General features: G+C 53.7%; 564 protein-coding genes, 29 tRNA genes and 11 pseudogenes (2 of these 604 cut by a window edge). 311 read left to right on the top strand and 293 right to left on the bottom strand.

Features of this window, described 5'->3' with window-relative positions; translation table 11 throughout:
• The 4 genes in view from SH573x_RS30830 to SH573x_RS30815 are tightly spaced (at most 37 nt apart) and all read left to right on the top strand, a layout consistent with a single transcriptional unit that may run on beyond the window.
• Positions 1-4,362: the end of a LamG-like jellyroll fold domain-containing protein gene (locus SH573x_RS30830; RefSeq protein ID WP_479352082.1), read on the top strand. 12,816 nt of this gene lie to the left of the window's left edge; the window shows 4,362 of its 17,178 coding nt (coding positions 12,817-17,178); its start codon lies beyond the left edge, outside the window; the stop codon is at positions 4,360-4,362.
• 8 nt (positions 4,363-4,370) lie between these two features.
• Positions 4,371-5,003, top strand: a complete 633-nt coding sequence (locus SH573x_RS30825) for a hypothetical protein (protein WP_479352081.1) — start codon at positions 4,371-4,373, stop codon at positions 5,001-5,003.
• Between the two features lie 8 nt (positions 5,004-5,011).
• On the top strand, positions 5,012-7,747 hold the full coding sequence (locus tag SH573x_RS30820; protein WP_479352080.1) for a serine/threonine protein kinase: 2,736 nt from the start codon (positions 5,012-5,014) through the stop codon (positions 7,745-7,747).
• Positions 7,748-7,784: 37 nt separating this feature from the next.
• On the top strand, positions 7,785-9,161 hold the full coding sequence (locus SH573x_RS30815) for a DUF1501 domain-containing protein (RefSeq protein WP_479352079.1): 1,377 nt from the start codon (positions 7,785-7,787) through the stop codon (positions 9,159-9,161).
• Positions 9,162-9,998: 837 nt separating this feature from the next.
• Here SH573x_RS30815 and SH573x_RS30810 read toward each other — a convergent pair.
• On the bottom strand, positions 9,999-10,820 hold the full coding sequence (locus tag SH573x_RS30810) for a sugar phosphate isomerase/epimerase family protein (RefSeq protein ID WP_479352078.1): 822 nt from the start codon (positions 10,818-10,820) through the stop codon (positions 9,999-10,001).
• Positions 10,821-10,990: 170 nt separating this feature from the next.
• Here SH573x_RS30810 and lepB point away from each other — a divergent pair, with 170 nt between their 5' ends.
• The 3 genes from lepB (at position 10,991) to SH573x_RS30795 (ending at position 15,104) form a co-directional block, all read left to right on the top strand.
• Positions 10,991-13,027: a signal peptidase I gene (gene lepB / locus SH573x_RS30805; RefSeq protein ID WP_479352077.1), complete on the top strand. Its 2,037-nt coding sequence runs from the start codon at positions 10,991-10,993 to the stop codon at positions 13,025-13,027.
• Positions 13,028-13,048: 21 nt separating this feature from the next.
• The gene (gene lptB, locus SH573x_RS30800; protein WP_479352076.1) at positions 13,049-14,041 is read left to right on the top strand and encodes an LPS export ABC transporter ATP-binding protein; all 993 of its coding nucleotides are present in this window, start codon (positions 13,049-13,051) and stop codon (positions 14,039-14,041) included.
• A 160-nt stretch (positions 14,042-14,201) separates the two neighbouring features.
• Positions 14,202-15,104 carry a lysophospholipid acyltransferase family protein gene (locus tag SH573x_RS30795; protein WP_479352075.1) on the top strand — a complete coding sequence of 301 codons (903 nt, stop codon included), beginning with the start codon at positions 14,202-14,204 and terminating at the stop codon, positions 15,102-15,104.
• Between the two features lie 149 nt (positions 15,105-15,253).
• Here the strand turns inward: SH573x_RS30795 and SH573x_RS30790 are convergent, their stop codons facing one another.
• Positions 15,254-17,053, bottom strand: a complete 1,800-nt coding sequence (locus SH573x_RS30790) for a hypothetical protein (protein ID WP_479352074.1) — start codon at positions 17,051-17,053, stop codon at positions 15,254-15,256.
• A gap of 250 nt (positions 17,054-17,303) precedes the next feature.
• Here SH573x_RS30790 and SH573x_RS30785 point away from each other — a divergent pair, with 250 nt between their 5' ends.
• From SH573x_RS30785 to SH573x_RS30730, 12 genes are all read left to right on the top strand, one after another.
• A complete protein-coding gene (locus tag SH573x_RS30785) occupies positions 17,304-17,690 on the top strand; it encodes a TadE family protein (protein WP_479352073.1) in 387 nt (128 codons plus the stop codon).
• Between the two features lie 16 nt (positions 17,691-17,706).
• A complete protein-coding gene (locus SH573x_RS30780) occupies positions 17,707-18,822 on the top strand; it encodes a VWA domain-containing protein (protein ID WP_479352072.1) in 1,116 nt (371 codons plus the stop codon).
• 31 nt (positions 18,823-18,853) lie between these two features.
• A complete protein-coding gene (locus SH573x_RS30775; protein WP_479352071.1) occupies positions 18,854-19,273 on the top strand; it encodes a TadE/TadG family type IV pilus assembly protein in 420 nt (139 codons plus the stop codon).
• A gap of 503 nt (positions 19,274-19,776) precedes the next feature.
• Positions 19,777-21,279: a transcription termination factor Rho gene (rho, locus tag SH573x_RS30770; protein ID WP_479352070.1), complete on the top strand. Its 1,503-nt coding sequence runs from the start codon at positions 19,777-19,779 to the stop codon at positions 21,277-21,279.
• Between the two features lie 81 nt (positions 21,280-21,360).
• Positions 21,361-21,834, top strand: coding sequence for a 6,7-dimethyl-8-ribityllumazine synthase (gene ribH, locus SH573x_RS30765; RefSeq protein ID WP_479352069.1), 474 nt, complete (start codon positions 21,361-21,363; stop codon positions 21,832-21,834).
• Positions 21,835-21,940: 106 nt separating this feature from the next.
• Positions 21,941-22,381, top strand: a complete 441-nt coding sequence (gene nusB, locus SH573x_RS30760; protein ID WP_479352068.1) for a transcription antitermination factor NusB — start codon at positions 21,941-21,943, stop codon at positions 22,379-22,381.
• A gap of 53 nt (positions 22,382-22,434) precedes the next feature.
• The gene (gene scpB, locus SH573x_RS30755) at positions 22,435-23,196 is read left to right on the top strand and encodes an SMC-Scp complex subunit ScpB (protein ID WP_479352067.1); all 762 of its coding nucleotides are present in this window, start codon (positions 22,435-22,437) and stop codon (positions 23,194-23,196) included.
• A gap of 174 nt (positions 23,197-23,370) precedes the next feature.
• Positions 23,371-25,272 (top strand): biosynthetic arginine decarboxylase, encoded by a 1,902-nt coding sequence (gene speA / locus SH573x_RS30750; protein WP_479352066.1) that lies wholly within the window; start codon positions 23,371-23,373, stop codon positions 25,270-25,272.
• A gap of 241 nt (positions 25,273-25,513) precedes the next feature.
• Entirely contained in the window at positions 25,514-27,088 is a 1,575-nt protein-coding gene (crtI, locus tag SH573x_RS30745) for a phytoene desaturase family protein (RefSeq protein ID WP_479352065.1), read from the top strand.
• Positions 27,089-27,267: 179 nt separating this feature from the next.
• Positions 27,268-28,833, top strand: coding sequence for an aldehyde dehydrogenase family protein (locus SH573x_RS30740; protein WP_479352064.1), 1,566 nt, complete (start codon positions 27,268-27,270; stop codon positions 28,831-28,833).
• An 81-nt stretch (positions 28,834-28,914) separates the two neighbouring features.
• A complete protein-coding gene (locus SH573x_RS30735; protein ID WP_479352063.1) occupies positions 28,915-30,447 on the top strand; it encodes a phytoene desaturase family protein in 1,533 nt (510 codons plus the stop codon).
• A gap of 12 nt (positions 30,448-30,459) precedes the next feature.
• Positions 30,460-31,371 (top strand): lysophospholipid acyltransferase family protein, encoded by a 912-nt coding sequence (locus tag SH573x_RS30730; protein ID WP_479352062.1) that lies wholly within the window; start codon positions 30,460-30,462, stop codon positions 31,369-31,371.
• A 58-nt stretch (positions 31,372-31,429) separates the two neighbouring features.
• Here the strand turns inward: SH573x_RS30730 and lhgO are convergent, their stop codons facing one another.
• Entirely contained in the window at positions 31,430-32,623 is a 1,194-nt protein-coding gene (gene lhgO, locus SH573x_RS30725) for an L-2-hydroxyglutarate oxidase (RefSeq protein ID WP_479352061.1), read from the bottom strand.
• Positions 32,624-32,721: 98 nt separating this feature from the next.
• Between lhgO and fliW the strand changes: the two genes are divergently transcribed.
• The 3 genes from fliW (at position 32,722) to SH573x_RS30710 (ending at position 36,716) form a co-directional block, all read left to right on the top strand.
• Positions 32,722-33,171, top strand: a complete 450-nt coding sequence (fliW, locus tag SH573x_RS30720; protein ID WP_479352060.1) for a flagellar assembly protein FliW — start codon at positions 32,722-32,724, stop codon at positions 33,169-33,171.
• A 647-nt stretch (positions 33,172-33,818) separates the two neighbouring features.
• The gene (locus SH573x_RS30715) at positions 33,819-34,862 is read left to right on the top strand and encodes a zinc-binding dehydrogenase (protein WP_479352059.1); all 1,044 of its coding nucleotides are present in this window, start codon (positions 33,819-33,821) and stop codon (positions 34,860-34,862) included.
• A 255-nt stretch (positions 34,863-35,117) separates the two neighbouring features.
• Positions 35,118-36,716: an AMP-binding protein gene (locus tag SH573x_RS30710; protein ID WP_479352058.1), complete on the top strand. Its 1,599-nt coding sequence runs from the start codon at positions 35,118-35,120 to the stop codon at positions 36,714-36,716.
• 174 nt (positions 36,717-36,890) lie between these two features.
• Here the strand turns inward: SH573x_RS30710 and SH573x_RS30705 are convergent, their stop codons facing one another.
• The 4 genes from SH573x_RS30705 to lpdA form a co-directional block, all read right to left on the bottom strand.
• Complete coding sequence (locus SH573x_RS30705; RefSeq protein WP_479352057.1) at positions 36,891-37,898, bottom strand: hypothetical protein; 1,008 nt, start codon at positions 37,896-37,898, stop codon at positions 36,891-36,893.
• A gap of 259 nt (positions 37,899-38,157) precedes the next feature.
• Entirely contained in the window at positions 38,158-39,120 is a 963-nt protein-coding gene (locus tag SH573x_RS30700) for a serine O-acetyltransferase (RefSeq protein ID WP_479352056.1), read from the bottom strand.
• A gap of 166 nt (positions 39,121-39,286) precedes the next feature.
• Entirely contained in the window at positions 39,287-40,648 is a 1,362-nt protein-coding gene (locus SH573x_RS30695) for a hypothetical protein (RefSeq protein ID WP_479352055.1), read from the bottom strand.
• A 187-nt stretch (positions 40,649-40,835) separates the two neighbouring features.
• A complete protein-coding gene (lpdA, locus tag SH573x_RS30690; RefSeq protein ID WP_479352054.1) occupies positions 40,836-42,230 on the bottom strand; it encodes a dihydrolipoyl dehydrogenase in 1,395 nt (464 codons plus the stop codon).
• A gap of 210 nt (positions 42,231-42,440) precedes the next feature.
• Between lpdA and SH573x_RS30685 the strand changes: the two genes are divergently transcribed.
• A complete protein-coding gene (locus tag SH573x_RS30685) occupies positions 42,441-43,499 on the top strand; it encodes an OmpA family protein (RefSeq protein WP_479352053.1) in 1,059 nt (352 codons plus the stop codon).
• A 52-nt stretch (positions 43,500-43,551) separates the two neighbouring features.
• Here the strand turns inward: SH573x_RS30685 and SH573x_RS30680 are convergent, their stop codons facing one another.
• From SH573x_RS30680 to SH573x_RS30665, 4 genes and pseudogenes are all read right to left on the bottom strand, one after another.
• Entirely contained in the window at positions 43,552-43,698 is a 147-nt protein-coding gene (locus tag SH573x_RS30680; RefSeq protein WP_479352052.1) for a hypothetical protein, read from the bottom strand.
• A 131-nt stretch (positions 43,699-43,829) separates the two neighbouring features.
• Complete coding sequence (locus SH573x_RS30675; protein WP_479356878.1) at positions 43,830-44,042, bottom strand: hypothetical protein; 213 nt, start codon at positions 44,040-44,042, stop codon at positions 43,830-43,832.
• 12 nt (positions 44,043-44,054) lie between these two features.
• Positions 44,055-44,216, bottom strand: a pseudogene (locus tag SH573x_RS30670) (HNH endonuclease); the annotation flags it as partial.
• 36 nt (positions 44,217-44,252) lie between these two features.
• Complete coding sequence (locus SH573x_RS30665; RefSeq protein ID WP_479352051.1) at positions 44,253-44,474, bottom strand: hypothetical protein; 222 nt, start codon at positions 44,472-44,474, stop codon at positions 44,253-44,255.
• A 1,133-nt stretch (positions 44,475-45,607) separates the two neighbouring features.
• Here SH573x_RS30665 and SH573x_RS30660 point away from each other — a divergent pair.
• Positions 45,608-46,102, top strand: coding sequence for a site-specific integrase (locus tag SH573x_RS30660; protein WP_479352050.1), 495 nt, complete (start codon positions 45,608-45,610; stop codon positions 46,100-46,102).
• Positions 46,103-46,396: 294 nt separating this feature from the next.
• Here SH573x_RS30660 and SH573x_RS30655 read toward each other — a convergent pair whose 3' ends face one another.
• Positions 46,397-47,587, bottom strand: coding sequence for a molybdopterin molybdotransferase MoeA (locus SH573x_RS30655; RefSeq protein WP_479352049.1), 1,191 nt, complete (start codon positions 47,585-47,587; stop codon positions 46,397-46,399).
• Between the two features lie 41 nt (positions 47,588-47,628).
• Here SH573x_RS30655 and SH573x_RS30650 point away from each other — a divergent pair, with 41 nt between their 5' ends.
• The 5 genes from SH573x_RS30650 to SH573x_RS30630 all read left to right on the top strand — a co-directional run bounded on the left by SH573x_RS30650 (position 47,629) and on the right by SH573x_RS30630 (position 52,751).
• On the top strand, positions 47,629-48,222 hold the full coding sequence (locus tag SH573x_RS30650; RefSeq protein WP_479352048.1) for a LutC/YkgG family protein: 594 nt from the start codon (positions 47,629-47,631) through the stop codon (positions 48,220-48,222).
• A gap of 84 nt (positions 48,223-48,306) precedes the next feature.
• Positions 48,307-49,026, top strand: a complete 720-nt coding sequence (gene ubiE / locus SH573x_RS30645) for a bifunctional demethylmenaquinone methyltransferase/2-methoxy-6-polyprenyl-1,4-benzoquinol methylase UbiE (RefSeq protein WP_479352047.1) — start codon at positions 48,307-48,309, stop codon at positions 49,024-49,026.
• Positions 49,023-49,760 carry a UbiX family flavin prenyltransferase gene (locus SH573x_RS30640; RefSeq protein WP_479352046.1) on the top strand — a complete coding sequence of 246 codons (738 nt, stop codon included), beginning with the start codon at positions 49,023-49,025 and terminating at the stop codon, positions 49,758-49,760. Before ubiE ends, SH573x_RS30640 begins: the two co-directional genes overlap by 4 nt.
• Positions 49,761-50,026: 266 nt before the next feature.
• On the top strand, positions 50,027-50,752 hold the full coding sequence (locus tag SH573x_RS30635; RefSeq protein WP_479352045.1) for an SDR family oxidoreductase: 726 nt from the start codon (positions 50,027-50,029) through the stop codon (positions 50,750-50,752).
• A gap of 7 nt (positions 50,753-50,759) precedes the next feature.
• A complete protein-coding gene (locus tag SH573x_RS30630; protein WP_479352044.1) occupies positions 50,760-52,751 on the top strand; it encodes an NAD(+) synthase in 1,992 nt (663 codons plus the stop codon).
• 78 nt (positions 52,752-52,829) lie between these two features.
• Here the strand turns inward: SH573x_RS30630 and thrS are convergent, their stop codons facing one another.
• Positions 52,830-55,013, bottom strand: a complete 2,184-nt coding sequence (gene thrS, locus SH573x_RS30625) for a threonine--tRNA ligase (protein ID WP_479352043.1) — start codon at positions 55,011-55,013, stop codon at positions 52,830-52,832.
• 294 nt (positions 55,014-55,307) lie between these two features.
• Positions 55,308-55,754, bottom strand: coding sequence for an FHA domain-containing protein (locus SH573x_RS30620; protein ID WP_479352042.1), 447 nt, complete (start codon positions 55,752-55,754; stop codon positions 55,308-55,310).
• A gap of 191 nt (positions 55,755-55,945) precedes the next feature.
• Between SH573x_RS30620 and mnmL the strand changes: the two genes are divergently transcribed.
• The 4 genes from mnmL to bcp all read left to right on the top strand — a co-directional run bounded on the left by mnmL (position 55,946) and on the right by bcp (position 60,900).
• Positions 55,946-56,917 (top strand): tRNA modification radical SAM protein MnmL/YtqA, encoded by a 972-nt coding sequence (gene mnmL / locus SH573x_RS30615; RefSeq protein ID WP_479352041.1) that lies wholly within the window; start codon positions 55,946-55,948, stop codon positions 56,915-56,917.
• A gap of 563 nt (positions 56,918-57,480) precedes the next feature.
• Entirely contained in the window at positions 57,481-58,389 is a 909-nt protein-coding gene (locus SH573x_RS30610; RefSeq protein WP_479352040.1) for a DoxX family protein, read from the top strand.
• 146 nt (positions 58,390-58,535) lie between these two features.
• Positions 58,536-60,371 carry a Gfo/Idh/MocA family protein gene (locus tag SH573x_RS30605; RefSeq protein ID WP_479352039.1) on the top strand — a complete coding sequence of 612 codons (1,836 nt, stop codon included), beginning with the start codon at positions 58,536-58,538 and terminating at the stop codon, positions 60,369-60,371.
• 61 nt (positions 60,372-60,432) lie between these two features.
• Entirely contained in the window at positions 60,433-60,900 is a 468-nt protein-coding gene (gene bcp / locus SH573x_RS30600) for a thioredoxin-dependent thiol peroxidase (RefSeq protein WP_479352038.1), read from the top strand.
• A 66-nt stretch (positions 60,901-60,966) separates the two neighbouring features.
• On the opposite strand, the gene SH573x_RS30595 is transcribed toward bcp, so the two are convergent.
• Together SH573x_RS30595 and corA are read right to left on the bottom strand one after the other, a co-directional pair.
• Positions 60,967-62,496 carry a hypothetical protein gene (locus SH573x_RS30595; RefSeq protein WP_479352037.1) on the bottom strand — a complete coding sequence of 510 codons (1,530 nt, stop codon included), beginning with the start codon at positions 62,494-62,496 and terminating at the stop codon, positions 60,967-60,969.
• A 382-nt stretch (positions 62,497-62,878) separates the two neighbouring features.
• A complete protein-coding gene (gene corA / locus SH573x_RS30590) occupies positions 62,879-63,982 on the bottom strand; it encodes a magnesium/cobalt transporter CorA (RefSeq protein ID WP_479352036.1) in 1,104 nt (367 codons plus the stop codon).
• 122 nt (positions 63,983-64,104) lie between these two features.
• Here corA and SH573x_RS30585 point away from each other — a divergent pair, with 122 nt between their 5' ends.
• The 4 genes from SH573x_RS30585 (at position 64,105) to SH573x_RS30570 (ending at position 69,756) form a co-directional block, all read left to right on the top strand.
• Positions 64,105-64,812 (top strand): orotidine 5'-phosphate decarboxylase / HUMPS family protein, encoded by a 708-nt coding sequence (locus SH573x_RS30585; RefSeq protein ID WP_479352035.1) that lies wholly within the window; start codon positions 64,105-64,107, stop codon positions 64,810-64,812.
• Between the two features lie 44 nt (positions 64,813-64,856).
• Positions 64,857-67,526, top strand: a complete 2,670-nt coding sequence (locus tag SH573x_RS30580; RefSeq protein ID WP_479352034.1) for a bifunctional YncE family protein/alkaline phosphatase family protein — start codon at positions 64,857-64,859, stop codon at positions 67,524-67,526.
• Between the two features lie 151 nt (positions 67,527-67,677).
• The gene (locus SH573x_RS30575; RefSeq protein ID WP_479352033.1) at positions 67,678-68,781 is read left to right on the top strand and encodes a cis-3-hydroxy-L-proline dehydratase; all 1,104 of its coding nucleotides are present in this window, start codon (positions 67,678-67,680) and stop codon (positions 68,779-68,781) included.
• A 36-nt stretch (positions 68,782-68,817) separates the two neighbouring features.
• Positions 68,818-69,756, top strand: coding sequence for a pyridoxal-phosphate dependent enzyme (locus SH573x_RS30570; RefSeq protein ID WP_479352032.1), 939 nt, complete (start codon positions 68,818-68,820; stop codon positions 69,754-69,756).
• Between the two features lie 25 nt (positions 69,757-69,781).
• On the opposite strand, the gene SH573x_RS30565 is transcribed toward SH573x_RS30570, so the two are convergent.
• Both SH573x_RS30565 and SH573x_RS30560 read right to left on the bottom strand, forming a co-directional pair.
• Positions 69,782-70,030 carry a hypothetical protein gene (locus tag SH573x_RS30565; protein ID WP_479352031.1) on the bottom strand — a complete coding sequence of 83 codons (249 nt, stop codon included), beginning with the start codon at positions 70,028-70,030 and terminating at the stop codon, positions 69,782-69,784.
• A complete protein-coding gene (locus tag SH573x_RS30560; RefSeq protein WP_479352030.1) occupies positions 70,027-70,224 on the bottom strand; it encodes a type II toxin-antitoxin system HicA family toxin in 198 nt (65 codons plus the stop codon). The genes SH573x_RS30565 and SH573x_RS30560 overlap by 4 nt, the downstream gene beginning before the upstream one ends.
• Positions 70,225-70,433: 209 nt before the next feature.
• On the opposite strand from SH573x_RS30560, the gene SH573x_RS30555 reads away from it, so the two are divergent.
• From SH573x_RS30555 to SH573x_RS30510, 10 genes are all read left to right on the top strand, one after another.
• Positions 70,434-72,104 (top strand): amidohydrolase, encoded by a 1,671-nt coding sequence (locus SH573x_RS30555; protein ID WP_479352029.1) that lies wholly within the window; start codon positions 70,434-70,436, stop codon positions 72,102-72,104.
• Positions 72,105-72,340: 236 nt separating this feature from the next.
• The gene (locus SH573x_RS30550; protein ID WP_479352028.1) at positions 72,341-74,371 is read left to right on the top strand and encodes an ATP-binding response regulator; all 2,031 of its coding nucleotides are present in this window, start codon (positions 72,341-72,343) and stop codon (positions 74,369-74,371) included.
• A 225-nt stretch (positions 74,372-74,596) separates the two neighbouring features.
• Complete coding sequence (locus SH573x_RS30545) at positions 74,597-75,895, top strand: leucine-rich repeat domain-containing protein (protein ID WP_479352027.1); 1,299 nt, start codon at positions 74,597-74,599, stop codon at positions 75,893-75,895.
• Between the two features lie 52 nt (positions 75,896-75,947).
• On the top strand, positions 75,948-78,764 hold the full coding sequence (locus SH573x_RS30540) for a RecQ family ATP-dependent DNA helicase (RefSeq protein ID WP_479352026.1): 2,817 nt from the start codon (positions 75,948-75,950) through the stop codon (positions 78,762-78,764).
• Positions 78,765-78,969: 205 nt separating this feature from the next.
• Entirely contained in the window at positions 78,970-80,973 is a 2,004-nt protein-coding gene (ftsH, locus tag SH573x_RS30535) for an ATP-dependent zinc metalloprotease FtsH (RefSeq protein WP_479352025.1), read from the top strand.
• 4 nt (positions 80,974-80,977) lie between these two features.
• Positions 80,978-82,126: a ribosome small subunit-dependent GTPase A gene (gene rsgA, locus SH573x_RS30530; protein ID WP_479352024.1), complete on the top strand. Its 1,149-nt coding sequence runs from the start codon at positions 80,978-80,980 to the stop codon at positions 82,124-82,126.
• 224 nt (positions 82,127-82,350) lie between these two features.
• Complete coding sequence (locus tag SH573x_RS30525) at positions 82,351-83,226, top strand: hypothetical protein (RefSeq protein ID WP_479352023.1); 876 nt, start codon at positions 82,351-82,353, stop codon at positions 83,224-83,226.
• Between the two features lie 48 nt (positions 83,227-83,274).
• Complete coding sequence (locus SH573x_RS30520; protein ID WP_479352022.1) at positions 83,275-83,931, top strand: matrixin family metalloprotease; 657 nt, start codon at positions 83,275-83,277, stop codon at positions 83,929-83,931.
• A gap of 449 nt (positions 83,932-84,380) precedes the next feature.
• Complete coding sequence (locus SH573x_RS30515) at positions 84,381-87,260, top strand: secretin GspD/PilQ domain-containing protein (RefSeq protein ID WP_479352021.1); 2,880 nt, start codon at positions 84,381-84,383, stop codon at positions 87,258-87,260.
• A gap of 7 nt (positions 87,261-87,267) precedes the next feature.
• A complete protein-coding gene (locus SH573x_RS30510; protein WP_479352020.1) occupies positions 87,268-88,797 on the top strand; it encodes a hypothetical protein in 1,530 nt (509 codons plus the stop codon).
• 174 nt (positions 88,798-88,971) lie between these two features.
• Here SH573x_RS30510 and SH573x_RS30505 read toward each other — a convergent pair whose 3' ends face one another.
• Genes SH573x_RS30505 through SH573x_RS30485 form a run of 5 tightly spaced genes read right to left on the bottom strand, consistent with a single transcriptional unit; the run spans position 88,972 to position 96,724 of the window.
• A complete protein-coding gene (locus SH573x_RS30505) occupies positions 88,972-90,273 on the bottom strand; it encodes a metal ABC transporter permease (RefSeq protein WP_479352019.1) in 1,302 nt (433 codons plus the stop codon).
• Positions 90,274-90,284: 11 nt separating this feature from the next.
• A complete protein-coding gene (locus SH573x_RS30500; protein WP_479352018.1) occupies positions 90,285-91,718 on the bottom strand; it encodes a metal ABC transporter permease in 1,434 nt (477 codons plus the stop codon).
• The gene (locus tag SH573x_RS30495; RefSeq protein ID WP_479352017.1) at positions 91,715-92,503 is read right to left on the bottom strand and encodes a metal ABC transporter ATP-binding protein; all 789 of its coding nucleotides are present in this window, start codon (positions 92,501-92,503) and stop codon (positions 91,715-91,717) included. Before SH573x_RS30495 ends, SH573x_RS30500 begins: the two co-directional genes overlap by 4 nt.
• A gap of 12 nt (positions 92,504-92,515) precedes the next feature.
• Positions 92,516-95,878 carry a UTP--glucose-1-phosphate uridylyltransferase gene (locus tag SH573x_RS30490; protein ID WP_479352016.1) on the bottom strand — a complete coding sequence of 1,121 codons (3,363 nt, stop codon included), beginning with the start codon at positions 95,876-95,878 and terminating at the stop codon, positions 92,516-92,518.
• A gap of 6 nt (positions 95,879-95,884) precedes the next feature.
• A complete protein-coding gene (locus SH573x_RS30485) occupies positions 95,885-96,724 on the bottom strand; it encodes a sugar phosphate nucleotidyltransferase (protein WP_479352015.1) in 840 nt (279 codons plus the stop codon).
• Positions 96,725-96,968: 244 nt separating this feature from the next.
• Here SH573x_RS30485 and SH573x_RS30480 point away from each other — a divergent pair, with 244 nt between their 5' ends.
• Together SH573x_RS30480 and SH573x_RS30475 are read left to right on the top strand one after the other, a co-directional pair.
• Positions 96,969-98,423, top strand: a complete 1,455-nt coding sequence (locus SH573x_RS30480) for an excinuclease ABC subunit UvrC (RefSeq protein WP_479352014.1) — start codon at positions 96,969-96,971, stop codon at positions 98,421-98,423.
• Between the two features lie 6 nt (positions 98,424-98,429).
• Positions 98,430-99,926: an ABC transporter permease family protein gene (locus SH573x_RS30475; RefSeq protein ID WP_479352013.1), complete on the top strand. Its 1,497-nt coding sequence runs from the start codon at positions 98,430-98,432 to the stop codon at positions 99,924-99,926.
• Between the two features lie 73 nt (positions 99,927-99,999).
• On the opposite strand, the gene truB is transcribed toward SH573x_RS30475, so the two are convergent.
• Positions 100,000-100,947, bottom strand: coding sequence for a tRNA pseudouridine(55) synthase TruB (truB, locus tag SH573x_RS30470; RefSeq protein WP_479352012.1), 948 nt, complete (start codon positions 100,945-100,947; stop codon positions 100,000-100,002).
• 216 nt (positions 100,948-101,163) lie between these two features.
• On the opposite strand from truB, the gene SH573x_RS30465 reads away from it, so the two are divergent.
• Positions 101,164-104,802, top strand: a complete 3,639-nt coding sequence (locus SH573x_RS30465; protein WP_479352011.1) for a hypothetical protein — start codon at positions 101,164-101,166, stop codon at positions 104,800-104,802.
• Between the two features lie 182 nt (positions 104,803-104,984).
• On the opposite strand, the gene SH573x_RS30460 is transcribed toward SH573x_RS30465, so the two are convergent.
• The 3 genes from SH573x_RS30460 to SH573x_RS30450 form a co-directional block, all read right to left on the bottom strand.
• Positions 104,985-106,187 carry an ATP-grasp domain-containing protein gene (locus SH573x_RS30460; protein ID WP_479352010.1) on the bottom strand — a complete coding sequence of 401 codons (1,203 nt, stop codon included), beginning with the start codon at positions 106,185-106,187 and terminating at the stop codon, positions 104,985-104,987.
• A 123-nt stretch (positions 106,188-106,310) separates the two neighbouring features.
• Entirely contained in the window at positions 106,311-107,750 is a 1,440-nt protein-coding gene (locus tag SH573x_RS30455; protein ID WP_479352009.1) for a pyridoxal phosphate-dependent decarboxylase family protein, read from the bottom strand.
• Between the two features lie 78 nt (positions 107,751-107,828).
• Positions 107,829-109,265: a glycosyltransferase family 4 protein gene (locus tag SH573x_RS30450; protein WP_479352008.1), complete on the bottom strand. Its 1,437-nt coding sequence runs from the start codon at positions 109,263-109,265 to the stop codon at positions 107,829-107,831.
• Between the two features lie 372 nt (positions 109,266-109,637).
• Between SH573x_RS30450 and ettA the strand changes: the two genes are divergently transcribed.
• Positions 109,638-111,311, top strand: a complete 1,674-nt coding sequence (ettA, locus tag SH573x_RS30445; protein ID WP_479352007.1) for an energy-dependent translational throttle protein EttA — start codon at positions 109,638-109,640, stop codon at positions 111,309-111,311.
• A 54-nt stretch (positions 111,312-111,365) separates the two neighbouring features.
• Here the strand turns inward: ettA and hrpB are convergent, their stop codons facing one another.
• Genes hrpB through SH573x_RS30430 form a run of 3 tightly spaced genes read right to left on the bottom strand, consistent with a single transcriptional unit; the run spans position 111,366 to position 116,661 of the window.
• A complete protein-coding gene (gene hrpB, locus SH573x_RS30440) occupies positions 111,366-113,873 on the bottom strand; it encodes an ATP-dependent helicase HrpB (protein ID WP_479352006.1) in 2,508 nt (835 codons plus the stop codon).
• Positions 113,874-113,905: 32 nt separating this feature from the next.
• Positions 113,906-115,432, bottom strand: coding sequence for a murein biosynthesis integral membrane protein MurJ (gene murJ / locus SH573x_RS30435; protein ID WP_479352005.1), 1,527 nt, complete (start codon positions 115,430-115,432; stop codon positions 113,906-113,908).
• Positions 115,429-116,661, bottom strand: coding sequence for a glycosyltransferase (locus SH573x_RS30430; RefSeq protein WP_479352004.1), 1,233 nt, complete (start codon positions 116,659-116,661; stop codon positions 115,429-115,431). The genes murJ and SH573x_RS30430 overlap by 4 nt, the downstream gene beginning before the upstream one ends.
• Before the next feature lie 230 nt (positions 116,662-116,891).
• On the opposite strand from SH573x_RS30430, the gene SH573x_RS30425 reads away from it, so the two are divergent.
• On the top strand, positions 116,892-117,794 hold the full coding sequence (locus SH573x_RS30425; protein ID WP_479352003.1) for a hypothetical protein: 903 nt from the start codon (positions 116,892-116,894) through the stop codon (positions 117,792-117,794).
• A 309-nt stretch (positions 117,795-118,103) separates the two neighbouring features.
• Here the strand turns inward: SH573x_RS30425 and SH573x_RS30420 are convergent, their stop codons facing one another.
• The 6 genes from SH573x_RS30420 to SH573x_RS30395 form a co-directional block, all read right to left on the bottom strand.
• A complete protein-coding gene (locus SH573x_RS30420; protein WP_479352002.1) occupies positions 118,104-118,538 on the bottom strand; it encodes an SMI1/KNR4 family protein in 435 nt (144 codons plus the stop codon).
• Positions 118,539-118,843: 305 nt separating this feature from the next.
• Complete coding sequence (locus tag SH573x_RS30415; RefSeq protein WP_479352001.1) at positions 118,844-119,302, bottom strand: hypothetical protein; 459 nt, start codon at positions 119,300-119,302, stop codon at positions 118,844-118,846.
• A gap of 252 nt (positions 119,303-119,554) precedes the next feature.
• Positions 119,555-120,787: a tetratricopeptide repeat protein gene (locus SH573x_RS30410; protein WP_479352000.1), complete on the bottom strand. Its 1,233-nt coding sequence runs from the start codon at positions 120,785-120,787 to the stop codon at positions 119,555-119,557.
• Between the two features lie 149 nt (positions 120,788-120,936).
• The gene (locus SH573x_RS30405; RefSeq protein ID WP_479351999.1) at positions 120,937-122,454 is read right to left on the bottom strand and encodes an FG-GAP repeat domain-containing protein; all 1,518 of its coding nucleotides are present in this window, start codon (positions 122,452-122,454) and stop codon (positions 120,937-120,939) included.
• 34 nt (positions 122,455-122,488) lie between these two features.
• Positions 122,489-122,812 carry a hypothetical protein gene (locus tag SH573x_RS30400; protein WP_479351998.1) on the bottom strand — a complete coding sequence of 108 codons (324 nt, stop codon included), beginning with the start codon at positions 122,810-122,812 and terminating at the stop codon, positions 122,489-122,491.
• 121 nt (positions 122,813-122,933) lie between these two features.
• Positions 122,934-123,995, bottom strand: coding sequence for a DUF1559 family PulG-like putative transporter (locus SH573x_RS30395; RefSeq protein WP_479351997.1), 1,062 nt, complete (start codon positions 123,993-123,995; stop codon positions 122,934-122,936).
• Positions 123,996-124,624: 629 nt separating this feature from the next.
• On the opposite strand from SH573x_RS30395, the gene SH573x_RS30390 reads away from it, so the two are divergent.
• Complete coding sequence (locus tag SH573x_RS30390) at positions 124,625-125,140, top strand: DUF1579 domain-containing protein (protein ID WP_479351996.1); 516 nt, start codon at positions 124,625-124,627, stop codon at positions 125,138-125,140.
• A 9-nt stretch (positions 125,141-125,149) separates the two neighbouring features.
• Here the strand turns inward: SH573x_RS30390 and SH573x_RS30385 are convergent, their stop codons facing one another.
• Complete coding sequence (locus SH573x_RS30385; protein ID WP_479351995.1) at positions 125,150-125,923, bottom strand: glycosyltransferase; 774 nt, start codon at positions 125,921-125,923, stop codon at positions 125,150-125,152.
• Positions 125,923-128,763 carry a leucine--tRNA ligase gene (gene leuS / locus SH573x_RS30380; RefSeq protein WP_479351994.1) on the bottom strand — a complete coding sequence of 947 codons (2,841 nt, stop codon included), beginning with the start codon at positions 128,761-128,763 and terminating at the stop codon, positions 125,923-125,925. The genes SH573x_RS30385 and leuS overlap by 1 nt, the downstream gene beginning before the upstream one ends.
• A gap of 65 nt (positions 128,764-128,828) precedes the next feature.
• Between leuS and treZ the strand changes: the two genes are divergently transcribed.
• Together treZ and SH573x_RS30370 are read left to right on the top strand one after the other, a co-directional pair.
• Positions 128,829-130,844 (top strand): malto-oligosyltrehalose trehalohydrolase, encoded by a 2,016-nt coding sequence (gene treZ / locus SH573x_RS30375; protein WP_479351993.1) that lies wholly within the window; start codon positions 128,829-128,831, stop codon positions 130,842-130,844.
• 67 nt (positions 130,845-130,911) lie between these two features.
• Positions 130,912-131,703 carry an SDR family oxidoreductase gene (locus SH573x_RS30370; protein ID WP_479351992.1) on the top strand — a complete coding sequence of 264 codons (792 nt, stop codon included), beginning with the start codon at positions 130,912-130,914 and terminating at the stop codon, positions 131,701-131,703.
• A 128-nt stretch (positions 131,704-131,831) separates the two neighbouring features.
• On the opposite strand, the gene SH573x_RS30365 is transcribed toward SH573x_RS30370, so the two are convergent.
• Positions 131,832-132,359 (bottom strand): hypothetical protein, encoded by a 528-nt coding sequence (locus SH573x_RS30365; RefSeq protein WP_479351990.1) that lies wholly within the window; start codon positions 132,357-132,359, stop codon positions 131,832-131,834.
• A 741-nt stretch (positions 132,360-133,100) separates the two neighbouring features.
• On the opposite strand from SH573x_RS30365, the gene SH573x_RS30360 reads away from it, so the two are divergent.
• From SH573x_RS30360 to SH573x_RS30350, 3 genes are all read left to right on the top strand, one after another.
• On the top strand, positions 133,101-133,775 hold the full coding sequence (locus tag SH573x_RS30360) for a GltB/FmdC/FwdC-like GXGXG domain-containing protein (protein ID WP_479351989.1): 675 nt from the start codon (positions 133,101-133,103) through the stop codon (positions 133,773-133,775).
• Positions 133,776-133,786: 11 nt separating this feature from the next.
• Positions 133,787-134,803 carry a hypothetical protein gene (locus SH573x_RS30355; protein ID WP_479351987.1) on the top strand — a complete coding sequence of 339 codons (1,017 nt, stop codon included), beginning with the start codon at positions 133,787-133,789 and terminating at the stop codon, positions 134,801-134,803.
• A gap of 248 nt (positions 134,804-135,051) precedes the next feature.
• Positions 135,052-135,225 (top strand): hypothetical protein, encoded by a 174-nt coding sequence (locus tag SH573x_RS30350; RefSeq protein ID WP_479351986.1) that lies wholly within the window; start codon positions 135,052-135,054, stop codon positions 135,223-135,225.
• Between the two features lie 45 nt (positions 135,226-135,270).
• Here SH573x_RS30350 and SH573x_RS30345 read toward each other — a convergent pair whose 3' ends face one another.
• From SH573x_RS30345 to galE, 3 genes are all read right to left on the bottom strand, one after another.
• A complete protein-coding gene (locus tag SH573x_RS30345) occupies positions 135,271-136,305 on the bottom strand; it encodes a 3-keto-disaccharide hydrolase (protein WP_479351984.1) in 1,035 nt (344 codons plus the stop codon).
• Positions 136,306-136,519: 214 nt separating this feature from the next.
• Entirely contained in the window at positions 136,520-137,731 is a 1,212-nt protein-coding gene (locus SH573x_RS30340) for a 1-acyl-sn-glycerol-3-phosphate acyltransferase (RefSeq protein WP_479351982.1), read from the bottom strand.
• 23 nt (positions 137,732-137,754) lie between these two features.
• On the bottom strand, positions 137,755-138,738 hold the full coding sequence (galE, locus tag SH573x_RS30335; RefSeq protein ID WP_479351980.1) for a UDP-glucose 4-epimerase GalE: 984 nt from the start codon (positions 138,736-138,738) through the stop codon (positions 137,755-137,757).
• Between the two features lie 145 nt (positions 138,739-138,883).
• On the opposite strand from galE, the gene xerD reads away from it, so the two are divergent.
• Complete coding sequence (gene xerD, locus SH573x_RS30330) at positions 138,884-139,843, top strand: site-specific tyrosine recombinase XerD (protein WP_479351979.1); 960 nt, start codon at positions 138,884-138,886, stop codon at positions 139,841-139,843.
• Positions 139,844-140,517: 674 nt separating this feature from the next.
• Here xerD and SH573x_RS30325 read toward each other — a convergent pair.
• Positions 140,518-141,591, bottom strand: a complete 1,074-nt coding sequence (locus SH573x_RS30325; RefSeq protein WP_479351978.1) for a DUF1570 domain-containing protein — start codon at positions 141,589-141,591, stop codon at positions 140,518-140,520.
• Between the two features lie 392 nt (positions 141,592-141,983).
• Here SH573x_RS30325 and SH573x_RS30320 point away from each other — a divergent pair, with 392 nt between their 5' ends.
• The 4 genes from SH573x_RS30320 (at position 141,984) to SH573x_RS30305 (ending at position 146,308) form a co-directional block, all read left to right on the top strand.
• Positions 141,984-143,345, top strand: a complete 1,362-nt coding sequence (locus tag SH573x_RS30320; RefSeq protein ID WP_479351976.1) for a hypothetical protein — start codon at positions 141,984-141,986, stop codon at positions 143,343-143,345.
• A gap of 32 nt (positions 143,346-143,377) precedes the next feature.
• Positions 143,378-144,361 (top strand): peptidyl-prolyl cis-trans isomerase, encoded by a 984-nt coding sequence (locus tag SH573x_RS30315; protein WP_479351974.1) that lies wholly within the window; start codon positions 143,378-143,380, stop codon positions 144,359-144,361.
• A 22-nt stretch (positions 144,362-144,383) separates the two neighbouring features.
• Positions 144,384-145,043, top strand: a complete 660-nt coding sequence (locus SH573x_RS30310; protein WP_479351972.1) for a hypothetical protein — start codon at positions 144,384-144,386, stop codon at positions 145,041-145,043.
• A 563-nt stretch (positions 145,044-145,606) separates the two neighbouring features.
• Positions 145,607-146,308, top strand: a complete 702-nt coding sequence (locus SH573x_RS30305) for a transposase (RefSeq protein WP_479351970.1) — start codon at positions 145,607-145,609, stop codon at positions 146,306-146,308.
• A gap of 164 nt (positions 146,309-146,472) precedes the next feature.
• Here the strand turns inward: SH573x_RS30305 and truD are convergent, their stop codons facing one another.
• The 3 genes from truD to SH573x_RS30290 form a co-directional block, all read right to left on the bottom strand.
• Entirely contained in the window at positions 146,473-147,624 is a 1,152-nt protein-coding gene (gene truD / locus SH573x_RS30300; protein WP_479351969.1) for a tRNA pseudouridine(13) synthase TruD, read from the bottom strand.
• A 101-nt stretch (positions 147,625-147,725) separates the two neighbouring features.
• The gene (locus SH573x_RS30295) at positions 147,726-148,703 is read right to left on the bottom strand and encodes a UDP-glucuronic acid decarboxylase family protein (protein WP_479351968.1); all 978 of its coding nucleotides are present in this window, start codon (positions 148,701-148,703) and stop codon (positions 147,726-147,728) included.
• A 79-nt stretch (positions 148,704-148,782) separates the two neighbouring features.
• Positions 148,783-149,292, bottom strand: coding sequence for a hypothetical protein (locus SH573x_RS30290; RefSeq protein ID WP_479351966.1), 510 nt, complete (start codon positions 149,290-149,292; stop codon positions 148,783-148,785).
• Between the two features lie 828 nt (positions 149,293-150,120).
• Here SH573x_RS30290 and rny point away from each other — a divergent pair.
• From rny to SH573x_RS30235, 11 genes and pseudogenes are all read left to right on the top strand, one after another.
• Positions 150,121-151,647, top strand: coding sequence for a ribonuclease Y (gene rny, locus SH573x_RS30285; protein WP_479356832.1), 1,527 nt, complete (start codon positions 150,121-150,123; stop codon positions 151,645-151,647).
• On the top strand, positions 151,644-152,555 hold the full coding sequence (locus SH573x_RS30280; RefSeq protein ID WP_479351964.1) for a TIGR00282 family metallophosphoesterase: 912 nt from the start codon (positions 151,644-151,646) through the stop codon (positions 152,553-152,555). Before rny ends, SH573x_RS30280 begins: the two co-directional genes overlap by 4 nt.
• 32 nt (positions 152,556-152,587) lie before the next feature.
• A complete protein-coding gene (locus SH573x_RS30275; RefSeq protein WP_479351963.1) occupies positions 152,588-153,013 on the top strand; it encodes a DUF2752 domain-containing protein in 426 nt (141 codons plus the stop codon).
• A gap of 141 nt (positions 153,014-153,154) precedes the next feature.
• Complete coding sequence (locus SH573x_RS30270; protein WP_479351962.1) at positions 153,155-153,811, top strand: hypothetical protein; 657 nt, start codon at positions 153,155-153,157, stop codon at positions 153,809-153,811.
• 123 nt (positions 153,812-153,934) lie between these two features.
• Positions 153,935-154,744 (top strand): MBL fold metallo-hydrolase, encoded by an 810-nt coding sequence (locus SH573x_RS30265; RefSeq protein ID WP_479351961.1) that lies wholly within the window; start codon positions 153,935-153,937, stop codon positions 154,742-154,744.
• A 639-nt stretch (positions 154,745-155,383) separates the two neighbouring features.
• Positions 155,384-155,914: an acetolactate synthase small subunit gene (gene ilvN / locus SH573x_RS30260; protein ID WP_479351960.1), complete on the top strand. Its 531-nt coding sequence runs from the start codon at positions 155,384-155,386 to the stop codon at positions 155,912-155,914.
• A gap of 167 nt (positions 155,915-156,081) precedes the next feature.
• Positions 156,082-157,095, top strand: a pseudogene (ilvC, locus tag SH573x_RS30255) (ketol-acid reductoisomerase); the annotation flags it as partial.
• Positions 157,096-157,113: 18 nt separating this feature from the next.
• The gene (uvrA, locus tag SH573x_RS30250) at positions 157,114-159,981 is read left to right on the top strand and encodes an excinuclease ABC subunit UvrA (RefSeq protein WP_479351958.1); all 2,868 of its coding nucleotides are present in this window, start codon (positions 157,114-157,116) and stop codon (positions 159,979-159,981) included.
• 7 nt (positions 159,982-159,988) lie between these two features.
• Positions 159,989-160,795, top strand: coding sequence for an SDR family NAD(P)-dependent oxidoreductase (locus SH573x_RS30245; RefSeq protein ID WP_479351957.1), 807 nt, complete (start codon positions 159,989-159,991; stop codon positions 160,793-160,795).
• An 85-nt stretch (positions 160,796-160,880) separates the two neighbouring features.
• The gene (gene lysA / locus SH573x_RS30240) at positions 160,881-162,164 is read left to right on the top strand and encodes a diaminopimelate decarboxylase (RefSeq protein WP_479351956.1); all 1,284 of its coding nucleotides are present in this window, start codon (positions 160,881-160,883) and stop codon (positions 162,162-162,164) included.
• A gap of 242 nt (positions 162,165-162,406) precedes the next feature.
• Entirely contained in the window at positions 162,407-163,165 is a 759-nt protein-coding gene (locus SH573x_RS30235) for a TrmH family RNA methyltransferase (RefSeq protein ID WP_479351955.1), read from the top strand.
• A 67-nt stretch (positions 163,166-163,232) separates the two neighbouring features.
• Here the strand turns inward: SH573x_RS30235 and SH573x_RS30230 are convergent, their stop codons facing one another.
• Positions 163,233-164,639, bottom strand: a complete 1,407-nt coding sequence (locus SH573x_RS30230; RefSeq protein ID WP_479351953.1) for a serine/threonine protein kinase — start codon at positions 164,637-164,639, stop codon at positions 163,233-163,235.
• Between SH573x_RS30230 and SH573x_RS30225 the strand changes: the two genes are divergently transcribed.
• A complete protein-coding gene (locus tag SH573x_RS30225; RefSeq protein WP_479351951.1) occupies positions 164,638-165,396 on the top strand; it encodes a metallophosphoesterase family protein in 759 nt (252 codons plus the stop codon). The genes SH573x_RS30230 and SH573x_RS30225 overlap by 2 nt on opposite strands.
• 920 nt (positions 165,397-166,316) lie before the next feature.
• On the opposite strand, the gene SH573x_RS30220 is transcribed toward SH573x_RS30225, so the two are convergent.
• From SH573x_RS30220 to SH573x_RS30195, 6 genes are all read right to left on the bottom strand, one after another.
• Positions 166,317-166,790, bottom strand: a complete 474-nt coding sequence (locus SH573x_RS30220) for a macro domain-containing protein (RefSeq protein ID WP_479351949.1) — start codon at positions 166,788-166,790, stop codon at positions 166,317-166,319.
• A gap of 226 nt (positions 166,791-167,016) precedes the next feature.
• Positions 167,017-168,027 (bottom strand): N-acetyl-gamma-glutamyl-phosphate reductase, encoded by a 1,011-nt coding sequence (argC, locus tag SH573x_RS30215; protein WP_479351948.1) that lies wholly within the window; start codon positions 168,025-168,027, stop codon positions 167,017-167,019.
• A 654-nt stretch (positions 168,028-168,681) separates the two neighbouring features.
• Complete coding sequence (locus tag SH573x_RS30210) at positions 168,682-169,506, bottom strand: enoyl-ACP reductase FabI (RefSeq protein WP_479351946.1); 825 nt, start codon at positions 169,504-169,506, stop codon at positions 168,682-168,684.
• 213 nt (positions 169,507-169,719) lie between these two features.
• The gene (locus tag SH573x_RS30205) at positions 169,720-171,150 is read right to left on the bottom strand and encodes a sulfatase (RefSeq protein WP_479351945.1); all 1,431 of its coding nucleotides are present in this window, start codon (positions 171,148-171,150) and stop codon (positions 169,720-169,722) included.
• Between the two features lie 30 nt (positions 171,151-171,180).
• A complete protein-coding gene (locus SH573x_RS30200; RefSeq protein WP_479351944.1) occupies positions 171,181-172,194 on the bottom strand; it encodes an AAA family ATPase in 1,014 nt (337 codons plus the stop codon).
• A gap of 348 nt (positions 172,195-172,542) precedes the next feature.
• Positions 172,543-173,907 (bottom strand): right-handed parallel beta-helix repeat-containing protein, encoded by a 1,365-nt coding sequence (locus SH573x_RS30195; RefSeq protein ID WP_479351943.1) that lies wholly within the window; start codon positions 173,905-173,907, stop codon positions 172,543-172,545.
• A 110-nt stretch (positions 173,908-174,017) separates the two neighbouring features.
• On the opposite strand from SH573x_RS30195, the gene SH573x_RS30190 reads away from it, so the two are divergent.
• Entirely contained in the window at positions 174,018-175,526 is a 1,509-nt protein-coding gene (locus SH573x_RS30190; RefSeq protein WP_479351942.1) for a DUF1549 domain-containing protein, read from the top strand.
• 164 nt (positions 175,527-175,690) lie between these two features.
• Here SH573x_RS30190 and SH573x_RS30185 read toward each other — a convergent pair whose 3' ends face one another.
• The 4 genes from SH573x_RS30185 to SH573x_RS30170 all read right to left on the bottom strand — a co-directional run bounded on the left by SH573x_RS30185 (position 175,691) and on the right by SH573x_RS30170 (position 182,784).
• Positions 175,691-179,575 carry an FtsK/SpoIIIE domain-containing protein gene (locus SH573x_RS30185; RefSeq protein ID WP_479351941.1) on the bottom strand — a complete coding sequence of 1,295 codons (3,885 nt, stop codon included), beginning with the start codon at positions 179,573-179,575 and terminating at the stop codon, positions 175,691-175,693.
• Between the two features lie 44 nt (positions 179,576-179,619).
• Complete coding sequence (locus SH573x_RS30180; RefSeq protein ID WP_479351939.1) at positions 179,620-179,862, bottom strand: WXG100 family type VII secretion target; 243 nt, start codon at positions 179,860-179,862, stop codon at positions 179,620-179,622.
• 387 nt (positions 179,863-180,249) lie between these two features.
• The gene (gene larC / locus SH573x_RS30175; protein WP_479351937.1) at positions 180,250-181,689 is read right to left on the bottom strand and encodes a nickel pincer cofactor biosynthesis protein LarC; all 1,440 of its coding nucleotides are present in this window, start codon (positions 181,687-181,689) and stop codon (positions 180,250-180,252) included.
• A gap of 141 nt (positions 181,690-181,830) precedes the next feature.
• The gene (locus SH573x_RS30170) at positions 181,831-182,784 is read right to left on the bottom strand and encodes a TIGR00266 family protein (RefSeq protein WP_479351936.1); all 954 of its coding nucleotides are present in this window, start codon (positions 182,782-182,784) and stop codon (positions 181,831-181,833) included.
• Between the two features lie 173 nt (positions 182,785-182,957).
• Here SH573x_RS30170 and SH573x_RS30165 point away from each other — a divergent pair, with 173 nt between their 5' ends.
• The 18 genes from SH573x_RS30165 to SH573x_RS30080 all read left to right on the top strand — a co-directional run bounded on the left by SH573x_RS30165 (position 182,958) and on the right by SH573x_RS30080 (position 202,672).
• Positions 182,958-184,025 (top strand): hydantoinase/oxoprolinase family protein, encoded by a 1,068-nt coding sequence (locus tag SH573x_RS30165; protein WP_479351935.1) that lies wholly within the window; start codon positions 182,958-182,960, stop codon positions 184,023-184,025.
• Between the two features lie 1,342 nt (positions 184,026-185,367).
• Entirely contained in the window at positions 185,368-186,636 is a 1,269-nt protein-coding gene (locus SH573x_RS30160; RefSeq protein ID WP_479351933.1) for a metallophosphoesterase family protein, read from the top strand.
• Positions 186,633-190,391 carry an ATP-binding protein gene (locus SH573x_RS30155; RefSeq protein WP_479351932.1) on the top strand — a complete coding sequence of 1,253 codons (3,759 nt, stop codon included), beginning with the start codon at positions 186,633-186,635 and terminating at the stop codon, positions 190,389-190,391. Before SH573x_RS30160 ends, SH573x_RS30155 begins: the two co-directional genes overlap by 4 nt.
• Before the next feature lie 238 nt (positions 190,392-190,629).
• Entirely contained in the window at positions 190,630-191,388 is a 759-nt protein-coding gene (locus SH573x_RS30150; protein WP_479351931.1) for a type II secretion system protein, read from the top strand.
• A gap of 82 nt (positions 191,389-191,470) precedes the next feature.
• On the top strand, positions 191,471-192,019 hold the full coding sequence (locus SH573x_RS30145; RefSeq protein ID WP_479351930.1) for a hypothetical protein: 549 nt from the start codon (positions 191,471-191,473) through the stop codon (positions 192,017-192,019).
• Complete coding sequence (locus tag SH573x_RS30140; RefSeq protein ID WP_479351929.1) at positions 191,997-192,905, top strand: prepilin-type N-terminal cleavage/methylation domain-containing protein; 909 nt, start codon at positions 191,997-191,999, stop codon at positions 192,903-192,905. The genes SH573x_RS30145 and SH573x_RS30140 overlap by 23 nt, the downstream gene beginning before the upstream one ends.
• 17 nt (positions 192,906-192,922) lie before the next feature.
• Positions 192,923-194,278, top strand: coding sequence for a hypothetical protein (locus SH573x_RS30135; protein WP_479351927.1), 1,356 nt, complete (start codon positions 192,923-192,925; stop codon positions 194,276-194,278).
• A complete protein-coding gene (locus SH573x_RS30130) occupies positions 194,275-194,835 on the top strand; it encodes a GspMb/PilO family protein (protein WP_479351925.1) in 561 nt (186 codons plus the stop codon). Before SH573x_RS30135 ends, SH573x_RS30130 begins: the two co-directional genes overlap by 4 nt.
• Positions 194,836-194,848: 13 nt before the next feature.
• Positions 194,849-196,360: a GspE/PulE family protein gene (locus SH573x_RS30125; RefSeq protein WP_479351924.1), complete on the top strand. Its 1,512-nt coding sequence runs from the start codon at positions 194,849-194,851 to the stop codon at positions 196,358-196,360.
• A gap of 5 nt (positions 196,361-196,365) precedes the next feature.
• Entirely contained in the window at positions 196,366-197,592 is a 1,227-nt protein-coding gene (locus SH573x_RS30120) for a type II secretion system F family protein (protein ID WP_479351923.1), read from the top strand.
• A complete protein-coding gene (locus SH573x_RS30115; protein WP_479351922.1) occupies positions 197,589-197,927 on the top strand; it encodes a hypothetical protein in 339 nt (112 codons plus the stop codon). Before SH573x_RS30120 ends, SH573x_RS30115 begins: the two co-directional genes overlap by 4 nt.
• 466 nt (positions 197,928-198,393) lie before the next feature.
• Positions 198,394-198,858 carry a GNAT family N-acetyltransferase gene (locus SH573x_RS30110; protein ID WP_479351921.1) on the top strand — a complete coding sequence of 155 codons (465 nt, stop codon included), beginning with the start codon at positions 198,394-198,396 and terminating at the stop codon, positions 198,856-198,858.
• A 68-nt stretch (positions 198,859-198,926) separates the two neighbouring features.
• The gene (locus tag SH573x_RS30105) at positions 198,927-199,598 is read left to right on the top strand and encodes a CPBP family intramembrane glutamic endopeptidase (protein ID WP_479351920.1); all 672 of its coding nucleotides are present in this window, start codon (positions 198,927-198,929) and stop codon (positions 199,596-199,598) included.
• Positions 199,599-199,783: 185 nt separating this feature from the next.
• The gene (locus tag SH573x_RS30100) at positions 199,784-200,239 is read left to right on the top strand and encodes a hypothetical protein (protein WP_479351919.1); all 456 of its coding nucleotides are present in this window, start codon (positions 199,784-199,786) and stop codon (positions 200,237-200,239) included.
• Positions 200,240-200,924: 685 nt separating this feature from the next.
• On the top strand, positions 200,925-201,185 hold the full coding sequence (locus SH573x_RS30095; protein WP_479351917.1) for a hypothetical protein: 261 nt from the start codon (positions 200,925-200,927) through the stop codon (positions 201,183-201,185).
• Between the two features lie 204 nt (positions 201,186-201,389).
• A complete protein-coding gene (locus SH573x_RS30090) occupies positions 201,390-201,722 on the top strand; it encodes a hypothetical protein (protein WP_479351916.1) in 333 nt (110 codons plus the stop codon).
• 187 nt (positions 201,723-201,909) lie between these two features.
• Positions 201,910-202,338 carry a hypothetical protein gene (locus SH573x_RS30085; protein WP_479351915.1) on the top strand — a complete coding sequence of 143 codons (429 nt, stop codon included), beginning with the start codon at positions 201,910-201,912 and terminating at the stop codon, positions 202,336-202,338.
• Positions 202,339-202,363: 25 nt separating this feature from the next.
• Positions 202,364-202,672, top strand: coding sequence for a hypothetical protein (locus tag SH573x_RS30080; RefSeq protein ID WP_479351914.1), 309 nt, complete (start codon positions 202,364-202,366; stop codon positions 202,670-202,672).
• 59 nt (positions 202,673-202,731) lie between these two features.
• Here SH573x_RS30080 and SH573x_RS30075 read toward each other — a convergent pair whose 3' ends face one another.
• From SH573x_RS30075 to SH573x_RS30055, 5 genes are all read right to left on the bottom strand, one after another.
• Positions 202,732-204,201: a hypothetical protein gene (locus tag SH573x_RS30075; RefSeq protein ID WP_479351913.1), complete on the bottom strand. Its 1,470-nt coding sequence runs from the start codon at positions 204,199-204,201 to the stop codon at positions 202,732-202,734.
• Positions 204,194-204,973: an SDR family oxidoreductase gene (locus SH573x_RS30070; protein ID WP_479351912.1), complete on the bottom strand. Its 780-nt coding sequence runs from the start codon at positions 204,971-204,973 to the stop codon at positions 204,194-204,196. The genes SH573x_RS30075 and SH573x_RS30070 overlap by 8 nt, the downstream gene beginning before the upstream one ends.
• Positions 204,970-206,160, bottom strand: a complete 1,191-nt coding sequence (locus SH573x_RS30065) for an aromatic ring-hydroxylating oxygenase subunit alpha (RefSeq protein WP_479351910.1) — start codon at positions 206,158-206,160, stop codon at positions 204,970-204,972. The genes SH573x_RS30070 and SH573x_RS30065 overlap by 4 nt, the downstream gene beginning before the upstream one ends.
• Positions 206,160-215,027: a beta-ketoacyl synthase N-terminal-like domain-containing protein gene (locus tag SH573x_RS30060; protein ID WP_479351909.1), complete on the bottom strand. Its 8,868-nt coding sequence runs from the start codon at positions 215,025-215,027 to the stop codon at positions 206,160-206,162. Before SH573x_RS30060 ends, SH573x_RS30065 begins: the two co-directional genes overlap by 1 nt.
• Before the next feature lie 109 nt (positions 215,028-215,136).
• Positions 215,137-216,666, bottom strand: coding sequence for an SDR family oxidoreductase (locus SH573x_RS30055; protein WP_479351908.1), 1,530 nt, complete (start codon positions 216,664-216,666; stop codon positions 215,137-215,139).
• A 194-nt stretch (positions 216,667-216,860) separates the two neighbouring features.
• Here SH573x_RS30055 and rfbB point away from each other — a divergent pair, with 194 nt between their 5' ends.
• Both rfbB and rfbA read left to right on the top strand, forming a co-directional pair.
• Positions 216,861-217,958 (top strand): dTDP-glucose 4,6-dehydratase, encoded by a 1,098-nt coding sequence (gene rfbB / locus SH573x_RS30050; RefSeq protein WP_479351907.1) that lies wholly within the window; start codon positions 216,861-216,863, stop codon positions 217,956-217,958.
• On the top strand, positions 217,955-218,833 hold the full coding sequence (rfbA, locus tag SH573x_RS30045; RefSeq protein WP_479351905.1) for a glucose-1-phosphate thymidylyltransferase RfbA: 879 nt from the start codon (positions 217,955-217,957) through the stop codon (positions 218,831-218,833). Before rfbB ends, rfbA begins: the two co-directional genes overlap by 4 nt.
• Positions 218,834-218,844: 11 nt before the next feature.
• Here rfbA and SH573x_RS30040 read toward each other — a convergent pair whose 3' ends face one another.
• The 4 genes from SH573x_RS30040 to SH573x_RS30025 all read right to left on the bottom strand — a co-directional run bounded on the left by SH573x_RS30040 (position 218,845) and on the right by SH573x_RS30025 (position 223,711).
• Entirely contained in the window at positions 218,845-220,155 is a 1,311-nt protein-coding gene (locus tag SH573x_RS30040) for a polysaccharide biosynthesis/export family protein (RefSeq protein WP_479351903.1), read from the bottom strand.
• A gap of 86 nt (positions 220,156-220,241) precedes the next feature.
• Positions 220,242-220,946: a hypothetical protein gene (locus tag SH573x_RS30035; RefSeq protein ID WP_479351902.1), complete on the bottom strand. Its 705-nt coding sequence runs from the start codon at positions 220,944-220,946 to the stop codon at positions 220,242-220,244.
• A gap of 973 nt (positions 220,947-221,919) precedes the next feature.
• Complete coding sequence (locus tag SH573x_RS30030; protein WP_479351901.1) at positions 221,920-223,098, bottom strand: mandelate racemase/muconate lactonizing enzyme family protein; 1,179 nt, start codon at positions 223,096-223,098, stop codon at positions 221,920-221,922.
• 7 nt (positions 223,099-223,105) lie between these two features.
• The gene (locus SH573x_RS30025) at positions 223,106-223,711 is read right to left on the bottom strand and encodes an RNA polymerase sigma factor (protein WP_479351900.1); all 606 of its coding nucleotides are present in this window, start codon (positions 223,709-223,711) and stop codon (positions 223,106-223,108) included.
• Positions 223,712-223,761: 50 nt separating this feature from the next.
• Here SH573x_RS30025 and SH573x_RS30020 point away from each other — a divergent pair, with 50 nt between their 5' ends.
• Positions 223,762-228,096, top strand: a complete 4,335-nt coding sequence (locus tag SH573x_RS30020; protein WP_479351899.1) for a protein kinase domain-containing protein — start codon at positions 223,762-223,764, stop codon at positions 228,094-228,096.
• A gap of 21 nt (positions 228,097-228,117) precedes the next feature.
• On the opposite strand, the gene SH573x_RS30015 is transcribed toward SH573x_RS30020, so the two are convergent.
• Together SH573x_RS30015 and SH573x_RS30010 are read right to left on the bottom strand one after the other, a co-directional pair.
• Entirely contained in the window at positions 228,118-230,295 is a 2,178-nt protein-coding gene (locus SH573x_RS30015; protein WP_479351897.1) for a right-handed parallel beta-helix repeat-containing protein, read from the bottom strand.
• A gap of 10 nt (positions 230,296-230,305) precedes the next feature.
• The gene (locus SH573x_RS30010; protein WP_479351895.1) at positions 230,306-233,080 is read right to left on the bottom strand and encodes a serine/threonine-protein kinase; all 2,775 of its coding nucleotides are present in this window, start codon (positions 233,078-233,080) and stop codon (positions 230,306-230,308) included.
• A gap of 188 nt (positions 233,081-233,268) precedes the next feature.
• Here SH573x_RS30010 and SH573x_RS30005 point away from each other — a divergent pair, with 188 nt between their 5' ends.
• Positions 233,269-234,825 carry an aldehyde dehydrogenase family protein gene (locus SH573x_RS30005; protein WP_479351894.1) on the top strand — a complete coding sequence of 519 codons (1,557 nt, stop codon included), beginning with the start codon at positions 233,269-233,271 and terminating at the stop codon, positions 234,823-234,825.
• Between the two features lie 532 nt (positions 234,826-235,357).
• Here the strand turns inward: SH573x_RS30005 and SH573x_RS30000 are convergent.
• Together SH573x_RS30000 and SH573x_RS29995 are read right to left on the bottom strand one after the other, a co-directional pair.
• Positions 235,358-236,491, bottom strand: coding sequence for a cellulase family glycosylhydrolase (locus tag SH573x_RS30000; protein ID WP_479351893.1), 1,134 nt, complete (start codon positions 236,489-236,491; stop codon positions 235,358-235,360).
• Positions 236,492-236,635: 144 nt separating this feature from the next.
• Positions 236,636-243,907 carry a DVUA0089 family protein gene (locus SH573x_RS29995; protein ID WP_479351891.1) on the bottom strand — a complete coding sequence of 2,424 codons (7,272 nt, stop codon included), beginning with the start codon at positions 243,905-243,907 and terminating at the stop codon, positions 236,636-236,638.
• Between the two features lie 463 nt (positions 243,908-244,370).
• On the opposite strand from SH573x_RS29995, the gene SH573x_RS29990 reads away from it, so the two are divergent.
• The 5 genes from SH573x_RS29990 to SH573x_RS29970 all read left to right on the top strand — a co-directional run bounded on the left by SH573x_RS29990 (position 244,371) and on the right by SH573x_RS29970 (position 268,566).
• Positions 244,371-245,354: a hypothetical protein gene (locus tag SH573x_RS29990; protein WP_479351890.1), complete on the top strand. Its 984-nt coding sequence runs from the start codon at positions 244,371-244,373 to the stop codon at positions 245,352-245,354.
• A 626-nt stretch (positions 245,355-245,980) separates the two neighbouring features.
• On the top strand, positions 245,981-255,496 hold the full coding sequence (locus SH573x_RS29985) for a DUF1583 domain-containing protein (protein WP_479351889.1): 9,516 nt from the start codon (positions 245,981-245,983) through the stop codon (positions 255,494-255,496).
• 137 nt (positions 255,497-255,633) lie between these two features.
• Positions 255,634-264,933 (top strand): DUF1583 domain-containing protein, encoded by a 9,300-nt coding sequence (locus SH573x_RS29980; protein ID WP_479351888.1) that lies wholly within the window; start codon positions 255,634-255,636, stop codon positions 264,931-264,933.
• A gap of 364 nt (positions 264,934-265,297) precedes the next feature.
• Positions 265,298-266,527: an IS4 family transposase gene (locus tag SH573x_RS29975; protein ID WP_479351024.1), complete on the top strand. Its 1,230-nt coding sequence runs from the start codon at positions 265,298-265,300 to the stop codon at positions 266,525-266,527.
• A gap of 509 nt (positions 266,528-267,036) precedes the next feature.
• Positions 267,037-268,566, top strand: a complete 1,530-nt coding sequence (locus SH573x_RS29970) for a transposase (RefSeq protein WP_479351887.1) — start codon at positions 267,037-267,039, stop codon at positions 268,564-268,566.
• Positions 268,567-268,999: 433 nt separating this feature from the next.
• On the opposite strand, the gene SH573x_RS29965 is transcribed toward SH573x_RS29970, so the two are convergent.
• On the bottom strand, positions 269,000-269,788 hold the full coding sequence (locus SH573x_RS29965) for a hypothetical protein (RefSeq protein ID WP_479351886.1): 789 nt from the start codon (positions 269,786-269,788) through the stop codon (positions 269,000-269,002).
• Between the two features lie 332 nt (positions 269,789-270,120).
• On the opposite strand from SH573x_RS29965, the gene SH573x_RS29960 reads away from it, so the two are divergent.
• Positions 270,121-272,862: an ATP-binding protein gene (locus SH573x_RS29960; protein WP_479351884.1), complete on the top strand. Its 2,742-nt coding sequence runs from the start codon at positions 270,121-270,123 to the stop codon at positions 272,860-272,862.
• Positions 272,863-272,905: 43 nt separating this feature from the next.
• Here the strand turns inward: SH573x_RS29960 and SH573x_RS29955 are convergent, their stop codons facing one another.
• The 7 genes from SH573x_RS29955 to SH573x_RS29925 all read right to left on the bottom strand — a co-directional run bounded on the left by SH573x_RS29955 (position 272,906) and on the right by SH573x_RS29925 (position 281,672).
• Positions 272,906-273,106: a hypothetical protein gene (locus tag SH573x_RS29955; RefSeq protein WP_479351883.1), complete on the bottom strand. Its 201-nt coding sequence runs from the start codon at positions 273,104-273,106 to the stop codon at positions 272,906-272,908.
• A gap of 76 nt (positions 273,107-273,182) precedes the next feature.
• Positions 273,183-273,995, bottom strand: a complete 813-nt coding sequence (locus tag SH573x_RS29950; RefSeq protein ID WP_479351882.1) for a hypothetical protein — start codon at positions 273,993-273,995, stop codon at positions 273,183-273,185.
• Positions 273,995-275,872, bottom strand: coding sequence for a DUF58 domain-containing protein (locus tag SH573x_RS29945; protein WP_479351881.1), 1,878 nt, complete (start codon positions 275,870-275,872; stop codon positions 273,995-273,997). The genes SH573x_RS29950 and SH573x_RS29945 overlap by 1 nt, the downstream gene beginning before the upstream one ends.
• Entirely contained in the window at positions 275,869-276,843 is a 975-nt protein-coding gene (locus SH573x_RS29940) for an AAA family ATPase (protein ID WP_479351880.1), read from the bottom strand. The genes SH573x_RS29945 and SH573x_RS29940 overlap by 4 nt, the downstream gene beginning before the upstream one ends.
• Before the next feature lie 139 nt (positions 276,844-276,982).
• Positions 276,983-278,389 (bottom strand): DUF4350 domain-containing protein, encoded by a 1,407-nt coding sequence (locus tag SH573x_RS29935; RefSeq protein ID WP_479351879.1) that lies wholly within the window; start codon positions 278,387-278,389, stop codon positions 276,983-276,985.
• Positions 278,390-278,405: 16 nt separating this feature from the next.
• The gene (locus SH573x_RS29930) at positions 278,406-280,733 is read right to left on the bottom strand and encodes a DUF4129 domain-containing protein (protein WP_479351877.1); all 2,328 of its coding nucleotides are present in this window, start codon (positions 280,731-280,733) and stop codon (positions 278,406-278,408) included.
• 225 nt (positions 280,734-280,958) lie between these two features.
• On the bottom strand, positions 280,959-281,672 hold the full coding sequence (locus SH573x_RS29925) for a 3-keto-disaccharide hydrolase (RefSeq protein ID WP_479351876.1): 714 nt from the start codon (positions 281,670-281,672) through the stop codon (positions 280,959-280,961).
• Positions 281,673-281,817: 145 nt separating this feature from the next.
• Between SH573x_RS29925 and SH573x_RS29920 the strand changes: the two genes are divergently transcribed.
• A complete protein-coding gene (locus tag SH573x_RS29920) occupies positions 281,818-282,570 on the top strand; it encodes an HpcH/HpaI aldolase family protein (RefSeq protein ID WP_479351874.1) in 753 nt (250 codons plus the stop codon).
• A 342-nt stretch (positions 282,571-282,912) separates the two neighbouring features.
• On the opposite strand, the gene SH573x_RS29915 is transcribed toward SH573x_RS29920, so the two are convergent.
• The gene (locus SH573x_RS29915; RefSeq protein ID WP_479351873.1) at positions 282,913-285,975 is read right to left on the bottom strand and encodes a serine/threonine protein kinase; all 3,063 of its coding nucleotides are present in this window, start codon (positions 285,973-285,975) and stop codon (positions 282,913-282,915) included.
• Positions 285,968-286,570, bottom strand: a complete 603-nt coding sequence (locus SH573x_RS29910) for a sigma-70 family RNA polymerase sigma factor (protein ID WP_479351871.1) — start codon at positions 286,568-286,570, stop codon at positions 285,968-285,970. The genes SH573x_RS29915 and SH573x_RS29910 overlap by 8 nt, the downstream gene beginning before the upstream one ends.
• A gap of 260 nt (positions 286,571-286,830) precedes the next feature.
• On the opposite strand from SH573x_RS29910, the gene SH573x_RS29905 reads away from it, so the two are divergent.
• The 3 genes from SH573x_RS29905 (at position 286,831) to SH573x_RS29895 (ending at position 290,969) form a co-directional block, all read left to right on the top strand.
• Positions 286,831-287,532: a DUF4956 domain-containing protein gene (locus SH573x_RS29905; RefSeq protein ID WP_479351869.1), complete on the top strand. Its 702-nt coding sequence runs from the start codon at positions 286,831-286,833 to the stop codon at positions 287,530-287,532.
• 58 nt (positions 287,533-287,590) lie between these two features.
• Positions 287,591-288,310, top strand: coding sequence for a polyphosphate polymerase domain-containing protein (locus SH573x_RS29900; protein ID WP_479351867.1), 720 nt, complete (start codon positions 287,591-287,593; stop codon positions 288,308-288,310).
• Positions 288,311-288,389: 79 nt separating this feature from the next.
• A complete protein-coding gene (locus tag SH573x_RS29895) occupies positions 288,390-290,969 on the top strand; it encodes a CotH kinase family protein (protein ID WP_479351865.1) in 2,580 nt (859 codons plus the stop codon).
• A gap of 230 nt (positions 290,970-291,199) precedes the next feature.
• On the opposite strand, the gene SH573x_RS29890 is transcribed toward SH573x_RS29895, so the two are convergent.
• Both SH573x_RS29890 and SH573x_RS29885 read right to left on the bottom strand, forming a co-directional pair.
• The gene (locus SH573x_RS29890) at positions 291,200-293,023 is read right to left on the bottom strand and encodes an ATP-binding cassette domain-containing protein (RefSeq protein ID WP_479351863.1); all 1,824 of its coding nucleotides are present in this window, start codon (positions 293,021-293,023) and stop codon (positions 291,200-291,202) included.
• A gap of 178 nt (positions 293,024-293,201) precedes the next feature.
• On the bottom strand, positions 293,202-294,170 hold the full coding sequence (locus SH573x_RS29885; protein WP_479351861.1) for a class I SAM-dependent methyltransferase: 969 nt from the start codon (positions 294,168-294,170) through the stop codon (positions 293,202-293,204).
• Positions 294,171-294,274: 104 nt separating this feature from the next.
• Here SH573x_RS29885 and SH573x_RS29880 point away from each other — a divergent pair, with 104 nt between their 5' ends.
• Both SH573x_RS29880 and SH573x_RS29875 read left to right on the top strand, forming a co-directional pair.
• Entirely contained in the window at positions 294,275-296,287 is a 2,013-nt protein-coding gene (locus tag SH573x_RS29880; RefSeq protein WP_479351859.1) for a redoxin domain-containing protein, read from the top strand.
• Between the two features lie 354 nt (positions 296,288-296,641).
• Entirely contained in the window at positions 296,642-296,905 is a 264-nt protein-coding gene (locus SH573x_RS29875) for a carbon storage regulator (protein WP_479351858.1), read from the top strand.
• An 8-nt stretch (positions 296,906-296,913) separates the two neighbouring features.
• Here SH573x_RS29875 and cutA read toward each other — a convergent pair whose 3' ends face one another.
• Positions 296,914-297,237, bottom strand: coding sequence for a divalent-cation tolerance protein CutA (gene cutA, locus SH573x_RS29870; protein WP_479351857.1), 324 nt, complete (start codon positions 297,235-297,237; stop codon positions 296,914-296,916).
• A 45-nt stretch (positions 297,238-297,282) separates the two neighbouring features.
• Here cutA and SH573x_RS29865 point away from each other — a divergent pair, with 45 nt between their 5' ends.
• On the top strand, positions 297,283-298,056 hold the full coding sequence (locus SH573x_RS29865) for an SOS response-associated peptidase (RefSeq protein WP_479351855.1): 774 nt from the start codon (positions 297,283-297,285) through the stop codon (positions 298,054-298,056).
• Between the two features lie 3 nt (positions 298,057-298,059).
• On the top strand, positions 298,060-298,461 hold the full coding sequence (locus tag SH573x_RS29860; RefSeq protein ID WP_479351853.1) for a hypothetical protein: 402 nt from the start codon (positions 298,060-298,062) through the stop codon (positions 298,459-298,461).
• A 555-nt stretch (positions 298,462-299,016) separates the two neighbouring features.
• Here the strand turns inward: SH573x_RS29860 and SH573x_RS29855 are convergent.
• From SH573x_RS29855 to SH573x_RS29845, 3 genes are all read right to left on the bottom strand, one after another.
• Positions 299,017-299,220, bottom strand: a complete 204-nt coding sequence (locus SH573x_RS29855) for a DUF5989 family protein (protein WP_479351851.1) — start codon at positions 299,218-299,220, stop codon at positions 299,017-299,019.
• A 91-nt stretch (positions 299,221-299,311) separates the two neighbouring features.
• On the bottom strand, positions 299,312-300,163 hold the full coding sequence (locus SH573x_RS29850) for a hypothetical protein (protein ID WP_479351849.1): 852 nt from the start codon (positions 300,161-300,163) through the stop codon (positions 299,312-299,314).
• Positions 300,164-300,337: 174 nt separating this feature from the next.
• Positions 300,338-301,270, bottom strand: coding sequence for a formylmethanofuran--tetrahydromethanopterin N-formyltransferase (locus SH573x_RS29845; RefSeq protein WP_479351847.1), 933 nt, complete (start codon positions 301,268-301,270; stop codon positions 300,338-300,340).
• A gap of 474 nt (positions 301,271-301,744) precedes the next feature.
• On the opposite strand from SH573x_RS29845, the gene SH573x_RS29840 reads away from it, so the two are divergent.
• From SH573x_RS29840 to SH573x_RS29790, 11 genes are all read left to right on the top strand, one after another.
• On the top strand, positions 301,745-302,428 hold the full coding sequence (locus SH573x_RS29840; protein ID WP_479351845.1) for a cytochrome c3 family protein: 684 nt from the start codon (positions 301,745-301,747) through the stop codon (positions 302,426-302,428).
• Positions 302,425-305,646 carry a TAT-variant-translocated molybdopterin oxidoreductase gene (locus SH573x_RS29835; protein ID WP_479351843.1) on the top strand — a complete coding sequence of 1,074 codons (3,222 nt, stop codon included), beginning with the start codon at positions 302,425-302,427 and terminating at the stop codon, positions 305,644-305,646. The genes SH573x_RS29840 and SH573x_RS29835 overlap by 4 nt, the downstream gene beginning before the upstream one ends.
• A complete protein-coding gene (nrfD, locus tag SH573x_RS29830; protein WP_479351842.1) occupies positions 305,630-307,054 on the top strand; it encodes an NrfD/PsrC family molybdoenzyme membrane anchor subunit in 1,425 nt (474 codons plus the stop codon). The genes SH573x_RS29835 and nrfD overlap by 17 nt, the downstream gene beginning before the upstream one ends.
• A 186-nt stretch (positions 307,055-307,240) precedes the next feature.
• Positions 307,241-308,644, top strand: coding sequence for a quinol:electron acceptor oxidoreductase subunit ActD (locus SH573x_RS29825; RefSeq protein WP_479351840.1), 1,404 nt, complete (start codon positions 307,241-307,243; stop codon positions 308,642-308,644).
• Between the two features lie 163 nt (positions 308,645-308,807).
• Complete coding sequence (locus SH573x_RS29820) at positions 308,808-310,040, top strand: quinol:cytochrome C oxidoreductase (RefSeq protein ID WP_479351839.1); 1,233 nt, start codon at positions 308,808-308,810, stop codon at positions 310,038-310,040.
• Positions 310,041-310,070: 30 nt separating this feature from the next.
• Positions 310,071-310,448 carry a hypothetical protein gene (locus SH573x_RS29815; RefSeq protein WP_479351837.1) on the top strand — a complete coding sequence of 126 codons (378 nt, stop codon included), beginning with the start codon at positions 310,071-310,073 and terminating at the stop codon, positions 310,446-310,448.
• A gap of 114 nt (positions 310,449-310,562) precedes the next feature.
• Entirely contained in the window at positions 310,563-311,510 is a 948-nt protein-coding gene (locus tag SH573x_RS29810; protein ID WP_479351835.1) for an SCO family protein, read from the top strand.
• Positions 311,507-312,505 (top strand): cytochrome c oxidase subunit II, encoded by a 999-nt coding sequence (gene coxB / locus SH573x_RS29805; protein WP_479351833.1) that lies wholly within the window; start codon positions 311,507-311,509, stop codon positions 312,503-312,505. Before SH573x_RS29810 ends, coxB begins: the two co-directional genes overlap by 4 nt.
• 101 nt (positions 312,506-312,606) lie before the next feature.
• Positions 312,607-314,307, top strand: a complete 1,701-nt coding sequence (locus tag SH573x_RS29800; protein WP_479351832.1) for a cytochrome c oxidase subunit I — start codon at positions 312,607-312,609, stop codon at positions 314,305-314,307.
• A 27-nt stretch (positions 314,308-314,334) separates the two neighbouring features.
• Entirely contained in the window at positions 314,335-315,459 is a 1,125-nt protein-coding gene (locus SH573x_RS29795; protein WP_479351830.1) for a cytochrome c oxidase subunit 3, read from the top strand.
• A gap of 8 nt (positions 315,460-315,467) precedes the next feature.
• Positions 315,468-315,857, top strand: a complete 390-nt coding sequence (locus SH573x_RS29790) for a cytochrome C oxidase subunit IV family protein (RefSeq protein ID WP_479351828.1) — start codon at positions 315,468-315,470, stop codon at positions 315,855-315,857.
• Positions 315,858-316,539: 682 nt separating this feature from the next.
• Here the strand turns inward: SH573x_RS29790 and SH573x_RS29785 are convergent.
• From SH573x_RS29785 to SH573x_RS29770, 4 genes are all read right to left on the bottom strand, one after another.
• Complete coding sequence (locus tag SH573x_RS29785; protein ID WP_479351826.1) at positions 316,540-317,709, bottom strand: sialidase family protein; 1,170 nt, start codon at positions 317,707-317,709, stop codon at positions 316,540-316,542.
• Between the two features lie 64 nt (positions 317,710-317,773).
• Positions 317,774-318,610: a DUF4159 domain-containing protein gene (locus tag SH573x_RS29780; RefSeq protein WP_479351824.1), complete on the bottom strand. Its 837-nt coding sequence runs from the start codon at positions 318,608-318,610 to the stop codon at positions 317,774-317,776.
• Between the two features lie 61 nt (positions 318,611-318,671).
• Entirely contained in the window at positions 318,672-319,667 is a 996-nt protein-coding gene (locus SH573x_RS29775) for a dihydrodipicolinate synthase family protein (RefSeq protein ID WP_479351822.1), read from the bottom strand.
• A gap of 425 nt (positions 319,668-320,092) precedes the next feature.
• The gene (locus SH573x_RS29770; RefSeq protein WP_479351820.1) at positions 320,093-321,862 is read right to left on the bottom strand and encodes a carbamoyltransferase family protein; all 1,770 of its coding nucleotides are present in this window, start codon (positions 321,860-321,862) and stop codon (positions 320,093-320,095) included.
• A gap of 52 nt (positions 321,863-321,914) precedes the next feature.
• Here SH573x_RS29770 and SH573x_RS29765 point away from each other — a divergent pair, with 52 nt between their 5' ends.
• Entirely contained in the window at positions 321,915-322,862 is a 948-nt protein-coding gene (locus SH573x_RS29765) for a deoxyribonuclease IV (protein WP_479351818.1), read from the top strand.
• Positions 322,863-323,248: 386 nt separating this feature from the next.
• Positions 323,249-323,324: transfer RNA gene (locus tag SH573x_RS29760), tRNA-Pro, on the top strand.
• Positions 323,325-323,459: 135 nt separating this feature from the next.
• Here SH573x_RS29760 and SH573x_RS29755 read toward each other — a convergent pair.
• From SH573x_RS29755 to SH573x_RS29710, 10 genes are all read right to left on the bottom strand, one after another.
• Positions 323,460-323,987, bottom strand: a complete 528-nt coding sequence (locus SH573x_RS29755; protein ID WP_479351816.1) for a hypothetical protein — start codon at positions 323,985-323,987, stop codon at positions 323,460-323,462.
• Positions 323,984-324,565, bottom strand: coding sequence for a hypothetical protein (locus SH573x_RS29750; protein WP_479351815.1), 582 nt, complete (start codon positions 324,563-324,565; stop codon positions 323,984-323,986). The genes SH573x_RS29755 and SH573x_RS29750 overlap by 4 nt, the downstream gene beginning before the upstream one ends.
• A 25-nt stretch (positions 324,566-324,590) precedes the next feature.
• Positions 324,591-325,175, bottom strand: coding sequence for a PilN domain-containing protein (locus SH573x_RS29745; protein WP_479351814.1), 585 nt, complete (start codon positions 325,173-325,175; stop codon positions 324,591-324,593).
• On the bottom strand, positions 325,172-326,209 hold the full coding sequence (gene pilM / locus SH573x_RS29740) for a pilus assembly protein PilM (RefSeq protein WP_479351812.1): 1,038 nt from the start codon (positions 326,207-326,209) through the stop codon (positions 325,172-325,174). Before pilM ends, SH573x_RS29745 begins: the two co-directional genes overlap by 4 nt.
• 2 nt (positions 326,210-326,211) lie before the next feature.
• Positions 326,212-327,384 carry a type II secretion system F family protein gene (locus tag SH573x_RS29735; RefSeq protein WP_479351810.1) on the bottom strand — a complete coding sequence of 391 codons (1,173 nt, stop codon included), beginning with the start codon at positions 327,382-327,384 and terminating at the stop codon, positions 326,212-326,214.
• An 86-nt stretch (positions 327,385-327,470) separates the two neighbouring features.
• Entirely contained in the window at positions 327,471-329,216 is a 1,746-nt protein-coding gene (locus SH573x_RS29730) for a GspE/PulE family protein (protein ID WP_479351808.1), read from the bottom strand.
• The gene (locus tag SH573x_RS29725) at positions 329,213-329,551 is read right to left on the bottom strand and encodes an STAS domain-containing protein (protein WP_479351807.1); all 339 of its coding nucleotides are present in this window, start codon (positions 329,549-329,551) and stop codon (positions 329,213-329,215) included. The genes SH573x_RS29730 and SH573x_RS29725 overlap by 4 nt, the downstream gene beginning before the upstream one ends.
• An 11-nt stretch (positions 329,552-329,562) precedes the next feature.
• On the bottom strand, positions 329,563-330,993 hold the full coding sequence (locus SH573x_RS29720; protein ID WP_479351805.1) for a sensor histidine kinase: 1,431 nt from the start codon (positions 330,991-330,993) through the stop codon (positions 329,563-329,565).
• Positions 330,962-331,414 carry a response regulator gene (locus SH573x_RS29715; protein ID WP_479351803.1) on the bottom strand — a complete coding sequence of 151 codons (453 nt, stop codon included), beginning with the start codon at positions 331,412-331,414 and terminating at the stop codon, positions 330,962-330,964. The genes SH573x_RS29720 and SH573x_RS29715 overlap by 32 nt, the downstream gene beginning before the upstream one ends.
• A 41-nt stretch (positions 331,415-331,455) precedes the next feature.
• A complete protein-coding gene (locus tag SH573x_RS29710) occupies positions 331,456-331,887 on the bottom strand; it encodes a type II secretion system protein (protein WP_479351801.1) in 432 nt (143 codons plus the stop codon).
• Positions 331,888-332,138: 251 nt separating this feature from the next.
• Between SH573x_RS29710 and SH573x_RS29705 the strand changes: the two genes are divergently transcribed.
• The 6 genes from SH573x_RS29705 to SH573x_RS29680 all read left to right on the top strand — a co-directional run bounded on the left by SH573x_RS29705 (position 332,139) and on the right by SH573x_RS29680 (position 339,768).
• Positions 332,139-333,794 carry an HD-GYP domain-containing protein gene (locus SH573x_RS29705; RefSeq protein ID WP_479351799.1) on the top strand — a complete coding sequence of 552 codons (1,656 nt, stop codon included), beginning with the start codon at positions 332,139-332,141 and terminating at the stop codon, positions 333,792-333,794.
• A gap of 92 nt (positions 333,795-333,886) precedes the next feature.
• A complete protein-coding gene (locus SH573x_RS29700; protein ID WP_479351798.1) occupies positions 333,887-334,312 on the top strand; it encodes a pilus assembly FimT family protein in 426 nt (141 codons plus the stop codon).
• A gap of 98 nt (positions 334,313-334,410) precedes the next feature.
• On the top strand, positions 334,411-335,898 hold the full coding sequence (locus tag SH573x_RS29695; protein ID WP_479351796.1) for a hypothetical protein: 1,488 nt from the start codon (positions 334,411-334,413) through the stop codon (positions 335,896-335,898).
• A 104-nt stretch (positions 335,899-336,002) separates the two neighbouring features.
• On the top strand, positions 336,003-336,563 hold the full coding sequence (locus tag SH573x_RS29690) for a hypothetical protein (protein ID WP_479351794.1): 561 nt from the start codon (positions 336,003-336,005) through the stop codon (positions 336,561-336,563).
• 1 nt (position 336,564) lies between these two features.
• Positions 336,565-337,851 carry a hypothetical protein gene (locus tag SH573x_RS29685; protein WP_479351792.1) on the top strand — a complete coding sequence of 429 codons (1,287 nt, stop codon included), beginning with the start codon at positions 336,565-336,567 and terminating at the stop codon, positions 337,849-337,851.
• Between the two features lie 264 nt (positions 337,852-338,115).
• Positions 338,116-339,768, top strand: coding sequence for a type II secretion system protein GspD (locus tag SH573x_RS29680; protein WP_479351790.1), 1,653 nt, complete (start codon positions 338,116-338,118; stop codon positions 339,766-339,768).
• Here SH573x_RS29680 and SH573x_RS29675 read toward each other — a convergent pair whose 3' ends face one another.
• A complete protein-coding gene (locus SH573x_RS29675; protein WP_479351788.1) occupies positions 339,769-340,545 on the bottom strand; it encodes a hypothetical protein in 777 nt (258 codons plus the stop codon).
• An 828-nt stretch (positions 340,546-341,373) separates the two neighbouring features.
• On the opposite strand from SH573x_RS29675, the gene SH573x_RS29670 reads away from it, so the two are divergent.
• The gene (locus SH573x_RS29670; protein WP_479351786.1) at positions 341,374-341,709 is read left to right on the top strand and encodes a hypothetical protein; all 336 of its coding nucleotides are present in this window, start codon (positions 341,374-341,376) and stop codon (positions 341,707-341,709) included.
• A 364-nt stretch (positions 341,710-342,073) separates the two neighbouring features.
• Here SH573x_RS29670 and SH573x_RS29665 read toward each other — a convergent pair whose 3' ends face one another.
• Complete coding sequence (locus SH573x_RS29665; protein WP_479351785.1) at positions 342,074-342,697, bottom strand: Uma2 family endonuclease; 624 nt, start codon at positions 342,695-342,697, stop codon at positions 342,074-342,076.
• Between the two features lie 210 nt (positions 342,698-342,907).
• Between SH573x_RS29665 and SH573x_RS29660 the strand changes: the two genes are divergently transcribed.
• Positions 342,908-347,248, top strand: coding sequence for an ELWxxDGT repeat protein (locus tag SH573x_RS29660; RefSeq protein ID WP_479351783.1), 4,341 nt, complete (start codon positions 342,908-342,910; stop codon positions 347,246-347,248).
• Between the two features lie 226 nt (positions 347,249-347,474).
• On the opposite strand, the gene SH573x_RS29655 is transcribed toward SH573x_RS29660, so the two are convergent.
• Together SH573x_RS29655 and SH573x_RS29650 are read right to left on the bottom strand one after the other, a co-directional pair.
• Positions 347,475-348,134, bottom strand: a complete 660-nt coding sequence (locus tag SH573x_RS29655) for a response regulator (protein WP_479351781.1) — start codon at positions 348,132-348,134, stop codon at positions 347,475-347,477.
• Positions 348,131-350,062: a sensor histidine kinase gene (locus SH573x_RS29650; protein WP_479351779.1), complete on the bottom strand. Its 1,932-nt coding sequence runs from the start codon at positions 350,060-350,062 to the stop codon at positions 348,131-348,133. Before SH573x_RS29650 ends, SH573x_RS29655 begins: the two co-directional genes overlap by 4 nt.
• 285 nt (positions 350,063-350,347) lie before the next feature.
• On the opposite strand from SH573x_RS29650, the gene SH573x_RS29645 reads away from it, so the two are divergent.
• From SH573x_RS29645 to SH573x_RS29605, 9 genes are all read left to right on the top strand, one after another.
• On the top strand, positions 350,348-351,940 hold the full coding sequence (locus SH573x_RS29645) for an L-lactate permease (protein WP_479351778.1): 1,593 nt from the start codon (positions 350,348-350,350) through the stop codon (positions 351,938-351,940).
• 191 nt (positions 351,941-352,131) lie between these two features.
• On the top strand, positions 352,132-354,906 hold the full coding sequence (locus SH573x_RS29640) for a cation-transporting P-type ATPase (RefSeq protein ID WP_479351776.1): 2,775 nt from the start codon (positions 352,132-352,134) through the stop codon (positions 354,904-354,906).
• A gap of 25 nt (positions 354,907-354,931) precedes the next feature.
• Positions 354,932-355,759 (top strand): universal stress protein, encoded by an 828-nt coding sequence (locus SH573x_RS29635; RefSeq protein ID WP_479351774.1) that lies wholly within the window; start codon positions 354,932-354,934, stop codon positions 355,757-355,759.
• Between the two features lie 168 nt (positions 355,760-355,927).
• Entirely contained in the window at positions 355,928-358,333 is a 2,406-nt protein-coding gene (ppsA, locus tag SH573x_RS29630) for a phosphoenolpyruvate synthase (RefSeq protein WP_479351772.1), read from the top strand.
• Positions 358,334-358,357: 24 nt separating this feature from the next.
• Positions 358,358-359,317 (top strand): universal stress protein, encoded by a 960-nt coding sequence (locus SH573x_RS29625; RefSeq protein ID WP_479351770.1) that lies wholly within the window; start codon positions 358,358-358,360, stop codon positions 359,315-359,317.
• The gene (locus tag SH573x_RS29620) at positions 359,314-360,084 is read left to right on the top strand and encodes a DUF1538 family protein (RefSeq protein ID WP_479351769.1); all 771 of its coding nucleotides are present in this window, start codon (positions 359,314-359,316) and stop codon (positions 360,082-360,084) included. Before SH573x_RS29625 ends, SH573x_RS29620 begins: the two co-directional genes overlap by 4 nt.
• A 5-nt stretch (positions 360,085-360,089) precedes the next feature.
• A complete protein-coding gene (locus tag SH573x_RS29615) occupies positions 360,090-360,878 on the top strand; it encodes a DUF1538 domain-containing protein (RefSeq protein WP_479351767.1) in 789 nt (262 codons plus the stop codon).
• Positions 360,879-360,926: 48 nt separating this feature from the next.
• A complete protein-coding gene (locus SH573x_RS29610) occupies positions 360,927-361,277 on the top strand; it encodes a P-II family nitrogen regulator (protein ID WP_479351765.1) in 351 nt (116 codons plus the stop codon).
• On the top strand, positions 361,274-361,684 hold the full coding sequence (locus SH573x_RS29605; RefSeq protein WP_479351763.1) for a CBS domain-containing protein: 411 nt from the start codon (positions 361,274-361,276) through the stop codon (positions 361,682-361,684). The genes SH573x_RS29610 and SH573x_RS29605 overlap by 4 nt, the downstream gene beginning before the upstream one ends.
• Positions 361,685-361,908: 224 nt before the next feature.
• Here the strand turns inward: SH573x_RS29605 and SH573x_RS29600 are convergent, their stop codons facing one another.
• Positions 361,909-362,526: a Uma2 family endonuclease gene (locus SH573x_RS29600; RefSeq protein ID WP_479351761.1), complete on the bottom strand. Its 618-nt coding sequence runs from the start codon at positions 362,524-362,526 to the stop codon at positions 361,909-361,911.
• 142 nt (positions 362,527-362,668) lie between these two features.
• Positions 362,669-363,766: a hypothetical protein gene (locus tag SH573x_RS29595; protein WP_479351759.1), complete on the bottom strand. Its 1,098-nt coding sequence runs from the start codon at positions 363,764-363,766 to the stop codon at positions 362,669-362,671.
• Between the two features lie 271 nt (positions 363,767-364,037).
• On the opposite strand from SH573x_RS29595, the gene SH573x_RS29590 reads away from it, so the two are divergent.
• A complete protein-coding gene (locus SH573x_RS29590) occupies positions 364,038-366,560 on the top strand; it encodes a S8 family peptidase (RefSeq protein ID WP_479351757.1) in 2,523 nt (840 codons plus the stop codon).
• Positions 366,561-366,604: 44 nt separating this feature from the next.
• Here the strand turns inward: SH573x_RS29590 and SH573x_RS29585 are convergent, their stop codons facing one another.
• Entirely contained in the window at positions 366,605-368,956 is a 2,352-nt protein-coding gene (locus SH573x_RS29585; RefSeq protein ID WP_479351755.1) for an ATP-binding cassette domain-containing protein, read from the bottom strand.
• A gap of 108 nt (positions 368,957-369,064) precedes the next feature.
• Here SH573x_RS29585 and SH573x_RS29580 point away from each other — a divergent pair, with 108 nt between their 5' ends.
• The 7 genes from SH573x_RS29580 to SH573x_RS29550 all read left to right on the top strand — a co-directional run bounded on the left by SH573x_RS29580 (position 369,065) and on the right by SH573x_RS29550 (position 376,678).
• Positions 369,065-370,015 carry a hypothetical protein gene (locus tag SH573x_RS29580; protein ID WP_479351753.1) on the top strand — a complete coding sequence of 317 codons (951 nt, stop codon included), beginning with the start codon at positions 369,065-369,067 and terminating at the stop codon, positions 370,013-370,015.
• 67 nt (positions 370,016-370,082) lie between these two features.
• Positions 370,083-370,520: a hypothetical protein gene (locus SH573x_RS29575; RefSeq protein ID WP_479351752.1), complete on the top strand. Its 438-nt coding sequence runs from the start codon at positions 370,083-370,085 to the stop codon at positions 370,518-370,520.
• A 13-nt stretch (positions 370,521-370,533) separates the two neighbouring features.
• Positions 370,534-371,742: an AAA family ATPase gene (locus tag SH573x_RS29570; protein WP_479351750.1), complete on the top strand. Its 1,209-nt coding sequence runs from the start codon at positions 370,534-370,536 to the stop codon at positions 371,740-371,742.
• A complete protein-coding gene (locus SH573x_RS29565) occupies positions 371,739-372,725 on the top strand; it encodes an AAA family ATPase (protein WP_479351748.1) in 987 nt (328 codons plus the stop codon). Before SH573x_RS29570 ends, SH573x_RS29565 begins: the two co-directional genes overlap by 4 nt.
• 11 nt (positions 372,726-372,736) lie before the next feature.
• Positions 372,737-374,650 (top strand): type IV secretory system conjugative DNA transfer family protein, encoded by a 1,914-nt coding sequence (locus SH573x_RS29560; RefSeq protein ID WP_479351746.1) that lies wholly within the window; start codon positions 372,737-372,739, stop codon positions 374,648-374,650.
• 118 nt (positions 374,651-374,768) lie between these two features.
• Entirely contained in the window at positions 374,769-375,662 is an 894-nt protein-coding gene (locus SH573x_RS29555) for a hypothetical protein (RefSeq protein WP_479351744.1), read from the top strand.
• A 38-nt stretch (positions 375,663-375,700) separates the two neighbouring features.
• Positions 375,701-376,678 carry a hypothetical protein gene (locus tag SH573x_RS29550; RefSeq protein WP_479351743.1) on the top strand — a complete coding sequence of 326 codons (978 nt, stop codon included), beginning with the start codon at positions 375,701-375,703 and terminating at the stop codon, positions 376,676-376,678.
• Positions 376,679-376,769: 91 nt separating this feature from the next.
• On the opposite strand, the gene SH573x_RS29545 is transcribed toward SH573x_RS29550, so the two are convergent.
• On the bottom strand, positions 376,770-378,617 hold the full coding sequence (locus tag SH573x_RS29545; RefSeq protein ID WP_479351741.1) for a right-handed parallel beta-helix repeat-containing protein: 1,848 nt from the start codon (positions 378,615-378,617) through the stop codon (positions 376,770-376,772).
• A gap of 114 nt (positions 378,618-378,731) precedes the next feature.
• Between SH573x_RS29545 and SH573x_RS29540 the strand changes: the two genes are divergently transcribed.
• Both SH573x_RS29540 and SH573x_RS29535 read left to right on the top strand, forming a co-directional pair.
• On the top strand, positions 378,732-380,450 hold the full coding sequence (locus tag SH573x_RS29540; RefSeq protein WP_479351740.1) for a hypothetical protein: 1,719 nt from the start codon (positions 378,732-378,734) through the stop codon (positions 380,448-380,450).
• Positions 380,451-380,583: 133 nt separating this feature from the next.
• Entirely contained in the window at positions 380,584-383,940 is a 3,357-nt protein-coding gene (locus SH573x_RS29535; protein WP_479351738.1) for a serine/threonine protein kinase, read from the top strand.
• 93 nt (positions 383,941-384,033) lie between these two features.
• On the opposite strand, the gene glgP is transcribed toward SH573x_RS29535, so the two are convergent.
• Together glgP and SH573x_RS29525 are read right to left on the bottom strand one after the other, a co-directional pair.
• Positions 384,034-386,556, bottom strand: coding sequence for an alpha-glucan family phosphorylase (glgP, locus tag SH573x_RS29530; RefSeq protein WP_479351737.1), 2,523 nt, complete (start codon positions 386,554-386,556; stop codon positions 384,034-384,036).
• Positions 386,557-386,597: 41 nt separating this feature from the next.
• Positions 386,598-387,299, bottom strand: coding sequence for an aspartate-alanine antiporter-like transporter (locus tag SH573x_RS29525; protein WP_479351735.1), 702 nt, complete (start codon positions 387,297-387,299; stop codon positions 386,598-386,600).
• A 332-nt stretch (positions 387,300-387,631) separates the two neighbouring features.
• Between SH573x_RS29525 and SH573x_RS29520 the strand changes: the two genes are divergently transcribed.
• Positions 387,632-388,447: a hypothetical protein gene (locus SH573x_RS29520; RefSeq protein ID WP_479351733.1), complete on the top strand. Its 816-nt coding sequence runs from the start codon at positions 387,632-387,634 to the stop codon at positions 388,445-388,447.
• Entirely contained in the window at positions 388,438-389,841 is a 1,404-nt protein-coding gene (locus SH573x_RS29515) for a hypothetical protein (RefSeq protein WP_479351731.1), read from the top strand. Before SH573x_RS29520 ends, SH573x_RS29515 begins: the two co-directional genes overlap by 10 nt.
• A 129-nt stretch (positions 389,842-389,970) precedes the next feature.
• Here SH573x_RS29515 and SH573x_RS29510 read toward each other — a convergent pair whose 3' ends face one another.
• Positions 389,971-390,252 (bottom strand): GlsB/YeaQ/YmgE family stress response membrane protein, encoded by a 282-nt coding sequence (locus SH573x_RS29510; protein WP_479351729.1) that lies wholly within the window; start codon positions 390,250-390,252, stop codon positions 389,971-389,973.
• Between the two features lie 709 nt (positions 390,253-390,961).
• Here SH573x_RS29510 and SH573x_RS29505 point away from each other — a divergent pair.
• A complete protein-coding gene (locus tag SH573x_RS29505) occupies positions 390,962-391,168 on the top strand; it encodes a hypothetical protein (RefSeq protein WP_479351727.1) in 207 nt (68 codons plus the stop codon).
• Between the two features lies 1 nt (position 391,169).
• On the opposite strand, the gene SH573x_RS29500 is transcribed toward SH573x_RS29505, so the two are convergent.
• The 8 genes from SH573x_RS29500 to SH573x_RS29465 form a co-directional block, all read right to left on the bottom strand.
• Complete coding sequence (locus tag SH573x_RS29500; RefSeq protein ID WP_479351725.1) at positions 391,170-391,724, bottom strand: hypothetical protein; 555 nt, start codon at positions 391,722-391,724, stop codon at positions 391,170-391,172.
• Between the two features lie 35 nt (positions 391,725-391,759).
• On the bottom strand, positions 391,760-392,368 hold the full coding sequence (locus SH573x_RS29495; RefSeq protein WP_479351724.1) for a Uma2 family endonuclease: 609 nt from the start codon (positions 392,366-392,368) through the stop codon (positions 391,760-391,762).
• A gap of 72 nt (positions 392,369-392,440) precedes the next feature.
• Positions 392,441-393,616: a right-handed parallel beta-helix repeat-containing protein gene (locus SH573x_RS29490; protein WP_479351722.1), complete on the bottom strand. Its 1,176-nt coding sequence runs from the start codon at positions 393,614-393,616 to the stop codon at positions 392,441-392,443.
• Between the two features lie 411 nt (positions 393,617-394,027).
• Positions 394,028-394,204, bottom strand: coding sequence for a cupin domain-containing protein (locus SH573x_RS29485; RefSeq protein ID WP_479351721.1), 177 nt, complete (start codon positions 394,202-394,204; stop codon positions 394,028-394,030).
• 311 nt (positions 394,205-394,515) lie between these two features.
• Positions 394,516-396,669 (bottom strand): PKD domain-containing protein, encoded by a 2,154-nt coding sequence (locus SH573x_RS29480; RefSeq protein ID WP_479351719.1) that lies wholly within the window; start codon positions 396,667-396,669, stop codon positions 394,516-394,518.
• A 45-nt stretch (positions 396,670-396,714) separates the two neighbouring features.
• Positions 396,715-399,591 carry an ELWxxDGT repeat protein gene (locus SH573x_RS29475; RefSeq protein ID WP_479351717.1) on the bottom strand — a complete coding sequence of 959 codons (2,877 nt, stop codon included), beginning with the start codon at positions 399,589-399,591 and terminating at the stop codon, positions 396,715-396,717.
• A gap of 243 nt (positions 399,592-399,834) precedes the next feature.
• On the bottom strand, positions 399,835-402,852 hold the full coding sequence (locus tag SH573x_RS29470; RefSeq protein WP_479351715.1) for a protein kinase domain-containing protein: 3,018 nt from the start codon (positions 402,850-402,852) through the stop codon (positions 399,835-399,837).
• A gap of 12 nt (positions 402,853-402,864) precedes the next feature.
• Positions 402,865-403,431 (bottom strand): sigma-70 family RNA polymerase sigma factor, encoded by a 567-nt coding sequence (locus SH573x_RS29465; protein ID WP_479351714.1) that lies wholly within the window; start codon positions 403,429-403,431, stop codon positions 402,865-402,867.
• Between the two features lie 580 nt (positions 403,432-404,011).
• Between SH573x_RS29465 and SH573x_RS29460 the strand changes: the two genes are divergently transcribed.
• From SH573x_RS29460 to SH573x_RS29450, 3 genes are all read left to right on the top strand, one after another.
• Complete coding sequence (locus tag SH573x_RS29460) at positions 404,012-408,151, top strand: patatin-like phospholipase domain-containing protein (RefSeq protein WP_479351713.1); 4,140 nt, start codon at positions 404,012-404,014, stop codon at positions 408,149-408,151.
• Between the two features lie 206 nt (positions 408,152-408,357).
• Positions 408,358-409,014 (top strand): helix-turn-helix domain-containing protein, encoded by a 657-nt coding sequence (locus SH573x_RS29455; RefSeq protein ID WP_479351711.1) that lies wholly within the window; start codon positions 408,358-408,360, stop codon positions 409,012-409,014.
• Positions 408,914-409,282, top strand: coding sequence for a transposase (locus tag SH573x_RS29450; protein ID WP_479351709.1), 369 nt, complete (start codon positions 408,914-408,916; stop codon positions 409,280-409,282). Before SH573x_RS29455 ends, SH573x_RS29450 begins: the two co-directional genes overlap by 101 nt.
• 694 nt (positions 409,283-409,976) lie before the next feature.
• Here SH573x_RS29450 and SH573x_RS29445 read toward each other — a convergent pair.
• The 9 genes from SH573x_RS29445 to SH573x_RS29405 all read right to left on the bottom strand — a co-directional run bounded on the left by SH573x_RS29445 (position 409,977) and on the right by SH573x_RS29405 (position 425,264).
• Positions 409,977-412,577, bottom strand: a complete 2,601-nt coding sequence (locus SH573x_RS29445; RefSeq protein ID WP_479351707.1) for a patatin-like phospholipase family protein — start codon at positions 412,575-412,577, stop codon at positions 409,977-409,979.
• Positions 412,574-414,724 (bottom strand): GMC family oxidoreductase, encoded by a 2,151-nt coding sequence (locus SH573x_RS29440; RefSeq protein ID WP_479351705.1) that lies wholly within the window; start codon positions 414,722-414,724, stop codon positions 412,574-412,576. Before SH573x_RS29440 ends, SH573x_RS29445 begins: the two co-directional genes overlap by 4 nt.
• 58 nt (positions 414,725-414,782) lie before the next feature.
• On the bottom strand, positions 414,783-417,713 hold the full coding sequence (locus SH573x_RS29435; protein WP_479351703.1) for a hypothetical protein: 2,931 nt from the start codon (positions 417,711-417,713) through the stop codon (positions 414,783-414,785).
• Between the two features lie 13 nt (positions 417,714-417,726).
• Positions 417,727-418,146 carry a hypothetical protein gene (locus SH573x_RS29430; RefSeq protein ID WP_479351701.1) on the bottom strand — a complete coding sequence of 140 codons (420 nt, stop codon included), beginning with the start codon at positions 418,144-418,146 and terminating at the stop codon, positions 417,727-417,729.
• Positions 418,136-419,848, bottom strand: a complete 1,713-nt coding sequence (locus SH573x_RS29425; RefSeq protein WP_479351699.1) for a c-type cytochrome — start codon at positions 419,846-419,848, stop codon at positions 418,136-418,138. Before SH573x_RS29425 ends, SH573x_RS29430 begins: the two co-directional genes overlap by 11 nt.
• Entirely contained in the window at positions 419,845-420,282 is a 438-nt protein-coding gene (locus SH573x_RS29420) for a hypothetical protein (RefSeq protein ID WP_479351697.1), read from the bottom strand. The genes SH573x_RS29425 and SH573x_RS29420 overlap by 4 nt, the downstream gene beginning before the upstream one ends.
• Entirely contained in the window at positions 420,279-422,225 is a 1,947-nt protein-coding gene (locus SH573x_RS29415; protein ID WP_479351695.1) for a c-type cytochrome, read from the bottom strand. The genes SH573x_RS29420 and SH573x_RS29415 overlap by 4 nt, the downstream gene beginning before the upstream one ends.
• A gap of 29 nt (positions 422,226-422,254) precedes the next feature.
• Positions 422,255-423,742 (bottom strand): NADH:flavin oxidoreductase, encoded by a 1,488-nt coding sequence (locus SH573x_RS29410; protein ID WP_479351694.1) that lies wholly within the window; start codon positions 423,740-423,742, stop codon positions 422,255-422,257.
• Positions 423,743-424,427: 685 nt separating this feature from the next.
• Positions 424,428-425,264 (bottom strand): 3-methyl-2-oxobutanoate hydroxymethyltransferase, encoded by an 837-nt coding sequence (locus SH573x_RS29405; RefSeq protein ID WP_479351692.1) that lies wholly within the window; start codon positions 425,262-425,264, stop codon positions 424,428-424,430.
• 138 nt (positions 425,265-425,402) lie between these two features.
• Between SH573x_RS29405 and SH573x_RS29400 the strand changes: the two genes are divergently transcribed.
• On the top strand, positions 425,403-425,672 hold the full coding sequence (locus SH573x_RS29400; RefSeq protein WP_479351690.1) for a hypothetical protein: 270 nt from the start codon (positions 425,403-425,405) through the stop codon (positions 425,670-425,672).
• 655 nt (positions 425,673-426,327) lie between these two features.
• Here the strand turns inward: SH573x_RS29400 and SH573x_RS29395 are convergent.
• The 7 genes from SH573x_RS29395 to SH573x_RS29365 all read right to left on the bottom strand — a co-directional run bounded on the left by SH573x_RS29395 (position 426,328) and on the right by SH573x_RS29365 (position 457,561).
• Positions 426,328-426,882 carry an SMI1/KNR4 family protein gene (locus SH573x_RS29395; RefSeq protein WP_479351689.1) on the bottom strand — a complete coding sequence of 185 codons (555 nt, stop codon included), beginning with the start codon at positions 426,880-426,882 and terminating at the stop codon, positions 426,328-426,330.
• A complete protein-coding gene (locus tag SH573x_RS29390; RefSeq protein WP_479351687.1) occupies positions 426,872-447,022 on the bottom strand; it encodes a putative Ig domain-containing protein in 20,151 nt (6,716 codons plus the stop codon). Before SH573x_RS29390 ends, SH573x_RS29395 begins: the two co-directional genes overlap by 11 nt.
• A 176-nt stretch (positions 447,023-447,198) precedes the next feature.
• Entirely contained in the window at positions 447,199-450,792 is a 3,594-nt protein-coding gene (locus SH573x_RS29385) for a hypothetical protein (protein ID WP_479351686.1), read from the bottom strand.
• Between the two features lie 219 nt (positions 450,793-451,011).
• Complete coding sequence (locus SH573x_RS29380; protein WP_479351684.1) at positions 451,012-451,149, bottom strand: hypothetical protein; 138 nt, start codon at positions 451,147-451,149, stop codon at positions 451,012-451,014.
• A 55-nt stretch (positions 451,150-451,204) separates the two neighbouring features.
• Complete coding sequence (locus tag SH573x_RS29375) at positions 451,205-451,486, bottom strand: hypothetical protein (protein WP_479351682.1); 282 nt, start codon at positions 451,484-451,486, stop codon at positions 451,205-451,207.
• A 222-nt stretch (positions 451,487-451,708) separates the two neighbouring features.
• Entirely contained in the window at positions 451,709-453,646 is a 1,938-nt protein-coding gene (locus SH573x_RS29370) for a PhoX family protein (RefSeq protein ID WP_479351681.1), read from the bottom strand.
• A gap of 702 nt (positions 453,647-454,348) precedes the next feature.
• On the bottom strand, positions 454,349-457,561 hold the full coding sequence (locus SH573x_RS29365; protein WP_479351680.1) for a beta strand repeat-containing protein: 3,213 nt from the start codon (positions 457,559-457,561) through the stop codon (positions 454,349-454,351).
• Positions 457,562-457,631: 70 nt separating this feature from the next.
• On the opposite strand from SH573x_RS29365, the gene SH573x_RS29360 reads away from it, so the two are divergent.
• Positions 457,632-457,838, top strand: a complete 207-nt coding sequence (locus SH573x_RS29360; RefSeq protein WP_479351678.1) for a hypothetical protein — start codon at positions 457,632-457,634, stop codon at positions 457,836-457,838.
• A gap of 28 nt (positions 457,839-457,866) precedes the next feature.
• Here SH573x_RS29360 and SH573x_RS29355 read toward each other — a convergent pair whose 3' ends face one another.
• On the bottom strand, positions 457,867-458,469 hold the full coding sequence (locus tag SH573x_RS29355; RefSeq protein ID WP_479351676.1) for an RNA polymerase sigma factor: 603 nt from the start codon (positions 458,467-458,469) through the stop codon (positions 457,867-457,869).
• A gap of 299 nt (positions 458,470-458,768) precedes the next feature.
• Here SH573x_RS29355 and SH573x_RS29350 point away from each other — a divergent pair, with 299 nt between their 5' ends.
• Positions 458,769-463,085, top strand: coding sequence for a protein kinase domain-containing protein (locus SH573x_RS29350; protein WP_479351674.1), 4,317 nt, complete (start codon positions 458,769-458,771; stop codon positions 463,083-463,085).
• 122 nt (positions 463,086-463,207) lie between these two features.
• On the opposite strand, the gene SH573x_RS29345 is transcribed toward SH573x_RS29350, so the two are convergent.
• Entirely contained in the window at positions 463,208-473,116 is a 9,909-nt protein-coding gene (locus tag SH573x_RS29345) for a beta strand repeat-containing protein (protein ID WP_479351673.1), read from the bottom strand.
• A 12-nt stretch (positions 473,117-473,128) separates the two neighbouring features.
• On the opposite strand from SH573x_RS29345, the gene SH573x_RS29340 reads away from it, so the two are divergent.
• The gene (locus SH573x_RS29340) at positions 473,129-473,407 is read left to right on the top strand and encodes a hypothetical protein (RefSeq protein WP_479351672.1); all 279 of its coding nucleotides are present in this window, start codon (positions 473,129-473,131) and stop codon (positions 473,405-473,407) included.
• A 47-nt stretch (positions 473,408-473,454) separates the two neighbouring features.
• On the opposite strand, the pseudogene SH573x_RS31630 reads toward SH573x_RS29340, so the two are convergent.
• From SH573x_RS31630 to SH573x_RS29330, 3 genes and pseudogenes are all read right to left on the bottom strand, one after another.
• Positions 473,455-473,790: pseudogene (locus SH573x_RS31630) on the bottom strand (DUF8693 domain-containing protein); the annotation flags it as partial.
• A 250-nt stretch (positions 473,791-474,040) separates the two neighbouring features.
• Positions 474,041-478,264 carry an ELWxxDGT repeat protein gene (locus SH573x_RS29335; protein ID WP_479351670.1) on the bottom strand — a complete coding sequence of 1,408 codons (4,224 nt, stop codon included), beginning with the start codon at positions 478,262-478,264 and terminating at the stop codon, positions 474,041-474,043.
• A 390-nt stretch (positions 478,265-478,654) separates the two neighbouring features.
• Positions 478,655-479,137, bottom strand: a complete 483-nt coding sequence (locus tag SH573x_RS29330; RefSeq protein ID WP_479351669.1) for a type III secretion system chaperone family protein — start codon at positions 479,135-479,137, stop codon at positions 478,655-478,657.
• A 240-nt stretch (positions 479,138-479,377) separates the two neighbouring features.
• Between SH573x_RS29330 and SH573x_RS29325 the strand changes: the two genes are divergently transcribed.
• The 6 genes from SH573x_RS29325 to SH573x_RS29300 all read left to right on the top strand — a co-directional run bounded on the left by SH573x_RS29325 (position 479,378) and on the right by SH573x_RS29300 (position 486,998).
• Positions 479,378-479,599: a hypothetical protein gene (locus tag SH573x_RS29325; protein ID WP_479351668.1), complete on the top strand. Its 222-nt coding sequence runs from the start codon at positions 479,378-479,380 to the stop codon at positions 479,597-479,599.
• Between the two features lie 247 nt (positions 479,600-479,846).
• Positions 479,847-480,572 carry a hypothetical protein gene (locus tag SH573x_RS29320; protein WP_479351667.1) on the top strand — a complete coding sequence of 242 codons (726 nt, stop codon included), beginning with the start codon at positions 479,847-479,849 and terminating at the stop codon, positions 480,570-480,572.
• Between the two features lie 2 nt (positions 480,573-480,574).
• Positions 480,575-481,651 carry a Kelch repeat-containing protein gene (locus SH573x_RS29315; protein ID WP_479351666.1) on the top strand — a complete coding sequence of 359 codons (1,077 nt, stop codon included), beginning with the start codon at positions 480,575-480,577 and terminating at the stop codon, positions 481,649-481,651.
• Positions 481,652-481,716: 65 nt separating this feature from the next.
• Positions 481,717-482,856 (top strand): glycoside hydrolase family protein, encoded by a 1,140-nt coding sequence (locus SH573x_RS29310; protein ID WP_479351665.1) that lies wholly within the window; start codon positions 481,717-481,719, stop codon positions 482,854-482,856.
• Positions 482,856-484,094, top strand: coding sequence for an N-acetylglucosamine-6-phosphate deacetylase (locus tag SH573x_RS29305; RefSeq protein ID WP_479351664.1), 1,239 nt, complete (start codon positions 482,856-482,858; stop codon positions 484,092-484,094). Before SH573x_RS29310 ends, SH573x_RS29305 begins: the two co-directional genes overlap by 1 nt.
• Positions 484,095-484,211: 117 nt before the next feature.
• A complete protein-coding gene (locus SH573x_RS29300) occupies positions 484,212-486,998 on the top strand; it encodes an ELWxxDGT repeat protein (RefSeq protein ID WP_479351662.1) in 2,787 nt (928 codons plus the stop codon).
• Between the two features lie 65 nt (positions 486,999-487,063).
• On the opposite strand, the gene SH573x_RS29295 is transcribed toward SH573x_RS29300, so the two are convergent.
• The 8 genes from SH573x_RS29295 to SH573x_RS29260 all read right to left on the bottom strand — a co-directional run bounded on the left by SH573x_RS29295 (position 487,064) and on the right by SH573x_RS29260 (position 497,601).
• Positions 487,064-487,801: a DUF4058 family protein gene (locus tag SH573x_RS29295; protein WP_479351660.1), complete on the bottom strand. Its 738-nt coding sequence runs from the start codon at positions 487,799-487,801 to the stop codon at positions 487,064-487,066.
• Positions 487,802-487,978: 177 nt separating this feature from the next.
• Positions 487,979-490,264 carry a phosphotransferase family protein gene (locus tag SH573x_RS29290; RefSeq protein WP_479351659.1) on the bottom strand — a complete coding sequence of 762 codons (2,286 nt, stop codon included), beginning with the start codon at positions 490,262-490,264 and terminating at the stop codon, positions 487,979-487,981.
• Positions 490,261-492,129: an ABC transporter ATP-binding protein gene (locus SH573x_RS29285; RefSeq protein ID WP_479351657.1), complete on the bottom strand. Its 1,869-nt coding sequence runs from the start codon at positions 492,127-492,129 to the stop codon at positions 490,261-490,263. Before SH573x_RS29285 ends, SH573x_RS29290 begins: the two co-directional genes overlap by 4 nt.
• The gene (locus SH573x_RS29280) at positions 492,126-493,343 is read right to left on the bottom strand and encodes a glycosyltransferase family 4 protein (RefSeq protein ID WP_479351655.1); all 1,218 of its coding nucleotides are present in this window, start codon (positions 493,341-493,343) and stop codon (positions 492,126-492,128) included. Before SH573x_RS29280 ends, SH573x_RS29285 begins: the two co-directional genes overlap by 4 nt.
• A gap of 41 nt (positions 493,344-493,384) precedes the next feature.
• A complete protein-coding gene (locus tag SH573x_RS29275; RefSeq protein ID WP_479351653.1) occupies positions 493,385-494,620 on the bottom strand; it encodes a glycosyltransferase family 4 protein in 1,236 nt (411 codons plus the stop codon).
• Between the two features lie 249 nt (positions 494,621-494,869).
• Entirely contained in the window at positions 494,870-496,114 is a 1,245-nt protein-coding gene (locus tag SH573x_RS29270; protein WP_479351652.1) for a glycosyltransferase family protein, read from the bottom strand.
• 1 nt (position 496,115) lies between these two features.
• Positions 496,116-496,703, bottom strand: coding sequence for a HEAT repeat domain-containing protein (locus SH573x_RS29265; RefSeq protein WP_479351650.1), 588 nt, complete (start codon positions 496,701-496,703; stop codon positions 496,116-496,118).
• Positions 496,704-496,761: 58 nt separating this feature from the next.
• Positions 496,762-497,601, bottom strand: a complete 840-nt coding sequence (locus tag SH573x_RS29260; RefSeq protein ID WP_479351648.1) for a DUF1559 family PulG-like putative transporter — start codon at positions 497,599-497,601, stop codon at positions 496,762-496,764.
• Positions 497,602-498,162: 561 nt separating this feature from the next.
• Between SH573x_RS29260 and SH573x_RS29255 the strand changes: the two genes are divergently transcribed.
• Positions 498,163-498,606 carry an STAS domain-containing protein gene (locus tag SH573x_RS29255; RefSeq protein ID WP_479351647.1) on the top strand — a complete coding sequence of 148 codons (444 nt, stop codon included), beginning with the start codon at positions 498,163-498,165 and terminating at the stop codon, positions 498,604-498,606.
• 224 nt (positions 498,607-498,830) lie between these two features.
• Positions 498,831-500,081, top strand: coding sequence for a PEP-CTERM sorting domain-containing protein (locus SH573x_RS29250; RefSeq protein WP_479351645.1), 1,251 nt, complete (start codon positions 498,831-498,833; stop codon positions 500,079-500,081).
• Here the strand turns inward: SH573x_RS29250 and SH573x_RS29245 are convergent.
• Together SH573x_RS29245 and SH573x_RS29240 are read right to left on the bottom strand one after the other, a co-directional pair.
• Entirely contained in the window at positions 500,074-501,717 is a 1,644-nt protein-coding gene (locus SH573x_RS29245; protein WP_479351644.1) for an FAD-dependent oxidoreductase, read from the bottom strand. The two genes, SH573x_RS29250 and SH573x_RS29245, sit on opposite strands and share 8 nt — an antisense overlap.
• 151 nt (positions 501,718-501,868) lie before the next feature.
• The gene (locus SH573x_RS29240; protein ID WP_479351642.1) at positions 501,869-503,158 is read right to left on the bottom strand and encodes a putative sensor domain DACNV-containing protein; all 1,290 of its coding nucleotides are present in this window, start codon (positions 503,156-503,158) and stop codon (positions 501,869-501,871) included.
• A gap of 560 nt (positions 503,159-503,718) precedes the next feature.
• Between SH573x_RS29240 and SH573x_RS29235 the strand changes: the two genes are divergently transcribed.
• The 3 genes from SH573x_RS29235 to SH573x_RS29225 all read left to right on the top strand — a co-directional run bounded on the left by SH573x_RS29235 (position 503,719) and on the right by SH573x_RS29225 (position 507,939).
• A complete protein-coding gene (locus SH573x_RS29235; RefSeq protein ID WP_479351641.1) occupies positions 503,719-504,102 on the top strand; it encodes a BlaI/MecI/CopY family transcriptional regulator in 384 nt (127 codons plus the stop codon).
• 1 nt (position 504,103) lies between these two features.
• The gene (locus SH573x_RS29230) at positions 504,104-507,367 is read left to right on the top strand and encodes a M56 family metallopeptidase (RefSeq protein ID WP_479351639.1); all 3,264 of its coding nucleotides are present in this window, start codon (positions 504,104-504,106) and stop codon (positions 507,365-507,367) included.
• A gap of 137 nt (positions 507,368-507,504) precedes the next feature.
• The gene (locus tag SH573x_RS29225; protein WP_479351638.1) at positions 507,505-507,939 is read left to right on the top strand and encodes a hypothetical protein; all 435 of its coding nucleotides are present in this window, start codon (positions 507,505-507,507) and stop codon (positions 507,937-507,939) included.
• On the opposite strand, the gene SH573x_RS29220 is transcribed toward SH573x_RS29225, so the two are convergent.
• The 3 genes from SH573x_RS29220 to SH573x_RS29210 all read right to left on the bottom strand — a co-directional run bounded on the left by SH573x_RS29220 (position 507,936) and on the right by SH573x_RS29210 (position 514,036).
• Positions 507,936-509,708 carry a tetratricopeptide repeat protein gene (locus SH573x_RS29220; protein WP_479351637.1) on the bottom strand — a complete coding sequence of 591 codons (1,773 nt, stop codon included), beginning with the start codon at positions 509,706-509,708 and terminating at the stop codon, positions 507,936-507,938. The genes SH573x_RS29225 and SH573x_RS29220 overlap by 4 nt on opposite strands.
• Before the next feature lie 150 nt (positions 509,709-509,858).
• Positions 509,859-513,380 carry a protein kinase domain-containing protein gene (locus SH573x_RS29215; RefSeq protein ID WP_479351635.1) on the bottom strand — a complete coding sequence of 1,174 codons (3,522 nt, stop codon included), beginning with the start codon at positions 513,378-513,380 and terminating at the stop codon, positions 509,859-509,861.
• On the bottom strand, positions 513,380-514,036 hold the full coding sequence (locus tag SH573x_RS29210; RefSeq protein WP_479351634.1) for a sigma-70 family RNA polymerase sigma factor: 657 nt from the start codon (positions 514,034-514,036) through the stop codon (positions 513,380-513,382). Before SH573x_RS29210 ends, SH573x_RS29215 begins: the two co-directional genes overlap by 1 nt.
• Before the next feature lie 277 nt (positions 514,037-514,313).
• Here SH573x_RS29210 and SH573x_RS29205 point away from each other — a divergent pair, with 277 nt between their 5' ends.
• Together SH573x_RS29205 and SH573x_RS29200 are read left to right on the top strand one after the other, a co-directional pair.
• Complete coding sequence (locus SH573x_RS29205; RefSeq protein WP_479351632.1) at positions 514,314-514,931, top strand: PEP-CTERM sorting domain-containing protein; 618 nt, start codon at positions 514,314-514,316, stop codon at positions 514,929-514,931.
• Between the two features lie 87 nt (positions 514,932-515,018).
• Positions 515,019-515,573, top strand: a complete 555-nt coding sequence (locus SH573x_RS29200; RefSeq protein ID WP_479351630.1) for an RNA polymerase sigma factor — start codon at positions 515,019-515,021, stop codon at positions 515,571-515,573.
• Positions 515,574-515,585: 12 nt separating this feature from the next.
• On the opposite strand, the gene SH573x_RS29195 is transcribed toward SH573x_RS29200, so the two are convergent.
• The gene (locus SH573x_RS29195) at positions 515,586-518,582 is read right to left on the bottom strand and encodes a protein kinase domain-containing protein (protein WP_479351628.1); all 2,997 of its coding nucleotides are present in this window, start codon (positions 518,580-518,582) and stop codon (positions 515,586-515,588) included.
• A gap of 342 nt (positions 518,583-518,924) precedes the next feature.
• Here SH573x_RS29195 and SH573x_RS29190 point away from each other — a divergent pair.
• Both SH573x_RS29190 and SH573x_RS29185 read left to right on the top strand, forming a co-directional pair.
• A pseudogene (locus tag SH573x_RS29190) lies at positions 518,925-548,930 on the top strand (LamG-like jellyroll fold domain-containing protein); the annotation flags it as partial.
• A gap of 2,909 nt (positions 548,931-551,839) precedes the next feature.
• Positions 551,840-552,571: a PEP-CTERM sorting domain-containing protein gene (locus SH573x_RS29185; protein ID WP_479351626.1), complete on the top strand. Its 732-nt coding sequence runs from the start codon at positions 551,840-551,842 to the stop codon at positions 552,569-552,571.
• Between the two features lie 197 nt (positions 552,572-552,768).
• On the opposite strand, the gene SH573x_RS29180 is transcribed toward SH573x_RS29185, so the two are convergent.
• On the bottom strand, positions 552,769-553,218 hold the full coding sequence (locus SH573x_RS29180) for a hypothetical protein (protein WP_479351624.1): 450 nt from the start codon (positions 553,216-553,218) through the stop codon (positions 552,769-552,771).
• Between the two features lie 1,133 nt (positions 553,219-554,351).
• Between SH573x_RS29180 and SH573x_RS29175 the strand changes: the two genes are divergently transcribed.
• The gene (locus tag SH573x_RS29175; protein WP_479351622.1) at positions 554,352-555,101 is read left to right on the top strand and encodes an SMI1/KNR4 family protein; all 750 of its coding nucleotides are present in this window, start codon (positions 554,352-554,354) and stop codon (positions 555,099-555,101) included.
• 371 nt (positions 555,102-555,472) lie between these two features.
• On the opposite strand, the gene SH573x_RS29170 is transcribed toward SH573x_RS29175, so the two are convergent.
• On the bottom strand, positions 555,473-556,195 hold the full coding sequence (locus tag SH573x_RS29170) for a DUF4058 family protein (RefSeq protein ID WP_479351620.1): 723 nt from the start codon (positions 556,193-556,195) through the stop codon (positions 555,473-555,475).
• A gap of 547 nt (positions 556,196-556,742) precedes the next feature.
• Positions 556,743-571,460, bottom strand: coding sequence for a putative Ig domain-containing protein (locus SH573x_RS29165; protein ID WP_479351618.1), 14,718 nt, complete (start codon positions 571,458-571,460; stop codon positions 556,743-556,745).
• 264 nt (positions 571,461-571,724) lie between these two features.
• Here SH573x_RS29165 and SH573x_RS29160 point away from each other — a divergent pair, with 264 nt between their 5' ends.
• The 4 genes from SH573x_RS29160 to SH573x_RS29145 all read left to right on the top strand — a co-directional run bounded on the left by SH573x_RS29160 (position 571,725) and on the right by SH573x_RS29145 (position 585,919).
• Positions 571,725-574,286 (top strand): discoidin domain-containing protein, encoded by a 2,562-nt coding sequence (locus SH573x_RS29160; protein WP_479351616.1) that lies wholly within the window; start codon positions 571,725-571,727, stop codon positions 574,284-574,286.
• Positions 574,287-574,491: 205 nt separating this feature from the next.
• Positions 574,492-575,319, top strand: a complete 828-nt coding sequence (locus SH573x_RS29155; RefSeq protein ID WP_479351615.1) for an alpha/beta fold hydrolase — start codon at positions 574,492-574,494, stop codon at positions 575,317-575,319.
• Between the two features lie 175 nt (positions 575,320-575,494).
• Positions 575,495-584,542 (top strand): dockerin type I domain-containing protein, encoded by a 9,048-nt coding sequence (locus SH573x_RS29150; protein ID WP_479351613.1) that lies wholly within the window; start codon positions 575,495-575,497, stop codon positions 584,540-584,542.
• Positions 584,543-584,716: 174 nt separating this feature from the next.
• Positions 584,717-585,919 carry a hypothetical protein gene (locus tag SH573x_RS29145; protein ID WP_479351611.1) on the top strand — a complete coding sequence of 401 codons (1,203 nt, stop codon included), beginning with the start codon at positions 584,717-584,719 and terminating at the stop codon, positions 585,917-585,919.
• A gap of 114 nt (positions 585,920-586,033) precedes the next feature.
• Here the strand turns inward: SH573x_RS29145 and SH573x_RS29140 are convergent, their stop codons facing one another.
• The 3 genes from SH573x_RS29140 to SH573x_RS29130 form a co-directional block, all read right to left on the bottom strand.
• On the bottom strand, positions 586,034-589,207 hold the full coding sequence (locus SH573x_RS29140) for an Ig-like domain-containing protein (RefSeq protein WP_479351609.1): 3,174 nt from the start codon (positions 589,205-589,207) through the stop codon (positions 586,034-586,036).
• A gap of 181 nt (positions 589,208-589,388) precedes the next feature.
• A complete protein-coding gene (locus tag SH573x_RS29135; RefSeq protein ID WP_479351607.1) occupies positions 589,389-590,387 on the bottom strand; it encodes an NAD(P)H-quinone oxidoreductase in 999 nt (332 codons plus the stop codon).
• Positions 590,388-590,400: 13 nt separating this feature from the next.
• Positions 590,401-592,305: an alpha-galactosidase gene (locus SH573x_RS29130; protein WP_479351606.1), complete on the bottom strand. Its 1,905-nt coding sequence runs from the start codon at positions 592,303-592,305 to the stop codon at positions 590,401-590,403.
• Between the two features lie 210 nt (positions 592,306-592,515).
• Here SH573x_RS29130 and SH573x_RS29125 point away from each other — a divergent pair, with 210 nt between their 5' ends.
• Positions 592,516-593,790 (top strand): dienelactone hydrolase family protein, encoded by a 1,275-nt coding sequence (locus SH573x_RS29125; protein ID WP_479351604.1) that lies wholly within the window; start codon positions 592,516-592,518, stop codon positions 593,788-593,790.
• Between the two features lie 392 nt (positions 593,791-594,182).
• Here SH573x_RS29125 and SH573x_RS29120 read toward each other — a convergent pair whose 3' ends face one another.
• Entirely contained in the window at positions 594,183-595,280 is a 1,098-nt protein-coding gene (locus tag SH573x_RS29120) for a hypothetical protein (protein ID WP_479351602.1), read from the bottom strand.
• Positions 595,281-595,393: 113 nt separating this feature from the next.
• On the opposite strand from SH573x_RS29120, the gene SH573x_RS29115 reads away from it, so the two are divergent.
• Complete coding sequence (locus SH573x_RS29115; RefSeq protein ID WP_479351600.1) at positions 595,394-595,780, top strand: YybH family protein; 387 nt, start codon at positions 595,394-595,396, stop codon at positions 595,778-595,780.
• Between the two features lie 227 nt (positions 595,781-596,007).
• On the opposite strand, the gene SH573x_RS29110 is transcribed toward SH573x_RS29115, so the two are convergent.
• The gene (locus SH573x_RS29110) at positions 596,008-596,439 is read right to left on the bottom strand and encodes a hypothetical protein (protein WP_479351598.1); all 432 of its coding nucleotides are present in this window, start codon (positions 596,437-596,439) and stop codon (positions 596,008-596,010) included.
• A gap of 90 nt (positions 596,440-596,529) precedes the next feature.
• Positions 596,530-597,531 (bottom strand): DUF1559 family PulG-like putative transporter, encoded by a 1,002-nt coding sequence (locus SH573x_RS29105; RefSeq protein ID WP_479351597.1) that lies wholly within the window; start codon positions 597,529-597,531, stop codon positions 596,530-596,532.
• A 396-nt stretch (positions 597,532-597,927) separates the two neighbouring features.
• On the opposite strand from SH573x_RS29105, the gene SH573x_RS29100 reads away from it, so the two are divergent.
• Positions 597,928-599,049: a peptidase M42 gene (locus tag SH573x_RS29100; protein WP_479351596.1), complete on the top strand. Its 1,122-nt coding sequence runs from the start codon at positions 597,928-597,930 to the stop codon at positions 599,047-599,049.
• Between the two features lie 552 nt (positions 599,050-599,601).
• Here SH573x_RS29100 and SH573x_RS29095 read toward each other — a convergent pair.
• Complete coding sequence (locus SH573x_RS29095) at positions 599,602-601,419, bottom strand: polymorphic toxin-type HINT domain-containing protein (protein ID WP_479351594.1); 1,818 nt, start codon at positions 601,417-601,419, stop codon at positions 599,602-599,604.
• Between the two features lie 344 nt (positions 601,420-601,763).
• Between SH573x_RS29095 and SH573x_RS29090 the strand changes: the two genes are divergently transcribed.
• The 4 genes from SH573x_RS29090 (at position 601,764) to SH573x_RS29075 (ending at position 606,208) form a co-directional block, all read left to right on the top strand.
• Positions 601,764-602,984 (top strand): tetratricopeptide repeat protein, encoded by a 1,221-nt coding sequence (locus tag SH573x_RS29090; RefSeq protein WP_479351593.1) that lies wholly within the window; start codon positions 601,764-601,766, stop codon positions 602,982-602,984.
• A 452-nt stretch (positions 602,985-603,436) separates the two neighbouring features.
• The gene (locus tag SH573x_RS29085; protein ID WP_479351591.1) at positions 603,437-603,757 is read left to right on the top strand and encodes an FmdB family zinc ribbon protein; all 321 of its coding nucleotides are present in this window, start codon (positions 603,437-603,439) and stop codon (positions 603,755-603,757) included.
• A complete protein-coding gene (locus SH573x_RS29080) occupies positions 603,754-605,004 on the top strand; it encodes a M16 family metallopeptidase (protein ID WP_479351589.1) in 1,251 nt (416 codons plus the stop codon). Before SH573x_RS29085 ends, SH573x_RS29080 begins: the two co-directional genes overlap by 4 nt.
• Positions 604,985-606,208, top strand: a complete 1,224-nt coding sequence (locus SH573x_RS29075; RefSeq protein ID WP_479351587.1) for a M16 family metallopeptidase — start codon at positions 604,985-604,987, stop codon at positions 606,206-606,208. The genes SH573x_RS29080 and SH573x_RS29075 overlap by 20 nt, the downstream gene beginning before the upstream one ends.
• 306 nt (positions 606,209-606,514) lie before the next feature.
• Here the strand turns inward: SH573x_RS29075 and SH573x_RS29070 are convergent, their stop codons facing one another.
• Positions 606,515-607,399 carry an alpha/beta hydrolase gene (locus SH573x_RS29070; RefSeq protein WP_479351585.1) on the bottom strand — a complete coding sequence of 295 codons (885 nt, stop codon included), beginning with the start codon at positions 607,397-607,399 and terminating at the stop codon, positions 606,515-606,517.
• A 97-nt stretch (positions 607,400-607,496) separates the two neighbouring features.
• Between SH573x_RS29070 and SH573x_RS29065 the strand changes: the two genes are divergently transcribed.
• Positions 607,497-608,549 carry a prenyltransferase/squalene oxidase repeat-containing protein gene (locus tag SH573x_RS29065; RefSeq protein ID WP_479351583.1) on the top strand — a complete coding sequence of 351 codons (1,053 nt, stop codon included), beginning with the start codon at positions 607,497-607,499 and terminating at the stop codon, positions 608,547-608,549.
• Between the two features lie 108 nt (positions 608,550-608,657).
• Positions 608,658-608,975: a MazG nucleotide pyrophosphohydrolase domain-containing protein gene (locus SH573x_RS29060; protein ID WP_479351581.1), complete on the top strand. Its 318-nt coding sequence runs from the start codon at positions 608,658-608,660 to the stop codon at positions 608,973-608,975.
• A 148-nt stretch (positions 608,976-609,123) separates the two neighbouring features.
• Here SH573x_RS29060 and SH573x_RS29055 read toward each other — a convergent pair whose 3' ends face one another.
• The 3 genes from SH573x_RS29055 to SH573x_RS29045 all read right to left on the bottom strand — a co-directional run bounded on the left by SH573x_RS29055 (position 609,124) and on the right by SH573x_RS29045 (position 611,877).
• Positions 609,124-609,732 (bottom strand): 5-formyltetrahydrofolate cyclo-ligase, encoded by a 609-nt coding sequence (locus SH573x_RS29055; protein WP_479351579.1) that lies wholly within the window; start codon positions 609,730-609,732, stop codon positions 609,124-609,126.
• Positions 609,733-609,976: 244 nt separating this feature from the next.
• Positions 609,977-611,167 carry a phosphoglycerate kinase gene (locus SH573x_RS29050; protein ID WP_479351578.1) on the bottom strand — a complete coding sequence of 397 codons (1,191 nt, stop codon included), beginning with the start codon at positions 611,165-611,167 and terminating at the stop codon, positions 609,977-609,979.
• A 122-nt stretch (positions 611,168-611,289) separates the two neighbouring features.
• Positions 611,290-611,877: a DJ-1/PfpI family protein gene (locus tag SH573x_RS29045; protein ID WP_479351576.1), complete on the bottom strand. Its 588-nt coding sequence runs from the start codon at positions 611,875-611,877 to the stop codon at positions 611,290-611,292.
• A 99-nt stretch (positions 611,878-611,976) separates the two neighbouring features.
• Here SH573x_RS29045 and SH573x_RS29040 point away from each other — a divergent pair, with 99 nt between their 5' ends.
• Positions 611,977-612,861 carry an MqnA/MqnD/SBP family protein gene (locus SH573x_RS29040; RefSeq protein ID WP_479351574.1) on the top strand — a complete coding sequence of 295 codons (885 nt, stop codon included), beginning with the start codon at positions 611,977-611,979 and terminating at the stop codon, positions 612,859-612,861.
• A 472-nt stretch (positions 612,862-613,333) separates the two neighbouring features.
• On the opposite strand, the gene SH573x_RS29035 is transcribed toward SH573x_RS29040, so the two are convergent.
• Both SH573x_RS29035 and SH573x_RS29030 read right to left on the bottom strand, forming a co-directional pair.
• Entirely contained in the window at positions 613,334-614,440 is a 1,107-nt protein-coding gene (locus tag SH573x_RS29035) for a hypothetical protein (protein WP_479351572.1), read from the bottom strand.
• A gap of 945 nt (positions 614,441-615,385) precedes the next feature.
• On the bottom strand, positions 615,386-616,951 hold the full coding sequence (locus tag SH573x_RS29030) for an IS110 family transposase (RefSeq protein WP_479351570.1): 1,566 nt from the start codon (positions 616,949-616,951) through the stop codon (positions 615,386-615,388).
• An 842-nt stretch (positions 616,952-617,793) separates the two neighbouring features.
• On the opposite strand from SH573x_RS29030, the gene SH573x_RS29025 reads away from it, so the two are divergent.
• Entirely contained in the window at positions 617,794-619,581 is a 1,788-nt protein-coding gene (locus SH573x_RS29025) for a 30S ribosomal protein S1 (protein ID WP_479351569.1), read from the top strand.
• A gap of 105 nt (positions 619,582-619,686) precedes the next feature.
• On the opposite strand, the gene SH573x_RS29020 is transcribed toward SH573x_RS29025, so the two are convergent.
• Entirely contained in the window at positions 619,687-620,631 is a 945-nt protein-coding gene (locus tag SH573x_RS29020) for a nucleoside hydrolase (protein WP_479351567.1), read from the bottom strand.
• Between the two features lie 186 nt (positions 620,632-620,817).
• Here SH573x_RS29020 and trpD point away from each other — a divergent pair, with 186 nt between their 5' ends.
• Both trpD and SH573x_RS29010 read left to right on the top strand, forming a co-directional pair.
• On the top strand, positions 620,818-621,840 hold the full coding sequence (gene trpD, locus SH573x_RS29015) for an anthranilate phosphoribosyltransferase (RefSeq protein WP_479351565.1): 1,023 nt from the start codon (positions 620,818-620,820) through the stop codon (positions 621,838-621,840).
• Between the two features lie 101 nt (positions 621,841-621,941).
• On the top strand, positions 621,942-623,504 hold the full coding sequence (locus SH573x_RS29010; protein ID WP_479348734.1) for a transposase: 1,563 nt from the start codon (positions 621,942-621,944) through the stop codon (positions 623,502-623,504).
• 189 nt (positions 623,505-623,693) lie between these two features.
• Here SH573x_RS29010 and SH573x_RS29005 read toward each other — a convergent pair whose 3' ends face one another.
• Together SH573x_RS29005 and SH573x_RS29000 are read right to left on the bottom strand one after the other, a co-directional pair.
• Positions 623,694-624,011: a hypothetical protein gene (locus tag SH573x_RS29005; RefSeq protein WP_479351563.1), complete on the bottom strand. Its 318-nt coding sequence runs from the start codon at positions 624,009-624,011 to the stop codon at positions 623,694-623,696.
• A 562-nt stretch (positions 624,012-624,573) separates the two neighbouring features.
• Complete coding sequence (locus SH573x_RS29000) at positions 624,574-625,986, bottom strand: DUF1501 domain-containing protein (RefSeq protein ID WP_479351561.1); 1,413 nt, start codon at positions 625,984-625,986, stop codon at positions 624,574-624,576.
• 204 nt (positions 625,987-626,190) lie between these two features.
• Here SH573x_RS29000 and SH573x_RS28995 point away from each other — a divergent pair, with 204 nt between their 5' ends.
• Together SH573x_RS28995 and SH573x_RS28990 are read left to right on the top strand one after the other, a co-directional pair.
• The gene (locus SH573x_RS28995; RefSeq protein WP_479351560.1) at positions 626,191-627,402 is read left to right on the top strand and encodes a DUF2786 domain-containing protein; all 1,212 of its coding nucleotides are present in this window, start codon (positions 626,191-626,193) and stop codon (positions 627,400-627,402) included.
• Positions 627,403-627,715: 313 nt separating this feature from the next.
• Positions 627,716-628,516, top strand: a complete 801-nt coding sequence (locus SH573x_RS28990) for a dienelactone hydrolase family protein (RefSeq protein ID WP_479351558.1) — start codon at positions 627,716-627,718, stop codon at positions 628,514-628,516.
• 325 nt (positions 628,517-628,841) lie between these two features.
• On the opposite strand, the gene SH573x_RS28985 is transcribed toward SH573x_RS28990, so the two are convergent.
• Positions 628,842-630,404, bottom strand: a complete 1,563-nt coding sequence (locus SH573x_RS28985) for a transposase (protein WP_479348734.1) — start codon at positions 630,402-630,404, stop codon at positions 628,842-628,844.
• Between the two features lie 348 nt (positions 630,405-630,752).
• Here SH573x_RS28985 and SH573x_RS28980 point away from each other — a divergent pair, with 348 nt between their 5' ends.
• A complete protein-coding gene (locus tag SH573x_RS28980) occupies positions 630,753-632,315 on the top strand; it encodes a transposase (protein WP_479348734.1) in 1,563 nt (520 codons plus the stop codon).
• Between the two features lie 441 nt (positions 632,316-632,756).
• Here SH573x_RS28980 and SH573x_RS28975 read toward each other — a convergent pair whose 3' ends face one another.
• Both SH573x_RS28975 and SH573x_RS28970 read right to left on the bottom strand, forming a co-directional pair.
• Positions 632,757-636,149, bottom strand: a complete 3,393-nt coding sequence (locus SH573x_RS28975) for a beta strand repeat-containing protein (RefSeq protein WP_479351556.1) — start codon at positions 636,147-636,149, stop codon at positions 632,757-632,759.
• Between the two features lie 1,086 nt (positions 636,150-637,235).
• Positions 637,236-640,628, bottom strand: a complete 3,393-nt coding sequence (locus SH573x_RS28970; protein ID WP_479351554.1) for a beta strand repeat-containing protein — start codon at positions 640,626-640,628, stop codon at positions 637,236-637,238.
• A 570-nt stretch (positions 640,629-641,198) separates the two neighbouring features.
• Between SH573x_RS28970 and SH573x_RS28965 the strand changes: the two genes are divergently transcribed.
• Positions 641,199-641,272, top strand: a tRNA-Arg gene (locus SH573x_RS28965).
• A gap of 165 nt (positions 641,273-641,437) precedes the next feature.
• The gene (locus SH573x_RS28960) at positions 641,438-642,580 is read left to right on the top strand and encodes a tyrosine-type recombinase/integrase (RefSeq protein ID WP_479351552.1); all 1,143 of its coding nucleotides are present in this window, start codon (positions 641,438-641,440) and stop codon (positions 642,578-642,580) included.
• 111 nt (positions 642,581-642,691) lie between these two features.
• On the opposite strand, the gene SH573x_RS28955 is transcribed toward SH573x_RS28960, so the two are convergent.
• The 7 genes from SH573x_RS28955 to SH573x_RS28925 form a co-directional block, all read right to left on the bottom strand.
• The gene (locus tag SH573x_RS28955) at positions 642,692-642,925 is read right to left on the bottom strand and encodes a helix-turn-helix domain-containing protein (RefSeq protein ID WP_479351550.1); all 234 of its coding nucleotides are present in this window, start codon (positions 642,923-642,925) and stop codon (positions 642,692-642,694) included.
• A gap of 311 nt (positions 642,926-643,236) precedes the next feature.
• Positions 643,237-643,614, bottom strand: coding sequence for a hypothetical protein (locus SH573x_RS28950; RefSeq protein WP_479351549.1), 378 nt, complete (start codon positions 643,612-643,614; stop codon positions 643,237-643,239).
• Between the two features lie 11 nt (positions 643,615-643,625).
• Positions 643,626-644,216, bottom strand: coding sequence for a hypothetical protein (locus SH573x_RS28945; RefSeq protein ID WP_479351547.1), 591 nt, complete (start codon positions 644,214-644,216; stop codon positions 643,626-643,628).
• Positions 644,217-644,218: 2 nt separating this feature from the next.
• A complete protein-coding gene (locus SH573x_RS28940; RefSeq protein ID WP_479351545.1) occupies positions 644,219-645,520 on the bottom strand; it encodes a type IV secretory system conjugative DNA transfer family protein in 1,302 nt (433 codons plus the stop codon).
• 154 nt (positions 645,521-645,674) lie between these two features.
• Entirely contained in the window at positions 645,675-646,580 is a 906-nt protein-coding gene (locus SH573x_RS28935) for a ParB/RepB/Spo0J family partition protein (protein WP_479351543.1), read from the bottom strand.
• 175 nt (positions 646,581-646,755) lie between these two features.
• Positions 646,756-647,472, bottom strand: coding sequence for a hypothetical protein (locus tag SH573x_RS28930; RefSeq protein ID WP_479351541.1), 717 nt, complete (start codon positions 647,470-647,472; stop codon positions 646,756-646,758).
• 1 nt (position 647,473) lies between these two features.
• Entirely contained in the window at positions 647,474-648,778 is a 1,305-nt protein-coding gene (locus SH573x_RS28925) for a hypothetical protein (protein ID WP_479351539.1), read from the bottom strand.
• A 242-nt stretch (positions 648,779-649,020) separates the two neighbouring features.
• Between SH573x_RS28925 and SH573x_RS28920 the strand changes: the two genes are divergently transcribed.
• The 3 genes from SH573x_RS28920 to SH573x_RS28910 are packed head-to-tail and all read left to right on the top strand — an operon-like array spanning position 649,021 to position 652,782.
• On the top strand, positions 649,021-649,413 hold the full coding sequence (locus SH573x_RS28920) for a hypothetical protein (protein ID WP_479351537.1): 393 nt from the start codon (positions 649,021-649,023) through the stop codon (positions 649,411-649,413).
• Positions 649,410-651,077, top strand: a complete 1,668-nt coding sequence (locus SH573x_RS28915; protein ID WP_479351536.1) for an NB-ARC domain-containing protein — start codon at positions 649,410-649,412, stop codon at positions 651,075-651,077. Before SH573x_RS28920 ends, SH573x_RS28915 begins: the two co-directional genes overlap by 4 nt.
• On the top strand, positions 651,067-652,782 hold the full coding sequence (locus SH573x_RS28910) for a tetratricopeptide repeat protein (protein WP_479351534.1): 1,716 nt from the start codon (positions 651,067-651,069) through the stop codon (positions 652,780-652,782). The genes SH573x_RS28915 and SH573x_RS28910 overlap by 11 nt, the downstream gene beginning before the upstream one ends.
• A 5-nt stretch (positions 652,783-652,787) precedes the next feature.
• Here SH573x_RS28910 and SH573x_RS28905 read toward each other — a convergent pair whose 3' ends face one another.
• The 5 genes from SH573x_RS28905 to SH573x_RS28885 all read right to left on the bottom strand — a co-directional run bounded on the left by SH573x_RS28905 (position 652,788) and on the right by SH573x_RS28885 (position 656,894).
• Positions 652,788-653,186 (bottom strand): hypothetical protein, encoded by a 399-nt coding sequence (locus SH573x_RS28905; protein WP_479351533.1) that lies wholly within the window; start codon positions 653,184-653,186, stop codon positions 652,788-652,790.
• Positions 653,176-655,854, bottom strand: coding sequence for a MobF family relaxase (gene mobF / locus SH573x_RS28900; protein ID WP_479351531.1), 2,679 nt, complete (start codon positions 655,852-655,854; stop codon positions 653,176-653,178). Before mobF ends, SH573x_RS28905 begins: the two co-directional genes overlap by 11 nt.
• A 128-nt stretch (positions 655,855-655,982) precedes the next feature.
• Positions 655,983-656,246: a type II toxin-antitoxin system Phd/YefM family antitoxin gene (locus tag SH573x_RS28895; RefSeq protein WP_479351529.1), complete on the bottom strand. Its 264-nt coding sequence runs from the start codon at positions 656,244-656,246 to the stop codon at positions 655,983-655,985.
• Entirely contained in the window at positions 656,243-656,635 is a 393-nt protein-coding gene (locus SH573x_RS28890) for a type II toxin-antitoxin system VapC family toxin (RefSeq protein ID WP_479351527.1), read from the bottom strand. The genes SH573x_RS28895 and SH573x_RS28890 overlap by 4 nt, the downstream gene beginning before the upstream one ends.
• Complete coding sequence (locus SH573x_RS28885; protein ID WP_479351525.1) at positions 656,616-656,894, bottom strand: MraZ N-terminal domain-containing protein; 279 nt, start codon at positions 656,892-656,894, stop codon at positions 656,616-656,618. Before SH573x_RS28885 ends, SH573x_RS28890 begins: the two co-directional genes overlap by 20 nt.
• A gap of 271 nt (positions 656,895-657,165) precedes the next feature.
• Here SH573x_RS28885 and SH573x_RS28880 point away from each other — a divergent pair, with 271 nt between their 5' ends.
• The 5 genes from SH573x_RS28880 (at position 657,166) to SH573x_RS28860 (ending at position 660,133) form a co-directional block, all read left to right on the top strand.
• A complete protein-coding gene (locus SH573x_RS28880) occupies positions 657,166-657,408 on the top strand; it encodes a hypothetical protein (RefSeq protein WP_479351523.1) in 243 nt (80 codons plus the stop codon).
• Entirely contained in the window at positions 657,405-657,854 is a 450-nt protein-coding gene (locus SH573x_RS28875; protein WP_479351521.1) for a type II toxin-antitoxin system VapC family toxin, read from the top strand. The genes SH573x_RS28880 and SH573x_RS28875 overlap by 4 nt, the downstream gene beginning before the upstream one ends.
• Before the next feature lie 3 nt (positions 657,855-657,857).
• Positions 657,858-658,214, top strand: coding sequence for a hypothetical protein (locus tag SH573x_RS28870; protein ID WP_479351519.1), 357 nt, complete (start codon positions 657,858-657,860; stop codon positions 658,212-658,214).
• Positions 658,215-658,216: 2 nt separating this feature from the next.
• Positions 658,217-659,200: a tyrosine-type recombinase/integrase gene (locus SH573x_RS28865; protein WP_479351517.1), complete on the top strand. Its 984-nt coding sequence runs from the start codon at positions 658,217-658,219 to the stop codon at positions 659,198-659,200.
• A 90-nt stretch (positions 659,201-659,290) separates the two neighbouring features.
• A complete protein-coding gene (locus SH573x_RS28860; protein WP_479351515.1) occupies positions 659,291-660,133 on the top strand; it encodes a hypothetical protein in 843 nt (280 codons plus the stop codon).
• Between the two features lie 7 nt (positions 660,134-660,140).
• On the opposite strand, the gene SH573x_RS28855 is transcribed toward SH573x_RS28860, so the two are convergent.
• On the bottom strand, positions 660,141-667,526 hold the full coding sequence (locus SH573x_RS28855; protein ID WP_479356830.1) for an FG-GAP-like repeat-containing protein: 7,386 nt from the start codon (positions 667,524-667,526) through the stop codon (positions 660,141-660,143).
• 714 nt (positions 667,527-668,240) lie between these two features.
• Positions 668,241-668,303: pseudogene (locus tag SH573x_RS28850) on the bottom strand (hypothetical protein); the annotation flags it as partial.
• On the opposite strand from SH573x_RS28850, the gene SH573x_RS28845 reads away from it, so the two are divergent.
• Complete coding sequence (locus tag SH573x_RS28845; protein ID WP_479356875.1) at positions 668,280-668,483, top strand: hypothetical protein; 204 nt, start codon at positions 668,280-668,282, stop codon at positions 668,481-668,483. The pseudogene SH573x_RS28850 and the gene SH573x_RS28845 overlap by 24 nt on opposite strands.
• Positions 668,484-668,549: 66 nt before the next feature.
• Here the strand turns inward: SH573x_RS28845 and SH573x_RS28840 are convergent, their stop codons facing one another.
• The 3 genes from SH573x_RS28840 to SH573x_RS28830 all read right to left on the bottom strand — a co-directional run bounded on the left by SH573x_RS28840 (position 668,550) and on the right by SH573x_RS28830 (position 672,558).
• Positions 668,550-670,343: a phosphatase PAP2 family protein gene (locus tag SH573x_RS28840; RefSeq protein WP_479351513.1), complete on the bottom strand. Its 1,794-nt coding sequence runs from the start codon at positions 670,341-670,343 to the stop codon at positions 668,550-668,552.
• 172 nt (positions 670,344-670,515) lie between these two features.
• Positions 670,516-671,862: a hypothetical protein gene (locus SH573x_RS28835; protein ID WP_479351511.1), complete on the bottom strand. Its 1,347-nt coding sequence runs from the start codon at positions 671,860-671,862 to the stop codon at positions 670,516-670,518.
• Between the two features lie 45 nt (positions 671,863-671,907).
• The gene (locus SH573x_RS28830; RefSeq protein ID WP_479351510.1) at positions 671,908-672,558 is read right to left on the bottom strand and encodes a hypothetical protein; all 651 of its coding nucleotides are present in this window, start codon (positions 672,556-672,558) and stop codon (positions 671,908-671,910) included.
• A 364-nt stretch (positions 672,559-672,922) separates the two neighbouring features.
• Here SH573x_RS28830 and SH573x_RS28825 point away from each other — a divergent pair, with 364 nt between their 5' ends.
• The 5 genes from SH573x_RS28825 to SH573x_RS28805 all read left to right on the top strand — a co-directional run bounded on the left by SH573x_RS28825 (position 672,923) and on the right by SH573x_RS28805 (position 678,278).
• Positions 672,923-673,531, top strand: coding sequence for a DUF6088 family protein (locus tag SH573x_RS28825; protein WP_479351508.1), 609 nt, complete (start codon positions 672,923-672,925; stop codon positions 673,529-673,531).
• Positions 673,524-674,531 (top strand): nucleotidyl transferase AbiEii/AbiGii toxin family protein, encoded by a 1,008-nt coding sequence (locus SH573x_RS28820; protein WP_479351506.1) that lies wholly within the window; start codon positions 673,524-673,526, stop codon positions 674,529-674,531. The genes SH573x_RS28825 and SH573x_RS28820 overlap by 8 nt, the downstream gene beginning before the upstream one ends.
• 261 nt (positions 674,532-674,792) lie before the next feature.
• Positions 674,793-675,722, top strand: coding sequence for a hypothetical protein (locus SH573x_RS28815; RefSeq protein ID WP_479351504.1), 930 nt, complete (start codon positions 674,793-674,795; stop codon positions 675,720-675,722).
• A gap of 10 nt (positions 675,723-675,732) precedes the next feature.
• Positions 675,733-676,227: a hypothetical protein gene (locus SH573x_RS28810; RefSeq protein ID WP_479351502.1), complete on the top strand. Its 495-nt coding sequence runs from the start codon at positions 675,733-675,735 to the stop codon at positions 676,225-676,227.
• On the top strand, positions 676,224-678,278 hold the full coding sequence (locus SH573x_RS28805; protein WP_479351500.1) for an ATP-binding protein: 2,055 nt from the start codon (positions 676,224-676,226) through the stop codon (positions 678,276-678,278). Before SH573x_RS28810 ends, SH573x_RS28805 begins: the two co-directional genes overlap by 4 nt.
• A 90-nt stretch (positions 678,279-678,368) precedes the next feature.
• On the opposite strand, the gene SH573x_RS28800 is transcribed toward SH573x_RS28805, so the two are convergent.
• From SH573x_RS28800 to SH573x_RS28790, 3 genes are all read right to left on the bottom strand, one after another.
• Positions 678,369-678,647: a type II toxin-antitoxin system RelE family toxin gene (locus SH573x_RS28800; RefSeq protein WP_479351499.1), complete on the bottom strand. Its 279-nt coding sequence runs from the start codon at positions 678,645-678,647 to the stop codon at positions 678,369-678,371.
• Positions 678,634-678,900 carry a type II toxin-antitoxin system Phd/YefM family antitoxin gene (locus SH573x_RS28795; protein WP_479351497.1) on the bottom strand — a complete coding sequence of 89 codons (267 nt, stop codon included), beginning with the start codon at positions 678,898-678,900 and terminating at the stop codon, positions 678,634-678,636. Before SH573x_RS28795 ends, SH573x_RS28800 begins: the two co-directional genes overlap by 14 nt.
• Before the next feature lie 158 nt (positions 678,901-679,058).
• Complete coding sequence (locus SH573x_RS28790; protein ID WP_479351495.1) at positions 679,059-679,283, bottom strand: hypothetical protein; 225 nt, start codon at positions 679,281-679,283, stop codon at positions 679,059-679,061.
• Positions 679,284-679,889: 606 nt separating this feature from the next.
• Between SH573x_RS28790 and SH573x_RS28785 the strand changes: the two genes are divergently transcribed.
• From SH573x_RS28785 to SH573x_RS28775, 3 genes are all read left to right on the top strand, one after another.
• Entirely contained in the window at positions 679,890-680,429 is a 540-nt protein-coding gene (locus SH573x_RS28785) for an ArdC family protein (RefSeq protein WP_479351493.1), read from the top strand.
• A gap of 12 nt (positions 680,430-680,441) precedes the next feature.
• Complete coding sequence (locus SH573x_RS28780) at positions 680,442-680,804, top strand: zincin-like metallopeptidase domain-containing protein (protein WP_479356828.1); 363 nt, start codon at positions 680,442-680,444, stop codon at positions 680,802-680,804.
• 96 nt (positions 680,805-680,900) lie between these two features.
• On the top strand, positions 680,901-681,272 hold the full coding sequence (locus tag SH573x_RS28775) for a hypothetical protein (protein ID WP_479351491.1): 372 nt from the start codon (positions 680,901-680,903) through the stop codon (positions 681,270-681,272).
• 167 nt (positions 681,273-681,439) lie between these two features.
• Here SH573x_RS28775 and SH573x_RS28770 read toward each other — a convergent pair whose 3' ends face one another.
• Entirely contained in the window at positions 681,440-682,210 is a 771-nt protein-coding gene (locus SH573x_RS28770) for a type II secretion system protein (RefSeq protein WP_479351489.1), read from the bottom strand.
• Between the two features lie 138 nt (positions 682,211-682,348).
• On the opposite strand from SH573x_RS28770, the gene SH573x_RS28765 reads away from it, so the two are divergent.
• Entirely contained in the window at positions 682,349-683,110 is a 762-nt protein-coding gene (locus tag SH573x_RS28765; RefSeq protein ID WP_479351488.1) for an ankyrin repeat domain-containing protein, read from the top strand.
• Positions 683,111-683,891: 781 nt separating this feature from the next.
• Here SH573x_RS28765 and SH573x_RS28760 read toward each other — a convergent pair.
• Entirely contained in the window at positions 683,892-684,395 is a 504-nt protein-coding gene (locus tag SH573x_RS28760; RefSeq protein ID WP_479351486.1) for a hypothetical protein, read from the bottom strand.
• Positions 684,396-684,512: 117 nt separating this feature from the next.
• Here SH573x_RS28760 and SH573x_RS28755 point away from each other — a divergent pair, with 117 nt between their 5' ends.
• The gene (locus SH573x_RS28755) at positions 684,513-685,160 is read left to right on the top strand and encodes an ankyrin repeat domain-containing protein (protein WP_479351484.1); all 648 of its coding nucleotides are present in this window, start codon (positions 684,513-684,515) and stop codon (positions 685,158-685,160) included.
• A 188-nt stretch (positions 685,161-685,348) separates the two neighbouring features.
• Here SH573x_RS28755 and SH573x_RS28750 read toward each other — a convergent pair whose 3' ends face one another.
• Entirely contained in the window at positions 685,349-686,251 is a 903-nt protein-coding gene (locus SH573x_RS28750) for a DUF4238 domain-containing protein (protein ID WP_479351483.1), read from the bottom strand.
• A gap of 295 nt (positions 686,252-686,546) precedes the next feature.
• Between SH573x_RS28750 and SH573x_RS28745 the strand changes: the two genes are divergently transcribed.
• Both SH573x_RS28745 and SH573x_RS28740 read left to right on the top strand, forming a co-directional pair.
• On the top strand, positions 686,547-687,077 hold the full coding sequence (locus tag SH573x_RS28745) for a hypothetical protein (RefSeq protein WP_479351482.1): 531 nt from the start codon (positions 686,547-686,549) through the stop codon (positions 687,075-687,077).
• Between the two features lie 52 nt (positions 687,078-687,129).
• Positions 687,130-692,799 carry a helicase-like domain-containing protein gene (locus SH573x_RS28740; protein WP_479351480.1) on the top strand — a complete coding sequence of 1,890 codons (5,670 nt, stop codon included), beginning with the start codon at positions 687,130-687,132 and terminating at the stop codon, positions 692,797-692,799.
• 145 nt (positions 692,800-692,944) lie between these two features.
• On the opposite strand, the gene SH573x_RS28735 is transcribed toward SH573x_RS28740, so the two are convergent.
• From SH573x_RS28735 to SH573x_RS28720, 4 genes are all read right to left on the bottom strand, one after another.
• Positions 692,945-693,808, bottom strand: coding sequence for a type II secretion system protein (locus tag SH573x_RS28735; RefSeq protein WP_479351478.1), 864 nt, complete (start codon positions 693,806-693,808; stop codon positions 692,945-692,947).
• 48 nt (positions 693,809-693,856) lie between these two features.
• Positions 693,857-694,567 (bottom strand): YkgJ family cysteine cluster protein, encoded by a 711-nt coding sequence (locus tag SH573x_RS28730; RefSeq protein WP_479351477.1) that lies wholly within the window; start codon positions 694,565-694,567, stop codon positions 693,857-693,859.
• A gap of 318 nt (positions 694,568-694,885) precedes the next feature.
• Positions 694,886-695,290 (bottom strand): response regulator, encoded by a 405-nt coding sequence (locus SH573x_RS28725; protein WP_479351475.1) that lies wholly within the window; start codon positions 695,288-695,290, stop codon positions 694,886-694,888.
• A gap of 818 nt (positions 695,291-696,108) precedes the next feature.
• Positions 696,109-696,408 (bottom strand): hypothetical protein, encoded by a 300-nt coding sequence (locus tag SH573x_RS28720; RefSeq protein ID WP_479351473.1) that lies wholly within the window; start codon positions 696,406-696,408, stop codon positions 696,109-696,111.
• A 132-nt stretch (positions 696,409-696,540) separates the two neighbouring features.
• On the opposite strand from SH573x_RS28720, the gene SH573x_RS28715 reads away from it, so the two are divergent.
• The 9 genes from SH573x_RS28715 (at position 696,541) to SH573x_RS28675 (ending at position 702,694) form a co-directional block, all read left to right on the top strand.
• Complete coding sequence (locus tag SH573x_RS28715) at positions 696,541-697,110, top strand: DUF6876 family protein (protein ID WP_479351471.1); 570 nt, start codon at positions 696,541-696,543, stop codon at positions 697,108-697,110.
• A gap of 56 nt (positions 697,111-697,166) precedes the next feature.
• Positions 697,167-697,454: a DUF6117 family protein gene (locus tag SH573x_RS28710; RefSeq protein ID WP_479351470.1), complete on the top strand. Its 288-nt coding sequence runs from the start codon at positions 697,167-697,169 to the stop codon at positions 697,452-697,454.
• Positions 697,455-697,482: 28 nt separating this feature from the next.
• Positions 697,483-698,352 (top strand): DUF8464 domain-containing protein, encoded by an 870-nt coding sequence (locus tag SH573x_RS28705; RefSeq protein ID WP_479351468.1) that lies wholly within the window; start codon positions 697,483-697,485, stop codon positions 698,350-698,352.
• Between the two features lie 58 nt (positions 698,353-698,410).
• The gene (locus SH573x_RS28700; RefSeq protein ID WP_479351466.1) at positions 698,411-698,983 is read left to right on the top strand and encodes a hypothetical protein; all 573 of its coding nucleotides are present in this window, start codon (positions 698,411-698,413) and stop codon (positions 698,981-698,983) included.
• Positions 698,980-699,309, top strand: a complete 330-nt coding sequence (locus tag SH573x_RS28695; RefSeq protein WP_479351465.1) for a hypothetical protein — start codon at positions 698,980-698,982, stop codon at positions 699,307-699,309. The genes SH573x_RS28700 and SH573x_RS28695 overlap by 4 nt, the downstream gene beginning before the upstream one ends.
• A gap of 66 nt (positions 699,310-699,375) precedes the next feature.
• Positions 699,376-699,870: a hypothetical protein gene (locus SH573x_RS28690; RefSeq protein WP_479351463.1), complete on the top strand. Its 495-nt coding sequence runs from the start codon at positions 699,376-699,378 to the stop codon at positions 699,868-699,870.
• A gap of 251 nt (positions 699,871-700,121) precedes the next feature.
• Positions 700,122-700,835 (top strand): leucine-rich repeat domain-containing protein, encoded by a 714-nt coding sequence (locus tag SH573x_RS28685; RefSeq protein ID WP_479351461.1) that lies wholly within the window; start codon positions 700,122-700,124, stop codon positions 700,833-700,835.
• 828 nt (positions 700,836-701,663) lie between these two features.
• Positions 701,664-702,335: an AAA family ATPase gene (locus SH573x_RS28680; protein WP_479351460.1), complete on the top strand. Its 672-nt coding sequence runs from the start codon at positions 701,664-701,666 to the stop codon at positions 702,333-702,335.
• A complete protein-coding gene (locus SH573x_RS28675) occupies positions 702,332-702,694 on the top strand; it encodes a hypothetical protein (protein WP_479351459.1) in 363 nt (120 codons plus the stop codon). The genes SH573x_RS28680 and SH573x_RS28675 overlap by 4 nt, the downstream gene beginning before the upstream one ends.
• A 60-nt stretch (positions 702,695-702,754) precedes the next feature.
• Here the strand turns inward: SH573x_RS28675 and SH573x_RS28670 are convergent, their stop codons facing one another.
• Entirely contained in the window at positions 702,755-703,798 is a 1,044-nt protein-coding gene (locus SH573x_RS28670) for a replication initiator protein A (protein ID WP_479351457.1), read from the bottom strand.
• A 644-nt stretch (positions 703,799-704,442) separates the two neighbouring features.
• On the opposite strand from SH573x_RS28670, the gene SH573x_RS28665 reads away from it, so the two are divergent.
• The 4 genes from SH573x_RS28665 to drt2 all read left to right on the top strand — a co-directional run bounded on the left by SH573x_RS28665 (position 704,443) and on the right by drt2 (position 709,994).
• Positions 704,443-704,550, top strand: coding sequence for a type I restriction-modification system subunit M N-terminal domain-containing protein (locus SH573x_RS28665; protein WP_479351456.1), 108 nt, complete (start codon positions 704,443-704,445; stop codon positions 704,548-704,550).
• A gap of 39 nt (positions 704,551-704,589) precedes the next feature.
• Positions 704,590-706,860 carry an AAA family ATPase gene (locus tag SH573x_RS28660; protein ID WP_479351455.1) on the top strand — a complete coding sequence of 757 codons (2,271 nt, stop codon included), beginning with the start codon at positions 704,590-704,592 and terminating at the stop codon, positions 706,858-706,860.
• Positions 706,861-706,946: 86 nt separating this feature from the next.
• Positions 706,947-708,167, top strand: a complete 1,221-nt coding sequence (locus SH573x_RS28655; protein WP_479351454.1) for a Shedu immune nuclease family protein — start codon at positions 706,947-706,949, stop codon at positions 708,165-708,167.
• A gap of 531 nt (positions 708,168-708,698) precedes the next feature.
• A complete protein-coding gene (drt2, locus tag SH573x_RS28650; RefSeq protein WP_479351453.1) occupies positions 708,699-709,994 on the top strand; it encodes an antiviral reverse transcriptase Drt2 in 1,296 nt (431 codons plus the stop codon).
• Positions 709,995-710,630: 636 nt separating this feature from the next.
• On the opposite strand, the gene SH573x_RS28645 is transcribed toward drt2, so the two are convergent.
• Positions 710,631-711,272, bottom strand: a complete 642-nt coding sequence (locus tag SH573x_RS28645) for a hypothetical protein (protein WP_479351452.1) — start codon at positions 711,270-711,272, stop codon at positions 710,631-710,633.
• Between the two features lie 1,650 nt (positions 711,273-712,922).
• On the opposite strand from SH573x_RS28645, the gene SH573x_RS28640 reads away from it, so the two are divergent.
• From SH573x_RS28640 to SH573x_RS28620, 5 genes are all read left to right on the top strand, one after another.
• A complete protein-coding gene (locus SH573x_RS28640; RefSeq protein WP_479351451.1) occupies positions 712,923-715,106 on the top strand; it encodes a DNA/RNA non-specific endonuclease in 2,184 nt (727 codons plus the stop codon).
• A gap of 54 nt (positions 715,107-715,160) precedes the next feature.
• Complete coding sequence (locus SH573x_RS28635; protein WP_479351450.1) at positions 715,161-716,999, top strand: VMAP-C domain-containing protein; 1,839 nt, start codon at positions 715,161-715,163, stop codon at positions 716,997-716,999.
• Between the two features lie 24 nt (positions 717,000-717,023).
• A complete protein-coding gene (locus SH573x_RS28630; RefSeq protein WP_479351449.1) occupies positions 717,024-718,097 on the top strand; it encodes an AAA family ATPase in 1,074 nt (357 codons plus the stop codon).
• Complete coding sequence (locus tag SH573x_RS28625) at positions 718,094-723,502, top strand: SAV_2336 N-terminal domain-related protein (protein WP_479351448.1); 5,409 nt, start codon at positions 718,094-718,096, stop codon at positions 723,500-723,502. The genes SH573x_RS28630 and SH573x_RS28625 overlap by 4 nt, the downstream gene beginning before the upstream one ends.
• 630 nt (positions 723,503-724,132) lie before the next feature.
• Positions 724,133-724,894, top strand: coding sequence for a hypothetical protein (locus tag SH573x_RS28620; RefSeq protein WP_479351447.1), 762 nt, complete (start codon positions 724,133-724,135; stop codon positions 724,892-724,894).
• A 322-nt stretch (positions 724,895-725,216) separates the two neighbouring features.
• Here SH573x_RS28620 and SH573x_RS28615 read toward each other — a convergent pair whose 3' ends face one another.
• The 13 genes from SH573x_RS28615 to SH573x_RS28555 form a co-directional block, all read right to left on the bottom strand.
• The gene (locus SH573x_RS28615; RefSeq protein WP_479351446.1) at positions 725,217-725,915 is read right to left on the bottom strand and encodes a dienelactone hydrolase family protein; all 699 of its coding nucleotides are present in this window, start codon (positions 725,913-725,915) and stop codon (positions 725,217-725,219) included.
• Positions 725,916-725,944: 29 nt separating this feature from the next.
• Positions 725,945-728,518, bottom strand: a complete 2,574-nt coding sequence (locus SH573x_RS28610) for a 3-keto-alpha-glucoside-1,2-lyase-like domain-containing protein (protein WP_479351445.1) — start codon at positions 728,516-728,518, stop codon at positions 725,945-725,947.
• Complete coding sequence (locus SH573x_RS28605; RefSeq protein WP_479351444.1) at positions 728,515-729,519, bottom strand: NAD(P)/FAD-dependent oxidoreductase; 1,005 nt, start codon at positions 729,517-729,519, stop codon at positions 728,515-728,517. Before SH573x_RS28605 ends, SH573x_RS28610 begins: the two co-directional genes overlap by 4 nt.
• The gene (locus SH573x_RS28600) at positions 729,516-731,483 is read right to left on the bottom strand and encodes a ferritin-like domain-containing protein (RefSeq protein ID WP_479351443.1); all 1,968 of its coding nucleotides are present in this window, start codon (positions 731,481-731,483) and stop codon (positions 729,516-729,518) included. The genes SH573x_RS28605 and SH573x_RS28600 overlap by 4 nt, the downstream gene beginning before the upstream one ends.
• Before the next feature lie 9 nt (positions 731,484-731,492).
• On the bottom strand, positions 731,493-732,833 hold the full coding sequence (locus tag SH573x_RS28595) for a radical SAM protein (protein ID WP_479351442.1): 1,341 nt from the start codon (positions 732,831-732,833) through the stop codon (positions 731,493-731,495).
• On the bottom strand, positions 732,830-734,254 hold the full coding sequence (locus tag SH573x_RS28590; RefSeq protein WP_479351441.1) for a hypothetical protein: 1,425 nt from the start codon (positions 734,252-734,254) through the stop codon (positions 732,830-732,832). The genes SH573x_RS28595 and SH573x_RS28590 overlap by 4 nt, the downstream gene beginning before the upstream one ends.
• Positions 734,255-734,283: 29 nt before the next feature.
• Positions 734,284-735,387 (bottom strand): trypsin-like serine peptidase, encoded by a 1,104-nt coding sequence (locus SH573x_RS28585; protein ID WP_479351440.1) that lies wholly within the window; start codon positions 735,385-735,387, stop codon positions 734,284-734,286.
• 2 nt (positions 735,388-735,389) lie between these two features.
• Positions 735,390-738,287, bottom strand: a complete 2,898-nt coding sequence (locus SH573x_RS28580; RefSeq protein ID WP_479351439.1) for an HAD family hydrolase — start codon at positions 738,285-738,287, stop codon at positions 735,390-735,392.
• 42 nt (positions 738,288-738,329) lie between these two features.
• Positions 738,330-741,083 (bottom strand): ferritin-like domain-containing protein, encoded by a 2,754-nt coding sequence (locus tag SH573x_RS28575; RefSeq protein WP_479351438.1) that lies wholly within the window; start codon positions 741,081-741,083, stop codon positions 738,330-738,332.
• Positions 741,084-741,137: 54 nt separating this feature from the next.
• The gene (locus tag SH573x_RS28570) at positions 741,138-742,832 is read right to left on the bottom strand and encodes a M4 family metallopeptidase (RefSeq protein ID WP_479351437.1); all 1,695 of its coding nucleotides are present in this window, start codon (positions 742,830-742,832) and stop codon (positions 741,138-741,140) included.
• 219 nt (positions 742,833-743,051) lie between these two features.
• On the bottom strand, positions 743,052-744,812 hold the full coding sequence (locus SH573x_RS28565) for a vanadium-dependent haloperoxidase (RefSeq protein WP_479351436.1): 1,761 nt from the start codon (positions 744,810-744,812) through the stop codon (positions 743,052-743,054).
• A gap of 123 nt (positions 744,813-744,935) precedes the next feature.
• Positions 744,936-745,814, bottom strand: coding sequence for a C1 family peptidase (locus SH573x_RS28560; RefSeq protein WP_479351435.1), 879 nt, complete (start codon positions 745,812-745,814; stop codon positions 744,936-744,938).
• 37 nt (positions 745,815-745,851) lie between these two features.
• A complete protein-coding gene (locus tag SH573x_RS28555) occupies positions 745,852-746,898 on the bottom strand; it encodes a DUF3047 domain-containing protein (protein WP_479351434.1) in 1,047 nt (348 codons plus the stop codon).
• Positions 746,899-747,005: 107 nt separating this feature from the next.
• Between SH573x_RS28555 and SH573x_RS28550 the strand changes: the two genes are divergently transcribed.
• Together SH573x_RS28550 and SH573x_RS28545 are read left to right on the top strand one after the other, a co-directional pair.
• Complete coding sequence (locus tag SH573x_RS28550) at positions 747,006-747,152, top strand: hypothetical protein (protein WP_479351433.1); 147 nt, start codon at positions 747,006-747,008, stop codon at positions 747,150-747,152.
• Positions 747,153-747,228: 76 nt separating this feature from the next.
• Positions 747,229-748,014, top strand: coding sequence for a hypothetical protein (locus tag SH573x_RS28545; RefSeq protein WP_479351432.1), 786 nt, complete (start codon positions 747,229-747,231; stop codon positions 748,012-748,014).
• Positions 748,015-748,093: 79 nt separating this feature from the next.
• Here the strand turns inward: SH573x_RS28545 and SH573x_RS28540 are convergent, their stop codons facing one another.
• Entirely contained in the window at positions 748,094-749,266 is a 1,173-nt protein-coding gene (locus SH573x_RS28540; RefSeq protein WP_479351431.1) for a hypothetical protein, read from the bottom strand.
• A gap of 101 nt (positions 749,267-749,367) precedes the next feature.
• On the opposite strand from SH573x_RS28540, the gene SH573x_RS28535 reads away from it, so the two are divergent.
• Positions 749,368-749,619, top strand: coding sequence for a helix-turn-helix domain-containing protein (locus SH573x_RS28535; RefSeq protein ID WP_479351430.1), 252 nt, complete (start codon positions 749,368-749,370; stop codon positions 749,617-749,619).
• A 152-nt stretch (positions 749,620-749,771) separates the two neighbouring features.
• Positions 749,772-750,068 carry a hypothetical protein gene (locus SH573x_RS28530; protein ID WP_479351429.1) on the top strand — a complete coding sequence of 99 codons (297 nt, stop codon included), beginning with the start codon at positions 749,772-749,774 and terminating at the stop codon, positions 750,066-750,068.
• Positions 750,069-750,589: 521 nt separating this feature from the next.
• Here SH573x_RS28530 and SH573x_RS28525 read toward each other — a convergent pair.
• The gene (locus tag SH573x_RS28525; protein ID WP_479351428.1) at positions 750,590-751,549 is read right to left on the bottom strand and encodes a hypothetical protein; all 960 of its coding nucleotides are present in this window, start codon (positions 751,547-751,549) and stop codon (positions 750,590-750,592) included.
• Between the two features lie 431 nt (positions 751,550-751,980).
• Here SH573x_RS28525 and SH573x_RS28520 point away from each other — a divergent pair, with 431 nt between their 5' ends.
• Both SH573x_RS28520 and SH573x_RS28515 read left to right on the top strand, forming a co-directional pair.
• Positions 751,981-752,679 carry a helix-turn-helix domain-containing protein gene (locus SH573x_RS28520; protein WP_479351427.1) on the top strand — a complete coding sequence of 233 codons (699 nt, stop codon included), beginning with the start codon at positions 751,981-751,983 and terminating at the stop codon, positions 752,677-752,679.
• 195 nt (positions 752,680-752,874) lie between these two features.
• Positions 752,875-754,155 (top strand): tyrosine-type recombinase/integrase, encoded by a 1,281-nt coding sequence (locus tag SH573x_RS28515; protein ID WP_479351426.1) that lies wholly within the window; start codon positions 752,875-752,877, stop codon positions 754,153-754,155.
• A gap of 192 nt (positions 754,156-754,347) precedes the next feature.
• Here the strand turns inward: SH573x_RS28515 and SH573x_RS28510 are convergent, their stop codons facing one another.
• The 6 genes from SH573x_RS28510 to SH573x_RS28485 form a co-directional block, all read right to left on the bottom strand.
• Entirely contained in the window at positions 754,348-755,493 is a 1,146-nt protein-coding gene (locus tag SH573x_RS28510) for a patatin-like phospholipase family protein (protein WP_479351425.1), read from the bottom strand.
• A gap of 359 nt (positions 755,494-755,852) precedes the next feature.
• A complete protein-coding gene (locus tag SH573x_RS28505) occupies positions 755,853-756,758 on the bottom strand; it encodes a hypothetical protein (protein ID WP_479351424.1) in 906 nt (301 codons plus the stop codon).
• A gap of 27 nt (positions 756,759-756,785) precedes the next feature.
• Positions 756,786-758,180, bottom strand: a complete 1,395-nt coding sequence (locus SH573x_RS28500; protein ID WP_479351423.1) for an AAA family ATPase — start codon at positions 758,178-758,180, stop codon at positions 756,786-756,788.
• A 325-nt stretch (positions 758,181-758,505) separates the two neighbouring features.
• On the bottom strand, positions 758,506-759,837 hold the full coding sequence (locus SH573x_RS28495) for a ComEC/Rec2 family competence protein (RefSeq protein WP_479351422.1): 1,332 nt from the start codon (positions 759,835-759,837) through the stop codon (positions 758,506-758,508).
• Complete coding sequence (locus tag SH573x_RS28490; protein WP_479351421.1) at positions 759,824-761,725, bottom strand: gluzincin family metallopeptidase; 1,902 nt, start codon at positions 761,723-761,725, stop codon at positions 759,824-759,826. Before SH573x_RS28490 ends, SH573x_RS28495 begins: the two co-directional genes overlap by 14 nt.
• A gap of 426 nt (positions 761,726-762,151) precedes the next feature.
• Complete coding sequence (locus tag SH573x_RS28485) at positions 762,152-762,313, bottom strand: hypothetical protein (RefSeq protein WP_479351420.1); 162 nt, start codon at positions 762,311-762,313, stop codon at positions 762,152-762,154.
• Positions 762,314-762,353: 40 nt separating this feature from the next.
• Here SH573x_RS28485 and SH573x_RS28480 point away from each other — a divergent pair.
• The 3 genes and pseudogenes from SH573x_RS28480 to SH573x_RS28470 all read left to right on the top strand — a co-directional run.
• Positions 762,354-762,530 (top strand): annotated as a pseudogene (locus tag SH573x_RS28480) (transposase family protein); the annotation flags it as partial.
• Between the two features lie 37 nt (positions 762,531-762,567).
• A complete protein-coding gene (locus SH573x_RS28475; RefSeq protein ID WP_479356826.1) occupies positions 762,568-763,173 on the top strand; it encodes an ISL3 family transposase in 606 nt (201 codons plus the stop codon).
• A gap of 200 nt (positions 763,174-763,373) precedes the next feature.
• The gene (locus SH573x_RS28470) at positions 763,374-763,874 is read left to right on the top strand and encodes a transposase (RefSeq protein ID WP_479351419.1); all 501 of its coding nucleotides are present in this window, start codon (positions 763,374-763,376) and stop codon (positions 763,872-763,874) included.
• 68 nt (positions 763,875-763,942) lie between these two features.
• Here SH573x_RS28470 and SH573x_RS28465 read toward each other — a convergent pair whose 3' ends face one another.
• From SH573x_RS28465 to SH573x_RS28450, 4 genes are all read right to left on the bottom strand, one after another.
• Positions 763,943-765,001: an MBL fold metallo-hydrolase gene (locus SH573x_RS28465; protein ID WP_479351418.1), complete on the bottom strand. Its 1,059-nt coding sequence runs from the start codon at positions 764,999-765,001 to the stop codon at positions 763,943-763,945.
• Positions 765,002-765,603: 602 nt separating this feature from the next.
• Entirely contained in the window at positions 765,604-766,194 is a 591-nt protein-coding gene (locus SH573x_RS28460; RefSeq protein WP_479351417.1) for a hypothetical protein, read from the bottom strand.
• Between the two features lie 62 nt (positions 766,195-766,256).
• A complete protein-coding gene (locus tag SH573x_RS28455; RefSeq protein WP_479351416.1) occupies positions 766,257-766,757 on the bottom strand; it encodes an endonuclease V in 501 nt (166 codons plus the stop codon).
• Between the two features lie 327 nt (positions 766,758-767,084).
• Positions 767,085-768,722: a TROVE domain-containing protein gene (locus SH573x_RS28450; protein ID WP_479351415.1), complete on the bottom strand. Its 1,638-nt coding sequence runs from the start codon at positions 768,720-768,722 to the stop codon at positions 767,085-767,087.
• Positions 768,723-769,250: 528 nt separating this feature from the next.
• On the opposite strand from SH573x_RS28450, the gene SH573x_RS28445 reads away from it, so the two are divergent.
• Complete coding sequence (locus tag SH573x_RS28445; protein WP_479351414.1) at positions 769,251-769,970, top strand: hypothetical protein; 720 nt, start codon at positions 769,251-769,253, stop codon at positions 769,968-769,970.
• A 528-nt stretch (positions 769,971-770,498) separates the two neighbouring features.
• Here the strand turns inward: SH573x_RS28445 and SH573x_RS28440 are convergent.
• Together SH573x_RS28440 and SH573x_RS28435 are read right to left on the bottom strand one after the other, a co-directional pair.
• Positions 770,499-770,585: pseudogene (locus SH573x_RS28440) on the bottom strand (SEC-C metal-binding domain-containing protein); the annotation flags it as partial.
• Positions 770,586-770,861: 276 nt separating this feature from the next.
• Positions 770,862-770,935 (bottom strand) — tRNA-Thr (locus SH573x_RS28435).
• Positions 770,936-771,279: 344 nt separating this feature from the next.
• On the opposite strand from SH573x_RS28435, the gene SH573x_RS28430 reads away from it, so the two are divergent.
• Positions 771,280-772,353 carry a TIGR03067 domain-containing protein gene (locus SH573x_RS28430; protein WP_479351413.1) on the top strand — a complete coding sequence of 358 codons (1,074 nt, stop codon included), beginning with the start codon at positions 771,280-771,282 and terminating at the stop codon, positions 772,351-772,353.
• 182 nt (positions 772,354-772,535) lie between these two features.
• Here the strand turns inward: SH573x_RS28430 and SH573x_RS28425 are convergent, their stop codons facing one another.
• From SH573x_RS28425 to SH573x_RS28415, 3 genes are all read right to left on the bottom strand, one after another.
• Positions 772,536-773,177, bottom strand: coding sequence for an HNH endonuclease (locus SH573x_RS28425; protein WP_479351412.1), 642 nt, complete (start codon positions 773,175-773,177; stop codon positions 772,536-772,538).
• A 67-nt stretch (positions 773,178-773,244) separates the two neighbouring features.
• Positions 773,245-773,334, bottom strand: a tRNA-Ser gene (locus tag SH573x_RS28420).
• A 13-nt stretch (positions 773,335-773,347) separates the two neighbouring features.
• A tRNA-Arg gene (locus tag SH573x_RS28415) sits at positions 773,348-773,419 on the bottom strand.
• A 258-nt stretch (positions 773,420-773,677) separates the two neighbouring features.
• On the opposite strand from SH573x_RS28415, the gene SH573x_RS28410 reads away from it, so the two are divergent.
• From SH573x_RS28410 to SH573x_RS28375, 8 genes are all read left to right on the top strand, one after another.
• Complete coding sequence (locus tag SH573x_RS28410) at positions 773,678-774,832, top strand: tyrosine-type recombinase/integrase (RefSeq protein WP_479351411.1); 1,155 nt, start codon at positions 773,678-773,680, stop codon at positions 774,830-774,832.
• Positions 774,829-775,398: a hypothetical protein gene (locus tag SH573x_RS28405; protein WP_479351410.1), complete on the top strand. Its 570-nt coding sequence runs from the start codon at positions 774,829-774,831 to the stop codon at positions 775,396-775,398. Before SH573x_RS28410 ends, SH573x_RS28405 begins: the two co-directional genes overlap by 4 nt.
• Before the next feature lie 235 nt (positions 775,399-775,633).
• Positions 775,634-775,963, top strand: a complete 330-nt coding sequence (locus SH573x_RS28400; RefSeq protein WP_479351409.1) for a hypothetical protein — start codon at positions 775,634-775,636, stop codon at positions 775,961-775,963.
• A gap of 179 nt (positions 775,964-776,142) precedes the next feature.
• Positions 776,143-777,030, top strand: a complete 888-nt coding sequence (locus SH573x_RS28395; protein ID WP_479351408.1) for a phage replication initiator YdaU family protein — start codon at positions 776,143-776,145, stop codon at positions 777,028-777,030.
• Positions 777,031-777,041: 11 nt separating this feature from the next.
• Complete coding sequence (locus tag SH573x_RS28390) at positions 777,042-778,319, top strand: replicative DNA helicase (protein ID WP_479356824.1); 1,278 nt, start codon at positions 777,042-777,044, stop codon at positions 778,317-778,319.
• A gap of 2 nt (positions 778,320-778,321) precedes the next feature.
• Positions 778,322-779,941: a DNA primase gene (gene dnaG / locus SH573x_RS28385; protein ID WP_479351407.1), complete on the top strand. Its 1,620-nt coding sequence runs from the start codon at positions 778,322-778,324 to the stop codon at positions 779,939-779,941.
• A gap of 818 nt (positions 779,942-780,759) precedes the next feature.
• Positions 780,760-783,717, top strand: a complete 2,958-nt coding sequence (locus SH573x_RS28380; protein WP_479351406.1) for a PAS domain S-box protein — start codon at positions 780,760-780,762, stop codon at positions 783,715-783,717.
• Between the two features lie 2 nt (positions 783,718-783,719).
• Entirely contained in the window at positions 783,720-785,630 is a 1,911-nt protein-coding gene (locus SH573x_RS28375) for a hybrid sensor histidine kinase/response regulator (protein ID WP_479351405.1), read from the top strand.
• Between the two features lie 214 nt (positions 785,631-785,844).
• Here SH573x_RS28375 and SH573x_RS28370 read toward each other — a convergent pair whose 3' ends face one another.
• The 5 genes from SH573x_RS28370 to SH573x_RS28350 form a co-directional block, all read right to left on the bottom strand.
• Positions 785,845-786,096, bottom strand: a complete 252-nt coding sequence (locus tag SH573x_RS28370; protein WP_479351404.1) for a hypothetical protein — start codon at positions 786,094-786,096, stop codon at positions 785,845-785,847.
• Between the two features lie 293 nt (positions 786,097-786,389).
• Complete coding sequence (locus SH573x_RS28365; protein ID WP_479351403.1) at positions 786,390-790,595, bottom strand: hypothetical protein; 4,206 nt, start codon at positions 790,593-790,595, stop codon at positions 786,390-786,392.
• 170 nt (positions 790,596-790,765) lie between these two features.
• Positions 790,766-791,935, bottom strand: a complete 1,170-nt coding sequence (locus SH573x_RS28360) for an AlbA family DNA-binding domain-containing protein (RefSeq protein ID WP_479351402.1) — start codon at positions 791,933-791,935, stop codon at positions 790,766-790,768.
• An 88-nt stretch (positions 791,936-792,023) separates the two neighbouring features.
• Entirely contained in the window at positions 792,024-794,294 is a 2,271-nt protein-coding gene (locus SH573x_RS28355; protein ID WP_479351401.1) for a GmrSD restriction endonuclease domain-containing protein, read from the bottom strand.
• Positions 794,295-794,343: 49 nt separating this feature from the next.
• Positions 794,344-794,697: a helix-turn-helix domain-containing protein gene (locus tag SH573x_RS28350; protein WP_479351400.1), complete on the bottom strand. Its 354-nt coding sequence runs from the start codon at positions 794,695-794,697 to the stop codon at positions 794,344-794,346.
• A 109-nt stretch (positions 794,698-794,806) separates the two neighbouring features.
• Between SH573x_RS28350 and SH573x_RS28345 the strand changes: the two genes are divergently transcribed.
• Positions 794,807-795,268: a hypothetical protein gene (locus SH573x_RS28345; protein WP_479351399.1), complete on the top strand. Its 462-nt coding sequence runs from the start codon at positions 794,807-794,809 to the stop codon at positions 795,266-795,268.
• 91 nt (positions 795,269-795,359) lie between these two features.
• Here the strand turns inward: SH573x_RS28345 and SH573x_RS28340 are convergent, their stop codons facing one another.
• Positions 795,360-796,469: a hypothetical protein gene (locus tag SH573x_RS28340; protein WP_479351398.1), complete on the bottom strand. Its 1,110-nt coding sequence runs from the start codon at positions 796,467-796,469 to the stop codon at positions 795,360-795,362.
• 885 nt (positions 796,470-797,354) lie between these two features.
• Between SH573x_RS28340 and SH573x_RS28335 the strand changes: the two genes are divergently transcribed.
• The gene (locus tag SH573x_RS28335) at positions 797,355-797,675 is read left to right on the top strand and encodes a recombinase family protein (RefSeq protein ID WP_479351397.1); all 321 of its coding nucleotides are present in this window, start codon (positions 797,355-797,357) and stop codon (positions 797,673-797,675) included.
• Between the two features lie 31 nt (positions 797,676-797,706).
• Positions 797,707-798,042: a hypothetical protein gene (locus SH573x_RS28330; RefSeq protein ID WP_479351396.1), complete on the top strand. Its 336-nt coding sequence runs from the start codon at positions 797,707-797,709 to the stop codon at positions 798,040-798,042.
• Positions 798,043-798,103: 61 nt separating this feature from the next.
• On the opposite strand, the gene SH573x_RS28325 is transcribed toward SH573x_RS28330, so the two are convergent.
• The 3 genes from SH573x_RS28325 to SH573x_RS28315 are packed head-to-tail and all read right to left on the bottom strand — an operon-like array spanning position 798,104 to position 804,317.
• A complete protein-coding gene (locus SH573x_RS28325) occupies positions 798,104-801,214 on the bottom strand; it encodes a type I restriction endonuclease subunit R (protein ID WP_479351395.1) in 3,111 nt (1,036 codons plus the stop codon).
• Positions 801,215-801,219: 5 nt separating this feature from the next.
• On the bottom strand, positions 801,220-802,578 hold the full coding sequence (locus tag SH573x_RS28320; RefSeq protein ID WP_479351394.1) for a restriction endonuclease subunit S: 1,359 nt from the start codon (positions 802,576-802,578) through the stop codon (positions 801,220-801,222).
• Positions 802,575-804,317: a type I restriction-modification system subunit M gene (locus SH573x_RS28315; RefSeq protein WP_479351393.1), complete on the bottom strand. Its 1,743-nt coding sequence runs from the start codon at positions 804,315-804,317 to the stop codon at positions 802,575-802,577. Before SH573x_RS28315 ends, SH573x_RS28320 begins: the two co-directional genes overlap by 4 nt.
• Before the next feature lie 354 nt (positions 804,318-804,671).
• On the opposite strand from SH573x_RS28315, the gene SH573x_RS28310 reads away from it, so the two are divergent.
• Both SH573x_RS28310 and SH573x_RS28305 read left to right on the top strand, forming a co-directional pair.
• Complete coding sequence (locus SH573x_RS28310) at positions 804,672-806,489, top strand: anti-phage dCTP deaminase (RefSeq protein WP_479351392.1); 1,818 nt, start codon at positions 804,672-804,674, stop codon at positions 806,487-806,489.
• Positions 806,482-806,679 carry a hypothetical protein gene (locus SH573x_RS28305; protein ID WP_479351391.1) on the top strand — a complete coding sequence of 66 codons (198 nt, stop codon included), beginning with the start codon at positions 806,482-806,484 and terminating at the stop codon, positions 806,677-806,679. Before SH573x_RS28310 ends, SH573x_RS28305 begins: the two co-directional genes overlap by 8 nt.
• Before the next feature lie 86 nt (positions 806,680-806,765).
• On the opposite strand, the gene SH573x_RS28300 is transcribed toward SH573x_RS28305, so the two are convergent.
• On the bottom strand, positions 806,766-807,212 hold the full coding sequence (locus tag SH573x_RS28300; RefSeq protein WP_479351390.1) for a hypothetical protein: 447 nt from the start codon (positions 807,210-807,212) through the stop codon (positions 806,766-806,768).
• Between the two features lie 571 nt (positions 807,213-807,783).
• Between SH573x_RS28300 and SH573x_RS28295 the strand changes: the two genes are divergently transcribed.
• On the top strand, positions 807,784-808,782 hold the full coding sequence (locus SH573x_RS28295; RefSeq protein WP_479351389.1) for a hypothetical protein: 999 nt from the start codon (positions 807,784-807,786) through the stop codon (positions 808,780-808,782).
• Between the two features lie 37 nt (positions 808,783-808,819).
• On the opposite strand, the gene SH573x_RS28290 is transcribed toward SH573x_RS28295, so the two are convergent.
• The 3 genes from SH573x_RS28290 to SH573x_RS28280 form a co-directional block, all read right to left on the bottom strand.
• Positions 808,820-809,158 (bottom strand): hypothetical protein, encoded by a 339-nt coding sequence (locus SH573x_RS28290; protein ID WP_479351388.1) that lies wholly within the window; start codon positions 809,156-809,158, stop codon positions 808,820-808,822.
• Positions 809,159-809,491: 333 nt separating this feature from the next.
• Positions 809,492-810,505, bottom strand: a complete 1,014-nt coding sequence (locus tag SH573x_RS28285; RefSeq protein ID WP_479351387.1) for a hypothetical protein — start codon at positions 810,503-810,505, stop codon at positions 809,492-809,494.
• Positions 810,502-811,509 carry a DGQHR domain-containing protein gene (locus SH573x_RS28280; RefSeq protein ID WP_479351386.1) on the bottom strand — a complete coding sequence of 336 codons (1,008 nt, stop codon included), beginning with the start codon at positions 811,507-811,509 and terminating at the stop codon, positions 810,502-810,504. Before SH573x_RS28280 ends, SH573x_RS28285 begins: the two co-directional genes overlap by 4 nt.
• Positions 811,510-811,939: 430 nt before the next feature.
• Between SH573x_RS28280 and tnpA the strand changes: the two are divergent.
• The 3 genes and pseudogenes from tnpA to SH573x_RS28265 form a co-directional block, all read left to right on the top strand.
• A pseudogene (tnpA, locus tag SH573x_RS28275) lies at positions 811,940-812,236 on the top strand (IS66 family insertion sequence element accessory protein TnpA); the annotation flags it as partial.
• The gene (gene tnpB, locus SH573x_RS28270; protein WP_479351385.1) at positions 812,230-812,493 is read left to right on the top strand and encodes an IS66 family insertion sequence element accessory protein TnpB; all 264 of its coding nucleotides are present in this window, start codon (positions 812,230-812,232) and stop codon (positions 812,491-812,493) included. The pseudogene tnpA and the gene tnpB, both read left to right, overlap by 7 nt.
• A gap of 384 nt (positions 812,494-812,877) precedes the next feature.
• Positions 812,878-815,325, top strand: coding sequence for a P-loop NTPase fold protein (locus tag SH573x_RS28265; RefSeq protein WP_479351384.1), 2,448 nt, complete (start codon positions 812,878-812,880; stop codon positions 815,323-815,325).
• An 11-nt stretch (positions 815,326-815,336) separates the two neighbouring features.
• On the opposite strand, the pseudogene SH573x_RS28260 reads toward SH573x_RS28265, so the two are convergent.
• Positions 815,337-815,662 (bottom strand): annotated as a pseudogene (locus SH573x_RS28260) (recombinase family protein).
• Between the two features lie 700 nt (positions 815,663-816,362).
• On the opposite strand from SH573x_RS28260, the gene SH573x_RS28255 reads away from it, so the two are divergent.
• The gene (locus SH573x_RS28255) at positions 816,363-817,382 is read left to right on the top strand and encodes a restriction endonuclease (protein WP_479351383.1); all 1,020 of its coding nucleotides are present in this window, start codon (positions 816,363-816,365) and stop codon (positions 817,380-817,382) included.
• A 321-nt stretch (positions 817,383-817,703) separates the two neighbouring features.
• On the opposite strand, the gene SH573x_RS28250 is transcribed toward SH573x_RS28255, so the two are convergent.
• Positions 817,704-818,765 (bottom strand): hypothetical protein, encoded by a 1,062-nt coding sequence (locus tag SH573x_RS28250; RefSeq protein ID WP_479351382.1) that lies wholly within the window; start codon positions 818,763-818,765, stop codon positions 817,704-817,706.
• A 603-nt stretch (positions 818,766-819,368) separates the two neighbouring features.
• Here SH573x_RS28250 and SH573x_RS28245 point away from each other — a divergent pair.
• From SH573x_RS28245 to SH573x_RS28230, 4 genes and pseudogenes are all read left to right on the top strand, one after another.
• Positions 819,369-819,608, top strand: a complete 240-nt coding sequence (locus SH573x_RS28245) for a hypothetical protein (RefSeq protein ID WP_479351381.1) — start codon at positions 819,369-819,371, stop codon at positions 819,606-819,608.
• A gap of 23 nt (positions 819,609-819,631) precedes the next feature.
• The gene (locus tag SH573x_RS28240) at positions 819,632-820,075 is read left to right on the top strand and encodes a hypothetical protein (protein WP_479351380.1); all 444 of its coding nucleotides are present in this window, start codon (positions 819,632-819,634) and stop codon (positions 820,073-820,075) included.
• 28 nt (positions 820,076-820,103) lie between these two features.
• Entirely contained in the window at positions 820,104-820,547 is a 444-nt protein-coding gene (locus SH573x_RS28235; RefSeq protein WP_479351379.1) for a hypothetical protein, read from the top strand.
• Positions 820,548-820,555: 8 nt separating this feature from the next.
• A pseudogene (locus tag SH573x_RS28230) lies at positions 820,556-821,029 on the top strand (ATP-binding protein); the annotation flags it as partial.
• Positions 821,030-821,045: 16 nt separating this feature from the next.
• On the opposite strand, the gene SH573x_RS28225 reads toward SH573x_RS28230, so the two are convergent.
• The 3 genes from SH573x_RS28225 to SH573x_RS28215 all read right to left on the bottom strand — a co-directional run bounded on the left by SH573x_RS28225 (position 821,046) and on the right by SH573x_RS28215 (position 822,637).
• Positions 821,046-821,216: a hypothetical protein gene (locus tag SH573x_RS28225; RefSeq protein WP_479356874.1), complete on the bottom strand. Its 171-nt coding sequence runs from the start codon at positions 821,214-821,216 to the stop codon at positions 821,046-821,048.
• Between the two features lie 238 nt (positions 821,217-821,454).
• Complete coding sequence (locus tag SH573x_RS28220) at positions 821,455-822,117, bottom strand: hypothetical protein (protein WP_479351378.1); 663 nt, start codon at positions 822,115-822,117, stop codon at positions 821,455-821,457.
• Complete coding sequence (locus tag SH573x_RS28215; protein ID WP_479351377.1) at positions 822,107-822,637, bottom strand: DUF4365 domain-containing protein; 531 nt, start codon at positions 822,635-822,637, stop codon at positions 822,107-822,109. The genes SH573x_RS28220 and SH573x_RS28215 overlap by 11 nt, the downstream gene beginning before the upstream one ends.
• Before the next feature lie 982 nt (positions 822,638-823,619).
• Between SH573x_RS28215 and SH573x_RS28210 the strand changes: the two genes are divergently transcribed.
• On the top strand, positions 823,620-824,114 hold the full coding sequence (locus SH573x_RS28210) for a hypothetical protein (RefSeq protein WP_479351376.1): 495 nt from the start codon (positions 823,620-823,622) through the stop codon (positions 824,112-824,114).
• 169 nt (positions 824,115-824,283) lie between these two features.
• Here SH573x_RS28210 and SH573x_RS28205 read toward each other — a convergent pair.
• The 15 genes from SH573x_RS28205 to SH573x_RS28135 form a co-directional block, all read right to left on the bottom strand.
• Positions 824,284-824,354 (bottom strand) — tRNA-Ala (locus tag SH573x_RS28205).
• Positions 824,355-824,454: 100 nt separating this feature from the next.
• Positions 824,455-824,527, bottom strand: a tRNA-Val gene (locus SH573x_RS28200).
• 20 nt (positions 824,528-824,547) lie between these two features.
• Positions 824,548-824,623: transfer RNA gene (locus SH573x_RS28195), tRNA-Leu, on the bottom strand.
• A gap of 159 nt (positions 824,624-824,782) precedes the next feature.
• Positions 824,783-824,865 (bottom strand) — tRNA-Leu (locus SH573x_RS28190).
• 7 nt (positions 824,866-824,872) lie between these two features.
• Positions 824,873-824,946, bottom strand: a tRNA-OTHER gene (locus tag SH573x_RS28185).
• An 8-nt stretch (positions 824,947-824,954) separates the two neighbouring features.
• A tRNA-Tyr gene (locus SH573x_RS28180) sits at positions 824,955-825,039 on the bottom strand.
• A 14-nt stretch (positions 825,040-825,053) separates the two neighbouring features.
• A tRNA-Leu gene (locus SH573x_RS28175) sits at positions 825,054-825,127 on the bottom strand.
• A gap of 9 nt (positions 825,128-825,136) precedes the next feature.
• Positions 825,137-825,210, bottom strand: a tRNA-Leu gene (locus SH573x_RS28170).
• A gap of 181 nt (positions 825,211-825,391) precedes the next feature.
• Positions 825,392-825,464 (bottom strand) — tRNA-Leu (locus SH573x_RS28165).
• Positions 825,465-825,547: 83 nt separating this feature from the next.
• A tRNA-Asp gene (locus SH573x_RS28160) sits at positions 825,548-825,622 on the bottom strand.
• Positions 825,623-825,715: 93 nt separating this feature from the next.
• Positions 825,716-825,788, bottom strand: a tRNA-Val gene (locus SH573x_RS28155).
• Positions 825,789-826,003: 215 nt separating this feature from the next.
• A tRNA-Gln gene (locus tag SH573x_RS28150) sits at positions 826,004-826,074 on the bottom strand.
• A gap of 2 nt (positions 826,075-826,076) precedes the next feature.
• Positions 826,077-826,148 (bottom strand) — tRNA-Gly (locus tag SH573x_RS28145).
• A gap of 17 nt (positions 826,149-826,165) precedes the next feature.
• Positions 826,166-826,250 (bottom strand) — tRNA-Ser (locus tag SH573x_RS28140).
• Between the two features lie 12 nt (positions 826,251-826,262).
• A tRNA-Asn gene (locus tag SH573x_RS28135) sits at positions 826,263-826,337 on the bottom strand.
• A gap of 17 nt (positions 826,338-826,354) precedes the next feature.
• On the opposite strand from SH573x_RS28135, the gene SH573x_RS28130 reads away from it, so the two are divergent.
• Entirely contained in the window at positions 826,355-826,579 is a 225-nt protein-coding gene (locus SH573x_RS28130; protein WP_479351375.1) for a hypothetical protein, read from the top strand.
• Between the two features lie 12 nt (positions 826,580-826,591).
• Here the strand turns inward: SH573x_RS28130 and SH573x_RS28125 are convergent.
• The 9 genes from SH573x_RS28125 to SH573x_RS28085 form a co-directional block, all read right to left on the bottom strand.
• A tRNA-Pro gene (locus SH573x_RS28125) sits at positions 826,592-826,665 on the bottom strand.
• Between the two features lie 10 nt (positions 826,666-826,675).
• A tRNA-Gly gene (locus SH573x_RS28120) sits at positions 826,676-826,746 on the bottom strand.
• Positions 826,747-826,782: 36 nt separating this feature from the next.
• Positions 826,783-826,853, bottom strand: a tRNA-Thr gene (locus SH573x_RS28115).
• 12 nt (positions 826,854-826,865) lie between these two features.
• Positions 826,866-826,938: transfer RNA gene (locus SH573x_RS28110), tRNA-Lys, on the bottom strand.
• Positions 826,939-826,959: 21 nt separating this feature from the next.
• A tRNA-Ile gene (locus tag SH573x_RS28105) sits at positions 826,960-827,032 on the bottom strand.
• Between the two features lie 7 nt (positions 827,033-827,039).
• Positions 827,040-827,111 (bottom strand) — tRNA-Lys (locus SH573x_RS28100).
• Positions 827,112-827,335: 224 nt separating this feature from the next.
• Positions 827,336-827,408 (bottom strand) — tRNA-Pro (locus SH573x_RS28095).
• A gap of 188 nt (positions 827,409-827,596) precedes the next feature.
• Positions 827,597-827,669: transfer RNA gene (locus SH573x_RS28090), tRNA-Glu, on the bottom strand.
• Positions 827,670-827,741: 72 nt separating this feature from the next.
• Positions 827,742-827,813 (bottom strand) — tRNA-Phe (locus SH573x_RS28085).
• 486 nt (positions 827,814-828,299) lie between these two features.
• On the opposite strand from SH573x_RS28085, the gene SH573x_RS28080 reads away from it, so the two are divergent.
• The gene (locus tag SH573x_RS28080; protein ID WP_479351374.1) at positions 828,300-828,812 is read left to right on the top strand and encodes a hypothetical protein; all 513 of its coding nucleotides are present in this window, start codon (positions 828,300-828,302) and stop codon (positions 828,810-828,812) included.
• Positions 828,813-829,298: 486 nt separating this feature from the next.
• On the top strand, positions 829,299-830,894 hold the full coding sequence (locus SH573x_RS28075; RefSeq protein ID WP_479351373.1) for a metallophosphoesterase family protein: 1,596 nt from the start codon (positions 829,299-829,301) through the stop codon (positions 830,892-830,894).
• Here SH573x_RS28075 and SH573x_RS28070 read toward each other — a convergent pair.
• Positions 830,802-831,023: a hypothetical protein gene (locus tag SH573x_RS28070; RefSeq protein ID WP_479356822.1), complete on the bottom strand. Its 222-nt coding sequence runs from the start codon at positions 831,021-831,023 to the stop codon at positions 830,802-830,804. The two genes, SH573x_RS28075 and SH573x_RS28070, sit on opposite strands and share 93 nt — an antisense overlap.
• Between SH573x_RS28070 and SH573x_RS28065 the strand changes: the two genes are divergently transcribed.
• Both SH573x_RS28065 and SH573x_RS28060 read left to right on the top strand, forming a co-directional pair.
• Positions 830,976-831,113 carry a hypothetical protein gene (locus SH573x_RS28065; RefSeq protein ID WP_479356872.1) on the top strand — a complete coding sequence of 46 codons (138 nt, stop codon included), beginning with the start codon at positions 830,976-830,978 and terminating at the stop codon, positions 831,111-831,113. The genes SH573x_RS28070 and SH573x_RS28065 overlap by 48 nt on opposite strands.
• Positions 831,114-832,885: 1,772 nt before the next feature.
• On the top strand, positions 832,886-833,056 hold the full coding sequence (locus SH573x_RS28060) for a hypothetical protein (RefSeq protein ID WP_479351372.1): 171 nt from the start codon (positions 832,886-832,888) through the stop codon (positions 833,054-833,056).
• A 476-nt stretch (positions 833,057-833,532) separates the two neighbouring features.
• Here SH573x_RS28060 and SH573x_RS28055 read toward each other — a convergent pair whose 3' ends face one another.
• Entirely contained in the window at positions 833,533-833,832 is a 300-nt protein-coding gene (locus SH573x_RS28055; protein WP_479351371.1) for a hypothetical protein, read from the bottom strand.
• A gap of 472 nt (positions 833,833-834,304) precedes the next feature.
• On the opposite strand from SH573x_RS28055, the gene SH573x_RS28050 reads away from it, so the two are divergent.
• The 5 genes from SH573x_RS28050 to SH573x_RS28030 all read left to right on the top strand — a co-directional run bounded on the left by SH573x_RS28050 (position 834,305) and on the right by SH573x_RS28030 (position 840,930).
• On the top strand, positions 834,305-834,961 hold the full coding sequence (locus tag SH573x_RS28050; protein WP_479351370.1) for a hypothetical protein: 657 nt from the start codon (positions 834,305-834,307) through the stop codon (positions 834,959-834,961).
• A gap of 369 nt (positions 834,962-835,330) precedes the next feature.
• Complete coding sequence (locus SH573x_RS28045) at positions 835,331-835,723, top strand: hypothetical protein (protein WP_479351369.1); 393 nt, start codon at positions 835,331-835,333, stop codon at positions 835,721-835,723.
• 230 nt (positions 835,724-835,953) lie between these two features.
• A complete protein-coding gene (locus SH573x_RS28040) occupies positions 835,954-836,922 on the top strand; it encodes a DUF1702 family protein (RefSeq protein ID WP_479351368.1) in 969 nt (322 codons plus the stop codon).
• Positions 836,919-839,030 (top strand): CRTAC1 family protein, encoded by a 2,112-nt coding sequence (locus tag SH573x_RS28035; RefSeq protein ID WP_479351367.1) that lies wholly within the window; start codon positions 836,919-836,921, stop codon positions 839,028-839,030. The genes SH573x_RS28040 and SH573x_RS28035 overlap by 4 nt, the downstream gene beginning before the upstream one ends.
• 7 nt (positions 839,031-839,037) lie before the next feature.
• Positions 839,038-840,930, top strand: coding sequence for a hotdog family protein (locus tag SH573x_RS28030; RefSeq protein WP_479351366.1), 1,893 nt, complete (start codon positions 839,038-839,040; stop codon positions 840,928-840,930).
• A gap of 222 nt (positions 840,931-841,152) precedes the next feature.
• On the opposite strand, the gene SH573x_RS28025 is transcribed toward SH573x_RS28030, so the two are convergent.
• On the bottom strand, positions 841,153-841,491 hold the full coding sequence (locus SH573x_RS28025; protein WP_479351365.1) for a cation:proton antiporter domain-containing protein: 339 nt from the start codon (positions 841,489-841,491) through the stop codon (positions 841,153-841,155).
• Positions 841,492-841,772: 281 nt separating this feature from the next.
• Positions 841,773-842,225, bottom strand: coding sequence for a hypothetical protein (locus tag SH573x_RS28020; protein ID WP_479351364.1), 453 nt, complete (start codon positions 842,223-842,225; stop codon positions 841,773-841,775).
• A gap of 446 nt (positions 842,226-842,671) precedes the next feature.
• Between SH573x_RS28020 and SH573x_RS28015 the strand changes: the two genes are divergently transcribed.
• Positions 842,672-843,874, top strand: coding sequence for an exo-alpha-sialidase (locus SH573x_RS28015; RefSeq protein WP_479351363.1), 1,203 nt, complete (start codon positions 842,672-842,674; stop codon positions 843,872-843,874).
• A 456-nt stretch (positions 843,875-844,330) separates the two neighbouring features.
• The gene (locus tag SH573x_RS28010) at positions 844,331-845,458 is read left to right on the top strand and encodes a lactonase family protein (RefSeq protein ID WP_479351362.1); all 1,128 of its coding nucleotides are present in this window, start codon (positions 844,331-844,333) and stop codon (positions 845,456-845,458) included.
• Positions 845,459-845,504: 46 nt separating this feature from the next.
• Here SH573x_RS28010 and SH573x_RS28005 read toward each other — a convergent pair whose 3' ends face one another.
• Positions 845,505-846,572 carry a TIGR03067 domain-containing protein gene (locus SH573x_RS28005; protein WP_479351361.1) on the bottom strand — a complete coding sequence of 356 codons (1,068 nt, stop codon included), beginning with the start codon at positions 846,570-846,572 and terminating at the stop codon, positions 845,505-845,507.
• A gap of 512 nt (positions 846,573-847,084) precedes the next feature.
• Here SH573x_RS28005 and SH573x_RS28000 point away from each other — a divergent pair.
• From SH573x_RS28000 to SH573x_RS27990, 3 genes are all read left to right on the top strand, one after another.
• Positions 847,085-849,760 (top strand): DUF1592 domain-containing protein, encoded by a 2,676-nt coding sequence (locus SH573x_RS28000; RefSeq protein WP_479351360.1) that lies wholly within the window; start codon positions 847,085-847,087, stop codon positions 849,758-849,760.
• 138 nt (positions 849,761-849,898) lie between these two features.
• On the top strand, positions 849,899-851,125 hold the full coding sequence (locus SH573x_RS27995; RefSeq protein WP_479351359.1) for a DUF1552 domain-containing protein: 1,227 nt from the start codon (positions 849,899-849,901) through the stop codon (positions 851,123-851,125).
• The gene (locus tag SH573x_RS27990; RefSeq protein ID WP_479351358.1) at positions 851,122-851,661 is read left to right on the top strand and encodes a hypothetical protein; all 540 of its coding nucleotides are present in this window, start codon (positions 851,122-851,124) and stop codon (positions 851,659-851,661) included. The genes SH573x_RS27995 and SH573x_RS27990 overlap by 4 nt, the downstream gene beginning before the upstream one ends.
• 430 nt (positions 851,662-852,091) lie before the next feature.
• Here SH573x_RS27990 and SH573x_RS27985 read toward each other — a convergent pair whose 3' ends face one another.
• On the bottom strand, positions 852,092-853,030 hold the full coding sequence (locus SH573x_RS27985; protein ID WP_479351357.1) for an AraC family transcriptional regulator: 939 nt from the start codon (positions 853,028-853,030) through the stop codon (positions 852,092-852,094).
• Between the two features lie 322 nt (positions 853,031-853,352).
• Here SH573x_RS27985 and SH573x_RS27980 point away from each other — a divergent pair, with 322 nt between their 5' ends.
• From SH573x_RS27980 to SH573x_RS27960, 5 genes are all read left to right on the top strand, one after another.
• The gene (locus tag SH573x_RS27980; protein WP_479351356.1) at positions 853,353-853,742 is read left to right on the top strand and encodes a VOC family protein; all 390 of its coding nucleotides are present in this window, start codon (positions 853,353-853,355) and stop codon (positions 853,740-853,742) included.
• 243 nt (positions 853,743-853,985) lie between these two features.
• Complete coding sequence (locus tag SH573x_RS27975) at positions 853,986-854,570, top strand: ECF-type sigma factor (protein ID WP_479351355.1); 585 nt, start codon at positions 853,986-853,988, stop codon at positions 854,568-854,570.
• A 174-nt stretch (positions 854,571-854,744) separates the two neighbouring features.
• A complete protein-coding gene (locus SH573x_RS27970; RefSeq protein ID WP_479351354.1) occupies positions 854,745-855,386 on the top strand; it encodes a helix-turn-helix domain-containing protein in 642 nt (213 codons plus the stop codon).
• A complete protein-coding gene (locus SH573x_RS27965; protein WP_479351353.1) occupies positions 855,379-858,264 on the top strand; it encodes a protein kinase domain-containing protein in 2,886 nt (961 codons plus the stop codon). Before SH573x_RS27970 ends, SH573x_RS27965 begins: the two co-directional genes overlap by 8 nt.
• A 232-nt stretch (positions 858,265-858,496) precedes the next feature.
• Positions 858,497-870,229, top strand: a complete 11,733-nt coding sequence (locus tag SH573x_RS27960) for a dockerin type I domain-containing protein (RefSeq protein WP_479351352.1) — start codon at positions 858,497-858,499, stop codon at positions 870,227-870,229.
• Here the strand turns inward: SH573x_RS27960 and SH573x_RS27955 are convergent.
• Positions 870,160-870,720, bottom strand: coding sequence for a Uma2 family endonuclease (locus SH573x_RS27955; protein ID WP_479351351.1), 561 nt, complete (start codon positions 870,718-870,720; stop codon positions 870,160-870,162). The genes SH573x_RS27960 and SH573x_RS27955 overlap by 70 nt on opposite strands.
• A gap of 355 nt (positions 870,721-871,075) precedes the next feature.
• Between SH573x_RS27955 and SH573x_RS27950 the strand changes: the two genes are divergently transcribed.
• Positions 871,076-873,898, top strand: coding sequence for a DUF1592 domain-containing protein (locus SH573x_RS27950; protein WP_479351350.1), 2,823 nt, complete (start codon positions 871,076-871,078; stop codon positions 873,896-873,898).
• 21 nt (positions 873,899-873,919) lie between these two features.
• Positions 873,920-875,323, top strand: coding sequence for a DUF1552 domain-containing protein (locus SH573x_RS27945; RefSeq protein ID WP_479351349.1), 1,404 nt, complete (start codon positions 873,920-873,922; stop codon positions 875,321-875,323).
• 121 nt (positions 875,324-875,444) lie between these two features.
• Here the strand turns inward: SH573x_RS27945 and SH573x_RS27940 are convergent, their stop codons facing one another.
• On the bottom strand, positions 875,445-879,263 hold the full coding sequence (locus SH573x_RS27940; protein WP_479351348.1) for a GDSL-type esterase/lipase family protein: 3,819 nt from the start codon (positions 879,261-879,263) through the stop codon (positions 875,445-875,447).
• A 265-nt stretch (positions 879,264-879,528) separates the two neighbouring features.
• On the opposite strand from SH573x_RS27940, the gene SH573x_RS27935 reads away from it, so the two are divergent.
• The gene (locus SH573x_RS27935; RefSeq protein WP_479351347.1) at positions 879,529-880,320 is read left to right on the top strand and encodes a 3-keto-disaccharide hydrolase; all 792 of its coding nucleotides are present in this window, start codon (positions 879,529-879,531) and stop codon (positions 880,318-880,320) included.
• A 262-nt stretch (positions 880,321-880,582) separates the two neighbouring features.
• On the opposite strand, the gene hemW is transcribed toward SH573x_RS27935, so the two are convergent.
• Complete coding sequence (gene hemW, locus SH573x_RS27930; RefSeq protein WP_479351346.1) at positions 880,583-881,737, bottom strand: radical SAM family heme chaperone HemW; 1,155 nt, start codon at positions 881,735-881,737, stop codon at positions 880,583-880,585.
• A gap of 228 nt (positions 881,738-881,965) precedes the next feature.
• The gene (locus SH573x_RS27925) at positions 881,966-885,973 is read right to left on the bottom strand and encodes a protein kinase domain-containing protein (RefSeq protein WP_479351345.1); all 4,008 of its coding nucleotides are present in this window, start codon (positions 885,971-885,973) and stop codon (positions 881,966-881,968) included.
• 470 nt (positions 885,974-886,443) lie between these two features.
• Here SH573x_RS27925 and SH573x_RS27920 point away from each other — a divergent pair, with 470 nt between their 5' ends.
• On the top strand, positions 886,444-886,929 hold the full coding sequence (locus SH573x_RS27920; protein ID WP_479351344.1) for a hypothetical protein: 486 nt from the start codon (positions 886,444-886,446) through the stop codon (positions 886,927-886,929).
• 2 nt (positions 886,930-886,931) lie between these two features.
• Here the strand turns inward: SH573x_RS27920 and SH573x_RS27915 are convergent, their stop codons facing one another.
• Complete coding sequence (locus SH573x_RS27915; protein WP_479351343.1) at positions 886,932-887,510, bottom strand: sigma-70 family RNA polymerase sigma factor; 579 nt, start codon at positions 887,508-887,510, stop codon at positions 886,932-886,934.
• 468 nt (positions 887,511-887,978) lie between these two features.
• On the opposite strand from SH573x_RS27915, the gene SH573x_RS27910 reads away from it, so the two are divergent.
• Both SH573x_RS27910 and SH573x_RS27905 read left to right on the top strand, forming a co-directional pair.
• Positions 887,979-891,401, top strand: a complete 3,423-nt coding sequence (locus SH573x_RS27910; protein ID WP_479351342.1) for an SHD1 domain-containing protein — start codon at positions 887,979-887,981, stop codon at positions 891,399-891,401.
• Positions 891,402-891,411: 10 nt separating this feature from the next.
• Complete coding sequence (locus tag SH573x_RS27905; protein ID WP_479351341.1) at positions 891,412-893,247, top strand: SHD1 domain-containing protein; 1,836 nt, start codon at positions 891,412-891,414, stop codon at positions 893,245-893,247.
• Positions 893,248-893,291: 44 nt separating this feature from the next.
• On the opposite strand, the gene SH573x_RS27900 is transcribed toward SH573x_RS27905, so the two are convergent.
• Both SH573x_RS27900 and SH573x_RS27895 read right to left on the bottom strand, forming a co-directional pair.
• Complete coding sequence (locus tag SH573x_RS27900) at positions 893,292-894,800, bottom strand: phosphatidylglycerol lysyltransferase domain-containing protein (RefSeq protein WP_479351340.1); 1,509 nt, start codon at positions 894,798-894,800, stop codon at positions 893,292-893,294.
• Between the two features lie 60 nt (positions 894,801-894,860).
• Positions 894,861-896,540: a peptide chain release factor 3 gene (locus tag SH573x_RS27895; RefSeq protein ID WP_479351339.1), complete on the bottom strand. Its 1,680-nt coding sequence runs from the start codon at positions 896,538-896,540 to the stop codon at positions 894,861-894,863.
• Between the two features lie 526 nt (positions 896,541-897,066).
• Between SH573x_RS27895 and SH573x_RS27890 the strand changes: the two genes are divergently transcribed.
• The 8 genes from SH573x_RS27890 to SH573x_RS27855 all read left to right on the top strand — a co-directional run bounded on the left by SH573x_RS27890 (position 897,067) and on the right by SH573x_RS27855 (position 912,860).
• The gene (locus tag SH573x_RS27890) at positions 897,067-898,212 is read left to right on the top strand and encodes a tetratricopeptide repeat protein (protein ID WP_479351338.1); all 1,146 of its coding nucleotides are present in this window, start codon (positions 897,067-897,069) and stop codon (positions 898,210-898,212) included.
• A gap of 402 nt (positions 898,213-898,614) precedes the next feature.
• Positions 898,615-902,916: a GEVED domain-containing protein gene (locus SH573x_RS27885; protein WP_479351337.1), complete on the top strand. Its 4,302-nt coding sequence runs from the start codon at positions 898,615-898,617 to the stop codon at positions 902,914-902,916.
• A 32-nt stretch (positions 902,917-902,948) separates the two neighbouring features.
• On the top strand, positions 902,949-903,536 hold the full coding sequence (locus SH573x_RS27880; protein WP_479351336.1) for a PEP-CTERM sorting domain-containing protein: 588 nt from the start codon (positions 902,949-902,951) through the stop codon (positions 903,534-903,536).
• A gap of 487 nt (positions 903,537-904,023) precedes the next feature.
• Positions 904,024-907,860 (top strand): hypothetical protein, encoded by a 3,837-nt coding sequence (locus tag SH573x_RS27875; protein ID WP_479351335.1) that lies wholly within the window; start codon positions 904,024-904,026, stop codon positions 907,858-907,860.
• 35 nt (positions 907,861-907,895) lie between these two features.
• Complete coding sequence (locus tag SH573x_RS27870) at positions 907,896-908,576, top strand: PspA/IM30 family protein (RefSeq protein ID WP_479351334.1); 681 nt, start codon at positions 907,896-907,898, stop codon at positions 908,574-908,576.
• The gene (locus SH573x_RS27865) at positions 908,573-909,016 is read left to right on the top strand and encodes a hypothetical protein (protein WP_479351333.1); all 444 of its coding nucleotides are present in this window, start codon (positions 908,573-908,575) and stop codon (positions 909,014-909,016) included. The genes SH573x_RS27870 and SH573x_RS27865 overlap by 4 nt, the downstream gene beginning before the upstream one ends.
• 268 nt (positions 909,017-909,284) lie before the next feature.
• Positions 909,285-911,441: a sensor histidine kinase gene (locus tag SH573x_RS27860; RefSeq protein ID WP_479351332.1), complete on the top strand. Its 2,157-nt coding sequence runs from the start codon at positions 909,285-909,287 to the stop codon at positions 911,439-911,441.
• Positions 911,442-911,510: 69 nt separating this feature from the next.
• Positions 911,511-912,860, top strand: a complete 1,350-nt coding sequence (locus SH573x_RS27855) for a sigma-54-dependent transcriptional regulator (RefSeq protein WP_479356820.1) — start codon at positions 911,511-911,513, stop codon at positions 912,858-912,860.
• Positions 912,861-913,254: 394 nt separating this feature from the next.
• On the opposite strand, the gene SH573x_RS27850 is transcribed toward SH573x_RS27855, so the two are convergent.
• The gene (locus SH573x_RS27850) at positions 913,255-914,940 is read right to left on the bottom strand and encodes a potassium channel family protein (RefSeq protein WP_479351331.1); all 1,686 of its coding nucleotides are present in this window, start codon (positions 914,938-914,940) and stop codon (positions 913,255-913,257) included.
• A 463-nt stretch (positions 914,941-915,403) separates the two neighbouring features.
• On the opposite strand from SH573x_RS27850, the gene SH573x_RS27845 reads away from it, so the two are divergent.
• The 4 genes from SH573x_RS27845 to SH573x_RS27830 all read left to right on the top strand — a co-directional run bounded on the left by SH573x_RS27845 (position 915,404) and on the right by SH573x_RS27830 (position 921,371).
• On the top strand, positions 915,404-915,796 hold the full coding sequence (locus tag SH573x_RS27845) for a VOC family protein (protein WP_479351330.1): 393 nt from the start codon (positions 915,404-915,406) through the stop codon (positions 915,794-915,796).
• Positions 915,797-916,105: 309 nt separating this feature from the next.
• A complete protein-coding gene (locus SH573x_RS27840) occupies positions 916,106-916,327 on the top strand; it encodes a hypothetical protein (protein WP_479351329.1) in 222 nt (73 codons plus the stop codon).
• A 409-nt stretch (positions 916,328-916,736) separates the two neighbouring features.
• Positions 916,737-920,522 (top strand): choice-of-anchor Q domain-containing protein, encoded by a 3,786-nt coding sequence (locus SH573x_RS27835; protein ID WP_479351328.1) that lies wholly within the window; start codon positions 916,737-916,739, stop codon positions 920,520-920,522.
• A 297-nt stretch (positions 920,523-920,819) separates the two neighbouring features.
• Entirely contained in the window at positions 920,820-921,371 is a 552-nt protein-coding gene (locus SH573x_RS27830; protein ID WP_479351327.1) for a sigma-70 family RNA polymerase sigma factor, read from the top strand.
• Positions 921,372-921,694: 323 nt separating this feature from the next.
• On the opposite strand, the pseudogene SH573x_RS27825 reads toward SH573x_RS27830, so the two are convergent.
• Together SH573x_RS27825 and SH573x_RS27820 are read right to left on the bottom strand one after the other, a co-directional pair.
• Positions 921,695-922,534, bottom strand: a pseudogene (locus SH573x_RS27825) (IS3 family transposase); the annotation flags it as partial.
• 20 nt (positions 922,535-922,554) lie between these two features.
• Positions 922,555-922,746, bottom strand: the 3' portion of a protein-coding gene (locus SH573x_RS27820; RefSeq protein WP_479351326.1) for a transposase. It continues 33 nt past the right edge of the window; 192 of the gene's 225 nt are visible here — the last part of the coding sequence; its start codon lies beyond the right edge, outside the window; the stop codon is at positions 922,555-922,557.

The raw sequence follows: 922,746 nt of genomic DNA, 5'->3' as shown, positions 1-922,746 counted from the left end.
GCTACAGCCTTTGGTGAAGAAGGTGATGATACACTGATCGCTACCTCAGCTGTGCAAGCGAGCCTGCGAGGTGGATTGGGCCGTGATACGCTCCAAGCTACCGATAGTACTTTGGCGATCCTGCTGGGCGAAGTCGGAAACGATACGCTGCAAATCGTCAGCGGTCGTGAAAACCTGGCGGCCGGTGGCTCAGGCAGTGACGATCTCCGCATCGATAACGGCTCGCTGGGCATTCTGCTAGGTGAAGCAGGCAATGATACTCTAACTTTCAACGGTGGCTCAGGTAGTATTCTATCGGGTGGCGACGGTGATGATACGCTCGTCGCTAATGCACGTGACGGAGACCTGTATGGCGATGATGGCGATGACCATTACGACATTCGTCCGCTGAGCGTTGCACCTGAAGTAGCAGAACTTCGATTGCATGAATTGCAGTTCATCGATCGACAGACGATCGAATCTGAATCGCGCGGCTCCGACACGCTCGACCTTTCGCACTTCGCTATCTCTGCCACGTTAAACCTGGGACTCGTAGGCATCACTCAGACCGTCATCAGCAACCAACTAGGTTTGTTCTTGCGGGGTGCCTTCGAAAACATCATCGGCACCAGTGCCGCTGACATGTTAACCGGCACCGATCAGTCCAATGTCATCGATGGCGGCGCAGGTGATGATCAGATCTTTGCTCTGGGCGGCGATGATACATTGACCCCCGGGCCAGGCAATGACAATGTGGCAGGTGGCAGCGGCGATGATCACTATCTGTTGGTCACTGCTGAGGGTGGCTTGGGCAGTGATACTCTGTACGAAGATATCAATGGGGGTACCGATTGGCTCGACTTCCACGGCCTGACTACCGGTGGATTGGGGACACTGAACTTGAATTTGAATTCGCCCCAAGCGCTAGCCGCAGGCACTCTGTCGCTCAGCCTGCATAGAAGCAGTCTCGATCCTGCAGTCGGCCAGTTCGAAGATGTCACCGGGACGATGGGCCCGGACACCCTGATCGGCAATGCGCTCGACAGTCGTTTCGAAGGATTGTCCGGCGACGATAACATCACCGGTGGTGCAGGCAGCGACATCTATGTGTTCGGTGAAGGCCAGCTGGATCACGACACAGTCACAGAACTGCCGACCGATGCTGGACGCGATACGCTGGACTTCACTGCGTTTGGCGCACCACTGACCCTGGACATCGCCTCGACGTTGACTCAGCAACTTGGTCCCATGCAACTGACGCTCTCGTCGGGCGCGAGTATCGAGAACATTGTGGGTACTGGCTTTGATGATGTGCTGCTGGGTAATGAGTTGCCCAATTCGATCTACGGAGCGGCTGGGGCAGATCGCTTGGAAGGTCGAGCCGGCGATGATCTGCTGGTTGCAGACTTGCCCGCAGTGGTATTGCTCGATTTCGATTCGGCTTTCAGTGCGACGCGTGGCGACTACAACTACACGGCTACTGAGCGCGACGAGATTGAAGCACGCATGAGCCTCGACTACGCAGCCTTCGGTTGGACGATTACGCAGAGCGAATCGCAAGCTCGTGCCGCCGTGGCGGATTCGGGACGATCGATGGTGCGACTCGTTTTCAGTGAAGGCCGTGGCGGCGGTGTCAGTGGAGATGCCGGCGAAGTCGACTTTCGCAATCTCAATCGACGCATCGTCAGCCAGGTCAACATCAATCCACTGAAGGATGTGGTCCGCGAAATTTTGGGACCCGATGTTACATCAGCTCAATTCTCGGCTGGCATCGTAGCTCTTACTGCCACCATCGCGTCTCACGAACTAGCGCATACAGCCGGTGTACGTCACGGGGACGCGTTTGGACCGATTGGGACAGGCCTATTCAGCGGAGCTGATCTCAGTCGCATTTTTCCGCAGTACACAGGGCCACTGGATGCGATCGAAACACCTCGGCATATCATCGCCAGCCCAGCCTCGGTGGGAACCACGATAGCCGATGCGATGAACGAAACGTTCTTTGGTGCGCGCGAAGCGATTAAGCTGGCCTTTGACGATATCGGCCATACGCAGCTCGAGTTAGCTACGGCCCGCGATGCTCATAACACCCTGGCGACCGCAGAAGAGCTTGGCATGCTCACGCCCCTCTACGTACCGAATCTAGCACCAGAGACTGGCTTCACATTCTCAGGCAAGTCGTTCGATGTATCGGCCATGGCGGTGGTGGGTCAGCTCGCACATGACAATAGTGCGGGGACTACCGAAACTGACTACTACAAGTTCACCGGTCGACAGGGCGAAGTAATCAATATCGAACTGCTGGCCAACAGCATCCGGCCACTGCGCGGTACTGGCTTTGATGGCAGATTGCAGATCTTCACTGTCAGTGGCATTCTGATCGCTGAGAATGACGATGACTTCGAAGGCACATTGGATGCGACGTTGGTCGATGTCACGTTGCCAGCCGATGGTGACTACTATGTAGCTGTATCGTTGTCCCCTCAGCCAGCGACGAGCGAACTGGGCGGTCGATATGAACTATTCCTCTCGCGATTCCAAGTACTTGCCGCAGGTCAGTCGCAACCTGCGGTACCAGGTGACGTACTGATCGGCGGACCTGGAGCAGACAGGCTGCGCGGTGGCGCGGCCGATGATCTCTTCCAGGCAACAGACTCAGTCATTGGCGATCTGGCGGATGAGATTCTCGGAGGCGCAGGCAATGATACGCTCGATCTGCGCGGGCTGGACTACACTTATTCACTGCCTGTTGGGCATTCGGTCGAGAACATCATCAATGCCAATATCGCCCCAAGTGCAAGCTTGATTGGTGTACCGACGGTGTCCTTGGATGAAGGCAGCGAGTTCACCATCTCGCTCACGGCGGCGACCGATCCCTCCGCCTCGGATACTTCCACTGGGTTCCGATATGGGTTCATCCTGCGACGCAGTGATGGCACCGTCGTCAGTGGAACATTGCCCACGACCTACTTAGGGGCTAATACATCCAGCTCGATGACCTTCACCTTGCCCGATAACGGAACCTATGAAGTCACGGCCCGCATCCTCGACCAGCAAAATGGTATACGTGATTACACCGCACAAGTATCGGCCACTAACGTTCCGCCCAGCGGTACGCTCAGTGGACCTGCGGTTGCCAACCAAGGTATTCCAACTCTCTACACAGTCGCAGCGGGTGATGCATCGATGATCGATCGAGACTCGCTCCGGTACTCTTTTGCCGGTAGCTTGTCGGAGCTAGCCAGTTCGTACGCGACGGCTAGTTCATCCAGTTCCGGAACGATCAGCTTTGCGGCAACGGGTGATCAAATTGCGTATGCGCGAGTCTTTGACAAAGACGGAGGCGTGTTGACGCTGCAGCAGGCCGTCAGCGTTTCCAACCTGGTAACGGTGTCCATTAATGGTCCCACAGTTGCCGCTGTTGGACAGCCGTTGCGGTTTGATGTTAGCGGTGCAGGCTTACCCCTCGATGCCCAGTTTGTGATCGACTGGGGCGACGGCAGTTCCACTACTCGGCCAATTGTGCTGGGTTCCATTACGGTCCCTGTGAGCTACCTTACGACCAGTCCCACCTCAGGCTTTGCGATCCAGGCTTTAGCCCGCTCGTCCAGTGGCGATTCTCTGGCGCAGATCTCGCATATGATCGTGGTCACTTCGTTACTTGTCGTGAATGAGAATGGTCAAAACGTGCTGTACGGTGGAGCCACGGCTGGTCCCGATGTGATTTCCGTCAGGCAGATAGATTCGACCAGCATGGCCATCAAACTTGCGGCAACTGGCCCTGACAGCGTTTATCCTATCGGCAGTGCGATGGATGCTGTGGATCGAATCGTGCTGTATGGACTGGCGGGCAATGACACGATTGATATTGCGGCTGATTTGAACGTGCCGGCTGAACTCTATGGCGGCGCAGGCAATGACGTGCTGCGTGGCGGAGCGGCCAGTGATATTCTGATCGGTGGCGCGGGCAATGATCAACTGATTGGAAACTCGGGAGCGGATCTGATGATCGGCGGTGCCGGCCGCGATTCGTTGCAGAGTTTGGGAGATGGCGACCTGATGATTTCAGGTTCCAGCGTTTATGACGAAGATCATGCCGCCTTGGTCATCTTGAGTAATTATTGGTCGAGCAATGCCAGCGATGTGTCGCTGGGTTGGTATCAGACCCGAGTAACCACGCTGCGGTCCACTGGCGTCGAAGGCGTGCAACTCAGCAACACCAATCTTGTCGATGACAATGTGCTGGATACGCTTTCTGGCGAAGTTAACGCCGGCGGCAATCCTAATCGAAAACTCAACTGGTACATTCAAAACACGAGTGGCCCGGGCGTGAAAGACTCACTGCAACGCAATTTAGTCGATGAAGTTATCACGGATTTATAGAATTTACTATGAAAACCTACCTGCTTGCGGTTCTACTGGGTGTTAGCTGCCTGGCCACACCGTTGCGTGCTGATTTTCAGCTTAACCTGACTCTGGGCCCGCAGCAGCAAACGATCCCGGACGAGGTCTATTTTGATCTAGCGCTGAATTTCGAAGGAGATCCGGGAGACTACGTTGATTCGTTCACGTTGAGCTTAGCCAATAACTCACTGCCGCTTAATTTTGACTATACACGTTTCTCACTTCGTAATCTGCAAAACAACTTTCAAGGATCGGGACCGTTTTCCAACGTCGGCGTCGCCGCGGTTACGCTTAGCTTGCCCAATACATTGCCTACGGGTAATACGTTGACGCTTGGAGAGTTGGTCTTCGATACGAGCGGCTTAGCCGCCGGCGCGTATGAAGTGACATTCAATCCAATTGAAACTGATGCCAGCGGTGTGCTGGGTGGGAATATTAATGAATTTTTACAGGATGTAGGTGGCGAGGTGACGTCGACGTTGCGCATAGTCAATGTGACTGCCGTGCCTGAACCAGGAAGCCTCATCATGTTTCTAGGAGTGGTGATCAGTGGAATATCGACCTGGCCGCGCCGCTGCCTCGCCCGGTCATTTAATCGTTTTCGGTTACTCAAGGCGTGAGTTGATAGATGGGCGACAACAATCCAACAATTGACGTGCCTCCCGAGCCTGGGGACGAGGCGAACGAGTCGCAAGTAGAAGGTGCGCTGGAAACGACTAATCTGTCGCCACAAGCCGATGAGACGGCTGATTTCGAGTTGAGCCTCGGGGCTGCTTCGCACGGGACCATTCCCCTGCCACCGATCGACCAAGCCGATCAAACGCAGTCCTTTGCAGGTAACGCTGCTGCAGTCACAACCGAACGCACGACTCGAATTCCAGGTTATGAGATCCTGTACGAGCTTGGTCGTGGGGCGATGGGCGTTGTTTACAAGGCTCGACAAATTCGTGCTGATCGCATGGTCGCCTTAAAGGTGATGCTCAATATTGATCATGCACGGCCGCAAGAGTTGCAGCGTTTCGAAGTCGAAGCCCAATCGGCAGCGCGGTTGCAGCATCCCGGCATCGTGCAAGTTTACGATGTGGGCTCTGTGGGCGATCTGCCGTACTTCACTCAAGAATTCGTCGAAGGCGGAACACTAGCCCAGCGACTAGCCAAAGAAACCTTGCAACCTGCAGCGGCCGCGCAAATGTTGTTGCAGTTAGTCGAAGCCGTCGCCTTTGCTCATTCGCGCGGTGTGATCCATCGCGACCTAAAGCCAGCCAATGTGTTGGTAACGTCGAACCAGACACTCAAGATTGCCGACTTCGGTTTGGCCCGGCGCATGGAAGACCAAAGTCATCTAACCAAAGACGGTACCATCCTGGGTACGCCCAGCTACATGGCACCGGAACAAGCTTACGGCAGTTCACACGAGATCGGACCGTTGTCCGATGTCTATACGTTAGGAGCGATACTGTATGAGTTCCTGGTCGGGCGTCCTCCGTTCAAAGGCGCGACGGCCTGGGAGGTGATCGAGCAAGTGCGCTCAGCCGAGCCGGTTCGACCGGCGGAGATTGAACGGCAAGTGCCCAAGGATTTGGAAACGATTTGTCTGAAGTGTCTGCAAAAGGACCCGTCCCGCCGCTACAGCAGCGCAGATGATTTAGCCGCCGACGTCCGTAGGTACTTGAACAATGAACCGATCATGGCTCGCCCGATCGGCCGCGTCGAACGCCTGGTACGACTCTGTCGTCGACATCCCGCCGAAGCACGCCTGGTTGGTTTGGTGGCCGCGCTACTGTTTACCTTAACCGTCGGAGCCATCTGGACGGCTGCGCGAATTAACGCCGATCGTGGTCGTATTTCTGGGCAGCGCGATCAAATTGAAAAGCAGTTGAAAGATCTGGAGCATAAACAACAAATCGCTGATCAGCGCCTCTCGTCGCGGCGTGAGACTATTTTTCAAGTGGTCAACCGGCTACCGCAATCGCTCGCTAGCGTTCCGTTCAACCAAGCTCCCCTGCATGAGATTTCTAAGTTGAGCGAGGAACTACTGACTGCCGAAGCTGATGATGAGCGGACCGACAAAGAAATTGGTCCATCGCGGCAATGGGGATTGATGGCCGTTCACATGCGGCGCGGGGAACAATTCAAAGATGAATCTCAGTTGGTGTTTGCGCCGGAGAAGACAAAACTATTGCAACAGGCATTAGTTGAATATCAAACGGCCCGGGACATAGCCCAACGAGTCGTGGATGGTCAGCAAGGGGATCACGGCAAAGCATTGGGAAACCTGGCCACGGCGATTCAAGGCCTGGCTCTGGTCCAAGCCGATTTGGCTCTTCCGGAAAGCAATTCAAACTTCGAGCGAGTGATCGAGTTGAGACAAAAGGCATTGGAGTATGAACAGTCAGAAGAGTCACTTACGCTCCGCCAGATTCGCCTGGCCAAAGCGCTAGTCGATTCCACCCACGCGAGTTGGAATACTGCGACGGCCAATATCGAGCTCGCCCGGAAAAACTTCGAAAAAGCTGAGAAAGCTGTGGGGATCTACGAATTGGCCCAAACCAATATTGAGGAGTTGTATCGGGCCAAAGCGATCGACGACTGTCATCTAGCCCACAAGCACGCCGCTGATTTTGCATCCATCTTGGGCAACCAAGAGGCAGCAATCCAGCACTACCGCTCGGCTATCACGCTCCTGCAGAAATTGCTGAAAGAGAGTCCAAACGCCATTCGGTACCAAAAAACGCTAACGACGATTTACGAGAACCTCGGTGACTACTTGCTAAAGATCGAAAGACCCAATGAAGCTCGAGCCGAGTATGTCAATCTATTGCTGGTTATGCATGCTCTGCAATCCGATGCAGCCATGCGAGAACTGTCAGACAAGTGGGCCATGGCGTACTACAGATTGGGTCTGGCAGCGGTTGCCGAAAACAATGAAGCTCGCCGAAAAAAGTACTTCAGCCGCGTGGTCGACATTGTGCAAGTGCCACTAACACAGCGGGAGGAAATCGAAGGCAAGGTGAATCCCGATGGATTGTGGCCCGCTCGATCCTTTTTAATGCTCGCGCAAGCCTGGGCAGGCCAGGTCGAGCCCGCAGCCATGCAGGCTCGACGCATAGTCGAACGTTTTCGCGAAGAAAAGTCGGATGAAGCATTGGCTCTTCTAGGGAACGCCGCCTTTGCCTTGGCCATTGCTGCCCAATCGGTTGACCAGGACAACCAGGCCGCCGCTCAAGCTGAAGCGCTGGCGACGTTGAAACTCGCCATCGATGCGGGTTATGTCAATTTGGATTATTTGCTTACCGATTTTGACGTCGCCCCGCTGCGGGCCATCCAGGGATTTGAAGAGCTCATCCAACCGCTTCGCAAGTAGAATCTGTGGTAGAATTGCGGTACAGGAGAAAAGAGCCGTGACACCAAGCTACAAAGTTGATCGTCGTTGTTTCTTGATGGCGGGGGCTGCTGGCGTAACTGCGATGGGTTTGCCAGCGCTCGGCGCTCGGGCAGCCAATAGCGACTTGCCTGGTTTTGGGCGAGCCAAATCGGTGTTGATGGTCTTGCTCAGTGGCGGGCCAAGCCAACTGGATATGCTCGATCCCAAACCGGACGCACCGGCTGAAGTTCGTGGTGAGTTCTCGCCGATCGCTACAACAATCCCAGGCGTTCAAGTCTGCGAGCACTTGCCGAAGCTGGCTCAGCAAACCGAACGTTGGTCGATCATTCGTTCGCTGGCTCATCAAGAGCACAACCATTTACTGGCCACCCACGTGGCGTTAACCGGACGTCCGACGCCCTTGCCGCGCGGTGGAAGTGATTTGGATCGCGTGGAAACTCGCAATGACTTTCCCAATTATGCAGCAGCCTTGGACTATGTTCGCCCGCTCAACAATGGCATTCCAACCGGTGTTACGCTGCCCAATTACTACATCGAAGGGCCGCTGACCTGGCCGGGTCAGCACGCGGGGTTTTTGGGTGCCAAGCATGATCCATGGCAGATCAAGAGCGATCCCAACGATCCCAACTTCAAACTAGATGCACTGAGCATGTCGGCCGAGATGCCGCTGGCGCGGGTGCAGTCGCGTCGTGAGTTATTGGAGCGCTTCAATCAAGGTGTGTCCGCTTTACCCGGCAGTTCCACGGCTGAAGATTTTAGGCAGCAGCAGGCCAAAGCCTTCAATTTGCTCACCAGTGGCCGCGTGTCCACCGCCTTCGAAATCCAGCGGGAAAGCGATGCTGTGCGTGAGCGATACGGTCGCAATTCGTTTGGCCAGTCGCTGTTGTTGGCCCGCAGATTGGTCGAAGCTGGTGTACCGATTGTCCAAGCAGCCATGGGCATCGTGCAAACTTGGGATACGCACGTCGACAATTGGGGACGTTTGAAGAATCGCTTGTTGCCGCAGCTGGATCAAGGCCTGGCGGCCTTGATGGATGATCTGTCCGCCGGTGGTTTATTGGAACAAACGCTGGTGATTGTCATGGGCGAATTTGGCCGCACGCCCAAGGTATCCACGTTGCCCGGTGAATCGATTCCCGGTCGAGATCACTGGGCGCACGCTTATTCGGCGCTCTTTGCAGGCGCGGGTGTGCGTGGCGGTCAGGTAGTTGGTCAGACGGATGCCAGTGCGGCTTATCCCAAAACCAACCCATGGTCGCCAGCGGATATCTGCACGACGATCTTCAATTCGCTGGGTGTCTCGTCGGACGTTACGCTGCACGACCCGCTATCGCGTCCGCATTATCTTCTAAACGGTAGCGTCATCGGCCCGCTCTACACCGGCCGCGAATAACGCTCGACGCTCGCCGTAGCCGAAGTCGCCAGACTTTGGCTCCCCCCGTAGAGCGGCTCTCCAGGGCCGCTCATTCCTTTCCACCATAGCCGAAGGGTAGCCAGACTTTGGATCGCGAGCCCAACGTCTGTCCCCGATCGCGGGTGGGGGACAGAGCACGCGCACAGGTAGTCCGCATGTAATGCCAGCATATCGACTCGGGGTCTGTCCCCAGTCTCCCGGGCCGCTCCCCTCGTAGAGCGGCTCTCCAGGGCCGCTGATTCCTTTCCACCATAGCCGAAGGGTAGCCAGACTTTGGATCGCGAGCCCGACGTCTGTCCCCGATCGCGGGTGGGGGACAGAGCACGCGCACAGGTAGTCCGCATGTATTGCCAGCATATCGACTCGGGGTCTGTCCCCGATCTTCCGTGCGGGGACAGACCGGACAGACCTGTGGTTTGAAGATGCTTGCTCGGAGGGTTCTGAGCGGCTGGGGACAGCCGCTCTACGGCCGCAGGCTATTGATAGCATCAGGCTGCGGTTGGAGTTTGGTTATGACATCAAAGCGGTGCCGAGGCACCGCACTCCAAGGAGTCTGTCCCCGTAGCCGAAGTCGCCAGACTTTGGATCACCACTTCATTGCTGGGGACAGACCTGTGGTTTGAAGACGCCTGCTCGGAGGGTGCTGAGCGGCTGGGGGCAGGCGCTCTACGACCGCAGGCTATTGATAGCATCAGGCTGCGGCTGGAGTTTGGTTAGGACATCAAAGCGGTGCCGAGGCACCGCACTCCAAGGTGTCTGTCCCCAGCCACGTGAACGCATCCAAAGTCTGGCGACTTCGGCTACGGGACATGAGGTTTAGAGCTTCATTAGTGCCGAGCGCATGTTTTGCATGCTTTCGCGCGCCAGGGTTTCGATGCCAGGCGTGTAGTCGAAAACCTCGACACTCACCCAGCCTTCGTAGTTGATCTTGCGCAGAGCGGCAAAGATCGGAACGAAGTCAACCTCGCCCATGCCGGGACCTCGGCGGTTCGGGTCGTTAGCGTGGAAATGAACCATGTGCTTGGCATTGTCGAGAATGATCTGGTCGATCGGTATGCCTTCGGTACTCATGGCTTTGACATCCAGATGCAACTGAATCCACGGCGAATTGAGCTGATCGATGATCTTCACGGCATCAGCCGCGTGATTGAGAAAGTTGCCTTCGCCTGGTCCGAGTGGTTCGATCGCGATGGTGACCTGGTTGGCTTCCAGTGCCGGAAGGACGCGCTCTAACACCCAAACTGCATGCTGGGCGGCTTGCTCGTGCGTCATTTCACTGGCAGTAAAATTTCGCTGTTGAGGTGAACCCAGGACCATGATCGACCCACCCAGATCGCGGCACAATTCGGCCAAGTGGCTCAAATAGTCGGCCGTCCGCTGACGAATAGTCTCATCGGTGGTCGTCAGGTGAAATCCTTCGGTCTGAGCCAAAAGCCAATGCAAGCCAACTACTTCGACGCCCGCACGGCTGATTTGCTGAGCCAATTGCTGGCGCCGAGCGGGCGGCAATTGATCGGCTCGTCCACCCATGGTAAAGGGGGCAATCTCCCAGCCGGTATAACCACATTCCAGCGTCAGTTCGAGGGCTCGATCCCAGGGCCAGTTCTGAAACGTTTCATTGCAAATGGCAAATCGCATCGTGATTCACTTGCTGCGGGGGGCGAAGAGAATGTATGAAGGGTGATAGAGGCCATTATCACGTAATTGGGCCTATCCTGTATACTCAGGATGCCCACGTGCCACTTCAAAATAGATAGTTTTGAACGCGACCACCTCCGCTCACAACATTTTGTTCCCAGGACAACTCTATGGCAGATGCTGCCAATCCGCCCACCACAACTGCGGCCAACAATCCCGCCGGCACCGCTGCCAGCGCCGCGGCGACCAAGGACAAGAAAATCATCAAGGCCAAGAAGCCTGCCAATCCGCATGTGACGCGAGAGACGATCGAGTCGGTGATCGTGGCCTTCATCCTGGCTTTCTTGTTTCGCGCCTTTGTGGCCGAAGCCTTTGTGATTCCCACCGGTTCGATGGCACCTACCCTGATGGGCGCCCATAAAGACACCGTGTGCGAACATTGTGGTCACCTGTATCAAAGTACCGCCAGCAGCGAATTTGATAACGACAGCCGCGCCAGTCTGACCAACTTCGTCGCCCTGGGTAGCACGTGTGCGACCTGCCGCGCCATCAACGCATTTGACTTAGCCGGCGACTCCAACCACGCCACCTTCTCCGGCGATCGTATTCTGGTCAGTAAGTTTGATTACCTGTTCCGCGACCCCGATCGTTGGGATGTTCTGGTCTTCAAGTATCCCACCGATGCGCGGATGAACTACATTAAGCGCTTGGTCGGCTTGCCCGGCGAGCGACTGCATATCGAAGGCGGTGATGTGTATGTTAGCCAACAAGATTCCGCTACCGAACTAGCGCGCAAGCCACCCGATAAAGCCCTGGCCATGATGCAAGTGGTCAGCGATACCAAGTACCAAGCCGATGACCTCGTGGCTCGCGGTTGGCCCAGCCTCTGGCAACCCGATCGCGATGCCAGCGGCTCCTGGCAAGTCAGCCAAGAAATCGACAAGTGGTCAGCCAAGCTGGCAGCCGGCTCTCCGAGCACTCAGTTCCTGCGCTACTACCACAAGTATTTTCCGAAGGAACTTTGGGCCGAGCTGGATGCCACTCAAGGCACGCTGGATATCGATCCCTATTCCAGCAGTTTGATCACTGACTTTCTAGCCTATAACACCACCGGCTTTGGACAGCGCGAGGACGTCTATCAAAGACCACCCAAGGTTCAACAAGGTTGGAACCTTCGCCGCCTACGTCAAACCTTCAGTACCAATCAAGGACCACTCAAAGAGCGCATTACCTCCGAGAATCGAGCGCTAGAAGTTGTCCCCTCCTATTCCATTCGATATTTGGGCTTAGCCGGCTCGCTGCCCGGTTTCTCTCGGCCAGTTGGATTCCTTTCTCAAGACGGCATGCACTGGGTCGGCGATCTGTCGGCCGAGTTCGACGTAGATGTTACCGGCGACCAAGGGACCATCAGCCTGGACGTAGTCGAGTTCGGTATTCATTACACTTGCCAAATCGATACCGCTACAGGCTCAGCCACCTGGCAAGCCACCGACAATGGTCAGCCGCTAAACATCTTCGCGTCAGAAAACCAGAACGAACAGATCACTCCCAAAGCGCAAACATCGGTGCGGGGAGCGGGGCAATATCGCCTGCGCATCGCCAACATCGATGATCAATTGATGCTCTGGATCAACGGTAGCCTGGTCAATTTTGATCACCCACCGGTGTTCGATTCCCGTCGCTTTCGGTCCGGCGCGGCACGACGACCTTACTGGCAAGCCAACGATCCGCTGGATGCGGCGCCCCTGGCTATCGGTGGCCAAGGCGTGGGGCTGAACGTTACCCGAGCACAGGTTTGGCGCGATATCTACTATATCGCGGTCACATCCGATGCCTTTTGCGAGTACAACGAAGGTCGACTGAAAGAAGTTATCGCTCGCGTTCCCGATCCGTCGATCCGCATGCAGTTAACCCAAACTGCCGAATCGCCCCAAGCTGTGATTCCGTGGATACATGCTCATCCAGAACTATGGGACAAGGTCGAGCTATTCAGCCAACGGGGTTCGATGGATTTTCAATTAGAGGAAGGGCAGTTCTTTCCCATGGGTGACAACAGTGCCGCCAGTTCCGATGCGCGCGTCTGGCATGGTCATCCTTTTGTAGAACGGCGTTTCCTTATTGGCAAAGCTTTGCTAGTCTTCTGGCCACACCTATGGAAGGCGCCGGTGCCTCATCCCAACTTCCCACGCATGGGACGCATCCGTTGATCGGTTAACGAAAGGCAGCACATGGACGTGCTCGAAGTTCGCGGGCTAGAAAAAGTCTATGGTCGCAGAAAAGTTGTCGGTGGTGTCAGCCTGCGGGTTGGCCAGGCCGAGATCGTCGGTTTGCTTGGTCCCAACGGAGCTGGCAAGTCGACCAGCTTTCGAATGACCTGCGGTATCATCAAACCGGACCGTGGCCAGGTGCTGTTGGGTGGAGTCGACGTGACCGACTGGCCCATGTATCGCCGCGCTCGCGAAGGTCGTATGGGTTACCTGGCTCAAGAGTCCAGCGTCTTTCGCAAGCTAACAGTGGAACAAAACATCTTGGCGGTTTTGGAATTGCTGGGCATGCCCTATCGCCAGCGCAAAACGCGCACCGAGCAGTTGCTAGAGGAATTTGACATCACGCGGATCCGCAAGAGCCGCGCCTCGCGTTTGTCTGGCGGTGAACGTCGTCGCTTGGAGATCGCCCGCTGCCTGGTTTCCGATCCACAAATTATCATGCTCGACGAACCCTTTGCCGGGATCGATCCGGTGACCGTTCAAAGTATTCAACAAGTCATTCATCGTCTGCGCGATCAGGGCATTTCGATCTTGATCACCGATCACGCGGCTCGCGAAATTCTCGATACGGTTGATCGTTGCTATGTCATCAGCAAAGGTACCGTGCTGTGCGAAGGACCTCCGGATACCGTCAAGCAACATCCTGAAGTTCGCAAAGAGTACCTGGGCGATATCGGCTCTGAAGTGTCCAGTTCCAGCTCGACCAAGATTTCATTCAGCGTTGCCCGTCCTCCAGTAGAGCCTGTTTCACCAGCCAATGCCAATCCGACCAAAGCCGGCTCGCCGGCTGGCTGGTTCAAACCCAAACTACGCGTGCACAGCGACGCTGAAGTCGCATCGCCTGAAGCCAACGCGGTAGAGACATTAAAGCGTGACGCTTCGGCCCGTGAGGTTGACGCAGCCAAGTCTGATTCCAAACCCGTGCGCCCGACCCGAAGAAGAACGGATGTCTAACGCTTGTTGGTTTACGATACAACCCGACAAACGCCCCAGGCGTCCTGTACGCAACTGACCACAAATCGCATAATCGAAGTTTTTGTTTTAGATGCCCTAATCCCGAATGGGACGTGGCCGCGTGCTTAGTAGGCCTTTCGCGGAGCGAAAGGAGACGATCATGAAGGACTGGTTAGTTTATGTTGTGCTGCGGGTCGTCATCGCGCTCGTGCAATCGACATCGCTCGAGAATTGCCAGCGCGGAGTCCGCATTCTGGCACGCATTCTGGCTCATCGAGTCCGCATCCGGCGTTCGACGATCGATGAAAACCTGCGCATGATTATTCCCAGCATCACTGATGAACAACTGTCGGTGATGCGCGAGTCGATGTGGGAGCATCTGCTGCTGATGGTGTGCGAGATCGCGCACGCTCCACGCAAAGTGCATCGCACCAATTGGCGCGAACACTTCTACTTGCCCAATAAGCAGTTGATGTTTCAATCGTTGATGGGTGAGCGGCCGACAATTTTGGTGACCGGTCATTTTGGAAACTTTGAACTGGCCGGCTTTGCCACCGGTGTGTTCGGTGTGCCCTCGACCACCATTGCGCGGGCGCTTGATAACCGATACATCCACAATTTCATCACCCACTTTCGCTCGCTGGGCGGCCAGCACATGCTCGACAAAGAAGGCAGTGCCGTCCCAGTTCAAAACATTCTGCAGGCCGGCGGTGCGCTGGCTCTGCTGGCCGATCAGCATGCTGGCCCGAAAGGTTGTTGGGCTGAGTTTCTCGGTCAGCCAGCGTCATGCCACAAAGCACTCGCCCTGTTTGTTTTGACCAGCGGCGCTGAGATGGCGGTAGCCTACAATCGTCGGCTTGATCGACCTCTGCGTTTCGAGTTGGGCTGTACCGGTTTGGCGTCACCCGACCAAGTGGGCGAACATCTAGCATCGGTCAAGTCGCTGACAACCTGGTACAACCAACGCTTAGAAGAAGCCATCCGCTTGGCACCCGAACAATACTGGTGGGTCCATCGCCGCTGGCGCGAGCCACCTCCAAAACGCAGTGCCAAAGCCGCCTAAACCGTAGGCGTTAGCCTCGGTTACGTTAGCCTCGGTTGCGTTACGGCTTGTCTAAGAAATCAACTAAGGTTGTGAACGCGGTCGATTTTTGGATAGCCCTTTGCGATGAAGAGGCAAATGCCTTTCGCGGAGCGAAAGGAGACGATAGGTTAGGGCAACGCGTAGTTGTCTTCATAAAACCTGGCCAGTTCAGGTGTGATCGCGCCGGCCTGGGCGGCATCCTCCAAGTTCTGTTTGGCTCGGGCTACAACCAGTGAATTCTTCGGGTGCAGCATCAGGTATGCTCCTTTGGCTGCCAGCATTTTCGAGTCGAGCGAATTCTGATCGATCAACACTTCGGCCAGACCTGCGGGTAACTCATCTAGTTTGTATGGTTTTCGATTGCGATTCTGAAACAGAACGATGTGATTTTCATCGCCTTCAATGAAGGCCACCTTGGCGTTCTTGATGGTCAGTTCTTGGCCCGGTTCTAGATTTCTGATCGCCTCGCCAATACTCCGCCGAGCCTCGAGGACTAGCGCGGTAACAGCGATCAGGCGCGCATGTTGATCGCGCTGCAAAGTGGTTTTGATCGCGGGCTTCAATTCTTCGAGTTGCTTCTCAGCGCTGGTCGTATCCAGCTTGCCGAGTGAAACGGTGACCGCCTTCATGCCCTTGAGCCAATTGCGTTTGTCGCTTTCGCTGAGCGGCTGATCGGTCATCGCGTCCGGTTCCGCTGTGGTCGCATCTGTTGCCTCGCCCGCCGGTGTATCACCTGGAGTCGCATCACCTGGAGTTGTCGGAGCATCGCCCGGTTTCTCGGGCATTGCTGGAGTGGGAACAGCTGGAGTGGGCATAGCTGGCTCAGGCATAGTAGGAGCCGATACAGCCGGAGCGGGTGTCATGTTCGACTCGGAGTTCATCGCTGGCTCTGCGTTGGCAGGCGAGTTGGAAGCTTGTATCTCGAGTGGTCTGGCCAACTGACCTGGTTGGATCAAGCCGCTGCCTGTAGCTCTTGGCGGAGTTCCCGCGGGGGACTCAGGCAGGCTGGCCGGCGACAGCGGTGATGGAGCCTGGTCAGGGCCATCGACGGGCGGAGTGAGCTGCGTGGGATTAGGCGTGAGCTTAACCGGCGCTTGAGTAAGCAGTGAATCGCGCGGTTTGCCCTGGTTCAAATACACGAACAGCCCAGCCAAAACGAAGACACCTACGACCAGTCCCAAGCCACCAAAGATCAACGAACGTTGTTGCCGCTTGCGGATGCGCTGGGCAAGCACGCTGACCGCCCGAGAACTATCTGGTCCGGGCACTACGTCGACAATCGCCGGCGAGTCCATCGATGAAGGCGACGCATGGGCATTCAAATCATGGGCTACGAACTGGTCGTTTATGATGGCCGGCGAATTGGAAGTGGATGTGGCGGACTGGGATGGAATTGGTTCCCCGCCCAAGAGTGCAATGAGCTTATTCAGATCCGCTTCGGCTGCCGCCGGATCGCGCACCTGACTGGTGCTGAGATACTCAGCCAAGTTGAACGGAGCCTGTGGATCACCTGAGGGCAGCAGAGAATCAAGGCTATCCATGCTCCAGTGGACCGAGCTAGAGCCATGGGTCGCGCTGGCCACGGTTTCGACCTGCGCGATCGCTTGGGGTGCGGCTGCGTTGGTGGCCGCTGCGGGCCGCACGGACGCTATTCCTTCTTTCGCGACCTGAGAACCATATGCAACTTGCCAGTCCTGGTCGTATTGCAGTTTGCGATTTGGGTCCAGCAGCAGTTGTTGACCGAGCGCCAACAACTTTTGCACACGCGCTTGCTCGTCGAGTTTGGGTTCGGCAGTATTTTCGCGCAAACTTTTCAGCCGGCTTTGCACTTTCTTGAGGGCAGCCACAATCTGCTGACGGTCCGATTCAAGCGGTGCCAACCCCAACAACTGGTAGAGGTTCGGAATTCTCGCGGGGGCTTTACTCATGGCTGCTGCTCTCGCCCACTTGGCGGATAAAAAACTGGTTGCCCAGTGCGTCAAGCATTCGCACCTAGGGCGCCCACTCCGATTGTACCAAGCCTGTGGCCTCGGGCTGAGAGACAATTCTCGGAAAATGCTCTCTCCAAGCAAGTGTGAATTGAGATTTGACCTAAGGTACCCTCGGGGAATAGTCTTTTGGAATACTACTTTTTGGTTGATTATGGTTGGGGCCACCTGTCATCAAGGTAATACATCCGTGCGGAGTCAACGGGCAGCCGTTGCAGCCGTCGAGCTGGCAATTTGTTTGCCGCTAATGGTGCTCTTCACCTTTGCGTCGATCGAAATATGTTCGGCCATCTACCTGCGTCAAGGTTTGACGATCGCCGCCTATGAAGGCGCCCGCGTCGCCTGTCATCCGCAAGGCGGTACTTTCGACGTGGTCAGCGCAGCCGAGCGGATCTTGACCGAGCGACGGATCAACGGTGGGCAAATCGTGCTGAATCCTACTGCGATCGAAGGCTTGCCCAAAGGCGACATCATTCGCGTCAGCGTGTCGGCGCCAGCGGCGTCTAACTCGCTGTTGCGATTTGGCTTTTTTGGTTCTAACCGCTTAACGGCGGATTGCTCGATGCGCAAAGAGTAATTGGAGGCCTTGAGTTATGCGATCACTTTCTGCGAGATATCGAACCGTCCAACATGCGCGGCAAGGTTCGATGATACCTATCATGGCGGTTGGCATTGTCATTCTGATCATTGCCGCCGCCTTCTCGGTGGATACGGCCTTCATTCAGTTAACTCGCACCGAAATGCGTAGCGCGGTCGATGCGGCGGCTCGTGGTGCTGGACAAGTGTTGGCCAATGGTGGTTCCGATTGGTCGGCACGCCAGGCTGCCAAACAGGTGGCGCTGCTCAATCGCGTGGCCGGCCGACCTTTACAGCTTTCGGATTTAGACATTGTCCAAGGCAATGCGCAGCGCCAAGCCAGTGGCGTCTATAACTTCAATGCCGGCGGTTGGCCCAGCAATGCGTTTCGGATCGTGGGCAAACGCACCAGCGGATCACTGGGTGGTCAGATCAATTCGATATTTGGTGGTCTGCTAGGTGTTTCACGTTATAACTCTCAGCAAAGCGCCACCGTCGTTCGTGGCGACCGCGATGTCATGCTGGTGCTTGATACCTCTGGCTCCATGATGTACCGTTTGGACATCGATATGACGTATCCATTTCTGCGCAGTGGCACGACGCCGCCTGACCCATGGTTCAGTCGTTGGGGGGTTCTCGTCCAATCGCTGGACACGTTTATGACGACCCTCAATGGCACTTCGCCGATTGAAAAAGTTGGGCTGGTGACCTTTGATTCTGTCGGCGTGTATCGTCAGCCACTGAGCACCAGCTACACCAGCATTTACAACAGTGTCAATTCGCTTGGCGGCGCGCCATTGGTGGGCTGGACAAACTTGGGCGAAGGCATGCAGATTGGTCGCAACCAGCTGATCAATTCGCCGGAAGCCAGTTCGCACGCGGCACGCACCATGATACTGTTGACTGATGGTCAACCCAATCTCGGTCCCGATCCTTTCGCAGAAGCACAGGCTTGCAAGGCAGCCAAGATCACCATCCATACGATCTCCTATAGCAATTTTGCGAACACAGCGTTGATGCAAGCGATTGCTGACGAAACCGGCGGCGATTACTATCACGCGCCTACCTCTTGGGAATTGGTTCAAGCCTTTCAAAAGATTGGCCAGGATCTACCCGTACTGTTGACCCAGTGATGGTAATGCGCTGTTAAAGCGAGAATTGTTTATGAAACGAGCAATTGAGCGTGATGGGGCCTTGACCATTGAGATGGCCATCTGCGTACCGATAGTGTTCCTGATCCTGTTGGGCACGCTAGAGTTTTCGCGCATGAACATGCTGCGCAACTCGATCGACAACGCAGCCTACGAAGGTGCTCGGCGGGGCATCGTGCCCGGGGCAACGGCCAGCGATTGCTTGACTGTTACCCAAAGCGTGCTCACCGCCGTCGGCGCGCAGAACGCGACAGTTAGCGTATCGCCAACAGTCATCAACGATTTTACACCTCAAGTAAGCGTGACGGTCAGCGTACCAGTTTCGAGCAACAGTTGGGGGCCAGCCCGCTTTCTTTCCGGCGCAACGCTGCGGGCTGTTTCAACCAAAAGTCGCGAGTTTGTGGGCTCGCTTGTGCCGACCAGTGTCCCATAAAGCCAACTTTTTTCCAACTTTTTGGCTGTTTCTTTCACGCTATTTTTGTTGATAATTGCCGCTTGGCGCCCGAGCTTCTTTAGGGAAAACTAATCACCACTCGCTTGCAGCGAAGAGCAGGCGAAATTGCTTTCTGTGGGATTAGTTCCGCAAAACAAAGCCACGCCTGTAGGGTTAAATCAAGCTGTTGACCGTCAGCCAACCGTCTCATGGCAGATAGTTTCGCTGTTGCCCTTGTGAGACGTCAGTTATACTATTGTCAGGCAATGGTGGTCGGGCTTGTTCTCTTCTTCCCTCCGACCAGCCAACTGTAGCCGAAACCTCCCACCTCAAAGCCTTATTGAAGTTCACATGCCGCCAGGCAGTTCGTGGTTGAAACGAGCTGGAGCCATTATTGGCTCCAAGCCGGGGCCATCATCTACGAATGGTTAATTGATCTGACTTTCCAACCACAAAACCTTATCGCACCATTCCTTGTTTGATTGCTGTAGGAGCATCCTGCCATGAACGGCCCTCGCTACCGACCGCGAGGGGATCGGCCGCTTCGCCGCCCTCCCATTGATTCCAGTCGCCTGCGCGGTCCCGCAGCCGACCCTTCCGTTGAACAGCGCATTCGCGAACTTGACGCCGAGCGCGAGCCTTTGTCGCTGGCCGAAGAAATCGCCAGCGAGCGTGGTGCCAGCCTGCGCCGTGAGCCAGTCGATGGCCCCAGTGGCGGCAATGGCAATGGCCATGCCAGCTCAGCGCTGCCCACCGTGGCTGATTTACAGCGCATGAGCGTTGAAGAGTTGCAAAGCATCGCTGCGGGCGAAAACGTCGGCGGCGCAGAGACCAGCGATAAGCGCGAGCTGGTCTTCAGAATTCTCAAGAGCCGCCTCAAGAACAATGGTCTGATGTACGGCGAAGGCACGCTGGAGATCTTGCCCGATGGCTTTGGGTTCCTGCGCAGCCCCTCGCATCATTATCTGTCGTGCCCCGACGATATTTACGTCTCGCCCAGCCAGATTCGTCGCTTCGGACTGCGCAACGGCGTAACCGTCTCTGGTCAGATTCGACCACCCAAAGAAAACGAACGCTACTTTGCGCTCCTGCGAGTCGAAGCACTCAACTATCAAGATCCCGAGCTTCGCCACGAGAAAGTCAGCTTCGATGACTTGACGCCTTTGCATCCCAAAGAGCGGATTGTCATGGAAACGGAGAGTGAAGGGGTCGAGACACGCGTGGTCGATCTGGTCGCGCCGATCGGTTTTGGACAACGTGGTCTGATCGTCAGTCCGCCGCGGGCTGGCAAGACGATTCTCATGCAGAAGATGGCCCGCGCCGTCCTGAAAAATTATCCCGAGGCTTACGTCATGATTCTGCTGGTCGACGAGCGGCCTGAAGAAGTGACCGATATGGAGCGCGAAGTTCGTGGACCAAACTGCGAAGTGGTCAGCAGTACTTTTGATGAACCCACTTCGCGGCATATCCAGGTAGCCAACATGGTGCTGGAGAAAGCCAAGCGCATGGTCGAATATGGCGTCGACGTCATCATATTTCTCGACAGCATTACGCGTTTGGCTCGCGCCTGGAACTCCGAATGTCCGCAAAGCGGAAAACTGCTGACCGGTGGACTGGATGCCAACGCGCTCCAAAAACCAAAATCGTTCTTTGGCTCGGCCCGCAAAGTCGAAGAGGGAGGATCGCTGACAATTCTGGCGACTGCCCTGGTTGAAACCGGCAGCCGCATGGATGATGTTATCTTTGAAGAATTCAAAGGTACGGGCAACATGGAGATTGTGCTCGATCGAGCCCTGGTCGACCGGCGCATTTGGCCTGCTATCGACATCAATCGCAGCGGTACCCGCCGTGAAGAAATGCTGATGGACGCCGAAGAGCATCGCCGCGTTACCATGCTACGTCGAGCTCTGAGCGAACTGAGCCCGCCGGATTCCATGGAAAAATTGGTTGGCCGATTAGAGAAGACCAAGACCAACGCCGAATTCCTGATGAGCCTTCGAACCTAAACGCCCTAAGGAAGTAGATCTTCGGGGCTCGCGGTGCGCTGGCAACCAGTGCATGATTGACAACTCTGAACGATGGATGAGATGGATAACTACGCTGCTGCCCTGAAAGCCCTTTCTGGTCTGCAATCCCAAGTCGCCATCATCGTGTCGACTTACAATGCATCGATCACCGACAAATTGCTCAGCGGAGCCATGCAAACGTTGCAGCAAGCCGGTGTGCTCAGCAGCAATATACTGGTATCTAAAGTGCCAGGCGCGTGGGAAATTCCGTTGGCGACCAAATGGATGATCGATCGCAGCAGCGTCGCGGCGGCCATCACCCTCGGCTGCGTCATTCGCGGCGAAACGACCCACGACCAGCACATCAACCGCGCGGTCTCTCTGGCTTTGATGGACCTGATGCAGACCAGCGGCAAACCCGTGGCCCTCGGCCTGCTAACTTGTAATACGCTCGAGCAGGCCATTCACCGCGCCGGCGGTGACGTCGGCAATAAAGGTGAGGAGGCCGCCGAAGCGGTCCTGACCATGCTGGCCCTGGGAGTGCAGTGCCACTGAGCACTTCCACTTTTATCACTGGCACAGTTTTGGCTATCCGCGTAAACTAGAGCTGTTACATTTTACCAGTCGCATTCACCCCGCAAGCGAGTTTGCGCCGAAGCCTATGAGCACCCGCCGTCGATGCCGTGAAGTCGTCCTGCAGATTCTGTACGAAGATGACCTCAATCCCGAACGCAATCTCAAGAACTCAGATCAGTTTCTGGTCTCGCGTTTGAAAGGCAATCGACCGCTTGTCGAATTTGCTACCAGCTTGTTGCGCGGGGTGCGCCAGAATCGCCGCGAAATCGATAAACAGCTGAGCGAACGGGCTACGAACTGGTCGCTGCGCCGCATGGCGGCCATCGATCGCAATGTGCTGCGACTGGCAGGCTACGAAATACTCTTCGGTGATACGCCTGGTCGCGTAGCCATCAACGAAGCCGTTGAACTGGCCAAACGCTTTGGCGACAAGCATTCAGGTCAGTTCGTCAATGGAGTGCTCGATCGCTTGCTGCACGATCAAAAGGCAACCGAAAAACAACCGGCCGTGGAACAGACCACCTGAAGCCTTCGACCCAAACCACGTCAGGCCCTAAAACTTAAATTCAGGCTGCTAGCATGGAAGAGCGTGATTCAGCCTCGCGGCAACCCGATGCTGCCATCAATGGCACCTCCGATGAAAGTGGTGATGAAGAATTTGGGCTCTCGCTGGAAGAATTGGGCCAAACCTATGCTCAACTGCTCGGGCAAGGAGCGGTGCCTTATCAAGCTAACGATGAAACCAGCCCTGACACTCAGCCAGATGCGGACAGTCCTTTTGACCCGGTAGCCGACGAGCTGGTCGAAAGCGACAAGTGTCCTATTACACCGCTTTCGATTCTCGAAGCGGTCATGTTCGTGGGTCGACCCGATAACGCGCCGATTGAGGCTGCGGAGATCGCTGGCATGATGCGCGGCGTGCGGGCCGCCGAGATCCAGCAGTTGGTGGCGGAGCTGAACGAAACTTATGAGCGCGATAGTCACGTGATGCGAATCGTGGCTAGTGGCGAAGGTTATCGCTTGCAATTGGCCGACGCATTTGCAGACGTGGGGCACCGCTTCTACGGACGTGTCCGCGAGATCAAGCTGACGCAAGCCGCCATAGATTGCCTGGCCATTGTGGCGTATCGGCCGGGCATTACGCGCGAGGAGCTAGAAGAGCTGCGCAGCCAACCCTGCGGCGGCATTCTCGGCCAAATGGTGCGTCGACAACTGCTCGAAATGCGTCGCGAAGGCGCCAAGAAGCAGCGCGTCATTCGTTACTACCCCACCGATCGCCTCTTGAAGCTGGCTGGCATGGAGTCGCTTGAAGAGCTGCCGCTGGCCGAGGATTTTGATTAGCCAGTTTTCATCGCGAGAATTTTAGTGTTCTAAATCCGGCGGTCCTGTGAGATCCGGTTGGTTACCTTTCGCGGAGCGAAAGGCGACGATCGGTTGCACGATCTGCTCATTTAAGACAAAATCGTAGGTTGCGTTTCATATGCCGGCACCCCAAACCACCCACGCGAATCCTTGATGAACGAAGAAACACTACAGGAAATCCAACAAGTCTATGGTGTAGAGAACTGGTCGTCAGGGTACTACGACATAAATCACAAGGGTCATATTACCGTGCTGCCGGTCAAAGGTGATGCCCGGTCGGTCGATCTGAAAGAATTGGTGGATTCTCTGTTGAAGGATCGCAAGCTGCAACTGCCGCTGCTGATTCGCTTTCCGCAAATTCTGACCAGCCAACTGCGAGCCCTCTCGGCCTCATACCAAAATGCCATGACCGAATACGGCTACCAGGGCCAGCACTTTCCGGTCTTTCCGATGAAGGTCAATCCACGCCGCGAAGTAGTCGAAGAATTTCTGCGCGATAGCGCGCGCTGCCGCGTCGGCCTGGAGTGCGGATCCAAAGCCGAACTGTATGCTGCCATTGCGCAGGAGCAAACGCCCGAGTCCCTGCTGCTGTGCAACGGGTTTAAGGACGAGGCGTTCGTCAAGACCGCCATGTTGGGTGTAGTAGCTGGTAAGCGCGTGGTAATCATCGTTGAGAAGATGAACGAGCTGAAGATGGTTATCAAAGTCGCTCAGCAACTGGGCGCGGCGCCGTTGATCGGTTTGCGTGCCAAGCTCTATTCGCGTGGCTCCGGGAAATGGGCCTCCTCCGGTGGTGACTCAGCCAAGTTCGGTTTGACCACCTCCGAAATTCTCGACTGCGTGCGGATGTTGACCGAAGCCAAATTGATCGGCCAACTCAAGCTGCTGCATTTTCATATTGGTTCGCAGATCACCGATATCAAACGCGTCAAGAACGCGATGAAAGAGGCGGCTCGGGTTTATGCCAAGCTGCGACAGATCGGCTGCAATATCGAGTTTTTGGATATCGGTGGCGGACTGGGCGTCGATTACGATGGTTCGAAAACGCGTTACGAATCCAGCGTCAATTACACAGTGCAAGAGTTTGCCAACGACGTGGTATATGTCGTGCAGACCATCTGCGATGAAGAAAACGTGCCGCATCCGAACCTGGTTACGGAAAGCGGCCGATTCATGTCCGCTTATCATTCGATCTTTATCACTTCGATTCGCGATGAAATCGAAACCTTTGCCGATGACAAGCCGGAGATCACCATCGATGAAGATGATCCGCAAGTTATCACCGAACTCAAAGAGCTGTGCGACAGTATTAACGGCAAGAACTTTGCCGAGTATTACCACGATGCGCTCGAGCATAAGGACGGTCTGCACACGCAGTTCAATCTCGGTTTGATCAGCTTAGAAGATCGTGCCAAGGGCGAAGTGCTGTTTTGGGAAGTGTGCGATCGCGCCTTGGCCGAATCGGAGCTCAGCAAAGCTCCTGGCGAAGAGTTTGAACATCTCAAAAAGATTTTGGCGCAAAAGTTCTTGTGCAATTTTTCACTTTTCCGCTCAGCCCCTGATGCCTGGGCCATTGGTCAATTGTTCCCGGTGGTGCCCATTCACCGCTTGAACGAAAGTCCCAGCGACTATGCGACCTTGGTCGATGTCACTTGCGATAGCGATGGCAAGATCGATCGCTTTGTGGACCTGAAAGATGTGAAAGAGACGTTGGAAGTCCACAATTGGCACGACGGTGAAGATTATTACTTAGGCATTTTTCTCACCGGCGCGTATCAAGAGGTGATGGGCAGTTATCACAATTTGTTCGGCGCGCCCAACGAAGCTCACGTCGTGGTCGACAATGACGGCAGGTCGCATGTGACAAAAATTGTCGGTGGTAGTCGTATTACGGATATGATGCAGTTTGCCCGCTACGAAATGTCCGGCCTGGTCGACTCGTTTCGCAAGCAAGTCGCCGCCCGCATCGCCGATGGCAGCATTACGTCTGAGCATGCCGAGCAGCTGGTTCAACAATATGCCCTCGGCGCCAACTCCGGCACTTACCTCGAATAGGCACGTGGACGCGTCTACGTGCTTTAGTGAAGTTTCAAGAACATCGAATTTGAAATTCGAATTATGAAATTCGAGATTTGAAATTCTTTCAGATTATTTTATGTGGCTATTTCCCAGCGAATAATATCCGCACCCCTCTCGGGGGTAGTTGTCAGCTTGCTACAACAACAGTTGTAAGACATCTGAGTCGACTTCGGAGAGGTCGGCCTATTCAACTATTGAGAGATTGGGGAATGCAAGCATGGCGGAGCCGCATGTAGTCATAGTCGGAGCCGGGCCGGGAGGATTGGCCGCGGCCATGCAGTCGGCCCAGGCCGGTGCGCGGGTTACGGTGCTAGAGAAGCAATCCTTCGTAGGTGGAAGGACTTCGACGCTCGAGCAGGCTGGATTCAAGTTTGACTTGGGACCGACGTTTTTTCTCTATCCGCGCGTGTTGTCCGAGATCTTTCAATCGCTGGGGCGCAACCTCTGGAACGATGTGCCGATGAAGCGGTTGGACCCGCAGTATCGCATCTCCTTTGGTGCCGGCGGTCAACTGGATGCCACACCAGACATTGCGCAGATGGAACAGCAGATCGCGGCCCTGGCGCCTCAAGATGTGGGCGGGTTGACGCGCTACATGCAAGACAATCGTCGCAAGCTCGAATGTTTTCGGCCGATCCTCGAATCGCCCTTCGAACGAGTCACGGACTTACTACGATCGAGTTTCTTACCCGCCGTCGGCTGGTTGCGGCCATGGCGTTCGTTGGCTAGCGAATTGAAGAGTTACTTCAGCGATCCGCGATTGATGATCGCGTTTTCGTTTCAATCGAAATACCTCGGCATGTCGCCCTTCAAATGCCCCAGCCTGTTCTCGATCCTTTCGTTTCTTGAATATGAACATGGTGTGTACCATCCGTACGGTGGTTGTGGACGCGTCAGCCAACGCATGGCCGATATTGCTCGCGAAATGGGCGTCGATATTCGCACCAGCGAAGCGGTGACCGGTTTTCACTTCGAAGGCCGCCGGCCCACCCAAGTGCATACGACCCACGGTTCGTACGCGTGCGATAGCGTCGTTATCAATGCTGACTTTGCCGAAGCCATGCGTCGCATGGTGCCGGATAACCTGCGTCGGCGCTGGACCGACAACCGACTGGCCCGCAAGAAGTTCTCGTGTTCCACCTTTATGCTCTACCTGGGAATTCGCGGGCGTTACGATCACTTGCCGCACCATACGATTCACATTGCACGCGACTATGCCAAGAACCTGCGACAAATCGAAGACGATTTTACTCTGCCCGATGATCCCAGTTTCTATGTGCAGAACGCCTGCGTGACCGATGCATCACTGGCACCGGAAGGCTACAGCAGTTTGTACGTTTTGGTGCCCGTCTCGCATCAGAAGCTGGCTCATGAACGAGGGGGAATTCAATGGAATGCAGCCACGCGCGGGGCGTTCCGCCAGCTAACGCTTGACCAGCTTAAACATATCGGGCTCGATGATGTCCAAGAACGCATCGTTACTGAGAAGATGATCACGCCGGCCGACTGGATGGCTGACCATGCTATCTATCGTGGCGCGACCTTCAACTTGGCGCACGGCCTGGACCAGATGCTCCATCGACGACCGCACAACCGTTTTGAAGATCTCGATGGCGTTTACCTGGTGGGCGGCGGAACGCATCCAGGTAGCGGCTTGCCAGTGATTTATGAATCCAGCCGCATTACTTGCAAGCAAATGTTGCCAGACCTGGGACTGGATTGCGAATTTATTCACCAAGCCCAATTGCCGCTGGTGCCCCTGCAAGGCTCTGCCGGCCTCAGTGTGGCCTAGCTGCGATAGGTGTGGCATAGGCTTCCAGCCTGTGTCATGTGGCATAGGCTTCTAGCCTGTGTTGATACTACCTTTACTGGAACATAGCTTTACACGGACTAGTTTTACTTGACACCCAGCAACAGCTGGGCAGCCGCGATGCCGGGATGGGAATTTGAATGCACACAGGCTGGAAGCCTATGCCACACCGGCTGGAAGCCTATGCCACAGCCACAGCTACACGTTTGCTGCTTATGCCAGATGCTACAATCACATGTATGCCAACTCCTTCGCTCGATCACAGTCCCAGCCCACTGCCGCCAAATGCAGATTCATCGCTGGGTGAGGGTAAATCGGTAAACCAATCCATTAGTGCTCTGCGTTCAGCCTCGGTCGCCTGGGCCGAGCGACCGTGGTCTGAACGTTTGCACTTGGTTGGTCGTGTGGCTGGGCAGATTGCCCTGCATGCCGACGAATTGACAGCCAGCGTGCACCGATCGGCTGCGACCAGCGGTGAGATAATGGCCAGCGAAGTGCTCCCGGTGGCCGAAGCTTGTCGCTATGTGGCCAGGCATGGCGGGCAAGTTTTGAAAGCTCGCCGCCTGTCGCGCCGTGGCCGAGCCTGGTGGATGGGTGGTATTGAAATTGTCGAGTCGCGACAAGCGTTGGGGGTTGTGCTGGTCATTGGGCCATCCAACTACCCACTGTTCTTGAACGCGGTACCGATGCTGCAGGCCCTGGCTGCCGGCAATGCAGTGGCGGTCAAGCCCGCGCCCGGCTGCGAGCAGGCTATGCACATGCTCAAGTCACTGGTGGTCAAAGCCGCGATACCCGGTGAATTGATCGACGTGCTCCCGACGCAACCGGAAGCTGCGACGCTAGCCATCGCGGCGGGTGTGGATAAAGTGGTCTTCACCGGCTCGTTTACCAACGGCCAGCAGGTTGCCCAGCGGCTAGCCAACTCTCTGACCCCGGCGACCTTTGAGCTCAGTGGCAATGATGCGGTGCTGGTGCTGGACGAGGCTGATCTGAATCGCGTGGCGGCCACTCTGTCCTATGCTTTGTCGCTCAATGGTGGCCAGACGTGCATCGCCCCGCGCCGCCTATTTGGCACTCGCTCCACGCTTGATCGCTTGACACCGCTGCTGCGAGCGCAGCTCGAGCAAACGCCCGCCCGCGCGATCACCAGTCGGGGTTGCCAGGTGGCCCTGCAAGCTATCGATAGTAGCATCAGCCAAGGCGCTCGCCTGGCTTATGGCAGCCGCGATGACTTCATGCAGGCCGACCAGGTCAAGCCTATCGTGTTGGATAAAGTGCAACCGCACATGCCTGTGGCTCGCGAAGATCTCTTCGCACCGCTCCTGTCGATGATCGAAGTGCGCGATATGGCGCATGCGGTCCAATTGGCCAACGAATGTCCCTATGCCTTGGGCGCATCGATCTTCGGGCAACCCCAGCCGGCCGGTATGTTAGCCGGCCAATTGCGTGCCCCCTGCGTGACGATCAATGACGTGATCGTGCCGACTGCCGACCCTCGCGTTAGTTTCGGTGGCCGCGGCCTGAGCGGGTATGGGCTGACGCGTGGCCTGGAAGGTTTACGCGAGTTGACCCAACTCAAAGTTACATGTCAGCGCCGCGGACGGTGGATGCCTCATCTAACCACGTCTCCGGACCAGTTGAACAAAATGTTGCACAGCATTTTGCTGCTGCGACACGGACCCACCTGGAGCAGCATGTGGACCGGCTTAAAATCAATGCTTAAATAACGGGAGTAAGCCTTACCCCTACTGCTTACACCTTACACCTTACACCTACTGCTTACACCTTACACCTTAAAGACTACTGACATGATTGATCGAACCACTCGAGGCCTGAGCGTTGGAGTAGTCGGTGGCGGGCTGGGTGGCCTGTCTGCCGCCTGCGTCTTGGCTGCTCGTGGTCATCAAGTGACGCTCTTTGAAAAGAATCCCTGGCTGGGTGGCAAAGCGGCTGAGCACAACGATGATGGTTTTCGCTTTGACATGGGGCCCACCATTCTGACTTTGCCCGGTGTGCTCAAACGGATCTTTGCGGAAGCCGATCGCAAGCTGGAGGATTATCTGACGCTGGTTCCATTGGATCCTCAGTGGCGGTCGTTTTTTGAAGATGGGACGGCTCTGGACCTGCTGGCCGACACGCAGAAGATGTGCGCCAATCTGCGGCAGTATTCCAATTCGAGTGCCACGGCCGATGGTTATGCCAAGTTCTTTCAGATGTCGGAGAAACTGCACCATGTCTCCAATCGATTCTTCTTTTGGCGCAGTATTGGTGGCTTGACCGATACGTTTCAAGCGGGAGGAGTGTTTGATCTAGCGGTGCTGCGCGATGTGATGTCGTTACGCATGGGGCAATCGGTAGCCTCGGTCGTGCGCAAGCATGTGCCTGACGCACGGGTGGCTCAGATGATCGATCACTTTACCCAGTATGTAGGTTCTGCACCGGATGCCTCGCCCGCGGTGTTGTGTGGTATTGCGCACATGCAAACCAGCGAAGGCGTTTGGTATCCGATGGGAGGTACGCGAGCCGTGCCGGTGGCTCTGACGAAACTCGCCGAGGAACTCGGTGTGCAGTTTGTATGTGACTGCGAGATTGAAGCGATCGAAACCAGTGGCATTGCCGTGACTGGCTTGCGCACGAGTCGGGGTGAAGTGATTCCCTTTGATGCGGTGGTGTCCAACTGCGATTCGCTACGCACGCATCGCGAGTTGTTGCGTGGTACGCCCGTGGCTACCAAGTTGGATAAAGGTCGCGAGCCAGCCTGTTCCGGAGTCGTGCTGTATTTGGGTCTTAAGAAGCGTTATGAGCACCTGCTGCATCATAATTTCGTCTTTTCGAAGGATCCGCATGAAGAGTTCGAATGGATCTATCGCCAGGGTGAACCTGCACCGGATCCAACTTGCTATGTATGCGCCCCGGCGGCGACCGAGCCTGGCGTGGCTCCGCCGGGAGGTGAGGCACTGTATGTCTTGGTTCATACGCCCTACCTGCGTCCGCACCACGATTGGCAGCAGATGCTGCCTGAGTATCGCGAAGTGATCCTCGATAAACTGGAGCGTACCGGCAAATGCGCGGATATTCGTTCGCGGATCGTCGTTGAGCATCATCTGACGCCCGAGGATATCGATCGACGTTATCATGTGTGGCGTGGAGCCATCTATGGCTTGGCCAGCCATGGCAAGTACCTGGGTGCCTTCAAACCGGCTAATCGCAATCGCGATTACCGAGGTCTTTATTTGGCTGGTGGCGCCGCCCATCCCGGACCGGGCATGCCGATGGTTATGATGAGCGGCTGGATCGCCGCCGATACGCTGGATAAAGATTCAGCACCCCTGGTCCGATGATGCGCTGGGTTAATGAAACGCACAGAACAAGTCACAGGACAACGCAAAGCACAAGTTGAAACCATCGATCTGCCTCGCACGGATCGATGGTTAGTGAATGGTTTTGAGCGGCATTTCTTGCCCGGATATTTGCGCAAGCACTTTCATGTGATCGCGGCCAACGCTACGGAGCTTGGACCGGTGCTGGCCAACAGCGGTTCGTCGTTGGTGGTCTTCGCCAATCATGCTTCGTGGTGGGACCCGATGATTGCGATCTTTTTGCGTTCGCGGTTGATGCCCGATCACTGCATGTATGCGCCGATCGATGCGGCGGCTCTGGAACGCTATAAAGTTTTTCAGCGCATGGGATTTTATGGCATCGAGCAAGGTTCGCTGCGCGGGTCGGCAGAGTTCTTGCGTCGCAGCGTGCGGATTGCCCAATCACCGACGGCTTCGTTGTGGTTAACGCCCGAGGGTCAGTTTTGTGATGCGCGACATTTGGAGCAACCGTTCATGCCTGGGTTGGCGCATTTGGCTCACAAGCTTTCGCATACTCAGCCGCCAGATGAGGGCGCCAGTCGCAGTGTGTGGTTTGTGCCGGCAGCTATTGAATACACGTTCTGGGAAGAGCGCGTACCGGAGTGCCTGGCCTGGTTCGGTCAGCCGATCGAAGTTCATTGGAACCAACCCAGTCGCAGCAAAGAACAGTGGAACGCGGAGTTGTTCGAGAACTTGCGAGCCGCGCAGCGCAACTTGGCCGCAGCCAGCATCGCTCGCGATGCCCAGCAATTCCAACTGCTCTTAAGCGGTTCAGCTGGTTCATGGAAAGTCTATGATTGGTGTCGAAAAGCGATGGCCAGGTTTACTGGTCGTCAGTTGAGTTTGGAACACCACCAGGGACTGTGGCCGGAACGCGGGGAGATGAAGAGGCCGCGTACCGATTAGCTGTCGCGTTTTCTCCGCGGACTCTGCGGTCTCTCTGTTTCAATTATTGATCTGCTAATTACTCGAGTAGTTCGACGATTCGTCTGCCAATCTCCAGTGATGCAGTGGCTGCGGGGCTGGGTGCGTTGCAGACGTGCAGAATGCGTTGGCCACTGACCCACAAGAAATCGTCGACTAGCGAGCCGTCGGGGGCTACGGCCTGAGCCCGCACGCCGGCTCGGCAGGGTCGCAAATCTTCGCTGGCGAGTTCGGGTACCAGGCGACCGAGGGCTTTCACGAAGGCCGCCTTCGATAGTGAGCGATGGATCTCACCCAAGCCAGTCCGCCAGTATTTAGTGGCCAGCTTAATGAAGCCACCATAGGTCAGTGACTCGGCCAGGTCACCCAGGCGCAACGTGCCCCACGAGTAGCCTTCGCGGGCTAGGGCTAGCACGGCATTGGGTCCGCATTCGACCGAACCGTCGATCATCCGCGTGAAGTGCACGCCCAGAAATGGAAAATTCGGGTCGGGCACCGGGTAAATCAGATGGCGGCACAGGTGTCGTTTGTCGCTCTTCAGTTCGTAGTACTCACCGCGAAAGGGCACGATCTTGGCGGGCGGTTGCATACCGCTCAGTCGGACCAGGCGATCGCTGTATAGGCCACCACAGGTGATGGCCTGGCCGGCTTGAATGTTGGTCTGCTTCGTCGCGATGCGCACATCGCTCGAACTGGAACTGATGGTTCGCACTTCGCTATCGAGCAACACTGTGTGGCCGGCTGCCTTCAGTTTCTCGCTCAATCGCCGGCACACGGCTGGGTAATCGACGATCCCAGCTTCGGGCACATGAATGGCGGCGATGCCAGCGGAGTGCGGTTCCAGCTGTCGAATTTGGTGGGCATCGATCTTGAAGCAATTGACTCCATTGGCCTGGCCACGTTCGTAGATGGAATCCAGCCGCGTGGCTTCTAGTTCGTCCAGAGCGACGATGATCTTGCCGCACAGTTCGTAAGCGATTTGTTCGGCGGCGCAGAACAGCTCCATTTGCCGTTTGCCTTCGCGGCAAGTGGTGGCCTTGAGCGAACCTGGTTTGTAGTAGATGCCTGAATGCAGCACGCCTGAGTTGCGTCCGGACTGATGCTGGCCGACTGCCGCTTCTTTTTCAAGCAAGCAAATCGATGCGTCGGGATAGCGTTGGTGCAACTGCCAGGCAGTTGCTAGCCCCACGATACCGCCACCGATTACTGCGAAGTCTACATTCAAGGTTGTCATTCCGGAAATCCTACCAAATAGGCTCGTTAAACGTGGCAGACTCTGACGATAAATCGGAGAGTAAGGGCCACGGGTTTGCAGCGGAAAGGATTCATCGAATGATTGTCAATACGACGCGATTCGGTCAGATCGAAGTCTCACAGGAGCATGTGATACTCTTTCCGCAAGGCTTGATTGGCTTTGAGACCTGCCGTCATTGGATTATTTTGCCGGATGCCTCCAATCCGGATGTAGCCTGGCTGCAATCTGTCTCGCAAGGTCAAGTGGCGCTGCCGATCATGAGTCCCCGCAAGCTGGAGCTGGACTACAAGGTCAATGTATCGCGACGTCAGCTGACTCCGATCTCGATGCACAATTCGGATCGCGTGTTCATCATGACCATCATTAGCAAAACGGGTCGCACGTTGACGACCAATCTGCGTAGTCCGTTGGTGATCAACATGACGCGCCGCCTGGCGTGCCAGGTCGTAACCGACGACGCCCAGCCGCTCGCCTTGCCACTGACCATCTCGCAACCTCAAACGCAAACCGTACGGCTGGCAGCATAGCAACCTATTGCTAGCATAACACTTTTGCATTGCAGTGCCGGGTGGTCTGTCCCCGCGCCAATGCGGCTGGGAACCCGGCTGGGACAGAGCAGGTTTGCTTTGGGATCGCCGGTTTGCTTTGGGATCGCCGCGTGATCCTGCACCGCTTTGATATCTAAACCCAGCCACCGTTACGCTAGCTAAACCACTGATGGTATGTCCCCGCGCGCGAATGCTGATCGGGGACAGAGCACGTGCCCCTGGTGTGTCGGGGGACAGACCTGGGTCGGAAGATGCATGGTTGGCGGGTTCTGAGCGGCTGGGGACAGCCGCTCTACGATCACGCTAGCTAAACAATCCGTGGTCTGTCCCCGCGCGAATCCGGCTGGGGACAGAGCAGGTGCCCGTGGAGTGTCGGGGGACAGACGTAGGTCGGAAGATGCATGGTTGGCGGGTTCTGAGCGGCTGGGGACAGCCGCTTTACGATCACGCTAGCTAAACAATCCGTGGTCTGTCCCCGCGCGAATCCAGCTGGGGACAGAGCAGGTGCCGGGAGTGAGCGGCTGGGGACAGCCGCTCTACGAGGCAATGGACTTCAAAATGTGCTAAACTGTGGCCGCGTTCATCTTGAAATTCCCGTCTTTTTCCTGCCCTTACATCCACCGAATATGTCCACAGCTCTGCAACCTGCGATCGTCAATTTTGCTCCTCAGGCTCACTCTGTCCAACTGCGCGAAGTGCCACTGCCCGAGATCGGGCCCGAAGATGTGCTGCTGGAAGTAGCGGCCGTGGGCGTGTGTGGTAGCGATTTGCATCAGTGGACCGCTGAACATAGCTGGCCGGTCAACTACCCGGTGATTCTGGGGCACGAGTTCTCGGGTCGCGTGGCCAAGGTCGGCAGCTATGTCAAGAACTTCAAAGAGGGTGATCGGGTCGTCAGCGAAACTGCCGCAGTGATCAATCCCGACAGCCCGCTGGCTCGCGTGGGACGTTACAATCTCGACCCGTCACGCAAAGGTTTTGGTTACGGCGTGGACGGTGCGATGACGACGCACGTCAAGGTGCCAGCCCGCTGTCTGCATCATGTGCCTAAGGACTTGCCACTGACGACGGCTGCCTTGACCGAACCGTGCTGCGTAGCCTTCAGTGCAGTCGTGTCCAATGTCAACGTACTGCCTGGCGATCGGATTCTGGTGTTGGGACCTGGCCCGATTGGTTTGCTGTGCGGGGCAATTGCCAAGTTGCGTGGAGCAGAAGTGGCGGTAGCCGGGATCGCTCGCGATGCGGTGCGGCTGAAGCTGGCCGAAGAATTAGGCTGCGAAGCGATCGATGTATCGAAAGCCGCCGAGTGGGCCAAGGCTCGTGATGGGCTGGGCTGTGAAGGTGTGGTCGACGCCGCCGGCATTTCAGCCACGCTACGTACCGCCATCGACGTGGTGCGCCCAGCCGGTTGGATCAGCAAAGTAGGTTGGGGTCGTGCACCGGTCGATTTCTCGCTGGACCCTATCGTTCAAAAGAACGTCACCTTGCAGGGCAGCTTCTCGCACACATGGGCCATCTGGGAACGCGTCTTGGTCCTATTGGCGAGCGGCGCCTTGGACGTGAACAAAATCGTGGGCGGCCGTTGGTCGCTGGATCAATGGGAAACAGCCTTTGAAACCATGCACTCAGGCGCCATCGCCAAAGCGCTCCTGGTGGTCAAAGGCGACTAGAACGGGGGCGTCAAACTGTCATCTGATGGCTTGGCCCCAACGGTAGGTACCGCAGCCTGTACAAACCAGGTGCCTTCCAACTTTCAGAGTGACTCAGGCTGCGGCATGAGACTGTACTTACATCAAAGCGGTGCCAGAGGGCACCGCACTCCAAGGAGCAAGGTACTTCGCCCTCCCGTAGCAGCTAGCTAGAGATTATCATTTGCAGATTCCCCCCCACGTTCAAATCTCATCCCCAGCAACTGATAATCTCCGATGGCAAATCCAGCTCGACCACTGGTCACCGAGCAGTTGATCGCTCAACTGCTATCCTCTCAATCCGCCTTCAAAATTGCCGACTCCACCGGCGCAAAGTTGACGGGCCCGGCTCTGCTGACTCGCGTTCTGGCCTTGCGTCGCTACCTGCTGCGCGAAGTCATCGCTAAAGACGAGATCAACGTCGGTGTCTTCTTGCCGCCCAGCGTAGCCTGCGTGGCTGCCAACTTTGCTCTGGCGTTTTCCAATCGCATCTCGGTAAATCTCAACTACACCGTCTCGTCGGCGTCCTTGAAAGCTTGTAGTCAAACTGCTGGCCTAAAGCACGTGATTACCAGCCGCAAGTTTATGGAGAAGGTAGAGCTGGATGTAGGCACACCGCTCGTCTATCTGGAAGATCTCAAAGACAAGATCTCGCTGCTAGACAAGCTCATGGCCGCCATCAATGTCAAACTGCGTTCTGCGGCCAGCTTGCATCGAGCTCTCGGTGGCGATCGCAAGAAAGCGGATGACCCACTGACCATTATCTTCACCTCAGGCTCAACCGGCGTACCCAAAGGCGTGATATTGACGCATGACAATATCGCCAGCAATGTGGATGGCATCGACGAGTGTATTCGTTTGAATTCGAGCGACGTGGTACTGGGTATCCTGCCGCTGTTTCATTCATTCGGGTATACCGTGACGATGTGGGCCGCGATGACCTTGCCGTCGTCGGTTGTGTTTCACTACAGCCCGCTCGATGCACGGCAAATCGGCAAGTTGGCCGAACAATACAAAGCCACTGTCCTCTTAGCCACGCCCACCTTCCTACGCAACTACATTCGGCGCGTCGAGCCGCAGCAGTTCAAGACGCTCGACGTGGTCGTAGTCGGCGCCGAAAAGATGCCGATCGAAGTTGCCAACGAGTTCGAAAAGACCTTCGGCATGCGACCAGTGGAAGGTTACGGCACAACGGAACTAAGCCCGCTGGTGTCGGTCAATATTCCACCTAGTCGTTCCCAGACCAAGCCCGGCGATGGACTGCGCGAAGGCACCGTTGGTCGACCTATCGAACATGTTTTCGCGCGGACCGTATCAGTCGATGATGATACTCCCTTGCCGACAGGCCAAGCCGGTTTATTGGAGATTCGCGGCCCCAACGTGATGCAAGGCTATTACAAACGGCCCGATCTGACCAGCGAAGTCATGCATGGCGATTGGTATCGCACCGGCGATATGGGCATCGTCCATCCAGATGGCTTCATCGAAATCACCGGCCGCATCAGTCGCTTTTCCAAAATCGGTGGCGAGATGGTGCCACATATTCACATCGAAGAAACCATCAGCCGCATCATCGGTCAAAATGAAGAAGGCACACTGCAAGCTGCCGTCACCGCCGTCCCAGATGCGAAACGCGGTGAACGCTTGATCGTGCTCTACACCAGCCTGCCCATCAGCAAGAGTGAACTGCTCAAGAAGATGGCCGCAGCCGACTTACCCAACCTCTACATCCCCAGCGAAGATAGCTTCTTGCAAGTCGAAAAAATCCCGGAACTCGGCACCGGCAAACTAGATCTAAAAGGTCTCAAAGAGACAGCCATGAAACATTTTGCCTAAGGTCTGCTTTCGCTCTGCGAAAGGCAAAGGGCGCATGCGCGATTGTCATGCGCTTGATCCGATTGCCTGGCGGGCTCGGCTGAGTGAGACCTGGGAACGGTGGGTAGTGGTGAGTTGGTTAGAGGGTTCGCCTCGCCTGGCGGCTACGGGTTAAACGATTTGTCCAGGGGTTGGTTAGCGCGGGACTACTGGTCGGACGGGGACTATGATACTGCCGTCGGACAGGCTGGCCTTGGCACCGCTTTGGCGCGAGGACCTGTTACCAGTGATTAACGCGGCGGGTTGAGCTGGGCTGGCAACAGGCATGGGGACAGCGGCGGCGGTGCGGCGCTGCGCGGCAGCTGCGGCAGCGGCTTCTTCTTCGGCAATTTTTTGCAGCTCGGCTGCGTCGACCGCGCTTGGATGATTGGCGGCAATCTGCGCGGCCACTTGGGAGAACTTGGCTTTCACCGTGGGATCGACCCGATTAAGCCGCATGGCCAACTGCTGCGCGGCGGCTGGATTGTCGCGACACAGTTCGTACAGCTGGGCCACGAACTTGGCGGATTCGACAAAGTTGTAATCGGCGGTCTTGCCAACAAGTGGCCCCAGCGTGCGCGTCAACAAATCGGCGCCGAAGTTGTCCAGCTTCATGAAGATGTCCATCGTCACCGTCACGGTGGGCTCGCCGCTGCGACTGGTTCCGTTGGTGCTGTGCAATACGCTGACACAGCGGCCATCGATCTCGCGTGCGGCCATCGAACCGGTATAAGATCCATTGCCATAGTAGACGTGCACATCGCTGGTGCCATACAGCAATTCAGCGCGACACGTGGTGCCCGCGCCATCGACGCCCTTGAAGACATAAGGCGCAATGCGTTTGACTTCGACTTTGGTAATGCCCATCAACTCCCAGATGTTGACAATGATCTCTGGGTACCGAACCAGTAGCGTATAGAGCTCTGGATCGCACTCGATGGTTTGCGTCGGCAACCGCCGAAAGAAACTAGGCCGCTCGACGACAGCGCGAATGTTCTCTTGAGCCTGCCCGGTGATCCGAGCAAACGGTATGCGCTCAACAGCGTTGGCTTCGGTCGCGGCACTGGATGCCGAGTCCCTCAGCCATGGTTCCGCTGCAGATGCATAGGAACTGCCCAATCCGCCAGCGCAAATCAGGAGTCCTAGTAGCAGACTTGACCGCATCTCGTCGCTCACGTAGTTAGCGCAAAAAGGCCCCCGCCCCCAAACAATCACGCGAGCTGTTTCGGGCGCGCAAGATTGCTTACTTCTGTCATCGGCAGCCCTCAGGCAGATTCCCCACACCTTTTGGTTACTTCTTAGCGCACGTCAGTCAAATCGCGTAGCCGATCTCGCCAGAGATTGGTTGAATCGTAGCCGATCTCGCCAGAGATTGGATGAATTAGAGGTGGCGCGTCCAAAGTCTGGCGACTTCGGCTACGGGCTAAATCTGGTAATTGGCTTCGGGCGCCATTTCGTCGGGCATACGCATGCGCAGTTTGGGTTTTTCCAACACAACCGTGGTCTTGGGGGCCACGCTGCTCGTAATCCACACCGAGCTACCAATGATACTCTCGGCTCCCACAATCGTTTTGCCACCGAGAATGGTAGCATTAGCGTAAATCACTACGCGATCTTCGATCGTGGGGTGTCGCTTCTGGCCTCGAATCAGCTGGCCATCGGAATCAGTAGGAAAACTCAACGCACCCAGCGTTACACCTTGATAGATCTTTACCCGTGAACCGATTTCGCATGTTTCGCCGATGACCACGCCAGTGCCGTGATCGATAAAAAAGAATTCGCCAATGTTGGCGCCAGGATTGATATCAATTCCAGTCTGCTGGTGAGCCCATTCGGTCATCATACGAGGGATAAAGGGTACGCCCAGTTTGCGCAGCTCGTGAGCGATGCGATAGACCGTGATCGCTTCCAAGCCCGGATAGCAAAAGATGATTTCATCGCGACTGCTAACGGCTGGGTCGCCATCAAAGGCCGCTTCGACATCGGTGGCCAACATCCGCCGCAACCGCGGAATCTGTTCCAAGAAATGCAGCGTGATCGCTTGCCCCTTGGCTTCGTAGTCCACGGGATCTACGCATTCGCTCTTTTGATTGCGCACCCGATCTTCGTGATGCAAGGCGCGGGCAATTTGTTGAGTCAATTTGTCATGCAAACCGTCGATCAAATTGCCGACGTGGTACATGACATTTCCAATATGCAAACCTTCGCGTCGTCGAAAGCCGGGATACAGGATGTCCTTCAAGTCTTCCAGGATACCGACTACGACTTCATATTTAGGCAGCGGACAATGGCCCAAGTGGTTGATGCGATCTTCTTTGGTATAAGTCGCTACGATCGCCGCCGTTAGATTGGGCAGTTGTTCTTTCAGTCGTAAATCCGATGCCATACTTGGTCGCTCCCGCATCATGAAAGCACTTGCCAGCGGTAATGTCGCTGGCGGGCCTGATGAGCCGATAATCAATTCGGCAGGCATACTGAGCAAATCAAGCCAGACTGCCAGAAGCGGTTTATTTTACGCAGTTTGACGACCCGCGAATGCAGAAACTGAAATTTCAATTTTCCAGTTTCAAAGTCATCGCGCCGCGCACCAAGTCAAAACAGACGACTGCATCTTGCCCATCAAACCACACGCAGCTGCTCTTGAGCAACTCAGCTGCACGCACTTCCGTCAGCGGCTTGGCTTCGAGCGTGATCTTCTGAGCAGCCCAGCCCGGAATGCGTAACGTGAATTTTGGGCAACTAAACGGCGCCAGCAACTTGATAGCTGAATCGCTACGAGTGATGCGCGTCAGTTCTTTGGCCGTCCAGTAGCGGCCAATCTCCGAGATCTTCATCCACTGCGTTTGCTGGCCATATCGTTGGGCCAGCGCCATGACGATCGACTGGAATTGTTGGAATCCCGTTTCGCTGCCATTACCGTACAGGCCTGGCCAGTGGCACAACATGACAGCTGGTTGTTTGTGCTGAATCAATTGCACCATGCGACCAGCGGTAGCATCTTCGTTGCAGTACAGATGCCCTTCGCTCGGGCGATCACCATCCCAGCCACCGAACCAATCGCCGGTTCCAGCTGGGACATTGACCGTAACACGCGGTTGATCGCTGTCCAGATCGCGCCGGCCTTCCAGCTTGGGTTCGGTCGGCTCGTCACCTTCGGAAACGTATTTGAAGTAGTAGGGCAACTCGCTGCCATACACATCACGGACCGCCTCAAACACGGCTAGCGGCAGTTTGTCTTTGACTTTGTTGCCAAAGCCACCGGGCGTCGTGATGCCCTCACACGGTAAGTCGCAGTTCTTCAAGATGCGCAGGGCATACGCCAGGTAGTTAGCCAGTTCATCCACACTCTGGTCGACTTGAGGATAAGAGTTCTCCATCGTACCGGCGTTGATCTCTGGCAACGGGCGACCGGTTTTCACATCGATGACGCGCGTGTGAGTAATCATCTCGGGTGTGATGTCCCAATTGGGCACGATCGATTCGCGCACCAGCTTCAGACTGGCTTGCAATTGGGCGCGCGACCAACCGGGTAGTTCGCGATCGAGCCAGCCAACGCACGCCGGGTAGGGAACCATCGAGAACTTGCCGCGGACTTCATGTTCGGCACACCACAGAGCAAAGCGCCGCAAGAAGTCATCAGGAATTTCAGTGGGCCAGCTTTGCCAAGGCCGATCATACTCATCGCGATCGGGCCAGGCGGTGGCGAACTGGGGCATGCAGAAGCGGCCCATGTTCACCAGGCAAGTGGAATCATCGATGATAAACGACAGCGGCACCCTCAGCCTGGGCAATTCAACGCTGACGTCGCTGGCCAATGGATTGGCTGTTGTAATAGCCAGTGGACTAGCCACGCCGACCAACGGCGCTGTCAACGTCGCTGCGGCTGTCGAAGTCAGAAACGTGCGTCGGAGCATAGCATCACCTTGTGAACTAAACCGTAGGCGTTAGCCGGCGTTAGCCTCGGTTGTTGAACGTTCATAGCCGTTGGTTAGTGGGAACCGGGGCTAATGCCCTCGGCTTAGTCTCGCCAACCGCACCACTTCGTTGCGAGCACTGGCATTGGTCTTTTGTCCACTTTACTTTAGCCAACTAGCAATGTGCTCACGCAGTATGAATCGCTCGGCCTCCGACGGCCAGTGCAGCTTCGTGCACGATTTCGCTGAGCGTGGGATGGGCATGGCAGCAACGGGCGATGTCTTCACTGCTGGCGCCGAACTCCATGGCGGCCACGCATTCGGCGATCAAATCACCGGCGCGTGCACCGATGATATGCACACCCAAAACGCGATCGGTCTTGGCATCGGCCAACATCTTGACGCGACCTTGCGATTCACCCAGGGCCAGAGCGCGTCCATTAGCGCCGTACGGACAAATGCCTTTGACGTATTCGATACCCGCTTCTTTCAACTGCTCTTCGGTCTTGCCCACGGTGGCGATCTCCGGATGTGTGTAGGCCACACCGGGAATGGCATCGTAGTTGATATGACTCTTCATGCCCGTGATACGCTCGACGCACACCACGCCCTCTTCGCTGGCTTTGTGCGCCAACATCGCGCCGCCGATCAAATCGCCGATCGCATAGATGCCTTTAACGGCGGTTTGGAAATTTTCATCGACCGCGATAAAGCCGCGGCGATCGGTTTCGATACCCACGCTTTCCAGTCCGAGTTCTTGCGAACAAGGCACGCGACCGGCCGAGACCAATACGCGATCGCATTCGATCGGGTCAGCCCCTTTGCAACGCACGACGCACTTGTCGCCTTCGACAGTAGCACTTTCGACCCAGCTGCCCAAGCGAAAGGTCAGCCCTTGTTTTTCGAGCGTGCGCTGCGCCAGCGTGGCGATCTCGCCGTCCATGCCAGGCATGATGCGGTCGAGAGCTTCCAGAACCGTGACCTGGCTGCCCAGGCGTTTCCACACGCTGCCCAGTTCCAGACCGATGTAGCCCGCTCCGATAACCACCAGATGCTTGGGTACCGTTGGAAAGGCCAGAGCCATTGTGCTATTGCCGATGCGCTGGCCATCTTCTTGGATGCCGCGCATGGTAGCCGAACGACTGCCGGTGGCCAGGATGATATGTTTGGCTCGCAGGGCAGTGGGCTCGTCTTTACCCTGCACGACCACCGTATCGGGATCCTGCAATTTGCCGCGACCGCGATAGGCGACCACCTTTTTACGTTTCAGCAGCATGTCGATGCCACCGGTCAACTGATCAACGATTTTGTCTTTGCGGGCGAGCATGGCGGCCAGGTCGAGGGCCACGCCCTGAGCTTGGATGCCATGAGAGGCGAACTGCGTTTGGGCTTCGTGATACAAATGGCTCGATTCCAGCAAGGCTTTGCTGGGGATGCAGCCGACGCGCAGGCAGGTACCGCCAAAGCGATCATTTTCATCGATGCAAGCGACACTCAAGCCCAGTTGAGCCGCTCGAATAGCCGCGACGTAACCACCAGGACCACCACCGACCACTACCACGTCATGCTCAACTTGCTTCATCACTGGTGCCTTTATGAAAAGACTGCATTTTAAGGCCGGCGGGTAATTGGCGGAAGTGCGGCACCGCCCGACGACCGCCAGCCTAACGCGGTCGATCAACCGATCACTGACAAATTGGCCTTGATATCGCCGGCCTCAAGTTGTTACTGTCCCAGGGCATTGAAGTGGTTGGACCGCTTTGTAGTAAGTTTGCGCACGCTGGAAGCCTACATGTCCCAGGGACGCCTCAATACGCACGACCGCCTTAGCCGCTGGCTAATGGTCTGCGTGTGCGCTGTGGCCGCTGCGGGCTGTAGTCGCAATCCCTATGCGCCGGGTGCGTTTGGAGCACCCTACGGTGCCCAATATCCAGCACCTCAGTATCCGGGAGCCCAATATCCTGGTGCGCCTGGCATAATGATGGGCAATCCCGCTCAGCTCTCGGAGCTCGAACGCCGCATCCAGCAACTGGATATGGACAATCGCCAGCTGACCACCCAACTGGCTCAGTCACAACAACGCATGCAAGTGGCCGATCAGCGCGCCAGTTTGTTTCAGCAACAACTGCAAGACGCGACCAATCAACTTCAACAAGCTCGCTTGGCGCAGCAAGATCTGCAAGGTCAGGCTCGCGGCTTGCAAGCATCGATCAACGCTCGCGGCGGCGCGACTCTAAGACCGAACGTTTCCGGTCAGAACAATTCCGTGCCCGGCTTGGTTGGCAATCCAGCTCTCGCTCCCAGCACCAATGGCTATGCCATGAATCCGGGGGCCATGAATCCAGGTGTAAACCCAGGATTCAATCCCGGCGTAGCTGCGCCGCCACCGGCGCTGGGCTCGCCGCCGTTGGGATCACTGGCGTCGATCGGTTCGCTGCCACCGCTATCGAATATCCAAGTGCCCGGGGCTACGGTGCAGATGGAAGGTCAGTCGGTGCGCATTCGAGTACCCGCTGATCAACTCTTCGCGCAAGGATCGGCACAACTCAACCCGGCGGCTTATCAAGTGCTCGACCGCGTGGCCGATACCATCCATCGTTACTTCCCGCGACAGCGCGTGGCTATCGAAGCTCATACCGATACCGGCAGTGGGACCGGCCAGCAGACCACGCAATATCAACTGGCAGCCGCTCAAGCTCAAGCGATCTTGGATCAACTCGCCCGTCGCAATCAGCTCGACGCTCGACAGTTAACCACGGTGGCCGCCGGCCCCAACGCCCCGCGCGCCGACAATCAATCCGCCGCCGGCCGCGCCGACAACCGACGCATTGAATTCGTCGTCTATCCGTAACGCGTTTTCTCTGCGTGCTCTGCGAACTCTGCGTTTCAAAAAAAGACTGGACTTACCAAGCACAAAACTCCCAAGGTCCGGCGCCAGTTACCACCGTCAGCTTGACACCACTCTTATCGAACAGCTCCATCAGCTTGGCAAAGTCGACCAGGCGTCGCGTCAATCGATCGACGGCGTATCGTACGGACTGCTGAGACATCGGCGGGCACTACACCAATTAGGCTTTGCTCCAGAAGCCTCGTCGTGCAGAGGCAATACTAGTCTAATTACTTGCAACGCACTGCCTATCGCGACAGTTGCAGGTGGCCTGACAAAAGTCGCCCTCTGTGATCAATCACCGGTCGATTCAGGCGGAAAGAAACCAAAGAGCTGTTCTGCCTGACGGACTTTAATCCGGCGCTCGTGGTTGAGATTGAGCGCCTGGACTGTCGCTTGACCGACGTCGGTTTTGCCGACCAAGGTGTAGTCGTCCCAGTCGAAGTGGTCCAGCCAATCATCAGTTCGCGGATTGAATAAGGGCACCTCAATAGTGCCAGCGGTCATTGAAGTTCTATCCGACTTGTGCAGATTGCAGCTCGGACATGCCAAGGCCAGATTGCTTGGGTCGCTCTTCCCTCCGCGCGCCTTTGGAACTACATGCTCAATGTGAAATGTAGCTCCTTGGAGCGACTGGTGCATTTTGCAGTACTCACACCGCCCGCCAGCTCGAGCGGTCACCAATTCGCGAGTATCATCTGCCACGAGCGGTCGCCCTTACGGTTTGCGACCGAGGAGATGGAGAGCCTCAGCTCGAACCAAAGACAGACGTTCACTCAGTTCAGCCAGCGCCGCCAAATCCGCTCGCTCTTGCTCGGTGAGCAGGCCTTCGTTGTTCCGATCCATCAATTGCTGCAGATGACGATCGGCCTGCTCCGGAAGCCGAAGCGTGGCGACGTTTTCCACCCACTGCAGTGGTGCATCGATTGTTGTAGCCATGAGCATTTCCGATTCGTAAAGTGTTATCCACGAATCTCCGATTTTACCAGGATACTCAGCCGGCTGGTAGTTCGATTGCCCAGCCGAGCTCCTGTCATCCGTCCGCTGCATTTTAACAGTCCGCGACCTGTCCTCGCCCAAGCCTGTTACCCTCCCGATCGGTGTGATTATTGTCCTGGTTTTTTTCAATGGCTTTGGCGAAATGCACTTTCTCCAGTAAGCGGACAAGGGCTCCTTGTGATATCGCTGCGAGGCGAAGAATGCGCGAGGAGAATCATGCGTCGTGCCTCGAAGGTAAAGGTGATATATGTCTCAACATTTCTAATACGACTTGCAATTGACTACCCAGTATCTTGAGTTGCACGGGGTGTTGAACCGTATTGAACCGTGCCAGTTAAAGTCGACGAAAATTGGGGTCCGGTCCATTTGTCGCGAGTTGTTCGACGTTCGATGCGGGCCTCTGGGGGCACTGGGCTGCTCAGCCGCGAAGGTGGGCTAGAATGGCCGGAGTTTGGTTCCATGCCGACGAAGCGCCGCAAGAGGTGGTTGTGCCAGGCAACCGGTTCCGACTTTTCGAGGGAAAGAAGTGTGTGGCGAATGGTGTTCTGCTAGACTCTCGCGCTTGTTAACCTGCCCACCACTTTCCTCCCGTTCGGAAACTTCCACCCACCAGTTAACAGCCAGCGCGAGTTTTACACAGGTTGTCAGCCAGCACTCAGCCCCGGCGATTCCACGCGTTGCAATATTCCCTTGCAAAACCGCATCTCTCTCGCCCAATTTCGAAGAGGGTCTGGTTCGGGGAGCCTTTTTTCAGGGTCGCTCAAGCGACGCAAACCTTGAAAACACCAGGACTTAGAGCAACCCGCTCTAAGTCCTTTTTTTGTGAAAAATCCAATCAGTGACAAATCAGTGACAAGCGGTGGATTCACAGTGAATCCGCGTTGGCTGTGACTGGCCCAAATTGGATCTCTGTTGTATGGCCGTTGCCAAAGCGTGGCTAACATTTCGGTCGAGACACTCCTATTCTTCAAGTATCCCGAAGACGGAGTCTCACTCATGGCATCTCTCCAACGCGATCCCAGCGGCACCTACCACATCTGCTTCCGCTACGGCGGCCTGCCTTCAAGCGATCGTTGAAGACCACAGATCAACGCAAGGCATCGGCTGCGTCAGTTCGAGTCGACGAAAATATTCGGCTGGCAGAAAGCGGTCGACTCGTCATTCCAGATGACGCGGACATTCCAGCCTTCCTGCTGTCCGATGGAAAGCTTGCCAGCCAGCCCAAGAAGCTTAGCACGCTTACCCTCGGTGAACTGTTTGCAGTCTACAGGGAGCGAATCCCGGCGGGCGCAATGGAAGCCACGACGCTCAAATCGGCAGGCGTGCACATGCGGCATTTCGTGCGGCTGATAGGACCGAAGAAAACCCTACGCACACTGACCAACAGCGAACTCCAGGAATACATCACAAAACGCTCAACGGAAAAAGGCAAACGTGGCAACGTCAGCGGTACCACGATCCGCAAGGAGCTCGCCACACTGGGTTCGCTTTGGAACTGGGCCATCTCCCAAGAGCTGCTCGAAAAACCCTTTTCCGCGTCGCGGACTCGTTTTTCCCAAACGCGATGAAAAGCCTCCCTTTCAAACCTGGCAGCAGATCGAATATCAAATCAAGCGGGGCGGGCTCACCACCGAGCAAGCCGACCCGCTCTGGGATTGCCTGTATCTCAACACAGAAGAACTCGATGAACTGCTGAAGCACATCGAAGAAAAATCGGGCTACTCGTTCCTCTCTCCCATGAGCCTGCTGGCCGCACATACCGGCATGCGCCGCAGCGAACTCTGCCACTCGCGTGTCACTGAAAATCGGGGTCAGGTCTGGGTCACGTCTCAATAAAGGTGACCTGACCCCATTTTACATACTTACCAAGCATAAAACTCCCACGGTCCTGCGCCCTGCATGCCGGCAGGTAGTTTTATGAAGCCGTCGCTGCGGGCCAGCGAGATCAAGTCGCCCGAGCCGCGATTATCGACGGTCTCGGCTAGCCCGTCTTCGCGCAGCCGCACCAGACGAAACCAGTGCAGCTTCAATTGCTTGTCATCCGCATTGGCCAGGCTGACGCGCGGATGATGCGGTAGGATGTGCGCCATACCGGCCAGGCGACGCAGCAGCGGCCAGGCGATAACTTGCGCAGTCACCGCCACGCTGACCGGGTTGCCCGGCAAGCCAACGATCAGTTGCTGCCCACACACCGCGCCCAACACCGGTTTGCCGGGCCGAATCGGCAAGCGATGAAAGACGATCTGACCACCAATTTGTTCAATCGCGTGCGGTACGTGATCGGTGTCACCCATCGAGACGCCGCCGGTGAGAATGATCGCATCCACATCGCTGCAAGCTCGCAGAGCATCCACCACGCTACTCAAATCATCCGCTACGTTGCGTCTGACTGCGATCGATATCCAAGGATGTTTCGACAGGGTGGCCTCCAGCGTCGGGCCGTTGGAGTCGCGGATCTGCCAGGCTGCCGCGGGCTGACCGGGTGGCACCAGCTCATCGCCGGTATTCAAAATGGCGATTCGCACCGGTCGATAAACTTGTAACGTCGGTCCGGCCACCGATGCCACGCCAGCCATGGCTGCACTGCTCAGCCATGTACCGGCGGGCAATACCTGGCTGCCAGTTTTGGCGTTCTCACCCTGGTAGCGAATGTTCATGCCCTTCGTCAGTTCGACAACTGGAATGGTCAACTCAACATACTCTGGTGACTCATGCGTTTGTTCGCGGGGCACGACGCAGTCCGCTTCAGACGGTACTGGCGCACCGGTAAAGATCTGGACCGCGTGACCCGGTGGCAGAACTGGCGCGGCATGTCCGGCCGCGGCAATGCCTTGGATGGGCAAGCGATTGGTCGTGGCAACATCCTGCAACTTGAACGCATATCCGTCCATGGCCGAGACGTTCAGCGGTGGATTATCGCGATCGGCTAGCAGCGGTTGGGCCAAGATGCAACCGGCAGCGTCCGACAGCGCAATCGTTTCAGCATCGACCACCGGCAGCAGTTCAGCCAGCTTTAATATCTCAGCAGTAATCGGGTCTATTTGGGGCAGCATTTATCCTTCCACCTGATGGAGGATCGATTTATCATTAGGCGATGACCAATACACGTGACAAATTATTGCAGACCTTGCGCCGGCAGTTAGTACCTCAAGCCGCTTTACCGGAGGTAGTCGACGGGCCGTGGATCCAGTTTGACCAGCCGCTGGAAAAACTGGCCGAAGTTGTCCAGTTCGTCGGCGGCAGTTGCATCGAGGTCGATAGCGTCGCCGAGATCGAAGCCAACCTGAAGAAGTTTCCGCAATTTCTCTCAGCCAAACGCGTCTTTTCGGGCGTCGAGGGTTTGCCGGGCAATGTCGATGTCGCGGCCGCTGAAGACGCGCACGATCTAGAAGACCTCGATTTTGTTATCTACCCTGGCCAGTTTGCGGTTGCCGAGAATGGCGCAGTGTGGGTTACTGATGAAAACTTGCGCCACCGCGTCGTGTTCTTCATTACGCAGTTTTTGGTCCTGGTTGTCTCGCGACGCGAAGTCTTGCACAACATGCATCAGGCTTATGCGCGCGTCCAACCGCCCCAACCGGGTTTTGGATTGTTCCTGTCTGGGCCCAGCAAAACGGCTGATATCGAACAATCGCTGGTGATCGGAGCTCACGGCTGCCGCCAAATGCAACTCTATCTGTTGCCTTAACAAGTGCCACCGGCTTCCGGGCTCCTGCTGGCTGATACAAACAGAGCCACTGCTCCAGTGAATTAAATTGTTATCGAGAACCATATGATCCAACTGGATAAATCAGGCCCGCGCGTGCGTAAGATGTTCGAGGAGATCGCGCCGCGCTATGATCTGATGAATCATGTGCTGTCGCTGGGGATCGATATTTCGTGGCGCAAACGTACGGTGCGCGAATTGCGCCTGGATGGTTCGGAGCCAATCCTGGATTGCTGTACCGGTACCGGCGACCTGGCACTGATGCTGGCCAAGAAAGTGGGTCAGCGAGCCAGCGTGATCGGCAGTGACTTCTGTCTGCCCATGCTCACCCGCGCCGAATCCAAGAAGCCCTCTACCGGCCAGGCTCAGCATCCAGAAATCGAGTTCATCGAAGCCGACACGCAAGCCCTGCCCTTCCCCGACTCGACCTTCCAAGCTGTCACTGTCGCCTTTGGGCTGCGCAACGTCGAAGACACCGATCAAGGTCTGCGTGAGATGACGCGAGTATGTAAGCCAGGTGGACAAGTTGCGGTGTTGGAGTTCTCCAAACCCAGCGCGCCTGGATTGAAACAACTCTACTCAGCCTATTTCAAGTACGTCTTGCCGCGCATTGGGCAGTCAATGGCCCGCAATGGTCACGGTGCTTATGAATACTTGCCCAGCAGCGTCAGCGAGTTCCCCTGTGGTGAAGCACTCGCGCAGCGCATGCGCGGAGTGGGCCTGCGCGACATTCGCATGATTCCGCTGACCTTTGGCGTGGCCACGCTGTACATAGGTGAGCGATGAGTCAGCGTCCTCTGGTGCTGGCCATCACGGGTGCCAGCGGAGCAGTCTACGCGGTACGGTTGCTGCAAGTGCTATTGGCCAACGGCCGGACGGTGCATCTAACGATCAGCCCCTCAGGGGCAGCCGTGATCAAGCAAGAGTTGGGTGTTGATATTCAGTTGAGCGACCAAGGCTGCGAATTGGCTGCATTGCTGAGGAGTATCCCGGCGAGTTGGTGGGGAGTCGAGAAGGCGGAGAGTGGTGGAGAGGAACACAGGCTGGAAGCCTATGCCACAGACAGGCTAGAAGCCTATACCACAGACAGGCTAGAAGCCTATACCACAGACAGGTTAGCAGCCTATGCTACGCAAGTTCATTATCATCACTATCAGAATTACTTCACGCCGATTGCCAGCGGTTCGTATTTGACTGAGGCGATGGTGATCTGTCCTTGTTCGGGCAGTACGCTCAGCGGCATAGTGCGTTCGGCCAGCAGCAACTTGATCGAGCGGGCGGCCGAAGTTCATCTGAAAGAACGGCGACCGCTAGTTGTGATGCCGCGCGAAACGCCGCTCAGCACCTTTCAAATCGAGAACATGCTGCGCGCTTCTCAAGCTGGCATCGTCGTCCTGCCGGCTGCCCCCGGTTGGTACCACGGCGTTGATAACCTGGGCGACCTGGTCGATTTCGTGGTCGCCCGCATTCTCGATCAATTGCAAATTCCACATCAGCTGATGCACCGCTGGGGCGAGTGAATTTCGATTACAATAAAGCGTTGATCGGTCACCTCCCCAGGGCTTCGCCCTGGAGGTCGAATCGAGCGTAGCAAGATTCGGGAGGGGTCCGGGCAGCGGAGGTGGTGAGTACCGCCAAGTCCTGCATAGCGCACTGCCCCCTCCCGGAGCCTCGCTAAACGCGGGCTCCGACCTCCCCCAAGCAAAGCTTGGTGGAGGTGACAATCGTGCTAGCCTAGCTCTGGCGGGCTTACCGAACTCTTCCTTTGTATTTACCTGGAATCCAAGTGTCAGTTGATCTCAAGAACAAAACAGCAGTAGTCGTGGGCGGTGGGACCGGTATTGGCCTGGCAGTGGCCAAGAGTTTGGCCGAGGCTGGAGCCAAGGTACTGATCGGCGGTCGTCGCGAAGCGGTGCTGGCCGAAGCGGCCAAGGGCACTTCCATTCAGTGGGCGGTCATCGACGTGGGCAATCGTCCGCAAGTCAACCAGTTCTTCGCCAAGGCTACCGAACTGCTCGGCCATATCGATATCCTGGTCAATGCCGCTGGGATCAATATCAAACAGCGCGCCATGGACGTCATGCAGCCCGAGCAGTGGGATCATGTCATGAATATCAATGCAACCGGCGCTTACAACTGTTTGCACGCTGCGCTGCCCGCCATGCGGGCTCGCAAGTCGGGCACCATCATCAACGTCTCATCAGTGGCCGGCAAGCGCGCCATTGCCCTGGGCGGCGTGGCGTATTCGGCTAGCAAGTTTGCGATGACTGCGCTGTCGACATGTGTCTCCAACGAAGTGGCAGCCGACGGCATTCGCATTACCAATCTCTATCCGGGCGAAGTCAACACGCCCATTCTCGATCATCGCCCCACGCCGGTGACCGACGAACATCGCGAGCGCATTCTGCAACCCGAAGAAGTGGCCGAGCTAGTGCTCAGCATTATCGCTTTGCCGCCTGCGGTTCACGTGCCGGAAGTCGTGATCAAGCCGCTTTCGCAACAATGGTATTGAGATCGCCATGCAGAACCACGGCTTTGTGCGCGTAAGTGCGGCCAGCCATCCAATCACTGTGGCCGATCCCCAAGCCAACGCGGCGGCCATCATCGACAGCCTCGCGCAGTTTCATGACAGCGATGTGATCGTCTTCGGCGAACTCTCGCTGACCGGCTACACCTGCGCCGATCTGTTCGCTCAGAATAAGTTACTCGACTCGGCTCTCGAAGGCCTGGCCCAAATAGTCACGGCCACCCAGAACCGCCAGCAGCTGGTGGTGGTCGGTCTGCCAGCGCGTGTGGAATCAAGTCTCTTTAACGTCGCCGTGGCGATCAGCTGCGGTCGCGCGTTGGCGGTTATACCCAAGCAGTTTTTACCCAACTACCAAGAGTTCTATGAAGCGAGATGGTTTGCGGCCGGCAGTGGTCAAGAGCCTAAAACGATTGAGCTCGGTCAGCTGGGCCAGGTACCCTTCGGAATCGACGTGCTCCTGGTCGCTGATGATTTGGTAGTGGGCATCGAGATCTGCGAAGACCTTTGGATGGCCGTGCCGCCCAGTAGCTTGCAAGCTTCAGCCGGTGCCAATCTACTGCTGAATCTATCGGCCAGCAATGAACTGATCGGCAAAGCCAGTTGGCGCCAGACGCTGGTGCAAAGTCAATCGGGCCGCTGTTTGGCTGCGTATGCCTATGCCAGTTCGGGGCCGACTGAATCGACGACCGATGTGGTTTTTGGTGGACATTGTTTAATTGCCGAAGGCGGATCGATCCTGGCCCAGTCGCAGCGCGTGGGCGCGGGCGGGTGCACCTGGCTTGAGTCATCGTCCGCGACAGCCGATATCGACCTGGAGCGACTAGCGCATGATCGACGTGTCACGGGCAGTTGGCAATTGGCCGCCGGTCGGCATGCATCCCAGTATCGTCGCATCGGTTTCCAGCTCAACCCCATCGGAGCCGGCAAACTGCGCAGCGTAGCCGCGACGCCTTTTGTACCGTCCGCTGGCGATCAGTTGCACGCTCGCTGCGAAGAAATTTTCGGAATTCAGTGCGCCGCTCTGACCAAACGTGTCCGGCAACTAGGTCCGAAGACGCCGCTAAACATCGGTGTTTCCGGTGGTCTCGACAGCACGTTGGCCTTGCTAGTGGCAGTGAAAACTTGCACCGAGCAGAACTGGCCGCTGGAACGCATTCATGGCGTCACCATGCCTGGTTATGGCACGACTAGCCTGACGCTGCAATCGGCTCGCCAACTCATGCGCGGTCTGGGCATCACTCATGACGAGATCGACATTCGTCAAATTTGCCTCGATACTTTTCGCGCGATTGGTCATCAGCCTTTTGGTCTGGATACCGCGGGTTTGAACGTCGATGAATTTCATCAGCAACTCGGCAAGTTGCCTAAGAGCAATCGCCACGATTTGGTGTTCGAGAACGTTCAAGCTCGCGTGCGCACGTTGCTCCTTATGAGCCGCGGCTTTGTACTGGGTACGGGTGACCTATCCGAGCAAGCGCTGGGTTGGAGCACCTACAACGGCGATCATATGTCGATGTACAACGTCAATACATCAATTCCCAAGACGCTGGTACGCTTCTTGGTGCAATACGCGGCCGAAAATCAATTCTCCGGTGACGTGCGCGACGTTTTACTGCGCGTGGTGGCCACTCCGATTTCACCCGAACTGCTGCCCGTGGCCGCCGATGGTTCCATCGAGCAATCGACCGAAGGTTCGATCGGCCCTTATGAGCTGCATGATTTCTTCTTGTATCACATGCTGCGCTTTGGCTATTCGCCTGAAAAGATCCTGCACCTGGCCAGCCTGGCGACGTTTTCGCAAGCGTATTCCGCTGAACAGATTCAAGCGACGTTGGCCGTATTTTTGCGCAGGTTCTTCGCCAATCAATTTAAGCGCTCTTGCGTTCCCGATGGTCCCAAGGTCGGTACGATCAGTCTTTCCCCACGTGGCGACTGGCGCATGCCCAGCGACGCCTCCGCCGCCCGCTGGCTAGAAGACCTATAACTGTGTGTGGCATAGGCTTCCAGCCTGTGTTCTTCTTCTACATCCTCAACCATCAGCTCCACAGCGGCATTGGCAGCTTTAATACGCAAACTGCTCTTCACTACTTGGCTCGGGTGGAGCTTCGGTAGTCGGGGTAGCGATCTGGCGAATGGTGCGCTGGCTAATTTCGGTTTGGAACTTGGCGAGCGCTTCGGTGAAGGGCATCGAGCCTTGGTCACCTTCGATACGATCGCGGACGGCGACCGCACCGGCTTCGGCTTCTTTGGGTCCGACGACCAACATGTAGGGAATCAACTCCAACTGAGCATCGCGGATCTTGGCTTGCACCTTGGCACCGCGCAGGTCGGTAGTCACTCGCATGCCAGCCGCGATCAACTGGCGTTCGATCTCGAGCGCATAGTCGTTAGTCTTTTCGCTCAGTGGCAGGACGCGCACTTGTTCGGGCGCTAGCCAGAGTGGGAAGGCGCCGGCGAAGTGTTCGATCAGCATGCCCACAAAACGTTCCATCGAACCAAACGGCGCGCGGTGGATCATCACGGGCCGGTGAGTCTGATTGTCGGCTCCGGTATATTCCAGTTGGAAACGTTCGGGCAAGTTGTAATCGAGTTGCACGGTGCCCAGTTGCCATTGGCGACCGATGCAATCGCGCACCATGAAGTCGGCTTTCGGACCATAGAACGCCGCTTCGCCCTCGGCCGCTTGGAAATTCAAACCGGATTCTTCCAGCACCTTGCGCAGGGCCGACTCGGCCTTTTGCCAATTCTCTTCGCTGCCTACGTATTTGTCGCTCTTGGGATCGCGCAGCGACAGTTGCACGCGATAGTCGGTCAAACCAACACTTTCCAAAACAAAACGAGTCAAGTTGATGGTGTTGCGAAACTCATCTTCAACTTGATCGGCGGTGCAGAAAATGTGCGCATCGTCTTGAGTTAATCCGCGAACGCGCAACATGCCATTGAGCTCGCCGGTTTGTTCATAACGATACACGGTGCCGAATTCCATCAACCGCAGTGGCAGCTGTTTGTAGCTGCGCTGTTGAGCCTTGTAGATGTGGCAATGATGCGGACAGTTCATCGGCTTGACCAGATAACGTTCGTGCGCACGTTGCCAGGTGTTTAGCATGGCGAGCCGCTCTTCGATCGCGGCTTCCGGTTTGTATTCAGGCAACTCACATCCCAGCACACCAGCGGCGCCGATCAGTCGTTGCTCTTCATCAGCGGTCAGCGTTCCGCTCTTCAAACGTTCGATCCAGGCATCGACCAGGCTGCCGGCTTGTTCGACAAACAGGGGCGGGAATTGGCTGTCGCGGTAATAAGGAAAGTGACCGCTGGTCTCATACAGTTCGACGCGACCCAAATGTGGACTGAAGACGGGTTCGTAGCCGCGACTGAGCAGTTCTTTGCGCAAGAAGTCTTCGAGGATCACGCGGATCCGGGCACCTTTGGGTAACCATAAACACAACCCTTGGCCAACTTCGGGGCTGATTTGGAACAGTCCCATCTTCTTGCCCAAGACGCGATGATCGCGGCGCTTGGCTTCTTCTAGTTGATCGAGATAAGCCTGCTGATCTTTGGGACTGAAGAAGGCAGTGCCGTACAGGCGCTGCAATTGTTTGCCACTGGCATCGCCTTTCCAATAAGCCCCGGCAACGCTGAGCAGTTTAAAGGCCTTGATCTTGCCGGCATGCGGAATATGTGGGCCTCGACACAGATCGATGAATTCGCCTTGGCGATAGAAACCTAATTGCGCGTGATCGGCCAGGCCAGTTTGAATGTGTTCGACTTTTAGACTCTGATCAAGATCGCTGCAGAGCTTGACGGCTTCGTCGCGCCCCAATGAAAACTGCTCAAACGGTTCTGCTTGTTCGACGATCTTGGCCATCTCGGCTTCGATAGCGGCGAAGTCATCTTCGTTGAGCTTCTTTTCGAGCTCGAAGTCATAATAGAAGCCGGTGGCGATGGTGGGGCCGAAGGCCAGCGATACGCCTTTGTACAGTCGCATTACGGCGCGGGCCATGACGTGCGCGGCCGAGTGGCGCAGGACGCTCAAGGCTTCTGGATCGCGGTCGGTTAAGAGTTTGAGGGGAATGGGACCAGGGCCGAATTCCGCCAGTGGCTTGGTGGCGTCGATGACTTTGTCGCCGACTTTGGCCGCGATCACCGCGGCGGCCAGGCGAGAACCGATTTTGCTGGCCACATCCATCGCGGTGGCCGAATCGGGATGCTCAACGATAGAACCATCGGGCAATTGAACTTGGAGCATGACAGAGCCAAAGCCTCCTGCAGCGGGATTCAGGTGTGGGCAGCGTTACAAATGACTGCACCTAATGCATGTAGAAGCCCAGGACGAGCCCGAGGTTCGCGCATCAGGATGCTAGCGAACTTCAGAAGCTTTGAAAAGGTGAGCCTCACCGTAGAGCGGCTGTCCCCAGCCGCTCCGCACCCAGCAAGTCGTTTGCCTGTCACGCGGGTCGGTTGGTCGGAAGAAAGTTTGGTTAGAGGGTTCTGAGCAGCTGAGGACAGCTGCTCTACGCTCAGCACCCGGCAAGTGAGCGTATCAATCGCCTTGGCTTTCTTCTTCCAGAATGTCGCGGTTTTTGTGGTGATTGTCCTGGCTTCGTCGAGCCAGTCCGGCGCGGTCCATCAAGCTGCGGCGCAAGACTTCTTCGATGTGATCATCATCGGGCGGTGGTGCGCCGAAGGCACCCAGAGCTTCAGGGCTGTAGTGGATCGTGTAGGCATGTTTGGCAAAGGAGATGACCGCATCAGGATCGAGCCGCTTGCGATCGATCTTGAAACCATTGACCTTTGTACCGTTGCTGCTGCCCATATCTTTGACGAACCAATAACCGTTCTCGAGCGTCATGCGGGCGTGCTGGCTGGAGACGTTGGCAAACCGCAGGACAATATCACAGCTCTCGCGGCGGCCGATCAGCAGTTTCTCTTTTTTCAAGACGATGGTTTCACCACCTCCAGTGGGAACCAGTTCACCGAATTCGCCCATTATTAAGTCACCGCCAAAATAAAGGAAAAAGCATTGTCGCCTTTCGCTCCGCGAAAGCTGCGTTTTAAGAGCGCTTTCGCGGAGCGAAAGAAGACAATAGTCGTCGATTACACGTTAGAATGCACAGCTGAAATGTCGCCTCGGCAACGAGCCTGGCTCTAACCTTTCCCATTTTATCCTACGCCTGGCCAATGGACGCGTCAATTTTTCCCGCTAAACCGGATCACTCCGCAGTCTTCGATTGGCGGGCCGCTGGTTACAAGTTCTACCCCTATAACGAATATCTCCGCAAATTGTTCGGTTCGCGGGTGCAGAAGATCAGCCTCGACGGTGGCTTTACCTGCCCTAACGTGGACGGAACCGTGGCCTTAGGTGGTTGTACGTTCTGCGACAACCGCGCGTTCAGTCCCAGTCGCCGCGTCAAACGTACTGATATCACCCGCCAAATCGAGCAGGGTATCGAGGGTCTGCGGCGGCGCTACGACGTTGAAAAATATTTAGGATATTTTCAGCCGGCCACGAACACTTACGGCTCGCTGGACAAGCTGCGACTGCTTTACGAAGCGGCCCTCAGTGACCCGCGCATCGTGGGACTGGTCATCGGCACGCGACCGGATTGTGCCCCCAACGATGTGCTGGACTTGATCGACGAACTGGCCGAGCACAGCTATGTCTCGCTGGAGCTGGGCATGCAAACCATGCATGATGCCAGCTTGGACTGGATGAATCGCGGCCATCATCATGATGCTTTTCTGGATGCCATGAACCGTGTCCAAAACCGAAAATTCTCAGTCAGCCTGCATGTGATGTTAGGTTTGCCTGGCGAAACTCGGGAAATGATGATGCAAACGGCCGAAGAAGTCGCCCGTTGGCGTCCGGCTGGTGTGAAGATCCACAACCTTTATGCGGTTCATCGGACGAAGCTGGCTGATCAAGTCGCTAGCGGTGAGGTCAAACTGTTGGAACTGGATGAATACCTGGAACTGCTTGCAGACTTCATTGAACGCTTGCCACCAGAAACTGTCATCGAGCGAATTTCAGGCGATGCACCACCCAAGGACTTGATCGCCCCCCACTGGTGCTTGAATAAAGGCAGCATCAAGAGCGGGCTGATCCAAGTCTTCGAGCGTCGCGGCACCATGCAAGGTGTACTACGACCGTAGAGCAGCTGTCCCCAGCTGCTCCGCACCCGCTAACCAATTTTCCACCGACCATTAACCCTTTGTAGACTGCATGCCGACTTGCCGGGTGCTGAGACGTAGAGCAGCTGTCCCCAGCTGCTCCGCACCCGCTAACCAATTTTCCACCGACCATTAACCCTTTGTAGACCGCATGCCGACTTGCCGGGTGCTGAGACGTAGAGCAGCTGTCCCCAGCTGCTCCGCACCCGCTAACCAATTTTCCACCGACCATTAACCCTTTGTAGACTGCATGCCGACTTGCCGGGTGCTGAGACGTAGAGCAGCTGTCCCCAGCTGCTCCGAACCCGCTAACCAATTTTCCACCGACCATTAACCCTTTGTAGACTGCATGCCGACTTGCCGGGTGCTGAGCGGCTGGGGACAGCCGCTCTACAACCAGCGGCTGGGGGCTGCTCTACAACCAGCGGCTGAGGACAGCCGCTCTGCAGCAAAGCCAGCAGCGAGACCTTGGCTTATCCTGCCCTAGCAGCCATAATTAGGGAGCTCCCCTAACCCGCCGTCCTACCTGGAGAAACGTGTCTCTTATGCATTCGTATGCACGCCTCAGCATCTTCGGCATCCTGGCCATCGTGCTGCTACGGTTTGGCGTTGGCTACCATTTTTATATGGAAGGCGCCAGCAAAGTACGTAGCGGTAGCTTCGAATCCGAAGGTTTTCTCAAAAGCGCCGAAGGTCCACTGGCCGGTAGCTTCCATAACATGATTTGGGACTACGAAGGCAAAGTGCGTTTGAACCGCGAAGGTCTGAAGTCGCTGTTCGATAACGCCGCCGAACAATGCAAGAACCATTTCGGCCTGACCGAAGCGCAAACCAAACCACTGGTGAAACTGCGCGATACTTACAAAGAGAAGATTGATGAAGTCTTCGCCGAAGGTGCCGAAGACATTGAGAAGTACTGGGTCAATGCCAAACGTCTCGAGGCCCTCGAAGGCGAACAGGTTTGGAACGAAGTGGCCAGCCTGAACGGCCAGGTTCGCAAAGTCTCCAAAGATTCGCGCACGGCCGTCAGTGATACTTTGACATCGGTCGATGGCATTTGGCGACAATACGAACGCCGCTTGAACAGTATGCCCAGTCAAGAACAATTCAAAGCGGCAGGACCGTTTCGCTTTAAACGGCCCGGGGAAGGCATGCTGACAACCAGCGTCGTCGATCGGATCATTCCCATCTTCGATATGTCGATCGGTATTCTACTGATGATTGGCCTGCTGACTCCCATTGCATCGCTGCTAGGCGCCCTGTTTCTGCTCAGCGTCGTGCTCTCGCAAATGCCCGGCTATCCCGGCACCGCTCCTACTTACTTCCAAGCCGTAGAATGTTTGTCGCTCCTGGTCCTGATGGCCACCGATGCTGGTCGTTATGCCGGCCTCGACTTCATTCCCTGGACTTGGTGGAATCGCAAATCCAAAAAAGTCGCCATTCAACCCGCATAAATGTGGCATAGGCTTCCAGCCTGTGTCCAACCGCATAAGTGTGGCATAGGCTTCCAGCCTGTGTCCAAATTGAAAATCACCAACAAATCACCAAAGCATAACTGACTCACCACCGAACTAACTGATTCAATCGCAGGAATAAACCCATGATCCCACTGAGCAACGATCAACGCGAAATCGGCAAAGAGAATTATTACGAAGCTATTGGCGTTACGCGTCGCGATTTTCTCAAAGGCATCGCAGCGACCGGCGTAGTCTCCGGGGCCGGCCTGGGAGCCGCCTATTATGGCTACGGCAAAGTTACCGACCCAGTTCGCGTCGGCGTGATTGGCGTGGGTGACGAAGGCAACGTGTTGCTGGGTGGTTGCACGCCTGAATATGTGACCGTGAAAGCCATCGCCGATATTCGTCCCAGCAGCATTCATCGCGCGTTCCATGGCGACTGGGCCAGTCCAGCTGCGCTGGCCGCACGACCCGGCTTGATCAAGCGAGCTGGCTACTCCAGCGAAGCTGAAGCCCGCGCCAATGTCAAAGTCTATGACTCGACCAACGGCGGCATGCAAGCTCTGCTGGATGATCCTGAAATCGAAGCAGTCATCATCGCCCTGCCCCTGTTCCTGCACGCTCCTATCGCCATCCAAGCCATGAAGCGCGGCAAGCATGTGTTGACCGAAAAACTGATGGCACACAACGTCGCGCAGTGCAAAGCCATGGCTCGCTTTGCCAAAGAAGCCAAACCTGAGAAAGGGGAATTTCTGCACCTGGCCACCGGTCACCAGCGGCACTACAGCGTGCTGTATGACAATGCTGTGCACTTGATTCGCAATGGTCTGCTCGGTCAATTGCATCACATTCGCGCTCAGTGGCATCGCGGCAATTTGCCGGGCAACGATAGCTGGGCCATGCCGATTCCTGGTACCAAAGAAGTGGTGGTCAGCAAAGGCAAGAAGCGCGAAATCAATCGCATCGAAGAGAAATTGAACTCCTTCAAACGCGAATTGGATCAATCCAACGATCCCGCCAAACAAGATGAACTGGCCAAACAAATTCGCCAGTGGGAAAGTTGGATGGAGGATTCGAAGGTCGATGCCGAGGCTCATGGCTACATCACTCAGGCGCTGACTTTCAATGGCGAGAACTATGTGCGCACTGCCTTGGAAGAACTTTGTCGTTGGCGATTGTGGGATCGAACCGGCGGCGGTCTGATGGCCGAACTGGGGTCGCACCAACTGGACGCCTCGACGATCTTCTGCTCGGCCCTCCGCGAAGACGGTACCAAGGCTCATCCCTTGACCGTGCATGCCGTAGGTGGTCGTCACATCTTCCCGTTCGATCGCGATGCTCAAGACCATGTGTATTGCATGTACGAATTTCCTGGCCCTGAGTATTCAGCCAAGTTCGATGTGGGATACACCAAACCCAATCCCGACAAACCGATCCCAGGTTATTCGCAGGATCCCAACAAGAAGATCGTCGTGACCTACTCGTCGATCAACGGTAACGGCTTCGGCGGTTACGGCGAAGTCGTCATGGGCACCAAGGGAGCGATCGTACTGGATCGCGAAATGGAATTGATGCTGTACAAAGATGCCGATGTGGCATCGAAGATTAGTGTCAAAGGCGACAAGGACAAAGGTTACAGCCTGGATACTCAAGCCAGCGGCAGCTACGCTGCTTCCAACACGGCCAAGACCGCCTCCGAAGGACCAGTCTCGCGCGGGTACACCGAAGAGATCGAACACTGGGCCTGGTGCATTCGCAATCAAGCTGCCGAAAACAAGCCTCGCTGCTACCCAGAAGTAGCCATGGCCGATGCCGTGATTGCTCTGACCACCAACGTCGCCATGGCTCAAGCGGCCAAGGGCGAATCGGGTTACGTCAAGTTCGAAGAGAGTTGGTACGACCGCGATAGCGACGACACGCCAGACGGCAGCGATGTCAAAGAAGAACTGAAACGCTGCTTGGATTGGAAGATCGTTTAATAGCCTCCCATCCTAACTCGCTGCGCACGCCCGAGATGAACCTAGAGTTACCATCACCACCATGAGCGATTGGCCAGAAGAAGGTACCAAAGCCCCCGCGTTCACACTTGTGGCTGATAACGGCCAGAATGTGAAGTTGAGCGATTACAAAGGCAAGTACGTCGTCTTGTACTTTTATCCGCGCGATGACACGCCGGGTTGCACGCGCCAGGCTTGCGCTTTTCGCGATGCGTCCAGTCAACTGACCGACGCCGGAGCGGTTGTGTTAGGTGTCAGCACCGACGACCAAACTTCGCATGAGAAATTTCGCGACAAGTACACACTCAACTTTCCACTTTTGTGTGATGTCGATCACGCCGTGGCGGAAAAGTATGGTGCGTGGCGCGAGAAGAACATGTACGGCAAAAAGTCGATGGGCATCCAACGCTCGACTTTCTTGATCGGTCCCGATGGCAAGATCGTCAAGGTCTGGAAGAAAGTAAGCGTCGACGGACACGATGCAGCGGTGCTAGAAGCATTGACGCAATAGTTAGTCTCCTTTCGCTCCGCGAAAGGCCAGTGTCTCCAAACTCTCTTTCGCGGAGCGAAAGGAGACTTACTGGGCCAGCACGTTGCGAATGGTGGCGGCGACTTGTTCGTTGCGTTCTTTGTTCAGCAACAATCGCAGTTCGCGGCGGACGTCGTTATCGGCTAGCGGTTTCAGCAGGCCAACAGCGTGTAGGCGTACCTGATCTTGTCCGTCGGTAGCCATCCACAACAGCCACGGTCGAGGATCGCAGTCGTCCAGTCCGACCAGTTCGGTCAGCAGGCTACTGCGCTGCTGGGCAGAACCTGAGGCCAACTGAATGGCCATCGTTAGATCGCGCTCACGCATACCCTTTTTACGCAACGTCAGCGCCGCTGCCTGGCTGATACGTGGCTGCAGGCTGGACAGCAATCGCACCAATTGATCGATTTGCAATTCATCCATACCGCTGATCGTCAGCGCTTCTTGATCAGCCAATTCGGCAGCCGACGGTTGGCTCTGACTGGTCAAGGGAACGATTTTTGGTGAGGTTACACGCGTGCGACTGGACGCATCGACCGCCAGTTTGGCTTCAGGATGGTTCCCACCGTCGAACTCAAGCTCGCCATCAGTCATCGAGTCGACAGAGACCGATGTTGGCCCCGACGTCAACTGCATGGACGTTTTGCCATTGGTAGGTTGAGGATTGGAATCACTGATGCTCATGCGCGGCATGCTAGAGGTGGACGAATAGTCAGATGTTGCATCCTCGTCGGGTTCTGCATCGCTGAGCGAACCAGTGGCTGGCAAGTTAGCTGGTAAGTTGGCTGGTGCAGTGGCTTGATTGGTTGGATTCAGTGGCGGTAGTGGTGGTGGGACTGGACTAGTGTCCTGTTGGTCGCGAGCCAGTTCGGGACCGGGCCCAGGTGATTCCAACCTGGCCAGGCGGGCGCCGACAGCGGCGGGATCGCTCTTGGCAATGACGCGTCGACAAGCGTCCAACAACTTCGCCGCCCCAGGCTCTCGATTGCTGAGTGCGTCAGCGTAAATGCGCGATGCTAATCCACTTATCAGAATGCGATGATCTTGATCGACGTCGGCGGGGATGAGTTCTAACTGTGTGGCCACCTGTTGCATGCGTAGCAGTCGATCGTCGGCATCGAGTTTCGACCAGGCTTCCAGTTGACCGCTCAGAGCTCGAAAGGCGGCGTTGGCCACCATAAACTCAGGATGTCCCAGTCCCTGCGAGACTTCGACCGTGGCGTTGGCATCCAGTCGCAGCAGTGCATCGATGGATTCCAGAGCCACTTGCTCCGATTGTGCACTGCTCAAGCGTTCCGCCAAAACGCGGCGCAGATAAGATCGACCACCCAGCCAACCACCCAGCCCAATCGCCAATCCCATCAACAGCCACAACAACGGCCCACCGGGAAAGATCGAGCTGAACGACTTGAATTTCGAAGGCTGAGCCTCGGCTTTTTTGTTCGATCGGTCCGTCTTATCAGCTCGGTTGGCTTGGCTTACTACCTGGGCAGGCTCCGAGCGGTGACCTGCAGCGGCGTTAGTATTCCGCTGGTCATGCAAGCCATTGAGCTTAATTTTGCCAGTAGGCTTAGCCATCCGATAGCACCTTCGACGTGTAAGTGGTGCTTATCGCAAATTACGCAATTTGAAGCAACATCAGATCTGTCATGTGAATCGCGAAGCGATTCTGCTCTCCGCCGGGCTTGCCCCGGCGGGAGCACGACTGACAGCTAGAGGCAAAAAGACAATTCCCCTATTTTTCGCCCAGCGTGATGCGGCGAGCGTTGGATGGCCCAATGCGTTCGATCGGACCGAGCCGCAATCGAAGTTGCTAAGAACGAAGTGTAGCGCGTAGTGCGCGGGATAACGGTAGCTTCCCCGTCGCGTTACCGTCCGAACAAGCAAACTGCAATTTGTCTCGATGCGCAGGCGGAGCCTGCAAGGCAGTGGGTTACCAGGCGGAGCCTGGTAACCAGGTCTATCCGCCGCTGAAGATCCAGCCTTTGCGTTTGAAGTACCACATGAACCCAAAGGCGGTAGCCAGCATGGCAGCCAGTGCCATGGGATAGCCGAATCGCCAGTTGAGTTCGGGCATGTTCCAAGGCGACTGGGTGTTGAAGTTCATGCCGTAGATGCCCGCGATAAAGCCCAACGGCATGAAGATCGTGGCGATGATCGTGAGCACTTTCATGATTTCGTTCATGCGGTTGCTGACGCTGGACATGTAGAAATCACGTACGTCGGCGGTTAGTTCGCGATAGGTATCGACCAGGTCGATGACTTGGATAATGTGATCGTAACAGTCCCGGAAGAACACGCGAGTTTCAGCGGTAATCAACGGCACATCCTCGCGTGTCAGTTCGTTGATCATCTCGCGATGTGGTCGAATCGCGCGGCGCAAAGCCAGCAGTTCCGCGCGCAGATCGTGCACGCGATGCATTTGCGACGGATGTACTTGGGCCGTAACTTCCATATCCAGAGCATCCAAGCGATCGCTGAGTGTATCGACGATGGGAAAGTAACTGTCGACAATTGAATCCATTAAGGCGTAAGTCAGGTAATCGATCGTCGAACTGCGAATGCGGCCGCGCGAATGACGGATGCGTTCACGCACTGCGTTCCAGCAGTCACCGGGTCGCTCTTGAAATGTAATCAAGACGCCGGGCCTTAAGAAGAAACTAATCTGTTCGGTGTGCACGTCATCTTCGGGATTGCACATGCGGGCCACGATGAACAAGTGATCGTTGTACTTCTCCAGTTTGGCTCGCTGGTGGACATTTACCACGTCTTCCATCGCTAGCGGATGCAACTGGAACAGCTGGCCCAGGTCTTGAATGGTTTGCGTGGTCCCCAGACCCGAGACATCGATCCAAATCGTGGGCCAATGTTGCAACAGCGGCTTTAATTGTTCGATCGATTGGATATCGGTTTCGTGGATCGCCGACGCGCTGTAAGCGATGACGCGAATTTGCGTCGCTTGTGCGTTGGGATCTGCGACAATGGTGCCGGGTGGGGTGCCGGGTTTGGCTCGTCGACGCTGGTTGAGCGACTGGCGATGACGGCGATGGGGTCGAACTTTCATGGCAGCTTTCGTCGCGCTTGCTTTTGTGGTTAGAATTCTGCGAATGTCTTTTCGATAGCAGTCGCTTGCCTGGAACAATCCCGGTGAGCGGCTGGTCATGCTACCCACCTGGAGTCACTAGAGTGCGACCGATCGTACAAATTTCGCTGGATGTTACAACATTAGAGGAAGCAATTGAAACAGCGGAATTGGCACGCCGCGCGGGTGTCGACTGGTTGGAGGCTGGCACCCCACTGATTCTGGCGCAAGGGCTGAACGCCGTGAGAACGCTGCGGGAGCGATTTCCCGGCGTGCCCATCGTGGCCGATCTAAAGACCATGGACGGTGGCTACTTGGAGGCCGAAATGATGGCCAAGGCCGGGGCCACCCACGTGGTCGTCATGGCCCGAGCCCATGAAGAAACGATCAAAGTTGTGGTCAAAGCCGGTAAAGATTATGGCATCGGCGTCATGGGCGATAACCTCGGTTGCCCCGATATGGTGGCCGGTGCAAAATTCCTGGAAGACTTGGGATGCAGTCACGTCATTCACCACATCGGCTACGATGAACGCCGCGGCATCGCCGCTCGCGGCGAAAAGGCACCCACACCGCTGGACCAACTCCGCGAAGTAGTCGATGCCGTTCGCATTCCCGTGCAAGCTGTGGGTGGTCTGTCGATCGATCAAGCCATTCAGACGCCAGCTTACGGCGCTCCGCTGGTCGTCATCGGGGCACCCCTGGCCATCGATCCCGATCGTTTCCAGCAAGCCGGTGGCGACCTGGAAGCTGTCCTCCGCCGCATCTGCGATGAAGTTCATAACTACGGTGACGTTAAAGTAAAAAACGAATAGATCCCCTGCGTCAACTTCTGCGCATCAAGCACGACTGAGAAATCATGAAACACTTAATCGCTTGCTGGCTGATCATTAACTTGGTCCACCACACCGCGGCGCAAGAGGCCACGCCGACCGACCTGGTTGGTCGGTGGCGCGATGATGTGATCGTTACGCCCGTCAATCAATTGCTAACTCCCTGGGGCAAGCACATCGATCTGCCGGGCATGCGACCGCAAGCGCTGGCCCTGTCGCCCGATGGACGCACCTTGGTAGTGGCTGGTAAGACCAGCGACTTGGTGGTGCTCGATCCAGTGACGGGCGCGACTAAGAGCAAAGTTGATTTGCCCGATGAAGGTTTGAATGAACCGCCGACCGATGTGGTCTCGCCCAATATTCTCAAACCCGACAAGAAAGGCCAGGTCAGTTACACCGGGCTGATCTTTTCGTCGGACTCGCAACACATCTATATGAGCAACGTCAACGGCTCGATCAAAGTGTTCAGCGTCACTGAGTCAGGTGAAGTCAAACCTTCGCACACGTTGCCGCTACCCAACGCCGATGCTCCACGACGAAAAGCGGAAATTCCCAGTGGTCTGGCTTTGTCACCGGACAACAGTCAACTCTATGTTTGCGGCAACTTGTCCAATCGCTTGCTTGAGATCGATGCCAGCAGTGGCAAACTGCTGAGATCATTTGACGTTGGCGTAGCACCCTACGATGTGCGATTGGTCGGAAATGTGGCCATCGTCAGCAACTGGGGCGGTCGTCGCCCAGGTGCCAACGATCGCGTCGGTCCAGCCGGTCGTGGGACTACTGTTCGCGTGGATCAGCGCGATATCGCCAGCGAAGGTTCAGTTTCGTTTGTCGATTTAAATGGTGGAAAAGTTATTGGCGAAGTTGTCACAGGTCTGCATGCTTCGGCCCTGGCCGTTTCGCCCAACAACCAGTTTGTGGTGTGCGCCAATGCCGGCAGCGATCACTTGAGCATTATCAACATTGCCAATCAGCAAATCGTGGATACGATCTGGATGAAGTCTACGCCGGCCGAACTATTTGGTGCTTCGCCGAACGCTTTGGTGTTTGATCCCGCTGGTGAACGCCTGTACGTGGCCAACGGAACGCAGAACGCCATCGCCGTTGCAGAATTTGAGCCCGAAGAGAAAGGCGATTCCAAGCTTTTGGGACTAATACCCGTAGGTTGGTTCCCGGGCGCACTGGTATTTGATTCCCATCGCCAACAACTCATTGTGGCCAACATCAAGGGCTTGCCCCTCAAGCCGAAAAAGCAAGGCGACGGCAAAGAGGGATTCAACTCGCATCACTACACCGGCTCGCTCTCGCTTTGCCCGCTGCCCGAAAACGAGGAGCAGTTGGCGATGTTATCGGAACGCGTGGCCAAGAACTTGCGGCGACCAGCGATTGCGGCCGCCGCCGCCCAGCCGCGCGGCGATGTGCCGCCACGTGCGATTCCTCAGCGCATTGGCGAACCCAGCCTGATCAAACATGTCGTCTACATCATTAAAGAGAACCGCACCTACGATCAGGTCTTCGGCGCTCTGCCTCAAGGCCGCGGACATGCGGACTTGTGCATCTTTGGTGCAGAAGTTACTCCCAACCAACATAAATTGGTCAAGGAGTTTGTGCTGCTGGATAACACTTATTGCACTGGCATCTTGAGCGCGGACGGTCATCAATGGAGTACCACTGCCTTCAGCACCGACTACATGGAAAAGAGTTTTGCCAGTTTCCCTCGCAGCTATCCCGATGGTATGGGCGAAGACGAAGCCGACGCGCTGGCCTATTCGCCGGCCGGCTTTATCTGGGACAACGTCTTGGCGCACAAGAAGAGCCTGCGCAATTATGGCGAATTCATGATGCCCAAAGTTCGTTATCGCGACGCCAGCCGCACAGGTACGCCCGATTATCTGTCGTGTTACCGCACGTGGAAGGGCGAAAGCGACGAAGTGATTTTTGAATGTGAACCGGCGGTGGAAACTTTGCGACCGTTCTCACCGTCGACTTATGTTGGTTGGGAGATGTCGGTGCCCGACCAGTATCGGGCTGACTTTATCATCAAAGAACTAAAAGAGTTCGAAGCCAAAGGTGAGTATCCCAACCTGGTCATCATTTGCTTGCCTAACGACCATGGCAGTGGCACGAAACCCAAGTGCCCGACGCCGGCCAGCTGCATGGCCGATAACGACTTGGCCTTCGGCCGGATCGTCGAAGCCCTCAGCCATTCGAAGTTTTGGAAAGATATGGCGATCTTTGCGATCGAAGATGACCCACAAGCCGGCTGGGATCACATTAGCGGTTATCGCACTACGGCTTACTGTATCAGTCCCTACACTAAGCGCGGTCAAACCATTAGCACTCAGTACAATACGACCAGTCTCATCCGGACGATGGAGCAGATTCTAGGCTTGCCGCCCATGAATCAGTTCGACGCCAGCGCTACGCCGATGTTCGATTGTTTTACGGACACCGCTAACCTGACTCCGTTCGATTCGGTACCCAACCTGGTACCACTGGATCAAATGAATCCAGATCCTCAAGCGATCGTCGATCCAATCTTGCGCGAAGATGCACTCGTGTCGTCGACCTTGAACTTTGTCGAAGTAGACAAAGCCCCCGAAGATACTCTCAATAGAATCTTATGGCGTGCCGTTAAAGGCTCCGCCGTCCCTTATCCCGAATGGGCAGTCACGCAAGTCGAAGACAACGACTAATCACGTAGCGGAAGCCGTCAAGGCTTTCGTTTGCTAAGCCTGTAGCGGAAGCCGTCAAGGCTTTCGTTGCCTGCCAGTTCAATCCCGAAACTCTTGACGAGTTCCGCTACCCCGAGACTCTTGACGAGTTCCGCTACCCCGAAACACATCTATGAAAATCTCTCGCATCTCAGCTTATCGCGTTGAACTTCCCCTGGTCGAAACTACTTACAAGTGGAGTGGTGGCAAATCGGTGACCGTGTTTGACAGTACCATCGTGCGCGTCGATACCGATACCGGCTTGTCGGGCTACGGCGAAGTTTGTCCGCTAGGTCCGTTTTATTTGCCTGCTTATGCGGCCGGGGTTCGCGCTGGCTTGCAGGAACTGGGACCACACTTAATCGGTCATGATCCGCGGCAGCTAACGAAACTGAATATGCTGATGGATGCGGCGCTCAAAGGGCATCCGTACGTCAAGAGCGGGATCGACATTGCCTGCTGGGATATTCTGGGCCAGGCTTGCGGCATGAGCGTCTGCGAACTGATGGGCGGTCGCTATGGTGACGATGTGCATTTGTATCGCGCGATTTCACAGGAAGAGCCTGATGAGATGGCCGCTCGTGTGGCTGGTTACCGAGCTGAAGGTTATCGTCGCTTTCAATTAAAGGTCGGCGGCGATCCCGATGTCGATATCGCGCGTATCCGCGCCGTGGCCGACAAACTACACATGGGTGATCGATTGGTGGCGGACGCCAACACGGGCTGGGTACAGCACGAAGCCGTGCGTGTCTCCAAGGCTGTGCGCGATATCGATGTGTATATTGAACAGCCGTGTCTGACCTACGAAGAGTGTCTGGCGGTGCGGCGTCAGATTACCCAGCCTTTCGTGTTGGACGAGAACATTGATGACCTGGGTGTGCTGTTGCGAGCCAAAGCCGACTTGGCGATGGACGTGGTTAATTTGAAGATCAGCAAGCTGGGCGGGCTAACCAAAACGCGTCAAGCGCGCGATTTGTGCGTGGCTTGTGGTATCGGTATGACGCTGGAAGATAGTTGGGGCGGTGACATCGCCACCGCAGCCATTGCCCACCTGGCGCAGAGTACTCCCACGCCTTACTTGTTTACAACCACAGACTTTAATAGCTATGTAACGGTCAGCACGGCAGTCGGCGCACCCCAGCGCACACATGGCCGCATGTCTGCCTCGCATGCGCCCGGCCTGGGCATCCAACCCCGCATGGATGTCCTGGGCAAAACAGTGATCGAAGTAATCTAAACCGCCCACTTTAAACTTCAAACTTCAAACTCCCCCATGCTTCCATCGCTGGCTGACATTCGTGCTGCTCACGTTCGCATTCAGCCCTATATTCATCGTACGCCCACGCTGACCAGTCATACGCTGGATGAGATGACTGGGGCTGAGTTGGTTTTCAAGTGCGAGAATTTTCAAAAGATCGGTGCCTTCAAAGCGCGTGGAGCGCACAATGCGGTGTTATCACTGACGCCGGCAGAGCTTAGTCGGGGAGTGGTAACGCATTCTTCGGGCAATCATGCCGCGGCGCTGGCGCTGGCCGCGCGCAATTCGGGCACCACGGCTTACGTGGTCATGCCCAGCAATGCGCCTCAACCCAAGGTGGAGTCGGTGCGCCGGTTGGGCGGCCAGATCACTTTTTGCCAGCCAACGCCCGAGGCCCGCGAAGAGACGGCCGCGCAGGTGCAAGCCGCCACGGGTGCCGTGCTCGTGCATCCCTTTGATGATTGGCAAGTGATCGCCGGTCAGGGTACCGCTGCCTTGGAGTTGATCGAGGATCATCCCGGACTGGATGCCATACTCGCACCCGTGGGTGGTGGCGGCTTGTTGTCGGGTACGGCTATCGTGGGTCAGGCTCACAACGTGATCGTTTATGGTGCTGAGCCAGCCGGGGCCGATGATGCCCAGCGATCATTCCGCACGGGCCAGTTGCAAGCGGTGGGTGTCGCCAACACGATCGCCGATGGACTGCGAACTTCGGTGGGCCCTAAACCCTTTTCGGTCATTCAACATCATGTAGCCGATATTGCCACCGTCAGCGACCCAGAGATCGTCGCGGCCATGCAACTGGTTTGGCAGATACTGAAAATTATTATTGAACCGTCCTGCGCGGTACCACTGGCGGTCATGCTCCAAGAGCGATTACCGCTCAGGGGCAAGCGCGTGGGGATCATATTCAGTGGTGGCAACGTAGATCTAAACGCCTTGCCCTGGCTCTAGGCGTGGGCTGATTCGCACCCATGTGTCAACGCGTTGTAGTCGTATTCGTGATCGTGTTGGCCCAGTCGTACCCAGATGTTGCCGGTGGCAAGGGCCGACTCTCTGCTTCATAGAGTTTGACCATTTCTTCGACGATCTGGCAGAGTTCAGCAAAGACCAGTTTTTCATCGTCCCCATGGCATCCACCGTAAAAAAGGCCAGGGCAACTGCCGACAAAGCACTGATCGTCGTCGGACCACTCAACTATCTTTACGTATTTATTAGCAGCGCTCATGACTTGGATTCCTCGATTGCTTTGCTTACCGCACGCTCCTGATACCTTTTCGCATCGTCGCCAGCTTTCCCGGAAATCGTAACCGGTTTGGGAACGTTTGGATGGACAAAGTTTCGGTGGCTACCTTTTCCTCCGCGATCCTCGAAGCCTGCTGCTTCCAAATCAGCAATGAGTTCACGGATCTTCCTTGGCACATCAGCGTCCTTTCAATCAGTTGCGATCTACACATTTTATTCGCCACGCGATTCCGATTCTAGCCATCCGGGCAATCATTCCGGTGCCAGCATTTTTTCAGCTACATTACGGTTTCCCAATCGCGATTTTATTCCCGCGCTGTCATTCCCGACCCCTAGCTGCGGAACGACACTGGCCAGCCCTGCACAAAGTTCGGAGTTCTATTCCCATGACACACCGGCCAACTGACCTGCTGCGCACGTTGATCACTGTGTTGTTGCTCGGCTGGTCTTCACTTGCGCAGGCACAGCCACCGGATTTAATTATTACCGGTGGCCGACTGGTCAACTCGTCGACACCCAGCGCTACGGCGTTGGCGGTGCGTGGTGACCGCATTGTAGCGGTGGGTTCCGACCAGGAAGTCCAAGCCTTGGCGACATCCAACACGCGACGCATCGATGCCCAGGGAGCTTCCGTTACGCCGGGGCTGCACGATGCGCATGTGCATTTCCTGTCTGGATCGCTATCGCTGGCTCAAGTCAACTTGTCCGACTGTCAGTCCATCGCTGACATCGAAGCGACCATCCAGAAATACATGGCTCAGAATCCATCCAAGCCAGTAATTGTGGGGCGAGGGTGGCTGTATGGTACGTTCCCAAGTGGCTTGCCTGACAAAGCCATCTTGGATCGACTGATTCCCGATGCTCCAGCCATCATGCGGTGTTATGACGGGCATACTGTGTGGGTCAATTCTAAAGCACTGGCAGCGGCGGGTATCACGCGCGATACGCCCGATCCACCCGCTGGGATCATTGTGCGCGATGCCCAAGGTGAAGCGACGGGAGTGCTGAAAGAAGCGGCACAATCCTTGATCGATAAAGTAATTCCTGAGCCGACGCGTGACGAGAAGCTTGCGGCTCTCCGGCAAGGCATCGCGCTGGCTCATGCGCTAGGCGTAACCAGCGTGTGTGAAGCTGGAGTGGGCCTGGCCGAGCTAGAGCTATTCGAAAGCTTGCGAGCCGGTGGCGAGCTGAATCTGCGGATGGCGATTGCGCTCGAAGGGCGACCCGATATGTTGGACACGGACATCGACCGCCTGGATCAACTGCGGGCGAGATTTCCGCAGCTCGATATTCGCGCAGTGAAGCTGTATGTCGACGGTGTCATCGAATCGCATACGGCGGCCTTGCTACAGCCTTATGCCAATCGACCTACGCAGGGACTACCAGAAACTACGCCCGCCCAACTCAATGAAGTCGTGCGAGAGCTTGATAAACGTGGCTGGCAAATCATGGTGCATGCGATCGGCGATGGCGGTATTCGCATGACGCTCGACGCCTTGGAGCTGGCTGCTAAGACGAATCCAGTTCCGCAAGGTGGCAGGCGGCACCGCTTGGAGCACATCGAATCGATCTCCAGTGAAGACATCGGCCGTTTTGGCAAGCTGGGCATTATCGCATCCATGCAACCCTACCATGCCAATCCCAACAGCAACATCTTCAATGTCTGGGCGGCCAACTTAGGAGAAGATCGCGCCAGTCGGGCATGGGTATGGAAGAGCATCAGTGATGCGGGAGGTCAGCTGGCCTTCGGCAGCGACTGGCCCGTAGTGGATCTTGATCCGCGTTTGGGCATGCACACGGCGCTTACACGCCAAACGCTGGACGGCCAACCGCCCGGCGGCTTCGTTCCCGCGCAGCGTTTGCCACTACCACAAGTCCTGCAAGCCTACACCAGTGGAGCGGCCTATGCTCAGTTCGCCGAGCAACAGCACGGCAGTCTGATGGCCGGCATGCTGGCCGACATTGCCGTCTGGGATCGAGACTTGTTCGACCCGGATCTGGCACTGGAAAACCTGCATCAAGCCAAGGTAGTGCGCACGATCTACGGCGGCGAATAAATTTCTTTCATCAACGTTGCGAAAGGCTAAATGTCTCCTTTCGCTCCGCGAAAGGCTCCTACCTTTTGCGGAGCAAAAGGAGACCGATGAAATGGCGTAATTGCGCCATTCATTCTCACGCGGTGCAGCGCGTGCAGTAGACTATCACCGGGCGTGGCCGATGCTCAACCCTGCGAGGAGGTTGTTCTACTGAGAGAAAGATTGCTCCTAAAGAAACGCATCGGATCATTCCCCTCATGTCTGTGGAATTCTTGGGACGCTTGCTGGATACATCCGGCTTTCCTCCGCGTTGGCGGTGTGGAGTCTGGACGAGCGAGCATGGCTGGTTACATATTATTTCCGACTTGGGTATCTGGTCGGCATATTTCACCATCCCAATCCTCTTGTGGCTGTTGGTGTCACAGCGGGGGCGCATGCGCTTTCGCAATATCTATCTGCTATTCGCAGCTTTTATCTTCTTGTGTGGTTCTACACACCTAATGGAAGCGGCCATCTTTTGGTGGCCAGCTTATCGCCTGGCGGGCATGTTAAAGTTTTTCACCGCGATCGTATCTTGGTGTACGGTACTAGCCCTCTTTCGCATTGCACCGGCGGCGCGGAGCATGCCGACGCACGCAGAACTGGAAGCAGAAGTAACCGCCCGCAGGCAAGTCGAACATGAGCTGGTGCAGCTGAACTTGATGCTCGATCAACGGGTGAAAGATCGCGTTCATGAACTGGCGCTAATCAATAGTCAACTTCACCAAGAACGCGAATGGTTTCGTACAACTTTGGCCAGTATCGGCGATGCTGTTATTTCAACGGACTCGCATGGGCGGGTCACCATGTTGAACGATGTGGCAACGGAGCTTACCGGTTGGACTACTGATCAAGCCGTCGGTCAGCCACTGGAAATAGTCTTTAACATTGTCAACGAAACGACGCGTGTAAAAGTTGCCAGTCCGGCTGCCCAAGCGCTCCGGGAGAAAATCGTAGTCGGTCTGGCCAATCATACAATCCTGATCGCCCGCGACGGTCGCGAGTATCCGATCGCCGATAGCGCTGCCCCGATTCGAGATGCCAGCGGCCAGGTTACCGGCGCCGTACTGGTCTTTCGAGATGTCACTGAGACTCGACGACTCGAACAGCAGTATCGTCAAGCTCAAAAGATGGAAGCCATCGGACGCTTTGCTGGCGGCATCGCGCACGATTTCAATAATCTGTTAACAGTGATTAACGGTTATTGCCAGATGTTTGATAGCGACGTTCAGTTGACCGCTGAAGGTCGTGAATATCTGAACGAGATCCATCGCGCGGGCAATCGGGCTGCATCACTGACTCAACAGTTGCTGGCGTTCAGTCGGATGCAGATGACGCTGCCTAAGCTCTTGGATCTAAATGAAATTGTGGACGCAGTGCAGCGGATGCTGCAACGCTTAATCGGCGAAGAGGTTCAAATCGAAACCCAGCTGGCCCATGATCTGTGGCCGGTGAGCGCTGATCGTGGCCAGCTGGAACAAGTATTAGTGAACCTGGCGGTCAACGCCCGTGATGCCCTGCCCTCCGGCGGACAAATAACGATCGAAACGATCAATCTGCACGTCGACGCCACCAACGCCCATGAACATATCGACGCCCCGGAAGGACAATATGTGCTGCTGACCTTTCAAGACAATGGATGCGGCATGGACGAAAGCGTTCGTCAACGAGCGTTTGAACCTTACTTCACCACTAAAGAACTTGGTAAAGGTACCGGGCTAGGACTGGCCACGGTCTTCGGCATCGTCAATCAAAGCCAGGGTCACATTTCGTTGTACTCCAAACCCGGGCAGGGAACACTTGTACGCATCTATCTACCGCGTTCCTTGGAGTTACCGGCACCGGACTCATCATCGAACCAGTCCAGTACGCCGGCCAGTAACCATGAGACGCTCTTGGTGGTCGAAGATGACGAAATGGTTCACAACTTGACCTGTCAAATCCTGCGATCAGCTGGCTATCAGGTACTCGAAGCTCGCAACGGTCGACAGGCCGAGGAGATCTTCCGCCAGAACCCTGAGCAGATTGACTTGGTGGTCAGTGATATCGTCATGCCCGAAATGAGCGGCCGACAACTGCGCGAGAATCTGCAAGCCTACCGCCCGGGCATCAAGGTCCTCCTGGTTTCGGGTTACAGCCTATCCGATTCGCTGGGCCCTGGCGTCCTGGCCGATGAAAACGTTCTGGCCAAACCGTTCTCGTCAGAAACTCTGCTGACCAAAGTCCGTGAATCACTATCCTCGGTTTAGTATGCCTCGCGCTCTTGCCGGGTTCCCTACACTAAAGGTGTATCAGGATCGATCGATCCTGGTATCCTAATACAGGACTTTACGTAGCTGATCTCACCAGAGATTGGACTTTACGTAGCCGATCTCGCCAGAGATTGGATGAATTGTGTTTGATGCATCCAAAGTCTGGCGACTTCGGCTACAGGTCAACTAAATTACCCCCTTTTTTGCTGTAATGAGATTTCGATGCGGTTCTTGAGTCTAACCACCGTTTTGCTAGCAACAGTCGCACTGATCGGGTGCGAAGCCAAGAAGTCAGAATCCTCTAAGACATCGGCTGGCGCGACCGCAGCGCCCATTCCTACCGACGACAGCCAGGCTGTGGCCACTCTCGAGGAGGCCGGGGCCAAGCTGCGCAAAAATAGCGGCGGCAATATAGAAGTGGTCGACATGCAAGATGCCGGTGGCGGCAACACGGAGTTGTTCACGGCCGCTGCCAAATTGCTCGGTTTGAAGACGATCATCTGTACCGGGCCCGATGTTACCAACCTGGCCGTGGCGGAACTGGCCAAGCATCCGCGACTGGAGCGGCTGATCGCGACTGACCGCAGTGCTATTGGCGATGCCGGTATTGAAACTCTCCTGACCATTCCGACGTTGACGGAGTTGACCTTGGAACGTTCGGAGATCACCGATGCGGCCTATGCCAATCTGGCCAAAATGAAAAAGCTCAAATACTTGCGAGCCAACTTGACCAAGACCACCGACATTGGTGTGAAGCAACTGGCCGACGCCACGCAGATCGAACTGCTCGATTTCCGCGACTGCGCGGGCGTTAGCGACGAAGGCATTCTGGCGCTGAGCAAACTGATCAAGATTCGCAGTCTGAAACTGTGGGGTCGCCAAATCACTGACAAGAGCTTGAGCGTCATTGGCACGATGACGAACATGTCGACCTTGGGATTGCAAGATACTGCGGTCACTGGCGCCGGTAGTGCGCTCGCCACTTTGACCAAGCTAACGGATCTAGATGCTTTTCGTTCGACCTTTAGCGATGAAGGTCTGAAATCGATCGCGGGTGCCAAGGGCATCAAGTCACTCAAGCTGCGTGACTGCCTGGTGACGCCTGAGGGACTCAAGACCTTGAGTGTGTTTACCAATCTCGAGCGTTTGGATTTGAGTGAATCGCGCGCCGACGACAGCACGCTAGAAGCGATCGCTGGCTTAAACAAGTTAGTCGAGCTGGAGTTGTGGTTATCTCGCATCACCGATGCTGGACTGGTCCACATCGTCAAGCTACCACTGAAGTCGCTGGTACTGGAAGATATCTATGACATCAGCGATGCTGGCATGGAGTATGTCGGCAAGATCAAGTCACTGGAATCGTTGACACTCAGCAAGACGGGTATTACCGATGAAGGCTTGGCTCAGTTGTCAGGTCTCGAGAATCTGACCGAGCTATACTTGGACAACACCGTTGTCAGCAAGAAAGGCGTCGAGGCGCTGAAGGCCAAGTTGCCCAAACTGACGAAAGTTCGTTTTTAACGCGTTTTGCCTTGTGTCCACCACAACGGATTGATTGCAGCTCATGGACAGCATGAACCAAGATCTCGATCGCGCACTGGCTCAGTTTGGCCTGTCGAGTTTTCGACCTGGTCAGCGCGAAGTGATCTCGGCCATTGTTACCGGCCATGACTGCATGTGCGTGATGCCGACCGGCGGTGGCAAGAGTTTGTGTTTCCAATTGCCTTCGGTCATACGTCCCGGCTTGACCATTGTTGTTTCGCCCCTGATCGCCTTGATGAAGGACCAAGTGGATGCCTTGGGCAAGAAAGGCATACCGGCGGCGCTGATCAACAGCACATTATCGCTGGGCGAACAAAATCAGCGGTTGCAGGATGTGGCCGCCGGTAAATACAAACTGGTCTACGTGGCTCCTGAGCGTCTGCGCAGCCATCGATTTCTAGAAGCGATTCGCGCGACTCCTATTCAACTGTTGGCGATCGACGAAGCGCATTGCATCAGCCAATGGGGGCATGACTTTCGCCCCGACTATGCGCGATTGGGTCGCTTTCGCGAGTGGTTGGGAGACATTCAGACGGTCGCCTTGACGGCTACAGCCACACCGCGTGTGCGCGAAGATATCGTTGAAGTGCTCAGGCTGCGGCGTCCCAAGCAATTCATGAGCGGCTTTGCGCGGCCCAATCTCGATTTTGGCGTCGTACAGCGCCAGTCCGATCGCGAGAAAGAGGAGCAACTCGAGCAGTTCCTCAAGCGTGAACCGGGTTCAGGAATTGTGTATGCAGCTACGCGTAAGCGTTGTGATTCGCTGGTGGAACTGATCCAGCAAAAACTGCGCATCCCTGTGGGTGCTTATCATGCGGGCATGCCCCTGGACCATCGCCGTGCGATTCAAGAACGCTTCATGAAGAACGAGCTGCGCATCATCGTGGCTACCAATGCGTTCGGAATGGGGATCGATAAACCCGATTTGCGCTTTGTGGTGCACTTCAATATTCCAGGCTCGCTGGAGGCCTACTATCAAGAGGCCGGCCGGGCTGGTCGCGATGGGCAGCAATCGCAATGCGTGTTGTTGTACTCCATGCAAGATCGCTACATCCAAGAGTTCTTCATCGACAACAACTATCCGCCGCGCGAAGTGATCCAGGCGGTCTACGAGTTCATGGCTGAACGCAAAGAAGACCCGATCGAACTGACGCTGGACGAAATCCGCTCGGGGATGGGGATGAGCATTTCGTCGGAGGCTGTGGGCAGTAGTTTGACGATCGTGGCCCGCACGGGAGTCATCGAACGTTTGGAGACCGGCGGAGGTTTGGCCAAGTTGCGGATCGAAAGCGATCTACCGACGCTGGTCGACATGCTGCGTAAAGATGCCGATGTGAAACGCAAAGTCCTGCGGGCTGTCGAACGAATTATTGGCTCACGTCGCGGCGAAGATGTTTATGTTCATCCGCGGTGGCTGCTGCAAGAATTGCAAATGGATCGCGACGTGCTCAATCGTCACTTGCGCGAACTGGCCGAGCAATTGAAGGTGTTCGACTATGTGCCTCCGTTTCGTGGACGCGCCACGCACTTTGTGCAACGCAACGTTCCGTTCGATCAGTTGCAGATCGACTTTGTGGCACTGGACAAGCGTAAGGAAGCCGAATACGAACGCTTAAACCAAGTCGTCCGTTATGCTCAGACGCCGCGCTGTCGACAGGCGGCCATCCTGGATTACTTTGGTGACACGGCGGCCGAAGATTGCGGGCACTGCGATCGTTGTCTGGGGGCCACAGGCTGGCCGCACCTGGCCCAGCGCATGCGCGATGGTTCCACTGCTACCAAGGCAATTGCCAATCCCCTGGTTGAAGTTGACTCTTCTGCTGGCACCAAAGACACTGGCGCTGTCGAGTCGTCGGGCCCGGTTGACTGGGTTCCCAGGACCGATGCTGAGTTAGAACGCGCGAGCCAGGCGAAGAAACATGTGGCCCGCGATAAGGTTTCAGCCCAGCGTCGCAGCGATCTGACGCCCGCTCAGGTTGCCGCCGGCGGCAGCGCGGATCACGCGCACTCTGGTGACGCGGCTGATGTCAACTCGCTCGAGCAGTTAGTGACCGTGCCTGCTGAGTTGCGACAGCTGCTCCTGGAAGTGCTGGCGGCCATCGATAGGACGCATGGACGACTGGGCAAGATCTTGATTTGTCAGTTCTTATGTGGATCGAACAATGCCAAAGTTCAAAAGCTCAGGCTGCATCGGCTGAGTGGCTTTGGGATGTTGGTGAACTTTCGTCAAGGCGATGCTCAAGAGCTCGTTGATGCATTCTTGGCATCGGGATTGTTGCAGCAGCAAGAGGTCAACAAGCATCGGCCGACAGTGAGTTTATCGGTCGATGTGTCGAGCGGGCTGGTCGATCGCCGTCAGATCATCCAGCGCATGCAGTTATCGCAACGGCTTGTCAGCCGGTTACAAGCGATAGCTTCGGCAACCGATGCGGCTGCTGCATTGCCGGAGAGCGCGCCAGTCCTGCAGTCCCCGGTACAACCTGCCGTGCAACCGCTGGTCCCATTATCTAAGGAGCCATCCACTGCAACCCATAACACTGCAACCCAGAATACTGCCACCCAAACCACTGCTATTTCAGCGGCAACAGGCTCGCCAGTTCCGCTAGATGACTGGTCGTGGACCTGGCAATTGTTGGTTGATGGATACACCTGGATGGAGGTGATGGCGATTCGTCGCAAAGCGGATTTGGATGTGGCCACAGATTTGCAGCAAGCGTTGAGGCAGAATAAAACGGTCCAGCGGCAGTGGTTGACCGTCGGCAGCGTGGCGGGTGAAGATACACCGCCGACGGTGGGGCAGCAGCGAATCTTGCGTGAACTGCAACGTCGTTCAGCTGCAGGCGTATAGGTTTGCGGCAGGCCATCGAGCCATGAAGCAAACGGTTGGGAAGTCCAGAATTCGGATTTAGCTAAGGGGGGATTGAGCCTAGGTCACATTCCACTCCCCTATGCCCCAAATGTGGCCCCGCCGTATAGAATAGAGAGTTCGCTGCCATGGGGTCTGTAACCCTGGGCAGCCCTAACTGAAGAAGCAACGCAGAAAGAAATTGGCAATGGAAAAACCTCAGCGGCCGCCCGTGAAGCCCGACGAGACCAATCAAGCCCGCAGGACGCCGTTCTGGTTTGTCATTATTGTGCTGCTGCTGTCGATGTATATCGTCAGCCGCTTTTGGGCGGATGCCAATCGCAGCACGATCCTTTACAGCTTCTTTGTGCAGCAACTCGAGAACGACAACGTCTTGTTGTTGGAAATCGATGGAGGCGAAGCCCGAGGCACTTTTCGCACGCCGCCCGATGCGCCGCCGGAAATCACTGCCACTGGAGAAGTGCGGCCTCGGCAGATGCAAGATGGTGGTCCACGAAAACTGCAAAAGCAATTTCGCGTCGTCTTGCCCGACAGTGAAGGCGATCGACAGTTATTTGCTCAGAAGCTCGATTCGGCCAAACAGCGTACCAACGATGATAGCGAGCAGTTGCAGATAGCCTACGCTAACCAGGCCCCTGTGCAGTACATGTTCTTGTTCTTGATGTTAGGCGTGCCGCTGCTGCTGATGGCGTTTGCGTATTTCATGTTCCGACGGACGCGCGATCAATTTGTCGGAGGTGGATTTCTGAACAGCTTTAGCCGCTCGACAGCTAAACGTTATGAACCGAGCGACCAGCAGACGACGTTCAATGATGTGGCGGGGCTAGAAGGCGTCAAGGCTGATCTGCAAGAAATCGTCGACTTCCTGAAGAGCCCCGAAAAATTTCAGAAACTCGGTGGGCGCATTCCCAAGGGCGTGCTGCTGAACGGTCCTCCTGGTACCGGCAAGACACTGCTGGCTCGCGCGGTGGCCGGCGAAGCAGGCGTTCCGTTCTATTCGGTTAACGGCAGCGAATTCATTCAGATGTTCGTAGGCGTGGGTGCCAGTCGTGTCCGCGACCTGTTCCTCAATGCCAAAGAAACCGCACCTGCGATCATTTTTATCGACGAGATTGATGCCGTCGGTCGTCAGCGTGGTGCGGGACTAGGTGGTGGGCACGATGAACGCGAGCAGACGCTCAACCAGATCCTCAGCGAAATGGATGGCTTTGCCGGCGGTGATTCGGTCATCGTGGTGGCTGCGACCAATCGTCCCGATGTATTGGATCCTGCTCTGTTGCGTCCGGGCCGTTTTGATCGGCACATCACCGTGGGGCGTCCGACTTTCAAGGGCCGCTTGGAGATTTTCAAAGTCCACGTGCGCGATGTACCGTTGGATCACGATGTCGATCTGAAACGGTTGGCCGCCGTGACGATTGGCCTGACCGGAGCTGATATTCGCAACCTGGTTAACGAAGCAGCCCTGTGGGCGGCGCGCAATGACAAATCGCGCGTCTCGATGGAAGATTTCGACTACGCGCGCGATAAGGTGCTGATGGGTGCCAAGCGCGAAGAAGTGCTCAAGCAGGACGAGAAAGAAAAGACCGCTTATCACGAAGCTGGTCATACGCTGGCTGCCTGGTTTCTGACCGGAGCGCAGCGCGTGCACAAAGTCACGATTATTCCGCGTGGTCGCGCCTTGGGCGTAACGCAAATTTTGCCCGCGGAAGATCGCGTTAGCACCAGTGAGCGCGAACTTCTGGATGAATTGGTTGTCTTTCTGGCAGGTCGCGCGGCCGAGAAGTTAATCTATGACGAGATCAGTGTGGGCGCGGAAAACGACTTGGAACGGGCCACCGGTATCGCTCGCCGCATGGTCACCCACTGGGGTATGAGCCCGACGTTGGGACCGGTCAGTTACAAAACGTCCGATGATGATCCCTTCTTGGGACGTGAGATTCATCAAACGCGCCAGTTCAGCGAACACACGCAAGAAATGATCGACGACGAAGTATCGCGCATCCTGCAAAACGCCAATCAACGAGCCACCCAGTTGCTCGAAGAAAAACGGGCGGAATTGGAAGCCATCAAAGGTGGGCTCGTCAGCCGTGAAGAACTGAACGAGCGCGAGATCGAAAGCTTGATTGGGCCATCGGTGCATGGTCCGTCGGAAGAACCAGAAGTCAGCGCTCGCAGCGAAACGGTGGTATAGGGTTATGGCGAAGAAATCGAAAGGCGATAAAGTCCGCATCGATTTTCGCAAGAACCACCAAGGTCGCAAACGCCCTAACGATCTGACACGCAAGTTTCAGCAAGATGATCTCGACGATTCGCAGCTGGCCAGCGGCGAACGTATCAGCGGCAAAGGCGAATTGACTCGTCGTCGCACCATCATTACCGACCAGGCCGGCCAAGGAGCCAAGGCCGGTATGTCCGCGCATATCGGCGGCGAAGAAGATCAGACTTTCACCGGTTTGGTGCTGCGAGTTCATGGCTTGGAGAGCGTCGTTCGCGCCGAAGATGGTACCGAGTATCGCTGTGCCGTGCGCCGCGTGCTCAAGAATATGTCCACCGACCAGCGGCACGTGGTCGCCGCCGGCGATGTAGTCACCTTTCGTCCCGAAGGCACCGGACAAGGTATCATCACCGCGATTCATCCGCGTCGTGGCGTACTGAGCCGCACCAGCAAGGGCCGCAAGCATGTGTTGGTGGCCAATATCGACCAGATCATTATTGTCACCAGCGCCGCTGAACCGGGGCTGAAACCGCACTTGATCGATCGTTTCTTGGTGACTGCCGAACAGGCTCAATTGGAAGCGGTCATTTGCATCAATAAGGTGGATCTGACTGATCCGGCCGAGTTGCAACCATTGATTGGTGTGTATGCGCAGATGGGGTATCGTGTGATCTTGACCAGCGCTGCGCGGGGTTGGCACATCGATACCCTGCGACAGTTGGTAGCTGGTTGCAATAGTGTAGTCACCGGTCAAAGCGGTGTTGGCAAGAGTTCGTTGCTGAATGCCATTCAGCATGGACTGGGATTGCGCATTGGCGAGATCAGCGAAGACAACAACAAAGGCAAGCACACTACGACGACTGCCGAACTGATTCCGCTGAACGATGGCGGCACGATTATTGATACCCCTGGTATTCGCCAGTTTGAATTGTGGGATGTGTCGCCAGCGGAAGTATCTGGGCTGTTTCGCGATCTACGGCCGTATGCCAATCACTGCCGATTCCCGGACTGCACACACATACACGAAGTCGATTGCGCGGTCCGCGACGCGGTAGCTGACGGCCGCATCGATCCTCGTCGCTACGACAGCTATGTGCATCTAATCGAAGACCCCGCCTCGCCTGTTTAATCCTACTCGTACTCGTACTCCTACTTGTACTCGCAACCATTTGAGTAGCCACCGTCGCCAGACGGTGGACAAGCCCCAGATGATTATCCACCGCCTGTGCGAGGTTTACCCGCAGCGGCAACTTCGTCCCCCACAAAATGTGGATTCTTGAGCTCGACTTTGCCGATAAATTCGGCCAGTGCTATTTGCCCGAAGAGCATTAAAGTCTTGGCAGGAGCCCGAGCATGACCCCTCCAGCTTGGCTGTCTGTGCGCATGCGGTGCGCCTATAAACTTGGAAGTCTGGCGTTCTTAATTGGCTGTCTCAGCCTGGCTGCGTGTACGCCGCGCGTGGTAGTGCGTGCTAATCCCACTGCCAGCGATCATGGCATACGTTATTACCGACCCAAGCCATATCTATTGATAGCTGCTCAGACGACCAAAGACGGCGTGGCCTCGCCCGATCATGTGTCGATCACGCTGGATTATTTGCCCGATTATTCGGAAGAGTACTCGATCAATGTGCGACCTGGCTTGGGGATAGCTGAGGTCAATGTGGCTCTTCAGGATGGCTGGAATCTGACTTCAATCAACCAGAAGCTCGATTCGCAGACCGATGAAACGCTCAAAGCCACGGGTGAGATATTGAAGGCAGTCGTCTCGCCGACAAGCGGTGCGGGGCAAGTTAACTTGCGACCTTCGATACAAGTGCCTGCGCGCAATGTGCCCTTGGGTTATTACGAGTCGGTCATTGGCAAGAATCGGCAAGGCAAAAAGCAGTTGTATGGCTTTCGCTATGTGGGCTTCTTACCGTTTCAAGAGTGCCCACTGGGGATATGCGGTACGACGGCGCGGGCCAACTGTGGGGACGGATTGTTATACGGTTTAGTGTTCGATGCCGGTGTCATGACGTTTAAACCACTGGGTGAGATTGCTGCCGTGATGCCGCCCAGTCAACAGTTACCCGCGGATGCTTCTCAAACGCAAGTCCCACTGACGCGCAGTTTTTCAAGGTCTTGGACCAACAAGAGCGGCAAAGAGGAAAGCAACGTGACCGTGCAAGACTCTGGTTCGGTCCCCATCACGGTCCCTTTCTCCGAAGTAACCGCGCCTGCTCAGTAGTTCAGTGGCGTTGGCGGCCGGCCTGAGCGGTTGCCTCAGAGATTCACCATGAAGTCCGACTCACCCTATTCCGCAGGTCGTCTGCCTTCGGTACCACGGCACTGCCCGATGGAACTTTTGCTGTTGAGTGCGCGCAAGGCAACTCGGCCTAGTTTACGTCAGTGGCGCGAGTTGCCGTGGAGGCAAGCGAGTTTGGTGGTGGCGTTGGGTGATTGCCTGGCGCTGGAACTGCACAGCGGCGTCTCGCGGTTGGACGCCTGGTCGGCCCTGTCGCGCGCGATCGCGACTTGGAACGCAATAGGTTTACCGATCGATATTCAGTTGCTGGATGTTGCGGTGGCTGATTTTGTGGCGGGGCAGTTACCTGATGTGATAGTCGAGTGGTATGTCGCGCATGCTGACCCCGAGTTGATGTTTGTGGGGACGGTCCATGCTCACGCTGACTATCCGCCGGGCAACACGCTATTCGGCGGCCCGCCCTTGCCCCTGCACTTCAATGCTAGCGTTCGCTGGGGAATCGAGATGTCTGGGAGTTATGACATTGAGACGATTGCCCTGCATGAGCTGGCCCATGTGCTGGGTCTCATCTACCACAGCGGCCCCGACACGATACTCTACGACGCCATTCCCCCAGCCCCGCTAGGCATCCTGCATTGCCTAGACTTCGAAACCATTACCCGGGCTCGTCAGTTGTACACGACATAGGTCTGTCCCCGCGCGCTCGTAGAGCGGCTGTCCCCAGCCGCTCCGCACCCGCAGAGCATGTAGCTTCAAGCCACCGGTCTGTTTAGTTCTTGTAACGGGTCTGTCCGGTCTGTCCCCGGGCGCGCCGGGGGACAGACGTCCGCTTCGAGATCGGGGACAGACCTGGGGTTTGAAGACACATGCTCGCCAGGTGCCGAGCGGCTGGGGACAGCCGCTCTACGAACGCGGGGTCTGTCCCCGAATGGCATGGTCAGAGGTAGTGCAAATCGTCTGCCGAGGCACGGCACGCAAAAGGCGCCGTTAAAGTCTGCCGAAATTGCCAGGTTGCCCTCAAGCGTTAAGGTTTAGCTTGTCGATACAGATTGCCATGGTGTTGCGCCCGCTCACCAACCTTTCAATAGACGAGCAATATGTTCCTGACGTTGAGTCCGGCGTGGAAGCTTTGGGCGATGGCTTTCTGCGCAGGGATCTTGCTGGCATTGGTTGGGCAAGCATGTGCTAATCTTGATCCTCCCGATCAAGATTCGGTACCCGCTCCCGCTCCCGCTGCGCCAGCACGGAAAGCGCCAACTGGCGCTAGCAAAACCAAGTGGGCCAAGCGTCCTGACGCTGAAGCCCCGCCCGCTCCACCTGCGCGTCCACTCAATAGCAGCAATGCATCGATTCCCACGGGGTCTGTCCCCCAACAAGTCCCGGGGTCTGTCCCCGCGCAAGGCACGGGGTCTGTCCCCGAGGAAGACGCCGGGCGGGGACAAGCCAATACGTCGGTGATCAATCCAGCCGAATCCAAGTCCTTCGTAGTTCAAGCCTCTGGCAGACAAGAGCTGCCTCCAGCACCTCAAGTTCCTAAACGAAAACCGGCCATCGCCGCACCTGAATTGCTAGCACAACCCCCGGAGGCAATTCCAACCAAGCCAGCCATTCCGCCGAGAAATGCGGCGCCCACTCGCGTCACTAAAGACCACGCTTCGCTTGCCCCCGCCGGCAACTCCGCTGCTCTTCAGTCAACAAGCCCCAGCTCAACCAATTTGCCGGCAACTCGCTCCAGCGCAGCCAGTCCCCAAACCGCAAAAGCTCAGACAACGGAAGTGCCTACTGTTGAAGCTTCGACTGCCGAAGCTCCACCTGCCGAAGCTTCAGCTGCCGACGTGTCCATCGAGGAAGCTCTCAGCGCGGATGTCCCATCGCCCGACCAAACACAAACTCAGTCAACACCCGCTGCACCAAAAACGAGTGACGTTACGCCCGCACCCACCAGTTCCAAAATTACCGTCACCACTCCTGATCCACCCATCAAACGTGATGCCAGCAGGCCGGCTCCAACAATCAAGTCCAGCGGCACTGTGGCTCGCATGCACATCGGCGACCAATCCAGCTCAACCACCCGCAAGCCCAGCTCGACGCAGCTCTCCCTGGCAGGCGGCTCCATCGAAGAACTGCCCGCAGCTACCCACCGCGTGCTCGAGTCGATCGAATTCGATGATACACCGCTGGCCGAAGCGATGAAGCTCTTCTCAGAGCAGTCAGGCTTGAACGTCATCACTTCGGCCGAAGCCGGCAAAGCTAAAGTAACTGTCTATCTCAAAGATGTCACCGCGCTGGATGCCCTGGAAGCTATCGTCAAAGCCAATGGTCTCTTCTATCGTATCGAAGCGGCTTCAGGGATCGTTCGCATCGCCACCAGCCAAGAATACGAAAAAGATCTCTCCAGCTTTCGCGAAGAGCAAACTCGCGTCTTCACGCTGCTCTACCCCAATCCCATCGCCGTGGCCCAAGTTATCCAACAAGTCTTTGGCAATCGCGTGCAAATGAACCGCGCTGATGCCGATGTCGATGACCTGGTCGATCTCTCGCGCCGATTCAATCGCTTCGATATGGTCGATGGCCGCTCGTTGGGGCTGGGCAGCCCTAACAACTCGGGCGCAGGCAGTTCAGCGAACTCATTTGCACTTGGTAACCGCGGTGGTGGTGGAATCAATGGCGGACTCAATGGCAACATGAACGGAGGAATGAATGCCATGGGCATGGGCGGTGGTGCCTCGCTAGGCTTGCCGGGTATGAACGGCAACTACTCGACTGCGCCATTCGGTCAGAATCCTGCCGGCGGACGCGATCATGCTTCGCTGAACAATCTCTCCGCTGGCGAAATTCAACAACTCGAAAACCAAGTTGCCCAACAAGGCCAGCTTGACGAACAATCCCAAGCCAATCTGTTGCAACGCCGCGATGCAACGATCTACATCTCTACGATCCGTCGCAACAATCAAGTCATCGTACGTACCGGTGACAATCGATCCATGGAGCAAATCGCTCGTCTGATTGAACAACTGGATGTGCCCACGCCCACCGTGCTGCTGGAAGTTAAAGTGCTGCGCGTCGTATTAGCCGATGGCTTCAACTCCGCCTTTGAATACTTTGGCGCCAGTGGTAATGCATCAACTGCCATGAGCGATGGCGCGCTCGCACCGGCCTTTCCAGGTGCCAGCACAGTCGCCCGCAGCCTCGGTGCGGGCCTCGGTGTATCCGGCGGTGTACCAGGCTCGCTGACTTTTCAAATGGTCGACGACAAGTTCCGTGTGCGCATGCAACTGCTCGAAAGTAAGAATTGTGTCACGGCCCTCGCCACCCCGCTCATCCTCACCGCCAATAACGAAGTGAGTCGAATCTTCGTCGGCGATACCCTGCCCTTCACCGTCGGCTTTACACCCTCCCAAGTATTGAGCAGCGTTAGCGCTGTTAACGGTGCTGTTGCCGCCACGCCCATCACCGAACTGCGCGACGTGGGCCAATCACTCCTCATCACACCCAACATCAACGCCGATCGCACGGTTACTTTGCGCGTCATTGAAGAAAATTCCGAACGCGTCTTGGCCGGTTCATCCATTCCGGTTCCAGCCACTAGCGGCACGGGCGTCACCAATGTCAACGTGGATACAGTCCGACGTCGTACGATCAGCGGCACGATCGTCGCCCAAGATGGTATGGCCGTGGCCTTGGGTGGCTTGATCGAGGAACAAGTCAGCGACTCACGCGATCAGGTGCCTGTGCTCGGCAACATCCCAGGACTGGGCTTGCTGTTTCGTCGGCAAGCCAGCGGTCGCTCGCGCAGCGAACTAGTTGTCATCGTGCGACCGTATGTTTTCAATACGCCTACCGAATCAGCCGCCACCACGGAAATGCTTCTGGGCGAGCTAAGCACACATCCCAATAGCCCTGACGCCATGGGCACGATGAACGCCTTGCCTTGTAAAGTTACTCGTACCGAAGTTGAAAGCAGTCAACGCGCCAAACTGTTCCAGCTTCACAATCGTTCTATGACCGCCAATTGAATCCATCATGATGAGCTCTACAAATAATTCGATGTGGATCGCGCTGATCGTGGCTGCACTCGGCGTAACCCAGTCAGGTTGTTCCGTCTTCAGCGACGCTTCCTCCACCGGCGCGGATCATAACGCAGTCCCAAGTCAAGTAAAATCGCTCGCCGATTCTGGGACCGGTCACATCGCCAATCCGCCCGCGCGCACGATTCGCTTCGATGGCCACGAGATTGTCTTGGGTCAATCCGAAGGCGGCGAACTGACCGCCGATAAACTCTACTCGATGCTCTCGCCCTTAGCCGCACAGAATCGCACTCGCACCGCGGCCTCATTGGTCGGTTTCCATCGCGAGACCGCTGAACGTTTGTTAGCCGAGCGCTGGGCAACCTCTGCCGAGGATCCAGTTATTCGCTTGACCGCGCAAGTTATCTCTCGTCGCTCCAATCACGCTGAATACAGTTGGCTGTCACTGCTGAAGCTAGCCCGCGAGCGGCCCTTGGCAGCTCGACCTTATCAGCAAGCCCGCAACGCCTTTGCTCAACTCCTACAAACCTCCGATCCGACCAACGAACAAGCAGCTCAACTACAACAGTTGGCCACCAACCTCAATCATCCACTGGTCAAAGTCGACTGTCTGCGACTATTGGGCTTGCGCGAATTAGTGGCGGGTCGCCACGCATGGGCTGAAGCACTCTGTCGCCAAGCGGTCGATACGGCTTACAACTCAGGCAACACCCTGCTAGCAGCCGAGATGTCGCTGATGGTTGGTGAAGCCGCGCGACGCAGCGATCAACCGCCTTTGGCCGGCCAAGCCTGGAACGCAGCCGTGGCCACTCACATTGCCAACATGAAAGAAGATCAGCCGATCGATGTAGCCTTTTGGTTAATGGCTGAAAACTGTCGTCCTGAAAACACACCTTGGCCCAACGAACTGATTACCGCAGTTGGTCACCAACTGCAAACGCTGGGTTGCACCAGCGATGGCGGAGCTGATATGGCCCTGTGGGCCTGTATCGCTGAAACTCAGTTTCAACGCGGGCAAATGCAGGCCGCACTAGTCAATTTCAAACGCGCTGAAGCTGCGACCAGTGGCAACAACATGTTGTGGTTGCGTATTGCGCAGTCGCGTTGCCTGGCAGCGCTTGGCCAAGGTCCCGCCGCTGCCGCGATTCTCAGCGGACCAGCCAGCAGCTCCGAATCATCGATCGCCGCTGCCGCCACCGCCGCCATGGGGAGCACGAAACTCCAAGCCGGCGCGTACCAACAAGGTGCTCAGTTGCTCAACAAAGCTCTCACCGAATCGTCCGGTGCCAGCTGGCCCACCAAAACGCAAGCCTTAGCTGATATGGCTCTGGCCCAGTTGATTATCGGTGACACCGATCCAGGCCTCGATGCGCTCCATGCCGTACAAGCTCAGTTGATTCAAAGCGACGACAAACTCATGCTTATTCGATCACTCGATAATGAAATGAGTTTGCTCGAACATGAAGGACGTCGAGACGAAGTCAGTGCGATCAAGCAGCGTATCTTGGAGCTAGAGAAGATTTAGCGCTTTGGAATGCAACTTTGGAGTGCGGTGCCATGTGGCACCGCTTTGATGTAAGCGAAGTCTTCAGCCGCAGCCTGAGTCACCCTGAAAGTTTGAAGTCATCTGGTTCGTGCAGGCTGCGGAACAGTTGGTTATCACATCAAAGCTACGGCTGCGCCGCAGCACTCCAAGGAGTCATGCTTCTGGTGGGATGCTCTTGCCGTGTGGATCCAAGGCAGGGGCGTTGGTTTCAGCGTTCAGTCGCTCGCGCAGAGTGCGATCGGTATAATGTTCGAAATGCTCTGCACCATCGTGCAAGAGCCGCTCGGGCAAGCCGGCTTCGGCCGATAAGTATTGCTCCCACAAACGATGCGAACGCACAATGTTTTGGGCGAGCGCCAATCCGCTGCTTGACAATGTTACGTCGCTGGCCAAACGTTCGACCCAGCCATTCCGCAGCAGTCTTCGCAGTGCTAACCAACTTCTCCAACGTGGTACTAGTAGAGTCTGGATCAACTCCTGTAACGGCATCTTGATTGTGCCCTGCGCGTGGTTGCGATACAGTTGACCCAACATGTCTTCGCCGAGAATATGTTGACTGGCTCGCCATTGCTGGACAGCCCGAGAGATCAATCCCTTGCGGACGGCAAACAAGGCTGCACACGCTAACAAGAAACCGGCCGCCACGGCCATCATGCCCGAAGTAGTCGTACTGCCCAAGCCAAACATTGCGGGTAACCATAACGCAGACAAGTGCCCCAGCACTGCCGATAGAATTGCAAAGACGATGCTCAGTCCAATCATCCAACTCAATCGATCCGTACACAACCATGCGGTCACCGGTGGTACAACGAACATTGCCACCACCAAAATATTTCCCACTGACTCAAAGGCGGCCACGCTGGTGATAGCCACTAAACTGGCCAAAGCGTAATGCAAGAGCCGAACGGGAGTTCCTTGAGCCTGCGCTAACTGTGGATCGAACGTGCTGACCTTCAGCGGTCGATAGAACACGACCACAAACAGCAGATTGATCATGGTCACGATGGCCAGGTTGACCACTGCTTGAGGTATGTGCAATGTTTCGTTTTCGGTCAACAGGGCTGTTTCGATGGCGCCGTATAACACGCAGCCTGGATCGAGGTCGACCTTGTCGGCTGCTTGCACGATCATGACCAGGCCGAGCGCAAACAGGAAAGTGAACACTACGCCGATCGCGGCCCCTTCATCAACTTTACCAAACTCCTTGGCCGCTTCGGTCAAGAACACAGTCAGCACGCCCACGATGGCGGCGCCAACAAAGATCATCCAGCCCTGACGCTCGCCGGAGAGGATAAACGCTGCGGCCAGTCCAGGCAGTACGGCATGGCTGATCGCATCGCCCATCAGGCTCATGCGCCGCAATACCAAGAAGTTTCCCAGCAGCGCAGCTGCCACACTGCATAGCGCACCGGTGACCATGATCCAGCCATCAACTTGCCAGGTTAAATTGAACATGCTTGCTCAGCTTACCTCTGCTCATCTTGGCGGAGTGAATCATCCTTGCGCAGTGGATGGGGGCTGGCCGGAATCGAGCCAAAAGTTTCATCGCCGAATGAATTGTCCAATTCCCACAGTAGTTCAGGTGCCAACGAATGCTCGAGATAATCAGCACCTCGATCGGCCTCGCCTTCCGACACAGCTGTTTGATCGATGAAGTATCGTTCTAACAAGCGATGTTCACGCACGACTCGCCTGGCCACCACCAGGCCACGCGGAGTCAGCTGGACATGATCGTCAGGCCGAAACGTTAACAATCCGAGTCGTTCCAACTGCAAGGCTACGCGCCTGATCATGACGCGCGACCAGCCTCGATGTTGAGCGACAATCGCTGCCGCCACAGATTCGCTCGGTCGAATTGGGGGTGCTGACGGAATCTTGCCATCGGCCTCCAGTAGTTCATACAGCGAACGCAGCAAGTGTTGCTGTTGTTGTTGCCGTTGCAAACGAAAATTGCGGGCCAGCTGCCACACCACGCCGCGTTCCCAACCATACAAAAAACTGATCGCGAAAAAGAAGCAGGACACCAGCACAATCGTAGCGCCGCTGGGCAAACGCTCATAACTGGCACTGATCAATGTTCCAATTCCACAACTGACACCGCCGATGGCCGCGCTTGTGACTAGAATCTTATTGAGGTTGTGACTCCAAAAACGCGCCGCAGCTGCTGGCACAATTAACAGGGCAATCACCAGAATCATGCCTACGGCTTGCAAGCCAATAATGGTGACCGTCACCACCAGGCTAACCAGCAGCAGGTCGAGCGCGATCACTGGCCAGCCTTGGCTCTTAGCCAGTTCAATATCGAAGCACAGTATCTTGAGCTCTTTTGCCAAAGCCACGATCACGACTAGTACGACCAGCGCCAGGCCACCCGAGAGTTGTGCGTCCGACAGCGTCATCGAAGCAGCTTTACCATAGATAAAGCTCTCCAAACCCGTGGCATTGCCCAGTCCCATGACGATGCGCGTAATAGCCACACCGGCGCCAAAGAAGACGCTCAGTACAATTCCCAGCGCCGCGTCTTCGCGAATGCGCACCCAATGCCGCAGCATGAGCACGACTAGTCCGCCGAGTGAACCGGTGATCGCTGCACCCACGAGCAGCACTGGTAAACTCTTCTCGATGCCAGTGACAATGCACAACAGAAACGCCAATGCGACTCCGGGCAGAGTGGCATGGCTGATGGCATCGCCCAGCAGCGCTCGCTTCCGCAATAACATGTACACGCCGGTCAAGCCCGAAGCGATCCCCAAGAGCACGGTGCCGCACAAGACCACGCGCGTGTTGTAATCCTGCAAGGTCAGCGCTCGCCACCACCAACTGGCCGGCGCGTCGACTGCAGCCAGCAGGCACAGCCATACAGAGGACAGCAACGATACGGGTAGTGCTGCAGCCATCATGGTGTGGCTCGTGGCTCGCGTCGACGCATGGCTTCGCCCACTTCTTCCAAGAGCGTCAGCTTGCCACCGTAAGTTTTTTGCAGATTCTCTTTGGTGTACACGGTGTCCATCGGTCCCGCTGCAACCAACCGCGTATTGAGTAAAATCAAATGATCAAAGTACTCGGGCACTGTATGCAAGTCGTGATGCACAACGATGATCGTCTTGCCTTGACTCTGCAGGCCACGCATCAATTGCACGATGGCTTTCTCCGTGGCCGCGTCGACTGCAGCAAACGGTTCATCCATCAAATACAAGTCGGCCCGTTGAATTAGCGCCCGCGCCAAGAAAGTGCGTTGCTGCTGGCCACCGGATAGTTGGCTGATTTGACGGTTGGCCAAGTGGTCGATTTCCATTTGAGCCAAAGCCGCCAGAGCCTGCTGGCGTTCGGGTTGTCCGACGCGTTTGAACCAACCCAGTCGACCATAGGTGCCCATCAACACCACATCGAGTGCCGTAGCTGGAAAATCCCAATCTACGCTTTCGCGCTGGGGAACGTAAGCCAGTCGACTGCGACTATGTCGATAAGGGTGACCGAAGATGTGAACTTGCCCAGAGATTCTGGGAATCATATCGACGACCGCCTTCAGCAGCGTACTTTTGCCGGCGCCATTGGGACCCACCAGGCCCACCAGCGAACCGGGCGGCACATCCAGTGTCACATTCCAGAGCACCGGTTTGCGATGATAAGCCACGGTCACATCGCGCACCGACAGCGGTAGCGAGCTGTCGATTAATGAATTCATCGCAAGGCCTTTCTACCACTGAAGCATGGCTTCGATTTGCGCGGCGGAGCCATCGCGCAGCCAGCCGTCCAGCTGAGCTTGCTCTTTGAGCTGTTGTCCACGAACTGTGGGTACCACGATGAATTGACTATCGATCTCGGGCAGCGAGGTCATATCGCCCCACAGCTTTTCAAACTGTGATACCGGGAAGACGTCTTCCTGACCATTCCCCCACCGCTTCTTGACGTCTTTCAAAGTGATATAGGTCGGAATACGCCGGCCCAAATTGCGAATGGCTTTGTCAATGGCTTCGCGATCATCCAGCTGATTGCGAGTCAATCCAAATGCGTCCAACAATCGATCGATGTCGATCCAAGTGGTCATCGAGTTATAAAACGAAAGTTTAAATTCTTCCTCTTCGTTGGGCATGGCCAGGCCTTCGACCAGGCGGATGCGTCCGTCGACTTTGGCCAGGCCGCCACCGCGGTCTTCCAGTCGCCGCGTGATCACTTCGAACGACAGGCAAGCCCCCGAAGCCATATGCAGCCCCAACACAACTGGATCGATCGTGGCGCCCAGCGTATCGATGTTATGTAGCAGCAAGTAACGCAACTGCGGTTGCTCCGAGAGCAACTCGTGCATGACGCCGCTGCGCAGCATGTTGGGAATTTCGTACCAGTGACCGACGGGATGCAAACATTGTTTGGGTAGATTATCGCGATAGTCGCTGGCTTCACCGCAACCGGCAGCCCATTGCAGCAGCGCATTGCGACCGCTTGCACGCATCTTTTCTTGCTGTTCATCGAGCACTTGCTGTGGCATCTCTTCCCAAGCAAAGTGCAGATCGCGCTGCGTGGGAATCATGCGCAGGCCTACGCTCTTGCCAGGCACAACCGCCATGCGACCTGCATAGTCGATATGGGCGAGTGATTGACGAATAGGAGCTTCGGTCAGATAACCGGTGGTAAAGATGTGGGTCGGCGCGCGACCAAACTGTTGACCGACTTTGCGGCTCTTGGCCAGGTGCACTTCTAAGAATGTGCGATGGCGACCACCAAACTTATGGAATGGATGCAAGCCTTTGACTACACCAGCACCTTGCGTCCAACGACTGCCGACACCAGCCGCTAAGGTCACCACGGCCACGCCTCCGGCAGCGATAACATCGGCAGCAGCTTTGGTCAGGCGTTGCGATCCACCGCGGCGGGCATCTTGAATCTCGGATGTCGATACGTCTTGAATATCTGCGGTGCTCGGTAATCGGTTCTGTGATAACCCCAATCTTCCGTTGAGCAAGTCAGTGCGAATCTGTTCATGCGCGATGGGATCAAAGCCTTGGCTGCGCAGCAATTGATCGAGGTCAGCCACCTCCGTGCTGGTCTTCACCGCGCCGGGCAACATGCGATCAAGCAATCGCGCAGCCAGGTCGCCGCTGTGAGGTTGCCGACATAGCTGTCCCACGCGTTCCACCTGACGACGCGTTTGTGGCGAGAGTTGTTGAATGTTCTCGCGCAACCAACGCGGTACCATCAGCGCGTGGTATCCGGTGGGCATCTGATCGTCATGTCGCAGTTGAGCTCGCGTGCCATGATCGTTGATCGCAAAATTGTAGACCACTGGGTCCATGGCAAACGGTAGCGAGCTTTCCAGCTGGCGCTTGGTCTGGAGCATCGTCTCGGCCAACCACTGACTGGCTTCCTCTTTGCATTCTGGCGCGAAGATGAAACCCATGCCACCACCCGCCATACCGCCCAGCATCCAGAAGCCCCAGAAGTCTTCGCCATATCGCTCTTGGCATTGTTGGATCAGCAATTCGGTATAGCGATTGGAACACCAAGGAATGATGCGTTGCAGTGGACCGGTGAAGTTGCGATGCGTTAGCTCGCCGACGCGACGAATGTCTCCTGCTCGCAGCGCTTCGGTGATTTCATCCAGGATCGACATGGCCTCTTGGCGAGCTTCCCATTCCGCTTCACTGCGCAAGAGATACTTCTCAGTGACCATCTCCAGAATCGGACCCACGTTCTGAGCCATACCGCCGTGGACGAGGATCAGGCTGTCCTGCAGAAGTGCGCGCGTCTGCGGACTGACTTCATCGTCGGTAAAGACATGATGGCGCGGTAGCAAACAACCGCGGCTAATGCCAAACTCTGGATCGCTGGCTTCAGCCGGCGCACCTTGAATCAGTTTGATGCCGGGCCACACGCCACCCGAATCTTGCCACCCGCCACCGGAACCACCAATCCATTCACCCAGAATCGCCCGCGCCGCTACGATGCGTCGATCGCTTTCGATCAGCGTACCAGTGAACTGTGAGACCTGGCTGGTCGCCCGCATGCAAACGGCAATGAGAGACCCCAATAAATTAGTACTGACGGCCAGGCGCGAGCCCTTGGGAATATCGTTGACGCGACTAACAACTTCTAATCCCAGGCCGGGTCCGACCAGTTGCGTTAGCAGTTCTTCGATCGGAACATCACAACCTTCCATACCGGGCGGGATCAGACCAGCGGCGATCACTGCTGCTTTTAACAGACCCAAGTAGTCGGCACCGAAATCGTAGACATCGACCAGGCGCGTGATTTCCGCGCAGGCATCCAAATCGAGACTAACCAAACGCAGGACAGGTTGATCGATAACGCGAATGGCCGATTCGATCGGTGGCTGCGGTGACTCATGTCGACCTTGAACTGCCAGGTCGATCGATGCATTGATTACGCGCGCACCTTCCGGGAAATCCATTCCCAAGAAAAAGATGTCACTCCAACCGCTGTGCGAAAAATCCATGCGCACGCTCGTGCGTTCGGCCAGCACGGGAAAACCACCATCAGGACCCGGTGTGAGCAACTCACTGCGAACGCGCAGCGGCAGATCTTGAGGGTGACCCGTGCGAAACATCCATTGATTGCCGCGCACCGTGCGAACACTTCGACGCACCTGGTCGGCTAGTGTTTGAAAGGCCAGGCGATGGTAAGCGCTGGCCAGCGCACTGGAAAGCGTAACGCTGGGACCACTGCGTGATTGCTCACCCAAGAACTCATCGATGGCTTCGTGGAAACGACGTTGCAGCAGACTTTCAAAGCCACCAAAGGGAATCACACCGACTTCGCGACCCGCCAATCGCTCGGGCAAATGAAAGCGATGGATCGAGTACAAAAAGAACAGAGCTCGCACACGTTCGTACAAGTTCTCGCGCTGGCGACGAAATTCATCCAGCTCTTTACATGCGGCTTGCAGTTCGTTGAGCGAACGATCGCGGCACCACGCATCCAGGGGACTATTGCGGACCAGGTCGCTCGATGACGTGATGATGTCGATCAAACTGTGCGGTTGACCAGACGCCTTTTGGCTGTCGGTCGTTGAAGTATCGGCGGAGGAATTCGACTGGACGCTCATTGGTGATTAGCCTTTCGCCAAGAGTTCGACCAGTTCGGTCAAGATACGATCCCGGTCATCGCCCGAAAGCGCGATGGCCAATTGAGCGACCAACAGGCCGTACTTCTCGCCGATGTTGTAGCGTTTGCCATCCAGTTGCGCAGCCAGATATCGTTCCGACTGGGCCAGTTTATCCAGCGAGCTAGACAAGTTGGCAGTCTGGCCGTCGCCTAACTGTCCAATGGCTTTCTCGAGAAGTTCGAAAATTGTAGGCGTCAATACATGCATACCGAACAAGCACAAATAGTGTCCAGCGCGTTGGCCGGCGACGACCAGACGCTGTTCGGCCGTTGTGGGCGTCGGCTTTTCCAGCACCGTGCTGACTTCATAGAGACCGGTTTGCCGCGGTACCGGTGCTCCGCCTACAGCTCCGAAGTAGGCGAGCTGATTTTCACGTGTGGGTTGAATGGCGGATACGGCGCACTGCTCGCGTTGGGCGATCTCGACCAACTGCGCCGCGCAAGATCGACCGTTCTGGCTGACATACAAGTGATCGCTGACCAGGTGCAGAAACGGTTCGCTCTGGGCAAACGGGCGCGCCCGCAGCAAGGCATCTCCATACCCACGCGGCTGATCCTGTTCAAAGAACTTCAGACGCTGTGCATGATCACCGGCAGCATGCAGATAGCGATCAGCCGTGCCGGGGCAAATCACGATTGCGACATCTTCGATGCCCGCTCCGATGATCTCCTCCAGCACCAATTCGAGTGCCGTGCGCGACTGGCCACCCTGGTCTACCACAGTTTGTAAGGGCAGCCGAGCCTGATTCGGACTGGCCGACGTAATGATCGCTTTGGTGATCCGCATATACTGCTAGAATAAAAAGTTGGGCGAAAAATATTTGTGACCTAAGGCTGCCATCAGCCTACTGTCACACCGCAGTCACAATTGTACTTGAAGTTCGCGACGTTTGGCCCAGGCGCAGCGACAGGCCAGCGGAACTCGTCAAGAGTTTCGTAGATAGGTAGCGGAACTCGTCAAGAGTTTCGGAGATATTCATTCAACAACGAGGGTGCGACGAAAGCCTTGACGGCTTCCGCTACGGAACTACATGCGTCCATTGCCAGAACCTGACGAATCGCTCGACGGCGAAGATGACGACCAGGAAGTCGATCTCGCGGAGCCAGAACCGCTAGAGGAAGCGGATACTGCGGAGCAGTTGGAACGCGAACTGGCGACGTCCGAAGCCTCCAATCTGCCGTTTGGTTTTCGCCGAGCCGCCGAGAAAGTGCGAGGTTTTCCCCACAAGCCGGGGGTGTATTTGATGAAAGATACGGCTGGCCGCGTGATCTACGTCGGCAAAGCCAAAAGCCTGCGTAGCCGAGCCGGCAGTTACTTTCTCAAAGCCGCTCAACAAGAAGCCCGCACCTCGCATTGGATCATGGAGATCTGCGATATCGACTTTATGGAATGCGAAAGCGAAGTCGATGCGCTGCTGGCCGAGAGTCGCTTGATCAAAGATATCCAACCCAAATACAACAAGGAACAAAAAGACGATAAGAGCTTTCCCTATTTGATGATCACCACCCGCGAAGATTTTCCGCGCGTCGAAATCACGCGACAGCCGCGCGATTCAGGCGTGAAACTCTACGGACCTTTTGCCAGTGCCGGAGCCTTGCGGGCGGCGGTGCAAGTCATGCAGCGCATCTTCAAGTTCCGAACTTGCTCGTTGGATATCGACGCCGAGGATGCCCGCTGGCGCTGGTTCCGGCCATGTTTGTTGGCTTCGATCAAACAATGTACCGCGCCCTGCAATCTGCGGATCAGCAAAGAAGAGTATCGTCGCGACATCAAACGTTTGCAGACCTTTCTCGATGGCGGTAAGAAGAAGTTGATGGAGCAGTTGCGAGAAGAGATGATCGCGGCATCCAAGGCACTGCAATTTGAAAAAGCAGCCCGCCTGCGCGATGAAGTGCAAATGCTCGAGCGCCTCGATGAACGTGGCCAACTCGATACCCATGCTCAGCCGCAAGTCTTCTACATTGATCCCAAGAAAGGCCTGGCGGGATTGAAGAAGGTGTTGAAGCTGGCCGAAGCGCCGCGCGTGATCGAGGGTGTGGATATCGCGCATCTAGGGGGCAATGAAACCGTTGCCAGTTTGGTGCAGTTCATCGATGGTTTGCCATTTAAACCCGGCTATCGCCGTTACAAGATTCGCGACGTGCAAGGTGTGGATGATTTTCGGAGCATTCACGAAGTGATCTCGCGGCGTTTTCGGCGTTTGAGCGACAATCAAGACACCTTCCCCGATTTGCTGCTGATCGATGGCGGCAAAGGCCAGCTAAACGCAGCCCTGGCGGCCTTTCGCGATCAGCAAATCAAGCCACCCACGTTGCTCTCGCTGGCCAAACGCGAAGAAGAGTTGTATTTGCCTGGGGAAAGTGAACCACTGATACTCAGTCGCCACGCTTTTGCGCTGCGTCTGCTACAGTATGTACGCGATGAGGCGCATCGTTTTGCGCAGCATTATCACCACATACTACGCAGCAAGAGTCAAATGGAATAAACCACGTTGAGCTGGGCTGAACTCTACACAGCGATTCTCAATACGCTCGTGGTCATGGTGGGAGTGATTGCGATTGCGCTGCCGCTGTCTTGCCTGCTGGCTATTTCGATTGTACGCACCAATGTACTTGGCGCTCGCCTGGCATGGTTGGCTTTGTTTAGTCAGCTCTTGGTGCCACTCTACGCGCTGGTAGGAGCGTGGAGCGCGGGTTTTGGCACGCAAGGATGGTGGCCGCTTTCACAAGTAGCGGTAGCGGGCAATCCGCTGGCGGCGTTAGCGGCGGTGGCGTTCATCCATGCCATGGCGGCGATACCAGCCGGTGTGTTGATACTTGCCGCGGGCCTGTATTGGTCGCGGGGCTCGCGCGAAGAGATGGCGCTGCTGGATGGCGGCAAGCGAAACTTGATGCGTCAAGTATTATTGCCAGAGCTTGGCGGTTGGCTAGCGGCTGCCAGTTTGTGGATGATTGTGCCCGTGCTAACCGAGATGGTCGTTACCAATCTCTATCAAGTGCCCACCTTGCCGGAACAAGTCTACCTCGACATCAGCTTGGGGTCAGATACGCCGGTCACTTATGGCGTAGCCGTGCTGTTGTGCGCCCTGCCCTTGGTACTGCTCGCCTGGTGCCTGCGTCGCCAATTGCCCTCGCTATCCAACTTGGCTTCGCATGTGGCCGCGCACCCACCGCAAGTTTTGCAGCTCGGTCGCTGGCGCTGGCCGCTGAGCGGGCTGGTATGGCTGTTGGTGCTGGTCATTGTCGTTGTGCCCTTGGTCAACTTGGTTATCAAAGCCGGCTGGCAATCGCGGTTAGGTAGCGATGGATTGATGCAGCATGCCTGGTCGCCTGGGCGGCTAGCGCTGACGATCCGCGAAACAGCCACGCAGTTTACCAGCGAGTTTCGTTGGTCAGCGACCTTGGCCGCCTCGAGTGCCACGCTGGCGTTGGTGTTGGCCTCAGGCATGCGGACCGCATGCGGATTAACGGGCCAAAGTCGCTGGCGTTGGATTTTCAATGCCGTGTGCCTGGTGCTGATTGCTTGTCCCGGGCCGTTGGTGACGGCCACGCTCATGCAGTTATTCCTGAATGTGCCAGGTCTCAGTTGGTGTTACGACAATACGTTGGCCGCGCCCATCCTCGCCCAGCAATCGCGACTTTTGCCGCTGGCCTGGTTGTTAGTGGGTGGGATCTTATCGAGCGTCAGTCGTCAAGCTTGGGAACTGGCGCAGGTGGATCAACTGTCGGGGTGGCAACGCTGGACAACTCTTATCTGGCGACCCACACGCGGACTATGGCTGTTAGCCTGGTTGCTATTGGCCACGTTGAGCGTTGGCGAATTGAGCACGCACTTGTTACTGCTGCCGCCGGGGGTTACGACCGTCGCCCAGCGTCTGTTCGAACTCTTGCACTTCGGCATGCGCTATCAAGATTCCGGGCTGTGCCTGGCCCTGGTAGGGCTGGGCTGGCTGTTAGCCCTGTTGATGTGGGCCTCACGCAGCAGGTAGGAGTAGGAGTAGGAGTAGGAGTAGGAGTAGGAGTAGGAGTTAGTGGCGCGGTCGGTTGCTGTTGGGACTTACATCAGATGTTGAACACGCGAACTGGCCGCGCGTAACCACTGGGAAGCACATCCAAAAGGGCGACCAGCGTGCCGTCTTCTTCGAGGGCCAACCATCGAGGACCTGCCAGTTCGGGAGAAAATTGATTTACGTGTAAAGTAATTTTCAGTCCATGCCGCAGAGCTTGGGCTTGATCGGCGGTGATGTGAGCACGATGCCAGTTTGGCAAACCCTCCGCAGGCGAAAGGAGTCCCGCCTGTACATCGCTAATTGCGTAGAGATCGTCCAGCGGTATGGCCTGCGAAAGGTGAAAGGGTCCAATCGCCGTTCGCTCTAGCTCGGTCATGATGGCAAAGTTATCGAACTCCGCAGCAATATCGCGGCCGATTGAGCGGACGTAGGTCCCACTGCCGCAGTGGATATCCAGCGTCCAGTGTGGATATTGATAATGGGTAACTGATAATGCATGGATGGCAACGGGTCGGGCTTCGGGTTCAAATTCAGTCCCGCGCCGCGCCAGGTCGTAGGCGCGTTTGCCTTTGATCTTGATAGCCGAATAACGCGGTGGTCGCTGCAGAACCTCGGGGCCTGTCCAGCGCTCCAAGGCCGCCTCCACAGCGGAACTTGACGGCGAAGTGAGGTCGGTGTGCAAGGTGATTTCGCCTTCGCGGTCCAGCGTGTCGCTGCTCTTGCCAAACTCGAAATCAGCCAGGTAGCGTTTGTCCAGTTCATGATACTGCTCGGTTAACTTGGTGGCTTCCCCGATGCACACCAGCAACACACCCGTGGCCAAAGGGTCGAGCGTGCCGGCGTGCCCGACCTTCACCTGCTTGTCGCCAATGGCTCGCTGCACATGGTTGACGCAATCACGACTGGAAATTCCCGCAGGCTTGTTAACGACCAGTAAACCGGACAGCACGATATCGATAGTTTCCGTTAGGGATGGAAAGCACAGAGAGCCTCTGGGCAAAATGGTAACTTATCACCCCAGCTTTTGTTAAGATGAAAAGAAACACGTAGCGGAATGCGTCAAGCCTTTCGGCCCGTAGCGGAATGCGTCAAGCATTCCGAGGTTGCCCGCTGCGGAATGCGTCCAATATTTCGAAATGCTTGACGCATTCCGCTACCGGCTCTCCGCTAAAACATTCTACCTACCCATTTCTGAGAGATATCGACGAGGTCAATCATGTTCAACAGATGGCGATCGCTCGCCATAGGCCTTGTCTGTCTGGCAATCGCTCTGACCATCGGTCCGATCGTTACTGCCCAAGACACTTCGATGCGACAGATCAAGATCAAGTTGGTCGATCAACAGAATGCACCGATCGCCGATGGCCTGGCAGCTGTGACCTTCTCTGCGGCGCGCGGATCGCCAGAGGCCGCTGGTGATGCTCAGCCCGCGGAGGATTCAAGATTCAGGCCTCAGGTCGTGATGGCTACCACCGATGCCCAAGGCGCGGCCGTGCTGGAGGTTCCGGTAACGGACGAAGTGCTGCGCGATCGATCGCTACCGGTTACGGTGTGGAAATCCGGCTACGCCATGGGCGTGGTGCCCGTATCGCGCGCGGCCACCATTCAACTCAGTCGCCCTAAACGGCAAGCCATCCGTGTTGTCGATAGCCTGGGTGAGCCAGTTGCAGAGGCGACCATCAGCCTGAGTGGTCCACAACCGTTGACCGCCCGTTCCGACTGGCAGGCAGAGCATGTCGTCACGACAGATGCACTGGGCATGGCCAGTATGCCACGCCACTCGCATGGCCTGGGCGTAAAGATTACGGATCGCGCTGGGAAAGAATTTATGGCGCATATACCCCAGTCCGATAAGGCCATGGGAGTAACGCGTGACCCGGCTGATTTGGTCATCTTTCGCTTGCCAGCGCTGGGACGCATCACTGGCAAATTTCCGGCGCACCTGGCCAAGCAGTTCAAGCCCCAAGTATCTATGACCGAGGCTGACCGCACGATGTACGCTGTTGATCAACAGGCCCACGCCGCGCTAAAACTTCAGGTTGAAGAAGACGGTTCTTTTCAGATTGACAATGTGCCGGCGGGCGAAGGTTGGTGTTTTCTGAACTATCAAGGTTTCTATGGTTTCAAAGACGAGTTTCCGACGCAGTTGGCTGCACCGACTGCTATCCAAGTAACAGCTGGCGAAACTGTTCAAGTTGAATTTGCATCCAAACCGGCTGCACTCGTCAAAGGCTCAGTTCAATCCGATAGCGGCCCGGCCGACCTGAGTAGCGTGCAGATTCGGCTGATAGCGCAGAGCCAGACTAATTCGCAATACATTGGTTTTGGAGCGGTGGCTCAATGCGATGCTGAGGGCAATTATCAGTTGCCCGCTATCTCGGGTACTTATCGCGTGCTCATGCGGAGTGATGCCGACGCGCGGTCCATGGAATCTTTCTGGACAACTTCAGCGAATCCACAGTTGGAGATCGGGCCGGGCGCAGCCACCGTAACTGTCGATCCGATCACCGCTCATCGTATGCGACCTTATCCGGTCGAGGTTGCCGAGTTTGGACCAGAGCGCATCATCACGTCGGCCGAGCCACCCATGAGTCTCAACATAACGTGCGCCGATCGCAGCTTTGGATCAGGCGAGTTGGCCGTCGATGGTCGCGGCCTGGCATTCATGCGCCAGGATGCGATCGTCCAAGAAATTCGGCTGACACGTGAATTTGGTTCGCGCATCTATAGCCGCATGATAGACACCGATCCTAGTGATAAGTTTCAATTGCAGTTTGATACGCAAACTAAAGGCATCGAATGCAATGTGCGTTTTCAAGGTCGCGTGATCGATCCGGACGGTCAGCCTATCACGGACCAGGCTATGCGACTCACCCTGAGCTACGAGGCTGCCGAAGCCAATGACCGCATGCCATTTCCTTTTCAACAGCGGGTGGCTGCTGAAGTGACCAGTGATGCCAGCGGCGTGATCAACCTGGTTCCATCGCAAGTGTTTCGGGCATTCACGCTCCCCAACGAATTAGCCAATACGAAATTGAAGTTCCTATTCAGTCTTGAACCTGTGGGTGGTGACGGGCAAACGGCCAGCCGCGTTGAAGCGGTGACGCAGCTCAATCAGTGGGATCAGCCCACCATAACTTTCCCGGACCTCGTTCTTCCCAGGCCTCATCCGGCTCAACAACTAAGCGGGCGGTTGGTCGACGATCGCTCTCAGCCCTTGGCTGGTCGCATGGTCTGGCTCTCTCAAGCGCGCTCGGTGCGGCGTGCCATCACCAATCAACAAGGAGAGTTCGCCTTTGATGAAGTCAACGGTTCGTCCTGGTTGCTGTGCGAGGAGGGCTGGACGGTCAAGCGTATTACAGACTTCACTCACCCGGTAGAGTTAGGACCCCAGGCGCCCAATCAAGCGACCGGTGACCCTGCCCCGTGGCAACGAGATGAATTGCCCGAGCGACGCAAGCTGGCCAAGACGATTATCGACGGCTTGGGCAAGCTGGCCTTGCCGGTTCGGTCGCCCATGTTGCCGGAGGCGGCGTTCTTGGAACCGGATAAATTTTATAATGAACTATTGAATAATGATCGCCGCGGCAACGATGCGCTTCGGTTGGAATTTATGCAATTCTGGGGCGGCTTGGAGGATGAAAAATTGCAGCGTCTGGCCGGCGCTATGCAGAGTGATGAAGCCCGAGCTCAAGTGCTGTGGCGTTTGGCGAAACGACATCCCAGCCAGGCCGCTTTTGAAAAGGTTATGCAGACCATTCCTTTGCCTGTGCAGAATGGCAATCGACTACCGCTAGCCCTCGGCGGGTTAACGGAGTTTCGAGGGCAAAATTATCTGATTGCCAGTGTCGCGCTGGAATTGTATCGCTTGGGAGCCTTGGCCCCGTATCGAGACAAGCTGCAAGAGTTTATCTCGATCACGCAGACGCAGATGGACCGGTTGGCCAACGGTCGCGAGATGCCCATGCCCTCGGGATTGATACTGTGCCGAGCTCTGCTGGACCCGCAGAGTTTTGCCGATGAAGTCTTGGCCAATTTACAGGTAACTGAGCGGGATATGACGCCGCAAGAGCGAATGGGGATTTCCAGTTCGACGATGATGTTGCTACGACTAGCACCTGGCAGCATCGATGAACTACCCAGCACTCGGATGATGTTCACCGACGATCTAATGTTGGAGTTGGGGCGTTTAGCGCCGCATGAAGCTCTGCGGGCTCTCGAGAAAAATCCTCTGCGGCAGGATCTGTTGCGTTGGTTAGTATTAGGCGCCCTGGTCGAACATCGCCCTGATGCGGAACAGATTTTCAAAGATGCTCATGTCCGCTTGATTGCGGCCACGAGCCTCCCAGGATATGCCATGCGTTCGGCCAGTCGGACTCCAGATTTTCATTGGGTGGCCTATGCGAATAAAGTCTCTCCTCAGCTGGGCCAGCAAGCCGCCTGGCAATTGGCCCTGGAAATCCTACGAAGTGCGCGCACCGATGCAGCCAATAGCATACTGCCTATCGTCTCGCCTCGCGAAACGCAAAGTCTTGACATGGCTTACGCGATTCGCCACACCTATCCCGAACTGACACGCGAGATCGTCTCGCAAGAGGTGCCGCGCTTGATGGAACAAATTCGGGCCGACGCAGCTCGTCCCTACTCGCGCGGATTCGACCTGAGCGCCGCCAGTTATCTTCAGCCACAAACAGTGGTCCAGCTCATTGAGCACTTAGACGAACAACTCGCAGCCGAGCTAAAGAACGCACCCGCCAATCGACCGCCCTATAGCAAGATGCAAGGCCTGGCGGCGATGAAGCTCTCATGTCTCAAAGGCCTCTTGATGGAAGAACTAACCCGAGAAGACTTTTGAGAGTAAGGAGTAGTAGAGTAAGGAGTAGTAGAGTAAGGAGTAGGGGTGAGGCTACCTCGTTTAACCCGTAGCCGAAGGCGAGGCGCACCCTCTAACCACTCTCTGCCTAACTCTGAAGCCGCGATTGGTTAGAGGGTGCGCCTCGCCTAGCGGCTACGGGTTAAACGAGATAGCCTTACACCTTACGCGGCTGCTTGTTTCCGGCCGAGCGTTCTGTGCCCGATTGCATTCCGAAACGCAGCGAAGACGCGCTGCATTTGCGAAGCTTTGTAGGGGAACAGGTCCACTGGGTCCATCGAGTGCACGACCGCTCCGCTATCGACTTCGAAAACGACTAGTTCACCGCTGGTCGTCTCTGCGCAGTCGATCGAATAGTAGTCCAGTTCCAGATGCTGGTCGATGGCCCGCAGGGCTCCGCGATGTTGGCGCGCGAAACGCTGATCAAAGCTGCCCATGAATTGAGCTTCTTCCCAGCGATTGTCGGCGCTGCTGAGCATATCGGCATTCAAGTAGTGCACCATCCAGCGCGTTGATACGGCCATGTGCGCAGCCATGGGCTGGCCGTCGATGACAACCACGCGATACTTGCGATATTTGCCATCCACGCCCCGATAGTCGATGAAGGGCGCCACAAAAAATTCGGGGCTAGGATCGAGTTGTAAACAGTCGACCAGCGCTTGAGCGTCGTCGACCTTGGTCATGCCGTGACCCGCATGGCTGTCGATGGGTCGAATAATCAGAGGGAATAAATCCGAAGGCGAATCGGCAAAGTGAACCAGGCCTTCCACTTCATCGCGCTGCATGCGGACGGTGCGGCTAGGTATAACACCGGGCAACCCTTCCAGCAGCGCGGCCACGCGATCGCGGGCTAGTCGCGAGATGGCGTGCGGGCGATTCAGGAAGGGATGCGGCCAATGCTGCATTACGTCATCCAGGCCTTGCAGCAGAGCGTCGTTGGCATCCGATTGGCACACGGCAACAAATGCCACATCATGTTCGGGCAGTTGCTCTGGAGCGGGCAGTCCGGTACCTAAATACAATAGTTCCAGCGCGATCTCAGAATCTTCGACCAAGAATTCCAGCGGCGTATTGTCCATGATGATCCCTGGGCCCATGATGGCCAACAACCGTGTCGCGGGCGCGGCCGGATTGCCCTGAAGCCGATAATGCTGACACATGCTGAGGGCTTGAGCTTGCAATTGCATGGCCAACTCGGTTTGGCCGCGAATCTGCAAAATAGTTGACATATCAAGTATCGCGCCGGCATCTTCGCCGCTCTTGGCGATACGACTGGACAACTCAGCTGCCAGTTGGCTCAAGTCATCGCCCGCAAAGGCGAGGTGCATGATTCGCGAAAGTCCAAGGATCGTTTGTGGCTGGGACATTAAATTCGAGCCCATTGTATTGGTCGGTTGAATTTGCATGGTAGCCACCGTCGCCAGACGGTGGATTCAGTTGCCGTTGAAATCCACCGCATGGCAGCGGTGGCTACAAAAAGTTTTTGTGAATTAGGAGCTGGTGATACGTCTTCCACAGGCCAGCACGGTATCGATCAAGCGATCGACATCCGCTTCGGTGGCTCGGTGGTTGAAAATGGCGGCGCGAATAGCAATACGACCGTCGACGGTGGTGCTCGAGGGTGCCGCCAGGCCTGACTCTTGCACTTGGACTACGATCTCGGCATTGACTCGATCGGAGTCGCCCGCGGTATAGCGAAAGCAGACAATGTTCAGCGTAACCTCGGCCGCCAATTCCAGCTCGTCAGTGCCTGCGATGCGCGTGCCCAGGTACTGGGCCAATTGGCAGGTGTGGTCCATCATGCGGCCCAAGCGCTGCGCGCCGTAGACTTGCAGCGTGAACCAAACCTTCAAGGCTTTGAAACTACGCGACAAATCGGGTCCATAATCGCAGGGCCAGAGAGCACCGGCGGCCATGCCACGCGTCTCGCGGCGCAGGTAAGCGGCTGGAGCTGCGAAGGTATCGTAGTGCACATTACCATGCCTGACCAACAAGAAACCTGCATCGTAGGGAGTCTGGGCCCACTTGTGAAAGTCCAGCGCGATCGAGTCAGCCAGCTCGATTCCCTTCAGCTTGGCAGCAATAGTCGGCGAGAATTTTCCCAGTGCCCCACACGCTCCGTCGACGTGAAACCAGAGTCGCTCGCTCTGGGCAATCGTGGCCACGGCTTGCAGATCATCGATGGCACCGACATCGACGGTACCCGAAGTTGCGACGACACACAGCGGATGTTTGCCGGCAGCGCGATCTTCGGCAATCGCTTGGGCCAGCGTCTGGATATCCATGCGATGCTGGTGATCAACCGGTATCTTGCGCAGTGCGCGCGTTCCCAATCCCGCCAGGTCGACAGCGCGATCGATGCAGCCGTGGGCATCGACGGAGGCATAGACTGTCAGCAATTGTTCAGACGCCTGCAGTCCGTGTGTACGCACGGCACTGCCCAAGTGATGAAAGCGAGCGATCCAGATGGCCATCAAATTGGCCATCGACGATCCGGTCACGAACAGCCCTGTGGCCGACTCAGGAAATTCAAAGAGCTCGCGCATCCAGCGTACGACTTGCGCTTCGACCACGATCGGAATCTGATCACGGCCACCCAGATTGGCATTTAATCCTCCGGCCAACATCTCGGCCAGCATGCCCACTACCGATCCACCTCCCTGCACCCAACCCATAAAGCCGGGGTGCACATTGCCAATCGCATAAGGCAGGATGTGCTGTTGAAAAGTAGCATAAGCTGAATCGAGCGATTTACCATGTTGCGGCAACGCTTGACGAAAGGCAGCGCTGGCCTCCGGTGGTGCGGGCTGCCACACGGGCCGTTGCCGGACATCCGCTAGATAGTCCAGCATGTCGTCCAACATGCGATGACTCTGAGCGCGGACCGCTTGCCAATCGCTCGGATCTAATGTGGGTTCGTCATCAAACACAAATGGAAGTTTCAGGAGCGGTAGGGTTAGAAGCGAGAGGGGAAGTGGAGAGGACCTTTCGCGGAGCGAAAGGAGACATTAGGCACTGCGGACCAATCGACCTGGGTGCTCTCGGCGGTAGCCTTGCAGGCACTCGCTGAAGAAGATCTCGGCGCTTTCGGACCAGGTGTAGGGGCGGACGTGCGTGCGATCGGTCGCGGCTACAGAACTCGTCAGCAACTGTACCAGCGAGCTAGGACGCGCCAGGTCAAAGTACTCGCAACTGTTGCCGCCGACTTCGCGATGAATGGGCGTGTCACTGGCCAGAGTTCGCGCACCGTGCCACAGCGATTCCACAATCGGCAATCCAAAGCCTTCAGTGATCGATGGAAAGATCACCCCACGGCACTGGCGGTAACAGTATTGCAACTCGGCATCGTTCAGATCATGAAACGTAAACAGCTGGCGACCCAGGAGTGGATGATGCGCGATGCGTTGCATGATGTCATCACAGCGGCCACCTACGCGACCCACCAGGCACAGCTTGGGTAAAGCGGTTCCCGCCTTGGCCTCGGGCAACATCCGCGTCCAGCAGAGATCAAAAGCATCCAACAAGTAGCGATGATTCTTGCGTGGGTCGAAAGCAGCCACGGTCAAATACGGACTTTCTTGAGCAGGATCTTCGAACAGCTGCTTGAGCTCGTGGCGTACGGCGGTGGGCTGGGACTCGGCTGGGAATTCAGCACCCAGAGGGAAGTCAACTATGGCTTGGCAGTAGTCTTGGCCTGGCAATAGTTTGGGCAGCGTTTCTTCCAGTTGATGGCGCACGGTTTCCGATATGGCCAGAATCATATCCGCGTGAGTGGCGACTTGTTTGAGATACTCTTCGAAACGCCGCGTGCGCCGCTGACCGACAAATTGTGGATGGGTCAACGGGATCAAGTCGTAAACGACTACAGCCGCGAATGCGCCTCTGGCTCGCGCCTTGGCCACCGCTGGCCAAATTTCCTTCCGCGCCCAATAAGCATCAGGCAGGATCAGCAAGTCGCCTTGGCCAGGTTCAATGCGTTCTGCTTGAGAGCACATCTTTCGCATTTGGTGTTTATACCAGTAGCGATACGGCAGTTTGAACATGCCCATGTGACCACGCTGCGGCAACAGCCAATGGCGCAGGCGGTCCGATTGAAAACGATTGACGAGGCTTTCGGTCAGCGCGCGATAGCCGCGCGGCAGCGCGCCCAGGATGTCGCTCTGCGTATCGAGCACGCGCTTCAAACGCGAATCTTGGCCGGGATCAATATGAAAGAACTGTTCGTTCAGACTCATCAAGGTGGAGCAGGTCGTGCCGCTGGCCGCACAGAGCTGTTGGCAGTGAGTCAGCACGTTACGTACGACGCGCTCGATTCCCGAACGGCGGCTGGAACCCAGTGTGTAAGTAGCGTCGATGAGCACGCGCTCAGGCAAAGATTGCATCGCGCGCAACTCTTCGAGGTGGCGCAGCGCCAGCCGGCTGCGCTGTGGACGCGAAGGGTCCATAGCACTTGGCGATGTATTCAAGGTTCGTTCGAGGTTACGGGCGCTCGACCGAAACTGGCTCGACATGTAGAGAGTCCTTTCTCACGCCTGCCGACTTCCGAGTTGTCTAGGCAGGAAAAGTCCGCTTTCAGATGGCCATCTTAGCTGCTTTGCCCAAACTGGCGAATAGCAGTTTTTTGCAGGTTTGCTTTCAAAACTGGTCCATCTTGGTGTTGTTGGCGTGCAGTGCGATATCCTGGGGGCCCAGCGAGTGAAGATACACAGGCTGGAAGCCTATGCCACAGCTACGCGGGTTCCCATTTTTGTGCATTGCGGGTACATTCACGCAGCTCAGGCCTTTTTCCCATCGGCAGTCTGCATACGAAAAATCTTATGAATCGCCAGTACATTTTCACAATGGAGTCGATGACCAAGAAACATGGTCAGAAGGAAGTTCTCAAGGACATTTGGCTATCATTTTACCCGGGTGCTAAGATTGGCGTTCTGGGTGCCAACGGGGCGGGTAAAAGCACCTTGTTGCGGATCATGGCTGGCCAGGACAAAGACTTCGATGGCGAAGCCCGTTTGACATCCGGGTTTACGGCAGGCTACCTGTCGCAGGAACCGCAATTGGATCCGACCAAGGACGTGCAAGGCAACGTCAACGATGCGGTGGCCACTCGCCGAGCCGTGCTGGATCGCTATAACGAGATATCGGAACAGTTGGGCGTGGTGACCGACGACGCCAAATTGCAGAAGCTCTACGACGAGATGGCTCGCCTGCAGGATATTATCGACCACAACAATTTGTGGGAACTGGATCGACAGATTGAAGTGGCCATGACGGTCATGAATCTGCCAGCCGGTGATGCTGATGTCACCACGTTATCAGGCGGTGAACGTCGCCGCGTCGCGCTGTGCAAACTGCTGATTGAACAACCCGATTTGCTGCTGTTGGATGAACCAACCAACCACTTGGACGCCGAAGCCATCAACTGGCTGGAACAGCATCTGGCTCATTATCCTGGCACGGTGGTCGCGGTTACGCACGATCGCTATTTCTTGGACAACGTGGCTCAGTGGATTCTGGAACTGGATCGTGGCCAGGGTTTCCCCTTCGAAGGCAATTACTCAGCCTGGCTGGAGCAAAAGCAAGCTCGCCTGGAGCGCGAACAGAAGGGGCAAGTCAGTCGTCAGAAGACGTTGGCTCGCGAGCTGGAGTGGATTCGTTCATCGCCCAAGGCCCGGCAAGCCAAAAGTAAAGCGCGTATCACTTCGTATGAAAAGTTGGCTGCGGAGCAATTCGAAGATCGACCAGACGAGCTCGAACTGCAGATTCCACCCGGCAAGCACTTGGGTGAATTGGTGATCGAAGCCGATAATATCAGCAAGGCTTTTGGCGATCGCGTCTTGATCGATAACTTGACATTCCGTTTGCCGGCCGGTGGCATCGTCGGTGTGATTGGTCCCAACGGGGCTGGTAAAACCACGCTCTTCCGCATGTTCATGGGCGAAGAAAAACCGGACACCGGTGAGTTGCGTGTCGGTCCAACAGTGGAAATGGGGTACGTCGATCAAAACCGCGACGCCCTCGATCCCGACAAAACCGTGTATCAAGAGATCAGCGGTGGGAGCGACGTGTTGGAAATGGGTGGCAAGAAATTGCACGCGCGGGGTTATGTTTCGAAGTTCAACTTCCGCGGACCCGATCAAGAAAAGAAAGTCGGCAAACTATCCGGCGGTGAACGCAATCGCGTACACCTGGCCAAACTCTTGCGCCGTGGCTCTAACGTCTTGCTGCTGGACGAACCGACCAACGACTTGGACGTCGATACCTTGCGCGCTTTGGAAGAAGGCATTCAAAACTACGCAGGTTGCGTGGTCGTGATCTCCCACGATCGTTGGTTCCTGGACCGACTGGCCACACACATCCTCGCCTTTGAAGGCGACGGTTACGTCCACTGGTGCGAAGGTAACTTTGCTACCTACGAAGCTCAACGGGCTGAACGCTTAGGCATCAATCCCGAAGAACCAAAACGCTTCCGCTATAAGAAGCTGCAGGCTTAAACGGAATTCAGTTAGCGTTGGGTGGCACTGGCAGAGCTTTAGCTCAACCAGTGCTCACTTTCTAGGATCTTCTGGCCAGTCGTGTTTGGGATAACGGCCGCGCAGTTGTTTGCGAACTTCGCTGTAAGTGTTTTGCCAAAAGCTGGCTAGGTCATCGGTGATTTGTTGGCAGCGGTTGTTGGGGGCTAACAAGTGCAAGAGCAGCGGGACGCGGCCTTCAGCCAGACGGGGTGTGGCCGACAGGCCAAAGAAGTCTTGTATACGAGCGGCGAGCACAGGTGGCTTGTCGGCTTCGTAAGTCAATAGCACGTTGCGGCCACTGGGCAGCGTATAACTTTCGGGAGCTTCGCGCGTCAAGCGTGAGCGCTGCGCATTGGTTAGCAAGCCTTCGATGAGCGCGCGCCAAGGCAGAGCGCGAATGGCTTCCAAGTCGCGTTGACCTGCGCACCACTGTGGTAGATGCTGTTGCAATCCTGCATCGCTTAGGTCGGGCCACTCGGGATCGGCCAGGGCTTTGCCCAGCCATCGCGCTCGACCTAAGAAACTGTTCAGCTGTTTATCGCCGCTGGGGAAAACTTTGTGCCAGTGAGTGATAGCCGACTTGGCCAGCAGGTCCGCGGTCGCTTCATCCAGCGGTGTGGCCACGGGCGTTTCATCCAGCATCAGATCGAACCAGTAAGTGCGGCGGCGCGTGACGACTTGACCGGTTGTCGGGTGCACAAATCGTTCATCGACTTGTCGAAGATGTTGCTCGCCCAGCCACTGGCGCTCGATCGCTGATGCTTGGCGCACGCTGGCTTCACTGCCACCGGCATCGACATCGACGCACACAAACAGCTCGGCAGCTCGCACACCTGAGCTGTTATCGAGCTTAACGCCACGACCGCCAACCATCAGGCCGCGCGGTTGATGCGCATCGCGCCGGCGGGCTACTCGATCGGGCATCGCTGCCAACATGGCGCGCGATACGTTGCGCTCGAGCGGTGCTTCGTGAGCGATGCGGCCAGCTTGCCCTTGGAGAATGCTGCGAAGTTGAGCTGCGGCCCGTTCGACTTGGCGGGCGGCGCCAATGCGAATAGAACCCATCGCAAAATCAGTGCGGCCTGTGCGCAAGAATTCGTCGAGCGCCAAGATGCGCTCGGTCACATCGCAATCGTTATGCTGAGCGCTGCGCGTGGGTGGTGGATTACGGGAATCGCGCGGTCCACGTCGATCAAACACATCACGTTCCGATAACATGGCGGCGGCCAGGCAGGCGGCACTGGGGATGCCGAGCGCATGACCCGCCAACAACAATCGAGCCAGGCGCGGATGCGTTGGAAAGTTGACCAACTGACGACCCAGCGCAGTTGGCCGAGCATCTGCTATGGCGTCTAAACGCTCGAGTACCAGTAAGGCCGAAGCGAGTGCTTCGTCTTTGGGTGGCGTGAGCCAGGGGAATTGTGCCAGGTCGCTTTCGCCCCAGCACAGCAATTGCAAAGCGGCGCCGGCCAGTTCGACACGCATGATCTCCGGATCGGTATGTCGCGGTCGACTGCGATGAGTGATTTCATCCCACAAGCGATAACATACACCCGATGCCGTACGACCCGCTCGACCTGCACGCTGCTGGGCAGAGGCTTGCGAGATGGGTTCTAGTTGCAGCACGTTTAGACCTACCGCGGCATCGACGCGTTGCACGCGGGCCCAACCACTATCGATCACGATGCGTACGCCATCGATGGTCAACGATGTTTCGGCAACGTTGGTCGCGAGAATAATCTTGCGACCGTCCGCCGGTCGCAGCACGCGATCTTGTTCTTCCGGCGAGAGATCACCGTACAAGGGCAACACGCTCCAGCCTGCGCGCTGCGCAGTTCGTTCCAGTGAGCGTGCCACCTGCAGGATCTCGCCCACACCTGGCAAGAATACCAACATGTCTCCGTCGTCGCGTTCGCAGGCGATCGGAATCTGATCGCATACGCTATCGACGATCTTGCGCGGTGGGCCAGGTCGCGCATGACGCATGGTTACGGGAAACATTTGGCCAGGTACGGAAATAACTGGCGGCGCGTTCAAATACTCGGCGATGCTGGCCGTATTGAGCGTAGCGGACATGATGACTAAGCGCAGGTCTGGTCGAATCGTCTCTTGCACTCGTCGAACCATGCCCAGCAGAATATCGCCTTCGAGCGAACGTTCGTGAAACTCGTCCAAGATAACGACGCTGACTTCCGACAGCACTCCATCGGTCTGCAATTCGCGCAGCAAGATACCGGGCGTAACTACAACCAACTGGGTATCTCGGGTCACTTGGCGATCGAAGCGCACTTGATAGCCAACTTGCTGTCCCAATTGCACGCCTTGTTCATAGGCAATCCGAGCGGCGGCGGCGCGAACCGCAATCCGACGTGGCTCGACCAGCACGACTCGTCCTGAGTCCGCGATCGGCAGTAGCGCTGGTGCCACGCGTGTGGTCTTGCCAGCGCCCGGCGGAGCTTCCACGATAACTGCTGCATGTGACCTGACAGCCGCGATGATTTCATCTAGTGCAGAATCAATGGGCAGAGATAAACGTGACATCAAACGTAGCGCCGACTTCTATAAAGAACGGTTCAGAGGTCGCGATCCAAGGCGATTGACGGCTTCCATTTAATGACCTGCGCCATGATCGCGATGTATACCAGAGCTCCCAACGGTGCGGCGAGCCAGGTACGACCAATCGCTAGAGTGTACGGTACCGAGCATACGGCACAAGCGACCAGGCCAGCCGCCGAGGCGATTGTGAGGCTGAGCAAGCTACCATCGAGAATTCGCCCGTGGGTGCGTCGCGCTAAGATGACGGACATAGTCATAGCTGACAGCATCAGGGACAACGAAGTACTCAAGGCTATGCCCCAGACACCTAGCGTCGACAAACTGAACCACTTGGCCGCCAATCCAATCGTAATTGCGATAGCGCCGACAATCGTCGGTGTGCGCGTGTCACCGAGCGTATAAAAACCGCGGGCAAGTAGCTCGCCCCAGCTGGCACCGATGAACATGCCCATAAAGCACACGATCAATCCACCCACAGCCGCCGAATCGCGGGCATCGAACCGGCCGCGCTGCAGCAGATCGGTTATGACCGGTACGGCATAGATTCCAAAGCCAATCGCGATCGGGATCACGATGAAAATCAATCGCCGCATGGCCAAGGCAAAATGTTTGGCAAAGGCATCGCGACCACTGGAGGCCAAATGCCCTGCCAATTGCGGAAAGGCGATTACACTTAAGCCGCTAGTGCTGATCGCCAACAAGGCTACGATCATGCGTTGGGCAAAATGCAGATGCGCCACTGTGCCTTCGTCTAGCTGCGACGCCAGCGATCGATCGACCAATGGGTCAATGCGCAAGTAAAGACTGCCCAGCACCAATGGAAACAAAGCCCAGAGCAAACGGCGCAAATGTGCGCCAGGTATTGAACCGATACGCAAATGAATCAGTAGCGGTGCGACGTGAATTACTACGCTGATGAGCGAACCGACATTGATAGCCAGGGCAATCGTATGCACCCCTTGTGGCCCCCACATCATGGCCAGCACCAAAGTTGCCAGCGTACCCCACACACCGCCCATAGCTGGAACAATAAAGCTATGGCGGCTGTGATGCACTGCCAAGGACCAACTGATAATCGTCGACATGACAATCTGCCATGAGAGAATACTTAGCAGTTTGGCTGACAGTTCTTGATGTTCGTTCACCATGTGACTGTATAGCCAGCCCACAATCGTTTGTGAGCCCATCATCACCACCAGCGTCGTCATCAATCCCAGCAGCCCGGTGACAATTCCAAATAGAGTGGCCATATGCCAACCGACTTTGACCCTTTGTTGGTCAGTGAAGCACGCGACCAGATCTGGTACCAACACATAACTCAGCGAGCCACTGATGATGGCTGCAAGTACGGTAGGTATTACCAAGGCCGCTGCCAGCGCATCGGTATCTGCCGTCGCGCCGAATTGATATGCCAAGACGACTTGGATCAAAAACTGAATGACCACTTGCAACGTTGAAGCGGATGTTAACCAAAACAAGTTACGTTTGGTTCCACGTGCGGGCGTGTCACTGGTTGCTTCGTTAGGTAGCGGTGATGTACTCATCGTTGCCTCCGACGGGCAACTTGCTCGAGTAAGTCGCTCATTTTGCCCAGCCATGGTTCCAGGGCATGATGGGTGCACACCCAGGCTTGCGCGTGCTGAGCGCGCTGGCGCCACGGTTGCCAGTTAGCGGATGCGTTTTTTAGAGCTTCGACTGCGCCATTGAGATCGTCGATCGCCACCAAGCTGGCTCGCTGCTGATGGCTGCCGGCAATCTCTGTGGCAGTGGCTCCATAGTTGGTCATCAATAAGGGTTTACCTAAAGCCATCGCTTCCAAGGCGACATTCGGAAAACCTTCGTAGCGACTGGGGACCAGAACAACATCGCAGGCCGCCAGAATCGGATAGGGATTGGTTTGGTAGCCGTGGAAGTGAACCAGGCTGGCCAGTCCTAGGGCTCGCACTTGCTGCTGAATCGCGCTTTCCAAAGGTCCGTTGCCAATGAAGTGCAGGTGCAACTGTTGAGTAGGTGTGATGTTCTGCTGAGCCTCGCGCCAGCGAGCGGCCAATAGCACTGCGAAGGCATGTCCCTTCTCAGCTGTGAATCTGCCAACGACGGCCATGTGGATTTGATCGGTATGCGCATGTTGCAAGCAGGCAGCGACTGTGGGCAGATCGTCTTGCGATTTCTGCTGGACAGCTTCGATATCTACCGGGTTGGTCAGCACGGTGAAGCGTTCCATGGGTATTCGATAATAGTTCGCAGCATCGAGGGCGACCTCTTGGCTAACACACAGCGTGCAAGCGGCGCGAGTGTAAGCGCGAGCTAGCAGCCGTCGTTTGAACCATCGCCAGCGCTGCTCGCTGCTGGCCACGTCGCGACTGGGCGGGCTGACAATGACGGATATGCGTGGCACGCTGCGTGGCAGTGTGCCGGTCACGAGTGTCATGTGATAGGTGCGATCGTAGACGACATCGATAGCACTTGTTTTTACGATCGTTTGCAGATGCCGGGCTTGCAACCACGAGATGCGTCCGGGTGGGAAGGCGGTAGGTTGCGGATGTGTGTCATTGAAGGCAGCCACGGATACATCTGCGGGCAGTTGACTCAAGTACACTCCGCGGCGAGCCAGCAAATAGACGCTGGGTGTGAATCGCTGACGATCCAAGTGGCTCACTAGTTGCCACAGTTGACGTTCGCTGCCGCCACCGTCCAGTGAGCCACTGCACGCCAGTATGCGATACCCTTGGCGGTCGGCTGTGGTCTGGCGGGCTGCGATATTGTCCTCCATTGCTGGCTTATTTCTCGGTTGACGTGGCTCGGGGGTTGCGACTAGCATCCGCGGCAGATTGTAGTCTTAGTCATCGAGATTAGTAGCAGCGTGGGATGCAAGTCAACCTCGGCCAAACGCGAACTGCGGGTCAAACCGCCAGGGGTACTCCCTGTGCAGGCTGGGCGGGCGTGCGTTTCTGCGGCCCAAGTATCCACTTTGGAAGGCGCCGATTCCCACGATATTGGTTGGTGTTATTAAGTTGCCTGTTTGGGGTGGTCAGCAGCGGTTGTGCCCGTTTTTATCAATGGACCGAGCCCTGGCGGACGGAAGCTCGTAGCGAAGAGCCAATTGGTGACAAGCAAGTGCTTAGCTCGCCCAAGCTGGCGCCCGATACGGTCGTGGTGCATGCGGTCCTGATTCGTTTTCCGGAAGAGCAAGCTGCGGCGCTGAATGAAGTTTGGCGCGTAGTCGATGAAGGCGTTATCGACATGTCGACTCGGCGGGCGATGTTCGCCAACGGCCTGAAGTGCGGCGTGTTGGTCGGTGAAATGCCGCAAGTCATTCGAGCTCGTCTGAAGGAGTTGAACTCCTCCTCGCCGGGCAACTCGATGGAACGACTGGGTTTGGCCGCGGAGGTGCCCAGTGATACGCAGCGACTGCACTGTCATGCTGGACGCCGCAAAGAGTTGCATTTGCGACCTGGTCTAACTGAACCGATTACTGTGTTGCATATGCGTGACGGCAATTTGCAAGGCAACACGTACACTAATCCCCGTGTCTTGTTGGACTTGCGCGCCGCGCCGTTGGGGGATGGTCGAGCTCGATTGAAGATGACTCCTGAAATCCAACACGGTGATCCGATCGAATCGGTGCGTGTCAGTCCCAACAAGATGGCTCAGTATCCCGATGTTCGCCAGTTGCAGCAGGTGTGGGATTACATGGCCATGGAAGTTACGCTCGGTCCCGGCCAATTCTTTTTGTGCTCGCTGTCCGATCCCCCGCGCGGCCTGGGCCAGGCCATGTTCAGTACGCGCACGAGCGAACGCACCACCGAACGCGTGCTGCTGGTCGTTCAAATGGTCGCCAATCCTCTGGACGAACTCTTCGCCCCCGAAGAAGTCGAAGCCGCCCGGCTGGCCAGTGAACAATAGTAGCATTAACCAAGCCCCTGTAGAGCGGCTGTCCCCAGCCGTCCGCACCCGCTGAGCATGTTTCTTCACACCAGTCGTGAGTCCGGTCTGTCCCCGCTCTCCCGTAGAGCGGCTCTCCAGGGCCGCTCAGTCATTTCCACTGTAGCCGAAGTCGCCAGACCTCCGGATCGCAGCCTGGCGTCTGTCCCCGATCAAGTCGACGTCTGGTTCGAAGTGGCTTGGGTTAGCGGGTGCTGAGCGGCTGAGGACACCCGCTCTACGAACGGGGACCTGAAAAACTGGGATCAGGTCCGGATCAGGTCCTAATTTTCATCGCGGTTTCATCGCGGTTTCCTCAAGGAACTCAAATAGGTCTGAGTACTTGGGTTGGGAAAAGATCCCCGTCTCGTGGTCCAACAACTCGATTTCGTTTTCACATACACCGTCTGTCACTCTAAACCCGTATAGATCGCCAACACCATTGTCGGAAACCGCTAAAAAACCAAACGCAAGTACGCCTCGGTTTCGCTCGACAATGTTCCAGTCACTTCCCGGAAACACTGAAAATAGGTTTCCGAGTGCGAAGTAGCCTCCGCCATACCTTGTTACAAAGAGTCGGTAGGACTCCGGTAGTCGTACTCCAAGCTGGGCTTCAACATGCTGTATTTGCGTTAGCGTGGCCGGCGGATCACTCTCGAGTCCGAACCACACTGGCCTTTCTTCCCTTAGCTTTTCGACAAGCGGTACGAATTCCTCAATCAGCATTACATTTCCTATTCTTCAAAGATCCACAGACAGGGCTCATTGGCCAAGGAGCTACTCCGTCACAGGCAGCACCCTGGAATGCTGTATCCAAACTTCGTTGCCATTGGTACGTACATTGAGGGAGAAGAGGGGCCGCTGCGGTTGGCCATTACTTTACATGTAAAGTAACGCGACTTACGGCGATGGAGCCGAGAAGTTTGCAACGTAACTATACTGCCGCTAGACCTGACCCCAATTATCTCCCTTCATTGAGACCTGACCCAGACCTGACCCCAATTTTTGTGGGTCAACTCGAAGAACTGGCACTAGGTCCGTGTGTTTTGAACTGACCAATCACCGTTTACAGACAATACAACACACTGGTGGGGTGGACAAAATAGAAAAAAAACTTCGTCGTCAAACGAAAAATTGCAGAAAAATTCTACGTCAATTCCAGAGTCAAATTTGACAACAACATCATGTATCCCAATTGATTCGACACCGCTTACCCGACCGAAGTCGATTTGCTCTAAAATCGCATTCTTTTCAGATGCATCCCCCATGACATCATTACTACCTAACAAAATGCGATTGTTGCGAATTACTCGCCATGCGGCGCTATAAGAACCGAATTCCCATTCGCCTCTACTACGTGCGGAAATCGTAATGGACTGTGCAATTTCCTTTCCTAGGGCGAACGAGATCGCACGGTCATTAAAGACGATGGATCGCCACACCGACTGGCCAATTACACTTTCAATCATCAGTTCGACAGGCTTTTCCATTTTCAACTCGATACAGGGTGTTACTCTAGCCATTTAGGCACTGTTTTTCCAAACTGCTCATAAAGTTCCCAGACCTTTTCCAGGATCTCCTCTTTTGTTCGATCTCCCATTCCCCCTTCCTTCGCGTCGTGTAAAGCACGCTTCGCGTCGGCCAAAAAATTGGGGGCAGGTCTGCCTTTTCACTGAATCTGAATTGATGGCCTGCGCTAAAAAATGAGACCTACGCCCAATTATCTCGTACAAGAAGTTGTTTTATGGCTGCTTAGCATATCGTTCGATTAACTCTTGAGCTTGTGCATTGCCAGGATCGTACGCTTGAACACTTCGCAGCCAGAATAGACCGTTGCGCACCGATTCATGTTCCAGCAAGATTTTGGCGAGCTCCAGACGGGCCTCAACATCTGCAGGATTGCTGCCAATGCGATCCCAAAAGACGTTGACGCCGGCCAACGCCTCAGTGGCTTTCTTGACATATGCAAACTCTTCTTCAGCTTTTTGTTTCTCACCTAAGCCGCGCAAGGCGACCGCATAGGCATAGCGCGATTGAATGTCGCGCGGATTGTGGGCTATGGCTTTCTCCAACCATTGTTTGGCCGCGGCGTAATTGCCTTCGTCGCTTTCCAACTTGCCAAGTTCGGCAGCGACTGTCAGTCGTTCGCTGGGTTCGTTGACCTCGCGGTAAGCGGCTTCGATCTCTGCCGGTGAATGCGAGAGGACTCGCTCGAACAGCTGTCGAGCTTGCACTGGTTCCGCCTGCGCCTTCTTACACATGCCCATCACGACTTGGACGGGAAGAACATTGTCAGCATCCGGACATGTCTGCAAGACATTTAGGGCTTCATCGAGTTGACGTTGGTCCAGCAGCAATCGCCCCAGCGCATAGATCGCCGGAATATAAGTACGCTGGCGCTGCAGAGCTTGTCGGTATGTCTCTATGGCCGAAGTCTTATTGCGCTCGTGTTCGTGGATGCGACCGAGCCGATACACAGGCCGGGCATCCTGCGGAAAATCCGCTGCCCACGCACCAAGCACTTGCCGCGCCTCTGCAAAACGACCCGTAGCGGCCAGCCCATTGGCATACGCCGCGCTCACTTCGCGCACATCGACACTTGGATCAAGCAACCAGCCGTTCAGCCGCGAAACAGCCTCGTCATCCAATTGACCCGTTTCCGATTGAGCCAGCAACGTTTCCAGTTCCAGTTGTTCCGCTGGATATCCCAGGCGATGCGCTTGATCGAGCAACTTGAGCATGCGATCGTACTGGCCTCGATGTCGGGCAAGTCGAGCCTGCAGAAAAGTTGTCTCACTCGAATCGCCCATCCAACTGGCTAACGTCAAACGACTGCCAGCCAGCTGATCATGGCCGTCACTCAAAGCCTGACGAACATACAAATGAGCCAGCGAGTGCAGACCGCCGGTACCCCAAGCTGCAGCCAGCAGCCCCAGGAACACCAGCAGCACAACCATCCATCTTCGACGTTTCACTGGCGGTTTCTTCGATGGCATTAATGTTATGCAGTGCGGTAGTGGGTCACGGTCACGGCGGAGGTTGCTAAGACACAGGCTGGAAGCCTATGCCACACGCCACACAGGCTGGAAGCCTATGCCACACAGGCTGGCAGCCTAGGCTACAGTTAGGGCGTTTTGGGCTGAGAGGTATAAATTGCTAAGGGCGGCCCTACGCTTTCGTTCCAGATGCCGACAATCAGATCGGGCAAGCCATCGCCATTGACATCGCCAGCGGTGCAGGCAGCATGGCTGGGGCCGTATTGCTCTATCGCATGACGTTTGAAATTCAGACCCGGCGTCTGTTCCCACCACACGATCGAATCGTATTTGTCGGCCGACGCTTCATCCATAATCGGCAACATACCCACCGCCGCAATATCTACGTCGCCATCACCATCGAAGTCGGCAGCGCAGGATGACAAGGCGCCGACTAACATGCCCAGTTCATGTACTTGCCAGGTATTGTCCGGCTTGTTCTCCAACCAACGCACGCCGTGATAAGGCTTAGGCAAAAACGCGTCCATCGAATCGCCATTGGTATGCACGATATCGAGTCGACCATCGCCGTTGATATCGGCCAAGGTTGTCGAGCTGGAGTTATAGGAAGGATCAACCAAGCGCACGAGCTGTTGCTTTTCAAAGCGACCCTGACCAGCGTTGTGATAGAGTTCAACAGTTTCAAACTCTTGAGCGAACGAGACCAGATAGTCTTCACGACCATCGAGATCAAAGTCGGCAACTTGAACCCCTAAAGCCCCATGACGGTTATCGATGATCTCAATTGGCCATGGTTTGTCAGCAGTAGGATCCACGCCGGGATTGCGCAGCAGCTTCATCGCGCCGGTGGTGCGCCAGCCAAACTCAGCCAGAATCACATCGCGATCGCCATCGTCGTCGTAGTCGATCAGCCGAGCTTCGACCAGTCGGGCTAAGTGATCGGCCAACGTCAGCGGCTGATACTGACCATCGGCTTGGGCCAGCCAGACTTGCAACTTGCCAAAGTCGTGATCACCCACCGGGAAGCTGCCCAAGTCGCATACGAGCAAGTCTTGCAATCCGTCGTTATTGAAATCGCAAGGTGTCACTCGACAACTATTGGTAACACGGCCCAGTTCACGCGCCTGCCACTTGGCACTCGGTTCCAGTTCGCTGACGAAGCCGTTGCGCATGTCGGACAATAACAACGTGCCGCGTCCGGCATCCCAGGCCAAGTGGGCCACGCATGCGACACGTTGACTCATGTGCTCCAAGGGAACACTGCGCACGAATCGATGTTCGGTGGCTTCGGACTGGACAGTCGGGATAGCGACATGCTCAGGGGCGGCCTCGCGAAAGTAGCGCACGGTTTCCACGTGGGTGGGTTCTTCCAAATCGGTGCGACCCGAATCGATGTAGAACTTGAAACCTTGCTCAACCTCTTTGTCCCAACGCGACTTGGGGAACGTCATCGGATCTGGCATGTAATGACAATCGCCACAGAAGCGTTCAATGCGGGCGACCTGAGTGGGGGACAAGGCAGCCGGTGAAGCCGACGACTTGCTCATCGGTGAAGTGGTTGCGAAGTTATCACAACCACTCAAGACACTCATGCCCAATAGAAAAGCCAAGAATGTTGAATCGCTCAAGACTAGACGCTTAGGCATCGCATTTTAACCATCAACACAGGGTGTGGTCGTCCTAGAGCTTGCCCAGCATCTCTTTGGCCTTGGCTTTGATCTTAGCCGGCTCCTTCATCAACTGGAGTTCACGATAATCTTTGGTCAACGCTTCACCCTTGGCAGAGTCGGACGCTTTGATGCCATTGATGTCGGATAAGAGCGAGCTCATACTGCTCCCCATTTTACCCGTCTTTTCGTAACTTTCCAGGGTCTTGCGGACGTTGGCCTCGATCGTCGAGGTCTGCACGACTAACTTTTCTTCTTTGACGCCACCACAACCCACCAGGGCGAAACTGATCAGCCCGCTTGCGACCAGGCTCGTCCATCTACGATTGAAATTCATAATGTCTCCAAAAGTCGAAATAGTAAAACCCCACTCGAACTCACGGGACTGACCGGGCGAGTTCGGGCGGGGCAAAGTTCAACCACGATCTAGTCGTGCTGCGTTATTTAACGAGCTGCGATTACTCAAGGCTTCCTTGGTCGCCGCCGCGTGCACTACCCAGCGCCTGATAGGTGATCAGGTCGATGCTGTTGGAAATGAACTGGACCGAACCGTCACCCAGGGCGTGCATTGCGCCACCGGTATGGCGACTGCGAGTTGGCCAAACCCCTGCTGAGTCACCTTGACCGCAACCGGCGCACTGCATGCAAGCTGGATAGATCCAGTTTGGCGGGGCAACCGTGTTGATGGCGGTGTTGTAAAAGCCAGGTGCACTCCAGCGGAAGCCGGCTTCGCTGCGGTGGCTGGATGTGCCAGCTGCCAAACAGCTTTGACCATAAGCGGTAATGGCGGCTTGTGTTGGAAACTGAGCGGTGAATCCACCTGGAAAAGGTATGCCGTTGGGGAAGTCGCCACCGACCACCGTGAAGATGCTCGAGGTGGCATCACCCTTATTGAATTCGCCCATCATGATCGTGTTGGACAAACCATCGATCACATCGCCGAACTTGGTATCGATCTGACGCTTGAAGAATCCGTTTTGATCGCCTACTGCGACATCCCAGCCAACGTTCGAGCCTTCGCTGCAACCATAGTTGTTCCAGCCCATATCGGACAGTTCCCACTTGGTCGCTGGATCGATATTGGAAGCAGCGTTGTATCCGAGGTCCGAAGGACACAAGAACGCTGCGATCCGAGTGTGACCGACCACCATCGCTGGCACGGTGGCTGGTGCTTTGACAGTCATGTCGTAGTGATACTGATTGAACGCTAGTTGTGAGAACAAAGGACCCTGTTCAATGTAGGGCAACAGCATGGTGTGCGCTGAGTAACCGTTCCAGTTGCTCTGCTGCATGCCAGCACCGGAATCAACCCAGCTCGCCAAACGTGGTACCTTCTTGTGGGTGCTCTCGTAGTTGTGGAAAGCAAGTGCTAGTTGCTTCAAGTTGTTGCTACATGACATGCGACGTGCAGCTTCGCGCGCTGCTTGCACCGCTGGCAGCAGCAGCCCTACCAGAATGCCGATGATGGCAATAACCACCAGCAACTCTACCAGGGTAAAACCTTGTCTCTTGCGATTCATCACTAAGTGAACTCCGACGATAAAGAAGATATGAGTAGGTCAATCAGAAGCACATAGACTCCCTCTTAGGGATTCTAGATGCGGCTTAGCATTCGCCAATGGTCAATCTAGGCAGTGTGGGTCGTCATGAGCTCGCGTAATACCTGCTGAGCACCACAAAAGAGTCCTACGATCTCTTAATGAACAAACCATAAGGTTGATAACAGCGCCAAGAACCGCTTTAGTGCTCGAAAAGAAGTTGCTAAGCGACAGATAGCGGACGCTACAATAGATCTCAGTTGTAGATATCGTTTTGTTTGTGGCGCTTTCGAAAGCCTGAATTTGAACGTTAATAATTGGTTGGTATGCGGCGAATAAGACTCGCCACCTTCGCCGAGCCATCTTTTCAACGCAGAGTCCGCGAAGGCCGCAGAGAAAAAGTGACTGTTTTCTCCGCGATCGGCGGTGTCTCGCTGCGTTTGAGAAAGAAACTCTCTTGGTGTTGAAATCCCAGGCGGAAACTAGTTGGTACACTGAGCGTTAGTTCATGACACAGGCTAGAAGCCTATGCCACAACACAGGCTGGAAGCCTATGCCACAACACAGGCGGGAAGCCTATGCCACATTTCTTTTTACAAGGGGTACTGCTCATGATTCGTATCGCAGCTTTGTTCGTTTTGGGTCTTTTAACAACTTCGTCGATGCACGCGCAAGAGATCACGCCGACTCCGCAACATAAGAAGTTGGCGGAACTGGAAGGCAAGTGGTCGTTTGTCCTCAAGAGCGAGGGCAGCGAATCTAAAGGTGCTACGGAATACAAGCTCGAGTGCGGCGGGTTGTGGCTGACTAGCGACTTCAACACCGATTTTGGTGGCATGAAGTTCCAAGGTAAGGGGCTCGACGGTTACGATCCAGCCAAGAAGAAGTATGTTAGCGTGTGGGTTGATTCGATGACGATGGCACCCATGATGTTTGAAGGCGACTACGATGCTAAGGGCGAGAAGTTAACGATGATTGCCAATGCAGCTGGCCCAGACGGTAAGCCTGCCAAGTGGAAATCGGTGACCACGATTGTTGACAAGAACAAGCATACCTTCGATATGTATCTCACCCCACAAGGCGGCGAAGAAATGAAGATGATGACCGTCGAATACACGCGCCAATAGTAGTCAGTACTATCGCCGGCGTTTTGACAAGCGGCGAATGACCGAAACGGCACCCAGCGCGTCGCTCAAGCTGAGCTTGCTACTGCCTGAGCCACGCGCATGATAGGTGATTGGCACCTCGCGAAATTCGGCACCTACTTCCGCTAGGGCCACCAGAATCTCTTCTAAAAATCCGTAGCCGTTGCATGTTAAGCTATCGAGATTCAGTCGTCGTAAGAGCTTGACCGGATAACAACGGTACGAACCGCTGCAATCGGCCACGGATAGTTTCAACAATCGCGTCGCTTGCCAATTCAACAAACGACTGAGACGTTGTCGCCACGGCGACAATCCAGTCGACGCCCCGCCGGCCACATAACGCGAGCCAATCGTGACGATTTGCTGCCGCACATCTAAGCAACTCGGGGCTAAGACTTCCGTGACCACGCGCGGATCGTGACTTTGATCTGCATCCAAGTTGATCAAGAAATCATAGTCACGCTGCAAGCACCAGCGGATGCCATCACGTAGCGCAGAGCCTAACCCGAGCTTGCCTGAGCGCTTGAGCACCTGAAGATCGGGGTGCTCGGATTGTTGATCTATGGCCCAGTCGCCAGTGCCATCGGGTGAATTATCGTCCACCACCAGGTAGTGGGCAGCTGGCAACGTGGCTCGCAAGGCAGAGAGCATCTCCGGCAAGTTGTGACGCTCGTTGTACGTACAGAGCATGACCAACACGCGTGGCGGACGCTGATTGGTCGCTGGCAAGCCATCGACCGCAGATTGGCTCTCGGACAATGGCATTACTTGACCACAAAATTGACCAGGCGACCGGGAACGACAATAGCTTTGACGATCGTCTTGCCACCGGTCCACTCGCTGAGTCGCGCATCGCTGCGCGCGATGGACTCCAGGGCAGCTTGATCGGTATCGGCGGGCACCTGCAATCGCCCTTTGATCTTGCCGTTGACTTGAATCGGCACCTCGACAACAGCTTCCTTGAGATACTCTTCTTTATATGCAGGCCAGGCTTCGTAGGCCAGCGATTGTGCATGGCCAAGCAACGACCACAGTTCTTCCGCGATATGCGGAGCCATCGGTGATAGCAGCAAGACAAATTGCTCCATTACCGATGTCGGACGCACCTCTTCTTTGTTAAAGAAGTTGACGAACTCCATCAATCGGGCGATGGAGGTATTGAAACTCATGCTGTCCAGATCGCGCGTCACCGCTGCAATCGTTTTATGCAGCATGCGCAACTGATCGTCTGTAGGCGGGACATCTTGAATGGCTGGTAGCAGTTGCAGATCATCGGATTTCGAGTCGGTGATCATTCGCCACACGCGATCCAGGAAATTGCGTACTCCGCTCACGCCAGCCATGCTCCACGGCTTGGTCGCTTCCAATGGTCCCATAAACATTTCGTACAGACGCAGCGAATCAGCGCCGTGCTCTTTCACGACGTGGTCCGGGTTGACGACATTACCGCGGGCCTTGGACATTTTGAAGGCGCGGCTGTCGACCCGAATATCCGGCACAGCGGTTAAAACGAAACCGTCACCTTGCTTGGTAACTTCTTCTTCAGGAACTCGCGCACCGGTAACGATCGCGCCAGTTTTTTTGTGGAAGGTCTGTTTTTCTTCACCTACGCGTACATCGCTGGCACTGACCCATGCGCCGGCCTCGTCTTTGTAGGCTGTGAATTCAATCTCGCCCAGGATCATGCCCTGGTTAACCAGCTTTTGAAATGGTTCGCGGGTGCTTACATGCCCGCGGTCGTACAACACTTTGTGCCAGAAGCGCGAGTAGAGCAGGTGCAACACCGCATGCTCGGCACCACCCACATACAAGTCGATCGGCATCCAAGCCTTCTCTTTGTCTGGGTCGCAGAACACCTGCGAGTTGCGTGGATCGATGAACCGCAGAAAGTACCAACAGGATCCAGCCCACTGTGGCATGGTGTTCGTTTCTCGTCGATAACGCTTGCCATCGCGCTCGACATACAACCACTCATCAGGCGCTTTGGCCAACGGTGGTTCGGGCCGACCGTGAGGCTTGTAATCCTCCAAATACGGCAAATCGACGGGCAACTCGCTCACATCCACGGCGCGAATAGCGCCGGTGGGTTTGCCGCTGGCATCCAACTCGTGCAGAATCGGAAAAGGTTCACCCCAGAAACGCTGACGGCTGAACAGCCAATCGCGCAACTTGTAGTTCACTGCCTGACGTCCCAAGCCTTGCTCAGTTAGCTGTGCCGTGATCTTGGATTTGCACTCGTCGGTGGTTTGGCCGGTATAACTACCGGAGTTGATCGCGATGCCCGAGTCCGCAAAGCACTTGGTGCCAGCTTGAATCTTGTCGCGGTCTTCTTGGCTGACACCTTCGCCAGGCTCAACGACTTGAATAATCGGCAAGTCGAACTGCTTGGCAAATTCATAGTCGCGATCATCGTGAGCGGGTACCGCCATAATCGCGCCGGTGCCATAACTGGCCAGCACGTAGTCGGCGATCCAGATCGGAATCGGTTGCTCGGTCACGGGGTTGATCGCATGCGAACCAGAGAAGACGCCAGTCTTTTTGCGTTCGCCTTCGGTGCGTTCGCGATCGCTCTTGAACGAAGCTGCCTGGCGATATGTTTCAACCGCCGCGCGTTGTTCGGTCGTAGTCAGTTGCTCAACCAGCGGATGCTCAGGCGCGATCACCATGTAGGTCGCGCCGAACAAGGTATCGGGTCGAGTCGTATAGACGCGCAGGGCATCGGTGGGATTGTTCACCGGCAACCCGCTGCGGCTACGCGCTTGGCGCCAAGCGGCAAAGTCGGCGGCAGTGCCCAAGTAGAAATCGACTTCTGCACCTAGGCTGCGACCGATCCAGTCGGTTTGCAGTTTCTTGATGCTGGGCGACCAATCGAGACCTTCCAGATCGTCGATCAGACGCTCGGCATAGGCGGTGATCCGCAGCATCCATTGCCGCAGCGGAATACGCTGAACCGGATGATCGCCGCGTTCGCTGCGACCGTCGATCACTTCTTCGTTGGCCAGTACCGTCCCCAGACCCGGACACCAGTTCACCAGGGCATCGTCTTGATAGGCTAGCCGGAACGAATCGCGATATTGGTTGATGGCGAACTCGCCTTGGGCGGACACCTCGGCCGGAATGGGCAGTTGGCTGATCGGCCGGCCCTGGCCGGCTGCGGTGTCGTACCAAGTATCGAACAATACTAGAAAGATCCACTGCGTCCAGCGGAAGTACTCCACATCGGTGGTGGCCAGGACGCGGTCCCAGTCGTAGCTGAAGCCCAGCATTTTCAATTGGCGGGTGAACTCGGAGATGTTCTTCTCCGTCGACTCGCGGGGCGGTACGTTGTGCCGAATGGCGTACTCTTCGGCCGGCAACCCGAAGGCATCGAATCCCATGGGATGCAAGACCGTCTTGCCACGCATGCGTCCGTAGCGGCTGACGATATCGGTGGCCGTATATCCTTCCGGGTGCCCGACGTGCAATCCGGCTCCGCTGGGATACGGAAACATGTCCAGCACATACAATTTCTCACCCCTAGGCAAATCGGGGGTGCGAAACGTCTGGTGGTTCTCCCAATATTTTTGCCACTTGGGTTCGATCTCGGCGGGATTGTAACGCGGCATAATAAAAGTCGGGTTTCAGCGAAGGACGGACATGAAAAGAGAGTATTTGAACAGTTGTGGTGTAGATGGCTAGTAGGGTTGGCAGTCCATCGGAAGAGCGGGGGCCTTTCGCTTCCCACACGAAAGCGGCCGAGTATGGCCTGGGGTTTGCTAGGCGCGTGTTGGCTTTGCGTGGTAGTTTGCGTGGTGGTTTCATAAAAATAGCGGATGGGATCGAAGGGAGTATGGATGTGGATGCGGCGATCGCTGAGCAACTGGCTAGTCGGTCATGTCGTCCTCGGAGAACCGAGGGTGGCGTGCAGTGGCGCGTGTGGGCGCCGCGCGCGGCCGAAGTTCAGCTCGTCCTCTACTCGGGCTCGCAGGCAGATGCTCATGTGATGCAGCGCGACTACTGGGGCTACCATGATTTGACGTTGCCCGATATCCAGTCTGGCCAACGCTATGCGTTTCGATTGGACGGTGGTCCAGCTCGACCCGATCCATGTTCGATGTGGCAACCCGATGGAGTGCATCATGCTTCGGCTGTGTATTTTGCCGACGAGTTCACTTGGACCGATCAGCAGTGGCCGGGTGTATCACGGCCGGAGTTGGTCTTTTATGAGTTGCATATCGGCACCTTTACTAAGGAAGGTACCTTTGATGCCGCCATCGCGCGTTTAGAGTCGCTGAAGGAGTTGGGCATCACGGCGCTCGAGATTATGCCGGTGGCTCAATTTCCTGGTGAACGTAATTGGGGTTACGACGGAGCTCATCTGTTTGCTGCTCAGAATAGTTACGGTGGCCCGGAAGCGTTTCAGCGTTTGGTGGATGCCGCGCATCGAGTTGGACTGGCTGTATATCTGGATGTCGTGTTGAATCACTTTGGCCCCGAAGGCAACTACATCGGCGAGTTCGGGTCGTATTACTCATCGCGTTACACGACACCCTGGGGGCCAGCCTTTAACTTTGACGGTCTGGATAGCGATGCGGTTCGCGATTTTGTTCTGGATTGTGTGTGGCAGTGGATCGATGAATTCCACTTGGATGGTTTGCGCTTAGATGCAGTCCATGCGATGTTCGACAATAGTCCATCGCATATTCTGGCGGAGATCAAGGAAGTGGCTGAGGCCGCGGCCATGCGTCGCGGCTTGCATGGACTGATCATTGCCGAAAGTCTGATGAATGATGTGCGTATGGTCCGGTCGCCCGAGCGAGGCGGTTACGGGTTGGATGCCGAATGGAACGAAGACTTTCATCACGCGCTAGTGGCTTTTCTGACCGGCGAGCGCCACGGGAAATACATCGATTTTGGTGCCGCCCAACAGTTGCCACATGTGTTGCAACATACTTTTCATCTCGCGGGCAGTTACAGTCGGTTTCGTCGTCGTCGCTGGGGCGCGCCGGTGGGTGATGTGCCGGGCGATCGCTTTGTAATCGGCACACAAAATCATGATCACATCGGCAATCGCGCGCACGGCGAACGCTTGTGTCACCTGGTTCAGCCCAACATACAACGGCTGTGTGCCAGTTTGATGCTGTTAGCGCCGTATTTGCCACTGATCTTTATGGGTGAAGAGTATGGCGAGCCGAATCCGTTTATGTTCTTTTGTTCTTTCGAAGATGAAGGCTTGATCGAAAACGTGCGTCGCGGTCGCGCTCGCGATTATGAACTAGAGGGCGCGATCCCTGACCCGCAATCGCCGCAAACCTTTGAAGTCTCGAAGCTCAGTTTCACCTGGCACATGAACGAATTCCAGCGTGGCTTGAGGCAACTCTATATCGATCTCCTCGCTGCGCGCCGAGATTGGCCCGCTTTACAAGATTTCAAAAAGCGTAGTGCGAGGCTGTGGCCGGACAATCAACAACCCAGCGGGTTGGAACTGATTCGCGGTGGAGTTAGTCGCAGCGATGCTGGTCACTTGGCGTGTTATTTCAACTTGACCAACCGCTTGCAAACCTTGCCCGATATTGCGTGCGCTGACTGCCAGATCATGTTTCGTTCTGAGCAGCCGTGTTATGGCCAGCCCGCCCACGAAGTGCCCGATACAGCTTCGCTGGTGCTACAACCGTATGAATGCGTCGTGATTGCGCCTCAGGCTTAGCGTTTGAGTTTCGATCTTCAAACTTAAGTTCATTCCCAACTGAAAAAAATTATATAAAGCGATAAACATGGAGTTGGACAAACTACTGTCCCTGGAAGGACGCGTGGCTTTGATTACAGGGGCCGGTTCGGGGATCGGCAAATCGGCTGCCAAACTATTCGCTCGAGCAGGTGCCAAGGTAGGCCTGCTGGGGCGCGATCGCGAGGAGTTGGAGGCAACTGCCCAGCGAATTGGATCGGAGACATGCGTGCTGCAAGCCAACGTGGCTGAACCGGAGGAGATGGAAGCCGCTGTGGCCGAGTTGATCTCACAATTCGGCCGACTAGATATCGTGGTAGCCAACGCTGGAATCAATGGTGTCTGGGCCTCGCTCGAGTCCTTGTCTCCAGCCGAATGGAATGAGACGCTGGCAGTGAATTTGACCGGTGCCTTTCTGACGATGAAATATTCGGTGCCGCATTTGCGCGAGACGAAAGGCAACGTCATCATCAACGCGTCGATCAATGGTACGCGTGTGTTTAGCAATTGCGGCGCGACTGCGTATGCGTGTTCCAAAGCTGCGCAAGTCACCCTGGCAAAGATGACGGCCTTGGAGTTGGCTCGCGATGGAATTCGCGTCAACGTAGTCTGCCCGGGCTCGATTGCCACGCCGATTCACGGCAAGACGGTGGCTCGTGAGCTAGAAAATGTCAGTGCTGCCGTCGAGTATCCTGAGGGTACCGTCCCACTGACACACGGCGAGGTCGGCGCGCCGGCCGAAGTAGCCCAGCTCATGCTGTTTCTAGCCAGCGAAGCGGCGCGACATATTACAGGGACGGAAATCTGGATCGACGGCGGCGAATCGCTGTTGATGGGCTAATGGCGCGTGATCGCTGCCATATTTCAAATGGTTAGCGGGTTCTTTTTTAAAACGCAGAGAGACGCAGAGGATCGTAGAGAAGACTAGTTGGACTCTGCGTTTTAAAAAATGAGGTCGATTGCACACCACTACTGAACGATGGCTTTGATTTTTTGGATGAAGTGGTGTTCGCCGCTGGATTCGGTCAGCTTGGTAGCGCGGCGTTCGGCTTCATCGCGTTGATCGAATTCGAATACAGCGACGCGGCGCAAATCGGTATTGAACACTGCCCAGTAAATGCGCGTCCGAATTTCGCCTTTAGCACGGCGGCGCGGTTTGGGTTGCGGAGCGACGAGAGCTGCGGTGCTTTTAGCATCCACGGCGGCGGGTTTAACGGCCGAACTTTTGAGAAGTTTTGGTTTGGCGACGGCCGTGTGGGCTGGGTGTGACTTGGCAGTCTCTGGCTTGGTCACGCCACTTTTGGTGACAGCAGTTTTGGTCGCAGGAACTTTGGCAGCAGGTTTGGCTGAGATGGTAATGGCTTTGGCGGAAGATTTGGTGGCGGGCTTGGCTGTGACCTTGAGGGCGACGGGCGGTTTGGCTTTGGAGAGGATGCTCTTGGAAGTTACCTTGGGTTTCGTCTTGGGCTTCGTTAAGGTCGGGGCGCGACTAGCCATGGGTACAAACTCCTCAGGTGAATGGAATAGATGCTTGAATAAGATTACGCAAAGTTGCTAGACATCCGGTCTATTCCAAGGCCCTGGTGGGACGTTCGCGGACTGCGACGCAAGTTTGAACCAGCCAAACAAACAAAATAAATCGAGCTAGTCATTCACGGCGCAATTGCCTTGAAGAATGCGGTGCGCTGGAGGACAGGCAGGGCAAACTTCGGGTCGCAAGGGTGTGGGTCAAGCGGCAGGCGTGCTATGTCGAACTTTGGGCTTGGGAGGCCTCATTCCCTGTTGGGCTGTCTGCACATCAACCGCAGCCGGACGGATATCGTTCGGGCGAAACAGTTGCTGCGCTAGACGGCTTGTTAGCTAACTGCGAATGCTCGAGACAAAGAGGCGGGCTAAAAAATCCATCTCGAGATAAGGTGGGCGACTTCAAGGACCTTCTCTGGCCCCCCGCGCGAAATTGCTCCTTACCGCATTAGCACCATCTATCATAACCCAACGCGTAACCAGTTCCCAGTAGGAAACAACTCCATTAGAACCGGATTATGAGGAGAAAACGCGTGCCATAATCGTACAAATTTCCTCGCCTACCTGAGTTTCCAGTAGGCTGAGGGCTACCGACAGGGGCCGGCTGGTACCAGCTCGATGCTGGTTCATTTCATCGAAATCGGCCTACGAAACTTTACTCTGAGCTACTAGACTTAAAACAATTCTCCCTCAACCAACTTACTAGATACAGCAATGTCTGAAACTCCGCCCGCCGAACACCGCCTCTTTGATTTAGCGGCCTTAGGTCAGGCACGGCTTAATCCACTGCTGCGCCAACTTGAAGAGAGTGACTTGGCCACGATCGTCACCGGTTGCAATGGTCAGAATGGTCTGTGTACCGGTCTGAAGGTCGCCATCAAGATCGAGCTGCGTGGCTCCGTCGGTGCCTATTTCGGTATGCTCAATGATGGTGCTGATATCGAGTTGGTCGGAGATGCTGGAGCCTGGGGCGGACATTCGATGAGTTCGGGCGGCATCCTTATTCGCGGGCATGCTGGCGCCAAGCTGGGAGCAATGGCGCGGGCTGGGTTTATCGGTGTGCATGGCACTGCCAAAGACGACTGCGGTTTAGGTCTGGTCGGCGCAGATATCGTCGTACGCCAGACCGTTGGCGCACGCGCTGGCCACGCGATGCGCGGCGGCAACTTGATCTTGGGTAACGACACGGGACCCGACTTGGGGCTTGGGGCCACTGGCGGCACCATCTACGTGCGCGGGACCGTCGCTTCGATTGCCGATACGATGCGCGAAGTAAAAATGCGTGATTCAGAAGCGATGCGCCTAGGGCTGCTGCTGGTGCGAGCGGGCATCCGCGCCGCGACCAAAGAGTTTCGCCTCTACCGTCCTCATGCCAAGCAAGAAAGCTGAGGTCCCGGCACATGCCTCAATCGATCTTCGAAGAACTAATCTTTCAGAGCGGGCCATTGGGCGAGCTGCCGCCTTCAGCGCAAGCCAGCCTGCAAGTACAAATCGCCGTGGGCACCGGTGGAAAGATTTACCAACAGCCCGTGCCACTATTTGCACGTCGACCACCAATACCTAAGAGCGATATCAACTGGCCGGCCTACTGCGGACTGTTGAAAGATTTTGGCATCCCACTACAAGCCCCGCTTACTGAGTTTGAACAGTTGTCCGTAGCCAATGTGCCAGCACGCTTTGCCCGGCGCAACTATGACCAGAGTTTTATCCTGGATGAACTCGAAACAGCCGAAGCCGTTGAGATTCGCTGCATTGCCGATGCAGGTTCCAATCGCTGGGCCCGCATGCCACTGGAGATCGGCGCGTGGCATGAACTGAAGCAACTGATCGAAACGGTGCGCGAACTAACTGGCGGTGCCACTCCCATCGGCATCGGTATGTTGGCCGGAGATGTCTATACGGATGTCAGCAATGCGCTAGCAGCCCGCGTTGACTTCATTATCCTCGAGGCCAACTTCGCCGCGGATCAACTAGAAGCCGTCCAGCTCAATCAGCTCGCTTGGAGTGTGGTGGCCGCCCGCAACGCCGCAGCTCAAGCGGGCTCGCCAGGCTTCCCCATCTATGTCGACGCGCCGCTCAGCAACGTAGATCACATGCTGAAACTGCTAGCCCTGGGGGCTAGCGCGGTATCGATCGACATGCTGGCCCAAGCCGCACTGCCACAAACAAATAGTCCCGCAGCAACCACTCCTAAAGGCATGTTGAGCGGCATCGGTTCGCTGCCTCTACCGGCCAAGGCAACTCCCAACGTCGATCCGCTGTCGCGCAAAATCAAAGAAGTGCTCCAACGCCTGCGCAATCAAATCTTCCAACAACAGGTCGATCGGCTCAGCTTGATCACTCGCGAGCACCTGCGAGCTCTAACCGATCAAGCAGCCAAGTTGTGCTCCGTCAGACCCCTAGACCACACGTCGTAGCGGAATGCGTCAAGCATTTCGAGTCTTCCCAGTAGCGGAATGCGTCAAGCATTTCGATCTTTCTGGTTTTCGGGAAATCAAGCTTGAGCTTCGAAAGCCTTGACGCCTTCCGCTACAAGTCACTCGAAAGCCTTGACGGATTCCGCTACGTAATTCACATCGACTATAATGGACGTCCAGTAGCGGTGTGCGGATGTCGCTCAGGGAAGAGTATGTTTCTGGTCGTGTGTTTTTGGAGAGGTCCGCATATGATTCGCGCCCCTAGAATTGCGTTGTTTCTTTCTGGTTCGCTGCTGCTAATGAGCTTTGCTACTTGTAGTGAAATTTACAAGTACATACTACCGGATGACCATTCTGGTCTACCACCTGTCCATGCGTCGGTTGATACGGCCGACTTAGTCGAATTGAAAGCCAAGATCTGAAACGCGAGTATCAGCTTGGAAAAGTTCGATTTCGACTTTTAAGCATTAAAGCCCAAGTTCGCGCCGGTCGACCAGCAATTGCTCGAGTTTGTCTGTTCGACTGGCCATGGGTAAGGCTTCAGTGGGCACGTGCCAGATATTGCGAAAGACCACCGGGTCACCATGGTCTTGCAGCCACAGAGGCAGTGGATCTGGGCCTTCGTCTTTACCCGCTCCGGTCTTCGCGGTAACCAAGGTGTGATAATGCACGGGCACACCGTTGTGGACGACGGTCAATTCGGTGCCTGTGATCTTCTGACCGCCAGAGAATACGGCCGGTTTAAAGAAGATGTCATAGGTCTGCCATACCAACGGTGGTAGAGCCATGTTCAAATCGGGGCGACGTTGACGATAGATGGCGCCACATTCGTTCTCGATTCCTTCTAGTGCAAACGAATCGAGAACTTGAATTTCGTAGCGACGCTGAAGATAGACGCCGCTGTTACCGCGCTTCTGGCCAGCGCTCTGCGGCATATAAGGTGTGCGAAACTCGACATGCAAATGACCACCTACCAATGGGTCAACAGTTTCGCAGCCCATCTTCAGCCAACCTTCGTCGGTGACTTTGGCATCTTTCCAGGCTGATGTGTCGCTGCCATTAAACAGAACTTTAGCGCCGGCGGGAGCGGATTTGCCTTGAGTAACACTGCGCCGCGCGACCTTGCGGAGTTCGATTTCTTGGCCACTGGCTTCGACCAATAGCACCCGGCCACCGGAAGTTCGAATCTGACGTTGCCCGTCCGCTTTTCCTCGCAGGCTGATGCCTTGACTATCGAGGTTGCCGCTGACCAATTCCGGTTTGTCGGTGCCCCAGCCCAATCCAGGCAAACCACCGCGATAGATTCTGGCAAACATGGGCTCATCGCCCGCTTGATTGGAGATGCGCACGCCGACCGTTCCGGTCGAGGTCTGGCCAGTGTATTCACCTATAAACGCATATTGAGCATCAACTTGTTGAATGTCGGTAATAGCTGGATCAGCGCCGTGAAGTTGGATGCTCGCAGAAACAGTCAGAAGAGCGATTATTAGGATGCGTTTCATGGTTTGCGACTGCGGATGTCGGAAGAGGATGACAGGCGGTTGTGTACTATAATAATCAACGTTCGAAGCTCGTGACACTGTAGAGCAGTTGTCCTTAGTGTAGAGCAGCTGTCCCCAGCTGCTCGGAACCCTCTAACCAGAGTTTCTTCAAACCACTGGACCAACGTTACAGCCAAGCGACTTGCAGGGTGCTGAGCGGCTGGGGACAGCCGCTCTACGAAAACTCTGCCGCTTCGGCGGAGAGTTGGTCGAGCATGCCCTGCATTTGGCAGCGAAGCTGGACCATGACGGGGTCTTCTTGTTCACGTGGGGTTTTATCCGCAGGGACAGCGATGGCCGGCCCGATTTGAATAACGGCATGCAGTCCGCCGTGTACCCGAGCTCGATCGGTCAAGTCTTCTTCGAAACGCTCCACGGTTTCCAGGACGCGGGTGACCGTCGTGGGCGGCGTTAAATAAGCGGGTGGATAGGATGCCACTTGCTGCGCCAGGTAGATGGCTTTCAAATCCCGCCAGAGTTGCTCGCGCTGAGCCGCGGTTACCTCGCTCTGTGTCAGCCCAGGAACGATCTTCATCCGCAGAGCTTTGATGCGCGGTATCAAACGTTCGCGCGATCGATTGCCCAGCCACTGCTCTTCGAGCGGTCCGAGGAGATGATCGACCAGACGAGTTTGACGCTCGGGGACACTGCCTTCTTGCGAACTGCCCAAGTACTCAATCTCTTTCAGCGACAGCAGGGCCAGCGATATCTTGTTGATGCGTTGCAAGAGACAGGATGAGGGACTGTGCGACCAGGTGAGTCGGCGTTCGATCTCTTCGATCACGGGCGTCACTGTTTTGCGAACATCGCCGCGATACAAATACTTGATGGCCACCGGATGGATCAAGATTTGTCCGCCGTCCTTTTTGTGACGCCTGCGGGCCGCCGTTCGCGCCAAGAACGCTACGCCTTCCAACAGTGGTTGCAGTAAATCATTGGTGCGAAAGACCGCGCCTTCGGGAAAGACGATTAGCGGCCGCGCGGCTTCCACCAGAGCATCTACGGCCGTATCGAGCGATTGGCGATCGAGACCTTCGCGATACACGCTGAAGCCCCCCATGGCTTGAATGGCAAAGGCTTGCAACCAACTCTGATTGAACAAGTGCCAACTGGCCATGGCGTACACATGCCGATTGATCTGCCGCGCGACCCAGCCCATGGCCAGCGGATCGGCATAACGGCAATGATTGGGCGCCAGTAAGACACCGGCGCCGTTGCGCAGAGATTCCTTCAGCAGGTCGACGTTGCGCAGTTCGTAGGATTCAACGCCTTCATATTTGGCCAGGTATCGATCGGTCAGCCGCAATGATTGAATCATTGCGGGCAGAAAGTTGCCGCGATGCGGCGGAATAAATCGATAAGGCTTTTCAACAATGATGTTCTGCATCGGGAGAGACTGACGTAATCACATCAAGTACTGTAACCTCGCGGATGCGATTGGTGCCACTTCCAAGCTGTCCGCACGATATCTTCGATATCAATGTAATTCGGTTTCCAACTGAGAGTCTTTTGAGCCAGCGAACTATCGGCTACTAATTCGGCTGGATCGCCGGCGCGGCGCGGGGCTACCACTGCCGGGATAGGATGACCGGTGACTTGGCGGCAAGCGGCGATTACTTCTTGCACACTATGTCCCTTGCCGGTGCCCAAGTTCATCTGCAGGTTAGCCCCCGGGGTCAGCAGTTGCATAGCTTTCAAGTGGGCCGACCCCAAGTCATCAACGTGAATGTAATCGCGGATACATGTACCATCACGTGTCGGATAGTCATCGCCGTAAACAGAAATCGCATCGCGCTGCCCCAAAGCGACTTGCAGTACGATAGGGATCAAGTGCGTTTCGGGATCATGATCTTCGCCGATCGTACCGTCGGGACTGGCTCCCGAAGCGTTGAAGTAGCGCAAGGCTGCGCAGCCGAATCCGTAAGCGTGTGCGTAATCCTGCAGCGCCTTTTCGATCACCAGCTTAGTAAAGCCGTAGGGATTGATCGGCTGCTGTAAAGTAGTTTCGACGATCGGCAGCACATCGGGCTGGCCGTAGGTGGCCGTGGTACTGGAAAAGACGATGCGCCACACGCCCGCCGAGCGCATGGCTTCGAGCAATTCCAGCGTGGCTGTGACGTTGTTCTGATAATAGATGGCGGGATGATTGACCGATTCGTTGACTAGTGCAAAGGCGGCAAAGTGCATGACCGCTTCGATCTCGTAATCGCGAAAGACAGTGATCAATCGAGCGCGATCGGCCAATTCACCTTCGATCAGTCGGCCAGGTGGCACGCACTGACGATGACCGCGTGATAGATTGTCATAGATCCAAACTTCGTTGCCACCGGCCATCAATTGACGAACAGTATGGCTGCCGACGTAACCTGCACCGCCGATTACCAGTATTTTCATTACGTGTACCTCAAAGTTGTTTTTAGCGGTATCGCTGGCCAAAATCTATGCCGCATTGTCCACATGTTCGACTATCGGTTGCTGGCAAGTTGGAGGATCGACCGATCGGCTTAAATATCTTCTGCCCGTTCGAGGACCCATCTGTATGCCTCCCAGTAAACTACAACGCCTCCGGCAAGAAGGTCGCGCAGCCCCCGAGGTTCCGGTGGCCAAGCCGTCTTTGGACTGGCATCAAAAGTTTACCGATTATTTGCGGTCTGAGTGCCACCTGTCTGAAAACACGGTGGCTGCCTACGGTCGAGATCTGAAAAAAATGCTGCTTTGGCTGGGCAGCAGGTCGCCTGCCCGGCTCAAGTTGAGCGATCTTTCTGAGTTTATTGCCAGCTTGCAACGAGATAAACTGGCCCCTAGCAGTATCTCGCGGGCCATCGTCGCCACGCGCATGTTCTTCAAGTACTTGCAGTTGGAAGGTGTTATCCAAGACAATCCAACGGAATTGCTAGCCACACAAAAGATGTGGCAACGCATTCCCAAAGTCCTGACGCCAGCGGCCGTCGATCGATTCATGACCGCCCCCAAACGTTACGATCTGCAAGGTTTGCGCGATCGAGCGATCTTGGAACTGCTGTATGCCACCGGTTGCCGCGTTAGCGAAGTTTCCAACCTGCTGCTGGCCAACGTGCACCTCAAAGAAAGTTATTGCCAGGTCGAAGGTAAAGGTTCCAAGCAACGCATGGTGCCCCTGAACCCGCGAGCTGTTCAGGCCGTTACCGAGTACATGCAATCGACACGCCCTACCCTGGTCGGCCAGCGCGATCCGCAATCTGTGCCCTGGCTGATCCTGTCGCGCAGCGGCCGACGACTGCGACGCGAAGCGATTTGGGAGTTGGTCAAACGTTATGCCTTGCGCGTCGATGTCGATCCATCGATCAGCCCGCACACGATGCGTCACAGCTTTGCCACCCACCTGCTGGCCGGTGGAGCTGATCTCAGGCAGATCCAAGAAATGCTGGGCCACGCCAGCATCCAAACCACGCAGATCTACACGCAAGTCGAAACCTCAAGACTGAAACGCATCCACCGCCAGTTCCACCCCCGCGCCTAAATCGTTTAACCCGTAGCCGCCAGGCGAGGCGCACCCTCTAACCAATCCCTGCGTTTACCTGAGCATCCACTTGCTCAAGGCACTCACTTGGTACTCGTTTAACCCGTAGCCGCCAGGCGAGGCGCACCCTCTAACCAATCCCTGCGTTTACCTGAGCATCCACTTGCTCAACGTAATCACTTGGTACTCGTTTAACCCGTAGCCGCCAGGCGAGGCGCACCCTCTAACCAATCCCTGCGTTTACCTGAGCGTCCACTTGCTCAACGTAATCACTTGGTACTCGTTTAACCCGTAGCCGCCAGGCGAGGCGCACCCTCTAACCAATCCCTGCGTTTACTCGAGCGTCCACTTGCTCAACGTAATCACTTGGTACTCGTTTAACCCGTAGCCGCCAGGCGAGGCGCACCCTCTAACCAATCCCTGCGTTTACCTGAGCATCCACTTGCTCAACGTAATCACTTGGCAGTGAGAAACCACCCCTGCGATTGCCTAGCCTGGCGGCTACGGGTTAAACGAGTCAATTGGCCAGGCGAATCAATCGGCCAGGCGAGGCGCACCCTCTAACCAATCCCTGCGTTTACCCAAGCGTCCACTTGCTCAACGTAATCACTTGGCAGTGAGAAACCACCTCTGCGATTGCCTAGCCTGGCGGCTACGGGTTAAATTAAACGAATCTACAGGCCGGCATAGAACTGCTGCATTTGCACGGCGATGATGCCCAGGTCGGCTTCGAAGGCGCGCGAGAAATCGGCAGCCCGGTTGGGATCGCCGTACTGTTGGAGTTTGCCCAGCCCGGCCAGTCGCTGGGTATAGCGACCATAATGCGGCGACATGCGTTCAGCCAGGTAAAAGGTTAGACCCCAAGATAGTGCATATGCACTTTGCATGTCTTGTTTGAAGGCATTGTTATTGGTTACTAACTGATTCAATCGGCTTTCCAACAATGCAGGGTCGGCCAGCATGCGTTTGAGGATGGGCAACTGCTGAGGATTGACTCGAGCCTGAACTGGTCGCGAACCCAATCGGGCATCGAATACGCCTGGCTCTTCAAACATCGTGGCCAGTCCTTCGACGACCCACTGCGGATTGTCGGCCAGTCGTTCGTGCACCCCAGTGTTATAGGCCAGCTGATGCACAGCTTCATGAATGATCGTACGTTCAGTCTCGCTCCAGTCGGTTGAAGCAGTGCCACCACCCACCTCAAACAACATGCAGCGATTGGTCTTGGGAAAGTAGTATCCCATCAAGTTTGGCATCGACTTGCCGAGTTGCTGTTGGCAGTAGTGATCGAATTCGGCTTTACTGGGCAGGATGACTACACACAAAGGAAAGTCTGGCGTGCGCAATTGCCAGCCGCGCGTTTCAAAGTAGCGACTGTATCCGGCCAGCAAAACTCGGAACCGTTCGCGCCAGCGTTCAACATGTCCGCGCGGAGCACACAGGACGTAGGGGCCGACGGTGGATGTTTCGAACCCGGAACCAAACTCCGCCTGCAACCCACCGCGAGCGGCGGTCAACGATTGAGGCACAAAGACTTCATCGATGATGCGATGATGCTGGACATGAGCGACATCGACTTCCAACATCGAACCGCTGGGCTTGAGCAGCAAGGCATATTCTTTGTCCCAGTGAATCGGCAGCCCCGATTCCAGGCCAGCGGGCAACGTGACCTCCAGCAACTTAGGACGCGACTGGCCCCAGGCTGGTCCAGCCAGCAGCATTATTAATAGCAGAGTGATTCGATTCATGGTTACTCGGAATGTGACATAGGCTTCTAGCCTGTGTGAAGTATTGGGATAGGCTTCCAGCCCGCGATTAATGTGGCATAGGCTTCCAGCCGGTGTGCCACAATTGCATAGGCTTCCAGCCTGTGTTGTCCGAAACGCACGGGTGCGACATATCACACAGGAAACCTAGGGAATTCACACAGGCTGGAAGCCTATGCCACAATTCACACAGGCTGGAAGCCTATGCCACAATTCCCCACAGGCTGGAAGCCTATGCCACAAAACTTACGTCTTCCCGCGGTGGCTGGATGCTGGGGCTATGAGTTACCATAGAGGTCTGGCCGTAGCTCTGGCGATGGGGCGACGGCTGTAGCGGTTGTAACGGCGACTTCAATCTCAAGGCTCGAACGATCATGAGCATGCAAAACACTCGGCGATCCGGCTTTTACTGGCCGCAGCTGACCGTCTCTGGACTTGTGTTGGGACTTATGCTGGGGCTGGCCTGCCCGGCTGAGGCGCAGGATACGCCGGACACCTTAGACAAGCTGCCGGAGAAATCCGCTACTAAAGACGAGGAGAAAGTTAGCTTTCAAGAGGTGCGCAAGATCTTGCGGCAACTCGACGGCGAGCAATTGGAAGAGCGTGATCAAGCCGAGAAGCGGCTCATTGAAATCGGCCCGGCAGTTATTCCGTTTCTACCTGAGGTTAACGCGAACACATCGGGCGAACTAAAGATCCGCTTACAACGCATTCGCTCGCAATTGCAAACTACGAACATTGAAACGTTCTTCGAGGCTAGCCTGGTAACACTCTCGGGCAAGATGACAGCGACCAAGGCCATCGAAGAGATCGCCAAGCAAACCAGCAACGCGATCAAAATCGAAAATGCCGAAGCGGTTCCCGACACCGAGGTGGAATTGAAGGCCGACAAGCAACCGTTCTGGGAAGTTATCGACGACATCATGATTCAAGCCAATTTGCGGATCAACGCATATTCCAGCGAAGAAGGTTTGGTATTGGCGATGGATAACTCGGTATTGCCTGGACCCGAACCTGACTTCAGTGGCCCCTTTCATATTAGTGTCCTGTCCACTCAGACCTCGACGCAGTTCGGGGGCGCTTCCTCAGGCCAACTCGATGTTTCGCTACAAGTCGCTTGGGAGCCGCGCCTCAAACCTGTCTACCTCGAGTTGCCGATGGGCAAGATGAAAGTCGAAGTGGCCGAAGGCGGCGAGCTCAACTCGACCAACCCGCAGGCCAATCCGGAGATTCCGGTCAATTCCAATAGCGCTGCTACCCAGATTGATTTACAGTTTCAGAGGCCTGCGCGTTCGGAACGCATCATCAAGAAATTGACCGGTGAATTTGTGGCCGCCGTACCTAGCGAAAAGCACAAGTACATCTTTGAAAAATTCGGCAACGGCAAACGTCAATCCGAAACCTTCGGCGAAGTCACCGTGACTTTGGAGAATGCTCGCAAGAACGGCAGTGTGTACGAGATGCGCATCTTGGCTGAATTCAAAGCTGCACAAGGGGCGCTCGATTCATTTCGCGGCTGGATTCTATCCAATCGCGCTTACCTGATCGACGCTAAACAGAATCGCTTAGAGAATGTGGGCTTTCAATCGTATTCTGTTTCCTCTGAAGCAGTTGGTGTGGCATTCCTATTTCAAATCAATGGCGATCCGGATAACTACACCTTGGTGTACGAATCGCCGGGTATGATCACGCGTCAAGCGGTCAAATTTGAACTAGAAGATATTGATCTACCATAAGGCTCGATTTGGGTCTCGCACAAAAGGTCACGATGAAAACATTCTGCGTTTGCATAGTCTGTTGGGCGGTGATGGGATCACTGGCCATTGCACAGTCGCCTCCATCTTCAACCGCCAGCGATTCCACCAAACCTCAACTTGAGCCGACTAAAGTGTTGGCAAGCGTGGGCGAGAGTCTGATTACGGTTGCCGATGTCGATTTGGAACTGGGTCGCGCGGCGAGCAGTCGTAGTGATCTGCCACCAGTCCCCGAATCGCTGATGATGGTTGCCGTGGACGTCATTTCCCAGCGACGTCGGGCGCTTGAAAGCTTGAAGAAGAGTAAGAAGTGTGTGCCTGACTCAGTCATCGACAAGTGGCTGCTAGAAAATTCGCCGACCGAATTGAAACTAACTGCCACTCAGGCCCTGGCCGCTCGCGCGGAAGCAGCTAACGTTTCCACCAAGAACTATCGCGAGTTCTTGGCCTTTCGCCTGTCCTGGCCCTCGTATCTGCAGGGGGCTCTAACGGATGTCAATTTGGAAAAGCATTTTAAGAATCAGAAGGCTCGGTTTGATGGCACGCGTTTCGAAGTCCAACATTTGTGGATCAGCGTGCCACCGGGCAAATCACCCGAACGCGAAGCGGCCCACGACAAATTGAAGGATCTACGCAAGCAGTTGATGGATGGCCAATTGACCATCAGCCAGGCCGCCCTGGAGTTGCTGGGCAGCGAGGCTGACGAAGAGACCAAACAACGCGTGGCCCAAGAAGTCGAGCCCTTGTGGTTGACCGGCAATGGTCCGCTGATGCCCAAGATTATCGATCATGTATTGAAAACAGACGCCGGACAATATACCGAACCATTTGACTCAGCCAGTGCCGTGCACCTGGTGCACGTGATTAAGATAGAAGCTGGCACTCGTATGTTCGAGCAAGCTAAAGACGACGTGCGTAAGCACACTCTAGTCTTCCTGCTCGACTTCTTATCGCAGAAGTCGGCCAAAGAAATGCCGCTGGTCTGGCGAGCCAAGTAGACCGTATCCCAGAGAAACTAACATGCTAACGCTCTTTGGTAGTCGTGATGTTCGTTTAGGTGTCGTCTTGGGTGCCAGTGGTATGATGCTGCTAGCCTTGGCGACGGGTATTGGTTACTGGTGTGGCCGCAGTGCGGCGCCTCAGTCGAGGTTGTTGGATTTGAATCGCGTCTCGACAGCCGCCAGTGGTACGAACATGGCCGTGGCCACCGGTGCCGTGAGTGATGAAGCTGAAGGGGTCTTCTTTTTGGATTATTTGACGGGCGATTTACAGTGCCTGGTTTATTACCCGCGTTCCGGCGCTTTTGGCGCACGGTACTACGTGAACATTCAAGCTCAGTTGCCAGCTTCAGGTAAGAGTGGCCAATATCTGATGGTGACTGGTGCCGCCATTACCAATCGCGCCAGTTCAAACATGCGACCCGGCAACTGTTTGGTTTACATCACCGATGTAACCAGCGGAAAATTTGCAGCGTACACGGTGCCCTGGAACAAATCGGCTGAGAGCAGTTCGCAAGCTCAATTGGGTGCGCTGGTTTACGTCGGTGGTGGACCGATTCGCAACTATCAAATCAACGACCCCGTTCCCCCCAAGAAACCCGGCGCTGCCCAAGCTGCCCCCGCCGTTCCAGCCAAGAACGCCAAAGATCCCGTCGATCCTAAACCTAAACGGAAGAAGTGATCTTTGGAGTGCGGTGCCATTTGGCACCGCTTTGATGTAAGTGCAGTCTTTGGCCGCAGCCTGAGTCACCCTGGACGCTAGCATCACTTAGTTCGTGCAGGCTGCGGTACAGTTGGGTTAGGTACAGGCTGCGGTACGGTTGGGTTAGGACATCAAAGCTACGGCTAACGCCGCAGCACTCCATATGGAGTGCGGTGCCATTTGGCACCGCTTTGATGTAAGTGCAGTCTTAGGCCGCAGCCTGAGTCACCCTGGACGCTAGCATCACTTAGTTCGTGCAGGCTGCGGTACAGTTGGGTTAGGACATCAAAGCTACGGCTAACGCCGCAGCACTCCATATGGAGTGCGGTGCCATTTGGCACCGCTTTGATGTAAGCGAAGTCTTTGGCCGCAGCCTGAGTCACCCTGGACGCTAGCATCACTTAGTTTGTACAGGCTGCGGTACGGTTGGGTTAGGACATCAAAGCTACGGCTGCGCCGCAGCACTCCAAGGAGTCACCCTTGACAGCTTCCCTATACTATTGCGTACAAGATTACGGAGATCTTTCTCGGAGGAGGCTGCGATGCCTGAATCTCTTCCATTGTTTCGCCTTTCACAAAAATTAGCGAAGCTCAGCGATCTGCAACTAGGACAGGTCGAACGGCTTATTACGCAACTCGAATCGCTGAATTCGCGTACCATTCCGCTGTTGCCACAATCGAATTTTGATTGGCCGCACGCTCCTGTTCATCGCATTGGTGAACGTGGCATTTACATGGTTACCGGCGGTACGCTCCACAAGCAGCACTTCTTCCGTGAAAATTGGTCACTCGATCTTCTACAAGGTAAGCTCTTGGAGTTTGCAAAAAGTTACGGTTGGCAGCTCGAGGCGTGGGCTTGTTTTTCCAATCACTACCACTTCATCGCACGTGATGAACAAGCCAATCAACCTTTGGACCGCTTGATCAATCAGATACATTCGCAAACCGCTCATGAACTGAATAGTCGAGAAAAATGTCTAGCCCGCGCGATATGGTACAACTACTTTGATAGTCGATTAACTTTTGAGAAGTCATACCTCGCCAGACTGAATTACGTTCATCAAAACCCTGTTCGTCATCGCTTGGTGCCTGTCGCCAATCAGTACAAATGGTGCTCAGCGGCGTGGTTTGAACGAAGCGCTAATCCCTCGCAAGTAAAAACGGTGTACAGTTTCAAAACTGATAGACTCAATGTGCCAGATGATTATGAGGTTTGGCATGAGGGCTGTGACGTGACATACTGATCTTTGGAGTGTGGTGCCAATTGGCACCGCTTTGATGTAAGTGAAGTCTTAAGCCGCAGCCTGAGTGACTCTGAACGCTAGCATCACCTAGTTCGAACAGGCTGCGGTACAGTTGGGTTAGGACATCAAAGCTACGGCTACGCCGCAGCACTCCAAAGGCCCCCTTACGTCAGCGATTTCACGATCATGGTGGCGTAGGCGCCGCGAGGGAGGTCAAAGGTTAGGACTAGTTTGCGGCGGTTGGGATTGAGTTCGTCGGTGTCGGCGTGGGTGGCCAGATTGCCAGGGATCAACAGAACTTGGCGCAGACCTTTGCTGAAGAAAGTATCACGTGGGTATTTTACACGCACTTGATGACGATCCATGCTCCAGGGCGCGAGCACTTCGTTGAGCAACTCTTCGATGCCTGCGGGCCACTGGTGGCAGCGCGCCGACGGTAGTGGAATGCTGAGGTCGCGCACTTGAGATAAGACTTCCTGGCTGGTGGACGACCAAAAGGTCAACTCACCGGCGGCACCGCGGCGCGTGTACCAGGCACCAGCAGGCAAATGCGTTTGCAGCCAGCGCGACACAATCTCATTCCAAAGATGACTTTGAAAGGCGGCCATGTAGATGCTGCGCAAATCGCTGCGCAGCAGAGCCAAGGCACGCTTGAAGTCCGTAGGGTGATCGCACAGGTAGGTAACGATGCTGCGCCGATGCGAACGATCCAGCATGGCTTTGCACTTTATCCAATCGCCCCAATGATCGCGCAAGATTTGCTTCTGCTCGTGCTCACGCGGTCGGTCATGAGAATTGATTTCAGCAATGGCGAGAAACAGTGCCCGCTCGTAATCGCCCATGCACCATGGCTGAGCTACAAACTGACCGCTCTCGCCGAGCGAACCAAAGCGCTGATCATCAAAGTAGTTGGGCACCCCCTGCGCGATAGCCGGCACAATGGCTTGGATACTCTGCAAGCGTTCCTCAGTCAGATCGCGCAACGTAACTTCGAAGCGATTGGCGGCGATGTCTTTGGCTTCAAACGCGCGATTGGCTTGGCCAAGATAGGTCAGCAGAAAACCACGCTGCTCCAAATCACGCTGCGGACCTTTGTACAGAGTGATCGTCTGCGTAGTGTTGGCATGCCGGTCTTTCAGACCACCATAACCCACTGCGCGACGTGGCACGTTCCAGACGCTGAGGATCTCTGCAATGGCTTCAGGTGTGCCGATGCCACTCTTGTCCAAGCGATAGACTGCGAAGGCACCACCCGAGAGCGGAAAGTTGGTGACCTCGTGGACCACAAAGTCTTCCCGCAGTCGTTTCAGTTTCATGGTGATGGTTGGCTTTGGGCAGCTTGAGACTGGGAAAGCCTTAAGTTTATCAGACACAGGCTGGAAGCCTATGCCACACAGGCTGGAAGCCTATGCCACACTTAGACGTAGTTGGGGGTTGGTGGCCGGTAGTGGCTCAGATCGATCGACTTGAACCACTCGATGGTTTTCGTCAACCCTTCGCGAAGCGGGATCTTGGGTTGCCAGTCGAGCTTGCTCTTGGCCAGCGTGATATCGGGTCGACGGCGGGTGGGGTCATCAGCAGGCAGCGGTTTGGTAACCAGTTTGCCAGTGGCGCCGGTCAGTTCGATGACCAGTTCGGCCAGCTCGCGAATGGTGAACTCGCCGGGGTTGCCAATGTTGACCGGGCCGATGAAGTCGTTGCTGCAGTTCATCATGCGCTTGATGCCCTCGACCAGGTCGTCGCGATAGCAGAACGCACGCGTTTGATCTCCATCGCCGAAGATCGTGATGTCTTTGCCGGTAATGGCTTGGCGAATGAAGTTCGATACCACGCGACCGTCGTAGGGGTGCATGCGTGGACCGTAGGTATTGAAGATGCGTACGATGCGAATGTTGACCTTGTTCATGCGATAGTAATCCATGAACAACGTTTCCGCCGCGCGTTTGCCTTCGTCGTAACAGGCACGTGGACCAATGGGATTGACGTTGCCACGATAACTCTCCGGCTGTGGATGCACCTCTGGGTCGCCGTAGACTTCGGAGGTGCTGGCCAGCAGAATTTTAGCTCCACAGCGCTTCGCCATACCGAGCATGTTGATCGAGCCCATCACGCTGGTCTTGATCGTCTTGATCGGGTTGAACTGGTAGTGGCCAGGCGCGGCCGGGCAGGCCAGGTGATAAACCTGATCGACCTCTAGATTGATTGGCAACGTCACATCGTGGCGAATCAATTCAAAATTCGGCTTGTTCAGCAGGTGAGCCACGTTGGTCTTTTGGCTGGTGAAGAAGTTGTCCAGGCAAATAACATCGTGCCCCTCACCGACCAGGCGCTCACACAGATGAGAACCCAAGAAGCCGGCACCACCAGTTACCAGAATGCGATTGATTTGTGACATGCTTCCAATCTCAGGTTTCAATTTATTACTTACTTAGAACGTCGAACGTCGAACTTCAAACTTCAAACTTCAAACTTCATCAGGTCCAAGTCGCGGCCGGCGCTATTGTGTCAGATGGAGCGTGGATCGTTAAGGTCATGGGAGCTGTGGCCGCTGAGGCCAGGCCCGCCAAATCATCAATGCGGTCCAACGCCAAGTCGCGAAACTCTTCTAGCCAAGTTGGATTGTCGCTCAATGCCTGGTCGATAGCGGCGGACGGTTGTCCGTTAATCAGCGCGTGTGGTTGATCGCGGTCATCGAGCGAAAGTTGTACAGAAAGTTCTTGATCGCCCGAGGCCACTCCTTGTTGGCGGAGCCACGATACAAATCGTTGGCTCCAAGAAAGTGTGCGCTGGTCCAGAGCCTCAGGAGATGGACTGGTCGCGGCAGCATCCTCACCCGTGGTGGATGTCGAGCTGGCCGGTTCCTCGCCGGAGAGCAAACTCAGAAATTGACTGCCCGCCTGAGCGCTGGAGCGCAGGGCTTGCCCGGCCAGGCTGGAGATCGCTGGAAGTGCAGACAGGGATAGGCCGGGTAGGGTCAATTTCAAATCTCAGCTTACAAGTTTCAAATAGTCGTATTTGTGTATCGGCAATCTTCGCCCAATCGCTACAGTTTAAAGCGGTTGATTGCCCGTTCGGGTTACAGCCATTTTTGGGGCATCTGTTGCACACTGGGATCTGTCTGCTACATTGTCGGTTTGGTGGAAGTTCAGCCGCAGAGTGCCCGTTTAGGCTCAGGCTGACTTCAATTTTGGCCCGAACGCGACATAAATTGACGCAATCGAACCGAAACCTCACGAATTCCACCAGCCTCGTGTAATGCAGTCTTTTCTGGCGTTTGAGATGTTCCTTTTCCTGTTGCTAGCTTGCTTTTTGGCTTGGGCCCTAAGCTTGAGCACTCCGTTGATGGCGTGTCCATCCGTCGGTGCCCAACTACCTCGCCTTTTGGAAGCTGGCCGAGAATGGTGCGCGTGTCACCTGGCCTGGCAGTTCGACCGGATTGATTCAATCTGGTCACCATGTGCTCGGCAAGTGGTGGCAGAGGCACACCCCACCGTTTTGCCGGACCAGCTCTGCTGCGCCCAGCTCGGTGGGGCGCAGGTTGATTTTGGACTCATCCGGCCCCTGGAATCGGCTCGACAGTTTGGCTGGAAATCCTGGTTGAGCGATCCTGGTCGAACTCAGCACGCCAAACTTGTAGCGGCCTGGCGTGCCCAAGCGATGACTCAGTGGATGGCTCGGAATTCTTGAAGTGATTGGTTTCGATTGCCTGAAGGTAGCCTCCGAGAAAGGTGACTATCGTGGCAATAACTGATTTTCTACTCATTAGCCAGACTCCAGCCGGGAGTTCGCTTGGCTCGATTGTGCCCCTGGCTGTGGGCATTGTGTGTTTGATCATAGGCGGAGTGGTGATGAAGCTGCTCGATACAGCTCGTGGTCGCGATGCCAAAACGCGCGCCCAGTCACTGCTGGAAAAAGCCCAGTCGGATGCGGCCAGTGTCGTCAAGTCGGCGGAGCTGGAAGCCAAAGAAAAGGCTCTTCAGCAGAAGCAGCAACACGAAAATGAACTGGCTAAGGCTCGTGAACAAATTCGCGCTCGCGAACTGAGCCTCGATCGCAAAGAGGAAACGTTGCAGCAAGCGGCCGATGATGTCCGCAAGCAAGAGAAGATGGTCGAAGCCAACCAGCGTCGCGCTGCCGAAAAAGTCCAAGAGGCCACGCGCCGCAGCGAAGATCTGCAAAAAGTGTTACAAGAGCAATCGGGCGTGCTCCAGCGTCTCAGCGGGCTGAGCAAAGAGGAAGCCAGCACTCGGCTGCTCACCTTGCTCGAACAAGAGCTGGAACAAGAGATCGGCAACAAGATCATCAAGCATCAGAAACGGCTGACCGAAGTGGCCGATCAGAAGGCTCAAGAGATCTTGCTGACGGCCATGCAGCGCTACGCCGCCGCGCATACAGCTGACAGCACGACCAGCACGGTCGATATTCCCAACGATGATATGAAGGGCCGCATCATCGGTCGCGAAGGTCGCAACATTCGCGCCTTTGAAAAAGCCACCGGTGTCGATGTGATCATCGATGATACGCCGGGCGTAGTGATCGTCAGCGGATTTGATCCTGTGCGTCGCGAAGTCGCTCGTCAGGCTCTGGGTAAACTGATTGCCGACGGTCGCATCCATCCTTCGCGCATCGAAGAGCTAGTCCAGCAAACCGAAAAAGAACTGGAGCAATTCATCCGCCGCAAAGGCGAAGAGGCCGCCGACGAAGTCAACGTGCGCGGCTTGCATGAACGCATTATCTATATGCTCGGTCGTCTGCATTTCCGTACAAGTTACTCGCAAAACGTCTTGCGTCACTCGGTGGAAGTCGCCTTCCTCTCGGGCATGCTGGCCGAGATGATCGGCTTGAAACCCGATCTGGCCCGTCGCTGTGGTTTGCTGCACGATATCGGCAAAGCGGCTGATCATGAATTGGAAGGCGGTCATCCCAAGATCGGAGCTGACTTGCTGAAGCGGCATGGCGAAAACGACATCGTGGTACATGCAGCCCTGGGTCATCATGATCAACTGACCACGGAGTATCCCTATACGTTACTGGTGGCTACTGCCGATGCTTGTAGCGCATCGCGACCTGGTGCCCGCCGCGAGTCGTTGGAGCGATACATCAAACGCATGGAAGAACTCGAGTCGATCGCCCGCGGCTTTGAAGGCGTCGAGCAAGCCTTTGCGATTCAAGCCGGTCGTGAGCTGCGAGTGATTGCCAGTGCCAAAGATACCGATGATGCGAAGGCAGCCAAGGTTTGTCGCGATATCGCGCGGGCCTTCGAACAACAGCTAACCTATCCAGGCGAAATCAAGGTCACCGTGGTGCGCGAAGCGCGTTTCGTTGAGGTAGCCCGGTGAGCTCCAGCGATACTCTGCCAGGTTTGCCGACGCCCATTCCAGCCAAGCCCGGTTCACTGAGAATCGCTCTGATTGGAGATATTGTTGGCAAGCCCGGCATGCGCGTGACTTGCAAGGCCGTGCCGTGGCTAAAGGATATATTTCGCGTTAATGCCGTGGTCGCCAATGCCGAAAACGCAGCCGATGGATCAGGTTTGCGAGCTTGTGATTATCGCCGCTTGATTCAGAACGGCATCGATTGCATCACGCTGGGTGATCATATCTATCGCAAGCAAGAGATCATCGAAGTATTAAATAAAGAACAGAACATCGTTCGACCAGCCAACTTGTCGTCGCAGGCACCTGGCCTGCAGTGGGCGGCGATTTCAATTGGCGAACATACGCTGGTTGTGATGAGCTTCATGGGTCGAGTCTTTATGAAGCCAACCGACTGCCCGTTTGCCGCGGCCGATCGCGTACTGCAAGCGGTAGGGCAACAACTGGGCGACAAGCCTCGCGTTTGTTTGGTGGACATGCATGCGGAGGCGACCAGCGATAAACAGCTGATGGGGCGCTATCTAGACGGGCGTGTCTCGGCGGTACTAGGAACGCACACGCATGTCACCACCGCTGACGAGCAGATCTTGCCAGAGGGTACCGGCTTTCAATGCGACGTCGGCATGACTGGACCGATGGATGGCATACTTGGTCGCAAGACCGAACCGGTCATGCGTTCTACATTAAGTGGAACACCGGCCCCGTTTCATATCGCCACTGGCCAAGTCGAACTGCATGCGACATGGGTCGATGTCGACCTGGCCAACGGCCGCGCGCTGGCGATTGGTCGACTTCTCTTGCCAGAACTTGCACTCGACAGTTGGCGTGAGATCGTGGCCTCTGAAGATAAAGCTCGCCGCTTGATGATGTAGCTGTACAATCGATTACGCGTTCGGCTTTTACGATGGACAACTCTCACGCATCGCACCCACATCGCGCTTCGCTCAAGTCCAGACTGGCAGCTGTTGTGGCCATTGGGCTGGTGTTTGGCTTGCTGGGTATGGCTCGCAGTCTAACGCCTGATCCCAAGGGTTATGGAACGCATCAGCAGTTGGGCTTTCCACCATGCAGTTCCATTCTTCTCTGGGGCGGAAAGTGTCCGGCCTGTGGGATGACGACCGCCTGGAGTTATGCGACACGGGGGCGGGTGATCGATGCGTGGCATGCAAATTCCGGCGGCGCGGTGCTGGTGTTTGTCGCGGTCGTGTATGGTCCGTTGTTTGGCTACTATGCCTGGCGAGGTCGGTGGACCGGCGGTTGGCTGTCGCTCAGCCTGGCCACCAGTTTGACTGCGGCGCTATTGCTATCAGTGATTCAGCGGTTTGCCTGAAATTCGATGGCATGAGGACCCCGTCGAACTGAGTGCAACCATTTGATCTGGTCGCCTTTATCGGCATCTGCTATTACCTCGCCAGAGGCTGCTGGAGCGGCACACCGGGATGAAAGACCTTTTGCAAAGGATGGCAAAGGAATGCGACGCGCGACAATTGCTGGCTGGTTGCCTTGGATACTGATCGTCTGCGCAATCGTCCCTGCTGGTGGCTGTGTGAATTTGGCTGCCAACTTGCTGTATGCCTTCAAGGGCGACAAGATCGAGCCGGAGTATCCAGGCTTTAAGGGCAAGAAAGTGGCGGTGGTTGTCGGGGGTGAACGCGGCATTGGCAACGATGCCAGTTCGACGCTGATGACGCGTTACATGGAAATGCTCCTGAAGCAGAATGTTAAGGACATCACCATTATTCCGCAGGAAAAAGTAGGCAAATGGCTGAGCGAACGCGGCATGGACGAGCCCAATTACGAAGCGATCGGTAAAGGCGTCGGCGCCGACCAGATCCTGGCAATTACGCTGACCAATGTCTCCCTACGCGATGGCCAAACACTGTACAAAGGTCGCGCCGATATCTCGGTCAGCGTCTTCGACATCAATCAAGATGGCAGCGTGGTCTACCGCAAGAACTTTGTGGAGTACGAATTCCCCAAACTGGACGGTCCTTCGGTGGTCGATACCACGGAAGCCAAGTTCCGCGTATTGTTCCTGACGATTGTCAGCAAGCAGATCGGCGCGTTATTCTATCCGCACGATCCCAAGGAATTGGCCGTGCTGGATCCGATCGCGCTCAGCAACTAAACGTCGCTAGGCGGATTGGGACCCGCTAGGGGTTCCAGTGTTGGCAGACTTGCAGTCTGTTACTCACTTTCAAGTTGCCGGTTCCGCGTTGCTTTATTACTCGCGCTGAACTGGCTTTGCCCTGTGCCCCATATTTTTCGAACCAAAGATATTCGCGGTCGTTTTATTCTCTTAGGCACTGGTACCAGCGTCGGCGTTCCGGTGATCGGCTGTGGCTGCGATGTATGCACGAGCCCAGATAGCAAGAATAAACGCACGCGAGCGGCGGCGCTGGTGGGTTTGCCCGGAGGGAATTTGCTGATCGACACTCCGCCTGAACTGCGACTGCAACTAGTGCGCGAGGGCGTCGGGGTCGTGCATGCAGTTCTCTTTACACATGAACATGCCGATCACATCTTTGGCCTGGATGATTTGAGATTGTTCCCCTTTGTACTCGGCACGCCCGTGCCGTTGTATTGCGAACCGTTTGTCGAAGAACGTTTGCGGCATTCTTTTGATTATGCGTTTCAGGAAAGACCGCATACACATCCCGGCGCCACGCCTCAGTTGGAACTGCGCCGTGTGGGCATCGAGCCTTTCGAACTGCTGGGAGCCACGGTGCGGCCGATGCGTTTGGAGCATGGCCCGCGATTTCGCGTACTCGGTTTCCGCTTTGGCAACGTCGCCTATTGCACTGATACTAATTTGATTCCCGAGGAGAGTTTTGCAGTGCTGGAGGGGGTTGAGTATTTCATTGTCGACGCTTTGCGTTACGAGCCTCATCCCACGCACTTCCATGTCGAAGCTGCCCTGCAAGCAATCCAGCGAGTTTCGCCCCGCCTAGCCTATCTGACCCACGTGTCGCACGAGCTGGAGTACAACGCCATGCTCAGTAAATTGCCGCCAGGCGTCGAACTGGCCTACGACGGCCTAAACCTGCCGCTGGAACTTTAGCCGCTAAGTCGTTTAACCCGTAGCCGTCAGGCGAGGAGAACCTGCTAACCAATCGCTGCGTTGGGTTTGGACAACGTTGGGTTTGGGCAACGTTGGTTAGAGGGTGCGCCTCGCCTTCGGCTACGGGTTAAACGATTGCTCGTCAGGCGAGGAGAACCTGCTAACCAATCGCTGCGTTGGGTTTGGACAACGTTGGGTTTGGGCAACGTTGGTTAGAGGGTGCGCCTCGCCTTCGGCTACGGGTTAAACGATTGCTCGTCAGGCGAGGAGAACCTGCTAACCAATCGCTGCGTTGGGTTTGGGCAACGTTGGGTTTGGGCAACGTTGGTTAGAGGGTGCGCCTCGCCTTCGGCTACGGGTTAAACGATTGCTCGTCAGGCGAGGAGAACCTGCTAACCAATCGCTGCGTTGGGTTTGGGCAACGTTGGGTTTGGGCAACGTTGGTTAGAGGGTGCGCCTCGCCTTCGGCTACGGGTTAAACGATTGCTCGTCAGGCGAGGAGAACCTGCTAACCAATCGCCGAACCGGGCGTGAGCGTTTTTGCGCTCCCTTGAGAAAAACGGCGGTTGCAAGTACACTTCTCGGTTTGTCCGCAAGGGCACTGTTACCCCAAAAGTGTGGTTTGAAAGGTTGATCTTCATGCGGCACGTGATTTCCGCTCTCGTGCAAAACGTTCCAGGTGTGCTGGCGCACATCTCTGGAATGCTTGCTTCGCGCGGCTACAACATTGATTCATTGGCGGTCGGGGCGACTGAAAACCCCAACTTGTCGCGAATGACCTTTGTGGTGGTGGGCGACGATCGAGTGTTGGAGCAGGTCCGCAAGCAGCTTGAGAAAATCGTGACCGTGGTCGAAGTCATCGACATTAGCTCGCAAGAACATGTCGAGCGCGATTTAATGCTGATCAAGGTCAAAGCATCGCCCGGTCATGCGCGGAGCGAAGTGCGTGAGCTGGTTGATATTTTCCGTGGCAAGATCGTCGACGTTGGCGCCGAGGAACTCCTGATCGAGATCTCGGGGCGCGAGAGCAAGATCGACGCATTTATCGAACGTATGCGTACGTACGGCATCATTGAACTGGTTCGCACCGGTCGCGTAGCCCTGGTTCGCGGCGCTTCCACCACCCAGCCGGCCGAGACTGTGGCTGCCGGAATGGCCGAAGCGGAATAGCAAACCCTGTTGCGCTTTGCAGCTGCAACCAACCACTTGCCCAAAGACATTCCCCTCACAGCACTGCCCGCAACATCGATGTTCGGCTCTGCTATCAAAGTTCCGAAGATCCTAACTCCCTCTCACTCTCAAGCCGGCTTTAGCCAAAGCAGAAAGTACCGCAAAGCAGAACGACTATGACCGCAAAGATCTACTACGATAACGACGCAGACTTGTCGCACTTGAAGGACAAGACCATCTCCATTCTGGGCTACGGCTCGCAAGGCCATGCCCAAGCTCAAAACCTGCGCGATAGCGGCTGCAATGTCATTATCGGTCAGCGCCCCGGCAGTGCCAATTACGATCTGGCCAAGAGCCACAAGTTCGAACCTATGTCGGTGGAAGATGCCGTCAAAAAATCAGACGTCGTCAATATCCTGCTGCCCGATGAAGTCCAAGGCGACATCTATCGCAACTCGATCCGTCCCAATCTCAAGCCGAGCGCGATTCTGATGTGCTCGCACGGTTTCAACATTCACTTCGGCCAGGTTGAGCCGCCAAAGGGTGTTGATACCTTGTTGGTCGCTCCTAAGGGACCTGGTCACCTCGTGCGCAGTGAATTCGTCAAAGGCGGTGGCGTTCCGGCCCTGATCGCTCTGGGTGAAGGCGCCAGCGAAAAGACTCGACAAATCGGTTTGGCTTATGCCAAGGGTGTCGGCGGTACGCGCGGTGGCGTGATCGAAACCACGTTTGCTGAGGAAACCGAAACGGACTTGTTCGGCGAACAAGTCGTGCTGTGTGGTGGCGTGAGCGAACTGGTTAAAGCTGCGTTTGATACGCTGGTCGATGCCGGGTATCAACCAGAGATGGCTTACTTTGAGTGCATGCACGAACTGAAGTTGATCGTCGATCTGTTCTATCAGGGTGGTCTGAACTACATGCGCTATAGCGTCAGCAATACCGCAGAATTCGGTGACTACACCCGCGGTCCTCGGATCATCACCAAAGAAACTCGCGAAACGATGAAGCAGATTCTGCACGAGATCCAAAGCGGCCAGTTTGCGCGCGAGTGGATTCTTGAAAATCGCGCCGGCGCCCCCGCCTTCAAAGCTTCGCGTCGTCACAACCGCGGTTTGTTAATCGAACAAGTCGGTCGACGGTTACGCAAGTTGATGACTTGGATCGATTCGAAGGAAGTGTAAAGCACTAGAAGCTGACGCATGAAACCAATCGAGCTGCGCGGGGTGCGCGTCCACAACTTGCAGAACGTGGATGTCGACATACCGCGCGGCGCGCTGGTGGCCATCTGTGGCGTCAGTGGCTCGGGCAAAACATCGCTGGCCCTGGATACTCTGTATGCCGAGGGCCAGCGCCGTTATATCGAGAGCTTTTCCGCGTACACGCGTCAGTTTCTCGAACGGCTGGATAAACCCGATTACGATTCGATCAACAATCTACCGCCTGCCCTAGCCGTTACGCGCCGCGGCGCTTCGCGCAGTAACCGCAGCACGATCGGTACCGCCAGCGAAACGCTCGACTACCTCCGCTTGCTGTTCAGCAAGATCGCCAAACTATTCTGCTATCAATGTGGCAACCCAGTGGTTCGCCACGACCCGGCCAGCGTGGCACGTCTGCTCGATAGCCTGCCGGGCACCAGCAAACTGATGATCGGCTTTCGCACGCACTGGGAAGACATCGCTGAACGCTCGACGATCTTGGCCGATCTGCAAGCCAGCGGTTTTGTGCGAGTGGCCAGTGGTGGTCGCTTGCTGAACCTCGGTACTCAACCGCGGGATGAACTGGCCGATGCTCTACCGTCTGCCGGGCAGATTTGGGTCATCGTCGATCGAGTCAAAGGTGGACCATCGGTGGGTCGCACTACGGAAAGTCTCGAGCACGCTTTTCAGAGTGGCTTTGGAGAGTTAGCCCTTTTCGTTGAGTCGGATTCAGCTGGCGAGCTTTCCGCAGGTCTTGCATATGGCAGTCCGCTGCGTGAAGTGATCGATGGTACCGCGTGGGATGTAATACTGCTTAGTTCGCAACTGCGATGTTTGACTTGCGGTATCGACTATCCCAATCCCGAACCGCGTTTGTTCAGTTTCAATAGTCCGCTAGGCGCTTGTCCATTGTGCGAAGGTTTTGGTGATACGGTCGACTTGGACATGAACCTGGTCGTTCCCAAACCCAGCTTGACGCTGCGCGAAGGCGCCATTGCGCCATGGAACACGCCCAGCGCACGCCCGGCGTACGATGAATTGATCGAATATGCCGAGCGCATGAAAGTCCGATTGGATGTGCCCTACAGTCGCTTAAATCAAACCGAGCGCAAAAAGATTATCGAAGGAGTGCCTGAGATCGGCTTTGGTGGATTGAAGGGTTTCTTTGAGTACCTGGAACGCAAGAAGTACAAGATGCACGTTCGCGTGTTTCTGGCTCGTTGGCGTAGCTACTCACGTTGCCCGGAGTGCCAAGGTAAACGTCTCAGTCCTCAAGCCTTGGCCTTTCGAGTCGGTGGTTTGAATCTGGCAGAATTGTGCGCGCTGGAGATCGATCAATCCATCGAGTTCTTCCACCGCTTGCGCAATCCTCAAGTGCTGCCCGAGTCCGGTGGGCTGGATGTGCGCGATCGCGAGGTTGGTCAGGAGTTGCTCGAGCAAGCTTGGTTGCGTTTGGGTTATCTGCAAACAGTTGGCCTGGGTTATCTCACGCTCGATCGAACGCTGCGCACCTTGAGTGGCGGTGAATGTCAGCGAACCGCGCTCACCGCTGCGCTTGGGTCGAGCCTGGTCAATATATTGTACGTGCTGGATGAACCTTCGGTCGGTTTGCATCCGCATGATGTCGAGCATTTGAGCCAGGCAATCGAAGGGCTGGCGCGGCGCGGCAATACGGTAGTGATGGTCGAACACGAAGAGACGCTATTGGAGAAAGCAGACTGGCTGATCGAAGTAGGTCCGCAAGCAGGCACAGCTGGTGGCCGCATTACTTTTGCTGGTTCACTCCAGCAGATGCGAGCCGCTCCAGAGAGCCTGACTGGAGCTTACTTGAGTGGTCGTCGCAAAGTGGCCATACCAGCCGAGCGTCGTCCTACCAATCGCGGCTGGATCAAGTTGGTGGGTTGCACCGGGCATAACCTGCAAAACTTGACCGTCGAGTTTCCACTGGGCGTGTTGTGCCTGGTCACCGGCGTCAGCGGCAGCGGCAAGAGTTCGCTAGTTCAAGATACGCTCTATGGCGCGCTGATGTCGCGTTTGGGCAAACCACAAGCGGGTACGCTACCCTTTGAAGACATCATCGGCGATGGACAAATCGACGATTGCATCTTGGTCGATCAAAGTCCCATCAGTCGCTCGCCACGTTCCAATCCGGTCACCTACATCAAAGCGTTTGACGAAATTCGGCAAGTCTTTGCTGAAACGATGGATGCCAAGATGCACAACTACGGACCGAGTCACTTCAGTTTCAATAGCGATCTTGGTCGCTGTCAAACCTGCCAAGGCGATGGACTGCTGGAGATCGACATGCAGTTCATGGCCGACATCTACATCAACTGCCCAGCCTGCAACGGCAAACGTTACCGTCAAGAGATTTTGGCGGTGCGTTATCGAGATCGATCGATTGCCGATGTGTTGGCGATGACGGTACGTGAAGCCAGAGAGTTCTTTCGTGGAGCGAACAAGGTACAACAAAAGTTAAAGGTGCTGGCCGATGTGGGCTTGGATTATTTGCAGTTGGGCCAGGCCGCCACAACGCTCAGTGCCGGTGAAGCCCAGCGTTTGAAATTGGCTGCGCACCTGGTCGCCGCTTCACCGCGACGCACCCTGTTTCTGTTGGACGAACCGACCACCGGTTTGCATACAGCGGACATAGTGCAACTACTGGGCGCGCTCGATGCCCTCTTAGTCGCTGGCCATTCCTTGATCATCGTCGAACACAACGTGCACCTGATGTCGGTGGCCGACTACATCATCGATATTGGCCCCGGCGCAGCGGCTCGCGGTGGACGAGTCGTCGCTCACGGCACACCCGAGCAAGTGGCTAAAGTTAATGAGTCGATAACCGGCAGGTATTTGAAGCACTTGAAATGATCAGCTCATGAAACAAAAACTATTTGATACAGATCAACCAGTAGCTTTGATCACAGGAAGTGGTGCGCGGCGAGTGGGTCGCGCGATTGCTCGGCACTTGGTCGAGCATAATTACACAGTCGTGCTGCACGCTCATCGCTCGATCGATGAAGTGCAGGCCACCACAGCTCAGTGGCAAGCTGAAGGGTATCGCGTCAGCTACGTGACCGGTGCGATTGACGATTCGACCAACGCCGTCCAGTGGTGCGAAGAGATTCGCAAGCGGCATGGCGGGCTGCATGTGCTGGTAAATTCAGCGGCGGCCTGGGAACCGACGACGCTGGAAGAGGTTTCCGAAGAGACGCTTATGGCGCAGTGGCGCGTCAATCTGATGGGCCCCGCCCTGCTCTGTCGCGCAGCGGGCTTGGTCATGGCCCAGCAGTCTGGCGGGGGTGCCATCATCAACATTGGCGATTGGGCGTTGACTCGGCCATACGTCGACTTTGCGGCCTACTTGCTCAGCAAAGGTTCGATTGAGACGCTGACGAGAACGATGGCTGTGGAACTGGGCGAGCGGAACTGCCAGATTCGCGTGAACGCGATCTTGCCCGGGCCTGTCTTACTCGATGAGCGGATTACAGCCGAGGCTCGCCAAAAGATTATTCAGCAGTCGCTGGTTAAACGCGAAGGCACGCCGGAAGACGTGGCCTATGCGGCTCGATTTCTTATCGAAAGCCCCTTTATTACCGGGGTCTGCCTGCCGGTCGATGGAGGGCGATCGATTTTTGCTGGCGGCAGTGGCGATATCGTGGCTCACCCAACCTATGGCAAGTGATCCTTTTAAATTTCCGCGATCGATCTTAGAATTTTACTTTCTAATTTGATATTTCAACATTCAAATTCTGCACCGAAAGCCTTCCATGTCTCCGCGCACGATTTTCTGTCCGACTACGTTTTCAACTTCGCGACAAGAGATAGCCGGCGTGCCGATTGCCGATCTGGTTGAGCAATACGGTACGCCGACTTATGTATACGACATGTCGGTTATCGACCAGCGCGTGGCAGACCTGGCCCAGTTCGGTACGATTCGATATGCCCAGAAGGCCTGCTCAAACATCGCAATTCTCGATCGCTTGCGAAAACTGGGTGTGGTAGTCGACGCCGTAAGCGCAGGTGAAATTGGTCGCGCGATGAAAGCGGGTTATGTAGCCGACTCCAATCCAGCCGGCATTGTTTATACGGCCGATGTGTTCGACAAAGCGGCGCTCGAGTTGATTGTGCGGCACAATATCCATGTCAACATCGGCTCTCCCAATATGATCGATCAACTGGGAGAAGTAGCCCCGGGTCGGAACATTACGCTGCGAATCAATCCTGGTTTTGGACATGGACACAGCCAAAAGACGAACACGGGTGGCCCCCAGTCCAAGCACGGCATTTGGCATGAGCAAGTGGACGATTGTCTGCGGCGGGCCGATCGTTATGGTTTAGTGGTAACCGGTGTTCACATGCATATCGGTAGCGGTACCGATCTGGAGCATCTCTCGCAGGTATGTGCGTCGATGGAAAGCACTTGCCGCAACATCGGTCGCACGATCACAACCGTCAGCGCTGGCGGCGGCTTGCCCGTGCCTTACAAACCTGATCAGAGCTATGTCGACGTCGATCGCTATTACGAAATTTGGAACGCCACGCGTAATCGCTTGCAGGACACCTTTGGTCACGAGATTCACCTGGAAATCGAACCTGGCCGATATTTAGTGGCTGAAAGCGGCTTTTTGGTAGCCGAAATCCGCACGGTCAAGCAGATGGGTCAAAATACGTTCTATCTGCTCGACGCAGGTTTCAACGATCTGGCACGACCCATTCTCTATGGTTCGCATCACCCGATCTCTATCTGTCGACGCGATGGCGAGACGAACGTCAAAGAACACGCGGTCGTCGTGGGTGGTCCGCTTTGCGAATCGGGCGATATCTTTACTCAAGAAGAAGGCGGCTTTGTTTCGCGCCGCAATTTGCCCGTGGCTCAAGTTGGTGACTACCTGATTCTAGAAGTCGCCGGTGCCTACGGCTTTGTCATGGCCAGCAACTACAACAGCAAGTTCCGTCCGGCTGAAGTGCTGATCGAAAATGGGCAAGCCAAGTTAGCCCGTCGCCGTGAGACGCTGGATGATTTGCTTGGGCCAGAGATGATCCCGAGCTAGTGACCACGTGGCATCACGTTAGCTTTCCTACTCCTACTCGTACTCCTACTCGTACTCGTACTCGTACTCGAGCTCGAGCTCGAGCTGATTGCGAGCAGGAGTACGAGCAAGCATGACTGCGCGTCCCATTCCACAGCCTTTAAGGCATTTCTATCTCGACAGTAAAGGCTGGACGATCTGGCACATCTATGATTGAACATGTACACCAACTCGATGATCCCCGGCTTGCGCCTTTCCGTGGTATGCGAACCACGAATTGGACAGCCGGCAGCGGTTGGTTTATTGCTGAAGGCGCCAAGTTGGTTGAGCGTCTGATGAAAAGCGACTATGCGATCGAGTCGTTGTTAATCAGTGACAAGTATTTGGACGATTGGATCGAGCGCGTGCCCGATAGCCTGCGGGCGCTGGTTGTACCGGAGAGTGAATTACCTGGTCTCTTGGGTTTCAATTTTCATCGTGGAGTGATCGCGTGCGGCATTCGCCGACCACCGCTGGATCTGCGAATTGAGTTAGCAGCACCGCTATCGCGCGAGGCTACGCTGGTGGCTGTGCATGGTGTGCAAGACCCCGAGAACCTGGGCGGTATCCTGCGAAGCTGTGCAGCGCTGGGCATCGAACATATTTTGATCGGCCCTTGGTCGGCCGATCCACTGTCGCGCCGCGTGTTGCGCGTATCGATGGGGACAGCGCTCAAGCTGAAGCTGTACGCTTCGCGCGATCTGGTTGCCGATCTTGCTTGGCTGCGCGCGACGCACCACTGTGAAAGCCTGGCGACGACTTTAGCAGACGATTCAGTGAACTTGGAAAGCTGTGGTCGCCATTCACCGCTGGTGATTGTCATGGGCAACGAAGCCCATGGTTTACCGATTGAGATTCAGCAAGCAGCTGATCGACGAATCAAAATCGACATGCGACTGGGCACCGATTCGCTCAATGTCAGTGTGGCTGCTGGGATCGTTCTGCACTACTTTACTCGCGTGGCCAGATCGAATAATTCGTAGCCACCGCTGCCAAGCGGTGGATTTCGCTAGCCTTGTCCACCGTCTGGTGACGGTGGCTACGGAGCGCTTAAAAGCGTTGGCCCAATACGTAACCCAGAATGGCACCGATGACCAGAGTTGGTGGAATGGCGATGGCCAGCGTCAAGGCGACGACCATTGCAGGACTTAGGTGATCAGCCGGTGGCACGAGTGGTTTAGGGTCGAGGTTCGTACCCGAGCTACTCAAGGAGGATTGACTGCGCGGGTATTGGCTGCGCAGGCTCTCCGCTTCGCCGACGGCAGCTGAAGATCCGAAGTTGATGGCGTGCGGCACTTGCGAGCCTTGCTGACTACTTTCTTGATTGGCCACTTCATCGCCCAAGCTACCGGCGCTTTCGCTATCGGGATCCAGCGGAGGCGGAGGCGCCATCCAGGGAGAGCGGCTGAGTTTGGCGGTCGAGAGTTCGTTGTGCCGATCGTCGGCCCACGATTCCAAGCGGTTGGCTACTTCAGTCGCCGAGGCAATACGCTTGTCGGGATTCTTATCCATCATATCGGCGATGATGTCGACGAAGTCTTCCGCAATGTCCGGCACGAAACGGCGCGGGTGCCACGGGGTTTCTTCGAGATGGCGTTTGAGTTTGGAATGCGTATCGCCGCCGGGAAATGGTACTTTGCCGCAAACGGCGTAATACAATGTGCAGCCCAACGAATAAATATCTGCGACGGGCTTGATCTCGAGCGGGGTGCGAATTTGTTCGGGCGAAATGTAGTCGGTTGTCCCGACAATTTTTCCGGCGCGGGGATCGTTGGTCAGATCTTGATTGAATCCAGCAAGTCCGACATCGGAGACTTTGGCATCGCCCTGAGGTGTGACCAGGATATTGCCGGGTTTGACGTCGCGATGGATCAAGCCTTTTTCATGCGCGTAGGCCAGGCCCAGAGCAGCCTGGCGAATGATGTAGGACGCAAACTGCACGGGCAAAGGTCCGCGCAATTTCACCAGGCGCCGTAGATCCATGCCCGGGACATACTCGGTTACCAGGTAGTGAATCTTGCCGTCCTGGCCGGCATCGAAGGCACGCACCAGGTAAGGGCAATCCAGCCGGGCTTGCATGCGAATTTCGCGGATGAAACTATCGCGAGCGATTTGCGTGGCTCGTTCCAGGGGCAAGACCTTGATCGCACACTCGCGGCCCATGAATTTATGGACGGCTTTGAAGACTTGTCCCATCCCCCCCTGCGCGATCCAATCGGTAACGATGTAGGGGCCGAGAGTCAGTTTGGTGCGTCCTTCTAGCAGTTGCTCCGCTTGATACTGGGTGAGGATATCTTGCTCGACCAGGATTTCGGCCAGCAATTTATCAGTCAGTTCCTCCCCTTGGGCCTCCTGGGCCAGTCGATGACGAGCGACTCGTTGGGCGTACTCGATCGCTTCGCGATTGACCAGGGTGCTGGCCAGTGCGTTAGAAATGAAGCTCGAGTCGCCGGCCATGGAATCTCCGGGAATTGCGGATAAAGATGATGTGTGTGACAATCAGCAGTTGCTGTTTATTGACGACGAGCAGAATCGGTGGATGGAAAAGGTTTGTATGGGTGGCGGACGACTAATTGCAATCGGTGATATCCATGGTTGCTCAGCAGCATTAGACGCGTTGCTCAGGGAGATTCAACCTGGGAACGACGATACTATTGTAACTCTGGGCGATTACGTAGATCGAGGCAGCGACAGTAAAGGTGTGATCGATCGTTTGATCGATCTGGGCAAGACTTGTCAGCTCAAGCCGCTCTATGGCAATCACGAAGAAATGATGCTCGAAGTCATGCGCGACAATATGCCACCCTTTCGATGGTTGCAGTTTGGTGGTGTAGAAACGTTGGATTCGTATGGTTTCTGCGGCGACATGGGCGTGGTGCCTGAATCGCATCGCGAGTTCTTGACCAACCTACTGCCGTATTATGAGTCCGACGAAGTCTTTTTTGTTCACGCAAACTACAACCCCAAGTTACCGTTGGACAAGCAAACTCCCAATTCATTGCGTTGGCAGAAGCTAACCGAATACGTACCCCCGCCCCATATCAACGGAAAAGTTGCCGTAGTGGGGCATACCCATGACCGCGGTGGCGAGATCTTCAATGTGCGCCATCTAATCTGTCTGGACACGTTCTGTTATGGCGGCGGTTGGCTGACCGCCATGGAGTTTCCATCAGGAAAAATGTGGCAAGCGGACATGGAAGGCAAACTGCGCTAGTTGCGACCTACCCAGGCTGTGCAATCGGAACCGGGTCAGCGGTCAATATGCAAGTCCTGGGACGTCGCCCAGTAGAATATGCCGCCTTGCCGCATCCGGAACCTATTGTGTTGGTGAGCGAAGGAACTCGCTCAACGAAAGCTCCAAGGCTTTCTCACCCCCCGTGCGAGGCGAGGCCGGTCACTTGATCGGCTTCGCCTTTATATTTTGGTGTCTTTGTAGAGCGGCTGTCCTCAGCCGCTCCGCACCCGCTAAGCATGCGTCTTCAAACTTGGTTTCTCTTGGGGTCAGACCACTGATGGATCCGACGCAAGTAATGATGGCATTGCTTACCGCGACGGGGGACAGACCCCGGCTTGTAGAGCGGCTGTCCTCAGCCGCTCTGCACCCGCTGAGCATGCGTCTTCAAACCTGGAATTGCCCCGCGTGCGCGTGCTGTGTTTCCAGGTGCGACGGGGACAGACGTTGGGTGTGAGGCGACTTGGGTTAGAGGGTGCCAAGCGGCTGAGGACAGTCGCTCTACGACCGGGGACAGACCCCGGGGTGATTAGCTGGCATTGGACTATTGCCCCGCGTGTGCGTGCTGTGTCCCCGGGTGCGATGGGGACAGACGTTGGGTGTGAAGCGACTTGGGTTAGAGAGTGCCGAGCGGCTGATGACAGCCGCTCTACGACCGGGGACAGTCCGGACAGACCCCGGGCTGATTAGCTGATGCTAGCCAAAGAGGTGAAGCAGGCTGCGGTTGGCGTCTGGTTAGGACATCAAAGCGGTGCCCAGGCACCGCACTCCAAAGTGGCACCGCACTCCAAAGTGGCAACGCGCTGCGAGATCGGGGACAGGACCTGCCGTCGGAAGATGCCTGCTTGCCAGGTGCCGAGCGGCTGGGGACAGCCGCTCTACAAGCAGAACCGCAGACGAGTCTATTTCACGCCGGCGTGATACGTTGTATAGAGCTGGATATCGATCGGCAGATCACCTAGATGCTGTTCGATGAGCGGCTTAACTTCGCTCCAATCCAGTCCGCCCACGCCAGTGGCCAACTTGGGCATAGCCAAGCTCTTCACTGGTTTTTTCTCCAGTTCATGACGCAGCCGCTTCAGGCAATGGTTGACGTTCGCAACCGAAGCTCGACCGGGCCGAGATCCGTGCCCATGGTCGCCTTCTTGCGTCATCAAGTTGTAAATGTGAACGTTACCTACCCCACTCCACACCCAAATCTCGCCCGGCTTAGGATGAGTCTGATGCGAGTAATGCTTGAAGTCGCGAGCCATAGCGGGCCACTTCTCACGCAGTGCCAACGCCAGACCTTGATCAAAGTGATCGTTGGGCGCCACTCCATGCGCTATCGCCGTGGCGTCCGAAAGTAACAAGTCACCAGCAACTTCGCGGATCATAATGGTCTCCCCCGTGGTTTGTAGAGTCTGCATTGTGGATAAAAATGTCCACAATTCTATTGTACAGCCGTGCGACAAAAGCTTCCAGGCTATGTGGAATAGGCTTCCAGCCTGTGTAATATTTGATCGTTGAGCTCTCAGCTGCTCTTTAGCAGAAAGTTTTGGACACAGGCTGGAAGCCTATGCCACAATTCACACAGGCTGGAAGCCTATGCCACAAGTGGCTTTAAATCAGGCTGAGCGTTTCGTCCAGGTTGTACATGATGTTCATGCACTGGACGGCTGCACCAGAAGCGCCTTTGATGAGATTGTCGAGCGTCGACAAGATAATGATCCAGCCATCGTTCTCGCGTACGGAGATATCGCAGTAGTTGGTGTGGGCCACATTCTTGCTGGCCGGCAAGCTGCTGACGATGCGCACGAACCGCGAATCTTGATAGAAACAGCACAAGCACTCTCGCACCTGGTTGGCAGTCACATGGGCTTTGGGACGAACGTAGATAGTCGAAAAGATGCCCCGATCCATAGGCGTCAAATGCGGCGTGAATACCAAGCCAGGTGTTACGCCTGAGAATCGCGAACAGATATCAACGATCTCCGGCTGATGACGATGATTGCCGACGCTATAAGCCGACATCGATTCGTTAACTTCGGAATACAGGTTGCCGAGCTTCGGTGTGCGACCGGCGCCACTGACACCGCTCTTGGAATCGACAACAATGCCTTCGCTCTCGATAATCCCTTCGCGCAGCAGTGGTGCTAGTGGCAAAATGGCACTGGTGGGATAACAGCCTGGATTGGCCACCAGCTGCGCCGGTGCGATCGCTTCGCGAAACAGCTCAGGCAAGCCATAAGGCACCTGACCCAAACGACCTGGATCGGGGTGATGATCGCCATACCATTTGTGATACAGGGCTGGAGTGCTCAAGCGATAGTCCGCGCTCAGATCAATGACACGGCAACCATGAGTTAACAGCTCGACCACAATCGGAGCCGATGCGCCGTGCGGTAAGCAGCAATAAGCCACATCGCAGCGCTTGGCTATATCGGCCGGCGACAAGTCCTCTACAATTACTTGCGTGCGTTTGGCGAACTGAGGATGCATATCAGCTAGCGAGCTGCCATCAGCTTGGCGACTAGTAGCCGCCACGATCTGCGCCTGGGGATGGCGCAGCAGCAACTTTATGGATTCAATGGCCGTATAGCCCGAACAACCGACGATGCCGACTTTGATCATGACTGGTTCTTTTTAGCTCGACACACCCGACTGGCAGAAGCTCGTAAAAGCAGCGGAACCAACCGGGTTTAACTCTCTGGGTTCATTCCTTACCAAAATATACCATAGACCAATTTGCTGGGAGTGTGTTCCCGCATGCGCAAGCAGATAGCTTTAATCGCTCATGATCGCATGAAGCAAGAATTGTTAGCCTTCGTGCAATAGAACCTCAGCTACTTTCGCCAGCACGACCGCCGAAGCAATCGTGCAATAAAACTATGCCGTAGGCGTTAGCCGCGCGCGCTGTGGAGGGCGAATGCTCCTGCTGAGCCGAACACCGCAATGAAGAACGGACATAGATCCGGGGAAGGTGGTGTTGGTAACAGAAGCGTTCGTTTTGGCGCGAGCAGTTGGGATCCCCGCGACTTTGCCCGTGCTTCAAGGCGGTGTTGGGCTCAGGAGGACCTTCGCCCCCCAGTCGCTCGGTGGGTAGAGAATTCTGTTAGCAGGTGCGGAGCGGCTGAGGACAGCCGCTCTACATGCTTGCACCACTTTTCCCCGAGACTTTGTCCGTGCTTCAAGGCGGTGTTGGGCTCAGGAGGACCTTCGCCCTCCCAGTCGCTCGGTGGGTAGAGAATTTTGTTAGCAGGTGCGGAGCGGCTGAGGACAGCCGCTCTACTTGGGGCGCATTTGTTCGAGCAATCTACCAGGGCTGCCCATGATGTTGTAACCGGCATCGACGTGCAAGATTTCCCCTGTGATCCCATCGCTGTAGTCGCTCAGCAGATAAGCACCGCTACGGCCGACTTCGTCATGCGTTACACAGCGGCCCATCGGAGCGACGTGGCCATAGAACTCTTGCATCTCACCGACGCCCGCAGCCACACCGGCCAAGGTCTTCAGCGGCCCGGCGCTGACGGCATTGACACGCACGTCGACAGCTCCCATATCGAACGCCAGGTAACGCACCGTTGCATCCAAAGCAGCTTTGCAGATTCCCATGACGTTGTAACCCGGCACACACTTTTCGCCACCGAAGTAAGTCATCGCCAGCACGGACGCGCCTGGGTTGAATAACGGCCGAGCGAAATTGGTCACCGATATCAAGCTATAAACGCTAACGTCCATCGCCAGCTTGAAACCCGATCGGCCGGTCTCCACCGTCGGGCGCGACAGGTCTTCGCGGTCAGCAAAGGCGATCGAATGCAGTAGAAAATCGATCTTGCCCAACTTCGATTCAGCCATCTTCATGAAGGCTTCGACTTGCACATCGTCTTGAACGTCCAAAGGCTCCAGGAAAGCGACGTTGTTGGGAAAAAGGTCCGTGCACTTGCTGACGCGCATGCGGTTCTTTTTCTTCTCGTCTTCAGGCTTGTCCGGCAAGTGCGATACGCCGCAGGTCCCGCCCTTTTGCATGATCTCTTGTGCGATCGCCCAAGCAATCGAACGATCATTGGCAATACCCAGAACCAAGCCCTTCTTGCCAGCAAACGTTACCATCGCCGCCATTCCTTCTAACCTAAGGTACAAACTACGAGTCTCAAGGAGTAAAAAAGATAACATAAACCAAGAAATTCGATAGTCGCCCTCCACCGAGCTTGTCTTGGTAAACGCCGGACTGACTGCTTCTAGCCAATCAGTCGAGCATCCACTGACGCAAGGTCAGTGGAGGCTGATCGCTAGCCACGCAGTCGTGCTTCCACTGACACAAGGTCAATGAACGCTGGTCGCGTATTTGGCCAGCTTGGCTCGCAGCTCCGCCAGAGCCGCGGCGTGGTCGGCGGAATCGATCAGGTTGGTGGTCTCGGCGGGATCGCTGTGCATTTCATACAGCTGTTCGCCTTTCTGGCCGCCATCCCATTGCGTCAAGCGATAACGATCGGTGCGGACACTGTAAGCGTCGAAGTTGCCGCGTCGCAGTTGCGTATAAGCCGCATCTTTGACCGAGCTGGTGGGATCACGCAAAATTGGTGTCAGGCTGACTCCGTCGATGTATTCCGGAGCTTTGAGACTGCACAGCTCCGCCAGCGTCGGATACAGATCGACCAGTTCCGACAGAGCCTCCGAGCGCTGGCCAGCACCTTGATCGCCTGGCAAGCGAATAATCAACGGGACATGAGCCGAATTCTCGAACAAGCTCATCTTTTGCCACAGCCCATGCTCGTACATGTGATAACCGTGATCACTGGTCATCACCACAATCGTGTTGTCGGCCAGTTTCAAACGGTCGAGAGCTTCCAACACGCGACCCACCTGCGCATCCATAAACGAGATCGAAGCCCAGTAGGCTGACACGGCTGTCTGCCGCTCGACATGGCTCATCGTGACTTGTTCTTTCTTTTGACTCAGATAAGCCGCCGGTGGCCGCCCAGCCCGATCATCGTCGCTGAGCGGAGGCAACTGAACTGACTCAACTGGATAAAGATCGAAGTAACGTCGCGGTGCAACATACGGAGTGTGCGGTCGATAGAAACCCACGGCCAGGAAGAAAGGCTGGTCGCGATATTGCTCGAGCAAGTTAATCGCGGCCGTAGCGCTCAGACCATCGGTCTGTTCTTGATCGGTCCCCTCGCTGGCAAGCCAACTGAGCGTGCCACCATAAGAGCCCGGCGTATAGGTGAAGATCTTGGGCTCTTCGGCCTTATCGCGGCCGGCTGGATTGATCACCAACTGCCACGACTTCAAATCATCCAGTCCAGCGGTACCAACTTGGCCCGGCACACCATAGTGATACAGCTTGCCAATGCGGGCAACTCGATAACCGCTGTCGATAAAGAGTTGCGGTAGGGTAACTGTGTCGGGAATGAATTCACGAAAATGAGGCGTCCCGGTGTAATCGGTGGAGGCCTTGCCTGCGCGGGGATTAGTCCAGATGCGAGTCTCGTTGGGTCGCCGGCCAGTCAAGAACGAAGTGCGACTGGGACTGCAAAGTGGGAACTGACAATACGTGCGCGCAAACAGCGTCCCGCGCCGGGCTAGTGCATCGATATTCGGCGTCTGAACACGCGGATGTTGATAACATCCCAGATCGCAATTCAAATCATCTGCGATCAGGAACAGCACGTTTGGCCTGTCGGCGGCGTTAACCAGTCCCGACAGAGCCAAGAGAAGAAACCATGAAAGCAATGAAGCCACACGCATCATGATTCGCCTCGAGATTTGACATTTCAAACTTCAAACTTCAGTATCCGACTTCTCGGCCACTTTCTGCAGGATCTCCAGCAGTACTTGATCGACGTCGACGCTTTCGGCTTGTGCTTCGAAGTTCAGCAGTACTCGGTGGCGCATGCTGGGCAAGAAGACGCGACGAATATCTTCGAAGCTGACGTTGTAGCGACCGTCCAGCAGAGCTCGTACTTTGGCTGCCAAGGCCAGCGTCTGCGCACCGCGCGGGCTGCTTCCCCAGCGCACGTACTGATTGGTGATGTCTTGCGCTAGCGGGCCTTGCGGATGCGTGGCGAGTACTAAACGCACGATGTAGTCTTGCACATGCTTGGCAAGAATGACTTCGCGCACCAGCGCTTGCCAGCGACGGATCTCTTCACCGTCCATGATTTTGTTGGTGATGATCTTAGTGCCGCGGGTGGTGCGATCGACAATCGTATTCAGTTCGTCGCGCGACGAATAACCTACGACCAGTTTGAATAGGAAGCGGTCGAGTTGGGCTTCAGGCAGCGGATAGGTGCCTTCTTGCTCAATTGGGTTCTGCGTTGCCAAGACAAAGAACGGCTTGGAAAGCTCAAAGCGATTACCGGCCACCGTCACGGTGCCTTCTTGCATGGTCTCCAGTAGAGCCGACTGAGTCTTGGGAGTCGCGCGGTTGATTTCGTCAGCCAGGCAGATCTGCGTAAAGATTGGTCCCTTTTGAAACTGGAACGAGCGGCGACCATTATCATCTTCGGCAATCATGTTGGTGCCCAGAATGTCGGCGGGCATCAAGTCGGGGGTGAATTGGATGCGATTAAAGTCGAGGCTGAGCGACTCGGCTAGAGTGCGTACCAGCATCGTCTTGCCCAAGCCAGGGACACCTTCCAGCAAACAGTGGCCTCCCACAAACATACTGGTCAGCACGCCATGAACGATATCATCGTGGCCAACAATCGTCTTGCCGATTTCTTCGCGCACGGCCTTGTACCGCGTGCGAAACTCTTCGGCTTGCTGCTGCATTTGTTCAGCCACATTGCTCATGCTTATTATCTCGGCGTGGTATTGAAAAAGTGAAAAAGCAAACTGTTTAGGGGCGTGTATTCTAAACTAAGTTCGGAATCGGCTTCCATAGCCAACAGGTTTTTGAACGCTTTTCCCCTCCGGCAAAGCCCTCGTAACGCACTTGGCAGCTGGGTAGTATTGTTCAGGGATCGATGCTGACTTGAATTCTGGGCAGGTACAACGCTTCGGTAATCATTTAGGCTGCAAATTCCGGCGATTTCACGACATGCCCGAGCTGTTGCCGCCTAATCCTGTTACGCCAGGTTGACTTAACTGAACACAAGGATGAAAGTTGAATCCGACGTTTCTGAAGCACTGTGAGTCCGGTCAGTTAGGTGCTGGCACTTTATTGCCGCTGCCGCCCTCAATTACCAGGTCGCGGAAGGGCTGGCTGGAATCGGCATTTTTGATCAGGCAATTGCTGATGAGACTGTCCGTCAAGTTTTTGGCCAAGATGCCAATATTCTCGCAGTCCAGCACGCTGCAGCCGGTGATGTTCAGCCGCCGGCAATCTTCCACGACCAGGCCCGCCGCCGACTTCCAGACATGTGCAATATGCAATCCGCTGAGCGTACAGTCTTCGCACTGGCGTAAGACAACAGCATTCTTGGTCTGCAACGCCGTGCCGTAGTCGTACCGCGGATTGCGGTCGAAGTTGTTGGGACCGACCACAATGTGTGAAGACTCTTCGACCAGTAGATTGTGTTCGTACCCCATCCAGAAGGTGTTTCCAGTCAAGGTAACGCCGCGGCATTGATTCAAGTGTACATTTGTTGCGACATCGCTCAGCACATTGCCTGTGATGGTGATATGTCCTTCGCGATTGCCAGCACCGGTTTTCGAATTGCGACTACCACCCAGGATGCGAATGTTGCAAGATTCAGGGCCCTGCGAATTGTGCTGCAGCGTGCAACCGGTGATGGCTACTTCGGCCGTACCATATTCGCTATTGCGGCAGTCGATCAACACGTTGGCCGTGGCTGGGGTTTGGCGGCTCATGTTGCTTTCAATGTCGCAACCGCTGATGTGAATGTTGCGGACATTGCCTTGGCGAGCCACAATGCCGCCGCCATGGCAATAACTGATATGACAGCCCGTGATGTTCGATTGATGCAAGTTTACATCATCATAGAAAATGCCAATCCCATGGTTCTCGTAGATGTGACAGCTATCCAGCAGCACGTTGCGATTGTTGCCAACCAGGTGAATGCCATGGAGCAATTTGCGCATGTGAACGCGAGTGATGGTCAGTTGCATGGTGCCGTTGGCATGGATGCCTTCAGCTTCGGGATGAGCACCTTCGATGGCCAAACGCTCCACTGTCGGCATGCGTTCGTGCTGCCAGACGCTTTCGGCAAAGCCGGGCGGGTCGGCCGATTTGTCATGCGTGCCGATAAAACGAATAGCCGGGCCCGGCCCAGCCATGATCAGGGTTACCGGGCCATCGCCGGTCAATTGGCAGTAGTCGGTCTTGGCTAATTCGATGACCAGTGGTCGGTCCAGTCGATAACGACCACGCGGAATGGCCAACCAGCCCTGCTGGGCATCGATGGCAGCTTGGAGGAAACCGCTGGCATCACGCGTTCCATCGCTGACCGCTTTCAATCGCTCTCGTTCAGTCGAATCGGCTCGTACGGGTGCTAGTAAACACAGGTAAATGACGATCAAGGAGTAGAGTTGTTTAGGGTACACGAGCGTAGAATCCTTGTGATTTCGAATTTCAATTTTCAGATTTCGGCATTGAAATAGGCTAAGATATAAGCGCCGAAAAATCACCTACTGCGCAAGCGGAGACTCATCCAATGATCGCCAGGTCTAGTTGGCTGCTGGGCTTTTGTCTGAGCTTAGTTGCATCGATTGCCTGTGGACAGTCGCGGATCGACGAACTGATCGATGCCAAACTGCATGAACAAGGGCTTGAGCCTGCGCCGCTGTGTGATGATGCGACATTCTTACGCCGCGTCAGCTTGGATCTAACGGGCCGCAATCCGACTTCGGGGGAAGTGGTCGCGTTTCTAAAAGATGATGGCGCTGACAAACGCGTCAAACTGGTTGAACGTTTGTTGAATTCACCTACCTGCGCGGTCCATTTGGCCAATATTTGGTCTGCCTGGCTATTGCCCGATATGCAAGAACTGAATGTGTTTGGCCAAGGTGGACCAACCGGTCTGCATACTTGGCTGCGCAATCGTTTTGCTGACAACCTGCGATACGATCGCCTGGTGGCCGATCTGTTGGTAGCCAATGGTTCGGTCGACACGGGACCGGGTTATTTCTTTATTGCCCTGGAAGGCAAGCCCGAAAAGATCGCGGCTAAAACGTCGCGTGTATTTTTAGGAGTGCAATTGGATTGTGCCGAGTGCCATGATCATCCATTCGATCACTGGAAGCAGCGAGACTTCTGGAGCTTTGCGGCTTATTTTGCGCAACTCTCCGCCGAAGGCATGCGGCCACTCAATGCTCTCGAGGTCTCCGATCGCGATGCGGGTGAAGTCACGCTGCCCGGTAGTGAAGAAGTTATCGCGCCCAAACCATTGGTATCGACCGGCATGAGCGGACTGAGCAGTGGTTCACGGCGACAGCAGTTAACGCTGTGGTTGACCGCGCGCGAGAATCCGTACCTGGCTCGAGCTGCAGTGAACCGCTGCTGGAGCATTGTATTTGGTCGTGGCCTCATCGAACCGATCGACGATATGCGGTCACTCGAGATGGCTACGCATCCCGAATTGCTGCAAGAACTGGCCACGCAATTCACCAGCAGCGGATACGATCTGCGCGAACTACTGCGAACACTGGTGACTTCGAAAGCCTATCAACGAGTCAGTGTCCCACCCGGCACAGAATCCGATCCAGCCAAGCTGACCAGTTACGCCGCTATGCCTATCAAGCCGTTGACATCGACCCAGATGGCCACGTGTATGCAGCAAGTGGCTCGCGATATCGCCGACGATCAAGGTCGTGTGCAGACAGTTCAACTAGCCAATCAACTCGGCAAATTGCGTGGAGATAACAGCGCGGCGACGCTGGGAATTGTGCAAGCTCTGGTAACTCTGCACAGTGACCAACTCAATAGAGTCCACGGCGATTCTCAAAGCCGCTTGCTGCAAGCCTTGTCGGCTCCGCATCTGACTACAGCCAAGAAAGTGGAGTGGATGTTCATCAGCACTATCTGCCGCTTGCCCACTCAAGACGAGCTGGATGCCATCCTCAAGTTACAAAGCGAAAGCGATGCCAGCCAGGCCGACGTTACCTGGCAAGCTGACCTGCTCTGGGCGCTGATCAACAGCACCGAATTCGCCATGACCCCCTAGCCTCATGTAGCAGCGTCTCTCCGAGACGCTGATCTAAGCACGTACTAATGCCTTGACTGGCATCCGGTTAGTGCCCTAATCCCGAATTGGATGTGTCCTTGCTTTCTAATCGCAATGAAGATTTGTATTTAATCCGAGTCTCTGAGAGACTCGGCTACGTGGAGTCAGTGGAGGCAGGGCACTAGTTCTACCAACGTATCGAGCTCGTAAGGACGGAATCGAGCTTCGGTGGTACTGGCGTCATCGCGCAGCAGCATAACGTGCGCACCCAAGTGAGCGGCAGCGACTGAATCGACCAGGTGTGTCGAATCATTGGCGCTCATTTGCATGAGCAGTCGAATCTCGAGCTCGCGCTGGGCGGAACGGCTAAGCCAACGACTAACTGTGTTAGCGTTCTCGGCATGGATCAGCGTATGAATGTTGTGCGCTGGGCCATCTCGTAGGAGTTCTTCGAGCTGTTTGTCAGGAGTGACCTTGGTTTCACCGAAGGAACCCAAGCCATACTCGTCTTCCGGCCGGAAGGTTCGCAAGCGACCGATGTTGATAATCGTCAACAAGATTGGCGCCCATTGAGCGTAGCTGTCGGGTGATTCCATTCGCGACTTGAGAGCGGCGTGGATCTCGCCCAGCAAACCGTCTGCTCCGCGAACATCGGCAAACTGTACCAGAGCTGGCAGTGTGTGATTCATCCGCTCTTTTAGCGATAGACAAGCGGCATCGGTAGGCTTGGCAGCTTGAATCACCGATATTTGAGGCTGCACACGTCGAGCATGATGGGCGACAAACGAGCCAGCGATCGACAAGATCACTGCTGCGGTTTGCGAATCTTCGCTGCCCACTAGCAGAATGTTTCGGCCCGCCTGGTCGGTTAGCGGAATCGTGACTGCGGGACTGATGGCGACGCTTTCGCCCAGCACGCACCAGCAAGCGTCGGGATTAAGTTGAGCGCGAGCGGCTTCGACTGCTCGAGCGGCCGCTTGGCGATCCCAGGTGGCTGGACGATTTCCGTCAAACACTACGCAACGCCCGAGCAGATTGGAACTGCTGTCCGTGTTGCGATAACCATGACTGGGCAAATCGGCTAGCCATTTCACCATTTCGCTTTTGGTCAGCCAACCAATCTGCATGGCTGAGTTGCCTTCCACGCGTCCGCCTTGGTCGTTGTACACAGCCTGGCCTGGATGATGCAAACGCGATGCAGCCGGATTGTCATCCGCAAAGATCATCTGCGCATCAGCGGCATCACACTGCAAGGCAATGCGCACGCCCATCTGACCCATCGTGGTTCGCGGTAGCGAATAGGCTCCGGCCAACGTTTGACTGCTCAGCACAGCATGCACGCCGAACGATCGACCTTGACGCACGATGCGATCGAGGATCAGGCTGACCTGGCTGGTCAGTTTGTCATCTTCGACGAACAGTTCTTGAAATTCGTCAATGACAATCAGCATGCGTGGCATCTGTTGGTTGGGATGGATTAAGTTCCAACTTTGCAAGTCTTGTACGCCTGCATCGCGAAACAGCTGGCCGCGATTTTGCATGCACTGGTCCACGTACTCCAGAGCGCTCAAGCCGAACTCGCGTTGGCTTTCGATGCCGATGATGTCGGCGTGGGGCAGTTCGCTTTGGCTATAGGCTTGGAACTCCACCCCTTTCTTGAAGTCCAGCAGAACCATCCGCAGGCGCTCTGGCGAATACTTCACCGCGGCGCTGGTGATAATTGCGTGCAAGAGGGTGGACTTACCCGAACCAGTCTTGCCCGCCACGATCGCATGCTGCGCAGTACCGACGCCCAGTTTGAGCGATTGAACTCGGCCGACACCACTTTGACCGATGGGAATTTCTAGCGAACTTGAACTATCGGCTTGCCACCATTGGTCATGCGCAGGAGCGATGCCCGAGAGCGGCACTTCGACCCGACTGGCCAGCCGCGCGCGTCGACCCACTTGATGGATGATCTTTTGCGTGGTTTCCGGGGCTGGCGGTTGGATGGGCTGAATGGTCAGCGATGCCAGGGCAGGTTCCGCGGTGGTGATGCGCGTCGGCGTGCCTTCTAGTTTCACATGCAGTCCGCGACGCATGAGGATATCGCGACGTTCGGGTATTTCCCAAGGTTGAGCCGGATCAAGAATGAAAATGGGAATGATGCCACAGCGGGCACCCGTATCGAGCAAACTCTGTAAGGGTTTCCAAGACTGATCATCCAGGGCTAACGGAAACGATGACCAGAGCAACAAGCGGTAAGGTTCAGCTAATGGACCCGCATCGCGATTGTATTGTTCGATGGTTGCGTACTGGTTGCGCAGCGACTGTTGGATGAAGTCCTCGGCTTTGAGCGCCAAGTTGTTCAAGTGTTTGGCAATGTGTGTTGACTGCGTCCAGACGCGATGCGTAACTAGTTCCGGATCGTAGTCGCCTAGATGCATCAGCCAACCGTAGTCACGCCCCAGACCTTGAGGATCAACGACCGCGACCTGTGTCTTGCCAGGTGGCAAAGTTGTCAGCGCTCGTAGCAATATAGATTGAATCAGCGATATAGCTGCCGTTGAATTGGGATCGGCGGTAATCGTCAAATATCGATCGCGAAACGGTTCAAAGTTAATCGGTGCAGTTATAGGTCCGCCGGCGTCGATGCGAACAGCATCGGGCAGCAGTGAATCGAGCACGGCTTGGCCAAGTGGCAAGATGGGAGTGGTTACGCCTTGTGTCCAAGGTGCATCGCTGGCCATTTGTTCCCACACCGGGAAATGATGTTGGCACCACTGACGACTGCGCGCTAACCAGGTGACTGCCTTTTGCGAGGCTGCACGCATGCGGGCTTGACCTTGCAGCTCGGCGCGATGAATCGATTGTTCGAATGTCTGCAAATCGTTTTGCAACAGCTCGGCTCGTTGGGACTGAGCCGCCGCGAAGGCGGCTTGATCGTGCTGCAGTTGATTTAGACCTTCTTGGTCGATGGTTCGCAGCGCTTGATTGAGTTGCTCTTTGACGGCCACGCGTTCGTTGGCGGCGTAAGTGCGCAGTCGAGTCATCTCCTTCTTGACGTGTTCGTTTAATTCCTTGGCAGCGTGGTCTCGCCAGGTAACAGCTTCTTGCATGCGGCTATCGCGTTTGGCGGCCAGGCGACGCAGTTCGGCATCATTCTCACTTTTGGCTAGATGCATCGAGGCGCGTTGGAGTGCATGGCCTTCGGCCAACGCGTTTTCCAGTTTGGGCAGTTCGGCGCGGATCACGCGTCGAATCCATGGATGAACCGCCACGATGGCCACGATGCCCATAACGATGGCTGTGATGAAACCGATCCCTACAGCCAGTAGCCAAGGTAGGATGGCCAGGCCACCAATCAAGCCAGCGATCACGGCCCCGCATCCGGTGCAGATCAACCAGAACCAAATCGATTCTATGCTGCGCGCGATGCGATTGTGAGCCATCCAGTGCACCAGCTGTCGCGCGTGTTGAATGACATTTTGCCAGCGCTCGATGGCTTCGGCCGAACTGGTCGGTGGGCCATCGGTGAAGCTGCGCGAAGTCGCATCGACATTCAGCACCATGCTGCGCTGAGCTAACAACGTGGCGGCTTCTTGTTGGACGACCGCTAGAGCGCCTGCGATCTGTTCAATGCCTTCTTTGGTTTTGTTCAGCTTGGCAATCGTCTTGTCTTTGGAACGCATGAAGCGCCGCTCGACATCAGCGATCCGCTTTTTAGCTTCGGCCGTCAGTTCGTCGCCTTGGCGACGGGCATCGACGCGTAGACGTTGTTCTTCGGCGCCGACACTATGTACCGCTTTGTAAGCACGTCGTTCGGCATCATCCCAGACGGCCATGCGCCGCTGATCCCAATCCGTGGTCGCAGCCGCCTGCTGTTGTTGGAAACGCGCGCGTTCGCCCTGCGTGCGAGCTTCGGCTTCCGTTTCGGTTTGCTGAAGCTGCGAGCGCAGGTCGGCCAGGTGCTGCGCCATCTTCTCGGTGCCCTGCTCCATGCGCAGTTGCAGTCCGCGAGTCAGTTGCTCCAGACGCTGACGAGTTAACAAACGAGGGTTGTGATTCATAGCAGCAGCTTCGGTCTTGAGGTCGACACTGAGACAGCCAAGCTCTACGTTCGATCGGGATCGCCGAGCTTCTTGGTTAGCATCTCAAACAGTTCGTGAGCCTCGTGCAGGCTGGCAACCAACTGCGACACTGTAGGTTTAAAGGGTGAAAGATGCTCGCGCAAAAACGCTCGACCCCGGTCATCCTTCCAGATTTCCTCGGTCGACTGCATTTCTTGTTCGAGTTGTTCAGCCAGTACGCTAAAGCGCTGAGCCAAGCTACCCAATTCATGCGAAACGCGGCGCATAGGCAATCCTTAAGTAGTACATGAGGGGAACATCCGCCACCTCCCATTGTACTCTTCCGGGCAGAAAGTGGGATCGAATCCAAGTTTTCATGAGCGTTTCTGAACAGCAGAATGTACGCTTTCGGAATTCGAATTCTCAAAACTAAGCCGCAGGCGTTAGCGGCGTTAGCCTCGTACTCGTACTCCTACTCGTACTCGATCCGTCACTGCAGCTATCGAGTAGGAGTAGGAGTAGGAGTAGGAGTAGGAGTAGGAGTAGGAGTAGGAGTAGGAACCGATGCTAGCACGTAGCTGACGTGTGAATTACTCGGCGTTTGACGCCTTCGCTAACATTGACTGGCCATACAGGCTCGCTAGCCGCACGCTTCGCTTTTTTGAGAATTGAGATTAGTGATCGTGATGATCATGCCCGTGGTCATGATCATGGTCGTGATCATGGTCGTGATCATGGTCGTGATCATGATCGTGATCATGATCGTGATCATGATCGTGTGAATGATCGTGTGAATGATCGTGTGAATGATCGTGTGAATGATCGTGTGAATGATCGTGTGAATGATCGTGTGAATGATCGTGTGAATGATCGTGTGAATGATCGTGATCATGGGAGCCCATGTGGGGTGCGGGCAGTTGGCTGATCAGAGCTGGGGGGCGTTCTAGTTTCAGGTTCAGCACGGCGCGCACGATCAACTGGTACACCTGCGCTAGTGGCATACCGCTTTCCAGGGCCAGTCGTTTACAGTCTTCGTACTCGGGAGCCACGTTCGGTTGGCGTCCGGAGTGCCAGGCCAATTTGGCCCGGGCTTCGCCCAATGGTGTTTCGACTCGTATGATTTCGCGATGCAGTTTGCGGCGGGCCATCAGCTGTCTTCGAATTCCCAGCGAGCCGGTGTGCATGAAGATCAGGTCTTCAAACCGCTGGCTAAAAGCAGCTCCACATAGCACGCTCAGCAGCACACCCGGACGATTCTTTTTCATCGCGATTGGTGTGGAGTAGACTTCCAAAGCTCCGGCGTCCCACAGTCGCTCGATGGCAAACCCGATCTGTTCGCCGGTGGCGTCGTCGATATTGGTCTCCAGCAGCATGACTTCATCATTGCCGACGCCAACGGCTGACTGTCCTAGAAACAAACGCAACAGGTTAGCTTGTTCTGGAAAATCGCGATGACCGGCACCGTAGCCAATGCGTTCGATACTCATCGAAGGCAGCGGTCCAAAGCCATCACCCAGGGCAGCCAGTACAGCCGCTCCGGTGGGCGTGGTCAGCTCGGCTGCGATCGCGCTTTCGCGGAGTGGAATACCTTGCAACAGTTCAGCCGTGGCGGGCGCGGGCACGCTGACCAGGCCATGCGCGATGTGCACGGTGCCGGTGCCGGTCGGTGGTGGACCAGCTACGATTCGTTCAATCTGCAATTCATCCAGCGCGATGGCGATACCCACAATATCGGCGATTGAGTCGACCGCGCCCACTTCATGGAAGTGCACCGAGGCCAGGCTGGTGCCATGCACTTTCGCCTCAGCTTCACCTAAGCGCGTGAAGACGCGTTTGGCCAGCGTGCGGGCTCGTGGCGTTAACTGGCTGCCATCGATCATGGCAACGATATCAGCCAGATGGCGATGCGCGTGCTCGGGTGGGTGAATCACATCCAGTCGCAGAGCTCGAAAGCCACCTCGCATTGTTTGCGAGAACTGCAATTCGAGTTTGGGCAATCCCAAGGTTCGCAGTTGCGCTTCGATACGCGCTCCATCGGCTCCCGCATCGACCAAGGCCGCCAGAGTCATGTCTCCGCTGATACCGCTGAGCGTATCCAAGTAGGCTAAACGCATTAAACACGTAATCTTTCTAAGCAGCCGGTCTCTTTTGTAGCTGAAGTCGCCAGACTTTGGCCCTGTAGCTGAAGTCGCCAGACTTTGGTCTACCTAATCTTGACGAGTCCCCCAACAATCTTCCGCCTGGCGCAATACATGTTACTCGTTATCGCCCATGAGCATACTGCCGATACCGCCGAACGAATTCAAAACGGAGCCTTGTTCTTTACCGCTGCTAGCACCGGTGGCAAAGCGACGAGCCAGTCGGGCAAACGGCAAGCTCTGTAGCCAAATCGGTCCAGGACCGGTCAAGGTGGCAAACACCAAGCCTTCTCCGCCAAACATGGCGCTCTTGATGCTATTGTTGAATTGAATATCGTAGTTGATCGTCGGCCCCAGGGCGACGATGCAGCCAGTATCGACGCGCAATGTTTCGCCAGGTTCCAGTTGGCGATGCATCATCGTGCCGCAGGCGTGAATCAATGCAATGCCGTCACCGATGAGTTTCTGCATGATAAAGCCTTCACCGCCCAGTAGACCGACGCCGATCTTCTTTTGAAAAGCGATCGAGATCTCGATGCCTTTAGCTCCGCATAGAAACGCATCGCGCTGGCAGACGATTTCGCCTCCCAGTTTATCCAAATGCAAAGCTTCGATCCGGCCGGGATAAGGTGCGCCAAAGGCCACTGTCTCTCGCTTGGCTGAAACATTGGAAAAGACAGTCATGAACAGTGACTCGCCGGTCAGCACACGTTTGCCGGCCGACAGCATCTTGTTCCAGAAACTGGCACCGTGTTTACTGGGATCACCGAAAACGGTTTCCATCTGGATGCCCGAGGTCATGAACATCATCGCCCCGGCTTCGGCAATCACCGCTTCGCGTGGGTCGAGCGTGATTTCGGCGTACTGCATATCATCGCCGAAGATTTCATAATCGATCTCATGCGCGATGCGCGTGCCACTGCCCACAGGCAAAATCGGCGGTGGGCTGTTGCTGGATTGCAACGCAGCGGTGAAGATCTCTTGGCAATTCTGGCAGCGCACCTGTTTGCCTAAATGCTCTGGCGGCAAACTGTATTGAGCTCGACATTTGGGACAATAGATTATTTCCATGATGCGCTCCGTAACTGCGACGCATCCGCGTCGGAAAATGGTAACCGACGCGTCGGAGAAATACTTGGCCGCTGCGCCGCTTCGAAGGATTTTTTGGACTGGCAACTCACTTGGCACTGTTTAGTCCACCGGTAGGCGCTTGCCTCGCCAATATACAAGAGGAACTCGACAATATGCACACAGCTGTGGTGGGCATCGACGTGGGTGGCGCAAATTTAAAGGCCGCAATCTGGATAGACGACGAAAGTGCCCACGCGGCCAGCCTCGAGTTTCCAATGTGGACCGAGCATACCAGGCTGGCTGAGGCGACCGGCGACCTGCTCGCGCAGTTGCCCTTGAACCATCAGCTGCCTTGGTCACTGGCCGTAACGATGACCGGCGAATTGGCCGACTGCTTCGAGTCGCGGGCCAGTGGTGTCGGGCAGATCCTCGAGCAGCTTAGCCGCGCGGTACCGGTTGAACGCATGCACGTTTATTCTGTCCAGGGGCAGTGGTTAACTCCTCCACAAGCCATTGTCGATCCTTGGAGTGTGGCCGCCAGCAACTGGCATGCACTGGCCAGCTGGTTGGGCCGTTGGCCGACGACCAAAGAATATTGCCAACAGGGACTCGTGGTCGATATCGGCTCGACGACCGTGGACATTGTTCCAGTGGCGTTCGGCAAAGTGGCTACCCAGGCGCGAACCGACCGCCAACGTCTGGAGCTTGGTCAACTGGTCTACACTGGACTACGACGCACACCTGTGTGTGCCATCGTCTCGCACCTGATGCTGCGTAACGTTCGCGTTCCCGTCATGGCGGAACTGTTTGCCACCGTCGATGATGCGTGGTTGCTCTTAGATGAAGTTTCGGCTGATCCCGCTGATCGCTCTACAGCCGATGGCCGTCCCCGCACGAGAGTTTATGCCGCGGCTCGACTGGCGCGGATGATTGGGGAAGACCGGGATAACCTGACTGATGAAGAACTGGTGGGCTTAGCGCGGCAGGTAATTGATGTACAGGTTTTGCAAATAGAGACTGCCATCAACCGCAATCGAACGAGCGATTGCACAAGGAGTTGCAAAGACTATCTAATCTATAGCGGGCACGGCTTGCCGTTATGGCGACAAATAGTTAGAACGATAAAGTCGCCGCCAGCGCAGTTTGCACTGACTGATTGCCTCGACGAGCAGGTTTCACGATGTGCTCCGGCGGCCGCCGTCGCTTGGCTCTTGAAACAGTCGAGCGTGAGCCCTACCTGATTTCACCCCGCCGTTTACGATCAACTTGCATTCACTTGTTCCGCAAGTGAACCCGCCAAATTGCCCCATATATGTAACTCAAGACGAAGTGGTTTGTCGTCAATCAAACCCGCACTCGCACCAACCCGAGACCCGCTCCAAGGGTGTTTTCGTTGGCGTGTAACCACCCAGAGAAACGTGGTGTGGGCGGTAAGATGACGCGCATAGATGCCAAACACGCGCCTCGGGGCCGAAGAGAACGAAACTCGGCTGCCAGCTCGACTTCCGCAGTTGAGTACGAAACTACTGCGGGAATCGTCTTTTTAAGCCCCTCAGCTATCGCTGGCAGCCGAGTATCACGCCCGAAGAATGGGATGTTCAACCCATCTATCGACCATGATAACACGAGAGCTGAACCTTTGACAACTATTGCAAGGCCAAATTGGTTACATTTTGACGCTTTTTTGGCAAGGCGGGCATGGTCGACTTGGGGGGTATCTTTCATTAACCACCCTGCGGAGGCGATTGAGGGACGATTTCAAGCTGAACAGTCGACGAAGAAGTGTACATTCCCCCCGCACTCTAGCCCTAACACCACCGCAGGTCTGTCCGGTCTGTCCCTAGTCACTCACAGCCGAGGTCAGACGCGTGGTTGATTCGCATGAATTGGTCGCGACGGGTTGGTCCCCGATCAAAAGCGCGGGGACAGACCACCGGCGCGCAGCCGCCTCTGACCAGAGGTCTGTCCCCAAACCTTCGAATCGTTAGCTAGCATCCGGCATGCGCTCGGGGACAGACACCGGCGCGCGGACAGATCGGGCCGATGCTCTGTCCCCGTCTTGCAGGCGGGATTTGCTTGCAGGCAGTCCCCCATCATTCAGAGATCGTACAGCGACCGGTTTGGTCTTTCGGGAGTGAGCCACCGCCTGGGCGCTCACAAATTTCGATTTCATTGGTCTATGCAACCGAAAGACCGAATATCGATCGCATCGTTTTGAGCACAGGCAATGCTGCGCATAGCCAGTGCCACTCAGAACCCTTAACGCCATGCAGTGGCACGACTTAAAAGCTGTACGATCTCTTTACAGCCGGGGACAGACACGTGGTTGTTTAGCTTGCATTGGTCGCAGGGTGTGTCCCCGTTCAAAAGCGCGGGGACAGACCACCAGCACGCCGCCCGATCGCGCGGGGACAGACATTGGTTAGCGGGTTCCCAAAAGCCCTGCACAGCTGCTCGACTGGCATTTGGCAACTTGGTGAAAGTGCGTCAAAAACCGATGTTGGCAAAAAATGGCCTGGCCTGTTAACATAAGGGCACGCCGAGCGCATGGGCCGAGGCGGGCAATCAGGGAGGATTTGCACAATGGCCAGGGAATCGTTTCGCTTCATTCACGCTAGCGACTTTCATCTCGAACGTCCAATGCAAGATGTATTGGACTTACCAGACCATCTGCGCCGTACTTTGGTAGATGCCCCCTGGAAAGCTGCCGCTTGTATCTTCGAGCACGCGTTGGTCGAAAATGTCGACTTCGTGGTCCTCGCAGGCGATTTGCTCAATCCAGTTTCTGCCGGCGCCCAAGGCGTGGCCTTTATGCTCGATCGATTCGAGGAACTGGCCGCCCGCAGTATCGAGGTCTACTGGGCAGGCGGTTCGGTCGATGATCCCGATCGCTGGCCCGAAGCAGTTGCTCTGCCCAGCAACGTCCACCTATTCACCAAACGCCAAGTCGAATCGGTCGTGTGGCGACGCAATAGCCATGCACTAGTAACCCTGCTAGGCCGCAGCAGTGATGGAGCCGAATCGGTGCGAGCTGCCGAATACGCGCATGAAGCCGACGACAACTACGTCATCGCCGTCGCCTATGGCCAGGCAGATTTGGAAACACTCGGCAACGAACGCATCGACTATTGGGCCCTGGGTGGCCAGCATCAAAGCGAAATTCTGTCAGCCGAGCAACCGTGTATTCGCTACTGTGGCACTCCCCAGGCGCGATCGCTGGCGGAGTCAGGGCCACATGGTTTCGTGTTAGTCGATATCGATGCCCAGCGAAACATGCAGACGCACCAAGTCGAAGTCGATCTGGTGCGGACAACGATTCAAGAGATCGATGCCGACGATGTGGCGCTGGGTCGAGACCTGCGTCAACTATTGTCGCGGCGTGTGGCTCGCATCCAAAGCGAGGCAGCCGGCAGGCATGTGCTCGTTCACTGGCGCGTGCATATGGATTTGGAAAATGCTAGTGTCGTGGGCCCCAGTGCCTTAGAAGAATTGCTAGGCTGGTTGCGCCGCGAGTTCGGTCATGGTTCGCCGTCCTGTTGGTCGGTCGATATCGAAGTCCTACCGCCCAAGCAACTGCCCAAAAAGTGGCAAGACGAAGACACGATCCTGGGTGACTTCTTGCGAGTGGCTGCTGGTCATCGCAAGAACGCGGCCAAGGAGTTGAATCTCAAACCGCTCGTCGATGGCGAAACACCCGGCGCAGCACCTTGGGCTGCCGCTTTGTTGCCGGCTGATTCCGCGGGACAGCTGGCCATGCTGGAACGTTCCACACTCTTGGGCGTAGATATGCTTCGCGGTCATCAGATCGATCTGCTGGCGCCCACGCGCCGCTATGGAGGACTGGATAAATGAAGATCAAGGACGCGCAGGTCGATGGCTTTGGAGTCTGGTCCAGTCTGACCGTGGACGGACTGCCCGATACGATGAGTGTCTTCTACGGCCCCAACGAAGCGGGCAAGACGACACTGATGCAATTTTTGCGCACGATGTTCTATGGCTTCACACCTGAACGTCGTCAACGCTATCTGCCGCCGGTGCATGGTGGCAAACCTGGCGGCGCGATTCGCGTGACCGGTCCCGGTGGTGGATACGAGATCGCGCGCCGCGCGCAGCTGGATCAAGGTGGCGTGGCGGGCCAGCTGAGCGTCACTGGTGCGGACGGTCTCTCGCAAGGTCAGCATCGCCTCTCGATGCTCATGGGCAGTATCGACGAATCGATCTTTACCAACGTGTTCGCTATCGGCCTGCGCGAGTTGCAGGAGCTCAGCACGCTGGACGATACGGCTGCGGCCGACGAACTTTACAAACTCTCCAGCGGCTTGGACCGTGTGTCGCTGGTCGATGTCACGCGCCAATTGAAGATCGCTCGCAGCCAGGTAGTCGGCGTTACACCCGAAGCCGGTCAGATGCAGCAACTCATGCTCAAGCGTGAAAAGCTGCGCGATGAAATCGACAGTCTCACCGCTCGCGGTCGTCGCTGGGCCGAACTGGCCGCGCTGCGCGCGACCCAACAAGGTGAGCTGGATGAACTGAAACAACGCGTCGAACAGTGGGAGCTGGAATCGCGCAGCTTCGAAGTCGCCTTGCAAGTGCGCCCCAATTGGCAACAGCGCGCCGCGCTCAACGACGAAATCGCCGCGCTCAACGCGCGCACCGATGTACCCGAGTCGGCCGCCGAAAAACTCAAAGGCATCAATGCTGAAGTTGCCCAGCGGCAAACCAAGCTGGCTGAAGTCAAATCGCAGCGTCGAGCCTTGCGCGAACGCTCACGCAATCTGCCGTTGCGTTCAAGCTTGCTGAAACTGACGCCCAAGATCGAAGCTGCCTCCGAACAGGCTCCCTGGATCGGGCAGATTCAAAAGCACATCCAGCGCATCGAATCACAGTTGGCGCAGACCACCGAGCAGTTGCGCGAGGATGGCAAGCGTTTAGGTATCAGCGAAGAAGACTGCGAAGCCTTGCTTTCAGACCGGCGCATGACCCGTATGCCCGATCTGTCCCCTCAAGCCATCAATCAGCTATCCGAGCCGGCGCGCGATGTGCGCACCTACCTCGGACGCATGAAGCAGGCCAAGCAGCAGAGCGAAGTCGATAAGAAGGAAGCGGATCGACTGGCCAAAGAATTATCAGGAGCACTGGCCACTCGTCAGCATGATAATTTGCACGATGCTATGGGCGCGACCAGCGAGCTGATCGGTCTGCTGCGCCGCCGCCTGCAGATTCAAGATATGCTCGACAAGCATCAAGCTCGTCGTCAGCAATTGGAAGAAGAAGCGGTCGATCTAGCGGCCGACGAAGCTCTGCCGGTTGAACGTTCGTTCATGATGGGCTTGATCTTTGTAGGTGGCGCCTTCTTTGCGCTGTGGGGTATGGCCAAGGTAATGCCTGGCCAGTGGTTCAATATCAAACCCGATCCCAATACAGGTCTGTTGTTCCTGCTACTGGGCGCCTTCATGTTGTTCTTCTGGTTCACCTGGGGGAACATGCTCGATCGCACCACAGTTAGCGAACTGGACGATTGCGAAGATCAACTCGAAGCTCTCAAGAAAGAGCTGCGCAAGATCGAAGCCGAACGCGATGAATTCGACCGCCGCTTGCCACCGCACACCGGTTCACTAGAAGTTCGACTGCGCGATGCCGAAGCCGAACTGACCACCCTGGAAACGCTGCTACCCATTCAACATAACTTGCAAGCTGCCAGCGAACGTCACAAAGCAGCTCGCCGTCGGGCTACCGAGGCGGCCGATGCGCTGCGTCAAGCTCGGGGTCAGTGGGAGAAAACACTGCAGCACTTGGGTATCACTCAATCGCTATCACCCAAGAGCATTCGCATCATGGCTGAAGGCTATGATTCGCTGCTGCAAACTCGCCGCCGCATGCAAGCTCTCGAAGACGAACTCGATCAACGTCGTTTGGAGCTGGGCGCGATCACGCAGCGTGTCGACGGTTTGTTACGTCAGGCTACGGCGACTAAAAAAGCCAGCGACGAAGTCATGAAGGCCACGCGTGAAGGTCAAGCGGCCAGCTCTAACAAAGACGTCAAAGTTGATCCAAGGGATAAAAACGAAAGCAGGTTAGATCGCGAAAAACGCCAGGCGTTCCAAGCCGCGGCCGCTGCCAAAGACAAAGAGGTCTCAGCCGTGCGCGCCGATGCCGATGCCGCGGCCTTGGCACTAGATCAGATCAATCGCCTCACTGCGATGATCAGCGAACAAGAACAATACATTCAACAACGCAAAGGTCTCAAAGAAGAAGACGCCACGCTCGCCAAACAAATGAGCCAACTGTCCAAGGCCATTGATCGTTTGCATCGATCGCATAGCGCAGTGCTGGCCGAGATTGGTTGCGAGAGCGAAGAGCAACTGCAAGACTTGCTGGATCGCAAGACTAAACACAACAAGTTGCTCACGCAGCATGCTGAATTCAACGAGCGTATTCGCGCGGTCATCGGTGGCGCAGTCGCCTACGAAACCATCGCCCGTCATTTGGATAATCCTGGAGCCGACGAATTAGAGAAACGTTGGGATGCCCTCCAGCAACGCATCGCTAGCGCGGAAAAGCGAGTGGAACAATTGCATGGTCGCCAGGGCGAAATCGGTCAGGAAATGAAATCGCTGGCCGCAGACACGCGTTTGCCCGATGCGAAACTCGAATTGGCTTGCATCGAGAACCAGATAAAAGCGTGCGCTGCCCACTGGCAAACGCTGGCCGCCACCACGCATATGCTCGATAAAGTCTGCGAAGTATATGAAACCGAGCGTCAACCAGAAACCTTGCGCGAAGCCTCGGCCTTCCTGAATCAATTGACCGAAGGCAAGTATGTGCGTGTTTGGACACCGCTGGGCAAGAATCAATTGCGTATCGATAACTCCGCCGGCCAGGCTCTGCCGCTGGAGGTCCTATCACGTGGTACGCGCGAGACTGTATTCATAGCGCTCCGACTTTCGCTGGCTGCCGCTTATGCGAGGCGGGGTGTTATGTTGCCACTGGTTCTAGACGACGTATTCGTTAACTTCGATAAACCGCGTACCGCCGCCGCCGCTCGCGTGCTCCGCGACTTTGCGGCCTTGGGTCATCAGGTAATTATGTTTACCTGCCACGAACACATCATGAAGATCTTTTACGAGATCGGCGTCGAAGTCCGATTGTTACCAGCCCAAGGTCGTCCGGGCGAGGCCCGCATCTATGTGCCCGAAGCACTGCCGGCGCCCAAGAAGATCGTCGTCGTCCAACCCGACCCACTGCCAGCACCTGCACCATTGCCAATCGTCGAGCCCGAACCCAAGGTCGAGCCAGTTCCGGTGCCAGTCGTTGAAATCGTTCCGCAACCAGTCGTGATTCAACCGGTGATCGAACCGGTACCAGTTAAGGTAGTGCAGGTCATTGCCCCACCTCCACCACCAGCCATCGACTGGCTCTGGTACGAAGACGACTTGTCGCAGGCCGATGATGCTCTATTTGATATGGAAGCTCGCAGCCAGCTGGCCGATCGCCATGCAGAAGATTCCGTCATTGATGGCTGGATCGATTCTGTCGAGGGAACAGGGCCAGAGCAAGAATACCCTAATATAGAGGACTATCTTAGGAACCGACCCATATCGGCCTGATTTCACCAGCGTTTTTCATGCTAACCGGCTGAACACCGCTCTCGATGAGCCCCGTTTTAAAAACATTACGGTTCTTGAAAATAACTTGACAAAATTTCTTTCTTAGGACTGAGCGCACCAAATGGCAAGCTAGAGTTTTTCGATTGAACAAATGGAATCACCCTGTACTCAATCAGAAAACTTTACCGCCATGCCAATGATTTTGCGGTATCAGCCTACCCGAGAAAGAGATTTAGTTATGAAGACCAACTGGATTAGACCTCACTCGACTCGACGTGCCTTCACGTTAGTTGAACTTATTGTGGTCTTGATGATTCTCGTGGGTTTGGCCGCTGTACTCATCCCGGCCATTACCGACATGGTCGCAAGAACCAGCCGCAGCACTGCGTCATCGAACATCAGCGAAGTTGCCGCTGCCATTCAGCGCTATGACGCCCAGTTCATGACCTATCCCAATGGTTTTGACGGCTTGGTCGAAGACCTGGCAGGCGAAGCTCTGGGATCGCTCAACGCTGGTCTGAGCGGTGGCCTGGAAGACCTGACGTTAACGGCTCTGACCAGGGCTCCACTAACGGCAGCCGGTATCACAGTTGTCGGCGTGCACGCTGATGATGAAGGTACGTTTGTGCCTCCAACGCTCACCGCGCTAGCAGATACTAGTGTTGTGCAGGGGCTCACCACTGCCAAACAAATCGCCTTGGGATTGGAAACCGTATCCAGTGCAGTGGCCGGCAAGTATGTGGCTCTGGGTGTGGGGCCTCTGTGCGAAATGAACGGCAAGACCATGCTCGACGCACCTGTACACTTCCCTCGCGATCCAGGAACCAACCCTGAAGCAGTTTATAGCCGCTTCATCGCGATCTTCCAGATCACCGACAGTGCCAGTCCAACACCCAATCCGCTGGACCGTGCCAAGTTAGTAACAGTTATCGCTCCAGACGGAACCGATCTGAGCGGCGAAATGGATGACTACTTCCAAATCGCAGCTAACAACTAGTCTTACCTGACTCCCAAAACTTCAAACACGGATGGCTCTCGCGCCCGAGGGTCATCCGTGTTTTGTTTCCATCGAACTCATCATGACTCGCCGTGCACTTACCCTGGTCGAACTGGTTGTCGTCTTGTGCATCTTGATTGCACTGGGCGGCGTGCTCGTTCCCTTGTGCTCGGATCAGATGTCTGAAGCAGCCAGCACCACCACTCGCCAGACTCTCGGCGAAGCGGCGAAAGCTCTCGAGCAATACTGGAACGATACCAAGAGCACCACGCTCGACGGCGTGCTGACCGCGGCCACCGAAGCGGATCGCTTCCAAGTTCAGTGGCTCTTTCGCAATCCGGTCAGTGGAACTCAAGTCTCCAGCTTCGACCCGAACACACGCAGTGGCTGGAACGGACCTTATCTGTTGCGAGCCACCAGCGATCCCAACGTGACTGCATATGGACTCATCGATGGCTGGCAAAATTTGATTGACGTTCAATTGGTCAATCCCGTAGCCACCCTCAAAGACGTTCGAATTGTATCGGCCGGACCCAATGGCGTTATCGATCTGCCTGCCGCCACCGCTACCAGCGCGCTGAACTCCAGCGATGTAGGAGACGACTTGTATGTCGCACTTACCTTGCGCTAGATCGCGTGACTGTGGTTTAACGCTCCTGGAATTGGTGGTCGTCTTGGGCATCTTGGCCTTGCTGTCCAGCATGGCCGTGCGGTCGCTGCAACCTCTGGCCGATCAGGCGCGATACGAAGCCACTCAAACGCTCATCAACGATATACGAGTCGCTATCAGTGGCGATGGTTCACGGCGCTTCGCCAGCGGAGCATCGATCATTTCAGGTTTCGCAGCGGATACCGGTGACCTGCCGGTTGATGCCAACGAATTACTGGTAAAACCCAGTGGCCTAATCGATCGATCACTGCAACAATTCGATTCGGACCGCGATACCGTTAACGATGTCAGCCTGACGAGCGGCTGGAATGGACCTTATCTGCGTTTAAGTGCGGGTCATGCAAGCGTGCTCGATGGTTGGGGACGCCAGCCCACGCTGATCGCTATCTCGGGTGGAATCGAAATCACATCGACCGGTTCCGATGGTGATTCCATGGGCAGCGAAGATGGATACCGAGCCGACATAAGTGTAGCGATAGTCGCCGCAGAGGTGCAAGGCGATGTCATTTGCCGGTTATTCGATATTGATTCGCTCAGCGGCTTGCGTATCGATCCGACTCCTACCGGCACCGAACAACTGGGAGTATTGCTCTACGCAGTGGGCGCTGCTGGCGGTACGACCGGCGCAATCGAAGAACAACTGCTGCCAGTAGCCGCCAGTGGTAGTTTTGAAGTGCGGCGATCAAGCACGGTCCATGGGACGATCGCCCTGCGAGCTATCCTTTGGGACGATACAGATAGCGATGACGCACTTGATGGGGGCGAATCGATCATCAAGAAAAGTTATGTGCATTATCTGCAAGTTAATCCTTCAATCGACAATCGTGTAGAGATGGAATTGCGTTAAGCAGGACGACAGCGGAAATGTTGGGGGCAACACATACGCTACTGGTACTGACCAGCCAACGGCTGGCCCGCATTGATTTTGCGGGTCGCGGTCGCCGCATGCGCGTATCCCAAGTCACAACCTGCCCTGCTCCACCCTCGGGCAGCCTGGCCGCCAGTATCGCTCTTGCCTGGCACTCGGCGCAGTCCCACCATTCGGGAGTTGATGTCCAGCCGCGCCTCTCATCTCACCCGGTGTGGATCGCCGGCCTGGAGTTCTTCACCGAAGTCGTCAAACTGCCGCTTGAGACGACGTTGATGCTCGGTCCCGAAGAACTTGACCGCGCTATCGCCATCGAAACAGAAACCTACTCCGGCATCTCGGCGTTTGCTTCCAAGCTGCAATCGCATAGAATACTTGATGTATCAAGTAATTTAAGTGGTGACCCGGCGTGGTGGGTCACTCAGATCGGTACACCTGATCTAGAAACCATGACCAGCGTCATCTCGCATCTGAACGCCACCTTCCAGGGCGCGACGCATCCTGCCCTGCTCCAATTGTTGGGGCACTCCTCAGTCATCGACTCGCCTGCGATCCAGTCTGCCCTGGCTGCCTGGCAACTCGACGGACCAGATGCACCAGCCGACTCGTTGGAGTTTACCGAAAACGTGCAGTTGTTAGGCGCAGCTTTTATCACGGCTCATCGCCGGCAGGCCTTAGCGCGTTGCATGCTCGGTCGCGACTCGGATTGGAATCGCTCTCGAGGCCTGGCTTGGATGCAGACTGGCTTGGCCAGTCTGGCGGTTTTGGGTTGTTGTGGTCACTACTGGTCTCGCAGCCAGCAACTCGAAACTCTACAAGCACAAACGCAACAATCAGCTAAATTGCTCACTCAAGAGAAAGCCGACAAACAGCAACTGCTGGCCGTCCAATCTCAACTAAAGTCCCTGCGGCAGCAAATCGTCGACAGCACCGCTCGCAGTGCACAACTCGAAAAGCTGAAACTTGTTGCAAGTGTGCAGCCACCCTCGACGATCGAGCCTTGGGTGGCCCTGTTCGATTTGCTGGATCGCCACGCAAGCGATCAATGGTGGATCGAAAGTTGGCACAGCGACTCACAATTTATTTCGCTGCACGGTTGGGCCACCAGCAGCGATGTAGCCATGGAACTGGCGACGCAACTTAGCCACGCCTTGGCTGATCACGCCTGCCATGTGCACTTGCCCACCTTTGGCCAGCAACATGGCCAGGTGCAGTTCGAACTGAAAATAACTCAGCCCAGCCATAATCCTACGGCTACCAAACAGACGCCTCAGGACAGTGCCTCTACAAAGAGTCTCGCCGGCAACTTGCACGCGGTCGCGCGGCAGATCGACGGGGAGGTTGGGCTATGAGTCTCGCTAAAGTACAATCGCCAGCCAGGCTGGTGTACCATCTCGCCTTGCCGGCGCTGGCCGTGGTTTTGGCCTATGGAATTGCATTCGGTCGACCACTGGCCCTGCAAATTCACGATGCTCAACTGCAATTAGGCAAGTCGAATTCAGCACCTGGGAACGATAGTCCTGCACAACAACTGGCTGCCGCCAGAACACTGGAGCGACAGCTGATCGCTGAACTCTCGCAGCTACAATCCAATCATCAGCGTTTAATCGTTCAACCGATGATGTCAGGTCAGTCGGTCGTTGATCGAGTGGCAGATTTGATGTCTATCTTCAGCGGCTGTGGTGTGCGTTGCTTGGAAAGCAGCGAGCACGCTGAGGCTGAACACGAGTCGGCCGACCAATTCACCTGCGTCCAGCTGCGGTTGAGCGGCAGTTTTCAGCAGATGCACCAAGTCATGCGCGAGATCCAGGCTGCCCCTGCCTGCATTTCGATTCAGTCGCTGACAATGCAGCCGTGCTCATCCAGCGCCGATGGCACTCATCAATGGATTCTGATCATCTTGGTTTAGGGGGCCAAGACCTATGGCGACAGCCACTGTACAACCGATTGAATCCACCGCGCTAATCGACCTGGATGATGTTCGCATCGATCCGGCTTGGGCCCTGCGTGTCCCAGCGGAATTCGCCCAGCGTCGCGGCGTGTTGCCACTGTCGAAAGTGGAGCACGAAGTAATTGTGGCTTGTGCCAAGCCACTGGACGCCGCGACGCACAAGGCCCTGGCCAACTATCTGGACAGCCATTTCAGAACGTTATCGGTCGAACCCGAATCGCTGCGACGTTCGATTTTGCGTGTCTATCAGCACGCAAGCTTCGAATGCCTGGCATCAGATGTGGTCATGACCACTCGCGATCGACAGGCGACCTCCAATACGCAGGACATTGTTCAGCTGTGCGATGAAATCCTGCAAGCCGCCATGCTGCGTGGCGCTTCGGATATACACCTGGTCCCTGGCTCAGATCACTTGTCAGTACAGCTCCGCGTCGATGGACAGTTAGAGTCCTATCGTCAACTCAGCGCCGATCTGCAACAGCCGGTGGTCAATCGTTTAAAAGTGTTGGCAGGCATGGATATTGCCGAAAAGCGTGCTCCACAGGATGGTCGTATTAGTTGCGGACCAGCATCCAGTCAGCGCATCGAACTACGTGTGGCTACATTGCCGACCCGTTATGGCGAGCGCATGACGATGCGACTGCTAGGCACACATGCCGGGCAGTTGACGTTGCCTGGTTTGGGTATGAGTCCAACGATGAGTGAACAATTCACGACCGCCACGCTGCGGCCGCATGGTCTGGTACTGCTTACCGGACCAACCGGTAGTGGCAAATCAACCACGCTGTATGTCGCTATCGAACAATTGCTGAAGACTCGTGGTGGTAATGTGATCACTATCGAGGATCCAATCGAATATGAAATCGCTGGAGCTTCGCAAGTTGAGATCGATTCAGCCGACAAAGTGAATTTCTCCAAGGCTCTCCGCAGTTTGTTGCGGCACGATCCCGATGTGGTCATGATCGGTGAAATCCGCGATGCAGAAACGGCGAGTATTGCGGTGAAAGCTTCCTTGACCGGCCACTTGGTCTTTAGCACGTTGCACACCAACACAGCTTTGGGCGTGGTCACGCGCCTGATCGATTTAGGCGTCGATCCATTTTTGATTGCGGCGACACTTCGCATTTCCGTTGCTCAACGCCTGGTGCGCAAACTCTGTTCCCATTGTCGGCAGCCCCGCGAGTTGACCCGCCACGAAGCTACATTGCTGGAGCAAGTTGAACTGGCCGGAGCCACGATATATGAACCGCGTGGTTGCGTGATGTGCGCAGGCCGAGGCTTTCAAGGTCGTACCGGACTGTTTGAACTTTTGGCCGGTAACGCTCAGTTGGCCGAACTCATCACCAGCGGCGCGACCGAAGAGCGACTGCTCGGCTTCGCTCGCCAGCATCAACTCCCTGGGCTCATGGATGATGCGGTTGCGAGGCTGCTCGATGGTACCACCAGCTTCCGAGAAGTTACTCAAGCGGTGACGGTGTGGTGATCAGGATGCTTAACTACGCCTATATCGCTCGTGATAGTCGCGGCCGCTTGATTCGCGGTAACCACGTCGCTGCTTCGCCTCAACAACTAAGGTCGGCGATCGAGTCGATGAAGTTGCAGTTGGTCAGTTGGTCAGAGTCATCGAATCGAGCGCTAGTCGCTGGAAAATCTGGTCCGCGATTGTCGTTAGCATTATTCAATCGACCCACCTGGCAGAGCATTGAAGTTGCGCTACGACAATTGGCTATGATGTTGCGGAACGGTTTGGATTTGCGAAGTGCCTTGCAAGCGGTGGTCGCTCAAGCTACGTCGCGTCGCTTGAAGCGTGCTTTGACCGATATCGTCAACGACGTTCAGCGTGGTCAGTCGTTCGCTGGTGCGCTGCAGGCTAGCGGCGGTTTCCCACCGATTGTGGTCCAGCTGGTGGCTGTTGGCGAAGCCTCCGGTACGCTCAGCGATGTACTGGAGAAGGCTGCCAGGCATTTAGAGCAACGTCGCGTCTCACTGAATACAGTTCGCGTTGCGTTGGCTTATCCATCCATCGTCGCGGTAGCGGCCATTTCGATTGCACTCTATTTGATCGTGTCGGTGATTCCGCAACTACAGAAATTTTTGGTAGCCATGGGGCGCAAGTTACCGGCGATGACCCAATCGCTCGTCGACTTGTCGATCTGGTGCCACTTGTATGGGCAAACGGTCCTGGTCGCGGTCGTAACATTGTGCCTGGCGTTGACAGCCGCGTTTCACTGGCCTCCGGCACGTTTGGTGATCGATCGATGCCTATTGCGAGTGCCTATCATCGGCAAGATATTGCAGCTGGCGGGCACCGGTTTGCTGGCTAGTTCGCTTTCGGTGATGACGCGCAGCGGTATTCAATTGATCGAATCGCTGTCCATCTGTGCCAGGCTGCAAACCAATCGACATTTGGCTGGCTGCATTGATCAGGCTGAACAAGCGGTTCGACGCGGCCAGCCCTTGGCTGCTGCGTTGGATCAGCAACCTGGGTATGCGCCCATGCTGACCAGCATGCTCGACATAGCTTCACGTACTGGGCAACTCGAATCAGCCTTAGAGGAAGTAGCCAAGTGGTGCGACACTGAATTGCAACGTCGAGTCAAACGATTGAGCATGCTGGTCGAACCAGCCATTATCGTTTTGGCTGGCGGTATCGTGGGCTACGTTTACATGGCCTTCTTTATGGCACTGATGAGTGCCGGAGCTAACGTGCGATGAGACGAATCATGTGCGTGTTGATGACGGCAGCCATCGCCTGCCCGAGCCTGGCTAAAGATCCGACGGTGCCTGGTGCCCAGTGGAAACAGCCCACGGCGGTTATCGTCACCGATCAGCCCACCTCTGTGCCACAGCTGCGTCTGCAGGCCATGGTCATGCGCGATCGCGACCACGGTTCCGCCATTGTGACCTGTGGTGAGCGGCGCGTGACCATCAAACTTGACCGCCAGCAACCCAGTCGCTTTGCCATAGGAAGCGTGCAGTTTGAGGTGATCGACTTCGAAGCCCGTAGCCTTCACGTCAAGTCGCTTGCGGGTGAGCAAATTGTGAACTGAGAAGGTTGTAGTTTCTATTGCGGTGTGGCTTACCACCGACCTTGCGTCGGTGGAAGCATGACTGATAAGCTAGCTTGGGTCCCGATCAAGCCAGTCAGTCATCGGTCCACCGAGACAAGCCCTGGTGGTACCAGATAGACGTCTTTCTGAGAATACTTTACGCATAAACTAATGCACGCGCAGTCTTAGCCCCGGATGGGGCGGCATCTTGGTTGCCGGTGATTGGCGATTCCAACTACGGCCAGTGGTCTGCTATAATACCCACTGAAGCGGCAACGGACATCAACTTGCGAAGTCTATGGCATTGAAGTCGCCGGCACGCCGCTATTGAATGGTTAACTGAACCCAAGTTCTCAGTCTCCAGCATTAAGTATTCCAATCCCATCGCACAGGGTTATTGGGTTATTTCAAGTGTAACTCTATTGAGTATCGAGGCGGCCGAGTAATCGGTGCCCTGAGGCCCCACATGGAAATCCGACCAGCGATCACGTCTGAAGTCGAAACACTTGATCGAATCGCCATCGCCGCGAAGGCTCACTGGGGTTACTCCGAGCTGGACTTGGACCGTTGGGCTCCGGACTTGCAGACGTCGCCGGAGACAATTGCCGCTTGGCCAACCTTCGTGGCCGAATCGGAAGGAACGGTCGTTGGCTTCACGCAGTTGTGTCCCATCCTCGAACCCTGGGAACTTGTGTCACTCTGGGTTCATCCTGAGCACATGGGCCGGGGCCTCGGCCGTCAACTGCTTGAAAAAGCCATTGCCATTGCCTCGTCTTCTGGCCAGTGTCGAATTCACATCGACGCAGACCCAAACGCTCTGGGCTTCTACTTGGCCTGCGGGGCAAAACAGGTCACGACGGTTCCCGCTCCCATCCGCACTGATCCTGATCGGGTGCGCCCGCAGTTGGAGCTGGTCGTCAGTGGTGCCTGACAGGTCGTTCAACCGGAGCGCCGACGGCATTCAAGATGCCGTCCATTTATCGCAGCAGCAGTACAAGCATGGACAATAAGAAACGATCGCTGGTGAACGGAGAGCGAGGCAGGCAGTTAGCTTTGGGCCTTGCATTTGCATTCGCTGTGTACAATTTGGCGACCATTCTCGGGTGGTTTGGCGTCGGTATTGGACCTAAAAACCCTTCCGCGTCGATCTTCTGGAAATTCGTGGCTGTCGTGGCGATATTGGGGCAAGTTTGGCTCTTTGAAAAACGTAGCCTGTCTTCAATCGGCATTGCTTGGCCAAACGAAAGCCAAGTCACGTGGGCACTTTACTTGTGGGGTGCAACCATGGCATGGTATTGGGTAGCCAGCACGCTAGTGCCGCCGACTACGAATCAGGGATCGGATCAGATTACGAGTTTGAATCCAGTGGTGGTACTTGGGATTGTCGTCGCTGCTGCCATCGGCGAAGAGGTGTTTTACCGGGGTTACCTCATTGAAAGGATTCGCGAGTTGACCGGCCGCCTGTGGGTCGGGGCATGTGTTAGCTTTGCGATTTTCCTGGTCCCGCACATACAGTTCTTTGGCTTGTCTTGGCTCCTTTACCATAGTATGGGTACAGTGATGCTTTACGTGCTCTACTTGTTGAAACGAAATTTGGTTGCGGTTATGGTACTTCACCTTCTTGTCAACCTGCCCATCATGATACCTACGCTCGCAAGCTATTTCTCATAGAATGCGAGAGGTTGCCTGCGACAGTCAATCATCGGTCCATCGAGACCAAATCCACACATGCGTTCTTTCGAACTTTTGCTCAAAAACTGCAGAGTATTTCGGTCGGCGAAATCACAACTTTCCGATAAATGATTATTGGCACAATGGCATCGCAAAAATGCTAGCAAAGGGTAAATGGAGTGGCTATGAAAACCAGACTTGTTTGGCTAATAACTGTGCTTGTCATTAGCGCGACTGCGGTTACGGGCGCCCTTTGGTACGGCAACAGCTTTCCTCCGGCCAGTCAACCATCGCCCGCACCATTGGTGGTTACTGGCTCTGTCAAGGCTGGACCTACAACTGTGCCGCCACCGGGCATGCGGCCGGTGATCGAGACGAAGACCAAGCTGATCAATTACACGGTCATGACGCCGGTCTATGAGAATCATGAGAAAGAGATTAGCTACACCGTGATGAAACCGGTGTATGAGACCAAAGAAAAGACGGTCACCTATACTGTGTGTACCATGGTCCCTGAAACCAAAACGAAGACCGTAAACTACACAACCTGTCGGATGGTACCGGAAGCCAAGCAAAAGACAGTTGAATATCAAGAGGTTCGTTATGTGCCCATCGAAGATGCGCAAAACGGATTGAAATAGACGACGCCTGCGATGAGCCATTTCGAATCGCGCTTAGGTTGACTGGTCTGTGACCACGTAGGCGAGTCTCTCCGAGACTCGTAATTTCGGTGAAGGTTTATGGTCGCGTTTAGTTTGATTTCGCGCACCGGCAGCGAATTCAGAATTCAGATGCGAGTCTCGGAGAGACTCGCCTACGTGGCTGCTACTGGACCGTTGAGACAACATTGAATCATTGCGCGTCTATCGAGGAGACATCGAGATATACGCTGCCGGAGGCCACAATGATTGGTCATTCAGCACTAGTGTCATGTTTTCGCGATAGCTGAATTGTGCCGAAAGATGTCTTTCTCTGTGTCTCTGTGACTCTGTGGTTTACAAATCCAAAAGCTAACCACAGAGGCACAGAGACACAGAGAAATCGTTGTCTGATCGAAGGGCTTCACTCGTCATCGAGTATCCACGTAGGCGAGTCTCTCAGAGACTCGCATTTTCGGGTTCTCGATATGGTCGCGTTTTATTCTTCGCTCGGGTAGCGAGTTGGGGGACGAGTCTCGGAGAGACTCGGCTACGTGGGTGAAAAGGGGATAAGTATTGCAATTGATGACTGAATGGGCTAATTTGGCAGGTGTTCGCTTCCAACTGTGACGATTGAGTCGACGGACGGCATTCGGCGAGTTTCTCAACTTCTTTTTGGAGATTCACAATGGTGCTGGGAATTGGAACTGTCGAACTTATCACGCTTGCAGTCGTCGCCGTGTCGGCTCTGACAATGTACGTGGGCGGCTTGTTGACTTGGCGATGGTGCGTAGCCGTCCTGGGCTGTGCTGCTGTCGGTGCGATAGTCACTCCTGCAGACGTGTTCTCCATGTTGATGATAACTGCGGTACTAGTCGGTGCCTATTTTGCTGGCTCGAGACACAAGCCCGCCGCCAATCGTCTGACATGGTCGAACATCAACTCGTAGATGCTTCGAAGGTCAACTCGGACGCTCAGTCATACCCATTGAAGATCTGAACTTCTGTGCTTCTACTGGTTAGCGTCTGGATTTGTTAACCACAGAGGCACAGAGGAAATATCGTTGATTGTGGCTTCCTAGGAGACGCTCAATAGTGCGGATGTTCACAGATCGGTTTTAAAGACATTCGGTCGAATTTATATTGCGTAGTCCATGCGAGTTCCTCAGCCTCCCAACTTGTATTCAACCCCTATCAAGGCTCGCTTTAGCGAGACCTGGCAGTTGCCTGGGTATGTCCGAACTGCGGATCAAGTACTCGCCTTTTCCAATGAAATCGTTTCATCCGCACCGTCTTTGACGGTGTACTGGTACCGCTTTGAATTCGATTCGGTGCTCTACGAATTCAATCTGGTAGGCGACCAAACGCAAGGCATTCGCGAGTTAGCGGACTTAGCTGTGTTCATCAACCCCAGTGATTTATCTAAATGTTGGACGAATGGACATGAATTGGTCGTACATCGCTGGGAGCCTTCCGTAGACTTGTAAACAGCTTAAAGACACAATTGCGTTTACTCTGGTTACTGTGGCAGGGTTACAATTCGTTGTTCCGAGTTGTAATAATGATTTATGTATAAAGTAATTATGGTCGTGCTGGTCGTTGGCCCTATGTCGAGGTGCGACGGCGTAGACGAAGCGCGGCAGAGTCAATTGTAAGCGATTAGAGGTCAGCAAAATGTCCTCGCTTTTGACAAATGGTGATTCAATACCCTGTCCCGCTTGCAGCGCTAGCGTGGCAGTCAGCCTGTCCGATTTGTTTGGCGATGTGACTTGTACAAACTGCGGCCAGGCGTTTTGGTTTATTCGCACGGGTCGGCAAATTCACGCCTGCAGCACCGAACTGGATATTTATGTCCGAAGGTTGACGACATATCTCGACCGCCGCGACTATCGTAGTACGATGCAACGAAAGTTGCTGGTGAGGCTGATTGTCATGATTGGCTCTCCCTTTACAGCCAAACAAATAATCGAACTGGCTGGTCGGTGCCCTCGCGAAAGCCGACTCACACGCCCGACGGTCTACCGGACAATTGCCGAATTTGTTGACGCTGGCATCCTCTCGTACAATACTGGTGGCGGGATCACGAAATATGCGATTTTGTGAGCACCTGGACTCTGGCTAATTGGGGATGATGAAGATATTTGTAACTGTTGGTTGTGCGATGGTTTTTGTTGCAGGTGCGGCCTGGCTGCTACTTGGTGAGCAGCCTCACGTGCGACTAATGGGTGCGGCAGCTTTCGGGGTTCTATTGTTTGTTGTCCTGGGGGCCTTTCTGTATACCGGTCAGATTCAGACCAATTGGCGCCAAGTAGATCGCCGGCAGAGCCCTGGCGCTTATTGGACGAACATCTTTCTGTACATTGCATTCGCAGCCGCTATGCTCGTGGTGATGATCTTGGCTGCTAGTGGCTACATACCGATCCGGGCACCGTTGTAGCCCTGCGTGTCGCGATCTGTGGCTGATTCGGCTTGAAGCGTAAACCGTGGCTGACCCATCTAAGTGGGCGGCCTCCCAGTTGGTCCCCAGGCCTTCAGCGCAGCTACATAGCCGCTCAAAAACTCTTGGGCTTCGGCGTGCGTGAGCACTTTACGATTCCAGGCTAAAGCGATGGTGACCTGGCCGTGGTTGATGCCCAGGCCCATCGAAATGTTGGTGTTCAAGCGAACCGGTGGTGTACCGATGCCATCTTCGATCAGCGTATCACCGATGCGCATATAACCTTGTTGATCGCTGGCAAAGATGCGAGTCAAGCCGCGATTGGCATCGCCTCCATAAGTGAACACTGCGGTGGCGACGTTGCGCATGCGTCCCAACATCCATCGAAAGGCGCGCGGATTTTTTTGGCTCAGGGCCATGCCCTGTATGAAGTCCAAATAGACGCGCGAGTCTTTGATATGCCGAATCTCGGTTTGCACACTTCTGAGCAACTGTTCCCAGTTCAAACATTGTTTGTGCGTGCGACCTAGAAATGAATAACTGATCCGATTGGCAGCCGACAAGCGTAGATCGTCGCGCGAACGAATGTCAAAGGGCATCAAGACTCGAATGCGCCGTCGGCTGCCGCGCAGGCGAAACCGCTCGTTCCACTGTCGGCAGCGGTGAAACAGGATGGCAATTCCCAAGTCATTGATACCAATTTCACTCTCGCGGGCACGAGTCAGAATCGGTTCGGATTCTTTGGTGCTCAAGACCTCCACCAGCATTGGTTCATGAGGCGGCGCATGCTGGTCGCGGTTGGTGTGCGCGGGCAGTGCTGAGCCACGAACCGGGGTGGGCGGCTGGCAGAAGAAGTAGTACGTGTTTACCGCGCGCTGCCAAGGCGTCAGCGTTACGGTGGGAGGTGTGTCGGTCAAGTGCTTCAGGCATCCACGCGATAGCAAGCGATTGGGGTCCAGTCGATCCATCCGCAAGTTCGATTGGAGCGGGTCATCTTGCCCAGCACACAATCGCGCGTAACTGACCAGCACATCGATGATGTAGCGTCGCATGCCGAGTCCATCGGCGCAGGCGTGATGAAACTGAAACAGCAATCGCCAGCGACCGTCGGGTCTTTGGTCGTGCCAGGTGCGCACACCACACTCAGTGGTTAAGTCAATCGCGACCAGTTGTCCATCGCGGACCGGAGGCTGGTCGACGATGGACCGCAGACGCGGTCGATACGCGGGATCGTAATGCCACTGCCAAATCAAAGGCTGTCGTAAAACTCGCGATGCGTAGAGCGGATTGCGCTGACAAGCTCGAAAGAGCGCCTCTTCGAGTTTGCCCGTATCCATTTGAGTGGCCGCGACCACTTGCATGAAGGCAACCATCGGATGATCCGGCTGGTCGTCCAGTAACAAGTATTGTTCGAAGGGCGTCAGGTCGAGCGGGAAAAGGTGATCGGAACGCGGATCTTCTACCGGGCGACGGACTCGCCTGATTTCGACATTGCTGGCAAGTGATTCTCGTTCTTGGGGCTCATCCATGCAGCGCCTCGCCGCCGTCGATCGTTAACACCTGGCCCTGCACAAGATCGCTTAACGGGCTAGCCAGGTAGAGAATTGCATTGGCAACATCTTCGGCTAACAGTTGGCGACCGCTAACCAACCGACGAGCTGCGATGGTATCGAATATTTGTTGGCTCTCTGGCAGATTCTTGGTCGAGTCGCTGGCGACCAGGCCGGCCAAGACTACGTTGACATTGATGCCTTGGTTGCCCAGTTCCAGGGCCAGATGCCGTACCATGCTTTCGAGCGCCGCCTTCGAGGCGCCGATCAGTCCATACGCAGGTAGTGCACGATGTGAGCCGTGACTGGAGAGCGCGATGATCTTGCGGCGCAGAGCTGGCTGGCTGGGTGGCTTGCCTTGCATCAGCGGCATGGCTCCTTGAGTCAACAGCATCAGAGCCTGCACATTGGTTCTGAAGGTGGCTTCGAAGTGTCGGGGAGTGGCGGCCAATAGGCTACGAAAGCCACCTGAGGCAGCATTGCTGACCAAGATATCTAGTTTGCCAAAGTTGTCGCCTACGAACTGCAACATGCTGGCGATATCTTCTGGTTCGCTAACATCGGCTTTGACGGTGGCAGCGCGGCGGCCGAGCAACGCGATTTGTTGGGCGACTTCTTTGGCGGCGGATTGGCTGGTGACGTAGTTGATGACGACATCGGCTCCGGCCTGAGCCAAACGTAACGCGGTAGCGCGACCAATGCCGCGTGATCCGCCAGTGACTAAAGCTACCTGGTTGGTGAGGTCGATCATGACGGCGAACTTTCTGATGTCGGGCAACGATTCACGGTGCATGCGGTGGCCGAAGTGCAAACCGAGTTCGCCTCGCTGGCAACGGCCCGCGTAAGATATTGTTGAAAGGCGGCAATACGCTCTTCGCATCGCCCCAGAATACCACTGTGTGGGCTATGTTCCAGACCCTCTTGAATCGCACGAAACATACTCAAGTCTTCTTTGAGAATATGTTTGTTCAAATTGGCCGTCAGCTTGCCCCACAACCAGGACAGTGGCTGCATGTATCGCTTGCCGCCTGTGGGCTGGCGTCCGAATTGACGTACTACTGCTTGGGCTTGCGACGTTCCCACCGGCAAGATGCAGTGGCATAGGCTCATGGCATCGGTAAAGGAGAACAATAGATTGGGAAAGACATGATGCTGTGAGTAGCCACGCGTATCTTCGTATCCTAAAGAGCGTACGATACGCCCTTCGGTGTTTTGGAAGAAGGCATCGAGACGAGAATGCGGACAAAACGGCAACTGCGCAAAAAATGCCGTGCGATGTGGCAGCAGTAAATGCTCCGACTTGTCTTCGCCTGGATCAACTTTGAACGTGGCGGGATGCACGGCTGGTACGTGATAGGCTTCGAGCGAATTCTCGATCGGCACTTTCCAGTTGGCTGGGTAATCGGGATTCCACTTGAGCGTCACCCGCCACTCGTTTCCAAAGCGAGCTTCCAGGAACTGATAAAAATCTTCTCCCAGGAACTGTTTCAGCTCGGGCGCCTGCTCCGACAAGCAGACGAAGACCAATTGCCCAACAGTGGCGACTCGATAGCTGGGCAAGCAGAGTTTGTCGCGCTCAAACGGTACGAAGTTCTTTGGCTCGGGTATACGACCGGTGCGTCCATCAGCTTGAAACTCCCAGCCATGATATTGACATCGCATGCGCGCTGAATTGCCAGAGGCCTTGGAACTGATCAGGCAGTGACGATGCGAGCAGACGTTCGACAGTGCTCGCAACGTGCCACCAAAGTTTCGCACTTGCACAGCCACGCCCGCGATGGTGGTGGTCAGAAAATCGCCATCGGTGCCAAGTTCCTGAGTTGTGCCAACCGCATGCCAGGTTCGCTGCATGACCGATAACTCGCGCAGCATGTGCTCTGGGCTTGCATAGTCGCTAGGCGCGAGCAAGTGAGGCAAACATGTAGGCGATTGAAACATTAGCGGACTACCGAAGCTGACGAAGCTAGTTGCTCTTTGGATGCGTCAGCCAGCCAGGCAATTCGGTAATTGCGCACGTTGACCAGCATGTCTTGATTGACACCATAGAGCGTAAAATCAAAAGCTGCCTGGCCGGGAGAAGCATTGCGCAGACGCACATGTACTCGACACGCTTCGCCTGCCCATGGTGCACGACCCAATTCGATCTCTTCAAACCCTGCGGGCAAGGCCGAACCAGGCGCAACGGTCTGCCAGGCGAGTATGCCGGTGGCAAACAAGCATGCATCCACTGCCGAACTGGGTAACTGCCAGCCGCGCACTTCGCGACGACCGCCGGCCAGTTCGATCAAGGCTGGGGCTGTAATGCGTCCCACCAATCCTTCTTCAACTATGGTAAAGCCGCGCAGACGCTGCAGTGGCAGGCCCACGTAGAACTTCGAGCCGGCAGTTGGAAAAGTTGGCCGATGCCAAGTCACTTCTGTGGGCAATGTGATGCGAGTTAGCGGTGAAGGTTGACCTGCCAACACAACTTCGCCCGTCATGTTGACGCGATTGCGATCGACCAGGCGACCATCGCGGGCATGGAAGTCGCTCATCAAGCGGCACTCGATGCTGGTGTTGTCTTCGCTGGCAAGCGTGGCCACGCGGACGGGCACAATCGTATCGGTGTAAAACCGCAGGCCCTGCAAGGCGCGAACGTGGCGGAGCTTCAAAGGTTGCATGTGCCCCCAGTGCGCGCGGGCTGCTTCCAACATCAGCTCGGTTCCAATCACAATCGGCAGCAAGGGACGATCATCCAAGCGATGCTCGGTCAAGAATGGATCTTTGGCTGGATTCAATTGAGCCACATGCACCTGCTCTCGAGCATTGGTCACCGTCGATGGCTTTTCCAGCAGCGGCGTAGGCGGTGGCGAATGGAGCAACGATCTGCCAGCGGCGTCTACCAACAACTCTGGTTCGTAGAATAGTCGATAGTAACGATCGTCAGTGATCAGGACTTCGCTATCGTTACTATTGCCGGCCAGTTCACGCAGCAAATGATCTACGCCTTCGACAGCAGGCATGAACTGCATGTCGATCATTTCGAGGGCCAGTTTTGTTTCTGGCTTGGTAGCCATGCCGATATCGCCCCAAGCATGCCAATGAAAACCGATAGCATGTACGTTGGGTCGAGCCACGCGCAACCAATCCATCTGCTTGCACAGCATATCGTTGGCTAGCGAGTAGTCGGTATGTCCGTTGGCTCCGAAACGCCCGCTGATCGAACCAAAGCCTACGAAGGCTTCCAATGGATCCTGCCAGGTGGCTTCGATCAGCGACCAGGCGCCATCGACTTTGGCCCCGATGCACTGATTGACTTTTTCGGCTTGCTTGCGATCAAACCTCGCGTCCTTGCCAACGCCTGCGCCATGCAACACGCCCTGGATTGGACCGGAGATTTCGCGCACCTTGGCCAGCGTTTGGGCGACAGCCGTTCGATTGGTAACATCGCAACTGTGGTAATGCACTTCGATACCCAGGTCGTTAAAGCGACGCAGGTTGCGATCGATCTCGAGAGCCTTCTCGGTGTCTTGCCAGGTGGTCACTGGATTCTGACCTGCAGCCCGTGCCGAGGTCATGACTTGTGCCTTCAGTTCGCGCAAGCCTGCGTCATCGAGATATCGCCAGCTGTCGCGAATCTGAGGTAGAGGCTGAGTGCCAATCAGATGCAGTTTCAATTGGTACTTTAGCGCCAGTTGCTCGGCCACATATGCCGTGATCCCGCGCGCTCCGCCGGTGCAGACCCAGGTTCCGCCGACAGTAATTGGCCAACGCGTTCCATCTTTACCCGGTTCATCTTTTCCAGGTTCATCGAGCGGCTTGGCAATGGCCCGGACTACATGGCGTTCGCCTTGGCAATAAGCGACTTCGACATCAAAGCTGGGTATCGAGAGTTCATGCCAAATGTTGTTGGCGATCTGGGCAGGCGAGTCCTCGCGACAAGTGTCTATGGCTTTGATCGGGAAGGTGCGAAAGCCTTGAACCCAGCTTTCGATCAAGATCGATTTCAGCAAACCACTCAGCGCGCCACCTTCGATCGATGGTACTTTGCCTTGCAGACCAAAGTCGCCGCCCAACGTCGTCACCGCTACCAGGCTGGCATCATCGACCCAGCCGCTGGCACACACATGATGATGCCAACGTTGACAAAGCCAATACAGACTCATCAAACCTACGTTGCGACGTTGTTGCCATGCGCTGGCATCCAAGGTCGATTGAGCTTGTGGATCACACGGAGTTGTCAGGAACAAATGGCGAATCGATTGTTGCTGGATGGCTGCATCGAAGCGTTGGGCTAGTTCGTGTTGATCTTCTGTTCCAGCCCAGCGCATCACTGGGACTTGGGCACTCCGCAGTCGCGATTCCAACTGGATAGCCACAGGATTGTTGCCGATGATCAAGGCTGTGCCTGACCATGTAGGCCTACGACCAGTAACAGGCCGTTGCGGCGAGGGAGCCATGCGCAACACAAAACGTTTGGTGATCGATGCGTCGGTTGTATTGGCTGCGTTGTCACTGTATGCAGCGTCGGTGGCTGGGAAACTGATTGGTGTGGTAGCTGTCGATTCAGTGGGAGGCGGAGTAATGATTTCAGTTGGAGCGCTGAAAGACGCTGTGGGTGCCGCATTATCAGCGACAGCAATGCGAGCTTCGTCACAAGCAAACGGGCTCGGTCGCAGTTGAGTTCGCACGACCAGTTCGTGTTTTGCTACATCGAGTAACACCTGGGCGGACGAAGTGTTAGCGAGTGATGCGCTTGCGGGCAAGTTGCCTTTTTCAATCACTACGACGCCCTCGCGACACTCTAGAAGCACGCGTTGAGCGGAATGGACATCGACACACATGACCCACCAATCACCCGTTAATCGCAACTGGCGGGCAGCGCGCTCAAACGCAGCCAGCGTCGTCGTCTCGTGTACGTGTGCGGCAAGCCAGGTGGCCAATTGAAGGGCAGGTGAAGGTTTGGTGTGGGCATCGGCACTACGGCTGAGACTTCCGCCGGTCAGCAGCAATCCATGGGAACTCAAATGCATCAGCGCATGGACGCAACCGGGCGTTAACCATTGAAACTGGTTTTGGCCAGTGTGTTGTCGCCAGTGAAGGGCCAGTGGTACACCGCCCGCACTGCTCAACCATCGGGGCACTTGATACTCTGCAATCAATCGCAGCGAGCTGTCATCGCAGCCAGCTTCACTTGCGCAGCCCGGTTGCCACTGAGCTTGCGCCAAGATACTTGCATCCAGAGCCATCAAGCTGATGTCGGCGGCTCCAAGTGCACTGGCAAGTCGCTGCGCTTCGGCTTGAACTTGCTGACGCTCGCCATTGTAATGCACTTGCTGCTCGTCTTCGGCCCGGCTGGGTCGACCGGTCATCGCTTGCAAGTTGGCGAACACAGCGGGGATGTAATTGGGTGTAACTGATACGCCGAGAGACTCGCCACTGAGCCGACGATTCAGCTCATTACTCAGGCTGTTAGTCGGGCCACTACTCGGGCCGCGATTTTCGTGCGTGCCAAAACTGGCCACTGGCAAGGCGCTGGGTTCGACAAACGGCAGGTCGCCGATCGTTAAACCAACCAGCGTGCGAAATTCATGAGCATCCTGCGACTCCCGTAAACTGGCCACTTGAGTTACAGGTACAGAGTTATCGAACGTTGACTGTTGCGTCCCTGGACTGGTGATTTGAGCAGCCGTAGTTGTGGACTGCGAATGCGATGATTTGATCGGCAGCGCGCCAACCAACCAATCTTTTACGCTGCGCAGGGTTCTAAATTCGTTGAGTGATAAGCGTGCCCCTTCGCCGGCGTCAGTGATAGGGAATGCAAAGATCTCTCGCAATTCCCCGAACAGCTGGGCTTTCTTGATGCTGTCGATACCCAAGTCGGCTTCTAAATCGGCGTCGAGCTCGACGATCTCCGGTGGATAGCCAGTCTGTTCAACTACAAAGTCGATCAACAGTTGCTCCAGCTGAGCTCCATCAAACTGCGCAGCTGGTGATGAGCTGACTTCAGTGTCGATAGCGGTCGCTTCGATCTGCACCGGTGTCGGTGCTGCTATCGAAGCAGGAATAGCCATAGGATCGGTGGCGCTAGATGTTGGTAAGCTGGGTGTCGATGTTGGGCTCGTAGTCTGCATTGCTTGCGCGGCCTGAGTCGACTGCAGCAGCCAGTCGCCTTTGCCAGGTACGGTTACCAGCAAATCGACGATGTCGCGTAATGATTTGAAACTGTCAAGCGAGAAACTAGTGAGCGATTCAAGATCGAAGAACTCGCGCAGTTCGCCGAACAGCTGCGCCTTCTTGATGCTGTCGATTCCCAAGTCGGCTTCGATATCCCAACCCAGTTCGATGATCTCTGCCGGATAACCAGTCTGTTCGACGACGAAGTCGATCAAGAATGTTTCAATGGCCGTTTGCGTTGCGGCAGCAGATGCCGGCGTCGCAGCGACAGTAGGTTGTACTGCAGGTTGGGCTAATGGTTGAGTTAATGGTTGAGTTAATGGTTGAGTTAATGGTTGAGTTAATGGTTGAGTTAATGGTTGAGTTAATGGTTGGGCGATTGACGCTGGCGGAACGGGTGTTTGAAAGGCGGGCAGAGCTGCAGCGCTAATGGCTGTCGGTAGGATTCCGTGCTCGCGCGCTTGGTGATGATTGGCATTGCGTTGGCGGCGAACTTGGGAAGCATCGAATTGGATGACGGGTGTTACGCCAGTTTGTGCGACCGTAGCGCCTGTTGCAGCCGGTGGAGTTTGTAAGGCCGTGCGGCGCATGCGCTCTTTGCGCACCGAAGTGGCATCGAAGTGCACTGGTTCGACAAAGCTCTGGGATACGGCTGCAGGCTCTGCGTGTTGAACACTGGTCAGTTGCGAGCTCATTGTTGAGGCACCATATACTTCGAGTCCCGCTTGAGCAGAAAGCAATTGAAAACGCTGGCCACGTTTGACATGATCGGTCGATAGCACAATTAAGCGCGAGCCTGCGATTTGACGAGTCAAACGCGTTAGAACTTGTTGAGGTCCCGCTTCGACTACCAGGCGTACGCCGTCAGCAATCAAGCGTTCGACGAGGGCCACATAATCCAGTGGTGTAACCAACTGAGCGCACAGCGCCTCGCGAATGTCAGCTGGGTCAGCGATATATTTGCAATACACACTGCTGAGTAGCGACGTGTGAGGTGGCTCAATCGCGACTTGTTGTAGCTGGTCAGCGAAGGGCTGCTGAGCCATAGCCAGTGTGCTGGTATGGAAAGCAGCTGGTACGGCTAGCAGGCGACTGGCGATGCCTTCGTTATCGACTACTTGAGCGAACTGGGTGACAGCCGCTTGTCGACCACCTACTACAGTTTGTTCGGGAGCATTGCGATGCGAGATGGCTACCTGGCAATGCGATTGGCGAATCAAACGCTCGACCGTGGCCGCAGGTGCTTGAATGCTGAGCATGCCGCAAGCTGCGGGTGCATGTTCGATAATCGAACGGCAACGATGCCAAGTACCGACCAGAGCACTGCGAACATCCCAACAGCCCGCTGCTAACATCGCAGCCAGTTCACCATAACTATGGCCAGCAACTACATCGGCAGTAAAGCCTTGCGATCGCAAGACAGTCAGCGTTACATAGTCGGCCACCAGCATAGCAGCTTGCGTGTGCCATACATTTTCACCGAGTTGCGATGGCTGGCTCCAAGCAATCTGTTCGAAGCTCGGTTCACCGAGCTGGGCGAGTATTGCATTGCATTGATCCACTGCGGCTCGCGCCAGTGGACTGGCAGTCACTAACTCGCGCAGCATGCCGGGGTACTGTGAACCTTGACCAGGAAATAGCCAGGCTAGCTTGCCACAGCGCTGGTCGGACTGCGACCAATAGAGCCCCTGCTCTGCCAAAGGTACGAGCGAGTTGGTTTGGCCGAGTTGGGCTGCCAGCGTCTTTAGTTTTTGTACATAGTCCGTGGAGCTAACGACCAAGGCAGCCCGCCAGGCTGGCGAATCAGCCAGGCTCGATAACGAACTCTTGAGCGCCTCATCCCAGTTGAGTTCGGCAAGCGCAAGCAGCTGCCGAGCAAGCGTGGATTGATCCGCAGCCGAGAATCGCATAATGACCTGCGACTGGTCAACGGCCTCGTGATGAACAACAGGCTCAGGCTGCGCGGGTAACGCATCAATGGCGGCAGCGACTACGTTTTCAACTATGAGCTGTGCAGGTTCACCGGCTTGGACGGCTGCGTAATAGTCGATACCTGAAACAACCGATTGGGATAGCAACGCGATTTTGCCTTGGCCAGTTGGCTCAAAGGTCTGTTCAATGACATCGACGAGCCCTTGAGCTCCTTGCAAGTTGCCCAAGGTCTTGCGGGCTTTGTATCCAGGTGGATGCAAATGCGCGCGCAATTGGTTCCAGGCTGGGCCGGGCAACGTTTTAACAGGCTCGCTTGTCTGTCGAACAGCCGATACTTCGTGAATGGTTGCCAGAATGCGGTCGCCATCAGCTTGAGCATCGCTCAGTCTCTTGAGCAACACCAGCGCCACACCTTCGGCAGGAATAGACTCACGTAACTTAGGACGTTCGTTAGGAGAGGCCGCTTCATATTGACGTCGATCGACTAAACGCTGTGTCAATGCCAGGCGCTCGAAGCTAGCCCGGTCCAGTGAACTTTGGCCAGTGGCGCACAACACCTTATCAACTGCACCACTGCGCAGCAAACCGGTGGCTGCATCGAGCGCAGCTAGCGCGGAGGCATCGGCTGCGTCAATCGCCATGGCACCACCCATCAGGTCGAAGGTCTTCGATAGTCGCGAAGCCAAGGTGCTGCTAGTGAAGGAACCGGTTTCATCCAGCAAGGCTGGATAATGCTTGAGGAACAGTGCTTCGTACTGCTGAACAATGTCGCTAGCGATGGCTGTTGAGGTGGCGTGCGCGAGCAAGCGGGTTAGTTCGCGTTTGAATTCAGGCAGGCGCAATCCAGCATAGAGTGCATTGCCAAAATCACCGCCGAATACCGATCCGACGACCACTGCAGTGTGCTGTCGATTCCACTGGCGCTGGAAGTAGCCGGCTTCGCGCAGGGCTTGTTCGGCAGCTTCGAGCAACATGAATTGCAGAGGATTGGCCTGGGCGATCTGCTTCGGCGGCACCTTGTGTTTGCGCCAATCGTATTGATAGTCAGTTATGTAACCGCCGACGACTTCTAACGCGTCCGCAGGCAAGCGACGCTGACTCAAATGACGCCAGCGTGCAGCTGGTGGTGCGGTCACTGGTGAATGGTCCGAGAGTAACAGCTCCGCCAAGGCGCGCACATCCAGTGCACCAGGCAACACCACACCGCGGCCGATGACTGCGATCGGTTCGGGACGCGTTTGAGAGCTGGGCAGGTTGGTGGTGATGCCAATCGCAGGCTGTGGCACATACTCATCGACGATGACATGCACATTCAAGCCACCGATGCCAAAGGCATTGACCGCGGCGCGGCGTGGTTGGCCGGTAGGTAACGAGGGCCAGGCCTCGCATTGATGCGGCACATACAGTGGTATGTTGGACCAATCGATCGACTCATTCAGATGTTGGACATTGATCGATGGAGGAATCGTGCGATGGTGAATCGCGAGAATGACTTTGAGGAGTCCGGCCAGTCCTGCTGTCTCGAGCGTGTGGCCAATGTTCGATTTAACACTGCCTACAGGTATACGTTTGCCTGGCGAGAGATGAGTCTTGAAGAAACCGGCCAGGGCTTCCATTTCCGTAGCATCACCTACTTGGGTGCTAGTTGCGTGCGCTTCGACCAACTGCACGGAGTCAGCAGTGATACCAGGTGAGTAGGCACGCTCGATGGCGCTGGCTTGTCCTTCTTTGCGTGGCGCCCAGAGCGATCGGCCTCGACCATCGCTGGACATGCCGATCCCGCGAATGACGGCGGAGATTCGATCGCCGTCGGCTTGGGCCTTGGCGAGTGTTTTCAGCATGAACACGACATAGCCTTCGGAACTGATCAAGCCATCGGCCGCTGCATCGAAGGGTCGCGACGAGCCGCTAGCGCTGCACGATTGAGCTTGTGAGAACAGGATCAGGCTATCAAATTTGTTGTACGACGCACCGCCAATGATGGCTGAATCAATCTGTCCCGCGCACAGCGCGGTGGCGCCCAGGGTCAAGGCAACTAGCGATGATGCGCAAGCAGCATCGATCGACATGTGTGGTCCAGACAAGTTGAAAGCCTGGCTGATCAAACTAGCGGCGCAACTGGCATCGACGGTCGGTCCACCCTGGCTGTTTCGCGCGGGACGAGCTGCGCGCAGTTTGCTCTGTAGTTCGCCTTCTATCTGTTGCCGAGCCGACTCGGGTAACGCTTGCCATTGGGGCAAATCGGATAACAGATCGATATAGTCCGATAGCAACGTGCGGTAGGCGATCTCGCCGCCACAAGTGGATCCACCACTGTGCCCGACATAAACGCCTGTCCGCGTACCATGGAGTTTTTGTTGATCGTAACCAGCCTGGCGGCAGGCGCGGGCGACTACTTCGCACAGGATCAAGTGGCAAGGATCAAACTGTGCGCCGGCTGACTGGCTGATAGGCATCAGCGACCAATCGATATCCCGCGACGAAATCAAGCCGCCAATATCAGAATAGCTCTGGCCGCGAACCCCTTTCTTGTCCGTCAAATAAAGGTCGCGATCAACAAATTGATCGGGGAACCGTTCGATCCCGTTTCGACCGGACTGCAGCAAGTGCCAGAACTGGTCGAGATCATCAGCACCCGGCAAGCGACACGCCATCCCGATGATCGCCAGCGGTTCATGCATCCAACTGGTTCTGCGTTCCACTATGGGCGAGGTCATGGACATGGCAATAAGGGACTTTTCCAATCGAGCTGGTGTGCAAGGTGCAAGTCAAAGTGTGAATCAGGTGCCGCGGGCAAAGCGCGGTAGGATACAAGCAAATTATAACCTAGCTAGGATTTTGATCATCAACGATGACGATTTGCTCCAGCCAACCGCGCACAATATCTAGCCCATCCTGCGGCCATGGACCGCGCAAGGTAAATCGCCCTTGTTCCATCAGCGAAAGGAGGGTGTCGGATTTCGATAAAGCACGTAATATCGATTCTTCGGTCACCGTTAAGCGCAGACCGCTAGCAATGACATTGGATGATAGCACCGAATTAAGCTGCCACTTGCCCGCGCTGCGACAAAAGCGGAGTGTCGACTGCGTACGATGGAGCGTTTGGTGCGCTCCCAAGATCTCTAATTCAAACTGGATGTCCCTTAGCGACTCAGCAGAGTGACTTGAAGGCACTTTGTGTGGATCGATGCTTAAGCGTTGCGATAAGCGCGCAGGCGCCGGTGGACGTGGCCAACCAAAATTGTTGTCGATGGCGGTACTGGCCAGGCGATGGAGAGCGGCCTGGTCCATCGCCGGGCATGGAAGGTCTTGCAAAAATGACGCAGCCCGCGTGCGGTCAAAGGGCGGATCGTCTTGAAAATACGATTTGTACACTGCCATCTGCTGGCCAAACATCTCGGGTGGATAGTCTGCTGGCGACGCACCCGACTCATTACTGGACGCGCGGCGCGGAAGTCGAGAATCCAGCGCATCCAGGATAGCAGTTTGCATATCGTGAAGTCGGGCAGGTTGCGGATGTGTCAAATGATAGGTTCCGCCCAAAGCTGCGGGTGTTTCCATCAAGTGAACAATGGCCGCTGCCAGCCAGTCCACTGGGACCAGGTTCTTGCTGTCGCTGGTCTCCAAACCGAGTTGCTGACGCAGCACATCAGCGGCGGCACGATTTAGTCCCAGGGTGCGCACCAGGCCAGCGGCGATTTGCAACGGTGCGTAGAAGCCGTGATAGGTCGAGGTATAACCGGTGCGTGAATCGCCAACAACAATGCTGGGGCGATAGATGCTGACCGGTCCGATATGTGGGCAACTGCGCACCAGGTTTTCCGAGCGAATTTTGCTGCGTTCGTAATCGTTTCCAGCCTGTGCCTCAGAATGTACAGGCAGTTCAAACGCAGTGCGACTGGCCCGTGGTCGATCGTTATGGCGATCGCATTGCACGTAAGCAGTTGAGACCTGATGGAATTGTTTTACTTGCAATTGGGCCGCGACATCCAGCAGGTTCTGGGTGCCACCTACGTTGGAACGATAGGGTTCACTGTGAGCCGAATCGGCTTCGAAGCGAATGCTGGCCGCCGAATGCAGGATGCGCAGCGGCTGACTCTTTAGCAGAGACCAGGCATCGGGCGACAAGCCTATTCCGGGCGCACAGAGGTCTGCCTCCACCACCATCGGTCTTGGCAACCAGCTCTGCTTCTCAAACTCCGCTAAAGCTTCATCGATGCGGCTGACCGCATCTCGCATCGGTTGCGAGCGCACGAGCACAATGGTCGGAACATGACGGCGCAGCAATTCAGCCAGCACAAAACGACCCACCAATCCAGTGGCGCCGGTTAGCAGTACTGTTAAATTGCCTGTCATGTGTTCTTGCACGAAAAAAGCTGTACTATGTCGGGCTTCTCAGCCATATTTGCACGTACGAGTATAAGTTCGACCTAACGTAGATAATCCCATACGAACCCTAGAGTTCCGAATAAGAAGGTGGCAATTGTATGGGTTGTAGGTGCTAGAGCGATGATGCTGACCAATGATAGCCGCCCCAGCAATTCGAGGGCATGATGCGCGTATTGATCACCGGAGGCTGTGGCTTTATTGGATCGCACTTCCTGCGCCGGCTTCTGCAGCGCCAGGCAGGTGGCCAGCCTGTTGAAGTTCTGAATATCGACAAGCTGACCTATGCAGCCTCTTTGCAAACTGTGGCTGACCTCAGCACCCATCGTGGCTATCACTTTTGCCAAGGCGATATCGCCAATGAGCAGTTGATCCGTCACCAATTGGCGGAATTTCAACCCGATGCCATCGTGCACCTGGCCGCCGAATCGCACGTTGATCGTTCCATCGACGCGCCCGATCAGTTTATTCAAACCAACATCGTAGGCACCTATCGCTTGCTGGATGTCAGCCTGCGTTATTGGATGGACTTGCCGGCAAGCCAACGGGATCGCTTCCGCTGGTTGCAAGTCTCGACCGATGAAGTTTATGGCTCGCTGGGTGAGAGCGGTCTGTTTACAGAGTCCACGGCCTACGATCCCCATTCGCCATATGCGGCCAGCAAGGCGGCTGCCGATCATATGGTTCGAGCATGGCATGCGACATACGGTTTACCCACGCTGGTGACCAACTGCTGCAACAACTATGGTGCCTATCAGTTTCCAGAAAAGTTGATACCCCATATGATCCTCAGCGGGCTGGCGCACAGACCATTGCCGCTCTACGGTGATGGTAGTCAGGTGCGAGATTGGTTATACGTCGAAGATCATGTAGCAGGTTTAGAAACTGTATTACGCCAAGGCGTGATTGGACAAACGTACAATTTGGGTGGCAACTGTCAACGCCGCAACCTCGACGTAGTGCAGTTGATTTGCGATCAACTTGATCAGTTGGTTCCCTGGAGCGAGGGTAGCTATCGCTGCTTGATCACGAGCGTGCCCGATCGCCCAGGACACGATCGCCGCTATGCCATAGATGCCAGTAAAGTTCAGCGTGAACTTGGTTGGCGAGCTCAAGCGACTTTCGAGACAGCCCTGCGCAGCACGATTCAGTGGTATGTGAATAACCAGTCCTGGTGGCAGCCTATCTTGGATGGCAGTTATCGACTCGAGCGATTAGGAGATACTTCGCTCTCATCTGCGATCTCTGGAGAGCAGGTATGAAAGGCATCATTCTGGCAGGCGGTGCGGGCACTCGCATGGGACCGCTCACGCGCGCGATCAGCAAACAGTTGTTGCCAGTATATGACAAGCCAATGGTGTACTATCCATTGTCGACGCTGATGCTGGCAGGCATTCGCGACATATTGCTCATCTCTACGCCTGCGCATCTACCATTGTTTCAAACGTTACTGGGTGATGGGCAGCAATGGGGGCTGAGCCTGCAGTATGCTGTGCAGCCGCAACCTCGTGGGCTGGCAGAAGCATTGTTGATTGGTGAACCATTTATGGCTGGCCAGCCGGTGTGTCTGACACTGGGCGATAACCTGCTGTATGGACAGGGGCTGATCAAAATGCTGCGTTCGGGAGCGGAGACGACCCGCGGCGCGATGATCTTTGCTTACCTGGTAAAGAATCCGAGCGAGTATGGTGTCGTCACGTTTGACAACTCCGGCAAGGTTATCGATATCGACGAGAAACCCTCGGCTCCCAAAAGCAACTTTGCCATCCCGGGCATTTACTTCTACGACCAGCGGGCCAGTGAAATGGCGGCGCGGTTGCAACCTTCAGCCCGTGGTGAGCTGGAGATCACCGATCTCAATCGACTCTATCTGGAAGAAGGCACATTGCACGTCGAGGTGTTTGGACGTGGGACTGCCTGGCTGGATACCGGTACGCTGGATGGACTACATGAAGCCAGTGGCTTTGTAGCGGCTATCGAGAAGCGGACTGGGCTGAAGATTTCTTGTCCGGAAGAGATCGCACTGCGGCAAGGTTGGATCGATGTGGACCAGGTAATCAAACTGGCCAGCACCTACAGCCACAGCGACTATGGCTGTTATCTGCGGATGCTGGCCAGTTCTTGGCGGATTGATTAGCCGGTTGTTGACTAGTCGAGTAGGAAGTTGAAGTTGAAGAAGTTCAACGTTCCGTTGGCCAGTTGTTCACCTGGTGTGTAGTACATCATGATGAAGTCGCCGGGCATTATGCGGATGCGTTCCGATGGATCTCGCATGGCATGGGACAGGTTGACGCGAATGGGCAACTGTCCACCGTCGGGCAACTTGCGCAGAAGCAGCACGCGAGTGGGAGGTATAATGTTACCTACACCCGCACCGGCTCGTAGCACGGCTGCCGCGCTGGTACCAGCCACACCACCGATCGACCCGTTGGCCAGAGCGATGGCTTCCAGAATATCGAGGTCTTCATCGCGGGGAATCGGAATTTGACCACCGGGCAACAGACCACCGACATAGAAGTATTCTTGACGGCGCGGTTCGATGTACAGAACATCACCATCTTCGAGCACGACATCTTGCGGGCCGAACGGCACTGGTTCGCCGCAGCAGAGTTTCAAGGGTATGCGGATCGCTTGCAAGTGCGACGGTACGCTCTTGATAATCTCTTCAGCCGACTTTTCACCTTGCTGGACGCTGGCCACGATGGTTTCCGAATCACCATTGGCCAACATGCTCTTGCGTAGGATCCAGACTTCGTTGTTGGCATCGACCCCGGGCAGACCGCCACTGGCAGTCAGCGCATGCAGGACATCGGATTCGTAGACTGGCAAGTCGACGACTTGACCGCTGCCGCGTTTGTGCATGATGGCTTCGCCCTTGCGAATCACCGCGGCTGCCGATAGCGAGGCGTCTTCACGTAAAACCATGACGCGATTGATGCGGCTGCGTAGCAAGGAGACATTGATCTGGTCTTTGCCTTCCTTGACCACATCTTTGGCCAGGTAAGCTTTGCGAATGGCATCGGCAGCTTGCTGCAGCGTTTTACCAGCCACTTGCACTGGTGGCACCAGCGGCATCGACAGCGTACCATCGGATAACACTGGCAGTGGCAGACCAAAGCCTGGGGCGTTGATCATACCTCCAGGTGGATAGTATTCGCGATTGAGCGTAGTGACTGCGATTGGTGGCGGCAGTTCCGTGGTTTGAGGCGGAATGATACCGGCGACGGAGACAGCTAATAGGTCGCCAGCACCCAGCATGTAGTCCGTAGGCGGTGTCTGAGCCAGCATCGCAAAGTTGATGGGCTCCATCGAGCTGCGCGAAGGTGCTTGAAACTGGTCAGGCAATCGATGCGCTGGAATCGCATGACGCGTAAACGTCACGCAACCCACGTTGGACATGACCGCCAATCCCAGAGCTGCCCACATGAGCAGACGTTGCGATTGAGTTGGTGTCGACATTTTCGGACCTTCCTTGATCTCCAAACTTGCTACGCCCAGGATTGGGTGCAGCCAGTAGACAATCCGTTGTCTATATGGGACTGAGATTAGCGAACCATGGGTTGATTTGTATGGGATGCCGCTGCGCTGGTAGCGGTATGTTCATAGCTGGCAGTGATTGGCGTCGGTACGGAACCAACTGGACCGATCAAACCGAGGTTGGGTGTCGATTGCACGCTGCTGCCCGATGTGGCACTGGCCTGGTAAATAGGCAGAGCACTTGTGGCGGCTAAGTTCGATTGACTGGCCGACAAGTGTGGTATGGCTGGCAGCTCGGGGCTGGTCAGTTCACCTTCAGTTGTGTTCTCACACAAGCAGCCCGTGGGTGCGTAGCAGGCGCCGCAGCCGTCTTTGTTAATCACCGGAGCTTGAGGGCCCAGGGGAACATCATGGAACGATGGATAGCCACTACCTTGGGCAGCCGCGACACCGCATTGATATCCGCGATACCAGTCTTGAATGTGCTTCTGACCTTCGCAGCACTGGTATTTGGTACCCCAGTAACACGGTGGCGGAACTGGTGGCAGAGTGCATCCTTTGCCGGTAGCCGCGTCGTAGTAACCCGACTTGTAGCCACAGGCATAGTCCGAACCACAATTCCAGCGATCGCCGAAAGAGGTCTTGCTGTACCAAGAGTACTCGGCTCGGGATTTGTTAACGACCGAATAGTGCAAGTCTTGCAGATTCGCCGCGCAGCCCGAGAGGCTGAGAGACGCAAATGCTAGCATGAGTAAAGAGCGTGGTGCGACCATCCGAGCACCTTCCTGGTTTTAGCCGTCCATAGCTTCCGAAGTAACGTTGCCGGGCTACACGCGTGCCCACAACTTCGCTTGAAGGAAGATATCGAATGCGGCTGTTACCCAGGCTGATGAAATCCGCGTTGGCTGTTACGACGAATAAAACAGCCATAACATCTACAACCGGCATAATCGGCTCTACCGCGCAATCGTAGAGCGGCTGTCCCCAGCCGCTCAGCACCCGGCAAGTCGTAAACCTGTAGAGCTGGACCACCGGTCGGAAGAAACATTGGTTAGAGGGTTCCGAGCAGCTGAGGACAACTGCTCTACACTGCAGCACCCGGCAAGTCGTAAACCTGTAACGCTGGACCACCGGTCGGAAGAAACATTGGTTAGAGGGTTCCGAGCAGCTGAGGACAGCTGCTCTACACTGCAGCACCCGGCATGTCGTAATCCTGTAGAGCTGGACCACCGGTCGGAAGAAACATTGGTTAGAGGGTTCCGAGCAGCTGAGGACAGCTGCTCTACACTGCAGCACCCGGCAAGTCGTAAACCTGTAGAGCTGGACCACCGGTCGGAAGAAACATTGGTTAGAGGGTTCCGAGCAGCTGAGGACAGCTGCTCTACACTGCAGCACCCGGCATGTCGTAATCCTGTAGAGCTGGACCACCGGTCGGAAGAAACATTGGTTAGAGGGTTCCGAGCAGCTGAGGACAGCTGCTCTACACTGCAGCACCCGGCAAGTCGTAAACCTGTAGAGCTGGACCACCGGTCGGAAGAAACATTGGTTAGAGGGTTCCGAGCAGCTGAGGACAGCTGCTCTACACTGCAGCACCCGGCAAGTCGCTCAGGCTTCTTGTTGAAACGCAGAGTCCGCTGAGTCCGCAGAGAAAACGCTGAGGACTTCTCTGCGATTCTCTGCGTCTCTGCGTTGTAAATATCAAAGATGCTTTGGTTAGAGCTGAGGACAGCTGCTCCACAGAAAGACTTAAAGTTCTGGCGTTCGATACAGAACCTTCGAACCCACCTTGATTTCGACATCGACTAGATATCGCTTCGCGGCGGCTTTGTCGATCTCGATACCCAGTCCCGGCGAATCGGGAGCAGTAATCTTGCCGTTGGCGTCGCGCACGATGTGATTGCTGGTCATCTCAATCGCTAGCGACTTCAGTTCCGTAGGGTATTCGCAGATGCCGTGACTGGCCAGACCAGCGAAGGGTTGCAGCGAAGCTGACAGAGCCAGGTTGGAGGTGAATGTATGATTCACATAACGGACGCCTTGGGCGTCAGCGTAATCGGCTACAGCTTTGGCGACGCTGATGCCACCGATACGGCCGGCATCAATCTGCACGTAGCCTAAACCGGCGTGATCGATCATGTGCTGAGCCATGTGGTAGGTATGACAACCTTCGCCACCGGCCAGTTTGACTGGTTCACTGCCGATCGCTAGCGCGCAGTACTCAGCCAACGCGCCTGACACAAACGGCTCCTCTAGCCAGGTTGCTTGCACGCACTGCAGTGTATCGAGTCGAGAGCGCGCGGCCTCCAGATCAGTATTCCACACGGTTCCGGCATCGATCAGCAGAATACCATCGCTGCCCAAACCTTCGCGGGCCGCTAACAGTTGTGCGTTATCGTCTTCTACGCTTTTGGTCCCAAATGGTCCCCAGCCAAACTTGGCGGCTACGAACCCGTCTTGGCGAATACCTTTGGCCTTGGCCAATGTTTCCGCAGGTGTGTTACCGAACAACACCGACGCATAGGGAATTTTGGGGTGAGAGTTTTTGTAGCCCAGCAGTTTCCAAACTGGTTCGGAGAAACGTTTGCCCATTAGATCCCACAGGGCGATATCGATTCCCGAAAGCGTGTGGTCGGCTTGCAGTAGATCGAGACTGCCAGCCCGGACCGCGTTACCGATGCGATAGATGTCGGCCACACTGTCGAGTTTCTGGCCAAGCACCGACTGAGCGACAGGTTTGCAAGCGCTGTGCGACATCGGACAAACCAGGCTGGCGATCGAAACCAGTGGTGAAGCTTCGCATTCACCCCAGCCTTCGTACTGTCCTGCGCGCACGCGGACTAGCAAAGCGTCTTGGCTGCCGTCACCGATATCGAGCACTTCGGGCATCGATAGATAGAAGAAGTCGATTTCGTCGATAGTGGTCATCTGGTCTTTACAGCCAATCATCCAGCACACCGGCCGCGGCCAAACGTTGGCGCAAACGGGTCATGCGTACGCGTACGTTGACCGAAGAGAGCCCGGTTTGCAAGGCTATCTCAGGTGCAGCAAAACCCAACAAACGGAGATCGATAATCTGTCTTTCGATCTCGTCCATGTGGGAACAAAGGTGGGCAATCGAGTCGCGGAACTGAGTTTCTTCCTCCGGCCCGCCCGGTGGTGAGCTGAGCGAAGCCAGGATTTCGACAATACTACCGACATCATGCGAATCGCCGCTGGTTCGCTGTTGACGGCGCATGCGTCGCCAATGCCGGGCGATTTTGCGGCGCAGCATGGTCAGGGTTAAGGCGATTAATTTTTCGGGCGTCGAAATGTCAAACTTGGCATCGCGCAGTCCAACCATAATACTACGGTGGACAGACTGAACTAAATCCTGCGAATCCAGATAGGGTCGCAGAGCCGGACCGAGATGAACGCGAGCGACCACACGAAGCTTGGCTTCGTATTGCTCGGCGATGCGAGTCAGTGCTTCGCGGTCTCCGCTTCGGGCATCCGCTAATAATTGAGAAAATTCATCAGCCACGGCAAAAAAGTGTAACACTTCACCCCTGTCGTGGCAATTACATGTAGGTAAGTGCCAAAAGGCGCGCCATGAGCACCCATTTTTCCCCCAATGTCAGCGGTAATACCATGTCCTCAGGCTCACTGGCCATCGAACAGTTGGAACAGTGTGTGCGAACTGCCTGCAGCGACATGGGACGTCAGTGGCGCGAAGGCCGACCTGTGCTGGCGGAAGATATTCTGGCGCAAATGCCCGAACTGGCCGCCCACAATGAACTGGTCCTGGAGCTGATCTATACCGAATACGTGGTGCGTGAGGAACTCGGAAAGCAGTGTAGCCATCAAGAGTGGTTCGAGCGATTTCCCCGTTGGACCACCGACTTGATGCAGCTACTGGAAGTGCATCGCCAGCTATGTGAAGCCGAGACGGTACAAACGGCTGGCTCCAAATGGCAGCAGCTATCGACGGCTGGTTCAACCGCCGATTCTGGTGACCACCCCGATCCGCATAGCCCGGATCAAGTCAGCGATTATCTCGGAAGATCGCGACGATCGCGTTCGGGCGGCGACGATCAGATTGGTCGCTTGGTAGGCAATTATCAGTTGTTGGAAGAACTCGGTCGCGGCGGCATGGGAGTAGTGTATCGGGCGCGGCAATTGAATCTCAATCGTGATGTGGCCCTCAAGATGATTCTCTCGGGCGAATTCGCCAGTCCGCGCGAGATGAATCGGTTTCAAGCGGAAGCTCAGTCGACAGCCCGTTTGCACCATCCCCACATTGTTCAGATTTACGAAGTTGGAGCGCATCAACAACGGCCATTTCTATCGATGGAACTGATCACTGGCGGAAGTCTGGATAGTCGGTTGAAATTGGGTTTGCCTGCGCCCCATCATGCAGCTCAGTTGTTGTACACGATCTGCACGGCAGTTCATTATGCGCATCAACAAGGTGTCATTCATCGCGACTTGAAACCCTGCAATGTGTTGCTTGATGAACATGAACATCCCAAAGTAGCCGACTTTGGACTGGCTAAACAATTGCAAGAAGGTCACAGCGAGTGTTCGCGTTCGATGGGCCCGGTCGGCACTCCTAGCTACATGGCGCCGGAAACAGTTGGTGGCGCTCATCAAACGGTCACTCCGGCCACCGATGTCTATTCGCTGGGAGTGATGCTTTACGAAATGCTGACCGGCAAGCCACCCTTTGTCGCTGAAACGCAGTTAGAGACGATGCGTCAGATCGTCAACGACGAACCTGCGTCGTTATCGGTCGTCAACAAGCGCGTACCGCGCGACTTAGAGACGATCTGTTTGAAATGTTTGCAAAAGGATCCGCGTCGTCGGTACGCGACGGCCGCCGAGCTGGCCGCCGATCTGCAGCGATATTTGCGCCGTGAACCGATTCGCGCCAAACGTGTGGGAGCTTTCGAACGCTGCCTTAAGTGGACTCGTCGTCGACCACTGGAAGCGACCTTTGTCGCTTTTCTGCTCATATCGTTCTTCGGTATGTTGGGACTTTGGCGGACGGCTGTAGGCAGTGACTACAAAGCCCGTCTGGCCGCCGATCGTGCGGTTAAGCATCGCGATATTGCAGAAGCGGAAAAAGCCAACGCGCAGCGCAGCGAGTACTTTCTACGCGTGGGCCAGGCTCATGGTGAGTATCTGAACAACATGGTTGGTCGAGCCAACGAATTGTTAGACGAATGTCCGAAGTCCATGCGCCACTTTGAATGGAATTTTCTTAAACGCAGGTGCAGCGCGGAACTAGTCAGCATGAAAGGTCACAAAGATCTATTATGCGTTATGGCTGTAACTCGCGACGGCAACTACGCGGCCACAGGCAGTGGTGAATGGGGTTGGAACTGGCCTGGCGATATCATTGTTTGGGATCTGCGATCGGGACGTGCAGTTGTCACCATCACGCCCAACGAAGGGCCGATCATGGCCTTGGATTTTAGCCCCGATGGACAATACCTGGCCTCGTCCAGTTACCCCTGGGATGGGCTGAAGAGTCCGGGTGTAAAGATTTGGAACATGCAGGGTGAACTGGTTTGGCGTTTGCCCCATCCCGCCGAAGGTTCCAAGTCCATAAAGTTCTCACCCGATGGCCAACTTTTGGCGGTTGCCTGGAACAAGCAGGTGCAGTTTTGGGATGTGAAACGTCGCAAGTTGATTCGAGTGCTGCCAGGCCACGATGGCATGATCCTGGACATTGCTTTCGATCCCACTGGAACAAAATTGGCTACCGTCGGACGCGATGGCACAGCGGCGATCTACGACTGGGTCACCAAGATACGCACACCGATCGATAAGAAGTTTGGCGATCTGCGCTGGGTGCGATTCAGTCCCGATGGTCGATACTTGACCTTCTCCAATTATGGAGCCAGCATTTGGCGGATCGACCTGGCAGAGTACTTAACCGGCAAACCAATAACGACGTTTCCAACAACTCGCTATCGATATGAGGTCGGAGCCATCGAAGCCTTTGAGTATAGCCAAGAGGGACGACGCATTGGTCTGTGCAGCAATGATGGCAGTGTTCTGATCGTCAATGCCGCCGACGGCGAACTGATTCAAAAGCTGTATACGCATAATGGCATGGTACGAAATCTCTTCTTCACCGAAGACAATCGCATAGTTACGGCCGCTAGCGAAGGCACCGTGAAAGTTTGGGATTTAAGCTTTGACAAGCCGGTCGACCAGATCGATGCGAGTAAAGCGGCTGACATGGGCAGCATCTCGCGTTTGCGTTTCACCCGCGATGGAAACCGTATTTTGATGCCAATCGTCAAAAGTCACTCGTGGGGTAAGGGCAACAAAGTGCTGCTGGTCTACGATCTGAAAACTCTCAAGAACACTCTGACTCTCCATGGTCACACGGATAACCTGACCGACGTAGCCGAGTCTCCCGACAGCGCTTATCTGGCCACTTCTAGTACGGATAAGACGGTTCGCTTCTGGGATGCCACCCTTGGCAAACCGGTCAAAGTCTTGCAGTACTCGAGTGCCGTTCATAGTCTGCGCATCGACAATAGCGGTGAACTGGTTATCGCGGCATGCGCCGATGGCTCTGTGCATATTCACCGCTGGCAGTCAGGCGAACTACTCAGTCAGTGGCAGGCACATCATGCTGCCATCAACGAAATCGATCTCAGTCCCAATGGCGAGTTGTTGGCAACTGCTGGCAATGATCGCGTGGCGCGCATTTGGAACCTGGCAAGTGGTCAACTGGTCCATGAACTCACAGGACATGGCGACACAGTCTTATCACTCACCTTCAATCACGGCGGACATTTGCTAGGAACAGCCAGTGCCGATCAAACCATCAAGCTCTGGTCAGTTACCGAGGGTACCGAAGTGCGGACACTAAGGGCTCACATACGACAAGTCAACGATTTAGATTTTTCATCCGACGATAAACGCCTGGTCTCTTGCGGTCGCGAGTGGATCGTCAAAGTTTGGGACGTTGAGTCAGGACAGGAAGCCATCTCGTTTCGCGAACGCTCTACGACAGGTTGCGTCGCGTTTCACCCCAGTGACGAATTGATCATCAGCAGCTGGGACCGCATGGTGCAGTTGTATGATGCGCGGAGCAAACTGCATCAAGTTCCCGATGAAAACTTTGAAGTGGCCAATCAAAACTGGAACATGGATCAAGCCAAATCGGCACGCGCTGCCGGGTTGAAACATGTCGCCCGAATCAACTTTGAGCGGCTGGCTGAGCTTAAACCGACCAATGAATTTGAGTACCGTCGCCGCGGCCATGCGCGAGCCACCCTCGAACGCTGGCCCGAAGCGATCGAAGATCTCTCGAAAGCTCATCAACTTGGCGGTACCTGGGATGACCTGATCGATAGTCTGGCGATCGCGTGTCTGGCCAACAACGATCGTCAAAAGTGTCAATACTACTCGGACATCCTGATTGAGAAAGCGCTAAATGCCTATGACCGGAATGTATTGAACATCACTGAGATCGAGCTGATCAACGGCCTGATCTACAATGCGATCTTGTTGGATGAACGACCCCACCATGCCGAACGACTATTGGGTATTATGGAGGATATCATCGCTCGAGGTCGGCTGCATGGACACGATGTCGGTGAGGCTGAAAACACGCTGGCGCTGCTCTACTATCGCTGCGGTTGGATGATCGAGGCGGAGGCTCTCATGGAGCGTCGGCCTGTGGATGATAATGCCTACTCGGACGACTGGGCGTGTCGCTCCCTGCTGGCTGCTCATCGAGGCGATGTGGAAGCTGCCACCGGCTATCTTGAAAAAGCAACTCGTATCTGCCACGGCTCATTATTGGATAAGCAAGAGAACCTCAAGCTGATCCATCCATGGCCGTTCGAGGCCTCCAGTCGTTTGCTAATCAATGAAGCCAAACGCGAACTGGCAAAGATTCAGTTAGAGGCCCAACCTTAGCCAGTCTAAAAAAACTTGTGATCACTGTGCGATTTGTTCAACGGGAATCGGTTTGAAACCCATCCGCAGCGCAGGTGAACTTTCGTCCAAGCGGTAATCGTCTTTGGCAGCGTTCTTGAACTTAGGATCGCCTTGTCGAGACTTGTCGTCCATTCCTTGGCCCTTCCAGAGTTCAAACGAGAGTTTCGACTTCTCATCGACTTGAATCATTGGCGGTGTGCCGCGAGCATAGATCAAGTTCTGGTTGCAATCGAAGGGCTTGCCCAAATTGACCACATCCATATACAGTACATCGCGGCCCCGATAGGCAATGATGTTGTTGCGGAAGATGTTGCCGATCAATAGTTTTCCGGTGCTATTGTCGGCTTGCGAGGGAGCCGTCAATTTGAATTCTTGCCAGGCAGGCTGATCCTTCACTTCGTTGTAGCGCTTCTCCATCGCCGGGATCTGGTTTTTCCAGTAGCCGTACTTCGACTCCCAGCCGCGCAGTTCAATCTGTTGCAAACCACCATCGACGAAGATGTTGTTTTCGATGCGATTGTATTGACCGCTGTGGATCATCAAACAACCTCGCGGCGCACGAGCTACGATGTTGCCGATGATCTCGGTGGAACTGCAAGCATCATCCAAGTAGATTCCCCAAGCATAATAAGGTGTTATCCAGCGCTGGCCATTCCAACCAAACCCCAGACTATCGTGCACAAAGTTGTATCGAATTACATGCCCGCGACCGGCCAGCCATCCACGGCCAGAGGCGTAGATGGCACCGGTATCTTGAGTCTCCAAATTGACGTGGTGAATGTGGTTGTACTCGACCGTGTTGCGGGCATTGGGACCTGCAAAGGGCATCATGACACCCGTCCGCGGGCAGTCGTGGATCGAGTTTTTAATGGCGGAGTTTCCGACACCGCTCAACCAGATTCCGGCGGTGTGTTTGTTGATGACTCCCACGTGATGAATATGATTGTTCTCGGCCACGTGGCCCGCAGCCTGCAAGGTCGTTTCATCGCCGCCAGAAACATAGATACCGCTGGCACCGACATCATTGATCTCGCAGCCACTGACTCGGTTGGCAGATCCATCATGAAACGCAACTGCATGCCCGTTTAAGTCGCCAACATGCTCGAAGCTGCAATCAACAATCGTGATGTGCTTGGAGTCAATGACTTTCAGCGCGGTGTCATTGCAGAGTTCAAAGGCTAGTTTCTCGAAGCGAATATGACTGGCGCCACTGCGGGTGCCGATCAAGTTGGATGACACTGCAAGTTCCAAGGTGACTTTGAGATCATCGGCTTTGCTAAAGATCAATAGCGATCGAGCCTGTCGATCTATGTACCATTCGCCGGGCGCATCAAGCTCTTCTCGCATGCCTTGCACAAAGTAGCGATCGCCGGCCCTGATGGCGTAGGAACATGGTTCCTGTGTATGAATTAGCCCCGTCTTGGCATCGTAGTTGTCGATCGGTACCAGATTGTTCCAGTAGTTGTAGCGTGTGAAGATAAACAGTTCGCCCTCGGTTGGATTCTGCCAACGCCGAATGTCCTGCTGGCGCATCTGCAACTTCTGACGGCTTTCTTCGTTCTCACCGGCCACGGCCTCTGATGGTTTGGCTGGTCGACGGCCATCGACGTATGCCCAACCGCCTGCAATCGGTTCCTTCGTATCGCGATTGGGCCAGCGCGCCATAGGCAAGCGATTTTTTTGGTGCAGGACCATGCGCACCTGGGCTGGCTCGGCAATGACCTCAGGCAACTCTGCGCGGTAGATGCTCTTCGCATTAGCGTCAGCTTGAAACTCGCTGACTTCCACCCCACCGCTGATGATCGGTTTCTCGTCCTGGTAGGCGCGATAGATGACCGGCGATTGCTCACTACCAGAATCAGCGGCGCCCAGTTGCAGCGGTTCGGTCAAGCGATAGACACCGGCCCGCAACGTAATGTAGACCGGCTCCGTCCTGGCCCCTGCGCTGCGCAGATGGTTACGCATGAGATCTCGAGCTCTGGTCAGCGTAGCCACTGGCCCATCGCTCTGGTCGCTATTGGGCTCTGCCAGGTTGCCCGACCATTTGTCTTGGCCTTGAGGGGAGACGTAAATCTCCAGGGCTTGGGCAGGTCCGGCAAAAATCCAGAGAAGTCCGAGCGCAAGGGCGGCATGCAGGACATGCGATTTAGAGTCAGAGAACAGTTGATGGCAGTGCACGGTGGAACGACTATCTTAATGGTTTAACGAGAATCGGGGCGCAAAGCATAGCAATACCAATACCACAACTAATCCAGGCACTGCCCTGCGTAATGCCAAACGAAGGCACGCCAAAGTTCGGCCCCAACAAGGCGATAGCCGTGGCCAGCAGTGCCACCAAGCTCAATCGCCAAGTACCCGCCAGAGCGGAGAGCATTACCAGCAAGCCTATCACACCTGGTGCTAAGCTGGTGAAAAGGCCTCCGACGATAGGGAAGTTCAGAGGTTTAGTATTGCGCATGATTTTATCGACCTGCTGGGATACTTGCTGGCTGACCTCGCGGGCGGCGGCTTGGCCTGATTGCAGTGTGGCAGAGCCGTCGCGCAAATTCGTGGTACTGCTTTGAATCGTTTGTCCGACTTGAGACAGCTTGTCCGAGTCCAGTAGGTTGTTTTGGCTGGCCCACAACACGCTACCGGCCACCAACAAGGCCCCCACGAGAAGCCGCAGTTTGCCTCCCAGCAGTTGCTCCAGTAACGCACCTGTTGCCCGCGATGCCTTCGTCGTTATCGACTGAGGTTTGCCACTGCGTGCTGAGCTGAGCATCTGCTTGATGCGTTCGCGTTTGGCTGCCGCATCGCTAGTGTTGCCACTGGTCAACGAAGCGGCGGTGAGTATTCGAGTTTCTGTGGCAGCTGCGACCATAGAGTTTGCCAGTGCCGTCGCTTGTTGCTCGGCCTGTTGTCCACTGACGCCTGAAGCTTTCAGGCTAGCTGCTTCCACTTTGGCTAAGAGACGTCGTTCTCGTTCATCGCGCACAGCTTTCAAGCGAAGATCTATGCGATCGATTAACGTATCTCGCCATGGTTGGAAACGTTTGGTACCTCGCAATTTAGCCGACCCAGAGAGTTGGCTCCGCATTTGTCGCATTAGGTCGTAGTCAAACAGAGATTCAAAGAGCTCTTCCCAATATGGGCCACTGAATTCAGCTACGAAGCGCGCGATGGTAACTTCGTCTTTGCCTTCCAATCGCATCGTACGCAATACTTCCGCGGCAGAATCCAAGGCCCCTTGTCTTTGTTGCGACAAGGGGCGCGAAACCAGGGCATAATACGCCGCGGCCAATCCCGCCGACACGCAGCTGGCGGCAAGTGCCCAACCTATCATGCCCAGTGGCCACGCCAAGATCAGCAACAACATAGCGCCAGCCATCCAAGTGAGCCAGTCCCCGATCGAGCTGCTTACCAGCAGCGCTCGCAGGCGACTGGTTATTGGCGAGCGGCCTCCTGTCAGGCTGGTGATGAGACATACCAAGATGGGCGTGAGCAATAACATGAGCATGGAGGCCAAAGCGAGACGATAGTTGAATAGCAACCCGGCTAACAACCCAAGTCCGCCCAGGCCGGCGAGGAGTGATGGAAATAATTGTCGCAGCTTGGCCGCAGGTGAGCGTCGCAACTGTTCGGCGGCGGCAGCGAGCGTATCAGCGCTCGCTCTGGCAGCATCTGTGTTCGATCTGCCCGTACCAGCCAAATACGCCTCTAATTCCTGAATAACTTCATCCAGCGACGCGTACCGATCACTGCGAGACTTGGCGGTCATCCTCTCGATAATACTTGCCAGTTGATGGGGAACGGTGGCGTTGATTTTGTCGACGCGCTTAATCGGTTCCGTTTTGATCTTTGAGAGGATCTCCAGTGCACTCATAGTGCCGTAAGGCGGCTTGCCAACGAGCAGTGCATAAAACGTGCAACCGAGAGAATAGATATCCGCGCGGTGATCAACATTGGTTGCATCTTCAGCCTGTTCAGGTGACATATAAGCGGGTGTACCCAGCGTCGAACCTGCGCCGGTAACCTGTGAACGTGCAGAGGACAACATCAAGTTCTTGTCCTCAGCGATAGAGAGTTCCTCTTGACTCATGGCTGGCGTCTTAACCAAGCCCAAGTCAGCAACCTTTACCAGACAATCGCGAGTGAGCATCAGGTTGGCCGGCTTTATATCGCGGTGGATCATGCCATGCTCGTGCGCAAAACGCAGGCCGCGAGCTGCATGCAGAATGTAGGTAACCGCTTCACCAGGTGGCAGGCTGCCCTGGCGCCGGATTAAATCATCCAGCGAACCACCTTCCACCAATTCCATGCTGAAGTAGTTTATGTTGTGGTCCTGACCGAGATCATATATCTGTACCACATTGTGATGCGTCAACTGCGCAGCGGCGTATGCTTCGCGAATAAATCGAGCGATGACACGCGGGTTGTTGGCCCAATCGTTTTGAATGGTCTTTACAGCGACTTGACGATCGAGCGAAAGTTGCCTGGCCAAATAGACCGAGCCCATGCCGCCGCGACCAAGTTCTTTCACAATGCGATAGCCACCAAGCCGTTCGGGCATCGGGGCTGAATTCGCTACCGGGGTGGAAACTTTTTGGGTAGCGAGCGATGGCGCACGGACGGTCCTGGCACTTGGTTCATTTTGACTATCGACAGTGGCATCGACGGAGAACGACTGTGCGCGGCTGGCGTTTGGCGCTGAGGGAGCATCGACAGTGGCATCGGCAGTGGTTTTGATAGTTGCATCGATAGTTGCATCGATAGTGGCGGCTTGTAGGGCACGTTGGCTCACAGACGCAACTGTCTGGGCCGTATGCTCAACGGTACGCTCAGCTTCGACAGCTACCGTTGGTGCCAGCTTACTCACCGTGATCGGAGGCGAATCGCCTTGGCCGACAATCAACAAGAAAGCCGACTTGCAGCTGGTGCAATGTGGTTTGAAGCGACCAGCTTTGACAGACTTGAGAGTCATCTCATGCGCGCATGAAGGGCACTTTACCTTGACAGCCACTATCGGAGCCTCCAGAAATGAGAACCTGTGGTCGTTCAGTATAGTCAACGACACCCGTCCGCGTGCTTAGGGCACGGCAGACCTGTACCAAGTCAAACAAGGTATAATGTGGGCCCAATTACTTTCCACTATCTTTGGAGCCATTTACCATGTCGACTGCTGCTACCGAGATTCGTGCTTTTACAGCCGCACGTTTTGAAACGCCCGCCAAGTTTACTCAGTTTTGCCAAAACGGAGGGGAGCCCCTGGGTGGTTTGATTGGTGGTAGGACCGTCAAGGGATCGATGAACGCGACCTTTGAGACGCAAGATCCAGGTTCGCTGGAAGTGCTGGCGCGCGTATGTGAAATGGGCTCAGCCGAAGTAGATTTGGCCGTGGATGCTGCCACGAAAGCCTTTCATGGGGCTGCGGGTAAGGGTTGGAAGAACACGCCGGTTGATCAACGCATTGCCCTGGTGCGCAAGTTGGTCGAACTGTGCGAGCGCGACCGCGATGTCTTGCTGGCCTGTGAAATTCGCGATGGTGGCAAAGTATCTGAACTTGCCGAAGGTGACTTTACGCAGATTCGCGCTTGCGCCGAATATTTCTGCCAAGTTGCGCGCGGAGCGGAGATGGGCGATGGCGAAGCGCTGAATGTGGGCGAAGGCATGAAGGGCTTTACCTATCGTGAACCTTGGGGCGTTGTGGCCGGTATCATTCCTTGGAACTATCCCATTGTCTTAACCAGTTGGTTTATGTTTCCTGCGCTACTCTCAGGCAATTGCATCCTGATCAAGCCTGCGGAAGATACGCCGCTGTCGGCACTTTATATCGGCAAGCTGGCTGCAGAAGCCGGCTTTCCAGCTGGTGTCATCAACGTCCTGCCAGGTCGCGGTGAGATCACCGGTCAGGCTATCGCCGAACATCCGGGTGTGCGTTATATCTCGTTCACCGGTTCGCCTGGCGTGGGCCAAGCCATCATGCGTACGTGCGATGTGCACGGCACGCGCATGAAACGCGAAATGGGTGGCAACGGCGCGGCGATCGTCCTGGGTGATGCTGATCCGGAAGTTGTGGCGCGGATGATAGGCCGCTACACCAATCAACACTTCGGTCAAACTTGCTGCACCATTCACCGCATCTTCGTCGACAAGAAGATCGCTGACAACTTCATCGATGCGCAGAAGAGTTTCTTCAATCAACTCAAGATCGGTTACCAGGCTGATGCCGGCACGCAGTTGGGAGCCGTCGTCAATGCCACGCAGCGTTCACGCATTCTGCGGGCTCAAGAAGAAGCGGGGTGGCGCGGTGGCCAAGCGATTCTGGCTGGTGGTCCAGCCGAAGTGGCCGGTCGCGAAGGTTATTATATCAAGCCGGCTCTGTATCGCGCGGCACCGGGTGTCGATTGCAATCCCATGGAAGTGTTTCACACCTTCGCCACAATTTGCCCAGTTGGTTCACCCGAACAAGCTCTGCAATTGGCCAACAGCACTCCCTATGGCTTGGGCGCGAGTGTGTGGACCCGCGATCTAGAGCGTGGTATCGAGCTGGCCAAGCAGTTCCGCGATGGTACTTGCCAGGTCAACTGCCATAACTCAGTTGCCTACGGCTTACCATACGGCGGTCAAGGCATCTCTGGCGGCCCCGGTGGCGGCGTCAATTGCGAAGAGACTTTCTACGACTACACCCAAACCAAAGCCATCTACGTGGCTGAGTATCCCGGCTAACCCAACGTCGCATTTACCTGAGCATCTCGTTTAACCCGTAGCCGTTAGGCGAGGTGCACCCTCTAACCCAACGTAGCGTTTACCTGAGCATCTCGTTTAACCCGTAGCCGCTAGGCGAGGTGCACCCTCTAACCCAACGTAGCGTTTACCTGAGCATCTCGTTTAACCCGTAGCCGCTAGGCGAGGTGCACCCTCTAACCCAACGTGGCGTTTACCTGAGCATCTCGTTTAACCCGTAGCCGTTAGGCGAGGTGCACCCTCTAACCCAACGTAGCGTTTACCTGAGCATCTCGTTTAACCCGTAGCCGCTAGGCGAGGTGCACCCTCTAACCCAACGTGGCGTTTACCTGAGCATCTCGTTTAACCCGTAGCCGTTAGGCGAGGTGCACCCTCTAACCCAACGTGGCCTGTGCGTAATGGTCCACTTGCTCAACGAGGTCACTTAGTATTGGTGAGTGACCTACTTCGATTGCCTAGCCTTCGGCTACGGGTTAAACGATGTAGCCGTTAGGCCGCAACTAGGTCTAACGATTCAGTCGGCTTTGGTGACGGAGCGGATGTAATCGACTTCTTCCGGCTTGTAGGGCGAGCCATCTGCGTTCAAGACATCGTGGAACCACAGCGGTGGTGGTGCCTTGTATTCTTTGGTCCACGAGTCCCAGGGATAGATCGTCTGGCTCTTGCCGTTGACAAAGCCCCACATGTAAGCGCCTACCTTGGCCTGCTTCATCACTTCCAAGTGTGGCGCAAAGGTGCTCTGATTGGGGCGAGCCATGTACTCGGTGCACAGCAGTGGTCGACCCAGAGTGCCCAGACGCTGGATGCATAGTTTCATGCTAGCCGCATCGCCATAGCAGTGATAACTCACCACGTCGCTGCCAGCTAACTGAATTTTCTTACAATCATCCAGGGTGTCGATGACATGCGAGTCTCGCCATACACCCGACGTCAGCGGTTGCGACGGGTTGGCTTCGCGGCACCACTGAAACACTTTGGGCATCAGGGCATTGACCAGTTCCGGCTTGTTCTTGGGTTCCAGGCCAGGTCGACCTGGCGCGCCGCCATCGAAGTTGTCCGGTTCATTCCACACATCCCAAACCACCACCCGCGGATCATTGGCGTAGTGTTTGACAACTCCCACCACGTATTCTTTGAGGTGCGGATAAGCGTCCGGGTTCTTGAGCACTTCGATACCAGGATTTTGCACCCAGCCCGAATTGTGCGTGAACGGTTTAGGTGCGGGTTGCTTACCGAGTTTGGGCTGCGGATGCCAGCAGCTGTCGAACAAGACGAACATTGTCTTGATGCCATGTTTGTCAGCGATCTCCAGGAACTTGTCGGTGCGTGCGAGGAAGGCCTGGCTGTCTTGTTTCCACAGCAGGTCATGCAGAAAGACACGCACGGAGTTAAAGCCGAGCTTCTGGGCATATCCCAGTTCGCGATCGATCGTTTGCGGATCAAAGGTCTCGGCTTGCCACATCTCCAACTGATTGATGGCTGTGCTGGGGATAAAGTTGCAGCCTACCAACCAAGGTTGGTCAGCGTACCAAGTGTTGGCTTTCTCCGCGCTCCAGCGAGCATCGGAGAGCGCTTTCAAGTGGTCTTGGGCAGCGAGTGTCGAGGCTAGTAGTAGAACCAGGAGCGAGAAGGTGGCGGGGATTTTCATCGTGGTAAGCACGTGGACACATCCAATTCGGGATTAGGGCACTTTTCGTGTCAGGGCAAACTAAGCCCCGATCGAACTACAGATTTTAAGAAAGAGAATATGGGAAGCTCAGCGGTCAGATTGGTTAGGTCTCAATCTCAAAACTCAGTTAGCAAAGAAATCATCCACTGCGCTCGCCCACTTGTGTCGCGTCTTGCTGTTGAGCGATTCTTGCGTGGCATAGTCTAGCATCAACTGGTCGTTAGCGCTAGTCACACTGGCCGGCTGGGCTATGGCAGCTTCGCCTTCACCGCCGGTGGAATTCAATCGGTTGATTACCAATAGCGCGTCCAGGGAACTAACAAAACCGTCGGCGCTAACGTCCAGGAAGGGAGGCGTGTTACCCACCGGGGCTGGTCCAGGACCAGTTAGATTGAGGTAGTTGATTACCAGCAGGGCATCGATAGGCGAGACAGCTCCATCGCCACTGACGTCTTCAGCAATATCGTTGTTATGGCTGTTGCCATCCGCATCGGTGATCTGCAATGTTTGCGATTGATTGGCAAAGCCGAGGCTGGATATGGTAATCGTTACGGTCCGCGTTCCCAAAGTCGTATCGTGCACGGCCGTGATATTGAAAGTGGCCGAAGCCTGGCCCGCGGGAATGGTCACCGTAGCCGGCACGGTCGCAGAATTGGTGTTGCCGCTGACAACATTGACAGTCAACTCAGCCGACTGATCGCTATTGACGCGGGTCACGGTGCCTACGGCCGTGCCGTTAAGTTCGGAGATCGTGGTCGGAGCGATTTGCAGAGTCAACGTAGGCTCGGAGACTGGCGGCTGAGCCTGAATGATCAGCGTGTATGCGCCGGTCGTATTGGCTCCACCACTTGCATCACCGCTGCCATTGAGTGGGCTGTAAGTAGTGTTGGAGGCGTTGGACACAGCAATATAATACGTGCCCGCATCGGCAAACGTGTAACTCAGAAACGCATCGAAACCCACTGCGCCTTCGCCGGGTGCAGAAGCGTTGTCATTCAGTGCTAGCTGTTGTCCGCTGCCATCAAACAGCCGCAGGAACGACTGGAGTCCGCTGCCGCCATTACTGGTGGTATCGATATCGAAATCAACCGTCTGACCAGCTGTGACTGTAAAGCTGACCATGTTGACATCGGTCGCAAAGTTCAGCGATGAATTGATCGTGAAAGCGGTGGTCGATGCAGCGCCAGCGCTGGCCGCTTCGGCTAGCGTATCATCGGGATCGTTCGGATCGCTGGCCACAGCCTGAATTGTCAAGCGATAGTCGCCGGTCGCGCCCACGCCACCGGCCGTATCGCCGTTGCCAGTTATGACATTGTATGTGTTGTTGGTCGCGTTCGAGATACTTACATAGAACGTGCCAGCTGCACTGAAGGTATGTCGCAGATAAGCATCGTAGCCGATCGTCGATTCGCCGATACCGGCTGCGTTATTGTTCACTGCCAGCTGGTCGCCAGCAGCGTTGTACAGCTTGATATACGAATTCAAGCCGCCAGGACCATTGCTGTCGGTATCGATATCAAAATCGACCGTCTGACCAGCTGTCACGGTGAAGGCAATCACATCCACGTCGATGTCAGGACTAATCGCGGCATTAACGGTAATACCTCCCGTCGTTACACCGCCTATCGAACTGGCTTCACTGATAGTATCGTCATTGTCGACGGGCAAACCGGTCAGCGTGATGTTGTAGCTGCCTGTGCTATTGCTGCCTCCGGCGGTATCGCCATTGCCAGTCAACGCATCGAAGCTGATGTTGGTCGAATTGGAGACGGCTATGTAGTAGGTGCCCGCGGTTGTGAAGGCGTATCGCAGATACGCGTCAAAGCCGATAGTGTCTTCACCCGAAGCTGCTGCGTTGTTATTACTGGCTAGCTGTTGACCTTGCGAATCGAAGAGTCGCAAGTACGAATTCAAGCCGGTTGAACCATTCAGCGTTGTATCGATGTCGAAGTCGACGACTTGCCCAGCCGATACGGAGAAGGCCATCATATCCACATCCGTATCCGGCGAGATGCTTCCACTGCGCGAAATGGGAGTGGTCGTAATTTGTCCCAGGGGCGTGGCTTCAGAGGTGGCGTCGTCGGCATCGGCTACTCCCCCCTGCACGCCTTGCACAATCAACTGATAGTCGCCCGTGGCATTGCTGCCACCCAGTGAGTCACCATTGCCGTTGCTCACATCGTAGGTCACATTGTTCGAATTCGAAACGGCGATGAAGTAAGTTCCGGCCGTGGCAAACGTATACCGCAGATAAGCGTCGAAGCCTACAGTGGATTCATTCGGCGCCGCGGCATTGTCGTTGGCGGCCAACTGGATGGCTGCGGCATTAAACAATCTCAAGTACGAGCCCAACCCGCCCGTACCGTTGAGCGTTGTATCGATATCGAAGTCGACGGTTTGTCCCTCAGTGACGGTAAAGCTGTATACGTCGACATCCACGTCTGGCGAAATGGAACCATTGGTGGTGATCGCCGCTGTAGTAACCGCACCCAGCGTACTTGCCTCCACGATGGAGTCATCCAAGTCGTCGGTCACTCCCACTGGCTCGTTGATCACCAGCGTGTAATCGCCAGTCGTATTTTGGCCACCGGCGGTATCACCAGAACCAGTAGTCGGATCGTAGGCCGCATTGGCAGCGTTGGAAACGCCCAGGAAATAGGTGCCCGCGTTGGTAAAGGTAAATCGCAAGAAGGAATCGAATCCGACGCTGTTCTCACCGGGACCAACTGCATTATTATTCGACGCCAACACTGTTCCACTGGCGTTGAACAAACGAATCAGTGAATTGACTCCGCCCACGCCATTGGCTGTGGTGTCGATATCAAAGTCAACCGTTTGGCCAGCGGTAACTGTGAACTGAACCATGTCCACATCGGTATCAGGCGTGATCGAGCCGTTGACTGTTATCGCAGTTTGACTAACTGCGCCCAAGGCCACGGCTTCTGCAATGGTATCGTCGGGATCTTCCGGTGCGGTAAGAATCGCTTGCACGATCAATTGATACGCGCCGGTCGCATTGCTGTCGCTCGAGGTATCGCCGTTGCCTGTGTTGACATCGTACGAAATGTTGTTCGAGTTCGATACGCCGATATAGAAGGTGCCGGCGTTAGCGAAGGTATAGCGAAGGTAAGCATCAAAACCGGTCGAGCTTTCGCCGGGGGCCGCCGCGTTATCATTGGCAGCCAACTGCGTACCACTTGAATCAAACAGTCGTAAGTACGAGCCCAGACCGCCTGCACCGTTGAGCGTCGTGTCGATATCAAAGTCGACCACCTGGCCGGTCGTTACCACGAAGCGATACAGATCGACGTCGACATCCGGCGTGATCGAAGCTGAAACGTTATTGGGAGTGGTAGTGATCGTGCCCAGCGATGCGGCTTCGCTGATTTGATCATCTAGATCTTCTGGCAAACCTTGGACGAGCAAGGTGTAGTCGCCGGTAGTGTTCTGACCACCGGCCAGGTCATCACCACCTGTAACCGGGTCATAGCCCACATTGGTCGAATTGGACACAGCGATGTAGTAGGTGCCAGCGCTGGTAAAGGTGTAACGCAGGTAGGCATCGATGCCAACACTCGATTCACCGCCGGCGGCCGCGTTGTTGTTGGATGCTAATTGTGTACCCTGACTATCAAATAGCCTCAAGAATGAATTCAGTCCCGAGCCGCCATTGAGCTGCGTGTCGATATCGAAGTCGACGATCTGACCGGCTGTCACCGTGAACTTGAAAATATCCACATCGGTGTCAGGCGTTATAGTGTCCGATCTAACAATGACCGTTGTGCTGACTGAACCTATCGATGGTGCTTCGACCAGGCTGTCATCGCTATCGAATACCTCAGTCGCAGGAATCTGTAGGGTTAGGGTATAGTCGCCAATCGAATGCAACCCCCCTGCCCCGTCACCATTGCCGGTCGATCCATCATAGGCAGTATTATTAAAATTCGAGACACCTACATAGTACGTACCGGCCGAACTGAATGTGAATCGGAGATAAGCATCGAAGCCAGCTGCGCCTTCGCCCACGGCGGAGGCATTGTCATTGGCCGCGATCTGTTGGCCACTGGAATCAAAGACGCGCAAGTACGAATTCAATCCACCAACACCATTGATCGCGGTATCGATGTCGAAGTCCACATCTTGTCCGGCGGCGACCGTGAAGCGATACATGTCGACATCGATGTCGGGACTAATGCTGCCTTGAGCGGTCAGCGGCGTGGTGGTGACTGCCCCCAGTACATTGGCTTCGCTTAATTGATCGTCGGTATCGACCGGTAGAGCTTGAACAATCAGCGTGTAGTCACCCGTAGAATTGGTTCCACCGCTGGTATCTCCCGTTCCACTGGTCGGGTTGTAGGTGGTGTTATTTACATTGGATACAGCGATGTAATAGGTGTCTGCCGACGCGAAGACATAGCGCAAGTAAGCGTCAAAGCCGGGGGCACCTTCACCGGGGGCCGAACCATCATTGTTAAAGGCTAGTTCTTGGCCTTGCGCATTGAATAGTCGCAAGTAGGAACCGAGGCCACCGGCGCCGTTGAGCGTTGTATCTATATCAAAGTCGACAACTTGAGCAGCAGTCACGGTAAAACTGTAGATATCGACGTCGATATCCGGTGAGATCGAACCAGTCCGCGAGATGGCTGTCGTCGTGGCTGCTCCTAGCGCGATCGCTTCACTGATTTGATCGTCTATATCTTCAGGCGGCAGCGTTACTTCTTGAACAACTAGCGTATAGTCACCGATGGAATACTGACCGCCAGCGCTATCGCCACCGCCGTTTAGCACATTATAAGTCGTGTTGTTGGCGTTGGAGACCGCGATATAGAACGTGCCAGCTGAATTGAAGGTGTAACGCAGATACGCATCAAAGCCCAAGGTGTTCTCACCGGGGGCCACTGCGTCGTCATTGGCTGTTAGCTGTACGCCTTGGGAATTGAAGAGCCGCAAGTAGGAACCCAGGCCGTTTGGACCATTGGTCAGCGTATCGATATCGAAGTCGATCGTCTGTCCCAGGCTGGCGGTAAAGCTGTACACGTCCACGTCGATATCGGGGTCGATGGCTGCTGATTGGGAAATCGCGGTAGCCGTAATCGTCCCTAGGCCTGTGGCTTCGGTCACTTGATCGTCGGTGTCGATTGGCAGTGCGGTGAGGCGAATTTGATAAGCACCGGTGGCATTCGCACCACCGCCGGTGTCCCCATTACCAGAGGTCGGATTGTACTGCACGTTGTTGGCATTGGAGACGCCCACGTAATACGTACCGGCTGTGGCAAAGGTCAATCGCAAGTAAGCATCAAAGCCCAGCGTGTTCTCGCCCGGAGCCGTGCCGTCGTTATTGGCTCCTAACTCCTGCGCGTTCGAATTGAAGACTCGAAGATAAGACCCTAAACCACCGGGGCCGTTAGCAGGCGTGTCAATATCGAAATCAACCACCATGCCGCTGGTCACCACGAAGCTATACATGTCGACATCAACATCCACCGAGATATCGCCATTGAAGGTGGCAGGTGTAGTTGATAGGGGGCCTAGAGCGCGAGCCTCGCTGATCGAATCATCGTTATCGACCGGTGCAGCTTGAGGCACTCCAATAACCAACGTGTAGTCACCGATCGAGTGCAGTCCGCCAGCGGTATCGGCATTGTCGTTGGTTGGGTTGTAAGTCTTGTTGGTGTTGTTGGACACGCCTACGTAATACGTGCCGAACGAAGGAAAGGTATAGCGCAGGTAAGAATCAAAGCCGAGGGTCGATTCTCCGGGAGCGACACCATCATCGTTGGCGGCCAGTTGTTGCCCGAGCGAATTGAATATCCGCAAATACGACCCGAGTCCGCCGACGCCGTTAAGGGTCGTGTCGATATCAAAGTCTACGGTCTGACCACCTGTGGCGGTAAAGCTGTACATGTCCACGTCGATGTCGGGATCGATGCGTCCACTTCTGGAAATCTGGAGGCTCGTTATGGCTCCCAGCGAAGTCGCTTCACTCAGCGCGTCATCGGTATCTATTGGCAAGACTTGGATTGTTAGTTGATACGCACCGGTCGAGTTCAATCCACCAGCCACGTCTCCGTTGCCATTCTGCGCGTTGTACAAGGTGTTGTTGGCGTTGGAGACGGCCACATAATAAGTGCCACCGGTGGCAAACCGATAACGCAAATAGGCATCGTAACCCACGACGTTTTCACCTGGAGCATTTGCGTCGTTATTGAAGTCTAGTTCGGTTCCTTGACTATTGAATACTCGCAAAAATGATCCCAGGCCACCGGGACCGTTGAGCGTGGTATCGATATCAAAGTCGACGGACTGGCCTGACGCGACTATGAAGCTGAACATGTCAACGTCCACATCGGGATCGATCGCGCCGGAACGCACGATAGGTGTCGTACTCAGTGAACCTAGTGCTATTGCTTCGGGGATGCTGTCATCGGTGTCATTGGGCGGAGCGGCAGGCGTTTGCACGATCAGTCTGTACTGGCCGATTGAATGCTGGCCACCAGCGGTATCGCCATTGCCGCTGACTGGGTTGTAGCTGTCGTTATTAACGTTAGAAACGCCCAGGTAGTACGTGCCGCCAGTAGTAAAGGTATAGCGGAAGTAAGAATCGAAGCCCAAGACGGTTTCGCCTGGGGCGACGCCATCATTGTTGGATGCAATTTGGTTTCCGGACGAATTGAAGAGGCGTAAATATGAACCCAATCCGCCTGGACCGTTGAGCGTGGTGTCGATATCAAAATCAACGGCTTGATTATTGTTGACAGTGAACTTGTACAGGTCGACGTCGATATCCGGATCGATCTCCGCGTTGGTCGTTTTGGCTAGAGTCGAAATCGAGCCCAGGTCGACCGCTTCACTTATGGCATCGTCGGTATCAATCGGCAGCGCGCGCACGGTGATGGAGTAGTTGCCGATGGCAAACTGTCCACCTTCGGCGTCACCATCACCGGTAACTGCGTTGTAAGAAGTATTGTTCGCGTTAGAGACTCCCAGGTAGTAGGTGCCTGCCTGGGAAAAAGTGACGCGCAGGTAGGCATCGTAGCCAACGCTGTTCTCACCTGGGGCTGCAGCATCGTTATTGAAACCTATCTGAGTGCCTTGGGCATTGAACAGTCGAATAAAGCTACCCAAGCCGTTGCTACCGTTTTCGACTGTATCAATATCAAAGTCGATTGTCTGACCGGCTGCAACCGTTAGACTGTACATGTCCACATCGGTGCTGGGCGAAATCGAATCGTTGGCGGAACGGGGAGTGGTCGATGCGGTCCCCAACGAGATGGCTTCGGAAATCTGGTCATCGACATCGTTGGCCATCAGTAAGCGGCCTTCGAGTCCTTCCAGAGACAAGCTTCGTAGCCATTGGCGTGATCGACTTCGGCGGGCTGTTTTTTTGCGTTTCATGATTCGATTCATCGGAGTTTCTGTGGCATAGGCTTCTAGCCTGTGTCCTATGTGGCATAGGCTCCCAGCCTGGTACCAGTGGCATAGGCTTCCAGCCTGTGTCATGTACTGCAACCATTCAGTACCACATGTTTACTGCTGACCCCCTCTTACGACCTGCCACATGGGCCGAAAGCCGAGGTCTTAATTACCCAGGCCGGAAGCCAAGGCAAAAATGCACACGCAGGAACCCTTATGCCATAAATGGGTTCCACCCCACATTTTACATGGAGTGGCGCTAAACACCTCAAATTGCTTTGGACGCACCAGAGTGATAAAGGTTCGAAAAAATGCTGGCGTGGATGGCTATCCAGCGGGGCACCGATTTGTTAAACCACCCCACTCGTCCGACGCAGCCCCAGAGCGGGCCGCGCGATTCGGACCGAGTTACGACTACAGTTAGACCTTTCGAATAAAGACCCACATGAGTTCCGGAACCAGCGATAAGTCCTTTACGCAGCAATGGTTACAGTCTTTGACCCTGGCTGCTCGCGATCCAGTTGCCCAGCGAATTAAGCCTCTGATGGAGACCATCAATGAACTGACTCGGCAGCATGCCGAGGGTGACCGTTTGACCTCGGCGCGGCAGTTATGGGACTTTGCCAGCAGTGAAGGATTGCTGCCGATGCTGGAAATAATGCCCATTGGGCAGCCGAATTGGGTATTCGATCGTGACGATAATTTTGCGTACACCCGGCGTCAGGCGCCGGTCAATCAGGCTTCGGAGGGCAAATCGTCAATTGATTTCGAGACCTGGGTTGGTTTGCTGGGCATCGAGCCCTGTCAAATTCCGCTCAGCGCCGAAGTCAATAATCGCGATTGGACTAGCCTTTTACGTCAAGAGGCGGTGCGGCTGCAACAAGCTTTGAGCACCACTGCGATACCCGCGGGGTTGACGCTACATCTAGACTGCACCGCATTGTGGGACAAGCAGCGTTGGTCGGTGCGATTTGACCAAGCCGAGTGGATGATTCTGCCGTATGAAGATCCGTTTTCCGTCGAGCGGCCAGCGCTGGCCGAAATCGAGGAGAGGCTGTGGTGGGTTATCGCGCAGGGTGCTTGCAATCTGGTTCCCAAGAACGCAACGAAGTGTGAGACGCATGCCGCAGCGGGGCCCTGGATCACATGTGTCCCGTCACTACAAGCCATGCACGAACGCATCCTGGTTGGTGAGTCTCGCGACTACCCGCCTTGGTTCCGCCGAGTTTGGGCTTGCGTGTGGACCATTATCTATCGCGAACAAAATGTACTTCGCGGCCAGGCCAATATCGACTTCATTCGCAGTGAAGCCGCGGCGGCTATCAAAGAGGTTCCGCGACTGACGCTCTGGATGTTCTGCTTCGCCAAGCTGGTATGCGAATGCCAACTCGGCCGCGGGCTCGGCATCTCTGGTGACTATCTAGCCTAACAGTGGCAGAAACGACTGTAGCCGAAGTCGCCAGACTTTGGATCGTAGAACCATCGTCCCCGCCGCTCCGTTGTATGTCCCCGCACAATCTCTGATCCTAGCAACGCTGGATTTCAGCCTGAGCGGGGACAGACGGGACAGACGTGTGGACCGGCAGGACGAAAGGTTGATCCGGTGTATGTCCTGTATGTCCCCGGGCTCGAACTTTGGGGGACAGACCCTGGGCTCAATTTGCTGGCATTGACCGGCGGCGCCGAGCGCGTGCTCTGTCCCTCGTTCTACCGTCCGTGCTGTGTCCCCGGCCGCTTCGCCCTGTCCCCGGCCGTTTCGCCTCCGTTCTACCGTCCAAAGTCTGGCGACTTCGGCTACGGGGACAGACCACGAGCATGGGCAGCTGATCGGGGGTATGTCCCCGGGCTGGAGCATTGGGGGACAGACCTTGGTCTGATTTGCTGGCATTGACCGGCGGCGCCGTGCGCGTGCTCTGTCCCCCCGCTCATCCAAAGTCTGGCGACTTCGGTTACGGGGACAGACTGCCTCCCGTCTTTGCCGCCATGTATAATCGTCCAGGCCAATATGCTGTGGGCCGCTCTGGGTCGCGCTATCTATCAATCGGGAGAGTCGCAATGCGTTGCTTTCGCCCCTGGGCAATTTCTGCATTGATAAGCTGCTGTCTTCTATTTCTATACGCGCTGCCAACATCTAATGTTTTTGCATGGCAGGCCGCTAGCGATCAAACTTCGCTCAGCCCAGAAGAACAAAAAGAAAAGACGGCCGCTGACAAGTTCCTGGAACTGCTGCTGAAACGACCGGCCAGCGGAACTGCGCTGGATCGCGTGTTCGGTTACCACGTTGAACGCGGTTCCATCGGAGCGCTGATCGAAGATCTCTCAACTCAAGCCAACGCCGCGCAAGGCGACGACGCGGGTCGTCTGTGGTTTCTAATTGGACTGCTGCAATTGCAACGTGGCGAAGATGCTCAAGCCGTCAAAGCACTGGCTACCGCGCAAAATCTTCTAAAAGACAATGCCTTGGTCGCCTTTCATCACGGACAGGCCTTGATCTTAGTCGGTGATACCGATCGAGCTGCCGAAGCCTTCGAAGTATCCGTAGCCCGCAAACCGGCCCGCGCCGACTACTTGAATGTAGCCCGCGAACTCGGACGTCTTTACCAACGTGCAGGTCGCGTTGATGATGCCCTGCGGATCTGGAATACACTCGAGAAAGATTTTCCAGGCGACGATAGCGTGCGTCAGCGCATCGCATCCACACTGGCCGAAGAAGGTGATCTCAAAGGCGCTCTTACCCGCTTCGAAGCCCTCGCCAAATCTGCCAAAGTCGAAAACGATCGCGTGGGCTATGCATTGGAAGTTGCGAATCTGCGCAGCCAACTTGGTCAACGACAACAGGCCACCGACGAACTGGATGCGATGCTGACCAAACTCCGCCCCGGCAGTTATCTGTACGACGAAGCCCGCCGTCGCGTGGAACGCATCTTCTTGTCCAGCGGCGATTACGTTGGCTTGACAGAATACTATCAGCGCTGGGTCAAGAATCATCCTGACGACTTGAACGTGATGTTGCGTTTGGCTCGCACCTTATCCTTGCAAGGTCGCAGCGCAGAAGCCATCGAGCAATTTCAAGCGGCCATCAAGCGGGCGCCCAATGACCCCGCTCCGCGGTTGTCACTCATCGATGCATACCTGACGGACAACCGCTTTGCAGAAGCAGCAAAACAGTTTGAACCACTCATCGCTAGTGGCGACAACAATCCTGACTACCTGGTCAAATACGGCCAGGTCTTGATGAGTGATAACTCTATCCCCGAAGAGAAGCGCCAAAAGTCAGCGGCAGAAGTTTGGAAACGTCTCCTTAGCGCACGTTCCAACGACGCTGCCGTGCATTCGCAAGTGGCCGACCTGCTGCGCGGCGCAAAACTCAACGACGAAGCGATCGCTGAATATCGACAAGCAATTAAGCTGGCACCCGAAGAGCCACAACACAAAGAATACTTGGGCGAATATCTCTATCAACTCAAACGTCCCGACGAAGCCCTAGTGGTCTGGCGATCTCTGGCCGAAGGTGCCCAACGCACGCGCGACAATCTCGTGCGACTGGCCGAAGTACTCCATCAATTCCAACAACCCGAAGAAGCTCTGAAGACCATGGCCGAAGCCTGCCAATTAAAACCGCAGGTCGCCCATCGTCTGCGCTATGCGGAATGGCTAGTCGATGCCAAAGAGCATGAGCAAGCTAACGAGCAATTAACGCTGGCTCGAACCGAAGCAGAGAGCGTCGAAGATCGCGCTCGTGTCTTTACAGCTGCGGTAAAAGCCTATCAAACAGCTGGCGAACTACCACAACGTATTACCGAAGCCACTGCGGCCGCCGAGGCTGCACCGACTGATGGTGAAAAATGGCGACAATTGGCCGTCTTACACGAAGCAGCCCAAGCACCGAGCGACGCACTCAAGGCCATTGAAAAAGCCATCGCTGCCGACCCCAGCGCAGTCGAAACACTCGACGTTGCCGCCCGAATGGCGCAGGACGCTGGTCGGTTACCTGAGTCGATCGAGTATCGCAAACGCCTGGTTGAGATCGACCGACGTTTTCGCACTGCCCACCTGCAACGTCTCTCGACGCTCTACGCGACCAGCGGACAAAACGATCTGGCCATGGCTACGGGTAAAGAGATGTTAACTGGCGCTGGTGGCGCGATCGAAGCCTTTAAATTCTACGCCGATCTGTGTGGACAATTGGGACTGCGCGATGAACGTCTAGATACGCTGCGCCGCTGCTTGCGACTGAACCCTCGCAGTCAAGAAGCACTAGGCTGGCTCGCCGATCAATTGTCCAGCGACTTTAAAACGGACCAGGCCATTGAACTTGTATGGAAGATGCTCGATGGCGCCGATGTGATCGAGAAGAAGCGCGAAGCAGTCGGCAAGCTCGCGGAACTTTATCTGCGCAACAATCGACTCGACCAACTGATCAGCCGATTGGAGTTTCGAGGTCGCGAAGCCAATGACCGACGTACCACCGCCGACCTCGTCTCTACCGCGTATCAACAAGCTGGCGATCTGGGCCTGGCTCGTGAGACACTCGAGACACTCTTGCGAGAAAGCGGTCGCGACACAGTGTTGCTCGAACGTATGGTGGCTCTGTGTGAACAAGCAGGTGAAGTTGATCGCGCTATCGAATTCCAACGCGAGCTGATGCGCATTACTCCCAACAAACAAACACAAGCGCGTTTGGCATCGCTGTTGATCGACATAGGCGCAGTCGAAGAGGCGCAGAGTCTGTGGCTTTCGACCGTCGATATTCGCGGTGACACACTTGAATTGGGCCGCCAGGTTGATCGACTCTTCGGTCGAGGCGAGCAGCGGGCTGCCTTGGAGCTGGCCAATAAGGTCCTGGAATCCAATCCGCAAGATTGGGAAATGTTGCTCCGTCGCATGGTCTTGCGCGCCGAAAGCGGTGCGTGGGCCGAGGCGACCAAGGATGCTGACAGTGTGTTGGCCTTGAAACTGGCCGAAGATACACTTTCGAGCGAAGCTCAAGCAGCACTCGCGCGCAGCAAACGACCGACCAATGCCAATGTCAATGCTAACGCTAGAAACTATAGCAAGCGCATGCAGCGTCAAAGCTTGTATGAACTCTATTACCTGGTCGACCCACGTTACGGTTACTCAAACTCGAACAAGTTGCCTAGCCCGACGGATTTTGGACATGCCAAGGCTTACGCGCGATACGTGCAACTCAAACACATAGGCGACGAGGATACCGAACGGCTCAGCGCCCTGATCGAGGCTTCTAAAGAACAGGCGATGAAACCCGATGCTACGGCCGATCAAGTTTGGGAGTGGTACGCAAACCGAACCATGATGGAGAGCATTGCCCAGCAATCGCAGCGCGATTATCGCAATCCATCAACCTGGGAGGATGTATGGCGCTTAGCCGAAGTCGACGAAGAGTCCGGCAGCTATCCATTGCAGAGCCTGCTTTCCAGCCGGATGAGTATGCAAGATCGTGGCGGCCAGAAGCCACAGCCCATGAACGACGAGCAACTGCAACAGCTCAAAAAGCTCTTCACCGCTGAACAGTCACGCGACAAACTCAATGCAAATGTCCAGCGGTACACCATACCTGCCATGCTCGCCTCGGAATTTAAGCTGGCAGGCAAGGAAGATCAGGCGAAAAGCTTTATCGATGAAATGCGACCGAAGGACGTTACACCTCAAACCGCTATCAGTAGCATCTCTTTCTTGTCCACCTACGGTAACGATGATGAGCTATGGGCCGCTATCCAGTCAGCCTTGGACCCTAAGAACAAGGCTGTTGTCCAGCAAACGTACGGCAACGCCTCGTTGCTTCAGCTGACTACGCAATTCATCAATCCGGAACGAGCCAAGAAAAAACTTTCGTCCGGCGCAGAGGACCCTGCCTATCGAGATCGCTGTTTCCAACTGCTGGATTCCAGCATCCAATTGATGGCCGAAAGTCGAGTCAGTCGGCCACAGTTGCGTTTGAGCAGTATGGGTATGGAGCGACGCGCCTACAACATCGTCAATGGCTATGGGCAAGAAGTGTTGATCTCGTTCCCGCCAACTGGCCTGGGACCTGACGACAACGTGCTGATGCTGTATCGTCGAGCCGAAGAACAATTGAAAACACATCTCGAACCATGGCTTGGCCGTTTGGTACAGAACGCTGCCGAGATGGAACCCCGCTTGCAAGTCCAACGGATGTTGGTCGCTGCGATCTTCCTGCAGTGGCAAGATCGGACCGATGAGGCCATCAAGACTTTGCAACAAGCTATCGACCTGGCAGCCAAAGAAGTATCGCATGAAGAAGCACAATTGCGATTGCTGCAAGCCGACCTGTTCTTGCGTCAAGATCGCAAACAAGAAGCCCTGCAAGCAATCGAAGGCATCACGGTTTATGACCAAGGTGCCATGACGGTTCGCGAGTATGCCGCCGCACGACTGGCCGTTGCCTTGGGAGATCAAGAGCGAGCCAAGAAGGCGGCGCGACGATTGTTTGGTGTGCGATTGGATACCGACACGCAAATCGCCCTGGCTAAACTCATGCACAGTTTGAACATGCCAGAGTTGGCCGACGATCTAGTGCGGCGCATGCGCGGCCGCACTGGTGGTTCGACGCAGCAACTGCAAACGTTGATGGCCTACTTCAAGAGTCAGAACTCCGATGCCCAGGCGGCTGAAGTCGCTATCGAACTACTGCAACGCAGCGCACCGGTGCGCAGTCGAAATTCGCGGAGCACCACCAGTGAACAAACCGGCCGCGCCAGCGCCCTGCAAATTTTGGCCTCGGCTGGTCGCCTGAATACTCTGATCGCCAACACTGAAAAACGCTTGGAACGCGCCCCCAAAAGTCAGCGCATCAAGACTGAGTTGATGGAAATGTATGTGGCGGCCGGTCAGAACGACAAAGTACAGAAGATCCTCGATAGCGAAGATAAAAGCACCAGCCCCAGCGCCGATAGTACAACTGCGTTAGAAGCCATGGTCAAACAGCTAACGACTGTTGGCAAGCACAAAGAACTGTGCGATGTCTACTTGAAACTGCTCAAACGTAAACCGCAATTGTTCCAGAACGATTACTACGAAATCGTTCGTCCTTTCCAACAAACCAAACGCCTGGAAGAATTGGTGGACCTCGTTCTCGAGGTCGGTGTCCAAAAGTTTGAAAACTATCGAGTTGGCGAGCTGTGCGGCGAACTGTTGCAAAATGACAAGACCAATCCCAAAGCTCGGCAACTACTGCTGGCAGTTCTCGATCGCCGAGATATGCGTGGCTCGAATCTGCAGAACTTGAATAACGTGCTCAGCAACGTACCTAACTTACTCACTGATCGAGAGATCTTCGAGAAACTAGTGGGTGGCTACATGGCCTCATCATCGTCGATCACTGGGGATTGGAGTACGCTCTTCAGCAGTTGGTCTTACAATTCGGATGGTCGAAATTCCAATGGGCTCACGATGCTCACCCGCAAGGCCGTCGAATCGCCGGAGTTGGTCGACTTCTTGGAAAAGGCAGTTCGTCAACAATTGGAGAAGAAGCCGGATTGGTACGAAGGCAAGGCGTGGCTGGGGATGATTCTGGCCGAACGCAAACAATACGATGCCGCCATCTCGCAGCTCGAACCGCTCATCGACGTCAATTTCTTACCACCCATTTCCCATGACGCTTGCTGGTTGATAGGCAGCTTCATCGATACGCATGCACCCATGCGACCGCTAGCGGCCAGGATGTACGATGTGGGACTCGCACAACCATCCAACCGCTCCAACAATGAATTCCAGTACACCATGGCGGGTCGCGCATGTCGCCTGGCCGCTGAAATGGGTGAAAAAGAAAAGGGGCGCGAAATGCTACGCGCCCAACTGGAAGCCAGTAAGAACAATCCCAATCCAGCGCGTTATGGAAATCCACAATACGAGGCCTACAGGCGAATCAGTTCTGCTAACAGCATCATCGATCTCATGAGCGAACTGGGCGCCTATGCCGATGCCTTGAAAGTGGCGCGCGAGGTTGATCGATCCGACTTCGACAAAGCTCGCAACTACGGTGGTGCTAGTGAGCCAGAGTTCGACAAACGCGTTGAAAAGTTGCTCGAAGAAGTGCGCAAAGCAGGTGGGCTCGGTGCCATTACCGCTATGATCGACGCACAGGCCAAGGGACCGCTGGCGGTTGATTTTGGTATCTCCTTGAACGATGAACCTTTCACCCGCGGCGGTCTGCGCTCGGTCTGGCTCGAACTGGTTTCCGATTTGCAGGCCAAACCAGAAAATGCTAAGGAGATCGAAGAACTAGTCGAGCAACTCACGGGCCTCCATATGTCACGGCCGGCAGATCTGAGTGTCCAAGTGGCGTTAGCTCTTGCATCCAGCCAGCCTGGTTCCATCGATGCACTGTCTCAGCTGGTCAACGATCCGCCAACCCCGCCCGTAGCCGCCACCACAACTAATCCGCCTGCTAAACCTGAATCGAATGCAAATTCGAAACCCACTCCAGCCAGCCCTCCCAATCCAGCGACGCCTGCCGCGCAGCCGAGCGTCAATTCGAGCCACAAGGAATATGATGAACTGCTGGCGGTTGCTTACTTGCGTTGGGAACAGCTCGCGCATAGCCAGCAGAGCTCGACCGATGTTCAACCGGTATTGGATTGGCTAACGCAACACGCCAAGTCGTGGACGCCGACAACACGCCTGGGCTTGGTCGCGTCGCTGAGCAAACAGTTTCTTGAGCGCAAAGACACAAGTGGCGCGGCCAAATTGTTGGCTTCGGTCACCCAGTGGTCCGATATCTCGTCATCGCCGTTGATCGACTTGGCAGTCTATGCGATTAAGAATGATATGACGGAACTGGCCATCGTCAGTTCTAGCCAGGCGCCCAAAGTGGTCAGCCAAGATAACGCTGTCGTCGCTGCTCAACCCGCCGGCTCATTGGGACAACTGTTGGGTGCCAATCAACGTGCCAGCGTTGTAACTAGCAACCCGTTTGGTGATGAAGGTACTGAGACCAAGAGCGATCAGGTGGCTCGCAAACTGCTAGAATTGGAGCGGCTATGGTCCGATAAGAAACTGGAACCATCTCTGGCTATTACTTGGCTCACTGATTGGATAATGCCTGAGGGCAAGCAGCCCAATCCCATGGCAATCAGCGCCGGTCGCAACAGCGGCAATCAATTAGAGGTGGACAGTTTATTCGATCGCTTGGCAAAACGCGCGGCTCAGTCGCAGCAGATCGAGGCTATTGTCAATCGACTGCAGCCCTCGGACAGTGGTGATAAATCTGCCGCGCGCTCCGATCTACAAAAATTGTTGGCCGCGCATCTGTGGCTACGCGGTAAGCATGCAGACAAAGCTGCTGAAGAATTGAAAGCCATTGATCCAGTCGCCCTGGACGGACTGCCTCTAGCCCAGTGCGTGCAAACTCTTGTAGTTGGCCTAGAGGAGGATGCCAGCCGACTGCCAGCAATCACGTTGGCTTTGGCGCTGATCGAACGCCATAAGCCCACACAACAATACCAAGAGGTTGAACCCTACGTCAGCTTGGCGCTCAAGGTCAGCACAACTGCGATTGAGCGCGGCCTGGACAAACCGCTACGTGATTCGGCGATCAATACCTACATCGAGTTCTCGATTCACAACAATCAGAGATATGGGGGTAATTATGGTGTTCAACAGTTGATTGGGCAAAACGAGCAGATTGCTCGACCCCTGCTGATGCGCGGTGAAACAGCGGAAGCCCTCAAGTATTTGGCTCAGCGCGAACCCGCATACAATTTGGGCTTTGACCAATCCAACGACTGGGTGGGCAGCTGGGCGCTGGAAAGCATTCAAGGAAAGCCTGACCGCGCGGAAGCCTATCGGACTCTAGCCGATTGGACCTTTAGCGGCGATGGCGCCGTGCATACCTTGTTCGCCTTGTCGCGGCGGGCTGAATTGCCCAAGTGGATCCCAGCCAGCGTGGGCGGCAACTATCCTACGTTTGCGCCAACCTGCGATCCAGCCGTGCCCCTCGTTTCCAATTTCTATTCCCTGGCTCGGCTCGCTCAAGAACTCAAGATCACCGATGATCTCTTGCAGCGACTCGAAGTTGCTCGCAAGCAAGGTCGGGCGGGAGCTGACGTGGGTTGGGCCATTACTCTGGCAACACTCAAACAACCTGTACCTCCCGAGTTGCTCACTGCGATTTCCGAACGCTTAAGCAAACTGACACTCCCTGAGGAGTACGCTGAGACTCGCAGCCCAGTGCCCAGCGGCGAATTGCAATTGGCACTTTTGTTATCCAGCGAAGAGAATCATCGTGAGTGGTCTCAACAAATTATCGAGCAAATCTCCAAGAATGTTACGCGAAACCACCTGTCACCATGGTTGGCACGGTTGCAATATCAAAGCGGTTGGTCGGATGCCGCCCAGCTGAAACCAGCCAACAGTCTCGCCCATTGGATATCCAGTACGCATGGTTCGGCGCATGACTTCTACGAAGGTGATACGCCGAGTATTTGGTTGACCGATGGACAAGCAAAGGTCGAACACCTTTGTGGATTCGCTCAAGACAATTTGTGGCTGCGTTATCCACTGACTGGAAACTTCAGCTTCGAGTTCGAAACAAAGTTCGATCGCCGCCAGGCAACATCGATGTCGATCGGCGGCATGACCGTCAGCGTTGCCAGCTGGGGTCGCGACCAATTCTATTTAGATCTCATGGGAGAAGATTATCGCGACATGCATCGCTCTATTCTGAAGGACATCAAGAAAGATGACGATCTGCGCTTTACTGCAATGCTACAGGATGATGCACTGGTTCTAAAACTAAATGATGTGGTGGTCTATAAAGAACCTCGAGTCCAGGAAGTTATGTGGTTAGGTATTCGTACCAGCGGCTACTCACAAAGCAGTTCTACGAACATTAAATTGACCGGAGACCCCACTATTCCCAAGCAGATCAATTTGCTTGGCAAAGATCACCTACGCGGTTGGACTGGTGGCTACTACGGACAAGTTTTACCTTCCATGAAAATGGCGGAGCAAGAGAAGGCAGCAGATGACGAAGCCTACTATTACCAGGGCGGAGTAGCCTCTGATCAATTGAAGGATTTGAACTGGACGATTCAAAATGAAGAATTGATTAGCGGGCAAGGCAGTACGCTGGGGCCCGGCCATCAGTCGGTGGTGCAACTGGCTCACCCGCTCAGCACAGGTGACAAGCTTGAGTACGAGTTCTTCTACAATCCCAATGAATTCGAAGTGCATCCTGCGCTGGGACGTACCGCTTTCGTGCTCAGACCCGACGGGGTGCATTGGCACTGGATGACCGAAAACAATTCGTCCTGGAGTACACCGGCCGACTACGAAGTCAAAGCCGCAGGCGCCATACCTCTAAATTTGAAGGTTGGCGACTGGAACAAGATGCGCATCGAAGCCAGTGCCGATCGAATTCGATTGATCTTGAACGATCAGACAATTCTCGATCAAGCTTGGGACTTCACCACTCCGGCGGCCACCTTCGGACTTTTCCACTATCGAGATAAAACGAAAGTCCGCGTCCGCAATGTTCAACTCAGCGGTGCCTGGCCAGACAAATTGCCCGAGTCTTTATTTAGCCCATGATGCTGTAACCACAGCGGATTACATAGACAGCACCAAGATGTAGCGCAGAGCTCGCAGTATGATCCATATCTGTTAACTCAATGCGTTGCTTCACCGGGCTGTCTGTTCTGACGCTGTTTCTACTTTCGGAACTGCCAATGTCTTTAAGACTCGCGCTAATTGCAACTTTTCATATTGTTCTGATCTGCGCGTCGCCACTACTCATGGCCCAGACGCCGCCGAGCACGGAGCAGCAGAAAGAACAAGCTGCTGCCGATAAGTTTCTAGAGCTACTGCGAAAGCGCCCAGCTACGGGCACTGCTTTAGATCGCGTCTTCGCATATCACGTGCAGTATGGTGCAGTCGAGGAGTTGATAGCCAGGCTCAGCGACCAGGCACAAGCCTCATCCGGGGACGAAGCAGGCCGCATCTTGTATCTTGTGGGCTTGCTTCAATTGCAACGCAGTGAAGATGCTCAGGCCGCTACGGCCCTGGGTAGGGCCCGTGCTCTGCTGCCCGATAATCCGCAGGTTGCGTTTCACCATGGCCAGTCACTCTTGTTGATTGGTGACACGGACCGCGCTGCCGAAGCCTTCGAGGCGGCCATTGAGCGTAAACCATCGAAAAGTGATTTTCTGAATGTCGCCCGCGAACTTGGACGCCTCTATCAACGCGTAGGTCGAGTCGAGGACGCCCTGCGAATCTGGAATAAACTGGAACAGGCCTTCCCTGGTGATGACAGCGTGCGGCAACGCATTGCAGTAACGCTCGTCGAAGAAGGAGATTTATCAGGAGCCTTTGCGCGATACACCGCCTTGGCGCAATCCGCCAAAAATGAAAACGATCGCGTTACCTTCGCGTTGGAAGCTGCCAATCTGCAGAGTCAACTCGGCAACAAGCAGAATGCTCTCGAGCAGATCGCACAACTTCTCATCAAGCTTAGACCTGGTAGCTTTCTCTATGACGAAGCGCATCGAAGCATCGAACGCATCCACATGTCATCGGGCGATTACTCTGGTCTGGCCAGATATTACCAAGGTTGGCTCAAAGATCACCCGGATGACATTGATGTCCAATTGCGCTTGGCCCGAATTCTGTCGTTGCAAGGTCAAAGCGAGCAGGCAATTGCCGCACTGATCGGTGCTCTCCAGCGCTCGCCTAGTGATGTCAAGCTGCGGCAAACACTCATCGACGCATACGTAACTGCGCATCGCTTTAAGGAAGCTGCGCAGCAATATGAAGTTCTGCTCTCGAGCGAGAGTAACAATCCAGACTACCTGGTGAAGTATGGCCAGGTCCTGCTAAGCGACTCGCAGATTGCCGAACCCGAACGTCGAATGTCGGCAGCCAACGTGTGGAAACGCCTCATAGCTTTGCATCCCAACGATGCGTCCACGTATTCCCGAGTGGCTGATCTGTTGCGCGATGCCAAGTTGAGCGACGAGGCAATCGACCTTTATCGACAAGCAATTCGCATGGCACCGGAGGAGGCTAAGTACAAAGAGTATCTCGGCGAATTTCTACATCAACTCAAACGACCAGACGAAGCGCTCGCGGTATGGCGCTCGCTGGCCGAGGGCGACCAGCGCACGCTGGAAAATCTGGTGCGACTGGCAGAGATCTTGCACCAGTTCCAGCAAACGGGCGAAGCTTTGGAAGTCATGCGCGAGGCCTGCGAGCGCAAACCGCAGATCATGCACCGCTTGCGCTACATCCAGTGGCTCACCGAAGCTCGCGAGTTTTCGTTAGCCGAGCAGCAATTGCAATGGGCTCGAGCTGAAGCGGACAACCCAGAAGACCTGGCGCGGCTCTTCCATGCGGCGATCGAGAACTATAAAGCAGCCGGACAACTTTCCGAAAAAATCAAACAAGCCCTGACTGCCGTTGAGGCTGCTCCTGGCGACGCGGATCGCATGCGCGAACTGGCCATGCTCTATGAAGCTGCCAATAAACCTGTCGAGGCTTTACAGGCGATCAAGAAAAGCATCGCCGCATCTCCACAGTCGATTGATGGATTGGACATAGCTGCGCGCCTCTCCCAAAAGCTCGGCCTGATTGCCGAATCAATTCAGATGCGCCAGCGTTTAATCGAAGTCGATGTCCGCTTTCGGACGACACATCTGGAGAGTCTGGCCAGACTCTACGCCGCTGGTGGTCAAAACGAATTGGCAATCTCAGCCAGCCAAGAAATGTTGGCTAGTTCTGGCGGTACGCTGGAAGCTTTTAAGTCGCATGCGGACTTGTGTGAAAGCCTGGGCAATCGCGATTTGAAGTTAGAAACTCTGCGCCGCTGCGTGCAGCGCAATCCTCGCAATCAAGACGCTCTGAATTGGTTAGCCACGCATTTGTCGGATGATTTTAAGACTGACCAGGCCATTGAACTATTCTGGAAGATGCTCGAGAGCGCACCAACCGACGGCTCGCGCCGTGACGCAGTAAAGAAATTGTCAGAATTATATCTGCGCAACAATCGTCTCGACCAGCTAATCAGTCGTTTGGAGATTCGCGGTCGCGAGCAAAACAATCGAATCGTAACGGCTGACCTTATCGCAACGGCTTATCAAGAAGCAGGTGATTTGGGCCTGGCGCGTCAAACTTTGGAAGCGCTGCTGCAAGCTTCGGATCCGGATCCATTGCTGCTGCAGCAGTTGGTTACGATATGCCAGCAAGCGGGTGACTTGGACCGCGCTATCGAGTTGCAACGAGAGCTGATAGTAAAGACGCCCGATGTTGCTGCGTCTCAGACCTTGGCTTCACTCCTGAATCAAGCCGGCTATTTCGACGAAGCGCAGCTCGTGTGGCTCTCAACGCTCGATACCAAACAAGACTATGCCGATGTCGTCAGGCAAATCTATCGCCTAGGCGAAGCGAAGGCAGTTGATCGTGGACTGTTGTTGGCCGACAAAGTACTTCAGTCCAATCCGCAAGCCTGGGAAGTACTGGTCAGCCGGATGCTTTTGTACGTTGCGAGCGATGATTGGGAAGCGGCGGTTACGGACGCTCAGACAATTCTCCAGCTAAATGTTCCGCTGGATACTCAAGCCAGCGTGAGCCATCGCACCAGTCGTCCAGGCGACGCGACGACCAGCCCCCGCGTTGCCCGAATTTTCTCGATATCGTTCCTCGAACACGCCCTTTCCAATCCAAATCAGGGAGGGCCAACGCCGCCGGCTGACTTCGGTTGTGCGCGTAGTTACGCCTACTTTGTGCTTTTGAAGAGTGCCTATGAGGAGGGCGACTCACAGGAGTTGGAGCTCTACAAGTCGATAGAACAGCGGGCTCGCTCTTCACAAGACGATGTCGATGCAACGTGCGACTGGATCACGGCGCGCTACATACTGACTCTAATTGACGCGATGCCGGGAGCCGACATCTATCGTCCGGATACGTGGGATAGTGCCTGGCGACTATTAGACTTAAGTCCAGATGATGGCTGGGACCTGATCCGGAAACGCTTGGTGCGCCGCGCAGAGCGAATTGTCTATTTGAAAAGTACCTCGGACGAAAGCCGTGCGACTTCTGCCGCGGAGCTCGCAACCTTCAAACCTATTGCAGTCGATCGTCTCAAACAACTCGAGACACTGGCCCGAATCGACAATGGCGACCGTGCGCAGACAGGAAATGCTTTTTATCCCAACGCCGTCTTATACGCGACGGAGCTTTCGCAGGCTGGCCTTGAACAAGAATCGAAAGAAGTCCTGGAGCAATACAAATCGCAGCTCAATACACCTGATCGGGCCATGGCCGGTCTGTACTACTTTTCAAACTACGAGGCAGATGACGAGCTCTGGAGAGTTCTTGATCTGGCGTTCAACGCTCGAAACGTAACCCTGAATCATTTGGCAAGTAGCGGTGTCAGTTTTGTGGAGTATTTTGTGAGTTCGGATCGTATTGCGCAGAAACTCTCCAAGGGGTTTGAGGACCCCGTCTATGTGCAGCGAACTTTCGATTTGTTGGAACGATGTCAACGACTCTCGGCGCAGGCCAACTCCACCAGTGGTCAACTGTATCTGGACTGGATTGGCGAAGAGCGGCGTATATTCTTGGATATAGAGGGCGACGATCAATGGAAGATGATGGCTTTCCCACCCTCGGGATTAGGCCCCGATGATGATTATCTGGCCGTCTTATACAAAGTGTTCTTGAAAGCTGCTGATCAAACTGACCAATGGGCTACCAGATTGGCTAGCCACGGCGACGAGTTAGAGCCACGTCAACGTGTCGAGTATCTGCAGACAGCGTCCTACATCAGATTCTGGCAAGGCAAAGTGAGTGATTCGATTCACTTGCTCGAGCGAGCCACTGAGATTGCCAGACAACACTCGCTTGCCAACGAGACGACATTGAGATTGCTGCTGGTGGACCTGTATCTGCGGCAAGACTTGAAGCAGCAAGCCTTGCAGACGATCGATGCGATGGCGACTCGCGACCAGCAGGATATGACGATTCGTGAGTTTGCGGCCGCGCGCCTGGCGGAGATGCTCGGCAACCGCGATCGCGCGGCTCAGGCGATTCGTCGACTGTTGACCGTCCGGTTGGACACTCAAATGCAGACGACCTTGGCTGAAATGATGCATCGTCTGCAGTTGCACGAACTGGCTGACGAGTCGATGCGCCGTCTGCGTGGACGATCTGGAGGTTCACCGATTCAACTAGCGTCGTTGATGGATTATTTTTCTCAGCGAGGTCAGCAGGAACAAGCTCTCGAGGTTGCCATGGAGATCGTCCAACGCACGGCGCCGCGGTTCAACGGTAGTTCACGATCAACCGCGCACTACCAGCGCAGCAATGCACTCGATGTCATCCAATCGGCGGGCAAGCTTAGCGAGCATATCGCCAAGATCGAAGCCCGGTACGAGCTTGCTCCCAAGAGCCTGCGAATTCAAACGGAGCTGATCGAACTTTACGAATTGGCTGAGCTAGACGATAAAGCCGCAGCCATCAGGTCCCGTTTGGTTGAAGCCGACGTTGGCAAGTCTGCCAGCCCAGCGGCGCTGGTGGCCAAGGCCACGCAATTGGGAAATGTGGGCCAGTATTCCCAAGCTTGTGATCTATGGCTGGAGCTGATTAAGGTCCGCCCCAGACGCTTAAGCACTTTGATTAAAAGGGTGTATCGCGATGTTTCGGCGGCACAACGGGAGAACCAATTGTTAGATGCCTTGCTGCAGGTTGCAGATCAAAAGGTCCCGCCAGAAGCCAACTTGTATGTGGTGCGACTGGCACAATCCGAGGAGATGACGGAAAAGGCTTACTCGCTGCTGTTCAAATCGCTCGATATGCCTGCCATCAAGAACCAACTGAGTCGACTTGATTTCTTGTTCAATGAAAAGGTGGCGTGGCTGGAGCGGGAAGAACTGCATGACAGGCTGACCACTATTCTCATACAACATTCCCGGGCCACACAAGATGGTTGGAGTCTGCTACTGCGCGGCGACCAGATCACGCCCAACTCGTTTCAGTCGAACTGGCTGACGACGTGTATCTCTGTGATTGCGGATGATGGCGATCGCCTTGCGCAGTTGGCGCAAAAGATTCGCACAGGCATCGAGGAGCAACCGGGCTGGTACGAAGGCAAGTTCGCGCTAGCTCTGGTGCTTGCAGCTCAGAAACGATGTGATCAAGCCACTGAGTTGCTGGCTCCGATCGTTACTCCAGACTTTCGACCTGAACCAGACAGTGATGTCCTATGGCTGATCGGTAGTGAGATCGAATCTCACGCGCCGATGCGCGAGTTGGCTTTGAAAATGTACCAGCTTGAGTTGACTCGGCCAGATGTCTATGACCCAGAATACTATCTGCTGCGGACGTCGCTACATTATCGAGTCTGTCGACTCTTAGTAGAACTGAATCGTCCTCAAGAAGCCCGGAGTTTGCTGTGGAGCAATCTTGAAAAATATGTCAAACGCTTTCGCTTGGAGAACCATGACAAGCTGAATTCCTATGACTACCAAAGCTGCTCCCGAATAAGTGAGGCGGTTGATCTGCTGGTGGAAATGGGTGCCCTAGCCGATGCACTCAAGCTGATCGACTCGCTCGAGTTTCCGAGCATGGATAAATTGAGCGAAGATGTCGCGGGGGACGTTGAGCGGTTTTGTGTCAGGTCAGAAGCAGTCCGGGATATGGTGCGCAAAGTCGGCGGTCCGGCGCTCACAGACATCTTACCGCCAGCCAGTACTACGGACCAATTTACGGTAAATTTTGCCACCTACTTTATTGATGACTCCACGCGTCCTGTCGAATTGCATTCTGTTTGGTTGGATATCATTCGCCGTCTTGAGCAGTCGCCAGAGGGTCTGAATCAAGTCGCTGCTTATGCGGAACAACTGCGACTATTGCGGGCCAGTCGACCGGATGATTTGAGTTTACAAACTGCATATGCAATTTGTACGAGCAACCGCCAGTCATACACAGACCTCGATCAACTCTTGCAGAGTCCGACGCCAAAAATGGTGTTGGATGAATCGAATAAACGATTGTCGCAACGCATGTTGGCTGTCGCGTTCGTTCGGTGGCAAGAATTGCGGTTTAGTAGTGGAGCCGAAGTGGATGTGCAGACGGTGCTCGACTGGTTGAAACGGAACGCAGCTTCATGGGATATACGACTGCAAGCGGCTGTGTATGGAGATGTGATCCAAAACTGTATGGGCAAGCGGGATTTTTTGGGAGCCCAGCGCTTGATTGGTCAGTTAAGCGAATTGCCCGGACATTCGATCGAGCTCGAATTGAATTGGGCCGAGAGTGCACTTGACCAGGGGTTTTCGGAGTTGGCGCAGTTTTGTGCTATACATGCCGTTACAAATTGGCTAGCCAACGGACAGAAGTTCACGACCAATACACTGGGAAGTTTGTTGGGTAGTGCCGTCGAGTCCGCTGGCGAAGACAATGACGATTCGACAATCTGGAGGCTGTTGCAGTTCGATGACAAATGGATGCGCAAGAGTGGAAACAATGCACAGACATGTTCTTGGCTGAAAGATTGGAGGATAGTGGAGGAGCTAGTGCGCGATCCGCGGGTGACTTCGTTGGATGGTTCGCTGAGCGCGCAACAGGGTGATGGACTTTTCGACCGGTTGGCCAAACATGCGGCTAGTCTTGGCAAGACTCAACAGCTTGTCGAGTGTTTGCGTGGCGCTTCGCAAGGCTTGACACGGGGTGCGAGTGATGATGGAGTGAAACCACTTATTGCGCATGCGTGGCTGCGGGCTGGACAGACTCAGCAAGCTATTGAGCTCCTGCAATCCATTAATCGTGAAACTTTGCTCGATTTACCTATTGATTGCATGGTCCAGGCCATTGAGGCTGGACTGGATCAAAAAGCCAGTCGGTTGGCTGTGGCCGAGTATGCACTATTCTATTTGGAGAGACTGCAGCCCAAGTTCTCCTCAATAAATGGTGATGTAGGCGGTCTGGCGACTCGCGTTCGCCGGCTATTGGTCGAAGAGAACTTCGATGACAAGCTTCGCGAAAAAGCGATCAAGCTTACGTTGGAACTCGCTGGGTTGAAAAACGTTCGCTTCTATCAACAGACCAACAGTTCGCTTCAGATCTGTGAAGAATTGGTGCATGCGTATCTGCGCGATGAAAATCTGGAGCTAGCGCTGAAGTACTTGGGTGAGCGGGAGAAGTTTGTAGATACAAAAAACGATTACTACATAGTCGATAATGACGAAGTCGGTGCTCAGCTACTGCATGGCGTACAAATTTTTTCTGATCAAAGGCAAGCCTATCGTTCGCTCATCGATTGGACATTACCGGAGACGGGGCCAGTGCGGTTGATTTCAGCCATCTATGATTCTGGCCCCAGCCCGCATGGGCAAGCTACTTCGGCGCGGGAGTCGGCGGTGCTGTCGAACTATCACTTGCTGGCCGTTATGGCTGAACAGCTTGGTCTGGAAGATTCGTTGGTCGAGCGCTTTGAAGCTGCATATCGTCAGGAGCGACCGGAGGCGACGCTTGCACTGGCGATCGTACTGGCGACATTGAAGCGGCCCTTTTCGGATGAGTTGAGCAGTAGGGTTAAGCAGCAGGTTAAGGATTTTGTAGCTAAGCCGGATGAGCCCCTCTATTGTCGAAAGCCGATCCTGGCGCTGCAGTTGATAACGCTGTTGTCGAATCAGACGGAGCAGTCGAAACCATTGGCTGGGTTGGCAGCGCAGTTGGCATCGGAGTTGGTTGGATTGAAGTTGACGTGGTATCAGCGGTACTTAAACGGCTGGATGCGAGATCGATTGCGTTTGCGAGGTTGGAAACCGGATCAGGTTGTGGGAGGCGACCGAGATTTTTCGAGTTGGATAAGAACTTTGCCGTTGGAGTCGCATGGGCTGGCTTCGGGGAACATGCCTGCGCGGTGGTCTACCGATGGTCGATCATGGCTGGAGGCGTGTGGTGGATCAGATCAAGAGTTGTTGTACTTGAGGTATCCCTTGGAAGGTAACTTTAGTTTTCAATTCGAAGCGAAACTCGACCAGCATTCCGCTGTTCTTTTTGCAGCTGCGGGAATTTTCTTTAAGGCATTTGGAAACGAGCCATCGAAATGCCATGTAGCGGGTGCGAACGATGGCGATAGCCTATTTGTCATGCTTCCTGATGCACAAGACAGTATATGGAGAAGACATCGACTGACCGTGAATGAGGATTCGCTCAGTTACTATGTTGATGATCAATTGATGTACACCGAGCCTAGGCGGCCTGAACCAATTTGGGTGGGCTTTAACACAATTGATCGGTTTGATGTGAGCATTCGAGAAATCAAGTTTGAGGGGCACCCCAGTATTGCCAAGTCAGTTGATCTGATTCCTGCGCATGATTTGCGCGGTTGGTTCAGTTCGCTGTATGTTTCACCCGTACCCAGTTGCAGGTTGAACGAGATGCAGCCTGCGGTTGGGCGATCGACGACCAGTTACCAAGAAGGGACTGACCGATTTGATTTACGAATGCTCGCTTGGTCAGTAAAGGATGGAGAATTGATTGATGGAGGATCTACGGACTCCGGTCCTGGCGAGCAGTCGGTACTGCACTACCAGCAACCGCTCGAGCCTGAAGGGCATGTGGAATACGAATTTTTTTACGAGCCTGGAGAATTCGCAGTGCATCCCTGTTTGGGACGCACGGTGTTTATGTTGGATCCCGCGGGCATACGGTTACACTGGTTAACAGAGATGACGACCTATGGCGAGTTGCCACCTGACAACCGGGTTTCAGCCAAATCCGCGGTGCCGTTCGAGTTGAAGTCTCGCGATTGGAACAAGCTGGAACTCGACTTGGGTGCCGGGCAGGTCATGTTGAGGCTCAATGGCGTGCAAGTGTTGAGTGAGCCGATTGATCACACTCAGGACGACACTAGGTTTGGCGTTTTCCACTACACGGACCAGAGTCGCGTCCGAGTGCGTAAAGCCCGCCTAACCGCTCCCTGGCCCCAATCCATACCCACCCAACTCTTATCCGTGTCCCCAAAGTAACCCGGCAATGCCATGATCGCTTGGGGATATATACAACTCCCGCGGCTTTGCTAGCATCGCAACGGAGTGTGTGTCCCCACGGTGCGTCTGTAAGCATCGTCATTGGCTCTACCTTTTCTCCCCCCGTCGCGCCCGGGCGCGCCCGGGGACAGAGCACGCGCACATGACACCCTCATGCAATGCCAGCAAATCAATCCGGGGTCTGTCCCAGCAAATCAATCCGGGGTCTGTCCCAGCAAATCACCCCGGTGTCTGTCCCAATACCGTTCGGTACTCTTCTTGCTGAGGGGCGTCGGGGCGTAAAATGCTGACATTGTTGGGTGAGATTGGGGTTATTCTTGCTAGCATTTGACGGAGGTGGAGGATGTCTGCGTCAGATTCTGAGGGTAATGGCAAGCATATTAGGTCTAAAGACATCAAAGGATTGAGGTACTTAAAGGCGCTTCGTCCATTTCTAGAACGCTTGCATAAGGTGGGAACGAAGCGTGATCAGGGCCGCCAGCGCAAATTGTTCATGGACCAGTACTGCATGCTGATCCTGCTGTGGCTCTTCTCCCCTACGGTCGACTCTCTGCGGGGCCTTCAGCAAGTGACCGAACTCAAGAAGATCCAAAAGAAGTTCGGCATCTCTCGAGCCTCTATGGGCTCGCTGTCGGAGTCGGTCAGGGTGTTTGACCCCGAGGCGGTCAAGGAGATCATGTATGAGCTAGCGAAGCTCCTGCCCGAGCCCAAAGTGCCTGAGAGGCTTTCTCAGTTAAGCAAGACGCTAATGGCCGTCGATGGCACTGTCGTCAAGATCTTAATGCAAGTGGCCGAACTGGCTTGGATCAATGAGTCTTGCTGTGGTTACAGGTTGCATACCCACTTCGAAGTTCTGCGGGGTCTGCCCAAGCGTATAGATGTAACCGGGGCAAATCCCAAGGGCCGAGACTCAGAAACAGCAGTTCTCGAACGAACTATTGCGCCTGACCACTGCTATATGATGGATCGAGGGTATGCCAAGTACCAACTTTGGAACAGGATTCATGCTCAGGACAGTAACTATGTTTGTCGCGTTAGCGACAAGATCCAGTTTGAAGTGCTTGAGGATCGCCCGCTAACGGAACAGGACCGGCAAGCCGGCGTGTTGAGTGATCAACTCGTTCAAGTGGGGGCCAGTGAGAACAATCGTCCCGACCATCCGGTTCGCATGATTTGCGTGCGATGTTCGCCTCACACCAGTCGCGGTCGAACTCGGGGGAGAAACTTCTCCAGCACTGGTCCCAGCAGCGATGGCGTCCTACGAATCGTCACCGACATGCTTGATCTGCCGGCTGAGTTGATCGCTTATTTATATATGCTCAGGTGGAGTATTGAGCTATTTTTTAGAATGCTCAAGCAGTTGTTGGGCTGTCGTCACTTGCTGAGCCACAAGCAAGAGGGCGTTGAGATCCAGGTCTACTGTGCGTTGATAGCCTGCATGTTGATCCTGATTTACACCGGACGCACTCCGACCAAACGCACTTTCGAGATGCTTTGCCACTACATCAATGGCTGGGCCAGTCTGGAGGAAGTGGAGCGGCATCTCGAACGCCTGAAGGAGCGACCTCCCTAAGTCCCAAGCCAACTAGTCTCTAATGCTAGCACTCAACTGGGCTACCGGTGCGCGCCGATCCAGAAAACGCAACAACTGCACACTCTATCTGTGAACGCTAGCAATTCGATTCACCCTGAAAAAACGCTAGCATTTCCACACTCGACAGCAAGGCAATTCGAGGGCCGAACGGTATTGTGTCTGTCCCCAGGCGTGAGGCTGGGGACAGACACCTGCTCGGCTTGCAAGCAAGCCGCCACTGGGGACATACACCATGCTCTTGCCTTTGCTAGCTCACAAACTAGGGCAAATTGAAGACGCGATTTTTGAGCCTTGAAAAATATTGCAGAATATTTTCGGGCGACCCAATCTTGAAAAACCCTGGTGCTTACAGGGTATGCACTCAGCCAGCGGGGCGGCGCGCCCTTGACGCATCACTATCTATATAGGGTGACGTTTCGTTGTTACCGGCCACCGGGCTACCGATGGCTACTGCTGTTTGCTAGCACAAGAAAAAGGAGTGCAAGATCATGGCTCGAAAACCTCGGAGAAGTTTGTTCAGTCCAGACGAAGTCGCCACCGTGCATATCTCCAATCGCTGTGTCCGCGGCCAGTACCTGATGGGACTGGACGAGACCACCGGCGAAGATCATTCCGAACGACGCGAGTGGTTTCAAACCTACATGCAGTTCTGTGCCGGGCACTTCGCCTTCGACGTGCTGGATCAAGCTATTATGGAAAATCACTTTCATGTTCTGGGCAGAGCCCGGCCCGATGTGGTCCTGTGCTGGAGCGATGCCGAGGTAGCTCGCCGCTGGCTGACCCTCTGCCCGCCCAGCTCTGGCAAACGCAAAGGCAAGAATAAAGACAGAGCTCCCCTGCCCACCGGACCTACCAAAGCTCAGATTCGAGCCCTGACCGGGCAGCCGGAGTTTATCGCCGAGCTGCGCAAACGCCTCAGCGACATCTCGTGGTTTATACGCAAGATCTGCCAACACGTGGCTCAGCGGGCCAACGCCCAAGCCAAAGCAGCCAATAAGCCCACTGGCAGCTTCTGGAACGGTCGCTTCCACGGCGTACGCCTGCTGGATGAAGAAGCCGTGTTGGCTTGCTCGATTTACATCAATCTCAATCCCATCCGCGCCGTCATGGCCTACACCTTCGAAGACAGCCAGTACACCTCGATCCAGCGGAGACTGCAAGATCTGTTGATGGTCATGCCAGCTGACGAGAACAAGGCCATACCTGAAGCCATCTCCGATCCTGGTACGGAGCCAGTATCCGGCTCAAGCGCAGCGCGGCCGCTGGCCAGCGACAGCCTGCTGGACGATCAACTGGGCAGCGATCACTTAGGCAGCGATCAAGTGGTTAGCGATACCAAGGTGCAGCCGCTGGAGGTGGCTGCCAGCCATCGCAGGGAGGCCTCGCCGCCGCAGGACATCTTGGCGTCTAGCCTCTCCACCAATGCGGCCGCGCCCGACCGGCGGCGTTCGCTGGCTGAGACACTGGCCGATCAGATCCTTCGGTTTGGATCGGCGATGGCCTACGAGCCTGAGGAGGGCGAAGAGGAGTCGCCGGAGATGGCCGAGCTGCGCAAGTTGCCGCCTGTGCCCTGGCGGCCGGGCGGCTACCTGGCGCCGCTGGAGATCAACGAAGCACTGGATCCGATCGGACCACGGCTCAGTCGCAGTTGTCAGCGCTGTAGTGATCGTGGCTATTTGACGATGACCATTGGCAAGTACATCGAGTTGCTCGAATGGTGTGCGCGGCAGATTCGCCCTGGCAAACGCGGCGTGATGCCCAGCGACACCCCGCCGATCCTCGAGCGTTTGGGGATTCCCCCGGAGGTGTGGATGAAGCTGGTCACCAGCTTCAATGAGCTCTTCAGCACAGTAGCTGGCATGCCCGAAAGCGTCGATGCGCATAGCACGTCGCGCAATGAGCGTTTCTACATGCCCAAAGCCACGCGTGAGATGTTGACCATCCAACCGCTCTCCCAGCAGCCGATCGAACCAACTGCGCCGGAGCAAGCGGCAGACATGTCTAGTTCGTCGGCCTAGGGCCGACGGGCACACGACAAGCTCTGCTGGCTTAGCCGGAAAGCTTCAAACCAGGCAATTTCGGCCATTCTAAAAACTCACCTACCGGGTGCGTCTCGCTACCGGTCTATCCCGGTCTCACCCCAGCGGCCACACAACACCCGCCAACGCCCTCAAAAATCGCTCCCACACCCGCGCGCCACTCCCAAACAGCGTTTCCCCGCCGCTCCACCTGCGCGCATCCGAACTAAACCGCTCTCACCACCGCGCGCCCACCACCGCTTGAGCCTCAAAATGCCTGCGAATATGAACGGGGACAGACCCCGGGTATACACGGGGACAGACCCGGGGTATTTAGGGAAGCGTGTGCTCTGTCCCCGGGCGTGGCCCCCGGGCGTGGCCAAGCGTGGAGGAAGTCGCGTGATCTGTCCCCAGGCATGGATGACATGGGGGGTTAGTAGCAGCAGAGTCTGCGGCCGGGGAGTTGGATGGTGAAGGGGAAAAGAAGTGCGATGCGTTGGTCGCACTGAACGATGATGTCTAGGGGCGAAATGCGGATGGCGTTGACGTTACTGCGATTGGTCACGATGGCCACCATGGGACTTAACAGTTGCAACGATAACTGCTCGCGACTGACCTCGGCCTCAAACCGACTGGCCACGACAATTCGATTTCCATCGGGCTTGGGCTGAAAAAAGTAGGGATGCACATCACGCGTTCGCTGTCGCCCAACTTCGTTAATGCCTCGCAGTGGAAACAACACCTCCGAAAAATCATCATTGCTTTCAAAACAACATCGCATGTGGCGACGGGTGCGTCTCAGAAATTCTTCAGTCTTAACCTGAAAATGATGCTCATAAAAAATGGGTCCCACGGCATCGCCCCAACGATCACGACACTGAGACTCCGCATTGGCCAAGTCCACCCAGTACCGCCCCATTTCTTTAGAACTATCAAACAAAGCACCGTAGTTCTGAATGCGTGGCAAACCCTTCCACACCCCCAACAACTCATCAATCTTCGCCGACGCTTTCACCTGTGCCTCGACCCAGCCCGCCCAGTGAGCCCAAGTCGCTTCTAAATCCGCACGAATCAAATCCACCGTCAAACGCTTGTCGTCCTGCCCAGGACCGTGCTGCTTCAAAAAACGAATCACCCGGCTAGCCCCAGAATGTTCCTGGGTCCACTGCTGACGGTAAGTCTCGCAAATCGCTGCGATAGCAGCTTCCGGATCGGAGCTCACGTTTCGTACTCGCCTGATACCTGGTGCGCTACCGCGCAAAGCTAGCACTGAAGGAAATTCCCCATAGTATGGCAACCTTTCTCCCATATGACTAGCACTTTCCTTGTGGGTCAACTAACCATAGAAGGGAGATCTTGGACTGACCCGCCAGAAAACTGCAAGTAGCCCCTAGTCTAAATATTGCCGGGAATTTCAATGAAGAGTACATTCGACACTCCTCCAAATGCCTGCATTATTGGCCCTTGGGCTGGCTCTGAACTATCTTCCCTCCCTTCAGACCAGACCTGCCTATCCCACACACCAAGTAACTCGATTTAGGTGCAATTCGTTCAGTGACACCTACGATCGCCATTGTTTACCAATCACGTTCCTGGCTCGGCTACTGCCTGCAAGCTGCCCTCATTGGATCGCTTGTGCTTGGCGCCGCCAATTATTCGTTGCGTGGACAGCAACGCCCGCCCCCAGCCCCGGATATAACGCTCGAACAACTTTGGCATTTAATTGAAACCAGCCAAGGTAACACCAAGCTGGAACATCAATTAGCCCTTTTGAAACGCTACGACGCCTCCACTGACCAGCGTGACAAAGTGGCTACTGATTTAATCGCTCAACATGAAGCCCAAGACTCACCAGGCGTTCTAGCCGCCGCCTACGCCGCCAAAGGCCGAGTGCTCGCCGACCAAGCCGATTTCTCCGAAGCAGAGCAAGTGCTCGCCAAAGCGGAATCCCTCGCGCGACAAAATGCCCACACGGATCCACAACTACTCTTCAGAATCTTGTGCAATCGAGCCACCTTCCTAAACGTTCTCGGTGATCGCTCTCAAGCCGCACGACTGCTTCGCGAAGCCATAGATCTGTCCAAGTCACAACCAGATCAATTCGAAGTCGCATTTGCATATAGCGTACTTGCCCACATCGCTGAAGCCGCCGGCGCTATCGACAAAGCATTTGAATACTTTCAACAAGCCTTTGAATCAGCGGTCAAATATCAGAAGACGGAAGTCGCTGCCCAAGTAGGCATCAATATGATCGAATTGGCAATTTCTGAAGACGACTTCTCAATGGCTCGCGAAATATTAACGCATTCAGAGCCCTGGATAGAGAAATCAAGCGATCCACAAGTGCTGCTGGCTCTCAAACTACGCAAACAAGATCTGCGCAGTCGTGAAAGCCCACAAGAAGCGGCGATTGAAATCGAAAAACTTATCGGTCAATTAGATAATCAGGCCGACCCCCAGGCGCTCGGACTGCTGTATCTGTCCTTGGCTGGCTGCCGACTCAATAGTACCCAGTACGCCGCCGCCTTGGAGGCCGCCGATTCGGCCAGCGAATACTTGAAACCCATGTATCGCTCATGGACCTTTGCTCAACTCCGCCGCCTCCGCGCCCTATTCGGCTTAGGGGAAGTTCAGAAAGCACTGGAAGGCGTTGATGGACTATTGGCCGACTCGCGCCTGGTTGCAGTACACCGCATCGAGTTACTCGAGTTCCGCTCAACACTTCTGGCAGGCCTGTCCAAGTACCAAGAATCGCTCGATGCATTATCAGAATGCCGCAGGCTCGAATCCGATCGAGATCTGCAACGTGCTCAAGAGCTCGCACAATTCATCAAAGGCACATACGACGATCAACAACGTGAACTTGAACTCTCGACCGCCAAAGCTCGACAAGCCGCAGCTGAAGCTCAAGCAGAGCTAAGCATCTCAGTCGCGCGACGCCAATCCGCCGAAGTTGATCGTGCTGAACTCATTCGCAACGGCAGTATCCTGCTGTCGGCGCTGACCTTGATCGGCACCACCCTGTTTATTCGAGCTTCTGCCAAACGACGCACTACTGCCGCCCTGGCTCGACGCGAACACGAATTGAACGAAGAACTCAAACAACGTTTGTCCGACCAATCTGCAGAACTCCAACAACAAGTTACCTCGCGTCAACAACTCGAATTGGCTATGGAACGCAAATTCCGTGATGAAGCATTAGGCAAACTCACCGGCGGCGTGGCTCATGACTTCAATAACCTCCTGACAGTCATTCTACATTCGATCGAACTCATTCGAATGAAAAACCCTCAGTTGTCAATCGATTCAGTATCGCTACTCGATGCCATCACCAGTTCAGCCGAATCAGGCACCAGCATCGTTAACCAGCTCATGGCCTACACCCGCCAACAACCGCTTGAGCCCAGACCATTGAAAGTTGCCAACTGGTTAGCCGCCACTCGCACCATGCATCGGCAAATGACTGGCAAGTCCATTCATTACGTCGAACACGATCAGGCTGGGGATGCCACTATTTGCATTGACGCCGCTCAATTAACTACGGCAGTCATCAATTTGCTGGCCAACGCACGCGATGCGCTAACTTCTCCAGGAGGAACCATTGAGCTCAATGTTCAACAAATCGAACTCAATCCACATACTCAATCCGAATGGCGAGACTTGCCGCCCGGACGATATTGCCTGTTCGAAGTTCGCGATAATGGCAAAGGCATGAGCCAAGCGGAATTAGCTCATGCCTGCGAGCCGTTCTTTACCACCAAGAAGCCCGGCGCCGGCACCGGGTTGGGCTTGAGCACCGTGTCGGGCTTCGTCAAACAATCGGGTGGCGAATTTCGTCTGACCAGCGCCCCTGGCTTAGGAACGGTTGCTAGTTTTGTATTGCCACTGACGCAACGTCTTGAAGCACCCGAAATCAGACACTCAGAAATTCGTGCCAACGCCAGATACAACCAAGTTCTGTTGGTCGAAGACCAAGAAGCTGTTCGCACTGTCTTGGCCGCAGGACTTAAGTCGATCGGCTACGTAGTCACGCAAGCTTGCCATGCCGATGAAGCTGTGGAGATCATTGGACGCTCAGGCGCACCTCAAATTCTGTTGTCCGATGTGCGCATGCCTGGCTCCATGAACGGCGTCGAACTTAGACGCTGGGTACTCACGCGTTATCCTAAAGTTCATGTAGTACTGATGAGTGGTTATCGCGATCTGGATGCCGACTACGAACCCAACATCCTATTCATGCAAAAGCCGGTCAAGCTGCAAGATTTGCATCGTGTATTGTCGATGCAAATCAACTGAACCAGGTCTGCTCGATCTAATCGATGAAGATGTGTCGACGTGCTTATGAACATATCCGACCCGCCGTCGCAATTCGTATGAGCGTCAGGCCGGCCTTCATAATACCCAGCCCGGCAATCACCAGGACACCTCCCTCAATCACGCGCGGCGTCTCTAAGTTGGTGACCAAGATAAATGCCATCCGCAACACATAGAGCGCGGCCAATATCAACAACCAACCAGCTATCTCGCGAAACCATAACATTAATGCTTGCCCTTATCTACCCAAAGAAGCTGAACCTGAAGAAGTACTTTTCTCGACTGTTCCCCATTCCGGTGCGCTATCTTCTCAGCTTCTTCAAACGTCCCAATATGCTTCGAATATCACGAAAGTAATGCGTCATTGTCAGCGTTCGCAGATACAACTCCGCTTCGCTGCGTGAAAGGCCGCGCCAAGTGGCTACGCTGATCAACAACAGGCCAACGACAGCCAGCACAAATGCCAAAGGGCCCGGCCATAATTTCAACTCCATCATCAAACTCCGATCCCACCACAACGCCACCCCAGAACGGCTGACCGGCAGTTGTATAAACACGATCATCGAAATGAGCACCACGACCAGCAGTCCCGCTACGCGCTTAACGGCCATGGCCGTTGACTGCCACAATGCGCCGACTCGCGGTGTGCTGCCAGTCGATTCTCGTGCCAAGGCGGTATCGATCTCGGCCTGAGAGCTAGCAGGAGGATCCGGTTGGGCATGCAACAGCGTTTGTAGTCCCAGGCCTAACCAATAACGCAGTTCGCGGCGCCAGGTGCGATACCCTGCGACGTAAGCCAACAAACACAAGCACAGCCAAGCGTAAAAAACAGATCCCCATCCGATCAGCCCAACGCCCTGCTGCGGTTCACGCACCAGTATGTTGGCCAGCAACGCAGACAAGATCACCCAAGTCCACCCCCGCAGCATGACCCAAATTATAGTGCCAGTGAGTATTAATTGAATAAGCAGCCCCACCGGTGCATCGAAGAACAACAAGTACGACATCAAGAGTGCCGCCGCCGCCAAATGCGCCAAGTCTCCTATCAGTAAATACTTTGGCAGTACTTTCAGTTCGGTCGCTGATGTGGTCGATCCACCAAGTTGCGTGTTCATCAACGCTGCCTCTGAAAATGCGAACGACCGCTTCTGGCCGTATCGATCTCGGCCAGCACCATTCCGATAGCTTCCTTCTCACCTGAAAAACTAACCGCAGCCCCCACATGCGTGAGCTCGCGTTTTAGTTGTAACGACAGATCGCGAATACGCGTACGTTCTGCAGCTAACAGCAAGTCAGCAATACTCTCGGAACCTGGCAACACGGCTTGCTGCTGCGGACGAAGGAAGGTTGTAGTCGGACAGATAAATGCAACTCGATGATGCTTGGCGATAGCCAGTTTGACCGTGCGCTGCAATGCTTGGAAATGAGGTGCAGCGCTGAATAAATCTGCCATGATCACGAAGACCTCGTTATCGTGCGCGTGCATCAGCGCTCGCAGTATATTGTGGCTGATCGCTTCCATCCTCTCCGTGGCGCTCGCAATCGGTTCGTCTGGTGCTGGTAGCAGCGGTGCCATCCAAGGCATGCCAGCGTCATGCAAAAACTGCTGCAGATATTTGCCGATCGGCTCATCGCTGAGCATACAAGCAACATGCTCGCGAAGCGGCAAATCATACAACTGGCTAATCACGTTGACCATGCGAAAACGTCGTCGATAGTCCGACCGCCAGACCCAAGGAACACGATTGACTCGACTGTTGAGTAACTCGGGATAACGTTCGTGACAGACAGCTAGCGCCGTCATCTTGGCGGCCGACGTGACCGGTCCAGTCGATGGCGGTGCCTTCAACGAAAAATCGGCTAAGGCCTTCAGCAATTCCATCAAACCGCGATCACCCGAGAACCAAGGCATTCGCTTGGCCCCGGTTTCATCTACCAGCAGACAATCCACCGGATCGCCGACCGCGATAGCGGCTTGAGCAACACTGGCTGCCACGTAGTTGATTTGGTCCAGCAGTCGCAGACCAAAACCGCCAATTCGCGTCGGCACTGAACCATCGACGATTAAATGAACGCGGACTGGTACCTCGGATTCGTATTGCCGGGTCAACAATTTGTCACGACGCGCTGAGACCTTCCAAGCGATCGATTTGGGTGGGTCACCCGGCACATATTCACGCAACTCCAACAACTCTGAGCCCATGCCCGAGCGTTGCAGGCGATGGATACCATGACGCGGCAATGAATTGTGCCGCTTGACTGTGGGGCGCATCTCACCAGATTCATAGTAACTGGGCAAGACAACATATTGTCTGGGCGCATCCAAGAAACGATGCGCGCGAAACAAGCCAAACATGTCTTCGATCACCAAACGCACACCAGGCAATCTCAGCCTGCCTGCCGAGAGTATTCGAGCAGCGTAGTGAATGCTGGCCGATTGTTGTCCCACCTTAAGTTCGGCTTCGTGTTGAGCCGTTAACGGACTGACGTCGTTTAGCAGTCTTCGCAAACGCAAATGTCCACGTTCCCACAAGCTGCTCAACCAAGGCGGTTGCACTGGCTCAGCAGATTTGTCCGTGCGATGCCAGGATTGGTCGCGCTGCTCTCGTGCATCAAGTTTGCTGGCCTTCTGGTCCAAAGTGGTCAGCGCTGGCTGTGGAGCGGACTCTGGCGGGTTGATCTCCAACTGCTCCGGAACATAATCGCGAAAGCGAATGTTCAGTCGCGAAGCTTTGCGCGTCGTCAAGCGAACTTCGAAATCAGCTCTGCGGGTCGCCCAGAGTGTATCCCCTTCAGCGCGACCGCCGACCAGTCGTAAAAGCTTTATACTCGGCAGTTCCCATCGCATCCACGCGCGAAATCGCCAACCTTGGACGAAGATCCACACGATGACCGACAAGGAAACGAGCGACAAAAGAATTTGACCACGCGCGGTGCCGATGCTCAAGCCACACAACGCGATGGCTGCCAGTACGCGAGCCCGCACGGTCATGGCTTGGGGTCTCGCAGTACAGGAACTGATTGCACGATTTGACTGACTACCGACTCGACCGTCTTGCCATCCATCTCCGATTCAGGACGCATGATCAGGCGGTGCCCCAGCACAGGCAAGGCGATCGCTTGCACATCCTCATGCGTCAAATAAGTTCGTCCATTGAGCAGCGCATGAGCCCGACCGGCTTTCATCAAATTGATCGCCGCCCGCGGACTGGCTCCGAGTTGTAAGTCAGGATGGACACGGCTTTGCCGCACCAGGTCGATGATGTACCCTTTCATCTCTTGAGTGCAAAAGACATCGTCGAGCTGCCGTTGGATAGCAATCAATTCTTGTTCATTCGTTACGGGCGACAGTTTGACAGCTGGTCGACTATGCAGATCCAGCATGCCAATCTCTTGCTCGCGGTCGGGATAGCCGACCATCACTCGGAATAGAAAGCGATCCAACTGCGCTTCGGGCAAGCGATAGACGCCTTCTTGCTCGATGGGGTTCTGAGTGGCCAAAACTAAAAATGGTTCTGGCAGCGGCAAAGTCTTGCCTTCGATCGTGACCTGGCGTTCCTGCATCGCTTCCAGCAAGCTGGATTGAGTACGCGCCGGCGCTCGGTTCAACTCATCAGCCAACAATAATTGACAGAACACGGGCCCTTTGCGAAGTATGAAATCGCTGGTTTGGCGATCGAGTACTTGAGTGCCGGTGACGTCCGAGGGTAACAGGTCAGGTGTGAACTGAACACGTTCAAAATGTATGCCCAACACCGTAGAAAACGTGCGGCACAGCGTAGTCTTGGCAGTGCCCGGCACACCTTCCAAAAGTACGTGACCACTGGCCAGCAAGGCCATCAACAACTGATCCGTTACCCCGCTTAAACCGACTACGATCTGGCCGACGGAGGCTTGGGTCTTTTCACGCAGGTCGCGAACTCGCGAGGCGAGTTGGTCAAGATTGGAATTCGCAGCGAGCACTCGAGATGATTTTCAATGGTTAAAGGAAAGAAGGCACTGAAAGAGCCTTAGCTCTGTCAGCAACGGGAGGCACTCTGAGTAACTTGGTTGTTCACAACGGATTGCTTAGGGGATTGTGGCGCCCGGGTTAATCGCCATGTCAGGCGGTGACTGCAATATAGTTCCTCAAGTTAGCGATCGTACGACCGAAGTGTTGAAATTCGAGACCGGCCATTTGTTCGTGACAACCGCGACTAGCGATATCCACAATTCGAGTGAGCTGACGTTTGTCTTCGGCCACGATGCTGGGGGAGCGAACCAGGAGCAAGGCCAATGCCTTTTGCCAGTCGCTCGAATGACTCGAACCGGTCCATTGGATACAAAATTCACGCGCCAAGTATCCGGCAGCGGTGCGATAATCTCCTGCTTCGTTGCCCGAAACTATCTCGTATGCATGTCGCATACGTCTGCGGGCTAACCACATCTCGCGAATGGCGCGACTGGTCAGCAATTTCCACATCCCCCAAAGTAATCCGGCCACCACCAGTGCGCCCAACAGGAACCGAAAATAGCGTCGGGGGCTGATGTTGCGTGGCTGCTGGGAAAGCGCTTCGTTCAACACATTGGAATCAGCCACTTCTTTGGCAATTGCATTACCCAACCTGAGCATGCGTTCCAGTGAGGGCTCCGGCAGTGGCATATCCGACGGATTGATCTTGTTGCGTTCTTTACGCAGTTGCTCCGCCAGGCGTTCGGTGGCGGAAGAAAGTACTCGATCATTATGGACGAAAGCCAACTGCGTTCGACGTTGTTGCTTCAATAGCTCGGCGGTGCGTAGCGCCAGTTTGGCATTATCGCCATGCCAGAGCATGCCATTGGTCAAGAGGCTCGAGTCGGCCATGACGATCAACATGCCTTGAGCCTCACTGGTCGAGTTTGCTGGGACAGTTCTAGGTTGGCCAACCGCGATCAGTGCTTTGCGGCGACTATCCAATGGATAGGTTATGTTAGGGTAGGCCAGAATCGTTTGCCATTGCCAACGCGATCCTTCCGCCGGCACAAACCAATCACCTCGATTGGTAATGATCGTCTTGACTCCTGGGAACCAGTCTTGCGGGTCATTGAAGGTGGTGATCTTCAGACAATCGTCATAATCTTCGTAACGATAGCGCGGGTCGGTGACTGTTACTGGACCTCTGCGGAATGTTCCCAGTCCTCTAAAGTCCGAAAAGAAGCGAGGACCCGAGTTCAATTCGCATAGCAGAATAGCCGTGCCGCCTTCCTCCACGAAATCTAAAATTCGCTTGGTCGAGAGCTTGCCCAGCGTGCCATCCTCGCTCGTAATCACCAGTGCCGAAGTTTCAGGCTTAGCCAGCAGTCCACCGATATCACTGACTGTCTTGATGCCCTGCTCTTCCAGTAGCAGCTGAAACAAGTCGAATTGCGGATGCCATTGACGATCCGCTTCATCAAATTTTGATTGCGGAACTTGAGCGATCAGTGAGCCAGGAGTGCTCAACCACCACAGAAGTCCATAAGCGACGAGAATGCGTAGATAAATTGGCAAGATTGTGTAGCCGACTTCACATCTTGGATTGGCTGAGCGATTCAACAATGCGGCGAACCTGCTCCAATTGTTGAGGAGTCAGGTCTGCATCTTCCGGATAGTAACGAGCCTGCTCGTAGACATTAGCTAGTTCGCTCATGGCCGCAGCATATTGTGGAGTATGTTGGTTGAAGTGTCGAACCACCAGGCGATGCGTCCACCAATCAGCCACTGGTCGCGTGCGACGGACCAACGCATGAAACGTGCGAATTACATCGGCTCGCGTTTTCAATCCGTCGGACAAAACATTCTTGACCCATTCGGCCTGGCGTTGGGAAGCGGTCGCCATTTCCACCAGGCGACGACGACTGAGCCAGATGACGGTTGCGATCAGCGCAACCGCCAGCAGCAATACAGTGGTCATGGAGTTCGTCCAGCGAAATTCTGGCATTCCCAGACTTGTCGCACCACCTGCGCTCGACGATGAACTATTGCTTGTTCTTCTTGGCGCATCTTCTGGAATCACGGATATCGATTTCCACAGATCATTGGCCCAGCGCGTCCACTGCTCCGAGTTTTTGCTGGAGGAGTTGGACCAACTGGATGACCCGGCCGACGGACGATTGTTCGGGCCATTGCCACCAGCAGCTTGGGCATTGGCCGAAGGTGCATTGGTAGGGCGAGTTGCATTTTCAACTCCATTCTGGCTCGATCGAACCAAGTCTTTAAGCGTATCCATGTTCGAAGGGCTAATTTGCCTATTGGCCGATGCTGCGGTACCTTGGCGTTGGGCTCTGCGTGCGTGCTCCGCTTCTTGCTCCTTGATCGTATCTTCCACGATCTTCTTCAGCGACTTGGCGAAACCACTTTCTTCAATCTTGCGCCGCATCTCCGTGCGATTGTTACCGGACTGTTCCGAAAGACGCGTAACATTGAAACCGCGATTGATGCGCGACGAAGCAGATTGCCGAGAACTACCGCTCCCAGTTCCCTCCAGCGAGGTTGCATCCATGGCCGGTGTCAAGGCTTGGTTGCCTTCCGGCTGGGGCGCCTGCGGTGCGCGATATTCACTACTAAATGGATTATCGCGACTATCGAGCTGCAGCAATTCTGATGGACTGCTGGCCGTATTCGAATCCGGCGTCGTGTTGGAGCTGGGTGTTTGGCCGCCGGCATTAGCACTCTTATTCGCTGCGTTACCATCTTTGGATAGGTCAGATGTATCAGATGAAAAGGCTGCGCCGCTGGCAGGATAATTGGGATTGGGTATATCCAACGGATTAGCATCGATACCCGAGTCGCGAGGCCGCAAGCCTGAGTTACCGAAGTTCGGATTATTACTGGAGGCGGCGTTGTTGGGTTTAGTCGATTGCTCGCCGGCCGAAGAGTTAGGCGAGGCCGCATTTGGATTTCGACGAGCTTTGACACTCGATGGGCTACTGCGGTTAGCCTGATTAGGGCGTCGAGCATCAGTCACACTAGGTGCGCCTGTGGACCTGGGCGGTACGTCAGTTCGATTGTTGCGAACCGAATCAATCTTCTTTTCTTGGCCCGACTGCCACGGTGCTTGCGCTTCCAGCGACTTACGATTCTGTTGTTCAAACTGCTTTAACTTGTTGAACAGCGCGCGGTATTCTTCGGGGATCCCACCCGGCAGTGAATCGTTGGCTGCTGACTGTCGAGATTGATTGCCAGTCTGATCTTCTTGCGGATTGTCTTGCGGGTTGCTTGATTGACGATCGGATGGTTTGTCTGAAAAAGGACTATCGAGCGATTGGTTGGCTGGCGGCTGCTGGCGGGCTGCTGCATCGCGTCGCTGAAACGGTGATGTATCACCTAGCTTTGACTCAGAATCCGGCTGGTCACCACTGGTGTTTTCCTGCTGTGGTGCCTGCAGGTCATTAGGCATTGGCACGCCATCGCGTGAGTTCTTGAAGGGTAGCTGTTGATCGCGCGAGTACTGCTCAAGCATGCGTTTGACCTGCTCGCGCTGCTTTGGGTCTGGTACTAAGTTATCTATCCACTGCGGTGGGATCGACTTGGGATCGGGCAGCTCCAATTCGCCTTTATCGTTGCGAAAACTCTCGACCAGGTTGTTCAGCATCTTAAGCTGCTGGGGCGACAGTTCTAACGGTGACTTCTCTGGATTCTGCCCTACCAGATCGTTGAACTTCTCAAGCAGTTTCACTTGGTCGAGGACACTGCGAGCGCCTTGAGGCGGTGGCAGGTAGCGATGGCTAGGTAAGCTAGCCCACTCCATTTTTCTCTCATTGGTCTGAGATTGAGCGATCGCCGGCTGACCAGTCAACGCACATGCGCATAACCATGCGGCTAGTGCACAAATCAGTCTGCGATCCTCTGGCATGAGAGTACCTCTTCCGCGCGCCGGCCAATAAACGCCTCAATCAACGATTTGGTAGACGGTTCAGGACACCGCCCCCCCGCTACGAGGCAGAACCTCCATTGTTTCATTATAGTCGTTCAGCGGCAAGGTTGAGTGGCATAACCGTAGGGGAAGCCCGTAGCCGAAGTCGCCAGACTTTGGACGTGCCAGGGATCAATTTCCAATCTCTAGCGAGATCGGCTACGACTATGGTAGTTCTTTGATGTAGACATTCTTGAAGTACAGGTTGTCGGCCACTCCGTCTTGGTTGGGGTGGTACTGCAATTCAATGGGGCCACGCTCGGGAATGGGCTGGTCCTTTTGCCAAAGATTGTCCAGCGGTACCTGGTCGGCGACCAACTTGCCATTGAGTTTCACGGAGACTTTGTCGCCGATCATGGTGACGTGAAAAGTATTCCACTGTCCGGGTGGATTATCGGCGAACACCAGCGGCACTTTGTGTTCGGGATTCTTGTTGTTCCACAGAGCACCCGAGCCTTTGTCCTTTTCAAGTTTGAATCGCTCGGGGTTTACCGAAGCCGAATCCCAGATTTGAACTTGGGGAATACCGCGCAGGTAAATGCCACTATCACCTTTGGGGTTAATCTTCCAGTCGACCATCAATTCGAAGTTGGCATAATGCTTGACCGTGGCCAGGTTGACCCCTTTGCCATCGTTGACCAAGGCACCGTCTTCGATTTTCCAGTGCTTCTCCATCAGCGCGTTGGCTTTGGCCTGAGCTTCCGCTAACTCTGCGGGCTTCATGCTCAGGCGGCGATCGATCTGCACCGACCCCTCCCAAGCAGAGAAATCTTTCCCGTTGAATAGTGCGGTAAAGCCAGCCGGAGGCTGATTGTCTGCCGCCCGAAGTTGACCGACGATCAACGAGATAAACAAGCAAATGAGAGTGATAGTGCGCATGGTTGGGCTCGCAAGGTGGGAAGACTTAGTTTCGAACCACCATTGTACCAGAGGTTTTTAACGCACGAGCGCGCAAGTTGTATCATCATCCCTCCGTCTGTGCGTTAAAATCCTGCAGACATCTGAGCATTCACCGGAGACTACTATGCAGTGGATCGATCGCCAGCGACTTAAAACGGGATTTCTAGCCGGCACCTTTCTGAATCTCGGCTCACCGGCAGCGGTGGAAGTTGCGGCTGGAATCGGCTTTGATTGGCTGTTGATCGATCTGGAGCACGGCAGCGGCTCATTGGCAGAACTGCGACCGATGTTGTTGGCATGCCGCGGGAGCCAGGCGGCTCCCATCGTACGTATTCCTAGTGTCGATCCCGATGTCGTTAAATTTGTGATGGACAGCGGCGCAGCCGGGATCATGTTTCCGTACGTGAGTACACCCGAGCAAGCGCAGTCTGCCGTTAGCGCGATGAAATATCCTCCGTTGGGTGCGCGGGGCGTAGCTGGAATCATTCGTGCCACCGATTACGGCCAAACATGGCAGCCGTATTTTCAATCAGCCAACGAAAATAGCCTGGTCGTCGTCCAGATTGAAACTTTACAAGCAGTCGAAGCAGCCGATGAAATCGCAGCCATCGCAGGGGTCGATGTGTTGTTTGTTGGCCCGTTGGATCTATCGGTCAACATGGGCTGCCCTGCTGATTTTACGCCTGCCGCGTTTGTAGATGCGCTCAAGCATGTTATCGCTGCTTGCCAGCGCCATGGTAAGACACCTGGTATTCTCTCGCGTCCACAACTGGTGCCCCAGCATAAACAATTGGGGTTCCGCTTCTTTGCTCTAGGCTCCGATACCGGCGCAGTGGTCAGCGGATTGCAAGAGAGCCTAACGCTCATGCGCATGTAGTGGAATGCGTCAAGCATTTCGTGAATTCGCGTGTAGCCGATCTCGCCAGAGATTGGAGATTGATCGGTGACGCGTCCAAAGTCTGGCGACTTCGGCTACGGTTATCGCATGTAGTGGAATGCGTCAAGCATTTCGTGAATTTGCGTGTAGCCGATCTCGCCAGAGATTGGAAATTGATCGGTGACGCGTCCAAAGTCTGGCGACTTCGGCTACGGTTATCGCATGTAGTGGAATGCGTCAAGCATTTCGTGAATTTGCGTGTAGCCGATCTCGCCAGAGATTGGAAATTGATCGGCGACGCGTCCAAAGTCTGGCGACTTCGGCTACAAGCCTCCGTTACGGTTATCGCTGGCGGTTGGCTAGTTTTTCGCGAACGCGATGAGCTCGCTCCACAGATCCGCCTGCCATGGGTTCCAGGATAAAGTTCCTTTTGTAGGCGGCCAGACCTTGGTCGAGATACGCTAAGGCTTCATCGAGCTTGGCGTCTGTATTCAAGCGTGCATCGGGGATCAAACGCAATTCAGCTAAATGCGTAGCGGCTTGAAGCATACTGATTTGGTAATAGCGATTGTCTGGGAATCGTTCGGCTAACTTGATTAGCCGCTGGATTGATTGAGCGAAGGCCTCCTCAGCTGGCAACCAATGCTGCTTGCCTTGTTCCACGATTCCCAAGCGATCATGACTGTTGGCCAAAATGGCTTGATATTCGGGTACGCTCGGAAAGGAATCGCAGAGCTTTTGGCAAGTATCGATGGCTCGTCGCAAATACTGTTCGGCTTGCGTGTCATCCAGCGGATCTAGACGTGCACTGGCGGTCGACAAGGTATCGGCATATTCGAGCAACACGTTCGGATCGCGTGGCGTACGCTCCAACAACCGGTCAAGCGTTTCTCGTGCCTCATTGAAGGCTACGGTCGCGTCTTTCATGCGTCCACTGGACAAAAAATGCAACATCACATGCCTCTGTGATTGAGCATAGGCCAACAAGTAATCATGGCGATCGGGAAACTCGGTTGCCAATTGCTTAAACAACTCAGCTGCTTTCAGCAGATCGACTTCGATCGGGTTTTTGCCCCCGAACCAACCGCCACCTGGACGAGGTTTGTCGTTGGGGCCAAAGTTGGGTGGTCCGCTTCCAGGTCCGCGATGTTGACCGTTCTCGGGCGGCTTGGGCGGCTTGAACATGCGAGATAATTCATTCAATACATCGCGAGGTCGACCATCCGGTGGTGGACCCGGCGGACCATCCAATCCATCCGGTGGTGGACCTGGTTGTCGTGGTGGCCGATCGAAGGGTTGGTCAGGTCGAAAGCCATTTGAAGGTTGACGATCAGGTAGCTGACGATCAGGTGGCTGACGGTCAAGTGGCGGGCCATCGGGTCGCATTCCATTCGGTGGCGGGCCGAAGGCTCCGAAACGTCGCCAGCCGCCCATCGATCTACCACCGGGTTGCGGCTTGTCGTCCGACAAAGCCCCGGTTCGACCCAGTAGCGAGCCGGCTAGGTCATAACTACGAGCCAGTTCGAAACGCACGTCGGCCAGCTTGGTCATCTCTTCACTTTGCGATTCAAGAATGCGAATCGCTTCTTTGTGTTCCCACACGATCTTTTGCACTGGTCGAGCCATTGTCGAGAGCGCAAAACCGCGATCGTTGTAGATCTTGGCGATGTTTAACGTCGTGCGCTGGTCTTGTGGATCTTGTTTCTGGGCCAACTGTAGAAGTTTTAAGGCTTCATCATAAGAGTTGATGGCTTCATCACCTTTGCCCAATCGGAGTTGAATTTGTCCGATGCGATGATAGGCCGTGGCAGTTCGCGCTCGCAGGGCCGTGTCTTCGCTATTGCCTTCAGCAAACTGCGCATAGAACTTTAAGAGACTATTCAGTAGTTCTGCGTCGGCGCTACTGAGCGTGACTTCGAACCTCTCACTGTTTGGGTCTTTGTCTTCGCTGGCGACTTGTTTGTTATCTGCCTGTGGGCCACTGGAGTTGCTAGTACCTTCTTCAGTAGCGGCAGCTTGCAGGTCGATCGACAGGGATTGAGGCACGCCACGTTGGGCGACATTGTCGAAGATTGAATCGAAAGCTTGCAGGGCGACGTTGAGATTCGTTTCAGCTCGAGCCTGGCTGGCGACGGCTTGCTGGCGAGCTTTGTCGGCTTGAGTGCTAGCCGCGCGAGCTGCATCGCGCGCCTGCTGGGCATCATCCAAGGCGGCGCGGGTCGTAACCAGCCCTACGCTGGTCACGATCGTGGTTGCAATTAACAGCAGCAGTGCCGCAGCCGATGTCGCAGCCAGTGCCGGATTGCGCCTGGTCCATCGGCTCAATTTTTCCACCACCGAAGCACGCCGCGCTGCGATTGGTCGATCGTCCACAAACGAGCGCAGATCCTCGGCCAGGTCTCCCGCACTGGCATAGCGATGCACTTGCTCGAAGGCGGTGGCCTTCAGAATAATCGTTTCCAAGTCGCGAGGTATCGCCGGATTGACTTGACGCGGCTGGGCAATTTCGTGATTGCGAATGCGATTGGAGAGCGATTTAGAAATGTCGAACGCTGGTTTCCGAGTGGCCAGTTCGTACAGGGTCAGTCCCAATGCATAAATGTCGGTGCGCTCGTCAGCGCGACCTTCCAGCTGTTCAGGCGCCATATATTTGAGCGTACCCATGACGTCGCCCGTCTGCGTCAGCTCACCGACGTCGCTCAATTTAGCCAGCCCAAAGTCGGTCACCCAAACTTCGCCACTGTTATCCAATAACAAGTTCGACGGCTTGACGTCGCGATGCAATACTCCGTGACCATGCGCGTAAGCCAACGCGCTGGCGGCCTGCATGCCTACCTTGCCGATGTCGACAAATGACAATTCAGACGCTTGGCTCAGCGGCTGACCATCGATCAGTTGCATCGCAAAGTAGTGCACGCCATCTTGCGAACCACTACCGAATACGGGCACGATGTTCGTATGGTGCAAGCGCGCAATCGCTTCAGCTTCGCGCTGGAAACGTTCGAGTTGCTTGGCAGATTCATGACTGTTGGTGGTTAGGACCTTCAGCGCGACTCGGCGTTTCAGCGTGATCTGCTCGGCCTCGTAGATGACGCCCATGCCACCGCGACCTATTTCGCGGATGATGCGATAGTCACCCAGTTGTTCGAGGTTCTTATGCACGATGCGATGCTGACGCCGATGATTGGCATAACGGGAGTGTTCTTGTTCGCTGACGCGTTCAAATAGGGCGAGCGATTCTAAGAGCGCGCGAGCTTCTGCTTGTTGTTCGGGGACGCGTTGTACGTACTCATCGATTGAAGGATTGGCGCCGTTGCGCCGCGCGGCGGAGAATTCGGCTGCCAGTACTTCCAGCGGATTGCGACCAGAGTCGCTGCCGTCGATGGTATCGTCACACTCACTCATTTTTTTGCCCTTTGGCAATCTGACTCAGCCGCAACATGGCGCGCACATAACGGTTGCTGGCGGCGGTAATGCTGATTCCCAAAGCCTCGGCGATTTGATTGTTGGTCAATTGTTCAAAGTGTCGTAAAGCCAAAACTTCGCGATCGATCTCGTCCATCCCTTCCAGCAGCTCGCGCAGTTGTTGTAACTCTTCTTGCCGGACCATCGCCTGGCTGGGCGAAGTCATTTGCTCAGCAAAGGCGGATAGGATCGACAGGCTGGTAGCGTTGGGGTCAGGTTGATGAGCATGCGTGACTTCGAACCGCGGATCGCGCTTTTGACCAAAGTGTCGCCGTTGGACACCGATCAAAATCTGGTATGTGATCTGCCGCATCCATACAAAAACCGAGACCCGCGCATCTTCCAGATAATCGGGCAGCCGCCGGGCTAGTTCGATGTAGGCTTCCTGCAGCACGTCCTCAGGGTCGACGCGCCCCCGAACACGCTCGTCCAAACGAAATTCGAGCATGCGTTCCAGCCGCGGGCGATAGGTTTCAAACAAATCCGCCAGTGCCGTTTTGCCATCGGTTCTTAACTGTGCAATCTCCTCATTCATGCCCAACATTCTAACCAGCCAACGACTATATCTGATACAGCAAAAGATTCAGGCCGATCCACAGGAGTAAGGAGTAAGGAGTACTCCTACTCCTACTCCTACTCGAACGCATTTCGAGTACGAGTACGAGTAGGAGTACGAATGCGGACTATTTCGAAACTTACGGTGGATTGCCGGGTTAGTTTTGCAGTATGGTCCTCAGGCGAGTTAGAATTTGCCCGGTTTCGCTGCCTTTTTCTCGCACACCGTCAAACTAAACAATGGATTCTCATCTCAAAGAAACGCTCGACCAACTTCGGCAAGCCGTATCGGTGGAGCAAAATGTGTCGGCCATGACCGTGGCCATCTATCTGCTCCTGGGAGCGGCCATGTCGCTGTATGTCCGGTTTTTGTACCGGCAATGCGGCAGTTCGGCTAACGACGCGGACGCTATTACACGCATTTTTCCCTTGTTGACGATGGTGACCATTGGCGTCATTTCGGTGGTCAAGTCATCGATGGCTCTCTCGCTGGGATTGGTCGGCGCCCTGTCGATTGTCCGCTTTCGCTCAGCCATTAAAGAGCCCGAGGAACTGGTTTACTTGTTTCTGTGTATCGGTATCGGCCTGGCTTTGGGGGCCGGCCAGCCGCTTTTGGCTGTCGTCCTGGTGGTCGTAGTTTCCGTGGTCGTACTGTCGATGCACTTTAGCACTGGGGGCCGCCGCGAGCAGAATCTGCTGCTGACCATTTCGGGCGACTCAGAGCGTTACTTCAGTCAAGGCGAATCGAGCGCCATGGTGGCCCTCGAGGAAACGGTGCCGCGTTACTCGCTGCAACGCTTCGACGTCGAAAACAACCGCGGCCAGGTCCGCGTGGTCATCAAAGAAACTCATCCTCGACAAACCGTTGAATTGATCTCGCAACTTCGGGAGCGATTGCCCGACTGCGAGATATCGTATGTGAATCTGAATACCAGTTGGTGAAGGCACTCCAGTATTTCCAAGTCCCCCTAATAACGCCTAAGGTTCGTAGGGCCAGCGTATGTTTTCCGTACTCGATCAAACCGAAAAGCGACAAGACCTGGCGCAGCGTCGCGAGGTCAAGTACGTACTCAGCGGTTCGGATATTGGAACAGTGCGGCGCTTGCTTGATACCAATGCCACTCGCCAGGTTCACAACCACCAAGTATCAACCGTCCGTAGCGTTTACTTTGACGATGCTCGCTTGTCGGCTTGCCAGGCTAATCTCAAAGGCTTGGGTACGCGTCGCAAGTTACGATTGCGATGGTACGATCAACTCCTGCCCGGCCATCATGCTTTTCTGGAAGTCAAATGGCGGGACAATCGCGTCACAGGCAAGCATCGCATGCACGTCACTTGCCAGCAACCTCTGGCTGAACTGGCGTACAAACATTGGATCAGTGAACTATCGCGATCGGTGCCACATCGCTATTTGAATTATCTGCTGACCTACAGCGAACCCACGGTACTGGTTGAATACAAACGCGAGCACTTCGTGGCAGGCGATCTGCGCTTGACGATTGACTACGACCTTGCCTTCTACGATCAAACGGGCAAGCAGTTCTTGTCGACGCGTTTTCCAGTGCGTTTGCGGGACTTTATGGTACTCGAAGGCAAAACACCCGTTGGTCGCGAAAGCGAGTTGAAGGAACTGCTGTATCCGTTGGCGCTGCGGGCGTCGCGTTGCTCCAAATATGTACACGGATGTCAACGCTTAGGCTTGGTCGCCGGCCGGGCGTAGGAACCAGCTTTTCAAACTCATCACTCTACTCTCATATCCAACTCTCACATACAAAATGAACAAATCCAGGAGCGTTATCTTGAATCGAATCATGTTAGGGCTGAGCGGACTGTGCGTGCTGGCAGTTGCGTTCTTCGTACTGCCGCTGCTCGTCGCGCAGCCTCCGGACGGTGGTCCCGACCAGGCCGGCGGTCCTCCAGGTTTTGGTCCGCCCGGCTTTGGTCCTCCGGGTTTTGGTGGGCCTGGCTTTGGTGGGCCCGGTGGTCCAGGTCGCGGTATGCCGCCACTGCCTGTGCTGCAGGCGCTCGATAAAGATGGCGATGGCGAGATCTCCGCCGAGGAATTGGAAAACGCACCTGAGGCTCTGCGCGGACTGGATGCCAACAAAGACGGTGTCTTAAAAGACGACGAAATTATGCCGCCCATGCCATTTGGTCCCGGTGGCTTTGGCGGTCCCATGGGCGGCAATCGTGAATTGGTGAAGGAATATGATAAAGATGGCGATGGCAAGTTGAACCAGGCCGAGCGCGCTGAAGCTCGCAAGAATGGCGGTGGTGGTCGCGGTGGTTTTCCAGGTGGCGGTCGAATGGGACGCCAGAATGCACAGCCACCTGAGCCAGGCAAGCAAATGTCGCCAGCCGATGTAAAAAATTATCCCGACAAAGATCTATACGATGTGGCTACTGTCCGCACGTTGTTCTTCACCTTTCCTAACGAAGATTGGGAAAAGGAACTCGAAGCCTTCAACAATACCGATGTCGAAGTTCCTGCGACCCTGATGGTCGATGGCAAAAAATATGACGGAGTCGGCGTGCACTTCCGCGGTATGTCTTCTTATGGCATGGTGCCCACTGGCTTCAAACGCTCATTTAATGTCAGCCTGGATTTCACGGACGATGATGCCAAACTGTATGGCTACAAAACGCTCAACCTGCTGAATGCTCACGAAGATCCATCGTACATGAGTTCGGTGCTGTATTCGCAGATTGCACGTCAGTACATTCCCGCCCCCAAAGCAAATTTTGTACGCGTGGTGATCAATGGCGAGAGCTGGGGTATCTATGCCAACGTACAACAGTTCAACAAGGATTTTTTGAAAGAGAATTATGCCTCATCGCAAGGCACGCGCTGGAAGGTGCAAGGCAGTCCAGGCGGTGATGGTGGCTTGCGTTACACGGGCGATAACATAGCCGACTATCGGCGCCGCTACGCGCTCAAGTCTGAAGATAGCGATGAAGCTTGGCAGGCTTTGATCAAGCTGTGTAAGACGATCGACGAAACACCGGTCGAACAATTGGAAGCTGCCTTGGAGCCGATGTTGGATATCGACGGCGCACTTTGGTTCTTGGCTCTGGACTGTGCGTTGATTAACAACGACGGCTACTGGGTACGCGCCAGCGACTACAGCATCTATCTGGATGCCAACCACAAGTTCCATTTGATTCCGCATGATATGAACGAAGCCTTCCACGGCGCGATGGGACCTCCCGGCGGCGGTCGCGGTCCTGGTGGTCCCGGCGGTGGTCCCGGAGGATTCTTTGGCGGCTTCTTCGGACCTCCTGGTGGTGGACCTCCTGGTGGTGGACCCGGTGGCGAAGGTCCTGACGGCTTCGGCCCGCCCGGTGGCCCAGGTGGCCCAGGTGGCTTTGGCCCTCCCGGTCCAGGTGGCTTCGGTGGCCCCGGTGGCGGTCCGGGTGGCGGACGAGGCCCTGCTGGACCTGGCGGTGGACGCGGTGGACGACGTGGTCCTGGTGGCCCTGGTGGTGGCGCCGGTGGCGTAACGCTCGACCCACTAGTGGGTCTGGATGATGCCAGCAAACCACTCCGCAGCCAGCTACTGAAAGTACCCGCCCTGCGCGATAAGTACTTGAGCTATGTACGTACGATCGCTGAACGTTCACTCACCTGGCAGAATATCGGACCGCTGGTCAACCAATCCTATACGCTCCTGAAAGATGACATCGCAGCTGATACGCGCAAACTAGAGAGCTTTGAAGCCTTCGAAGCTGCGATGAGCGATGCAGAACCCTCGGGCGAGCCAGCCGGACGACACATGAGTGTGCGCAGTTTCGTCGATGCTCGCAGCAAGTTCTTGCTCGCACATCCTGAAGTCGCGAAAGCCACAGCCGTTTCTTGGGAGAGAACCACTCCCGATCCAACCAAGCTCCGCAAGCAAACCAGTACTGGCAAAGATGTGCCTTCAGCCAGCACTTCGACCACCGTTGTCATCAATGAGGTAATGGCTTCCAACACCAAAAGTGTCAAAGATCCACAAGGTGACTATGACGACTGGATTGAACTGCGCAATGCAACGTCGACAGCGATCGACCTAAGCGGCATGTACTTGACCGATAATGCAGGGTCACCGCGCAAATGGCGTTTCCCTGAAGGCACCAGTCTGCCTGCAGGCGGTTACTTGGTCTTGTGGGCCGACGAAGATCGCAAAGCCAAAGACGGCTTGCATCTAAACTTCAAACTCTCAGCGGCCGGCGAAGAAATTTATTTGATCGATCGTGATGATCGTCAAAATGCCGTCATCGACCATGTCAAGTTTGAAAAACAAACCGAAGATGTCGCCTTTGGGCGCCATCCTCGCACCGAGAAAAAGTGGGTCCCCTTGGTGCCCACGCCTGGTAAAGAAAATCGCGACCACGAATAGTGTTGGTACTCACGTAGCCGAGTCTCTCCGAGACTCGATCACTACCACCGCATGACTCAACCAGAAAATTAACAGTGTCTCGGAGAGACACTGCTACGTGCCCCACGTAGGCGAGTCTCTCCGAGACTCGAATCTCTTTCGTCCCAAAATTCCGCTGAGGAAAAGATCAGCGTCTCGGAGAGACGCTGCTACGTGCATAGCCGAGTCTCTCCGAGACTCGGCCCCTAGGCTCACTTGCTCTCCAAGTCTTCCCAGCGTTGGTACAGCGTGCCGAGCTCGGTCTCTAGATCAGCCAACTTTTGATTGACCAGTTTGATTGCGTCCGGGGTTTGTTTAAAGAACTCCGGCGCGCTCATCTGGTCATGCAACTCCGCTTGAGTGCGTTCGGCTTGGGCAATGCGATCGGGCAAGGCCTCCAGCTCACGTTGCTCTTTAAAGCTTAACTTCTTGGCCGTCTTCTTTTCGGCGACTACGGGTGGTTCAACTTTGGCCGTCGACTTGTCAGATCGACTGCGATCCTCCGCAGCTTGTTCGATTTGCCGAGCTCGATGTCGAGCGTAATCGTCGTATCCACCACCCAGCTCGGTGACCTGGCCTTGGCCATCGAGAGCCAAAATACTAGTGACGACATTGTTCAAGAACGCGCGATCGTGACTGACCAGCAGCAGCGTACCCGCATAACTACTGACCAGTTCCTCCAGCAACTCGAGTGTTTCGGTATCAAGATCATTGGTCGGCTCGTCCAGCACTAGCACATTGGAGGAATGCCGAAACAGGCGAGCCAACAACAATCGATTACGTTCACCTCCGGATAGGAACTTGGCGGGTTGGCGAGCGCGATCCGGAGTGAATAGAAAGTCTTGCATGTAACTGTAGATGTGGCGCTCCTTGCCACCGATCAGCAGTCGTTCATTGCCATCAGCCACATTTTCAGCGATGGTCTTTTCGCCATCAATCTGTTCGCGCAGTTGATCAAAGTACAACACTTCCAGTCTGGTTCCCAAGCGCACCGTGCCACTGGTCGGTTTCAATTCACCCAGCAGCAGTTTCAGAAGCGTGCTTTTGCCTGCCCCGTTGGGGCCCACGATACCGATCTTGTCACCGCGCATGATCTTGGTGCTGAAAGGTTTGATAATCGGGCGTTGGTCGTAGGCGAACGATACGCGATCGACATCGATGACCAATGCCCCGGACTTCTCTTGCACATCGGCTTGCAGTTTAACGTTGCCAACTTTATCGCGACGTTCGGCGCGTTGGCGGCGCATGGCTTCTAGCGAACGCACGCGACCTTCGTTGCGTGTGCGCCGGGCTTCGATGCCTTTGCGGATCCACACTTCTTCTTCGGCCAGACGTTTATCGAACAGCTCAGCTTGTTTCTCTTCGGCAGCCAACACATCGGCTTTGCGCTCTAAAAACTTGTTGTAGTCGCATTCCCAATCGAGTAGCCGACCGCGATCGATTTCCAAAATCCTCGTGGCCAATGCCTGCAGAAAAACACGATCGTGCGTGACAAACAATAATGCCCCAGGGAACCCTTTGAGAAAAGTTTCCAACCACACGATCGAGTCGATATCCAGATGGTTAGTCGGTTCATCCAGCAGTAGCAGATCAGGACTGCTGACAATGGCCTGCGCCAGCAGCGCGCGGCGCTTCATGCCAGCAGAGAGTGAATCGAAGACCAGGTCGCTATCGAGCTGCATGCGATTGAGAACACGATCCAGCGCAGCTGTGCTCTCCCATTCTTGCGATTGGCTGGAATGAACGCCCTGCAAAATGACATCGCGTATTGTCGCGGGCTGACCTTCCGGACTACGAACCGATTGGGAATCGACTTCTTGGATCAGCCTGGCGATGTGCACTTTGGGTTCGATGCGCACCTGGCCGTGATCGGGTTGAACTTCCCCAGCCAGGATCTTCATCAAGGTCGATTTGCCGGTACCATTGCGGCCCAACAGGCCGATGCGTTCTCCTTTGTCGATAGCCAGGTTGATGTTATCCAGCAAGGCAGGCTTGCGCCACGTAAAGCCTACGTCGGTCAGCGTCAGTATTCGCAACTATGGTCTCCTCTGGCTCCGCGACGGGCACGGCCACGCGAAACGCGGCCTCGTTAGCTTTAACTCAACAGGCGCAAGCAATGGTTGGGTGATTGAAATTGGTTAAGTGATGGGTGGTGGAATGAGAAGTATCGTGTGGGATAGTTGTAGCTTGCCTTTCGCGGAGCGAAAGGAGACACTAAGTCTTACCAGCTACTACCAAGCCAATTCCATGTGGGCTGGCGGTCAGCCAACCCCATTTGGCTTCGCCGAAACCGGCGCCGATAAGCAAACGTTGCAATTGCGCTGCAGTCCGCTGTTGACCGCCGGTGGCGACAGCCAACTCCAGACTCTTGGTGGCTAGTGCTAAAGGTGGCCCATCGGATTCACGCAGCGTTTCCAGGATGACCACCTGTCCACCAACGCGCAAAGCGTCGGCGGCGCGGCCCAGCAAGATAACAGCGGCTGGATCTTGATCCAGTTGTACAACTTCGGGCAAGATCACCATATCAAACTGGCCTAGCGGTGGTGACCAGCTGCGATAGTCGTCTTCAATAAAGGTCACACTGGGCAACAGATCGATGCTCGCATAGGTTGCTCGACACTGAGCCAGCATGGCTGGTTCATCGATGCAGGTCATGCGCAGTTTGGGATCGCGATAAGCCATAGCGGCGCTCCAGACGCCTGCCCCGCTGCCCAACTCCAATACGTTCAGCCCGCGCAGCGCAGCTCCGATGCCCAACACCTCGGCCGCCTGCATGGCGGCCGCCGTATGCGACCATTGGCGAGTGCTAATTCGTTGACGATACTGCGATAGTCGGTGACTAGAATGGTTGGCATCGGAGTTCTGCAGATATTGAGGCAAATCATGCCAGAGGCTCTGTCCCATATCGGCATCAATTGGGGCAAACAGGCCCACAGCTTGCGAGATGGCCAGGTCGTCTCCGTAGCTTTCGATCGCTCCCACCGTCACTAAAACACGCAATAACTCTGTCAGAGCCTCCCCCTCGCACTGGCAGGCTGTCGCTAACTGCTCCAAGTTCTTTTGCCCACTGCGCAAAGCCTGAAACACACCCAATTGGGAGGCCGACTTGAGGCACGCCGCCAGGGCCATCGCGTCGAGGAAACTTTGATATTGAAGGATAGTTTGTTTTTGTGAATCGCTCATCTGGGCCGTTTCCGGTTGCATCGATGCGGGCTAATCGTAGAGAATATTGTAGGTCGGCAGTCCTGTGCCGATAGCACCCGCTCTGAACGTCCATCGGAACTGAAATGAAAAACTTACCCATAGTCGTCCACTGCTTCGTCATCCTAATATTCACAATTCCACTGGCCCTGCAACCGCAGCTCTCAGCTCAAGAACCCGCCGCGACCAGCCCACGAGCCGCCCCACTGGCCGCCCCACGCAAATCGATAGCCAACTTCTCATTGCCAGCTTCCGCCGGTCGCACAGTTTCCTTGCCCAGCGATGCCCAAGCGGTCGTGGTTTGTTTTTTGGGAACCGAATGTCCTTTGGCTCGACAATACGCGCCGCGTTTGCAACGGATGGCCGATAAATATGCCGCGCGTGGTGTAGTCTTCTTGGGCATCGATAGTAATCTGCAAGATACGCTCGACGAAGTTAACCAGTTTTGCCAGTCGAACAACATCAGCTTTCCTATCGGCATGGACTACGATCAGAAAGTGGCTGAACTATTCTCCGCCCAACGCACGCCCGAAGTCGTGGTGCTCGACCGACAACATGTTGTACGTTATCAAGGCCGCATCGATGATCAATACTTGCCAGGCTTGACCAAGCCACAAGCAACCGTGTCGGAACTAACCATGGCCATCGATGCCATTCTGAGCGGCGAACCGATCAATGTTACTCAAACACAATCGGTTGGTTGCCGCATCGGACGTCCGAAACAACCGACGAGTTCTAAAGCGGATGTAACCTACACCAATCAGATCGTCCGCATCTTCAATCAGAATTGTGTCGAATGCCATCGCAGCGGTGAGATCGGTCCGTTTGCCATGACCGACTATGAAGAGCTTCGCGGTTGGGGCGATATGATTATCGAAGTGATCAACGATGGTCGCATGCCACCCTGGCATGCTGCTCCTGGTCACCTGCCATTGCAGAATGCGCGTTCGATGAGCGAACCAGATAAACAGCTCGTGCGCGATTGGGTCGATGCGGGTATGCCCTACGGCCAGGCCAGCCAATTGCCCACAGCCACCGTGGCTGCCCAGTCGAAATGGTACATGTCGCGCTCACCTGATCTCGAATTGCCCATGCGCTCCACTCCCTACACCATTCCGGGCGAAGGCACTGTCGACTATCAATACTTTGTCGTCGATCCAGGCCTGACTGAAGATCGTTGGGTCAGTGAAGCTCAAGTGGTTCCCGGTAATGCGGGTGTTGTGCATCATGCGATCGTCTTTATTCGTCCACCCGATGGCGTCGACTTTCGTGGTGTGAGCTGGTTGACCGCGTATGTGCCCGGTCAGCGACAGCATCTGTTACCCGCTGGCAGTGCGCGCCGCATTCCTGCCGGTTCGAAGTTTGTCTTTCAAATGCATTACACGCCCAACGGTACCGAACAAACCGATATCTCACGTGTCGGGATGGTCTTTGCCGATGCGGCAGAAGTCAAGAACGAAGTCATCACGGTCATGGCCATCAATCAAGACTTCGAGATTCCACCCGGTGTGGCGGATCATCCGGTTAAAGCTCGCTTGAAGCGTTTCCCCAAAGGCGGCCAATTGCTGGCCGTCAGCCCTCACATGCACGTGCGCGGCAAGTCATTTCAGCTGACCATGAAACAAAACGACCAACAGAACATTGTGCTGGACGTGCCCAAGTATGATTTCAATTGGCAGCACACTTACGAGTTCGCTGCGCCTATCGAACTCGACGCAGTGGATGGCATTGAATTCACCGCTCGCTTCGATAACTCCAGTGGCAATCCGGTGAATCCCAATCCGCATACACTGGTGACTTGGGGCGATCAAACTTGGGAAGAGATGGCCGTGGCATTCTTCGAAGTGTCTCAGCCGTTGGATCAAGTTGGCAAGACGCGCAGCCAGAATGAAGTTGTCGCCGCTGATTCGCCCGCAGACCGAGCCTCGAAGCGCGCCAAGTTTGCCGAGGACTTTTTAGCCAAGCTCGACTTGAACCAAGATGGTCACGTTCACTTCGACGAAGCCCCTCTGGCCATCCAGAAGTATTCCTTCCATCGCTTCGACGCCAACCGTGATCGTCAAATCGATCGCGAAGAACTAGAAGCCGCTACTCCGTAATCTTCTCTCCTGTAGCCGAAGTCGCCAGACTTTGGACGCGCTAGCGCCGCTTCATCCAATCTCTGGCGAGATCGGCTACATCCTTCGTAGCCGAAGTCGCCAGACTTTGGACGCGCTGGCGCCGCTTCATCCAATCTCTGGCGAGATCGGCTACGCGAGATCACCTTTCTTCCAACGATTGAAAATTCTTCCACGCTAGCTCTGGCGTTATTCGCGTCAAAGCCCACAAAACCCCATAAAAACCAGCGATTTCGAATTCTGCTTGCGATTGGCACGGTGTTCGCTTTAACGGACTCACACAATCGGGCACGACGGCAGGAGCACAGTTCCCAGGCAGTTTATGGAGATCGCCAAATGTTAGTTCTCAGTCGCAAGTTGAATCAGAAGGTCCAAATCGGCAACGATATCGTGGTTACGGTGGTCAAGGTCAAAGGCAACGTCATTCGCTTGGGCATCGAGGCACCCAGAGACGTGCGTGTGTTGCGATCAGAACTCGAGATCAACGTCGACAATTCTCTCACGGCTGGTTTAGAAGCTCAAGGATTGGACGCTGAGCCCCAACCGAGCTCAGGGCGTCGCGCTCCCTTGGCCCGCTTCTTAACAGCGGTGTCGCCTTAGTCTGCATCTCAGATTTCAGGTTGGACGTTCTCTTCGACCCACTGGGCATAGGCCTGAGTGGCCGCAACTTCAACGACCAGAATTTGCGGCACATCGTACGAGTGATTAGCCTCAATGAACTCGACCAGTTGCTCTTTTACGCTTGGCAGCGATTTAATCGTGCAGGTCCACTCTTGCTCGGTTTGAACCTGGCCTTGCCAGCGATAGACACTTTCGATGGGACCATAAACTTGAACGCATGCGGCCAGCTTGGCTGAGACCAGGCGTGCCGCCAGCTCGCGGGCGGCTTCTAGGCTGCTGCAGGTTGTGGTAACTTCGATGATTGAGTTCATGCGTGCGGTTCCTTGTAGCTAGTCAGCTTAGCATTGTCATCGGTTATGTGTGGTCGTTTTACTCTGAAAACCAATCCCAGTGAGTGGGGGCAATTGCTGCTACCCGAACTCCTACAGTCGAGTCTGGATGCTCAGTCGTTGCAGCAAGCTACGGCTGATTGGCAGCCGCGCTATAACATTGCGCCAACGCAATCGATTGTAGGTTTGATCAGTCAAACTGGTGACGCACAGCACAAGTCGATCATTGCAGCGCGAGCGTTTCGCTGGGGGCTGGTTCCGTTTTGGGCCGATGATTTAGCGATCGGCAATCGCATGATTAACGCTCGCGTGGAAACGCTGAGCGAGAAGCCGGCATTTCGTACGGCGCTAGGCAAACATCGCTGCGCGATCCCGGCAGATGGTTACTACGAGTGGCAAGTTCAAGGCAAACGCAAGCAACCGTTTTGGATACACAAGCACGATAGCCATCTGTTTGCCTTTGCGGGTTTGTGGGATCGCAATCGCAAGGCCAGCGATCAGGAAGTTTATAGCGCGACCATCATCACCGGCAGCGCCCCAGACTTGTTGTCGCCCATCCACAATCGCATGCCAGCTATTCTAACGGGTCAAGCGCTGGCCACCTGGCTGGACCCCAGCACGTCGGCCGAGGCTGCCCAGCAGTTACTCTTGTCGCAGCGCGAAACGGACTTGGAACCTATGCCGGTCAGCACCCACGTCAACAATGCTCGCCACGAAGACGCCCAGTGTCTCGAGCCACTCAGTCTTGAGCCACCGAGTCTTGAACCACCGAGTCTTGAACCACCAGCAGAGCAGGCGTAATTCATGAGCATCATGGACATCCAGTGGCAACCGACTCCGCGGCAATTGCGCCAGTTCGCAGCGTGTACCCTGCTGATCTTGCCCCTGATCGCCTGGTGGTCGGGCGTTAGCTTTACTTGGACGATGGTAATTGTGGGTGCCAGCTTATTGCTCAATGCCTGTGCCTGGCTAGCACCGCCCTTGGTCCGTCCCATCTTTATCGCAGCCATGTTGATCACGCTCCCGATTGGCCTGGTTGTAGGCGAGCTCGCGCTGCTACTGATTTATGTCGGAGTCTTCTTGCCTATCGGCTTGGCCTTCCGCATGATGGGTCGCGACGCGCTGCGCTTGAAGCGCGGCGACCAGCCAACCTACTGGGAACCGCGCCCGCCCCGAGACGCCAAAAGTTACCTGCGTCAGTATTGATTGCGAAGCGTCACCTCCCCCGGCGCAGCTGGGGGAGGTCGCAGACGAGGCGTTAAGCCGAAGTCTGCGGGAGGGGGCACCTGCTGTAGGACGGGTCTCCAGGCCCGTCCGTGTCTCCGGCTTTCGGAGCCATACAGCATCATCTTCGAACGGACGGGCCTGGAGACCCAAGGGCTTTAAGGGTGAGTGTGTCAACTAATCGCAAGTAGCTTTGCAGTCGACACATGGTTTGAAGCCACGTTTCTGGACCGGAATGGCTTTTTCATCTTTGCTCCACGAGTGGCCCGTCCGTGTCTCCGGCTTTCGGAGCCATACAGCATCATCTTCGAACGGACGGGCCTGGAGACCCAAGGGCTTTAAGGGTGAGTGTGTCAACTAATCGCAAGTAGCTTTGCAGTCGACACACGGTTTGAAGCCACGCTTCTGGACCGGATTGGCTTTTTCATCTTTGCTCCACGAGTGGCCCGTCCGTGTCTCCGGCTTTCGGGGCCATACAGCATCATCTTCGAACGGACGGGCCTGGAGACCCGTCCTACGCTCGGTGGTGCCGGAGGCTTAGAACAGCGTATAGATAAAGGGGGCGGCGCCGGTGGCGGCTAGGAGAGCTAGTAGGCCGATCAGGCCTAGCGAGACTACGATCGGGATTAGCCACCACTTTTTGTACTCGACGATAAACTCGAGTATCTCACCTAGTAACGACAGTTCCTTCTCCTGGCTGGCAGATTCGAATTCGTTGCTCTCAGTATCAGGCTTGTTCATGAAGTAGATCGACTTAGGTATACTTTATATGTAAAGCAAAATAGTTTATGTATAAAGCAAAGTAGTTTGCGGGTAAAGTATGGTTCGAGGGCTAACCGACTACTGCGCCGATGGCGGCGAACAAGAAGATCAGACCGATGCAGCCGATGACTAAGACTACGTTGACCATGCTCAAGTAATAGCCTAATTGCACCAGTCCCAGTTTGCTGGGGTCGGACTGGCCGGCTCGAATGTCCGAGATAGCTTGGGCTCCTACGACCCAGCCGATAATGCCGAAGATCGGGCAGAAACCCAACCAAGCCAAAATGCCCATCGCCAATACCAAACCGCTCTGATCAGTCTTGGGGTACTGCCGCTGAGTGGCAACGCCCGCAGCCATGGCACTTTGAGCGGCAAAGGGATTGGTACTGTTGGATGCATACGGATTAGTACTGGTGGCGCTGGCGGTGACCGGCGAGGCTGGCATCGCTGAGCGGTTGCCAGGCTGGAACATCGTCGCCGGTTGCCACATGCCATTTTCGCCCATGCGTATTTGATAATGCTGACCCACGCGGCCTTCCGAAAACCAGCGATCCAACGTTGCGCGATCAGCCGGACCGTATTCGGCTCCGTTGGTGGCCCGCATCCAATACTTGATCTCCGGCTCGGCGTAAGGATCATTCAGCGGCGCAAGTGGGGTTGGCGGTGGAAGTGGGGAAAGTGGCGCAGGGTAAGTCGAACTGCCTAGGTCCAAAGGCGCATCGCCGGATGAATAGCCGATCGTGTCCGACAAGATGCCTGGTGTTCTGCCGGGATTGCTTGGACTTAGATCGATTGGAGCAGGTGCCGATGCAGGTACCGTGTAAATCGTACCGCACTCCGGGCAACGCGCTTGCCGGCCTGCGTACTCGTCAGCCACCGCCAACGTCTTGCCACAGCCTGCGCATGTTGTGGTGATTGCCATCGTCGTCTTGTTAGCCTTTGTGACTCTGCTGGGAAGTTGCGGTTTGTGTTATGTGGCATAGGCTTCTAGCCTGTGTCTGTGTATTTAATTGCCACAGGCTGGAAGCCTATGCCACATACACAGGCTGGAAGCCTATGCCACAGCACAGGCTGGAAGCCTATGCCACACTTGTGCCTATGCTATGGGTTGTTTTTCTGGGTACAAGTAAATAAAGCTCTTGCCTAAACGACCGCCGTAGTTGCCGGCGGTGATGCGCACCAGGCCGGGAGTGGGCAGCGCGGCATCGATCGCGGCGTAAGTTGCGTCCGCGACAGCCTGCAGCGAACTGCCGTTGATGACAATTTCCATAATCGACTCGACTCCATCGGGTACGCGAGAAGCCTGTCCCAGTTTTGATTTGAGCGTCGGACAATACTCGGCATAGGTGCTGGCAATCAAAAAGCTATAACGGCTGCCCGCCTTGGAGGCGCTGGCGGCCACTCCACCGGGGAATGTCAGGACGCAGTCGTCGCATTTGGCGGCGGCCGCAGCGGCGCGCTCGGCGGCATCGATCGCTGCGTCTTCGCTCGTGGCCATGAACCACAAATTGCCGCCCATGATGCCATCGCGAAATCCAAAGCGCCGGGTCAGATAGAACTCGCCGCCCATCGTCGGTACTACCCAGCCCAATGTCCCGTAACGCTGGTCGCGAAATTGATGACCATCGCCGAAGAAAGCGACTTTGCGGCCCAGCTTGAAATACGGATCGGTATCAAGGCGATTGAAGCAGCGCGCAGTCGGACAGGGCAGCACATTCTGGCCAATGCGCGCCAACAAGACCTTCTCCAAATGCTCGACGCGATCTTTGCGAAATCTCGGCACGTGAACCTGCACGATCGCTCCCACTCGACCATCTGGCGTAACTTCGCCAGCGGATGTTCCATCGACAAACTTTACCACCCCAACCTCCGAATCGCACATGATTGTGCTCGTGGCATGCCCAGTAACTTTATGGCAGCAATTCTCCAGCCACTTGCGGTCGCGAGCGGTGATCAGAAATTCTGCATAAATACTGCGAAAGGCTTCGGCATAGGTATCTTCGACAAGTTGTTGGCGATCTTGGATCATGAGTTGGCCGACTCTTAACTGGAATCAAATGAAAGTAAAAATCTTTCCCCGTAGCCAAGCCTTGCTGAAGCGCCGGGATGTGCTTGCCAAAAATCTACCAAGTTCGAGGCGGGCCCTGGCTACCCCCTTGGCAATTTGGGTGGAAATTAGGACACTTGCGCTCGCTCGTTGAGTTTGGCGGCTTGGGCAGTTTGATGCGCACATGACTGTGCGACCATTTGTCGCGTAGTGTCAGGTGCTATTGAACAAAAGTGCCTGCGGGTACGATACTGGGCAACTTCTGATCAGTAGAACCGTCCGCACATCCGATTTGTGGGAGGGAGACACTGGTCAGTAGACCACGCGCTCCTGTCCCGCTGGGGAAACCTCCTCCGACGATATCCTCATATCACCCCCGCAGGGCAGTCTTCGAGTCAGTGCACGTTCCTTTCACGCTGGTTGGTGGAAACTAGCTACGAGAGCAATGCGAAATAAATGAACCGATTTCTCTTTCCTCGCTGGGTCAACAAGTTCCTGCCGGTGCTTGGTTTGTTGCTGTTGGGCGGCGCCGGTTACGGCGGCACTCTGTTTCTCGGAGCAACCGACGATGCGACCCTTAATCCGGGCTACGCGCCCGAGCAACCGGTGCCTTTCAGCCACGTGATTCATGCTGGCAAACTGAAAATGGATTGCCGCTACTGTCACACGGGTGTCGATAAAGGTGCGCACGCAACTGTTCCGGCCACGTCAACCTGCATCAATTGTCATAGCCCGCTGGATCCCAAGACCAGCACGCCCAAGTTGGCGGCCGTGCATCCGACCAGTTCCAAGCTAAAGGCTGTGCATCAAAGTTGGGAAACAGGCAAGTCAATTCCTTGGAAGCGTATTCACCGCCTGCCGGACTTTGTGTTCTTCAATCACGCTGCCCACGTTACGCGCGGTGTGAGTTGCGTGGTTTGCCACGGACGCATCGATACGATGGAACGCGTCGGGCAAGCCAAGGAGTTGTCGATGGCCTGGTGCGTCGACTGCCATAACAATCCTGCTCCCAATCTGCGTCCAGTGGAATTCGTAACCAAGCTGGATTGGAAAACTGAAAATCCTGAAGAGCTCGGTAAGCAGCTGCAGGAAGAAAACAATATTCATCCCAAAAACAACTGTGCGGTTTGTCACCGATGAGCGTAGCTGAATCTTCGACGAAAGTCGGCAAGCAAGATTATTGGCGAAGTCTTTCGGAGCTCGAAGGCACTGCTGAATTTAATCAATTCCTGCAGCGCGAGTTTCCGCAAGCAGCTTCGGAATTTCCCGAAGGCGTATCGCGCCGGCGCTGGTTGAAGCTGATGAGTGCTTCACTGGCTCTCGGTGGCGTCGCCGGATGCCGCTATGGACCCGATCAAATCGCGTCCTTCGTGGTTCGTCCACAAAATACTAACCCTGGCATTGCCAAGCACTACGCGACCAATTTCCAATTGGCTGGCCGCGCGGTGCACGCGATCATCAGCAACTACGAAGGTCGTCCGCTGAAGGTCGATGGCAATCCCCAGCATCCGATCATGAAGGCCAGCGAGCCGAACGATCTGAGCCAGGTCAATGCGCGCTTTGCTAGCGCAGGCTCGGATGTGTTCACGCAAGCCTGCATCTTGGGCCTCTACGACCCAGATCGCTTGGACTCGGTGCTGACTCGTGATGGCAAAGCTGTTGCCAAAGCGGATTGGGATGCGTTTGCTAAGTTCGCCGGCGAGCGAGCGACTGCTCTCAAGGCCAATAACGGCAAGTCGCTAGCAATCGTTATGGCTCCTTCGCTCTCGCCAACGATTAATCGTTTGGTAGGCGAAGCCCTCAAGGCCATGCCCGAAGCGACGTTGGTCAACTATTCGAGCATCGATACTACAGCCGTGGATGCGGCGTGCGCCCAAGCCGCAGGTCAACCGGCCGAGCTCTTGCTCGATTTGTCCGCTGCCAAGTTTATCTGCTGTTTCGATAGCGATCTGCTGGGCATCGACCCGCACTCGGTGGTCTACTCGCGTCAGTTCTCCAAAGGTCGCTCGCCTGATCCGGCTACGATGAATCGGCTGTACGTGATTGAAAGTCGCTACAGCGTGACGGGCGCTGCCGCCGACTTCCGCATGCCTGTACGTACCACCGAAATCGAAGCCTTCTTGGCCAAGGTTGAGAAGCGTGTCGATGAGCTGATCGCCGGTGCCAAGCCCGTCGAAGCGGCTGAGGCTGACAAAGCTTACGACGAAGTCGAGCCAGAAGAACAAGTGACGCGAGCGATCGAAGCGATTGCCGAAGACCTGTTCAAGCACAAAGGAGCCTCGCTGGTTTCGGTTGGTGCTCACCTACCGCTGAATGTTCAGCTGAGCGCGATTCGCATCAACCAAAAGCTTGAGAACGTGGGCAAGACCATGTTGCTCATGCCTTCGCGATCCGTGGTCGAAGGGGCCAAACCGGTTACGCTGGCCGACTTTACCACCAAGGCTAGCGGCAAAGCATTTGATACCGTGTGGATTCTGGGTGACAACCCGGTCTATACCGCACCGGCCGATGTGAAGTTGGCGCAGGCGCTAAAAGACATTCCTAACACGGTGTACGCCACGGACTATGCCGACGAAACGGCTGAAGTCTGTGCGTGGGCTCTGCCCACCGCCCATCCTCTTGAGAGCTGGGGTGATGTGCGCGGCGTTGACGGCAGCTATGGCATTTGCCAGCCTCAAATCGAACCGCTGCTCAGTGGCAAGTCATTGGCTGAGATCGTAGCCTTGTTAACTGGAGTGACGGACGTCGCGGCAGTGGACTTGGTGAAGAAGACAGCGGCTACTATGGCAAGTGGTCTGACCGATCGCGGTTGGAGCGAAGCTCTGCATGATGGTTACGTCAAGAACGTCAAGAGCGACGCACTGGCTGTTAGCGGCGATGTTGCGGCGCCACTGGTTGATGGAGCCATCGACACTGTCAAGATCGATGACAAGCGATTCGAAGCGGTGCTGTATCCCAGCGACGTGATGTACGATGGTCGCTTTATTAATAACGTGTGGCTGCAAGAGTTGCCGCAAGTAACAACCAAGCTGGTGTGGGATAATGCTGCATTGCTGGGTCCTGCCACTGCCAAGGCGCTGGGTGTCAAGCACGGCGAAATGGTGGTTGTGCGCTCGGGTGACGGTCAGATTCAAGTGCCTGTCTTCGAAGTGCCTGGCCAGGCCAATGGCTCGGTGGCCATTGCGATTGGTTATGGTCGCGTGTGCGGCGGGCTAGGTGAAGGCAAGAACGCGGTGGTTGGTAAGAGCGTGGCTCCACTGCGCACCACCGGCGCTATGTATGTGCTCAAGAACGTGACCATCACGCCGACGTCGGTGCCGTACAAATTGGCCACCACTCAAGATCACTTTGCTATTGATGAGTTGGGTGCGACCGAAACGTCCAAGCGGTCACATCAGCTGATCCGCGAAGGTACGTTGGAGCAGATCACCGAAGGTGGTCACGAGTTTATCGAGCACAAAGGTATTCACCATCCTGAGCACGGCTCGCTTTGGAAGGAGCCAATTGATACGCTCGAAAACGATGATACAGTGCCTTATCAGTGGGGCATGACGATCGATTTGAACAAGTGTATCGGTTGCAATTCTTGCGTGGTTGCCTGTCAGTCGGAGAATAATATTCCGGTTGTTGGCAAAGAGCAAATTTCACGCAACCGCGAAATGCATTGGATTCGCATCGACCGTTATTATTCGGGCAATCCAGCTGCACCCAAGATCGTTTATCAACCGGTGGCCTGCGTGCATTGCGAGACAGCCCCGTGCGAGCAAGTCTGTCCGGTGGCCGCGACGGTTCACACCGAAGAAGGCATCAATGCGATGGCTTACAACCGTTGCATCGGCACGCGTTATTGTGGTAATAACTGTCCGTACAAAGTTCGGCGCTTCAATTACTTCAACTACAACACGGAATACGGTTACTTCTACGGCTGGCAAGACTGGCGTGAGCAAGCCAATCGCAAGCTGCAGCAACTGGTTCTCAACCCCGACGTCAGCGTTCGCGGTCGTGGTGTGATGGAGAAGTGTTCGTACTGTATCCAGCGCGTTCAGGCTGGCAAGATTCACGCTCGCACCGAAGGTCGTCGTGTCGAAGACGGCGAGATTCAATCGGCTTGCCAGGTCGCTTGCCCGACTCAGGCTATTGTCTTTGGTGATATTAAAGATCCCTCCACTCGCGTATCGCGCTTACAAAAAGATCCGCGCAACTACGCCATGTTGGAAGAATTGAACATCAAGCCGCGTACGTTGTACCTGGCTCGAGTCCGCAACATTCATCCCCGTCTGAAGACAGCCGATCAAAAGGCTGAAGGACATCATTCACCCGCACACGAATCTGGCGAGGGTCATGGCGAGCATAGCTAGTACTCCATATATCGATAACACCATCGATACCCCCGGCCGGCGCACTCCGCTGGTTACGGGCAACCAGGACTATGGTTCGGTGACCCGCATGGTGGCTCGCATCTCGGAAGAGAAGCAGCCAGCCATTTGGTGGTTCACGTTCTTGCCGGCTGTGTGCCTGGCCTCGATGTTCGTGGGCTGTGTGGGTTGGTTGTTTTATAAGGGCGTTGGTATCTGGGGTAACATGGCCCCGGTTTACTGGGCTTGGCCAATCGTGAACTTCGTGTTCTGGGTTGGTATCGGTCACGCCGGTACGCTGATCTCGGCTATTTTGTTCCTCTTCCGACAGAACTGGCGCACGAGTATCAACCGGGCTGCCGAAGCCATGACGATCTTTGCGGTCGTTTGCGCCGGTATCTTCCCTGGTATTCACGTGGGTCGTGCCTGGCTGGCTTTCTGGCTGACGCCGTACCCGAGTTTGAATCTGTGGATGTGGCCTCAGTTCCGCAGTCCTCTGCTGTGGGACGTGTTCGCCGTTGGTACATACGCTTCGACCTCGTTGGTCTTCTGGTACATGGGCATGATCCCTGACCTGGCGACTTTCCGCGATCGTTCGACCAACAAGTGGCGACGGATGATCTACGGCATCCTGTGTTTGGGATGGAGTGGTTCATCGCGTCACTGGATGCGCTATGAAAAGGCGTATACGATTCTGGCCGCTTTGGCTACACCGCTGGTGCTCTCGGTGCACACGGTCGTTAGCTTTGACTTCGCTGTTTCGCAACTTCCTGGTTGGCATACGACGATCTTCCCGCCGTACTTCGTGGCTGGGGCGATTTTCAGCGGTTTCGGTATGGTGGTCACTTTGTTGGTGCCGGTGCGAGCCATCTATGGACTGAAGGATCTGATCACTGTTCGCCACTTGGAGAACATGAACAAGATCATTCTGGCCACTGGTTCCATGGTTGGACTGGCGTACACCACTGAGTTCTTCATCGCCTGGTATTCGGGTAACCCGTTTGAGTTCTTCACGTTCTGGAACCGTGCCTTCGGTCCTTACTGGTGGGCTTACTGGATTATGTTTAGCTGCAACGTGATATCGCCGCAGCTATTCTGGTTCCGCTACTTCCGCACCAACGTGGTGGCGATGTGGATCGTCTCGATCTTCGTCAACATTGGTATGTGGTTCGAACGTTTTGTGATTACCGTAACCTCGCTCAGTCGCGACTTCTTGCCGTCGAGCTGGGGTTATTACAGTCCGACAATATTCGACATCCTGATGCTCATCGGCAGCTTTGGAATTTTCTTTACGTTGTTTTGTTTGTTCTGCCGGTACTTACCGGTGGTAGCCATCTCCGAAGTTAAAGGGGTACTGGCTATCCAGCGGCATGCCGAACACGCCGCCCACGGCCACGATGACCATCACTAAGAAAATGTGGCATAGGCTTCCAGCCTGTGTCGAGAAGTTGTGGCACAGGCGTCCAGCCTGTGTCGCAAAGTGTGGCATAGGCTTCCAGCCTGTGTTGCATCAAGTTTGATAAGCCATCCCCGAGCTTCGGCTCAGAGCGAAAAAACTAATCCTGGCAGGTCCAGCCACTAACCGCGACTGTTGAATATGAGTAGTCCAAAGAAAGAAAAGAAGATCACTCCACCGCGATCATACGGTTGGATGGCGGAGTACGCGGACGATACTCACTTGATTGAGGCGTGCCGCAAGGTCCGTGATTCGGGCTATACCCGCACCGACGCTTTCGCACCTTTTCCGGTGCACGGCATCGATGAAGCGTTGGGTATCAAGCCAACCGTGTTGCCTTGGATTGTGCTCTGTTTTGGTTTGACTGGTTTGACCGGTGCTCTGATCATGGAGTACTGGATGAATGCGGTCAGTTACAAATACATCATCTCGGGCAAGCCTTACTTTTCGCTGCCGGCTTTTATCCCGGTCATGTTCGAGTGCACGATTCTCTTTAGTGCCTTCTCGACCGTGATCTCGATGATTTTGCTGAACGGTTTACCCAAGTTCAGCAATCCGGTGTTTACCAATCCACGTTTTGATCGCGCTACGGACGACCGCTTTTTCCTGTGGGTCGATTCGCGTGATCGCTATTTCAATTCGGAAAAAGTTAAGGCGCTGCTCGAGAGCACCAGTCCGCTGAGCTTGGAAGTTGTTCGCGAAGACGAGAGCTCCGATCACGTGCCATCGTTCCTATGGAAGACGATCGCGGCGATCATGTTGATTGGCTTGCTGCCGGCTGCGGTGGTCTTGCGCATGCGAGCTTCGCAGAGCGAGTATCCACGCTTGCACGTGTTCTTCGACATGGACTTCCAACCCAAGAAGAAGGCGCAACAGACGACAACGATTTTCGCCGATGGTCGCGCATCGCGTCCGCCGGTGGCTGGCACAGTGGCTCGTGGCGATATAGGCACCAGCGACCCATATGAACTGGGTTACACGCCCCAAGAAGTAGCCTTGGACGCAGCTCCTTCAGCGATACGCATGGTTAGCTTGGCCAACCAAGACCCTGCCAAACCGGCTGATCCTGCGGCGGTTGCTCCCGCTCAAGATGCACAGGCTGCTGCGCCTGCTGCTCCATCGGCGGCCGCACCTGCCGCGGCAGAGCCCGAACTGCCTTGGGTGAAAGAGTTCCCCTTTGATGATGCAGACGAAAAGATGATGGCTCTGGGCAAGTTGAAGTACAACACGAATTGCTCAGTCTGTCACGGTATTCCGGGCGATGGTACCGGCTTGGTCAATCAACGTGCCACCGAGCTGGCTCAAGGCTATTGGGTGCAACCGACCAGCTTGCACGAACCACGCATTCAAGAACAGCCGGTTGGCAAGATCTTCCACACCATTACTAATGGTCGCGGCAAGATGGGCGCGTACGGGAATGTTTTGAGTGCCAAGGAACGTTGGGCTATCGTGCTCTACGTGCGTGCCCTGCAACTCAGTCGCAACGCCCCCGAAGACGCCATACCACCGGCTCAAAAAGAGAAGTTAACAACCGTTACGAAATAAATGTGGCACAGGCTTCCAGCCTGTGTTGATAAAGATGTGGCATAGGCTTCCAGCCTGTGTAGAAAAGATGTGGCATAGGCTTCCAGCCTGTGTTGAGAAAACGTGGCACAGGCTTCCAGCCTGTGCCGAGAAAAATTGAAGTAATGCACGCTTAGGCAAAAACATGGCTGCCACGACTGTAATCAATGACGACGATTCGCTGCCCACTCACTGGCGAGCCGCAGCACCTGTGCTGATGGCCGTGGGTGCGGTTTCAATTCTGGTTAGCTTGGGCTTGAGCTACTTGGGTGGTCCTCCGGACCAACGCTTGGTGGGATTTCGTACGTTCCTGCACTCGTATTTGTGCAACTACATGTTCTGCCTGACGTTCTGTATCGGAGCGTTGTTCTTTGTGATGGTGACCAACCTGGCACGCGCTGGTTGGTGTGCCACGGTACGTCGGGTCGCAGAGATCTTGGCGGTGAACGTCGCCTGGTGGGCCGTGCTGTTCTTGCCGATTATTGCCATGGTGCTCCTGACCGACAGTGGTTCGCTGTACCCTTGGAACTCGTCCGAATCGACTCTGTCGGAAGGCAAGTTGTTTTATTTTGAAGGCAAGTTCTTCACACTTCGAGCCCTGGTTTACTTTGGGGTGTGGGTGATCGCTGCCTCCTATTTCTATGCCAAGAGTCGCGAGCAAGATGAAACTGGCAGTGCCGAGATAACGCTAAAGCTCCAGCGATATGCTGGTCCCGGCATCATGTTGTTTGCTCTGGCTTTGAACTTTGCCGCTTTTGACTGGGTCATGTCGCTCGAGCCAGTTTGGTTCAGCACTATGTTTGGCGTGTACATCTTCGCCGGCAGTATGATGGGCTTCTACGCCTTTATGATCTTGACCTTCGCAGCCTTGCAAAAGAATGGCCGCGTGCTGAAGTACGTTAACGTGGAGCACTTCCACGACATGAGCAAGTTCCTGTTTGGTTTTGTGTTCTTCTGGTCCTACATCACCTTCAGCCAGTTTATGTTGATTTGGTATGCCAATATTCCTGAAGAAACTCTGTGGTTCAATACTCGCATGAGTTTGAGCAACGGTTGGGGATACGTCGGAATTGTCTTGATCCTGGGACACTTTGCCTTTCCGATGCTGGGCCTACTGTCTCGCCACGTCCGCCGCAACCGAACCGCGATGTGCGTTTGGGCTGTATTCCTGCTAGCAATGCACTGGATGGATCACACTTACATGGTTATGCCACAAACCGGACCAACTTCGGTGATGATGTGGTTGTCCCATGCGGTTTGTGCAGTAGGCATGATTTCCGTCTTCCTGTCGCTGCTGATCATTCGAGCTGGTTCTGTGCCGCTGGTTGCCAAACGCAACCCCTGGGTGCCGGAATCGCTCAGCTATCACGTTATGTAACCTACGAGCGAGACACGAGTCCTATAAATCATGGCACGTTACGACGACCTAAACACCGGAACGCTCGGATACTTGACGTTCATGAGCGTCATCCTGCTAGCCATCACGGTCTTGCTCCTGCAAGCCCTGACCTATAATTGGATTGATTGGCAAGAGGATTCCAAGCTGATCAAGCAGAGCTACACCTCTTCGGAGGATATTCTGCAATCGCAGCGAGATTCGCTGGCCAAGTACGACCACGTCGAAATTGAACTACCCCCACCGCCGCCTGCAGACGGTGCAGCACCTCCCAGCCAACCCGCGCCACCGGTTAAAGCCCAACGCTGGTACATCCCAGTTGAAAAGGCCGAGGCGATGCTGCTCGAACAAGTCAAAAGTAAATCGCCTAAGCCAGCTCCCAACACGTAGTAAGCCGCTGGCGTTAGCCACGGTTCCCCCTGATCTCGCTACACGATCGCGTTCGCTGTGGCGAAGTCATGGCAGCCCGGTAAACCAACAGTCTTAACCAGTTCGTTTAAAACCATGAATACCTTCTCAACTATCAACGCAATCGTTTGGCTGGCAGTGGCTTTGACCACTTTGCCCGGCACCGCGCATGCGCAGATGTTGAAGGACAACCTGCCGATGTCCGCTCAAGGCATCGAGGTCGAGGATCGTGTGGGAGAATTCATTCCACTGAACCTCTTATTCAATGACGAACGAGGTAACCCGGCTCCACTGCAACGTTACTTCAAGCCTGGCAAGCCGATCGTGCTGACGATGAATTACTCGGATTGCCCAGGCCTGTGCATGGCCCAACTCGAGAACCTGGTCGATACCCTGCGCGAAATGAATGGTGCCGGAATTGGTGACAAGTTCGACATGATTTCGGTCAGTATTGATCCGACCGAGTCGTTTACCAAGGCCGCCATGACCAAAAAGAAGTACGTGAATTTGTTGGCAGAGCCTGGGGCTGAGCAAGGCTGGCACTTCCTCACTGGCCAGCAGAAGTCGATTACTGCGCTGGCCAACGCACTGGGGTTCCGTTACTCCTACGACAAGGCCAGCAAGCGTTACAGCCACGCGTCGGTGACTTACTTTATCAGTCCCGAAGGTCGCATTTGTCGGTACTTCCTGTCGCTACGCGAGGAACCCGAACAATTCAAGTTTGCTCTTAACGATGCCAGCGAAGGCAAACTCGGTGCGAGCTTGGCTGACTCGTTCGTTCAGATGTGCTACTCCTATAATCCCGATGCCAACCGCTACACCGCTGACGGGCGACGTTTGCTCAGCTTCACGGCTGGGGTCACGGTGTTGATGATGCTGGGGCTGATTGCACCGTTCTGGTTTTCGAGCAAGAACAAACCGGGCGTAGCTGTGGTAACCCAGAACGACAACCAAGTTGACAATACTGGCGTGCAGAGCGCCGACAACGATACTCATTTACCAATTGATACAGATCCGCAACTTACTGCGAGACATGAGAGATGATGCCGCAATCGTGGCCCTTATTGGCTGACAAGCCGGCGACCCAATGGTTTCCGGAGCAAGCGTCTACTTTCGCCAAAGAAGTAGATGACTTCTACATGCTGATTTACTACATCTGCTTACTATTTTTCATCCCGATTGTAGTATGCATGGTGCTGTTTGTGATTTGGTATCGCCGGCGACCTGGTTACGAAGGCTCGTCGCTAGCCTGGCATAACAACCTGCTGGAAGTGACTTGGACTGTCGTACCAACCTTGATTGTCGTGTGGATTTTCGTGCGGGGCACCGAAGGGTATCTCGACATGATGCGTCCACCGGCCGATACGATTGACATCAACGTGACGGCTCGCAAATGGGCTTGGACCTTCCAATATCCCAACGGGGCTATTTCCGACGAACTGCACGTGCCGATCCATAAGGCTGTGCGTCTGCGGATGCGATCCGATGACGTATTGCATGCAATGTTTATCCCGGCCTTCCGCTGCAAAACGGATGTGGTTCCGGGGCGCGTGCAGACCATGTGGTTCGAAGCTATCAAAGAAGGCACCTTCGACATCTTCTGTGCTGAGTACTGCGGCGAGAAGCACAGCAATATGCTCAGCCATGTAACCGTGCATGATGAAGCGGCTTACGCTAAGTGGCTAGATGAGGCTAACAAGCCGCCTGAGGATCCGGTCAAACACGGCCTGTGGCTTTACAATCGAGTTGGCTGCAAGGGTTGCCATTCGATGGAAGAAGGTAAAGTTGTGGTCGGCCCCAGCTTCTCCAAGTCGTTCGGCGGAGAAGTGCAACTGTTCGGTGGTGGCTCGGTCAAGATGGATGAAAACTACATTCGCGAATCGATCCTCGAACCGCAGCGTAAGAAGCGGGTCGGTTTCGAACGAGCTTCCCAAATGCAGTCTTACCAGGGTAAATTGAAGGAAGAGCAGATCACCGCCCTAATCGCGTTGATCCAGTCGCTCAAGGACGGTGGTGCCCCGCCGGTCGAAGGCAAATAGGCCGCAACTTTAAATTTCAAATTCAGATTTGAAATTTCAGATACAAGTTAGCTTAATTACGGGCCGCCGGTCGGCCCAATACTGATACGAGGTTAATGGTTATGAGCGCAGTCGCAACACCCAGTGCAGGCGCAGCGCACGCACACTCGCCTGAGACGAATTATCTCAACGTCACCAAAGGCTTTTTGTCTTGGGCTTTGACCCTGGACCACAAACGCATCGGCTTGATGTATCTAGCTGGCGTACTAACCAGCTTTTTCGCTGGTGGTTTGTTGGCCTTGGCGATTCGAGCTGAGTTGTGGACGCCTGGCGTTCACTTCATGTCGAACAAGGTTTACAACCAGGTCTTCACGCTGCACGGCGCGATCATGGTGTTCTTGTTCATCATCCCCAGCGTACCGGCTGCCTTGGGTAACTTCCTGGTGCCCGTCATGCTGGGTGCCAAAGACGTGGCCTTTCCGCGACTGAACTTAGGCAGCTTTTATTTGTGGGTGACAGGCGCCGTTTTCTTCCTGTGCTCATTGCTGCTGACCGGACTGGATACCGGTTGGACGTTCTACACTCCATACAGCACTACCACCGAAGCTCAAGGCGCAGTTGTCTTCGCTACCATGGGTGTGTTCATTCTGGGCTTCAGCTCGATCTTCACCGGATTGAACTTCATCGTTACCATCAACACCATGCGTCCACCCGGGATGACTTGGTTCAAGATGCCGTTGTTCCTCTGGGCTACTTATGCAACGTCGATTATCCAAGTTCTGGCTACGCCAGTGCTGGGTATTACAGTGCTGCTGCTGACTGCCGAGCGCTTGCTAAAAATCGGTATCTTCGATCCCGCACTCAACGGTGATCCGGTGGCCTTCCAGCACTTTTTCTGGTTCTACTCGCACCCTGCCGTGTACATCATGATTCTGCCTGGCATGGGTATCATCAGCGAACTGATGAGCGTCCACAGCCACAAGACCATTTTCGGTTACACCCTGATTGCATACAGCTCGATTGCGATCGCTCTGTTTGGATTCTTGGTCTGGGGACACCACATGTTCACCAGCGGTATGTCGGAAGTGACGACGATCGTCTTCAGTGCTTTGACCTTTACCGTGTCGATTCCATCGGCCATCAAGGTGTTCAACTGGCTCTTTACGATGTACAAGGGTACGGTTCAGCTGACCACGCCGATGTGTTATGCGTTGGTCTTCTTGTTCTTGTTCACGATTGGCGGTCTGACTGGATTGTTCTTGGGTGCTCTGTCAACTGACCGGCACTTGCACGATACCTACTTCGTGGTCGCCCACTTCCACTACGTGATGATGGGTGGCACGCTGATCGCTTTCCTCGGTGGAATTTTCCACTGGTGGCCGAAGATGATCGGCAAGATGTACAACGAATTCTGGGGCCAGGTTTCTGCGCTAACCGTGTTCGTCGGTTTCAATCTGACCTTCTTGCCCCAGTTTGTGATGGGCACCCAAGGCATGCCCCGTCGTTATGCGATGTACGAAGAGGAGTTCACCTTCCTCCATCAAATGTCGACCGTCGGTGCCTTCCTGTTGGGCTTTGGTCTGTTGATCGCTGCGGGCGTATTGATCTCTTCGATCTTCACCGGTCGCAAAGCACCTCGCAATCCCTGGGGCGGTTCCACTCTCGAATGGCATTGCGATTCGCCACCGCCGCATTACAACTTTGAACATGCACCAGTCGTCAACGATCCGTATGATTTTACTCCGCTTGTTTACATCAGCCCTGAGAAGGGTTGGGAATACCGGCACGATGTAAAACCAGCGGTTCCAGCGCCTACCCATTAGTACTCATACCGAGCAAACGTAAACACAATGTCTGCGACTCTCGATCCTTCGACGCACCAGCCCGAGCATGATGACCAGCACGGTCATGACCATGCTCACATGCCCTTTCAGGCTCACCACTTTGATGATCCGGAGCAGCAGTTCGACTCTGGCAAGCTAGGGATGTGGTTGTTCCTGGTTACAGAAGTGCTGTTCTTCAGCGGCATGTTCTGCGCCTATGCGCTGTATCGCAGCTTGCATCCGGCCGTATTTGAATTTTCCAGTCAGTTCCTCAACGAGAAGCTGGGGGCATTCAATACCGGCGTGCTGCTATTTAGCAGCTTGTCGATGGCTTGGGGTGTACGTTGTGCTCAGATGCGTCAACGCACCGGGTTGGTGGTGTGCCTGGCGATTACGCTGGGCTGTGCAGCCATCTTCTTGGGCGTTAAGGCAATTGAGTATTCGCACAAGTGGGACATTGGTTTGCTGACCGCTGGTTTTTATCAGTCGCAAATGGCCCATGCCGGTGAGCATCACGAGGAAGGCCTTTCCAAGTGGCTGATTTACTTCAGCGTTTTGCCTGCCCTGTGCGCGGTGGGCTTCGGCGCTTGGTACGCCCTGGCACTGGTGAAGAAGGACAAAGCCACTGCGGAAATTGCTGGGCCATTTCTGGCAACTGCGCTGTGTTACTTTGTGGGCGTTGGGATTGGCATGTTCTTCCAAGCCCAGGAGGATGCCGAACTGGCTGCCCTGGCGGCTGCGGGTGGTCATGCTGAAGTTGGTGCTCATGAGCCAGATCATGCTCATGAGGTTGCAGACGCCCAAAAAATGAACGCGGATCAGACTGCTCATGGTGAACCGGCCAAAGGCGGAACATCCGTCGAAGCTCACACCGAAGCATCGAAGGATTTCCAACCTGGTGAACCAACGGATGCCGACGTTGACCAAAAGGGTCGCGCGGGTTTGTTCTTCAGCATTTACTATTGCATGACTGGCGTTCACGCTATCCACATCATTGGCGGTATGTTGGTGATGGGTTGGCTCTTGATTCGCGCCACGAAAGATCACTTCAACGAGCAGTACTTTGGGCCTGTGGACTACGTGGGTCTGTACTGGCACTTGGTTGACTTGATTTGGATCTACTTGTTCCCACTTTTGTATCTGATTAAGTGAGCGTACCGATGTCCGAGAACACCACTGCTGCGATCGAACATGCACATGACCATGGTCATGCCCATGACGGACATCACGGTTTCGCGCACCCGATGGCCATATGGAAGTTGCTAGCCGTTTTCTTTGCTCTGGTCTTTTTGACTTGGGTGACCGTGTACCAGTCGACGCTGGATACCGGTTCGATGGAAATTTGGCTGTCGTTGTTTATAGCGACAATTAAAGCAGCTCTAGTGATTCTGTTCTTCATGCACATGATTCACGAAAAGCCCTTCAATGCCATTGTCTTCATCAGTTCGTTCATCTTCGTGGCCCTCTTCTTGGGCTTTACCTTGATGGACGCTCATAACTACAAAGACTCGGTGGAACTGCAACCGCCACCTGTCGAAGCCACTCCGTAACGCGGAAGTCCCACCCGCTCCTCTTTGGAGTGCGGTGCCTCGGTACCGCTTTGATGTCCTAGCCCAACTCCAACCGTAGCCCGCTCCCGAGTCGTAGAGCGGCTGTCCCCAGCCGCTCAGCACTCGCTGAGCATGTTTCTTCAAACCGTTGGTTTCTTTGGAGTGCGGTGCCCGGCACCGCTTTGATGTCCTAACCAAACTCCAACCGCAGCCCGCCGTCCCTCTTTAGCTAGCATCAGGCCAGTCTTCGGGGACAGATCCCGGGTTCGTAGAGCGGTTGTCCCCAGCCGCTCAGCACTCGCTGAGCATGTATCTTCAAACCGTTGGTTTCTTTGGAGTGCGGTGCCCGGCACCGTCTTGAAGTCCTAGCCAAACTCCAGCCGCAGCCCGCTTAACCTCTTTAGCTAGCATCAGCCTGAATTCGGGGACAGACCCCCAGGTTCGTAGGCACCTAGACTCGTGGTCGGAAGAGACATGCTCAATAGGTGCGGAGCGGCTGAGGACAGCCGCTCTACATCCCCAGCTCTGTCCCCGCGGAGGCGGCGCTGGTGAAAATGGCAGTCGAAAAAACGCCAGCTTGGGAGCCAAAAAGTCGGCCAGCTGAAGATTCGGGACAGACCACGCAGACTCGTGGTCGGAAGACACATGCTAAGCAGGTGCGGAGCGACTGGGGACAGCCGCTCTACATTACCCACCGAGCCTGACGAAGCTGCGCTAGGGGCGAATCCTTTAGCACCTCATACCACACGGTCACCAGTGTTCCATCATCGCACTGAACCGTAGATGGGTAACCCAAATCTCCACCTACGCCATCGCTCGAGATCGTAATGGCAGGTCCCCAATGGCGGCCGTGATCTTCGCTTACTCGTACTTGAATGCCGAAGGGCTGGCGGCGATAACCGTACGACATCAATAGTCGTCCATCGCTCAGCCGCAATAAATGCGAAGGCAAGCCCCACACGCCGATTGTGTGCGGTTCGGTCCAAGTCTTGCCGCCATCGCTCGATTCGCACTGCAAGGTTTCGCCATCGTTGTTTTTGTTTTCGTTGCGAATCTGACAAACCAGCGTCCCATCAGCTGCTTCGACTGCGTGCAACTCGTGATACTGCGCAGTCGAATCTCCAGCCCGAGGTTTGAACGTGGCTAACCACTGCCAGCTTAACCCGTCGTCGGTCGATTCGCAGACTCCTACGCGACCATCACCGTACAAGTCCTTGCCAGGATATAGCAAGCGACCATCACGCGTTGTGATCGGACCATGTGGGCTGTCGGCTGGTACCGCATAACGAGCTGACCAGGTACGACCACCATCGGTGGAGCGCATCATGTAGCACCCCAACTCCTGCTTGCGTTCTTCCGAAGTCAAGCGAGAGTGCACTGCTCGCCATTCATCGACCAACTTCGGATCGGCGAACGCTCCTGGCTCACCCGGCTTAGCCTTCTCCGCTTTGGCCAGCATCGACTCGTAAGCCAGTGAGGTGAAAGTCGTAACCAGGATCGAACCCTTCGCCGTCTCCACCACGCCCGCATCGCGATCGTCGATTGGTCCATCACACAACACCTGAGGCCAGCCCCACGTAACTCCGTTATCCTTCGATCGCATCCATTCCAGTCGACCGAAAGGGCACACGTGTTGTTCGCGACCACCAGAAAAAGCTAACAGCAGTTCACCATTTTTGCGACGCGCCAGTGTTGGCCAGCCATGATACAGCGGCGGTTTCCAACTAATGACTCGCGTGTCCAAGATCTTCACCGGCGAAGTGGCCCCTGCTTCCTGCCCAACCGCTTGCGCCGCCAGTGGCAGTGCCACACAAGCCGCCAGTGCCGAACGACGATTCATCTTGAGCAACATGCAGGTATCTTTCTGAACAAGTGTGGTCGTTTGATTTGAACGTTTCGACTGGAACGCTTCAATATTAGTGAGTCATCGCATACGTGATAATGTTGATCCCCATAGGATAGGACCATGGTACCGAAAACGTCGCAAAGTATTCGTGATTCTCGCCTTCGCGTTCCCAGCCATCGCCCAAGTCATTGTTGTGGCACAGTAAGGCTACGATGCGATCGTCACCATCGTGGTAAGCTTGAAAGTGAGGCAGCTTGTCGCCCGGCGGGCCGCCATGATTGAATTCAAAGTTACTGCCCATGCGCCACGTCCGAATATCGGGCACTTGAGGCTTCTCTTTCAAATCGTAAACCAGATGAAAGATCGGATGCGATAGCGGCAAGTCGACGGGCTTACGTCCCGGCAAGACCTTCTCCATCTGAAACACCATGTTCTCCCATTCGGTTTCGCCCCAAAAGTCATCCACCATCATAAAGCCACCGCGCAGCAGATATTTCCGCAAACACTCAGCCTCTTCGTTGGTGAAATCCAGCGAGCCCACTCCATTCATAAAAATAAACGGATAGTCCAGCAGTTCGGGATCGGTCAGCTTCAGCACGCGACCGTTGGGATCGACAATCATCGTCGTCATTTCTTTCAAGCGATAAGAAAAATTCCAATCGCTATCGGGAAAATCATTGCTCCAGCGATTCCCCCAGCCGCCTGCGTAACGCGATGTATATTCGATGCGAGCAAAGGTAAACCCATCGGATCCAAAGCCATCTGGGTTGGTCCACATTGGAAACTCACTGCGGTCGGGCAATCGCCTCGGACCGCCACCACCACGCCCGCCAAACATCCCCGGCGGCTGAGCATAGGTTAGCAGCGGTATTGCCAACAAGGCAAGAATCAACCAAGAGTGCTTCATTGAAATTTATCCACTTGGCATAGAGACGTTTCTGAGCTCAACGTCGATCGCTGCTACAAATTTACTCGCAATACTTCTGCACATCCTTCAGTACGACCTTCAAAATCTCAACGTCCGAATCTGGACGACTCGCGCTCTTGGGATGCGTCTTCGAAGTCGCAATCCAACCTCGCAACTTCAGCCATTGAGCAGCCGTATGTTTGTAAGCTGGCACCGGCGCGCGAAACGCGAAGTTGCCCAAGTACTGCAACCAGTCGTTGACATGAAAAAACTCGGCGTTGCCTTCCAGCCAATACCGATCGCGCAGCGCAAAGAGATCTGGCGCCATCGTGCTTAGCCCCAACAGATAATCGCTGCCATACATCACCATGTCGATCGCCAAGTCATTCCCGGTCAGGACATGAAACTCAGGCCGCACTGAATCCCGCACCGCCAGCCGTTGCCATTCCAGTTGCCGATCCAGCGAACTATGCTTGGCTCCCATGCACTGCGGAATCGCAATCCACCGCTTATAGAAATCGAGCGAATAGATCTTTCCAAAGGGTGCGAACATCGTACCCAGTTCGAATCCGATAAAGCGTTCCGTATGTTTACCTAGTTCCGCATAAGCCTGAAACAGATCGTCATCATTCTGACTGGTCAGTCCAAAAGATTGAAAGATCACCGGCGTGCCACCATGGCGTTGAATCGAGTCGATCTGCTGCAGATACGCATCGCGCGCGAAGCCCGCACCCGGTGCATCGCCTACAAACGCGCCAGCTACAAACATGCGCTCGCCCGCCAACTCTTGAGTCGCTTTCAAGACGGCCACACGCGTCGATTCATCGATCAAGTTGGCATAGCCCGTATCCATATTGACTGCGGGCACCAAGCCCGCTTCCAGCGTGCGCGTCACGTGCTCGCGAAATCCCCGCCAGTCGATATCGCCACTGTCCACAAACGGCAATAGTATCGCCGACATCCCCAGTATCTTTCGCCGAGTCTGCCAGGCAGGCACTTGGTCGATCGAGTACACATGCGCAGAAGTCGTCATTGGCTGGTGGCTAATGCTCGTCATGGATGAGCTCGAAAAAGTGCACTTGGTCAGTAAAACAGAGTCCCTAAAGCCTAGCAGACCACCAACCCCCAAAGCAACTCCGTAGCCGAAGTCGCCAGACTTTGGACGCATCATGGTTACTCGTTTAACCCGTAGCCGCCAGGCGAGGCGCACCCAGTGTAGCGACTCAACAAAACCCCGTAGCCGAAGTCGCCAGACTTTGGATGCATCATGGTTACTCGTTTAACCCGTAGCCGCCAGGCGAGGTGCACCCAGTGTAGCGACTCAACAAAACCCCGTAGCCGAAGTCGCCAGACTTTGGACGCATCATGGTTACTCGTTTAACCCGTAGCCGCCAGGCGAGGCGCACCCAGTGTAGCGACTCAACAAAACCCCGTAGCCGAAGTCGCCAGACTTTGGACGCATCAAGTTTGACTCTACTTGCTTCAATCCACCTCAAATCGCTTTAAATACTCTTGGCGATCTACGGCTGCACCACTGGGCTGATTGGCCTTCAATAGCACGCACCGCCCAATCGCCAGCGCATCCATATCAGTCATCATGAAACACTTGTATGCATCCAGAGGCGTACACACGATTGGTTCGCTGCGAACATTGAAGCTCGTATTGATCATCGCCGAGCACCCGGTTAGCTGTTTGAAGTGCATCAGTAAACTATGCAGCAAGGGTTGACGCTGGTCATCCACAGTTTGAATGCGAGCCGATTGATCCACGTGCGTAACGGCAGGCAGTCCGGCACCCGGCAGCGCGGAGGTGACCAGTAACATATAAGGCGACTCAGCCCGCTGAGGCCAAACAAAATACCGGCCTACATCTTCAGCCAACACGATCGGCGCAAACGGGCGAAACGACTCCCGAAACTTGATCTTGAGGTTCATCACCGATTGCATCTGCGGACTGCGAGCATCACCTAAGATACTGCGACCACCGAGTGCGCGTGGCCCAAACTCCATGCGCCCTTGGAACCAACCAACTACTTTCTGCTCATTGATCCACTGAGCGACGCGCTGGCAAAGCTCATCATCGTCGCGGCACGTTTCAAATACTGCGCCCACGCTGGACAGCTGTTTCGCAATTGCGGCTTGATCGAACTCGGGTCCCAGCCGCGAAGCTTGCTGACTATCGAGTGCTTCGGGCACGCGCGGCCGATCCAGCAACTGATGCCAAACAAACATCGCCGCCCCGAGTGCACCGCCCGCGTCACCGGCGGCCGGTTGTATCCACATCTGCTCGAAGGGTCCTTCACGCAAGATACGCCCGTTCCCCACACAGTTCAGCGCTACGCCGCCGGCCAACACTAAATGCTTAGAACCGGTAATGCGATGCGCATGTTGTGCCATTCGCAGCATGACTTCTTCGGTGACCGCTTGAATCGAAGCTGCGAGATCTTTGTCACGTTGAGTGATCGCGGATTCGGGGCTCCGCGGCTGGCCACCCAACAACTTATGAAAGCGGCTGGAGGTCATCGTCAATCCTTGACAGTAGTTGAAGTACCGCATGTCCATGTGCAGTGATCCATCTTCTTTTAGATCGATCAGATGTTTGAGGATTAGATCGCGATAGATGGGCTGGCCGTAGGGTGCCAGGCCCATCAGCTTGTATTCTCCACTATTGACGCGAAAGCCGGTGTAGTAAGTGAAAGCCGAGTACAACAGACCGAGCGAATGTGGATAACGCAGTTCGTGTTTCAATTCGATCCGATTACCCTGCCCTACTCCGATACACGTCGTGCCCCACTCACCCACGCCGTCCATCGTTAAGATGGCCGCTTCTTCGAAAGGCGACGGATAGAACGCACTTGCCGCATGCGATTCATGATGCTCCGGAAAAACGATTCGCCCTCGATAGCCCGTCAGGGCCGATTTGATTTTGCGGCGCGTATACAGCTTGTCTTTCAGCCATACAGGTATCGCTTGGCGGAACGAGCGGTAACCGCTGGGCACCAAGGCCAGGTAGTTCTCGATCAGCCGCTCGAATTTGCGGAGCGGCTTATCGTAAAACGCCACGTAGTCTAAGTCGTTGGGAGACAACCCAGCCTGTTCGAGGCAATAAGCGATCGCATGGTGTGGAAATTCGGCATCATGTTTGCGCCGCGTGAAGCGTTCTTCTTGCGCTGCAGCCACAATGCGACCATCGACAACCAGCGTCGCGGCTGCATCATGATAGAATGCCGAAATACCCAAGATGGCCGTCATACTTCCCACTTCACTTATCGAACTCCACTTTTCAAACTTCAAACTTCAAAGCATGTCATTTCTTTTTGGTTCTCATGTATCTTGTCAAGGCGGCATCTTGTGCGGCATTGATCGCGCGGTTGAGGTCGGCTGCGATTGTTTGCAGATCTTTGTATGCCAACCGCGTCAATGGCCGGCCGCTAAGTCTTGCATACCCATCACGGCTCGGCCCACCAAAAAAGCGGCTGTCGGTTCCGGTAGTGTACCCGAGCCCACCACGGCTTTGACGCCGGATGAGTTGTCTAGTTTTCAGCAAGCGCTGGCCAAGCACAAGTTTCCCGCTCCTGTTGCTCACGCATCGTATCTGATTAACTTAGCCTCTGTGGCGGTCGAACAGTGGGAACGATCGATTGCGGCTCTGGAGACCGAATGGCGTCGTGCCGAAGCACTACAGCTTGCCGGACTGGTTATGCACCCCGGAGCCCACCTGGATGCCACTCCCGAGGTCGGTCTTTCGAACATAGTTCGAGGTATTGAGTTAGTCCATGATCGCATCCAGCCTCAGCATTGCCGGTTATTGCTGGAGAACACGGCAGGCCAAGGCAGTTGTTTAGGTTGGCGTTTCGAAGAGCTTGGTTGGCTCGTCAAGCGACTGAACCTGCCGGCCAGCATCGGCGTGTGCTTCGACACCTGCCACGCTTTCGCAGCCGGCTACGATTATTCGACGCCAGCCAAATTGAAAGCCATGTGGTCCGAGTTCGACCAGCACGTTGGCCTGGAATCGCTGCAAGCGATCCATCTCAACGACAGCCAAAAGGGCTTGGGCTCGAGAGTCGACCGCCACGAACACATCGGCCAAGGAGCCATCGGCGAAAAGCCCTTAAAGCTTTTTATCAAGTCGGCACCCGTGAAACACCTGCCGATGTTCTTAGAGACCGAAAAAGGCATCAACCCCGAGACCAACATCGACTACGACATCGAAAACCTCCAGACCCTCAGAAGAATGGTAGCTGTGGCATAGGCTTCCTGTGGCGTAGGCTTCCAGCCTGTGTCTTCCCTGTAGCCCAGGCTTCCAGCCTGTGTCTTCCCTGTAGCCCAGGCTTCCAGCCTGTGTCTTCTGTGTAGCACAAGCTTCCAGCCTGTGTCCCAACCACATTTCGTCGCAGCGTCCCAAGCGTCTAGCAATGCCCCAGCGATTTTTCGAGTTGAGTTTAGATTTTGGAGCCCACCTTTGTAGAAACTGGTGGATGGACTACAATCGCATACTTGATCGGCCGGCCTCCGGCCAGATCAAGCCGAACCGGTCCAGCTCGACGCCCCACCCCATAGGCGTCACTACCCGGAAGCCCTGCGGAGCTAAGTGTTCCCGCGAAGCTGACGGAGACCCCAGCTGTTCAAAGGTTCACTCGGGGCGTAGCGCAGCCTGGATTAGCGCGCTACCTTGGGGTGGTAGAGGTCGTGGGTTCGAATCCCGCCGCCCCGATTGATTTTCATCAAGCGAATCGTTGATAATAGGATTCCTGACGATGTTCGTCAGTGCATGCCTCTGATCAATGCTACGTGCGTCCAACCGTCGAAGACGAGTCAGTCGCAACGCGACAGATGCTCGTCAGTGGACTCAGTTTGCAGAAGCGATTTGACATACGACGACGCTACTGGCCTTGATGGCCACAATCTTCCAGCCGTCTCCCAGTACATCATTCTCGTAGCATAATCTGCCGCCAATGAGCGCGGCCGGACGCTGACCGCCTGTTATGATTGCAGAAACTGAAATCACTTTGGAGGCAGTTTCGTTGGAAACTACCGTATCGACCGACTCTACCGCTTGTGGTTGGAATGTGTCCTTCAAATCGATTGCGTCTGAAACTTCGGCAGTGGCTACCATAGTTCGAAAAGGATCGAACGAAGTTAACTGCTTCATATCCACTGTTGGAATTGGCAAGACAGTCTGGGCGGCGCTATCTGGTGTAGCCGAAACAGTCTTGGTCTCTGCGACTGTTTGTGTCGGGACTATGGTTGTATTCTGCGGCTCACAAACAGGTTTGAGCGATGTTGGCAGAACCGCTTTGAAAACTACAACAGCTAGAACGACTGCCAAGAATGAGGCCAAAGCATATTTCAATTTGCTGTTCGTAGCTGTTTTCACGATTTGGCCAGGCTTTTGTTGGGAGTTACGTGTTGAGCGGGCTTCTCAGTGAAGAGCAGCAAGTTGAATGTAACACTGAAGGTTAATCGTTTTTCGTCACGGGGGATAAATTCGACAACGGTTACTCGGTTCATCTGTGGACAATGACGCAACCGGTTGAGGAATTCAATCCCGGCCTGATACGGACACTGTAACGAGATCATGACACTTCTGGCCAATAACTCACCGCTTACGTCGCGCCCTGATGGTCGGAAGTCTTTGACTTCAAAGCCAACGGATTCGCTTTGTTCGTTGATCCACTGCAAGAACGTTGATTCGCCGAACTCCGGTCGGCTTCGTTGCTGAATCTGTTCAAAGAGCATTTTGGCCCGCAGGTAATCGTGAGATGTTTGGCTGAGGCATGCAAGGACTTCATCCTTGGTGTCTTCCAAATGCCTTGTTACAGCGATTTCGCGTTCAATGCGGTGGCAATCTTTAAATGCAGGATTGAGAAACGCGTAGCCACCACTCCCCAGCGCAGCAGATACTATGCTGCCTAGTGCAATCCATGTGTAACGGACATTGTGAATTGAGTTCATCGTCGTATTGCAATTACTGTAGAGACTACTGTTGGCAGCGAATTTGAAAAATGCGTTTGGCTCCGCCGCGTTCTCCGGCCGCCTGGGAACTCTCTAATTCAACCTTCTGAAATACTCGCGACTCATTTAATCGTGCTACGAGCATGGTTATTAGTCCGTCAACCGTTGATGAGCCGACTATCATTAACTGCTTGCGGATGACGGCCGACTTGCTACTAGTATTTCCGCTGCTGATCGCTTCATCCATCCTTAGTGAATCAATTTGAAGTTCAGCACCAAGTGCATGGCAACATTCCCCAACGGTCTGAATCAACGCCAGTGGTACTGCTGATTGTTCGAGGCGTTCCGCTTCCAGTGCGCGATCAAGAAAGGTTTTGCTCTCGCGGCGCAGTCGACTGATCTCGACTTCTGCAAAGTGAACCGGAGCTATGGAATTCATGGCAGCGTCGAGTTGCTGATTCAATTGGTGTCTGCGATGTTCAGCCAGTTCGTACCAGCATGTAAATCCAAGAATTGTCAGTAACCAAATTGCACACCAACGACGCATTTGAAGACGATGTTCGGTAGCTAGTCGATTGGCAATGGGTAGCAGATTGACTTTTTTCGTCACGATATGTCACCATACATCGTTAAGCCGAGTGCCTGCACAAAAATTGGCGCAAACGGCTCAGCTGATCGCCAATGCCATTTCATGGGCAAGCTTGCGAATGAGACGCTCATGTTTAGTTGCACGGCCAACCATTGATCAAGATTGCGGATCGCGGCGCCACCGCCGCATAGGACGACCTCATCTACAACATTAGCGCCGTACCGATGTTGCAGAAAATGAACCGTTCGCTCAAACTCAAAGACAAGACTCTCGAGCCAGGCTTCCAATTGAGATTGTACGAGGTGGTTTATGGGACTTCGATCGCGCTGAGTTTCATCGGCCAGGCCCCATCGCCAAATCAATTGCTCCGCATTCTCAATAGAAATGCCAAGAGTCGATGCAACGGATTCCGCTGCCGATTGGTTGGCAAAGTGAATGCGGTTTCGTACGAAGTCGGCGTTATCGGCACGAGCAAGTATGAAAGTGGCTTCGCCAGCCGAGATGTCTAGAATCAATCGACCGTTTGCGTTGAGCTTGTTTGCGCAAGTGGCACGCGCCAAAGCAAGTGCGGGTACGTCGATCGCCTCGCAGCGCAAACCTTTTCGGCTGATCTTTTTGGATAGTTGAGAAGAATATTCGCTGGAGGTCCAGGCTACGTAGGCTGACCTGTTCTTAGTCGTTTCGTCGACCGACCAGTAATCAAAAACCGCTTTCTCCGCAGAACTCCCTAGTAACTGCTTGACCGATTCGGCGATGAACTGATCTATGTCATGATTTTCTGATTCGGCAAATTCCAGGTGCTCATAGTCAACGAACGATGAGGGCAGCGATGTCAGGCATGTACCACCGGTAGTTTCAGCGTTATCGCTCAGCCATGGCAACAACTTCTCAGCTAAGGTCTCCGCGCTTTCTTGATCGTCTGGTGACAATCGCAGGCAACTAGCTCGCAACACTTCCCAACTGTCTTTCAGAGTGCGAGTAACAACAAGCTTGGCTGAATGAGTCCCGATGTCCAGACCAATCACTACTTTGGTGCGTGTCAGTTGACCAAGCATTGCTATTGCCCTCCCGCAGTTGATAGATCGAGAAGCGGCAGCATTACAGACAAGACGACAGCACCCACGATTACCCCTAGGACGACAATGATGGTTGGCTCGGCCAGTTTCACTGCGTCGCGCAACTTCTGTTCACCTTCTGATTCGTAGAATTCACCGATGGTCTGCAATACGCTGGCCAGTTGTCCATTGGCTTCAGCAATTGCGATCATCTCGATTGCCCCTTCAGGGATACAGATACTTCCTTCGAATGCGTCGGCAACGCCTTTGCCATTGGTAACCGACTCCTCAATGTCGTCGATCAGTGCTCGATAGCAACTATTACCAAGCGAATGGCGAGTCAAATCGAGAACATCGAGGATTGGCACGCCGCTCCCGAGCATGGCACCTTGCAGCCGGAACATGCGACCAGCCAAGAGGGCATTCGCAATCGTGTTCACGTACGGCAACGTCAGTAACAAACGATCAATACGCTGCTTGCCGCCTTGGGATCGCAATTGACCAACTATCACGACAGATAGAATGGCAATTCCAGAGACAACGAGCCACCAGTAGTTTCGGGCGACACTGGACGCGTCGAGTAAGAGCCTTGTAAGCGCCGGCGTGGGGGCGCGAGAGGCTGCGTAGATGCCCGAAAACTGTGGTAGTACAAAGAAAATCATGGCAGCCAATACCATACCGGTCACCAGGAACAGTACGAATGGATAAGCTAGCACAGACCGCAAGGAACTTTGCAATCGCAGTTCGTCACGTAGAATGACACCAAATCGGGATAGCACCTCAGTGAGTCTGCCCGATGCTTCACCAGCTGCCACAGAGGCGACCATGACACCACCAAAGCAATGACGCTGTGACTCAAGCGCAGCCGACAAGCAATCGCCGTTTTCGAGGCAGGCATAGACGTCGCCGAGTGCCTCGGCAATAGATTTGTTGGATGATCTCAGGTGAATGCTGCGGACTGCGTCGGCCAAATCGACACCTGAACGCAACATAATCGACATTTGGGTGACGATAATTAGCAGTTCGCGTTTGCTTAGCTTCTTGCCGTGCTGTGACGAAGTCGCTCGTCTCAGCGTCGCTGTGCGTTTGCCGGGAATGGACTTCGGAACTTGCGTATTGGCAAGCACGGTGGACGATTGGGAAGTACTTCCTTCACGTAGATCGCGTCTGGGCAAGATGCCAGTGGGCCTGATGCTCGCTGAATGGGTAGTTGCACTGCTGGTTGGTTGGAACACCGGAACACTATTCTCTAAATTGGTTGCTACTCGAACACTGCGACGCGCACGATTTCTTCAAGAGATGTGATACCATCCTCGGCGAGTTGAACGGCCTGTTGGGCAAGGGTGTGATAGCCGTCTCGACGGGCACAATCTCGAAGCGCATCCACTCGTGCTGAAGCATCTATCAAGTCGCGCATCTCACGCGAGACAGATAACATCTCGTAAATACCGACACGCCCTTGATAGCCTGAGTCGAAACAGCGTTCGCAACCGCTGCCGCGAATGAACGGGCGATCGCGGTCACCTTGATAACAAACCGCGTCGAACAATCGCTGGTTTGGAAAATAGTTGCCGCGGCAGTTCGGACAGATTCGTCGCGCTAGTCGTTGGGCAACTACGCCGAGCAGCGATGCCCCGATTTTGAACGGTTCGATGCCTAGATCCACTAGACGGGTTACAGCGCTGGCGCAATCGTTCGTGTGCAGCGTACTGAGCACTAAGTGGCCAGTCAGCGCGGCCTGTACGGCCGTTTCTGCGGTTTCGGCGTCGCGGATCTCGCCGATCATGATGATATCTGGGTCTTGCCGCAGAATGGCCCTGAGCGCTTTGGCAAACGTTAGGTTGGTGGCCACATTGGCGTGGACTTGATTGATCATATCCAATCGGTACTCGACTGGATCCTCGACAGTTACAATGTTGCGCTCTGATGATTTGAGCAATTCAATTATCGAATACAGCGTCGTCGTTTTGCCGCTGCCAGTCGGTCCAGTCACCAGCAACAATCCGTTGGGCCGCGAAACCATTTTCTGAAGCTGTTCCAGTTGGTTGTTCGGTATGCCCAACTCTTCCAGTCGAAAGGTAACGCTGGCTCGGTCAAGAATTCGCAACACAGCTTTCTCGCCGAGTACGGTGGGCAGCGTCGAAACACGTAAGTCAATTTGCCGTTGATCTACGACCACATGAATTCGGCCGTCCTGTGGCATGCGATGCTCGGCAATATCCAACTTTGCCATTACCTTGAGTCGCGATATGAGCGCAGCATGAAATTCGCGTTTCGGGCGAAGTACATCGCGCAAGATTCCATCCACACGAAAACGAACGGTCGAATGTTGTGGACCAGGCTCGACGTGGATATCGCTGGCGCGTTGACGTACTGCTTGGAGAACCATGTAGTTCACGAGATTGATTACTGGGCTACTGTCGCCGGCAGAGCCCATGCTATCCAGTTCAAGTCGCACGACTTCGTCATCCAGAGCAATCGCGTCACGTTCCATGTCGGCGGTTAGCGACTCGACTTGAAATCCTTCGCCGTATACTTGAGGAATTAATTCATCGAGGACCGGCCGTAGAGCCAACACAGGTCGTACTTGACAATCGGTGGCGCGCTCGATTCTGTCAATGTCGCGTAGATTGCGCGGATCTGCCATGGCCACGGTGAGCATCCCGTGGACACAGAACATGCCCAGGCAAGCGCAATTTTCTGCAAGATCCTTGGGGATGCGTTTGGCCGCCGCTGGGTCAATAAGTCCTTCACGCAATTGGACATGCTGCACGCCCAATTGTTCCGCGAGGAACGGCAGCAGATCAGATTCCTCGATGAAACCCAATTGGACGAGAGTTTCGCCAATTTTTTGCCCAGTCTTTTCCGCCAGCGCTGCCTCTAGTTCTGACTGCGAGATGATCCCCGCCGAAACCAATCGCTCTCCCAAGCGCGCCTTGGAACTGGAACGACTATGATTTCGCCTGTTGGGTTCGCGAACAAGCGACATGTCAGATAACAGGCTCATGATGCAAATGCTCCTGCAGCAGCCACCACATCCTTGAACTGATGGAGCCGGTTGTCGAGTCCAGTAACGCGTAGCACGTCACTGATTAAGGGACTCACGGCTGCAAGAAAAAGTTGTCCGCCACGGCGTTGGCATTGGGCTTGCGCATCGCAAATGAGTTCAAGACCAGCGCTATCCAACAATCGCACTCGCCTACAGTCCAGTATCACTTGGGAAAGTCGAACGTTGGTAACTGTAGAAACTTCGGCACTGATTTCCACAACTTCGGCACGTGTGAGTCGTTCGCCGAACTGCAGTACTTCGGCTGCTCCCTGCTGATATCTTTGAATAGCCATCTCCTGCCCCTTTAGTTGAACATCGAGGGCAAGGGAATCGTCATGCGAAACGTGCTGCCCTTGTTCAGCTCGCTCTCAACAACAAGATCGCCGCTATGCAACCGGGCGATCTCTTGTGCCAAGGACAGTCCCAGTCCGCTTCCGCTAATTCCGCGTACGCGATCATCATTGCTCCGGAAGAAGCGGTCGAAGATGCGCGGCAGCTCTTCAGCAACAATACCGATGCCAGTGTCTGTTATAGAGAACTGAATGCGTTCGTTGACCAGGTCAACTCGAAAGGTAATCTTCCCGCCGTCTGGAGTATATTTTACGGCATTTCCAAGCAAGTTGACTAACGCAGCACTTAGCTTGCTCTTGTCGACTGAGGCTTTAGGCAGCTTAGGTGGCAACTCCATGCGGAATTGCAGGTTTTTCTCGCGCATTTGCCCGTGAACTTTGCCAGCAATCTCTTCAATCATTCGACTCAAGTCGGTTTCGTGGCTTTCCAAAGCCAGTGCACCAGCTTGCATACGGCTAATATCCAGTAAGTCATCTACAAGTTGAGATAATCGCAATGACTCACTTTGAATGATGTTATAGAATCGCTTGCGACTTTCTGCGTCGACATCATGTCCAAGTTCTAACGACTCCGCATACGCACGAATGTTGGCCAACGGTGTGCGAAACTCGTGCGTTGCAGCCGCCAAGAAACGCTCACGCATCGCTTCCGCCAAACGTTGTTGAGTGACATCACGTATGGTCCAAACATAGCGATCTGGTCCAAGCAATCTTCTCGATGCGCGAAGCTTCTTGTCAGAGTTCCCATTGTTGAAAGACCATTCAACAGTCGCATGTTGAGTGGACGTATCAAGAAACTGCAGGGCGGTCGTTTCATCCAAAGAGAGGACCTCGACTAATTCGTGACCAATTAAATCACCAAGCGTGTCGCGCCCACTGACACCGAGCATCACTGTATTTGCATAAAGTACTTTGCCATCGGTATCCATTAAGACGACGCCTTCGACGAGCGCGTTGAGAATTTCGGAGCATTCTTGTTCGGGACTTTGGGTCAGATGCTTTTCAAGATTGTTCTGAAGCTGATCTAGCGTTTGCCAACTTCGTCCAAGTTCAACCAGTCTATTCCACCCAAAATCAGCAGGAGTGTTGCCAGAGGATGATTGAAGAGTCAAGCTACCCAATCTCTCGCGATCTGGCTGGCTTAGCTTCGCAAGCAGCGTTTCCCAACGGCACAACACAGCTAGCTCTTTGCCTATCAGGGAGCAACCAAGGATCACCGTTAACAATAACCCGGACGCAGTGTACGCAGATAATGATAGACCCTGGGTCGAATCACCTTGTGTGGCGGCAAAGTAGACGACACCACCGATGACGCAAGAGACTATCAAGTGGATGTTTAGCGCACGCAGTGCGCTAGCGTTTTGCAGAAGCGGTAACGGATTCATTTTGCTTTCCTCCGATTGATCCTAGGTCAAGCAAGTTGTTCGAATCTGGCTTCTGAATTGTGGCAACCAATTCACTCAAGCTGAAAGGCTTGTAGAAAACCCCGGCTAGTCCAAGTTCGGTTCGCAAATATTCGGAGTCAAGTTCGTAGGACTTGGCCGAACACAGTACGAGTTTTGCATGGCAGGAAAGCGAGCTATCGCGGGCCTTTCTTAGCAACATGTCGCCATTCATTCCCGGCATTTGATAGTCAGAAACCACTACCGCAAATGCGATCGAATCTAGCAGTTGCGATGCATTCCGACCATCGTGGGCGACATGAACTGCATAGCCTGCACGTGCAAGCGCTAGGCGAACAATGTCCGCGAGCGCGCGATCGTCTTCAGCCACTAACGCATTCGGTTTTTTCAAGGTGTTGGTCATGTTGGCTCACCTGGCACATTGTTAACGAGGTGAAAGACCAACTACCACGAGGAACCGGCAGCCGAGTTGCAGATGAACTGCCCCGAAACGTTGTCGTAGGCCCAGCTCTGAGCTCCGCTAGCTGAGAGAGCTGTACCACTGGTGGTGATTCGAACCGTATCGCCGGTGTTACCAATTTCCGATCGAGGAAATTGACCACTCAGCATGTTGGTCAAATCGGCCTTGAGGTCGGCTTCTGTTCCGGCTTCACCGGGCAAAGCTCCGTTTTGAGCGCGATAGAGCTGGATTGCATCACGAACAACCATCAACGAATGACGGGTTGCACTTGTGCGTGCGTTGGTCGCCGTGTCAAACATTTTTGGTGCAGCGACAGCCGCTAGGATTCCCAAAATCAGGATGACGATAACTAATTCGACCAATGTGAAACCAGATTTGCCCTGTTGACGAAAGGTACGCGCGTTTCTTATGTACATATTGCCCTCGGATATTACAAGACTTGAAACATTGACGGCGAGACAGCCCCGCTACAGCCGATAGATCTGTTCCAAGCGTCCTCTGCCCTCGAAAGAGCATTGAAATCTAGCTCAGTAATTGAGCAAAAATCGTTGCGGAAAATTTTTTCCCTATGTTCGGAGCCCATGTCTTTCCAGTGAGCCATATTTCTATGGTTTGTTTTGACGGGGCTGACGAAACTTCAGGTTTGTGATTGACGGGGCACAAGTAAATGGCGACTCAAGAGAGTGGAGTAACTCGGCTGGGGCGGGCTGCACAGATCCAGGCACAACTCCAAGAAGTGTTCGAAGGGCCGTTCGGATGTTGGACGAAGTCCGCGGCAGGCTGGCAGAACCTCCACATCTATTCAGTGGCTCCGGAGGCCCCAGGTCTGGAATCGTGCGACGCGACGCAGTGCTGGTTTAACGAAATTGGCCAGGTTCCGGACGGCATTCCGAGGTCATTTACGACATCCACAGGCCAAGCAATCGTCGCTGTATCCGTTCGCGAACAGGATGGGCAGACAGTCATTGTTGCTGGCTTAGTCAAACTCTCAATCGATGTACTCGCCTGCAAAACCGCGCAAGTGGCAGTCAAGAATGCTGAAGCATTGTCGGAAACGCAACTGCAGCAAGAACTGATCGACCAGTATGCGATGCGTTTGACCGACAGTTTCGAAGAGTTAACCTTCCTTCGTCGGCTCTCGCGTCACGTTGATTACTGCGTTGCCAACCGTTCGCTTGCAGAAGCCGCAGAGGCCATCTTGCCGCAGTTGTGCGAACTAGCGAGCTTGGAAGGGCTGTGCATCCTCAACGCCAATGCACACGCAGGTGACGCATTCGTCGGCCGGGTCGGGGTGGTACCTGATCCAGCTTGTCTAAGAAGTTACATTGATCAATCAATCGACAACCAGCGAAAAGTTATCGTCCGGAATTTCCATGGAACCATTGTCAATGTTCCAGCGGAAGCGTGTTCGGGAGTTCGGTCGATTGTCATAGTCCCCATTGAGAAGAGCGGCGAACATTTTGGCTGGCTAGCCGGCATCAACAAGCGACGGCCTTTATACACTCAATCAATTGATGCACTCGGCCACGATGAAATTGGTTCAATGGAGGCATCTTTGCTGGAAGCTACAGCGCTAATACTCGGTTCGCATGCCGCTAACAATCGGCTCTTCAAAGAAAAGGAAGCTCTGGTCGTCGACGTTATTCACACGTTGGTGGGAGTGATTGAAGCCAAAGATCACTACACCTGTGGTCACAGCGACCGAGTGGCGCTGATCAGTCGGCGAATAGCTATGGAGCTGGGACTGACTCCCGATGAATGCCAAGATGTGTTTTTATCTGGACTACTACATGACATTGGCAAAATCGGTGTCGCCGACGACGTTTTACTCAAACCCGGAAGATTGTCAGAGGAAGAGTTTGCGATTATCAAGATGCACCCCGAACGCGGTGCCAGATTGCTCTCAGGACTAAAGCCACTGCAGAAGTTGATTCCTGGCGTCTTGTATCATCACGAAGCCATGGATGGAAGTGGTTATCCCAATGGATTGGTGGGTCAACAAATTCCACTGATCGCCAGAATCTTGGCGGTGGCCGATACGTTCGACGCGCTCACTAGTGATCGCCCCTATCGCACGGGCATGAGTTTAGCCAAGGCAGAGAGCATTCTCGTCGAAGGATCTGGCAGTCAATGGGATCCTCGAGTAGTAAACGCCTTCTTCTTGGCTCGTCAAGATATTTTGGAAATTGGTAGCCAGTGGCAAGATCACTTGCGTCAGTTACTCGATCGAACTCAGGCCCACAACAGACCGGCTGTACACATCGCGGCGTCGAACAACGCGGGTATTGTTGCCAACGTCACACTTACACCTCTGGTCGGATGAATCCTGTGGTTTCATTTAGCTTCCATCGACGAGTCCTGCGAAGGTCAAGTAGCCCACTTGGAGTAACGCTGATAGATCTAACGATCTGCGTCATGGTCATGGGCATTTTGGCAGCTGTAGCTGCACCACGGTTTGCCTCGGCACTGGCTAAGATTCAATGCGAAGCCGTTGCCAAGCGGATCGCTGGTGATTTGAACTACGCTCGGAGATCAGCTATGCAAACCAGCCGGCTAGCCACTGTTGTGTTTCGCATGTCGCCGCCCGGATATGACATGGTCAGCGTAGAGGCCCCCAATTCTCCTGGGCAGAACTATGCGGTCAATCTGATAGATATTGATGCAAATGTTAGCTTGTCGGCAGTCAGTTTCGATGGAAGCTTGGCTATCAGTTTTAATAACTATGGTCGTCCACTGGTGGCAGGGCTACCACTGGTCAATAACCAGGTCACTGTGGCTTCGGGTGCCCACGCGTTTCAAGTGATAGTCGATGCTGGCTCAGGTGAGGCAAGTGTGCGTTGATGAATCGACTTGCGTCAACGAAGCAGACGACTGCTGCATGCCATCGCGGCCATCGGTATCGTAGAAATCGTCTTGGTCATACGCTGATCGAGCTCGTTATGTCATTGGCTTGCGCAACTGTACTGATGGCAGGTCTCGGTGCCGCTGTGGTTGTGTCGAGCAAAGCCTTTCGACCAGAATCGAGTGCAACGCACTCCAAGGTTGACTTGACGTTATCCAAGAATGATCTTCTAGCTGACTTGAAAATGGCAACCGGCTTTGTGGAACGTTCGGCAAGATCCGTTAGTTTTCTAGTTCCCGACAGAGATGGGGATAGCAAGCAGGAACGATTGGCCTACTCTTGGTCGGGCATTGTTGGCGATCCGCTGACCATGAGCTACAACAACTCTTCACCGATAGTTGTAGCTAACGATGTTCGCAAGTTTGCGCTTGACTACGCAACTTCAACGATACCAGGCATTGTGTTGCCCGCTGAGCAAACCGGTTCGCAGATCGTAATGCTTGTCAACGACTCAACCTGTATCTCGGCATCGGAAATGACACGAAAGTCCATCGTCGAATCTTGGAATTTCCAAGTTACCACCGTGGGATTGAACGAAGGAGTTGACCAACTGACTAAGGTCGCTGCGAGTGCGAAGGCCGTCTATGTCTGCTCGACAGTGGACGCTGCCAAGTTCGCAAACGTGGGATCAGCTCTCTGCAAGTTACCGATGGGAATACTGAACGAACACGGAGATCTTGCAGACGACATCGGTTTTGCGGGGGCCGTTGATGCCACCATGTCCATGTCGGTGACAGTTAGCGATGAAGCCCACTACATTACAGCGAATAATGTGGCGGGTTCCGCACTTGTTTGCATGCTACCGGTCAAGATGTTCAAGTTGACAACTTCTCCATCACCCGATCTAAATTCCCTGGCAACCATATCAGGTAATCCTGTTTTGGTAACAGTGGATCCGGGCATGGCTTTACATGATGGTAGGACGGCAGCGGGCCGACGGGTAATGATCCCATGGTCCGATTCCACAACCAGTCAATTGATGTTGAATAACACAGGACTAGGGCTATCGCAACGAGCCCTTGAATGGGCTACCGGACTTGGTTCTGTTACCGTTGTGCTCAGGAATTTTGGCTACGAATCTATCTACTCTTCTAGCGTCAACGGTCAAGCAAACAACCAAATCGCGACGCGCGTGCCGTTGTCTGAACCTGGAAAACTTAGAAGCATTTCTGCCTATGTCGGAGGAACCTCCAAGTTAATTCGAGTCGCTCTTTACTCCGATCAATCGGGCGAGCCCGGAACGCTATTAGCTCAATCAGAAACTGGTAGTTCAACTTCGGCCATGGGTTGGGTCAAGTTGACAATGCCAGATACAGCCTTGGCTGGCGGCTACTATTGGCTCGCCTTGGCACTGAATGACTCAGACCAGGTTTACAGATCCAACACCGGCGTCACAAACGCTGGTATCCGCACAAAAAATTACGACGGTGTCGACAAGGGCTTTGCCGCCACCTGGGGTTCGAGCAAATCTTCGAAAGCAGGTGCCGTGTCGATATTTGCAACCTTCGAACCAACTAAGCCTTAGAAACCACCGGGACCACTATGCCTGTCCGACAAGACTGTTCTTCAAAACGACGTGGGTTATCGTTAGCTGAAGTTGTGGTGTCATCGCTGCTGGTTGGTCTACTCATGACAACCTCTTTGCTAAGCGTGGGTGCTGCCCTGAAAAGTGCGAATGTGGCTGTTGAAAGTAGCGACGGTATCGCGTTAGCCCAAAAACTGGTCGACGAAATCACCATGCAGGCATTCAAGGATCCCAACCAAACGGCAACGTTTGGGCTGGAGTCCGGCGAGAGTTTAGGCCCAGGCGGGCGAACAACTACCGACGATGTGGACGATTTCAACGGATGGACGGACTCGCCTCCGACCGATCGCAGCGGCAACGCAATCACCGGATTCTCCGGCTGGAATCGTGCCGTTGTTGTGGTCGACAAAACTTCCATGCTCGACATTGTGGTTAACAATATCCAAGGGAGTCCACCGGAGCTACGTCAGATACTGGTAACGGTCACGTCCCCTACCGGCCGAACCTACTCACTTACAGCTTATCGATATAGCATTGGCGGCAGTCATCAATCCCAAGGGCTGAGCCAAACGCTAGTCACGTGGGTGGGAGCGAGTCTGCAAACCGGTTCAAACACCGATGTCTCTGGCGGCGTCTCACTGGTCAATCATGCGACGGACCAGTAACATGCGTAACTTCAAAAACAACTGGATGCGACTTGGTAGAAAACGGAAGGGCTACCTGTACGTTGCCGTACTGTTCACTTCGTTGGCTGTTTCAACAATGGGTCTGGTCGCCCTCTCAATTGCCAGTCTGCGCCTGCGTACGACTATCGACGATGCAGATGTCATCATTGCTGAGACTATCGCAGAATCCGCAATAGAGTTTGGAGTGGCACAGATTCAAACGCATGACGACTGGCGGACGCGTTTTAGTCACGGCGTATTGAGCAGCGAAGTTGCGTGCGGAAGAGGCGTCTTTCAATGGAAACTGGTGGACGACGATGGGAATTTGAATGATGACGATTCCGATTCGGTCAGAGTAATTGGGGTAGGCCGAATTGGCCGAGCAGTTGTTGCCGAAAGTGTACGATTGATGCCAAACGGCCAGCCGCTGACATGCCTTGGTTCAGCTTTGCACTGCGGCGGCGATATGCTGCTCAAATCTGCGGTTCAGTTCATGACGAATCAACAAGTTAGTAGCGGCGGCAATGTGACGGCGTCTGGTCTGTTGACTTCCATTCAAGGCAACGTCGAATGTGTTGGTACTGCCTCGGGAACGATTAAAGGCACAATATCGCCGGCTGCCGCTGTCCGTCGTTTGCCTGGCAGTGCCGTGTTTGATTACTACGTTGATAATGGAACAGAGATCGATGTGAATTCATTGCCGCTCGTCAATGGTTACCGCACTATACAGAAACAGGTTCTAAGCCCCACGAACAACTCCTATGGTATTAAGAATGTCGAAGGTATCTATGTGTTGCGCTGCGCTGGTCAGCCAGTAAACATCAAGGACTGCCGAGTAGTAGGCACGGTCGTGCTTCTGGATCCTGCAGCCACCAGCGTCATAGAGGGCACGATCCGATGGGATACCGCAGTTCAGAACTATCCAGCACTGCTCGTGCGCGGAGATATTCAATTCAAGACCAGTAACGTGGAGCTGAGCGAAGCGAACCAAACTACAAACTTCAACCCTAGTACCGCCCCGTTCGACGGAAAGTCCGACACCGACACCAGCGATAGTTATGCATCGGAAATCAATGGCTTGGTCTACGTTTCAGGCCTCCTCAATGCTCCCCAGGATATGATCGAAAGTCTGTTTCGTGGCGTAACGTTGTGCACTACTATAAACGCGTCGTCTAGTTGTCGCTTCAACTATCGACACATCTTCCTCGACAAGCCACCTCCTGGTTTTGCTAGCGGCAATCCAATGCTGATTTCTCCGGGTAGTCGCACCAAAGTTACCATGAACTAACGTACTTTTCTGAGCGGTTAACGCCGGACATTGGCGGTATGCACAAAATGCGAAGGTCTGGGTGACTTGCTCGAATAGCGTAGAGCAATTGGCCATGACAGAAATCATAGCCACTCACTTCCCCAAAGGACGATTCAATCGACGTGGTTAGATCTCGGGGGCGGATACTAGCTTACGAATTGCTTGAACATGGATTGTCAGCACGGATTCCAGATGCAATGGACCAACGCTCGGATTCTATCCGAGTGGGGACTTCGTTTTGCAATGCTTGCATTGCATGTCGTAGCATTATCATCCATTGTTACGAGCGGCTGCGCTAAGAGCAAAGCGTTAACCAATCAAACGGCAAGCAAGTCGGCATTCCAAAGCACGAGTTTGCCGAACATCAGTCCGACTCCTGTGGAGAATTGTGTTCGTCCTGTGGCCTTCACTCAAGAAGCCACACCCATCCCACCAGAACTTGGCGGACAAGCATTGCAGACTCTGCCTGCGCCGCCAGCAGCCTTCAACCTCGCTTTGCCCAACCCATCCTATCGCACAGAGGAAATCACAAATTTTCCAGCGGTAGTGGAAGAGCAAAGGGAGATTCCCGTGTTGAACGCTCCGAATCCGGCCATGATTCAAGCGCACGGGCCGCTGATTACATTATCCGTTCGAGAAACGCCGCTGAATACGGTGCTTTCGTTACTGGCCCAGCAGCAGGGGCTGAGTATTGTGGCTGCAAGTGCACTGACGACGCCTGTAACCATTTCCTTGCAGCCCACCACACTTGAGACCGCCCTTGATGCGTTGGCAGGGATCAGTGGTTGCACTTGGACCAGAATGAATGAAGTAATCTATTTCACGCCCGTCACGAAAGAAGCGTCAGAAAGCTTCTGGGTTCAAGGACGAGCCTTCAGGGTCTTTGATCTAAATTATGCAGCTGCAAATGACATCGAGAAAGTGGTTACGGGATTGCTTTCGCCGATCGGAAAGGTTTTTGCCCGACAGGTCGACAGCAAGGAAAAGCGTAAAGCCATCGAGCAGTTGGTGGTGGAGGACCTGCCTCCCTATCTGGAACGTATAGCGGCCTACGTTGCTCAAGCCGACCGTCCACCCCAGCAGGTAATGGTCGAAGTTCGCATGTTGCAAGTAAAACTAGAAGATGACACGCGACATGGTATTAACTTCGACGCCTTGGCTCGAGTATCCGGCGCGGACGTAAAGCTAGGAACGCAATCGCTGGCGACAGGCTTAGGGCAAACTGCGATCCTGACAGTCGATGGGACCGACTTCAATTCATTGCTTGACCTCTTGGCTTCGACCAATGATTCCAAGACGCTGGCTGCACCGAAATTGTTGATGGTCAATGGCCAAGAATCAAAGATCCAAATTGGACGTCGGCTTGGCTACTTCGTAACAACTACAACACAAACCAGCACTCTTCAAGATGTACAGTTTCTGGAAGTAGGCGTAGTGCTTACTGTCACACCGCAGATATCCGCCGACGGGCAGATCGTTATGAAAGTGCGCCCCAAAGTATCAAGCGGCGACATCAATCCAACCACTACGTTGCCCGAAGAAGAAACGACAGAAGTTGACACGAGCGTCATGGTGCCTGACGGCCATGGCATTGTCATTGGTGGCTTAATTCAAGAGATCGACAACGAGCGTCAATCAAAAGTGCCCTTCCTCGGTGACATCTGGGTTGTAGGGCGACTGTTCCAGCGCCGGGTGGTGGAACGAGAGCGTTCCGAAGTGGTAGTGGCGCTATTGCCCAGAATTGTACCGCTTGGAAATTGCCTTACCCAGGGCGAACAAATGGAGTTGTATCGAACGACAACTCCGCTACTCACACCAACGTTGGAAAGTGCCCCAAGACCGGAACCACAATTGAAGGATGCTATGCGGAACCCACGCTGGCCGAAACGCAATTAGTCAAGGCAACGGGCGTTGAATTCGTGTTGTCTTTTCAAGTCGCGACATTTGTGACTTGCCAAACATTGGGAACTCTTCGATAGCTGCATCCAGAACGCCTTCTCCGGCCAACTTCAATCGAACCTTTAGAGAACCAAGTACCCGATCGCCCTTAGCCACAGCATCGAATGAACGAAATGGTAAGTCGATGACGGCCCCAAACTGTGTGTAGGTTTCGGATTGAACGGATGAGGACCATTGCTCGTGAGTCTGGGATCGAATGCGCGCACCGTCCATGCTCGTTACCAGCAGTTCAACATCCAGTTGACCGCTTATCGGCACGAACTCGCCATTCTTGTCACGCGGTATTAAATGCAGTCGTACGCCATCAGGCTGCACATCACCATCCCAATTAGCAATTTGAGCTACCACTTCCAAAGTCTGTGCCGTTCTTGGTTCCGCTTTTCGTGCTGGCATTAAGGTATTCCCCGGAAGTTGGAGTACTCCGCGAACCGGCAACTCAACTGGCTTATCAGCGACAATTTTAACAATGTTGGTTGTTGTTATGAGTGTGCCAATTGTGGCTCCTTCCAAGCTCGTGCAGAGCCAGAGTCCTTCATCGTTCGAGCGCGAGTCGATCTGGCCGCGTACTTGGCGACCATCAATAAGCGTCACCGCAACATGACTGCCAACGCCAAACTCTGACCAGGGGCCATGGGCAACACACTGCAAACTAACGGCGGTGAATGCCAATGCACATGCGATGGCTAATTTGGCGATGGACTTGCTGTGGATCATGTTGCTCTTTCCGAGGATGACAAATGGTCCATTCGGAACAGGGCAACGGCCGTACCAGTCACTCAATTTGTTTTTGCGGACGCCCTAAAGTGTTTCCGTGAAGGGCTTTGCGTCGATTACTGAGCGAGTCAAGAAACGGCGGTGATGTTCTGCGATGTGGCGAGTTTCCTTCAGCGATGCAAAAGATCAACATGACACTCTGGTCCCGAGTCGCTCATGAGGGCGTGTCGAGGCGTCAATCGCTACAAAGTGTCCAAGATGCAAGAGCCTAAAACAATTGACGGTTGAGGTCAGACACGATGCACGAAATGTGCACGAAACGGCGGAGAAAACGGTGCTAAGTCGTGCACGTAGTGCATGCCATGGAACCTCTCGCATCGATAGAACCACAATAACAATAACGACTTGGGGCGCGTTGGGAGAGTCGCCAATGTTTCGTTGGGGTGGTAGAGGTCGTGGGTTCGAATCCCGCCGCCCCGATTTGGTTTTCATCAAGCGAATCACGTGAAGTGGTTGGCGTGGGCCGGTCCCTTGTATCTCGCGGCCTCATCGGTCGTCTCTGTGTTCAGCGGTGCTCCAGGCAACGAGAACCACCGCAGGGCTATGCACTAGAGTATCAGGAAGGCTCGATGATCGAGCGTTATGAGTCGGACGACCGCCATCTGACACTTGATCGCGTTGTCTCCGCTTTGGCTGGTTACCTGAAGCGGGATCCTTCGTGGCGTTCAGATTTTCAGTGGAACCAAGTGAGCTGGAGTTCTCCATTGCCCTGAGATTGTTGATTTCCAATTGCCACTGATGGCCAAGCCGCGTTTGCGAGATACCAACATGACATTCTGGCTTGCGATTGTACCAATCGCATTTGGGGTCGGCGGCCTACTGCTGTGGCTGCGCGAGCGACGTTGTCAGAGTTCTCTGCAAACTCAAGTCAATCTCGCGCTGCAGTCTCTTACATGCTCGCGATGCGGTGGACGGTTCGAGCATTGGCAGGGCAAAATTAGCAACAACCACTATCTGTTTGTCGAACCGCAGATCCCCACGGTCTTGGAAGTGCGCTGTTCCCAGTGTGGTCAGCTGTCGGACTTGTTCTGCTTCGCCGACGGTCGCATCGAGGCTGAGCCATCCGAGACGCAAATCAACGGGTCTCGAAGCCAATTTGACTAACATGGCGTACAATCAAGTCGTTTGCACGGCGCATGCGCTTGGGAACTACTAAAGTTCCAGGCGTGAGTTTCTGTTTCGAATGAAGAGTTTAAATGTATCAAACGGGCGACTAGAGGTGGTACTCCATGTCGGAAGCGAACGAAGAAAAGAAAACGGAAGAAACCTGCCGACCAGCTTGCCCGGTCTGTGGAGGTGCGTTGATCGAGATCCGCGCCAAACTTCAGTGCTCACGCTGCCACATTATTTGTGAGACTTGCTGCGAAGGTGGTCGCGGATAGTTTCAGGGTTTCGCTTTTTGTTGACAAGGCTACCAGTGGATTGCCGCGGGCTGGTGGTTTGCCATGTTCGGTGACGACAACCCGGACTAAGGTTGTATGCCAATCGATCGAATTAGAGTTTCGCCTGACTCTATATCCAAGCTAGACCGCTCGGCATTGAGTCGAAATCTGAGTGGAAACTCGGCACAGGAAATGGTAACAAGGTTGTCAAACCGGCTTAGTGCGACCTGCACAAGTTTGCGCTCGGCATTCATTCGATAGAGTGATAATTGCCAAGGCGAGCGATCGATGACCAGCAACTCCCTTGTCCCCACTTGCGCATAAAAATCCAGTTTCTCCAATGTGCGATCGCCCGGGCTGACGATTTCAATTGCGAACTCAGGGCCGCCTAACCAGTGTGTACCACAATCCTCTGCACCGGTTCCCGTCTTGAAAACAAGCACGTCAGGAATTCGGTAGTTCTGTGTCCAATCATCACGACGATCGCTCACGTTCGCACCCGTGAAGGTTCGCCCTAGCCCTCGCCAATCAACAGCTGTTCCTATGGCAATAGTTAGCTGCGTAGCGAGCGACTGATGCTCGTTGTTGGCAATCGGCGACATCACGTAGACTCCCTCCCACACTTCGTCGTAACGATCAAACCCTTGCTCTTTCCGCCGAGCAATCAATTCACTGGCGATACGAGGATCATGAACCCACAGTGTTGTCATACAGTCGTTCCGATCAAAAACTGCACATAACGGGCAACAGAACGTATTATAGTCGCCCCAACACTGCGCGAGTACACACAGGCCTGCATTGTCGCTGCGTGACTTAGTCAACAGCTAGGAAAATTATTTCGCCAGCCATGTAACAAATGCCTGGGGCTGCGGCATCGGCTTATGCGGTCAAGTTTTGATGCATTATTGGAGCCTGTGTTCATGTCCTGGAATTCTTTGCGCCAACTGGTGGCAATCAAGCCGCTCCATGCAACGTCTAAACATGTCGCGTTACGATGGAAACGGCCCACTGGGCGGCGGCTTAGGCGACGCATCCTGGACCTGGAGATCGCTGAACCGCGCCGGTTGCTGGCTGCCGATTTTGAACTGGTTAGCGACATCAACACGCAGACCAATGCCTACGAAGATCCCAGTGAGATCGTGCAAGTCGGCAGCATCGGGTACTTTACGGCCACGACGCCGGAAACCGGGATGGCGCTGTTCAAGACCAATGGAACCGCCAGTGGTACGGTGATGGTGCTAGACCCTGCGCCCGGCCCAGACGACTTCGAGATCGATGAATTGACCAATGTCAGTGGTTTGTTGTTCTTCCGTGCTAAAGCCAGCGCCACAGGCTACGAGCTGTGGAGGAGCAATGGCACTGCGATTGGAACACAGGTCGTCAAAGATATTGATCCCGGAACCGCGAGCTCCGTTCCCGCGTACTTAACCAATGTCAACGGAACATTGTTCTTCAACGCCAATGGTGGCAATGGACAGCAACTCTGGAAGAGCGACGGCACCGCAGCGGGTACTGTCTTGGTCAAACCAGTTAATGCGGCCACAGGCGCGAACGTTCCCAGAGAACTGGCCAACGCCAATGGCACGCTGTACTTTAGCGCCAGCAACACCACTGCAGGGCGTGAGATCTGGAAGAGCGATGGCACAGCGGCCGGTACCGTGCTGGTTTCCGACATCGCCACTGGTACCACTACAGGTGTGAGCACGCAAAAGCGAGACTCGAACCCTGCGCAGTTCACCAATGTCGGTAGTGCTGTGTATTTCACAACCAAACCGACGCGCATCGGCACGGCCAATCAGACATTCGAATTATGGCGGACCGATGGAACGGCCGCGGGTACACAACAGGTTGCCACAAGCTTTGCTGAGAATGCGTTTAGGGAACTCATCAACTTCAACGGGTTGCTCCACTTCAGTTTCTCGGGAGCACTCACCAGAGTTAGTAACAACCTCCTGCAGACGATCCGTGACACCAATCAGTTTGGCAATGACGGCGCTGCCTCCCTGGTCAATGTCAGCGGCACGCTTTATTTCACAGCAATCAGCCAACAAGGTAGTGTCGGAGGACCAGTCGACCTGGGCCGCGAGGTGTGGAAATCGGATGGCTCTACCAGCGGTACGGTTGTGCTGCGCGACATCAAACCGGGAGCCGGGAACTCGTATGCCCGTGAACTGACCAATGTCAATGGAACGCTCTACTTCACCGCCTTTGACTCGAGTGAAGAAAAGTCTCTTTGGAAGAGCAATGGCACGGAGGCTGGTACCGTGATGGTGAAGAGTCCGGATGCCGCTGGGTATCCTTCCTTTCTCTCCAATGTGGGTAGCACGCTGTTCTTCAGTGCTCGCGATCCCAACTTTTATTCAGTGAAGCACCTTTGGAAGAGCGATGGAACAGGTCCCGGAACTGTGCCTGTCCGTACAGCTGAGTCGAAGAATTCCAATCCCTCTGAACTAACCAACGTCAATGGGCGTTTGCTATTTGTGGCCACGGAGCCAGATAGTGGCACTGAGCTCTGGTCGAGCGACGGAACCGACGCATCGCGCGTGGCGGATATCAATGCAGGCGTGGAATCGTCGAATCCTACCTCGCTGATCAATGTGAATGGCACCCTCTTCTTCGCCGCGTACCAACCAGCCACCGGCATCGAGCTTTGGAAGAGTGATGGTACCACCAGTGGCACTACTCTGGCCGTCGATATCCGACGTGGCATAGTTAGTTCGGCTCCTAGTCAATTGGTGAACATCGACAGCACGTTGTACTTTGTCGCTGATAACGGAACACAGGGCCGCGAGCTGTGGCGCTTTACGTCCAGAGGTACGGCCGAGCTCGTTAAGGATATTCGGCCGGGCCTATCTAGTTCAGGCATCACCGGTCTGACTGTAGTTGGCAGGACCTTGTACTTCCAAGCCAACGATGGCACCAACGGGCCGGAGTTGTGGAAGAGCGATGGCACCAGTGCGGGCACCAGCATGGTCAAGAATATTCGCAGTGGTGCCTTGGGTTCCGCACCCGACAACCTGACCGTGATGGGCGGTGTGCTGTTTTTCCAAGCGGGTGACGGTATCAATGGACGCGAATTATGGCGGAGCAATGGTACATCCTCTGGTACCGTCATGGTCAGGAACATCCACAATCGCTCTGTGGGCATCGGCTCGTATCCGACTGAATTAACAGTCGTCAACAGTACGCTGTACTTTCGCGCCAGTGATGGCTCGACCGGTAACGAATTATGGAAGAGCGACGGTACTAGTGCCGGTACGGTGCGCGTCAGAGACATCCGTGCCGGCATCGGTAGTTCGTATCCCAGTGAACTAACCAACGTTAACGGCAAGCTCTTTTTTACGGCGATCGATAGCGTCAATGATGGTGAGTTGTGGGCCAGCGATGGCACGGCCGCTGGTACCTTGCGAGTGAGAAACATCAGCCCCACCTCGAGCTCTTTTCCTATTAATCTGACCAATGTCAATGGCCTGCTCTATTTTGCCGCCGACGATTCCGTCAATGGCAACGAGCTCTATCGTAGCGATGGCACCGCCTTGGGCACCAAACGCATCGCCAGTTTCGTGCCAGGCTTCTTTGGCGGCAATCCCAAGAACATCACGACCGTTGGTTCCAACGTGTTCCTATCCGCCGAAGACGACATTCATGGACGCGAACTCTTCGTACAGAAGTTACTCCAAGGCACTACTGCTAACGATGTTTTCACCGTCAAGGTTTCGCCGACGGGCGACAGCGTGACCGTCACTCATGCCTTCAATCTCATTCAAGCTGCCGAAGTGTATGGAGTCTTCCCGAAATCCTTAGTGCTTGATTTCAGAGGAGGCGGGGGCAATGATTCACTGCGCATCGAGGCCACTAGCGGCACCGATGTGTTCATTGTGGATAATGCGGGCATAAGCACCAATGGTGCCAGGCTAACAGCACAAGATTTTGAGGCAGTGACTCTTGCGGGCGGGGCTGGCGATGACATCTATCGCTTCGATGCCGATGTCAACCAACCGGTGGCGTTTCGCTTGGATGAGTCGGCCGGTGGTATCGATACGTTAGACTTCACGCCCACCGATGCATTGGTGCAAGTAAATCTCACTTTCTCGGTCGAGCAAAATATCAACGGTAACCTGGCCTTGAATCTGCTGTCAGGCACCAGCTTTGAAAACATCATCGGAGGTCAAGGTCCCGATGTGCTGGTCGGCAACGCGCTGGTCAATGTGATCGAAGGCAATGCCGGCAACGATACGCTGGTGGGTGCAGGCGGTAATGACACGCTCATGGGCGGCATTGGTAATGACACGCTCAATGGTGACGCTGGTGATGACATTCTATTAGGAGGAGAGGACGACGATCGATACGTGTTGGGCGTAGCGGCGATTTTGGAGAATGACCAGTTAATCGAATTGCCCGGCGCGGGTTCGGATACGCTCGACTTCAATCGATTGCCGACATCCGTGACACTCAATCTCGGATTGAGTACGGCACAGACTGTTCATACGGGGCGAGTCCTCCAACTGAACGCAGGCGATACGTTTGAGAATGCAATTGGCGGCGCGGTGGCGGACTTGCTAATAGGTAACGGAAACGCGAATTCGCTAAACGGCGCTGGCGGCAATGACGATCTGCGTGGCGGGCCAGGCGATGACGTCTACCTGTTTGACCCGACCCTGATCCCCGAGGCGGACCAAATTACCGAGTTAGCCAACGCGGGTTTGGATACGATCAGCTTTGCAGCGCTTGATATTCCCGTGACGCTCAACCTGGCTACAACCGCCGTGCAAAGCGTGCATACCAATCGTACGCTGCGACTCGGTTCTGCCGTGACCATTGAAAACGCAGTCGGTGGTTCAGCCGGCGATACATTGGCGGGCAATGGGCTCGCCAATGTACTAATTGGGAACGGTGGCAACGATCAACTGAGCGGTCTAGGCAAACGCGACATGCTGATTGGTGGGATGGGTGCCGACATTCTCAGCGGTGGCGATGATGAAGACATCCTGATCGCTGGGCGCACGCTGCATGATGCCGTCTTTGGCAACGTGAACACCTTGCTGGCCACATGGACCAGTGCTCAGACTCAGATCGAACGTATTACATCGCTCAGAGCTGGTGTGGGAGTTCCGAGTGTCGCGCTGGCCAAGCAAGTCGATGTGCTCGATGACTCGGGTGATCTAGACTCATTGACTGGAGCGGGTTCGCTAGACTGGTTCTTTCGCTCCATCGATGATCTGATTACCGACTTGAATGGCGAGGTTGTCGATGAGACATGAGCATGATTGGTGGGCTAGGGTCCAGCGGGCTTAGCCGATCAGTCATCGGTCCACCGAGGCGAGGCTCGGTGGGGCCGAAGAAGCCTCATCGGCACCGAAACCCAAATCTTCGTGTCGATATGCAGATCGCCAATTGGCTATGCTACAAGCCGCCAATGGTGACGCCAGCGATCGGAACCATGAAATGCGCGAAAGTCGCCGAACGCATGCAATGGCCGAGGCGTGCTTATCCGTTCTCCAGCAACCATTGGACTGCGGCACGTGACAATTCAGCCGCGTTGCTGATGTCAAGTTTACGTTTGATATTCTCCCGGTGGGAATCGATGGTGTAAGGACTCAGGAAAAGACGTTCGGCAATAGCGCCGCTGGTCAATCCCTCACCGATCATGCGGAAAATTTCAAGTTCGCGGTTCGTAAGATTTTCGATCGGACTCTTCGTCTGGTCGCGAACGCCCAACGATTGGTTGATTAATCGACGAGCGAGGGTGGGACTTAGAAAGCGTTCGCCTGTCAGGACGGTTCGAATCGCTTCAATCAACTTAACACTGGACTCCTGTTTGTTGAGGTATCCCAACGCTCCAGCTCGACAAGCTCGCTCAGCATAGAGTGACTCTTGGAAGCCTGAGACAACCAGCATTTTGATGGCGGGATCGTACGATCGTATCCGTTTGATCAGATCGATGCCGTTTCCTTCTTTAAGCGATATGTCAATCAGTACTAAGTCGGGCGCTGACTGTTTCACAAGCTGAAAAGCTTCTTCCTCGGAATCGGCTTCGCCGCAAACTACGAAATCTGAGTTCAAGGTGATACGCAACGACAATCCATCCCGAACCGAAGGATGGTCATCAACGATAAGAATTCTCGCGGGTCGACTCATTACTGTCATAACGAATCACTTTCGTTGGCCTGCACTAATACGCATCTGACCGACGTTCCGCCAGTAGCGCGTCGTTCGATCTGCAAAGTGCCTCCGATGATTCCAGCGCGGTACCGCATCGTACGCATCCCCATACCGCGATCTTTCTTGGCATCGGCTGTTCGGCTGTACTTCTCCTCTATTCCAGCTCCGTTGTCCAATATCTCCAGCACAACTTCTCTACCGCATTGCGTCAGCGATAAAACGATCTCCGTGGCTTGACTGTGTCGAAGTGCGTTGTTCACGGCCTCTTGGGCGATGCGGTACAGGTGAGTCGCAGTGGAGTTATCCGAAACGGTGACCGGCAGCGGACAATGAAATCTGCAATGGATTGCCGGTAGCATGGTGGTTGATGTAGCCAACTCTTCCAGGGAAGACTGCAGTGCTCCAGAATCGATCTGAACGGGCATGATTCCATGAGACAGTTCATGTACATGGCGATTCGCAGCGATCAACTGGTGATTGACCTTGGCTATTGTATTGCGGATACGAATATAAGCGTTTTCATCGAGCTGTCGAATTGACTGCCCTGCGTCATCTGGACTTGGTATTGCATCGATCATTTCGAGCAGTGCACCGGCCGTCAAAGTCAGCCCGGTTAATTCTTGCCCCGTGCCGTCGTGCAGTTCACGGCCAATACGACGCTGCTCTTCCGAAGAAATTTCGAGAATGTGCCTTTGCAGCCGTTTCCGATCAGAGATGTCGCGAATGATACCTGTAAAGTATGCCGAATGATCAACCTGCGTCACGGAGAGATCAATGGGGAATATCGAACCATCTTTGCGCACAGCGACAAGCTCACGTGGCGTATTCAGAATTCTCTCCTGACCCGTCTCGTGATAGCGGCGAATATAGCCATCATGTTCGTCACTATAGGGTTTGGGCATCAGCATTTTGATGTTCTGGCCCATTAACTCTGCAGCCGTGTAGCCAAACATTTTCTCTGTCGCTCGGTTCACCGTCTCAATCGATCCACGGCCATCAATCGTGATGATTGCATCAAAGGCGGAATTCCAGATGGCTTGCAGATGTTCGTGCTTCTCACGCATGCTAAGTGTGCGCTGAGCGACAAGTCCTTCAAGCTCTTCATTGCGACGCTTGAGTCTGGCAGCAGCAATCTTGGACTCGGTGTCATCGAATACATATCCTTTGATTCTAAGCAATTCTCCTCGAGCGCTGAACGTACCCAACACAGTCTCGATGACGTGCCGAATCGTACCGTCGCTGTGGCGTCCCGCACGTTCGTATCTTTCCAGTGCCTTATTTTCGCATAGCAACTGCACAAAGGCCGGCCAGGAATGCGGCGCCATGTACAGGTTAGCCAAGTTACTGCCAACCGCCTCCTCTCGACTATCGAAACCAAAGATATCGACGAACGCCTGGTTACATAACAGAATTTCACCGTCGGGCGCGGCCAGGTAATCGCCCGTCAAGTCGTCCTCAAAAATCAAGCGAAACCGTTCCTCGCTATCGCGAAGTGATTCTTCGGCCAGTTTCCGCTCGGTGATATCGGTAACCAGACTGTCGTAAGCGACCAAACGGTTATGGTCATCGTAGTAGGGAATAACCATCTTGCTGATCCAACGCAACTGGCCGTTCTTCCGATGGATGCGATACTCAACCGCAGAGGGACGATTGCCCGCGAGCACACTGTCCATTTGTCGCTCAATAAGCGAACGATCAACTTCCACTACGATCGCAAGCCACAGCGTAGAGTCGGCCGCATATTCTTCAGCTCTATACCCAGTTACTTTCTCACAACCGGCTCCATGGATCTTTCGTACGATCCGGCCATCACATACCTGGACGTGGTAGTGATAGTCAGCAACGGCAGCTCGCAACCAACGGTAGCGATTTTCGCTCTCATTGGCCCCCTGTGTCGAAGCCGAGTCTTCCATTGTTTGCGAAGCCTATTTTGTATTAGTTGAATCGAATCTCTTGGTTCGCGTGGGGCATTTGCGCCACAATTCATTTTAGCAATTCCAAATCGCCATCGTGATGGTGGATTCCACCAAAAGGCTATGGTCGTAGGGTTTGATTTCCATTGGCCTCGCCCTGGTCCATAGTCAAGATCGACTCTCTGCACTTGGACTTTCGTCTCTGGGTCGCTATGAATAAGGCTGGACTTCTGATGTGGCCTTGCGAACAGTCGTCAAACTAATTGTGGAAGTACTTCAAAGCTGATGCCATTTGTCGATCTGATTTTTGCGGCCTTACCCATTCTGTTGCTCATCTTTTCGATGACGAAGAAGTCACCGATGGCTTCTTCGCGGGCGCTGCCGCTGGCTGCGGCGATTGCTTACGCGATACGACTGACGTGGTTTGGCACGGATACCCGCGTCGTGAATGCTGCGGTTGTGTCGGGCTTGTTGATGGCATTGACTCCGATCTCGATCGTGTGGGGTGCGATCTTTCTGTTCCGCACGATGGAAATCAGCGGGGCGATGGAAACGATTCGCCATTGGCTTAACAGTCTTACCCGCAATCGCGTGGCGCAGGTCGTCATCATTGGATGGTCGTTTCAGTTTCTCATCGAAGGCGCAAGTGGTTTTGGAACACCCGCCGCACTGGCTGGGCCACTATTAGTCGGCCTAGGTTTTCCGCCGGTGCGTGTGGCGATGGCTTGTCTGATCCTCAATAGTGTCCCTGTGTCATTCGGTGCAGTTGGTACGCCTACGTGGTTTGGATTTGCCCAGTTAAATTTGAGCTCGAGCGAACTACAAGCAGTCGCGTGGAAGTCCGCGCTGGTCCATAGCGCTGCAGCTGTCGTCGTCCCGCTGCTGGCATTTCGCCTTCTACTGACTTGGAAAGAGATTTATCGTAACTCGGTGTTTATCTACCTCGCGCTGGCGGCGTGTGTCGTACCTATGACGGGGCTGGCGTGGATTAGTGATGAGTTTCCGGCTGTTGTTGGAGGAATGATCGGTCTCATATTTGCCGTTTGGCTGGCGAAAAATGGAGTGGGTCTCACGAGCGACGACGAGCTAGCAGAGGATGCGAGTGCCTCTCCGAAGGTGAACGCTGTGATGAGGGCACTGTTCCCGCTTTGGGCGACGGTGTTTGTGCTTCTTTTAACGCGCATTCCGCAATTCGGTCTGCGTGATGCACTTACCGCAACCACTCCCGCGTGGGAGATCTCGCTGGGAAGCTTGGGGCGTTTTTCTATAAGCGCCGCCCTGGTCATGCAATTGCAGAATATTTTCGGAACCGAAACTCAATGGATGCACCAGGTGCTTTATGTGCCATCTTTGATACCGTTCATTCTGATTTCAATAGTTTCGTTATGGGTGCTGCGTGCCCCTACTGGAACTGCCAAGCTTGTATGGAATCAAACCTCCGTTTGCATGGTCAAGCCAGTACTCTCGTTGCTTGGAGCGCTGGTGCTTGTAGGACTGCTGATGGCGGGCGACGAAGTGTCCTCTGTGATGATCTTGGGTCGATCGCTGGCTGCGGTCAGCGGTAGTTCGTGGCAGTACTTCTCTGCGTATCTTGGAGCGACTGGTTCATTCTTCGCAGGTTCGTGTACCATTTCCAACCTCACGTTCGGGCCGATTCAAGACTCCATTGCCATTCAGCTAGGGTTGAATCGGACCACGATCATCGCACTGCAATCCGTTGGAGGTGCGATGGGAAACATGGTCGCCATCCACAACATAGTCGCCGTTTGCGCGGTACTCGGTCTGGAGAATCGAGAGGGGGAAATACTCAAACGGACCGTGGGACCGATGCTCGTCTATGGTGTGATCGCAGCGGCGATGTCACTGCTTTTGATGTGAGATTCTTGGTTTAGTTTAGGTCATTCGCGACGCGGCTCATTGAAGCGATTCCACCTCGCCATCGTGATGGTGGATTCCACCAAAACACTATGGTCGTAGGGTTCGATATCCGTTGGTCTGGCGCTGGCCCATAATCGTTCCGTCGCTAACCAAAGTCGATACTCTTAACGCAACCCAAGGACGATCAAACTGTGGATCGAATTGTCGGAGATAATCTGCACCAAATTCCCGCTGAAGAAGTCTTGCAGTTGTTGGGCACGGACGCCGAAAAAGGGCTCGACATCCTGGAGTTTCAGGCTCGACAGACGCGATTCGGCCCTAACCTAATTCCTGCGGCGAAAGGAACCAGTCCCTGGATGCGGTTCCTGCTGCAATTTTATACACCGTTGGTGATCATCTTGCTGATGGCGGCAGCCATCACCGCAGTATTGCACGAGTGGGTTGATTCGGCTGTAATCTTCGGCGTCGTTCTAGTGAATGCGGTTATTGGATTCTTACAGGAGTCTAGTGCAGCCAAGGCGCTGGCAGCCTTGGCCCAGACGACACTGACCGAAGCCAGCGTCTTGCGAGCCGGGGAGATGCGGCGAATCTCCTCAACCGAGTTGGTGCCAGGCGACATTGTCTTTTTACAGTCGGGCGACAAAGTACCTGCAGACATGCGCCTGTTCTACTGTCGCGATCTGCAAATTGATGAATCGGCCCTGACGGGAGAGTCGGTGCCGGTGAACAAACAAAGGGATGTGATGCCTGCGGACGTTTCACTCGCAGAACGTCGCAATCTAGTTTACACGTCCACTCTCGTGACCTACGGTCAAGCTCGCGGTGTGGTCTTCGCGACAGGCGCCAGTACAGAAGTAGGACACATCTCGAAACTGATCTCCACTGCTGACATGTTGGAAACGCCGTTAACGCGCAAAATTGCCAAGTTCAGCCGCTTGTTGTTGGTAGTAATCTTGGGGCTGGCTGGCGTGACGTTCCTGGTGGGTTGGATGCGCGGGCAACCGGCCTTCGAGATGTTCATGGCTGCAGTAGCCCTGGCAGTCGGAGCCATTCCTGAAGGACTGCCAGCAGCTGTCACGATTACATTGTCGATCGGTGTAGCGCGAATGGCGCGTCGTCGAGCCATCATCCGAAAGTTGCCCGCCGTCGAGACTTTGGGAAGCACCACGATCGTATGTTCCGACAAGACGGGGACGCTGACAGTCAATCAAATGACCGTCAGCGAAATCCTGGCAGGTGGTACTTTCTATGAAGTCTCCGGCAGTGGCTACGGCCCAGTTGGTGAGATAAAAACAGTGAGCGAGTCTGGAATTACACTGGCAGAGAACATGGCTGCGCGCGAATGCTTGCTAGCTGGACTACTTTGCAACGACTCAACACTGGCAGAAAAATCGGGACGATGGGAGGTTCAAGGCGATCCAACGGAAGGTGCCTTGATTGCCTCGGCCTCCAAAGCGGCAATGGACGTTAAGGAATGGTCAGTACGTTTGCGCCGGATCGATGTGATTCCATTCGAGAGTCAACATCAGTACATGGCTTCGCTCCATGAGAGCGCGGCTGACGGCAAGTGCAAACTGTATGTCAAAGGGGCTGCAGAGGTGGTTCTGCCAAAGTCCGTGGCGATGCTCGATGTAAGTGGTCATCGGGTTCCGATAGATTCAGACGCATTGCAACGGCAGCTTGAGTGTATGGCCGCCAAAGGCTTGCGAGTACTGGCTCTGGCGTCATCCGACTTGCATGACCACACAAAGTCGATTGGCCACGCTGACGTGAAAGAGCTGACATTGTTGGGTCTGCAGGGGATGATCGACCCACCGCGACCAGAAGCTATTAGCGCGGTGCAAGCGTGCCAGACGGCTGGAATCCATGTCAAGATGATCACGGGCGATCACGCCCTGACCGCTCAGGCTATTGCCAGACAGATTGGACTGAACGGGCGGACAGCCACGCCCCAAGGACCGCTGGTGCTGACTGGCCGCGAACTGGCCGAGCGATCCGATGCTCAACTGATTGAAACTGCCGATCAAGTGGCCGTATTTGCGCGCGTGACGCCCGAACAAAAACTGCGTCTGGTCCGCGCTCTACAGGCGGGAGGCCACATCGTTGCGATGACTGGAGACGGTGTCAATGATGCGCCGGCGCTAAAACAAGCCGACATTGGTGTGGCCATGGGATGCAGCGGTACCGAAGTCGCCAAGGAAGCAGCCGACATGGTCCTGACGGATGATAATTTTGCGACCATCGAAGCCGCCGTCGAAGAAGGACGCGGGGTATTCGACAATTTGACCAAGTTCATCGTTTGGACGATGCCCACGAATATGGGTGAAGGCTTGGTTATCCTGGCCGCGATTTTTGCAGGCACGACTCTACCGATCCTGCCCGTGCAGATCCTGTGGATCAATATGACCACGGCAGTGCTCTTAGGGCTGATGTTGGCTTTCGAATCCAAAGAAACAGACATCATGCAGCGACCACCTCGCGATCCCACGACACCGATCCTGACTGGCATTTTAATCGGTCGCATCTTGCTCGTTTCACTGATATTGCTTGTCGGTGCGTTTGGGTCATTCGAATGGGCTTTAGGTAAAGGTGGCAGCGATGCCTACGCTCGAACCGTGTCGGTCAACGTGTTCGTGATGGTGGAACTCTTTTATCTGTTCAATTGCCGCTCGCTAACCAAGTCGATGTTTGAAATCGGCATTTTCTCCAATCTGTGGATATGGGTAGGCGCGGGCTGCATGGTGACGCTCCAGTTGCTGTTCACGTACGCTCCATTCATGAACCAATTTTTCCATAGCGAGCCGATTGGTTGGGACGCCTGGTGGAGGATTCTGTTGACCGCCGTAGTGGCCTATTCGATTGTGGGACTGGAGAAGTGGATTCGACGGCAATGGACAGTTTCGGCGAGTATCGGTTTCGCGACGGTTGCCGATGCAGAAATGCCATCGAGGGAGCCAAAACGATGAGATACGAAGAGCAAGGAGGACGAACATGATAAAACGCATCCTGGTAGGATTGGCGGGCACACCCTATACAACCGTGGCTGTTCAGCGCGCCGTTACGCTGGCGCAAACGCATGATGCCGAGGTGACGGGAGTCACCATATTCAATAAGAGTCTCGTTCATAGCGAGGGCACCGGTCTGGTGACAGCGCCGAATCGCGGGTGGGTTTGCTCGGAGCGGTTGGAGATTGCGCGTTTGCAGATTCAACAAGCAGTTTCCGATTTTGAATCTGCCTGCCAGACAGCCAATGTCAAACATCGCGTCACCGAGGAATCTGGCGATGCGTTCACGTCGCTTATCGATCTGGCAAGATATCACGACCTGATGTTGTTTGGCCTGCGCAGCATTTTTGAATACGACTTTCTGGCTGGAGATCCTGAATCGCTCCTGGTTCGCTTGGTCACTGCTGGTGTTGGTCCGCTGATTGCCGTTTCGGAGAAGTACCGTAACATCTCTCGGGTGCTGATCGCCTACAGCGGTTCCATGGAGTCGGCCAAGGCGATGAAGCGGTTCGTGCAACTGCGACTGTGGCCTGAAGCGGAACTGCGACTGTTCACGTTTCATGCTTCCAACGACAAGGCACGTGAACTGTTGGTGGCTGCTGAGGGTTACTGTCGGGCGCACGGCTATCGAGTGACCCATGATTACAACCCAGGTGATCCAAACGTGTTGCTTCTGGCGGAAGCGGACTTGTGGCAGGCCGACATGATCGTCATGGGGAACAGCGCTCGTAGCGTGTTGCTGCGGAAGGTCCTGGGCGACACTCTGCTTGAAACGCTTCGCAATACAAAAATCCCACTGCTTCTCGCTCAGTGATTGTCAAGTTGAATGTATGAAATCGCGAGTGTGTCGACGATGAATATTCCAATGCAGGAAGCGAACCTGCCATTTTCGCTCCGCGGCTACTCCAGCCGCACAGCTGACCTCGCCTCGCTACTGGCGAAATCGTTGTAGACCATTTATCCACACACAAGAGAGAATCCCATGAAGACTTCCGATGCACATTCCTTCATCCGTTGGTTCGCTGATATCACCATAGCTGATGTGCCGCATGTTGGTGGCAAGAACGCATCACTTGGTGAGATGGTGCGCGAGCTCTCAGGCATGGGGGTGAAAGTTCCGAACGGCTTTGCCATTACAGCTGACGCCTTTCGCCATTTCATCCACGAAGCAAAGATAGATGACCGCATTCGCCTGACGCTCGCCGACTTAGACACAAGCGACATGGCGAATTTGAGTCAACGTGGAAATGATGTGCGTCACGCGATCCTCGATGCGAAACTTCCGCAAGATCTGCAAGACCTCATCGCTGAGGCATATGGCCAATTGCAAGGCGACAGTGCCGTGCCACTTGACGTAGCTGTGCGTTCATCGGCCACCGCTGAGGACTTGCCCGACGCAAGCTTTGCCGGACAGCAGGAAACCTATCTAAACGTGCAAGGTATTACAGCTCTACTGGAGACTTGCAAGCGTTGCTTCGCGTCGCTCTTTACCGACAGGGCGATCAGTTATCGGGTGGACAAAGGTTTCGATCATTTTAAGCTCGCGCTGAGTATCGGCGTACAGCGCATGGTGCGGTCCGACCTCGCTTGCTCTGGTGTAATGTTCACCATCGATACTGAGACTGGGTTTCGCGATGCGGTACTCATCAGCGCCGCGTATGGCTTGGGCGAAAACGTTGTACAAGGCTCGGTTACGCCGGACGAGTATGTTGTTTTCAAGCCGACCTTGAAGACGGGGCACCGACCGATTCTGCAAAGGACCATCGGCAGCAAGGAATTCAAGCTGGTGTATGACACGGGCGGCGGGAAGATGGTCAAGAACGTTCCCGTTTCGCCAGGCGATCGCGCTAAGCTAGCGCTTTCCGATGACGAAGTCTTGGCGCTTGCGCGCTGGGGTTGCATCGTCGAAGATCACTATTCCGCCAAGCGTGGCCAGCCGGCTCCCATGGACTTAGAGTGGGCCAAGGACGGACGAACCGGGGAACTGTTCATCGTGCAGGCGCGGCCCGAGACAGTGCAGTCTCGAAAAGACCCAGAAGTGCTGGAGTCCTTTCAACTGGGCCAGCGCAGTTCGGTGCTGACAAGCGGGCGCAGCGTCGGTGAGAAGATTGCCACTGGACGAGTTCGAGTCATCAAGAGCGCGCAGTTCATCGATCAGTTTCAAGAGGGCGAGGTATTGGTGACGGATAAGACCGATCCCGATTGGCAGCCAATCATGAAGAAAGCCGCTGCCATCATTACCAATCGCGGCGGTCGCACCTGCCACGCGGCAATCGTCAGTCGTGAGCTGGGCGTTCCAGCCATCGTCGGTACAGAGCACGGAACGGAGGCACTCAAGGACGGCCAAATGGTGACCGTGAGTTGCGCTGAAGGAGACACGGGGTTCGTCTATGACGGTGTGCTGCCCTTTGAAGTGAAGCGCATATGCCTTAAGACACTCGGCCATCCGCGCACGAAGGTAATGATGAACCTGGCCAATCCTGAAGAAGCTTTCTCGCTCTCCTTCATTCCCAACGAAGGCGTTGGTCTGGCGCGCATGGAGTTCATCATTACGACCTACATTAAAATCCATCCGCTGGCACTGGTCGACTTCGAGCGACTTGAAGACTCCTCAGCTAAAGCTGAGATCGAACGGCTTACAACCGGCTACACCGACAAGCCACAATTTTTTGTGGACAAGTTGGCGCAGGGTGTCGGGATGATTGCCGCCGCTTTCTATCCCAAGGACGTGATCCTGCGCTTGAGCGACTTTAAGACCAACGAATACGCCAATCTCATTGGCGGACGTGCCTATGAGCCGCAAGAGGAGAACCCCATGCTCGGTTTTCGCGGAGCGAGCCGCTATTACAACCCTCGCTACCAAGCGGGATTCGCGCTCGAGTGTCGTGCCATGAAAAAAGTACGAGACGAGATGGGCTTAACCAATCTAAAGCTGATGATTCCCTTCTGTCGCACCGTCGAGGATGGCCGCCGTGTGCAGGCCGAAATGGAAAAGCACGGATTGCGGCGTGGCGAAAACCAGTTGGAGCTTTACGTCATGTGCGAGATTCCCAGCAACGTTATTCTCGCCGAAGAATTTGCCGACATCTTTGACGGTTTCAGCATCGGCTCAAACGATCTAACTCAACTCATTCTCGGAGTCGACCGAGACAGCGAAATCGTTGCGCCGATATTTGACGAGCGCAATCCCGCCGTGAAAAAAATGATTGCCCAAGTCATCGCCACCTGCCGCGCTCGGGGGCGCAAAATCGGCATCTGCGGACAGGCACCCAGCGACTATCCGGAGTTCGCTAAGTTCCTGGTTGAGCAAGGCATTCATAGCATCTCGCTGAATCCTGACACGGTTCTCAAAACCACACTGGCAATTCTGGAACAAGAGAGCAACTAAACATAAGGTCGTAGGGGAAATCGCATGAGTAGTGATGAAAATCAGAAACGGATTTTGGTAGCCATTGACTTCTCAGAGTCATCGCCGGCGGCTTTGAGGCAAGCTGTATGGCTCGCCAAAAGAACGGGCGCGACGATCACTGTAGCCCATGGATTGCCATCTGTATCTCACGCGATGCCACCCGAAACCGGCCCCAAGCTGGACCTGTTCTTAGATCTTTGGGCCAACGAAGGTGATTCGCCTGAAGAGCTGGAATTGGCGGCCAGACGCGATACAGAGGCCAAGATACATAGACTGATTGAACCACTGGCCTGCTCAACTCCTGTCGAGACTCAAGTGTTCTTTGGCATTGCCTTCGTGGAGATAATAAAGCTGGTCGAAAAACAGATGTATGACTTCGTGATTGTGGGGACACGAGGTCTTATGCCGTGGGAGCAGTTCTTAGTCGGAAGTACGGCGAAACGGCTGATCCGAAAATGTCCCTCGTCGGTTTGGATCGTCAAGGCCGAACACGTTTGCCCGCCGCAAGTTGTTATGGCCGCAACCGATTTTTCAGATGTCAGTCTCAAGGCTGCGACAGAAGGTCTATGGCTAGCGCAACAAGCCAAGGCTGAGTTCCACTTGTTGCACGTCGTTGATTCAAACGATGTTCCAGAAGATCTAATTTGTCGAATTCCCAAAGGGAGTTCGTTGCAACAAGAGATCAATCTAGAGGCGTCAAAGAGAATGGATGCATTCATCGAGTCACTTGCGGTCGATCGAAGCAGCATTCAAGTGCATCAGACCTGGGGTGCACCTTGGCAAGAGATTCGTCGAGCTGCGAAGTTTCAGGCGGTAGATCTTTTGGTAATGGGGACGATCGGGCGAAGTGGCATCCCAGGAATGCTCCTCGGCAATACCGCCGAAAAAATTCTCGACTCGTGCGACTGCAGCATGCTCACTGTCAAGCCATCGCAGGCGTGCCAGGGGAGTAACTTGCCATGAAGGGCAAGCCAATGGATTGGAGAATGTTGAGAGCAGTTTTCGAGACAATAGCCTTGAGCTTGCGGGATCTGCTACCGATCATTCTCACTGTGGGCGCCTTTCAACTCTTGGTGTTTCGTCAACCGATCCAGAATCTGGGGCAGATATCGATCGGACTCGTTCTGGTTGTGATCGGGTTAGCATTATTTGTGAAGGGACTTGAACTCGGGTTGTTCCCCCTTGGAGAATCGATGGCCCATGCACTGGCCCGCAGAGGTAGTGTCGGCTGGCTGATTGCATTCGCCTTTGCTCTTGGGTTCGGGACCACGTTTGCGGAACCAGCCTTGATAGCTATTGCGGGTAAGGCGGCTGATATGCAAGTTGCAGATAACGATGTTGCCCACGCAAGATTGAATCAACAGGATACACTTCGCGGCAACTATGCATTTAACCTTCGGATAACAGTTGCTTTGGCAGTAGGAACGGCTTTAGTTGTTGGCGTATTGCGAATCATCAAGGGATGGCCAATTCACTATTTGATCATGGCGGGTTACGCAACGGTACTGTTACTTACGCCGCTTGCTCCCGCGGGTATTGTGGCTGTCGCCTATGACTCGGGTGGTGTCACAACTTCCACGATTACAGTTCCTTTGACTACCGCGCTTGGCATCGGCCTGGCATCGAACATCAGAGGACGCAATCCACTCATCGATGGATTCGGACTTATTGCATTTGCGTCGCTGACGCCCATCCTATTTGTTTTGATTTGGGGAATTGCGTGCTCATAAACCTCATGCAACAAATTGGCTGCTCGGTGGTCATGTCGCTGCGTGATGTGATGCCGATAGTTCTGGTTGTCATTTTTTTCCAGGGCCTGGTGCTGCGCCGTCCTATTGCACATTGGCAACGCATACTCGCGGGTGTCGCCTGCGTAGTTTTGGGCTTGGCACTATTCTTGGTGGGGCTGGAACTCGCGCTGTTTCCATTGGGGGAAGCTATGGCGCGCCAGCTCGCTTCGCCGGAGTTCGTATCTAAGGGATTGACGCTGGAACCTGATGCCATCGTCCCCTGGTATCGATTTCATTGGACCTATTTGTTTGCGTTCGCAATCGGCTTTAGTGCAACGATTGCGGAGCCAGCACTGCTTGCTGTGGCGATCAAAGCCCACGAAGTTTCCGGAGGGACAATTCATGTCTGGGGGCTTCGGGGAGCGGTGGCATTTGGTTCTGGCATGGGCGTCGCGTTGGGGACCTTTCGCATAGTGTCGGGGATACCATTGCCCTATTTCATTTTGACAGGCTATCTCGTCGTAATTGTGCAAACATACTTTGCGCCTAAAAAAATCGTTCCGCTGGCATATGATTCTGGGGGCGTAACGACTTCGACGATTACGGTCCCACTCGTCACGGCACTTGGATTGGGACTGGCTGGGCAAATACCAGGCCGCAATCCTTTGGCCGAAGGATTCGGGATGATCGCCTTGGCCGTCTTATTCCCTATGATCACTGTCATGGCGTACGGACTGATTGCGCAGTGGTGGACGACACGAGCCAGCCATAGATCTGAAAACCCTAGTGACTAGTTATTTTTGATTCTTCGACCAAAACACTTTTTGTAACGCGAGACTCGAATGCATTTTAAATTGATACTCGCCTTTTTAGACGAGGACAAGACGGAGGCGGTAATGCGAGCAGCGCGTGAAGTAGGCGCTACTGGAGCCACAGTTATTGGCAATGCGCGCGGCGAAGGGCTCAAACCCGCCAAAACATTTTTGGGACTATCTCTAGATACGCAATGTGATGTACTGCTGTTCTTGGTCGAGCAACATTTGAGCAGGCAAATCTTGGAGCGAATCTGCGAGACAGGAGCATTCGACACTACACCAGGAACTGGGATCGCTCTGCAGATCGACGTGGAGGATGCGGTGGGAGTTCAGCACCAGATCAAGAAGCTTACAGAAATCGTTGAGACAAAATTATGAATGAGCCAAAGATTGTCCGTGTCGTTGACGTCATGAAACGGAATTTCGATCTCATGGATGGAACGCTGACAGTCAAAGCCGCGTTACAGTGTATGAAGCATCCTGAAACGCGGGCGTTGATTATCGACAAACGCAACGCCGACGACGAATACGGCCTCGTGCTTATTTCCGATATCGCTAAGAAAGTGCTGGCCGCGGATCGGTCACCTGAACGAGTGAACTTGTATGAGATCATGGCCAAACCTGTCTTAAGTGTAAATCCGGAAATGAACATCCGCTATTGCGCTCGTCTCTTGGAGAGGTTTGGAATCATGCGTGCACCGGTCATCAGCAATGGTCAGGTAATGGGTATCGTCAGCTTTCATGACCTAGTGCTCCAGGGACTAATGGAATTGATCAAGGAATAGTTCACATAACTAACGGGCTGTCCATGTAGCTGCGATGAGTCACACTGCTCTCCACCGACCTTGCGTCGGTGGAAGCACGACTGGTGGGCTAGGGTCCACGGGCTAGCCGTTCAGTCATCGGTCCACCGAGACGAACTCGGTGGGGCCGAAGAAGCCTCATTGGCAAGGGGCAATTGAACCTATCGTAAGTGTTCGGCGCATTGAAGAACTACTGCCCACTGGCGTTAGTCGCTGGAAACTTCATACTCCGATACATGCTCCTGAATACAATTGGCTGTGAATTCGATCCCTGCGTAGATGTCGCGAAGCGATAGAGAACATCCCAGGAATGGAAGACCAATTTCTGCTTCGATGCCAGAGTAAGTCTCGCGGAGAAATCCCTTTTCCGTTCGTCGCATCACGATGGCAAATGGCGTATGTTGCTCCAGAATGACGTAGCATTCCAGCGAAGGGATTTCAAGGTATGCGTCAAGCTTCTCATCCAAATCATACTGCCGAGTTGAAGGCGAAAGAACCTCGACCAGCAGAACCGGGGTGTCTTGATATACCTCGGTAGGAGCATTGCTTTCACACACGACTTGAAGGTCCGGATAATAGAATCGCGTTCGTCCTGCGTTACGAATTCGCACTTTCGTATCGGAATCAAATGGTTGGCACTTCATCCCTTTTAGGGCGAGACCAAGTTGAACGAGGCAATTTACCTTGACTCGATTGTGACGGTTGGCTGCGCCGGTCATGGCTCGAACCCGACCATCGACGTATTCGCTGCGTATCGAGGCTGTTGCCTCGGCAGTCAAATAGTCGCTAACCGATACGAACTCGGGTCTCTCTGCAATACTCATTTTTTCGCCGGATGATCACGAGTAGACTGTCAACGCCAACTGTCTATGTTACGGTAAGTCGCAGCCAGAATCTACTTGATCCGACATCCTGTAGAATGACGGCTGCCGACAAACGGTTGGGCTCGCACGGCCGCCGAGGCAGCTATAGTCCCAAGCCTAACGAGACCTTGATGATTCCTTTGAGCCTCGCGTTGCGGAGCATGGATTGACGTTCGTCTAAGTCGATGTGTCCCAGAATCGCCGCTTGTTCGGAGTAGCGTTGGCTGTTCTCCCACTCTTCCTCGACAAACTGCAAACTCGCCTTCAGTTCGTCGCGGGCGTCGCCGCGCAGGTTTCTCATCAGCTGGCCGATGGCCAATTCGTTTGAAGTACTATTGTCCAAGATGTTACTATGCAGCAACGTCACAACCAACAAACGTACGCTATCAGCGTCCGCCGGATTTCGGGTCAAGGCGGCGAACATCAACTGCGCCAACTCTGGATCGCTGAGAGTGCCGCCACGCAGGATCTTAAGACGTGCTAGACGACCGTATGGTAAAGCACTATCGGTATCCAGTTCTAGCGACCGTCGAAAATGCTTGTTCGAATGGCTCCACAAAACTGCACGCGACCATACACCGGTCACCAACTCCCGCGATGCATCGGAGTTCTGCCCCTGCAAATCCGTGAGCAACTGGGCCAAGCGATAAGCTGCTTCGCCAGTCATCAGGTGGACTTTGGCTGCGTTGGGTGCCTCGTCAACCTTGGCGATCAGTTGGCCCAGCATTTCTTGAAGCTTGACACAGTCCTGCCGAGCCCTTTCGACAGGGATAACGCGATCTTGGCTATGGGTGTTCATCAACTCCGTAAATGCATCGAAGATCTGGCCTGCACTCTCTTCGGCCTTCTCTGCTTCTGACGGAACCGCTGGGGTTGCGTAACTCACGCTCTTAACCGGCTCTTGGGCAGGCGGCTGCGATGCTTGCTCAGCCGGTTGTTGAACCGGTTGCTGAGGCTCTGGCTGAGACGGTTGCTGAACTTCTGGCTGAACTGCTGGCTGAACTGCTGGCTGAACTGCTGGCTGGGGCGTTTGTTCAGCTGCAGCTTCCAACTCAACTTCATTCTCGGTCAATGGTTCTACGGTCTGAGGCTGGGGTTGTTCGGCGAGTGGGCTATCGCTTTGAGGCGATGTGCATCCCGTTAGGGTGGCCAGTGATATTAGAACTGCCAAGAGCTTTGTTTGCGAAAGCCAAGTCATCATCGATTCCTTCTCAAATTGGAATAACTGAAAGGGTAACTAGCAATAAGATTCCCAACGCCAACGGAGAGTGGACAAGCGAAAACGCTTTTTCGTAACTCGCGGTGCTGACTTCAGGGTGATTGAGAGCGGCTATTCTTCGAACGGACAATTTCTTGAAATTCTTGTCCACTCGACGAATCGGTTCGGAACCTATAGGTGTACGGGCGACACCTTGAGTTCGCATCGCGACAGCCTGTGCCCGAATGGTCCAATCTTTTGTGGAGCTGATAGGATGAGATTTTTAAATGTGAATCGTGGCAGATTGTCCAAGTTGGGGCATCGAAACTCCAGCAAAGCTGGCCGGCAATTTCGAACCCTGCGGCACGAACACATGGAGGTTCGAAGTCTGATGGCGGCAGATTTGCTGAGCGTACCATCGGCCGTTCGGGAACATCAGTTCGACGGCGCCTGGTTTGCGCGTGTTTCGGATTCAGCATCCAGTACCGCCGCCTGTCAAGCCACGGAGACGGTCCAGTGGAAAGGGGTGCCTGTCGAAGCTGCGCACCAGGAATGGGTCGTACAATTCACCAAGCAGTCGGGGATCTCCACCGCAGTTGATGCGAAGGAGTTCTTCAGTCAGTATGCTGCAGGCATCAAAGTTGTCGGCGGGCTAGGCGAGAACGGGCAAGTGCTGGTGCAGGCTGAGGGTATGTCTTTTACTGAAGCCACCCAAGTCATGCAGGCCATTCCCGCACTTGAGTACTTTGAGCCCAATCTGATTAGCACAGCCCAGGGTACACCCAACGATCCTGCGTTCCCACAACTGTACGGTTTGCGGAACAGCGCGGACCAGGACATTGATGCTGATCAAGCCTGGGACTTGACGGTTGGCAAGAAAAATATGGTTGCGGCTGTGGTTGACAGTGGTATTGACTATAACCATCCCGACTTGGCGGCGAACATGTGGAGAAATCCCGGCGAGATCGCCGGGGACCGTCTCGACAACGATGGCAACGGCTTTGTAGATGATGTTCACGGGTTTGATTTCTATAACTGGGACAGTGATCCCATGGATGCGCATGGCCATGGAACCCACGTGGCAGGTACCATTGGAGCCGTAGGCAATAACGCTCGCGGCGTTACTGGCGTGGCGTGGAATACATCGATCATGGCTATCCGTATTCTGGGTGCGGACAACCGCTCTACTTCGATGGCGAATATTATCGCTGCCGTAAATTATGTCACGATGATGCGCGTCGACTATGGAGTTAATATTCGAGTCGCCAATCATAGTTGGGGTGGCTATGGCTATTCGCAAGCTTTGCGAGATGCCATTGTTCGTAGCGGCGAGGCTGACATTCTGTTGGTGGCCAGCGCCATGAACGACAATCTTTCAAACGATCTCCGTCCCGCGTACCCGGCCAGTTACGATGCGTCCAATATCATTAGCGTGGCCGCTGTCAACTCGGCTGGTCGCTATGCTGCCTTCAGTAACTATGGAGCACGGTCGGTCGATATCGCCGCTCCCGGAGTCGACATCTACAGCACTTTGCCGGGCGGACGCTATGGATACTTTACCGGCACCAGTATGGCGGCACCGCATGTAACCGGTACCGCGCTCTTGGCTGCATCGATCAATCCCGAACTCGGGGTCAGCACTCTGAAACAGATCATAATGAGTACGGTCGATCCCCTATCCGACCAAAGCAAATTGACGGTCACGCGCGGCAGAGTGAACGCCAACAGAGCAGTGATAAAGGCGCGCGCTACGATTGGAGAAGCAGATCACTTTGGCGTGTGGCGTCCCGAGGGCGGCCTTTTCTTTGCCGATACTGGTCCCCAAGGCAATAGCGGTGAAAGATCTGTACAGTTTGGTTTGCCCGGAGATATACCAGTTGCTGGCGATTGGGATGGAGATGGACGCGACACGATCGGCGTGTTTCGACCGAACGGCGGATTGTTTTTCTTGGATGTCAACAAACCTGGATACTCAGGCGAAGGCGCTTTCCAATTTGGACTGCCCGGCGATTTGCCCATAGCGGGTGACTGGAATGGTGATGGTATCGATGAAGTGGGAGTATTCCGACCAAGCAGCGGTCATTTCTTCCTCGACACCGGGCCTCGCGGCTACAACGGTGAGCAACCGTTTGCATTCGGACTAGCCGGTGATCTACCGATCGCAGGTGACTGGGATGGAAACGGTATCGATGAAGTTGGCGTGTTTCGTTCGGGCGGTCGTTCGTTCTACTTGGACTCAGGCCCAAGGGGATACAACGGTGAGGTACCATTTCATTTCAGTGGCCCAGGTAACCTGCCCTTCGCCGGCGACTGGGATCGCGATGGACGAGACAACGTCGGCATGTTCAACAGCAATGGCGGCTGGGCGGTACTAGATGTTGGCCAGCCAGGCTATAACGGCGAGGCTTATTTCCAATTCGGTCGAGCTGGAGATTATCCGGTTAGCGGACTTTGGAATAACTACGTCAAAGTCAGCGTGGCTAAAAAACCGGGTTTTGGTAAAGTGGGCGCGGCGGCGGCAGCAACTGTTATCGCTCCTGGCACCAGTCTGCCAACGATCTCACCAGAGAATGAGCGTGAAGATTGGCGGGCCACTAACCATACTTCAGAAGATTCTCAGCGCTGGACCGACGCAAGTTCGCATGACCTTGTTTTTCAGACGGGCAGCCGTTTGCTGCTCGAGCCGGAAGTGGCAATCTGCAAGGAACTACCACACTCAACTTCCCACGATCTTGCCATGCTCCAGTTAGGATCGGAATGGGATTCGAATGTACTTCGCAAGCGTGGGACACGCTGAATTTGGTCTGGGTTGAATTAGAAACTGATAAAGGTTGCGCGAGGCTATGGCTTACGAGCAAAGATCGACCATGATCTCTGGCCATGCCCGCGCACTTTCGACAGTTTCCAGATAGCGACGAACATGCAGACGGATGCTTGGAGCAGGAGCATTGCACTGGATGCAATGAGAGTCGTAGGTGGGCTGGCTAGATAGGTTTGCATGCTGGAACTGAATACGCCGCGAATCAAACCATAGGTCCAGTAGCAACTCACAGAGCACTGAGCCAGTAACTCGGACCAGCCGTAGAGCGGCTTGAGACCGGCTGACAAAACGATTTGCGGAATGAGAACCACTGGAACCAGCAAAGTAGCGAGTTCTTCAGTGGTTACCAGCGCGGAAATGGTCAAGCCGGTTATAACACCGATGACCGAACTGACTCCCACGATCGCAGCGGCATGAGGAAAAGAGCCCGGCAGCTGACAGCACCAGTACACCACGCCGAACATCACGAAGGCTTGGAGCATACTGAAAAGCGCCAAGGGCACAAGCTTTGAACCATAATAGGCCCAGGGCACTAGACCCGCGTGGTATTCCTTCTCGTACAAAGGCCGCTCCTTGACGATCTCTTTGGATGCGTTATTACATCCGAACCAGTAACAAGTTGCCACAGACAGGAATAACAGCAGGGCGCTTGAATTGGTTTGTGTATACAGATTGGGCACACCGTTGGCGTCTTTAGCGGCAGTTACATCTCCGAACACCAACACCAACAAGCAGGCAATCAACAACGTCTGTCCCACTGCACCAATGAGAGTGCCCACATCCGACCTCAATATGCGAACATATCGATTGACTAGCACTGAGAACTGTCGCCATGTTTGCGCTGAGGGAGGCAGCCTCAGAAGTGCCTCGGCGTGAACTGGCGAATCTTTGGGCGGCGAACTCGAAGCTCTATCCACAATCATTAACTGGTACAATGGATGAGACCGAAAGACGCGCTGCCAATGATCGGGTGTACGTTCTTGTAAGCGCGTGTAGATCTTGCCAATGTCGGTAACTTGAAAGAACTCTAGCGCCTGTCGCGGCGGGCCCATAAAGACTAGTCGGCCGCCTTCGGCCAAGACCACAATGAAGTGGCAAGTTTCTTCGACATGCGCCAGATTGTGAGTGACGCAAACGACCGATTTACCGTGTTGGGCGATGCTTCGAAAGAGCCTCATCGCCTCACCGTCGGATTGCAAATCCAGTCCACTGGTAACTTCATCCAGCAACAAGATGTTGGGATCGGCAAGCAATTCAGTTGCCAGGCTAAGGCGTTTCGTTTGACCACCGCTAAGTTTGGCGATGCGCGTACGCCTGTGTTTGGACAGGCCGACGGATTCAATGATGCGTTCTAGTTGAGCCTGCATTTCATCCGGCGAAGTATCGGCTGGCAAGCGCAATTGAGCCGTAAAACGTAGCGACTGTTCTACGGTTAGGCCCGCGGGCAAGACATCGCGCTGCGGGACCAGCACCAAATCGCGTTTGAGCTGGTCGTAGTTGGCAACAACATCGATGCCGTTGAGATGAACACTGCCTTCATCCACGGATTCTCTCGCGCCTAGCGCTTTCAGCAAGGTCGATTTTCCACAACCCGCAGGACCCAGGATACAAATGAACTCACGCGGTTTAATCCCTAAGGAAACATGGTCGAGAATGGTTTTGGTGTGGTTTCGCTCTACGACTCGTTTGACGATCTGGCGCGCGATCAGATGGTGATTAACGCTTCGCGATTGAGCACTAAGTCGACCTGCAGAGTAGGTGATCAAATAGGGGCCGATGCCAATGGTTGAACCATCTACCAGTTCGGCGGTGGTGTGGACGGCACGACCATCGAGAAATGTTCCGCAACAGCTTCCGAGGTCTCGGAGGAAATATCTACCACTTTCTGTTCTGATCGAGGCGTGAACTCGAGAGACCTGAATATGTGGCAGGACGACGGAAGCCCGGCGAACATCGCGACCAAGGATCACTTCTCCTTGCACCAGAAAAGAGAAATCACTGGAAAGTTCGGCCTGAGCGATTCCTCCTGTCCTGGTAGTAACATCCGATGGGTTGCCTCCGATTACTCCTACCTCTGTCGGCGGATGTTCAAGCAAGAACTCAAAGCGACTCTGGCCGGCTGAAATGATGACATCCTGCTGCAGGGAAACCGGATCCGTGAGGGCGATTCCCGCACAAAGTGTTGGAGAGACCTTGGACAAAGGGCACAGGGTGCATCGATTGGCCGCGTCAATTTCGATCACAAACTGTTCACGCGAGCAGGTTTCGTCGCGTATAGGTAAGTCCGCGCTGGGACTGCGACCCACAGCAAAACGACTGGATGCTGGCAGTAGATAGAGGGTGTTGGTGCGGATATCGCGAAGAAATGCCATGTATTTGTGTCCACCTTGGGCCGCCGTTGGGGATCTTACTTCATACGTAAGCTTACCGAGCACTGCAGAGTGTTTGATCAGGCCCAATCTTTGAGGATGCGAGCGCTGATGAAATTGCCGCCCCAACCATCGTTGCAAGTTGCAAAACCTTTGGGCAACCAGCCACTTGTTCCGACCCATGGTCCCAAGTCCAACAGCGAGTTGCCGCCGTCGCATTGTCGGCGGGGCAGCCGATTTACTCAAGGTTGGGGTTGGCTGGTCGTGCCCGTCGCCATTGTCTGTGCTGCCTGGCTCGCAACTAGCAGCTCCCGACCTGGACTGACCAACGACGAGCAGCGTACACCGGGCTGGGAGCACGCTCAAGCTGCGAGCGAAAGTGGTCAGGCCATGAAATGGATGAATCCTGACGGTAGTCAACAGTTTAGTTCGTCGATCTTGTTGAGCGATCAAGACGAAGACGAGGCTACGACTACAGCAGTGCAGCAGGCCTTGGCGGCTCAAGACTGGAAGGCTGTGGAGCACTTGGTCGCTCAGGCCCAAAGCATCCCACGGATGGATCTTAACAATAGAGCCATTGCCGTCAGGATGTCGGCCAGCCATCCCAGCGCGATCGATCCGACCCATGCCGGACTGGCGTCGAGTTCTGTCTCTCCAGTTACCAACGCAAATCAATCGACGCCTGCCCTATCGCCCTCGTCTTCGCCTGCCTCAGTTTCATCCCCGGTACCCTCCGCTACGTTGACTCCTGGGCTACGCCAGGAAATAGCCAAGGGTGACTCGCGGTTCTATCACGTTCACCTGCGCGATAACTGCTTTAACGATGGCGACATCGTGGAGATTCTGTTGAATGGTCAGCCTGCCTTTTTGGTACCGATTACCAATGCCGGTTCAACGCTGTCGATACCCGTATCCGCTACCGGTGTAACCGTTATCTCGGTACGAGGCATTTACGATGGCGGAGGTGGAATTACGGTAGCCTGCCGAACTAGTCGAGGCGAAGGTTTTGTGCGCGTGATGGCTCCAGAGGAGATACAGCCACTGGGAGTCGTATTGCCATGAGTTGCGACAGTACGCGCTGCCTGGTCTTAGCCGTCTCATTACTTGGTCGAACTGAGGGAAACAAAAAGTGAAAACAGGTAACACACTCCGTTCGGTGCCAGGCTCGACCAACCCCTTGGCTGTCCTGGCCATCATTGTCGGTTCAGCCTTGGCGGTCACATTCCTCTTTTCAAGCGGCTTGGGTTCGGCTCGGCCTCGAATCGAAAGTTGGACTAACGTCATGCCTTCGATGGTTCAAGGTATTCCCAACCCGGTCTCGAACGTCGGGGCGGCCTCAACTGGGTTGTCGCAGCAAGCTCAGCAGGTGACATCTAAATCGCTAGGTGTTGCCGATCGAGTCCTCGACACCATGGATAGTGCAGCTCGGGCCGCCGATCGAGTCGTCGATGTTGGTCATTACACATTGGATCACTTGTTGCCAAGCCAGAACTCGACACCTCTGCCCACTGATCCTTCCCAAGCCACGAGCGTGGGAACTGCTGCGAGCAATCCCAGTCCGCAATGATCACGAGTCCATCATGAATCACCCCTTCCTACAAACGATCCTATTGCTGTCGGCAGCCTGGATGGTATTTGCTTTCATCCAGCGTAATCTGGGCCTGGCTGCTATGCTCTTGCTAGTGATTGTGGCGGTGATCCTGGCTGGCGCATTCTATTTGCTCCGTCATCAGCGACCCGTGTGCATCAAGTTGTATCAATATCGGCTGGGCAGATGGATTTTAAATGCGGTTTGTTGGCTGACCAGTCAACAAGTTCCAACTGCCGGCAAGGTAATCAATGCACTGGACGAAGAGTTCATGTTGCGTGAAGCCCATGATTTTTCATGGGCATTAAAGAAGTTGAAGGCCAAGATTTTTGGACACGATGCGCAGTTAGAAACGTTGCTGGTGGATTTGAGTTCACGTCTCGCCTTGCGCAATCAGCCAGGTTCACGCCAAGAGAACCGACCAATTGCGACCTATTTGTTCGCAGGACCATCTGGCGTTGGCAAGCGGTTGGTGGCGGAATCCCTGGCGGGACTTTTGCTAAGGCGTGGCCTGCATACTTACATCGACTTAGCCATGCTGCCACCGAACTCCAGTCCGATTAGTTATCTATTTGGCGAAGCAGGCAGGGAAGGATGCTTGACGACGGCGGTTAGAAAACAACCCATGCAAATCGTCTATCTCGATAATGTGCAGTTGCTCGACCCGATGGCGCAGCAGCGTATAGCACAACTTTTAGAAAGAGGTGTTGAGTACGACTGGACGGCCCGGGGCAGTGTGTATTTCACGCGAGTCATAATTGTCTTGGCAGTTTCGATGGAGTCGGCAGCGCTGCCACCAGCTGCAGTGGAATTCCTACAACCAACGAGCGATCGACATAGCGAAGAGCGACTTCAAGAGGTTCTAGTGTGCAACGCTAACATGGATCTGAGTCTGTTGGCTCAAGTTCAGGTGAGTTTAATATTGCGTGAACCTGATCTGATCAACAAAGCGCGCGTAGCGGCCCATATGATCAGCGAACATTGTTCCAGCTTTGGCCTGTCGGTGCAGTTCGTTTCTCCAGAAATACTAGCCCATGAAGCTGCCGCGTTTCGACCCTCTCATGGCTTTCAATTAGTGCAATCGAGTATCGCCCGAAATCTCCAAAAGGTGATCCTGCGAGCGAAAAATAACCACCAGACCAACCTGTCGTTGGAATCGTCTGATTGGCCCATTCCTCTGTCGGTGAAAGTGACAGCATGATCGATCCATTACAAATAACCGATGTCAGTCGCTTAAAAGAGCTGCTTGCACAAATCAAGAACGATGAATCGAGAACAATTGACGAGGGCCAGATGATGGACTCGCTCCGCGGCCGTGTGCGTGGCCAGGACACCGTCATCGAAGACATCAGCCGCACGGTTCGGCTTCAGTGGGCTAAGCAGAGTCGCCGCAAACCAATTGCCAATATTCTGCTAGTCGGTCCAACAGGAACAGGTAAGACCGAGCTGTGCAAAGCGATGGCCGAATATCTGTTTGGTGACGAAAAGAATCTGCTGTTACTGGATTGCGCTGACTTCAGCGGCCCCGAAGGCAAGACACGCTTGATAGGAACGCCCAAAGGTTACGAGGGATGGGAAGCGGGTGGACAGCTAACTCGACCACTCATCCAAGATCCACGTCGCCTGATACTGTTTGATGAAATCGAGAAAGCCTGGCCCGGGATGTTCGATTTGTTTCTGTCGATGATGGGCGACGGACGTTTGACCGAGCAAGGTTCGGGTAAGACGGCAGATTTCACTCAATCCATTATCGTGTTGACATCCAACGCAGAACACGAGGCTATTGCCAAGATATGTGAGCAAGTTAACGATCCGTATGACCAAATGCATGCGATCAAAAAGCACTTGCAAGATTGCAAAGTATTTCGTCCCGAGGTCATCGGCCGGTTGGACCGCGTGTGCGTTTTCCAACCCTTGCAGGGCATCGTGCTGGCAGAGATCGCCGCCCTGAAAATGAGCAACCTGGCCAGGCAGTATGATCTGCGGCTGAGATTCGTATCGCCAGAATTGGTGGTTGAAGCTATGGAAAAGGGTAGCAAACTACGAGATTTTGGTGCCCGGGAACTGGAACGTGTTGTCGACGAGTTGTTAGCCGAGTCGATGTTACTGGCCAAAGATGCAGGTGCTAAAACGATTGCCATTCGCGTTGAAGACAATGGTGGCCTGCGAGTCGATCCAGCTTGAGGTAACAGTTTGTGACTGCAGTCAATCGAGAATCCGTAGACATTCAGCGCCGCAATTTGGCTCTGTCGATTGGTGTTTGTGTATTGACCCTGATCGCCGTGCAGTGCGTGCCCATGTCGATGGACTTTGCAGATAAACGTCGTTTGTTTTTCACAACGATGTTCTTCTCCGCCGCTATCACGTTGGGGTGGTTGCTACTGAAGCCGCGTCGCCAGGCAATGCAGAACGTGTACGCCTGGTGCTATGCTGACGCGCCTAAGCCTGTCGAACGCGCTTGGCGCGAGTACCTCGATGCTCTCGATCAAGCTGTCAGCCCATTGGTTGTTCTGTTGCTGATGTTGTTGGTTAGTATCGCCTTGATGGTATACGCCTGTTGGTTTCCGATACTAGAAAGGCTGAGCCTGGTCTATCGGCCGCTATGGTGGATTTCATTTGGTTGTCTGTTGGGATACCCGGTGATTGGTGGATTCTTGCTCACTGAGCTAGTACAGCGTCATAGGTCGTTGGCGGGCCAATTGCGAACTGGCCACTACGAGCCCAAACGGCTGAGTTGGTTCGCGGGATCACCAGGCAGTGGGACCGGGTTGGAGCCCCAAGGCGGTTTTGAAGCAGGCGGTATTCACTGGCAATGGCAGGACTTTACGAGAAACCTGGTCATTTTTGGCATGCCTGGTGTGGGCAAAACCAACTGTGTCTTGAACACACTTCTGGAAGGTATCGTGGCCGCAGGAGAAGCCAATCGAGCGCAACCTGCCGGCTTGATCCTGGACCCCAAGGGCGATTTTCATGGAAAACTAACTCACTTGTTGCGTAAATACGATCGATTGGGAGACCTGATCGTTATCGATCCGCACGATCAACGTCACAGTATCCGCTGGAATCCCTTGGATTCCCAAGACGATGAATTGGAGTTGGCCAAGCGATTTGTCAGCGTGATGGAGACGCTGGGCATGGAGTCGGGCAATGATTCGTTCTGGGTTGATGTCGCTAGCCGCTTTCTGCAGCATTCAATCTATCTGCTGCGGACTACGAATACTCGCGATGAAGTACCCAGCGTGAAACAGATTCATCGATTGCTTACTTCGTTTAGAAGTATTGCCGACCGAACCGATGCGCTGGATCCCAACGACTCGCGCAACGAGCCCTGCTTAACGTTCTTTCACGAATGGGTACACATGCCTTCGCGACAACGCAGTGGGGTTTCTACGCATCTGAGCAATATGCTGGATCCATTTTTGCTCGAGCCCTACGCTACGGCCTTCTCTGGAAGGTCGACCATGCGCATCGATCAAATGCTGCGAGATGGCAAGATTCTCTACGTACATATGCCTAAAGCGGAGAAGGAGGCCATGGCCGCGACAATTGGAACGTTCGTGAAGTTGGACTACTATCGTGAAGTTCTGCGTTCGCTACGCAAAGATCGCCCCAGTTTTTTTCTATGCGATGAGTTTCAGCAATACTTCACAGCCGGCAAAAGTTGCAGCGATGCAGCATTTTTTGCCCAGTCACGCGAGAGCAATCATGCAAACATTATTGCTACACACAATATTCCTAGCTTGACCAGACTCAGCGATACACCCAAACCCGTGATGAGCCTCCTAGGGCTTTGCGCGACGAAGATGTTCTTACGCAACAGCGATGATGAAACGAACGAGTATGCATCGCAATTGTTCGGTGAGGAAATGATGGCGGTGGGTGGAATTGCGGCTGGACAGGGTTTGCGAGGAGCAGCTGCGCGCATCGTCAATCAACAAGACCAAATGATGCGTCGTGTCACCAAGGATGTGTTCCAAGAATTGGCGGTGTTAGATTACGAACATGATTCGTACTTCTGTGAAGCCATGATTTATCGAGGCGCTGGCATGAAAGATATCCGCTCGGTGCGCAGATCGAGTTGGCCCCTGCACTTGCTCACACCGGAGTAAATTTTATGTTGGGTTTGTTTCTCAGGCTGGCCATGATCGTACTGGTAATTTACCTGGTTATAAGTCTGGTGTCCGGCGGATATCAGGCAATCTGTAGTACGTACTCCTGGATGTTACCATGACGCACGATGGTTCGAATAAGAAGTTTCCTTGGAGTAAATCCCAGGGTCAGGCGTATCACACGATCATTGGCGGCCACGCTGAGGAGCGCTGGGAGTATGAAACGACTGGCTATGATGTCGATGTGGAACTAAAAGTCCAGTGTCGTAACGAGGCCAAAGAGATTACCGGAACCGGCCGAATTGATTTACTCATCAATGATCGACATGTAATCGATTTTAAAACAGACCAGATGGACCAGTGGACGGAAGTGTCCGCGCAGCGGATGGGAGACTTATACGGTGAAAAGGTCGCCAGTTATACCCGCAGCCCACAAGTCAGCCCGGACGCCGAGAGCCACTTGGTCATGGTCGGACGGCGAGCCGAGCCTCGCATGGAACAAGCTTTTCTGGACGCGGCCGCCAAACACAGAGTCTCGGTCATCTTTTGCGAGAACGGAGATCCACAACAAGTACTCGATAGAATTGAAAGGGACATACTCATGAGTGAGTCCGGTAAGTTTCGACCTGCATTTGAGCTCAATCCATCTGAGCCAGCTCATCAGCCACTAGTTGGCCAACCTCGCGAAATACCACGAGACACTTATGCAGAGCAGTATCGAAACAGAATGGAGAATAATCAGGAGCGTGCGATCTTTAATTTCTTTAAAAGCGGTCGACAGGCCGATCGAATCACCTTCTCGGAAGTCAGAAAAGATGCGCCGGCTATCGACAACGAGAAACACGAAGGATACCACGCGGATGAAATCGATCTGGCAACGGCCGGGTTATTGGGAGTCTCTTTCTTCAAAGCACGCATCGAGAAGTGGTTAAACACAGAAAAGAAAGAACAGCCATCCAAGGAGCAGGTAGCACTCAAGGTCGATAAGGCCGACAAGGAATTTGGAAAGTAACGTGGAGTTCCAAGCATGATATGCATAGGAGAGGCCACATGAGCCTGGGTGAAGAGATTCGTTTTGACCTTTGTCAAAATCCTGACCGTTTAGGTGAACTGCAACGTTGGGCGACTCAGTTGCACCGCGCCCGAAAGCGTAGAGCCCTCGCGTCGTTTTCACCGATGAGAACCCACACCAGCCAAGACGAAATACCACTGATCGAGCAAATCAGTGATTGGGATGATAACTGGTTTGGACTTTGCATGGACCAGTGGTGTTGCGGCCAGAGGAATCGAAATCCGCCTTTAGCTGCCTTTATAATTGGCCAGAGCGACACGTTTACTGTTCCTGCAATTCACTCTGCCGTTAGTTGGTTTGATGATCGCGGTGGGGCAGCGGTAGCCGATCCAGAAATGATCGTATCATTGCATCCAGCATTGGGAAGTTGCTCGCAGGACGCAAGCCTCTGCCTCAATCTCTTCCAAGGTGCCTGCCGGATTGCCAACGCCATAACAGATTTAGCTATGGAATCATGTATGAATCTGATCGTGCGAATTTCTACAGAAGTCGACGACCAGCTGCATCAACTGTGCGAAAAACTGTCTAACCTCGGTTATGCAATTGTTTGCGTTATCGATAGCCATTGTTCTAGTTGGGCAACTGAACTGGAAACTGCGAGGTACGCGCCGCTATGGCGAACTGGAGGCAACCAGAGGTACACGTTGTCCATGCAGCCTGCAACACCAGCACATGCCAGCCAGGCTAAGGTGTCGCTGAAGCTGGGCAGCTTTGATACCTTTCAACATGAACTTCGAAGTCCCTCACAGCCACAGCTACAGCTACCACCACATTCGCAGCCACAACCCAAGAGACAACCCAATTCGCAGCCAATACCTCAAGGCCCACAATTTCAGCTACCGCTGCCCGCGACACAGCTTGCAGTGGAAGCCAATCGGATAGAGGCAATGCCAGACGCCAGCGACTACATGAAAGAGCTTCAACAAGCCATCCGTCGCAAAGCCAGCGAACAGTAGGTTCTTGCTCAGGGCAGCGGTACGCTCGATTCTTTGATACTGCCGATCGTAGTCAGAAAAAACGCTCCGCCTGGTTTTGTGGATGCTTTAATTAACGTTCGACTTTGACCTGCATGGATTCAGAAACCCCCGATTCATTGCCGTCGAAATCGTAAGCTGATACCGATAGCTCGTACCACTGGCCCACCTCGAATCCAGTCAAGACAGTGCGGGTAACATTTCCGACGTCCAGTGGCGAAGCGCCTTCCGCACAACGTACAAATACTCGTAGGTCACGATGTAAGTCGACGTCACGGAACTGGGGGGAGATGCGAGCCATGTGCACGAGGTAGCCTGCCGTCTTTGTTGAGCGATCGGGTTTCCAGGCGGCGGTTATACTCGGCGGTGTATCGGGCAGTCGGGTCAACCCCTGCCCCGCCCGAAAGCCCTCGGGGCAGGCCGCACGCCACTGAAGCAACTCTGCCGAGAGTTTCGAGTTCTGTGGCAAATCGGCCTCCTTCCCAGGCTTGTCAAATAGTACGCGACCGCGACTGTTTTCATCGTAGTAGTCGACGATCGATACAGCGACCTTGTCGGGGTCCTCTGTACCCCAGTAATTGCTGGCCGCGTGAACATCGGCGCGGGTGGAGTTGACAACATTAGGTCCGCCGTTGTCGACCAAGTTATTGGATCGCAGGATCACAGTTTGCTTACTTGATGCATCCGTGACTTCCATGAGCAATCCACCACCAGTGTTCGCGCGAATATCATTGTTGACTACATTCCAATCATTTCCAAAGCCTTGTGAGACAAAACTAGGTGAAGAGGTTTCCAGCAACATGGAAATAGCGCTACCTTCCTCGAGAGCGGCATTTCCAATAATCCTGTTTTGGTCAATTTTGCCCGATGCTCGACGAGTTGCGATGGCCGATCCCCAATAGGCGCCTCGGTTACCTGCGATTGTATTGTTTTGAATCGTCAGCGGACCTCCATAGGTTTCTTCAACCAGGATGCCAGCTCCCAAGCCATGGTCACTAAACGTTCGTTTTACGCGTTTGGCTTCTTTCCGCAGCGTAGGTGCTTGAATTCGATTTCCCAAGATGACATTGTGCGAGATGTCTGGCGTGCCAGTGACATAGATGCCGCCACCGTCGAAGAGTGCCCAGTTGTTGATAATGCGATTTTTAAGAATGGTTGGCCGACTGTGCGAACTGCCCGTCATCGACGTTTGGCCAACTTGCGTCGCGCCAGTGGCGATACCTCCACCTTGAGAAGCCCAGTTGGAGGAGATTATGTTGCCCTCGATTCTCGCCGAGTTGTAATCGATCGACACGCCACCGCCTTCATCGTGAGCGGAGTTGCTGGTTATCGTGCAGCCTAGTAACGTCAATTCGGAATCGACTGTACGAATCCCACCGCCTGTTCGGTCTGCCACATTGAACTGAATCTGGCAATTGCTGATCACTGGCTTGCAGTCGATGGCATAGATGCCGCCGCCATACTCTTTACGGTTATGTCGAATCGTGCAATTGTTGATTGTGAGGCTACTACGGCTCAGGATCAGGCCCTGGCCGAACTCGACCGTGACATGTTCGAGCTGGGACCTATTTGATCCCGCCTGGAAGAGTATCGGTCCCCAGTCGGCGGATTTAGGCGCTTCCTGGTTCTGCGAAGTCATCCGGATGGGACTCTCCTTTGTCCCCTTGGCGATCAGGTTGCCACCAATTGTGATTGTCTGGTTCAGCAGTCGCAGTTCGACTCCAGGCTCAATCTTTAGCACCGAGCCTGCCGGCAGTTCCAGATTTTGAGTGCAAATATAAGGGCTATTTGCGACCGTCCATGTCACTTGACCGGATAGCTTACCACCCACGGTAGTCTCCGCGACCGTCGTGGGTAAGGCCAGCATGCTTCCTGGCACCAGCAGTGCCAAGAGGCTCGAGCAAACCAGGTTCAATCGCAATTTCTTCCTCCTTTTTGATTTTAGATGCAGGTAGCGTGTCTAGTTGCGCAACGGTAACGGTATCTATCAGGTAGACGGGACTTTTCCGACCTATTAGACGGTACACCAACGACTATGAACAGTTTAACCAATCGATCAGCCCAGGTTGTTTTTTGTATCGCTTATTGCGCGTGGCTAGCCAGCCTGAGCGCGGCTCAAGAAGGCGCACATCACACGTTCCGGTACGTACAAGGGTCTGGTTGGGCTAAGTCTTTCCGAACAATGCAGTTCTCGCCCGACAGCAGCCAATTGGCTATTTCCATCGGTGACAAGACGGAGTTCATCGATACGCAACTTGGGCGAGTTACAGGGCAGTACGAGCTGACACCCTTCACGATTGCCTATAGCCAAGACGGTAACCGAGTCTACCTGCTCAGCGAGTACCGGTCCGTACTGCTGGATACACTGACGGCAGCGCCAGTCAAAGCAGAAACCGAGCGTACTCCTGGCTACATAGGTATCGACCTGGAACAGCAAAGTGGCAAACTGATCGTCAAAACTACAATTCCGGGCGGTCCTGCGGAGAAAGCGGGAGTGATGAAGGGCGCCGAACTGATTGGCGTAGCCGAAGGACGCAATGGACGCATGGAGACATTGACAGGTACGACGGTGCGAGACGCCCTAAAGAAGTTGGGCGGTAGCGCCGGTACCTTCTTGCAACTCCAGTTGCTCAACCCAGGTGTGTTCAACGATGAAGATGCCAAGACATACACGCTACGTCGACTGGCAGTGGAACCAGCAACTGGCGGCAAAACTCGCTTCAAAGAACTGGCTGCCGAAACTGGCCGGGAGAATCTGGCTTGGTGTATGACCGACGGCAAACACGAGTTTCGTGATGCCAGCAGCGCTAAGATCGTAGCCCGGTTAGACGCCGTCGATATCGATAACGTAGGGCTGTACGATATTTCACCGGACCAGACAAAGTTTGCCATTGTTTCTCGTATCCAGCATGGGAACGCCAAGAATGGTATCGAAGTCTTTGACATCGCTACGCAGGAGCGGATCGCCTTCGTTCCTCTAGTTACAGATAGTTACTATGAAGTGGCTTTTGCCTATGATAATAATCGCGTTTTGGTTGCTACTTTTGAAGGTGTCGAGGTAATAGATGTCAGCCGGCAGAAGATCGTTTCGCGATTGCAATTGGGCTGGACTCCGCCTGAGGCGGATGGCTCCAAACCGAGACGTAGCTCGTCAGTAACTGCCGCAGCCATCAATAGTGTCTATGACGAATTGGGTATCGCCGAACCCGATCCAAAAAAGCCGAATCGACAATTGGTCAAAGAACTGGCCGTTTCGCCTCAGGGCATTGTCGCCACGTGTGATCCGTTTGGAAAACTAGCCATGTGGTCTTTGGACACTGGCGAAATGCTTTACCAAGTGCCGCGCAAGTTCGAAGAATGCGTTACCGCGATGAAGTTCTCGGACAATGGGCGATGGTTTGCCTATGTCGATAAAGGCGTCCTCCATATCATGGATATAACTGCCACCGGCCGCAAAGCCTTGGAAAGCGTCCAACGAGTTGCCAAGAGAGCGACGCTGGATGAATCGACCGCCAAGAAAACGATTGAGAACAAAGCCATACCTGGTCTCGACGCAACACCGGCCAACACTGCTCGAGGCGTAAAGAACGACTGGCAGGCAGAAGACAAAATCGAAATCTTTTCGCGCGGACGATGGTATGCAGGTGTCATCGTTAAGGCTGAGTCAAAAGATCGCTGGATCATTCATTACGACGACTCGCCCAATGAGTGGAACGAAATAGCGGGCGGATCGCGCATTCGCGCCCGGCCATGAGACCATGGTTTCTCTGCACCAGGAAGCGTCTCGGTGCTCACTTAATGCGCGTTCTCATCATCAACCAAACTTTGATTGCCCAACTTTCATTCGATAGTCCGGTGACACTATGAGCACAGCCCGGGGAGAATCCATGGACAGCGTATGGCACAAGCCGACGATGCCGCCAACTGTTTTACATCCTGGTCGGCTCTTAGGACGTTACCAGATTGAAAGTCGCTTACCCGGCGGAGCAATGGGCGAAGTTTGGAAAGCCTTCGATCCAGTGCGCAGACGGCACGTGGTGATCAAGCTCTTGCCTTTGTTGCTTCAAGGCAATGCCCTTGAGATCAAACGAATCGAAGAGTCGTTCTACAAAGTCGAGCAGCTGAACCACGAGAACATTTGCCCCGTTTACGATCTGGGGAAAGATGAAGAGATCGGTTACTACCTGGTGATGAACTTTGTGGACGGAGTGACTCTGGCAGTTCATCGATACATGGCGGAGAAGAATGGTCAGCCACTTCGGCCCACACAGGTTCTGCACCTGCTTCGGCCCATCGCCGTAGCCTTGGACTTTTTGCACCAGCATGGCATTGTGCATCGCGACATCAAGCCGCAAAACATCATGATACAGGCGGTTAACCACAAGCCGCTGCTGGTCGATTTTGGGCTGGCTGAGGAGATTCGCAGTAGTGTATCGCGGATGAGTCGACTAAGCTTTGACGTCAGCGGCACCTACCCTTATATGTCCCCTGAGCAATGGAAGGCGCAGCCACAAGATGGCCGGACGGATCAGTATGCGCTGGCTGTCGTGCTGTATGAAATGATGGCTGGTCGACTACCTTTCGAATCGTCGGATCCGCAGATATTGCGATTGTGTGTTCTTAGCGACCTGCCGCCGCGGATCGAGTCGCTGCCAGCTCTTGCCAACGAAGTGCTGGCCACCGGCCTGGCCAAGCAAGCTCGCGACCGTTTCAAGACTTGCGTGGCCATGATCGACGCGCTTGAAGAAGCCTGCCTGGGGCAGCTGGCTCCTTCGTCCAATGTGCCTGGGATAACTCATGTACCTGACATGCCCACAGTTACTCGGGCTGCCAGCGTGGCAACCAGTCGCTTCTTCGGCGTAGGAGCTTCTACTGGTCCCATTAGTCTTGCTAAATCTCGCGATACGCTGATTACTTGCACCTTGGTTCTCACGGTACTTGGCTTCGGTTGGCTAAACCGCGGCATGTGGGTAGGAACGCAACCAGGCAGCAATGTGGCAGGTCCGGTCAGCAACCCAACGACGAGCAACCATTCCAGCAACAACCCAAGCGTGGCCACGAACGGCCCAGCGCCCAGCGCGGCTACTCCATCTCAACCGAATCCGCCTGCGCCAACGGCTCCTGCCGTTACTCCAACGTCTGGAGCCGCGGCCTACGCACCTCATCCAAGTGTAGCCTCGGCTACACCTCAATCTAGATCAGGTGTAGCCACGGCTACACCTCAGAGCTCAACAATGGTCGCCCATCAACCCACTTCCGCCCATCCGCCGACCGCCGCGCCGGTAACAAGCACACCATCAACTGTTGTCGACAAGCAACTAATACAAAGAACTGACGAAGCGCAGAGTTTGGCCAATCGAGCCCACTATGATGCAGACAATAATAGCGCGCGGGAATACGCCCGCAGTGAATGGGACAAAGCCGAACAGTTGCTTACTCAAGCCAATAAGGATTACTCGAACGCCAGGTTCGCGGATGCCTTGGCTGGCTACCAGCTGGCTAGTCGCACCTATTACGAAGCCATTAACCTGGCGCGACGGTCCAGAACTATCGCCGAGAATTTGAAATCCGAACTGAATGAGCTTAGCAGTGCGCGCACGGCGGCCTTGAATGCCCAAGCTGACAGATTGGCCCGGCGGGAGTATGACGCCGCCGTGGTCGCCGAAACGGCCATGAAGAAGTTCAATGAGGCACGTGACTACCTACAAATGGCTCAGAAGCTCGATGAATCCAAGGCTGGTTATCGCGCCGCTCGCCACATCGCTGAACAGGCCCTCAAATTAGAATCCACCAAAGCCGTCTTCGATGGCTTGGTACGAACTATTGAACCCGGCATGTTAAAGCGGTACGGCGGCCAGGCCTGGCAAGAAAAACTGGCTAGTATCGACGCAGCCAAGAATGCGGCCGAGCAAGAGGCCAGTTATCAAGCGGCCATTGCCATGCTGCCAGATATTCAACAGCAAGTTCGAAGTCACGAGATTGATGGCATGATTAAACGTGGTGATCACTCTCAGGTGTTGAGCATGCTCTGGCCCGACTTCCCGCAAAGCGATCCAGCGCTTCGTAAAGCCTTTACTCACGCCGCAGCCAATGCTCCTCAGTGGTGGGTGGAACAAGCTGTCAATGAGACGGCGTCGGCCAGCCTTGACCACCATACCCGAGCCATGCTGGTGATGGCGTTGGCTAAGCCAGCGGCGGGAGTTGGTGCTGAAACATCAAAATATGTTGATGAGTCTATCAAACTGGCAGGCAAAATAGAGAATGTCCAAGAATCGATGGAGACAACTCTCGAGATTGCACAAGAGATTGCAGGCAGTGGCAAATCCAAACTGCTCGAAGACGTAATCACGGAGGTGACCGTCGACGTGGACGCTCTTGATCGTGCTGCTCGGCATCCACAAAACAAGATTAATATGTGGTTGAAAGCTTACGTACCTATGCGCTGTGCGGCTCTACTTTGGCGAGCGGGTAATAAAGAGAGGGCTGACTCTCTGGGTAAGATGGCCTTTGACAGCCACGATGGCTCGCTCGGCTTTTACTATGACCTATCCATTTACCAGGCCCTGGCTATCTACGGCGAAGCACACGATCTCAAGAGTTTGAACGGACTTGCCCAAATCCGTAGTGGTGAACTAGGAATACATGAGATGCGCGGCCAACGGCCCTATCAGTCTTTGCTTTCCGTTCGCGTTGGTAGATCCAACATCAACAACGCAGAATCTGGGGGTCGCACTGTACTGGATTTACTGGCTTATGCGTACGTGGCTGCGGCTGCCGCCGAGATGAGAGATGGTGGCCTCTACCAGGTTCACTATCGCCGCGCCTGCGAAGGCATCAAGGAGATACAAGTTTACGAAGCCGACGAAATTCGGCTACAAGTCTCCACCATACAGGCACGCATCGCGATTGCCGAAGCTTACAACCAAGATTTTGTATCGGCAACCGGTCGCATTCGCAACTTTGTGAAAGACCGCTTTCCTCTTGGTGAAGCGTTGCTCGAACTGGGCCGCAGCCAGTTAGCTTGTTCACCCGGTGTCGAAGCCAGTGGAGTCGAAGGTGCTAAGGCCACGTTGGCCAGCTTCGGCACTCATCCGCGCGCCGCGATCTTAGCCCGAGAGATAGCGGCGACCATTGCCCGAAAAGATATCGAAGCTGCTATCCAGTGGTGTAAGTCCCTGACCGAGCCTAGCCACCGTATCGGAGCGATGAGCGGCATTGCGATGGCACAGAAGACTGCTACATAAGCACCTGGACACGTCGATGCGCTTAGAAGAGTTGTGGCCGAGTAAACTTCCTAAAACGCTGGCGAGTCCAGCTGCCGTTGCAATCACGTCATTTCAGTCGTTCCAAAGTATGCATTGGTTTTCAATGGGTACGATAGCGGCCGGGTGATAGGGCACTACGCGAATGGCAAAGGCGCTTGATGGACGATCGTCTGGGACGGTGGCAGAGTATAAAAAGCCGTTGACTGATCCGGGTAATTCGCGGCCGCGCTGCATGTCTACGATGACAGCGTGATGATGTTCGTGGGCTTCGGCATAGAGTTGCACCTTCACGGAGTTGATGGGAGCGTTGTCGAGCCAGCATTCGATGTTGGCTTGGGTCACTCCGGACTCCTGGTCAAATCTGAGTTTGCCAAGCCGGATGTGATGCCAGTGGGCGCGAAGTTGATCGGTCCAAGTGCGGATCTCGTGAGCCAGCGCCGCGTCGCCCGCGGATCGCTGGCCGTAAGCGGTGGCAGCCGGCAGATACGCTTGTTCGATATATTCATGCAACATGCGGGTGGCGCTAAATTGAGGCGTTAGGCTGGCCATGCTGGACTTCATGCGACTGATCCAACGATGCGGGATACCATCGAGATCACGCTCATAGAATTCGGGAATAATCTGACGTTCAAGAACATCGAATAGACTAGAGGCATCATCAGCATTCAATTGATCTGACGGACCAGAAGCGCGCGAGCCAACTACCCAGCCTGGAGGAGTTGAACCGTTTTCGATCTCGACTGCTTCGTCCCACCAGCCGTCGAGTATGGATGCGTTCAAGCCCGCATTGGCGAGAACTTTCATACCGCTTGTACCACAGGCTTCATTGGGTCGTATGGGCGTGTTCAACCACACGTCGATGCCGGCAACCAAGTGTTGCGCGAGAATCATGTCGTAATCTTCCAGGAAAATCGCTCGACCACAAAATTCAGGCCTACGCAGGAAGAGGGCTAACTGCTGTAGAACTGCCTTGCCAAGCCCATCGTTGGGGTGAGCCTTGCCAGCCACCAGCAGTTGCACGGGGCGCTGCTGGTCCAACAGCAGTCGCGCCAGCCGCTCTCGATCCGATAACATCAGATTGGCTCGCTTGTAAGTCGCAAAGCGTCGTGCGAACCCAATCGTCAGGACATTGGGATCAAACAGGCTACAATCAACCGAAGCTGCCGAGACAGCCGCATCCGGAGAGCGACAGTAGTTCGCTTCGATGTATTTCAATAGCGTGAGGCGTTGATCTGTGCGAAACGCCCACAACTGCTCATCCGGTAAATTGCGGATGCGATCACTGACGTGCTTCAATCCGTCAAGCCACAGATGTCGACCATCTTCATCACCCCAAATGATAGCCGCCTTGTGCGATGCCCAAGTTGGAACATGGACACCATTGGTAATGGCACGGACAGGCACTTCGCGTTGCGGCCAACGAGGGAACAATACATTGAACAGTCCACGGCTGACTTCGCCATGCAGTTGACTCACCGCATTCACGTGACCACAGCCGCGCATGGCTAACCAGGCCATATTGAACGGTTCACTTTGATTGCTTGGGTTGGCGCGTCCCAGTTGCAAGAGCTCTTCCAGAGGAAAGCCTGCTTGGTCAAGAAACGGTTGAGCATACTGGGCGATCATCTTGGCATCAAAGCAATCGAAAGCCGCTTCCACGGGCGTGTGAGTGGTAAATACGTTGCCAGCCCGAGTAGCCGTAAAGGCAACCGGGACGGGAACGTTATGGTGCTTGGCGAAGCTCGCAGCTCTTGCCAAAACAGCGAAGGCTGCATGACCTTCATTGAGATGACAGACGTCGACATCCAGGCCCAGACGCTCAATCATGCTCCAGCCGCCAACTCCCAGCACGATCTCTTGGAGCAAGCGCCGATCGCGCTGTGCATCGTACAACTGCGCCGTGATGCCCCTGTCTCGAGGCGTATTCATGGCGTCGTTGGAATCTAACAAGAACAGTCGCACCCGACCAACATGGGCCTCCCAAACTCGCAAATAGAGTGTGCGGCCTGGCAGCGGCAATCGTACTCGCAGCCAATGTCCATCGGCATCGGCCACGGGTGTTACGGGCAGCGAACCTGGATCGTTATACGGATAGGCTTCCCGCTGCTGACCATCTTCTCCAATCTCTTGGCGAAAGTAACCCTGTTGATAGAGCAATCCAATTCCGATGAGAGGTACACCTAAGTCGCTGGCAGTCTTTAAGTGATCACCGGCCAACATTCCCAAGCCGCCCGAATAGATGGGCAGCGACTCGGCCAAACCGAACTCCATGCTGAAATAAGCGACCAGTTTCAGCTTCTTGCCCGGATCAAGCGAACTGAACTCGGGCTCGGTGCTGTAGTATTCGTTGACTTCCTTTCTCCACGCAGACAGGGCTTCCAATAACGATTCATCTTTGGAGGCAGCGTCGATCTGGCTTTGATGCGCAGACTGCAACACCAGCAATGGGTTTTCGGTGTGGTCCCACATCGCCGGATCAAATCGCTTCCAAAGATGGCGGGCCGCTGGACAGTTATTCCAGCGAAGGTCCATGGCCAGTTCGGCCAGATCGGCCAGCTGCGCAGGTAACTGACGTTGGAAGTATCCGTGTTTCATATGTAACCGTAGCTTCTATCGAAAGATTCATGTCCCGGTGTTTAGCCCAACAATAACACAAGAGCTTGAGCCGCCACGATTCTCAAGATCATAGTTAACGGATACACCGCCGCGTATGCCGTAGAACTTGCTTCTGATTCCGCCAACGAGTTCGCAAAGGCCAGCGCCGGTGGATCAGTCATACTGCCTGCAATCACGCCACACATAACCAAATAGCTTTGCTTCCACCACAGCCTGGCGATGATGCCTGTGGTTAAGAGAGGAATGACCGTCACAAAATATCCCGCCACCATCCACTTTACACCATCGAGACTGACGACAGCGTTGAAAAAGGCAACGCCTGTTGCTAGTCCCGTGCAAGACAGAAAGAGAATGATTCCCAAATCCCTCAGCGCGCGATTGGCAGAGGAAGGAATGTACCAAACCAGGCTGCCAATGTTTCCCACCAGACTTAACACAATGGCTGCCAGTAATGGCCCGCCTGCTAACCCCAGACGGATAGTCGTGAACACAAACAGAATGAGGCCAAATTCCTTTACGAATTGTGAGATTTGGGCATCGATGACAACGCCGCAGTAGCTGAACAGGATGCCCGCGAACAGCACACCGCCACTTCCGAGTCCAATGCCTCGAAAACGCGCTCCACCGATGATGAGTCCAACTGTGGCCACGAGCGCGATGACTACAATCGCGAAGGTGACCGTTCCCATTGACTCACTGGCTGCAGCAAGAAATCGATTCACACTGCTACCTGAACACGGGGACCAGTAAGCGCCTCTTGGTACAAACTTGCAGGTGATGGATTTCGGCGCACGTCAGCTACCGTGATCGCATATTGATCCAGACTAAACTTCGCCATACAAAGCCTCTCTAGAAAAACGGTCTCGAATTGCCGCTCGATAGGTCAGTTTGGGTTGCGAAGGGGTTGGCGTCGCAGATAGTGCTCACAATAGAGTCTCCATGTAAGCAGTTGTCAATCAGAACAAATCGTGCCACACGCTGCTACTCCTTACGTCGTTAAAGTTCGACGAAGTTAGAATTTTTTGCTTGCGGTTGCTCACCATCCAAATCAAAAATGGCTACATCTCCAATTCATACGCGTCCGAGTGCTCACATGAACGTACGCATCAAAACGGATGAACGAGTGTTCCCGGCCAACTTGCCCCCGACGGCTGCGTTGCCGGCGGCAAACAATCTGCAGATTGGCAAGACAAGGCGCACCTGGCTTGAGACAGAGGGAAGCGCTGCGCCACTAGGCGCAACCTGGCTGCCGGAAGAGAGAGCCTTCAACTTCGCTCTTTATTCCAAACATGCCACATCTGTGTCTCTGCTGCTCTTTCGCGAAGATGACCTAAGCACGCCTGCGGTACGTTTGGAACTCAACTACTTGACCAACAAATCTGGCCGCATTTGGCATTGTCGAGTCCCAGAAGATGCTTTGCATGGCGCTGGCTACTATGCCTACCAGATCGATGGTCCCAGCGCTGGAGCAGCGTTTGATGGGCATGCTTTCGATCGGGAAAAACTATTGCTCGATCCCTACGCAACCAAGATCTACTTCCCACCGCAATTCGATCGCCAGGCCGCCATCAGTCCCGGGTCGAACATAGGCAAAGCTCCGTTAGGTGTACTGACTGACGGATTACCGCGCTTTGACTGGGGAGATGATCGTCCGCCCTTCCATGAGCATGATTTGCTGATCTACGAAATGCATGTGCGAGGTTTTACCCAGAATCCAAACAGCGGAGTGCCAGAATGTCGCAGGGGAACCTACCTGGGTGTGATCGACAAGATACCCTACTTACAAGAACTGGGAGTTACGGCTGTCGAGTTGTTACCGGTTTTTCAGTTTGACCGCAAGAGGGCAACTACTGGGGATACATGCCGCTGAACTTTTTCGCGCCGCATGCTCAGTACGCCAGCGATCCTCAAAATGCCGCCAGTGAGTTTCGTACGATGGTCAAGGCGCTACATGCGGCTGGGATCGAAGTTCTGCTGGATGTAGTCTTCAATCATACTGCCGAAGGCGATACGCACGGACCTTGTTATAGCTTCAAGGGTATCGACAACAGCAGTTACTACATACTGACCGGTGATCCGTCGCGGCCGTACGCGAATTACTCTGGTACTGGCAACACGTTGCATACGAAGAATCGTCATGTCGGGCGAATGATCCTGGAAAGTATGCGAACCTGGGTTCAAGGGTATCACATCGATGGATTCAGATTCGATTTAGCATCCGTCTTTAATCGGCACCAGGATGGTCACATGTCGTCGGACGATTCACGCCTGGTTGGTGCGATCCGTGCCGACGCGGTGCTGGCGTCGATACGTTTAATTGCCGAGCCATGGGATGCCGACGGGCTTGATGAACTGGGGCGTGCTTTTCCAGGCAAGCGTTGGTTGCAATGGAATGGTCGCTACCGTGACGAAGTGCGACGTTTTGTCAAAGGCGACCAGGGCCTGGTTGGGGCGGCCATTCAGAGAATTTATGGAAGCGATGACCTATTTCCAGACACATTGTTAGATGCGTGCCATCCTCATCAGAGTATCAACTACTTTAGCTCCCACGACGGCTTTACGCTCTACGATCAGGTTTCGTACAACGAACGCTACAACTGGGCCAACGGCGAGCAAAACCAAGACGGACATCGTGACAATAACAGTTGGAACTGTGGCTGGGAAGGCGATATCGATGTACCGCCCAACGTTATGCGGTTGAGGCTCCAACAAGCCAAGAACTTCTGTTGTCTGCTGTTGCTGTCCAATGGCACTCCCATGATACGCGCGGGTGACGAGATTTTGGCCACTCAACGCGGAAACAATAATCCATACAACCAAGACAACGAACTGACCTGGATGGATTGGGAACGGTTGGAAACGCACAAAGACTTCTTTCGCTTCTTCCGGATGATGGTTGCGTTCCGCAAATCCCACCCCACGCTCTCGCGGAGCCGATTTTGGCGAGATGACGTGCGTTGGTACGGAACTGGCCCCGAAGTTGACTTTTCATTCTCCTCCCAGCACTTTGCCTTCTTCCTCGACGGACGTTCGCAGATCGACGAGAACTTGTATGTCATGGTCAATTCCGAGCCAACAGACAAGCTCTTCAGGATACAACATTTCGAAACGAACTACTGGCGCGTGGCGATTGATACCAGCCGCAGCAGCCCAGATGATATTCACGAAGCGTCACAAATGCTCGAAGTCGACAGCGAGACCATCCTAATAAAATCGCACTCGGTAGTAGTGTTGGTCTCGAAGCCTGTCGGTCCCGCTGCCTGAGTCTGATTTGCAGCACAAATAAACTACTTTACGTGTAAAGTATGTCCTGGGTCGGGCGTGTCGGCGTACCAATTCTCAGGACGTAATGGGCTCCCGGGACATGCGAATTGGACGTGACCGCGTACTTCCTCAGACAACTTGGTCGTGTTGATTGCGTTTGGCATACATGAGATAAAGGGCCAGAACAATCACCGCACCGACCGTCGACATTACCAAGCCAGACGTTTGAATTCCGGTGTCCTGAGGATCTGTACCAAACATGGCCGATGAGATCAATCCTCCAACGACTGATCCCACTAACCCAAGGCCAATTGTCAACAGCCAGCCCATTGGTTGACGCCCTGGCACCATCAAACGAGCCAAGAGGCCAGCCACCAGACCAACAATGATCCACCAGAAAAACCCCAACATAGTCTTACTTCCTAAGCAATCGAGTACGAGTCACCACAGCACCCTGAATCCGCACGCTATCGTTTGTTCCGGCTGAGATCATCAAGGTCACATAAGTCAATGGACAGGTGACAATGCAACCGCCGTGCCGCTGTTTAGGGTTTTGGGTGGCACTGGCAATGCGCAGCATAGCCAGTGCTTAAAACGAAGCGGTTGATATTCGGGCTGCTGTTGACCAGGCAAATCAAACCGAAGTATCAAAGCACCCTGAGATGGCTCATGGGCTAACGAGCAACCCGTCACAGGCAGCAGTGCCCTAATTCCGAATTGGACTTGTCGACGTGTTTAGTCGTTCGGTTGCGAAATACCGGTGGCTTGGTGTAGGCCACATGCTGCGCAGGTCAAATATTCTTCCCGATTCTCATCGTAGCTCAGTCTAGCCCCGGGGCTTGAGCATTGCGGGCACTGTGTGCGGCTTGAGATCCGACGCCAAAAGTCGTAGAGGAGAATCTGCAGAACGAGATAAAGGACAGCCAGCCCGACTTGCTCTGGCCATGTGCGGTGCTTCAGCAAAAAGATGAACGCCACCATCACCAACATGCCGGTACCGATCAAAATTCTGGCTAGAGCTTTGCGAATCACCAGCGGTACCCCGTGGAAGCGGTGTGCAAGATCGACTGAATAACATTCGGCGATTATAGGGCAAGTAGCCTTCAAGGGTCATCCGCTCGTGCTTAAGGACCATGCAACTGTCCGTTCTAGCCATGATATTGCAGCTGACAATGAAGTCTGGGCACCTTACAAAGGCGATCAAGTGGAAGCTGTTTGCTTTGCCACTGATCAATCAATTTTCATGATTGACGAAGTAACAGGTATGCTGCACCAGGCCGAGGTAAGCGACTTAATTCGCATTAACATAGAAGCGTCAAAAAAATAGATCATGGCTGTCGAATGTACAAGGCGGTGAAATAGCCGGTGGGGTCTTCGGGCTCGAAGGTTGTCGGATAGGTGGTGGCGGAAGTGATGTAGCTGATGCGCAAGGTCGATGCGTTGGGCATCTCGAAGATGGCGAACAGGGTCTGGCCGGCGTTGGTTCCCTCGGAAATGTCGATCTTCATCTGATGAGGGACCACGCTGAGATCGACTGCAAAGCTCCCGTGATCTGAATTGCCAGCGAAGTCTGCATCGTAAGTCGTTCCGGCAATCTTCAACGACGATGCATTGACCATCGACGTTGGCGGGGACTTGCCGTTTATTATTAACGATTTGGCTTTCCATGTTCCCTGCAGCAGCGCTTCAGTCACCACGACTGGCTCAGTAGAAGCCGGTGGCAATTCCTCTTCCTGTGCTTGTACAGGCGTTCCATTGGCGGGTGAAGCAATGGTAAACGAGTTGTCATCAACCTTTCTAAAGTAAAACTTGCTAGCCACGAACAAGATACCTAGCAGCACCAGCGTTCCAATAAGTCGTGTCTGACGTTCTTTGTTATTCATGATTTCTCTTGGTGACATTTTCTCTCAGTGACCTACTATGCGTCCGCCCAGATCGGACGGAGGTCCAGAATAAAGCTTGGCAGATTTGGATCGGCTGAAATCATGTCCGCATCTCTGAGTACTTGAACATCTTTCAATGGCCGGTAGACGTGAACTTGTTTGGTCAGGGGATCGATGAGCCAGCCCAACTGCGCTCCGTTGTCGAGGTATTCTTGCATTTTGGAAGTCAAGTCGGTCAAGCGGTCAGTTTCCGATCGCAATTCAACTACGAAGTCCGGACAAATCGGCGGATAACGTTTGCGATCTTCTTTCGAAAGCCTAGTCCAGCGTACGGTCGAGATCCACGACACATCGGGCGAACGTTTGGCTCCATTGGGTAGGCAGAATAGGGTTGAAGAATCAAAGACGATGCCTCCATTGTGTTTCACCCATTGCTTCAATTGATACGTCAACTCCGCGTTTCTTGAGCCGCTTTCACCGCCTGTAGGAGTCATGATGACAATCTCGCCTGTCGCGTTCTGCTCCATTCGCAAATGAGGATTCGACGCTACCACCTCATCGAAAGACTCGCTCAATCGCATTACAGTCAAGGGGATTCCCAAGCAATCGCGGTTCGGATCAGGTTCGGTCGATGTCAAGCTCATGCTCTCGCTCCCGTCAGTACGTATTTTAATCGTCTGACCTCCAAAGGGTACAGCGTCGATCAACTTCTGTGCTTATGGATTTTGGATGGCGCCCAAATCGTTCCGTCCGCCTGATGGAACCATGGTACCGAAGATGTCGTAGTACACATGGCCTGTCCAGGGTACACCCCGACCTCGGCCCGAGAGTGAACGATAGTCGTAAGCAGCTTCGTTGGCAAACCGCGGATTGCCGATAATGGCTCGATTCCTGGTAACGGGATTGTCGGTCAGGATCGAACCGGCCACTTTTGTATACAGCAAGTTGGCTTCCCAGAAGTTGTTGCCACCATCGTAGTCCGAGGCTGCGTAGGGCGCACCGCCATATCCAAAAGCATGAACCACCGTATCGGAGACGAGCACGTTATTGAGGACGTGATTGTCGACCGAGTGCGTCAGCGCGACCTGGCCCTGATTCAAGTAGTGCCAATTGGTTAGGAATGCAAAAAGACGGTTGCCAACGCAGGTGTTGTTCTTGACCGTAGCGCCCGCGGACTGGTGAATCTGAACACCGCTGCCACCATTGTAGTTGCACATATTGCCTTCGATCAGAGTCCGACCTGGATACCGAGTCGCTCCAGCAATTCGCTGACGATGCGCGTCGCTGAGTGAACCAACTTGAGTGTACTTGCTGTCGTCTAAAATGATCCCATTGCCATCGGTGATTCCCAGCGTACCCATGACTCCATTGTAATTGGCATAACTGTAGTTGTGTCCAAGATAGATGTTCCAGTAACGCTGTTCGGCATCCGGATAACGAATCGGTTGGTAGATCGAGATGCCGCTATGTTGAGCTGGATTCTGCGCGGCATTGTGATGGGTTGAATTGCCGATCAAACGCAGCGAGTCCGAATGGGCTAAATGGATACCACCACCACGGCAGTCCGATACTTCGCAGTACAGGATGTCGATATGGTGTGCGTCAAATCCCAGGATTCCCGGCTCATCATTCTGGCTGTCGCCAATGATAGTCAGATCTTGTAGACGGATGTAGGAACCTTGAAAAATGATGTGTCCAGTTATGTTCACCGTGCCAGGTGTTTCCGCTCGTATCGTAGTCCACGCATTGTCGTTGCCTTGAATGGTGACGCCACCGAAGCGATGGATATTGATGCGGCCGTTGGTGTGGCCCGGGTCATTTCTCAAGATGTAGTCACCAGGCAGCACGGTCAGCACATCACCGGGATTCAAATTTCCAAAAGCATGCGCCAAAGTTTTCCAAGGACTGGTTTTGGTAAGTCCACTGTTTTGATTTGACCCCTGAGGACCCACGAAACGCTCGACTGCCCCGGCAAACGGGCCAGTCGCTACAAGAAACAAGCAGAAGCAGCATGTGCCAAACTGCACACACCGTCGAAATAGATTTTGTTGAGACATTGTTCGGGCAGACAGTGAGGGGCCAAGCAGTATAAAGCGTGTGCTTTCTATCACTTGGCCGATGGGTTTGCAACCGCCTAGGAAGTGCGAGATAGTCTCCTTTCGCTCCGCGAAAGGCAGCTTCCTTTGGCGGAGCAAAAGGTGACGTTACTTCTTTCGCTTCCAAATCTTGGGCGCAGGTGGACTTCAATGGCCGTCTCTTCGTCTGGTAACTCAACTCGCAGATAGTTGATATCGGATGTCATCTCAGCTACGTCCCTGCGCGTCCCCGTAATAGACAGCCAGCCATACTGTCGGCTCATCTGGTGTGGTCCATTCCACTCGATGCTTTTGGTGTGCGGGAATGTTGATAGAGTCCAGCAGCGCAACGAAAAGTTCTTCTGGCAGGTTCGACAGTAAATCGCTAAAAAAGTTGCTGGTCATGGTTGCTGGCTGTTGGGCGGCGAGTTAGATCGCAAGCTTTAACGTAGGACGGGTCTCCAGGCCCGTCCACGATGGGGATGCATGTAGGACGGGTCTCCAGGCCCGTCCGCCATCAACAATGACAAGCCCGAGTTGGGGCATGAACGGGCCTGGAGACCCGTTCTACGATTCAAACTTCCAACCGATGGCTTCCCATTCGGGATTCCCGTCCTACGGATCGGACGGGCCTGGAGACCCGTCCTACGGATTGGACGGGCCTGGAGACCCGTCCTACGGATCGGACGGGCCTGGAGACCCGTCCTACGACGGTCTTATTCGTTGAAGACCGGACCGATCGCAACTTGCAGGTTGGTTACCAGGCTGGATGCACCATCTTTATCCACAGCTCGTACCCGGATCAAGTACAGGCCATTCCGCGAATAGGTATGACTGACAGCCACCGCGGGAGTTATGGCGGTAGGGCTTGGTCGTAACTCGGCCGTGGTCCCATCACCGTAATCGACGAAGTACGTAAATTTGGCGGAGCGATCAGCCGACGAGGGATCGGTGGCGGATATGGTGAACACTAGAGGGACCCCAGCGTTGGCGGAAGTTGGTCCAGTTATCGCCACGGTGGGAGGCGTGTTCAAAACGCGAATGGTCGTGCTAGCCAGCGACGAGCGGCCAGTACCATCAGTGACTCGCACCGCCACGTTAACGTTACTGGGACCATCCAGGGTTCCGGCATTGAAGAGTGGTGTTCTGGTATTCTCATTGCCCCGACTAGCACCAGTTCCCGACTCTCCAAACACTCCATCGCCATCCAAATCCCAAGCGTATGTTAGGGCATTAGCGCGATCGACGCCGACGAAGCGCAAGGAGGAAACTTTGTCGCCGAAGCCACCCAGGTTAGAGATCTGCTGTACAGAACCATTTCCAACTAGTACTTTGCGTGTGTCGCTGTAATTGTCATCATCAAACAGCTCCACGCTCATGCCTACTGGCAAACGCCAGCGGACCGAGCTGGTCTTGTCATTGAAACCATCGAGATTGTTAAAGTTCGATAGTTCAAAAAGAGCGCGATCGCGGTAGTTAACTTTGATGCTCCGATCACCAAAGTTGACGTCATCGAATAGTTCCACCCAAGGTCCGACAGCCGGCTTGCCTTGCGCGACGAGTTGTACGGTGCCACCTTCTTGTACCTGGTATGTACTGGCGGTGGAAACGGACGGATTCAATAAGGGGCTATTGTTGCGCACGCCGTAGCGATGTCCCATTTCTGCGATGCGGACATTGTCAACACCTATGGATGTGTCGACATCGCTATGGGGTGTAGCGTACAGCATCAGTTCACCACTAGGCGTTATGTATGCGCCTCCGGCGGCAGCAAAGTTGCCCAGCGTTCCAGCTCCGTCATAACGCAGCGTAACTTGAATGGTGCGTGACCACGTTAACTTCATCTGACCCATAGCATTAAAAGTGACTCTGTACAGGTCTGCATAGTCAGTGCCATGCAAAGTTTCTAAAGCGAATGGATCGAGACGAGTGGCCACCAGGAACAGCGGATCAGTGTCGCGCGGCTGGCTGCTTGTGCTCTGACGAATAAACGTTGAGCTTTGGTGTGCCCCGGTTCCCGTCGGCCAGCTTGGACCGACATGTTGCGACGACGAAGATGGATTGAACCGATTCAACTGCCTGATCGACAAGGCATTGGAGCGGAGATCGGCAGTGTTGGTGCGATAGGTGTAAACTTGTGATCCGCCATCGCCGTTGACGTAGATCAAATAGTTGCCTTTGTCTTTGATGACTGCCAGGTTGTCAGCTTTATGCGAAAGTGGCAACACTTGAATCGGCAGTGGCGTGACTCGGCGGTAGCCATCGCTACCCAGATCGAATAACACAATCGCGCCGACTCCACCGGCCAGCCCCGGATTGGAGCTGGTAGGCGTATCCATTACCACCATCAAGATATTATCAACGATAGCCATACCACCGGGATGCTCATAGCCACGTAAGACTTTGCCATCCACGGCCCATGAGCCATCGAAGCGTATCGAGCGGCGCCAGCTGTCTGCCACCGACGGTACAGCATCTTCTGTGTCCACACCCAATCGCTGCAAATTGGAACCCAGTCTCTCGCCATCGGTCGGGCGTGTGGACATGGTCGTCACCAGCACATAGCCACCGGAACCATTCTGCTGAGTAACATAAAAAGTTGCCGCACCTGGCCCGGGGTATCGCGTGATCCCTTGATAGTGATTGGGATTGATAAAGGAGTCGCTCGAATCGGGAGCGCCGTTGGTGTCGGGCAAGGTAAAGGCCAACGCATCCGCATGTGACTGTATACTAACAAACTGCCCGACAACGTCGGGAACACCTGCAAAGGTACCAGCAGCGCACAGAGCGCGAACTTCCAGCTGCTCCACTCCCATACCAAGTTTGCGTCTGCACGAACGACGAATTGGGCGAGATGTTGTTCGAGTCATATTCGATTCTCCAGCGAGAATGTTAGGGGCTAGCGACAGGGTTACTCACTTGCAGCCGGCATTACCGGCCGCGGACGGTTTTCGTTTCGCGGTCAAATTCATGAACTCTTCTAACGAAAAATAAGCTAGAGCGGCGTCAGTGGCGTCAGCCGGCGGCATCGACTCGCCTTCCGCGTGTAGTCCAAGTTGTCCCAAAGCCGGCAGGACTTGAGCGAAGAGTTCGCGACCGACGGTGCGTCCAGCCGCTATCAGGATCAAACGCCCGGAACGCGAGACTATCTCCTTTGGCTTCGAACTGCCGATGCCAGGATGGATATCAGCTTCCAAGACAGTACCGTTGAATGTCCCGTTGGTGCTCCAGAGTTCATCACCCACTACACCATCGTTCGCGGAGAAAAACAGACGTCCACCGATGTTTGCCAGCGACCTTGGAATGCTGCTGCCTAAACCTGGAAACAAGTCTCTTACTAGCACTGTACCGCCAGCTGTGCCATCGCTGCGCCAGAGTTCAACGCCCAAGGTGTTGCTGATTGCGCTGAAAAACAACTTGCCGCTGACGTTGGTTAATTCTTGAGGTTCGGAACTGTCCAGCCCTGGGTTGATATCCTTCACCAGAGCCGTTGAAGCTGCAGTACCTAACGATTTCCACAACTCGCGACCGTTGCTTGGACTAGAGGCAACAAAATAAAGCGTGTTGTCGATGCCAGTTAGATCCGATGGATTCGAACTCGGTGTGCCGGGGTTAATATCGGCCACCATGAAAGTTTCTAACGCACGTCCACTGGACGTCCAGAGTTCAGTGCCATGCATACCATCGTTAGCAGTAAAATAGAGTGTCGATCCCAGTTGAGCGAAGCTCGCGGGATTCGATGAGCTCGGCCCGGATAGAATATCTCTTACCAATACCGTTCCGCTGGCTGTGCCGTCGCTCTTCCATAACTCGTTGCCCCAGACGCCGTCATCAGCAGTGAAATAAACCGTCGAATCAATGGCCAAGAGTTGAGTGGGATTCGATCCCGAACTACCCGGACGGATATCTTTGACGAGCACAGTTCCGGCGCTGGTGCCATTCGTTTTCCACAATTCCGAATTATGGGTATCTGTGAAAGCAGAAAAATAGAGAGTGCTGCCCACAGCAACCAAGTTACGCGGATGGGAGGACTGCGAACCTGGACTGATATCTTTGACCAACACGGTTCCAGCCGCTGTCTCGTCACTTTTCCAAAGTTCGACGCCGCGAGTGGCATCCCAGGCTGCAAAGAACAACGTGCCATTAACATTGGTTAGATTCGTAACGTTGATCAGGTAATCGCCCAGGACGAATGCTTTGACCAAGGATGTGCCACCTGGGTTGCCATCGGTTTTCCAAAGACCGCTGCTAGAAGCGTCAGGGCCTTTGCCCACAAAATAGTAAGTGCCATTTACGTTTACCAGCCCAGGCCTATTAATGGCGTTGACGAAACCCGCGGCTGTTTCAGTACCCACCGTACTAACAATGGTCGTACCGGCGGCGTTACCGCTGCTGAACCATAATCGCGTAGGTTGATCAACGGCATCGGACTGAGCGGTTAAGAGCAGTTTGCCCGCTACTGATGCGGGCCGTCCAGAGGTGTTCGCCGGGAAGGAACCTTGGATGCCCGGAATGAAATCTTTGACTAATACGGTTCCGGCTGCGCTACCGGAGCTGCGCCATAGTTCATTGCCGTGTACACCATCGTTGGCGCGAAAGTAAACCGATGTACCCACCACGTGCAGCTTGGAAATGTAACTGCCATAGACACCTGGCCGGATGTCCTTGATAAGTATGGTTCCGGTCGTGGTACCGTTGCTGCGCCACAATTCACGACCAGTGGGACCAACAGCTGTGAAATACAATAGACCGCCCATCGCCACTAATTCACTAGGATTGGACCCCTGCGAACCCGGTTGGATATCCTTCACCAAGACCGTACCGGCCGAAGTGCCGTTGCTTTTCCAAAGCTCGTCGCCGGTAACGCCGTTTTCAGCTGAGAAATAGAGAGTACTACCGACAGCAGCCATATAGGAAATGAAGGAACTGGCCGTGCCTGGCGCGATGTTCTTTACCAGATTCGTAGTCGCGCTGTTGCCGTTGCTTTTCCATAGTTCATATCCGTGGCTGATTGTTTTGGCAGTGAAGAACAACGTACCGTTGACGTTGATTAAACTTCTTGGCGAAGACGATGCCCAGCCGGGTTGAATATCGCGGACGATAACCGTGCCCGCGGCGGTACCATCGCTCTTGAACAATTCACGGCCGCTGGTGGTGGTGGCGGCTGTGAAGTAAAGCGTGTTGCCGACCGCGGTCAGGTACTGCGGATTCGACGAGGTGGTCCCGCGCGCCAAGTCGCGAACGATGACGGTACCAGCCGCAGTTCCATCGCTCTTCCACAACTCGGACCCATGGCTGGAAGTAGTCGCTCGAAAATAGAGGGTGCCGGCTACGTTCACCAGTTCATACGGCTCCGAGCCGTCTCGCCCAAATTCAATATCCTTCACCACAACGGTTCCGGCTGCTGTGCCATTGCTTTTCCATAACTCACTACCCTCGGCGCCCTGTAGCGTGAAGAACAAAACGTTGTTTACCAAGGTAAAGTTGTACAGACCTGCATAGTGAGAGGCAGAGAAATCGCGAACAAGAACAGTGCCGACATCGGTACCATCGGTTTTCCATAAACCGTTGCGACCGGGCGTACCACCGCCGAAATAGGTTAGTGGACCGGTAGTCGCGTGGTCATCTAGACGAAATGAGGCAGTGTTCGTATTGATATCGCGCACCAGTTCGAGATCGGTAGCCAAGAGCTGGCGAGCTTCGAGTTGCTCGAACCCCAGGCCGCTGCGTCGGCGCAAACTGTCTTGATAAGGACTTTTTCGTTTGGCTGCGACACCATTTCGGTTCGCCATGCAAAGGGGTGGGACAGTGTGCATTGGTAAATTCATCCACCTATTAAATAATCACTACCTAAGCATCGTGGATGCATCCCACCTGCTTACTGGTTTGTAGGCAAAGTTTAATGCGAGAATGCCCCGACAGAAGGCTCACTGAAGTGGGACTATTTTTGACGCTTGGCTAAAGCCTGATGAGGGTCGACATCGGATTCACAGCAGAATTAAGCGCGGCGACACGTCCATCTGCTGAGCTGCCGGCTACTGCGGAGCTTGTAGTTTGAGTTCCAGGTCGCTGACAAGCTGTTTGAAATCTTCGCGGTCTTTGATGTGGGTAAGTCGATCGTCAGCCTCCAAGTCGGACACGTGCTCGAGGGTCGGAAACCGTCCTTTGGTTGCGGCTTGCGACAGAAGTTCGACACAACGCGCGGCATAGTGTTCGGATAGCTCGCGTCGCTGCTGTTCATCAAGGCTGGCATCTTGGCCGACGGCCTGGGCGCAGGTCGCGTGGACCTTGGCCATCTCGCTAAAGTTGAAGGCTGTGGCCGTGGGACTGGACACGATCGCGTTGGCAGCCGCAGCGGCTTGTTGGTGCTCGCCCACAAACGCCAGGGCTCGTGGACGAAAATTGACGTAATCAGCATGGCTTTCGCCTTGGCTCAATTCCAAGGAGCGACGATAGTCTTGATTGGCCAACTCCAAATTTCCCAATCGTCGATACGATCCTGCTCTCCCAATCAAATTGCTGTGAAGTATTAAACGGCATTCGGTATGGTTTGGTTCGATAGCCAACCGCTGTTCGGTGCCTTCGATGGCTTTCGTATTCCAGCTGATGGACTCTTCGTGGCGATCGAGTTCGCCCAGGTATTTTCCTTGATTCCCACAGCTACTGGCATAGCTCTCCATAAAATCGAGCCTGTGTGGAAATTTGGTCATTAGCTCTTTGAAGATAGCAACAACTTTTTCGTTGTCGGCAGCCGCTCGCGCTGGATCTCCGCTACGAGAGTGAAAGAGCGCTACATTGTTGAGGGTTCTTGACATGAGCCATTTGTAGTCGGGCAATCCGGGGTGATCGCGGTCTAGAGCCGAGAAGAGCGAAATCGCTTTCTCGTTGGCGGCCACGGCGTCGGCTGGGCGATCCCGATTAGCGTATAGCAAGCCCAGGTTACTTGTTATCGCTGCTAAACGAAATTTGGCTGCGGTATTTTCCGGGTCGATCGTCAGGAGCTGATCCATGGCGGAGCGGCAATCTTCATAGCATTTCTCGGCTTCCTCCCAACTTCGCCGCACACGGTATTCACTGCCCAAGCGATTAAGAATGTTCGCTCGACTCAACTGGTATTCGGATTGAGAGGGGGCACTTCGCAATAAGTCATCTGTTAACTCTAGGGCTTGCTTGAACGCCGCAATCGCTTCATCTGATCTGCGCGTTGCAGAGCGAAGGCAGCCTTGCAGATAGAGCAGCAGGGCCTGTTCCGAAACAGCTTCCTGGGTACTGAAATGCTGACGGTCCAATACCTCCGTGGCTACTTGTTCGGCTTCGGGCAGACGACCCGAGCGGTAGAGTTCAAAGCCAAGATACCTTTGACTCTTGAGGTAATCGTGATGGGTTTGGACGTCATCCGGGCGTTCATTTAGTAGCTCTTGATGGATCTCGATGGCTCGCCTAAAGGACGCTTCTGCTTGTTTGTCTGCTAACCTGCTTTGCAGATCTCCAACCCTGCGCCAGGCCAAGCCAAGTTCGCGGCGCGCGACAGGGTCATCACTTTCCTCTTGCAACATTTCACGATAGAAGTCCAAGGCATCTTGCAGAAGTCGCAGGCGAGTCTGGTCCATCAGCGGAACGGACTCCAGTCGAACTTCGCCGACATGCGTCAAGAGTCGATCGACCGCGGATATAGCCCGTTGATAGTGCCGCTCGGCTCGATCACGCTGCTTCTCCGAGACTGCCAACGCATCGCGTGCGGCGGCCTGACCTCGGGCGGCTTGAATCATGCCGATCGTCGTGCCGACGATACCGCCGACCAACGTTAGCAACAACAACGTGGCCACCGTCATTGCCCACCGATAGCGCCACAGGAATTTTCGCGCGCGATAAGCAGCGCCAGGTGGTCCAGCCTCGATGGGTTCGCTGCTTAGAAACCTCTCGATATCTCGAGCGACCGCGCTGGCCGAGGCATATCGACGATTACGATCTTTCTCCAAGCACTTCATCACAATCCAATCCAGGTCCCCCTTAACTACATGCTCGAGGGCTTTGGGTTCTACGCCGCGGCTCGCAGCAATGGTTGTTAGATCGTGGATAGCTGATAGTCGATCGCTGGGCTTGGGCGTTTCTTCTTCGCAGATAAAACGCAGCAGTTCGTGCATGGCAGCGTCTTTCAACGTTTGACGTTGCAAGGGCGTCGTGCCCGTCAGCAGTTCGAACAGTAGTACGCCCAAGCAATAGATGTCGCTGCGCGTATCGATATCCTCTCGATCCGGGACTGCCTGCTCTGGGCTCATATATTCCAACGTACCAATGATGGCACCCAGATGCGTATCGACCGTCGCGCTGGAGAATAGATTACCAACTGCCTTGGCTACCCCGAAATCAATGACTTTAGCGCACGGTTTACCCTCGGTTTCGGTGACCAGCACGTTGGACGGTTTTAGGTCGCGATGAATAATGCCTTTCTGATGAGCATGTTGAATTGCCTGGCAGACTGGCAGGAATAGCTCCAGGCGCTCACGCGGCGTCAGTTGATGCTTGTCGCAGTACTGGGTGATGGGCAAACCCTCGATTAGCTCCATCGCGAAGTAAGGCCGTCCATCGGGGGTTAGTCCACCATCGATAACCCGCGCGATATGCGGATGATTCATCAAGGCCAGCGCCTGACGTTCTTGTTCGAAGCGGGCGACGACTTGCGCAGAGTCCATACCAGCCCGGATGACTTTCACGGCCACCTGGCGTTGGAAAGGTGTCAATTGTTCAGCCAAGAAGACGACTCCCATGCCGCCTTGGCCGACTCTTTTGAGCAACCGATATGGTCCGATCTGTGAGTCTGGAAAATCTTCAATGCGATCGGAGCTGGGCTGAGGATGATCATACGGCCCGAGAAAACTGCCAGCCTGCAAATGATTTTCGATCAGCTCTTCGACTTGAGCCTTCAGTGCCAAATCGTTGCCGCAGGCTTGCTGCACATACTTCTGCCTACTGGCTTCGTTGACGATATCCAACGCAGCTATGAGGATCGATTCAATGCGATCATGGTCTGGTTGACTTGCATCAGGGATCATCGTATGACAGCCTCATCGGTCGCGCATTTTTCCAAAGAGCCACGAGCGGGCAAAGACCCATTGGCGTTTGACGGTGGCTAAGGAGACGCCCAGTGCATCGGCTGTCTCGGGGAGCGTAAAGCCGCTGTAGTAATGCAATTTGACCACGCGCGCCCGCACAGGATCAAGCGCCTCGAATTCTTTTAGGGCTTCGTCTAAAGCCATCAATTCTTCAGGTGAAACACCCGCGTGACCGGGCAACGCGATATTGTCATCCAGCTCGACTCGTTTGACACTGCCGCCATGCTTTTGAGAATTCTTGCGGCGTGCTTGATCGATTAGTATCCTACGCATGGCTTCAGCGGCGGCGCCGAAAAAATGAGCGCGATTCTCCCAGGTCGAGGCGTCGCGCTGGCCCAGCAAACGCAGGTAGACCTCATGGACCAGCGCCGTGGCTTGCAAAGTCTGACCGGGCAGTTCATGCGATAGCTTGTGTCGCGCGAGACTGCGCAACTCTTCATAAACCACCACCAGCAACTCGCTAGTTCCGTTGGCATCGCCCTGTTCAATTCGATTCAGTATTTCTGTGACGTCGCTCATACTGATCATGATAAGCTAAGGCCAACGGCGTGAGAAAAGGGGTCAGGTCTGGGTCAGGTCTCTTTTCTGGCTTTAGCGTGCGTGGCGTGGATAAGTCAGATCGCTGAAAGCCGAGGAATAGACCTGACCCCTTTTTCGCCTGGAGATCGTACAGCTTTCAACTATCGAGATGCAAAGGCCTTGGGGTGGCACTGGCGTGCTTAGGATTTAAGCGTCAACTCGCCCAGCAACTAAGAGCCAGTGGGTGTCTACTTTTGCTCCGCAAAGGGAACCTTGCCTTTCGCGGAGCGAAAGGAGACTACCTGGGGCCGGCGAAACCGCAGCGTGCAGATAATTTCTAAAAAACTGTCCGAGAACTTTGACGGTCCGTCAAGAATAATCGTCTCCAATATGGGAGGCGATCCGACTGGGCCCGGAAATCTACCGCGTAGTTTACGCAGACTGAACATAGTTTATCTGCAGAGCCTCTTTAATTTTATATCTGGTGGAAAACTCCATTAGAAAATGATTGAAATGTGATTACAAACGCGATAGGCTTGGCCCACAGCTTTAAAATCTACTGTCAACGCGAGTAAATCGTATGACTCCGCCTGAAAACAAAACGTGCCAGACGCTGAGTGAGGTCCACGAGGACGAGTTACAGTTGGCGATTCGTAAGCGTCGCGAGTATTGGAATAGCCTGGCTGCTAAGTCGGGCGATGGGGCATCGCAATACCCGGCCCCTTCGTCAGATGACCTGGTTGGGCTGTCGCTCTCGGGCGGCGGTATCCGTTCAGCCATGTATAACCTCGGTTTGCTTCAAGCGTTTGAAGAGTCGGGTTTGATGAAGCACGTCGACTACATGGCGTCTGTATCAGGAGGAGGATATGCCAACGGCTTTTATTCGCTGCATCAAGCGAACCGGTCTGGGCCGCTAAACCGTGCCGAAGCACTTAGGCAAGAAGGCGATGACGCTGATGTTGTACCGGGGGCGACCAACGCCTTACCGGGCACAAGTGCGCAGGTTCAAAAATCTCAGCCCAAGATGGCGGCCAGCAGTACAGAGATCTTGCGTCGCAGTAAACGTTTATCGGTTTGTACCGAAAAGTTCCTGTTACATGGCCAGTATCTTAACCGCCCCATGGAGATTGTAACTTCGTACATTCTGCGAACGATCGGTATGGCGGCCGCCGTTATATCGTTGGTCGTGGCCTTCGCCGCGATCATCGCCATCATTTTTCGAGTCTTTGACGAACCCGCAGTTCGACTCCGCTTAGGTTTGCTGGATTTGAATACCGATCTGCGTGTGGGTATGTTCAGTTGTGCCGTTGTGGCCCTGGCCGTGCTCGTTGTCAGACGCGTGGTCTTGTCTTGGATGGGGATTCGTCAGCGAGCTCTACGCACCAGTCCGGGTCGACCAGCGCTAATCATTATTGGAGCGTTCTTACTAGGCATTTCCATAATGATTGGCAACGGAGATTTCAATATTTCCCAAGGTTCTGGCTGGTTGCCACAATCGTTAGACCTCAAATCGCTTCAGTGGCCCATCGTGATTTTGGTCGCCTTGGCTTTCTCGCCGTTACTGCGTCTGCCAAGTTTGTTGCGCAGTGAAAGAGCCAACGCCACAGTCTGGCAAAAGATGGCATTGTCTGTCGTGCTATGCTGCACCACCTGGGGCGCCATCTTTGCATTAGTCGGTTTCATTGGCCGCGAAAACGTTTCTGGCTTCGTCACGAGACGGCCGCCAGAACTGGTCGCACAAGATATCAAAAACTATCCCGAATTGGCCGCTCTTTTGGCAGAGTCTAAGGCTAATGTAGGCGAATCGACGGACCGCGATGACCTCCGCTGGCTGATAGGGAACGACGACTTCAAGAGTGTCGATGTTGCAGTTGCAAACATCTTGGCTCTTGAGAAGCAGCGGGCTGCGGCTGAGCAAATTCTGCGCAACGAGGAATTGATGTGGCACTCGTGGTACGAGTTATATAACGCCACACTTTCACGTTATGTGCAAGTCTTAGGCGCTACGATCTTGCCCACGCGCAGCAATGTTCAAGATGTGATCGAATCTAGCAGTGAGATCTTGCATCAAGGAGAAGTGCTGGTCGCAGCCCTCAATAATTCTCTCAGCAACGGTATGGAAACGGATATCTCGAAAGCCGAAGTTCGCAAAGTGGTGGGCACTGCAACCTCTGGCACTGCAGCCTCTGGCACTGCAGCCTCTGGTACTGCAGCCTCTGGTACTGCAGCCTCTGGTACAGCGACCTCTGGCACAGCCACCAACAATTCCTCGGTAGTGCGTAACGCATTGCAGCCCACGACGACCGACGCGGCTAACAAGTCTATGGAGTTGCTGAAACTGGTGGCCAGAAGAATTGCGCTTCAGCCGAAGGAAGTGAACGATATCGAAGTTAGCAGCATTCGGAAAGCGGGTATCAAATCGACATGGACAGAGAATGATACGCATTCGGTTATCAACGCCTGGATTGCAAAAGGTGGAAAGCTGCTGGTCAAAGGTGGCGCTCGTTACAAAGATCTCGATGGTTTTCAGTCGCTTCTGGAAAAGGCCTTCAGGGGACAATCGGGATTGGACTTCAGTTCCTTTACCGATTTGGAACTCTGGACATTCAATCGCATGTGTCTGGAAGTGGCTTACCCCCGCGTCTTTAAAGAACGCGTGATGGTCAGCACGCCAGTTGTGGTCCGCGAAGATCAATGGTTTCGCAGCTTAATTGCCGGTTGGGCCATCGTGATTCACCTGTTGTGCCTTGCCCTGGTGGACATGAACTGGACGTGCGCCTGGTTCCACTTTTATAAGAGTCGCGTGCATGCGACCTTCTTGCAGCATGGTAGCAAGAATGTGGTGCCTTTGGATGCGCTCAATCCTCATCATCACGGTGCACCGTATCCCCTATTTGTGGCCGGTATGATGCTGCCGCAAGTACCCACTTACATCGATGGATTTAGCAGCGATGTAGATGCAGGTAATCCCGCGAAGTTGGACGGCAGTTACGCGTCGGATTGGTATTCATTTGTCTTTTCGCCACTCTACTGCGGCTGGTTGCCATGCCGCAAGCGGAACCTGGCGACCTATCTGCCAACGAGTAAATTCTGGGATCGCAAAGTGGGAGTTGAAGATGCGGTTGTGCTCTCTGGCGCAGCGGTGACACCCTGGATGTCGAACAATACGAGTCTGCAGTTCCTGTTGCACTTATTCAATTTCCGGCTGGAACAATGGGTCCCCAACACCATGTTGCCGCAGCCACCCAACCGACGATTCTCACTGATCGATATGGCTCGTGAGTTCTGGAATGGGCGCCTGATCGCCACGGCCCAGTGCCCGACGGAGAAGTGCCGGTATGTCGTGGTCGCTGACGGTGGCTTTCGCGAATTCCTGGGTGTCGAGGAACTTATTGCGAGACGCTGTCGCATCATCATTGTTTCCGACGCCGGTTGTAACAATGGGCTCTTTGAATTCGGGGTGCTTGCCGATCTGATTCGCAAGCTCCGTTTAGATCATGGTGTCCAAGTACTGGATTTGGATCATGAGCGTCCACTGGATACGCGTCGCCTAAGACGCACTGAGGAGCTCGATAATAAGTCGCCGCAGCATTTCGTCTTGGGTCGGATTCGTTACCCGGAGCCTCAAACACTCGACGATCATCAGGTGCCCAAGGAAGCGTTGCTGGTCTATGTTCAAATGTCACTGACTGGCGACGAAGATATTGACATCGAGCAGTTCCGAAAGACGAATCCGAATTTCCCAGACGAACCGATATCCAATCAGTTCTACTCACGCGAGCAAGTTGAGTCGTTTCGTCAACTCGGTGAACATATCGGACGGCTGTTAGCGCGTGATATCAGCGACTTCGATTGCACCGGTAGTGCGGCGGCTCAGGTAGGCGACACGCACGCTCAGCAGAACGGCTCTGCTAAACGTGGGACACCGACCAAGTTAAGCTTGCAACAAGAACGTATACGACGTTTGGAAGACTCATTTCGATCCAGCTATCGCAATGAGTGTCGACAAGAGGGGTCTATTGCCGATGATGATGCCCGAATCGGTTGGCTACTCGACAAGCAAGTTGGCGGTCAGACTTTGGCCGCGGTGCATGCTTACGAATCCGACTCCAATCACCGCCGCCAGCTAGCGATCCGCGATTATGTCTGGTCGGTCCTGGATGCCGTTACCGCCGAAAACGATTACAAAATCCAGCCTGCAGATTTATATGGTATCGCCGTGGAATGCAATCGACGCCATGCTGGTTTTCGTCCCGAATGGCCCACCTCGTTCTTTCAAATTGGTGGGCGAGATTTGCTGATCAAAGCCGCTCAGATTGCACACGAGACGTTTGGAGGGCTGGCAAAGGGAGAGGACGATGAGTTCAATACCTGGTGTAAAGGCTTGATCGAAGACGTGTCCCGACCACCTCTGCCGATCCAAAAGCTTTGTCGACTAGCGGTCATGTTACCGCGTGGTGTGTTTCGCAAGTCTGGCTGTCGCACCTCCGCTGAAGTACTTGTATGTATGCTGGCTCTGGCGATCGCACCTGCGCGTGAATTCGATACAGAGACTATGCAATGGATATCCTCTGAGAAAGCTCAAGCCAGCTTACGAGCAGCCATACGTACAGGTAAAGCAAGAGAAGTCGAGAAGGTGATCAACGAACTGGTCAAGTATCAGGTTACACCTAAATCGACCAAGGCTGTCGCAGTACCGCGCAGTCCAAAGGATCGCTAAGCACGTCGCACGTCGAATTCGGGCAGCAATTTACTACGGTACCTTGCGCGCAGGAGACGGTACGCCGACCCACCTAAGCACGTGGACACATCCAATTCGGGATTAGGGCACAAATAGTGCACAAAAGAAGGGATGGGACTCTTAGTTTTTTTATGTTTGCATTGGCTGGCAAAAGTCATCTCCTCGGCACCAACGGAGAGACTGTCATGGCGCGGCCTTGCACGAGGTTTATAACTGAATTGAGCGGTGAAGATCTTGAGTTTTTGCTTAAGACCTGGCGAACTCATGAGGTTCATTTAGTTCGCTGTAGAGCGCACGCGGTTGTACTGAGCTCTCAAAAAGTATCAGTACCCGAGCTCAATCGCATCTTTGGCATTGATGATGATACAGCCCGAAGTTGGCTGGCTCGCTGGGAAGAGCGTGGACGCGAAGGTCTGGAGGACGAGGAGAGACCAGGTCGTCCAGCCAAATTGGACGAAGCTGGTCAGCAGTTAGCAATAGACTTACTGCACGAACATCCCAACAATCCTAACGAGGTCATCAATCGAGTTAAGGATCGAACTGGAGAATCAATCAGTCGTCGAACATTGCGTCGTTGGGCACGCAAGGCTGGCATGCGGTGGAAGCGTTTTCGGAAGTCGCTCAAAAAACTCCGAAATCCCGAGCTTTTCGATATGGTCCAGCAAGAGCTTAGCGAGTTGGCTGAAATGCCTGAAGTCAATGTGGCATACTTCGATGAAGCGACGTTTTCATTGACGGCAGTTGTCCCATACGGGCTGGCAGAATATTGGCACGCGCGAGACCATCGATCTAAGCGGAGAGCGAAAAGCGATACATGTCCTAGGCATCGAAGAATCCGGTAGCGTAAATGCCTACATGCATCGAGGTTCCATCAACGGCGAAACTGTGGTCGAGGTACTAGATGATTATGCGAGCCAGATCCATAAGACGACGGTTCTTGTCCTTGACAATGCATCACCACACACTTGCAAGCTGGTCGAACACAAACTACCCGAGTGGGAGAAGAAGGGACTCATCCTGTATCCATTGCCACCATACTCGCCAGAACTAAACAAAATCGAGCATACTTGGAAACATGTCAAATATAGCGAGCTACCCGCATCTGCATGAAAGAATCTCGGATCGTTAGTGAATAAACTAACGGACGTATTTTCCAAACTTGGGCGGTTCGTATTAATGCCTTCACTGGCATCCGGTTAGTGCCCTAATCCCGAATTGGATGTGTCCACGTGCTTATTAACTTTTGCTCAGCGAACGCTTGCAGTACCCCGAGATTAAATGCTGCGCTTCGGATCCCACCTCCGGATAAGGCAAGTCCCATCGTCGCGCTGTCAGTTGGTGAGTTAACCGAGGCCGCATTCGCCGTACTCGGCGGCTCACTTCGTGACTTTTGCAAGTTAACACTACTCTCGTTGAATCGGTCGGTATTCAAGGACTGGATGGTCGCAGCCATCTCCGAACTTGATTGAGAGTATGGGACAATCGTGGCCGCCTTATTCTCGGCCCCAGTCTCGACTGCCTGGAGTCGAGCGCGTCGAGCTTGAATCGTGGCTTGCTCGAATTTCCATACTCCATCAAATCTCCAGGCACGTGGATTTCCGTGCTCGTCGACCGACTAGGTGGTACCGCTGATTTCGGTAGCCACCGCTGCCAAGCGGTGGATTTCGCCGCCAGCGGAGTCCACCGTCTGGCGACGGAGGCTACGAGTGTCCACCGTCTGGCGACAGTGGCTACGAGAGTCCACCGTCTGGCGACAGTGGCTACGAGAGTCCACCGTCTGGTGACGGTGGCTACAAGTGCGCAGTTAGGGGAATAGCTTTTCACCAATATGCTCGCCCAGTTTTCGATAGCTCTCGAATTGAGGTTCATCGAAGTCTTGATCGAGCGTGCTTTGATTGGGGAAGTCGGAGTATTGAGCCTGGTAGCTGACGATGTCCATCGGTTCATCGCCGGTGATGCTCAAACGGACGTACAGCATCCAAGAATGGTTTCGACCGTACCACGGATCAGGGCCAGGGCCTTGCCAGGCGGGATAGGTGGCCTTCATCAATGTGGCATGACGTGGGGCTATGCCCTTGTCGTTAGGCAATAAATCGGCAGGTATGCCTAAGGCATTGGCGATTCCTGGTGGCACTCCGAGTGTCGGTAGTGTGGCTATGTCGACCGGGTCCAATTCACAGTCAAAGTCGATACGGGCCAGGCGAGTCAGTTCGCCCAAGCCCACACTATGCCCTTTGCGGTCTTGACCACCATCGATGACGATCAGCAGCGGAACGCGACGACGCAGTAGTTCGTACGCACCGGAGTTTTCGAAGTGACCGCCATCGGATAGATAGATATAGCGCCGCCATGGACCGCCGAATCGCCCTCGCAATTCAGAGATTAATAGCGATTGAGTGGTCAGTAGTTCCATCAGCCAGCGCTTGGTGCGTTCAAAGATGGTTGGACGAATCGGTGTCAAAGCCCGCTCGTCGGTCGATAATCCCGAGTCCCACCAATAGCCCAATCGAAAATTCCCAAGTGTGATCAGGAGCGAAAAGGCTGCGCCAGTCAAACGACCGGCCCCTGAACTAACGGCGGCTCCCGATATGGCCATCCACATGCGAACACTTAAGCGTTCAACCAACACCTGCTTGCCAAATCGATGCCAAAACGGATGCGGGCTCACACCATCGGTGATTGGCTTGACTTGGATACAACTATCTTGCACGGTGCCCCACTTCGCATGCCAGCGTTGGGCAATGTTTAGTCCCACAGGGCCGATGGCCATGTTCTCACCTTGACGATCGCGCTGACCACGTTGCGATGCAACATCGACGGTTTCATTCACGGCGATGTTAAACAGATGCAGCGGTCCGCCTGCGAGGTGCGGTTTGTATTTATCCAGATCGACATCATCGCCGGGTATCAACGAAGTCACGTCGCTCTGTCCATATTGTCGATGTCGCGCAGGATTGACAGCGCCTAGAAATACCCGCGAAAGTCGTGAAGCATACAGTGGCAAAGGACCACTTCGATTGACAAACGCACGCGTGCTGCGAGCTCCTAAGAGCAGCGAGATAATAATGCCGCAGATGGTGGCCGCGATACCTTGTCCGAAGTTGCCGCCATTGCCGTAGACTGCGTGTGAAAAGAAAGCCACCACGGAGAGCGGCAAGATCGTGCCAGTCAGAAAAATGATTCCCGTCAATAGATAAGGGACCTTGGCCAGTTGATTCAAGAGTGAACCACTACCCGATTTCTGATTGGATACCAGACCGGCCAGGCCACGCAGTAGCGGCGCGCCCAACAGGAAAGGTCCGACAAGCAAACTGATACGCCCTAAGAAGTCGGTCCATGAGAGTTGTTCCACGAGCAGTGTTTGCGTAAGGAAATACCCGATCGCATTGATCAGTCCCAGCACACCCAATACGAACAGCGTGACGGTGGCAGTAGCCAACACCTGCGTTAACAAGTGACGGACCCACAGACGACGAAATCCGCTATTGGGATTGGCCGATCCAATCTGCTGTCGAACTTGTGACATACCCCAGACGACGGCCAACATCGTGGCGGCTAAGATGCCTAGCGGTAGTGCGCTTTTAAGAGCAAAGGTGGCTGCAAAGGTGAGCAAGCCATAGATGGCCAGAACCGGTAAGATCACCCGACTCTGTTGATCCTCCGAAACCATCCAGTAACCTAAAGCGACTGGCAACAGAAAGTACCACAGCGTGGCTTCGGTCAACAACCACCACATCGTAAGTTCCGGGCCTGCGATCGCTCGACCCACCGGTGATACCGATTCCACCAAGGAACGCGATGACTTGAGTGCTTCGGTGAGGCCTTCCCAATAGAAGGCACTATTCATGATGCCAAAGATCGTAAAGAAGAATGCACCCAATACGAAGTGCAGAGCCAAGAAGTTGCGCCAGAACGTGGCTATGTTGAATAGCGATTCACTCGAGCCTGTCGAGGCCAGGTAATTGGCATGTTCTCTGAGCCACGTGATTGTCGTCGATCGATTGTTCGTCAGTGTACTAGCCACGATCTCATGTGCAGGGTGTTGCCCCGCCGCATCGATATTCGGAAGGCTTCGCAATTGATCGAAATATCGACCCAAGAACGAACCCACGTAACCACCGCCCGAAACAGTCGACATCAAGTCGATGCGTCGCAACAAATTACGGCGGGCAAGGGATTGTAGAAATCCCAACGCAAAGGTGGCCGAGCGCACGCCGCCGCCTGAGATGGCCAGACCCAAGGTGTTATGTGGATAGCCCTCTTGGCTTTTTTCGGGAGCCGTTGGCAGATTCCACAACCAGTTATGTTCGGGCGCAGACTGCTGGGCAGTCGGTATTCCTTCAGTGGGCTTATCCACGGCTTCGTCGATCTTGACCACCACTTCTTCGTTATCGACTTTGTTCATTGTCCGGCCGCCTTTCTGCGATTTCGCACCAGGGCCGCTTCCTCAGCCTCGAATTGGCTCGGGAAGACGCGCCGCTCGCGATACGCCGCAGTGGAAGGAATCACCGGCGCGGCTGCATCCGCTTCGCGAGAGACTTCAATCTGCTGCGTCGTGCGCGGATGATCTTCGGTTAGTACATCCGCAGCTTTCTCCGCGATCATATAGATGTTGGTCACGACGAAGTAACCCGGAATGCGCGGAAAGATACTCGCATCGACGATGCGCAGATTCTTGATGTCTCGGACTTGAAAGCGAGAATTGACCACTGCCAAGGGATCATCCTTTCGCCCTAGCTTACAAGTGCCACACGCGTGATGGCCCCAAGCTGTTTGGCGAATCCAATCGCGAAGCGGTTGATCATCGACGCGCCCGGGATAACTTACACTCTGAATATCACCTGTCTTGATGCCTTCGCGGAGCATCTCATCCACGAACTCAACGCCTTGAACCAGCGCGTTCAAATCCGATGCGGCGTTATCCGTTTCACACTCGGCAAACGATCGGAAGTGAATCTCAGGCGTGGCAGTCGGATCGCTGGAGGCGAGTCGAATTGTGCCCGCGCAGTTTTTGGTGCGAGCCTTAAGGACTAACCAGCTGACAGTGCGATGTTCCGCGCGAGCGCCAGGTGCGAGGGCGTCGAGCCCTGGAATCAACGTCTCTGGTGTCGACCAACCCACACGATAGCCGGCAAATTGTCCGGCAAGCGCCATAATGAAGATATCCGCGATCTCATCTTCCTCTTTCGTTCGAAACAACAAACCCACCAGTGCACCATTGCTCGAGTAAATGCCTGGTGAGTGTCCGGATGAATTGCCAGTCTGACCGCTGGCCGCGATCGCTCGCAGGTACTGATCTAGAACCACATCGTTGGTGGCATACTGTGAATTGCTGGTTAGCGTAATGCCTTGCAGTGATTGAAAGGGCTTCTTCAAGGTCGCTTGAACCGAAACTTCATACCGATCTTGCAGATTGCGACCGACACCAGGTATCGGATGACGGATGTTGGTGGCCGATAACTCTTGATCACCAATGCCCGAGAGCATCAACAGTTGCGGAGTGTTGAATGCACCAGCAGCGAGTACTACTTCGCCACGACAACGAATGACCTGCGTGGGCGTATCGGCGGAGTTGTCCGTACCTGGATGGTTTGGGTCAGCCTGATAGACGTGAGCTTTCGCAATGACTTGCACCCCGACTGCCCGATCCCCTGACAGTTCGACTCGCGTAACCAGCACATGGCTGAGTATGTGCAAGCGACCGTTGCATTTAGCTTCGGCATCCAGCAAACGCTGGCGTGGTGAACTACGCTGGCCACGACGATCGATGGCACACGGAATCTGTGTTACACCGGCTCGTTGTCGCTCCATATTATCCCAATGGTTCGGATCCATCACAGCGCGAACTCGTCCTGATGCTGAATACTTGAGCCAATTTGACAACTGATCGACGCCGCTACGCATCGATGCCGTAGCTGCTTTCAGCACTACACCCAACATGGCTTTGTCTTGCTTCAGAAAATGCATATCAGGCAGCGTCGTCGTCAGCCAGCCACTGGTTCCATGTCGGCAACCTTCCCAGCCAGTGCGTCCAATCAGTTTGGCCTTCCATCGCTCCCAAGTGGATCGCGGCTGGGCGTAGTCACAATCTTCGATCCGTTCGAAGTAAGTCCGCATCGTCATCGCATTCCAGGACGGATCGTCAACCATTTCAGCAATCTGATCCCAATCCTCATTCGGTCCGCAGAAGGTGATCATCGCATTGTGATTTGTACAACCCCCAACGCCCTGCCCTCGCGGATAAAACACTTGCTCCGCTGGCGGTTGATCGGCTTCAGTATCGCGTTGATTGACAAAGTACTTTAAAGCGAAACGTGGATCCTCTGTGGCTTCAGGATGGAGCAGCGGGACTTGAACTGGATCGGTCACTTGTGTGCTGGCCAGATCCGCGTGTTTGGGGCCCATGTCGATGACGACTACGTAATAACCACGTTCAGCTAGCCTGGCTGCGAGTGGGCAGCCAGCGGCACCAGCGCCGACGACAATGAAGTCGATAGGCGACGTTTCCTTTTGCCAATCCTCAGGGATGGTGTCATGGTTGGTTTGAGTCATAGGCTCGTCTGTATTCATTCATAACCCGATGCGCTAGCAGGGGATAGCGGAGGCTACGTTAGAGTGTTTTCAGCAATTCAATCAGGGCGAGTTTTTCATCTGAGCTGAGATTACGAATGCATTCGTAATCGTGGCCTCGATCTAATACCAAGTCTGGGCATTTGCTGATCTTCATAAACGCCGGCGCTACTTCCGACTCAAAGTGATGCAAGCCGACCTCGTGATCTTGATTGCTTCGGAACTCGCGGAAGTAATGCAGCAGCTTTTCAAAGGCGGCCACGATGTCTTTATGCGACGCTTTGGGGTCGATATTGGCAATCAGATTGACGGGCATGCCTTTCGGAAAAGGCCCGAGTTTCAGATCGCTGCCCCGCCCCGCCGCAAACATTCCCAGACCTAACGCAAAGACAACAGCAAACGCAAAGCAACCCATGGCGATCCACTGATTCCATTGATTCAACAGTTCGCTGCCTGGTATATAGCGATTACCCAGGAGGTACAGAAGAAAACCAATCAGCACGACCACCAACACCGCTTGCAATCGAATCCAAGGCAGCCCCCAACCGGAAGTTTCCTCGACGATAGTCATCGCCATCCAATACTGCCAGATTTTGAAAATGATCAGAGCTAGTAGTGCCGCGATCGCCACTAGTGCCACGATGTGCAGGAACGTGATCACTGGCTGTGCATTGGCTGTCCATTTCTTGAACTTCAACCATTTGGCTTGAATGCTCTCGAGGAAGAAGAACGCCAGGCCGAGTGCCACGCATACAAACGATGGTACCCAAGGCAGAAAATTAACCAGCCAATTCGACCATCCGGTATAACCTCGGATCATTGGCGGAACTTGGTGACTGAAGACAGTAAAGGTCGTCGTTTGGGGCGTGCGCCAGATCAGTCCATGGTCGGACTGGAGTTGGGTGGACTGGACGTTGTCAGTCAATTCAACTGTTCCACGATCGTGTGACTCGTATCGCTTCTCGGGCCACAGCAGCTTTTCCATACCATCCTTGAATGCCTCATAGCGTCCTTTTACCGATGGATCATTGGTAAAGTTTCCTAGGGAATTGTTGTGTAGATAAGGCGCGGTGGCCCACAGACTGATCAACGTGGGTACACGGTAATAACCTGGTCCACCACCGGGAGGCGAATACTCTTTCTCCGAGGCGGCAAACGGATCGTAATACCGAATCGGTCCAACAGGCTTCAGTTCCTTGTAAGTGAACGACGAAAAATCTTCCCAGACATTGCCATGCATGGCATTGGTCGCCACAGCGCGTCCCGAGTTGGTTTGTACCAGCGTTACGGGGATGCGCGCATCGCTGGACAGGTAGTTGTTTTTCCAGAAATGCTCTTGGTTGACGACAGCCGATGCCCACGCGAGATAATCCTTGGGCAGCTCGCCATCGCCGTGGGTCAGTTGCACCAGGTCGGTACTGTTTAGCTGCAAACTCACTCGATTCTTGTCCATGAGTGGATCGATGTTATCGATCTTCAGTTTGGCTTCGAGGATTGGGTCATCTCCAGGCTGGATGCTGGAATGACAAGCCATGCAGCTCTTGGCAAAAACTTGACGACCTTGCGCGTGTGGATCTTCCCAAGGTTGAGTCGTCGGTAGTACCACGTCTTTCTCGGGCGGCGCATCTTTCATCAGCATAGGTGCAGACGCTTTCAAGAAAAAAGCGATCATGGGATCAACGCGATACTTGGTCGCTTTCCAATAAACCGAATGCGATTCAATATCGCTCAGCTTGAACGGATGCTGCTGACGGAAACCGAGAATTGGGTTGTGAGTTCGCACCCACTGCTGGTGATAGCTGCCGATGTTCAGATAGACGCGAGCAAATGCCAGCCAAGCACCGACACTATCCGAACCATCCACCAGCACTCGCGGCACGGGTCGAGGATTGGAATTGAAATCAGGTAACACAGCGCCTGGAGGTGGAGTGTGATAAACGCCAGGATACTTTTCGTTCTCCGCATCCAATCGCTCAAAGGGGTTGTGAAGAGAGCGAGTCACGCGCGCCCCCAGTCCGAAGACGGCATTCATCGTGTTGGCGTTGTTGATGTTATCCGATGCGATCAGCGAGGTATCAATAGTGCCTGGGAATTGCGAGTCAATGACATGATAAAGAAGGTTGTCACTATCGAGCATATTGCCCAGCACTTCGCGGACTCGCAGATACTGGTTGCCAATCGTGCCCGAGAGGTTGGCCCACTGCGGATTCTCGGGATCCGTTGGTGGCCGCAGAGGATCAGGCGCAGCATGACAAAACGCGCAGCTCATACCGACGCGGTAAGGTCGTATGGTGGCTGGATCGGTCGCGTAACGTTTGTCCTTGTAATAGCGGGCTGGATCCCAACGCGTGATCGCATGACCCTTGAATTCTGGATTGACAAACAACCGCAAGCCTACGATGCCTGTGGGATAACCGTATACATCTTTGTTGGGTTTCGGACCCGGCGCATCGATTCGATCATAGCGCACACCGTACGATTTCTTGGTTTCATCCGCAGTGGGTGGACGCGCGCCAGGTTCGGTGACCATACCGGCTCGCGCAAAGCGATCATCGCGTTTGGCGCTATCGATGACTTGCAAGAGATCGATCGAACCGTATCCGTTTCGGGCTAGCCAATCCCAGAAGGCTTCATTGCCACCGCACCACATCATCCAGGCGTTGCGGCCTCGAATCTCGTCGGGTGTCAAAGTTATGCGCGAGTCGTCGAATTTACCCGCTGGGTCAGCCGTGCCATCCATGCCTGCAAAGTGATCCGCTTCGGCCATCGGGAAGCGATCTTGGGCGGCTTGTTCCGTGATCGGAGTTTTCGCTGCCGCTTCGTCTTTAGGTATCGGGTCGCGACAACCCGTTAATAGCAGGCTGAATGCCAGGCAACCGAGCAACCAGGGACGCGGCGCTAAACGTGCACCGCGCGAGATCAAGTTGGTGCAGCGACGACTATCTAACCATTCAAAGGTGTTTCGCAACATGAAAGCGGGTACCCTATTTGCGATATGGTTGGGTATTGGATAACGCCAGCAACCACAGAGGCAGTTGCACGGTGAACATGATCAAGTCAATCCAACCAAACAGTGGATAGTGATGCGGATGCCAGAACCAAAAGAAGAGCACTCCCGGCAGCCTGGCGAAGATGGACAGCCATGTCGTCCAACGATATTCAAGCGGATTCCAGGCAGCCGGAATATACATGCATGCCAGGCAAACGAGCGTCAGCGCGGCAGCCGATACCCATGTCAAATCAGAGGGGACGGTCTGCCCGAAGAAGCGCAGCGTCACGCTGGGGAGAAAGATGGCCGGCACCGCCATGACCAGGTTCTGCGCGATGCCGATCCACATGGCGATCTGAAAATACTTGGCCCACGTATTGGTGAGCGTAGGAGAGCGCAAAAGTTCAACGGCCATTGACCTCTCCCTGTTCTAAATAAGTCTTCAAGTACTCGACGAGCGCAAGCTTGTCCTCAGCACTTAGTTCCGTGCCGTACAAATGACCACTGTTCGAATTGCCATGGATAAAGGTGGCATATACAAATGGCCGTGCATGGGCTGCTGGATCGAGCTGATCGCATTGGAAACCGAGGCGCGCGGTGTCGATCAGGTCTTGTCCTCGAAAGAACAGCGGTGGGCGTGTCTTGGCCGTTCGCGCCGCCGCGACGACACCAGGGACTGCTCGTGCCAGACGCTGCCAATCTGCGGCTGTGACTTGAGATGACCGCTGATACGATGTCAGGTTGGCATTGATCCAAGCGAACAATCCCGGCTGCTGTGCCTCGATCCACGTTTGCGCTTGCTCGCCCGTCGCTGGTTTCTCAAGCAAGTCCAACATGCTGGGCACCGATCCATTGTGCAGATAAGGCGCTCGCAGCCATAAGCCATGCAAGGGCACCGATATATAAGACGATGTCGGTACAAAACTATTCAGATCCCAATAGTATTGGTCACCAAAGCGATTGTAGATTTGATACGGGAATTCGCCATGCTGGTCCGATATGTTCCACATCGCCAGGCGATTACCATCCGTATTATGGACTCCTCCATCAGCGTCCTGAAGGTTTACGGGTCGATTGACCAGTTCACTATTGGGCGCATGGCAGCGCCCACAGTGCTCCGAAAACAATGCTTGCCCTTTGGACGCAAGAGTGGCATCAAACGCTGCGGGCCACTTGGGTGGCGCCAGCTGTCTTGCGATTTCGATCATGTGCTGAATCTTGTTCACCGGCAGTGACTTGGTCGTGGCACCATCACCCAGTGCGCCTGCCAGTGAACAATCGAGCAAATTGGTGCTGAGTCCATCCCAATGTAGATGGTAGCCGCGCGCGGTGCTTCGGGCCTGCATCATCCAGAACGGCATCATATCGGAGTTGCCTACTGTCGGATCGTTCGCCGGATCCATGCCCAGCATTCCGAACTTGACTGGATTAAACGGATCGATGCGACCTGCGCCCCAGGCTGGCCGCGATTGCTGCCAGCGCGCTTCTTGAGCCTGCTTCTGCAAGGCTTTTTTGGTTCCAGGAATCAAAGCGTACCGATAGAGCGCCTTGTCACTGGGGGACATTTTGTGATTGTATTCGACGGCCTCTAAGATGGTGTCCGCATTGAAGCGTGGATCATTGGCACAAGCAGATAGAAAATGGAGATAGCCTTGCACATCGAAGCGATTGGCCGGTGCACCGGCGACAACTTGGGTGATACCCGTGCCACCGTCTGCTGAGGAAAGGCGATACGAGCCCGTATGACACGCCGCACAGTTGATGCCGACTCGTTCAAAACCGATGCGGCGTTTCGTGAAACCTACGGGCATCTCCGATCCGTTTTCCCACACCATTCCCAGCGACGTATAGCCACCAGGCGCCGGCAAATACTCCGGAAATATCTGCGGTAGCACTTGCCAGATCCAATACGGCACGCCTCCGGCTTCTTCGGTGCCTATGGATCCATACTTCAACGCAGCCAGTTCGTCGTGTCGATCCAACTCTTGTGGATACTCACGAAACAACTTCTCCCAAGCCAGCAGGCCCAAGAGAGCCGCAGCCACTACTGCCAGGGCCGCCAGGCTCCATATCACTTTTCGAAATCGCGCAGCAGCTTGAGGCGGTAACGATCTCATAGAACGCTCTCCTTAACGGGTAGAGCAATTGGTGGAGTGATTGGGCAGGTCGACTCTTTCCAGACTAGACCTAACAAACTGAACAGTACGACTCCCATCAATGCTTCACACCAACCTAATCCCCAGGCGGACAGACCCGTTTGCCATGGATACAGGCACCACCAATAGACGGCCAGTAGCAAGTGGGTCGCTGCTCCTACCACGGCATTAAACAAATACCGTCGCCAATCGATCATCACTGGCACGGAGTAAAGCGATACCAGCAGTGACAATTGAAAGGCAAATGCCGTCCACACCAGACCACGTGGGACCGGAACTCCTAAAACATCCAGCACGGCATGCGGCCAGAATGTGCCGGGGATAGCGAACCAGGCTGTTAAGATGAGTGTCGCAAAGAGCGCGAAGCGATAGAGCGATTCGAGTCGAGTACTCATGGTAGCACCTTGTCGCGCGCGGAGCCAATCAACTTCTGAAACTCAACTAGGGCCCACTGATCCTCCGCCGACAGCTCATCACCATAGCTAGAGCCGTCTTCAAAGACGCGTTTGTAGTGGCCTTGATGACCATTGCCCAGTAGTGACTCGATCTGACCATCGACAATGCGGATGGTCGAATACAAGTAGTTGGCGCGACCTTGATCGTTGACTGCGCGATCGCAGCGAAAGCCGCCGTATACCTGGTCGTAGTGATCATCGCCACGATAAAAGATTGGGGGCCGCGCGCGTCGCTGACGCGCTTTGGAAATTATGGCGGCCACTCGATCGGCATCGCGGGCCAGCGCGTTCACGTCGGTCTCAGATGTGATACCGAGTTCTTGAAAATCCTCGGCTGTGCAGGGACGGCTGAAGAGGTCAAATAGCGTCGGCACAGAACCATTGTGCAGGTAGGGCGCCCTGATCCAGATGCCATCCAATGGACTGTTGGCATAGCCATTGGTCTTGCGAAAGTTAGAAAATCGCCACCACTGAGACGAGCCCAATCGGAATTGATTGTTTCGAAGCGCCTCGGTGTAGGAATTCAGGCGAGCGGGATCGGTATCGATATCCGCTAACGGTACCACTTGTCCCAGGCCTGGCAAGGTCTCCACAGACTTGCCGTGAGGAGCGGGACCTGACGTCCAATCGCCATGGCAACGCGCACAATAGGTGCGAAACAGTTTGGCTCCGCGACTGGCCAGCGTTTGATCAATCGGAAAAGGATATTGCGGAATTGGCATCTCGCCCATGTAGGGGCGATGTGGGTCGGGACCACTGGCGGGACGATTCTGAAACACGTATTCATAGCCAGAGTTTTCGAGCGGTGGCGCACCAATCCAACGCGCCACGCGCAACATTCGCGGCATGTCAATCGAAACAGGTGTGACACCAGCACCAATCGATGCGCTGATATTGCGTTCGAATACCGAGCTGTTATTGCCATCCCAATGCAGATGCATACCTTCGCGCGGTCGCTGGTTCCAGATCGATGGATAATCTGCAATGCCATATGTTCCGTCAAACGGGAAGCCAAACTGGATCGACTTGTAAGGACTGAACGTATCGATGCGACCGGGACCAAATCGCGGAACAACCGGCTCGTCGAGTTGATGGTCCAGCCCTGAGAGATAATGCAGCTGCTGACGTCGCGCGAGCAACGTCTGACGTAGCTGGCGAACACCGATCTTGGTCAGTTGGCGTTCAATGCCACTGACCTTGGCCCCCACACCGCGCTCGGCGGCGGCGTCGATCGCGCCCAGTATGGTCGCTTCATTGAATCGCGGATCTTCAGCGCATCGAAACAGAAACGTGAAATATGCTTCCAAATCCATGCCATTGGCAGGCATGCCATAGACTAGCAGATGGCCAGCGCCGCTAGAGTCGCTGGGGCCAATGAACTCAGTCGGTAATGCACCGCCGTACACGGCCTCTGCTTGCGGATGATTTTGGACAGCTACAGTACCGGTATGACACACTGCGCAGTTCAATCCAACCAGGTCTATACGATATCGTCGTTGGGAAAAGCCGACTGGCAGATCATGACCGTCGCGCATCAAAAAGCCAAATGCTGCGTAGCCATCGCGATGGGAAACTGGTTTGCCGGTCGTTTGACTCGCAGCCTTTGCAGCTAGATATTGTTTGCCAGCATCGGGTAGATATTCAGGAAATGTATCGGGTAATATCTTCCAAATTGACAGCGGTATACCAGCGGCATTGTCGGAACCGATCGAACCATGCAGGAAGTGATCTGCGTCGCCCGCATACTCAGTTGGGACTTGAGCAAAGTACAACCAGTACACGCAACCCGCGAGGATGAATAGCGCGGTAGCGATCACATAGCGTCGCCGCCTGCGGATGACTCGCGCACCTGCATCGGCGGGTGAAATATAACGATTGGGCATTTTGGCAGTGCGACCTTGGGCAGGTTGATTTACGGTTCGAACTGATCGAGATCGTCAAAGACTTCCATGACTTCTTTGATCATCGTGTCGTAATCTGAATATCGATCCAAGTCATAACATCCGAGCGGATTCTCCAGGTCATTGACCAGGCACTTGTTGCAGTAACTGCACGGATGACGATTGCGGATCGGCCACGCGTTAGCGGGCGTAGATGCAGCGTCATCCCAATCCATGCCAGCGTGAAACAGTTTGGGGAGATCGCGATTAGCGATCAAAGGCCGCGCGATCGATACGCCATCCACTTTCTTTTCGCGCAGAGCTTGCCCGATAACCGAAGCGTGTTGAAAGCCGCCGGTGACGATCACTTTGATTTCCGGATCGAGAGCCTGGCGAATCTGCTCGGCTACCCCGAGGTTGATACCGGTCTTGATTTGGTCATACGCCAGCCCTCGACGATGGTTCCACCACCAGCGAAACAGTGGCCCTAGCAGGCGATTGCGAAAGATAAAGTAGTTGAAGTGTGTCTTCGTACCGCTCGATAGCATGCCGTCATACCAATTTTTGGCATCTTGCAGCGGAAAGTCGCCGGGCGGGTTGCGCGGGTGCGGAAAGATGCTGCCGCTGGAAACATGAATTGCATCGGCGCCGGCTTCGGTCGCCCACTTGCAGATCGAGATGGCATCTTCCAGTACGTTTCCTTTCTTATGCCAGGGGTAAAGTGCGTTGTTAAAATCGGCTGCGTTGGTCTTGAGCTGCACGTGGAAGGACTTGCCGGTCTTGTCCTTGATCGCTCGAATGATCTCCAAGACAAACTCAGCCCGATTCTCCAATCGCCCACCAAAGCGATCGCTGCGATCATTGATCGCTGAGCTCAAGAACTGCGTGATCAGGTAGCCATTGGCGCCATGCAATTCGACGCCATCGAGTCCAGCGTCTTGGGCGCGCCTGGCGCCTTCGGCAAAGTCGCGAATGGTCTGTTCAACTTCAGCCGTGGTCATCGCCTGGCATTGAATGCCGTGAAAGTAGTCAGGTGAACTGGTGGAACTAAGGGCTTTTTTATATTGATTTTCGACACCTCCGACATCTTGTTGCCGTCCGGAATGGCTGAGTTGCATCAAAAAGCGGCACGGTCCACTCTGCGAGGGATCGTCGGGCATCGCCATTTGACCAGCCGCATGTACGGCTTGACCTACGCGCCTCCAGAAAGGAATTTTGTCATCGGCATCGATAGTCGCATAGTTGACCATGATGCGACCGCGAATGGTGACTGGCGTGAACGAAGAAATAATGCAACCCACGCCGCCTTGCGCAAAGCTGCTTTCCCATTTGAGGCGCGCCGAAGTGCCTTGACCATTGTAATGATCGAAGCGTCCGGAGATGTTCGAGCGGAACAGCCGATTCTTGACCACCAAGCCGCTGCGAAACGTGAGCGGCTGGAAGATTGCCTCGCGGTCTTCGCTGCCCTTTGAGTCAGCGCGCGCAGGACCAGCGTTGTATACCGTGCTCGAACCGTCCATATTTCACCGGGGCAAAGCTCAAGGAGGACTGAGGCACTAGCGATCGCGAGCCAATTATTCTTCGCGCGTGCCCTCGAGGATATGGGCTCAAACCCCAATGAGCGTTTTTTTATCGCGATTGTAATTCCGCTACAGAGTGGAACGATCCACTCTCGCCATAGAGTAGGACGTAACGCAAGGAGCCATTCAGAAAGAAATATACAAAAATTCACAAAAAAGCATTTGTGGTCGCATTAATGGTATTTTGGCGTTGCGAAGTCGTTTATAGAAAACCGCTAATGCCACGTAGTCGAGTCTCTCCGAGACTCGATGCAAATCAATGGGGTCAGGTGTGGACCTGACCCCATTATTCCGTAGAGCGGCTGTCCTCAGCCGCTCAGCACCTACTAACCAGACTCTCTACCGACCGGTGGTCCGGGAGGGCGAAGGTCCTCCTGAGCCAAACACCGTTCAGCAGAACGGACATAGTTCCGGGGAAATGTGGTGATCGCAGCATCAGCTTGATAGGCGACGATGCGAACGGATGAGCCCCCGAGTCTATGTCCGTTCCTCTTAACGGTGTTGGGCTCAGCAGGAGCATTCGCCCTCCCGTGCCAAACACCGCATAGAACAACGGACAAAGTTTAGTCGAGACCTGACCCCTTTTAACCGGCGATCTTCCTGACTGCATTCCTTTCCAGTGCCGCTACTCGGTCTGGTTGCAATCGACGGCTGTCAGGAACTGATCGATCATTCCGCTGGGTGCCTTGACGATATGTTCAGGACCTGGAAAGCGTCCGCTTTTGACATCGGCAATGTAGTCTCGAAAACCTCCGACTCGCTCTGCTTGCAGCGCTTGTTCCATCTTGAAAAGGTCCCGATATTGTTTGGTATGACGTGGGTAAGGAGGAGCGTGGTTGCCCAAAATATCTTCCGCGAACATGAATTGAATGTCTCCACCACTACCAGCGCCAATCGACGAGGTTACCAGACTTGTGCGACTGGAGATTTGCTTGAGTAACTCGGCAGGTACGACTTCAACCTCGACTGCCCAGGCTCCTGCTTCCTCGAAGGCCTGAATCTGCTTGAATACCCATAGCGCCTCCTCGACGGTCTTTCCGACCGCTTTAAGGCCACCGGTCCATGTGCTCAAGCGAGGGACGAGACCAGCGTGAGCCTCAACAGGAATTCCAGCACTTGAAACAGCTCGAATCAGCTCTGGTCCCCATTGGCACATGATCCCATCTGCCCCTATTTCCATGGCATCGTAGCCAGCACGAATCGCTTCGGCCGCGGTAGCAATCTTTGTTAGCCCGATACAGAACGTCATAAATGTATGCGGCGCTGCCTTGCGAATCGCGATAGCACTGGCCGGGTTGCTTGGATCAAACTTGACTTTCAGCGTATCGATTCCAGCTTCTTCGGCGGCCACCGCCTCACTAGTCGTAAAGGGCATGGTCTCGGTGAGAACTGTCTTGCCTTTCAAATCTTGCAAGTGCTTGACGGTATAGTTGCGAGTCGCATAAGCCCCGCCAAGAGTCATGGTCCGGTGCAATCCTCGCTTGTGTGCATCTCTTGGAGGTAAGGCGTTCGAAGTTGGTGTGTCATCGGGTTTCATTGATTCAGCCTCTTCTTCATAATTTCAACTTCGGACTTTAGAGTTGGCAGCAGAGTAAGACGGATGCGAGATAGTTTTGAGTTTATCGAATTGACAGTGTACCTGATAGCTTGCGGCCTGCTGATGCCACTGGTTGCAATCATCGGGCGAGAGAGCATCTGGTCCACGCTGTTACTTTTGGCGTTGCTGATTCCAGTTCCCGTCTACGCTGCACGGCTCCGGTACAGCTTTCCTGACCGTATCGATCGGGCTTTGGAAAGATATGCATATGCCACCTTTGGAGCTGGGCTGCTGTTCATCGTCGCACTTGTACTTTCTCGTGCCCTGGCATAGTAGGTAACACAGTATTCGATGGCATTGACGGGGTGGTCAAAGAACTGCACAGAATCGTCAATGCGGCGATCAGGGCGGCGGGGCTGGGTGACGATCATGCAGAAGGCTTGACGATTGATTTAAGCCGAATTGACTTTGAAAAACTGAAGGACGAATTCGCCAGCATTCCACGAAAGAATCTCGCGCTACAAGACATTCGTGACGTCGTCGAGAAAAAGCTGCAAGCCATGGTCAATCGCAACCCGCTGATGATAGACTTACAAGCGATACCAGGGGATCGTAGCCGACTACAATCGCGAGAAAGATCGCACGACCATCGAGCAAACCTTTGCGGCGCTGGTGGTCCTGGCCGGCAACCTCGATGTCGAGCAGCGCCGGGCTGTTGAAGAGGGATTGTCGCTCGAAGAAATGGCGGTTTTTGATTTTCTGAAAAGCGACAGGTTAAGTCAGAGGGATCGCGAAATTGTTCAGCGAGCTAGCCAATCGCTGCTGGCACGAATTCGTGACTTGCTCGCTTCCATGGAGTTGTTTCGCTTTCGTTGGGTGACGATTCAGATCGCTGATATCCAAAAAAGAGACCCTGACCTGCCCCATTTCATCGGCTCAAGGCATAACAGTAGGAATGCAGACCGCCGCGTCACGGGTACCGATCTACCTATTGTCCTTCAAACCCCTGGGAACTTGCGACCGATATTGGGCAGTACTTAAAATCTCGTCCGCCTCTAACTGCTTCAGGTTCTGCAGACACTCCTAGCATTGCCAATAGTAAAAAGCTTGAGAACGATCTTTGATACGTTGTCAGTACGTCTGTTCCGTCGAAACACACGATCGGCCAACAGTCAGGATCACCTGCAGTTATCCAGTAGTAAGACTTGTCCTCTTCATCGCTCGCGAAAACCACTATCCCGTGATCAGACGGGAAAGAGGCAACATCCGGCTTTCCAATGGATTGCAAGAAATCGACGATGGGCACATCCCAATTGATCTTTCTATTGATAGAAACGTCGGGTAAACATAACGTTCCTTGGCTGCTACAAATGTAACCGCAGCCGTATATCTCCATAAACATTTTGTAGTCGGCAGGTAGTGTGTGAGCCGTTCCGAGAATATGATCGAATCCTAGTCGTGGCACATCGGGTTTCGATGGTGGTACCATCATCGACTGAATTTGGTTGATATCCTCATTCCACTCGTTTTTGTTACCAGGCATGATAGTTGCGCGGGGTATCGTCATTGGCGATTAGCCATTCGTGAATTCCGCTCTTGTCCCCCCAGGCGAATACAGCTACTCCGACCGGTGCGTACAGGCTCCCGACATAAATGGGAGTGGCAAAAAAGAGAGTACATTCTCGTGGTAGCATCTTGGTTCTAACGAAGTTCTCCATAATTGCATATTGGCTATTGTTCGCATTGAGGGTCAAAGGCACCAAATTCTCACGTATCCGTTCACCACCCATGGCTCGCGCCAACAAATGCCCTCGCCTCCAGTCTACTCCTGGCCTCTCGGTTGCCAAATTACCCCACCAAGTCGGACGGAAATTGAATGGACCATGGTCAATGCTTAAGGAGCTTGGACCAAGTGTTGCGGAAACGCCTGTAGCACGCTTCTGAGTGTCTAGGTCGTGATAAATTGCTTCGTGGATACATGCACACCCACCTCCGCCACTCGGACCGCTAGTCCCGCCTCCGCCGCCCGTTGCGACATCTGATGTATTTGCTGCTTGTCTTTGCCTTGCCTGTCGTTCAATGTCATTGAAGTACCCAATAACCGTTCCGATTATGGTGGGTATGGCAATCATGGCGGCAATTGCACCACCTGTACCACCCTCCGCCGCAGTCATGACAGAGGCCGCCCGCACCGTGTGAATCGTGGCGAAAGAACTGACCTCGGCGGCAGCAGTTACCCCAGCACCAACCTTTGGCGCATCGTGCGTTATGGTTTGGACATTCATCGTGGACACTGCAACGATCGTTGCACCAAGCAGAGAAAGTCCGCTCGGATCCACTCCCATCACGGGGTTCCCATGCACAAATCCATACTTGTTCCAGCTAAGCGGATCAGTACGGTTACCCGCGAATGGATCTAGGGTGGTAAAGCGATGTCCGTCGTACCATCGTGCGCGTAGGTATAGTTGGCCGATGCGGCTATCGAAGGATTCTCCGTTGTAGAGGAGCGAGGTGAGCGCGGAGGTTGGTGCGGACCCTAGTGATACTGCGGCGCTGTTGTGAATGGCCAGCAGTTCACCGTAGGCGGCGTAGGTGTATACCTGCGCGAGTATGCCGGCCGCGTCGGCGAGTGCACGGACCGATCCGTGCGCGTCGTGAGCGAAGGTGTGTGTTACGCTGAGCTGGGATCCTGCGCCGTCCGGAGTAGTGACGGTTTGGGTGAGCTCATCGCTACCAAATGTATACGCCACCCGCTTGGTCAATTGCCCAGATGCGTCACGACTTGTTTCGACAATCGTCTGGGCATAGCCGGTATGGTTGTGGTGGTCGACTAAATACTCAGTATTCGAGTTGAGCGTCCAGGTTGCGAGGTCTGTTGAGCTGGCGGAGTAGTCGCTGGAGCTAATGCGGAAGCCCGTACTGTCGTAACGATAGTTGACTCGAGTCTTCGCCGACGGCACGCCACTGGTGTAGGTCGTGTTGACGACTTCAGCCAGGCGACCTTGAAGATCATAAGCGAATGTCTGCGAAGTGACTGGCTGATAACCCGTTGCTGGCGTGCCGCGAGCAACGCTCTTTGTTGCTTGCTGCGTATAGTTCCATGTAGAGCTCGTCTTCTGTTCGAATACGCCATCGCCCCCCTCGTCGAGTTCCTCAAGTGTGAGACGATCGTTGACATCGTACGCGTATCTGAATACTTGATCGATCAATCCAGGAGTAGATATCAGGTCGGTCACGCGCCGCACGCGGTTGCCAAACAAGTCCATCTCGAAGGTATCGATGCGATCGAGCGAATCGTCGAAGCCGTCAATCGCTTCGCTAGTCAGACGTCCGTTGTTATCGTACTGCCAGTCGTAGATCGTCGAACTGGGGACCGATGGCGTACTACTGTTGTTGTCGGTGTCGAACCAGAAAGTCTCCACCATGCGCGTGCGCTGGCCAGACTCGTCGAGCGTGTAGGTGTACTCGGCCAGTTTTGCATTGTCGCTCAGATCCCAAGGTGTGGGATCGGGCGCGTACTGCCGCATCAGCGTGGTGGCTCCGACCGAGTCGACTTGCGAAGTTTGCACCACTCCGTTGGGCATATCGACACGGATCTGGCGACCATGCAGATCGTAACCATACTTGGTGACTTCCGGGTCGTCGGCTAGCGTTGACGTATTCTTACTAACATCCAGCGGCACATCGTTCTTCTCCACTACCGTAACACCGGTCAACCAACCGAGTTCATTGTAGGAATAGCGGGTATCCTCGATCGCATCGGCCAGGTTGGCAGGTTCGAGTCCGGCAGTTTTGGTCGTCCACATGCGTAGGAGCTGGCCAGTGACTCGATCGTAAGCGTAGTTGATCGTGCCTTCGGGCGTTGAAGTCTGGATCATCCGACCTTGCGCGTCATACAGCCACTTCTCTAGACGCACTGAAACCAACTCGCCGCCAGGTTGCGTTCGGGCCAGTCGATCCTGCGAAATCCTGCGACCTTTCTCATCGTAAGAATAGGCCCAGACTTCCTTGGGCACGCTGTTACTGAACGTCGGATCGTAAAAGCGACTTTCGGTCAGTCGCCCCGAACCCACAGGTGATTGAACGGCCAGTTCAGTCGGCTCGCCACCGGAGGCAAACTGGTTGGTTACTCCATTGTCATAGATGGATTCTTGGACAATGCCCTCGAACGAGGTGTGACGTAAGAGCTGACCAAGGTCGTTATAAGCGAAAGTTTCCGTCTGACCTTCGGGTAAAGTGCGCGACAGTTGTCGCCCTTCTAAATCGAACTCGAAACGAGTGCGCCTGCCTAGCGAGTCCTGCAACCAGGTTTGATTGCCTGCCCAATCATACGCGTAGTCGAAGCGCGGAGAGACCATGGAGACAGTGCTCCCCTGAGTCAATGGTACTGCTGGCAGAGTCACCGCGATCAACCTGCCGTTGGCATCGTACTCCATTTGCTTGGAAAGACTCAGGCGACGAACATCCAGGGCCGTATCTGATTCATTCAGACCCTGCACCAGTCGCGGAGATTCACGGGTAACGTTGCCCCAGTTGTCAAACTCAATCTGCGTGAACGAGCCATCAGGAAGGAGCGTCTTGTAGGCTCGACCCTGCTGGTCGTACATCTGAACAGTCGAGAGCGCGCCCGATCTGTCGATCAATACATCACTACCCAGATCGCGGCCACGAATATTGGTCGAGGATTTATAGGCTCGGCCTTCTTCGTCGTATTCTGTTTCCGAAACCAGACGCAGGGCATCGGTGCTTTCTACCGTTTGTATGGCTGCGCCAATCTGGCGAATCTGTCGTCCGCGCGAGTCGTATTCATACCTTGTCTCAACACCTGGATGATTCTCGCCGATGTTGTTGACGGAGCGAATCAACTGCCCTCGGTCGTTATAAAACGACAGCGAGCGGCTGATAAGGTTGATGTTGCCCGAACTGTCTAAGCCTTGATTGTCGATACGAATCGCGTAGGGACCTTCTGTAGTCGCGCCTGGTAAGACGACCGCGCCAAAGCGGTCAAGCAAAGTCAGCTTGATTCCATCACGCTGTTCTGATTTGTAGGCGCGTCCCTGGTCGTCGTAGAAGGTCCGCGTTCCTGTAGTGGATAGAGTTCCTTCCAAGACCGGGTCGGCCGACACGATCGCCCGGCCAAGATCATCGTAAGCCGATCGCGATACCATCCAGGCTATCTCGCCAGTGCTGGTTCTGGTTTGTGTGCGACTCTGAACAACTTCGCCTGTAAATCCAAGGTAAGTTTCTGTCCATAGTCCGCCGGCATCGCGACTGCGTATGGCTCGACCAGCATTATCGTAGACAGTCTGTGTACTCGATACGACGACAATCGGACTACTGGGGCTATTGCGATTGACAACCGCTGACTTCAGTTGGTGATAGTTGCCGACATTGGGTGCATTGCCGCCAGTATCAGTTACTGCCACGACCACGTTCTTGAACTGTTTAGTCCCAACAACTCGTCCTGCGGCATCGTAAAAGGTCTCGGTTGCGCTGACGCCGGGGCTTTGATAAGGCTGATCAACATTGACCGGAATTGTCGCGGTGGAAACGCTGACACGTCCCTGCTCGTCGTACCCTGTCCACTGGCCAACCTTCGTCTTGCTGGTCACGAAGGTCCCGTTGTTGGCGGGCGTACGGACCTCGACTTCGTTGATAGTCAGAATGGTATTTCCACGGCGATCATAGAAATACTCGGTGACTAGTCCGCGATTATCCACCGCTCGTTTCACTAGCCCGGTAGCCGGATCGTATACCGTTGAACTACTGGACTGAAGCGTAGAAGTCCAGGCACCCGAACCAACCCGCGTCAGATGTTTTATGCGTGTTTCTGTGACTCGATCAGCATCGTCGTAGTCAGTCTCTTCGCGAATATGGAGTTCACTATCCTGCTCGGCAATCTTGGCAATCTGTCTACCCAGCAGATCATATTCGAATCGGACCACTTGCCCATCGAGGCTGACCGTCCTGACCAGGTTACCTTTGACGTCATATTCATTGTCGACCAGCGCTCTACCTTCAGAGTCAAGGACTTTGTCGACTTGGCCACGAGTACCATAGATCAATGACGTGGTAATACCCAGTGGACTGGTCGAGTTGAGCAGGTTGCCTTTGGTATCGTACGCGTAACTGGTCGTCAGACCTGAGGCGGTAGTGACGCTAGTAACCTGGTGCAAGCGAGCGTCATAGCTATATTGCGTGACACCGCCCAGTGCGTCGGTGATGGTAGTTGGCTGGCCATATTGATTGTACTGGTACTGTGTTACCAGATCGTCTTGAATGCCCGAGCTGCCATCGCTAGTGCCCACAACTTGTCGCTGCTGGAGCAAGTTGCCTGCGTTATCGTAGACGCTCAGCGATTGCACGCCTGTCTGGTCGACCGACTTGACGGGATTGCCACGTCGATCCATGACTACCAGGGCATCACCGGCTGCGCCGTCGGAACCGATGTCGATCGTTTGCTTTTTGTTGGCAATGTCGTAGTCGTAGCTGATAGACCAGTTCTCGATGTCCTGCAGTGATTCGAGACGTTTGTCGGCGCGGTAAGTAGCTAACAATTGTTCGCGCCCGGCGGCATCAATAATGGATCGGAGCAGGTTTTCATTGCCTGCGATGTTGTCATCCGCACTGTGGTAAGTCAACGTCGTGACCTGGCCGGCCCGGTCGGTCACCGCGATCAAATTGCCAAAATTGTCGTAAGCGTAGCGAATGGTCTTGAGAACTGGATTGGCTTCTGTTCCCGAGGTGATCGAGATGAGCGTAATCCGATTCTGACCATCGCGATCGATCGTGACGCGACGCCCCGACCAATGCTCAATCATGTTAGGGCGTATCGTGGTGCGATTGCCGTTGCGATCTTCCAACCAGGCAGTATTACTGGCTCGACCATCTACGTTGATCTGCAAGCCGCTTTGCAAGTAGAGCTTCCATGCGCCGCCGAATTCGCGCGAAGCGGGATGGTACGAAGTACCGCCAGTGAAAGAGACATACTCCCAAGAATCGCCGTTGGCCATGCGGAACAGCGGGATCTTTTCAACATCCAAGAAGGAAGTGTTGCCGCGGTCGGGCGCAAAGTAGGGAATCCAGCTGACCGAGATCCCAAGCATGTTGGGGTGTTCCGGATAAGGCTGATAGGTGAAACCTTCTTGCGTTCCATCGGGCAGAGTTACATTGACGCGCGTGCCATCCAGCAAAACAGGGAAGCCACTGGAACTGAACGAGGCGTTCTCGGCATAGGCCACTTCAACTTTGGGAATACCAAAATCCAACGACCAGCCTTTGCCAAAGTCGAGCGTCTGGCTGGCTCGATTGCTCGAGTAAGAGCGGCCGATTTGCAGTGGTACATCGCCAGTTGGTAGTTCCAGATCCATGAACGACAGCGATAGCACGCCAGGTTTATAGTTGCCCTCTAGCAAGACCGGGACAACATGCGTGGCTGTATTTCCAGCTTCATCGGTAGCGGAGACGGTTATGTTCCACAAACCATTGTCCATTAGCGTTGTGTCGACTGTTGCCAGGTAGCTGTTGACAACTTCGCGCGAGCCGGAAGCAACTTCGACCGCTTCGTTGACTTTGTCGCCCGGATGCATGGTGATCCGGTAATTCTGGAAATGCTGCTGAGGATCAAAGACGCTGCCAGAGATTTGCAGTGGCTCAAAAACCGATTGGTTATAAGTTGGCGATGTAATCACGATAGTCGGTGGAGTGCCATCGGGTACAACTTGCAGAGTCTCTTCGACAAGCCCCGGACGTCCTTGGGTATCCAGCACCGTGGCTTCGAATTTGTAGTAGCCCGGTTGTTGATAGGTCACCGATGCTCGGCCTGCTTGATTGAGAACAATCGATTCGTTGCGGGTGGTCCATGGTCCGGTTGGACTGGTGCTGAACGCCAGCAACGTCAAGGCGAGCGTCTCTGGACGCACTCCGACATTATCAGAGGCCGTAACCAGCAGATCGCCAGGCTTGTTGGCCTCAAATCTGTCTGGATCGAACAAAACCTGCACGTCGGGATCTTGCAGATCAGGCAGTACGTCCAGCATAAACGTTTGCGTTGCCTGACCACCGAAGTCGTCTTTCACAACTAAGGTCAGCGCATAGGTCTGCAGCGAGCTAACGGCCTCCGTGGTCCAACTCATGCCCCCTGTTTGCCCGTCCAATATCAGACCAGTGGGCTGGGTGGGAGAGACGTTGAGCGAGAAGCGGAGAACATCGCCATCGGCATCGGTAACCACAGGAGTCAGCGTCCATGCATTTCCACCAGTGACCGTTTGGCGCGCTATCGTGCCAAGAGCAGGCGCGGTGTTATGGCGGACGACGATCGTTTTGGTTTGAGTAACATAGAATTCTCCGTCGCTGACTCTGAGTGTCACTGCGTGTTGGCCAAGCTGCGCGAGGCTCGGATTCCAATAGATCGTGCCATGCAAGGGATGGATCGACATGCCAGCTGGAGCTTGAGGAAGTGAGTAGTTCAGGCTTGTCGAGCCAGGCGGCGTATCGATCGCGGTGACCTGGTAGGTAGTTTGCGAACCCTGCAACCAATAGCCTGGCAGGCCTTGGTCGATTTGCGGCGGACGATTGATGGCTGGGTCGTAAGTGATCAGATTCAGCGTCTGTTCCGCGATGCCACCTTGCGTATCTGCAACCCGAATAACGGCGCGCGATAGAGTGCCGTGGAAGTGCTGACTTGCCCAGGTGAACACGCCCGTGAGCGAGTCGATTTGCATACCAACTTCCCCCGACTGTAGAGAGAAGACTAAGGGATTTTCATCGAGATCTTCCGCGACAACGGTATAGCTATATTGGTGATCACGTTCCACATAAGGATTGGGCACGGAAGTGATGATAGGTACGATGTTATGCGCCCGGACCGTGATCGTCCATTGCTGAGTCACACGTCCGCCGTAGCCATCTGCCGCACTAAATACGATGTTATGATCACCGACTTGCAGCGTGCTTGGCTTCCAAGTGAGTAATCCACTCTCCTCTTGGACGGTCATACCGGCCGGTGCTGTTTCCAGTCGCCACGTGATGATGTCGTTATCAGCATCGAGCGCTAGAGCCTGATAGCGATATTCAAACGCAGCGGTCGCGGAGTGGCGGGGCATTGTCGAAATTTCTGGTACGGAGTTCTCTACTCGATTGGTGATCCGCACAGAAGAGACTTGAACCGAGTTTAAACCGTCGCGTGGCGAAGTGGCTCGAACGCGAATTTGGACGGTTGTATTCACCAAGGAACGCGGAGGTGTCCAGACGAAAATGCTGCCGTTCTCGAGCCGCGCGCTCGACTGAATAGGGTTGTTACTCTGGTCTAGCGTTGCGAGTAACTCATAGACGATATCATCGCCATCGAGATCGGCTGCCTTCAATTGTAGAGCGTAGGGAATATCAGCCGGCAGAGTAGTACGCAGGGCAGACTGGAAAACTGGCGCATGATTTTCAAATGTCAAAGCCTGCACGGAGAAAGTCTGGATCGCCGAAGCTCCCGCGGCATCGCTCACCTTCACTTGGAAGTTATGCCGTCCCAACACCGCAGCATCGGTTGGATTCCATGTGAGCTTGTTAGTGCTGTCGATAACAGCTCCGCTGGGACCTTCGATCAATTCCAATGCAAGAGTCCCACGGTCTTCGTAGTTGGGATCCGTGACCGTTATGGGATAAGTGTACGAACCAGCCCCAATTATGAAGTTGCGTGGTTCCGGTGGCGTAGAAGTAAATCGAGGCGGTGCATTTTGTAGAACGGTAAGTACAAACTCCTGAGTGCTGAACAAGGCATCATCCGGATTGGCTTGTACTTCGCGAGCTTCGATCGTGACGTTGTAGTTTCCAGCGGTTCGCGGTGTACCGGTCAAGCGGCCTGTATTAGCGTCGATGGTTAACCAGTCGGGTGCTTCCAGCAGCCGGAAGGTCACGGCATCGTTATTGGCGTCGTGCACTTCAACCTGGTAATTCAACTCCACATCGCGAGGCGTAGGTAATGGTGGATTTGAAAGAAAGGTGGGTGGCTCATTTAACAGGTACGGCTTGATAGCTGAGACTGTAAAGCTCTGTCGGGAAGTGAGCGTTCCTGAGCTGACTTCCAGTACCACAGGGTAGTTACCGAACTCGGTCGGCTGCCAAGACAAAGTGGAGCCGTTCATTGCCATCCCGGATGGTGCAGTCACCAAACGATATGTCAAGGCTCCTGCAGTTGCGTTGCTTGCGCTAGCTGTATAAGAGTAAGGTTGGCCGCCTAAGACCACGGCCACCGGTGGAATCGAAGTGAACGTCGGATGTTGTGCCGTGATCTGTTCCGAGACGATGAGGGTCGTGGCTTGCCGATAAGATATCAAGTCGTCGTCGACTGTCCGTGAACCATCCGTAATCTGTACTACCAAAGGCAGAGCCGCACCGCCGCTTCCGGCTGGTAAGGTGTGAGAGACAAAGCCGGCCTGGTTGATGGTACCAATCGAGTCCGCGCTAAGTCCATAGACAATCGGTCCATTAGACGAACTGGCGTTGACCGTATTGGTCCAAGTTTGGCCTGCGATCACACTGCCAGTAGGTGTGGAAAGGAAGGTGGGAGGCATATACTTCTGCTTGAATCGCAACTGCAATTCGTAATGCAGCACACGACCACCTTGATCGGTGATACCAACCGTCAAAACATAGTTGGGATCATCCAAGTTCAGATTGTTTGAATTCGTTGGCTGAACAGTCAGTTTGCCTTCGGCGTCGACACTTACGAAGTTGGTATGATCAATCGTCTGTCCGTTGTGCTTGAGGTTGACAATCGAATAAGTCAGTAGTCCTGAATTGCCATCTGGATCGATGCCACGAATGCGATAAGTCCAGGTCTCATTCAAGTAGACTGGGCCAGTGGGCGTGCTCGAAACATAGGGAGCATTGTTCTCATCCGGATTGAAGAGTGGTTTGTCGACGATCTTGGCAAATACTTCGTCTTTGGCCTCGCCACCTTGGCCGTCGCGCACGCGAATGATCGCTACTGGCTCGTTGGGATTGTTTCGAGGGGCTGTGGGCACCCAACTGATCAGCCCGGTGCTGTCCATAATCATGCCGGGTTGAGCAGCTATTAACTCGTAGGTCAGGGGATCGCCATCGGGATCCGTAGCCGCAAAGGCATAGGTCCAAGTCTGACCGACCATACCATCAAATGGAATCGACGTGATGATAGGAGCATGGTTTTCGAATTGCGTCGGCAGTGCAAAGGATGTTGAACTACCATGACGGCGTTCTTCGTCGTCGGTGACCCACAATTGCACTTTGTAGTTGCCGGCCAAAGATGCAGGTACCCAAGTGATCCTGGCCTTATTGGCATCGATGCGCTCTAGCTGCATACCTGCGGGCGCATCGATCAGTTCAAAGTTCAGTAGCTGGCCTTCTGGATCGGTCGCTATGACATCGGAAGTCCACTTTTGACCGATGATGGCTGGTCCGGTGGGGGCCCATTGAATGTGAGGTGGCAGAGTCAGATTGGTGAGCACCTCAAGTGTATACGTTTTTCTGACACTACCACCGCGATTGTCATTGGCGGCAACCACTAAAGTAAATGTCCCGAGCGCTGGGCTAAGCCATTGAAGTTGCCCGGCAACTAGTTGCAAGCCGGTTGGCCCACTAACAAGTTCAAATGTAATGGCATCTCCGTTGGGATCACTCGCTTCAGGTACGTAGGCCCAAGCTTGACCTTGTTCAGCAAAGAGTTGACTATCGTCGCGAAACACTGGCGGTTGATTGGGAGCCAAGGCTGTGACCTTAAAGGCCTGCAGGCTGGTCGCGCCCTGGCCATCCGATACCAGCAAGGCTACATCCAGCGACTGACCTTCCATGGAATCGGAAGGACTCCACGTTAATGTGCGCGCAGCCTCATTGAGCGTCATGCCGCTGGGGGCCTGTACAAGCCTAAAGGTCAATGGGTCCCCGTCGGGATCGCGGGCAGCGAAGTCATAGCTGTATGTCTCACCCAGAATGGCAATTAGTGGCGGCCTGGTGGTGAATATGGGGCGCCCGTTGATCAGCTCTGTTGAGTTGGTGACAGCGATCGTAAAGGTGACTTGGCGCTCTCCACCGCGTCCATCTTCGACCATGACCGTGATTGTCTTGGTGCCGATTTGCAGTGGAGAAGGAGTCCATTGCAGAATGCCAGTATCGGCATTGAACGTCATGCCCGCGGGGACAGGGTTAGCGCTATCGTTGCCTAGTAGTCGATACTGCAATTGATCATTATCCGGATCGCTGGCTTGGATTGCCAGTTCGAATGCTCGCCCGACAGTGGCCGTCTGGTTACTGATGGGTTGGACTACGGGCGGATTGTTACGAGCATTGATGGCGGTAGCATCAACAGACCAGGTTTGAGTATCGCGGCCGCCGCGGCCATCGTCGACTTGGATCGTAAAAGTGAAGATGCCTTGGTCTGGCGGTAGCCAGGTTATCTCGCCCGTCTCCGCATCGATCGTGGCACCGTGACTATCCCCGATGAACGACCATGTCAGCGTATCGCCATCTTGGTCATTGGCATCCGCATCGTAGTTGTAGCTGAAGTTGATACCGATCGGCATGCGACCCAGCAGGATGTTGGTACCGTGACGCAAGAACTCCAGATAAAAGCTATGGCTGCCGCCATCGCCCAAGAACGAGACATCGATGAAATGCTCTTCACCTGGTACGGCAGAGAGTGTTGAAGGCGATTCCAAGCGGGCAACGCCGCTGGAGTCTCGCAGGACTACATCGACTTCGAAGCCTAGAGCCGAGATAGCTCCGCTGGTCGCGCGACTGATCGCGGTCGACATCGAGTTCTGTAACCACGGAACGTACAGTGGAGCACCATTGTCGATCGAATAATTGTTGGCTGGATTGTTGGAATCTTCGTAAACGGAAATGGGTTGTCCGGACAGATTCACCGCTCCAGTCAGTCGAGCAATCTCGGATAGCATGTGCCCAGGGTTACTGGGCGCGCCGTTGTCCAGAGGCAAGCTGGTGCCAACACCAACCATCACGGCGCCGATACTATTGAGCGCGTTGATGGCATCTTGGACCGATGCCGAAGTCACGTTCGGAGTAAAGAACTCGGGGTCGTATGGATCGCCGGTCATACCAGCATAAAGGGGATCAGGGGCTCCACAGTGCAGGTTCTGAGCGTTGATGTAGGTATTACCGACAAAGTCCTTCAGCGCGGCTGTGGCACCATCCCAGCCGGTGATGGTCGTGACGGGACAACCGAGCGGGTCAACTTCCAAATGGTATCGAGTGCCGTAGTCGGTCGTCGTGATAACCAAGGGTAAAGCGCCTTCGCGGAAGCCACCACCGCCTATACGATCCTGACTGACTGCTGCCATCAGGTCGATGGGTTCAAAACGTATTTCGACATCTCGCCCGTAATCAACTTTGGGCAACATGCGGTTTAGTTCCGAGCTGAGTACGGAAATGACGCTGCCATCGGCATCGTAGAAATCAACGCGAAAGCGGGCGCTGGCATTCAATCCATCAAAATAGACTTGCTCCTCAGGGCGTATGGTCAAACGATGTTGTTCGCTGACCAGTGCGCTGGCCGTGAATGAACGCTCGGCATTGATCGTGGCCGTCTTCTGAACGAAGTCGACTCGTGGATGCTGTTTGATGCGATCGACGGTTACTTCCACGCTGGTTTGCGGCAATCCACCGTCGGCTGTATACCCAGGCGTAACAACAATCAGGTAATTTCCATCCAGAGGTAGTTTCACATTCGATAGCGGCTCACCCTCGGTCTGGTAGTTATGAGCGATCATCAGAGCTCCGTTAGGAGCGTAGATCTTAGTATCGAGATAAACTTGTTGATTGGAACTGGTCACATCGAATGAGACGACTTCACCAGTGTGGCCTGCATAGTGAGCCAAGATCAGATTTGAATTGGCGTTGAAAGGCAATAGATCAGGTGTATCTGCTTCGAGCAGTTGAGCAGAGGTGGGTGGATTGAGCAGTAGCACGCGCACGGGGGCGCTGTTGGGTTTCTTGATTCGCAAATAGTAGTCGCCTTTGGCTAGTGCCCCACCGCCCGGTTGCGAACTCACTTCGTGAAAGAGCGGAGTGCCCTCGTTGACAATACTTTGTGTCAGCGTCAGCAGGCTGTCCATGGAGTCTTTGCGAACAAGCGTACCTGTCTGATCTAGCAATTCCCATTGGACTGCTCCATCGAGTGAACGTAGGTAGGGCAGCGACGAATGGTTGAGTTGTATCTTTAGCAGGCTGTCGGTCTGTGAAAGGGTAATGACTTGATCCATTTCAACAGATATAGCGCTCGACAAGTCGGTTACCGGAGCGTCGGCGAGTAAGGTCGCCATAAAATCAAAACTGTTCAAACCAAAGTAGCTGGTATCGGCTTCGTTGATTTCGTACTGGACCAGTAGCTCGTTGCGGGGCGTGGGAGCTGACTCTGGATCAACTACAAAAGAATACAGTCCGGTGGTGGGAAACACATAGACCGCCGACTGCATATCTTGAGTGTAGGGCAGCACGTTGCCAGCTGGCGAGTAGATTTTCTGGAAGCCTAAGTAGTTCTGCGATACGATGCGCATGGAACTGCCTGCCGTCGCCTGATATTTGTAGACCGTGGCTTTGAGATTTCCGTTCAGCGAAACAGACTGGGGGACATTCAGAGGCAAACTAGGTTGATCAGCTATGCGAACCAGCCGATAGGCGGCTTCGATGCTAGTATCGGTGACGAAGCTTGTACCACCGGCAGTAGTGAAGAAGCTCTGCGGAACGTCCCCGAATGGTCCGGGCGCGATCTGAGCTTTTAAGCTACCTGCCGCCCCGCTTTCGTTTACCGTACCCGATCCATTTCCATCGAATCCTTTGCCGCTGGCTAATTGAAATAGAGCTTCGATTAAAGACTCTTCTCCATCTTGGCCCCCGTATCCCCGTCCACCGCGTCCAATCGCCGAAGACAAAACTTCTTCGAATCGGCGATACGAGGTATCGAGAATTGGTTGGTTCAGCAAGAATGGGCGGCCATTTTCGTCTTCCTGGTTCTTGGGCAAGCTGAAATCTTCAAACCTCGAAACACCAAATCCAAAATCGGTATCGGGATAGGCAGCTCGCAACTGCTCAATGATTTGTGGGAACTGAGTTCTCAGTTGCTGGTTCTGGTAGACGAAACTGATTGTGTCGTCCAGCAGCAACATGACGTCGACTTTGGGAGGACCTTGCGAGATTGAGAACCTGACTTGAGCCCTGGACTTCTCGTTCGCATCGAGCGCCATCCAGATTGTCTGCGCGTTGTCGGGAACAGTACCCACATCTCCCACACTCGTCAGGTTGCGACCAGCTTGCTCAAAGCGGATTTCAGGGACGGTGGTGATTACTGGACCATGATTGGGATCTGAGTAGCTGCCTGTCAGTACCTTGACCTCGAATGATTGAATGGCGCGCTCGCCGAATGGATCGCGAGCTTCGAGGCTGATGTGAATTGGTCCCGGAGCATCGCCGATCGTGGGCGTATAGACCAGTCGTCCGCGGCCATTGGGATAGGCATACATAGTCCAATTCGAAGGACCAAAGAATTGGAACTCCAGCGGATCTCCATCGGGATCGGAAGCCATGAAGTCGTAGACGTATTGCACGCCAACGGTCGCCACCGACTCGGGTATGGATATGAAGTTGGGAGCCTGATTGGCGCGCGAAACTTGAATAACAAAACGCTGCTCGGCCGTTTCATTATCACCGTCCTGCGCCTGGATAACGACTTCTACGTTACCTGTAAAGTCTTCCGGAGTGTCCCAAGTCAACCGGCCCGTCTGAGCGTCAATTTCCATGTCAGGCCGCCCACTGACAATAGAATAGGTAATCGGAGTATGGTCGGGGTCTAGGGCGCGTGCGTTGTAAACATAGCTCTCACCGGCAAAGTGCAATCGCTCTGGCACAGTTACAAAGTAGGGCGCGGTAGAACCGTTGGGTGGATACTCTTTTCCATGCACGGATAGTTTGACGGGTGTATACCAGAAGACTTTATTGTTGCCATCCACCAGGCGATAGTAGGCATTGATGTCCCCAATGAAGCCGACAGGCACGCCGATGTTTACTCCCCAGTCCTCACTCATGTAAAACAATACTGTTTCACCCGAAGACGCCCAGAGTGGATCCTGCACAGCAAACTCTGCGCGCAAACCCATCGCGCCCCCCGTATCGTTGCCAATCACGTTCAATCCATCCAGTACCAGATCGACCGACCCAGCGTTGTGATCGTTCCACACAAAAATGCCTGTGTTGCTACCGATGTATGCGTCAAAGGGCTTGACGTCGTGCGTCCAGGCAGTGAATTTTGTGTACGATCCATCGGGTTCTGACGGATCGGCCTGCGTACTGGGTGGTGTGCCAACATTGATGCGGATCAAGCCTCCGACGAAACTGTCTCGGACAGAGACGTAAGGACCGTTATGGTCATCCACAATACCGAAACGGCCATCGTCGGGCCGAATGACAAAAGTTATTAAGTCTTCGCCTATGTAATCCTCGGGAGGCGTATATCGCACCGAGCCATCGGTTTCGATTGCCACCCAGCCACCCTTGACCGAGCGACCCGATTGGGCTGTTGCATTGAGCGGTGCATTGCCTGCCAGGATTCTCCGCGATTCCCAAGTCGACGCAGAGTAGGCTGACAAAATCCGGCCAGCGCTATCACGAGCAATTCCCGATTGCTCATCAACAAAGACACTTCCAGCCGCACTCAATACATTTAGCAGTACGTTGTCGCTGGTGTTGGCTTGGACGCTGGCCACATGATGACCAGCTTGGGGAGGCATGAGATCATTGGTCTCAAAGTTGATCGACAAGACTTCGCGAGGTGGCTGGAAGTCGTAGAGCCCAGCGTAGCCAGAATCTAAGTTGTACTCGTAACTTATCTCCAAGTCGCGCACGTCACCGTAAACAAATGGCGCATCGAATTTCACGCGGCCCGAGGGCAATTTGACCAGCCCTAACAACTTCTCGAGCTTGGCCGTATCCTCTTCGCCCGACAAACCATCAAACAGGTGATGGACATCACAGTAGTCAAACGGTCCGATGTTAGTTGGATCGAAATAGTACTTGCCTGCATAACCGCTTACGGCTTCGCCAAAGTAGTAGTACGAATAAACATCTGGTCGACACAGTTGTTCTGGTCCATCAGAGCGGATCAGAGTTGGAATTCTCGGCGTCGGAACAAGTGCTGTGTCGTTCAACGTAACCGACTTGCCACCAAGCACGCTGTCATTGTCTGTGACCGGAGTCGTGATGTTGAAAGACTGACCAGATCCCCAGACGTCGAACTGATCGGGCAAGACGGTGCTTGAGTAAACTACATCGAATATGACTTTGCCCGTGGCAACCGTTGTGAAGCCAGCCCGACGATAAGTGAATGAATCCTGCCCAATGAAGCCGGAATCGGGTCGATATTGGTACCACCCGTCGGCATACAAACGCAGTTGACCATGCTCAGTAGATGACTCCAGCGTGGTAACTAGATCGCTTTCCAAGAAACCAAGGACCTGACCAGAAAATGCGTTAGCAAACGGGTTCGAATCGTTTCCAAACATTTCGTCTGCCCAGTCGATCTGAACGTGCATATCTGGGAGCAGAAGGAATTGAGTGGGGCTGGCCGTGTAACCACCTGCATAGGTCACTTGCGCGTAGCCCAATTCCCTGGACCAGGGTAGTGTTACTTCCAAGAAGAAGTCGCTGAGGAAGTTGTAGGAAGTCTCGTCATCGGGATCTGGTCCAGGTAGTGTGCTGATACTAACGAGCTTTACTGTCTCACCCGGTTGGAATACGAGCGTGTTGAAGTCGTTTGGTGGCTGAAAGTAAGAGCCGCTTTGTGTCCCATTGATAAACATGTAACCGGCAGTAACCGGATAGGTCAGCGGTGCAGATAGCGCGACTTCGAAGGTAGCTACCTCACCTCCCGCAATAGACACATCGGAAACGGTAACCGTAGGCAATTGTTCATCGAGGATCTCGATTGTCAGCTCGTCAATGCCTAGAGCTGGATTCCGGGCCGCCTGTATCCACGGCGACTGCGCAGCCAGGTAGAACCGCTCGGTGGGCTCGTTTTTATAATCGCGAGTGATCGAGAGCGTTAACGGTAACCAAGTTTCACCGGGCTGAAAGGTGACGAGGCCAGCCGTTTGTGAGTAGTCACCAGCATCCGCCGACCCGTTTAGCGTGGAGTAGTGAACGTTTACAGGAATATCAACTGCGTGAGTTAGACCGATTCCAATTTCAAGCGACTCGTTTTCGGTGACCACCACCTTTTGTCGGCCTGGTCCACCTGGACGCTGGCCAACTACCACTGCTGGTATGGCCAACTGGTTGTCATGCAAATTGACGCGGATGTTATTGGTCACACCCCAGGGTGTGCCGATACTAAGCATAAAGGCTTCGGGACCTTCTATATTCAGATCTGAAAAAGTTTTAACAGCCAGCCCATAGCTCTTTTCGCTCGTACCGTTTAACACGAACGAGCCGAACGTCTTTTCGTAGTCCCCTGGCCCGCCATATAAGGCGCCTTCAGTAGCCGACCAGTTTCGAGTGGTGTAGTCGAAGTTCAGATCCTCTGCAAAAGCACGCGGTCCAGCGGAAGGCACGTCAAGCTGCAGATTGAGACTGAGCAGCTCACCTTCTAAGACGTCGAGCTCTTCGGCCTGGTATTTGTTGACAGCAAAGGCAGTAATGGTGGGCAAGGCTTTATTGACGATTTGAATTCCAGACATCGCGTTACCGTAGGTCGGCGATTCGAAGTCGACGACGAACTGTTCTACATCTTCTGCCACCAGGTCATAAAGCGTTTGGATTTGGATGGTGCGAGTGGTAACGCCTACAGGAAACACCAGGCTACCATTGGCCGATAGGAAATCCCCGCCGTTACCACTCTCCATGGCTCCTGTAGTTTGGGACTCGACCGAGCGCGTCGTGTAGGTGATGGTTTCCTCGGTACTGGCATTTTGACGGTAGACCTGCACCAGTGCCGTATCACCTTCTTCTATAATCTCCGAACTAACCCAGAGCGGCTTGGGATTGCCCGGCGGCAAATCTGGTAGATACTTGACGACGTTAAAGACAGCGCTGTTGCGTCGTTGATGACCAGCCGCATCCGTAGCGACGACACTCAGCGTGGCCCGGCCGATCTGCAATTGAGACGCATCGACGAGCGTTACTTGGCCCGTAAACTCGTCGATTTGAAATGCAGATCGCGTATCCCAACCAGAAATGGGAGCTTCCAGTTTGTAGGAAAACACATCATGACGATCGGGATCGACCGCTTGGAACGAAGCGACTTTACTGCCGTGCATAGCGGTCGTATATAGCTTGGAGACCGACCATACATTGATGTCAGTGATTGGTTCGTTGACATCCTTTACATGAATCTTGAAGCTACGTGTCGAACGATTTCCATTAGGGCCTCGAACGCCGATCGTCAGCGAAGATTGGAAACTGGCTTCTGCGTTCAGCACTGCCGAAGAATTTATGTAGACATCGCCGGACGCATTGACAATAAAGTTGGGACTGCCTTGCTCAACATAGACAAAGCTGCCTTCGGGCAAAATATTCAAATGGCCTACAAAAGTGCCAGCGGTAGCATTCTCAGGTATGGAAATCGTATCGAGGGCTTCAACCGTCAAGGCTTGATAGGTGGTCGTTGGGTCAACTTTGCCGACAACTTGTAAGAACTCGGTGCCGGGTCGCAGCCGGCTGGTATCGTTGCCAATTGTCTGAGCAGGATCATTGAGAACTGTAGATATCTGCACACAGGCCAGTGCGCTCGTAGAGCCGTTCAGCAGTGAGTATTGAAAGTTCATACCCTCTTGAGAGTTGCGTACGACGGTGCCTGCGCTTAATGTAATTCCGATATAGGCCTGGCTGAGATAGATCGTGTTATCGGAAATGCCATTTTCGGCCCAAGCATTGTCGATGGTGATATAGTTGGCCGTGTCATTATCCAGCAGGCCGGTCGACGTGTTCTGAACCAGTAAATTTAGACGCCTGCGAAGCGCGTCGGGCCCGCGATACCAGGTGCTCGCGTTTTGCACTTGTATGGTTGTATCGCCTGCCTTGAGCGGCCGCGTCAAGACGGTATCGGTTGACGTGTCATGTCCCGTATCGATCCAGTCCAGTCGCTTTTTGTCGATGTCGAAGGCCGCGATACCAGCGTAGTCCGGAGCTCCAGCGGTGGTGGTGGCGTTTAGGCTGATCCGATACTGACCATCAGGTGCCACTGGATAAACGCGTCGTGAAATTTCTCGGATCGAACCTGCTTCTCCCAATGGGCGATCGCCGGCCCAAGTTACGGAATTCATGATCAGCGGGCTGACAGTTGCAGTCGGCGCTGCATACAACGTCAAGGAGTGCGGGTAGATCTCGCGTCGTTCTGCTACGTACAGTTCATCCACGCGGCCCTTGAAGCGAGCGCCGCCATGCATGGGTCTCCCGATGGCCAGCAGGCCGCTGTCTGCCGCAAAACTACCTGAATAGCTGGCAGTGCTGGTTGGACCAGCATTGATCTGAACCGAAACCTGTTTCCACGAATCATTGATGGTCAGTACGACAAAATGCCAAGGTTGATAACTGAGATCCTCGCTAACAAAAAGTTCACTGCGAGTCTCGATTTCGGTCGTTACCTTCAACGATAGTTTGTCAGGCGCCTCCAATTGCAGAGCCCAACCTCTGCCGTTGGTCTGCTCCACTCCTACAAGCGTCTGAGTGGAATGGACGCCTGCGGAGTAATACCAAAACGCGTAAGTAACCGCTCCATTGATCCAGTTGCCAGGATTCACGGTAAACTGGTCGTCAATTCCGTCGAAACCAAAAGCACTGCCAGTCATACCCGTGGGATAAGTCGCGCCTGTGACCGTCGCATGGTACGCGTTATAAGCGTCGACCCCGCTTTGCTCGGCCCGATAGTAACTGCGGAAGTAGGCGTTGCCGGGAACATGTCCTTCTTCCACCGAGCCGGCTGTGGGGATATAGAAATTCCTCAGCAGCGGTTGCGTGGATATGCGAGATTGAACCAACGAAAGGTCGGCACCGCTGATGCGTCGACTTTTGTCGAAGTCACGACGCTCGTTTATACTAACCAGTGCTGTGCTGATGGCAGCTTGAACGGTACTCAGATCTGCACCTGTGACTCGATACACACCGTTGACACCCACGGCACCATCAACATCCGCTATAGCGTTGCCTGCGTAAAAAGCCGTATCTCGCGCGAGTCCCGTGTTGGCATTCGCCTTGACCACAATTTGCAACCAGGCGTTTTGGATCTCGTTGTTGCCCCATTCAACGAATAATCGTTTGGTATTGTCACCCGTGGCTACCAGGCTGAGACTAGGATCAGGCGCTGTGGGCCAATAAGCGGGCGGAGTCTGAACCTGATCAGCGCTGGTGGTTCTGCGAAAGGTAAAGTCGTTTACGGAGAGAGAATTGACACTGAGTCCTTGAAACTCGAGCACGACGCCGTTGATGCCTCGGCTATAGTTACTCACATTGACAGGGGCGGTTAATTGCGGTTGATCACCCGCGCGCAGCAGTACTTTGCTGGTGTCTATAGCTTGGCTGGCCCCCAAGGTTTCAAATGCAGAGTTGTTATAGTAAAAGAAGGCACTTGTAATATCGGTAATCATCAGGCGGCGATCTTCTAACGACTCTACGAGCATAGAGCGCAGTTTTCGCTTGGTCGGGCGACCCATGTTAAATCCTTTGTTGGCTTGCGGGCAAGAAACCGCAGAAAAGCTGTTGAAAAGGGATCTCAGAATAGACCAAAAGCACTATGACAATTCAACAGTCGAACAGAAAAAGATCCGTTTAGTTGTTCGACCGGATTCATACCTGCCAAGTGCAATAATAGCCTTTTGGCCGATTCGTCTTAGCTGCTGATGCGTTCCCCTGGTTGCTGATCGCGGAGGCCAAGCGGTGAGGCGTTGAGCTCTCTAGATGCGTCGAGCAAATACCAATCGAGATCGGCTTGACCAAAGTACGTGTCGATGTCGCTGTCGCTCAGGACGGTGGTACCTACAGTCAGCTTTAAGCGATCGCGCCCTACTCCGATCACGGACAGGTGGTGATAGGCGAGCGCATAGGTGGGAGCGGTGGTCCAGGTCTCAACCACCAGCGCGCGGATGCGCGATGTGGGTAAGGCTTCGATCGTCTCACAAAAGCCGCCGATGAGAAGGTCTTGCCCGGCGCCGCCATACAATCGGTCTGCCCCGGCTGAGCCGACGAGAATGTCCGCACCTGCGTCGCCAAACAATTGATCGTTACCTGCCAAGCCGATCAAGACATCATTACCATCGCCACCAAACATTCGATCATCGCTGCCACTGCCGAAAATGGTGTCGTCTCCAGCCTGCCCATTGATCAACGACTTGCTCAGCGATGACAAGATCGTATCGTTACCGGCGCCTGCGCGCAGATTCAATTCACCTGGAAAAGCGGAGAAGTCAAGCCAATTGTCGCTCGCGCCGGCGACAATCGTGGCTGCCTCGATGTTTTGCATCGCATAGAGCTGAGGCTCGTCACGACCAACGGTCAGATGCAAACTGTCATTCGGCCAGCGGAGATGAGCGACGGACATATCCTGGTCGGCTGTGAGTTGAAGGCTGTCGCGATTGCCTCCGCCTCCGTCAATCACCAAGCGATCTGAACTGCCTTGGTACGTTAAGCGAAACGTATCTGTGTTGGTGCCACCGATCAGTCGGTCCATACCGGTAAAGGTCATGGGCGTGCGGGCCAGTGGTCGTGCGGATCCAGAGGTTGCGGCCGATAGCACCCAGCTGATGGGAACGGTCTGATTGCTCAAATCAAGTGTGTCGCTACCAGCGCCGCCGCGAAAACTCATGCCAAAGGTCGGCGCGTTAAATTGGTTGCTGAATGTGAACAGGTCGTCACCGCTCTGGCCACTAACGATCAGTGGTTGTCGATTGTTCTCCAGCAAGCTCAGCGGAATTGTGATCTGCTTCGTATCGTTGCCAGCAATCTCCGGTAGTCCAATCACAGTGAACTTAACACGGCGATCTGTTGAAAGATCAGTAACAATCAAAGATGTATCCGTGCGACCAAAGCGCCACCTGTCATCATGAGACCAGCGATCGGCGATCTCGATTTGCCCAGCCGCATTGATCGCTACGGTCGTCGTGATCGCTGGAGGATTCGCTTGCGAAAACCGGTACGCCACAAAGTCGGTGTTGATCGCGTTGGTCTCCGTGGCGGCGATCGAGCCAGTAGCCAACACGCGACCATCGGCTCGCAGTAACAGTCGATTAAGATTGACATTACCCTGCGTCGCAGTCGTCGCGATCCACTGTCCGTCACCACTGAAGCGTTCGTCCAACGTACCATCCGGCCGAAACGCAACGACCAAGCTGCGGTCTCCAAAGTTCCCGCTCATGATGAAACCGTCTGGCCGGACGATCAGTTGCGGATTGGTGCCCAACCTGGATTCGGTTCGGAAATCAAATGGAACTTGCAACTGAAATGGAGTCCAACGAAAGCTCGTATCCAAGACTCCGGTACTCGAGTACTTCCGCAGCATCAGGCTGCCACCGGTCGCGTAGATGCTACCGTCGGTTGCCAAGGCGATGTCAGTCACTGCATCGATTGGGCCGCCGCGCTCGACCACTTTAGCATTGTCACCGAAGGTTCCGTCCAGCGCTCCGTTGGACATAAATCGAGTTAGCAAGGAGCGTGGAATTCCCGATCCCAAATTCAAAAAGCCACCTGCCAGAATGCGATTGTCCGGCTGCAAGAGAATCTTGTTCAGGTACGACCCATTGGTTGCCATCTCCGCGATTCCATCTTGGCTGAAAGACAGATCGAGTGTTCCGTTAGCGTTGTAGCGGATCAAATTGGCCCGCCACAGGGAACTGTTCTTGTTGGCTGCCAGAAGTATCTTGCCGTCACTCTGGAGCAGCATGTCGGCTGCATACTCGTTGGCCCCCAGATCCGTAACCAAGAAGCCCTGCTGACCAAAGCTTGTATCCACATTACCATCGATGTTCATTCGCACCAGGAACACGTCGTAGTCTACAGTATCGCGTTTGCGAAAAGTGCCCGCGATGATGATTTGACCGCTGGCGGTGACCGCAACATCCGCCACTGATTCAAGTAGATAACCGTCTGGTGCTGGTAACGATACGCGTCCATTTTGACCAAAGCCTGAATCCAACATGCCGCTGGTGGAGTAACGTATCAGGCCCACATTGCTTTGCGTCATACCGGCTAAGATCAACTTGCCGTCCGCCTGTACGGCAGAGCTCGAAGAAGTGTCACTACTGGGTCCGGTAGCTACGCGTACAACACCATCTTGCCCAAATGACAGGTCATCTAAGCCATTGGCCAGTCCACGCTGAAGGGCCAATCGGGTGCCATCGGAACCGGCCACGATGAATGTTCCATCGGGAGCCAACGCCAGCGCATGGGAGAAGTGTGGAAAGATGCTCGTCAAGCGGGTGAAGGTCGTATCCAATTGACCATCGGGCAAGATCCGATACGTGTGATGTGCGGACATTGCCAAGATACGACCATCCGGCAGGAGTTGTAGATCCGACTCCAGCGAAACGCCTGTTTCTATTGAGAGCTTGCCATCCCCGCTGAAACTCGTATCGAGCGAACCATCGGTGTTCAAACGAAACAAGTTCAACCAAAATAGGTCAAAACTGCACGAAGCCACAATGCGTCCATCGGCTTGAATGGCTACTGCCGTCCCATACTCTTGAAAGAAAGCGTCGGGGCCAAAGTCAATGTTCGTGACCCCTTGATTACCAAATGCCGCATCCACTGTGCCGTTGGGGTTAACGCGTACGACGAAGACATCTTGGGTATTGCGATCGGTTCCAACCACGATCAAGCTACCGTTGGTTTGAAATGCCATGTCTTCAGCAACGGACCACGAGCCAATGTCGTGCATCAATATGCCGCCGTCAGCAAACGATTGATCGAGGGCACCGTTGCTGGTCAGCCGCACCACAACCAGTGGGCCATTGACCTCTCCGGTCACGACAATTCGCCCCAGCCAATCGACTTCAACCGCATAGGCGGCTTCCGAACGATCTCCCAGGTCAAGCGACACGAGGCCAGCTTGGCCAAACGTATTATCTAGCTGCCCATCGCTTTGGAACCTGGCGATCATGAATGTTCCGTTCAAGTTGCCAGCCACCACCAACTTGCCATCGCTCTGAAGCGCTACTGCCGAAGCATGGAAAGTCAAACCAACCAAACCATCGGGACCAAAGCTTGGATCTAGCTCGCCGTCGCTGAGCAATCGTACCAGCGCACGATCGCCAGCCCCAACGATCTTACCATCGGGCTGCACTACCGCCCCGCGGACTGTATTGCCACCACTGGAGTTCTCAACGAAGCCATTTTTGACTTGGCCACCCAATCCAAAAGTGGGATCCAACCCTACAACAGCTAATGCCAAACGGCACTCGAGTGGTTCGTAACGGAGCTTGCGGTGTCTCATGAGTCGGGCCTTCCAGGGGAAAAGGGGGCAGGTCTCTTTTCCGGCTTTAGCTTTCGCTGCGTGGATCAGTCAGATCGCAGTAAGCCGAAAAACAAGACCTGACCCCTTTTCATAAACAACCGATGATAGCCGATTAATCCTTCAACGCCAGTTCGCAGCGGCTGATGAGGGCTTCGGTGCTGAGGCTACCAGAGGCGGAGTCGGGGGCGTTTTGGATGGCTAGTAGGGTGGCGGTCGGCTGTGCTGGTGGTTGTTGGTCGGCTGCATAGGTTGACTCCAAAGCGTAAGGCGGATGCACACAGCGATCAGCAGCGACAAGGTCAAGGTGGTGACGATGGTTGGATGCTTGACGAACATGATGGAGTCTCCTTTCGCTCCGCGAAAGGCGAAATAAAGATGCGCAATCCAACAACTACTTCTCAGACAGCAGGTCGCTGACCGCATTCTCGAAGATCGATTCGATCGGATCAGCCTGGGGCTGCTTAGTCGCAGAGACCGGTGTTGCGGTCGGAGTGGTGCGAGGCATGACAACAACCTCGGATTGGTGATCTACATCAAGAGACGCGGCTTGCGCAGGCTCGGCTTTATGGACACGAGCCGGCACGGCCTCCTTCACACCGCAACCACTGGCACCGACGGTCACCAAGGCGCAGACACCGATGGTCATCCAACCCAAGCAGCAGGCAGCACGCATGACCCATCCCCCTCGCAAGTCACTGGATTCAGTTCACAGTGCCAACCGACGTCGCCAACCGACGTCGCCAACCGACAAAACTAGAAAGGCAGTTGGCGAGCGATTTTGTGCCGGTCTTGAGAGAATTGAGGGAAAAAGGGGGCAGGTCTCTTTTCTAGATTTAGCTTGCGTTGCTAAGGTGGGTTCGATCGCTGAAAGCCGAAAAATCGAGCTGACCCCTTTTCAGCTGCCGATGACTCCGCCATCTAGCTTGCGAATCGCGATGGTGGCTGAGCGTGGTCGACCACCGGTGGGACCGTCCGGCCAATTGCTGATTTTCAGTGGCATGTTTGGATCGCTCAAGTCATCCGCTGGTTCGCCTGGATGTTGGATGTTGACAAACATCGTCTTGCGATCGGGCGTGAGCGCATTGCCAGTAATTTCACATCCTCGCGGGCCGGTGAGAAAACGCCTGGTCTCGCCAGTAATCGGGTTGGCGGCCAACATCATGTTATGACCTATCTCGGCATATCCAGGTTTGCCCATGACGCTGCTGGACATGTCCGTTTGAATCCAAAGGATTCCCGTGGAATCAAACTTGAGTCCATCTGGACACGCAAAGAAGTCACCTTTGGTAGTTCCGTGATTGGCTGGGTCAGCATGCTGAGGATTGCCCGCCAAGATGAAGATCTGCCAACGGAATTCAGTTGAAGTCGGATCGTCTCGATCTTCTTTCCAGCGGATGATATGACCAAAAATGTTGTTGGCTCGCGGATTGGCGGAATCGGTTGCGTGTCGGCTCTTGTTGTTGGTCAATGTCACGTAGACCTCTTTTGTCTCGGGATGCACAGCCAACCACTCAGGTCGATCCATCGGTGTGGCTCCGGCGATCTTGGCTGCCATCCGAGTGCGAATGGCAATGTCTGCCTCGTCAAAGCCCTCTGTATCCTGTGGGCTGGATTTGCGTGGAATATTGTTCAAGCCTGGCGCAAGCTCCAACCAGGTTCCGCTGCCATCGGCCTGGAAACGGGCGACGTAAAGAGTTCCTTTGTCGAGCAAGCCCGACGACTCATCAACTCCGGTGCCGGCTTTGGTTGGCGGATCCCATTTGCCGTGCGAGACAAACTTGTAGACGTGTTGGTCGATTTCATCGTCTCCCATGTAGACAACGACTCGACCATCCGGGGCCACGGTGAGCTCAGCGTTCTCGTGTCGAAACCTGCCCAAGGCGGTCCGCTTGACAGGTTTGGATTTCGGATCCTGCGGATCAATCTCAACCACATAACCGAAGCGTTCCGAGTCATTGTCAGGATGAGAGAGATCGAATCGCGAAAGTTGCTCCCACCAACGATAAGCCGGGACTTTCTTTTGATCGATGTTGTAGTAGAAGCCTTCCGCGGTAAGACCATAAGCTTTTTGTGCGGCGGTGGGTGTAAAGCCAGTCGCATTCGTGCCGAACACGCCTTGGAAATTTTCTTCGCACGTAAGGTAGGTGCCCCAAGGTGTACGACCGGCTGCACAGTTATTGACGGTCCCTCGCGCTTCGGCGCCGAGCTTTTTTTGGGCTGGACCCGCTATGGCAATGGGAGTGTCCGCGGTAATGCGTCGAGCACGCGGCGATTGGACTATTTGCCAGCGCCCGTCCGGTTGCTTGGCGATCTCGACGATAGAGACCCCGTGGGAGGCCAGTGACTTCCGAACCTTCTCTAGCGGCATCGCCTGCGGAGGCAGTGGCTCGATTCCATCTGGGAACAGCAGGACTTGATCGGTGTATTCATGATTGATTGCCAACAAACCTCGCTCGTTGGGATCGAAACCGGGAATTGGAAAGAACTCCATCCCGTCATGTCCCATGCCCGCCTGCAGCGCCTGTTCGTCGGCTGAGTTGGACGCGTTCAGTTGGAATACAGGTGACTGGCCATTGATCGGGTCACCCCATCGATAGAGGATGTCGGCAACATAACCTTCGGGAACAACGACACGGTCTTCAGCCGAAACTGCAATGCTCTTGAAATGGAACAACTCCGTAATAGGCGCCGTTTCGGCCAGCGATTCGCCCGCGTCCCAGTTGCTCAAAGCCGCCACGCAAGCCCCACTGGTTAGGACATGCACGAATGAGCGTCGCGAGATCGCTTGCTCGATGATTTCTCTCATGGAAGTGTGGATTGGCTGCGAATTCATGCGTGGATTGACCTTTGGAAAAAAGGGGGCAGGTCTAGACCTGCCCCCTTTTCAAAACCGTTGAGTTGGATTTCTTGAGCCGCTAAGCGATCACGTAAGCGACTCCAGTGAACGCGCACGGCCACTGGATGCAAACCGAGTTGCTGGGCGACTTCCCCGGTAGTGTACCCTGCAAGCTTGCCATGTTGTCGAAGATCGTGGGCTTTGACCGGCAAAAATGGATGTGTCCACGTGGACACGTCCAATTCGGGATTAGGGCACAAACAGGAATCGAGGACAGTGGTAGGCACACACCACATTTCAGGTGAATAACACTTAGTAAGCTTAACCATACCAAATGAAGCAGGAAGCATTTTCGCGATGAAGTTTGCGGCTACTACCTTACTGTGCTGCTAGTCCGTGATGTTGTCGAAGATCGGGGCTTTGACCGGTAAAAATGGATCGGATTGCAGGTCCGGCTAGATGGTTGGCTTGAAGGGGCCAGGGGGCATACCGCACCAATGTCTTGCGCCCTGACTTCGACCTAGTGTCTCTGCAAAGCGATCATTATTTTCTTTCGTGGATTTTGTAGTTCGTTCAGGGCTTGATTCGCCCTGACACGAAGAGTGCCCTAATCCCGAATTGGATGTGTCCACGTGCTTAGCCACTGCTGCCAGGCGGTGGACAACCACCGCCTGGGAGTTCACCCTCTGGCGATGGTGGTTAGAGAATTCCTAGTTCAATATCAAGGCTCAGTTCCTCAATTGCTCGGTCCCTGGTGTTAACTTCTCGCTTGCGACTGATCTCCGGCAGTGCATTGGTTTGCGACGCTTGCAACCAATCAACAACTAGCATGGCGTCGAGTGAGTTGAGCACTCCGTCACCGTTGGTATCGTATGGCAGTGGTCCGTTGGAACGGGTTTGCTCCCCTTCACCTTCTGCAACCGAACGTGTGTTCATTGCAGTGACAATGTTCATTGCCTCTAAGGGGCTGACTACTTCATTTTTGTTGACAGCTAGTTTTTCACCGGTTTGCGTCGTGTCAGCTTGCATTGCTAGTGCCGCTGCTAAGGGAGCGGCCAAGACTTGCTCCACCGAAAACTCCGACGTGTTGCCGCTTGCATCCGTGGCCAAGGCAATGATCTTGGTCGAACCTGCCACAAGAGTGGCGGCTGTTCCCGCAAAGTTCACCAGTTTGGGGCCAATCGCTAGATCGGCCACCGTGTAGGTCGTCGCAGCCAGGTATCTGCGTCCCTCACCTGCGCCATCGCTTGAGTAAAACTCGATTGCCAACGGGTACGCGGAATTGGCGGGCGCGGAATTCACGCGGAAGTTGACCTGCAAGTCATTACCTATCTTCAGCGGCGATCCCACAAATGTTGGTGAGTTCTGGCCCAGGTTGGCGCCGCCATCGGCATCCCCGGCATCTTGCGGATTGATGCCAGCCAGCGGCAATAGATCGATACCTAAATTCGTGTTGGAAGCGAATGAGTTCCTGGTAATGCGGTTGTATACGCTGCCATCATTGACTCGAACACCCGATTGATTGCCTTGAATCGAATTGGATGGGCCAACCGTATTGCCCGATGCGTTGCTGGCAAACTGAATGCCGGCACTGGTATTGGGAACGATGGGGGTTCCGATAATGTTGAACCGGATCGTATTGAGCGTTGCTGCAGCGCCGGTGAGATTGATGCCGATAGAGTTGCCAGCGATCCTGTTGGCAAAGCTGAAGGTTGGACCACCAATTTGATTGCCCGAGCTTTGGACAGTTATCCCGGCAACGCCATTGGCTAAGGGTGCTCCGCCGGTAACATCAGTACCGATGAAGTTACCCGAGACAGTATTGTTGTTGCTGTTCAGCCCGATGGTCACTCCCGCCCCGGTATTGCCGGATATCAAGTTGCGTTTGATCGAAGTTTCGCCGCCTACGAGCACACCGCTCGCACCTCCTGAGATTAGTACGCCACTGCCGCCATTGCGGATGGCCACGGTACCGGCTTTCGATGTGCCAATCTTATTCCCGTAAGCCACATTGCCGGCCACACCGGCAAGTGAATAAGCGATGCCTGCAAATCTGTTTCCCGATATGACATTACCACTAGCTGCATCGGTGGCTGAACCAATCCGATTATTGGGAGCGCCTGAGACGAGCACTCCACTGCCTTGATTAGGAATCGCGGCAGTTCCGGTTGGGTTGGTACCGACAAAATTGCCTTCCACTGTGTTGTTGGAGGCGGCCGCTCCAGTCAACCTAATTCCATTGAGCCTGTTGCCGGAGATCGTATTGGGCTCACCTATTCCAGGTCCACCAATCCTATTGCCTGAGGATTCGATAAGGATACCGTCGCCATTATTGGGTACTGCTTGCGTACCAAACAAGCTCGTACCGATGAAGTTGCCAACTAGGTCGGTGCCCGTAGCCGATCCCGTGATCCTAATGCCAGATTGACCATTGCCTGAAACATGGACTGCCTGAATTCTCGTCGCATCGCCATCGACAATCAGGATACCATGTCCAGCATTGGGCAGTGTGCTGACTCCATTGAGTGCCAGCCCCGCATTGCCGCCCACAATAAAATTGTTGTCCGAGGCATCGCCGTTGATAAACACTCCGCTCAGGCCGTTGGCATGTACGTTGCAAAAGGCAACAGAGTTGTTCGAGCCGATGACTTGAATCCCGTAACCGGCATTGCCCGCAGCATTTTCGACAGTCCAGTCGCTACCGACAGCCAGGCTCTCTAGCAGTACATTGTTGGCTCGGACCAACACGCCATCTTTGGGGAACCTACGGACGTTCAGTTGCCTTATGGTTGTGTCATTGGCAAAGATTCTCAATCCGTCGATCGCGCCAGCTAGCGCGCCACCATCGATGGCAATGGATGGGAAACTGCCTGTTCCAGGCTGAGTCGAAGCGTCGATGATGACTGCTTCTGTAATATCCGGCAGAGCGCTGCTGAGCGCAATGGTGTGCCGTTGTGGACCAGGAATTGCAAAACGGATCTTGTCAGGCAAGCCGCCCTCGTTGGCGTGAGCGTTGGCGTCCAGCATCGCTTGTCGCAATGATCCAGGTCCCGAATCGAGCGTGTTGGTCACGACAGCGGTGATGTCACTGAAGTTGAAATTGAGAGTAGCTGTTCCAGAGCTTGCGTAGCTTGCGGAGAAGACCGCTACTCGATAACTTTGGCCAGGCACGACGGCATTATAGTTAATCGACGCTGCGGGCCCTGCTACCATCGCACCCGAAGCATCAAACAGCGCCAACCGCGGCGTAAACGTGGCGCCGCTTAGGTTCACCGATAAATTCCCTGTCGCATCAGCAGGTGCCGTGAGCCTGTAGTAATCAATGTCGGTGTTGACATCCAGCCCGACGAGCGTACTACCATCGCCAAACGTATTCGCGTTCAACGCGATTGTGGGCGTTGTCGAGGTACCGCTTATGCTTACTGATACATTGCCAGTCGTAGTGGCTGGTTGGTCGGCTACGGCAACGATGTAACGTACATCACCGGTCAAATTCAGGACCAACCGAGCGTCATCGTTAAACACCGAAATATCGTCGTTGTAGCCGATACGGGCGCCGGTACTGGCGACATAGACCGCCACTTCTGGGTCAACCGCATTGCCAAATTCACCAACGTTGATTGTATAAGTGCCCGTAAACTGCGGCGCGAAGTAGAAGCTGTCTACGTCACTTGGAGAATTAATGAATGCGTCAACACTCAATGTATCGTTTACTGTATCGCCGGCCGCTGAGTTATATACCACAGCATAACCTTCTGCGATTGCCAAACTGACGGGCAGCGTCATGACTCGCCGGCCTTCCAACTGCTCATGCCGAAGTAGTCTTTTCGTTACTGCGCGCTTTGAGCGAAGGCTATTGAGGCGAAATGCTTCGCGCAGGCGGCCGACGAAATTGGGGCGGCTTGACTTCATTGGGACTTTCCTTAGGCAGAGTCGAGGAACGGCAAAGACGATTACTCTCTAATGCCAAGAGTCCAAGAAATTGTTGCATCTAAAAGAAAATAATCACGGAAATGTTGTTAGACGGCTGCCCATTAAAGACTCAACTCTAGATGCGATGAGCGCGCAGGACAACAACGCAGGCTTCGTTACCTTGCGTCCCTCTGTTGAAAAACAGCATCCGCCAATTGATCTGCCACGAAAGAAGATAAGGCTGAAAGTTGAATCCGACGTTTCTGGAACGCTGTGAGTCCGGTCATTTATCTTTTTACGGTTCCTTATATTCCGTCGAGATAGACTTCTTGAGCCGCCAAGCGATCGCGCAGTCGGCTCCAGCGAACGCGCACGGCCACTGGATGCATACCGAGTTGCTCGGCTACCTCCCCGGTCGTGTACCCCTCGAGCTTGCGTTCCAACATGAACCGCTCGATTGGATTGAGTCGTTCACAAAACTTTTCGAGCGAGTCAGCGTACTGCGCTAATTCCGCTGGCGAACCTTCGCGGCAGTATAGATTTCGAAGTGTCATGGAAAGCAACTGACTATCAGATGGATCGGCGGCCGCACGAATTTGGCGCCGGTGAATGCGCCACTTGCGAGCTACCTTTCGACGAACCATCGAGCAGGCGAGCGCAATCAGATTCTGAGGCGTGGCGATCTCAAACTTCTTATCGCGAATTCCAGCCAGCAAACATCGGTGTACTGACTGGACCAAATCGATCGAGTCCAAATGGGGGCGCAGCAACGGGCCCAGCAGCACCCGTACCACGATGTACACCTGCCTTTCGTACTCTTGGCATAGTTGAGTTTGAGCAACCGTATCGCCGGACCTGGCTCGAACGAGCAACTCGGAAAACTCGTCGTTAGTCTTCTGGTCGTTCAAAACGATTTTTTCCAAAAATGAATCAAAATCATGTAACAGTTTGGCCCCATTATGGCATTGGGTATTCGCGGAAGATAGCATAATGATTTGAAATTGTACTGAGCACGTGGACACGTCCAATTCGGGATTAGGGCACTCGTGTCAGGGCGCTGGCGCAAGGCGCTGGGGCGGGGCGCTGGGGCGGGGCCACTGCCGGGCCACGAACGAGCCAATTATCACCAATACCTCAGTTGAGAGAGTTTTTGATCTTTTGTAATTGACTGAGCGCTCTTAGGTCCCTGTGCTGACTCTGATTTCCAATGCAGCAAAATGAACTGACCAATGAGATATCGGCTGCGGTCGCAACTAAGAATGCAGAATCCCTACGCCAGGCGTTGGCTGAGTTGGAGCGTAGGCATGGGTTGGGTGAGTCGAATCTATGCGAGTCGATCCTGGCGGGGCGTCCCGAACTGTGCCAGTCCAGGGAAGCCGTTCTTGAGCTGATCTATTTGGAGTTCGTGCTGAGTCAGGAAGCGAACCGCCCAATCTCGCCTGAGGCGTTGCACTCTCGCTTTCCAGAGTATGGAGCAGATCTGCAGAAGATTCTCAGCGTAGACCACGTCTTTCGTGATCAAGCCGATACGCCAATCCCTTCTGACTCGACGATTGGTAGCCAGCTGACTACCGGCCAAGCCGCACGCAATGAGCGCAAAGTGCATTTCGATCAACTTGGCGACTACGAATTATTAGAGATCATCGGCCACGGCGGCATGGGAGTAGTTTATCGCGCTCGGCAGCAGCGGCTCAATCGCTTGGTGGCGGTGAAGACGATCGATATCCTGTCGAGCCTGAATCCGGCGACAGTGGCCAGATTTCATCACGAAGCGGAGTTGGTCGCAAAGCTGCACCATCCCAATATCGTGCAGATTTACGAAGTCGCTTCGATACAGGGCGTGCCATATTTCTCGATGGAGCTCGTCTCTGGTGGGACGCTGGCACAAGCCACGCATGAGAGACCTTTTATACCGGTGACTGCGGCCAAGATAGTAGAAACATTGGCCCGTGCCGTACACTACGCTCATAGCCAATCCGTCGTCCATCGCGACTTGAAGCCTGCCAATATTTTGCTCTCGCCCAGTGATCGCAGTCAGGCGATTGAAGTGCCTGTCATGACGCAACTGGCGATGCTCGATAGCCAACCGTTGACACGCTGCGAGCCGAAGATCGCCGATTTTGGACTGGCCAAATTTCTGGAAGGGGCGCTGGATCGGACAGCGACTGGGACAGCCATGATTGGCACGCCCAGTTACATGGCGCCCGAACAGATCGATCCTGCGCTGGGGCCTATCGGACCGGCTTGCGATATCTATTCACTGGGAGCGATTCTGTATAACGCCATGACGGGCTCGCCGCCCTTTAACGCGGCTACAGTGATTGAGACGATTCAGCAAGTTCGTACCTCTGAAGTTATTCCGCCTTCCAGGTTACAAGCCAGGATACCTCGCGACCTGGAAACCATTTGCCTGAAGTGCTTGTGCAAGGATCAATCCAAACGATACCAGACGGCCAACGAATTAGCCGATGACCTGCAACGCTTTCTCGCGGGTCAACCCATTCTCGCGCGTCCAGCAGGCTTGGTGGAACGCAATTTGAAATGGGCTCGCCGCCACCCATCGCTGACCGCTTTGTTGGCGGCGGTGTTCGTGGCAGCCATCGGGATGACCTTTCTATGGCTGCGGTCCGAACATAGCCGGCGCGGCGAACAGGTAGCTCTACAACGCAACGATCAATTGTTGTATGACCGCGATATTGCACTGGCGCTGTTTGAACATGAGGCCAATCGCCTTGATCGGAGTCGGGAAATCCTGGCGGAGACGCCTCTAGAATATCGAGGCTGGGAGTGGGGGTATTTGAATCAGCAAAACAATAGGGCACATTGGGAGTCGCCGAAGCTACGAGATCCAATTATCCAAGCAGATATCAGCCATGATGGGCGATGGGTGGCGGCGGTGAGCAATGATTCACAGCAAGTTGAACCCGAGGCGATTCATATCTGGGATATCGAAAAAAATGAATTGAAGTGGAAGCTAGAGGGGTACAAGTCCGCAGGAATGACCGACGTGCATTTTAGTCCTGACGCTAACTGGTTGGTGACGGCCGGGGTTTCGAGAAAGAGAGGAAAGATCGCAGGTGTCAGACAATGGGACTTAACCAATGGATCGCTCAAGAACAGTTTTACTGACGCTGATGCCCTAGTGTCTCGGTTTAGTCGCGATGGCAAATTCATTTTTGTTGGAGATACGACCGGATGCGTCACTCAGTATTCTTCGGAATCCGGAGAAGTGGTTCGCAAATATCAGTGCTCCCAAAATGGTAAAGACCCATCGCTCAAATCAATTCTGAGTTTGGACTTCAATCCCGACGGACGGCGAATGGTTGTGGCGTCGCGAGCATATGAAGTAACACTGTGGGATACAACAACCGGCCAGGAGTTGCAGTCGCTGGGCAATAAGGCGGGAGACGTTCACCGAATCGAGTGGTCCCCAGAGGGAAAAGTTTTGAATCTCGCAACATGGACCGGACAAAGACTTCTTTACCGATTCTTCGATGATCGAATCACGAAGGTGGATGAACAATGGGGAGCTGGCTTTAATGCTGGAAAATTTACACCCGATGGGAGGCGATTTGTTTCAGCAGAAAAGGGTAAGCCGATCGAAATACAGGATATTTGGACTCGAAGAATTGAGCAGACACTTCGAGCCCACAACGGAGTTGTTCGCGATGTGGCCTTCGATTCCTCTGGGCGATACCTGCTAAGTGGCGGAAGCGACAGCCGAGTTCGAGTGTGGAACCTGGCAGTTACGGATCGACGCCAGTTAACCACGCGCGTTCGCTTTAGCCGCATGAGTGATATCGCGATCAGTCCGTCCTGCCGCGAAATGGCGTTGGCATATTATCGAACAAGCAGCGCCCAGCCAAAGCCTCGCATCGACATTCGCGAGCTCGCATCCCACAAGGTGCTTGCAGAGCTATACGGGCACACGAAGGCGCCTACCTGTTTAGCCTACTCGGGTGATGGGAAAAAATTGCTTTCCGGCAGCGAGGATACGACGGTTCGCCTCTGGGAGAGAGCGACTAGCGAATGCTTGGCTGTGCTCGAAGGGCATCAAGTCCCTATCTTGGACGTCGCTTTCATCAAGCAGCCGCGATGCGCTATCTCTGTGGATACAAGCGGAGTGGTAATCGTTTGGGACATTGAAAATCGATCAATGGAACAATCTTGGAAAATTGGGGCTACAGCTAAGAGTGTGGCATTCCATCCAGAGCTCCCTATCGTGGCGATTGCCTGTAAGGGGCAGGGTGTTTTGATTTGCGACATTCGTGGGAAGAGGCTCTCCAAGTTGCCAGCGGATGGCGATTTCGGATTGGTCCACTTCAGTCCCAATGGACGACGACTGGCAACTGTGGGAGCTGACTCAAAGCTAATAGTTTGGCGAACGGATGTAGATCTCTTGCGGCACAATGCACCGGTTTTTCTCTGTGAACATACACGACAGTCCGGTAAAATCAACGAAGTAAGCTTTAGTCCTGACGGCAGGCGGTTGATATCCTGCACCCAAGATGCGCGTTTCTGGCTCAGTGACGCCGAAACGGGGCACGAACTGTTGACTCTTGATTCGCAGCACGATTCCGATGGGAGAATCCAGTTCAGTCCCGATGGGAAGACGATCGTTCGCACGATCTCAGGCAATATCCGTTCGTGGTTTATCGATAATTCCGGATCGGCAGAGTTGCAAGGATCAACTCGGGCAACCAGCATTGCCTGGCATCAAGCGGAAGCTGCCGCGGCAGTGAAATCACAAAACTGGTTTACTGCCCATTTCCATCAAAACCAGCTGACGCAATTGGAACCAGAGAAAAGCTCTCATTTTTTGAGTAGAGCCAAACTCAGAATGCTCCTTGGCGATTTCGCGGGAGCAGAAATGGATCTCCATCATTGCGACAAAACAACAGATGAATCAGCCAAACGACTTGTACTTACCAGACTTGCTGGAACCTACCTTGGTCAACAAAAATTGTCAGAATATCGTGATGTATGCGAGCGATTATTGCAGACGTACCGCGAATCAACGGTCCCATTCGAGTTGAATGCGTGTGTTTGGTTTTGTGCACTTGCACGCACAGAGCTTGACACATCGAGTTTCAAACAGAAGCTCGAAAGCGTGATAGCCGATCCCAAGAATCGCCAGGCTGCCTATTGGAATACCCTGGCCATGTACCATTATCGCAATCAAGAGTATCGCGAAGCGATTGGCCGTGCCCAAGAATCGATGGACTTGCTCAAAGGTGCGCCTTCGCCACAAGATTGGATGGTTCTTGCATTATCCTACGCTCAACTAGATCAGCATCGCTTGGGTTGGATTCCAAAGTTCATTCGGCAGAGAATTCGCTGGTGGGGGCTCTCGTCCCGATGGAATTCCTCACTCCATCACCTTGCTTCAGTCGATGCATGGATTCTGGAGATGGAAGAGAACTTGAAGGCTGGAAAGCCGGTTACTCAAGATGACCTGTTGATCCACCGCATTGACTTGCCCTCGCTCAAAACAGAATGGGATGAAATCGCTAACGCCCAATAGCGACCATTGCTAAACCGTAGCCACCGTCGCCAGACGGTGGATGCGTCTCGTTTGATTAACCACCACATTTGTACCGCTGGCCGTCAACACGCAAGTTACCTGCCTCATTTTTCAACCGCTCTTCAGTTTCGGGTTTCGCTGGCGGTTCCGCTGCTTATGAAGTCACCGATTTCGTTCAGTTCCCCCCAGAACCAATCTCGTCCCGTTCCGCCTAAGAGACTGTCAATCTCGAAATCGTCGAAGACAGTGTCATGATCGAGGTAGGGATCGACCGTTTGATTTGTGCTGGAACTTGGGGCCCGCAAGCTTTCAACCCTTTGTTGATAGCTGAGGGTTGTGCTTCGCCATTTGGCCAGGAGGCTAATCAATTCCATCGGCGATGAATCGTAGAGCGTGTAGCCACCGATCAGAATATCTTCGCCATTGCCTCCCGTGAGCGAATCTTCGCCTAAACCACCGATCAGGATGTCTCTACCCGATTTTCCTGTAAGCGAGTCGTTGCCTGCATTGCCGACCAAAACTGTAGGTTGCGACGCGTGTCCAGTCAGGATATCTCCTGCACTTCCACCGATCAGGACGCCAAAGTTCTGCACGATGCCGACGATGGCGCTCGCGTTGCCCGCGACCGCAGTCGATAGGTTCGCCACTACGCCGGTCAACCAAGACGAATAGCTAAGAGTGTTAATCCCCGTCGAACCGCCATTTAAATTACCCGAGAGAGATCCACTGATTCCAATGTAAAAAGTGTCGACGTCTGGGCCACCACTAATGTTGTCGATACCTGTGAAGGTAACGCTAACTGCGTCGGCGCTCAGTTGACCACTGTTGTCGCCATCAATATTCCAGATGGTATTGGTAACGGGACCGGTGAGTGTATCCAGGCCGCTGCTGGCAACGATCGAATCGAAGCCAGTAAAGCTCACTGATCCAACCGTGATATGCCCCGTGGCGTTGACGGTCCAGGCTGTCGTGGCTGAGCCGCCTACCAGCTGATTGCCACTTGCAGCCGTGGTGCTAACCTGTTCAATACCTGTCATCAGCCCTATCACGCCCAGGATGCTACGTCCGGTGGTCGCAACATTGGCTACCAAGGCAGACGACCGAGGAGCGAGTTGCAAGATGTCGATTGCACCACCGCCGTTAAGTGTTCCGCTCAATGAACTGGTTGAATCAACTACAAACGTATCGGCTTGGGTGCTACCAGTGAGATTTTCAATGCCATCGAATTCGATAGTCTTAGCACCAAAGCCGAGCTGTCCTCGGTTAGGTCCATTGATGTTCCAGTTAGAGTCTGCAGCTGGGCCAACTAAAGTGTCGATACCCGCACCAGCCGTGACTGAATTGAATCCTTCGTAGGTTACAGCACCAACCAAGATCTGTCCCGAGGCACTTACAGTCCAAGTCGTATTGCTGGAGCCACCGAACAGTTGACTACCCACTTCGTCAAAAGCGACCACTTGCTCGATTGCGCTGAACAATCCGATTACGTCTTCGACACTCCTTCCAGCAGTACTAACCGTTACTGATTGTGCAAAGCCGCGAGCTGCTATTTCGATGCGATCAGTGCCAGCCCCGCCATTGAGCGTTCCGCTAAGCGAGCCGAACATCTCGAATACAAACGTATCGGCATCTGCGCTCCCCGTCAAATTCTCGATTTCGGAGAACTGAAGCGACGTGGATTGAAACGTTAGTATGCCGCTGTTGCTGTTGGAGATAGTCCAAAGTTTTTCCAGAGCAGGACCTGTCAGGGTGTCGCTGGCGTTGCCACCCGCGATCACATTAAAGCCAGTGTAGATCACACCAGCGGCAGAGATTTGTCCCTCAGCGTTGACGGCCCAATTAATATTGCTCTCTCCACCGACGAGCTGGCTATCGGTCAAATTGGCTGTAGTTAACTGCTCGACACTGGAGAATAGACCGACGATGCCAACGATGTTGCGGCCAGCCGAACTGACGTTTACACTCGGTGCAACCAGGCGCGCATCCAGCTCAATTCGATCGCTACCACTTCCACCGTTGATCGTACCGGCGAGGGCACCGTTTGTGCTGATTGTAAAGAGATCGTCCGCTAAGCCGCCCGTCAAGTTCTCAATACCCATGAAGGTGAGCAAGTTATCATTGAGATTGCCGGAATTGGCACCGGTGATACGCCAGCTATTTGAGTTGCTGCTGCCAATGAGCGTGTCGTTTGTGGCACTGGAACCGATCACTGAATGGATCGCTACGATACCTCCCGTGGCAGTCGCTGTCCAAGTCTGAGAGTTGATGGTGACCGGTGAAGTGCGCGCAGAATAGTCCAGCAAGTTAAACCCTGCTCCGCCATCTATGTGACTGGAAACGGATCCACTGGAGGAAAAAACGAATGAATCGTCTGCGCTACCACCTCGAAGAGACTCAATCGATTGGAATGTAACGCTGCTGTTGAGCGCACCGCGATTGGCCGCGAGAATTGACCAGGCGTTGGCGATATCCGGAGCCATCAGCAGATCGATTCCGCTTCCACCGTTGACATCTCCAGCAAAGCTCTCATGAACGACGAAGAAGTCGTTGCCAGCGTTGCCATTGACCCGCCATGATTCAACCGCCTCTCCAACGAGATTAAAGCCGTTGACAGTAACAGAGTTCTGACTCAGTTCAAATGTGTTCGGACCGGTGGTGCCATACACGGTCACGGTATCGACTCCAGCGGTCGCTAATACTCGCAGTTGAGTGGTGGGCATTGCCAACATTCCACTGTACACCAGCAATCCATTGCGTTTCACCAGCCAAGTATTCGTATCAATGCCCGTGTAGCGAACCTCGAAGTTGTCATCGCCGGCTGTACCAGCTATATCGTGATAACTGGCCACTTGTCCCAGGACCAACAATTCCACATCATTTCCGTCTCCACCGTCATAGATGATCTGAAATATTGTGTTGCCGACGATCAAGGTGTTGTCTTCAGTCAGGTTGGTAAAAGATCCTTCCGTCGCTTGACCACTTACGCTATTGATGACCAAAAATCGCTGGTTGACCACTGGTTGAAAGTCATCGAGCAATTCAACGTTGAAGGTGCCATTGAGCGTAACCTTGCCAGTGACGGTCAATTGTCCGTAATCACTGGCAGGATTCCCGTATGGTCCGGGAGGCGTGAAGTTCTGGATCTGAATAACCAGGTTACCTTCAAAGTCCTGTGTATAGTCGCCGTGATAGACGAGTGGTTCACCAGGAGGGCAAGTATCATTCTCGCATCCCGGTCCCGGTTCTGGATCCACTCCAGGCGGCGGTGGATCGATAGAGTTGGATACATAGCCACCGCCAATGTTAAGTCGACCGCGTTGGATTTCGACTAAGCCTCGATTGTAGAGTTGCATCTGCAAGTAGGTAGTGCCATCTTCGGCCGATTTTATAAAGGTGCCGTCATTGGTGAATCGGATGCGTTGATTGTCGAAACTGCCCAAGGTGCCATCAAACTGATTATCAAAAGTAGCGCCCGCAGCGTTTAGAAACTTACTACCGGAACCGTAAAACTGAATGGTTCCTGCAGTCCAAGTCAGGTTTCCTTCATTGATCAGTGCATAATCGTGAACAAAAATCGTACCCGATAATGTCGTGTTGCCGGTGAGCCTTAAGCTTCCCTGCCCTTGCACGCCCTGGAAGGTCGCAGAATTCCAGTTGATTGCACCAGTAACAGTCAAGTCAGATGTTCCCCGTATCGTGCCCCCATAGACACTCAGCGCGGGAATCACGATCGGCACCGAGCCTGCACTACCACTGAACTCAACCGAGCCGCTGACATCGAGATGACCAACGAGGGGCGCACTGCCTGAGAAGAGGACACTAGTTCCGCCGGTGACAATGGTTTGGGTACTGGCCGTGTATGCTCCCAAGACGGTGGAAGTTCCGTTAACCAGCAGGATCGTGTCGACGGTAACGTTATCTTCGAGTGTCCAATTGCCGGTCAGAAACAGTTGTGTATCTGGACCAGCGGAGATGGATCCCTGGGCGGAGCTGATATGGCTTTGCCCAGGAACGCCGAGATAGAGAGCGGCCTTGCTCAGCTGGATATCTCCATGGTTGACGATGTGCGCATCGAACGAAGCATAGGCGTCGCTGGTTTCTTTGGAGATGGTGCCATAGTTGACCACAGTGGGAACAGGTTGATTGGCATCGGCCGCCAGCAGTCCGAGAGTCCAGTTGAGTTCTGGCCCTGGATTGACTTGCCAGGTGCTATTGGCCGAATTGGTAATGGTGACCTCACCATAGGTGTAGATGCGTCCATTTCCGGTCCAGAGCGTATTGCCTTGGAAGAAGAGATCGCGATTGAAGATTTGTTGATGGCCATGGGCAATGTCGACATCGCCATCGAACTGGAGGGTACTGCCCTCAGGGCCAATGATGTTGGCATTATAGAGCGTGGACTTGCCGGTGACCGTTAAGTTGCCTGAGCTTGTCAGCGTGCCACCGAGAGTGAGTTTGGGGAGTGTTTGCAGAGCTGGACCGCTGACGGGAGCGAATTCTACCGAGCCGCTGACATCGAGATGACCAACGAGGGGCGCACTGCCTGAGAAGAGGACACTGGTTCCGCCGGTGACAATGGTTTGGGTACTGGCCGTGTATGCTCCCAAGACGGTGGAAGTTCCGTTAACCAGCAGGATCGTGTCGACGGTAACATTATCTTCGAGCGTCCAATCGCCGGTCAGAAACAGTTGTGTATCAGGACCAGCGGAGATGGATCCCTGGGCGGAGCTGATATGGCTTTGCCCAGGAACGCCGAGATAGAGAGCGGCCTTGCTCAGCTGGATATCTCCATGGTTGACGATGTGCGCATCGAACGAAGCATAGGCGTCGCTGGTCTCTTTGGAGATGGTGCCATAGTTGACCACAGTGGGAACAGGTTGATTGGCATCGGCCGCCAGCAGTCCGAGAGTCCAGTTGAGTTCTGGCCCTGGATTGACTTGCCAGGTGCTATTGGCCGAATTGGTAATGGTGACCTCACCATAGGTGTAGATGCGTCCATTTCCGGTCCAGAGCGTATTGCCTTGGAAGAAGAGATCGCGATTGAAGATCTGTTGATGCCCATGGGCAATGTCGACATCGCCATTGAACTGGAGGGTACTGCCCTCAGGGCCAATGATGTTGGCATTATAGAGCGTGGTCTTGCCGGTGACCGTTAAGTTGCCTGAGCTTGTCAGCGTGCCACCGAGAGTGAGCTTGGGTAGTGTTTGCAGAGCTGGACCGCTGACGGGAGCGAATTCTACCGAGCCGCTGACATCGAGATGACCAACGAGGGGCGCACTGCCTGAGAAGAGGACACTAGTTCCGCCGGTGACAATGGTTTGGGTACTGGCCGTGTATGCTCCCAAGACGGTGGAAGTTCCGTTAACCAGCAGGATCGTGTCGACGGTAACGTTATCTTCGAGCGTCCAATTGCCGGTCAGAAACAGTTGTGTATCAGGACCAGCGGAGATGGATCCCTGGGCGGAGCTGATATGGCTTTGCCCAGGAATGCCGAGATAGAGAGCGGCCTTGCTCAGCTGGATATCTCCATGGTTGACGATGTGCGCATCGAACGAAGCATAGGCGTCGCTGGTCTCTTTGGAGATGGTGCCATAGTTGACCACAGTGGGAACAGGTTGATTGGCATCGGCCGCCAGCAGTCCGAGAGTCCAGTTGAGTTCTGGCCCTGGATTGACTTGCCAGGTGCTATTGGCCGAATTGGTAATGGTGACCTCACCATAGGTGTAGATGCGTCCATTTCCGGTCCAGAGCGTATTGCCTTGGAAGAAGAGATCGCGATTGAAGATCTGTTGATGCCCATGGGCAATGTCGACATCGCCATTGAACTGGAGGGTACTGCCCTCAGGGCCAATGATGTTGGCATTATAGAGCGTGGTCTTGCCGGTGACCGTTAAGTTGCCTGAGCTTGTCAGCGTGCCACCGAGAGTGAGTTTGGGGAGTGTTTGCAGAGCTGGACCGCTGACGGGAGCGAATTCTACCGAGCCGCTGACATCGAGATGACCAACGAGGGGCGCACTGCCTGAGAAGAGGACACTGGTTCCGCCGGTGACAATGGTTTGGGTACTGGCCGTGTATGCTCCCAAGACGGTGGAAGTTCCGTTAACCAGCAGGATCGTGTCGACGGTAACATTATCTTCGAGCGTCCAATCGCCGGTCAGAAACAGTTGTGTATCAGGACCAGCGGAGATGGATCCCTGGGCGGAGCTGATATGGCTTTGCCCAGGAACGCCGAGATAGAGAGCGGCCTTGCTCAGCTGGATATCTCCATGGTTGACGATGTGCGCATCGAACGAAGCATAGGCGTCGCTGGTCTCTTTGGAGATGGTGCCATAGTTGACCACAGTGGGAACAGGTTGATTGGCATCGGCCGCCAGCAGTCCGAGAGTCCAGTTGAGTTCTGGCCCTGGATTGACTTGCCAGGTGCTATTGGCCGAATTGGTAATGGTGACCTCACCATAGGTGTAGATGCGTCCATTTCCGGTCCAGAGCGTATTGCCTTGGAAGAAGAGATCGCGATTGAAGATCTGTTGATGGCCATGGGCAATGTCGACATCGCCATTGAACTGGAGGGTACTGCCCTCAGGGCCAATGATGTTGGCATTATAGAGCGTGGACTTGCCGGTGACCGTTAAGTTGCCTGAGCTTGTCAGCGTGCCACCGAGAGTGAGCTTGGGTAGTGTTTGCAGAGCTGGACCGCTGACGGGAGCGAATTCTACCGAGCCGCTGACATCGAGATGACCAACGAGGGGCGCACTGCCTGAGAAGAGGACACTAGTTCCGCCGGTGACAATGGTTTGGGTACTGGCCGTGTATGCTCCCAAGACGGTGGAAGTTCCGTTAACCAGCAGGATCGTGTCGACGGTAACGTTATCTTCGAGCGTCCAATTGCCGGTCAGAAACAGTTGTGTATCAGGACCAGCGGAGATGGATCCCTGGGCGGAGCTGATATGGTTTTGCCCAGGAACGCCGAGATAGAGAGCGGCCTTGCTCAGCTGGATATCTCCATGGTTGACGATGTGCGCATCGAACGAAGCATAGGCGTCGCTGGTTTCTTTGGAGATGGTGCCATAGTTGACCACAGTGGGAACAGGTTGATTGGCATCGGCCGCCAGCAGTCCGAGAGTCCAGTTGAGTTCTGGCCCTGGATTGACTTGCCAGGTGCTATTGGCCGAATTGGTAATGGTGACCTCACCATAGGTGTAGATGCGTCCATTTCCGGTCCAGAGCGTATTGCCTTGGAAGAAGAGATCGCGATTGAAGATCTGTTGATGGCCATGGGCAATGTCGACATCGCCATTGAACTGGAGGGTACTGCCCTCAGGGCCAATGATGTTGGCATTATAGAGCGTGGTCTTGCCGGTGACCGTTAAGTTGCCTGAGCTTGTCAGCGTGCCACCGAGAGTGAGCTTGGGTAGTGTTTGCAGAGCTGGACCGCTGACGGGAGCGAATTCAACCGAGCCGCTGATATCGAGATGACCAACGAGGGACGCACTGCCTGAGAAGAGGACGCTGGTTCCGCCGGTGACGATGGTTTGGGTACTGGCTGTGTATGCTCCCATGACGGTGGAAGTTCCGTTAACCAGCAGGATCGTGTCGACGGTAACATTATCTTCGAGCGTCCAATCGCCGGTCAGAAACAGTTGTGTATCAGGACCAGCGGAGATGGATCCCTGGGCGGAGCTGATATGGTTTTGCCCAGGAACGCCGAGATAGAGAGCGGCCTTGCTCAGCTGGATATCTCCATGGTTGACGATGTGCGCATCGAACGAAGCATAGGCGTCGCTGGTTTCTTTGGAGATGGTGCCATAGTTGACCACAGTGGGAACAGGTTGATTGGCATCGGCCGCCAGCAGTCCGAGAGTCCAGTTGAGTTCTGGCCCTGGATTGACTTGCCAGGTGCTATTGGCCGAATTGGTAATGGTGACCTCACCATAGGTGTAGATGCGTCCATTTCCGGTCCAGAGCGTATTGCCTTGGAAGAAGAGATCGCGATTGAAGATCTGTTGATGCCCATGGGCAATGTCGACATCGCCATTGAACTGGAGGGTACTGCCCTCAGGGCCAATGATGTTGGCATTATAGAGCGTGGTCTTGCCGGTGACCGTTAAGTTGCCTGAGCTTGTCAGCGTGCCACCGAGAGTGAGTTTGGGGAGTGTTTGCAGAGCTGGACCGCTGACGGGAGCGAATTCAACCGAGCCGCTGACATCGAGATGACCAACGAGGGGCGCACTGCCTGAGAAGAGGACACTAGTTCCGCCGGTGACAATGGTTTGGGTACTGGCCGTGTATGCTCCCATGACGGTGGAAGTTCCGTTAACCAGCAGGATCGTGTCGACGGTAACGTTATCTTCGAGCGTCCAATTGCCGGTCAGAAACAGTTGTGTATCAGGACCAGCGGAGATGGATCCCTGGGCGGAGCTGATATGGCTTTGCCCAGGAATGCCGAGATAGAGAGCGGCCTTGCTCAGCTGGATATCTCCATGGTTGACGATGTGCGCATCGAACGAAGCATAGGCGTCGCTGGTTTCTTTGGAGATGGTGCCATAGTTGACCACAGTGGGAACAGGTTGATTGGCATCGGCCGCCAGCAGTCCGAGAGTCCAGTTGAGTTCTGGCCCTGGATTGACTTGCCAGGTGCTATTGGCCGAATTGGTAATGGTGACCTCACCATAGGTGTAGATGCGTCCATTTCCGGTCCAGAGCGTATTGCCTTGGAAGAAGAGATCGCGATTGAAGATCTGTTGATGGCCATGGGCAATGTCGACATCGCCATTGAACTGGAGGGTACTGCCCTCAGGGCCAATGATGTTGGCATTATAGAGCGTGGTCTTGCCGGTGACCGTTAAGTTGCCTGAGCTTGTCAGCGTGCCACCGAGAGTGAGCTTGGGTAGTGTTTGCAGAGCTGGACCGCTGACGGGAGCGAATTCAACCGAGCCGCTGATATCGAGATGACCAACGAGGGGCGCACTGCCTGAGAAGAGGACGCTGGTTCCGCCGGTGACGATGGTTTGGGTACTGGCTGTGTATGCTCCCATGACGGTGGAAGTTCCGTTAACCAGCAGGATCGTGTCGACGGTAACATTATCTTCGAGCGTCCAATCGCCGGTCAGAAACAGTTGTGTATCAGGACCAGCGGAGATGGATCCCTGGGCGGAGCTGATATGGTTTTGCCCAGGAACGCCGAGATAGAGAGCGGCCTTGCTCAGCTGGATATCTCCATGGTTGACGATGTGCGCATCGAACGAAGCATAGGCGTCGCTGGTTTCTTTGGAGATGGTGCCATAGTTGACCACAGTGGGAACAGGTTGATTGGCATCGGCCGCCAGCAGTCCGAGAGTCCAGTTGAGTTCTGGCCCTGGATTGACTTGCCAGGTGCTATTGGCCGAATTGGTAATGGTGACCTCACCATAGGTGTAGATGCGTCCATTTCCGGTCCAGAGCGTATTGCCTTGGAAGAAGAGATCGCGATTGAAGATCTGTTGATGCCCATGGGCAATGTCGACATCGCCATTGAACTGGAGGGTACTGCCCTCAGGGCCAATGATGTTGGCATTATAGAGCGTGGTCTTGCCGGTGACCGTTAAGTTGCCTGAGCTTGTCAGCGTGCCACCGAGAGTGAGTTTGGGGAGTGTTTGCAGAGCTGGACCGCTGACGGGAGCGAATTCAACCGAGCCGCTGACATCGAGATGACCAACGAGGGGCGCACTGCCTGAGAAGAGGACACTAGTTCCGCCGGTGACAATGGTTTGGGTACTGGCCGTGTATGCTCCCATGACGGTGGAAGTTCCGTTAACCAGCAGGATCGTGTCGACGGTAACGTTATCTTCGAGCGTCCAATCGCCGGTCAGAAACAGTTGTGTATCAGGACCAGCGGAGATGGATCCCTGGGCGGAGCTGATATGGCTTTGCCCAGGAATGCCGAGATAGAGAGCGGCCTTGCTCAGCTGGATATCTCCATGGTTGACGATGTGCGCATCGAACGAAGCATAGGCGTCGCTGGTTTCTTTGGAGATGGTGCCATAGTTGACCACAGTGGGAACAGGTTGATTGGCATCGGCCGCCAGCAGTCCGAGAGTCCAGTTGAGTTCTGGCCCTGGATTGACTTGCCAGGTGCTATTGGCCGAATTGGTAATGGTGACCTCACCATAGGTGTAGATGCGTCCATTTCCGGTCCAGAGCGTATTGCCTTGGAAGAAGAGATCGCGATTGAAGATTTGTTGATGGCCATGGGCAATGTCGACATCGCCATTGAACTGGAGGGTACACCTTCGGGTCCTACGATATTGGAAGTGTATAGAGTGGTCTTGCCGGTGATTTGGTAGTTGCCGCTACCTTGCAAGGTACCGTTAACGACAAAGGAATCATTGATCAACGCTGACACGGTCACGTCGAGAGTGCCGTTCAATTCGATGCCGACGTGACTGATAAGTGTGCCGACCGAATAGGGGCCACCAGAAATAACTACGGAGGAGTTGTTACTGGTTGAATTGATGGTGACTTCGTCGGCGGCGGTGGGGACCTCGTTCGTGCTCCAGTTCGCCGCAGTGCCCCAGTCGTTGCTTTCGGCTCCAGTCCATGTAACGACGGCCAGCAGTTCTCGAGATTCTAGTCGCTCGCCGGCAAGCAGAAGCCGTATTCTTTGCTGCTTTCTACGCTGGGCAGTGCTCGAATTGCTGGCGCGTTTCCAGAAACGAAGAGACGACATCGGTGCGAGTAGAGACACGAGATTCTCCATGAGCATAAATAGCGGAGGGGCTGAGCGGCAGGAGGAGAGTGTTGTTCCCCCTACTCAATAAATGGGGAACGGCAGTCAGCGAGTGCCAGATTTTCTAAGAGAAAAAGGGGGCAGGTCCCATTTTCTGGCTGTTGATCGCTAACGTAGCCACCTTCGCCAGGCGGTGGATGCATTGCGTAAGCGTGACCAACACTTAGCAGCGGTGGCTACGCGAGCTCTTTCAGATCTCATCAATCACTTCGCCGCTCAAGTCCGTTATCAAATCATCGGCCGAGCGGAAGAACCAATCGAGCGAACCGGCGCCGGTGAGTGAATCCAGGCTGCCGCTGTCGTCCAGCACATCGACTTCTTTGACCAGGGCCACGCTCGGCGATCCAACTCCGTTTCGCAGAGCTAGGATTCGATCAACCTGTGAGGCGGCGCTGGTCCAAGTAGATATAAAACTGTTCAAATTGCCGAAGACTGCATCATGCACGGTGTGTCCGGCGATAAGGATGTCCTCGTCATCGCCACCGTGGAGCGTATCAGCTCCCAGACCACCGATCAACATATCGCGTTTGCCGAGACCGGTCAGTTGATCGCTACCGCCGTTACCAACCAGTATATTAGCCAATCCATTTCCAGTCAGATTATCACTGTCCGAACCACCGACCGCATTCTCAATAGTAACCGCTGAGCTGAGTTTCAAGGTGCGATTGACATGCACGTTTTGAATTGCGGTCGTTCCCAAATTGAGCGTAACGGGAATCGATAGCGCGGCGAAGCTGATCGTATCGAGTCCTGCTCCCGACAATTCGGTGATCTGATCGGCTTCGGCGGACGTCGCACTACCAAATACGTACGTGTCATCGCCTGGGCCACCACGTAGATCGTCATCACCACGGCCACCGGTTAACGAGTTAGGGCTCGCGTTTCCTATCAACGTGTCAGCAGCCGAACCACCAATTGCATTCTCAAAGGTATTGATCGAGCTCAACTGGATCGTTCGAGTAGTGTGGACCGCTTGCACAGTGGTCAGACCAAGATTCAACGTAATCGGATTCGTCTGTAACCCAAAGTCGAGTGTATCGCTGCCCTCGCCAGGCAATTCAAGCAGTTGGTCGAGTTCGGGGTTAAGATTAACGTCGAATACGTAGCGATCATCGTCGGGGCCGCCTTGTAACGAATCACTGCCAGCGGCTCCGTGGAGCGCGTCGTTGCCGGCTTCGCCCATCAAGATATCATCGCCCAAACCGCCAAAGAGCGTATCATTGCCCGCTTGGCCTCGCAGTGTATTGGCCTTTGTATTACCAACGAGCACATCGTTCCCTTGCCCACCAATGGCGTTCTCAAAAGCACTACTCGAAAATTGAAGGGCTAGATTGGTTGTAACATTTTGCTGAAGCGAAGCATTCAAATTTAGGATGACGCTTGCGCTAGTTGGCGACATATCGATCGTGTCGGTGCCTCCACCGGTTTCATCCAGTTTCAGAACTCCGAGAGATTCGGTCCCGACATTGAAGCGGTAGGTATCATCGCCGGCCAGTCCGATCAGCGTCCGCGATTCAATGTTGGCTGTCGCCAGCAGACTTCCGTTGGTGCGGATGCCAGCGCTGCTGACATCGAACAGATCCACGCCCGTCGTGGCTTCGATGCTCAGTAAATCGCTACCCCCCAGGCCATCAATACGCAATTCTTGCGACGCCGGAAAAATGCCGAGTAGATGGGGTGTCGCCAGTACATGCGGTGCATAACTAATGGCCGCTTGACCTGAAGCCGTGACTTTTACGTTAAAGACATCGTTACCCGCGCTGGCTTCCAAGACATTCTGCACCCACAATTCACGGCCTTGGAAGTCGCCCACAGCACTCAAGAAGACTTGAGTTCCCACGGTAGTGATCGAAGCTGGACTGCCACTGGCTGGTCCAGATGCAAAACTAGCGATCCGTGTGGTGCCCAGCCAAGTACCGTCACTCTTGTAAAGCTCGCGGCCGCCAGTGGGGTCATTGGCTGAGAAGTAGAGCAACCCATTGGCATTGGTCAGCGAGATAGGGAACGAACTGCCTGTGGAACTGATGTCGCGCACGCGCAGGGTGCCTCGAGCCGTACCATTGGTCGTCCACAGCTCAACATCGCCTAAGCTATCGCTGGCTGCAAAGTATAGCTTGCCATTAACGTTGGTCAGTCCACTGGGATTGGAGCTGGTAGGGCCGGTCGAAATGTCCAACACGCGGATCGTGCCGGCCGGTGTGCCATTGCTCTTCCACAGTTCGACACCAGTAGTATTGTCGCTGGCGCGGAAATACAAAGTGCCGTTCACATTGGTCAGGAAAGTGGGATACGAACCGGTGCCAGCCAGACCATTAATGTTCTTGACCATAACGGTACCGTCTGGGGTTCCGTCGCTGCGCCACAGTTCGCGTCCATTGAGTCCATCGGTCGCTTGGAAATATACAAACCCACCGACTGCTGCGAGATTGTTGGGCGACGAACCCGCGCTGCCAAAGCGGATATTCCGAACCATGACCGTACCTGCCGCAGTGCCGTCACTCTTCCATAATTCAGGACCATTGGTTCCATCATTGGCTTGAAAGAAAAGCGTATTGCCCACGACCGTCAAGCCAGTGACGCCGGAACTGGCTACGCCAGGGCGAATGTCTTTCACCAGTGTCGCGCTGCGGCCACTGACGCGCCAGAGCTCACGGCCATTTATGCCGTTGTCCGCCGTGAAGTAAACGACGCTACCAATGTTCACCAACCCGGCAGGTACTGAACCTGACACACCTGCGCGAATATCGGCAATTTGCACTGTACCTGCAGTCGTACCATCGCTCGTCCAAAGTTCCGCACCGTTAAATGCGCGGGTGGCGGTGAAATACAGTCTGCCATTGGCGTTCACCAGCGAGTTTGGATTGGATGAGTTGGAGCCGCCGTTAATGTCAGCGACTCTCGTCGCGACGTTGCCATCGCTCGACCAAAGTTCATTGCCAGAGACTCCGTCGTTGGCCGCGTAGAATAGACTGCCGTTGACATTGGTAAGTGCCGTCGGATTGAAATCGCCAGAATCAATTTCGCGCACCGGTACGGTACCGGCAACGGTGCCATCGCTTTTCCAGAGATGCTCAATGTTGAAATTCGTGTCGCGTGAAGAAAAGAGCAGCGTGCCACCGAGGTTCGCCAAATTGCTTGGGGCAGGGCCGTCGGCATTGCGTTTGATTCGCACCGTGCCCGCCTCGGTGCCATCGCTGCGCCATAGCCACCGATCTACTTCGTCCGCGGCCGTAAAGTAGAGCTGGCCATTGACATTCGTGAGTGCAGAGGGACTGGAACTGCCCAACGCCCCATCCAGGTCGGCGACTATAACAGTCCCGGCGAAGGTGCCGTCCGACTTGAACAGTTCGTTACCTCGCGAAGAGTTGGCAGTAAAGTACAGTATGCCGCTAACGTTGATCAGTTGGTCGACTTGTGAGCCAGCATTTGAACCGCCACTATCAGTAATTCTGCGAACGATGTTGGTTCCTGCGACGTTTCCATCCGATTTGTGAAGCTCGGAATCTGAGACGAAAAAGAGTGTATTGTTCACATTGACGAGATCGCGAATGCCCCAGTTGGGAGTTGAAAGCAATGTTCCGATTTCCGTTTTCAGCCTGAATGTGCCCAAAGCAGTGCCATTGGTTCTCCACAGCTCATAGCGCGGAGGGGTCTGAAGAAGTCGCTCGGGCTGGGTCGTAAAGTACACCGTACCACCCACCTCGGTAAATCCGAAAGGCTTGGAACCAAAAGCAGGCTGGCCCGGCCCCGCAGACCCAGGGGTAACATCCGCCACCATTACTGTGCCGGAAGCTGTGCCGTCACTCTTCCAAACTTCGCGGCCAAAATTCGTGTTGGTGGCACTGAAATACAATACGCCATTTGCATTGGTGAGATGATAGGGATTATTGGCTCCAGTGGCACTATTGGGCGGCTTTATGAGCACCGTTCCGGCGGTCGTCCCATCACTTTTCCACAATTGAAATGAATCATTGTTGTTGGCGCTAAAAAACAGCGTCCCATTTACATTCGTCAAGGATTTGGGGCTGAAACTGAGACTTCCGTCGTTCCCAGGTCGAATGTCCTTCACCATAAATGTTCCCTCGGGCGTGCCATTGCTCCTCCACAGCTCCGCACCATGCGTGCCATCGTTGGCTACGAAAAAGAGCACGCCGCCCACATCGGTCATTTCCAAGATATTAGGGTTAACGCTGGCGGGGTTGATGTCCTTAACCAGCATCGTGCCGCTGGAAGTACCATCCGTCTTGTACAACGCCCGGTCCAAGGCCTCGGTGTAAGCAGTGAAATACCCGATGGAGCCAACCTGAACCACCGGAGAAGGATTCTCGAATCCATTGGTAGCTAAGTTATTGTCCCCCACAAGTTGAAAGTCGGCAGTCAACAATCGTCGAGGTTCCGACTGCTCCAAGTTCATAAGCCTGCGTCGGGCGCGACCAGGTCTGGCCCGGTCTTTTGCGCCACGCAGACTGTTCCAACGGGAGGTCCAAGATTTCCAACGCATACAACACCATTTGTTGAGGGGCCAACTGAGAGTTGCCCTTCAAATACCTTTGCGAGGCAAAAGTGTTACATGGTTTTCATGGTTGCTCGATGATTATTGGAAGCCGATGTTGAACGAGTCGGTTGAAGTCCAAGCCCATCATCATCGCGCAGCTGTTGTTAGGCGGCATCGACGTGTCATCGTTTTTATGAGGGGATGCTAAACCGTAGCCACCGTCGCCAGACGGTGGATGCGTCGCGTTTGGTAGCCACCGTCGCCAGACGATGGATGTTTCGTGTTTGATTGGCCACCGCTGGGCACCAGCTACGCAGCGTTGGGGTGGTCGCCTTCGATCAAGCGCTGCATGAGAATCTCCAGGGGGTCAGCGTCTGCGACGCGACTTTCCAGCATGCCCGGTAAACGCTCTTTAAACGAGGTGATCTCCGAAGCGATACTGCCGATCAAGCGGCGTAGTTGCGATTTGGTTAGCTCGCCGTCTTGGATCGGCATACCCGTCTCGAAAACCACGATGTTGTCCGACGAGTAATGGCCCAGCTTGAGCGTATCGTTGCGTTTGAGCAGCTCGCGATGCAAGTTCTGTCGATGTTCGACAGTCAAGTGTTCCAACTGCAGCAGTGGCAAACTGCGGACTAGCAAGAACTCACCGTCTTCGATCAGGCGCAGAATGAAACCGACACCATCACCGAAGAAGAGCGCCCAGTTGGTGCCGGAATCGTCTTCCTGACAAAAGTACTTGAGCTCCATCTCATCCATAAAAGATTCGACTGCGAAACGATTGGTCGACATGATGATGTGCTCCCTATTGAAGTAGTTGCCGACAAGAACTGGAAAGACAAGTGTCACTGACGACCAGCTCGTCAGCGATATCTACTTTCATAAAGGCATCTACCACACCGGTTTTGCAAGAAATATTTGGAAAGGTTTAAACTCGTGAGATTTCAAAATTTGACGGCAAAACGAGTTGCACCACTGCCTTTGTATGAAGTGAGAGAAAGATGATTTCACGTCTACTGAGGAGTGCTAGCCATGAAAGCCGTCGAACATTGGCTCGTAGAAAACTTCAATCGCGAATCTAAGAGCCTGCCTGACTCCAGTATCACCGTTTCCTACGTACCCAAACATGACATCACCCAGCCTTGCCCGGACCAAGCGAAAGCGTGTCCTCGCAGTCGCGGGTCGCAAATGGTCATCTCGTTGGCAGTGTTCACCGGCGGCTCGCTGGCCTCATTGAGCTGGCTGCTGGTTTAGTACCGTCCCCTCAGGGCCCGACTGGCCACAGGCAGTTGGCGCGAAAGCGGTGAGCGCCAGTTGGAACGCGATGGCGAACCAACTGGCGCTTCACGCCTGCCCTGCCGGACTTCAGCCCAGGGACACGCTCACTTGCTATTGAACGTTGCATTTTCAATATAGCATTGGTGTAATTCGAGTCGCAGTTTGTTATGCTTGCCTGCGAATGAATCTTCTCCCAGCCCTGTTTATACAGAGAACGATAAACATGTCCGATGACCACGAAAATAGGCAACTCGAATTGCAGTTGCAGCATATTCAGAAAATGTATGAACTGCAGACCGGCAGGATCAAAGCGATCGGCGAATACAATAAGAATATCGCGGACGCTATGATTTCGGTCGCCACTGCTCAGGGGAAGTTCATAGACAACACGCGCAAAGTCTGGAGCTTGCAAGCACTGAAGCTGCGGAAAGCGGAGATGGAACGCAGAGCTGCAGCCATTGTGCGCGAATTCAACTGGCGCAATCTGCGCCATATCCGCTCCAGCTGGCTCCGAGCGGGCGATCAGATGACCCAAAATGTGATGCACGCCTGGACCGCGCTGCACGACTTGATCAATCGTTCGGACGATCCGATTCGCGACGCCCTACTCGACCTGGAATTCTCGGCAGAGTGTACGAATCTGGAAAACTATATATTATTGGGTCCCAACCCCAATCGCACCTACGTTCCACCCAATCGATTTCAGCCAGTCAACTCGTTGCAGTTGCTGGCATACCGTCTTCAGTATTATCACTTCGCGCCCAAGCGAGGTACACCACCTCATCAACTGGTGGTCGAAGGGCTCTTGGTTCTCAGCAGGGTAGATCAGAGTGAACTTACCAGGCTCGCCAAGGAAATCGAAGACGTGAACGAGGAACGTCGAAAGTTCTTGGATCATCTGGCAAGCGAAGGTTCCAATGCGACGATCCCCAGTCCGAAGAACGCGTGACCATGCAATTGCACTTTGCACCTTGCAGGCGGACGGTCGACTTAGTCCTGCTGCTCATAAGCTGTTGGATTACGACCAATTGTGGCCAGTGGCTGCGAGGGGAGCCACCGGCTGAGTATCGATGGGAAAAAGTTACGCTCGAGGCGCCATGGTCGAGTCGTGACGGCGCGGGCGTCCTGAGTTTTCATGACCAGCTGTTCTTGATCGGCGGTTGGAACCCGGGCGATCGCCAACACTTTCCGCTGGTCTGCAGCAATGATGTGTGGTCTTCGCGCAATGGTATTCAGTGGCAGCAGGTCAAGCGCAACACGTTTCGGGATAGTGCGTTTGATTCGAAAGTGGATTGGGAAGGCCGACATACTGCTGGATACGCTGTCTTCCAAGACAAGATGTGGATCATTGGCGGTGATTGCAATCAGCATCACTACCAAAATGACGTGTGGCAGTCAGTCGACGGCGCCAAGTGGCACTTAGTAACCGATCAACTGCCCTGGGCTCCGCGGGCATTGCATTACACGCTGGTCCACCATGATCGGCTATGGGTGCTTGGCGGTCAAACCATGCCGGCTTTTGCACCATCGACCGAAAAGTTTTATCGCGACCTGTGGTGCTCGAGCGATGGCGTCCAGTGGGAGCAAGTAATACCGCAGGAACCATTCTGGTCCGCTCGCGGCATGATCGGTGGGAGCGCGGTCATGAACGGACGCATGTGGATTCTCGGAGGCGGGACCTACGATACACCTACAACACCCAATAGAAACTTCTATAACGATGTGTGGAGTTCCGAAGATGGGATTCATTGGACCGAGCACACGGCTAACGCTCCCTGGCATCCTCGACAGTATCATGATGTGGCTGTCTGGGATAACAAACTGTGGGTGATGGAAGGGTATCACGCCCAGGGCGGTAATCGCAACGACGTCTGGTATTCGGCTAATGGTAAAGACTGGAAGGAACTGCCAGAGACTCCATGGAAGCCACGTCATGCCGCCAGTCTCGCTGTTCATAACGACGCGCTTTGGATGATCGCCGGCAACAACATGCAACCTGATGTATGGAAACTAGTTCGAAATCCGTGATACTAAGCAATGATCCCGGTGCAGAGCTCACGCGATGTTTGTGAACTTATGAGAGGTCTCACTCCATGAACTCCTCGCTCAAAATTCGCCTGGCCCTGTTGCTCATGTTGTTGACCAGTGTGGCTCAAGCGGTTGAGCCGATTGCCAACCAGTTGGAATCGGAATCGCAGCCACGTAAGACGTCAGTCAGCATTGTGGCCGAACAGTTCCACATTAACGGCCGTCCCACTTACCAAGGTCGCCAATGGAACGGACAACTTGTGGAAGGGCTGCTGCTCAATAGCCGAATGGTGCAAGCTACCTTTGATGATCGAAATCCAGATACGGCGCAGCGCTGGGCTTATCCCGATACCGAGACCTGGGATGCCCAGCGGAATACGACTGAGTTTATCGAGATGCTGCCGATCTGGCGCAAGCATGGGCTAATGGCTGTTACGCTGAACTTGCAAGGCGGCAGTCCCGAGGGATACTCGAAAGACCAACCCTGGTACAACTCAGCCATCAACCGCGATGGTTCGCTGGACGAGCATTACATGCAGCGACTGGAAAGAGTGATCGACCAGGCCGACCAGTTGGGAATGGTGATCATTCTAGGCCTGTACTACTTCGGGCAGGATCAACGAGTTCAAGACGAAACGGCGGTGATTGCCGGAGTGGATGCTGCCACCGACTGGCTGCTCGCCCGGAAGTACACCAATGTGCTGGTGGAAGTGAACAATGAATGCGATGTCAAAAGTTATGACCACGATATCCTGAAGCCTGAGCGCGTACACGAACTCATCCAGCGCGTGAAACAGCGAAGCAAACAGCAGAATCATCCGTTGCTAGTTGGTACAAGTTATGGTGGCCGGTCCGTGCCGCGGCCCAACGTAATAAAAGTCTCTGATTTTCTGTTGCTGCACGGCAATGGAGTGTCAGAACCGAAGGTCATCGCCGAGATGGTACAGAATACACGCCAGACCGAAGGCTACCGCCCCATGCCGATCGTCTTCAACGAAGATGATCACTTCAGCTTTGACCATCCAGAGAGCAACTTCACCACCGCGCTTGGCGAGTACGCTTCGTGGGGTTACTTCGACTATCGCAAAAGAGGCGAGAGCTTCGACGAGGGCTACCAGAGCGTGCCGGTGAATTGGTCGACTAGCAGCGAGCGGAAGCGAGGCTTCTTCAAATTGCTGAGTGAGATCACCGGGGAGCATCCCTGATGCCCTTGGCAATGCCAACCATCTTTATCAATGGCACGATCATCACGCGTGATCGTCTGATCGACGATGCCATGTTGATATGTCGAGCTGGAAAGATTGTGGGGATCAAGCCACGGAGTTCGGATCTGCCTCGCGAGGCAGTCATCATTGATGCTGAAGGTGGCTATATCTCGCCAGGTTTCGTTGACCTGCATGTGCACGGCGGGGCTGGAGCTGACTTCATGGATGGTACGATCGAAGCAGTTGAAACGGCATGTCGCGCCCATGCGCGTCATGGGACCACGACGATCTTTCCCACGACCACTACCGGGTCCAGCGACCAGATCATGTCGATGCTGGACGCATGCCACCGGGTCATGCAGTCGGATTCGCAGACAACGATTGCAGGTGTTCATCTCTACGGCCCTTTTTTTGCGCCGGATAAGGTTGGTTGTCACTCAGTCGCCGGGCGTCGCTCACCGACTGCTGCTGAATACAATCGCTACTTTGCCAGCGGGATAGTATCGATTGCTACTTGCGCAGCGGAGCTTGCGGGGGCGACGGCATTTTATCGAGCGGCGGCGAAAGCCGGATGTCTGATTACTTGCGGACACAGCAACGCCAGCTGGACAGAGATGCAGCGGGCGTTTGAATCCGGAATGCGTCACGTCGATCATTTTTGGTGCGCAATGAGTTCGGTGCCTTCGCTGCGACAACGGCTGGGCGTACCCATGCAAGCCAGCATGGCCGAGTTCGTGCTGATGACCCGCGACATGAGTACCGAAGTTATCGCCGATGGTTGTCATCTGAGCGATGAACTGTTGGAGTTCGCCTATCGCATGTTGGGCCCAGAGCGATTGTGCCTGGTGACCGATTGCAACCGCGGGCTGGATTTACCGCCAGGCGATTATCGCTTTGGAAACCAAAACGATGGCACTTGGTTTCATAGCGATGGGAAAGTTGGTTGGTCTGCCGACCGCAGTAGCCTGGCAAGTTCGGTGGTCGGCATGGACCACATGGTGCGCGTTATGGCCAAAGCGACAACTGCCACTTTGCCCGAAGTTATTCGCATGGCCAGCCTGACTCCAGCGGCGCGCGTTGGCCTGGACCACGCCATCGGTTCGCTGCAACGTGGAAAAATTGCCAATGTTTTAGTGCTCAACCGTAAGCTCCAGGTGCAGCAAGTGTTTGTACGCGAGCGTTTAGTCTCCTTTCGCTCCGCGAAAGGCAGCCTTTTGCGGAGCAAAAGGAGACTTTAGAACAAGCTCCCGTTTGCGGAGCAAAAGGAGACACACGTTCACTGATTGACCCTGAGCCTGAGATTCTCTACAACAGCCAGATCATCATAAGCTCGCCCGATTCGTTCAGAGACTAACATGAATACCAAACGTTCTCGTAACTCACTGCGCACTGCTATCGAGCAACTCGAGTCTCGTCGTGCATTGGCTATCGATATGGTGCCTCTGGCTGATATCAATGCAAATCTCTCTGGCACAGAGACGTTTGAGTATGCTGAAGTTGGACCGGTTACTTTTTTCATCGGTTCAACGAACACCGATCGCGGACTGTGGAAGACCGATGGCACACAAGCCGGCACGGTTCTGGTTCGAGAGTTTTTCTCAGTTGGTTATAACGAGCGTCCACGTGAGTTGACCAATGTCAACGGCACGTTGTTCTTCACGGCTCGTGAGGGCGCGGGAGTCGAACTGTGGAAGAGTGATGGGACCACAGCTGGGACGGTGATGGTCAAGGATATCAATGTTGGTTTCCTGGGCTCTTATCCGCTCGAGCTCGTCAATGTCGCGGGTACGTTATTCTTTACAGCCGAAATTCCTTCGCGTGGTAACGAGCTTTGGAAGAGCGACGGCACCAGTGCGGGTACGGTGCTGGTGCGCGACCTGGTGGGTGGCGCTGGTTCGTCTTCGCCTCGATACTTGACTGCCGTCAATTCGACGTTGTACTTTGTGGCCAACAATCCTAATGGTACCGAGCTATTTAAGAGTGATGGTACCTCTGCAGGCACGACATCGGTGCGCGATATTGTGCCCGGCCCCGGATCTTCCTCTCCAGCGAACTTGATCAATGTGGATGGTACGCTCTACTTCACCGCCGCGACACCCACGACGGGTCGCGAGTTGTGGAAGTCGTCGGGTACTGCCGGAACGACAGTGCTCGTCAAAGACTCAACACCCGGACTCAGTGGTACCTATGTTACTGAAACGTTTGCCCTTGGTAATACGTTGTACTTTTCCGCCAATACTCCAGGCTCGGGCAATGAACTCTGGAGAAGCCGAGGGACAGCTGCGACTACATTCTTGGTCAGGGATATCAATCCTGGCGTCTATGGATCCAATCCTGTAGGGTTTGTCAGGCTGGGAAACCTGATCTACTTTTCCGCTCGTGGTTCAACCGGTGGCCGGGAACTCTGGAGATCTAACGGAACGGCGGCAGGAACTGTGCTGGTCAAGGACATTAACGCGGGTGAAGAGAGCAGTTATCCCAGTAACATGCGCACTATCGGCACGACGCTCTACTTCAGTGCGCGGAGCGCCGAAAACGGCACGGAGTTGTGGCGCAGTAATGGCAGCACCGCCAACACGCTGTTGGTGAAAGACATTGTCCCAGGCATTGAAGGGTCTTATCCAGGGATCGCTACTGAAATCAGTTTGAGGATCGCTGAGGTGGGTGGCAAGGCTCTGTTCATGGCCAAGGCCGATGCAGTCGGTAATCCTAATCGCCTCTACACTAGCAGCGGATCATCGGCAGGCACAACGATTCTCTCCTCGTTTGGCGCAGCCACTGGTGACGGTGTGGTCGACTCGCAATACGCGAACGTCAACGGCACGTTGTACTTTATCGCCAGGAGCGAAGATTCGGGTATTGCCGATCTCTGGAAGACGGACGGATCAACCGCCGGCACCAGCCTGGTCATGGATTTTGATGGGGCTTACGCGCCGCGTTATCTGACCAACGTCAACGGTACTCTGTTCTTCTCCGCAGGCAATGCAACGACCGGTCGTGAGTTGTGGAAGAGCGATGGCACGCTAGCTGGCACGGTGATGGTCACGGACATTTTGCCTGGCACATCCGCCTCGTATCCCAGGGATTTTCTAGCGTTTGGAAGTACCCTGTATTTCACAGCTCGGGGCAGTGGCGGAACGGAGCTGTGGAAGTCCAACGGTACAGCGGGTGGTACGATACAAGTCAGCGACATTATCCCAGGAGCCGGTGGATCCTACCCGTACGGCCTGGTAGCAGTTGGCAGCACAATCTACTTCAGTGCCACCAGTAACTCTGTGGGCAATGAGTTGTGGAAGACCAATGGATCGGCCGCCGGTACGGTCTTGGTCAAAGACATTCGCCCAGGCAGTGAATCTTCTGCCCCAAATCGACTAACGAGAGTCGGTTCGCAACTGTACTTCACTGCGGACGATGGCATTCATGGACCAGAGCTCTGGGTCACCAGCGGTACAGAGGCCTCGACGGTGATGGTGAAAGATATTGGTCCCGAGTCTTCTTATACGCCGGTCTTCGATTTGACTGCCGTTGGCAATACGCTGTACTTTATGGCCAACAATGGTGTCAATGGTTTCGAGCTCTGGAAGTCAAACGGCACTGAAGCTTCCACCGTCTTAGTGAAGGACATCCTCAGCGGCAGCGCTTCATCGTATCCAGCCCAGTTAACCAACGTCAGCGGCAAGCTATTCTTCACTGCCTTTAATCCGGTACACGGACGCGAACTGTGGAGGTCCGATGGTACAAGCGTCGGAACCTTGATGGTCAAGGACATCTTCCCTGGTTCAACAGAGAGTTACCCCTACGGACTAGTCAACATTGCTGGTCGCCTGTATTTCGCAGCCAACGATGGGGTAAGCGGATATGAACTTTGGAGCAGCAATGGCACGCTGGCCGGTACTGTCTTGGAGGCGGACATCAATCCTGGCCCAGCCAGCTCAAGTCCCGATCCAATCCTCTCCTTCGGCGGCCTGATCATGACGGTGGCCTCCGGCAATGAAATTGGCCGTGAGTGGTTTATTGAAAACGTGAACATCGCTGCGCAGGCACCTTCGTCGCTAGTCGCTGAAGGCGAAATCAACTTGGCTGCTTACGACTTGGCTCTGCTGGAATTAGAGATGAAGAAAGTTGGCCGCTGGCGTGGATAGACGTTGACGATATCAGCGGACTAAGACCAATCCTCAACAATGTTCGGAGATTCGGTTAACGGCAATCACACCAGCCTCAGCGCGCTACATGTCTGCTGGTACGATATTTCCAGGTCCAAGGATATGGCGTGGTCATTGTCCAACCAAATCGGCAGGACCGGCAAGCGCTTGCCGACGGTCATCGGATAGGCCCACGATTCGAACCGCGATCGTGTAGCCAGATTGTGGCTGCGACAGGTAACGGCGTAGGTCGCTGGTGGGATCGGTGCAAACGCTGGATCGGACTGGCAGAAGACCTCCAGCACTTCGCAGTAGAGATTGAAGTGTTTAACGGTCACCAGATCGACGATTGAAACGCAGATCTTCTTCTGCAATAAAGCCGCACACTTGGACACGAAAGCTTGGCGTGTCTCTGGGCGATCCTTGTTGGCTGGGCTGACCAATTCGATAGCTGCCACCAGTTCTCGACCACGCTGTTGGTCAAAAATCAGCACTTCGTATTCATAGATCTCGGTTGGATCAAGCTCTAGGGCAAGAGTCGGCTCCGGCGGTGCCCAGGTCGCTGTGGCTATGGTTGATTCTGAGTCTGTTGCATTTGCTTCAAACTGACTTTCACCGCCCACATCGAACGTGCAAACATCGACTTCGAAATTCTTCCCCAGATGCACGCGAGGCTCAGCCACGTATTGGGCAGGCAACACCTTAGACAATTCCATGACCATTAGCGCTGGCCACATTCCATGAAAACCTTCCCAGGAACCCTTGTTGAATATCGGTGGTCGAAAATGATCCAGCAGCGGCATAGTTTATCTCCTGCTAGACATTGTACCCCATCGCTTGGAAAAGGGCCCCACTACGCACAAGCTTTATTTGGTATGGTTAAGCTCACTAAGTGTTGTTCACCTGGGATGCGGTTTGCGCATACCACTGTCCTCGATTCTTGTTTGTGCCCTAATTCCGAATCGGACGTGTCCACGTGCTTAGCGGAAGTCGACTTTGCACAGGTTCATTACATGGTCAAGTAACGTACCGGTGTGGAACGCTCGCTCGGGAATTCTCTGGCTGACGGCAATGAGTCTGGCCAGGCTTAAGGAACGCCAGATCTCTACGTTTGAATGGACTAATATGGCGCGTTGATCCCTGTAGCCTGCCAGGAACGCCTCGCCTGCCTCGTGACACAAACTTCGCACGTTGGGATGTCGCAGTCCATATTCATCCAGGTGTGCCAGGTAGTTGCCAACATCCAATTCAGGTGGGCCGATGGCCGCCAGATCGAAGTCGAGCAGGGTTACGTGTTCATGCGAACATAACGCTTGCTCGAAGTAGAAGTCGCGATGAATCAACGTGGTTTCAACCGGTATCAATTCCTCACTCAGCAGAAAACAGTTGGATAAAAGTTGCTCGCATTTCGCGGCAAACTGCGGATTAGGAGCCAGCCATTGTTGGAATTGCTGCGAAAGAATCGCGAGTTCATTTTCAACGGAGTGAGATCGACGAAGCGTAGTGGCTGGCCCCGTCGCCTCTACACCATGCAGCTTGGCCAACGCCTGCCCAACCCTACGATGGTACTTGCCAGCTGATTCAGGAGTGACCATCTCCCCCAGCGCCTTTTCCTGTAGCCATAGATTCAATTCAGGCAACTTGCCCAACACTTGGGGCACGCTCACTCCGCTACCGGCAAGTTGTCGCAGACTTTGATGTAGTTGCAAGATCTTCTGGTCAATGGGCTTGGTGATGCGTGCCTTGCCAATCACCTGGCTGGTTTGGCCAGCGAACGACTGGAGCGTGTACTGAACCACCACGCGTCTGCCGGGCCGATGGCGAAGCAACTGGGCATCAATCACCTGAGTATGCACAAGGTTGCTCGCCAAGTCCTGGCCAACTCGCCATTGTTGGTCGATGTTTTCCAGGTCGAGATAGGGAGTACACTCTGGATGGTCAAGCTTTCGAAGGTTGCTTTCACTCAGGGGCTTGCGGGTCGCTGAGGTATCGGGGCACCAATCTAATGCCAAATGGAACATGTGCTGCATCTTGTCCTGCCAGCCACTTAGGCCACGACGAAAGGCGTGGGGCAGACAACGCAGGATTCCAGCCACTACACAAGTCTGCAAAACGGGCCAATCGAGTGGCCCCGCAAAGCGCTGATAGCCAGCTAGAAAAGTCTCGATAGCCACACCGATGTGATGCAGGCCTACGGAACTTCGAACGGAGTTCCAATATAGTTTACCGATGAAGTTTCCCAGGTCCTGGTAACGATGTCCGCGTCCGACTTCATCGAAGTCAATCAATTGGAATTGATCGCCGTGCACAATGATCTGCTTGGCATAAAAATCACCGTGTATGATCGAGTTAGCCTCGGATAAAGTGGACAAATGCCGATCGATCTTAGACAAAATCTGGACGAGAGATTCCTTGAGCTCGGGAATAAGCCAGGCTATATCATCAGTCAGTTGAAGCAACGAGTCGCGGGCAAAGCCTGGATGTTTATGGATGATCGAGTTCAGTGACTGCTGAGCTTCGATGTGCCATTTGGCCAGCAACTGGCCAGCTTGCGGCAATTGATCCTTCCACAATCCATCGTCTGCGATGTCGCCGGAGAGTACTTCCCCCTCTACCCACTGCGAGGCGATCAGCGAATAACGCTGGCTGGTGCCGAGGATCCGCGATCGGCAACCTTCGATCTTGGCATTGGCCACCTGCATGATCTTGGCGCAGGCCTCAGGGTAATCTCTAGGTGTATAACACTTGAGCGCCGCCACTGTAGATTCGGAAGACGCTTTCACGACCAATCGGCGATGAGGTTTGTATGCCTGCGTATCGAGGACCCAGCGCGTGCCAGTTTGTCTGCTAAGGGTGCGTTTCAGAATAGTAGCGGTTCGGGAGGGATCAAACAGCTTGGCGGCCTGTGGTAGCCGCCGATCAAAAGGAAACCAATCGATGACGCACATTTCGTGCGCAAGGGTCATGCCTGTAGCCTGCGCGGGCTGGGGAACACGGCCAGGCGAACTCAACTTAGTCCAGCCATCGCGATCGCAAGCGGTAATCACCAGCGGTCGTCCCCTGCCCTCTGCATCAACAGCCTGCATCAGCGACAAAGCCCGTCGACCAGGTTTGTAACGGATATAGTCCAGTTCAATATGCTCGCTGGAGCCGATGGCCCCGTGAGAACGCAGGTGAGATTCGACTCTGTCTGCATCCAGGACGAATGCCAGACCGGGCAGGCGAGCATCTCGTCGAGCCAATTCAAGTTTTTCAGCGGTGCTCATGAAGATGTTCCAAGTGGTTGTTCAGCAATGGCTGTTGTTCGGTGCCCTCTGAGAAAATCGGCATACGAAGAACAGTCGCGAACGAGTTGAGCGTGAGACCCAAAGGCGACCAGATGATGGTGATCAAGATATAAGACGCGATCACATTGCTGAGCCAAATCTAAATCATGAGTGATGATCAGAGTGGTTCGATTGCCAGCCACTTCCTGGAGCGCGGACATGACGAGGTAGCGATTCTCGGCGTCTAGATTGCTAGTTGGTTCGTCCAGTAGAAGAATCGGTACATCGCGCAGGGCGGCTCTGGCGATAGCCAATCGTTGCAACTGACCCTGCGAGAGATCGACACCGCGCTCGCCTAGTGGTGTATCGTATCCTTCCTCCAAGTCCATGATAAAGCTGTGCGCCGAAGCAGCTTTGGCGGCAGCCATGATTTGCTGGTCGGTTGCCTGTGGACAGAACATCGCGATGTTTTCGCGAATCGTCGTCGCAAAGATACTGTTCTCTTGCAGGATGACCGAAATCTGTTGACGCAATGAATCTGTGGTCCACGCGCAAATGTCGATGCCATCGATAAGTATGTGACCGCTAGTCGGTTGTCGCAAGCGTAGTAGTAAGCTCAGCAACGTCGATTTTCCGACACCCGATGGACCGACGATCGCTACAGACTGGCCCGCATCGATATGCAGATTCAGGTTTCTATAAACTGGACGCATCGAAACTGTGTTGCCAACGCTGTGGTTTCTCCTGTAAGAGAAACTGACATTTTCGAGAGTGATCGTTCCGCGGATTTTGGGTGCCGGTACGGCATCGTCAGCATCAACGATGTCCGGTTGCTGCTGCAAAAGTTCGGTGATTCGCTCGCCGGCTGCAATGGCTTTCGAGAGTCGGCCAGTGTATTTGGCAAAGTCTTGTAGTGGCTTGAAGCCGCGTTTTAGATATGCCAGATAGACGATTAACTCGCCCGCTGTCAGGACGCCACTCAATACCAATCGAGTGCCAAGCCACAGGATGATCGCCGTCACGATGGCGATTTGTACGTCAACCGAGCGTTCTAAACGAGCCATCAAACGACTTGTGCGAGCCCCTTCTTTGTGACTCTTGGAGTTCTCATTGGCAAAGCTGGCTGCCATGGCGATGCTACCGCCTTGAGCCTGCAGCGACTTTACGGCAGCCAGATTTTCAGCCGCGGTCGATGCCAAATCGCCTTCGCGCTTGCGTTGTTTGCGAGCTGATTGGTGGATCTGACGGCTGCTGCCATAGGTGATCCACGCAAATACCGGAAATGCCGCTAGAATGATGAGACCCAGCTGCCAGTTCATCCACAGCATCACTCCCAACATCCCCAGCAGAAGCAGCGTGCTGGATAGCAAAGGCAAAGCCGCGGTGACCGTGATGTCCTTGAGCATGTTGACGTCACTGGTCAAGCGAACCGTCAAGTCGCCGGCTCGAGTGCGACTATGAAAATCTAAAGAGAGGGACTGCAGATGCCGAAAGAGCCGTCCTCGAAGATCCGATATTATGGCGTTGCCAATCAAACTGAATGCCACTGTGCGATAGAAGTCTATGCCTGCACGTAAGATGGCAATGGCCACCAGGCACAGGGCGCAGGCAGTTAATAGTGCCATTGGCCGCGAAGTATTGCAGCTTTGCGCAATCCAACCGATCACACCGTCGAATATGGCTGGTGAAGGCAGTCCGGTGAGGACGTTGTCCAGCACCATTTGCAACGGCCACGGCTCTACCAACCTCAGCAGCACGCCACCAATCATGCACACGGATGCCCAGCACAGCTTCACTGAGTGGGCCTTGATACCTGGCCACAGATAACCGCAGATCGCCCAGGGACTGGTCTGTTGGTTACTCACCTGGCAGCTCCGATTGTCGATTCCAGCGCATCAGCATCGCGGGTTCGAACGTTAAGGCCATCGCTGCGCACATGGCTCAAGATGACCTCGAGCGTTTGGGCCCACGAATGCCGCTCAACGGCGGCTTCACGGGCTGCGCGTCCTAGTCGCTGACAGAGCGCAGTTTGCTCTGCCAGGTCAATCAGCACTTGGGCCAAACCTTCAACGTCTCCTGGTGGATAAAGCAAACCAGTCTGACGGTCAACGATGATTGATTTCAGTTGACCGATGGAACTGGCTACAACTGCCCGGCCAGCGGCCATGTACTCGAAGACCTTGAGAGGTGAGAAGTAAAAGTTCGGTAACTCTACATACGGCGCAACTGCTACATCCAGAGAGGTCAAGTGACCTGGTACATCACTGGGGTGCACCGCGCCTATCCACTGAATGTTTGACTGTGCAGCGGAATACTCTGCAGCTACGGATCTCTGCAGAACCTCACGCAATGGACCGTCGCCTATGATGCGTAACTTGACATCTGGTTTACGGGCATGCAGCAAGCGGAAAGCTGCCAGCAATGACTCCAATCCATGCCAGGGTTTGATGGTACCCAGGAAGCCGACAGTAAACTCTGCGTTGGGCGCAATCGCAGGCACCTCGGGCGTAAAGCGATTGGTATCTACGCCGTTGCTGACCACATGCACTTTAGTATGATGAGCGATCGGTAAGCAACTGCGCACGTAATCAGCAACTGTTTCGGAAACTGCGATAATGGAAGTCGCTGCCTCAAAAGCACTGTTTCGAATCAACGTTGCATGTTCCCGGTCAATCAATTGTCGGTGCTGAAGTTGCTCTTCGATCAGAGGGGCATTAACCTCGAGAATTGAAGGAATGCCGAGTTGTCGAGCTTTACACAGTGGCGCCGAGCTCCACAGGGAGTAACGTTCGTAGACCAGGTCGATCTCATGGGCATCAAGCTGGCTGGCGATAGTTTGTGCCGCACGCTTTTGCAGCAATTCGTGAGTGAGGGTATCTGAAGAACGGGTGATAGGAAATTCTCTAACTTCAATCGGAGAACCGTCAAAGCAATTCTGTCCACCCATGCGTACCGCATACAGGTTCACATGATTTTCGGCGCGCAGAAACTGTCGCACGATCTCTTGGACATGAACGGAACAGCCTTTGGTTCCAAAAACCGGGACACCCGCATCAGCACAGATATACGTTACACGCACAATCAATCTCTTTGTGAACAATGGTAAGCACGTCGAAGTGTTTAGACTGCGACTAGTTCCTGACAAGGCTGTGAGCTATGCACAGACGGGCCCGTGAAATATTCTCGCTGCGTGGCAGCGTTTAATTTGGCGTCAAAGTCTTGTTCGATCAGCTGTCGCGCAGCCCTTGCATAACGGCATCTCAAATCTGGCGAGGCGATCATTAGCGCCAGGGCATCTGCTAGTTCGTGCGGTGAACGTTCCGGCACCATCAACCCGGTTACTTGATGTTTGATAACTTCCGGTATGCCTGTCACGGGAGTTGAAATACAGGGTGTTCCCAGCGCCATCGCCTCCAGGAGGACTGTAGGCAGGCCATCTCGATTGCCATCCTGACCATGAACGCAGGGAGCTGCCATCGCCACCGCATGGCGAATGAACTCTTTTACCTTAACTTGCGGCTGCGGCCCAAGTAAGCAAACTCGATCATGGAGACCAAGTTGGTCAACCATCGTCTTCAGTTTGTCGGCCAGTTCGCCACCGCCAATCAGATGGCATGAGTAGTCGATTCCGCGCCGCGTCAACTCACGGCACGCGAGAATCAAATCTTCAAAGCCTTTCTTCTCGACAAAGCGACCAACTGCCACGATATCTGGCGGACGATGTTCTGGCGACAAGTACGGAAAGTCATCGAGGTGCATACCGTTGTACAATCGAACCAGCCGGTCACTGACGGCCGGGTAAGTCGTGCGGAGATGCTGCAGATTGAACTCGGAGACCGTGAATGTTGCTTTGGCCGCTTGCAGCTTGCGCGATAGTTCTTCATGGACCACGCTTTCATGAAATATGTCTTTGGCATGCGCGGTAAACGAAAACGGGATACCACTCAGCGCAGAAGCCAGACAAGCCACGCTAGCTGCACTGGAGGCAAAATGAGCGTGTATGTGATCAATCCCTCGCTGCAGGCACTGGACTGCCAGTTGGATTGCACAGTAGGCATCAAGTGTATTGGCTTCGGCCAGCAGCGCTGGAAGCGAGTCGCTGCGCTCGACCAACAAATGGCCTGCACTCCGCAGCGCCTGCCAAAGATCCGCCGCTTTGACTTGTCCGTCTGATAGATAGGTTAGCGGCGCCCGCACGCGGGAGATAATGTCCTGAAAGTGCGTGTCCACCGGGGGACGGAGTGAGAACAGATCAATCTGCAGCCCGGCAGCTTCGTGAGCTAAAATCTCGTTGACGATAAACGTCTCCGAGAATCTAGGGTAGCGTTTGACAACGTAGGCAACTCGCTTGGTCATGTTTCTATTGGCTCCACTGCTGGCATGTGGGATCGAACAGCTTGTACGTTTGAACAGCTTGTACGTTAGTTGTGTGAAGGACTTTATGTCACCTCTCCCAAGCTTTGCTTGGGGGAGGTCGGAGCCAGCGTTAAGCTAGGCTCCGGGAGGGGGCTCGTTATCGAAGTGGGAGTGATGGCAGCGGAATGCACCACGTCTATCGTTTCGCGGCAACGACTCAAAGGCTGGACGATCTCATGTGGGATGGGGTTAAACGCGGGCGTTATCCAACTGATCTGCCCATTGGCCTACACGTTGACTGATTCGATCCAGTCCCATCAAGTCGACACAGTTTGAGGCAGGCGTGGCGACATCTTCTGCACATAACCAGTCGCCCAAAGATTCGGTATCCAGTGACTCTGGTGAAATTGCAGTTATCCAACCCAGCTGAGCCAATCGCTCGGCGCGAATCCATTGTTCCTGTCGCGGTATCATGCGCGGCACAATCAGAGACGGTTTGCCAAAAGACAGAATAGATGTGATGGTGTTGTAGCCACCCATAGCCACGACACGCTGGGCGCCTCTCAAGTAGTCGTCGGTCTCCACCAGGTGATCGATAATTTCAACTTGACCGTTTTGTTGCGCCAGGCCATGCAGTTTCTGCTGGTGAGCTTTGGGCATGAAGGGGCCGGTGATGACAACTCCCCGCCAACCCTTGGGTATACTTGTCTTCACAAATGTTTCGGCCAAAGCGAAACCATCTTGACCACCACCCACCACACACAGCGCGACTGGCTCGCCCGAGTGACGAGCTTTCTCGTGGGGTTGTTCTCTGGCTGGACTTCGGTCGGACTGATTCAAATATCCCGTGAAGAATGCTCGCGAAGATACAGATGTCGAAAAGCTGTACTCTTTCAAGCAATCGTAGATGGACTGATCTCCATAAATCCATAGCTCATCGAAGTAGGCATCGATCGCCGCGTCGTTTGCATCTCGTATCCACTCTCGCGCTACGGTGTTGGGTTCATCCAAGACATCGCGCAATCCCAGGATACACTTCGTGCTTGTTCTATCGAGCTGTTCCAGAGTGGGGATCAGTTCGTTGCCGATGCCTTTGGGCAGTTTGTCTACCACGAAAACATCGGGCGAAAACTCTTCCATCGTGGCTTTGATGATTCGCGAGCGCAAGCGGGTCGTATCTTCGAGCGACCAACCGAGATTACGCGCAGAGTATTTGCCATCGGCACTCTTGGCCAGAGCTGGCAGCGTGACGCAATCGAGTCCCGCCTGCGTGGCAAAGTAGGCCGCCTCTCGAGTTCCCGCGACTAGTAGAGCCTCAACATTTTTGCCACTTTTAACTATGGCTGACGCAATCAACAGATTGCGGCGAATATGCCCCATTCCCATCGTGTCATGCGAATAGAACGCGATGCGCAGTGGACGACCTGGCGAACACTTGTTCACGAAGGCTGGGGGTAGGTGCGCTGGATCAGGCCGCAGCATGGGATTGGACATTTCAGTCACGCATGTCTTCAAGAGCATCTTTAGCGACCTCGCGTACTCTGGGACTGGAATCATTAGTCAGCTTGGCTACAGCATTGATAGAGGGTTGGTGCTCATCGCCAATTTCGGCCAGAGACTTAACGAGGTAGTAGCGCACCTCTTCGTCACGATCGCCCAGGGCTGCAATGACGGACTCGCGCACCGGTAATGCGGCGTCCCCTACTTTGTAGATTGCCTTGGCGCAGTAGTAACGCACGTCACGGTCTGAGTCCTTGAGTGCAGCGGCGAGCGCAGATACTGCTGGGCCTGCATTCTCACCCACCTTGGCGAGTGTCTTAGCAGCGCGATACCGAACCTTGGGATCGGTATCCGCCAGAGCAGCCGCCAGTGGTTCTACAGCTGCCTGCGCGTTGGCCCCGAGTTCTTCAAGTTTCTTGGTTGTCTTGTAACGGACTTTGGCATCTTCATCGCTGAGCTTAAGTGCCAACTTCTGGGCTGGGTCCACCGGGAATAACTTGGCATAACCGTAGGCCATGCCACCCAGGCAGACCAGGACCATCAGTCCGATTGCCAACATCGATCTCGGGGAATAGTTTTTCATGTTGTGATCCAACACAGAGCGGATGACGGGTATGCAAGCGAGTGCCACCGGCTGTCGATTAGTATTCGCCAACAGGTTGGCCATCACCGATGTGACCCAAGCGTTGAAACGCCTGGTCGTCAATGCTGTAGGAGATGGCTTGCACTGAACCATCGGCCAGCGAAATGAGAAAGACACCCGAGTGCGACGACCCAAAGCGATCATCGCCATCTCCCAGTCCCATAAAATCCGGGAGGGGTTTCTTGTCGGTACTGCGCATCGTGTCGCTATTCCAGCCTGCCGTATAGCCTTCGTTGTCATCGGGCTGGGCGCTGCCAAGTTCACGCAGATTCAATCTCTTTTCGCCCAACAGAATTGCGTTGCTCGTGCCATCAACAATGTCGGCGATTCGACGAGCCGTAAATCGCGTAACCGCACCGGTTCCATCGCGATTGCTACCCGCGTAATCACATAACGCATGTTTCACTAAGCTACCGTTGACCGGCGGAGCATAGGCGTCCGACATAGTGACCGTCTGCGGGCCGCGCCGAGAGGGGCAGAAGAATACCGAATTCGTTTGACCGATGGCTAGCTCCGCCCCGGCCTGCCAGGTACTGTTGGCTTCAATGAACGGCAGGACTTGAAAACCCCAGCCGGCGCGTTGCCGCGAGCCAGTGTAGGGACTGCCCGCCTGATAGGTCGGCGGTGTATCCCAGTCCCAGCCGCCAGAGGGCAAGCGACCGAACTGGTCATGGTGTAGCTGGAATGCCAGCGAAAGTTGTTTGATTTGGTTGGAACACTGAATACGTCGGCCAGCTTCGCGAGCTGCTTGAACTGCCGGCAGCAAGATGGCTACCAGAATCCCGATGATGGCAATCACAACTAGCAGTTCAATGAGCGTAAAGGCATGGCGTTTCATCGGTGTTTCTTTTGACGGTAAGAACCCACAGTCCAACAGGGAGCTTCACTAGTAGAGAGTGGACTGGGACTGTGAACCCCGCCAAAAAATAATCAAATCTTTACATTGCGCGCGAAAACCGCTGGGTGGGCACTACCGCCCAGCCTGCTTTTTGACAGCGGACGACTTTTTGGCCTTCGGTTTCATTTCTTTGGCCAGCCAGCCTTCACGCTGGATTTTTGCGGTATCAAATGCGTGCGCACCACTCAATTCGGCTCCGTGCGTTTCGCCACCGCCCAACAGCGCGCGACCTGGCTAGACAAAGCCAAACAACTCGGCCGCAAAGCGGCATAACTGAACAGAAGACATGGAAACGCTCTCAGCGTTTATTTACGATCTCGTTGCTATAAAACTTGGTTGGCGACTGCGGGCGAGGGAAAGACATGATCCTAAAGCCTCTGATTATCAACAGTAAAAGCGGTACGATCTCTAATGCCTTGGCAGGTAAGCTTTCAAACGCTTTATCGAGTAAGATAACTGTCAAACCAGAGATGTTATCGGAGGTGGGGGAAGTCACGCTGAATGAGCTATCCGCGCGACCGCGTAGGTTTCGAGTATTACTGGCTAAGTATCATGGCAATCAACTTTAACGAATCACCTCGTGCCATCATCGTAGCGCCCAACATTCTTAATGACGTATCCAGTCCCGAGTTCGAACCGTGGTTAGTGAGTGTCTGTAAGTCGGAAACAGGGCCAGCCAAATCTTTGGTGATCGACTGCGCGCAGGTTCAGTTCATGTCATCTACGACGCTCGGCAACTTGATCCGTCTGCACAAACTGATCACACAGCACTCACTCGATCTGCGGCTCATCAATCTCAGGCCGGAGTTTCAAGAGGTCTTTGCAGTAACTCGCCTGCACAAGTTTCTGCGTTTTGATGATCGCGATGACGATGAAGATCCTGGGATGTCGGGCGCGGCTGTGCCGCGTCCTAGGCCGCCTGGCTGGCTCGGTGGGCTCCGCTGAGTGAGAAAATGCGATCGGGCGGGTGGGTTGGTCGGGGTAGGCTTGGTTAGAGGGTTCGCCTCGCCTGGCGGCTACGGGTTAAACGATTTGCCTGGCGGCTACGGGTTAAACGATTTGGCTACGGGTTAAACGATTTGGCCCCGAAAATGGACTGCGATTTGATTTCGAATTACAATCCCTCCCGGACATTTTCGATATCGCTGGTTCGTGCGGAAGGCGGGGAAGTGAGATCTACAAGCCTGTTGAGTAACGTGAAGCGTCTGTTGGTCGCTCTGGTTGTGGTAGGCGGATTTGGTAACGGGAATGCTACAGCCGGGTTCTTGTATACCAAGGTGGTCGATTCGAATTCGTTGCCACTCCCCTACAACAATCTCGATTTCCGACCACAGCTCAATAACAACAATCAAGTCGGACTGCAGATCAATTCGGCTTCGGGTGGATTCAATGGTGGCACAATTGGTGCCAGCCAGATAGCCCGTTGGGAAGCTGGCACACGCACGACGATTGTGTCCACTGGAAATTCAATACCGGGCCGCGGGACGATTAATTCGCTAACGCGAGTAGCCATTTCAGACTCGGGGAACATGGCCTTTCGTACCTCGTATACCTTCGGTGGCGGTAGCGTGATGTTTGCCGGATCGTCTGGGCTGCAGGAAGTTTTTGATGATCTGAATTCTCTCAACAATGTAGGTATGAATGCGAGTGACCGAGTGTTGAGCTCCACGCGCATCGGGCTGGGCAATCCGATTTTGGTGCAATCGCGAACTGTTGGCGGTCCTACCACGACGCACGCCTCTAATGAGGGCAGTGGCAATTTCAGTAGCTACGTTTCCGGCGGTGCGCCCAGTCCAGATATCAACAATGCAGGCGATGTCGCTCTTCGAGGAGTGTTGAGGTCAACTTCGCAGGACGGTATCTATGTGGTCGACTCAGCGGGTACACATTCCATTGCTAATACCGGGGACGGCTATGCATTCTTTGGCAACAATGTGGACATCAACAACAATGGGGACGTAGCGTTTCTAGCGCGCAGCTTTACTGATCCAGCCGGCAGGCTCAGCGTCTACACCGGCGGTATCGGACAGCCTGCGACTTTGATTGCCAGTCAAGCCAACTTCGGTTCTATTTTTGACACTGGTCCAGCGATCAATGATTCAGGTACAGTTATGTTTCAGGCCAGCTTCAACGGTTCAGAAGCAATTTTCTCTGGCGGCAATCCGCTGACGGATCGTGTGATCGGCGTCGGTGATACGCTCGATGGTGGTGTTATCACCAGCCTGATTTTCACACGCGGTATGCTGAACAACTCGGGGAATTTTGTGTTCTATTCATTGCTCGACGACAATAACGATGGAAATGCAGATCGATCCGCCATCTTCTTCGCGGCGGTTACTGCGGTTCCCGAACCTACGACTTTGACCCTCTGGTCGTTGGCTGCTGCGGGCGTTCTGGTGCGAAGAAAAATCGTTAGCTAACGCTCGCCAGGTAGCGATGAACACACGTCACGGCCATGGAACCATCGCCGACGGCAAAGCCGCAGCGTTTGGTCGAGCCTGAACGAACGTCACCAGCGGCCAGAATGCCGGGGACTGTGGTCTCGAGATCACATGGCCGGCGCTGGAGATGCCAATGTTCCTGCAAGTAATCTGCCGCAATCGCCGCACCGGTCACGATGAAGCCTTTGTCATCGAGCAACACGGCTTCGGGCAGCCAATTGGTATGCGGTTGCGCCCCGATAAAACAGAAGAGGGCTGCACAATCCAAGCGCGTAACTTCACCCGTGACATGATTCCGGTAGTCAATCGAATCGACGCAACGCTCGCCGTGGATCTCGACTACTTCGCTGTTCTTGATGAGCTCGATCTTGGGATGGTTGAGCACTCGCTCGCATAAGTAGGCGGACATGCTTTTACCGAGATCATCGCCACGAATTAAGATCTTGACGCATTGGGAAGTGTTGGCCAGAAACATGGCTGCCTGACCAGCTGAGTTGCCGCCGCCGACCACGACGGCCGTTGCACTTTCACAACCACGGGCTTCGACCGAAGTAGCGGCATAGTAGAGCCCTGCTCCTTCGAAACGCTCGCAACTGCTGATTCCCAATTGACGGTACGTTACTCCCGAAGCGACCAGCACACATTTAGCGCGGGCTACCTGCCCGGTGCAAAGATGTAAATGATGTTCTCCCGAGGCTTGAGTTGCGATCGACTGGACTGTGATCGGCGCAATGAACTGCGCCCCGAACTTCAAGGCTTGAAGATATCCACGATTAGCCAGTTCACTACCGCTGACTCCCGACGGAAAGCCCATGAAGTTCTCGATCTTCGAACTGCTGCCTGCTTGGCCTCCCGGTCCGACACTATCGATCACCAAAGTACCAATACCTTCCGAAGTGGCATACACCGCGGCCGCCAGGCCTGCTGGTCCCGAGCCCACGATAACCAGGTCAAACAGTTTGCCGTCGACATTGCGCGAAATGCCAATGCACTCGGCCAACTTGGATAACTCGGGATCTTGCACCGTGACGCCATTACAATGCACGACGGGCAATTTGTCCTGGGATGCGCCAAGCTTGTGTAGCTCCGCGCGGCCGACATCGCTGGTGGCTTCGTAAAAGGTATGCGGTACGTGGTTTTTGTAGAAGAACTCGTGCAGGCGCGACGTGGCTGGCGTATTGGTTTGGCCAATCATCCTCACCCCAATGAAACCGGAAGCCTCCAGTAACTCGCGACGTGTTTGAAACGCTTCTAGTAGTAGATCGCTCATCGCCGGACATCGATTGAGCAACTGTCGTAAGCGTTTCCCGCAAAGTTGATAAGCGTTAGAGGGTTCACTAGCAATGGCCGAGATAACGGCTGAGCGCCCTGTGAGCATATCCACGTCGCCGGTGAACTCACGGGCCCGGTGAATTGTCACTAGTGCTTCTTGACCATCGCAGACTTCGACGATGCGGACTGAGCCTGTGTGGATCACATAAAACGGATACCCCTTCTGCCCCTGTTGAATCAGATACTCGCCTGGCGCAAACGAAACCAATTCACCGATCGAGGCCACGAACGACATTTGCTCGTCGTTGAGCAAGGGAAAGGCCGCTTGTGTGATTGGTTGCATGTTTGAATTCTCCTATGACAAATGTAGTCACCGAGTCACCTCCCCCAGCGGACAGTTAGTCGTGCATGCGCGTCCTACTCCTACTCCTACTCGCGGATTTTTCGAGTACGAGTAGGAGTACGAGTAGGAGTACGAGTAGGAGTACGAGTAACTATGGCAGATAGGGCCAATAGACCAGTCTACCACCACGGTGAGCAACGAAACGCACTGTTCCATCTTGCGAGACGACTACGCAAATTGCATCGGGAACGCCGCTGACAAGTCTGTAAGCTGATCGGTGCCGTGTGCCCGAACCATCGGCAGGCTCGGTGATGGATTGTTCGGCTTCCAGATCGACGGCGCGTTCAATGGTATCCACGTGCGAATCCCCTAGTATCTCGCTGCCGAAACCGATGAGCTGAAACTCTCGATTCAAGACCAGCGCGCCATCCACGCTCATCAAGTCGGCTAGAAAGTGACTGAACTCGACCAATGAGTCGTGCAGCTTCACTAGCGACGGATCGGACATCTTTAGAAAATCAAGCCAGCGAACTTCGGCAATGCCATGCGAGGCTCCGATCTCCAACGCCCGCTGCATCAATTTCAACATCAAGTACTGAAAGCGATTGGTGGCATCGTCGCGTTTGAATCGCATGCGAATGCGCAGCCAGTTCTGCAGTCGCCCGTCTTGTTCATCAGTCAGGTAAATGAGCATGCCACCGTGCCCACGGTCACGCACCAATCCCAACACACGCCGCACTACATTCTGGGCCACGTCGCGCACAAACGAGTCGCACAATCGAACCTGAGCGGTCTGGGCGGGGGCGACCAGCTTTTCCAACAACGAGGTGCGGACAGATTCAAAGTGTTCCGGCAGCCATTTCGAACCAAAGGGATCGAAACCTTCGGTCAACACCTGGCCGCCAATCGTTTCCACGACTCGAGCCATACCGCAGGCAAAAATCAAATGCCCGGGGCCCAGAACATGAATCACCAGGCAACTGGGCAAAGTATCCGCATCTTGCACCGAGCGTTCGTTGCGATTGACCCAGCTCGCACCGGTGACGGCCATGCCCCAAATAAATACTTGTCTGTCGTTGCGAGGTTCGACATAGACGGCGATCAGCGAACGATAGTAGCCAACGGCTGAGGCCAGTTTTCGCACTTCGTGAGCTGTAAAGAGGATCGCTTGATCGAAGGACAGCAAGTGAAGACGATTGGCTGCCTCCAAATTGCCGAGCTCGCGATTGCCTGGGGGCGCAACTAGAATCCGACAACGCACCGGATCGCTCTCTTCACGCAGGAGACTGGCCTGATAAGCCACGTCTACCAATTCTTCAAGAGCTTGTTCGCTTGGTAAGGCGTTACTCTCGTAGCCAGATTCGTGCCAGCGCCTGCAAAGAATGCGGGCCAAGTCAGCCGGGTAAAAAGAGCGGGCGTTTATCGAAGCGTCACAAGCCATTCTACGTTTTTTACACTCTGCTCTGCGGCCGGCCCAACCGCTACCGTTTGATTTGTATTTACTAAGCTGCGTCCCTGGAAAGTGACGACACTCCAGTTTCCCAGACTCTTCTTGATACGTCTAGGGAGATCGAATATTTCGCGGTGATTGAACTGATCGTCCACTACTCAGAGTCGCTCTCTCAATCATCCCAGCCTATAGTTCCCGCTGTGAAACCTGTATATCTCACGCAAAGGCGCGAAGGCGCAAAGATACCTTTGCGCCTTGGCGCCTTTGCGTGAGGCAGTCTTCTAAAAGTCTGTGGCATCGGTTCGGCAACAAGCATTCGTTGGCCGCGTGCCTCGTTACATGGTTCGAGGACCACTTTGGAATGAACCTTCAAGCTCCACTTATCTTCCTTGAAGCTTGCTGCCGACTTACACTGCAACTCCGGTGCATGCGCTAAAAATTTATTGCTAACCTCTTGTATTTGGGGCTGAACTGCGTTAAATTTTTAACGTCGGTATGAATTTGTGATCTGTTGCGTTTGAAGATGCTTTGCTCCAAGGGAGGTGTTCTGGATGTCGGAACCACCACGACTTAGCCGCCGCGAGCGGCAGATTATGGATGCTGTCTTTGCACTGGGCGAGGCAACGGTCAATCAAGTTGTCGAAGCCATCAGCGACCCACCGACGGCGATGGCCGTGCGGCGCATGATGCATATCCTCGAAGAAAAAGGCCATCTCAAGCGCCGTGAAAAAGGCCGCGAGGTAATCTACTCGCCCCGCGAAGCCCGAGCGAAAGCGGGGCGCAGCGCGCTGCAAAATGTCCTCGAAACATTCTTTGGAGGTTCGCTCGAGGAAGCTCTGGCGGCCCACTTGCACTCCCGAAAAGACACCCTGAGCGATGAAGAACGAAAGCGGTTGATCGCGTTAATCCAACAAGCGAAAGCGGAAGGACGTTGAAATGAACCAACTGTTGATAGGCGTCGCCCTCACCTGGGACAGTCTAGCCCTGCCGATGGTCGACGCGGCCATCAAGGCCACTGTGCTGCTACTGATTGCCGGTGCCGCCGCTTGGTCGATGCGCCGCGATTCAGCTGCTACGCGTCACTGGATTTGGCTGGTGGCGATCACGTCGCTACTGGCACTGCCGCTCTTGTCCGCATTCTTGCCTCAATGGAATGTCCTGCCCAACTGGATGGCGATAAGTACAACTGGCATGACTCCACTCACCGCTGGCTTGGTCGAAACTCTACCGAATCGAACGCCTGTCGATGAGCCGCCCGAAATGGCCGAAGCCTTTCCGCCAAGTGCGAGCGACTTTGCATCTCGCCCTTCTCCCGCTGCCATAAATGCGGACAGCGCGGCGGGCGAACGCGATCGCGAAGAGCCAACCGCGCGAGTGCTATCCGCGGTTCCCTCATTCAAGATGTCGTGGCCGGCAGTCATCGTAGTCGGTTGGGCTATTGGGTTCATGGTGTTGATGTTGCGACTGTTAGCCGCCCGCGTGCTACTAGGTCACACGGCACGTAAGGCACGATTGATTGCGTATGTTGGCGGCCATCGAAAGACCAACTGCGAAACGGCTAGCTCACGGGGCACGGATCAAGCGTCCGAAGATTCAGCTATCCTCGAGATGTTACACGTGGCTTGTAATCAGTTGCGAATTCATCAGCCGCTTGTATTGATGCTGCATCGCAACCAAGCCAGTCCAGTTGTTTGGGGGATTTGGCAGACGCGATTGCTCTTACCCCAAGTAGCACGAACATGGTCGGACGAGCAGTTGCGATCGGTCATGCTGCACGAACTGGCCCACGTGCAGCGTCGCGACATGCACGGGCAGTTGTTAGCTCAAGTAGCATGTGCGCTTTACTGGTTTAATCCACTGGTCTGGTGGGCGGCTTGGCGGCTGCATGTAGAACGTGAACGGGCGTGCGATGACTTGGTGATCACCAGCGGTGTGCAAGCTTCGGCCTATGCCGAGCACCTGCTGGACGTGGCCACGCGTTTGACCACTTCAACCTGGACGCAAGCTTGCGGCCTGGCTATGGCACGCCAATCGTCGCTTCAGCGCAGGCTCCTGGCCATTCTGTCAGCCAATCAGAACAGGCGTCGCGTGACCAAGGCGATTGCTGCGGGGGCCCTGTTGGGAGCAAGCATGATTGCTATTCCCGTGGCCATGTTAGGAGCAGCCGTTTATCAGCAAACCGGTGACACCGCGAAAGCTGCATCAAAGACAGAATCACCGGTGGAGGCTTCATCTCTCTTCACCGCTGCTCTCGAACCACATCTCGAATGGTGCGAGCCCGTTGCGGGCCTGCGGGCGGCCGTGATGATTCGACCCACCAGCGCGCAAGGCATCCTAGGTAAAGAGCGAAGGATTTTTTTGGTCGTTCAAAACGTGTCGGATAAGCCAGTGCGTTACTGCGACACGGCTATTCATGAGACAGATGTGCCAGCCGCGGAAACCGAAGGACGGACTCTGTACCTGAAAGACAATGGCGAGACTATGTTTGGGCTGCAGAGAGCCAAGTCGATGCATACGGATATTGTGCTGGAGCCACGGCAATCGCACACGATTGACCTCTTTCATGATGATCAACCCAACGAGCGCGGGCTGAAGGTCGGAGATACGCTGGCGGAAGGCATTGTGAAAGTGCCTACGCAATCGCTGTATGTTGTGCTGAATGTCGAGCACGCACCTGCAGGGGCCTGGACGGGCAAGCTAGTGACACCGACGACGCGCGGTGCCTTCGCGGCCGAGGGGCCGCTGCCCAAGAGCAAAGAGGCACAACTGCTGTTTCGCTATTGTATTGACCATGCGCGACTTAGCGGCGAGATTCCAGGTGGTCTAATTCGTCGACTGAATGATTTGGTGCAAGAGTTCATCAGTCTCAACGATGGGGATCAATATGGCGATGCGTACGCCAAAAAGATGCGGCCTCTGTTGGCCAGGTTTGATAAACCAGGTGACTGGAAACAAGCTGAGGTGGTCAAGCTATTCGACGAAATTGCAGAGGTAACCACCATTCCGCTGGATCGTACCCTTGATCTGATTGGCGAAGCAACCTTTCAACGGGGGCAGCCGCTAGAACCGTCGCTGCAAAACGTTCAGTGGGGCGAGCCCTTGAAGGGTGGGCTGAGGATGGCATGGGTTCTCCAGCCGCGAGCCGACAAGTACGAATTGGGCTCTGTCTTGAAATCACGCGTGGTGTTGCATAACACGGGGAAAGAACCGGTGATGTTCGTTACGCGCAACTTTCATCAGCCAGTCCATGCAGTTAAAAGTCCAAACATCCAGCTGACATCCGTCATGTGGACAACCATTGGCCGCCAAGAAGCGTACCGCCTGCATCCTGGTGAAAGCTGCGAGCTACACGCACCGGGCATTGGTATCGGCCGTGAAGATACTGATCAGCCAGATTGGGCCAATGCGCGACCGGGCACATGGATTTTCGCTAAAGAAGGCGATAACGTTGTCTTCCAGCCAGGTCCAGTGATGCTGACAGGCGATCACAATGCGCAGGTCGATCCTGATTGGTGGCTCAAGTTTGTGACTGAGAGGCTCAAACGCGATACCCCTTTCCCCGCTGACGCGCAGGAACGTGAAGTGATTTTGTTTCGGGTCATTTCCGATCTATTCGGCAATTCGCCCACTCCTGAAGAGGCGACCTCGTTTTTGTCGGACACTTCGGAAATGGCGGTGGACAACCTGGCCAAGCTGCTCATTGGACGCACCTGGTATTCTGCAGTCACGGGCTCCATCCGCAGCGGCGACATTGCATTCAGGGTTCTTCCGAAAGATGATATGGCGGCTGCGAGGCGACCGGGAATTGCCACCACCCCGGGTTACTACAACCTCAATGACCAGTTGCGGCTGAACGTTACGCGAAAGGTGGTTGGACAGCGCATCATCAATTCTGCCACGATCGTGTGGTATCCACCTGGCAAAGATCAAGTTGCCACAGAAGTGCTGTTACCGGATGGATATGACAGTTGGGTAGCGGGAAAGATGCCGGGCACAACGATCCTGTGGATCAGTCAGACTGGCTTGCTGCGCAGCCTTGATTTCACTGATCCTGCCAGCCTAAAAGAAACCCGTTACGCAGGCGATCAAGTTGGCAGTGCCCCACTACCGCCAGAGCTTCGAGATGAATTTCGAAAGGCATTGGATAAACCCAAGCAGCCTGCGCCGCAGCCAACTCCACCCGCGGCCACGTCTGATTAGCTGGAGGCACTTGTTTGCAACAAGTGATTGAGTCTTTTCGATTATAAAATTGGGGTCAGGTCTGAATAAAGGTGGAAAATCGAGACCTGACCCACACCTGACCCCAATTTTTCCGGTTCAAGTTTTGAGGAGAAATTATGACGGTTCCTTTAGCGATAGACGTCAGCGGTACGACGATGGATATTGCGACCTGGATTTGGAAGAATTTAGTGCCCAACAGAGGCCATTCAGAGTTTTTGCAGGGAGAACTCTTACGAGCGATTGAACACTTAAGATCTGAGGCTCAAAACAATGGCAACATAAATTGGAACGACTTCTTTGAAGAGGAAGTCGACTTTATTGATGAGACATTGACTTCAGCACCGTGCTTTTCTCAAATCGCAAAGGACCAGATTCATTCCGATTTGGATAGATTGCGCAACTTTCTAACTCCAAATCAGCTAAAGGGACCGTCCGAAATCGACAAGTTGCCATACATTGAGGATGACTTGTACGATCGACTTTTGGAGAGATTGGTCGAATACTGTCGCTGGCATCCTGAGTTGAATAGATTTAAGCCGAAGGCTGTTTAGGGAGTCTTTGCGCCCGGAACAGCAGCTTGGTTGCTCTTCGGGAGCGGGCAACAGTTCAGGCGGCAGTAGCAGGAGCGATCGAGAACAATATCTGCGCGCCTCGTAGCTTCTTGCAGTTCTTTGGTGACCTGTTGCAGTTCGTCAGTTTGACCGCTTGAGTCAAGACATTCGCGAAGGCCGATCAAAGACCAGGCGTTATGCGGATGCCGGCGAAGGTCTTCTCGGAAAACCAGTTCGGCTTCCTCTGTTCGGTTTTGCTCTAGTAGCAGAGCGCCTAAGGCGTGACGGGCTGGCTGCATCCATCCCCATGGTTCGTCATAGTGCAGAGCATCATCCAATTGAACTGCGCGCCGCAATTGATGGAACGCCTGGTCGTATTGCCCTTGGCGATACGCAATTTCGCCGCTCAGCATTGCTTGGGCGATGGCGGCAATTTGGCGACAACTGTTGTTGAATAACAGGCTCGATTCTGGAATCAACTGACAGGCTTTTGCAAAGTGCGCGTTTTCTTCTTCGGCCAGGGCGACGCGACTGGTTGCTGCATAAGCCAGGCCGCGCGCATAACGCCACATGGCCTTGGTCATCGGTAGGAATTCTTGCGGCTTAGGCTCCTTGAGTATTTCCTCCCACATGCCGAAGCGAATCATCACATGGTAGGCCGTTGGAATAAATCCATCCAGGAAGTCGACCTGAGCTTTGAGCATCTCGTCAGGAATTTCATTCACCAACTTGCGTGCAGTTTCGAGAGCGCGCTGGCTTTGACCATCGAACATCGCTCCGTAAACCAGAAAGTGATGATTGTGGATGCGGTAGAGCGTATAGAAATTATGTTTGCCCTGGTGCCTAACATATTCTTGATCGATTTCAATCGCTTTGGCATTAGTCTCAACGACACTATTGTAGTCGCCTACAAGTACGTCAATATGACTGGGCATGTGAACCAAGTGTCCCGAGCCTGGCATGGCGTTGCGCAGGCGATCGGCAGCTGTCAGCGCTTTCTCAGGGTGAGGCGAGGCTTCCATGGCGTGAATATACAGATGGCAAAGCATAGGATCCTGGGGCCACCTCTCCAATCCACGTTCAAGGGTGGCTACTAGTTCGTCGGTCTCCGCCGCGGGTGTGCCATCGGCAGCCCATGTATTCCAAGGATGCAAATTGATGAGCGACTCCGCAAACAACGCTACCACCACAGGATGATCAGCGTGTTTCTTGTACAGCTTTCGCATGGCGTCCGCATAGTCGCGGTTCAACTGCGCATGGTCGTCTGGCACAGGCACTGTGTGCCGCTGGTTGAGCGCGTCGATCAACCCACTTTCCCAGTCTTTTGCAAGTTCCTGGTGAAGATGTGCCATGCGCAAAGCCATGTCTGCCTGACCCATTTGTCCGGCATTGATTTGCATGTTGTTCATTGTTGGCCCAAGTGCATAGGCAAGACCCCAGTAAGCCATTGGAGCAGCTGAGTCGGCTTGAATGGCTTTCTCAAAACATCGCACCGCCTCTTCGTGGTTGAAGCCGTAACACATAGCCAGTCCGCGATCAAACCAAGTCTGCGCAGATGGACTCTGGGTTGTGATCGGACAGTGCAAACGGCCTATGTCGTAGTAATCACCGCTCAATAATGGATTGACTACTTCCTGGATTTTGCTCTCGCCCTTTCCGCGAGCAGTCAGCTTCGCACGATATGTGCTAGTGAGTAACGAAATTACTCCCGCAATCAAAACGACCGTCAACGTAGTTGCTACGAGAGTTGCGAATATCCGCAGTCTCATGTTCCACCCTTTCCTGTTTCGTCCCAAGTTTTGCGTTAGGCCAGCCCTGTAGCTGGCTATCAATAGAAACTGCGCGCTTTGACGAAAGATCCACACGAGAGTAAAGAAGAAGGTGCCTTAGGAAGCACGCGACCCATGTCCACGTGCTTATCAGTGAACAATGGCAGAGCCGCTGGAGTCAGAGTGGTCATGAAAGTCGAGATCCAAATCAGATAGCTGCTCACGTAGAAGCTTCAGATTCCATACGTGAATTTGGTTTCCCGAAATCAAGGAGAGATGTGAACCGGTCTCGTCGAATGCCAGTTGCCCCAGCGATGCCGGATTGGGAGGCATCAAAACAGCCACGGTTTGGAAGGAGCGGACATCAAGAATCTGATACTGATTGCGCGACCAGGGGGCAATCAACCAACGACTGTCCGGAGAAAATGCCAGCCGAGCGGGCCAGCCGTCGTCGCCTGTTCGCTCGTGGGACGACTCACATTGCCATGTGTCGGTGCGATACAGATCGATTCGATAACTTCCAGAAACTGCCAAGTATTTGTTGTCCGGACTGAAGGTCACACTAGCCTTATCGCCATCGAAGCTCAACTCTTTTACAAGACCGCCCGTGCGAGAACTCCACACGCGTACGCCCACGCCCTGCCAAGGACCGGTTGCCAGCCAGTTCTGATTTGGACTAATGCCCAGGGACCACCGATTGTGGTGATCACCGGTCGTGGTGCCCTCCGATGGATTGAGCAAATCGACAAACCGAGTTCCACGTCCAAATGGCAATAAGAGGCAATTTTTCATTGCAACTGGTTCAGAAAACGTTGCTTCTATCTTCAAATCTGAAATCAACTCGGGCGTTTCGATCACAGCCGACCTCGAATCCGAGGCGTTGTTTTCAAATGAGATCGGCCAACGTTTCATTCCGTCTTCACCTACGGAGATAAGCGCACGACGCTCCCCTGGCGACTCAACAACTTGAACAAATCGGACGGTAGGCGAGATAGGAATTAACTTGGCAAGTTTACCGGAATTGGTTTCGAATAGCTCCAGATGGGTAGGGGTGGTTGACCAGACAAAATCTGAGCAGCCTGCCAAGAAGTTAACTTGATACCTTTGTTTAGCGTCACTCGTCAATGTTTGCAAACAACTTCGGTCGAGTACTTCCCAGACTCCAAACTCGCGACGCGGAGTGGTATAGGCAAGCCGAGTTCCATCGGGGCTGAAGTGTCCCGCCAAGGCATGACTATCGACTTTCATCAGTTGCTTGTCGTTGTTCAGCTCCCACAAACGAGTGCTGTTGTCCCAGGCGGAGGATACCAGGCTATCGCCACGAGGATTCAAAGCCAGTCGAACGACTGCCCCGACATGCCCCATCAAACTTCGAGGTCGCTCGTCAAGTTTATGGATATCCCAGATCTGGATCTCACCATTGTCGCAACCAGCATGTAGCAGCTGTCCGTCTCGATTCCAAACCAGGTCACGCACCACTCCTGGTAGTGAGATAACTCGTCGGGGTCGTCCAGACAGAGAGAATAGATTGACGCGAGGACGATGCGCATCGGCTACCGCCAACATCTTTCCTGTCGGATCAAAACGCAGTGCCATGGCTTCGACACCTTCAAGCGAAAGTTCTTCAACTCGCTCTCCACTGTGTAAGTTATACATAGCCAGCGTTTGATGATCCGTGGCTATGGCTATGGTCGGATCAATTGGGTGAAAGACAAATTTTCCGAACCTACTCGGGTTAGTGCAACGTACTATGCACCTGCCCGTTTCCATGGACCACAAACCTACATGCATGGGTGCGGCGTCGGGCGGATGATAGGTGGCTGCTAAAAAGAGACCATCGGGACTGAATTCCAAGCTCCATGCATGAAAGCCCGGCCCAGGTAGTTGTCGTGTTTCTAAATTAGTTGATATATCAACTATTCTTATGTCTCCAGTCTGCGACGCTTGTGCATATCGTTGGTGGACCCAGTCGTAAGCAATGTGGGTCGTCCAATCTGACCGAACGTGCACCGAGCGGACCTTATGTAGATCCACTAGCGCTAAACAGGCAATCGCTTCATTGCGTAGAGCTAGCAGGGCCTGGTCGCGCTGCGATGGATCAAGATAAACTCGTGGTAAGAATTTCAAGGCTTTGGAGACGGCGGCCAGGCCATGACTGCGCTGCCCGCTGGCGGCATTCAGTCGGCCGGCGGTGGCTTCGGCGCGACTCTGGTCAAATAAGAGATTGAGCGCATCACGCTCACTCGCCTGGGCTAATTGCGTCTGCAATTGAAGCGCATGGGCTTGCTGCATCCAGCGATACCCAAACCACAGAGATCCGACCAACATGGTCGCCAAGAGGAGCCCAATTCCGGAAACAAGTAGACTGATCGTTGGATTGTGCCTGAAGAATCGACAGAGTTTGCCCCACAACGAGGTTCGCTTGGCTTGAATGGGCATATCGTTCAGATACGCTTGCAAATCTTCCGCCAACGCACCGGCAGATTTGTAGCGCCTCGCGGGTAGCTTATCGATGGCTTTTAATACGATCGTCTCGAGATCAACTGGTACCGCTGGAGCCAGTTCACATAGCCTCGCGGGTGGACGATTGGCGATGTCGTTCAACAGGGTGGCACGGTCGCGCTGCGGGAATGCAGGCTGCAACGCTATCAGTTCATAGAGAGTCAGTCCAAGTGAGTAGATGTCGCTGCGCCGGTCTGTCAAACCTCGCAAACGCTCGGGAGCCATGTACGGCAAAGTTCCTAAGAGATCACCTGTTTGAGTCAGGTTTTCATCGTTTTCAGTGGCTAACCCAAAATCCGCAACCCATAACACGCCACTCGAATCAAGCAGCAGGTTAGCTGGCTTGATATCTCGATGAATGACGTCGTGCTCGTGAGCGTACTGAAGAGCTTGGGCCGCTTGATAGCCCAGGTGGGCCACACGCTGATAATACTGCTTCAAACTTTCGCTGTGCGCTAGTCGCGTGGCAGGCACGGCAGGCTGGTCTTCATTGCTCCAAATCAGGCGGAGCGTTTCATGCAATACGCCGGACTCATCAGCGGGCAAGGGCTGCGAATGGCGCTGCCGGCTGATTGAGTCGATCACCAAATCCAAGCTGCAGCCCGGAATAAATTGCATAGCGTAGTAGTGCAGCCCACGATCACTACCCACATCGAAGACCGGTACGATGTTCGTATGATGCAGTCGGCCAGCTGCCCGGGCTTCGCGATAGAACCGTTGAAGCCGCCGATCGTTGGCCGCCAGGTGATTGGCTAAGACCTTCAACGCAACTCGGCGACGCAACGTTGTGTGTTCAGCTTCGTAAACCAAGCCCATGCCACCTTGGCCAATGAGACGCAGAAGCCGATAGTCTCCCAACGTCTCGGGCATCGCACTTACAGGTTGAAGCAACGATGGTTGAGCAGGAGTCTGGTTCGATTGGGCTATCTGTTCCAAATTTGCCAGCACTGGGAACAGCCCTTCTATTTCGCTGGCAAAGTGAGGATGGGCACTGGCATATTCGCTGATCGATGGCTGCTGACCTTGACGGATTCGCTGCACGAAGTGTTCTGTCAACTCTGCCAAAGTGATAGATTTGCCTGGCACAGTCGGTAGGCCATCCCACGTGCTAGGTGGCGACTCTGCGGTAACGTGTGGACGTGAGTCCAACTTGTTGGAAGCCGAACTCATTAGCGACGTCCTGGCAAAGTAGTAGTGGAGGACATCGCCCGATCGAGTAGCTCCTTTAATCGTTTGATGGCGCGAACATAACGGTTGCTGGCAGCCGTGGAACTAATGCCGAGCACGGCCGCACATTCCTGATTGCTGAGTTGTTCGAAATGTCGAAGATCCAGGATCTCACGGTCGATCGGTTCCAGTATCGCCAGAGCTGTTTCTATTCGCAGTTTTTCTTCGGCGCGGGTTAACGCTTGGCTGGGGGTCGTCAGCCGTCCGACAAGTTGTTGCGCCAGTTCCGTAGAACTGTCATGTGACCATGGGCACGCGTGGATGGAGACCTCCCGCCCTGCATCGCGAGCCTTCGTTCCTAAGTGGTGGCGTTGCAGATATGCCAGACGCTGCAGAGTCAAGAAACGCAACCAGACATAAAACGGCAACCGAGTCACATTGGCTGCAAAATATTCGTCTAGCCTGGAGATGGCTTCCAGCGATGCATCTTGTACGACATCCGCGGCCTCAATTCGGCCCCGCAATTTTTGATCCATGCGAAACGCAACCAGCCGAATTAGTCGCTCGCGATGTTGCGTTAACAACGCACCTATCGCGGACTTGTCTCCCTCGCACTCTTGCCGAAGCAATTTGTCCGATGACCAAGCGGAATCTGCCATTCGCCCAACCCCTCCAAGCTTGATCGGCCCCTTTCAGTATATAACTGCGCATCGGCGCCTACATCCACCGCCCACAGCACTAGCGTTCTGACAAAAATTGTTGTTCTGAAGATTTTGTTCGTTTGACGCTCCGTTGCAGTTGCGATGATCAGGGCTTAAATGTGCACGGCTCAGAACTACAAGTAAATCTTCCTCGGAGTCCGCATCCCAATTACACTGGGGTTACAGCGGCATAATGCCGGCGAGGCATTTCATTTTCGCTCTCGAAGGAAGATTCATGAGACTATTGGCGCTAGGTTGCTTAATCCTGGCTCTTATTGGCCAAACAAGTCAGGCGGCCCTCATCCTGACGCTCACACGCGTAACGCCCGACGGTGATATCGTGCTGGGGGGAAATGCCACATTCGAATTGTCAGTTTACTCCGATAGTGGGAGTCCAGAACCCAATGTGGCTGGCATCGACGTAGTGGTGGACGCCAACGATCCAGCTCTGACAGGGACTGAAATAACGGGTGGCCAGTTCATTGCGGGCACTAATGATTTCTTCACCAACGTAGCCAATCCTTATCTGATTCCGTTTCCCTCTTCTGTGGCCTACTTTGGTGCTAACAATGGCGCGGGACTGAGTGTCGGAACTTCTCCCTCTCGACTGGCAATATTGACATTAAGCACCGCAGGGGCGACACCGGGGAACTACCTGATGAGCCTCTCTAGCCTGACCGCTGTGGACTCTTTGTTTAATGCCATTGACATTAGTGCTGGTCCGCCGCTGAGCTACACCATCAACAGTGTGCCGGAACCGATGTCGATCCTGCTGGTCGGAGTTGCCACAATAGGCGTGGGGATACGCCGTTTTCGCCACTTGGGTTCTACGAGACGTGGAGTGTCGCGTTAGGTTGATGCTCGGCCGTGTGGTATACTGCCGGTCGTTTTGCATTTGTGGCTCAGCAATCACACGACTGTGCTAGAGAACCGACCGAAGATGTTTCTGACTCCTGCGAGTTTGCTCTATCGACTCAGGCAACCAGAAGAAACAGCGGCTTGGGATCGTTTTGTTGAACTCTATTCGCCTTTGCTCTATCACTGGGCTAAACAGCTAGGCTGTCAAGAATCCGATGGCGCCGACTTAGTTCAAGATGTCTTCGTCATTCTGTGGCGGAAGATGCCGGAGTTTCAGTACGACGCCGGGCGCAGTTTCCATGCCTGGCTGAAGACCATCTTTTTGAATCGCTATCGGTCGCTCGAACGAAAATTGGTTCCGGTAACCATGGAGTCGGGATCGAATCTTTGCGACAGCAGCGCCGGCATCATCCTGGACGATGCAGAGGACATGCAGTACCTGCTGCGCAGGGCGTTGCTGCTAGTGGAGTCTGAATTTTCAGAAATGCAACGCAAAGTCTTTCATGCCTATGTCCTAGAACAACGCGATCCCAATGAGGTCGCCGCTGTCATAGGAATTTCGGTAGGCACTGTCTACTCGATCAAGTCCAAGATCTTAAGTCGGTTGCGACAAGAAATGAAGCTGATCTTGGACTAAGGAACCGATGCTCTACTTTTTGACCCGGGCGACTCGCAGGCCTAGATCGAAGTAGGTCCAAGGTTCAGTGGGTTCTAACACGTGCGACGCTCTGCACTTCTCGGCTTCGTCTCGCCAGCTTCCACCATGAATCCAGTGTGCACGTTTGTGGGGAAGATTGGCCAGGTCATCACACCATTCCCAAACATTTCCGTGCATGTCAAAGAGCCCCAAACCGTTGGGCGCATAGATTCCCACCTGGCTAGGTCGCTGAAGATCACTCAACTTCGAGTTGGCATGGTGTGATAGCAGCGTCTTGGTAGGCGTATTGAAGTAGAACGCATTTGTATTGTCAAAGTCTGGGGGCATCGGGCCGCCCTGGCAAGCAAACGTCCACTCCGCTTCGGTCGGAAGTCGGTAAATCCATTCGGGATTACTCTCCAGTTCATTCAACTTGGTGAGGAAACTTTGGCAGTCGAGCCATGAGACTCGTTCGACAGGTAGTCGAGCCAACTCGGCGTCGCTCAGAAACGTGACCTTGTCAGCCCCAGGACCTTGCCGGCTAAAGTAGCTAGGGTTCGCGCCCATCACTTGCAGCCATTGGGCCTGAGTCACTTCGTAGCGACCGAGATAAAAATCGTTGGCGACTTCGATCTCGCGTGCACCCAGCAACTGATCAAAGTTACCTGTGCCACGTAGTGTCTGGCCGTGCGGCACGAGTTCGAACTCCATGCCTAGGCTGTTTATAAAGGCAACGGGTTTGACGGACCGATTGCCCGGATCAAAATCGGCTAGTACCTTGGCCGCTGGTTGGTCATTGATCTTTCGCAGTGTCGAAATGTCTTTTAAAGTACTGAACCAATTGGCAAGTTCGTAGTCGAACTCAAACCATGTCAACGGCCAGCCCGTGGCCATCGAGATATCTTTGACGTTGGTACCGCGCACCATCAACTCTTCGATCGGGGCAGCTTCAATTGGCGAGAGATCTGCTACGCGGGTGTTACTGCAGTACAGGGCTCTTATCGAAGTGCCTTTCAAAGGTGACAAGTCTGCCACTTGCGTTAAATTGATGCACAAGAAGTCGAGTGGGGCTCCCGCCAAAGGCGTCAGATCGGTGAGGTTGCGGTTGCAGCCAATGTTCACGTGCTCCAGCGGCATGCCGCTCAGTGGCGTTAGATCAGATCCCGTCCAGTGCCAGAGCTTCAGCACCCGTAGCTGCATGCCTTTCAGCGGACTCAAATCGGAAACGGGAGAGTAATCTATGCTCAGCTCTTCGAGAGGCATCCCGGCCAATGCATTGAGGTTGGATGTAGTATAACCGCCGTAAAGGCCGAAATTGACCAGCGAGAGGCCTTGGATACCACTCAGATCAATGAGCACCAATTCCCAAGTGCTCCCGCCTTCGATGCTCAATGACTTCAGCAACTTGAGTCCACTGAGCGTTTCGAGATTGGCGACGTTCTTGCCGGTAATGGTCAAGCCCACGATCTCGCCATCTTGAATTGCAGGTTTGATCGCGCCATCGAACTGAGGATTGCCGGCCTTGAAATGCTCGAGCACATTTTTGATGTGCTCATTGGCCTGTAAATCCAAAACATCGTTTGTTGTGTCGTCCGCCGGCGGCTTGAGAGTGGAAGAGAGGCTTGACGCATTGAGCTCTTCTGTCGCTGACCATTGAGAGGACAAGAACCAGCCAACTGGAACGAGTAGTCCTATCGCAGTTGCGATGCCTATCCAGCGCCTGCGCTGCGACACGCCGGGTCGCGCGTGTGGGGACGAACGGAGTTTTGTTGCACTGGGTTGCGTTTCGCCGCGTTGCGTTGCCGATTGCCCATACTCGGCCACTCCTGACTCAAGTTCCTGTTTGACGCTAGCGAGCGCTTGGATAACTTCCCGGGCCGACTGAGGTCGCTGGGCCGGCTCCTTTTGCAGCAGCCGCATCGTCAATTGGGAGAGCTTCACCGGGATCGCTGGGTTTCGCTGGGCAGGCGAGTCCGGTGTGTTGACCGCCAGAGCCATCAACGTTCCTAACATGGATTCGGCTTTGAACGGAACCTCGCGCGTACACAGGTAGTACAACACACAGCCCAGCGAAAACAAATCCGATCGCGCATCGACCGACGATTCACCGCGAGCTTGTTCGGGAGCCATGAAGGCAGGAGTGCCCACGATTGCGCTGGCTTGCGTTAGATGTGTGTCATCCACATCCATGCGAGCTAACCCAAAATCTAAGATCTTCACTCGAGGACGACTATCATCGTTTTCTTCGAGCCAAATGTTGCCTGGCTTGATGTCGCGATGAATCATGCCCTTCTCGTGAGCGTCGGCCAACCCTTTGGCTACGCCGGTAGCAATATGAATGATTAAGTTCACATCCAGTTCTTCACCGGACCGGATGGCTTCGTCCAGGGAACGTCCAACTAGCAGCTCCATGGCCAGGTAAGGCACATCGTTTTCCTCATCGACTTGATGAACGGTAACGATGTGATCGCTTTTCAGGCAGGCAGCCGCCCGGGCTTCGCGCAGAAATCGCTGCTTGGCAACCGGATCCTGCGCGATCTTAGGTAACATTACCTTCAGGGCAACCTGGCGATGGAGTTTGGAATCCTCTGCCAAAAACACTGAACCCATTCCGCCCGAACCCAATAGCTTGAATATGCGATAGGGCCCCAGTTTCCCTAATCCGCCTTGAGTCGAATCGGCCGAGAAGGAGACCGATTCGCGGCTGGCGCTGGATAAATCTTCTGAATGGTTGCCAAAGTCCGAATGGTCTGCTGCCAGGTTCGGAATCTGCTTGATGCGCTCGACCATCAGTCGCGGGGTCTGACTGGCGATGCGTGTGAAAGTATTGGCAGTCCCTACGAGCGCCTGGGTGAGTGCACCCTTCGACGCCAATTGGCTGACCTGTTGCTGGCAGATGGAGCAATGCTCCAAATGCTCGGCATACTCTGAGAGTTCTGGGTCCAATAGCTGGCCATCGAGTAAGTCCAACAGTTCGGAATACTTCGGACAGGCTCGTTGGGTATTCATAGACTGGCGCACGCTGTGGACAAACAAGGGAAGACGAACATTCCGCGGCTAAAAGGTCGCTCCGTCCGGTTTTGGGGAAAGACCAGTTGTACAACAAGTACGCACCAGAAGCGAACTTCTTCCGAAACTTCATCAACAAACCATCTTACAAGACATCGTTCCAACACAAAATGAAATTTTGTGGCACAAACCCTCGCAGGAGCACGCATAGCTACGTGAAGGCCTTATTGTCTGAGTGTCATTCAGAGCTGATCCCTTTTTTGTGGAAGATTCATTCAAGTTGGGCGTACTCCAGTAACTCCTGGTAACTCCGGCCCCTCCTCGCAACTGAATTGGCTGACTATGAATGCTCCCCGCTCTCGGCGTGCATCAGCTCTCGCTCGATCTCAGGCCCGCCGCGCATTGAGAAGTTCTTTCTTTGAGATTCTAGAGCGCCGCGAAGTGATGGCGGCCGGTTCCGACCCGTTGGTTCTAATCCCAGGTTTCGGTGGCACCTTCGCTAACGAAGCCAACACGACGACCAACGAATGGTTAGCCACTCGCGGCCTGGCTCCGGACAAATTAACGCTCGAACCGTTCAGTGGCACATACCAAAACATTGTTCAGTCGCTGACCAACGTGGGATACAACTCCAATCCCGCCTCAGCCACGCAAAGTCTGTTTGTGGTGAACTGGGACTGGCGCGTCCCGGCCGCCCCAGTGGATGCCGACGCCCTGAGCGCTCCCAACGGAACACTGTCCAGTGTTACAGCCGCGGGCATCTCGAATACAACGTACGAGACCGGTTTGGATTACCTGGGTCGAGTCTTGGCCGATGTCAAACTCAAGTATCCAACTGCTACGAAAGTCGATGTGATCGCGCACGGCCTGGGTGGCGTTATCGCGCGGAGCTACATTCAAAGCGCAGCCTATGGTCAGGCTGGCTTGCCGCGCATCGATGATCTATCGCTGGTGGGAGTTCCCAATGAGGGTGTCACGGATCCGTTTAATCTTGCGGGCGACGATTGGAGCAATAAAGCTGCCGCCCGTATGACATCTCAGATGGTTGATCGCGCCTACGACTTGATGAACGCCGGTGCAGGCACCGTCATCGTGGGGCCTACAGGTAACATTCTCAAGTCAGAAAATCTCACGCCGTCCGAGTTTACGCAGCGCTATGTGGCTTCACTTCGACACTTGTTACCCACGTATGCAGCAGTTGATACAGACGACGATGGCGTCTTCGAGAAACTATCAACAACCAACCCAGCCGGTAACACGCGCGTTAATGATCTGCTGATTGACTTGAACGCGGGACCGAAAAACGCCTGGCTGGATTTGGTATTGAACAAGACCAACGTCATTTATAGCACGGAGGTCACGACTAGCGATCAACTGATCGCGCGCACGGGTCCATCAGAGGCCGGCTATCAAACCGATGAGATTTTGTCGTTCCAAGACTTCATCGGACGTCGACCCAATGCGGGCGAAGCCTGGTTCGAAGACAAGGTTTCGGGCCACGGTGGTGACGGATCGGTCGCCACTTTCTCGTCGATCGATCCATTTCTGGGCGATCGTCGCATCGGTTCCAAGCTGATTCTCGCCCCGATCACCGGGGCTGCCGCAGGCGTAACTGCTGTCGGTCACAACGAGCTGATGGTCAATCCGTTAGCCCAAACCAGGCTCCTTAAATCAGTCGGTGCTTCGGCTTTTACCAACGCCAACCTGGTTACCAACCGCGTCGTATCGAAGTCTGGTGCTACAGCCAAAGCGATCTCGACGGGGCTGGTGCGGCCCACCGATGCCATCTCTGCAGCGGCTGCTCAATTTAAGAACATCCTCACCACGACGACTACAACTGGGGTTCTCAATACAACTCTGGCGTACACCTCGACCAAGCTGGGAACTTTGCTGCCGGTCGATACATTGTGGCAAGACCGAGTGCTAACGCCGCTCACGGATCTCTTAGCGAATAACGCCAGTGCCACGTTGGCGCAAATCGTGGCGGTCTTGAACGTTGGACTACCCGTGCCCGCATTTTCAGTGGAAGAGGATTCCGACGAAGAGAAATCGATTCGCTTTGACCTCAGTGCAGCCAACTTTACGAATATCGCTGGCAGCGCGCCAACCGCTACCGGGACACTGGCGCTCGGAAGTGGCTTGGCCCTCAGCGCAGGCGGCGACTATACCTTGACCGGTAACCTTTCGCTCTCCGGAGTGATTGGGATCGATATGAATCAAGGGGATGACTTTGCCAACGCCTTGTTTGTGCGGGGGCTCAATCTGGTCGCCAGTGCCTCGGGGTCGATCAGTAACTTGAACGCCAGCATCAATATTGGCAGCTTGAGTGCGGGTATCGAAAACGGCAGCTTTAGCCTGAGTGCCAGTGCCTCCGTAGGCTTGAAGTATCCATCTGACGATAACGTTTCGCTGCGTCAAATCGTGGCCACTCCCTTTACCGATCTGGTTGGTATCACACCGACGGCAGCTCTGGAGATGCGACTGCCACTGAATATCACCAATACCGCCACGAACTTTAATCTTGCCAACTTTGGCCGTCCGGTGATTTCGGCCGCATCGCAAAATCTATTTGTGGGCACACCCGATGTCATCGTGGACATCGAAATTGGACCAGCCATACAAGATCAGATACTGACGCAACTTGGTTCGCTCGATGCTGCGGCTGATGATGTATCTAGTCGTTCAGCTTTCAACACAGTCATCCCTGGCATCGGTCAGTCGCTGAATGGTCTAATCAACGCTCCTGGCAGCGGAACCACCAATCGCTGGGGTGACCTGGTCAAATTTGAGAAGGCTGCTCGCGATTACTTCGACAGCTTTAACCCAGCCAGCGCCGTGTTTGATGCGGAAAACGTTGGACAGAAGCCAACTGCCCTGGGACTTCGCAATGCGATCACTGCACGTATTGATACAGTGACGCGCGATATCTTAGGTGGCGTTGGTATCTCGCTGAAAGGTGGACTCGACCTGGCCACCAACAAACTGCAATTCGATCTGGCGGTAGACGGTACGTACATGCGTTCGGTCGATCTGCAACTCGATTCGCTCGGGGATGAATGGACCGACATCGGTGTGGACTTCGCTGCGGCCGCTAAAGTCGACGTGGCCACCGATATCGACATCGGCATCAGTTTCGGAGTGGGACTGAGTACAGTTACTGGACTCGAGCCTTTCTTTGCACTCAATCGATTCAATGTCAACGCGTCCATCAATGGCGATAACGCCAGCCTGGGATTCTCCATCGCTAGTGGGACAATTGGTGGCACGATCACCGCCGCCAAACTGCGCATTGATGCGGGTGTCGCGATTGCGGTAGCCAATACCGCCGGACCGGTTGCCAGTCGCATTAGCGTTACGCCCTCTGGCGCGCTGGATCTGGATTTCCGTTTCAACGCGAGTCTGTATGGATCGGATTTGGTTACCGGTTCCGTGCTGCCAAGCGTTACCGTATTCGATGCCAATCTGTTTGATGCAAACGGACCCACGTTCGATGTCGATATCGCGCCCCTGCTGCTGAATCTCAGCTCTGAAGCGATCGTCAATGGACTGATCAGTTTTGCCAGTTGGCTCAACGACGCCACGGGTAGCGATGTGCTCTCGACCAAGATACCGCTCTTGAACAAGAGCATTGGCCAATTGCTGGCCACACCGGCGGAACCTCGCAAATTTGATCGCTCGCAGATCATTTCCATCGACAGTCCGACCGTCTCCGATGGTTTCAAACGCTTTACGGCGCAAATCAATTTGGGTGGAGATACCGCTGCCTCGATCGGGATCAAACCGGAAGCTACGATGATGTTCCTGGCCACTAGCGGCGAGTTTTACGAAGGCATTGTGGACGGGGTCGATGGCGAAGTAGTGACCATTCGCTATGACCAGTCGCGTACCGATGAGCCCAATGTGGCTGAGCCGGCTTTGACATTCCAAGTTGGTGGAACTCTTGGCGATAACCTCAAAGCTGCGTTGGTCAACTTCAACAAGCCAGGAATCGTCGCCCCGTCGTTGGCGGAACTATTCAATGAGCTGGCCGAGCCCTTGGGTATCCAGTTCAGCGGCCCAGGAGCTGTCTCGTACGATAACCTTACCAAACGCTTGCTGTTGATCCCCAGCTTTACACCCCAAGCGATTCAGTATGCCACGCGGTTGGACTTTGGTAACAAGATTGCCGGTCTGGAGTTCAATGCATCGGGTAATTTCATCGTGACCGCAACTCCGACCATTCGCTTGCCTATCGAAATAAATTTAGATTCCAATTCTGGTCTGACGCCCACTAATCGCGTGGCCATTCTGGATGATACCGATCCAGAAATTAGCCTCGCTATCTCAGCTCAGCTGGATGAACCCCAAGCGCGGGCGTCGATTGGGTTTATCAGCGCTATCTTGGCCGAAGACCCGGCCATCACGACCAACGACGGCATCAAGTTCGACATGACTCTGGGGATCAATGTCCAAGACCCTAACACAGTTGCAGGCACAACCGGCCGGGCTACGATTGCTGAACTGCTCGTGCCGGCGAACTTGTCGAATACGTTTACACCGACGTTTACTGGTTCGGTAGATATCGACGGTATCACGATCAAGCCAGAAGTTGCGGGAACCGCTATTCCCGGCGAGGTGACGATCTTTACCACCGATGTGGCCAATCCGATTGTCACTACAACTCGAGCACCTGCACAGTTCTCGAACCTGAGTGAATTAGGCAGCCTGTTCAACAAGGTCTTTGTAGCGAACACGATTGGCACTACCGAATCGCTGACTCCGGAAGCCGTAGCCACAATGTTCGTGCAGTTGGGTAACTCGGTGCAGGAGATCGCTGGCAAGCTGGAAGTGCCCGATGGCATCCCGTTTGTCAAAGAGGCTGTCAGCGGTATCGTCGACTTCAGCCGCATAACCCAGAACTTCGCGCGTCAACTTTACTTCAATCCCAAACTGGTTGGGTCCGACGACATCTCGGTTACCAATGGTCGATTGTCCAGTGATGCGACCTTGGCAATACGTATCGAAGGCGGCGAGCCAGCCTTCATCACCATCAAAGCTGAAGACACTGCGACAAATAATTCGATCGACGATCTCTACGCGGATATCAATGCGGCTCTAGCTGCTCAGGGCTTGGGTGGCAAGTTGATCGCCGAGCGCCAACTGCCCTATGTGGGCGATGAAGTTTCTGCGCTGACAGATATCTCTGCGGATACCATTCCGAACTTCGTTCAGCCGCTACCGGACGGGTATCAGCGTTGGAACGCAACACTGCCCAGCACGATCAATCTCTTCAACCTCGGATTGCGCGTGGGCGATGTGATTGAGTACTTGGATACCGCCGGAGTGTATCAACAGGCCAGTGTCGATCAGATGACGCTCAATACGTTGTCGTTCCGCTTCAACGCCGCGCTACAAGCCCTGCCAGAAGTCGATGACGCCACGCGCTCCATCTCACTTTTTGGTTCAGACAATGCCAACAAGCTGGCCATTCGCACAACCGATCCTACAGCAGGTATTTCGCTGGAACTCAGTACAGTCCAAGTGACTGCTGTCAGTGACTTGCCCACGCAGCTCACTAGCGATTTGAGTTTGAACCTGGAAATCGACGGAACACTGGTCGTTGTGACCATCACCGCTGCGTCGACCAGGGACAACGGTCAGCCGAGCGATATGCTGGCCGCTCTCAACCAGGCTCTAGCGAGTACTCCGTTTGCTGGCGGGAATCTCGATCAGAAACTGCGGGCTCAACTGGTCGGCAACCAACTTCGTCTTATTGCGGTTGATAGCGCTACTAAATTGCTAACAATCAACGGCGGTGCAGTGCTGGGCTTTGTGGCAGGTCAAACCAAAGACCAAAACACTGCCCGCACGGAACTGGGACTGGGTACCAACACAGTTGAGTCGGGTAATGTGCCTGGCTTCCGGGATGGCATGCTGGCCAGTCCTGCCTTCCGGGCGGGTACGATTCAGGACTTGGTTCACATCATCAACGGCATGCTGCAGGCGCAATTCGCGGGTCAGAGTCTCGCGACCGCTTCGCTCAACTATATCGCCGCGCCACGTTCTATTCAGTTCAACATCAATCTGGGTACCGAGTTCAGCAAGTCCATTGAACTGAACTTCGATGAGGGAGTGGATGTCGGGTTCGCGCAACTGAGTGTGGCTGGTGGCGCCGCGGCCTCCTTCACGGCTAAGGCTGGTGTCGAGTTGACGGTGGGTATTGACTTGGATCCGATTGGCTCAGGCACAGTGACAGCCGCGACACTTCTCAGCTCGCTCGATAAAGGTCGCGGTGTTCAAGTCAAATCGGGTCTAATTGGGAACGTGGTCAATTCGAGTGGCCAGAACACTCCGGTGAGCGACCTCTCCCTGAATCTGCTAGTCAATCAGTACGGAAGTGTTTCAACCGCAGTGAATATTACACTGCCAGCGGACACGGTTTCCGACAACGCGTCTCTGGATGACCTGGCTGCCGATTTAACTGAAGCGCTTAAGGCACGCTTCCTACAACTGAATCTTCCCAATCTCCAGGTCGTCGAAGGCAATTCGCCTATCGAAGTTCAAACGACGCCCGAGGGCAAGCTGTATATCGTCTCCAATGCCAACAAGGTCAACGGGCTGACGATCGCAGCGGGAACATCTGGGTTCCTGGGCTTTGCAGTGAACCAAACGAGCAACGTACCCGACCTGGCAATTCAGTTGCGCAATGGCAACACCTTTGAAGTGGATCTCGACTTCTCTGAAACGCTTGGGGACATCAAGTCGAAGATTGAAGCCGCTGCTGGCGGCGCAGGCGTTCTGGAAGTGACGTTCGTCGCAGACCAACTGCAATTCAAAGATAAAACCACCCAGGTTGGCACCAACAAGTTTCAAGTGACGGCCATTGGCGACAACACCGGTATATCGCCCATCGGCTCGCTACTGGGCATTGTGCAAGAGATCTCGCCGATTGACGACGATCCGAATACGCCAGAGGTTGATGAAACTAACGATGGAACCGTGCTGATCGGTGTACCGCTGCTGCGACAATTCACTACTGATCAATTTTATGTTTTAGTTTCCGGTAGTCGAGCTTTTGCGAATATCACGATCGACTCCAGCGATGTCGACCTGGTTGCATCGCTGGGCATCCTTGATCTGGGTATCGTCGATGGTGTACTCAGCTTCAACGCAAATGCATCGATCAATTTGGCTGATGTCGATGACCCCGATACGTCTACCGTTAATGAAGCGACCGATGGCAAGCTGCGACTAAGTGACTTTTCGCTGGCGGGCTTCAAATCGATCATTCAGCCCAGCTTCACCTACAGCGGAAGTGCCAACCTGCCTGTCGATGGCAATGCGTTGGTCTTCTTGCCACCGGAGTTCAAACCAGGTGGGGCCACGCCGATAACGATCGGCATGACGCTCTCGGGCAGCGGCTTTACTAAGCCCACGTTGACCTTTGGCGTCTCCAATTTGCAAGCTGCTCTGGAAAACTTCAAGAACTTTTCAGTGGCTGATTTAGTGGGAGTCGTGCAGCGCGTGGTCGAACTGTTGCAGAACAGCGATATCGACGGGCTAAATACGCCCATACCGGTGGTCAACCAAACGCCTAACGACATCTTGAACGTGGTGGGTGGCCTGGCGAAAGCGGCCGAAGAGTTGCTGTCTGGTCCGGATCTTGAATTGCTTGCCGCCAAGATACTGGAGCTGGAGACCTTGCTGAACAACTTCGGCGGTACTCCAGCTCAAAGTGATGCAGTGATGGAACAGGTGGCGGGAGTTAAGGCCGCGTCCAATCCCGATCATACTTATCAGTTGAGCGTCGCCGGGATCTCTGTTGTCAACGATGTTACTCCAGCTGATATTGCGCTGGATTCTTCAGCGGCCGAGGTCTTCGACGAGTTGACTCGTATTTGGGGACCTGGAGTTATTCAAAGTGTGACAGGTGCCACAGGCGGTCCCTACACAGTGACCTTCGAGGCTGCCCGCGGCGATGTTAGCGATCTCAAAGGATCCAGTGGATCAGGTCTGACTGTTCAGTCTCGCACTTTAACTGCAGGTGTTACCGGCGCCACTTCCGAAGTACAACAATTGACGTTTGTGTCCACAGGTCAACTGGTAGCGGCCCTGACACGCTTGCGCAACACGTTGGCGGCTATTCCGACGACGACTGCGGGGCGCAATGATCTGCTGGCCAAAGTAACAGAGATACAAGACAGCGTGGCTTCGCGTAGCAGCCTGGGCAAGATCCTCGGCGATGCGATCAAGAAGGAGCTCGACCTGCCGGATAACGCCTTCACTTTGAGCATTGATTTCGTAGATGCAGATTCGGTCGCTCCCGGATTTCAAGCCACGGCCATCGTCAAGATTGATATCGACAAATCCGTGACCAAGTCCGTGGGTTTCGATTTCAACTTGCCCGATCTAGGCCCAGTGGATGTGACTACTGGTGGCAACATCGAGTTTACTGTCGGTGGCCACCTCGACCTGGATTTTGGATTCCGCTTTGGGACCTTTACGCCTTATCTGCTGAACACAACCAAAGTTGCTTTAACCACCTCGATCGACTCGGTGATTTCGGCTCAGGCCGGCATCGGTGGTATCGGTGGTGGGCTTGAAGGAAAACTGCAACTCAAAGAAGCACAGTTCTTGGATGCCGCTGCGGTAGTTGCCGGCGGCGCCGGGATCGCGCTGGCAGGCGCGCCAACGGATAATCTGATGGTGGTGACCCGTGAAGGCGAAATCACTGGCGCGACCAATGCCAATCCGATCGTGATCACCACCGCCGCTACGCATGGTCTGCGAAATGGTCAATCCGTGACGATCAAAGGTGTCTTGGGCAATACCAACGCTAACGGCAAATACTTTGCCAAGGTTCTTACGCCGACGACCTACCAACTATTCACCGACTCAGCCATGACCATCGGGCGTCCCGGCAATGCCGCTTACATCGCCTCGGCGACAGATGCATGGAGTGCCAACCTCAAGCGCGGCAGCGCGATCACGCAAGATGTCGACTATGCACTGGATACTTCCAGTCCACCCAATGTTATCTTCAAGAATGCGGCAGCCTCGTTAACCGAGATCCGGTATTCACTGGAATCGCATACTCCAGCAGCCAATCCCGCCAAAGTTACCGTATCGATCGATCCTGCCCTTGTTCCCAGCGATGGAAATTCGATTGGTGGAATTCCATTCTCGCAAGTGTTCTCTTCGACGATTCCTGTTGCCAACAAGTTTGATTTCAACTTGAGTGGTTTCGCATCGTCGTCGCTGGATGGAAACTTTCTGGGACTTACCGTGGATAACGCCATCACGGTAGGAGCCGGTCTGGACAAGCCCACCAGTTTCGATTTGAACTTCGATGGCATCAAGAGCACGATTGCCAATCTGACCGATCCAAGCAAGATCAGCCTGGCCCAAATCATCAGCGGCATGAAAGCTGTCTTGTCTTTGATCGAAGCTGGACTGAAAGATGACTTGCTGAATCAGGTGCCGTTGGTCGGAGACAATGTCAATCTCGATAACAGCTTTGTCGGCAAGCTGCGGACAATGATCAATCAACTGGATTCACTGGTCAGCACGCAAGGTGGACCACTCGAATCGGTTCGCGCCCAAGTTCAACAATCGATCTTCAACTCGCTGGGCCCCAATGGTCTGAAGATCCTCAAGCTCAATCCGCTGCATCACAATGATCCCAGCGTCGCAGACAATTTAGAAGTTGCCGACTTCCGCGATATCGATATTACCATTCCATCCTTAACTACGCCGATCGCAGATGCTGAGTTTGGGATCAACCTCAATATCGCTGGTCGCGACAAGATCGATGTGGATTTTGATCTCGGTGTCGATGCCTTGGCGTTTGATCTGGAGACCAAAGGCGGCGTCGAACTGAGCTTTGCGTATGACTTTAGTTTTGGTTTTGGCATAAGCCTGCAGAATGGATTCTATTTCCAAGTCAAACCCAACGCGGTTTATACCAACGGCTTGCCCAATGTCGGTGCGCCGGAGATCGGTTTGTCGATGGACGTGATACTCAAGCCGGGCACGACCCTCAGCGGCAAACTGTTCGTGCTGAACATGTCAGCGGAAAGTAACCTGGTCGAAGACTATAACCGCGATGGAATTCTCAACAATGGCGGCATTGGTATCGACCCGGCCACCGGACTCACGCGTGGTCCGCGGCTGAACGAGGCCGTGGATCGCTTCGACTATAACCGCGATGGAGATACGAACGACATCCTTACGGAAGCGGATCTGGATGGCAACAAGCGATTGTCCAAAGGCACCGGCATCGCGGGCAATATCTTTATCGATATTCTCAATCCTGATAGTGATTCAAAGAATCGCTTGAGCTATGCCGAAATCAAACAGACTCCAGCCAAGTCGCTATTCAACGCAGGTATCGCGACCGAAGCCTTCGCCGATCTCCGATTGAAAGCGGACGTCGGTTCTTCGAGTCTACCGAACATTACGGCGGACCTGACACTCGATTGGGCCATTGGGTTTACGACGCGCGATGGTGTGATCGGTGGTGGCTTGCCCGATGTGGCTATTCGCGATGTTAAGCTGGACATGGGCAGCTTTCTGACTACGGTTATCAAGCCAGTCTTTGAATCCCTGCAGACTTATCTCGGTCCGATTCGACCATTGGTCGATTTCTTGGCATCACCGGTCCCTGGTTTGAACGACCTTTCGCAACTGCTGAAAGGTCCAGAGATTACCTTCGTCACGCTCGGCATGCTGGGCGCTTCGCGTTCCGAAGCAACCATGGCTGCGGCCCGCAAGGCACAACAAGTCATTGGGCTGATGCAAGAGATTTTCAAGTTCATCGATTCCTTCGAAGAAGTGGTTCGCAATGGCGATGCCATCGTTATTAACTTTGGCACCTTCTGGGTAACAGGCAAACCACTGGCCCAGACGAACGTCAGTACTACCGGTGCCGGACTGGAACGCATCCTGCCCACCAATCCCAGAGCAGGCACCCAAGTTCGAGTCTTCAGCAATGGCCTCGAAGTTGCCAAATCACTGTATACAGTTGTGCGCTTTCTGGATGGAAACGTCAAGAAGACCAAGATCGTGTTTACCACGACGCCAACTGGTACGATCACGGCCACCTACACTACGACCGAAGGCGGTACGACTGACCTTTCCAACAAGAACACTCCGGTTCAGGTTAAGACTAATGCGCTGCAGTCTGATCTACTGGACTCCAGTGGCGCACCAATTGCCAATGGTGTTGCGAACAAAGTTGGACAGGCCAATACACCTGGCGCAGCCGGCACCAAGTCGCTCCTCGGTCGACTAACGGGCAGTCCCAATGCCAACGGCAAAGGTGGTTTCGGACTCAAGATCCCGCTGATCTCGAGTCCGTCGAACATCTTCAAACTCTTCACGGGTGAGAAGGCAGACATCATCCAGTGGCAAATTCCTAAGCTGGATTTGAACGTTCCTTTCCGCATGAAGTTTGGACCGATTCCATTTCCACCGGTGCCGTTGTACGCGACTTTCGGCGCCAAGCTGAGCGCCTTTGCCCAGTTCTCGATCGGCTTTGATACGCGTGGCATAGCCAAGACTGGAAACTTCGTCGATGGCTTCTACTTCGGTGACTTGGCCAACGTGACCACCGGTGCCGATATCGATGAGTTCGGTGTAAGTCTGGAAGCGTCGGTAGGTGCGGCCATCGATATCGCGGTTGCCTCAGCGGGTATCGAAGGCGGCGTGCGGGCCGATCTGGGCTTTAACTGGAACGATCTCGACAAGGATGGCAAAATCTACTTGGACGAGTTGGCCGATCTGTTCTCGCTCAAACCATCGCCATCGACTGGCAACGATATTCCCGGCATGTGTGTCTTCGATGCGCATGGATCTCTCTCGGCCTTTATTAGGGCATACTACGATGTGGTCCTGTTCGGTGGAGATAGCTTTACGATTGCCGAAATTGAACTCTTCTCATTCAATCACTCGTGTCCAGCGCCAGGGCTAGGTGAAGTGAGCAGCGACGGAACGTTGACCTTGTATGCGGGTGATAACGCGAGCAAACGCAGCGATTTCTATGGTACAGATATCAACGAGTCGTTTGAAATCAAACAAATAGTGGACGCTGGGCAACCGGCTCAAGAAGTGACCTTCCACTATCTCAATCGAGATAACCAACCCGATGTTACCAAACGCATTTACAAAGGCGTCACGCAGATCTTCCTCTCGGGTGGATCAGGTGATGATAGTTTTGTCGTCGATTCGAGTGTTACGGTACCGGTGAAACTGTATGGTGGCGCAGGCAACGATCGACTGGTCGGGGGTAGCGGCAATGATGTGCTGGTAGGTGGCGATGGTAATGACACGCTCATTGGCGGAGCGGGTAACGATCGCTATGTCTTTGCAGATAATTGGGGAGTAGATTCGGTAACGGAAGTCAAAACTGGCCCCGATGCGGGCGATCTCTTCGACTTTAGTTCGGTAACTCGTCCACTGCTGTCAACCTATAACAGTGCACTGCGGATCACCAGCGGCGCGAACATCGTCAACGGCAGTAGAGATACATCAGGCAATGTATTGCAAGTCGAAGGCATCGAGACGGTACTGGGTGGTTCGTCGACCAGCGATTCATTCACGGCTAGCGCAGTTATAGGCACGGGCAGTTCGAACACCTGGACAGCGACCGGAGTGAACAGTGCGAGCATCAACAGTGGTTTTCAGTTCAAAGGCTTTGAGAACTGGATCGGTGGTCCGCAAGAAGATCAATTCGTTTTCGATTCAACCGATCGAGTTGCCGGAATTGTAGATGGATTTGGGGGCGTCGATACGCTCGACTATGCCGCCTTCGGAACAGCTGCGATCACCATCAATCGTCAATTGAAGACCGCCAACAATATTGGGCGTTTTGAAAACATTGAGGCCGTACGAGCAGGCACAAGTACCAACGATACGCTGGTCGGCCGCAATGTGAATGCTGATTGGACGATATCTGGTTTGAACATCGGTGGAATCGTAGATGCTGGAGCGGTAACGCCCTTTACGTTCGAGGGTTTTGAAAACATTACCGGTGGCGATGGAAATGATCGCTTTAGCGTAGCCAGCACTGGACGCTTGACGGGCAATCTGCTGGGCAATGTTACCGCCGATCGCGCGGATAACGATACTCTGGATCTGTCTGCCCAAACTGCGCAACTCGATATTCGAGTGGCAGGTCGCAACCAGGGCACCGTGGAGCTTGGTTCCAGTCGGTTAACCAACTTCAACCGCATAGAGAACGTGATTGCGGGCACTGCAGACGACACCTTTACAATGACCTTTGGTTCATCGATTAGTGGAGCTAGTAACGGGGGCGGAGGTCGCGACACCATCGATTACTCCAGGTGGAGCACAGCCGTTGAAGTCAATTTGGCCACTGGTGTGAACCGGAGCGATGTCAATGCAACAGGTACGATCGCCAACATCGAAGATATCGTTGGTGGCTCAGCCGCCGACAGGTTAACCGGCTCTCAATTCGACAATCGCATCATCGGCAATGCGGGTGCGGATCTGATCAACGGCATGGATGGCAATGACATCCTGATTGGCGACCAGGCCGTTATCACGTTCAGCGGTAATGACATCAGCTCAATTCGCTCCAATGCGGAGCGTGGCGATCACGATACTATTACGGCCGGCAACGGCCACAACTGGATTTTGGCGGGACTGGGTAACGATTCCATTGTAGCGGGTCAGGGCCATAACTTTATCGCTGGAGATGCAGCACTGCTGGCAGCCAGCGGCGGAGTGGTGACATCGTTCGAATCGCTCAGCGCTGCCTTCGAAGGAAACGATACCATCGCTACGGGCGTTGGTAACGATCGTATTATCGCTGGTCAAGGTAACGATTCGATCACCGATGCAGGTGGTAGCAACATCATCATTGGCGATCGTGGCGCGATGACCTTTGCCAGTGGCGTCCCCGTACGTGTATCGAGCCAAACGGGCGTTCTGAGTGGCGTCGACTCGATCACGACTCAAGCAGGCAATGATATTGTCATCGGTGGTGGTAACGCCGACACGATCCATGCGGGATCAGGCAACAACGTTCTTTTAGGAGACGATGGCTCGATTGGATTTGTGAATGGAGCACCGGTTTCAATCAGCTTGATCAGCTCGACCTTTGACGGTAACGACCAAATCACCAGCCTGTCCGGAGCCGACAGTATCTACACCGGTGATGGTGACAACCTGGTCAACGCTGGTGATGGTAACGATGATGTGTGGGGTGGCCAAGGGATGGATCGCCTCAATGGCCAGGGTGGCAACGACTTTATGGTTGGCTACTTCGGTGACGACCAGCTCGATGGTGGAATGGATGACGATGTCTTGTTCGGTGGCAACCCGATTGGTACGCGCAGTAACTACCGCTTGGGAACCAACGACTTTACGCTGCCGCCACAATATTCAATCGTAGAAAGTCTGTATTCCAGCAGCGAGACTAGCTTCGGGCTACCCGGAATCACCACCGGTGGATATGTGCCCCTCGTACTGATCACGCCCACAATTGTGGGTGGACTAACCGTCAACGGCGAGTCGGGTGATGGTCGCGACACGTTGCTAGGCCAAGATGGCAATGACGTGATGTTTGGAGGTGCCGATGTCGACGTGTTGCAGGGCGGCACGGGAATCGATTACATCGACGCCGGTTCGGGCAATGATGTGGATGTCGATGGTGGAGATGGTGATGACGTTGTGCGCGGTGGCGCGGGCAACGATGTGATCAATGGTGGCATCGGCATTGACAATCTCTACGGTGATGACGGGGAAGATCGAATATTTGGTGGCGCTGGTGATGCCTCAGGTAGGCAAGCTGGTCAGCGCATCTTTGGTGGCGAAGGCCGAGATACGTTGTTTGCATATGCACTTGCTGACATTGGTCAAACTCTCCTGGCCGGCGATCAACTATTTGGTGGCGGTGGTGGAGATACGTTGCAGGGAAATGTGCGGCGCGAGGTACTCGTTGGCGACGATGGCAATGATGTTCTCTATGGGGATGGTGTCATTGGCCCAGGCTTCCTACAGAACGTGACGACCACGGGCGCAAGCGATATGCTCGCAGGTGGCACCGGCGAAGATCAGCTCTACGGTGGCGATGGCGATGATACGTTGTGGGGTGGTAGTGGAAGCGATTTGATCGACGGTCAAAGAGGTGCCGATGCGCAGTACGGTGGTTCGGGGATCGATCTCTTTACCATTCGAACAGATGAACCGGCTAGACTCGATACGATCGATGGACATTTCGGTAACACCCTGGCCGGCGACACTCCCGATGACAACGCTACTGATATTGCGATGGTACTGGGTACGTCGGGTGATGATACGATTCTGATCGGCAGCAACACAGCCAACCTCAATCAAGCGATTGTCGCGTTCAATGGCGTAAGTGTGCCAGTGACCATACGCTCGTCTGCAGGCCACTTGCTAATCGAGCAGTTCCGCATCGCGGGCCTGGCTGGTCACGATACGCTTGGTTTCTATTCAGCGGCGGCCGTTGAAGCAGGTTTGATTACTCCGGCTAGTATCCCTGCAGGATTGGGTGTACTGGATACAACCTCGCTAGCCGCACGTTCTCGCGATTATGTGGGTGTCTTTGATGGCAACAGCGGCAATGATAGGTTGCTCGGTTCGTCCGGACGCGATCAGCTGGATGGCGGACTGGGAAGCGACAGTCTCTTTGGGTTTGCGGGTGATGATCGCTTGTGGGGCGATATCGGCAACGGTTCAGCCAATGATAACGATCGCTTGTTTGCAGGCACCGGTAACGATGACTTGATTGGCGGCCTGGGCACAAACCAGCTTTATGCTTGGAGTTTTGATCCGCAGCCGGCTGGAGATTCGCAATTCGGCGTCTTCGTCGATCCAACCGGTGCGCTGCTGAACAACGATGGTGATCTGAATGACGATGGCTCGTTGGACGTGGATGACAATCTGAGCTCTGGTCCCAAGCGTTTGCCCTACACGCTAGAGAACACGGGCTTGAATCGAATGCTCGGTGGCGAACGGAACGATCATCTGTTCGGTGGCACTGGCGTCGACTTCATGTATGGCAACGGTGGGATAGATACGCTGTATCGCGCTAGTGGAACCACGTTCGAGTCACTGGATGGCGGCTTGGCCGACGACGCTTGGAAGAGTTATGCTCGCGAGTCTGATCAAGTTTGGTATGTGGGGGCAACCAATGCAGACGACAAGATCGACTTGAACTTCGTTACCGAGCCGGGGTTGTTGACCGATCATCATTTGCTCACTCGGCTGACCAATAACAATGGTAACTTCAGCTTTGCTGCGCAGATTCGCTTGGACTTCGATGCGACCGATGCTGACGGCAACCCGGTATGGGATGCAGATCGTTTGAAATTCCGCATCGATGAGCTTCTGGCTAACTCCGATGAGGCTGCACGCACAACCGAGCTGGGCAAGATAGCTACCGCGACTTCGGATGCCACCAATGAACAACTGCTGGCCAGTATCATTCCGCCCGAAGGTGATTTCCAAGTTATCCTGATCGATGCCTTGGGTGGTAACGATCAAATCACAGTTGGACCGACGGTTCAGAAGTCGGTATGGGTAGATGCAGGCGCAGGCGATGACCAGGTCGAGATCCTGGCTGGCAACGCAATCCTGGTCGACAAAACCGAAAATTCCTTGGGCGGAGGACTGCGCGGCAGAAACGATATACCCACACAAGCCTTTACGCTCACTCAAGCCGTCGCTGGAGAACTGCAGAGTTTTAATGGCACCGCCGCCTCGACCGATGGTCTCGAGTTCAACGGCTTGACGATCGATAATCCGGCCGACGTCGACTGGTACCGTTTCACCTTGGCCACGGCACCTACGGCCTCCAGCGTTTTGCAGTTGGCCAGCGGTTCGCCGATCGATGGTTTGGGACTGGAGTTCTTCTCAGGTGCTCCGCTAGCTGCCGACATCACCGGCGTATCGAATGATAACCCGATCGTGATTACGACAGCCAGCACCGCGGGCCTGGTCAACGGGCAATTGATTTTGATCTCGGGTGTGTTGGGTAACACCAATGCCAATGGAACTTACTTTGCCAAGGTGATCTCGGCGACGAGTTTCGAGCTCTATACCAATGCCGCGCTGACAATAGGTCGAGCTGGCAATGGTGTCTATACAAGTGGTGGAACATGGACGACGCGGCTAAGCAGCGGTACAGCCAATGGCAGTGCCAGCTCGATCTCGCTGGACGGACTGTTGGCCAATGTTCCTTATCTACTGCGAGTCACTACGCCGAACGTCGTGCCTACACCCTATAGCCTGCGTTTCAATCTGACGGGCACAGCGGATGGTACCAGTTTGGCTAACATGCCCAAGACCGCGCTAGGTATTCGCAGCGATGCAGCGGAGCGTCGCGATATTATCATTGGTGGAGCGGGCGACGATATTCTGCGCGGTGGTGCCGGTGAAGATTGGATCATTGGTGGCCTGGGAAATGACGTGTTGATTGGAGGCGATGACCGCCAGGCCAGCGACTTGTTAATCGGTGGCGATGGCAATGATACTTTCCAGATCATTCCTGACGCTCTGCCGCTCTTGGGCAATCAACCCAACACCGAGTTTGATCCGGCATCCCAAACTTATTTGCCAACTTTCAGCGATCAATTCCTGGGTGGAGACGGCACAGACCGCGTGCTGTTCTTGGGTGGTGACAAAGATCGACGTGGTTTCGATGTACCTGACTTTGCTGCCCTGCAATACAACACGCTCTTGCATCGCTATGAATTCTCGGCGTTGGTCTGGGATATCGGTACCCAGGCGTTCCGCACACAAGCTGGACCTGGTGATACCCAAGTCTACCAGCAAGAATTCTTGTACTATCAAACTCGCGATGTGGAACAGACGCAGATTGAACTGCGCTCCGGTAACGATGTGTTCCATGCCGATCCAGGATTCCAGTTCTTGCCACAATCGGGCACTTTCACATCGAGCAACTTTGATTCGTGGGGCATCGAACTGGGCGACTACGAGCAAGGAGCTACCGAGTCGGCATTAACGATTAACGGTGGCTTTGGCGACGACCGCTTGTTTGGTGGAGTGCTGGCCGATGTGATCAATGGTGGACCTGGCAACGATGACATCGTTGGCAATCTGGGCGATGACAGAATCGAAGGCAGTGGCGGCAATGATCGACTGTTGGGTAATTTGCCGCCAGCCTCGATTGCGGTCAAGAGCTCGCCTGATTTGTTTGTCCTACCACCAGGCTTCCCCCTACCCTCGCCCACCGAAGTGTACAGTTACAATCTCGCGGCGCCTTATCTCGAAGTTTTTGTTCCCGCCAGAAATGGAGTCACGCTGAACGACATCACCAACGGCGCGGATATCTTACCCCAGCCGATCGTTTACCTGGCCTTCAATGATGTCGCCAATCTAGGCTTCGATTCTTCGGGATCGGGCCACAACGCGACTCTCACCGACATTACGCAGGGGCCAAGCGGAAATCAAGGTGGATCGGCCTCTTTTGGAACCGCGAGTTCATCGATCGACCTGGGTTCTCCCGGCGTCGACCTGGGCAGTCAATGGACAGCTAGCGCATGGATACTGGGCATGGTCGACTCCAGCGATTGGAACTCGTTATTCGTGACGGAATCGGGTGACGCGCTGTTGCTGGTCGCAGCGGGTGGCAATGACTTGGGTAGTTATGTAGGTAGCTTTGCCGATAGCGGCGCCGACCTGGCTCCATCCGGCTCGGCGGATCGTTGGCAACATTTGGCAGCGGTCGGCAGCAACGGACAGGTCCAGTTCTATATCGATGGCCAACTGGTTGGTACCAGCAACGCACAGCCTACCGGCAGCGTGCGCTACATTGGCGGATTTGGAAGCGGTGAACGATTTGCGCAGCGAATTGATGAGGTAGCGCTCTTCAATCAAACACTCAGCGCGGCGCAAATTGCCAGCTTGTATCAGTCGTTCCCATTGGGAATCAAAACAGACAACCAGAGTTTTGGTTTACAGGGGAACACGGCCAATGAGCAGTTGTCCAAGCTCACACCGATCGGCGACTTCAATGGCGACTTGCAAACCGACTATATGGTTTCGGGTAATGCGTCTAGCTACTTGATTTTCGGGCCCCTGGTCACCACGGATCTTGAATTTGCAAGAGACCACGCCAACATCATTATCGACCAAAGTGCTTTGGGACTGCCAGCCGATCGCTTTGGGGATATCAATGGCGACGGCATAGCAGACCTGGCATTTGTCAAAGACGCTGGATCAGATGTTTTTGTCAACATTGTCTATGGCTCGAAAACTGCGTGGCCGCGCGATTGGGACGCCGCCTTCGAGAGCAGCTTCCTGGTTCGTGCAGGAGCAGGGAACAACGCGCGGACAATCAAGTTGCCTGGTAGCCTGCTGTCGGACTTCGGCCAGTTGTCGGTGCAGATCTTTGAAACTACCGGTGACACGCTGGACGACGTGCTGGTGACTTCAAGCTCGACTGCAGTTTTTGGTATTTTGCCGCCGAAACAGAATGTAGGTTACATCTTTTCAGGCAAGACAATTAACGCGTTTACTGGTTCCCAGTTGACCGACGTTCAGCAGCATGCTCGCATCCAGATGAACGGATCGTCCGTGACGAAGGGTGACTCCCTCGTTCACCGCTATAGCTTTAATGAAACTTCCGGCACGACTTTGATTGATTCAGTCAGCGGACTGCACGGATTGATCGTCGATCGCTCTGGTTCGGGTCTTACATCCGGCGGCGGCGGATTTTCGCGAACAGGTACCGGCGTGCGACTGTTTGGAGGTAGCGATGCCACATCCGACTATATCGCCCTGCCTGATAACTTGCTCGAAGGGTTGACCGATGCCAGCTTTGAAATTTGGGGAACTCGCCAATCTGCATTGAGCTGGGCCAGGTTGTTCGACTTTGGTCCAAACAACACTGAATACTTCATGGCAACCTGGAATCAATTTACAGATCCAAACTCCGGCGCGATGGAATGGACAGATCAAGCCGGAACTACAAACTTCAGCTCAAATTTTGGAATCGTCAATGGCACCGAGCATTATTTTGCGTTCACCATTGACGAGGGTGATGGGCCTGGTGGCCAGACGCGAGTGCGGATGTTTCGCGACAATTTTGAGATCGGGTCATTCAATACCCCGAACACGCTCGCTCAACTCTCTCAGGGAGGCAATTGGCTCGGTAGATCCAAGTTCGCATCCGACTCAGTCGCGGATGCAACCTACAACGAATTCAGAGTCTACAACCGCGTCTTGTTGCCAGGCGAACTCGGTGGCTCACCTGACCAAAACTTGTCACACAATGTTCAGGCATTAGTGGCCGGTGACGTAAATGGAGATGGACGTGACGATATTCTCTTTGCGAACGCTGGCATCACGGTGGAGGTGTTTGAGGTAGACACGTTCCTCAACACGATATCCCCTCGGCCTGATCTATCCAGCAGCGTACCGTTTATGACTGCACTTCCAGACAACCCTAAACCCTATCTCATCCGCCTCAATTCGGCAGGGCCTGAACTGCGTGGTTATGCCGTTGGTGATTTGAACAACGACGGCTACGATGACTTCGCTTTGGGTGGTAAGGACAATCTGAAGATTTATCGCGGGTCGAGTAACATCGCCGCGACGCTGACCGCCAGCTTGACAGTGCCGGGTGCGGACCTGTCTGTAACGGGAGGTGACTTCGATGGCAATCGAAGTGGAGATATAGCTGTTTCGGGGCGACCTCTATCGAGCGATCCTCGGCTGGTTGCGCCGCAAACATACGTCTACTCCGATGTTTCAACACTGCCTGGCGGCTCGACACTTACTCTGTCAAATCCGTCGGCCATCGTCTCTTCATCCGGAATGGATCAAAGCATACCAGGGCTGAGCTTTGACGGCGCTGGTCAAGATATGGCGCTGCTGCCGACATCGGCAGTCAATGGGCTCGCGGATTTCAGTACGTCGTTGTGGTTCCGAACTACGCGAGATGGCTACCAGCACCTTATAAACGGCGCTCAGTTCTCAGACGGCTCGTTCCAGGTCGATCGATTCAACATTGCCCAGAATTCGCCGACAAACCTCCAAGTCATTTTCAACGACACAATCACCACGTTCTCAACTCCACGTCTTAACGACGGTGAATATCACCACCTGGTAGTGACTCGTAATTTCAATACCGGACTAACGAATGTATACCTCGACGGCGCATCGGTGGGTGCAATCACCGTGGATGCTGGTAGCGCACCGTTGAGTTTAAGCGCAGGTTACCTGGTATTAGGCAACGACATTACTAACGCCAACTACACGGTAGCTCCAGCCAACTACTTTGAAGGCGATATGGCCGAAGTGAGTTTCTGGAACAGAAGTCTGTCAGCCAATGAAGTTCGCGGCATTCGCACCGGCGGCATGAATGGTACAGAAGCCGGACTTCACGCTTGGTTCCGGTTGAGTGAGCCAGGTGGGCTGGACCTGATCGATTCCAAACAGAGTGTTTCCAACAATCCGAGTGGGAATCTGGGTAACAATGTTCAGGCGCCAGCCTCGCTACCAACCCGAACGGTCAGGTTTAGTCCTAAACCAAGTCTACCGAACACTCCATACCTTGATCTAAATGCCGATGGTCTTTCAGACTTGGTTGTCAGCGCAGCCTATGGCGCGACTTCGCTTAGCAACGCGGGTCGTACGAGTGTTGTGTATGGACAGCGCACCAGTCGCAGCTTGCCCGCTACCTTCGATGTACTGGAAAATTGGTCCGTCTCCGGCAGTGGCTCCTTTGTGAAAGATACTGGTACAGGGCAACCTGTGCGATTCGATGTTGGCGGGCGTCCCTTTACATTTGCTCCAGGTACAACTGAACGCTGGTTCCAATTTACGACACTGGGCGATGGCAACGCGGATAACTTTGTGCGTACCAATGGGCCGGTGCGCATGGACCTGCTCAATGCAGCCGGTGATGTGCTGGAGGAAAATCAGGCAGCCTTATCGCTACGAACGCTGGCTGCTGGTACTTATTACTTGCGAGTCTTCGCACCCACCCTGGCATCTAACATTCCGTATACGTCTTCGATTGCCCTCGGAAACCTATTCGACGATCCGGCGGGAGTGCGTGTAGAAAGTGCGATGGTAAGTGATGCGATTAGAGCGACAGCCGAGTCGACTGATTTAGGAATTGACAAAGTTCAATTGGGTGGAGCATCGACGTTCAGCTTAGATTCAGCCAGTCTTATTCCATTCAACTTCTTCAATCTGGGCTGGACTGCATTTTCTTCCGAACCGCCAACCAACGATGCGGTTCTGAGTACTAGCGTCTCGGTTTCGATTAAAACGACTCGCGACAACAACGGGCCTTCGCTGACCGGCAAGACCGAAGATGGCATCGGGATGATTGCCAACTCCGTCCTCACGTTTGATCTCGACGAAATTCGCGCAGCTGCAGGTTATGTGCCTGGACAGCCGTTGCGGCTGATCATCGATAAAGCAGGTCTCAACGACGGTACGATCTTCTCGGAAATACGTAGTACAGTTATCGTCAGTAACGATACCGAAGTTCTGAAGGGTTACGTCAATGGTCAGGAGATGGAGCTGAGCAATACTGCGGGTACCTGGTCGTTTGGTGGAGCCATTCCCAGCCCACTGGTAACTCAATTGGTCAGCTTTGATGTAGATATTCCCAGCGATGCTCGTTACTTGAGCCTGGCCATGTCGGGCGGCGGACTAGCACCAACTCAGAACCAGGGAGTGTTCTCTGGCATTCGATTAATGGCTCAGGCATTCACGATCGATGTTGCCCCGCCCCAGGCTGGGCAGACTCATGAAGTTTCCGCGTATCCCGACCGTGACATTCTCGCCGGCGGCGATGGTGATGACCTGGTGCAAGGCAGCTACGATCTTGATAGATTGTCCGGCGGTAGTGGCGCCGATACGATCATCGGAGAATCTGTTGAGATTCGCGATGCAGAGATCTCTGACAACGTGGTCACCAACATTCCCTCGGATCAGACCACCTACGACAACTCGGCGCCGATTTTAGATCCGATTGTTTCCAGTTTCGAAGTTGTCGAGTTTGCGGACAATTTTGAAGCGCTATCGATCGACAGTAGTCGCTGGACGGTGTCCGGAAGTGCCTCTACCAGTGATTTGGTTCTTAACGCTCCCAGTGGCACCAGGGCCGCCCGCTTGCAGGGTACCGCGAGCATAACGTCCACGTTCATCGATTTGTCCCAAGCGGCGTCGGCCACGATCACGTACAGTTTCGAGCAAACAGGTTTCGGTGAGTCGCCGGATCCGGGTGATGATTTGATCGTTGAGATCGAAAGCACCACACCCAACACGTGGACTGAGGTAGATCGACAACTGGGAAGTGGTCCCGACATGATTCGCTTCGTTGCCGGTCGAGTCGAGCTGCCATTCGCCGCGCTGCGATCCAATATGCGATTCCGTTTTCGCACCGTGGGAGCGACTGGCTTCGATGACTGGTTTGTAGATGACGTAGCGGTCACGGCCACATACGGCTCACCGCAACTCCTGGCAACCATCGCACAGAACCTCGGCGATCCCGTGACGTTAAGTCGGGATCCAGCGAAGAATTCGCTTAAGTTCGATGGAGTAAACGACTATGTGGAAGTTCCTTTTGACGCGGCACTGAATCCTGGAGCCAGCCTGGCGACAGCCGACTTCTCTGTGGAGTTTTGGGCCAAGGTCGAAGGTGGCAGCGGCGCATGGCGCACAGCGGTGGCGTCCCTAGGTTCTTCACGGGGCTATGCGATATCGGTCACCGCCGCTAATACTTGGCAGTTTAGAACCGGCGCAGCCACGACTATCGAATACTTGAATGGTCCGAGTGTTGTCGCCAATCAGTGGACGCACATTGCGGCTACCTTTGATGCGACTTCGGGCCCCGATGCCAATGGCGCTTATCTGGGTACGATGAGCCTGTATGTCAACGGGCAACTGGCTGCCTCGCAAACTGGAAGATATGCGCGAAACACTTCCAGCGCACTAAGTGTTGGCGGCGAAGCTACATTCTTCCCGTTTAATGGTTCGATCGATGAAGTTCGAATTTGGAACGCGGCCAGGACTGCTCAGGAAATCGAGCAAAACTATAGACTGATTGTAAGTCCTTCGATGAGCAGCCTGGTGGCCTACTATCGGTTGGATGAAGGGTCAGGAAACATCGCCACCGATCTCACTACGCCTGCGAACAACGGAACATTGATCAATGGAACGCTTTGGTCATCAAGTACGTTTGATGAATTCCCAATTCTGCATCGCGCGTTAACGGCTTCGCGCTTGGCTTCGTTGACGTCACTCGACGCCAGCAGTCGTGGTCTCTCGAATCTCCAAGGCGCAGAATTCCTGGTTAATGTCCAATCACTCAATCTGGCTGGTAATAGTTTGAAAAATTCTGACTTATCGACCATTGCCCCCAGGCGAATTGTGGCCGGTGTGCAAGCGACTGAATTGGTAGGACTGTCCTTGCTTGAATCGCTGGATCTCTCCAACAATTCATCAATCACCAGCATCGGCCAACTCGCCGCCTTCCCCGAGCTCAGTTCGCTACGGCTGGAGGGAACCAATGTAGATCTCAATTCAGTGAGTACATCCGCGACGTTTTCCGCGTTAACTAAACTCACGAGTCTGACCGTACCTTCACAGATTCTGGGCATTGGACAAAGCGTCGTTACGGTTGAAGGGCAAGCGACCAGCATTCCATTCCAAGTCGGCGCGCTGAACTTCGATGGTATTGATGACCATGTCACGACCTCATCGGCATCGGCTTTAGGATTCAACGGTAGCTTCACCGCCTCGGCGTGGATTTTCCCGACAGCTAACGATCCGATCATTCGGCCAGTTTTTGGAACGCAAGCAACCAGTTTCAATCAAGGTTTGCACATGGGCCTGCAGAATGGCAGAGCCTTCATGGGTTTCTTTGGCAACGACCTGCTAGGCAACGCCATTGTGCCGTTGAATGAATGGAACCAGATCACCTGGACATACAATCTCGCGACTCAGACCAGGTCGATCTATATCAATGGCGTCTTGGATAATATCGATGTCTCGGTACCCTTCGCTGGTACCGATACGCTCTTGATTGGACGAGCCTTTAGCGACAAATTCTTCGCTGGCTCGATGGATGGAGTGCGCGTCTTCAATCGCGCACTGACCGAAGCTGAAATTGCGAGCAATGTGTTCGATGGAGTCCCCCTGTCCGGTACCGATGTCACGGCCGACTACAAATTCAATGATGCTGCTGGTACAACAGCCATCGATAGTAGCGGCTCCAATCGAACAGGTACGTTAGTCAACGGACCGACGTTTGCGACACTAAACAACGTCCCGTGGGACGTCAGCGGCGCCGTGACGGCTGCGGGCAATGCCAGCCCGATCGTGTTTACGCCGACCGATGAAGGTGTAGCCACGGTGACCGTATTGGGAAATAGATTCCCAGTTGTGATTCGCAACATCGCACCTATAGTTACCAAGACTCCCAACCTGGGACTGGCCAATTCCAGCTTGGGCGTTCGCGAAGGGCAAACGATTTCTGTCGACGCACCACGCATTGTTGGCAGTACCGTCGAGTACGACGTGCGCGTGGCGGGAACGATTGTCGATACGTATGTAGTCAGTGATCCGGGTACACCCGATCGCTCAGATATGCTTGGTCAAATTACTATTGCAGACGCAGTTGGCCAAACCACCGATATATCGTATCGTGGTTCGCTAGCCTTCAATGGAAACGGCTATGTCGAGACCAGCTACCAGCTCAGCCAGACTCAGCGAACCAGGGCCACGACCTTTGAAGCTTGGGTACGTCCAACTGCATCAACAGGAAATCGCTTCGTATTTGACACAGCCGGATCCGACGGACTGGGCTGGGCCTTGTATCACGACGGAGCAACATGGTTTATCGATACAGGAGCGGCTCAGTTCAATACGACAGTCGCCATTACAAACGATACATGGCAACATGTAGCGGTCGTATTTGATACCCAAGGCCAGATTCACTTCTATGTAAACGGGTTAGCGGCTGGATTGCCGACAGCCATCGCCGTTCCAACACTTGCCGGCTCATTAAACATTGGTGGCGACTTCGCCGGTAACGATTCCTTTGTTGGAAACATCGATGAATTCCGCGTGTGGAATCGGGCGCTGACGGCCGCCGAGATTGCTACCCTGGATGACGGTCCAGTCGCTTTTGATGCTCCGAACCTGGCAGGTTGGTGGAGCTTCAATGAAGGCGTTGGTTCCGTCGTGCGTGATCGATCGCTACTCGCCAATGACGCTCGAATCCGCTCGATCATCACACCCGTCAGTGCCACAGCCAGTTCGTTCCCTAGCTTCTTCCAATCTCCAACCAACACGATCAATGGTTCTGGTTTAACGATTCAGACGCCCATCGACAATAGCACGCATACCAGCGGTTTCCCTTTCGGTGGTGGCAGTCAGACCTTCTGGCACACAAGTACCAATGTTGATGGCAACACCTACATTGAGTTCGATCTGGGTGCCAACTACGACCTAAGCGAAATGCTGGTCTGGCAATTTAATGCCGTCTTCACTGGAGGTGACGAAACCAATCGCGGCGTCAAGCAATACGATCTGTTTGTTGGTACCGATCCCGAACCCACAACCCAGATCATCGCGGACGCACCGTTGAGCAAAGCTAGTGGAACGGATGCGGAACCCGCCCAGCGCATTGCCCTGCAAGGGCTGGCGCGCAACGTGCGCTACGTGCGCATGAAGATCGATTCCAATTATGGTGGTCCGTTCGTGGGTTTGAGTGAAGTCCGTTTCCTGGGTGCCCCAAATCTGTGGAACAGCAGTACGCCACCTATGTATGCGACCACTTTCACCGCGGTCGATGATGGGTCTTATGTATTGAAAGCGACGTTCTCCGATTTGGACGGGGGATCGGATTCGATTCAATCGACGGTAACTGTCAGCAATGTCGCGCCGACTATTTCCAGCCTCAATCTCGGTAACTTGCCGGTTGCAGTCAATCGTTTGTTGACGTTTACCCCAACCATTAGTGATCCCGGTACTCGGGATGCATTCACGTATCTCTGGACGGTCGCCACCAACAACGGCCAAAGCATTCTTTCTAGCGAAGAACGTAACTTTGCATTTACACCGCGCTTTGCAGGCCAATATACAGTTACCCTCACCGTCACCGATTCCGACGGAGGAACAACTTCATTGTCCGATGCGGTGATCGTGCTTCCGGAAGTCGATGTACTTTCCACCGTCTCGGTCAATTCATCCGCGATTCCACGCGCGGGCGATATTGTCACTCTGACTTCATCTACCAGCACCTTAGCACCGGCCGGTGGAATGATTGGGGCAGAAGCCGCAACCAGGCAATACGCTTGGACCATCCAGTTCGGTGCAGCTGTGGTTGCCAGTGGCACGGCCACAAACCTGACGTTTGTGCCGACAAGGCCTGGCCTGTACACCGCCAGCCTGACGGTTACCGACATTATTGCTGGCGTGCCCTTCAGTAACACTGTCAGCAATGTGAACTTTGCTATCGAACCTGCTCTGACGACGGTGATACTCTCAGAGAATAGTATCGTGGCCCCCGATTTCGATGGCGTTGACGATCAGATCGACTTGGGCGTCATCACCCAGCCACCAACCGATAATTTCACCGCTGCAGCTTGGATCAAACCGGATTCGCTGGGTGGGCTGCAAAGGGTTATCAGCGCTCCTAACTGGGGTTTGGGCTTTAACGGTACTGCGCTGGTTCTCTTTAAGGACAATGCCAACTTTGCCTTCTTCCAGGTGCCAGCCAATCTGCCGATCGGAGTTTGGTCGCACGTGGCTGTAACGATGAGCCCCAATGGTCCATCTACGCAGGTGGAGTTCTTTGTCAATGGAGTTTCTATCGGAGTAGTTACCAATGCTTCGGCCATCAACACCGATCCAGGTGCGAACTTCATCGGCTCGCGCGGTGGCTCTGAGTTCTTCGACGGCATGATTCGCGAAGTAGGTATTTGGTCTAGCGCACTCAGTAGCGCTCAAATCAACGCGGTCAAAGCAGGAGAGCTGGCCAACGCAATTCCACTTCAGTTCTGGAGACTGGATGAAGGCGCAGGTGCGACGATTACCAGCACGACGGGCAGCGTTAGTGGCACGCTGGTCAACGGCCTGGACTGGGCTAACCAAACGATGGCTGTCGAAGGTGACATACTCACTTTCACACTTGGCAATCTGCCGGCGGTCTCTGAACTGGGAACTCGCGCGGTGGTGTGGAGTGTCTCACCTGCCTCCTTCGTGGTCGTGCCTACCAGCGATCCGCAAACGTTCCAAATTCGCGTGACTGGCGATGGCTTCTATACGGTAAACGCGACGATTACGGATACGTATTCCAGTCCGCAGTTCGCTACTACGGACCTGGTTCGCGTAGCCAATCGCCACTATGTAACTGCCATCAACACGGCCGCGGACATCACTGCCGATGACGTGACAGGCTTCGAAAATGCGGCTGTAAACATCGTGGCTGCCGTGACCGATGCAGGTGAGACGGATACTCACACATTCGCCATAACCTGGAGTGATGGTTCGACGGCTTCGACCGGAAACGTCGTGGGTGGACTAGCTACCGTCATCAAGACGTTTGAACAAGACGGTACCTATACAGGAACACTGACCGTTACCGATAGCGACGGGGCTGAGCGTACGCAGCCGATCAGCATTGTGATCGCCAATCGAGCTCCAACGGCCAACGACGACTTGGGATTCAGCACGGGCGAAAGCAGCCCGCTATCGATTGCAGCCGGTGCGATTCTTGGCAATGACTCCGATCCGAGCCCGCTGGATTTGCTAAGCATCGCTAGTGTCAATGCCACATCGACCTTGGGCGCTGCGGTAGTGCTCAATGCAGATGGATCGGTCACCTACGATCCGAACAGCTCCGCAGCTCTCAATGCCTTACAAGTTGGTCAATCGCTGGTCGATTCGTTCATTTACGCCGTGATAGATACAGCTGGTGCCCTCGGAACGGCCACAGTCTTCGTAACCGTCAACGGACAAAATGATTTGCCGATTGCTATTACGGATTCGGCGGCGATTTCAGAAGATGCTACGCCCGCGACGGTAACGGCCAATCTCTTGACCAATGATTCTGATATCGATGCCGAAACCACCTTGACCGTAACATCGGTTGCCGGTTCCAACACCAGCCCGGTCGCTGGTCTGTATGGCTCTTTGATTTGGAATGCTGACGGAACCTATACGTATCAAGTAGATAACAGTCGTCCCGCAGTTCAACAGCTCGCAGCGGGTCAAGCTCTTATTGAATCGTTCGCTTATGTACTCAGCGATGGCGTTGGATCCACTGCATCTTCGCTGACGATTCAGATCAACGGAGTCAACGATGCCCCAACGGCTACCAGTAACTCCAATGTTACCGACGAAGATACGGTCGTTCGCATTGAGCCCGGCAAGTATGACGATGCAGTCTTGGTCGACTCGCCGGTAGCCTACTGGCGACTCAATGACATTGTGGGCACCGTCGCCGCTAATCGCCAGGCACCGAGCACACCGGATGGCACGATCCAGGGATCGATCGGCTATGCAGCTCGGGGACTGATCGCCAATGCGCCAGACTTTGGCTTGGCGTTTGATGGCACGCAGACAATTTCTGTGCCGGATTCAGAGCTCATTAATACCTACACTGGTAATGCTACCAGCAAGAGTATCGAACTATGGTTCAATGCCTCCGGTGTGCAATCGCGACAAGTGATTTACGAGCAAGGCAACACAGTTAGTGGACTTAACGTTTACATCGATGCTGGGCAACTTTACTTTGGTACCTGGAATGCCAGCGTATTCGGGCCGATCGTCAAAGCCAACATTGCCAGTAACACCACCTATCACGTAGTCGGCGTATTCGGGGCTAGTTCGGCCACGCTGTACTTGAATGGGGTGCAGGTTGCTACAGCTGCTACCGCCTTCAGTGGAATTGCTCCTCATGCTGGTGAAACGTTCATCGGCGGAGCCTCGACGACCCGCTTCCATGATGGTACGGCAACCACTGGTAACAACTTCATTGGTTCGATCGACGAACTTGCACTCTATAACGTCGCCCTGACGGTTGCCCAGGTCGAAAGTCATTATGCGGCCACGGGTTTGTTAGCTGGTGACACGGATGTCGACTCAGGTGATGTTCGTATTGTCACCGCGGTGAACTCAGTTGCGGAGCATGTGGGCCAAACGATCCAATTGCCTTCGGGAGCGCAGTTAACAGTCCAGGCCGATGGCTCGTATGACTATGATCCTAACGGCGCGTTTGATCACTTGAATGCCAGCGGATCAGGCACGGATCTCTTCACCTACACCATCACCGATGCCCGCGGAGCCAACTCAACCGCAACCGTGACGATTACGGTACAGGGTCGGAACGACGCGCCCGCCGGCGTCTCGCTGGGCAACGAGCGTGTTACGCTGGCGAATGTCGTCGGAACGCTGAACACGTTGGACGTCGATACCGATGATGCTCATACTTATACGATTGTCGATCAAGTGGGTAATACGTTTGCCATTCAAGGCTCGCAGATAGTCGTCAACGATCGCACGGGATTGATACTAGGCGAGACACGCCTGCTCGAGATTGACGTAACGGATCTTGCCGGGGCAACATTGCGGCAGACATTCGCACTAACGATCGTGGAGGTACCAACCCTGGTGGGCGTTACCAGTACGCAAGTGACCCCCAGCAGCATTCGCTTTCAGTTCAACACCGCCATGGATTTGTCGGTGCTCAATATCTATGACGGCGTAGACACTGCCCTCGATGCTTCCGATCTAACGATCGTCGGGACAACGACTGGGCCGGTAAGTGGCTCGATGATATGGGATGCAACCTCGAACACCTTGACCTTTATCAAGACCGGCACACCGCTAGCGTCCGATAGTTACACCGCGACGTTATTCAGTCGCGCCGATGGATTCAAGAGCCTTTCAGGTGAACTGCTGGATGGCGATAACGATGGAACTGCGGGTGGAGATTTTGTAACTACTTTTGGTGTGACTGCCTCAACAGCCCGCGTGGTCTCGATACCAGACTTCTCACGTGGCGCGACCAGTACCGAAGGACAAGTTGTCAATGTACCGCTGGACAATGGCGATCCAGGTATTCCAGTAATGATCAGTGATGGAGCAGATGTCCTGGCGATTGATTTTGATGTCGTTTTCAATCCCAATATGTTGAACCTGCCGAGTACATTCTTCAATGTGTTGCCCGGTGGATGGATAACGACGACCAGTGTCCAGTCTCCCGGCCGGATTCGCTTGTCGCTATCGGGAACGACAACGTTGCCAGCTGGACCGCAGACGATCGCCAGGTTGTTAGCATCGGTACCGATCAACACACCGTATGGTGCCTCGGACCTGGTGCGTGTGGAGAACTTGAGTGTTTACACGCTCAGTGGAGGCAATGTACCGGTGCCGTCGCTGGCCGATGATGGATTGCACAAAGCCATCTTCGTGGGCGATACCAACGCCGATGGTTTATACACGGCTCAAGATGCTGGTTGGATTGCAGGCGTAGTAGTTGGAGCCTTTAACGGCTTTGATGCATTCAGTTGGACAGATCCTGTTATCGTGGCCAATGTCAATCAGAATGGTGGTCTCGACGGACTCGATTCATCCTGGCTGGCTCGCAAGGGACTCTCGCCTGCATCGCAACCTGAGATACCGAACTTGCCAGCCGGTTCCTTCGAGCTGCAAGCAGGTACAGATCCGACGATTGCGGTCGACTCAAACGTTCTCGGTCAACGTGGTCAGACGGTAAACGTACCTGTGCGCATCACCGATAGTGCATTGGGTCTGTGGGGCGTGGACCTGACGATCGATTACGACACGAATCTGCTCGATCTATTGTCGGGATTCAATCAGGGCGACATTCAGTTGGCAGGTCTGTTCCAGTCGGAATCCGGTTGGACGATTGATACGTTTACCGATGATGCGACTGGCAAGACGAAGCTGTCTATGTATCGGGCCACGGCGTCACAAAGCACGCAAGGCCAGATTGCTGACGTTGCCTTTACCGTGAAATCGAACGCGCCCGCTGGTTCTACGCCACTCGCGGCCAGCGGCTATCCGATTGTTACTCCGTTCTCATTTAGTTTCGCCAGCGGCTCGATCCAGATTCAACAGGCGGCACCCACGGTAACCATATTGCCGATAACGCCCTCGCCGCGCACCACGCCTGTTACCAGTGTGACGTTGGTCTTTAACCAACCAGTTTTCGGCTTCACGGTCGACGACTTGAGCTTGACACGTAATGGCAATGCAAGTTCCTTGGCTGGGGCATCGTTGGCTAGTTCCGATGGCGGAATCACTTGGATTCTGTCGCTGCCCAGCGAACTGACCTATATCGCCGGCAGTTACGAGTTGACGCTGCAGGGATCTGGAGTGACCAATATCGATAATGTCTCGTTGGGATCAAATGTTTCCGTGCAATGGACACGCGTAGCCTTTGTTCCCAGTGGCGGTCTGCGAATTCCGTATGCCAACAGTGCCTTTGATACGGACGCCAATGCAGTAGGCGTGGGAGATGATCTGGCTACGGATGTCGATAAAGTACCCTTGCTTCCAGGTGGTACCGCCACTACGTCGAACTATACTAACTACTCGCGAGGAATTAACTCGATTGTTGTCGACGTGGATGGATTGCCTGCCACGGTCAATGCGAGCGATTTTGAATTCCGAGTAGGAAACAACAATATGCCGGCCAGTTGGGCCACGGCGGTCGCGCCTTCTGCCATCGTTATCCGTACGGGAGCGGGAGTTGGAGGGGCGAGCCGAGTGACAATTACCTGGCCCGATAATGCGATTCAAAGGACTTGGTTGCAAGTTACGGTCAAGGCCAACCTGCAAACTGGACTTTCATCACCCATTGTCTTCTACTGGGGTAATGCCATTGGTGAGACACGTACGCTCAATGCAGCTGGTAACCAGGCAATCGTTGACCTGGTGGATGTGAGCGGTGCACGAAATAATCCACGAACCGGACTCAATCCCGCACCAATCGGTTTTATTTACGACTTTAACCGCGATCGCCGCGTCGATATTGATGACATCTCCATAGCTCGTAACAACCAGACGACTGGACTGAATGCCCTGCGCATGATCACCGTGCCAGTCAACAGCTTGCGTGGTGAACGCACACTGGCAACTAGCGAACTGGAACGCATCGAGAAGATTCGGCTTTCGCAAGCAGTCGACATGGCTTTGTTCGAACTGACAACCAATGACGACTCGAAGAAAAAAGACGCCAACAACGTGATTAGCTTTAGAGTTTTGAGGTAATGATGAATCTGCAACGGGCAAGTTGTTCAACAATCGCAGGGCTAGTACTAGCGCTGTGGGTCTTGGCGCCGCTTCGAGCTGATTTCATTATTGCGGTGGGTAATGAAGTGCTCCTGCCCAATACGACCAATCAAATAGTATCGATCTTTGGAACTTTTGTTAGCACTCCTGGCAACTCCGATCCCAACATTGGTGGCCTGCAATTGAATGTCCGCTTGAACGATGGTACTGGGATAGTCGGAATCTCCGTCGTTTTTCAAGGTGCACCTAACGAGAACAGCCAATCGGGTATTGAGTTCTTGGGTGGCACAGTTTGGGATGGTCCTGATGCGGTGGACATCGTTGGTTCCGCCCCAGTGGACTTGGACCTCAGTACGATCAACGGTCCCTCGGACGTCTTCCCGCAGTATGGCTCTATGGGCATTGGCTTTGTGTCCAACACCAGTTTCCGTACTTTGACCGCAGCGCCTCAACTGATCGCCAAGCTGGTGATTGATACGACGGGTTATAGTGGCCCGGTGGACATTATCTTGGACGACATCATTTTGGGTGAGTCCTTCTTTATGAGTCAGGATGATGTACCCTTCACCGGCATCACCACCTTTGTCAATCGCATCTCGTCTGTTCCCGAACCTACCAGCACAGTGCTACTACTCACCGCTGCTGGCTGTTGGATCGGCGCTCGACGTCGACACCGGGTTTACTTTACGGGAGGGCGAAGGTCCTCCTGAGCCCAACACCCCATAGAACAACGGACAAAGTTCCGGGGAAATGTGGTCCGGGAGGGCGAAGGTCCTCCTGAGCCAAACACCGTTGCGAAGTGCGGACATAGTTCCTGGGGAAGGTGGTGACGGCAGCATCAGCTTGATAGGCGATGATGCCAGCGGATGAGCCCCCGAGTCGTCCACAGTGCAGTTACTTGGGGCGCTCATTCTACAAAGCCGCGCTGGCCATACGGAGTGTTGGCAAGACCCAAAAAAGCGAGGCGATTGAAAAGTAAGTACACTGCAAATGCGGGGACAGCCGCCACGAGGAGTACTCCGCCACCACGCAACGCCGCAGCCAAGTTTGTCGATATGTCAAACAGAAGCAGCGCTGAAATTGAAAGAAATAGCATGAGCCTTCGTAAAACATGAGGCTGGCCATTTGCACGTATCATTAACGCCCGAGTGGCATGTTCCTTCCTAACAAGGATGACTACTGCCATGGCTATCATTCCGAGCACTTCAATTGTACACATGGTTACGATGAGAGCGACTGATGCCTTAGCTCCCGGTGCATCTAGGGTTCGCGTGATCAATCCAAGAAACGCGAAGAGCGCTGCCGGGATCGCTGCGATGCTGATTGGTATGTAAATTTCACCAACTCTTGAAGTCATTCGATCGCTCCCATGGCCATCGCGCGGTCTAGACCTGACCCCACTATTCCGTAGAGCGGCTGTCCTCAGCCGCTCCGCACCCTCTAACCAGATTCTCCACCGACCGAGTGTTCGGGAGGGCGAAGGTCCTCCTGAGCCAAACATCCCATAGAACAACGGACAAAGTTCCGGGGAAATGTGGTCCGGGAGGGCGAAGGTCCTCCTGAGTCCAACACCGTTGCGAAGTACGGACATAGTTCCTGGGGAATGTGGTGATGGCAGCATCAGCTTAATAGGCGATGATGCCAGCGGATTAGCCCCCCGAGTCTATGTCCGTTCCTTTTGGGTTGTGAATCTTGCGACAATTGGGGGCAGATCCGGGGCAGATCCTATCCTGGGATTGTAATTGAGTTGCCCGATGGGACGATCTTCCGCCGCCGTCCTGGTTCAAAAAAGTGGTGGCCCAACGCTGGACGTAACGATGCCCGATGGCACAATCATCAAGGTTTACCATAAATAATGACTGCTATCATCAACGATGTGTTGGAAGAATTAGAGAAAGATCTGATGAGTCACAGGCTTCTCGTGTTTGGAATTGGTGGCATGCCGCTGCCCGCGCAGTCGTAAGTGCTTTATGAACGTGAATTCGGCCATACATGAAATACTGTGGTGTGAGCGCAACTTGCGGTACACTCTTTTGGGCAACATCCCCTTTGTCATCAAAATGTTTGTTCGCGGTAGGACAATGCCTCCTGTAAGCGTATTAACTTTCTCTGAGTTTCCGGTATTACTCGTAGATAGGCCATACATGATGGCGAGTCTCACACGATGTTGGTATATACCTGAGGCATGCTTGAAGGAGTTGCCTACAGAACTGCCTAGCCAGGAAGAGTTCGTGGCTCTCTATCGTGATTTCCCACCTGGGAAATGTGAGTATTCGCCACCATTTTTTCAGTGGTTGTGGCACTCTGCACTGTCACCCAAGACGGGTCAAGCAGTGCTGGTCCTGGGGCTTTGCGGTCGAGCATGTGCGGGAGAACTGAAACGACAGTGTCCTCAAGTTCGAATGCTAGATGTGTACTCGGATCTCATTAGAGTCGATCTTGACTATTAGAAACTCCTTCTCAACGCTTCAAAGCATTGGGGGTCTAAACATGATTGACATCCAGCTTTCCCATTCGGGGCGGCCAATCACTGAGCGTGATCTTCAAGAACTTGAAACGTATGTGGGCGGTTCGATCTGTCCCCAATATAAGCGGTTCCTGCTGAAGCATAACGGCGGTGCGTGTCGGCCAGTGGTTCGCTCTGCCTTGCTCGCCTATCCGATCATGTTGTTTCTCCGTCTAGAGCCCGAGAATAGTGGTGGGCTATTCAACACGTTTTTGGACTTCATGGAGTATCGAGAGGGCCCGAAATTGCTGCCAGTAGCCATGACGTCAGGCGAAGAATTCGTATGTATCGAAGTAGGTGTGACTGAATCCAGAGTCATTGTCGGTGCCAATAATCAGCCTGATCGCGTATGCGCACCAAGCTGGACGTTGTTCGAGCAAAGCCTATTTCAACTTGAAGAAAAGCCCCTGCCATTAGAGGCGATCGCAGAGCAGCCTTGGGAAAGCGTACAACGCTACATTCAGTCGGGTGGGGAACTCGTGCCTGCCGAAGGTTTGTCACTATTGAGTCAGTGTATTCGCGTAAACAACCTTGATGTCTTCAAACAACTTGTTCACGTCGAAAGCTCATGGGGCGATCTTGATGATGCAGTAGAAGTCGCCGTACTTAACAATCGGATTGAGTTCTTGAAAGTGCTTATCGAGATGGGCGGCGACGTCGCTTTGGCACTTGATCTTGCAGTAGGACCGGACCGAACAGCAATGCGTGAATTTCTGGCTAGCTCGCCTGACTGATTGCAAATAGTCGTCCATGCGATTAATCGATTGCGCGTGTCAAGTTTGCCCGTGCAGTTAGCAGCCTTGTTTCTGGTCCAATGCCAGCGACGTTTTGGATACAGCATGTCAGAGTGCAGCCTGTGACGGGTTGGCTCGTTGGCCAATGAGCCATCTCAGAGTGCTTTGAAACTTCGGTTTCATTAGCTCAGGTCAACTGCAGCCCGAATATCAACCGCTTCGTTTTGAGCACTGGCTATGCTGCGCATTGCCAGTGCCACCCAAAATCCTAAACACAATGCGATTGCTCGCCCCCAATTTTTCAAAGCTGACGTGTGTTAATCTGTCGAGCCGTACTAAGAACTAACGGAAGCATCGGCTTGGCAGGTGTTTCACCTACCATGTAGGATAGCTCTCTGCCAACGTGCAGGAACGGCCTCCCATGCAGCCATGTAGGTTGCTTCTAGCGGTACATCAACATACATGCCCGGGTATAAAAACACGGGCATGTCCGGGATAGCTTGACCAACAGACAATGGTTCCAGATAAGTACGTACCCGTTCATCACATTCATATGGAAAAACGCTTAGAGGCGTTTCTGCAGGGAGTTCCAAGGGATCATCCTGCACCTCATCGAATATTGCCGCATGCAAGCCGTGTGGATCTCGAGAGCTCACGGGAAACGGATCGACAATCAGCAGGTGGATTTTCTGCTGCAACAGTTCGCGCGCCTTGTTGACGAATGAACGTAGTCCGTGCGCCGAGTTCTTTTTGCCAGGCGAGACAATTTCGATCATCGCGACAATGCGGTCACCACTGACGTGATGAATGACGACCGACTTCTTCTTTCTCAGATAGAACTCCGACTCGGATTCCTGATAGAGCTTTGTGATCGGCCTGGTGCGAGTTGCTAAACAACCAGTAGTTGCAGATTCGTCATCCTCGCTCTTCAAGGTCAGAATATCAGGCCCGAAGCCAGCCGCCTGTTGCTCTGGTAGCGAGTAATAGTCTTCCGGGAGCAATTTCATTAGCGCTCGATGAATCTCCGTAATCCACACTGAATGGAATGCATGGTAAATTCCAGCCTCCACCGTTGTCCAATCGTGCATTGGCATAAGCTCGTCTCCGTCGTTCCATTGTACCGCGCGCAACTAACGGGGGCAGGTCGCATTTCCGTCCGAGCACACCTCTAAATTAGACCTGACCCCATTATTCCGTAGAGCGGCTGTCCTCAGCCGCTTAGCACCCTCTAACCAGATTCTCCACCGACCGAGTGTTCGGGAGGGCGAAGGTCCTCCTGAGCCAAACACCGTTGCGAAGTGCGGACATAGTTCCTGGGGAAGGTGGTGATGGCAGCATCAGCTTGGTAGTCCAAACGTGCGGTATTCGAGACCTGACCCCATTTTTCGTACAGATTCTAACTCGTTGCAGCGAAACAATTTGTGTGGTGTATTCTGCTGCAAACACTTCCACTTCGGTAACCAGCCCCCTCCCGGAGCCTAGCTTAACGCTGGCTCCGACCTCCCCCAAGCAAAGCTTGGGAGAGGTGACATAAAGCAATCGCAAACCGTCATGGCCTGATTGCTTTACGCATAAAGTAACAGCTAGCCGCAGGAGGAGAGAACCTGCGATTAGATCCGCCAGCTGGTATTAAGGCTGGTTCTAAGCGTCTGCTTCTCTGCGAAGTCCCAAATCGTGCGTCAAGTCGACTTCTCCGGCTTCCAAAGTTGTCAAACTGTCGAAGCCTTGATTGTCAGCATCGGAGTCGCGATCGTCAGTGCCTACGTTGGGTGTGGTAATCACATATCCTACTGGCAGAGTCGTAATGTCGAACTGGATGTAGTACAGGCCCGGTAGCAAGTCAGCAAAGAGATAGTAACCCCATGCGTCGGTGATGACGCTCCGCAACAATATATCATCGAGGTCACGCGGCAGCTCGTTCTCGCCGGGTGAATACAGATTTACGCGCACACCAGGGACGCCGCTTTCACCCGAGTCTTGAACTCCATTGTTATTGGTATCGATCCAGACAAACTTTCCAATGGCGCCTACCGATCCACTGCCCAGTTCGATCGGACCAGTCCGACTGCCAGTGGGTCCACTGCCACCTGGTCCACCGCCCGGTCCGCCATCGTCGTCGCTGCTGTTGAAACTTGGATTTAAGCGTTGGCCGGGAGGGCCACCCGGGCCATTGTTTGAGTCGGAGCCGGAAACACTACCCAGCGGCAAAAGTGCGAAGCCAACTGCTTTAACGGCTGCATTGGGGCTGGGCGCTTCGGTAGCTTGTTCATAGTGCACGGTGACCACAGTTTCCATGTCGTCGGCCGTGGCCACGCGGGCGATCAACTCCAACTGCTGAGCCACGCCGACGTAGATGGCTATGTCCGCTGCTATTATCAAATGCGGACCAGTCGCGGTGGATTGGACCAAGAAATTAAACTCACCTTGCCGAGGCAAGCTGGGGATCGATGGCAGCGTTGCACCTTCGGTTCCAAAGGACGGCGAGAAGGGACCGGGCCCGTCGACCTTACCCTTGAGGGTCGCGCCATTGGTACTGCCCTTGAGATTAAAATCCCCAATCTTCTTGCCGACAGACACGTTGCCTTTGGTATCTAGACCGAGATCTATTGGTCCAAGATTGGTCGTCACTTCCGCTGAAGGATCCGTGGTGCTCAAATTCGTCGTGACCGTCACGCGCCCATCGGTACCAGGTACCGGGAAGCTAACTTTCAAATTCGTACTGGGATTTGTTGCACCACTAATACCACAGGCCCCCGGTCGGCATCCAATGCGGAATGTAAAGGGTTCATCGGCACCGTAGGTTAACGCAAAGTCTGCATACACACTGACGAAGGCTGCCAAACCACCAGCTTCAGAGATGGCTTGCGTGCCGGTGGGATCGGTGGTGTTGATGGGATCGTTACCCGCATAACGCTGCAGGTTGGCATCTCCTCCACCGAACACGAGTGGATCTTCGCTGATGAATTCGCCGAGTCGCGGGTCATAGTAGCGGGCGCGATAGTAGTACAGTCCCGTAGCTGCATCGAATTCACGACCCGTGAACTTGAATCGATCGCCCAGAGTTGCATTTGTCTCGCTGAGGATATTGCCGAAGCTATCGTACTGGATCGAATCGACAAGCGTGCCTGAGCTATCGGCGATGTGCCGCACGCTGCCCAGTCGATCCTCGAGATACCACGCCGATCCTTCGCCAGGTCGGTAGCGTGCCAAAAGTTCATCGATGCCTTCGCCAGGCAGGTAGCGAGCCAGTACATTGCCAGTGGCATCAAAGTCTGCCCACGGAGCGCTGCCAACATAAACGGTCGTGAACTTTGTTCCATTGTCATCGACCGAGATGCGGCGATTGAGTGCATCGTAAATATAGTTAGATTGACTGGTGATCGTTCCCGACGAACTGCGCTGCTGGACACGCGTCAATCGATTGCGATGATCGTAGGTGAACTGCGTCACGTCGTTGGTTGTTAAACTTGTCTTCGAAACGAGATTACCTTCGTTATCGTAACTATAACTGAACTGGTCATCGCGCAGCAATTGATTGTTAGAACCTATGATCACGTTGGCACCAGTGCGATTGCCGTTGGCATCGTACGTGTACGATTCATCGGGCAGAGTCGCACGATCAGCACCGATTAATTGACCAGCATCATCGTAGTCGTACTGAACACTACCCGAGGTACCGGTCTCTTCGACCAGTTGGAATGCCGCATCGTAGTCGTAGTCAAACTCGACCAGCACTGCGTCCAGCGCATTGAAATGGGTGAGGTCAGTCAATTGACCTTGGGCATTGTACAGCCACTGCGAACTACCGATCTTTTGATTGCCAGCCAGGTCAGCATATCGCGTCTCAGAAACTCGCCGGCCGGCAGCGTCGTAGGCAAAGTCGGCCCGCATCGAATCGATGCCTCCACCACTGAGGCTGCTGGTGGTCGTCCGGTTACGGCTATCAAACGCCCTAGAGAAAATCGTGCCGCTGCTGTCAGTTACACTCTCCAGGTTGCCACGAGAATCATAGACGGCGGTCCAGGCTAAACTCGGGATGCCGGCAGTACCAACATTGTCCTGCGACTTGATTTGATTCAGCGCATCATAGGTGAAAGCCAAGGAGCTCTGCGAATCGACAGCCGTCAGTAGACTGCCGAAGTTGTCGTAGGTCATGGCGATGCTATTGACCAATACTGAATCAGTAAACCATTCTTCCTTCGTCAGTTGTCGAGCGGCGTCATAGGTGTATTTGATTTCGCGACCATTGCGATCAGTGGTGCCAATTAGATTACCCACAGAGTCATAGCTGTACGCGGAAGAATGGTCCAAGGGATCGACGCGGCGCGTGAGACGATTGAGCGCGTCATACTCAAACTGTGTAGTGTTACCTAACGGATCGGTGAATTGCGTTTGATTACCGACTGCGTCGTACTGTTTGCGGCTGATGCGACCGTCTGTCGTCGCGATCGACTTGACACGATTGAGCGCATCAATTTCGTAGGACGTAGCTTGCCCAAGCTGATTGAAAACACGAATCGTATTGCCGAAGGCATCGAACACGCGCTTCGTTTCATGGCCATTTGAATCGAGCGTTCTCACACCGCGATTGGCTGCATCATAAAACAGTTCGGTCTTGTTGCCTGTCTCATCAGTGAAGCTAATTCGATTGCCGTAAGCGTCAAATGTCTGTTGCCTGGTAAAGCCGGCTGCGTCGGTCGCTTTAATCAGTCGATCTTGCTGGTCGTATTCGAAGAGTGAAACTCCGCCTGCCGGATCGATCAACTTGACAGGATTCCCATTGCTGTCGTATTCGATCGAGTAACTATTGCCAAGTGCATCCGTCTGGTGCACCAGGCGATTCAGTTCGTCATAGACATAACGCGTCGTATTGCCATTGGCATCGGTAGTTGTCAGCCGGTTGCCGACGGCGTCATAAGTATATTGCGTAACGGCTGCCAAGGGATCCGTCTCGCTCAGCAGTCGGCCCAAGGCATCATAGGTGAACGTCCAGCGACGATTAAGCGCATCGACTATCGCTGTACGATGACCGACGGCGTCGTATTCATACTTTGTGACATTGTTGAGAGCATCTGTCTCCGATTCCAGTCGTCCATCCGCTCGATAGCGGTAAGTCGTTGTTCGTCCGAGTTGGTCAGTCGTTGAAGAAACCTGGTTGTTGGCGTCATACACGACCGATGTAACTCCACCGAGCGCGTCGATGGTCTTTACTTGTCGGCCCAGATCGTCGTATTCGACGCGCGTGATTCTACCCAGCGGATCGACGCCCTCGACCATGCGATCGCCCGAATAAAAGTACGCGTAGCGGGCACCCAGGGCGTCAGTGACCGACACGGGGCGTCCAATCGCGTCATACCCATATTGCGTGACGTTACCATTTTCATCGGTCTCGCGAATCAGCTGACCTAGTTCGTTGTACTCGTACTGTTTTGATGGAGGCGTCGATACCGGCGTGATGTTCGTAGATGACACGTTACCAGCAAAAACGACGCTCGACGCTCGAGCGCCCGTCGCGTACGTGAACTGCTTGCTCAGCCCGCGGCCGTCCGTCGTGTTTGTAACGCGGCCTTGGTCGTCGAACTCGGCGCTCGAAACTTCACCCAGCGCATTGACGAAACGGATGAGATTGCCCGCGTCATCGTAGACAAAGTGCGAACTGCGTCCTAAAGGATCGATGGTCGAAGTAACGTGCCCGGCGCTATTGAACGTGCTGGTATAAGTTTTGCCGAGCGGATCTTTAATGGAAGTGAGATTGCCTTGGGCATCAAAGGTTTGCGTGACAACGTTCCCGCCTTCATCGGTAGCCTTAATCAAGTTGTCTTGACCGTCGTACTGCATACTAATGACACCGCCGCCAGGCCGCTGGACTTGAGCGATATTGCCACGATTATCAAACTGCACCGTAGTCACATTACCAAGTGGGTCCGTGGTTACCTCTCTGAGGTTCGACACATCGAATGTATTGGCTAGTCGGGCACCAATGGCGTTGGTCGAAGAAGTCAAACGTCCCGTACTATCGAACTGGGCGGTGAAGATCTGCTGGCCGTTGGGATCGACGACCGCGCGCAGAAAGTGGCCGGGCGTCGTAAAGTAGCTATAGTCTCGGGTTAAGCCTGCCTGGTCCGTGAACCGTATCAATTCGTTGGCAGAGTTGTATGTGTAGCTGAGCGTATTGCCGGCCGGGTCGATGATCTGCGCAATGCGTCCTTGTGGTTCGCGAATAAACTTCACCGATGGACCGCTGGAACTGAAGATGCCGTCGGGGCGGAATTCGAGCCGATTGCCCGCAAGATTGTGGACATTGGCCAGGCCACTAAACTGCCCATACTCATACGTGGTGCCATCTTTGGTTGTCAAACGATACGCCGATGGGTTGAACGGATCGCCGAAGAAGGCACTATAAAACTCATTGCCAATCTTGCGCAGCGGAACGGAACCGACATCTAGCGTATCGTAAACGCCTACATCGGGCACAAACTTCGGAAGATAGGAACCACCACCAAAGAGGCTGAATTGCAACGTAGGCTGGAAGGTGAAACCTACGCGTCGGCCCTCAGGATTAGTCAGATAGACGCGTGTCCCTGCGCGGAAGGGTGTGGCCGCATAGGTCAGGCCGTCAGCTTCCAACGGATTGACGGGAATCGTTTCGCGAATCTGTGCATCCTGAATCGAAAGCGTCCATCCAAATCCAAAATCGCCCGACTCGCTGGCATCGCGAGTGTTGTAGGTGCGATTGATCGTGATCGGAATGCCAGCGATAGGCACCGTCAAGTCGGTGAACTCCAAGTGGTATTCACCTAACTTCAAATTGCCCTCCACGTGCAGCGGTATGGTCTGCGCGGTTGTATTACCGCTCAGGTCGCTCGCCAAGATGCGAACCACATAATCATCATTGGTCAACATGGTCGGATCAAACGTCGCCAGGACGGCATCGATCTGCACCGTGTTGCCGCTGGCGAGCGCTTTATAGTCTGAATCGATAGCTTCGGGTTGATTGACATCGACCAAATCGGCTCGACCGTAGTCGATACGATAAGAAAGCAAATTGTCATCGCTAATCGAGCCCACAATATCCAGCAGAGACGTGACGCTGGTATTGGGTTCTGGTGAAGTAAGCGTAATCGTCGGCCCGCTAGTATCTGCGGGATCGAAGATGCGCAGGCTGACAGTCGCTGTGCCTGCGTTGCCGGAGGAGTCCAGCGCTGTCGCTCGCAGCTCATATAAACCGGCCGTTTCGCCGGTGATGGTTACCGAACGATTGGCATCAAGGACTAGTGGCTGGCCATTGATGGTCAGCGCCACATCGACGACTGCCACATTATCGCTGGCCAGCATAACTACCACGGAGTTCTCACCCAGTTGCAATGGATTGGCACTTAACCGCAATTCGACTCGCGGGGCTGTCGTATCGGGCGTGACCACCAAGTCAAACTCCTGTTCCGCCACCGCACCAAATGCATCGGTTACGCGCAGGAGGATTGGATTGGTCAGTGGCACACCCACGACAGTGTCCCAGTTGACACGACCCAAGTGGTCGATGGTCATGCCCGTGGGACCCGTAACCAACTGGTAACTCAGTTGATCGCCTTCGGCGTCGGTAACTCGCAGATCGTATTGATATTGGCCACCGATGGCAACGCTCGTCGGAGCTTGGGAGTTGATAACGGGAGCTTGATTCAAGCGAGCCAGAATCGCGAAGCGTTGAATGCTCTGTCCACCATCGCTGTCTTGCGCGACTACCTGCACAAGATGGCTACCGATCTGGGCGCTGGTCGGTGTCCAAGTAATCAAACCGCTGGCTGAGTCAATCTGCATGCCGGTTGGTGCGGCTAACAGCAGGTAGGTAATATCCGTGCCTTCTGGATCGATCGCTTCAACTTCATATTGGTACGGAGCATCCACACGGGCGCGGAACACGGCGCGCGACGTAATGATCGGATCAAGATTGCCAGTGAGCTGAGACACATTGATCTGAAAACGTTGGCTGGCTTGGTTGCCATTTGTATCGGTGACTTCGACGATCGCATTGGCAATACCTACTTGAGCTAACGTAGGCGTCCAACGAATGATGCCACGCGCAGAATCGATCGTCATGCCAGCGGGCGCGCTGCCGAGCGAAAAAACCAATGGATCGCTTTCGGGATCGATGGCCCACACACCATAGATGTAACGTTCATCGGCCACCGCTTCGCTCGGTGGGCGCGAGAGGATCGACGGTCCGAGATTGGCCCCCGAGACATTTAGCGAAAAACTCTGCAAGCCCTCGAGTCCCGCGGGATCTTTAGCCGAGATCACAAACCGTTGCAAACCCAACTGATCAATCGACGGCGTCCAGCGCAGCGTTCCAAGACGGGCATCGAGCGATGCTCCTCGAGGTGCTTCGACCAATGTCCACTCAACCGGATCGCCATCGTTGTCGATCGCCTGCATGTCATAGGCAAACGGCTGGTCGATACTGGCTCGAAACGCTGGTGGCAGTGAGGTAATGCGCGGAGCATCGTTCGCAGAGGTGGCCACCACGGTCAGTGTTATAGTCTGGGAGTCAGTGCCACCTCGATTGTCCGCGGCGCTAAGCGTAAGGGCATGTGTGCCCAGTTGGGACAGCGTAGGAGTCCATCTGGCCATCTGAGTATCAGTGTTCAATACCATGCCACTGGGAGCCGTGGCCAGGTTTAGAGAAATTGGGTCGCTGTTTTGATCAACCGTGGATATCAAGTACACCCAAGTTGTCCCAAGGGGAATCATCAATCGAGGCTGCGATTCGATTTGCGGAGCGATATTAGCAGAAGTTGCAACCTGGATGGTAAAGCGTTGTTCGACGCGTCCGCCGTGCCCATCGCGAGCAACTAAGACGACTTCAACCGCACCTGCCTGCGTGGGCGTGAAACGTAGCACGGCCTGGCTACCGGAGTCAGTTAGTGTGGTTAGCGTCATACCCGAAGTCGGAGCTTCGAGTTCAAAGGTCAATTCATCTCCGTCGGCATCCTGCGCGTGCACCCGGTATTCCCAGGCGATGCCAGGTGATGCATTGGTGATCGGTAGCGATGTAATGACCGGGGCAACGTTGGCCGCATCGACAATCACTGAAAATGATTGCAGGCTGATACCGCGCTGCGGATCCGTAACACGCACGATCACGTTCTGTGAGTCAGCTTGACTGGCTTGTGGCATCCAACCCATCTGGCCCGTGCGCGAGTCAATCACCATGCCCCTTGGCGCCAGCGGTAAATCGAAGGTCAGCGTTTGGTTTTCCGGATCGCGTGCCTGGGCTTCATAACGCCAGAGTGTTCCGACAGTAGCCAGTAGCGGCGGTGAGCTCACCCAGTACGGATCAAGATTGAAGGTTGATGATTGTCCGCCAGCAACTTCGATAACATACTCCTGAATCGCCCTACCTCCGCGACCATCGCTGACTGCGATCGCCATGGCTTCCTGCGCATAGGCACTGTTGGTCACGGTCCACTGCACCAGTCTAGTACCGGCGTCGATCGTCATGCCCGGAGGCGAGCTGACGAGCTGGTAGCTCAATTGGTCAGCGTCCGGGTCGGTGGCTGTTACGGTATAGGTGTAAGTTGTATTGACCTGCGCGGCTAAGATCGGTGAACTGGTAATCACCGGATCTTGATTATCGAAAATCGACAAAGTGAAACTCTGCGTGTGCCGGCCGCCACGCGCATCCAAGACTTCGATGATCACAGCAGCTGGCGAGACTTGTCCTGCCGTTGGCGTCCACTGAACGAGACCACTTGAGTCGATGGTCATGCCGCTGGGAGAGTTGAGCAATTGATAGGTCAGTGGCTCACCATCGGCGTCGACTGCGATCACTTGATAAGTGAATCCAGATGATTTCGCGGCTGAAGGTGGTTGGCTAACGATAACGGGCAGAGCATTCTGCGCGGGAGTGATCACCAAAAGAGTCAAGGCTTGCTGTGCCGCCGCGCCATCTGCATCAGAGACTTCAACCACAACCAACTGGTCACCAACTTGCTGAGCAGTTGGTGACCAGGCGAATTCACCGGTCGTCGAATCAATCGACATTCCGATTGGTCCGCTGACGAGCCGATACGTTAGAGCGTCACCATCTGCATCGACTGACTGCGCGACATAGGTATAGGCACCACCCACTTCTGCCAGAGCCACGGGTATTGAAGTGAATACCGGTGCGCGATTGGCGGGTTTCGGTCGAGCGTTGATGGTAAAGCGCTGCGTACTGGTGCCCAGTCGATTGTCCGCTGCTTGCACGATCACCGTATATAGACCGCGGTCGGTGTCTCCCGGCGTCCAGAGAACCAGGCCGGTGGTTGCATCGATGGTCATGCCTGCGGGTGCTTCTAGCAGTTCGTAGCTGATCGTATCGTTGTTGGGATCGATCGCTTGCACATCATAGCGGTATTGTCGATTCAAGTCGGCTTCGGTGGGTGGCAAACTTGTAAACTCTGGAGCGTCATTGAGCTTGCCCAAGAATACCAGGTCATACGTAAACTGTGTTTGGTTAGGATTGAAGAACTCGGCAGACAGTAAACTTGTTTTGCCCAGAGGCTCGAGCGAGCGACCAACCACGCGTCCACTGAAGTCGTAGTAGGGAATGCCATCGGGTGTTTGACCATCTGCGTCGCGGACCAGCACCAACGGGTCGCTGATATTCGTGATGCCCACCAGCAGCGGAACATCAGCTGGAAATTGACCGACATTTTCTATGGCTGTCTCGGCCAGGAATGAGCGACTGGATTGATGGAACGAAGAGCGAGCGTAGACCTGCCGGAAGCTGCCACTGACATCAGTTAGCCTGGCAAAATCGATGCGCGATGTATCTAGCTGAGTTCCGCTAATCGTGATGATTGTCGAACCGACCTGGCCATTGGAATCGATAGCCGCAAATTCGAATTCATTATCACCTGGTCCTACAAACAGCGAGACAAAGAAGTTACTGGCTGCGTCGACACTCGTCAGCGGAACACCGTTGACAGTTATCAAGTCTAAGGTCGCCAGCGGAAAATCAGTTAAGACTTGACCAGTCGCAACCAGCGTCGTGCCTGCGGCCACCGAGCTACCATCCAGTGGAGCGGCGACGATGACTTGAGGTGCTGCCGCATTGCCGCGCCAGTCGACGATGGAGTCGTCGAGCAATTGCCCAACTGAGGCCGTCACTATATCGCGTCCATCGGCGACGCCCGAGTAGTTGAACTGCACCAGCCCTTTGTCATCGGAGAATCCAAATCCACGTTGGGCGTTGACACCGGCGACATCGAAATCAACACGAATACCTGCGAGCGGTTCGCCTGAACTGTCGGCCACGCGGGCTGTTAACCGCAAAGTGTTACCGATCTGTAGCGCAGTATTATCGGGCGTCAGCGTAACGGAACTGACTTGGGCAACTGAGGATAGCGACTGACCGCCAACATAACCGTAAGAGTCAACTGGGCCAAAACCGTAGACGAAAACCCCAAACGGCAGTGGGCCAGCCAGCTGATACGTACCAAGATCTACCAGTACCTGCGCGCCGAAGAAGCCACTAGTGCCAATCTCGGTAAAGCGGTTGGCTTCGATGGCTACGCCGTCGAGTTCGATCAATCCCACATCGGCTGCGGGCGCCACGATGTTAATGAAGTTGCGATCGAAGCGCTGGGCGGCCAGCACTGCGCTTTCGACGGGAGTGGCGACCGTATAGCTGGCAAGAAATTGTTCTGATGGAGGCACAATCATCATCAGCGGATCGCCAGCAAACGTGGCGTTGCCGCCGGGATCGGTGCGATAGTAGTTTTGCGAGTAGGCGTATTGCGCAACCAAGATCGGCTGGTTGGAAGAGATGTGAGCGGCATTCACGATGTTCTGCTCGTAGAATTCACCGCGATCGATGGTAGCCACGACGGTGCCGTTGATCGTCAACTCGGTATCATCGGCTTGCGCCAGCAAGCGAAACAAGTCACCGCGCGTGGAGCCGGTATTTAGTGGCATCGTGACAAAGTCGCGTCCCCAAGTGCTGGTGGGTGGCAACTGTTCGACCAAATGGTCCGCAGCGAAAAACTGGCTGGGGATAAAGGTGGCTCGATTGCCTCCAAAGACGGCCACTGGTTTGGTACTGGTAATAATCGAACCGGTCAGATCTGGTGCACCACTTAAGCCAACACCTGCCAAATCGCGCAGCAGGTAAGTCTCGCCTTGGTTAAGTGTTACGCCGTGTACTGGGATTTCAAACAGCGATTGGCGAACGTTTAAGAACGTCAAGCGGCCGGTAGGTGCGTTGAAAGTATACGTCTTCGTTTCATTCAAACCCACATCGAGGCTGACCACGCTGTTAAATCCACTTAGTGGCACCGCTGTTCCCGGAGTCCGCGCTGCCCTAAAGCGAATTGTAAGTGGTCCGCTGTTTTGTCGACCACTGATGGTCAGATAGTGCGTACCAGAAGTTAGTACTTGAGCTGAAAAGTCCAGGCCGTCGTTGTTACCACCGAGCGTTTGATTGACCGGGCCAGTCAATTGCCAAATCAAGGCTTGACCGCTGGTTCCTAGATTGTCGAACTCGATTGTTTCACCGGCAGTAGCCTCAATCTGATAAACAAAAGCTGAGTTGCCAGGATCGAGCAGAACCTCTGTATCGGCATCAAAAGTTAGCTGTGGTGCCGCCCCCAGGTCATCAATACGAAAACGATAGTCGGCACTCGCAGGATTTAGGTTGCTGAGTAGGACTAGATACTCGCCGGACTCGGGCACAACCAAGAACGGTACACCAGGGGGCCCCGAATCCGTATTGCTGAAATTGTCATTGAAGAGAACCCGACCACCACTGTTCCCTATAAGCAGTCTGACTTGATCCGCATCTTGTTCTAGACTATCGACACGAATGCGTTGGCCGGCGGTGAAGTTCATACGATAGACCGCGCTACCATGGTCTGGCAGCGCACCAGCGGCTTCCGCGCCTAAGGCCAGGCTGGGTGCCAGAGCCAAATCTTGCAAGTTGAAGCTAAAACTGGTGGATGAGTTGTTCTCACCGTGTAGGACTAGATAGTGGCGACCTGTTTGCGTGATACGCACGATTCCATCGGCATCGATCGTGGTCGCAGCTCCAAAGAAACCTTTGGCGTAAGCCGCATTCAAGTAAGGATCATAGATGCCAATGGCAAACGAACCAAGCAATGCATCAAAGTTCAGTTGATCGCCAGCCGTGGCGTCAAACGCATACACACTCATCTCGCGTCCAATAGACAGTGTCTCATTGACAACCGTATCCAGCTGGAGCGGGGTGGCAAAGGTATCCAGATCAATCACGCGGAAATCGTAACTGCCGCTGTCGGCAGCCGTGTTACCTCGCAGCATGATGCGATAAATGCCCGACTGCGGCAATAAGCCGGGATTGAAACGCGGCATGTCTTGTACTTCACCAAAGAAGTCAATTCGACTTCCGTCGGGCGCTAGCAGCTCGAGGAACAAGTTCTGGCTGACTGTATCGAGACCATCGATGATGTAACGTGTACCAGCGGGGGCAGTGAATTCGTAAGTTGCACTGCCACCAGGCACGATCGAGAGTGACTCTAGCGTGTCGAAACCACTCTTAATCACTGCCGGACTATCGATCAGAGTCGGCAGGATGCTCACGTTGCCAAACTCAGCCACCGTCAGGGCGCCGACTAGCAGAGTATAGGGTCCATCCGTCAGCAAGGTTGCAGACCATTGATTGCCAACTTGGGTCAGCGGGACATTATTTCCCGCTGCGTTGAGCAGTTGAAACGTAGCACGGAACGACGGAGTATTTTGCAGGGTCAGATTGAACCTCTGCGTCGCTACACCTGAAAATCGAAAGGCTGTTGTCTCTCCGTCGATGACATCGATACTGGTGGGCGCAGCCAAGGGCAGGCTGGGGGCAGAATCGAGATCCAGCAAACGAAAGGCAAATGAGGGTTGGCTGAAAGTATTGCTGCTGACGATAAAGTAGTAAGTGCCTGTTTCTGGAAATGTAATCGGACGCTGATCCGATTGAGTAAAGACGTCGATTTGCTGACCGCCCGGTCCATAGATGGTGATACCGGCCTGTCGATTATCGTCCATTGCATCGTAGTAAATCGTTTCACCGGCGGCAGCGTCGTAACGATAGACTACGCTACGACCGGCGGGATCAAATGTGTCTCGTAACACCACGCCTGGCGTTATCAGCGGAGAGGCTTCGAAATCCAGTATCTGAAAAGTAAATTGAAACGCTGCCTCCTGTTCCCCGACGACCAATACGTAGTACTTTCCCGTTTCCGCGAACGATAGGGCACCGAAAAAATTACCTACTGAGTTAAAGTCACCCTGCGCGGACAGTTGCGCCTGCAGGCCGCTCGGCGAGACCAGCGCGATGGCGACATTGGGGGATGGATTGGGATTGATGGTGTCAATGTATAGTTGCTGACCGGCCACAACATCGAAGGCTACGACCTTGGCTTCGCGACCAGTTGCAAAATCGAGGCTGATCCTCTCGCCGATGTTAGCCGGCATAGCGGCGGTAGCCAGATCGAGCATTTCAAAGTTGTACGTGCCGCTGTAACCATCAAAGGGCGGTTTGACAGTTACCGTAAACGTACCTGCAGCGTCGGTGGTATACAGTCCTATATCACGGCCATCGCTATTGCCCAAATTAAACTCAGTGGAACCATTGGGCCGCGCGATCGATGCGATACTTGCGGTGGTTGAACCTGAGTATGCACCCGGCGAAAGCGTAACTTTTGTATCATCCTCGGATGCCACGACCAGGAATTGTGTGCCTTCAACATGACTGATCGAAGCAAACGTGTTTTCATATCCAAGATTGATATACTCGGTGCCCAAGGCACTCACCGGTAAGGCCAGAAATGCATCTGAAGTGTTGATCGCCAGATCAAGACCGTAGATCGTGACTGGATCCTGGCTCACGACATGAATACCCTTTTGTTGTACCTGGGCAATCAATTCAACTTCGACATCGAAGTCGGTGTCGTTATCAGAGTTATCGCCTACGTCTTCGCTGGGCAGTTCGACGACGGTGACTTCACCGGGATTAACTACGAACTCCTGGCGAAATGGCAGCGAAGTACTCGGGTCGATCAAACCAGGGATATCTACAACACCGGTGGTGGCTGTGTCGCCACTGATGTACAGCACCTTTTGTGGACGGTTGTTACCTTCGAAGAGGTTGTCTGGAAAACCGATCCAAAATTCGGTACCGCGATTATCGATGGTTGAGGCTGGCAGGATCGGACTGCTGGGCGCTCTTGGGTCACTTTGCGTGGGGCCAGACTGTGCTGAGTTATTCGATGCTGAGTTGTTCGATGCTGAGTTGTTCGATGCGTTGTGGCCACTATTTTGATTTTGGGCATTGGCTGGTCTACCTGGGATGGCATCTGATCCCGGCAGAATATTCGCAGGCAAAACACTTGAGCCGGGAAGTTGGCTGCCACTGGATAGCTGGCTACTCGAGTTAACAGCCGTTGAGTTGGAACTGGGCGCAGCAGGCGACTGCGTGAGGTTACCGCCGGCTGGCTGATCAGGTACTGAGGTCGGCTGGACTTGTTCGAATCTGATCGAGGGAATGGTGACGGAAGTCGTGGTATCGCCGTCATTGTTGACCAGGCGCAGAATCAGCCTGGCTTTTGTTCCGGGTAGGACTTCAACCAGCGATAGCGAGACTTTGTTATCGGACAAGGTTACGTTAGTTGTAGTTGCGGCAGCCAGACCTTCGGAGATGTTGAAGAATGAATTCTTGCCATCGCCCAGTGTGCTGACCAGCGACCGTCCGCTTTCGTCAACGAGCGCAGCTTCGAAGGCATCGAGTGCTCGGCCGCTGCTGGCGGTATCGAACTGTAGCGCCTGGTATTGGAAGCTCAGCGCATTGGAGCCGGCTGGAATGACCAGATCCGATACCAACGATGTCACTAGCGAGCTGCCTTCCCTGATCCTGGGCGAACAGGCGTCATTGGTTACACCGCTGGTCGGGTCGGCTGGCCCATTCTGCACAAATCGCCAGCTCGGCTCCAAAGCTTGTGTATTGATCGCATTGATAATCAGCAGCGCATCGAGCGGTGTAACATTGTTATCGCAGTTGACATCCACAAATGGCGGCGGTGCCAGACCGTTTGTACCCGCCGGTGGCAATACGCTGCTGGAAGAAGTGCGAATTGTTGGAACATTGAGCTCATTGATAATCAACAGCGCATCAATGGGCGAGACGACTTGCGCGTCATCGCCAGAAGTATTCAGAGGCTGAAGGACGTTGCTCCAGTCTGATACCAGTAGATGTCTCTCCTCCAGCCTCTCACAGAGGATGGATCGTCGATAACGACGGAGTTTTCGGGCGACTGATTTTCTTGGTGGGCGAATCCAAGCACTACGTGAACGACTCGACGACATAATTACGCCTCATCAAAGCATGTGCATAGACGCGCCCATTCTAGCTACCGACTACGCACAAAACCAAGATTCGGCCTAATTATTCACATTCTGCCAATGGGAACATTCGGACACGTGCAGAGCCGCGATTGTTCACACGAATTATACTTGCAGGCAACGCGACTTATGCGAGTCTTTGCCTCTTGTTCAAGTTCCTCAGAATATCCTATGCACATCTCAACTAGAACTTTGCACCCCTTAGGTTCCGTACAAGGAAGGTAGCCCGTGCTAATTCGAATTCTGGTTTGGGCGATTTGCTTAACACAGTTGCTGGCAACGAGCCCACAGTTGCCCGCTCAAGTGCTCGATAAACAACGGCAGCTGACTGGCGAGTCGTTTTGGGACAATCGCGATTTTGATTGGTACGCTGAGAACATTCCCTTCTTCGAGTGTCCAGATGCTGACATCACCACGACGTACTACTATCGATGGGATCTGCTGACCAAGCACTTGACCTATGGCTCACCCAATAGCGGTTATTCGTTCACGGAGTTTATCGATCGCCCGTTTTGGTCTGGGGCCTATGGCGCCATAAGCTGTCCGGCCGGACATCAAATCTATGAAGCCCGCTGGTTACGCTCGCCGCGCATTGCCAACGATTACTCGCGCTACTGGCTGCGCACTCCGGGTGCCCAGCCCAGGAACTACTCGACCTGGCTGGCCGATGCCGTCTGGGGCACCGACTTGGTTCATCCCAACGCGGCGTTACTTATCGACCTGTTACCCGACTTGATCAAAAACTACCAGGGTTGGGAGCAACGGCACTTCGTACCCCAAGTCGGGCTGTTTTGGCAAACAGGACACGATGATGGAATGGAGTTCAATATCAATAGCCGGCAAACTCAAGATATCCTGCGCGGCGCGCCTAGCTACCGTCCGTCCTTCAATGCCTATATGTGGGCCGATGCCCAGGCGATCGCCCGTATAGCTGAACTGGCTGGCAAGCCAGAGATCGCCCGAGAATACTCGCAAAAAGCCACTTCAATCAAAGCCAAAATGCTCGAACTGATGTGGGATGACAAGCGGCAGTTCTTCTTCCCAGTCCTAAAAAACGACGAGCAGCGCGATGGTCATCAACTCAAGGCACTGACACGCACCTACGACAGCGGTCAGTTCGCCGGTGATCCGCATGGTCGTGAGTTGATTGGATATGTGCCTTGGCAATTTAATATGTTCAGCGGACCAACCCAATACGATGTGGCTTGGAACAAGTTGATGGACCGCGATGGCTTTTATGCTGACTTTGGTCCATGTACGGTCGAACGCAATGATCCGATGTACCTGTTGAAAGACTCTTGCTGTTGGTGGAGCGGTCAGTCTTGGCCGTACGCAACCACACAGACGCTAAAAGGTCTGGCCAATGCACTACAACAGGGTGCACAGACGCTCAGCCCCACTGATTATCAAAAGCTCTTAGCGATTTATGCGCGCAGTCATCGCAAGGACGGCCAACCCTACCTGGCCGAAGCCCTGCATCCGGATACAGGGTCTTTCGAAGGACACGACGCTTACAATCACTCCGAGCATTATTTTCATTCAGGCTATTGCGACTTGGTGATCACCGGCCTGGTAGGTCTAGTGCCACGGCATGACGATACGTTGCAGGTTCAACCGCTTGCCCCCGATCACTGGCAATACTTTGCGCTGGATGACGTGCCGTATCACGGTCACCTGGTTAGCATCGTGTGGGACAAAGCCGGTACCCGTTATCAACTCGGTCCCGGTCTGCACGTGCTAGTCGATGGCCAAAAGGTGGCGCATTCTGAAAAGCTCGAACCATTGAGCGTGACCGGCGCCGTGCCGAGGAACTTGGTTGATAACCAAAGTAATGGTGAGCAATGGACCAACTTTGTCGTCAACAACGATGGCACTTTCTATCCCAAATTAACAGCGTCGTACACTGCAGCCAACACTTCGCTTTCGAAAGCCTGTGATGGAAATTACTGGTACTTGCAAGATCCACCTAACCGATGGACTTGCGAAGGCTCAGCCCACGCCGAGGACTGGATCGAAGTCGACTTTGGAATGCCGCGCGAGGTTGATTCAGTGAAACTGTACTTGCTGGATGACTCGGCACCAACGCCCAGCGTCATTCGTGCGCCCAGTTCTGTTCGCCTTGAATGTTGGACCCAGGATGCGTGGCAAACGGTTGAATTCACAGCCACTGCCAAGACCATCACAGGGCATCGACCTCACACCCTTGAGTTCGCTAAACTGGCTACGCAAAAACTGCGAGTAACGTTGGTGCATGCGCCCGGTGCACGTTCGGGTCTGACAGAATTGGAGGTCTGGGGGCGCGTACGCTTGCCGCTGCCAACCTTGCCACATCCGGCCGGCAATCTGGCCTACAACGATGGTAGTCGAGAGTTTCCCAAAGCCTCGGCGAGTTTTCATGATCAATTTGGCGGGGTGCCAGGCTCGGCTATCGACGGAGTGACCAATTTCTTGCCCACGCCAACCAATCGCTGGACTAGCTACGGTTCACCGAATAAAGAAGATTGGCTGGAGATCAACTTGGGTCGCAGTGTCGAATTCCGCAGAGTTGACCTTGCCATTTACGATGATCGAGGTGGAGTTCAACCGCCAACCAAATACGAAATTCAAGTTTGGCAGGACGACGCTTGGCACACGGTTGACCAGGTTGTACGCAAGCCTCCACAGCCCTCAGGCAGCCAATGGAACTCTGCGTCCTTCGAGCCGATTAAAGCTGCGAAGCTTCGCATCGTCTTCACCAACCAAGGCCAGGCTCGTAGTGGAGTCACGGAACTGATGATCTGGAACGATTAGAAGCCGATAAACATTACGGGCTTTGCGGTTCTCCGCTGTCACGACGATAGTATTTCGCGGCATGCTATTCGCTTATGACACGGAAAAGCGTTTGCAGGCAGAGGGATTAGTGTCCCCATTCAAGCTCACATCGTGGAACTCCACGCTTGGCAGATGACTGCCGACATTTCCAACTTCACGATTGTTTTTGCAAAGAACCCAAATCATGTCCACATTCAAAGGCTCCGATGGCACGCGTTTGTACTTCAAGGATTGGGGAAAGGGTCGGCCAGTTGTGTTCAGCCATGGCTGGCCGCTCTGTAGCGATGCCTGGGACGAACAAATGTTTTTCCTGGCATCAAAAGGTTTTCGATGTGTGGCGCACGATCGTCGTGGACATGGCCGATCCGAGCAGCCCTGGACCGGCAACAATATGGACACCTATGCGGACGATCTCGCCGCGCTGGTGAAAGAACTTGACTTACAAGACGCTGTGCATGTCGGGCATTCGACCGGTGGGGGCGAAGTTGCCCGCTATGTCGCTCGACATGGCACCAACCGCGTTGCGGGCGTGGTGTTAATCGGTGCAGTGACACCTATCATGGTTAAGGGTGATGCGAATCCCAGCGGTGTTCCCAAGAAAGTCTTCGATGATATTCGGACCGGTGTGCTCGCTGATCGGTCCGAGTTTTTTATGAATCTGCCTACCTCGTTTTACAATGCCGATCGACCGAATAGTTCGATCTCGCAAGGTGTGCGCCAGCAATTCTGGCGACAAGGTATGCATGGCGGATTGAAGAACCTCTACGATTGCATTGCCGCCTTCTCAGAAACAGATCAAAGAGACGATCTCAAACGTTTCGATGTCCCCACGTTGGTGATTCATGGTGACGACGACCAAATAGTACCCATCGATACTTCTGCACGGCTGACAGTCAAGCTGGTTAAGGACGCAGAGCTGAAAGTTTACGCTGGGGCGTCGCACGGACTGACGACAACCCATGTCGACCGACTCAATGCCGACCTGTTGTCATTCTTGAATGGACTCACCTAATTACCTTGCCCCCAAGCATGAGCACACACCCGTCATGGCTGCCGATGGCCGAGTCTGGCGACTCAAGCTGTGGATGCGGCCTGTGAGCTGAGTGGTTTTTCTGGCGAATTCTGAAATGTTCGCCTGTCAGTGGGATACCTGAGGTAGATCTCCTCCGACTACTGGGTACTCACTCATGCGAAAAAACCAACAAAATCGTCGTTTTCTCAGGGAAATAAGGCGGCGCAGCCTGTGTGCGGCCTTAATCGAAAAACTCGAGCAGCGGTTGCCCCTGACCGGTCCTTACACCAATGCTTCTCTCTCCTCAGCACAAGTTGAGGCTTTGCTAGAGGGGTCGCGCGGGATCGCGGGACTAGCGGATCGAGTTGATAATTCTGGTCAGAACGCCGAGCCGCTGGGGCCGATGAAGCACCGCGACGGTACGCCGGTTACTCCAGGTCTCTTGGGACCGTTCGGCCGAACCTTGCGCGAAGAAGTAGAGAATCCCATCAGTGACTACTTCGACACCACGCCCACAAATCAGTTGTCCACCGATTCCCTGATCGCGCATCTGGGCACCAATCCTGCCTACCTGTCGATTGAAGGTGGCTTGCTGGACGGAACCCTCGACGAGCTGGTCTTCGATATTCATATCCAACGTGAGTACGAGCTGAACTTATTGAATCTCGAATTCGATTCTGAAGCTCTGCCTAGCCCGTTTTATACCAAAAACGGTATCGAAGCCAATCTTACTGCGGTCGTGGATGTCAACTACGTTTTTGGTATCACGCTTGACCCAGCGTTAAACATCGAGCAAGCGTTTTTTATTCGTGACTACTCGCTGTCCAGTTCGATTCGCGCCGATACGGTCCTGCATCCCTTCTTGATCAACTTGGGAATTCTGGAAGCCAGTGTGCCCGATGTTGTCCTCGCTGCCAGTCTCGATATAGAAATGAGTCAGCCGAGTTCACCATTGTCCGTTCGCCTGACGGAAATCAATACGCTGGAGGTCTCAGAGCTTTTTACCACCAGCGTTGGCACAAATGATTTTAGCGCCACCTTCAATCTGGACATAGGTATCGGACGTTGGCGACTGGAGGGTTCGACCTATCTGCAAGCTGTCGGTAACTGGTTGGGTTTCGAACCAGCAGTAACCTTTAGTCCCAACTTCGATGAAGTATTCCTGTTCAATAACATTTCCAGTAGCGAACTGGTGGCGGGAATGGAGAGCTTTACTGGATGGCTAAGCAGCTTTAGTAACTCTAGCGCGTACAACATTCCTATTCCCTTCACGTCAGGTGCAACGACCGGTTCGGTCTATGATGTTGGTCGAGGTATGTCAGGGTTTACTGAGAATCTGCGCGATGACGAAGGTAATCCGGCTTTTGATAACGTGCAAGATTTTCCCTATACAGGTTTCGGCATCGACTACAACGCCGACACAAACAAACTAACACTCACGGTAATTCAAGCCCTGCCGGAGCAGGCGTTGCAGTCGCGCGACACGCGTGTGGTAATCGACGACACTGTGGGCCTGTCGAGCGATACCGAAGCCACGATCACTGGCTCTGGAACTCTTAGCTTTGTGATTGCGATTGACTTGAGTGCGGAGAATGTCGACTTCCAAGACCGCATTGCCATCGAAGATCTGCGTATTCGCACGTTTTACGGTTCCGAAGCTGTGGTCTTGACTGGCCAGGCCGCCTATGGCGGACTCGGCCTGGCCTTTGCCAATGCCGTACTGTCCGGTGATTTCTCGACGGTTATCGATATCGGCAACCCTCTCGCTCAGACTCGCTCCAATACGCTCCGTAATTTGCAGACGGGGCTGAGCGCAGTGGGAACGTTAGTGATGCGGCCCATCGAATGGCTCGGCAACATGACCATGCGTCTGCCGAGCTTGTCGGTGATGGGCAATTTGTTTGGTTTGGCTACGGACGCTTTTGTCGAGGTGAGCGTGAACGAAATCGGCAGCGGTGTTATCGAAACAACCACCAATGCTGCAGACTTGCTAAATTTCGAGAACGTCAGTTTTGATGGCCTGGCCGAAACGCTCAGCGATGCACTCCTTGGAACCGAAGCATGGGACTCCGAAGGCGATGCCGCGGTGGCCACGCTCGGTGTGTCGCTCGATGATTTTGGACCGTTGAAACAAGATCGCATTGTCGATGCGCTGACCGATGCCGTTGAGGAAGCAGACAATGCAGTTGGCATAGCGCGGCGCATCATTCAAGACGTGCCCAACCTGGTCGAGAATCTGGAAGTTAGTTCAGGTTCAGGGACGGTCGAGTTCGTTTCGGAGTTGACCTACGATGCAGCCAGCGGCGTACTCTCCTGGTTAGTGGATGCCAGTGCTGAAGATACTTCAAGCATAAACGTTGGCCTGGGCTTTGATTCGTTGTTCCAGTACACGGGTGACACGGATGTATCTGACACCGAAGATCTGGTTGGCGAAGAAGCTACGTTGAGCGCCAGTTCATTTTCGCGGCTGCTGCTAGGCCTCGAATTTGATCCGGCACCTTCAGGCGGGGCGCGATCATTGTCTGGTAGCTATCTCAATTCACAATCGCGTTTGGAACGCACGTTGTATGTCAATGCGACACCCGCAGGTGGTTCAGCGGTGCGCATTGAAGGCACTTCCGGTGCACTGGCGATGACCCTGCGAAATGGCTCGGTCGTCATCGCGCAGGACCTGACCACGCCGGACCCCGCTAACCCCGCGCGCTTTTTCAGCACGATTCCGGCGGCGACCGGACGCGTGCGTATCGACGATCTGCCCAGTTTTCAACCTCAGCGCACAACTCTAGGACGACTGCGAGCGGACTTCCAAGTCGTCCCCGAGCACACCGGCTCGGCGGAACCGAATCGCTTGACTTTTCAAGTCAACAACTTCAACAATCCCGCCAATTCGACCACGCTACCTTCGAGCCCCAATTTTCGGCAACTGAAGAAAGGGCTCGATCTGAATGTCAATCTGGCGGCCTTGGTCCCCTCCATGGATCAATGGTTCGAGCAAGTCAGCGAAAAAATTTCGCAAGAAGTATTCGATAAAGCGTTTCCACTGATCGGTGACAAACTGGAGCAGTTCACCAATTTTGTGGAAGAGGTGCGGTCAGTAGTCATGCCCGCACTTCAGGCATTGAGTTCTTTCAAAGTCAGTGATGTGGAAAACGCCATCGAAGATGCGCTGCGAAACTTCTTTGGCAATCCAGCGGGTGACTTTGTGCAGGTCGATATTGTTTCCGCGACCCAAATAAAATTGACCCTCGACATCGAAGGCGCGGCGATCGATGTGCACAAAGTAGTGCAGACCGATCTCGGTTTGCCGGCTCTGGGGGCCGATTGGCAGAGCGATCTCCAAGTTGTGGGTACATACGAGTTTCAAGTGACGTTTGTTCTCGATGTCTCACAGGGCTTTTATGTCGAAACGGACTCGGAACAGATTCGCCTGGACATCGATGTCGATATGCTGGGACAAGCCAGCGGCAAACTTGGCTTTTTTGAGATCATTGCCACGGCCCAACCCCCTGCACCTGGCCAAAGTGCATTCGAGGCTGAATTCGTTATCGACTTGACTGAACCGAGTGGCGATGACAAGTTGTTCCTCCGCGAAATTGGTGACGGTTCTCTGATTAACACGACTACTTCGGGACTGCGCGGGGACGCCGCGTTACGTTTTACGCTGGAAGCCGTTGTTAACGACTGGTTGCCTTCGATTGAAACTGGTTTGCAGATTGACTGGGATTTCGATGGCATTGGCTTTAGTGGTAGCAGTGCCCCAACGGTTACTTATGAAGGCATTCAGCTCAATCTGGGACGCTTGCTAGAAGAGGTGTTTCTACCGTTCTTCGAAACGATTCAAAAAGTCTTCGAACCATTTTCGTCGGTGATTGAGTTCTTGACCCAGCCACTGCCGGTTCTGGCCGAGTTAACTGATCCACCGGTGAGCTTAAATGGGCTAGCTCAGGAGTTCGCGCGCAGTCCGCTAGCACCTCCGGAGATACGTCAATCCATTGAATCACTCGGGAAATTCATCGATACACTGGCGACGATCAATCAGATCGTGGCCGCTATCGAAATTGATGCCGGTTCAAGCCTGGCGTTGCAGTTAGGCGACATCTCCTTCGGTGGCGTTTCGAGCCCACAGTTTGATGCGCGGCTGAGTGAGCTCGATCACGGGGTGATCAACCAGGCCAGTCCTAGCAGCGATCTGCGTAGTCAGTTTGGCAGTGTCGGCGGAGCTCCGAATGTTTCAGATCTCATCGAGACTTCACCCGGTGCCTTGCACTTGCCAATCATTGAAGATCCCTTGAGTGCCATCGGTTGGATTTTAGGAGTCGGAGAAGCCAACCTGATCACTTGGGACTTGCCCGATGTGGCCGTGTCGTTTCCCGTCGACTTTACCTTTAACGTCTTCCCCGGCATTGTAGCCAGCATCTTCGGCGGCCTCGAAATTGGCACGGATCTGAAGGTCGGCCTCGATACAGCTGGCTTTGCGGCCTACGCTCAGTCTCGTCAATTGTCTGACTTGTTCCAAGGTTTCTATGTTAGCGACCGAGCGGACGCCGACGGTACTGGAGCTGACGTTAATGAACTATATGTACGAGGAGAACTGTTTGCGGGGGCTGGAGTTGGTTTCGATTTTTTGGGTATCGGCGTGTCACTCATAGTCGGTGGTGGCGTATTTGCAGAAGTGGGTCTGGATCTGCTGGATCACGATGGTGATGGAAAAATGCGCGGTGGCGACTTGTCGTCGGGTGAAGGATGTTTTGCACTTAATGGTGAATTGGGCGTGGCGCTCGAAGCTCGAGCCAAAGCGGGTATCTTCAAGCATGATCTACCGATTACTGAAGTCACTTTGCATGAGGGTCGCCAGGTCATTGGCTGTCCATTCTATGTACCACCCCCACCATCAATACTTGCTGGCCTTGATCCTATTACCGGCACATTGACCCTGTTCATGGGCCCCGAAGCTCATCAGCGAAATGTGCAACCTAACGTGGAAGAAGAGACTTTTACAGTCGCGACCAGCGGAACGGAAATCATTGTATCGGCATTTGGCAAATACCAATTCTTTGATGCCAACCTGGTTCGAAACATTGTGGCCGATGGTGGTACGCGCGATGATCGCATCACTTTCGTGAACACCGAAAAGCCATCCATCTTGCGTGGTAGCGAAGGCGATGACGTCATCATTGGTGGCAACTCCACCGACTTCATTGATGGTGGGCGCGGACGAGACGAACTGCACGGCGGAGACGACAATGACATTCTGGTCGGCAGCTTTGGTGACGATCTGATCTATGGCGATGCGGGAAATGATCAACTGTTTGGCCAAGAAGGAGATGATGCGCTCTACGGTGGTGACAACGATGATCAAATCGACACCGGCGAAGGGCGCAACCGTGCCTATGGTGACGCGGGCATAGACACGATTGTGGGTGGATCGCTGAAAGACTTGCTGTACGGTGGTGATGACAACGACACGCTCGAAGGTGGCGACGGGCCAGATGTCATTCAGGGCGATGCAGGCGTTGATACACTGCTGGGGCAGGCGGGCGACGATACGCTCGATGGAGGAACCGACGGCGATTTTCTCTTTGGCAATGAAGGCGATGATCGACTGTGGGGCCGCGAAGGCGGTGATGAACTCTATGGTGGACTGGGGCTGGACTACTTAAACGGTGGCGAAGATGGCGATTTTCTATATGGACTGCAAGACTCTGATGAGCTCGATGGCGAAGCGGGGGACGACCTGATCGAAGGTGGACCTGGAGAAGATCTTATCTCCGGTGGAATTGGCTTTGATACACTTAGCGGCGGCCTTGATCGAGATACCATCTACGGTGGAGCTGATGGTGATACGATCTCCGGCGGCGACGGCAATGATGAACTGTTTGGCGAAGCCGGCAACGACACGATCTCAGGTGGAGTTGGCGACGACATTATCGAAGGTGGGAATGATTCCGATACCATTTATGGCTATGAAAAGGATCAATTGACGGATGACTTGCCTGATGGAGTTACTGACCGCGACACATTGCGTGGGGGGCGAGGTTTTGATCGTATTGCTGGTGGTCCTCATGATGATCTGATCTACGGCGAACAAGACGCAGATGTCCTGCTGGGTAACGAAGGAGCAGATACCATCGAAGGCAACGATGGTCAGGATCTGATCTACGGTTTCCACTTCGAATCGATCTGGTCCCCCGTTATCGGTGGTGCCGACCAACCCAATCAACTCTTTGGTAACCAAGACGATGATGAAATCTACGGCGGTCCAGCCTCAGACTTGATTCGCGGTCAAGCTGGTAACGATACGCTCGACGGTCGCGAAGGGGCCGATACGATCTATGGCGATGACGGTAACGATTTCCTCATCGGTGGTTCGCAAATCGACACGCTCGATGGAGGTCTGGGTAACGATATCATCGAAGGCAATGGTGACGCTGATCTGCTGTATGGCAATAACGGCATCGACACGCTCATGGGTAACCTGGGCGATGACTTCATTGCCGGCAATGATCACGCGGACTTTGCGTATGGTGATGAAGGAAATGACGAGATCTATGGAGGCACCGGTAACGATACGCTCCGAGGCGGGGACGACGACGATACTATTCACGGCGACAGCGGCGATGATCTGATTATTGGTCACCAGGGTATTGATACGCTCTATGGTGATGAAAACGATGATGTGATCTACGGCGGCACTCAAGTCGACACTCTGCGCGGTGGTCCGGGTAACGACCGACTGTATGGCGAGTTGGGCGATGATGAGCTACTGGGAGATGAAGGCAACGACGTTCTGGAAGGTGGCGCAGGCGATGACAACTTACAGGGCAACGACGGTAACGACGCACTCTATGGAGATGAAGGCGAAGATACACTCTCGGGCGGGCAGCATGATGATTTTCTGTTTGCCGGCGATGGCATATCGAACCTGCTCAATGGAGACGAAGGCAATGACACACTAGTAGGTTCCGATGAAGGTGACGAAGATCCCAAGTTCGGCGATACGATTTTCTTTGGTGATCGAATCAACGGTGGCGATGGCGATGACGTAATTGATGGCCTTGGTGGAGCGGATGTCATCGATGGAGGAGTCGGTAGCAACACAATTCGCGGTGGCACCCATATCGATTCGATCGTCAATGGAGTCGATCAAACACTGCTGCCGGCTTTTCAGATGCCAGCGGGCCCCGATCATCGCGGTCTGTGGTCTGAACTAAGTCGCTCGGCCAGCCTGGGTGGTCTGACAAACGTCGGCGGATTCGAGGAAGCCGTCTATGTGGACTTCACGGGAGTCTATGTGGCATGGGTCGATTGGCGCAATGGAAACTCGGAAATCTACGTCGCGCATCATCCCGCTGGAGTTGGCCAATGGACACCGCTGGTTGGTCTCAATGGCCACAGTTCCGCATCGGGTGGTGGAATCAGTAATGATTCGAATCAATCACGCAGACCGACGCTGTTCAAGACCGAGGATAGTGAATCATTGGTGGTGGCTTGGACCAGCATCGCAGCCGACGGTACAAGCACCATTGAAGTAGCTCGAGAGGACACCAATTGGACGCGCATCGCCAATCCAGCTCAATCGGGCACAGCGGACAATGCCAGGTTCGTGCAGTTTGCAGATCTGAGCGGTTTGCTGTTCTGGATCGAATCCAGTACAGGCGTCAAACGCCTGGCCGTCAGCCAATACATCCATGCCACCGGATGTTTCGAGGGCTTCACCGCGGTGCGCGGTGTCGAAGGTGTGCCAACGGGCGAGGATATCAATGACTATGATGTCGCCGCGGTTGAATTCCAAGCCGTCGCGGCCATGGCGTACGGTAGTGTAGGCGATCACGATATCGTGCTGCGTAGAAACGGTGCCAACCTGGTTAACGAAACTCAACTATGTCCAGCCGTGCCCAACGCCAATGTGCTCGAATACGTCATCGGTGGATGGAGTACTGCACTGACCGTCACCGACGGTGATACGCAGAATCCGTCGGTCGGTATTCAATACATTTCGCAACGCGGTTTCGTCAAAGGCGAAATCGAACTGGAGGTAGACGTGGCACTGGCTTGGGAGGTCGCTACCCAGCGCGAGAACCAAGTCGATGGACTTGTTATCCATGTACCGCTGGATGGTCCCTTGACTTCCCAGCCGATGGTGCCCGAATACCGCAGTGATAGTGGGCCGCGAACGAACGCGGAGACGATATCCGATACGCGCGGATTGGCTATCAAGCCCGACATCGCCATGTCATATGCAGGCACCTACCTGGGATGGATGGATGATGGTGTCTTCCTGAGTGACAATCGGTCGAGTTACTTCGTACTATCGCGCGACCGTGACACCAATGTCGGCACGTATGTGCTTCGCGAAAGTGAGCCACATGATGCAAGTGGACAAGGCATCAGCGAGACGGGCGGTTCGATGCGCGAGCTGGTGCTAGTGGCTGTTGAAGATGGTTTCATCGGTTCGTTCCCGTTCGCCCTGTGGACGGAGGCAGCCACATCGCTGGCCACCAACGCCGCAAGTCCAACTGCTGTGGGGCAGAACGTCTACTTGCGTGTGACCCTGCCGGGACTTCAAGCGATCGATGATCGGGCACAAATGCGCAAGTTCGGCAAGTTTGATGGCAACGTACTGGAAAACGACCTGAATCTCTTCGGCGAAACGGATGGCTTCATCTCGGAATTTGACGGTCGCGAGCTGATTCCCGGTGAAGTAGAGGCTATTGAGTTTCTTTCTCCGTTGGGGGCCAGAGTAACGATCTCGATTGACGGTAAAGTTAGCTACGACCCGCGAGGAGTCGCAGCTTTCCGAACCCTGAAGGCAGGAGAATCGCTAACAGAGTCCTTCGTTTACCGCGTGAACAACTGGATTTTTGAAGCCGAGGCGGTGGCTGAATTTGTTGTCTTGGGCAGCAATGCCTGGCGAAATGGACGTGATCCGCTGGATGTAAACGACGATCAGGCAGTTAGTCCCATAGATGCCTTGATTCTAATTAATGACATCAACAGTCGTGGGTCACGTTCCTTGGACGATCTGGGGCCTGCACTACGAGAGTTCTTGGATGTTAACGACGATGGCAATCTATCGCCAATTGATGCATTGATCGTCATCAACTGGATAAATACGCGACCCGTTGGCGGCGAAGGCGAAGCAACTCCTTTGATGGCCCCGGACTTAACCGATGAACATCTCGCTACCCGTCGTGATAAGGTTACTTACCGCCAACGCCGCTGAGTGCCCTAATCCCGAATTGGACGTGTCCACGTGCTTATGGTTGTCAAGCGATGGTACAATTGGTTAGGGATAAGTAACATCGGCCATGCAATGCGCATGGCCAGTGACCTGCCAATCTTTTAAACGGATGGCCCTCGCCCTCTTTGAGTTAACCGACTGTACTGGACGATTGCTATGGTTAAACATATTGGTCTCATAGTTGTCAGCTTGCTATCCATGGTGGCTCGGGCCGACGACCTGCCGACTTCGCCGGCTCAGCAATATTTGAGTTCTGGAGAGTTCGCTCAAGGGGAAACGGCGTTGATGCTGCAGTTGGATACACATCCAACCGATGACGAAGCTCGCTTCGGACTGGGCATAATTCAATTCCTGCGCGCAATCGAAAATTTGGGACAAGCACTTTATGAATACGGCGTCGTAGCCGATCGACTATCGGAACCATTTCCTCGGCCTCCCATTCCCAAGAATGACCAGCCAGCCACGCTCAGCTACCCGGAGTTGCGTCGCGTAGTCGAAGTGTTCGTAGCGGATCTCAGGCGAGCCGAAGAAACGCTGGCCAAGATCAGCAGTCAAGAAGTCAAGCTGAAATTGCAGCTGGCACCAATTTCGTTCGATTTCACCAAGACAGGTAAGCAGCGCGTGACTCTGTCCGATATCCTACAGCGAACGAATCGGGGAATGCCTCTGTTTCAAAAGGTCAATCCGGATATTCGCATCCACTTTGACAGGGGTGACGTCGCCTGGTTGCGAGCCTATTGCCACCTGCTCTCGTCTGTGGCCGAAGCCTCGTTGGCCGCCGACTTGAATCCCGGTTTCAATAGATGGATGGGACAAACATTTCCTAAACTAGAAACGACAACCGATAAAGAAGCTGATCTCGATCGTTTCGATTGGCTAACGATTAATGACGCGCCTCACTTGCGACAATTCCGATTGCACCTGGTAGCGGTGTGCGAATTGAACCGCGAGACGTGGAGCTACATTCGACAAGAGACGGACGACGACTTTGAATGGCTCTCACATCCCAAACAAACAGATCAACTGAGATTGCCGATTACCGACCAACAGATAACGGCCTGGCTGCGCGTCATGGCGCAGTTTGAAGAACTGCTCAAAGGCGAGCGGTTGCTGCCCAGTTTTTTAGTGCGAATCGTCGATGAAAAATTTCCGGAAGGTCAAGGATTGAACGTCAAGAAGTTATTCGATGATCCTCCACGCGATCTTTTCAATTTCGATCGCATTCAGGACAAGGGCGTCGATCCTAAGTATATGGAAGCCGAAAAAGACCGGTTACTGTTCGACTTGACTGCGATGGTGGAATTGCTCAGGCTATTCAACGGTCCCTTCGGCTTTGCCCAAGCTGCCCGCATGAATTGATGCGGCTTACAGCCCTTTCCCCGTGGCCGAAGTCATGGCGTTTAGGGTTCTGGGTGGCACTGGCAATGCTGCGCATAGCCAGTGCCGCCCTGAGGAAGGCCATAACCTCGATGGTTAAGCACGCCGACGCATCCACTTGTTTAAATCATCGCCCATCTCAAGCGTCTCTCCGAGCGCGGTGCCATTGAGGCTGATGTCACTGGCGGCGGCTGAACGAGCGTCAGGCTGGCGAACCCAATTTATGCTCTCGGTGCGGCCGAGACTGGCTGAACCAACAGTCGAGTCCGTTGCTAGTAAGGGACTGGTCATGTGCAGCAACGCTAAATCCATCGCTGCGTTACGGTTAACCGTAGGCTCTGCAAACTTACTGGCCAAGATGGGCGGCGCGATGGGAGCTGGATTGGCTCCCTCGTCGGCTGAGCCAGCCACTGGGATAGTGATGTTGTTCAGCCGTACAGTATTCGAGATACGTGCTTGAACCAGTGAATAATCCGCGCCGGTGATTCGACGATCTTTGTTGATGTCTCGAGTCTCACCGATGCCGACTAGGGCATTGGAAATAGCGGCTTGAATTTGCGACAGGTCGGCACCTACGATCCGATAGGGCGTCGCACCATTAATGTCGCCTGGAACACTTCCGAAATAGAACACGGCGGGTGCACTCAGTCCTGTGTTGGCGTTGGGGCGAACAATGATTTGCAACCAGGTATCTTGAATCGCGTTATCCGTCCATTCGATGACAATTTGGCCTGGCGAGCTGGCTGTGCCGGCGGTGGCCGAGATGACCGTAGGGGCCGGCGCGGCGGGCCAGTTGGCAGGTACCACTGCGCCCGACGCTCCCGCCGGTGACCGACGGAAGATAAAATCAGCGGCCGTTAAAGTGGTTGATGGCAAGCCTGCCAGGTTCAATACGACACCATTGATCCCACGACTATAGGTGCTAACGTTGGCAAACGAAGTTGTTTGCGCGACATTGCTCGACTGAAGCAAGATTTTGTTGGCTTCGGTGGCTGCTGCTAATCCACTGATCGTTTCGAACTGCGAGCCGTTGTAGAACATAGCGCGAGAAACTACAGCAGCGCTGGCCGCCAGTGTGAACGAGATATTTGAACTACCACCATCTTCGTCGCTGGCGGTCACAGTTATCACCTGGCCGATGACGATCGAGGCTGGAGTGATCGACCAGGACCATGTACCGTCTGCATTCTTGACGACGACGCCAGCGGTAGTGCTAAGCGTGACGGTGTCCGCAGCCACATCGCTCCAGGTGCCGGTATTGGCGAGCGTGGACAAGACGATACCGCTTACCGAAGCGTTGTTAGCCGAAACCGTTGGTGCCAGATTGGTAACGACATAGCTAAACGTCGTCGTAGTGGTTCCGCCTTGTCCATCGTCGGCAGTAATAGTGACCAGAGTTGACGCAGCATCGTCGGTCGTGGCCAGACTCCACGACCAGGTGCCATCATTGTTTTTGACAATGTTACCTAACGAAGCGCTCAGCGTCACCACATCCGTTGCATTGGCGTCCGACCAGGTACCCGTCTGCGTCAAAGCAACGCCCTCATTGCTGGTAATGGTCTCGCTGGCGGCGTTTACCATCGGTGGAGTGTTGGCACTACCGACGGTTACGTCGATGTTGGAGCTAGTCGAAACTCCCAGTTCGTCGATCACGGTATAAGCGAAAGAGAACTGACCAGTTGTAGCGCTAGCGGTGTAACGGATCTTGCCCGCTTCGATCACTGCGGTGCCAGCCGCTGGAGTGGCGACGCTGAGGATTGACAGCGTATCGTTGTTAGGGTCGCTATCGTTGCCCAACACATCGATCAAGATCGAAGCAGACGGTGTTACGCTGGCCACATCGACCACGGGTGTGGGAGCCGCATTAGCCACAATTGTCCCGCTGACCGTGTACTTGCCGATCGAAGCGTAATCGGTGTAACCATCGTCACCAGAAATTGCCGGTTTGCCTGAGCCATCCACCAGCATAGTGTAGAATCCTTTGGGAACATTTACGGTCAACGTGGCGTTGAGCACATTTACGTTATCCACCGAGCCTACGGTCGCGCCGGTGCTATCCAGCACGGTCAGTTTGGCATCTAAATTGGCTTTCCCAGTTGAGTAATCAAACGGATTCACGTTTAAGGTTATCGAGCCTGCTTGCGTAGCGAATCGAATCGCATCGACATCGGTACGGGTCGTAATAAGTCCCGATGCGGCCAACGTACTGGCGGTACCGACGTTTAATTGTGTGGCAGTGAGCGCGGTGTTACCGTGATCGTCAGGAATGTACGGAATCTTGGAACTCAAGATCGCCAGGTCATCCTGCGTGTTGTTGGCAGAGGTGTATTCTCCTTTGCTCCACTGACTCACACTCGCGTAATATCCTGAGCCCATGATCGGACCCCAGGCGGTTGCACCTGATCCGTGACCGTCGTAGTAAACCTCCGAAGGTGAGGAACGGCCATCATGTCCGAGATTGAACGTATGACCCACTTCGTGCGAAGCTGCATCCGCAAAATACTTGGGTACGCCGAACATGTAGTTGTAGAATACCCAACATGGAGAACCATTAGTGTATGTCCAACTGTTCAAATAAGCCACGCCGCCGGCATTTGGATACCACTGTTGGCCGGTCGTAGCATCAATGTTGGTGCTAATGACGACTCGGATGGCTTGACTGCCCGCAGTAAACTGACTGAGCGGTGGAGCCTCGGTAGTTACGTCGACTTGAAAGGGAGCGTAATCTTCTGATACTCTGGCCCAAACTTCTTGAATGAGAGCCAGTTCCGTGCCATTAAAGGTTGCAAAATCACTATCTAATGAGAAAGCCGGAGCGTTGATCGTTGCGCCAGTGTTATAGCTGCCGGTGTAGTTTTGATTGTTCCAATGAGTTCCAGTAACAATGTGGCCGTCGAAGTCGAGATAGATTTTCTTGGTGTAGCTGGGGTTGGAATGATAGATGGGAACGTCTAGATCACTGGGTGGATTGGCCGGAGCGATGGAGCCGTAAATACTATTGGGGTCTAACTTCAATTGCTCCAGGTAAGCTTTGGCCACTTCCGGATCTACTGGCGCATCGTAATAGTATTTATGACCGTCTGGAGTTTGCAGCGCAAGTTCATGATCGAGCTCATGTTCACTCTCATGCGTTTCATGATCGGCGGTAGCCGCCGGTGCCTCATCAAACAGTAAGTCTGGCATGACCTGCATCGCATCGACGCTAAAGACCGTTCGCTCAGAGAGTTGTTCGACCAAGAGGCGGCGAAAGACTTTTCGATACCGAGTCATGAGTGCACCTTGCGAGTAAAGTAGATGCCGGCGATGAGTGAGGGTTCAGGACAATTAGAATAGACGCTTGGCATTCTACAATCCAGTCACTGTGCGGGGCGAAACTTCCGATTTGTCCGCACTCGTGTGTTCGGTAATGCAAGCGATCATCGGGGACGCGCCGAACTTCGGACGACAATTTTCAGGCCACGGTTAAGACGATTTTGCCAATATGCTGGCTCGATTCCATTAATTGATGAGCTTTCGAGGCTTCGACGAGTGAGAAAGTGGCATGAATCACAGGTTCGATGCGCCCCTGCCCCAAGTGCGGCCAAACTTCGTTCCGTAGCGCTCGCGCGAGGTCGGCTTTTTCTTTCAAGGTTCGCGGGCGCATGGCTGAACCCGTAACGATGATTCGTTTCGACATGATTTTGGCCAAATTCACATCTTGGGCTACAGCTCCGCCCAAGAATCCAATGAGCAGCAATCGGCCGTCCTGCGCCAAGCACTCGATGTTCTTATCGAAGTACGCGGCTCCGATAATATCGAGAACGATGTCAACTCCTCGACCATGCGTCACTTCACCAATGGCCGCCGCGAAATCTTGCTGACGATAGTTGATCGCAACGGCGCCCAGACTTTTTAGCGCAGCGCATTTCTCCGGGCTACCGGCCGTCGCGATGACCTTGTAACCGAAGGGCCTGGCCAATTGAATGGCCGTCAAACCTATGCCGCTCGTTCCGCCATGAACAAGTACTGTATCGTCTTCTCCAACACGTCCAATCTGAAATAGATTGGCCCAGACAGTGAAATAGGTTTCGGGTATGGCTGCTGCTTGGATCGCATCGTAGCCCTGCGGCCAGGGAAGTGCTTGAGTTGCAGGGACGCAGCAGTATTGTGCGTAACCTCCGCCATTGGTCAAAGCACAAATCCGGTCGCCCACCGCGAATCCGATTGCGTTAGCACCCAGGCTGGCAACCTCACCGGCGATCTCGAGTCCGGGAGTGGGATTGGCGCCCGGAGGCAATGGATATTTACCCAAACGTTGTAGCACATCGGGTCGATTGATTCCCGCAGCCATCACGCGAACCAACACTTCGCCCTCCCGAGGAGTTGGCGTGGTCACGGTTCGCGGTATCAATACGTCTGGCTCGCCGAATTTAGAGATGGCAATCTCGACCATTTCACTTGGAACCGACATGACTCACCAATGGTTATTGTTTCTGGTAGTGCCACACGCGAGCTTCGTTGGTGTTGGCGATGGAAGTGATGGTGATTCCCTCGCTAGCCAGTTCTCGCCCAGTGGCTGTGATGGGCTGGCGCGGTGCGTCCCAATCATTCAACGAATAGTTCGCTTGAGGCTCGAGACCCTCTAATCTCAGCACTACGTCAGATGTGGTCGTACTTGAGCCGTGGAAAGCTTGCACTATTCCTTCACCTGCGCGTGCATCGTGGAACTGCATGGCTAGCCACTGAGTAGGGTCGGTGCTCCATGCGGTCAGCGGGTAATAGTCCGCAGCGTAGAGATGCCGAACGGGCAAATAATGTTCCAAATGTTGCTTGAGTCCCAATACGGCAGTTGGCTCTCGATAGTTAATTGCAAACGATGCGCACGCACCCATGCCGCTGCGCAGCGAAACAGAATCGGTGGCCACTGATCCTAAACCGTGGAGCGGCAGCCACTGCGATAATCCGTGAGTCATCGCCTGCACATTGCGCGGATAACTCTTAGAATCCCAACAGCTATCACTGCGCCACAAACAGACGCTACGAGCCATCATCTCAATATCCAGCCGGCGTCCGCCACTAGCACAGTTGTCGATGATCAGCGCCTGATGACGCTCACGCAGTTGATCGAGGAAGCTGTACAGTCCATTGATGTAGCGAATCTCGCGAAGGCCAACTTGATCGTCAGGTTCAGAGGTGTGCCAGAAGTAAGCGGGATACTCGTTGAAGTCTTGTCGATAGATGGCTACCTGCGCCTGCTCAATTTCGTGCGACACAGTATCGACGGCCCACTGCCGCGCTTGCGGGTTAGCCAAGTCGAGCAAACGGAAACCATCGTTCTCCATGTACCGTAGCTCTGGCGGTGTGCCGCTGGGACTCAAGAGCCAATCGGGATGGTGCCGATCTAGCCAGGTGCCGCGCATGGCTCGTTCGGGTTCAAACCACATCAAGAATCGCAGGTTTTGAGCGAGCGCCGCTGAACCCACGGGTTTCAGGCCGTTGGGAAAACGTTTAGCATCAGGTTGGTGATTGCCTTGTCCCGTCGGAAAGCCAGCTTCGTTCCAGCCTGCATCCAACCAAAACGTATCCAAGGGCAATTTAGTTTTAGCGATTTCATGGGCCAGCGCCGTCAAGTTCTGCTCGGTGGTGTCGTTGAAGGCCAACATACCGTGAACGCTGGCGGCCACCGGCATGAGGCTCATTGGCGGGTGATTCTGTGGAGTAAAGTGCGCTAGCAGCAATCGACGCAACTTGTTTTGTCCAGCGATCGGCTTGCCTTGGTAACTCATCACCATGATCGAAGGCAGTTGGACAACTTCGTTAGGCTGCAAGCGGAAACGGGTGCGCTTGAGACCGGCGCGAATGCGAATGTGGGTTGGATCAAGTTGCTCTATATCCGCCCGCCAATCGCCGGACCAACCGATGGCCACCACCAGTCCGCCCTGCTCTGTGGGCGATACACTGGTGGCTATATTGAACATGGGCATCGCGCCGTCGGAACTGCGTCCGCCAAACGACTCCAATGACAGTTTGCGGTCAACGAGTGATTCAGTTTGCGGCTGAAAGTCCGACTCGTCAGCATGGCTGCCCTTGCTCCAGTGCACTGTCACTTGCGAAGCGGCTGGCAAGCAGAGTGTAAAATCGGCTGACTGAAAATCTTCGATCAGCGGTTGGGTGGCGGCATTGTCAGCGTGCAGACTAGTGCGCCATTGAAATGCATCGAATGGCTCATACTGCTGGACATCCGTCTGCCAACGACCCGCGGCGGGCTCGCTGGGCATGTCCTTGATTTGCTGGATACGAAACTGTCGATCCAATACAATCTCACTCGCGGCAGCGGTGAAAGCGAAGAAAGTCGATAGTAGGCTCAGGAGGATCGTGTGGTTCATCATGGACTACATCATAACCCACTTTCGTGTGCGCCAACTCCGTAGCGGAAGCCGTCAAGGCTTTCGTGTACCCTGGAATGCGACAAACATCACGAAATGCTTGACGCATTCCGCTACCACGCACATCACGAAATGCTTGGCGCATTCCGCTACCACGCGGGTGCTGCGAATTATGATATCGTAACCCAAGACCCTAGCCGCCAAGGTGAGATCATGAACGATGAAATTGAACGACGAAGTTTTGTTAAGCAAGCAGCTGTGAGTGGCGCGGCAGCTTGGGCTGGCATGACCGTTCTGCAGCAGAGTCTCGCAGCCTCACAGGCGCCCGAGCCTGTTAGCGAGGCGCCCGAGCCGAACATGATCGGTGGTTATGGCCCTTGGGCCGCAAAGATAGTTGGCGACAAGCCCGCCAGGCTATCGCTGTTGAACGCGCGATTCACCGACCTGGAGGCTTGGCGCACCGAAGCGCATGCGCGACTGTTAGAGTGCCTGCAACAGCCAGCCCCTGAGCCGATGGCTGATATCCAGGTTGTGACCGAACCGGCTGTTGATGGTGTTGAAGTAAGTCGCGTCAGTTGGCAATTGCCTTACGGAGCACGCACGCAAGCGGTGTTGCTCAAGCCAGCCGGAGCCAAAGGAAAATTGCCCGCGGTTCTGGGATTGCACGATCACGGCGGCAACAAGTACTTCGGGCATGAGAAGATCACTCGCATTGGCTCATCTCAACATCCCGTGATGGTCAAACATCAAGATCACTACTACGGTGGTCGGGCTTGGGCCAATGAACTGGCGCGACGCGGCTACGTCGTCTTGGTGCACGACACCTTTCCGTTTGCCAGTCGGCGGGTCAAGATGGAAGACGTCGCTGAGCCAGCGCGCAAACGTGTGACGCCAGTCGATGACGATTCGGAGTCATCGATCCAAACGTATAATGCTTTTGCTGCAGAGCATGAGCATCTGATGGCCAAGAGTCTGCTGTGTGCCGGCACGACCTGGCCCGGAGTCTTCACTTACGAAGATCAACGTGCGCTCGACTATCTATGTGCGCGCGATGATGTCGATGCCAGTCGAGTTGGCTGTGCGGGCTTGTCTGGTGGAGGTTTACGCACTGTCTATTTAGGTGGCATGGATGAGCGTATTCGCTGCGCTTGTTGCGTGGGCATGATGTCCACCTGGCGCGATTACTTGCTCCACAAGTGCCACACGCATACCTGGATGATTTATATTCCGCTGTTGCCTCGCGACTTAGATTATCCGGAAGTCTTGGGCTTGCGGGTACCCAAGCCAACGCTGGTGCAGAACAACATCCAAGACTCGCTGTTCACCATGCCCGAAATGCAGCGAGCCAACGAGAACCTCAAGGCCGTCTTTGACAAAGCCGGTGCACCTGAGAACTATCGCTGCACGTTTTATCCCGGCCCCCACAAATTCGATGTCGATATGCAGACAGAAGCCTTTGCCTGGTTCGATAAATGGTTGAAGAGCTAATCGTCACCTCCCCCACGACTTTGGAGATCGTCCAGCTTTTAAGGCAGTTGTACGGAGGGCTTTATGTCACCTCTCCCAAGCTTTGCTTGGGGGAGGTCGGAGCCAGCGTTAAGCTAGGCTCCGGGAAAGGGCTCGTTACCGAAGTGGAAGTGTTTGCAGCAGAATGCACCACACAAATTGTTTCGCTGCAAGCGTTTGATATTCGGTCTTTCGGTTGCATAGACCAAGGCAATCAAAGTTTGTGAGCAACCAACGGTGGTTCATTCCCGAAAGTCAAAAACCGGTTAGCGGCCTCCAAGAGGTGCGAGCATGTAGCCGATCTCGCCAGAGATTGGACGTCGATCGGGAACGCGTCCAAAGTCTGGCGACTTCGGCTACAAATGCTGCGCATGTTACAGCGCCCGCTTTAGTCGTCGAGCCAGTCGCTGCCGCAGATTGAGTTCGATAATATCCGACTCATCAAAGGGTGGCATGTACATGGGCAAGTCGCCGATATAGGACTCATTTTTGACAACCTTAATCAACTGCGTGTAGGTTGGGTCCTTTGGGAACTTGATCGTATCGTTTGGACCACGCGACAGACCGAACAGCCCCATGGTTCGGCCGATCATACCCGAAGGTTGCTGTGCCATGGAGATATCGCCGAAGAAGTCGCTGTCGGTGAAACGCACGGGCTTCATAAAATCGAATCGATCTCGATAGAAGTCCGTAACCGCTTGGGCTGAGGTCGCAAAGGCCAGCAAGTTGAACTGCGAGTGAGTCTTCTTCTGGATGTAGATGGCGACCCGGTGTGCGCCCGATCCATGCACGGTCAGTCCGCTCTCGACTATCCGGGCTTTCTTCTTACCTTTGGCTTGAGCAATCTGGGCCGCTTTGGCTTCGTAACTCTGTAGCTTGGCACCAACCGCAGTCAGTTTGTCCATGTCAGCCGAACTGATGCGATAGAAATCGGCTTTGGTAAAGAAGTCACGTTGTATGGGCGCCGAGACGTACTTGGCATTAAACAGTTTGGCAATCTTCAACATGTAGTCGGGATCGTTACCAATGTTGCATGCTCGAAAGGCCAGGTGCGAGATCGAACAGACTTGGATTTCGACCAGGAAATCGTCGATCATTTTCATATCCGTTTCGTTCAGCCCCAATTTGGCTCGACGCTGCGCCGCGGGCAAGTGGTTTTCGTTCAGCAGCACGTCTACGACGGATTTGGTTAGCTCCTTGTTCTTCTTGTTGTCGACTACTAACGACAAGCCTGTCGACTTGGCAGACTGAGTAACCATGCCATGGGAGAAGATCACCAAGGCGGGCTTGTAGACCTGACACTTGAACTTCATAAAGTCCCAGAGATTAATGATCGATATCTGATCCGCATTCACCTGATAGGCGTCGATCATGATGGGGCGTTGCCCACTTACCCCCGGTTCAACCGGACCATTGTTGAGGTAAAACTGAGCAAACTTGAATTCAGATTGGGTGTAGAGTGCGTTTGGCATGAATACTCCTCCGCAGGCAGTTAAGATTCCCCATAGAACCAATGCGTAGAGTTCTCCAAAATGTCTCACACCACCGAAATTTTGCGAGAATACCTTTGGATAAAGAGGATGCAATGACTCTTGCAGATGACGATCAGCAGCAGATACGGCAACTGATGTCCGACTGGCTGCAAGCTACCCAGAGGCAGGACACCGACAAGGTTTTGAGTCTGATAGCTGACGATGCGGTCTTCTTAGTTGCAGGGCATGAACCGTTTGGCAAAGCCGCTTTTGCCCAAGCCTCGCTCAACCAAAAAAATGCAAACGTGCAGCTAGAGGGACAAAGCGAAGTCGTCGAACTGCAAGTGCTTGGTGACTGGGCATTTGGTATGACCAAACTGACGTTGACCATTCGGCGTCCAAACTCCGAGCCCATGATTCGTTCGGGGAACACACTGACGCTGTTCAGAAAGACCGATGGCGTATGGCAACTGGCTCGCGATGCGAATTTACTGAAGTAAGCCAAGTCGACGCGTACTTCGCTTACATGCTGCGCATGGAGAGGTGACGGTCACCTTCCCCGGCGAAGCTGGGGGAGGTCGCAGACGAGGCGTTCAGCCGAAGTCTGCGGGAGGGGGCAATGGGCTAGGTTAGACTCATGCGCTCATAACATGCGTTCATGTCTCGCCCCTCCCGAAATCTTGCTAGCGCTCGATTCGACCTCCCCATGCTGCGCATGGAGAGGTGACTACTTCAGTTCCAACTGATAGTCCTTTAAACCGGCTGATGGCACCTCAACGGTTAAGCCTGAAGTTTGCGCAGACTTAAATTTATCAGGCAATACCACCGTGGGCTTGGGTGGTGGCGCTCCGGTCTCCAAACCCGGAATCTCATCAGGCAGTTTAGGATCATAGGTTAGCCAAATTTGGTTACTACCAACAATGGCCCCATCATCAGGTTTGCGGACACCCAACGTAAATGATCCATCCGCCTGAACCAAACCGGTTGATGGTTCCTGGGCTTCGGCTTTCTCGCAGAAGAAAAACACGCGATAGTCTTTGAGTGGTTTGCCGTTGTAAGTCGCTTTGCCGGTCACCGGTCCAGTTTCAATGGGAATGATCTTCGGGCCGCAACCTACCGCCAAAGGCAATACGAGTATAAGTAACGCAAGTGTTCGCATAACGTCTCCAGCCTAGCAATAAACGAAATGGACTGACCCTGCGCAATGATGCACAGGGCCAGTCCAACGAATCAACTAGTAGCAGTTGGCTTACCAGTCACCAACGACTTCGCCACCGGCCCGAGTACCAACTCCTTGCCAGGTGATTGCATCAATGCCGTCACTGACAAAGCGAACGGAACCATCACCCAACACTAGTTGGGCACCACCAACGTGATAACTTCGGGCGGCCATGTGACCTTCTGCAAAGTTAACCGCAGTCACACAATCACGGAACATCGAGTTCGGTGTCAGCGTATGGTTGTAGAACGTGTAAATGGTCAGCCCGCGATAATACTGATTGCCGCGACCGCGAAATCGCGATTGCGTCGTCGAAGTAATATTGCACTGGGCAGGATTGTAAGGATTATTAATGAAACCTAAAGCACTGGGTGTCAGGTACACTGCTGCGGCATAATCTTCCGGCGTACCAATGGCGATCCCTGTACCGCTTGTCGTGCCGGCGCCCCAGCCACGCTTGATCTCAGAGAAGAACGCTGTGTTGGATAGACCATCGGTGACTTCAGCCAGCTTGATGCCTCGACCAGCGAAAAAGACTGCGGTGCTGGTGGTATCGAAGTAAGTCGACGACAAACCCATGTTCTGGACATAGTTGGTCTTGCCAGCCTGAGTGGCTGAACCCGAAGGCCAAGTTACATAACCACCGGATGGTTCCGAGGGGCATTGATAAAACGGAAACTTCAAAATCGTGGCAGCGAAGTTGTTCGCGTGCGTCATCGGAAAACGGAAATCGAACAAGGCGTGACCAGTACTCGCTTCCACAAATGGCAGGATCAGCGTATGAGGCGTGGCGGTGGTAGCGGCCGTAGCTGCCGGTGCCGGTGCGCCACGGATGTGCCCAGGCGGCAGCACCTTGTGAGCCGATTCATAGTTGTGCAAGGCCAAGCCGATTTGCTTGAGATTGTTCGAGCATTGCATGCGCCGAGCTGCTTCACGAGCAGCTTGCACAGCCGGCAACAATAGGCCAACCAAAATGCCGATGATCGCAATGACCACCAGCAGTTCCACTAGAGTAAAACCCTTCGACTTCATAAAGAACTCCTCAAGTACAAGAATATAAAACCAGCTGAGGGTGCTCCCATTGTAGGCGTTCGCCGCCGCTTGCCTACTATTTTGTCAGCCATATGGGGGCATTTTTTTCCCATGGTCTCTTAATTGCCGCTACAGTGGCGTTGCTGGTAACTGCTCTCCCCGTATAAGCCAGAGATCGTCCAGCTATCAACTATCGAAGTACAAAGGCCAGTGCCACCCAGAACCCTTAACGCCATGCAATTGCACAACTTAAAAGCAGGACGATCTCAGTCAGCCACGGGGAAGTAGTCTGAAATTGGGGTGACGACACAGAGCAATGGTACGATCCTTGCGATATAACTTTGGCATCCGCTTTAGCTTGTTCTGATCACCTCAGGATAAAGAAGTGCTTAAACTTTGAGCATCGATGCCGAATCCGACTCAGGGGTTGCTGAACAAATAGCACAAGCCAGTAATCGCTGGGTTTCCAACGCTGAGATGTTCAGATTTTTAAGCGTCCTTCAACAACTGGTACGCGAACCCTCGGTTGTGGGCACAGAAGACTCATTTTTCCGAGTCATTCGTCGCGAATTGGAAGAGCTGGGATTGAACGTCCACTACTTTCAAGGAGCGTTGGTAGCGCAAGGTAGTCGTCCCGATCAGTTGATGTTATCCGCTCATATCGATCGGCACGGACTGCTGTGCACCGGTCCTAATGAGTTTCAATACGCTGCCTTCATTGCCGGTAACCGCAGCGAGCAGACCGGAGAATCGGTCTCCGAACAGATGCTCGACTCAATTCAGCATCGGTTTCGAGGTCAGCGCGTGCAGGCTCACTTGCCGTATGCCGGGACCTACTTGGGGCAAGGCACGATCATCAACTCGTACATTTGTCCTTCACGTCACAATCTGATCTTCGAGCTAGACGGCTTGGCTTTCCTGCCACCGGGAACGCCGGTGTCCTACCTGGATCGTTTACGGATTACCGATCATCACATTGCCGCTCAGCTCGATAACGTGCTCAGCGTCGCGCTATTGATTCATCTGTTCCATTGCGGATTCCAAGGCACCGCGATCTTCACTGCTCAGGAAGAAGCCGGTCGCAGTTGGCGCTATGCGTTAGATTGGTTCCAGCGTCAACGCATGTCGACTCAGCGTCTATTGGTACTGGATACCAGCCCGTTTCCGACGCGACAAGCTGCCGATGATCAGCAGCTGGTACTGCGACGGAAAGATGCCAATGGTCAGTTTGCACCTGCGTTAACCACCGAGCTGGCGCAGCGTTGCCGGGACTTGGGAGTTGTGATCAGTTTTAAAGACGAGTACGTCGAAAATCAAAACATCGGTCGAGCCAAGCCACTGTCGCTAGGGCGAACGGAACTGGGTCGCCTGGTCGCTGCCACTGACGGTCGCATCAATGGCACCACTCTGCAAATACCGACAACCGGTTATCACACCGCCGACGAGCAAGCCAGCTTATCATCGATCTCCGCAGCGATCGCCGTACTCAAGAGTTTCATCAGCGGTTCACTCGTTTAACCCGTAGCCGCCAGGCGAGGCGAACCCTCTAACCCATGCCTGCGTTTACCTGAGTATCTCGTTTAACCCGTAGCCGCCAGGCGAGGTGAACCCTCTAACCCATGCCTGCGTTTACCTGAGCATCTCGTTTAACCCGTAGCCGCCAGGCGAGGCGAACCCTCTAACCCATGCCTGCGTTTACCTGAGTATCTCGTTTAACCCGTAGCCGCCAGGCGAGGCGAACCCTCTAACCCATGCCTGCGTTTACCTGAGCATCTCGTTTAACCCGTAGCCGCCAGGCGAGGTGAACCCTCTAACCCATGCCTGCGTTTACCTGAGTATCTCGTTTAACCCGTAGCCGCCAGGCGAGGTGAACCCTCTAACCCATGCCTGCGTTTACCTGAGCATCTCGTTTAACCCGTAGCCGCCAAGGCGAGGTGAACCCTCTAACCCATGCCTGCGTTTACCTGAGTATCTGCTTGCTCAAGGAGATCACCTACCGCGTGGGGTCAACTTCTTCGTTTGCCTAGCCTTCGGCTACGGGTTAAACGATTTAGCGGTCTGCGTACTCGTCTAGTTAATCGGGTCGTATCCCGGTACCACGCGCAGCGAGCCCTTTAGAGGCATGACGTCGTAGCTGAGGATGCGATCGGGACCAACGAAGTAGGTGTGATACTCGTCGACCACCAAGTTGAAGGTCGGCTGAGTTTCATCTTCCCGAGTGCCTTTGACTGCCACGGTGCCAGTGGCGGTATGCAGGTGCATGCCTTCGACTAGCTCGCACGAGCGTTTCCAGCCGTGGCCGGCGACCCACCAGAAGTGGCTGGGCGTGGCTTTGATCGTTTCGTGTTCGGTAACGATCGCCATGATACGGCCCTCGCCACGCGTGGTGCGAATGACTGGCTTAAGCGTTAATTCGCCAGATTCAACATCTTGCGATACGACCAGGTCGCCAACTTGGATTTCATCCACCGGTCGCAAACCAGTTTGAGTTTGCACAGTTGTGCCGGCCACCAGGCATTCATGAGCCCTTATTACCAGTGGCATTTGTCGATAGGCTTGTGTGTCTGTGCCCAGGCCTTGTTCCTCATAGTAACTGCGCTGTGCAACTGGCTTAGCCTTTGCGCTCACATACTTTTCGTTGCGATGTCCCCACCAGTCCCACCAAGAGCGCGGCGAATCTTCAAGTTCCTGGCCAGTTACGCCTCTCAGGACTGCATACACTCGGGCAGTATCTCGGGCGATGCGCTGGTTTTCAGCTTCTGCTTCACGCTTAAGCTGGTCGGCTTGGTCGTTGAGGTTCTTTTTAGCTGAGTTGAAAATTTCTGTGGGTACGTACTGTGTGGCAATAAATGGAGTCGACACTACCGAGTTCGCGAGTGTAGTGTTCGTAGAACGAGGGTTTGGAATTGCGCTGGCCACAAAGGACGAAATGATTCGGTATTGATTTTCCGAGCGGACGACTTGCTTTTGGTCCTTCAATTCGCGTGATACCAAAGTCGTCATGACCAGGCGACCATTGGGTAAGCCGACGATGTTAGCGCTGACTTCGATGGGCATGCTCAGCGCACTGAGTAATTCTGGAACTACTAGCGCTTCTGGAAAGCCTTTCAGTTGCTCGATCGCGGTCTGAGTTATCGGTGAAGTCGGTTCTCCAATGGCAAAACTCAGAAGAGCCCTGCAGGCTTCGGTGGTTCGGAAATCGCCTATCTTCTTGACTAGCGGTAAAGCCAATTGGCGATCCACTGTCTTGACGGCTAACTCCATCGCAGGAATGGCATCTTCCTGGTCGATACCTTCCAATGCTTTTAGGGCTGCCAGCTTCTGCTGCGTATTGTTGGACTTGAGCTTCTGAAGAATATCTTTGATGCGTGGGGTCCAGCTTTCTAGCTGCCGGGCGATCTGTTGCGATTCAGTCTTGGCGGCTTGTAGCTCGCGCTTGGTAAACCAGCGGTCATTTTGCCAACGATGTTCTAGTCGTTGTCGCGCTGTTTGGTTATTGGGATCGACATTCAGTACGGCGTAGTAATGAGAGAGGGCTTGATCGCGCAGGCCATGGCGGTCACACCAGCTGGCCAGGGCCAATTGAGAGTCGATATCCGCGGTGGCGCTGTCGCGTTGCTGGTGGTATTTGCTGAGGTCCGTCGACTCGGTGCTCAACTCCTTTAGGTCTTTCCATTGCTTTCCAAGCTTCACTTTACCTACCGCCCAGTGATCCTGCGGGGATTGCAAATTGCTATGGGTCGTTCGGTCGACCGGTTGCCCCAGAGCTTCTTTGGCTTGGAGCTGGCGCAGAGTTGCATTGGGTGAGTCGTTACCAGATGCGCTAGCCATCATGAGGCTAGCATTCACGATTGCAGCGGTAAGCAATCGACCAACGGATACTCGCATAGTGGTCCACTCCTAAAGAGCTTAAGCGCACTCAAATAGGAATTGGCAGCTAAGGCTGCAATTCAAACGAGTGCTCAAATTTTGCCGACTAGAACAGCGGAGGCGGAATGGTGTGTGTAGCCCTTGTATTAGAAGCGCAATCGCAGACCAATGTCAAGGGATTTTTCAACGCGACAAGTTCTGTTTGTTTAGATATTCTGCTACACTTAGTTTCCCGCATCGCTCATCTTGTTCCAAATACGGCTTGGCATCGTGCGGGCAGTTATGGTCGTCTTTCGCTTTGCGAAAGTGCTGGTGAAATTTACCTTTCGTGGAGCGAAAGGCGACACTCGAGGAACCTGGCCATGCGTTGTTTCTCCTTAACAACATCGCTGTTCTTTGCTTGCTTGCTCGCTTCGATGCGCAGCGTCACTGGATCAGAATTCGAGCAGTGTTGCAACTACGCCCACTCGATCGCCGAATTAAACAAAGCTTCGCAGGTCCATGCCGATGCGAGGCAGAAACTAAAGGACCGGTACGCCGCGTGCATCCAGCGGCTTGACGATACACAAGAAGAGTTCGGCAAGCTCCGCAACACGCGTCAACTACAAAGTTTTGTGATGTATGAGGAGTGGTTGAAACGGCAAGCAATCAGGGACGAACTCAACCGACGCGCCAACAATAATATGACGCGAGACCGCGCTACGAATGCGGCCTTGATGGAAGCCTCGATGCGAACCGAATTTCTGCAGCATCAAATGCGCGAGCTCGATTCTGCAGGACGAATTGTGCTTGAACGACGCTTCAACACCGTCTCTGAGCTAGCTAAGGTTGAAGAAGAATACCAAGCCTGGCTGACTGAAAATCAGAAGTTGACCGAACAGTACTTGACGATCGCGGATCTAACAGGCGTTCGTAGCGAGTTGGAACTGCAAGCTGCGCTGCGCGAGCTGAGCAACTCGGATGACGATAACCCAGCTGTGCGACTAGCGCGCGCCTCCATGCTAACTCAGTTGGACTTGATCGATGAAGCCTTGGCTGAAGTGGCCGCCATCGATCCGGCGGATGAATCGTTCCCGGAATGGCAGCCGGTGACGGAAGCGTTTCGGGCTCGCGTTCACATGCATGCCGGCCATCGCGAGGAGGCCTTGCGGGCCCTGAAGCAGATCAGTGCCCAAGCCAAAAACAATCCGCGTGTGCGACTCTTGCGAGCTCAAACATTTTCGATTGATGGGGACTTCGAGAATGCTGAGACTGAATGGCAGCTACTACTCAAGGGCAAGCACGAAGAGATCGTGGCGCGCCGTGCCTTGTCTTTTGTCATGACCGCCAGTCGCACCTTGACCATCAAAGACCAACAAGAGGCCCTCAACCACGCCAAGATTGCTGATGGACTTTCGGGCGGTGAGCAGTGGAGTTGCCAAATCGCCTTGGCCTTGGCCTACGCCGCCAGCGGCCAGAAAGATCAGGCTCTCGAGGCCTGCAAGAAAGCTCAATCCCTAGCCATCGGTTCCCAAAAACTGCTCTGCCAAAACACCGCCGAGCGAATCGAAGCCGATCAAAAAGTAGTCTGGAAATTCAAATAGACCAATCCCCTCAGCGGCCAGACTTGCCGCCCATCGTTTAACCCGTAGCCGCCAGGCGAGGTGAACCCTCTAACCAACTCTGCGTTCACCTGAGTATCCGTTTGCTCAAGAATGTCACGTGCCACGCGAAGTCAACTTCTTCGTTTGCCTAGCCTTCGGCTACGGGTTAAACGACTGAGCGGCCAGCGTACTCGTTTAACCCGTAGCCGCCAGGCGAGGCGCACCCTCTAACCAACTCGGCAGTACGTCAGTTCTCCTACTCCTACTCGAAACGCTGTACGAGTGCCCAATCGAGCAGGAGTAGGAGTATTCGCCAGCCGCGGTGTCTTTCTACTTCGTGCCGTTCAAAACACGCACTCCCCAAACTCAAGCCTTTCAGTTATCGTAGTCGTTACCGTCAGGCGGTACTGAACTATAGAAGGTCGTTCTTGTTAAATTGGGAAGTGGTGTCGATGCCAACTTATGACTACCAGTGCGATGCGTGTGGCCACAAGTTCGAGCACTATCAGGGGATCAATGACCCTGTGTTGACGAAATGCCCAGAATGTAAAAAGAAGAAACTGCGTCGGCTCTTGGGCACCGGCGCGGCAGTGGTTTTCAAAGGTTCCGGCTTCTATCAAACTGATTACCGCAGCGATTCCTACAAAAAAGCAGCTGCTGCTGAAAAACCATCCAGCGGCGATTCCGGCAAGTCCGAAAGCAAATCGGAGAGCAAGTCCGAATCCAAACCCGCCAGTCCGCCGAGCGAAAAGAAGTCAAAGAAGTCGGAATGAAACAACAGTTGCTCACTCACCGCTTGTCCAATGGTCTGGTGCTGCTGGGTGAGCACATGCCCTGGCTGCGCTCGGCGGCCTTCACCTTTCTGGTGCCCGCCGGCACATGCTACGAGCCTCCCCAGTTGTGCGGCCTGGCCTCGTTGGCTTGCGAAATGAGTCAGCGTGGCTGTGGACCCTATGACAGTCGCCAGTTCCTGGAAGAGCTCGACTTCATCGGCTCAGAACGCAGTAGTTCTATCACCACCCACCATTCGGCCTTCAGCTGCGCCGTGCCCAGCAGCGGCTTGGCCAAGACCATCGAGCTGTACAGCCACATGGTCCGCCATCCACATTTGCCCGCAGATCAATTGGAAGATGCGCGCCAGTTGGCGTTTCAAGACTTACGTGCGCTTGAAGACGAGCCTTCGCACCGCTGCTTCAATGAACTAAAACGCTTTCGCTTTCCACAACCCTTCGGTCGCACCGCGCAAGGTTCGGTCGAAGGGATCGAAGCGATCACTATCGATGATGTTCGCAACTTCTGTAGTGCGAACATGCATGCGGCCGAGAGCATCTTGGCTGTCGCTGGCAACTTCGATTGGCCCGAAGTCATCAGAGTGGTCGAAAGCTGTTTGGGCGATTGGAACGGACCGGCCACAGCCACGCTGCCCGACTTGAAACCAATCAGTGGTCAGCGTCATTCCGATCACGCCTCCAATCAAACGCACCTGGCCCTGGCCTACGATTGCATGCCCTACGAAAGCGATGATTACTACAAGACGCGGGCGCTGGTTGGCATCCTGAGCGACGGTATGAGCAGTCGCCTGTTCACGGAAGTCCGAGAGAAGCGCGGACTGGTCTACTCGGTATTTGCCACTTGCTTTTCACTAGCGGGCAAAGGCAGTGTGCTCTGCTATGCAGGCACCACCACCAATCGCGCCGAAGAGACACTGCACGTGCTGCTGGAGACTATTCAGTCGCTGGGCGGTGGGGTCACTGAAGATGAACTCGTGCGTTTGAAGTTTCGCATCAAGAGCGCCTTGGTGATGGAACAAGAGAGCTCAGCCGCTCGCAGCCATCAGATCGCTGTCGATTGGTTTCATCTGGGCCGCGTGCCCACTCGCGAAGAAGTATTGCGCGAGATCGATTCGCTCTCGTGCCAATCCTTGTTAGAACACTTCAATGATAATCGACCAAAGAATTTTGCTTTGGTCACCGTAGGTTCCCAACCGCTGGAGTTGCCTGGTGGAATTGCTGACGCATAAATCTTTGGGTGGTCCCGAAATCATCGCCATGTGCGATCCATCCGCGTTCACCACTTCGATCGGTTGGTTCGTCAACACCGGTGCTCGTGATGAATCGCCTGAGCTAGCCGGTGTCAGTCACTTTCTCGAACATATGGTCTTCAAAGGCACCAAGCGCCGGACAGCTGAACAGGTCAATGCTGAACTTGATCATCTGGGTGCCCAGTCCAACGCCTTTACTTCTGAAGAGTCGACGGTCTTTCATGCCTGCGTCCTACCCGAATGCCAAGACCAAGCGGTTGATCTATTAACCGATATCATGCGTCCACGCTTACGTGAAGACGATTTTCAGACAGAGCGCCAAGTGGTACTGGAAGAGATCGCCATGTACGACGATCAGCCTCCCTATGGCGCGATGGAACGGGCGATGGAGTTGTTTTTTGGCGACCACTCCTTGAGTCGACGCGTGCTCGGTACCGTTGAGACCGTAGGGGAAATGACTATCGACCAAATGCTTCAGTATCACAAGCAGCGTTATACGCTCGACAACATGGTGCTGGTAGCTAGCGGTAAAGTCGACTTCGCGCGAATGGTTGAACAGACGGAAGGTCTAGTCAGTTCATGGAAAGGTCGCGCGGCGCCGCGTCAAACACATCTGCCCAAGTTTGGCGTGTCCGAAGCGATCATCGAGCGCGAAGCCTCTCATCAACAATACACCGTCAAGATCTGGCCAGGCGTGGGCTGCAATGACCCATCCCGTTATGCACTACGACTGTTATCAAGCGTGATTGCCGACGAGTCGGGCAGTCGGCTGTTTTGGGAACTGATCGATACCGGCCTGGCAGAAACCGCTGCCCTCTGGCCACAGTTCTTTCAAGAGTGCGGCTGTATCGTCGGCTACTTATGTTGTGCTCCGGAAGATACCGAAGAAAACATCGACACGATCCAGCGGGTATTTCAGCAAGTGATCGACGAAGGCGTCTCGCAGCGCGAACTCGATCTGGCCCGCAATAAGATCATGGCCAGTTTGATTCTCTCCGACGAACGACCCAGCAACCGCCTCTTTGCTCTCGGGCAAAGCTGGTTAGCCCGACGTCGCTACGATCCGCTGGACGCTGTCCTGGGCCGTTACGCCGCAGTCACCACTGACGAACTGCGTGAACTGGCCCAGCAAACTCTCGCTCAAACTCCGGTTACGGTACAAGTAGTCCACGTCGATTCGTAGTCTCTCTGAACGTAGAGCGGCTGTCCCCAGCCGCTCAGCACCCTCCAACCAATTCTCGACCGACCTAGAGCGCGTTGTTTGCATCACCGGAAATGCGGACCATTGGTTTGAAGACGCAGGGGGTTAGAGGGTGCTGAGCAGCTGAGGACAGCTGCTCTACACTCCAACACCACCTTCCCCCGGACCTATGTCCGTTCTTCAGAGCGGTGTTCGGCTCAGCAGGAGCATTCGCCCTCCCCAATGCGGACCATTGGTTTGAAGACGCATGGGTTAGAGGGTTCTGAGCAGCTGAGGACAGCTGCTCTACTACAACTTCTTCAACCAACGAGCGCACAAGTCGGGCCAGCTGGTAACAGGCATGTCGGTGGCGCGCAGGCCGTAGCCGTGACCGCCTGCGGAAAAGACGTGCAACTCAGCAGGTACCTTCTTGCGTTTTAGCTCCAACCACAACAGGACGCTGCTTTCAGGCACGACCGGATCATTGGCGGCATGCACCAAGAACATGGGCGGCGTCTTGTCATCGACCTTCACATAGTCCAATAGCGATGTGCCTTCTTTGTTGACTAAATAAGCCGGATAGATCAGCACCGTGAAATTCGGTTTCCAGGCGATGTCATCCGTGTCATCCACGCGCTCATACAAACGTTGGGGTAACAACGTGGCTAGCGCCGCGGTTTCTCCACCCGCAGAGAAACCGAGGATGCCAAGCTTGTTCGGATCGATCTTCCACTGGTCGGCCATTTTGCGCACCAGCGATAGTGCTCGCTGCGCGTCCTGCACGGCAGCCGTGTATCGTGGCGATTCCGTGCGCGCAGGCACGCGGTACTTCAGCACCGCTGCGCTGACGCCCTGAGTGTTCAGCCACTCTGCGACTTCGGTACCCTCCAGATCCCAAGCCAGAATGGTGTGACCACCGCCTGGACATATAACGACGCAAGCACCGGTAGCTTTGTCTGCCGATGCCGGATAGAAGTGTACTTCGGGTTCGCTGACATTACCTAAGCGAATAATAGGTTTGCCAGCCACCATCGCCGGCTCTAGCGGACCTTCGGGCCCCAATTGTTTGGTGTCGCCCGGAGCGCGACCACTTGGCCAGATCTTTACGACCTCCGACGCCTTAGCCGCATCTTGAGCGTAAAGGGAGGTGCTAGCAAACGTGAGAATCAGTGTGGCTGCCAGAAGTGTTTTCATCGGTGGGGTCCGTGCTGGGTTGCGTCCAGTGAGAAGTACCATTTTTTGCTATGATACATGCACGTGCCCAGCGAATGTGGAATAAGGAGTGGGAATCATGCAGCTTAGCCGCCGAGATTGTTTGCGTCAGTTGGCCTTGTCGACTGCGTTGGCAACGACCTGCAACTTGCCATCAGCTGAAGCTTTTCAAACGGCCAAAAAAGTGCCACAGCGCTGGCAACAGTCGATTCGCTCCGGGCTGGACTATTTGGCGCGCACACAGTCTTCGCGCGGTCAGTGGAACACGCCGCCGTATCCGGTCGCTTTGGGCGCCTTGGCCGGCACCGCCCTGCTCTGCTCAGGTTCGACCGCCACCCAAGGGCCTTATGCCAAACAGATTGCACGGTGTACCGACTATTTGATCAGCAAGAGCCGCGGCAATGGACTGATCGGCGAACCGGCGGCGGACATTCGCTATACCTACGGACACGGCTTCTCGATGCTCTTCTTGAGTCAAGTGCTAGGAGAAGAAGGCGACAGCGATCGGAGAACCGAAATTCTGGATGTGCTGAAACGAGCCGTCGAGTTTTGTGCCAACGCGCAAACGCCCTCGGGCGGTTGGGGATATGTAAGCGCTCGCGACGGAGCCAACTACGATGAAGGCTCGACGACCATTACTCAAGTGCAAGGCTTGCGTGGTTGTCGCAATGCGGGCGTGGCTGTGCCCGCTGAAATTATCGAACACGCGATCAAGTACATCTACGATTGCAAGAACGAAGATGGCGGCATCAGTTACTCCAGCAAGCAAATGGGCACTTCGCGACCGGCCATTACTGCCGCTGCACTAGCCGCTCTATTTAATGCTGGGGACTACGACAGCAAACATGTGCCGCAAATGCTCAAGTACACGCGTGAGACACTGCATACTCTCAACGATGATGGGGCTGCCTTCGGTCATTGGCACTACACGTATCTGTATTACAGCCAGGTTGTGTACCGTCAAGGCGATCAAGAATGGTTACCCTTCCGCGATCGTCTCTACGAGCGCATTGTCTCCGAGCAAGAGAGTGATGGCTCGTGGAAAGGTCAAATCAGCGAAGTCTATATCACTGCCTGCAACCTCATCATGCTGCAGCTCGATCATGGTCTGTTGCCGATCTATCAACGCTAAGAAATTTGACTTTACCAGTAGCCCCTCTCACGTAGCGGCGTCTCTCCGAGACGCCGATTTCGAGTCTCGGAGAGACTCGGCTACGTGAGGCATTTAGCAGAGAACGCGATGTCCGAGTCCAACGATGTATCGATACGCGACTTCCAGAATTTGATTCGTCAAATGTATTTTGACAAAGACGTCGAGCGGGGTATCGATGGCACGTTCATGTGGCTGATGGAAGAAGTTGGCGAACTAGCTACGGCCTTGCGCAGTGGTTCATTAGAAGAGCAATCACTGGAGTTTGCCGACGTGATCGCCTGGCTAACCACCATCGCCAATGTAGCTGGCGTCGACCTGGCTGCCGCCCTCCAGCGCAAATACGGCGCGGGCTGCCCCGGCTGCGCTCACCTGGTATGCACATGCGACATGAGCGAAAAACCTTAGCCCCTACACATCGCGGACCATTGATCGTTTAACCCGTTGCCGCAGGCTAGGCGCACCCTCTAACCACATTTTCTTCCGACCCAACGACGATGCGGCCCGACCTCGCGTGGAGGCACGAGGTTAGTGGAGACACGAGGTCAGCGGAGGCCTACGCTCCGCGTCCTTTGCCGGGATAGACGGCTGACTCGGTCACGACTTTATCCATGAAGATGTCGTGGTCTTGCATAGGAATCTCGGGGAACATTTGGCATTCGAAGGCCAAGGCAACCAGAGGGCAATCGGGTCGAGCGTGTTGCAGTAGTTTGTCGTAGTATCCTTTGCCGTGACCGGTCCGTCCGCCTTGCTTGTCGAAAGCTACACCTGGGACCATGATCAAGTCGAGGTCTTCAGGCTGCAATCGTTTACTGGCCACATCGCGCAGTTCAACGCGTGGCTCGAGGATTTTGTACATCCCAATGCTCAGTTCATCCATCGATTCCAGATGGAAGAGTTCCAGTTCACCATCGACGCAGAATGGAATCACAATGCGTTTGTCGCCCTGGATGGCAACCGGCAACGCTTGCCGCGTGCGGACTTCATCACGCACGTCGACATAGAACATAACCGTCTTGGCTGCCGCGAATTCGGCCAATTGCATAAAGCTGTCGACGATGGTCGTGCTGACGGCGTCTTTGTCGGGTTGAGCTTTGCGATTGGCATGAGCTGCTTCGCGAATAGCCTGTTTGCGAGTCGCTAGATCGTCAGTCGAAGGTTCCATCAAGGATCTCGAGGAGTAAGGAGTAAGGAGTAAGGAGTAAGGAGTAAGGAGTAAGGAGTAAGGAGTAAGGAGTAAGGTGTAAGGTGTAAGGTGTAAGGTGTAAGGTGTAAGGTGTAAGTCACCTCCCCCGGCGAAGCTGGGGGAGGTCGGAGCCAGCGTTTAGCTAGGCTCCGGGAGGGGGCTCGTTACCAAAGTGTAAGTGTAAGCAGCAATCGACCCCTGAACCGACAACGTTTCAAATACTTTATTCATCAAGTAATTCGACGGCAGCGAACTTCTCGCCTTCGAGCATGGAGAGGCTGGCGCCGCCACCGGTGCTCACGTGTGTGACTTGATCGGCAAAGCCTAATTGTTCGATGGCTGCTGCGCTGTCGCCACCACCTATGATACTTGTCGCATCACTTTCTGCGATGGCTTGAGCCACGGCTTTGGTGCCGGCGTCGAATGGTGGCTTCTCAAATACGCCCATCGGACCGTTCCACACGACCGTGGCCGCCCCGCGCAGTAACTGTGCGTAGCTCTTGGCGGTTTCGGGGCCGATATCGTAGCCCTCCCAACCATCGGGAATTTGGCCAGCCTTGACGATTTGCTTGTTGCAATCGGAAGAAAAAGCATCGCCGCAGTGGGTGTCGGTGGGCAGGATCAGTTTGTTACCACCTTTGGCCAACAGTTCCTTGGCCAATTCAACTTTATCCGGTTCCACGCGGCTGTTGCCAACTTTTCCGCCTTGGGCTAGCGAGAAAGTGTAAGCCATCGCTCCGCCAATCAAGACGCTGTCACAGATGCCTAGCAAGTTGTTGATGACGTTGATCTTGTCGCTGACTTTGGCACCTCCCAAGATAGCCACAAAGGGACGTTTGGGATTCTGAATCGTTTCACTCAGATACTGAATCTCTTTGGCCACCAGGTATCCAGAGACTTTGGGTTTGCTGCCCATGGCTTGCGGCACAGCCACCATGGATGCATCGCTGCGATGGCAAGTTCCAAAAGCATCGTTGCAGTAGATGTCAGCCATCGCGGCCAGCTTTTGCGCGTAAGCGGGATCGGCTGCGGGTTCTTGTTCGCCGGCGTTGAATCGGACGTTTTCCAGCACCACAATGCCGCCGCTTTGCAGAGCGTCTACTTTGGCATGTGCATCATCGCCCACGGTATCGGATGCAAAGGCCACCGGCTTGCCCAGCAGTTCAGCCAACCGCTCTGCAGCGGGTTTCAGCGTGTACTTGGGTTCGGGCCCCTTACCTTTGGGACGTCCCAAGTGGCTCATCAGAATCAATTTGCCACCGCGATTGATGACCGATTCGATTGAAGGCAGCGCCATGCGAATGCGACGATCATCGGTAATCGCACCGCTATCATCTTGCGGGACATTGAAGTCGACTCGCATCAGCACGGTCTTGCCATTGGGATCGATGTCGGCGATGGATTTTTTGGCCATTGGGTTTGGATCTCTGTTGTTGGTTGAGTGGCTGGTGGGGTGCGATGAGCTAATTATGCCGCTTTTGAGCAGATTTCAAATCGCAGATCTCCATTGTCAGATCTTATATTTTGAATTCGAAATCACGGTTTGATCGTTGATCCTAAGACCTGCAAGAACTGCCGCATCCAAGCTGGATGAGCTGGCCAGGCAGGAGCGGTGACCAGGTTGCCATCGGTATGCGCCGAATCAAATCCACTACTGGGCTCGACGTAGGTGCCGCCTGCCAGCCTTACTTCGGGGCTAACGGCAGGATAGGCGCTGCAGGCCTTGGCTGAAATCACTCCGGCGGCCGCCAGGATTTGTGGACCATGGCAGATGGCCGCAATTGGTTTGTCGGCTTTGGAAAAGCGACGGACGAGGTCGAGAACTTTTTCGTCCAGTCGCAGGTACTCGGGGGCACGGCCGCCAGGGATAACCAGGGCATCGTAGGTGGCTGGGTCTACCGAGGCAAAATCGGCTGAGATGCGAAAACGATGGCCCGGTTTTTCGCTGTAAGTCTGGTGGCCTTCGAAGTCGTGAATGGCAGTGGCCACAAAATCGCCCGCCGTTTTGCCGGGGCAAACCGCGTCGCAGTGGTGGCCGACCATCAACAACATTTGAAACGGGACCATGATTTCGTAGTCTTCGACAAAGTCGCCGACCAGGAACAGAATGCGTTTTGCGGCCATGGTTTAAGCTCTTTCGTGGGTTGTGTGTATGAACGATTTGCGGTTACATTCTGGAGTTCGCCCAACAAATTCCAGTCCGAATCAAAGTGCAGGACCATCATGACCGCCGCAGCTGCAGCCACTCTACCTGTCCGCGTGGGCCATAGCCCGGACGCTGACGATGCTTTCATGTTCTACGCTCTCAGCCGCGATTGTCTGGATACGGGGCGTTATCATTTTACCCATGAACTGGTAGATATCGAGACGCTGAACCGTCGAGCCTTTTCCGGTGAACTGGAACTGACCGCGCTCAGCTTGCATGCTTATGCTTATCTGGCGGATCGCTACAAGATCTGCTCGTGCGGCGCGAGCTTTGGCGATGATTATGGACCGATGGTTGTCGCCCGTCAGCCGCTGACCCGCGAGTTTTTGCAGACCGCTACGATTGCTGTGCCCGGCACGTTGACCACGGCTTTCTTGTCGCTGCAGTTGTGGCTGGGCGGTCCTTGCAAGCATGTGGTGGTGCCGTTTAATGAGATGCTCGAGATTACTCAAGCGGGTCAATACAACGGGCAACCCGTAGATGCTGGCCTGGTGATTCACGAGGGACAGCTGACTTATCAAGAGCAAGGCTTGCACTTGATCGAAGACATGGGCGTATGGTGGAAGCGTGAGACGGGTTATCCACTGCCACTGGGTGCTAATGGTATTCGCAAGGACTTGGGCGAGCCAGCTATGACCGACATCAATCGCTTGCTGTACGAGAGCATCAAGTATGGGCTGGAGCATCGCAGTGCTGCCCTGGATTATGCACTCGGTTACGGTCGAGGTTTGGCGCGCGACAAGGCCGATGAGTTTGTAGGCATGTATGTCAACAATTGGACGCTCGACTTTGGTGACCGCGGTCGAGCCGCTGTGAATGAACTGCTCACCCGCGGCTACAAAGCCGGTATCCTGAAACAACACGTCGTCGCCGAATTCATGGACTCAGTTGTGCAATCGTAGAGCAGCTGTCCCCAGCTGCTCAGCACCCTCTAACTCATTCCTCTACCGACCGAGTGACCGGGAGGGCGAAGGGGGCGAAGGTCCTCCTGAGCCAACACCGTCATGAAGCACGGACATAGTCTCGGGGGAAAAGTCGTAGAGCAGCTGTCCCCAGCTGCTCAGCACCCTCTAACGAATTCCCCTGCCGACCGAGTGACCGGGAGGGCGAAGGTCCTCCTGAGCCAACACCGCTTTGAGGTACGGACAAAGTCTCGGGGGAAAAGTCGTAGAGCAGCTGTCCCCAGCTGCTCAGCACCCTCTAACTCATTCCTCTACCGACCGAGTGTCCGGGAGGGCGAAGGTTCTCCTGAGCCCAACACCGCTTTGAGGTACGGACAAAGTCTCGGGGGAAAAGTCGTAGAGCAGCAACGAAACAGGCCGACCTCTTGCGAGATCGGCCTGGATCGTTTTTTAGCATTGACACCGGCGGGTGTTAGTAGCGGATGATGTAGTCAACCGTCACACGATCTAGCAAAACATCGCGACGTTCGGTCAGTGGGAATTCGTATACGAAGCCCAATTCGCGATTCTGTTTTCGTTTGTACTTGAAGCCCACGCCTTGGGTCACGATATCGTTGCCCGTGACGTTGGACGAACCCAAGCTGAACAGGTCACCACCTTCGACACCGTTGAGTGGGCCGTTGCCGCTGCTGAGCCAGTTGTACCAGTTGATTTCGCTGAACGCGTACAGCTTCTTGGTAACGCGATAGTCGAAGTGGTTCGACCAGTAAATCATGCGGTTTTGCAAGTTATCATCGGCAGGCAAGCGAGTGCCTACAGAGGTGATGAAGTGTGCATTGCAGCCGATGCGACGACCATGAGTGGTAAACAAATGGAATTGACCATTGCCATACTTCTGGAAGTTGCCAGTTGAACCCATGGGAATTTCATAGGTAAAACCGGTGCTGTACAGGACGCCAGCCACAGGATCGGCGTACAGATTGTACTTCAAGCCTGCGTTGACACCCATCCAGCCCTGGTCCAGGATCGCGTTGCTCTCTGTCATGTAACCGTCTTTGGTCGCAATCAAGCTGAGCTTGTCGGTCAGTCGAGCGCGGAACTGCATAGCGAACACGTTCACGTCACCGCCACCGGCAGCTACGGGAACATTGTGGTGAGCATAAATGAATCGCAGTTCGCTCAGGTTGCGAGGATCTTCAAAGTACGTTGGATTGGTCATCGGGCTGATGAAATCGTCGTAGCACAGATCGGTTTTCTTGACCAATCCCAGACCCAGGATGCCATCATCGCATCCGCAAGCGCTGTCACATCCGCCATCGCAGCTGATGCCACATCCGCTGTCGCAGCTATTGTCGCCGCATCCGCATAGGCCTGCAGCCGCGTCACAGCAGCTCGAGCCGCCATTATCACAGGTGCCACAAGCACATGGTGCCAAGACGGCGTCATGTTGGGCGGTGTCGGTGAACTTGTACTCCGCACCGACTACCGACTTGTTGGTCGTGCCGGCTTGTGCAGATCCTTGTAAGGCTGCACCTGCTACTAGGCAAGCCAGTAGCAGTCTCTTAAGCGAGATCTTCATCAATGAACTCCTCCGTGTGCATCGAACGCGCGTTCGACTTGGTTTGGTTTCACAGCTCGGCCCCGACCGTGTCATCCAATGACCCTACAGTTTGTTGTTCGAGGGAGAACCCGCCTCTATCGAACTCGCCGCAGCTTCGCAAACTAGAATCGCCATCGCTGATGTCATCTCTTGGCTAGCGAAGTGACTTCATGCAACTCTTTCGCAAGTCCCAGTCGTTAAGTCCGCCCCGATTTTCGGCAAGCCTATCTGTCTTAAAGCCCTCAAGTGGCAAGTGCCTGCGTCAGAGCGCATCACATTTGCAAGCGCACAGGGCTCGATCGCGAGGCACATGTGGCAAGTTGTGCACAGACTATCCCGCGCGTAGCCAGAAGTTTCTTTGAGTCCAGTTCGGGTCGTATCAATTACACAAATTAGGCAATATCCTCGGACGAACTCCCCGTAGCCGAACTCCCAGAGTTTGGATCGTCGCCGTAGCCGAACTCGCCAGAGTTTGGATCGTCGCCTTGGAGTGCTGCGCTATGTGTCACAGCATGAATGCGCCAGCCATCCCCTATCAAGCTCACAAATGGGCAAGTGGTCTGTCCCCAGGTTTGTCGCTCGAAATTCCCGTAGCTGAACTCGCCAGAGTTTGGATCGTCGCCTTGGAGCTGCTATGTAGGAGCGATTGCGCAGAGGGGATTTTAGGCGAGTACGTAATTCTAGCGGTCCCGCCGCTGGCAGGAAAAAAATTTTTGAGTAGAGACGGTTTGCTTCTCAAAATTGGTGAGCCAAATCGTTCTCGGTCGTTCTTTGATCAGGTATCGCCATACTGGTAATCATAAGAGGGACGGCCTCAAACTGCCTTATCAGGCGGTGGTGATCCGACAGAGCGCCAAGCTCCAAGAAGGCAGCGAGTGCCATAGTGCTCGAAGGCGGTGTGGATTTGACTCACCTGAATGAGAATCAGCTTGAAGCCGTCTGTTCCTCGTTTGTAAGTGTACTCTCAGCTTTTAGTCGTGCGAGAATCGTTGTCAGTAATTCTCCTATTCGCTTAGGACCGCGTCGGGTACTTCCCTGCTCGAGCGATTGAGCAACGAGTTCCGCTTCACACCCACGCGTCTTTAGTGGAAGTTGCGCTACAGCGTTTTCCATGTCGATCAAGGTTTGATCGAGAGGAGTTGCATGATCGTCATGGAATATCCGGAGTTTAACAAGAATCGAATTGGGATCACGGCAACACTCGTGCTTTAGCGGAGCGTCGCCAGCCACGCAAGCGAATGCAATTCTGCTGAAACGCTTAGCGATTTTGACTCGAGTTGCGCGCTTGTCGATATTCTGTATCGCATCGCTTGCAGCAACCACTCTGAAGTGGCCATTGAGCTTGGCAAGATTATCAGCGATGCGCATTAGGGACGCTCGCAGACGACGATTGGCGTTTTTGACGATTGAACCAGAGTTGTCGGTTTGGTCACTCTGGTAACGTGAGGGAAAGATTCCGCTACGGCCCGTAATTGCATTGGCATTAGCGTAATGAGAGATGGGGCCCATCTCTCCTGCAAAATCAGCGGCCGAAACGACGTTGATTGCAGGAATTGCCAACAGTCGCACGTAAGGAGTTTTCACAAGATTCCCTGCAATTTCCACTTCCAAACGCGCAATCTGCTTTTCAAGCATCTGATACAAGTCATGTAGTTCTGTCCACATAGAATGATGCAGAGTTGGTGATTCAACTTCCAGCTTGACTGCTTGCTGTGCCCAGCCAATGACCTTATCGATCGTTGATTGCTGAAAACGAATTTTCTGTTTGGCCAAGTGCTCGCCCAGGCCTTTGAGACCGAGTGCTAAAACCGCTTGGGCCGAATCGGCTTTCCTTGCAATTTCTATCGCTGGCGGATGACTAAAGAAGTCACTAAAGACACCTGCGTAACCAGGCATGCTTAAGTGTAAGTGCTCGCGAATCTGGCAAGCTATGGCTGTCGACTTTTCCACCAAGTCGCGTCGATGACGGACACGCAGTCTCAACTGCTCGTAGACATCGGGGAGCTTAAGTTCGCATAAACCGAAACCAGCTATGGCTGCTCGATGATGTGCTGCGAGATCGGTCTGATCCGTCTTGTTCTCTGGATCGGCTGGTACTCTGTATTGCTTGGTTGCCAGCGGATGAATTATCCGTACTTCAAAACCCGCACGATCAAAGGCATGCTTCAGAATGAGATGGTAGTTCCCGGTCCGCTCGACTGTTACGATCAGATCCTTGATACGATGCTTTTCCGCTTGATCCTTGACCAGTTGAATTGCATTTCCGATCGAATTGGGTTGATGCTCTACCGTCGTGGAATCGATCAGGATGTTGCCCATATAGTCGGCCATCATCAACTCCGACCGCAGCTTGGCCGGATCAATACAGACGATCGCAAAGTGCTCTGCGCCGACAGCCTTGACGCGTGGGGCGATGACCCCGCTGGGCTTGTGAAGAGATTGACGATTCTTGGAACGACGCTTCGAGGCTACAGAATTCTTAACCGACATCTGACTACTCCTTAAGTAGGGAAAACCTCTACTCAATTGTCCAGATAGCAGTTCCCGTATGTTATTGGGATTTCTGACCAACATACCAGTGCTGCGCTATGTGTCACAGCATGAATGCGCCAGCAAAGCCCCCTATCAAGCTGGCAAATCGGCAAGTGGTCTGTCCCCGTTCCGCCGATGTCGATTGCTAGCAATTTAGCCAAGCCTACACGAATGGTTGCCCCTGTGCTCTGTCCCCGGTTTCGACCAGGGACACAGCACCGGCTGATTTACTAGCGCACTGTGCCACTGCTCTGTCCCCCATCTGTTGGCTCGGGCTCCTGGACCCACCAACGACCGCCGACTACGGAACGAACATCGGGTCTGTCCCCATTCCAGACCGGGGACAGACACCGGGTCTGTCCCCCGTTCCGTCGCTCGTGATTGCTAGCAATAAGCCGGCGAGTTTGCCCCTGCTCTGTCCCCGCTCCTGCGCGGGGACAGACACCGGGTCTGTCCTTATGTCCAGCCCCGGGGACACACCCCCTGAGTCGCGGTGGAGTTAGGTGTCCAGGACGCAAGAGCGTCAGGAGTTGTCTTGCATCAAGCGGTCGCGCGGCGTGGTCGCGTGCGGGGGCCCGTTTTCTGTGAAATCCCCCACTTTCACAGCGGTTGACGTTGCTGGAAATTAACTTGCTTGATAAATTTCGGAGTTCCCAGCGAAAGGCCGTTTGGTTTCGAAGTGCATATGCGCTTCGGCGGCATCGCGCGCACCCCGAACCCCGACCTCTTCCTCCTCTTCTTGCGCGATCACGTATCGCTGCCCCGAGGAATCGTAGGTCTGACTGGAAAAAGTCACTTTTATGGTCAATCGTAACCTCATTCGCTCCCTCGAAGACGACTCTATTTATCAGCAAATTGCTGATCTGCTGCCGGAAGAAAAGATTCACGACTGGTTGGATCCCGATATCGGTGAAGCTCAAGACTTTGGAATCAATCAAATCGTCGACGGCAAAATCGTCGAAATCACCGAGGATTACGTCGTTGTCGACGTCGGCTTCAAGAGCGAAGGTGCTATTGATCGCAACGAATGGTCCGAAACCGATGAACAACCGGTAGTCGGTGGCATCGTTAAAGTGCTCGTCGAAGAAATGGAAGACGAGCTCGGCCCGGCCGACGATATCCACGGCATGATCAGCCTCAGCAAGCGCAAAGCTGAAAAGATCCTCGATTGGGAACGCACGATTCGCGCCATCGAAGAAGGTCAAGTCGTTACCGGTACTGTCACTCGCAAAATCAAGGGCGGTCTGCTGGTCGATATCGGCGTAGCCGTCTTCTTGCCAGCCAGCCAAGTGGACATCCGTCGCCCCAATGACATCGCCGACTTCATCGGTCGCGTTGTGCAGTGCGAAGTCCTCAAGATTGACGAGTCTCGCCGCAATATCGTCGTCAGCCGTCGCTCGCTGATCGAAAAGCAACGCGAAGAAGATCGCGAACACCTGCTCTCGGAACTGGAAGTTGGCCAACTCCGCAAAGGTATCGTCAAGAACATCGCCGACTTCGGTGCGTTCGTCGACCTGGGCGGGATCGATGGTCTGCTACACATTACCGACATGAGCTGGGAACGCATCGGCCATCCTTCGGAAATGGTCGCCATCGATCAAGAGATCGAAGTCAAAGTGCTGCAGATCGATCGCGAAAAGCAAAAGATCGCTTTGGGTCTGAAGCAAAAGCAAAAGAACCCATGGGAAAACATCGTCGAGAAGTACCCCGTGGGCTCGACCGTCAAGGGCGAAGTTGTCAACGTGATGAGCTACGGTGCGTTCGTCAAGTTGGAACCCGGCATCGAAGGCCTGGTTCACATCAGCGAAATGTCTTGGACTCGCCGCATCAACCACCCCAACGAAATGGTCAACATTGGCGACGAAATCGATGTCAAGATCCTGGGCGTCGATGCCGCTGGCCAGCAACTCTCCTTGGGTATCAAACAAACGATGACCAATCCTTGGGATACGGTCACCGAGAAGTACTCCGAAGGCAGCGTTGTCACCGGCAAGGTACGCAATCTGACCAACTACGGAGCCTTCGTCGAACTGGAACAAGGTATCGATGGTCTGCTGCACGTCAGCGACATGTCCTGGACTCGCAAAGTCAGCCATCCATCCGAAATGGTCGAAAAAGGCCAAGAGATCAAGTGCCGCGTACTGTCGGTCGATCAAGGCCGTCGCCGTATCGCTCTGGGACTCAAGCAACTGGATCAAGATCCATGGGTCAGCTCGATTCCCGACAAGTATCAGCCTAACCAACTGGTCAAAGGTAAAGTCACCAAGATCACCAACTTCGGTGTCTTCGTCGGCTTGGAAGATGGACTGGAAGGCCTGCTGCACATCTCCGAACTGGCTGATCACAAAGTCGAGAATCCAGAAGACGTGGTCAAAGTCGGCGACGAGATCGAAGTCAAAGTCTTGCGAGTCGATATCGACGAACGCAAGATCGGTCTCTCACGCAAACGCGTCGAATGGAGCGAAGAGCAAGAAGATGCAGCCAATCGCGCCGAACAAAAAGAAGCTGCTCAACAAAAGCCTGTTCAAGAACTAAAGGGTGGTCTGGGCGCCGAAGGCCCACTGATTGCTCCACCTACCGGCGAATAATCGCCGCTTGAACTCCAAAAAGGTAAATGCCCAAACGAAACAGGCCCGCAACCGCGGGCCTGTTTTTTAATCTGAAGCCTGAAGCCTGAAGCCTGAAGCCTGACTCTAATCAACTTTTCCCAAGAACTTCAGCATGTTTACCAGGGCATCGTGAGCAGCGTCGGCGTCGATGTGTGTCGCCACTTCCATCGTGGCCCGTGCCGGTCGAGCCGCTCGACGATCGAACACCAACATGCCCCGCGTCAATTCACCGGCGGTTTCGACATCGGCGACCATCTCTTCGCTTTCAAACAGCATGGGTTCAACCAACATCAATATTGGTAAAACCGCTTGCAACGAAATGGTTTCTTGCGCCAAGTACTGACGCGAGGTTCTAAATAGATGTGGCAGAATCGTATGCATCAAGGCGCCAGCCTTCGTATACTTCGGCGGCAACTGCTCTATCAGATCCCAACCAAAGCTGATCTTCTCCGAGACTTCTAGCGGTATCAACGACTTCGTGGTCGGCGAATGCAAAACACTTTGCGCGCTGAGCGGATCAAAGTGCATATTGAATTCGGCCACTGCCGTGACGTTGCCACTGGCACTGGTTGAACCGCCAGCAATGATCAAGCGATCAACCAAAGCCATCGCTGCTGGGTCGCGCGCAAACGTCTTGGCCACGCCGCTCAACGGTCCAGTGCACACCAGCGTGATCTCACCAGGGCTGGCTCGCAATTGTTCCGAGATCAGCTTATCGGAAGGCATCACGTGCTGTCGCGAAGTGGGTGCCCACCGCGCGTTGCCCAGTCCGTCTTCGCCATGCAAAAGCGTAGCGTTAGCTACAGCCGCACCTTCCTCGGGGTCCGATGCCGCACCCACCCGCGGCATGCGCGGCGGATCCAACCGCTCGACGATTGACATAAGATTTTGCGTACTTCGCCCAGCGTCGACCGTGCCAGCACATGCCGTCACCGCCAACACATCCAGCCGTGGATCAAAGAGCGCCATTGCCAGAGCCACTGCGTCATCAATCCCCGGATCGCAGTCGATAATGATTTTCCGCGCCATAGCGAGTTTCTTGTCAGCTTCCCAAGGGTGCGTATCCTACTAGTTTCGCTACCAGTATATAGTCTGACGACCTGCCTGTGGCATGGTCTCCTTTTGCTCCGCAAAAGGACATGACCTTTCGCCAGACTTTCGCCAGTCTTTCGCTTGCCTTTCGCGGAGCGAAAGGAGACTATAATCACGGGCACTATGAAAACAGCAATTCAACAGGCTTTGTCTTTACTCAGTTTCAATCTGCCCATTCCGCGAGAATTGATGCAGCAAGTCATCGGCAGCATGCTCTCAGGTCAAGCGGCTGAAGCGGACATGCAAGACTTCCTGGTGGCTGTGCAACACCAAGGCGAAACAGTGGATGACTTGGTCGGGGCCGCCACTGCCATGCGCGGGGCTATGGTGCAAATCCACAGCGATTTTCCTGTGATTCTGGATACATGTGGCACTGGGGGCGATGGTTCGCAGACCTTCAACATTAGCACCGCCGCCGCCATCGTGATCGCCGCCGCCGGAGTGCCGGTGGCCAAACATGGCAATCGCAAAATTACCAGCAGCACTGGCTCAGCCGATGTGCTGGCAGAACTCGGTATCAATCTGGATGCCTCTGCCGAAGTCGTCGAGCGTTGTTTGAATGAACTCAAGATCTGCTTTTGTTTCGCGCCACGCTTTCATCCAGCCATGAAACATGTGGCCGAAGTTCGCAAACGGATCTCAGGACCTACGATCTTCAATCGACTGGGGCCATTGTGCAATCCCGCCCAAGCCAACCGGCAAGTGCTCGGCGTAGGCTCCGCCGAGTTGCAACCCAAACTGGCCGAAGCTCTATCTCAGTTGCAAACAGATCACGCCCTTATCGTGCGCGGCCATGACGGAGTTGACGAAGTGAGCATCGAATGCCCCACGCTCGTCATGGATGTAACCGCCACTGCCATTCAAGAATGGACTTGGCAACCCACCGATTTCGCATTGCCCTCTCATGCGCGCCAAGATTTATTCGCCGACAGCCCTACCACCAGTGCCGCTTGCATCCAACAAGCGCTCAGCGGTCAGAGCGGAGCTTGTCGTGATGCCGTACTCATCAATGCCGCCGCCGGTCTCTGGCTTGCCCAAGTCGCCAGTGATTTAAAGTCGTGCACCGCTCTGGCCGCACAAGCTATCGACAGCGGCGCAGCCCGTCAGTTAGTCCACCAGCTTGGCCAACTAACCAATCAACCATAAGTCACCTCCCCCGGCGAAGGAGAGTGCTGATTTAATTCCAATTTGCTCTGGCATGGGTATTATGGTTGAAGAGGCCGACGTTCCAACTCGGTGCAATCATTATGCTAACGAACCATCGCGATTTTTTGTTTGAGATTCGTGCGTCGGATCTGGCGATCTATAAGCGTGTGCTGCCGCTCAAGTCGCCCCTTTTAGATGCGTTGGAGATAGTCCCCTGGGAAAGTTTCCGGCCTGAGCTGGAGAAGTATTATTGTCGTGAGGGAGGTAGGCCCACCCTGCCAGTAATCCTCCTCCTGAAGGTGTTGTACCTGCAATATCTCTATCATCTATCAGACAGCAAAGTCCTAGAAAGAGCCAGTTCGGATTTATTGTTCCGCTGGTTTCTGCAAGTGCCGATTACTTGTAAGTTGCCGGACGGAAGTACTTTGAGTCGCTTTCGGGGTCGCATCGGAGAAGAGGGGATGCAGAAAGTTTTCGACCGACTGATCAGCTTCGCGCGCAGCAAGGGCCTTGTCAGCGATCGGTTGCGACTTAAAGATGCCACACACGTCTATGCCAATATTGCTGTGCCCACCACGTTGAAACTGCTGGCGCAGCTGCGAGAAAAGATGCTCGCTGCTATCGAGCCCATTGATGCTGAGGTCGCTCAAGGATTCCGTATCCGAGCCGATCGAAGCCGCGTCGAAACCGAGAAAGAATCCGAGGAGATTCGCCTTGATGCTCGTCTGGATTTAGTCGGCGACATCCTGACGTGGATGCTCGAGCAGCCCGATCCATCCCAAGAGAGTGATTGCCAAGAGTCTTGGAAACGATTCATCGAAGTACGTGCGCTCGCTCAAAAGATCGTGAGCGATTGCTTGAACCCAGGTCAGGGTGATCGCACGCTGAGCGTGGTTGATAGCGATGCCCGCCGCGGAATGCATGGCGAGTTTTACGACGGCTATTTGGTCGATGTGTTGATGGACGCCGATAGCCAGCTGATCACTCAACTTGAGGTGCTTCCGGCAAACGGTGCTGAGGCCCAAGACGCGGTTCATCTGATTGAACGCGAACAGCAAGCTCATGGCAACAAGATCGAACAGCTATCCCTTGACGGCGCGGGATTTAACGGGCCAATGCTGCGCGCGTTGGAAGGCCCTGGCGGGATGGAAGTTGATGTGATCACACCGCCGCGTGACTTCGGCAACGATGAAGGCTTTGCTTCGACGGCGTTTGCATTGACCTCAGACGGCGAGCATGTGACATGTCCAGCTGGCCACACATCCAATAAAGGATTTCAAGATGCCACGAAGCCTAACCGCACGACGTTCGACTTTCCGGCTAAGAAATGTTGGGGCTGTCCGTTGCTCGCGCAGTGCAACCCCAAGATGAAAGAGACCAGCCGTCGAGGTCGACGAGTGAATAAGAATGAGTATGAAGAAGAATACAAACGTGCTCGTCAGAAGTCCAAGACAGAGCAATACCAACAAGTCCGGCGTGAGCATCCGGCCATCGAACGGAAGTTAGGGGAAGTGGCTCGGCACGGGCGCGGTCGTTGTGCAAGATACTGCGGTCTGGCAAAAGTGAAGATCCAACAACTGATGACATGCTTCACAGTGAACGTCAAACGACTGGCAAAACTGCTTGCCGTGGAGCGCTGCGCACCGACTGTCGCAATCGGGTGAAAAAAGCCGTTCAAATCGCCGCTTTGGGCAGTCTGGGCTAAATTTCGCCTCGAGACGAACCAGGATTCGTAAATAACAACCTCCCCAGCGCGTTGAGTCAGCAAAAAAAAACCGCCCCACATCAATAAGAGACTACGCTTTGCTATTATCGCATCGCTCTCCTGCGCCGGGGGAGGTGACATGCTCGGTCTAAGTGGTAGACGCGATGAGATATTCTTGAGCGGCTTCGTAGTTTTGACGTAAAGCTAGAAATGAATCTTTGTTGCCGCCAGCGTCTGGATGTAGAACCAAGGAGAGCTCTTTGTAGCGCTGGCGCAATTCGTCGAGAGTAGGAACCGATTCGAAACCCATGTCCCAAAAGCATGCGGGGATCGATGGCGGTGATGGCACCGGCTTTTTGATGGCAGGTGGTTTACGCGGCGGTGGCTTTTTGAATTGAGTAGGCTTACTTGAAGAGAATTTGCGCGATGGTAACTTGCGCGATGGAATCTTGCGTTTGGGGCTCATCCGTTAAGCTCTTTGTTGGAGAAGATGTCGTCGTCGGCTGCTCCATCATGGCCCAATTTGCGGTGGGGGGAAAGGGCGTAGAGCTGCGCTACGATGTTGGCTCAGGAGGACCTTCGCCCGCCCGGGCACTTGGTCGGTAGCGAATTTGATTAGCGGGTTCCAATTTAGAAACGCCGAGACGCGGAGGATCGCAGAGTATACCAAAATCGGATGATTCATTTGAATGATCTTCTCTGCGGCCTCTGCGAACTCTGCGTTTAAAACCAAAGGCCAGGCGTCCGGGCACTCGGTCGGTAGAGAATTTGATTAGAGGGTTCCAACTTAGAAACGCGGAGACGCGGAGGATCGCAGAGTATACCAAAATCCGATGATTCATTTGAATGGTCTTCTCTGCGGCCTCTGCGAACTCCGCGTTTAAAACCAATGGCCAGGCGTCCAAAGTCTGGCGACTTCGGCTACAGTAAAAGACCTCAGGAGGACCTTCGCCCGCCCGGGCATGCGGTCGGTAGTGGAATTGGTTAGCAGGTGCTGAGCGGCTGGGGACAGCCGCTCTACACACTCGCTAGGCGAGGATGTTGGTGACTATCTGGCCGGGTTGGCCGTCTAAGAGGCTGGCTTCGCCGCCGGGTCTGGGGATACTGAGTTGCTTGATGTCCAGGCCGAACAAATGGCAGATGGTGGCGTGGTAGTCGTAGTGGTTAACAATGTCGGTAACGGCTTTGTGGCCGAACTCGTCCGTCTCGCCGTAGATGCAACCAGCTTTGATGCCGCCGCCGGCCAGCCAAGTGCTAAAGCCGTAGGTGTTGTGGTCGCGTCCGACATTCTTCTCATTCTGAATGACGGGCAAGCGGCCCATTTCGCCGCCCCAATGCACGAGCGTTGAATCGAGCAAACCTCGATCCTTCAAATCCTTAACTAGTGCGGCGGCGGGTTGGTCAACTTTCTTACAGGCGGCGGGCAAGTTGGTTTCCAAACCGCCGTGATGATCCCACTGCTGGGTCGATGTATAGAGCTGAACAAACCTGACTCCACGTTCCACCAATCGCCGGGCAATCAAGCAGCGCGTGCCAAACTCGCGGGTGGCTTCTTGATCTAAACCGTATAGCCGATGAGTAGCCTCGGTCTCTTGGGTGATGTCGAGTGCCTCTTTAGCCGCCGTCTGCATGCGCGCAGCCAACTCGTAATTCGAGATACGCGCCGACAACTCGGACTCACCAGGATGTTGTGCGAGATGTTGCTCGTTGAGGTCCTTCAAGTACGCCAGGTATTGAGCTTGAGGTCGACCGGCCAACTTAGGTGGCGGATCGAGATTGAGTATTCGCGGTTCGCGTGGTCGAGCTACGGTGCCTTGAAAGAGTGAAGGCAACCAACCATTGGACCAACAGTCGGTGCCCAGTACAGGCAAGCCACCGGGGTCAGTCAGGACCACAAACGCCGGCAACTCCTGGCTCTCGGTACCCAACGCGTAAGTTAACCACGAACCCAAGACAGGCCGACCAGCAGCGATGCGACCATGATGCAGCGCGTAAATCGACTGACCGTGATTGTTGACGCCAGTATGCATCGAACGGATGAGCGTAATATCATCGGCGATCGACCCGAGATGCGGTACCAGATTGCTCAGCTCCATTCCGCATTGGCCATGCCGCGACCACTTCCATGGCCCTGACCACAACTTGGCAGAGGATTCAGCGGCGTTGTCATATTTGATCTCGCCCGCGAAGTTCTGCATATGTCGCTTCTCGAGCTCCGGCTTGCGATCACACAAATCGAGATGCGATGGGCCGCCTTGCATGAACATCGAGATCATCGCCGTCGCCTTGGATGGTAATGGCGGCGTTTTGGGCGTGAGGTCGATCGCTTGCCGATCGAGAATCGGTTTCTTAGGTTCAGCACGCAACCGATCTTGCTGAGTTAACCAGGCCAGGGCCATGGTCCCCAAGAACGCGCGGCGAGTATTGGTGGTGTGAATCATGATTGGTAAGGTGGGATAAAGTGGCGAGATCTATGGGCAGGTGTGAAGCTGGGGAGCCATTGCTGGTGAGTCAGGTAGCGCTGCTTATCAGTCTAGTCATTCTCGCCTGTAAAATCACGCAGAGCAACCGCTCACTTTCGCCAGAGCTGGCTCTCACCCTTCGGAGCTACATGCTTATAATCTTAAGGCAAGAGGAGAATGCTGATGGATTTTGTGTGGAACGATGGCGGCCGATCGGCTGGCGGCTTTGTGGGAATGACAGGCGATTGCGTGACGCGCTCGATCGCTATAGCAACGGGCGCCGTCTACCGAGACGTGTATGCGGTGCTGGGCGATGCGGCCATGAAATCGCCACGCAATGGGTTACCGGTGGCGATAGCTGACGAATATCTCACGGGACGCGGATGGCAGAAAGTCCAATCGTCAGTTGGGCTACCCTTGAACAGCGTATCCTTGCCCAAGGGCATCGTCATCGTGCATGTAGCGCGAAATGAAAAGACGAGTGGTCACATGTGCTGCATCATCGACCATGTGATTCATGATACCTGGAATGCCAGTGACGATGCCGCTGAATACCAAGTCTATGCATATTGGATTGCACCCGAAACGGATAACCAAGCCGCGATCTCAACCGTAGGTGCCCGCCATAGCTCGCAACGGCAAGAGTTAAATCAGCAAGAATTCGAAAAGATACTCCGGAGATTAAAGGCTCTCGATAGCACCGCTTCAAATTCGGCCAGTACCGAAGGCGAGAAGCATAATGCGCTGCGGATGATGCAGGATTTGATGCTGCGTCACAACTTAACTCGCGATGACATAGTCAATGACGACGATGTGGGCGGCGTGCAGTTCACGCGGCGAGCTTGTCCGCTGAATACCAGGCGCGCGTATACATGGCAAGTCATGCTGGCCACTTATGTCACGCTGCATATCTTTCCGATGGTGCAATTCTACACCTCGCCGCGTGGGCATCGAACGCTGTTTTGGTTCTACGGTCCGCGCGCGGATGTGGAGAACTGTATGACGCTCTTCAAAGAGCTCTTGCTGACAATCGCCGCCAGCGCCACCCTCAGCTACGGCAGCTATGCGCGCGGCAGCGGAGCCTCGTACGCTGAAGGCTACGTCGCCGGTTTGCCTCGCAACAGCGCCACCACCAGTGCACCATCGGAGTCCACCGACGCAACCGAATCAACCGTGTCTGCAGAAATAGTCAGCCAACGAAGCCTCATTCAAACTCGTACCCTGGCTTTGCAAGAGGCGGCCTCTGACTGGCTGTACAGCGAATGCAGTGTGCGTTTGGTTAGTAGTCGTCGCAGCGGTCGCGGCAGTCATGACCCGCGCGCAGCCAATCATGGTCGCAAGGACGGGGCGAGCCACCAGATTAATTCGCCCAGTATGCCTAAACGTTTGAATTGAACGTGTAGCGAGGGGAGACTTTGCGCTGCGGACTCGTCCCCTGCGGCGAGCGGCCCCCTCCCGGAGCCTAGCTAAACGCTGGCTCCGACTCTCCCCCAAGCAAAGCTTGGGAGAGGTGACAGATCGATGAAAGTCAACGTTGTTGATATGGTATAAGTGTGGTGAGGGAGGCTTTTGCATTGCGGAGCCGTCTCCTTCGGCAGGCGGCCCCCTCTCGGAGCCTAGTTAAACGCTGTCTCCGTCCTTCTCCAAGCAAAGCGTGGGAGAGGTGACAGGGCGGGGTGTGATGTGGTTAAACAAAGGAATTTGTATTATGCGATTGGGTGCTGTGTGCATGGGGCTGAGTCTAATGTTGGGCTGTATGTTGGCGAGTACTTCGCGAGCCGAGATTCAATCGAAAGCCGTCGAGTACAGCGATGGCGACGTCAAGCTGGAAGGTTTCATTGCGTATGATCCAGCTAAGTTGACGAAGGCCTCGCCGGCAGTGCTAGTGATTCATCAGTGGATGGGCGTTACCGATTACGAAAAGAGTCGTTGCAAGCAGCTAGCCGAAATGGGCTACGTCGCTTTTGCAGCTGACATCTATGGCAAAGGTGTGCGACCAACCACGATGCCGGATGCTGCTAAACAATCCAGCATCTACAAGAACGATCGGGAACTATACCGCAAGCGGCTGAAGTTGGGACTTGAACAACTCAAGTCGCAACCAGGTGTGGCTTCGAGCAAGATTGCAGCCATCGGTTATTGCTTCGGTGGCACAGGCGCACTCGAGTTGGCTCGCAGCGGAGCGGATATCGCAGGTGTGGTGACTTTCCACGGCGGCTTGGATGCGCCTACCCCGGAGGATGCTAAGAACATCAAGGCCAAGATACTGATCTGCCACGGCAACGACGATCCGTTCGTGAAGGCCGAAGATATCGAAGCCATGAAGAGCTCATTCAATTCAGCCAAGGTCGATTGGCAAATGATCTCGTATTCTGGAACGGTTCATTCATTTACGCAGAAGATGGCCGGCACCGACAACTCCACCGGCGCGGCTTACAACGAGAAAGCTGATAAGCGATCGTGGATCGCGATGAAGGATTTCTTTGATGAAGTGTTAGCGATGAAGTAGGTCACCTCTCCATGCGCAGCATGGGGAGGTCGAATCGACCGCAGCAAGATTCGGGAGGGGCGAGTCTTGAACGATCGTCATTCGCGCATGAGTCAAACCTAGCGCTCTGCCCCCTCCCGCAGACTTCGGCTGAACGCCTCGTCTGCGACCTCCCCCAGCTTCGGAGAGCGATGCGATAATAGCAAAGCGTAGTCTCTTATTGATGTGGGGCGGTTGTTTTTTTGCTGACTCAACGCGCTGGGGAGGTTGTTATTTACGAATCCTGGTTCGTCTCGAGGCGAAATTTAGCCCAGACTGCCCAAAGCGGCGATTTGAACGGCTTTTTTCACCCGATTGCGACAGTCGGTGCGCAGCGCTCCACGGCAAGCAGTTTTGCCAGTCGTTTGACGTTCACTGTGAAGCATGTCATCAGTTGTTGGATCTTCACTTTTGCCAGACCGCAGTATCTTGCACAACGACCGCGCCCGTGCCGAGCCACTTCCCCTAACTTCCGTTCGATGGCCGGATGCTCACGCCGGACTTGTTGGTATTGCTCTGTCTTGGACTTCTGACGAGCACGTTTGTATTCTTCTTCATACTCATTCTTATTCACTCGTCGACCTCGACGGCTGGTCTCTTTCATCTTGGGGTTGCACTGCGCGAGCAACGGACAGCCCCAACATTTCTTAGCCGGAAAGTCGAACGTCGTGCGGTTAGGCTTCGTGGCATCTTGAAATCCTTTATTGGATGTGTGGCCAGCTGGACATGTCACATGCTCGCCGTCTGAGGTCAATGCAAACGCCGTCGAAGCAAAGCCTTCATCGTTGCCGAAGTCACGCGGCGGTGTGATCACATCAACTTCCATCCCGCCAGGGCCTTCCAACGCGCGCAGCATTGGCCCGTTAAATCCCGCGCCGTCAAGGGATAGCTGTTCGATCTTGTTGCCATGAGCTTGCTGTTCGCGTTCAATCAGATGAACCGCGTCTTGGGCCTCAGCACCGTTTGCCGGAAGCACCTCAAGTTGAGTGATCAGCTGGCTATCGGCGTCCATCAACACATCGACCAAATAGCCGTCGTAAAACTCGCCATGCATTCCGCGGCGGGCATCGCTATCAACCACGCTCAGCGTGCGATCACCCTGACCTGGGTTCAAGCAATCGCTCACGATCTTTTGAGCGAGCGCACGTACTTCGATGAATCGTTTCCAAGACTCTTGGCAATCACTCTCTTGGGATGGATCGGGCTGCTCGAGCATCCACGTCAGGATGTCGCCGACTAAATCCAGACGAGCATCAAGGCGAATCTCCTCGGATTCTTTCTCGGTTTCGACGCGGCTTCGATCGGCTCGGATACGGAATCCTTGAGCGACCTCAGCATCAATGGGCTCGATAGCAGCGAGCATCTTTTCTCGCAGCTGCGCCAGCAGTTTCAACGTGGTGGGCACAGCAATATTGGCATAGACGTGTGTGGCATCTTTAAGTCGCAACCGATCGCTGACAAGGCCCTTGCTGCGCGCGAAGCTGATCAGTCGGTCGAAAACTTTCTGCATCCCCTCTTCTCCGATGCGACCCCGAAAGCGACTCAAAGTACTTCCGTCCGGCAACTTACAAGTAATCGGCACTTGCAGAAACCAGCGGAACAATAAATCCGAACTGGCTCTTTCTAGGACTTTGCTGTCTGATAGATGATAGAGATATTGCAGGTACAACACCTTCAGGAGGAGGATTACTGGCAGGGTGGGCCTACCTCCCTCACGACAATAATACTTCTCCAGCTCAGGCCGGAAACTTTCCCAGGGGACTATCTCCAACGCATCTAAAAGGGGCGACTTGAGCGGCAGCACACGCTTATAGATCGCCAGATCCGACGCACGAATCTCAAACAAAAAATCGCGATGGTTCGTTAGCATAATGATTGCACCGAGTTGGAACGTCGGCCTCTTCAACCATAATACCCATGCCAGAGCAAATTGGAATTAAATCAGCACTCTCCGCAGCTGGGGGAGGTCGCAGACGAGGCGTTCAGCCTTCGTCTGCGGGAGGGGGCACAGCGCTAGGCAAGACTCATGCGGTACTAACTACCTTCACTGCCCGGACCCCTCCCGAATCTCGCACGGCTCGATTCGACCTCCCCATGCTGCGCATGGAGAGGTGACTGTCACCTCTCCCGGCGAAGGAGAGTGCTGATTTAATTCCAATTTGCTCTGGCATGGGTATTATGGTTGAAGAGGCCGACGTTCCAACTCGGTGCAATCATTATGCTAACGAACCATCGCGATTTTTTGTTTGAGATTCGTGCGTCGGATCTGGCGATCTATAAGCGTGTGCTGCCGCTCAAGTCGCCCCTTTTAGATGCGTTGGAGATAGTCCCCTGGGAAAGTTTCCGGCCTGAGCTGGAGAAGTATTATTGTCGTGAGGGAGGTAGGCCCACCCTGCCAGTAATCCTCCTCCTGAAGGTGTTGTACCTGCAATATCTCTATCATCTATCAGACAGCAAAGTCCTAGAAAGAGCCAGTTCGGATTTATTGTTCCGCTGGTTTCTGCAAGTGCCGATTACTTGTAAGTTGCCGGACGGAAGTACTTTGAGTCGCTTTCGGGGTCGCATCGGAGAAGAGGGGATGCAGAAAGTTTTCGACCGACTGATCAGCTTCGCGCGCAGCAAGGGCCTTGTCAGCGATCGGTTGCGACTTAAAGATGCCACACACGTCTATGCCAATATTGCTGTGCCCACCACGTTGAAACTGCTGGCGCAGCTGCGAGAAAAGATGCTCGCTGCTATCGAGCCCATTGATGCTGAGGTCGCTCAAGGATTCCGTATCCGAGCCGATCGAAGCCGCGTCGAAACCGAGAAAGAATCCGAGGAGATTCGCCTTGATGCTCGTCTGGATTTAGTCGGCGACATCCTGACGTGGATGCTCGAGCAGCCCGATCCATCCCAAGAGAGTGATTGCCAAGAGTCTTGGAAACGATTCATCGAAGTACGTGCGCTCGCTCAAAAGATCGTGAGCGATTGCTTGAACCCAGGTCAGGGTGATCGCACGCTGAGCGTGGTTGATAGCGATGCCCGCCGCGGAATGCATGGCGAGTTTTACGACGGCTATTTGGTCGATGTGTTGATGGACGCCGATAGCCAGCTGATCACTCAACTTGAGGTGCTTCCGGCAAACGGTGCTGAGGCCCAAGACGCGGTTCATCTGATTGAACGCGAACAGCAAGCTCATGGCAACAAGATCGAACAGCTATCCCTTGACGGCGCGGGATTTAACGGGCCAATGCTGCGCGCGTTGGAAGGCCCTGGCGGGATGGAAGTTGATGTGATCACACCGCCGCGTGACTTCGGCAACGATGAAGGCTTTGCTTCGACGGCGTTTGCATTGACCTCAGACGGCGAGCATGTGACATGTCCAGCTGGCCACACATCCAATAAAGGATTTCAAGATGCCACGAAGCCTAACCGCACGACGTTCGACTTTCCGGCTAAGAAATGTTGGGGCTGTCCGTTGCTCGCGCAGTGCAACCCCAAGATGAAAGAGACCAGCCGTCGAGGTCGACGAGTGAATAAGAATGAGTATGAAGAAGAATACAAACGTGCTCGTCAGAAGTCCAAGACAGAGCAATACCAACAAGTCCGGCGTGAGCATCCGGCCATCGAACGGAAGTTAGGGGAAGTGGCTCGGCACGGGCGCGGTCGTTGTGCAAGATACTGCGGTCTGGCAAAAGTGAAGATCCAACAACTGATGACATGCTTCACAGTGAACGTCAAACGACTGGCAAAACTGCTTGCCGTGGAGCGCTGCGCACCGACTGTCGCAATCGGGTGAAAAAAGCCGTTCAAATCGCCGCTTTGGGCAGTCTGGGCTAAATTTCGCCTCGAGACGAACCAGGATTCGTAAATAACAACCTCCCCAGCGCGTTGAGTCAGCAAAAAAAAACCGCCCCACATCAATAAGAGACTACGCTTTGCTATTATCGCATCGCTCTCCGAAGCTGGGGGAGGTCGCAGACGAGGCGTTCAGCCGAAGTCTGCGGGAGGGGGCACAGCGCTAGGCAAGACTCATGCGGTACTAACTACCTTCACTGCCCGGACCCCTCCCGAATCTCGCACGGCTCGATTCGACCTCCCCATGCTGCGCATGGAGAGGTGACTGTCACCTCCCCCGGCGAAGGAGAGCTGGGGGAGGTCGCAGACGAAGCGTTTAGCCGAAGTCTGCGGGAGGAGTCATAGCGCCGCGACTTAAGTCAAACGTAGCGCACGCCCTATGTCACACCACTTGCAAATCCACTGAGAGCTCCGAAGAATCGCCGGTTTCCAAATTCGTAGCCATGGCCATTAAATAATCGCCCACGTCGATGGTCGCTTCCAAGATTACGGCGATTTGAAGATCGATGCTGCTAAAGATTTCATCGATGATATAGCCGACATACTTCTGAGCTTGTCCTGGAGCTGGACCGGCATAGAAATCGATTCGGAATTTTGCCCGCACACTGTCCAAGGAGCCACGTAGGATTAATGAGTCGCCCACGACAGTAGCTACAGTCATGACAGGATAGTTCTGTAGATTATTGGCTCCCCCATCAAGATCGTCGACATCGTTAATGGAGACACCGCTGTTGGCCCCTAAATCAATCGATTGTCCTGCGTTGCTGTAGAAGTAATTGCGAAGTAGCGTGTTGCCGGGTCCGGCCAGGGTCTGTGTTCCGATGGCCGGATCCAAGCCTATCAAGATGCCATCATTTCCGTTGTAACCGATGATGTTGGCATCGCTGTCGGTCTCTCCACCAATGCGATTTAGACTTGAACCATTAGCAACCACGATACCACGCTGCGCGTTACCTGCAGCGGTGACGCCATCGCCCAGCACTCCGATCTTGTTGCGGAGAATACTTTGACTGAACATGGTCCCGACTATTCCGTTTCGAGCGTTACCCGAAATCACGTTGCCGACTAGCGTGCCCGGTCGGTTAGATCCGTATATGACGCCATCCAGATTCGGAACGGGGGTGACCCCATCGCTCCCAATCCCAATAGTATTGTTTTCCACGCGCACATTGGGATCGGGCAACACGGTAGTGCTCCAATTGCCCATTCCCAGTCCGTAAAAACTGTTACCCGAAAGGAAGTTACCATCTGCACTAGTAGGACCGCCAACTTGAACATTGGTGACAATCCCAATATCAACGCCGCGGACATTTGAAATACCGAGCAATCCAGTTCGATCGGTACCAACAAAATTCCCTTTGATGGTGATGTCGCTGCCGCTTTGGATCTGCACTCCATAAAGAGTGCTGCCAGCGATGACGTTGCGACCAGAACCGGCAGAGCCAATGGTAATTTTCTGGCCACCGATTACTCGAACGCCGTATAGATTCGCGCGAGCCGACGTGCCGGCTGGATCGAGGCCTATGAAATTGCCCAGGATCGTCGTGCCGGTAATGCTCGAAATGAACATCCCCTCGCTGTTTCCGGAAACGACATTACGTTCGTTGGCATTGGTGCCACCGATGATCGCCGAAGCATCGTTCACGACTCGAATGCCTTGATGAACGACGCCCGAGACCGATCCAGTTGGCAACAAGCCCACGATGTTGTTGACGATAGTGGCTGACGAGCCGGCGTCAGTCACTTGGATGCCAGCGGTACCGTTGCCGGATATGAAGTTGCTAGGCTGCGCAGCGGCTGAGCCGATGATAGTGTTCTTGGCTCCCAGTTGAACATTAATGCCATAGCGACCGTTTCTGACCGCCGGGCCGAACTCCGAAAAGCCAATGTGGTTGCCCAGAATTCTATTACCGCTGGTCGAAGCTCCTGTCACCGCGATACCATCACGGGAGTTACCGCTGATGATGTTGCGATCGAGTATGGTGGTACCACCGATCGTATTGTTCTTGGCACCGGCGGACATGTTGACTCCATCCAAGTTGGGTTGAGCCGAACTTGCCGAGTCAGAAATGCCAATTAGGTTACTGCGAACAGTATTGTTGTCGGTGCCGATTCCGGAGAGCGAAACACCAATCATCAAATTTCCCGAGATCGTATTTCCGGCATTGGCTGCACCCACATTATTGTTCTTGGCACCAGTCGTGATCCACACGCCGATCAAATTGCCAATCGCGACCGTCGTATCTGCAGCGGTTCCAATCTTGTTAAAAAGAACCGAGTTGCCAGTGGTCCCAGACCCCGAGATGCGCACTCCGGCGCGAATGTTACCCGAGATTACGTTCGCATCGAGCGGGCTCGTTCCACCTATGCTGTTGTTCGTCGAACCTTGTTCCAGTACGACGCCATCGAGTGAGTTAGGCGCGGCCGCTGTACGGGCAAGATTCAGTCCGATGAAGTTGCTCCGAATAGAATTGGTGGTTGCGCCTTGAATCCGTACACCCGCAGTGAGGTTTGCAGAGATCGTATTGCCCGCTCCAGGACTGCCGATTTGGTTGTTGGCAGCTCCGGCCCGGATGGTGATGCCTGCTAAAGAATTAGAGACAGCTGTTAATCCACTTGAACTCAGCCCGATGATATTGGACAGAACCTTATTGGCATTGGTACCTGTGCCAGAGATATTGACGCCGCTTTTCGTGTTGCCTGAAATCGTATTGGCATGCGCGGCAGTGGTACCCCCGATCGTATTGTTGGTGGCTCCGGTATCGATCAGCACTCCATCTTCACCGTTAGCCAGCCGAGGAGTGCTGCCGTTGGTTCCGCCGATGTTATTTGCAGCCACCTGATTCTGGCTGGTTCCCACTCCGCGCAATTGCACACCCCAAGTATCGTTGCCCGAGATTGTATTGCCTCCGTTGGTTACGGCTGTGCCAATCGAGTTGGACTTGGCACCGCTGCGGATCGTAACGCCCACTCCATTACCCAGTCCCACTGCCGCGGAAGTGCCATTTCCAATAGCATTGCCTTGGACGACATTGGAGTCGGTACCGCTCCCTTCGATCAGCACGCCAAAGGCTGTATTGCCCGAGATAAAATTCTGTTCAGCCGCTACCAGGCTGCCCACCGTATTGAACTTGGCTCCGCTGCCGATGCGCACGCCTGCGTTGACGTTGGGAACTTTGCTGGATTTGTTGGAGCTCAGCCCGATCGTATTGCGGATGAGAGTGTTACCGGAGGCTGTAGTACCATTGATGGAGACTCCATTGCGTCCGTTGCCGGAAATGAAGTTGCCTGCGGTACCTCCGATGATATTGGAGCTGCCTGAGACCACAACGCCGTCAAGCAAATTGGGCGCGGCAGTGGTGCCATTTGGGCTGAGTCCAATGAAGCAGCCTTCGAGCCTGTTGCCGTTGCTAGTGATCAACACTCCATTGAGTCTGAAGTTGTTGATGGCCAGCCCGCGGAGAGTGCTTGAGCCGCCGGTCAATCGAATACCGCTGGCAGAAGTTCCGGCGCCTGTTCCATCAATTTGGATGATCGGAGTGGTAGAGACGCCTTGCGTTGTCCCATCGATGGTCACCGAATCGGTGATGGCAGGCAAGGCGGACAGCGGCGCGATTGTCTTGATCCCTACTCCTGGAATTGCAAATGCAATAGTATCGGCGCCGACAGTCGCATTGGCCTGAGTGATCGCTTGGCGAAACGATCCCGCACCGGCATCTAGCGTATTGGTCACTGTGAAGGTGGCCAGCAGCGATCGCCCTTCAAGTGCCTCCATGACGAGTCTTCGCCGACTACCGCGCCGCTGCCCCGGCCTTAGATTTCGCAAGCGTTTGGACAGTTTATTTTGCAATGAGCGCAGCATTATTCCCTCACCGATGACAAGAAATGGCCGGCGATGCCCGTGCAGCATCGCTAAGATTGTAATGCGTAAACCGCGCTCAACCCGGCTCACACGTAGAGCGGCTGTCCCCAGCCGCTCCGCACCCATGTAGAGCGGCTGTCCCCAGCCGCTCCGCGCCCGCTCTGACCGTTTGCTTCCAAGGGAGGGTGAAGGCTCCTGCGCTCACCACCGACCTCGAGTCGGTGGGAGCATGACTGATTGGCTAGTCATCGTAGAGCGTTTGTCCCCAGCCGCTCCGCACCCGCTCTGACCGTCTGCTTCCAAGGGAGGGCGAAGGCTCCTGCTGAGCCAAACACCCTCTGGAAGTACGGACATAGGATCTGGGGGAGAAGTGTTCGAAGGATCTGGTTTGGCGACGTCGGTCGAGATCTTGATTAGAGCAATTACAGCTCGGCCTCGGGGGACACACCCTGGGCTGATTTGCTGGCATTGACCGGTGGCGCCGTGCACGTGCTCTGTCCCCAGCCGCTCAACCATCCAAAGTCTGGCGCCTTCGGCTACGGGGACAAACCACGAGCTTGAAAAGCTGATCCGGTGTATGTCCCCCCACAAGCTCTGATGCTAGCAATACTGGACTTCAGCTTGCGAGCCGGAACAGACGGGACCGAGCCGGAACAGACGGGACAGACGTGTGGTAGGAGGTCAGACCAAGTTTCTTCAAACCAGCACACACGAGGACATCCCCAAAAACCGGGGACAGACCCAACACCTTTCGGCACGAGCCTGGTTGAGTGGGGACACACACTTGGTCTGTCCCGACACACACTTGGTCTGTCCCCGCGGGGCGACGCCGTGATGCTAGCATAATGTCGTTCGAGCTTCCTAAGAACCAGCGGCGTGTATGTCCCCGCCCGCGCAATTCGGCTACACCATTGCTAGCAAACCAAGCGGCCATTCCCAGCTGCTCAGCATCCGCCAACCCAAGCACCGTTTGACAACCAGAGCCAACCGAACTGACCATCAAACCACCTGTATCCCAATCGACAACTCCGAACTATCACCAGTATCCAAGTTCGTGGCGACAGCCGACACAAAACTTCCCACATCAACGCTTGCTTCAAACACCGTAGCCATCACGAAACTTCCCGGTGCGTCGATGGTATCGAACAAGTGCCCCAGGAATTGCTGAGCCTGACCACTGATGGCACCTGAATAGAAGTCGATGCGATAGTTGCCAGCCAGGCCGCTGAGCGATCCGCGGATCAGAATCGCATCGCCGACGGTCGTCGCCAGCGTGATCACTGGTGCATTCTGAAGGTTGTTGGGACCAACATCCACGTCGCCGGTATCGTTGGCGGTGGCTCCGTTATTGGGCCCCAAGTCGATGGCCGAACCAGCATTGGCGAAAATCAGGTTGCGAATTACGGAGTTACCTATGCCAGCTGCATTCGGGAAAGATGCAGACGCATCGGAACCGATCAAGACGCCGTCGCCGCCGTTATGGGCGATAACGTTGGATTCACTTGCCAGTTCGCCACCAATACGATTGTTGCTCGAATTGGTGTGCATAAAGATTCCATGACTGCCGTTGCCAGCTGCAGTTGTCCCATCGGCCAGCACGCCAATCTTGTTGCCTATGATCACTTGGTTAGATGTAGTCGCTGTGCGGATCCCGAAACGTGTATTACCGGACACGACATTGTTGACGAAGAGCACTGGCTCAATGATACCCGCGAACTGAACGCCATCTTTGTTGGGGATCAGCGTGGTACCGTTAAGGCCGACTCCAATGTAGTTATTCTCGACGCGAATGTTGGGATTGGCGTCATTGCCGCCTTCACTGATCAGTATGACTCCATCGAAGACGCTACCTGAAATAACATTGCGATCCGCACTAGTTGGCCCGCCTACCAAAACGTCATTCGATTTTTCGATGCGGATGCCGTTGCCATTACCTCGCTTGACCAATCCTGTTGGACTCGTACCGATCAATGTTCCCTGGATGGTTACGTTTTTAGCATTCAAGACGTGAATGCCGTCGGCTGCGTTACTGGCAATGACGTTCCGCACTGGCCCTGAATTCCCGATGGTTATGTTCTGGGCACCATCGATACGAATTCCATCGTTTAGACCGCCGCGCGGAATTTGGCCGGTAGGATCCAGACCAATTAAGTTGCCCTGGATTGATACTCCCGAGGTATTTGCACCTTCGATCAGAATGCCGGGACCGAAGTTAGCTGAGATGACATTCCCTTGGTTTGTGCTCAAGCCACCAATTGTGGCTGTTGCGCCGTTGGTCACGTGAATACCGCTCGTGATGTTAGCTCCAGCCGGATTGGCGGTCGTCAAGCCGACGACGTTGTTGATAATGATCGCTGATGTGCCCGGATCGCTCAACGCAATTCCGCTACCGGTATTGCGCGAAATGAAATTTCGATTGGTAGTCGATAGAGCGGAACCAATGATGTTTCCATTGGCTCCCGTTCGCGCAGACACACCGTTGCGCACATTGCCAACGTTGCCTGATCCATTGGCTGCCAGCCCAATCAGGTTACCGAGAATCACGTTGCCCGTTGTCGATGATCCGGTCAGCGAGACTCCATCGCGAGAATTGCCAGAGATGATATTGCGATCGTTGACTGTTTCGCCGCCAATCGTATTGTTCTTAGCTCCAGCCGAGATATTCACTCCATCCAAGTTGCCACGCACTGCATCACCGGCTTCCGTGGTTCCGATGCGATTACTGCGCACCAGGTTGTTCTCGGTGCCTGGTCCAGAGAGTGAAACACCAAACGTAAAGTTGCCGGAAATGGTATTGCCTAGGTTCGGTGCTCCAACAGAGTTGTCTTTGGCCCCCGAAGTGATCCACACGCCAATGGCGTTTCCTCGTGCAATCGTCGTATCGGCCGCGGTGCCAATCTTGTTACCAATGACGGAGTTGTTCGTAGTGCCGTTTCCGGAAATCCGTACGCCCGCGCGCGTATTGCCTGAGATGATGTTCAGTTCACCCGCAGTCGTTCCACCAATGGTGTTGCCAGTGGACGACTGCTCAACAACCACGCCATCCAGTGAGTTAGGTATCGAAGCTGTGCGAGCCTGATTCAATCCGATCGCATTGCCTGCGATTCTGTTACCGGATGTTCCTTGCAATCGCACGCCGGCAACTTGATTGCCTGAGATCGTATTACCTGCTCCGTCGCCACCGATCTGGTTATTGAGAGCACCAGCCCGGACAGTGATTCCGGTCTGCAAGTTCCCGACCGCACCTGAGCCAGGTACATTTAATCCGATCAAGTTGGATAGAACTTGATTGTTATTAGTCCCCACGCCCGAAATGGTAATACCGCTTTTCGTATTGCCAGAGATAACATTGCCATGAGCGCTGGTTGCGCCACCAATCGTATTGTTGGTCGCAGCCGTATCGATCAACACTCCATCTTCACCGTTAGCCAGTTTGATGAGGCCTGTATCGAGCAGCCCGATACGATTGCCGATAACTTGGTTATCCGTCGTACCCGCTCCGCGAATTTGCACGCCGGTCCCAACGTTACCGGAGATGGTATTGCGCCCGTTGATGTCGATACTGCCCAGCGTATTGAACTTCGCTCCACCGCGAATGGCTACGCCTACACCATTGCCCCCGTTGTTGTTGGAACTGGTTCCAATAAAGTTTCCATGCACCGTATTGGAGTTGGTACCTGTTCCTTCGATCAATACTCCGAAAGCGGTGTTGCCAGAGATCAAGTTGCGCTGTGCGACGGTCAGTCCACCGACGATGTTCGACTGCGCACCACCACTGATTTTTACACCTGCTTGAGCATTTGGTGTCTTGGTGGTCTTGAATAGATCCAATCCGATTGTATTGCCTTGGATCAAGTTGTTATTGGCGGTGGTGCCACTGATCGAAATTCCGTTGCGTCCATTGCCCGAGATAAAGTTGGCGGCTGAGGTTGTTGAGCCACCGATGACATTGTTGCTGCTGGTAATCAGAATACCGTCGAGCAGATTAGGAGCTACGGTGGAGCCATTGGTACCCAGGCCGATGAAACTACCTTCGACTTTATTGCCGTTGCTTGAAAGCAGCACGGCATTGAGTTGGAAGTTGTTAATGGCCAGCCCGCGCAGCGTGCTCGAGCCGCCGGTGAGCCGAATGCCCGAAGCGGTCGTACCTGCGCTAGCGCCATTGATCTCAATCAGAGGTGTGGCTGATGAGCCTTGCGTAGTACCATCGATGGTTACCGAATCGGTGATCGACGGCAGAGCTGACAGTGGAGTAATGGTCTTCGCCCCTGCCCCTGGAATTGCAAAGGCGATGGTGTCCGCTCCGACGGTTGCGTTCGCTTGCGTAAGTGCATCACGAAACGAACCCGCTCCGGCATCGTTGACGTTGGTAACCGTAAAGGTCGCCAACATCGCCCTCCCCTCCAAGTTCTCCACCCCCAACTTCCGCCGCCGAGCCCGCCGAGTTCGACTAGCCTTACTACCCCTGCCCGCTTTACTCGCGTGACTTGCTGTACTCGCCTGTCGAACACTGTCAGCCAAAGATTTTCGCCATAGTTGAAACATGATGAGACTGATCTCCGAGGGGTGTTTTGAGTCTTTGTTAACTCAATGCGTAGCCCCGCCAAAAATGTCTCACACCGTTTATGTCACCTCACCCAAGCTTCGCTCGGGGAAGGTCGGAGCCAGCGTTAAGCTAGGCTCCGGGAGGGGGCTCGTTACCGAAGTGGAAGTGTTTGCAGCAGAATGCACCACACAAATTGTTTCGCTGCCACGAGTTAAAAGCTGGACGATCTCCAGTGGTGGCAGGGGGATGTTCCGATCGGGACAAAAAGACTGGGGATGGAGCGGAGGGGGAGGCTTCGGACGGGGTGAGAAAAGGGGTTTAAAACCATATTGGGCCCCGCTTGTCGAACAAGGCGAGTTGAGTAACAATAGGCGAAGCACCAGCGCGGTCCCCCTCGACCGCCCGCCGCCCCTGCCGCACCCATAGCTCAACTGGATAGAGCATCGGTCTACGGAACCGAAGGTTAATGGTTCGAATCCATTTGGGTGTACTGACTTACGACGATTCGGAAAACGCTGGTACAGAATTCGGTACACAATTTTCCCCGTCGTGCATATCATTCTCCTGAGTCGCTTTTGCCCTGCCAGGCAACCGGCTTTCAGCATCCTTCGGCTTGCACGGTGTGTTCGTGTTTCTCTTGCCGAAGGATTTCCCCATGGCTCGACTACCCAAACCGTGGTTTCGTAAAGACCGTGACGCCTGGTTCGTGACGATTGCTGGCACCCGCCACAATCTTGGACCAAATAAGAAGGCTGCCTTTGATCGTTTCTACGCCCTGATGCGGGAGCCCCAAACCGCCAAGGTAGCTTCGCAATCATTCGCCGCTATCGCCGACAGTTTCCTGGAATGGACCTCTACCAATCGGGCAGCCGAAACGTACGAATGGTATCGTTATCGCATAGAACGATTCTGCCAGCACTGGCCAGATTTAACGGCTTCCGAAATTCGACCATTCCACATCCAGCAGTGGGTGGACTCGTACACTGAGCTGTCGCAAACGTCGAGACGCAACTACATTCGGACCGTGAAGCGGTGTGTGAAATGGGCTGTCCAGCAAGGCTATGTGGAATCGGATCCGGTGGCTTCCATGGAAGTGCCAGGTGCTGAATCGCGAGATGTATGCATCACGTCGGAGGAATTCGAGCTGTTTTGCAGCTACATACGCGACGACACGTTTTTGGAGTTGTGCCGCGTGTGCTTCGAGTCAGGAACTCGACCACAGGAAATTTTGAAAGTGGAGGCTCGCCACTTCGATGCAAAAAACGGCCGTTGGATATTGCCACCAAAAGAGGCGAAGGGGAAAAAGAAGCCTCGCATTGTTTATCTGGCAACTTACGCCCTGGAGGTAACACAGCGGCTCGTCAATAAGTATCCCGAGGGTAAGCTCTTTCGAAATTCAAAAGGCAGGGCTTGGACAACTGATGCGGTTAACTGCGGCTTCCTGCGAACTCAGATTCGAATCGGCCAGGATCGAATCAAGCAACAGGGGCTCGACCTCGATACGTTGGTGACTGCGTTCATGAAGAAGGAGCAAATGAGTGAAGAGTTCAAAGACTTGCCACCGAAGTTGAAACGCAAGTTTCGATACAAAGTGGCCTGCGCATTTGCGCCACATTACTCGCTCTATTCGTTGAGGCATAGTTGGGCCACTCGCGCGTTACAGTCAGGCCTAGACGCACTCACTGTTGCCGTGTTAATGGGTCATAATGACCCCAGTACACTTTCGCGAGTTTATCAGCACCTTTCACACCATCCTGATCACATGCGTAAGCAGGCAGAGCGCGCAATTCAAGGATAGCTTGCTCGTATCGACAAAGTTTGCGAATGGAAAAACCCCTGGAGCGCTGCCACGCTCCAGGGGTAGTTGTTGCAAACCTCTCGGCTTGCACGGTGTTCAGATACTTGATCGCTACTTGTTCAGTTTCAAATGTTTGAGCCGTACTCGCACTGGCCTGGCAACCGATTGTTCGATTATCACTGGCTGAGTTGAGCTCGACATATAGGTATCAAGATCACACTCGCGGATACGAATTGCGCCGCCCACACGCAGTGACGCTATCTTGCATCGTTTCACAAGCGTGTATGCTGTGGCCAGAGAAACTCGAAGCCGTTCAGCCAGTTCCTTTACGGTGAGTAGCTGCATAACGCGTCTCCGGTGGTAAAAGACCGTGGTTTCGAAATCGCACTAATTCATCTGATGCAATTTCCCAATCGAGCGTCTTGCCCCTTCCCACTGCCCGCTTTCGTGCGTTCAGACGTTTGTTTCGACACCAGGCCCGAACCACTGCTGGTGTTCGTCGTACTTCGCGAGCAAACTCAGCTGGTGTAAACCATGACCGTAGCATCGGACTGTTGCCGAGCAGCAACAATAGCTGTTGCTGCAGGCTTTGAACTTGCGCGAGTAGGGCGTGAAGCTCAACTCGCGCTGATTCCGGAATATCTGTTTTCACTTTTCTAAGGCTCCAGGTCGGGTTCAACGTCCTTTTGCATTGTGGGGACTGCTGATGTCGGTTGCTCAGCGACTGGTTCCAAGTTCGCGTTGCCCGCCGACGGGGCTTCACCGTAAAGACCTACCTCCTGAGAAACTTGCATCTGCGTTGGATGAAATGGTGTTCCAACTGCGTCGACTGGCCCGAATGAATCGGGAAAAGGCCTGGCAAAGAAATTGCCGAGCTCTCCCGCACCTTGCCTGCCCATGGCAGTGACGACCGGTGCGCAATCTTCATAGATGTCCTTTCCAGTTTGCTTCACAAACTCGGCGGTTCTATTCAGTGCGGCCTGCGCAATCGCAGATAGCTTCGAGCCTTTGGCTTGCTCCATGGATTCGCTCACAATGGTTGCTCCTAGTTTTTGTAAAGTTCGTCATAGGTATCCCAAACTTCATGCGACTCGAGCTCCGCATCACGCATGCGGCGAGCCTTTTCCCGGTTGCAATCACGAATGGCGGCGTCATCTAGCATGCAGCACACTCCGCCAATGATGAAAAACAGACCGAGACTAAAATCAAGCTGCAGCAAAGCAGCTCCAACAACTCCGACGAGCAACGGCTCGAAGAAGCCCTTGGCTGTGTTGAGTGAAATGCCGAGCTTCCCAGTTAATCGCGGCATGCCATTGAAGTGCGAATGAACAATGTGACCCTTGTTACGATGGGCTTTCCCTTGATGGCAAATCGCAACGATGAAGAACACTCCACCCACTAGCATGTGCAGCGCGGGATCGGCATGCGGTGCCATGATTGATTCCCACGCAAACAAGAGAAATACAGCCAGAAACGCGCGGCCACTGTAGTAGCGGCAGCCAAACGAATGCCGAGTGAAGGCATAGAAGAATGACGCCCAAACATTGATTGCGTGCCTGAATAGGTTGCCAACGATGATATGCAATTCACCTGGCTTGATCTGCTGTTGGTCTTGTAATTGCTGTCCTGTTAACATGCTCAAAATCCTTGCTTGAAATTCACTTTGAGAAACGTATCGCGGCTGCCGTACCATTTACGACCGCCAGAAAAAACGATGGCTTCGGTGAGTAGGGAAGGTGGTCCTCCTTTCTTTAGTGAGGTAAAAACATGCGGCTCCAAAACTGGTTCAAATGCTTCGCTACAACTGGTGGTGAATTCGCCGCCTCGTTCCATCCACATCTCCGATTGACGCTCCGGGTGTGATGTCGAACTCGATCGCATCCGGATCTTGCGTCTTCCAAATAGGTCGGACGCATACTGATTGGTTGGCGCGTCGGAATTCTGGTGAAAGATTTTCGTGCCACAGAGGCCAATGAGCGTATCGACTGCAGCAGAGCCAGCATCGTTAGCAGCCATGGCCATTCGCATGTTGCTGATCGACTGGGTGCAGAAGATATTTGCACATCGGCTGCTTCTCGCCGTAGCGGCAAACAAGCTGTCACGAACCGACAGAAAGTTTTGACACTCATCAATACACAAGAAGCACGGACAGCCTTCATCAGGCTTCCTTTGCTCAAGCATCTGTTGAAATTGAACTTTCCAGATGGTTTGAGCGATGACACCCAGTGCCATATACTGCTTCACCGGAAAGTTCACGATCACAATCTTTCCATTGGAGCAATCCGACGGCGTACACGTACTGCCTTGGCAAAAGGTGTTGTAAAGCATGCCGCGTCCAAACAGATCGAGGAAGCTTTCCACCATCGAATCAACAATGCTGCGAGTCTTTTCAGACAGTTTGGCATTGGTGTCGAGAAAATATCTCTCAATTTCGGCGATGTCATGATGTGCTTCGTCACTGTTGGCACGTTCTCTGGCAAGCCGCAGCGCAGCAACAATTAGCGACTGCGACTGCCAGGCGGGATCCCTGGCCTCCGCCAGGCTTTTTGGCGCAGCACGAAGCAAATCAAGTATGCTCGGCATATCGACTTTGCCGATTGCAAGCGACTGCAAATCGACGGTGCCGCGAAGCCGTTGCCGCTTCGCCGAATCCCAATACTGGTCGCCTGCGGTGGAAGGTGGCCGTCCGCTTATGCGTTCGGCCAGCTGCGATAAGTCGTCAAACAAGTTAATTAGGTTTTCGGTGAAACCAGTTCCAGATCCTAGCTGCGAGTGCTGGTAGTCCAGGAAGTTGAATTGGCTTCCAGATCGAGGATCAAAGATGATGACATCTCGTTCTCGACCTGCAATACGCGCGATGCGAACGATTCGCTCGGTATCATCGACTTTCGTCGTAAGCACCGTACCGCCGAAGCCTAAACACAAGAGCGCATAGAGCAATGCGTAGATGCTGCCTGACGTTTTGCCAGAGCCGGGTGCACCAAAAATGGCTGTGTTTTCGTACAGGTCCCCCATCGTCAAATGATCGTTTTTTCCAAAAGTGAGGACGCGGGTATCGCGATCCCAAACGCCACGTTTGCGATGTCTACGGAAACTAAACATGTTGGCCTCCCGGTTCTGCTGAAGCAGCTTTCATGCGGTCGCGAACAACTCGCTCAAGGGTGGTAATATCCAATCCTTCTGCTCGAGCTTTCTTGCAAATGCGAGCCAGCTCTTCCAGCAGTTTGAGCAGATGATCAATTGAGAAGCCGCTACTCGCTGCGAAACTCGCTTTGGCCGAAGGAAGTTCAAAGGTGAATCGTTTCACCGAGTTTTCTCGCGGCTTCCCCGAGGTTTGTCCGCGTCGCTTTGAGCGACCATGCAGTTCGTCACGCGTCACGCTTCCACTGCGTACTTCTGCGAGCGCATCTTTGCGCGTATCGGGATCCATGCGACAAAGTGCAGCCGCTGCAGATACTCCCAGCCGTCCATTAGAAATCAATTCCCGCTCTTCGTCAGTGCTCTCGTTTAGCTTGAGTAGGTTTGAAATCGCGCTTTTGCTGATCCCAAACCATTCAGCCAACTCCGATTGCTTCATGCCGAATTCAGCCATGAAGCTTTGGAAGAATGCAAGAAGTTCCAGGGGCTTCAAGCTCTCCCGTTGCTCATTGATACTGAACTGTAGCGACAGCAATTCACGCGGTTCTGGTCGGCGAGGTAACACGGTGCAGCGAAGTGACGTCCAGTTGTTTTGTTGGGCGGCTAAGCGCCTGCGATGGCCATCAACGAAGATATATCGACCTGTTGGTTTTGGACGTATATCGGTGGCAGCATCAATCGTCGTTTCTTCGAATACGATGACATCAACCAGTTGCGATTGCTGCAACATGTTTTTGGCTAGCTCCGCAATCGATGTATCGCTATATGCAGGGCTATTATCTTTCCGTGGTTGTTTAGGATCTGGAACAAGCAATTCAAGAGGTATGTTTTTGCGCAACGCTTCCGCGATTAGGTCTTTCATTTACGCACCATCACTTGCATTGGTAATAGAATGGAATGTCAGAAATGCCGTTCGCTACATCAGTAGCCGGGCAGTGATTAAGCTCAATTGCTATGCAAAGTTTCATTGCATTGACAGCTGAGCCGGAGTAGGGACCAGGCGTAACCTGGTCCCTATAGCGGAAATGAGCAGGTAACTACTGTGGTCTCATCACACCAAACCAAGAAATCCACTTTCTAAGTCGCCGCGTACGCAACCAGAGGGTCAGGCCCGCTGCGATTACGAAGACCCCGATCACCAGGAACATCCAGGTGCCAATCATCGTTCCACCGGTGAGCGGGTAGATGATTTCACGAGCAGTTGCATTAACCGCTGCTTCCCCGATGCGACTTACGGGCTCGCTGACAATCTCTGGATTCATCATCACCGTCGTAATGGCCGCACCGGTGAGGAGGGTGCCTTTGTTACGCCAGAGAAAATCGACACATTGATCAGCCGCAGCGTTCTCGGCCAAGTGTTTGATCAATTCTGGCGTCTTGCCAGATCTCTCAATATCATCGGCCATTATTGCCAGACGCCGTGCATTGCGTGATGACAACTTTGCTGTTGCCTTGGCCGCATCATCGGCCAAGGACAGAGCAGCACTGTGACTGCCAGCCAGCCGAACCGCGTCATCCGTGAAAGTTATCACGGTTTTCGATGCAGCACGTTTCGCGGCTGCTTCGGCGTATTCCTTCGCCACTTTCTTAGAAGCCGATTTGGCACCGTGTTCCAGACCTTCTACAGTGCCAGTCTTGACGATCGCCTCTGCGGCTTCACGAATCACTTTGCCCAAAATCCCAGCTTCTGCAGAAGTGGATGTGTTCAAACTAGCTGTTAATGAAATGAACGCGAGGATAATGTAGTTCCGCATGTTATTTCACCTCCAAGCTATCAAACGCTTGAGCGTATTCGGACGCTGCCCAATCGACGTCAAGTTTCATCTCAGAGATGATGCCCGCAAGCACGGTATCGCGATGCTCGCGCGTATGTTTCAAGGCGTCGGCAAACCAGAGTTTTCCATCGTCATATGTGGGCATGGTCTGGGCGAGGATCGATTCTCGGGCCTGACGACATTTATCAACTACCTTCTCGTCCACATTCGCGATTTTTGAAACAACCTGATCCGCAAGAAGCCCGGTGAGGCTGCCGACAATCATCGCAGAAAATTCCTGAATGGGAGTAACTTCTCCGTTTTCATCGGCATACCATGCAAGCGCGCCCTGTCGTCCAACTTCTTCCGCAGCCAACGCTACGAAGAAGCTTGCCAAGTCCTCCTGAAGGCTTGCCGATATGGCGCTTGTAACTGTCGACTGGAAATCTCCAATGGAAGTTTGCAGCGGGCCGAAATCGATCGGCTTCAATTGCACAGTCGAAGGGTCGCATTCGATATCCGCCCGAAGGTCGATTAGCAGGCGATTGTCGATATCAACCAGCTTCGCCTGAAACGCCGCCAATTCGCTCTCGACAATATTTGCCAGGTCGTCCGACGATAAGACGTGTTCGGTGAACTCACTGGCAATCCAAAGACGATGGTTGGCGGAATCAGCTAGGTAGTATGCCTTCGAACTAAGGCTCGTGACCGACGATACCATCTCGTCGGAAATCGACTGCTGGTGAATTCCAAGCAGAGCCGTTTCGACATTTTTCCCAAGGTCGCAGCATGCCTGCATCCGTTCTTGATCGGCTTGCAATATTCGTGGAATACATTCGCGAAACAGAGCTTTGGAATCCTTGGTCTCCATTTGCTCCGTTGCAAATGGGTCAGAAGCAACATCATCTCCGACCAGTGATTCTGTGGCGAAAGGGTCGTCGTTCGCAGCAGTACTGAGTCTTTCCAAAGCTCCTTTCTTTTCATGCACGATCGGCAAATCGTCGCACACCGACTCTGCCTGCGGTTTCTCGACGACCAGGGCATCGCCAACCACAGATGCTGGCCGAATTGGCGAAGACGACGCCTTTTCGGGCGACTTGGCTACTATGGAAGCTTCAGATTCGAGATCGTCACGCTGCCCGCTTCCGCCGAGAAGATATTGCTTGGATACATCCGACTCGCCTGACTTCGGAGCCAGGCCCACGATCATTACGGTAAACACGAAGCTGCATGCGAGCGCCGCACATAACCCCGAACTCAAACCCTTGAAGCGTTGGCACTGAACAAACCTCATTACTCGGTACATAACGAACCCCTTTTCAGACTTGGCCCGTGAGGGCAGATAGGAACGTGCTAAAAGCACCCAGGAAAGCTCGAAGTAGTCTCGAGCCTTAGGCAATCATGTGCGCAAGTTACTATTTTGCAACGGTTTACGTCGACATGTGTGGACAAAGATCCCCATGGATTACCACAGCATCGTTGAGGCCCGTGTTTGTTGTTGACATAGGTTAAAAGTCCATCGATAACGTTGGTACAGATGGAGTACAAATGCAGCACAACTATCTAAGCCACGTGGGCAAAATTCTCGACGTGCTTAACGAAGCAGAAAGCCTGCTATGCGGGGCGAGGGACGGGGCAACCGATTCAACGTACCCCACTCGCTACGCGCAGGCTCTGATTGCAGACAGCGGTGCAATCCTTCACGAGATGCAGTTGGAGCGACTCGTCTACGGACAACGAGTCCTTGTCACAAACCTCTTGAAAGCAATCGAAGTTCTCGAACGATCTGGAATTGGCTACAAACATGTAATCGACAAGCTTCACGGGGCGGCCTGTGCACTCTCTGAACACGGACTTTCTATAGAAGGTTACAATCTACGGGAACCCCGCCGAATGCAATCGGCGGTGCCCAAACACCCTACGGAAAACGATCTGAATTGAATCACGCACCAATTCGAGCCGTGGAAATCTACGTTGAAGTAGATTTAGCCGAGCATACCGATGCATTTCGCGTTCAGACTTATACCGTTAGGGAGTTGAACGTTGATGTCGATCGTACTGTTGTAGATTGGCCTGGTGGCATTGAGCGAAATCAGAAAAGCACCGAAGTGCATGGTAATGCGCGCAAGGTGTTAAATCGAGTTATCTGGCGGCTATTGGCATTCAAGATCGGGCATCCACTTTCCAGTGAAATCATCGACGCCTTCTCGCCAATTCTCACCGAATTAAAGCAAGACTCCCGGCGACAGGGATCGCCACCAATTCGGGCACTCTTTGGCGAGGCGGAACGAATCGTCCAAGACAAAAAAATTCGCTACTGCCGAGTGGTAGATCTAATCCGCCGCGACGGAACCGTCAATTGTGAGATTCTTTCGCCAAAAAATATATCAGTATTTATAAGAATTCCGGGGGGCGCCCGATTTTTAAAGGCGACAGTACAGCAGCTCATTGCCATTGTCGAACAGTTTGACCCGATCACAAACGAATTGAAAAGGCGTTGCAGTGATAGTCGAGAGCATTCCGCCGTTACAACCAATCGACCTTCGACCGGAAGCGCTGTTTTGTCGACGGAATTTATTGCGACTGTACCATTCCGCAGGAATGAATACTTCTCAGGTCGATCGACATGGCTAAATAAAATAAAAGAAATATTTGATAAAAACACTAAAATCGTAGCATTGACCGGCCTTGGAGGCATTGGTAAGACGCAGGTCGCCCTCGAGTATGCTTATCGGTTCGGAAGTGCGTTTAGCTTCGTCTTCTGGATTACTGCAGATTCCGTCGACAATATACGCTCGGGCTACATCACTCTGGCAAACATTCTAAATTTGCAGTTCGACAGAAATAACGAAAAAAATGCTATAGATGCAGTAAAGTATTGGATGTGTCTTCAGGAAAATTGGCTGCTTATTCTTGATAATGCCGACGAGCCGACGGATGTACTTCCCTTCTTGCCACACGTAGTTCGAGGTAAGATACTCCTCACGTCTCGCAGCCAGTTCTTGGACAATGTAGGTGCGGTGGATTGTCTGCCTTTAAACGAATTTACTGCCGAAGAGTCGCTGCAATTCTGTCTTGCAAGAGCGGGGCAAAGGCAGTTTTTAGTAAGCGATTTCGAATCCATTCGTAGCCTGCATGGTGAGCTTGAAGGATTGCCACTTGCGATAGAGCAAGCAATCGCTTACGTCGTCGAGAAGCAGGTTCTCGTTTCTCAGTACTTACGAGAGTTTTCCCTTCTACGAATTCGATTACTTGAGAGGCAGAAACCAATGACCGGCGATTACCGAAAGTCGGTTGCGACAACTTGGCTGATGAATTTCGCCGAAATTAAAAAGATCGCGCCTGCATCGGCCGACCTACTACGTTTTACTGCCTTCTTAAGGGCATCGAGCCCCATCGCGTTTAGCTATCTAATCAATGCTTCACGAACTTTGCCAAAATCGCTCCGGGAATTGTTGGAACACGCTACCGAAAAGGAAATGGCTGTTGCGGAAGCCTTAGCCCCATTGGCGAGATATTCTCTCGTACGTCTCGAATCGCAGTTGCAATTTTATTCGATCCATTCACTCGTGCAAGAGATGGTGCGAAACTTAGATGACGCCTGAACAACAAAAGGCATTCGCGGAGATGGCTGTTGAAGCGGCACTTTGCCAACCGTTATTGTTTGACTGGGCAAAACGTTCCCAAGCCGAAATCTTCCGAGCGATACCCCATCTGGTAAGTGCCGCTGATAACGCCAGCGAAGCAGGAATTAGGAATGATCGCCTTCTTAGATTGTCTTTATGCCTCTATTATGTGGCGACTCGCATAGACGACTTTTCAACTGCGAAACGCCACGCCGAGTTAGCGGAAGATATTCACCAAAGATTAGATTCTGGCGATTCAGCGGGACGTGCGATGCTACTTACGGCCCTAGGTTCAAGTAGCTTTTGGGCCGGCAACTTTCAAGCCGCGAGGAGACAACTTGAAGAATCGCTCTTGTCGTTCGAGGAATGCGGCCTCCTTGATAGCCAAAGTGCGGAGGTCGCCTTCTCAATACTTGTTTCAGTCTATATCGAATTGAGTGAATTCGCAACGGCGGAAGAAGCAATTGTAGCGACACTTGAGCTTGGATGCTCAGATGAACTTAAAGCATTTTTGTATAATGCTGCGGGTCGAATAGAGCTTTGCCATGGCGAATATCAAAATGCAAAGAGCATTCTAATAAAGGCTCTTGAGCTAACTGAAAAATTGGGACCTCGTGGTTCGGAGCTACTGTCTACTTGCCTCCCCAACATCGCTCTTGTCCTTATGAAAGAAGGTTCCTTCGTTGAAGCAAGAAGTCATTTGGAAAGAGCGTTTGATTTAGATTACTCGCAGTTTGGAGAGCTGCATACAAAGACAGCGCTTTCCAGAAGTAACTTAGGGGTACTCTATTGGAGAATGCAGGAATGGGATTTAGCGGCAGTTGAACTCCAGCATGTAGTTCAAATTCGGGAGCATCTGCTTGGTGGCAATCATCCTATTTTAGCTGCAAGTATGACTCAATTGGCCTCAGTTTTGATTGAAAAACTAGAGTTCGATGCTGCAGAACGCCTTCTTTTGCGTGCAAATGAAATCTTCACCCGCGCTGCTATCGATTACAATCAAGACTGGGTTTGTACTCTCAACGCTCTTGGGAGGGTGTGCCGGTCGCGAGACCGGTTTTCGGACGCGCTGGAGTATTACGACACAGCTCGACGACTGATCGTGAGGCAGTTTGGGATAGGCCATCCGGATTTGATTGCAATATACAATAACATTGGAGTCGTCCACCTTGCGAAGTTCGAGACTGCTCCTGCGATTGCGGCGTTTGGCCAAGGATACGAGATTGCGACTGGAATAAAAGAAAAAGACCTGATTTTCCATGCCTCGTTACTTGCTAATTATGCTTCTGCGCTAAAATTAGATGAGAAATTAGAAGCAGCATGTGAAATGATTAGAGAGTCCATGAATATCATTGAGCCGATTCTCGGAATATTCAGTCATGCGTATGCGGTAGCAATGGGCATGAAGGCCAATATCTTATTTGCTCAGCGAGATTATACAAATGCGGAGAATAGTCTTACCTTGTGCTTGGAGATATTTGAACGTCTTGGAATGTGTTATCATGTTGATTACGCAGTTGCTTTGTGTAACTTAGCCGACGTCAAGCACGAGCTTGGACGTACCGAAGCGGCAAGGATTTTGTTAGACCAAAGCGTCGATTCCATATGCGCGAAATTGGGCTCACATTCCCGATTGGCCGGAATGTTAATAGAGCATCGAGAAAAGCTATTCGGACCCGGCTAGTGAACTTAAATGGAGCGGCGAGTTATTTTCGATATCGCCGGTGCATCTTCGGGTAGTAGCATTAGTTGCTCTCTCGATGCTTCAAAAAGGTCCGTGAGTCTGTGCTGACGGATCAGATCAAGAATCCTTCCTAAGTTCCGTCCGTCGATAACGACTTTCACGTTCATGAAAAGAAGTTCGAATCCGCGATCCGGATCAGCCGTTGACCACCCGCGAAAGTCTGCATAGGCAAACCCCTCGCTAAAGCCGTCCGACTTCCTGAAGCCAATTGTGAATTGTGCTTTCAAGCCAACGCGTCCATAATGAAACGCTTGATACTCTTCCTCGTCGTTTTGAGGCATGCTAGGCTGGTTGACACGCTTCGTGTGCATATTCAGAGCTAACTTCAGGCTGCTATCGGTCATACACCGTCTCCCATTGCTTGGCATGCTCTACACCATCACGCTTCGCTGCGATAGCGACTGACTTTTGGTCGCGGATGCGCCGTTCCAATTCAGTTTGTTTCTGTTGCATAAATTCTGTCGCTGTTATGCCGTCAGTACTACGACGAATGGCATCTTTCAACAGCGATAAATCGTCCGTGTAGACGATAGCCTCATGCTTGCCTCGACTAAGGCTGACGTATGTCTGTTCACGTCCCATAGCTGGATAGCTTATCGATGATTCAGCGATGAGCACGCGGTCGACTGTTTTTCCTTGTGACGCGTGGCTGGTTGACACATATCCTTGCGAGATGAAACCATAGTCACGGTCGATCGTCCAGCCATTTGTCAAAACGAGGTCGCCATCGTCGTTGAAGCGGTCGAGTTGGTATACGGCTCCGTTGTTTAGTCGTTTACCATCCTTTGTTTGTCCGTTTCCGGTGATTCGAATTAAATCACCCTTCGCAAGCTTGATGGTTGACCGGGAAAATGCCTCGAACCGCTTTGCAGCTTTGCGGAGTTTTGCGGCATCCTGGAGCTTGGGATCGAGTCTGCTTCCTCGCTTAAATCCTGTGGCATTTTGATGGAACACGATGGTATCGGCATGTTTGATGCGATCCGCATCCATCTTCTCGGCTTCGGTGAATCTTAGTGGCTTGAGTGTCAAAATCTCACGCTCTTCCATTTCAATAAGTTTGCGTTGCTTCAATTCGATGCGTATCGCATGGGTCAGTCGCTCAGATTCAGCATGAGTCGGCGCTATGGCCAGCACGGACTCCTTAGCGGCAATACTCTTTGCGAATTCGTTTGCAAGACTGCGGTAGCGCGCATCGCTGTCTTCAATTTCCTGGACCCAACCGAGCGACTGCAATTTGTCCATGCCTGCGTCAGTATCGCCAGCCGCAAAGAACTCAACCGCCTCCTTATAAGTGCTCTTCTGCCTCTGGATTTGTTTTACTTCTGCGGGGATGATTCCTGCATTATGGTGTAAGATTCGTAGCGCTGAACCGCGCTCAATACTATGGTTTTGAGAATAGTCGCCCACGAGCAATACGCGACAATCAAGCCGATCTGCGAGCTCAAGAGTTTGCTTCATTGTTCGCGTGCCTAATAAACCAGCCTCGTCAACGAGAATGAAATTGCCCGCGACTTCCGCCTGTAGCTGCTTTGAAACAAGCAACTCTGCCACCGTGGTCGCATCAAACCCTTCAGCGGCTAGAACGCCTCGACTTGCTTCAGCAGATGGCGCAAATGCGTAAAGTTTGGTGCCAGTGTCCTCGATGGCATCCTTTACTTCTTGCATGAGTGTCGTTTTACCGACGCCCGCGCGACCGAGCGTCATGATAATCGAATCGCGAGACTGCAGAATGTTCTCAACCGCATGCCGTTGATCCGCGTTGAGCCAATCTCTCCGTATAATCCAATTCGCGTTTAGGGGATCGCATGTATTGCGACCACTCGAAGCTATGTCGACCATTTGTGATTCTTCGCGGATAACTTCACGTGACGTCGCCCACACTCTCCGGTCCATTTCGCGAGTAATGAGCCCCTGCTCTTCGACTTGGGCATGAATATCTTGGCTGGTGACATTGCCGATACCATGACGCAACGCATGCGTGAGCAAGGAACGCAGTGGCACAACGGAGTTGCGCTCAAAGTGGTGAAGCTTGGATAGCTCCATACTCTGCTCAGCATGCAACGTCGAAGAAGCAACAGGTACTCGTATCGTTTTGGCCGGAAGAGATGTTGCTATCGTGTTCGCTTCAGCAGTTGATAGTCTTGCCTTCCATCGTTCGATCAGTTCCGATAGGCCCAAGTCAGCCGATTTTTTTGCCCGAGTTTTTGCTCCCAATTGATCTTTTTCCTTGTCGCTGGAAATGCCCAGTTCATCTGCCAGTTTCTCAATGCGGCGTGTTCTACGGGAAAACTTGTTTTTGGACTCCTGGCTGATGGCAGCAATATCCCAGTCGCGTCCATTTCGCTCGATGTCGTATCCAAGCTCGCGCATGCGCATTGCCATCTGAACATGGAACATCGACTCATAATACGCAGCGTCTCGCTTTATCTCACGGAACTGGCCCGCCTTGAAAGCCCCTTCAGTTGCATCTTTGGTCACGTTGAACAGGAAACAATGTCGATGCACGTGTGGATCAGGCTCAGCTTCACTGCGCTGTTCAGATTCCTTGTCTGGATCAATTTCTGGCCGAGTTGTCAAATGCGTGAACGCTCCCCAGATCCCATTGCCAGTCACCCGCTCATCATTCAAGCCGTGCTTTCTGATTCGGGTACGCATATCGGCTTCAACATGGTTCATGATGTCGTCGGACATTTGCTCAAAGGCCGGGATGATACGATCATCACCAAAAATCAGAGCTGCCATGCTTACGCCTTTCGGCAGGTGAAAATTGAGGTCATATCCAACTGTGCGATCTCCGTTCGTGCGCATCGTAAGCGGCTGAGCAGTGACCGGATGAAGGTTATCGCACAGGCGATCAAAGCTCTGTTTGTCGACTTCGCCTCTCATGCCAAGTTCAGCACAAAGCTTACCGCCCCACTTGCCAACGAGCTCTTGGCTTTCGCTCAGATAATCTGAGCGAGTGTAGTAGGATTTGGCCGAAGCAGAGCATTTGTTTTGGATGACGCGTAGCATGATGGTAAACTATACGCTCGTCTATCAGCGGAGATGATTTGCATCAACTCACGAATGCACGGCTGCATATTTTTTGTGTCGATGTTGCATCGAGGTTGCATAGCAATTGTGTCATGCGTCACGGCAACTTATGTTGGACAGTTAGTCGCAATTTCGACGTCGGAGTTTTTTGAGTCATCACCGCAAAGAATCTGCCCAGCCCAGAACCCGCCCGTGCGTGGACTGGTGTCGTGCCCGATTGCAATCATGCGGATGATCGGTTGATTTGCTCGCGTTAAGAAAACGACGTCACCAGCCAAAACCCGGTTGATCAAGTCATCGAAACATTGCTCCGCTTCGTTGATGTTTATTGCCAGCAAGTCTTGCCCCTTGGCTTCGCCGCGATGCGTCAATGCGGCACATGTCGGAAAAATATCAATTCGATGGGCAATTGGAGATCACGCCATTGACGGTCGCCACTGAGAACAGGAATGTTTTTTTGCATTCCGAGTGCAATGCAGGCGCGATCCGCGAAGGAGGTTTTCTTTGAGGCAGAAGCATAGAGTGTCGCGACTGTGACTGCTTGCTCACGATCAAACTCCACGACTTGCATGCGGAGATTGCTGATGGTCGCATCGAGCAGTTGCTTTTCGGAAGGCTTGTCGACCAGCTTCTGTAACACTTCGGTGTAGTTGACTGCAGAGATTATCGAACCATAGAGCCATTGTGCTACGACTTCTTCGCCGGTTTCTTTATTCAGAAACGCAAGCATCGCAGACGCATCAAGAACTGCTTTCTTCACGCAGAACCTCCTGGCGACGTTCTTCCAGGAGTTCATCGACTAAACTTCGATTGCCTGTTTTGGATTGAAAGTAGGATTGAACTTCGCTTAGGAACTGCCGAAGCGTAAGAATGCGCAACGTGCCATCGTCACTCTTCGCAAGTACCAGTTCTTCACCTTGCGACCATCCTTGCGACTGTCGAGCATCCGCTGGTACTACAAGTCGACCTGTAGCATCGAGTCTTGTTGGCCAAGATGAAACGTCTTGGTTATTGCTCACACACCCTCCATGGTTACAAGTTTATGCCTCATGCGTCTACACTGCCATAGATTCCGATTTATGTCAAAGTAATTCAGCATGGCAGACGCGACGGGTAAAACCAACCATGTCGTAGTGAGTTACAAAACTGTCTTTATGCAACATACTAAAAGAATTTATGGCAGTTAATCAAAATGCAGACATGCCAGCGCATCGATGAAGTTAATTGTTGACAGCATGCGGTCATCCGTGATAGTTGTGGTACGACAGCAACTCATCACGGACAGTATCTATGGCAGACTTAAGAGTAAGGAAGATTGACGACTGGGTATTGGCAGTACATCGACGAATTGCATCTGGCGAAAATGATTCGCTTGAAAACCACGTGCGGCGATTACTCACCGCAGCCGCGATCGAATCGCAAAACCGCTTCGCAGATCGTGCTGAAAATCGTCTCAATAGACTGAAGGATAAATACGGTGTGATGGCTGACAGTGCCAATTTACTTCGCGACGAACGTTGGGATCGCGGATGATAGTGGTTGACGCCAATGTCAGCCTGAAGTGGTTTATGCCAGAGCCTGGAATGGCCGAAGCTCTAAAGATCCTACGCTCAGAAAAAAAACTAGTCGCGCCCGCCATTATTAAAGAGGAAGTGGTTTCTGGCCTGGTGCGAAGGGTACGTCGCGAAGAGCTCACTGCTGGTGAAGCACGCGAATCGACGCGTGACTGGCTGATGGAACTCCGCCAGGAAACTGTGCATGCCATCGAGGATGAGCAGCTATTGGTCGAAGCAACAGAACTGGGCTTCGAGTTGAAACACCCTCTCTATGATTGTCTCTATCTCGCCCTAGCTAAGCGGTTGGACGTACCACTGGTTACTGCTGACAAGCCATTTTTCGAACGTGCATCAACGCTACACGACAAGGTGTTTTGGCTCATGGAAATCGACCAATTGTTGCAGCCGGTCGGAAAGGGTTGAGCCATGGGCATGTACGACTACATCACATGCGAAGTCTCTATTCCCAAATACGGTGATATTTCCCAAATCGAAGGGCAAACTAAACGTTTCTTCCGGAACTTTGGCAAGTTCACCATAACGCGTGATGGAGAACTGATCCAGCATCTTGATAAAGGGCTAGGGCGTGATCTACATCAAGCCGAAAACCAGTCCACGCGGCGGTTACTTTTCCATGGCGACATGATGTTCAGCATTATGCCCGACGAGCGCGTCTATATCGGCATTGTGGCGAGATTCACTCATGGTCAGCTCGAATCGATCAGGCTTATCGAAAATCTGTCCGAAGAAGAACAGTTGCTACTCTACACACCACAGGAGTAGGCATGAGTACGGAGCTGGGCAACACCAAACAACTCTCCATACGCTCTTCATACAGTGCATCACTTGTGATCCCTAGAACTATTGAAGTCGCAGGCACTGAGGCGTCGCGACGGTTCCTTGAGTATTTTGCTGCCCGCATTCGTAACAAGGGAACACGCCAGCTCTACTATCTTGCTTGCTGCGAATTCTTTGACTGGTGCGATGAAAATGAGATTGGCCTGGCCGATGTCGAGCCCATTGTGGTCGCGACATATGTTGAGTTGCTGATGACGCGGCTGAGCGCACCGAGTGTGAAAGTAAAACTTGCGGCTATCAAGATGCTTTTCGATCATTTGGTAACCGGCCACATTGTGGCCACCAATCCCGCTGCGTCCGTTAAAGGACCAAAACACATTGTAAAACGTGGCAAAACTCCAGTGCTTGATGCGGAGCAAGCCCGCGAGCTGTTCAACTTCATAGATACCGCCACCATAATCGGGCTACGTGACAGGGCGCTGATTGGTATCATGGTCTATAGCTTTGCCCGAATTTCTGCGGTGCTCGGAATGAACGTTGAAGACTACTACCCGCAAGGAAGGCGCATGTGGTTCCGCTTGCTTGAGAAAAATTCTAAGCACCATGAAGTACCTGCGCATCACCTGGCTGAAAGTTACATGGACGCATACATCCAGGCCGCAGGAATCGAGGCTGACCGTAAAGGCCCGCTATTCAGGACGATCGGGCCAGATAAGACGCTTAGCGGCAGACGGATGCACCGTGTTGATGCCCTGCGAATGGTGAAGCGCAGAGCCGTTGCCGTCGGATTGCCAGTCGACATCTGCAATCACACCTGGCGTGCTACTGGCATCACCGCGTATCTTAAGAATGGTGGATCGATCGAGCACGCAAAACGCATAGCATGCCACGAGTCTGCTAACACTACGAAACTTTATGATCGTACCGGGGATGAAGTTAGCCTTGATGAGATTGAAAGGATTAGGATTTGATCGCATGGCTTATGTAATGCACCATCCTTTCCAGTTTGACAACATGCTACCCACCTGTTACCAGAGGCTGACTCATCTTTGGAGAAATAGATGATTGTTCTTAAAAAACTTTTCGGGTTCGCGTTCGTGTTCACAGCGTCTGTGTGTATCGAGAATTCTCGCGCCGGTGTCGCCGATGTCTTCTACCTAAACGGACGACTGACTACAGTTCCGAAGATAGCGGCTGAGTTGACGGACGACCATTGTCTCCAGTCGATGTGGCAATCCAATCTTCCCCTTCCATTTAAACCTTGCATGGCTGCTCCAGATACCATAAGCCGCAACTCAAAAATCCTGGAAGACGCAAGGAATGCAAAACTGGTCATGGAGCATCTCTATCAGAACTACAAGAAAGAGTGGAGAAATCAACAGTTCCTAAGTTCAAGTCGTCACAGCGAATTGGTCGCGCACGGTCAAGAGCTCATGCTTGTTCACCAGTACTCACTTGCAAGAATTGTTGAGGTGAGTGCATCGAACTCAGATGAGGCAATGCGGGAATGGTTCGCGCTGGTGGATTACTTGCGAAGAAACGTCCGATCCCCAGGAGACGAATTTACCAATTCTGTATTCCTTGTCATGTACGACTCAGCTCTCTATGTCCTACCAATTATTAGTTCAGCGAGTGCCCACTTGTCGTATGCGCAGCACAACGCAATCGATGCTGAATTAGCGACGCCACTGGTAGCCAAGGGAAGTTACGACCTAGGCATTGATCAAAAACAAAAAGCTTTGATGGATTTTCATGCAAGTATGAAACTGTTTAAGCACGAATGTAAAATTAATAATTCGGCATGTACAAGGTCTGGCTCGGATCCAGTGCAGAAATACTGCGAGACACTCTCGATTCAGACTCCTCAGGGGCGAATGTTGAGGCTAACCTCGCATCATTGCTAAGTGCAATCTACTTCGGTTCGCTATGTGGAAAAGATTTTTTCTTATGTGTCCAGTCATCATAAATTTGAACGCAAGCTTTGACAAGTTGAGTCAAATTGTCTTCATGATTCGGCAGGCCAGTAGGAATAACTGCGACGCATCCCGCCTTGGCACATGCAGCCCCCAATTGAACTAGCTTTTCAGCCTCCTTTTTACGCTCGAAAGCTTGCTCGCGACAGGTCTGAGGATTCGGTGACGTATCGCACCGGATTAGATCTTTCGCAGCTTGGTTCATGAAATACAGGCCTAATGGATCAATAAACATTGTAGGAGAATTGGATACATAAGAATAGATGTTGAATGTGTCACTATTGTAGCCGATAGGATCTTCGCTAACGAACTTTCCGACTGACGCATCGTAGTATCTAGCTCGGTAGTAATAAAGACCGGTTTGTGAATCTACCTCCCTTCCGGTAAACAAATATCGCGTTAAGGCCTCACCGTCAAGCAATGCTTCTCCAAATGAATCGTACAGTATGGTCTGAACAAGATTCCCCGATTGATCGACAATAGCACGCGTACTGCCAAGTTGATCCTGAAGCACCCAAAGAGTCTGGCTTTGGCTCTCGATGGCAAGCAGATTGTCGATGCCAGGACCTCGGAGATATCGGGCTGTTTGTGTCGCAGGGCCAGGCCCAGAACCATCCGCATCGATGAAATCAAGAATAACGTCTTCGCCGTCGTAAACATACTGCTCAATCGCGGCGTCAACCGCATCATTTGGCGTAGTGTCTACCGATTTTGAGATCCGACGATCGAGCGCATCGTACGTGAATTTCACGACCTGCTGCGAAACACCGGCGGTATTCTTGTCGGTGACTGTTAAGAGTCGATTTCTGTGGTCCCACTGAAACTCACGGAAGTTGCCGGTGGCAATCTCGGTGCGTTTGCTGAGATTGCCCTCTTTGTCATATTCGTAGTTGAAAGTGCCATCGGTGAGCAGGCGATTGGCCGGGCCAGTGCGATACGCGGAGCCATGTGCATTCGACTGAGTTCGGTTCCCGTTGGAATCGAATACGAATGTTTCATCAGTGCGCGTGGAGTCGGCATAATTGGCGGCCGTAAGTTGGTCACGGTCGTCGTAGCTGTAGTCAATCGCCTTTCCATTCTCCACAATCTGAGTGATGCGGCTAGCTGTGTCATGCGCAAAGCCGAATGAAGCCAGTGAAGTGCTCGTACCATTTCGATGGTCTATCATGGTCAAGCGGTAAGCATCGTCGTAGGCGAATGAGGTAGTCACCACTGGGGCAGATCCATCGCCATTGCTGGAACGTGAAATGCCAGTGTATTGACTGATCGCATTGTACGTGTATTCGACGCGTTTGGTGACAATGCTACTGCCGGTTTGAAGAATCGAATTGAGCCGGTTGAGTTCATCGAATTGATGCTCAACCGTTGCTACGCTCACACCGTTGATCGTGTCGGTCGTCGTGACGAGATTGCTGCCTGTATAGCCGTAGGTCAGAAGCACAGGCGGTTGGCCTGGCGTTCCTAGATTACTCGCCGTTTTGACGCGGTCGAGACTATCGTAGGAGAAGGTGAGCTTCGAAACATCATCGGCAATGGTAAGTAAGTTGCTGTTCAGATCGAAGGTACTCGTAATCGTGTTGGCCAATTCGCCAGTGTTGACGCCTAGCCACTTCTCCTCAATCTGGCGATTCAGTGCGTCATGAATGAAGCTGGTCTGCCGGTCGTTGCGTTCGCGTTTGGCGATCAGATTGTTCGCACCGTCGTACAGGTAGAACGTTGACTGTAACAATGGGTCCTGCTCGCGAACTAATCGATTACGTTCATCATAGAAGTATCGTGTTAAATTGCCGACCGGGTCAGTGACGGTGAGCAAGTTATCATTGCCGTCATAGGTGAATTTGATTGTTCCACCCGATGCATCGATGCTGCGGACCAGCCTGTTCGCAATGTCGTAGACACTTCGGGTTACTTTGCCGAGCGGGTCTACAACCGAAGCCAAATTGCCAGCCGCATCAAAACTATAAGTCGTTTTTTGCCCCAATGGATCGGTGGTAGTTGTTAATCGACTCATGACATCGTATGTAAATCGAGTAACCCGATTTAGCGCATCGGTCACGGTCAGCACGTTGCCGGCAGCATCTCGCGTGTAGGTCGTAACACCGCCTAGTGCATCCGTTTCTTTGGTCAATCTCCGCTTGCTGTCATACTCGAATCGCGTCGTATGCCCGTTGGCATCGGTAGCCTGCGAAACATTTCCAATGGCGTCGTAAACAAACGTCTGCGTGACTTCGTCTACTGTGCCCTTGGCAGAGGTTACTTTTACCAATCGCCCAAACGCGTCATAGTCAAAATCGGTAACATGCCCCAATGCATCGGTATGCAGGTCTAATTGACCTGAAGCTGTATAGGACATCGTTTCGCGATAACCAAGGGGTCTGGTAATCGCAGTTACATTGCCGTTCGCAGAATCTACAGCGAATTGGGTAACTCGATTCAACTCGTCGCTCATCGATGTGGGGGATGAGTAATTGGGTTCATAGGTGAAACGCTGAATGAGCGTGTTCTTTTCAACTGTGTTTTGCAGTCCATACAAAAATAACTTATTCTCACCTGCGCCCACAATATCTGGCCGGCCGTTTAGGTCCATATCCACGACAGCGGCACCGAACAGTCGCGTACTCGCATTGAAGGACCTACGAAGGAACTTTCCTTGTCCATCCCCTAAGAAAATCGAGTACGTAAAGTAGGGAGAGCAATTACAACTTGGAGCGGGATAACCATCGGACGACACGAGGTCCAGTTTGCCGTCCTGATTCATGTCAGCAACAACAAGGCTGTTTGGCGACCAGGCTTGATTTATGCTCTGCGGCTCAAGAGTGGTGAAAGTTCCATCACCGTTTCCTAAATATATCATCAGCTGCGAAAAATTTGCGTCTCCAGCGGCGACATCTATTTTTCCGTCACTATTAAAATCACCAGTAGTGATTGAAGCCGTACTACCGTCCACGTTCTGGAAAGTGATTCGCGTAGAGAGTGTCCATGAACCTGTTCCTGAATTAAGATACAGATCCCCTCGAAGGACTCCGCGATCAAAGATGGTTTGTTGGGTGTAGCCCAGTACAAAGAAATCAACATCACCATCCTTGTCAAAGTCATTCGCAATTGTGCTATGGGCCACCATGCCACCGTCGGTAACATCGGAGAATGTTTTCACAAAGCCATTCGTGCCTTGAGAAAGAAATAGGTTTACACCGCTGCCTGTGATATTCCCTACCTCATTGATCGACCGACCAGCAATGAGAATGTCTTGAACACCATCGTTGTTGAGGTCGGCAAGCGAAATCCCGTTGCGAGTGAAGGGCGAGAGATCTGTCTGAAGCTCGACGATCCTCGAAAATGGCCCATCCCCGTTTGAGAAGGCTATAGCCAGCCTCCTGTTGCCAAAGGAAGCAAGATCGTCAAATCCGTCGTCATTGAAGTCGCTAGAAACACCGACAAACGAAATTGCAGTCGTTGAAATGGGATCTGAAACACCGCCGGTGCCATTCCCCAAAACTACAGAGACCACACCACCCGACCGTAAATTGACCGCAACATCTGGAACTCCATCTCCGTTGAAATCACCCACTACGGGAAATGTTGTCTCAACTGTATCCCCTGACGAGATAACATGGCTTACTGGCCGCGGCAATTCGCCCTCATTATCAAACGACAAGGTCTCGATCCCGGCGGCCATCCGAATGTACTCATCGCGGCCATCTTGATTGATGTCGACAACATAAGTCTTCAAAGCGAAATTCGTGTCTAGCAGTTTGCGTGGCGTTCCGAACTCACCTGCATTGTTTGTTATTGAGTAAATGCCGTTTGTGTAGACTGCCTGCACATCGACAACGAGATCTAGATCGCCGTCGCTATCAATATCGATCGGAGAAGTCCGAAGTGATCCAGCAAGGCTAACGGAACTGCTTTGCGAAAATTTTCCTTCTCGGTCATTTTTATAGATGGTGACCGAAGCACCGGCTAAAACGATATCTACGAACCCATCTTTATCGATATCGGCGACGGAAATTGATTTTGCACCTTGCGATGTAAACTGCTGAGTCTGCTCGAAACTTACGGGGAAGTTACTCTTTAGGATACTCACGTTGCCAGTTGCTGCGTTGAAAGCAATGACGTCTGGCCGAGTATCAGTATCAACTTTCCGAATCACGGTTTCACTCGTGTCTGCGGGCAAAGCATATTCGAGTGGCGCGTCGAAAGTGAATTCGCTCGACTGTATGTAGACATTTAGCAGCGCGGGACTGCTGTAGTTGACGAGGATATCCTGGAGGCCGTCGCCGTTGAGATCACTTACCTGGAAGTTCGATGGATTCTTGCCATTGGGTAAGGGCACGGTTCCCATGGGCGTGAATGTCGAATCGGCATTGCCGCTAAAGTTCTCAAAAAATCCACCGAAGCTCGTGTTGAGAATGAGTCCAACGGAGATGTCCGGCGTTCCGTTGCCGTCCATGTCGCCTACATTGAGTGATATTGGGTATACGCTATTTCCTGGCCATGTTTTTATGTCCTTTTCCGTAAGGAAATCTCCCCTACCGTTTCCTAAGGCGACGCTAAGCGCTTGTTGAGAGTTATTTGGCACAGACCGATCTACCAACATCACTAAGTCCGGTATCGAATCCAGATTGATGTCAATTAATGCCGAGTTGCTGATGTTTCGACTTAGGTATTGAGTTCGCAACGGGAAAGCCAGTCCATCATTGTCCGTCGTTATATCTCGATCAAAAAGATTCGTTGAAACGGTAACCGTGTCTCGAAGCTGCTGGACATTTCCGCGAGTATCGTAACTAAGTTCAACAGATCCGCCCCGAGAATCCTTTATTTTTGTAGGTTGCTGAAATGCGTCATACTCGGTACGGTTGCGAATGCCTACGGAGTCCCTCGTACTCGTTATTTGTCCGTCCCGGCCTACTTGATTCGTAATGACGTTTCCTGATGCGGTTACCACCTTCGTGAATCCAGTGTTTGCCAACGCCGGCAAGTTTAACAATACAGCGCTCCTTGCGAGATACGGCACGCCCTTTAGTTCTGCAGGCGAAAATTCCATGGTCGATCCGTCTGCACGAATTACTTTGCGGACTCTCCCGAACGTGTCGTACTCAGTAGTTTCCTTTGCTCTGAGCGGAGTTATCTCGGTTACGATTCTGTGACTGCCGTCATACCCGAAGGTGCGGGTGCTGCTGTCAGGATCGACAATTCTTACTAGATCGCCAGCCGCGTTCAAAGTGAACGATGTTTGTCGACCATCCGGCAAGATGATCGCCGAAAGCCCCAATGCGTTGTAGCTGAAGGTCGTTGCCAGACCGACTGGATCGATGATTCTAGATAGACGTTTTAAGCTGTCATACTCGTAGGTAGTTCGGTTCTGGTTCCTATCAGTGACCGTTTCCAACTTATTACTGCTGTTGAATGCGTAAACGGTTCCGTCTTTCAAGCGACGCTGGAAGATGCCAGTACCAGTTTTCGAAAGAACCGAGAAGTCACCGGTTGGGCTCGTGTAAGTGCCATTTGAGTTACGCGTGAACAGCAATTCAGTCCCATTACCGTCAACCAGCAACACGGTTGATTCGTCGGGCGCAACAATAAGGTACTGAAGCCCAGCGATACCCCAACCAGTTCCGACACTCGAGCCTTTGCCCGATATTTTCACGAGCTGGCCTATAAGCGGCACACGGCTGGCAGTGGACTGGGAGCCATTGGACCGATAAGCACCGATGTCTGCCGTGTATTGAAACACACCGTCAGGCATATCTGCCATATCGAATTGCACACCGGTGCCGACGCGATCGGCACCTTCAACATTGCCAGTCTTGATAACAATGGTGTTTGAGGATGTCGTACCGTTGCCGGGTATCCCGTAGCGAGTCTCCCCATGCTTGACCACGATATTAATGCCAATGTGGTCGTCACTATTGCCGGACTTATCAAACCAAGTTGGCAGGTTTGTGTTAAAGCGAATGATGTTTTCGGGATTGCTTCTCTTGGAGCTGTAGACCAACGTAACGCTTCGATCCACGCCCATAGACGTGTAGCTCGGGGTGGTGTGATCTTCGATATACGTGCCAGAGTAAACCACCACGTTGGACGTCGCGCATATCCGAGGTGTAGGCGCTCCGCAATTCGCAGGGGTAGTAGTTTCATCCTGAGGCGAAATGGTTTCAGGCACAAACGTATGCCAGCTGCTGAATCGAATTCCGCCTTCGACGGTATCGATTCGGCTTCTGTCCGCGCTCACTTTCCCTTTTCCGACGACTTCGAAACTACCGGTAACTGGATTAATCGACCATAAATCGAACATGGTGCCTGGTGGAAAGTCGCCTCGATTTGGTAGCGTAAGAGGCGTTGGGGTTGCAAATGTCATTTCTCCCGGCTGAATCGTGACCACGGTGTCTGCGACGATATTGTTTGGGAGAATCGCAGGCGTTCGACTTGGTGGTACCTCAGTGATACTCAAATTTCCGGTAAATGGCGCGCCGGTCTGGCTGATCAGCGTGCCTGCAGCCACATGCACAGCAGCCGGTGCTTCGCCAGTCTTCAATTGCTCCGTAACCGTCTGATTTACCGTGGGATTGATCCGAGTGCCACTGTTTAATGTTGGCAGGTAAATCGGCCGCAGGATCTGGTTGTTGATACCCGTGGCTAAGTCGCGCTCAAGCAGCAGTGGAATTTTCTCGGCAATGAATGGCATGTTGCTGCCGGTAAATAAATCTGCTCGGATCCGTAGCGTATCACCAGCGGGAGCGTTGCCGAAATCTAACAGGAAGCTGCCATCGGCTTGCGTGATGCCCTGAACGGCCCCGACTTCAACGCGCATGCCCACGATTGGTGCTGCATCTACTGTGAGTACCCTTCCTGAAAGCCTGGTGGTGGTCACAGGATCCTGGATAACCGAAAGAGTTACTGATTTCTTATCGCTCAGGACGCCATCCGATGCAACTACGTCAAACTGGTAGGTGCCAATTTGAGATGCGGTCGGAGAAAAAGTGATTTCATTGCCCATAATCGATGTCGTAGGCATTCGCTCAGCGTTTTTAATGCTGTAGCGAATGGTATCGCCGTCTGGATCGTTAGCATTTAACGCAAGCACAAAGTGCAGGCCAGGCATCAGCGTGATGTGGGGAATAGAAGATAAGACCGGTTGCCGGTTGAGTTCGCCCGTCAATACTTGCGAGACTAGTGCAAACGGTTGGTCGACAGGGTTTCGAATGCTCAGCCTCACAATCTGGGACCGATCGTTTGTCCCAAGCCCACCATTGCTTATTGCATCCTGCATATTGACATAGGGAATTCCGGCTGGAGTTACCCCCGATGCATTGGAGATGATCACGCCAGCAGGCAAACCTGGGAATGTAACCACCGTGTCCCGTCCAATCGCCGCACCTCGATTGAACAACGACAGGTCCGTTGCATATACAGCGTTCACCTCGTCGAATTGAATCTCCGAAAACTCTACGTCAACATCGCTCCCCAACGTCATCGCAGCAACGTTTGTGGTGCCACCAAAGCCTGCGACTTGGCGTGATCGCTCAAATCGCTCCGCGATCTGCCCATCAGGATCGACGTTATTGCTTATGGGAGTTGCGGTGACCTTGCTCGCAAACTTTGTATCGTGATTGAGCAATTGTAGTTTTACGATCGGTGCTTCTTGCGCGACATTCGCTAGATCTATGGAGAGCGTATTGCCTTCGAATCGGGTAACTCCGGGCGTAATGGTTGCTCCCAAGCTGCTAAGCGTAAAAATCGGGCTACCGTCGATACCGGAATCCAGGAGCGTCTCATGGGTGCGATCGCTGGTGATCAGATATACCGCAAACACATCAGTTGCTGCGACCGACTGATTTGCCGACCCGAAGGCTGTTTCAAGCGAAAGCGAAAATGTTCGCAGGCCCGCTGCAGACGCGTTACCAATGCGGATGGTTTCTTCCATCGCAAACCCTGAAGCATCGCTGAGCACCCGGGACAGGCCCGTCATTGTGCCACGGTTGAGCTGATTGATGACCAACAGCACATCAATGGCTGTCACAAACCCGTCGCCACTGGTATCGATGTATTTTGCATCGCTTGGCCGGTTAGCAGGCAGTTGCCGTGGGCCACCCACATTGATGTCGTTGATGATGTAAAGCGCATCGATCGCAGTAATGTTACTGTCAGCCGAGACGTCCAGGCTATCGACAGCATTCATGAAGTCGACCGCGAACATGTCTCTGCGCTCAAAGACTTCCAATTGCAGAGTTCGTTGCAAGCTCTTGCGCTTCGCGGGTTTGGCGTTACGCAATTGGCGTGATCGACCGAGCATAAAATGTTCCGATGATGTTATGAGGGGATTTTCAATCGATCAGGTAAGGCACAGCTATTTGGGCATTAGCCATTGCAATACAGTGTGTGCCACCTGGTTGCCCAGTTCCAGGCCAACACTATTGTCAAAGCTGAAGTGGATGCCGCCGTAGATACGGCTCATGCCTGCTTCTTCTGCCGCCTGCGAGAAGCTAGTAAATTGGCGCTTGGTGATGTACTGGTCAGCGAGGGGACGCTGTGACGGAGCGTTTTGCGGGTCGGTCGTACTCTCAAAGGCTACCGACTCACCAAAAATGTCGGTGAGCACCGTCGCTGCGGCACCACTGAATGTGCTATGGCCACTGGTATAGGTTGGGAATGGCGGGGTCTTTAGTAATGGTAGCCAATCATCTTGGCCAAGTGTTGATGGATTACCGTCGGTTTCGCCTTCGCGAATCGCGTCGATGGGTCTCCACAGTTTGAACGCATACTTCGCATCCCACGATGCGATGCCCGCGTCCGCCATCGCGATGTTAAGCAACGCGTACATTCGCGTCGTTTCGACCAGAGGTAGCTGGTGCGCCATGCTGACATCAGCGGCAATACGGTTCCAGTGACCAGGGGGAGTTGCTGTTCCGCCTCCATCAGCCCAGAACAATGCAATCGCCGTTTGATCTTCCGTTCGCTCAGAATTTTGCAGGGCTCCAAGCCGCAACACTTGATCCACGGCCTCGGCATACTCCGCGCTATCGAGTGCCGGAGGTGCCGACGGTCGGATCGCCTCAACGGATGCTACTGCAAATGGCTCGACGTTTGGCCATTGTGGTAGAAGTGGAGGCAAATAGTCAGGATAGGTGCGTCGCCAATCGCCAGGCTCCGTTCCAGATGGAAAACTTGCAGGTGAGCTTGCTCCATCGTTGGCCCGAAAAGCGAGCACAGCCCTACCTACATCACGACCATATGCCAGCCCAGCTGCTTTTGCTTCATCATCTGCAAGGCCCTGGAAACTCTCAGCAAGTGCCGCGTCCCATAGGCTTCTCTCGTCAGCATCACGATAGAGTGCTATCGATACTTCATATGCAGCTCCTATCGTGGCAGCAAGTTGCGAAACGCCAATAGGTGCGGCCGGTAAGTTCGGGAAGTACGAATCAAATTTAGGATCTAGAGCATTGGCCGCATCGAACATCGCAATGTGAATCATGGCCAAGTTGCGTGCGACCATGGGCGGCTGTGATGGAACGATCCTGCCCTGATACGGATCATTCGATACGCCAGTCCATGCGCGAATCACGTTCAGCGCCGTAGCATTCCAATTGTCTGCGACATTGCCAAGCCGAATGTCAAGCGACGCTGTTGTTCTTCGGCCACGCGGATCCGTTGCTTCGACGGTCACCGTCGTTAATCCGGCTTCGAGCCTTACCGGTATTAAGTACACACCATTGGAGTCAGCAACAACGTTAACCGATTGCTGTGCAAATCTTGCGACCACGCTCGCGCCCGGCAGCGTTGCACCGGTAACGACAATAGCCGAATCAAGAACTACCCCATTGCCATCCAAATCACTTTGCACCGCAGCCGTAAGTTGGCTCGGAGCGACATAGAGATTGAGCAGGTTAATCACAGCCAAAAGATCGATGGAGCTGCTCACCTCATCGCCGTTGGTATCAATCGCATGATTGCGAAGCGGTGGCAGCTCACCGAGAGGCCTTGCCCCGAATTGATTCAGATCGTTGATGATCAGGAGGGCATCAATCGGATTTGCCAATCCGTCGCCGTCCACATCACAGTGGAACGCAACATTGTGCCACGCATCAACGTCGAAAAGCTGCCTAAGTTCAAGCTGTTCTATGAATAGATTACGGACGGGCATAGTTTAGGCTGTCGTTCAATCGAGAGGGGTACGATTGACGGTAGATTTTAGCCGTTCCGCTCAGGCATTACCAATGTAAAGACAGGATTTACGCAATAAGACGCCGTTATGCCGAAATCCTGAATTCGACGTGGCCCTTGGCTCTGCTCGACATGGCCGGTTCTCAGCTAAGTCACGATCGTTCCGATATCGTGCAATGGGTACCACTTATCCAGTCGAAGTAGGCACCTTCATATTTCATCACACTCATTAGAATTGAATTTATCCCCTGCATGATGGCGTTCCTCGCCTCAAAAGTCTTTCGACGTTTTTCTGGATTCGCGTCAAACAGGTTGAGAGTGCCGTGAGATACTCTATTTCTGACAAAATTCCAGCCTGAAAAGGTCTCCATGGTTAATCCAAACTCGCCCGTTTCACACCATGACCTAAGCACATTGGAGGTGCTTCCGTGGTTAAAACTATTAAGTGATCCGTTAACGCGATTCACCAGCTTTTCAAAGTCTTCCACCGGTAGCTCGTTTTTTGGAAACTCGTTGCTTCGTATAAATTTTTCAATGGCGGCTATCTGCTGAACGGAAATCGCGGGGGGTGGGCTCAGCTTTTTGCGCAGGACTTGCACAAAACCCTCAAGCACCGAGCTAGCGACGAGAGCGCTTACGGAAAAGGATCGATCAACTGCATTCCACAACGCCCACAGTAAGCAACGAAACGGTTCTGAATCTGGTCGATAGAAGAAATTGATGCAATCAATGAAGAGCCGTTGCCCATGCGCCGGTTCAAGATACAAAGCCCGTTGGTTTAGCGGGCCCAGCAACTCAAGCAATCGGCTCGAGTCTGCCCTACCGCTTCCCCATACCGTTTCCACGCTTAGAGATTGTGTATCTATCTGCGTCGCCACTCGATTTGCACGCAGTCCGGTCAGAACGCCAATGGCATGCCAAACGGCATCTGTCGCACGGTCTGCATCGATACCAACTGACGCCTCTAGCGAAGCTGTGAAATGCCCCTCGCGTAGAACTGCTAGATTCAGGTCGCCCACAGTCGTTGCTAGAGGTCCAGCTAACAGGCCGCATAGCCACTGTACTTCCGAAGCGTCGTCAAGTTTAAAGATGACTTGCGCATGGACCGACACATGGTCGCGATTGCGATTTCGCTCAAACCGAATTGGGCTTTGCAGTGAGGACTGATTCGCAATTCTAACCGTTGTGCCATCAGAGCTCGAGTTGTTGAACGTTAGCCTTTCAACTGAAACCTTGAAACCACGCTGATCCAATGCCTCCAACGCATAGTACGAGTCCACCGGCATCAATTGCCCGACCTGGGCAGTTGAGATTGCATTCAACTCTGTCGAGAAATTGCCATCTGTTACCGCCCAAATTTCGAGTTCACCATCAAGTTGGCACTTAAGGCGACCAAATCCGGTAAAGCGTTCTTTACCAATGTGGACATTCAGCTCATGGAGTGGCGTGTCGAATACTTCACCTTGCCGCAAGCTTAGATATGGGCCGAAAGCATTCATAAATCTCTTCGCAATAAGTGATAGGTTGTTAAAGACGCGGCTCGACTACCACTTCAACTTTCTGCCCGCTCTGGCCTGCATCAACGGAGGGCGATCGATCCAGACCATTGGAGCGCGACAGCGTGGTACATTTTCTCGGATGTAATCATCGTCTTTTCGTTGCTCCATACAGCCACGAATCCCGTCAAGCTTCTCATCGTACCATTTGGTCAAGTTTCCGAGGCAACCACATTCGAGCACTTCTTCGATATACGAACAATCCAAGGAATTGTTTTCGTAGGTTCCTCTGGCGATGCTCTCCGACTGCGCTCGAAGTCGCCTGACAGTACGACGAAAACATTCTCGCACGGCTTTGTCGTGGACTGCCTCTTCTTCAAGCGTATCAAGGGTTTCGGCGTTGACTTTGACCATAGCGGGAAGTGAATGCTCGCTTCGGATCCCTATGAACTCAGATACGTCGTTTTTTGAAAATGCAGACGCTCGGCCCTGGGTAATTAATCTCGCTAGTGCCTGCCCCAGGTGCCGTGGATCTGGCACAACAATCTGGTCAGATTCATCAACATGCGCAACAGCCAGCAATCTCAATCGCTTGTCGCTCCAGCGAAGCTCGAAAACGCCTTGCAATGGACCTCCAGCGAATCCAAGCAACGGACGCTCAGTTTCTGGGGCCATCCGTTCCAACTGAAGTTCATGCATTTGATACTCCTTAGCATCGTGTCCAAGCGTAGCCAGTCCATGGACACGTTTGGTCCTGCGGAGGATCACGAGCTCATATCGTCAGTTTCGCGCAGTGCGATGTGGCGTTGCCGAGGCGTTGTACATAGAAATCGAGCGTGTGCACGGTGCCGCATATAGAAGTAGCGGGTGCCGGGCCCTGGCTCGACAACTGCGAGCTCGGTTGTAGAAAGCGGTGCGCAGGGGCCACGGTAATCACGGTTGGAGTAGCTGGCACGCGACGCATCCGTGCTAGCGTGCCAGCTACCCCAATCATTGTCAATCATGGCTGTTGCCTCATTGGGAAAAATGTGCTAGTTTTTCCCAATGAAAGGGTGGTGAATCGATGACGCAAACCATTGCAAAACAGATACTTGCGACGATATACGGCCACGGGAGGGGGTGGGCGTTTTCTCCAAAGGATTTTAGCCGCTTTGCGCGGCCAGAAGACGCATTGGGCTCTCTTGCCAAAGCTGGAACCATTCGCCGTGTGATTCGTGGCATTTACGACTATCCACGATTCAGCGACCTGCTAAAAAAGCCAATGTCGCCCGATGTTCACCAAGTCGCCAATGCTCTCGCCCGAAAGTTCGGCTGGAATATTGTGCCTGATGGCACCTCAGCACTGAACTTAATCGGCATTTCCACGCAGGTGCCAGGACAATATCTCTATTTGACTGATGGGCCATCGCGATCTTATAAAATTGGCAAAACGTCACTCAATTTCAAACATGCTGCTCTCAAGGAAATGAAGTTTCGATACGACGAGAGTGCGATTATCGTTCACGCTCTAAAGTCGCTCGGCGAGGCTCGGCTTACTGACGATGCCACAAACCAAATCCGAAATTGGCTACCGGTAGACATGTGTACGAAGGTTCGTGAAGATACCTCGCGCGTAACCGGCTGGGTCTATCAGGCGGTGCAGCGAATAACTGAAAAGGCCAACCATGGATAAGGTTGCCAGTTTGCCACAGCAAGAGCGAGAGCAGTTGTTTCAAGAAACGGCTGCCGCTAGAGGCTTCCACGAGGCAATTGCAGAAAAAGACTTCTGGGTTTGCTGGGTGCTCATGAAACTTTTTGGCGAACCATCATTGGCAGACCATCTTGTATTCAAGGGCGGGACGTCTCTTTCCAAGGTGTTTGGGATCATCGATCGATTTTCAGAAGATATCGATCTGGTCCTCGACTGGCGGTTACTGGGCTATGGAAAAACGGGCCGCGATCCATGGCAGAAGCTCAACTCAAATACCCAACTGGATCGATTCAACAAGGAGTTCAATGAACAGGCCGCTCGCTACATTGCGGATACTTTGTGCGGGCAACTTCGTAACCTGTTTTCCTCATGCCCATCGGTTCAGGTTCACATCTCCAACAAAGATCCGCAAACGATTGAAGTCACCTACCCCGCATCGTTCAAGCTCACCGCTATTCGACCTCAGGTCCGGCTTGAAATCGGCCCGCTTGCGTCATGGGTACCATCGGCCGAGTTTTCCATCCAGCCCTATGCCGCTGAGGTGTTTCCCCAGGTGTTCGATCAACCGGTATGTAAGGTCGTGGCCATAACTGCGGAACGCACGTTTTGGGAAAAGGCCACCATCTTACACCAGCAAGCCCATCGCACCACGATAATGCCGAGTGGCTATTCGCGGCACTACTATGATCTCTACCAACTGGCAGAATCACCGATTCTTAAAAATGCATTGGCAGATATGAAATTATTGGCGGATGTCGTGCAATTCAAGCAACGATTTTACCGAAGCAGTTGGGCGAACTACGAGTCTGCAAAACCGGGTAGCTTTCGGTTGATGCCACCGGATGAGCGCGAACGTGAATTGGTGAAAGACTATGCAGTCATGCGTCCCATGTTCTTTTCCGAGCCCGTTGCCTGGTCGCAAATCATGGATGGTCTGCGGCGACTTGAGGCTGCCATAAACGCAATTACCGCTCCCGAATAAAACACGTTGCTTACTGGCACGTTCAGCGTAACCGCAGTCTGGATTGTTTGCGAAACCGTTACTGCTAGGGACGCAGCCCTGGTATTTCCAATTCAATGCTTAGCAGATGCAAACCGCGACTGAATCGACGTTGTGTGCAAAACCAGTAACTTACGAAGTTGTGGTGTCGGATAGGCAATCTCACACTTCCCTTGTTGTATTGCACTCACTCGTGAATAAAATACGCCTTGTGATCAACCGTAACACCAGAAGGGGCAGTGTGTGGCCAGAACAGCAGTGGCACCAGATTTTACTCCATGTCCTTACGACACCACGGCCTGGCAGGAGTATGTAAACCAGTTTTTGAAGCAACACTGGGATTTGCTCGGCCTTGCGGTCTACTTACCAGTTCCCGATCGAACACATGGAGATCGGGGGCTCGAAGGATTTACTACCAACGGCCATAGCTATCAAGCCTATGCAGACATCAACTCGCGGGACGGAAGTGAAAGGAGAAAAGGCCAGGTTAAAAAAATAACCACCGATCTAAAAAAACTAGAGACGAACTGTTCCTGGTGGAAGGAAACGCTTCAGGGGGTTCGATTGCGCACTTGGACTCTGGTTGTGCCATTTCTCGATGATGCAAATGTTCTCAAGCACGCGAGGAAGAAGGGTGGGGAGTTGGTCGAAAAGAAGCTACCCATACTCGCAGATGATTTTCAAGCCGTTGTCCATACGAGTAAGGAGTATGCTCGTGCATGCGAGTTATTGAATAACCGCGGACTTGCTTTTCGTATGATCAACCCGCGACCAGTGCTGGACGAGGAAATTGAAAAGCTGGAAAGCGATCCAACTTTCACCGGCAATATGCGTCGCAAAATTAGTGCCTATGCACAGGAAAGCCACCAGCTATCGGAATTCAAGCGACATCTCGAACTCCATTTGCGATACTCCAATTACATGTCCGATCTCTTTCATCACTTCCCCAGCGTTTGGGAATCGATTGGTGACCTGCGGGATGCATTGGTCAATACCGTGGCTTTAGAGAACAGCTTTGCAATAGCACAACCACGGGAACGCATTTGTGATATGCGGGACGCTTATTTGGCAATGTTGCACCGAGACTGTGCTGAGTTACCTGAGGACAAAATTCAACTATTGATAAACGGATTGCTCGCCACGTGGCTTGGTGATTGCACTCTCGACTTTTGAAGGAGCCAACATGGACGAAGACATTGCATATCGATTGCTCGAAGCCAAGTTTACCGTGCGCAAGCGTCCCATATCAATTCCTTGTGCACATCGGCCTCTTTGGCGCTTCTCTGTACTCACACTGATGATTGACAGTTGTAGAAGCAGAATCGCCTCACTTGAGCAACTTCAAGTATTGAACTGGGCAATCAAAACCGTTGAAAATCAGGACAAACTTTTGGATTGGCTAAACGGTGCCCCATCATCGCTCGATGTGGTTGTTCGTCGCGATCCTAGTCTCAATCGAACTCTCGAACTCGCTATCGCTGAAGGCATAATTGCATATGACTCTACATCCAGCGACACAAACCTCCGCCTTAAGTTGGGACCTGCCGGCGACGACATCCTGAAGCTCATTTGGTCGATGGCCGATTCCTTTGTTGTGGAAAAACGATTCTTTCAGAGCCTTCCCCACAAGATGACGAACCGAGAAATTACGACGCTATTTCCGCGAGTCCCCACATGAACAAGCTTCGTATTCGAAGACTACAAATTGCGGTCGTAGCGGAGAATGCCCGGTTTGCTTGTGATGTCACATTCAACGACGGACTAAACGTTATCCACGCACGAAATTCAAGCGGAAAATCCTCAATCGTTATGGGCATTCTTTATGGGCTAGGTCTGGAAGGAATGCTAGGGCCAAGTCCCGCACCGCCATTTCCCGATTCCATGCTCGATACCATACTGGAAGGCGAGCTGCCTTACAAAGTCATCGAATCATGTGTAACGATCGAGATAGAAGGTGCCAACGAAAAGTTCTTGACTTGTAAACGTATCGTGCAAGAGCCATCGGAGCGTGTTGCTTCTCGGCGACAGCTGATATCCGTCCATCGAGGCCAACTCCTAACCGTCCCTGAGCGGGCAGAAAGCCTCGGCGACTACTTTGTCAGAATGCGCGATGCAGCGACAAGTAGCAAAGGCTTTCATACATTCTTGACGCAGTTTCTTGGCTGGTCATTACCCAGCGTTAGAACCTTTGACGGCAATGAAGCTCAACTCTATCTAGAGTGTGTTTTTCCCTATTTCTTCGTAGATCAACTTAGCGGGTGGCGCGAAATAAAAGCGCGTATGCCAACCTACTTGCGCATTCCCGACATGGCCAAACGGGGTTTTGAGTTTGTTTTAAAGCTTGACTACCTTAATAAGCAACTCGAGCGACAGGACATCGAGATCAGACGGCAAGAAATTGAGCAGCGGTGGCAGCAAAAACTCCAGGCACTAGAAGCTGCTGCTGGATCGAAGATGTTATCAATCAGCGGATTGCCAAAAAAGTGCCCAACGGCAATGCCCGACAAATTAAGAATTGAGTACACCGACGGTCAAAATTGGATGTTGCTAGCCCAAGCAGTTACTGCAAAGCAAGAGGAACTTGACCGCTTGATGAAAATTGCGAGTATGACTTTGCAGCGTGCCGCGCAGCGAGCTACAGCGGAGGTAGCAGAGGCGGAACTTGAGTATGAAAGATTGCGTCTATCGTCAGATCAGTTGAAAGAGCTACAATCACTCGATCAAAAGTTGGTTGCATCCATTGAGCTGCGCATGACCACGCTCGCAGAAGAAAATAGAGAATATTTAGACACCAAAAGAATCCTAGATCGGGGTGGCTTCGTCGAATCGTCTGTCGCGAAGGGATATTGCCCAACGTGCAGACAATCGATGAAGGACACGCTGTTGGAACAGGGCGGGCAGCATACCCCAATGTCGCTAGAGCAAAACATAGCATTTATCCGTGACGAATATCATTCGCTTCTCGGAAGTCGCAACAACCTTACAAAATCGCTGCAGTCGCGAACGGTCCAACTGAATGCGCTAACAGAGAAGATCTTGGAATGTGTTCAACGCATCCGCGAAACACGCAGGTCAATTTTGGCGGCAGATGGTTCTCCATCCGAGAGCGACATCGGCAAGCGACTGATGCTTGAGCGCGAAGTCGATCAACTTGGCAACGTTTCAGAGTGGTGGGAAGGTCAACGGGCAGAACTCAACGTTATTGTTAATGATTTCAAAGGGTGCTCAGGCGAGAGTGATGCTATAACGCTTTCAGATACGGACACGAAAAAACTGGGCGCTGTACAAAAAGCCTTTTTGGAACAATTGAGTGCGTATGGTTTCCGTAGTTACAAGCTGAGCGAGATTTATTTGGACCGCGAATCTTACCGGCCCAGTAGGTTTGATCGAGAGCTTGGCCTGACTTCCGCAAGCGATGCCGTAAGGCTGGTTTGGGCTCAACTGTTAAGCATGCTGGAGGTGAGTCGTAGCTTTGATACGCACCACCTTGGCCTACTCATATTCGACGAGCCCAAGCAGCAAAATGCCGATGATGTGAGTTTGCAGGAGCTACTTCTACGAGCTGAAGCTTCAATTGATTTTGGCCAGCAAATTATTGTTGCCACTAGTAAGGACACCAGTTCCACTACGTTGGAACTGAAAGTCGAACGATTCACGCTAATTCAGGTTGGAGAAGAGGAACGCTTTCTTGTTAGGCAGCAAGAGTTGCAGAACGACATTCTCTTTTAGGACCGCTTTGCATATCCGTGCTTTCCATCGGTCAGCTTTCAGCAAACTCAATCTATGTTTGGCATGTTTTTACCACAAACTAGGCGTCACCTAGTCAGTTGCCGGCATCCTCGCAAGTTGTTTGTAGATTGCATCATCGTTACGCTTGCCGAATGCCACGACTGCTACCGACTCTTCGTCAAATCGGTAGATGACACGGTACTCGCCCACTGCAATGCGCATATAGGGACTTCCCTGGAGTGGTTTGGAATAGTGTGGTGTTGCGTCATTGAGCAGATCAAGAATCGAACTCACTACCTGGCGATACTGTTTTGCGGGAAGCAAATCCAGTTCTTTAAGCACGCTGCGCTGTAGCTTAAGGTTGCGCACCAGAGGTTGCTAGGCGGGTTGCCAACAGCTTGATGGCATCTGCATGATCGATCCATTCACCTGCTTGCTCGGCGGCTTCGGCCCGTGCTATCCAATACATATCTTCAAGCCGCTGCAGGTGTTCGAATTCTGACGGCGACATCACGACCGCGAGTGGTTTCCCCGCCTTCTCGACCAAAATCGGTTCGACATTCGACTGTGCTAGATACTCGCCAAGCTGGCTCTTGAATTCTGATGATGAGATGTGCTGCATGTACGGTTTGTCCTTTCCGTACATAGTGCCACAAAGTTGAATTCTGCGCAAGCAATATTTGGTTTGTTAGGAGGCGCTGCTCTAGTTGTGAACTTAAACGATTGAATTTAAACAACTTCAAAAATTGCACGCGGCAAGCACGGTTAGAAGTTAGCGACTCACTGAATTTGAAACACCGTTCCAGCCTTGATCGGGATACCAGGTTCGATTTCCTTTATGAGCCGTTCGGTCCCATCGGGCATGCGTTCGATGATTTTCCCGTTCCTCGCCTGTGTTACGCTTCGACCAGATTCAAGTGCATCTTTAATCGCTAACTTCACTGCGAGCGCCGCCAGCAACGGGATGTTCTCTTCGGTTTGCGGGATGGTTGCTGGATCTTCCATTGTCTACTTCTAACACATCGGTCCACACTCGTCAGCTGGAACTTCCAAATTTAACAAAGCGCGACGGCACCTCGGCGCGTACACCGACCGCGACATCCGGGGCTTCGCCTTGCTCGGTGGCTGCTGCCACGTCCCCCTACTCCCGCTGGTGCGAACAGCCAAAACCGATAAGGATTCGCCCTCGAATTCAGCAGCTCCGCAAAGCCTACACACCTGATTCGGTAACGAGCTGATTTATCTCTCTTCGCTGGCCATGGCTTCAGCCATACGCATGCGCTCCACGCTTCGCCTGGCCAGCCTCATTCGCTCGCTCATGAGCAATCGCGCCTGACGGCACCGTGTTTCTTTCTCTTCAATTCGGGGGAGACCCCGTTCAGGTCAAGGATCGGGCCATGCGCGGCGTGCGGCGCCTCCCCAGCTTCCGCGCTTCGCATAGCTTCGCTTGTGCAGCCAGGGCCCCTCCACAATCCGCGTCCTTGACCTGAACTCCCCCTGGGCCAAGGGCATTCGCCCCCGCTGCTTTCCGAAAGCAGGCGGGCTGCTTCCAGCAATGGAAGAAGCCAACAGCCGCATACCGTTTTCTTTCACTCTGGGGAGTTTTTTGCGATGTCCACCATTACCACTTCCGCAACCACATCCAGCCGCACCGACATCTACACTCGTGTTACCGATCGCATTGTCGAGCAACTTGAGCAAGGCATTCGCCCCTGGCTCAAACCATGGTCCGCAGAGCATGCCGCTGGCCGCATCAACCGGCCGCTTCGCTCTAACTTCCAGCCCTATAACGGTATCAACATCCTGATGCTTTGGGCATCAGCCGAAGACCAGGGATTCTGTTCACCGCTCTGGCTCACCTTCAACCAATGCAAAGAGTTGGGTGGCCATGTGAAGAAAGGCGAGCATGGATCGCCCGTCGTTTACGCATCCACCTTCAAGAAGGAAGAAGAAGGTGACGACGGTGAATCCACCGAACGCGATATCTCATTCCTCAAGCAATACACGGTATTCAATGCCGAGCAATGCGAAGGACTGCCCGAGCGCTTCTATGAAATGAAGACCGAACCCAAGCCGATGCTTGAACGCATTGCAGCTGCGGATCAGTTTTTCAAGCAAACAGGTGCGGATATCCGTGAAGGTGGCAACTAGGCCTATTACACGATCAGCCATGACTATATCGGCATGCCACGCATCGAGACGTTTCGCGATGCCGAAGCACATGCCGCCGTTACTGCCCATGAGCTCACCCACTGGACCCGCAATCCAACGCGGTTGGATCGCGATCTTGGCCGCAAACGCTTCGGCGATGCAGGCTATGCCATGGAAGAACTCGTGGCTGAACTGGGCTCCGCTTTCCTGTGTGCCGACCTTGGCATCACGCCCGAGCTACGCGATGACCATGCCAGCTACATCGCCAACTGGCTGGAAGTGTTGAAGAACGACAAACGGGCAGTATTCACTGCCGCATCGCACGCATCCAAAGCGATTGATTATCTCCACTCGCTGAAAGCCACCGCTGAGTAATTGGAGATTCAGAGCAGCCGGCCAGCGGCTCAGTTCTTGAGCCGCTGGCTTCCATCGAACATTTTCAAATCAAACATTGAACAACGAGTCATAACCATGGACCCAACCGCTTGCTACCTGATCATTCTGGAAGCCTTCCGCGAACACGACTATGCCCGCGCACGCGAGTACGCGTTGATCCTCAAAGCCTGGCTGGAATCAAGTGGATTTTATCCCCTGGGCTTTGAGGCCACCGATATCTATGACACCCTTGGTGTTATCCTTCGGCCAGCCTGCAATGCATCTGCACTACGTTTTCCATTTGCACGTATCATCTGCAACCACTGCGATACGGGATCCCAAATCGAATCCTTGCCTGATGCCATCGATGAAGGCTGGTACAAAATCGACCTCACCGTCGATCTGCCAAATGTCAGCCATATTGGCACATGTCCTGCATGCCGCCGCAAGCAGGAAGAGGATTGCTAATAACCATCTATCTCAAGCCGATCAAAATGCAGCCCGCCGATTTCGGCGGGCTGTTTGTATTAGTGGCTGAAATTTGCGGCGCTATCGCGCCGGGTTGCCGGCATCGTGTCGGCGCAAACAGTCTCGCCAAATCTCATCCTTGGTCAACTTTTAATTCGTACTGACAATCATCGCACTAAAACATATTCCGCATCACATGCGGTCTGACCGTTGCTAATAAGATAGTCACCATCTTCGCCTGTTAAACAGTTTCCTTTAGGCGAACCAAATGGTGGAAGTCCCAAGAATCTTCCGGTACGTGCAACGCCATCGTCAATTTTACTATCAATGTTTTGAAGGGCTAACGGAGTGAAGATGCCGGTTCTTTGCATGTATTGTGAACTTATGCCAAGGAATTCTGGCGAACCGATATTTAGGTGCAAAGATACTATTGTTGTAACATCATATGCAGGGGTAGAAAGCTGATAGGCAGATCCCCATCCCGGGTAGCCAACATAATTGCCTGCTCCCATCGCCTGATTTTCATTGTATTTAAGACGAGGATACCCAGTGCCAATCGCCGATGCGCCAGTAAATCCTTCTCCAATCAAGCGTGCGTTACTCAAGTGTTGAAAAAAGCGTGTGTTCTCACCCACAAAATGGAATTGATCAGAAGGCGCATCTACTTTTTGATTGCCATTACCAATGGGACCAAGTCCAAAACTCGTGGCGTTACTTAGATCGCCTGGCAATCCGTTGAATTTGAGTTTGAATGTAATCACGGCAGCGTTGAATGCCTCTAGCTGGCTCACTTGAGCACGGATACGCGCTGCTTCGATAAGATCTCGTCCAACCAACATCCCACCTACAAGCAAGCCAATGATAACCAGCACAATGCTGAGCTCGATCAGCGTGGATGCTGATTTATGGTGAATTTGCTTTTGCTCCGATGGGCCCATTCTTTTAGATTAGCACGACTTTGTTAACCGAAGGTTAACAGCAGGCAAAACTAGCGGCCGCGTTTATTCCGTCTTGGCAGAGCAACACTTTTTACTTGAATTTGCATCTGTTCGCTGTAAGTCACTCCGGAATTTCACTTGATACCGGAGGACCCCCTGAAGCCAGATCATGAACTTATTCAAGCTTGTAGAGATGGACGCGAAGAAGCGGCTCGCCAAGCACTTACGCGTGGGGCTTCCGCAAATGCGAAGATCCACGGCAAATCATGCCTGCGTGTTGCTGGTGAGCATGGTGGCAATGAAATCGTACAACTGCTTCTTAGAGCCGGTGCCGATCCGAATGAGATTGTTGATCGTAAAGGCAATACGTTGATCAACTGGGCAGCCGCTCAAGGCAACTACGGTTTCGTAGTGGAGCTACTGAAATACAAAGCTAATCCGCTGATTCCGAATCGTGACGGCAAAACAGCACTGCTTACCGCTTGCCATGGTGACAATGAATTCTTGCTGGACCGCCTGGTGTCAGTTACTGGCCAGAATTCTGACGAACAAGGCAATTCTCCACTTCATGAGGCTGCACAATTTGGGACGACGGGCATGTGTGCATTGCTGCTCAGTCGCGGAGCATTTATTAATCGGCAAAACGCAGACGGTGTCACTCCACTTTATGCTGCAAAAGTGGCTGGAAGGCAGGATATCGTACAGCTCCTACTCGCAAACGGCGCTGATGATTCGATCACACCTTTCCCAGCTCGTCAGCCAGAACAAATTAAGCAGCTAATGATCGATTTTGATTCGGAGCCAGAAAGGCCGACAGCAACACTGGCATATGTCAGCAAAGTTGCAGAAGGACAAGGGGCAAATAACAAGTTGAGTAAGCAAGATGGTTGGCAAATCTGAGTAACACTTTGCCAATGGCAAGGACCAAGCAGAGGCACAGACTTCCATCCGTTCCGAATGCAATGGCCCTTGCTCATTTACATTCGGCAAGAAGCTGTCTGCGATCAATCTTTATGTTCAAGCACGTAGGTAAGTATCTTACTTAAGGGATACGCGTATTTACGTAATAGCCTGCGGTACTTTCTGAGCTTAGGGAGCTTCTTGGACAAGTGTTCAAGAAATTGCAATAGCTCTTCGAGTTCAATAAGCACAGAATATTCGTATGCGGTATTTCCCTTCGGATTACTTCCCCGGTCACGCACTCGAAAGCGGATAGCTTGAGCGTTTTCATCGTACCAGATTTCCACTGGTGAACTACAAATGAGTCGCTTGGTTCCACGGTTACGAAAACCTCCAGTACGCCATAAATGCATAGCATTACCCTTTCCATTAATGGAAATTGATGAAAAACATCATGCAATGCGAAACCATTAACGCATTGCATTTGAAGCTAAAAGTGAGAATGGTCAGTCAACGCTGACGGATCTGTGCCAACAACTGGCAAGTAAGAGGCGAGGGTTGATATATCATAAGAATTAATTCTTATGCCGCCGTCGCCGCGACACGCCCCCCCCCGAATGGCTGGAGTGCGGTGCGATTTATTCATGATAAGCGAGTTTTTACCGTAATTGCAATAAGGCAAGGCAAAAATATTTGTAATTGCAATAATCGCTGCGGAATTGGCTTAGAAAACAAATGCTGTTAATTGGCGTAACAGCTTAACGATCGTAGTGAGTTCCCCTCAAATCGTATCCTGCTTCGGAAATTCCTGCGGTTCAGGCTGCATCCGTTCCAGCATCCTCAGTATTTCCCGTTGCTTCTGAACGTAACGTTCCCAGGTGTCGCCTGGGCAATAGGTTTCACAGATGAGGCTTACCGCATACTGTATTCCTGCATCGCGTTCAGAATTCCAGCTGGCCATCACAGCAAAGAATGACCACACAAACGTCATCACCCAGCATGCAAAGCTGATGACGATCGCTGCCAGCAGTTTCCGCTCATACCGCATGGTTTGATGCAAGGCCCATGCGGCAGATATCGGGATCACCAGCCAGAGCGTTGATAGTAAGGTGGTCACCAATTCCGAAGTCGTGTCACTGCTGTACCACAAAACCGTCTGGAAATAGATGTGAGTTGCGAGCGCCGCGACATTGACGATGAGCATCACTGCTGCCACTTTCAAGCCGGTAGCGACTGGAATGCGGGTGACGTTTCCGATGTGTTTTTGCTTCAGGGAGCGAGTCATGGGTGGAATCCGTGTTTCCAGTTGAATTAATGCCAAAGCCCACAGCGTTTGTCACGCTCCAAATGGCATCCACAAATGTTCCTTGACAGGCCTGTTTTCACTCGGCTAGTTTTCAGCATGCTTTCGCACTCCATTCGACCTTCCGATACCGATCTGCTTTTTGAAGCGTGCCTGGTTGGCAACCAACGCGGTATCATCGACCTGCTGCTCGAAGGCCTGTCAGTCGACACGCGCAACCAACATGATCAGACCATGCTGATGATCGCGTCGCAAAAAGGCGACTTGGCTATGGTTGAGGTGCTGCTTTCGCAAGGTGCGGATGTAAATGCTCGGGATGCATTTGGCAGGAATTGTCTGCATCACGCAGTCGGCAGCGGCGATAGCCAGCTATTTCGCTACCTCGTATCGGCGGGTGCTGCAATCGAGTTGAATACACGAAAGGGCCACACGCCACTTCACTTCGCTTGCCGGAGCACGGAACTAGCGGTGATTCATACATTAGTCGAGCTTGGAGCAAATATTCACGCGTTGACGTTTGCAAATGAGTCCATGCTTCACCAGGCCATCCATTCGATTGAGCATGGTGGCTGCATGCAGCGTATGCCTGCCGTGGTTGAGTACCTCATCACAGCAGGTGTCGACGCTATGATTCGCAACAGCAGCGGTAAGAACGCCATGGATCTGATTGGGCATTGGCATCGGATATTTGCAGATGACAAGCAGCGCGTCTTGGTGCTCGAATTGGCCAGGCAGCAACTCTGGTAGAATCGGTTGACACATGTAAGACTTCAAGAATTGCGGCAGGAAGTCGAAGTTGCAAATGCACGCAACTGAACTGCTTTGTGAATTCGGATTAGGAATTCAACCCAGTTGCTCGTATACGAACCCCAAAACACAAAAATGTAGCCATGGCTCGTTTATACGGCCTGGAATAGGACGGTGGCTGTAATGCTTCAGTCGCTCTCGCGTTTGCAAATCCAACTCTCGGTTTCGTCAATGCTAATGCAGAATTTGGGATCACAAGAGAAAATATAATGGGACTTTAGCAGTTGAAACCCGTTTAGCTTCGCAACTTCAGTCGTGCTGAGAGCATCGGGTATTAGGCACGTTCTGCTGGGAGATACGACCAGAAGCGTTTTAGACAAAGGCATTGCCACAGTTACATTCGGGCTACCTACATCCAATACACTGCGTATGGTATTGCAATCCCCTAAAACTACCACGGGATCATCTGAACAAACGAGAAAGGGTGCATTTTCGGCAATGGAAACTAGCTTCCAATAGCGTTGACCAAAAGCCCAAAAATTGCAGGCCGTAAAGAGGGTCAAAAACCTAACAAAATCGTCCTGATCGAGGTTCTCGAATTTGTGAACAAGTCCATAAAAGTTTCCCCAATAGAGCTCTTTGTCGGGATGATCAAATTGACCAAAGAGTTGTTCAATTTGAAACATAAGTTCGTTGGATTTGCGAAGCGTAGAACGCAGATCGTCGACTTGCGACTTGAATCGCGGTGTTCGAATCGCAGTGAAAGCTATGAATTGAACAAAATCACTGTAGGTTGGTTGGTCCTTTGGCATCGCAGCGTCAGTTACTACCGAGTCGAGTACCTTGGACCACTTATGCTCGAATTGCTCACCGATGAGCCCCTCAACAATCTGCTGATTTCCGTCCATCGAAGCCTTTGGCACGGTATAGAAGTGCCAAATCCTTCCTAAGCTCGCAGGAGACTTCGGTTCCCATCTCGGTTTTCTTCCAGGCTCGGAATAGCCCCAGAGCATGCCATTGTTTCGCTGCTCATGTGTAAAGTGCTTAAGGAACATTGTCGGAACGATGTGATGATTCTCTCGATTTCCCATAGGCCACAGCTAAGAGCAAGTCGGTAAAACCCTGATTTTACGAAATTGCTACGCGATCGCTACCACGGCTCACAATCAGTTAACACTTTGATGCCTTAGCCGCAACAGTTGTGACCATGAATGGAGGCAACTACAGCCGTCGCCGGTCGCATCCAGCAGAATATTGGCTCCCCCTGAAGGTAACCCCCAATATTCAGCTGGACACGATCACTTCGTTCCGGCTAGCCGGCTGTTACGTGGAGGTGAATTGGTCGCAATTGTTGCGGCCATGCAACAACTACCAAGGAAGGTCACTATGTCACGTTTAACCGTCACTGAGAAAGAGCACTGGAAATCCCGCATCGAGCAACGCATCAATCGAGCGATCGAGAAACTGCAATGGAGGAACCCAATCTTCATGTCCACCATTCAGGCCGAAGCACGGGCTTCAGCTTTTAAGAAGTTGGGAATTGCTGATCTACATTTGAAACGCGAATCGCTACTTGCGTCCATCAAGGATCTGCAAGCTAAGGCAGATGCGTTTGAGCAATCCATGTTCGAAAAGATTCTCGGGCCGAATCGCCCCTATCCGTACCACAACCGATCTGATTTGGACACCATCGTTCGCAAGGAAGCAGCTCAGATCGAGGACGAACTATTAGCGGGTGACGAGCTAGGTCGGCAAATTCTGAAGCTCCGGGCGGAGAAAGAATCGCTGCTTGATACGCTGTGGCTGGCAACATCAAGCCAGCAAGTCCGCGAGCTCTGGAACCAGGTGGCTGTAGTGCTCGGCGATGAGCATACGGCTCTTCAAGCCGAAATTCTTGCCAAGACCGTTGAAGCGTAACCACCCACACCGAAAGCGGCGATGATCTCGTCGCTTCCAGGCGGAGCTCTCTATGAAACACCATCCACAAAAAACAATCCGCATCCGAAATCATTCATCACTGCAAATGGATCTATTTCGGTCGGAGGCGAGCATGCAAAAAAACTACTCGCCATCCACGCAAACTTCTGGCAGACATGGCACACCAAATTTTGTCGACATCGTTCACTTCGCTAATGCTATGCCAACCCGCTCGCAACCACTGCTGCTTTTACCCGAGGCGGATGATGATCCAGTAGAAGCCAACGCACGATCTGAATCACAGGTGCCAAGCCATGCATTACATGACCATCGTCCAGGAACTCATGCAGAAGGATCCAATCCTCTTAGAGCAGCTCACAAGCAGCAACTCTTTACTTTTGACGATGAAGGAGCAGGCAGTGCAGCTACGGGAGAGGCATCTGGAATTGCTAAGCCAGTTGCACGCACAGTTTCCCAATCGTCCAGTGGAGCAGTTGAAAGCGGAAACATTGGAAGTCGCCATCGAACAATGGAAGGATCAGTTCCTACCAGGACAGCCATAAATGCACTGCAATGGAAAGCCAAGCGACGTCCTTCTGGCCAGCCACTATTCGATCTGATCACGGAAGATGAACCAGTCACTCAACTCCTGCCACCCATAGAAATTAAATCAGCAGCAAAACCGATTGTCGTTGGATCTTCCCATGGCGAAAAGCAGAAAGCCCGCGACATCCTGCAAGCGGTTCGCATCCTGAAATCATTGGAAGACGATCACAGACAGGCAACCGACGACGAGCGTGCAATGCTTGCGAAGTTTGGTGGATTTGGTCCAGTGGCAAGGCAATTGTTTCCCGATCCGATCAAAGGCATCTACAAAGATGCATCCTGGGAAGCACTAGGGGCTGAACTGGAGTCACTGCTCAGCCCCGCCGAGTACGAAAGTGCGAAACGTACCACCTTCAATGCGTTTTATACTTCGCCAGCAGTCATTGCTGCGATGCATGAATCACTCGGCAGGCTCGGCGTGCCTGATCAGGCACTGATTCTTGAGCCAGGTTGCGGTAGCGGCAATTTTATGAACATGGCACCAGATGGAAAGCGATTTATCGGTGTGGAACTCGATACGACCTCAGGCCGCATTGCACGAGCACTCAATCCCGACCATGACATACGTATCGAAAACTTCCGTGATACCAAGCTTCCTGAAAATCGTATCGATGCAGTCATTGGCAATGTTCCTTTTGCCAATATCAAGCTTGACCACAAGGGCGAGCGTTATTCACTGCATGATTATTTCTTCGCCAAATCGATGGATGCGTTGAAGCCTGGAGGTGTACTTGCTTTAGTGACATCGCATTTTACGCTCGATAAGCAGAATGCATCGATCCGCGAGTATCTGGCAGACCAGGCTGATTTTGCTGGATCCATACGCCTACCCGCTGATGCATTCAAGCAGGAAGGTACCAAAGTCGTGACCGACATCGTGTTCCTTCGCAAGCGTGCAAAAGGTGAAACGCCAAATCATGTGGATCCCGATTGGCTTAAAACGGGAGCGAAAGATGTTGATGGGACACCGGTGACGGTGAACCAGTATTTTATCAACCACCCTGAAATGGTGCTCGGCGATTGGACGCTCGAGAATCAGTTTTATGGTGAAGAAGGCTATAGCATCAAGTCGAATGGAGATCTGTCCGAGCAGCTCCGTATGGCAACTGCCAGATTGCCTGCAGCCAATGCAATCCTGCCGACACGGTTGGAATCAGAACCTGCTCATGCTCGCTTCACTCGCCCTCCTCCCAGCCGCCATATCGGCGAAGGCAGTTTCTTCATTGGTGATGACCGGGTGATCTGCCAGTTGGAAGGCGGCACATCACAGCCCGTCATGCATGGATCGACCATCCTGAAGTCCGATGGCACGATGATGTCGAGACGGCTTGCTGCACTCATTGGTCTTCGCGATGCAGCTAGGCTTGTGTTGCAGTCGCAAAATGAAGCATGGCCAGATAGTGAAAGGCAAGCCACCCGTAAGTCACTGAACCAACTCTACGACCGGTTTGTATCGGCTTACGGGCCGATCAACAAAACGACCTTCAGCGAAACCAAGGATGGCAACGTCATCCGCCGCATGCCGAACCTGGTCAAGTTTCGGGAAGACCCGGATGCGATGCTGGTCAGCTCGCTCGAAGAATATGATGAAGTTACCGGCATTGCTACAAAGGCGACCATCTTTGGCCAGGATGTGGTCGGGCGGACGAAGCCGATCGACCACGTTTCATCGGCCGAAGAAGGCTTAATCGTATCGCTCGATCAAACGGGCGGCATCGACCTGGCATTGATTGCGAGCCTCTACGGCAAAGACCAGAAACAAATATTGCAGGAACTCGGCGATCTGATCTACCTCAATCCAGAAACTCGCGGTTATGAAACCGCTGACGTCTATCTCTCTGGCAATGTTCGCCACAAATTGCAACTCGCTGAAGCAGCAGGTCCTGAGTTTGCGGGCAATGTGGAAAAGCTAAAGCTAGTGCAACCACCTGATATCCTGCCTGGGGATATTGATGCCAATCTTGGAGCACCATGGGTGCCTGCATCTGATATCGAAGCCTTTGCCGCAGAACTCTTCCAGGTGAATCCTGGTGCCGTTCGCATCGGGCATTTGAAGAAAGATGCCGTCTGGAGTGTCGATGCCAACTATGCTGCCGAGCAATCCGTTGCAGCAACTTCCGACTACGGCACCACACGGATTAAAGGCACGCAGTTACTTGAGCTCGCGCTCAATATGCGTACCCCACTCATCTATGACACGGTCAAAACATCTGAAGGCGAAGAACGCATTCTGAATCAGGATGAAACCTTAGCTGCTAAAGAAAAGCAGAAGCTGATCAAGGAGCGATTTCGTAACTGGATCTTCAGCGAGCCGGAACGTACCGAACGATTGGTTCGGCTTTACAACGATACCTATAACAATCTGCGTCCACGGCTATTTGATGGATCACACCTGGCATTCTCCGGCATGAATGAAACCATCTCACTTCGCCAGCACCAGAAAGATGCGATCTGGCGGGCTATGAGTAGTGGTAATACCCTACTCGCCCACGCCGTCGGTGCCGGCAAGACATTCACCATGGCAGCAACCGGCATGAAGCTCAAACAGGCGGGCCTGATCAAGAAGCCGATGTTTGTCGTGCCGAACCACATGCTCGAGCAATTCTCCCGCGAGTTCATTCAGCTCTATCCGAACGCAAAGTTACTGGTCGCATCGAAGGACGATATGGGCAAGGACCGCCGCAAATTCTTGACGGCAAAGATTGCCAGTGGCGATTGGGATGGCATCATCGTGACCCACAGCTCGTTTGAACGTATCGGTATGTCGGCCGAGTATCAGGAGCGTTTCCTTCGCGAGCAAGTCGCTGAATATGAAGAGCTCCTTAAAGACGTTAGTCGTGCTGACGGCAAGCAGAACAACCGCAATTTGATCAAGACGATCGAAAAACAAAAAGCCAACCGAGAAAACAAGCTGAAGGAACTATCCGCCGAAGAAAAGAAAGATGACGGCCTAGTATTCGATGAGCTTGGTGTCGACCATATCTTTGTCGATGAAGCTCATTACTTTAAAAACCTTGAAACCGCTACCAAGATGGACCGTGTTGCGGGTATCCAGACCGGCGGCAGCCAGCGATCCTTCGACCTCTACATGAAATCCCGCTACCTCGATGAATTGCATCCTGGTCATGGGGTAACATTTGCGACCGGCACGCCGATCAGCAATACCATGGTTGAGATGTACAACATGCAACGCTTCCTGTATTTGAATGGCTTGCTCGAACGGGGCATTGAACATTTCGATGCCTGGGCTGCTAACTTTGGCGAAGTCGTTGAGTCGATGGAGATATCGCCAGACGGTGCTTCGCTTCGCCCGCGTAGTCGCTTCGCACGCTTTAATAACCTGCCCGAGCTGCAGCAGATGTTTCGGATGTTTGCCGATGTGCAGACCGCAGACATGCTTGATCTGCCACGCCCAAAACTCAAAGGCGGCAAACCGCAAACGGTTGCAACCGCAATGACCGATGCACAGGCAGCCATCCAGCAGGAACTGGTCGAGCGTTATGAACGGCTACGGTCGCAGAAGATTGATCCACGAGTGGACAATGCCCTGGCGATTACGACCGACGGTCGCAAGCTTGCACTCGATGCACGCATGCTTGTTCCCAACGCGCCAGATGATCCGCATTCGAAGCTCAACGCACTGGTTGAAAATGTTGCTTGCGTCTGGAAAGAATCCTCCCCTACTCGCGGCACACAGCTAGTCTTTTGTGACATGGGCGTCCATAAAACACCCTGGGGCTTTTCGGCTTACGATGACATTACCCGCAAGCTCATCGCTCGCGGTATCCCGAAAGAGCAGATTGCATCGATCGGCGAAGCCGAATCCGATGCGAAGAAGCAAGCTTTGTTTGAGAAGGTCCGTAATGGCTCTATCCGCGTGCTGATTGGCAGCACGCAAAAAATGGGAACTGGCACAAACGTTCAGAAGCGACTGGTCGCACTGCATCACGCAGATGCACCGTGGAAACCTGCAGAGGTTGAGCAGCGAGACGGTCGGATCTTACGGCAAGGAAATCTCAATCCGGAAGTAGAAATCTTCCGATACGTCACTGCCGGATCATTTGACAGTTTCATGTGGCAGGCATTGGAGACCAAAGCCAGGTTTATCTCTCAGATCATGACTGGTGGCACAGGAGCTCGCCATGCCGACGATGTCGGCGGGCAGGAGCTTTCCTATGCTGAGGTAAAAGCGATTGCGTCCGGCAATCCCGCCGTCCTCACCCTCGCTGAAACTGACGCAGAATTACAACGCCTGAGCATCCTTCGTAAGAATCATTCGGACGAGCAATACCTGGCTCGACGCAAACTTAAAGAGCTGCCAGATACGATTGAACGACTATCCGACCGTGTTGAAAAACTCAAAGCGGATTTCGCAACATTGAAAGCCAACGAGTTGGAGCCCATCATTATCGCTGGCAAGCGTTCGATGATTGAATCACAAAACGCGATGCTCGCCGAACAATTGGAACGGCTTCCGATTGAGGTGAATAGTCCGATGCGACGCTACCTTGGTGAATATCACGGCTTGCCGTTTGGCATCCACCTTCATCCACATATAGCACCGGAAATTTTTCTTGAAGGTGGCGTGACTCGGCTCGCAAGCGTCACGCGTGAACCAGGTGCTCGTGCAGTCTTCAATGCATTAAAACGATTGGAAGATAGCTATCCTGAGCAACAGATGAAAGCTGAAACCGATCTACCGCTCGCACAAAAGCAGCTGATCGATTATCAGGGAAAGATTGGGAGAGAGTTTCAGTTTGGCGGTTATGCAGATTCACTTCGATCCCTTCGCGATGAACTGAAAACGGCATTGTCAGATAAACCAATTGCTGAAGGCGAGATTCGTCGGCCAACTTCAGAAATCGCAGCCGATATCGAATCATTGAAAGCTTCCGTGCAGAAGCCAGAAGTCGAGCGGAGTGACGATGAAAAGCCCGTCTCAACCGCAGAGGAGCCGATCATCCGTCAGCTGCAGAAGCGGAGGGATTCGCGGCATGAAATTGCAACTATCGAGCATGACATCGATGACGATGCGAGCGTTGACGCATTTAAGTTGCCGAAAGGATTTCAGCAGCGGTTAAGTCAGCCAACTAAGCAAGAGAGGTCGATTGCTTAATTGTCGGGCGAGGAGAGTGAGCGATGGCATGTTGATCTCGCAGATGATCGGATGCGTAAAGCGATTCTAGCGGTGAAATACTTACGGAGCAGCGATAAATGACGCCTGCCAGACGTTGTGACTTGCAACCGTTCTGCGGTAAAAGTCAGTCAGGCATTCTAAAAGCCAACGCACAACCGCCATTTGAATTCAGATCATACAAGGCATTGGTCGCGGCATCTGATGTACTGCTGGCGGCGTAAGAACACTGTCCATAACGTTGGCTTGACAATGTCTTACCCTTTGACGGATCACCGTCATCTAACTTTGTATCTATGTCAAATGCTGTTTTGGCATCCATGACGCCGATACAAGGTGCATTTGTTCCATCGCCTGGATTCATCCTCGATAACGTAAGAAAATTGCCACTTGTTCTACCCAGATAGCAATTGCTGCCAGTGGCACCAGTTACGGAAGCGTTGGCCTGCTGATCGGAATTTTGCAAGTATATCAACCCGAATCCGGAAGGCATCCCTAGTTTACTGACAGGGGAGTTAAAACCCGCTACGCTCCAATCGGAATATGTCAGAGACCTGTTACCAGGATCACTCATTTCTGCGTTGAAAAGCCCTGCGAGTTTTAATTGCCAAAACGCGTGAAAAAACTCCCTCAGACTTTCAGTGTTTGTTTGGGAGTAATTTGCCCCTGTTGGTCCAAAGAGCCTGCCGTTTCCGTTGCCATTGCACGTTCCGGTTGTCTCTGTGGTATTATTGCAATTTCCTGCCGATAAGAAACTTGTCGCGTTAGCACAGTCACCCGGCAAACAGCTGTATTTCAATTTAAATGTCGTAATCGCGACATTGATTTGTTCAACTTGACTGATCGTCGCACGTCTGGTTGATGCAGCAATTAAATCCTTCCCAACCATCACCCCGCCCACCAGCAGTCCAATCACCACCAATGCGATGCTGAGTTCGAGCAGCGTGAATGCTGCCGAACTGCGTTTTGCGAATTCAGGGATTGCGACCATTCGGCCATCGTAGCAGCCAGTGGTTAAAATTGGGTTAACATCAGCAAATCATCCACTCATTGAAGAGCTGTCCCCGCGTCTGATCGCCTTGAATTTTTTCACTCCATTGATCCACTGCGCGGCGGTCTTCGGTTCTTCCATGGCCAGCAATACAATACTATGTAACTCAAATGCCTCGGTGCAGAGGTTCCTCGATTTCGCTCCGAGAGCCATCCCCGTCGCGACAGCGGCCCTCGCGGCGTAGAGCGGCATGTCTTGTGGCATTTTGATCGACTCGTCTTCAGGGTTGTCGTATGCAAGTTGGCATATGGCGAGTGACGTTGAGGTGAATCCAATGCAGCCGAGCGGACGCGATTCATAGACTGAGCAGGTGTTATCGTCAGCCAGCAATGCACAGGGAATAATCGATTTTCGGTGTCGTTCGAAGGTCATCTTCCTAATCGTGTCGGCGTTTGCTTTCAGCTTTGCCATGATCGCCGCCTGTTCTGTGGCTGATTTCTGTTTCACATTCTTGGCGATTGCAACGGCCTCCGGAATGGAGCAATCGACGGGTACTGAGCAGCATAGTGCACAGCCTTTTGAGCAGGCCCGCGACATTCGTTCAGGCGAAATGTCGGAGAGCGTCTGAAGTTGCTCGCAGGCATTTTGGGCAATTGTTGCAATTGACTGCTTACGTTTCTTCACTAAGTCAATGTCTTCAGCGGTTCGTCGCTGCTGATGTTCAAGCAATGAGCGGAATTCTTCAGGTGTATCGAGCATGAATGAAAGACTTTTCGAGTATGCGAGGGGAGCTGTTCCGTCTACTGAGTATACGCGATTGTTGCTATCGACTGAAAACGGGCACTGTCGGATAACGCAATGGCGAATCCGTAGGCCATCCACGTCCATTGCAGCTGTGTGAGTTGCGGGGGCATCGGTAATGACCAGCTATCTTGCCTATCCGTGAATAGGCAGGCGTTAAAGTGCCACTCAGACATGCTTGCAAGAATCGGGGGTCCGGCACGCTGGCTCATCTAGCGATGAGCGACAACGTGCCGGCCGCGAGGTGTCACCAACGAGTGACGATGGACCGGTAGCCTATGCAAATTCGTTACTTGGGGCCTTGATGCTTCGGTCAGCAAGAGTGCGTTGAATGGATGCCAGATCGAATGGCTTGGTCCAGTGGGCATCAAAGCCAGCAGCAAATGAAGCCTGTTCGCTAGAACTTTCGCCGTTTGCAGTCATTGCCACGATGAATTTGAGACGGGTATCCGGTCGTCGACGCAGCAGTTGGACAAATTCGTATCCGTCCATCTCCGGCATGGATATGTCAGAAACTATGATATCTGCACGAAATTCGTTCAACGTAAGGAGGGCCTGCTTTCCCGAATCAACCGATTTGACTTGATGTCCCATTCGCTCCAGCAGTCGCGAAAGGACAATGCGTATCGTCAAAATGTCATCAACGACGAGCACTTGATAAAAGTTGTCGCCAGCGATCAATCGAGTTTCAATGTCAAGTTCCTGCGATTGGAGCTATCCCTGGGCCAACCCATATGATTGCACCGAGCAGTTCGAAGTGAATCGAGAGTCGCACCATGAGCGACTGGCGGATTCCACCAGCGATGGATTTCTCGATTCGAGCGTCAGTGGCAAAGGGCGTGTCTTTAACTACACTCGATCAATTCCTCCCATGTACAACGCGATTTGTCGAGGGAGATGGGAAAGATTCTGCTCTGCCTAAACCACATCGCATACCCAATGTGGTTGCCGCTCAAGTAAATTAGCATGCAACCCGAACTAGTGGCAGTATTCAATGCATCCGCCCTTGGAGCCAACCTTGCCAAATCTACTGACACGCGATGACTTGGTCAAATTGATCGTCGAGCTATATCGCAATGGCCGGTAGCAGATCCAACATAAGAGCTATGAAGAACAAATGTCACCGGCCGATTTGAGGTCGACCGGCGACTTGCTTCCATTCACCGGACGCAAGCGGAAGCAAACTGAGTATGAGTTGCTCGGATCAATAAAGCGATGTGCGTAGCGTTCCGGCGTATTACGTTCCATCGTCCGCGACGCTTCTATTGGTTGCGTGCTGCAATCTGACGGAAGTTGTTTCGATATCCAAGTCTTGCGTGTGAGTAGTTTTACCTGCTAATGCGATCTGTAGTTTGCGAGTGCAGTGTGCCCAAAGCACAGTAAGCCTACCGGCACTCACACTTATAAAAATCTTTTACTCGATCGCTCGGGCTCACCTGTCGCAGTCATCGTACTGCTCAGAATGAAGCAGATCCGGTGGGATCCATCCTATCGCTGAATTACCCGACCTCTTTCAGGCCACGCTGCTTCTGCTTGTCCTGCTCAATCCACTGGTCTGCTTCTTCGAACATTTTTGCAGCACGCAACAAATCGTCCGAGCGAAGTGACGCGGTCGATTGCCATTCATGGCTATTGTCCATGTAGCGACGCTCGATTTTGGCGTTGTAGAAATCGCCGTGTTCACCTTTGCTTTTCCAGATGGCAACACGCAGTCCGCCAGAGCCAGCGATCGTGTGAATCGGACGCCCACCTGCGGCTGGCGTTTCTTCGGGTTGGGTTGCTTCGTTAATAGTCGTCATAGATCCTCCATGGTTGGTTTAGGGCTCTAGTCGCACATCGGATTTCGCAGCGTCAATCACCGGATCTTCAATGAGTGTCTGCCACCACATAGCCAGATTCACCTGATGGATACGCCAGTCAGCTGTGGCTGTTTGGGCGCTGTCGCTTCCCAAGCTGCCAAGGCCGCTTTCCTAAAGGAAGCCTTCGGCCTTTCGCTTGCAGCCACAGCTTCAACTGTCGTGGCATGGTTGGTGGTCTGGCCGCATTGTGGTGGCCAGCCACATCATCCGAAAGGACTCGTTATGCCCAATGCACAATCTCAACAATCACTCGAACCACTCAGCGAAAGCTCACTTTACCAGTTCACCGGCGATCTCCTTCGGTACACACATCCGCTCAATCGCAAGGTGATCTATACACCAGGCGTCCGATATCTAGCCGACGCCGGCAAGGCCTACTGGCTGATCGATGCTATTGCTTCCTATTTCGGCAGTCCTGAAATGAACGCTGCCATGGCTAAGGATTATCGACTCAAGCAGATGCAATTCTGGCGTCTCGAAGTCAATGACGAAAAAGCAGTGTTGACGGCAGAGGCCGACGCCGGTGAAGTGCCCTTCATCCGTCAGGAAATTGTATTCACCGATTTCCCGATGAAGCAGGTCGATATCTGGGCTGGCTTTGATGGCATCTACTGGACGCTATATCTGCCTTCCGAACACTGAATTAACAATCACCGCCAGACGCGTCACCGCGTCTGGCATCGCTGGAGAATTTACATATGCAGTTCTTACCAATCGATCCCTCTTCGAAAACCAATTTTGAAACCCTGGTCGATGCCATCACTGAGCATCGCATCTGCTTGCTCAGTGCCTTCGACCAGCACACGCATGAACCTGTGTTCATGGTGTGTGCCGTCAACCCCGATCCGGATACCCAGGACGGTTTGCAATTTGTGCCACTGGCTACGCTGCGCACCGGCAATCCGTATGAGCGGTTCGTACCAGCATCGGATTCTGAAAAATCGTTGCCAACGCTAACGCGTTATGGCAATGGAAGCGTAGCATGACTTCGTCTTTCGGGAGAAATGAGGACCTATGAACATCAAGCAAGCAAAACAAATCCAACTCGACGATTTCCTCTCACGACTCGGTTGCTCCCCTACTCGCAGCTCCATGACGCAGAGTTGGTATTTGAGCCCGTTTCGTGGTGAGGATACTGCTTCTTTCAAAGTGAATCGTAGCCGCAATCTGTGGTTTGATTTTGGCAGTGGCGAAGGCGGTGACATACTCGACCTCATGATCAAGCTTGAGAGTCTCGGATCGATTCCCGATGCATTGCATCGCATTGGCGACATCATGGGATCGCAATCGATTCCTTTGCAACGTCGCGAAACACCGCATCCGCATATTGAATCGGCACCGGAAGCCATGGAATTTGGGCCATTGCAATCGCGGTGGCTGTTTGCTTACCTTCGATCACGTGGCATCGACCCAAACAAAGCGTTGCCCTATCTCAAACAGGCTACCTATGAATATGCTGGTAAGACCGAGCATGCATTGGCATTTGCCAATGATGCCGGTGGCTACGAGTTACGCAGCCCAACCTATAAACGCAGCTATGGCAAGAAAGCAATTCGCACGATTGCCCGTTGCTCAACCACCGTGCAGATTTTTGAGGGGTTCTTCGATTTCTTGACATCGCTGATGGTTCCTGCGATCGACAGCAAGTGTGGCGTGATTGTGCTTAACTCGGTTTCGATGAAAGACCAGGCGGTTGCCAAAATCAAAGATCTGGGTGCCACACGCGTGGAGGTGTATCGCGATCTCGACCGTGCCGGACAAGAATTTTTCGACCGGATCGTATCCGATCTGCCTGGTGTGGAATGCGTGGACCGATCCAAGCTCTATGATGGATTTAAAGACCTGAACGAATGGCACGTGTCGTCCGATAAAGTCGCCTGCTAGAGCGATATTGGAGTTTTTGCTCTACGATCTAACCATCTAATCACGTCCCCGTTTTCCCTTGGCCAGCACCGCCGCAAAATGTCGGGACATCAACAGATTAGAAATAGCCTCTCCCCAACTCATCGCGCAGCGATGCTCTGCTCTTCGCCAGCACGGCGGCATTCGGCCTACGGCCTCTGCTCATGCCGCCCGGCAGATCACCCGGATGCACATGCAGTCGCATCCGCTCGATACTGCCATGGTCGCACGATCCAACCATACTCATGCGATTGCCGTTTTAAGGCGGTTGTATCTTAATGCTGAATTGAAGCGAAAGCTCATTCAACCGAAATCGCTTTGCCACACGAACGCTCTCTGTCGCTGGGTTATGCATGCAGGTCTCTTTGATCACCTCATGCCTCCATTCATTGTGACCTCGTCTCGGCTACAAACGACCACAGCCATGATTTCTGGCGTGCTTAAACTCGTCGTCGGGATTTGCAAGCAGAAAAGCCGCTTTCCTAAAGGAAGCCTTCGGCTTTTCAGCTTGCAAACTCGCGATGCTCCCGCCTATGCCGAGTTTCTAATGCTCGCCATCAGGCTGCGGTCGTTCGTAGCCGGATCAACAACAAAGGAAGGAACCATTTTATGACCAATACTAAATCTGTAGCAGAACCCGTTTACCGCAAGCAGCTTCGAGCTGGCATCTCGATCGCCGTGTTTGAAAACGAGCATGACGGCCGCAAATACCGCAGCATCAATGTGCAACGCAGCTACAAGAAAAACGGCAAGTGGGAACGCATGTGCATGTATGTCTCACACGAACAAATCCCATTCCTGATCGAGGTGCTGGAAAGCACTTGGACATTTTTGAACGATCACCCGATCGGCACGATCGGCGGAACCAATGCCGAAGCAACCGAGGTAGCTGAAGATGCAGAAGACTACTCTGAAGGAGCTGAGGAAGTTGCCGCTTAACCTATGGCTTACTGCCAGTCTCCGTACAGCGGAGGCTGGCAGCAGCAAAAACGAAAGGATGCTTTTATGAACAGCCACAACATCAAATCAAGGATTCGCGGACCATTTGCCTACCTGCCTGGTAGGAACGGTGTTGATAACACATTCGATGTCACATGCCTTCGCACGAGTTGCATCGTTGCCTATTCCAGCTACTGGGAAGCACGCGACGAAGCCGAAGCGGTTGCCTATGCGATGGCATATGCATTGAACCGGCAATTCATGCCACTCCGCTCACGACTCAGGCCCACCAACCACAACTTGCTTAACCGGTTTCGGAAGATCCATCCCGGCCCCTACTCGGTGTTAATAGTCGCTCATGGCCACGGCAAGAATGAGATCGGCGTGACCGATGGCAAGCATGAATATTTGATTCTGGCTGAGGATTCTGCCAACTTAGATTCTGAATCTATCGCCCATCACCACTGGCTCGCCGAATTGCTCAATGAAGCGTTCGGCTATGACGGTAGGTCGAAACAAATTGCTATTCATTGCACGGAGGCTGGCTATGATGCCCGTTGAAATCACCGAGGACGAATTTGTGAGCCGTTTCCGGCCAATCGCAAACCATCTGAATCGTCACGCCTCTTGCTTCTGGAACGATGGCGACGGAAGCATGTTCGAGACCGGTAGCGAAGAACGTGGCCTCATGCGGTCTTATCCGTACCAAGAACAGAAGTGGCCAACTCCAATTGCCAAACAGTCATGTCATGCAGTCAGGACATCTCTCATTTATTGACTTGCGTCGATAGTGGTGATAATGATCGACGTCTATGAATACGATCAACTTCAGAATCACGACACCGACGCATCTGGATTTGTGCTCAGAAAGCCTAACCGATCACAATATGCGGGAAGTGGTTGCGTTTCTACAGGCAAACCCGCAGATCAACAGCCTTGACCTGAGTGAAAACGATATTACCGCTGAAGGCCTCAAAGAACTCGCTCAGGCCGTTCAGTTACGAGTATTGGATTTAAGCAACAACTCCCTCGATGCCGGGGCAATCAAAGAGATTGCCAAGATGCAGAATATTGAAACGCTAAATTTAGGTGGCTGCTTCATCGACGACTCCAAGATAGAACCGCTGTCGGATATGAAAGGTCTCAAGCAACTCGAAGTTGCGGGCAATAGCATTGCCGACGCTGGTTTGAAAACTATCAGTCGTATCTCGAGCCTGCAAAATCTGTCATTGATGTTCAATTCCTTCACGGATGACGGATTGGAGGCGATCGGTCAGCTTCCTAATCTTGAAAAACTTGAGCTGGGCGACTTCACGATGACGGATGCTGCATTTAAGTATGTATCGAAGATTCAGCACGTGAGTATCACAGATTTGAACGACAATACGATGGTGATTGAACGGAAGCATCAAAATATAGCCAGAGAATCTACTGTCAGCGGTCTGATTGAAAGTCATTCGCCTCATGACCAAGAAATCGGAGTTACAGAGGTTATCGCAACGAGCCCATTTGTTCGTGGGCGATAGACCAAGCTTGTTTTTAGGTAACATATCCAACTCCCTCCAGGGCTGAGTGCTGTGCGTTTGACGTCGCCAGACTCGATGATCAAATAACCACTTCGACGTGACTCAGTTAGTCGGCCAACTCAGTCACTTAGTCTCACTTCGCTGCGCTCGTTCGACCCGTCGGAAGACCGGATTGGACATTCGCGTTGCTCATGACCAATCCTCTCAGAATTCATCAGACATCTTCCCTTAGCAGAGCTAAGGACCTGTTTTACGGTAAAACTGCTTATTGGTAGGCCAACAAGTAGCAAGTCTGGCTGGTTGACCTGGTGACATGTTTTCATGTTTGCCGGTAATCATGAAAGCTTGTTTACATGCTTGCTTTTAGTCCTCCCTACTTGCTTCGAATCTGCTAAGTCAGTTGACCGCCAAGCCGCCAATCTAGACAGCAAGAAAACCAGTTTACCTGTGGGCAAATTTGCAACACCGTCACTCATGCATTGTGTTGGCCAGTGATATCGATACGGTGCACCGCGCAAGGTTCGGCATCCATCTCATGGACTTTGTCCATTTGTCGATTCGTGAGCACTTAACAGAAACGCATCCGGTACGGCCTGTCAGCGCAACAACGACGATCGAAATTATTATTCGATGTGTTAGTAGGGATGCTTTCTTGTTTGCCTGTAAACATGTAATCAAGCTTGCATGTTTACGGTCTGTAAGTCATAACAGCTTGCTGGAGTGCAAGCCTATAGTGCTGCTACTTTGTTTGCTGGTTGGTTATCTTACCACAAAGCAAGATGCGTTTTCCACTTGCCAACTAGTTTGATGTGCGCTATGCACGTTTGCATGACTATCATCGCTGTTGCCAATAGTAAGGGCGGTGTCGGGAAATCAACGACATCGGTCCATTTAGCCGCCTGGCTCTACGAGCAGGGGCATTCTGTAATCCTCGCAGACTGCGATACGCAGCAGAGCTCATCTGAATGGATTCGCGAAGCGTGTCCAGGTGTGCGTGCCGTCCGCCTCGATAATCCTGACCATATCTTGAATGAGCTACCTACACTAGCGCAGGAAGCAGACTACGTAGTTGCGGATGGACCAGGGAGTCAAACTGAAACGAGTAGGGCGCTTCTACTACGCGCCGACATGGCGATCGTGCCTTGTAAGGCGTCGATGCTGGAAGTGCGTGCGCTGGCCAAAGCCACTGAGGTACTGAGGCAGGCACAGGATATTCGTGGTGGAGTTCCAAAGGCAATCATCATCCTAAGCATGGTTGGAAAAACCTACCGCCTTACACAGGATATGAAAGATGCGGCAGCGGCTCTTAACTTGCCGATGGCAAAAACCGCGATGATCTTACGTCAGATTTATGCAGATGCGCCAGGCCAAGGTGCGGTCGTGTGGGATTTGGGAGCACGAGCGCGCGAAGCAGCCGACGAAATCAAAAAGATCTTCTCTGAGATACTTCCGGAGGCGAAGCGTAAACGCAACAGTGGGCGGGGGGCCAAAGCCGCATGAAAGAACGTAGACCACTCATCGCAGGCCTACAACCCGAGGAAGCGAAGAAGCTTGAAGCAGAATTTGTTTTTGGAGCGAAACGCAAGCCAGAACTGACAGTGGCTGAAAAAGCAGAACCCATTGCCAAACCTGCTGTAGAGAAAGTCGTAGAGCAAATTGCTCAACCAATCGATCGCACAGTACTTCCTCAGATTTCTGGCAGGGTGCCCGTGACTACACGTTGCACGCCGGAAGTAGCTTCAGCGCTGAAGCGTGCATCATTGCAGCGCCAACTGGCGGGAACAAAGCCATTTCATGTGCAAGACATCATGGAAGCGGCCCTTGAGCAATGGCTCCGCACCAATGGCTATTACGATTAAGAAGTAATTGGGAAACAGCCTGTTTCCCAAATTTCAGACAACCTGAGAGATTGATGATCGTTAGCGTGGCGAGCCACGTTTTTCGTACCATTTGCGACAGAAGCCGACGAATGCTGCGTCAGCATCTCGAGGGGGCTCGGTGATCCAATCTCGCCATTCTTGTTCGAGGTGATATACGTCCCATCCCGGCGCAACGGTTCTTGCGTCATGATACGCGTCCGAGCTAAGCGGCGATACTTCCGTCCGCACGTGACTGAGCGCCTGCGGCACCGTTCCCCGGGAGCGAAACAACACCATATCATCATCGGCAAATTCGATCGAGTAATCGGGCATGTGCTGAAACTCTCGATCTTCGTCAACAATCGCACCAACCAGTCGTCGGAACTCTTTCAGGGTTGAACTGGATCCACATTTGTTGCGAAGCTTCTCCAGAGATATTTTCCATTCGGTCTGTTTACCTACATGCTTGCGGGCAATCTCGTAAAGCCGTCGTTCAAGCGGTTTGCGCAGCCGAAAGTAGTCGCGATGCAAGGTCAGCACTTCGCTATGCTGTATAGCCCTAAACACCCAGTCACTAAGCCGTACTTCGCACTCCTGCATTCGGCCGTCGCGCGTTTCACGCACAATTTGCACGCGGTCGATGATGCCAAAATTTTCATAGGTCTCAGTGCCACCAGTAACGATGTTGGTACTGATTCTTGTGCCAGCCAGCCGATCAAAGGCCGCTTTGATGGCATCGTAACCCTGTCCATTGGTCATCCGGTTTGTGGCTTTGAGCAAATCGTGGGCTTTGAAGCGAATGACCTGCGATACAGGCTGCCCTTTATTCAACGCAGCCATCACCTGCGAAATGCAATAGATCAGCACATCGCGATCATGGACGGTTGCCAGTCCGTCAGAAGATGGTTTGATCTCGATGAAGTTGCCGTTGTTTTCGTAACGGCGCACGCGAAGATCAGGTTTGGTTGATAGGCTGAAGATTGGATGCTCCATGGAAGCGAGGTCGGCTTTTGGAGCTGCGTCAAAGATGTCGCAAACGAAAAAGTCCGGCGTTGGATGCCGGTCCGGGAGTAGGGGAGAGCGTTCTTTTTCAAGAGCCGTCATGCAGTTACTTAAGTTCGATAGTTCACACACTGCCAACGACTATTCGACATTTCACCCACCATGTCAAGCGAATTCGACATTTCACACACCGCGACACACTGCTTCGATGGTTTACACACCGGAACAGTTTCGACATTTCACACACCGGTCTAATGATCTCAGTGGGTTGAGTAGGTGCTTTCGACGTTTCACACACGGTCAGAAAGGCTTTTCTTCACATCTCGTACAGCGTTTTGACATTTCACACACCAGACCTCAAACTTCGATGGTTTACACACCTGTTTTCGATAGTTTGCCCACCATGTTTCGATGGTTTACACACCGGGCACTTCGAAATCGCGCGGTGGGCCAGTAGGTTATCGGGTGCTATCCACAGCGTAACACTCTATCTAACTCTTTATTTAACACACTCTTGCTTGCCAAGGAAAAGGAAGCTTTCGATGATCCATCGTGCAAGAGCAACCTGATATCACATTTTCGATGACAGATGTATCGGAGCATTGAATACGGGACGGCGTTTGGTTGTGCGGAACTCCTTGACCGTAGCTTGAAAATTTAGCTATGTTACTACTCATTCGATGATCGATTAGCCCCATGCCAGTGGCAAAAAAAAACAGTCTGCTATCGAGCAGAAAGAGGAACCGTTGGAGAAGCAGCTGTGGAAAGCTGCGGATAAACTGCGCAAAAACATCGATGCCGCCGAATACAAGCGTGTGGTCCTTGGGTCGGCATGCGTTCACACCCAACGCTGATTTACCTAATCTTGTCGCTCATATTCATTTGGAGAATTGATGTTAAAGAAAATCCTCGGAATTAGCAACGTCGGCAGATTTGGAAGCTACAACGCCAGCGGAGACGTAGAGTTCTCGAAGTTGACAGTTGTTTTTGGTGAAAACGGACGTGGCAAATCCACAATCACTTCAATAATTCGGTCACTGCAAAGTGGCGACTCAAATCTGATCGCCGAGCGTAAGACCCTGCCTAACGCTGGTGCAACTCCTTTGATAAGGTTGCGCCACGATTCGGGCAATTTGGATTTCAAGGGCGGAAACTGGACTGGAAATATTCCCGATATCGAAGTCTACGACGCGCAGTTCATAAACGATAACATTTACTCGGGCCTTAGCGTGGATCACGGGCATAAAAGGAATCTGTACCGGCTGATTGTCGGTGAGCAAGGGGTCAGCCTTTCAAGGAAGGTTGAGGAACTCGATGCAAAAATTAGAGATGCCAATTCCCTACTCGCTGTGAAGAGGGCAGAAATTAAATCTCTTATCGCAGACTCAATGGATGTAGACCAGTTCGTCGAACTTACACAGTTTGAAAAGATCGACGAACTGATTGCAAAGAAGTCCGATGAAATTGCTTCCCTTAAAAATGCCACTGAAATTGAAAAAAAGGGAAGCTTTACAGAAATCCAACTTCCGGGGATACCTCGAACCGAATTCCTTGAAAAAACTTTAGATGATCTTTCAAAAGAAGCTGCCGAAGCTGTAGCGCTGCACACCAAAAAGCTTGACAAACGCGGTGAGAACTGGATTGAGCAAGGCGTAGCGTATTTACGGGATAACAAATGCCCGTTCTGCGCCACGGATATTACCGGGAACTCGCTTGTTGAAACCTACCAGTCCTATTTCAGTCAAGTATACCGATTGTTTAAACAAGACATCCAGCAGCAGGCGAAAGCCAATGACGACAGATTTGGCCCCAATGCACTTCTCGCCGCTCAAAACAATATAGCAGTCAATGCAAATTTGGCGGAGTTCTGGATAAGGTTTTTTGAGGTAAAACTCGCAGGATTAGATGTTGCGGAAGTTGTTCAAATGTTCAGAAGGCTACACTCTGAACTGAAAGAAGCCATCGACAAAAAGTCCAGAAATCCTCTTGAATTGGTCACCGTGTCTCCAACGTTGCGGAATGCGATAGACGACTACGCGGAGCTCCTCGGAAGCGTTCAACAATATAACGAATCGTGCAAAGCAATAAATGAGCAAGTCAAGGTAGTTAAGGCACGAGCCCAAGGCGGGAATCTGCAAACGGCACTAAAGGATCTCTCCAGGCTGCAAAATACAAAGAAACGCCACGATCCCGCCGTTGATGTGATATGCAAAGACTATTCGAATCATAAAGACGGCAAAGGAACTCTCGAATCTGATAAGAAGCAGGCAAAGGCTGAACTCGACAATCACTCGGCGACGATTTTTTCTTTGTACGAAGTAACTATGAATGATCACTTGAAGCTCTTTGGGGCCGAATTCCTCCTGTCAAATACAAGCGGAAATTATGTCGGTGGTAAGCCGAACTCCTCGTATAACATCACTATAAATTCGATACCGATTGACGTAAGCGATTCAGTTGGAGAGCCTTGCTTCAAAACAGCACTTAGCGGGGGTGACAAAAGCTGCCTTGCGTTGGCATTTTTCTTGGCGAGATTAGATCACGAGCCTCGTATTGGCGATAAAATTATTGTCTTCGACGATCCTATGTGCAGCATGGATAGGTTCCGTTCCGATCGTACCGTAAAAGCGATTGTGGATCTTGTGGGGAGAGCAAAGCAAGTTGTTGTACTATCGCACGATCCACATTTCCTACGAAGAATATGGAACGGTGTACCGCCTGCGGAGCGACAATCGCTCCATGTACATCGAACTGGTAAGTCTGAGTCGACTCTTGCTAATTGGGATATCTTGAATGCGACACGGAGCGACTACCTTCAAGACTACTTTGCACTAGCCGAGTATTTAGCGATTGGAAGCACGGGCGACCTGCGTGACCTGGCTAGAAAGATCCGAGTTCTGCTTGAAGAAAACCTACGTATGCGATTCCCCGATGTGTTTGGGGACGGGAAATGGCTCGGAGATTTTGTCCAAGCCATCCGTGATTCCCAATCGAACGATGTTGTCTATCCAATGAAGTCAAAGCTCGCGGAAATCGACGCAATGAATGACTTTTCAAAGAAGTACCACCACGGTGAGAATCCTGGTGCGTCACGCGAGCCGATCACAGACGCAGAACTCAGGAACTATGCGGAGAAGTGTCTGGAGTTTCTGCGAGGTCAATAATGGTTTGCTTGTTTCACTTGCTAGAGAGTACGATTTGATGAGTTGCGAGTTTAATGAGGCCGTCAGGCTCAACTTATGGATCCACCATGGGAAATGAAGAAAATTTCGACGAAGAGCCACGTGAGACGGTCTATGCGCAAGGGCGTGACAGGGATCGTACGTATGCTTCCAAGTCATTTTCACTTAAGCGACCGCACAGCGCAGATGACGGCACGTCCGCCCGTTTTGTTTACAAGGTCTTTGATTCTGATTGTGAGTCGACAGTAGAGCTAGAAGGTGAAACTTATTGCGTGCGAGAAACTCCTGGCGGCCGATATCAAATAAAGCTATTGATTGCTCGTTCGCCAGGTAATGTAAAAGAGCTCTGGATTCAGAAAATACCTTCAGTGGGAGTTGCTGCAGAAGCAACAACTTTGCTAAATCTGAAACAGCAAGACGTAGTGAAGCTAATTGAGCTAGTTAAGTTTTTGGATGTTCTGCCGCTCGAGGGGAAGTCTACTGTAAGGGTGGACGACAGCGTGCTTCGAGATTTCTTGGACGATCCAGCTGCCTTACAGAGGCTGTATGATAAGAACTCTGACCAGCTTCGCCATCTGATAAAGACTGACTCAACCGCACAAGATGTGATCGCGGTTGCCGCAAGGCGTGAGGCGGTCATTAGGTTTCGCAGGATGCTCGATTCCGATGAGCACTTTGATTCACTAGTGACTACAGTCGGAAAGGGGTCAAAAGAACGCGTATGGCAGCTCTTTTTCGAGGAGCAGCCATGGATACTTGGAGCGTCGTTTCCAAGTCAGTTCCTTACCGCTTGGGACAACGCGCGTTTAGAGCAGGTTGTTAAAGGATTTGATATCACTGGGCCTGGAAAGCGCTCGGACGCTTTAATGAGAACCGCGGGTAAAGTGCGTACAATGGTGTTCCTTGAGCTGAAAACTCACCGAACAAATCTCCTTGGGACAGAGTATCGATCCGGATGTTGGCCACCGTCTTCAGAGCTTGTAGGCGGCCTATCACAACTCCAGGGGACTGTGCACCGCGCAGTATGTTCGATAGGAGAGCGAATACATGGGCTAGACTCGGATGGCTGCGATGTTCCAGGGGATCTGACATACCTAATCCGCCCCAGGTCAGTTTTTGTGATTGGGAACCTGTCAGAGCTTAAGTCGACATCTGGCGGCGACAATCAGCACAAGATTCGATCTTTCGAACTGTTCAGGCGATCCATTATGGACACAGAAATCGTTACTTTCGACGAATTGTACGAAAGAGCGAAGGCTATTGTAGAACTCAACGGCCTACCAGATTGAGATAACGCTACACCGAATGCGACGATCTGTTCAGATCACTGGCATCAAGAGTGGGCAGTTAGCACCGCTAGTCGAACTCTCGTCGCTGGCGTATACATTGCACGTTGCAGTGCAAATAAGTCCGAGCGGTGCCTAGGAGACTTTGAGCCACTGTATAGACAGACGCCACCAGATGCCAGCGGAGTAAAGCTCATCACTTCAATGGGCAAGGAGGTCAAATCTGTCAAAGATGCTGAAGGCAGGACTTGACGTCACGAAATCAATCGCAACAATATCCATTACGCTTGGAGTAGTCCATGCGGTGTAGCGATTGATCTTGTCAACAGTGCGACCGGCGTTAATTCGCAGGCGACACAATCCGACGAGAGCCAGGTACATTTGGTATTTGGTCACAATTCGACTACCTCGATTATAGCGGGGATGATTTGTCCCGAAGGGGAGGCTGAGATTCGGCTTCGACGTCAGGTAACTGACGGGTGTGCGGTAGTAGCAATAAGACGCCTTCAATCTAGCAACTACCTATGCTTCGAAATGAAAAGACACGCTGCTGAGAAATGGCTTGAACGTAGAGGATACGTTCACTTTGATCGACATATTGCTCTCAAGCACATTGAAAAACGTGTCCGAGATTCCAAGTATGTCGCCACTCATGCTTTTATGCCATTTATCGGGTATTCACTTGACGAACCTCGCTACAAAAGAACGCAGCGCAAAGTAGTTCTCAAGTCACGCCCTATACGATTTGCTTCTCATCTTGACTCGCACATTTTTGCATACTACGCCAGCCTACTCGCTCCCCTGTATGAAGCAGCACTTGAAGCAAATTTGCTAGCCGAGAATGTTTTGGCTTATCGAAAGCACAATCTCCCGGGGGAAAAACGCGGCAAATGCAATATTCATTTTGCTAACGAGACATTCGAATGGATAAAACAACAGGCTGAGTGCGTGGCATTTGCGTTTGATGTTGAGGGGTTCTTTGACTCAATTGATCATGGCCTGTTAAAGCAACAGTGGACGAGTTTGGTCGGCGGTACGCAGCTTGATCTCGATCACTATCGAGTTTTCAGAGCGATTACAAAGTACTCCTGGGTAGAGCTCGACACCATGTCCGAAGCGCTCGGATTTGGACGCAATCGTCGCGAAAAGAGCCGTCAGCCTTATAGCACGTCAAGCGAGTTTCGTGAGAAGATCGCCAAAGCAGGGCTAATTGAAGTTAACCGATCTGCGGTAGGTATCCCTCAGGGATCCCCGATTAGCGCGCTTCTTTCAAACATTGCACTGTTTGATTTTGACTGTGCGATGGCAGGATTGGCAGCGACCTGGAAAGGAATTTATAGACGCTATAGCGATGATATTTTGGTAGTGGTTCCAAAACGCTTTGCAAACGATGTAAGTGGACGAACTTGGGATACGCTTTCTTCAAGCACAAATAACACATTGCGTTTCAACGATGAAAAAACAGTCGTTTCGAAATTCTCAGTGATAGGCGGGCATCTCAAAGCGGATACACCGCTTTCCTATCTTGGCTTTGACTTCGATGGACAAAGGAAACTCATACGTCCCAAAACGGTCGCAAGGTTTCAGCGCCGGATGGTGCAAGCTGTTAGGTCGGCGGCGAGGGCGGCGAACAAGGCCGCTAAAGAGGGCAAGGATCATCGCATTCGACGGCGTGAACTCTATGAGCGTTACTCGCACAAAGGCAAACGCAACTTCATCACCTATGCTTATCGATGCGCAGCGATCATGGCGTCACCCGAGATCAAACGACAAGCTCGACATCACTGGAAGCAGCTTCACAAGCTGATTGAGGAAGCTTCGCAGCCATAATCGGATGTGTTCACAAAAATCATTTCATCGGAGTCGTTAACCTTCGGCATCAGGTGACTGATGGTCAAAATGCGGTACAGAATCTGGTACACAATCGATTGTATTCCGTACCAAAAGACTCGATAATTCAGAAAGTTGGCAAGTTCGACGCGATGTCGGGCCGTGTTAGCAAGTGCAGAATGCACAAGCACTTAGGAGAATTTTTACTCAAATCACGAACCATCAACCGACCGACCTACGGAGTTGGGGCTCGAGTTGCAAAATGCCTTCTTTTCATTGGGTTTTTGCGTCTGGTGGAGCGTTTTTGGTACTTAATCGGTACAGAATTCAGAAACACTTGAATTACAAGGCAATTCACTGTGGCAACGTAGGGGCCTTTGAATCTACGCTCTAACTTTGTGGCAACATCGGCTGGGTCAGGATTGGCTAGTCGTCGCACGAGAATGCTCGTCGGGTTGGCGGGATGGCTGCGTTGGCAGTCGTGTGGCGCTGGTTGAGCGTTGCGCCTTTGGCCTACGCTCTAAGCGTACATACGCTGCTAACGACGAAAAAAATGGCAACCTTATGCGGCTCAGTGATGCGCTCAGCCTTGAGGAGACTGAACGCATTCGAATCTAGTCGATGCACTCGGTAATGTCATCGCCACTCTCCAAACGCACCTTTAGCCCACTCTGGTGCCGACAGAACGATCTTTCCGAAGTAATGTGTGTGTGCCGCATGAGATCGAATGGCATCGATTAGGTCGCGTCGCTGGCCCTCAGTTTTGTTGTCGTCTTCCAAACGCTCACAGACATGGCGATTCTTTTTTAGCCATGTGTCCACTTCCACCAAGTCGCTAAACTCAAGAGGTGCATATTGTTGGACGCATTCGCGGCATACGCCATGGTATGCGCCTGGATGCATGTCCAAATGGTGGACCTTTACTGTTTCACCAAAGTGCTGATACGGTTTTTTGCAGATGGAACATAAGCCATAGTCGCCGTGCCCCGCTTCAACTTTCTCGAGCCGCCAGCCGGTTTCAGGATCGATAGAATGAGCTCGGATGTTCTCTAAGATCGGAGGTAGCAGCTCGGAAACGATGTTCTGCACTTCCAGGAGATTCGAGTAATCTTCCGATGTGTAATAGCTTGGCGTTTCGAAGTCACCAGGTTCGGCTGAGCGAATCGCCTCTGCGAACCTGAGTAGCGGCTTGCTTGGGATTGGCTTTGTTAACTCATCAATCCTGCCATCAAGCAGTTGTATCAATTGCTCTAACTCGGACTTGGACATTTCTGGCATGTTTGAATCCTTCAATCTTGCGGATATCAGTGGGCGATCTTAAAAAACAGAACGCACTTATGTTCACTGTTTGCACAGTTTGAAATCCCCCGTGACACGTTTGGTCACTGCACCGCAGGCGAGTAAAAGCCGCATAGCGCGGGCAATCAGTCGAAGTCTTCTATTACTCGATCCCGAAGGTCAGTTTTGAGATGTAGGCTTCTTCGGAGTCAATTGCGATAAATTCAGACCGTGGCGCTTCGTGAATTTCGGCAACGCGATTCTGCTTTAGCAATTGGTAGCAATTTTCCCGATTCGCCCCTGGATCCTATAGCTCCTGATCACTTGTCTTGATGATATGGATTCGCCATAGCCACCCCTGGAGTCGTCCCGTCTACATGATTGGCCAAAGAGGCTTTGTCGAGTTGCATCATTCAGTAAGTTGACCTTTGGCACTACGGCTATTTGCTTACTCTTTAATCCCCAAACAAGGAGGGGACGCACCGGTGTGCCCAACCGGTGCGACACAGGGTTACTGTGAAACTGACACAGGACGGTTCGTCCTGTGCGCGCAAACGCTAATGGGTCCTGGTACGCAGCGGTGATAGGTAGTTCCGAGTACGTTGAACTCCTATCATCCAAATTATCGACTATTGCAGAGCTTTGAACTTCTACAGCTGTACGTCGCCGCCGTCTGGAGATGCGTTAGTGTGTCGGCATCGTGCATTTTTGGCAGGTTGGATTGGAGCCAGTCAGATATACTTGTGAAAGTACACAGAGGGTTTGACCGAAATTAGTTAATCGTCAGTCTCGGCGAGTTGGTGTCTGCATCTCTCGGCTAGTTCTTGAGACTCGATTCCTACCGCAACGGTAAGTGCTTCTGTTATCAGGGCTCTGGATTCAGCACGCTCCCCGCGAATTTGAAGACGCGTTTCAAGTTTTAACAAAGCCTCAACGAAAGCGGAACCAAATGAACAGGATGCAGGTGTAAACCAAATGAACTTTTGTGGTTGTGGTAAGGAACTCAAACGCCGACTAATGGGTATTCTTCATTCACCTAAGCGGATGGAGGTAGTCGACGCAAGTGAACGCCCCCCGATTGCAACTATATCCCTAATCTCCGTGTAATTCGTCGCGTTGAAAAACTGCAGCATGCGATTCGCAGCATTTCGAGCGGCAGTGGAAATCGTATAGGCATGGCCCGTCCCATAAAGAATGCAACATCGCTGTACCAAAATGTCCAAAAAACCTTGTGTTTGCGCAGCTCTTACAATGCAGTTTTTCCGAACAGTCCATAATTGCTATCCCAAAAAGGCTATGTACCCGTGATTACGTCTGACGATTGTCAAATTGCATTTTCATAGCCATAGCACCAACGCCCCTCGGCAACGCAGAGATGCCTCGACTACAATGCGGAGACTCAAATTAATCACAGTAGCAATGAAGGGTTGAAGAATGGGTGGAGAACATGGAAGGCGTGGTTATCTGCTACAAACAATTGTCGCGTTACTGGATTCCCTGGATGGAAGCGAATGGAATCTTGCCCATGCGCTACTGGCCGTTGGAATTAGCTAAGAGAATTGCTCCGACACCAAGATCTACAACGGCTACAATACCAAGACTCGATTTTGACCTCTACTTAGGTTGGTGGAATATACCGAGGAGATCGGCATGGCGAACGAACTTCCCATAGACGAAAAAGCTCGGCGCATGCGAGCTATGCTCGCGAAGATAGCGGGCAGCGAAGAAATTGAATCGGTCGTGACCCGTACCCAGGACTCGCTCGAAGGAGCATTCGGTGCGCATGGGATTGAGACCAGTGACGTGCTTGAATCAGTCCGTCGGCTTGAAACCGGACGTAGCCTGAACGACAACGACATGGAACGCTTGGAGGCGATCGTGTTGCCCAACGAGAGGCCTGTTTCGTACATCCGGCGTGGCAAATATTCCAATGTTCCGCAGCCGCGTTGGCAGCACCTGAATGAGCAGCCTGTGCGCGCCCGGATCCAGCCATTGTTCTCATCAATCGGGCGCGTCGAACTCCCCGGAAGTTCGATTGCTAACTACTTCGGCACTGCATTCGTTGTCGGGCCAAACCTGCTGATGACTAACCGCCACGTCGGACGCATCTTCACCGAGGGCGTAGGCACGAGGAGTCTGCGTTATGAACCAGATTCGGCGGCCGTGGACTTTGTCCGTGAGGACAACGTGAGGGACTCCGCAATGGTCCGAGTGATCGATGTCATGATGATCCATCCGTACTGGGACATGGCGCTCTTGAAAGTGGAGGCATTGCCACCGGGCGTCAAACCGCTCCAACTCTCTGTGAGAGATCCCGAAGACTACCTCAACCAAGATGTGCTGATAGTGGGGTACCCAGCCCGTGATCCGCGGAGCGACCTCGAAATTCAGGACCGTATTTTCGAACGGAAGTATGGCGTGAAGCGACTCCAGCCCGGCAAAGCGCGCGCCAGTGAAGAGTTCTTTAGCTTTGGCAAAAATGTCCTGGCCATGACGCACGACGCATCCACACTCGGTGGGAACTCGGGTTCCGCAGTAATTCACGTGCAGTCCGGAGTCGTGATCGGTCTGCATTTTGCTGGCGAGTATCTCAAAACGAACTATGCGGTTCCAACAATCGCACTGGCCCGCGATTCCCGCGTGTTAGATGCTGGTGTCAACTTTCTAGACCGCGTTGCGGCAGACGAATCATTGACGAGAGGCCATTGGGAGGCCGCTGACCGAGGTGAGGCAGCATCGATCCCACGCTCCATGCATGGATCCCCACCGCCTCACAGTGGCCCCACCACCATTTCTGTCCCGACCGCTGTTACACTTCAAGGAGGAGTGATCTTCACCATTCCGATGCAAATCACCATCTCCCTTGGATCGCCGATTTCGGCAACCCAGGTCGCCACAACGACGTCGATGGCAAAGGGCTGTAATGACGTTGCAGTTGAAAAGGTGCCTTTGGTTTTCCCCGACCTCACTTCGCGGACGGGATATCGTGCGGACTTCCTTGCACTCGACGGACACGTAACCGTGCCGATGCCGGCACTGACGGCTGAGGGAAAGAACGCCGCGACCAAGTTGCTAGTCGGCGGTGGCCATGTGCTGCATTACCACAAGTTTTCGATCGTGATGCATCGGGAGCGGCAGCTAGCCATCTTTACTGCCGCGAACGTCGATTGGAGGCCACAGAATCGCGAGGTCAACGGTCGTAAGCCAACACGAAAGGAACTCAATGGCTTCGAGGGATCTACATCTGAAACCTGGGTACTCGATTCGCGTATTCCACAGGATTCTCAGTTACCGGACGTATTCTACACCAAGGACGACGGCGCCTGGGACAAAGGCCACCTGGTTCGTCGAGACGATGTCGCCTACGGAGACGATTTCGACGACATGCAGATGAGCAATGGCGATACTTTTCACGTCACGAATTGCTCACCGCAAACCGCCAAGTTCAACCGGTCGAAGCCCGCCGAATACAACTGGGGGGCACTCGAGGAAATGATCCGCAAGCAAACCAATGCGGAGAAAGTCTGTATCTTCTCCGGCCCCGTGTTGACAACGGTTGACCACTTCTTCCACGGCAGGACGCTGAAAGGCATGGACGTTTCGGTGGCAATTCCGAGTCGGTTTTGGAAGATCATTGTAGCAAATCACGACGGCTCGCCGGCGGCATTCGGCTTCATCCTTGGCCAGGACCTGAGCGACGTCCCACTTCACGAAGAGCTGGTTCTTCCTGAGGTGTGGAAGCAATTCATGCGACCGATCTCGGAGATCGAAAAACTACTCGGCGGCCTTGTGAAGATGTCCTTTCTCAAGGATTGCGACCAGTATGAGGGCTAACATCAGCTCGTTTGATACTACGTATAATTGGCCTCGCGAAGTGAGGGATTTGGAGTGGCGTGGAAAGACTACGAGAGCGTGTCTTGGTTCATTCAAGGTTCTTCCCGGGACGAACCGGGAAACCAAGGTAGTGCGGTTGCCGTCCGGCTTCGGCGGACGGGTGAAGTTCCCAAGACTTACCTACTAACGTGTGCCCATGTCGTACGTGGTTCCGACCCAAGCATGGGTACGGGTGCCGTACTAAACACGCTTGAGGGCTGGCGTGCAGGCTCCGGGTTTACACGGGAGGAAGTCCGGACTCTTCGAGTCGTCGCATCCGCCCATAAGAGGTGGGATGAACAAGTCCCGAATGACGAGCGAGGCCCCTGGTTCGATTGGATCTTGCTCGAAATTGAGAACAAAGACGAGGCGTTGGCTGCGCCGTGGATCCCGCTCTGGGCCGGCCCAAAGCCGGAGGGAAGGTTTCTAGTTTGCGGTTATCCCGGCGAAAAGCCTTTCACTCGTTCCGTGGTCAAGCCCACGATTCCGGACCCTCGCTTGGTTCCCCATGAATCGGACCATGGTGTGCTCAGACTCACTGGGGATGAGACTCGTCCCGGCATGAGCGGTGGAGGACTGTTTGACACCGATGGGCTCTTCGTGGGAATCCACCGTTCCAAACGCGATGGGGAAATGAAAATCGTCGCCATCGCTGCAGACTTCATCCGCGGACAACTGAGAGAAAAAGGCTTCGAGGTCATCGTTGACGCACTCCCGGCTGATTCAACTCCGATCGCTGTACTGGCACGCATCATTCTCGGGAATGCAACTTACAGTGTTCGTTGGCGAGAGGTTCTAGGCAGGTGGCTTTCAAAGGCTTCGGTCCACTTCGAGCCTCAAAATTTAAGAGATGACGATGCACTGACAGCCTGCGTTGCGGAACTAGAAAGACTCGGCCCAGACGCCCGAGGAGTACCACCATTGCATGGGTTCGCACTCGACCTAAACGGCCTAAAGCCCACGGAAGCGCTCGCCCAATGGATCGAGAAAAATGTTCCTGCCGAATTCCAAACGAGGTTCCAACAGTTGCAGGTAGGTGTTTCGAAAGCGGAACCGTGGATTGTGATCGAGATGGTTCCCCAGGAGCCGCCTGGCGACGCTCCGGAGCTCCGGAGCATCGAATACAAAGTCTGGTTCTTGGGATTCCAAAGGTCTTTTCCGCCCTGGCAGCGGGTAGACCAACTCGGCCGTTTCAATGCTGTTCTCGAGAGTGCCTGGGATACCGTCCGTGGGCAGCCCGACTCCAAAAGCGTTTGCGTGGAATTGTTTGTCCCCAAGGAACTGCTGGCTTGGAAATTCGAGTCATTTGACGTTCGAATCGGCAAGTTTCGAGCCCGCGTCGGATCTACACACCCGTTCGCATTACGTTTGATGAACCGTGAGACTCCGCTGCGCCTCATGTCTGATAGGTCACTCTGTGTCCACAGGTACAGCTCGTTTGATGTGATTCCGAAACCTTGCGGTTCGCATGTGCTGGTGGAAGTACCGGGCAATTCGGACCCCAACGACCTGTTCGTAGCGCTTGAAGGCAAGAAAAGTGTGTCGGGCGTTCTATGGACGTCACCGCCGCAGTTTACAGAAAACGAAGATAGTGTCGACGTCTGGGATGCGGTGATCCAAGCCGGAATTCCGCTTGTCGTCTGGCTGCGGGAAACCCCAGAAGCGTGCCACGACGTAGGTGCCGAGTTTCACGACAAGCAGTGGGATGAACTCGCCGAGGTTGTGAAGGACCTGCGGAACACTGCTGCCTTCCGCAAAGAGCCAGGGCACCTTGGCCGACACTTGGCCGTGATCCTCGACGATGACCAGCGCTTCCATCCGGAGCAGAACAGTCGGTTCTGCAGTCCGCAATGATCCACCAATTGTAAAGGCATACCAATGGCTGAATGGCACATTTACCGTAAAGACGCGAAGGAACCGCACGACGACATCGCTTTGGAAGGGCGACTGCCCCCACCGCCCGCGTGGCGCGATTTCGAAAAACGCTCCAAGGGAGGGGATCGCGGTAGTAGCTATAAGCCAAGTGACCGCGAAGTGGAGATGGTCAACGCGGCGCTGTACCTCCGCCGACCACTTCTGATCACTGGAAACCCCGGCTCCGGGAAGTCGTCCCTCGCGTATTCGGTCGCCTGGCAGTTGGGGCTCGGGCAAGTGCTCTGGTGGCCCGTGAACTCCCGCTCAACGTTGCAGGACGGACTGTACAACTACGACGCTCTCGGCCGCCTCCGCGACTTGAACATCGAGAAGCTCGAACGCGAAAAGCCCAACGGAACTGTTGAGGCAATTGATTGTGCAAAAAAGCTCTCAGCCGCAGAACGCATCGGCCGCTATATCCGTCTGGGTCCGCTCGGTACCGCCCTATACGGCGGAGAGCGCCCCAGGGTGCTGCTCATTGATGAAGTGGATAAGAGCGACTTCGACCTCCCCAACGACTTGCTCCACGTCCTCGAGGAGGGCACTTTCGACATCCCAGAACTGCAGCGGCTGACACCGGACGACTTAGATCTCGCCACCAAAAGCAAAGACGACCAAGTTGACATTTGGCTTCATGGTGAAAACGAGAAGACGGGGAAACTGCACGGCGGACGTGTCCGGTGCAAACGGTTCCCGCTCATCATCCTGACGAGCAACGGTGAGCGCGAGATGCCTCCGGCCTTCAAGCGGCGCTGCCTCAATCTGGATATTGCCGACCCCAAAGACGAGCGGCTCCGCGACATCGTTGCTGTCCACATCGCCGAAGCGACGGCCGACTTCGAAGACGGATTGAAACTGCTTAAAGACATCGAGGCGGCCGTCGCCAAGTTCCAAAAGGATCGAGACGACAATCACTTGCTGCTGGCAACGGACCAGCTCCTCAACGCGATCTACCTCCTGACGAGGGAACGCAAGCCGGCGGGAGAGGAGCTCGACCGTATCCTCAAAGTTGTTCTCCGGGAACTTGGTAAGTCATGAATACAATCCTGGACACGTTGATCTGCGCGCTTCGCCAGGCGGGCCTGGAGTTCGATGCGGAGGATCTTTCGGATGCGCTGTGGTTCGCACCGTTCCTTCCGCATTCACCGGCGAGTCCGTCGCGCGTCCAGCTTCCTGCAGAAGACAGGAAGAGGGACGAACCGCGTCCACAGCGAAGTCAGGAGGATATCACCGCCAACAAGCAGCGGCCTGCAGATCAACTCAGCGACGCAGGCAGCCGACCGGTGGTCGATGCACAGCTCCCCGGTCTCCAGAATAGGGGGTCTGCCCCGACCACAACCCGTGGCTTGCCCGTGCGTCTCACTGGGGCGGCCAGCCTACCCGACGCCTCAGCCATCGCCCGCGCCCTGCGGCCTCTCCGCAAACGCACAGCAACAACCCGCTGGTTCCAACTGGATGAGAAGCGAACGGCCGAACGACTGGCCGCCGTCGACATCTGGTTGCCCGTCGTGTCGCCTGGCCGCGAACGCTGGTTGAATGCGACGCTCATTTTGGACACGGGCGCCTCCATGGCGATCTGGCGTTCGATGGTAAACGAGTTCCGTGGCATCCTGCAATCGCTGGGCGCGTTCCGTAAGGTCGAGGTCCGGCGAATGGATACTGACGACCCCGGGCATTCTGTTCCCTTCTTCGCATCAGGGAAGTCTGACGTCCGACAAAACCCGCTCGATCTAGCCGATCCTTCGGGACGCAGTTTCTTGCTCATCATTTCTGACTGCGTGGGCAGCGCTTGGTGGGACGGCCGCGTCGCCCAATTACTGGAGCAATGGGGGCAGACGAATCACATGGCAGTCCTGCAGATTCTGCCACGCTCCATGTGGGGGCGCACGGCTATCGGCGCGGAGCGGACCGTCAACCTGACCTCCCAGCGAGCCGTGTGTCCAAACACGAACCTCTCCGCGTTCGCCACCGGGAAGTTTCGCACGAACGTCAGGCTGGACACAAAGGACATGGTTCCGGTTCCGGTGCTGGAACTAGACGCCGCGTCTCTGGCCACGTGGGCTCGTGACGCGACATCTGCTACAGGAGCGCGGTTCTCCGGCCGGTTGCTACGGACAACACCCGCCCGCGCGCCTGATGTTAGCGATGAACACTGGTCGCACTCGCTTGGCGAACCGTTTCTGACGGTGGCCAGCCTCCCCGCGAGGAAACTCGCCAACCTTATGGCCGCAGCACCTCCGTTCAACCTGCCTTTGCTCCGTGTGATTCGTGAGAGCCGCCTTTCTGGCGAGGCAACTCAGATCCACGAAGCCGAGTTCCTGCTGGGCGGGTTGCTCACCGTTGTGTCCGATGGTAACGATCAAGATAAGTATATAAGACGCGTGGATGATCCAGACAGTGTGATATATGACTTCAAGACGCCGGAACTGCGAGCGATGTTGCGAGCCGCGGTTCATGTGTCTGAGGCGATCGAGGTCATGAGTCTTGAAGAAGTTGGCAATTACTTGGGCTCGCGCGTCGGACGGCTCAACAACTTCACCGGCATTATGCGTGCCCCGCAAGACTATGCAGGCGAGTTGGACCTCGCATCAACCGAGAATAGCAACCCGTTCGCTCGCTTCACTGCGGATATGCTCCGCTGGTTCGGCGGGAAGTACTCGGAATTGTTATCCGTGAAGAAGGACATGCAAACACCGAGGATAGAAGTGGATGTCGATCTTGGAGACAAGAAAAGGCAGAGTTTCACGCGGGATGACTGCAAGCATGTGGTCTGGTACGTCGAGAATACCTTTCGTGAAAATAGTTCAACTAATGATGAATCGCGTTTACAGGCCAGTGCAGTTGCAGTTCGCCTTCGGTGGGAGGGCGAATCTGCGAGAACATACCTGCTGACTTGCGCTCATGTTGTACGAGATCGAAATACGGGCTTGGCATCAAAAGCACTTCGAGCCTGGAAAGCGGACACTTCAATCTCGACGAGAAATTCCAGGGCTCTCCGGGTCGTCGCGATAGCGAACGGCGATTCGGATAAACAAGTTGCTGACGACCAACTTGATGCTGCGTCTGATTGGGCACTCCTGGAAATATTGGATGCGCACACGGCGTTTACCGCGAGGGCGGTTCCGTACTGGGCGGAACTTGATCTGGGTGAGAGTGCCTGGGCTTGCGGCTACCCCGGTGGCGAAAGAGCGGTCATGGGTGTGGTCACGCCAACTACTTTTAAACCTATGGTCCTGAACAGATCGGACTATGGGTTGCTAAGATTCCAGGGAGATGACTTAAGGCCGGGAATGAGTGGGGCGGGACTGTTTGATGGGTTTGGTCGCTTTGTAGGTATTTACAGGTCCACGCGTAATCCTGTGATGGAACTACTCGCTCTCTCGGCGACCTCAATTGGCCAAAGACTTAAAGCAATCGGTTTCCAGATCGTCGTCGACGAAGTCAGCGCTGAGTTGACACTGGTCGAGGAACTGGCCCAGCTTCTCCGCGACGCCACGTTCCAGGGGGTTAACTTGAGCGAGGCGTTGAATCGAGTACTGCAGCAATCTTCAACTCGCTCCGCGTTATCTGCCTCCGTCGACGCGACACGCAAGTTGTTGAATCGCGTGCTATCGTGGTCCTCAGGTCAATTCGAGCCACAAGGCTCATTCGATTTCGAAACGCTCGTAGTTTCTCTGCGGGAACTTGCGGACTCCCCTCCAAATCAGGACGGAGTCGACCCGCTTTCCGAATTCGCTTTTGAGGTTCATCGGCTGAGGCCCGTAAAGGCTCTTAGGGATTGGCTTGATAAGTATGTATCATCCAAAACTCGGAGGAATTTCGAAGAAAAGTATGGGAATCATTCAGACGGCGAAGAGCCGATTCGTCCTGACATTAAGGTGCTTATCGCTGGAACCGGGAGTTACGATTTGCCTTCGCCAGTCTACGATACCGCCGACCGTGTCGGCGAATGGGCAGCACACTGCAACTTCGGCTTGGTGACCGGCGGTTGGCAGGGAGTCGACCATGTAGCGGCCCGCAAGTATGCAAACTCACTTGACCGCAGGAGCACCATCGAACTCTGGCTTACACACGTGGTGAGAGCGGGAATTGAACCCGATTTCAAGCATGGCAAAGTGATTGAAGCAACCACTAGCCGCGAGGAATACGTGCGCTCTATCGAACTGGTAAAAGCGGTGATCCTCGTGGGCGGTCTGCACGGCACGGGAACCACGGCGAAGCACGCGGTCCAAATGCGCGTCCCGGTGTTCCCTTTGCCATGGACCGGCGGCGATGCAACCAGGTTCTATCAACACGTGCTGGATAATTGGTCTGAATACGAATGGATGGGCATGTCGCAGGGCCGATTCGAAGCGTTGTCGAACTCGTCCCAAGCGCTAGACATCATTGCCGAGCACCTCCGGCCGACTCAGCAGGATCCAAAGCCTTTACCACCTCCGCCGAGTCCAGAGTATACCACTCGGATGTTGTTCGTTTCCTCAAGGCCACGGGAAGCCTTGCACGTTCAAACCGGAGATGAATTGGATGCCATCGGTGCCATCCTCCGGCCCCTTACGTCTCGAGACCTGATATTCGATATCGAGCCCGATCTCACTTGGGATGGTTTCCAGCAATGGCTGGCGTTCCGGAAACCGGTCTTCCTGCACTTTTGCGGGCACTCCGAAAATGGTCACCTCGTGTTCCGCCATGACGCCAGTAGTTCGAGCTTTGTGAGCCCCACGATCTTTGCAGAAGCCGTTGGAGCCTTAGGTACATCGCTCCGCGTAATCGTGTTGAATGCAGACAACACACAATCGTTCGCAAAGAGCCTGACGGATCAATCGCCCGACAGTGTCGTTATCGCCACCGAGCGGGTTGTTTCGGACGATGAAGCGATCCGTTTCGCAAAGGACTACTGCGGCCAACTCGCGGACGGGAATTCGGTACGACGAGCGTTCATGCACGCAAGCCAACCGCGGAAAATAAACTCAAGTGGAGGTGCCTATTCGTTGTGGTCGAATACGATCAATCCCGACCATTTGACCATAAAGTCAGGCTTCATCGACCGGCAGAAGTCTGCGAGCAACAGTGAACTTGAACAAGCCGCTACGCAAGCCATGTCCGTGCTTGAAGGCAATGCGTCTCCAGACCGAATCCGTTGGGCGATCCACGAACTTGAATCGGCGCGGCAACCCGCTCTCCACGACACCAGAACGGCCATACTCCTAGGTCGGCTATATCGGTCGCTGCATGAATTCGAGAAGGCAGTTTTGGTTCTTACTTCCTCCATTGATACGAATGCCGACCGATCCGAGTCATCGCAGAACATTGACGTCTTGCTCTACAATCGGGCCTGCTACCGTGCCATCCTGGGACAAAAGGAAGAGTCTCTCGTGGATCTGAGCCGATCGATCCGCCTGTCTCCGAAACTCGCCGACCAGGCGCGAGAGGATTCCGATTTGAAATCACTTCACGATGATCGCCGGTTCGCGATGCTTCTCGACAATCCGAAGCCCTACAAAGTTTTGATCGTAGGTTCAGACAAAGGGAGTGTTTCGAAGCGAGTGTCGCCGGAGTTCGCCCGATACTGCAGAGATCTGGGATCGGCGCTCACCCACGCTGGTTTCGGATTCGTCATCGGCTCATCTTCGCAGGACACGGCAGACCACTACGTGCTTAAAGGGATTGCCACAGCGAAGGTTCCAGTATCCATCGCCTACATCCGGCCACGTTTCGACTCTTATCAGTCGGATACGGATGAGGCGATGATGGCCGGTCACGTCCTCGAGCGGGAGCGGCCCGATGCAGACTGGCCAACCGTTCGCCCCCTCCAGGTGAATGCGGCTGACATCGTTGTCGCGATAGGAGGCCGCGACGGAACCCAGCAAATCATCGAAATCAGTCGAAGCGTCGGCAAGCCACTGATTTCTGTTCCGTCTTTCCCTGGTGCCGCCCGTGTAGCTTGGCCCGTGGCTCGACAGACGCTCGCCAAAAAGGGCCTGGACAGCCCGCTCATTCAACGCCTCAACGATGGCCGGGATGTACATGCCGTGGTCGAGGCGGCCCAATTCTGTCTTTCGGGACCGCTTAGCAATCCGTTCGGCCTGCTGCCGGTGGAGGAGATCCGTTCGGCACTGCTTGGCTCCGGCGAGATCATGCATTTTGAGGAGATTATGGGAGAACTGCTCCTATTCGACAATTTTAAGGGCCTCCGACAGCACACTTGGCTCGTCACGACCCGAGATAAGGTGTTCTTCCTGCTCGACGACGAAGAAACCCGGCGAAAGAAGAGGCTTATTCAAAAAAAACTTGATCGAGATTCGCTGTTGCCGCTTTCGGTCGATCCGTCTCGCTCCGCCGTAAGGTTTGGAACCCATTTGCCTGGCTGGTATTACAGCGTCACACTATTCCCAACGCCGGAGGAACTGGTTGCTGCAATTGAATCCTTAGTCGCCGGCCACTGATCGGCATGGCGAATAAAATCTATGCAAACAGGGAATGCTATTCTACGCGATACCCAATCCGGCGCGAAACTGCACCGATCTCCCAACGCCCCAAACGCCGGTCGCCTTGGCAAATCAAGTTTGATGCCTTTGTGCGAGTAGACTGTGGTCGTGTGCTAGGCAGCCCATCTGCTCAATCGCCCCCGTCGCATTAAGCAGGGGTAGTTTCCATTCGCGGTTGAACTTCTGAAGTTTTGCTAAGTAACGTGAGTCTAGCTGGATGCTTCTGGTACCAATGAACCCGCCCCAAATAGCAGTCATCCTGAAATAGAATTGACGAGCTCAGGAGGGCGTGTCCTTGCGCATCAGGACGGTTCGTCCTGAGTTAGTAGCAAATGTTGCCCTAGCTCGCGTCATAAAGGATTGAGTATTGGGCGATTGGGGATTTTTAATTGATGCATACAGAGTTATCCAATCAGACCAGCCCCCCCCAATGGCTTTGTTATACACTACCCGGCCCCCCCTGAATATATGGCATTACGGTTGACACCAGGGGCTTATCTGCCATATTAGCGGGACCCACGGCGACGCTACGCCAGGATTCACCAAATGTTGAATACCCCCTCATATTCGCTAATGGTCTCGCTGTCTATGAATCGTGCAGCAGATACGCCCCAAATCAACTTACAAGTGCCACTCCGCATATTAGCTGCTTTCACACCTCTGCTTGAGGCTATAGTTTACGCCGAGCAGACGAGTAGCAACTATTGGGAATTTGCAGTTGAACTGGAAACTCTGCATGCCTTGGGTCTAACGAAAAATGACTTTCGGTGGCTCGTTCGGAATGGTTTGGTTGAGCATAAGCGAGAGGTTACCCTCGAATCAGATGATGGCCGTTCGTTTCGGCCGACTGGTGATTTGATGTTTCCCATTGGTACTTGTTTTATCTTGACGAACAAAGGCGTTTTGTTGTCTCGTCAATCAAGCGGTGATGCGAAGATTAACGAAAACGCCAATTCGGGAAAAGTCGACTGTGGTGACCGAATCGACATGAACGACACAAGCAATCGGTCGCAAAAAAACGGAAGTCACGCCAGCGAGATTGTGCGTCCTTGCTGGGACTCGGAACGACGTGTTTTGACGCTCAATGGAACGATTGTGAAACACTTTAAATGGGCCGCCGAGAATCAAGAAGCAATCCTTTGCGTTTTTGAAGAGGAAGGTTGGCCTTGTCGGATTGATGACCCACTAAAGCCATCTGCTGAACAAGATTCAAAGAGACGATTGAGTGACACAATCAAATGCTTGAATCGCAAGCAATCCAACGCGCTCATTCATTTCCGCGGTGATGGAACCGGGGAAGGTGTTATTTGGGAACTTTGCCAATGCAATGGAGCAAGCGATAGCGACTGATCTGGAACAAACACTCGAAAACTAACTGCACGGCTGCCTCGCCTCGACCGATATGGCGTCCTGTTGAGAATCAGCCAAGCTTTAGGAAGCATTCTAATCCCAATATGAGAGGCCGTAAATTCAAACCGAGCGATCGCCCGTCCTAGTAATGAGACTTTGACAAAATCGCCAGTATCTACGCGGCGAGAAATGTGAACAGAATGAGCGCCGAAAACTACGGGTCATTTGTAGTCAAAACCGGTGGTACAGGCGGCGTATATTTTTTTTTGGCCCGGCTGTGTGATAGCTGTGTTGGCTTGCTTCGATTGAGGCTTCTACGTGTTTACAGGTGGTCCTTGAAGAACTGAATCGTTTCATCAAGGGAACGCGCCCTCGCGTTGGTATTGCCGAAATCGCTGCCTAGAAATCCATGCACTGCTCCTGGATGTTTCGTCATGGAAACAGTCGCTCCCTCTCCAACGAGTTTCGATTGAATCGGTATTGCATTCTGATCCAATGGCACAAGTGAATCGCTTTCGCCATGATGAATGTGGATTTTCAATGAATTGTTTGCATGTGAACCAATGTCGTCGACATCTGGAAACGTGAATGGCGAAAAATACTCAACCATGACATTGACCGCGTCGCGGGTTCTCAGGCTCAAGAATCCCCCCAATGAGAATCCCAGCAGTCCCACACGTGATGCGTCAATACCTGGTAAGAACTTCGCTGCACCAACTGCGTCGCGAAGCACTTGCGACCACTGTCCATGTCGCAAAGGAATTTGTGGAAAAACAAAGAGCGAATTGTCGTGTGGCGTCTCGGGCTTCTTTTGAAAGTAGTCAGGGATCAACGCCAAAATCCCTTCGTCAGCCAGGGCTTTAGAATGACGCAATATCTCCGACTTCCACTTCGGTGCAAGCCCATCACTGCCGTAGGCAATGATGACAGCTCGCTTGTAAGGAGTCGTCGGCGCCTCAAAAGTCCAAGCAATTTTTTCGGCTGCTGTTGACGAGCCTGTTACAAATGAAATAGGTATCAATCACAATCTCCTCGTGTTGATGAATTTGTTTAGAGCGCTTCTATTTGCACGTTACCGAAGTGCGTTACACCAGAGTGGTATTGCAAGCCTATGTAACCGCTCTTTTGCAAGCTTGCGGGTACAGTGTCTGTTTTACTGATTAATTCGCCATTGAGCTTGACTCGGATCGACGCACCTTTGACTTCGATCTGGTAGGTATTCCATCTTCCTTCGCGATTCTCCATCGGCTTGAATGGCAACTTCGCTCCCCAATGCATCGCGGGTGCGAGCCCGTAGATTGCTCCCGTTCGATGAAATGGACTAGCAAATGCGCGCTGGCTGGAAAAAAAGTCGTACCCGGTATCGTCAATCTGCACTTCAATCGAATCGTCGTAAAACGATTGATCTATGAGGACTACCGGTTTGGGTGAACGCAGAATTATCCCGGAGTTCGCAGTAACGTCGCCGTCCAGAATAAACGACATCCACTGCAGCGTTAGACGAAAATCCTTAAATGGCTCGTCAAAGTAGATGACAGGCAACTGACCCGGTGACGCCTGCGAGCTGTCGCAATTGATCACGCTGAAAGTCGATGTTTCAAAGTAATCGCGGTTCGGTTGCAATGGTTGCTGGTCGAAACTCCGTTTCCATTTCGCTTTTTCGTTCGGCCAAAGTTGTCGCACACTCGCTGCAGCAATGGGCGCGGGACCCGGTGGATCTGTTGACTCGAACCGTGCTGCGATTGACTCAGCAACTTTGCGAGCCAGACTGAGTCCGGTAATGACTGGATTGGCTGAACCAGCGGTCGGATAGATCGCTTGACTGACACAAGCGACGTTGCCGACGTGGTGGAAGCGGCCGTTAATATCGGTAACGGAGTTGAAAGGATCATCGCCCATCCATAATGTTCCAGCTTCATGCCAAGTTGTACCTAGTCCCTGTTGCCCAGTATCGCTGGTTTGGGTCGCATCCAACTCCGAAATGAGTTTTTGAAACACCTGATCCATATCCGCCCAGACGCCATTTTTTGACTCATCCTTGTAGTGGGTGTAAAGTCGGCGATGTCGGAAGGTCGGATCGTCTTGATCGGAATAAGCGAGATTCGCCCAGTTTTTGTCTTGCTGCGTTATGATTTTGCCATCACGTTCGCCACGTAGTTCGCCAACGCCCCGGATTGCGATATTGACGGTCGCATTCATGTCGGTTCCCTGCTCGGCGATCATTTGAGCCGCATCCAGATCAGGAACCATTCTGTAGATGACGTCGGGGTTTCCACCCGTGTTGACTGCCGACACGATTTGAAAATGGAAGCGACCGCGGGAGCTCGATGCCTGAAGGTGCAGTGCTGCTGTTTGTGGGCGTTTTACTAGCTGGTCGTTGCTGCCGGTCGCAGTTTTGAATAACTCGTTGAACTTGGCCCGTGAAATCTTGACCGTGATGTCACGCCGCAAATGGTTTAACAGATTCGCTCCCATCAGTTCCGGACGTTTACGAGTCTCAGCGATCGAAAAAGACTCCAGCGCCAATCGCGTCGATTCATTTTCGCTTAACGCGATCACTACCATCGTTGTCGGCTTGAGTTTCAGATTGACGAATCGTCCGTTGTAATGAATGGTCAGACCATCCAAGTGGGAGCCATCGAGTAGCTGCCCGTCCTTGACAAGCTTTGGCAAGTTCAATCGGACGACATGCGAATTTGGGACGATCACAAGTCGCGCGTCCTGATCCTTTTTTCCAGATTCGGCACGTCGCGCGGAAATCAGCCCGGGCAAACTGCTGTACTTGTCCAGCGAAAAAAGTCCCGAGATGTAAGATTGTGTTTGCACCGCAATTGGTGCGGACACAGGTAATTCTAGTTTGAAGTCAACTCCAGTAGCTGCGTTGATGTTGGTAGCGGCCTGTTTAAAGATCGCCTTCAGACCTAAATTCAAGCCAACTCCGCTGGTGCCACTGGGATCATCTTTCATCGGGTCAAAAACAAAATCATCCGTAGGTTTCACGCCGATCTCGTATTCCAGAACCGAGTACGCACCTTTGACGTCTTCATTGAACAGCGGGTCTTTAAAAGGTCGTTCGGTGAGATACTGACGGACCGATTCCGGCCACTGCTCAAGGTCGGCATCTGTCAATCGCGGACACCAGCCCCCCCAATACAATGACTTACCGCCGACACAGTAAGCGGTGCCGACGTATTGTTGATTACTGCGCCAACCGATTCCCCAAACAACTTCACGTGACTGCTGTGCTTCATTGCTGAATGTATCTAACGTTCCGCCTGGGTTGTTAGCACCGATATCTGGGATATTCTGACCGTGCTCTGGTAACAGAAAAGGTCCGCCATCAAGCACCAGGATTCTCGGTTTTCCGTACGTATTTTCATTCTTCGTAAGCTGATGCAGTTTCGACGCGCAGTATCCGCCGTACATGCCGGCACCGAGCACGATCACATCGAAATCCAGCGGTTGATTCTCATCCGGCACCGCTTCTTCGAGCGTGCTACAAACATATCGCCCCATCAAATCCTTCGAGAACGTCGTCGCCTGCACATCCGGCAGCTCGTCTTTGTTGAAATAAACAAGATTTCCATTCGAATCTCGCAGGTCAGTTCGTTTTGTTAGTGTCATTGAAATGGTCTTTCGACAATTTGTTTTAGTTTTTGATTTTGTAAGAACTCGATGCCCCGTCGCGTTTGGTCTGACTCGTTGGACCAACCCGCCGCATGCCATCCTGCATAGACCTTGGAACAAGCAAGCAGATGAGCGTGAAACGTTCGCAATAGTCTTGCCTCGTAATACTGAAGTCCACGACCTTCGCCTCTCGCAAAGTCGGCTACCGCAGTGGCAGCGAGCAGTGCTGAACGCGCGGCATAGCCAACTCCGTCACCACAGATTGGATCAAACGTAAATGCCGCTTCTCCCACCAGCACTCGTGTTTCAGTTGCCAACGGATAACTAAGCGAAGGCGCAATCTTGCTCCAGCATTGTGCGGGCTGTCGAGCAAGAACCATTTTCCTAATTAAACCGTGCTTAGGCATTACGTTGAGCGCGTCGTCCGGCGATTGGTCTGTGTTGGCAGCAAACGCGAAAAGACTTGCTTTTTCTGCACGCGATGGAAGTAGAAACGCCCAACCAAAATCCGTTCTTTCAATGACGCAAGCGTCGGTTGACTGACTCAATTCGACTTCCGCGACCGTTGCTACACGACGACCGAAAGTTAGTCCATCCGCTGGCTGGCGCCCACTCGCATGAATGACGATCCCTTCGTATTGCGATTCGCACATTTCATGAACCCAAGTAATCTGACCTACAAATCGATCACACAGTTTTTGTTCGAGCCAAGCTAGCAAATCACATATTGGCAAGGACAGTGGAGCGGCTTCTACGATCTCGGGAGAGGAATGCCAACCGCAAATGATGCGTCGCGAAACTTGGTATGCGAAGGGCAGTAAACTCAACGGTAATTCGAAAACGTCCTCGAGCAATTTCAGCGTATCCGGTTCGATAGCCACTTGCAGGTCTCGATTACGGCGTGGACCAACGACCGTTACGGAAAAACCGCGTTCTGCCAACACCCACGTGGCGGTAATCGCGGCAATTCCACGTCCTCGAACCATCAGGGATTTCATGGCTCGCTCGGATCATTGCGAACGATGTCTTGAAGCTGCTGGTAAAGTGACGCCGATTTTGCCATGTGGCGTAGCGCAAGCGATTTCTCGTCCTCTGTACCGATTACTTCAAGCTGTTCAAGCGAATCGTGAATGGTGGCCGCGCGCGATTTGAGCATTGCCATTGAATCGGATTTCGACAATTGCTTCGTCGCAGGCGGGGCGGCGGGACGATTGAATTGTGGCAGGACTCCCTGCGATGCAAGCATGTGCGATGCTTCGTGCAAATTCTCCATCGACCGTACCGCCGCCTTCACGAGTTGTCCACCTGAAAGATTGCCCGACGAAAATGTGATTTGGATGACCTCCTCGATCGAGTGATAATACGCATCGCAAAGGTCAAGCAACTTTTGTTGGCGCGCAGTCGGGGGCGTGGTTGCTACGTCGCGCAAATAGTCCGACTCAGCAAACGGAGCGAGCGACCGCTGGACAGAAGTGAATCGCTCGAAATGCCTTTGTCCTTCATCAATAATCAACTTGATAATTGGCAGCACGCGCAAGCGTTCAGGAAACAGATTGGGTTGAAAATTGATGCTCTCCAGAATCGCGACATACATTCCATCCAGATCCTGGTTCGCCGTTTGGCTGGGCGCTTCCACGTCAATAAACCATTGCTGAGTCGCGCGATTGAGCGGGTTGAGCGCAAACGGCCTTGACAAGTATTTGCGTTCCATGTCCATCTTGCGTCCACTTCCCACGGTAGGCGGTTCACCAATCACCGCCGCTCGATCGACTGACGGTGGTGCACCAAGCAAACCAAGGACTTCGTTCACCCAGCGAAAATGCCGCATCTCGTCAACCGCAACCCTGAAGATCTCGTTCGCGGCAGCAAAAATAGTTCGCGTGTTTCCATCAGCGTCTTCGGCGGGTTGCAAACGAGATGCAGTTGTTGAATAGAGTGCGAACAGATACTCGACAACCAAGGCATGCTCGACGGTCGCCAGATAGGTCAGCTCTGCAATGATTTGTTCCTTCGTCAAATACTCTGTCAACGACGGAGTGGGAGCAACGGAAAACGCAGTACTCTCTCGGTCATTGAGAACGACTGGCAATCTTTCCCACCATCCACCGATCATCTCTTCATAGCTGAGTTCCAAAGGCTTTCGATCTCGATAAGTCGTTATGTCCGGCGGAGGATTCTCAGTCCGATCGACCTCCTTACGCATGAAGTTCACGAACGAGTGCTTACCGTTTTCACTATCAACAATATCCGGTTTGTTCGATGCCCAGTAAAAGCAAACGCAATCACGAAAGTCATAAATCCAAGGAGCGCACAGGGACTTCGTCAATTCCCCAGGCGGGAACAGGTCGGGTGCAATGACACCTTGACGGTCGACATAAGCGGAACGAATTTGCGAGACCACCATATATTCAATTTGGTTGTCATCATCACTTCGCATTGTGAATTCGATGTTTGCAGAACCAGCTTCCGAACCAGCGTCGTAGGCCGCCTGGAGGATCCGCCGAGCCGTTGGTAAACCAATCTGACTTGAAAACCCTGGACTTGGCCCAAGCAAAACGGCGACGCGACCCGGCAGTAGATCATGAACTCGCGCCCACACGTCCAAGCCACTCTGGCCACGAAATCCCCAGAGTGAAGGATCGTCCTTGTCCGACTTGTTCTGTCCATACATTGCCCACAGATACAGAGGTCGATTCTTGATTTCCTCTGCGGTCACTCCCGTAATTGGTGCGCCGACATGCACTAGGATTGCTCCGTCGTCGCGATGATATTCGAAGGCGAGTCCACGCAGAAAAATCTGCTCGATATTGCGCAGGTCGAACTCCAGGCCGGGATAGCAATTTTGTACACCACTCTCCGGTCGGCTGTTCGTCGGATTGCCGCGCACGATCTGATCGGCTCGCGCCGTAAGGTTGCGCGGAAAAATTTTGACTTCAATTGCCGACGGTATTTTCTCTGGCATGAGTAAATCCTATTGAATAGCCAAGCTGGAAATGGATGAAAGTTCCGCATAGGCCGCGATACAGAATTCAATCCAACCCCGGATATAGTCGCAACCAGGGCGGCCGCGACGCGCGACTTCGTGATAACAGCCACCTCCGCACAAGTACCGCGCCCAACAACTTTGGCACGGTTGCATCTTGTCGACATGCATGCGAGAAAGATGCTGACTGCGAGCGTTCTGGTCGAGACCGCTCTCTACATTGCCCATCGCAAAATCCGGATCGTCAATGAGTCGATGGCACGCAAAGACGTCGCCCTCGGCGCTGACACTCAAGTAAGCGGCTCCTGCTCCACAGGGATAGGGTCGATGTGTGCCACGATGAATCTCGTTCAGAGCTGTGAGCAAGTTCGAAAATGGAAACGGTTTTCCCGCCTTTAACTCCGCAATCGCCAGTCGACCGCAGGCTTTCATCTCTTCGAGAAAACGATCGAAGTCATCCGACGAGAACGCTGCGTCTGGATTGGGAGATACAAGGACCGGCGCAAAGCCTACGTCATCAAACCCCAAGTTCAACAAGTGCTGAAGTATGGATGGGAGATCACGCGTAAGTGGCGTGACAGTGACGCGAGCTGAAAGTTGACGAGGGCGACCTTGTGCATTCAGGATTTCGAGCGAGCGAAGAATACGATCGTAACTACTGCCGCTACCTCGCATCGGCCGCGCACGATCATTCTCCTCACGGTTCCCGTCGATGCTAATCTGGACAGTGAAGGGAAATTCATGAAATAACTGGGCATCCCTTTCCGTGATCAATGTGCCGTTGGTTGTCATCGAAAAACGAACTTCGCGTGCGCCCGCGCGATCGACCGCATAACGAGTTGCCTTGTGAACCAATTCGCGGTTGAGCAATGGCTCACCACCCATGAATCCGACTAGAACCGGTTCCGCTTGATCCGACTCCAGTAACAAACGATCGATTGCCTGGAAAGCGACTACTTCGTCCATTATTTTTGACTTGCCACCGAATCGTCCTTCATCGGCATAGCAATAACTGCACGCCATATTGCATGATTGAGCGACGTTCAGTGACAACGAATGGAGTGGAGGTGGAGAAAGAATGTCGCTGCCAATCGCTCGTTTTTCGCCCGAGGTGAGATACGCACCAAGCAAAGATTCCATTGCAGTAGAATCGTGAAGTGACTCTCGCAGCGTTTCATCCAGCGGAGCATCGATCCCATACAAACGGCTTCCATCGGCAATGAATAATTGCAGTCCAACGGCCGATTCAACGAGGCGATACTCCGAACTTGCATCCACAACAGGCAGGACACTTGGATTGGACTGCAGCTGATATAATCGCTGGTTCATGAGTTTGCCTCCACGCCTTTCCGAATCTCGTTCGCCCAGTTCCGCAATAGTTCGTATTGGCGGCGAGTAAGATGGAGCGGCCCTCCGGAAGAATCTCGCATCACAGGCGGCATTTGTTTTGTAAAGAAACCGTCGTTGCCGCCGGGCGGTCGAATCCATTGTTCGATCAGTCCCGGTTTCTCGCGTATCATGTCCTGAATGATTTCGATCGACAATATCCGTCGGTGCGCTTGGCGTCCACGTTGAGTCAGCGGAAATGATTCGCCCGTCAAAGTGGGTTCAGGCGGAAACGCATAGTGATCGGTCGGCTTGTAAGGGATTCCACGAGCAAATGCGGTCGCTGGATTCTCCTGGACGTCAACTCGGTTGTTGAAAACATCAACGTTCATTAGCCCCATCGTTTCCAGAATCCGCTCAAACAAATCCTGAATCTCAGCTTCGGTTGATTCAGCAGTAACATAAGCAGCCTCTGACACGTCTTCGCGATCGGTGTGATCCTTCAAAGCATCCGCGATCGTGATCAAGTGACGACGATCGGGAGCATAGTCTGGAGGCGACACCGTCACCCGAGCAATCCCCGAAACGATATTGGTACCTGGAATCGAACAGGTGATGATCGCGTCACAAACATCATCAACCATTCCCAAGCTGGCTCCGTTGCCAATACCTTCACCCGCATACAAACCTCCAGGATTTGTGCGAGAGTCATCGGGCGAAGGCAAAAATCCGACCCAAGCCGAATCCGGATTGAGGAACAGCTGCTCATCAGGAATATTGACATTCCATAAACTCTTCAGATTAGGTGGCCCATAGAACCGTCCTTTCGCCGGAATGAACCGCATACGATACTCGGGAAAATCTTCAGTCGGCTTTGTGAGTCGCACGGTTCCAAGCGGAATATGAGTGCCATCTTTAACCAGTGGGTTAAGTGAGCCTTTCGGGGAAACGCCTCGCAGTTCAACTGGGTCCACATCATCGCCTTGCAACTCGACGTGGGCCTCAATCCGGCAATCGAAATCTCCTGTCATGTGGAATGGTTTCAAGTTCCCGGCTTGTACAGTCCAGCGTAGTTGCGTTGCTTCAAATCCCGACTCATGCAGAAGCGCTGGTGTCAGCGGACCTTGAACCGTCTCGCCGTTCGATTCCCATTCCCCATGCAATTCAAAGAATGGACAAACAGGACGAAAACGTTCTGTCCCGTCGGCTGGATCGACATCCTTAAACTGAACGACCATCGGCGTGTTGCTCGTCACAGTGCCGTCGTTGGCAATAGTAAGCGTTTCGCCAGGCATAATGGTCGTTTTACCAGTGCCTCGCGGCCGATCATCGTTTGGTCCCCAATGGAAACACTCCAACGGTGTATCGGACGATCCAAGTCTCGCTATCGCCAGCGGCGGACTAATCAACAGACGTTTCAACACAGCAGGCTCCTTGGCGGCGCAAGAGGGTATTAAGGAAGTTTTTTTTCGATCCGCTTGATTGCTTCCGCGATACTCTGGACCGCAGACTCCAGCTTTTCGACTCGCTCGTTGATCTCTCCCGACTCCTCGTCCGACTCCTCGTCGAACTCGGGAATGAATTGAGCGAACTCGGTAGCACGCGTGACATCTTCTCCTCGGCAACCTTTGGTGGAGCAAACATTTGAAACACGGCACGTTCCGGACAAGACAAAATCCGTTTCGCCTCTCACCAGAATTCCTTCGACGACATTAGTCGCCTCGTCAAACACCGGCGAACCCGAATTGCCTCCGTAAGTGTCGAGGTTGGCGACAAAGAATTCTGAAGCGTCATTTTCGCGAACAATGGCTCCCGGCGCGTACTTCAACGGCAACCCGGATGGATGACCAATGACGTAGACGGGACGTGAGTCTGCAATCTTTCCGGTTCGCCGAATTGGCAGCACCGCTCGCCCGGTAACGGGACGGTCTAACATTACGACCGCGTAATCGGCACCTGCATTCTCAAGTCGATGCGCAACGATCGATACCGCGGAATAGATGTCATCATTGGGGATGATAACATTAGGAGTTCCATCTTCGTTCATTTGAAACCCAAAAACGAAACGGGTCCGAGCGAGATTGTTGCCGTCAATACAATGCCCCGCTGTTGCCAGTAGTTGCTCGCCAACAAGAAACCCCGTGCAAAACGGACTTGTCGGCTGATTGCGAAAGCGTTCGCTGCTGCACAGACGTTGAGCGTCCCCGAAACTGATCGTGCGAATCGTTGAAGTGTCGTCACCGTTGTCTACGATATCGACCACATCAACCAGGCTTGCAACACCGCTCGCGGATTTCTGCACTGCTGAATTTGTGATCTCAACCGCCTCCATCCGACCATCGACGCCATAGATAACTTTCTGTGCTTCACGGAGCGCCTTCGCGAGTTCAGCCGAACTGAACTCCGCCATTGCACGTTCCTTTGCGGTCGAACGCGCTGCGGCAAAACCACGTTTGTCAGGAGCCTGCTCGCGCGACCTGAGTTCAGCCAACAATTCGTCCGCGGAATACGATTCAATTTTTTTCTTTGCCATTTTTCTTTGCCTTTCGTTAAACATTGTTAAACAAGGGGATTGGGAATTATCGGAGTTGCATGTGACGTCGCTCTCAGGGATCGCTGAGCAAGGTTGTTGTCTAATGAAACCAGGAGTCGATTGGGTATTGGATTGGCAATGGTGAATCGCGATAAATTGCTTTGATCGCCAGTGGCTGAAACGGACATCAGCAGCGTCGGCTGCATCGATGTGGGTTTCCAACGAAACGGCCCAACCACGATCGAGTTGCCCGGCAGAATAGAGATCGCAACGGCCAGTGATGCATCGCTGAGTGGCTGCCAATCAGTCGGCCAAATCTGGTCGGTAGGAATGGACGATTGAAACCCTAGAATTTCCGCGTCGGTCGCTTGGGAAAGGCCACGATTGGACACGCGGACGAAGGCAAAATTCTCCTGCCCCGCAACCGGCTGTTGATGCACTGTGCCGCCGTCATTCTGTTGCCGATTCCAAATATCCGTGGAATCCAGCGAATTGACAAAGGAGTAATGTCCATCACGCCCATCATTTATAAACACGTCCACTTGCGGAGGGTTGCCAATTTGGTTCGTCGGGGTCTCTCCCAAACCTGGTGGTTGACGATAGGCACCTTGCATCTCGAATGCCCAGCGAATTACTTTTCTAAGTACTCCGATTTCTCTGTTCTGTCCTAGATATTTGAACGTTCCTGTATCGGCTTGCATCAACAGATCCGCGTAGCCCTCTGGACGCGGCGGATTGTTCGCGGGAGACATCAACCCGATTGACTTGATGATCAGGAACGGCACATAGGCGGCAGCAAACTCTTGCGAGCTGCGATCCGCTGAATCGCCTCCAGCCGCTTGATAAATTCGGAATAGCGTTGAAGCGAGGATCTCCTCTGCGACATAACCAGCCCGATCCCCCGAACCAAATGGATTGTATCGAGTGCCGTACCATGCCCATGAAGACACCGGGCGAAGATGGCTGCGTCCGATTGTTACCCAAGGAAAGGTGATGCCTCTTGGACTGCGACTGTCGACGTCGTTCAAGATCGCCGCCAGTGCGTCGCCCGCACTATGCGCGAACTTGAAATTTGCTGAACCGACGTTGTCCCACAACAACGTGTGACCAAATTCATGCAGAACGACTCGCCAATCGGAGGCGATCCCAACGGATGTATTCACGGCGGCAAGTGCAAATCGAAATCCGTCCGAGCGGGGCGGCAAGCGAAAACCTGGTGCTGATGCGTTGACAATGTTTGCCGTCAACACATCGTTGCTATCTTCATAGCGAACACGATGATCCACCCGCACCGGAAAACTCGTACCATCGAAATAGTTTTTGACATTGATTCCGAAATCTTCAAGGATGCGAAACAGTCGATCGCAGTTGTGATAAGCATTCACGGCACCGAAGTCGTTGGAATTGACCGGGAAACGAAAGTCGCCCGGCAAGGGAGAAGAAGGAATTGTCGGATTTGGCTCTTCGACGTTTTGCAAGCGGACGTATTGCCCCGAAAGCGTTTGGTTTGTTCCCGCTAACGGCGGACTCAATCCGACAAGTGAAACCAGATCGCGATGGACATCCAGTTCTGGTCCGCTTGCACTGGGTAACGGGCCGGATGATCCGGTTTTTGTCCGCGGATCTTTAAGGAAAACCCAAGCCAGCGCAGCCGTTGAATCTACCAGCGAGAATACGCTATCTGGTGAATCGACCGATTTAAAACCGGCAGCATTCGCAAAGCCGCGTTCCGAGCTGCTTTCGCCAACGAACAAACAATCGCTCACAGGAACACCCGCCAAACTTGCCGCATGTTCAAAAATAGATGGATCGTTCTTGGTACCCCACACCCACAAATCGTCATCAATATAAGCGACGATTCCGGAATCCTGCATGAGCGAGACGATCAAGTCCGTATTGAGCCCGCCAGGATCGGAAATGATGCCCACGCGAAAGCTCTTTTCAAACAATTCTTTAACAACTTCAAGTGCCGCAGGAAAAATATCGACCCGCGCCAATTGTCCGCCGCTTAGCACTGGTTTTCCTAATGTGTCGCCAATGTCAAAGAAGACGACGGGGGACGGACTAGTCCCTGTAGCATTCAGTGCTGTCGGCGCGTCATCAACAAGTGCCATCGTATTTGGTGCCGTGATTCGGCATGAACACCCCGTCAGCGAACGAAGCAACAACACGCTGCCTGTGTTCTGTTCGACCAGCGCCAACCACGATGAAAGTCCATGGACTTTCGACTCCAGTGAAAATTCAACAGCGGAAACAACATACGCGCCGCCTTCTTCAATGTTCGCCGCAATGGCTGGTAATACAAACGGTATGCCTGACCCTGCGTCCCCGCTTACACCTTCATGCTGAATCTCGATTCGATCTCGTATGAAGTATTGATAAACGAAAGTTTCAACGTCGCTGACGATACTGACTTTTTCGCTTTGCGCGATGCCGAAGATCTTCTTGACTGCAACGTCGTCAATCCTCGTGGCACTAAAAGCAGCGTTGGATTCCACTTCGTGCAGTTGCAATTCTCGTTTGACCGTGCTTTGCGAACCGATGACTTGCATCGGCGATTCTTCCACTTGAACAACGATTCCGGATTCCCAGACGGGAATACCTTTCAGAGTTTGGTTGTAAGTCACTCTGGAATTACCCATCACCGATTTTTCGTCAGCATAAACGAGTTGTTCACCGACGTTCGCCGCTGTTGGATTCGCATCCAGCGCAAACGCCATCTCAGCTTTGAGGCCGAACAACGGCATGACCTCATGCATGTACTCGTCGGCAATAGCGCGCACTGAAACCGGACGCGATTCTGCCGCCGCGTTGAGATCTACTGCGCGATTCTTCCGAGCGCGATAGGGTGCGTCAATGTGATTCAACTGGCAAACATTTCCCTTGGCGTCATGTGTGCGGGTCATAGCGTCAAAGGTGTCCATCGTGTCTGTCCTCGTTGTTATTGAAATTTGAAATCAAGCGACTTAGTTGACGTATCGGAAGCAGGGCCCATAGTTACCCGCGCCTTCGGGAAGCGGGCGTTGGAGAATCTCTAACGCAGTTTCCCTCATGCTAAACATCTGGCCGACTGCTTTAGTCAATGACGGCAGATCCCCGTTCTGCCAGGTGGACTCAAGAAATCGCAACATTTCGGAATACTGCTGGTCAAACACTTGAATGAAATTCCAAGTGGCAACATCCGGCACATCCGCTTGCTGGTAGCCGCCTTCGGGAATGTCCGCCATGTCCCAGATATCCGGCAGTGGCAATGGGTCGCCGGTGAATCCCCAACTGTTCGTCAAGGGATCACGAACGAAACGACGCTGATGGTGAATCTCGCCAAAGCGGTAGTAGTGTGCTAAGTCGCCGGGGTTTTCCTCGGGTGACATGTTCGATCCCTCACCCTGAAGATTGATCAAACGAATCGCCTGTTCGACTAGGCTCAAACTGTCGATCTTGAACAACCCGAGTCGCCCGCTTATTTGACGGTCAATCTTCAATGTTGGATCGAGTGCCTTAAACGTCGCCAAAAGTGCTTCGTAGAATTCGCCAATCGTGGGAAAGCTTTCCGCAGCTACGAATGCGACCGGCCCACCTTGTGGATATTCGATGTCCATGAACACTTTCGCCTGATCCGTTGTCAGTTTCCTCAGTACGACTTCTTTCAAAATGGGACGGATACCACCTGGAAGCGGCCCGGGATATTTGGGAACTACTAGTGCATTCGCGACAATCGGCGAACCTTCAATGGCGACCAAGAGATTGCAAGCTAAACCGAAATGCAACATTTCTTCCCGCCACACTTCGCGAATCGACTCACTAATCACATGAGAATCGTCTTTGATCGTCCAGTAAGCTGTCAAGTACGGCGGCAACGTCGCGAGCTCGAGCTGGATGGCAACTTGCAATGAGTCACGTAGCCAGTTCAAGTCGCGTTGCTCGGGTGTAAAGTTTTGCATCTGGTCAACGAGCGTCAATCGTCGCGGTTCGTTGCCGATTCCAAACGGGAGTCGCGTTTTAACGGCCGGCGATGCAACAACGTTAGGATTCGTTGGCGGAACGCGACGAAACAAAATGCTGCTGGCTGACATGTCATCAACCGTCAGTCGCAAAATGTACTCTCCAGCGGCGATGGGGTTGCCAACCGAATCCATCGCGTCCCATTGAAAGATCCGTTCACCTGCGTCGGGCCGAATCTCGTCCAGCACGCAGCCGATATCGACTCCGAATCGATCCCAAACCTGTATCGTCAATCGCTTGCAGCCAACCGGCACGTTGATCTTGACCGGTATCAATTCCGCAGATGACTCGAAGCGAACCTCTGGAAGCATCGCACGGCGTGGATCGACAGAGGCAACAAGATTGCTGGGCGGCGTCGGCACAGGTTCAGCAGAATACTTGTAAACGGTGTCGCCGGAGGCGTAGCCCAACGTGACCGGATTGCCAAAGAACCTAAAACGATTGATGAACCGTCCGATTTCATTAGCGTCGGTCCAACTCTCGCCTCCGTCGATCGTCGCACTGGAGTAGCCCTGTGCGTTCATTGGACCAGGACCGCCAAATCCACCCGGTCCCCAGCCGCCAACCCAGCCTTGTTGTTCGTTAATGAAACCGATTCCTTCGAGATTGACGTTCCCTTGCGCGTCGTTGATCTTCAATCGAGTCCACGTCAGTCCACCGTCCGTCGTCTTGAGAATCGCAGCCTCACTAAAATTCTCAAGCGAAATGAAACCAAGCTGATCATTCAGGAACTGAATTTTCCAACCCCATTCACCAAACGGAAAATCGGCCTCTTGACCGGCAAGTCGATTCGTCCAGGTCGCTCCGCCATCGGTTGTCTCAAGAACGACTGGCTTTAATTTGTCGCGAGTCGTCGGTGTCGGCTCGTCGGCTTTTCCGCCAACGACCCAACCGTGCAACGAGTCCTTGAACCAGGTGTCAATCAGGATTGAAGCATGGGCCGACATGTCCCATGCCGTCCAATTCGCGCCACCGTCAACAGTCTTCATCATCCGAGGGAAATCATTCGGACGATTCGTCCCTGACGCGAAGACGATTTTGTCGCTGACCACCGAGATGCCACAGATCGCGACAGGTGCCAAGGTTGGAAGAGGCGATACTCGCGTCCAGGTCGCTCCACCGTTGGTCGTATGGAACAATCTGCGATTGAGACTCAGCGTGCCAGCCCAACCGATATTCGCGTTGGCAAACCCAACACAACGAAGATACGCGCCGGGTGCCGAGAGTTGTACAGTCCAGGAATCACCACCATCCGTTGTCTTGACGATACTCCCGTCGCTGTTGACGGCCCACCCGGTAAGCGTATCGATGAACCAGATATCGTCCGTTCGTGAACTGGCAACGGGCGCATTTGTTTTTCGCCAGGTCAGCGGTGCAACAGGAGCCAAATCGTCTTCTAAGCAACCTTCATCAATCCATTTTTCGAGGAAAGCGATATCCGCGTCGGTAACTGGATCCCGTCCGGAAGGCATGCGATTAAAATCGGCTTCCGGTCTTCCCGGCACATCTGCTCCAAAGGGCAACTCACCCTTGAGTGCTTTCACCAGGTTAGAGTCTCCGCCGTTGCCGACAGTGACCAACGGCAGTCCGAAGATCTTCTTCATCACGAAATCGTTTCGACTCAGCCCGCGCCAGAACGCCCCATGAAAACTAACCGACGCCGCCGGTCCCCCTACTGCGTCATCAAGAATCTGAATAGCCTTTTCAAATCGGTTCATGTTTCAGGTCCTTAGTTGTGTTAACTTCAGATTGCAGTTTGATGGTTGGTCAATTCAAACGATCCCTACATCTGTAAATGCTTTCTCAATCGCTTTGATTCGTGCCGACAATTGTGGAGCTGACAGAGTGCGAAAAAATGTGCGAGCCGCTTGGACCACGGCGCGGCGACTGTCGGAAAACTGTGATGTGCGCGACAAGAATTGAGTCAGCGCGAGATGAAACAGGATGGCAACCTCTCGGGGTGTAAATAGGAATAGCCCAGATTTCTTCGTTACCAGAATGCTGTGAGCGGCTTTGTTGTGGATACCACTGTTTGCATGTACGCCACCATGATCTCCATTGTCCGTATCAGGAAGCACAACAAAGTCCCGCAGGTGATCCGGTTGCCCCTCTGCACGAGGATTGGCCAGATTTCGGAATGGCCGCCCGTTCGAAAGCAGCCCTAACCCAATTTCCCAGGTCCATGTGCTTTGATCGGGTTTCGAGAAATTGTTGACGATGACTCCGATGATGTCCGAGTATGATTCGTTCAACGCACCCGACTGGAAGCGATACTCTAATCGCGCGGATCGGTCCGTCACCCCATGCTCCATTTCATGAGCGACAACATCCAGCGCCGCCGACATCGAGATCGGCCTTCCGCCATCCAAGCGAAGGCCATAAACCATTTGCGATCCATCCCAATAGGCATTGATCCATTCTTTGCCCAATCGTTGCACGCTTTGGCTGACAACTATGCAGTTGATCGTAGACACCATCGCGCCACCCGCACCATCGATATTGTTGCGCATTAAGGTGTTGCGCATGAACCGTGAAACTTCGGAAGCGTTAGCGTGTGCACTTACTGCAGATTCGGAAAACGATGGCGGATTGGAAATCGCGGTCCCTGGCAACCGGCTGAACAGGACCTCCGGATCTCTGCCTTTAAAGTCGTACGTCTGCACATTCAGCGCAGTGTCTTTAAGCAGTCGGGGCGTCGAGGCGCTCTCGACTTGAAATGTTCGCATTTGTCCAAAACAATCAGTTCCCGTCGTTGTAATTGAAGCCATTGTGGAGGTTCGGTTCAACGTTGCAATAACTATTCCTTTGTGAGCATCGATCACGAAGTCCATCTTGACCGGGAGCGGATTTCCCGTTGCCTTTCGCGGACTGACCGGAACGTCTTCCAGTATGAACGCAAGGTGCCACTTAGATTTGGCGACGTCATAAAAATAGCACAGTCGCGGCACAACGTTTTCCAAATCGGGCTTAGCATTGGATTTACTTGAAATGGCGATCTTCAAAGCTTCGGCCGCGGAAAGTTTTGCAATCGGACTGAGTTTGTCTGGTGTTCCAGTCGATGCATTGATACCGACTAGCTCGTTATTTTTGTCCAGTTCGACAGTGACGAGTGAGCCATAGACAGGAATCTTGTTCAACATCTGACGGAATTTTACCGTTGTCGTTCCCGTCAATGGAATCGTTTCAGTGCCGAGACTCTTATACTCACTTTCAACTTTTTCGACGACTGGTGAAGTAAATGAAGGCACTGCATCACTTTCCAGTGCCTGCTGCAAATATACATGGGCAATTGTCTCGGAATCCATTGCCCCGGCAGTCACTCCCGGTGCAAACGCAAACATCGGCATATTAGACCGTTCTATCGCTAACGCAGACATCGCTTTCTTTGATTTGGCATCGCCACTGTGGAGACTGAATGCCTTCATACCATTGCCGCGAGGTTGTTTCTTTGCAGACTTCTTGGCCATGCTCCAACTCCAAATCTAGATAATCTTAAAACGCTCCGAACTAATCTATTCGTACCCGGCGTCGTCAGCGACACGCTACAGACCGTGACCAACCCGCGCATCTACTCGATCGGCGACCTGACCTTGCTACACAAGATTGGGGGCAGGAAGCAGTAGTTTTCAGACCTGATGCTTGCAGTGAGTCTGCTACATTCGAGTTCGATCGGAATTAGGAAACAATTAGGGCATGGGCTTTACGAATTTTGCGAAAACATCTTCGGCAATTTTATTGCCTTGAATAATTCCGTGATCTGCATCGAACTGCCAATGGATGCCAAGATAGATACGACTGCGGGCGTTCAAGTCCTGAGCTTGATTGAAAGAATCAAAGTGCATGACGGTTTTCGCTCGTGGGGACGCCTCGCCCGGGCCACGATTCAATCCGTTGTATTCATCAGAAACAAAATCAAAGGCTATACCTTCATCAGGAAATGGAGTCGTTGGGTTTGGCTGAGCTTGAAAATAGAGTGTCATCGCCTTAAATAGAGCGCCACCAAATGTGGCGTGTCCGGAAGGGTACGCGGGAAAGGGAGGCGACAGATTGCGGCCAACATCGATTCCGTTGGTGACCGGTGCGCCAAGCGGTGTCCAGCGCGGATCATGCTTGCCAGCTAACGATTCATCCGCATCCGTAGTACGGATATAAGTAATCGGACGAGGGAATAGAAAATGATATTTAGCATCCCAAGCAGCAATTCCAGCATCTGCCATCGCTACATTGATATACGCAAGATACTGTGACATGTCTTCGACATTCGTAATTGGTCTTTCTCCAAGGGCTACCGAAGTTGCGATCATGTTGTATAGTCGAGGCGGGGCACACAGTAGCGCTGTCCCGTCATAACCAAAGTATATCCCAACAAGTGTTTGGTTCGTAATATCAGAGGGCACGGGACTGTTGGGATCACTAGCTCCTGTTCGTACAGTCGGAGTAGGCCAACGATCTTGGCTCACGGGCGCATTGGGATCGCCGCCGAGTCGCTTCACTTCTTTGTAAGCTTCAATGAACTCGGGGCTATCGAAGGCTGGTGGCGCAATCCCGGGAAGATTGGGACCACCTGGACGGAACGCGTCGGCGGATGCAATGACAAATGGTTTGACATGGTGCCAATTCCCACCCAGCGCAGGATCTAACTTACTTATTGGGTCTTGATGCCATATCCCAGGATCGTCCGACACGAATTCGCTGACGGATGGTTCGCCGAAAGTCGCTTTATCATGCTTGCGCTTAGTAAGAATTGCTCGGGCTGCGTTCCCGCCGACAAGTTCGCCGAGTATCATTCTTGCGGGTCGATTTCCCATGGCATCAGGAATATCACCCAACCGCGTTAGATCTTGTTGGTATGCGGCTATAAGGAAAGCAGATTTCTTAGGATATAGGTCGGACAGCGTCTGGTAAGCGGCTTCAACGATTGCTCGCTCAACCGATGCGGTTGTTGATGTAAGTTGCGCCTCAGGTACACCTACTTGTTCAATGACTGTCTGCTGAATGCCTTGGTAACTGGGGTGCTTGCGTGAAATGGTGTTGATTGCTTCGAAGATCGCTAAGTGGAAAATTGCGAGCGCACGACTAGTGCGAGTCGGACCAAACTGCTCGCCGAATGATCCTGAAAGTGTGTTGTGATCGATCGCGCTCGCGTCCAAAGCTGCATGGTTCCAAAGCAACAAGTACCTTACCCCAGGTACGATGTCATCCGGCACTGCCATCTGAGAGCGGACGTTATTTAAGTGCGCAACACGCGCTTTGCTATCAGTTGGAACTGCGCTTCGAAGCTCCTGCACTCCTTTGAACGCGTCATATACACGTGCGTATTGGTCTGTTTGGTCCGCCAGAGTCGAATTCGGCGGCTGAGTTTGTGCCTCTCCTCTTTCCGAATTTAGTAAAATCGAACTTAGGAAACACGTGATTGCGAGCAACCGCATAGGATTCCGATTATTCATTAAATTCACCCTTCGAAAAATTGGTACAGGCTAAATGCTTTCGCGGAATTGGAACAACAACCACCGAAATCTATTTCCCATACTTGCCATCGCCTACGGAAGACAGTAGGAATAGAGAGCATGCTATGGATCGACTACGGTCGGTCTCGAACACTCTTGAGTATCAAGCCAATCGATGTTGACCACTGTCCAAAAGTCGCGAGCAAGTTGATTGTGTATGAATGCCACAGGAAGCCACCCATTCCCTTGGTCTCCCCATTGCCTTCCCCACGAACTACGAATAAGCAGGCCATCTTTGCCATGCCCAAAAAGATCTGATTGGTAACCAACTGCCACCACGGCTTGGCCGCCAAGTAGGCTGTCGTAGCCTGGGCGAAAGGGAATTTTGGCATCGAGAGTAATAGAGGCAGGTACGGAAAAGCCGAAAACAGCCGGAAATCCAGCTGCCAAAAAAGACTTTACTACAGACCATACTTTATCGCCGCTGTCGTTATGCGCATCGAGACGAACGTACTTTAAGCTGCGAAATGGAGTCGCTAACCCGTACACGAAGGCACTCTGCTCCTGATTGAACTTCTCAATTTCGTACGGCCAATAGGCTTCTGGCGGGACGCCGAAGCGGACCAGCATCTTCAACGTTGTTCGTAAATCGGCGCCGGCATCACCTATGGTACGTCCCATTGAAAGTTGATTTCTCGAAAGTTTATATAGAAAGAGCTTTGACCCTTCAAACGTATGTCCGTAAATGCGACGCTCGAAATATTCGATGAGACTTAAAACGGCAAACGCAGTCGATGAATTCAGAGTTCCCTGATCTTCTGTCTCTGTAAAGTAGATGCCTTCGGTGTCGCTTCGAAGATCCACAGCGTCAGGCAGCTCCTTTCCTGGTGACCGTTTGAGTCTGGCGAGCGTAGAGAGTATTTCAGGATGCTGAAAAGTGTAGTCTCGAATATCTGGAAGATCTGGTATCCAGCCCATCCCCTTTTTCAGAAACGTTGGCATAGAGATCTCCTATCAAGACACTGTGGCTAAGAAACAATTACGTGGTAAGTAAAGCGACAGGAAAGTTCGTGACTACGGAAGGCAGTATGAAAGCACTCTCGCCACGACTTTGAATGTTGGTAACGTCCTTGGGCGATATGCCGAGAATAGTCGTCCTAAATGCGTAATACTTGCCATGTCGAGCTACACTGGTGTTCCACGTCAGGTAGAGGACGATCGGTGCAACGTCCTTTCCCGACCCCAGGCAGACGACAACCTGGCAAGCGGCATTGTCGGTTGCCTCTTTCGTTACGTCGCCGTCCGTGGGAAGTTTGTTTGCCATCCACTGCCACTGCAGATATCGAAATTGGGCAGGGTCAACATGCAGTGGTCTCGACATATGCACCGAGTGGTTAACCGTTTGCAGCGTCACGAAGCGACCTACCTGATCATCGGTGGCAGTAGTTACCGATACAGATGGTTTGGGGCGCCGCTTTGCACGCGAACCATTCCAAACTGTTGGACACCAAATACTCGGAATCTCTGTGTTGTGTTCTGGCTTCAACGTTGTCCAATCCATGATAGTTTTGTCACGCATTGGTTCGTCCGGCACATTACGGGCGGATACATCCACGCCGGACACGAACGTTTGGTAGGCCTCCACAGCGGCTTTGATATTCAAAAGCGAGCCCCGCGACGTTAATTGCTGCATCTTATGGAAATAGGTGAAATCAATGCGCAGCTGGATGTAGAACTTTATCCACGAATGCACAAACCGCAGCAATTCGTGATCTTCAGCCAATCTCTCGGAAGTTATTGCCCTCTCAAAGAAATCAAAATACTTGAGTGCTTGCCGGAAACGTGCCTCAATCTTGTTCCATTGCTCGATGCTAATTTCAATATCTTGCTGAGCGAGTGCCAGTTCCGCGTCGACTTTTCGTAGGCTGTCAGTCCCTACACGGAGTGACCCAGTTACTGGTATCGCGTTGTTGTATTCTGACACATTTTTGTCATGCTGGTCATCCGACGGCGTGCTACTCGTCACCATCGCTGCCAGCGAGCTAATCTGCCTATAGGCGGCCTCTCTGACAAATGTCTTGGTCACTCCGATCGTATGGAGAATCCGCCTTATCTCTTGTTCATAATACTGAATCTCGCGGTGAACTTCGCTGGATGCTCTACTGGTCGCAGGTGAGGTATAGGACCCTTAGAGTGCCGATATCAATTCGACAACATCGCTTCATCGATCTTTCGATTGCGATAGCTTGCGCTTCGCGACGCAGGTGGCATGACATTTGTATTTGGCAGGTCACTCAAGTCGCACAGGTCACCCTGTATGGCAGCGACTTTACTAGTTGACACAGGACAAGTCGACATTAGGCGGGCACAGTCCAATTTCGTTGCAGTCAGAAGGAGACTGTGGTAATCGAAGTTAGTGACTAAAAACTCAACTATACCGAAGCCCGTATTATTTGACTTTCGATTCCTCGGCACGGCCCTGCTCGGTGCAGTGTCGGTTGGTGTTGTGGCCGTATTCGGATCGTTGGATGCGCAGGTGGCAATGCTCGGCACCTGGCTTAGTATTCTGGCTGGTCTTATCGTCGCACAGATTCAGAGTTTCGAGCACACGAAAGTCGCTTTCCGAGACTTGCTTTCTGTAGCAGGGCTTGTGCCCAGCCTGACCGAGCGTCCAGAACTATTGAAGGGCTATCTTAAGATCACAAAGTCGCTTGCGAGTATTTCGGCGCATACCGATCCTGTGCTTGTCCAGTTTGCAACTCAAAAACTCGATTCACTTGCCGATCAGATTTGCGCACTGGCCCAGGGCGAGATCACCTTTGCGTCAACCGAGGCGTGGCGTATGACGTACGAACAACTGCTGCGGCGAAAGGACGTTCAGATCTATCGCTCAGTCGCATGGTTTAAATCGGCAGAGTACTGGCAGGACGAGCCAGGTAAGAAAAGCCTCCAACTTAATTTGGAACTCAAGGCAAAGTGTTTGAAAATTGAACGGATCGTAATTGTCCGTGACGAACTGTGGCCGGACACAACCTCGGCGCCCTTGCCGCCGGTTATGGCGTGGATCGACTCTCAGCACCGCCAAGGCATTAAAATCAACCTCTTGAAAGAGTCGGCACTAACAAGCGAACCGGAACTCTGCCGCGATATGGGGATTTATGGATATCGTGCATTCGGTATCCAGGAACTTGATGAACGCTAACCTTCACGCTCTATTTTGACAACGCCGCCATCCAGCGTGCCTTGTCGTATTGGCAGAGCCTCGGACTCTACGCACGATCCTATGAAAAGTTGCTGGCAAGGTAAGTGTGGTCGTTAACCATGGGGCTGTTAAAGCGCGACTCAATCCATTGCAACTGGGTATCAGTGAATTTGGTTTCTGGCATCGACAAGCGGATTAGGCCGCCAGGAAACGCGGATAGTACAATGCCCAAGTCGAGAAACGCCTTCCGGAGTTCTGGTGCAGGTTTTGGTTCGTCGTGCCCCATCGAAAACGTCAACATTCCACTGGGCGAGATCTCTTGCTCTTGATCGCCATGAAGCTTCAACAGGGCAAACAGATTGCGGCGGTTATAATGGCGCACCCTTAGGTCATGTCTAACTCGTTCTGGGGCCAGTCCGTCAATCGCTGCGCGGCACGCAACTAACGGCGACACGGCAACTGTCTCTCCATAGCACTCCTCGCCTGCCGAACCGCAAGCAAGCTTCAGTAGTGGATCGTCTGTCACGCGTATTGCGTCGATCGTGTCTTGCCAATCGATGTGTGGGGAAGCAAAGGCAACACCGGCAGTCAATCCAGAACGCAGCCATTTCTGAGTGCAGGTGACGTAGAAAATCGGTGCGTCGCCAAATGGCTGAATTGGCATGTGCCCGAATTCTTGAGCACCATCCAAGATCACCATGTCAACCTTCATAGCGTCCGTCAACTGATCAATGAATTCAGCGTAGGGGAAGACTTTGCCAAAGTGCGTGACAGTAGGAAGGACCAACGCTTCACAATTAGTGGCTCTGAAGAGGTCTAGTGCTTCCGCAATCAAGACCGATTGGTGGGCAACGCGTGAATCCTCGAATACAACGGTTTCCACTCGCCGGGCCAGTACCTTGCGGTATCTCGGCCACAACGATTCAAAACACATCACACGCCGACCTCGCTTCTTCAAAATCTCAACCGGCAATTCGAATAGCTTGGATGATCGATTAGCAAGTAGCACGTTCCAATTCGTATCGAAACCAGCACACCGCAGCAGGCAATTCTTGAGTTCCGCGATGCCATGCCAACTGCATAGTGAGGGATACTGTCTCAGCTGATCTGCGTCGAAACCTTCATACAGGAACCGATCGAATTCGGCCGAAAGTCCGTTGGCCGCCCAGTATTGCGAAAGACCTGTCACCGCATCGATTGCCTGTCGAGACGGACGCCCCATACGAGCGGTGTCGAGAAAAAGGCGATCCATACTGAGGAGCCTGTTCCGAGGGTAGTGACGCGAAAAATAGTCCCGTTTGGCCTAATCCTATCTGGAATATACGCTCAGCCTTAGTCAAGGGCAAGGCAAGCGTGGAAAAGTCGATCTATAGCCAAGAAAATACCGAAGTAGTCCGGCTTCTGAAGAAGTTTCGGAAGGATAGTGGACTCACGCAGATACAGTTGGCGGAAGCTCTCGGCGTCACTCAGTCCTACGTCAGCAAAATCGAGCGCGGTGAACGCATGGTCGACGTGGTGCAGTTGCGGACGATATGCCTTATCTTGGGGACCACCCTTTCAAAATTCGCAAGTCTGTTGGAAAAACGACTTGAAAAGCTGGATTGATCCTTGCTATGCGGTTGCCCAGTTGGGGTTACACGCGTTCTTGCTCCGGTATAGCCGTGTTTGAAATGACTCGTGTTGCAAATTTTCGTTGACTTCAATCATCTAATGATGATACCGCTCGCCTTCCCGTTAATCACACCGCAGGAGGCACTATGGAGACAAACGAATCAGAATCAACGAAATCAAACACAAAACGGCCAGCCATCACGCTCACCGGTAGCGGCCACCTGAGTTTGGCAATCTGGAAAAACAAAACGGACTCAGGATTTGATCAATACAGCATACGTCTTGACAAAAGCTATAAAGACACGGACGGCACTTATAAGACCACAGCCTACGTCAACGACCAAGACCTGCTGCGTATTGCGGAACTATATCGCCAGGCGGACGAATGGATCGAGCAAGATAAGCAGCGTCAGCGTGGCCTGTCGACGGCTTCACGGGGTTGATCAGCTTCGCCAGACGCATTTAATCGGCCTAGGGTAAGGAGGTTGACATCGACTCACAGTGCGTTTGCGTAAAGCCACGCCTAAATCGCGACCACTAGATAACGTCGACACCTAGGACCGAAGTTCGACAGCTACTGGATAATGTTGGCACAAGATGACCTGGCTAAAAAGACTTCGGGGGTTTTCGCCTGCCAAGCCGTGCCGTTCGACTCGCAACAAGGCTATAGGCGTTCTCCGTCGTACGCTCTATCATGCTTAGTCAGTTGCTAATTCGTAGTGAGCCTTGCATTCCATGCTCAGATCGTCGTTAGTCAAGCTCTCTACACGTATCGTAGTGCTTTGAGCAAAAGTGACGAAGACCTTCCAGTAAGTTGGGTAACGCCTATGCGTTGGAATCGTTTGTCGCTGCCCAAATCCATAGGTTAGTTGCCATTGAGGAGGTTGAATTCTGAGGCGAGGAATCAACGATTCTCCGCCTCAGTGTCATACAAAGCGTTTTCTGGGCAAATATGATCGTACAATTACTTAGGCAATGGGAACTGATTCATCTGGAGCAGACTCTGTATGCTCGTATTTGAATCATCTGTTCCTTGACGGAAAATTGAACCTGGCGCAACAGGGGAAGCCTTTAAGTCCTTGAATTGGATGCCAGGGCCTACGTCTATCCCCATTGGACCAAGCGTAGCCTGTGCACGATTCAATTCTGGGATCGCGTTTTGCTGCAATTGTTCGAACTGATCGAAAGGAATCTTATATTTTCCTTGTATCAGCTGAGGTTTACCATTTACATTTGCGATGAACGATGTCGATATTTCGATACTCTTGGGATCACCACTGGACATACGCTTGGCTAATTCTTCGTCTGAGACCGTAGCGATATCAAGGATTGCCATTGTTAGCCGGGATAGGCATTCAAATTGGGATTTCTCTACGATAACGAAGCACCCACAGGACTCGCCGTATTTGATGCAGCAATTGTTGTGATCGGGCCGTTTAGAAGCTTTTCGGAAGAAGCAGCGGGGCACACGGCATGATTCAAAGTCGTTTCCGAAGAACAGTCGCAAATTGTTGGCGCAATCTTCACAACCGCTTGGCAGATTTCCAGTGGCGTGCTGGTAAGCACACTTCATAAGCGATAATCGCAACGGATCATTGATAGGTTTAAGAGTCCAATTCTCACTCAATGACTGTGAACCGTTGATACTTGTAGAAGCGCCAGTAAACGCGGTCGCGTTCCAGGTCAGTCCCCCGATCGCAGTTCCGCCTTGGTTGACGGTCGCACCACCACCGATCGGCAGTGCAAATGATGGTGTGCTATTTGGGTTGACAACAAAAGTGGCGAGTCCCTCTAGAACCTGCTGCTCGTAAACATTAGCAAGAGTCTGGGACTGCTTCACTACATTTCGTTTAAGCGGTATGTGAGCGCATCCCAGCGTCACGCCCAGAGCGAGGCACAAAGTCGTTAGATTGAACGTTTTCACTGCGTAAATCCTTTCATGCAATGAGTTGTATCCCCCTCCTTCTTATGATCGGAATTCTGGAAGTATGGTGGAGATAGTAGCAGGGCAGATTAAGTGAAATGGACTATCAAAAGCGCCCGTGTATGACGATCGCTTCGACTTTTCCGTCAGTTTTATGCAAGATGGAATTTAAACGAACTGAATAGACCATTGGCTCATAGTGCGGATGTCCGAACACTTGGGTTACGAGTGGAAAGAGACCCCGAGCGCATACGCGGCTCAGAGATAAATCGTCTTCGCGCATACCAGTCGAATAGACCGAATCATTGCGGTGCATCTAGTTGGAGTGGGAAGTCGAAATGGCCTTGAAGCGGCCCTGGCTATGCCTCGTGAAGAATCCTACCATATTGGATTGCCAAGCTGCCCTTTAAAGAAGTTGCTAAGAGATTTTTATGGGTAATGGACTCGAGCTGCTAGATATTCACAGCGAAACGATGTTGACTCTTGGGGAAACGGCCAAGCGCTTTGGCGTATCGAAATGCTCTGTCATGCGCTGGGTCAAATTTGGGCAGCAAGGTGTATTCCTGGGAGCTCGCAAGTTGGGGGCCAGTTGGTACACCTCAGAAGAAGCGTTGCAGAGATTCACGGATCGCTTGACCATCGTCGAACTTGGAGGTGCGTCAGTCGCACAAACAGTTACTGAGCAGCACTTCGGCACGAAGACAAGCAAAAACAAGCTGTTGCACGCGAGTGATCAAGCTGGCCGCGAACTCAGGATGATGGGAATTCATGGTGATGGTCGTATCTTTGAAACCTCGCCCGCATCTCGCGAACTACTGTGCGACCTGCATATCTTCGTTGAAGCTTGGATGCCCAAGGCGAGCGGAAGCAGCACCTGCGAAGCTGTCCGCAGCGGTATTTTCCGGGAAGGCGTGCGCATTCTTGAGAAGCGACCGAAAAGTCGCGCAGCCTACGCTGATGCAATCGTTCATATCGAATCGCTCGACCTTCGCTCGCTAGACGTACGGTCGCTGTATGGCGTCGGGCCGATAGTCAAAGCACAGTGGAATGCACTCCTCAAAGACAAGGCATTCCTGCAGCAGATTAAGCTCCCCAAGCCGCAACAAGCTGATACTGAACCGAATCGCTGAGATTTCGTATTGCCACTCGATAGCCGCTAAGCGTTTGTAGTTCGGTGGTTTGCCTTGGAGAAACAGCAGTCGCCATCCGTTCGCCCCCAAATCGGCAAGTAAGGAGCATAAATTACAGGGTTGACCTGAACCGGCCTGGCAAATTGAATCCAATGCAGTTCAATTTTCATCGGTCGTTAACTTCAAATGGCAACTATGCAAGGATCAGTCAAACGCATCCCGTCCTATCGAAAGCATAAAGCCAGCGGCCAAGCACTGGTCACCATACTCGGCAAGGATCACTATTTGGGGCTTCATGGAAGTAGAGCCAGCCACGTCCAATACGACCGATTAATCGCGGAGTATCTCGCCACTGGACGCAAGCTGATCGAGCCGACACGGAAATCGATTACAGTGATCGAGGTATTGGCGGACTATCTGAAGTTTGCAAGAACCTACTATCTCAAAGACGGCAAAGCCACCAACGAACTTGATGCCCTGCGCCTTATTGTGAGCGATACTGGAAGTCTCTACGGCAATACGCTTGCCAAAGAGTTCGGCCCAAAGGCTCTCAAGGTCGTGCGGCAACAATGGCTTGAGCGTGGTCAAGCTAGGCGTACCATTAACAAGAACATGCGACGTCTAACTCGCATATTCAAGTGGGCAGCATCCGAAGAAATCATTCCGGTCGCCATCTACCAAGCGCTTATAACCGTGCCAGGTCTGAAGCTTGGTCGCACAACGGCCCCCGAAACGGCGCCAGTGATGCCTGTCTCAAAAGCTACTGTTGAAAAAACGATGCCCTACTTGCGGCCTATCGTTCGTGACATGGTTCGGCTGCAATTGCTAACGGGCATGCGGCCGGGCGAAATCTGTAAGCTGCGTCCATGCGATATAGACCGCGGAAGCGATGTTTGGGAGTATACGCCTCGATCGCACAAGACCGCCCACCACGGCCGCAGCCGCATTGTCTACATCGGCCCAGAGGCCCAGATATTGCTCACCCCATACATGCAGCGCGACTCATCGTTGCCATGCTTCTCTCCAGTGGAATCGATGGCGGTGTTCTTTAAAGTCAAGAGTGAAGCACGAGTAACTCCGCTGTCATGCGGCAACAGGCCAGGTACCAATCGAAAGAAGAAGCCACAGAAGAAGCCAAGCCCTCAATACGATCCCAACAGCTATCGTCAAGCCGTCCACCGAGCGTGCGACTATGCCTTCCCAGCTCCGCCGCCACTATGTGCGCTCGAGAATGAATCTCGCACGGCTCACATGGCTCGTCTCACGGAAATGGAAGTCCAATCGTTCAAGCAATGGCAAAGCGACAATCGTTGGTCGCCAAATCAACTCCGCCATTCCGCCGCCACTGAGATCCGAAAGCGTTTCGGCCTTGAGGCTGCGCAAGTGATTTTGGGCCATGCTGCAGCAGACATCACTCAAGTGTATGCGGAGCGCGATGCAGATAAAGCTCGGGAGGTGATGCGGCAGCTTGGATGAGGCCTATGATGACCATGTAGCCGTCAGTCTGCACTCTGCCAACAATTGCAGACATTTCGGGAACTTTCCGGCCGAATCGAGAAAGTTCCCGGTTCGTCAACTCATCGGCTGTGTGGGAACTTCTTGGTTGGCCCTTGACCAAGTTCGTCAGCCCACCACTTCACATCCGCCTCATCCCACTTAGTGCCTAGTTCACGCTAAATCGAAATGGGGTGGGACCGATCGAATACCTACCTGGCCGGTCCAATGACATTGGGGAGAGCGAACGGCTGCATCGCAGGTTGCGTAGCCAATCTTGATTATGCCTCTTTGATCCTGTCGTGAGATTGTCGTCAATCGAGTTTCCATGTCCGCTAACGCTAGTTCGGCCGTCGATAAGGTAACAGGATTTTGGGTATTGAAAGCCTCGATCTTGCTTTGAATTCCCCAGTACGCCCCGCCCCGTTCTTTCGCCACAAACGAGTCGATCACTTGACGTCGGCGCAGGCTACTCGTTTGATGCTGGAGCAAGTCAATGAGCCGTTTCGAATGGAAGGCCCAGTCGTTTTTGGGGCTTGGGTCGAGCGCCATTTTTCTCCCGCCATCGCTTACCAAAATATTCGTATATCGCTTCCAGGCTGTTTCCAGGCCGAGATTGTCATAAACACCACCGTCAGTCACGACCATGTGCTCGCGGTATTCGGGGCCTGTCAAATCTGCGAAGGCATCGCCCGATGCATAGTCGGACGCTTTAAACCGCAGCTCCATCGGTGAAAGAAACGGTGGAAATGCAGAGGAGGCCGCCACGGCCAATGCGAGTCGAAGCTTCGGCTCGGGTATCTTGCCGACGCGATAGTCTGCAATATACGGCTTGCTAAAGCGAACGAGCGAGCCGGTTTTTACATTCGTAGTATTGAGCACAAACCTGGGAGAGTCGGGGAGACTTTGAAGCGTCGCGCCGTGGAACAAATACTGGTCGTAGTAGTCCGCAACAACCTCGGCGATCGATTTCATAGGATTGAGGGTGCCCCAGCCTACTGCAGCCACGTCGATCGATTGGTCTGCCATATGCTGAATGGCCGGAACCAAGACCTGTTTCAAATTCGTAGCTACGCTGTCGACAAAAACAAGCTGTTTCCATTGCAATGCGAGGACCGCGGCTGTGATGGAGCCACCCGATACGCTTGAAATGCGAGTGAGTTGGCTTAGCAAGCCAAGTTCATTTAACCGAATCAAAGCTCCCAGATGATAGAGCATGGCTCGAAACCCGCCCCCCGATAAACAAAGTGCGATGCCGTTATCTACGCCGGCCGAGTCGCCCTCGATAGATTCTACGGGTGATTTAATGTCCTGACTCATCTTCGCGTTCCTTGTTAGTCAATGATTATCGGTTCAATGTGAAAGAACTGGGCGTTGCAGGACCGGGGCCGATTTCGTGTGTTAACCCCAATACGAACTGTACCATTTTCAGCAGTTTGATGGTTGCCATATTGGTCGCATAGGTAGTTTGTCTAGATCGATGGCAATGCTCACGTCCACTTCTGAACTGTTGGAACGATTGCGGAAGGAAAGAAGCCGCAGGCTGAATTAATCTTCATTATTTCCCTAGGCTGAAGTTTACGGGCCAGCCGACAGACGCACTCATCCATCAGTTCGCTCGCTTGTGATCTGCCTGATGGTAGTTTGCGAGTCCTGATTTGTAAGGCTGCGAATGCTCGCTACGACTGCGAAGTAAGATAAGCCATCGCCTTGTCGGCAATGGCCTTAGCGCGCGCGGGCTTAGTCTGAAGCAAACTACGATAGGCTCTGCAGCAATTCGCATGCGGACTTCCTGATTCTATATAATTGTCTAGCAGTTTCTTGGCGAGCGATTGTTGATTTGCAGTCCGGAGCCTTTTCTGCGCAAAAAACATTGTGACGATACGCTCCGCCCGTTCACGCAATAGTTCTTCCCGAGTATCAAGTTCAAAAAAGTCAATCGTGACTATGGCCCGCCGGTAACTTCGACCGCTTTTTTTTACCGGACGAATTAGATATCCATCAAAGGTTATGATCTCTTGCGGATCGGCATCAAGCGCGCCAATAGGATAAATTAGCAATGGCAATTCTGAATTCAGCAATGAGGGGGAGTCTTTGGAGATTTTTCTCGTGCCTTCGATCGGAAAAAAATCGCTCTTCAACGGTGTATTGCAGGTTTTGCAACTAGTGCCGTAGTTAAGTGGATGAAAGGCCAAAAGGTAATACCCCTTCGAACTCATCCCGCCTAATGCAAAGCCATATTTGATGCCTCGTGATGATTCAATTCTTTCACTTGGCCACTTGCTAATTTTTGATTTGGGACGAAAGTGCTCGACGTCGTGCTCGATGCTTCCAGGTCCTCCAGCCTGACGTTTGCCATTGATAACACTTATAGTGGAGGCGAGTTTGCGTTCGCAGTAAATACATTTATGGTGCTGGATCTGGAGATAAAGTTTTTTGATTTCTGTCCAGATATTGCCTTGGTCAACATATGTTTTCTTACTTCGACATTTGTCAGTACATTTCTTCGCGCGTGCAAGCCAGCCAGATTTGGCATTCTTTATCAACGTATTCAAGTCATCGCTGGTGATATTGTAACGAATCAATTTTTTGCTCTCCCCTTCAGCGCCGGTTTATCTCGCAGCTTTCTTTGAAACTGCTTTAGTCGCCTTCTTTTTAGATGCCGCTCTTTTGACTTGGTCTGAGGCTACAGCTTTTTTGACCTTGGTAGACTTCATTTTTGTCTTGCCGACAGATTTGCTGATTTTGTGTTGGCTTGTCTTTTGATCACCGCTCATCGCTTGAAGATACTCCAGCGTCGCTTTTTCGTCACCCGCCCAGGCACGCTGGCGTATCTTGCGCAGCTCATCGATGAAATCAGGAGCTCTTGTTGTCGTTAATCCGAAGTATGAACTAGTTAATATCTGGTCAGCATTCATCCCGTGAATTCGTTCATCGAATTGGTCTATTACGACTTCGCCTTCTGGGTTGCGATCCATCACATATACCTGCTCGCGCCTCAGTGTACCGGCAACAATTGGGCTATGAGTTGTGCAGACGAATTGCAAATGGGGCAATCCGTTCGAAATTCGTCCAATAACTTCTCTTTGCCAGGATGGATGAAGATGAAGATCTATTTCATCGACCAGCACCAGGCCAGAGAGTGATTTGAGATTCGTCTTCTTGGGCGTACATTGATACAGATGGTAAACCAAATCGACGATCCAGGCGATGTAGGCTCGGTAGCCGTCCGACAGGGCACGGAACGCCAAGTCTTGTTTGTCCATCTTAAAAACATAGTCGCGGTTGAAGCCGGACGTGGCATTCGACACTTGCCTGGGAACGGTCTGTTTCTCCTGTTCTCCGGTGAAGCGTATCTCGGGAGGGAGTAGCTCGTTAATCAGTTTTACAATCTCTTGAAATCGCTTTTTGTCTGCCGATTTTAAGTGCGGCAACCAGCTGTTTAGCGGAGTCAGGGCAACAAAGTCGTTAAACAAGCTGGCGACTCTCCCGAACCTCAGCCGACTATCTTTGCTCTCTGGGCTACTTCGACTCCTGGCTTCCATTCGACGGGTCGCTCCATATCCGACCATGAAGAATGTAGGCGACAAGTCAACAAACAGATCGGAAATATAAGGCCCCCTCTGTTTGCCAACACGTTCGTAATCCCCTTCTCTGGCAATGCTAGTTACGAGCTCAATTTCGCTGCGCCGAAAGTTTTTCGGCTTCGCGTCATTCGGGCCCAACAAAACGTTGGTGCGTATGTAGGCTACAGATTTGTCGTTGCCTGCAGACCTGCGGACCATGTGATCAGGCTGATATTCGGATACTTCGAGAACCCGCGAGAGTACGCCGATCGCCAAGCAGCGAAGCGTAGTGCTTTTGCCAGCTCCGTTGTTACCTAACAGCAGTGAAACGTTTTTGAACTCAATATCTTTGGGAAGATTGCGCTTCTTGGGATGGCAGGGTTCGAATACAGTCCGCTTAAAGCAGCGGATATTTTCAATTTCTATTTTCTCGACGTACAATGTTTAGCTCCGTCGAACTAGTAGGCTTTTTCCTCTTTCCAAACTGAAGAGTTTGGAAAAAATGCGATATGCTATCTGCTGTGAGCATAAGCGAACAAAAGAGCAAATTCCATCAGTCAATGCAGAAACCGTCACAAAAGTTGACTTATCATAGCAGTGCGACCAGCGAACTCTCTCTGAAACAGCTACTTAACAGTCAGCAGAGGGTCGCTGGTGCAGAGTAAATTACTTTACACGTAATGTATTCTTCAGTTAAACCCGCTTGCCACGCTCGGTTTACCCAACAACCTGGCCATTAGGTTTCGTGCTGCGTCAGGCATTGGCGTCAAACGTTGATCTCAATACATTGCACATTCGGAGCTTGCTTGCGCAGTGACTGGGTGGACTGAAAGTTCGTCTCGTCTTTGAGAGCATCCACCAGCGTACGACGCGGGACTTCGGTTTTTGTACCTTCGGAACCGTGCTTCCCCGCCATGGTGGAGACAACTGTTTTCAATCGATTGTCCCCTTCGGTCTTGCTACGCTTGGCAAATAGTTTCCACAGCGACTTCGGAGTTGCGTTTAAGCTGCCGTGATGACCGACCTTGTAAAAATCGGTCTGTTCAAGCAGCTTTTGATTAGCCTTGACCTCATCCTTGGGGGCGTCTTTCAGAGCATACGACCAGTTTTCGATCTGAGCGTCACCTGGAAAGAGAACTTTTTTTCCCGCAAACTCGAAAAGCAAAATGAGACTTGTGTTGTTCATCGCATCGTCGAGGGCGCGAACAATTGAGAGTCGCTGAGCGCCATGCACCGCACGAATGCGGCCAACGAGCCAGCGAGCTGACGGTGGCAGTTGGGAAGAGTCTTCCTGCATGGCGGTAGGGAACGGACTAAATCCCGTGGCTGCGAGGCGCGATCCGGTAACTCCAAGTATCTGCCAAAACTCATTTGCGTCTTTGGATCGCTGCTTAGCCACGTCGGCATACTGCTCAGGTGTGGGTGGCCCGAGTACATGAACTTTAACGCCCGGTAGCAACTTCGTGAGAGAGGTCTTGTTACCATAACATAGGTACTCGGATTTTCCGGCTTTACCCATCGCGATTAGGTTCTTTACCGCTGATAGGTTCTTCAGGTTCTCTTCGCCGAGGAAAGCCAGTTGACCTGCGACCGATTTCGACAGGTGCTGACTGATGTGCGTCAATTCCTTTTGAACCGCTCCGGCGACGTCATGCATGCTGTCTAGTCCTGCAGCAAACAGCGCCTTAGTGATTCCAACATCAGGCTGCCGGAAGGCTTTCTTAGGGCCTGTGGCGTTTTTTGCGACGTCAGGATCTTCCGTCCAGGGTTGAATCACAAGTTTGGGCTTGAGACTTCGCAGAATGTCGCCGGGGCCATTTCCTTTCGCGTTGGTCGCAAAGCCATTGATATGGTCAGCGTGACGATGAGTCGCGATAATCGCCGTAAGCCGATCCTGGCAATCGGCCTTGATCTGCTGTGCCACTAGATCAAGCCCTGGAGCGTTTTTCGGCTTTCCAGTACTGCCACAGTCGATCAAAACGTGTCGGTCGTTCGTCTTCTTCCCGCTAGTGGGATAGTGAAACGTCAAGAGGAAGCAATCGCCGAATCCGACCTGATACGATCGAATCGTTAGTTTTGTTGGCTTACTCGTCGCCATCGTTGACTCCTGTGTTTTCGTGGTCATGAGTATGGCCGTCAACGTGGAGATTTCCGTTGTCGGTTTCTTCCTCATCATTCACCCAGCCTTCAGCTGGATTGAGAGCGCGGTTTAGGCCGCGATTGAGATGCAATTGCCCGAACATTCGTGGACGACTTGCGCGCGCCGACTTGGCAGTTCGCGCTCGCTGTAAGTAATAACCGCGTTCCGCCAGAAAGTGTATGCGTTTCACTTGTCTCGCAGATATTGAGCCTTTTTGCTCCAGCAGTGAATTGTGGACGTGAAACTTTAGACGACCGTATTCGTCAAAGACCAGGGTGCCGCCACCGTACATAAACAGTTCCACGTCGTCAGGTAGTAATTCTTTTCGGGGAAGTTTCACGCCCCTCTGCCGAAGGTCTTCAGGCATCAATCGCAATATTTGAATGTACTCAGCCACCGTTTCTTTTAGCACGAAGCCATCGTCACCAACGCGCACACACGGCCGCAGCGACTGTACTTCCGTGTAAGCTTCATCGCACAATCGAAGAGTCGCGCGGTTCTCCCAGACAAACCGGAACACCTCGTCACGATCACGCTGCATGGCATCAAAGTGAGTCCGGTCATAGCTGATCACGTTGGCGCGAACGTCTCCATCGCTGTTGGGCATTTCCATTTCTGGAGCAGTCCAGACTCCGGGTTCGACCTTTGTACCTTTTGCAGCAGGGCGAATGCCATAGGAGTTAAAGCTGTTTCTCAGATGGTGCCTGAACTGAAATACAGAGTCGTCGGGCCGGATCTCCACATCCGCTGTTAGCAACGCACTGAGATAGTCTGAGAACTCAAGATGAACAGGTGGGCAGTAGTCGAGTGCTCGGATCGACATCGTCATTAGTATGTCGGCTGCTCGCTGTCCTTCCTCCACGACGCGCGAGACGTCTAGTCGCCCTGCCGAGTCCTTGCGCAGTCCTTCGATTCGAGCGGCCCAGATAAGAATTAGTGCATTCAGCATGGCCGCGACCAGAATCTCACCACGTCGATGCGGTTCGTCATACTCAGGATCCCTTTTCCATTCCGTGCCCGGTTCCAATGTCACTGAACGACGCAGAGCCGCTCCTCGAGACTGGGTCACCACGGAACCCATTTCCTCAGCCAACTTGAAAAGAACCGTGTCTCGCAAATCCTGCGGCTCGAACTTCTTTTGATCTGCGAGCAGCAGTTCCACAACGGCAGTCAGAGAGAAAATTGATAGCAGTGCGACGACGTCCGAGATGCCTTCATGAAACGCGGCCTGATCGGGCGAAGACGGCTCGGTGTAGCGGCTACGCAAGCCATCTACTAGAGCATGAGTTGTCTCGTGGGCTACAACGTCGTGCGACAAACAGGTGAAGACGATACCATGCCCAGGCTTCGCCCGCTTGCCTTCGATCAGGTATTTGGGATCCAGGAAATAGCCGAAGAGCAGGCACTCATCTTCTTTTGAATAGAACGCATTGGCATCTGCAAACGCATGAGGAGCAACCTTCAGTTGGTGCCCGCCGAAGCTCCAGCTAACGCGTCTACCCAACGCTTGTTCGAAACGAGCCAGAATCCGCATCACGATCGCATAGACGTTTTGCTGGTGAAACTGTGGATCATTCAGCAAAACGGAATCGGCAGCTGTTTCGAATGGATCGACAACGACATCTGCATCGTATGCGTATGTGCGTGGACTCCAAAGCGTATCGCTGGATGCGTCATAGTCGACGACCTGAACTCGATAACCCCACGGTCCAGGCATCAGCGATTCTGCTGGAATGCGTACCTGAGCACGGACAATCTTCTTGATTTTGCCTGGCCCTGCGCGAACACCGGGATCTTGAGCAATAATCGTTAGAGACTGATAACGAGGCTTAGGTCTTTGGTGCATCACAAACGACTCCGGCGCTTAATGGACGTCTTGAGATGTACGACGTATTGCTCTGCCTTGCAGCAGATATACGTATCAATTGGTTTTCTCAAACTCTCAACTATCGTTAAAGACACAGTCGAAGTAAAGTGGGGCTATGGTCGGCAGGGGAACAGATTTACACATTCGCACAACTAAAGATTTCTGGACAGTTGGGAAAATTGTCTCACAGTTGTATGCAGACCTGCTTTCTTTGAGCGATTGTATTCAGACTAGGAAGGTGGAGCTGCATTCTTGTCGTCTTGTGCCAGAGTCGAAGGCTTCAGGCTGCGAAATCGGTCCAACGCCGGTTGGTTCACCAGTTAGCGGCCGCATAGATCTCGCAGATCAAGGTCGATTCGCAATTCCTGCCAGCTTTGCTCTGGGAGTCTGAGCGGTTTCCGATATTCAACTGGATAGCGGACTGGAGGACCGACCACATAGAATGACAACTCGCGCATCGACGTTCAAGATCTGCAAGTCGGATGGTAACTCTGCGAGAGCCTGCTTCCAATGAGCATGGCCGCGAATAATGAACGGCTTGGACAAGAATGAAACGGCTTCGGGCATGCGACTTGAGCCGCGATAGCCGAACTCGGGCTGTCGCAGTGGACGGGTTCACAGGCGCTATGTACGAGTGCTGCGTGACTTGGCAATCGCCACTCAGCCTGCGGTTCTTCAGATACAGGTGCGCAGGTTCAGATGCGATAACAAGGAATGTACACAGCAGATCTTTACCGAACCCATCGATGACATCGCCAAGCGTTTCCAACGTTCCACCACTTGAGCTCTGGGTGCGCAGCAGCGAATCGCTCTAGCCCTTGGTGGTGAAGCTGGTTCACGACTTGCAAGGTTTCGCGGGCTTCCGGTCAGTGGCGACCTCTCTTTTGATGCGTCTAATGGCAATGGCTCCGCCAGCCGCGACGAACGCAAAAGTTATTGGCGTTGATGACTGGGCGATTCGGCGAGGCCAGAATTACGGAACGCGGATTTGTGACCTCGAACGCAAGTCTTTAATTGCCATGCTTCAGAGCCGTTCAGCGAATGTTTTAGCAGAATGGCTCAAAGCACACCCTGAGATTGAGATAGTTAGTCGAGATCGCGCAGGCGAATATGCCAAGGCGGCAACTGCGGGAGCGCCACAAGCAATTCAAGTGGCAGACCGTTGGCATCTGCTGCGCAACTCCACTGCTGCTTTGGAAAAGGTCATTGAACCGAGACAAAAAGACATCAATGCAGCGATCGCATCAGTAGCTCGGGATCCATGCGACACTGCTTCGATCCGTGAGAGCGCAGAGAACTCGACATCGCCCAAATCAACTGAGGTCATTAGCGCTCATGCAACGACCGTTGCAAAATCGGCGGCTAATTCGACAAAGTACGAAGCAGTAGTTGAGCTATCGAAGCAGGGTATAGCCAGAGAACTATAGCCAGACTTACTGGCCTAAGCCGAAAGACAGTACGAAGATACCTCGAATCGGATGAATGTCCCATTAGAAAAGTATCACCTAGAAAGAGACGAGTCAGTCGATTTGCCCACGAAATCGGCGCTCTCATCCAGAGTGGTATCACGAGCGCTGCGGAGATCCATCGTCGGCTGGCTGAGCAAGGATTCAGCGGCTCTTACTACATGGCTCGGCGTTACCTCCAGACGATTCAAATTCCTATATCGTCTCTGACTAAGCAGCCTATACCGCGAACCGAGCTATGGTCATCGCGGAAAACTGCATGGCTGCTTTCGTCATCCATTGACGATCTTTCACAGCAAGATGCTGCTCGAGTCAACGCAATCTCGAAAGCCTGTCCCGACGTTAAGATCGCTGCCGACCTAATCAACGGGTTTGCCAGGATGGTAAAAGAACGTAACAGACCCAGTTTCGATTCTTGGGTTTGCGCAGCAGCAGAACCCAGTGTTCCCAAACCAATCAGGAGTTTTGCGGCTAACCTCCTCAGAGATCAAGCTGCCGTCGAAGCGGCTCTTGAGCAGCCCTGGAGCAATGGCCAGCTTGAGGGCCAGATCAATCGTTTGAAGATGCTTAAGCGTCAAATGTACGCGCGCCAATCTCAAACTCCCGGAGTTCAGAATGCTCCACGCCGCTTGATCATCAAAAGTGCGGAAGATCCCCTTTGAAGCGCCAAATGACAACGAGTCGCATCCGAAAATGGCAGTGGGCCATTTTCAAGTTACTTTACTCACAATCATCCAAGGAAAATGCGATTAGCTGAAATCAAGCGAGAAGATAGGATAGTGATAGTTCCAGCTTCGCCTGTCCACCGAACCTCAACGTCAGGTCCTAACACTTTTTTCACCATCTCTGCGATAATTGTTAGGTTGTCAGCTTTTTGATTTTTGCCATAATTCGAAACGACTATTAACTTCGGGCTAGTAATGCGCAGGAATCTCGCTAGAGTGTCGACGCTGCGTTGATCTTTTGGAACCCAAAGATGGTGTGGCCATTTGAGCACATCACATTTAAGAAAAAACTCGCGATTCTCGTTTGCGATCATTGCCGCTTCCATGGCATACGCATCCGCATCCGCAGTTAGAACGTAGCTGAATCCGTTAGCGTCAACACGCGTGATTACGGATCTTGAGTTTTCGTTACGAAGTCGGGAGTAATTTTCAAGAAACTTTACGTGATAATCAGCCCCCCACCATTCGGAAGTGAAGGTCTTCTTTGCGGTAGAAGCCACAGTGAATTCCATTTCTGGCGTCTCCTTCGTGGAATACAATCTTCCTGCCCCGATGTTTGCTACTAACAAGTCGTCAGGGAGCTTGTTGCACAATCGCTCGAAATTGCCGACATGGTCAGCGTGCGAGTGAGTAAGTACCACTCGAGCGAAGTTCGGTAAAAACTGTCGAACAGCGTTCCATCCTTTGGGACCGGAGCCAACATCAACAATCATCACGTGGTCATGCGTCGCTGGCTGCAGATTCTGAACGAAGATGCAATCGCCGACTTCCTCTAGATCTACGACTATGACTTTCATTGTCGCTTTCGTCCGGGCGATAACTTCAAGCCCAGCGCTCGTTCGCGTGTAGTTGAAAATCATCTCTTGAGCCTTATTCGGCTCCACAACTGGCGGCCCGAAAATGCCCCAATCTTTTCTGCCGGAAGGAACTCGCCGTGCTCTTGGCAGCGACAGAGGGGCGATTTTCGTGGTACTCAAGCCACCGTCGAGCTCATTTCGACCCGGGTGGCTAACCTCATCCAAATTCTTGCCTGTGGATAATATCGCTTCTAATTTCTCGTCCATAGATGTGGACCGGTTGGAATCTGTAAAGCTATTTGGCGGCGAGTACCAGTGACTTGGAGAGACTTTCGCAATGGGAGGCGCAGCACGATAGTAGCCAGTTCCCGAGCCCATGGATGTTGGCGGAGGAGGTGGAGGAACTCTCCGGCCGGGCCCAAGTCTAACTTGGGCCAGCAAGCTAGAAGCACAAAGTATGACTAGCAACAGCCAAAGGGCAAAATGCCTCATTCGAAGCTCTCCTTTCGGTCGACCTTGAGATTGCACGCTCGTCCGTTGCATTCTATCAGATAGGTGCATCTAGCAGATCAAGGTCGATTCGCAAATCCTGGCGGATTTGCTCGGCGAGTCTGAGCGGCTTCCAATAATCACCTGGACAGTGGACTGGAGGACCGACCACATAGAATGATAACTCGCGCATCGACGTTCAAGATCTGCAAGCCGGATGGTAACTCCGCGAGAGCTTGCTTCCAATGAGCATGGCCGCGAACAATGAGCGGCTTAGACAAGAATGAAACGGCTTCGAGCATGCGGCTTGAGCCGCGATAGCCGAGTTCGGGAATTCCGGGCCCGTCATGCATAAGGACGACATCTGGCTCGGTTGATTGTTAAGAGCAAAGGTACTCTTCGAACACTTCTTCAGACTTCCGCCAAGGCTTGTCAGGATTGCCGACGATGCCGCTGATGCCCGCTATTGTTAGACCGTCTAAGTTGACCGAATTCTTGTCGAGGAAGTGAAGTGGTTTTCGGAAGTTTGGTGGCTTGGAATGGTCGCCAAACGTGTCGTGATTGCCAGCCACACCGACAACCCATGAGAAGTGCTCGCCGAACGCTTGCCATACAGAAGTGACATCGCCCGAACCGCCGCGTTTGTCGAGCTCCGGCGTAGTGTAGAAATCACCAGCTAAGAATACTCCGATCCGACCAGCCGGCAGTGATAGGCTAGGTAAGATCGACTCTGCTAATACCTGAGGCAGCCACTCGCCGAGCAATCGTAGTTGAGGACCAGTCTGATGCTTAAAATGTTCGCGCCCTTGCAGGTCGCCGGTGACAACGATCGCAGCCACGCCGTCGGGAAGTTGATCTACCCATGCCAATTCAACCGGCAGGATGTCCTCATAGTATTGGCCAGGCCCTCGTCCTGCGTTGAAGAATGTGAGCTCGGCGATCGGTTTAGGTTCTAGTTCGAGGATCCGCATGTTGGCTCTACGTCCTTTCGTTTTTCGCCAGATTGAAACTGACAAAATTGAAGGACCAAAAATTAACGTTTACCTTTGCTTAATTGGTCTACCAACGTGAGCATCGTTGGAATGCGATGACTGCCGTGCATACCAAGTATTGCATCTACGGCCTCACTGATTTCATAGCCAACGGCTGTAATGAATAGCGGGCGAATGCTGCCGCCACGATGAACTTCTACGGCGTTGGTTGCTGTCGCGAACGAAGTCTTGGCTACGCCAATAACAGGGATACGACCATCGAGAACGTCGTATAATCTTGCCCCCAGGCCTTGCTTACCATGCTCATCTAGCCATACATAACCATCGATTACGATGATGTCTGGGACGGCGGGCAGTTGAGCCAGTACGGCTTGGATGCAAGGAAGTTCGCGTTTGTAGAATTCACCAGGTATGTACTCCTCAACCTTGGTGATCGTAACTGAGTAGGTTGCAAGAGGAGTCGCGTCAGCCCAATCGCCGAGGGTTACTGCAGCAGCGATCGCATTTGTATCGCCGTAGCCGACATCGATGCAGGCAATCATGACTAGCTCCTCAATTCAGCTCACCGGACGTGCTTGTGCCGGAGGTGCTGTTTCAAAACGATCAACGAAGTGGTGTGTCAGCAGTGGTGCTCTACCGACTGAGCTACGATGCCATATTAGTAAGTAGCATCGGTGGGACTCGAACCCACGACCGCCTGATTAGCAATCATGTACTCCGACGCGGCAGTTGATCATTATCTTCAGTGTATTCGATTTCAGCAAACGGATAGGAAAGCGGACTTCCAATAGCAACACCCGCGGGAAGATGGCCAACCTGCGGATGTCGCATTGGTAGTGTCAACGGTTAGACCGTAGCCTAACTCGCGTTTAGAGTTCAATCGCTTCAACTTCAGCGACGAAACGTTGGTTGTTGTGAGCCAGGAACGCACTGATCACGTTGAACACGGCGTCACTGAAGCCACCGATGTTCATGATGTCAGCTCGCTCGCAAGCCTGAACTGTTTGGTACGGTTGCAAGTCGATGTTGATGAGCTTCGGGCTAGCTTCCTTACCTGCCAGCTTGCGCTGGTTGGCAACGAAAGATTCCCAAGCTGTCATCACAGCGGTCGAACCGTGTCGTCCCGTTCCGACCCAGCTCTCGTTATCGCTAACGAGGATGATGCCGGCGAACTTGCGCTTCGCATGCTTCTGGTTGGCAGCTACCAGCGGCAGCGAACAATCTGTTCCACCACCACCGTACTTCGCCAGCCGTTCAGCCAGACTCAGGATCGAATCGTTCGGATCGATCTTGGCGTCGTACGCCGACGTATCGAACGGAATGACTACACTGTCGGGGTTGCGTCGCAGGATGGCTGCAGCGAACAGTGCCGCTACGTCGATGCATCGCATCTTCGAAGTTGCACCTCGTCCGCGATGTCCCGTGACCGCACTGCTCATCGATCCAGAGGTATCCAGACCAATAACAACCGGTCCCGGCAACTCCGGTACGTTTCCACAAGCGATCTCGGCTGCCTTATGCAGTGCAGTCTTGATCTTCTGCGGAACATTGTCATCCGCGTTCAAGTACGCAGCAAAGTACTGGTACGGGAACTGCTTCGAGCGAGTGATCTCCGCCTTGTCGGCAATCCGCCCAGCGACGTAGTCAACCATCGCACTCGTTGCCAAAACATCGTGTCGCAGCAACGTGTTCAAGTTCATACGCAGTGCTTGCGGCCCCATCTTGCGAGCCAGTGCAGTCCAAACCTTCGGTCCCTTGGCAGCGTCAGACAACAAGTCCCATCGGACGTTGTCGAGTCCACCAGCGATCAAGGCTTGTGCTTCTTCACTTTCCGAGTCGCGGTACGCGATCAGCGACTGAACTTCAGCCGGCAAGTCGTCGCCGCTAGCCGGAGCCCACTTTTCGACTTCCTTACCGGTCAACCAACCGAACATGGCCCGGCGCGCGTTATCCGTCGGTGTCGGTCGAGCCATTCGCAGGATATCCCGCAAGCTCGGATCGTTACCGATCGATGCGCTCAGCAGCTTACCGACCGAAGCGGTGTTCAACCAGCGCTGGAACGCTCGCTGCACAGAGCTCGACAAACCAACGCGGCCCTTGCCAGCCTTGTTCTTGAACTGGCCAGAGCGGATCATTTGGAATACCGTTCGCAGAACGCGACCGTTATCGACCACGCGATCGAAGACTCTGTGCATCAACTCGGTATCACGAACCGACAACGCAACCAGCAATGCAGCCGGCATGTCCTTCATGAACGCCTTCTCGCGAGCGTACAGAGCCAACTTCGCCAGGTATTGGTTGTCATCGACCTGGTCGATCAGCGCCAACACTTCGGCGAGTTGCGTCTCAGCCGTGCTGTAGAACGCGTTTCCGAACGTACCGGTAGCGGCAACTTGAGCCAGCGCATGCTTCGGCTCGAGCTTGTAGGCTCGGCCACCGGCTTCGTTGACTGCGTTAGCTTGTGGCAGTCGGCTGGTAAGACTTGCGAAGAGAGACTTGTTGGCCATTGGTGTGACCTCCTCAATAGAAAACTGTTCGACGAAGGGTTGTTGAGAAAGGCCAGCGTCAATGACACTGAGCCATCTTTGTAACAGATGTATTCCCAACTGGCAGTCGAACCAGATTCGCAAAGCCAGGGTAAGCACGTCGCTCACCCTGCCTCCCCTTATTATTTCGTGTGCTTGTTGCGGTAAAAGAGAGCGATGCCAGTGAAAGGTTCGCAGGCTGGTTTGAAACTACTACGATGTAGTTAAACGGTGGACGCTCTCAAAAACTGGCCGTCATTCGCGTGTTGTAGACATGTCCAGTGAAGCGATCTCTCAAAGGATCAGAGAGGTAAGCGAACTGAATCAACTAGGGCTGTCGCTCGTCAACGCGAAACCGTGTCCCGCTCCTGAAGTGTTGGCGGACGAAGCGAGTCCGCGAGCGAATCCTGACCACGCATCCGAGTAATCCTAAATTCGATGTATCAACTTAGGTTATGATGGGCGGTCGAGGTAGCTGCCACATTATTGCTCTGAGTTTCTGCAAGTCCCATGTCATCGCGTTTTCCCAAGATTGAGAAACTAGCGGCTCGGTTGAAGCCATATGGATTCGATCGGGGCTACGACTTCGGAATCTTTGAGATTGGATTCTCTCGGCCGTCAGCAATTCCTCGACTCTTTGAACATCTGCATGTTTGTGGTCAAGGCAAACATTCGGAAGTACTGTATGCCAATACGGCATTAAGTGCGATCAAGCATTTTAACCATGATGAATGCGTGTCGCTGCGTGACCTAGACCTCATGTTCCGACTGGAACGGGACACCGATCGGCATTGGACGGAGATTCACAGCCCTGCAGACAAAGTGGACTGGCAGAATCGCCTGATCGAAGCAGCCGACGATGCATGTCGACAGACAGCGCAAAAGTTGGAAGCGGAATTGCTTGGTCTTATTTCACAAGAGCGAGATGTAGCAGATCGGTTTATCGCGTTGGCCGGGGATTTGACTGCGGTGCTAGATCGCGAAAGCGCCTACTTGAATGAGACGCCGCACGAACGGCAGCAGCAAATCAAGGTCTGGTCCTGGGCCAATAATGACAACCAAGTGTTGGCTTGCCATTTGTTCTTCAGGCAGGTGACAGACATTGATGGCCGCTTACTGGAAAATTGCGATTGCAAGCTCAAGGACAACGAGCCTCTGCGCCGCCTCATGCACATGATCTCCGATCATGTTGCAGATTGTCGAGACCGCTTCAGCGCCAAGAATATTTAAAAAACAACCGACGAAGTGTGACCAGAGCGCCATGACGACGAGCGTCATTCGATAGCTCCCGCTATCGCGGCAAAGGGTGGTGGATGTACTCCGAATCGGCAGTCGGTTGTTGATTCAAAAATGATTGACGAAGTAGTTGACCAGAGAACTTCGACGCCTCTACCAGTTGGGCTACGAAGGATCTTTCGATCCGTCGGCGGGATTCGAACCCGCACAATCGATTTCTGATGTACTCCGAGTCGGCAGTCAATCATTTGTTTCGTATCGCAAGCGTCTGGAACGAAGTGTGGACGAGAGTCGCCTTGCGGCAATTGGGACTTCCGACTTCGAGCAACCATGTTGCTCGACCGTTGACAGGCCTGTCTATCTCCGAGGAGACTCGCACGCCATTCACTAGCTGGTCACCCAGCGATCGCTACCTTAGGCCCCTCATGGAATCCCGTTCGGCAGTTCCAGTCCTACCTCGGTTCATCGTCGATGCGGTGCTTCAGTCCTTGTCTCTAAAAGTACTCGTCGCGATTGGCGCCATCAAAAGTATCCTGAATGGAGGCAACAGCGTTTGAATCGCTTTCCGCTACCACACGGACACGGGTCATTCCGCCCGAGCTTCTCCTCCAACAGTTTGTTTCCGTGAACGATTCGGACGCCGCGCTTGACGTTGGTCTCCGAAGGGAATCCGCGTCGACGCTTACTCATCGATTCGAAAAAAGAGGTCTTCGTTGGTGATGTCCCGCATGATGCTGATCTCCATATACAAGTTTTAGTAGCTAGAAAAGGGACTAGCCGAGCCGCATTGACTCGGCCAGTCGGTACAAAATCATTTGAACGAGGTGTTAGTTCAGACGTTTCGGTTTCAATTGATGTAGTCCAAACTGGCAGTTCAAACTTTAGAGCCGATGACTGGATTCGCACCAGCATGGATCCGCTTACAAGGCGGACGCCTTTCTCAGTCGAGCCACATCGGCGGGCAAGCTGTGAGCTGTAAGATATAAGGAGTATGTGGAAGGCATTAGGTTCACATGGTTGCCTTTTGCTTACCAGTTCTGTGCCCCTAACCGTCGAACGGCAAGAGGCTTTTGCCAAATCTAAATGCTCGGAAAACACACTGGCTTACGCTTAATGAATAGCCCCGATTTCGATCTAGTCAGTTGTTTGCAATCCGAACGTGGAATGGATAGACTACTTGCGGGTGAAATGGCTCGCCTCCAGATCCGCGGGAAGGGTTTAACCTCGCCAGGAAATTCTCCACTACATGTGTGATTTCATTCTTCTCAGTCTGCTGCGGATCCAGGCAAATAAGGAGAATGACATGGCCAAAAAACTCGTATCTCGTCCCAATCTCGACCATCTGCGTGCGCAAGCCAAGAGATTGCTCGTTGAGTTCAGGCAGGGTGGCAGAGAAGCCATCGCTTGCATCCAAACACATGTTCCAGCCGCTGCATCGATGACGTTGAAGGAGGTCACGCAGCGGGATTGGCGGCTAGCGGATGCTCAGCTTGCGATTGCTAAACAAACAGGTTTCGCGAGTTGGCCCAAATTATCGGCTCACATAGAGGCTCTTCGCAGCCTGGAAGGCACGTGGGAATTTGAAAGCTTAGAAGTGTCTGGTAATCCCGTTTCCCCAGATATGCTTCATGGATCTAGAATCTTGATCGATGGTGATCGCTTCCGTTCCGAGTCTGCTGGTTCGATCTACGAAGGGATTTTCATCATCGACGTTGAACCTAAGGATTCTACGATCGACATACAATTCGTCGAAGGCCCAGAAGCTGGCAACACCAACTATGGAATCTTCCGCTTTGTTGACTCGAGGCTTGAGATATGTCTGGATATGTACGGCAAAGCGCGTCCAACAAAGTTTGCAACGGCAACAGGGACTGGACAAGCATTGGAAAGACTTATTCGATCTGATGCAACTCGCCCGCAAAACGTGACGGGTGGAACGGCGCCCGCGGAGCATCAAAACACATTTACCGAACCGAACGCTGAACAATTCGCATATGTGCCAGGAGAGACGATTCGGCGTGTCCAGGGTGAATGGATAGCTGTGAAAATGGTTAGCGACGGAATGCCACTGCCAGCAAGCATGGTCAAGTCTGGAAAACGGATCGCCAATCACAATCGGCTGTCCGTAACCTTTGGCGGCCAAACAATGATTGACGCGCTCTTTCGAATCGACGAATCAAAGTTGCCAGTCGCTGTAGACTATCTGCATGTCGCAGGCGGATTCGCAGGAAAGCTTCAACTTGGAATCATTGCACTCGAAGGGGATCAACTGGTTGTAAACATGGCAGCGTTTGGACGTCCAAGGCCAGTTAATTTTGAGTGCCTTAAAGGAAGCATGCAAACGTTGAGCTACTGGAAGCTCAAAGGGTCGCCGTAAGCAGATTACTGTTAGCTTGGCAACGCTATCCTCGGCCCGCTGGACTTTGGTTACACAAAGGGTTGCTCAGTAAGCAGGAACGCAGTGATTCGAACACTGTCCATCGGTTTTGGAGGCCGAGTCCGCTCCCAGGCGAACATTCCTGTATGGCAGAAGCCCAGCGAGCTGAGCTTCTGCTGTTATTAATCTTCGAGCTCTACAATCCAGTAGGCTTCGCTAATGAACTTGGACCAGCTCTTCACTCGCTGCATTCGATCGGCGTAGATCGGCTTCCAAGCTGGACGCACTGGCGCCGTGCGGAGCTTCATATGCGCTTGAGCCGGAGTCCGGTCAGCCTTCTTCGAGTTGCAGTCGATGCAAGCCAGAACGCAGTTCGTCCACATCGACGTTCCACCTTGAGCTCGCGGAACAACGTGGTCGATCGTGAGCTCTTCGCTGCCTGGCTGCTTTCCGCAGTATTGGCAGGTCATCTTGTCACGCTTGAATACGTTTCTACGGCTGAAGGTAACCGTCTGAGTCGGCATTGCATCGAACTTGGTCAATGCGATGACTTCTGGGATACGGATGCGTTGGCGAACCGACTGGATGAACGGCTCATCTCGGTCCGGTACCAGTTGGCTCCAATCGCTCCAGTCATACAACTGGTAATCGATCGGGTCGACGATCTTGGCTGAGTCGTTCCACAGCATGATCAGTGCCCGCGCAACCGTCGCCACGTTGATCGGCTGCCAGTTGCGGTTCAGCACCAACGTTGGACGCTGAAGCGATGGGCTCAGGCCGATTGGCATGTTGTAGTTGTCGATGGTGGCTGCGATGGTGCTCATGCTTAGTCCATTCCGTTTACCTTCGAGACTTTGACATGTGGTTGGGTTGAGTGTTTCTCTATCGCAGCGGAAGGAGAGGGAGTCGAACCCTCAAGGCTTGTCATGCAAGCTCGGCCGGCTTCCAACCGGATCCCGTCGCCATTCGGTTTGCCCTTCCGTAATGTTTTCAGTAGCTCGACCAGGAATCGAACCTGGAACTTCTCGTTAGAAGCGAGAGATGATGTCCGCTTCACCATCGAGCCGTATCATCTTTGAACAATCGGTTGAGCCAACGAGGGGAGCGGAAGGCAAGGGAGTTGAACCCTCACAACTTTTGAAGTTGCACTGTTTAGCAAACAGCCGCAATCCGCTCAGATTACAGGCATTGTCGCGTGCTTTCATGTTTGTACACTGCGTGATACACTAATTATCGACTAGCAACGGCTAGTCAGTAAAGAAGTTGACCCCGCAACCTCTGGCAAGGTTCGGGGTCGTGATGCCACTTTCTATAGGAGCATGGCATGGCTATCAGTGTACCAAAACGCGCAAACAAGTTCCCACTTTTCATTCACAAAGGGCGCGGGTACTGGTGCAAGACAGTACTTGGGAAGCATCGTTACTTCGGCAAGGTGGTAGACGACCCGCAGGGCAAGCGAGCGCTGGCCGAATGGCTGCGGATCAAGGACTATCTGCTGGCTGGCCTGGAGCCACCACCTGACTGCGACGAGGATCTCATCACTGTCAAGTTCGTGTGTAACGAGTTCATGGATTCAAAGACTCGTAAGCGGGAAGCTGGCCAGATGGTACAGAAGTCATGGGATGAGCTGCATGATACTTGCAAGTTCCTGATGACGGTGATTCCAGCGGGTGTGGAAGTGCGAGTGTTGACTCCAGCACACTTCATTAAGACACTGGATGCGATTCACGCTAAGTACAAATCGCCAAACAGCCGTGGCAAGATCGTCGGTCAGGTCAAGTCGATTTTCAAACATGCCTATGCGAACAAATTGATCGATCGACCAGTTCACTTTGGCACAGAGTTCACTAAGCCACCTCAGCTTGCTTATCGCCAACACGAGAACGCCAAGGGTGACCAGTCACTCAGCGCCGAGCAAGTGAAGGCACTGCTGGACCACACCTGCGTGAATGGCAAGGCGATGATCCTGCTGGGTGTACAAGCGGGATTCGGAAATACAGAGTTGATGGAGTTACCACGCTCAGCCATCAAAGGCGACTGGATTGAATGGCCACGCGCTAAGACAGCCACAATGCGGCGCATACCGTTATGGCCAGAAACGAAGAAGGCGATTCAGGACGCCATCGAAAACGGTCCAAGCGACTCGAAGTATGTCTTTGTCGACGAAGAGACCGATAGGCCGTATCGAGATCGAAGAGAGATAAGCAGAGTGTTCGAGCGAGCGGCAGCGGCAGCTAATTTAACTGGCCACTCCTACTATGACTGCCGACGAACATTTCTAACTGTCGCCGAAAATGACTCAGGTGATTCAGTTGCCGTAAGCGCGATCATGGGCCATGCGTCCAAAGCTAACGACATGGCTGCTAGATACCGACAGAACGTTAAAGATGAACGCCTGATCGCTGTCACCAGTGCGGTGCATGCATGGCTGTTCGCTAAGGCCACACCTGCGCGTAAGAGTAAGCGAGGTGCCAAGTGAACGACAGTGATGCACGGTACTCTATCGATGATCCCAATGTTGCTGCTGTGTTCGCGGCTAACTATCCATTGGCCTATCAAACGTTGTTGGCCATCAAGCGATGCGAGTACGAGCAGCGAGCACTCAAGCAACGCTGGGACGAATACATTGCAAATGAGCCAACTGACTACGCGATGGCCATGCAGTGCAATCTAGCGGCGATGATTGATGGTAAGTTGATCGAGATCGATGCCCTGCATGACGAACTCATGCATCACTTCGCTGTCGTTAACACCAATACCAACGCAGTGAAGAATGAAGATGTGGAAGTGATCGTCAAGCAAACTAAAGAGATGGATGCACAGATCTATCAGAGTGTTCTAAACAGGTTCGAGCTAGCTTTCGCGAAGCGCCGATCACATGGCGAAGTTGGTGACACCATGGCTAACTTAACCGATCATGAATACGCTGCGTACTGTAGACACTCAGAGGAATTGGGAGTGAGGGTAACGAAAGAAGCTAGCGCGCACTTCAAGAAGAAGTCGATAGATAAGGCGGCTACAGAGAAAGCAAAGAAACGTTCTTAGTACTACATACGACCCACCCTACGACCCCCTACGACCCAAATTTATCTCAAAAAAAGTTTGGGTCTTGTCGTTTAGTTTACGCCTACTCTCGCGCTATACGACCCCACCCTACGACCCCTACGACCCAAGTATGCATGGGTCGTAGGCCCTGGAAATAACAATTCGCCACAGTAGATTTTCCTCAGCAGTCACCAATCAGTTGCGGCGGCAAACATCTCTCACTGAGGAAGCAACAATGAAGCAATCACTGGGGGGCATACCAGCCAGTGCGCTGGACAGCATCCCGACTCTAACCGTGGTACATGATCGCATCCTGACCGTTCAGCAGTTCGGAGGGGTCATGCAGGTCGACGAGGAAACCGTGCTCGACTGGATAAAGGAAGGTCGCATTCAGGCCAGCAACATCAATATGAGCCCGACTGCTCAGCGTCCACGGTGGCGCATCATGCAAAGCGAATCTTTGCGAGTGATGCAGCAACGTCGTACTGGTGAGCCACAGGCACTGCCAGAGCAGCCCAAGCGTCGGCGCGCTAAGTCGACATCGGTTGACTATTTCGCCCAATAGAAAACGGCAGGCCCCAACGCAATTAGTGCCTGCCGCTTTCTGAATCCTAATGTCCGAGTGATAGTATGCACGAAAACTCAGATCACCAAAAGCACAGATGGGTCAAGCTATACCCTAAGGCTGAGCAGTCGCAAGTTTTTAGCAATTCAGACCTGTGGCACCTGTTTACGTGGTGTCTTATGCGCGCCAACTGGAAAACAGGTTGGTTCAAAGGCCGATGCATTGATCCAGGCCAGTTCGTAATAAACAAGCCCAACGCTGCCGAACTCCTTCAATGCTCACTTTCGACCCTTGATAACCGGCTTCGGAAGATTGAGTCATTTGGCTGCATCAAGATCCACTCCAACAACCAGGGAACCATCATCGAGGTTTGCAACTGGAGTCAGTACCAGCAGCCTGAAAACTCTGGAAACGGAATTGCCAATGAAAACGTTCATGAAACCGACAAAAACCGCAGTGTAGTTGGAAACGAATTACGAATCGGATTGGAAACGAGTTACGAAACGGATTTGAAACCAATTACTAAACGGACTGGGACTATAGAAGAAGCATTAGAAGTATTAGAAGAACAAGAAGAGTTAGATGAGGCTGCGTGCGCAGCGGATACTTCGCTCCCTAAAGCCAATTTGGGAAATGCATCTGAAGCCCCCCTCACCCCCTTCACCCATGCAAATGGGGGTGGCGCTAGCAAAGAGCACCAGCTGCCAGTGGATGGTGTTGAGTCGACCGTGGTTCAGGGTAAGCCGCGCAAGCGGAAAGATCTCGGCCAGTGGGCTATCCCACCTCACTTGGATACGCCAGAAGTTCGTACCGCGCTTGTCGACTTTGAGCGTATGCGTCAGTCGATTGGGAAACCGATTACCAGCCGGGCGAACGTAAGCAGGATCTTCAGGAAGTTTGAGAAGCATACGGCTAGCGATGTAGTGCTCGCTATCGACGAAGCGATAGCCAGCGAGTGGCAGGGGTTCTTTCCGCCAAAGCAATTGCCGAACAGTCCATCGCTAGCCGCCGCTAGGGCGTCGGTCAGTTCCGAAGAGACTCTTCGCAGATTGAAAGAGGAGGCATAATCGTGCTCGAAATGGAATTGTCTTTAATCGGCGCGATGATCATTGATCCAGACGCGATCGACCTTGCCATGGCCGAGCAGCTACATCGCAGCGACTTCAGTGATCACGCACTCGGACGTATGTTTGCAGAGCTTGTTTTGTTGCGCCAGGCAAGAAAGCCAACCGACGACTTTAAGTTCGTCGAGGCTCACATGGCGGCGGCGGGCATAACTGGAGCTGCTGGCGAATGCGTTCGTCAGGAAGTTGTCATTAAAGCTGTTAGGGATGCAACGTCGCACAACGCTAAGCACTACGTCGCTAAGATTCGTGAGGCTTCGCAGATTCGCGAGTTGAGCAAGCTGAGCATGCAGATCTCCGATCAACTCTCAGGTCCAGGTGTCGACGTATCAAAGACACTCGGCATCATCGAGCGACGTGTTACGTCGATCAGGTCTAGAGTTCGTCGAAACCAAACCCAGTCCATCGGCGACGTGATGGAAGCGGTTCTGAGTGCCAGCGTCAATCACTCGGATGAGCAGATTCGCGTAATCCCAACTGGCTTCCCGTCGCTTGACAAAATCATTGGAGGGTTCGTGCCCGGTCGGCTGTACTTGCTTGGAGGCAGATTCGCAAGCGGTAAGTCTGCTATGTGCGCCGAACTTGCGGTGAAGGTCTCAGACTTCGCAACAGCGGCGGCTGCTCGGAGTTCAACGTTGATGTTCTCGATGGAGATGGACTCTGTCGAGTTTGGTCAACGAGTGGCGTCGATGGAAGGCGGCGTCCCAATGAGCGCGTGGAAGCGACGGCGAAACGAAGACGAGATTGCCCGTATCCGAGAGGTTACCGAGCTGTCGAAGAACTGGAAGTGGTCGATCAACGACTCCCGCCGAATTGACCTGCCGATGATTTCCGCGATCGCGCAGATGCACAAGTCTAAACATGGATTGGACATCCTAATGGTCGACAATCTTTCGTTGATTAGGTCTCCGATCTCGCAAAAGGTCGATCGCTTCAAACACATAACTGAAGAACTGAAGTGCATGGCCAGTAAGGACGAACTCGACTGCGCTATTGTGCTGGTCGCTCAGCTGAATGCTGATGCCCATGAAAACGAGCCGAACTCAACGTCGTGGGCGGACTGCAAAAGCATTGAGGGCGATGCTGACGCTAGTTTCATGCTGCACAAGCCAAAGGAGTGTAAAGATGGCAGCAGACGCAAGCTGATCATTACCAAGAATCGCCACGGTATTGATGGATCGATTGACCTTGAGTGGAACGGAAAATTTCAACGATTCAGCGAGGTTGTTTAGATATGATTAGCCAGGACGACAAGGAACGAGTGAAAAGCTCTTGTGACATCGTTGAAACGCTAAGCCAGTGGCTGGAGCTGCGACGGCAAGGATCGAGCTTCACTGCGTTGTGTCCATTTCACGGTGACAGGCGACCTAGCCTGCACGTCAACCCATCGCGCCAGTCGTGGAAGTGTTTCGTTTGCGATCTTGGCGGCGACGTTGTTAGTTTCATAATGCAAAGAGAAAACCTGTCATTTCCCCAGGCGATGGAATTGCTGGCGGATCGGGCTGGCATAACGCTATCTCAATCGCAAAGTGACAAGCCAAGGCTCGACCGCAAAGTAACAGTTGACCTACTGGAGTGGTCGGTCTCTGAATACCGAAAGCAGTTGGTCGGCGATGCGCTCAGCTATGTCCGCAATCGACTGTCAGATGATGCGATAAACCGCTTTGAAGTCGGTTACGCGCCAGACGGGTTTGGGTTCCTGTCGTCGCGCAAAAGCGACAAGGAGCTTGTAGAGATTGGACTGGTCAAGCTGACGGATCGTGGCAGCAGGTACGACCAGTTTCGAGACCGAATCGTTTTTCCGATTAGAGACTCGATCGGCAGGGTGATTGGGTTCGGCGGTCGGTCGTTCAACGGGCACGAACCGAAGTACCTGAACTCGTCAGATAGCGAGCTGTTCAAGAAGTCTGAGCACTTGTTTGGATTGCATTTAGCCAAGAACGAAATAAAGAAACTTGGCGCGGCGATTGTTCTTGAAGGCTACTTCGACGTGGCTTCCATGCATCAACATGGCTTCGCTAACTCGGTCGCAGTTCTCGGAACAAGTTTCAGTGAACGGCATCTCAAAAAATTGAGCTATCTATGCGACACCGTTTTGCTCATGTTGGACGGCGATCGAAGTGGTGTTACTCGCATGGCCGACATACTCAGGTTGTTTGCCAACACAACAGTTGAGATCAAGGTCGCGTTGCTTCCAGGCGGAATGGACCCTGACGAATTTTTGGCTGCTCATGGACAAGACGGCATGAAGTCGGTCATTAACAACGCCGTCAGTGCTGTCGACTTCATGATTGGTCGTTCATTCAGCGGCTTCGACGCAATCCATGACGCGTCGCGAGCTATCAGGGCGATTGACGACGTACTGGCGACGGTAGCTGCTGGAGATCCAGTGCGGATCGATCAGGTCGTCAGTCGGATTGCTCGGATAACTGACACTACACCAGAGTCAGTTCGCGGTCGAATCAGGAAAGGTAATTGGGTAGCCGCTGATCCTGTTCCGGCGAAGTTCGAGAGGCTAGGCAATCGCGAGTCGTCTGTGTTCAGTTTGATGTTGCAGGACACTCGGTTGTTCTCTTTGGGCATTGAACGCATAGACGAAGTACGATTGACCAAGCTTGGCGCTGAGCTACTCCGGGCCATGCAGCAGATGGACTTTAGTGGGCTTCTGGTTAACGAGCAGACTCTTATGGCGCATGTCGAAACACCAGCACTCAAAAGCGCGATCGTGAATCTAATCGAGCCGATTCCGGACGATCACAACCGGGTGTTCGCAAATCTTGTTTTGGGTTTAAGTCCAGTAGAACCTGAAGAATCGCTTCAGGAAGTCTTAGATCGTAAGCGGAGGCTGAACTGAACACGCAGATTGGGCAGCTGACGCTTAACAAATCGCGGCGATAAACTCGATTGTCGGAAACTTCAAGTCGCTCGAACCGTCGATCGGCATTGTGGCAGTTCAGCCAGCGGCAGCGGCAAGACCATCTTGATCGCCCGAGCCTTTGTGCATCGTTCGAGGGCGTGTATTGTTGCTCTCGCGAATCAGCGGATGCCGTTTTGAAGTTAAAGCCGAGTCGGCTTTCAGATCATTAGTGGGCGAGGAGGGACTCGAATAGGCGTGCAATCGCTGGGGAAAACGGGCATACTTTTGAGGGCGAAGTAAAAGCCGAAGAAGTTCTTCAGCGTGCCTTAGTCGCTGGCCAAATCGTGGTGCAAGAACTTGCGAATATCCATGAGCCACTTGCGATGGCGCTGGCATTGGAGCTCACTGAAGCATTAGAACGTGTAATCCAACGACGTTCCCTCTAAGCCCGTAGTATGAGCGAACCTTAAAAAGGGGAGCGGGGTACGTGTGCCCCAGGCCACCAAAGCCGAGGTGGAAAGAAATGAATGACGCACTTCGGCAGCGTCACTCACGCATGCTCGTCTGTGGCAGTAGCTCGTGACATAACTGGCGCGCGTTGCCAATAGCGGGTGACCTTTGAAAAGCTCGATCAGGTATTTAGCGAATCTCGTTGACTTCGTGCTAGCATTTGCATCTTGCACGACCGTTCCCAATCCCCTATTCTTACCAATCTCTTTGCTTCTCACTGCTTTCAATCTTCCAGGCTCTGACCTTGCTTTGTTGCGGGTCTGCTGGCGGGTCGGTCGATCTGCCATCGAAGAATTAATATCACCATGCGGCTCTCGAAGTGGTGGGCGGCTTATCTGGTCGGCGCTATTGCTGTTGCGGTAGCAGCTTCGTCCAATCTATTAGGATTCGACTCTCGACTGTACCTGCTTATTGCTGCCGTGATGGCGGCGGGCATATGCGGCGGAGCAGCGCCTGGACTGTTCACTACAGCTCTGAGCGTACTTGTTGCGACCTGGCTAATTGTTTGGAAGAACGGCTGGCCTGTGTTGGCGGACGACAATTTCGGGCTCTTCGCGTTCGTGGGAGTCGGTGTGTCAGTTAGCCTCTTGTGTGAAGCGCTCGTCAAAGCCCGTTTGCAAGTTGATCGTCAGATGACGCTCCTCACAGATTCGGAAACCTACCGCGCCATTGTTGAGGACGGCGCAGCTCTCATATGCCGCTTCCGGCCTGACGGCATATTAACGTTTGTGAACACGACATACTGTCACCAGTTCGGTCAGAACAAATCGGAACTGGTCGGCCAATCATTCGTACCGCTCGTTCCCGATGAGGACCGTCCTCTCATCGACCGCATGCTGCAAGCGCTGGGCCCTGACATGTCGCCCTATACTCACGAGCACCGGATTGTCCTGGGCGACGGGCGCGTAAGGTGGCAGCGTTGGACGAACCGCGCCATTCGGAACAGTGCTGGTGGCTTCATCGAGTATCAAGCCTTGGGTATAGATATCACCGATCGTCGACAGTCTGAATTGCAGCTACGGGAACTGAACGCCAACCTGGAAAACCAAGTAGCCAGTCGGACGGTCGAGTTAAAAGCAGTCGTCGAACGATTTCAGTTGGCCGTCGAAGCGACGGGTATGGGCGTATGGGACTCTGCTTTGCCAGCTACCGCACTTGGATGGGACTCACGGCTTAAAGCCATTTGGGGACTACCTAACGAAGAGATCGCGCTGTCCACAGTGCTTTCTATGATACATCCAGAGGATCGCTCCACCGTGGAGCGAGCGATGGCAGATGCTATTGATCCAAATGGGACAGGGCGCATTGCTGTCGAACATCGGATCCGTAAAGCTGACGGTACTTATCGCTGGGTTTCGACTTGGGGGCATACTGTGTTCAGCCAAGGCAATAGCAATCGAGAGCCAGTGCGAAGCGTTGGTGTAATGCTAGACGTGACGGAACGACGAAAGGCTGAAGAGGAGCTGCGTGCGAGTGAGGATCGGTTCCAGAAGTACATCGATCACATGCCTGCGGCTTCGTGGCTCCTGGACTCAGACAGCCAAATAGTATTTGTTAACCGATACTACGGGCGCGTAGCAGGCGTCGATCCGAGTACTCTCACGGGCAAAAACTCATTCGACTTATACCCCCCGGAGATTGCCACTCAACATCAATCGAACGACCGGCGCGTACTTGGAACAGGCAAGGCGGTAGAGACCACTGAGCGTTACATCCGCACCGATGGAACACAGGGAGAGATGTTTGTTGTCAAGTTCCCGGTCCCGGGCCTTCACGGGCGCATGTTGATTGGTGGTGTTGCCGTTGACATTACTGAGCAGCGGCGTCAGCAAGAAGCCATTGCAGAGAAGTCACAAGTACTTGAAACCGTGTTGGACAGCATGGGCGAGGCGGTATTAGTTTGTTCCGCAGATGGCACTATGGTGATTCGAAACCGGGCGTTCAATGAGCTCTATGGAGCGCAACCGTCCCTCGGCTCAGTCAAATTGCAAGATTGGAAATATGCAGTGCACTTGCCCGGTGGTAATGGGCTCTGCCCATTCGACGACTTGCCCATCGTCCGGGCAATGCGAGGAGAGTCTTGCGACGATGTCGATTTAGAATTCATTTCCGAAAAGTATCCACAGGCGCTGACAATGAGTGTTACGGGGCGACCTCTACTTGGTGCCCACGGCGTCTCAGGTGGGGTCATTGTGATGCGCGACATGTCTGCTCGCAAAATGTCAACCAAGGCGTTGCAGGAGAGTGAAGCTCGCTATCGATCGGTAGTCGAGTCACTGGCTGAAGGGATCGTGATATACGATGCGGACGGTTCGATTAGTACTTCGAATGATCGGGCGGGGGAAATCCTCGGCCTGACCAAAGAGCAGATTGCCAGAGGCAATTCCTTCGCGATATGCCAGACTGCGGTCCAAGAGGACGGCACTCGATTCCCCGGTGAGAACCACCCCGCTATCGTCGCCATGCGTACCTGCAAGCCGGTATTCAATACTGTCATGGGCATTCGCAAGCCTGAGGGCACATATTTATGGGTGACAGTCAATGCTGTGCCCGTTCTCAATGCAGAAGGAGCATGCAATGGAGTGGTTGCCTCGTTTCACGACACCACCCAGGCCCGCAAACTGACAGAACAACTTAGGAACTCTCTGAAGGAGAAGGAAGTCCTTCTCTGGGAAATTCATCATCGAGTCAACAACAACCTGCAAATTGTCTCGACGCTACTTGACTTGCAATCCAGTCACACTCAAGACCGGGCAGCGATCGAGATGTTCAGGGAAAGTCAGAGGCGGGTCAAAGCTATGGCCCTCATCCATGAACGGTTGTATCGCACAGCGAACTTGGCGCGCGTCAACATTGGCGAGTACGTACAACAATTGGCCGAGGACCTGCGTCGGGCCTACGACGCAAAAGGTGTCGATGTACAAGTCGACGTAGATGCAGAGATACCAGGACTGCCGATCGAGTCTGCCATTACCTGCGGGCTACTTGTGAATGAACTCGTTTCTAACTGTTTTAAACATGCCTTCAGAGCATCGGGAGGTACCGTTCGCATCGGCCTGCGTCGCGGCGAATCATCATCGTTTGTTCTCACAATCGCGGACGACGGGACGGGTTTCCCCGCCACTCTCGATTTTCGACACACATCCACGTTTGGGATGCAACTGATCCAGATGTTAGTTCGACAACTCCAAGGAAGCACCGAATTAAACGTTAAGAGTGGCACTGAGTTTACTATTACCTTTCCAGCCACCTCTGGAGTTTGACCGTGACCACATCCGTGCTCGTCGTGGACGACGAGATTATTATTGCTACTGGCATCGAAAAGCGACTAATGGCGTTGGGCTATAGAGTTGTCGCCCTCGCTACATGTGGTGAAGAGGCCATTCGACTTGCCCTTGAATTGCGCCCTGAAATCGTTCTGATGGACATTAATCTGGGTCGCGGAATGGACGGGGTAGTGTCCGCTGGGATTATTCGGAAGCTTGCCGGTATACCAGTGGTTTACCTCACCGCACACGCAGACGAGGCGACTCTTCACAGAGCAAAGCTTACTGATCCGTTTGGGTATGTCCTCAAGCCGTACGATGACTTCGATCTCCGCACAGCCATCGAGGTAGGGCTATACAAAAATGGAATCCAGCGAAGACTGTGGGATAAACGACAGCGGCTCGCCGCTATTCTGGGCAGTATTGCTGACGGTGTAATCGCACTTGACTCTCGGAGCCAGATTAGCTTCATGAATCCTGTGGCCGAGCGTCTGACCGGCTGGACTCTGGACGATGCAATTGGACAGGACGTGGCTGACGTGTTTCACATCGTCGAGGAAGCGACTCGCTGCGCGACTAAGAACCCTGCGGTGGCGGCCATTGAGACCGGCGAAGTTGTGTTCCTGGCAGAGAACATTATTTTGATTAGCAAGGCCGGGAATGAATGCTTCATTGAAGACTCTGCTTCGCCGATTTGGGACGAAGAGGGTCGCTCGGATGGGGCTGTGCTAGTGTTCCGGGACATCACCGAACGCCGTCAGCTTCAAGAGCATCTGCGACAGGCGCAAAAGTTGGAGGCAATCGGGCGACTCGCGGGCGGCATTGCCCACGACTTCAACAACATTATGACAATCATCCTCGGCTACGGAGAACTATTGAGGAACGAAAGCACAACAGCTAACGATCGGCGCATAGCCGTGGAAGAAATCTGCTCTGCTGGAAACCGCGCCGCTGCACTGACCCAACAGATCATGGCGTTTGGCCGCAAACAAATGCTTGTCACATGTGTGCTGAACTTGAACACCGTAGTCAGAGACATGTCGGCGATGGCTCGGCGATTGACTGGAGAGCACATCGAACTCACAATCGAAACCGTGTCCGATCTCAGTTCCGTGCTGGCTGACCCGACACAGATCGGTCAGGTGATCCTAAACCTAGTTTCAAACGCCCGCGACGCCATGCCTAATGGCGGACGGCTCGTCATCACTACGACGAATGAAGAGTTGGATGAGAGCACCGCGCGATTGCATCCCGACCTTAAGCCTGGGCGGTACGCGCTACTCTCCGTAACCGACACAGGCTCCGGCATGACCCAAGAGCATCTTACGCATATCTTTGAACCATTCTTCACGACGAAGGGCGTCGGAAAGGGAACGGGACTCGGCCTTGCAATGGTCCATGGAATCGTCAAGCAGAGCGGTGGACACGTGGAGGTCACCAGCAAGTTGGGGACAGGTACCACCTTCCGAGTATATCTGCCCGTCGTTTCGGAGACGCAGCAAACTCCACATAGCCACGAGGTGCGGACTGAAAAGAAGGGGCATGAAACCGTGCTTTTGGTCGAAGATGAGGCGACAGTACGGATGCTGACGAAACTGATCCTCGAACAAAATGGATATACAGTTCTTGAAGCATCAGCCGGAGCCGAAGCATTACACGTCGCATCAATGCATTCAGGCCCGATCGACCTGCTTCTAACCGATCTCGTCATGCCGGGCATGCCCGCGCGCGACGTCGCTGAACGATTGGCCGTAGTAAGGCCGAGCATACGAGTGATGTTCATGTCCGGTTACACTGAGGACATGATCGTGCGGCATGGCGTGGAATCGGGCACAACTGACTTCCTGCACAAGCCTTTCACTCCAACCGAATTGACAAAACAAGTGCGAATGTTGTTGGACCGTAATTGATTCTGTACACAACCGCACGGTTGTGTACGCCGTTTCGCCGATGCCAAGCGTCTATCAATAGAGTAGCGGTTTGGCGACGGGCTGGAGAACGGTAGTTGGCGGCTAGGGGCGCGCATTGATGAGTACATTGCTTGACTGGCCGAGTCTGCCATCCTCGGGACAGAACTCGGAGTCGAATTCTGCGCATAGCGCGTTGGTTTCCTGGAGCTGTGGTTTACTTTTGTCCCACCACGAATCCGCTAATCCAGATGTTCATCTCGATATAGTTCTTGACCAGCGGCAAGCCGATGACAAAAGCACCAGCTGGAATCGCCCATCGCCGGGTGCGAAACCAATTTGCGAGCCACTGTTCGAGGGGTTCGTCCAACTCCTCTTTAAACCGCAGCGTTTTTTCATTGAGCACGAACGCGCGGCTAGTGGCATTGGGGCAACACCCGTACTCCTGTAGCTTGTCTCTTAGGATCATGGGTATCTTACTTGGTTGTTCCTTAGATCAATCAAGTCGTGTTGCTCATCCCAGAGATTGCACGCTTCTACAATCAGCACATGCTCTTCGGAGGTGAACAATATTCCATTGACTCGTCTTGTTGTCATATTGTGCCTGACTTTATGGGTATTTGATCAATGCCGTGTTACATCCGCCTGACCATTTCGGAATTGTAGCGATGCGGTTTAAGCAAGCAGGGGCACAGAGGCCGATTGCCTGACTTCTATTCTGAAGATGACTTGGTGTCGCGTCACATCAACACACAACTTAAATTAAAAATCTGGGAACATTTCTGCGGGAACCGTGCACTCAGGAAAATTGAGCGAATCGGCAATCCACATGTATTTCGCCAAAACAAGTTGTTGGATGCCCGACGATAGCCTGTCCCGCCAATCGACGATTTGTTTGGTTGACAAGTTTGCCCCTTGACGAAAGCCGGGTATGGGTTCGATCGCTCGCTTGATCTCGGCTAGGTTTAGCACGCACATCATCATATTTGGGCGGCTCTCTAATTCCTCAAGGTCGCACTCACTAATGATGCGTAACGCCTCTGCATAGGTGTGTAACGTCTTATCTAACAGTGGTTTTGCTCGAGTTACTTCGTGGCTGAAGTAGGACAAAAGTATTTCCAACCCTAAATCGTCGATATCTTCAGGAAGCCTGTCAAAATCTGCCATGTGATCGACATGGTGAAACATTGATACGTAAGCTTCCGTGAACTGGTTGAAAACTGACCAGCCAGTACCAACTTCCCATTGACTCAAGCCCAACTGAGACCAGGTATCAATTGGGATCTCCTCTAGAATCGTACGCCACGCATCTTCACCGAGATCGGGTGGGTCCGAATAAGTTACCCCTTTAAAATGCGGATGCAGTGCTCGTTCCAAACTCTTTCCAGCAACTAGTGGAACAAGCAGGATCGATGACCAACAGAGGTCAATTGCTTTGGCGTTCACAAGCCTAAATCGATCTGGTCCAAAAGCAGCAATCAACTTATGCCATATCGTGCGGACTGCATACAAAGTGGAAATTGGGTGATTTGTATCGAATGTAATCCACAATGCAGGCTTGCCCTTCCATCGCACGGTTTCTGAAAGGATTTTGGCATTTATGCCTTCTTTGCGAAGCTCTCGCAATGAATTCTTTACACGATTTCTTGTTGGGCCGAGAATCTCCGTGTAGACGCGTGCTTTTCGATTTGCATGTTGCGGAGATCTTCGCTTCTTCTTCGGTTCTAGGCTTCGCAGCTGATGGGGGCAATCGTCGACAAACGCAAACCAAGCTGCGATTGTTGAAAGAAATTCTTTGCGTTCACGCATACAGAATTCCGAACTCGAACCAGGTAGGTGCTTATTGTCGAATACCAATTGTGTAGACGTTTGAAGTCGCTCCATTGCCACAAAAGCATCTGCTAAGTTAACCACAGACAGTCTGACACAGTCCCGGCTGATACCCTGCGCAGTCGCGGCCCTATAAATTGTATCTCTATCGGAGTCGGTATTCGCTGCACACAATTTGGGAACAAGAACTAAGCAGTCCAGGGCCTGTTGCGTAAAGCTTGCTAACGTCTTCTTGTAGTCTGCTACCGCCTGTCGTACGGGATCAAATCGTCGTTGCCCGCTGTATTGGTTTCTGCGAGCTTCAAAGTTACTGAGTGTTGACGATTCGGTAACAAAGCCCCATTCGTCGACGGCCACTCGTGGCAACAGCAGCTGTTTATTGATTTCTGTACTGCAATCTTTCCACACGACTTCGCCTTGCACGAAGGCGCGTGCACTTTTTACTCGGGAACTCTTCAGTTGTAACGTGACTAGTTGCAAATCGATAAACGATGCCAGGTTTTTTTCTCGCAATATCTGGAGCTCTTCGAAGTAACTTACCCAATTCTCTGGACGGAATCTCCTTTCAGCGAAGCCAATTGCAAGAGAGTTCACTCGTAAAAGCCATGAAGCGAAGAGAATTTCCGCCGATACGCCCGCTTTATTCGCCGCGTCCCATGGTTCAGAGGTGAGCGATGTGCGATGCCCATATCCGACTGCGCCATATAGTGTCTTTCCCGCGAACAGATTGCCGAGCAATTCCACTCGTTCCATTGCCAAATCGTGGATTGTCGCCTCCGCTATCACATGTGTCTCTCCTCGTCCACGAAGGGCAGTCGGCTGCAGGTCAATATCAATGACAAAATGAGCAACGAGACTTTCATCCGTTTCCTCAAGCTTAACGATTACAGCCTCACGCCGCATACATTCGATTAAATGGTTTCGGTTCTTTGAAAGCCACCGGTTGTACAATTCGGAATCAAAGGTTCGTACCCCACGAATATATTCACCAAAGAGGTGGAGCGATAGCACATCGAGTGCGCGGCTGATGTGGTCATCTGTAATTGCATCACGCAATGGGGATTCAATATGAAGGTGTCCGAGCCAAAAAAGGATCTCTGCCATGGCGCAAAAGCTACGCTTTTCGTTTGGCGGGATTGGTGATGATGCGCACGCGCTCAGCCAGTTACGAAGCTTTAAGAAGACTTCATCTTTGTTAGTTTGTCTAGCCATTGTGGCAAGGATGTAGTCAGTTTGGCCGCTAGTAAACAGAGGCGACCCTCTGAGACTTCGAATACCTTCTCTGTTGCGAGCTTGACCTAAGTCCCAGTCGAGAGCTAAGCGCCAGGCACTGTTGACGTTTTGGCCGACTTCATCGAGCAATGCTGAATTTTGTTCGGTGTATTCCCGTATTCCATTCCAGATGAGCGATGACGCTACGCCGCGTATTCCCAACCAACTGTTCGGCCTAAATGCATCCAATGTTTTATTCAGCAACGGGGTTGCTTCAGGATGTCGTGAAAACGCACAGAGTAGAAATGGCTCCAAATCTTCCTCAACGATCAAAGGTATTGTTCTAGACGCTACGGATGCCCACGTGCAAACGACTGGATCGGTTAATCTTCTTGAGATGATTTCGCTGCGGACGGAGTGATATCCCTCGACAAAGGAGCCGTTCGTCGAAACGCGAATTAAGTATTCGTTGTCGAATCGCTCGATCGTACGTTGCGGCGATTCTAAATCGCATAGGGCAATCAACTTCACAAGGTCCAACCTGGCTTCGTACGCCGATGCAATAGCAACAAGTCGAAGAAGTTCCAATTCGCCTTTGCTTCGTTGACCGAGAATTACTTCATCTTGCAATGCTTTAATCTGAGTTGATATTCGATCTGCGAGCGTCTCTTTCTGAGTGATGTAGTAAACGAACTCGAATAATGATTTTCTGTCGCCGAATTGGTTCCACGCATCTTCGAAGTCTAGGTGGCGGGTCGGCCCTCCCGCGGCTGTCAATCGACGATAAATCGGTTCGGCGTCGTATTTGTCAAAATTGAGTTGTATCTCGGCGAATGAGAAATCCGCAGCGCTAACATGCGTACGGTTCCAGTCCTCCTCGCGAATTGCAACCAGAACACGTATTCCTTTGACCGAGGCTAGTTCGCGTACAACTTCGGACCAACAGTTGTCACCGGGCCGAACATCGACAAAGACCAAAGTTGGGACGTCGACTGCTTCCACATGGCCTGCGAGTGCACATGCTATGCGTCGCGCATGTGCGTAGTCAGAAGAAGCGAGTATCTCAAATCGAAAGTTTAAGGGAGCGAATTCTTTCGCGTACCGGTAGGCCAGTGTAGTTTTTCCTTGACCTGAAGCGCTATGCAGTACAACGACACTATGATGGTCAAAGGCATCGTGAATCTCTTTTAAAATGCGCTCTCGCGGCACGTCGAGGTCGCGATTGACATGTTCAAATCGTACACGTCCGCCTCGAAAGAACTCTAGTTCGAGTGAATGCGGATGCATTCCCGAAGCCTCGGAAGCAATAGGAACGATTGTGTTATACCACTCTTCGTAGTAGGCAGAACGACGTGACAAAAACTTGCCAATCGCTTCCACTTTAGCAATGGATTGGCGGCGATTGATTCTTAATTGTGATTCGGAAGAGGTTAGTAACCACCACATAAGAAAATCAAATGCGTGTGAACCATCGACACCAGTGACCGTTTTCGACAACGCTGCAATAATGGAGTTCTTGAGCACCTCTTCGACTACAGTTGTCAATTGGATACGCGTGATGATACTCCTAGCCTGCTCGTCAGATATCCCACTAGCACGAGTCTTACTGTTTACCTCGGTAAGCCCTTGATCTCGTCCACCTGACTTTGTCAGAGTCCTCAGTACTCGGGATTGAGCAGCGGGGTCACCGTTAACGGCTAGCTGCAAATCGGGGCCGATAGGTCCAAACGATACGATTCGAACGATTGTCCTAGAATCGTTGGCGCAGTATGGGGCGATGCGCTGATAGAATGAAGGCTTAAAGCTCGAAGCAACAAGGTTTTCGCTGTAATCCTTTACTTGGACGATCTCCAGGAGGGCACCTTTGGAGTCAAATATAGCGAGGTCTTCGTTGCCTTCAGGTTGTATCACGTAGTTGTCTGGCATGCCCTCATCGAAGAGACGTGAGAGGGCGTAGAGCGCCTGACGTCGATACCCCCGATAAGTAGCTGTTGGGTCGTCCCTATTCATACCAATAGTAAACTCACAGGAAGCTTCAAAGTGACGCGGAAATGAGCGAGCGGCAGCTCTCATCTTCCATGGAGATTATACAACGGTTAAAACCATGGTCTAAGCTCCTCACCAACATAGTGTGGGCATTTAGCGTGACCACCAGCATTCCACAGTGCGTCAGCGATCGGATGAAACAGTTCGTCCGCTGATGTCTTAAAATCCACACACTCAACTTCTGGAAGCCATAGCGTGTCGATTCCGAAGACGGTGGGCGGTTTGTGCTGAACTTGTGGTAGTCTTAAATTTGCCACTTGCGTAAAAGTCAAAAAGCACCAAACAGGGGTCGCGATTCCAATGCCTGAAAAAAAATCCAAATAGTGGGGTATGAGTTTAATAATCTTGACGACATCAGATGTTAGCAGAAACGTATTGTTGTACTTCTCAAACGTTATTGCGCTGCTGGCAATTTCCAAAACTCCATTTCTGAAGATCTGGAGATACGAGGTACATGGATCGTCGTAACTGTCTTTTCTCAGCACGCCATCAAGATTGAAGGTCGAGTAGCTTCCGTTGCTTCGGAGAATCCGTAGCGGAATGGCCTCTAGCTGTTCGGGCGGGAAGTTTTGTCGAGAAGCGAAAGAATCCTGCGGGATGAGGTGCAGGACCATTTTGGGCCCATCTGAAAGAACTGTTGGCGTTCTTTTGTTTTCTATCTGACCAACACGATGTTCACGAAACGATTTAATTTTGTCGAAAGTCGACTCCGAGAGTGTAAACGCTCTGCGAAGTTCACCTGTATCCATTTGATAGGCACCTCCAGAATTACGAGCCCAGAATTGACCAAATTGCTTTTGATAGATCACTCTGTGCGGAGCTATGAGACTTTGCGGAACGCGAATAACGAGGACGTAGCGACCTGGACTATGGCTGACAGCATAAATCGCCATAGGCAATCGTGGCTCAATCCAGGATTCAACCAACTGAATGATTCTGCGCTTCAGATCATCGATATCCTGTACTTTGATCCCGCAAACTTCTGACGCGACGTGATCGATTTCATCGATACCAATGATCAAATCGCCGCCGACCGTATTGGCAAAGCAAGATATATCTTTGAGTAACTCTTCATGTTGCTCTGTTCGGAACTTATTGTCTGTCGCATCCAGTCGATAGAAGTCGCGTTTGAATTCGATCGACTTGCCTTCCTGCACAGCATTGGCCACAAGAGTTTGTAAGTGGGCAAGCGTGATAGATTCAATTGCTCTTGGCAACATGGATAAAGCTCCGGAGTTAAACCACAATAAAGGCAACTGAGGCGGTCGAGACCATGACTATCTCCGGCGAACAATTCTTCAGTGCTTGTCAAAACCTCTGCTTCACGTAGACCTGAACCTGACTTGGCAGTAGTTCGCTCGTAGCGGCACCGGTTCTTGAGAAAAACTGCTCGGAGCTGCCTTCCTTGAGAAACACAGCCACGTTCGACGGCATGCATCTAATGACCAGTACTCGCTTTCCTTTGAAGGTCTCGAATCTTGGCTCGATGTTTAGCATGTGCTGGGGGCCCAGCCGATCTTTGATAAGGTTCACGAGATGAAGGTTCATCTTGTCTTCATTTTGAAACCCATCCTTCTCGACCCCCAAGACTTCACCCGCATCGCTTACGCCGACGATCAAGTGTCCTCCATGCGAATTAAGGAACGCGGCAATCGTCTTAAGGCACGAATGCTCCATCTTCTTGTCAGGCTGGCCGGTGTGAAGATTGACTCGTAGAGTGGATTTAAACTCAATACGAGTTGTTTCGCCTTCTGCAAGCAGTTGCGCCAAAGGCTCGCTTTCTTTTAGGGCGACTGGCCCTTTGTCAGCGTTGGTTATGTGCGAGAATCCCTCTTTGATGAACTTGGCGATCAACTTGCGCCGCGCTTCCAAGAACTCACGGTACTCCATTTTGTGCCAGTTCACGGGCAACGCGTGCCAGTGGCACATCTGAGCCACATCGGTTTCGGAAAAACGCTTAGAGTGCGCAGGCCAATAGTCCTCTGGCGCACTTCCTGAAATCGCAATGTTGTCGTCCCACTCGACCAGCGCGAAGTTGGCGATCTGATTGGTATCGCGCGTGGCCGTGATCCCTTGACTCTTTAGATGCTTTTTGGCAAAGAGATGATGACGCTCGGTAGCGGACTTGTCGCCCTTCTGGGATGGATCCAACAGATCAACAACTTTCTTGTGCGAGAACAGTACTTTGGCGTGGAGTAAATTGAGAGACGCAAAATATGCGTAGAGAATTGGACTGGTGGCGGATGACGTTTCCAGACGACTGGGCAATGCGATGTTCCAGAAATCATCGGTGCACTCGCTTTCTATCGTCTTCTCCATCCAATTCAGAATCTGGTCGCCGGTCTTGAAGTCTCGAATGAAAGCCAAGTCTCTTTCCATGGCTGTTTCAGGAGCACCGCCAGTATACCGACCCGTCAATGAAGACATGAAAAACCAACGTGCGATAACAGTCGAAAGGGTGAACCCGTCGATACCGAACGATTTCTTGCCGATGAGGTCGAAGACATAGGCATAGATGAGCGTCGTGCTGGAACTAATCATGTGCGAACCACGATAGCCCGCAAGATGTAGAGTTCGCAGAAAGCCATGCCAGTTTTGCAGATTCAGTACATCCGCTTGGGCTGCCTTTAGAATTTCGAATTGCTCGATTCTTCGCTGATCGCTGAACTGATCGGTTTCAAGGTCTTTGCCTCGAAGCAACGAATACCCATACTTCAATCGGGCGCGACGGAAACCGAAGCCGATGGAAACCCGCAGCAAATTGTCTGGGTCCGGTTCTATGAAGTGGTTGAACGGGCTGGGCTTTCCTTTCGACGGGATACGTGCTTCACGGCAAAAATCTTCGAGTTGAGCGCGCCCCTGCTCCCAGAATACCGACATTAGTGTCAGAATGAAATCAGACTGGTTGAGCACCTTCCCCTTGCTGTTAATACGAACGAAGACCTCAGCTACCTGCTCTTCATTTATATTGGCCGAAAGCTCAAGGGCCGTGAATGGATAACTGAGTAGGTTGGAGACACGTTGAATCGCGGTTTGAGCCTGCTGGATTTCGTCGGTCGTCAGCGACTTTCCCGCCACCTCTCGATGGCTCATCAAATTCTCTACATAATTGCCCACGATCTCGAAGAGATTTGCATTCTTAGCCCAGAGTATGGAGATGTTCGGAATGAACTCAGGGTCTTTGCGAATGGCCGCGTCGGCAACGTCAAACTTTTCATCTGTCGGGCGAAACGCAATGTCGATTCGCTCCTTCTCGTAGGACTCGCGAACAACTGGAATACCTTTAATTACCGCGTAGAGCGATGTAAGCCGTTGCTGGCCATCCACGATCAGTAGGTTGGGAACCTTCTGCTTGTTGTCGGTACCTATTTGCTTCTGACTTCCGTCGTAGGCGTTCTGCCAAAACAGAAAGTAACCGACCGGATAGCCGCGGTAGATCGAGTCGAAGAGATCACGGACTTTTGCATTCTTCCATACGAAGGGACGCTGGATGTCAGGCAGGCCGATACTCCCCATCTCAATGTCGTCAACGAGCTTCGAGAGAGAATAGTCAACCTTCTTGAAAAGTGTTTCGCTCATTGAATGTATTCCCAGGTGTTGCTCTACGTTTCAATTTTTATGGACGATTTCATTTCTTGACTCGCGACTTCCGATTGGCCATTTCGCCAATTGCAACAAGCACCATGTCGAGCGTCTTGTCATCGCATTCAGCTAGTACACGAAAAACTTCAGGGCGTTGAATTACACGACGACGGATGCGTTCGGGTACTCGCTTAGCAAGAATTACCAACTCATCTTCGTTCGTTCCAAGTGCATCCGAGAGTCGATGAATAAGTGCGTCGCTGGGATAGTCGCCGAAGTTCAAACGCTCGTTTTCGACTCGACTCAGGTAGGTGAATCCCACTCCAACTTTTTCGGCCAGATCTCGCAGGCTCCAGCCCTTGGCTTTTCTCAGCTGCCGAATTCTCTTGCCAAAGATCATTAAAGGCCCCCCACAGTGATTGCTGTACTGCCGCCGCTATCGTAGGATATTTGCACTCAACAGACAACTACTCAACAAGTAGTCAACGAAGCGCAGCAACTGGATTACGTTGAATGTCAAGCTAGTCCATGTGCGGTCACGCCCTTGGATGGTCAATCATGTAAAACCGAGTAACCTGCCGACTCATGCACTGCAGTCGCCCCTTGGCAAGCCGCAGACATTGTTAACAGTTTCCTCAGTTGAGGACGATGGATTAGGTGAGGAGCTCCAAGTAGTTTGGGAGATCGAACCAGGGGCCAAAGTTGTTGAAAAGGTATCGCTGCCTGAGCCAAATGGATTTGACCCTCCCGAAATGCTGGATGCCTTTCTTGATGCAGTACGTTGGGGAGCAGCGTCCACTACCGACGTGAAGAACATTAAATCGCCCTTTCGCAGCGGTATCGAGATCGAAGACTACCAACTTGATCCCAGTAAGCGAGAGGCCAAATGTGTGAAGGTTCACAGTGGGGGGTGGCAACCCGTTAGAGGATTGGCGGACTTTACAAGTTTGAGCGCGAACCCAGCGGGCTGAAGAAATCGACTTCACTTCACAAGAACAGCAGGCCTCCGACGACTCCTTAAAACTTCGGCAAGTAATAGATGGCGCTTCGCGAATCAGTGCATTAGTAGATTCCCCGGAATAGAACTCCGCATGGGAGCGGTACCGCATCACTCCAGTCACGATTTGCGTTCCACTGGTCAAGCATGGCATCGCCTTTTATGATTGCAATGGCTGCATCACTAACTGTCGCTGCTTCGATCAGACTATCCGTTAGTTCGCGAATTGGTTTGCTCAGCTCGACTTCGAGCGTCTTGTTAAATAGTGGCACAGATACATCGGACGGAATAACCGCAGACTCGGCGGTTGGTTCGGCTGGATTTGCAGTTCCGGCTGTCTCAGATGTGGGTAACAAACTTCGGATCGCAGCGCGTCGCTCAGCAGACACCATGAGTCGGAGGGCGACATTGTCGAGTCTGAGATTTCGATACAACCCAACCAGATGCGCAACAACAATTGGTACGGTATCCGCAACCGGAAGACCTACTGATTCAGTTTGCGAGTTCCAAGCTCGGATTTGCATCCTTCGTGCCTCAGCGTTCTGTTCAATCGTGCAGCATCGTGATGCGACAACTATTCGCCGGGCGATGTGGACAGGGATACCGTCTAATGTTAGACGAATGTTGTTTACCTGGCCTTTCCAATGGGATAGGCATGAATGCAGCTTGCATAGGTCTTTCGCAGTTCCTTTAGCTTCAACGACGCAAAACTCTGTCAAGCTAGCTGTTGCCGCTTTTAGGCAAATGTAATCTGGACGAAACTTCGATGTTGGGGGACTTGCCGGTTGGATGGAAAGTCTTCCTGGCGGGAAAGCAGTAAACCAGTCGATAGCTACATCGAGTTGATTGTTGGGATAGAACGCGCTACAAGGGGCAATCCAGCGATAGTTGAGGTTCTTTAATACCTGTCTTGCACCGGCAACTCCAATCATCCATGAAAGAAAGCCCTTCCACTGGCGCTCACATTGCCCGAGATTGGAATTCAGGGTCAAGTAGTCTTTGCCCTGAACCTTGACGCTAGATATGAGTGACTGTGGCCATCCGACAACTGACATCGATACGCTTGCTGATACCGACGGAAGCCAATCGGCAAGCAGATGGGCTGAGATTTCCGCAGTCGTATACGGCAGATCACTGCAAGTAGTGCTATTAACGTCCCAAAACTGAACGTGCATAAACCTCTATTTCCGGCTAGTATTCCAAGTCTCCGAGCGAGAACTACACGATTCTTCTTTGTCTCACCTGTCATGCTTGTTCGCTTACTTGCAGGTCTCAGAAGCGGATACCGGCAAGTAGTGGTCATCGACTCTAGGACAGGTTCACGTTTTTTGCGAAGCTTCTTTCCAGACCACGACTAGCTGTGACAAAGCTGAATCGCGTGCTTCACGACAGTCCATCAAAATTCGTCTTAGGAAACGATCGATTCAGCTTAACACAAATTCCGTGGAAATCCCTCGACTGCGTGTAAATCCGATTACCTCGGCGCTCGGAAGGCAGCGATACCACTGACCGCCCCCCAGCGGATCGAAGCGCCGGTGTGGGCCCTCGCAAGTGATAACGGCCCGCATCAGTTCATCACATCCTTTCCATCTGAGAATGGCGCTAGCTGTGAACTGAATTCAGAGGGCTGGCGACTAAACGAGGAATCGAACCGATTTGTCCAGTTTGTCTTTCTGGAAAAGCACTTCGAGTTAGACCTCCCACGTCCCATGCTCTATGCGGCAGAGGCGGCAAAGATAGTTCAGTGTCGAACCGGACTCCACTTTCTAGCCGACAGGCTGGGGCCAGATGACCCGACTGTTAAGCCTTACCATTCGCTGCGAAAATACTATGTCCACGGGGACGTGAACACTGCGGCGGACGACATCGCCTGGATCTTTGTCGAGCTCTGGCGCTTTCCAGTTGACTCAACGCTATATCTCACGACGTTCGGTGGCAAGCATCAGTGGGAGAACGGTAGACCACTCGCGTAGTGCAAGGTGCCGTTAGGCCCCAACCGCCGTGTTTGCTTAACTTTGGTCCGCCGCTGCGTATCGAAGCCGACCAATTGGCCTCCTCACATGGCATTTCGTGCCTATGACTTGGAGGGTCGAACTATGCAGTCAGCAATCGGTTATGTTCGGGTCAGCACTGATGGGCAGGCAATCGATCGGATAAGTTTAGAGACGCAACGGGCCAAGATAGAAGCTTGGTGTACCGTGAACGACTACGAACTTGTGGATGTTTACACCGATGCGGGGCTGAGCGGTTGCCGTGCTGATAACCGCCCAGGCCTCCAAGCCGCGGTTTCAAGAGCCTGCGAGAAACGTGCTGCGTACTTGCACCGTGCTCTGCCGAGCCATAAATTCGAAGGTGCTAAGTGGGGGTTTGGGGGGGACTAGGTCTAGCCAGAACTTCAAAAAAAGATAGCTCGTGGCCCAGTTGATCAATCGCGAATACCCGTTTTGTTCTGAGAGGAAAGAGTTTCGGCTGGTGATGCGAGCACTGCGTTCCGGCTGGCTCGACGAGCAGGCAGCGAGCGACATCATCGATCAAGCGCTAACGCGGATCTCAAGTGGCAGTGATTTCCGTGAAACACTTTTGGTTATTCGCGCTGCAATAGCTGTCGATAGACGGAATTGGAATCGTTACGTTGCCGAAGCCAAGGCTCAACTTAGTGAACGGAGAAGGGTCATTCGCCAAGAACGACTTGGCGTCATGCAGAAGCAAATCAAGCTGCGAGAGTGGATAAAATCTCAGAAGGCGTAAGTCCCGATACGACTCCAAACTTTCACTCGGGCATGAGTGCCGACGAACTTGGAACAGGCAATTAGGCGCTCTCTGCACGCTTCCGAAGTTTCTCGTAAAGCTGGAAGTAGTCGAGCAGCCATCGCTTAAGTCCTTGGCGAGTCTCTGCTGAGTCGAGCGCGCGTTTGCTTAGTTCCTCTTGGGCTCCCATGCTGTCAATAATTGCATCGATAAGTTCATTGTCCAAGTCCGGTGAATTACTGAATTGCTCTTTGCTATTGTTCACGGCTTGCTGTTGCAGCGTGGTCGACTCCAAAGTCTTGCTCCCGACTGCGTTCCCGTAAGACAGTTGATCTCCATCAGTGGTGTCGGTACCGAAGAGCGTGTTGAGTTGCTCGATGATCTCGTGCAGGTAGGCTTGCTGCTTCTCTCGCACCGATCCACTACCGACTTCGGTCAGCGGGTCGAGCTTCGGCGCATCTTTGTCGGTGAGTGGCAGAGCACGATCGCCGTGTTTGCGGAGCTTGTGGTGCGTGAGTACGACGCCTGAGAGGTCAATCTCCTCTTTCTCGCGACCGAATTTAAGGAGTGGAACCAGTAGCTTGTAAAAGATCGATCGCTTCTCGAAGTCGGTGTTGCCGTAATCAAAGATCTGCGAGAGGAAGGTGTAGGCTCGCACATAGGTCGCCATGTCGGCCTTGAACAGGATCAGCGCGTCCATGATGTCCTTGGCTGATTTGGCCGCCTTCTCATCCTTGACGGCCAGCGCGGCGATATGTGATTCCTTGGCAGCAGCAAAACGCTTGAGAACTCGATCGACCACTGGATTGATCGCCGCGGCGAGTTGCTTCTGAGTAGGCTTATCAGCCAGAGTGACGTTGACCACCCGATCGATCTCATGGTTGTCGTAATAGCCCATCGAATCGAGCTTGGTGCGCAGGTCGAGGATGATGTTCGGATCGGTTACACCCGAGAGCTGAGCCGTCGTGTAGTAGACCTTGAAGGCATTGAGGATGTCATCAGCATCGTTGACGAAGTCCAGCACAAACGTGTCATCCTTGCCTGGGTAGCAGCGATTGAGCCGAGAGAGCGTCTGCACGGCCTGGATTCCATCGAGCCGCCTGTCGACATACATGCCGCATAGTAGCGGCTGGTCGAAGCCGGTTTGAAACTTATTGGCGACCAGCAGGATCTGGTACTTGTCGTCCTTGAATGCCTCGGCAATGTCGCGCCCCATCAGGTCAGGGTTCAAGCTGGCGCTGGTCTCCTTGAATGCCTCTGGGCCTGACTCCTTGTCGTCGACCTCGCCTGAGAAAGCGACCAGCGTGCGCAGCGGGTAGCCCTTCTCCTTAATGTACTTGGTCATCGCCAGTTGCCAACGCACAGCCTCCTTGCGGCTAGCGACTACGACCATCGCTTTGGCCTTGCCGCTGAGAAGGTGAGCGACCGTCTCACGGTAGTGCTCGACAACGATCTGCACCTTCTGCGAGATATTGTAGGGATGCAGGCGTACCCAGTTCATCAAGCCCTTCATGGCTGTGCTTCGCTCGACCTGATCACTGCTCAGCTCTTGCCCACCATTGGCGAGCTTGAATGCCAGCGAGTAGGTCGTGTAGTTCTTGAGCACATCCAGAATAAAACCTTCCTCGATAGCTTGCCGCATCGAATAGATATGGAACGGCGCGGGCAGGTTGTCGTCAGATGGTGGCTGGGTTGGATCAGGTCGCCGACCAAAAAGCTGCAAGGTCTTGGCCTTGGGCGTGGCGGTGAAGGCGACGTAGGTGATGCCTTTCTCTTCGGCCCGCGCCGACATCTGAGCTGTCAGGATGTCGTCGGTGCTGATCTCTCCACCGTCTTCAAGCTCAGCCTTCTCTTCAGCCGACAACACCAGCTTGAGCTTGGATGCAGCTTCTCCGGTCTGCGAGCTGTGCGCTTCGTCGGCAATCACGGCAAAGCGTTTGCCCTCGGTGGCTGCCAGCTCACGCACTTTGTCGAGTGCCTTTGGAAAAGTCTGAATTGTGCAGACCACCACCTTCTTCTTACCTGAGAGCGCTTCGGCCAGCTCAGCGCTTTTGCTGCCTGCATCGCCCTTGATGGTCGCGACGACGCCAGCCGTGCGCTCAAAGCTGTAGATCGCGTTCTGCAATTGACCGTCGATGACCTTACGATCCGAGACGACCAGCACGGTGTCGAACAGCTTGCGATCGTGAGCATCGTGCAAGTCGGCCAGGAAGTGTGCGGCCCAGGCGATCGAGTTGGTCTTGCCGGATCCGGCGGAGTGCTGGATCAGATACTTGTGGCCCGGCCCTTCGCTCAGCACGGCTTGCTGGAGCTTGCGGGTGGCATCGAGCTGGTGGTAGCGCGGGAAGATGATCTTGGTGATCTGCTGCTTGTCGTTCTTCTCTGCCACCAAGTATCGCCCGAGGATCTCCAGCCAGCTATCGCACTGCCAGACCTTCTCCCACAGGTAAGCCGTACGATAGCCATCAGCATTGACTGGGTTACCGGCAGCGCCGTTGTCACCTTGATCAAACGGCAAGAAGCTGGTCTGCATACCGTCCAGCCGCGTGGCCATACGGATCACACTGCTGCTGACTGCGAAGTGAACCAGCGCGCCAATGGAGAAGGCAAGCAGCGGTTCAGGGGATAGCCCCTTGGGAGCAGGGTGCCGATCTTTCTTGTACTGGTAGACGGCATCGTCGATGCTTTGCGTGTGATCCGTCTTAAGCTCAGCCGTGGCGACGGGGATGCCGTTGAGGAACAGGACCAGATCGATCGAGTTCTCATTGTGAGCTGAGTAATGCACCTGACGCACCACGCGCAGGCGATTGGCCTGGTATCGTGCGGTGATGTCAGGGTTCATGCCGAGCGCCGGTTTGAACTGGGCCATGCGCAGTGGGCTTTTGAGGCCCAGCACATCGAAGCCATGTCGCAGCACATTCAGGGTGCCACTCTGGTTCAAGCAATCACGCAGGCGCTTCAGCAACGTTGCCTCAGCCGCTTTGCCGTGGACCTTCTCCAGCTTCTCCCAAGCATGCGGGTCGGTCTGCTTGACCCAGGCGATGGTGTCGGCAGGGAACAGAGCGAGACCTCGGTCATACTGAGCCGCGTCACCCTCAGCATAGAGCCAGCCAGTCCCGCGCAAATGCTCGCAGATGTCGTTCTCGAAGTTGATCTCGGTGTGGAGCGACATCGTCTTTACGCGGCCTCCTGGCTGGCGAGATGACGCACATCGATCTTGCCAGTGACGGCAGCGGAGATGAGAGCGGTGCGGCGTTCTTGGAGCAGCTCAATTGTTTGCTCTGCACTCGCCGTCAAGCTCAAATAATTACCCACCTTGTCGTCCAGAAATGCCACGATTTCATTTTGTTCTTTGAGCGATGGAGTGGGAAAGCGATATTTCCTTAATTGCTCACCCGTCAAATGTGGAATAGTTGCTGTCCCACCTGCTAATACCGCCCCCGTCTCAACCGCAACTCGCATGCAGTAATAAAAGAATCGTGGATTTTCGGTTCCTGTCTTCCATGGCCTTAATCGATGTAGTGCTTTTTGGAATGCACACTGTTTTAGCTCGCCCTGCCAGATTGCAGTTTGCCCAATCCCCGCTCCACCTTCGCAAATCAGAATGTCACCTGGTCTCAACGTGAACCGTTCCGACTCATTGGGCTCGATATCCATCACAGGGAGATCTTCTACGTTGATTGTGTCCCAGTTAACGTCAGCATTGCGGAGGTAGCGGAGCGGATGCAGGCCCGTTCGTTTGTTTTCGTCAAGCATCTTACCTAGCACTGCATGGAAGCGCGCGAAAACTGGTGGAGTCCTCCAATGCTCAGGCACATCGCCGAGCCATTCGATGCCGCTGGGTTTCATCTTGGCATTGGGGTCGAGGCCTTTGGTGACGGCGTGACTGATGACGGCCTGCCGCTTTTCCTTTAGCAGCTCGATCAGCCGCCGCTGCTCCGCCACCAACGCATCAATCTTCGCCGTCTCGCGGTCAAGGAAATTGGCTATGGCTTGCTGTTCTATGATCGGTGGAAGCGGAAATGGAACAGCTCCCAAGAAGCTTCTGCTGATCCGGTCACGTGTTCCCCCCCGACACGACGATTCTATGAAATTGAGGTATTCAGAGGATGAAAGGAAATAAACAACGTATCGGGCGTCCGCGCTAGCGTTAGTTTTTAGAATGCAGACATCGACAGACGTTACCATCTTGCTTTGCAGCGTTGGTGCTGCACATGCTCGCCCGACGGGATCTGCAAGTCTACAGATCAGAACGTTATTAGGCTCCACCTCTGTGCAACCCAAAGTTGCGAAGGTTGTTTCAGAGATGAATCTGAACCCTTGTTCTCTATAGGTGCCGATACCAATATTACCTGTCTGAAGTAAGCGGATACCTTCGTCAGTTATGTATGGTGATTCAATCCAATCGCCATCAGTAAACGTCTTACGCCCAGTTTTTGCCAGTCTTCGTATTTGTGTAACTTTCCAGTTGGCTGGTAGCGCGCCCAGCCATTCAGTACCTGAATTAGCGTAGCTGTCATATGCTCTGAAGCTCATTGCGACAGCTCCCCAATCATCTTCACGATCCGATCGGTCACGCCCTTCAGTTCTGCATCGATCTCAGTTAGTTCACGTGGAGGCTTGAACACATAGAAGTGCCGGTTGAACGGAATTTCGTAACCGACCTTGGTCTTCTCTTCATCGATCCAAGCATCAGGCACATGCGGCAAGACCTCGCGCTTCAGGTACTCATGAATGTCCTCGCCCAGCGGAACGTTCTCGGTGTCGCGCAGCGAAGTGTCTGGCTTGGGCAACCCTTTGCGCTTGCCCTTGGTCTCTTTGACAATGTTGCCCTTCGCATCACGCTCGGGCCGCTCGACGGTGATGGTCTGGTAACCGAAGTCGGCATTCTTGAAGATGCGACTGATGAACACGCCCTCATGCTTAACTGGCTTAGCAGTGCCGAAGACGCGCGTGATCTGCACGATGTGCTGCTCGCTGAGTTCTTTACGCTTACTGCCCAGACTCTTACGCATCTTCTGCCACATGCCGCTCGCGTCGATCAGTTGCAATTTGCCTTGGCGATGCTTGGGTTTGCGGTTGCTGACAATCCAAACGTAAGTGCTGATGCCGGTGTTATAAAACATATCGGTCGGCAAGCCGATGATCGCTTCCAGCAGATCGTTCTCCAGCACATAACGCCGAATCTCGCTCTCACCCGAGCCAGCGCCACCCGTGAACAGCGGCGAGCCATTGAGCACGATACCAAAGCGACTACCGCCATCCTGCGCCGGTCGCATCTTGAAGATCAAGTGCAGCAAAAACAGCAGGGATCCATCGCTTACGCGAGGCAGGCCGGGGCCAAAGCGACCATTGAAGCCATGCTGCTCATGCTCCTTCTCGACGACCTTTTGAATCTTCTTCCACTCCACACCGAACGGTGGATTGGAGAGCATGTAGTCAAACTTCTTACCCGGCAGCCCATCTTCGGAGAGCGTGTTGCCATGAATAATGTTGCTGACATCCTGTCCCTTAATCAGCATGTCGGCCTTGCAGATCGCATACGACTCGCCATTGAGTTCCTGGCCGAACATCACCAGGCGAGCATCCTTGTTATGACTGCGCAGATGCTCCTCAGCCACCGACAGCATGCCACCTGTGCCCGCTGTCGGGTCATAGAGCGAGCGCACGATGCCGGGCTTGGTCAGCGCATCGTCGTCTTCAATGAACAGCAGATTGACCATCAGCCGAATCACTTCGCGCGGCGTGAAGTGCTCCCCAGCGGTCTCGTTGGAGATTTCGGCAAACTTGCGGATCAACTCCTCGAAGACGAGCCCCATCTCGGTATTGCTGATCACTTCAGGGTGCAAGTCGATGTTCGAGAACTTCTGGCAGACCAAATAGAGAAGATTGGCCTTAGCCAGCCGTTCGATCTGTGTGGCGAAGTCGAAGCAGTCGAAGATGTCTCGCACCGCTGGCGAGAACCCCTGGATGTACGACAGCAGGTTCTCGCGGACGTTGTCCTGATCACCCATCAGCTTCGGCATGTTCATCGGCGAGACGTTGTAGAAGAGCTGGCCTGACTTCTTCAGCAGAAACGGCTCCGCATTCACCCCCGCCGCTTCGCGTTTAGCCTTCTCAGCCAGTACAGCGGCCTTGGTGCCCTCTAGCACGCAGTCTAAGCGTCTGAGCACCGTGAAGGGCAAAATGACTCGACCATACTCCGACTGCTTATAATCGCCTCGAAGCAAGTCGGCGACGGACCAGATGAACGACGATAGATTCTGTTGCGACATGGATTGAAGTGCCACCTAGAACCGGAAATGTCAAATCGACAATTGTAAACCAGATCTTGCGAACACAGCAGCACCAGCACCTCAACAAATGGACCTCGCCCGCCAGCATTTGCATTGCAAGGCTAACTCGCATTAGACCCTGCCTCGGCGCGATACGCGACTTTCAAGAACTGTGGAAGTACGCTTGTTTGTATGTGGCGTCACGTGACTAGATATTGTAAGGCACATTGTGTCGCTGCGCCCGGAGCTGGTAGTCGGAACACAAGGCAGCGGCAACTTCATATACTTAGGCAGAAATTACTTTCTTAGGACCGAAGGTGTCCAAAACCAGATAAACATTTGACTGGATACACAATGCAGTTCAAGGGATCGCTGGAACAGCTACGTCTCAAATTGGCCGATCTAGACCCAAATGGTGACTGGGTTCCGATGAGCAGCAATCACGTGCAATATCGCTCGCATGATGGTGCAGTACTAAATTGGTACGAGTCAACAGGTACGCTGCATTTTCAAGGCAAAGCGGCGGTTCGCGAACGACTTGAGAAATTCGTTGTCAGTCGGCTCGAATCGCATGATTCTGTGCAGAACATGGATGCACCGATTAAGCCAATAGACGTCGCAGGCAGTTCTGTCGAAGGTTTTGGAAGCGGGGCCAGTCGCCCGGATGATCATTCCAAGCGTAACGACTACTTAGGACAGACGTATGGCTCATCAGAACTCGTACTTGGACTAGTCGCTGCCGTAGGAACCAACCTCAACTTAGTTATTGAAGCACTACGCAACCGCCTTAGTGTCTTCAAGTACAAGGTCGAAATCGTAAAGGTATCAAAGGAAGTCATACCTTTGATAGTTACTGTCCCTGAACATGACCGCGAACACGATCGAATCCAAAGCCTCATGAATGCAGGAGATGAGGCTCGGCTCAAATCGACTGATAATTCAGTTCTCGCGCTCGGAGTAGCGAGTAGGATCGCAACCAAGCGAGAACGCGAGGCCGATGGTAAGTCTACTCGACCGCGACTCAAAACAGTTTACATTGTCGACTCGCTTAAGCATCCAGAAGAAGTTGCTCGTCTCCGTGAGATTTATCCAGAGGCGTTCTATCTAGTTGGGGTTCATGCTGACTTGAAGCGTCGACGGGAACATCTGCTTAAAAAAACTGACCTGACTGAAATGGAAGCAGATGCGCTTATCGCACGTGACGAGAACGAGAATCTGGATCACGGGCAACGGACAAGTGATACGTTTCACCTGTCAGACTTCTTTCTGCGAATCGACGGTAACCAAGACCAGCTGGACCACAGCATTTATCGAATGCTCGATGTACTTTTCGCCCATCCATACATGACGCCAACGTTTGACGAATATGCCATGTTTATGGCGTTTGCAGCCGCTCTTCGCTCTGCGGACTTATCGCGTCAGGTTGGTGCTGTCGTTACGAATAACAAGCAGATTTTGTCAACTGGAGCAAACGACTGCCCCGCCTTCGGCGGAGGACTCTATTGGCCAGAGTATGATGCAGCGACTGGAGTGATCGCAGATCGCGAACACGGACGAGATTACACGCGCGGTGAGGACTCGAACAAGGCAGAGCAGCAGAAAATTGTCAGCGACGTTCTGAATCGCTTACCAGAAGACTTTAGGCCAGTTGTAGAAAAGGCGATGCTCGACAGTCGGATTGGCGATATCACAGAGTACGGGCGTATGGTTCACGCCGAAATGGAAGCCCTAATGGCCTGCGCACGCACCGGTGTTTCGACATACCTCGCAGACCTATTCTGCACCACCTTTCCTTGCCACAATTGTGCAAAGCACATTGTAGCTGCAGGCATAAAGCGTGTGGTATACATAGAACCATATCCGAAAAGTAAGGCCGCAATTTTCCACTCGGATTCGATCTCGTTGGGCTTCTCAACCGACAATAGTACAGTGCATTTTGAACCCTTCGTGGGAGTGGGGCCCAGGCGATTCTTTGACCTGTTCTCAATGAAGCTTGGCTCAGGATTTGCGTTAAAACGCAAGGACTCTCAGGGCAAGAGGGTGACATGGGAACCTCAGACAGCTAAACTGCGGACTCAGATGCTTCCGTGCTCATACCTTGAGCTTGAGGCCATTGCGTCAGAGCTTTGGGGGCAACAAAAGGCTCGCATGAAAGGACACAACCATGGATGAACCGTTGTCAAAACAAGAGCTGCGGGAAATCGAAGAAGCGATGAATGCAATCGCACTTATGGTGAAACATTATCCTGAATGGAAAAGAACGTCGCTTGGTACGCTGAGTTGCGATGTCTCAATCGATGAACAAACTGGGGCCCGTAGTGATTCACCTACTCAGGATGAAGCATCCGACAGTCAATGGTAATCGAGTTTTTGGTGGCTACTGGTAGTCCTTAACTGCATCATCGAATTCCTATTCGCGTGGCCCAGAGCGACTTTGATCAGTACGAATCACCTTCCCTCCGGAAGAAACTTTGAAAGTCGCGGATCAACTCCGACCATCACACCTCCTGTCGTTGAGATCGTTTTAAGTTCTGATAAGAAGTCGGCGCTATCTGCGGTCTGTCCCATGCGTCGTGTGTGGTCGCGCCATTCAGTAGCCGCTTTGAGTACGGCTGCCGCCAGTGCGCGAGCGCTCCAATAATCGTCTTCGGTTCCAATCAGTGAGTCGCCATGTAGAACTTTGGAGCGAATGTTGTACAGCTTCTTGATCCCCTGAATCGCTTCGATCCGATTAAGTGCCACTGGCTCAAGTAGAGACGATACATGCCGAGATAGTTCGTCAACAATTCCTTCCGTTTTATCGCATACTAGCGCCTCGATGGCGGAGAAACTCAGCGAAAGCGAGATGACCCGATTCGGCTGCTCATCCTCATGCTCAGTGCTGATTGACGGCAAGAAATCGCAAGTGTACGTACACTAGTCAAACCCGAATTATAGTCTGCTATTGTCGGCAAGTTAGCGAGAATCGCTGTGAAAAACGCAGTGTTTCCTGCGTTGGTTGAGCCAAGAAATGGTTTATTCATAAAGGCCGAGGGTATCGAAAACGTGCTCTGCGCGTTCGGCTTCGACAGACACAGCCAGCTATGCGCCAGTCAGTCACCTGTGGAAAGAATCCGGTGCGAAGCCGAGCTGACCAACGAGGATGAGCGTTAGAGAGACCGAAAATTCATAGGTGCCGATTGTCAGGGCAGGCCCTCTGCGCTCGTCCTGAGCGATCTTCGTGGACCACGTTGAATACAATCAGCCCAGCGACAAATTACCATCCGAAAAGAACGGAGCAACAACTGGTGGATTGATCGAGTAGAATCGCGGCTATTGCAAATGACTAATCCCCGGTCTTCGGTCAAGTACGATGCCCAAAAAGACGACTCGTCGAAAGAGAATCCCCAGCAAGATCGAACTCCAAATTCTTACCGATTCCAGGCGTAGATGCTGTCTGTGCTTTCATTTGCATGGCGAATTAGCGGTGAAGAAAGGACAGATAGCGCACATCGATCACAATCCACATAACAACGCCGAACAGAATCTGGCATATCTCTGCTTCGACCATCACGACGATTACGACTCGACAACGAGACAGGCCAAAGGACTTCTACCGTCGGAGTTGATTTTTGCTAAGCAAAAGTTGATTGACTATCTGAGCAAGAACCTAGGCGGTGACAAAGTCAGGGTAATGATCTCAATCTCTGAAGATTTTGATTCGCTATCCGAAGATGAACGCAACGATCTCATAAAACGAGTTCTTCGACATGCATGCCTTGAGAAAGAAGTACTGATCGTGAATACGGCAAAAGGAAGTATTAAGTATGAACTGGAGATGAGTGCTGCAGACGCATCCAAACTAGTGAGGGCCTTTAAGGACGGAAAGCTCCAGACGGAAAACGTGCAGCGAATCGTGGTAAGGCAACTCGACAGTCAAGACGTTGGTATGAACTATGGAAGATTTAGCCACGGGATTTCGAGCCAGACTGCGAAGCAGATTCTCGCGCTGCCGGACGCCAGTTATTCCATTGGGGATGTTAGGATCTCTCTTGGTCGCATATCGGAACGTTACATAGTGCTTATCTTTTCGGTACACAATAAAGCATGGTTGGCATTACCTTTGAGCTTGCTTCGACTCCCAGAACTAAAAGGGAATTCTAATGTCGCGCAGATCTTAGACGCATTCCTCGTGGCCTATGGATTACCCATAACTCTAAACGGAGTGAGCAAAGACCTATGGGTCAAAGAGGCCATCGCTGGGCTTGGCCATTCCCATTCACTGAGGGATTTTGAGCAACACATTGCTCGTTCCATAGACGCAGAACATGGACAGTTTGAAATTGCTATGTCCGTCGCCAAGCGACACGACGTATTTCTACTTCGCATGCTTTTTGCTTATCAGAGTGAACCCTACTACAAGTCACTGGCGGAACTTGGGTTTAGAGTTAAGAAGTCAGCTAAGGGCGGCTGGGGAGTGTATTAGTCTGGACAAACTAGCTCACCATCTACAACAGTCGCAATCACACACTCATCGTCGAATAGTTAATGGTGGTTGTTAGTTGAACGACATCATCTCCGACATAAGCAAACTGTCGCCGATACTGAATCGAGCGATTCAGCGTTACCGCAAGGCAAACGTCTGAATCGAACTCTTCCAGCGAGCTGTCACGCAACCGTGCGGCTTCTGGCGAGCGGTACGACTCAAATATCATCTCGCCGCATTGAAGCGTGTATCGAGCTAATATCGAGGGCAACTCGCAGGAAGTGGCATCGCTACCAATCGTCTGCCCATCGAATGGTCCACCTGCAAATTGACCGATATTACACCATTTCCTCTGCGAGTGCGCTACCAATGTCATCGAGCTTTCTCAGTGTGCCTTGGCATCCAGTATCCTGGTATTGCGTTTCCTGCGTTGGTTGAGCCAAGAAATGGTTTAACAGACCGCAGCAATGATTCCTTCGTCGTGATTGATCGACCGCAAACAAAGGAATCAAAAACGTGAAACAGCAGTCTGAATCGTTCTTGGCTGAGCTAGCCAACTCGCAGCTTACTCATTGACGATATTCGAGCGTAGTGCCAGACCTAAAGAGTGATCTATAAGGACGGGTGCCGCGACGCTTGACCCGCATGAAGTCCCGTCGCGGGCTCCTGACGTTACTCGCTTATTCGGCTGAACGAAGGGCCAACGTCGTCAATCGAAAAGCCAAACACCCCATGGCGTTGTGCAGTGTTGACGAACAAACTTTCGCCTCATGTTTCGCCAGCGTGTATCAAACCGATGCCTTGAGACGATTTCTTCATGCAGATCATTCACAATGCAATGAAGCGTCATCACCAAGTATGCGAGTAGCTCCAGCACTCGTTGTGGTTCATCAAGTATCGATTTTTTCCTGACTGCAAGAACGCTTTGCTCCATATCATTCAGGAATTCATCAAACTCGTAGCTTTTGCCCCTGCGCAGGAAGGAAAGTGGCTTCAGTACCACAACGTTCCGTGGGGCGGTGTACGCGAAGCCAGGGCGATAATTGACTATATTTCGAAATGCACTTGGCCATTCGTCACCCAAGACTTGACTGGAGCGTACGATCGCAGTGAACAATCGTTCTTCGTCGGAAGCGCCTTGCACACTCAGGGACTTGAGGCGATCGCGAGACTCGCTAAACAGTTGTCGCCAAAGCTCTTCATGTAGTCTGGTGTTGCGCTTTTCGAGTAATACTACTCTGTCTTTGGATGAAACCGCGTTGCCGCATTTAAAGCTGAAGCAACCGGCTCCTGGTGTTGCACTCCCCGTCGGTGCAAGCGCCTTAAATTGGGGAATCGCTTCCTTTGTGATAAACCATGCTGTCTTGCCTCGCATCCTGGATTGGGCCATCACAAGGTAGAAAGCCCAATAGTACAACGTGACACCCATCCATGCATGACTATCGAAAGAGGTCGCTCCAAGTCTGCTCCACACTGCCGCCTGGTGCTCTGCAGCGTGGTCCAGAAGACACTCTACGTCGGTGAGTAATGCGCTTCCCACTTCGACAGATGATGTGGTTAGCTCGATACGCTTGTTTGTAGATTTGCTAACGATATACATTCCTTGCGTTTGCCAGGCTCCCAGACTTGTTGGACTGCGCATACTTGCGACGCACCCGTCCGGTACGGCATCAAGCGCCTCACTTCTGAGGCCCTGCCAAAGAACGCCCTTCGAAAAAATCACAGCATGTCATCCGAAATCGCGACATTTTTGCGCAATGCAGTCTGCATGAGTCCGGCTATCGCATTTTTCGTCGGCAGTGTTCTGCTTCCAGCCGTTGTAAACGTCAGTCTCGCGAGCGGTTGAACCACCCTTTGAATGGATTCCTGCCGCACATTGCGGTACAGAGTGAGTGAATTACGAATAGCTTCGTCAAATACTTCGAAGATCGCATCAAAGAACGCGGAACGAACGAGCACGGTTTTATCTTTGAGCTCGGCGTCAAAGGCATTGAGGTAGTTCAAGATCAGTTTATAGCGATGGTCGCCCTCGATATCCTGCAAGACACTCGAACGAAGTGCGTTTCCAACTGCCCGGTTAAATGTAACTCGGGATATCTTTCCGGCGACCGACTGTGCAGGGCTGAGTTTCCCCGCCAAAGGAGACCTTGGGTCAGCCTGCAGTTTATCGAAAAACTCTCTCAGTTCTTGCTCTTGGGTCGATTCGATCTGCGCGATCTGCTTTATGTCAAGGAGAAGCGCAGCTGGTACGCCTCTCTGAGTGGTATTGATATCTATGAAGAGCTTCGCCTCCATGGCTCTTGTGAGACCGTCGTATATTGCAACCGGAACTCTATGCCCGATTTTGCATTTCGCGTATCCCCACAATCTATGTTGACCGTCTAGAACAAGAAATGCCTTAGGCACCTGTTGAAATGATATACTTCCAGCCCTGGCGGAATAAGAGAGTTTAGCTACAGACTGAGCGGACAGCACTATATTGCTCGGAATTGAACCCGAACCGTTTGCAAGATAGCTTGCGATATCATTAGCTCGTGATTCGTTTAGTGCTCGCTGGAAGCCATCGATAGGCGCTTCTTCACGTCGAGCCACGAAGCAGCAGTGGAACAACTCTTCGACCGGGATCGTCGCAAAGTAAAATCGCTGCTTGTTCTGAGTTATGAGTAGGGCTCGATATGAAGATATGGGCACATGGGGCGTAGCGTTCTTAGTCGATTTCTTTTTCATGAAAACCGGTCTCACAATCTGTCGGTTTGGAGAAGCCTTGTAAGGCTGGATTTTAGTCTGCCCTTAGCTGCCGATGGGGTCCGATTGGCAAAAAGACGCCCTTTCCAACTAGCTAACTTCATTGAGTCCTTTACACAACCGCTCCAACCGGTCCGAGACTATGCATCCGCTTGAATACGGTCCGTATTCGCCAAGATTCCAACCAGCGACTATGTCCACGAGTCTGTGCATTTCTTCGTGGTTCTAGGTCCCTACCCTGTTTCACCTGGCCATTGCTTGATTGTGTCACAGGCCCCACATCTTGCCTGGGATGCTAGATTCGATGGGTTTGTTTGTTTCACCCAGGAGTCTAGCTATGGCAGGTGTAAGTCGTGAAGGTCGTGTGGAGAGGGTTCGGTATTGGCAAGGGGCTTAGGAAGAGCATAGCCGATCGGGCTTGTCAGTTGTAGAGTTTTGTCAAGAACGAAAGATTGCGTCTACCTCGTTCTACCAGTGGCGCACTAAGTCGCAGCGGGAGGCGGAGCCAGCAGCGTCTCAAGTTCCGGTGATTCTGCCAGTCAAACTGGTCAGCGCCCCGGTAGAGCAGCGTAAGCCTGCAGCCAGATCTTGCATTCAAGTGTTCACGCCTTCCGGCCTATCGCTCACGATTAATGGTTCGGCGACTGAAGCTGAATTGGTCAAGGTACTGCGAGCGATCGATATGGCGGAGGCTGCTCGACCATGCTGACGCTCAGTGCTCAGACTCAGATCTACATCGCGATTGGCGCGACTGACATGCGCAAGGGCTTCGATGGCGTGTGTGGCTTGGTGATCGAGCAGCTGAAGAAGGGTCCCTTAGACGATCGTGTTCTTCAAGTACAATCCATCCAAACAAATCGACGGGGCGGCTCAATCGAGTTGCAGGCGTCAATCCGTTCGCTGTCCGGCAAGGTACAATCTAGTCTCACAAAAATCTCGCCGTCCGGGCACCACATACGGCAATGAACGGTCGAAGCCGCATTCGGTGCAGATGGGTAAGCCAGCCGGAGAGTAAGCGCGGACCGCAACCTCCTAACAGAGACATATATGTTCAGAAGTTCGACTAACAAAGATAAACAACCGCTTCGCGACAAAGCGACAAAACGGTCACTTATAGCAGTTATAGAGAATCCGAATCAGGCACATTGGCTCGGGCATTTCGTATTTGCGTTAGTAGGACTCTCTATCTCAATCTCATATTTTCGAGTGTATCCGGAAGCAGTTCACGAATTCTGCCGTGACCACCTAACTCTCTGGCAAACAAGTCTGATTATTGTCGCAGCGTCGACTTGTGCGATTGCATTCGCATTCCGGCTTCTGTCACCTCGGCTACGGCACCTTAGTTGGCCGATGGTTCATCCGCCCGTTTGGCTTGCATGGCTATTCGCGGTGCTGATTCTTTGCTTGGCAGACTTGTCAGTATTTGGTGAAATTGGTCGGAGGTTGTTCAAACGAGACGAGGTAACAACTATTGACTGGGCCCTGTACTTAGGCCTTCCTTTCTCGTTAGTTACCGTTTGGCACTGGCTCTTTTCGGCATCCGAAGATGGCGAGGCATTCAAGATTCCCCAGCCAACGCCTTTGGCCGATGCTGACTGGGAGCAGATTGAGGAATGGCTTCGCACGGAAGGCTGCCCTGTGAATGATGGCCTTGGCCATTTGACTTTTGCAGAAAAACTGGCCGATCGTTTGCTTCAAGAGTCTCGATCCATTGGTCTCATTGGCGGATTCGGTGCAGGTAAATCGACAATCATCGATTGGATGCAGGCAATAGTTGACGTGCGCAACAAGAAAGTCAATGCGAACAAGGAACACGTGTTCTGGGTTCGACAGAGTTGCTGGGGTTTCGAGAATTCATCATTGGCCATTCAGCAGATCCTTCGCGCTGGAATTGCCGAAGTCGAAAAGAGGGTTGACACTTTCCACATCAGATCCCTTCCCGAAAGTTACCGACAAACTTTTGCGGCTGGCGGTGACTGGTTAAGCGCGATTGTAGACCTGACGATGGGCCGTAAAGACTCGTTTGAGCAATTCGAGCGACTTTCTGATTTGCTGGCGCAAACCAACTCGCGTTTGATACTTATTGTCGAAGATCTAGATCGAAATAAAACATTGAACTTCTCTATTCAAGATGTTTGTGCTTTCTTGTATCGACTTCGACAGCATAGTCGACTGCAGTTCGTACTTGCTGCAGACTCGCGTTCAGCACGCATGATCGATTTTAGAAAACTGACGGACCATATCGAGTATGTACCCATGGTGGGGATTCCTGAGTTGCACAGATTGCTCACGCGAGTGCATCGTGAGGACATGAAGAATGTCCATCCATCCCGAATGCAAGATACGACAGAACATTTGTCTGAATTCAGCGCACTGTCAACATACATGACAGATGAATTTTCCTTGCAGCCGATTGCAAGGGCCGTCGTTGAGTTACTCCGAACGCCGCGAGCGCTTAGACTAGCTCTTCGCCGTACGCACTACGTGTGGGGCGAGCAACTTTTGGGTGAAGTGAATTGGGTCGAGCTTTTCCTTGTAAACGTTTTGCGGGTCGCCGCGCCAGAGGCATTCGGGTTCCTCTTCGAATTTCGCAACCGATTTATTCTCGATAAGGACAAGAGAAAATCACAGACTGGACAAGAGTATCTCTTGCAACAATGGAGAGCTCGCATCGGAGCGTGTGACTGGAGCCCTGGAGCTGCAGAGGTTGTGATTGTTTACCTGTTCCCGGAGGCTAGCCTAGTCTTCAATGGCAGTCGCGGTGCAACCAATCTTCGCCCTCAATCTGTAAAGACGGATCGCTACTGGAGAAGGGTCTGTAATGAACGTATACCAACATCCGAGATTGCTGACCGAACGGTTCTCAAAGACATCGAAGACTGGATGGCCTCCAAATCTCCAGATTCTAATCTAGTTACCCAACTAGTTTGCTCCACTCATTACGTCGAGACGTTCGAGTGCGTTCATGAGTCCTTACTTGGAAATAATTCCCGAGATGTACTCGACCTTTTTTCTCAAGTTATTGAATTGACAGTTGAGACTAACGGCAATGAGACTACGTGGGGATCAGAGGGTTTTAATTCGCTTCGTCAGATTGTGTCAAGATACTTCCCTCCCGACCCACAGATGATCGCTTGGATTTGCGGGCGTATTCAAACAATTTGTGGTCGTGGTATGGGAATGGTGTACGCTTTAAATCGCTTGTGGACTGGCACCAATTCTGTGATCGCCCCGTCCATTAGCCTAGAAATGAGGAGTAGAACCAGCGATATACTTCGCGACGCAGTCAATAACCATGGCCAACTAACGTCCGCCATAGGCAGCCATGAATGGGTGCGTTCAGCTTTATCAGACCTTATTTACGAAGACGCAGATGACCGATCTAGTAGTGGGGTTGCGGCATTGCAGGGATCGCTATTGTATGGCGTGAATTGGCAATGGCTTGGGCCTATCTTGATACAAGGCCTAAGTGATGGAGACGCGAAGGCAATAATAATTGCTGTGAGCCTGTGTTCCCGTCGGGAGGGGCGATTGAAAACGGATCCGGTGCAATTGGATACACGTCTACTTGGCTACTTCTTCAACGAGAACGCTCCGCGAGTAACCGAACTCTTAAAGGCACATGCAGCCAATCCTGATATACTCTCAAAGCTCGACGATTACGATCAAACTGCGCTTCGTCAGATTTTAGAATCGCCGACGGAGTCTGGGCTAACAAATTCCGAAATTGAAAAGGACGGATCGATTGAGCCAACCAACGTCGGTTTAAATGGCTCTACGAATCTTGAAACCGAGTAGGCATTCGGTCTTCACATGGCCCGTTTACAATGAACACCCGACTTAGAGAGTCGCTCACCTATGGCGATCGTATCCTTCGTTGATCTTGCCAACCGACTCAGGCTAAAGACCACCAAAACAGCACTATGACGGCATGCGTCCGCAATAGCATATTGCAGCCCTGGGCGTTTGTCCGCCCACCACTCAAGCCAGCGTCAACGCACGCATTGATCACCCGGAAGTCGTTTGCAACGGCCCACGCTTTCAGTCGAGCCTGTTGAGCCTCTAGGCTTACACCCTCAACCGCTTGGCTTTCAGTACTCACACGTATGCAAAGAACCGCCGAACCCAATGCCATCTGCCACTCCTGCAAAGAAGTTTGAACCAGCCAGGATATAGGCACGATTGGCGGCGATTGTGGTCGCCGATTTCACTGCGCCAACTCAACTTCGAGGCAGAGAGTTGAGAGCGCAATCTAGTCAATTGTCGTTACGGCCTCTAATACCCGATGGAGATGCTATGATTGAAGATGAGGGCGATGATGACGACGTAGAAAAGATAAGACCGACAAAGAGATGATGACGGAAGCCGAGCCGAGGATGACGCTATGCTGATAGCTCACTGGTTGCTCGCTCCTTCAAGGCATCACTGCCGGATCGTGCACCGCAAATTCTGGGCGCACGTCTGCCGGAGTCGTTCTTCAACGGTCCGTACGTAGACCTTACTACGACGCTGATTTTTAGACGTGAAGTTCAAGAGCTCCACGAGGCCCATGGACGCCACAAGGTTGAGAACTGGGACTTTGGAGGTCTGACTCACGAGCAAGCGTTCGACGTAGAACCGATGCGTCAGGATCTAGAAGATCGTTCGCTGCAAACATCGTGGAAAAGACCGCAATTCAACCCTACCGATCGCCAAATGGTAATTAACTTGTCATCAAGTAAGATACTTCGTAGCGACGACCGATGTTTTATAGGATATGAATATCGGTCAGCCGCCGATGTGTGGCTTAGTACAAATAGACTGGTTGATGAATAATAGAAAGCAGGGCCCAAACCGTGAAACCAACTGACAATAGTTTGTGGGGAATCCACGGTGGTAAGACGGGCGACGCTGACTCACTGTTCCTGAAGAAGTATTATGTTGGGCTCGGCTGGCTGTCGATCGGCGACTTGTCCAAGATCAACGCTGACCGAGAAGCGTTTAAGGTCGCCGTCGCCAATGCATATCCCGATGCCAAGCCAGGTGCCATTCCTAACAACGCGGGCCAGCTCTACCGCTTCGTCCACGAAATGAAGGTCGGTGACCTTATCGCGTACCCGTCAAAACGCGATCGTCACATTCACCTTGGGCAGGTCGTGGGTAGCTACCAGTACGATACTGCATTGGAGCCAGGCTATCCGCATCTCCGCCAGATCAAGTGGCTGCGCGCGGTTCCACGCACGCACTTCAGTCAAGGTGCACTGTACGAGGTTGGGTCCGCAATGAGCTTCTTCCTCATCAAGAATTATGCGGATGAATTCCGTGCTGCAATAGAAGGCAAAGCGGCGGTCGTCACGCCTGCAGGCCAGGATGAATCCGTAGCGGCGGTCGCTGAAGATATTGAGGAAACAACGAGAGATTTCGTTCTCAAGCGATTAGCTCAAGAACTTAAGGGCCACCCTTTCGCAGAGTTTGTCGCTCACTTGCTCAATACGATGGGCTACCGGACTCGGGTTTCCGAAGAGGGTCCAGATGGTGGCATCGATATAGTCGCGCACAAGGATGAACTGGGTTTTGAACCGCCGATCATTAAGGTCCAAGTTAAGAGTAGCGAAGGTAGTATTGGAGACCCGATCGCCTCGGCACTATACGGGAAGGTGGGAACGGGCGAGTTCGGACTGCTTGTAACACTGGGGACGTTTACTACACATGCGAGGAATTTCGCCAAGTCAAAAAGTAACCTTCGATTAGTCGACGGCGAGGAGCTCGTTAAACTCATTTTCCAGCACTACGACCAATTCGACTCTCGCTACAAGGGTCTCCTCCCGCTGCGGAGGGTCTACGTTCCTGAAGCAATCGATGCAGACCATGAGTGATCTCAAACCTTTGGATATACAGTACAATGTTGTCCGCGAGGCAGTTGCGCCGTATGTGGGTAGCTGGGTCGCTCCTAGCGTTGCCGTGTGTCCTTGCCGCCCATAGCGGTGTAGGACGCACGACAGCCCTTCTAACTATGTGTGGGATTCTTTGTTCGTCCGCGCTTTGATATCTGAATCACGAGTCTTTGTGGAATTTTTCCGGTTTGTCAGGCTTCGATGTTTTGGATGGCGGGAACGAACCAAAGGCGCACTATAAGCATCAACGAGAAGCGAAGGTAAAGTGCTAGAGCTTAAGCAGGTGTTAGATCAATGCGTGGCTTAGTCGTCCACATCGAAGACTCCTTCTTTAGCCTCGAACCAAGTTGGTACGCCAACGATGGGGACCGGAAGCTCGATAAACTCTACATTGCAAGCTGGTGCGATGAGCTTACGTACTCGGCTCGACACCACGTCGGGGTATAGGTCTACAACTCCAATTCGCTTAATTCGTCCACCTTTGCATGCATGCTGGATCATCCTTGCGAAGAGAGCATCGCTTGGCGGAAAGGAGAATCCAAACAGCAAGATAGACTCCGCCTCAGATGCAGCTAAATTGGCAGCCTGCCACATAGCCGCTATTTCAGGCAATTCATTAAGATTCTTACTCATTGTCGGAAGGATCATCGCCAGCGCATTTGATTCTCGACAGGTCGAACATCGTTCGTTCCTGGCTGGATGGCAATCGCATCTAGCAACGATACACTCGCGCGAGCAACACTCCGGATTAACACAACGACTCCACGCAATAGACCCATGCGGCTTTAGTAGCGCGCCTTTCCAAAGACGCTGGACAGAGTTGGACCGAGATAAACAGTTGCAAGTTGCGGCGAGCAACTGTCGCATCCTGCAGTGCGGGCAGTTTCCGCCATTGCAATGCGTTGTACCAATACGCGCCGATAGGATGCTCTCAGCAATGTTGTCATAGTTCAATGAAATGTACGTCGTTTGAAAGCCCGTTGATCCCAAGAGGTTTACGGCCCAGTTTTCGGACGAGTACTCAATCGAGTCGACAAGACGAAAAATCGTGTAGTCACCTACCTGACGCCTGAGCGTAGGTACCTTGTCTATCCATTCATCAAACCAGCCATCCAAGACACGACGGTCCGAAGTTCGAATTTGCTCAAGGGTGAGTAATACCTCCTCAATGTTCGCCTCGACAATTGATCTGCAACTTTGATCACAGCCATTTTCAAGTACGAACTCGAACAGCTCTGGGTATTTCTCCATGTCGAGTCGATCAAAGTATCCTTTCATAAGCGGCGTGCCCTGGTCAGTTGCCGCCCTGGAGAAACCCGCGCCAAGGATCACTAAGGATGTATTTTCAAAATCCCAAACTCCCATCCCAGATTCTCCATGTGCGAAGCGTCAGTAAGAGGCTCAGTGCTAGCTTACCGCACGGCAACGGGACGAAATAGGTCGCTCATTTATGTCCTCGAACAGTTTGTACAATTAACGGCACCGGAAGCAAAATTCTACAAAAGATCCTCGCGAACACAAACCGATGACCACAACTTGTTTGACAAGCTTGGTCGTTGGACACGCTAGGTTCGACTTGAGCCACCCGCGACTCTGTTGAATGAGAAACTCATTGGATCGATAGGCGGTCAAAGTGCGTTCCCGAATTCTTTTAGTCGAGCCATCGTATTCGTGACTGCAACAGTTGGCCGTGTCCGGAGAACGATCGTTGGTACTTCACCACGTCGGGTGTTTCGATGCCAGCCTTCCGTATCTACAACACCGCTTGCCCAACATGCTCGTCGAGTTCTTCCAGCGAGCTATCACGCAGGAGATGGCCTTCCGGATCTCGGTGCGACCCGAACGTCATGCGTCCCCGACGAAGCGTGTATCGAGCAGCCAGAGTGGTTGTGATGGGGGACCCCGCAACCTCTGGCAAGGTTCGGGGTCCGATGCCACGAAACAGAAAGGACCATGGCATGGTTGTAAATGTACCAAAACGCGCGAACAAGTTTCCCCTCTTCGTTCATAAAGGGCGCGGGTACCGGTAGCAAGGAACTGCCAGTTCGTCGGATGGAAGTTGAGCCTGGTCAAGAGATGCAGATCGACTATGGACAAGGAGCTCGCTGCAAAGATCATACGGGCAAGTACCGCAAGACCTATGTCTTTCGAATGGTGCTGAGTCATTCACGTAAGGGCTACACCGAAGCTGACGCGATTGACCACTGAGTCGCTCATTCATTCACTTGAGAATGGTCTTTGACAATGCTTCATCGCCTGTAAAGAAGGCTGATTGGTATGATCCCGAGCTCAATCCCAAGATCACGAGCTTCTGCATTTATTTGGCCTTCACACTGCTTCCGACTCGGCCAGCCACACCGCAGCACAAAGGCAAAGTGGAGCGAGGCGTCGATTACGTTCAAGAGAATGCACTGAAAGGAAAGAAGTTCGAAAGCCGGGCACAGCAGAATCAGTATCTGATTGAGTGGGAGAAGAATGTAACTGACACTCGGATCCATGGCACAACTAAGAAACACGTGGCCGAGCAGTTCCTGCACGTTGAGAAAGCCATGCTCGCGCCGTTACAGACTGAGCCGTTCCCGATCTATGAAGAAGCGTTCGCAAAGTCAGTCGATATGACACGTCGAGGTCAAGGGATCGTGCTACTCAGCGCCACCGGAGTACTTGGACTGTGAAGTATGGGTCAGGTGGAATGATCGCATCGTGCGCATGTTCAATAAGCGATATGTGCAGATAGCCATTCCTGCTCGCATGGAGAAAAGCAAGCTCAGTAATCTGAGCGAACATATCGCTCCTACGAAGATCAGCGGCATCGAGCGAGGAGCCAAGTGTTTACTGGAAAAAGTGAGACTTATTGGCCCTCAATCCTCGCGCTGGGCTGAAGGAGCACTCAGCGCTCATAACGTGCGTGGCATGCGCATCATTCAAGGACTTATAAGCCTATCAAGCAAGTACAAGTCCAGCGAGATCGAGAAAGCCACCGAGATCGCCTGGCGCAGTGGCAGCTTTCGCTGCCGAACTATCAAGCGTCTTTTAGAAAACGGCGGAGCCGTACAACAGACCATGGAGTTCATGGACGAGCATCCGGTCATCAGGCCGATACTCGAATACGACGAGTTCTTTAAGAAGGCATTAGCTGGAGGCTAAAGGCAGGAATGGATAACCATTTAGTATCAAGCCTCAAGAAGCTCAGGCTCTCAGGGCTAGCCAGCTCGCTGGAAGTTCGCTTGCATGAAGCAGCAACCAGTGGCTTAACTCATCGTGAGTTCTTGGAGCTTCTGCTTCAAGATGAACTCATGCTGCGCAGTGATCGACAGATCAGTCGGCGCACGGCGATGGCAGGCTTTCGAGATACCAAGAGCCTGGAGGATTTCGACTTCAGCTTCAACCCATCATTCAAGAAGAGCTAGGTCTTTGACTTGGCGACATGCAAGCTTATTCGGGAACGTCGTGATGTTCTCTGGGTAGGACCGCCAGGAACAGGCAAGAGCCACCTATGTCAGGCGCTTGGCCTATGCGCCGTGCGATGCGGCTTGACGGTCTACTACCGCTCGATCTTCGATACTGTCAGGGACTTCCTACATGACGAAGCCATAGAGGGCCATGAACGCATCCTACAACGCTACCTGAAGCCTGACTTACTGATCATCGATGACATGGGTATGAAGCAACTTCCCAAGCGGTCAGGCGAGTCTCGGCTGAGTCGAGTGCGCGTTTGCTTAGTTCCTCTTGGGCTTGCATGCTGTCAATAATTGCATCGATAAGTTCATTGTCCAAGTCCGGTGAATTACTGAATTGCTCTTCGCTATTGTTCACGGCTTGCTGTTGGAGCGTGGTCGACTCCAAAATCTTGCTGCCGACCGCGTTCCCGCAAGACAGTTGATCTCCATCAGTGGTGTCGGTGCCAAAGAGCGTGTTGAGCTGCTCGATGATCTCGTGCAGGTAGGCTTGCTGCTTCTCTCGCTCCGATCCACTGCCGACTTCGGTCAGCGGGTCGAGCTTCGGCGCATCTTTGTCGGTGAGTGGCAGAGCACTATCGCCGTGCCTTCAGGATCTACAGCCTCATATCGTTTCGTCGAGATCTCTCGTCCTCTAATGATTTGACCGCGAACTCATACGACAGTTGGAACTCATCTCGGACTATAAACATGACGACAACGCTTAACATTGCGAACATGCTAGCCGCGATATGGTTCCAGCGAACAACTTCTGGATCTTTGATTGAGAATTGCATCGATTCGAGCATGACTGCAACTGCAGCAAACAAAATTGCAAACCAAAAACATCTAATGTAATATCCATGTTTTTTCTCAAGGTAGTCTGCCTTCAGGTTTGCAAGCTGCAGGCTATGCTCAACGTCTAAGGTCCGTTTTATGGCTTCACTAACATGTGCACGTAAAGAATCAGCCTCCGACTCTCGAAAAACGTCCAACCTGCTAACTGCATCACTTACATACTGCTCAGAGGGAAATCCTTGCTTCTCCTCAAGCAGACGTTCCCATGCCTCAATTGATTCAATGCAATCTCTAACTCTATATGGATAGTCATCGAACGCGGGGTCGGTAGGAATATTTATTTGAAAACCATCTGGACTTTCAAAGATCTTGTAGCCGTCTGCATCGAGAATCTTATTCCAGCCTTTTGCGATAGCAAATCGCATGACCTTAGCAGGTGGCCAGACATCCGGAGAGCCAACACCAATTTCTTTACTGCTCATAGTTAATGTATTTCAGCTTGGACAATTGACACATAATTGCATGCAAGCTTTCAGGTGTTAACTGGTTGTTCATGGGTATATATACCGTTTTTGAATCTGAATAAATATCTGGGGCTCCCCGAAGGGACACCCAAAAAGCAGTTCTCTTCGCGATCAATTCCGATTTAGAAACCGTGAGCCATTCATCTGGATTGTCTGGGAGCACAAGTAGGACGAGTAAAAACTGCGAAAGGCGTTTGCTTCGAAGCCTATCATACGAACGACGTTTAAGCGAAAACGAATACGCGTCGTTTTTGATGGGCAACGCTTGGAACGATGCTTTCAGTTGGATGTCGAGCGTCACGTGCTTCAGTATGGAATCCGTCAGCAGTGCGACATGCGAGTCGTACATGACTGTCGCATCTATGCATGCTGCATCACCGTGCCTATCACTTGGCCTACAACTAAATCCTGCTTTCGCAGAGACCGCATGCAGATACGCATAACTAAGTTCCGATTCGACATTCTGTTTTGTAAGCATATGTCATCCTTTGCCCGACATTATAGCTGCGCTCTAGTTCGAAAGCGGAGCTGGTTTTAGCTTTTACCGCCAGATTACTTGGGGCTCTAATTGCGAATGCGCAATGGATACTTAAATCCAATCTATTTCCAAGTAACGCTTGATTGTACTAGCTCTCTGACGACTCTGGCACAATTTCGTAATAGAGGTTTGATCGATTCAAGCCGAGAAGGTTACTGCCCTCGAACACTAGGCGATGGGTGATCCCAATCGATTCACGGTCGCTTCTCAGCAACCGCGCCGGGCCGCTTTTTTCAGCCACTCTAGCCGCATGTTGAGCTTGCCGATCTGCTCGTGGAGATCGGCATTGGCAGGCTCCGCCTTCTCAGCTTTCGGTGAGGGTCCCTCAAAGACTTCCTCGACACCGCCAGGCAACAGCCTTCTTCCTACTCCTAAACATTGTAGTAGCCCTTTTTGATGGATGAATTTCCCCAACTCTCACCGGGTGCACAATACGGTACTCATTGAAGCCACAATGCCTGCAGCGGTTGACGCCTCTAATGAGCACACTCACCAAATGCTTACCCGGTAGCTGTCTTGCCTCTACACGGCCCCAATCAGTTATCCATGTCACCTGAAATGAGTTTTACAGATACTTTTGCCGAATCTGTAGTCATCGCCCAGTTCTTTTGCGGTGCTACCAGCAGGCAATTCCTTACATTCTCAAAAACGATCGTCCCCTTGGAATACTCCATAACTGCGATATGGTGATATTCTGTGTCATTTTACTTGCATTTTCAATGGAGTAGGGATTCTTTCCCGTAGCAAGTTAGGCAGTTGACAGTGGACGATCGAGGCGTCGTTTACAAACGTGCAGAATCCTGCCCCCGTGGGAAGCAACGTCGGTTGCCTGCTAAGCCAACTTTGGAAAGTTGATAGCGAGTACATCGGTTCAAGACTATATAATGACGAGCAAGCAAGCTCGCACTATAAGGAGGATCTCTTGAACCACCTCACCGCGGATGACATTCGCCCATTTGTTGAGAAAGCCAACCGTTGGGCGCGGGAAAGATCGGGGAGTGCTAGACCGGAATTGTGTGACAAAACATCGGATCTGCTTTCAATTTGTCTTCACTGGTTTGGCATCACAGGCTTAGAGCGCAAAACGAGTTGCAACCCCGAAATTGGTAGCCCTAGCAAAGGCCATGTTTGGTTGCATTGGCAAGGAAACATAGCAATCGATGCAACGGTACGGCAGTTCCGGCATTTCGATGAATGTGGCACGGATATCGTTGTTGCAACATCTGAATGGCATCAGATGCTCACGGATAAAGTGCCACCGCAGCCCATTTCCGAAGCCAGCGTCAACGAACTATGCAGATGGCATGTCACCGCTAAGCACTGTTTTGCCGAAATGTTTATGCAACGGGGATTCGAACTTAGTAACGCAATAGATCAGACATCTGGCGAGCCGATCATCGTATCGAGACGTACTTAGTTTCCAAGTGTACGTACACTCGGCAAGGGCAGATTGTAGTCGGCTATCATCGGCTAATTAGCAAGAATTGCAGAGAAAAACGCGGTGTTTCCTGCATTGGTTGAGCCAGTGAATGGTTTAGCAAACAGGCCCGGCAAACCGTATCCGGCTACCTTCCAAGTAATTCGAGTGGAGTCACCGAGATTCGAACTCGGGTTTTCGCCATGCCATGGCGATGTCTTCCCGCTGGACCATGACCCCATTTATGTTTCATCGCAGAGGTTCGTTCGAGAATCGAACTCGATCTTCGTTCTTACCAAGAACGCGTGCTGCCGGAACACCTACAAACCATTTCGTTGAGTGATCGCAGAAGGAATTGAACCTTCGATTTCCTGCGTGTCATGCAGGCGTCTTAGCCGCTGGACCATGCGATCATGTTGAACTTGAAGCAAGGAGGTCGAGACAGGAGTCGAACCTGCAGAATCACTTGGCTCTCGACCAAGTCGCTTTTCCGGTTTGCGTACTCGACCAACGAAGTAAATGGCGGGTCTAGGAGTCGCACCTGGCCGTCCGAGCTTATGAGGCTCAGCTGAGCGCTGGCTCACCCGCAAGTTGCAAGCCCCGGAATCGAACCGGGTTACCAACCTTATGAAAGTCAGCTCAGTACCAACTAGCCTGCAATACAAAAGTCACGAAGAGGAGATTCGAACTCCTACGCCTTGATGGCACGACGTTCTGAGCGTCGCGTGTCTACCAGTTCCACCACATCGTGAGTTGAGTGACTCGGACCGGAATCGAACCGGCGGACGTCAGCTTGAGGGGCTGACTGCAAATACCAACATCGCACCGAGCCATATTCAGTGGGCCGAGTAGGAATTGAACCTACATTGCTCATCAATGAGCGACTGTTTTACAGACAGCTTGGACTCCCAAGTCCAATCGACCCATTTAACTTTCGAGTGACGCAGGCGGGATTCGAACCCGCAATCACGAAGGTTTAAGCTTCGCCGCTGTGCCAGTTCGCGTACCACGTCGAACACAAGTGGTGCGAGTGGGACTCGAACCCACAAACACTGAGGTTTGAGCTCAGTCGCTATGCCAATTAGCGCACCGCACCATTTTCAGAAAGTAGCTCGCCAAGGAATCGAACCTTGTCTAACAGTTTCGAAGACTGTCGTGCGAATCCATCACACTCGCAAGCCATATCGTTTCAGTGTCCATGCCAGGAATCGAACCTGATCTTCGACCTTCGCAGGGTCGCGTGCGCATCCACTACACCTCATAGACATTTTTACAGGTGGTGCAGGAGGGATTCGAACCCACAAACACTTGTTCCTAAGACAAGCCGCTCAGCCGTTGGCGTACCACACCGAACTAGGAGTTAGGCATTAGGAGTTAGCGATGAGGAGTGTGTTTTCCTAATACCTAATTCCTAACTCCTAACAGCTAACCAGCGACCCATACCGGATTTGAACCGGTGATCTCCGCCGTGACAGGGCAGCGTCCACTCCAGGCTGGACCAATGGGTCGTAAACGAAAGAGGCGCTACCGAGATTCGAACTCGCTGTCAGTGTGTTTTGCAGACACACCCCGCACCAAGCGGATTAGCGCCAATAACCAAGTAGTCCTGGACAGACTCGAACTGTCGATTGACTGGGTGTAAACCAGTTGCCGTTGCCGCTTAGCTACAGGACTATGTAATTCAACCAGGCGGAAGACCAGGGACTCGAACCCCGAAGCGTGTTAGCGCCAGCCGTGTTCAAAACGGTTTCCTCATCCAGCCGGATGTCTTCCAAAGTAAAAGGGTGATCGATCGGAATTGAACCGACATGGGCTTGGTTCACAGCCAAGCTCCTGAACCAGTACAGGACGACCACCATGTATGTGTCTCGTCATCGAACAAATGAAAGCGCGGGCGGGAGGAGTCGAACCTCCATAGAGCTGCTTCAAAGACAGCTGACTTACCATTAGTCAACACCCGAGAGTGCCATGTCGGAGTCGAACCGACCTCGCCAGGTTGGAGGCCTGGAACCTTTGCCGCTCGGCCAATGGCACATTCATCTAACACAAGGCGGAAGGAGCGAGAGTCGAACTCGCAAGGCTGTTACGCTCGCTCCGTTTCGAACGGAGTACCGTCGCCAATCGGCTTGCCCTTCCACATAACCAAAGCTCCGGCAGCAGGAATCGAACCTGCGTCTGGGCGATTAACAGTCGCCTTCCCGTACCAGCACAGGACCCACCGGAGTATTTACAATTCGTTTATGAACACTTCGCACCACATCGATGGAACAGTCGTCGATGCAAAATTTCGCACAGTCACAGTTGAAGTAGACGATGGCACGAAAATCACGGCCCTTGTCCCGCCGCGATGGTTTTCTGCTAAAGGTAAATTCGATATGTGTGCAAGTCTGCCAGTCGGCATTCGAGTTCGCGTAAGTCTTCTCCCACCACCGAAGCAACATAAAGTGATCGACGTCATCGATTGATCGATCACTCAGTCAGGATGGTCGGATTTGAACCGACGATCTCGTGCTCCCGAAGCACGCGGAGTAGCCAGGCTTTCCCCACCCTGATAATTAAAGAGCGCCTAGTGAGAATTGAACTCACGTTTTCTGCTTGGCAAGCAGATGGGTTACCACTACACCATAGGCGCCTTATTGTTGGCTCAACCAGATTGTCAAAGATCGAGAGCACCGAGTGAGAATCGAACTCACGCAACCGCTTTACGAAAGCGGTGTCATTCCACTAGACCATCAGTGCTTATTCATTCAGTGGGATCGGTGGGCATCGAACCCACATCGGCCGGTTTAAGAGACCGGTGCATTACCATGTCTGCCACAATCCCATTTGTGTTTTGTCTTCCAAGTCGGCGTGGAAGGAATCGAACCTTCGGCCTTCGTCTTATAAGGACGCTGCTCGCACCACTGAGCTGCACGCCGTGATGAGTGAGGCCGGTGGGATTCGAACCCACGCTTTGCGGATTAAAAGTCCGCTGTGCTGCCGCTACACCACAACCTCATGAATGGTTATGGCTATGCGTTTCAAGCGAGTAACTGACTGGCAATCCGTGATCGAAGTTGGCTTCACACGCATGACTGTTCTCCGCGTTCTTCTCTAATCTCAACTTTCCCGTATCTACTGCTCTGCGGCGAAGCCGCAGTGGTAGCCCTGAGAATTGAACTCAGCGCGATCCGCTTATCAGACGGATATGGGCTCCAGCCCTCGACTACCATTTCATCAAGTCGGGCACCTCGGGGTCGAACCGAGATCCTCCTGCTCCCAAAGCAGGCGTGCTCCCATCTGCACCTCTGCCCGATTAATCGGTCGAGAGAGTAGTGAGTAGAAAGTAGACCGCAGTAGATGCAGTCATCTCTTCTACTTTCAACTCTCTCCTCTCTACTGCTCTGCGGCTTCGCCGCCAGTGGACCTGCAGGGAGTTGAACCCTGAAGCCTTGAGTGCAAGTCAAAGCGCCGACCCGTCGGCAAGCCCATTCATTCATCAGCAGCTCGTGTGGGATTCGAACCCGACCTAACTGGCTTGAAAGACCAGCGACCTCACCAGAAGTCGAACGAGCCGAATTGGTTTATGTAGGTGCGCACCTCTAGCGCAGTTGAGCTCAGTGTGTTTCTTGCCAGGTGCGCATCCAGTGGACTGGGAGGTGCTCGAACCCTCCTCTCCTGCTCTTCAGGCAGGCGCTATACCGTCTCAGCTACCAGTCCATCTGTATGTAAATCGTTGGAAATAGGCACGAAAAAACCCGGTGTCACTTGTGGGTAACACCGGGTCTGCCAACGTTTGCTTCGTTGTATGGCCGTGTGTTACCTCCGACGTGGATGTAAGGGTAGCGCATTCGCGTCTTGCGACACGATACAATCCTCATATCCATTCAATCGTTCGGTCATATTTGACCGGGTAAAACTTGGCCGTATGAAGCTCATGATTCAGTAACCAGTGTTTGGTGTTCCAGACTTCTCACCCCGCGACTCAATTGTTCGCGTTCTGCAGATATAGACGCTGTTCGTTTGTTTCGGTTCGCAGAAAATTGTCAACCCCAAGAAATTTTTCCCGCGAATCAACAACGATGGGCTTTCGAGGCGCAGGCTATCTCTCGCGTGTAGTTGCCGTTAGCGCCCAGAAAGTGGACAACTTTCGCCTTGATTTTTGGAACGTTCGATTAAAAGCCTCGGTCCTAATATTTGAAGACCATGATCAAATTCTCAAGCGTCCGATCTGCATTGCACTACACCGGCGCTGAGCTGATTCCGTCTGAGCATGGTTACATCATTAACATCGAAGGCTCGGATTCAGTCGGGCCGAAAATCCAAGTCGTGGCTCAGGGAATGATTGATAGAAGCGATAGCAATGGCCTCTCGGCGCATTTACCATTCGACATCGACAGCGGACAGCATGAAAATCACCTACGTTTCCTCGAACTCGACTTATCGGTCGTCGTGCACCGCCAAGACGTCGACGGCATTCCATGCCTCTACGCCAACTTCGGCACAGACTACGAGTACGCCGATCTAGTAATCCTGCAACTGCTTGTACAGCTCTATCGATTCGCGCCGTCCGATCGGTTCACCTGCGAAGTCTACGATGAAGGTCCAATGACTCACATCAATCCACGCCAGACACCGCCGGGCGGAACCGTTGTCGAAGTCTCATCAATCCAGCGCTCGGCCGCTTTCCCACTGATGTTTGCCGCCGAAGCTGGTTAGATAGAACCGGGCATCAATTGGGAACGGCCAGAGGTCAAGCAAAATCCAAGCGATATTTTCTGCCGCTGTCGCATCGTCGCCGTGCAATTTCTGCTTCGATCCACGTTGTAAGTAGATGATCGTAAAGCCCTGGCTGCGCGCGGTCTCGACTGACTAGATGATGGAAACGTGGGCCCAACGAGTCCGATTTCCGCTCGCTATTGGGGACATTTAAACATATCCGTCGTTGGCGAACTCGCCGGTTCAGTTCTCTCGGTATGCTGAATGTGTTGGCTAGGCTGAGCGCGACCACACTCGCGAATAGCCTTTTATCGATGCCGGCAAGGCAGTGAATCAGCATCTCAAATTGCTTGAGTACATGGCGATAGCAAAAGATGCCCACGAGATGAGAGTCCCCGAATTGGCAGCCGTGCAACAATCTGCTAGCTTTATTATGCAGAGGGCAGTTCCACTTCATTGGGACCACAAATCGCTTAATAATGTTTTATGCGTTCCTCAGAAAATTCTTTGAGCGCGGCAAGCAGTAGTCTCTTTAACCAATTTCCGGAAATTATGTCAAATCCACAGCCAAGGCCCAACTATCTTGAGATAATTCACGTTTCAGACATGCATTTTGGAAAAAACCATCGATTCGCGCAACCCCAGACGCCAGATGGAATGACCAGAGTTGGTGAGGCTCCATCGCTTGCCGACAAACTTATCGAAGACCTTCTTTCCGCCGATGCTCAGCCAAAGCGCCCAACACTAGCAATCAGTGAACGTGCAGACAGGAGATTTGAAGTTCCTGACATGCATCGGATTGTTTGTCTAAGCGGCGACTTCACTCAAACGGCGTCGGCGACGGAATTTAAACAAGCAAGACTTTTTGCAGAACGCCTTAGTAAAGTTGAGGAACTAGGCTTAACGAAAGACTCGTTGTTCTATTGCCCAGGAAACCACGATGTGGTCTGGAACGAAGACGATGAGGAATTGCGATGGGGGCCATATGCCTCTTTCTTGACCGGCGTCACAGGAAAACCCCACGACCCGAAGAACGGAGAATTCTTCGGTGGCTTGCAAATCATTGAGTCTGCGAAAGCGATTGTGCTCAGCCTTAACACAGAACTTAAAGTTAAGAACCAAGAAGGTGAGGAATGCAGGGGAGACTTGAGCATCGCCCAGCGAGATTGGATTGAGCGCGAACTTGCCTCTCTAAATGAAGAGCAGAAAGGTTTTATCAAAGTAGCCATGATGCACCACCATCCCGTACTACTACCAACGTTCGCAGAGCCGGGGCGCGGATACGACGCAGTGGTGGGAGCAGAGTGGCTAATGCCCGTTTTGCACGAGCATGGCTTTCACTTGGTCCTGCATGGCCACAAGCATTACCCCCACACTTTTCGAGAGGAAATCCGGAACGCATTTTTGAAAACGAGAGAACACTCTCTGTTCGTTGTAGCTGGCGGATCTTGCGGTTCGAAGGAGCTTCCAGAACCAGATATCGCGACACAATGCTACAACCGGATTCGCATCCACTGGTGTGAAGAGCTAGCAACGACCCGTATTCAAGTCCTTACCCGGGGCCTAGTTACACGACCCGAAGGCGGCGGTATCGAACTTAATCCTACAAAATGGAAATGGCGAACATTGGCCTTTGACGATCGCAGCTACACTTCCAATCTGGATCAGTCCGGTCTCGCCGAAGGTTCAATGGACTATGCGCCAAGCGTGGCGGAAGACTCAAAGGCTAACCAGGCTCGCAAAGCAGAGAGTCGCAGAACGCGGCGCAACTATCCGGTTGGGGAAATGCGCCCGGCCATGCTTCCAGGACAAACAATCGAAGTGCATTTGAGGATTGTACGGCATGAGGGAACTTATCCTCGAGTGCCTGAAGACGATCCGATAGCCGTTACATGGAGCGGTGGCAAAGTTTGGTTTCCTTCCGTGAGAATTACCCGGGAACAAGACCCAGATTTCCGTGCCGTGTTCACCTACTGGGGCGGGTCTCTGCTACAAGCTGAGTTGGAGTTTGAAGATGGGACAACGGAGGTCACTCACGTATACGTGCCCATGCCGTCCGTACAAAATCGAAGAAAGCAGTGAATACATGAGAATGAAAATGGCCAGGACATCGCTGCGCCAGTAAAAGACTCCGACGTGATGGCGGGATTGATTGAGTAGCAGATGCAGTTCGCCAGCTTTGGTATCACAACCGAAGTCAGCCGAGAGGATATCGAACAGTGCATCGAAGCTCTCACGCATATCGATAGGCTTGGTATGCAAGCAATTCAAAAGCTCAGTGTTAAGCTGAGCATTAGCTAAAAAATTGACTTGGTACTGTGACTAGTCGACGGCTGCACCTCAAGGTACTTATTGCTGCATCTTCAAGCAGGCGAACAACAATAATCTGAGCCGAACTCACTGCAGTGACAGACAGGGGTAAGAAATTCGATGAGAGGGTAGTCCCTACTAGTCTGGCCGCCGAGCATCGGCCAACCTGCCGCCACGACAGAACTGTCGATGCGCGGGCCACAGTCCCCCTCATTTCACAGGCCGTCCCCGCGCATTCGCAGACGATAAGCAACAGAAGGACCTGCTCCGCGTTTTACGATCCGGCCAATGGAGGTTACGTAGTGGCGTACGCAATTGCCAATTGCCACTCGAACCGTGCATATTCGTGCACAAAAGATAGACTGTTGGCCTTTTGGTACCGAAGGTTATTTCGCTGGTACACAAACCGGTACGGAATCGCTTGCATAAAGCCGTAGAAATCTACATAATCCAAAAAGTTCGCAAGCAACGAATGATTGCATGGAAGTACGAAAAACGCTGAAAAAATAAGGGGAAATGCAACCTGAGTTGATCAGTGGGAATTGAGCCATTTCCGACCCGCGGAGCAAAGGCTCTTCTTCAAAAGGCCTTGTTTTTATTGGGTTTTTGCGGATTGTGGAGCGTTTTTGGTACTGGATTGGTACAGAACGCGGAAACGCTTGTTTTAATTGGCAAACCGACGTGGTCGCACTGAGACCTCTGGATCTACGCTCTACCATGGCAACTTCATTGGTCGAGCTCTCTACGTTTGCTTGAGTGGGCGATAAGATTTGCAACACGTAAGATGAGCAAGACCGCTGTTGGCGGAAGGTCTATTGCCGGATATCGACGCTTGATTTCAGTTGTTGGCAATCGTTTGTTCTGCTAGCTCTCCACTTATCAGAAACATAGGGGGAAACATGACCTTTGTACTGACCGACGCGCAAGAGCTTTTCGTGGCCACGTATGGGCAGGTATTCGAATTTGACCACGAGGTCGTCATTAACAGGGCACATACTGCAGTGTTCGCAGGGCGAACGGTGGAACGAACGTAGGCGAGCTTGGTGAAGTAATCAACTCCTGGTGTGCAAAATTCGGTGTCAGGCGGAATCAATCAGGTATCACGAGGGGGCTAGCGACCATTGGATTCTACTTGATGATTTCGGCCTAGACGATCCAGGTGCAGACGTGTTTCCTAGTCATTGGGAATCGCTTCGACAGTTCCTTCACGCACAAGGATTTGAAATTGGCTGGAAAGATTACGATAGCATCTCAATTCGTTACACACAGTTTTGACGTGTACATGGCGCAAGCGTCGGCACAATCAAACCGATGGTCGGCTTTACCGCTATGTGTTCAGTCTGGCCCCCAATCACAGAGTGGACGCACCGGTGTGCCAAATCAGTGCGAGAAAGACATGTCAGTGAGCGCCCAAAGGCCTTTGAGGCGCCCATAGACAGACAGAGTGTGAAACTGACACAGGACGGTTCGTCCTGTGTCACCAACGGCGACGACAGTCGGGCCTGGATTCAACATATCTGCACAGTCAACATGATTTCCGCGAAGGACACTCCTTCGCTCGTAAACGCCCCCGTGCAAGGCTCCCCTGCCCGCTTGTACGACAGGAAGCAGAGTTTGTTAGGCTAGGAACGCGAGGCCTAGCCATCATACTTGCGCTCCCCTGGGGCAAGCCAAAGTGAGGAGAGGCCAAGAAGGCCGGCATGCTGAACACGAATGCTCATTGATCGTGTATCGATTCAAATTCCTTCGAAGATACTGGCTTCATGCCAACGCTGGTGAATATTGCACTGGTCCTCATCGTTGGCAAGCGAAGTGACTTCAAACGGGAAACCATCGCAGATTGGTCGAGTTGCCTCGTCACAGGACCCGAGATCCATGAAGGCTGTGGAGCGGTTAAGTCTAACCGCGAAGAGCAGCGTTTGCCCGAGAAGTAATCAACGCCTTCGACTCGTGTTGCTTGATCTCTCGCGATCAACCATCGCTCCGAAGGTGCTGATCGTCAACATGCGGTACAGAATTCGGTACAGAATCGCTTGTACGCCGTTAGAAAACATCGGATAATTCAGAAAGTTGGCAAGTTCGATGCGATGGAGAGTCGAGATTGCAAGTGCAGAAATGACAAGCACTTAGGAGAGATTTGTACTGGTCACGAAACTTGAATGGTGCGACCTACGGAACCGAAGGTTGATGGTTCGAATCAATTTGGTTGTACTTTCTGCAAGTCTTGGTCGAATCGATACTTACGACCCGCTTCTCAACTAGCTCGGTACCTATGATTTGCGGATCTCCGCTGATGATTCACTAGGGCCGGTATCGCTCGAGTATCGTCGGCCGACGCTTTAATTGCACGCGTCGTGATCGATCTGCGGTTTGAAACTGACGATTGAAACCAGGCTTGGAGTCCGTGGCGTCAGATGCGTCTCGATTCCTGTTTTGCTTTTTCAATCCAGGTCCTTGTGTCGTTGAGGCGGGTGAGCGCGTCTACTTTGGCTTCAGGACGTATGGGGATTTTCTGCCTCAGCTCCGAGAGCTTGGCGGCAAATTCGTTCGGGGCTTCGAACTGCATGCTGAAGAATTCGTCTTCATCGTAGCCGTAGACAAACAGGCTTCCTCGAATCGCCTTAAAAAATGTTTCCGTTGGTTGAATATATTCGCACCGAGTGTTGACGTAGCCTTCGATCCATCCCAACAGGAAGCTGTTCGCTGACATGTAATGTTAAGCTTGTGCGGAAAGGATCGTCGCCGTTCCAATTCCGCCGGGGAATGAGAATCTTAGTGCCGCTCGGATTTGCCCACTCTCGCGGAGCGCGAGAGCTAAGTTAGTGAGTTCCGTGGGCTCTGGTTTTGACGTCCTGAATGCCCCGGGGTAGTATTCGAGAGCTCGTTCGCGATCGCCGAAATATCGCGCAATTCCTCCAAGGTGAGTGCACTAGGAAAGTATTTAGGCGTTCCCAAGGTGACAGCGAAGTTGTCGTCAGTAGTGATTGGGTCATTGACATGGTGCCTGGCGCTGGAGATGAAGGAGGACAAGTTGTGGCTGCAGGCAGGCCTGACGAGGTTGCTGCTGCGAAAGAGAGTCGAACAGCGAAGTATCTAGCGGCCTATCTCAAAGGCGGTTGAATAACGCGTGCGTCTCGCTGCCTCTTTCCCCCCAATCATGATTTTCACTCGGAGAATGGCGAATGCCCAAGCACAACAAGAAGCCGTCGGCTGAGGTCAAATTGCTTTTCATCGGAAATAGCTTTACTCAGCGCAACGATCTACCCGGGATGCTGAAAGATTTGGCGCTGGCACGTGGCTTGTTACTCAGTCACGATCTGATCAGCGTCGGCGGCGCATCGCTGCGAACTCATTGGAACGCGGGCCGTGCGGCAGGGGCCATCGCCGGCGGCGGCTATAACTACGTAGTCCTTCAGGAGCAAAGTACGCTTCCGATTAAGAACGCGAGTCGCATGGCGGAGAATATCCGTCTGTTTGATGAGACGATTCAACGGGCTAAGTCAAGAACTGTGTTATACATGACTTGGGCCCGAGAGCACTCGCCCGATTCGCAGCAAGCGATTACTGACGCCTACAATTCGATTGGCAGCGAACTTGGGTCCATCGTAGTGCCAGTAGGCCTGGCATGGCAAAAGTTTGAAACGAAACACACACAGCCGCTGCTGTATGATCGTGATCAAAGTCATCCCAGTGTGGCGGGTTCCTACTTGGCTGCCTGCGTGTTTCTGGCAGTACTATTCCGCGCACCACCAGTTGGGATCGAAAGCGGGCCGAGTGAAATCACTTCCGCACATCGAGAGATGATTCAAAAAGCTGTTTGGAAACAGTTCGGGACTTGAACGGGAGATGCTAACTGCGGAGCAATAAAGGACAAAGGCATAACGGCTAACCAATCAGCCCTGCGTGGATTTAAGCGAAGTCTTAAACAGTAGGACGGGTCTCCAGGCCCGTCCGGCAGTATGAAATCGTTCGGCGTCCAATGCAATGGCGCTACAGTAGGGCCATAAGCGGATTCAATGAAAACATCGGGCGCCCAACGATGTGGTGCCGCCGGACGGGCCTGGAGACCCGTCCTACTTCTACTATGAATTAGGTGAACACCAGGCTGCACCACGCTTTTCATCTCAAGATAGCTCCAAGGTGATGCATACGCAGCACCGTTTTTAGGGTTTAACGACTTCTTCAACAGCCTGTAAGGCGGTATGCCCATGCACGGACCATCGAACGAGCTCTCGCAGCCACAACTAGTCGTCATTGATGAACTTGTGGATCGATTTGAGAAGCAGTTTCGCGAGGGCTGCCAACCTCGCATCGAGGAATACTTGCCCTTGGAAAGTCCCAAACTGCGATCCCATCTGTTGCGAGAGCTGCTTGCCGTCGAGCTCATGCTGCGACGAGACCGAAGCGAGCAGCCTGTGGTAGCGGATTATCTACAGCGATTTTCGGAAGATCGAGCCATCGTCGAATCGCTGTTTACGTTCACCACGACAGCTATGATCACCAACGACCACGTGCAAAATGTGAAGTTCGAATCAAACAACGATAACCCGCTGTCCAAGAAGTCGATGGACGCCATCAAGCTTCTGTATAGTACAACTTAGAAATTAAATCAGGCACATTTCTTGTCACGCAAATTTTCTGTCAGATCGGGGATCGGGCACAAAAATTTGGGACAGAATCGGTTGCGCCCCAGCTTACAAACGCTTTGCAATCGCAATTAGCAGAATCCGCCATAGCGAGAATGAAAGAACAGACGATTCCGGCCGATGGGTCTGTCGTCAAAATCTACAAGGTTAAAAATTCTATGGATTCATGAATTAATGGATCAAGCATGAGCCTTCAATTGACCCAAGCCTTGCGAAACCGTTTGTTGCGCATCGATTCTTCGTCGGTCTTGTTCGAACGCCGTGGATTTGAAGCATCGCGAATGCAAGATCACATGGAGTTCATAGGCGAGACGTTCTTGTTGGGCTATCACATGGCCTTGGAGCAGAGATCGCGTCTGATGAGCGGCGCCTTGGATGACTGCGAGCCCATGTTTCGTGGATTCGCTTACGAGGGCGCTGCGATGGCCTTGGGGATCTGCGATTGTTTGTCGTGGCGCAAACAGTCAGCCTGGCAAAGCCTCCTGGATGGCGCTGGCAGTAAGCATCCTTATATCCTGCACGTAGGCCTGGGGTGGACTCTCGCCAGAATCCCGTGGTATCGCAGAAAACCTGAAGCATACCTGGCCAGCCTTGATCCGCTATTGCGATGGCTTGTGCTGGATGGATTCGGCTTTCACGAGGGTTACTTCCACTGGAACAGGCAGAGCACGTGTGCTGACAACCGCTTTCAGTTGAGCACCTATGGTAAGCAAGTCTTTGACCAGGGACTTGGTCGCAGTCTCTGGTTTGTGACCGGTGGGAGTCCGTCACGCATTGTTGCCTTCATAAACTCGATAGCAGCTTGCCGACGTCCGGACTTCTGGAGTGGAATTGGGTTGGCTTTGGCATACGCCGGCAATGCAACGGTGGCCGATATCCAGTCTCTTTTGGAATCGTCTGGCATCGATCGTTTTCACTTGGCGCAAGGGGCCGCGTTCGGCGCGGAGGCGCGTGAACTGGCTGGCATCACTAACGCCAATACCGAACTCGTATGTGAACTTGTGTGCGGTATGCCGGCTGCCGAGGCTGCCGAGCTCACGTATGCAGGTCGCCCGCAGGCGGATGCGACCACTAGTCAAGGTTCAGAGATACCAATCTATGAAGTTTGGCGAACCAACATCCGAGATTCCATTAGATGCCAAGTGTCAGTATGAAAACGCTCACAAAAGCAGATCTAGCCATGTTTACTTGGACGCGACATGGTGTGCAGTACGCGGCGATGTTGATGGTCGCTCTATCCTATTTCTTCGCGCGGCCTGTAACAGTTAGCACGACTGAACGAAATCAGCTAGCTTCGCGATTTGCGTTCGAACGCGTGGCGTTAGACGTCGAGAAGTTTGCTAGCGGCAGTCTAAAGATGTCTCGTGAGGTGCATCCCAGCCTGGAACGCATCTCGTCGTGGATCAGCGGAACCGGCGCGGCAGCCACGCTGGGCGACTGGGACGGAGACGGCTTGGAAAACGATTTAGTGTTGATTGATCCACGCATTGACAAAGTTGTGATCATGCCGACACCCAATCGCGACATGCGTCAACGTTACGCTGCATTTGCCATTGATTTCTCCAAAGATTTTGCAGAGCTACACTTCGATGCCCACACGATGTCGCCCACGGGTTCACTCCTGGGTGACTTCAACGAGGATGGTGCCACCGACGTGCTCGTTTATTTCTGGGGCCGAACACCCATCGTTTTACTGAATCGCTATGTCACGACGAGCACCGGCAGCACTTCGGATCATCCTTTTGACGTCGAGCGATTTTTAGCCATGGAGCTAGTACCTGACTTGGTGGGTACCAGTTCAGGCCGTTGGTATACGCACGCGGCAGTGCAAGCCGACTTCGATGGAGATGGACATCTCGATCTCATGATTGGTAACTTCTTTCAGGATGGCGCTGACATACTTAACGCACATGGCACAGGGATCGCGACAGTAATGCATGAAGGAAAGTCGCGAGCCAAGAATGGCGGCGGTGCCAAGCTGCTACGTTGGCACGCCTCAAACGCGAGTCCAGAACCGGCGGTGACTTATGTCGATGAGAGCCCGCTTTTAGAAAGGCTGTGTGGCAAGGGTTGGGTGTTGGCGGCCGGTGCTGCCGACCTGGATCGGGACGGCCTGCCCGAATTGTACATTGCCCATGACTTCGGACCAGATCGATTGCTACACAATCGTTCGCACCCAGGTCATCTCGCGTTCGCGGTCTGTGAGGGTCGTCGCGCGTTCACTACGCCACGATCCTTTGTGCTGGGGCGCGACTCATTCAAGGGTATGGGTGTCGGTTTTGGCGATGTTAATCGCGATGGTTTTTTGGACATCTACGTGAGTAACATTGCCGATGAATGGGCACTACAAGAGAGCCATTTTCTCTGGGTGAGTACGGGGCATGTTGAAGAGTTTCAACGCGGTATCGCGCCCTATCGGCAAGCGAGCGAACGCTACGGACTCTCTCGCAGTGGTTGGGGTTGGGATGCGGTGCTTGTCGATCTCGATAATGATGGCGCATTGGAAGCAATTCAAGCGACCGGATTTGCTAAGGGCGTTGTCACCGACCCTTCCAAGCTTAACTACCTGGACCGTTTACTGTTCCAAGCTGGGTTCTTGCAGCAAGGCATTCCGCGCTGGCCAGAACTCCAGGCGGTAGGTACTACCAACGATCGACTCATCCACGACCCCAGGGCCTGGCCCAAGCTCACTGCACCTATGGCAACTCTGAGTGGATACGATAGCAACCCCATTTACACAGCCTCCAGTTCAAAGCGCTTTGTGGACATCTCTTCGCAGATAGATGTTGGCGACAAGTTCAATACCCGAGGTATTGCCATAGCCGACACCGATGGTGATGGTTGCCAGGACTTCTTGTATGCCAATCAATGGGAGCCATCGTGGCTGTTTCACAATGCCTCTGACAAACAAAATCGATGGCTGACATTGCGTCTATTGTTGCCTGTCACGGACGGCGTCGAGTTCCAGGTCGATCCCCAGAACTACGTCGTCGGCAGCATGGCCATTGGCGCAACGGCCACCATGCAACCAAAAACTGGCCAGCCACAGAGTGCCATGGTGCATACCGATGAAGTGCGGTCGGGCACGGGACATTCAGGTCACAGCGGGCAGTTCCTTCACTTCGGGCTGGGGCGAGTTGCCGAAGAACCTGTCGAAGTTGAACTGCGATGGCGCGCGCGTTCAGGTCAGTTGCAGACACACAGTATTACAGTCATGCCGGGAAATCATACAGTGCTGCTAGGCAATTCATCTAACAGGTAAACCTCTCATGAGCCAGGCATCGGGCAACGCAACCCTGTCCTTGTATCCACAGCGAAATGCGCGTCTGCGTCTGTTTGCGTTGTGGTACTTCGCTGTGCTCATGATCCTCTGGAACATTGCCGGGCATGCGTTCTTGGGCTTTGAGCAGTCCTGGGCACATCCCTTTGCGGCGGTAACGGCGGCCGTAGTGACGCAGCTCGTTCTGGAGTGGTTGGACGCCAAAACGTCAGGCAGGCAGCCGCGGTTCAGCGGCGACTTTACTTCATTTATCAACTACTTGCCTCCGGCCATGATCACAGGTTTTGCCTGCGCCATGTTGTTGTATCCCAACGATCGGATATCACCGATCATCTTTGCGTCCGTCTTGGCAATTGCCTCGAAGGTCTTGTTTCGCGTGCGGCTAGCGGATGGTCGCCTCACGCACTTCCTCAATCCATCGAACTTTGGAATTGCGGCTACGCTCCTGTTATTACCCGACGTAGGGCAAGCACCGCCCTATCAGTTCACGGAGAATATCACAGGTTGGGGGCACTGGATGTTGCCTGCCGTGATTTTGCTTAGTGGCATCGTCGTACATCGCTACGCTACTGGACGCCTGCCACTGATTGTTGCCTGGCTAGCCGCGTTTGTTCTACAAGGAGTTTTTCGAGCCTGGGTGGCTGGTGTCGACTGGTACGTGCCATTGATGCCTATGTCGAGCACCGGCTTTATTCTCTTCACGCTTTACATGATTCCTGATCCTGCGACGACGCCGATCTTGCCGAAACGTCAAGTAGCATTTGGAGCCAGCGTCGCACTAGCGTATGCCCTGCTGCAGCTGCTCCATATCGTCTTCGGCCTTTTCCTCGCGCTCATTACTGTCTGCGTGATCCGCGGTTGTGCGATATACTTCTTCCACAAGTGGTCAGTAAGCAAGAAACTTACCGTACCTCCACAGGTCGATCGAGTCGTACGGCCCGGTGCAACTCAGACTGCATTTCCTGCACTGTCAAAAGCCGTAGGCGGCCCGTTGATTTCTCATAAAAGCTATGAGTTACCGGGCAAGGGACAGATGCGATACCGACCGCGAATTACCTTTCAGGACACCAATGTCGTAGGTAATGTATATTTCTTGTGCTATTTCCGATGGCAGTTGGAAGGCTTTTACCAGTGGTTGCAGTCGGATCATCCCGACTTGTGGGCCACGCTCGGCGCCGGTTCAGCGCCTTGGGCAATCAGCAACTGGTCAACAGAGTTCTTTGATCCTTTCGGTGCCACCATCGGCGACGCGATGGATGTGCAATTGGAGATGGATGGTTCCACCGATTCGTTGACAGTCGCTTCGGTGATTCATCGCGTCAATGGTGAATATTCGGAGACTATGGCTCGAGGCAAAATGGAGTTGGTCTCCGTTTCAAGCATGGCTGAGCGATGCAATGACTACTGTGTCGGGCCGTGTTACAAATACCATCCTCAGTGGCAGCTGAAGTCGCTAGAGCCGATTGACTTGGTGGCGTGGCAAGGAAAATGTCGCGAACTGTTCTTGTTAGACTACGCGCCTGTCACGCTAAACCTGGTGGCCAATCGACAACTGGCATTACAAACCACATCTGCCGGGCTGCACTTACATGGCATCCTCTCTCCACCGTCGAGTCCGGCATGGGTTGAGCTGCGTCTGAAAGATATCAAGTGTGGCCAAATACGGCTGCAGTTCGATTACTTCACGCGTCATCAAGGTCGGCAAACGTTATTGGCTACAGGCTGGCAGAAGACGAGTTGTAAACGGATCGATGGAACAAGAGTCGTGCCCTGCGCTGTCCCCGATGATGTTCTACGTGCGCTGAAACGATTCACAGATTCTCCAGAGCTACTGACCAAGATCGATCAGATCAGCGAGTTTTCGCAGCCTCAGAAAGTTTGAGTATGCCCGACGGTACTTTGGGCAGCCATTGAATTTTCTTTACTCTAAAGGTAGACCGGCCTGGAGGACAGCGACTCGCTGAACTACGCCGCCATTGAAACAGTTGTCGGGCGAAGCCAGCGTGCTTGATGGCCTGATGGGGGATCGGCCGGGCCGCCGCATTTTGCGCGGTTAGTTCCCATCAGTTGGAAGGAGGCTCGCTCTTGGTACTCTACAGTCCAATCATCCGCCGATACCCAAGCGACGTGTTAGCGACTGGATGCTCAAGCCTTGTACGACGATGGAGAAGATGACGACACCGTAGGTTACTGCCAAGAATAGGTCGCGATTTTCGTTGGCCGTTAGGGTGAGTGCCAGCGCAATCGAGATCCCTCCACGTAGGCCTCCCCAGGTCATGATGACTGCAGTGTATGGCGAAAAATCAAGTCGCTGACGAAAATAGAGAATGGGTACGATCAGCGAAACGAAACGCGCGAGCAGTACAAAACCAGTCGCCATACCGCTGGCAATTACGTACTCAGGCTTTATCTGAATGATCAGCATCTCTAGGCCAATGAGCACGAACAAAAGCACAGATTGTCGTACACGCGTTGAGCCTAACGTAGTGGTCGGCCGCTTTGTTTAACCCGTAGCCGCCAGGCTAGGCGATCGAAGGGGTGGTTTCTCACTGCCAAGTGATTGCCTTGAGCGGACGCTCAAGTAAACGCAGGGATTGGTTAGAGGGTGCGCCTCGCCTCGCCGTTGGCTACGGGTTAAACGATAGTGCGCCGCTGCGCGCAGATTTACGGATCGTTTGATCAGTCGCTTCAAAAATGAGCAGCCGGCCGCTGCAGTATTGACATTTAGGCAACTGTCCCGCCAGGTGGTGCCTGGCGTGGACGGAGCTTCGTCATTAGGCCTTCGTCGTAGACCTCGCAGGTGAACTGATCGGACGGCGAGTATTTGTAAAGCTGCACCAGCAATTGCAGGATTACTCGATCTGCGTACTCATAGTCCGTACCGAAGTTGGCGTAGAAGCACGGGATGCCGTCGACATCCTGGCGGTGGACGGCGACTGACAGGTCGAGCTCGAGGAACCGCAGATGATTTTCATGCTGTCCGCTGTCGATGTCGAAGGGCAAATGAACGGAGAGGCCGTTATTGTCGCTTCCATCGATCATTCCCTGAGCAACGACTTGGAGTCTCGGTGCGTCAGTATCGGAGCTTTCGATGTTGATGATGTAGCCATGCTCGGTTGGAACCAAGTCAGCAACGGTGTATTGCAAAGCGGATTGGATGGTTGAAAATTTGATCATGGGCGTATGTCAGGGTTTGGAGTATCACAGCTTACGATTCAGAATATGTCGAGCTTTCATCGGCACATTTCGGACGGAATTCACTGTCGAAAGATTATACAGATAAGTGTGTCAATACGTTTGATTGACTACTGCGAGCCACTTGGGAAAGAATCAAAAGTCTTGCGCTTATATCTGGCGGTATTGGGCGGCCCAGGGATTTGGTCAACAAGTTGCTGCCCAATCTCCGGAGCCCAGGCCATTGCCGTCAGTGATTCAATTGCGAAACAGACTGTTTCGCAATTGGTCTGGTCCAAGTGAGAAGTGGTAGTGTCCTCTCAAACGGCTCTCGTCCTGGCCCTATAATCACTTGTGCGTATTGCCACTGGGCTTAACCTAGCAAGACGTGGTGTGCCATGGTAACGCAGGGTCGGGTACGCTTTCCAAGTTTAATGATAGGGTAAGTGATGATGGTCAGAGCTTTTGTTTGTCTTGGACTGTTGACCTGGGCTGCGGATGCCCTGGTTTCGCAAGAGCCGCCACATCCGGTGAAGAACCCCGTATCGGCGATTATGCTCTCGGGCGATTGGCTACCCTCGGATCCTCACGCCATCAACTTTGCTCGGCTGCCGCGTTTGCGCTCTCAACATGTGGTCGTTAGCGATGTCCGCGCCGCTGACAAATCGGTAGTGCAAGTGGATAAACAGAGCGGTGGAGTCAACCAGCACAATTACTTATTGCGCTTTGGCGATCAGTTCTTCTTGATGTGGAGTGATGGCCCCGGCGTTGAGGATCGCGTTGGTCAACGCGTCAAATACGCTACCAGTTCCGACGGACTGAATTGGCAAGTCAAAGGTTTCATTACACCCGAACCGCCAGGATCGGGGCCGGGGTCGAAGTTCTATGGCACACGCTCAACCGCAGGCTTTCGCTATATCGCTCGGGGCTTCTGGGTACGAGATGGACAACTGTTGGCTCTGGCGTCGCTCGATGAAGCCGCTGGTTTCTTTGGCCCCAGCTTGGCGCTGCATGCCTTCCGCTGGGAAGAGTCTTCCGGTAGTTGGACCGACTACGGCTTAGTGGCCCAAGACGCGATCAATAACTTTCCCCCGCGTGCTCTGCGCGATGGCGGGTGGTTGATGTCCAGGCGGAGACACAACTACAAGGAAGCTGGTGTCGAGTTTCTGATCGGCGGTGTAAAAGCTCTCGATGATTGGCAGTCGTTCCCGGTATTCGGCAGCAATTCCGAGCTTAAAGCCGAGGAGCCTGAGTGGTGGGAATTGCCCGACGGCAACCTGGTAGCGGTGTTTCGTGATAATAGCCGCAGTGGATTCTTGTTTCGCAGCTTTTCCACCGACAGCGGACGTACTTGGACCAAACCGATCAAGACGAACTTCCCCGACGCAACCTCGAAGGTGTGCGGACTGCGACTGGCTGACGGCCGGTACGTGCTGGTATCCAATGCGAATCCTAAACGTCGCGATCCCTTGACGCTGGCCATTAGTTCTGACGGTATCATTTTTAATCAGCTGTTTTACCTGGTTGGCGAGCGGCACGTGGATTATCCACACGTCATTGAACACGATAACAGTTTGCTGATCGCTTTCTCAGGTGGCAAACAGACCGTCGAAGTGCTGCGCATCTCCCTTCAAGAGTTGAGCCCGCAGTGACTCCACGCCGAGAGAATTCTGCGACCAATGTACCGAACGTGCGTACGAACCAAGATCCGCCAAACTTGTCTAGAAAGACACCCCTGCCGATGCATAGCCTGAGGAGACCGCAAAGAGGAGCAAGTTGTAAGCGGTAAGGAATAAGCCAATGAGTGTTTGCAAGAAGTAGCCTTCCCGCTGAAACCTTATGCCTTACAACTTACTTCTTATCCCTTACCGCTTACTCCTACCATGGTGCAATTCCGGTCTTCGGCTCTGAAGTTTGAACTGCCTTCGTCATACAAATCGGCGCCCATCCGAAATTTCTCAGCCATCGACAGTTCAGCCGCTCTCGCGACTGAAGGTGACCACCCGGTTACCAGTCTGGGCGATCCTCCAGCGATACTGATGTAAGTTCGTGGTAGACTAATCGTCGATAGTGGTAGTTCGCCGTAGCTCTACTTGGGAATACAAATTATGCGCAACCTAGCCTTACTCATTCTGTGTGTCGCGACCATGTTTGAATCTGTGTGTGCCGAAGAACCAATCGTTTTCGTCTCTGCGTTCACCAACGGGGACGAGGGTGCAATTCATGCTTATCGTTTTGACTCGGAGAAGGGGCAATTGAAGTTATTGCAGCGCACAACGGGTATCGAGAATCCTTTCTTTCTGGCCATTTCACCCAATCGAAAATCTCTCTATGCGATTGATGCCAAACAATTTGGCAGCCAAGACGACGAGTTTGTAGCTGCTTATGCGATTGAGGGACGCAGCGGCAAGTTGACGAGACTCAACCGGCAATCGAGCCGCGGTTCGGCATCCTGCTATCTGGATGTTGATGCCACTGGCCAGTCGGTCGTCGTGGCCAACTACATGTCTGGTAGCGTGGCTTCACTACCGGTGCTGGCGGATGGCTCGCTCGGGGAAATCGCAACTTTTGTGCAACACACAGGATCTAGCGTCAATCCAGAACGTCAAAAGGAGCCGCACGCGCATTGCATCGTAATTAGCCCGGACAATCGATTTGCGCTCGCAGCAGATCTGGGGAACGACAAGATACTGAACTATGAACTCCAGCCTCAAACTGCCCAGCTGAGACCGAACTCAGCCCAACCATTTGCGACGCTGCCAGCCGGCTCTGGGCCTCGCCACCTGATTTTCAGTAAAGATGGGAATCGAGTGTACGTAATCAATGAACTCAAGAACACGGTGACGCTGTTCGACTATGCGAAGCAGTCCGGCGTATTGACTGAGCGGCAGACCATATCCACTGTCCCCGAAGACTTTGAGGGTGTCAGTCACACAGCCGATCTGAAGATGACACCCGACGGTCGTTTTCTCTACGGCACAAATCGCGGTCACGACAGCATCGCTATCTTCAAGCTTGCCGAGGACGGGCAGTTGAGTCTTGTCCGTATTGAACCCAGCCTCGGAAAGGGGCCACAGAACTTGTTGATTACACCCGATGGCCGATGGCTTATGTGTGCCAATATGCCTGGTAATAACCTGGCCATTTTCTCGATCGACGTCGATACCGGCGCTCTGAAATCCGCGGGCGAGCCGCTGAGTATTCCAATGCCATCATGTATTCGATGGTTGGAATGAGTATCCGACTGTTCGGCTAAGTAGGCAGTCAGTGAGCGGCCTTGGGCTACTCGTTGAGCTTCCAATAGCTTAAGGTTTGCATGCTTCCCTTGGGGCACTCAAAATTAGCTGGCCGCGGACGTCCAAACGCTGCCATGTTTACGATCAGTTGATTACCTTCGAGTGCAATGATTCCTAGTTGAATCTTTCCTGCAAATCCGCCCGAGACATGCAAATAGTCAACCTTGATTGGCAACTTTGATTCGTCGATTCGAAAGAGTGCGTCAATCATCGTTTGGCCGCCAAAGGTTACGGTCAGGCGATTGTGATTGGCGACTCTTTTTCCACACTTGACCATGCCTGCTGGCAGTGGCATCCCGTCGCTAACCATTTTCACTGATGTCCATTCTCCCTGGACACGCTGAATCGTTTCTCCAGGCACGTAGGCGAATTGTTCAGCCATCCCTTCGGTGGATGTCTCCTGATGCTCGGCAGCCGGCGTTCCACCAGTCACGTTCGGCGGGCGAGCTGCGTCAGATCGCATAAGTCTTTCCAATGCTTGTCCTGTCCCTCCTGCCGTTGTAAACCTGGTTGGACGTGCTTGGCCGTACATATCCAGACATATCTCGAGTCGCGAGTCAACAAAGCGGAAAATTCCGTAGTTGGTGTTGCCCGCTTCTGGGCCTTCGACGAATTGGATGTCGATCGTAGAAACCTTCGGCTCAACGTCGATGATGAAAATTCCTTCGTAGATCGAACCGGCAGACTCGGAACGGAAACGATCGCCATCGATCAAAATTCTCGATCCATTAAGCATATCTGGGGCTACGGAATTGCCAGACACTTCTAAGCTCTCAAATTCCCAAGTGCCTTCCAGGCTGCGTAGAGCTTCTATATGAGCCGATAATTTGGGCCAACTCGCAAAACCTGTTTGTTTAGCAACCGCCAGCTGAGCATCCGCTAACCGCCAATCTCGCTGCGTGACCTCACTCACCGACAACGATGCGGCGGATGGAACCTGTGTTTGGATGCAGTTGATGGCTTCGCTGTTGCCCTGCCTGAGGTCAACGAGCAATCGCTTGGCTTGTGAACGCAGGTGGTCGAGATTGGGACGAGATACGAGTTTCTTGGCCATGTCATTCTCCTTGATTGCCTGGACCCGCAGCAGACTGAGAAGAATGAAATCACACGTGTAGTGCAGCATTTCTTGGCGAGGTTAAACCCTTCCCGCGGATCTGGAGGCGAGCCATTTCACCTACCCCTAGTCTATCCACTCCAAGTTCGGATCGCAAATGACGAACTCGGTCGAAATGAAGGCTACTCATCTAGTGACGACAAACGTGTCTTTCGAACAATCCAATTTCTTAAGGAAACACAGGGAGTTTAAAATTTCTTCGCCTGAAACGCATTTCCTCCTTGTGAGTGCCAGCAACTAGGGCCATGATGATTCCGTTGCGATGAGGTTTAGGTTGTTCGACCAGTCCACACCACATCTCCGCAATTCATCAAGTCGTTGAGTTCTCCTTTGCGCGAGCCCCAAAAGTGATGCTGAAATTGTCGATTGGAAGCTTGGCGGCCAGGGTAGTGCTCTCCGCGTTGACAGTTGCCTCCTGGCTGTTTTCGCAGTGTGCTCTTGCGGAACAGGCAGTGGCAGAATCTCTCGCTGAATTCTTGAGTGTCCACTGTGCTGCTTGCCATACAGACGGCGCGGTGGATTCGAGATTCGATCTTGCCAAACTAACCTGGCAACCTGACGGCTCCAGTGTAAACGCATTGGGCCAGATTTATCAGCGTGTCGAGGCCGGTGAGATGCCGCCGAAAGACGAGAAGCAACCTTCAGAGTCGGAGCGTGAACATTTTCTTACGCAACTTTCCAGCAAAATGATCGAGCTCGATCAACAGCGAATCGCCCGTGATGGCCGCGCGGTTAATCGCAGACTGAATCGTTACGAATACGAAAACAGCCTTCGCGATCTACTCGATCTCCCTTGGCTGCAAATTCGTGATACTTTGCCGGAGGATGGCGAACTGCATCGCTACAACAAGATTGGTGAAGCCCTGGATGTTTCCCACGTGCACCTCTCGCGATACATGAATGCAGCCGAAAACGCGATTCGACAAGCAATCCTGGTGCACTTTGATCGTCCTCAGCGATCCTCAAAGCGATACTATGCGCGGGACGAGTTTTCACTGGTTGGCAATTTCTGGCCACGCGAGAATGGCACTCTGCCCGATCGACTTTCTTTTCCGGTTCTGGACTCACATGCCCAACCAGACGTTCGCTCCGGCGAAGCACCCAAGTCGTCTCCCGAAACTCGCCAGCGAGAGGCCGTGGGTCGAGTATCCAGCATTTTCAGCGATGCCGGTGGATACAGTTGGGGGCAATTTCGAGTGGCCGCGACCGGTAGGTATAAACTTCGGTTCAAAGGTTATTCGATTTGGGTCAGCGGCGGAGGAATCGGTCGTTGGTTCTACGAAGGATTTGGCGATGAAAAGGCGCCTGTTTACCACCTGCCACTATGGCATCGTCCAAATGCTGATGAAGTTTGGCCAGGACGAAGGCCGGAACCGATTGGCGTGTATGCCCAAAGCTCTGGAAAGAGCCGATCGATCGGAGCGTTTGATTTTGGAGTTGATCCAACGGAGTGTGAATTAGAAGCCACCCTGGTAGCTGGCGAAGTCTTGCAAACAGACGGTATGCGATTGTTCCGTACAAGAGTCAACGGCACCGACGAACAATATGTGAACCCATTGGCAACCGAAGCTGGTATGCCAGGCTATGCCATTCAATGGATGGAGGTCGATGGCCCCATCGATGACGAATCGACCTCGGTTGGATATCGCTTGCTGTTCGACGACTTGCCCCTCAAGCGACTCTCTGAATCGTCGACGGGCGGTCTGGTTTTAAAGTTGCCCGCTCCGTCACCTGCCTCAAACGGGCCTCCCGCGGCGGGTACTGCAACAGCTGGCCGTCCCCCGGTCAGACGCGGCTTCGGTGGTCCGAGATTTGTAGATGTGCGCGTGGAGGTTGAAAGTAATCAACCGCGTGTAGACTGTGAGCGTTTGCTCAGAGCATTCATGCGGCGAGCTTACGATCGAACTGTGGACGAGTCTCACCTGAGTCGCTTTCTGCAACTTTTCGAGAACGAGTATGACAAAGGCGTTGGATTCGCCAGTGCCATGGTGACGGTCTATTCTGCTGTGCTCGTTTCGCCAGGCTATATCTACTTGGATAATGCGCCAGGTAAACTGGATCAGCACTCCCTCGCCAGTCGACTAAGCCTGTTCCTTTGGAACTCAAAACCTGATGCCGAGCTTCGTAAGCTGGCAGATGATGGGCGGTTGCTGGACCCAGGAGTTCTGCAAAGCCAAGTTGATCGGATGATCGAGGATGGCAAGTCTCGACGATTTGTGGAAGCCTTCACAGACTATTGGCTGGACCTACGCAAGATCGATGACACCTCACCTTCATCGACGCTATACAACGACTATGAATTGGACGAGCCACTCAAGGCCGCAGCCCTTGAAGAGACGAGACTTTACGTTGGGAGGATGTTTCAGGAGAACTTACCTGCAAGTGTCATCGTCGACTCCGATTTTAGCTTTCTCAATGAACGGCTGGCGGCGCATTACCAATTACCGGATGTCATGGGTGCGGAAATGCGATTGGTCAATTTGCCTGAAAATAGCGTGCGTGGTGGCCTGATGACTCAAGCCAGTGTCTTGAAGGTGACTGCCAATGGCACTACCACCTCGCCTGTCATTCGCGGCAATTGGATTGCTGAACGAGTGCTAGGAGTTCGAGTAGCTCCGCCTCCCTCGGTGCCTGCGGTTGAGCCGGACATTCGAGGAGCAGTAACTATTAGACAACAGCTTGAGCGACACAGGAGCGACCCGAGCTGCTCAGCGTGTCACGCGAAGATTGACCCACCTGGCCTGGCACTTGAAGCGTTTGATGTCATGGGAGGCTTTCGAGAACGCTACCGTGCGATCAACGATACGCAGCCACAAGCCAAGGGAGTGGGGCTGAACGGTCAAACGTATGCCTTTCACTACGCTCTACCGGTCGACACTGCCGGCACGATGCCTGATGGGAAAGCATTCAATGACATTCGAGAGCTGAAAGCCTTACTTCTTCGCGATGAAAAGGTTGTTGCCAGGAATCTCGTCTGCCAGCTCTTGATTTACGCAACGGGTTCGCCCATCACGGTTTCGGACAAGGCTCAAGTAGAAAAGATCCTTATGGAAACTGAGCAAGAGCGTTTTGGCGCTAGAAGCATTATGCGCGCGATCGTGGCGAATCATCTGTTCCAGCACAAGTAAAGATCGGGCTAAAGTTCCGTGCTTTTCATCCGCTAGAGAGTGACGAGACTGACCATGGCAAAGAGCAGCAGATTCATGAGATCATCAGGCAGACGAACTTTCTTGCGTGCTGCTGGGGTATGTCTGGCGTTACCTTTCATGGAATCGATTCGGGGCGCGACCACAAACGCATCCGGTGACGACAAGGCGGACGATAAACCTCGTCGATTTTTAGGTATCTGCAACAATTTGGGATTGCTACCCGAGGAGTTCTTTCCCAAACGGCCAGGGCGCGACTATGAGCTCTCTCCGTATTTGAAGGTTTTGGAAAAACATCGCGAACATTTCACTGTCTGTAGTGGAGTTTCACATCCCAACGTGGATGGTGGTCATCCGTCGGACATCAGTTTTCTCACGGCCGCTCCGCACCCTGCGAGTAGTTCGTTTCGAAATTCCATTTCGCTGGATCAGTACATCGCAGAACATGTCGGACATCAAACTAGATTTCCTTCATTGACCCTAGCTGTAAACTCTGGCTCGCGCAGCCTGTCTTGGACTGGCTCGGGGGTAGCGATTCCTCCCGAAGAGAGCGCTGCCAATTTATTTAAACAGCTTTTTATGCAGGGTAGCTCTGCAGAAATCGAAACCCAGATTAACAAGCTGGACACAGGTCGCAGCATTCTTGACGCTGTGGCGGATCAGGCGAACAATTTGTCGCGACGGTCCAGTGGCAATGATAAAGCTCAGTTGGAACAATATTTTTCCAGCGTTCGCGATTTGGAGTCCCGACTGCTGGCCGCTCGAGAGTGGGAACGCAAACCTAAGCCGATTGTTGAAGCGAAGCCGCCTACAGATCCCAACGGCCCCGCACAATACATCGTCAAGATTCGATTGATGTATGAAATGATCAAGCTCGCCTTTCAGACCGACTCAACTAGATCTGTGACTCTCATGCTCAACAGCGTGGGTACTCCAGTCGTGGAAGTACCAGGGCATGCGATTAACGACGGCTATCACAATCTATCCCACCATGGAAAGTCGGTCGAGAAACTGGCTCAGCTGCGAGTGATTGACCTCGAGCACATGAAGTTGCTGGATCAACTGCTGACTGATCTCAAATCGGTGCCAGAACAAGGCGAGACATTGTTGGATCGCAGTATGATTCTCTATGGATCGAATTTGGGAGATGCAAACGCTCACTCAACGACCAACATGCCGATATTCTTTGCCGGTGGCGGATTTAGTCACGGACAACATTTGGCATTTGATACGCAACAAAACTACCCGTTGCCCAATCTGTTTGTTTCCATCGTGCAGCAGATGGGAATTGAGAGCGATAAGTTTGCGTCTTCAACCGGTTCGATGCGAGGGCTTGAGGCAATATGATGCTAACGCACACAGTGAGGGGCTCGTTTCTGATATTCTTCTCGACGATCGGCCTATTACGAGCTGAAGAACACCTCATTGACTTTGAAATGGTCGAGATAGGCAAGCCTGTGACCAAGTGGGATGACCAAGGCGTTCAGATCGAACTGGCTCACTCCCCGAAAAAGAGTAAGGCCCTTGGGAAAATTACTTTTTTCCCACATCTTGGAACGGGTCGCAAAGGCGTGGTCAACGCGATGGCTAATGAGGCTATTCCCGTGCGTGTCAGGTTTGAGAGTGGAGCTAGGAAAGTGACCGCAAAACTCTGGGCCTCGACAACCAGCGCCGCTTTCCTTGAGGCCTTTGATAAGGATGGAAAATCGCTAGACAAACAAATGATCGACAGCGTGCCCGTTCGCCAAGCGCCGGAGGATCATGTGCCATTCTTCGAGCTTAGAGTTGAGGCGACCGACATCGCCTACGTTGAAATTGGTGGATCTAAACCAGGAGGATATGTAGCCATCGACGAGCTACGTTGGACCACCGAGGACAACTAACCTGACGCGGCTAACATCGTTTAACCCGTAGCCGAAGGCTAGGGAATCGAAGCGAATGTCCTTGCTGGCTAAGTCATGATGTTGAGCCTGCAGAGGTTAGGTGGTAGCAGCGATTGGTTAGAGGGTTCGCCTCGCCTGTCGGCTACGGGTTAAACGAGGAAGTCATGATGTTGAGCCTGCAGAGGTTAGGTGGTAGCAGCGATTGGTTAGAGGGTTCGCCTCGCCTGTCGGCTACGGGTTAAACGAGGAAGTCGTGATGTTGAGCCTGCAGGGGTTAGGTGGTAGCAGCGATTGGTTAGAGGGTTCGCCTCGCCTGTCGGCTACGGGTTAAACGAGGAAATCATGATGTTGAGCCTGCAGGGGTTAGGTGGTAGCAGTGATTGGTTAGAGGGTTCGCCTCGCCTGTCGGCTACGGGTTAAACGAGGACAACTAGCCTGACGCGGAGGCGCCCGGCTGTTTGATTGGCAGCTGAACGTTTATCTCAAAGTACTTCAGGCCGTGGGCGAGCGGTCGGCCGATCCAGGCTTCGAAACTGGGGTGGTCGTCAGGTATATAACTCGTGCGCGGTAGCCAACTGCCATACAGCCATTCCAATAACCGAATCTCCATATCGATATCGCCTTTCATTTCTACCTGGGCGACTAACATGGCGGGAAATCGATACAGACCGATTTCCCCTTCAGCCTTGACTGTCGCAGGCACTTCTAAGGCTACACAGTAATGGCAATCTTCCAAGGCCGTGAATCTTGGGCTCTCGAATTGATAACCGAGCCATTGTCCACCAGACAAATTTCGCGAGTCTGCCCAAGCCAGCATGCGATTTACGGCTTGAACGACGCTGTCACCAACGTACGGATTGGCGACGCGAATGTAAGCGACATGGCGAGCCGGCAACTCACGAATGCGCACTCGAAACCGATCGGGGTTGGCTCGCGAACGGGCTTTGTCTAGCTTGAAGACAGATTGTGCCGTAGCATTCTCAATGCGGTCGAATTGTTTGGCTTGCCACCCATCCAAGTCAAACTGGCTAGGGGCGACGCCGTACTTGAGCTTGAAGCTGCGCGTGAAGTCGGATGAACTTGAGAATCCGCAATCGATGGCCACTTCGGTAAGTGACTTCCTCTTACCATAGCTCATCAAGTACAGTGCGCGTTCAAGTCTTAGGCGTTTGACGCACTCATTGGGCGTCTCGCCGAGCATCGCTTGAAAGATCCGATGAAAGTGGAACGGAGACAGATCCGCCAGCTTGGCTAATTGGTTCAAGTTCAGCGGCCGGCTGATGTCTGCCATGATGAAATCGAGTACGCGATTAATGCGCTCGATGTAACTGGTTTTCTCGGTCGGCCTGGATTTTTTGTCAGATCGCAAGATTTGTCAAAACGCCAAAAAGTCGATGGGTAGGATTGTGTCAACCGCCAAATGGTGGAACACGTAGGCGAGCCTCTCCGAGGCTCGCGGACAAGCATTCATTCAACGTAGTAATCGGTTGGGCACTGGTTCACGCGCGGGCACGTGCTCTTTGGCGTAGCGAGTCTCAGAGAGACTCGCCTACGTGCTTTAGGAACCAATCAGGAGAGCACTCATGCGCACCATCATAGTTTGTCTGGCAATGATTTTGTGCGGCTGGACCCTCTGCAGAATCACCGTGGACAGTCACCACAGCACCTTAGCCTCACCAAAGGACGACAACATGCAATTAGGGAACTTCTCGATCAGCCTGACCGTCAAGGACGTGCATGCATCGAAAGCATTCTATGAAAAGCTGGGCTTCAAAGTCAGCGGTGGAGATCTGAAACGCAACTATATCGTTATGCAGAACGACACCAGCACGATTGGCCTGTACCAGGGGATGTTCGAGAAGAACTCGCTGACCTACAACCCGGGCTGGGATCGCAATTGCCAAACATTGCCAGAGTTTCAGGACGTGCGTGAGATCCAGAAGGAATTGAAGAAGCGTGGGCTTACGCTAACTGTCGAAGCCGACGAATCGAGCGAAGGAACCGCCTACTTGACGTTGGTCGATCCCGATGGAAATCCCATTCTGATCGACCAGCATGTGCCAAAGCCAGTTGGTCGCTAAGCGGAGTTGAGCACTCCCTTGTTGTGTACACTGAAAACGAGTCAGGTTGCGGTTGTCGATTTTGGGAATTGCGACTTTTAATGTATCATCTGCACTGAAGGCAGCGAACCTTTACCAATTTTCTGCCTCCGCTGTTAACATTGGCCAGCCGTAACTCTGTTTGCGATTTCCAATGTAGCTGAATTCCGAGCGGATCCTGATCGAAATGAAACATAATAAACTGAAGGCCTATTGGAAATTGCAGTGTTGCACGATGATTCACTGATCGAGGTGATCGAAAAAGTCAAACAAGGCGAGGTGGCTGCAGTACATTCGCTGTGGGATCGATATTTTCCACAAGTGGTTCGCTTGGCTGGTTCTCGCTTGGTTGGGCGACGCAAGGCCGCAGCCGATGAAGAAGACGTAGCCATCAGCGTCATGGAGAGTTTCTTCCGAGCGGCCGCGGCCGGACGCTTTCCTGATCTGCGCGATAGCGACGGAATTTGGCGGCTACTTTCCTCGATGACGTGTCGCAAGGCGATCGACCTCATTCGACGAAACACGGTCCGTTACACCGTCGATCTGCCCGACGGCGTTTTGCAGCAAGTTGGTCCCAACGACATCAACAATCAATCGCCGCTCATGGCGCTCATGGTCGCCGATGAGATTGACCGCCTGTTCGGCCTGCTTGACCCGAAGTATCACCAGGTTGCCAGGCTTAAGCTGGAATGTCTGACCGTGCCCGAGATCGCCGCTGAGTGTCAATTGCACATCTCTACAATAGAACGACGACTGCGCATTATTCGCGAAATATGGGCGCGAGCCATCGAAAGCGAAACTTCTGACTGATTTGGCGTACAACTAGAAAATCCTGTGAAGGTCTTTTGCCGCCAGCTGCGGTATGTCTCTAGTTGATCATCGTGGCTGAATAGCCTGCGTTCTCTGCGACTCTGCGATTTAAAAACTGAATGACGTGCAGCTTCAAAACTTGCACATCGATTGCGATTCATGTGAGGATTCCCCATGCGAGGCGTAGTTGCTGCGGGTGACATCGTCAGACGCCAGCGCCGTTTGAGAGGCTGGACACAGGAACAATTGGCTACACATGCGGATTGTGACGTCAAGACGATTCGCCGAGCCGAACATGGCGGCATCATCGATCTGAACACGTTGAAAGGCATCGCATCCGGGCTGCACGTTGCATATGGTAAGTTGATCATCGCGACATCGCCGAGTGCCACGCCGACAGGCGAGTTAAAAGAAACACAGGCGATGCTTCGTCGGTGGGCAAGGGCTTTCGAGGAACGTGATGTCGATGCATTGCTGCACACCATGCAAACAGGGGCGGTATTAACCGTTCCAGGTAACCACTCCCTCTTGTTTTCGGGTGAACATCGAGGATTACTGAGCATTCGATCCGTTCTCAATGACATGCTAACAAAATGGTCACCACGAATCGTGTTCAAAAGTTCGAAGCCCAATACGATCTGGTCCCAAGTGGCCTACGTTCCGTTTCAGTTACAATTATTCGATCAGAACGAAAATCCGCTTGGGACAAGCCCTGCTCTGTTCGCCATGCGATTGCGGAACCATAGAGTCTCTCGGCTTCAAATCTATTGGGATACGCTAACACTCCTGCGAATAGTGAGCTCCAATCATGACTGACTCGGCGACGGATCTGGATTTGTTAATGCAGTTGGATGACCTGTGTGAGCGGTACGAGCAGGAATTCCGAATCGGGAAGACGCCGAGAATTTCTAGTTATCTCGAATGCGTAGTGGAATCGTATAAGTCGCGTTTGTTAATGGCTTTGGTGTCGCTGGACGTTAGCTTGCGAGCTGACGAGTACAAACGCATGTTGGTCGACCAAATTTTACAAGGCTATACGACGGAGCTACAAAATGGTCAGTCGGTTGATACGCTGCGCTCGATAATACAAAACGCCATTGATTCAAATTCAAAACCGGCAGCAACCGACACCGCCGAACTTTCAGGCGGCGATTCGACCGGACATGATTTCAGCGTCGATATTGATGCTACGCAAGCCTATGAGTCCGCAGCGACAAAATCGAACTCAATGTACCCAACGATTGAAGGGTACAGAATTGAAGGAACCTTGGGGCAAGGCGGGATGGGCGTCGTCTATAAGGCGACTCAAGTTGCCTTGAATCGCACGGTAGCTTTGAAGATGATCTTGAGTCGCGATCAAATCTCCGACGATCAACTGCGTCGATTCGAGCGTGAAGCGAAAGCCATCGCTGAACTGAAGGACCAGCGTTTTGTGCAGATCCATCAACTCGGATATCACCGCGGTCAGCCTTACATGGCGCTTGAATATGTTGAAGGTGGATCGCTGGAAGCCTTTCGTCGCAATGAGCCACAGTCGGAGCAATTCGCAGCCCAAATGGTGCAGGCGATTGCGGAAGCGATGAGCCAGGCTCACGCTATTGGCCTGGTCCATCGCGATCTCAAGCCGCACAATATTCTTCTGACCCACGATTTGCAACCCAAAGTCGCTGACTTCGGTTTGGTCAAGCGTCAGAGCGATGACGATTCTCAGCAAACCGAGACCGGGCAGATCATGGGGACTGCTTGTTATATGTCGCCGGAGCAAAGCTTCGGAGAGTCGGACATTAGCCCAGCCACGGACATTCACGCTCTGGGCGGGATCTTGTACTGCTTGCTGACCGGCCGTCCACCTTTTCTGGGAAAGACCCGGCATGACACGATTCAGCAACTGCGAGACGAAGAACCAGTCGCACCGTCGCGCTTGCGAGCCGGGGTATCGAAAGACCTTGAGACGATCTGTATGAAGTGTTTAGAAAAAGACCCGCGCAAACGTTATGCGTCGGCTACCGAAGTAGCCGACGAGTGTCAACGTTACCTGTCCGGTCGCCCGATCATTGCCAGACCCATAAGTTCATTGGAACGCAGTTGGCGTTGGTCGAAACGAAACCCCCTGGGGGCTACTGTGGGAATGTTGGTAATGGCGATTGCTATTGTCTCTTCGGTCATGTCTTGGCGACTGAATGTGCTGAATACGCAGGTCACTAACGAACTGGTACTGCGCAAAGCTGCCGAAATCAAACGCGATGAAGCTGATACCAAGCGCGCCGTTGCTGAAGAAACGCAGCACGTTGTCTTGGACAAGAGTATGCAAGGATTTCATGACGTACTGTTTGCTGCAGATTCGAAACTGCGAAACTTCACCAGCCTGCTACCTTTCCGCAGGCAGTTACTGTTGAGCGCTCGCGCCCACATTGATGGCATACCTCAGACGCCCATAGACAATCCGCTTAGGTATCGAGATTCATCCATCGCCAATCAGAGATTGGGGGACATCGCACTACTGACCGACGGTGGCGCGAGTGCCTTGAAGTATTATGATTCCGCCTATGCGGGTCTACAGCATGCCGCAACGCTGAGTCCGACCAGTCCAGCCAGTTTAAAAAATCTCGGGACCATTTGCGAATTGCAGGCGAAGGCTCATCGAGTATTGGGACAGACGGTGAAGGCTCGCGAGAAAGCACAGGAAGCTCTCGAGCACGCCAAAAAGTGGGTGGCTTTGCAGGCAAATAGCAGCGAGAGAGATCCCAACGCACTCAAAGCGGTCGTAGAGTATCAAGTGCTACTAGGTGAACTTGCTTTGTCACTGGGAGATGTATCCCAGGCTGGCAATCACTTTACCGAAGCACGGCAAGTTGTTGACGATATTCTCAGCAAAGAAAATAAGGACGACAAAAAATTAGCTTACTGGGTCGCGACTCAACAGGGCTCACTCGAACTATTGTTCGGCGAATTTCATCGCCGCTGGAACCAGGCGGAGCTTGCGAGAGAAGCGTATGGCCAGGCTATTGAGCATTTCGAGCGATTGGTGGAGATGTTTCCGAAGGCGGTCGGAGAGTCCCTGGCGCTGGCTCAAGCGCACAAGGCCGCGGGCGACTTCGATATAGCGCATCGCCAAGAGTTTCAGTTGGCTGCGAATCATTATCGTGAAGCTCATACGATCATTGCGGCCCTCTATAAGGAAAACCAAGACGACGTAAGAGTTTTAAGAGAAGCCGCAAATATCAACTATCGCTGGGGGGCGTTGATCCAACTGGCAGAGAGCCGCAACTTCAGGTTAAGCAATATCCCCGATGACACCGCTTCAGGCGAATTTATTCGCAAGTCCGTGAACGCTCGCCTGCGAGAGGCCAAAGCTGATCCAACTGACATGCAAGCGAAGATTGAGTTAGCCATGGCTCTGGCTCGACATGGCAACCGACGAGAAGCTGTCAAGTTGGCCGACGAGATGATTAAGCAAGGCAGCTTCAATCCACGACTGCTCTTTCAAGTTTGTTGCACATATGCCCAGTGTAGTCGATCGCCAGACGAAGCCGAGCAGAAGATGTATCGTGCACGTGCTTTAGAGACGTTGGACAAATTGCAGCAAGCTGGTTGGAAAGACCTGGTCACACTCCGCAGCGACCCCGATTTAATTCCGCTGCAAGAGTTGGACGAGTATCAGCGTCGCCTCGACAACTGGGACACAATACCATAGCTAAGGAACCCAACCAAAACCCGAAGTGTCGGATTGTATTTGTCTCACCGGGAACTTACCGGTAACTTCCCTGGTATCTGTTTTTGTCTAAGTTAAACTCGGTCTAAGCACGTGGATGTGTCCACGTGCTTACCATAAGAAGCGAAAGAAATCGTGAAGGACTTTGGAGTTCTCGTGCGGTTTGTTTCTGGTTTAATTCCCTCGTACACCAAGAAACATAGTAGAAATTCCCATGCACCTTTCACGCAACACCAGGTGGTCGCGCGGGGCCAAAAGCTCGCGAAGCCAAGCGAGAAAACGCCAGTTGATCATCGAGTCGCTCGAGGCTCGTCGAGTCCTAGCCACCGTCACCTGGGACGGTGGCGCCGAAACGTTCAACTGGAACGACGCTGCCAACTGGAGCGGCGACGCTCGGCCTACTGCCAGCGATGATGTGATCATTCCCGATCTGGGAGCCGCCGGGGTGGTCGATCAAACGATCGTCAGCAGTGCAGCTGCCACGGCCAAAAGCGTCACATCGGCCGAAAGTATTTCTGTATCGGCGAACACGCTGACCATTAGCGGCAACGTGAACGGTCCTGGCAACGTGACCGTCGCTGGCGGTACTGTTCAGCTCAATTCATCTTGGGTGAATACTTCGACGATTGTGTTGAACTCGGGTACGTTGAATCTAGGAGGCAATTTTACGACGCTAGGATTTGGTTCCATCCAACGAGCCACACCCACCGCAGGCAACATCAACATTTTAGGCACACTCAATAACACCGGAGAGACATTTGTAGTTGATGGTGACACGGCCACCGGTGGACTGGGAACGGTGCGTTTGTTTGGTGGTGGAATTAGTGGTGGGACAGTAGAGACAACGAACGGTGCTGTCCTGCAATCGGATCAGGGTTTCTTGAACAATGTTGTGCTGAACGGTACAGCCACTGTCGTTGTGGGAGGCAATGTCCGAGGGTTACGAATTCTTGGCGATCTCGTTCTCAATGGAACACTCAACACAAACGGAGGACGCATAGCGTTTGATGATGCGATCTCGCAAAGTGTTAGCACGACAAGCACTGGAACTATCTCATTGAATGGAGGACTCGAAAAGTCGGTCAACGCTCCCGTTACTATTGGCAATGGAATCACCGTTGCGGTTACCGGGTCCAATGGCTCGATTTCGGGCAGCTTTGTCAATCGAGGCGTGTATAGCGTCGATGGCGCTCGGTCGCTCGACTTAGTTGGCCAAGCTGCGGTGACTCACCGCAATGAAGGTGTTTGGCAGGTTACTGGTGGCGCGACGTTGAAATTGTCGAATAATCTGAATTCTTGGGACAACGATGGCACGATTATCGTCTCGGACGGCACTTTGAATCTGTTGGGAACTTTCACCCGCGCCGATCTTGGCACAGTCATTCGCACAGGTGGCAGCATCAACATTACCGGAACACTCAACAACACCGGAGAGACATTTGTAGTTGATGGTGACACGGCCACCGGTGGACTGGGAACGGTGCGTTTGTTTGGTGGTGGAATTAGTGGTGGGACAGTAGAGACAACGAACGGTGCTGTCCTGCAATCGGATCAGGGTTTCTTGAACAATGTTGTGCTGAACGGTACAGCCACTGTCGTTGCGGGAGGCAATGTCCGAGGGTTACGAATTCTTGGGGATCTAGTTCTCAATGGAACACTCAATACAAACGGAGGACGCATAGCGTTTGATGATGCGATCTCGCAAAGTGTTAGCACGACAAGCACTGGAACTATCTCATTGAATGGAGGACTCGAAAAGTCGGTCAACGCTCCCGTGACTATTGGCAATGGAATCACAGTTGCGGTTACCGGGTCCAATGGCTCGATTTCGGGCAGCTTTGTCAATCGAGGCGTGTATAGCGTCGATGGCGCTCGGTCGCTCGACTTAGTTGGCCAAGCTGTGGTGACCCACCGCAATGAAGGAGTTTGGCAGGTTACTGGTGGTGCGACACTTAACTTAGCGCGCACTTCAGGGGTACCATTCACCAATTCTTGGGACAACGACGGTTCGATTATCGTCTCGAACGCGACGTTAAACCTGGGCGGAACATTTACGCGCGCCAACCTTGGCACAGTCATTCGCACAGATGGCAGCATCAACATTACCGGAACACTTAATAACACCGGGGAGACATTCGTAGTTGATGGCGACACGGTCATCGGTGGACTGGGAACCGTGCGTTTGTTTGGTGGTGGAATTCGTGGTGGTACTGTAGAAACAACGAACGGTGCTGTCCTGCAATCGGATCAGGGTTTCTTGAATAATGTTGTGCTGAACGGTACAGCCACCGTCGTTACTTCCTCCCTGAGGCCAGGGCTACACGTTCTTGGGGATCTAGTTCTCAATGGAACACTCAACACAAACGGAGGACGCATAGCGTTTGATGATACGATCTCGCAAAGCGTTAGCACAACAAGCACTGGAACTATCTCATTGAATGGAGGACTCGAAAAGTCGGTCAACGCTCCCGTTACTTTTGGCAATGGAATCACCGTTGCGGTTACCGGGTCCAATGGCTCGATTTCGGGCAGCTTTGTCAATCGAGGTGTTTATAACGTCGAAGGTGCTCGACTTGACCTAATTGGTCCAACGACATCGACACACCGTAATGAGGGTATTTGGCGGGTAAACGCTGGCGCAACACTTAATGTGGCGCGAACCGCCTGTTGCGGGTCTTTAGATAGTACTTGGGACAACGATGGTGCAATTGTATTGGGTGGGACCTTAAACCTTGGTGGGGTCTTCACGACTGAAAACATCGGCACTATCAATCGCACGGGCGGTAGCCTCAACATTATTGGTACCCTTAACAATTCGGGCTCAAAATTCGTTATTGACGGCAACACGGCGACGGGCGGACTAGGCACGGTGCGGTTGGTCAGTGCGGTTGATATTGGCAGAATCAACGGTGGTACCGTAGAGACGATCAATGGTGGAATATTGGAGTCTGACAAAGGAATCATCAGCGGCGTTGTACTCAATGGTAATGCCTCTGTCGTGAGCACCCTCAGAGTTCTTGGTGATCTGGTTCTAAATGGTACGATCAACACGAATGGAGGAGACCTAAGATTTGAGAGCACAGCTGCGCAGAAAGTTAGTACGACAAGTAGCGGCACTATTCTATTGAACGGACAATTAGCCCAATCTCAGAATCATCCCGGTGTGACAATTGAAGCGGCCGTCACTGTCCAAACAACTAATTCTGCAACTATCCGAGGAGACTGGTTTAACCAAGGAATGATTCGGCACTCAAGTGCCAATACCCTGACCATTCTTGGTGGCAACCTCATCAACGAACCTGACGGCTTGGTCGAATCGGCAGGTGGCACGTTGCAACTCGACAGTACCAACTGGACGAATCTCGGAACGTTTCGCGCACTGAGCGGCAAGTCAATCACGTCGACCAATCGTCCGACCAACTACACCGATAGTTCGCTCGTCGATGGTACCTGGGAAGTATTTAGCGGAGGTGTAATTCAGTTTCCTGCTAACACGCCCATCACTAACAACGCGGCCAACATTCGGCTTGATGGCGCTTCGCCGCTTATTCGTACTGGTACTGCAATCAATGCGCTGGATGGTTTGAACACCAACACTGGTACGCTACATTTATCAGGTGGTCACAACCGCACGCAAATGCTCGCTTTGTCCAATCATGGTTCAATCATCGTCGATACGCAGAGCACTCTCACGTTGTCTGATGTCGGACTCGCGCAGGTGGCGGGGCGGGCGATTGTGGATGGGACGCTGACTTCGCCGGTGGGAGTGACGATTACTGGTGGCACGCTGGGTGGCTCGGGTGATGTGCGCACGGATGTGACTAATGAATCGGGGACAGTCGCGCCTGGCAGTTCACCTGGGGTGCTGACGGTCTTTGGCGATTACACGCAAGCCGCGGCTGGTACATTGCTGATCGAACTAGCGGGCAGGCAGAGCGATGATCCGGTTGAGTTCGATCGCTTGCGAGTTACTGGTGTAGCGAGGCTCGACGGCCGCGTGCGGGCGGAGTTGCTCAATGATTTTGAACCGGCGCCAGGTGATGCATTTCGAGTGCTCGACTCGGCGGGCATCATTGGTCGCTTTGCAGTACATGACTTTCCGTATCCCGGCGGGACGGGGCGCAAGCTGACCGAAGCCTATGATTCATCAGGACTTACCCTGCTGGCTCAAATCGTTCCGCCGCTGGAATTCGTAGCCGCGACGACCAGCGCGGGCAACGATGCGACCTTGTCACCTTCTCAAATCGTCTTCGATCGCTTTGGCAACTCGTATGTCGTCGGCAGCTTCGAGGGCACAGTCGACTTCGATCGAGAGCATACGACCACTGGTGAACCACTCACCTCCACTGGTCAAGATGGATACATGGCAGCGTTTGATCCCACAGGCGGACTGCTATGGGTGCGAGGTTTGGATGGAGCCGGCGCGACTACGGCTTGGGGTATCGCGATCGATGATGCCGATCCACTGGTTGCCAGCGATGATCGCTTGTGGATCACTGGCGGCTTCGGGAACAGCTTGACGCTCGATGCCATTTCGATCAGCGGCACAGCTGAACAAGGCTTCTTGCTCCAGGCGGATAACCTCGGACAAGCACTTGCACTAGTGGAGCTGCCAACCGGTACAAATGGCTTGGGCAGACGCGTGGCTTTAACCGACGACGGCCGCGCAATTGTGGTGGGTGACTTTAGCGGTACGCTGACCGCCCCGGCATTAACGCTGGCTTCGGCCGGTGGCTCGGATGTTTTTGTCATGGAAGTTGCACCCGGCACCGGCGTCCTGCGCGCGGCGCGATTGGGTGGAACGGCCGATGATCATGGCAACGATGTCGCGATTTCTAGTTCAGGTCAGATATGGATCGTGGGTGACTTTGCTGGTACGACCACGGGCCTGGCTACCTTGACGGCACCCAGCGGTCCAGGACAGTCCAGTAGCGATGCGTTCCTGCTCAAGCTAACCGCCGATAACAACAGCTATGTCTCTGAAGTCGTTCGATCCTTCGGCGGTGATGGCAATGACTCAGCCACTTCTGTGGTCATTGATCCAGCGGGCAATATCATCGCTGGTGGCGCGTTCGAACTCTCCGTCGACTTCGATAACGACCCAAGTACCGCCTTCAACTTGCACAGCGGTGGCGATCAAGATGCGTATGTCGTCAAGCTAGGACCGCAAGGCGAATTCCAGTGGGCTCGCTCCTTCGGCGGCTATCGCGATGAAGATCTGGCGGACCTGGCCGTCGATGACGTCGGCAATCTCTATTTGACAGGCCGCTTTCATGATCGCGTCGACTTCGATCCTCAAGATGAAAGCTTTGTGCTCTCGACCAGCGATGAGTTAACTTCGGAAGCCTATCTAAGCAAGCTGGACGACCAAGGCCAATTCTTATGGGCTGGTCAATTTGGCAATCAACTCGATGCCTTTTCATTTGGAACAGGCGTCGATGTCACTAGCGCCGGGATCGTCGGCGCGATCGGAGCCTTTCGCGGCACAGTTGATTTCGACTTGACCGACCTGGTAACGACCAGTTCGTTCATGCCCTCCAACCCACTATCGACTGCGGGCTACCTGGCGCTGCATGACCAAAAAGGCATACCCGACATCAGCATCCTTGGTCTTCCCTCTGGAGTTGTCAACGAAGGCGTTACATTAAACTTGTCGGCATCGATTATTGATCCAGACTCCATTCGTTTTGACTACCAGTGGACTGTGAAGCGCGGCGATGCAATCATCGCGACCAGCCGATCCGCTCAGCCGGCTTTCGTTCTCGATAGCGAAGCAAGTTACACGATATCGTTACGAGTGACCGACGAATCGGGCAATCGCGATACGGCGAGTGCCACGGTGATCGTGAGCAATTTTGCTCCACAGATTACAACGCTTAGTCGCTCCGTGGCCGCGATCAGCGAGGGCGGTTCGGTAACGATCTCAGGCGAGTTCTTGGATACTGGAGTTCGAGACACACATACGTTAGTGATCGACTGGAAGGATGGCTCTTACCCAGAACGTATTCCACTGCCAGCCGGATCGCGCAGCTTTTCCGTAACGCATACTTACGAAGATGATGATCCGACGACAACGAGTTCTGATGTGAAGGCGATTCAGGTTCGCTTGCAAGATGACACAACCATCTTGCTGGCCGGCTTGGCTGCAGGATCCATCACGCGATTTGATGGCACAACGTCACAGAACCTGGGTGACTTAGTGACTGCCGGCACGTCGGACTCTTGGTCCGCGATTGTCGTAGGCCCAAGCGGCGATGTTTATGCATCATCAGCCAATGCATCCGCCAACCCGGTACTCCGCTTCAGCGGCGTTACTGGCGAACTCTTGCAGACCTTCACCCCGGCTGGCACTCAAGGCACTACCAAGGCAACGGACCTGGCATTTGGTCCAGACGGTAATTTGTATTACCTGGATGCAGTTAATAACCGTGTCCTGAAATTCGATGGACGAACCGGTGAGTTTCTCAGTGTCTTCGTCGATGCGGGCAGCGGTGGACTGAGCGATGCACGCGGCATGGCCTTCTCAGCAACTGGTGAACTCGTGATCGTTAGCCGAGGCACCAATGCGGTGCTGCGCTACGACAGAGTAACCGGCGCGTTTCAGCGAACAGTCCTAAATGCCGCTGGGCTAGAGGATATAGCTTTCAATCGCGAAGGTGAATTGCTCGTGCTGACAACGCAGTCGGCAACAACATCGGTCGAGCGTTACGATCTGGCTACCGGTCTATCGCTGGGCTGTGTGGGTTCACTGCCGGCTTTGGATGGCAATGGTCGCTTGCAACTGATCGGGCGCAGTTCAGTCATGATATCCGACGATGCCGGTGGACTAGTTCGATTGGAACTATCGACGGGTCTGGCTACTTCGTTAGACTCGCAAAGCATTCCGGCCATCGCTGGTTTGCCATCGCAAGGTCAAGCCACGGTTGAAGTCACGGTCAATAACCTGGCTCCTGTTGTCGAAGTAGTAAGCGAATCCAGTACGGTGGCAGGCGAGTATGTTCTACGGGCTCTAGTCAACGATGCGAGCGCGAAAGATAACTTTGTTTATCAATGGGTTATCACCGGTGCAACGATTGTCGGATCCGACACCGGAGCAACCGTTACTGTGGCCAGCGGCTCTGGCGATTTCACGCTCAACTTGACAGTGACCGATGACGATTCACTGGCAACCAGCTACGGTATCCTGGTACGCGTAGGCACTTCGGGCGCCGATACGATCACGCTCACCAATCCCGCAGTCGGTATTCAGAAAGTAATCGTCTATGGTATCGAGGGCGACGACACCTTGAATGCTGCGGCCGTCACGAGTGTGCCGGTCGAATTGATTGGCGGCACCGGCAACGATGTGCTCACCGGCGGAGGAGGAAACGACTATCTCATTGGTAACAATCGAGGTGACTACCCGCTGGGATATGCTGGTGATACGGGTAACGACACGCTGGTTGGCAACGCTGGCAATGATGTTTTGGACGGCGGACTGGGCAATGACATCGCTGAAGGAGGCAGCGGTAACGATCGCTACATCGTAGTGCCTGGCAGTGATGACGTGCTGATCGAGGGTGGCTTCGGAGTTGGTATCGACACGATTGATTACCGATTTGCCTATTTTGGAATCACCTTTGATCTGGGGGCCCGAGAGTTTGCTCAGACCGTCAATCCTGATGCGGCCGTCATCGACCAACACACGGTTACGATTCGCGGTGATTTTGAGAACATGTTCGGTAGTGCGTATATCGATGCGCTGACCGGCAACACGTTCGATAACTGGATTGCGGGAGGACTAGGCGACGATGTGCTCGTCGGGAATGGGGGGGACGATACACTGTTTGGCGGTGATGAATTCTCGCTATCGTTTGATGGCGACGATATGTTGTACGGTGGCGCGGGCGATGACGAGCTGTTCGGTGGAGCAGGTGAAGATTTTCTAGTGGGTGGTGCCGACGATGACGTTCTGCTAGGCAATGATGGCGATGACATCATTTTTGGTGGCGATGAGCTGGCCTTGTCATTTGACGGTGATGATACGCTCGATGGCGGTGCGGGCGATGATGAGTTGCATGGTGGTGCGGGAGATGACCTGTTGGTAGGTGGTCCCGATGACGACACGCTGCTGGGCGACGATGGCGACGATGTAATCTTCGGCGGTGATGAGATCGCTTTATCTTTCGAAGAGTTAAGCGAGTTCGATTCAGATGGCGACGATATCTTGAGCGGCGGCGCGGGAGATGACGAACTGCATGGGGGTGCAGGCGATGATCTGCTGCTGGGCGGTGCCGATTCGGATTCGTTATGGGGAGAAGACGGCGATGATATCATCTTTGGGGGCGATGAGATCGCGATCTCTTTTGATGGCCCGGACACGCTCGATGGCGGTGCAGGCGACGATGAATTGTACGGAGGCCAAGGCGATGACCTGTTGATCGGTGGTGCTGGTGAGGATACGTTGCTGGGCGATGATGGCGATGACATCATTTTTGGTGGTGATGAAATTGCTTTGTCCTTCGATCAGTTTAGCGAAAACGACGGCGATGGCGATGATACGCTCGATGGTGGCGCCGGCAATGATGATCTGCATGGTGGCGCGGGCGACGACTTGTTGATCGGTGGTGTGGGCGACGACCTGTTGCTGGGCAATGACGGCGATGACATCATTTTTGGTGGCGACGATCTGCCGACAACTTTCGATGGCCACGATCGTCTCAACGGTGCCGCTGGCGATGATCAGCTGACCGGTGGGTCCGGCGACGACCTGCTCATCGGAGGCGCGGGTAAAGACACCTTGCGCGGTAACGAGGGCAACGACATACTCTTCGCCGGGGCGGGCGACGATGAACTGAGCGGTGGTGAGGGTACGGATCTGTTCGAAGGTGGTAGTGGCCATGATCGACTGGTGGAAACGAGCGACAATGACATGTCGATTTCGCCGACAACTCTCACGATCGGTGCGTTGCCACCCGAGAACTTGTTCGATATCGAATCGGTCACTTTCGCTGGTGGCGCAGGGGCTAATGTACTTGATGCATCGGCTTTTGCGGGCAGCGTGATTCTGCTGGGCTTGGCCGGCGATGATCAATTGATTGGAACGGCTCGGGCCGATGTTCTCTTCGGAGGTTCCGGCAACGATGTTCTCATCGCTGGTGCAGGCGACGATATTCTCGATGGCGGTTCAGGCAACGACCGAGTCGACGGTGCACAAGGCAACGATACCTACTTGCAGATCCCAGGCGGCGATGACGAGTTAATGGATGAGCAGGGTATCGATACACTTGATTTCGGGGCCGCCAGTCCAGCCATCTCGCTGAATCTGGGACTATCCACTCCACAAATCGTGGACAGTCTCGGCAATGCCATCACGCTGACCGGTGTGTTCGAGAACGCGCGCGGTACTAGTTTCGCGGACACGATTGTCGGCAACGCCCAGCGCAACATCCTGGAGGGTGCGGGAGATGTCGATACACTTTTCGGCCGAGAGAATGCGGATGTGATTCAAGCCGGTTTCCCGCAGCGCGTCTATCTGGATTTCGATTCAGCCACCGGGCCGGGAGAGAAGTTCTATAGCGTGACGGAACGCAATCTCATCGAAGACAAACTCGAACAGTTGTACTCCAAGGAGTTCAATATCACGTTCACCCAGAATCGACCGGCCGTCGGTAGATTTTCCACAATCCTGATCAATGCCGGCGCGAGGGATAACAATGAGGTGCTAGTGGCAGGTGTGGCCCGCGAGTTGGATTGGCGCAATTTCAATCCAGGTTCCAGCGCCTCGATCAATGTGCGAGATTTCCTGGGTGGACGTGATCAACCTTCGGCAACTAGTTCGAACTACGTGGAGATGACGACGACGCTGGTGGCGCATGAGCTGGGACATTTGCTCGGATTGCAACATCACGACGCTTTCGGTCCCATTGGCAATGGCGTATTCGCAGGCATCATCTCACGTAGCTTTGTAACTCGAGAAGTCATTGCATCCACTTCGACGGCGCCGGCAAATGATTTAATCTCAACCTACCAGTTGAGGAAGATCCCCGTGCTGCTTCAACCATCGACCCAGCTGGGCAATGAATCAACGAACGATTTCCAGGCTCCTTCGGGAACAGTCTCTATAGGTAGCTCGCCAGTAGCCAGCTTCGCTGTTGACAGTTTGGGAAATCTGCAATTCACGCATACCGATTCCCTTAACCCTCGGGTACGTAGTGGGGCACTCAACGGCTCGACCGGTGAGCTGACTATCGAATGGTTGCAGCCGACGAGTCAATCATCGATTTCGATTGCGTATCACTACGACTTTATGCGACCGACCTTTACTGGTCCGGACGACGCCTTTGAAACGGCCCGGCAAGTAATGGCGTCCCCTTCATCGGTGGGCAGTCGAGTTGTCGACACCTTGAGCGGAACTTATTTCGGTGAACGTTCTATTGTCAAGCTGGCGTTTGCCAATGCCGGGCACTCGGTGCATGAACAGGAGTTGCCACTGGTTGACTCTGCACCGAGCAGTTTCAGCGGTCAGGTCCGTCAATTGGGAAGCCTACCCGCTTTGACAGTTCCCAACCTCCTGCCGGCAGACAGCTTCAACTACGGAGGCCAGTTGCAAGTCGAGGCGTTCAACGTCGTCGGAAGAATCAATCTCGATGGTGACAGGAGCGAGAATGACTACTATGCCTTCGAAGCAACTGAAGGTGAAACCATCACGCTTGAGTTGCTCAGCCAATCGATCCGTCAGAGGATTGTCGATGATATCGATTCCGTTATCGGTCTGATGGACGAGAATGGAGACTTCGTCGACTACTACGGGCAGGATGCTTACAACGACGATGGCATAACCAATCGCGACTCGCTGCTGTTGGATATACGGGTGCCAGCGACCGGAACGTACTATGTGATGGTCGATACATATGCGGACGGCGTCGCCACAGATCTCGACACTGGGCAGTATGAACTGTTTCTCTACAAATACACCGTAGACGCAGTCGTGAGACAGGGAGGCGAGGGTGATCAATTGCATGGCGAAGACGGGGCAGATGTCTTGATCGGTAGTTCGGCTGATGACAGTTACGTAGGCGAGGTGGGTATCGACCAGTTCGTTGGTATGTCTCCCTTTGATCGCATTGGACTGCTGGACAGCGATGGCGACGGGATCGCCGATGCAGAGGAGTCGCAGGCTCCGAACAATGGTGACGGAAATTCAGATGGTATCGCCGACAGCACACAGGCTAATGTGAGTTCAATGGTCGATCCCGAATCGGGCCATGTACTCACTTTTTCGGTTGCTCCGGGTAAAACGTTAAGCATGCGGGCCTGGGACGGCACGCCGCCACCGGAGTTTGTGGATGCCTTTATGGGCGGAGTCGATGTTCGTATCTCTGGAGCGACGATCGGTGAGAATGTCCCGGTCGAAGTTCACGCTTTCGGAACGCTTTTAGATACAAGTCTGGTTTATGAGCCGACGGCCAAAGAGGCTTCGCCGCACTGGTATTACTTTACAGAGGATGGATCGACCGGCAGCAGTTTCATCAGCGACCGATTAGCCAGTATCCAAGTGCAAGACGGCGGTCGCGGTGATCTGGACCGGCAGCTGGATGGTCTGCTTCACTTGGTCGTTGCCATTGGCCTGAGTATCCATTTGCCCAAGTATCAAAACCAGATCATTGCCTTGGATGTGAACGCTGACGAATTTATCACAGCCATCGATGCCCTCCTGATCATCAACGAGCTCAACACGCTTGGCAGCCGAAGATTGGAACCACCGATGTTTCCTCTGTCCGCGAACTTTGCCTTAATCGACACTTCGGGCGACGGTTTTCTCTCCCCACTCGATGCGCTGTTGGTCATCAACGAGCTAAATTCAGCTGCCACAGGTGAAGGTTCAGAACAGCACGCTCATGAATCGAGATCGAACAACTCGGCCAACGATAGTTTTGCGTCCGGTTGGCACGTGGGGCTGATGTAGCACGTTTTGCCGAAGGGGTGAATCGATTGATAGCGCCCGTTATCGGGAGTTCGGTGAACGTGAACTTGCTCGGACTGGATATCCACGACCCAGTACTCCCGTATGCCATGTTCGGCATATAACTTGGCTTTCTCTACCAGATCTTGTTCCAGACTACTATCGGCCACCTCTATTACTAGCAGGATATCTTCCTGCGTGGGGCGAATTCGCTTTGACGGCATCTTGCGCGCCCACACCAGATCCGGTTCCGGGCGATGGTCACCGCAGTTTATACAGCTGTGAACCCGAATCGAAATCGCTTGCCGCTCGGTGTTCGAGTACGACCAATTGACCAGATATTCGATCTCTCCCTCATGAACCGGCCCTGCTGGATTCATGAATCGAAGTTCTCCGTAAATCAATTCCACCTTCAGCGGTTCGAGGTCCACAAACGCTCCTCGCTGGACCATGCGGTCGAAATCGTCTCCACTCAATCTGGCGATTGAACTCATAGTTTAATAACCCTAAAACTCCTCTTATGCCCTCCGCATTGTAGACGCGAGCACCAGCACGTGTCAGTTGATCGCTCTTACCCGGGGAGCAGAGAAAGCCGGTGCCTTGTCGTAACGAAAACTGAGGCGAATAGCCAGGCCGTGAGTGGAGAGGGCTATGAGCTTTGATCTAGCCAACGGAAGTCACGAATTCCAAAGGCATTTCAACGGTATCCGTGGACCAGCTATAATGAACTTGCAGTCGGCTGGCAGCCTAGCCCCATGCCGCCCTACCGAATTGCCTTACCGAGTCGCCCCCGCGGCTGTGCCGAACCCACCTGTTGACCTTTCCCACCGATAAAAGTTGGTTCCGCTAATGGACCGAAGAGACACTTGGAATCTTGATGTTCACTGCTGCTTGAGTCGAGTTACTTGGCTCTTGATCCTGTGCAGTGCGATGCTTCAGGCATTTTATGTACATGCTCAGTCGGGTGACGCAGTGGCGGCCTCTGAGAAAGGTCTCGCTAATTCGTATTCGGCTAAGGAACTCGAAGAACTCAAGCTCAGCGGTTGGCAACGTTCGCGGTATAACCGGCCACCGGGGCAAGGCGAGCATGAGTCGGCAGCTGATGTGACCAAAGTACCCCAGCCGAAGTTGGCCGAGTATCGAGAAGTCATTCGTCCGCTCCTCGAGAAGTCGTGTAGCGATTGCCACGGCGCCGGCCAACAAGAAGGCAACGTTCGCGTGGATACGCTCGATCCCAATTTGCATACGGGCAGTGATGTGGATTGGTGGACCGAGATATTTGCGGTGATCAGTAAAGGTGAAATGCCACCGCCGGATAGCGATCCGCTGACGGATGAGGATCGTCAAAAAATCGTTGAATGGCTGTCGACAGAATTGCAGGCTGCTTCGACTGTCCGAAGGCAAACGGCTAAGCACTCAGCGTTTCGGCGCATGACGCGGTACGAGTACAACTACGCGTTGCAGGATATCTTGGGCTTGCCTTGGAACTTTGCCAACGACTTGCCGCCTGATGCTCAATCCGAGGAGAGCTTTCAGAATAGTTCTGAACTTCTGCACATGTCGCTGTCGCAGTTCGAAACGTATCATCGCCTGGCTCGATCCGCGATCGAACGAGCAGTGTCGATCGGTGACCAGCCTAAGACCTTGTTCTGGGGCGTCACGATGGGTGACGCGTCGCGATTGGAATGGCCCCAACAAGAAGTGCAGCTGGCCGAGGCCAGACAGAAATTCAAAGATCAGCCCGAAAAGTTAGAAGCGGAAATCAAACGCTTAGAGGAGAGCTTTCGTCGAGAACACGGACGAAGTTACTTTCGAGAACTTGCCAGCGGCAAGACTGCAGTGGCGACTTGGGACTACGATGGAGCGAAATATGCTATTGCCTCTTCCAATCGTCCATTGTCTGTGCCCGACACAATTCAGCATGTGGCCATCTTGCCTGCGGGGCAGTGGATAAATATTGAACTAGGCAATCAATTGCCTGACGAAGGTACGTTGCGAGTTCGCGTGCGGGCATCCAAGACGAAACACAGCAGTGAGCGTTCGCCCAGTCTACAGCTCTACTTCGGTTGGCAGGCCAGCAACGAAGGCCGAGCTTTGTTGCGAGTAAGTCAGGATGACCAACCGGTGAAAGCCGGTCCAGACGCTGGCGAGTTCTATCAATGGGATGTTCCGCTGGGAGAAATCTATCCTCGCAACTCCTTCCGCACGCTCTCGCCGATGGGCGCCTTGCCGAGCCCTTCTGAGTACATTCGCTTGGTCAATAGTTCTGCATCGCCCGACGAGATCTTGATCGATTATGTCGAAGTACAGGCTCCGGTGTACGATCAGTGGCCGACACCCTCGCATCAACGCATCTTTCTCCCGAGCAAGAATGTTGCTGATGAATCGAAGTATGCGCGCGAAATCATCGCGACCTGCATGTCGAAAGCCTGGCGACGTTCTATAAGCGATGAAGAGTGCAATCAGAAGCTGCAGCTCTTTGCCAAGCTGCGCCCGGAGTGCGACAGCTTTGAAGAAGCCATCATTGAGGTCTTGGCCACCGTTCTGTCTTCACCCAACTTTTTATACATCGTCCAGACGGGCACACCAGATCAAGCTGGTCACTCGGAAGGAGAAGAGTCGGCACGTCGCGCCAAACTTTCGTCCTATGAGTTGGCCACGCGATTATCCACGTTCTTGTGGTGTAGCATTCCCGACGACGAGTTGCTCAAGCTGGCCAGCGACAATCAGTTGACCGAGCCTAATGTTTTGAAGCGACAAGTGACCCGCATGCTGGCCGATGAACGCCACGAGCGATTCTCCGAGCAGTTTGTGCGACAGTGGTTGAACTTGGAGGAGCTAGAGTTCATCGACTTCAAAGAGCATGTACCGGGATTCGACCCACTATTAAAAGAGGCCATGCAGCGCGAGCCGATCGCGTTTTTTGAAGAGGTTCTGCGACAGAACGAGAGCCTGCTGAATTTCATTCACGCCGACTACGCGATCGTCAATGAACGCCTGGCCAAACATTATGGAATCGCCAATGTATACGGCAATCACTTTCGTCGAGTGACTTTGGCTAGCTCAACAGAGGGTGATGCTGATGATGCAGGCTACAAGCTGGGGGGGCTGCTGACCCAAGCTGGACCGCTGACCATGAACTCCAGTTTTCCTGATTCGCATCCTTTAAAGCGAGGCAAGTGGCTGTTGGTAAGTCTGCTAAATGATCCGCCGCCACCGCCCCCACCGGCGGTGCCGCAGATTGATTTGGCCAATCCTGAAATTGCCAAGATGACGCTCAAACAGCGGATCGAAGACCATCGCAATCATGCCGCGTGTATGGCTTGCCACGTTAAAATAGATCCATGGGGCATCGCTTTTGAGAATTATGATGCCCTAGGTCGCTGGAGAAACGAAGTCAACGGACAACCTGTGGATGCATCGAGCGAACTGTTCAACAAGCAGACGCTGAGTGGCATGGGTGGACTGAAACACTTCTTGCTCGAGAACAGGCAGGACCAGTTTGTAAATGCCATGGTGTATAAGGTGACCAGTTACGCGTTGGGACGACCGCTCAAGTTTGCGGATCGAGCGGACCTCGAAGCGATAACCGCTAGTGTGCGAGAGCAAGGTGATGGACTGGCGACTCTCATGATGGCTGTGGCAACCAGCGAGTTATTCCAGTCCAAGTAGTCTCAGGTAAGAGAGAGAACGATGCTAATCGATATGAACAGGATCGATCGACGTAGATTCTTGCGCGGCACTGGCATAGCCCTGTCGCTGCCCCTACTGGGCACGTTTGCCCGGACTGGGCTGGCGAATGCTGGTACCAATCCGCGGCGGCTGGGCTGCTTCTACTTCGCCGATGGCGTGCCGATGCCGCTGCCCAATGACCCCGCCTACCAAGATTGGGCTTGGTTTCCGCATGGCAGTGGCAAGAGTTTTACCTTCACCAAGTGCATGGAGACGTTGGACCCACTGCGTGACGAGCTGACCATTCTCTCCGGATTCTCGCATGGGGCGTCGCGAAGTGTGCATGGCCACAATAACGCCGATCAGTTCTTGACCGGGGCCGCAACCGGACAAGGTGATGAGTTGTATGCCAATACAATTTCACTGGACCAGGTGTATGCCAAGCATATTGGAGATGAAACCCGGTTTGCATCGTTGGTTATGTCGACCGATGGCGGTACTGGTACGGCCCGCGGCGCTCATACTTTATCCTTCGATGAGAACGGCCGACCCATCCCAGCCGAACACCGACCGAAACAGATCTTTGACATGCTGTTTCTCAAGAGCGACCAACAGTCGGCCAAACGCCTGGCCCATAGCCGCAGCGCACTGGATGATATGCTGGCCGATGCCCGTGCGCTCAAGCAACTGTTATCAAATGCTGACCGCCAGAATTTGGATGAGTATATGGAGTCGGTGAGACAGGCCGAGATTAAGGTTGCCAAAGCAAAGAAGTGGCTGGATGCGCCCTTGCCGTCCGTTGACAGCGACAACCTAAATTTGGAGCTGACCACCGACGAACCACGTGAGTATTTGCAAACGATGTTTGAGATGGTCTATCTAGCCTTCCGAACCGATTCGACACGTGTGGCCACTTATCAACTGGGACGCGAGAATGGAATCGGCCGCAGCGAGCACTTGGCCCGCGCCGTTGGCTTCAACATGTCCCACACCTTATCGCATGAAACGAAAGGGCCAGATGGCTGGAAGAACTTTGGCATCTTCTGCCGCTTTATCAATGAAGAGTTTGGCAGATTTGTCGAGAAACTGCGCAGTACGCCGGAACCAGCTGGAACCGGTACGATGCTGGACAACACCCTGCTCTTTTACGGTTCTGCCTCCAGCGCTTTTCACCTTTCCCGCAACTATCCACTGATATTGGCCGGTGGCAAGAACATGGGATTCGTGCATGGGCAATACATCAACCATGCAGGTACCAACTTCCAAGGCGGACCCTGGATGGGTGATCGCGAGCCTTGGCAAGACAAACCCACCATGGAAGATCTGCCGCTGTCCAATTTGTTTGTCACCATGTTGCAGCGACTGGGAGTAGCTACCGACAAGTTTGCCGATAGCACAGGTGTGGTCGAAGGTTTATGCATCTAACTAAACCGACGGCGTTAGCCGCGGTTACTGAACGCAGGAACTACTAGCCGCGGTTATTGAACGTAGGAACCGGGGCTAACGCCCACGGCTTAGTTGGCTACTCCAAACACCTGACCATTTTTTATGGCTGTATCCAGCCTAAACCTATTCGCAATTCGTAGCTAAGTTGACTAGCGAGAACTTGGTCGAGGCCTTGGGAACTGTTGGCGAGCTCGACGATGGCAAATCGGTTCATTGTGACGTTTAGACCTGGGCCCACGAGTTGACCAGTTGTGCCTTGACCTGTGAAGGTATCATTTCCAGTCGTGTCATGCAGGCTGACAGTGTCGGTACCTGAGGTGGCAGTAAAGGTAAGCTTGGTGAAGCCTTGGAGAATGTAGGCATAGCCTGGCCCCGTCATGCCTGCTGAGCGGTAGCTCGCCACAGCCAGGTCATCGCCGGACGAATCGAAAAGCGAAGCGGTATCGTAGCCGCTCACGCCATCGGTCGAAACAGAGTCAAAGCCGCTGGCCAATAGAAAGTATTGGCTGTTCTTTAGAGATGCATATTCTGGCCGAGAGAGGTAGGTATCGTTTCCTGTGCTGCCAATAAGCCTGGCGGTATCTTGTCCCACTGCAGCGTAAGCGCTCACTCGTGGATAATTCCCAACGGTTACTTGATAGTCTAAGCCGCGAATGGTGGACAATGTAGGGCTACCTATAAACTCGTCGCTGCCCGGTGAGTCGTTCAGAAACGCAACGTCTGCTGTACCACCGCCACTAGAGGTCACTACCTCAAAGGCGTAGGCATAGTTGGCGTAGCCAGGGCCAACCAAGTAACTGAGCGTTGAGCGCCCTGAGAATGTTTCGGCTGCTGGCATACCGTAGAACGTGGCGGAATCATTGCCCGCGCGTGAATAGGCGTTGACGCGACCAAAGCTTGAAACGGTGGTCGAGTAGTTTGTCCCGGACATCGTGGCTGTCAAACCAGCGGCTTGGAAGGTATCACTTCCGCTAGAGTCATAGAACTTGGCCAGATCGCTGGAGTCGCCGATGGCCTCAACCTGGTCAAATCCATAGGCAGCGCTCGTGTTGTCCGCACCAGCCAGAGTCACGGAGGTCGGCTGGCCACTCAGGGTTTCAACAGTCGGGCCCCCCTGTAGCACAGCGGTGTCATTACCACTGCGCGCATAAGCGCTTACTTTGCGGTAACCCAGTGCTTCGATGAGGTACCCTGCCCCGCTCAGTCTCGCGGAGAAGGGTGTGCTCCTATATAAATCATTACCAGTCGAGTCAAGAATCTTGGCCGTGTCATTTCCTCCGTTTCCTACGGCCGAGACCGTATCGAAGGCATACGCATAGATCGTGAATCCTTCGGCCGATAGCGAGGTGTAGGACGGTTGCCCTACTAGAGTTTCAGCCACGGAACTTCCTAGGAAGGCCGCCGTATCGTTGCCACTTCGTGCGTAAACGTTCGTTCGCGGGATATCAATCGTCGTCAGGCGAACCGTGGGAAGAATGAGGGTGACAGTCCGTGAGTTGCCTTCCAGTCGATCGTTCGCCGGGCTGTCGTAAAGAGTGGCTAGGTCATTGCCTCCGCCACCAATCACTTGCACGTCATCAAAGCTGTAAAGGTAGCGCGAGAAGCCTGTACCAGACCAATAACTACTTCCTGTCTGGCCCACAAATTTCTCGACCGCGCTTGAACCGGTCAACGTCGCCTTGTCATTACCGGAGGATGCGCGAATGTTCACTCGCTCGAAGTTCTCGGCCTTATAGGTATACGCCGGAACTGTTAAAGTGGCCATCGTTGGCGTCACGATAGCGATATCATCTGACGGCGTATCGAAAAAATCTGCTGTATCATTGCCACCTCCCGTGGCTTGACCGATAACCTGCGGAAATCCGATGGCCGTGTTAGTGAACGAAGTACCTATGAGAGCGCTTAATCTACCTTTCCCTTCCATGCGGTCGTCACCAGCTGAATCGACTAGGGTAGCCACGTCGGCTTCGGAACGCGAAATGGCCGTAGCCTGTGCAAAGCCCAGAGCCACCAGCTGAAAACGTGCATTCGTTAACGTGGCCATGTCGGGCTCGGCTTGCCAGGCGTCGACGATGGCAGAGTCATACATGAAGACCGTATCCAAATCATCCGATGACTCAGCGCTCACCACGATGGGCATCACGCTGGACCACGCGCGTAACGAGACGTAGTCGATTCCGCCATCGACAAACACTCTGATCTCGTTGATGCCCAGACGTGGCCACGTAGTTTGTTGGCCTCCGATGATCCACTTGATGTTTTCGGTCTCGACTAGGACTTCAAGTGTATCGTTATCGCTAGTGTCAGAAATGGTGAGCACACCGGCATTAACGTATGGTGCCTGTCGCAACGAGACCCAATTCAGCGAAGCTCCGCGGAAGAATCGATTACCAGCGGCGTCGAGTGCTGTGGCAGTTGGAACAAAGTTGATTTCATAATTCCCATCGTCTGCAACCAATGCGGCGACATGCAAGCGATAGTGTCGAGCATCTATGGTCTCAAGCACTGCGGTCGTCAAATCGAGTGGCTCGCGGTCTCTCAGTAACTGAAAGTTATCCAGGCTCAGCCCGGTAACGTCCTCGTCGATGGAAATTGTTATCTCACTGACGCGGAGATCGCTGAGCAGACTTTGGTCGAGTGATAGGCTGGCCGTTGGAGGCTGATAGTCGAGCGAAAATCCTTGAGCTGGCTGATCGACTAACAAATTGCCGGCCAAGTCAGTCACGTTCAGTGAATCGACGCCTATACTCACTTGCGTGGTCGCGCGATCCGGTACGCTGAAGTTCAGGCGATAGCGATCTGGACTGACGGTCGTTAATTCAAAGTTTAGGGCGCTTCCGCCTGCCAAAATCGATATCTGACCGGACGAGATATCGCTCACTGGCTCGCTGAACTGCAACCAGGCCGTTTGAGCGATGGGCTGAGCATCAAACAAGTTGGCTAGAACTGGTGTAACCATTTCAGCCAAGTAGCGATCACCGACGGCTGAAAAATGCACACCATCGCCGATTCCGAACCGCGGTGAAAGTCGGATAGGATCGTCGAGCATCCGAAAGTTGTCATAGGCATTTACGAAGTGCAAATACTGCGGATGCTGTTGTGCATACGAAGCGATGTGAGAGTTCAGTAACGTCGTAGCTACCTGAGCTGTGGGAGTCCACTTCCAGTAGTCGGCCCAAGGGCACGGGGTGATGCAGATGACATTGATGCCTCGCGCCATGGCATCATCGTAGATGCTCTTCAAGTTACTAAAAATCTGGTCGGCGTTTAAATCGGAGCTCGTAAGATTCGTCAGGCCAGCAAACACGATCACTGTATCGAAGCCTGCGTCGCGAACCTCGGTTTCCCAAACCTGGCGAATCGTTTCCACTTTCCAACCAGAGCCAGCAAACGATTGAATCTCGAAGTTAGCTAAAGAAAATTGTTGCCGCAGGAACTGAACATATGAACCCGTCGATTCCAGCGTCATTGAATCGCCAAGTGCGGCCACACGCTGGACGCGGGTCGCGCTGGGAGGTGGAGGCGAAAAATCAATACTCCAACTCGGAGCTTGACGATCAATATTCCAAGAAACTGCCGCGTCTTGCAGAATACGATTCCCAGCCAGGTCCTCGATGTCCGATGCAGAGGCGATGAGATCGAGCTGGAAGTCGGCGTCGTATGCGCCAGCGAGTTGAAGTTCAAAATTCGTGTCGGACAGCCACTGACCACTCAAAACCATGTCGTTGGCAACCTGGCCGTTGCGAGTCAGTCCGAAATCACCAGAATCGACATTGATAACGGCTTCATTGAACTCGACGACAACACGAGGTAGAGAATCTGGTGGCGAGATCGATACTACATAGGGCGCTTCTGAGTCAAGTGTCCGACGTACTTCCAGTTGTTCATATCCACGCAGGCGATGCCACCAAGGTTTCAATTCGTAAATCCTCAATTGTCAGTGTTTGTGCCCTAAGCCCGTATTGGCCGCGTCGACCTGCTTGGTAAATAACATTGTAATCCGAATTCCAAAAGAGCGGCCTGACTCCGACGGCGTTAGCCGCGGTTATTGAACGTCGGAACCGGAGCTAACGCCCACGGCTTAGTTGGAGCGTTGACTGCACGGGCGCCTGGCCTGCGGCCACGGGTTAAACGAGTGGCTACAATAGTGACTTTCAACCATTACACCTTTTGAGGCGGACAACGTGCGAGTCAACATTCAGTCTAAGACATTCGTACTCTTCGTGGCATTCTTGGCCGTGTTCCTTTCTGTCCATGATGCTAGGGCCGAAGTCGGGGTCGGCGCAAAACCAGTGGCCGGTGCTGAAATCCTGATGGATGGATCTCGCGAGATGCTTGATCAAAAGTGGACTTACTGGAAAGGTCCACGCTTCTCCAGCGAGTTGCCGATCAAATGGAAAGTCGTCGACGATCCGGTCGACCAAGGTACCGCTATTCGCACGGCCGATCCAGCCGCTGCCGACGGCAAGTTCGGGGCAGCGGACATTGTCACTCAGAAAGAGTATCGTGACTTCCGACTGCACGTTGAATTTCTAATCGTCAACCAAGGTGGCAATAGCGGAGTCTACTTGCAGAATCGTTACGAGATCCAGGTCTTGGATGGCGACCGCACAAATCATGGCATGGCAGCGATCATCAACGAAGCGGCCACGCCGTATGAACTCTACAACGGACTGGGAAAATGGAATGCATATGACGTTACCTTTCGAGCTGCGCGCTTCAAAGATGGTAAGCGCGTCGAGCAGCCACTGGTCACGATGTACTTCAACGGCCAGAAGGTCCACACCAATCATCGCATCACTCAAGTTTGGGGTGGTCCCAACTCAGGGATCGATGGCGGCAATGAAGGTGGTAAAGGGATCACCGACACTCCCGGCGGCCTGAAGCTTCAAGACGAAGGGCACGATGTGCGGTATCGCAACATCTGGATCAAAGAACTGAATCTCGAAAAGGCCGATACAGATTTCAAGGACTAAGCCGGTCGTTGACCTCACGTAGCAGCGTCTCTCTGAGACGCTGATTGCGAGTCTCGGAGAGACTCGGCTACGTGAGACACGCAGCAGCGTCTCTCTGAGACGCTGATTGCGAGTCTCGGAGAGACTCGGCTACGTGAGACACGCAGCAGCGTCTCTCTGAGACGCTGATTACGAGTCTCGGAGAGACTCGGCTACGTGAGACACGTAGCAGCGTCTCTCTGAGACGCTGATTGCGAGTCTCGGAGAGACTCGGCTACGTGAGTTACCAATAATCTAGCCACAGCGAGTCACTGATTGGCAAACCCTTGGGGGTCAAGCGAATGTAGTCAGCCTGCCACTCCATGAATCCCAAGGCGATGTGTTTGGGAATCTGCTGCGCGATGGCTGCGACGGATTCGGGTTCGCCCGACTGGGTGAGTGCACTCCAGTTGACTCCCTTCAACTGTCGCATACCGAATATGAAACGCTCGCGTGTGCGCGTGGACCAGTCCAATGTCTGCGACTCTGCGACCGGCGATTGACCAGCTTCGATACGCTGAAGGTACTTGAGCGTACTGCGATGGTTGACGGAGCGTGTGCCATCAACGTAGCCGGCTGCTCCTGGTCCAAAGCCTAGCCAGGCATCGCCTTGCCAGTATGTTTGATTGTGGAGACACTCACTGCCTGGCTTGGCAAAATTCGAAACTTCGTAATGATTCATGCCGTGCTGAGTCAGTGTTTCAATGGCAAAGAGATACATCTCCAGCTCTATGTCCTCGGCGACTGCTACGATCTGACCTTTTTGAAGCTGCCCCCAATAGCGAGCTCCTTTCTCATAGGTCAGGCCGTAGGTGGATACGTGACTCAAACTGCGCGAGGTAGCCATGTGCAGGTCGGACTTCCAAACTTGCATGTCTTCTCCGGGTACGCCGAAGATCAAGTCGACAGAGACTTCATCGAACCAGTGGGTTGCAATTTCGATCGAGTCGGCCAGTTGATCGCCCGTATGATCGCGACCAAGCGTGCGCAGTTTGGCCGCATCAAACGACTGGCCACCCAAGCTGATGCGGTTGACTCCTTGATCGCGCAAGTAAAGACATAACTGGCGATTGATGTCTTGGGGATTGGCTTCGATGCTCCATTCGCCATTGGGTGCTATTGGCAACCAGCGCCGGATCGCATCGAACAGTCGCTCCATGGCGGCTTGCGGTAGCACGGTCGGCGTTCCACCACCGATGAAGATTGTATTTACCGCATGGGGACGACCGAGAGAAGCTAGTTCACGGGTAATGGCCTCGACGTACCGATCGACCAGGTCCAAGCGATTCGCGACGACCGTAAAGTTGCAGTAAGGGCAACGCGCGTGGCAGAATGGAACATGAAGGTAGGCTGCTTGGGGAGTTGATAATTGCTCAACTGCACAGTGATTGGATTGCATGGTTCCCGATAGACAACAATTCCGGGTAGACCTGCGCATGGCAGGAGTCGTAGAGGTCTTAGCCTGGTAGCTAGCGTGAAGGGGAAGCGTGACTGCGTCACTATAACATGTCTTCGGACTGGTGGGGTGGTCTTGTGTACGGGAGTGGGACGTGGATGTTCTTTAGCTGACGCGGGGAAGAAGTAGGGGGACGAAGAGATGCTGCCTTTCGCGGAGCGAAAGGAGACGTTAGCACAGCACTCTCTGGAAGGCGTCCGTGTCGACTACTGACTGGGTTTGCAGATAGTTGTCAGCTTCCGCGATCAGTTGCAGGCCGGTTGCGTTGTTCATCAGCTGGCCCTGACGGCGCTGGGCTGCAAATGCACAGCCGGTGAAGCCGATGGCTGCAAACTCACGGCTGGTGTCGGCCAGGCGTGCTTGCGTTTGGTCGAGTTCGCCTTGCGCCTCATGGAGCCCAGCTTGTAAACGTGAGATGAAGGGTTGAACCCAGGTGCCGATTTCGCGCTTCAGGCGACTTATATCGCGGCGAACAAAGCGGAGCAGACTTGGGTCGCCTCCACGTTTCACTTCCATGAGCGCACAACGCGCGCGCAAGTCGATCAAGCTCACCCTGGCAAACTGATTCTGAAGTTGCATCGATTTGCGGAAGAGCGACCAGTTGTCATTGATGCGTTTCCACGAAGCCAGACCCTGGCCTAGGTAGAGATCGATTTGAGCTTGAGAATAGAGCATGGAAACATGGCGTTGTTGGAACTGTTTATACGGCACGCTTTGCTCCAGACGATCGAGACCCTCTTGGGCTTGCTCGGGCTGGCCGGCTGCCAATTGCAATTGCGGTAAGCCCGCGCTGCTGATACTGGACAGCAGAAAGAGATCGCCTCGGTCCTGGGCATCTTGCTGATATAGTTCCAGGCAACGCTTGAGCGAACAGAAGTCTCCCATGTGCATGTAGGCCCAGGCGAGCAATGATCGAGCCGTAGTCAACTCCCACCAGGCTTTGGGAATTCTCGACGAAAACAATCGCTCCGCTTCGATCAGTGGGGCGACGGCATCGGGCATACGAACTTGAAGAAAGGCTGTGCCACCCTTGGCCAAGTTGAGCATGCCAAGTGTATCGGTGTCGGTGCTGGGCGCAGCCAAAGAGATCGCCTGTGCCAGCAGTTGTTCAACGCGAGGTTTGGTTTTGGGACCAGGAGTCGCCGACAAGATGGCCTCCAGCGCCAGGGCTCGCACCAATCGCTTCGGTTCACCCGCAGCCAGCGCCGCGCGCAAGCCTTGGGTATGCAATGAGGCAACTGCCACTGGCTCTTGAAAGGATAGTCCCGATACAGCCGACCACATCATGTCAATGCGATACAATTCGTCGCTGGATGCCTGCTCTTCCAGCCGCGGTACGACTCTGAGGCCCTGTATGGCCAAGCGCAAGCGCTGGTAGATAAGCGAACCCACTAGCCCGACAAAGCCTTTGGGAAAATACATGCCGGTCGTGGCCAGAATCGATCGAACCAACAGGCGGCCTTCATCGGTGTAGCCACTGATGCAGTACTGCCTAGCGGCGGCCAGGCGAAGTTCAAGTGCCTCAGTTGACGGCGCCAACTCGGCCGCTTTCAGTAATGCTTCAGCTGCTTCGCCACCTCGGCCGGCCTGGCTGCAGGCTTCGCCTAATGATCGAGCCAGCTCGTACTGCTCAGCTTCGGTCGGCGACAACTCCAGCGCTCGCCGAAAGTGCTCGACGGCTTTCTCAAAAGCGAAAACGTTCTGTGCATTTTTGCCAGCCAATTTAAGATAGTGACAAGCACGTTCCGGTCTATCGCCTGCATCAAAGTGATAAGCCAGGGTTTCAGGCGACGTCGAATCGGATTGCTCCAGTGAATCAGCCAGATTGGCATGCAGTTTCTGTCGCTGTGGGAGCGATAAATTAGAGACGATGCTCTCCCGAATTCGATCATGGAATATCGTCATGGCGTCCTGTTGGCGGTCTCGATCGGATCGTAACCAACGGTTAGCACACAGCTGGTGTAATTGCCGTTCATCCACTGCGGGCAGGTTAATGGCTCGACAGACTACGTCAATGTTGATGGGCCGTCCCGCGACCGCAATCATCGATACTAACTGGCGAGAGTCTGCGGAAAGAGAATCCACTCGTTCCTGTAACACACTTTGAAGCGATGCGCATTGTTCAGCGCCACCGACAACTGCCACACTATCGGGTTGCTTGGTGCCGACGGCATGTCGTACTAGTTCTTGCACGTAAAAAGGCATGCCGCCCGATTCCGCCGCGATAGCATCATGTAGTGCCTGTAGAGACTCAGTTGGATCGGTCGAAACTACCGATTCGTCAGTTTCTAAATTCGATTGATACTCCACCAACAAGTCAGCGGCCAATCGGGCTGCATCGACAGAAGACAGTGGTTGGAGAGTGATACTACGGTGTGCGAATCGGACGGAAGTGTCTGGGGTGATGTTGGCTGTATGATCTTCGAGCGTTGGTATCTGCTCCAAGTGAAGACTCTTCAAGCAGGTGTTCGCGCTAGATTGTTCTTCGCGATACGCCAGAATCATTAGCATCTTGGCCGACGTTGCGGATGTAAGTAACTCCGCCAAGACGGTAGCACCGGGCACGTCGCCCCATTGTAGATCGTCGATAAAGAGTACCAACGGTGTGTTCTTTGCCAACGCAAACAGTAACTCACGCAGGGATTCAAACGCGCGGCGACGCAACAAGACGGGATCGGCGATTGAGTCCTCGGCCGTCGTGCTGCTGGGACCGGCAATCTTCAGCGAGCCAAGCACCGGAAACACTCGGCAAAGCAGTGGCATGTTACGTGGTAATAAGCTGCTCAACTCATCTTCTGCTAACTTGACCAGGTGTTTACAGAGTGAATCGACGAGCGAATCCAGGGTCTTGTAGGGCAGCGATTCTCGTTCATGACAACGCCCGCGTAAGACGACAGTAGATCCGTCGCCTGCGACTTCGCTCAGAAAGCTCTCAACCAGAGTTGTTTTGCCAATACCGGATGAGCCTTGAATGGTGGTAACCACTGGCTGCCCTCGGCGGGCAATGCCCAGCGCCCGGCGCAATTGCACAAGCTCAGACTCGCGGCCTACGAACGATCGAGACACTTGAAGCTGACTGCGCCAAGTTTCAGCTGAACTGATAGAGTGACCTTGAGTTTCGGCAGTTGCGTATCGAAGCATGCGCAGACGCTCTACAACTTCCGATCCAGTTGGGCGCTCGTTTGCTTCCGGTGCCAGTAGAGACAGGCAGAGCTCATTCCAGTCGGGCTGTAGTGAAGGTAGTTGCTGCAAAAGACTGGGAGGGGCCAGGTACTGTTTGGTAAGCAGGGAGTGTGGACCGGTCACGGGCAAAACATTGGTGAAGGCTTGATAGAGCATGACACCGAAGCTGTACCAGTCACAGGCAGGTGTTAACGGTTGGCAGGCAACTTGCTCGGGCGCCATATAGGCGTAGGTGCCAGCAAACTCTGGCAATGGGGCACCATGCATTTGCCGCCAATCAAAATCTGTCGCCAAACCAAAGTCGATGACAACCACTCGGTTATCGGACGTCACCAATACGTTGCTGGGCTTGAGGTCCCTGTGCAGAATGCCAGCCGAGTGCAGCGCCTGCAGGCCAAGGGCTAGCTGATAGAACAGCTCACTCAGTTGTCGAAGGGCTAGCGGCGATCCACCTTGGGAAGAATTGAGTGCTGAGGGGATGTTCCGAAGGGTTAGCGCCTTTATAAAGTTGGTGCCGTCCACCAACTCCATGGCGATGAACCAGTCATCTTCCGTTTGCATAAGTTCAAACAAGGCCGCCACGTTTTCGTGAGATACGTTGGCCAGGCGCCGGAATTCCTGTTTAAACCGCAGGATGCGCGACGGCTCTGTTTGTCGCAGCTTTTTGAGAGCCGCTGTCGTTTGGCGATATTCATCGTCGACTTCATACACGACTCCCATCGCGCCCGCGCCCAGAATTTGCCGCACGCGATAACGAGGCGTACCTTGAAACTTCAAATCTCGTTCCGATGGTAGTTCGATGTCGGAAACTGAGTCGTCCGGTTCCGGTTCTTCACTGCTGGGAGGTCGAAAGAAGTGAAGTAGTTCAAGGCAGCGCTTCGTCTTTTGGAAACTTTCGTAATCCGCAGGCGATAGTTCGCTGCCGACCGAAGAAAGTTGCTCCGAGGTTATTCCGAGTCTCAACGATTCATCCACGCCAATCAGCAGTCGAACCATCCAGTCGCTTTGCGAGTCTGTGTTTAATTCCGAATCGTGCTCCACATTCAACTTTCAAAATTCAAATAATTGCTGCGCAGCTGGTGCTGCGTTTCCGTCTTGTCTTTTGGAGATGTCGCAGAACACATCCGCTTCGGTAACGAGCCCCTCCCGAATCTCGCTACGGCTCGATTCGACCTCCCCAAGGCGAAGCCTTGGAGAGGTGACAGTCACCTCCCCCGGCGAAGCTGGGGGAGGTCGCAGACAAGGCGTTCAGCCGAAGTCTGCGGGAGGGGGCAGTGCGCCAGGCAAGACTCCTGCGGTTCTAACCACCTGCATGCCCAGACCCCTCCCGAATCTCGCTACGGCTCGATTCGACCTCCCCAAGGCGAAGCCTTGGAGAGGTGACAGCAAGCCCGTCGCACAAATGACTTAAAAGCTGTACTATTTCCAATCTTGAGTCTTAACCACTGTCTGATGGTACCTGTTGTATGAATCTCCTTATCCAATTGATGCAAACAGCGGAATTTTGGTTGTCACTGAGTTTGTTGGCTGGAGTAGTCGTCAATTTGTTTGGGGCCTGGAACTTTTTCCGGAAACCGGAGAAGAGTGCTCAGGATATCGGTCTGCTACTGGGCGATCAGGCCAGCCCACAGACTCGAGCGACGCTGATACTCATGCGTTTGGTGGGAGTCTGCCTGATTGCCTTGGCCATATTTTACTTCATAACGGCTTTAGGTCCGGTTCAACAAGCGTGGAGTGTCGTGGCGGCGGTGTTGGCGCGCGTGGTAGGTGTTGTGTTTTACGCGTGGAACTTGTCCAAGTATGGTGGTCCGCGTGCGTTTCGCGGTTACCTGGTTATCAACGCCGGCTTGGCCCTTGGCCATGCGGGCCTGTTAGCTCTTTCGACCGGTGGTCTGACCGCGCTGCATAGCTCGTGGAATAGTATGTTCTGGGTTATGTTCTTTCGGGGGTAGCATCAGCGCTGGGGAGTCAAGCGGCTAGCCAGTAAGGCGATAGCTTCATGCCATCGTCGCTGAGCGGTGTGGCGCGTTAAGTTCAGTGCTTGACCGATGTGTTCAAAGCTCAGGTTCTCAAGGTATCGCAATTGCACGACCGTACGTCGCACATCGTCCAGCTCCGCAATTCCTTCTACGAGGCGTACAAGCTCTTCCTGTGACGAAACTACTTTGCTGGGCGTTAACTCATCAAACAGCTGCAATGAATCCAGAGGCAGATTACCGCTCAAGTTTCGCTTTTTGGCCAAGAGTGCGCGTTTGCAGTCGATCGAGTGATTCTCGACGATCATTTTAAGCCAATTACGCAGTTCGCCTTCGCTGTGGCCGTTGAATTGGGGAAAACTGCGAATGGCCAATAGCAACGAGCCCTGTACGATGTCAGAGGCCGCCAATCGTGGCCTTAAATCGGAGTCGATCAGCCTCTCCGCAAGCCTGGTCAGCCAAGGACGATAAACCTCGAGCAGATTCGCCACTACCTCTTGGCCACTGTCCTTGGCGAGCCGAATTTTCTGATCGAAGTTTGGCTCGTTGTTGTTCACGAAGTTACTCTTGGGCAAGCACGGTCGAGTTCGGTCGCAGTCTGGAGGCAGAGGGCTGCATCCCATTTTAGCAAGAATCTAGCACTCGGCGATGCTGAGTTGTGTCTTGTATTTGGTGCACCATCTTGCTGTCATGTGGGGTGAGCGGTGCCTGGTCTACAGATGCAGGCAGTTCCTTAGTTGATCACCACCGGGGCTATGTCTTTGATTCAAGGCGGTGTTGGCTCAGCAGGAGCTTCGCCCTCCCGACTAGCGTTACAGGCAAGCGACTTGCCGGGTTCGAGCGGCTGGGGACCGCCGCTTGTCATGAGCACAATAAGAATATGCAGACATTTATCGAGAGGCCAGCGCGAAGTGTCTCCTTTCGCTCCGCGAAAGGCCGGATCCTTTTGCGGAGCAAAAGGAGACTATAATGCTCTTCCCCCATCTGCCCAATCGCGAACGCCGTTTCACAGGGAGACGCACACAATGGTTGGACGTATCGTAATCGTTCTTTGGTTGAGTATCTCGAGCGTAATACCGTTGCCGATCTGGGCACAGGATCAAGCCGCGGCGCCAACCAAGATCTCGCCACCACAACTCGATCCCGCAGGCAAGGAAATCAAGTTGCCAGCTTTGGCGAATGATCTGTGTTTGGGTGGCATGGGTCGTTACATCTTGATTCACCTTGCCGAACTAAAAAAAATTGCGGTCTTTGATGTCAACGACTTGAAGATCGCGGGATACATTCCAGCCGGAGACGACAATACCTGGTTTGCTGCCGGCGCTACGAAAGCTGTCGTAGTGAATGGATCGCAGGGCGTCCTATCGCGCTGGAACTTGCAGACACTCGAGCGCGAAAGGACTCAGACGCTTCAAACTTCAGGCAGAGTGACCGGACTTTGGATGGGTTGCAACACCGAAGGACCTGTCATCATGGCCAGTGACGAGCATAACAGGATGAACGGCTCCGAAATCGATTTGGCTACGCTGAACCAATCTGCCATTAAAGTTGACGGAAACGCCAGTCGACCTCTAAACAGTAATGCGCGCATCTCGGCTGGCGGCGAAACAATTGGGGTTTGGGAGAGCGGAGTATCGCCTTCAGGCCTGCAAGTGTACTACCGATCTGGCAATAGCTGGGTCGCCAGGTACGAACATACTTCCGTCGGCAGAATTATTCCCACATCGGACGGTCGACATCTGGCAACCCAAGGAGATGTGTATACCAGAGATTTGCAGCGGGTCTCGCGCCAGGAGAAAATCAATGATTTAATGTTGATACCTGCGGTTAATGGGCCACTTATGCTGGGCATACCAACCGGAGTCCAACTACCGGGCCAAGGTGGTAAATCTATCGATGCCAAGTCAAAGCTGTTTTTGTGCGGAGATTTTCGGGCACTGGCAGATGATGTTCCTCTTGAACCTATCTACACCAACCCGTTCGAGAGCCACCGAGAGCAGCTGGCCTTGGATAAACGCATCTTGTTTATCCCTGAAGCCAAATTGATTGTCGTCATACCGCCTACCTGTGATCGCCTGAAGTGTATTCCCTATGATGTTGAAGCTGCCTTGCAAAATTCAGCTTCCCAGTTTTTGATCGTTACTTCTCATCCTGCTGAGCAGATTAACGTCGGAAGTATGTTCGACTACCAAATCGAATTTCAGTCGAGCTCAAAGAACATCAAGTGCAATCTGGAAACTGGTCCCACAGGTATGACTGTTAGTCCAAGCGGACATGTAACTTGGCAGACCACGCCGGCCGCGCTACCCACGAACAATGTGGTTGTTTCAGTTGCGACCGACGATGGCCAGGAGGTTTATCACACTTTCAAACTGGATGTGCTGGGAGCCAAAGGCAAAGAGACCGACGCCACTATTTCATCTCCGGCTCCTGGTCCGTCGCCTTCGGCTCCCGGTGTCGATGTGGCAGAGTTAGAGAACGGTAAGAAAGAGTACAAACTACCGAGCTCGCATGGTCAGCTAGTGGCCGGTGGCGCGGGCCGATATCTCTTAGTTCATTTGCCGGAACTAAAGAAGATTGGTGTGTTCGACATCACGTTAGCCAAGATGAGTGGTTATGTGCCTGCCAGCGACGACCAGACACTCATAGCAGCCACTCAAGATAAATTGCTGGTGGTTAGTGTCACGCAAGGAGTTATCTCGCGTTGGAATCTGGCGAATTTACAAAAGGAGCTGACGGTCAACTCGCCATTCGCGGGTCCTATCCAAGCGATTGCGACCGGCTGTGCAGCCAACGGGCCAGCCTTGCTGTGTTGGTCGCAAGGCACCGATGCCCTGGCCAGCGTAACCTTCACGTTCTTGGATACCAATACGCTTCGGGAGATCGATGCGAAGTGGCCTGGCAATGGCCGACCGAGTGCGAGCTTCCGAGATAACTCGCAAGTTCGAGCTGCCAGCAACGGCAAATACTTTACCCTGATCGGCTCAAGTACCCAGGCCACCGTGATGCTCGAAGGCACTAAGGTGACCTCGTCCACAACGTTCGGAGGCGGGCACTCCACGCCTTCGGCTGACGGTAGGTATTACGCGGCTCAGGGGCACGTCAACAACTTTGAAGGCACCGCCGTCTCAGAGAAAACTGTCAACCTAGGAAGTATTGTGCCTGCGGTCACAGGTAGCTACTTCTTGGCTTTCGCCGTCGATCACAGCTTCAATGATGGGGCTGTCGACGGCGCCAAACTGTATATGTTTGGCGATAAACGGCCTCTGCTCAGCCTACCGGAGTTAAAACTAGAACGCTCCACCAACAGTCAGCGTTTCAATATGCCTTTCTATCCTGAACAGAGAGTGTTCTTTGTTCCAGATGCCAAGGTCGTCGTCATGGCTGCGGCTACGAACGACACTTTGACAATGAGGCGCTTTGATGTAGATGAAGCTTTGGAGAACTCGGGCATCGACTACTTGGTGGTGACCTCTCAGCCTCGTTCTACCCTCAAGAAGAATGAGACGTTTGAGTATCAAATGCAAGTCAAATCGAAGCTGGGCGGTGTCCAATACAAACTCGAAAGTGGCCCCCAGGATATGACTGTGTCCCCGCAGGGAACAGTCACTTGGAAAGTTCCGGGCAACTGGCGCGAAGCAGTCAACAACATCATCATCGCTGTCAGCGACTCGGGTGGCCAAGAGGTTTATCACACCTTTGCAATCGACATCCCTGACTTGCGGGAGGCGGAGGCCAAACGCGCGGCCAACATGCAGACTCAGCAACAATTAAATGCGGCCCAGGCGCGATTGGATCAACTAAAAGCCAAACGCAACCAGGCGTCGGCCGAACGCCAGCAACGTCAGAGAGCTGCGGCCCCTTCCGTCAAAAGTGCACCTACTACCGCTGTTGAAAAATTCTCGGTAAGGACCTGGAACGATAGTACTGGTAAACACCAAATCAGAGCCACCTTTGTAAAAGTGATCGATAAGAAACTAGTCTTTCTGATGGATGAGTCCGGCAAAGAAAAGACAATTCCATTGGCGAGATTGTCGCCTGAAGATGCCTACCATGCGGTAGAATGCGATCTCAAACGCAAGGCTGCGCTCACTCCGAGTGGTGATTCCTCGGACTCGCCGTTTGTCGACGCGCCCAGCGAAAGTTCTCGACCGCTATCCAAAGAAGATAAGGTCCAGCAAGAACGCATTGCTCAGCTGGAGACCCGTATTGGCGAGCTGATCACGATCATCGAAAACGAAAGTCCCGAGTCGTTTATTCCTAAGGTGTTCCATCCCGATGCGGTTGACCAAGTGCAAGCCGAGTCGCCATTGGACAAAGTCGCCTTACTGGAAAAACTATTGTCGATCAATCTCGATGCGATGATTGTAAATGGCGATAGCCTGTTATGGCCAGAACAACAAGTGGTCCTTGTTGAGCACAACGATCGTTGGTATCTAGGCAATTGAGGAATCATCGATGGCCCGTCGATTTGTGACTCTATTGGTTCTGAATTTTGCACGGTGCGTTTGCGGGCTGATGGCCGTAACCACTTGGGCTCAGCCGCCAAAGACTGAATCATCTAACACACCGGCTGTCGAAGTTGCAGCGTTTGAAGGTGAAACCAAGGTGGTTCCGTTGCCTGCCAACCTCAGGCAATTGGTGGTGGGCGGAGCTGGGCGTTACTTGCTGATTCATCTACCGGAAATAAAAAAGATCGGTGTATTCGATATTTCACAAGCCAAAATGACAGGCTATGTGGCTGCCGATAGCGATGACTCACTCATGGCCGCCACGAAAGACAAGTTATTGGTGGTCAGCCCCGGTCAACATAAGCTGACGAGATGGAATTTAAACACACGGCAAAAAGAACTGGTGGTTAGTATTCCATTTGCCGGCCCCGTTCAGTCGATTGCGGCTGGTTGTTCCGCCAATGGTCCACTGATGGTTACATGGTCTGCTACCAAGGATCCGCTGGCAGATGTGTCATTCGCTTTTCTGGACGTGGATACCCTTCGAGAAATCAAGGTGACCTGGACTGGCCAGAACAGCACACCACGTTATCGCGATGAGGTAATACTTCGAGCGTCTAGCAATGGCGATTACTTTACAATATCGAGAATGGGAGCCGTGCGCATCGAAGGCACGCAAGTGTCTGCTTCGCTGGACCCATTTGGAAGGGGGCACATGATCCCATCGGCCAATGGTCAGTATTACGCTCAGAATGGTGAGTTGGTCAATTTTGAAGGCACTTCCCTTTCTGGCGACCCGAATGCCTGGACAGACAAATTAGGTGGGATTGTACCATCGGTCACGGGCAACTTTTTCTTGACGTTTCCCTTCGAGGGCTTCAACGATTCCAGCGCCAAGGAAGATGCCAAATTGTATATGTTTGGCGACAAACGCCCCCTGCTGTCCATTCCTGGCTTGAAGATTGAATTACCAGCGGATAATCGATCGTCTCGAGACATCGTCTTTCCCACAGAACGCGTGACTTTTGTCCCAGAGGCTAAAGTCGTCGTCATACCGTCCAGTACCAATGACGCTTTAGTTTTGACGCGATTCGATGTAGACCAGGCCCTGGATGCTTCGGGTATTGACTATCTGCTAGTGACTTCAACTCCAGCGACCACAGTGAAGTTAGGCGAAAAATTCGAATACGTGTTGCAAGTGAAATCAAAGCTTGGCGGTTTGAAATACAAACTCGAAAGTGGTCCAGCGGGTATGGAAATAACAGCCGATGGCAAGGTCAGCTGGGATGTGCCTAAGAAGTGGACCGAACGCGCCAACCAAGTAATCATTACTGTTGGTGATTCTGGGGGCCAAGAGCTCTTCCATACTTTCACCCTCGATGTGCCTCAAGTGCGTGACGTGACTGTCAAGCCAAACACAAAAAAATCAGCTGCAGATTCGATGGATGCCAATGGCTTGCGCAGAAATGCCCGCAATGCGGGACGCAGTCCAACAGAGCCATCGCGCGAGGAACGCAGAATAGCTGCCGAAATCCGCAGCGAAGAACTCAGCCAGCGGCGCAAACAAGCTATAGCGGAAAATATCGAACGTCAGCGGGCTGCGAAAGAAGCCGCCAAGAAACCTGCTGAGCCACCGGCAGTCACATTCGAATCGCGAACCTGGACAGACACCACCGGCAATCACAAGATCGAAGCCTCCTTTGCCCGGATAGTCGATAAGAAGACAGTGATGCTCAAGAGTGCCGACGGCAGCGAGAAATCCATCCCCTTAAGTCGGCTGTCGCCCGAAGATATGTACCACGCTATCGAATGCGATGTCAAACGGTTGCAAAAAACTAAGTGAGCCATTACGCACACTGGTAGCCACCGTCGCCAGACGGTGGACTCTCACGGCGGCGAAATCCACCGCTTGGCAGCGGTGGCTACTTTCGTTTCGACGGGCTTGTTGCCACCGCTGGCCAAGAACTGGCATGCTAAAAACAGGCAGGCCACGAGCGGTCCGCCGAGGGCAATCATCCAAGCTCCTACATATTTCCAGTTCCAAGAATGCAGGCTGAGAAACGAAAACGCTTGCCAGGCCGTCAAGCAGACATCACCTAGTACCGCCAGGCAAGCCAGGGGGGCTAACCAGCGGATGAACTTCGCGCGATGAGCCGCTCCATAGCCTAAGCTGATCAGCACACCTACCATTACCAAATCGAACGCGATCCAAAACGAGAGTATGTTCTGGCTACCAAACCAGAAGGCACCATTGCTTTGGCTCAACACACCAATCCACGCCACCAATGTCGCAGCTAGTCCATAGTTCAACCGCTGCCACGTCACCGCGCGGACCCGCCTGACATTGGTCGTAAACATGCGTAAGCATGTATCCAGTGCAAAACGCGTGGGATGCGAACGCACGAATGCCATCAACACGGCCACCAGCATGCTGAAGTTGAACTTTGGCAGGCCGGTGACGTAGATCTCTTCCCATTGTTCAGGCCGTAGCTTGGCTTTGAACGCTTCGAGACCTTCGAAGCTATACAGCGGATCGAACAGGCGCCGCGTCGCGCTGAAGATCACTCTCACCCAGCGCGGCTGCTGGTAATGCGAGTGGTGGATATTGCGTAGCGGTGACAGACCAAGTGTCGCATAACTCTTGCCTTCGGTGGCCAGTGAGCGCATGGCGGCATCAATCAGGGCTTCGGTGGTGCCGTTAGGCGCCGCTGGCGTTCGCAGGAGATCTTCCAAGAAGAATCCATCGCGCGCATAAATGGGGACCAGTGACAGAAATCCGACGGCTGACTGTTCGCCGGATTCTGATCGGCACTCGGCCAAAAAGTACCGTCGCTCGTTGGCAAACGAAAATGCATCTAGATGAACCACAAAGCTCATGGTGGCCATCTTGTGCGCGCGTTGCCACTGGACGATAACGTGTTCGGCTTGTTGCCGCTCAGTGGAATGACTTTGTAACATGAGATGTGGGCTAACTTGCGTTACCGTCACGCCCTTGCGCTGGGCGCGTCGCCGCTGCGCCCCGATCAGCTTCATGCGTTTGGAATCGCTGTCCCAGCGCATTGGATTCCAGCAGGGTTGCTCGCCGATTTTGATATGCGTGGCATGCGACTGGATCTGCTCAGCGAAGCGGGCGGCCGTACCAAAGAAGCACACGCGGTGGCCCGATTGCCTGGCCGCCAGGGCAAATGCCAACGCACACTCAACGATGCGGTCCAGTGGACAAATGGGTGCACCGGCGACGACCCAAGTTCCCCAGGCTCGATAGTAGGCCACCACGCCTGGACCACTCGGATCAAACCAATATTCAAAGTACGGCTCGAGCGTTTGAAACGATGTATTGTTCCAGCCGTATTCCTGAATGAGCGCGAGCGCTCGTTGTCGAGAGTCGTTCGTCACTAAGGAACCGTAAAAAATAAATGACCGGACCCTAATCCCGAATTGGATGTGTCCACGTGCTTAGCTGTGTTCATCTCCGCTGGCAATTTCCTTCAACGCGGTTCGCGATTCGTGAATCGCTTCGAACCGAGTCTTGGGGTTGTCCCGCTGGAGGTTTCGCAGATCCCAATCGGATTGCACCAACACGGCATCGCTACCGAGTGCATCAACAACCAATTTGGCTGCGTAGGGAATCTTGAGCTCTTCCGTTTTGTCTTCTGAACGATACCACCGAGCATGCTTATAGGGCAGCCATTGCACGCGCGAGGGTGCGTTGTATTCGGTCTCCAGTCGAAACTGCACTACGTCAAACTGTAGCTCGCCTACGGCCGCGAGAATTGCGTCTCGCTTGCGGCCTTTGGTATGGAAAAGCTGGATAGCTCCTTCTTCGACTAGTTGTTCCAGGCCTCGATCAAACTGCTTGCGGCGCGACGTGTCAGGACAGGTTACGCTGGCGAAGACCTCGGGTGAAAACTGCGGAACACCTGGATAGCGGACTGGTTGACCTTGATAGATTGTGTCGCCCAGAAGGAGTTCGCCGGGGCAGACGACGCCGATGATGTCACCCGGGTAGGCCTCTTCCATGACTTGCCGATCTCTTCCGAAGATCCGCAGCGCTCTGGGCAATCGTACTTTGTTGCCAGTACGCTCGACAACCACTTCCATATCGCGCTGGAATTCTCCGGTGCCAATTCGCACAAAGGCGACTCGATCACGATGCATCGGATCGAGGTTTGCTTGTATTTTAAACACGAAGCCGGAGAAATCATCGCGATGCAGATCATCTGCTGCATGGGTCGCGCGCAAGCTCGGTGGAGGACACAGGCTGATGAATCCGTCTAAGAAAAGTTCGATACCATAATTGGTAAGTGCGCTGCCGAAGAAAACTGGGGTTTGTTTGCCTGCGAGAAACTCGGCAGGCTGAAATTCATGACCCGCATATCGAACCAGCTGCAGCTCTTCCGCGGCTCGTTTGATCACTTCGCTGTTGTACGTTCGCCCAGTCGGAGGGGTTAGCGGCATTTCATCCAAGTTCAATGAACCAGCGTCATGGTCGGTAAGCGCACTCCAGCTGAGTTGTTGCGTACTACCGCGACGCTCTCCGGTTTGATCGAAGAACAGATGCAGTTGATCGCTATTGAGATCAACAATCCCGAGGAACTCGTGAGAGCTTCCTACAGGCCAATTCATCGGCACGGTCTGAATGCCGAAATTCTTCTCGATATCGGCGAGAGTCTCTAACGGAGAGTGGCCGGGCCGGTCAACTTTGTTGACGAACGTGATGATGGGAATCTGGCGAGCCGAACAAACGCGGAAGAGTTTCTCGGTTTGCGATTCGATCCCTTTGGCGGAGTCGATAACCATCACCGCCGCATCAGCTGCCATGAGAGTCCGATAGGTGTCTTCGCTGAAGTCGTGGTGCCCGGGAGTATCGAGCAGGTTGATCTGCTTGCCGAGATACTCAAAGGTGAGCACCGTTGAGCTCACGGAGATTCCACGCTGTTTCTCTAGCTCCATCCAGTCCGACTTGGCCGCTCGCTGGGATTTTCGTCCGCGTACCGCGCCGGCGACGTCGATCGATCCACCGAACAAGAGCATCTTCTCTGTGAGCGTTGTTTTGCCGGCATCGGGGTGAGATATGATCGCAAAGGTGCGCCGACGCATGCGCTCGCGTTCGATGTGGGACTCCAATCGGCTCACAAGACATTCCCTTTAACTAGTAGGGATGATGATGCTGAGCGATCCGACTCCTGGAAACTCGAAATCGCGCTGCAGTGAATAATTACTAACGAATGCATGGCGCGGGTCGGAGTTATCAAATGTACGAACTTCTACAGCGATCAATAGCGGTCACGGGCAGCGTGTCCAGACGCTCACAGACAACGCAGGCACAGGAAACCAGCGGTCGAAACAAGCGTAAACAGAGAGTTGACTAAGGTGGACACATGCTTCGAAGTGTAGCCGATGTTGGTGCAAGCGGCAAGTCAGGTCGAACTCTCCCGTGCGTTCGTCAAATAGCCGGCAGAAGGCCAGACCGGAAGTGGAAGAGGCAGCCAACGAGCCGTCTTGACAAAAACTTTCTGTAACACTTCGAGTTCGCGGTGCCACTAATTTAGAGCGGTATGGCTCAACCATCTACGACTGCGCCGACTGGCTCATCCTCCAGCGTTTTTAGTGTATTGCCGAATTGTTTCTTTGATGTCAGTGCTTGTCAGAAGGTACGAAGATGAATTTGCGATCAGTCTTGCTTGGTAGTGTTTGGCTGAAGAAAGTAAGTCCGGGGCGACCGGGGATGGTCTTGGCTCTCGGGATGCTACTTTTCTTACCAATGGAGACGAATTTGGCAATTACGGGCTGCGCGATTACCAGAGCTTTTGCAGGCAGTTTGGAAGACGGTCAGGCTTATATCGAACAAGGGGAATATCATCTGGCCATCGACTGCTTCACGCAATACATCGAAAGTCATCCGACAGAACCACTGGGTTATCGCGGTCGCATCGAATCGCTGTTGATGCTGCGCAAGTATGCGGACGCCATGCGCGATGTGGCCAGATTCAATGCTGTGGTTGTTCCTGCCGACCCAGGCTCGATCGCGTGGATACTGACGTACTATGAGGCGAGGATGGCAGCGGACCCCAGCGATGTGGCGGCGCTAACCGGCGGGAGTTTTGCTTACTGGTGGAACTTCGATTATGCGACTGCGCTTGTTCATCTCGCATCACTAAATAGCATAGCGCTAGACAATCCCTACGGAATTCTATTTCGAGGATCATCGAAGTTGTTGGCTGGTGAAGATCCGGTAGGCGGCCAAGCGGACTTTGAGGCGGCTTTGGGGCTTGATCCTTTTAATCCGCACGCGCGTTTCATCGTTGCAGATGGTTATACCTACGGTCTTCCCAATCCAAGTCGCGCTTTTGTCGAAGCCAGTTTGGCTCGGTTGGGTGGACTCGATACGCCACGCATCAATGCCATCTTGGCGGCCAGTTTTGAGGCTTTTGGAAATATGCCAGTCAGTGCGTATTTTCTGCGTCGACACATTGATCAAGTAACAATGAATCTAGTCGTGTTGGCTCCACTGAGCGGCAATAAGACGCGCGACGTGGTTTTTGAACCAGGGATGACCATTGAGATTCCTGTGACCATTCAAGCTGGTAAGAAGATCCGCATTGAGACGGCCAGTCCCAGCGATGAAGTGTACGATACCATCGCCGTCTTGCTAGCTCCCAATGGTATTCCACTGACCGGCAGTGATGATACGAATGAGTATTTTGCCGCATTTCAATGGACGGCCCCAGTTACGGCTACTTACAAACTGCGCGTAACCACATTCGAGGCCGTCGCCACGGGGTTGGTTAGAATTCAACGCAAGTAGCAGGCACGGCCCCCTGCTTGGCGAGATGGTGTTGAGCATTTCTAAGCACGTGGACACGTCCACGTGCTTATCTATAGAGCCCACTTTGGGTGTTTCTTGTGTTAGGCCGAGAGACGCCAGAGAGTGAGTTGAATGGCAATTACTCTTGCATTAGAGTTGTGCATCGAGCGGCCATTTTAGCGTTGCTTGATGTATAAACTTTATCCCCTCTACAGTCGAAAAAGCTTGTAGGTGGATCACAAGTTTGTTAGGCTTGTCACTCCTCTATCTCCTAACCCCTCAGCCGCGAGAATAGCCGTGCGACTTCGTCCAGTATTGAGAGCTATTAGAAACAATTCCCGTTTCAACAAGATTTCACGAGTACGGTTGGGGCTCATTGAGGCACTAGAAGATCGCCGGCTGATGGCGGTGCTTGAAAACTTCGACGGTGTCGTCGCTCCGGCGTTGCCTTCTGGCTGGGTGCAGACGGCCACTCAGTCCAATACTTGGGGCACGCTTGCAAACACCAGTGATACAGCACCCAATCATGCGTTTGTCGCTAATGCGTCGGAGGTCAGTGAGAGCATACTCACTAGTCCTAGTTTTGTACTGTCAGCATCAACGCCGTTACTAGATTTTAGAAACAGCTTCGACACCGAAGCCGATTTCGATGGTGGTGTATTGGAGATAGCGGTCAACGGCGGGGCATTCGAAGATATTCTGGTGGCTGGCGGCAGTTTTGTTACTGGCGGATATGTTAGTACTTTACAGACGGGCAGTGGAAATCCTATAGAAGGCCGCGCTGCTTGGACCGGCAGTTCCAACGGTTACATAACTACGGCCGCTCTGTTGCCGGCATCGGCACTCAATCAGAATGTTCAACTGCGTTGGCGATTTGCGACGGATGGGAGCGTTGCTGTTAGTGGTTGGCGCATTGACACGATTTCGTTGGCATCAGTGCCCACGGATGACTATGGCGACGCGCCAACTCCCTATCCGGTAACGCTGGCTGAGGACGGTGCGCGGCACGCCTCTGCCGGGTTGCGGTTGGGAGCAACGGTCGACCTGGAAAGCGATGGTGTGCACAGTGCGACGGCCGAATTTGATGGAAGCGACGACGATGGTGTGTTGATCAACGGCAGTTTTCTAAGCGGACTGAATAAGTCGATCTCAGTAATTGCTTCCCAAGCTGGTGGCCTGCTCAATGCATGGGTTGACTGGAATGTAGATGGAGATTGGTCGGATTCCAATGAGCAGATCTTCACAAATCAAGTTCTGGCAGCAGGTGCGAATAGTTTGAACGTCAGTGTGCCCGCGGGCTTGGTTGCCGGTACAAGTTTCGCGAGGTTTCGCCTGAGCACCACATCGGGTTTGAGCTTTACGGGCTCAGCGCCCGACGGCGAAGTAGAAGACTACAGGGTTACCCTTGCAGAACCAGGCGTCGGCAATTGGGAACCGCTAGGACCATTCGGTGCGACCAACGGTCAAGTTGAAGGCATTGCCAATCGGCCAGTGGTGGGAGCCTTTCACACTGTTTTGGCGCACCCGACCAATGCCAATATTCTATACGCGGGGTCCGTAAATGGAGGCGTTTGGAAATCTAACAACGCCACTGCTGCTCAGCCCAATTGGACGCCACTGACCGATGCCATGCCGTCCCAGTCTATTGGCTCGCTGGTCTTCGATCTGGCCGACCCAACTTCCAATACCATTTACGCAGGCACTGGTCGCTACAGTAGCTTTGCACAGATTGGAAACGCACGTATCGGTCTGATGCGTTCGACCGATGGCGGTCAGACTTGGCAAGTAGTTGATGGTGGGGGTGTTCTCCGTGGCAAAAACATCTCAGGTATTTACGCCAACGGGAATACGATTGTTGTATCGGTCAATGTCGCTGATGCATTTACTTTCGCGAACATTGGCATATTTCGAAGTACCAATGGTGGTGCGACGTTTACGCAAATCGCTACGGGTAATGGTTCAGCCACGGGCTTGCCTGGTGGCGTGAGCTATGACTTGGTACACGATCCGATCACCCCATCGACTCTGTACACATCGACTGTATTTTCTGATCTGGTTGGCGGACTCAATGGAGTTTATAAATCGACCGACAGTGGTGCCACTTGGACGCGCGTCAGCTCGGTTGCTATGAATTCGCTGATCACCAACAACACCAGCAATTTGGAACTGGCTGCAGGGAGAAACAACGAAGTCTACGCGGCTGTTATCAATGGCGGCGTAATGGCCGGGCTCTTTAGGTCCGCCAATAACGGTGGGACTTGGACGCAAATGGACAGCCCCAAGACCAACGAGAATGGCACGGATGTTGGCCTCAATCCAAGTGGCGGCAAAGGTCCTCAATCGGGTGCGCCGGAAGCGATCGCTGGCGGCCAGGGTAACATCCACTTCTCGATCGTGGCTGATCCCACCGATGCTAACATTGTTTACGTCGGAGGCGATCGACAACCGCGAGCCAATGGCGACACTGGAGGATTCCCGAACTCGATTGGAGCTCAGGATTTCTCTGGTCGGTTATTCCGCGGTGATGCCAGTAAACCTACCGGGACTCAGTTCGTACATCTAACCCATCGCAACGACATCGCCGCGTTGCCTGGCGGGGGTACGGCCAGCAATAGTTCGCCACACGCCGATTCGCGCGAAATGACATTTGATGCCGCTGGTAACCTCTTGGAAGTCGACGACGGTGGTGTCTATCGCCGGACATCACCGCGTGACAATACAGGGGACTGGTTCTCCATTGTAGGTGACCTTCAAGGCACTGAAGCGCACGATGTGGGCTGGGATTCGCTAAGCAATGTAGCTATGACCGGCAATCAAGATACTGGTACTACCTATCAATCTTCGGAAGGCGCTGCTACCTGGATTTCTATCTCAACCGGTGACGGCGGAGACGTTGCGATCGACAACATTGAACGAGCGGCCAGCGGTCAGTCTGTCCGCTACTCAAGCTTTCAAAACTTAGGAGCTTTGCGTCGGACGGTTTGGAGTTCAGCCGGCGCGCTGGTAACAACCTCTTTTCCAGCACTGACTCCATTGAGTGGATCTCCAACCATTGGGGGAGCATTTCGCACGCCGGTTGAAACCAATGCGGTCGTTGGCGCTCGATTGATCATTTTAGGTAACAACGGACTGTTCGAGTCGTTCAATGGTGGGAATTCGGTAAGTCGCATTGGCACAGTTGGAATCAACAACATCACGACCAACGCACTTGCATATGGTGGCGTGCAGAACAATGTCGCCAATCCTGATGTGGTTTGGGCAGGCATTGGCAGCGACGTCTACGTGCGAACATCGGGAACCGGCGGTGTCAGCTTGACAGTGGCTGATCCCACAGGCTCGACAATTCGTGATCTCGCCGTGAATAGTCGCGATTGGGCCAATGCATTTGTGATCGATGACAATCAAGTGTTTCAAACGACAAATGCTGGTAACAGTTGGTCCGATGTGACAGGCAACAGCTTTCCGACCGGAACCGAATTTTGGTCCATTGCTTTCGTGGCAGGCCCGCTCAGTGGCGCAGTTATCCTGGGTACCAACATCGGAATTTTTATGATGTCCACGATGCAAGTCGGTGTGTGGACCGCACTGGGTAGTGGACTGCCAAGGGTTCTCACGTATGACATGGATTATGATGCGGGCGACGATGTCTTGGTTGCAGGTACACTCGGTCGCGGTGCCTGGCTACTAAATGATGTATCCACATTTCTTCCGGCACCTGCGACCATTGTGGAGCGTGGTATTTTCTACAATGGTTCTACGGGTAATTCAGGGAATGCGTTCGCTTCGGACAAACAAGCTTTGTTGCCAGGGCAGACATCGACGTTTCAGAACTACACCAGTTTTGTTCTGGGTATCACCGGCATCTCAATCGACATTAAAGATTTACCACTTTCGTTGACTCCGCTCCAAATGCTTAGCAACTTACAATTTGCTGCATGGAATGGGATCGATGTAGCCGGGTTTACTGCCTTGCCAGGTGCGGCAACTCCGACCGTTAGCGCTATTCAGGCCGGAGCCGGCAATGGCGGGTCGACCCGTGTCTATATAACCTTCCCCAGTAATTCGCTCCGCAACACCTGGCTGCGCGTAACTTTGCTGGCGAACACGACTACAACGCTGACTGAAAATGACGTTTTCTACTTCGGTAATGTGGTAGCTGACATGAACGTCGGTAATACGGCCACTCGCTTGCGAGTCAATGCGGAGGACACCGCTGCCATTCGGCTCCATCAATCTCCCCTGCCGAACTCGGCGCTAGCCAGCAATATTTACGACCTAAACCGCGATGGCCGAGTGGACGCACAAGATACGTTTTTTGCCAGGACAAATCAGCAACCCTTGGGGATCGTGGCCCCAATAACAACGCCTGGCCCGGTGCCTGTACCAAAGACGGGTGACCGCGTAAGGGAATTGATCGGCCCCCCGGTTTTAGCTGCGGCTTTCACTACGTCAAATGTGCTTGAGGAAAAAGCACGGGTATCGAGGAGTATTGGGTCGAGGAGTGTTGGATCTAGAAATTCTGCTATTAAGATGGAATCCCTGTTGGTCCCGCCGGATGCGGCACCTGCGGTCGACTTGCCAACAACGGATAGGCTATTTAGTCGAACAACAGTTGAGAGTTATTGGACGACGCCAATCGCAACTCGAAAACTGCGGCTAGTAGACAATTATTTCGCCACCTTGAATTCTACCGACTCAGTCTGACACATGTCTCGCAACTTGATATTGGATCTGCCATGAGAACTAATCTTGTTTTACCTGTTGTATTGTGCTTGGCCCTTGGCTGGCTCAGCCAAGTGGCTAGTGCAGATATGGTACTCACGGTGGGAAACGATACCTTTGCACCTGATGCCGGAATTCAATCGATTGATATCCTCATTCGCACTGACGCTGGGGACACTTCGCTGTTTCTGACGGCGGACTTCCAATTGGCCGCCGGCGTCTTTCCTACGACGGCCGGTGTCTTTGGCGAACCTGGAATGATTGGGGTCGGCAATATTCAGGACCCACCCTTTTCGCAGTTTGTGAGTGCTGGAAATGATAGTGCAACTCTGAGTCTCGACTTTACAAATGCTCAACCGTTCCCAGGCACCGACACCTTGTTGGCGAGAATGCTAATCGACACAACCGGCTTGGCACTTGGCACCTATACCATTCAAGTTACTTCCGTCGCGGCAGAAGTGGGCATTACTTCTGTGAACGGTTCCTTCACGATTTCCACCGTTCCTGAACCCAGTTCGCTGTGCCTGGTCGCAGTTGCTTCTGTGTGTGCTTTTCGCCGACGAGGGTTTGGTAGCCACCGTCACCAGGCGGTGGTTGCGTAGCGTGAGATCATTCACCGCCTGGCGGCGGTGGCTACGAGTGCGGTAGCCACCGTCACCAGACGGTGGTTGCGTAGCGTGAGATCGTCCACCGCTTGGCGGCGATGACGTGCTTGGTAGGCGAGCTCAATTTCTTCTCTCGCACTGCAGTACAGTAACTCTGCCTGCCTTCGGTCTGTCCCATTCTGACTGCAGTGCGCCGACTGCAGTGCACCGACTGCAGGGGCCGCGTTGAGATGACTGCAGTGTCTGAAAATTATCTGTAAGGCAAATTTTTTTGCCTGCCGTTATTCCCTGTAAAAACAGGGATTTCTCGCTTCGTTTGCGTGTGCAGGCGCAGATGCTCGCCTGGCTTGGAACGCCAGTTGTAAAGGGTGGCTTGAACTCAGTTCACCAGGTTGCCTTTTACAGGAGCGCATTGGCCATGAGCAGCTATTTCACAGAGCCGGGTCAGGAGCCCTGCCCTGCCTCGCCAGTCTCACAAACAGACATGGATTCAAATGCCCAGTCCATAGTGACTGCCGTCATCGTTGATTCGCCATGTAGTTCGACCGCTCGAGCGCATCACAGTTCGACTAAAGTTGATGAACTTGAGAGGACCAATGTCTCTACCGGGCCGTCAGCCCTAGAAAGCTTTCTCAATAACTTTCTGCGAGAAGAGAACATCAAGTGGATGTCGATTATCGGGGCGGCCATCGTGTTGGCTTCGTCGTTGATGTTGGTGACACGCCAGTGGACGACCTGGTCAACTGAGCTGAAGTACTTAACCATTTTGGCTTACACGTTTGCGACGTATTACAGCGGCAGTTTCGCTCGGACGCGACTGGGTCTTTCGACCAGTGGTCGCGTGATGGAACTATTGTCGTTGCTGCTGATGCCGTTGTGTTTCATCGCGTTGGGCTGGTTGGACCAGGCCGCCTACAGTGGCATGCCACTGTTTGAAAAGTTGCTGTTGGTCGTTCCGGCCTTGGGGCTGACCTATCATGCAGCTTCGCGGATCTTCGCCGACATCTTACGCGGCTCTCAACCTACTTTTTTGATCAGCTATTTGTTGCTGTCGGCCGCCGGTGCATGGCAACCGCTGACTAGCCCATGGGCGAGTGGCCTGTTCGTTCTAGCCGCTTGGTTGGTGACCAGCGTGGGTGTCATGAAAGTTAATCGTCACATCTTCTGGCTCACGGAAGAAACCAAGCAGCCACGCGTGCTGGCCTTTCTGCCTGTGGTCTTACTGGGCAGCATGTTCGTGATGTTGGTTGCCACCAAGGCGCTGCCGATGCTTGCACTACATTGGCTGGGCACGGTTTGCGTCATGTGTTCGAGTACGATCTTGCTTACGGCTCGATCAGCGGCTGAGGTATTCAAACAGCGGACGGGTAACTTGGTCAGACCTTTGCCCTGGAGTCTGATGGCACCGCTGGTGATCGGGCTGGTGGTGATGGCTGCAGGTGTGGTGCTCTCGGGTGATGGATTTTCTCTGCGAGGACCAACCACGATCGCCATCATCCCAACGGCCTTACTGGCTAGCGGCTTGTTGTGCGTCGTCGCTTGGGACACGGGGCTATCGGCATTTGTGTGGCCGGCTTTGACTCTAGCAACTGTGGCCTACCAGGTTTCGCCGGTCTTATTTCGCAGCGCACTATTGCAATTGCGAGACTCCGCCGCCGCGGTCATGAACGAATCTACGTTGCCGCTGGCATTCTATGGCATTACCTACATGCCACTGGTATGCATACTCATTGCAGCCGCCGCATGGACTATGAGAGGAACTGGTCAGGCGCGTAGTCGATGGAGCGTGTTTGCCGGGCCAACTCGCATGTTCGTCAGCGGGTTGATGTTGATTCTATTTGTAGCGGCGCTGACCAACCTGAAGGCGCTCGCGATCGTGGTGGCGATCAACACCCCGATTCTGCTGGTTATGGCCATTGCCTTCCGCGAACGAGTATATGCCTGGCTAGCGCTCACCAGTCTTGTGCTTTGTAGTTTGTTGTTGTTTCCCTTTGGTCATTCGATGGGCTGGTGGGAGTTGTCGCTAGCGGAGGCGCCGACGTCGGTAGCCGGGTTGGGTCTGCTGCTGGCCAGTGTGCCGGGGCTCGATCGCTGGCTGGCACGCATCCCATCGATGGTCGATAGTCGCTGCGCGCTGCGGCATAACAGTCAGCCAACACTTCAACCGGCGCCGGTCTGTATCACACTAGGATATTGCCTGGCCTTCGTCGCAGCCGTTGCCTGGTCGACCATCAGCGCTCTAGAGTTACCGATCATCAGCACGCACTTCGCTGTCCAGTGGATTTTGATCGGAGCCGCATTTTTGACGGCTACGGTTCGTACTCGCGATTACCTGGCGGCGTTGGGATTATGGTCGGTCATGGCCATTGGCTCCGCGTTACTGGCCGCTACCTGGACACTCGATTTCGCCAGTTGGTCGACTTGTGTTTCGATTGGCTGTGCGGTGTTGACGCTCAGCCTGTTGTGGGTGCTACGACGGTGCCAGGACATCATGGCCGTTGATACCTGGCGCTCGATTCGAATGAATTCAATTCTTTTGTTGCCCATTGATCAGGGACACAATCGCCTTTATGACGCGTTGGTGGGACATCGTCCTGAGGAAGACAACGGCGGTCGGGTGCAGTTGTTGGCGACCTTGTCGGTCGCACTGCGTGATCTGAGTCTGGCGATAGCTCTGTGCCTGGCCGCCGCCGTATTAGTGCCAGCTTCTATTTTGTTCAACCTGGGCGTGGCCAGCGTCATTCCGCCGGCCACTATTCTGGTGATGACACTGTGGGGCGGTGTGATGACCTATCTCCATCGTTCGACGTTTGGCGCGCTCGCTCTGGGTATCTTGGCACCTCTCAATATTGTTGCCGTCGTGTTTGGATTCTTGCCGACTTATCACAGCTTCGAAAGCCAGGCTCTTCTGTGGACAGTCGTAGCAGTTCTCGCTCTGCTGGTTGCCTCGATGGACCGAACCACTTGGCTCAAGTCAACTTGTGTCTGCAGCCAGGTATGGTTGATGGCCATGAGCGCACTGAGCCTGGTGGCTACCGATCCGGTATTTCGCATCATAGGTCTGACAGCCGTGGCTGCTATCGCAATCCACCATTGGCGGAGCATTGGCGGAAAACAGTTTTCGTTGATCGCCATCTTCGTGAACGTTCAATTGCTGTTGATGGTGCTTTACGGCGCTGGCATCGAGGGCTACTGTGCAAATTGGATATTCGATGCACATCGGCACATCGCGTGTGCCATGTTGATGCCGACACTAGCAGTCAGCCTACTCGCACTCGAATCTCGTTGGCTGGTATCGCAACCGCTGCTTGCCTTCTGGTGGGCAAATGCTCTGCGAGTCGCCAGTGTGCTGATGGCCGCATGCATCGCTAGTTTTGGGTCCGCCATGTTGCCCTGGATGATTGTCGTGCTGATCGGCGTGGCTTTGTTCGCGGTATCGGAGTTTCTAAAAGCCAAACGCTTGCAGCTAGAAGTGTATGTCTGGAGTGGCCTAAGCATCATCGCCAGCTCGATCGTGTGGTTGGCCGGCCTGGGAATTCTGGAGCTAGGGGTCGGAACCAGCCAATTCATTTTGGTTGTGGCAGCTGGTATCGGACTCTTGCTGCATCGCCTGTTGGGTAGCCAAACGCAGTGGCGGGTCTTTGCACGACCCATGTTCACAATTGGTATGGTCTGCCCCGGAGTACTGACTGGCTTGGCGGTGTTTCATCAACTCGCCAGCGTGCAACGCGTGTTCGATCCGATCGGCACATTGACCATGTTTGCAGCCGCCTTTATCTACTTCCATCAAGCGTATGTGTTGAAGAACAGACTGTGGCTGTTGTTGTCGATTGCCATTTTGAACACGGCTATTCTGCTGACTTGGTATAGCCTTAACTTTCACGATGCACAGTTTTACTGCGTCCCGATTGGATTGTCGGTGATCGCCGTGGTGCAATTGCTGAAACGCGAATTGCCACGTGAGGTCCATGATCCACTGCGATACGTAGGCTCGCTAATTGTCCTGGTGTCTCCCATGTTCCACATTCTCGACGGAAGCTGGCTGCACTTGGTGTCGCTGCTGGTGCTGTGCGTGTTGGTGGTCCTGCTAGCGATTGGATTGCGACTGCGAGCACTCCTGAATGTAGGGACCGCCTTTCTGCTGGCTGACCTGGTGATGATGGTGGTGCGGTCATCGATCGATCACCCTAGCCTGCTGTGGATCAGCGGACTGGGCATCGGCGCGGCCGTGATCTTGCTAGCGGCGGTCTGCGAACGGCATCGCGAACAAGTGCTCAGTCGCATTCGCCTGTTGAGCGCCGAATTGGCAACTTGGAATTAACGATTTCTGTTTTCGCTCCTTTGAAAGGTACTGTTATGAGTTGGCTAAATCAGTTTACGTTGGTAATGCGTTCCAGTGTCACCTCACTGCGTGAGACTGTTGAGAACCCGGAACGGATGTTGTACCAGTTGATCATTGATATGGAGGACGAACTGGATCGCGTTCGACGCAGTGTAGCGGAGGCGGTGGCCGATGAGATTCAAATGCGCAAGCGGGCTGAGCGTGAGCGCGGCGAAGCTGACAACTGGTCCCAGCGGGCGCAAGCGGCCATGAAACGTGGTGCCGAAGATATCGCTCGACAGGCGCTGGAGATGAAAATGGCCGCAGCCGAGCGCTGCGAACGTTTGACCCAAGAGCATCTCAAACAGCAAGGCGAGGTGCTCAAGTTGCAAACAGCTGTACGCGATCTGGAAGACAAGATTCGACAGGCCAAGCAAAAGAAGACTGTCTTGTCAGCCCGACTGGCTCGAGCGACATCAACGCAGAAGATCAACGAGGCACTCGAACGAACCAATAGTCAATCGGCATTTGCTCAGTTCCGTCGCTTCGAAGAAAAAGTCGAACGACAGGAAGCCCTGGGCGAAGCCTGGGAGCGCATGGATGGCAAAGATCCAGACGCAGCGGAACTGGAACGACAAATGGAAGCGATGGAGCGCAAGGATCGCGTGGCTGAGGAATTGGCGCAACTGAAGGCCCAGGTCGAGAATCCTCAATGACATGTCGGTGGACTTTATCACTGGCTGCCGCATGGGCACAACTGCTGCGAACGTGGTGGCAACAGGATCGCATTCGCGTACCCAGGAGTTGTGGCCAGCTGCTGTCGCTGAAATCAGGCGACCAACTGATCATCAACGATGGCATCTACGTGGTCGTAAGCTGCAAGACGGATGTGCCATCAAAAGAAGTGTACACCGGCGGGGATGAACTATTCATGGATGTCGCAGGGTCTGCGAGCGCTGCAGTACCCACATACGTGGAGTATGAGTTGCGCGAAAGTGCCGATGAACAGGCGCTCGGCCAGGTGGCGCACTTGATTGTGCCGCTGGCAGAACAGGATGCAATCAGGATCTGGCGAGGCCAGGCGGTGCAAGAGTTACTCGCTGAAGATGTCGTGATCCTAAGCACGTGCAAGCGTCCAACTGCCCGGTGTCCGTGACTTTTTCGGCTATAACTGATAGATCATCCAAAGTCTGGCGACTTCGGCTACAGTCGTAGCCACCGTCGCCAGACGGTGGAAACTTGGGTGACTTCGGCGACCCAAGCCGCATCCGATCTCGCCAGAGATTGGAGGCGTAAGATAGTTCATCCAAAGTCTGGCGACTTCGGCTACGGAAGATGTAGCTGATCTCGCCAGAGATTGGAGGCGTAGGATAGTTCGTCCAAAGTCTGGCGACTTCGGCTACCTAAAATCAAGACGTGAGGCGATGTTCTACCAGATTGAACTCTTTCTTCTCGGCGTAGCCACTGTGTTCGATACAGTGTTGCTGCTGATTATTTCGGAAAGAGTCAATCGAGCTCAAGTATCCAGTTGGCTCTATGCGTTACTTGTTGGCCTGTGGTTGATTCACGGCTCCAGCTTTGCGCATGAACTCCTGCGCGATGTGCCTGGCAGTTTGTGGGTCGGTCAGGTGATGGTGTGGGTGACTTGCGTGGGCCTGCTGTTACTGCCTTCAGCCATGTTGCATGCCGCGCTGTGGCTAAACTTTGGACGACCCAGGGACAAGTGGTTATACGGACTGTTGTATCTACCCCTGGCAACGTTGCCCTGGATTGCCTGGCACTTGTCGACCACTCGCGCAACTACTTTCATTGAGGCTGTGACCCCGATGGCTCGGGCCTATTTGAGTGCTGTGGTCATATTTAATATGCTGTCCATGTTGCTCTTCTTTCGAGTTCGAAACCGATTGACGGTGACCGGGGCCAATCGATTCTTCATTCGGTTGACGATGTTGATAGCCTGGATGACTTTCGTTTTGGTTTTCTACTATAGCGTCATTGAAGATCCGGTGATGGAGGAGATCACGCGGGTGGTCTTGATCCTATCGCCACTCTTTCCAGCGTTGCTTTTCGTGTGGCATACGCTCAATCAGCGACTGTTGCCACTGGTGATGGAACGCACGCTGCTCTATGGGGCGACAGTGATCATTCTGTTGTTTCTCCATCGCCTATTGATTGAGCCGATCGCCAGTAGCATGGGGGCCCGAGCGCATGTGGATGTGCTGATGGTGGAAGGCTGGTTATTGATTGCGATCGTCTTGGCTTGGCCACCGCTGAGATGTCGATTTCGAGAGGCGGTTCGATATCTGTTAAGCAGCAACGTGCATCAGATTCGCCGGGCTACGCAAAAGCTGTCGGTCGAAATGTCCCAGCTGGCCAGTCAGCCCATGGATGAACTGACCCAGTGGATGGCCGAAAGGTTGCGAAAGGCCATCGAAGTCGATTCTGTCACGATCGTACTTTCCCACGGTTCAGAGCACGTTCCGGGTGCACTGGCCACGGATGCCTCTAGTGAGAGTTCCTACAGCTGCACAACTAGCCAGGGCCTCGGTGAATCAGGAGGGACATCAAAGCTCGAGCCTGTGCATCATTCAGCCGAACTGCGTTTGATTTACGCGACTATTTGTTCGGACTCACAGCCTTATCTCTTTCGCGGTCAACGTATAGCTGGGGATGTAGAACAAGCCATGGTGCGTGTCGGTGCGATGTGGGGTCTGCGGATGCAGTTTCGCACGGTTCGTGGCATGGTCTTGATCGGCCCGCGCTTGCGCAACGATCGCCTGGCCGATGAGCAACTGAGCAGTTTATTGCTGTTGATTGAGCAGTTTGCTGCAACAATGCACAATCGACAGTTAGAGAACTTACGGCTGCGTGCAGAACGTCATGCGATGCAGCAAGAGAAACTGTCGATGTTGGGTTTATTGGCTGGCACGATGTCGCACGAATTGCGCAATCCGCTGTCCTCGATGCGTGCGGTCGCACAATTGATGTTGGAAGATTTAGGTTCGGAAAGTGTTCATGCGCGCGACGTGACGATGATACTGAGTGAAATTGATCGACTAACGCTCACCACGACGCGACTGCTCGACTTCTCTCGCCCACCGCGAGATCAAGATGACCTGGTTTGTCCCGATCGTGTGCTGTCGCGGCTGCTATCCATGCTGGAACATCTGGCCCGGGAGCGTGGCGTCACCATGGATGTCAAGTTGGCCTGTGGTGAGCGATGCGTCCGCGGTTCTGACGCCAGCCTAAGCGAGATCTTGTTTAATCTTGTCAAAAATGCCGTCGAGGCCGCAGGGCTGTCGGCAGATGGTCAAGGTAAAGTTATCGTCGAAACGCAACTGGTGTCCGATAGCTTTTTATGTTTTGTCAGCGACAATGGACCAGGCATGTCGCCAGAGATTCAAGCGAGCATGTTTGAACCATTTGTGACTGCCAAAGCTGACGGAACTGGCCTGGGATTGTACATCGTGGGCCAGAGAGTGCGCGAACTGCAGGGTTCGATTGGCTGTGAGAGTCAGCCAGGCAGAGGCACAAAGTTTGAAGTCAAATTGCCTTTGTGCCCAAAACTTGTATTACACTGATCAGCGTCTCGGAGAGACGCTGCTACGTGTCCACGTGCTTAATTTGAAACTGGACGTGTTGACGTGCTGATGCGTATCCTGATAGTTGATGATGAAGAGACTGCACGTTATGGCATGGCCAAGGCGCTCCGCGGAGCAACACGCGAGATTCTTGAGGCCTCTAATGGCGACGAGGCGCTCGCGATTATACGTCAACAGCAACCGGATCTCGTCTTTCTTGACTTGAATATGCCCGGTCGCGACGGCATGAGTGTCTTGTCAGAGTTGCAGGCAGAGCAGACTGTTCAGATGCCCGAGATCTTGGTTGTGACAGCTAACGACACGGTGCATCATGCAGTTCAAAGCATTCGGCTGGGGGCCAGTGACTTTCTGAGTAAACCCTATGATGTCGATCATTTGAGAGCGATTGCGAAGCGTTCAGAGCAGCGTCTGCTGCTACAAAGGCAAGTCATCGAGTTGCAGCAACGGTTGGACGACGAGCCGTCGCCATCGGCGATCATCGGCGTCAGTCGCGTTATGGAACAATTGCACACTCAGATTCAGCGCGCCGCCCGCGCGTCATTACCGGTGATGATTCGCGGTGAGAGCGGGACGGGCAAAGAACTGGTCGCACGTCAGTTGCACGAGCGTGGCCCTAGGGCTGCCGGTCCTTTCATCGCAGTCAATACAGCGGCTATTGCCGAATCGTTGGTAGAGAGTGAACTATTTGGTCATAGCCGCGGTGCATTCACCGGTGCCGATCGCGCGCGAGAAGGCGTGTTTCGTCAAGCTGATGGTGGTACCTTGTTCCTAGATGAAATTGGCGACATGCCAGCGGGCGTGCAGACGCGACTGCTACGTGTGCTTCAAGAAGGACTGGTTCAACCTGTTGGCTCGGGAGAGGGCGTAAGGGTGGACGTAAGAGTTGTCAGCGCGACGCATCAAGATCTCGAACAAGCGATTGCGGAGAAGACGTTCCGGCAAGATCTCTATTTCCGCTTACGTGGGATTGAATTGTCGATCCCTCCACTTCGTCAGCGACGCGAGGACATCTTGCCGTTGGCGGTCTCATTTTTGGGAGTCGAGCATACACTGACCTCAGCTGCGACATCCGCACTGGTCGCTCATTATTGGCCCGGCAACGTGCGCGAGCTCAAACAACGCATTGAGTCGGCTGTGGCGATGGCCGATTCCCGAGTGATCGATGTGCGTGACCTCGGACTTGCCCGCGACGATGCCTCGCTGTCCACCGCTGAAACATTTGAAGCGTATTACGATCTGCCCCTGACCGAAGCTCGCGATCGGCTGGTAGAAGAGTTCGAGCGCTCGATGATTCGCCGCGCCCTGGCAAGCGAGTCGGGCAACATCAGCGCAGCCTCCCGACGGCTGGGGGTACATCGACAATCGCTTCAGCAGAAAATCAAACAGCTGGGGCTGTGAAGCAGGAATCACGTAGCCGCGTACACGTAGCCGCGTCTCTCCGAGCCGCGAATATCCTCTCGTAAGAGATTGTCCACTTTTTAACTATCGACCCCTCCCGAATCTCGCTACGGCTCGATTCGACCTCCCCAAGGCAAAGCCTTGGAGAGGTGACTGTCACCTCCCCCAGCGAAGCTGGGGGAGGTCGCAGACGAGGCGTTCAGCCGAAGTCTGCGGGAGGGGGCCTGTTACCGAAGATAAAGAGTCTTGCAGGTGGCTTACACCAACTCGTTTCATGGCATCGGATCAAAAGCTAGACGATCTCTACGAGTAGGAGTAGGAGTAGGAGTGCCACCGCGTCCGGCAATCGTGCAATTAGTTGATGTGTAAAGTAGTGGGGCCGTGATCTTGGAACTTACATATTCATAGTCTCGAAGAACTTGCCACCTGCTTCAGCATCGCCGACGATCACCAACTGCATATCCTGCGTCAAGATGGATGTGGGCGAGGGCTTGGCATTGAACTCACCCTCTTTCTCGATGGCCACGACGTTGCAGCCGGTTGTTTGGCGGAAACGGCATTCGGCGAGCGTGCGTCCGATCATCGAGCGTGGAACTGCGACTTTGAAAACATCCAGTCCTTCCGCCAAAAGAATAGAATTACCGAGCTTTAGAATATTGAAAATGCAACTCGCGCCGCTGGATGCATAAGACAGGACAAAGTCCGCGCCGGCTCGATGAAGCGTGGAGACGTTGCGATCCTGATTAGCTCTGGCTAAGATTTGGATGTCGTGTCGTAAGCGGCGGCAGTAGATGGCCAAGTAAATATTGACATCGTCGTCATGGGTCGTGATGACTACCGAAGAGCAGGTCATGATACCGGCCTGCTGCAGGACTTCCAGTTCGGCTGCGTCTCCCAGAATGTAATGCTCGGCCTCACCAATGCGCTCGGGGTTGCGATCGACGATGCGGTAGTCTGTTCCTCGAGCTTGTAGCTCTTTAGCTGTTGCTCGGCCAACCCGCCCTGCCCCTAGAACGATGGCCGAAGCATCAGAGGCGCGGTAAATACAAAATAGACCATCGTACTCATCTAGTTCTTCGCGAGTGCCGGCCAGCAGTAGAATCGTACTGGATTCGATTAACGTGTCTGGTCCGGCGATTGAAAAATGTCCACGATTCCAAACACCAACGACGCTGATTCGCGCAAAATCGGTTAAGCGAATTTCTTTTAGCGTGCGCCCAACCATCGGGGTTCCGGCGGCGGCTGCTTCGGCGATGAGCAGCGTACCGAATTCGCCGATCACCAGGCTTCTCGCATCTCTTCCGAAGACGCGTCGTGCAAACGACTGGCCCAGCATCTCTCCCAATTGGAGAACTTCGTTACAGCCGGCTAACTGCAATATATCCACCGACGCTTGAAACGAGGCGATGGCCACTATCGAAACCGACGCCGATATTTCGCGGACAGTAAAGGCAATATTGGTATTCGTCGTGTCTCGCTGAGCCGCAACTACCATCGCGGCCTTATCTGCTCTCGCCCGCAAGTAGGTAGCGGGGTCATCAATTTCACCTAACATGACCTTGAAACCTTCGTCGTGTAATCGTAGGGCTTCGGTTAAGTCTCCAACCAACAAGACGTATCGCCACTTTTCACGTACTAGCATGCGAATTAGCGAGCGCTCAACTGAGCTCAGGCCAGTCAAGATCACGTGGCCTGAGGTCTTGGGTGAAAGCTCTCTCGGGGCTCGGGCCGCCGCTTGAGCATCCAGCCATGGAACATAAAAGAACTGTATGAACATAAAGGGCAGCAGAATCAGCATGAACACCGATCCCGACAGCAGCACGAGCACCGAGAAGAGACGTCCCAAATCGGATTGAAAAGTGATGTCACCAAATCCCAAGGTCGACATCACCACCAGCACCCAATAGACACCAGTGGCCCATGAGTGTTCTTGGCCTTCCATTTCCATCAGCCAATGGAAGATCACAGTGAAACCCAGCACCATGGCAGCAAACGCGATTAACAGCTTGCCCAAAGCATAAAAATTGCGTCGACGCGCAGGCGTGGCCAAGATCTTCAGTACTAGCGCCAGGGATTTCATACTCGGAATGGTATCAAAAACACTCGCGTACGAGTATCAGACATCCTAGTCAACCACGAGTTCCTTCGAAAACCAAGGTTGGTTATAACGCTCGATCTTCGACATTATCAGGAACTAGCAGCCCAGTGCCCCAGCGGCCGCAAACTTCATTCTGATGAATGCCTCGACAGTCCGTTTGTCGGCGCATCTCTGTGTCTCTGAGGTTAACAAATCGAAGAGCTAACCACAGAGGCACAGAGGCACAGAGAGAGAATTGAATTGGTCTCGCGCCAAGGCGCTAAGTCGCTAAGAGGGAACGACGGAGCTTCTACTTGCGACAACCGGTGTGTCGGCGCATCTCTGTGGTTAATAGTTCGCAACTTATGAACCCGGTGGTACAATTGTATCGGGATTCTCGATGAGGACCAGAAAAAATATTGTTGATGTGTAAAGTAGCTCTAACCGCAGGGAGAAGGTGATCAACATGCAGCTGGGAAATTTCTCCGTTAGTCTAACCGTTAAAGATGTTCATGCATCGAAAGCGTTTTATGAGAAGTTGGGCTTCAAGGTCAGCGGAGGAGACATCACTCGCAATTACGTGGTTATGCAGAACGACACCAGTACGATTGGTTTGTATCAAGGCATGTTTGATAAGAACATGCTCACCTACAATCCAGGCTGGGATCGTGACTGCCAGACGTTGCCCGAGTTTGAGGATGTCCGCGAAATTCAGCAAGAGCTCAAAAAGCGTGGGTTGAATCCGGAAACAGCTGCCGATGAATCCAGCACTGGGACAGCCTACATGACGTTGGTCGATCCCGACGGTAACCCGATTTTGATCGATCAACACGTTCCCAGGCCGACAAAAGTACCATAGCCTTCGATGGATACTCCTCCATCGGGTAGTAACTTCAAGAAGCAATTATTTGAGTCGCTTTCTGCTAGCGACAGCCAGGCTGGTCAGCTAGATGAGCACAGATTGATAAGTCGGGTGTGCATTCTTGTGAGTTTTGGATCCGGGCCGACAGTGCATGGAGACGACTGCGTCGAGTCTTTCATCTTCTGCTCAGCAATTTCCCGACGACTACCCAGATAGCCTTTCAGAAGTATGTAGTCGAGGGCCGAGCCGCGAGCGACGTGGCCGACCTTTTTGCACCCGCGTCAATCCGCAAGGATCTCGATAGCTATGCGATGGAGCGAAAAGGACTTTGATGTATGGATCGATGGACAACACGCCGCAGGGGGAACCTTGCCCTCCGAAGAACTGCAACTAGGTCGAGTCACGCCTGCACAAATCTGCATGCGAGTTGAGGGCGAGGATTTGCCCTCGCTAGAAATCGACCAATTGGCTGTATGGGATCAGTCCGACGTCGCTGTAGAAGAATCACGGAAATACTCGTTCGAATAGTCTCCTTTTGCTCCGCAAAAGGGAGGCTTCCCTATTGCGGAGCGAAAGAGTCAAAATAAAAAGTCATGCCAACTTGTCCTGTCCCCGAGATATTTGGGAATCTCTGGGAGGTGGAAGAGTCTCTTTTTGCTTCGCCAAAGCGAGTTTCCCTTTCGCGGAGCGAAAGGAGACTAAAAGGGTCGCACCGACTGGAAGTCACTTCTCCAGTGGTTACTCTATAGCCAACCAAGTCCGCTTCTGCAGACAAATTGGCAGCCGATGACTCGTGTGAAATTTTCGCTCAGAAACAACGCTCATGTTATTCAAACGCCTGCAACGAAAGTCGCGTCTAGCCTCAATTAAAGTTCGCCAGAAATCTGGGTCCCGGTGTAGGCGTCTTTGGCTTGAGGCGTTCGAACCTCGTAATCTCATGGCGGTGGATGCAGGTTCGATTTTGGGGATGCCTCGTGCGGAAGGTGAGGGCCAGCCGGTTATAACTTGGGGCATCGCCGATGAAGGTACCCTAACGCAAGTTGCTGGTCGCGATCCCCAGCCGAACAACTTGCAGAGCCGGTTGAACTTTCTGTATGGTTCAGAGGCGAAATGGATCCAGGTCTTTGAGGCGGCTTTGGAGGCTTGGGACGAAGCCAGTGGAATCGACTTCAAGTATCTGGCGGAGGATGATGGAGCACCCCTGCCCGGTTCGCCTCCCGTCGAAGGTCAACGGGCCGATATTCGATTCGCTGGGGTCGAAATTGATGGCGATGGCGGCATTTTGGGGGAAGCCCATAGCGACAACGATATCGTTCTCGATACCGCCTTCGCTTCCAACGAGTTGTTCATTCAGCAACTGTTTGTGGTTCTGACGCACGAGATTGGACACGTGCTCGGGCTCGATCATATCTTCGTGGCCTTTCCAGTTGGAGCAACCACGGTGCCCGGTGCCAAGTTGACCAGCATTATGCAGCCTACAATCGAATCAGCTACGACCAATCTGCAATATGACGATGTGTTGCAAGTGCAGCGTTTGCATGGCGACGGCTACGAACCCAATGAGACAATAGAAACAGCGGTACAGCTGGGACAATCCGCGATAGGTACGACGCTTATCCAGGAACTGAGCATTCGTAATGCACAAGATACGGATACCTTCGAACTTAAAATGACAGCGGGCCAGTCTCTAACGGTGCACGCTTCGCCTGACGGTTTTTCATATCTCCGCGGCTCAGAGCTCACGGACATGAGCTTGCTCGCGGCACAGCATCAAGGTCAGCTCGGGCTGGAGATTCGAAATGCAGCTGGAGACGAGGTTGTTCTAGCCAACGCGACACAATTAGGTGAAAGCGCAAAGATAAGCAGTTACGCCATCGATGAGAGCGGTAGTTACTTTATCCGCGTGCGCAATGGCGGTGAAGCGACCACGCAGCGATATCGGCTGACGATCGACGTGGATACAACTCCGGCTAGTGAGTTGCCTGCTGGCGATGTAGATAGATTGCGCAGCGAGTTGGCAGCCGCGACTAATCCTTTGATCGAAACCACGATCACCCTGCCTGCTGGACTCTACAACATTACTAGTCCATTGGTCGTCAACGGCAATGTGAAAATTGTGGGCGCAGGTAGTGCGACGACGGTGCTGGATGCAAACCGTCAGTCACGGATCTTTCAAATTGCACAGGGTGCGACGTTGACTCTGAACGGAGCTACACTTTCGAATGCATTCGTAGAGGGCGAGTTTGAGCGCGGTGCAGCCATTGGAACCATCGGCGGAAAAGTAGTGCTGGATGATGTGGCCTTGCTGAATAACAGGTCCGAGGATTGGGGCGGAGCTATAAATGTCTCCGGTGGTGCGCTGCATATGAAGAATGTAGTCGCCATGTACAATCACGTCGGCAATGACGAAATGTTCGACGGAGAAGGCGGCGCCGTGTATGTCATCAACTCAACCGTAAACATCGAGAACTCTCGTTTTAGCGACAATAGCGCAGGCAATAGTGGCGGCGCAATCTTCGCAATTGGACCGGTCACGATCACCAAGAGCCAGTTCTTGCACAATCGAGCTCGCGGTAGCTCAGGCGCAATCACCTTGGACAATGCAGACGCACAGTCGACCATCTCTGATTCATGGATCATCAATAACTTCAGCGACTATGGAGGTGGACTGGGCCTCGGTGCTGGCCACGTGATTCTGGATCAAGTGCGCATCGAAGGTAATGTGGCTCAGAGTAGCGGCGGTGGCGTGCGCGTCGGAAATAGCGGCACGATTTCGCTGCTAAACTCGTACGTGGCCTATAACCGAGCCAATAGTGCAGCCGGGGTGCAATTTAGTTCGTCTCCCAGCGAAAATCTGATTCGCAATTCATGGATTCGCGGAAACGTGGCAGTTTCCACTAGCGGTGGAATCGGACTCCAAAGCTCAGGCACAGAGCCTGCACGCGTGCGTATCGAGTCCTCGACAATCAGCGAGAATGAAGCTGAGCAGTGGTTTGGTGGAGGCATAGGAGTATCAGGCCCGCAAGCCCAGGTGTTGGCCATCAATAGCACGATCTCACTGAACAAAGCCAACAACTCCGGCGCAGGTTTGGCCACCTTTGATGGCGGACAAATCAATCTGGTGCATGCCACCGTCGCTGCCAATACGCTGATGTCAGCACTGACCAATCAAGGTGCCGGCGTGCATGTCGACCCCTTTGGCAATGCCTCGTTGGTCAATTCCATCGTCGCTCAGAACGGCGAAGGCGGCTTGGTTACGGATATCTTTGGTAACTTCGCCATCTCGCATAGCCTGGTAGGGGCTGTCGATGAAGAAACTTTCAACACCCATAATGGTCCTTCAAATATTCTGGGTCAGGCTAGCGCAGAGATCGATGCTGGTCTAGGCGTCTTAAGCGATATCGATGGGTCGACACCTGTGCATCAGCTAGCGATCGATAGTCCCGCCATTGATCGTGGCTTGGCTTTGGAAGACAACGTCATCCAGTCGGATCAAACCGGCTACCCGCGGAAACGGCCCGATATGGGTGCGTATGAACTGCGCAAGTTGGATGAAACCACTAGCCAGTCGCCCACCATGGATTCGATCCCTGCTCTACCGACCCTCGATCACCAAGCTGGGCAACAGACGATTACTTTAACCGGTATTGGCGTACCCGGTGAACTCACTCCTAAGCTATCAGTCACGGCTAGCAGTAGCAATATTGCTGTGGTTGAGATTATCGGCTTAACTCCGCTGGTCGACGGTCGCTCCGAACTGAGCTATCGACCAATCCCGGGTACTTCCGGTAACGCGACCATAACCGTCACCATTCGTTCGGCGGGTGCTGATGGCACCTACGGATCTGACGACGACACGTTGATCCAACGCAGCACCGAGCTCCAAGTAACCAACTCCGATCCCAACCCGTTGCCGGTTCTGGCTATTGCTTCGCAGGTAGTCTTCGAACCACGAGATGGCGTTGAGCCGTTGACATTTACCCTGATGCTGTCGTCGGCTGTAGCCAATCCAGTTTCCGTGCGGGTGCGCACGGTCGGTGGTACTGCGACGGTAGGCACAGACTTCACCGGTGTCGAGCGTGTTATCGAAATTCCGGCTGGTGAAACGCAGGCAACGTTCGAGGTGCCGATTTTACGCGATAACGTTTTAGAGCCTGCAGAAAATTTCACTCTTCAGCTCGACCAGGTAGCGGGAGCTCAGTTGGCCACTAACCAAGTGGAGGCAGTGATCTATGACGCGCCGATCGTTATCGGTAACCCGGTCTTGCCTCCCATTCGACGTAAGCCCAGCGATACACCGGTGATTATCGTCATCATCTCTCCCACCGGCCCGACAACTCCTGGACCAAATGTGGTGCGCATCACCACGCCCACGTTGGTGGGTAGATTGCTGGCTGGCCAGTTTAGGATGACCGACGTCGATCGCAATGGCCAGACGATTCCTCTCGATGCCTTGCTCTTGATTAATTTGCTCAACCAAAGGTCGCAAGGCGGATCGGTTGGCAGTGCCGCCGAATTCACCAACGCGCTTTTGACTTACGATGTCAATCGCGATCAAGTTGTAACGCCTCTTGATGCGCTTTTAATAATCAACGAACTGAATCTGCAAGCCGCGGGCGAAGGGGAAGATGCAGTCCTGGCCGCCAATCAGCTTGATCCCCTCATGCCATACGCCACGGATTTGGCCATCTTTGAAGAAATGAAGTCCAGACGGCGCCTGTAATGGCCACCCTCTGCTGACTATTATCGAGTTGAACAGCATGCTTCGGGCTTCGGAAAGTAACCAAGATTCTTTCCGGTGAAGTTCACAATTTCAATCGCTTCTTTAAGCACGTCCACACGTCCAATTCGGGATCAGGGCACAAACAGTGATCGTGGATGGCGGTAGACAATCGTCTCCCTCCCCACTTGCAATATGCAACAGATTTAGCCATCTTTGAGGAGCTAAAGTCCAGACGGTGCCTGATTTGAAGAGCGTTCTAGTCCAAAGGACGCGTTCATGTACTTAGAGGAAGTTCAGATGAGTCAAGCCGCGGAGCCGTCACCAGGCTCGGAGTCAGAAATTCTGATGGATTATCTGCCCAAGCTGATCCGGCTGGCGGAAAAGAACATGAATGCTCAACTGCAACAGAAAGTGGGCGCCGAAGATGTTGGACAGACCGTGCTGAGAACGGTCTTGCGCCGCGCCGCGGCTGGCAAGCTGAGAATCGATCAAAGCGAAGACTTTTGGAAATTGCTGGTCACAATTACGCTTTGTAAAGTTCGCAAGAAGGCTCGCCACTTTAATGCCATCAAGCGGAGTTCCAAACTCGAACAACCGATGGCGATCGAGCCGGTTGACTATCGTACCTTACAGAATGATCCGTCCGCCGATGAAGCGGCTGAGTTTGCTGACTTGCTCATCAAACTTGAAGGGCGACTGGATGAACAAGCCCGCGCCATTTTGAATGCCAAGCTGCAAGAGAAGACGCATCACGAAATCGCCAGTGAGTTGGGAATATCCACCCGCACCATCTCGCGCGTCTTACAAGACATCGGTAAAGAAGTCCAAGCTCTCTTTGATGAAGATTGATCTCCTGTAGCCGAAGTCGCCAGACTTTGGACGCGTCACCGATCAATTTCCAATCTCTGGCGAGATCGGCCACCCCCGCGGCAAAGGAGATCGTGCAGATTTTAAGTTGTGCAATTGCATGGCGTTAAGGGTTCTGGTTGGCACTGGCTATGCGCAGCATTGCCAGTGCACAAAACACAGCGTTTAATATTCGGTCCGCAGTTGCATAAACCAAGGCTAAGCCGTAGGCGTTAGCCGGCGTTAGCCTCGGTTGCTGAACAGGCGAGCAGCCAACGGTGGTTTGAGGTGGTACCGCTTTTCTGGACAGTCCAGTCTCTTGCGCTTCAGGACTGGGTTGATTCGAACTGGACTGGACTGAGATAGCCAAGAGAAGAGTGCCTTCTCTCGACGTTGTAGTATTCGATGTAGGAAGCTATGTCTTTGAATGCTTCCTTGGTAGTACTGTATTCGGTTATCTCCAACTCTCTCTTGAGTGTTCCAAAGCAAGATTCCATGGCTGCGTTGTCGTAGCAGTTATCTGCTCGAGACATGCTTTGGCGCATGGCTGCTCGTTTCAGGATTTGACGATATTCTTTGCCTGCGTACTGTCCACCACGGTCGGTATGATGGATCAAGCCAGGCGATGGCTGTCTCGCGGTGATCGCGTTGCGCAGTGCGGTTAGCACTAGTTCCTCAGTCATGTCATCACTTAGATGCCAACCTACAATTCGACGCGAGTATGCATCCATCAAAACGGCCAAGTAGCAGTAGTGACATTCAGCACACGGGATGTAAGTAATGTCTCCTACCCACACCTGTCCGATGCCATTTGCACTTTCACTTAAAAGCAGATTTGGGTTGTATCCTAAGTGGTGCTTACTTTCAGTACTGCGAGGCTTAAATGACTTGGGTTGAATTGCACGAAGTCCCTGCATTTTCATTATCCGACGGGCTTTGCGCCGACCGCATTTCATGCCTTTCTCAGTGAGCTCAGTTGCAATTCGACGGCTACCATATCGACGACGATGATGCCTGAATGCTTCGCGCACTTTAGGCGAGAGAATACGATCCTCCTCATCGCGCTGTGTGTCGTCAGAATTAAGCCACGAGTAGTACGCACTACGGGTCAACTCCAACACTTCACAGATCTGGGTGATCGGTGCCACTTCCATCTGTTCAATGGCCTGAACGACTGCGTAAAGCTCTACGAGTCGTTCCGGCCTAAAATACCCAAAGCTTTTTTTAAAATGTCTCGCTCACGCTCCACGCGGTGAAGCTCCGCCTGCATCTGCTTTAGCCTGGCATCCATTGCGTCAGCGACTGGGCCTGCGTCTGTGACCAATTCTTGCTTCCATTTGTACAGCAAGTTCCTTCGAGGGATCCCAAGCCGTTCACA

It is taken from the genome of Rania fehmarnensis, from assembly GCF_056494185.1.
Note: the sequence above shows the minus strand (reverse complement) of the source record. Positions and strands in the feature narration are given on the sequence as shown.

Excerpts from the sequence above, each read along its gene's own strand:
- SH573x_RS29410 (WP_479351694.1), bottom strand. The coding sequence starts at position 423,742 with ATGGACGGTTCGAGCACGGTATACAACGCTGGTCCTGCGCGCGCTGAC.
- SH573x_RS30275 (WP_479351963.1), top strand. The coding sequence starts at position 152,588 with ATGGACAACTCTCACGCATCGCACCCACATCGCGCTTCGCTCAAGTCC.
- SH573x_RS29635 (WP_479351774.1), top strand. The coding sequence starts at position 354,932 with ATGATAAAACGCATCCTGGTAGGATTGGCGGGCACACCCTATACAACC.
- SH573x_RS30570 (WP_479352032.1), top strand. The coding sequence starts at position 68,818 with ATGCTTCCATCGCTGGCTGACATTCGTGCTGCTCACGTTCGCATTCAG.
- SH573x_RS29065 (WP_479351583.1), top strand. The coding sequence starts at position 607,497 with ATGCAGCTTAGCCGCCGAGATTGTTTGCGTCAGTTGGCCTTGTCGACT.
- crtI (WP_479352065.1), top strand. The coding sequence starts at position 25,514 with ATGGCGGAGCCGCATGTAGTCATAGTCGGAGCCGGGCCGGGAGGATTG.
- SH573x_RS30140 (WP_479351929.1), top strand. The coding sequence starts at position 191,997 with ATGTCGCACTTACCTTGCGCTAGATCGCGTGACTGTGGTTTAACGCTC.
- nusB (WP_479352068.1), top strand. The coding sequence starts at position 21,941 with ATGAGCACCCGCCGTCGATGCCGTGAAGTCGTCCTGCAGATTCTGTAC.
- thrS (WP_479352043.1), bottom strand. The coding sequence starts at position 55,013 with ATGCTCCAAGTTCAATTGCCCGATGGTTCTATCGTTGAGCATCCCGAT.
- SH573x_RS28250 (WP_479351382.1), bottom strand. The coding sequence starts at position 818,765 with ATGGGAGTTTGGGATTTTGAAAATACATCCTTAGTGATCCTTGGCGCG.
- SH573x_RS30010 (WP_479351895.1), bottom strand. The coding sequence starts at position 233,080 with ATGACTCTCAAGTCTGTCAAAGCTGGTCGCTTCAAACCACATTGCACC.
- SH573x_RS30090 (WP_479351916.1), top strand. The coding sequence starts at position 201,390 with ATGCGAGTTCCTCAGCCTCCCAACTTGTATTCAACCCCTATCAAGGCT.
- SH573x_RS29710 (WP_479351801.1), bottom strand. The coding sequence starts at position 331,887 with ATGTACATAAGAAACGCGCGTACCTTTCGTCAACAGGGCAAATCTGGT.
- SH573x_RS29715 (WP_479351803.1), bottom strand. The coding sequence starts at position 331,414 with ATGACCAACACCTTGAAAAAACCGAATGCGTTAGTGGCTGAAGACGAT.
- SH573x_RS30180 (WP_479351939.1), bottom strand. The coding sequence starts at position 179,862 with ATGCGCCGCGTTTCGCATGAATTGGGTAGCTTGGCTCAGCGCTTTAGC.
- SH573x_RS29675 (WP_479351788.1), bottom strand. The coding sequence starts at position 340,545 with ATGATCCACAGCAAGTCCATCGCCAAATTAGCCATCGCATGTGCATTG.
- SH573x_RS27855 (WP_479356820.1), top strand. The coding sequence starts at position 911,511 with ATGCGTATCCTGATAGTTGATGATGAAGAGACTGCACGTTATGGCATG.
- SH573x_RS29500 (WP_479351725.1), bottom strand. The coding sequence starts at position 391,724 with ATGAATAACAAAGAACGTCAGACACGACTTATTGGAACGCTGGTGCTG.
- SH573x_RS29800 (WP_479351832.1), top strand. The coding sequence starts at position 312,607 with ATGAGCGCAGTCGCAACACCCAGTGCAGGCGCAGCGCACGCACACTCG.
- SH573x_RS29245 (WP_479351644.1), bottom strand. The coding sequence starts at position 501,717 with ATGCAACCAATCACACAAGCGGCCTTTCCCTTGCTCAACGACGAGCAA.
- corA (WP_479352036.1), bottom strand. The coding sequence starts at position 63,982 with ATGAAAGTTCGACCCCATCGCCGTCATCGCCAGTCGCTCAACCAGCGT.
- SH573x_RS28755 (WP_479351484.1), top strand. The coding sequence starts at position 684,513 with ATGCTTTCGCACTCCATTCGACCTTCCGATACCGATCTGCTTTTTGAA.
- SH573x_RS30650 (WP_479352048.1), top strand. The coding sequence starts at position 47,629 with ATGACCAATACACGTGACAAATTATTGCAGACCTTGCGCCGGCAGTTA.
- SH573x_RS29405 (WP_479351692.1), bottom strand. The coding sequence starts at position 425,264 with ATGACTCTTGGCGGGGCTTATGCGACTCGCAACTATACCGTCAAGCAC.
- SH573x_RS29730 (WP_479351808.1), bottom strand. The coding sequence starts at position 329,216 with ATGAGCCTGTTATCTGACATGTCGCTTGTTCGCGAACCCAACAGGCGA.
- SH573x_RS28790 (WP_479351495.1), bottom strand. The coding sequence starts at position 679,283 with ATGGAAGATCCAGCAACCATCCCGCAAACCGAAGAGAACATCCCGTTG.
- SH573x_RS28245 (WP_479351381.1), top strand. The coding sequence starts at position 819,369 with ATGTACCAAAACGCGCGAACAAGTTTCCCCTCTTCGTTCATAAAGGGC.
- SH573x_RS29850 (WP_479351849.1), bottom strand. The coding sequence starts at position 300,163 with ATGGCAATCACCACAACATGCGCAGGCTGTGGCAAGACGTTGGCGGTG.
- SH573x_RS28310 (WP_479351392.1), top strand. The coding sequence starts at position 804,672 with ATGCAGTTCAAGGGATCGCTGGAACAGCTACGTCTCAAATTGGCCGAT.
- SH573x_RS29670 (WP_479351786.1), top strand. The coding sequence starts at position 341,374 with ATGACATTCTGGCTTGCGATTGTACCAATCGCATTTGGGGTCGGCGGC.
- SH573x_RS28340 (WP_479351398.1), bottom strand. The coding sequence starts at position 796,469 with ATGCACGTTCAGTTTTGGGACGTTAATAGCACTACTTGCAGTGATCTG.
- SH573x_RS30705 (WP_479352057.1), bottom strand. The coding sequence starts at position 37,898 with ATGCGGTCAAGTCTGCTACTAGGACTCCTGATTTGCGCTGGCGGATTG.
- SH573x_RS28220 (WP_479351378.1), bottom strand. The coding sequence starts at position 822,117 with ATGAGCAGTAAAGAAATTGGTGTTGGCTCTCCGGATGTCTGGCCACCT.
- SH573x_RS29180 (WP_479351624.1), bottom strand. The coding sequence starts at position 553,218 with ATGACTTCAAGAGTTGGTGAAATTTACATACCAATCAGCATCGCAGCG.
- SH573x_RS29885 (WP_479351861.1), bottom strand. The coding sequence starts at position 294,170 with ATGAGCGATTCACAAAAACAAACTATCCTTCAATATCAAAGTTTCCTC.
- SH573x_RS28520 (WP_479351427.1), top strand. The coding sequence starts at position 751,981 with ATGGGTAATGGACTCGAGCTGCTAGATATTCACAGCGAAACGATGTTG.
- SH573x_RS27890 (WP_479351338.1), top strand. The coding sequence starts at position 897,067 with ATGAATTTGCGATCAGTCTTGCTTGGTAGTGTTTGGCTGAAGAAAGTA.
- SH573x_RS30345 (WP_479351984.1), bottom strand. The coding sequence starts at position 136,305 with ATGAAACGCATCCTAATAATCGCTCTTCTGACTGTTTCTGCGAGCATC.
- SH573x_RS30130 (WP_479351925.1), top strand. The coding sequence starts at position 194,275 with ATGAGTCTCGCTAAAGTACAATCGCCAGCCAGGCTGGTGTACCATCTC.
- SH573x_RS30555 (WP_479352029.1), top strand. The coding sequence starts at position 70,434 with ATGACACACCGGCCAACTGACCTGCTGCGCACGTTGATCACTGTGTTG.
- SH573x_RS30080 (WP_479351914.1), top strand. The coding sequence starts at position 202,364 with ATGATGAAGATATTTGTAACTGTTGGTTGTGCGATGGTTTTTGTTGCA.
- SH573x_RS29085 (WP_479351591.1), top strand. The coding sequence starts at position 603,437 with ATGCCAACTTATGACTACCAGTGCGATGCGTGTGGCCACAAGTTCGAG.
- SH573x_RS29720 (WP_479351805.1), bottom strand. The coding sequence starts at position 330,993 with ATGAATCCGTTACCGCTTCTGCAAAACGCTAGCGCACTGCGTGCGCTA.
- SH573x_RS30060 (WP_479351909.1), bottom strand. The coding sequence starts at position 215,027 with ATGACCTCGCCCATAGTGGAACGCAGAACCAGTTGGATGCATGAACCG.
- dnaG (WP_479351407.1), top strand. The coding sequence starts at position 778,322 with ATGATTAGCCAGGACGACAAGGAACGAGTGAAAAGCTCTTGTGACATC.
- SH573x_RS27865 (WP_479351333.1), top strand. The coding sequence starts at position 908,573 with ATGACATGTCGGTGGACTTTATCACTGGCTGCCGCATGGGCACAACTG.
- SH573x_RS29750 (WP_479351815.1), bottom strand. The coding sequence starts at position 324,565 with ATGAACTCAATTCACAATGTCCGTTACACATGGATTGCACTAGGCAGC.
- SH573x_RS28905 (WP_479351533.1), bottom strand. The coding sequence starts at position 653,186 with ATGACCGATAGCAGCCTGAAGTTAGCTCTGAATATGCACACGAAGCGT.
- SH573x_RS29520 (WP_479351733.1), top strand. The coding sequence starts at position 387,632 with ATGGCTACATCTCCAATTCATACGCGTCCGAGTGCTCACATGAACGTA.
- SH573x_RS29930 (WP_479351877.1), bottom strand. The coding sequence starts at position 280,733 with ATGCCAGAGGATCGCAGACTGATTTGTGCACTAGCCGCATGGTTATGC.
- SH573x_RS28030 (WP_479351366.1), top strand. The coding sequence starts at position 839,038 with ATGAGCCAGGCATCGGGCAACGCAACCCTGTCCTTGTATCCACAGCGA.
- SH573x_RS28625 (WP_479351448.1), top strand. The coding sequence starts at position 718,094 with ATGAATACAATCCTGGACACGTTGATCTGCGCGCTTCGCCAGGCGGGC.
- SH573x_RS30205 (WP_479351945.1), bottom strand. The coding sequence starts at position 171,150 with ATGATGCGTGTGGCTTCATTGCTTTCATGGTTTCTTCTCTTGGCTCTG.
- SH573x_RS28920 (WP_479351537.1), top strand. The coding sequence starts at position 649,021 with ATGCAGCACAACTATCTAAGCCACGTGGGCAAAATTCTCGACGTGCTT.
- SH573x_RS30225 (WP_479351951.1), top strand. The coding sequence starts at position 164,638 with ATGGAATCTCCGGGAATTGCGGATAAAGATGATGTGTGTGACAATCAG.
- SH573x_RS28705 (WP_479351468.1), top strand. The coding sequence starts at position 697,483 with ATGAACATCAAGCAAGCAAAACAAATCCAACTCGACGATTTCCTCTCA.
- SH573x_RS30085 (WP_479351915.1), top strand. The coding sequence starts at position 201,910 with ATGTCCTCGCTTTTGACAAATGGTGATTCAATACCCTGTCCCGCTTGC.
- SH573x_RS29950 (WP_479351882.1), bottom strand. The coding sequence starts at position 273,995 with ATGAACACGCAACTTGGTGGATCGACCACATCAGCGACCGAACTGAAA.
- SH573x_RS30715 (WP_479352059.1), top strand. The coding sequence starts at position 33,819 with ATGTCCACAGCTCTGCAACCTGCGATCGTCAATTTTGCTCCTCAGGCT.
- drt2 (WP_479351453.1), top strand. The coding sequence starts at position 708,699 with ATGAAAAGACACGCTGCTGAGAAATGGCTTGAACGTAGAGGATACGTT.
- SH573x_RS30365 (WP_479351990.1), bottom strand. The coding sequence starts at position 132,359 with ATGGCTAGTCGCGCCCCGACCTTAACGAAGCCCAAGACGAAACCCAAG.
- SH573x_RS28045 (WP_479351369.1), top strand. The coding sequence starts at position 835,331 with ATGCACGGACCATCGAACGAGCTCTCGCAGCCACAACTAGTCGTCATT.
- SH573x_RS29590 (WP_479351757.1), top strand. The coding sequence starts at position 364,038 with ATGAGATTTTTAAATGTGAATCGTGGCAGATTGTCCAAGTTGGGGCAT.
- SH573x_RS28875 (WP_479351521.1), top strand. The coding sequence starts at position 657,405 with ATGATAGTGGTTGACGCCAATGTCAGCCTGAAGTGGTTTATGCCAGAG.
- SH573x_RS29550 (WP_479351743.1), top strand. The coding sequence starts at position 375,701 with ATGAGCCTGGGTGAAGAGATTCGTTTTGACCTTTGTCAAAATCCTGAC.
- SH573x_RS30790 (WP_479352074.1), bottom strand. The coding sequence starts at position 17,053 with ATGAGTAAAGCCCCCGCGAGAATTCCGAACCTCTACCAGTTGTTGGGG.
- SH573x_RS30465 (WP_479352011.1), top strand. The coding sequence starts at position 101,164 with ATGTTCAACAGATGGCGATCGCTCGCCATAGGCCTTGTCTGTCTGGCA.
- SH573x_RS28880 (WP_479351523.1), top strand. The coding sequence starts at position 657,166 with ATGGCAGACTTAAGAGTAAGGAAGATTGACGACTGGGTATTGGCAGTA.
- SH573x_RS30100 (WP_479351919.1), top strand. The coding sequence starts at position 199,784 with ATGAAAACCAGACTTGTTTGGCTAATAACTGTGCTTGTCATTAGCGCG.
- SH573x_RS28410 (WP_479351411.1), top strand. The coding sequence starts at position 773,678 with ATGGCTATCAGTGTACCAAAACGCGCAAACAAGTTCCCACTTTTCATT.
- SH573x_RS30325 (WP_479351978.1), bottom strand. The coding sequence starts at position 141,591 with ATGAATCGAATCACTCTGCTATTAATAATGCTGCTGGCTGGACCAGCC.
- SH573x_RS29785 (WP_479351826.1), bottom strand. The coding sequence starts at position 317,709 with ATGTTGCTCAAGATGAATCGTCGTTCGGCACTGGCGGCTTGTGTGGCA.
- SH573x_RS29945 (WP_479351881.1), bottom strand. The coding sequence starts at position 275,872 with ATGACCGTGCGGGCTCGCGTACTGGCAGCCATCGCGTTGTGTGGCTTG.
- SH573x_RS28795 (WP_479351497.1), bottom strand. The coding sequence starts at position 678,900 with ATGCAGCACATCTCATCATCAGAATTCAAGAGCCAGCTTGGCGAGTAT.
- SH573x_RS30820 (WP_479352080.1), top strand. The coding sequence starts at position 5,012 with ATGGGCGACAACAATCCAACAATTGACGTGCCTCCCGAGCCTGGGGAC.
- ettA (WP_479352007.1), top strand. The coding sequence starts at position 109,638 with ATGAATCGCCAGTACATTTTCACAATGGAGTCGATGACCAAGAAACAT.
- SH573x_RS30030 (WP_479351901.1), bottom strand. The coding sequence starts at position 223,098 with ATGACCACTATCGACGAAATCGACTTCTTCTATCTATCGATGCCCGAA.
- SH573x_RS28720 (WP_479351473.1), bottom strand. The coding sequence starts at position 696,408 with ATGACGACTATTAACGAAGCAACCCAACCCGAAGAAACGCCAGCCGCA.
- SH573x_RS29050 (WP_479351578.1), bottom strand. The coding sequence starts at position 611,167 with ATGGCCAAAAAATCCATCGCCGACATCGATCCCAATGGCAAGACCGTG.
- SH573x_RS28060 (WP_479351372.1), top strand. The coding sequence starts at position 832,886 with ATGCCAACGCTGGTGAATATTGCACTGGTCCTCATCGTTGGCAAGCGA.
- rfbB (WP_479351907.1), top strand. The coding sequence starts at position 216,861 with ATGATGCGCGTATTGATCACCGGAGGCTGTGGCTTTATTGGATCGCAC.
- SH573x_RS29580 (WP_479351753.1), top strand. The coding sequence starts at position 369,065 with ATGAAATTGCCGCCCCAACCATCGTTGCAAGTTGCAAAACCTTTGGGC.
- SH573x_RS28745 (WP_479351482.1), top strand. The coding sequence starts at position 686,547 with ATGTCACGTTTAACCGTCACTGAGAAAGAGCACTGGAAATCCCGCATC.
- SH573x_RS30610 (WP_479352040.1), top strand. The coding sequence starts at position 57,481 with ATGCATTCGTATGCACGCCTCAGCATCTTCGGCATCCTGGCCATCGTG.
- SH573x_RS28215 (WP_479351377.1), bottom strand. The coding sequence starts at position 822,637 with ATGCTTACAAAACAGAATGTCGAATCGGAACTTAGTTATGCGTATCTG.
- SH573x_RS29855 (WP_479351851.1), bottom strand. The coding sequence starts at position 299,220 with ATGAACAAGCCTGATACTGAGAGCAACGAATTCGAATCTGCCAGCCAG.
- scpB (WP_479352067.1), top strand. The coding sequence starts at position 22,435 with ATGGAAGAGCGTGATTCAGCCTCGCGGCAACCCGATGCTGCCATCAAT.
- SH573x_RS27885 (WP_479351337.1), top strand. The coding sequence starts at position 898,615 with ATGGCGGTGCTTGAAAACTTCGACGGTGTCGTCGCTCCGGCGTTGCCT.
- SH573x_RS30150 (WP_479351931.1), top strand. The coding sequence starts at position 190,630 with ATGAAGACCAACTGGATTAGACCTCACTCGACTCGACGTGCCTTCACG.
- xerD (WP_479351979.1), top strand. The coding sequence starts at position 138,884 with ATGCCTCCCAGTAAACTACAACGCCTCCGGCAAGAAGGTCGCGCAGCC.
- SH573x_RS29080 (WP_479351589.1), top strand. The coding sequence starts at position 603,754 with ATGAAACAACAGTTGCTCACTCACCGCTTGTCCAATGGTCTGGTGCTG.
- SH573x_RS27835 (WP_479351328.1), top strand. The coding sequence starts at position 916,737 with ATGGCGGTGGATGCAGGTTCGATTTTGGGGATGCCTCGTGCGGAAGGT.
- SH573x_RS29495 (WP_479351724.1), bottom strand. The coding sequence starts at position 392,368 with ATGAGCTTGACATCGACCGAACCTGATCCGAACCGCGATTGCTTGGGA.
- galE (WP_479351980.1), bottom strand. The coding sequence starts at position 138,738 with ATGAAAATACTGGTAATCGGCGGTGCAGGTTACGTCGGCAGCCATACT.
- SH573x_RS29105 (WP_479351597.1), bottom strand. The coding sequence starts at position 597,531 with ATGAAGTCGAAGGGTTTTACTCTAGTGGAACTGCTGGTGGTCATTGCG.
- SH573x_RS29780 (WP_479351824.1), bottom strand. The coding sequence starts at position 318,610 with ATGAAGCACTCTTGGTTGATTCTTGCCTTGTTGGCAATACCGCTGCTA.
- SH573x_RS29305 (WP_479351664.1), top strand. The coding sequence starts at position 482,856 with ATGCCCTTGGCAATGCCAACCATCTTTATCAATGGCACGATCATCACG.
- SH573x_RS30580 (WP_479352034.1), top strand. The coding sequence starts at position 64,857 with ATGAAACACTTAATCGCTTGCTGGCTGATCATTAACTTGGTCCACCAC.
- SH573x_RS29435 (WP_479351703.1), bottom strand. The coding sequence starts at position 417,713 with ATGTTGCGAAACACCTTTGAATGGTTAGATAGTCGTCGCTGCACCAAC.
- trpD (WP_479351565.1), top strand. The coding sequence starts at position 620,818 with ATGAAAACAGCAATTCAACAGGCTTTGTCTTTACTCAGTTTCAATCTG.
- SH573x_RS29110 (WP_479351598.1), bottom strand. The coding sequence starts at position 596,439 with ATGCGAACACTTGCGTTACTTATACTCGTATTGCCTTTGGCGGTAGGT.
- SH573x_RS30685 (WP_479352053.1), top strand. The coding sequence starts at position 42,441 with ATGTCCCAGGGACGCCTCAATACGCACGACCGCCTTAGCCGCTGGCTA.
- SH573x_RS28360 (WP_479351402.1), bottom strand. The coding sequence starts at position 791,935 with ATGTTGCCAAGAGCAATTGAATCTATCACGCTTGCCCACTTACAAACT.
- SH573x_RS29455 (WP_479351711.1), top strand. The coding sequence starts at position 408,358 with ATGGCGCGGCCTTGCACGAGGTTTATAACTGAATTGAGCGGTGAAGAT.
- SH573x_RS28040 (WP_479351368.1), top strand. The coding sequence starts at position 835,954 with ATGAGCCTTCAATTGACCCAAGCCTTGCGAAACCGTTTGTTGCGCATC.
- SH573x_RS27995 (WP_479351359.1), top strand. The coding sequence starts at position 849,899 with ATGGAATCGATTCGGGGCGCGACCACAAACGCATCCGGTGACGACAAG.
- uvrA (WP_479351958.1), top strand. The coding sequence starts at position 157,114 with ATGAAACCAATCGAGCTGCGCGGGGTGCGCGTCCACAACTTGCAGAAC.
- SH573x_RS29585 (WP_479351755.1), bottom strand. The coding sequence starts at position 368,956 with ATGGCATTTCTTCGCGATATCCGCACCAACACCCTCTATCTACTGCCA.
- SH573x_RS27905 (WP_479351341.1), top strand. The coding sequence starts at position 891,412 with ATGGCCCGTCGATTTGTGACTCTATTGGTTCTGAATTTTGCACGGTGC.
- SH573x_RS28490 (WP_479351421.1), bottom strand. The coding sequence starts at position 761,725 with ATGCACCAAAGACCTAAGCCTCGTTATCAGTCTCTAACGATTATTGCT.
- SH573x_RS30460 (WP_479352010.1), bottom strand. The coding sequence starts at position 106,187 with ATGTCCCAGCCACAAACGATCCTTGGACTTTCGCGAATCATGCACCTC.
- SH573x_RS30145 (WP_479351930.1), top strand. The coding sequence starts at position 191,471 with ATGACTCGCCGTGCACTTACCCTGGTCGAACTGGTTGTCGTCTTGTGC.
- truD (WP_479351969.1), bottom strand. The coding sequence starts at position 147,624 with ATGAAACTGAAACGACTGCGGGAAGACTTTGTGGTCCACGAGGTCACC.
- SH573x_RS30655 (WP_479352049.1), bottom strand. The coding sequence starts at position 47,587 with ATGCTGCCCCAAATAGACCCGATTACTGCTGAGATATTAAAGCTGGCT.
- SH573x_RS29120 (WP_479351602.1), bottom strand. The coding sequence starts at position 595,280 with ATGCCAAACGCACTCTACACCCAATCTGAATTCAAGTTTGCTCAGTTT.
- lepB (WP_479352077.1), top strand. The coding sequence starts at position 10,991 with ATGGCAGATGCTGCCAATCCGCCCACCACAACTGCGGCCAACAATCCC.
- SH573x_RS27950 (WP_479351350.1), top strand. The coding sequence starts at position 871,076 with ATGGACCGAAGAGACACTTGGAATCTTGATGTTCACTGCTGCTTGAGT.
- SH573x_RS30035 (WP_479351902.1), bottom strand. The coding sequence starts at position 220,946 with ATGGTCGCACCACGCTCTTTACTCATGCTAGCATTTGCGTCTCTCAGC.
- glgP (WP_479351737.1), bottom strand. The coding sequence starts at position 386,556 with ATGAAACACGGATACTTCCAACGTCAGTTACCTGCGCAGCTGGCCGAT.
- SH573x_RS28465 (WP_479351418.1), bottom strand. The coding sequence starts at position 765,001 with ATGGACGAGAAATTAGAAGCGATATTATCCACAGGCAAGAATTTGGAT.
- SH573x_RS30135 (WP_479351927.1), top strand. The coding sequence starts at position 192,923 with ATGTTGGGGGCAACACATACGCTACTGGTACTGACCAGCCAACGGCTG.
- SH573x_RS29990 (WP_479351890.1), top strand. The coding sequence starts at position 244,371 with ATGAGTTCCGGAACCAGCGATAAGTCCTTTACGCAGCAATGGTTACAG.
- SH573x_RS29185 (WP_479351626.1), top strand. The coding sequence starts at position 551,840 with ATGATGAATCTGCAACGGGCAAGTTGTTCAACAATCGCAGGGCTAGTA.
- SH573x_RS27955 (WP_479351351.1), bottom strand. The coding sequence starts at position 870,720 with ATGAGTTCAATCGCCAGATTGAGTGGAGACGATTTCGACCGCATGGTC.
- SH573x_RS28710 (WP_479351470.1), top strand. The coding sequence starts at position 697,167 with ATGCAGTTCTTACCAATCGATCCCTCTTCGAAAACCAATTTTGAAACC.
- SH573x_RS29625 (WP_479351770.1), top strand. The coding sequence starts at position 358,358 with ATGAGTAGTGATGAAAATCAGAAACGGATTTTGGTAGCCATTGACTTC.
- SH573x_RS30110 (WP_479351921.1), top strand. The coding sequence starts at position 198,394 with ATGGAAATCCGACCAGCGATCACGTCTGAAGTCGAAACACTTGATCGA.
- SH573x_RS29985 (WP_479351889.1), top strand. The coding sequence starts at position 245,981 with ATGCGTTGCTTTCGCCCCTGGGCAATTTCTGCATTGATAAGCTGCTGT.
- SH573x_RS29905 (WP_479351869.1), top strand. The coding sequence starts at position 286,831 with ATGGATTCTCATCTCAAAGAAACGCTCGACCAACTTCGGCAAGCCGTA.
- SH573x_RS30550 (WP_479352028.1), top strand. The coding sequence starts at position 72,341 with ATGTCTGTGGAATTCTTGGGACGCTTGCTGGATACATCCGGCTTTCCT.
- SH573x_RS29045 (WP_479351576.1), bottom strand. The coding sequence starts at position 611,877 with ATGGCCGCAAAACGCATTCTGTTCCTGGTCGGCGACTTTGTCGAAGAC.
- SH573x_RS29510 (WP_479351729.1), bottom strand. The coding sequence starts at position 390,252 with ATGTTGGGGTTTTTCTGGTGGATCATTGTTGGTCTGGTGGCTGGCCTC.
- SH573x_RS30305 (WP_479351970.1), top strand. The coding sequence starts at position 145,607 with ATGCCTGAATCTCTTCCATTGTTTCGCCTTTCACAAAAATTAGCGAAG.
- SH573x_RS29700 (WP_479351798.1), top strand. The coding sequence starts at position 333,887 with ATGGTCATGGGCATTTTGGCAGCTGTAGCTGCACCACGGTTTGCCTCG.
- SH573x_RS29445 (WP_479351707.1), bottom strand. The coding sequence starts at position 412,577 with ATGAACAAAGTCGATAACGAAGAAGTGGTGGTCAAGATCGACGAAGCC.
- SH573x_RS30515 (WP_479352021.1), top strand. The coding sequence starts at position 84,381 with ATGGCTTTCTGCGCAGGGATCTTGCTGGCATTGGTTGGGCAAGCATGT.
- SH573x_RS30210 (WP_479351946.1), bottom strand. The coding sequence starts at position 169,506 with ATGGTAACGTTTGCTGGCAAGAAGGGCTTGGTTCTGGGTATTGCCAAT.
- SH573x_RS29790 (WP_479351828.1), top strand. The coding sequence starts at position 315,468 with ATGTCCGAGAACACCACTGCTGCGATCGAACATGCACATGACCATGGT.
- SH573x_RS30115 (WP_479351922.1), top strand. The coding sequence starts at position 197,589 with ATGAGACGAATCATGTGCGTGTTGATGACGGCAGCCATCGCCTGCCCG.
- SH573x_RS30245 (WP_479351957.1), top strand. The coding sequence starts at position 159,989 with ATGAAACAAAAACTATTTGATACAGATCAACCAGTAGCTTTGATCACA.
- SH573x_RS29320 (WP_479351667.1), top strand. The coding sequence starts at position 479,847 with ATGTCCGATGACCACGAAAATAGGCAACTCGAATTGCAGTTGCAGCAT.
- SH573x_RS28305 (WP_479351391.1), top strand. The coding sequence starts at position 806,482 with ATGGATGAACCGTTGTCAAAACAAGAGCTGCGGGAAATCGAAGAAGCG.
- SH573x_RS28035 (WP_479351367.1), top strand. The coding sequence starts at position 836,919 with ATGAAAACGCTCACAAAAGCAGATCTAGCCATGTTTACTTGGACGCGA.
- SH573x_RS30620 (WP_479352042.1), bottom strand. The coding sequence starts at position 55,754 with ATGGGCGAATTCGGTGAACTGGTTCCCACTGGAGGTGGTGAAACCATC.
- SH573x_RS28655 (WP_479351454.1), top strand. The coding sequence starts at position 706,947 with ATGGGAAATGAAGAAAATTTCGACGAAGAGCCACGTGAGACGGTCTAT.
- SH573x_RS28130 (WP_479351375.1), top strand. The coding sequence starts at position 826,355 with ATGAACACTTCGCACCACATCGATGGAACAGTCGTCGATGCAAAATTT.
- SH573x_RS28660 (WP_479351455.1), top strand. The coding sequence starts at position 704,590 with ATGTTAAAGAAAATCCTCGGAATTAGCAACGTCGGCAGATTTGGAAGC.
- SH573x_RS29620 (WP_479351769.1), top strand. The coding sequence starts at position 359,314 with ATGAAGGGCAAGCCAATGGATTGGAGAATGTTGAGAGCAGTTTTCGAG.
- lysA (WP_479351956.1), top strand. The coding sequence starts at position 160,881 with ATGTCTCCGCGCACGATTTTCTGTCCGACTACGTTTTCAACTTCGCGA.
- SH573x_RS27860 (WP_479351332.1), top strand. The coding sequence starts at position 909,285 with ATGTTCTACCAGATTGAACTCTTTCTTCTCGGCGTAGCCACTGTGTTC.
- SH573x_RS30540 (WP_479352026.1), top strand. The coding sequence starts at position 75,948 with ATGAACCAAGATCTCGATCGCGCACTGGCTCAGTTTGGCCTGTCGAGT.
- SH573x_RS29840 (WP_479351845.1), top strand. The coding sequence starts at position 301,745 with ATGAACCGATTTCTCTTTCCTCGCTGGGTCAACAAGTTCCTGCCGGTG.
- SH573x_RS30200 (WP_479351944.1), bottom strand. The coding sequence starts at position 172,194 with ATGAGCAATGTGGCTGAACAAATGCAGCAGCAAGCCGAAGAGTTTCGC.
- SH573x_RS29860 (WP_479351853.1), top strand. The coding sequence starts at position 298,060 with ATGAGCATCATGGACATCCAGTGGCAACCGACTCCGCGGCAATTGCGC.
- SH573x_RS29135 (WP_479351607.1), bottom strand. The coding sequence starts at position 590,387 with ATGTCGGTTCCAAGTGAAATGGTCGAGATTGCCATCTCTAAATTCGGC.
- SH573x_RS28370 (WP_479351404.1), bottom strand. The coding sequence starts at position 786,096 with ATGATCCTAAGAGACAAGCTACAGGAGTACGGGTGTTGCCCCAATGCC.
- SH573x_RS30545 (WP_479352027.1), top strand. The coding sequence starts at position 74,597 with ATGCGGTTCTTGAGTCTAACCACCGTTTTGCTAGCAACAGTCGCACTG.
- SH573x_RS30235 (WP_479351955.1), top strand. The coding sequence starts at position 162,407 with ATGCGAACCACGAATTGGACAGCCGGCAGCGGTTGGTTTATTGCTGAA.
- SH573x_RS28865 (WP_479351517.1), top strand. The coding sequence starts at position 658,217 with ATGAGTACGGAGCTGGGCAACACCAAACAACTCTCCATACGCTCTTCA.
- SH573x_RS28325 (WP_479351395.1), bottom strand. The coding sequence starts at position 801,214 with ATGTCGCTCCACACCGAGATCAACTTCGAGAACGACATCTGCGAGCAT.
- SH573x_RS29875 (WP_479351858.1), top strand. The coding sequence starts at position 296,642 with ATGTTAGTTCTCAGTCGCAAGTTGAATCAGAAGGTCCAAATCGGCAAC.
- SH573x_RS28445 (WP_479351414.1), top strand. The coding sequence starts at position 769,251 with ATGTCATCGCGTTTTCCCAAGATTGAGAAACTAGCGGCTCGGTTGAAG.
- SH573x_RS30390 (WP_479351996.1), top strand. The coding sequence starts at position 124,625 with ATGATTCGTATCGCAGCTTTGTTCGTTTTGGGTCTTTTAACAACTTCG.
- SH573x_RS27970 (WP_479351354.1), top strand. The coding sequence starts at position 854,745 with ATGCGAGGCGTAGTTGCTGCGGGTGACATCGTCAGACGCCAGCGCCGT.
- SH573x_RS29685 (WP_479351792.1), top strand. The coding sequence starts at position 336,565 with ATGCGTAACTTCAAAAACAACTGGATGCGACTTGGTAGAAAACGGAAG.
- SH573x_RS29325 (WP_479351668.1), top strand. The coding sequence starts at position 479,378 with ATGAAAGCCGTCGAACATTGGCTCGTAGAAAACTTCAATCGCGAATCT.
- SH573x_RS29415 (WP_479351695.1), bottom strand. The coding sequence starts at position 422,225 with ATGCCCAATCGTTATATTTCACCCGCCGATGCAGGTGCGCGAGTCATC.
- SH573x_RS28335 (WP_479351397.1), top strand. The coding sequence starts at position 797,355 with ATGGCATTTCGTGCCTATGACTTGGAGGGTCGAACTATGCAGTCAGCA.
- SH573x_RS30520 (WP_479352022.1), top strand. The coding sequence starts at position 83,275 with ATGAAGTCCGACTCACCCTATTCCGCAGGTCGTCTGCCTTCGGTACCA.
- SH573x_RS29025 (WP_479351569.1), top strand. The coding sequence starts at position 617,794 with ATGGTCAATCGTAACCTCATTCGCTCCCTCGAAGACGACTCTATTTAT.
- SH573x_RS28670 (WP_479351457.1), bottom strand. The coding sequence starts at position 703,798 with ATGACGGCTCTTGAAAAAGAACGCTCTCCCCTACTCCCGGACCGGCAT.
- mobF (WP_479351531.1), bottom strand. The coding sequence starts at position 655,854 with ATGCTACGCGTCATCCAAAACAAATGCTCTGCTTCGGCCAAATCCTAC.
- coxB (WP_479351833.1), top strand. The coding sequence starts at position 311,507 with ATGATGCCGCAATCGTGGCCCTTATTGGCTGACAAGCCGGCGACCCAA.
- SH573x_RS29040 (WP_479351574.1), top strand. The coding sequence starts at position 611,977 with ATGACCGCCGCAGCTGCAGCCACTCTACCTGTCCGCGTGGGCCATAGC.
- SH573x_RS28990 (WP_479351558.1), top strand. The coding sequence starts at position 627,716 with ATGCGATTGGGTGCTGTGTGCATGGGGCTGAGTCTAATGTTGGGCTGT.
- SH573x_RS29060 (WP_479351581.1), top strand. The coding sequence starts at position 608,658 with ATGTCCGAGTCCAACGATGTATCGATACGCGACTTCCAGAATTTGATT.
- SH573x_RS30320 (WP_479351976.1), top strand. The coding sequence starts at position 141,984 with ATGAGCATGCAAAACACTCGGCGATCCGGCTTTTACTGGCCGCAGCTG.
- SH573x_RS29380 (WP_479351684.1), bottom strand. The coding sequence starts at position 451,149 with ATGTTCGTCAAGCATCCAACCATCGTCACCACCTTGACCTTGTCGCTG.
- SH573x_RS30295 (WP_479351968.1), bottom strand. The coding sequence starts at position 148,703 with ATGTCACAAATCAATCGCATTCTGGTAACTGGTGGTGCCGGCTTCTTG.
- SH573x_RS29290 (WP_479351659.1), bottom strand. The coding sequence starts at position 490,264 with ATGAGCACCGCTGAAAAACTTGAATTGGCTCGACGAGATGCTCGCCTG.
- SH573x_RS30370 (WP_479351992.1), top strand. The coding sequence starts at position 130,912 with ATGGAGTTGGACAAACTACTGTCCCTGGAAGGACGCGTGGCTTTGATT.
- SH573x_RS29910 (WP_479351871.1), bottom strand. The coding sequence starts at position 286,570 with ATGAATGAGGAGATTGCACAGTTAAGAACCGATGGCAAAACGGCACTG.
- SH573x_RS28680 (WP_479351460.1), top strand. The coding sequence starts at position 701,664 with ATGACTATCATCGCTGTTGCCAATAGTAAGGGCGGTGTCGGGAAATCA.
- SH573x_RS29005 (WP_479351563.1), bottom strand. The coding sequence starts at position 624,011 with ATGAGCCCCAAACGCAAGATTCCATCGCGCAAGTTACCATCGCGCAAA.
- SH573x_RS28695 (WP_479351465.1), top strand. The coding sequence starts at position 698,980 with ATGACCAATACTAAATCTGTAGCAGAACCCGTTTACCGCAAGCAGCTT.
- murJ (WP_479352005.1), bottom strand. The coding sequence starts at position 115,432 with ATGAGTACATCACCGCTACCTAACGAAGCAACCAGTGACACGCCCGCA.
- SH573x_RS28870 (WP_479351519.1), top strand. The coding sequence starts at position 657,858 with ATGGGCATGTACGACTACATCACATGCGAAGTCTCTATTCCCAAATAC.
- SH573x_RS29215 (WP_479351635.1), bottom strand. The coding sequence starts at position 513,380 with ATGAGTTCGGCTTCCAACAAGTTGGACTCACGTCCACACGTTACCGCA.
- SH573x_RS29680 (WP_479351790.1), top strand. The coding sequence starts at position 338,116 with ATGCTTGCATTGCATGTCGTAGCATTATCATCCATTGTTACGAGCGGC.
- SH573x_RS30405 (WP_479351999.1), bottom strand. The coding sequence starts at position 122,454 with ATGCCTAAGCGTCTAGTCTTGAGCGATTCAACATTCTTGGCTTTTCTA.
- SH573x_RS29090 (WP_479351593.1), top strand. The coding sequence starts at position 601,764 with ATGCGTTGTTTCTCCTTAACAACATCGCTGTTCTTTGCTTGCTTGCTC.
- SH573x_RS29825 (WP_479351840.1), top strand. The coding sequence starts at position 307,241 with ATGAGTAGTCCAAAGAAAGAAAAGAAGATCACTCCACCGCGATCATAC.
- SH573x_RS29515 (WP_479351731.1), top strand. The coding sequence starts at position 388,438 with ATGCCGCTGAACTTTTTCGCGCCGCATGCTCAGTACGCCAGCGATCCT.
- SH573x_RS28610 (WP_479351445.1), bottom strand. The coding sequence starts at position 728,518 with ATGACACTAACAAAACGAACTGACCTGCGAGATTCGAATGGAAATCTT.
- SH573x_RS29390 (WP_479351687.1), bottom strand. The coding sequence starts at position 447,022 with ATGGGTCGCCCGACCAAGCGAAAACTGCGCTCTATGCTCGTAGAGTCG.
- SH573x_RS27850 (WP_479351331.1), bottom strand. The coding sequence starts at position 914,940 with ATGAAATCCCTGGCGCTAGTACTGAAGATCTTGGCCACGCCTGCGCGT.
- SH573x_RS29095 (WP_479351594.1), bottom strand. The coding sequence starts at position 601,419 with ATGCGAGTATCCGTTGGTCGATTGCTTACCGCTGCAATCGTGAATGCT.
- SH573x_RS28005 (WP_479351361.1), bottom strand. The coding sequence starts at position 846,572 with ATGGCCAAGAAACTCGTATCTCGTCCCAATCTCGACCACCTGCGTTCA.
- pilM (WP_479351812.1), bottom strand. The coding sequence starts at position 326,209 with ATGCTTGGTCAACTGACACGCACCAAAGTAGTGATTGGTCTGGACATC.
- SH573x_RS28515 (WP_479351426.1), top strand. The coding sequence starts at position 752,875 with ATGCAAGGATCAGTCAAACGCATCCCGTCCTATCGAAAGCATAAAGCC.
- SH573x_RS28685 (WP_479351461.1), top strand. The coding sequence starts at position 700,122 with ATGAATACGATCAACTTCAGAATCACGACACCGACGCATCTGGATTTG.
- SH573x_RS29140 (WP_479351609.1), bottom strand. The coding sequence starts at position 589,207 with ATGACTCGGTATCGAAAAGTCTTTCGCCGCCTCTTGGTCGAACAACTC.
- SH573x_RS29480 (WP_479351719.1), bottom strand. The coding sequence starts at position 396,669 with ATGACTCGAACAACATCTCGCCCAATTCGTCGTTCGTGCAGACGCAAA.
- ppsA (WP_479351772.1), top strand. The coding sequence starts at position 355,928 with ATGAAGACTTCCGATGCACATTCCTTCATCCGTTGGTTCGCTGATATC.
- SH573x_RS30665 (WP_479352051.1), bottom strand. The coding sequence starts at position 44,474 with ATGGCTACAACAATCGATGCACCACTGCAGTGGGTGGAAAACGTCGCC.
- SH573x_RS29365 (WP_479351680.1), bottom strand. The coding sequence starts at position 457,561 with ATGAAGTCAAGCCGCCCCAATTTCGTCGGCCGCCTGCGCGAAGCATTT.
- SH573x_RS28055 (WP_479351371.1), bottom strand. The coding sequence starts at position 833,832 with ATGTCAGCGAACAGCTTCCTGTTGGGATGGATCGAAGGCTACGTCAAC.
- SH573x_RS28400 (WP_479351409.1), top strand. The coding sequence starts at position 775,634 with ATGAAGCAATCACTGGGGGGCATACCAGCCAGTGCGCTGGACAGCATC.
- SH573x_RS30350 (WP_479351986.1), top strand. The coding sequence starts at position 135,052 with ATGATTCGCGCCCCTAGAATTGCGTTGTTTCTTTCTGGTTCGCTGCTG.
- SH573x_RS28570 (WP_479351437.1), bottom strand. The coding sequence starts at position 742,832 with ATGGCCAAGAAGTCTGCAAAGAAACAACCTCGCGGCAATGGTATGAAG.
- SH573x_RS28530 (WP_479351429.1), top strand. The coding sequence starts at position 749,772 with ATGGAGACAAACGAATCAGAATCAACGAAATCAAACACAAAACGGCCA.
- SH573x_RS29430 (WP_479351701.1), bottom strand. The coding sequence starts at position 418,146 with ATGGCCGTTGAACTTTTGCGCTCTCCTACGCTCACCAATACGTGGGCC.
- SH573x_RS30395 (WP_479351997.1), bottom strand. The coding sequence starts at position 123,995 with ATGAATCGCAAGAGACAAGGTTTTACCCTGGTAGAGTTGCTGGTGGTT.
- SH573x_RS29465 (WP_479351714.1), bottom strand. The coding sequence starts at position 403,431 with ATGAGCGACGTCACAGAAATACTGAATCGAATTGAACAGGGCGATGCC.
- SH573x_RS27990 (WP_479351358.1), top strand. The coding sequence starts at position 851,122 with ATGATGCTAACGCACACAGTGAGGGGCTCGTTTCTGATATTCTTCTCG.
- SH573x_RS29175 (WP_479351622.1), top strand. The coding sequence starts at position 554,352 with ATGATTGACATCCAGCTTTCCCATTCGGGGCGGCCAATCACTGAGCGT.
- SH573x_RS29810 (WP_479351835.1), top strand. The coding sequence starts at position 310,563 with ATGAATACCTTCTCAACTATCAACGCAATCGTTTGGCTGGCAGTGGCT.
- SH573x_RS29865 (WP_479351855.1), top strand. The coding sequence starts at position 297,283 with ATGTGTGGTCGTTTTACTCTGAAAACCAATCCCAGTGAGTGGGGGCAA.
- SH573x_RS29260 (WP_479351648.1), bottom strand. The coding sequence starts at position 497,601 with ATGAAACGCCATGCCTTTACGCTCATTGAACTGCTAGTTGTGATTGCC.
- SH573x_RS30185 (WP_479351941.1), bottom strand. The coding sequence starts at position 179,575 with ATGAATCACAACCCTCGTTTGTTAACTCGTCAGCGTCTGGAGCAACTG.
- SH573x_RS30070 (WP_479351912.1), bottom strand. The coding sequence starts at position 204,973 with ATGATCGACCTCACCAACCAGGTAGCTTTAGTCACTGGCGGATCACGC.
- SH573x_RS29425 (WP_479351699.1), bottom strand. The coding sequence starts at position 419,848 with ATGAGATCGTTACCGCCTCAAGCTGCTGCGCGATTTCGAAAAGTGATA.
- SH573x_RS28975 (WP_479351556.1), bottom strand. The coding sequence starts at position 636,149 with ATGGAGGCACTTGAAGGGCGATCGCTGCTGGCCACCTTCACAGTGACC.
- SH573x_RS30810 (WP_479352078.1), bottom strand. The coding sequence starts at position 10,820 with ATGCGATTTGCCATTTGCAATGAAACGTTTCAGAACTGGCCCTGGGAT.
- SH573x_RS30125 (WP_479351924.1), top strand. The coding sequence starts at position 194,849 with ATGGCGACAGCCACTGTACAACCGATTGAATCCACCGCGCTAATCGAC.
- SH573x_RS30000 (WP_479351893.1), bottom strand. The coding sequence starts at position 236,491 with ATGAAAATCCCCGCCACCTTCTCGCTCCTGGTTCTACTACTAGCCTCG.
- hemW (WP_479351346.1), bottom strand. The coding sequence starts at position 881,737 with ATGCAATCCAATCACTGTGCAGTTGAGCAATTATCAACTCCCCAAGCA.
- SH573x_RS29335 (WP_479351670.1), bottom strand. The coding sequence starts at position 478,264 with ATGAACTTGGAGCAGTCGGAACCTCGACGATTGTTGACTGCCGACTTT.
- SH573x_RS30695 (WP_479352055.1), bottom strand. The coding sequence starts at position 40,648 with ATGCTCCGACGCACGTTTCTGACTTCGACAGCCGCAGCGACGTTGACA.
- SH573x_RS29145 (WP_479351611.1), top strand. The coding sequence starts at position 584,717 with ATGGTTAAACATATTGGTCTCATAGTTGTCAGCTTGCTATCCATGGTG.
- SH573x_RS30595 (WP_479352037.1), bottom strand. The coding sequence starts at position 62,496 with ATGGCTAAGCCTACTGGCAAAATTAAGCTCAATGGCTTGCATGACCAG.
- SH573x_RS28675 (WP_479351459.1), top strand. The coding sequence starts at position 702,332 with ATGAAAGAACGTAGACCACTCATCGCAGGCCTACAACCCGAGGAAGCG.
- SH573x_RS29300 (WP_479351662.1), top strand. The coding sequence starts at position 484,212 with ATGAATACCAAACGTTCTCGTAACTCACTGCGCACTGCTATCGAGCAA.
- SH573x_RS29195 (WP_479351628.1), bottom strand. The coding sequence starts at position 518,582 with ATGAATACCCAACGAGCCTGTCCGAAGTATTCCGAACTGTTGGACTTA.
- SH573x_RS28860 (WP_479351515.1), top strand. The coding sequence starts at position 659,291 with ATGATTGTTCTTAAAAAACTTTTCGGGTTCGCGTTCGTGTTCACAGCG.
- SH573x_RS28585 (WP_479351440.1), bottom strand. The coding sequence starts at position 735,387 with ATGTTTAACGAAAGGCAAAGAAAAATGGCAAAGAAAAAAATTGAATCG.
- SH573x_RS27980 (WP_479351356.1), top strand. The coding sequence starts at position 853,353 with ATGCAATTAGGGAACTTCTCGATCAGCCTGACCGTCAAGGACGTGCAT.
- SH573x_RS28380 (WP_479351406.1), top strand. The coding sequence starts at position 780,760 with ATGCGGCTCTCGAAGTGGTGGGCGGCTTATCTGGTCGGCGCTATTGCT.
- SH573x_RS30630 (WP_479352044.1), top strand. The coding sequence starts at position 50,760 with ATGCAGAACCACGGCTTTGTGCGCGTAAGTGCGGCCAGCCATCCAATC.
- SH573x_RS30165 (WP_479351935.1), top strand. The coding sequence starts at position 182,958 with ATGCACACAGCTGTGGTGGGCATCGACGTGGGTGGCGCAAATTTAAAG.
- SH573x_RS30095 (WP_479351917.1), top strand. The coding sequence starts at position 200,925 with ATGGTGCTGGGAATTGGAACTGTCGAACTTATCACGCTTGCAGTCGTC.
- SH573x_RS27945 (WP_479351349.1), top strand. The coding sequence starts at position 873,920 with ATGCTAATCGATATGAACAGGATCGATCGACGTAGATTCTTGCGCGGC.
- SH573x_RS29925 (WP_479351876.1), bottom strand. The coding sequence starts at position 281,672 with ATGCGCACTATCACTCTCATTTGCTTGTTTATCTCGTTGATCGTCGGT.
- SH573x_RS30490 (WP_479352016.1), bottom strand. The coding sequence starts at position 95,878 with ATGAGCGTCCAGTCGAATTCCTCCGCCGATACTTCAACGACCGACAGC.
- SH573x_RS29820 (WP_479351839.1), top strand. The coding sequence starts at position 308,808 with ATGGCTGCCACGACTGTAATCAATGACGACGATTCGCTGCCCACTCAC.
- SH573x_RS28050 (WP_479351370.1), top strand. The coding sequence starts at position 834,305 with ATGCCCAAGCACAACAAGAAGCCGTCGGCTGAGGTCAAATTGCTTTTC.
- SH573x_RS29475 (WP_479351717.1), bottom strand. The coding sequence starts at position 399,591 with ATGGCGAACCGAAATGGTGTCGCAGCCAAACGAAAAAGTCCTTATCAA.
- SH573x_RS29835 (WP_479351843.1), top strand. The coding sequence starts at position 302,425 with ATGAGCGTAGCTGAATCTTCGACGAAAGTCGGCAAGCAAGATTATTGG.
- SH573x_RS29880 (WP_479351859.1), top strand. The coding sequence starts at position 294,275 with ATGAAAAACTTACCCATAGTCGTCCACTGCTTCGTCATCCTAATATTC.
- SH573x_RS29555 (WP_479351744.1), top strand. The coding sequence starts at position 374,769 with ATGACGCACGATGGTTCGAATAAGAAGTTTCCTTGGAGTAAATCCCAG.
- SH573x_RS28265 (WP_479351384.1), top strand. The coding sequence starts at position 812,878 with ATGGTTCATCCGCCCGTTTGGCTTGCATGGCTATTCGCGGTGCTGATT.
- SH573x_RS30415 (WP_479352001.1), bottom strand. The coding sequence starts at position 119,302 with ATGGAAAAGCCTGTCGAACTGATGATTGAAAGTGTAATTGGCCAGTCG.
- SH573x_RS28470 (WP_479351419.1), top strand. The coding sequence starts at position 763,374 with ATGGCTCGGCGTTACCTCCAGACGATTCAAATTCCTATATCGTCTCTG.
- SH573x_RS27965 (WP_479351353.1), top strand. The coding sequence starts at position 855,379 with ATGACTGACTCGGCGACGGATCTGGATTTGTTAATGCAGTTGGATGAC.
- SH573x_RS28810 (WP_479351502.1), top strand. The coding sequence starts at position 675,733 with ATGGACGAAGACATTGCATATCGATTGCTCGAAGCCAAGTTTACCGTG.
- SH573x_RS28510 (WP_479351425.1), bottom strand. The coding sequence starts at position 755,493 with ATGAGTCAGGACATTAAATCACCCGTAGAATCTATCGAGGGCGACTCG.
- SH573x_RS29725 (WP_479351807.1), bottom strand. The coding sequence starts at position 329,551 with ATGGCTATTCAAAGATATCAGCAGGGAGCAGCCGAAGTACTGCAGTTC.
- SH573x_RS30190 (WP_479351942.1), top strand. The coding sequence starts at position 174,018 with ATGATCGCCAGGTCTAGTTGGCTGCTGGGCTTTTGTCTGAGCTTAGTT.
- SH573x_RS29055 (WP_479351579.1), bottom strand. The coding sequence starts at position 609,732 with ATGGAACCTTCGACTGACGATCTAGCGACTCGCAAACAGGCTATTCGC.
- SH573x_RS29030 (WP_479351570.1), bottom strand. The coding sequence starts at position 616,951 with ATGTCGGTTAAGAATTCTGTAGCCTCGAAGCGTCGTTCCAAGAATCGT.
- SH573x_RS29485 (WP_479351721.1), bottom strand. The coding sequence starts at position 394,204 with ATGACCAGCAACTTTTTTAGCGATTTACTGTCGAACCTGCCAGAAGAA.
- ribH (WP_479352069.1), top strand. The coding sequence starts at position 21,361 with ATGGATAACTACGCTGCTGCCCTGAAAGCCCTTTCTGGTCTGCAATCC.
- SH573x_RS30105 (WP_479351920.1), top strand. The coding sequence starts at position 198,927 with ATGGACAATAAGAAACGATCGCTGGTGAACGGAGAGCGAGGCAGGCAG.
- SH573x_RS29125 (WP_479351604.1), top strand. The coding sequence starts at position 592,516 with ATGAACGATGAAATTGAACGACGAAGTTTTGTTAAGCAAGCAGCTGTG.
- SH573x_RS28425 (WP_479351412.1), bottom strand. The coding sequence starts at position 773,177 with ATGAGCACCATCGCAGCCACCATCGACAACTACAACATGCCAATCGGC.
- SH573x_RS28020 (WP_479351364.1), bottom strand. The coding sequence starts at position 842,225 with ATGATCAAATTTTCAACCATCCAATCCGCTTTGCAATACACCGTTGCT.
- SH573x_RS29900 (WP_479351867.1), top strand. The coding sequence starts at position 287,591 with ATGTTTTCCGTACTCGATCAAACCGAAAAGCGACAAGACCTGGCGCAG.
- SH573x_RS30340 (WP_479351982.1), bottom strand. The coding sequence starts at position 137,731 with ATGCAGAACATCATTGTTGAAAAGCCTTATCGATTTATTCCGCCGCAT.
- SH573x_RS28785 (WP_479351493.1), top strand. The coding sequence starts at position 679,890 with ATGTCCACCATTACCACTTCCGCAACCACATCCAGCCGCACCGACATC.
- SH573x_RS28955 (WP_479351550.1), bottom strand. The coding sequence starts at position 642,925 with ATGCAGCTACTCACCGTAAAGGAACTGGCTGAACGGCTTCGAGTTTCT.
- SH573x_RS30400 (WP_479351998.1), bottom strand. The coding sequence starts at position 122,812 with ATGAATTTCAATCGTAGATGGACGAGCCTGGTCGCAAGCGGGCTGATC.
- SH573x_RS29010 (WP_479348734.1), top strand. The coding sequence starts at position 621,942 with ATGCTAACGAACCATCGCGATTTTTTGTTTGAGATTCGTGCGTCGGAT.
- SH573x_RS29705 (WP_479351799.1), top strand. The coding sequence starts at position 332,139 with ATGGCGACTCAAGAGAGTGGAGTAACTCGGCTGGGGCGGGCTGCACAG.
- SH573x_RS30355 (WP_479351987.1), top strand. The coding sequence starts at position 133,787 with ATGCCTCAATCGATCTTCGAAGAACTAATCTTTCAGAGCGGGCCATTG.
- SH573x_RS29920 (WP_479351874.1), top strand. The coding sequence starts at position 281,818 with ATGCAGTGGATCGATCGCCAGCGACTTAAAACGGGATTTCTAGCCGGC.
- SH573x_RS30310 (WP_479351972.1), top strand. The coding sequence starts at position 144,384 with ATGCTAACGCTCTTTGGTAGTCGTGATGTTCGTTTAGGTGTCGTCTTG.
- SH573x_RS29275 (WP_479351653.1), bottom strand. The coding sequence starts at position 494,620 with ATGACCAAGCGAGTTGCCTACGTTGTCAAACGCTACCCTAGATTCTCG.
- SH573x_RS29220 (WP_479351637.1), bottom strand. The coding sequence starts at position 509,708 with ATGAGACTGCGGATATTCGCAACTCTCGTAGCAACTACGTTGACGGTC.
- SH573x_RS30020 (WP_479351899.1), top strand. The coding sequence starts at position 223,762 with ATGAGCACCCATTTTTCCCCCAATGTCAGCGGTAATACCATGTCCTCA.
- SH573x_RS29315 (WP_479351666.1), top strand. The coding sequence starts at position 480,575 with ATGCAATTGCACTTTGCACCTTGCAGGCGGACGGTCGACTTAGTCCTG.
- SH573x_RS30680 (WP_479352052.1), bottom strand. The coding sequence starts at position 43,698 with ATGTCTCAGCAGTCCGTACGATACGCCGTCGATCGATTGACGCGACGC.
- SH573x_RS29535 (WP_479351738.1), top strand. The coding sequence starts at position 380,584 with ATGGACAGCGTATGGCACAAGCCGACGATGCCGCCAACTGTTTTACAT.
- SH573x_RS28690 (WP_479351463.1), top strand. The coding sequence starts at position 699,376 with ATGAACAGCCACAACATCAAATCAAGGATTCGCGGACCATTTGCCTAC.
- SH573x_RS28770 (WP_479351489.1), bottom strand. The coding sequence starts at position 682,210 with ATGGGCCCATCGGAGCAAAAGCAAATTCACCATAAATCAGCATCCACG.
- SH573x_RS29020 (WP_479351567.1), bottom strand. The coding sequence starts at position 620,631 with ATGGCGCGGAAAATCATTATCGACTGCGATCCGGGGATTGATGACGCA.
- SH573x_RS29980 (WP_479351888.1), top strand. The coding sequence starts at position 255,634 with ATGTCTTTAAGACTCGCGCTAATTGCAACTTTTCATATTGTTCTGATC.
- rsgA (WP_479352024.1), top strand. The coding sequence starts at position 80,978 with ATGGCGAAGAAATCGAAAGGCGATAAAGTCCGCATCGATTTTCGCAAG.
- SH573x_RS29070 (WP_479351585.1), bottom strand. The coding sequence starts at position 607,399 with ATGAAAACACTTCTGGCAGCCACACTGATTCTCACGTTTGCTAGCACC.
- SH573x_RS30510 (WP_479352020.1), top strand. The coding sequence starts at position 87,268 with ATGATGAGCTCTACAAATAATTCGATGTGGATCGCGCTGATCGTGGCT.
- SH573x_RS29270 (WP_479351652.1), bottom strand. The coding sequence starts at position 496,114 with ATGTCCAATCCCATGCTGCGGCCTGATCCAGCGCACCTACCCCCAGCC.
- SH573x_RS29565 (WP_479351748.1), top strand. The coding sequence starts at position 371,739 with ATGATCGATCCATTACAAATAACCGATGTCAGTCGCTTAAAAGAGCTG.
- SH573x_RS28580 (WP_479351439.1), bottom strand. The coding sequence starts at position 738,287 with ATGGACACCTTTGACGCTATGACCCGCACACATGACGCCAAGGGAAAT.
- SH573x_RS28985 (WP_479348734.1), bottom strand. The coding sequence starts at position 630,404 with ATGCTAACGAACCATCGCGATTTTTTGTTTGAGATTCGTGCGTCGGAT.
- ftsH (WP_479352025.1), top strand. The coding sequence starts at position 78,970 with ATGGAAAAACCTCAGCGGCCGCCCGTGAAGCCCGACGAGACCAATCAA.
- SH573x_RS28630 (WP_479351449.1), top strand. The coding sequence starts at position 717,024 with ATGGCTGAATGGCACATTTACCGTAAAGACGCGAAGGAACCGCACGAC.
- SH573x_RS28365 (WP_479351403.1), bottom strand. The coding sequence starts at position 790,595 with ATGCCAGACAACTACGTGATACAACCTGAAGGCAACGAAGACCTCGCT.
- SH573x_RS29995 (WP_479351891.1), bottom strand. The coding sequence starts at position 243,907 with ATGAAACGCAAAAAAACAGCCCGCCGAAGTCGATCACGCCAATGGCTA.
- lpdA (WP_479352054.1), bottom strand. The coding sequence starts at position 42,230 with ATGAAGCAAGTTGAGCATGACGTGGTAGTGGTCGGTGGTGGTCCTGGT.
- SH573x_RS28805 (WP_479351500.1), top strand. The coding sequence starts at position 676,224 with ATGAACAAGCTTCGTATTCGAAGACTACAAATTGCGGTCGTAGCGGAG.
- SH573x_RS29775 (WP_479351822.1), bottom strand. The coding sequence starts at position 319,667 with ATGACGAGCATTAGCCACCAGCCAATGACGACTTCTGCGCATGTGTAC.
- SH573x_RS28835 (WP_479351511.1), bottom strand. The coding sequence starts at position 671,862 with ATGAATGCTTTCGGCCCATATCTAAGCTTGCGGCAAGGTGAAGTATTC.
- SH573x_RS30480 (WP_479352014.1), top strand. The coding sequence starts at position 96,969 with ATGCGTCCATTGCCAGAACCTGACGAATCGCTCGACGGCGAAGATGAC.
- rho (WP_479352070.1), top strand. The coding sequence starts at position 19,777 with ATGAACGGCCCTCGCTACCGACCGCGAGGGGATCGGCCGCTTCGCCGC.
- cutA (WP_479351857.1), bottom strand. The coding sequence starts at position 297,237 with ATGAACTCAATCATCGAAGTTACCACAACCTGCAGCAGCCTAGAAGCC.
- SH573x_RS30500 (WP_479352018.1), bottom strand. The coding sequence starts at position 91,718 with ATGATGGCTGCAGCACTACCCGTATCGTTGCTGTCCTCTGTATGGCTG.
- SH573x_RS27830 (WP_479351327.1), top strand. The coding sequence starts at position 920,820 with ATGAGTCAAGCCGCGGAGCCGTCACCAGGCTCGGAGTCAGAAATTCTG.
- SH573x_RS29000 (WP_479351561.1), bottom strand. The coding sequence starts at position 625,986 with ATGATTCACACCACCAATACTCGCCGCGCGTTCTTGGGGACCATGGCC.
- SH573x_RS30485 (WP_479352015.1), bottom strand. The coding sequence starts at position 96,724 with ATGCGGATCACCAAAGCGATCATTACGTCGGCCAGTCCGAATCAGGCT.
- SH573x_RS28600 (WP_479351443.1), bottom strand. The coding sequence starts at position 731,483 with ATGCCAGAGAAAATACCGTCGGCAATTGAAGTCAAAATTTTTCCGCGC.
- SH573x_RS28995 (WP_479351560.1), top strand. The coding sequence starts at position 626,191 with ATGGATTTTGTGTGGAACGATGGCGGCCGATCGGCTGGCGGCTTTGTG.
- SH573x_RS29650 (WP_479351779.1), bottom strand. The coding sequence starts at position 350,062 with ATGGAAGACTCGGCTTCGACACAGGGGGCCAATGAGAGCGAAAATCGC.
- SH573x_RS30120 (WP_479351923.1), top strand. The coding sequence starts at position 196,366 with ATGCTTAACTACGCCTATATCGCTCGTGATAGTCGCGGCCGCTTGATT.
- SH573x_RS30605 (WP_479352039.1), top strand. The coding sequence starts at position 58,536 with ATGATCCCACTGAGCAACGATCAACGCGAAATCGGCAAAGAGAATTAT.
- leuS (WP_479351994.1), bottom strand. The coding sequence starts at position 128,763 with ATGCCGCGTTACAATCCCGCCGAGATCGAACCCAAGTGGCAAAAATAT.
- lptB (WP_479352076.1), top strand. The coding sequence starts at position 13,049 with ATGGACGTGCTCGAAGTTCGCGGGCTAGAAAAAGTCTATGGTCGCAGA.
- SH573x_RS29295 (WP_479351660.1), bottom strand. The coding sequence starts at position 487,801 with ATGCCGCTGCTGGATCATTTTCGACCACCGATATTCAACAAGGGTTCC.
- SH573x_RS28830 (WP_479351510.1), bottom strand. The coding sequence starts at position 672,558 with ATGCATGAACTTCAGTTGGAACGGATGGCCCCAGAAACTGAGCGTCCG.
- SH573x_RS28560 (WP_479351435.1), bottom strand. The coding sequence starts at position 745,814 with ATGCCAACGTTTCTGAAAAAGGGGATGGGCTGGATACCAGATCTTCCA.
- SH573x_RS29205 (WP_479351632.1), top strand. The coding sequence starts at position 514,314 with ATGAGACTATTGGCGCTAGGTTGCTTAATCCTGGCTCTTATTGGCCAA.
- SH573x_RS29350 (WP_479351674.1), top strand. The coding sequence starts at position 458,769 with ATGCAGCAAAATGAACTGACCAATGAGATATCGGCTGCGGTCGCAACT.
- SH573x_RS28930 (WP_479351541.1), bottom strand. The coding sequence starts at position 647,472 with ATGCGGAACTACATTATCCTCGCGTTCATTTCATTAACAGCTAGTTTG.
- SH573x_RS29310 (WP_479351665.1), top strand. The coding sequence starts at position 481,717 with ATGAACTCCTCGCTCAAAATTCGCCTGGCCCTGTTGCTCATGTTGTTG.
- SH573x_RS27840 (WP_479351329.1), top strand. The coding sequence starts at position 916,106 with ATGCGATGGAGCGAAAAGGACTTTGATGTATGGATCGATGGACAACAC.
- SH573x_RS29600 (WP_479351761.1), bottom strand. The coding sequence starts at position 362,526 with ATGAGTATTGCAGAGAGACCCGAGTTCGTATCGGTTAGCGACTATTTG.
- SH573x_RS27925 (WP_479351345.1), bottom strand. The coding sequence starts at position 885,973 with ATGGTTCGACTGCTGATTGGCGTGGATGAATCGTTGAGACTCGGAATA.
- bcp (WP_479352038.1), top strand. The coding sequence starts at position 60,433 with ATGAGCGATTGGCCAGAAGAAGGTACCAAAGCCCCCGCGTTCACACTT.
- SH573x_RS28925 (WP_479351539.1), bottom strand. The coding sequence starts at position 648,778 with ATGTACCGAGTAATGAGGTTTGTTCAGTGCCAACGCTTCAAGGGTTTG.
- SH573x_RS29035 (WP_479351572.1), bottom strand. The coding sequence starts at position 614,440 with ATGAAGATCTCGCTTAAGAGACTGCTACTGGCTTGCCTAGTAGCAGGT.
- SH573x_RS29375 (WP_479351682.1), bottom strand. The coding sequence starts at position 451,486 with ATGCGTGCTGCCTGCTGCTTGGGTTGGATGACCATCGGTGTCTGCGCC.
- SH573x_RS28935 (WP_479351543.1), bottom strand. The coding sequence starts at position 646,580 with ATGAAAGACCTAATCGCGGAAGCGTTGCGCAAAAACATACCTCTTGAA.
- SH573x_RS29170 (WP_479351620.1), bottom strand. The coding sequence starts at position 556,195 with ATGCCAATGCACGATTGGACAACGGTGGAGGCTGGAATTTACCATGCA.
- SH573x_RS28910 (WP_479351534.1), top strand. The coding sequence starts at position 651,067 with ATGACGCCTGAACAACAAAAGGCATTCGCGGAGATGGCTGTTGAAGCG.
- SH573x_RS28775 (WP_479351491.1), top strand. The coding sequence starts at position 680,901 with ATGGACCCAACCGCTTGCTACCTGATCATTCTGGAAGCCTTCCGCGAA.
- SH573x_RS28750 (WP_479351483.1), bottom strand. The coding sequence starts at position 686,251 with ATGGGAAATCGAGAGAATCATCACATCGTTCCGACAATGTTCCTTAAG.
- SH573x_RS28645 (WP_479351452.1), bottom strand. The coding sequence starts at position 711,272 with ATGCCAGAAATGTCCAAGTCCGAGTTAGAGCAATTGATACAACTGCTT.
- SH573x_RS30065 (WP_479351910.1), bottom strand. The coding sequence starts at position 206,160 with ATGTTTCAATCGCCTACATGTTTGCCTCACTTGCTCGCGCCTAGCGAC.
- SH573x_RS30730 (WP_479352062.1), top strand. The coding sequence starts at position 30,460 with ATGAAACGCACAGAACAAGTCACAGGACAACGCAAAGCACAAGTTGAA.
- SH573x_RS30160 (WP_479351933.1), top strand. The coding sequence starts at position 185,368 with ATGGCCAGGGAATCGTTTCGCTTCATTCACGCTAGCGACTTTCATCTC.
- SH573x_RS29395 (WP_479351689.1), bottom strand. The coding sequence starts at position 426,882 with ATGCCTGGTAACAAAAACGAGTGGAATGAGGATATCAACCAAATTCAG.
- SH573x_RS29230 (WP_479351639.1), top strand. The coding sequence starts at position 504,104 with ATGAACCAACTGTTGATAGGCGTCGCCCTCACCTGGGACAGTCTAGCC.
- SH573x_RS30315 (WP_479351974.1), top strand. The coding sequence starts at position 143,378 with ATGAAAACATTCTGCGTTTGCATAGTCTGTTGGGCGGTGATGGGATCA.
- SH573x_RS29460 (WP_479351713.1), top strand. The coding sequence starts at position 404,012 with ATGACTCCGCCTGAAAACAAAACGTGCCAGACGCTGAGTGAGGTCCAC.
- SH573x_RS28740 (WP_479351480.1), top strand. The coding sequence starts at position 687,130 with ATGAAACACCATCCACAAAAAACAATCCGCATCCGAAATCATTCATCA.
- SH573x_RS29155 (WP_479351615.1), top strand. The coding sequence starts at position 574,492 with ATGTCCACATTCAAAGGCTCCGATGGCACGCGTTTGTACTTCAAGGAT.
- SH573x_RS28825 (WP_479351508.1), top strand. The coding sequence starts at position 672,923 with ATGACGCAAACCATTGCAAAACAGATACTTGCGACGATATACGGCCAC.
- SH573x_RS29955 (WP_479351883.1), bottom strand. The coding sequence starts at position 273,106 with ATGTTATGGTTTCGCGAGATAGCTGGTTGGTTGTTGATATTGGCCGCG.
- ubiE (WP_479352047.1), top strand. The coding sequence starts at position 48,307 with ATGATCCAACTGGATAAATCAGGCCCGCGCGTGCGTAAGATGTTCGAG.
- SH573x_RS28495 (WP_479351422.1), bottom strand. The coding sequence starts at position 759,837 with ATGGCGACGAGTAAGCCAACAAAACTAACGATTCGATCGTATCAGGTC.
- SH573x_RS29595 (WP_479351759.1), bottom strand. The coding sequence starts at position 363,766 with ATGATGACTTGGCTTTCGCAAACAAAGCTCTTGGCAGTTCTAATATCA.
- SH573x_RS28080 (WP_479351374.1), top strand. The coding sequence starts at position 828,300 with ATGATCAAATTCTCAAGCGTCCGATCTGCATTGCACTACACCGGCGCT.
- SH573x_RS28430 (WP_479351413.1), top strand. The coding sequence starts at position 771,280 with ATGGCCAAAAAACTCGTATCTCGTCCCAATCTCGACCATCTGCGTGCG.
- SH573x_RS29770 (WP_479351820.1), bottom strand. The coding sequence starts at position 321,862 with ATGACGGCCATCTTGGGTATTTCGGCATTCTATCATGATGCAGCCGCG.
- SH573x_RS29690 (WP_479351794.1), top strand. The coding sequence starts at position 336,003 with ATGACAACCTCTTTGCTAAGCGTGGGTGCTGCCCTGAAAAGTGCGAAT.
- SH573x_RS29645 (WP_479351778.1), top strand. The coding sequence starts at position 350,348 with ATGCCATTTGTCGATCTGATTTTTGCGGCCTTACCCATTCTGTTGCTC.
- SH573x_RS30230 (WP_479351953.1), bottom strand. The coding sequence starts at position 164,639 with ATGGCCGGCGACTCGAGCTTCATTTCTAACGCACTGGCCAGCACCCTG.
- SH573x_RS28450 (WP_479351415.1), bottom strand. The coding sequence starts at position 768,722 with ATGGCCAACAAGTCTCTCTTCGCAAGTCTTACCAGCCGACTGCCACAA.
- SH573x_RS30565 (WP_479352031.1), bottom strand. The coding sequence starts at position 70,030 with ATGAGCGCTGCTAATAAATACGTAAAGATAGTTGAGTGGTCCGACGAC.
- SH573x_RS30795 (WP_479352075.1), top strand. The coding sequence starts at position 14,202 with ATGAAGGACTGGTTAGTTTATGTTGTGCTGCGGGTCGTCATCGCGCTC.
- SH573x_RS30055 (WP_479351908.1), bottom strand. The coding sequence starts at position 216,666 with ATGACAGGCAATTTAACAGTACTGCTAACCGGCGCCACTGGATTGGTG.
- SH573x_RS30775 (WP_479352071.1), top strand. The coding sequence starts at position 18,854 with ATGAAACGAGCAATTGAGCGTGATGGGGCCTTGACCATTGAGATGGCC.
- SH573x_RS28595 (WP_479351442.1), bottom strand. The coding sequence starts at position 732,833 with ATGAACCAGCGATTATATCAGCTGCAGTCCAATCCAAGTGTCCTGCCT.
- SH573x_RS27875 (WP_479351335.1), top strand. The coding sequence starts at position 904,024 with ATGGATTCAAATGCCCAGTCCATAGTGACTGCCGTCATCGTTGATTCG.
- SH573x_RS30360 (WP_479351989.1), top strand. The coding sequence starts at position 133,101 with ATGTCTGAAACTCCGCCCGCCGAACACCGCCTCTTTGATTTAGCGGCC.
- SH573x_RS28620 (WP_479351447.1), top strand. The coding sequence starts at position 724,133 with ATGAATCGTGCAGCAGATACGCCCCAAATCAACTTACAAGTGCCACTC.
- SH573x_RS27910 (WP_479351342.1), top strand. The coding sequence starts at position 887,979 with ATGGTTGGACGTATCGTAATCGTTCTTTGGTTGAGTATCTCGAGCGTA.
- SH573x_RS29440 (WP_479351705.1), bottom strand. The coding sequence starts at position 414,724 with ATGACTCAAACCAACCATGACACCATCCCTGAGGATTGGCAAAAGGAA.
- SH573x_RS30270 (WP_479351962.1), top strand. The coding sequence starts at position 153,155 with ATGCGACGCGCGACAATTGCTGGCTGGTTGCCTTGGATACTGATCGTC.
- SH573x_RS29765 (WP_479351818.1), top strand. The coding sequence starts at position 321,915 with ATGTCATTTCTTTTTGGTTCTCATGTATCTTGTCAAGGCGGCATCTTG.
- SH573x_RS27920 (WP_479351344.1), top strand. The coding sequence starts at position 886,444 with ATGAATCTCCTTATCCAATTGATGCAAACAGCGGAATTTTGGTTGTCA.
- SH573x_RS29615 (WP_479351767.1), top strand. The coding sequence starts at position 360,090 with ATGCAACAAATTGGCTGCTCGGTGGTCATGTCGCTGCGTGATGTGATG.
- SH573x_RS29235 (WP_479351641.1), top strand. The coding sequence starts at position 503,719 with ATGTCGGAACCACCACGACTTAGCCGCCGCGAGCGGCAGATTATGGAT.
- SH573x_RS30155 (WP_479351932.1), top strand. The coding sequence starts at position 186,633 with ATGAAGATCAAGGACGCGCAGGTCGATGGCTTTGGAGTCTGGTCCAGT.
- SH573x_RS29210 (WP_479351634.1), bottom strand. The coding sequence starts at position 514,036 with ATGGCAGATTCCGCTTGGTCATCGGACAAATTGCTTCGGCAAGAGTGC.
- SH573x_RS28640 (WP_479351451.1), top strand. The coding sequence starts at position 712,923 with ATGGCGAACGAACTTCCCATAGACGAAAAAGCTCGGCGCATGCGAGCT.
- SH573x_RS28735 (WP_479351478.1), bottom strand. The coding sequence starts at position 693,808 with ATGGTCGCAATCCCTGAATTCGCAAAACGCAGTTCGGCAGCATTCACG.
- SH573x_RS29165 (WP_479351618.1), bottom strand. The coding sequence starts at position 571,460 with ATGTCGTCGAGTCGTTCACGTAGTGCTTGGATTCGCCCACCAAGAAAA.
- SH573x_RS28575 (WP_479351438.1), bottom strand. The coding sequence starts at position 741,083 with ATGAACCGATTTGAAAAGGCTATTCAGATTCTTGATGACGCAGTAGGG.
- SH573x_RS28970 (WP_479351554.1), bottom strand. The coding sequence starts at position 640,628 with ATGTTGGCGACCTTTACGGTTACCAACGTCAACGATGCCGGAGCGGGT.
- larC (WP_479351937.1), bottom strand. The coding sequence starts at position 181,689 with ATGCGTTTAGCCTACTTGGATACGCTCAGCGGTATCAGCGGAGACATG.
- SH573x_RS28485 (WP_479351420.1), bottom strand. The coding sequence starts at position 762,313 with ATGCCCGAAGCCGTTTCATTCTTGTCCAAGCCGTTCATTATTCGCGGC.
- SH573x_RS30450 (WP_479352008.1), bottom strand. The coding sequence starts at position 109,265 with ATGGACCCTTCGCGTCCACAGCGCAGCCGGCTGGCGCTGCGCCACCTC.
- SH573x_RS30495 (WP_479352017.1), bottom strand. The coding sequence starts at position 92,503 with ATGAATTCATTAATCGACAGCTCGCTACCGCTGTCGGTGCGCGATGTG.
- SH573x_RS28945 (WP_479351547.1), bottom strand. The coding sequence starts at position 644,216 with ATGTTAACAGGACAGCAATTACAAGACCAACAGCAGATCAAGCCAGGT.
- SH573x_RS29570 (WP_479351750.1), top strand. The coding sequence starts at position 370,534 with ATGAATCACCCCTTCCTACAAACGATCCTATTGCTGTCGGCAGCCTGG.
- tnpB (WP_479351385.1), top strand. The coding sequence starts at position 812,230 with ATGCTGACGCTCAGTGCTCAGACTCAGATCTACATCGCGATTGGCGCG.
- SH573x_RS28455 (WP_479351416.1), bottom strand. The coding sequence starts at position 766,757 with ATGATTGCCTGCATCGATGTCGGCTACGGCGATACAAATGCGATCGCT.
- SH573x_RS27845 (WP_479351330.1), top strand. The coding sequence starts at position 915,404 with ATGCAGCTGGGAAATTTCTCCGTTAGTCTAACCGTTAAAGATGTTCAT.
- SH573x_RS28320 (WP_479351394.1), bottom strand. The coding sequence starts at position 802,578 with ATGAGCTTCAGAGCATATGACAGCTACGCTAATTCAGGTACTGAATGG.
- SH573x_RS27880 (WP_479351336.1), top strand. The coding sequence starts at position 902,949 with ATGAGAACTAATCTTGTTTTACCTGTTGTATTGTGCTTGGCCCTTGGC.
- SH573x_RS29470 (WP_479351715.1), bottom strand. The coding sequence starts at position 402,852 with ATGATCCCTGATGCAAGTCAACCAGACCATGATCGCATTGAATCGATC.
- SH573x_RS28315 (WP_479351393.1), bottom strand. The coding sequence starts at position 804,317 with ATGTCGCAACAGAATCTATCGTCGTTCATCTGGTCCGTCGCCGACTTG.
- SH573x_RS28395 (WP_479351408.1), top strand. The coding sequence starts at position 776,143 with ATGCGCGCCAACTGGAAAACAGGTTGGTTCAAAGGCCGATGCATTGAT.
- lhgO (WP_479352061.1), bottom strand. The coding sequence starts at position 32,623 with ATGACAACCTTGAATGTAGACTTCGCAGTAATCGGTGGCGGTATCGTG.
- SH573x_RS30430 (WP_479352004.1), bottom strand. The coding sequence starts at position 116,661 with ATGGAGGACAATATCGCAGCCCGCCAGACCACAGCCGACCGCCAAGGG.
- SH573x_RS29420 (WP_479351697.1), bottom strand. The coding sequence starts at position 420,282 with ATGAGTACTCGACTCGAATCGCTCTATCGCTTCGCGCTCTTTGCGACA.
- SH573x_RS30735 (WP_479352063.1), top strand. The coding sequence starts at position 28,915 with ATGATTGATCGAACCACTCGAGGCCTGAGCGTTGGAGTAGTCGGTGGC.
- SH573x_RS30075 (WP_479351913.1), bottom strand. The coding sequence starts at position 204,201 with ATGGATGAGCCCCAAGAACGAGAATCACTTGCCAGCAATGTCGAAATC.
- SH573x_RS30505 (WP_479352019.1), bottom strand. The coding sequence starts at position 90,273 with ATGTTCAATTTAACCTGGCAAGTTGATGGCTGGATCATGGTCACCGGT.
- SH573x_RS30740 (WP_479352064.1), top strand. The coding sequence starts at position 27,268 with ATGCCACACCGGCTGGAAGCCTATGCCACAGCCACAGCTACACGTTTG.
- SH573x_RS28760 (WP_479351486.1), bottom strand. The coding sequence starts at position 684,395 with ATGACTCGCTCCCTGAAGCAAAAACACATCGGAAACGTCACCCGCATT.
- SH573x_RS28840 (WP_479351513.1), bottom strand. The coding sequence starts at position 670,343 with ATGCCCGTCCGTAATCTATTCATAGAACAGCTTGAACTTAGGCAGCTT.
- argC (WP_479351948.1), bottom strand. The coding sequence starts at position 168,027 with ATGATCAAAGTCGGCATCGTCGGTTGTTCGGGCTATACGGCCATTGAA.
- SH573x_RS30420 (WP_479352002.1), bottom strand. The coding sequence starts at position 118,538 with ATGCTGATTGAGGAATTCGTACCGCTTGTCGAAAAGCTAAGGGAAGAA.
- SH573x_RS27960 (WP_479351352.1), top strand. The coding sequence starts at position 858,497 with ATGCACCTTTCACGCAACACCAGGTGGTCGCGCGGGGCCAAAAGCTCG.
- SH573x_RS28010 (WP_479351362.1), top strand. The coding sequence starts at position 844,331 with ATGCGCAACCTAGCCTTACTCATTCTGTGTGTCGCGACCATGTTTGAA.
- SH573x_RS28290 (WP_479351388.1), bottom strand. The coding sequence starts at position 809,158 with ATGACATTGGTAGCGCACTCGCAGAGGAAATGGTGTAATATCGGTCAA.
- SH573x_RS30220 (WP_479351949.1), bottom strand. The coding sequence starts at position 166,790 with ATGATCCGCGAAGTTGCTGGTGACTTGTTACTTTCGGACGCCACGGCG.
- SH573x_RS29225 (WP_479351638.1), top strand. The coding sequence starts at position 507,505 with ATGACGGTTCCTTTAGCGATAGACGTCAGCGGTACGACGATGGATATT.
- SH573x_RS29815 (WP_479351837.1), top strand. The coding sequence starts at position 310,071 with ATGGCACGTTACGACGACCTAAACACCGGAACGCTCGGATACTTGACG.
- SH573x_RS29695 (WP_479351796.1), top strand. The coding sequence starts at position 334,411 with ATGTCATTGGCTTGCGCAACTGTACTGATGGCAGGTCTCGGTGCCGCT.
- SH573x_RS29970 (WP_479351887.1), top strand. The coding sequence starts at position 267,037 with ATGGCTCGAAAACCTCGGAGAAGTTTGTTCAGTCCAGACGAAGTCGCC.
- SH573x_RS28240 (WP_479351380.1), top strand. The coding sequence starts at position 819,632 with ATGGTCTTTGACAATGCTTCATCGCCTGTAAAGAAGGCTGATTGGTAT.
- SH573x_RS28960 (WP_479351552.1), top strand. The coding sequence starts at position 641,438 with ATGGCTCGACTACCCAAACCGTGGTTTCGTAAAGACCGTGACGCCTGG.
- SH573x_RS30575 (WP_479352033.1), top strand. The coding sequence starts at position 67,678 with ATGAAAATCTCTCGCATCTCAGCTTATCGCGTTGAACTTCCCCTGGTC.
- speA (WP_479352066.1), top strand. The coding sequence starts at position 23,371 with ATGAACGAAGAAACACTACAGGAAATCCAACAAGTCTATGGTGTAGAG.
- SH573x_RS30675 (WP_479356878.1), bottom strand. The coding sequence starts at position 44,042 with ATGACCGCTGGCACTATTGAGGTGCCCTTATTCAATCCGCGAACTGAT.
- SH573x_RS28015 (WP_479351363.1), top strand. The coding sequence starts at position 842,672 with ATGATGGTCAGAGCTTTTGTTTGTCTTGGACTGTTGACCTGGGCTGCG.
- SH573x_RS28350 (WP_479351400.1), bottom strand. The coding sequence starts at position 794,697 with ATGATCTTTGGCAAGAGAATTCGGCAGCTGAGAAAAGCCAAGGGCTGG.
- SH573x_RS30005 (WP_479351894.1), top strand. The coding sequence starts at position 233,269 with ATGTCGACTGCTGCTACCGAGATTCGTGCTTTTACAGCCGCACGTTTT.
- SH573x_RS28390 (WP_479356824.1), top strand. The coding sequence starts at position 777,042 with ATGGAATTGTCTTTAATCGGCGCGATGATCATTGATCCAGACGCGATC.
- SH573x_RS28540 (WP_479351431.1), bottom strand. The coding sequence starts at position 749,266 with ATGGATCGCCTTTTTCTCGACACCGCTCGTATGGGGCGTCCGTCTCGA.
- SH573x_RS28565 (WP_479351436.1), bottom strand. The coding sequence starts at position 744,812 with ATGAATAATCGGAATCCTATGCGGTTGCTCGCAATCACGTGTTTCCTA.
- SH573x_RS29400 (WP_479351690.1), top strand. The coding sequence starts at position 425,403 with ATGCGAGATAGTTTTGAGTTTATCGAATTGACAGTGTACCTGATAGCT.
- SH573x_RS30040 (WP_479351903.1), bottom strand. The coding sequence starts at position 220,155 with ATGTCGACACCAACTCAATCGCAACGTCTGCTCATGTGGGCAGCTCTG.
- SH573x_RS29255 (WP_479351647.1), top strand. The coding sequence starts at position 498,163 with ATGAGCTATCCGCGCGACCGCGTAGGTTTCGAGTATTACTGGCTAAGT.
- treZ (WP_479351993.1), top strand. The coding sequence starts at position 128,829 with ATGGCTAGTAGGGTTGGCAGTCCATCGGAAGAGCGGGGGCCTTTCGCT.
- SH573x_RS29385 (WP_479351686.1), bottom strand. The coding sequence starts at position 450,792 with ATGAGACACCGCAAGCTCCGTTACGAACCACTCGAGTGCCGTTTGGCA.
- SH573x_RS29660 (WP_479351783.1), top strand. The coding sequence starts at position 342,908 with ATGTCCTGGAATTCTTTGCGCCAACTGGTGGCAATCAAGCCGCTCCAT.
- SH573x_RS28460 (WP_479351417.1), bottom strand. The coding sequence starts at position 766,194 with ATGCGGATCCTCGAACTAGAACCTAAACCGATCGCCGAGCTCACATTC.
- nrfD (WP_479351842.1), top strand. The coding sequence starts at position 305,630 with ATGGCGAGCATAGCTAGTACTCCATATATCGATAACACCATCGATACC.
- SH573x_RS28355 (WP_479351401.1), bottom strand. The coding sequence starts at position 794,294 with ATGAGCGAAACACTTTTCAAGAAGGTTGACTATTCTCTCTCGAAGCTC.
- SH573x_RS29605 (WP_479351763.1), top strand. The coding sequence starts at position 361,274 with ATGAATGAGCCAAAGATTGTCCGTGTCGTTGACGTCATGAAACGGAAT.
- SH573x_RS30525 (WP_479352023.1), top strand. The coding sequence starts at position 82,351 with ATGACCCCTCCAGCTTGGCTGTCTGTGCGCATGCGGTGCGCCTATAAA.
- SH573x_RS30780 (WP_479352072.1), top strand. The coding sequence starts at position 17,707 with ATGCGATCACTTTCTGCGAGATATCGAACCGTCCAACATGCGCGGCAA.
- SH573x_RS28065 (WP_479356872.1), top strand. The coding sequence starts at position 830,976 with ATGCAGTTCGCCAGCTTTGGTATCACAACCGAAGTCAGCCGAGAGGAT.
- hrpB (WP_479352006.1), bottom strand. The coding sequence starts at position 113,873 with ATGTCACGTTTATCTCTGCCCATTGATTCTGCACTAGATGAAATCATC.
- SH573x_RS29845 (WP_479351847.1), bottom strand. The coding sequence starts at position 301,270 with ATGATCCAAGATCGCCAACAACTTGTCGAAGATACCTATGCCGAAGCC.
- SH573x_RS30170 (WP_479351936.1), bottom strand. The coding sequence starts at position 182,784 with ATGGAAATAATCTATTGTCCCAAATGTCGAGCTCAATACAGTTTGCCG.
- SH573x_RS30710 (WP_479352058.1), top strand. The coding sequence starts at position 35,118 with ATGGCAAATCCAGCTCGACCACTGGTCACCGAGCAGTTGATCGCTCAA.
- SH573x_RS29975 (WP_479351024.1), top strand. The coding sequence starts at position 265,298 with ATGTCTGCGTCAGATTCTGAGGGTAATGGCAAGCATATTAGGTCTAAA.
- rfbA (WP_479351905.1), top strand. The coding sequence starts at position 217,955 with ATGAAAGGCATCATTCTGGCAGGCGGTGCGGGCACTCGCATGGGACCG.
- SH573x_RS29265 (WP_479351650.1), bottom strand. The coding sequence starts at position 496,703 with ATGAAAAACTATTCCCCGAGATCGATGTTGGCAATCGGACTGATGGTC.
- SH573x_RS29915 (WP_479351873.1), bottom strand. The coding sequence starts at position 285,975 with ATGAGTGAGTGTGACGATACCATCGACGGCAGCGACTCTGGTCGCAAT.
- mnmL (WP_479352041.1), top strand. The coding sequence starts at position 55,946 with ATGGACGCGTCAATTTTTCCCGCTAAACCGGATCACTCCGCAGTCTTC.
- fliW (WP_479352060.1), top strand. The coding sequence starts at position 32,722 with ATGATTGTCAATACGACGCGATTCGGTCAGATCGAAGTCTCACAGGAG.
- SH573x_RS29370 (WP_479351681.1), bottom strand. The coding sequence starts at position 453,646 with ATGAATTCGCAGCCAATCCACACTTCCATGAGAGAAATCATCGAGCAA.
- SH573x_RS30700 (WP_479352056.1), bottom strand. The coding sequence starts at position 39,120 with ATGGCATCGGATTTACGACTGAAAGAACAACTGCCCAATCTAACGGCG.
- SH573x_RS29540 (WP_479351740.1), top strand. The coding sequence starts at position 378,732 with ATGAACAGTTTAACCAATCGATCAGCCCAGGTTGTTTTTTGTATCGCT.
- SH573x_RS30825 (WP_479352081.1), top strand. The coding sequence starts at position 4,371 with ATGAAAACCTACCTGCTTGCGGTTCTACTGGGTGTTAGCTGCCTGGCC.
- SH573x_RS28980 (WP_479348734.1), top strand. The coding sequence starts at position 630,753 with ATGCTAACGAACCATCGCGATTTTTTGTTTGAGATTCGTGCGTCGGAT.
- SH573x_RS29200 (WP_479351630.1), top strand. The coding sequence starts at position 515,019 with ATGTTTCTGACTCCTGCGAGTTTGCTCTATCGACTCAGGCAACCAGAA.
- SH573x_RS28730 (WP_479351477.1), bottom strand. The coding sequence starts at position 694,567 with ATGCTCGATACACCTGAAGAATTCCGCTCATTGCTTGAACATCAGCAG.
- SH573x_RS29115 (WP_479351600.1), top strand. The coding sequence starts at position 595,394 with ATGACTCTTGCAGATGACGATCAGCAGCAGATACGGCAACTGATGTCC.
- SH573x_RS28605 (WP_479351444.1), bottom strand. The coding sequence starts at position 729,519 with ATGAAATCCCTGATGGTTCGAGGACGTGGAATTGCCGCGATTACCGCC.
- SH573x_RS28820 (WP_479351506.1), top strand. The coding sequence starts at position 673,524 with ATGGATAAGGTTGCCAGTTTGCCACAGCAAGAGCGAGAGCAGTTGTTT.
- SH573x_RS30385 (WP_479351995.1), bottom strand. The coding sequence starts at position 125,923 with ATGCCATTGTCCGAGAGCCAATCTGCGGTCGATGGCTTGCCAGCGACC.
- ilvN (WP_479351960.1), top strand. The coding sequence starts at position 155,384 with ATGCGGCACGTGATTTCCGCTCTCGTGCAAAACGTTCCAGGTGTGCTG.
- SH573x_RS29665 (WP_479351785.1), bottom strand. The coding sequence starts at position 342,697 with ATGACAACACTGTGGGTTCATGATCCTCGTATCGCCAGTGAATTGATT.
- SH573x_RS27870 (WP_479351334.1), top strand. The coding sequence starts at position 907,896 with ATGAGTTGGCTAAATCAGTTTACGTTGGTAATGCGTTCCAGTGTCACC.
- SH573x_RS30640 (WP_479352046.1), top strand. The coding sequence starts at position 49,023 with ATGAGTCAGCGTCCTCTGGTGCTGGCCATCACGGGTGCCAGCGGAGCA.
- SH573x_RS29130 (WP_479351606.1), bottom strand. The coding sequence starts at position 592,305 with ATGATGAACCACACGATCCTCCTGAGCCTACTATCGACTTTCTTCGCT.
- SH573x_RS28075 (WP_479351373.1), top strand. The coding sequence starts at position 829,299 with ATGCGTTCCTCAGAAAATTCTTTGAGCGCGGCAAGCAGTAGTCTCTTT.
- SH573x_RS28280 (WP_479351386.1), bottom strand. The coding sequence starts at position 811,509 with ATGAAAAAGAAATCGACTAAGAACGCTACGCCCCATGTGCCCATATCT.
- SH573x_RS29655 (WP_479351781.1), bottom strand. The coding sequence starts at position 348,134 with ATGACAGTAATGAGTCGACCCGCGAGAATTCTTATCGTTGATGACCAT.
- SH573x_RS29240 (WP_479351642.1), bottom strand. The coding sequence starts at position 503,158 with ATGGCTTGTGACGCTTCGATAAACGCCCGCTCTTTTTACCCGGCTGAC.
- SH573x_RS29795 (WP_479351830.1), top strand. The coding sequence starts at position 314,335 with ATGTCTGCGACTCTCGATCCTTCGACGCACCAGCCCGAGCATGATGAC.
- SH573x_RS29150 (WP_479351613.1), top strand. The coding sequence starts at position 575,495 with ATGCGAAAAAACCAACAAAATCGTCGTTTTCTCAGGGAAATAAGGCGG.
- SH573x_RS29330 (WP_479351669.1), bottom strand. The coding sequence starts at position 479,137 with ATGTCGACCAATCGTTTCGCAGTCGAATCTTTTATGGATGAGATGGAG.
- SH573x_RS29610 (WP_479351765.1), top strand. The coding sequence starts at position 360,927 with ATGCATTTTAAATTGATACTCGCCTTTTTAGACGAGGACAAGACGGAG.